The following is a 905,850-nucleotide window of genomic DNA, read 5'->3' as shown; positions in this document are numbered from 1 at the left end:
CACTGCTTGTTCCACTAGTCGATATTTCCAGCACCCAATTCGAAGAACTCGACGCACTGGTGCGCACGAGCGGCATAGATTCGCCAGCGCTTGTCGATCGGACGGACGAACTCATTTCGCAACGCCTGCCGCACATCTCGAGGGAGGTGCTAGAGGCGCTGCGGGAAGCACGCGATTTCCTGCTGAACCGACGCTTGGACCGCAACGGCGGCGCTGTTGGGGGCTGACAGCCCGTAGGCGGTTGTCCACGTCGATAGGACATCTTTAGGACATTCAAGGCAAACCGGTACCCCTGTAGCAAAGGACCCGAGGCTTCTGGCCTCGGGTCCTTTCTTGTGGAGCTAAGGGGATTCGAACCCCTGACCCCCACACTGCCAGTGTGGTGCGCTACCAACTGCGCCATAGCCCCGTTTGTCGTGCCCCACGAAATTACACCACCGCCACCCTAGGTTCAAAATCGCTGGTCAGGGAACCTCTCCACCGGCCTCCGGACCCAGCGCGCGGGCCGGAGTGTGCTCCGCGGAAGGCCGCCCGCGGGTCTCGGGAGCGAAGATCCAGCCGACCGCGGCGATCAACAGGATCACCCCGCTGATCACGAAGGCCCAGGAGAACGACAGGTACTGCGCGATCAGCCCGACCAGCAGCGAGCCGCCGATCGAACCGACGTCGGCCATCATCTGGAACGTCGCCACGGCGGTGCCGCCGCGAGCTTTGTTGCCGATGATGTCAGCCACGGCAGCCTGCTGCGGCGCGGTGAAGATCCCGGTGGAGAATCCCGCGATGTAGGCACTCACCAGAAACAGCATCAGCCCGTCGGTGAACCCCACCATCACCGTCGAGATCCCGGCCGCGGTGAGCCCGACGATCATGAGTAGGCGCCGCCCCACCCGATCCGACAGGTACCCGCTGGGGATCACCGCGGATACGTTGCCGACGGCGAAGGTGGCCAAGGCGAGTCCCGCCATTCCGGGACCGCGACCCAGCACGTCGACGATGAACAACGGCACCAAGGCAATTCGGAGGCCGAACGCCGACCAGCCGGTCGCGAAGTTCGACAGCAACGCCGCCCGGTACGCACGGTTGCGCAGCGCCGTGCGAACCGTCACCTTGGCGCCTTCCTCAGGCGCGGGTGCGGCCAGCGACGAGTGCCGCAGGCTGATGAACACCACGGCGGCCGCCACCAACAGCGCGACCCCGTAGATGACGAACGGGGCATTCAGGCCGAGCCCCGCGGTGAGGCTGCCGAGCACCGGCCCTCCGACCGAGCCGACCAGGAACGCCGAAGAGAACAGGCCGGCCACCCGTCCGCGGGCATCCTCCGGGCTGACGCGGATCATCAGTCCCAACGCGGACACGAAGAACATCGTCGACCCGATTCCGCCCAGCGACCGGAACAGCAGCAACTGCCAATACGTCTGGGCGAACGCACACGCGCCGGTGGTGACGGCGACGATCAGCAAGCCCCAGACGTAGATCCGGCGCTCCCCCAGCCGCTGGATCAACACCCCGGTGGCCGGCGCGAAACACAGCCTCATCAGCGCGAAGGCAGTGATGACGAACGTCGCGGCGCTGATGCTGACCCCGAAGTGGCGGGCGTAGGCCGGCAGCACCGGCGCCACCACGCCGTAGCCGAGCGCGATGACGGCGTTGGCGACGATCAGGACCCAGACTTCACCGGGCAGCTTCGGCTTGGCGTCGCTCTGACAGTCCCCCTCCTTAACGCTCACCCGATGACTGTATTAACCACGTCCTTGGCGGCCTCCTGCACCTCCGCCAGGTGGTCGGCTCCGAGGAAGGACTCGGCGTAGATCTTGTAGACGTCCTCGGTGCCCGACGGCCGTGCGGCGAACCAGGCGTTCTGCGTCGTGACCTTCAATCCGCCCAGCGCCGCGCCGTTGCCGGGCGCGGCGGTCAGCTTGGCGGTGATCGGCTCACCGGCCAGTTCGGTGGCGCTGACTTGTTCGGGCGACAGCTTGGCCAGCCGGGCCTTCTGCTCCCGGTCGGCCGGCGCGTCGATGCGCGCGTAGGTCGGCGAACCGTAGCGTTCGGCCAACTCGGCATAGCGCTGCGAAGGCGTCGAGCCGGTGATCGCCAGGATCTCCGAGGCCAGCAACGCCAGGATGATGCCGTCCTTGTCGGTGGTCCAGGTCGAACCGTCGGTGCGCAGGAACGAGGCCCCCGCACTTTCCTCACCGCCGAAGCCGATCCCGCCACCGATCAACCCGTCGACGAACCACTTGAACCCGACGGGCACCTCGACCAGCTTGCGATCCAGCCCGGCCACCACGCGATCGATGATCGAACTGCTCACCGCGGTCTTGCCCACCGCGGTGGCTGCCGGCCATTCCGGGCGATGGGTGTAGAGGTAGTCGATGGCCACCGCGAGATAGTGGTTGGGATTCATCAGCCCGCCGTCGGGAGTGACGATGCCGTGCCGGTCGGAGTCGGCGTCATTGCCGGTGGCGATCTGGTAGGAATCCCGGTTGGCAATCAGCCCAGCCATGGCATTCGGTGAGCTGCAATCCATCCGGATCTTGCCGTCGGTGTCCAGGGTCATGAACCGCCAGGTTGCGTCCACCAGCGGGTTCACCACGGTCAGGTCCAGGTTGTACCGGTCGGCGATGGCGCCCCAGTAGTCGACGCTGGCCCCGCCCAGCGGGTCGGCCCCGATGCGGATCCCCTCGGCCCGGATCGCGTGCAGGTCCACCACATTGGCCAGATCCGCGACGTAGGCATCGAGGTAGTCGTGACGCTGGGCCATCTGCAATGCCCTCGACAGCGGCATGCGTTTCACCGACTTGAACCCCTCACGCAGGATCTCGTTGGCGCGCTTGGCAATCCACCCGGTGGCGTCGGTGTCCGCGGGCCCGCCGTTGGGCGGGTTGTACTTGAAGCCGCCGTCGCGCGGCGGGTTGTGTGAGGGGGTGACGACGATTCCGTCGGCCAAATCTGAATCTCGGCCCCGGTTGAAAGTCAGGATGGCGTGGCTGACCGCGGGCGTCGGGGTGTAGCGGTCGGCCGAATCGATCATGGCCACCACATCGTTCGCTGCGAGCACCTCCAGGGCCGAGGCCCAGGCCGGCTCCGACAGGGCGTGGGTGTCGCGGCCGATGAACAACGGTCCGGTGGTGCCCTGCGCGGCCCGGTATTCGACGATGGCCTGGGTGGTGGCCAAGATGTGGCCTTCGTTGAATGCGGTGTCCAGACTGGAGCCGCGGTGCCCGGACGTGCCGAACACCACCTGCTGCGCAATGTCATCGGGGTCGGGCCGCCTGGTGTAGTAGGCGGTCACCACCTCGGCGATGTCGATCAGATCCTCGGGTTGAGCCGGTTGCCCGGCACGGGGATTGGCAGCCATGGTTCCCGATTGTGCTCCCGAACGAATGTCGGTGCCCGCTAGTCGCGCACTAGCCGCCATACTTTTGGCTTATGTTCGGCCACGATCCCCGAGAATTGGCCGCGGTGTTCGCCGGCGGTGCCCTGGGCACCCTGGCGCGCGCCGGCCTGGCGGTGCTCGCGGCCCACGATCCCGGACATTGGCCCTGGCCCACCTTCATCGTGAACATCGTCGGTGCGTTCCTGCTCGGCTACTTCACCACCCGCCTGCTGGAGCGGCTGCCCGTGTCCAGCTACCGCCGGCCGCTGTTGGGCACGGGGTTGTGTGGCGGGCTCACCACGTTCTCCACGATGCAGGTCGAGACGATCACGATGCTCGAACATGGTCATTGGGCGTTGGCCGCCGGCTACACCGCGGCGAGCATCGCTGCCGGCCTACTCGCAGTGGCGATCGCGACCGCGCTCGTGCGGCGAGCCATGGTGCGAGGTTGAGTGCCCCGATGACCGCCGTCGTCTGGGCCGGGGTGATGCTGCTCGGCGGCGTCGGGGCGGTCTGCCGGTTCATGCTCGACCGCGCAGTGTCCGCCCGACATTCCCGGGGCTTCCCGTTCGGCACCCTGGCGGTCAACCTCAGCGGCGCCTTTCTGCTGGGCTTCCTCGGCGGCCTGGCGCTGAACCCACACGCCGCGCTACTGGCCGGCACCGCATTCGTCGGCTCCTACACGACGTTCTCCACCTGGATGCTGGAAACCCAGCGGCTCGGCGAGGAGCGCCGGATCTGGCCGGCGGTGGGCAATATCGTCGTCAGCGTCGCACTCGGCCTGACCGCGGCGTGGCTGGGCATGTCACTGGGGAGCCGGCTGTGACCACCACCGACTACCTCAAACTGACCGCGTATTTCGCCGAGCGACTGCGTCACGAGAACCGCTTCGTCGCCGATGCGCTGTTGGATCTGTACGGCAACAGCGACATCGCGATCAGCGTGATGCTGCGCGGAATCTCCAGCTTCGGACCACACCACCATCTACGCACCGACGAAACGTTGACCGCCTCGGAGGATCCCCCGATCGTCATCGCCGCCGTCGATGCCGCCGACAAGATATCCGCATTGGCCGAGCAGACCGTCAATCTCATTCCCCGAGGGCTGATCACCCTCGAACGGGCCCAATTGGTCCGCCGCGAGTCGCCCGCGCCGACCGTGACCGACTTCGCCAAGCTGACGGTGTACGTCGGCCGCCATCACCGGATCGGTGGAGTTCCGGCCTACCGTGCGGTGTGCGATCTGCTGTATCAGCGCGGGTTCGCCCAGGCCACCGTGTTCCTCGGGGTCGACGGCACCGTGCACGGCCGGCGTCGACGTGCGGCGTTCTTCGGCCGAAACACCGACGTGCCGTTGATGATCATCGGCCTCGGAACCGGAGGGCAGGTGAACACCGTGCTCGGTGAGCTCACCGAACTTCTGGCGCACAACCCACTGCTCACCGTCGAGCGGGCACAACTGTGCAAGCGGGGCGGGGAATTGCTGACCCGCCCGGCCGAACTCCCGGGCGCCGACGCCGAGGGCCGACCGCTGTGGCAGAAGTTGATGGTGCACACGTCGGAGACCGCGCACCACGACGGAGTGCCCGTTCACCGGGCGATCGTCCGCAGGGTGATGCAGACCGGCGCGGCCAGCGGTGCCACCGTGCTGCGTGCGGTGTGGGGCTTCACCGGCGAGGACAAACCGCACGGTGACCGGCTGTTTCAGTTCGGGCGGCAGGTGCCGGTGACGACGATCGTGGTGGACACCCCGGAACGGATCGCCGGGGCCTTCGAGATCATCGACGAACTCACTCGCGAGCACGGCGTGATCACCGCTGAGATGGTGCCCTCGGCAACTGTCGTCGACACCGGCCACCGCCTCGGCGGCACTGACCTGGCGCGCTTTAGTTACTAAGCCCACAGCAGGCCTGGTAAGGCTAGCCTAGCTTTCCTTCGCCGTGTACCGTGCGACCCCATGCAGTCGACAACACCCGAAGCGGTCAGCGCCGCCCTTACCGAGATCCTTCGCGACGACATGAACGTCGATGTCCGTCGGGTGACCAGGGAATCCCGCCTCGTCGACGACGCCGGCCTGGATTCGGTGGCCTTCGCGGTAGGCATGGTGGCGATCGAAGACAAGCTCGGGGTCGTCCTGTCCGAAGAAGACCTGCTCAGCTGCGACACCGTCGGAGACCTCGAGGCGGCCATCCTGGCGAAAGTGCCTGCCGCGCAGAGCAGCCAGTGAGCGTGCTGGCCACGGCCCTCGCCGCGTCGCTGACCGCGAGCGACGCCGATCTCGTGGTGTACGACCAGGATGCGCGCGCCTGGACCCGCCACCCATGGGGGCAGATGTATGCCCGCGCCGAGAACGTCGCCGAACAGATCGGCAACGACGGTTCCACGGCTGTCGGTGTGGTCGGTGAGCCCACCGTGGAAGGAATCGCGACAGTTCTCGGCGGCCTCCTTTCCGGCGCAGCGCTTTCCGTACTGCCCGGTCCCGTTCGGGGAGCGGACGCCGGTCAGTGGGCGCATTCCACGCTGGAGAGGTTCGCCGCCATCGGAGTGGGCACCGTGTTCAGCCATGGCGACTGCCTGAATCTGCTGCAGAAGGCCGAGCCGTCCCTCGCGATCCATGACGACGTCGTCGTCGCCCACACCCAGCGCTCCACCACGCTGCCGCTGGGAACCGGTCCCTGCGCCGTGCTGCAGGGCACGGCAGGTTCCACCGGCACACCACGCACCGCTCAGATGCCACCATCGGCAGTACTGGCCAATCTGAATGGGTTGGCTGAGCGAATCAGCTTGTCGCCCAGCGATATCGGTTGCTCCTGGCTGCCGTTGTACCACGACATGGGCCTGACCTTCCTGCTCACCGGCGCAGTCCGCGGCATCGAGGTGTGGCAGGCGCCGACGGCGGCGTTCGCCGCCTCACCGTTCAGCTGGGTGCGCTGGCTCACCGAGAGCCGCGCCACCCTGACCGCCGCGCCGAACATGGCGTACGGACTGATCGGCAAATACTCCCGGCGGCTGACCGATCTGGACCTGTCGGCTGTGCGGTTCGCCCTCAACGGCGGCGAACCGGTCGATTGTGAGGCCACGAGCCGGTTCGGCACCGAGCTGGCCCGCTTCGGCTTCAACCCCGGAGCCCTCTCACCGTCCTACGGCATGGCCGAATCATCCTGCGCGGTCACGGTTCCCGTTCCCGGGTTCGGCGTGGTGCTCGACGAGATCACCGTCACCACGGACGCCGGCTCCAATCAGCAGCAGCTCGCGGTCCTCGGTGACGCCATCGCCGGGATGGAAGTGCGCCTGCACCCAGGCGACGACAACGCCGGCATCGTCGGCCGCGAGGTGGGCGAGATCGAGATCCGTGGCACCTCGATGATGTCGGGCTACCTCGGCCAGACCCCGCTGAATCCCGGAGACTGGTTCGCCACCGGCGATCTGGGCTACTTCGTCGACGGCGGGCTGGTGGTGTGCGGGCGCACCAAGGAACTGATCACGGTCGCCGGACGCAACATCTTCCCCACCGAGATCGAGCGAGTTGCCGCCCAGGTCAAAGGAGTTCGCGAAGGCGCAGTGGTTGCCGTGGGTGCCGGCGAGAAGGCAGTCCGGTCCGGTCTGGTGATCGCGGCGGAGTTCCGCGGCGCCGACGAGGCCGGGGCCCGCAGCCAGGTCATCCAGCAGGTGGCCTCCGAATGCGGCATCGTGCCCGCCGACGTGGTGTTCCTGACACCGGGCTCACTCCCCCGCACCTCCTCGGGCAAGCTGCGCCGCCTGGAGGTCAAACGACAGATGGAGGCAGCGAAGTCATGACCGCCACAGTTCCGACACCGGTGCCGGCCACCACGACCCTCGACGAGTACCGCGATCTGCTGGATCGGGTGTTCGACGACCAGGTCAAGGCATGGACCGCCGAAGCCGAAGAGACCGAACGTTTTCCGCGCGCACTCATCGAACACCTCGGACGCAATGGGGTGTTCACCGAGAAATGGGGCGACGGTCAGCAACCTGATGTGGCCAAGCTGATCGAGTTGGCCTTCGCGCTGGGCCGGACGGGTTCTTCCGGCATCGGGGTGGGTGTCAGCCTGCATGATTCGGCCATCGCCCTCCTGCGCCGGTTCGGCAAATCCGATCACCTCCGTACCATCTGCGAACAAGCCGTTCGCGGCGAGGCCGTGCTGTGCATCGCTGCCTCTGAAGAATCCGGCGGCTCGGATCTGCAGATCGTGGAGACTGAAGTCCGCACGGCACGAGACGGTTTCGAGATCAAGGGCATCAAGAAGTTCGTCTCGCTGTCGCCGGTCGCCGACCACATCATGGTGGTGGCCCGCAACGTCGACCACGACCCGACGAGCCGGCACGGCAACGTCGTCGTCATCGCCGTCCCGACCTCACAGGTCGAGGTACAGACCCCCTACCGCAAGGTAGGCAACGGCCCTCTCGATACCGCCGCGGTGCACATCGACACCTGGGTGCCCGCCGACCATCTGGTGGCCCGGGCCGGGACCGGGCTCGCGGCAATCTCCTGGGGCCTGGCCCACGAACGCATGTCGATTTCGGGGCAGGTGGCCTCCGGGTCACAACGAATCCTCGGAATCACGTTGGCGCGCATGATGAAGCGTCGCCAGTTCGGCCACACGCTCTATGAGCACCAGGCGCTGCGGATGCGGATCGCCGATCTGCAGGCCCGCGTCGACCTGCTGCGTTACGCCCTGGCCGGGGTGGCCCTACAGGGCAAGCTCGACCTCCGAGCCGCCGCCGCCTTCAAGGTGACTGCCGCACGTCTGGGCGAGGAGGTCGCGTCGGAGTGCATGCACATCTTCGGCGGATCGGGCTATCTCGTCGACGAGACCCCGCTGGGTAAGTGGTGGCGCGACATGAAGCTGGCCCGGGTCGGTGGCGGCACCGACGAGGTGCTCTGGGAACTGGTGGCGGCCGCGATGAAGCCCGACTACGAGGGCTACGAGGAATTCGCCGGCGCCTGAACCGGTCCCGGCGCGGTCACCCGGCGGCGCCGAAGGCGTCGTCGGGGGTACGCGGCAGCGCGTAGAGGGCCATCCGCCGGTTCGACATCTGGTGCTCACCGAGGAATTCGCATCCCGCCCATTCGCACAGCCGTCGGGCTCCGGTGTTGCGGTGGTCCGGGTCGAACATGATCCGGCGGCAGTCCGGGTCGAGCTCGAACACGCCGGCCACGATGCGCGGCAACAGGATCGGGCCGATCCCGCGGTTGACGAATCTCAGATCGGCGATCGCGGCGTGCATTCCGATGTCGTGCGGATCGGCGGCGTAGCGGGGGGCGATGGAATCCTTGGCCGCCCGGTACAACTCGACGTAACCGGCGGGCTTTCCGCGAAAGCTCGCGATCAACGGCCGTGAGTACTGGCCGTCGAGCTGAGCCTGCAGGTATCGCCGCCAGCGGTCCGGCGCCCAGTCGTATTCCCAGGCTTCGACCAGGTGCGGTCGGTTCATCCACTCCGAGATCAACTCAGCGTCGGCGGCAGCATCGGCCGGCCGGATGTCGTACGGCTCGGCCAGTACCGGGATGGGCGCTGCGCCGACCGCGCGCACCTCGTCGGGGATGTCGGTCAGCTCGCGTTTGAGGACGGGGGCCCCTGGCAGGTCCGCCACGTCGGTATCGAAATCGGTCATTTGAGCGCCGAGCCTACCGTAGCGACTGAGGGTAGGTTTACCTTCCTCCGGCTCAGGCGAGCAGCTTGGCCAACACCGTGAGATGGCTGAGTTCAACGTCGCGGGTGGCAGTCACCAACGTGGCCGGCCCCGCACTGACCAGCGCCCGCAACTCCTCGAAGGCCGTGGCCTCCTCACCGGACTGCAGCTCCTCGGTGTAGCGCGCCACGAAGTCGTCGTAGCGCTCGGGCTTGTGGTCGTACCAGTGACGCAGTTCCGTGGAGGGGGCCACCGCGGGCAGCCAATGGCCCACCCGTGGATCGGTCTTCTTCATTCCCCTGGGCCACAGCCGATCGACCAGGACCCGCTGGCCCTCATCGGGTTCGGGCTCGGCGTACACGCGAGCCAACCGCACTCGGTTTTTCGCCGCCATGCCGTGCCATGGTAGTAGGCATGAGCGTCGATCGGGTCGCAGATCTGCAGCGCTGGCAGGATTCCGGCGCGCACTGGCGCGTCCTCACCCGCACCACGGACAGCATCACGATCTCCTTGCTGCGCTGCGACGGCGGCGAGGAAGTGGACCGGTTCAGCTCCTCAGATCCGCGACTTCTCGCTTTCGTGGGCGCCCGCACCGCGAGCGACGACGACGCCTGAGACCGGTAGCGTCACACCGCCGGACCGAAGCGTGCCAGCCGGGCCAGCTGATCGCGGTCCTCCACCCCGAGCTTGGCGAACATGCGGTACAGATGGCCGTCGACAGTGCGCACGGACAGGCACAGTTTGCCGGCGATCTGCCGGTTGCTCAGCCCCACCCCGACCAGGTCGGCGATCTCCCACTCGCGGTGGGTGAGCGGCAGCGGGTCACCGACGCAGCGCAGCGCCGGGGTGCGCGCACCGGTCTGGCCCGCCAGCCACACTGCTCTGGCCGCGGATTCCAATTCGCTGCCGCGGCAGCCGGCCTCGGCGAACATCCGGGCCGCATCGGCGGCAGCGTCGGCGGCCGGCACCAGCGCACCGAGCGTCTCGAACCGGTCCGCCGCGGCGACGAGCAATGCCGGATCATGCCGCGTCAGACCGAGACTGTGCGCTCCAACAGCTTCTGCCACCCGCGTCCCGCGCCGCCGCACCAACTGCTGGATCCGCCGGTGGACTGACGAAGCCCCGAACCTCAGCGCGGTATGCAGGGCCGTGAGCTCGATCGCGTCCATCCCGCTCGCTCCGGCGATGTCCGCAGCCAGCACCGCGTGCTCGACGGCGAGGCCGGTCTGGCCGGTCGCGGCCGCCGCCCACGCCCGGGCCAGCTCCAGCTCGGGCCGGAACACCTCGCGTGGCCCGGCTGCGGCAGCCTCGGCCCGCGCCAGCGCTGCGTCCGCAGCAACGCCGTCACCGCGCATGCCCTCACCTTGAGCCAGACAGGCCACAACGACCATGGACCACCCCGGCGGAAGTCCTCGCGGCGTAGTCCAGGACGCTGCCTGCAGCGCATCACAGGCGGACGAAAGGCGACCACGGGCCAGTTCCACTCGCCCATACAGTGCGGTCACGATGGCCTCGGCCTGCGGCGAACCGGCCGCCCGCACGGCGTAGGCATCGCAGATATCGCGTGCCTTCGCCAGCTCCACGTCGCCCAGGGCCGCCGACACCTGGGCGAAGACGAACCAGTACCGCGGCAGGCCCGGCGCGCAGCCTTCGGCAGCCAGCTCACCCGCGTGCGCCACCGCGACAGCCTCGTCCAACCGACCGGACAGGGCCAAGGCGCTCGAGGTGGCCAGCGCGGCCCATACGGTGGCCGTCGGCGACACTTCCTGGTCCAGTACACCGGTGCCCAAAGCGATCGCCTCGGCCAGCTCACCGACGTGGAAGGCGAAAACCGCTTCCATCGCCGTGACCAGACTCACCGTCTGTGGACAGTGCAGGTGCTCGCGGAGCATGGAGAGCACGACACGTGCCGCGTCCGGTCGAGCGCATCCGAAGAACAGGTTCGAAGCCCGCAAACAGCCCCACCGGGCCAGCATCGCTTCGTCATCGAAGGCCGGCACCGACCGGGCCAGCAGTTCCTCGGCCTGCTCGCACCGGCCCTGCCAACTCATCGCATCGGCCAGCACGATCACCGCGGACATCCCCGCACCGTGATCCACCGCGTACCGCGCAAGCTCTTCTCCGAGAGACAGATTGGACATGGTGACCGCACTGGCAGCAGCTTCGGCGACGGCATCCGGATCCGCCGGAACTTCGCCTCCCACCATGAATCGAGCCAGTTGGATTCGACTGCGCACGTCCGGCGCCGGACCGTTACCGGGCGATTGAAGGTGTGCCGCCAGCAGCACAGCCAACTCCGTATTGATCTGGCGGATTCGGGTTTTCGAGCATCGGCCGCGCGCAACCTCACCGATGATCGGGTGGCCGGGCTGCACCAGGGTGCAGGCCGCAGCGTTGAGCACCTGGATCGCTCCGCGGCGTTCCACCCGGGCGATCGCGTCGAGGTCGCAGGCCGCTGTCAGCACATCCCAGTCGAGGACCTCGGCGGTGGAGACCACCTCGACCACGTCCCGCTCGCTCGGTGTCAGCGTGTCGAATCGCGAACTGATGAGGGCGTGCAGATCCGCACTGGCCCGTAGCCGCCCGCGCAGCCGCCACCGACCGTGATCGCACACCAGCACCCCGTCGCCGAGTGCCGCGTTGACCGCCCCCCGAAGGTAGAGCGGGCTGCCGGAGGAGAACCGATGCAGTTCAGCGACCGCGCGCGAGTCGACGTCGGCGTGCAACACCGCTGCCACCAACTCACCGGTCTGCTCCCGGGTGAAGGGTTCCAGGTCAAACCGCAGCAGCAGCTGTTCCTTCCACAACGCGGTCACGGCATCGGATGTGGGCGCGTGGTTTTGGATGGTGACGATCAGTTTCGCCGAGTCGTGGACCGCCAGTTGCTGGACCAGTAGTGCCGACAGCGGATCGAGGTGCTGCGCGTCGTCGACCACGATGACCAGATCCGATTCTGCGGCCAGCGCCTCATGCGCCGCGGCGAGCATCACCGTGGGGTCATGCGCGTCGGTCAGGGTGAGCGCGGGCAGAAATGCCCCGAGCGGTACCGCCTGCCCGGTTTCGGTGCCCAGGACGAACCGCACCGGGTGCCCGTCGGTCTCCATCTCGGCGGCCAGCGCCCGGGCCAGCGCCGACTTGCCCACGCCGGCTCCGCCCGCCAGCACCACGCCCCGGAAGTCACCGCGCAACGCCTGCGCGGCCTCGCGCAGTTCGGCATCTCGTGCGACAAATGGCCAGTCCGACAAAAACGACCCCCACATGCTTCGCGTCGTACCCGGCTGACGGTACGCCGGTACCGGAATCTGTAATGGTCATTCACCGCGGGCGCAACTCGAATCCTTGCCTCAGGAAACACTTCTCGGATCTCCGGGCACATCGGCACGGTGCAGCTACCTCGCCGGATCCAGCTCCCACGCACCGCGCCGCAGGACCCCGCCGACAGTCAGATCCGGACTCAGCACCACGAGATCGGCTGTGGCCCCGGGCATCAACTCTCCACCGGCCAGACGGAGTGCCCGGGCCGGATTGGTCGAAGCCTGACGGGCGACGAGCATCAACGCGTCGTCGCGGCCCAAGCCGCAATGGGCCACCGCGAATCGGACCACCCGGTCCATGGTCGCGGTACTGCCGGCGACCGTGTCTGTCCCCCCGACGAGAGCAACCCCGTCCATCACGTCGACCTGTACCGGCCCCAGGTGGTACCGGCCGTCGGGCATGCCGGTGGCCGCCATCGCGTCGGTGATCAGCGACACGCGATCCGGCCCGACGGTGCGCGTGACGTGCCGGTAGATCGCCGGATCGAGGTGGACCCCGTCGGTGATGAGTTCGACGGTGACACCGGGATCTTCGAGCAGCGCGATCACCGGGCCCGGCTCGCGCCGGTCGATCGGGCGCATGGCGTTGAACAGATGCGTGCCCACGGTGGCACCGGCCTCGATCGCTGCGCGGGTCTGTTCGTAGGTCGCCTCGGTGTGACCGACGGCCACCACCACGCCCGCTTCGACGAACTGCCGGATCGCGGCCGGCGCCCCGGCGCGCTCAGGGGCGATCGTCACCATCCGTATCGTTCCCGCAGCGGCGGCCAGCAGCCGTTCGATCTCGGCCGGATCCGGGTCACGCATGAGCGCGGGTTGATGGGCCCCGCACCGCGCGGTCGACAGCCACGGACCTTCGAGGTGTATTCCGTCGATCAGTCCAGCCCGGACGTCCTCGGCCAGCGTGCCGACCTCATGCAGCAGGTTGTCGGGGCTTGCGGTGACCAGCGAGGCGATCATCGTGGTGGTGCCGTGGCGTCGGTGCAGTCTCACCGCGGCCGAGGTGTCGGCCCTCGACGCGGCCGAGAAGCTGCCCCCACCCCCGCCGTGGGTATGGGTGTCGACGAAACCGGGCATGACGGTCACCGGGCCGAGGTCGCGATCGGCACACCGGGGCGGCGGCCCCTTTCCCAGCGCCGTCACCTGCCCACCGGACGTGTCGATCCATCCGGGCCGCAACAGCTCGGCACCCGTTATCAGCGTTTCAGCGGTCAGCAGCACTCAGATGCCCTGCCAATCCGGTTTCGAGCGGTAAGTCTCGCGGTAGTAGTCGACGAGCTGAAGACGCTGCGCCGCTGCGGCATCGAGCAGAACGGTCACGTGCGGGTGATGCTGCAGGACCGTGGCCGGCCACATGGCGCTCACACCGCCCTCGACCAGATGGTGCACCGCCTCGGCCTTGGCGCGCCCGAAGGCCACCAGGATCACGTGCCGGGCCGCCATGATCGTGGCCAGCCCCTGCGTGAGGCAATGGGTAGGTACCGCGTCGAGGTTGCCCCCGAAAAATCGGGCGTTGTCGAGGCGGGTCTGCCTGGTCAGCGTCTTGATGCGGGTACGTGAGGCCAGCGAGGACCCCGGTTCGTTGAATCCGATGTGCCCGTCGGTGCCGATCCCGACAACCTGCAGATCGACACCGCCGGCGTCCCGGATGGCGTCCTCGTATGCCGCGCACGCGGCGGGTATGTCGTCGGCCAGGCCGTCGGGGCCCTGCACCGCCCCGGGTGCGAAGTCGACACGCGAGACGAACACCGTGTCTATGACATTGCGGTATCGCTCGGGATGATCGGGGGGCAGACCGACGTATTCATCGAGGGTGAATCCGCGGGCCCGCCGGAACGAGATCTGCCCCGCGGCGAATCGCGCGGAGAGTTCGTCGTAGATCGCCAGCGGAGATGATCCGGTGGCGAGGCCGAGGACCGCGTCCGGTTTACGGTCGAGCAGCGCGCCGAACGCACCGGCCGCCACCCCGCCTATCTCGGCGGCATCGGCCAGGATGATGACTTCCATCTACTTGGTCGCCGTGAAAAGTTCTGCGCCCGATTCGATGTCGGCCCCGGCGTCGACGGGCTCGGCCACGGTCACGTTGCCCGCTTCGCGCTCGTCCATGACCACAACGGGGACGATCGGGTTGAGGCCCTTCGCCTCGATGGCCGGGACGTCATAGGTCACGATCACCTGGCCGGCGACGACGTCGTCCCCCTGGTGCACGTGGGTGGTGAAGCCTTCACCGTTCAGAGCGACGGTATCCAGACCGAGGTGCACCAGCACACCGACACCCTCGGCCGTCATGATGACGTAGGCGTGCGGCATCAGTTTCAGTAGCCTGCCGCCGACCGGGGCGATCGCATCGATCACGCCGCGAGGCGGGTCCACCGCAGCGCCGTACCCCACCATGCCGCCCGAGAACACGGGGTCCGGAACGTCGTGGAGTGCTACCGCGCGCCCGGCGACCGGGGCGAGTACTCGGGTCAAGCTCACTGTGGTGGCTCCTTCTGTGGTGTCCCAACAATACGAGGGTGGCCGGAAGACGGCCGCGAGTTCACTGGTTCTCGTCTAAGCTTCCGCACAGCTTTACGGCGGTTCGCGCCGGGTGGCCAGCAGAACGGTGGGGCGATGAGCAGTACGACGAAACCTGAAGGTGCGCAGGAGAAGTCCGGCCTGCGAATACCCGCGTTCGCGCAGCTGCAACGACTCGGCAAGAGCCTCATGCTGCCCATCGCCGTTCTGCCCGCCGCGGGCATCCTGCTGCGGCTGGGCCAACCCGATCTGCTCGGCCGGATCGACTCCCCCGTCATCGGTCCGTTCTTCAAGGCGATGAGCGCGGCCGGCGACGCCCTGTTCACCAATCTGCCCCTGCTCTTCGCCGTCGGTGTCGCGATCGGCTTCGCCCGTAAGGCGGACGGCTCGACAGCGCTGGCCGCGGTGGTCGGATACCTGGTGATGGCGGCGGTCTTCAAGACCATGTCCCCCATCGTGCTGGCGGGCGAGGTGGACAAGGCCGGCGATCAAGCGCAGATCAACTACAGCGTGTTCGCCGGGATCGTGGTGGGTCTGGTGACGGCGTGGCTGTTCGACCGCTACCACACCATCCAATTACCGTCCTATCTCGGCTTTTTCGGCGGGCGACGGTTCGTCCCGATCGTGGTGTCCCTGGCGAGTTTGTTCATCGCCTTCCTGATGAGCTACTTCTATCCGATCTTCGATGCCGGCCTGACCGGTCTCGGCCGGTTCATCGGCGGGAGCGGTGCGCTGGGCGCATTCATCTACGGATTTGCCAACCGCATGCTGATTCCCCTGGGCCTGCACCATATTCCGAACTCATATGTGTGGTTCATCTACGGCGATTACCAGACTCCCGACGGCAACGTCGTGACCGGCGAGCTTACCCGGTTCGCTGCCGGCGACCCGACCGCGGGCATTCTCACCTCGGGCTTCTACCCGGTCCTGATGTTCGGTCTGCCCGCCGCCGCGCTCGCGATGATCCTCGCCGCGAACAAGAAGCAGCGCAAGGTTGCCGTCGGCATCCTGTCGGCAGCCGCCCTGACCGCATTCCTCACCGGCGTGACGGAACCGCTGGAGTTCGCGTTCATGTTCGTGGCGTTCCCGCTCTACGTCATCCACGCCGTCCTGACCGGGCTGTCCCTGGCGATCGCCTATCTGCTCGATATACATCTGGGCTTCTCGTTCTCGGCCGGGCTCCTCGACCTGTTGCTCTACGGCGGTGCGCCCGCGGCCCACAACATCTTGCTGCTCATCGCGATGGGAGCAGTGTTCTCCGTCGTCTACTTCGTGCTGTTCTACGTGGCGATCACGAAGTGGAACATGAGCACACCAGGCCGTGAGCCCGAGGCCGAATTCGAGGCGGAGGAACAGGCGAACCTCGGCGATGGTGCCAGACCCGACACTCAGGCCGAGCAGATCATCGCGGCGTTCGGCGGCCGGGAGAACCTCGTCAATGTCGACGCCTGTATCACCCGGCTCCGCATGGAGGTCGCTGACAAGAGCAAGGTCGACCAGGACCGGCTGAAGGCGCTCGGCGCCGCAGGCGTCATCGAGGTCGGCAACAGCGTTCAGGCGGTCTTCGGTACCGGCTCAGAGGCGTTGAAGAACGCCATCATGGACAGCTTGTAACCTTCGCGCGCCTCACACCGACAGCAGCCGGTTGAAGAAATCGCGGTAGCGCGTCAGAGCCACGCGCAGATCTTCGGTGGACGCCACCTCACCACGAGACCATTGCGCCTCGAGCCGAGACCGGGTGTCGGCGAAACTCGCGGTGAGCTCATCGACGACTTCCGCCACGAGGTTGTCCGCTTTCTGCACACACTCTTTCGGGTCGTCGACGAACGCCGCCTGAACGTCATTCCAGCGCGCGTGCAATCCGGACCGATGCTGGTCGGCGAACAACAACGTGTTGTCTTCGTTCAACGCCTCGGCCCGAGCAGTTCCTGCGCCTGTCTCGGGGACAGACCAGGCCGCAACCGCGCTTCGCGACTCCGGCAGATCGGTGCCCTCGTCGTGGATGGTCATGCTCGCGCCTCCTTGGTCGAATCGGTACCGGCTTCGTTCGCGTCGACCTCGTGCTTGCCGGCATCACGCTGGGCCTGGGTGTCGTGTGCGGGCCGTTCTTCGGGCACTGTGCCGACCAACTGTTCGAAGAGCGCTCGATAGTGCACGAGCGCCTCACGTTGCGCCTCGGTGCCGATCTCGCCCTGACCTTGAGCAACGTGCAGGATGTGCGCGGCCCGGTAGTGCTCGACCACCTTGGGATGGTCGACCGAGATGTCGGCAGCGCGCTGCTCGAAATCGTCTATCGGATAACCGCGTTCACGCATCACCTCGGTGACCAGGCGATCCGCCTCACCGACCGATTTCGATGGATTGTCGACGAACCCGGCCTGGGTCACCCCCCACGCCTCGACGTACCGCGCGCGGGATTCCGGCGACAACTCGTTGAGCTTCAGTTTGTTGTGTTTGCGTTCGCGCGCAAGCAGTTCCCGCTCGGCTGCACGTTGACCACCTGCTGTTTCGACGGCGTGATCGTACTCGGGCCCGAACTGTTGCCTGAGCCGTTCACTGCGCTTCTGACGCATCATCGACGCGCCCACGACCACCGCGAGCAGGACGATGACCACGACGACCACTGCGATGACGATCCAACTCCATGTAGGCATTTCCTGACCTCCTGCGGCCAGGGATACCCGCCCACGGTCGACAGAAACGTCAATACTCGGATGGGGCCGACGGTCAACGGCAATAAGACCTGGTGGCGTGCTCCAGCGCCCGCCGATACAGCGGATCCAGATGTCGCGCCGTTGCCACGCCCTCGACGGCGCTCGCCAGATCGGCCGGACATGACGGTGAGTGCAGGGTCGACCATCGGTCGGCGATCTCGTTCACCATCGTGCGATTGAGCCCGTCGATGGCGGTTCTCGACGCCGCGAGATCGGGTGCGTTCTCCGGAGCGGTCGCCGGATCCAGCTTCCATTGCGAGAACAGGCCGTACTCCACCGCGACGGTCGCATCGATCTGGTCCCGGAACACCTCACCCACGTAAGCCGGATCGATGTGGCGGTTGCCCGCCTCGGCGGTAGTGGCATCGATGACCTGCTGTTCGCGTTGCGGATCCTCGATCGCCCCGCCGGCGCGGAACTTGTTGGCGGCCACCGAATCCGCGGTCGCAAGACGCTGCGCGGCGGCATCGACCAGCGGCTGCAACGGGCTGGGCTCCTGTGCCCGGACCGGCGGCGCACCGGCGAGTACCGCGAGTGCGAGTGCGAGTGCGAGTGCGAGTGCGAGTGCCCCGACGGTCGCCGGTCGAGCGATCATCAGAGCTTGGCGAAGCAGGCGTCGTCGGAATCGTCGTTGGGTATCGACGCGTTCTGGCTGGAGAACTTGGCCACCACTCCGGTGTCGGTCACCGAGACGCTGTCGGCGTGGATGCCGAGCGGGTAGGCGTCGTTGAGCTTCGTCGTGAGGCCGTCGAGCGCCGTCTGCACGGTGTCCTTCTCGAAGGGACCGCTGACATCGGTGATCTGCAGGTCCAGGTTTCCGTTGTTCACCACGGGCCTTGCGGTCACCTTGGTATCCCCGACGGCCTGCATTGTGATGGTTCCCGCAGCCGGGTCGGTGCTCACGTCGGTGACCAAAGCGCCGACGCCAGGCAGGTTCTCGGCCACCGTGTCCTTGATTCCGGCCGACGTCCAGGTCAGCGTGGCACTCAACGATCCGATGGTGCCCTTGGAGTCCTCGGTGCCCTGCAACCGGATGTCGGACAGCGCCACGTCCGCGGTCATTCCCTTGGCGGCCTGAACCTGCTTGCCTCCGGTCTCCACCGAGATGTTGGTGTAGTGGCCGGTGATGTGCTGCCACAGGAACGGCGGATTGACGCCGAACGAGACCGAGGCGTTGTCCTCCACCACACATTCGGCAACGGACACCAGCAGGGAGCCGGCCTTGTGACGAGCGAACAGTTCACCGCCGGTCAGTCCGATGACCACAAGTGCGACGGCGATGACCGCGATGAGGACGATCGCCTGCGGACTGCGCCATTGCCCAGACGGCTTTGCCGGCCGCGGCTTCTCCGGCTCAGCGGGCGGCTTTGTCGGTGGTGGTCCCGCCGCCCGTCCGGCGGGCGCCGGACGGGGCTTCGAGATCTTCTCGGTCGAGGCCTCAGGCGGCTGGTAACGCGCCCGGATCTGTTCGGTAGCGGGCTCCGGGGGTCCGGGGCGCGCCCGGATCTGTTCGGTAGGCGCCTCGGGCCGGCCGGGGCGGGGCAACCGTCGAATGGCCGGGTCAGGCGGCGGCACGGGGCCCCGGCCTGGCCGGGGCGGTTCGCCGGGGCGTTGCGGCGGTGTCGGCATCAGCGCAATTCTGCCTCATCACCCAGGCGCTCAGGGGTGTGCCGCGCCTGTGGGTTCGCTCCTCACTCCTGGTTGCCTGCGGCACCCGAAGGCACCGTTTCGGGCTGTTGTTGCAGGCCCGCGGGATTTGCGGTGGCCGCCGCGGCGATCGACAGGCCCGCGATCACCACGCAGATCACGGTGTAGACCAAGCTGCCGATGGGATCGCCATCGGCGGTGACGCCGTCAGCCGCGCCGAAGTAGGCCGGCAGAGCCGTCAGCCACAGGACGGTCATGACCGCCAGGTAGACCGCGGCGTAGCGCAGGATGAGCGGGTTCGCATAGCGCACGGTCGCCGGGTCGCGGTCCTTGCGTACGGTCGACCATTGGTTGAACAGCACCGGAATCGCCACGAGGGTGAGCACCACGAGTTCAGCGGCGTACACGACGCCCCCGACGGTCGTGCTGCCCGAGATCGACGTGGCCAGCGTGGCGGGCAGTGGCAGGATCGCGGTTCCGATCGACGCCAGCACACCGACGACGATGGTGCGGCCCACGAGCTGCGGCCCGCTGAACGTCTTGCCGTCCTGGACGTGGCGGCCGACGAACAGCTGCACGCAGAAGGCCAGCGACATCGGCCACAGCGCGGCGAACACCACCACGCTGGGCAGCGGCACCGAATCGAAGAACGGCTGGTTCATCGGATGATCCAGCGTCCACTCCCACCACCGCAGCTGCGGGCCGAGGTGGTCGAAGATCTCGTAGAACGCGTGGTGAACGAACCCGACGCAGATCGCACCGACCAGCACACCGCGCCGGCGGAACACCCCGAGGGTCCGGACGATCTCGTACGCCACCGTCGCCATCATCGGGTAGATCGCCACGATGTACAGCGGCAGCCGGCCCCACAGGAAGTCCACCGTGAACACGTTGTGGGCGAACATCGTGTCGACATGTTCGCTGATCCCGAACGCCCCGGGGAAATACAGCGGCGGTTCGATGATCAGCAGATAGGCGATGGCACCGAACCACAGCACCAGGTTGGTCGGATCGTTGTGCCGGCGCAGCCGCACGATCGCGTACACCAGGGCCAGCACCGCGCCGACGATCACGGTGATCTCCAGCACCGGAAGCGTCCAGTTCTCCAACCCGAACGGGTTGCGGAACTCGACCAGCCCGCCGGCGGTGTCGCATGAAAAGCCCAGGCGCTGAGCCAATCCCGAGAATGTCGGGGTGCAAAGATCAGACATCGGCGGTCGTCGCTTTCTCTTCCGCGGCCGGGTTCGTGGCGTCACCGGCGGTGTACCACTGCGTGACCTCGTAGCCGTCCTCGTAGCGCTGGAACCACTCGTCGGCCAGCGCCGGCAGTTTCTCGTGGGCCGGATTGTGGCCCGGAACCTGGCTGCGCACCACGCCGGAAAGGGCGGTCAGCATCTCGCGCACCGGCAGGTGGGCGAACGCATTCGCCACGGGTCCGTCGTACGCGGTCTCGGTAAATGGAAGCTTTTGCAGCAGAGCCTTTTTCCGTGCCTGCATGCCGAACATCGACATCGCGTCGATCTGGCGTTCTTCCAGTGGAACGTGCTTGTTGAAGCCTTCGCAGGCGATCTTGAGCACCGCCCACACGTGCTTGAAGATCGACGGCGCGACCCGCATGCGGTACCACGGATCGTCGGCCACCGCGTCGTAGATGATCAGCGCCGAGCTGCGGTGCTCGACCTCTTCGACGAAGTGCCACAGGAACAGTGACGCCACCCGGTCGTCCCCGGGAGCGAACAGCGTGTCGTCGTGGTCGAGCATCAGCTTGAACACCGGCGTGAACGTCGCCTCCAGATCGGCGGTGTAGGCCAGCCGGTACTTCAACGGCGTCTCGGCCGTCAGGTCGTCGAACGCCTTGACCACCTCGTCGAGGGTGTCCTTGAGGCCCGGGTAGGTCTTGATCAGCCCCTTGGCGTGCTGGCGGTGGGCCATCGCGTGCTGACCCTCCTGCCGCACGAAAGCCTGGGCCTCCTCGGCCACCGCCGGATCATCGATGAACGGCATGGCCTCGGTGATCATGTGGCCGATCATCTTCTCGAAGGCGATGGCCAGGAACGACACCGCGTTGGCCATCGACGAGAACGCCGGGTTGGTCTCGTTCCACAGGAAAGGGACGCGGTGATCCGCGAACGCGAACCTCATCTTCCGCACGATCAGATCCGTCATCGGTGGCACCTCAGCTCTTCCCAAGCAATCATACAAATAACGCCTTCGTTGTATGATTACTACACGCGGATGCGGCCCGTCAACGGCGGGTGGCGATATCCTGCAGAGATGTTGCTGGCCAGGAATCCGGACCGTGGCGCGTAGGCGCGGGTGGGACGGGCGACCGCCCGGCAGCGACGAGGAAGCCTCCGAGCGCATCGTGGCCGCCGCCGTGGCGCTGATCGCCGAGACAGGCACCGGGATCAGCATTGCCGACGTCGCGGCATCGCTCGGCGTCATCCGCCAGACCGTGTACCGCTACTTCCCCACCGCCGAGGCCCTGATGCATGCGGCCGCGATCGCCTCGGTGGAAGGCTTTCTCGACCGGCTCGCCGAGAGCGTGCGAGGCATCACCGACCCCGCTGAGGCGATGACCGAAGGCGTCATGTTCACCTTGGAGGAGGTCACCCGCATACCGCACCTCCGCATCATGCTGTCCGGCCCGCAAGCCGCCACCAGTTCGGTCAACGTCGCCTCCGACGAAGGTCAGGCCTTCGGCATGCGGATGATCACGCGCTTCGATGTCGACTGGGAGAAGTACGGCTACGACGAATCCGCACTGCGCGAACTCGTGGAATTCACGCTTCGCACCATGCTGTCGTTCTTCGTCGCCCCCAACGATCCCGGCCGCAGCCGGGAAGAGTTGCGACGCTTCCTCAGACGGTGGCTGGGCGGATCGATCCTGGCTCAGCCGGCCGATGGCGCGCGATGACATCGCCGAACACCGCCGGGATCAGCCGGTTGAAGATGTCGGCGCGCTCCCACTGCAGGAAGTGACCGGCTCCCGGAACCACCAGTGGTCCAATGCGATTGAGAAATGCGCGTTCGGTGCGGGGCACGAAGTCCTCACCGACCACATGATCGTCGGGACCGTAGAGCACCAGCGTGGGCACCTCGACCGCAGCCATCAGCGGGATCTCGGACATGGCACGACCGTAGGCGAGTTGGTACGACGCCCATCCGGCCCGTAGCCGCGCCTCGTCGGCGAACGGCTCGGTCATGAAATCCACATCGGACTGGGTGAACGCATAGGCCGAGCCCCACAACCGATTGGTGTACATGCCCGCGACCCACTGCCTACGCGCTTCCGGCGTGGGCAACATCGAGGCAAGTTCGTCGGGGAAGGCACCCTGCATCCAACGGTAGTCGCCGGTGGGATCGGTCGCGCCGCCCACCGAGCCCGGATGCTGCGTGCCGATTCCCGAGTAGTCCACGGCCATGGGCGGCACCGTGTTGAAAACACAGAAACCCGTGACGAATCCGGGAAATCGGTGAATCAGGTCGGTGCTGACGACGGCGCCGACATCACTCGCTGCGATCAGGCAGGACCTGTGTCCGAGCTGGTCGTGGACCAGCGCATGAAGGTCGCGGGAGTAGGTGACGATGTCGTGCTGGTCGTCGGGCGGGATGCCGCTGTCTCCCATACCGCGCAGGTCCGGGACGATGACCTCGAAGCCGGCGGCGGCCAGAGCCTCGATGTTGCGCCACCAGATCCGCTTGGTCTCGGGATACCCGTGGACCAGCAGAAGCGGCACGCCACCGATACCTTCGCGGACATACGCCAGCGAAACCCCTTCGGCGACAACGGCAGTGTGGATGGTGAACGCGTCAGCGGCCGGCACCGGAGGTTGCGCCGGACGCTGACGCGGGTCGTAGCGAAAACCCACTGATCAGCGCGTCCCGCGCACCAGCCGGCCCGGGCGGGCCCCGGTGTCGACACCGTGACGGCGGGTCACCGCGCCGCTGACAATCGTTGCGTCGTAACCACTTGCGCCCTGCACCAATCGCTTTCCACCGGCAGGCAGATCGTACGCCATCGTCGGCGCATGCAAGGTCAGGGCGTCGAGGTCGATGACGTTGACATCAGCCTTCTTGCCCACACTGATCACGCCACGGTCCGACATGCCGTAGAGCTGCGCGGTGTCGTGCGACTGTTTGCGGATCACGTACTCCAGCGGCAGCTTCTCGCCGCGACGACGGTCGCGGGCCCAGTGGGTCAGCAGGAACGTCGGGTACGAGGCATCACAGATCATGCTGCAGTGGGCGCCGCCGTCGGACAGGCCGAGCACACCGGCCGGGTGGGTGAGCATCTCCCGGATGGCGTCGTGATTCCCGTCGGAGTAGTTGAACATCGGATACATCAACATCGCACCGGCATTCGCTTCGAGCATCAGGTCGTACATCGCCGCCAGCGGATCCAGGCCGCGCTGCTTGGCAATCGCCGCGACGGTGCGCTCGTCAGTCGGTTCGTAATCCGGCGGTTCGCCGATGTGGTACAGGCGGTTTGAGACATTCTGCGCGAGCATGAACATGCCGTCGAACAGTTTGTTCGGATCGATCGGCAGATCTTCTTCGGCCAGGATCGCCGCGCGCACCTTGGGGTCCGCCAGCCGCTCCGCGAGCTCCTCGCGGGTGCATTCGGCCTGCAGGCGCCGGTAGGTCGGACGGTGTGTGAAGGCGTGATGGCCGGGAAAGCCCAGCAGCATGCCGAACGGCCGCGCCGCCACCTGGGGGAACAACCGGCTGCCCGCCTGATGGGCCGCCGCGGACAGGTCGAGTTGTTCGCGCCACAGGTTGGGGTCGGCGTCGACCTGGATCAGGGCGAAACTGAGTGCGCAGTCGATCTCCTCGCCGAGGCGGCGCATCCAATCGAGTTCCTTCTTGGGTGCGACGATGTCTTCGCCGGCCGCCCCCTGCGGGGCCAGCTCGAACACCGCGGCTCCGGCGGCCGCGGTGGCCCGACCCAGAGCGAACAACTCGTCTTCGGCGGCAAAGGTTCCGGGCACCGGCTCGCCGTCCATGGCGGTGTGCGCGATGGTGCGCGACGACGAAAACCCAAGCGCTCCAGCCTCTATGGCCTCCTGCACCAGTTTCGCCATGGCCTTGATGTCATCGGGGGTCGCCGCTTCGTTGCGGGCGCCGCGCTCCCCCATCGCGTAGGCCCGGATCGCACCGTGGGCGATCTGGGTGCCCATGTCGACAGCCAGTTCCCGTTGTCCGATCACGTCCAGGTATTCGCCGAAGGTCTCCCAACCCCAGGTGATGCCCTCGGTCAAGGCCGTGCCGGGAATGTCCTCGACCCCCTCCATCAGGGAGATCAGCCACTCCTCCTGGCCGGGCCGCACCGGCGCGAAGCCGACACCACAGTTGCCCGCCACCACGGTGGTGACCCCGTGGTTACTCGACGGTTCGAGCACGGCGTCCCAAGAGACCTGACCGTCATAGTGGGTGTGGATGTCGACGAAGCCGGGGGCGACGATCTTACCTGTGGCGTCGATGGTTTCGGCTGCGTCACCGGCCAGGGCCGGGTCGTTGGCGCCCCGCCGATGCACCTCGACGATCTTTCCGTCCTTGATCGCGACGTCGGCGGTGAACCGGTCGGCGCCGGTCCCGTCGACGACGGTGCCGCCGGTGATTTTGAGATCGAACACGTTTCTGCTCCCTTGAGGCTTTCAGGCCGCTACGGTGGCAATGTAACACCGTTACAGAACTGCCGTGCCAAGTTTTCGATCTTCGCAGCGGGAGGCACTCCATGACCCTGAGTTCCACGCACACCGACGACACGGGACGGGCGGACGCGATCGGTGACCCGCCGGCGCGGCCCACCCTGGTACCCGCCGACCGCTACATCTCACCGGCGTTCGCCCGCCTCGAAGTGGAACGCATGTGGCCACGGGCGTGGCAGGCCGCATGCACGGTCGATCATGTGGCCGACCCCGGTGACTACTTCGAATACCGTTGCGGCCCTTATTCGGTACTGATCGTCCACGGAGATGACGGTGAGTTGCGCGCTTTTCAGAATGCCTGCCGTCATCGCGGCAACGCGCTGTGCACCGGCGCCGGTTCGTCGTTGCGGGAACTGAAGTGCGGCTATCACGGCTGGACGTGGGATCTGGCCGGCACGCTCAAACGGATTCCGAACCGCAAGGGGTTCGGAACGGTGCACATGTCGGAGTTTCCGCTGGCACCGGTGCAGGTCGACACCTGGGAACGGCTGGTCTTCGTCAACCTCGACCCAGGCGCGATACCCCTGGCCGACTACCTGGAGGCGGTCCCCGACGACATCGCCTGGTGTGGGCTCGGCGACTTCCGTTGCTACGCCACGATGACCATCGACGTCGAGGCGAACTGGAAGACCATCGCCGACGGTTACAGCGAGACCTACCACGTTCAGACGCTGCACCCCGAACTCCACCGGTGCATGGACGATGTCTACGCACCGCAGCAGATCTGGGGCCACACAGGCAAATCCGAATCACTGTACGGAGTCCCGAGCCCACGACTCGCCGGGTCATTGAGCGACGAAGAGGTATGGGACGCGTACGTGTGCACGCAGGGCCCGCTGATGGGCATGGCCGAGGGGACGCCGTTTCCCCGTGAGCGGCAATCCCCCGGCCAGTCGGTGGCCGACGTGATCGCCACGCAGATCAGGGATTTCGCGGCCGGTCGCGGCGTCGACATCAGCTGGGCGAGCACCGATCAGGTGATGTGTCTGCACCACTACAACGTCTTCCCCAATCTGACCCTGCTGGCCAGCGCCGATCATCTGACCGTGATGACGTCATTGCCCGGGTCTGATCCCGACCGTGGCCTGCTCGTCATGACCCTGATGACCCGCATGCCGCCGCAGGCGCCACGCGTCAAGCCGACGGATGTCCGGCTCAGTGCGGAGGAAGCCCATCCCGGCGTGGTGATGAGTCAGGACATCGCCGTGCTCACCGGCCTGCAGCGCGGTTTGCACCAGCCGGGCTTCACCCACCTGGTCCTGTCCGCCGAGGAGCGGAGAATCATCAACATGCACCGCAACCTTGAGCGCTACCTCGAACTCCCCGAGTCCGAATGCATCGCCGAAGCCGAAGCCGGCGGATGAGCCCGAAGCCGAAGGCCATCGACGCCGACGTCATCCTCGATGCGGCGGCCTGCCTCATCGAATCCGACGGGGTGGAAGCGTTCTCGATGCGGGGGCTCGCCGAGCGCATCGGCGTGGCCGTCACCTCGATCTACTGGCACGTCGGCGGCCGTGACGCGCTCTTCGACAGCCTGGTCGACCGCCTGGTCGCCGAGATGGCCGGATTGCCCATGGAGGGCGACACGCCGGTGAATCGCATTGCCGCACTTGCCCGCAACCAGCGCAGCCTGCTGATCCGACGCCAGCATCTGCTGGCGATCGCTCACGAGCGGGATCGCACCCCGACGTTGTTCCTGCCGGTCCAGCAGAGGCTGGCGGCCGAACTGGCCGAGGCGGGTGTCACCGGGGCCCGCGCCGCATTGGTGCTGCGGGCGGTGGAGGTACACGTGGTCTCCTCGTCGGTGATGCTGTTCTCGGCCGTGCGCGGCCCCCGCCATCAGGAGGAAGACCCGTCCCTGTGGGCCACCGACTGGCCCGACCAGGCGCTCGTCGCCGCCCTGCAGTCCCCCACCGATTACGACGCGGTGTTCGAGTACGGTCTCGACGCGCTGCTGGCGCCGCTGGGTCAGCTCAACGGTCGGGTCAGCGGCCGGATCAAGGCAGCACGGTCTTCATCAACATGACGTTGTAGGCCGACCACAGCGACAGGTTGTAGTAGAGCTCCTTGCCCGTCGACCACGGATGCAGATAGGGCGCGTAGATGCCGCCCGGGATCTGCCCCGAGGGCACGATCAACTGCTCGGGCCCCCACGGGCCCTGCGGCGCGGGCGCGGTGCGCATCACGACATCGTTGGCCCCGTTGCCGTACAGCACGAGGTACTGCTTGAGGTAGGTGTTGTACTGGGCGGACATTTCACTCACGGGACCCGGGATCACCGGCGTCGCCGCCGCCGGGTTAGCCGGCACCCAGGCGTTGTTGTCCGCGTTCCAGTATTCGTATTTCGTGAGATCCGGAATGAGACCAGGCGACACCCGCGCCAGGTACGCCGACCCGCCTCGCCCGTTCGGTGTCCCGAACGTGTAGATGTACGGATCACCGGGGCCCGGCTTGAGGTAGGCGCCCATCTGGAAGTTCTCGTTACCTCCGCCGGGCGGGCGGATGGTCCCTGGGTACACGCCCCAGTTCTCACCGTTGTCCGGTGACATCGCGATCGCCGAGAAGTTGGTCGACCACGCTCCGGGGCTGTCCCAGTTCCGGATCGACATGAAGTTGAGGTACTGGTTGCGCCCGACCGAGACTCCCGCTGTCGGAATGATGCCCGTCTCCTCCGGGGCCCGGCCGATGCTGTTGATGATCTGCTTCGAAATGCCTTGGCGCCACACCGGGGAACCGGAGTATTTGTTGGCCACCACGCCGTCCGGCACGGCGACGGTCTTCGACAGTGATCCGTCCTGGCTGCGGAACAACGCGTTGTACCGCCACTGCTTACCGGGAATGCCGCAGTAGCCGTTGGTGTCACCGAAGGCCATCAATACCTGCCGGTTCGCGGGATCCCCGTTGTCCCACATGATTCCGAGGTCGGTGCCGGTGATGGCGAATCGTTTGATCGTCTGGTTGGGGCTGTCGGGTCCGGTCACCCACCCGACGATCGACGTTCCCGGAGGCGCCCCCGGTGCCGGCTGCGCCGCGGGAGCCGGAGCGGGTTGGGCTGCGGCCGGCGCCGGGGCAGGCTGCGCTGCATTCGGGACAGGCTGGGCACCACCAGGATTGGGAGTCGGGACGACCGCCGCCTTCTGCCTGACCTGGCCGGTGTTCGGGATCAGCGCCTTGAGGAGGGCCAATGGCAACTGCCCGAGCTTGGGCAGTGGAGCCCGGTCATTGGCGCCGGCGGGCATGTGCCCGATCGGGCGGTTCAGCGGCGCGAGCCGTGAGGGTTTGGGGATCTGGAAGGCCTGATTCGGGAGGGGCTGGGCCGCTGCGGCCGCACCTTCGCAGGGTTCGGCCGATGCCGAGGGCGCCACGCCGACGGCGAAGACGAGTCCGATTGCGGCCGCCGCTGCCATCGTCGAAGCACCCCGAGGACGTCGCGACATGTCACACCTTCCCAATGCAGGGACGTCGACATGACGTCACAGTTGGCCCATGTGACGTTAGTGATCAATGGTGCCGATGTGACCCGTGATGCACTGATAGGTATCGTCCCGTGATCGTGTCGCAACCGACCCGGCGTGTTGCTTTCCCATGTTGTGGCCGCTCCTGACCACGGAGTTTCAGCCGGCGGTGCGGGAAATCAATGCTCGGGACCGGATCCGGGCCGGCGTAGCGCCGGCGTGCCCGCCGATAATGGTCTCAAGGCCCGTTCCCTGTTCGTTGCGGTTAGCTGCGCGGTCGGGAGTTCGTCGCTACGGTGGGCGGTGGTGGAACTATCGAAACGAGCGAGAGGGATCGCCATGGCAGGAACATTCGATCCGAAAAAGGGCGGCAAGTTCGAGCCGACCACGAAGGCCAAGCCGCCGCCACCTCCGCGGCCTGGGGGCAACAAGAAGTAGCCAGACAAGGCTGCCCACGTGCGAGCGTTTTCGGCTCACACGTGGGCAGTTTCGTTTACGGGGCGACGGGGACACTCCGCGCGTCCGGATCGCGCAGCGCGGCCAAGCGGCGCTTCGAGGCAGCCGACTGGATGGCCTGGGGCCACCAGAACCACCGGCCGAGCAGCGCCGCGATCGCCGGGGTCATGAATGACCGCACGATCAGGGTGTCGAACAGCAGGCCGAGTGCGATGGTGGTGCCGACCTGTGCCATGACCTTGAGATCGCTGAATGCGAACGATGCCATGGTGAACGCGAACACGAGACCGGCCGAAGTCACCACGGAACCGGTCCCCGCCATGGCCCGGATGATGCCGGTCTTCAGGCCACCGGACAGCTCTTCCTTGAAGCGGGACACCAGCAGAAGGTTGTAGTCGGACCCGACCGCCAGCAGCAGGATGACCGACATCGCCAACACCATCCAGTGCAGTTCCAGCCCGAGTAGATGCTGCCAGACGAGCACCGACAGGCCGAATGACGCGCCGAGGGACAGGAGCACCGTGCCGACGATCACCGCTGCGGCCACCGCGCTGCGGGTGATCAGCAGCATGATGATGAAAATCAGTGACACCGCGGCGATTCCGGCGATCATCAGGTCGTAGAACGATCCGTCCTTCATGTCCTTGTAGGTGGCCGCGGTACCCGCCAGATAGATCTTGGAACCTTCCAACGGCGTGCCCTTGAGCGCTTCCTTGGCCGCCAGCTTGATCGGCTCCACATGGCTGACGCCCTCCGGCGTCGCAGGATCGCCCTCGTGACTGATGATGAACCGCACCGATTTTCCGTCGGGTGAGATGAAGTTCTTCATGCCGCGCTTGAAGTCCTTGTTGTCGAAGGCCTCCGGCGGGAGATAGAACGTATCGTCATTGCGAGCCTCGTCGAAGGCCTTGCCCATCGCCGTCGAGTTCTCCTGCATGGCGGCCATCTGATCCTGCTGACCGGCCTGGGTGGCGCGCTGCGTCAGCATCATCGTCTTCATGGTCTTCATGGACTCGATCTGCTGTGGCATCAACGCGGCCAGCTGTGGCATCAGCGTGTCCAGGCGCTCGAGCTCGGGCACCAACTCCTGGACGTCGTCGGTGAGGGCGTCGATCCCGTCGAGAGTGTCGAAGATCGACCGGAGCGACTGGCACACCGGGATGTCGAAACAGTGCGGCTCCCAGTAGAAGTAGTTGCGCAAGGGGCGCAACCAATCGTCGAAATCACCGATGTTGTCGCGCAATTCGGCGATATCGAGGGTCATCACCTTGGTCTTCGCCACCATCGAATGCGTGATGTCGGCCATCTGCTGGGTCAGCTGCGACATCCGCTCCATCGTGTCGATGGTCTTCTGCATCTCGTCGGCCTGAACCAGCATGTCAGCCATCCGGTCCTGGTTGTACTTGCGGTTCATCGTGTTCAGCGTGCCCTGCCGGCTGAGCAGGAACGGGATGGACGTGTGCTCGATCGGGCGGCCGTTGGGCCGGGTGATGGCCTGTACCCGGGAGATTCCGGGGACGCGGACGATCCCCTTGGCGATCTTGTCGATGACGAGGAAGTCTGCAGGGTTTCGCAGGTCGCGGTCGGTCTCGACCATCAGCAATTCCGGATTCATCCGCGCGGCGGTGAAATGCCTTTCGGCGGCGGCATATCCGACATTGGCAGGCAGGTCGGAGGGCAGGTATTTGCGGGCGTCGTAATTGGTCTTGTAACCCGGCAGTGTGAGCAGGCCGATGAGGGCCAGGCCCAACGTCGCGGCCAGGACCGGACCGGGCCACCGGACCACCGCGACGCCGACCCGACGCCAGCCACGCGACCGGATACTGCGCTTGGGCTCGAAACGGCCGAACCGACTGCCGATCACGATGACCGCCGGGCCCATCGTCAGCGCGGCGACGACGGCGACGAAAGTGCCCACCGCGCACGGCACTCCCATGGTCTGGAAGTACGGCAGGCGGGTGAAGCTCAGGCACAGCATCGCGCCGGCGATCGTCAGACCGGACCCGAGGACCACGTGAGAGGTTCCGCGGAACATCGTGTAATACGCGGTTTCCCGGTCTTCACCCGCGCCGCGCGCCTCTTGATAGCGACCGATCGCGAAGATCGCGTAGTCGGTTCCCGCGGCGATGACCATCAATGTCAGGAGGTTGACCGCGAACGTCGACAAACCGATGATCCCGGTGTGAGCCAGGAACGCCACGATGCCGCGGGCCGCGCCGAGCTCCATGAACACCATCAGCAGCACCAGGATCATGGTGGCAATCGAGCGGTAGACGATCAGCAACATCGCCGCGATCACCACGAGCGTGATGGCGGTGACCCGGGCGACGCTCTTGTCGCCGGCGTGGTGCTGATCGGAAACCAGCGGCGCGCCGCCGGTGACGTACACCTTGATCCCGGCCGGCGGCGACGACTGGTTGACGATCTCTCGGACTGCGGCAACTGATTCGTTGGCCAGCGTCTCGCCCTGGTTGCCACGAAGGTACAGCTGAACGTAGGCGGACTTGCCGTCGTTGCTCTGCGCGCCCGAGGCCGTCAGCGGGTCGCCCCAGAAATCGGCCACGTGCTGGACGTGGGCGGTGTCCGCCTCGAACTTGTCGACGATGCCGTCGTAGTAGTGGTGTGCGTCGTCGCCCAGGGGCTGCTCGCCTTCCAGCACCACCATGGCGTTGCTGTCGGAATCGAACTCCTGGAAGTCGCTGCCGATCTTGCGCATGGCGATCATCGCCGGCGCGTCTTGGGCACTCAGCCCGACGGTGTTCTCTTCGCCGACCTTCTCGAGCGGTGGGACGAAAACGTTCGTCGCGATGGTCAGGGCGACCCAGCCGAGCAGGATGGGCACCGCCAGCATGCGGATGACCCGGGCGATGCCAGACCCCTTGGGCCCCGCGCTCGTGCCCGTTGCCTTGGTATGCACAACCCGCCCCTTCGATCAGGCCACTGTCGCCCGGTGGGACAGGTCGCAAGCGATACACATTCGCAATCGCGCGTAATATACCTAGCCTGTCAAAGTGTCAGTGTCAATAATCACTTCGCCGGTTCACTGACAGCTGGCTCACAGCTATGGCGCATCCGCTCCCACGGCCAGGTCATCAGCGCCCAGACGATGAGGACGACCACGACCTCGGCCAGCAGATACACCGGCCACGGGCCCAGAACGTCCAGCAATGACGCGGTGGGCGGCTTCCGGTTGAGGTAGCCGTAGTTCGAACCGGTGATCACGTTGAAGGTGAACGTGACGACCCCCCACGTGAGCGTCGCGATGACCGCGAAGCGGTAGTCACGCCACCGCGGACGCATCCCTCTCCCCCAGGTGAGATAGACGGCCGCCGACACGACAAGCACGTGAAGCGTGAAAAAGGTGACGAAGAGATGGTGGGGAAAGTCCGGAGCACCATCCTTTGCGGTACCGATGTCCGGCGTGATCAACGCCTGTGAGCTCAGGACCAGGCCCCAGTAATAGGTGAGGACGAAGGCCCAATGCCGTTGCGACCACAAGGCATACGCTGCCGCGAGTTCCGCGAGATCGCACAACTGAAGTGGTACCGAGTTGTCGACCGTCGGCTCGACCAGCTTGTAGGCCAACGCCACGAGGAAGACCGCGACGAGGAGAACAGCCAGGGCACGGCTCAGGAATCTGGACTGCGATTCGTTCTGCCGCCGGCCCACCACGACCAGAAGCACGGCGCCGGTCACGAACAGCGCCAGCACCACCCAGTGCGACGGGCCATACGCCTCGAACTCACGTTGTGCGGAGAACAACTGGATCAACTCCCCGTTTCATCGCAGGGAACTACCACCCATGATCGCAGGCGGTGTGCCTCTCCGCGCTGAAAGACGAAGAAGGGCCGCATCGCTGCGGCCCTGCCTCGTGAACTTCCTAGACCCACCCGATTCCGGCGGGTGGTGCGGCAGGCGCGGGTGTCGATGCACCTGACCCGGGTGGCTGCGTTCCGTACCCGGGAGCATCCGGGCTGTACCCCGGAGCCGGGCCGTACCCCGGTTGCGGACCGTGCTGCGACGTGTCCGGGCCGGAGCCCGGAAGCGGGCCGTACACCGGCGTCGAACCGGACCCCGGCAGCGGGCCGAACTCAGGCAGCTGACCGTAGTCCGGCAGCGCCGGGCCGTACCCGGGCACCGACTGACCGGACCCGGCGAGCAGCTTCGACGCGACAAATGCCGCGGCCTGGGTGGTGTACACCGGGACATAGCCGTCGGTGTGTCCACTCCATTCGTTGCCCTGACCCTCGTGGCAGATCGGATCCATGGGGTTACACAGGTCGATCGCCTTGGATCCGTACAGTGCGCTCTGGGTTGCTATCGATTGCTTGGTTCGGGTACCGACGTCGCCGAAGGTGGTGATCGCCACGACGTTGTCCGCGTACTCAGTCGGGAGCGAATCGCCCCACGTGATGTTGCCCAGCGGGTTGCCGGCCACGATGTTGATCACACTCGCGCCCTGTGAGTAGCCGCCCAGCACGATCTTGGTGTCGGGGCATGAGGACAGCGTGGACTTGATGTGGGAAATGGCGTCTTTGGCGCCGTCACCACCGTGCAGCTGCAGCTTGCTGGCCTTGTAGTTGACCCCGTAGCTGTCGATGTTCATGCCGGTGGCCTGCTTGCGCAGCGCATCGACGAGGGCATCGCCGACCCGGCCCATACCGGCCGGCTCATCCGTGCCACGCGCGAAGACCACCTCCACATCGGCGCAGTCGGCGGCCGATGCCATCGGCGGCGCGGTCAGGGCAGCGAGCGGGAAGCCCGCGACGAGAAGTGCAGCAGCGCCAAGCCCGACCCAGCGACCACCTGACCGCGCACTGCCCGTCTCAGGGCTGTGTATGCGGCGAGAGAACATTCCTCAATCTAACCCGTATCCGCGGCCGCCGAGGCCCCCTCGGCCTGCATGGACGCCTGCCGTCTCGGTCACCCCGGTACGCCGAAATATTGACGGCAAAGAAATCAAGTTCCGGGATTGAATCCCTGACCTGCCAGGTTGTCCGCCAGGCGAACGCTACTGCGCGAGGTATCCCCCGTCGACAGGCAGCACTGCGCCGGTGATGAAGGAGGCGTCGTCAGAGGCAAGGAAGACGATGGCACTGGCCACTTCGGCCGGTTCGCCGAGACGGCCCATCGGATGCATCCGCTCGATCGTGGCCAGGTATTCCGAGCCGCCCGGCTGTTGCGGAATCCGCTTGACCGCGTCGGTCCGAATCGTCCCGGGGGCAACGGCGTTGACTCTGATTCCCTGGTCGGCCCACTCGACCGCCAGATGCTTGGCCAAGCCGGTGGCGATGAACTTGGCGGGGCCATAGGCCGCCTGCCGTTTCTGGCCGGCCAGTCCGGAGATCGAGGAGAGGCAGACGATGGCGCCACCACCGGTTGGCAGCATCGCTTCGATCGCGAACTTGCACGTGAGGAACATGCCGCGCCCGTCGATGGCCATCACCTCGTCCCACCCGGCGGCAGTCACCTCCATCACGTCGCCGAGCGGGATGACCCCGGCGTTGGCCACCAGCACGTCAAGAGCTCCGAAGCGGTCGACTGCCGCCGCGATCATCCGCCGGGCGTCGTTCTCTACCGAGACGTCGCCGATGACTGTCTCGACCTCGGCGCCGGCGCGCCGCAGTTCGTCGGCCAGCGCCAGCAGCGGCTCACCCTGAATATCGGTCAGGGTGAGCCGCGCGCCCTCGCGTGTGAAGAGCTCGGCAGTCGCCCGACCGATGCCGAAGGCGGCCCCGGTGATCACAGCAGACTTCCCGAGAAGGCGGTTCACGGCGCCATCGTCGCACTGTTGATCGACAACGACGGTCCTTAATGGAAAACGAGAACGGGCCAGGACTGTCGTCCTGGCCCGTTCTCAACCGGTGGAGCTGCCGGGAATTGAACCCGGGTCCTACGGCACTTCCTCGAGGCTTCTCCGTGCGCAGTTCGCTGTGCCTCTACTCGGATCTCTCAGTCACGCGAACAAGCCGAGATGACGATCCCAGTCGCTGTTTGATGTCCCCACGGATCCCGCGACCGAACCCGTGGGTGGGTCCCTCTAGCTGATGCCAGGGTCCGGGCCGAGGGCGCTCCCGGTCTGACAGACACGCAGTCGCTTAGGCAGCGAGTGCGTAGTCGCGCTGATTGGAATCGGCGCTTAATTGGTTGCAACGACGCTTACGGTGGTCATTTGCCTGCACCGGCACGCTTCCCTTGATTCGATGCGCGAAGTCGAAACCGATCAGCCCCTCGCATCCCTGCCGAGTCTCGGCAGGACAGTCAATGGTACGTCAGACCCAACGGCGAACGCCAAGTCATTATTCCGAGGCATTTTCGTGTCGCTTGCGGGGTAGAGGAACCGGAACTACATGCCCTTGGCGCGGCGACCCAGCTCACGGGTGATCTCCCGATCGGCATCCCGTTTGGCCAGGTCCTGACGTTTGTCATGGGCCTGCTTACCGCGGGCCAGCGCCAGTTCGACCTTGACCTTGCCGTCGGAGAAGTACATCGACAGCGGCACCAGCGTCAGGTTGCCGTCACGGATCTTGCCGATCAGGTTGTCGATCTGACTACGGTGCAGCAGCAGCTTGCGGTTGCGTCGCGGGGCATGGTTGGTCCACGTGCCGTGGTGGTACTCCGCGATGTGCACGTTGCGCAGCCAGATCTCACCGTCGTCGACGGTGGCGAACGCGTCGGCCAGCGACGCCTGGCCTTCGCGCAGGCTCTTGACCTCGGTACCCATCAGCGCGATACCGGCCTCATAGGTGTCGAGGATCATGTAGTTGTGCCGCGCCTTGCGATTGCTGGCCACAATCTGCTTATTGCCGGCGGGGCTGGATTTCTTGGTCGCCACTAGCTCACGATTACCTTCGGATGTAGAGCCGCAGTGTCACGTACGCGGTAACCCCGGACATCGCCAGACCGAGGAACAGCATCCATGGTGCGCTGAAGTAGAGGACGTCAGCGTAGTCGACCCTGGCAATCAAATTCGACTGATAAAACTGGTCGAGCGCTTTCTCGAGGAACACCGCTCGCACCACGATCAGCCCGACGATCGCGATCACCACACCGATCAATGCGGCGATCATCGCTTCCACCAGGAACGGCAGCTGTGTGTACCAGCGGGTCGCACCGACCAGGCGCATGATGCCGATCTCGTTGCGCCGGGTGTAGGCAGCCACCTGAACCATGTTGGCGATCAGCAACACCGCACCGATCGCCTGCACCAGCGCCACCGCGAAGGCGACGCTACTGAGACCGTCGAGCACGGCGAACAACCGATCGATCAAATCCTTCTGGTTGAGCACATTGAGCACGCCGGGCTGCCCCTGCATCGCCTTGTCGAACGCGTCATGCTGCTCGGGGTCGTTGAGCTTGACGATGAACGATGCCGGGAACGCATCCTTGCCCGCGACATCCTTGTACTGCGGGAACTTCTTGATCGCGTCGTTGTAGGCCTGCTCACGATTGAGGAAGCTCAGCGAGCGCACGTCGTCACGGTCGTCGATCATGCGGTACAGCGCCTTGCACGCATCGGCGTCGCAGTTGGGGTCGTTGGCCGAGATGTCGTCGGTCAGGAACACCTGGCTTTCGACGCGATCGAGGTAGATGTCACGGGACTGGTCGGCCAGCCGCACCACCAGCAGACCGCCACCGAACAGGCCGATGGAGATGGCGGTGGTCAGGATCATCGCCACCGTCATCGTGACGTTGCGGCGAAGCCCGGTCAGAACTTCATTGACAAGAAAACCGAAGCGCACTTAGCGATCCATTCCGTAGACGCCGCGCTGCTCATCACGGATCAGCCGGCCGAGTTCGAGTTCGACGACCCGCTGGCGCATGGAGTCGACGATGTGATGGTCGTGGGTGGCCATCAGCACCGTGGTTCCGGTGCGGTTGATCCGTTCCAGCAGGTCCATGATGTCCTTGCTGGTCTCCGGATCCAAGTTTCCGGTGGGCTCGTCGGCGATCAGGACCAGCGGACGGTTGACGAAGGCCCGCGCGATGGCGACACGCTGCTGCTCGCCACCGGACAGCTCGCTCGGCAACCGGTTGGCCTTGCCGGACAAGCCGACCATCTCCAGCACGTCCGGAACCACCCGGTTGATCACCTCGCCGCGCTTGCCGATCACCTCGAGCGCGAACGCCACGTTCTCGAACACGGTCTTCTGCTGCAACAGCCGGAAGTCCTGGAACACGCAGCCGATGACCTGACGCAGGCTCGGGACATGCCGGCCGGCGAGTTTGTTGACATGAAACTTGGACACCCGGATGTCACCGGAGGTGGGCGTCTCGGCCGCCAGCAGCAGCCGCATGAACGTCGACTTGCCCGAACCCGACGGGCCGATCAGGAAGACGAACTCACCCTTGTCGATTTTCAACGAGACATCGTCGAGCGCTGGGCGCGCCGAAGACTTGTAGTGCTTCGTCACGTGGTCGAGGGTGATCATCACGGCACGCCAGTGTAGCGGGGCGGAATCATCCGGCAGGTCAGGCTATCGCGGCAATGTCGGAGCCATCGGCTCCTGGCCCGGTTGCTGCTGTTCGACCGTGGGGCTCGGTGCCGGCCCCGGCAGCACCGGCAAAGTGATGGGCGGGAGCAGTCCCGGACCGTCCGGATCGAACACCGTCGTCCGGGGCGCCCCGGGCAGTGGCGTGGTTGTGGGACTCGTCGGCATTCCGGGAATCGTGGTCTCGGTCGTCCCGGGGGTCTCTGTCGGCGTCGTCGTCTCCGGGGTGGTGGTCTCGGTCGTCTCCGGCGTCTCCGTCGGCGTCGTCGAGCGAGGCGTCTGCAGCTTGGTCCGCGGCACCCAGGTGTAGTCGGGATCGGGCACGAACCCGGGCGGAACCACCTGGGTGTCGGGCGAGGGCGGGGTGGTCTCCTTGGGCCGGTACTCCTGCTGCACCCACGACAGCGCGATGAACACCACGACCAACACCACTGTCGACGTGCGGAGGCGGCCGACACGGCTGCGCCAGAGTTTTTCGGCAGCGGTGGTCGCCCGCGAGAAGTCGAGTTTCACTTCTTCGGCTCCTGAGTCGTCGCCGGCGGTGTCGCGACCGTCTCAGCGACCGCGTCCGGATGCATGACGTCGCCTGCCGCGGCGATCGTCCCGTCTGAAGACGTCACCACTCCGGCACGCCGGAGTGCCCGCACCACCCGCACCCGCAACCGCCGGCCCACGTCGAACTGTTTGCCCGGCAGGGTGCGTGCCACCATCCGGAGGTTGACGGTGTCGACTCCGATGCTTTCGACGCCCATCAGCTGCGGCTTGTCGAGCAGCAGCTTGGACAGCTCCCCGTCCTCGGCGGCCTTCTCGGCGACATCGTTGAGCACATCGTTGACCACGTTGAGGTCGGCACTCACCGGTACCGGGATGTCGACGACCGCGCGCGCCCAGTCCTTCGACAGGTTCAGCGACTTGACGATCTGTCCGTTGGGCACGGTGAACATCTCGCCTTCGGAGGACCGCAGCTTGGTGACCCGGAGCGTGACGTCCTCGACCGTGCCCTCGGCTTCGTTGGCCGCGGCGATCGTCAGCCTGACGAGATCACCGAAGCCGTACTGCTTCTCGGTGATGATGAAGAAGCCGGCCAGCAGGTCCTGCACGATGCGCTGGGCGCCGAAACCGAGCGCGGCACCGAGCACGGCGGCCGGGGCGACCAGGGATGCGATGGGCACCGCAAGCGCATCGGTGACCTCGACCAGCACGATGATGAACAGCACCGCCACCGACACCCAGGAGATCACCGAGGCGACGGCTTGGCGGTGCTTGGCGCTCTCCGACCGCACCAGCTGGTCGCTTTCCTGGTATTCGGCGTCGATTCGGCGCACCACGCGTTGCGCGGCCCAGTTGATGAAGCGTGCGGCGAGCAGACCGCCGATCAGCAGCAGGGCGATGTGCAGTCCGGTGGTCAGGATCCACACGCCGATCTCGCCGTGCCAGAAATCGTGCCAGCGGTCGGCGAGGGGAAGGGCGAGCACGGTATCAGTCATCGTCGATCAGTCGTCGTCGTCTTTTCTGTTGCGCCATCTGATCCCCGCTTCCAGGAATCCGTCGATGTCCCCGTCCAGCACCGTGGCCGGATTTCCGACCTCGTACTCGGTGCGCAGGTCTTTCACCATCTGATAGGGGTGCAGCACGTAGGACCGCATCTGGTTGCCCCAGGAGCTGCCGCCGTCACCCTTGAGCGCGTCCATCTCGGCACGCTCCTCCAAACGCTTGCGTTCCAGCAGCCGTGCCTGCAGAACCCGCATCGCCGCGACCTTGTTCTGCAGCTGCGATTTCTCGTTCTGGCAGGTCACCACGATGCCGGTGGGAATGTGGGTGAGCCGGACAGCGGAGTCGGTGGTGTTCACCGACTGTCCGCCCGGACCGCTGGACCGGTACACGTCGACGCGCAGGTCGCCTTCGGGGATCTCGATGTGGTCCGTGGTTTCCACGACCGGGAGTACCTCGACGTCGGCGAAGGACGTCTGCCGCCGGCTCTGGTTGTCGAACGGGCTGATCCGCACGAGTCGGTGGGTGCCCTGTTCCACCGAGAGGGTGCCGTAGGCGAACGGAGCGTGCACGGCGAATGTCGCGCTCTTGATGCCCGCCTCCTCGGCGTAGGACGTGTCGAACACCTCGACCGGGTAGTCATGCTTCTCGGCCCATCGGATGTACATCCGCATCAGCATCTCGGCCCAGTCGGCGGCGTCGACACCGCCCGCGCCCGAGCGGATCGTGACGACGGCTTCCCGCTCGTCGTACTCGCCCGAGAGCAGGGTGCGGACCTCGAGGGTCTCGATCTCCTCGCGGAGTTTGGTGAGCTCGGCATCGGCCTCGACGAGAGCTTCGGAACCGTCTGCTCCCCCTTCTTCGTCTGCGAGTTCGAACAGCACCGGCAGATCCTCGACGCGCTGACGGAGGTCCTGCACCCGGCGCAGTTCACTCTGCGCATGGGAGAGATCACTGGTGACCTTCTGGGCCCGCGACTGGTCGTCCCAGAGGTTCGGATCGGAGGCCTGCTGCTCGAGCATGTCGATCCGCTGGCGCAGGCCATCGATGTCGAGCACCCGCTCCACTGTCGTCAGGGTGGTGTCGAGTGCGGCTACGGCGGCTTGGCGGTCTGGATCCACGAATGTTCAGGGTACCCGGCGGCATTTCGGCGGCAGTTCTCTCCGACTCGCGGCAGCGCAGACGATCTGTGTTTAAAGTCGGTTGGTACCCGGCCCAGCACGCCGTCAGCCGGGTCTGTGACGGTTTTTCCGCTCGTACGAAGGCAGGGTATGCGCCCATATCACGTAGCGATCGTCGGCTCCGGCCCCTCGGGATTCTTTGCTGCCGCATCGCTGCTGAAGTTCGCCGATCTACCCGACTCCGATCGCGATGTGCGAGTCGACATGCTCGAGATGCTGCCGACCCCGTGGGGGCTGGTGCGCTCGGGAGTCGCGCCCGACCATCCGAAGATCAAGTCGATCAGCGCGCAGTTCGACAAGACCGCGGCCGATCCCCGATTCCGGTTCTTCGGCAACATCAAGATCGGCGAGCACATCACCCCGGCCGAGTTGGCGCAACGCTATGACTCGGTCATCTATGCGATCGGGGCTCAGTCCGACCGGGCCCTGCACATCCCCGGGGAAGAGTTGCCCGGCAGCGTGGCCGCGGTTGATTTCGTCGGCTGGTACAACGCCCATCCGCATTTCGACGGCATGGCACCCAACCTGGCGGGCGGGCGGGCCGTGGTCGTCGGCAACGGCAACGTCGCCCTGGACGTGGCGCGCATCCTGGTCAGCGACCCACAGGCCCTGGCCAACACCGACATCGCCAACCACGCGCTGACCTCGCTGGACACCCGCGGGGTGGAAGAAGTCGTCGTGATCGGACGCCGGGGTCCGTTGCAGGCGACGTTCACAACGCTGGAACTGCGCGAGCTGGGCGACATGGAGGGGCTCGGCGACGTCGACGTCATCCTCGATCCGGCCGATTTCGCCGGCATCAGCGACGACGACCTCGAAGCGGCGAGCAAGACCGTCAAACAGAACATCAGGGTGCTACGCAAGTACGTCGACGAGCCACCTCAAGAATCCAAGCGGCGCATCGTGTTCCGTTTCTGCACCTCCCCCATCGAATTGCGCGGCGAGGACCGAGTCGAGTCAATTGTGCTGGGCCGCAACGAACTTGTCCGCGATGCCAACGGGCGGGTGGTGGCCAAGGACACCGGTGAGCGCGAGGAGCTGCCGGTCCAGCTGGTGGTGCGAGCGGTGGGTTACCGCGGCGTGCCCACCCCGGGGCTGCCGTTCGACGAGCGCTCCGGCACGATTCCGCATACCGGCGGCCGAATCGACGGCAGCCGTAACGAATACGTGGTGGGCTGGATCAAGCGGGGACCGTCCGGCGTGATCGGCAGCAACAAGAAAGACTCACAGGACACGGTCGACACGTTGCTGGAGGATCTTCGGGCCGCCGGAGTGGACGAGCGCGGCTCCGAGTACAGCATCGAGCTTGCCGAATGGCTTTTGGAACATCAGCCGAAGCTGGTCACCGGCGAACACTGGCAGCTGATCGACGCGCACGAGCGCGCGGCCGGGGAATCAGTCGGCCGGCCCCGGGTGAAGCTGGCCAGCGTGGCCGAGCTGCTCCGGATCGCGCACGCCTGAAATCGGTCGGCCGACCTCCTAGGGCTTCCACGCCCCCAGAGTCCCCGGCGGACCCTCTGGCCCCGGGGGCCCACCAGGCGCCATAGCCCACTTGTCCGGGTTGCTCGGCGAGTAGACCACCGGGAACAGCGCCCCCATCGTCGGCCAGTCGTTCACGTCGACAGCCATGCGCTGATACACGACATGCTCGTTGACGGTCGGCCCGCTGATGACGCCGGTGATCGTGACGTACTGCTCCCCCGTGGCGTCCGGACGGGGGCTCACCCCGGTCACCAGCAACGTGCCGTGCGCCAGTTCACCGCGAATTCCGCGACGCCGCATGATCCGTGGCGCCAACAGCAGGACGAGAGCGCCGACGAGCAAGAGGAGTATGCCGATTTCCCACACCAGGCCATGGTAGGACTTCAGCCATGAGCACCATCGCAGATGACTTGGCATTGGCCCTCGAATTGGCCGATCAGGCCGACGCACTCACCATGGATCGCTTCGGCGCCCTGGATCTGCGCATCGAGACCAAGCCCGACCTGACCCCGGTCACCGATGCCGACCGCGGAGCCGAGGAAGCCCTGCGCGCATCGCTGGCCGCGGCGCGCCCCGGCGACACGGTGTTCGGCGAAGAGTTCGGTGGCACAACGACATTGACCGGTCGGCAGTGGGTGATCGATCCGATCGACGGGACCAAGAACTTCGTCCGCGGCGTGCCCGTGTGGTGCACGTTGATCGCGTTGCTCGAGGACGGCGTCCCGACCATCGGCGTGGTGAGTGCACCGGCGCTCGCACGCCGGTGGTGGGCCGGGCTGGGCCAGGGCGCATTCGGCTCCTTCGCGGGGGCAACCCGCAAACTGTCGGTGTCGGGCGTCACCGACCTTGCGTCGGCAAGCCTGTCGTACTCGGATCTGACCACCGGCTGGGAAAACCGCCGGGACCGATTCGTCGAACTCACCGATGCGGTGTGGCGCGTGCGGGCCTACGGGGACTTCTGGTCGTACTGCATGGTCGCCGAAGGTGCGGTCGACATCGCCTGCGAGCCCGAGGTGAAGCTCTGGGACATCGCCCCGCTGGACATCTTGATCCGCGAGGCCGGCGGCACGTTCACCAGCATCGACGGTGAGCCCGGGCCGCACGGAGGCAGTTCGCTGGCCACCAACGGGCCACTCCATGACGCGGTCGTCGCCAGGCTTTCGGCGGGGTGAGTTCAGGGCGGGTTCCCCCGCCGATGCGCTGTGAGGTTGGTAACAGATGCCATACCTTACTCCGGAGTAAGATACGGTCAGATGCGTCGCCACGACCAACAGAGGCAGCTGACATGACCAACACCCTGCCGTCCAAGAACGGCACTCCCACACGTCCCTCCAGCTCCGGCCGGCAAAGCGCGGTCGGATTGCACAAGCACAAGCGCACCGCGACCGATATCGGTTTGGCGCTGATCACCCCGATCGTCGGCCAGGAATTCCTGGATCGCTACGGTCTGCGCGATCCGCTGAACCGCGGTCTGAAATACGGTGTGAAGCAAGCGTTTTCCGCCGCGGGCGCCGCCACCCGGCAATTCCAGCGCGTCCAGGGCCTGGGCAAGGCGCCGACCCGGCTGAAGGCCAGCGGGGCCGACTACTTCGACCTCACCCCCGACGAAGACCAGCAGATGATCGTCGAGACGGTCGGGGAATTCGCCGCGGAGATCTTGCGGCCTGCTGCCCATGACGCCGACGCTGCCGCCGCCTATCCCGCGGATCTGATCGCCAAGGCCGCTGAACTGGGCATCACCGCGGTCAACGTGCCCGAGGACTTCGACGGCATCGCCGAACATCGCAGCACGGTGACCAATGCACTCGTCGCCGAGGCTCTGGCGTACGGCGACATGGGCCTGGCCCTGCCGATCCTGGCGCCCGGGGGCGTCGCCTCGGCACTGACCCACTGGGGCAGCGCGGATCAGCAGTCCACCTACCTCAAGGAATTCGCCGGCGAGAACGTCCCGCAGGCCTGCGTCGCGATCGCCGAACCCCACCCACTGTTCGACCCCACCGCGCTGAGGACCACCGCGGTACGCACCCCCAGCGGCTACCGCCTGTCCGGCGTCAAGTCATTGGTGCCGGCCGCCGCCGATGCCGAATTGTTCATCGTGGCAGCGCAATTGAACGGTAAGCCGGCAATGTTCATCGTCGAGGCCTCGTCACCGGGTCTCACGGTCAAGGCCGACCCGAGTATGGGCATCCGGGCCGCGGCGCTGGGTCAGATCGAGCTCGACAACGTGGCCGTGCCGCTGGGCAACCTGCTCGGTGAGGACGGAGCTACGGATCAGGACTACAGCGACGCCATCGCCCTGTCCCGGCTGGGCTGGGCCGCATTGGCTGTCGGCACCTCGCACGCGGTGCTCGACTACGTGATTCCTTACATCAAGGAACGTCAGGCGTTCGGTGAGCCGATCGCCCACCGCCAGTCGGTGGCCTTCATGACCGCCAACATCGCCATCGAACTCGATGGCCTGCGCCTGATCACGTGGCGCGGCGCCGCCCGCGCCGAGCAGGGGCTGCCGTTCGCCCGCGAGGCGGCACTGGCACACAAGCTCGGTACCGACAAGGGCATGCAGATCGGCCTGGACGGCGTGCAGCTGCTGGGCGGTCACGGTTACACCAAGGAACACCCGGTCGAGCGCTGGTACCGCGATCTGCGGGCCATCGGCGTCGCCGAAGGTGTCGTTGTCATCTGACTGCGGCGTCCTCTAAACGGTTACCCAAGCGAAAGACTAATCATGGCAATCAATCTGGAAATGCCTCGCAAACTGCGGGCGGTCATCGAGAAGGGCCACCAGGGCGCCGCCGAGATGCTTCGCCCGATCTCGCGCAAGTACGATCTCGCCGAGCACGCCTACCCTGTCGAGCTCGACACCCTGGCCACCCTGTTCGAGGGCATCTCGAGCGCGAAGACGATCTCGTTCGCGGGCGCCGAGGCGTTCCGCGACGACGCCAACGGCAAGGGCGAGAAAGTCACCGTCAACGGCGCCAACATGTCCGCGCTGCTCAACGCGCTCGAAATCAGTTGGGGCGACGTCGCCCTGCTGCTCTCGGTGCCGCGTCAGGGCCTCGGTAACGCCGCCATCTCCTCGGTGGCCACCCCCGAACAGCTCGAGAGCCTGGGCAAGGACGTGTGGGCCGCGATGGCCATCACCGAGCCTGGCTTCGGCTCCGACTCGGCGGCGGTCACCACCACAGCGGTGCTAGACGGCGATGAATACGTGATCAACGGCGAGAAAATCTTCGTCACCGCGGGTTCGCGGGCCACCCACATCGTGGTGTGGGCGACACTCGACAAGTCGTTGGGGCGGGCGGCCATCAAGTCGTTCATCGTGCCGCGCGAGCATCCCGGCGTGACCGTCGAGCGCCTGGAGCACAAGCTGGGTATCAAGGCGTCCGACACCGCGGTGATCCGTTTCGAGAATGCCCGCATCCCCAAGACCAACCTCCTGGGCGATCCGGAGATCCACGTGGACAAGGGTTTTGCCGGGGTCATGGAGACCTTTGACAACACCCGGCCCATCGTGGCGGCCATGGCGGTCGGCATTGCCCGCGCCGCCCTGGAAGACCTGCGGGCGATCCTCACCGACGCCGGCATCGAGATCTCCTACGACAAGCCGGCCCATGCGCAGAGCGCCCCCGCGGCGGAGTTCCTGCGGATGGAGGCCGACTGGGAAGCCGGCTACCTGTTGACCGTCCGCTCGGCATGGCAGGCAGACAACAGCATCCCCAACTCCAAGGAAGCCTCCATGGGGAAGGCCAAGGCAGCCCGGGTCGCCAGCGACATCACCCTCAAGGCCGTCGAGATGGCGGGCACCACGGGCTATTCCGAGCAGACCCTGCTGGAGAAGTGGGCCCGCGACTCCAAGATCCTCGACATCTTCGAAGGCACGCAGCAGATCCAGCAGCTGGTGGTCGCCCGCCGCCTGCTCGGGCTGTCCTCTGCCGAACTGAAGTAGTTTTCTTCTCTCCCGCAAGCGGGAGGCCCCCAGCAAACTGCCCAAAACCGCATGGTTTTGGGCAGTTTTGCGTCTGCTCGGCCAACTAGGGTGACCGGCGACTTCTGACCAACAGACGCAAAACCCCCCGAATCTCGCAAGATTCGGGGGGTTTCACGTCTGCTCGCGCTACGAGAGCGAGCGGGAGGGACTTAGCCGAGCACCCGCTGCAGGTCCGGAACCATGGCCTGCAACTGCTGACCCCAGTAGGCCCAGTTGTGGGTACCGGCGTCCGGGAAGTTGAACACACCGTTGGTGCCGCCTGCGGCGATGTAGTTGTCCTGGAAACTGCGGTTGGTCTTGATGGTCAGGCCTTCGAGGAAGGTGGCCGGCAGGTCGCCGCCACCCAGCTCGTTGGGCTGGCCGTTACCGCAGTAGATCCAGAGCCGCGTGTTGTTCGCGACCAGCGTCGGGATCTGCACCATCGGGTCGTTGCGCTTCCAACCGCTGTTCGGATCCTCCGTCGGACCCCACATGTCGTTGGCCTTGTAGCCGCCGGCATCACCCATGGAGATGTTGATCAGGAACGGCCACCAGCCCTCGGAGGGGTTCAGGAAGCCCGACATCGAGCCGGCGTAGATGAACCGGTCGGGGTGGTAGGTCGCCAGGATCAGTGCGGCGGAGCCGGCCATCGACAGACCGACCGCGGCGTTACCGTTCGCCGCGACATCGCGGTTGGCGGCCAGCCACTGCGGCAGCTCGCTGGTCAGGAAGGTCTCCCACTTGTACGTGGTGCAGCCCGCCTTACCGCAGGCCTGGTTGTACCAGTCGGCGTAGAAGCTGGACTGACCACCGACCGGCATGACCACCGACAGGCCGCTGTTGAGGAACATCTCGAACGCGTTGGTGTTGATGTCCCAGCCGTTGAAGTCGTCCTGGGCACGCAGGCCGTCGAGCAGGTACACCGCGTGCGAACCCGGCCCACCGCTCTGGAACTGAATCTTGATGTCGCGGCCCATCGACGGCGACGGAACCATCAGGTACTCCACCGGCAGACCAGGGCGGGAGAATGCTCCCGCGGTCGCCGATCCGCCGGTCACTCCGATCAAGCCAGGCAGCATCAGCGCTGCCACAGCCGCCACCGTCATGCGGCGTGCCCAATGGCCACGAATCTTGTCAATGAAGGTCATACTGCGAATCCATCCGTCTTCCGGGTCAATTACGCCCTTTTGTGCGATCAGCGATCAACATCGCCAAGCAGCCCCACAACGATCGACCGCTGTGTTGCCACGCCCGCTCCCCAACGCCCGGACGCCTAAGAAGACGCAGCAGAGCGGACCAAAGAATTCAGTTGTTGCGCCATGAGTAAAGCACGCGGCCACGACAGGGGAAAACCCGCGGCGCGCCGCCGAACTGCACATCTGCGGATTTCAAAAAGTGATTTCGACTTTATCTATTGCCCGTCTCCAGGGGATCTACCTGGGTAAACGGCTCGACACTAGCGCACGCAGGGGTGACGTTCGATGAACAACGATGCGCATCTGTTCACAACTGGTGTCCGGAGGGTTATCTGATCGTCGCCAACCGGTTTTCAAATTGGCCGGCCGGCGTCCTCGGGACGGCCCCGATCATGACCATACTAAAAAGTATGGTAGTTTCCGGGCCATGACCTCGCCCCCCGCCACGGACTGCGTCATCACCGCCGAATTCGTCACCCGACTCGCCGATCGGGCCGGTGAAGCCGAGGAGTTGCGTCGGCTTCCGGATGCAACGGTGACCGACCTCGTCGACTCCGGCTTCACCGAGCTCCTGGTACCCGCTCGCTACGGCGGTCAGCAGGCCGATTTCCCGGCAATCCTGGATCCGGTACGCCGGATGGCCCACGGATGCACGTCCAGCGCCTGGACCATCGGGTTCCTGGCCCTGCACAACTGGATGCTCTCGTTGTTCGGCGAGCAGGCCCAGGCGGAGGCGTTCGCGAACCGCCCGTTCCTGGCCCCGGCTCCCCTGGCACCGACCGGGCGCGGACTGCCGGCCGAGGGCGGCATCCGCCTGACCGGCAGGTGGTCCTGGGCCACCGGCGTCATGCACGGCAACTGGATCATCGTCGCCGCGTTGTGTGGACCCGACGACGCGTTGTATCCGGCACTCGCGCTGCTGCCCATGGCCGATGTGACCGTGGCCGACGTGTGGCACACCGACGGCATGCGGGCCACCGGCTCCAACGACGCCATCGCCACCGACGTCTTCGTCCCGGAGCACCGACTGGTGAAGGTACTCGACATCTATTCCGGTACCGCGCCGGGCGCCGGACTGCACGACAGCGCCACTTACCGCTGGCCGATGGTGCCCGCACTGGCACTGCTGGCGGCGATGCCTGCCCTGGGCAGCGCTGAGCGGGTCACCGAGATCTACGCGCAGCGCCTCGGCGAACGGGTACTGCCTTACGAGGGCGTAGTACAGAAGGACAAGCCGATCGCGCAGGCCCATCTGGCCGGGGCTCAGGTGCGGGTGCGTGCGCTACGCGCCCTACTGGCCGACACCGTCGGCGAGATCGAGGGCATCGTGGCGACCGGCGACGCGGTGGACAAGCCGGTGCGCGCGCAGGCCCGGCTTGCCGCCGCCCACATTGTCACCGAGTCCAAGGCGGTGATCGCCGATCTGTTGGGCTCTGGCGGCGCGAGCATCCATTTCCTGTCCAGCCCGCTACAACGGTTCAAGCGCGATGTCGACGTCCTGTCCGGACATGTGGTGTTCGACTACGACACCAGCAGGGAGTTGGCCGGGGCGCTCGCGCTGGGGATGAAGATTCCCCGGACCTCCATGATCTGAGGTGCAACGTCAACGGCGCGGCGGACGCGGCCTGCCCCGCGGCGGAGCCCCCGCCCCCGGGCGAAACGGTCGCGTGGGCGGTTCCGCCGGCGGCTGGGCCACCGGGGTGCGCAGCCGGGTGGTCGGTGGTTCGACGACGGGGCGCCGCGACGGCCCCAACTTCATCGGCCGGGTCTCGTCCTGCGCCGGATCTCGCTCCATCAGGACACCGCGCGCGAGACGGTCGAGCGCGCCCTGCACCTGCAAGCGGTCGGGCCGGCCCTCGAATTCCGGTGACTGCGCGAGAGATTCGGTGAGCCAGCCCGAGATGATGTTTCGAGCCGAACTGATCTCCGCCGCCCCCGCGGGGGTGAGAGAGAACTCGCGTCCGCTCCGTGCCGCCAGACCCGAGGCAACCAACCGGTCGAACGTAGGCTCCAGGATCTGCCGCGGCACCCGGCGCTCGTCGGCGATGTCGTACAGGTTGGCGGCCCCGGTCGCCGCGGCATGCCGGTAGATCTGGATCAGCGCCCACAGCTGCGCGGCATCCAGCCGGCTGCGGGGCGACTGGGCCAGGGCCTCGAGATCGATACCGTGACTACGTTGCAGCAGCCGGCCGATCGCCATTTCGAGGAGCTTCTCCGGTGACTCGGTGGTCGGCATGCCGAAGCCCTCACCCATGTCGATACTGCCGCTCGCCGCGGTGTCGCGCAACGGAACCTGCTTGAGGAAGAGCGCCAGGATGAAGCCGACGACGGCGAACGGGGCCGCGAACAGGAACACGCGGGTCAGTGAATCGGCATAGGCGTCGACGATCGGCGCCGCGATCTCATGCGGCAGTGCATGCAGCGCCTGGGGCGATGTCGCGGCTTCCGGGGGTGCGCCGCTGCTTGCCATCGCCGGCGGAAGCCGGTCGCCGAGGAAGTTGGCGAACAGCGAGCCGAAAATCGCTGCGCCGAAAGAACTGCCGATCGCCCGGAAGAACGTCACGCCCGATGTGGCGACACCGAGATCGGTGAAGTCGACGGTGTTCTGCACCACCAGGATCAGCACCTGCATGCTGAGCCCGATCCCGCAGCCCAGCACGAGAAGGTAGAGGGACTGCGTCAATGTCGAGGTGTCGGCGTCCATCCGGGACAACAGCACGAATCCGATTGCCATTACCGCGGTGCCGGCAATCGGGAAGATCCGGTATTTCCCGGTCCGCCCGACGAGTACGCCGCTGCCCAGAGAGGTGACCAGCAGCCCGGCGACCATCGGCAGGGTGCGCAGCCCCGATGCGGTGGCCGAGACACCGTCGACGAACTGCATGTAGGTCGGCAGGAAGGTCAGCGCACCCAACATCGCGAAGCCCACCACGAACGACAACACGCAGCACACCGTGAAGACCGGATTGGCGAACAACCGGATGGGCAGAACCGGTTCGGTGGCAAGGCGTTCGACGAAGACGAAGGCCACCAGTGCGGCCACCGATGCGACGAACAGCCCGATGATCGTCGCCGAACCCCATGGATAGGTGGTGCCGCCCCAACTGGTCGCCAGGGTCAGGCCGGCCGCACCGAGTCCGACCAGGACGATGCCCGCGTAATCGAGTACCGGCCTGGCGGTGCGGGTGAATTCGGGTATGGCCACCGCGGCGATCGCGATGACCACCACCGCGACCGGCACGTTGATCCAGAAGGCCCACCGCCAGCTCAGGTGATCGGTGAACAGTCCGCCGAGCAGGGGACCGATGACGGTGGTGACGCCGAAGACCGCACCCAGCGCGCCCTGGTAGCGGCCGCGGTCGCGCAACGGGATGACCTCGCCGATCACCGCGACTGCGGTCACCGTGATGGCGCCACCGCCGAGCCCCTGCAGCGCCCTCGACGCGACGAGCATCCCCATCGACCCGGCCGATCCGCACAACACCGATCCGACGAGGAACAGCAGGATCGCCACCTGGAAAACCTTCTTGCGCCCGAAGGTGTCCCCCAGCCTGCCCACTACGGCGGTCACGATGGTCGAGGCGAGCAGATAGCTTGTGACCACCCAGGCCTGGTGTCCCGCGCCGCCCAGATCGGCGACGACGGTGGGCAGCGCGGTCGCCACGATCGTCTGGTCGAGGGCGGCCAGCAGCATGCCGAGCACGACCGCCAGGAAGACGAAGTTGCGCTGCCGATTGGTGGATTGCTCAGCGACCGGTTCAGCACCGGCCGTGTCGACGGTGGCGCGAGTAGTCATGGCCCGGCCCGCGCTCAAGTCTGGGCCGGGCTACTCGCCAATACCTCGGTGACGGCCTCACAGAACGCGGGCAGATCGTCCGGCGCGCGGCTGGTGATCAGGTTGCCATCGATACAGACCTGCTGATCCACCACGGTGGCACCGGCGTTACGAAGGTCGGTGCGGATACTCGGATAGCTGGTCAACGTGCGGTCGCGAACCACGCCAGCTTCAACCAGGGTCCATGGCCCGTGGCAGATCGCGGCGACGGGCTTGCCGGATCGGACGAAATCGCGGACGAACGCCACCGCGGTCTCGTCGAGCCTCAACTTGTCCGGGTTCACGGTGCCCCCGGGCAGGATCAGCGCGTCGAACTGATCCACCTTCGCCTCGGCAACAGTGCGATCCACCGGAAAGGTGCCTGCAGGTTCGAGATCGTGATCGCGAGCCTGGATCTCCCCGGCCTTGAGTGACAGCAGCTCGACGTGACCGCCCTCGTTCTCGACGGCCGTGCGCGGTTGTTCGAGTTCGATGCGCTCCACACCGTCGGCGGCAAGGATCCCGACCCTGCGGCCTTCCAATTCCTTTCGCATGCGAGTCCTTTCGTTGACACCGACGGACAGAAGCGGGCTCAACGCCCATGAAGGGCTACCCCGGGAAGCCGGGCCCAAAACGCCGCAGATCGGCCGCTGCCACCCCTTGTCACCGTCCGTAAGAAAAAGTAAAGTCACTTTCAGTTTTTAGCCCGCACCTTCAGGAGTCGAGCATGGAATCATTCGTCCACCTGCGCAAAGGCAAAACCCCGAAACGGGTACATGCCGACCTCGACGGCCTCAAGGACGACGAACTCGGCCGCGGCGGTTTCGTCGGCCGCACCGCGAACATGTACCGGCGCAACGACCCGACCGCCTACCGCACCGTCGGCCCCCTGCGCCCCACCGACGTGTTGTCCAGCGAGCTCAAGCCCAGCGACGCCACCGACGCCCATGGCGGCCCGCTGCTGATGTTCTCCAACGCCGATTGCCAGGTGCTGTTGAGCCGACGCAGCGAGGAGATGCCGTTCTTCGTCCGCTACATCGACGGCGACCTGCTGCTGTTCGTCCACAAAGGGTCGGGCCTGCTGGAAACCGAGTTCGGTCCACTGCGCTACCGCGAGGGCGACTGGGTCTACATGCCGAAGGCCTGCACGTTCCGTCAGGTGCCGGACAGCGAGAGTACGTGGCTCATGATCCAGGCCACCGACGACTTCCGGGTCCCGCCGGCCGGCACCCTCGGCCGCCACTTCCCGTTCGACCCGGCGCAGGTCACCATCCCCGAGCCGCAGCCGATCGACGACGGCGTCGGGCCGCAGGCCGCCGGAGAATATGAGGTCCGCCTCATCCATTCCCCGATTGACGGGGTAGGGACGACCTCTCTTATCTACCAACACAATCCGCTTGACGTGGAAGGCTGGCGGGGCGACAACTTCCCGTTCACCTTCAATATCGAGGACTACACCGTCATCACCTCCGAGAGCGTGCACCTGCCACCGACCGTGCACCTCTTCATGCAGGCCACCGGCGTGTACGTGATGAATTTCCTCCCCAAGCCCGCCGAGAGCGTGCCGGGCACCGAGCGCACGCCGTGGTATCACCGCAATGTCGACTACGACGAGATCGCCTTCTTCCACGGCGGAACGCTCTACGGCATCCCGATGCCGCCCGGCCTGGTTTCCCACGCACCGCAGGGCGTCCACCACGGCGCCCCGGAAAAGGCCAGGGAACGGGCCCGCCGCAAATTCGACGACTACGACCGGGTCGACTGGTCGGTGATCGCCATCGACACCCGACGTCGTCTCATCCCGTCCGCCGAAATCCTCGCCAACGATCTGGGGCAGCACTAGCGATGACCGCAACCACCGAAGCACCCGTGAAGCACGAGTACGACCGCATCCCGTATCTTGTCGCCTACCAGAACAACTCGTCCGTCCGCGACGTGTACGGCGGCGTCGCCGAGCTTGTCGTGCTGGAGAGCTATCTGTTGCGGCCCAAATCGAAACCCTCAGATACCGTCCTGGTGTTCATGCACCCGATCGGTGGTGGCGCGTATCTGCCGATGATCAATGCGCTGGCCCGCGCCGGGCACCATGTCATCTACTGCAACAGCCGGTTTCGTGGCACGGACTCGGCTTTGCTCATGGAGAAGGTGGTCGAGGATCTCGGCGAGTGCATCAAGGATGCCAAGAACCGGCTCGGCTACGACAAGGTGGTACTGGCCGGGTGGAGCGGCGGCGGTTCGCTCTCGGTGTTCTACCAGCAGCAGGCGCAGCACCCGACGGTGACGGCAAGTCCCTCCGGGGACGGGCCGGATCTGACCGAGCTCGGATTGATCCCGGCCGACGCAATCATGCTGCTGGCCGCGCATATCAGCCGGCACGGCACCATGACCGAGTGGATGGACGCCTCCATCCTCGACGAGAACGACCCCACCAAGCGGGATCCGGAACTCGACCTCTACAACCCGGACAACCCCAACCAACCGCCGTACACACCGGAGTTCCTCGAGCGTTACCACCAGGCACAGGTTGCCCGGAACCGGCGAATCACCAAGTGGGTCAAAGAAAAACTGGCGGAGCTCAAGGACGCCGGGCGGCCGGATGACGAGTTCGCGTTCGTCGTGCACGGCACCATGGCCGACCCCCGCTGGCTGGACCCCAGCGTCGATCCCAACGATCGCCAACCCGGTACGTGTTATCTGGGCGACCCTCAGGTGGTGAACATGAGCCCGGTCGGCCTGGCCCGGTTCTGCACCTTGCGCAGCTGGCTGTCCCAGTGGAGCTACGACGACGCCAACGGTGACGCGGTCAAGGCCGGGCCGGACATCGCGGTGCCCGCTCTGGTGATCGGCAATCTGGCCGATGACGCCTGTACGCCCAGCCACACCCGCCGGCTGTACGAGGCGATCGGTCATTCCGACAAAGAAATGCACGAGATCCCCGGCGCCAACCACTACTACTCGGGTCCCGATCAACGCGGCACGCTGCGCCAAGCCGTCGCGATCTGCACGGATTGGCTTCACCGGCATGGGTTCTCATTGGATCCGTCATGACAACAGGAGCTTTGGACGGGGTCCGGGTGATCGAACTCGGCACCCTGATCTCCGGGCCGTTCGCGGGCCGGCTGCTGGGCGACATGGGCGCCGAGGTCATCAAGGTCGAACTGCCGGCCACCCCGGATCCGCTGCGCACCTGGGGACAGGCCGAACTCGACGGGCACCACTTCTTCTGGACCGTGCACGCCCGCAACAAGAAGGCCGTCACCCTGGACCTGCGGAAGGAAGCCGGCCGGGCTCTTTTCCTGGAGTTGGTCGAACGGTCCGACATCATCGTGGAGAACTTCCGCCCGGGCACGCTGGAGAAGTGGGACCTGGGCTATGACGTTCTGCGCGACCGGAACAAGGGCATCATCCTGGTCAGGGTATCCGGGTATGGACAGACCGGACCCGACGCCGGCAAGGCCGGCTACGCCTCGGTGGCCGAGGCATCCAGTGGGTTGCGGCACATGAACGGGTTCCCGGGCGGTCCCCCACCCCGGCTGGCCCTCTCACTGGGCGACAGCCTGGCCGGTATGTTCGCGGCCCAGGGTGCGCTGGCTGCTCTCTACCGACGCACCGTCACCGGCGAGGGCCAGATCGTCGACACCGCGCTGACCGAAAGCTGCCTGGCCATACAGGAATCCACCATCCCCGACTATGACGTCGGCGGCGTGGTGCGCGGGCCATCGGGCACGCGGCTGGAAGGTATCGCGCCGTCGAACATCTACCAGAGCGCCAACGGCAGCTGGGTGGTGATCGCCGCCAACCAGGACACCGTGTTCCGCCGGTTGTGCGCGGCGATGGGCAGTCCGGAGCTGGCGACCGACGATCGCTTCGCCAATCACGTTGCCCGGGGCCGCAATCAGGACGAGCTGGACAAGATCATCGGCGATTGGGCGGTGCGGCGGCAGCCGGAGGAGATCATCGAGACCCTCTCACAAGCCGGCGTCATCAGCGGGCCGATCAACACCGTGGCCGAGGTCATGGAGGATCCGCAACTGCAGGCCCGCGGCATGCTCGCCGACCATTGGGACGAACGGGTGCAGCGCAACGTCAAGGGCCCCGGCGTCGTCCCGGTGCTCTCCGAGTCACCTGGCACCATCCGCAACGCCGGCTCAGCCCGTCCCGGCCAGCACAACGACGAGGTGTACGGCGGCCTGCTGGGGCGCAGTGCACAAGACCTGGAAACCCTGCGCGCCGAGGGAGTGCTGTGAGATGAACCTGCCCGACAAGGTCGATATCCGCGAGGTATGCCTGCGGGATGGCCTGCAGATCGAGACGCCGATTCCGTTGTCGGCCAAGGTTGCGATCCTCGAAGCCATCGTCGCCACCGGGGTGCGCGAGGTGGAGGCGACGGCGTTCGTCTCCCCCTCGAAGGTCCCTGCCCTGGCCGACGCTGCCGAACTCGCCGAAGAACTGCACCGGTTCCCGGAAGTCGAGTTCTCCGCGCTGGTCGCCAGCCCCAACGGCGCCAAACGCGCCATCGCCGCAGGCCTGCGCTCGATCGAATACGTGGTGTCCGCCTCCGACGCCCACTCACAAGCCAACGTCGGACGAAGCTCGGCGGAGGCCATCGCACAGATCGCCGACATCGTTGCCCTCGCGGCCGACAGCGACACCTCGGTCGAGGTGATCATCGCCACCGCGTGGGACTGCCCGTTCGACGGCCCCACCGATCCGCAGCGGGTGCTCGACATCGCCTCGGCGGCCGCCGGTTTCGGGGTCAATCGGATTGCCATCGCCGACACCATCGGCACCACCACGCCGCGGCGGGTCAGCACATTGGTCGCGAAGGTCCGGCCCCTGATCGGGGACCTGCCGCTAGGTGCCCATTTCCACAACACCCGTGGCGCGGGCCTGGCCAGTGCCTACGCCGCCGTGCAGGCCGGCGTGACCCGGCTGGACGCCTCGGTCGGCGGGCTGGGCGGCTGCCCCTTCGCGCCGGGAGCAAGCGGCAACATTGCCACCGAGGACCTCGTCTACATGTTGCGCGACAGCGATATCGCGGTCGATGTCGACCTGCCCGCCGCCATCGTCGCCGCCCGCGTCGCGCAGGAGGCCGTGGGCCACGAGCTCCCCAGCGCGCTGCTGCGCGCCGGCGACCGGATCTTGAACTGAGACGTCGATGACCGCTGCCGAGCTGGGCACCAAAGGCCGCCAGACGCGGTCGGCGATCGAGCTTGCCGCGCGGAAACTATTTGCCGAGCGTGGCTTTCACGGCACCACCCTGTCAGACATCACCTCGGCCGCGGGCAAGAGTCCGGCGGTGTTCTATCGGTACTTCACAGACAAGGAGGATCTGCTGGCCGCGCTGGCCGAATCGTTCCTGCACGACGTCGTCGAACCGTCCGGGCTGAACCTGCACCTGCCGGACTCCCCCGACGACACCGAGTTCTTCACCACGGTGGTCACCGGCTACTGGAACATCTTCAAACAGAACATCGGCATCATGATCGCGGTCGCCCAGTTGGCCGCCACCCAGCAGCGATTCGCCGACGTGCAGAACAAGTTCCGCCGGTTCGGCATCGACATCGTCATCGCGTCGGTGCATCACGCGCAGGATCAGGGCCACGCCCAGGGACTACAACCCGAGCACGTGGCGGCGGCCATCGCCTTGTTGTTCGAGAACTTCACCACGGTATTCGTCGGTCAATCTGGCCTTGGCATCGAGATCAGCGACGCCGAAGCCATCACCACCCTGTCCACAATCTGGAAGAAGACCCTTTACGGCTTCTGACCCGAGAAAGAGAGATCGTCGTGGATTTCGCTTTACCCGAACATCTTTCAGATGTGCTTGCCGAGATGGACGAGTTCATCGAGGCCGAGATCAAGCCGCTTGAGCTCGAACACATGCAGTACTTCGACCAGCGCCGCGAATATGCCCGCACCGACTGGGAGAACGGCGGTGTGCCTGCCCGCGCCTGGGAGGATCTGCTCGACGAGATGCGCCGTCGTGCCGACGCCGCCGGCTGGCTGCGCTACGGGCTGCCGGCCCGGTTCGGCGGACGCGACGGCAGCAACCTCGACATGGCCGTGATCCGGGAACATCTGGCGCACAAGGGTCTGGGACTGCACAACGACCTACAGGACGAGTCCTCGATCGTCGGCAACTTCCCGCAGGTGATCATGATGGACCGGTTCGGCACCGAGGCCCAGAAGGCCGAATGGGTCGAGGCGATGCTCACCGGCAAGCGCTCGATGGCGTTCGGGTTGACCGAACCCGACCACGGGTCCGACGCGACCTGGCTGGAAACCACGGCGGTGCCCGATGGGGAAGGCTGGATCATCAACGGTCGCAAGCGGTGGAACACCGGCGTACACCGTGCCACGCACGATCTGATCTTCGCCCGCACCTCCGGCGATCCGGGACAGGCGCGTGGCATCAGCGCATTCCTGGTGCCCACCGACGCGCCGGGATTCACGGTCCCGTTCTACTGGTGGACGTTCAACATGCCCACCGATCACGGCGAGGTCGAGCTGGACAACGTCCGGGTGCCGGCTGACGCGGTGCTCGGCGAGGTCGACCGCGGCCTCGAGGTCGGGCAGACGTTCCTGCACGAGAACCGGATCCGCCAGGCCGCCAGCAGTCTCGGCGCCGCACAGTTCTGTATCGACCGCGCAGTGGACTACGCCAACCGGCGCAAGGTGTTCGGCAAGCCGCTCGCGGTGAACCAGGCCGTGCAATGGCCGTTGGTGGAACTGCAGACCGAGGCGCAGATGGTCCGGTTGCTCGTCCGGTATGCCGCAACGCAGCTGGACCAGAACCACCACATGGAGGTTTCCGACAAGGTCTCGATGGCAAATTACCGCGCCAACCGCCTGGTGTGTGAGGCCGCGGATCGCGCCATGCAGGTCCACGGCGGCATCGGCTACAGCCGCCACGAACCATTCGAGCACATCTACCGCCACCACCGGCGCTACCGAATCACCGAAGGCGCCGAGGAGATCCAGATGCGCCGAGTGGCCCAGCGGCTGTTCGGGTTCGGCAGGGCCAAGCAATGACCGGGGCCCTGGCTACCGGCCTCACCAACGTCCTCAGCCCGGTGCTGGGCGCCGATGTCTCCGTCGATAATCTGCGCGAGCTGACCGGCGGAGCAAGCCGCACCACCTGGTCGTTCGATGCCGTCACGGACTCGACCCGGCGCCCGCTGATCCTGCGTACCGGTGCACCCGATGAGGTACACGCCGGGATGGAACTGGAGGCCGGTGCACAACGGGCGGCGGCTCTGGCCGGGGCCCCGGTCCCCCACGTGCTGGTCGCCGACAACTCCGTTGCCGCCCTGGGTGATCCCTTCCTCATCTGCGACTTCATCGGTGGCGAGACCATAGTGCGGCGCATTCAGCGCATGCTCGACGACGCCGGCCGGGCCCGGCTGCTGACCCAGTGCGCACAGGCGCTGGCTGCCGTCCACCGGGCCGACCCACCGGCGCTGCCCGGCCTTGTCGAGCTGGACCAGGTGGCGCAATGGCGTGGGCAACTCGACGAGATAGGCGACACCACAGCGACTTTCGAGTGGGTGTTTCGCTGGCTGGATGCCAACCGGCCGCCCGCGTCGCCACTGCGGCTGGTACACGGCGACTTCCGGATGGGCAATGTGATCGTGGACGGCTCTGGCCTGGCCGCGGTACTGGACTGGGAGCTGGTGCACCTCGGCGAGGTGTACGAGGACCTGGCCTGGTTCTGCATCCGGGCCTGGCGGTTCGGCGCGCCGGCCGACCTCGGTGCGGGCGGCCTCGGCAGTATCCAGAGCTTCCTCGACGCCTACGAGAACGCCGGCGGGCAGCCGCTGGACCGGTCGGCGATCCGCTGGTGGCTCGTCCTGGCCACGCTGCGCTGGGGCGTCATCTGCCGCTACCAGGCCGAGCGGCACCTGAGCGGGCAGACCCGGTCGGTGGAGTTGGCGACCATCGGGCGCCGGGTCTGCGAAACCGAGTGGGACCTGTTGAGTCTGCTGGACGGGAGCAGCTGGTGAGCAACCTGTACGGACGGCCGACGGCGGCCGAGCTGATCGCCGCGGTGGCAGAGTTCCTCGACACCGAGGTGCGCGACAGCGAGACCGTCGCAGCGTCGGTCAAATTTCAGGCCCGCGTCGCAGCCAACGCGTTGCGCATGGTCGAACGCGAGCTACTCGCCTCCGATACTCCGGCGGCCGCCACCGCCTCGGCTGCCCTGGCCGGCCTCGGGTTCACCGACGAAGCGGAGTTGGCCGCAGCGATCCGGGCCGGTGAACTCGACGACCGAGCCGACGGTGTCACCGACTGCCTGCGCGTCCTGGTACGTCAACGGCTTGCCGCCGCGCATCCGGGGTACGACGAGCCGTGAACCGCTCAGAGCCGTCGGACCCGGGCCAGCCAGGCCGGCTCGTCCACGCGCGCCCCGACCGGCTCGCCGATCGCCTCGGCATGGGCCGCCCCCACCACGCCGCGATACGTGGTGGTGTCCAGCGCCTCCAAGTCCCAGCCGTCCGCGAAGGCCCGGCGGATCACCTCGGCGCTGACTTGAGGTCCGAACCCGCGGCCGGCGTCGGAAAGCGCCAGCACGTGCACAGTCGCCCCCGGCCGGCAGGCCCGGCGCAGGCTGGCGACGTAGGCGGCGCGGTCTGCATCGCCGAAGATGTGGAACAACGCGCTGTCGACGATGGTGTCGTAGCGCGGACCCGCCGACTCTCCCAGCCGGGTCGCATCGGCCACCGCGAAGTGCGCATCGATTCCCCGCTGCGCGGCATTCTCGCGGGCTTGGGCGACAGCATGTTCGGAGAAGTCGATTCCGAGCACGTCGTACCCCAGTCGCGTCAGCAGCATGGTGTGCTCACCGGCACCGCAGCCGACATCCAGCACCTTGCCGCCCAGGACGCCGGACCGTTCCAATTCGACTATCGCCGGCTGCGGCTCGCCGATCACCCATGGTGCGGTGCGGTGCTCGTAGGCTTCGTCGAACAAGGAATGCGCGGGTGTGGAGTTCATGATTCGAGTCTGAAACCTCAATAACCATTGAGGTCAAGTCCCATCTGAGGAGGCCGATGATATCCCCAGCCGACACCGAGCTCATCAATGATGTCGCGCACCGGCTGTTCGACGCGATCGAGCGCGGAGACAAGGCCGGAGTGTCCCGGCTGTGGGCCGATGACGTCGCGGTATGGCACGCGGGCGACTCCAGGGACAACGACCGCGTCCGCGCACTGAAGGTCATCGACTGGTTCATCAACGTCACCGGCGAGCGCCGCTACGAAGTACTGGACCGACAGTTCTTCGACGGCGGATTCGTCCAGCAACATGTCCTGCATGCCACCGGACGCGACGGTGCACTGATCGCGTTGCGGGTATGCATCGTGATCAAGGTGGGTACCGACGGTCTGATCCACCGCATCGACGAGTACTTCGATCCCAAGGACATCGCGCCCTTGTTCACCTGACCCGAGCCGACGAACTGGAGATGCCATGGCCACGCTCAGCGACATCCTGACCACACACGCCGGAAACTGGATCCTGGTCCCAGACCGGTCCCGAGTGACGTTCCGGAACAAGACGCTGTGGGGCCTGGCCACCGTCACCGGCCGGTTCACCGAATTCGCCGGCGAAGGCTTCGCCGGACCCGGGGTGAGCGGCCAGGTGGTGATTGCAGCGGCATCGCTGAACACCGGGATACGCAAACGAGACGACCATCTGAGATCCGCCGACTTCTTCGACGTCGAAAAGCATCCCGAGATCAGGGCGCAGGTGACCGGTTTGGCATCCTCTGAGGAGGCTGACCTGGCGCGACTGACGACACTTCTGACCGTCCGGGGCGTGTCGCGAACCATCGAGCTGCCGGTCGAGGTGCAGATTCTCGACGACGGGGCGCTGCAGCTCGCCGGCCAGTGCGCCGTGCAGCGGGATGACTTCGGCGTGTCGGGCGATCTACTCGGGATGGTCGGGCCGACGACGATCATCTCCGGTGAACTCGTGTTCACTCGGGACTGATGCGCCACAACAGAATTCGCTGACTTGTCGGGCCGACGGCGTCGCGCGCAGTAGCATCGGCACCATGGCCGGCCCAGCGCCGCTGCGCATCCTGGTGTACAGCGACAACCCGCGCACCCGCGAACAGGTACGACTCGCACTGGGCAAACGCGTGCACCCAGAGCTGCCGGAACTGGCGTACGTCGAGATCGCCACCGCACCCATGGTGATCTCACAGATGGACGCCGGGGGCTGCGACCTGGCGATTCTCGACGGGGAAGCCACTCCGGCCGGGGGCATGGGACTGGCTAAACAACTCAAGGACGAGATCGCCGACTGTCCGCCGATCCTGGTGCTCACCGGGCGTCCTGACGATGCCTGGCTGGCTAGCTGGTCACAGGCGGAGGCCGCCGTCCCCCACCCGATCGACCCGATCCGGCTGGGCGATGCCGTGGTGTCTCTGCTGCGCTCTCCAGCGCAGTAATTTTTCTGCGAATTGCCCTGCTGCCGTTGATTGTTCACGGCACGGCTGTGGCCGCAGCGACACGCTGCCCCGATATGAAACGATACTAACCAAAATGTGTGGCGCGGGCCGCAAACCTCGCTAGGCTGTGGGTTAGCTCACATCGACAGCCCACCGAGGGAGCGATAGGTGGCATGAATTTATACACGCCCATCCTGGTTCTCGGAGCGATCGCGGCCGCGTTCGCCGTGGTATCCGTGGGGATCGCGCTCGTCATCGGTCCGCGCCGCTACAACCGGTCCAAACTTGAGGCCTACGAATGCGGTATCGAACCGATGCAGCCCGGGGCCGCCGGCGTGACCGGCCAGCGCATGCCGATCCGGTACTACCTGACGGCCATGTTGTTCATCGTGTTCGACATCGAAATCGTCTTCCTCTACCCGTGGGCGGTGGCCTTCGACAGTCTCGGGCTGTTTGCACTGGTGGAGATGTTGCTGTTCATGCTCACGGTATTCGTGGCGTACGCCTATGTCTGGCGGCGAGGAGGCCTGAATTGGGATTAGAGGAGCGTCTGCCCGGTGGAATCCTGCTGTCAACGGTGGAGACTGTCGCGGGCTACGTACGTAAGGGGTCGTTGTGGCCGGCCACCTTCGGCCTGGCCTGCTGCGCGATCGAGATGATGTCGACGGCGGGACCGCGTTTCGACATCGCCCGGTTCGGCATGGAGCGGTTCTCCGCGACGCCACGGCAGGCCGACCTGATGATCGTCGCGGGCCGGGTCAGTCAGAAGATGGCGCCGGTGCTGCGACAGATCTACGACCAGATGGCCGAGCCGAAATGGGTGCTGGCCATGGGGGTTTGCGCCTCCTCCGGCGGCATGTTCAACAACTACGCGGTGGTGCAGGGCGTCGACCACGTGGTGCCGGTGGACATCTACCTGCCCGGCTGCCCACCGCGGCCGGAGATGCTGCTACACGCAATCCTCAAGTTGCACGACAAGATTCAGCAGATGCCGCTCGGGGTCAACCGCGAGGAGGCGATCCGGGAAGCCGAGCAGGCCGCGCTGGCCGTCACACCGACCATCGAACTCAAAGGGCTGCTGCGGTGAGCACGGCCAACGGGAACGGCCCGGGCGGCAACGACACGCCCGAGGTGATCGGAACGCGGCGCGGCATGTTCGGCGCCTCGGGCACCGGCGACACCTCGGGATACGGCCGGCTGGTGCGATCGGTGGAATTGCCCGGCAGCTCCCCCCGGCCCTACGGCCAGTACTTCGACGAGGTGGTGGACCGCCTCGCCGAAATCCTCGGCGAGGAACGCTATGCGGTGTCGATCGAGCGCGTCGTGGTGCAGCGTGATGAGCTGACCCTGGAGGTCAGCCGCGTCCAACTGCCCGCGGTGGCCAGCGTCCTGCGCGATGACCCACAATTGCGGTTCGAACTGTGCCTGGGTGTGAGCGGGGTGCACTATCCCGACGACACCGACCGCGAACTGCACGCCGTCTACCCGCTGATGTCGATCACCCACAACCGCCGGGTCCGGCTGGAAGTCGCAGCGCCCGATGCGGATCCACATGTGCCGTCGTTGTTCACCGTCTATCCGACCACCGACTGGCACGAACGTGAGACCTACGACTTCTTCGGAATTGTGTTCGACGGCCACCCCGCGTTGACCCGGATCGAGATGCCCGACGACTGGGTGGGCCATCCCCAGCGCAAGGACTATCCGCTGGGCGGCATTCCGGTCGAATACCACGGCGCGCAGATCCCGCCACCCGATCAGCGGAGGTCCTACAACTGATGAGTACCGAATCCCCTGTGGTGGTAGTCGGCGGACAGGACTGGGATGACGTGGTGTCCGCGGCCCGCGCGCATGCCGGTGAACGCATCGTCGTCAACATGGGCCCCCAGCACCCGTCGACCCACGGAGTGCTGCGGCTGATCCTGGAAATCGAGGGCGAGATCATCACCGAAGCCCGTTGCGGCATCGGCTATCTGCACACCGGCATCGAGAAGAATCTCGAATACCGCAACTGGACGCAGGGCGTCACGTTCGTCACCCGGATGGACTACCTCGCGCCGTTCTTCAACGAAACGGCGTACTGCCTGGGTGTAGAGAAGCTGCTCGGCATCACCGACGATATTCCCCAACGCGCCAGCGTCATCCGGGTGATGCTCATGGAGCTCAACCGGATTTCCTCGCACCTGGTGGCGCTGGCCACCGGCGGCATGGAGTTGGGTGCCATGTCTGCCATGTTCTATGGCTTCCGGGAGCGCGAAGAGATCCTGCGGGTCTTCGAATCGATCACCGGCCTGCGGATGAACCATGCCTACATCCGGCCGGGCGGCCTGGCCGCCGACCTGCCTGACGGCGCGTTGGACCAGGTTCGGGCACTGCTCGATCTTCTGCCGAAAGGCCTGCAGGACTTGGAGGATCTGCTCAACGAGAACTACATCTGGAAGGCTCGCACCGTAGGTGTCGGGTATCTCGACCTGACCGGATGTATCGCGCTGGGGATCACCGGCCCGGTGTTGCGCTCCACCGGCCTGCCCCACGATCTGCGGCGCGCACAACCCTATTGCGGTTACCAGGACTACGAATTCGACGTGATCACCGATGACCGCTGTGACTCCTACGGCCGGTACATCATCCGGGTGAAGGAAATGCGGGAGTCGATCAAGATCGTCGAGCAATGCGTCGACCGACTTGAGAAGTTGGGCGACGGTCCGGTGATGATCGACGACAAGAAGCTGGCCTGGCCGGCCGATCTGAAAGTCGGCCCAGACGGTTTGGGTAACTCCCCCGAGCACATCGCCAAGATCATGGGCCACTCGATGGAGGGGCTGATCCATCACTTCAAGCTCGTCACCGAGGGTATCCGGGTCCCGGCCGGGCAGGTGTACGTCGCGGTGGAGTCCCCACGCGGCGAGCTCGGGGTGCACATGGTGTCCGACGGCGGCACCCGGCCCTACCGGGTGCACTACCGGGACCCTTCGTTCACGAATCTGCAAGCGGTGGCGGCGATGTGCGAGGGCGGCATGGTCGCCGATGCCATTGCCGCGGTGGCGTCGATCGATCCGGTCATGGGAGGCGTTGACCGATGAGCGCCTGCGCGAAGAGGAGACAGCACAGATGAGCGAAGTCTTCCTGGAGCTGGGGCAGCGCCCCGATGAAGCGGGACCGCCGATCAACGGGCCCGCGGCGTATCCGGACGAAGTGACGGCGCGGCTGAGCTTTGATGCCGAGCAGATCGTCACCCGCTATCCCGATGCCCGCTCAGCCCTGCTCCCGCTGCTGCACCTGGTACAGGCCGAGGATGGTTGTCTGACGCCGGCCGGAATCGATTTCTGTGCAACGTTGTTGGGGTTGACCGCCGCCGAGGTCACCGCGGTGGCCACGTTCTATTCGATGTACCGGCGCACCCCGACGGGCGACTATCTCGTCGGGGTGTGCACCAATACGTTGTGCGCGGTCATGGGCGGCGACGCGATCCTCGATGCGCTGGAGGAGCACCTGGACATCCACGCCGGGGACACCACTGCAGACGGCCGGGTCACCCTGGAGCACATCGAGTGCAACGCCGCGTGCGATTACGCGCCGGTGATGATGGTCAATTGGGAGTTCTACGACAACCAGACTCCGTCGTCGGCACGGGATCTCGTCGACGGACTCCGCGGCGGGACTCCACCCGCACCGACCCGCGGCGCGCCGCTGTGCACCTTCCGGGAAACCGCTCGCACCCTGGCCGGCCTGACGGATCCACAAACACCGGGCGGCGCCCCCGGCGCGGCCACGCTGGCGGGGCTTCGGGAAGCCCGGAAACGCGGAATGTCCACTCCTGAGGCGGCAGGTCCGAGCGCATGACGCCGCTGACCCCGGTACTCAGCCGATTCTGGGACGAACGCGAACCCTGGACGCTGGACACCTACCGACGCCACGACGGGTACCGCGGGCTGCAGCGCGCCCTGGCGATGGGGCCCGACGACGTCATCGCGCTGGTGAAGGACTCCGGGTTGCGCGGTCGCGGCGGCGCCGGGTTCCCGACCGGGACCAAGTGGTCGTTCATCCCGCAGGGCGAAGAGGGAGCGGCGGCCAAGCCGCACTATCTCGTGGTCAACGCCGACGAGTCGGAACCCGGTACGTGCAAGGACATTCCGCTCCTGCTGACCACGCCGCACTTTCTGGTCGAGGGTGTGATCATCGCGGCATATGCGATCCGCGCCCGCCACGCATTCATCTACGTCCGCGGCGAGGTGGTGCCGGTGCTGCGGCGGCTTCAGGCCGCGGTCGCCGAGGCCTATGCGGCCGGATACCTGGGCGCCGACATCCTCGGGTCGGGTTTCGATCTGGAACTGACCGTTCATGCCGGTGCCGGTGCCTACATCTGCGGCGAGGAAACCGCACTGCTGGATTCCCTGGAGGGCCGCCGCGGCCAACCACGGCTGCGCCCACCGTTTCCCGCCGTAGCGGGTCTCTACGCGTGCCCGACCGTGGTCAACAATGTCGAGTCCATCGCCAGTGTCCCGCCGATCTTGGTCAACGGGGTCGATTGGTTCCGGTCGATGGGATCGGAGAAATCCCCGGGATTCACACTGTATTCGCTGTCGGGCCACGTCAACCGGCCCGGCCAGTACGAGGCGCCCCTGGGCATCACCCTGCGGGAACTGCTCGACTATGCCGGCGGCGTCCGCGACGGACACACCCTGAAATTCTGGACCCCGGGCGGTTCATCGACACCACTGCTGACGGCCGAACACATCGATGTGCCACTGGATTACGAGGGCATGGCCTCTGTCGGCTCCATGCTGGGCACCAAGGCACTGCAGATCTTCGACGAGACCACCTGTGTGGTCCGGGCCGTCCGGCGCTGGACGCAGTTTTACGCCCATGAGTCCTGCGGTAAGTGCACACCGTGTCGGGAAGGCACCTACTGGCTGGCCCAGATCTACGCCCGGCTGGAAACCGGTGCGGGCACTCAGGCCGATATCGACAAGCTGCTCGACATCGCCGACGGCATCTTCGGAAAGTCGTTCTGCGCGTTGGGAGACGGTGCGGCCAGCCCGATCATGTCCTCGATCCAGCATTTTCGCGAGGAGTACGTGGCGCATCTGGACGGCGGGTGCCCGTTCGATCCGCACGCCTCGACATTGATGGCGACCGAAGGGGCGGGTGCCCCGTGATTTATCCCGCGAGCAGACACAAAACTGCCCATTTCGGCCGTGAAAAGGGCAGTTTTGTGTCTGCTCGCGCCAGGGAAGGAGGCCGTGCATGACGTTGGCCGAGCCGACCAAGGACACCCCGCCGGTGGAGATGGTGTCGCTCACCATCGACGGTGAGCAGATCAGTGTCCCCAAGGGCACACTGGTGATCCGCGCCGCGGAACTGATGGGTGTCCAGATCCCCCGGTTCTGCGATCACCCACTGCTCGATCCGGTGGGCGCGTGCCGGCAATGCCTCGTCGAGGTAGAAGGCCAGCGCAAGCCGATGGCTTCGTGCACCACCACGGTGAGCCCGGACATGGTGGTGCACACGCAATACAGCTCGGAGGCGGCCGACAAGGCGCAGCGCGGCGTGATGGAACTGCTGCTGATCAACCATCCGCTGGACTGCCCGATCTGCGACAAGGGCGGTGAATGCCCGTTGCAGAACCAGGCAATGTCCAACGGGCGCCCGGAGACCCGGTTCGAGGATGTCAAGCGGACCTACCCGAAGCCCATCAGCATCTCCGCGCAGGTGTTGCTGGACCGCGAACGGTGCGTGCTGTGCGCGCGGTGCACCCGGTTCTCCGCACAGATCGCCGGCGACCCGTTCATCGAACTGTTGGAACGTGGGGCGCTACAACAGGTCGGTATCGCCGCAGGCGAGCCGTTCCAGTCCTACTTCTCCGGCAACACCGTGCAGATCTGCCCGGTCGGCGCGCTCACCGGGACGGCCTACCGGTTCCGGGCCCGGCCCTTCGACCTGGTGTCCAGCCCCAGTGTGTGTGAGCACTGTGCGTCGGGATGCGCCCAGCGCACCGATCATCGACGCGGAAAGGTGCTGCGGCGCTTGGCCGGCGACGATCCCGAGGTCAACGAGGAGTGGAACTGCGACAAGGGCCGGTGGGCGTTCACCTATGCCACGACCGGGGACCGGATCACCACACCGTTGATCCGCGAAGACGGGACGCTGCGTCCGGCGTCGTGGTCGGAGGCGCTGACGGTCGCCGGGGCAGGCCTGCTGGCCGCCGCATCGAACACCGGCGTGTTGGTCGGTGGGCGCTGCACCGTGCAGGACGCCTACGCATATTCGAAGTTCGCCCGAATAGTGCTGGGCACCAATGACATCGACTTCCGCGCCCGGCCGCACTCCGGCGAGGAGGCCGATTTCCTGGCCGCCCGCGTCGCCGGGCAGCCGATGACGTTGCGCTACGCCGAATTGGAAAAGGCACCGACCGTACTGCTGGCCGGCCTCGAGCCCGAAGAGGAATCCCCCATCGTCTTCCTGCGGCTGCGCAAGGCCGCCCGCAACAACGGACAGCAGGTGCTCGCGGTGGCACCGTTCGCCAGCCGCGGGCTGACCAAGATGGGGGGCACGCTCATCGCGACCGTCCCCGGGGCCGAGGCCGATGCATTGGCCGCGCTGGAGACCGATGAGCGGCTGCGGCGCCCGGGCGCCGTCGTCCTGGTCGGTGAACGACTCGCCACCGCACCCGGTGCACTGTCTGCCGCACTCCGCCTTGCGGACGCCACCGGGGCCCGGTTGGCCTGGATCCCGCGCCGGGCCGGTGAACGCGGCGCGGTCGAGGCCGGTGCCCTGCCGAACCTTCTGCCCGGTGGGCGCCCGGTGACCGAGGCCGACGCGCGGGCCCAGACCGCCGCGGTCTGGAACACCGCCGCGCTGCCCGGCAACAGCGGCCGCGACACGAATGGCATCCTGGCGGCGGCCGCCGGCGGGGAACTCTCCGCGCTTCTGGTCGGCGGCGTCGAGATCACCGACCTTCCCGACCCCGCTACGGCGCTGGCCGCGCTGCGGGCCACCCCGTTCGTGGTGAGCCTGGAGCTGCGTGAGAGCGAGGTCACCGAACTCGCCGATGTGGTGTTCCCCGTGGCGCCGGTGGTGGAGAAGGGCGGTGCCTACCTCAACTGGGAAGGCCGAATTCGCCCGTTCAAGGCGGCGTTGCAGACCAACGCGATACCCGACCTGCGGGTGCTGCAGTACCTCGCCGACGAGATCGGCGTCGACCTCGGGCTGACCGGACCCGAGGCCGCCGACGCCGAACTGGCCCGGCTCGGCTCCTGGGCCGGACCTCGCGCCGCGGAGCCGTCTGCGACGCCCGCACCACCCCCCGCCCCCGCACCCGGGCAGGCGGTGCTGGCCAGCTGGCGTCTGCTGCTGGACGCCGGACGGCTACAGGACGGCGAGCCCAATCTGGCCCGCACCGCGGTCAGCCCGGTGGTGCGGCTCTCCCCCGGCACCGCCACCGAACTCGGTGTGGCAGCGGGAGATCCGGTGACCGTCAGCACCGACCACGGATCGGTCACGTTGCCGCTGTCGATCACCGAGATGCCCGACCGGGTGGTGTGGCTGCCCACCAATTCCCCGGGATCGGCAATCCATCGTCAACTCGGGGTGACCGCCGGTTCCCTGGTTTCAATCGCGCCGGCCTCGATCGGGAGGGCTTCCTCGTGAAGTATCCCGATCCCACTCTCTTCGGCCACGACCCATGGTGGCTGATCCTGGCCAAGGCACTCGGGGTGTTCGTCTTCTTGTTGCTGACCGTGCTCGCGGCGATCCTCATCGAACGGAAGGTGCTGGGCCGCATGCAGATGCGGCCAGGGCCCAACCGCGTCGGGCCCTGGGGTCTGCTGCAGTCCCTGGCCGACGGCGTGAAACTCGCCCTCAAGGAAGGGCTCGTCCCAGCCGGCGTCGACAAGCCCCTCTACCTACTGGCCCCCGTGATTGCGGTGATCCCGGCCTTCATGGCGTTCGCGGTGATCCCGATGGGCGGTGAGGTATCGGTGTTCGGTCACCGCACCGCACTGCAATTGACCGATCTCCCCGTGGCGGTGCTCTACATCCTGGCGGTCACCTCGATCGGCGTCTACGGCATCGTGCTGGCCGGCTGGGCGTCCGGGTCCACCTACCCGCTCATGGGTGGACTGCGCTCCAGCGCCCAGGTGATCTCCTACGAGGTCTCGATGGCCCTGTCCTTCGCCGCGGTCTTCCTCTACGCGGGCACCATGTCCACCTCCGGCATCGTGGCGGCCCAGGATCGCACGTGGTACGTCTTCCTGCTCCTGCCCTCGTTCCTGGTGTACGTGACCTCGATGGTGGGCGAAACCAACCGGGCGCCTTTCGATCTGCCCGAGGCCGAGGGTGAGCTCGTCGGCGGTTTCCACACCGAGTATTCCTCGTTGAAGTTCGCCATGTTCATGCTCGCCGAATACGTCAACATGACCACCGTCTCCGCGCTGGCCACCACGATGTTCCTGGGCGGCTGGCATGCACCGTTCCCGTTCAGCCTGATCGACGGCGCCAACAGCGGCTGGTGGCCGCTGCTGTGGTTCACGGCCAAGGTGTGGACCTTCATGTTCGGATACTTCTGGCTGCGCGCCACCCTGCCCCGGATGCGCTACGACCAGTTCATGGCGTTGGGCTGGAAGGTGCTCATCCCCGTATCGCTGGTCTGGATCATGGTCGTCGCGGTCACCCACAGCCTGCGCGAGCACGGTTACGACAACTGGGCCACCGGCCTGGTGACCACGGCGGTCGTGGTGGTGGCTGTGCTGGCAGTCGCACTGTGGAAGGCGCTGCGGCGCAGGACCGTACAGCCGATACCGCAGCAGAGCGCCGGGGCCTATCCGGTGCCACCGCTGCCGAATGCTGGAAAGGAGGTCGTCGATGTCTAAGAAGCCCAAGTTCCTCGACGCCCTGGCCGGATTCGCCGTCACGTTCGGCTCGATGTTCAAAAAGCCGATCACCGAAGGGTATCCGGAGAAGCCGGGGCCGGTCGCGCCGCGCTATCACGGTCGGCATCAACTCAACCGCTACCCCGACGGTCTGGAAAAGTGCATCGGTTGCGAGTTGTGCGCCTGGGCCTGCCCGGCCGACGCCATCTTCGTCGAGGGTGCCGACAACACTGATGCAGAACGCTTCTCGCCGGGCGAACGCTACGGCCAGGTGTACCAGATCAACTACCTGCGCTGTATCGGGTGTGGATTGTGCATCGAGGCCTGCCCGACCCGGGCCCTGACGATGACGAACGAATACGAGATGGCCGACGACAACCGGGCAGATCTGATCTGGGGCAAGGACAAACTGCTGGCCCCGATGCAACCCGGGATGCAGGCGCCTCCTCATGACATGGCGCCGGGCAGTACCGACGAAGACTACTATCTCGGCCGGATCAGCCCGCTGACCGAGGACGTCCCATGAGCCCTGACGTCGTGCTGCTGGCCGCGGCGCCGCACACCTCGACATCGGAGGCAGCGCTGTTCTGGATCCTGGGGACGGTCGCGGTGCTCGGTGCCATCGGCGTGGTCGCCGCACCCAAAGCGGTGTACTCCGCAGTGTTCCTGGCCTCCACCATGATCGCGCTGGCGGTGCTCTACATCGCCCAGGACGCCCTGTTCCTCGGCGTGGTGCAAGTGGTGGTCTACACGGGCGCGGTGATGATGCTGTTCCTGTTCGTGCTGATGCTCATCGGTGTCGACCTGTCCGAATCGTTCGTCGAAACGATACGCGGCCAACGTCTTGCGGCACTGGCGGCCGGCACCGGGTTCGGCATTCTGCTGATCGCCGGGATCGGCAGCGTGTCCGTCAACGGGTTCACCGGACTGGCCCAAGCCAACAGCGGCGGCAATGTGGAAGGTCTGGCCGCCCTGATCTTCACCCGCTACCTGTGGGCATTCGAGTTGACCAGCACACTGCTCATCACCGCGGCACTGGGTGCGATGGTGCTCGCACACCGGGAACGCTTCGAACGCCGCAAGACCCAGCGGGAACTGGCTGTCGAGCGCTTCCAGGGCGGGGGCCATCCGACCCCGCTGCCCAATCCCGGTGTCTACGCACGGCATAACGCCGTCGATGTCCCGGCACGGCTGCCCGACGGCTCCGATGCGGCATTGTCGGTCAGCGCCATCCTGCCGCAGCGCTCGATCAGCAATTCGGCCAACGGCGAGGGGTGATGCGATGAATCCCGACAACTATCTCTACCTGTCGGCCCTGTTGTTCACTATCGGCGCATCAGGAGTGCTGTTGCGGCGCAATGCCATCGTGATGTTCATGTGCGTCGAGCTCATGCTCAACGCCGCGAATCTGGCATTCGTGGCGTTCTCCCGTATGCACGGTCATCTCGACGGACAGGTGGTGGCGTTCTTCACCATGGTGGTGGCCGCCTGCGAGGTGGTGATCGGCCTGGCCATCATCATGACCATCTTCCGTACCCGCCATTCGGCCTCGGTCGACGACGCCAGCCTGCTGAAGCACTAAGGGCGACATGACACTACCTGTGTGGCTGCTGATCGCCCTTCCCGGCGCCGGAGCAGCGGTACTGCTGTTGAGCGGCCGACGATCCGACCGGTGGGGGCATCTGCTGGGCTGTGCGACCGCGTTGGGCGCCTTCGCCGTCGGAGCGGCACTGTTCACCCAGATGCTGGGCCGCCAAGACGAGCACCGCGTAGTTCAGGAATCTCTGTTCTCCTGGGTGCCGGTGGCCGGCCTGCAAGTCGATTTCGGGCTGCAACTGGATCAGTTGTCGGTGTGCTTCGTGCTGCTGATCACCGGTGTGGGCTCGCTGATCCACATCTATTCGATCGGCTATATGGCGCACGACCCTGACCGGAGAAGGTTTTTCGCGTACCTCAATCTGTTCTTGGCGGCCATGCTTCTGCTCGTGCTCGCTGACAACTACCTCGGTCTGTACGCCGGATGGGAAGGCGTTGGCCTGGCCTCGTATCTGCTGATCGGATTCTGGTCATACAAACCGTCGGCCGCCGCCGCAGCCAAGAAAGCCTTCATCGTCAACCGGGTCGGCGACATGGGTCTGGCGATCGCCCTGATGATCATGTTCGCCACCGTCGGATCCATCTCGTTCGCCGGGGTCTTCGGCGCCGCACCGGCTTTGAGCGAAGCCACCCTGACCGCGATCGGTCTGCTGCTGCTGTTGGGCGCGTGCGGCAAATCGGCCCAGGTGCCGCTGCAGTCCTGGCTCGGGGATGCGATGGAGGGCCCGACACCGGTGTCTGCGCTGATCCACGCCGCGACCATGGTCACCGCCGGCGTCTATCTGATCGTGCGGTCCGGGCCGATCTTCGATCTGGCCCCGGGCGCCCAGACCGGTGTCGTCATCGTCGGCGCGGTCACATTGCTGTTCGGCGCGATCATCGGCTGCGCCAAGGACGACATCAAGAAAGCCCTTGCCGCGTCGACCATGTCGCAGATCGGCTACATGATCCTGGCGGCCGGCCTCGGGCCGGCCGGTTACGCCTTCGCCATCATGCATCTGCTCACCCACGGATTCTTCAAGGCCGGATTGTTCCTCGGTGCCGGCTCGATGATGCACGCCATGAACGACGAGGTGAACATGCGCCGCTACGGCGGGCTGCGCAAGGTCCTGCCGATCACGTTCGCCACCTTCGGGCTGGGCTACCTGGCGATCATCGGTGTGCCGCCGCTGGCCGGCTTCTTCTCCAAGGACAGCATCATCGAGGCGGCGCTGGGCGCCGGGGGCGTGCGCGGCATGATCCTCGGCGGGGCAGCCATCCTGGGGGCCGGGATCACCGCGTTCTACATGACCCGGGTGATGCTGATGACGTTCTTCGGGGAAAAGCGTTGGGATGAAACGACACACCCCCACGAGGCCCCTGCCGTGATGACCTGGCCGATGATCCTGCTCGCGGTCGGCTCGGTGGTCTCCGGCGGTGCGCTGGCAATCGGCGGCACGCTGTCGCACTGGCTCGAGCCGGTGGTCGGCGCACACGAGGCGCACCACGCGATTCCCGCGTGGGTGGTCACCGTCGTGGTACTGGCGGTCGTGGCAGTCGGTATCGCGGTGGCCTACCGGATGTACGCGCAGCGGTCGGTCCCGGCCGACGTGCCCGACGGGTCTGCACTCACGGTGGCGGCCCGACGGGATCTGTACGGCGACGCGTTCAACGAGGCGGTGTTCATGCGAGGTGGCCAGACCTTGACCGCGGCCCTGGTGGTCGTTGACGACAAGGTGGTCGACGGCACTGCCGGCGGGCTGGCCGCGCTGGTCAGTCGAACATCGGATGGGTTGCGCCAGTTTCAGACCGGATTCGCCCGTTCCTATGCGCTTTCGATGTTGGGCGGCGCAGCCCTGGTGGTGGCGACGATCCTGGCGGTGCGACTGTGGTGAGCGCGTTTCCGTGGCTGACGGCGTTGTGGGCCACCCCGACTGTGGGGGCCGCAGTGGTGATGCTGCTGCCCGCCGCACAGCGGACGCTGGCGAAATGGCTGGCGCTGGCGTTCTCCCTGGCAGCCCTGGGCCTGGCGGCCGTCCTCGCTGTCGGTTTCGATCCGACGGGCGAGCAGTATCAGTTCGTCGAATCACACCGCTGGATACCGTCGTTCGGCACCGGTTACATCCTCGGTGTCGACGGGATCGCCCTGGCTCTGGTGGTGCTCACCGCTGTGCTGCTGCCACTGCTCATCGTCGCGGGCTGGAATGACGCCGCCCACCAGACCGGTCTCGGTGGCCGCGGCGTGCAGGCCTACCTGGCCTTGACGCTGGCCGTGCAGGGCATGGTGTTCATGTCCCTGGTGGCCCTGGACATCCTGCTGTTCTATGTGTTCTTCGAGGCCATGCTGATCCCGATGTACTTCCTGATCGGGGGATTCGGCGGGAACCGCGCTCACGCGTCGAAAGCGGCGGTGAAGTTCCTGCTGTACAACCTGTTCGGTGGGCTGGTCATGCTGGCCGCGGTAATCGGTCTGTATGTGGTGACCGCGGGCAGCGACGCATTCGATTCAGGCACCTTTGACTTCCGCGCGATCGTAGCCGCCGCCTCCTCCGGCGAGTTCGTGATCAACCCTGCGGTGGCGAACTTCCTGTTCCTGGGTTTCATGTTCGCGTTCGCGGTGAAGGCACCGTTGTGGCCGTTTCACCGGTGGTTGCCGGATGCCGCGGTTCAGGCCACCCCGGCCAGCGCGGTGCTGATGATGGCGATCATGGACAAGGTCGGCACCTTCGGCATGCTGCGCTATTGTCTGCCGCTGTTTCCCGATGCCTCAACGTATTTCCGCCCACTGATCATCACGCTCGCGGTGATCGGCATCCTCTACGGCGCCGTCCTGGCGATCGGCCAGACCGATGTGATGCGCCTGATCGCCTACACGTCGATATCACACTTCGGTTTCATCATCCTTGGCATCTTCGTGATGACCAACCAAGGCCAGGTCGGGTCGACGCTGTACATGATCAACCACGGGATCTCCACGGCCGCGCTGTTCCTGATCGCCGGATTCCTGGTATCGCGGCGTGGTTCCCGGTTGATCGACGCCTACGGCGGCGTGCAGAAGGTGGCGCCGGTGCTCGCCGGAACGTTCCTGGTGGCCGGGCTCGCGACGTTGTCGTTGCCGGGCCTGGCACCCTTCATCAGTGAATTCCTGGTCCTCATCGGCACATTCACGCGCTATCCGGTGGTCGCGGTATTCGCCGCCACCGCACTCGTGTTGTCCGCCGTGTACATCCTGTGGATGTACCAACGGATGATGACCGGGCCGGTGCCCGAGGAGCTCTCCGGAGACGAGCGCCGGATCCGGGATCTGGTGCCTCGCGAACTGGCCGTGGTGACCCCGTTGATCGCGCTGCTGCTGGTGTTGGGCATCTATCCCAAACCCGCTCTGGACGTGATCAATCCGGCCGTCCAGCACACGTTGAACTCCATCGGACAGAGCGATCCGCCACCGCAGGTGTTACCGAAGCTGGCAGAGGGGGTTCGCTGATCATGGTGACACCGAGCATCGAATACGGCCTGCTCTCCCCCATGCTGATCGTCTTCGGGGTGGGCGTGGCCGGTGTACTCGTCGAGGCATTCCTGCCCCGGCCGGCGCGTTATCGGACGCAAGTGGCGCTCGCGCTGGGCGGCCTTGTCGCCGCGGTGGTGGCCGTCGTGGTGCTGGCCCGAGAGCTACACGGAACCCCCGGCAGGCCGGCGGTGCTGGGGGCCGTGGTCCTCGACGCCCCGGCGTTGTTCCTGCAGGGCACCATCGCGCTGGTCGGAATACTGGGCATCCTGCTCATCGCCGAACGTCAGTCCACCGCCGAAACTTCCGACGGCCCGCGTGGTCTCGACGGCTTCACGCCGCAGGCGTCCGCGGTGCCGGGAAGCGTGGCCGAGCAACTGGCCACCAAGGCCGGAGTGATGCAGACCGAGGTCTTTCCGCTGACCATGTTCGCCATCGGCGGCATGCTGCTGTTCGGAGCCGCCGACGATCTGCTTACCATGTTCATCGCGCTGGAGGTCCTGTCACTTCCGCTGTATCTGGTGTGCGGGCTGGCCCGGCGGCGGCGGTTGCTCTCCCAGGAAGCGTCGCTGAAATACTTTCTGCTGGGTGCGTTCTCGTCGGCCTTCTTCCTGTACGGCGCGGCGATGCTGTACGGCTACGCCGGCACCCTGGACCTGAACGGTATCGCCGGTGCAGTGGTCAGCCGCGCACCCAATCTTCCGCTCGCACTGATCGGTGTCGCACTGCTGCTCGTCGGACTTCTGTTCAAAGTGGGTGCGGTTCCGTTTCATTCATGGATCCCCGACGTGTACCAGGGTGCCCCCACCGCCATCACCGCGTTCATGGCCGCGGGGACGAAAATCGCCGCGTTCGGCGCGACGTTGCGCATCTTCTACGTCGCGCTACCGCAGTTGCGTGATGACTGGCGGCCGATCCTGTGGGCGATCGCGATCCTCACCATGGTGGTCGGGACCATCACCGCTGTCACCCAGACCGATGTCAAACGGATGCTGGCCTACTCCGCGGTGGCACATTCGGGGTTCATCCTCACCGGCGTGATCGCCGCCAACCCCGCCGGGGTGTCCGCCACGCTGTTCTACCTGTTCGCCTACGGATTCAGCACCCTGGGCGCGTTCGCGGTCGTCGGCCTGGTGCGCAATGCCGCCGGCGAGGAGGAAACGTCGATGGCCCGGTGGGCCGGTCTGGGCCGGCGATATCCGATTGTCGGCGTGGTGTTTTCGCTGTTCCTGCTGGCGTTCGCCGGGATTCCGCTGACCAGCGGATTCGTCAGCAAGTTCGCGGTGTTCAAAGCCGCCGGGGAGGGCGGGGCGATCCCGCTGGTCATCGTCGGCGTCATCGCCAGCGCCGTCGCGGCCTACTTCTACGTGCGGGTGATCGTGCTGATGTTCTTCACCGATCCACCCGAGGACGCGCCCGAGGTGGTCATCCCCAGCGGCCTCACCACCGCCGTCATCACGGTCACCGCGGCGGTCACCTTCGCACTCGGCGCACTCCCTCAACCGTTGCTGGATCTCGCCAACAACGCCCAGACGTTCCTGCGGTGAAGTCCGTTACATTCGAATCCATGACGACCGTCCTCACCGCTGACCATGGCGCAGTTCGCGTGCTCACCCTCAATCGCCCACAGTCGCGGAACGCCCTGGGACGTGAGCTGATCGAGGAGCTCTACGGCGCCCTGGACGACGCCGATTCGGACGAGACGGTGCGGGCGGTCGTGCTCACCGGGACCGACCCGGCGTTCTGCGCCGGCGTCGACCTCAAAGAGGCGCAGACGCTCGGCATGGAGTATTTCGAGAAGTTCCGGTCGCACAACTGCATCACCAAGACCGGTCAGTTGCATACCCCGATCATCGGAGCGATCAACGGAGCAACGTTCACCGGTGGCCTGGAGATGGCCCTGGGTTGCGACTTCCTGATCGCCTCCGACCGGGCGGTGTTCGCCGACACGCACGCCCGGGTCGGGATCCTGCCCGGCGGTGGCATGACGGCGCGGCTCCCCCACGTGGTCGGTGCTGCGATGGCACGCCGGCTGTCGATGACCGGTGAAGTCGTCGACGCCGCCCACGCCGAACGCCTGGGCCTGGTCACCGAGGTGGTCGCTCACGAACGCCTGTTGGACCGGGCGTTGGAACTGGCCGGGCACATCGCCGAGGTACCGGGCCCGATCATGGCCGGACTCAAGGAGATCTACACCCGGGGCAGCGAGCCGGTCATCGGCCCGGCGCTGGCGGCAGAGCAGGACATCGCCGGCGCGCAGGCGCGTGATTTCGACGGCCTGGGTGACCGGTTTCAGGCGGTAGCTGAACGGAACCGAGGTCAGATCGACGGCTAGCCGTTGTGGGCGGGCTCGATGATCGTCATCCCGGGTCCGATGGGCACATCCATGGCGGCCATCGCAGCACCCGCCTCGTCGAGGCTCACCCGCCTGGTAACCAACAGCTCGGGTTGCAGCGCACCGGACTCGAGAAGCTCCAGCATTGCCGGATAGTCGACGGCCGGCATGCCGTGCGATCCCAGGATCGAAAGTTCCTGGGCGATCACCCGGTCCATCGGGAAGGCAGTCTGTGCCGCATCACCCAGCAGGAGCCCGACCTGGACGTGGCGGCCACGGCGGCGCAGCGAGGAGACCGAGGCCGCGGCGACGGCCGGATGCCCGATGGCGTCGACCCCGATGTGTGCACCGCCACCCGTGCGGTGCACGACTTCGGTTGCGATGTCCGAGATCTCAGTCGCGTCGATCAGTTCATCGGCGCCCAGTCCAGCAGCGGTGGTCAGCGCCGGGGCGCTGCCGTCGACAGCAACAACCTTGGCGCCGAACGCTTTTGCGATCATCACCGCTGACAGTCCGACCCCGCCGCACCCGTGGACCGCGACCCACTGACCGGGTTGCACCTTGCCGTGGCTGACCACCGCGCGAAACGAGGTCGCGAACCGGCACCCGAGGGAGGCCGCCGCGACGAATGAGACCGAGTCGGGCAGACGTACCAGGTTCGTCGCAGCCCGCGGGAGCGCCACCTGCTGGGCGAAGGCACCGGGCAGGGTGAATCCGGGTTGCAACTGATCGGGACACACCTGGGCATCACCGGCCAGGCAGAATTCACAGTGTCCGCACCCCAGCACGAACGGTGCGGTCACCCGGTCGCCCACCTGCCAGCCCGCCACTCCCGCACCGACGGCCACGATGGGGCCGGCGAACTCATGCCCGGGGATGATCGGCAAGTCCACCGGATCGTGACCTCGCCAGGCGTGCCAGTCAGACCGGCACACACCGGTGGCCGCAACCTCGACCACCACCCCGTCGTCGGGACATACCGGCTCGGGCACCTCGGCCACCGCGGGCAGCACGCCGACCTCGGAATACATCACAGCACGCACAGCTGCGATCGTAGGCCGACACCCGCAGGGTCAGCGATGCCGCTTCAGGATGAAGCCGACGGTTCGCTCACCGAAGCCCGGCAGTGCCGGGGTCGACATTTCCACCTGCGTGCGGGCCTGCTCGACGACGGGCGTGCCCGGATCGAGCACCGAGAGATACACCTCGTGAGCGGCAAGGGAATTCACCGCCGTTTCGGTGTAGCCGTCGACCACCTCGCAATGCGTCGGGCCCGGACCGTTCTCGAAGAGCCATGCCGGCGGATCGGCCAAGCTGTCGTAAGCCGCGGCAACTGCGTGGGCGAACTCGATGTGATCGCGTTGGTTGGGTGCGTCGGGCGCCCAAGCCGGCCCGCTGTAGAGGGTGACGACGACGTCGGGACGCAATGCCACGATGGTCTCGGCGATCTTCGAGCGCAGCTCTGGGGTGTCGCGGATGTTGCTGTCCGGGAAGTCCCAGAAATCCACGTCGTCAACCCCGACGATGGCCGCCGATCGTCGCTGCTCGCCTTCCCGCAGCGGCCCCGCCTCTTCGGGTGCCATGCCCGCGATCCCCACCTCGCCCCGCGAAGCGAGCGCGTAATGCACGGTCCTGCCCGCAGCGGTCCACTTCGCGACCGCCGCACCGACTCCGTACTCGGGGTCATCGGGGTGGGCCACCAGAACGAGCGCAGACCGCCAGTCCGAGGGGAAGGGTTCGACGTCCTTCGTGTTCATCACACCAGTGTCGAACCTCGACGACGGTTCATGTCAACCGGCCACGGTGATCCGTGCGAACCTCAGCCCCAGCCCTGGGGTCGATAGCCAGCGCCCGGATGCTCCGCAGCCAGTAACGGCCCAGTGCCCCCGAGCCGCTCCCGCAGGGTGGCCGGTTCGCTGTGCCTGGGCACCCTGCCGCGTCGGCGCAACTCGGGCACGACATGGCGGGCGAAGTCGACAAAGGTGCCCGGTGTGGTGACATACGCCAGGTTGAACCCGTCCACACCGGCCTCGTCGACCCAGCGCTCGAGTTCGTCGGCAACCTCTGTGGGCGAACCCACCACCACCGGACCGCGGCCACCGAGACCGACTTCGTGGGCCAACTCGCTCGCTGTCCAGTTCCGGTCCGGCGTGGTGAACGATGCCAGCGCAGAACGATTGGCCTCGGTCTGGACGTATCGCAGGGGTTCATCTGCACCGAGTTCGGCCAGATCAACACCGGTCCAGCCACCGAACAGGGCCAGCGCGCCGTCGGCGCTCACATACTGCCGGTACTCGTGCAGCTTGGCGACGGCGAGCTCGTGAGTATCGGCCACGATCGGAGTGAGCATCGTGAAAACCTTGATCGACTGGGGATCTCGTCCTTGTTCAGCGGCGGCGGCGCGCAGCGCCTTGACCGGCTTGGCCACGACGCCCGGCGTGGGGCCCGACACGAACACCGCCTCCGCGTGAGCCGCGGCGAACCGGACTCCCCTCGGCGAAGCACCGGCCTGAAACAACATCGGGGTGCGTTGCGGGGACGGTTCACACAGAAACGGCCCCGGGACGCTGAAGTAGTGGCCCTTGTGTTCGATGTCGTGGACTTTCGCCGGATCGGTGAACACGCCTCGTTCCCGGTCGCGGACCACGGCGTCGGGTTCCCACGATGCCTCCCACAGTTTGTAGCAGACTTCGAGATACTCCTCGGCGATCTCGTAGCGTTCGTCGTGCGGAATCTGGTTCGCCAGCCCCAGATTACGGGCGGCACTGTCGAGGTAGGAGGTGACGATGTTCCACGCCACCCGGCCGCCGGTCAGATGATCCAGCGTGGAGAACCGGCGCGCCAACGCATAGGGCTGCTCGTAGGTCAACGACACCGTGACACCGAATCCCAGGGTCTCGGTGACCGCCGCCATGGCCGACACCGCCAGCGTCGGATCGTTGACGGGTACCTGCGCGGCATCGGCCACCGCCGCATCTCGCGAGCCGCCGTACACGTCGTAGACGCCGAGGACGTCGGCGAGGAACAAGGCGTCGAAGCCACCGGCCTCCAGGGTGCGGGCCAATTCCGTCCAGTACCCCAGTTCGCGGTAGCGATAGCCCTGGTCCTCGGGATGGCGCCACAAACCTGCGGATTGGTGTCCCACGCACGCCATGTCGAATGCGTTGAGGTAGATCCTGCTCATCGCTCGTCCCCGATCTCATCCTGATGCGTTTCGCGCGCGAAGTAGGCCGCGGTGAAAGTGATCGCCGCCAGCACCGCGAAATATCCGACGATCAGCCAGGGGCTGCCACCACCTGCGACCAGCAGCGCCGCCGCGATCAACGGAGCGAACCCGCCCGAGAGCACCGCACCGATCTGGTAGCCCAACGAGGCACCGCTGTAGCGCACGCGGGTATCGAACAGTTCCCCGAACCACGCGGCCTGTGGCCCGTACATGGCATCGTGAGCGATGTTGACACCGAACACAATCGACAACACGATCGCGATATGGGATCCGGTGCCCGCTGCGACGAAGAACAGGATCAGCGCCAGCACACCGGCCACCGCACCGAACAGATACGGAGGCCGCCTGCCGTAACGGTCCGACACCATCGCCCACGCCGGCGTGCTGACCAGGCCGATGGCCGAAGCGATGAGGACTGCCGTCAGGCCGACCTGACTGCCCGCATCCGACGAATCCTGCAGGTAGGTCAACGAATACGTGGTCAGCAGAACAAACAGCGCGATCTGCGAGAACCTCAATCCGGTGGTGATCACCACATTGCGCGGCTGTGTGCGCAGTACCTCCAGCACCGGCAGCCGCGCGACCTCGCCGCGATCGCGGACCTGAGTGAACATCTCCGCATCGGTGAGCCTCAGACGGATCACCAGGCCGACGATGATCAGAACGGCACTGAGCAGGAAGGGGATTCGCCACCCGTAGGCGAGGAAGGCATCATGGCCGGTGGCTGTCCGCGTGAGGTAGAAGACCGCCGTCGACAGCAACATGCCTGCCGGAGACCCCAATTGGGTGAAGCTGCCGAACAGACCGCGGCGCCCCGGGGGCGCATGCTCCACCGAAAGCAGTGCCGCACCACCCCATTCGGCGCCCACGGCCAGGCCTTGCAGCAATCTCAGGCTCACCAGCAGCGCAGGCGCCAGCAGCCCCACCTGGGCGTAGGTCGGCAGGAGGCCGATCGCGAAGGTGCTCAGCCCCATCCCCACCAGCGCGGCCACCAAGACCGTCTTGCGTCCCAGCCGATCTCCGTAGTGCCCTGATATCAGAGCCCCCAACGGCCGAGCCCCGAACCCTGCGGCGTAGGTCGCGAACGCGGCCAGTGTGCCTGCCGTCGATGAAATGTTCGGGAAGAACAGGGGTTTGAAGACCAGGGCGGCAGCCGTGGCGTACAGGTAGAAGTCGTACCACTCAATCGTGGTGCCGACTGCACTACCCAACGCGACGGAGCGCGCGCTCGGCTTGGCAGTGGCCACTGAACGTGGGTCGGTAACAGTCACGTGGCCGCAGGCTATGCGGGGCCGGAACCGCTCGGAAGATTTGCCCTCAGGCTGAATCAAACAGCGTCGGAAGTCACGGCTTGACGGTGGCCCCGTGCACCAGGATCGCCGCCGTCTGCGCCACCCACTCGTCGTCGAGTTCGCGTTCGGGCCACAGCAGCATCCTCAGCATGGTCGACCCGCCGATGAGCTCAACCAGGCGGTCCGGGTCGACATCTGGTTGGACCTCACCCCGCACGATCCCGTCGACGATCCGGGCTCGCACGGTGACGAAGGTCCCGGCGAACCGCTGCATCACCCGCGAGTTCAGATCGGTGTCGGCGACGACGTCGGCGACCAATCCGGGCAGCGCTGCACGCATCACCGGGCTGGTGAACACATCGCGGGCCGCACCGACCATCGCCCGGATGTCGGCGGCGATGTCACCGGCCGGTGCGGTCAGGCCCGTCGCGGCCGCGGGGAACACGGCCTCGTGTACCAACTCGGCTTTGCTCGACCACCGGCGGTACAGCGCGGTTTTCGTGGTTTGCGCACGCTCGGCGACCGCGGCCATCGTCAGGTTCGCGTACCCGATTTCGACAAGCAGGTCCACGGTGGCCTGCAATATGGCAGCGTCGATCCGCGGGTCACGGGGGCGTCCCGCTCCGGCGGTCTTGCCAACCGGTGATGGCTCTGCTTTCATAACGCTACTAACAGTATCGTAATTGTGGCCGTAAGGAACAGTTGAATGGCAAACGAGGCCGTGGACGCTCCTGTAGAGAACGTCGACCACCTGCAACGCTCCAGTCGCGACGTCACCACCCTGCCATCGGTTTTGTCGAAATGGCTGTCCACCGTGATGCCGGGCGGAGTCACACCTGAGATCACCGTGGAAAGCGGGGTCGACTCCAACGGCATGTCCTCGGAAACGATCATGCTGACCGGTCGCTGGGAAGAGAACGGCGAGGCCAAAGAGCAGAAGTGGGTGGCCCGCGTCGCCCCTACCGCCGATGATGTCCCGGTGTTCTCGTCGTACCGGCTGGACCACCAGTTCGAGGTGATGCGTCAGGTCGGCGAACTCACCGACGTGCCGGTTCCCAACGTGCGGTGGATCGACACCACCGGCGAGGTGCTGGGCACTCCGTTCTTCCTGATGGACCGGGTCGACGGCCAGGTACCGCCGGACGTCATGCCCTACACCTTCGGCGGCAACTGGTTCGCCGACGCTCCGGTCGAACGCCAGCGCGAACTGCAGGACAGCACCGTGGAGGTGCTCGCGAAGCTTCACGCGATCCCCGACGCGGCAGAGCGGTTCGCGTACCTGTCCGAGGCCGGCTCGCCGGGCGATACCCCACTGCGCCGGCAGTTCGGCTGGCTCAAGGATTGGTACGAGTACGCGGTACCCGATATCGGCCGTTCACCGTTGGTGGAGCGGGCACTGCAATGGCTGGAAGACAACTTCCCCGATGACGTGGCGGCCTCGGAAACCGTTTTGACGTGGGGTGATTCGCGTATCGGCAACGTGCTGTACGACGACTTCCGCCCTGCCGCGGTCCTCGACTGGGAGATGGCCACCCTCGGCCCCCGCGAGCTCGACGTCTCGTGGATCATCTTTGCGCACATGGTGTTTCAGGAGCTGTCTGGCATGGCCGGGCTGCCCGGCTTGCCTGATGTGATGCGCGAGGAGGATGTGCGCGCAACCTACCGCGAGTTGACCGGGGCCGAACTCGGCGACCTGCGCTGGTTCTACGTCTACTCAGGCGTCATCTGGTGCTGTGTGTTCATGCGCACCGGCGCCCGGCGAGTGCACTTCGGCGAGACCGAGAAGCCCGACGATGTCGAGACCATGTTCTACCACGCGCCGTTGCTGCGGCGTCTCATTGAGGAGTCTTAAATGCTCGGCCCGATGGACGAATTCCCGGTACATCAAGTTCCCCAGCCCATCGCCTGGCCGGGATCGTCAGACCGGAACTTCTACGACCGTTCGTATTTCAATGCCCACGACCGCACCGGCGACATCTTCGTCATCACCGGTCTCGGCTACTACCCCAACCTCGGGGTGAAGGATGCCTACTTCCTGGTGCGGCGTGGGGACGAGCAGACGGCCGTGCACCTCTCCGACGCGATCGATCAGGACCGGATCAACCAGCACGTGATGGGCTACCGGGTCGAGGTCACCGAACCGCTGCGCAAGATCCGCATCGTGCTCGACGAGACCGAGGGTGTCGCTGCGGACCTCACCTGGAACGGCTTGTGCGATGTCGTGCAGGAGCAGCGGCACCTGATGCGCCAAGGGAACCGGGTAACGCTCGACGCCCAGCGCTTCGCCCAAACAGGTTCCTGGAGCGGCCATCTGGAAATCGATGGCCAACGCATCGACGTCGATCCCGAAACCTGGATCGGCACGCGCGACCGGTCCTGGGGCATCCGCCCGGTCGGTGAGGCCGAGCCCGCCGGACGTCCGGCCGACCCGCCGTTCGAGGGCATGTGGTGGCTCTACGTGCCGATGGCATTCGACGACTTCTCGATCGTCTTCATCATCCAGGAGGATCCCAGCGGGTTCCGCTCGCTCAACGACTGCAGCCGGGTCTTCAAGGACGGCCGCGTCGAACAGCTCGGCTGGCCGCGGGTGAAGATCCATTACCGTTCCGGCACCCGAATCCCGACCGGGGCCACCATCGAGGCCACCGCACCCGACGGCACCCCCATCCGGTTCGACGTGGAATCCAAACTGCCCGTGCCGATTCACGTCGGCGGCGGCTACGGCGGCGACGTCGACTGGATCCACGGCGTGTGGAAGGGCGAGAAGTTCACCGAGCGGCGAACCTACGACATGACCGATCCGGCGGTCGTCGGCCGGACCGCGTTCGGAGTGATCGACCACGTCGGCCGGGCCGTCTGCACCGAGGGCGATGGCGCTCCGGTGGAAGGCTGGGGTCTGTTCGAGCACGGCGCACTGGGCCGCCACGACCCCTCCGGCTTCGCCGACTGGCTCACCGTCGCGCCGTAGCTCGCCTCCTTCCGCTCATCTCCTTCCGCTCGCCTCCTTCCGCGAGCAGACACAAAACTGCCTGTTTTCTACTGAGAATGGGCAGGTTTGTGTCTGCTCGCGGAGGAAAATCAGGCGACCCAGAACAACGCGGCCGCACCGATCGCCTCGACCAGGCAGTAGAACCAGTTGGGGTAGAACGATGTCTGTTCATCGAAGACCGCCGAGAGGGCGCGGCCGACTGCCATCCCGGCCAGCGCGGCACCGACGGCGATCAGTATCCCGGCGCGTACCTCCCCTGGCGCCAGAGCCGCGTAGGTCAGCACCGCGGCTATGGCGATACCGAAACCGCCATACACGCCACGGACTTCCGCGCGGGCCGCGGCCGTCCTGAGGTCGTAGTCGAACGGACGCAGAATCGCCTGCGGAGCCGCCAGTGCGTAGACACCCATGCCGAGGAAGAACACCCCGATCACGACGATCACTGCGATGACCACGGTAGCCTCCTGATCAATTGATTAGGAGGCCAGCATGCAGACTGAACCCGTGCCAGCGCTTCCACAAACCTGCTGCCCGACGGTGTGGCTGTGGCCGGGGCAGGCGCTCTATGCCGGACCGGGGCTCGGCCTCGAGCCGCATTCGGGATCGGTGTGGTGCCTGGTGGTCGGCGTCGACGGGCCCGTGCAGGTGACGGTGCCAAACCACACGATCGTCGCGCGAACCGTATTGATTCCACCGCGGCTCACCCATCACCTGTCGATGCAGGGTGCCATGGTGTCGAGCTACCTCGATCCCAGTTCGCAACGCAGCGCGTCGTGCCGGCAGCAGTTCGCCGAGTTCCGGGACGGCATCGGTGTAGGCCATGGCGCCGAGACCAGACTGACGGCGATGCCGGACGGCGACGAGACCGCGCGGCGCTGGTTGGACGCGGCCGCCCCGGACGTCCCTCATCGGATCGACCCTCGGATCGAATTGGTGGCCAAGCAGATTCGCGAGGATCCGGCGGCAGCGGTACCGGCACGCGAGCTGGCGGCCGCCGCCGGACTCTCCGAATCGCGGTTCCTGCATCTGTTCCGCCGCGAGGCCGGGACCAGCCTGCGGCGCTACCGGATGTGGAGCAGGCTGATCGCGGCGGGTGCCGCCGTGGCGGCCGGCCAGAGCCTCACGAGGGCAGCGGCCGATTCCGGGTTCGCCAGCCCCTCACATCTTGCGGATACCTTCAAGACCACGTTCGGGCTGTCGGCGACGCAACTGCTCGCGACGGGTCTGCGCATCAGCACGCCGTGACCAGCGTGCGCAAAATGCCGGTGAAATGCGGCGTGTCGAGGGGCAGACGCGCACGCTCGCGGTGCTGAGGCGCGACGCCTAGGAGGCAGACACGGACTCGGCGGCCGGGGCGCGCCCGAAGACCATCGACTCGTCGATGCGGTCGAAGCGGTGGTCGATGGCATCCAACACATAGTTGTGGCGCACATGCCACGGCCGCTTGGTGCCCGAACGCGGCAGCGCATGCTCGGAACGCTGGATGTAGCCGGCCTCCAAATCCCAGGTCCGCTTCTCCGGCATCGGCGCCGCACCTTTGTGCGGATAGGCATGGGTGTAGCCGTGTGCACCCATGTACGCCAACAGGTTTGCGAACGCTCGCGCGGTCATGTCGGCCCGCAGCGTCCACGACGCGTTGGTGTAGCCGATGCACCACGCGAGGTTCGGGACGTCCTCTAGCAGGAACTCCTTGTAGACGAACCGTTCGGTCGGCTTGACCTCCTGACCATCGACCGCGAGCCTGATCCCGCCCAGCGCCTGCAGTTGCAGGCCGGTCGCGGTGACGATCACGTCGGCATCCACCCGCGCACCGGATTTCAGCACGAGGCCCGTGGCGTCGACGTGGGCGATCTGATCGGTGACGACGTCCACTTGGCCCCGGCTGATGTGCTGGAACAGGTCTCGGTCGAGCACCAGGCACAAGCGCTGGTCCCACGGGTTGTACCGCGGCTTGAAATGCACGTCGACGGGGTAACCCTCGGGTAGTGCGGCGACGGTCCGATTGCGGATCAGCCACCGCCCGAACTTGGGCGCCTTTCGGAACACGAAGTACATCAGCACGTGGATCATCGCATTGCGGAACCGCACCACCTGATGAGAAACCCTGCGCGGCAGGATCTTCCGGATGGCCTGCACCATCGGGTCGATCCGCGCCATCGACATCATGTAGGTCGGTGAGCGTTGCAGCATCGTCACGTGCGAGGCCTGCTCAGCCAGGGCCGGCACCAGACTGATCGCAGTGGCCCCGCTACCGATCACCACGACGCGCTTGCCCGAGTAATCCAGCGACTCGGGCCAGAACTGCGGATGCACCACGTCGCCGCTGAAGCTCTCGATACCGGGGAATTCCGGGGTGTAGGGCTCGTCGTAGTTGTAGTAGCCGGTGCCGCAGAACAGGTACCGGCACCGGTAGGTCCCAGCCTGGCCGTCCTGCTCGGTCTGTACGGTCCAGGTGTCGGTGCCCGAATCCCAATCCGCCGACAACACACGGGTGTTGAACCGGATATGACGGTCGATGCCATACGTCCTGGCAGTCTCGGTCAGGTAGTCGCGGATATCGCCACCGTCGGCAACGTTCTCCGGCCGCGTCCAGGGTTGATACGGAAAGCTCAGCGTGAAGATGTCGCTGTCGGAGCGGATCCCCGGATACCGGAACAGGTCCCAGGTGCCACCGATCCTCTCCCGACGTTCCAGCACGGTGTACGTCAGGCCGGGGCTCTTCTCGTGCACACGATAGGCCGCGCCCAGCCCCGAGATCCCGGCCCCGATGATGAGTACATCGGTGTACTCCGGATCCGCAGCACCCATGGCGAACCTCCTTTGGTCCCGCTCAGTACCACCCACCCTAAGCGTTCAGCTGCGCAGCGCGTCAACGATCTGGGCAAGCGAATCCACGGCGATCGGACCCGGCTGATACAGGCAGATCCGGTCCGATACCCCGGCCACCCGGTCCCGGATATGAGCGGCGATGTCGGCAGGGCTGCCGCAGGCCGCGATGGTGTGCAGCACCTCGTCGTCGATCAGCGAACCCATGTCCTGCCAGCGGCCCTGTTTGGACAGTGCGTTGAGCTCTGGCTGCAGGTCCCCCCAGCCGTGCACCTGCAGCACCGGCCGGTAGGCCGGGGTCGAGCCGTAGAAGGCCAGCAGCCGCCGCGCCGCGTCGTGGTTGGGGTCCGCTTCGGAGTCGGCCGACACGATGATCTCCGGGACGATGGCCAGATCCGCCTCATCGCGTTCGGCCGCGGCGAGTCCTTCCCGCACCGCGGGCAGCGTGGCCTCCTGCAGGAATCGCTTCGACCCGAACGGCATGACCAGTAGTCCGTCGGCGAACTGCGCGGTGGCCCGGGTCAGCCGGGGGCCCAGCGCGCCGACATAGATCGGCGGCGGACCGTACGGGTTGTCCCGAGGAGTGAACGTGGGTGTCATCAGCGTGTGCTGGTAGTACTCGCCGCGAAACTGCAGGCGCTCGCCGCTCTCCCAGGCCGCGAAGATCGCCCGCAACGCCGCGACGAACTCGGACATCCGGGCCACCGGCCGGTCGAACTCGGCACCGAACCGTTTCTCGATCTGGGTGCGGATCTGGGTGCCGAGTCCCAGGGTAAAACGGCCGCCGGACAGGATCTGGTGGTCGATGGCCTGGTGCGCCAGGTGAATCGGGTTGCGCGGGAACGCAATTGCCACGTTGGTCATCAGGTCGAGGTCCCCGACCGTGCTGGCCAGCGTCAACGGGGTAAATACGTCGTGGGGCCCCTCAAAAGTGAACACCCCACTGGCCCCGGCCTCACGCAGGGCCGCGGCCCGACTGATCGCGTCACGCGGACCGAACAACGCTGTCATCACCTTCACGCGTGAGAGCCTAGACAGGTGAGCATCCCAACCAGCACCGACGTCGTCATTGTGGGCGCCGGCTTCGCCGGGCTGTCCGCCGCCCGCACCCTGGTTCGGCTCGGACACCAGGTGGTGGTGCTCGAGGGACGTGACCGGGTGGGCGGACGCTCGTCGACCACCACGATCGCCGGGGTGCCGGTCGACCTGGGCGGCACGTTCGTCGGCCCCACCCAGGACGCCGTACTGGCGCTGGCCGACGAACTGGGTTGCCGCACGGTGCCCACCTACGACCGCGGCAAGAACCTGATCCGCTGGCACGGGCGCGTGCGGTCCTACCGCAGCACGATCCCGCGGCTGTCGATGATGGAGCTGTTCGACGTTTCCCGCATCCAGTGGCGGTTCGAACGGCTGTGCCGGTTGATCCGGGTGGATGAGCCGTGGAACAGCCCGAACGCGCACAAGCTCGACGACCGCACGCTGGAGCAGTGGCTGCGCTCGGCAGGCGCCAATGCCTCGACGCGCAACCTGATGGCGATCATGTCGAGGGTCACCTGGGGCGCCGAGCCCGACGAGGTGTCGATGCTGCACGCCGCCCGCTACGTGAAGGCTGCCGGCGGGCTGGACCGCATGCTCGACGTCCGCGGCGGCGCCCAGCAAGACCGGTTTCCCGGCGGCACCCAGCAGATCGCGTGCAAGATGGCCGAGGAACTCGGAGATCAGGTGGTGCTCGACGCCCCGGTGAGCCGCATCGAGCGCCGCCCCGACGGCACCGTGGCGGTGATCTCCCCTACCGGCGCGGTTCACGCCCGTGCGGTGATCGTGGCGATCCCGCCGCAGCACCGGACCGGGATCGAGTTCAGCCCGGCGCTGCCCAAGCCATATGCCGAACTGGCGGCGAACTGGCCGCAGGGCAACCTCAGTAAGGCCTACGCCGCCTATGAACGGCCGTTCTGGCGCACCAACGGCTGCTCGGGCGAAGCACTGTCCGATGAAGGGCCGGTGTTCATCACCTTCGACGTGAGCCCGGGTGGTGAAGACCGCCCGGGCATCCTGTTGGGGTTCACCGACGCCCGTACCTTCGACCGGCTGTCACCGGCGGAGCGCCGCGAACAGGCCCTGTCCGGGTTCGCCACCCTGTTCGGCGATGCGGCCCTGCAACCGATCGATTACGTCGATCACTGTTGGAGTACAGAACAATTCGCGCCGGGCGGGCCCACGGCGGCGGTGCCGCCGGGTTCGTGGACGCAGTACGGCAAGTGGCTGCGGGAACCGGTCGACGCGATCCACTGGGCCGGCACCGAAACCGCGGATGAGTGGACCGGCTTCCTCGACGGGGCGGTCCGGTCCGGTCAGCGTGCGGCCGCCGAAGTGGCCGGCCGGCTTACCGACTGAGCGCGTTCGGCCAGTGCGCGCAACTGGGCGTTCACCTGCGACGGGCATTCCAGAATGGCGCAGTGACCACCGGGCATCTCGACGAAGGCACTCAGGTTCGGAGCGTCGGCGGCGATCCGGCGGGCAGCGTCGATGGGCAGCAAGCGGTCCTTGGCACTGCCGATCACCAGCGTGGGCACCGTCAGGTTACGCAGCGAGATGTGTTGTGCGCCCAGCCCGTTGACCAGAGTGCGGGCCCAGCCGCCACGTCCGGCGGACGGGGTCTCGGTGAACAGTTGATAAACGAACTCCGCGACCGACGGGTCGGCGTCACGACCCACCGCCAGACGAGCGACGAAACGCTTGTTGGGCCGCTCGATCATCCGCGGCATCCGCGTCCCGCCGAAGGTCCGGATCGCCGTACCCGCCGCCCGGATCCGCGTCGACGCCAGCGGCGCAGGCACTCTCAGCAATTTCACGTCGCGCACCAGGTCCCCGGTGGTGGTGTTGATCAGCGCGACAGCATCGGCGCGCGCCGCCACCTGAGCCGGATACCGCTGCGACCACGAGGTGATCGCGATCCCACCCATCGAGTGTCCGGCAATGATGGCCCGTTCGCCCGGCTTCAGCGTGGCGTCGAGCACTGCGTCCAGGTCGGCGGCGAGGTGGTTGAGGCTGTACCGGTGACGCCCACGCGGCGTCTCGCTGCGGCCGTGCCCCCGGTGGTCGTAGGCGATGACCCGGTAGTCGGTGGCCAGATCGGCGATCTGGTGGGCCCAGACCCCGATGGCACAGGTGATGCCGTGGGCCAGCACGATCGGGTAGCCGTCCTCGGGCCCGAACACCTCGGCATGTAACCGCACGCCATCGACGGCACGGACCTCGACTGTGCGTCCCGGCGGTAGCTGGGGAAGAGTCATGCTGCTCCGATCATTGGCGTCGTTGCCGGGTGAAACTGGGGATTCATGAACCTACCGCGTCGGTGATCAGCACCGGTTTGACCACGTCAGCGGCCTTGGCGGCGGCCCAGGCCCGGTCGAAGTCGGCGAACGGGTAGCGGCTCACGAGCTTGTCGATCGGAAGTTCGCCACGGTGGTACAGATCGACCAGGCGCGGGATGAAGGTGTGCGGTTCGCTGTCCCCCTCCACCACACCGCGCACGGTCAGGCCCTTACCCATGACGGCCGCGACGGGGAGGTCGGCCGTCAGCGCGCCGAGGCCCAGCAGCGCCAGGGTTCCCCGTTGGCGCAACACCCCGATCGCTGCCGCGAGAACATCGGGCCGCGCGGTGGTGTCGACCGCGGCGGTCACTCCCCCGGTCAGTTCCAGTACCGCTGCGGCGGCGTCGCAACCGGTCGGGTCGATCGTCGCGGTGGCACCCAATTCGGCTGCCAGCGTCCGTCGTTCGACTATCGGGTCGACGGCGATGACGGTCCGGCAGCCCGCGATGCGGGCACCCATGACCGCCGAGAGCCCCACCGCGCCGGCGCCGAACACCACGAGTGCGTCCGCAGGCTGCGGCGCAAGCACATTGAGTACGGCACCCATGCCGGTCTGCACGCTGCAGCCCAGCGGCGCGGCCAGCGCGGGGTCGAGCGGCTCGGGCAACACCACGGCGTTGCGGCTGCCGGCGATCGCATACGTGCAGAAGCTGGACTGGCCGAAGAAGCCGCCCCCGATGGGCACACCGTCGGCGCGCAGCGCACCGGACTCGTCGCGGTAACCGCGCATGTTGAGGTCGGTGGAACGCTCGCAGTAGGCCGGGGCGTCCGCATGGCAATTGGAACAGATGCCGCAGCTGGCGAACGTGAGAACGACCTGTTCGCCGACCCGGGGTGTGGCGTCCGGCCCGGCCTGGACCACGGTGCCCGCGCCCTCGTGGCCGAACACCATCGGCAGCTTGCGAAACCGCGCGGCCACACTCACATCGGTGTGACAGATGCCCACCGCGTCGATGCGGACCAGCACTTCGTCGCCGCGCGGTTCCCGAATCTGCACGTCGATGAGCTGTGGATCAGCCCCGGCATCGAGCACCACGGCGGCGCGGGCGTTGAGCATCCGGTGATGCTAGCCACCCACTTGACACCTGTCACAATTGGCTGGCGACCCACCCGAAGGAGACACCGATGCGTGCAGCACAGATCACCCGGCTCGACGGTCCCGACGCAGTGCGGGTAGCCGAGGCGGAGGAACCCTCCGGTACCGACGAAGTCGTGATCGACGTCCACGCCGCCGGCGTCGCATTCCCCGACGCCCTACTCACCCGCGGGCTCTACCAGTACAAGCCCGAGCTTCCGTTCACCCCGGGCGCCGAGGTCGCCGGCGTGGTGCGCAGCGCCCCGGAAGGTGCCCATGTCCGCGCCGGTGACCGCGTCCTCGGCCTGACGATGTTGTCCGGCGGTATGGCCGAAGTCGTGGCGCTGCCCGCCGAGCGCGTGTTCGCACTGCCCGACGCCGTGTCCTTCGAGGCCGGCGCCGGCATCCTGTTCAACGACCTGACCGTCCAATTCGCGTTGCGCACCCGCGGCCGGTTGACACCAGGCGAGACCGTGCTGGTGCACGGCGCCGCGGGCGGCATCGGCACCTCGGCGCTGCGGCTGGCACCCGCACTGGGCGCCTCGCGCACCATCGCGGTGGTGTCTACCCAGGAGAAGGCCGAGATCGCCCGGGCCGCAGGGGCATCGGACGTGGTGCTGGCCGACGGGTTCCGTGACGCGGTCAAGGAACTCACCGACGGCCGCGGTGTGGATGTCGTCGTCGACCCCGTCGGCGGTGACCGCTTCACCGACTCACTGCGGTCGCTGGCCGTGGGCGGACGACTGCTCGTCATCGGCTTCACCGGCGGCGAGATCCCCACGGTCAAGGTCAATCGCCTGCTGCTGAACAACGTCGACGTGGTCGGCGCGGGTTGGGGCGCCTGGACGTTCTCACACCCCGGCTACCTGCAGGAGCAGTGGGCCGAATTGCAGCCCCTGCTGGCTTCTGGCGCGGTGCCCGCACCGCAGCCCGAGGTGTATCCGCTGGAGCAGGCCGCTGAGGCCATCGCGTCACTGGAGAACCGCAGCGCCAAGGGCAAGGTGGTGCTGAAACTTCGGTGATCCGGGAATAGGAGCGCAGCAATCGGTGTTGCCGCGTGGGTGACTGATGCCGAATTGAGCCCCACCGACTGGGTACGCGACCAGACCCAACGCATCCTGGAACAAGGCACGACTGACGGTGTCGAGGTTCTCGACCGTCCCATCGTGCTGTTCACGACGACGGGCGCCAAGTCCGGCAAGAAGCGGTACGTACCGCTGATGCGTGTGGAAGAGGACGGCCGCTACGCGATGGTGGCTTCCAAGGGCGGCGCCCCGGAGCACCCGTCGTGGTACTTCAACGTCAAGGCCAACCCCGCCGTGACAGTGCAGGACGGCGACAAGACCGCATCGCTGACAGCTCGCGAAATCTCCGGTGACGAGCGCGAGCACTGGTGGAAGCTGGCCGTCGAGGCCTACCCGCCGTACGCCGAATACCAGACCAAGACCAACCGACAGATTCCGGTCTTCATCGTCGAATGACGGCTACCACCAACCGAGGGCGTCGGACATCTGCCGCGCCAACTCGGTGGTGAGGGTGCGCACATAGGTCGCCGACAGATGGTGAGCGTCGTGGTAGACCAGCACATTGCCCTCGACGGCGCGACAGATCGTCGGCCGGCACACCGCATCGCTGAGGTCCAGGGCCTTCATCAGCGGATAGTCGGCCAGGTGATCGAGAGTCGGATTGCGCTGGGCCAGCGCTTCGTTGCGCGGCACCCCGCAGGACTCGGCGTCACCACCGCGCGACAGACAGTCCACCGGCGAGAAGAACCATCCGTCACGGATCATCCACGGCGTATCACGCATGCCGAGCATCGGGATTCCCTTGGCGGACAAGTCATCCCAAATTCCCAGGTAGTAGTCGGGCACATAGTCGCCCTGGCCGTTGAGGATCGGGCGCGTCGAGGTGAAGAACACGTAGTCCGGCCGGTCGGCGATGATCTGCGCCAAGGCGTTGTCCGACCACGTCCGACAAGACGGGTATTTCTCAAAGGACCCCGCGATGATCGGCATGCGCTTGGTGGTCAGCGGACATCCGAACTTCAGGTAAGTGGTCACCTTGAAGCCGTGTTGACGCCCGATCTGATGAAGCGCGGTCAGCCAGTGCTCGGAGTGCGACCCACCGGCCAACGCAATCGTGTGGGCGCCCTTGGGATCTCCGTACACGCACGTGACGACCTCATCACCGGTGAATCCCGTGACGCAATGGTCGATCGACGACGGCGGGATGTCGTCATCTGCCTCCAGCGCGCTCGGGCGCATGGGCAACTTAGCCACTCGGTGATTCCCGATGAGCGCCTGCGCGCCTGGATAGTCGCGGATCGGGAGCATGCCGAGTTCGGCACCGCTGGCGCGGGCCAGGGCCACATGGCCCTGCCACATCAGCGACATCGCGACGAGCATCACCGCGACCAACAGCGCAACCGCACCCGATACCATCCGCATGCCGGCCCCACGGCGCCACGGCAACTGGGCCCACCGCACGGTGAACACCGTCAACAGCACCGCGACCAGCATGACCGCCATACCATCGACCGGGCCGACGGCATCGTCGTTGATCGTCGCCAACCAGAAGATCAACAACGGCCAATGCCACAGGTAGAGCGGATAGGCCATCGCCCCGACGGCGACCACCGGGGCGCTGCGCAAGAATTCGCTCGTCCTCGATGACGTCTCCTCGACGCCGCTGACGATGATCAGCAGCGTCGCGGCCACCGGAATCAACGTCCACACGCCCGGGGACTGCACGGTCCGATCGGTGAGTACACCGCACACCAGGATTGCCGCCAACCCGGCTGCCGTCGCACCGGCCCGCGACCAGCCGCGCCACCGGATTCGGCCCAACGGGCCGGCCACGAACGCCGCCGCCATCACCCCGGCCAACAGCTCCCAGGCCCGAGCGACCGTGCTGTAGTAGCCGAGCATCGGGCTGTCGAACTGCGTGGTGACCGCGTAGTACAACGATGCCGCCATCGCGGTGCCGGACACGACCACCAGAACCGTGCGTCGCGCCGCACCACCCCGACGCAGCGTCAGCGCGGCGACCACAGCAGCCAGCACGAACAACGCCAGCGCGAACTGGCCCAGCACCGAGACCGCCCACAGGTGGTGCAACGGGGTCACCGCCTCACCGGCCTGCACATAGTCGTCAGCCGACTGGAGCAACTGCCAATTCTGGTAGAAGCCCACGCCGGCGAGGGTCTGCTCGGCGAACGACTCCCACCGGGTCTGCGGCTGGACGAGTACGGTCAGCACCGCGGAAACGACCAGCACAAAAACCAGCGGCGGCACCACCCACCGCACCACCCGGCCCGCCTCGGCGGCCAGGGTTGACCCGCTCGCGGTACCGATGCTGCGCAGGACGCGACCGCCGACGAAGTAGCCGGACAGGACCAGCAGGACATCCACGCCGCCAGACGCCCGCCCAAGCCAGAAATGGCACACGACCACCATCACGATGGCCACACCGCTCAATCCGATCAGGTCATCGCGAACCCGCCGCGCAGCAGCAGGAACGCGAACCGGATCGTCAACAATCAACTGCACGCTGAACTTTCCCTGGGCTGTCTTCGCCGGTCACTGACGACGAGAACACCCTGGGGCACGCCGTTCGCCGCACCGAGCATAGGCCACCGGATCAGGTGGTCAAGCTGAGCCGCCGAGCAGCCCGGGAGGCCCTTCCGGACATCTGAAGCGCATCGCTTGTACGAAACGGCCATAGGCATATTTGCCCCGCAAATCTAGCCTTGAGGCATGACTGCCACTGCCACACCGGCCGCCAAGAAGTCCACCTACCGGCCGTTGGAGCTGTTCGACACCGACCGCCTGCTCGATCAGGACGAACGCGAGATCGCAGCGACGGTACGCAAGTTTGTCGATACCCGGCTGAAGCCAAACGTCGGCGAATGGTTCGAATCGGCCACCCTGCCCAGAGAGCTGGCCAAGGAGTTCGGCAGGCTCGGCGTGCTCGGCATGCACCTGCAGGGTTACGGCTGCGCGGGCACCAATGCCGTCAGCTACGGCCTGGCCTGCATGGAACTGGAAGCCGGGGACAGCGGATTCCGCAGCTTCGTCTCCGTCCAGGGCTCGCTGTCGATGTTCTCGATCTACCGCTATGGCTCAGAGGAACAGAAGAACGAATGGCTTCCCCGGCTGGCCACCGGCGACGCGATCGGCTGCTTCGGCCTGACCGAGCCCGACTTCGGCTCCAACCCCGCAGGCATGCGCACCCGCGCAAAGCGCTCTGGCGCCGGAGAAAACGCAGACTGGGTGCTCAACGGCACCAAGATGTGGATCACCAACGGCAACCTCGCCGACGTGGCCACCGTGTGGGCACAGACCGACGACGGGGTTATCAGAGGCTTCCTGGTGCCCACCGACACCCCGGGCTTCACCGCCAACGAGATTCATCGCAAACTCTCGCTGCGCGCCTCGGTGACCTCCGAGCTCGTGCTGGACAACGTCCGGTTGCCCGCCTCGGCGCAACTGCCGCTGGCCGACGGACTGTCCGCACCACTGTCGTGCCTCAACGAAGCCCGGTTCGGCATCGTGTTCGGGTCTCTCGGCGCCGCCCGCGACAGCCTGGAGACCGCGATCGACTACGCGGGCTCGCGCGAGGTGTTCGACAAGCCGCTGACCAGCTACCAGCTCACCCAGGAAAAGCTGGCCAACATGACCGTCGAACTCGGCAAGGGAATGCTGCTGGCGATCCACCTCGGCCGCATCAAGGACGCCGAAGGTGTTCGGCCCGAGCAGATCAGCCTGGGCAAGCTCAACAACGTCCGCGAAGCCCTGGCCATCGCACGGGAATGCCGGACCCTGTTGGGCGGCAGCGGAATCACCCTCGAATACTCACCACTGCGCCATGCCAACAACCTGGAATCCGTCCTCACGTACGAGGGCACCTCCGAGATGCATCTGCTCTCCATCGGCAAGGCGCTGACCGGGCAGGCGGCCTTCCGCTGATGACCGTCGCCATCAAGCACCTGATCGGCGGACAGTGGGTGCCCGGCACCGGCGACGAGCTACTCAGTGTGAACCCGGCACAGCCGAGTCTGATTGTGGCTCAGGGAAGTAACGCACGGCTATCCGATGTCGACGCCGCGGTGGGTGCCGCCACTGCAGCCGCGGCGCCCTGGGCCACCGCGCCGATGCATCAGCGCGGCGCGGTCCTGCTCGGCGCTGCCGATATCGTCGACCGCAATGCGGAGGCGTGGGGGCTGGAACTGGCCCGCGAAGAGGGCAAGACGAAAGCCGAAGGCACCGGCGAGGTTCGGCGGGCCGCGCAGATCCTCCGCTACTACGGAAACGAGGGTGATCGGCAGGCAGGCGAGATCTTCGCCTCGCTCCGGGCCGGTGAACAGATCCTCATCACCCGCAAGCCGTTAGGCGTGGTCGGTGTGATCACCCCGTTCAACTTCCCCATCGCCATCCCGGCCTGGAAGATCGCACCCGCGTTGATCTATGGCAACACCGTCGTGTGGAAACCCGCGAGTACCGTTCCGCTGCTGGCGATTCGCCTCGCGCAGGCGCTCACCGAGGCCGGCCTGCCCGCCGGTGTGCTCAACCTGCTGATCGGCGGATCCGATATCGGCACCGCCATCGTCGACCACCCCGGCATCGACGGCATCACGTTCACCGGTTCCACCGGGGTCGGGCGGGGCATCGCCGCGGCCGCGGCCGCACGTGGCATCCCCGCGCAGGCCGAGATGGGCGGCAAGAACGCCGCCGTCGTCCTCGATGACGCCGATCTCGATCTGGCCCTCGAGCAGGTGATGCTCGGTGCGTTCCGCTCGACCGGGCAGAAATGCACTGCCACCTCCCGCCTGATCGTCACCGACGGGATCGCCGATACCTTCCTGTCCGCTCTGAGCCGGCGTGCGGCGGCCCTGATCGTCGGAGACCCGACCGACGATACGACGCAGATGGGTCCGGTCATCAACGACACTGCACACCAGTCTATTTCAGCCGGGATTCGTACCGCGGCCACGCAAGGTGCCACGGTTCTGACGGGTGGGCATCCCTATGCCGACGGTCCGCTCACGGCGGGCTACTTCGTCGCACCTACCATCGTCGAACTCAACAGTGCACCGGCCGATGTGTGGACCGACGAATTGTTCGGGCCCGTCCTCGCGGTCAAACGGGCCGCCGATGGCGATGCCGCGTTCACGCTCGCCAACGACAGCGAGTTCGGCCTCTCTGCGGCGATCTTCACGCAGGACCTGACCCGGGCCCTGCAGGCTGTCGAGCAGATCGACGTCGGCGTGCTGCACGTGAACTCCGAGTCGGCCGGCGCCGATCCGCATGTGCCGTTCGGTGGCGCCAAGAAGAGCGGACTCGGCCCCAAGGAGCAAGGTGGCGCCGCGCGGGAATTCTTCACCCACACCACCACGGTGTACCTACGTGGCGGGCGGGCGCGCTCGTGACCGCCGGGGCGCTCGACGGGGTCGTCGTCGTGGATTTCAGCCGCGTGCTGGCCGGGCCGTACGCGACCATGATGCTCGGTGATTTCGGCGCGGAGGTCATCAAGATCGAACGCCCGGGTACCGGCGACGACACCCGGGCCTGGGGACCGCCCTACGATTCATCCGGTGTGGCAACGTATTTCAACGCCATCAACCGCAACAAGCGTTCGGTGGCACTCGACCTGACCGACCCGGGCGACCGGGATCGCGCCCGATCCCTGGTCGCGGGCGCCGACATCGTCGTCGAGAACTTCCGGCCGGGCACGATGGAGAAACTCGGCCTGGGGTACGAGGGCCTGCGGGCGATCCGTCCCGAGGTCATCTACTGCTCGATCACCGGATTCGGCCGCGACGGCGGTGCTGGATTGCCGGGCTACGACCTGCTGGTGCAGGCGGTCGGCGGATTGATGAGCGTCACCGGAACCGAACCCGGCGATCCCACCAAGGCCGGGGTGGCGCTGGTAGACGTGTTGGCCGGGCTGCATGCGCTGAGCGGGATCCTCGCCGCCCTGGCCCATCGCGACCGCACCGGAGTGGGCCAGCGCGTCGACACCAACCTGTTATCGGTGTTGTTGTCCTCCATGGTCAATCAGGCTTCCGGGTACCTCGGCGCCGGTGCGGTGCCGCAGATCATGGGCAATCGCCACCCGAGCATCGCCCCATATCAGACCTTCGAAACCGCCGACCGGCCCATCGCCGTCGCTGTCGGCAACGACAAACAGTTCCGGTCCTTCGCCTCGGCCATCGGCGAACCTCAGCTGGCCGACGACCCCCGGTTCGGCACCAATCCGGAACGGGTTGCGCATCGGGATGCACTGTGCGCCGTCATCGAAACCGCGTTGAAGAACCACGGTGCCGACCACTGGTACGAGGTGTTGACCGCGGCGAGTATTCCGGCCGGGCCGATCAACGATCTGTCGGAGGCATTCGCCTTCGCTCGCGAACTCGGGTTGGAAGCAACAGTTCCGGTGCCCGGAACGCCCACACCGCAAGTGGCCAACCCGATCACGTTGTCGGCGACACCGGTCACCTACCGCAGCGGTCCACCACGGCTCGGCGCCGACCTGATGGACCGTCTCACCCCGACCGGCGAGACGCCAGCAGCTGCCAGGCCTTGAGCGCCAGCCACAGCTGTGCCCGGGTATCGGCGGACTCCAGGTCATCGCCCAACAGTTGACAGATACGCCGCATCCGGTTGCGCATGGTGTGGCGATGAACCGCGAGCTCGGCAGCCGCCGCCTCCATCTGACCGTTGCGACCGAGAAAGGCTGCCAGGGTGGGGATCAACTCGTCCCCACCGGCCAGCGAGTCCAACGGCGCTGCCAACACCCGGAGTTCGGCGGCACTCCGCCCCTCGAGCAGCACTGCCATCGCGCTGAGTTCACCGAATTCGCTGAACCGCCCGCCGCCGGAATGCGCCGCGATACGGGCCTGTTCCAACGCCGCGTGCAGATCGGTCAGCCCGGCCGGTCGGCTCACCCCACCACCGACCGTGATACCCGTCTGCTGCGCGAGCTCCTCTACGACAGTGCGGATACGACGTCGGCTCCCGGTCGCCGGAACCACGATGACGATCTCGTCACCCAGCGGAGCCATCAGAAACGAGGTCAGCACCCGGCCCAGTACATGCTGGGCTGTCAGCAACGGCCCCGCGCCGGTGAACGATGCCACCACGATGTCGCCGTCGGGTTCAAAACCGAAGTACCGCAACACCGCACTGTCCACAGCACCTGCGCCCGAAATCAGCTCGCGGGTCACCGCGGTCCGCAGCAGTTGCTCGGCATCGACCACCCGGGCCGGCTTCTCGATCGCGATCGAGATCAGCGACACGGCATGCGCGACCAGGAACCGGTCGGCGTTGGACATCGGGTCGGACGTGCGCACCGCAAGCCGACCGCGAACGGGCTGGGCGGCCCGCAGATTCTGAATGGTGACGTAGGCGTCCCCATCGGTGGTGACATGGGCACCGTGCCGACGCGTCGGGCGCCCCCGCTCGCCCAGTACGGAGATCAGCCGTGCTTGGGCACCTCCCCCGGCAGCCAACACGGTGTCGTCGGTGTCGACCACCACGACCGTCGCCGACAGACAGTCGGCCAGCGCGTCGACCACTCCGGGGATGCCGCCCCGGAGTGTCGCCCGGGCCAGCACCTCCTGATCGTCGACGACCCGTTGCACCGAGCGCAGTTCGTCGGCCTTGAGCGCGTCGATCACCACGCGGGCGATCGCGATGAACGGCGTCGACGCGGGCACCTCGAGCACCGGGATCCCCAACTCGTCGCCGGCGGTGCGCACCGCCCGCGGGATGTCGGCAATCGTGGTGCCGGTGTCGATGGCCAGCGCTGCGGTCCCGGCCGAGGCCAGGCGCGCCACGTAGGCCGCTTGCGCTTCGGCGTCGGCTCCGATGTTGATGCCGGTCGTCATGACCAATTCACCACCGGCCAGATACGGGGTCGGGTCGGTCAGCTCGATCGCATGCGCCCAGGAGATCTCACGGTCCGCGCCGCGCGCTCCGGCCACCAGAACGAGGCCGAGGCCGTCGACCTCGGTCAGGTCCCGCACGGTGAGTGCCACAGAAGAAGTCTTACCCTTTTTCGGCCGTCACCGGCATCACCTCGCTACCCAACTATGACAGCGCACACTTACCTGCGGCGAAAGTGGTTGAGCTGTATCGAAACTCACACTCTAAGAATTGCTTTTAGACAGCTGCTACGGGGACCATGGAGTTGTCCGTCCGGCGAGCGATCCTCGACGTGTGGACGTCAGCAAACACAATGGGTACCCGTGATCCGGGGCACTTTTTAGGAGTGAGAAGTATGTCCTTCGCACAGTTTCGCGCAAACCAGAAGCGCGCCAACATGCGGCGCCGCCTCTATGCGCGAATCAACGAAATGCCGAACTCGTCGGTTCGCGAAGAGTTGATCGCAGTCGTGCAGCGGCACGAGCTTCAGGATGCAGATCACTGAGACGACGTTTCCGCTGTACAGAGCCGGTGGCCCGAAGGCCTCCGGCTCTGTTGCTTTCGGCGGTTGATTTCAATGGCTGATCGGTCAGCCTCGGCCGAAGTACGGCATGGACCGCGCCATCACCGTCAGCGACGGCACCGAGACCTCCAGCGGCAGATCGACCAGATGCGCCACAGCGCGTGCGACATGCTCGACATCGAAAGTCGGCTCAGCCGCGAGACTTCCATCAGCCTGCAGAGTCTGGTGGCTGAATCCTGCGGTCATGTCGGTGGCGGCATTACCGATGTCGATCTGGGTGATGCAGATGTCGATATCGCGCAGATCCAACAACATTGACGCGGTCAACCCGCTCATCGCGTGTTTGGTGACGGTGTAGGCCAGGCTTTTGGGACGGGGCCGGTGCGCCGAGATCGATCCGTTGTTGATGATCCGCCCGCCCCTGGGCAATTGGGCGGCCATGACGCGAGCGGCTTCCCGCGCGCAGAACACCGCACCGTCGACATTCGTGCGCCACGTGGCGTGCCACTGCTCGTCGGTGATGTCGGCGACCGATGCCGACGGTCCGAACACCCCCGCGTTGTTGAACAACACATCCACCCGGCCGTACGTCGACACCGCGTCGCCGAACAGCGCACCCACCGAGGCTGAATCCGTGACGTCGGTAGGCACGACGCGGGCGTTCGGGCGCCCACCGCCGGCCTCGACCAGCGGCTCGGCACGACGGCCCGCCAGCACCACCTGATGCCCGGCGTCCAACAGCACCTGGGCTGTTGCACGGCCGATGCCACTGCCCGCCCCGGTGATGATCACGACTTTCTGCACGGGTTCGATTGTGCCCGACCTAGTGTGTCGGCGTACCGCCTGCCGGGCTCGGCCGCGGCGCGGTGAAGAACGACCCGATCACGGCGAGCACGCTGATCACCGCGGCAGCCATGAAGGCCGCATGCACGCCAGGTAGATCCGGGGCCCCACCCGAGTGGGATGCCTTGGTCATCACCGTCACGAACAGCGCGGTTCCCGCCGCGCCACCAACCTGCTGCAGCGTCGTCAGGATGGCACTGCCGTGTGAATAGAACCGGTCAGGCAGGACTCCGAGTGCGTCAGTCATCAACGGGGTGAACATCATCGACAAGCCCAGCATCATGACCGACTGCAGGACAACCAGTTCCCACACCGGCGACGCCGCCGACAGCAGCGTGAAACCCCACAGCGACACGCTCAGCATCACCGATCCAGGTACGACCAGCAGACGGGCGCCGTGACGGTCATAGGCCCGCCCGACCAGCGGGCCGGCCAACCCCATCAACAGCCCGCCGGGCAGAGTCGCCAACCCGGCGACCAACGCACTCTGCTTCAACACGTCCTGCACATACAGCGGCACCATGATGATGGCGCCGAACAGCCCCATGAAGCCGAGGACCACCAGGCTCAGCGACACCGAGAACCGCCGGTAGGTGAACGGCCGTAAATCCAGGAACGCGCGATCACGTCGCTGCAACTGAATCTGCCGCGCACCGAATGCCAGCATCGCCACCGCACCGATCACCATCGGCACCCACGCGGGTATCGACTGCTGACCATGAGCGGACTCACCCATGAGCGACAGCCCGAACACCAAGCCCGCGAACGCAATCGCCGACATCGGCACCGAGACAGGATCGATCGGGGTCGGATCTTCCCGCTCATCATCGACGCGCAGCCATGCCAGACCGGCGCCGAGCGCCGCCAAGGCGATCGGCAGCACGATCCAGAACATCCACCGCCAGTCCAGTGAGCCCAGGATGAAACCTGACAACGTCGGTCCGATCGCCGGCGCGACGGCGATGACGATCGAGATGGTCCCCATCATCTGCCCACGCCGGTCGGCGGGGATCAGCATCATGACCGTCGTCATCAGCAGCGGCATCATCACCGCGGTGCCGCAGGCCTGCACGATCCGTCCAACCATGAGAGCCGCGAATCCCGGCGCCAACGCGGCCACCAACGTGCCGGTACAGAACAACGACATCGATGCCAAGTAGATGCCGCGCACCGGGTAGCGCTGCAACAGCGAACCCGACATCGGGATGACCACGGCCATGGTCAGCAGGAAGCCACTGGTCAGCCACTGCGCCGTACTCGCCGAAATATCCAGGTCGACGATCAGGGCCGGCAGCGCGACACTCATGATCGTCTCGTTGAGGATCATCACGAACGCCGAGCCGACCAACAGCGCGATGATGACGTTGGCGCTCGACTGGGCACGCGGATGCGTCGCGATCTCCCCCGTGCTCGGGCCCGTCGTCATTGCCACTCCCTGTCTCCCCCGAGCTTGGTCTGCGCAAGCCACCCAGGGTAGGTGGGGCACCCGACATCAGGGAAACCAGTTTCGCCCCGAAATGATGGCGACCCGGCCGCTACGGGGCAGTTCTGGCGCTAAAGTCCGTGCCGAACCCGCCCTGATGGCGGTCGATGGCGGAGCCGACAGGGCGCCGAAAACGGCGAAGGTGGACCGATGACGACGAGCGAGGACCCTAAGGGCGCCAGTACGGCGCCGCAGACCGAGCCCGGGCGCCGTGGCGTCATCCAATCCCTCACCGCACTGTGTGTGCGCTATGTCGAACGCCTGATGCCGGACCCGTATCTGTTCGCCGTCATCCTCACCCTCATCGTCGCCGGCCTGGTCGCCTTTCTGGTGAAAGGCGCGACGCCTGACGGCATGCTCAAGGCCTGGTACGGCGGTGTGTGGGGTTCGCAGAACATCTTCACGTTCGCCTTCCAGATGGTCCTGATCCTCGTGACGGGCTACACGCTCGCCGAAGCGCCGATCCTCAAACGCGCCATCGTCAACATCGCCGCGAAACCGAAAAACCAGGTCCAGGGCGCCCTGCTCTGTTTCGGTGTGAGCGCGGTCCTGTCCCTGCTGAACTGGGGACTCGGGCTGGTGGCCGGCGCGTTGGTCGCCCGGCAGGTCGCCAAGCGCTTCACCGACGCGCACTTCGGCTACCTCATCGCGGCGGCGTTCATGGGCTTCATCGTCTGGACACAGGGACTGTCATCGTCGATCGCGCTGGCGAACACCGACCCCAGTAGCCCGATCAACGTGATCCACAAGATCACCGATATCACCGTGCCGCTGAGCCTCACGATCTTCCAGCCCTACAGCTGGCTGTCGGTGATCGTCGTGCTGGCCCTGCTCGCACTCGCGATCTGGCGCATGGAGCCCAGGCAGAGCCTTGCCCCCGACCCCGCGGTGTTCGAAGACGAGGAGAAAGCGGAGGCCGAGACGTCGGAAGCCGGATTGCCGGCTCCGCCGGCGGAAGGCAAGAGGACGTTCGCCGAATGGCTGGAGAACCTGTGGATCCTCAATGTCCTCGTATTCGCCGCGGGCATGGCCTATTTCGTCCTCAGCGGTTTCGCACTGAACATCTCGTCGATGATCATGTTGTTCACGATCACGAGTGCCCTGCTGCACCGCACGCCGATCCGGTTCATCCGGGCGTTCACCGGCGCCGCCAAGGTGTCCGGTCCGCTGCTCCTGCAATATCCGCTCTACGGCGGTCTGGTCGGCCTGCTGGGTTACCACGCGAGCGAGGGAACCAAGCCGCTGCAGACGCTGCTGGCCGAGGCTGTCGTGAGCGGCGCGACGCAGCACACGCTGCCGTTCCTGACCTTCATCGGTTCGTTGATCATCAGCCTGTTCGTGCCCTCGGGCGGCGGGCACTGGGCGGTGCAGGGCCCGATAGCGGTCGACTCGGCGCTGGCGATCGGTCAGCAGTCGCCGGCGTATCTGGGGTTGATCTCCATGGCGGTCGCCGTCGGCGAGGGAGTGGCGAACATGATCCAGCCGTTCTGGCTGCTGCCACTACTCGCGATCGCGAAACTCAATGTCCGTCAGGTGATGGGCTTTACCGTCGTCGCGTTCTTGATCGGGGTGTTGGTGTTGGGTGCCACCACTCTCATAGCGCCCCATGTGATTTGACGGCGGTCCCCACTTCACCCGTCTAGGGTCGAAAAATGGGTGAGTCAACGGTGATACGCAGATTGGCGTCGGTGCTGGCCGTCACGTCGGTGATCAGCGCCGCGACGGCGTGCAATTCGGACGGTCCGGGTAATCCGGAAACCACCGGCGACCCGGCCCCGACGATCACCACGAGCGCGTCGGGGACCGCTGACGCCGCAGCGTTCACGGGTTTCATCGAACCCGTCAAGGGCACCGAGGGAACCGTCACCTATCAGGTAGACCTCCCGCAGCTGCGCGGCGGAAACACCGCGGTGCGCAACAAGTTCAACACCGGGATGCGCGCCGCCTTGGACGACTACCTCAAGCCCACCGAGGACAACGCCCCGGTCACCATCGCGCCCGGGGTCCTCGGTGAGGACGACCGCAGCGAGGTATCCCACATCGGCACCGGCGCGGTGGCCGGCGTGCTCCTTGTCAACATCTTCGTCGACCATGCGGCGCATCCGTTCAACGCGGTATCGACGACGGTGACCAACGCGCACACGGCCGAGCCGATCATGATCACCGACCTGTTCACCGACCAGACCGCCGGGCTGACCGCACTCGTCGACGGCATCAAGGCCGAGATCGCCGGCGACGAGAAGCTGGCCAACCAGCCGGTGCCAGAGCCGGTCGCCGATCAGCTCGCCAACTGGGTGCCCGACGACGACGGCCTCGTCGTCTACCTCCCGGTGGCACACGTGCTCGGCGACTACTACCCGGTCACGGTGGACTGGGACGCGATCGCGGGCGTGCTCGCGCCGGAAATGCGGGAGACATTGACGATGTAACGCGGTCCGGATGGCCACCCGCGCCGCCTTGCCACTTGATAGAGAATGGCCCCCGGAGATAATCTCCGAGGGCCATTCTCACTGGTAGCGGGGACAGGATTCGAACCTGCGACCTCTGGGTTATGAGCCCAGCGAGCTACCGAGCTGCTCCACCCCGCGTTGCAAATACAAGATTACCGGGGTCTTAACCAGAGCTCCAAATCGGGTGCTCAGAGGTGGTTTTCGGCCCGAAAACCACTCGGATGTCAGCCGACGAAACGGACCACCTGACCGCACCGGAACACCCCGGCCGGGTCGTGCCGTTCGGCCAGCGCCGCCAGCCAGTGCCGAGTGTCCTCGTCGTAGACCCGGGCGGCCCGCCCGGCATCGTCGGAGGGAGCGAAGTTCGCGAGCTGGCCGCCGGTGGACCACTGCGACAGCGCCACGATGAGTGCGCCGGCCTGCGGCACCACGGCATCGGCGGACGGCGGGGCCAGGACCCCGGCGGTGCTCACCGCGAAGGCGGCGTCGCGATGGCAGAACGCGCTGCGATGGCGCCCCTCACGTGCCAAGGCGCCCCCGAGCAACCGGAGTTCGACGATCGTCTGCACCGAGCCCGAGTCAGGTCCGGCCGCACCCAACAGCACCTCGACCGTCTCAGGGGTCAATTCCCGCAACAGCGTGTGGTGTTCGTAGGTCGGCATCGGATCGACCGGATCGGCGTGCACCGCCCCGATTGCCGCGTACGGCAAGACCGAGACGGTGTCGAGCACCGGAGTGGCGACCGCACGCATCGGTGCCAGCAGCCGTTCAGCCCTGGCGAAGTCGCCGACGTGACCGTCTGCGCTCCTCACGTGCGCCGCGGCATACCGCACCGCCACCGTGAACCGGCCGGCCAACGGCTCGGGAACTCCCGGGAGCGGCGGAAGCTGTTGCAGTGCAATAGACGTCGAGACGGATTCGGGGAGGTCTACACACCAGCTGGCCCACTGCCGCAGCACCGCTGCGGCATCGGCACCGTCGAAAAATACTGCGCCACCGTAGAACTCGGTGATCGGCAGCAGTTCGATCTCGACGGTGGTGACGATGCCCAATGTCGACTTGCCGCCACGCAGCCCCCAGAACAGCTCGGCGTTCTCCTCCGGCGAGGCACGCAAGAGCTCCCCTGCCCCGGTGACCAGTTCGAAGGACCGCACATAGTCCGAGGACAAGCCGAGTGTGCGCACCAACGGTCCGATCCCGCCGCCGGTGAGGAAACCCACCACGCCGACTCCCGGCGCGGATCCGGACACTCCGGCCAGGCCGTGCGGCGTCGCCGCATCGAGCACGTGCTGCCAGGTGGCTCCGGCCGCCACCCGCGCGGTGCGTGTTGCCGGGTCCACGGTGCAGCTGGTCATCCCAGAGGTCACCACGAGGATCGTGTCGGAGGCGACTGCCATGGCGCCGTGGCCGGTGGCCTGGACGCCCACCCGAAATCCCCGGGCCGAGGCGAACCGCACGGTGTTGGCGATGTCGTAGGCCGACGTCGCCAACACCACCGCGGCCGGTTCCACGGTGGCCGCCAAATTCCACGGGGTGGCCTGCTCATAGCCGGCCTCCCCCGGCAGCGCGACGGGGGCGGCGACGTGGGCGCGGAGGCCCTCCAGCGCGTCGTCCAAGCCGTCGTGCGGGAGTTCGGTCAGGGTCATCGGGGTCCTCTCAGAATGCAGCCCAGCAGTCCGGGCGAAGTGTCGGCCTACAGCATCACCGCAACCGCTTGGCGTTCACTTGGCGGCCGGCTCAAGAACGCGGCAAGCCCCCGGTCACGCCAGCGTCAGCGCGCGGGCCGCCAGCCCGACCATGCCCACCGCCTCAGCCTCGGCAGCCAGCTTGCGCGCCGCCTCACGCCGCGCCGAGCCGTCCCCGTCGAGTTCCGGGTCGAGTTGGCACCGCAACAGCGCACACCGCAGCTGGGTGGGCTTGGCCCCGGTGCGGTCCGCGATGTCCTCGGCCAGGGCCAGATCCACCAGCGCCCGCCGGTGATCGCCCCGCAGCGCGTGCAGTCGGGCGGTCGCCAGCGCCACCGGCCCCGCGTGCCCTACCTGCCCGATCATCGCGACGCGATCGGTGAACGGTTCCAGTGCCGCGAGCAGGTCGCCCGCATACTCGTCCAACGCGTAGTCGACAGCCAGGTGCGCCATCCAGGCGGCCTCCCCCAGGCCGGTCCACACCTGCCCACGGCCCGCTTCGGCGCGCCAATCATCCAGCCGGGCAATCGCATCGGCGGGTGAACCCTTGACGGCGGTGAGCAGAGCGGTGTGCACCAGCGCCTCCATCCCGCGCCCGCCGGAATCATCGTCAGACTGTGCGAAGGTGAGGCCCGCCCCGACTGGCCCACCTGTCTCCCGCAGCAGGGTCACCTCGGCCAGTAGACCGCTTCCGGCGCCGTAGAGTTCGGTCTGCTCGTGCACGCGCGCCGCGATCGCGTGGTGACGGCCCGCCTCGGCGAAGTCACCGCGCCAGATCGCCAGCACCGATTCCATCCAGCGCAATTGGGCACGCAGCACGGGAAGGTGTAGTTCCTCGCTGCCCGCCATTCCGGCGCGCAGGTGCCGCTCGGTCAGGTCGATGTCGCCGAGATTCATCGCTGCCATGGTCGCGACCGAGTGCGCGATCACCGTGTCCTCACGGGATCTGCTGTGCTGTAGCGAATTCAGGCGATCGATCCAGTCGAAGGTCGCGGCACTGAATTCGGCCACACCCGAGTAGCTGATGAGCCGGGCCATCAACGTGTCGGCGATGACGTCGGGATCGCCTGTGCTCTTTGCCAACTGATCGGCCCGGTCGAGATGCTCGGCGACCACCGTGGGATCCGGGTGGTAGCAGCGGCCCACTGCCAGCGCCGCCAGGACCCGCGCCTCGGCCGCCGGATACGCCGTCGACATCGCCGCGGCCTCCTCCAACAAGACCAGCAACGGGCCGGGGTCATGGCCCGGCGCCAGCCAGGGCCAACCCCCGCTGGCACGCAGGAGCGCACTGGCCACCCGCCCGGCGGTGTCGGCCCGCTCACTGCGCAGCGCCTCGGCGAGATTCCGCTTGACGGCGTCCAGTACCAGACGCCCGCGGCCCGCGCGCGAATGCGCGTCGAGCATGGCCACCGTCAATTCGTCGCGCTCCGCGTCATTGCGCGCCGGTGCCGGCAACCGGTCGTAGGCGTCGAGCGCCGCCTGCCACCACCGCGCGGCGATGTCCGAACTCCACCGCTGGGTGGCCTGCTCGGCGGCCAACCGACAGGCAGCTACCACCGCCTGCGGATCGGCCAGCGGTTGGGCGGCCACCAGATGCTGGGCACGCCTCGTCACCGCTTCCTCGGAGGCGCTGTCCGCCAACGCATCCGCTACCTGTAAGTGGAGACGGTGACGACGCATGGCCGGCAAGCCGGCAATCAAGTGCTCGCGCAACAGTCCGTGGGCGAAGGCGTAGCCGTCGCCGTTGTGGGCGCTCACCACAATCCGTTCGTCGGCGGCTGCGTCGAGGTGATCGGCAAGGCTGTCGAGGTCGAGCCCTGCCACGCGCGCCAGCACCGGCACCGCGTCGGCGTCGATCGCGTCGCCTATCACCGCTGCCACCCGCACCAGTCCCACGACCTCCGGCGGCAGTCCGGCCAACCGCCGGTCGAGCACCGACTTCACCGCGACAGGTATCTCGTCACGCTCGACGCGCGGCAATCTCGCGTACTCGGAGATGAAGAACGGATTACCACCGGTACGTTCGGTCAGTACGCTGGCCTCGGCGTCATCGACGAAGTCCTCGGCGATCTGATTGACCAGTACCGCAACATCTTCCGATGACAGCGCGGTCAGGGTCAGGTGCCGGTTGCCCGCACCACGGGCCACCGTCGCCAGCAGCCGGGCAACATCTGTGACGTGTTCGCCGTCGCGGACCGTGAGAATTACGGCGATCGGGTGGCCCCACAGCGCACCGGCGATGTAGGCCAGACATGCCGCAGAGGTCGAATCCGCCCACTGCACATCGTCGATCACGACCATCAGCGGACGGCGCGCCGACTCCAGGAGCGTCTGCACCCGCTCGTACACGCGGAACCGCGCGGTGTCGGGATCGGCGTCGCCAGGCACTTCCAGCACCTCGTCAGGGTCACCACCCAGGCCTCGGACCAGCTGCCGCATCGGCCACCACGGCGGAGTCGACGGCCCGTCGGGGCAACTCACCCAGACCGCATCGGAGGAGAGCCGGTCGTCGATCTCCTCGGCCAGGCGCGTCTTTCCAATTCCCGGCGGACCGGACAGCACCAGCCACCGGGTCTCGCCCGCACGGACATCGACGAGAAGGTCTGCGGCGATATCCAATTCGCGACCGCGGCCGATCAGCGCCCCGCGCCCGCAACCAGGAGCCGCAGACTCGACCACCGGCGCGGCAGGGGTATGTACCTCAGCGGCGCCGCTCCACTCCGGGGACCGGGGCCAGGCCGCGAGCTCCGGCGCCTGACGGAGGACCGCGGTCTGCAAATCGCGTAGGTCCACCCCCGGTGTCAGACCCAACTCCTCATCGAGCTCACGAGAGTAGCGGGCATAGATCTCCAGCGCCTCCGAAGCCCGTCCCGACCGGTATTGCGCGAGCATGTGCAGCCACGCACCGCGATCGGAAAGTGGTTCGGCTGAACGCAATTCCGATATCGCGGTCAGCGCCGCCGGGACGCGCCCGAGCGCCAGCAGGGCTGTGATCCGGTGATCGAGGCATTCGTTGCGCACCTCCCGCACGCGCGCGGCATCCCTTGTGACCCAATCCTGGTCCCCCACGTCCTCGAGAAGGTCTCCCCGCCACAGCGCCAGAGCGTCGTCGGCGGCGCTCAGCGCCTCGACCCAACGTTCCTGCTCCACCGCCGCCGCAGCCCGGGCGCAGCAGTCTGAGAACACCGCGACGTCGACCGAACCGGCGGGCACGTCCAGGTAGTAGCCCGGGGGCTGACGCACGATCGGCGAGGCCGTCGCAGCACCGTCGCGCAATGCCCGACGTAGATGGGAGATATAGACCTGCAGGCTGGCGGTGGCACTGGACGGAGGATCCTCACCCCACACGCCGCTGATCAGCCGGTCAACCGAGACGACCCGCCCTTGCGCGAGCAACAACATCGCCAGCACGGCCCGCTGCTTGGGTGCACCGATCTCAACGGTCGCGTCGCCACGCACCACCTGCAGCGGCCCCAGCAAACGAAAGTGCACCGACGCAGCATAATTGTCGGCGCCGCAACCCGGCGAGCAGATACTGCTCACTTCTTTTGCGGCGTGCACACCCCCGCGAACTCCTTGCCTTCCTTCTCCGCCACACCCGCGGCGTCGAGCCAACCGACGCCGTCGAAGAAGAAGGTGTCGGCCGGGTGACTGTCCGATCCGGCGACGACCTCAGCCGTCCGAGCAGTCGCGGGGTACCCCCCAGGCGTGGACTGCACATTGAGAAACAAATATTCCTCTGTGCGCCAATCGAAGTCAGGCGGCGGCGCTTCCGTCACGGTCAGACCCGGATAGGGTCCACCGACGGTGAACCGGCCGAGAGTCGCCGTACCGGAGGTATCGGTCAACACGAGCTTCGGGCCAAATCCAAACCCGACCTCCACCGACCGCACCCCGACGCAGCCCGGCGGCACCCAGATCTCCAGCTTGCCGTCGGTGACCCGCGCACCGAACGCCGGCCGCATCGGGGCGGCGGACGGCGCATCCGACCATCGGCGGTCCTCGGTTCGGCAAGCGGTGAGCCCCACCGCTACCAGCAGCGTCAACAGGACAGCCAGCCAGGACCTCACGAATAACCCCCGTCGGACAAGCCGGCATCGCGTTCCAGCGGGTTGATGCCGGTCTTCTGTTCGATGAGCGCACCCAATCCGTAATCCCGTGCCATCCAGGCGAATCCCTTCTGTGCCCACTGCTCGGAATGGCGCTCCTCGTGGTGCAACAAGCGGTCGAGGTCGAGGGTGCTCTGGAACGGCACACCGCTGTTATCTTGTCCCCAGTTGGCCCCCGATTGGATGATCGTGCTCAGCTGGTCCGCCGGATCCTTGGATCCGTCGATGTTCATCACGAACACATCGCCGTAGGTCGTCCCACCGTGGACGCCGATCTTGTCCATCACGGGCCCGCCCAACCCCATCAGCATGCCGTTGGGTGTCGTGGCCAACGATCCCCCGCCGCCCTTGTCGAAAATCTGGTCATAGCTCCACGAGTTCGCGTTCTGTCGGTCGATGATGCGCTGCACCTCGGAGGCCGAGTAGGGCGTTTCCTCGAAATCGTTCTGAACATCGTCGGCAGTGCCCAGCACGCCGTCGTTGCCGGCCTCGGCGGCGTCGTAGTCGGTGCCGGCGTTGAGGATGTAGGTCATCACCACCGCCTTCTTCGCATCCTCCTTGCTGGTGCCGGGCGGCAGGATGAAGAACGACTTGCCGTCCTTGTCCTTGACCTCCCGCAGTCCGTTGAGCACGTCGAACGACTGCGGGGTGATGTTCTGCTGACGGGCGATATCGACCATGGTCTGCGGATCCACCCCGTGCTTGGACGCATTCTCCAGCCACTGAGCATATTTCGAACCCGGGACCACCGGTCCGGTGAGGAGCCCGGCATCACGCAACGCCTTCTCGTAGTCGTCGACCGGCGGATGCTCACCGGCGTCGGGCAGCTCGGCCGTCCCGGTGAAGTCGATACGTTCGGCTGCCTCGTCGTCGCCGCGCTCGTAACGGTCAGCGGCCACCCCTAGCTTCTGCGCGTACACCGTCACATCGCCACCGAGTAGCTTCGCCTGCTCGGTCAGCGCGGATCCCACCGTTCCGCACGCCGCCCCGACTGCCAGCGCAGGCATCGCCCCGGCGGCACCGGAGATGACCGGCCCCGCGCGATTTCCACTGACGCCATGGCCCGCGGTGTCGAAGGTGGACGCCGTCTCCCGCATCGTCTGTTCATCGACCTCGAGAGTTGCGCTGCTCATGTCACGCAGCCCATGTCCCGAGGCTTCATTTCACGAGGCCTTTGTTGATCCGGTCCATCTTGTTGGCCGTCGACTTGTCCGCCGCGTCGAATTCGGCCAACGCAGTCTGAATGGCCGTCTGCAGCGCCAGGCGCCGCATCCCCCACTTCAACGCCAGCACCGGATAGGCCACCACCAGGGCCTTCAGCCGCCATCCCAGCGAGACCCGGCCCTCGTCGGAGATGTCGAACAGGTCCGCCTCGGGACTCGACACCAGATCCGAAACCCGGGTGCGGATGCCGCCGAGTTCGGCACCACCGGAAGACATCGCGGTGTGCAGCGACTTGAGCCTGTCGCGGTAGAGCTCCTGATCGCCGAACATCTCGTTGGCGTGGCCCTGTGCAGTGTCGGAGGCGGTACCCCGCCAGTCCGAGGCCAACCTTGTCAACTGCATGCGTTCGCGGGCGATTCGACTGTCGAGATCAGACGCCGCCGAAGCCACCTCACCGGCTGCTGACACCAGTTGCTCGGGATGGCTGGCCAGCACCTGCGAGATCGTCACCGCCACCAGCGACTCCTCATCCGTCCGCCGTCCACCGAACTATCGGTCCATTGTCACCCACCGGACCGGCCGGGGGACGCACCAATATTCGACGGAGAAGCTACTTCGACGAATCGAACTTCTTCATCGCATCGTTCAAGCGCTGCAACGCCTGACCGTACTTGCCGAAGTCACCGCTGCGCTGGGCATCCTGCGCCTCGGACAGTGCCGACTCGACTTCCTTGAGAGCCGCGGACTTGGCCGGCGACAACTGCACGGGTTCACCCGGCGGGATCGCTCCCGGCGGCGCGACAACCTGCGGGGCCTGGCCATCGGCATTGGCCGGTGGCTGGGCCGCCGGTGGCGCCTCGGGCGTCCCGGCCGCCTGCGGCTTGCTGTCGGTGGGCGCCACGTTGGTGGCGGTGGCGCCGGCCCCCGGGCCGAACAATTCGGTCAGGGCGTCGCTGACGGTCGGGCCGTAGCCGACCTTGTCGCCGTAGAGCATGGCCACCCGGATCAACCGCGGGTAGGTCGAGGCCGCGTCACTGGTTCCAGGCGATGCGTAAACCGGTGCCACATAGAGCAATCCACCGTCGGCCACCGGCAGGGTCAACAGGTTGCCCCACCGGATCCGGTTCAGGTTGTCCCGTCCGATCACACCGAGGTCCTGCGTCACCGCGGTGTCGGTACTGATCGCGTTGAATGCCTGTTTGGGGCCCTTGACCTCACCCGGGATGGTCAGCACGGTGAGCTTGCCGTAGGTCGCGGGATCCGAGCTGGCACTGACATAGGCGGCCAGGAACTCGCGCTGCAACCAGTTCAGCGCGCTGGTCAACTGGAACGACGCCGAACCGCTGTTGTTCACAAGGTCTTTGGCGACGATGTAGAACGGCGGCTGATAGCTGCTCGCGGTCGGGTTGGGATCCAGCGGCACATTCCAGAAATCGGCGTTGGTGAAGAACTTCACCGGATCGTCGACGTGGTACTTGGTCAGCAGCGACCGCTGAACCTTGAACAGATCCTCGGGATAACGCAGGTGCGCCTGCAGTTCCGGGGAGATGTCCGCCTTCGGTTTGACCGTGCCGGGGAACACACTCATCCAGGCCTTGAGCACCGGATCCTGTTCATCCTGGGCGTACAGCGTCACCGTGCCGTCGTAGGCGTCGACGGTGGCCTTGACCGAGTTGCGGATGTAGGACACCTGCTTGTCGGGGGCCAGCCGGTTGACCGCCACCTCGTTGGAGTCGGCCGTCGCACTCGACAGCGTCGTCAACTCCGAATACGGATAGTTGTCCAGGGTGGTGTAGCCGTCGACGATCCAGACCATGCGCTTGTTGACGATCGCCGGGTACACGGACGTGTCGGTGGTCAACCACGGCGCCACCGCCTCCACGCGCTCCGCCGGATCCCGGTTGAACAGGATCTTGCTGTTCTCACCGATCACGTTGGACAACAGGAAGTTCCGCTCGGCGAACTTGGCGGCGAACACCGACCGCGTCAGCCAGTTGCCGATCGCCACACCGCCGGTGCCCGAATAGCTGTAGTTCTTGGTGTCGGTGTTCGTCTCGTAGTCGTACTCGCGGTCGACATCACCGTTCTTGCCGACGATCGCATAGTCGGCCGAGGTATCGGCGATCACGGGACCGAAGTAGACGCGGGGTTGGTCAAGCGGCGCCGGTCCGGGCGAGACAACCTTGCCGTTGGCGCCGACGACGCTGGCGAGGAACTCGGGGTAACCGCCGTTCTGGTTGGGGTCGTTCGCGATTCCACGCACCGTGTTGGCCGGCGAGGCGATGAATCCGTTGCCGTGGGTGTAGACGGTGTGCCGGTTGATCCAGTCGCGCTGGTTCTCGATCAGCCGGTCCGGGTTGAGTTCGCGTGCGGCGACGACGAAGTCGCGCAGATTGCCGTCAGGCCCGGCATAGCGGTCTATGGCCAGCTGATCCGGGAAGAAGTAGAAGTTCTTACCCTGCTGGAACTGGGTGAATGCGGGGCTGACGATCGTCGGATCGAGCAGCCGGATGTTCGACGTGGTCGCCCGGTCCGCAGCGACCTGCGCGGCGGTGGTCTGACCGTCGCTTTCGTAATTGCGGTACGTCACCGTGTCGTCGGTCAGGCCGTAGGCCTGCCGCGTCGCGGTGATGCTGCGTTTGATGTACTCGCTTTCCTTCTGCGCGGCGTTGGGCTTGACGCTGAACTGCTCGACGACCAGCGGCCACCCGGCACCGACCACCATCGAGCTCAGCAACAACAGCACCACACCGATGGCAGGAATCCGCAAGTCGCGCAGCACGATCGCCGAGAACACCGCCGCCGCACAGATCAGTGCGATCGCCAGCAGGATCAGCTTGGCCGGGAGTACGGCGTTGATATCGGTGTAGCCGGCACCGGTGAACGGCTTGGCAGCGCGCGTGTTGCTCAAAAGCTCGTAGCGGTCCAGCCAGTACGCGAATGCCTTGAGCAGGATCAGGAGGCCGACCAGGCTGATGAGCTGGATCCGTGCGGCACGGCTCAGCGCCCCGCTGCGCCCGGCCAGACGGATCCCACCGAATACGTAGTGCCCCAGTAGGTTCGCGACGAACGCCAGGAACGTCGCGACGAACAGATACGTCAGCACCAGCCGGTAGAACGGCAGATCGAACGCGTAGAAGCCCAGATCCCGACCGAACTGCGGATCGGTGATACCGAAGTCACTGCCATGCAGGAACAACTGCACCCGCACCCAGTAGCTCTGCGCAATCACACCGGCCAGCAGACCGATGAAGACCGGCACTCCGATCCCGAACAACCGCAGCCGGGCCAGCACGGTGGTGCGGTAGCGCGCCACCGGATCATTCGGGCCCGCCGCCGGGACGAACACCGGACGGGTCCGATAGGCCAGCGCCAGGCCGGCGAACACCACCACACCGATGAACAGCCCGACAACGACGAACACGATGAGTCGGGTGGCCAGCACGGTGGTGAACACCGACCGGTACCCCAGCTCGCCGAACCACAACCAGTCGACATAGCCGTCGACCACCCGAGGTCCGATCAACAGTGCCAGCACTGCCACCAGCGCCAGGCCGATCAGCATCCGGCTACGTCGCGTCAGCTTCGGCATCCTCGCCGCGGGCCGCATCCCCACTCGTGAACTCCCGTTTCAGCCTCGGTGGACTCGTGGCATGCCCGACAGGCCGCCCGATTTCCTCTAACTCTAGCCATCCGCAGGCTGCGTGCGGTTCAGCAGCGAGGCGGTTCGCCACCGGCAGAAATCGTGTGCAACGCATCGACGGCCTGGGTCAGCGTGTCCACCTTCACCAACTCCATGCCGTCCTGAGGCGCCGAACGCGCCTCGGTGCAGTTATCGGCGGGCACCAGGAACACCGTGGCGCCCGCGTCCTTGGCGGCCAGCATCTTGTGCGTGATGCCGCCGATGGACCCGACCTTGCCCTCGCCGGTGATGGTTCCGGTACCCGCGATGAACTTGCCGTCGTTGAGGTCGCCGGTGGTCAGCTTGTCGACGACGGCAAGGCTGAACATCAGACCCGCCGACGGGCCGCCGATGTTGGCCAGGTTGAAGTCGATCTCGAACGGCGCCCACGGCGCATCGAGCACACCCACGCCGAGGAACCCGTAGTCCCGGTCCGGGTTGTCACCGAGCGTGATGGTCGCGACCCCCGGCGGGGCGTTCTTGCGACGGAAGTCGATCACCAGCTGCTCACCCGGCTTGGTCTTCTTCAGGATCGCCTGGAACTCGTCGAGGTTGGCCACCGGTGTCCCATTTACCCCGTCGATCGCGTCACCATCGCGCAGCTTGCCCGCCGAAGGACCGGGATCGGTGACGCTCTGCACCGTCACCGCCACCGGGTACTTCAGGAGCGACAGCGCCGCGTACTCGGCGCTGTCCTCGGACTTCTTGAAATCCGAGTTGTTGGCCTCGTCGATCTCGTTCTTGGACTTGTCCGGCGGATACACCAGGTCGCGCGGAACCAGTTGCTCACGGCCCGACATCCACAACGCCATCGCCTGGCCGAGGGTCAGACCGTCACGCTGGGACACCGTGGTCATGTTCAGGTGACCCGAGGTCGGGTGGACCACGGAACCGCCGGTCTCGTCGGTGCTCTTGATGTCGACCACCTGTTTGCCCTCGACGTCGCCGAGCGTGTTGAACGTCGGACCGGGCCCCAGGGACACGAAGGGCACCGTCACCACCGACAGCAGCACGCCGAACGCCACAATCGGCACCAACGCAACCAGCAGCGTCAAAATCCGCCTGTTCACGCCGCCCACAGTAAGGCCTGCACCATCGTGTTCACCCACAGCGTGACCCGCAGGCACACCCGGACACCCCGTCATGAGTACCGTTGTGGGTATGGCTGACCTGCCCTTCGGCTTCTCCGCCGGGAACGACCCGGACCGAGACAAAGACAAGAAGGACCCCGATTCGGGGTCCGGCCCCGGCAACTCCGGGCCAGGTCCGGGTTCGGATCCGTTCGGTTTGGGCATGGGCGGAGCCAACTTCGACATGGGCGACCTCGGGCAGATCTTCACCAAGCTCGGCGAGATGTTCAGCGGCGCAGGCGGCGCCATGGGCGGCAAACAATCCGGTCCGGTGAACTACGACCTCGCCCGGCAGTTGGCGTCCAACTCGATCGGGTTCGTCGCCCCGGTGCCGGAAAAGACCACCGGCGCGGTAGCCGACGCGGTACGTCTGGCCGAGACCTGGCTCGACGGCGTGACCCCGCTGCCCGCGGGCACCACCAGGTCGGCGGCCTGGACCCCGAGCGACTGGCTGGACAACACGCTCGACACCTGGAAGCGGTTGTGCGACCCGGTGGCCGAGCAGATCTCCTCGGTCTGGGCGTCGGCGCTGCCCGAAGAGGCCAAGAGCATGGCCGGTCCGCTGCTGGCGATGATGTCGCAGATGGGCGGCATGGCGTTCGGCTCCCAACTGGGCCAGGCGCTGGGCAAGCTGTCCCGCGAGGTACTCACCTCCACCGACGTCGGCCTGCCGCTGGGCCCCAAGGGCGTTGCGGCACTCATGCCGGAGGCCATCGAATCGCTGGCCGAGGGCCTGGAGCGCCCGCGCAGCGAGATCCTGACCTTCCTGGCCGCGCGGGAGGCCGCCCACCACCGGCTGTTCAGCCATGTGCCGTGGCTGTCCAGCCAGTTGCTCGGCACCGTCGAGGCCTTCGCCAAGGGCATGAAGGTCGACATGTCGGGTATCGAGGACTTCGCCCGCGGATTCAACCCGGCCTCCCTCGGCGACCCGTCGGAGATGGAGCAGCTGCTCAACCAGGGCATCTTCGAGCCCAAAGCCACCCCCGAGCAGGAAGCCGCCCTGGAGCGGCTGGAAACCCTGCTCGCGCTCATCGAGGGCTGGGTGCAGACCGTCGTCATCGCGGCGCTGGGCGACCGCATCCCCGGCACCTCGGCACTGGCCGAGACGCTCCGTCGTCGGCGCGCCACCGGCGGGCCCGCCGAACAGACCTTCGCCACGCTCGTCGGCCTGGAACTGCGCCCCCGCAAGATGCGCGAAGCCGCGGTGCTGTGGGAACGGCTGACCGAGGCAGTGGGCACCGACGTCCGCGACAGCGTGTGGCAGCACCCCGACCTGCTGCCCAGCGCAACCGACCTCGACGATCCGGCCGGCTTCATCGACCGGATGATCGGCGGCGACACCAGCGGCATCGACAGCGCCTTCGAACAGGCCATCGCCGACCTGGAGAAAGAGCAGCGCGAGGGTGGCGAAGGCGGCGCCGAGGGTGACGGCGGCAGCCGGTCCTGACCCCCGCACGGCGGCCTGTGGATAACTGAAACGGCGGTCCCCGCCGCCGTGGCACAGTCTTCGCATGAAGCGCTACGTGCTCGCCGCAGGCCGACCGATCCTGCTGCGTCCCGACGAGATGGTTCAGTTGGGCTGGGATCCGCGTCGCGCAGTACTGGTGCGTCCCCCGGCCGGAATGAGCCAGGCACAGTTGGCCGATCTGCTGCGGGCACTGCAGGTCGGCGCCACCCGCGACGAATTGGTCACGGCTGCAGCATCATTCGACGATGCCGACGCCATCGATGAGCTGATCGCCGCATTGACGGAAACCGGAATGCTCACCGTCGCCGCCACGCCCTCACGGCCGGCGCGGTCGGCATCCATCCGCGTGCACGGCCGCGGACCGCTGTCGGAACTGCTGGCCAACGGACTGCGCTGCTCGGGCGCGCGAGTCAGGCACAGCACGCACCCACACACCAGGAACGTGGCCGCCTCCACCGACCTGGTGGTGCTGGCCGACTACCAGATCACCGACCCGCGGCTGCTCCAAGAACTGCATCACGGCGGGATCGCCCACCTGCCGGTGCGGGTCCGCGACGGCGCCGGCTTGGTGGGGCCGCTGGTGATCCCGGGCCTGACCAGCTGTCTGCGCTGCGCCGATCTACACCGCACCGATCGCGACGCGGCGTGGCCTGCCGTGGCAACCCAACTCAGGGGCACCGTCGGCAGCGCCGGCCGTGCCACCATCCTGGCCACTGCGGCGCTGGCGATGCGGCAGGTCGACCTCGTGATCCGTGCCGTCAGACACACCGACGGTGACGAGCCCGCACCCGATGCACCGGCGACGCTGAACACCACCCTCGAACTCGACGCCGATGGGTACTCGATCGTGGCGCGGCGCTGGTCCCGGCACCCCGACTGCCCATGTTGAAAACGTTTGTTGCCAGTTGGTGGTGGGCCGTTCAGCCACGTCATGGATGATGGTCTGGTGTCTGACATCAAACGGGGAAGCGTGGCACGGAATGCGAAGCTCGCCGGCTTGGCCGGCGGCATGGCGGGTCGGGCCGCATTGGGCTTCGGCAAGCGTCTGACCGGCAAGTCCAAGGACGAAGTCACTGCCGAGTTGATGGACAAAGCCGCCCAACAATTGTTCGCCGTACTCGGTGAACTCAAGGGCGGGGCGATGAAGGTCGGCCAGGCCCTGTCGGTGCTCGAGGCGGCCATTCCCGAGCAGTACGGCAAGCCGTACCGCGAGGCGTTGACCAAGTTGCAGCGAGAAGCACCGCCACTCCCGGCCGCCAAGGTGCACCGGGTGCTCGATGCACAGCTCGGCACCAAATGGCGGGACCGGTTCACCTCGTTCGACGACACCCCCGTCGCCTCGGCCAGCATCGGTCAGGTGCACAAGGCAGTCTGGTCCGACGGCCGTGAGGTGGCCGTCAAGATCCAATACCCTGGTGCCGACGAAGCCCTGCGCGCCGATCTCAAGACGATCCAGCGCCTGGTCGGTGTCTTCAAGCAACTGGCCCCCGGCATCGACATCCAGGGCATCGTCGACGAGCTGATCGAACGCACCGATATGGAGCTGGACTATCGGCTCGAGGCCGAAAACCAGCGTGCGTTCGCCAAGGCTTACCGCGACGACCCGCACTTCTGTGTCCCCGCCATCGTCGCCAGCGCACCGAAGGTCGTCATCGCCGAATGGATGGACGGCATCCCGATGTCGGTGATCATCCGCGACGGCACCCCCGAACAGCGCGACCTGATGGGCACCCGGTTGTCCGAACTCACCTTTGACGCGCCCAAGCGGCTGCAGATGATGCACGGCGATGCCCATCCGGGGAACTTCATGCTGCTGGCCGACGGGCGGATGGGCGTCATCGACTTCGGCGCGGTCGCGCCGCTTCCCGACGGTTTCCCGACCTCCCTGGGCGAGTGCATCCGGCTGGCCCGGGACAAGAACTACGACGAGCTGCTGCCCACCATGGAGGAAGCCGGTTTCATCCAGAAGGGCGAACAGGTTTCGATCGAGGAAGTCGACGACATGTTGCGCCAGTACGTCGAACCGATCGAGGTCGACGTCTTCCACTACAACCGCCGGTGGATTCAGAAGATGGCGGCCGGCCAGATGGACAACTGGGTGGCCCAGATCAAGACGGCGCGCCAGCTCGACCTGCCGCCGAACCTGGCCATCCCATTGCGGGTGATCGCCTCGACCATCGCGATGTGCTGCCAACTCGACGCGCATGTGCCGGTGAAAGCGATTGCCACCGAACTGGTTCCGGGTTTCGCCGACGAGGCGGCCTAGCTGCTGAGCGTCGACTCTGCGGTCAGGGTGTGAAAGTTCGAGAAGAACTCACCCTGAACCGCAGAGTCGATGCCGTTACGCGGCTGCCACATTCTTCCGTGGACGCCCACGCGGCCGCTTGCGGGCCACGATGGTTCCGCGGTCGAGGATCTCACCACCCCAGACACCCCACGGCTCCTGCCGTTCCAGCGCGGCCGTGAGGCACGCGTTGCGGATCGGGCAATCCGCACACAGCGCCTTGGCCTGCTCCAGATCGACTGGGCTCTCGGCGAACCACAGATCGGGATTCCCGACGTGGCACGGCACCGCCGGTAGCCGCTGCTCGCATGTCACCGGCGCGACGCTCACCTCCGGAGCGGTCATCGCAATGGACATGTGCTTATCCCCCTACTTCCTGGTCGTTGTCGGAGATCTGTCTCTTGAACGGATCTGCGACCAGGTTTCTCGGGGTGGAGAACAACTCCCAAAGAAATTGGCCACGGATCCGGTTGACTGCGGGTCCGTGGCCATTTGGCGGTGATGGGAGCTCTACCTAGTAGGGGCTCCGATCCACGGACGCGCCAGTCGCGGCGGCCGGACGGCGCTTGTGCTGCGGCGAAATAGCAGCGGCGGCCGGCCATGCAGCAGCGGCGGCCGGCCATGCAGCAGCGGCGGCGGGGGCAGCGGGTGCGGCATGCCGGCGTCCCTCCGGGGAAACCGGGGAAACGGCGACGGCGAGCACGGACGATGGCATGCCTGCAGCCGCTACACCACTGAAATTGATGTTGCTATCCATTGCGGGCACCCTCCTTCCGTCTCGTCACCAGAGCTGTGTTACGAGGCTAAAGCCTAACAGCCAAATCGCACAACCTATTTTCTACCTGCGGTTTTGGCGCAATCTTTACGAATCTTGGCGGGCTTTCACCCGCGCGACAACCAACTCGAGGACATCCGGGCCGTACTGCTCGAGCTTGCGCGCACCGATACCGGGGAGTGCCACCAGTGCGGCATCGTCGGTCGGCAGTGACTCGGCGATGGCCATCAGGGTGTTGTCGGTGAACACCACGTACGCCGGCACTTTCATCTCCTTGGAGACGCGCAGCCGCCAGTCCTTGAGCTCGGTGAGAAGCTCCTCATCCAAGTCTGAGGGACAGGTTTCGCAGCGTCGCAACATGATCGCCGGCGGCGTCGACAGCTGGGCATTGCACACCCGGCAACGCGGCGCCGGACCGCGCTGACGACGCGGCCGGTCCGGGCCTGAGCCGCCGGAATTCTGTAGTTGCGGCGCGATGCCGTTGAGGAATCGCGACGGGCGTCGGCCCTGCCGCCCACCGGGGGTGCGAGCCAGCGCCCAACTCAGGCCGAGGTGCACTCTGGCCCGGGTGACTCCGACATAGAGCAGACGACGCTCCTCCTCCACCGGCTCGCTGTCGGGCCCGTGCGCAAGGGCATGGGAGATCGGCAGGGTGTTGTCGGCAAGGCCCACCAGGAACACCGCATCCCACTCCAGGCCCTTGGCCGCATGCAGCGACGCCAGCGTGACACCTTGCACCACCGGTGGGTGCCGGGAGTCGGCCCGCTGGCGCAGCTCGGCGACCAGCGCCCGCAGATCCAGGTCCGGGCGCACCGTGACCTCTTCGTCCACCAGCTCGGCCAGCGCCGTCAGCGCTTCCCAGCGTTCCCGCGCCTTGGTACCGGCCGGTGGTTCGGCGGTCAGTCCGAGCGGCTCCAGCAGCTCACGTACCAGGGCCGGCAGGTTGTCCTCGGGGATGTCGCGGTCGGCGAAGCGTTGCATCGCCACCAATGCCTGGCGGATCTCCTGGCGGCTGAAGAAACCCTCGCCGCCGCGGACCTGAAACGCGATTCCCGCCTCGGTGAGTGCTTCCTCGTAGACCTCAGACTGCGCGTTGATCCGGTACAGCACCGCGATTTCGGCCGGCGCTGTTCCGTTTTCGATCAGCTTCTTGATGGACCGGGCGACGGCATTGGCCTCGGCCACCTCGTCGGGATACTCGGAGAACGTCGGCTCGGGGCCAGGGTCACGCTGACCCACCAGATGCAGCTTGCTGCCCGCCATCCGGCCACGCGCGGCAGCGATCACCCGGTTGGCCAACGACACCACCTGCGGAGTCGAGCGGTAGTCACGCTCGAGCCGCACGACGGCGGCGTCGGGGAAGCGCCGGGAGAAGTCCAACAGGAAACGCGGAGTGGCCCCGGTGAACGAATAGATCGTCTGGTTGGCGTCACCGACCACCGTGAGATCGTCGCGCTCCCCCAGCCAGGCGTCGAGTACCCGCTGCTGCAGGGGTGTGACGTCCTGGTACTCGTCGACGACGAAGCAGCGGTAGCGGTCTCGGAATTCCTGGGCGACGGCGGCGTCGTTCTCGATGGCCGCGGCGGTGTGCAGCAGCAGGTCGTCGAAATCCAACAGCGCCGAGCCGTCGCGGCGGGCCTTGAGCGCCTCGTAGCCCGAATAGACCGCCGCGACCTTGGCCGCATCGAACGGGATGTCGCGCCCGACCTTCGCGACCGCCGTGCTGTAGGCCTCCGGGGTGATCAAAGATGCCTTGGCCCACTCGATTTCGCCGGCCAGATCGCGAACGTCATCGGTGCTGGTCTGCATCCCGGCCCGGTTGGCGGCCTGAGCGACCACGGCGAATTTGCTGTCGAGCAGCTCCCACCCCGTGTCGCCGACCAGTCGCGGCCAGAAGTACTGCAGTTGCCGGCGCGCCGCCGCGTGAAACGTCACCGCCTGCACCGCCGCGGTATTCACCCCCGACTCCTGACCCAACGCCCGCAACCGGCCCCTCATCTCGCCCGCGGCCCGCGCGGTGAACGTGACCGCGAGCACCTGACTGGGCGCGACGTGACCGCCGGCCACCAGGTGCGCGATCCGGCGGGTGATCGTGCGGGTCTTGCCGGTACCTGCACCGGCCAGCACGCACACGGGGCCGCGGGCGGCCAGCACGGCTTCCCGCTGCTCATCATCGAGATCGCCCAGGGCGGGCGAGGGAGCCTCCAACGGCATGCGCTCCATGGTGTCAGAGACCGGTGACAGTCCTCGGTCCGGCGTGGCCGGGGACTACCGCTGCCGGCTCAGCCACTGGTCGAAGGTGGTGGGCGCGATGCGGGCATTCTCTCCGGGCAGCAGTGCATCACCGGCCATCTGCACACCGAAGATCGATGACCACGTCGGCACCAACGTCACCTCGCGGCCGCGCACCGCCAGGGTCCGGCGGGCCATGTCGACCAGATCCTGCGTCTGCGGCCCGGCCACGTCGACGTAGCGGCCCTGTGGATCGCCCACGACCACCTCGGCGAGCACCGCGGCCACGTCGTCGGGATCGATGGGCTGTACCAGCAGCGGCGCGATGGGTGCAGTCCCATCCTGTTCGGTCCAGCTCACCACCGTCTCGGCGAAATCGTGGAACTGGGTGGCGGGCACGATCGTCCAGGGCACCGTTCCCGCTTGGATCAGGCGTTCCTGTTCACGTTTTCCGGCGTAGTGCGGATTGCCCTCGATGTCGTGGATCCCGACGATCGACAGCAGGACATGATGCCCCACCCCGGCGCGGGCTTCGGCGGCCAGCAGATTTCCGGTGGCGCTGCCCAGATAGTGCACGGTGCTGTCCCGATCGGTGGGCGGCGCACTCATCACGTCGACCACCGCCCGCACCCCGGCCAGGGCCGCGTCGAGCCCGTCACCGGTCGACAGGTCCACCCCGTTCGAGCGGCTGATCGCCACCACCTGGTGTCCGGCGCCCTGCAGAGCAGCGACCACGCGCGCCCCGATGTTCCCCGTAGCTCCCGCAACCGCGATTCGCATGATGTCTCCCGTCCTGGCCGATGGATATCTCGGACTATATAGGTCCGTAATATCTGTAATAAGCTACCGTCCGTGAAACTTCCCGTGGCCACCGAGTGGGCGCTGCACTGCGCGACATCGCTGGCGCAGCTCGACGTCGGGGCCACCGCATCGGCCGCCGGTCTCGCGGAGTACTTCGACCTACCCGCGGCCTATCTCGCCAAGCAGCTGCAGTCGCTCACCCGCGCAGGTGTACTCGCCGCGACGACCGGCCCCCGCGGCGGGTTCCGGCTGGGCCGGGCACCGGCCGACATCACCCTGCTGCAGATCGTCGAGGCCGTCGACGGCGCATCCCCGCCGTACGAATGCCGCGAGATCCGCCAGCAGGGTCGCGGTGCCCTACCGGCCGCCTGGTGCCGCCACGAGTGCATCCTCGCCGTGAAAATGTCTGACGCTCACCAGGCGTGGCGGGCCAGCCTAGACGGTGTCACGCTTGCCGACATCCTCGCCGACCTACCCGCCACGACACCCGCGCGCACGCGAAAGCTGTTGGGCAGGCAGGGCTCATAGCAAGAGCCGGCGCAACTCCTTGCGGCCGCCGTCGTCGAGCGGCAACAACGGGAGACGCGGGTCTCCGACGCCCTGACCCAACAGTTCGAGTCCACCCTTGATGGTGGTGGGCAGGCCGCCGGCCACGATGAACTCCAGAAAGGGCCTGAGGTCGGCGTAGATGGCGTCGGCCTTCGCCCAGTCTCCGGCCTGTGCCGCAGCATAGAGATCCAGGCATGGCTGCGGCAGCAGGTTAGGCGCCGCTGTGCACCAGCCCTTGGCGCCCGCCTTGAAGGCCTTGAGAATCATCGGATTACTGCCGTTGTAGAACGGCAGTTGGCCGCCGGCGAGCTCGGACAGGCGCTCCATGCGGGTGATGTCGCCGGTGGATTCCTTGACCATGGTGACGTTTTCGATGTCGGTGAACATCTGCACCAGCAGTTCGGGCCGCATGTCGATGCCGCTGGTCGCCGGGTTGTTGTACACCATGATGGGAATTCCGATGGCCGCCCCGATCGCCGCATAGTGTCGCGCGATCTCCCGTTCGGACAGTTTCCAGTAGGAGATGGGCAGCACCATCACCGCATCCGCGCCGGCCTGCTCGGCGTACTGCGCCCGGCGAATGGTATTGGCAGTGGTCAGATCTGAGGCGCCGATGACGACGGGTACCCTGCGATCGACCACACCGATCGTGGTGTCGATGACAGCATCGAACTCGGCTTCGGTGAGGTAGGCCGACTCACCCGTGCTGCCCAGCGGGACGATGCCGTGCGCTCCGCCGGTCACCAGCCGGTCGACCAGGGCGGCAAGCTTGCCCGTATCGATGCGATGGTCTGCGGTGAACGGTGTGACGGGATAGGCGAGAATTCCGTGGATTTCCTTGTTGGTGGTCATGTTTGACGTCCTTCTGCGGTTCGGATCGGATCGAGTGCGGGCCGGCCGGCTGCTCAGCTGGTCAGCGCATCGGGATGGTTGCGGAGCGCACGCCGCGCGTAGTAAGCGAAGTTGGCCTGGCTGCGTTTGGGCTGCAGAGTCCAGTCGTGCGCCTCGCGTGCCAGCCTCGGAGGCAGGTCCGCGATGGTGCCCGCGGCCATGGCAGCCAGCTGTAGCTTGGCGCCACGTTCGATGAGCATCGCCAACGAGCACGACTCCTCGATGCTGGCTCCGGCGATCACATGGCCGTGATGGGCCAACAGGATGGCCTTCTTGTCCCCCAGTGCGGCACTGATGATCTCGCCCTCTTCGTTACCCACCGGGACTCCGGGCCAGTCGGCCAGAAATGCGCAGTCGTCGTAAAGCGGTGCGATATCCATCTGCGACACGTGCAACGGAACTTCCAGCATCGAGAGCGCGGCGACATGGAACGGGTGCGTGTGCACGATGCACTGCACATCGGGCCGGGCGCGGTAGATCCAGGTGTGGAACCTATTGGCGGGGTTGGCCATTCCCTCACCCTCGAGAACTGTGAGATCCTCGTCGACAAGCAGCAGATTGCCTTCGGTGATCTCGTCGAAGCCCAATCCCAGCCGCTGGGTGTAGTAGGTACCCGGCTTCTCGGCTCGCGCGGTGATCTGGCCCGCCAGGCCCGAGTCGTGGCCCGCGTCGAACAGAGCTCGGCACGTCAACGCCAGCTTCTGCTGCGTCGTCAGAGCGGACTCCTCGATGTGGTTCGACAACCCATCGAGAGCGCGATGCATCAAAACCTGTTTCGAATCACCAAGCGTGGTGGTCATCTCGGCATACCTTTCTAACGCGGAGGCGGGAGACACAACCACGACTGTAGGACACCTTGTGTCCTACAGTCAACACGATTGACGATCCACGCTGGTTGCGAGCTACGATCTCCGGCCAACCTGTCATCGACCGTGCTCACCACCGCATCCGGCGAGATCACCATCGGCCTTCTCGGCCTGCCGGACCCGAACCCACCCACTCGGTGCACTTGAACCCCAGGTCCTCACGCCGGGAACGAGCGCAAGTCAACGATTGCGGCCGTAGTCGGTGTGGGTGATCACCAGAACCTCGCTGGGCGCGCTTCCCCGCTGCCGCAGCTGGTGAGGCAGTGAAGCGTCGAAATACGCGCAGTCGCCGGGTTCCAAGGTCACCAGGTCGTCCTGATAGCGCAGCTCCACGATGCCCGCGTGGACGAACACCAACTCCTGGCCGGCGTGCTCGGGATGCGGGTGTTCGGCGAACTTGAGGGTCGGTCGCACGATGAACGGCGACATCGACTTACCGAGCATCCCCGCGGCCACCGCGTGATACCGGCCGACTGCGCGGTCACCGGCACGGTCAACGGACAACGTCGTGACCGCCGGGTCCTCGGAAAATAACTGTGCGACATCGACTTCGAGTGCACGTGCCAGCTTCATCGCGACCGATATCGACGGGGTGGAACGCTGCCGTTCGACCTTGGACAGGTAACTCTTGGTCAACCCCGTCGCTTCGGCGAGCTCCTCGAGCGTCATGCCCCGCTGTTGACGCACAGCTCGCAACAGAGCGCTCACAATGTCTCCTGTCGCCGAGCAACACCGACCAACTTCAGGCCCATTCTCCCATAGGACAACCGGTGTCATATCGACGACACCGGTGAATGCCTGCGTCCATCGCGCCGAATCAGCCGCCGACCGCAGTGATCAACGACCACAACCCGTCCGAGCCCGCCCGAGTGCCGTACTCGGTGAGCTTGTCATCCCAGTGCGCGACCGAGCCGTACTCCGAACGCCAGGACAGGGCAGGCATGGTGAACTCGTGCAGTCGGTGTTCAATCGTGGTGCCGATCGCACCGTGCACCTGATGAGCGTTGCGTACCACCACGGAGGCAGCATGCCCTACACATGAACGCGCCACCGCGACAAGGAAATCCAGGTGTGGCGACAACCAGTCCGATCGCAGCGCCTCGGCGAGCGCACCGTCGGTGGCTGCGCGGGCCAGCGCCGACTCGGCGGCGATGTCGGCCACGAGATTCTGGACCGCCTGGAACTTGGCCAGTGGCCTGCCGAATTGGATCCGTTCACGGGTGTGCGCCACCGACATCGCCAGAATCCGGTCCAGCGCCGCGCACACCTGCACTGCCCGTACCAACGCCGCGCGTCGGGTGAACTGCTCGATCACATTGTCGGGCACAGGTGTTCCCGTCAAGCCGGAGACGTCCACACTGACATCGTCACGCGGCTCCCCCGCCCTGTTGTATCTCGGGGTGACCGACACAGACGCGGTATCCACCTCAGCCACGCGGTATCCAGTGCCACCGCGCCAGAGCAGCACCACCCGCTCGGAGCTCGCCGCCCACGGCACCCCGCGCGCCGCACCGTCAATGTCGAGCAGGCAGACAGTGCGCCGGGAACCGTCGACAACCAGACCGGCCGTTTCCAACAGCCAGCAGGCCAGCAGATCGTGCTCGGCGAGCGGGATTCTCACCCCGTGCCAGGCGGCCGCGCGCAGTAGCTCGACGGCCTCGGCCCAGCCGGCGCCACTCCCGCCGGACTCCTCGGAACCGGTCAGCCGGATCAGACCGAGATCGCCCAACTGATCCCACAATTCGGTGATGGCCTCTCCGGGCGCGTGCTGTTCCCGGTGCGCGGCGAACACCGCCGACATCATCTCGACCAGTTCGGCGTCGACAGCACTCATCAGCACTGTCTCCTCTTCGCGCAAGCGCTCATCAGTACCATCTCCTCTTCGCGCAAGCGCTCATCAGCGCAACCCCAGTCCCCGCGCAATGACCCCACGCAAAACCTCGTTTGTACCGCCCCGCAAGGTGAACCCAGGGCGCTGCACCACGGCATCGGCCAGCATCGAGCAGTAGTCCTCGTCGTCGATCTCCCCGAGAACATCAGCGAAATCGGCGATGTCGCCTTCAGTGGAGGTTCCCAGCACCTTGACCACGGCCGCCGCGGTGTCGGCCGGCTCATGTCGCTCCAGCGCACCGGCCACCGCCATCGACATCTGGTGCAGCCCGGTGATGCGGGCCAGGTAGCGGCCCAGATCGGTGTGGCGAGGCAGCTCCCCGTCGCGCATGTGCGAGGCCATGTCTGCCAGCAGCGGGAACGTCGACAGGAAACGCTCGGGCCCACTGCGTTCGAAGCTCAGCTCCGAGGTCACCTGCTGCCAGCCGTTGCCGATGGTGCCGAACACCATGGCGTCGGGCACGAACACCTCATCGAGGATCACCTCGTTGAAGTGGTGCTTGCCGTTCATCGAGATGATGGGCCGGATGTCGACGCCGGGCGCGCGCAGATCGACGATGAACTGACTGAGACCGTCATGGCGGTGTGCCGGATCCACAGGCGCGGTGCGGGCCAGACAGATGAATGCGTGGGCCAGATGCGCCCCTGACGTCCACACCTTGGCGCCGGTGACCGCCCACCCGCCGTCAACCTGCAGAGCCTTGGTGCGCACGCTGGCCAGATCCGAGCCGGAATCCGGCTCGCTCATACCGATTCCGAAGTAGCACTCGCCTTTGGCGATGGCGGGCAAGAACTTTCGCCGCTGTTCCTCGGTGCCGTACTTGAGCAGAGAGGGAACGATCTGGCGGTCGGCGATCCAGTGCGCCCCCACCGGGGCCCCGGCGGCCAGCAGCTCCTCGGTGACCACGAAGCGCTCCTGATGGCTGCGTCCGTGCCCACCGTAGGAGACCGGCACCGTCATCCCCAGCCAACCGCGGGCGGCCAGCGCCCGGCTGAAGTCCTCGTCCCAACCGGTCAGCCAACTGTCGGCGTACCGGCCGACCTTGCCGGTCTGCTGCTGCTCGGCGACGAACTGGCGCACCTGCAACCGCAACTCGTCGAGCACATGCGGGTCGCCGGCCACCGGCGGTACCACTCGGGTCATGTTCAGCTCCGTCCCATTGCAGATCGGCAACATACCGCTGCAGGCCGGAGACCTGCGTCACCGCGGGCATGAGGCAGCCGTTCCGCTACGTTATGAGGACTATGACTGCTACACCGACTGTGACCATGTACACCACCACGTGGTGCGGCTATTGCTCGCGGCTCAAGATGGCTCTGAAGTCCGAGGGCATCGCGTGGACTGAGGTCGACATCGAGCAGGATCCCGCCGCAGCGGAATTCGTCGGCTCGGTCAACGGCGGCAACCATGTGGTGCCGACCGTGAAGTTCGCCGACGGGTCGACGCTGACCAATCCGACGATCAAGCAGGTCAAAGCCAAAATCGGCTGACATTGCCCGGCCCATTGAAATTCAGTCCAGGGCCGCCCACGACTCGATGATCTCCCGGGCGATCGAGATCGACCCGGGCAACAGCAACCGGGACTGCGAATCGCCGCCGGCCGAGTTCCAGTCACCCCGATCCAGAGCCTCGCGGATCTCGGCACGGGTGAACCAGTCGGCCTCCGCGATCTCGCCGTCATTGAACGAGAACGGCTGTTCGGGATCACCGATGGCATGGAACCCGACCATCAGCGACCGTGGGAACGGCCACGGCTGGCTACCCAGGTACTGCACATCGGTCACCGTCAGGCCGACCTCCTCGGAGATCTCACGCACCACACATGTCTCGAAGGACTCGCCGGCCTCGACGAATCCGGCCAGGATCGAGAACAACCGCTCGGGCCATGCCGTCTGACGGGCCAGTACCGCGCGGTCACGGCCATCGTGGACCAGACAGATGACTGCCGGATCGATGCGCGGGAACTCCTCATGACCGCTGACCGGGTCGACCCGCGACCAGCCACCTTTGGCCGACCTTGTCACCGCGCCGTCCACCGCATTGAACCTGGCCCGGTCATGCCAGTTGAGCAGCGCGGTAGCGGTCGACACCAACTGGGCGCTGACATCGTCGAAGACCTCGCCGGCCCGGCGCAGATCGAGCACCTCGGCCGGCGCATCCGGATCCTCGGGCCCTTCCAGTGCGCTGCGGACACCCCAGACATGCCGCCCATCGGCCAGCCGCCCCAAGAAGACCGCGTGCTCCGGTGGCTTGTCGGTGCCCAAGCTCGAAGCCTTACCGAGCACCACCTGGCCACCCGAGATCAGCACCTGGCTGCGGCGGTCGACACGTAGCAGCAGCGCGTCCTTCCAGCCCTCGGTCGCAGCATCGACATCGGTGCGCAGGGCGTCGGCGCGGTCGGCGCCAACCCGCGACAGCAGGGGGACGTTGCGTAGGCCGAACGTTCGATGTGTCATCGCTCGGCGTCCGCGCTGCGGATGTAGAGCAACCGGTCACCGGCCTCCAGCGCATCCACCTCTGGCGCATCGACCCGGACCAGCCGGCCTCCACGCACCACACCCAGCACGATGTCGTGCAGATGGCGCGGGGAGCCGCCCTCCTCCTTCGGAGTGACCTCGCGCTCGGCGATGGCGAACCCCGCATCGGGAGTGAGCAGATCCTCCATCATCTCCACCACACTGGGAGTCTGCGTCGCGATCCCGAGCAGGCGCCCGGCGGTCTCGGAAGACACCACTGTGGAGTCCGCACCGGACTGCTTGAGCAGATGCAGGTTGTCAGATTCCCGCACCGCCGCGATGATCTTGGCTTTGGGGGCCAGCTCGCGGGCAGTCAACGTGACCAGCACCGCGCTGGCGTCGTTGTCGGCGGCGACGATGATCGACTTGGCGTGCTGGGCACCCGCCAGCCGCAGGACAGCGGAATTGGTGGCGTCACCGTGCACGGTCACCAGCCCGGCGCCCTTGGCGCGCTCCAGCGCAGCCGCGCTCTCGTCGACGACGACGATGTCGGCCGGGGAGACCTCATCGCCGACCATCGCGGCGACCGCCGTCCGGCCCTTGGTGCCGTATCCGACGACGACGGTGTGGTTGCGCACTTTGTTCCTCCATCGCTGAATCTTCAGCGCCTGCCGGGATTGGGTGGTCAGGGTTTCCACGGTGGTACCGATGAGAACGATCAGGAAGGCCACCCGCAGCGGCGTGATCACGATGACGTTCACCAGACGCGCCGAATCCGTGTACGGCGTGATGTCGCCGTAACCGGTCGTCGACAGTGACACCGTCGCGTAGTACAGGCAGTCCAGGAACGAGAGCGGATTGTTCGGATCCGGGGCGCTGTCGTTGTCCCGATAGCCGTGCCGATCGAGGTAGACGATGAGCACCGCGGCGAACAGCGCCCCCAACGCGTACAGCACCCGCATGAAGATCTTGCGGGCCGGACTGACGAACGGCTCGGGGATACGCAGCACGTCGACCAGCGCGGCATCCGGGCGCGAAGTCAGGTTCGGGTCCATCGCGGCGAGCCGGCGCCGCAGCCTGCCTTTAGCCACGCCACCCCATCATCGAGCAAAGCACCCCGGGGCGTGCCGGGATCGTTCCGATCAGACGCACGCCACAATGTAACCATGACCGCACCCGAGACTCAGCGGATCTCCTCCGCACCCGCCGCCCAACGCATGGCTGCCCTACTGGTGGGCATGGGGGTGCTGCACTTCGTGGCCCCCAAACCGTTCGACTCGATCATTCCGGCCGAGCTGCCCGGCAGCGCCCGCTTCTACACCTACGCCTCCGGCGTGGGTGAGGTGGCTACCGGAGCCCTCCTGGCCGTGCCCCGCACCCGGCGGCTGGGTGCACTGGCCGCGATCACCCTGTTCGTCGCGGTGTTTCCCGGGAACGTGAACATGGTCCGGTTGTGGTGGGACAAGCCATGGCCGATGCGCATCGGGGCGATCGCCCGACTGCCGCTGCAGATCCCGATGATCACCTCGGCCCTGCGGATCTACCGCAACACCTAACCGACCCGGCCAGAACGCCTGGGCTCCAACCGGTTTCGTCTCGGGCCCGGCGCCGGGAAGCATCCGGAGCCAAGTTTGGCAAGGCTATCGTTGCTGGTGGCGTGCAATTTTGGTCGATATGGTCGGGATCGTGCCGAATCCCAGCCATCCGTCCGAGCCGCACGTGGGTTCACTGGCATCGAGACTGAACTGGCTTCGCGCTGGGGTTTTGGGTGCCAACGACGGAATCGTCTCCACGGCCGGCATCGTGGTGGGCGTGGCCGCCGCGACGGTGGAGCAGGCGCCGATTCTGACCGCCGGCATCGCCGGCCTGGCCGCCGGAGCGGTCTCGATGGCGCTGGGCGAATACGTCTCGGTGAGCACGCAACGTGACACCGAACGCGCGCTGCTGAGCAAGGAACGCCTCGAATTGAGCGATGACCCCGCCGCCGAATTGGACGAGTTGACCTCGCTCTACGAGGCCAAGGGCCTGTCGACGGCGACGGCGCGCACCGTGGCCGAAGAACTCACCGACCACGACGCCTTCGCTGCGCACGCCGAGGTCGAATTGGGCATCGATCCCAAGGATCTGACCAATCCGTGGCAGGCGGCTACGTCATCGGCGCTGTCGTTCACCATCGGTGCGCTGCTGCCGTTGATCGCAATCCTGATCCCGCCGACGACATTGCGGATCCCCGTGACTGTGGTGTCGGTATTGCTGGCATTGATGCTCACCGGAGCGGTGTCTGCCGGGCTGGGCGGGGCACCAAAAGGACGCGCTGTGCTACGCAACGTGATCGGCGGCGGCCTGGCCCTGGCGATCACCTATCTGATCGGTCTGTTGGTGGGGAGCACCATCACCTGACCTCGTCGATCATCCGACCAGCCAAGGAGTTCCGTGACAGTCATCAACGGCTTACCCGCCCACGTTCTTCTCGTCCACGCGCTGGTCATCCTCGTACCGTTGACCGCGGTACTGGAGATGCTGTGCGCACTGTGGCCCGCCGCCCGCCGAGGCCACTTGCTGTGGCTCACGCTCATCCTGGCCGTTGTGACAACGGTTTTGACGCCGCTCACCACGTACGCCGGTGAATGGCTCTACGACCTGCGGCCCGCTCAAGATGCCGTCCTGCAAGAGCACGCCGAGCGCGGCGACACCATGATCTACTTCTCGCTCGCACTGCTGGTCGTCGCGCTGGCGCTGGTGGGTGTGCGTTTCGCCGAACGCCGCGATGACAGCCGGCGGCTGATCTACCACGGGGTCGTCGGGGCGGCCGCCGTTCTGGTGGGAGTTGCCTCGATCGTTCAGATCTACCGCATCGGCGATCTGGGAGCGCGATCGGTGTGGGGATCCGAGATCGCCAACTTGACCTCAGCTGGTGACGGCTAGTGCTCCTGCGCAGTGCTCGACGAGGCGGGATCGGTCAGCAGAGCGACGAGTTCGTCCTCCCCTGGCAGCGATTCGGGACTGACGGTCCGCCCCGAGCGCACGTAGTGGAACGCGGCCCGCACCGATTCCGGCGCGCACCCGCGTAGCGCCGCCCAGGCCAGGCGGTACACCGCCAGCTGAACCGCAGCCTGCGCCAGGGATTCCGGAGTGGTCGGAGGGTCTCCGGTTTTCCAGTCGACCACGGTGGTGGTCCCGTCATCGTGCGCGAAGACCGCGTCGATCCGGCCGCGCACGATGGTGGTTCTCGTCGTCCCGATCACCATGTCGAACGGCACCTCCACCTCGATCGGGGTACGTGCGGCCCACGACGACATGACGAATGCGTCCTGCAACTCGGACAGTTCGGCCGCGCTGGCGCGCCCGCTGTCACTGTCCATCGCGCCGGGTAGATCGTCGAGGTCGAACAGACGCTCGGAGTGGAAGTACCGCTGCACCCACTCGTGGAAGGCGGTGCCCAGCAGCGCATGCGGATCCGGACGTTGCGGCAACCGGCGATGCAGGCGTTGCAGCGCGGCCTGCCGATCGCGGCTCAACTCCACCAGTGTGCTGACCGACAACTGGCCGGGCACCTCAAGCGGGGCGACCTGCGGTGCGTGATCCCGCTCGGCAAGAAGCGCATCGACGTCGGCGGCCCAGCCCTCCCCGGCGGCATCGGCGACGGCTTCGGCGGCCTCGCCGGTCTCGTCTGAGCCGGCATCGGCCCCACGCTCACCGGCCAGCGCCCGCGCCACAAGTGCCGCACCACGGTCGACGTCGTTCTCTCTCGCCGGGGCCGCCGGCCAGATCGCTTCGAGAGCCTTGTCCCGCAACGGGTTGACCTCGCCAGCCGGCGGATCGGGAGCCCACTGCTCGATCTCGCCGCACGGATTACCCTGCGCAGCAGCATCTTCCACGATGGCCTTGATCTCGCACAGAAACTCCGAGGGGCCACGCGGCTTACTCTCGGTGGCACCCCAGTGATGCCCGGAGATCAGCAAGGTGTCCTCCGAGCGGGTGATCGCGACGTAGAGCAGCCGGCGCTCCTCGTCGATACGGCGCTGTTCAAGGCTGCGCTTGTGATCGGAGATCTTGTCCGACAAGATCTTCCGGTCGTTGATGTCGGAGGTGTCCAGAACCGGTACACCCAGCTCCGACTCGGTCGCCCGATCCCCGCGCAACAGCGGAGGCAGATCCGACGAATCGCTGAGCCAGGTGCGCGCCGAGGCCGTCGACGGAAACACCCGGCCGCTCAGATGCGGAACGGCGACCACCTGCCATTCCAGTCCCTTGGCCGCATGCACGGTCAGGATCTGCACCCGGTCGTGCGACACCGTCAACTCCGCCGGCGCCAAGCCGTTCTCCACCTCGGTGGCCACATCCAAATAGGCCAGCAGCGCGAGTACGGACCCACCTGATCGTCCGGCGAAATCGGCCACCAGATCGCAGAATGTGTCGAGGTTCTCGGTCCCGGACCAGCCCGCGGCCACCGGGCGGGCCGCGCGAGCCTCGGCGTCCAATCCGGCGACGCGCCGCACCTCGGCCACCAACTCGGGCAGCGGGTGGCTCAGGTGTGCACGCAACATGGTCAGCTCGCGCCCGAGGGCCCCGATCCGCCGGTAGCCGGCCGGCGAATAGTGTTCGGCGGCACCGGGATCGCAGAGCGCGTCGGCCAGACAGGCCGAATCGGCGTCGGGGGCGGCCTGGGCCACGATCTCAGCAGCGCTGGGCTCCCCCACCGGCCGGTCGTCGAGTTCCCTGGCCCGGCGCCACAGAGCGGCGATATCCCGCGCACCGAACCGCCACCGCGGTCCGGTCAGCACCCGCATCACCGCGGAGCCTGCCGCGGGATCGGCCACCAACCGCAGCGTCGCGACCAGATCGGCCACCTCGGGTACGGCCAGCAGTCCGGCCACCCCGACCACCTCGGCCGGAACCCCGCGTGCACTCAGCGCCTCGGCCATCGGCGCGGCGTCGGCGTTGCGCCGCACCAGTACGGCCGCGGTCGGTGTGGCCGACCCCTGTGCCACCGCACCGTGGTGGATCCGCGCCAGATGATCTGCCACCCAGTCACGTTCGGTCTCGACATCATTCAGCAGTGCACACCGGATGGTGCCCGGCTCAGCGTCGGGACGGGGCCGCAGCTCATGCACCGTCACCGACCGGCGGCGCGCCTCGGCCGACACCGCATTGGCCAGATGCAGGGCACTCGGCGGGTTGCGCCAACTGGTCCGCAGTTCCAGCGTCGGGGCGGGAGACCCGTCGACCTGCGGGAAGTCCGTGGTGAACCGGGGTAGGTTCGTCGCGGACGCGCCCCGCCAGCCATAGATCGACTGGATCGGATCGCCCACCGCGGTCAGCGCCAGGCCCTCGTCGACGCCGCCGCCGAACAGCGAGGACAGCGCTACTCGCTGCGCATGCCCGGTGTCCTGGTACTCGTCGAGCAGCACCACCCGGAAACGTTGCCGCAGTTGCTCACCGACCTGAGGAAAATTCGAAGCCAGCCGCGCCGCAGCGGACATCTGCATACCGAAATCCATCACCTTGTCGGTGCGCATCCGCTGGTGCAACGCATCGATCAACGGCACCAGTTCGGTGCGTTCGGTCTGGGTGGCCAGCATCTTGAGCAGCCACTGGCTGGGCCCGCGGTCACGCTGGTACGGACCGGCCGGCAGGGAGTGCACCAACCGCTCGAGCTCCACATGCGTATCGCGGAGTTGATCGGTGTCGACCAGATGCTCGGCCAGCGCGCCTGCGAGCCGCAGCACCATGCCCGTGACGGCGGCCGGGGTCTTGTCGATGGCCAGCTCTCCCGGGTGCGCACACACCACGTCGAAGGCCAGCTGCCACAGCTCCGTCTCGCTCAGCAGCCGGGTATCCGGTTCGACCGGGAGGAGGAGCCCGTGCTCGCGCAGCAGAGTGCCGGCGAACGCGTGATAGGTACTGACCGTCGCGATCTCGTCGGCGCCGACGGTCACCGGCGCGAGACCGGCACCGGCGAGGCGGGCCAACCGGGTCCGCACCCGGCGCAACAGCTGGCCGGCGGCTTTGCGGGTGAAGGTCAGGCCCAGCACCTGTGACGGCGTGGCATAACCGTTGGCTACCAACCAGACGACCCGGGCCGCCATGGTCTCGGTCTTACCGGCACCTGCCCCCGCTATGACCACCAAGGGCCCGGGCGGCGCGGCGATGACCGCGGCCTGCTCCTCGGTCGGGGGGAACAGACCCAGTGCAGTGGACAACTCGGCCGGGCTGTATCGCACGCGGGCCTGCGCGGTTTCCGTCATGACCGATCCCCGGCAGCCTGGACCGGGCACGACGAACGCACCGGGCAGTGCGCGCAGCCGTCGTTGACGCGGGCCACGAACTGCGGTCCTGCGGTGGCCGCCGCCGCGCTGCTGACCGTGCCCAGCCAGTCGGCACGAGTGTCCGGTGTCATCGGGTCCTGTTCGCGTTCGGTGGCGCCCGCCGCGCCCGCCTTGCCCAGGTATACCAACCGGCCCCCGCCCGGCTGATCGCCGTGCTGCAGTAATCCCGCTGCCACCGCAAGCTGATACGTGGCCAGCTGGGCGTGCTTCTGGGCGTCGTCCTTGGTGACGGGGCTCTTACCGGTCTTCAGGTCGACGACGACGAGCCGATCCGCCTGGTCACGCTCAAGGCGATCCAACCGGCCCCGCACCCGGACACCCGGCCCGTCGGACCCCGGCTCGACGAGCACCCCCTCGACATCGATCTCCACGGCGACCTCGGTCAACTGGCCCCGGGTGTCCGTACGCCATCGGGTGAAGGTTTCGAGCATCTCGCGGTGGCGCGACAACTCATTGTCCGAATACCACTTCGCCTCGAAAGGCAGGTCTTCCCACACCTTTTCCAGGTCGTCGATCAGTTGGCCCTCGGTCTTGCCGGAATCGGCGACCAGCGCGTGCAGCAACGACCCGACTGTCGAACGCACGTCGCGTCCGTCACCGCCGCCGTGGCGCTCCAGCAGCCAACGCAACGGGCAGTCGGTGAGCATCTGCAGCGTCGACGGTGACAAGACAACCTCAGGTAGCACGCCGTCGGTCTCCGACCACAGCGGCTCCTCGGTGGACAACGGCGTCATCGTGTGCCATTGCGAAGGATCAGCCCCTGGAACCCCCGCCGCGGCCAGCCGGGCCAATTGAGTTGCCGCACAGGACCGGGACTCGTCGTCGACGGCGCCCTCCGGTGCGCACACGACGGCCCGCAGCCGACCGACCACCGCCGAAGGCAGCAGTACCCGCGGTGCGGCCAATGGCGGAAGTGACACCGATTCCGTTGCCACCTCGGCCAGTTCGGCACAGAACGGTGACGGCAGCAGCGATTCGTCCCCACCGTCGCTGTCGACCGCGGTTACCAGCAGCCGGATCCGGGCCCGGCCCATGGCCGCCATCAACAGCCGCCGTTCCTCGGCGAGCAGGGGCGCCCGAGTCGACACCACGCGCTCATCCGGGGCGGCCACCCCGTCGAGAACATCCACCAGGTTCTGCGTCCCCAGGATGCCGCCCCGCGGAATGGTGTTGGGCCACAACCCTTCCTGCACACCAGAAATCACCACGAAATCCCACTCGCGGCCCAGTGCGGCGTGCGCGCTGAGCACCGAGACCGCGTCGGACCTGGGGCTCGCATCTGAGGCCGACATCGACGACCCCAATGTCGCCACGTGGTCCACCAGCCCACTCAGCGACGCTCCCGCGGTGCGGCTCACATACTGATCGGCCACATCGAAGAGCGCGGTCATCGCGTCCAGGTCGCGGTCGGCTTGTGCCCCGATGGTGCCGCCGCGCTCACTGGCCGCCAGCCAACGCGGCTGCAACCGGCAGGCATTCCAGGCCTGCCACAGGGTATAGCGCGGATCCGCGCCGTCTCGCTCGCTGCGGCGAGCGGCGGCCAGGACCGACCGCAGCCGGCGCAGCGGCTTGACGTGTTCGGCCGACAAGCCGGCCGGCTCCGCATCGATCGCGGCCACGAGCAGATCGGTGAAACCCCTTGGCGGCGTGGAACCATCGGCACGCCGCAGCGCCCGTCGCAACTGCCGCAGGGTCACCGGGTCGACTCGGCCGATCGGACCGGTGAGCAGACTGACGGCGCTGTCACCGTCCAGGTTCCCGGATGCCGTCACCTCCAACACCGTCAGCAAGGCGGCGACCGCAGGCTGCTGCGCCAGCCCCAGGTCAGTGCCCGCGGCCTGCACCGGCACCCCGGCCCCGCTCAGTGCCCGCGCCAGGGCCGCACCCACCCGTGGAATCGAGCGGACCACCACCGCCATCTCGGACCAGGGCACGCCGTCGACCAGATGGGCACGGCGCAAAGCGTCGGCGATGTAGGCGTTCTCGGCATGCGGCGTGGCCGCCAACCGCATGGTCACCTCGCCCTGCCCGCGTTCCGGGTTGCCCTCCATCGCGCGGCCGGCCCCCACACCAGGCAGGCGGCGAGCGATGCCCGAGATCGCCGAAGCGACTGCGGGGGCACAGCGGTGCGACTGGGTGAGAATGATCGCCGGGGCGTCGTCCCCGCCGTGATCGCGCAACAACACCGGATCGGCGCCGCGGTACGAGAACACCGTCTGGTCGGGGTCACCGGCAATAACGGTCAACCCCGCCCCGGCCGCCAACACCCGCACCAACAACGCGGCCTGCGGATCGAGGTGCTGGGCGTCGTCGACCAGCAGCAGGCTGATCCGAGCCCGCTCGGCGGCCAGCAGATCCGCGTCGGTCCCGAGGGCCTCCAGCGCCGCACCGACGAGTTCGGCCGCCCCCAACGCGGGGACCGTGGCCTGCGGTGCGGCCATACCGACAGCCGAACGCAACAGCATGATCTGCTCGTAGGCCTGGGCAAACCGGCCCGCCGCCAACCATTCCGGGCGCCCGGCCGACCGACCCAGCCGCTGCAGGGCGCGTGGATCCACACCGCGTTCAGTGCAGCGTGCCATCAGATCACGCAGCTCGGTGGCGAAGCCCGCCGTGCTCAGCGCCGGCCACAGCTGTTCCGGCCAGCCAACGGGGGAATCCGTGCCGTCCTCCAGGTCGCCGGCCAGCAGTTCCCGGATGATGCCGTCCTGTTCGGCGGTGGTGATCAGCCGCGGCGGCGGATCACCGTTGCGCTGAGCCGCCAGCCGCAGGAGTGCGAACGCATAGGAGTGCACGGTGCGCACCATCGGTTCCTGCACCACGCCGTGAGTGCCCGCACCGAGCAGGCGGGCGGTGATGGCGGCCCTGGCCTCGCCCCGCAGCCGGGCCGAGCCGGTGAGCAACAGCACCGACTCGGGGTCGGTGCCCGCCGCGATGTGGTCGACCGCGGTGCTGATCAACAGTGAGCTCTTGCCGGTGCCCGGCCCGCCCAGGACCCGCACCACCCCGCCGCGCCCCGGTACCAGCAGCTCGCTGCCCGCCAGTGCCGGTTCGACGTGGTGTGTGGTCATGGAGGAGATGACACCAGAGGGGTACGACAAGTAGCGGAGCGGATTGGAGCGGCGGGCACGACAAGTAGCGGAGCGGATTGGAGCGGCGGGCACGACAAGTAGCGGAGCGGATTGGAGCGAGGGGCACGACAAGTAGCGGTTGCGGCTCCTGGCAGCATGAACGGATGTCAGCCGCGAAGTTGAACGTCCACCACTACGGTCCCGCGCAGCCGACCCGGCTGTTGCTCATCCACGGCTTGACCGGGCACGGCGAACGCTGGAAGACCTTGGCCGAGCAACACCTGCCCGAGGTGGCGGTACTCGCCCCCGATCTGCTCGGGCACGGCCGCTCATCTTGGGCCGCCCCGTGGACGCTCGATGCCAATGTCGAGGCCCTTGCGTCACTGTTGGACGGTCCGACCCTGGTGGTCGGGCATTCGTTCGGCGGTGCGGTGGCGCTCAATCTGGCTGCCGCACATCCTCATCTGGTGAGCGGGCTCGTGTTGTTGGACCCCGCGGTGGAACTCGACGGCGAATGGATGCGGGAGATCGCCGATGCCATGTTGGCCTCTCCGGACTATCCCGACCGCGCCGAGGCACGCGCCGAGAAGGCGAACGGGTCGTGGGGCGAGGTCGCGCCGGAGGAGTTGGACCGTGACCTCGACGAGCACCTCGTCGAACTACCGGGCGGACGCTACGCGTGGCGGATCAGCATCCCGGCCATGATGTCGTATTGGAGTGAGCTGGCGCGCCCGGTTGCACTGCCGCGCAAGGGCACTCCCACCGTTCTGGTCCGCGCCACCCGTACCAGCCCACCGTATGCGCGGGACGGTCTCATCAGCGCGCTGAGTGGGCAGCTCGGCCCGGATTTCACGCTGCTGGATTGGGACTGCGATCACATGGTGGCCCAGGCCAAGCCGGCGGACACCGCGAAGCTGATCCTCGAACAGCTGGGCTGACGATGCCGGCCGTCACCGAGGAGCAGGTGGAGCTGGTGCGCACCCTGGTCGCCGCGATCCCGTCGGGAAAAGTGTCGACCTATGGCGACATTGCCGATGCCGCCGAGCTTTCCAGTCCACGGATCGTCGGCTGGATCATGCGGACCGATTCCTCGGACCTGCCCTGGCACCGGGTGATTCCGGCGTCGGGGCGCCCGGCGCCGCACCTGGCCACCCGGCAGTTGGAGCGGCTGCGCGCCGAGGGGGTGTTGGCCGTCGACGGGCGCGTCCGCCTGGCCGAGTATCGCCACGCCTTCTAGCGCGAGCGGACGGTGAGCTAAAGGATCAGCCGGATGAGCGCAGCCGTGCGCGCCAGGCCAGGGAAGGCCGCGGCGGTGGATCGCGGGTGCAGCGCGTGTACGGCCAGGCGGAACATCAACGCCCGCAACAACATCTGCGGCCATTCGGGCAGCGACTGCCACCGCTCGACCAATCCGTCATCGGCGTCGCCCCAGGACAGCGCGTCGATCACCACCACGCCTGCGGCCCACGGAGCAGGCCGCCAGTAGGGGGTGATGTCGGTGATTCCCGGCGCGGCCGTTCCGGCGAAAAGCACTGTGCCGTAAAGGTCACCGTGGACCAGTTGACTCGCGCTCTTGGTCGGCCTGCGCAGGCCAGCCAACTGATTGATCAGCTCGACCGAGCGCTGGCCATCCGACGACCCGGGCGAGACCCTGGCGCCGGGCGGCAACGAATGCAGCGGCCGGTCCTCCCAGGCCGCCCGGTCGGCGGCAATGAACACGTCGACGTCGGCCCATGGCGCGACGGGCGGTTGGGTGAGGAAGCGTGGTCGCTCCAATTTCGCGGTGGCCTCATGCAACCGGACCGCGGCCGACACCACCTCGTCGTGACGGGGCTCGGGCGTGCCGGCGACGAAGGTGTCGGCACGCCACCCGGCGACCACGTAGCGTCCGTCCGTCGAGCGGACCGGGCGGGCCAGCCGCACGCCGTCGATGAACAGCGATTCCCGAACCTTGGCCGACCACGCCGCACGGGCGTGCTCGGGCACCATCGACATCACCACTTCGCCGCAGCGCCAGCCACCCTCCCAGCCTGAGCCGAGCGGTACCGGGCGTACCCCGGACAGGCCGAACGCCGCCAGCACATGTTCCGGCGGCCGTTCCACAGTCACAGCCTCAGCCTAAGGTGTTGACCGGCAAACCAGTCGTCAGTACATCACCATGTCGGGCTCGAGTTGCTTGGCCCAGGCCACAATTCCGCCCTGCAGGTGCACCGCGTCGGAAAATCCGGCCTTCTTGACGATGGCGAGCACCTCTGCGGACCGTATTCCGGTTTTGCAGTACAGCACCGGTGTTCGGTCCACCGGGAGCTTGGCCAATGCGTCACCCGATTCGAACGTCGGCTTCGGGATGAGCTCGGCGCCCTCGATGTGATTGATATCCCACTCGACGGGCTCGCGGACATCGATCAGCGCCAACGGTTTCCCGGAGTCGATGAGTTCCTTGAGCTCCAGCGGGGTGACCGTCGATCCGGCAGCGGCCTCGGCAGCAGCGTCCGACACCACGCCGCAGAACGCCTCGTAATCGATCAACTCGGTGATCTTGGGAGTCGCCGGGTCCTTGCGGATTCGGATGGTGCGGTAGGTCATGTCCAGCGCGTCGTACACCATCAGCCGGCCGAGCAGTGGCTCGCCGATTCCGGTGATGAGCTTGATTGCCTCGGTACCCATCACCGACGCGATCGAGGCACACAGGATGCCCAGGACCCCGCCCTCGGCGCACGAGGGCACCATGCCCGGTGGCGGCGGCTCGGGATAGAGGTCGCGGTAGTTCAGGCCCAGCCCGTCGGGGGCGTCCTCCCAGAACACCGACACCTGGCCTTCGAACCGGTAGATCGAACCCCATACGTAGGGCTTGCCGGCCAACACCGCGGCGTCGTTGACCAGATATCGGGTGGCGAAGTTGTCGGTGCCGTCCAGGATCAGGTCGTACTGGCTGAACAGCTCCACCGCATTGTCGGGTTCCAACCGGAACTCATGCAGATTCACCGTCACCAGCGGGTTGATCTCCAAAACCGAATCCCTGGCGCTCTGCGCCTTGGACCGGCCGATGTCGGACTGCCCGTGGATGATCTGGCGCTGCAGGTTGGACTCGTCGACCACGTCGAACTCGACTATGCCGATGGTGCCCACCCCCGCCGCAGCCAGGTAGAGCAAGGTCGGTGAGCCGAGCCCACCGGCCCCGATCACCAGCACCTTGGCGTTCTTCAGCCGCTTCTGCCCGATCACACCGACGTCCGGAATGATCAGGTGCCGGCTGTAGCGCGTCACCTCTTCACGCGTCAGCTCGGCGGCCGGCTCGACCAACGGCGGTAACGACACGTCCAAATTCGCGGACACCGGATGTCTCCTCAGTTTTTCTGGTCAGTTCATCGTCCCAGCTGCTCGTACACACAACGGTAATCCGGTGCCGATGCTTCCCGTGCTCCGGCTACCGCGATCGTGCGCACCAGCTATCCGCTACGGGTCTCGATGCCCACTCGCCCGGAGAATCCACCTCGGCGGCAGCGGTCAGGCGATCGGGTACGGCCAGGGGTTGAATTTGCAGGTCAGGCCGTCGGCCTTGACCGTTCCGGGGTCGAACTTGGCGGCGTCGTCGTTCGAGGTGGAGAACGTCTGCTGCATCATGATCGGCGCCAGCTTTCCGTTGCCTTCACAGGCCTCGTGCCGCTGGTATCCGATGGCGTGACCAACCTCATGGTTGATCAGGTACTGGCGGTAGGACCCGATGTCCCCCTGGAACGGCACCGCGCCGCGTACCCAGCGGGCCTCGTTGACGAAGACCCGGGGCTGATGCCCGTCGAACGACGGGTTGTAGCACGACGATTCCAGCTCGATGTCGTAGCCACAGCCCTCCCGGACTGTCATCGGGGAGGTCAGCGACACCCGGAAATCGGGTTCGACACCGCTGGTCTCGTCCACCCGGGTGAAGGCGAACAGACCGTTGTGCGTCCAGCTCTTCGGATTGGCCAGGGTCTCGCTGACCATCCGGCCGAAACCTTCGTCACCGCCGAACGAGGTGGTGTCCACACCGTCCTCGACCTCGACGGTGTAGGTGAACGACTTCGTGGTGCCCTCACCGATCTTGGGGGCGGCCCCCGGAACGATCCGCCAGGTCCGGGTCCCGGCCTCGGTGAACTGGCCGCCGGCAGGCAGAATCCCGGTCGGCAGGTTCGCGTCGAACTGGGTCAGGCCCTTGGGCGGCGCGCCGATGATCGAGGTGGAGGCCACGTCGATGGTGGGCGGGCCCTGCACCGGGCCCTCTTCTTCCTGGGCGGACTGCGAGACGCTCGTGCCGGTGACGGTCTGGTACATCACCACCACGGTCAGCACGATGAGCACCGGCAACGCATACGCGCGCCAGCCGTACGTGGACACGAAACGGCCGATCCAAGTCTGCTTACGCCACTGCTGGTGGTCGTCCCGATTGGATCTGGCGCGTCCTGAATCAGCGGCAATCGGATCGCGCTGAGCGCGGAGCGGCTCCCGCCACTCATTGCGCAGCGCCGGGACACGGCCACCCCCGCGACGTCCCGGGTCGTAGGTCACGGGACCAGAATGGCACAGACTCCTGTGGATCGGTTCTGAGCGCAGCTATGCCGTGACCTCGCCGGTGTCATTTCGAAATCCATGCCCGTTTCGCATCGACCGCGCGGCAGCAGTGCGCGTCACGGTAGTAGTGTCGGTGCGATCAGCGGCTCGGATGAACATGTCCAAGTGCGCCAGAGGAATACAGATTGAGGACCTGATGAGCGATCTCGCCAACACCGCCGAGAGGAGAGGCGACAAGCCGCCGACCGGTGGTCGACGCGGCAACCGCCTGCCTCGTGATGAACGGCGGGGACAGCTGTTGGCAGCCGCCAGCGAGGTTTTCGTCGAACGTGGGTACCACGCGGCGGGGATGGACGAGATCGCGGACCGCGCAGGTGTGAGCAAACCTGTTCTGTACCAACACTTCTCGTCGAAGCTCGAGTTGTATCTGGCAGTACTGCAACGCCACGTCGACAACCTGGTGTCCGGTGTGCGCCAAGCCCTGCGCACCACCACCGACAACCGGCAGCGGTTGCGCGCCGCGGTCGAGGCGTTCTTCGATTTCATCGAGCATGACAGCCAGGGGTACCGGCTGATCTTCGAGAACGACTACGTCAGCGAGCCGCAGGTGGCGTCTCAGGTGAAGGTGGCGACCGAGGCCTGCACCGACGCGGTGTTCGATCTGATCAGCCGCGATTCCGGCCTCGAGGCGCACCGCGCCAGGATGATCGCAGTCGGATTGGTGGCCATCAGCGTCGACTCGGCGCGGTACTGGCTGACCAATGACCGGCCGATCGACCGGAATACCGCCGTGGATGGCACGGTGCAGTTCGCCTGGGGCGGACTGTCACACGTGCCACTCACCCGGTCCTAGACCGCTGGGGCGGATGCTCCGGCAGATTCCACGCCAATCCCGAAGCCGACCCGGCGCACGTCAGCGGCGCCGATCTCGACATAGGCGATCCGGCTGTTCTGCACCAGAAACCGCCGCCCCTTCTCATCGGTCAACGCCAGCACACCCGACTCCTTGGCGAGTGCGTCGTTGACCTGCTGCTCCACCTCGGTGGGTGTCTGCGCGCTGTTGAAGGTCAGCTCGCGAGGGCTGTCCGTGACACCGATTTTGACCTCCACGCTGGACCCTTCTTTCTTTTTCACAACGTTTGTCGACTTCCCTGAGCAGGCTAGTGGACAGCCGAGCCCGCCCGCCGCGAGCGGGGCTGGACCGGAGGTACGCCGTGCGCGAAACACAGATACCGAACCGAGTCCGGACCGTGACCGACACGAACCGAGCTCGACCTCATCTGTCACTTCCGCCTCGATAGCATCAGTTTCGATATTGGACGAGACGACTGGGACAGCCGCATGACCAGGCATTATTCGCCGTATGACACCACTCCGACCGAGCGCTTCGGGGACCACCCTTATGAGCCGGGCGGGTACTCCGGCCATGCCCCCGAGGGCTACGCCCCCGACCCGGGGACCGACTACTCGGCCGATTACGACAACTACGACGCGGATTACGACGACGAGGTCACGTTCTACGAGGACCCCATCGACCGGCGCTGGATCTGGGTGGCCGGCGTGGCCGGCGCGATCCTGCTGGTCGCGGTGATCTGCACCGTGGTGATCCTCGGCGGCGGGGACAGCGGTTCGGTATCGGCCGGCCTCACCTCCCCATCGGCGACACAGACCACCCAACCTGCCCAGGACGCGACCTCCAAGCCGGTCCCGCCGCGCGCCGCACCGACGGCACCGCTCTCCCCCGAAACCGTGACCACCGTGACTCCGTCGCCCAGTGCCACCGCGGCGCCCGTGCCCGCCGCCCCGCCGGCTGAAGCGGCCCCGCCCGCAGCCACGGTGAGCCCGAACACCATCACGTACCGGGTTACCGGCAACCGGCAGCTCATCGACCTGGTGACGATCGTCTACACCGATGCGCAGGGCGCACTGCAGACCGACATCAATGTTGCACTGCCCTGGGCCAAGACCGTGGTGCTCAATCCCGGTGTCCAGCTCAAGTCGGTGACCGCGACGAGCGTCGCCGGTCAGCTCAACTGCTCGATCACCGACGCATCGGGCGCCGTGATCGTCGCGCAGGCCAACAACACGATGATCACCACCTGCACGCAGTAGCGGAAACCAAGCAGTGACGGACTGGGTCAGGCGGGTACTACGCCAGGCCCAGTTCCTGCATCCGGGACTGGTGGGTGTTCTGCAGCCGGCCGAAGAACTCGGCCAACTGGGTGAGACCCTCACCGCTGGACATGACCAAGTCGACGAGTTCGTCATGATCGGCCAGGACAAACTGCGCCTGGGTGACGGCCTCGCCGAGCAGACGACGCGCCCACAGCGCCAGCCGGTGCCGCTGACGGTCGCTGGCCGTGACGGCCGCGCGCACCTCGGCGACCACGAACTGCGAGTGCCCGGTTTCGGACAGCACCGAGCGCACCACGCCGGCCACGTCCTCCGGCAACGCATCAGCGATCTCCAGGTAGAAGTCCGCGGCCAGCGCATCGCCGATGTAGGTCTTGACCAACGCCTCCAGCCAGGTGCTGGGGGTGGTCATCCGGTGATAGTTCTCCAGCGCCGAGGCGTACTTCGTCATCGCCGGAACGACGTCAACTCCCCTGTGTTCCAACGCATCCCGCAACAACTCATAGTGACCCATCTCAGCCGCGGCCATACTCGCCAAGTTGATCCGGCCACGCAGATTCGGCGCCATGCGTGCCTCGTCGGTAAGCCGGTAGAACGCGGCGACCTCGCCGTAGGCCAGCACCGCGAACAGCTCGTTGACCCCGGGATGGTCCGCAGTCACGCCAGCCTCGACCGGTTCGACGATCCGTTCCGCGGCAGGCTGAGGCGAATTCATGAGGCCAACTCTAGACGCCGCTGGGACACCGTGATCTGCTGGCAAATCGGCCGATATCCCGCGACCAGCTACAATGGCATCTGGTAACCGCTTCGAGCCGACTATTTTCGGCCCCCGAACCGCTACCAGGAAATGTGCGTGCACGCAGTTGGCCCGCCCCTGTGGAGCTGGGCCCAGCGGATCGGCAGCGCCGACGGATACGACCGTATCCGGGCGAACCCGACCGCTTCACCGTCAAACTCGTGTGCGCTGGATGCCCATGAGGTTTGACAGTGAAAGGCCACCTCCACCCACCATGACTCATCTGAATAAAACGTTTGCCGAACTCGGCGTCCGCGACGAAATCGTCCGTGCACTGTCTGAAGAAGGCATCGAACACCCCTTTGCCATCCAAGAACTGACCCTCCCGCTGGCACTGGCCGGCGACGATCTGATCGGTCAGGCCCGCACCGGTATGGGCAAGACCTATGCCTTCGGGATCCCGCTGCTGCATCGCATCTCCACCGATGCGACCCGCCCGCTCAACGGCACCCCCCGGGCCCTGATCGTCGTGCCCACCCGTGAGCTCTGCATCCAGGTCTATGGCGATCTCGCCGGAGCGGCTCGCCATTTGATGGTGGACGCTGACACCGGCGCCAAGCGGAAATTCTCCGTGACGTCGATCTACGGCGGCCGGCCCTACGAGTCCCAGATCGAGGCACTGCGCAAGGGCGTCGACGTCGTCGTCGGCACCCCGGGCCGGCTGCTCGACCTGGCCCAGCAGGGCCACCTGCAGCTGGGCGGACTGTCCGTGCTGGTGCTCGACGAAGCCGACGAGATGCTTGATCTGGGCTTCCTACCCGACATCGAGCGCATTCTGCGGCTGACCCCCGACGACCGGCAGTCAATGCTGTTCTCGGCCACCATGCCGGACCCGATCATCACGCTGGCCCGCACGTTCATGAACCAGCCGACCCACATCCGGGCCGAGGCCCCGCACTCGGCGGCCACCCACGACACCACCGAACAGTTCGCCTACCGGGCCCATGCCCTGGACAAGTCGGAGCTGGTGAGCCGGATCCTGCAGGCCGACGGCCGCGGCGCCACGATGATCTTCACCCGCACCAAGCGCACCGCGCAGAAGGTGTCCGACGAACTCGCCGAGCGCGGATTCAAGGTCGACGCCGTGCACGGCGATCTGGGCCAGGGCGCCCGCGAGAAGGCACTTAAGTCGTTCCGCACGGGAACCGTCGACGTTCTGGTCGCCACCGATGTCGCGGCACGCGGTATCGACATCGACGACGTCACGCACGTCATCAACTACCAGTGCCCCGAGGACGAGCAGGCCTACGTGCACCGCATCGGCCGCACCGGCCGGGCCGGCAAGACCGGTGTCGCCATCACCCTGGTCGACTGGGACGAACTGACCCGCTGGGAGACGATCGACAAGGCGCTCAACCTGGGTTGCCCCGATCCCGCTGAAACCTATTCCAGCTCGCCGCATATCTATGAGGAGCTGGGTATCCCGAGCGACGTGACCGGCCGGATCGGTGAAGCGCGCAAGCCTGTGGCCAAGCGCAGTGCCGACGAGAAGCGCATCTCCTCGGCGGACTCCGAGGGCCGGCCGGCCAAGACCAGGTCCCGCAACCGTCGCCGTACCCGCGGTGGTGAGGCAGGCACCGGGCATCCCGAAGGCGCCGCAGCCGCGGCTCCGGAGGTCACCGATTCCGCACCGGTGACCGAGTCGGCAGACACCGCCGACGACGTGTCGTCCGCCGGACGGCGCCGACGTCGGCGCCGTCCCCGCAAGACCGAGACCGCAACGGCCGGCTGACCGGCTCACGCCAGGCAAGACCGGTCAGTGGTCAAACCCGAACGCCGCACCCGCGGCGACATCGCTGCCGCGGCGGCAATCGTCGCGATCGTCGCACTGGCGGCCGGCCTGATCTGGTGGACCAGTGACGCGCGGGCAACCATCAGCAGACCCGCTGCCGCACCCGTTCCCTACCTGACGCCGGCCCACGAGATTCCGGCCGGTCTGCAGCAGCTGTGGGCGGCCGGCAGCCCGAAGACCACTCAGCCTGTGCTCGCCGGCGGCTCGGTGGTGACCGCCGATGGTTCCACCGTCGAAGGCCGCGATCCCGTCAGCGGCGCAGTTCTGTGGAGCTATGCCCGCGACCTCGAACTGTGCGGCGTGACGTCGGTGTACCAGTACGCGGTCGCGGTGTATCCCGATGTTCGCGGCTGCGGACAGGTCAGCACGGTCGACGGCAAGTCCGGCACGCGTGGACCCGCCCGCACCGCCTACGCCGACCCCGAGGTGCAGCTGTCGTCCGACGGCTCCACGGTGCTCTCCGCCGGGGACAGTCGCCTCGAGCTGTGGCGCTCGGACATGGTCCGGATGCTGTCCTACGGTGCGCTGGACGCCCGCATCAAGCCCGACGTGCCGGCCTCGCCGGTTTGCCGCCAGCTGTCGGCGGCCGCGAGTTCCTCGGCGGTCTCGGTGCTGGAATCGTGCCCGAAGAGCAAGTTCGTCAGGTTGACGCTGCTGCGTCCGGCCGACGAAGAAGACACTCCCGACGTGCGCTACGTCGAACTGCAGGACATCACAGACGAATCCGGGGCCAAGGTGATCGCGGTGTCAGGCACCACCACCGCGGTGTACCTGCCCACGCCGAGGCCGATGGTCAACGTCATCGACGAGACCGGAAAGACGCTCGCCAGCCTGCCGCTGGCCAAGCCGGCGGCGCCGCAGTCGACCACCACCCGCGCCGGAGACCTGATCACCTGGTGGACCGGCGACTCGGTGCTGGTCTTCAGCACCACCGGCGGCTCCGGCCTCCAGTACAAGTTCACCGTCACCCCGTCGGGACCGCACCTTCCGGTCGGACCCGCCACGGTGATGGCCGGCCAGCTGCTGGTTCCGGTCAGCGACGGTTACGACGTCTTCGATCAAGCAACCGGGGCCGGCCGGCGCCACATCGCCCTGCCGCGCACACCGAGCGTGTCACCGGTGGTGCCGGCGGTGGCCGGGGACACCGTGCTCGAACAACGCGGCACGCAACTCGTGGCCCTCGGCGCGACCTGACCCGGGCGGGGCTCAGCCGATATCGATCACGATCACCGTGGTGTTGTCACTGCCGCCTGCGTCGTTGGCGACCTGGACCAGCCGCTGCGCCGCGACCTCAGGCTCGTCGGTTGCGGCCGCGCTCAGAATATCGGCATCCTCGGCTCCGGCGAACAGTCCGTCACTGCTGATCAACAACCGGTCTCCGGGACGGCAGTCCAGATCGAACAGATCGGGCCGGATGACCGGACCGATACCGAGCGCCCGGGTCAGCAGATGGCGGTGCGGGTGGAAGCGGGCCTCCTCGCGGGTGATCTCACCGGCACGCACCAACTCGCCGGAAACACTGTGGTCGTTGGTCAGCTGGCTCATGACGCCATCGCGAATCCGGTTCAGCGGCGAATCCCCGATGTTGACGGCCAGCGGCCCGCCCTGATCTTCGCCGAAGACTGCCACCACGGTCAGCGTTGTGCCCGAACTGGTGCCCGATGCGCTGACATGCGCGAAAACCTGTTCGTTGGCCTGCTGGACCGCGCCGATCAACCCGTCGCGGTCAGGTGCGGCGGCGAAACCGGCGGCCAGCGCCTCCACCGCGATCCGGCTGGCGTGATCACCGTCGGGACCGAAACCGTCGGCCACCGCGTACAGAATGCCGTCGGCGAGCAGAGAATCCTGGTTGCTGGCCCGCACCGGACCCTGGTCGGTGGCCGTCGCGGACCGTAACACCGAAGCCATGGCTGTACCTACACCACCTCAGGTGTGAATGTCGGCAGCTTCTTGCCGGACTTCCAGTGTTTGAGCAGGGCCTGGGCCAGCTCGCGATAGGCCAGCCCACCTTTGCTCTTGCGGCCGGCCAGCACCGAGGATCCCGATGCGCTGGCCTCGGCGAACCGGACCGTACGCGGGATCGGCGGGGCCAGCACCGGCAGCTCGTACCGGTCCGCGACATCGAGCAGTACGTCACGACTGTGGGTGGTGCGCGAATCGTAGAGCGTGGGCAGCGCGCCCAGCAGCGTCAGTTCGGGATTGGTGATCTGCTGCACGTCGGAAATCGTGCGCATGAACTGGCCCACGCCACGGTGCGCCAGGGTTTCACACTGCAGCGGCACGATCACCTCGTTCGCGGCCGTCAGACCGTTGAGCGTCAGCACGCCCAGTGACGGCGGGCAATCGATGATCACGACGTCGAAATCGGATTCGACCTTGGCCAGGGCCCGTTTGAGTGCATACTCCCGCCCGGCCCGCATCAGCAGCATGGCTTCGGATCCGGCCAGATCGATGTTGGCCGGCAGCAGCGTCATCCCCTCGGCCGTCTCGACCAGCGCGGCCCCCGGCTCGACGTCGCCGAGCAGTACCTCGTGTACCGACACCGGTAGTTTGTCCGGGTCGTGGCCCAATGAAAACGTCAGACAGCCTTGCGGATCCAGATCGACGAGTAGAACCCGCCTGCCTTGCTCGGACATCGCCGCACCCAGCGACGCCACCGTCGTCGTCTTGGCTACCCCACCCTTTTGATTGGCGACCGCTAATACTCGAGTCACACCTTCATCCAAGCACGCTCCCGGCGGCATTGCCGGTACGTGCGGCAGAATCGCCGGTGTGAGCGACCGCCTGCACCGCCTGATCCTGCTCCGCCACGGCGAGACCGAGTGGTCGGCCATCGGCAGGCACACCGGCCGCACCGAACAGGACCTGACCGAAACCGGGCGGGAACAGGCCGTCCTGGCCCGCCCGGCACTCGCCGAACTGCAGTTGACCGACCCGCTGGTGATCAGCAGCCCGCGGCGCCGCGCGCTGGACACCGCCGAGCTGGCCGGCCTGCATGTCGACGAGGTCAACCCGATGCTGGCCGAGTGGGATTACGGCGACTACGAGGGACTGACGACTCCGCAGATTCGCGAGAATGTGCCCGACTGGCTGGTGTGGACTCACGGTTGTCCGGGAGGTGAGTCCGTGGCGCAGGTGAGCATCCGTGCGGATCGGGCTGTCGCGTTGGGGCTGGAACATCTGCCCACCCGGGACGTCGTGTTCGTCGGGCACGGGCACTTCTCCCGCGCGATGTTGACCCGGTGGGCGGAACTGCCGGTGTCCGAGGGCATCCGACTCTCGATGGTGCCCGCTTCGCTGGCCGTGTGCGGGTTCGAGCATGGCGTGCGCCAGATCACCGCGCTCGGGCTGACCGGTCACCCCAACCCGTGTCTGTCGCAGTGAACCCGTCGTTCGTGTTGGCCGGGCCGAACGGGGCGGTCCTGGCCGAGGGCGTACGCGCCGGATTCTCCGACCTCACCGACGCACAGGCAGCGCTGCGCTCTGGAACACCAATTGTGCTGGGCGCGTTGCCATTCGATCCGACTGCACCGGCCGCCCTGTATGAACCCGACACGGTCCGGTTCACCGACGCGCTGCCCGAATGGCCCGTGAACCCGCCCCCGACGGTAGTGGAGCGCGAAACTCTGCCACCGGGATCGGTGCACCGCGAGCGGGTGGCCGAGGCGATCCGACGCCTGCGGGATCCACAAATCCCGATCGACAAGGTGGTGCTGGCCCGTGCTCTGCGCCTGACCGCCGATTCACCGTGGGACGCGCGGGCCGTGTTACGCCGACTGGCCGACGCCGATCCGGCCGCCACGGTGTACCTGGCGGATCTGTCCGCGGCGGGCGAAGCCCACGCCGGCACGGTGCTGGTGGGCGCGAGCCCTGAATTGCTGGTGGCGCGCGAGGGCGAGATGGTGATCTGCCAGCCGTTCGCCGGGTCGGCACCACGATCGCCCGATCCGGAGGTCGACGCGGCCAACGCGGCCGCGCTGGCCGCCTCGGCGAAGAACCGGCACGAGCACCAACTGGTGGTCGACATGATGCGTCAGGCGCTGGAGCCACTGTGCGTGGACCTGCAGATCGCCGAGGAGCCCGAGCTGCACGGCACCGACGCACTGTGGCACCTGAGCACCCCGGTGATCGGTCGGCTACGCGAAAAGCGCACCACCGCAATCGATCTCGCGCTGTCTCTGCACCCGACCCCGGCCGTCGGCGGAGTTCCGACCGACCGCGCCGCCACGCTGATCGGCGAACTGGAGGGCGACCGCGGGTTCTACGCGGGCGCCGTTGGCTGGTGCGACAGCAGCGGCGACGGACGCTGGGTGGTGTCGATCCGTTGTGCGGTGTTGTCCGCGGATCGATACACGGCACTGGCCAGCGCCGGCGGCGGTATTGTCGCCGAATCCGATCCCGACGACGAAGTCGACGAGACCACCACGAAATTCAGAACCATCCTGACTGGGCTAGGGGCGACATGAGCGAGTTGATCCGCCGGGCGCGGCCCGGCGACGAAGTCGAGATCACCGCGATGATCCGCGAGTTGGCTGAGTTCGAACGAGCCTCCGACGAGTGCACCGTCACCGAAAAGCAGATGCACACAGCCCTTTTCGGTGAGCGACCGGTGGCCTACGCACACATGCTGGAGGTCGACGGGCAGGTTGCCGCGACCGCGGTGTGGTTCCTGAACTTCTCCACCTGGGACGGCGTCGCCGGGCTCTACCTCGAGGACCTCTACGTGCGTCCGGCCTTCCGGCGCCGCGGTCTGGCCCGAAAGCTGTTGTCCGCCTTGGCTGCCGAATGTGTCGAACACGGCTACACCCGGATGACCTGGGCGGTGCTGAACTGGAACGTCAACGCCATCGCGCTGTACGACGCCGTGGGCGGCAAGCCGCAGACGGAGTGGACCACCTACCGGGTATCGGGCCCCGAGCTCTCGACGCTGGCTGCCGAGCGACTCGGCTAGCTGCGTCCGGTGATCCAGTCCACCGAGGACGGGCTGAACAGCAACCCCAGGGTCACGAGGGCGAGCAGCCCGACGAGCACGCCGTACACCACGTGGTGCGAGGTGATCACGTACCAGGCCACCGGCAGCAACAGCAGGTTGGTGAGCACCGAGATCCCCCGGCCCCAGCGTCGTGCCGTGATCAGCGCCCAGCCGCCGGCGAGCACCCCACCACCGATCAACACGAACCAGATCGCCGTGCCGTAACCGCTGACGATGTGCTGGTCCGCACCGCCCAACGCGCGCACCAGGAGCACGACCGCCATGATCAGCGCGGCGATTCCTTCGGCGGCGGTCAGAAAACCCGCATACCGGATTGAAGGAGGCTGGATCACGAGAGCCGCTCCGCCAGGTAGCGCACCGCGTACTCGTATCCGGCCGGACCGGCGCCGGCGATCACCACCTGGGCGACGGCCGACACGTAGGAGTGATGCCGGAACGACTCCCGGGTGTGGATGTTGCTCAGGTGAATCTCGACCACGGGCAGGTCGGCGGCGCTGAGCGCATCGCGGATCGCCACCGAGGTGTGGCTGTAGGCCGCGGGATTGATGATGATGCCGACGCAGTCCTGTCGGGCCGCCTGGATGGCGTCGACCAGCGCACCCTCGTGATTGCTCTGCACGGCGCGGACCTCGAAGCCCAACCCGGCGGCCAGCTCGGCCACCCGCTGCTCGATCTGAGCCAGCGTGGTGGACCCGTAGATCTCGGGCTGCCGGGTGCCCAGCAGGTTGAGATTCGGTCCGTTGACGAGCAACAATCGGCGTTCGGTCACCTTCAGTACGGTACCGGCCGGTTCACGACGTCGAGATCGACACCAGGGTCGTGGTTGGGCAAAATTCACCGCCCTCACGTCGATTTCGGCGTAAGAGACGCGTAGGGATACTTGACCGCGTGTCGAGCGACAACCCCTGCCCATGCGGCACCGGCCGCACCTACGACGACTGCTGCGGGCCGCTGCACACCGGAACCCGCCACGCCCCCACCGCCGTCGCACTGATGCGGTCGCGGTTCAGCGCGTTCGCCATCGGCGACGCCGGCTATCTACTGACCTCCTGGCATCCCGCCACCCGGCCCGCTGAACTGACCCTCGACGAGACCCTGAGCTGGCGGCGGTTGCAGATCGTCGACACGGAAGCGGGAGGCGAGGATGACGCCGAGGGCGTGGTCGAGTTCCGCGCCCAGTACGTGCATGGCGGCAGCCGCCACATCCTTCACGAACGCAGCCGGTTCGAGCGGGTCGACGGCCAGTGGCGCTACCTGGATGGACAGATTCACGAATAACGGCTGTACACCTTGCGCGGTTAGGCTCATGCCCCGTGCGTGCCGTGCTGATCGTGAACCCGAACGCGACCTCGACCACCCCGGCCGGGCGTGACCTGCTCGCCCACGCGCTGGAAAGCCGGGTGACGCTGACCGTCGAACACACCAATCACCGAGGTCACGCCATCGAGATCGCCCGAGACGCCGCCCGTGACGGTGTGGACGTGCTGATCGTGCACGGCGGCGACGGCACGGTCAACGAAGTCGTCAACGGCGTGCTCGGCGACTGTGGGACCCGTCCCGATGCCGCCCTGGCGCCTGCGGTGGCCGTCGTTCCGGGAGGCTCGGCCAACGTCTTCGCCCGGGCACTGGGCATCAGCCCCGATCCCATCGAAGCCACCAACCAACTCGTCGACCTGCTCGGCGGCTATCGGATGGGACGCCCGTGGCGCCGCATCGGTCTGATGGACTGCGGTGAGCGCTGGGGTGTGTTCACCGCCGGGATGGGCGTGGACGGTGACGTGGTGGCGGCCGTGGAGGCCCAGCGCGCGAAGGGACGCAAGGTCACCGCATCGCGTTATATCCGGGTTGCCGTGCGCGAGTTCCTGACGAGCGTCCGCAGGGAACCGACGCTCACGCTGCATCTGCCGGGCGCCGACCCGGTCGAAGGGGTGCACTTCGCGTTCGTGTCGAACTCCAGTCCCTGGACGTACGCGAACAGCCGCCCGGTGTGGACGAACCCCGAAACCACGTTCGACAAAGGTTTGGGCGTGTTCGCCACGACGAGCATGAACATCTGGTCGAATCTGCGACTGGTCCGCCAGATGGTGGCCCGTAACCCGCGCCTGAAGGCCAAGCATCTGATCCGTGACGACAACGTCTCTTCGGTCACCGTGACGAGCAACACGCCTGCCGCCTGCCAGATTGATGGAGATTACATCGGCACGCGCGAAACCATGACGTTCACGTCGGTCCCCGAGGCGCTGAGCGTCGTCGCCCCGACGAAGAAAATTGATTGACCTGCGCAAACACACCGCTTAAGGTGGAATTAGGGCGCAGCTGAATCCAGAGTGTAGTACACAGGAGTGAGGCGCCCGGTCACCGCCCCACCCAGTGACTTTGCCCACGTGTTAACTCAATGCTATTGACATCTGTTCAGCCTGTGAAAGCATCAATGCAACAGTGCAGAAACATTCGTGTGCACGCGTTAACAGCCGAAGAAAATCTAGTGCGCTTCGCCGCGCACGCATGACATGTCTAACGAGGAGTTTGATCTTATGGATTGGCGCCACAAGGCCGTCTGTCGCGACGAAGATCCGGAGCTGTTCTTCCCCGTGGGAAACAGTGGCCCGGCGCTTGCTCAGATCGCTGACGCGAAGCTGGTGTGCAACCGCTGCCCCGTGACCACCGAGTGCCTCACCTGGGCCTTGGACTCGGGCCAGGACGCCGGCGTGTGGGGCGGGATGAGCGAGGACGAGCGTCGTGCGCTCAAGCGTCGCAACGCCCGCACCAAGGCCCGCACCGGAGTCTGACCCTCGGTCCAGATACCGACGCAAGCTATGGCCCCGACGAATGTCGGGGCCATAGCTTATTTTCGCGACAATTAGCCACAGCAAATTGCGTAATGGTCATCACATCTTCTATTGACGCAACTGCGTAATTACTTCAGTGATACTGGCGTCCCACTGTGAGCGTCCTGTACCGAGCCTGACTCACTGGACGCCGCGACTCCGCCTGCCGATCGGCACCCGCAGCACCACATCGGTTCCCCCGGTCGCGACATCGTGCATGCCCAGGGACCCGTCCAATTCCGCCGTGACCAGCGTTCGCACGATCTGTAGACCCAACCGGTCGGACTTCTCCAGGCTGAACCCATCGGGCAGGCCACGTCCGTCATCGTGCACCACGACATCGAGCCAGCGGGCCGAGCGCTCGGACCTGATCGTCACGCAACCCTGGGGAGTCTTGGTGTCGAAGGCGTGCTCGATGGCGTTCTGCACCAATTCGGTGATCACCATGATCAATGCGGTCGCACGGTCGGCGTCGAGCACGCCGAGCGCTCCGTCGCGGTTGATCCGGATCGGGGTGTCCACCGAGGCGACATCGTTCATGATCGGCAGGATCCGGTCGATCACCTCGTCGAGGTTGACCTCCTCGTCGACCGACATCGACAACGCATCGTGCACCAGCGCGATCGACGACACCCTTCGCACCGATTCGGTCAGCGCCTCGCGGGCCTCCAGGTTGTTGGTACGGCGAGCCTGCAGCCGCAGTAGAGCTGCCACGGTCTGCAGATTGTTCTTCACCCGGTGATGAATCTCGCGGATCGTCGCGTCCTTGCTCAGCAACGCCCGGTCACGCCGCTTGACCTCGGTGACGTCGCGGATCAGCACAGCGGCACCGACCGCGGCGCCATCGACCACCAGCGGCAGCGTCCGTAACAGCACGGCCGCGCCGCCGGCGTCGACCTCCATGCGCATGCTGGAGCCACCGGCCAGCGAGTCGCGAACGTGGTTGGCCAGTTCCTGGGCCTCGAACGGGTCGGAGATCAGCGGCCGGGTGACGGTGACGAGATTGTGGCCGTCGAGCTCGGAAGCCAGGCCCATGCGGTGATAGGCCGAGATGGCATTGGGACTGGCGAACACCACGTCACCGACCCCGTTGAGGCGGATGAACCCGTCGCCCACCCGCGGGCTGGAACGCGACATGGCCAGATCCCCGACGTTCGGGAAGGTGCCTTCGGACAGCATGTGCAGCAGATCGCTCGCACAGTCCAGGTAGGCACCCTCCAGCGGGCTGGCCATCCGACGGGCGGCCAGAGCGGTCTGGTGGGTCAACACCGCAACCACATGATCGCCGTGACGTACCGGGACCGCTTCCACGTTCAGGCCAGGAAGGTCGGGCGAATGTCGTTGCGTACCACCGCTTCCCCGACCGATCGCACCCGACTCGAAGGCCGTGGTGACGATGTGGAGGTCTGCGGCCGCGGCCAGGGTGCCGACCGAGTCGGCCAACAAGACGGTGGGAGCGGTGTTGGGTCTCACCTGCGCGACGCACACCAGCACCCCGTCGTCGCGGCGCACCCACATCAAATAGTCGGCGAACGACAGATCTGCCAACAACTGCCACTCCCCGACCACCGCATGCAGGTGGTCCACCGCGCTGCCGGGCAGCACGGTGTGCTCAGCGAGCAGGTCACCGAGAGTGGACATCAGCCAGCGCGCCGCAAGCGTCAGTCGATTACCGCGATCAGATGGCCTGCCTGGATGACGTCGCCCTCGGCGACATTGACCTTGGTCACAGTGCCCGCAACCTCTGAGAGGACCGGGATCTCCATCTTCATCGACTCGAGCAGCACCAGGGTGTCCCCCGCACCGATCTGATCGCCCTCGTGAACCACGACCTCAAGCACACTGGCCACGATTTCGGCGCGAACGTCCTCGGCCATCTTCACCCCACTTCACTCCGGCGCTAACCCGACTACTTCTGCGGCCTACATCGAACCACAACCCCGGGTGGACAGCGCTGCCCCCGGGGCATGAGACACTAGGGAGCAAGCTCTTACACCATCTGGAGGATCATCATGGCCAAGCGTGGCCGCAAGAAGCGGGACCGCAAGCACTCGAAGGCGAACCACGGCAAGCGCCCCAACGCCGGTTCGAAGTCAGTGCGCTAGCCGCTTCGGCAGACTTTGACCGCCCGACTCCTACGGAGATCGGGCGGTTTGTCGTCTGCCCACCCGGGGCCTGAGTGCCCCGTCAGCCCCGGATGATCGTGGTCCGGCTGATCTGGATCCGCAGCCGTTCCCGCAGCCCGTCGGGAGCCTTTTCACCGCTGCACTTGGCCGCGATCAGCTTCTTCACGCGGTCCTCGACCCCGTAATGACGCAGGCAGGCCGGGCATTCTTCGAGGTGATGCTTGAGCTTGTCACGGCTTTCGGCCGTGCACTCACCGTCGAGCAGCGTCCATACCTCGGCGATCACCGCGGCGCATTCCGGGTGCTCGGGGTCGACCGGGCCGACCGGCGGGTTCCAGCGCTCGTCCTCATCGCGCTTGTCACTCATGACGAGACCTCCTCCGGCTCACCAAGCTGCTGACCTCGGATGAAGCCACGCTCCCTGGCCACATCCGCCAGCAGCTCACGCAGCTGCTTGCGACCGCGGTGCAATCGGGACATCACCGTCCCGATGGGAGTATCCATGATCTCGGCGATCTCCTTGTAGGGAAAACCCTCGACGTCGGCGTAATACACCGCCATCCGGAATTCCTCGGGCAGCGCCTGCAGCGCTGCCTTGATCTCGGTGTCGGGCAACGCCTCCAGCGCCTCTACCTCAGCCGAACGCAGACCGGTCGAAGAATGCTCGGCATTGGCCGCCAGCTGCCAGTCGGTGATCTCGTCGGTGGGATATTCAGCGGGCTGACGCTGCTTCTTGCGGTAGCTGTTGATGTAGGTGTTGGTCAGGATGCGGTACAGCCACGCCTTGAGGTTGGTGCCCTCGCGGAATGACCGGAAGCCGGCATAGGCCTTGACCATGGTTTCCTGCAGCAGGTCCTCGGCATCGGCGGGGTTGCGGGTCATCCGCAATGCGCCGCCGTACAGCTGGTCCAGCAGCGGAATGGCATCACGTTCGAACCGGGCGGTCAGCTCGGCATCAGTTTCGGCAGGAGGCTGCGGCGCGTCAGGCTCGGCCTGCTCGACGTCAGTCATCGTGGGAAACACCTTCCCTTCTGTCGCGGCGCCACCAACAGGCACGGAATACCACTGGGTATCCGCCGGCCGTTCCAGGCATACGGTTGGCACCAGAATCCTCCTTAGATCCTAGAGCGTGCTACCGACAAGTAGCGCTGAGCAGGTGTCGAGAGCAATAACGGCATGTAGGGGCCACTCTGTTCCCGGGCGCCCGGCATGCCGCGGCTACCCTGTGCCGATGGCACGCGCAGCGACCCCGGCCATCGCCGCCCTGGTGGCAGCAGGTATCGACCATCAAGTGGTGCAGTACCGCCACGATCCGCGTAACGAAGCCTTCGGAGCCGAGGCAGTGGCCGAGCTCGCCGCGGACGGCTTCGCCGCCGAGCAGGTGTTCAAGACGCTGGTCATCGCCTTGCCCAAGGGCCTGGCAGTGGCGGTGTTACCGGTGCCGACCAAGCTTTCGCTCAAGGCCGCAGCCTCGGCACTCGGAGTCCCCAAGGCCGAGATGGCCGACCCGGCGGCGGCCCAGCGCTCCAGCGGATACGTGGTGGGCGGCATCTCCCCGCTGGGGCAGCGCAAGCCCCTGCCCACCGTCATCGACGCCTCGGCACTGGCGTTCGACACGGTGCTGTGCAGCGCGGGCAAGCGGGGCTGGGACATCGCGCTCGCCCCGGCCGACCTGATTCGGGCCACCGACGCGGTGACCGCCGAGATCACCGTCGCCTCCTGAGCGGCCGGCGTTCGATATCGGCATGTCGCAATCGGAAACGTGCCGGTGTCCGAATCCATGATTTACATCACGGCCCACGCCGGATTGCATGGACCCGAAGAGGAAGGCGGGTCCCATGACGATCAGCGTGGCCGAGCGAGCGGAACTGGCCGCCGCCGTCTCCGAGTTGCTGCACGACGAGTGCACCGAGCAGGACGTGCGCCGGGCGATGGGCAGCGACGACGGATTCGACCGTGAGCTGTGGCGCAGACTGGCGGCCCAGGGCGTGGCGGGACTGCTGGTCGACAGCGAGTACGGCGGCGTCGGCCTGGGCGCCCTCGAGCTCGAGGCCGTCGCCGAGGCGACCGGGGCCGCGCTCCTCCCGGCACCGTTCCTGTCCAGCGCGGTGCTGACGTCGGCACTGATCGAGGCGGCAGGCACCGGCGCCGACAAGCAACGTCTGCTGCCGGGACTGGTCGCAGGAACCTCGGTGGGGACGGTCGCGGTGACCGGTGCCCGCGGCACCTGGGCCCGCCAGGGCGTCGCGGTGCGTGCGACGGAAGCGGGCGCCACGGAGGGTGCCGACCACACGCTGACCGGCAACGCGCACTACGTCATCCACGGCCAGGTGGCCGACGTGATCCTGGTCGTGGCACGCATCAACGGCGACTTCGGGGTCTTCCAGGTCGCGCCCGGCGCCGAGGGTTTCGAGCGCACGGCCGCAACGGTTTTCGACCCGTCGGTCCCGCTGTCGACGTACACGTTCGACGCCACCCCGGCCCGTCGTCTCGGCACCTCGGGCTGGGACGCGGTGCAACAGGCGCTCGACCTCGCGGTGATCGCGCTGGCCGGTGAACAGGTGGGCGGGGCACGGCGGATCTTCGACATCACCGTGGACTATCTCAAGACCCGGATTCAGTTCGGCCGACCCATCGGCAGCTTTCAGGCCCTCAAACACATGGCCGCCGACCTGCTGGTGCAGGTGGAATCGGCCACCTCGGCCGCCCAGCACGCTGCTGCCGAGTATGACGCAGGTAGCGAAAAGGCCGGTGGGGCAATCGGTCTGGCCGGATTCGCCTGCGCCGAGGCCTACCACGCGACCGCCATGTCGGCGATCCAGATGCACGGCGGCATCGCTTTCACCTGGGAGCACCCGGCCCACCTGTTCCTGCGTCGGGCCCGCACCGGCCTGCAACTGCTCGGCGGCTCGGAGCTGCACCGCGAGCGCTACCTCTCGTCGAAAGGCGCCTGACGATGACCGCCAACGACCTGCCCAGCGCGGATCAACTGCGCACCGAGGTGCGCGACTGGCTTGCCCAGAACTGGTCCGGCTTACCGAAATCCACCAATCCGTGGGTCAGCTCCCCCGAGCGCGTGGCGTGGCTCCAGAAAGTTCTCGACGCGGGCTACGCGGTGCCGACATACCCCACCGAATGGTTCGGGCGGGCGTACCCGACTGCACTGGCCGCGCTCATCGAGCAGGAATTCCGGGCGGTCAAGGCCCCCGGCGCGCGACAGGACAAATACAGCATCCCGGCCAATACCGCGCTCAAGTTCGGCACCGATCAGCTCAAGAGCGACCTGGTGCGGGACTTTCTGACCGAGCGTGCCCGCACCTGCCTGCTCTACAGCGAACCCGGGGCCGGATCCGATCTGGCCGCCGTGCGCACCACCGCGGTCCGCGACGGTGACGAGTGGGTGATCAACGGCCAGAAGGTGTGGACGTCGGGCGCCACGACCGCCGAGTACGCACTGCTGATCGCCCGCACCGACTGGGACGTGCCCAAGCACAAAGGCTTGAGTTTCTTCATGATTCCGATGCGCCAACCCGGCATCGAGGTCCGTCCACTGGTACAGATCACCGGCGAATCGCACTTCAACGAGGTGTTCATCACCGACGCACGGGTGTCCGGCGCCTACCTGCTCGGCGGCGAAGGCAATGGGTGGCGGGTACTGCAGACCGCACTGGCCTACGAGCGGTCGATCATGGGCGACGGCGGTCGCGGTTCACGCAACCGCACCCGGGCCGACGACCTCATCGGCCTGGCACGCGATCACGGCCGACTGGAGGATCCGGCGGTGCGGAAGGAGCTGGCCAACGTGCTGGCGTTGCGCGAACTCAACTCACTCAACAACGCGCGGGCCAAAGCAGCTGCAGCACAGGGTAGTTCCAGCTCGATCATGTCGCTGGGCAAGCTATCGATGTCGAACATCCTGCATGCCGAGGCCCGCCTCAAGACCGAGATCATCGGCGCCGAGGCACTTTTGGCCGGCCCCGAGAACCCCGAGGCCGACGACGTCAACTTCCTGACCCTCAACGCGTTCTTCACCTCGATCGGCGGCGGCACCGACCAGATCCAGCGCAACATCATCGGCGAGCGCGTACTCGGCCTGGCCAAAGAGCCCGAGGTCGATCGAGACATCCCATTCCGCCAGGCCCGCCGGAGCTGAACGATGGCCAACCCGGACGACTACGACCCGCCGCTGGCCGGCGTTCGCATCCTCGACCTGTCCCGTGGTCCGATGACTGCGGTCGGTCGCCTGCTGGCCGATCTCGGCGCCTCGGTGACCCAGGTGCACCTACCCGGCGTCACCGAGGAACCCGACGACCGCCTCGCCGCGGGTGCCGGCGTTGACGCCGGCCCGGTGAGCATCGCGATCAACCGACACGGCCTGGGCACCGTCGTCATCGATCCGTCGATCCCCGACGACCGCCGCCGCTGGGTTCAGCTGCTGGCCGGGGCCGACATCCTGATCGAGGACACCCGGCCCGGCTCGACTGCCGAGAAAGCCTTGTCGGCACGCACCATTCACGCCGAACACCCTGGACTGGTGATCCTGTCCATCAGCGATTTCGGCCGTGACACCAGCTACCGCGGCTGGCAGGCCACCGCACCGGTACTGCATGCCCTGACCAGCGAGCTGTCCCGCTCCGGCATCCCGGGGCGCGAGCCCCTGATCCCGCCCGCAGCACAACTGCCCTATCGCGTGGCGGCGGCGCAGGCCGCGGTGATGACCACGAGCGTGTACCTGGACCGATTGCGTACCGGCGAAGGCGATCTCATCGACTTCTCGATCCTCGACGGAGCCATGCAGACACTCGATCCTCCGTTCGGTACCGCTGGGACGGCCTCGGCCGGGGTCGCACTGAGCGCGCAACGACGCGATTGGAACGCCGAACGACTGCGGTACCCGATCATCGCCTGCAAGGACGGGCATGTGCGCATCTGCCTGCTCGCAAAACGCCAGTGGCACGGCATGTTCGAGTGGATGGGCCGGCCCGCGCAGTTCGCCGATCCGTCGTTCGACCGGCTGCGGGTGCGATTCAGCTCACCGGAGCTGATGGCCGCGATCGGGCAGTTCTGTGCCGGGCAGACCCGGGCCGAGTTGGAGGTTGCCGGCCAGCGCCACGGGGTGCCGACGGCGGCAGTACTGACCCTCGCCGAGACGCTGGGCACCGAACAGGTCATGAGCCGCGGGTACTTCCAGGAGGTTGAACTGGCCCCGGGAATGTCGGCGCCCGTGCCGGCCGGGGTCATCGAGATCGACGGATACCGGGCCACTGCACCGGCCACGTCCGACTCGCGGCACCTCGATGTAGCGCCGCTACTCGCCGGCCGCCACCGTCGCAACGAAGGCCTTCCGCTGGAGGGTGTGCGCGTGCTGGATCTCGGCGTGATCGTCGTCGGGTCCGACACCGGACGATTGTTCGGCGACCTCGGCGCCGACGTCATCAAGATCGAGAACTCGGCATTCCCGGACGGTCTGCGCGGCAACCTCGCCTCGATGTCGCAGACCTACGCCGCCGGCCATCGCAACAAGCGCTCGATCGGAATCGATCTGCGGTCACCGCGGGGCCAGGCTCTGGCGCACCAGCTGGTTGCGATGTCCGACGTCGTACTGACCAACTTCAAACCGGGCGTGGCCGAGACGTTGGGCATGGACTACCAGACGTTGCGGGAGCTGAACCCCGGCATCGTGGTGGTGGACAGTTCGGCATTCGGGCCCACCGGGCCATGGGCGAAGCGAATGGGCTACGGCCCGCTCGTACGTGCGGCCGCCGGGTTCACCGACCTGTGGGTGTACCCGGACGAACCTGAATCGTTCTGCGACACGGTCACCGTCTACCCCGATCACGTGGCCGCGCGGATCGGTGCGCTCGGCGCACTGGCCCTGCTGTTGCGTCGCGAACGCACCGGCACCGGTGGGTCGGTCAGCGTCGCGCAGTCGGAAGTGATGCTGAGCCACCTGGCCGGGGAGATCGCCGCCGACGTCCTGGTGCGTCGCGGGCACGAACCCTCGGCTCAACCCGTCCACGATGCGCCCTGGGGCCTGTTCCCGGCCGCCGGCGAGGACACCTGGCTCGCGGTCACCGTGCGCGATGACGCCGATTGGCGCGCGCTGTGCGGGGCGATCGACCGTCCGGATCTGGGTGCCGAGGCACAACTGGGGACCCGCACCGGACGGGACGCCCACCGCGGCCGCATCGACGAGGCCGTGCGTGCCTGGACGTCCCAGCACCCGGCGACCGAGGCGATGGAGCTGTTGCAGGCGGCCGGTGTCCCGGCCGGTGCCGCGCTGCGTGCCGCCGAGGTCGCCGACTGGGCCTACTACGTGCAGCGGCGCGCATTCCGCGAGGAGCTGCACCCCCACGCCGATGAACCGTTCATCATGGAGAACGTGCAGATCCATTCGGATCGCATCGCTGACCCGCCGCTGCTGCAGGCGCCGCTGCTCGGCGAGCAGACCCGTGACATCGCCGCCGAACTGTTGGGACTGGACGGCGCCGACATCGACGAGCTGATCGCCGCGGGCGTGCTCGAAGTCCCGCAGAGCGTGCAACCGGCGGGACGCTGATCGCACGTCTCGTACGATTCGTGGGTCACCCCGCCCTCGTAACGCCGGAAAAGACCCCATGGACTTCACCAGACTCAGGTACTTCGTGGCGGTTGCCGAGGAACTGCACTTCAAGCGCGCCGCCGACCGGCTGATGATCACGCCGCCGCCGTTGAGCAAGCAGATCAAACTCTTCGAGAACGAACTCGGCGGGCAACTCTTCGAGCGCAACTACCACGAGGTCCGGTTGACACCGCTGGGCGCCAAGCTGCTCGGCCCGGCGCGCGAAATCCTGCGCCAGGTAGAGGAATTGAAGGCCACCGCGACCCGCCTCACCGAGGGCGCCGCCACCGTCCGGGTCGGTGCCACCGCATACGCCCCGTCAGATTTCGTCGCGCAGGTCCAGCGCGCGGTCACCGACCTGCCGGTGCCGACCGAGTTCAGCGTCCCCGGGTCGGCCGCCGAGGTGACGGCCAAGCTGGTGTCCGGCCATCTCGACCTCGGGCTTATCCATCTGCCCACCGCCGACAAGCGGTTGGAGTATCGGGTGGTGGCCACCTTCGGTGGCGCCGTCGCGGTCCGGTTCGATGATCCGCTGGCCACCAAGGACCTCGTGTCGATCGAGGAATTGCGCGATCGCGACGTGGTGATCGACTTCGCTCGGCCCAACCCGGTCATGCTGGCCGGCCTGACGCGTGCGCTCAACGCGCGCGGGGTGAGCCGCATCGTGCGCACCACCAACCAGTTCGGCGGCGAACTGGAGATGGCCGCCCAGGTGTTCAACCGCCGCCTCGTCGCGGTGGTGCCGTACGCGCCCGAGTCACTGATCGGCAAGATCTTCTCGCCGCCGGAGTTCACGCTCGTTCCCATCGACGAGAGCACCTGGGCGCCGGCCAGGATCGCCTTGGCCTGGGTACCCGACCGGCTGAAGGACCCGGCCGCGATCGAAGCGCTGGTGGCTGCGCTGGCGGTCACCCTGGCCCGGGAGCGGGCGCAGTAATGTGGTCACAGTGATGCCGATGATGGTGGGTGCGACCGTGGCCTCGGGGGTCACCGCACTGGTGGCCCTGCTCGGCACACCCGCGCCCGTACCGACCGCACCGCAGATCCGGCTGGTAGACGACACCGTCCCGATGACCCAAGGTGACGGCTCGCTGGCCGACGGACAAGTCCTCACCCCGTTCGACGTGCAGAATCCGGCCATCGGCCGGTTGGATCCGCGTCTGCTGGCCGCCATTCAGAACGCCGCCAATGCCGCGGCCGCCGAAGGCGTGACCATGACGATCAACTCGGGCTGGCGGTCGGCCGAATTCCAGCAGTCACTGCTCGATCAGGGCGTGCAGACCTATGGCAGCCTCGCGGCCGCCCGCCAGTACGTGCAGACGCCGACCGCATCCCGGCATGTGACCGGTGAGGCCGTCGATGTCGGCGGTCCGCAGGCCGATCACTGGCTGATCGCCAACGGCGCACGCTTCGGGCTGTGCCAGATCTATGCCAACGAGCTGTGGCACTTCGAGCTCGTCGCGGACCCGGCAGGCAACTGTCCCCCGCTGCAGCCCAACGCCGCGGGCTGACCTTCCGCCGATTTTTACCTGAGGGCCGCGGGAATCGTCGATCAACCGCCCAGGTGTGGAAACTGACGGACCCGGGGCCGCATATCGTGTCCGTATGACACTGTCCGGGAAGACCATGTTCATCTCCGGCGCCAGCCGCGGTATCGGCCTGGCGATCGCCAAGAAGGCCGCCGCTGACGGCGCCAACATCGCGCTGGTCGCCAAGACCGCCGAACCGCATCCCAAGCTCGAGGGCACCGTCTACACGGCCGCCAAGGAGATCGAGGAGGCCGGCGGGCAGGCGCTGCCGATCGTCGGAGACGTGCGCGACGGTGACTCCGTGGCCGCCGCAGTCGCCAAGGCCGTCGAGCAGTTCGGCGGCATCGACCTCTGCGTCAACAACGCCTCAGCCATCAACCTCGGGTCGATCGAGGAAGTCCCGCTCAAGCGCTTCGACCTGATGAACGGCATCCAGATCCGCGGCACCTACGCGGTGTCCCAAGCCTGCATCCCCCACATGAAGGGCCGGGACAACCCGCACATCCTCACCCTGTCCCCGCCGATCCGACTGGAGTCCGAGTGGCTCAAACCGACCGCCTACATGATGGCCAAGTTCGGAATGACGCTGTGCGCCTTGGGCATTGCCGAAGAGATGCGTGAGGCGGGAATCGCATCGAACACGCTGTGGCCACGCACGCTGGTGGCCACCGCCGCGGTGCAGAACCTGCTCGGCGGCGACGAAGCGATGGGCCGCGCCCGCAAGCCCGACGTCTACGCCGACGCCGCCTACACGATCTTCAACAAGCCCGCGCGCGAGTACACCGGCCAGAGCCTGCTGTGCGAGGACGTCCTGCTGGACAACGGTGTCGCCGATCTGTCGGTGTACGACTGCGTGCCCGGCTCCGAACTCGGCGTGGACCTGTGGGTCGACACCCCCAACCCGCCCGGATACACAGGCCCATAGGGGTCGGAATCGCGCTCGCCGGGCGTTTGCCCGCCTGGCGAGCGACAATTCAGCGACAACTTGGAAACCGTTGCTAGGCTGGCAATACACGAGTAATATCGAACATGTGTTCGAATTGCTCGAGGTGCCCATGCTCAGTGAGCTCACTGACAGCGCGCTGATCGATGCCCTCCAACACCACACCCGCGCAGAAGCCATCGAAGCCGCCGCACGCCTGACCGTCATCGCCGAGATCGTGGCCCGCCACTGCGACGACGAAGACGACACCTCCGCCCACCGCGCGATCGACGGCTGGGAACTCGCCACCGCCGCGATCAGCGCCGCCTGCAACCTGGGCCGCCGCGCCGCCTCCACCCAAATGCGCATCGCCCAAGCACTACGCGAACGGCTCCCGAAAGTCGCCGCCGTATTCGCCCGCGGCGACATTTCGGCCAACGTCGTCTCCACCATCACCTGGCGCACCCAACTCATCATCGATGACGATGCACTGGCCCTGATCGATACCGCCCTGGCCGGCGCCGCCACCAGCTACGGTGCACTCTCTTCGGCCAAAACCGAACAAGCCATCGACGTATGGATCGAGAAATTCGACCCCACCGCCGTCCGCAAAACCCGCACCGCCGCCCGCGAACGCGACATCCACTTCGGCGACCCCGACGACCCCAACGGCACCGTCTCCATCTGGGGACGCCTGCTGGCCACCGACGCGGCCCTGCTCAAAAACCTACTCACCGCCATGGCCCGCGGAGTCTGCGACAACGACCCCCGCACCACCGGACAACGCCGCTCCGACGCCCTGGGCGCCCTCGGCGCCGGAGCCGACCACCTCACCTGCCAATGCAACAACCCCGACTGCGAAGCCACCGGCCCCGACCCCCGCTCCCGCGCCGTAGCGATCCACCTCCTCGCACAAGCCCTACCCCAATGGGCCACCCACAACGAGAGCCCAAACGACACAGAGACAAACGGCGTTGACGAAGGCCGCCACAGTGACGACGACGCCGGCCCCGATGCCACAGTCAAGACACCCGCCGCGCAGACGCCCGCCGACCCGGCGCCACCACCCCGCGACCCCCGCATCCACGGCGACCCCGACCCCAACGACTACGCCGCCGACCGCGCACCCGCCGTCACCGGCCCTCCTGCCGTCATCCTCGGTGGCGGCATCGTGCCCGCACCCCTGCTCGCCGAACTGATCGCCACCGGTGCAACCGTCAAATACGTAGCCGACCCTGGCGACCTCGATACCCAAACCAGCTACCGGCCCTCAGCGAAGCTGACCGCGTTCGTCCAGATGCGCGACCTCGTCTGCATGTTCCCCGGCTGCGGAGTGGCCGCCCACTATTGCGACCTCGACCACACCACTCCCTGGCCGGCAGGACCCACCCACCCCGGAAACCTCGGGCCCAAATGCCGGACCCACCACCTCATCAAAACCTTCCACACCGGCGAAAACGGCTGGACCGACCTCCAACACCCCGACGGCAGCCACACCTGGACCTCCCCCACCGGCCACACCTACCACACCACCCCCTTCAGCCAAATCCTCTTCCCCAACTGGACCACCCACACCCCAGCTCCACCAACAGAACCCCCGCCGCCCACGACAACCACCACCGACCGGCACACCAAAATGCCACTCCGCCAACAAACCCGCCAACAAACCCACACCCAACGCATCAACACCGAACGCCGACTCAACACCGAACAAGACAAACCCCCGCTCTACTGATCGAACCGGCAAAGCGCGACAATCGGCAGCCCAATCCAGTGCCGGCCGACGCGGCGCAACACCCGCAACACCGGAGGCCCCTAGGCTCGTCGGTATGCCTGACCCACAACCCACAGACCCGCGGCCCACCAACTGGGCAGCCGGCCGCTACGAGGCCGTCGCCGAACGCATCGCCGTCATCGCCGGCGAAGTCGTCGCCGCGGCCGACGCGCTGCGGCCGATCCGTGACACCGCGCTGGTCGATCTGGCCTGTGGCACCGGAAGCGCCGCGTTGGCCGCCGCCGACGCCGGGGCACGCGTCACCGGAGTGGACCTCACCGCCGAGCTGATCGCCATCGCCTCCGCGCGGCCCGGAGCCGACGCGGTGCAGTGGGTGGTCGCCGACGCCGCCCGCACCGGCCTGCCCGACAGCGGATTCGGTACCGCGGTGTCGAACATGGGCATCATCTTCGTCGAGCCCACGAGCCTGGTCGCCGAGGTGACGCGGCTGCTGGCCCCGGGCGGGGTGCTCGCGTTCTCCACCTGGGTCCGCGACGAGGCGGGCAGCCCGTTCTTCACCCCCGTCATCGACACCCTGGGGCAGCCGCCTGCCGGTGCCTACTCTCCCGACCAGTGGGGCGATCTCGATGTCGTGCACTCACGCCTCAGTACCGGATTCGAGCAGATCAGCACCAAGACCGGTTCGCATACTTGGCAATTCGAGTCAGTCGAGTCTGCGGTGCGCTTCATCTCCGACGAGTCACCGATGCATGTCCACCTGTTGAGCCAGCTGGACGAGGCGACGCGGGACCGCCTGCTCGACGCCTTCACGGCCGCACTGGGCGCACGGGCCGACAGCACCGGGCAGGTTGCCTTCGAGGCGCCTTATGCGGTGGTGACGGCATCCCGCCGGGCATGAGAAGGAACGTCTAGCGCGGACGCGTCCCGCCGGACAGCATGGTCTCGACGCTGTCGGCGAAAGCCGCTGTGGTGAAACACGTCGGCTCGGCGAACTCTTCGAGCATGAGCGCGTCGTTCCAGCTGGCGTCGGCCGCGGCACGCAACAGGGGTTTGGTCATCGCGACCGCGTGCGGCGGCAACGCTGCCACCCGCGAACACCATTCGTCGGCGGTTGCGAGCAGCTGCTCGTGGACGACGACCTCGTGCACCAGGCCCAGCCGCTGCGCGGTTTGGGCGTCGATGTGTTCGCCTTTCAGGTAATAGGCCAGCGCGCCCTGATAGCCGAGGCGCCGGGTCAGCGCCCAGCTGGTGCCGACCTCCGGGATCAGTCCGAGGCGGGCGAAGGCAGGCACGATGACGGCCCTCTCGCTGGCGATGGCCAGATCGCAGGTGAGCGCCCAGGCCAGCCCGACACCGGCGGCTGGACCGTTGAGCGCAGCCACGAAGACGGTGTCCGAACCCGCGATGAGTCGGGCGATACCTCCGAATTCGCGTCGTATCCAGCGCCATACGTCCGCGGTTCCCTCGGCCTGGTACCGATTTTCGATGGCCGCACGCATCATGCGCAGGTCGCCGCCTGCGCTGAAGCCCGGATCGGCGCCCGTCAACACCACGGCACGAATGTCGTTGTCCGCCACCAGATCCTCCAGCGCCCGGCGCAATTGCCGGACCAGCGGTGCGGACAGGACGTTCAGCCGGTCGGGTTCGTCAAGAGTCACCACCGCGCGATCGCCGCTGCGGTCGACGAGAATCCGTTGTGGAGCAGCCGGGTCGTCGCCCTCGGCGACCATGCTGCGATACAAGGGCTCATCCATCAGAAATCCTCCTCAATTGGTTTGGCATGCAATACGTTCCAGGCCGCGTCGGCAAATATCTCGACGACCTCACTGTCCATCTCGGCGACAGCGCCGGCCGCCCAGTGGCGGGCGTACTCTTGCGCCGGGCCGAACCACAGGGCGGCCGTGACGCCGGGCTTGATGGCCACCAGCACGCCGTAGGCGTGGTGTGGACGCCACCAGTCCGCGATCCCTGCAACGAAGTCCTGGTTGGCCGCCCGCAACGCGTCGCTGTCGAACCGGTCGCCCAGCAGGAGCGTGGCCTCGCCGCGGTGCGTTGCGATCCAGTTCAAGTGATGCCGGACCCCACCGCGGATCCCGTCCTCGGCAGTGGCCTGGTCCCGCAGCATCGCCAGGAAGCCCGCCTGATACTCGGCCATCACCTGTGCATAGACCGCGGCCGCCAATGCCGGCTTGTCCGGGAAGTGGTGATAGAGCGATCCGACGCTGACCTCGGCCTCACGCCGCATCTCGTCGAGCGTCGGAGCGATGGTCCCCTCCGCGGCGAACCGTCGTCGCGCGACCGTCAGCAATCGGTCCCGCGCGCCCCTACCCTTTGACGGAGTCACGAGGATTACTCTAGCAAAACCGAGCAATCCTCTAAAGAGTCGTCATTCGGCCTGATAGAGGATTCCGCGGCCGATGGCCTCCCGCACCTCGGGCAGCGCAGCCTGCGCCAGCGCGTCGGCATCCACTCCGTGATGAGTGGCCAACAGCTGGATCAAGGTGCCCAACGGCACTTCGCCGCGGCAGCCGGCCAGCAGCGCGCGCAGTACCTCGTCGACCCCGATGACTGCCGCCGGACCACCCGGGCGGCGCACCGCGGCCCCGACCTCCTGCCAACCCTCCGGTCCGGGAAGAGACTGCGCCTCAAGGAATACCGGCGCGGTGGAGAGTCGGGCCGCCAGCAGCGCGTCGTCGGAGGTGTCGCGCAGATAGGCCTGCCGGGCGAAGAACGCGTCCACCTCGGCTCCGGTGAGCGCCTCGTCGGCACCGGTGATCACCTCAAGGATCCGCTCGGGCGCTTCGCCGGCGCGCGGCACCCGCAGCGAGATCATGCCCATGCCGATACCGGCGATATCTTCCTCGGCGAACCAGTCGAGCCATTGCCCACCGCGCTGCGCCTGCCGTTCGAGGTCCTCCCCGGCGTCGGCCAGCCACAGCGACACGTAGCTGACCGGGTCGGCCAGTTCGCGCTGCACCACCCAGGCGTGCAGGCCGGTGCCCGCCAGCCAGCCGCGGACGCGGTCCCGCCAATCTCGGCCGTCACGCACGATCCAATTCGCCATCACGTGTGCGGTGCCGCCCGGCAGCAGATGATCACCCACCTGCTCGATAAGGCTCTGGCACAACGCATCTCCGGCCAAGCCAGAGTCGCGATAGATGTAGTCCCGGGCACCTGAGCCCACCACGAACGGCGGATTGGAGACGATCAGATCGAAACGTTCACCAGCGACCGGCTCGAACAGGCTGCCGCGCCGCAGATCCCATGACATGCCGCCCAGCCGCGCCGTCATCGCGGCCAGCGCCAGCGCCCGCTCGTTCGTGTCGGTCGCGACGATCTCGTCGCAGTGGGCGTCCAGATGCAGTGCCTGGATCCCGCATCCGGTTCCGAGATCGAGGGCGCGGCCGACGTGGTTGCGCGTGACGGCGCGCGCCAATGACACCGACGCCCCGCCGATCCCGAGCACGTGATCGTGGCGCAACGGCCCGCGGCGCACCGCGGCATCCTGATCGGATACCACGTAAAAATCTCGCGTGCCGTCGCTGTGCGGGCGGATGTCGAGGGCGGCCCGAACCTTGTCGGCGGTGAATTCGAGAACGCCGTTGGCCGCGAGCGTCTGCAGGCCGGACGACGGGAACGCCGCCTCGACCGACTCCGGTGATTCCTCCGTGCCCAGCAACAGCAGACGCACCAACACACCCAGGCGCTGACGGTCGGCCGGAGCAGCGTGGGTGGCCCGCAGCGCCGGCCACCACACGCCACGGCCCAACGCGGCATTGGCGTCGGCGCCCAGAAGCTCGGCCACCCCGTCGGTGGTGAATCCGGCCGAACGCAGGTCGGTACCGATCGCGTCGACGAGACCGGTGTCGACGGCAGCCCCCTCGACGCCGGTCAAAACAGCCCCGGCTCTTCCGCCTCGTCCGCCTCGGCCGGCTCGATGAGCTCCGGACCGTTGTTGCGGACGCTGTTGACCAGTCGCGACACCTCACGAACGGCGATCCGGTCCAGGTCACCGTGGCCCCGCAGCAGTCCCTCGTCGATGGGGGCGTCGGGATCCATCCAGCGGTCCCAGTCCGGAGCGCTGATGGTCAGCGGCATCCGATCGTGGATCTCGGCGAGCGGACCGGCCGCGTCGGTGGTGATGATGGTGCAACTGAGCAGCGGCGACGCATCTTTGGGTGCGCCCTGTGGTCGCCACGTGGTCCACAGCCCCGCCATGAACAGCAGCTCACCGTCGGCACCGTACATGTAGAAGGGGGTTTTCTCGCCCTTCAGGCCCTTCCACTCGTACCAGCCGTCCATCGGGATCAGACAGCGCTTGTTCTTGGCGGAGTTGCGGAATGCCGGTGAGCTGGTGACCTTGTCGGCGCGGGCGTTGATCAGCAACGGGCCCTTGGTGTCCGGGCCGCCGCCCTCGGCCGTCTTCACCCACGGGGGGATCAGACCCCAGCGCATCGACCTGACCCGGCGCGTCGACTCGTCCTCGGGGTCGGTGTGCCGTTTGACGACGCTGGAGATGGTCGTCGTGGGAGCCACGTTGTAATTGGCCGCCGGAGCATCTTTGGCTGCGCTCTCATCGAGCGCCTGGATTTTCTGCGCAAGCAGGGCCGGATCGGTGGTCACCGCGAAACGTCCACACATAGTGCCCATGGTTGCAGAGTCCGCGGACAAGGCAGGATGTAGTGCGTGAGCGCACGTGAGGAGCAGATGACACATTGGCCGGCTCCGTCGGCCACGACCCCCGTTGACGCCACCGTGACGGTGCCCGGTTCGAAGTCTCTGACCAACCGTGCGCTCGTGCTGGCCGCTCTGGCCACCGCACAGGGTCCCTCCACGATCCGCGGCGCGCTGCGCAGCCGCGACACCGACCTGATGATCGACGCCATCCGCACCCTGGGCGTGACCGTAGACGACGAGGACGGCGACGGCACCGACCTCACCGTCAGCGGTCGCATCGCGCCGGCCCCGGGTGCGCGGGTCGACTGCGGACTGGCCGGCACCGTGTTGCGGTTCGTGCCTCCGGTGGCCGCATTGGGCACCGCGTCGGTCATATTCGACGGAGACGAGCAGGCCCGGGCCCGGCCGATCTCGCCGCTGCTCGATGGGCTACGCGGGTTGGGAGTCGACGTCGACGGAGATGCGCTGCCTTTCGCCGTGCGCGGCCGCGGCGTGGTGGCCGGCGGCACCGTCGAGATCGACGCGTCGGGGTCCTCGCAGTTCGTCTCCGGGCTGTTGTTGTCCGGTGCGACATTCACCGACGGGCTCACCATCGTGCACACCGGAGCCTCGGTGCCCTCGGCCCCGCATGTGGCGATGACGGTGGCGATGCTGCGCGACGCCGGGGTACAGATCGATGATTCGGCCCCCAATCGCTGGCGGGTCTCCCCCAGCCCGATCGCCGCGCGGGTGTGGGACATCGAGCCGGACCTGTCGAATTCGACGCCTTTTCTGGCCGCTGCGATCGTCACCGGTGGAACGGTGCGAATCGCCGGCTGGCCGTCGGACAGCATCCAGCCCGCCGACACCATCCTCGATCTGCTGACAAAGGTGAATGCGACTGTCCACCAGCGTGATTCACATTTGGAGGTCAGCGGCGCCCAAAGTTACGGCGGTTTTGACGCCGACCTGCACGACGTCGGCGAACTGGCTCCGACGGTGGCCGCACTGGCCGCACTGGCAACTGACGGCTCGACGTCACGGCTACGGGGCATCGCCCATCTGCGCGGACACGAGACCGACCGGCTGGCCGCGCTGACCACCGAGATCAACGCGCTCGGCGGCGAATGCGCCGAAACCGAGGACGGCCTGCTGATCACCGCACGTCCGTTGCACGGCGGGACCTGGCGGTCCTATGCCGACCACCGGATGGCCACCGCGGGCGCGATCATCGGCCTGAGGGTGCCCGGAGTGGCTGTGGAGAACATCGCAACCACCGCGAAGACCCTGCCCGATTTCCCGCTGATGTGGGTACAGATGCTGGCGGGCGACCCGCCCGCACGGGGGAAGTAAACCACCTTGGGAGCGCGGGAATACGACGAGTCCGACGTCCGGATCAGACCGGGCAAGGGTTCGCGTCCGCGCACCAAGACCCGGCCGGACCATGCCGATGCCCAGTCCGCGATGGTGGTGACCGTCGACCGCGGACGCTGGGGCTGCGCACTGGAGGGCGACCCGCATCACCGCGTGGTCGCGATGCGGGCCCGCGAACTCGGCCGCACCCCGATAGTCGTCGGCGACGACGTCGACATCGTCGGCGACCTGTCCGGACGGCCCGACACCCTGGCCCGGATCGTCCGCCGGGGTGAACGCCGAACAGTGTTGCGCCGCACCGCCGATGACACGGATCCGACCGAACGCGTCGTAGTGGCCAACGCCGATCAGCTGTTGATCGTGGTGGCGCTGGCCGACCCGCCGCCGCGCACCGGGTTCGTCGAGCGCGCATTGATCGCCGCCTATGCCGGTGGGCTGACGCCGGTGTTGTGTCTGACCAAATCCGATCTGGCAGCGCCCGAACCGTTCGCCGCGCAGTTCGCCGGTCTGGACCTGACCATCGTCACCGCGGGCCGCGAAGATCCACTCGACGTGGTCACGCCCCTGCTCACCGACCAGGTCACCGTGTTCCTCGGGCATTCGGGCGTAGGCAAATCCACCTTGGTGAATCGTCTTGTCCCGGAGGCAGATCGGGCCACCGGCGAGGTTTCCGGAGTGGGCAAGGGTAAGCACACCTCCACCCAGTCGGTGGCAATCTCCCTCGATGGCCAGGGCTGGGTGATCGATACCCCCGGGATCAGGTCCTTCGGGCTGGCGCACATTCAACCGGACGACGTCATCAGGGCGTTCTCGGATCTGGCCGACAGCATCGAGGACTGTCCGCGCGGCTGCGGCCACATGGGCCCGCCCGCCGATCCCGAGTGTGCGCTGGACACCCTCACCGGGCCGGCGGCGGGCCGCGTCGCGGCGGCCCGACACCTGTTGACCGCCCTACGGGAAGCCTGACCTGCCCCGACATCTCAGCGACTATGGTCGCTGAGCATGGCTACTTACGTTCTCACCGGCAGCGCCTCAGGGCTTGGGGCGGCGACCAAGAAACGGCTGGAATCCGACGGGCATCGGGTGATCGGCGTCGACCTGCGCAGTGCTGACGTGAACGTGGACCTGAGCACCGCCGACGGGCGCGCGGAGGCGATCGCCAAGGTCACCGAGCTGGCCGACGGCGGTATCGACGGTTTCGTCCCGTTCGCCGGCCTGGCCGCAGCAACCGGCCGTCCGGCGCATCTGCTCATCGCCGTCAACTACTTCGGCGCGATCGAGCTGCTCGAAGGCCTGCGCCCGCTGCTGGCCGGCCGCGAGAACGCGTCGGTGGTGCTGATCAGCTCGAATTCGGCTACCAGCCAACCTAATTGGCCGGTCGAGCTGGCCGACGCCTGCCTGGCCGGTGATGAGGTGGGCGCCAATACCGTCGCCTCCACCTTCGGCGATTTCGCGGCATTGCAGGCCTACCCCGCCACCAAGGCCGCGCTGGCGTATTACGCCCGCACCAAGTCCGCGGAGTACATCGCCGACGGCATCCGGCTCAACGCGATCGCACCGGGGCTCATCGACACCCCGATGACCAAGGAGGGGCGCACGGACCCGCTCACCGGTGAGGGGATGGAGCAGTTCCTCAAGACCATCCCCGCCGGGCGCGGCGGGCGGCCCGAAGAGGTGGCCGCTCTGGTGGCGTTCCTGCTGAGCCCCGAGGCGAGTTACTTCGTCGGGTCCGTCATCTTCGTCGACGGCGGTATCGACGCCGTGCTCCGCGGCAAGGACTGGCCGAAGGTGTGGGAACTCAACATGTGACGCAGAACGGGGTCAGGCTTTGGGCTTGGCCTGGTCGGCCGCTGCCTGCTGCTGCTCCTGCTCGGCCTGCTGCTTGGCCGCCGCAATAGCTGCGCGCCCTTCGGGGCTGGCCGCCGAGTTGCCCGGGGTCTTGGCCGTGGCCACCCCGGCGTTGCAGTTCAGGTCCAGCAGCACGGTGTCGGTGACCGGTGCGAAATCGTCACCCTTGTGCCAGTGCGCCTTCTCCGAGTGGGTCACCACGCAGTCGTCGTCGGCCTCCGAATCGCCCGATCGGGCGGCGACCACACCCTTCATCCCGGCGTCGGACAGCGCTGACTGCACGTCGGAGTATTTCTGCCCCGCGTAGTCGTCGGCCGCGGCGATACCGGTGGCCACTACACCAACGGGGACGGCCGAGGCGCCGAGCACCATCGCAGCCGCGAGCATCTTCTTCACGAGCGAAGAATATGAGCGCGGGCTGCCAGCAACCTGGGAATACGTGGGGCGGTTGCTTGGAATCCGAGCCCAATGTGAAGAGGGTGTCGAGAATTCAGCGAATTCTCGACACCCTCTTCACGTTCGAGCAGATCAGCGGCGGCGCCAGCCCCGCACGGTCTCGATGGCCGTCTTCAGGCCACGTCGACGCCCGGTCGCCGGGTCGGTGACACCGAACCCCTCGAGCTCGCTGAACATCCGCTCGCTGCGGGTTTCCGGCGCATTGTCGGCGGTGTCACGCAAGAACCGGTCCGGCAACGACAGTTTGGCGATGGTGCGCCAGGTCTTGCCGTACTGCACCAGGAAGGGCCCCGTCGTGTAGGGCAGGTCGTACTTGTCGCACAGCGCCCGCACCCGGATCGCGACCTCGGCGTAGCGGTTGCTCGGCAGATCCGGGAACAGGTGGTGCTCGATCTGGTAGCTCAGGTTGCCGCTCATGAAGGCCAGCGCCGGGCCCGAGTTGAAGTTGGCACTCCCCAGCATCTGCCGCAGATACCACTGACCGCGCGACTCGCCCACCATGTCGGTCTTGGTGAATTTCTCTGCGCCATCGGGGAAATGGCCGCAGAAGATCACCGCGTTGGCCCACACGTTGCGGATGACGTTGGCCACCGCATTGGCCTTCAGAGTCGACGTGAAGGTCGCGCCGGGCGACAGTGCGGTCAGCGCGGGCCAGACGACGTAGTCCTTGGCGAGCTGGTTGGCGGCCTTCACTCCGAACTCGCGAACCCGGACCAGCGTCGCCTTCCGGTCGTCGCGACCCTTGGAGATCTTTCCGAGCTCCAGGTGCTGCAACCCGACTCCCCACTCGAAGCCGATGGCAAGCAGGGTGTTGAACAGCAGGTTGCCGACGAGGTTGAACGGCTTCCACCTCGCATCGCGCGTCACGCGGATGACGCCGTAGCCCACGTCGTCGTCCATGCCGAGAATGTTGGTGTACTTGTGGTGCATGAAATTGTGGGTGAAGCGCCAGTGCTTGGACGCCCCGCTCATGTCCCACTCCCACGTCGAGGAGTGAATCTCGGGATCGTTCATCCAGTCCCACTGGCCGTGCATGACGTTGTGGCCGATCTCCATGTTCTCGATGATCTTGGCCACGCCCAGGGTCGCGGTGCCCGCCCACCATGCCGAGCGGCGCGAACTCGCCGCCAGCAGCAGCCGCCCGGTCAGCTCGAGGGCACGCTGCGCGGCGATGGTGCGACGGATGTAGCGCGCATCGCGCTCACCGCGGGAATCTTCGATGTCCTGACGGATCGCATCTAGCTCGATGCCCAGATTTTCGATGTCGGCATCGGTGAGATGCGTGAACTCGGGAACGTCGGTAATTGCCATCGTCGGCCTCCTCTCGCTTACCTACGGTAGCGTAACCTACGATGCCGTAGGTTACTAGCCGGTAAAGGCTAAACGTCCAGAGTGCAGTCGCCGGACGCCGCCGAAACGCACGTCTGAATCCGGGTGCCGGGCTCATGCTCGACACCGGTGCGCAGATCGCGCACATGCCCGTCGACCAGACTCACCACGCACGACTGACAGATACCCATCCGGCAGCCGAACGGCATCTGGATACCCACCTGCTCGCCGGCGTCCATCAACGGCGTCGCGCCGTCGATGGTGGCCTCCTTGCCGCTGCGCTCGAACGTCACCGTGCCCCCGGCGCCGTGCGGGGCAGCCCGCGACACCGCGAACCGTTCCAGGTGCAGATGCTCGGCGATACCAGCGGCCGCCCACACCCGTTCGGCATCGTTGAGCATGCCTTCGGGCCCGCACGCCCACGCTTGACGGTCACGCCAATCGGGAACCACGTCGCCGATCTGCGCCAGATCGAGCCTGCCCTCGGCCCGGGTGCTGCGCAACAGCAACTGATAACCGGGATGCTCATCGTGCAGCGCGGCCAACTCCGAACCGAACATCACGTCGGATTCCGTTGGCGCGGAATGCACATGCACGATGTCGGTGATCTGGTCACGGCGCGCGAGGGTGCGCAACATCGACATCACGGGGGTGATGCCAGAACCCGCGGTCACGAACAACACCGTGGCCGGCGTCGGATCGGGCATCACGAAGTTGCCCTGCGGTGCGGCCAACCGAACCACGGTTCCCGGTTGCAGGCCATCGACCAGGTGGGCTGACAAGAACCCCTCGGGCATCGCCTTGACCGTGATCGTGATGGTGCGCGCACCCACCCCGGAAGCGGTTGTCTCCGGCGTCGAGGTGAGCGAATACGAGCGCCAGCGCCAGCGCCCGTCCATCAGCACGCCGATACCGACATACTGACCGGGCTGATAGTCGAACGAGAATCCCCAGCCCGGTTTGATCACCAATGTCGCGGAATCGGCAGTTTCCCGCCGCACCTCGACCACTCGGCCGCGCAACTCCCGCGCCGACCACAACGGGTTGGCCAACTTGAGGTAATCGTCGGGCAGCAGCGGCGTGGTCACCTGCCCGACGATGCGACGCAGGGCGTTCCAGCCGGGACGTCGCTCGGCACCGGCAATGGTCGGGCGGACCGTATCGGCCACATTGGCCGAGACCTTGATCGAGTTCTTGGCCATGAACCTACGGTACCGTAGGTTACTGCCCCGTAGCTAGTCGTACGACGGCCATCGCACGTCAGGACACCAAAGTGTTCTTGTACGTTTTCCCGTCCTTCATGATCACTTTGAAGTTGCGCTCCGGGTCGGCGACCAGGTCCAGGCGCGCCAGCGGGTCGCCGTCGACCAGCAGCAGATCCGCCAGGGCACCCTCCTGCACCACGCCCAGCTTGCCCGCATACGGACTGCGCTTGCCCGACATCGCCAGCAGTTCGGCGTTGGTTGCGGTGGCCATCGTCAACGTCTCGGCGGGCGAGAACCACTTGCCCAGCCCCGCCAACAGCGCCCCTTGCCTCGGCGCCAACTGCGGCGAGAACAGGATGTCGGTGCCGAAGGCGGTCTTGAGCTTGTACTTGCGGGCCAGCTGGTAGACGTTGCTGACACCGTCGACGATCTCCTTGGCCTTGGCGGCCTCGTCGGAACCCGGCGGGAACGCACCGACCATCTCGGCCGGGATGGGCTGCGTGCTCAGCCAGATGTTCTTGTCCGCCATCTCCTTCGCCGTTGCCTCGTCCATCAGATGCGCATGCTCGATGCAGGTGACGCCGGCGCGGATCGCCTGCGCGATGGTCTGCGGGGTGTAGGCGTGGACTGTCACATAGGTGCCCCAGTTGCCTGCCGCTTCGGTGGCCGCCCGCAGTTCGGGTTCGGTGAAGGTGGTGACGTCGAGCGGGCTGTGCGGTGAGGACACGCCGCCGCCGGCAGTCAGCTTGATCTGCGACGCGCCCTGGAACAACTGCTCGCGTGCGCGCATCCGCACCTCGTCAGGGCTGTCGGCCACCATGCTCGCCCCCAGCGCCTCCTGCTGTGACGGCGGGCCACCGGGGCGGCGCGGGAGATCGTGGCCGGTACGGAAGTCACCATGGCCACTGGTGACGGTGATGATCGCGCCCGACGGGTAGATGCGCGGGCCGTCGATGACGCCTTCGTCGATGGCCTGTTTGAGACCGAAGCTCGGGCCACCGAGATCGCGGACCGTGGTGAACCCGCGCATCAAGGTGTCGCCGGCCTCGGCACCGGCCAACAAATTGAGGTATCCCGGATCCAAGGTCGTCAACTGCGTCACCGGTGGCCGCACGAGCATCGTGTGCCAGTGGTTGTCGATCAGGCCCGGCATCAGCGTGCGGCCACCCCCGTCGATCACCGTGGCAGCCGGATCGGCCGGCAGCTCCGCTGTGGAGATCCGTTCGATCCGGTTGCCCTTGACCCGCACATTCGACGGTGCCGACAGCCGATCACTATGGCCGTCAAAGATTTTGACGTTGCGGAAGTCGGTCGTGGCCATGTTGCTGCCCGGGCCCGGCGGCGTCGGAGGCTGCCGTGACTCTGCCGGAGCGGCCGGCTCGGTCGAGCCTGCCGGCGGGTCACCACCGCCGTCTGAGCACGCTGTACTCGCCAAGACCACGGCCAGCACCGCCAACAGCCCGAATGCACGCATCAAATCCCCCGTCTAGTCGGTCAGAGCAGTTCGAGCAGGAACGGCAACTCCTGCGGGGCGTACCACGCCAGGTCGTGATCCTGAGCGTCTCCCACCGTGAGTTCGGCGTCCTCGTCCCCCATGTCCGCCTCGTCGATGACGTCGACGGCGGCCAGCACCGCCGACTCCGCATCGGCATTGTCGACGTACACCGCGACCACGGCGTCGATGGGCAACGGTCCGGACAACCGCACCACGGCGTCGTCGAGGTCGGGACGGATCGTGACGTCCCCGTCCTCCCCCGTATCGGCCACCACCACCGCGCGGCGCGGTGGCAGCCCCGAATCGGACGGCCCGCCGGCGAGCAACCGCAAGGACGCCAGCGCGGCTTCGCGCAGGGCCACCTCGGCGAGTTCGTCGTCGTCGCCCTCGGCGTAGGCCTCCCGCAGCGTCGGGGTGACCGCGAAGGCCGTTCCGTTCACGACGAGCAGGTGACGGTCGGCGACGAGCTGCTGCAGGGCGACCAGGGTCGTCGGGATGTAGACGCGCACACCGCGAGGTTAATCGTCCGCGGCGTCTACGCGGTCGTCGGCTTGCGGGTCCTTCTCCACCGAGATCACGAAATCGTCGCCGTGCTGGGTGACACCGGCGACCACCGCGTCGTTGACGGCTTCGAGCGCGTACTCGCGGCGTACTACCAACGGATCCTGCCGCAGGTCCCGGACCAGCGACACCGCGAGCCCGATCATCACCAGGACGAACGGTACCGCGACGATGATCGTGATCGACTGCAGACCGTTCAGCGCGTCGGCACCGCCGACCAGCAGCATGACCGCCGCCACCGCACCGGTGGCGACGCCCCAGAAGATCACCGTGGGGCGGGTGGGTTTGATGGTGCCCCGCTCGGACAGCGAACCCATCACGATCGACGCGGCGTCGGCGCCGGACACGAAGAAGATGGCGACCAGCACCATCACCACCACGCTGGTGACCGTCGCGATCGGATACTCGCCGAGCAAGCTGAACAGCTGCCGCTCCTGGCTGCCCATGCCGGCCAGATCCACTCCGTTCTGCTGCTCGAAGATGGCCGCGCCGCCGAACACACAAAACCAGATCACCGACACCACGCTGGGCACCAGCAGGACGCCCGTCACGAACTGCCGGATGGTGCGGCCACGGGAAATCCGGGCGATGAACATCCCGACGAAGGGGGTCCAGGAGATCCACCATGCCCAATAGAAGATGGTCCAGCTCTGCAGCCACGTGCTGACCGCGTCGCCTTCGGCGCCCGTTCGGGCCGCCATCTGCGCGAGATCTCCGACGTAACTGCCGATGGAGGTCGGGATCATGTTCAGCATGAACATCGTGGGGCCGACCACGAAGATGAACAGTGCCATCGCCAGCGCCAGCACCATGTTGATGTTGGACAGCCACTGGATCCCGCGCGCCACGCCGGACACCGCCGACAGGACGAACGCGACGGTCAGAACGGTGATGATGCCGATCAAGATGGCATTGCCGGTTTCACCGACTCCGGCGACGATGTGCAACCCGCTGCGGATCTGCAGTGCGCCGAGCCCCAGCGAGGCCGCGGACCCGAACAGCGTGGCGAAGATCGCCAGCATGTCGATCACCTTGCCCCACGGCCCGTTCGCATGTTTCCCCAGTAGTGGCTCGAACGCTGCACTGATCAGCTGCAGGCGGCCCTTGCGGTAGACGCCGTAGGCAATGGTCAGGCCTACAACGGCGTAGATCGCCCACGGGTGCAGCGTCCAGTGGAACATCGTGGTGGCCATCGCGGTCTCCGCGGCCTGGGGATTGCCGGGCCCGCCGGTGCCCGGTGGCGGGGAGGCGAAATGCGACAACGGCTCGGACACTCCGAAGAACATCAGACCGATCCCCATGCCGGCGCTGAACATCATCGCCACCCACGACACGGTGCGGAACTCCGGTTCGTCGTCGTCACGGCCGAGCGGGATGTTGCCGTAGCGGCTCATCGCCAGCCAGATCACGAAGACCACGAACCCGGACGCGGTCAGGACGAACAGCCAACCGACGTCGGCCATCACCCAACTGAGTGCGTTCGACGATGCCGCGGCAAGAGAATCCGTGCTGACGAATCCCCAGACCAGGAATGCGAGAGCGATGACGGCGGTGACCCCGAACACCACCCAGTCCACACCTGCCCGGCGGGTGTAGGCCTTCTGTTCGACCGGGATATCGAGCACCGGGTGATGCGGCACCACGTCCCCGGTCGGCGACTTCAGTGCCTTCTTTGTTGCTTCCTTGGCTTCTTGCGTGTGCTTGTCGGATCTACTTTTTCGTATCTCAGTGGCCATGGTGAATTCATCAGACCGCGATCCGAGCGTGAGGTCAAATACCTGGAGTATTTGCCAGGGCCTGCCCAGAACCTACTTGGCCGCCTCGAGCAATTCTTCGAGAGATTCACGGAACAGGCTCGGCAACACGTCGACGTCGCTCATCGCATCCCGGTCGGCATTGATCCCGAAGTACAACATGCCGTTGTACGACGTCACCCCGATGGCCAGAACCTGGTTCTGCAACAGCGGCGGCACCGCGTAGGTCTCCAGCAGCTTGGTGCCCGCGACATACATCTGCTTCTGGGCCCCGGGCACGTTGGTGATCAGCAGGTTGAACAGCCGCGCCGAGAAGCCGGTCGCCACCCGGATACCCATGGCGTGCAAGGTCGGCGGCGCGAACCCGGACAGGGTCACGATGGTCCGCGCGTCGACCAGGCTGGCCGCGGTGGAATGCGATTCGGTGGCATGGGCGATCTGCGACAGGCGCACCACCGCGTTGCCCTCGCCAACCGGGAGGTCGACCAGGAACGGCGACACCTCGCTGATGGCCTGGCCTGGCCCCGTGGAGTCCAGTTCGGCGTCCGGGTACACCGACATCGGCGCCATCGCCCGCACCGTGGTGGTCGGGCTGACGGGCTCCCCGCGCGACAGCAGCCAATTGCGTAGCGCGCCGGCCACCACGGCCAGGACGACGTCGTTGATGTCGCAGTTGTAGCGGGCCCGGACCAGCCGGTAATCCTCCAACCGGTGCTCGTCCACGGTGAACCTGCGGTTGCGCGAGACCGTGGTGTTGAGCGGGCTGCTGGGGGCGGTTCCGCGGGCCACCGTGCGGACCACGTCGGCAACCCGACGGCCCACCGCCGCCAGTTCACTGGCACTCGTGGCCACCTCGGTCACGGTGTCGCGCAGGGCGGCCAGCTGGGTGGTCGGCCGGGTGATCCACTCCCCGATCGCTCCGAGGACCAGCTGTCGGTCGCTGGGTTCGCGGGTCGGGATCCAGATGTCCTCGCCGAATTCCGGCGGCTTCTGCGCCCGGTCGACGATCACGTGCCCGATCTCGAGGGCGGTCATCCCGTTGACCAGGGCCTGGTGCGTCTTGGTGTAGATCGCGATGCGGTTCTTGGTCAGCCCTTCGACCAGATACATCTCCCACAGCGGACGGGTCCGATCCAACGGCCGCGAGCCGAGCCGGGCGATCAGGTCGTGCAGCTGAGCGTCGCTGCCCGGAGACGGCAGCGCCGAACGCCGGATGTGGTAGGTGATGTCGAAATCCCGATCATCCACCCACACCGGCCGGGCCAGGCCCAACGTCACCTCGCGCACTTTCTGGCGGTAACGCGGAATCTGCGGCAACCGATGCTCGACGGTCTCCAACAGGGTCTCGTAACTCAAGCCGGCACGCGGCTTTCGCAGGATCGACAACGACCCGACGTACATCGGCGTAGCGCTGTTCTCCAGATGGAAGAACGCGGCGTCGGACGCCGACAGCCTGTTCACCATGCGGCGCCAACCTCCCCTCGTCGCTCCGCTCGAACACGTCACGTTAACCGGCGATTCTGCTGTTGCGCATCACGGGTGCTGCAGCGCGTCAATTTCGCGCCTGAGCTACCCAGAATTCATGCCGTGATCACCGAGAGCTCCCAGCGCCCGCTGCCCTCCAGCTGCAGCCGCGACCGGTGATGACGGTCGATGGTGGACCGGTGCCCCACGCTGACCACCACGCAGTCGGGTAACCGTTCACGCAGGAGTCCATACATGGCGTCCTCGAGTCCCTCGTCCAACGCGGAGGTCGACTCGTCGAGGAAGACCACCCGCGGACGGACCAGCAGCACCCGCGCGAAGGAGACCCGCTGTTGCTCACCCAGGGACAGCACCGACGACCAGTCGCCTTCGTCGTCCAGGCGCTCGGCCAGATGCCCGAGGGCCACCGCGCGCAGCGTGTCCCGCAGTTCGCTGTCACTCACGTCCGCAATCGGCAGCGGGTACACCACCGAGGCCCGCAGGTCCCCCAGCGGCAGGTAGGGCAATTGAGGCAGGAACAGCGTCGCCCATCCGGGCGGGTACTGGGCCAGTCCCGCTGTCCGCGGCCACAACTCGGCCAGGCTGCGCAGCAGGGTGGTCTTACCGCACCCGGACGGACCCTTGACCACCACACTGTCACCCGGGTTCAGCACCATCGACAGATCGGTGATCATCGGCCGCCCCTGCAGGTCATCCACCCCTACCTCGCTGAGCGCCAGCGAATCCCGGGTGGCCGCGACTGAGATGCGGGGCAACTCCCGCGCCCGATGATCGTGAGCGAGCATCTGGTCGACGCGCATCAGTGCGGCGCGGTAGACGGTGAACTCGTCATAGCTGTCGCGGAAGAATGCCATTGCGGCACAGACATTTCCGAAGGCCGCGACGGTCTGGAGCAGGCCACCGAGCGTGATCTGACCGGCGAAGAACCGGGGCGCCTGCACGATGTAGGGAATCATGCCGGTCGTCACGTCGCCGACCCCGCGGTTCCAACCGTAGAGCCGCAACTGGGCGAACACGATCCGCCACATGTTGGCGATGATCTCGGCGAACCGGGAGTGCAGCAGTTGCCGTTCACGCTCCCCACCGCGGTAGAAGGCGACGCGCTCGGCACTGTCCCGCAATCGAACCAGCGCGTACCGGAAACTGGCGCTGAACCTTTCGTTGAGGAAGTTCAGCCGCACCAGCGGGCGGCCGATCCAGAACGCGATCACGGTCACCGTGATCGAGAAGACGAACGCCACGAACACCATGGCCCGCGAAACGGTCCAGTCGCCCAACTGCAACGGACCGGACAGTTGCCACAGCACGCCGGTGAACATGACGATCAACAGCGACTTGTTCACCGCTGCGGTGCTCAGGTCCACCGATTTGGTGGTGACCGTCTCGACGTCGGTCTGGATGCGCTGGTCCGGGTTCTCCACCGGCTGGTCCAGAAAGCGGTTGCGATAGAACGCATCGCCGGTCATCCAGTCGTCGACGAGGCGGGTGTTGAGCCAGATACGCCAACGGATCGAGAAAACCCGGCGTAGGAGCAGATCGACCACCGTGTAGATCACGGTGAGTGCCACCAGAATCCCGCTGATCGCAAACGATGTCATGAACGCCTGCCGCGCGGCGTCCAGCTTCGCGCCATCATGGGTGGCCAGCGCCTCCGCACCGGCCTGCACCGCATTCATCAGGTCGGCGTACTGGTAGGTGAAAATCACGATCACCCGCGCCGAATACACGGTGTGCCAGAGGATGAATGCCAGCAGCGCCCAGGTGCGCCAACTGCCGGCCCCGCTGAAGAACGGCGCGTTGACCCGCCAGAACTGTTGTCCCCATCGGGTGAATCGCGCGATGAGCAGCGCGACTGCCAGGAACACCACCAGCGTGATCACCCACGCCTGCAGCGTCCATATCAGCGAGCGCAGCGGCTCGGCCGGCCAATCGATGCTGGGCTGAACCATTCCGCTCCCCCTGGTTCGACGACTCTCGTCACGCTAACCGGCGAAGCCGAGCGTCGGATTATGCGTGCTTCCGCCACGCCGAACCCGTGCGATCATGGGTAGGTCTGCACCTCTCCAGCAGATGTCGTCCGTGATGCCGACCGCTGGAGGTTGCCTGTGCCCACCCCGAAACTGACCGCTCCGGTCATCGACTACGAGCCGCCGGCACTGCCGCTGGGAGTACAACCAGCTGACGTGTCGGCACCGATGCCGCTGTGCCCGGCACCGACGCTGCTACACGGGCACAGCCCGCGCCGGTTGCGGCTGGTCAGTTCCGGGACCGACGGGCAATTGCAGCCCGGTGCCGCGCAGTTCGCCGATATGGCCCTGCGCCGGGTCCTGGAGGTCGTCGATCGGCGCAGGCCACCGTCACAGCTGAAATCGTTGATGAGCCCGCTGCTGCTCGACGCGGTCATCGCCTCCACCGCGGCACGCCACGGCACCACCGCCAGCCTGCGCCGGGTGGGGCTGCGCCCGGCAGCCTCACCCGAGGCCGCCGAGCTGTTCGCCACCTACACCCGTGGGCCGCGGGTGCGCGCCATCGCCGGACGCATCGAATCACGCAGTGGCCGTTGGCAACTCACTGCGCTACAGCTCGGCTAGCTCTTGCGGTGCGACTTCGACGGCCGGCCGGTCTTGGCCTGCTTGCGGGCCGCTTCCCGACGCTCACGGCGGGTGCCGCCGCCCGCAGTCGCAGAATGCCGTCCGCTACCACCGGAGCGCTGCACCTCGGCGGTGCCGTCCTCGGACGGACCCGTGTAGGTCAGGGGCGGCGCGTCATTGTCGATGCCCTTGGCGCGCAGGGCCGGTGCCGGCGTCGGACGCTCCTTGGTTGCCACCGCACTCGACTCCGCATCGGCGGCAGTGGCCTCACCGGCCTTCGCAGCGGCCGCCGCGGCGAACTCGGCCAGCCCGCTGGGCGCGGCCACCGGAGCCACCTGGGCGCTCGGCTGCGAAGGTACAGCCTCGACCTGAACGTTGAACAGGAATCCGACGGACTCCTCCTTGAGCGCGTCGAGCATGCCGACGAACATGTCGTAGCCCTCGCGCTGGTACTCGACCAACGGGTCGCGCTGCGCCATCGCCCGCAGGCCGATGCCCTCCTTGAGGTAATCCATCTCGTAGAGGTGCTCACGCCACTTGCGGTCGATCACGTTGAGCAGGACGTTGCGCTCCAGCTGACGCATGGCACCCTCGCCCGCCAGCTCTTCCAGCTGCTTCTCGCGCTCGGCGTAGGCACGGTCGGCATCCTTGATCAACGCGTCGAGCAGTTCCTCGCGCGTCAGCTCACCGGGCTCGCCCACCGCATCGGAATCGACCAGGTCGTTGTGGTCGATACCGACCGGGTACAGCGTCTTGAGCGCATCCCACAGCTTGGCCAGATCCCAGTCCTCGGCGTAGCCCTCGGCGGTGGCACCGTCGACGTAGGCGGTGATCACGTCGACGAGCATGTCGTGGGCCTGCTGCTGGAGGTTCTCACCCTCCAGCAACATCCGGCGCTCCTTGTAGATGACCTTGCGCTGCTGGTTCATCACCTCGTCATATTTGAGGACGTTCTTGCGGACCTCGAAGTTCTGCTGCTCGACCTGGGTCTGCGCGCTCTTGATGGCACGGGTGACCATCTTGGCCTCGATCGGCACATCGTCGGGCAGGTTCAGCCTGGTCAACAGCGATTCGAGCGTCGCGCCGTTGAACCGTCGCATCAACTCGTCACCCAGCGACAGGTAGAACCGGGACTCGCCCGGGTCACCCTGGCGGCCCGAGCGGCCGCGCAGCTGGTTGTCGATACGCCGGGACTCGTGACGCTCGGTGCCCAGCACGTACAGACCACCGGCATCGGTGACCTTCTCGGCCTCCTTGTTGGCCTCTTCCTTGATGGCCGTGAGGGTGTCGTCCCAGGCGGCCTCGTACTCCTCGGGGGTCTCCACCGGGTCCAGGCCCTTTTCCCGCAGCCGCTTGTCTGCCAGGAAGTCGGCGTTGCCGCCGAGCACGATGTCGGTACCGCGACCGGCCATGTTGGTGGCGACGGTGATGGCGCCGAGCCGGCCGGCCTCGGCGATGATGTTCGCCTCCTGCTCGTGGTACTTCGCGTTGAGCACGTTGTGCGGAATCTTGCGCTTGGTGAACTGCCGCGACAGGTACTCGGAGCGCTCGACGCTCGTCGTACCGATGAGGACCGGCTGGCCCTTCTCGTAGCGCTCGGCGACATCGTCGACGACGGCGATGTACTTGGCTTCCTCGGTCTTGTAGATCAGGTCGCCCTGATCGGCACGGACCATCGGCTTGTTGGTCGGGATGGGCACCACGCCCAGCTTGTAGATCTCGTGCAGCTCGGCGGCCTCGGTCTCGGCCGTACCGGTCATACCGGACAGCTTGTCGTAGAGGCGGAAGTAATTCTGCAGCGTGATCGTGGCCAGCGTCTGGTTCTCGGCCTTGATCTCGACGTGTTCCTTGGCCTCGATCGCCTGGTGCATGCCCTCGTTGTAGCGGCGACCCAGCAGCACACGGCCGGTGAACTCGTCGACAATGAGCACATCGCCGTCACGGACGATGTAGTCCTTGTCGCGCTGGAACAGCTCCTTGGCCTTGATGGCGTTGTTCAGGTAACTGACCAGCGGCGAGTTGGCGGCCTCGTAGAGGTTCTCGATGCCCAGTTGGTCCTCGACGAACTCCACACCCAGCTCGTGCACACCGATGGTGCGCTTGCGGATGTCGACCTCGTAGTGGACGTCCTTCTCCATCAGCGGGGCCAGCCGGGCGAACTCGCTGTACCAGTTGGAAGCGCCGTCAGCAGGACCCGAGATGATCAGCGGGGTGCGGGCCTCGTCGATCAGGATCGAGTCGACCTCGTCCACGATCGCGAAGTGATGGCCGCGCTGCACCATGTCCTCGACCGAGTGCGCCATGTTGTCGCGCAGGTAGTCGAAGCCGAACTCATTGTTCGTGCCGTAGGTGATATCGGCCGCATAGGCTGCCCTGCGCTCCTCCGGGGTCAAGCCCGAGAGGATGACGCCCACCTCCAGGCCCAGGAACCGGTGCACGCGACCCATCCACTCGCTGTCACGTTTGGCCAGGTAGTCGTTCACCGTGACGACGTGCACGCCCTCGCCGCGGAGCGCGTTGAGATAGGCCGGCAGCACCGCGGTCAGGGTCTTGCCCTCACCGGTCTTCATCTCGGCGACGTTGCCGAAATGAAGGGCCGCGCCACCCATGACCTGGACCTCGAAGTGCTTTTGGGACAACACCCGCCACGCCGCCTCGCGGGCCACGGCGAATGCCTCGGGCAGCAGGTCATCGACGTCCTCGCCGTCGGCGATCCGCTTCTTGAACTCATCGGTCTTGGCTCGCAACTCGGCGTCCGAGAGCTTCTCCATGTCGTCGGACAAAGTGTCGACATAGTCGGCCACCTTCTTGAGGCGCTTGACCATGCGGCCTTCACCGAGACGGAGCAACTTCGACAGCACGCTATTTCCCCTGTGGGTTCGATGGATCCCGTGGGCGGGATCGCACGGGCTTAGTTGACGTCCATCGTAGGTGACCGGTCGAAGCCGCTGGTTCTGCTGGCGCGAAGAGACAGAATCGCACCCCGGAATGCTCCGAGGTGCGATTCTGCTGGGCCCCCCGACTTGCGGGGGATTGCCGGCGCTCAGGCCAGGCGGATCAGCCCGTAGTCGTAGGCATGGCGCCGGTAGACCACCGACGGGCGGTCACTCTCCTTGTCGTGGAACAGGAAGAAATCGTGGCCGACCAGCTCCATCTCGTAGAGGGCGTCGTCGACTGTCATCGGCTTCGCGGGGTGTTCCTTGGTCCGCACGATCCGGCCCGGCTCATGGTCGTCGAGACCGTCGGCCAATCCGGCGTCGGCCGTCGCCGTCGGCTGGTTCTCGAACAGCGTCTCGTGCGCCGTCGCTTCGGCCAGCGACACCGGGGTCTTGTCGCCGTAGTGGATCTTCCGGCGGTCCTTGCTCTTGCGGAGCCGGCTCTCGAGTTTGCCTGCCGCTGATTCCAGGGCGGCATAGAAGCTGTCTGCGCAGGCCTCGCCGCGCACCACCGGCCCACGGCCCCGGGCCGTGATCTCGACGTGCTGGCAGTTTTTGCGCTGACGGCGGTTACGTTCGTGATCGAGCTCGACGTCGAACAGGTAGATGGTGCGGTCAAACCGCTCCAGGCGCGACAACTTCTCCGAGACGTACATACGGAAGTGGTCTGGAACTTCGACGTTTCGACCCTTGACCACAACTTCTGCGTTCGGCTCCGGGGTGGCGTCGCCGATCTGCTCGTCGGGGTCGACCACCATGGTGGCGCTTGTTTCCGGGGAATGGGTTGACATACTCGGCAACTCGTTTCTCTCAGTTGTCACACGCATCGCGCGTGCCCTACTTCTCAACGAATCGTGATAGCGCCGATGGGCCGAATAAATTTGCTCCACCCGTCGGCGCAAGGTGTCGGGTACTCACCTCCTACCGTTAAGCGGTGAAGTGGCGCTGCATCGCTCTGAGCGCCGCCGTGAGTCATTCACGGGTGGTTGCTGCCGACGGTAGTCCGTGTTCACCCACTCGTGCCACCAATTTCAAATACGTGTTCTCAGTTCTTCACGTGGGTTTGATCTCAACGAAATGACGCGCACGTCAGGCGTGTGAAATCGCCAGTACAGCAGCCACGTCGGCCCCGGCGGTCGTGAGCATCCGCACCGATTCGGCCGCGGTGGCCCCGGTGGTGACAATGTCGTCGACCAGCACCACTTCACCCACGACCGGCCGGATCACACGCACCCGGCCGGCGATGTTGCGCTGGCGGGCGGCGCCCGACAGGCCCACCGAATCACGCACCCACGGCCTCAGACGCAGCGCGGGAACGACGCGGACACCGGGCAGCCCGGCAACCGCCGCCGTCGCGATCCGGCGGACCGGATCACCGCCGCGACGACGTGCCGCGGCGGCGCGGGTGGGTGCCGGAACCAGCGCCAGCGGAGTACCGACGATCCCCCAGGTCAGCAGATGCTGCAGGCCGACGTTCAGCGCCCCGGCCAGTGGCGCCACGAGGTCCATGCGCCCCTTTTCTTTGGCGGCGACGATTACGCGCCGACGGATACCTGCGTGGCGGCCCAGGGCAAACACCGGAACGCCCGGATCGGTGCGCGGGGTAACCAGGTGCGGCTCGTCGTCCCCGACACCGAGGAGCGCGGCACACGCCGCACACCACCGGGTCGAGGGTGCCCCGCAGCCGCCGCACTCCAGCGGCAGGATGAGGTCGAGCATGCGGGCAGTCTGCACGCCGGGGGTGACATCGCTGCTGCTCCGCCACGGCACCACCGCCGGTTTCTACCTGTGGGTCGCGATCCCGGCGGCGGGACAGCCCTGGGGTGGAAATCGGCGCACCGCAGGCTCGACCGCGCGCCGAAGAGTCAGCCCGGCAGCACCGGCAACGAACCGGCAACCATCAGCGGCCGGACCTCGACCCACCCGGGATTGTTCTCACTGACCGACGCGGACAGCTGCATCACCCCGCGCGGGTCGGCGACGTAGACCGTCGAAGGATTCGCGGCCACCGTGCCCACCGGGACCTGCAGATTGCGGCTGGGCCCGTCCGAGTTCACCCCGTCGAGGTTGACGTAGGACACCGGGTGCGCCGGATCGGTTCGGCTGACCACGATGTCGTCGCCGGTACGCCAGGACAGCGACACCACCGTGTTGCCCAGGCCGAAGCCGAGACGCCTCGGATAGGTCAGCAGGAACTGTCCCTCGGGGGTCCGCTCGATGCCCGCCAGGATCACCTGTCCACCGATCACCATCGCCGCGCGGGTGCCGTCCCGGGACAGCTGCAGTTCGGTGATCGGGCCCGGATAGCGGGTGGTCACCGCCGCCGCGTCGACGGGAATGCGGGCCGGCACACCCGAGGCATCGCGGATCGCGCGCACCACGTTGGCATCGTCGACCACCACCCACACGGCCTGATCCAGCGACCAGCTCGGCCGGCTGACGGTGCGGCCCTCGATGGCCTTGGCGGTGGGCCCGCCCAACGGCCCCATCCACAGCGAGGCGGCAGTGGCTTCCGGGGCGTCGGGCAGGACCACCACCGACGCCGCGTCCTGGCCGTTGCGCGACACCGCGGCCGAAATCTGATTGGGCGCCGAGCCGAACGCCCCCGGCACCCGGGTGGTCTGTTGCCCGTCCAACGCCACCAGAGAACCGCCGACCAGTGCGTGCAGACCGGCGGCCGCGCCGGGCACGGCCCCGGGATCGGTGGCCGCGACGTCCGAGGTCTCCCAGCCGTCGGCGAACCGGTCGTCCAGCGGTGCACCGTCGACGTTGATCACGTAGGGTCCACTGATCCCCGCCCGCGACAGAGTCCAGATGATCTGTGCGGCAAGCAGTTGCCGACTGTGCGGATCGGTGGTCGAGAGATTCTCGAGGTCGATCCGGGCACCACCGTAGCCGCGCCCCACCCCGGTCTTCCCGCCGTCGGCCCGGGTGACCGGACCGCGCAACCGCAACGGTGCGTCGAGCAGATTGCGTACCGCCCTGGCTATTTCCGGACGTGGGCCGGAGACCAGTTTGGAGATCAGTTCGGTGGCCAACTGGTCGGGATCGGACACCGCGACATAACGCGGGTCGGGCACGACCGTGGCACCGGTCGGGTCGACGAAATAGAGGGTGTTGCGCTTGTAGGTGGACTGAAACTGTTGCCAGTCGAGGAAAACCCCGTTGGGCAGCCGGTCGATGCGCCAACCGCCCGGAGTCTGGACGAGCTCGATGGGCCCGGGGTCGGGCAACGCGCCCTCCCCCGTCTCGAACACCCCCATGTCGGACAGCGATCCCAGGATGTCGGCCCGCATACTCACCGAAACCCGGTCCGCGCCGCGGGTTTCGACGAACACCACTCGGTCGAGCAGCAGTGCGCTGCCGGCGTCGTCCCACGAGCTGGACGCGGACTCGGTGAGGAACTGCCGGGCCGCCAGGTGTCGGTTCGCGGGATCGGCCGTGGCCTTGAGGAATTCACGCAGAAGCACGTCGGGATCCATGCCCGGCGCCGGTTTCGGCAGGTTCGGCGGTGCCGGTCTGTCGACGGTGCCGATCGCTTGCGGGGACGACGAATTCGGAATTCCCGCGCATCCTGACACCAGAACGACCAGACCGACGACCACCACCGTCAGCAGGCGCTTCACACGTTCTCCTCGGCATGCTCACGGTCACGGTTGGGACGCTGCCGCGACTTTTGCTGCTGTGAAGCAGGTTTCAACGGCAGCGGGCTGGTGGTCACCTTGTGGCCGCGCACCAGCGGCAGCGTCAGGCGGAAGCATGCTCCCTTACCCGGCTCACCCCAGGCCTCCAACCGGCCCTGGTGCAGGCGTGCGTCCTCGATGCTGATGGCCAGGCCCAGGCCGGTGCCACCGGAGCGGCGCACCCGTGACGGGTCGGACCGCCAGAACCGGCTGAACACCAGCTTTTCCTCACCGGGGCGCAGGCCGACACCGTAATCGCGCACGGTGACGGCGACGGTGTCCTCGTCGGCAGCCATCCGGATGCGCACCGGTTTACGTTCGGCATGATCGATGGCGTTGGCGATGAGGTTGCGCAGGATGCGTTCCACCCGACGCGGATCCACCTCGGCGATCACCCCATCAGCCGGCATGTTGAGGTCGAGCTCGACCTCGGCGTCGGCCGCCAGGTGCCCGACATTGTCCAGCGCGCTCTGCACCGTGGTCCGCAGATCCACCGACTCCACCGACAGCTCGGCCACGCCGGCGTCGTGGCGGGAGATCTCCAGCAGATCGGCGAGCAGGGTCTCGAACCGGTCCAGTTCGTTGACCATCAGCTCGGTGGACCGGCGCAGCGCGGGGTCGAGATCCTCGCTGTGATCGTGGATCAGGTCGGCGGCCATGCGCACCGTGGTCAGCGGGGTCCGCAGTTCATGGCTGACATCAGAAGTGAAGCGGCGCTGCAGGTTACCGAATTCCTCGAGCTGCTGGATCTGGCGCGACAAACTCTCGGCCATGTCGTTGAACGACACCGCCAGGCGGGCCATGTCGTCCTCGCCGCGCACCGGCATCCGCTCGGTCAGGTGGCCCTCGGCGAATCGCTCGGCGATACGTGAGGCCGACCGCACCGGCTGCACGATCTGACGGGCCACCACGAGGGAGATCGCCGCCAGCAGACCCAGCAGCACCACGCCACCGGTCGCCATGGTGCCGCGTACCAGGGAGATGGTGCTTTCCTCATTTTTCAGCGGAAAGATCAGGTAGAGCTCAAGATTGGGCACCGACGAGGCCGCCGGGCTCCCGACGATCAGCGCCGGTCCGGAGAACGCATCGGTGGCGACCGTGGTGTATTGGTAGCTGACCTGGCCGGCCTTGACAAAGTCACGCAGACCCTTGGGCACCTGTTGCACCGGCCCGGCCGCAGCGGCTTCGCGTGGTCCGTCGCCGGGAACCATCAGCACCGCGTCGAACGCGCCGGCCACGTCCGCGCGGGCGTCGGCCTTGCGATCGATCAGGGTGTTCCGGGCCAACTGCAGGCTGCTGTCGAGCGAACGGCTCTCTTCACCGCCGACGATGCCGCCGACCGTGATGCGGGCCCGTTCCACCTCCTCGGTGGCGGCCTTGACCTTGACCTCAAGGATCCGGTCCGTGATCTGGCTGGTCAGCACGAAGCCGAGCACCAGGATGACAGCGAGCGAGAGCCCCAGAGTGAGCGTCACGACCCGCAGTTGCAGCGAACGACGCCACACCAGGCTCACCGCCCGAACAAGCGTCCCCAATCCGCGCAACAGCGGGCCGGATCCTCCCCAGCGACCACGAATGCGCCGTCTGGAGCTGAAGATCACGGGGGTCCGGCCTTGTATCCCACTCCTCGAACGGTCAACACCACCTGCGGGTTCTCCGGGTCCTTCTCAACCTTGGCCCGCAACCGCTGGACATGCACGTTCACCAAACGGGTGTCAGCGGGGTGGCGATATCCCCACACCTGTTCGAGTAGCACATCACGAGTAAACACCTGGCGTGGTTTGCGTGCCAGCGCCACGAGCAGGTCGAACTCCAGCGGTGTCAGCGAAATCTGCTCGCCCTGACGGGTCACCTTGTGGGCCGGCACATCGATCTCGACGTCGTTGATCGACAGCAGCTCGGCAGGCTCGTCCTCGTTGCGGCGCAGCCGCGCGCGCACGCGGGCGATGAGTTCCTTGGGCTTGAACGGCTTCATCACATAGTCGTCGGCGCCGGATTCCAGTCCCAGCACCACATCGACGGTGTCGGTCTTGGCCGTCAGCATGACGATCGGGACGCCGGAGTCGGCACGCAGCACCCGGCACACGTCGATCCCGTTCATGCCGGGCAACATCAGGTCCAACAGGACCAGATCGGGCCGCAGTTCGCGGACCGCGGTGAGCGCCTGGCTGCCGTCCCCGACGACCGCCGTGTCGAATCCCTCGCCACGCAAGACGATGGTGAGCATCTCGGCCAGCGATGGGTCGTCGTCGACGACAAGGATCCTTTGCCTCATGGTGTCCATGGTGTCACCCGATCGCGATAAAACCGGGGTACCACACGCGGGTTTCTCGGCTTTATCTGCGGCTTAGCCGACCTGCGAGGGCGGCCGGGTCCACATCCGGGCCCGCGGTGGCCCATCGACCGCACCAGTCGGCGGCGGCCAGCGCGCCATAGACCGCCCCGGTGCGCCGCTGCAGTCCACCGTCGCGCTCGTAGGCGTCCTTCGCGCGATCGGCCTCGGTGTTGGCACGGTGCTCGGCCCGCTGGGCGGCCAGCTCGGTCGGCACGTCGAGCAGTACCTGCCAATCCGGCCTGGGGAGTTTGAGGCGGTCGAACTCGAGCTCGCGCACCCAGGCCACCGCCTCACCGTCGGCGTCCTGATGCAGCCTCGCCGCGCTGTAGGCGGCATTGGAGGCGACGTAACGGTCCAGGATGACGACGTCGTAGGCACTCTGCAGGTGTTCGATCTCCTCACGCGCGCCGGCGCGGTCGAGCGCGAACAGGGTGGCCATCGCGTACACGGATTCGGCCAGGTCGCCGTGGGCGCCGTGCAGCGCCTCGGCAGCCAGGTCGGCGGGCACCGACCGGTGGTATCGCGGAAATGCCAGGCTGCCGACGGACTTGCGATCGGCCTCGAAGGCTGCCCGCAGGCCGTTGGTCAATGTACGTTTGCCTGCGCCGTCGACACCTTCGATCGCAATGAGCACACTGGCGAGCTTAGCTTTGACGCCCCGCCCGTTGCTCCGGCGGCACGTAGCCCGGCGTGAATCCCCGTTCCTGCACAATGAGATTCAGGCCACCGAGCGAGCATTCCTCGATGTCGTCGGATGCGATGTCCGGTTTCAGGTCGGCATGGAAGATGGGCCGCAGGCGGGAGAGCGACGCAACTACTCACCGCTGGAAGCGCAACACACCTCACGACACCTCACGACGACATAAGTGTGACGGGCTTTCTCCTGATTGGCGGGATCGCATAACGGGAATCGCTCGCCACCCTCATTGCGCGGACCAGTTCGGCACCTGTGAGGTCTTGAATCGTCTTGCGCTCCAGGAGGTCCAGGTCTGCCGGGAGGGTAGGTGCTCCATCGGCAGGCTGCGTGAATTTCTCGAACATGCCCAGTATCACGAAAACCGGATACATTGGCACGGCCATACCCGGAAACAGGACCTTCGCCTGGACCGCATATCTTGGGCCCAGCGAATCGCTTGCCATGCTTGCGATCAGACCAGTCAACAGACTCAGTACTGCAAGCGCCAACAAATATCCCAACGAAGTCGCCCCCAGTCCGTGCCACTGTATACACGCAATAAGCACAAGCGGGAGCAGATGGATGCAGTAGGCAAGCGCGAGAGATGCGAATAGCATCATCAACCATATATCCGGCCGCGGCGACAAAAGTACTTTCTGGATCCAGCCGGGGATCGAGATGCCCACTTGGGTCAGATAACTCAGCATCCAGTCGATCGGCCCCTTGTGTACCGCAGAGTCCTGGTTAGCGAAGACCACCCATGCCAGCAAATATGAACTTGCCACGCCCATCAAGAACGATGAGTCGTCGCGTGCAAATTGGTACATGTCCTTTATCGACACCATGAATACAGATTAATTCGGGGGTCCGACAACCTTTCTCGCTTACCGATCGCGATGCGCTAGAACTTCCCGCAATCGGGGGTGTCGGTAATCCGTTGAACCGGTCGACGGTTCCAGCACGAGGCGTGACGGCTCGGACTTGATCAGGTCACCCGACGCTCCCGGCAACGGGCCCGGCGGTCCGCTTACGTCGGCGCGGAAGTGCCGAAAAGACGCAAAAACCCCCAAATCCACAGGGAAATGGGGGTTTCGCGACTGCTCGCGCAGAAGAAGCTACCTCGGGTAACTCAGTAGCGGTAGTGCTCCGGCTTGTACGGACCTTCGACGTCGACGTTGATGTACTCGGCCTGCTCCTTGGTGAGCTTGGTCAGCTGACCACCGAGTGCCTCGACGTGGATGCGGGCCACCTTCTCATCGAGGTGCTTGGCCAGGCGGTAGACCTCGTTGTCGTACTCGTCGTTCTTGGTCCACAGCTCGATCTGGGCGATCACCTGGTTGGAGAAGCTGTTGCTCATCACGAATGACGGGTGGCCCGTGGCGTTTCCGAGGTTCAGCAGCCGACCTTCACTCAGCACGATGATCGACTTGCCCGAGTCACCGAACGTCCACTCGTCGACCTGCGGCTTGATGTTGATCCGGGTGGCGCCCGAGCGCTCCAGGGCGGCCATGTCGATCTCGTTGTCGAAGTGGCCGATGTTGCCCAGAATCGCCTGGTCCTTCATCGCCTTCATGTGCTCGAGCTTGATGATGTCCAAGTTGCCGGTCGCGGTGACGACGATGTCGGCGTTGCCGATCGCCTCCTCGACGGTCACCACGTCGAAACCGTCCATCAAGGCCTGCAGCGCGTTGATCGGGTCGATCTCGGTGACCTGAACGCGGGCGCCCTGGCCGGCGAGCGACTCCGCGCAACCCTTACCCACGTCGCCGTAGCCACAGATGAGCACCTTCTTGCCGCCGATAAGCACGTCCGTGCCACGGTTGATGCCGTCGATCAGCGAGTGCCGGGTGCCGTACTTGTTGTCGAACTTGCTCTTGGTCACCGAGTCGTTGACATTGATGGCCGGGAACGCCAGCTCACCGGCAGCGGCGAACTGGTAGAGCCGCAACACACCGGTGGTGGTCTCCTCGGTGACACCTTGGACCGACTCGGCGATCTTGGTCCACTTGTCCTTGTCGGTCTCGAAGCGCTTGCTCACCAGCGCCAGGAACACCTTCCACTCGGCCGGGTCGTCATCCTCGGCGGGCGGCACCACACCGGCCTTCTCGTACTGCGCGCCGCGCAGCACGAGCATGGTGGCGTCACCGCCGTCGTCGAGGATCATGTTGGCCGGCTCGTTCGGCCAGGTGAGCATCTGCTCGGCGGCCCACCAGTACTCCTCCAGGCTCTCGCCCTTCCATGCGAACACCGGGACGCCCTTGGGCTCCTCGGGAGTTCCGTGCGGTCCGACGACAGTCGCCGCCGCGGCATGGTCCTGGGTCGAGAAGATGTTGCAGGAAGCCCATCGGACTTCAGCACCCAGTGCCACGAGGGTCTCGATCAGCACAGCGGTCTGCACGGTCATGTGCAGTGAGCCGGAGATACGGGCACCCTTGAGCGGCTGCACGTCGTGGTATTCGCGGCGCAGGGACATCAGGCCGGGCATCTCGTGCTCAGCCAGGCGGATCTCCTTGCGGCCGAACTCAGCCAGCGACAGGTCGGCCACCTTGTAGTCGATACCGCCCCGGATGTCGGCCTTCAACTCGGTCATGTAGAGCCCTCTTTCAGTCGTGATTGCTTGCAAGCGCAGGGGTGCGCCGGACACGGCGACGCCACACGCAGATACCTCTAGCCTGCGGGCTCGCGGGACAGGCGCTCATGCGTTTTCAACAGCGGCGGCGCTCTGACAGCTACGGGGTATCTATGACACCGTAGCGCTCGGCGAATGGCGTCATCAGTCGGGCCAGGTCACCGGCCACATCGTGGTCCGCTTCGGGCGGCATCGACACGTAACTCATCGCCAGCCGCACGATCGCCCGGGCCAGAACGCCGGCGTCCTCATCGCTGGCTTTCATCCAACTGTTCTGAAAGGTTCCGGTCAGCCGCGTCGAGCATCGGGAGATGATCGGCCCGCTGCCGGTGGTGATGATCTGCAGTAGGTCGGGCTTGGAGGCCCCGGTGAGCAGTGAGATCACCAGAGGGTCGGCGGCCGACTCGAGGAAGAACGCGCGGAAGCCCTCAAGAAACGCCGCGTGTACTTCGCCGACGTTGTTGTTGATCGCCTCGTCGACGGCGTCGACGAGGCGATCCGCCAGGCGCATCGCATATCCCTCGGCCAGGCCCTGCCGAGAGCCGAACTCGTTGTAGATCGTCTGACGGCTGATCCCGGCGACCTGGGCCACGTGCGAGAGCGTGATGGCCGACCAGTCGCGGGTCAACAGCAGCTCCCGCATGCCGTCGAGAATGGAGTCGCGCAGCAGCACCCTGGATGCCTCCGCATACGGGATGCGTTGTTTGTCTCGCGGCCGACTCACACGGGCGACAATATCGCTTTCCGGGCGGGTTTCGAGCGCGTCGCCCGAAGCGGTCAAGGCCGTGCGACCTCGACCATCTCGAAATCGGTCTTCGCAGCACCACAATCGGGACAGCTCCAGCCCTCCGGGATGTCGTCCCATCGGGTGCCCGGGGCGATGCCGTCCTCGGGCCAGCCCTTGGCCTCGTCGTACTCGAATCCGCACTGCACGCAGATGAACAGCTTGTAGTCGCTCACTTGCTCACTCCTATCACCTCGAAATCGACTTTCTCTCGCACCGCGCAATCCGGGCAGCACCAGTCGTCGGGTACCTGGTCCCACGGAGTTCCGGCCGGGAAGCCTTCTCGCGGGGCGCCTTTCGACTCGTCGTAGGTGTAGCCGCAGCCGGGGCACTGGTAGGCGCTCACTGCTGCGCCCCCTCGCTGCCTGCGCCGTAACGGGCCAGCACCTTTTCGCGCAGCCGCGGCTGGATGTTCACCTTGGTGATGTCACCGTCGTAGTGCTCCAGCACCCGGTGGTCCATCAGCTTGCGCCACAACGGCGGCAGGTAGGTGAGCCCGATCAGCGACGCGTACCCGCTGGGCAGGTTGGGCGAGCCGTCGATGCTGCGCAGGGTCTGGTACCGCCGGGTGGGGTTGGCGTGGTGATCGCTGTGCCGCTGCAGGTGATACAGGAACAGGTTGGTCACGATGTGGTCGGAGTTCCAGCTGTGCACGGGTGCGCAGCGCTCGTACCGACCGGTCGGGAGCTTCTGCCGCAGCAGCCCGTAGTGCTCGAGATAGTTCACCGATTCCAGCAGGCTGAAGCCATAGATGGCCTGGATGACGATGAACGGGATCAGCGCGGGACCGAACACCGCGATCAGGATGCCGAAGAACACGAACGACATGGCCCACGCGTTGAGTACGTCGTTGGACCAGTGCCACGGTGACTTGTCCTGCCGGCGCAACCGCTGGGCCTCCAATTCCCAGGACGAGCGCAGGCTGCCGAACACGCTGCGCGGCAGGAACTCCCAGAATGTTTCGCCGAAGCGGGCCGACGCGGGATCCTCGGGGGTGGCGACGCGGACGTGGTGGCCACGGTTGTGCTCGATGTAGAAGTGGCCGTACCAGGTCTGAGCCAGCGTGATCTTGGACAGCCAACGCTCCAGCGAGTCACGTTTGTGGCCCATCTCGTGGGCGGTGTTGATGCCCACGCCTCCGAGCACACCCACCGACAGGGCGATGCCGATCTTGGCCGGCCAGCTCAACGCGCCGTCGAACCCGAGCCAGCTGAGGTCGGACGCGGTGAACAGATACGCGCCCATGATGACGCTCGCGTACTGGAATGGGATGTAGACGTAGGTGCAGTACCGGTAGTACTTGTCGTTCTCCAGCTGCTCCATCATCTCGTCGGGCGGGTTCTGGCCGTCCGGCCCGAACCTCAGGTCTAACAGCGGCAGCAGTACGTAGAGCAGGATCGGCCCGATCCACAACGGTGCCTGAGCGGCGGTGTGCCAGCCGAGCTGGTTGAGCGCCCAGACCAGCGGCAGCATCACGAAGATCGCCGTCGGGGCGATCAGTCCCATGAGCCACAGATGTCGTTTTTTGTCCCGCCACTGCCCGACATCTGCGACGTCCGGTCCATTCGAGAGTTCCGCCACCACGATGCGCCTCCTTTTGTGAGAGCTGTCACTGCAATGACTTGACTATAAGTGGGACTATGTCCGCTGTCTAGACATTTGACCATGTTTTGTAAAGATCGATGGGTGTGCGGGGTCACAGTCGGTGCCAGGTTCAGTTTGGTGTGGTGCGGGCGCTCCCCCGCCTCAGCGTCGCGATGCTCAGACGGTGGCGGCGTCCCGCTTGGCCAGCATGGAACGCCGACGGCCGTAAGCGAGGTACACCACTACTCCGATCACCATCCAGAGCAGGAACCGGATCCAGGTCAGCCCGGTCAGGTTGAGCATCAACCACAGGCACGCCAGGATCGCGGCGACCGGCAACACCGGCACCCACGGCACCCGGAATCCGCGCGGTAGGTCAGGCCGGGTCCGACGCAGCACGATCACCCCGGCCGAAACCAGCACGAAGGCGAAAAGCGTGCCGATGTTGACCATCTCCTCTAGTCGGCCCATCGGGAACACCGAGGCAGCGATCGCCACGAGAACACCGACGATCATGGTGATCCGGACCGGTGTGCCGTGGCTGCCGGTGACGGCCAGCCGACGCGGCAGCAGACCATCGCGCGACATCGCGAACAGCACCCGGGTCTGTCCCAGCATCAACACGATCACCACCGTGGTGAGCCCCGCGAGCGCGCCGATGGAGATGACCTTCGCCGCCCAGTGCACACCGTTGGCCTCGAATGCCGTGGCCAGGTTGGCGTGCCCGTCGGGTGCATCGCGCAGCACGGTGTAGGACACCATGCCCGACAACACCACCGACACGGCGACGTACAGCACGGTGACGATGCCGAGCGAGGCCAGGATGCCGCGGGGCACATCGCGCTGCGGATCGCGGGTTTCCTCGGCGGTGGTCGCGACGACGTCGAAGCCGATGAACGCGAAGAACACGATCGAGGCGCCGGCCAGCACGCCGTACCAGCCGTAGTGGCTGCCCGCCGCCCCGGTCAACAACGAGAACAATGATTGGTCGGCCCCGCTGGCGCCCTCACCGGCCTCGTTCGGGGGGATGAACGGGGTGTAGTTGGCGACGTTGATGTAGAACGCGCCGACGACCACAACCAACAACACGACCGACACCTTGATGATCGTGATCACCAGACTGAAGTGCGCCGACAACTTCGTGCCGACCACCAGCAGGACCGTCACCAGCGCGATGATCACCAGGGCGCCCCAGTCGACCGCCAGGCCACCAAAATCCGCTATGCCGCCGCCGAACCCGAACACTGTCCCGAGGTAGCTCGACCATCCCTTCGCCACCACCGCGGATGCGACGGCGAACTCCAGGATCAGGTCCCACCCGATGATCCACGCTGCGAATTCACCGAACGTGGCATAGGAGAAGGTGTACGCGCTGCCGGCAACGGGCACGGTGGAGGCGAACTCGGCGTAGCACAACGCAGCCAACCCGCATGCCACGGCAGCGATGAGGAAGGCAATCGAGATCGCAGGCCCGGTCAAGTTGCCCGCCGTCGAGGCGGTGATGGTGAAGATACCTGCGCCGATCACGACTGAAACACCGAAAACTGTCAGGTCCCACCACGTGAGGTCCTTGCGGAGCCGGGTCGACGGCTCATCGGTGTCGGCAATCGACTGCTCGACAGATTTGATTCGCCGAAGGGCAGACATAATCGGTTTGCCTCTCATCCGGGCCGGGGTCACGCAATGTTCCCATCACGGTGGCCGCCAACTGAGTAGGACGCACAAAGTTTCCACGGGAACGATCCCGTCGCACCTGTGTGGGGCCTACGTCACACTCGATGCCGATCGTGATACGGTCCGCGCATGGCTGAGCTCCCCTACTTTGACCTGCTGATAGACGAACGGCAGGCTGGTGGCGAAACCGGTCAGCTGTGGGAAAACCAGGTGCACTGGGGTTACTGGGAAAACCCCAAGGACGCCAAGGGCACCCGAGCCGACTACATCGCTGCCATGGAGCAGATGGACCACGTGCTGTTCGCGGCCGGAGAGGTTGCCGACGGGCAGAAGGTGCTGGACGCCGGCTGCGGGTTCGGCGGCACCATCCAGCAGATCAACGGCACCTACTCCAACATGGACCTCACCGGTCTGAACATCGACCCGCGCCAGCTCGCGGCGGCCGAGGCCCAGACCAAGCCCGTCAACGGCAACAAGATCGGCTGGGTCGAGGCCGATGCCTGCCAGCTGCCGTTCGAGGACAACTCCTTCGACCGCGTCCTGGCTGTCGAGTGCATCTTCCATTTCCCGTCCCGCGAGAAGTTCCTCGCGGAGGCAGCGCGGGTGCTCAAGCCGGGCGGCTACCTGGCGGTGTCCGACTTCGTGCCGACCCTGATGTTCTTCGGCAAGACCCCGATCTGGATGGCTATCCGTCCCCGGATCGCAAAGTCCTACGGAACGCTCGGAAACGTCCCGCTGCGGGGCTACAAGTCAATGGGCAAGCGTGCCGGGCTCCAGCTCGCGGCGAAGCGCAACATCCGCAAGAACACCTTGCCGACATATCCCTTCCTGCTCAAGTTCTTCCGCGAGCAGGGATCGGCGGATGCCCAGCAGACGATGATCGTCGGCACCCGGTGGATGAAGTGGCTGTCCAAGGTGGGCCTCATCCAGTACCGGGTGTACACGTTCCAAAAGCCCGCCTGACGGCGGCTACCACCATCTGAAACCGCTGAGCCACGTCGGTGCTCGTCGCCGACGTGGCTCATTGGTGCGAGGACTTGACGTCCCGTCACATGGTGGGCATGAATTCGGCAAGTGCCAGAATCATGAACACCACCAAGGCGAGGCCGATCAGCCCGCCCGCGGGAATCATGGCCACGCACACCACGACCCACACGAAAAGCCGCGGCCATTCAAAGGCCTGGTTCCCCGTCACGCCACCACGGCGTTCCCGGAGAGTGTGGTAGGCCGCCCATACACCCGCCCCGGCGGCGGCGCACGCGATGATCTTGGGACCGTCCGGCGCCACCAACAGGGCAACGCCCGCCATGATCGCCACCGCCGTGAGGCGTGCCGTCAGCGCGGTGTGAAGGCCGATCACGCGCGTGATCGCAGAACCGCGGTCCGGCTCGCCGCGGTACCGCGGTAGGCGCCCGTCGATACCCAGCATTCGCCAGATCCAACGCGACCATGCCGTCCGCAGTCCCAGATCCTCGGCTACTCGCCGAACGTCGGCGGCCGATTCCGCCATCATCTGGCGCGACTGATCACTCCGCCAGAACGCAGCCTTGAAAACCCGTCGCGGAACGCCGAATTGCCGGGCAAACGTGCGCGGCGGCCCCACCATCTCCCCGATCAGCCACCGCAGGAAGAACGGGAAAAGAATCGCGTACCACGCCCGCTTCCGCCGGCTGACGCTTTGCATTCGCTCGGCCAGTAGATCGTCGGCGAACGATATGTGGCGGGCTTCCTCCGCCAGGTGAATATAGGTGATCTTGTTCAGCAGCGGGGGCACGTGCGCTGCGCCACGATGCTGCAGAGTCTGCTGGAAGTGCAGCGGCTGTTCACCGCAGAGCACCCCGATGAACAGAATGAAGTTGGCGTAACCACCGATGAAGCCGAGGATCGGCCCGATCACCCGGGAACCTCGCCGCATTCCGGGCACATCCTCGCCGGTGCGGTTGATGAATTCCTGGAACATCTGGATGTGATTGCATTCGTCGATCAGTTCGTGGAGCAGGTACTGGAATACCGGCGAACCGTTCGGCATTTTCCCGGCGTAATGCACCACACCGCGGATCAGCATCATCTCGAACTGGAGCGTGACCTTTAGGGTGTTCGCGGTTACCCAGCGGCCCATGTCGATACGGCGCTGCAACGGCTGTTGGGCGTACCAGTCGGTCGCCGCGAGCGGAGCGCTCTCCGGGTCCAGTTGCCACCGCGGATCGTCGTCTTCCAACGCGTTGTCGGGTGCATCCCAGTCGATGTCAATGTTGGGATCGAAGCGTCGTCGGACCGTCGCACGAGAGAGGGCCTCCACCCTGTCGAAATAGAGGTCCCCTGCTGCTACGTCGTCCGAGTCGCTGACCGTTGTCATGTCCCTATCCGTTGATGCTGTGAGGTTCCTTGCAGAGGGTAGCAATCTGAGAGCCGAATCACGCCGTCAGCCACGGTATTGTGCCACGAGTTGTTGCACGTTCGTTAGACGTACGCCGCTGGGCAAACTCGGACGGCCCGGAACCCGGCCGCTGCAGCCCATCCGCCCGCAGGTGAACGGGCGCGGATCGCCGGCGCTGCGAGTGGCGCGGCAACCCCTGACCGCCTGGGCCCCCGCGCCTTTGGGGCGCGGCAGGTGCGCGATGCACCTTGGCGAGGTCCTAAGAATTCTTCTCATTTCACGGACACCGTAATGGGTACGCGCCGTCCGCGGGACCAAATGAGTGGCAACGTCAATTTATTGCGGTGCCGGACTTGGCGAGGCCGCTCAGATCCCGATGGTGACGCGGAACAGTTTCGTCGGCTCGGCGGCGGTCAACCGGATCGGACCGTCCTCGGCTGCCACCCAGGCCGCCATGCCGCGCTCTACGGTCAGCTTGTCGTCATCGGCATATATCACTGCCGCGCCTTCGATGCACAGCAGCAGCTGCGGACCATCGTGGTGGGAGTGCACGTCGATCTCGTCGCCGATGCGTGCGCCGTCGACCGTCAGCACCGACACCGCGAATTCCTGCGCGGGCGTCCGATAGATGGTTTCCGTTCCGTCCGTGACGGTTTCCGGGCGCAGCCGATCTTCAGGAGTCGGGCTGAAGTCCAGCACGCGTAGGAGTTCGGGAACATCCACGTGCTTCGGGGTCAGCCCACCGCGCAGCACGTTGTCGGAGTTGGCCATCACCTCGACACCGACACCGTGCAGATACGCGTGCAGATTTCCCGCGGGAAGGTAGATGCCCTCCCCCGGCTGCAGGCTGATGCGGTTCAGCAACAGGGAGGCCAACACACCGGCGTCACCGGGGTATCGCTCGCCGAGCTCCAGCACGGTCTTGACCTCGGCGGCGAATTTCTTTGCCCCGGAACGGATGTAGTGGACCGCCCCGTCGAGAACAGCCGGCACCAGCACGTCGAGATCGGGCTGGGGCGCGGTGATCCAGGTGGTGAACAGGGCTCGCAACCCGTCGGCATCGGATTGATCCGACAGCAGGTTGATGAACGGGTCGAGATCCGAAACGGCCAACGCCCGCATCAACTCCACCGTGCGGTCCACCGGGCGGAATCCGGCCAGCGCATCGAATTGCCCTAGCGCCACCAGCAATTCGGGCTTGTGGCTGCGGTCCCGATAATTGCGAATGGGGGAATTCACCGGAATGTCGAGCCGGTCCTCGCGGTCGAAGCCTTCCCTCGCCTGCACGGCACTGGGATGGGCCTGCAACGACAATGGTTCATCGGCGGCCAGAACCTTGACGAGGAAGGGCAGCGCATCGCCGAATCTGCCGATCGCCACGCTGCCCAGTTGCCCCTCGGGGTCGTCCTGGACCGCTTGCAGCAGCGACTCTTCACCGTGTTCGGTCTGCAGCCAGGCCGGGTCACCCGGGTGCGCACCGAGCCACAACTCGGCCTCCGGATGGATTGTCGGACTGGGCCTTCCGGTGAACTCAGCGATTGCAGTACGCGAACCCCAGGCATAGGTCCGCACCGCTCCCCGTAGAAGATGCACTTCTTATCCTCGAACCAGTTTCAAATATACGGCCGTCATCTCCATGCGGACAGCCAGAACCGCCAGTTGTTGTTCCGGGCGCCCGACCGGCAGGGGCGTCCCAGCCTGGTCCGGCACGTCCTCGGCGCCGATCACCGCGATGTCGTCAAAGCCGCTGACCCTTGCCCCCACCAGTTGTCGTTCGGTGTCGGTGATCAAGGCGAACGTACGCATGCGGCGCGGCAGCGGGCCGTCGATCTCCTCGTCGTGGAACAGCGATCGGGCCCCGGGCAGCCCGACCGCTCCGCTGCCGATCGCGGCGAGAACGTCACCCAGTCCGGCGGCGGCCACCACTTCCCCGGCCACGCGCAGCATCACCGTCGCCCCGTGCCGGGCCAGCGCCACCGTGGCCGGATTGTCGCCTGCCAGCACGACAGCGCTGTCCGACATCCGTTCGGCCAGGGTCTTGGCCGGGTTGGTGAACAGTGTTCGCCCTGCGCTGTTACGCAGCGCCTCGGCGTCCAGTTCGTCTGCCAGCGCAGCCAGATCCACTCGCATACCGGGATCCACCACCTGGAGCGCGGCCAGACCGGCGGCCAGGTATCGGGTCAGTCCGAAGTCGTCGGGAACCCACAGCCGGGGTGCCAGTACCACCGCGCGCCCAGCCGCCACATCACGCAACGGGCCTTCGTGCGGCGCGACGATCAACACCCTGGCACCGCGGCGCACGCCGGCTGCCGCCGCGTTCACCAGAGCCGGATCGCCCGGATCGTCACCGGCCACGATCACCACGTCGAGTGCGCCCAGCCACGGCGGGGCCTCGGCGGCCACCACGATCGGGGCGGCGATCGATGCGCTGAGTGCACCCGCCAACATTGCACCCGCATGCTCGGCGGCGCCGCGACCGGCAACCCAAATCACTGTGCGCGGTGGATGATCGGCATGCAACGGGTCGAGCAAGCCTTCCGCCAGGGCTGCGGCGGTGGCCCGCGCCTGGGCACCCGCCATGGCCGCCGCCCGCAGCAGACCGTTGCGATCAGCGGCGAGAAGTCCGTCGCCGTCGTCCAGGTCTACCGTGGCGTCGACGGCGTTCACGGCACCGGCTCGCTCACCCCACGGATCTGTGCCGAAACTCTGTCGACGAGCGCGGCGACGTCCTCGGCAGTGCGCGCTTCCACGTTCAGCCGCAGCAGCGGTTCGGTATTCGACGTGCGCAGGTTGAACCAACTGCCATCGCCGATATCCACCGTGACGCCGTCGAGGTGATCGATGGACTGGATCGAGGTGGCGAACGATTTCAGTACGGCGTCCACACACGCGGGTGCATCGCTGACGGTGAAGTTGATCTCTCCGGACGCCTCGTACCGCTGATAGTCCGCCATGAACTCCGAGAGCGGGCGGTCCTGCTCGCCCAGTGCGGCCAGCACGTGCAACGCCGCGAGCATGCCCGAATCGGCGCCCCAGAAGTCGCGGAAGTAATAGTGCGCCGAGTGCTCACCGCCGAAGATGGCACCGGTCTCGGCCATCAGACCCTTGATGTAGGAATGCCCGACGCGGGACCGCACAGGAGTGCCGCCGCGCTCGATCACCAACTCGGGAACCGCGCGCGAGGTGATCAGATTGTGGATCACCGTGGCGCCGATCTCCCGCTTGAGCTCACGGGCGGCCACCAATGCGGTTACCGCCGACGGCGAGATCGGGCGCCCGAGTTCGTCGACCACGAAGCAGCGGTCGGCGTCACCGTCGAACGCCAGGCCGATGTCGGCGCCGCTGGCCAGTACGTGAGCCTGCAGGTCGACGAGGTTGGCCGGATTTAACGGGTTGGCTTCGTGATTGGGGAAGCTGCCGTCGAGTTCGAAGAACAGCGGGAGAACGGTGGCGCCCGGGATCGGCCCGAGGACCGCGGGCGTGGTGTGACCGGCCATGCCGTTACCCGCATCGACGGAGATACGCAGCGGACGAAGCGTGCTGAGATCGACCAGCGAGCGGAGGAAGGTGCCGTAGTCGTCGAGCACGTCACGATCGGAGATCACGCCCGCCGGGCCGTCATGGGCCGGTATCCCGGCGATCACCTCGTCGGCGATGACGGACAGCCCGGTGTCCTTGCCCACCGGCTTGGCCCCGGCGCGGCACAGTTTGATCCCGTTGTAGGCGGCCGGGTTGTGACTGGCCGTGAACATCGCCCCCGGGCAGTCCAACAGACCCGAGGCGAAGTACAGCTGATCGGTAGAGGCCAGCCCGATTCGGACCACGTCCAAGCCCTGGGCCATCACACCATCGGCGAATGCGGCCGCCAGCGTCGGTGAACTCTCCCGCATGTCATAGCCGATAACCGCCTGTGCGGCGCCTTCGGCGCGGACCAGACGAGCGAACGCACCGCCGACGTCGGCCACGAACGCCTCATCGATTTGGCTACCGACCAGACCACGGACGTCATAGGCCTTGATGACATCGTGAACAGCCGCCGCTGGCCTAGACATATAGCTCCTTGTGAAACGGGATCGTTGGCGCCAGCCTAACCGCCGGGCGGGGTCGACACGTTCACTACTCTTGGGCCGGCCGTCGTCTAATCAGGTCTTAATCGGTGGGATCCGGCAACACCCGCAGGTGCCCGCGACGGCGGCCGTTGGTCTCGGCGGGACGTGCCTGCGGTGCCATCACCGCGCTGGTTCCCACACCGGTGGCGGGATCGGAGAATCCGGCCACCACTCCACCGCGGGGAACGGCACCGGGCTGGCCTTCCCGGACCGCGTCGGCCAGGGCCACCAGATCGTCCTCGTCCGGATGGGTGGGCAACGGACCGGCATGACGGACCAACTCCCAGCCTTTGGGCGCGGTGATGCGACCGGCGTGGCCGACACAAAGGTCCCAGGAATGGGGTTCAGACACCGTGGCCAGGGGTCCGACTACCGCCGTGGAGTCGGAGTAGACGAAGGTCAACGTCGCCACGGCATAGTGCGGGCACCCGGGCCGGCAGCAGCGACGGGGAACATTCACGCAACAGAGATTACTTTGGACGATCGCTGTGCGGTGCCGGACACGCGCAGTGGTCGGGTCCCCGATCTCGAACCGTTACGATCATCGCCGTGGCCCAGCGCAACCCATGGCGATCGCGTCGCGGCCGCGACATGCGCGGACCGCTGCTTCCGCGCACGGTTCCCGGCTGGCGTAGCCGCGCCGAGCGGTTCGACATGACAGTGCTCGAAGCATATGAGCCGATCGAGCGGCGGTGGGCTTCACGGATCAAAGATCTCGATGTCGCCGTCGATGAGATTCCGCGGATGTCGCCGAAAGATCCCGACAGTGTGCAATGGCCACCTGAGGTCATCGCCGATGGCCCGATCGCGTTGGCGCGGCTGATACCTGCCGGGGTTGACGTCAGAGGAAATGCGACCCGGGCTCGAATTGTCTTGTTCCGCAAGCCCATCGAGCGCCGGGTCAAAGGATCCGATGAGCTAGCTGACCTGCTGCATGAAATCCTGGTGGCACAGGTGGCCACCTATCTGGGGGTTGAACCGTCAGTCATCGACCCAACGATCGACGACGACTGACGTCGAGCGCCGCATCATGCGATGAGCGCTCTGCCGGAGAGCGTCAGATGATGCCGCGTTTGAGCCGGCGGCGCTCGCGTTCGGACAATCCGCCCCAGATGCCGAAACGCTCATCGTGCGCGAGCGCATAGTCAAGGCAGGCATCCTTGACCTCGCAGCCTTGGCAGATGCGCTTGGCCTCGCGGGTAGACCCGCCCTTCTCCGGAAAGAACGCCTCCGGGTCGGTCTGTGCGCAAAGCGCACGTTCCTGCCATTGGTCGTCTTCGTCTTCCGGATCAACATCAATGTGTTCGGATACCGAACTCACCGGAACCAGACTCAATTGAGGACGTCCGGCCGCCTCCATCGGTGTCGTTCCCGTGTTGATGTGCGGTGCGTTGTCTACCGAGCCGAGTAGCCGATCGTCAAACCGGACCACATGATCGAAATCGCCGCTCTCATAAGACATTATCCCCCGCCTCCTCACTCGGTCTCGTAGATCCTAAGTGGAGCCCCACCCTTGCGATATGCGGTCACCCCATTCGAACAGTTGATCGAATCTCGGTCCGCGACACCGGAATCGGTCACCGACCGGGAAATGACACATATGTGATTACACACGTGTTAGCTGCCGGGGTCAAGCGCCAGAGCGCGAATTCATACCATCTCGTTATGTCAAATCGGCGCGTCGCGACATCGGCGTGTCCTGCCCGTGACGACGTCGTTTCCATCCGCGCGCCCTCAGCGCTTAGGGTCGGACGTTGTGAAGATCACCGTTCTGGTCGGCGGCGTCGGAGGCGCCCGGTTTTTGCTGGGGGTACAGCATCTGTTGGGCCTCGGCCAGTTCGCCGAGAGCGACAGCAAGCACGAACTCACCGCGATCGTGAACGTGGGTGACGACGCCTGGATGCACGGCGTCCGGATCTGCCCGGACCTCGACACCTGCATGTACACCCTGGGCGGCGGTATCGATCCCGAACGCGGCTGGGGTCACCGCGACGAGACCTGGCACGCCAAGGAGGAACTCGCCGCCTACGGCGTGCAACCCGACTGGTTCGGCCTGGGTGACCGGGACCTGGCCACCCATTTGGTCCGCACCCAGATGCTGCGCGCCGGCTACCCGTTGTCGCAGGTCACCGAGGCATTGTGCAAGCGCTGGTCGCCGGGAGCGCGGCTGCTGCCCGTCACCGACGACCGCAGTGAGACCCACGTGGTCATCACCGACCCCGAAGACGGCGAGAAACGGGCCATCCACTTCCAGGAGTGGTGGGTGCGCTATCGCGCGCAGGTGCCCTCGCACAGCTTTGCGTTCGTCGGTGCGGAACAGGCAACCGCGGCGCCGGGCGTCGCCGAGGCGATCGCCGATGCGGACGTGGTGTTGCTGGCACCGTCGAATCCGGTCGTGAGCATCGGGCCGATCCTGCAGATCCCCGGCGTCCGCGGCGCACTGCGCTCGACCAAGGCGCCGGTGGTCGGCTACTCCCCCATCATCGACGGAAAACCCTTGCGCGGCATGGCTGATGAGTGCCTGTCCATCATCGGTGTGGAATCCACCTCACAGGCCGTCGGCCGGCACTTCGGCGCCCGGTCGGGCACGGGAATCCTGGACGGCTGGCTGGTACACGAGGGTGACGATGCCGAGATCGAGGGCGTCCAGGTGCGCGCGGTGCCACTGCTGATGACGGATCCGTCGGCCACCGCCGAGATGGTGCGGGCCGGCCTCGACCTGGCCGGCGTCCCGCTGTGAGCACCGAGCACGGATCGGCCGATCGGGTCGAGATTCTGCCCGTACCAGGGCTTCCCGAGTTCCGCCCCGGAGATGATCTGGCCGCTGCGCTCGCCGAGGCGGCACCATGGTTGAGCGACGGAGATGTGCTGGTTGTCACCAGCAAGATCGTCTCCAAGTGTGAAGGCCGCATCGTCACCGCACCTTCCGATCCCGACGAGCGTGACGCCATGCGACGCAAGCTGATCGACGGCGAGGCGGTTCGCGTACTCGCACGCAAGGGTCGAACCCTGATCACCGAGAACGCCATCGGGCTGGTCCAAGCCGCCGCGGGAGTCGACGGCTCCAATGTCGACTCGAACGAGTTGGCGCTGCTGCCAACCGATCCCGACAGCAGCGCGCAGGCGTTACGTGAAGGCCTGCGTGAGCGACTCGGCGTCACCGTCGCTGTCGTGATCACCGACACCATGGGCCGCGCCTGGCGCAATGGCCAAGCCGATTTCGCGATCGGCGCCTCCGGGCTCACCGTGCTGCACGGTTACGCGGGCGCTCATGACCGGCACGGCAACGAACTGCTGGTCACCGAGGTCGCAGTGGCCGACGAGATCGCCGCCGCAGCCGATCTGGTGAAAGGCAAGCTCACCGCGATCCCCGTCGCAGTGGTACGCGGGCTGGATCTGACCGATGACGGTTCGAACGCGCGCACGCTGTTGCGCTCCGGCGAGGACGATCTGTTCTGGCTCGGTACGGCCGAGGCAATCGAGATGGGGCGCAGGCAAGCTCAGCTCCTCCGTCGTTCGGTGCGCACATTCTCCGATGAACCGGTCGATCACGCACTCATCGAAGCTGCCGTCGGCGAGGCACTCACCGCGCCCGCACCACATCACACCCGCCCGGTGCGTTTCGTCTGGGTGCGCGACGGCGCCGCCCGCGTGCGGCTGTTGGACCGGATGAAGGACAAGTGGCGCGCCGATCTCGCCGGGGACGGCCGAGATCCCGAATCCGTCGAACGACGCCTGAACCGCGGCCAGATCCTTTACGATGCTCCGGAACTGGTGATTCCCTTCATGGTTCCCGACGGAGCCCACAGCTATCCCGACGACGCCCGTACCCAGGCCGAGCACACCATGTTCACGGTCGCCGTGGGTGCGGCGGTCCAAGCCCTGCTGGTGGCGCTGGCGGTGCGAGAGGTGGGCAGCTGCTGGATCGGCTCCACGATCTTCGCCGGCGATCTGGTCCGTTCCGAGCTCGATCTTCCGTCGGATTGGGAGCCTTTGGGGGCCATCGCGATCGGTCACCCCGACGATCCGCAGCCACCTCGCGACTCGGTATCCACCGATGGCCTGCTGGTGGTGAAGTGAGCGCCGAGAGCCTGCATGCCTCCGCCGTCGAGGTGCTGACGCATTGGCAGACAGCCGATCCCGGCCAGGACACGCTGCGGCATGCGGTGCTGTCGTTTCTCGCGGCCCGTCCCGATGCCTGCCTGCGGGCGTGCGTCCCCGGCCACATCACCGCCTCGGCACTGGTCGTCGACCACACCGGGACCCAGACGTTGCTCACGCTGCATCCCCGCTTCGGCCGGTGGCTGCAACTCGGCGGGCATTGTGAGGAAACGGATTCCGACATTCGCGCAGCTGCATTGCGCGAGGCCACCGAGGAGTCCGGCATCAGCGGGTTGTCCATCGACCCGCAATTGGCCGCACTGCACGTACATCCGGTGACCTGTTCACTGGGTGTACCGACCCGTCATCTCGACATGCAGTTCGTGGTGCGGTCTCCGGCGGGTGCCGAGATCGCGTGCAGTGACGAATCTTTGGATCTTCGGTGGTGGCCCCTGGACGCGCTGCCCGAGGGTACCGACTTCGGCCTGACCCAACTGGCCGCCGCGGCAGCGGAATCCGCCTAGCCCGGAGCCTGCGTACAGTACGCCCGGCGGGCAGCGCGCAGTGCAACCGCGGTCTGCTCCGGTGTGGCCCCGTACTGGGCCGCAGTCTGGTCGATCACCGCCTGGGCGGGCTGGCCGGTGTAGAGATCGCGGCACATCTGGCGGCCCACGGTCAGCAACTGGTCGTCGTCGCCGGGAAAGACGCCGCGCGTGGCTTTGAGATAGTTCGTGTCCTGTGCGGTCAGCGGAATGGGCCAGGCACCCGCCTCTGGCGCGGTAGCCCCCAAACCCGCTCCGAGCACCACCAGTGCCGCAAGCGGCGCCACCACTGTGCGCCGGAAGACCTCCCGTACGATCCGGTGTCCGATGAACATGGCCCTCCCCTTTCGACCATCAAAGCCTAAGGCTCCGCGGGGGCCCGCAAATACACTTTCTCGATCGCCGAGACTACGGTTTCTGACGGATTTCCGCCCAAACTCGTCAGAAGGCGTAGTTTCGGCGCGAGGCAACGCCAACGCAACCCCGCCGACAGCGCGGTCTACACGTCGGTGGAGTACCGGATACCACCGTCCGGGATGGCCACGCCGGGCCATACCCTGGCACCGCGCAACAGTTCGCAGCGCGCACCGATGTCGGCGCCGTCACCGATCACGCCGTCGCGGATCAGTGCCCGCGGGCCTATGCGGGCACCGAAGCCGATGATCGAACGTTCAATCACCGCACCGGCTTCCACGCGCACCCCGTCGAAGATCACCGCGCCGTCCAGCCGTGCGCCGGCACCGATCTCGGCGCCGCGCCCCACCACGGTGCCACCGATCAGCAATGCGCCCGGGGCGACCGCCGCCCCTTCGTGCACCAGTGACTCACCGCGTTGCCCGTTGAGGGCCGGCGTTGGTGCGATGCCACGGACCAGATCGGCGGAGCCGCGGACGAAATCCTCGGGTGTACCCATGTCGCGCCAATAGGAGGCGTCGACATATCCGCACACCTTCAATCCGTCGGTGAGCAGGCCGGGGAACACCTCGCGTTCGACCGACACCGGCCGGCCCTTCGGAATCTGTTCGATGACATGCTTTTTGAACACGTAGCAGCCGGCGTTGATCTGGTCGGTCGGCGGGTCCTGGGTCTTCTCCAGGAATGCCGTCACGCGTCCGTCGGCGTCGGTGGGCACACAGCCGAACGCACGCGGATCACTGACGCGCACCAGGTGCAGCGTGAGGTCGGCCTGGTGGGTGTCGTGTGACTCCAGTAACGCGCCGAGGTCGGCCGCCGACAGGACGTCACCGTTGAACACCATCGCCGTGTCGTAGCGCAATTTGTCGGCCACGTTCGCGATGGCACCACCGGTGCCGAGTGCCTCTGTCTCGGTGACGTATTCGATCTCGAGCCCCAGCTCGGAGCCGTCGCCGAACGCCTCCTCGAATACCTCGGCCTTGTACGAGGTGCCCATCACCACGTGTGTGATACCGGCCTCGGCGATCCGCGCCAGTAGGTGAGTCAGGAACGGCACGCCTGCAGTCGGCAACATCGGCTTGGGCGCCGAGAGGGTGAGGGGCCGCAGCCTGGTGCCTCGTCCACCGACGAGGACGACAGCGTCCACCTCCGCGGGATTGATCACGTCAGTGCCCTTTCGCCTGTTTACGTCGAGAACTACCGACCACCAGGCCCGCACGTGCTGCCAGCGCGCCCCGAATTGTCCACCGTAACGGCGCCTGCCAGGCTGCCGGGTATCGATCGGCCAAGAAAGTGTAGGTACTGCGGTGATGGGCGGCCAAGTTGCGCGCCGGATCACGGCCGGTGGAGTGCCCCTTGTGATGCAGCACCTCCGCCGACGGCACGTAGACGTTCTGCCAGCCGGCCCGGGCGACCCGGTCGCCGAGGTCGACGTCTTCCATATACATGAAGTAGCGCTCGTCGAACCCGCCGACCGCGTCGAAGGCGGCCCGGCGCATCAGCAGGCACGAACCGGACAGCCAGCCCACTTCACGCTCACTCGGCTGTTGCCGGTCCTGCCGGTAGGCCGCGGTCCACGGGTTCGATTTCCAGAACGGGCCCACCACGGCGTGCATGCCACCGCGGATCAGGCTGGGCTGGTGGCGTGCCGACGGGTAGACCGACCCATCGGGATCATGGATCAGCGGTCCGAATGCCCCGGCCTGCGGCCACCGGTGGGCGGCGTCGAGCAGCAGGTCGATCGAATGAGGCCCCCACTGCACGTCGGGGTTGGCGATGACAAAAAATTCCGAGCACTCGGCATCCGATATCTGGGCCGCGCCGCGGTTGACCGCACTGCCGTAACCCAAATTGCCGCCGGTGCGCAGGAGCTGCACGTTCGGGTAGTGCTTTTCGGCCTGTTCAGGCGTTCCGTCCGTCGAGCCGTTGTCGGCCATGATGACCTTCACCGGCCGATCGGTGGCCAACGCCAGCGACGCCAGGAAACGGTCAAGGTGTGGGCCAGGCGAGTACGTCACCGTCACCACCACGAGCGGGCGGACCGCATCCTCAGTCACGGCGTAGAGGGTAGCGGGCCGGACGGGTCCTCATTTCCAACCGCTGCCACCAGCGCTTCCCGCCAATCCCGCAACGGGGTCAGCCCGGCCTCGGCGGATCGGAGCGCCGACAGCACGGTGTAGGCGGGGCGCGGCGCGGGCCGTGGATGGCGGCCACTGTCGACCGGACGGACCCGCTCGGGATCGGCCCCGACTGCGGCGAAGGTCTGTCGCGCCAGATCGAACCGGCTGGCCGGTCCGGTGTTGACGGCATGCAGCACGCCGGGCCGCACACCGCCGTCGGCGATCTGCAGCAGCGCCGTCACCAGGTCGCCGGTATAGGTCGGCGACCCGGTCTGGTCGGCGACCACATCCACCGGGCCGTCTCCGGCCGCCAGCCTGCGCATGGTCGCCACGAAGTCTTTCCCGTCGCCACCGCGATACACCCAGGCGGTGCGGACGACGTGCGCGTCCGGTTTGGCGGCCAGCACTGCGTGTTCCCCGGCCAGCTTGGTGTGGCCGTAGACGTTGACCGGGCCGGTCACGTCGTCGACCTCATACGGCGTACGACGCTCCCGTGAGATGCCGAACACATAATCAGTGGAGATGTGCACCAGACGGGCGCCGACGTGCGCGCACACCGTAGCGATGTTGCCCGGACCGAGTGCGTTGACGGCGTTGGCCGTGGCCTGGTCGGTTTCGGCAGCATCCACCTGCGTATATGCCGCGCAGTTGATCACCACATCGCCGGGTTCGACGAATTGCCGGACCGAGTCGGGGTTGGTGACATCACATTCAGCAGAGCTCAGGGCCAGCACGTCACGGCCCTCACGACGTCCCTGATCAGCCAATACCCGGCCGACCATGCCGCCGGCCCCGGTGATCACAATCCGTTTCGCCATGCGCCGAGTCTGGCACGCCGGTCCGCGTTACCCGGCTCACGTCCGAGCCGCAAGTAGCCTGGGCACCGTGCGTATCCCCCTCCTCCGCTCCCTTGCTGTCGCCACGGCGTCGGCCGTGGTGCTCGGAACAGGGGTGGCCTGGACCCAGATCCGCTCGTTCGAATCCGGCATCAACCACATCAGCTCGGCGGCGCTCGGCGGCGGCGGCGAGGACGGGGCCATCGACATCCTGCTGGTAGGCATGGATAGTCGCACCGATGCCCACGGCAACCCGCTGTCGCAGGAAGAGCTGGAAACGTTGCGGGCCGGAGACGACGTCTCGACCAACACCGACACCATCATCCTGGTGCGTATCCCGAACAACGGGAAGTCGGCCACCGCCATCTCCATCCCCCGCGACTCGTATGTCGAGGCGCCGGGCTGGGGCAAGATGAAGATCAACGGCGTGTTCGGCGACGTCAAGCTCGAGCGGATGAAGCAGCTGGTGGAGGTCGAGGGCGAGGATCCCGCCGTCGCCGAGCCCAAGGCCACCGAGGCCGCCCGCGAGGAGCTGATCCAGACCGTCGCCTCGTTGACCGGCGTCACCGTCGACCACTACGCCGAGATCGGGTTGCTCGGCTTCGCGTTGATCACCGACGCCCTCGGTGGCGTCAATGTCTGCCTGAAAGATGCTGTCTACGAACCGCTTTCGGGTGCCGATTTTCCGGCCGGCTGGCAGAAGCTCAACGGCCCGCAGGCGCTGAGTTTCGTTCGGCAGCGTCATGACCTCCCGCGTGGCGACCTCGACCGGGTGACCCGCCAGCAGTCGGTGATGGCGTCGCTGGCCCATGACGTGATCTCCAGCAAGACGCTGTCCAGTCCCGGAACCCTGGGGCGGCTGCAGAATGCCGTACAGCGCTCGGTGGTGATCTCCGATGGCTGGGACATCATGAACTTCGTCGAGCAGCTGCAGAAGCTGGCGGGCGGCAGCGTCGCGTTCGCCACCATCCCGATCCTGCGCGAGGACGGCTGGAGCGACGACGGCATGCAGAGCGTGGTCCGGGTGGATCCCGACGATGTTCACCAGTGGGTGTCGGGCCTGTTGCAGGACCAGGACGCGGGCAAGACCGAACAACTCAGCTATTCACCGGAAAACACCACCGTCGAGGTGGTCAACGGCACCGACATCAACGGCCTGGCCGCCGCGGTGTCGCAGGTGCTCGGCAACAAGGGGTTCCTGCCCGGCCCCACCGGGAACCACGAAGGCGCCCCGCCGACGTCCAGCCAGGTGCTGGCCGCCAAGTCCGACGACCTCGGCGCCCAGGCCGTGGCCAAGGATCTCGGCGGGTTGCCGGTGAACGAGGATTCGTCGCTGCCACCCGGCGCGGTGCGGGTGGTGCTGGCCGCCGACTACACCGGGCCCGGCTCCGACGGCATGGACCCGTCCGCGGGCATCGTGGATCCGGCTGCCGCCGGCGACACCTACAGCGATACCGGCGAGCAGAGCCCGCCACCACCGCCGTCGCCGATCCTCAACGCGGGTTCGGACGATCCCAAGTGTGTGAACTGATCGCCGTCGAGTAAAACCAGAGGCTATGAGCACAGTCAGCGCTGCGGTCCTGGACCCGTTGTTGGCCGCGGACCCGGCCGGGCCGCGGATCACCTATTACGACGACGCCACCGGTGAGCGGATCGAATTGTCCACGGTGACCATGGCCAACTGGGCCGCCAAGACCGCCAACCTGTTGCGCGACGAGATGGGAGCGGGCCCGGGGACGCGGGTGGCGGTGATGCTGCCCGCGCACTGGCAGACCGCCGCGGTGCTGCTCGGGATCTGGTGGATCGGTAGCGAAGTGGTGCTGGACGGGGACGCGGACGTGGCTCTGTGCACGCGGGACCGGCTCGACGAGGCCGACGAGGCGGTGTCCGGAGGCGAGGTCGCGGTGCTGTCGCTGGATCCGTTCGGCAAGCCGGCCGCAGATCTTCCCATCGGGGTCACCGACTACGCCACCGCGGTGCGGGTACACGGCGATCAGATCGTGCCCGAGCGTGTCCCCGGCCCCGCGCTGGCCGGGCGATCGGCTGCCGAGGTGTTGGAGGCAGCTCAGAATGCCGCCGCCGCACAGGGTTTCACCGCCAGCGACCGCGTGTTGTCCACCGCGGGCTGGGATACTCCCGACGAGCTCATCGCGCATCTGGTCGCGGTATTCGCCGCCGGTGCGTCGCTGGTACAGGTGGCCAATCCCGATCCCGGCGCGCAGGAGCGGCGTCGCACCACGGAGAAAGTCACCCGCGGCTGACGCTCTCTTGCCGAGCAGACAGAAAACTGCCCCTTTTCGCGTGAAAAAGGGCAGGTTTCCGTCTGCTCGCGGGCCTACTTGAGCAGGGCGCGGCTCATCACCACGCGCTGAATCTGGTTGGTGCCCTCGTAGATCTGGGTGATCTTGGCGTCACGCATCATCCGCTCGACGGGGAAGTCCACCGTGTAGCCGGCGCCGCCGAACAGCTGTACCGCATCGGTGGTGACCTCCATGGCCACATCCGAGGCGAGGCACTTGCTGGCCGCCGAGATGAATCCGAGGTTGCCCTCGCCTCGCTCGGCCCGCGCTGCGGCTGAGTACACCATCAACCGTGCGGCTTCCACCTTCATCGCCATGTCGGCGAGCATGAACTGCACGCCCTGGTTGTCGCTGACCGGACGGCCGAACTGCTTGCGGTCCTTGGTGTAGGCGATCGCGGCGTCCAACGCACCCTGAGCGATACCCACGGCTTGCGCGCCGATCGTCGGACGGGTGTGGTCCAGCGTCGCCAATGCGGTCTTGAATCCGGTACCGGGATCGCCGATGATCCGGTCCCCCGGAACGCGGCAGTTCTCGAAGTACAACTCAGTGGTCGGGCTGCCCTTGATGCCGAGCTTGCGCTCCTTGGGGCCGACGACGAAGCCCTCATCGTCCTTGTGGACCATGAACGCCGAAATACCGTTGGCACCCTTGTCGGGGTCGGTCACCGCCATGACGGTGTACCAGGTCGACTTGCCGCCGTTGGTGATCCAGCACTTGGTGCCGTTGAGGATCCAACCGTCACCGTCGGCCTTCGCGCGCGTCCGCATGCCCGCGGCGTCGCTGCCCGCCTCACGCTCGGACAGCGCATAGGAAGCCATCGCGTCGCCCGAGGCGAGCGACGGCAGCACCTGCTTCTTCAACTCGTCCGAGCCGCGCAGGATCAGGCCCATGGTGCCCAGCTTGTTGACCGCAGGGATCAGCGAGGCCGAGCAGTCCACCCGGGCCACTTCCTCGATCACGATGCACGCCGCGACCGAGTCGGCACCCTGGCCGCCGTACTCCTCGGGCACGTGAATGGCGTTGAAACCCGAGGTGGTCAGGGCCTGCAGGGCTTCGGACGGGAAGCGCGCATTCTCGTCGACGTCGGCGGCATACGGCGCAATTTCCTTCTCCGCCAGTGCCCTGATCGCCGCCCGAAGCTCCTGGTGCTCCTCCGGCAGCTGAAACAGATCAAAAGATGGGTTTCCGGCCCAGCCAGCCATGATCTTCTCCTTCGTTTTCAGCTCTTGGTTTCCATCGTTGCCCGGACCGCACATCGAGTGCATCGCCCTGCTAGTTTTGGTACTCAGTACCATACCATCGGCACTCAGTCCCACGAAAGGTTGCGCTCATGCCCGAACTGCCAAGCACTCGGGAGCGCCTGGTCAGCGCGGCATTCGAACTGTTCGAAGAACGTGGGTACGAGGCCACCAGCGTCGACGACATCGCCGCGCGGGCACAGGTGGGCCGCACCACTGCGTTTCGCCAGTTCGGGTCGAAAGAGGCGCTGATCTTTCCCGATCACGAAACGCTCTTGCGGCGCGCCGACGAGAGGTTGTCGGCATCGCCGACCGAGACGCTCCCCGCGGAAGTCATCGCGGTGGCAACCACCTCGGTATTCGAGAACTATCTCGCCGAGGGCGAGCGGGCCCGGACGCGGTATCGGCTCACTCGCTCTGTACCGGCGCTGCGCGACTTCGAAACCGCCGTGGTGTCACGGTATGTCCGGCTGTTCACCAAACACCTGCGGGCCGCGCAGACCGGGGATTGGACGGCGGGCCTGCGCGCTGAACTGTTCGCCAACGCCGTCGTCGCGGCGCACAACCATGTTCTGCGCCGATGGCTGCGCGGCGACGTGACCGACCCACGGTCGGACCTGGCCGAGGCGCTGGCCGCGACCTGGCCGATCTACCGGGGCGGTAGCGCCCGCACCGCAGTGGTGGTGATGTCGACCGATGAACCGATCGAGTCCCTGACCCCGCGCATACGCGGGCTCATCGGAGACTGATTCAGCCCTCGTCTCGTCAAGCGTCGCCCAACAAGCGATCACGCAAGGCGGCGTCTTTCGCCAAGACCATGGTTTCCAGGTCTGCCTGAAACTTCACCATCCGAGCCTGCAGCGCGGTATCGGCCGAGCCGAGGATCCGGACGGCCAGCAAGCCCGCATTGCGCGCTCCGCCAATGGAAACCGTGGCCACCGGCACGCCGGCGGGCATCTGCACGATCGACAGCAGCGAGTCCATGCCGTCCAACCGGGCGAGTGGCACCGGAACCCCGATGACCGGAAGCGGCGTGGCAGAAGCCACCATGCCGGGCAGGTGTGCCGCGCCTCCGGCGCCCGCGATGATGACCTCGATGCCACGTTCGGCCGCGGTCCTGGCGTAGTCGAGCATGCGTTGCGGGGTGCGGTGCGCGGAGACCACGCCGACCTCGAACGGCACCTCGAACTCGGCGAGCGCGTCGGCCGCGTCGGACATCACCGACCAGTCGCTGTCGCTGCCCATGATGAGCCCTACGCGGGGGTTACTCGCCATGTTCATCCCATCCGTCGGTCCACTCGCCGTGTGACAACCAGTGCGCCGCCCGCACTGCACGCTCGCGGAGTTCGTCCATGTTCGCGCCGATGATGTTGACGTGCCCGAGCTTGCGCCCGGGCCGTTCGCCCTTGCCGTACAGGTGCACCTTCGCGTCGGGGATCCGCGCGAAGAGGTGGTGCAACCGCTCGTCCATCGACATCGGCGGCGTCTGCGGCGCTCCGAGCACGTTGGCCATCACGATGGCAGGCGCGATCGCCGAGGTGTCCCCGAGTGGGTAGTCCAGGACCGCCCGCAGGTGCTGCTCGAATTGGCTGGTGACCGCGCCGTCCATGGTCCAGTGCCCGGAGTTGTGTGGACGCATCGCCAACTCGTTGACCAGCAGCGTGCCGTCGACGGTCTCGAACAATTCGACCGCGAGCGTCCCGACGACGCCCAGCTCGTTCGCCACGCGCAGGCCGAGTTCCTGTGCGGCCGAGCCGAGTTCGTCGGAAAGTCCGGGGGCCGGTGCGTACACCTCGACGCAGATGCCGTCACGCTGAACGGTTTCGACGACGGGCCAGGCCGCGCCCTGCCCGAACGGCGAGCGCGCCACCAGCGCGGCCAACTCCCGGCGCATCGCGACACGTTCCTCGGCCATGACCGCGACCCCGTCGGCCAGGTAACCGGCCACGGTCTCGCGCGCGGACGCCAGATCGTCGGCCATCACCACGCCCTTGCCGTCATAGCCGCCGCGCACGGTCTTGATCACCACCGGACCGTCGATCTGCTGCACGAACGCCTCGATGTCGGCGACCGAGGTGATCTCGGCGAAGCGCGGCACCGGGACGCCCAGCCCGTACAGCTTGCGCCGCATCAGCAGCTTGTCCTGGGCATGCACCAGCGCCTGCGGTGGTGGATTGACCGTGATCCCCTCGGCCACGAGTTGCTCCAGGTGCTCGGTCGGCACGTGCTCGTGGTCGAACGTCAGTACCGACGCACCGGCGGCAGCCTGCCGCAGCGCGTCCAGGTCGGTGTGGGAGCCGATGACGACGTCGGGCGTGACCTGAGCAGCGGATTCGTCCGGCCCGGCGGCCAGCACCCGCAGGGTCTGCCCCAAAGCGATGGCCGCCTGGTGGGTCATCCTCGCGAGCTGGCCGCCACCGATCATCACCACGACGGGAGATGCCCCGCTCGCGGGGGAAGGCGGCTTCTTGGGAGTTGTCGGCACGCACTCTATGGTGTCATGCGCGGATTCCTGTGCTCGTCATGACCGGCGCATTGACCTGCGGTTAAGGTTCGACGTCCGCAACGATGCGGCATCGGACCGTGCATTTACGTACACTGCCTAGCTGTGTCCTTCGCCGATGCGACAATCGCTCGATTGCCGCGATTCGTCCGTCCTTATGCCGAGCGGCATCACGAGCTGATCAAGTTCGCGATCGTCGGCGCGACGACGTTTGTCATCGATTCGGCGATCTTCTTCACCCTCAAACTCACGGTGCTGGAGCCCAAGCCGGTGACCGCCAAGATCATCGCCGGTGTGGTCGCGGTCATCGCGTCCTACATCCTCAATCGTGAGTGGAGCTTCCAGAACCGCGGTGGCCGTGAACGCCACCACGAGGCGCTGCTGTTCTTCGCGTTCAGCGCGGTTGGTGTGCTGCTGTCGATGCTGCCGCTGTACTTCTCCAGCTATGTGCTGGGGCTGCGGGTTCCCGAGGTCTCACTGACCGTGGAGAACATCGCCGACTTCATCTCCGCCTACGTCCTGGGCAACCTGCTGCAGATGGCGTTCCGATTCTGGGCGTTCCGCCGCTGGGTGTTCCCCGACGAGTTCGTCGACAAGCCCGACCTGGCGCTCGAATCCACCCTTACCGGCGGCGGCTTCGCCGAAGCGTTCGAGGATCATGCCGAGCACAAATCCGCCACCGTGACGCCGCTACGCCGTCCGAGCCGCCGCGCCAAGGCGCGTCAGTTGGGCGATGATTCCGACCCGGTGTCGAAGAGTTCCTGACATCACGACCAGACATCGTCGTGGCGTCAGTCCTTGAAGACGTCCTTTATCTTCTCCCCGGCCTGCTTCAGGTTGCCCTTGGCCTGGTCCTTGTGACCCTCGGCCTCGGTGTCCCTGTCCCCCGTTGCCTGGCCGGCCTTCTCTTTGGCCTTTCCTGCCAACTCTTCGGCCTTGTTCTTTGCCTTGTCGACGGCGCTCATGTGCTTCTCCCTCAAGTGGTGGTTGGGCCGCGGGTTCGCGGCACAGGAATGACGCAGCGTAGTAACGAATTTCGTCACACAGGCACGCATCGGATACCCAACCCGGCGATATCTAACCCTCCGCGGAGATCCACGGCACCGGGTCAACCAGCTCCCGGCACACCGTTGCGCGCGGCGACGGATGCAGCGCTGTGGGTGTCGAAAACTTCGATGACCACATCGCGGTCGCGGTAGCCGCCGATCGAGATGAGCCCCGGCGTCGCCGCGATGACCCGGTTGGCCTCATCACCGCTGAGCGGATAGTCAGCCACCTCGTGACGCCAGTGCGCCGCTATCACCGTTGCACTGCAGGCCAACTGCGGACACTCGCGGCGGAGCAGCCCGGCCAGCAACTCCTCGTCCAGGTAGTACGCCACTTCAGAAAGCACAACTAGGTCGAAGGGCCCTGGCGGCCAGGGATCGTCGAGAGAGCCACGCGTCAGGGTGACACGATCCCGCGTCCCGGCACGGCTACCGTCGGCACGCAGCCGCGCGTCGGCGATCTCCAGCGCGGCGCCGGCCACATCCATTGCGGTGACGTGATCGCAGCGCCCAGCGAGCAGCGCGGTGAGGGTGCCGATGGAGCAACCCGGCTCGAAGGCATGCCGATAGCGCCGCTGCGGCAGCATCGACATCGTGATCGCGTACTTGCGTTCCTCATACCAGCGGGTCGCCAGCTGCCAGGGGTCGGCCGCGGTCGCGTACATGCGGTCGAAGTATGAGTCGGGCAGGCGACCCGTCAACGGAACACCACCTCCCCGACCGCGAGCAGCCGAGGCAATACGAACGGCGGCAGCACTGGGTCCGCACCAGGTGCCGACGGGTGGAACTGACTGCGGAAGCATTGCGCGGCAACCTGCTTACGCCCCACAGCGGAGGCCGTCAATGGCACCGTAAGCGCCCGATTCCAGGGCACCGCGGGGTCTCCGGGCTCGGCCCAGTGCCACATCCACACCGGGTACTCGAGCAGGACCGCCGCGGTGCGCTGTACAGCCGTGGCGGCCGCCCGCCCGACGGCCTCGTGATCGGGATGCCCGTCGCCGCGCCACGTCGTTGCACACCAGGTGCCGGGCGGACAAGCCTGGAGTGTCCCGGCCAGCAGATCGGTGATCGAGTCCTGGTGGTCGGCAAGTTCGCCGTCGGGTAATGCGAGGCTGGTCGGCTCGCCTACACCGAGAACCCTTGCCGCCTTTCTCAATTCGGTGCTCCTGGTGCGTTCCAATCGGAATCTGTCGAATGGGGTGAGATCGCCTTGAGCGGCCCCGCCGTCACTGACCGACACCACCTGGACATCGATACCCCGCTCCGCCAGCAGCGCCATGGTCGCCCCGAAGCCAAGGGTCTCGTCGTCGGGATGCGGTGCGACCACCACCAGCGCCGGACACGTCGTCAGATCCAGTTCACCGAAGGAGCGGCCCCAGCTCGTCCAGACGTGACCGGGGGTGCCGCCGCAGCTCAGCGGCCGCGACCCGAACCGTGGTGCGTTGCCGCACGGTTCAGCGGACTCGGCGGCGGTCATTGACGCTCCCCCGCCAGCCTCCCGAGCACGGCGAGGTCACGCTCGGCGTGGCTCTGCCGCACGTAGATCGTCAGATCCGCGACGCAACGTGCGTGTCGGGCATCCTGACACAGCGGCGCGGGCCCGAGTGCGCGGCCAGTACGGGTAATCGCCGCGTCGACAGCGGTTTCGACGACCGCGCGGGTTCTCCTCGCCAGCAACTGGGCGGACCCGAACCGGTCGAACGGGTCAGCGTCGATCGCGGCAGCCGCCGCGGCCAGCATCGCTTCGGCGGCCGCGATCGCAGCGTCGACAGCACCGAGGTGGGCGAGCGCGTGCTCGTCGGCATCGCCGCGGGCGACGCGGCTGTACAGGGGCCCGGCGACCGCGCGGGCGGCACCGAGCCAACACGCCGCGACGCCGATCGCACCATGCCAGAAGCCGGGACGATCCAGATAGTCGCCCGGATTACCGACCGGTACCGCGTGCGCGCCGCTGAATTGGACTGCGCGGGTGTCACTGCCCGCCATGCCGCGATTCCTCCAGATACTGGGCAACGGCTGTACCCCGGCGCTGTCGGTCACCACCGCGTACAGCCCACGTCGGCCGTCGTCGCGGTGGGCCGTCACCAACGCGTGTGTGCAAAGCCCTGCCCCCGAGCACCACGGTTTGGTGCCCGACAGCCTCACCGTGTCCGTTTCGGGTTCTCCAGTGGTGTGCGCGTTGAGCACAGCGTCCGGGTCTTCGGCGGCCCACACCGCCCACAGCTCGCCGGGCGCAGGCGGTTTCGCACCAAGCTCGTCGAGGATCGCGGTTGCGTCGACGTGAGCCTCTGCGAGTCGCCCGGCTACGACGTCGATCTCCGTCAGCTCCGCAAGCCGCTGCCAGCGCCGCGCTGTCGCACCGGAGCCCGGCAGCGGCAACTCCAACCGGCCTGCCTCCAACCAGCTCCTAACCAAGGACGCCGTCATGCGGAATCCCGTTCGGCCGAAGGAAATACGGACCGCGACAAATCACGCAGGTAGCCGGCGAAGCCGCCGGGAGCCCGGCCGTTCCGGCGCGCTGAGGTGGTGACCGACAGCGTCGGGTCCCGTTGTATCCGGTAGCCGGCGGTCTCGAACCGTTCGACCAATTCGACATCCTCGCCGGTGGTCAGTGGGTGGAAGCCGCCAAGCCGCCAGTACGCGTCGGCACGGAAACCCATGTTGGCGCCGTGGATGTGGTTGTGACCGTTGGCGCCCCGCGTACCGGACTCGTACGCGTGCAGGTAGCGCTGGACCAGCGCGGCTGGGTGATGCCGCCAGTCGGCCACCCGCACCACGCCCAGCACCATGTCGGCAGCGGCCGCGGTTTGGCGCAGCAGCCAGTCGGGGTCCACCCGGCTGTCGGCGTCGGTGGTGGCGTACCAGGCGCGGGAGTCGTCGACGTGGTTGCTCAGCGAGCGGGCATAGGTGAAACCGGCGGCCCGGCTCGCGCCTACGTTGCCCTCCTCGACGCTGACCAAGTGAACGTCGTGGCCGAACTGACCCGCCAACTCGGCACTGCCGTCGTCGCAGGAATCAAGGACGACGACGGTCAGCACCGGCATCGGCCAACAGGCCGCGGCGGCGGTGACCCCACGCAGGCAGCGAGGCAAGGATGCGGCTTCGTTGTGGGCCGGTATCACCACTATGGCGTGATCGAAGGCAGTCGCCAAGTGGTTCACCCGTGCGGTCATGGCTGATAGATAGCCAGTTTCACCGAATTCCACACCCGGCCGCGCGAAGGCGCGTCAGCTCGGTGACTCCTCGGACCCCAGCGTGTCGAAGACTTCGTGGTACAGAAGTGAATGCACCTGTTCCACGCGCGGAATGTCGTGGAATTCCAGGGGATCCTGTGATGCCGATTCGATGATCAAGGTGCCGGTGCGCATCAGCCGGTCGGTCAGCCCATGGCGGAATTCGACGCTGTTGATCCGCGCGAGCGGGATGTCGATGCCGGAGCGGGTCAGTAGTCCGTGCCGGAACATCACTCGCCGGTCGGTGATGACGAAATGCGTGGTCCACCAGTTCAGGAACGGCCAGACCGTCAGCCAACCGACCACGATCAGCCAGATCGCGCCGATCACGATGAACAGGACGTTCTTGGCGGTGGCCTGCCAGTCCATCGTGTTGACCACGGCAGCGACGAACGCCGATGCCGCGGTAGCCAGGATGAGAAGGAGGACCGGACCGATCAGGCGTTTCCAGTGCGGGTGCCGGTGCAGGACCACCTGCTCGTCCTTGGCCAGCACATTCTCCGGGTAGCCCACGGCAGCACTCTACGGCGCGTCGGGCCGCAAATGTGTGATGTCACCTGCCGACACCGTGACCTGCTCGGTGCCGGTGTCGATGATCAGGCGCCCGAGTTCGTCGACGTCGACGGCCGTGCCCACCAAGGTGTTGTCGCCCGGCAGGATCGCGCGGACCCGGCTGCCGATGGTGACGCTGCGTGCCCGGTAGTCGTCGGCGAGCGCGGGATCGCCGTTGCGCCAGCCGGTGATCCGGGCATCGAGATGGCGCAGCAGGGCCCGCGCCAGCGGTGCACGGTCCGTGGTGGCCGTGCCGAGTTGGGTGAGTGAGGTGGCGCGCGGATCAGGCGCCTCCTCGGCGGTCATCGTCACATTCAGGCCGAGGCCGACGACTATGACCGGGGCGGGCGAGGCCACCTCGGCCAGGATGCCGGCCAGTTTTCCGCCCCCCGGTCCGACGAGAACGTCATTGGGCCATTTCAGGCCGACCCGTGTCCCGGCGACCTCCGCGACCGCGTCGACGATCGCCAGGCCCGTGGCCAGCGGCAGCCACCCCCACCGGTTCGGGGACACGGCGGACCCGTCGACACCGAAGGACACGATCACCTGCGAGCGCGGCGGTGCCGACCACTGCCTACCGTGGCGACCACGGCCGGCGTTCTGATGCTCGGCGAACAGCACCGCGCCGGCGATGTCCTCCCCTGCCGCCGCCCGCGCGAGTAGATCGGCGTTGGTGGATCCGGTCTCCTCGACGACGTCGACGCGCCGCCACGACAGCCCGTCGAGCCTGTCGCGCAAGGTCGTGACGTCCAGGGGTGGCCTTGTGTTCATCGCGGCCAGCTTACGGGTCGGGCTTGGAGGGCCGCCGCGTCAGCGGGCGACTTTGGCCGCGTCGATGGCTGCCAGGTTGTCGGCGACCTCCTGGTGCCAGAGCTCGTTGGCGTGCGTGGTGTCGACCTCTTGCTCGAAACGATCGGTCATGTCGGGGGTGACATCGGCAAGATCCACGTAGAACTGCTCGTACCACCGGCGATGGTGATAGACCGGCCCGTCCTCCTCGGTCAGCAACGGATTGTCGATGCGGGCCTTGTGTTTCCAGATCTCGACGTCCTCCATGAAGCCATCTCCGAAACTGCGACTCATCGTCGCCGCGAGTTTCTCGGCCTTCTCCGCGGGCATCGCCGGATTCTGCTGGACCGCGACTCCCCACTGCAGCACGAACGAGTCGTGGGTCACCGGGTAATGGCAGTTGATCAGCGCGATCTCGACGGTGAAATCCGGAGCGAGGTCGTTGTGCAGCCAGTTGATCATGTATGCGGGGCCGAAATACGTTGCCTCCGAACGCAGATAGGTGCCATCCCAGAGTTCTCTGGTGGCGTAGTCCGGACGCGGCTTGGACTCCATGAACTGGCTCGCGGTGTGGCCTTCGATGACGTTCTTGAAGAACGTCGGGTAGGCGTGGTGGATGTAGAAGAAGTGCGCCATGTCGACGTTGTTGTCGACGATCTCCCGGCAGTGCGATCCCTCGATCAGGATCGAATTCCATTGCCACGGTGACCAGATGCCGTCGTCGTAGCCCTCGATGGTGGGCGGGATCAGCTCGGCCGGTGGGGTCGAGCCTTCCGGGTCATGCCAGAGCAGCAGTTGACCGTTGACCTCACAGGTGTCCCATTTGCGGGTGCGGGCCAGCCGCGGCGTGCGTTTGGCGTACGGGACGAGCTTGCATTTTCCATCGCCACCCCAGCGCCAGTCATGGAACGGGCAGGCGAGGTTGTCGTCCTTGACCGACCCCATCGACAGGTCGCCACCCATGTGCCTGCAGTACGAATCGAGCACGTGCAGGTCACCGGCGGAGTCTGCGTACACGACGAGCTTCGTACCGAAGGCCTCGATGCCGTGTGGCTGCCCGTCGCGGAACGATTCAGCGAGCCCGATGCAATGCCAGCCGCGTGCGAACCGCGTCATCGCAGTTCCGGCGTCGATTTCCCTTACGTCACTCATGCTTCTCCCCTTGGTTCTTCGCGCGAGCGCTCATCACCCCTGCCTAGCATGTCTTTGACCGCCAGGTGGCTGAACAGCATGCTGGTTCCGATCGGATTTCCGCCGCCCGGATACGCGGTGCCGCTCGGGGCGGCCATGGTGTTGCCCGCGGCGTACAGCCCGGCAATCACTCGACCGTCGGTGTCGAGTACCCGCGCAGCGGTATCGGTACGCAACCCGCCTTTGGTGCCCAGGTCGGAGATGCCGAACGCGGCGGCGTGGAACGGGCCCTTCTCGATCGCGACCAGCGGTGATGCCCCGCCGGAGAAGGCCCGGTCGTACGCCTCGTCGCCCCGTCCGAAATCCGCGTCCGTACCCGCGGTCACGAAGTCGTTGAACCGCTCCACGGTGGCGGCCAGGTTCTCGGCGGGCACGCCGATCTTGGCGGCCAGCTCTTCGATGGTGTCGGCGGTGTGCCACAACCCGGCATCGATGTATTGCTGCGTGTCGACCATCGAGACGTTGGTGGCTTTGACGGGTGGAACTATTCCTTCTTCGCCGTCCCGATCATTGTCGTAGATCATCCAGTACGGCAACGTCATCGAACCGTCGGCCAGCCGCGGCAGGATGGCCCGGCCGATACGGTCGTAGGCCGCGGACTCGTTGACGAACCGCTGCCCGTTCTGGTCGACGAAGATGCCGCCGGTGAACCACAGTGCGAACGCCGAGCGGCCGTCGGGGTGCGTCAGGCCCGGCGACCACCAGGCCTGCTCCATCAGGTCGACGTCGGCGCCGACTGCCATCGCCGCCTGATGCGCTCGGCCCAGGTTCGCCGGCGGCCCCATGGTGTCGCGGGCGACGCCCGGCACGCCGTATTCACGGCGCATTTCGTCGTTGCCTTCGAAGCCACCCGCGGCGAGCAGTACGCCGCGTCGGGCCCGGATCGCGTGGCGCGCACCGTCGGATTCGACGATCGCACCGGTTACTGCGCCGTCTTCGACGACCAACTCCACGAGCGGGGTGTTGCGGCGCAGCGAGGTATTCGGGTATTGCTCAATGGCTTTCAGGAACCGGGCGATCAGTGCCCGGCCGCCGATGAAGTAGTCCTCGGGCTGTTCGGTGCCGAGCCGGTCGGCGTCGAGCGGCCCGCGCACCAGCTCGCGTAGATGCGGGGCCTTCTCCACCTTGAGCGGCCGGGCCGCGATGTGGCGTTGCCCGTCGGTCCGGGCCTTGGGCGCCTTGCCGAAGTAGTCGGGCCAGGGCATCGGCGCGAACTTCAGATTGTCGTCAGCCTCGAGGTACTCGATCAGACCGGCGCCGCCACGGACGTAGGTGTCCTGCAGTTCCCGCGGGGTCCGGTCGCCGACAACGGCGTGGTAGTACTCCAGCGCGTCCTCGATGGTGTCGTCGGTGCCGGCCCGCCTGAGCACGGGGTTGCACGGGAACCACACCCCGCCGCCACCGGAATACGCTGTGGTGCCGCCGAATTTGTCGCTGGCCTCGACCAGGATCACCGACAGCCCTTCGCGGGCCGCGGTGTAGGCGCCGGCCACGCCGCCACCGCCCGATCCGGCGACCAGGACGTCACACTCGTCATCCCACTTCATAGATAACGCTGCCTCCCGTGCTGCGTGAACTCGGCGTCCAACGACTGCTTGTCATCGTCGCCCATGGCCCGATACACCGGTTCTCCGCGTCCCGCCCACCGGTACACCACCTCGCCGGTGTGCCAGCGTTCCTGTTGCAGTTCACGTTTGAGCACCTTGTTGGAGCCGGTGACCGGCAGATTCTTCGACACCCGCAGGAACCGCGGAATTGCCTTGGCCCCCAGGTCATCCTGGTCGTTCAGGTAGGACACGAACGCCGCCGCGTCGAAGCCTGTGGGATCGGATACCTCGATCGCGGCCATCACCTGATCACCCGAGCGCGGATCGGGCACCGCGTAGACACCGGCGGCCACCACCTCGGGATGGCGGCGCAGGACCCGCTCGATGTTGAGCGCCGAGGTGTTCTCCCCGTCCACCCGGATCCAGTCGCCACGCCGACCGGCGAAGTAGATGAACCCCTGCTGGTCGAGATAGCCGAGATCACCCGTCCAATACCAGCCGTTGCGGATGCGTTCGGCGTTGGCCTCGTCGTTCTTGTAGTACCCCTCGAAGGTGCTGGTACCGAACTTGTCGACAATCTCCCCGACCGCGTCGTCCGGGTTGAGCACCCGGCCGTGCTCATCGAAAACCGCTGGCACACAGTCATTCAGTGACGTAGGGTCGACGATCGCCACCCCGTCGTGCGCTGGGCGGCCGAGCGCGCCCGGCGGCATGTCAGGGGGCAGCACCACTGCCCCACCGCCTTCGCTGGAGCCATAGCCCTCGAACAGTTCGGCGTCGAACCGGCGCCGGAACTCGTTCTGGTCGTCGGGTGAGGCCTCGGTACCGAAGCCGCGGACCAACGGGTTCTCGGCATCGTCGGGTTGTTCGGCGGTGGCCATCAGATAACCGAGCGCCTTGCCCACGTAGGTGAAGAAAGTGGCACCGAAATACCGGACGTCCGGCAGGAATCGGGACGCCGAGAACGACGGCGTCAGGCAGACGGTGGCACCGACCGACAGTGCCGGCGCCCACAACGCCATGATGGCGTTGCCGTGGAACAGCGGCATGCAGCAGTACTCCACGTCGTCGCGCACGTGGCCGAACTTCCCGGCGGCCGCATAGGCGATTCGGGCCAGCCGGCCCTGGCTGCAGATGACCGCCTTGGAGGCTCCCGTCGTTCCCGAGGTGAACAGCAGAAGCATCAGGGAGTCGTCGGTGACCCCGGGCGCGACCGCGGGGATGACGCGATGCGCGTCGAGTTGCGCCGCATAGTCCGGGCCGTCGACCACCAGGAACCGCTCGGGCGCCAGACCGAGGTCGAGGTTGCGCAGACGCTCCGCCCCCGCGGTGTCGGTGACGATCAATTGGCAATCAGCAAGCCGGATTTCGGCCGCCAGCTCAGCGGCACCGCGGGTCGGGTTGATCCCCACGATGGTCGCCCCGGCGAGCGCGGCCCCACCCAGCCAGAACACAAAGTCCGGCACGTTGTCCAGGAGCACGCCGATGTGCAACGGGCCGTCCACCCGCATCGCCTGCGCCAGCGCGCCGCGCGCGGCGGATTCGGCGACCACCTCATCCCAGGTCCAGTCCCGGTCGCGGGTGCGCAGGCCGACGTGTTGGTCGCCGACCCGGTCGAGCAGCAGCGACGCGATGTCACTCCGAACGTCAGGCATGAGCTTGGGCGGCGCGCTTCTGGTCGACGTAGGCCTGCGGCAGGTCTTGCTGGCTCAACTTGGTCACGCTGACCGGGCCGGTCTGGTAGGCGTCCTCGCCGAGGATCAGCCCGTCGGCGTCGATGGGCCAGTTGATGAGCTGACGGAACAGCAACAGGTAGTCGCCGTCCGGGTCGTCCACCTCGACGCCGATCGCCTGGGCGGCCGCACCCGGATAGATCATCTTCATCCAGCCTTCGGTCATCACCAGATCATCGTCGACGGCGAGGCGATCGATCTCGAAAACGAGGTGGTTGGCGCCGCTGGCCACGAATGCCTCGTAATAGGCGCGCACACCCTCGGTGGTCTTGGGACCCATATCGGCATTGGCGTACCAGAAGTGATAGTCCGGGTTCGGAGCCAAGGTGGCCATCAGGCGTTCCATATCGGGCTCAGCCTCGGCCTTCATGTGCTCGAGAACGACGCTGAGTACCTGACGGTGCCGTTCGTCGGCGGTGACGGCGAGACGCTCTTCCACGGGGACCCAGGTCTTGGTCGGGTCGATGATGGCCATTTCGGCCTCCTTGTGTCGTTTGGGCTGCATCGCAATCTTCGCCAACGGGGCGACCGCCGTCAGCCGACGTGCGTCGGGCGATTCCGCGGATTCTCCCGACACTCGTCGACCCGCCCGGACCCGGATCGCCGAAACCAACGCTATGGTCGTCCATCGGCGCTGCGAACAGCCATAGCGTTGTTTTCGAGCGGCATAGGAGCGGGATCGCGTCGGCATACGTCCAACAGATGTGCGAGTTCCATTCCTCGGGAGCGAGGTCGTGGCGGCCGGCCACCTCACCAGGGCCCAGTTGCGCAGCCGGTATCGGCCGATCTATCGCGACGTCTACGTGCCCCGCGAGCATCGGCTGCGGCTGCGTGACAGGGTCGTCGGCGTTGCTCTCGGATCGCCCGGCGCGGTGATCGCCGGGCTGGCCGCCTCCGCGATGCACGGAGCGAAATGGGTCGACGACACTGTTCCGGTCGAGCTGATCGCAACCGCCCGGTGCCAGCGGGGCTTGATCGTCCGTCGGGAAACCCTGCACGAGGACGAGATCATGACCATCGCAGGCATTCGCGTGACCACGCCCGCTCGCACCATCTTCGACCTCGGCCGTCATCTGTCCAGGGACCGCGCTATCGAGCGAATGGACGCTCTGATGAACGTCTGCTCCGTCGACCTCGAGGACGTCGCGCTCATCGCGAAACGCCATGCAGGTGCGCGCGGCCTGCGACGGCTGAGGGTGGCGCTGCCACTCGCCGATGCGGGGGCCGAGTCGCTGCCGGAGACGCGGCTGCGATTGCTATTCGTCGATGCCGGACTTCCCCGTCCGACAACGCAGTTCGTGATCCTCGACGAATCCGGGCGTTACGTCCGTCGGATCGACATGTGCTGGGAGGAGTTCAAGGTCGGGGCCGAGTACGACGGGGAGCAGCACCTCACCAGCCGGCACCAGTATGTGCTCGATGTCCGGGTGAACCGAGTGCTGCAGCGGCTCGGCTGGCACGTCATCCACGTCATTAAAGAAGACCGAGGCGAGGACATCGTCGCCCAGGCGCGCGCCGCCCTGGTGTCTCGGGGCTGGCAGCCCGGTCCGCGAAAGCAACGCCATGGTCGTTCACGTGCCGCGTGAGCATCCATAGCGTTGTTCTGGGCGAGCACCCTTACAGCAGGTCCGCGTCGGCGAGCTCCGCCGATGACATCGCGATCCGCCGGACCATGAGCACCAGCGTGCCCAGAAAGCGATCCACCGGGTTCTCGAAATCCCACCCCATCGCGGCCTCCACGCGCTCCAACCGGGCGGCCACCGTGCTGTGGTGCACGTGCAGTTCAGCGGCGGTCCGTCGCAACGAGCCATAGACGAAGAACGCCTCGGCGGTCTGCACGTCGACATCCCCGGCAGGAGTTGACGCAATCTCGTTGATACGGGCCACATCTCGATTCCGTCGTACCCGGTCGATCGGCAGGTCGGCCAGCAGTTCCAGTGAGCTCAGCCGCTCGTATGCCACCACTCGCCTGCCGAATCCGGTCGATGAGGCAAACCGCAGCGCGCGGACGGCTTCATGCCATGAGGTCGACGCGCTGAATGCGTTGCCCACGGTCCCGATTCCGACCCACGGTCCCGACGCGGTGCCGATGTTCACGACTGTCGGGAACTGTTCGACGATGATGCGCTCGAGACGGTCCGAGAACTCGCGCATGTCGAACGACCCTTGGCACACAATGGCAGTCGCGTTGCCGATGACGGCGGACCGCACGGCCGGTGCGGGCAGTTCGCCGGTGATGAGGCGCACCGTCTCGCGGGGCGAATGCCCGGATGCCGCCAGCACGCATGTCGGCCTGGTCTCGTCGAGCCCCAACAGCCGGATGGCCCGGGCCCGGTCTTCGCGATGCTCCTTGGCCGACAGCACGACCTCGAGCAGTGCGGGGTCGCCGAGGTGCGGAGTCCCGCTCACGCCGGTCCGCGCCGCGACCCGACCCAGTACCCGTCGCAGCCGGTCCAGCAGCACTTCGTCCAGTGGATGTCCGGATCCGTCACGCTCCACCCAGACCACCGTCTCGTTGCGATCGGATGTCGGCACAGCCCTGTCGTCGACCGGATCGAGGTGCCCGGACGCGTCGTACCGGACGACGGTGCCCCCGGGCCATCGGACACCTACTGGGCACCCCGCTGTCAACGCGGCAAACCGCACGGCGGCGTCGGCGTTGACTTCCTGCTCCTCCAGCGCATCGAATTGCGCGATGAGCCGCAGCACCGATGCGGGATCGGTGCCCAGTTCGGACAGCACCAGCGGCCCGGTGGTCATGGTCGAGAGCGTATGCCCAGAGTTCGTCGGGCTCTCACGCGAGTGCCACCCGTCTGAGGTCCGCCCGATTCTGCCGGTACCACGCCAGGGTCTGCTCGATCCCGTCATGCAGCGAAATCGACGGTTGCCAACCGCTGTCCCGCAAGGTGCTGATGTCCAGCAGCTTGCGGGGCGTGCCGTCGGGCTTGCTGGTGTCCCAGGCTGTCTCGCCCTCGTATCCCACTGCGGCGGCGACGATCTGCGCCGTTTCTCGGATCGAATGGTCTATCCCGGTGCCCACGTTGACCTGCTGCGGCCCGTCGAACTGCTGAAGCAGATGTAAACAGGCGGACGCCATGTCGTCGACGTGCATGAACTCACGGCGCACGGTGCCGGTGCCCCAGTTCGTCACCTGGGACTCGCCCTTCTCGTGCGCTTCTTCGTACCGGTGGATCAAGGCCGGCAGGACGTGCGAGGTCGTCGGGGAGAAATTGTCCCCTGGCCCGTACAAATTCGTCGGCATCGCCGATATCCACGGCAAGCCGTACTGCCGCCGCACCGCCTGGACCGCCACGATTCCGGCGATCTTCGCGATCGCGTAGGCATCGTTGGTCTCCTCGAGGGAACCGGTCAGCAATGCATCCTCGGTAATCGGCTGTGCTGCCATCTTCGGGTAGATGCATGACGAGCCGAGAAAGAGCAGACGCTTGGTGCCGTATTTGAGCGCCGCGTCCATCACGTTGGTCTGGATCCGCAGATTCTCGGAGATGAAGTCAACCGGGTAGGTCTTGTTCGCCAGGATTCCACCGACCCGCGCAGCCGCCAAAATCACAACCGGTGGTTGCGTTTTCGCGAAGAACTCGAATGTCGCCGCCCGGTCGGTCAGGTCCAACTCGCTGTGCGACCGGCCGATGAGATCGGTAAATCCCTCCGATCGCAGCTTCCGGTGAATCGCCGACCCGACCATTCCCCGATGGCCGGCGATGTACGTCGGCGCCGCGGGGTCGAGCGGGTGTGTCGTGTTGACGCTGTCGTTCCCTAGCAATTTCAGCCCCACCCCGCCAAGACCGGCGTGTCGATCCACGGCTTGCCGAGGCATTCGAGCTGCGCGATGTCGGCCTCCACCATGATCTGCGCGAGTTGTGGCGTGCGGACCGTGGGGCTCCAGCCGAGCAGCCGGTCGGCCCTGGCGGCGTCGCCGACGAGCGCATCGACTTCGGTGGGCCGCAGGTAGCGTTCGTCGAAACGGACGTGCCGTTCCCAGTCCAGACCCGCATGTTCGAATGCGGCGACGAGAAAGTCGCGCACGGTGTACCGGTCGCCGGTGGCGAGCACGTAGTCTTCGGGCTCATCGACCTGCAGCGTCCGCCACATCCCCTCGACGTATTCCGGTGCGTAACCCCAATCGCGGATCGCGTCCAGGTTGCCGAGATAGAGGTGCTCATCGATACCGGCTTTGATCCGCGCGGCGGCTCGGGTGATCTTCCTCGTCACGAAAGTCTCACCGCGGCGCGGTGACTCGTGGTTGAACAGGATGCCGTTGACGGCGAACATCCCGTAGGCCTCGCGGTAATTCCGGGTCATCCAGTAGGAGTAGACCTTGGCTGCGCCGTACGGCGAGCGCGGATAGAAGCTTGTCTGCTCGTTCTGCGGAGGGGGTGAGCCACCGAACATCTCCGAACTGGACGCCTGATAGAAGCGGCACGGAACCTTCGAGATCCGCACCGCCTCCAGCAATCGCGCAGAACCGATACCAGTGGTGTCACCGGTGTGTTCGGGTTCGTCGAAGCTGACCCGCACATGCGATTGCGCGGCCAGGTTGTACACCTCGTCCGGCTCGATGGTGCTCAACAGAGTCACCAGACGTGCGCCATCGCTGAGATCGCCGTAGTGCAAGAACAGTTGCGCGTGCGGATCGTGTGGATCGACGTACAGATGATCGATCCGGGCGGTGTTGAAGGACGAAGACCGACGAATCAGCCCATGCACCTCGTAGCCCTTGTTGAGCAGGAACTCGGTCAGGTAAGAACCGTCCTGACCGGTGATTCCGGTGATCAGGGCTTTCTTCTTCACCTGATTCACTGCGTCTTCTCCTTAATCTCGTACACCCGTAAAGCACTGGGTGGATTTGCTTTTGGAGATCAGTACGCTCCTTGGCTGAGCAGCACTGCCCGCACCGTCTTGGCGATGATGACCAGGTCGGCCACCATCGACCAGTTCTCGACATAGGAAAGATCTAGTCGCACCGATTCCTGCCAAGACAGGTCCGCCCGTCCACTGACCTGCCACAGGCCGGTGATACCCGGCTTGACCAGCAATCTGCGCTGGACGTCGCCATCGTAGGTTTCCACCTCCTGTCGCAGCGGTGGGCGGGGACCGACGACGCTCATTTCCTGCCGGAGCACGTTGACGAACTGTGGCAGCTCATCGATGCTGAACCGGCGGAGAACCTTGCCCACCGATGTGACGCGCGGATCGTCCTTGATCTTGAAGAGAACTCCGCCGGAGCTCTCGTTCAGGGTTTGCAGGCTCTCCAGTTGACGATCGGCATCCGTGACCATGGTACGGAACTTCAGCATTGCGAACGGCCGGCCGTCGATGCCGATGCGTTCGGCCGTATAGAACACCGGTCCCCGGCTGTCGAGCTTGATTGCGATCGCAGTAACCAGCAGGACCGGGGAGGCGACGACGAGTGCGGCCGCCGCGAAAACGAAGTCAAATGCCCGTTTCTCGAATCGTTTCGCGCCGTCGTACTGCGGCTTCTCGACATGTACCAGCGGGAACCCGGCTACCGGCCGCATCTCCAGACGCGCCCCGGAAACGTCCATCACGCCCGGCGACACCACGAGGTCGACACCCATCGCCTCCAGGTCCCACATCAGTTTCCGGATCCCCTCGTAGCCGAGATGTTCGACGCCCGTTACGGCTACCGTGTCGGCGCCGCATTCTCGTATGGCGTCCAGGACATACTCCTCACCACCCATGATCGGGATTTCCTGGTCGCCCACGGTGAGACGCTCGCCCGCGGGGGCGCCATAGCCGGGAATCCCCACTGCGACAACGTCGTATCCGGCGCGAGGATCACGGGTCAGCTCCTGCGCGAGATAGGTGACCGCGTCGGCGTCACCGATCGCCATCACCGCCGTCTGATAGCGCCCCTCCGCCCGCTTCTTGGCGAGATACCGACGCCACACCCATCTGGTCAGGCACAAGGCGACGGTGCCGGTGGGCAGCGCCACCGCAAGATAGCCCCGCGCAATCTCAAGCTGAAGCAGGAACGTGATTATCGCGATGCCCCCGAAGGTCCAGAACGACGCAGACGCAACGCGTTTGTACTCTTCGGCGCCCGCCCCGGTCACCCGCGGCGACCTGGTCCGACACAACGAGAGCGCACCCAACCAGATGGCGCCGAACAGAATCGAGACGGACGTGATGTAGCCGTCGGTGCCGGAAAGGTCCGGGGCCTGTCCGAAACGGACGTACTGCGCCAGCACCACCGCCGCGCACACCACGAGGACGTCGGTGATCAAAATGTTGACCAGGTACTGCCGTTGCCATCGAGTGCGCTTGAACACTTCGCGCGGCATCGTCACGACGGTCATTTTTTGTCGTGCACCTCCCCGGCCCATGGCCGGCGGGAATGCCTCGCAATCCGCTCAACGCGGCAACTGCGACAATCTTTGCAACAAAAACCGCGCGACCCTGGGCGTCGTACATCGATTATGCGGTCCGTCTGCAATCTAACAGCTCATCGACGTGGTCGGCCGGGCAGGTTTGGGCCAGACCCGCACGAAACGCGCACGATTCAGCTTGCTTTTCGATCGCACGCTGCGAAAACGCACACAGTGGCAACCGATGCTGTGACAACCCACACCGCGACGTTCGGCCAACCCCGGTTAACCTGATCAGCGATGGTGACCTCGAGTTCTGGCGGCAGTTGGCAGCTGCGCTGGATCATTGTGGGCGCCGCAGCCGGAGCCGTTGTGCGCCATCTCATAATCGAGAACTGGGGCACGCCCGCCCATCTGCTCGTGATCACCCTGATCGTAATGACCATCTCAGGGTCCGCAATGGGCACCGTCCTCACTTGGCCCGTGCGCCAACAGTTTCGGTCCGTCATCTGGGGCGCGGCCGGCGCAGCGGCAAGCCTCAGCGGCTATAGCGCGCTCGCGATCGACCAGCCCGCGCTGGGCGCACTCGCGATCCTGCTGCTGGCACCCGTGTGCGCGTTGGCGGGTCTGTGCGGCGGAGCAGCAGTGGGGTCCAGAATCGCCGCCGAGCGAGGCGAGGACACCCTGCCGTGATCACCGATCTGCTGCTGGTCGCGGCGGGGGCTGCGGTGGGCGCCCCGGCCGCGGTCTACCTGTATCGAAATGCCGACAGATGGCGCATCATTGCGATCAACTCTGTGATGAGCGCCCTGCTGGGCTGTCTCACCGCCCTGCAGTCCACAGTGGATTCGCCGCCGCCGGTCCTGCTCGTCGGTGAGGGACTGCTTGTGACGGCGGCGCCGATCACCACCATGTTGCTCCCGCTGGCCGCGATCGACCCCCGCGAGTACCCCTGGCAGACGATCCGGCGGACTGCGCGCACACTCGCGTTGACCGCCATGTACTGCAGCGCATTTGCCATGATCGGGTATCTCAGCGTCTATGTATTCGCGGGCGTCCAGTACAAGCTGAAGTGGTGACTCACCGGCTCAGTCACACTTCTTCGACTCCATCACCGCCTTTCCCAACGCGAAGAACTGGTACAGGTAGGTGTACTCCCACGAGCCGGCAGACAGGCGGTATTCGCGCGGCACTGCGCGCATCACGGTGGAGTCTGCCGAGGGTGAAAAACAATGCTCGAAGATGAAGCGGGCCCGGGGCAGATGGTACTGCCAGGAGGCAACCACCACGGTGGTCCAACCCCTTTCGCGGGCCAACTGCCGAATCAGCTTCGCCTCACCGAGGGTGGTGGAGGGCTTGGGCGGCACGCACAGAACTTCTACACCTGGCGGATGACGATTGCACGCTTTTTTCATCACCGGATCTGACGACCGATACGGGTTGGACAGCACCAACACTGGGGCGACGCCGTCGCGAACGAGTTGAAAGCCGTAATCCTCGCGGCCATCGTGCTCACCACCGAGCACGAATACTGCGTCGGCTTTACGCAAGTCGTCTTCCGGTGCGTAACGGAACACGACCGTGCCGACGGCAGCTACGAGCAGCAGGACCATCACCACGGCGGTGGCCACGATGGTCACGGCGCTACGCACATGCCGATTCAATCGTCCTCCGAACCCGCGTAGACGGCAGCGAGGTCGCGCGCGACGGCTTCCATGCTGAAGGCCGCGGCTGCCGTCTGCCGCGCGGCAGCGCTCATCTGCTCCCGCAGCCGTTGGTCGGTGATCAACGTGCGCATCGCCTCGATCAGAGCGTCCTCCGATTCGTCCACCACTATTCCGCTGCCAGACGCACGCACCGTTTCCGCGAGTCCACAGCTCTCGGTGATCACAACAGGCAATCCGACCGACATCGCCTCGAGTACCGACATCGGGAAGGGTTCGTCGACTGACGGTAGTACGTAGATTGACGCGGCAGCCATCCGCGCCACAGTATGGTCCGGCGGCAACGCTCCCTCCCAACGGATCTCGTCGGACCGGGTATCGGATCCCATGATGGTATCGAGAACCTCGGCCCCCTCACCTTCGTCGGGACCGACCAGGGTGAACCGCGCATCGCACCCCGCGACCAGCAGGCGGGTGGCCGCTTTCGCGAAGAGGACGGGACGTTTTCGTGCGTGCAGCCGCGCCAGATACAGCACCTCGACGAGTCCGGACGTCTGTTCGGCACGGGCCGCCGTGACTGCCCCTTCGCACCCGGGAACGCCGTTGCCAAGATGTCGCAGCGCAGCCTCGGGTTGCACCCGTCGCAGCGCGGCCCGCTCATCTTCGGTCAGATACAGAACAGCGGCTGCTCTGCGCAGAATCGGCCTGGTCAGAAGGCGATCCAGGATCGGCGCAATCGGATGGCTGCTGTCGGCGATCATTCCGTGGGTTTGCACGATCAGTCGCTTCCGCAGTATCAGCGCCATCACGGCCGCCGGCAGCGTGATCAGATCGCGCGCCAGGTGCACGTGGATCGCGTCGAAGGACTTGCGATTCCGCACGATCCAGCCGAGCAGTGCGGGAGCGACCAATCCGGAGAATCCCAGCCTGGGAATGATGCTGCGCGCCTTCGTGAGTCGGACCGGAACCCCGTCGAGCTCGGTGGGGATCTCCCGATAGCCGCGTACCGCACCGGCGACCTGGGTTTGATGACCGGCCGCACGCAGTTGTCGGGATTGGTTGAACGCCACCCTGACCGGCCCGCCGTAGGCACCATCCGGCGTGATCAGCGTGACGACGTGAAGCACCGCCGGCTGAACCGCACGGCCGAACTCGTCACTCATCAGACCTGCGGCCTCTCATCTCAGCTTCGAGGACATCGACCTTCGGCCATGCAAACCCGGTCTCTTCCAACGGCTTTTGCAGCTCGACAGTATCGCCGCGCCCCTCGGCAGCAGGGGGCACCTCAGTCGCGCCGTCCCGCACAACGCGCCGGGCGAGCACAACACCGACCAGAGCGGCGATAACGCCCGCCACGGCCAGGGAGATGGCGATGGCGACCGCTGTGCCCACTGTCAGTCCGGCGCACAGGCACAGACCTAGCTGCAGACAGATCTGAAACAGCTTGACCCGCAACACCGTCCTGCTCATGCCCCGCGCCTGGAAGAAGCTGTACACGCTGACCATCCAGCACATCGCCGCGCATTCGATCCCGAGATAGACGACGAGCGCCGAGGCATACGTCCAGGTGTCACCCAGGATGGCTGTGCCCAGCCGACTCGGGAGGACGGCCAGGCACAGGCCGGCCACCACGGTCAACCCCGACGTCGCGATGGATGTGTTGACGAGTACCCGCCACTGCTCACCGATCGATGACGCAGCACGGCGAACATGCGGAACGAACACCAACGGCAATGCTGACACCAGCATCGCAATCGGTCCGAACAGTGTCGCCGCGCCGCGCAGCCCAGCCGCCGCGGTGCCGCTGATGACTACCGTCACGGTCAGCGTCACGAGGGTGGCACCAACCTGGTTGAGCGCATAGACAATTCCGAATCTCAGCCGGGCACGGTCATACGTGCGCCACCACCCGACGAGGCGATCGCCCCGTGGCGTGGTCCGCAGCACACGCATCAGCACCAGCGCAGAAACAAGTCCGCCCGCGCCCCACAGATACACCGTGCCCACTGCCGAGATCCCGGCCCCGATCAGGTTGATCAGGTAGACGGCCAGGATCCACGCCACCCAGAACCCATCGCAGATGGCCGCGGCGAGTGGTCTGCCCTGTGCGATGGCGACGAATCGCAGCACATCCTGGGCCAGCACGGCCACCATGCTCGCGGCGAACGCCACACCGATCCAGAACTGGCCGAAAACGCAGGACAGGACCAGCAATACGGCACCCGCGACGGCCGATGTCACCAGCGACCAGCTGATCGCATACCCGCCTTCGGCCGATATCTCGCGCCGGTGCATGTTGCTGGTCAACAGCAGCGCGGTGCCCAGCGCCCCCCTGTTGAAGCCGATCCAGGTGGTGGCCACCGTGACGAGCAGAGCGACGATCCCGAACTGCTCGGCCGGTGAAACTTGGGCCACTGCAAAGACCATCAGCGCATTGCTGGCGCTGGACAACACCTGGTCGGCGGTGGTGATCACCCCGATCGAGCGTCCTTGGGGGCCGCGCTGCGTCGATGATGTCGGTATCCGAGCCATCTCACCGCCCCGCCCGACTGCTCGGTGGCGCAATCTGGCCCATGCGCATCAGCGGCGAATCCGCTGCCACGATCCGGTCGAGAACGGCGGTGACCTTTTCCGGGTCGAAGGTGCCGGCGTAGTACGACGCGGTGAGATGCAGCTCGGAGCCGACGCGGTTGATGGCCAACGAGATCTGGTTGGAGTAACGCACCGGCGCCTTACGGACGAAGTGATGGCCGTCCGGTGTCTCCGCCCAGGAAATCTTGCTGCCGGCAGCCGAGTTGGCGTGGTCCGTCACCACAATCCGGGCCCGCCGGCTGTCCGTCTTCCAACGGGGAAGCTCAGCCGGGCGGGACCGGAGCCGCGCTGCATATGACATGCCGTACCGGACCAGTGCCCGGCCCCCGTGCGTGTACTCGCCTATCGCACCGGCCACCAGGGCCGGATCGTAGGGCGGCGCAACCCGTATGGGCGCGATGCCGACGAAGTTCGCCAGGGTGCCCGCCCCGGGCGGAAGGTACCGGCCCAGATCGACCAGGAGGCCGACCTCGTCTTCCGGTGTTATTCCGTGGCTGTGCAGTCCGTCCAGGAAGGCCGAGAGGATGATCGCCGCCAGCGGCGCACGCGGCAGGCATCTGTCGCGGTTCGCCCGCACCGTTTCGAGGAAGCCGGGTCGGCTTCGGGCGTATGCCAACGATTCCCGCTCATCGAGTTGCCCGGTGGGAACGACGGCGGCGCCACGGCGCAGCGGTTCATCCAGGGCGCGCAGCAGACGCGTCGGTTCTTTGCGCACGGTGTGGGCAAACGCGCGCAGGCCGGGATTGCCGGTCGTCGCAACGGGTGCGGGTGCGCTGAACCCCTGACCTTCTGCGCCGGCCGCCGCGATCACCTCACTGAACAGCCGTCCGCCACCGAGACCGTGGTCGAAATTCAAGAACAGCCAACGGTCGGCGACGTGGACGTGCAGGGTGGCCGGTGGAAGCGCCGGGCCACCCGTCAGCAGATCCAACATGGTCCCGGCAGGGACGGTCATGTCCGGGGCCGGGCCGCTGGTCACCACCACACCACCGCACGACGGGTCCAATTCCCAGTGCCGTGATGTGCGGCTCGGGCGCAGACCGAGGCGGTTCTGAGGCCCTTCCGCCGCGATGGTCCGCAGCCGCGCCTTGAGCAGGTCCGGCGGGAGCACCCGCTCCAGCGGGCCGACCAGATAGGTGACCGGCTGCCCGGCGTAGAAGCAGTCGTTGCGACTTACCCGGGTATTCATGCCGGTAGCCCACGGGAGGCGGATGCCAACTCGCTGACCCACTTCTCATACAGCGCAACCGCGTTGGCCGCACCGAGGCGCTCGCGGGCATACCGCGCACCGCAGGAGCCGAATCGCTGCCGGCGCTCCTCGTCGGCAGCCAGCTGCCGCACTGACGCAACGAGGGCCTTTGGATCGCCCGGCGGAATGACAAGTCCGGCTCCGGATGCGCGTAGTTCTTCGGCACTCCCGCTGGTCGGCTCCGTGGCGGCGAGAATCGGCTTGGCCGCAACGCAGTACGACGTCAGCTTGCTCGGAACGGCCATCTCCCCCACTCCGGGACGCTCGTTGACGAGCAGGATGTCGGCGGCAGCCAGCGCCGCGCGGAACTCGACATCGGGCAACGGGTCGATCAGTTGCACCGCTTCGGCATCCCGGGCGAGAGAGTCGAGCATGCGACGCTGGTTCCCGTCGCCGATCAGGACAAAACGGATGTCTCGGTCGTCCTCGCCCGCTCCGCCGACGAGTTTCCCTGCGGCAACGACGTTTTCAAGACCTTGCTTGACACCCATATTGCCGGTGTGCAGCACGATGGTTTCGTTCGGCCGCCAACCGTACTTCTCTCGAACTGCCGCCGATCCGCTCGCCGGAGCATCACCGTCGATATGGGTCCAGTTTCGAATGACGGTCAGATCGTCGTTGTTCACGCCGATCTCGGCCAGCGAGTCGGCAAAGCGGGGATGAATCACCGCGACGCCGGTCGCCAACCGGAGGACCGTCGATTCCAGCCGTGCGGTCGCCGCGGCGGAGCGCCCCCCGACCGCCCCGGTTTCCACCACACCCTTGCTGTAGATGTCCTGCACGATGATCCCGACCGGGATTTTCGACAATCGGGCCCGCGCCACCGCCAGCGCGGCCGACAGCAGCGTCGGACTCACCGTGATGACGACGTCGGGATCATCCCAGGAGTGGGCGGCCGCGACAGATCCGAAGCTGGCCTCCATCCGGATTCGCCCCAGTGCGCTCTGTTCGTCGGGCACGTAGTGGCCGACGCGGTGCACAGTCACACCTCGTACCACCTCGGTACAGCGGCGTACGCCGCGGTACTCCTCGGCGATACGCCACTGGGGGTAGTGCGGCAATCCGGTGATCACCGTGACGTCATGCCCACGCTCGGCCAGACCTTCGGCAATCCCGGTGGTGTATGGGGCTATTCCGGTCACTTCCGGCGCGTAGTTGATGCCGATGATCGTCACCCGCATGCGGCCCCCTTCGTCGGCCGCGGCGGAAACAGCGTGCCAGCTGCCGGAACATCCCGGGAGACAAGAGTGGTCGCGGCGATGGTCGCGCCGTCACCGATCCGCACTCCCCGCAACACAGTTGCGCGGGCAGCCACCCAGACCCGGTCACCTATCACGATGGGCCCGTTGTCGAACTCAAATGTCGGGCTGGACCGGTCGTGACCGCCGGCGCACAGCAGAACATCTTGGGAAACACACGAATTCGACCCGATCGTCACCGCCTCCAGGTTGAGAATCCACGCGCGTTCACCAATCCACGAACACTCACCCACTTCGAGCTTCCACGGCCAGTGGATCCTGACATCGTGGCGGATCAGCGCACCGGCACCGATCCTGGCGCCGAATGCGCGCAGTACGGCGATCCGTATCCGGTTCGGCATCCACCACCGGAACAGAACGGACCGCGAGACCGCCAGCCAAATGATCTGCAATGGCAGACTCCGACCACGGTCGTAGCCCTGCCCGGTGAAGCCGGAGAGCGAAAACTGATTGCCGGTCAATGGTGGTTCGCTCGATGACATTGATGACATTGGCGCGATCAGGTGAAAGCTCCCGTCCCCTTGGCGGCACATGGAGGTCCACAACAACAATTGCGCAATTACGCGACGTCACAATGTTCGCTTGTCGGACGTCCCCCGGCGCCGTACCGGCATTTTCATCACGATCCTGGTCACTGATCCAGGTCGTGGGCACCCAGTGTTCGCAACACCGGCGTGACGTCCCGACCATACGCAACGACAAGCGATCTCGCACCCGCCACCTGTCAGAGCGTGGATCGACGCCTTCAGATCATCGCCCTGACCTACCGAATCAGCTGTGCCCACACGGATATCCGGCATGTACGTCATCTCGCGGCCTCCGTGATACGCCCCACAAACTGTCGTAGCGGTAAACGCGTGAGCGGTCCGGCGTCAGTAGATTCGGCAGTACCGACCGACGATGTCCGCCATGGGACCCCTGGTGGAGAAAGGCGTATCGATGCTGGAAATGCTTTGCTGGCTTCTACTTCCGCCGTCATCGTTCAAGAACCGTGTACTGAGGTTGTTCGGTCATCGAATCGCCGGCACCGCCAGAATCGGACCGACCGTCGTCCGCAACGTGGGGCGTTTCGAGCTCGGCGAAGGCGCGCGGATCGGAGCATTCAATGTGGTGCGTGGGCTGGGTTTGGTCCGTTTCGACGACTACGCAGCGATGGAGTCATGGAATTGGATTTCTGCGCACCCCGCCTTCCAGCGACTTGACACACAAGCCGGGACCTTGTTCCTCGGCTACGGCGCGAAGCTGGGCAGCAGACACTACGCGGACTGCTCCGGCACCATCGTCCTCCGCGCGTACGCCGCGGTCGGCGGAAACCGGTGCCTCCTGCAGACCCACGAGCCCGATTTCGCCCACAAGCGACAAACGGTGGGCCGAATAACCGTCGGACATCACTCGCTGGTCGGCAGCAGAGCCGTGATGCTGAAGGACAGTCACCTACCCGATCAGTCGCTTCTGGCCGCCAATTCGACCATGACCCGCGGATCGACACCCGAGTCGAAGCGCGGGCTGTACGCCGGGTCGCCGGCCACCTGGAAGCGGGAGACACAAGGCGAGTACTTCGACCGCAACACACTCAGCATGACCGAACATGTGATCGACAGCCCCATGGGAGTGCTGCCCGAGGACCGTGCGCTCGACACCGAACTGTTCGGTCGCTGACCGGCCCGCACGCACCGCGAACTCATTTGCCCCACGCGTGGACACGTCTCAGTCCGGGCAGAACGTGACGCGCGCCACGCCCACCACTCTTAGACCAGTCTTAGGGTTACCGATAGCATCGTGACCCATGACGAGCGTTACCGAGCCGTCCGCCGAGCACCAGGTGGACATCCACACCACTGCAGGCAAGCTGGCTGATCTCAAGAGGCGGGCCGAGGAGACTCTGCATCCCGTCGGCGAGGACGCCGTTGAGAAGGTGCACGCCAAGGGCAAGCTGACCGCCCGCGAGCGCATCCTGGCCCTGCTCGACGAGGGTTCGTTCGTCGAACTCGACGCGCTGGCCAAGCACCGCAGCACCAACTTCGGCCTGGAGAACAACCGGCCGCTGGGCGACGGTGTGATCACCGGCTACGGGACGATCGACGGACGCGACGTCTGCATCTTCAGCCAGGACGCCACCGTGTTCGGCGGCAGCCTCGGCGAGGTGTACGGCGAGAAGATCGTCAAGGTCCAGGAGCTGGCGATCAAGACCGGGCGCCCGCTGATCGGCATCAACGACGGCGCCGGCGCCCGCATCCAGGAGGGTGTGGTCTCGCTCGGCCTGTACAGCCGGATCTTCCACAACAACATCAAGGCCTCGGGTGTCATCCCGCAGATCTCGCTGATCATGGGCGCCGCGGCCGGTGGCCACGTCTACTCCCCCGCCCTGACCGACTTCATCGTGATGGTCGACCAGACCAGCCAGATGTTCATCACTGGCCCGGACGTCATCAAGACGGTCACCGGTGAGGACGTCACCATGGAGGAACTGGGCGGCGCCCACACTCACATGTCCAAGTCCGGCACCGCGCACTACGTCGCCTCCGGCGAGCAGGACGCCTTCGAGTACGTCCGCGATCTGCTGAGCTTCCTGCCCCCGAACAACTACGCCGAGCCGCCGCACTACCCGGTGGCCCCGACGCAGGGCTCGATCGAGGAGACCCTGACCGATGAGGACATCGAGCTCGACACGCTGATCCCGGATTCCCCGAATCAGCCGTACGACATGCACGAGGTCATCACCCGCCTCCTCGATGACGATGAGTTCCTCGAGGTGCAGGCCGGGTACGCCGGCAACATTCTGGTCGGCTTCGGCCGGGTCGACGGCCGTCCGGTCGGCATCGTGGCCAACCAGCCCACCCAGTTCGCCGGCTGCCTCGACATCAATGCGTCTGAGAAGGCCGCCCGGTTCATCCGGACCTGCGACTGCTTCAACATCCCGATCGTGCTGCTGGTCGACGTGCCCGGCTTCCTGCCCGGCACGGATCAGGAGTTCAACGGCATCATCCGCCGCGGCGCCAAGCTGCTGTACGCCTACGGTGAGGCCACGGTCGCCAAGATCACCGTCATCACCCGGAAGTCCTACGGTGGTGCGTACTGCGTGATGGGGTCCAAGGACATGGGCGCCGACGTAGTGGTCGCCTGGCCGACGGCCCAGATCGCCGTGATGGGCGCCTCGGGCGCAGTGGGCTTCGTCTACCGTTCGCAGCTCAAGGAAGCCGCCAAGAACGGCGAAGACGTCGATGCGCTGCGTCTGGAGCTGCAGCAGACCTACGAGGACACTCTGGTCAATCCCTACATCGCGGCTGAGCGCGGATACGTCGACGCGGTCATCCCGCCGTCGCACACCCGCGGCTATGTGGCCAATGCGCTGCGGCTGCTGGAGCGCAAGATCATTCAGATGCCGCCGAAGAAGCACGGGAACATTCCACTGTGAGCGAGGCGACTGTGGCCGAACAGACCGAAGATGCGCAGGGCCAGCAGCAAGCCGACCACGAGGCACACATCAAGGTGCTGCGTGGTCAGCCCACCGATGCGGAGATGGCCGCGCTGATGGCGATCCTCGGCACCGCCGGTGGCGGCGACGCCGACCCGGTGGTGCGCGATCGCAACCTGTGGGGACACCCCGTGGACAAGCTGCGCTACTCGATCTACAGCTGGCAGCGCATCACGCTGTGGGAGCGCACCCACATGCGGCGCTGATGAGCGCTCGCGCGAAGAAGAGACAGCACTGAATGACCCGGGTCGTTCTGGGTTCGGCATCGACAGGCCGGCTTGGCGTTCTGCGCCAGGCCGGCCTCGATCCGTTGGTGGTGGTATCAGGGGTCGACGAGGACGCCGTCATGGCGTCGTTGGCCGGCGCCCCACCCGAGCGCGTGGTGAGCGGACTGGCCGCAGCCAAGGCTGACGAAGTGCTCACCCATGTTCCCGCCACGGTCGCCGCGGACTGCGTCGTCATCGGTTGCGACTCGATGCTGTTTCTCGACGGACGGTTGTGCGGCAAGCCCGGAGACGTCGACACCGCACGGCGGCAATGGCAGGCCATGTCGGGCCGGACAGCCCAGCTGTATTCCGGTCATGCCGTGCTCGTCGTTCGTGACGGGTCGGTCACCCACCGCATCGTCGACACCGGTGTCACCGCAGTGCATTTCGGGTCGCCCATCGAAGCAGATCTGGACGCGTATCTGCGCAGTGGGGAACCACTCGGTGTCGCAGGCGGATTCACGCTCGACGGGCTCGGCGGCTGGTTCGTCGACGGCATCGACGGTGACCCGTCCAATGTGATCGGGCTGAGCCTGCCGCTGCTGCGTCGGATGCTTGCCGTGGCCGGAGTGTCGATCGCCGAACTCTGGAAAAGTTCCGCGCCGGCCTGACCGTTCACCCACAGCTACGATTACGGCCGACGACAACCGCTGGCTCACCGAAAGTTTCGCGGGTCGCGCCCGATGGCGAGCCCGGGTCAACTCATGGCATTCCCGCTCGATCGCGCACTGGTTCCCGGCTGCCAGGTCCTCTGGCATCAGCCCGTCGGCTACACCGGGGTTTTCCAGGTCGGCGACGCGCTCGTCTGGTACCGCTTCGATCAGCTCACTGGACTGCGGGCACCGACATAAAGACCTGAACAAGCCAATGCCACAACGCCTTTCACACCATCACTTCTGATCGCCTCAGGCCTGCCGACGTGATGACGACACCACCGCGGTGAATTCCCCCGACCCGGCAGTGACCAAATTGCAACCTTCTCAATGGGCGGCACGCCGTGTCGACGTCCCGAATAGTCTCAACCACGGGTTGACACTGGGCCGATGCCAGTCGAAGAAACAATGTGGGATGTTCGCGTGGCACGCGACTTCGAAACATGCGACCTGGAGCGGCTCCGCGCCGCATTCGCCGACATCATCTCCAAGCGCTTGTCTCCGGGCAAGCGATTGCTGCGCGTGGTGACCTGGTCTCAGAACGGTGGCTCACTCTTCCGCGCCAACAATGGCGCCCGCCGCTTCGCGGTGGCCTACGAGGTGGCGTTCACCGCGTAACTCAGCGCCTGGGCGGTGCGTCGAGTTTCGGCACCGTGTTACCCGCTTCGGCGGGCACAAGGACCGTCCCGTGCGCGTCGACGATAGGCGAGTCGGTGACCAACTGCACCCCTGGATCCATGTAGAAGGGTTGCGTCTTCATCTCGTTCGACTGCGCGATATCGCGGGTGGTGCATCGGTCGGAACCGGAACTGTCGACTTGCGGCACATCAGGCGCCCAGCTCAGACGGGCCGTCACCGGCGCCGGATTGGCGCCTCTAGGAGCAGATCGGCTCACATGAGTCACGCACTGGTAACGACCCTTTGGGTTGTGCATGAAGTCTTTGAAGCCGGCTTCAAACACGTTCGGCGGTTGCAGGTAGTACACCTCGTATTCGATCCGGGGTGACGATCCCCGCGGCTTCTCCACGTAGCCGATGATCGGAAGGGCGCCGCGGTCCTCGGGCTTCGGTGGCTTGTACGCCGCCACCGCTGCGTCCCATTCGTCTTTCTTCTTCTGCTCGGCTTCGGCCGCCGTCCTGTCGCGCTCCGTCGACCAGGCCAACCCGGCGAGAATGACCGCCGCGACGATGACGAACACGCCGCCGAGGGCCTGCATGCCGTAGCCCGCCTCGCTGGGTTCGTTGGCTTCGGGGTTCTTGTACTTCCACGACTCTGTCGCCCACCAGATCTTCCTGGGCCGCAGCAGCATGAACAGTCCGAGCGGTATGCCGATGACCAGGCACAGGATGGCGACTCCCACCGCAGCAGCCTAAGGCCGCAGAACGGCCCCCCAATGCGGCAATATGCGCCGGTCGTCGGCACTGCCGCAGCGCGGATAATCGGCCCGACGGTACGCTCGTGGTGTGCCGCTGCCTGCTGATCCCAGCCCAACTCTCGCCGAGTACGCCCATCCGGAGCGCCTGGTCACCGCCGACTGGCTGGCCAGCAATCTGGGCCGGCCCGGTTTGGCCATCGTCGAGTCGGACGAAGATGTCCTGCTCTACGACACCGGCCACATCCCGGGTGCGGTCAAGATCGACTGGCATCTCGACCTCAACGACCCCAATGTGCGTGACTACATCGACGGTGAGCAGTTCGCCGAACTGATGGATCGCAAGGGCATCAGCCGCGACGACACCGTCGTCATCTACGGCGACAAGAGCAACTGGTGGGCGGCCTACGCGCTGTGGGTGTTCACCCTGTTCGGTCATCCCGACGTACGCCTGCTCGACGGCGGCCGCGACCTGTGGGTTTCCCACGGCCGCGACACCACCCTCGAAGTGCCCACCAGACAGACCAGCGGCTACCCGATCGTGGAACGCAACGACGCCCCGATCCGGGCCTACCGCAACGACGTGCTGGACATTCTCGGCAAGCAACCGTTGATCGACGTCCGCTCGCCCCAGGAATACACCGGCGAACGCACCCATATGCCGGACTACCCGGAGGAGGGCGCGCTGCGCGGTGGGCACATCCCCACGGCCAAGTCGATCCCCTGGGCCAAGGCAGCCCGGGACAGCGGCCAGTTCCGCAGCCGCGCCGAGCTCGAGGAGCTCTACGGCTTTCTCAACCCCGACGACAAGACGGTGGTGTACTGCCGCATCGGTGAGCGTTCCAGCCATACCTGGTTCGTGCTCACCCACCTGCTCGGGCTGCCCGGTGTGCGCAATTACGACGGCTCGTGGACTGAGTGGGGCAATGCCGTGCGGGTCCCTGTCGCCGTCGGCCCCGATGCAGGTGAGGCTCCGGGCGCCTCATGAGTTCGATGCCGGCCACCCTGGCAGAGGTTGTCTCCGACTTCCAGGAGGTGGCCGGCCAGGACAAGTTGCAGCTGTTGTTGGAGTTCGCCAACGAGCTGCCACCCCTGCCGGCTCATCTTGAGGAAGCGGCAATGGAGCCGGTGCCCGAATGCCAGTCACCGTTGTTCCTCGACGTCGATGCGTCCGATCGGGGCAAGGTGCGGCTGTTCTTCAGCGCACCCCCGGAGGCCCCGACGACGCGGGGCTTCGCCGCCATCTTGGCGACGGGCCTGGACGGCCAGTCGGCCGACGACATCCTGGCGGTGCCCGACGACTTCTACACCGCGCTGGGCCTGGCCGCATTGATCAGCCCACTGCGGCTGCGCGGGATGTCGGCGATGCTGACCCGGATCAAGCGGCGGCTGCGCGCGGCCTGAGTCTCGACCGCTACGGGTCCGTCCGAACGGTGGTTGCCGTAGCGCCGTTCAACGACACCTGTGAAGGTTGCGACCGATGCCGACGTGGCATTGATCGTTCTGCTTCATGACGCCGAGTTGTTCAGGCGCCCAAGTGAGTTCAGGGCTCACGCTCATTCGGTCGCCATCGGCTTTGACCACTTGGGCCGAGGTGTGGCACGGATAGCTGAACACTCCTCGGCGAAGTACCAGATCAGGACCGGGTGGCCCACCAGATGCCCCTCGGCGCCGCCACCATCACGCCGCCCACCAACACGCCGATGCCCACGACCAATATCCCCGGACCCACGGGCCAACGGTAATAGCGTCGGACTACCCGTTGAGACGGGAATTTCGCACCTCAACAGGAGCGATGTTCCCGCGGCCGGATTTCGGCGAAAAGCTACCCGTCGGTAACCGATACCGGATTGGGAAGCCTCAAGGTGCGGCGCATAAACTGCCCGCGATAGATTCTTAAAGACGTTTCTTAGAGAACTGCCGAGGAGGCACCGTGGCCAACCACGCCAGCTCAAAGATCTCCAAGGTGCTGGTCGCCAATCGCGGGGAGATCGCGGTCCGGGTGATCCGCGCCGCCAAGGACGCGGGATTGGCCAGCGTGGCCGTATACGCCGAGCCCGACGCCGATGCACCGCACGTACGCCTCGCCGATGAGGCTTTCGCCCTGGGGGGCCAGACCTCAGCCGAGTCCTACCTGGTCTTCGAGAAGATCCTGGACGCCGCCGCGAAGTCTGGCGCCAACGCCATCCACCCGGGGTACGGCTTCCTGTCGGAGAACGCCGATTTCGCCCAGGCCGTACTCGACGCCGGACTGATCTGGATCGGGCCGAGCCCGCAGTCGATCCGCGATCTGGGTGACAAGGTCACCGCACGCCACATCGCCGCCAAGGCCAAGGCGCCGCTGGTTCCGGGTACCCCGGACCCGGTGAAGAACGCCGACGAGGTCGTCGCGTTCGCCAAGGAGTTCGGCGTGCCGGTCGCGATCAAGGCCGCATTCGGCGGTGGCGGTCGCGGCATGAAGGTCGCCCGCACCATCGAGGAGATCCCCGAGCTTTTCGAGTCGGCGACTCGTGAGGCTGTCGCCGCGTTCGGTCGCGGCGAGTGCTTCGTCGAGCGCTACCTGGACAAGCCACGCCACGTCGAGGCCCAGGTGATCGCCGATACGCACGGCAACGTCGTCGTCGCCGGCACCCGCGACTGCTCGCTGCAGCGCCGCTTCCAGAAGCTGGTCGAGGAGGCCCCGGCCCCGTACCTGACCGACGCGCAGCGCAAGGAGATCCACGAGTCCGCCAAGCGCATCTGCAAGGAGGCCGGGTACTACGGTGCCGGCACCGTGGAGTACCTGGTCGGCCAGGACGGCCTGATCTCCTTCCTGGAGGTCAACACCCGCCTGCAGGTCGAGCATCCGGTGACCGAGGAGACCTCGGGCATCGACCTGGTACGCCAGCAGTTCAAGATCGCCAACGGCGAGGCCCTGGACATCACCGACGATCCGACGCCGCGCGGCCACTCGTTCGAGTTCCGCATCAACGGTGAGGACGCCGGCCGCGGCTTCCTGCCCGCCCCCGGCCCCGTCACCAAGTTCGAGGCCCCCACGGGCCCGGGTGTCCGGATGGACTCCGGGGTGGAGTCCGGATCTGTTATCGGCGGTCAGTTCGATTCGATGCTGGCCAAGCTGATCGTCACCGGTGCCACCCGTGAGGAGGCACTGGACCGGTCCCGCCGTGCCCTTGCCGAGTTCAACGTCGAGGGTCTTGCGACCGTCATCCCGTTCCACCGTGCCGTGGTCTCCGACCCCGCCTTCATCGGCGACGAGGACGGTTTCACCGTGCACACCCGCTGGATCGAGACCGAGTGGGACAACACCGTCGAGCCGTTCACCGGTGGCGCCCCGATCGAGGAAGAGGACACCATTCCTCGCCAGACCGTGGTCGTCGAGGTCGGTGGGCGTCGCCTCGAGGTGTCGCTGCCCGGTGATCTGGCGCTCGGCGGCGGAGCCGGCGCCGGCGCGAGCGGTGTGCTTCGCAAGAAGCCCAAGGCCCGCAAGCGCGGCGCCAGCGGCGGTGCGGCCGCATCGGGCGACTCGGTGACCGCGCCGATGCAGGGCACCGTGGTCAAGGTGGCCGTCGAGGAGGGCCAGGAGGTGGCCGCAGGCGACCTCGTCGTGGTTCTGGAGGCCATGAAGATGGAGAACCCGGTGACGGCCCACAAGGACGGCGTCATCACAGGGTTGGCCGTCGAGGCCGGTGCCGCAATCACCCAGGGCACCGTGATCGCCGAGATCAAGTAGCGCCCAATCTTTTCCGCGAGGCTGTAGTCACCGCACCCGGTGGCTGCAGCCTCGCGGCGTTTCACGCGGCCGCCTATGGAACGCTGGTCCTGTGGAACCCGTAGAGATCAACAACGGCCAGTGGTATCTGCGCGGGCTGCGCGCCGATGACCGCGTCGACGACCGGCACGCGCTCGCCGATCTGGGCGAGTCAGACCTGGACTACGTACACGACGCCGAAGATGGCTGGGCCGACGACACGCGATACACCTGGGCCGTATGCGAGCCGACCACCGGCGAACTGCTCGCCGAGGTCGTCCTGGATCCCGTCACCGGATTCCTGAGCAGCCGGGGCCGTCCCGGCTTCGAGGACGCCGCCGCCATCTCGGAGGACACCGTGCGGCGGTATGCCACGGAAATCCTCGGGTTGGAGGTGCACACGTGACCACGTCACCGAAAGTCGTCACGGTCACCGGCGCGGCCGGCCAGATCGGCTACGCCGCCCTCTTCCGCATCGGAGCCGGTGCCCTGCTGGGACGCGACGTGCCGGTGAAGCTGAGGCTGCTGGAACTGCCTGCGGCGATCCGTGCGGCCGAAGGCGTGGTCATGGAGTTGGTCGACAGCGCCTTCGATGGGCTGGTCGACATCGAGATTCACGACGATCCGGTGCGAGCGTTCGACGGTGTCGATGTTGCGCTGCTGGTCGGGGCCAGGCCCCGCAGTAAGGGCATGGAACGCGCCGACCTGTTGGCGGCCAATGCCGCGATCTTCGCCGAGTCGGGCAAAGCCCTGAACGCCGGCGCGGCCGGCGATGTCCGCATCGTCGTGGTCGGCAACCCGGCCAACACCAACGCGCTGGTGGCCGCGGCCCACGCGCCCGACATCCCGTCGGAGCGATTCACCGCCCTGACCCGGCTGGACCACAACCGGGCGGTCGCGGCCCTGGCCACCCACGCCGGTGTGCACGTCACCGACGTGTCCCGGGTGACTGTGTGGGGCAACCACTCCCCGAGCATGTACCCCGACATCTTCCATGCGGTGGTCGACGGGCGGCCGGGCTCCGAGTACGCCTCGGACACCGACTGGCTGACAAGAGATTTCATCCCGTCCGTGGCCACCCGTGGCACCGCGATCATCGAGGCCCGCGGCACTTCGTCGGCGGCGTCGGCTGCCAACGCCGCCATCGATCACGTGCGGGACTGGGTGGACGGTACCGACCCCGCCGACTGGACATCGGTGGCGCTTCCCTCCCCCGGCGTCTACGGGGTGCCCGAGGGTGTGGTCGCCTCACTGCCGGTTCGCGCGGTCGACGGCAGGTGGGAAATCGTCGAAGGCCTGGAGATCAGTGAGTTCTCCAGGGCCCGGATCGATGCGTCGGTGGCCGAACTGCTCGAGGAGCGCCGAGCGGTCGAACAACTCGGCCTGCTGTAGCGGTCAACGCTCGTCGATATCGAGACCGGTGGCGAGATCACCGCAATCCACGGCGACGACGTCGTCACGACCGCCGAGAAACGCCCGGGCCCCCTGGTCGCCGCGCAACCCGGCGATCAGGGCGCGGTAGTGCCTGCGGGCCACGACGACGGGGTGCCCGGGCCGGCCGTGATAGCGGGCGCGGGCCAGGCCGGATCGGGAGCCGCGTGCCGCGGCCAGGACCCGGGCCACGACATCGGCAGCGACGTCCGGGGTGTCGACGGTATGCAGGACGACCCATTCGGCGCCGCCGACGGCCTCGAGCCCTTCGCGCACCGACGCGCTCATGCCGTCGGCCCAGCGGGTGGCCACCACAGCCCGAGCCGGCGCGGGCACGTCGACCACAGCGGCACCGAGCACCACGATCACCTCGTCACAACCGCCACGGTCGAGCGCGGTTACCGCCCGACGGAGCCAGTCACCGCCGTCGGCAAGAACTTTCGGCATTCCGAATCGGCTGCCGGCACCGGCTGCCAGCACCACCCCGGCAACTGCGTCGGCGTTCGGCATGCGAACAGTCTGACCTGGGACTCTAAGAATCCACTCAGACAAATTGTCCGACGACCTTGATCGCGGTAGGGTCCTTAACAGGTTGAGTTCACAGCCGCAGCGAGCGTCGATCGACATACGCGCGGGAACTCGCATTCGTGTCGATTGGCGCCGCACCACAGTACGAATACGTGTATTACGACTGATGGAGCTACCAATGACTGTCTTTTCGACGAGCGCACTGATCGACCGGACCGACGAATCGCCAGCCACATTTGCCACACGCTGGCTGCCGCCGTCAACGGCGGTGATCAGCGCTAAGGGCGAGATCGATGCCACGAACGCGACCGAATTCGCCGACTACGCGTTACGGCACATCGGTCAGGCCGAGCGGGTCGCCGTCGACCTCACCGATGTCGAGTTCTTCGGCACCGCAGGTCTTTCCGCTCTCAAGGCGATCGAAGCGCGGTGCTCTGTCGGCAACATCGACTGGGTGTTGGTGCCCAGCAAGGCAGTGAACCGGCTGCTCCGCATCTGCGACCTCGATTCGGACTTGCACACGTGCTACAGCGTGGCCGCGGCCCTGTCGACGTTGAACGGCAAAACGCCGCTACTGCAGCTGGTCACGAAGTCGCGCTAGCGATTTCGCCAGCAGTCTCGATACGTGCATCTGCGAGACACCGACCCGCTCGGCGATCTGCGTCTGCGTCATGGACTCGAAGAATCGCAGCAACAGTACCGTTCGTTCCCGCTCAGGTAACTGAGCGAGTAACGGCCGCAACGTTTCTCGATTATCGATCTGATCCAATCCGTCGTCCACATCGCCGAGCGTGTCGACTATTGCCGGCGCATCCTCGTCGCCGCCGCCACCACTGTCGATCGAGAGGGTGTTGTACGAGCTGCCCGCCACCAGACCTTCGATCACCTGTTCGCGGTCCATGTCGAGTTCTTCGGCGAGCTCGGAGGCCGTCGGGGCACGGCCCAATCGCTGAGACAGTTCCGCAGTCGCCGCGCCGAGGCGCAGGTGCAGTTCCTTCAACCGCCGCGGCACCTTCACCGACCAGCTGTTGTCCCGAAAGTGGCGCCGGACCTCCCCCATGATCGTCGGCACCGCGAATGACACGAAGTCCGATCCGGCCTCGACATCGAATCGGTTGACCGCGTTGACCAGGCCGACTCTCGCCACCTGGATCAGATCTTCACGGGGTTCACCCCGGCCGTCGAACCGCCTTGCGATGTGATCGGCAAGCGGCAGGCACCGCTCGACAATCCGCTCACGTTGGCGTTCATAGGCCGGCGAGTCCTCGGACAATCCGCCGAGTTCGCGGAACATGTCGCGGACGTCCGCATATTCCGACGTCACCGCAGCAGGCTCGCTCGTCTCGTCGTCAGGGTGATGCCGAATACCTGACCGGTGTCGGATCTGTCGCCATTGATGAACGTCTTGACGTCGTCTGTCAGGGAACTCAACACGTGCCAGCTGAAGCTGCCCGGCTCGACCACCGCAGCACCCGTACAGGTAGTGGAGGCCGTGATCACCAGCGCCTCGTCACCCGGGTCGACGGTCAGATGCAGGCTCGAATCAGGCACTGCGGCCCGGATCAAGGCAGTGCAGGCCTCGTCAACGGCCAGCCGCAAGTCGGCGACCACATCGAAATCAAGGTCTTCGAATGCTGCTACCGCAGCGACCAGTGTGCGCACTACGGCCAGGTTCTCCAACCTGGCAGCGACCCGGATCTCCACCGACCGCTCCGCGCGGTTCAGCGGCTTGGATTGGCCATGTTCGTCGGCCATCTCACCTCCCGACATCTCGGATCGACAGTATGCCAGGTTGTGAGCCTCGCCTCATGAAGCCACTCTGCTGACCACAACGCGCTCCGATGTCGGTCTCGACTTCGACACTGCCATCCCTTTCCGCATCCTCACGCAGCCCCACGTGGGGCCTTCGGCCAGGAATGCCCATCGCGGCGCAACCCGAAACCTATGACCGACGTGGGATTATCGACAGCATGGATGCGGACCGCCCCGAGCTGGATCAGCCCTGGGATCACACCGCCCGGCATGAAACGGAAGCCGAACGGCTGGACCGCAACTGGAGCAGCCTCCTGCAGGAGCTGCGGGTCGTGCAGACCGGCGTTCAGTTGCTCACCGGCCTGCTGCTGACTTTGCCGTTCCAAGAACGGTTTTCGATGCTCGACGAGCCCATGCGGGTCCTCTATCTCGTCACGGTCGCATGTTCGGCCGCTGCCACCGCGCTGTTGGTCGCCCCCGTTGGGATGCACCGCATCCTGTTCCGCAGACACCGGTTGAACCTGCTGGTCTCCGCCGCACACAGGTGCGCATTCATCGGGTTGGTCTTGCTCGGACTCGCGATGACCGGGGTGACCGAGTTGATCTTCGACACGGTTGCCGGGCGCGAGGCCGGAGTGGTCGCCGGGGCCGTAGCGCTGCTGACGTTCGTCGGGATCTGGCTGGTGCTGCCGTTTGCGATGCGTCTGGGTCATCCGATGTCGGCCGAGCCCTCAGTCGAACTCGGCGCGCAGCGCGGCCAGTAGGGGTTTTGCCGCCTCGTCGAGGAACCTCTGCTGGCCCTGGTCACCTATCTGGACCAATGCGACATCAGTGAATCCCGCTTCGAGATAGGGCGCGACGGCGGCGACGATCCCGTCCAGGTCTGGTCCACACGGGATGGCCGCGGACACATCCTCCTGACGCACGTAGCGGGTTGCCGCGGCGAATCCCGCCGGGGTCGGCAGGTCCGCGTTGACCGCCCAGCCACCGCCGAACCAGCGGAACTGGTCATGGGCCCGTTCCACCGCCGCATCGCGGTCGGGGTCCCAGCACACCGGAATTTGTCCGATCACCCGGCCCTCGGGCAGCGCGCCGGTGGCGTGGCGACGCTGGTGCCAGTCCTCGACAATCGCGTGGTCGGGTGCGACGTTGATCAGGTGATCGGCGGCCACGGCGAGCTTCTCGACGGCTTTCTCACCGGTCATCGATACGGCGATGGTCACCGGGACTTCGGGTACATCCCAGATGCGCGCGGAGTCCACCTCGTAGAACTCGCCTCGGAAATCGATCAAGTCTCCGGTGAAGAGTTCGCGAATCAGCTTGATCGCCTCGGCCAGCATGTCGAGGCGACGCTCGACGGTGGGCCACCCCTGACCCACCACGTGTTCGTTGAGGTTCTCCCCGCTGCCGACGCCGAGGGTGAAGCGGCCGTCGGCCAGGATCTGCACGGTGGCAGCCTGCTGGGCGATGATCGCCGGGTGATATCTGATCGTCGGGCAGGTCACGTACGAGTACAGCTGCACGGTGTCCGTTGAGTGGGCCACCGCGCCCAGTACCGGCCATGCGTTGGGAGCGTGGCCCTGACTGGCCAGCCACGGACTGTAGTGGTCGCTGATCACTTCGAAATCGAATCCGGCCTGCTCCGCCGACACCGCATAGCCGACAAGCTGTTGCGGACCGCTCTGCTCGCACATCAACGTGTATCCGAATCTGGCCATGGCGCAGGAATACCCGTGCAGAAGTTCATGAAACTGGGTATGCGGACACCATGACCGAATCACAGACTCTGCGAACCGAGCGCACCGGCGAGCGGCGGATGCGAATTTCGCTCACCTGGGTGCTGGCGGTGTTGACCGTTCCTGCGGCGGTCCTGGTGTTCCTGTACGGCATGGGTGCGGTGATGAGCATGGCTGGGTGCACCGGTGACGTGTGCGCGAGCAAGGGCCCAGGCGAATTCTGGTTCGGGATCCTGTTCTACGGGGCGCCGGTGGTGCCGGTGGTCGTTATCGCTGTATCGATATTCACCTCGCGACTGTGGTACGGAGTTCTGGTTCCCCTGGCCGGATTGGCACTGCTGGCCATCGATTTCGCGGTGCTGGCACTCACCTTCTGAGCCGCCCTTCTGAGCCGCCCGCGCACAGGCTCAGCTGCTGGGGCGCTGCCTCATCACACCGGGGTGGTCGGTGTACCAGCGTTCTTCGATGCGACGCACCCGCATGTGCTCGAGTGCCAGCCACATCGATCCGATGACAAATCCGGCGGCAGACAACGTGCCCACCATCAGACCGACATCGGAATGACCGGTGGCGAACGCCGCCAGGGTGCCGACGAACAGGACCAGACCCACCAGGATCAGTACCAGTGCCGGCATGATGACGTTGTCCTTCATCGACTCGCCGGCATGGGGCCGGGTTGTCCGGGCGTGGTCAACAGGATCTTTTGGACCGTGCATGGCTGCTCCTTCCGCCATTTCTCGCCCCACCTGCCTACATGGGCTGCCTCCACGGTAGATCTCCTGAGCAGGTCTCGCGAGCAAAACATCATGATCACCCCGAGTCGCTGCGCAAAAGGCTCGCACGCCGACACCACGGCCCCGCTGGGGTAGCGGGGCCGTGGGTCGGACCTCTCGATCCGGGGAATCAGTGATTGCGGAGCATTCCGATCAGCTCGCGCTTGTTCTTGTCGGAATATCCCTTGATGCCAAGCTCTTTCGCTCGCTTACGCAAATGATCGACCGTCCAGTCGTCATAGGAACCGGACTCGCCACCCGAGCGGCCGACACTCGAACGACCCCTGTTGGCAGCGGCGTTGGAGATCCGCGCCGCTTTCTCCTTCGAGTTGCCCTCGTCTCGCAGTTCCTCGTAGAGCTTCTCGTCCTTGATTGACGGATTGGGCATCAGGCACCTCCCTTGTCGTTGATGGCCGCCCTTGTCGCCTGCACTCAGTACCAGGTCCGCCTGCCCGCCACCGGCCGTCCGATGGCCCCGAGCAGCCAGAACACGCCGCCGATGACCAGGAGGATCACCCCGATCACCCAGAGCAGGTACACGTTGAAGATCAAACCGAGGATGAGCAGAATTGCCCCGAGCAGAATCATGGCGACCTCAATTCACTGCCGCGACGGAACCCATCGCGCTGGGTTGCGGCAAACGGCACTCGTCCACCTTCGGGTTGACGCCCGCATAGTTCAGCGGACCGGCAATGACCGTCAGTGCGATGGCGCCGGCGGTCGCGCAGTTCGTTGATCCGCCATGGAAATAGTCGCGCTGCCAGGCCGCCACCACGCCGATGATCAACCAGACAAGCACGAGTGTTCCGAACAATCCACCAAGTCTCATGGCAGGCGATGTACCCCGCTGACGCGTGAGTCAAACATTCGGCAAGCGTAAACTTCTCGCAGCATCTGAAGGTAGTGAAATGCGCTGGGCTGGTGCGTGATCACAAAGGACATCGTCGAGCAGGAGGCATCGTGATGAGCACCGAACCATCACTGATGGACCTGGCCCGCGACGAGCGGGCCGATCTTGCCGAATTTCTGGCCACCTTGACTCCCGACGAATGGCAGACCGAGTCACTGTGCACCGGTTGGACCGTGAAAGACGTGGTGGCACACGTCGTCAGCTATGACGAGCTGAATCTCGCCGGGTTGTTCAAGCGCTTCGCGAGGGGGCGGGTGGTGCGGGCCAACGAGGTCGGGGTTGCCGAATACACGGCCATGTCGACCGACGAGCTGCTCCATTTCCTCAACCACCATCTACGGCCACGTGGTCTTCCCGCGGGATTCGGCGGCATGATCGGCCTGGTCGACGGCACCGTCCACCACCAGGACATTCGCCGCGCACTCCGACGCCCCCGCGTGGTACCGGCGCAGCGTTTGCAGCGAATCTTGCCTCTGGTGCCGGGCAACCCACGGCTGGGGGCAGGGCGCCGGATCAGAGGACTCCGGTTGCGGGCCAACGACATCGATTGGGAGCACGGTGACGGGCCGGAAGTCACCGGCACCGGCGAGGCGCTACTGCTGGCCATGACCGGCCGAAGACAAGCCGCCCGAGAACTCACGGGCTCCGGCGCAGCAACACTGCTCGAGAGGCTCTGACGAGAACCGAAATTGATTGTTCGACGCCGTCTCGGGGCGTAGAGTCCAATGCAGGTTGAGTTCACAGCCGCCCCGAACGTCATCGGGTGCAGGGCGGTACAGACTCCCTGTATCCAATGGCTTTGAGCCCACAGAGCCTGGAATGTGACGTCACCACAGTATTTCTTTCTGCTGAGGAGTCACCGATGTCCTCCATGAACGCCGCGAAAGCGGTGATACCGTCCGGCAACGACCGCAGGCCCGCGCGATTCTGTGCCCAGTGGTTGTGGCCGGCGACCGCAGTGATCAGCGTCCACGGCGAGCTGGATGCGTCCAACGCCGCTGAACTCACCGAATGGGGAATGCGGCACAGCAGGCCCAGCGGACAACTTGTCCTGGACCTCGGTTCCGTCCCGTTCTTCGGGGCGTGCTGCTTCGCCTGCTTGCACACCTTGAACGTGCGTTTTGCCGGCGAGAATATCGACTGGACCCTGATCCCCAGCCCTGCCGTTTCCCGCGTGCTCGGCATCTGCGACCCCGTCAAGGCACTACCGGTCTCTGTCGATCTCCCAGCTGCCTTGTCCACGCTGCGCGACCGGCCACCGCAGCTGAAGTTGGTAGATGTGGACCGCTAGCCGGGTGCCGCGGCCCAACGCCGCCGGATGGTCAGCGAGATGCCGAGCGTCGGCCGACTGTTGCTTTGCTGTTCGAATCCAGTGTCCTCGACAAAGGTTTCGACCTTTTCGGTGAGGGCTTCGAGCACTCGGCGGCTGAAACCACTCAGTACGAGGCTGTCCAGGTCATCGTGGGCGGTGTTGCAGTCCGTCGAAACCCGAACGACGAGTTCCTGTGCGCGCGGGTCTTCCACCAGCACGAGAGTGGCTGTGGCCGAAGCCATGCCGATCAGCACCGTGCACGCTTCGTCAACCGCAAGGGCCAGGTCGCCGGCGGTGTCGAGGTCCAGTTCTTCGTAGTCGGCAAGGCAACCCGTCATGGCCCTCAGCACTGCCAGCGCTTCGACTCGGGCCGGCACCCTGAGTTCCACAGCGCGCGGCCCGCTGGTGTGGCCGGATCCCCAGCGGGGTATTCGCCGTCCGTGCAGCACAGTGAGCCGAGGTCTCGATGCACGGTCAGATGACATACCCCTCGCGTACCCACACTCGTGTCGTCGCAAAACGAAGCGCGCGGGCGCGATGAGGCTGCGCCGCAGCGTGGTCGGCGGACCGGGGCTTCACCGGGTACGCCGCGGCCGGGGATTCGGTTACCGGGATGACGACGGCGCCGCGGTCACCGACGCGGCAACGCTGAAGCGCATCGAGGACCTGGTGATACCACCGGCATGGAAGAAAGTCTGGATATGTCCCTACCCCAACGGACACATCCAGGCCGTCGGGACCGACGTCGCGGGACGGCGCCAGTACCTGTATCACGCGCAATGGCAGCAGGAACGCGGCGAGGAGAAGTTCGACCGGGTGCTGGAACTCTCGGCCGGCCTGGCTGATTGGCGCAACGCCATCGCGACGGATCTGAGGCGACGCGGGTTGACCCGCGACCGCGTGCTGGCGCTCGGGCTACGACTGCTGGACCTCGGTTACTTCCGCGCCGGTGGGGACCAGTACGCCGAGGAGAACAACTCGTTCGGTGTCGCGACGCTGCTGCGTGAACACATCACGCTGCGGTCCGATGCGGTGGAGTTCGATTATCCGGCGAAGAGCGGCGTGCGCCGCACGCTGCTGGTCGAAGATCCAGCGGTGGTACGGGCAGTCCGGTCCCTACAGCGCAGCCGGAGCAACGGCGATCGCTTGCTGGCGTTTCGCAATTCGGCCGAATGGACGGAGGTGCATGCGGAGGATCTCAACGCCCGATTCAAAGAGATGGTCGGCGATGACTACACCGTGAAAGATCTACGCACGTGGCAAGGCACGGTACTGGCTGCCGAGGCCTTCGTCGACGCGGATCCTCCTGTCGACGGCAAGGTGATCAAACGCGTCGAGTCCGCGGTGATGCGCGAGGTCGCCGAGGCTCTCGGAAATACTCCCGCGGTCGCCCGCAGCGCCTACGTCGATCCTCGAGTGGTCGATGCGTACCGGGACGGACTGACCATCGCGGCCGGCGCCCGTCGCGCTGCCCGCATCCGCAACAGCGATAGGCGTCAGGGGATCTTGGAGAGCAGCACAGCCCGGCTGATCCGAAAGGTGAGCAGGCAGACGCGATCGAGCACTCGAAGCGTTTGATCAAGCGGCGACGGGGTATTCCGGCCGCATGACACGCGACGACGTGCCCGACGAGGTGCCGGTTGCCGATGCGCTCGAGCAGCAGCGCGAGCAGAACGAGGTGGTCCCCGACGCCGAGGCCCCGGCCTCCGGCCTGGACAGTCCGCCCCTGGAGGCGACCGACCCCGACTGGCAGGAACAACGTGAGGTGGTCGCGGAGGACGCCGGCCGCGACGAGTTCGACCGCGAAGACGGCGAAACGCTGCCCGGGTGAGGGAGCGCACCGTGGCCGACGAAGGAGATGCCGAAGACAAACCGCGACGAATACGGGCGGCGCTGCTTGCCGCCCTTCTGGTGGTCTCGCTGGGTCTGCTGCTGACCCGGTGCCCGGCCAACCGCGACGGCATGCCCGGCCAGCTCGCCCAGAGCATGGAAGAGACGGTGGCCGCGGCTCGTAGCGGCGCCTACGCACTGGACCTCCGGATGCGTGACCGGTCCACGCCGCAACTGGTCAGCGTCCAGATCTCCGATGCCCGGGACGAGATCGCCAAGGCTTACAAGGGAATTGCCGATCTCAAGGCCGACGATCCGGTCGACCTCGACCGCCAGCGGATGCTCACCGAAGCCCAGACCACGTTGATCGGCCAACTCAACACCGCCTCGGCCCGGGTCCGCGAGGTGGCCGCCGAGCCCGAGCTGTCCGCGCTGCGCGGCCAACTGCTGACGTCGGCCGCCGCTCTGGAAAACGGCTACCGCTGATGAAGAAGTTTTTTGCGGTAGCGCTGGGAATTCTGACCGCGATCGGCGGGTTCCTCGACATCGGCGATCTGGTGATGAATGCGGTGGTCGGTTCCCGCTTCGGGTTGGCACTGGTCTGGGTGGTGCTCGTCGGCGTGATCGGGATCTGCCTGTTCGCCCAGATGGCGGGCCGGGTAGCAGCGGTGAGCGGGCGCGCCACCTTCGAGATCATCCGGGAACGATTGGGGCCGCGGACCGCGGCGGCGAACCTGACGGCCTCGTTCCTGATCAATCTGATGACCTTGACAGCCGAGATCGGCGGCGTCGCCCTGGCGCTGCAACTGGCGACGGACGTCGGGCGGATGATGTGGATACCGGTGGCGGCTTTCGCGGTGTGGCTGGTGATCTGGCGGGTCAAGTTCTCGGTGATGGAGAACACCGCCGGTCTGGCCGGGCTGTGCCTGATTGTCTTCGCCGTGGCCGTCTTTGCCCTGCAACCACATTGGGGCGCGCTGGCCCAGCAGGCGACGCAACCGGTGATTCCCGAGTCCGAGTCCTCGGCGACCTACTGGTACTACGCGATCGCGTTGTTCGGGGCCGCGATGACTCCGTACGAGGTGTTCTTCTTCTCCTCCGGTGCCGTTGAAGAGCATTGGAAGACAAAAGATCTCGGAGTGTCACGGCTCAACGTCCTCATCGGGTTTCCGCTCGGCGGCATCCTATCGGTGTCCATCGCCGCCTGTGCCACCTTGGTGCTGTTACCGAAGCAGATCGAGGTGACGTCACTGTCTCAGGTGGTGATGCCTGTCGTGGAGGCCGGCGGCAAGCTGGCGCTGGCGTTCGCGATCGTGGGCATCGTGGCTGCCACATTCGGTGCGGCCCTTGAGACCACGCTGTCCAGTGGCTACACCCTGGCGCAGTTCTTCGGGTGGCCGTGGGGCAAGTTTCGTCGTCCGGCCGAAGCGTCGCGCTTCCACGTGGTGATGTTCGTGAGCATCGTCGTGGGTGCTGCCGTCCTGTTCACCGGCGTCGACCCCGTGATGGTCACCGAGTATTCCGTGGTGTTCTCGGCCATCGCACTCCCGCTGACCTACCTGCCCATCCTCATCGTGGCCAACGATCCGGAGTACATGGGCGACAAGACGAACGGAAGGCTGCTCAACATGTTCGGTTCCGTGTACCTGGTGATCATCGTGGCCGCATCGCTGGCTGCCATACCGCTGATGATCGTGACGGGGGCGGGCCAATGAGCATTGTCGACGCGCGCCTGCACCTGTTGGATCGGCAGCTGCTCGATGATGACGGTGCCCCGGTCGGCATCGTCGACGATCTGGAACTCGACGGCGTCGAGGCCGATGTGGACATCGAACCGGACAGCCCGCCGCCGCGCGTCACCGCGATACTTACCGGGCAAGTGGTGATGACCCGCATCCTCGGTGGCGCCCCGCCGCGAACGCTGTTGCACGAAATCCCTTGGAAACAAGTCGCTTCGATCGGCGTGACCGTGCAGGTGACGGCTCCCGAACTGCCGTCGGACACCGTCTGGGTAGAGCGTTGGCTGCGCGACCACATCGTCGCCCGCATCCCGGGAGGGCGTCATGCAGCTGAGTAACCTGCTCGGGCTCCGCGTGCTGGACGCCGGGCACCACCCGGTCGGAACCGTCATCGATGTCCGGCTCAGGATCGCCGACGACGGCGCGGATCATCCGGGCAGTCCAGAACTGACCGGCCTGGTGATCAGTCCCCGTACCCGCTCGTCCTACCTGGGTTACGAGCGCACCGGCCTCGACGCGCCCTGGCTCATCGCGACCATCGCCGCATGGCGCCATCGCGGGACCTTCCTGGCAGCCTGGAACGATGTGGGCAGAGTCGGATCCGACCACATCACGCTGCGTGTTGGGTATACCCGGCGCTCGCCGGCCCTGTCGAGTCGGTAACCGCATCGCTGTGGCGCTGCCACAGCCATTCGGTCAGGGCGTACTCGCTGAGGGCCTGCCGGTGCTGACGCTCGATGGCGTCGCCGATCCGCTCGAAAAGGTGCGCTGGTCCGGCCATGTTTCTCACCTCGACTCCAACAGCTTGTTGGATACCCCGGCAGGTACCCGGACAAACCGACAGACGGGTTTACCCCACGCCGCCGACGGGCATACCTCTTGCGCCATGACGACGCCTCCACCCCTCTTACAGCCAGGGCTTCCGCTCGCGAAGGGACCGATCTCTGCCGCCCTGATCGAGCGGCTCGGCGATCGGGCACCGTACAACCACCTCGAACCGGTGTGGATCCCCCTGCGCGATTCCGATCCTCTGGGCCTGGATGTGCAACTCGCGCTGTACATCTGCTACGAACTGCACTATCGAGGCTTCGTCGGCGTCGATCAGGACTGGGAATGGAACGCGGGCCTGTTGCACCTACGCTCGCAGTTCGAACGAATATTTCTCGCGGCGGTCCGGCGCGAGGTCGGCGGAATCGATCCTGACGACACCGCCGAACGCGAGATGGCGCGCTTGTCGGTCGAACCCGTCGACGGAACGGGTCCGTCTCATCACCTGAGCGGCGAGGGCACCTGGGACCAGATGCGCGAGTACTTCGTGCACCGGTCGTTGTACCACCTCAAAGAGGGTGACCCGCACGCCTGGCTGATCCCACGCCTTTGCGGCCAGGCGAAAGCCTCCTTCGTCGCCGTCGAGTACGACGAATACGGGGCAGGGTCGTCCGATCGCCTTCATCAGAACCTCTTCGCCGACCTCATGCGCGAGGCCGAGCTGGACGACCGCTATCTCGGCTATCTGGACGCGGTACCGGCTGAAAGCCTCGCGTTGGTCAATCTCATGTCCATGTTCGGCTTGCACCGACGGTTGCGCGGCGCCGCCGCTGGCCATTTCGCGGCAACCGAGATCACGTCCTCGCCTGGATCGCAGCGCATGGTGGCAGCCCTGGAACGAATGGACGCGCCCGAGGCATGCGTTCGGTTCTACCGCGAGCACGTCGAAGCCGACGCGGTACACGAGCAGGTCGTCCGGCACGACGTGGTGGGCGACCTCGTGCGGCGCGAACCGGCGCTCGACTCCGACGTGGTGTTCGGGATACGGGCCTTCGCCGCCATGGAGGACAGGTTGGCCGATCACCTGATGAAATGCTGGCTCGCGGAGCGTAGTTCGCTATGTCGGCCGCTGGCTTGACGTCCGCTTGACCTTGCGGTGGCTGGTGTCACACAACGGATAGGTCTTGGACCGGCGACAGGTACAGATGGCCACCATGAACCGATCTGATTCGACGGTGCTCCCGTCGGGCAGTTCGATCCGCACCGGCCCCTCGACGAGGATCGGCCCGCCCTGGATCACGCGTACTGCCCGCTGCTCGGTCATGGCTTGTCCGCCCGGATGACGACCAGGTCCTCTTCTGTCCTGTCATCGGTCAAACGCCCGGTATCGCGCAGCCAAGGAGTTTGTAGGTGCAGCACGGGGCCGAACGGAATCCGTTGGGTGACATAGACGTCCGCATCGAGGCCGCCCGCACGTAACAGCCTCACCGACTCGGCGACGTCGGCGAACTCGGATTGGACCAGAAACAAGGACCCGCCCTCGGCCATGATCCCAGCGGCCGAGCGGCACAGCGGGTCGAGTACCAGCCGGCCGTCCGGGCCACCGTTCCAGGAGTCCATCGGACCGGTCGACACGACCACTTCGGCAGAGGTCTCCGGCCCTACCGGAACGTAGGGCGGGTTGCAGACCACGATGTCGAACGGTTCGTGTTCCAGCGCCTGGGTCCACGAGCCGAGTCTGGCATCGACGTCCACCTGTGCGGCCAGCGCGTTGGCCTGCGTACAGTGCACCGCGCTGGGCGAAATATCCAGCGCGGTAACCTTACTGGCGCCCATCTCGGCGGCGGCCACGGCGACGACTCCGCTCCCGGCGCACAGATCCACCACCCGGCGGCCTGCCACCGCACCGTCGCGCATGAGCGCATCAATCAGCAGCCATGAGTCCTGCTGCGGTCGGTAAACGTTCTCAGCGCCAACGGCGATGCTTCCGGAAATCACCTCTATTCGATACCCAACCGAGCGGTCTGCAAACGTCACGTTTAGCCCCGCCGCATCCGGGAAATCCAGGGGGTGCGTGGAGAAGCCGCGTGGAATGACCAATCCACTCCAGTAGCGGAAAGGTAAAGCATGACCGAGAAGAACTCAGGACCTGAAGAAGGCATCAAGGGCGTCGTCGAGGACGTCAAGGGCAAGGCCAAGGAAGCTGTCGGTACCGTCACCGGCCGCGAGGACCTCGTGCGCGAGGGCAAAGCCCAGCAGGACAAGGCCGACGCCCAACAGGATGCCGCCAAAAAGGAAGCCGAAGCCGAATCGGCTCGGGCAGGTGCCAAGGCCGCCGAAAAGCGTGAGCAGGCGAACCAGCGGCCCTAGTCCGAACTTGATTGAAGAGATGGCCCCGCCAATGGTGGCGGGGCCATCTCGCGTTCTCGTGTTGTGACGATTTTGACGGTTTTGACGTCAGCTGTTGGGCGCCTGCCTGATCACATCGGGATGTTCTGCGTACCAACGTTCTTCGAGGCGCCGCACACGTAGGTGCGCGATCGCCAGCCACAGGCCGCCGGCCAGCAGACCCACCGCCGCCAGAATCGCCAGCACCACCCCTACCCCGGTGTTGCCCGTTGCGAAGCCGAACAGACACGCGACGAACATCACGACACCGAAGCCGATCAGGACCAGTGCAGGCATGTTGCGGTTGTCCTTCATCGCCTCACCGGCATGCGGCCGGGTCGTCCTGGTGTGGTCGACAGGGTCGTCAGGACCTTTCATCGTTTCTCCCTCTCACTCGTAGCGCGGGTACTGGCCCACCTTGAGCAATCCGGCCAGGTGCGCGGCGTTGCGGGCCGCCGCGGCGGTTGCATCGGCGACGGGACTGGGCACTTCGTCGAGATCCAGATAATCGGTGCCGTGCATGGCCTCGCCGTTCCAATACGTACAGCCCTGCGCCGGGATCGTGTAGCCGATGTCGTTTAGCGCCTGGAAGAGATCGGCCACGGTCTTGTGTGCACCGTCTTCGTTTCCGACGACCGACACGAGCGCCACCTTGCCCGCCACCACCGGACGACCGGCGTCGTCGGTGTTCGACAGTTCGGCGTCGAGCCGCTCCAGGACGCGCTGCGCGATGCTCGACGGGTGGCCGAGCCACACCGGCGTCGACAACAGCAGGATGTCGGCGTCGAGAATTTTCTTCCGAATTTCGGACCACTGGTCATCGCCGCCCATGTCGGTTTCGACCCCGGGTGCGATGACGAAGTCGGCACACCGCAGCGACTCGGTGCCGACCCCGAGTACGCCGAGATTGTCGCAGACCTGCTCGGCGATCAGTTCGCTGCTGGACTCGGCCGGCCGACGCTTGAGGCTGCAGACGAGGGCCAGTGCGGACAGCGCCGGGGCCGTCATCGCTCAACTCCCCTCAGCCGGCGCGCTGACGGTCGACAAGCTCAGAATGTCCGGATTCTCTAGCGCAGTGAGCGCAGCAGTACACCGATTTGCCCGCCTCAACCCCGTGGCCCAGGATCCGGCAGCCGCAGTGCGCGCACTCAGGGGCGACCCGAACCGCCGCGCACTCGACGCTGTCGAACGTCTCGGTGTGACCGTCCCAGCTCACAGTGAAGGCTTTGTCGTAGTCATTCCCACAGGTAGCACACGTCGCCATTGCTCAACTCCCCGCTCGCTTTACATCAGCGACGGAAGTCTTCCCGGGACCGGGAGGTGCTAAACCTCCGGGCTGACCCGGCGGTGAGCGGTGAGCAGTAACCGGTCGAACACCACGCGGTCCGGAAGTGTCTCGGTGTAATCGAGATTCAGGAAATCCTGTGCCAGCTGCTCGGCCAGCAGGCGCAGCTTGGTGTTGGTTTCCTGTGAACGCCATTTCAACAGCTCGAACGCCGCGTCTTCATCGATCCGGTAGATCAGCATCAGCATGCCTTTGGCCTGCTCGATCGCGCTGCGGGCCTCGGCGATCTCGGCCACCACTTCGCTGACGGCCTGCTGTTGTGCCTGCGCCAGCGCCGGCGAGACGTCGACGTAGAAGCCGTGCGTTCCGATCACCGCACCGGTGTCGTCGAAGATCTGATCGCCGACCACCACGACGTGGTGGACATCGCCGGCGACATCGACGATCCGGTGCCGGGTGCTGAACGCGCCCGAGGTACGCCGGATCTCCAGCAGTGTCGCGGCCACCTGCCCGTAGTCGTCGGGGTGCTTGTGTGAGAGCACCAGTTCGGTGGTCGGATTCGCGGTGCCCGGCTCGTAGCCGTGCATCCGCTCCACCTGGGGCGACCATTCCCAGCGCTCGTCGGCGAAGTAGAACCGGAACCAACCGACGCGCTGCGGCTCGCCCCCGGCGAGCGCGTGCTCGATCGGTGACTCGGGGGTCCACGCTGCCGAATCACTCGTCACCGAGTGAGCCTATCGCGCCGACCTGGCAGCGACTCACCGTATTTGTCACACGTGACATTTACATTCGACCTCGTGAGACGGCTCAGGATCAAACTCTTCATCGCAGCCGGCGCGGCGGCCGCGGTCGCAAGTCACCTGGCCGGGGTCGACACGGCCTGGAGCCTGGCGATCGGCGGCGCGGTGCCGCTGGCGCTGGCGGGCACTCCGAGGTTCCTGCTGGGCGCATTCCACGGCACCCGCACCCCCGGTGCTCGCGAGCAATCGGCGACCGAGATGACCGGGCTGGAGTTCGAAGATCACGTGGCCCACGTGGCACGGAAATCTGGGCTGCCGGTGATCATGACCCCGCTCACCGGGGACTGGGGCGTGGATCTGATCGTCGGACACCGGCCTCACCGTATTGCCGTGCAGTGCAAACGACTGTCACGGCCGGTCGGCGCGGGTGCCGTGCAGGAGGTGGTCGCGGGAGCGCCGATGCAGGATTGCGCCAGGACCATGGTGGTCACCAACAACGAATTCACGCCGGCCGCACGGAAACTCGCCCAGCTTCACGGCTGCGAGTTGGTGGGCGGGGCCGACCTGCCCAGACTCAAATCGATTCTGCGCCGCGCGGCAGCTCCAGAACCGGCGATGGACCCGGCCGCGGACAGCGGGCCCTAACCCGCCAGCGGCGATCTCAGCGCCGCGCGAACGGCTTCCAGGCACGCGTCGATCTCCTGGCGGGTCACGGTCAGCGCCGGGCGGAACCGCACCGAGTCGGTGCCGCTCGGCAGCATGATGACGTGGCTGTGCCACAGCCGGCGGATCAGCTCGTCGCGCGCGGCGGACGTGGGCAGACTGAAGGCACACATCAGGCCACGGCCACGGGGGTCGAGTACGGTGTCGGCGAAGTCCGCTGCCAGCCTGTGTAACTGATCGCGGAGATAGTCACCGGTCACAGCGGCGTTGCGCAACAAATCGGCCGATTCGATGACCTCGAGGATTCGACGCGAACGCACCATGTCCACCAGGTTGCCGCCCCACGTCGAGTTGATCCGCGAGCTCACGGTGAACACGTTGTCGGCGACCTCGTCGACTCGCCGGCCGGCCATCAACCCACACACCTGAGTTTTCTTCCCAAATGCGACCACGTCCGGGGCGACCCCCAATTGCTGATAGGCCCAGGCAGTTCCGGTGATGCCGCACCCGGTCTGGACTTCGTCGAAGATCAGCAGGGCGTCGAACTCGTCGCACAGTTCCCGCATCGCCGCGAAGAACTGCGGTCGCATGTGCCGGTCACCACCCTCGCCCTGGATCGGCTCGGCGATGAAGCAGGCGATGTCGTGCGGGTTGGCCTCGAATGCGGCCCTTGCCTGACGTAGCGAATCAGCTTCGAGCGCAGCGCTGTCCACACCCGGACGCAGGTACGGCGCATCGATGCGTGGCCAGTCGAACTTCGGGAAACGGGCCACCTTGACGGGATCGGTGTTGGTCAGCGACATCGTGTATCCGCTGCGGCCATGGAACGCTCCGCGCAGATGCAGCACCTTGGTACCGAGGTCGGGGTCGATCCCGCGGGCCTCGTTGTGGCGGCTCTTCCAGTCGAATGCCACTTTGAGTGCATTCTCGACCGCCAACGCCCCGCCGTCGACGAAGAACAGATGCGGCAGGTCCGGATCGCCGAGCACCCGGCGGAAAGCCTCGACGAAGCGGGCCAACGGCACGCTGTAGATGTCGGAATTGCTCGGCTTGTTCACCGCGACCCGGGCCAGCTCGGCACGGAAGTCTCCGTCGTCGGCCAACGCCGGATGGTTCATCCCCAGTGCGGATGAGGCGAAGAAGGTGAACATGTCCAGGAACCGGGCGCCGGTGCGCGCATCCACCAGATGCGACCCACGGGAACGGTCCAGGTCGAGGACGAAATCGAAGCCGTCGGTCAGGATGCTGCGCGCGAGGACGGCCCGCACCCGGTCAGGAGTTACGCGTGGCGTGGACGTCAGCACTGCGGTCATGGCGCCATCTTAACGGAATTTTTATGGCCACATCCCACTGCAACCGTAACGGTTACGGAACATAGTCTCGTCCACTGTAAAATGTCTGCAAAATGATCGTGCTTCGAGTGCGGACGTTGGCCGCGGTCCTGATCCGCTGGAGCAGGTCCTCCAAGGCCCGGGCCGAGGCGACCCGGACCAGCAGGACGTAGCTCTCCTCACCGGCCACCGAGTGGCACGATTCTATTTCGGGGATGCCCTGCAAGCGGGCAGGCGCATCATCGGGTTGGGACGGGTCGAGAGGAGTGATGGCGACGAACGCGGAGAGCATGTTGCCCAGCGCTTCGGGATTGAGCCGCGCCGCATATCCGGTGACCACTCCGCGCGACTCCAGGCGGCGCACGCGCGCCTGCACCGCCGACACCGACAACCCGGCCGCGGATGCAAGGTGCGCCAGCGTGGCCCTGCCGTCGGCGGCGAGCGCGCGGACCAGGATCCGGTCGGTGTCGTCCAGCACGTGTTCGTCGGCTTCACCCATGGCCCGCACTGTAACTCCTCGGCAACCCCAGAAAGGCACACGATGACCACCACCGAACGGACCGATCTCCCCACCGCAGAGGAGCTGCGCAGGCGGGTACGGCTGGCCCTGTCGGCCATCGGCTCGGACATCGCACTGGGCGAACCGAGCACTCCGGGCCCCGGCCTGCATGCCAGCACACCGATCAGCGGGGACGTGCTGTTCACCCTTTTCGAGGACAGTAGTGAGCAGGCCGATGCCGCGATCACCGCTGCCGCACAAGCCTTCTCGACGTGGCGAACCACTCCGGCACCGGTCCGCGGCGCGTTGGTGGCACGCCTTGGTGAGTTGCTCATCGAGCACAAGGACGATCTGGCGACGCTGGTGACGGTGGAGGCAGGCAAGATCACCTCCGAGGCGCGGGGCGAGGTGCAGGAGATGATCGACATCTGCCAGTTCGCAGTCGGCCTGTCGCGCCAGTTGTACGGCCGCACCATCGCTTCCGAACGCCCCGGGCACCGCCTGATGGAGACCTGGCACCCGCTGGGCGTCGTGGGCGTGATCACCGCGTTCAACTTTCCGGTCGCGGTGTGGTCGTGGAACACCGCGATCGCTCTGGTCTGCGGCGACACCGTGGTGTGGAAACCGTCGGAGCTCACTCCTCTGACCGCGATCGCATGTCAGGCCCTGATCGAGCGCGCCGCATCGGACGTGGGCGCACCACCGACGGTGAGCCGGCTCATCCTCGGCGGGCGCGAGTTGGGTGAACAACTGGTCGACGATGCACGGGTGTCGCTGGTCAGCGCGACCGGGTCGGTGCGGATGGGTCAGCAGGTCGGACCACGTGTCGCAGCGCGGTTCGGCAAGGTGCTGCTTGAGCTGGGCGGCAACAACGCCGCGATCGTGACGCCCTCGGCCGATCCGGACCTCGCGGTGCGGGCCATCGTGTTCTCGGCCGCGGGTACCGCCGGTCAACGCTGCACGACGCTGCGCCGGTTGATCGTGCACTCGTCGGTCGCCGATGACCTGGTGTCCCGGATCGTCTCGGCCTACCGGAGCCTTCCCGTGGGCGATCCGAGCGTGGACGGCACCCTGGTCGGCCCACTCATCCACACCAGGGCCTACCGGGACATGGTCGGGGCGCTGGAGCAGGCCCGCGCCGATGGTGGCGAGGTTTTCGGCGGTGAGCGTCATGACCTCGGCGACGAGGGCGCGTTCTACGTCTCGCCCGCGGTGGTGCGGATGCCGGCACAGACCGACATCGTGCACACCGAGACCTTCGCGCCGATCCTCTACGTCATGACCTACGACGATATCGACGATGCGATCGCCCTGAACAACGCAGTACCACAGGGACTTTCGTCGGCGATCTTCACCACCGACGTGCGCGAGGCCGAGCGGTTCATGGCGGCCGACGGATCCGACTGCGGCATCGCCAACGTCAACATCGGTACCTCGGGAGCCGAGATCGGCGGTGCGTTCGGCGGCGAGAAGCACACCGGCGGTGGCCGCGAGTCCGGGTCAGATGCGTGGAAGGCGTACATGCGCCGGGCCACCAACACCGTCAACTACTCCTCGGAGCTACCGCTGGCCCAGGGCGTCCATTTCGGCTGAGCGGCCGACGTGCGTCACAGCACAGGATCGGCTGGTGCGACTGATCGACACGAGGCGGCCCCGGCTCAGCACCATTCGATCCTGCGGGGCGCCGGCCACCGCCTCCTCCAAGCTCGATGCCCGGATGGCCAGCAGCTCCGCGGACAGGCCGGCAGCCACCCCCGCCACCGGCAGACCCATGATGTCGCGTGCCCCCGCACTGACAGCGTGGTAAGCCTCACTGACCGACAAGTGCCCCGCCGCCACCAGCAGCATCGCGGTCTCGAGTGCGTCGCTGCGGCCCAGCGGGTTGTAGGGGTCGCGGACGTTGTCCGCGCCGCCCGCAACGCGCACACCGGCGTCCAACAACGCCCGAACGGCGGTCAGTCCGCGCGGCGTGGCGACCGGATCGGCCCAGCCTTGCAGGTACAGATTGGTGATCGGGAGGCTGACGATGCCGACGTCACTGAGTTTCACCGCACGGATCACCCGATCGAGCACGTCGGCTTGCACCATCCCCAGACTGACGCAATGCCCGGCCGTCACCGGCATCGACTCCGGCCAGTCCCGTACCGAATGGGCGAGTTCTTCCAGCGTCAGCATCATCGGGTTGAGCTGTTCGTCGGTATGCATGTCGACGCCGACATTGCGGGCCCGCGCAATCGCCAACAACCGCTGCAGGTTCCCGCTCGGATCCGGGGTCTGGTGCGGATGGCCGCCGACGAATTCGGCGCCGAGATCCAGGGCTGCGTGCACGGCCGCGTCGTCGGCGAAGTACGGCGCCATGACAACGATCTGGATGTCCATGACGGCGGCGAGTTCCTCGCGCACCGCGACCAGCGCGCGGATACCCCGCAGTGGGTCATCACCGCGCAACAGGTTGACGTGCGACCGCACCGCAGTGGTCCCGTTGCCGAGCAACAACAGCGCCGCCCTGCGAGCACGCTCGGCGATGCCCTCGACGGTCAGGGACGGGGTGTGGTTTTCCCACGCGGCGATCGCTGCGCCGAGATCCCCCATCGGCGGCCGGATCTCGTCGAAGGACAGCGCCTTGTCCAGGTGCGCGTGCGGCTCGGCAGGAGCGGTCAGCAGCAGATGCCCGCTGAGGTCGAGGTCATCTCCGACGGCCACCCTCCCCGCGGCGGGGACGACATCGCGCACCCGTTCTCGTTCGAGGTGCACGTCGACGACACGGCCGTCCGGCAGCGTGGCGTTGTGCAATACCGGCACGGCTCGTCCGTGCGCGGTCACCGGTGAACCCTGGGCCATCACAGTCCTAACAGAAGTCGGATTTGCGGATCGTGCAGTGCACACCCTTGACGATGTCGACCACCTGGGTGACCGAAAAGTCGCCGGCCGCACTGAGATAGAGGTATGCCTCGCTGGGCGTCATCCCGGTGTGCGCCGACAGGAAGTCGACCGACAGTTGAGCGCACTGACGCATCGCCTCGTCGAGGCTTTCGTTCATCCCGAGAATGATCCAGTGATCATCGGTGTCGACGAACGGCATGGGCGCACGGGCCGGTGTCAGCGAGGTCACCACCGTGAGGCGTGCCGTGGCCCGTAACGACCCTTCCAGCGCGGTCAGGGCGATCTCGCCGTTGCCCTGCGCGAAGTGAGGATCGCCGAGGTAGAACCCCGCACCGGGCACCTGCACCGGTAGGTACAGCGAGCTGCCGACCACGATGTCCCGCACATCCATGTTGCCCCCGAATGGACCCGGCGGGATGGTGCTGAGCGGCTCCGGACCGGCAGGGGTCACACCACACAGACCCATGAACGGACGGAATCCGATTGTCGCTCGGCCACTGGCGAATTCGAACACGGCATGCGTTCCGGTCCCGTCGAGCCTGCAGAACTTGCTGAACACCGCGGGAATACTGCCGTCGGCTTCTCGTGGCAGCCGATCCGGCAGTGCACCGCGCTGGTGCCTGCTGGAGACGACACCGTACGGGACGCGTGGTCGCAGATCCAGGAAGTCGACGCGTAGCCAATCGCCCGGCTGTGCACCGCGGACGTGAACCGGCCCGAGCACGATATGCGGTGCCTTCGGCGCTACCGGCTTGCGCAGGTCCGACGCTGCCAGATCGATGGCGTCAGTGAGTACGTCGGTGCTCTCGACACCGTGCCGGCCGAAGTAGGCGACCGGGTCACGGCCCTGATCCTCCATCAACCCTTCCTGCGACACGGTGTCGAAGGTGACGGTCCGGCCGCTGTCAACGGTGAGCACCGGTGCCGTATCAGGGGTGGGAAGCGTTCCCCAACTGATGGTTTCGCTGTTGCACCACAGATAGTGCTCGGCGGTCCCTGGGTCGATCCCGGCCTGCAGGATCGGCATCACCGCGTCCCGGCGGGCTCGCCGAGGTGCTGTCGCCACCCACCACGCGCGGTGATCTCCCGCGCCTGGTCATCCTCGATCGGCAGCGATCGGCACACCATACTCAGTGCACCGCGACCGTCTTCGAGTTGGATCACCGAAAGTTCGAGCTCGGCGGGCTCCCGGGGCAACAGATTCTCCCGTAGTTCTGCGTAGGTCATCTCGTAGATCTCCCCGGGCACCGACCAGCCGCCATCGCGCACCGGTGCCAGCCCGGGAAACACATCGCCGAAGGAGAAGAACCGGTAGGCCGGCGCGGTGCGCACCGGACCGACGAACCGGGCCGAGGCCAGGGCATCGTTGAGCGGCCCGCCCGACATGGCCTGGCCGTTGACAAACATCAGGACAGTCTCGTGTGACATGAAAACTCCGTCTGGAAAGTAGGTTCAGCTCAACGTGGTGTTGCCGTGGCCGCGCAGCGCGTGCACGCGCATGGCGGTGGCGGCGCGGTCGAGGTCGCCGCTGGCAAGGTCGTCGAGCAGGGTGCGGTGCTGGGAGATCGGCTCATGGCCCGGCTGCTGGACGTAGTCGTCGGTCGGGTACAGAAACGCCTGGCGTTCCAAGAACGACGACGTGATCGGGCAGAATGCGGCGCGATTGATGGCCATGTGGAACTGCAGATGCGCCATCGCATACTGCGGGCTCACGACGCCGTACTCGCGCATTGCGGCGGCAAGTGGGTTCAGCCCGTCATACAGCGAATCCCAGTCCACTTCACCGCATTTGGCAGTGATCAGCTTCGCCGCGACCTGATCGAACGCGACCCGCAGCTCGTGCAGCTCGGCGCGGGCGGCCGCGTCGACCTCGACCACCACGAGCTGACCGCGCCTCACCCGCTCGACGAGTCCTTCACTCGTCAAGCGCTGCAGCGCTTCACGTATCGGCGTCCGGCTGACCCCGAGATCCTCGGCGATCTCCTCCTCGGTCAGCCGGATACCGCCGGTGTATTCACCGGTGGTGATCTGCTGCCGCAGATAGCGGTACACCCGCTCGCGCACGCTCAGCGGTTCACCCGTGGTGGAAACGGCGAGGGTACTGTCCAACGGACTCATCTCATCCTCGCTTCGCCAGTGCGGCGCGGCACGCGTTCGTCGCGCGCTGCATGAAGGTGCCCGACATCACGTTCATACCCGCTTGCAGCGCCGATGTCTGCAATGCGCTCACCCGGTTGTTCAGGTCGAAGAACTGGTTGCCGGGTGCGGTCAGCCGGCCGAAGTCGAAGGCGAACGGCGTGTCCTCCGAGGCATCGGTCTCCCCCCAGGTCGTGGTGTTGACGAGCAGCGACGGCGGCTCGTCTCCCAGCAGTTCGGCGACCCCGGCCGGGCCGCAGTGCTCGGCGCCGAATCGCCGCGCCCAGGTCGCGAGCGCCTCGACGTTGCGTGCCGAACCGATCAGGCGGGCCAGCGGCCACGCCCGACGGCAAGCCAGCGCCACCGAGTTCGACGAACCGCCCGAACCCAGCACCAGTACCGACTCCGGAGTCCTGCCGCCCATCAGGGTCTCCATGGCTGCCTGGGAAGCCCAGCTGTTGGTGTTGACTCCGACCGCCCCTGCGGATCCGCGAACGATGGTGTCGACCACGCCCGTCTGCGCGGCCGACGTGGTCAAAGTCGGTATCGCAGGAGCCACCTCTTGTTTCCACGGGCTGAGCACCAGTGCCAGAGACCAGCGCGAATCACCCAGTAGCTCAACGGGACTGTCGAAGTGAACGGTGTCGTCCAGGTCGACGTTCTCGGCCAGCAGAGCATCGTGCAGGAGCCTGCCCTTCAGTGCATGCGCGGCGGTGGTGCCGATTCCCGCGATCACGGTCGGATCCGACCCCCCCGATCCTGATGACAATCCGGTTGCGACGCTCCGCACCTCGTCGACGCACTGCGCCACGGCAGCGCGGATCGTCGCTGCGCCGTCGGCCTCCAGGAGAGTCATCCCGGTCATCGCAGCCCCTCCCGTACCGGCTTCACCTGACGGCCCGCGGGCGCACCGATCACCTCGCCTTTCTCGTAGACCAGTTGACCACGCAGATAGGTGGCCACCACACTGCCGGTGAGCTCCCACCCGTGATAGGGCGTGACATTGTGCTTGGAGTGCAGGCCGGCCTGGTCCAGCACCACCTCGGCACCGGAATCGACGAGCACGAGGTCGGCATCGAAACCCGGTGCGATGCGGCCCTTGTCGGCCATCGACCAGCGGCGTGCCGGGGCGTACGAACACAATCGCACGATGTCCTCCACCGTCAGCCGGCCCTTGGCGGCGGCGGTCAGCATCAGCGGGAGCATCGTCTCGACGCCGATGAATCCGCCATAGGCCTTCCACACATCCTTCTCGGCCTGCTCGGTGACGGTGTGCGGAGCGTGGTCGGTTGCGACCATGTCGACATCACCCCGGTCGATGCCCGCCCACAGCGCGGCGACATCGGCCGCCGGGCGGATCGGCGGGTTGAGCTTGATCAGGTTTCCGTAGGTGTCATAGGCACGGTCATCGAGGAACAGATGGGACACCAAGGCTTCGATGCTGACCCGGTGACCCTGAGCCCGCATGTCCATGACGCGTTGCAGTCCCGCGGCGGTCGACAGGTGGTGGATATGCAGCTTCGTCTTGGCCTCGGTGGCCATGGTGATGATCCGGGTGATCGCCTCGACCTCGACGAACGCCGGCCTGCCCTCCAGGTGGGCGCGGGGATCCCGCCTGCCCTCGGCCTTCAACCGGTCCCCGAACATACGCAGCAGGTGGTCGTTCTCGGCGTGGACACCGACCACCAGATCCGCGTCGGCGGCGGCTTCCAGGCCACGGAATATCGCGGCGTCGTTGGGGCAGCGGTTGTCGCCGGTCGTCTGTCCCATGAAGAGCTTGAACCCCATGGCGCCCAGCTCGGCCATACCGGCGATCTCGTCCGCATTGTCGTGATCGAGCATTCCGTAGAGCCCGAAATCCACGAATGCCTTGTTCTTCACCAGATCGAGCTTCTGCTGATAACGCTCCGCTGTGGCGACCGGTGGTTTCGTGTTGGGCATGTCGACAACGGTGGTCACACCGCCGGCGGCCGCCGCCGACGTGCCGCTGGCGAAGTCTTCCTTCTCGGTCATGCCAGGCTCGCGGAGGTGCACATGCACGTCGACCAGGCCGGGAAGCACCAGCAGCCCGGCCGCGTCGACCGTCGGAACCCCTTCCATCGCCAGGTCATCGCCGACGGCGATGACTTTGCCGTCTGCCACAGCGATGTCCTGGCGGCGGCGGCCGTCGTGGGACACCACGGTTCCTCCGGTTACGACGAGATCCGGGGTGAGTGGAGCGGTCATGTCAGACCTTTCTGTTTCGTGCGGTCATTCGATCCGTCGAGCTGCGCCTACGTCAGTGTCAGATCCGGGTTCTGTTCGTAGACTTCGTGAATGGGGCCGAGGTCGAACAGGTCGTCGACGGACAGGTTCAGCCCGCCGGCAGCAATGGCCTTGATGTTCGCGGCCGCGGTTTCGTCGGAGATCGCCACGATCTGTTGGGAAGGCTTGCCATTGCGGATCAGTTCGTTGCCGGCCAGGCAGCAGTCGTAGGTGGCCTCGGGGTTCAGATGCAGGTCTTTGCCGTACTCGTTGACCGTGAGATCCGTCGCCATCTTCGGGTTGTCGAGCACCTCGCGCCAGCCGCGAATCTCGGCGTGCAGGAACGCCTTGAGCTTGTCCCGATTCTTGTCGATGTTCTCCTGCGTAGTGATGTAGGTCTGCCCCACGAGCGGAAATCCGACGTCGGCCAGGAGCATGGTGTTGATGTCGAACCCCTTGTGCCGGAGGTCGACAACCTGGCTGTTGATGAAACCGAGGTAGCCGTCGATCTGGCCGGCGGTCATACCGATGGGGTCTCCCTGGACGGGGACCGTGTTGATTCGTGAGGAGTCCAGTTTCAGGGCGGACATGAAGTTGCGCCAGACGGGTTCGCTCGACGACGCACATCCGATTGTCTTGCCGTACAGATCCTCCGGAGTCTTGATCGGCTTGTCCGCCATCGACATGATGCAGCCCGCATATCGGTTGTAGACCGCTCCGACGATCTTCAACGGTGCGCCCTTGGCGACAGCCGATCCCACGATCGGCACCTGCGACACCCCCGCGAAGGTGCGCGACAACACATCCGATTCGATCGGTGGCGCGGTCGGCCCGCCCGAGACCAGGTCAGCGCCGCTGAAGCCGGCGTCGGTGTAGTAGCCCTTCTTGTCGGCAATGAAGCTTCCGGCGAACTGGGTGTTCTTGATCCAGGACAGCCGCTGGGAGGCCACGCCGAATCCGTCGGCAGCTCCACTTGATTCGCCTGAGACGCAGGCCGACAGCGCGGCCGGTGCGGCCAGAGCGAGGCCACCGAATGCGAGGCCTCTGGTGAGGAACTGACGCCGGCCGAGATGTTTGTTCATCAGATGTGTCCGTTCGGGTTGAGTGGTGGTGTACTCAGCGAGGAGCACTCATGCGGGCGGTGACAGCGGCCTCGATGACGCTGACGATCTGGTAGACGACGACGCAGGCGACAGTGAGTACGACCACCGATGCCCACAGCCGGGCGAACTCGAATTCGTTGGCATCGCGCAGCATCTGACCGCCCAGTCCCTCGCCGGTGGCCAGCCATTCCGCCAGCAACGCTCCGACGACGGAAGTGGTCACCGCGACGCGCGCAGCTGCGAACCAGGTGGGAATCGCATGGGGCAGGGCAACCTTCCGAAATGCCGACCAGGTCGAACCGCCGTAGGCCACGATCATCTCGACGTCGGTACGCGGTGTGCTGCGTATCCCGTGCAGCATGGTGAGCAACGCGGGTACCACGACGATGGCGGCGCCGATGACAGCCGTTCCGAGCACTCCGCGGTCGAAGATCAGCACGAGGATCGGAGCGATGGTCACCATCGGGATCGCATGCAGTGCCGTCACGGTCGGCAGGAACATGCTCTCGACCGTCCTGGAGAAGTAGAACAGCAGCGAAACCCCCGCCGCCAGAAGCAGTCCGAGGACGAATCCGTACGCGGCGTCGACAGCTGTCCTCGCGAGATTCGTCGCTATACCGGCTCGGTGAGCCGCAGCATCACCGTCGACGAACAGATAGTGCCAGACGTCGGCCGGCGACTTGGCCACATATGAGCTCACATCGGCCAGAGCGATGAACACGGTCCACACCACGAGGATTGCGAGCACCGCACCGCCCGACGTCAGCAGCGTACGTGCGGCACTGCGGGCCGTCGGTGTCTGCAGAGTTGTCATGCTCGTCCTCCTGCCATCCCGGCGGCCCACGGCGTGGCAACCTTCTCGACGGCGTTGACCAAAACGAAGGCGAGGCCTGCGATGAGACTCGACACCAGGGTGATGCCCCAGGTCCGCACCACATCGCTGGAAGACTGCGCGACCACGAGTGCGGCGCCGAGGCCACGCTCCTGCCCCATGAACTCACCGATGATCGCACCCAGAATCGCCGCCGGGACAGCGACTTTCAGCGCAGTCAGGATGCTGGGCAGCGCCGAGAGCAGTTCGACCTTGCGCAATACCAGATATCTGCCGCCGCCGTAGGCTCGCACCAGGTCCTTGCTGAGCGGATCCGCGTGGCGCAGGCCGTTGATCGTTCCCACCAGGGTGGTGAAGAAGACGGAGACGCCCGCCATGATGGCCGAGGTGACCATGCCGTCGAAACAGGCAGCCAGGATGGGGGCGATCGCGATCAGAGGGATGCACGCCGACGCAATCCCCGCCTGCAGCACCAACTTCTCCAGCGCCGGCACGGTGGTGACCAGGGCTGCGCAGCCGATCGCGGCAAGGTTGCCCCAGAAGTATCCGACGGACGCCGAAGCCAGAGTGACGGGTATGTGGATGCCGTAGAAGGCAGCGCCGTCCGACATCACCCCGGCCAGGATCTCGGTCGGCGCCACGATGCCGGGCCCGAGAATGCCCGTCATGCCGACGAGTTGCCATAGTGACAGCACGATCAGGGAGCCGGCCAGACCGGCAAGGCGGTTGTGGTTCATCGGCCCACCGGTACCCGTACCTCGGCCTCGTCAGAACGCGAGCCGAACAGGATGGAGGACAGCAGGTCGACATATTCGTGAAACTCGCTGGTGCGCATCATCTCCGGGAGTCGAGGCCGGGGCAGGTCGATCTGGACCGACTTCACCACCCGGCCCGGCCGGGCGCTCATGACCACGACCGTGTCGGACAGGAACACCGCCTCGGCAATGCCGTGCGTGACCATCAGGGTGGTCGCGGGCCGTTCGGTCCAGATCCGGAGCAGCTCGACATTGAGGCTCTGGCGGGTCATGTCGTCCAGGGCGCCGAACGGCTCGTCGAGCAGTAGCACCCGGGGCTTTACGACGAGGGCCCGCGCGATGGAGACCCGCTGACGCATACCGCCTGACAGCTGGGCGGGCCGTGCAGTCTCGAAGCCGGTCAACCCCACCAGATCGATGAGTTCCTGGACGAACTCGTCGGACACGGACTGCTTGGACACCTCGATCGGCAACCGGATGTTGGACCTGACCGACCGCCATGGCAGCAGGGCCGAATCCTGGAATGCGATGCCGAGATGGTGGTGCCTGCGCATGTCCTGTGGGGTCTCGCCGTGGACCAGGGCGGTGCCCGCGTTCTGCGCCTCAAGTCCGGCGAGGATCCGCAACACGGTGCTCTTGCCGCACCCGGACGGTCCCAGGAGCGTCACGAACTCACCTTCGTCGGACTGGATGTCGACTCCGTCGAGCGCTGTGACTACCGACCGGCCCACCTTGAACTGCTTCGTCAGTCCCCCTATGTGAATCCCGGGTGCCGTCGGCGCGATCATGTGTTCTCCTCTGGTGGGAAGCCGTTCATGTTCGGATCCAAGCTTGGATCCATAACCTAGGGACGTTTTGTTTCCGCTCGATGAACCCCGGACACGGTCGGGTTACAAGTGCACTCGCCCGTGAATTTCGGTAGGCAGGGGGCCATGGACATCGAACAGACGGTTGCGGTCATCACCGGCGCCGGATCGGGCATCGGCCGGGCACTGGCCGGATCCTTCGCGACGGCGGGCGCCCGGGTGGTGGCCGCTGACCTTGATGTGGAGTCGGCCGAACAGACCGCCGCACAGATCCGGTCCGGCGGCGGGCAAGCACTCGGTGTCCGGGCCGACGCCTGCGTCACCGCCGACATCGAGGCGCTGACCGCCACCGAGTTCGGCCCCGTCGACATCTACGTCGCCAACGCCGGAATCATCGGCGCACCGGGCCTTGGCACCGAGGAGAGCTGGGACGGCATCCTCGACGTCAATCTGCGCTCCCACATCAGGGCGGCTCAAGTGCTTGTCCCGCAATGGTCGTCGCGCGGTGGCGGGTATTTCGTGTCGGTCGCCTCGGCGGCCGGTCTGCTGTCCCAGATCGGGGCGGCCGGGTATGCAGTGAGCAAGCATGCAGCGGTCGGGTTCGCCGAATGGCTGGCCATCACATACGGCGATGACAACATCGGGGTCAGCTGCGTGTGCCCGTTGGGGGTGGCCACTCCGTTGCTCGATGCGGTACGGGCCTCGGCGGATCCGGATTCCGCGGCCGGTGCGGCGTCGATCGTGCAGTCCGGTGAGGTCATCAGTGCCGAACAGGTGGCCACCGCGACGGTCGAGGCCGTCCAGTCCGACCGGTTTCTCGTGTTGCCGCACCCTCAAGTGCTCGACATGTACCGCCACAAGGGATCCGACTACGACCGGTGGATCGCAGGGATGCGCCGTTACCAGCGGTCACTGCGCGCCGGCAGATGACCGCCCGGAGGGCAGCGTCTGCGGCGGGACGTAGACGCCCAACGAGATGCGGTGCCACCAGACGTGATCGCGGCGCAGCTCGGTCCAGGTGCTGAACTCGTACCGGTACAGTCGGGCGCGGACGTAACGGGGCGGGTCGTCGGGGAATGGATTGCCACGCAGCAGCTTCAGCGTGTCGCGGTCGTTCTCCAGCAGTCGGGTGAGCAGCCTGCGCAGCCAGCCGTGGGCGTACGCCGGCGAGATGGCGGCGAACCACATCAGCCAGTCCAGCCGCAGGTGGTAGGGCGCGAACTGCCGCGGCCATCGGCGAACATCGCCGGGCTTTCCCTTGAACTCGTATTCCCGCCACACGGTGTGCTCGTTGAGGGTCGCGTCCGACGTGCCCTCCAACACCACCTCGTCGCGGGCGCGTCCGACGGTGCCGAATGCGCCGTAGGAGTTCACCAGGTGATACCTGTTGTACGAGGCGTTCATCCGCTGCCGTCGGGAGATGAGGTTGCGCGCCGGCCAGTAGCTCAGGCAGGTCACCGCGCCGGCGAACGCGATCACCACGACGACGAACCACAGTGGGGTTTGGCCGAGTTGGTGGTGCGGTACCGGAAGCAGTGCCGCCGCGGTGGAATCCGAGAGCGCGCTGAACGCCAGCACGATGGTGATCCAGTTGAGCCAGGCGAAGTTGCCCGATGCCACCAACCACAGCTGGGTGATCATGACGACGATCGCCGCGCCACTGGCCACCGGCTGCGGGGCGAACAATGCGAACGGCACGACGAGTTGGGCGAAGTGGTTGCCCGCCACTTCGATTCGATGCAACGGCTTGGGCAGGTGGTGGAAGAACCAGCTCAGCGGGCCGGGCATGGGCTGGGTCTCGTGGTGGTAGTACAGGCAGGTCAGGTTGCGCCAGCACGGGTCACCGCGAAGCTTGATCAGGCCCGCACCGAACTCGACGCGGAAGACCAGCCAGCGGGCCAGCAGCAGCACCAGAAGTGGTGGCCCCACGTCGTCATTGCCCAGGAAGGTCACCAGGAACCCGGCTTCGAGAAGCAGCGATTCCCAGCCGAACGAGTACCACGTCTGCCCGACATTGACGATCGACAGGTACAGCACCCACACCAGCAGCCAGGTCGGCATCGCGGCCCACAACGGCACCACGTCTCCGAAGCCGGCGAGTAGGGCCGCCGAGAGCACGGCCCCGGCTACGCACACTGCGGCGAAGAAGCGGTCCGAATAGTGGAGTTGAAACACACTGGGGGCATGCCGGAACGAGTTGGCAGCCAGGAATCGGGGTATCGGCAGCAGGCCTCGTTCACCGAGGAGCCCGCGGAACTGCCGGGCCGCCACGATGAACGCGATCAAGTAGATCGCGGCGGTCCCCCGCTGCAATACCTGTCTGGCCAGCCAATATTCGTCTGCGATGAACCATTCCATGCGCGGACCTGCCGACGTTGCGGTTCTGTCCACGGAAACGGTACCCCGAATTGGGGCATTTCATACGCGGTACGGGTGGCTATCGTCGCCGCAGGCCGAGCCGGAAGCCCGACGGCATCATGGTCAGGCGCTCCTGCACCCGCAAACGGTAGTCCGGATCGGCAACCAAGTCGTAGCGGCGGATCAACACCGCCAACATCAACACCGCTTCGTGGAGCGCGAACTGTCTTCCGATGCAAGATCTTTCGCCGGTTCCGAATGGCTTGTACAGGCCACCCGGGCGGGTCCGCATCTGCTCCGGCGTGAAGCGGTCGGGGTCGAACACCTCCGGGTCGTGCCCCCAACGTGGGTCGCGGTGCAGGGTCGAGGTCAGCGCCAGGGCCCAATCACCCTTGCGCATCGGGTGGATTCCGGCGAGCACGGTGTCCTGGCGGGCAGCGCGGTAGTAGGCCGGCACGGTCGGCTGCAACCGCAGCGACTCGTCGAGAACCCGCCGGACATACCGCAGTTTGGCGATCTTCTCGAATTCTGGCCGCGCCTCGTCACCCCACACCTCGTTCACCTCGTCGCGGGCGCGAGCGAACACCTCCGGGTGTTGCGACAGAAAGTACAGTGCGAATGACAATGCACCGGAAGTAGTTTCATGTCCGGCGATCAGAAAGTTGATCAGCTGAAAGCGGATGTTGGCGGCGTCGAGATCGGACTCCAGCATGATCTGCAGCAGGTCGTCATGGCTGCCTGATGGCTGCGCCCGCCGCGCCGAGACGATGTCGTCGGCCAGCCCGTGCAGGTAGTGCGCGTCGCGGTGGAGCCGGCGCTCGTAGCGCCGGAAGACGAAGGCCGGCAGGAAGGTTTCGCGCAGTACCCCGAGGCGGTCGGCACCTAGTAGCGCCGACACCATGTGGGCGACGAACGGGTGCACAGTGTCGTTCTGGAAACACCCGAACGAGTACCCGGCCGTGCACCGCCCGATGGTCTCCAGGGTGACTCTGGTGGTGTCGGCCGAGACATCGACGGTTTCACCTCGGCCGGCCTGCTTATCCCAGTGGTCGGTCAGCTCATCGGCGACGTCGAACATCACCCCGTGGTAGCGACGCATCGCAGCCTGACTGAACGCCGGCATCAGCAGTTGATGGGCCTTGAGCCAATTCGGCTCGTCGTTGTAGGCGGTGAACAGCCCGTCGCCGGCCACGATCCGCAGGGCCTCGATGTCTGGGCCCACATGCTTGCAGAACCGGGTTTCGTCGTTGAGATCATTGACCGCGTCGGCCCCGGCCGCCACCACGTAGCGGGCACCCAGGAACCGGAATTCACAGATCGGCCCCAGCTCGGCCATGCCCATCGCATTCTGCATCGAGGAGTCGGGCTGCAGACCGAAGACGTCTCCGAGCAGGGGGACCCGCCGTGGCGGGTGGGGCAGTTTCGGATACTTGGCACCCTCGGGTGAGGTCCGCGCGCCCACGACGGTCATGACACCAAGATTCCGCCTTGTTATACATGTGTCAAGTAAGGCCCGGTCGCGTTAAGCTGCTGTCGTGGGTGCCGAGTCGAGACGCCGGCTGTCCCCCGCCGACAGACGCAATGAGTTGTTGGCCCTGGGTGCCGAGGTGTTCGGCCAGCGGCCGTACGACGAGGTCCGCATCGATGAGATCGCCGAGCGTGCCGGGGTGTCGCGGGCCCTGATGTACCACTACTTCCCCGACAAGCGGGCCTTCTTCGCCGCCGTGGTCCGGGCCGAGGGAGAGCGCTTGTTCGAGGCCACCAGCACTCCTGGAGAGCCTGGTCAGAGCTTGTTCGTCCAGTTGCGCGCCGGAGTTCTGGCCTATCTGCGCTACGACGAGGAACACCCGCACGGCGCCTGGGCGGCCTACATGGGTCTGGGCCGCACCGACCCGGTGCTGCGAGGCGTCGACGATATCGACAACGATCGCCAGGCCGACCGGATCATGGGCCGGATCAGCGACGCGATATCCGAGCCCCTGGACGCCAAGGTCGAACGCGACCTACGGGCCACCGTCTACGGCTGGCTGGCGCTGACCTTCGAGATGTGCCGGCAACGGCTCAAGGACCCGTCGATCGACGCGGATTTCGTCGCCGACAGTTGCGCCCACGCCCTGCTCGACGCCGTTGCCCGCGTGCCAGGACTACCGGCTGAACTTGTCGGTGCCGCGCGGCAGTATGACTAGATGACCACCACGCCGGCCGATCCGCTGGCCCGGTTCAGTGCGCTGACCCGGGAGTGGTTCACGGCTGCCTTCCCGGCGCCGACGGCCGCGCAGGCCCAGGCCTGGTCAGCCATCGCCGAAGGCGACAACACCCTGGTCATCGCGCCCACCGGGTCAGGCAAGACGCTCGCGGCATTCCTGTGGGCGATCGATGAGTTGGCCCAGTTGCCTCCTGACCCCCGCGCGGGCACGACGGTGCTGTACGTGTCGCCGCTCAAGGCCTTGGCCGTCGACGTCGAACGCAACCTGCGCACCCCGTTGACCGGCATCACCCGGGTGGCCGAGCGCCACGGCGTGCCGGCCCCCTCGATCAGCGTCGGCGTCCGTTCCGGGGATACCCCGCCCAGTCAGCGTCGCGCGATGCTGAGCAAGCCGCCCGACATCCTGATCACCACCCCGGAATCGCTGTTCCTGATGCTGACCTCGGCGGCCCGTGAGACGCTGGCCACCGTACGGACTGTGATCGTCGACGAGGTCCATGCCGTCGCTGCCACCAAACGTGGTGCACACCTGGCACTTTCACTCGAGCGGCTCGACCAGCTGCTCGGCAGGCCGGCCCAGCGGATCGGGTTGTCGGCGACAGTGCGGCCACCCGAAGAAGTGGCCCGGTTCCTGTCCGGACAGGCTCCGACCACGATCGTCGCCCCGCCGGCCGGCAAGACCTTCGACCTCTCGGTCCAGGTTCCGGTGCCGGACATGGCCAACCTCGACAACAACAGCATCTGGCCCGATGTCGAGGAGCGCATCGTCGACCTGATCGAGGCACACCAATCGTCGATCGTGTTCGCCAACTCCCGCCGGCTGGCCGAGCGGCTGACCTCCCGACTCAACGAGATCCACGCCGAACGGGCCGGAATTGAACTCTCGCTCGACCGTAACCCGCAGGTCGGTGGCGGTGCGCCCGCGCAACTCATGGCGAGCGGCCAAGCCAACGGCGCACCGCCGCTGCTGGCCCGGGCCCACCACGGTTCGGTCAGCAAGGAGCAACGGGCCCAAGTCGAAGACGACCTCAAGAGCGGCCGTTTGCGCGCCGTGGTGGCCACCTCAAGCCTGGAGTTGGGCATCGACATGGGTGCGGTCGATCTGGTGATCCAGGTCGAGTCGCCGCCGTCGGTGGCCAGTGGGCTGCAGCGCATAGGACGTGCCGGGCACCAGGTCGGTGAGATCTCCCAGGGCGTGCTGTTCCCCAAGCACCGCACCGACCTGATCGGCTGCGCAGTGGCAGTGCAGCGCATGCGCTCGGGTGACATCGAGACCATGCACGTCCCGGCCAATCCGCTCGACGTACTGGCCCAGCACACCGTGGCGGCGGCCGCTCTGGAACCGGTGGACGCCGACGCCTGGTTCGACGCGGTACGGCGGAGCGCGCCCTTCGCCACGCTGCCGCGCAGCGCCTTCGAAGCCACCCTGGATCTGTTGTCCGGAAAATACCCGTCCACGGAGTTCGCCGAGCTGCGGCCGCGGCTGGTGTATGACCGCGACCACGGAACCCTGACCGCCCGCCCGGGAGCTCAGCGCCTGGCGGTCACCTCCGGTGGCGCGATCCCCGACCGGGGGCTGTTCACCGTCTACCTGGCCACTGATTCCGAAAAGCCTTCGCGGGTCGGTGAACTCGACGAGGAAATGGTCTACGAATCCCGCCCCGGTGACGTCATATCCCTGGGCGCGACCAGCTGGCGGATCACCGAGATCACCCACGACCGCGTGCTGGTCATTCCTGCGCCGGGTCAACCGGCCCGGTTGCCGTTCTGGCGCGGTGACAGTGTGGGGCGGCCAGCCGAACTGGGCGCCGCGGTCGGCGCATTCACCGGAGAGTTGGCTGTGCTCGGCCGCGCGGAGTTCGATAGACGTTGCCAGGAAATGGGTTTCGCCGGGTTCGCGACCGACAATCTATACCGGCTACTGCACGATCAGCGTGAGGCCACCGGCGTCGTTCCCAGCGACAGTACGTTCGTGGTGGAACGCTTCCGGGACGAGCTCGGAGACTGGCGGGTGATCCTGCATTCGCCGTACGGCCTACGGGTTCACGGGCCGCTGGCCCTGGCGGTGGGCCGCCGGCTGCGGGAAAGGTACGGCATCGACGAGAAGCCCACCGCGTCCGACGACGGCATCATCGTGCGCCTCCCCGACAGCGGCGAAACTCCGCCCGGCGCAGACCTGTTCGTGTTCGACGCCGACGAGATCGAACCCATCGTGACCGCCGAAGTGGGCGGGTCTGCATTGTTCGCGTCCCGGTTCCGAGAATGCGCCGCGCGTGCCCTGCTGCTGCCGCGCCGACACCCCGGCAAGCGGTCCCCGTTGTGGCATCAACGGCAACGTGCCGCTCAACTGCTCGACATCGCCCGCAAGTATCCGGACTTCCCGATCGTGCTCGAAACGGTGCGCGAATGCCTGCAGGACGTCTATGACGTCCCGGCCCTGACGGACTTGATGCGCCGGGTGGCTCAACGTCGGCTGCGGTTGGTGGAGGTGGAGACCGCCACCCCCTCGCCGTTCGCGGCATCGCTGTTGTTCGGCTATGTGGGCGCGTTCATGTACGAGGGCGACAGCCCGCTGGCCGAGCGCCGCGCCGCCGCGCTGGCGCTGGACACCGTGCTGCTGTCCGAATTGCTCGGCCGGGTGGAACTCCGCGAACTGCTGGATCCGGCTGTGATCGCATCGACTTCGGCACAGCTGCAGCACCTCACCGAGGAGCGGGCCGCGCGCGACGCCGAGGCAGTGGCCGACCTGCTGCGGATGCTCGGCCCGCTCACCGAGGCCGAGATCGCCGAGCGCGCCACCGCCGACACCATCGGCGGCTGGCTGGACGGGTTGCACGCCGCCAAGCGCGCACTCCCGGTCACCTACGGCGGTCAGACCTGGTGGGCGGCGGTGGAAGACATCGGCCTGCTGCGCGACGGGGTCGGCGCGCCGGTCCCGGTCGGGGTGCCCATGGCCTTCACCGAATCCGTCGACGACCCACTCGGCGACCTGATCGGCCGCTACGCGCGCACCCACGGCCCGTTCACCACCACCGAGGTCGCTACGCGGTTCGGGCTCGGCCTGCGGGTGACCGCAGACGTGTTGGGCCGCATGGCCGTCGATGGACGGATGGTGCGCGGGGAGTTCGTCGACTCGGCCACCTCGGGGACCGCCGGCGATCAGTGGTGCGACGCCGAGGTGCTGCGCATCCTGCGTCGTCGTTCCCTGGCCGCGTTGCGCGCCCAGGTCGAGCCGGTCAGCACCGCAGCCTATGGCCGCTTCCTGCCGTCCTGGCAGCACGTCGGGTCCGGCCTCAGCTCAGGTATCGACGGGCTGGCGGCAGTGATCGAGCAGCTGGCCGGCGTCCTCCTTCCCGCGTCGGCGGTGGAATCGCTGGTCTTCGGCCAGCGGGTGCGTGATTACCAGCCGGCAATGCTCGACGAGTTGCTGGCCTCCGGTGAAGTGATGTGGTCGGGCGCCGGGCAGATCGGCAGCAGCGACGGCTGGGTGGTGTTCCACCTGGCCGACACGGCACCGCTGACGCTGCCCACCCCTGCCGAGATCGAATTCACCGACACACACCGGGCCATCATGGAGACGTTGGGTCACGGCGGCGGCTATTTCTTCCGTCAACTCACCGATCAGGCGTCCGAATCCGAGTTGAAAACCGCGCTGTGGGAACTGATCTGGGCCGGCTGGACCACCGGGGACACGTTCGCCCCGATACGGGCGATGCTGTCCGGCCCCCGACGGTCGGGAGCACCGGCACACCGGCAACGTCAACGCCCGCCGAGACTCAGCCGCTACAGCGTCGCGCGCCCGCACAGCCGCGCAGCCGATCCGATGGTGTCCGGCCGGTGGTCGGCATTGCCCGGCGCTGAACCGGATTCGACCGTGCGGGCGCATTTCCAAGCGGAGCTGCTGCTCAACCGGCACGGGGTGCTGACCAAGGGGGCGGCGTCGGCCGAAGGCGTGCCGGGCGGGTTCGCCACGTTGTACAAGGTACTGAGCGCCTTCGAGGACGCCGGCCGCTGTCAGCGGGGCTACTTCGTCGAGTCACTGGGCGGGGCACAGTTCGCGGCAGCCTCGACCGTCGACCGGCTGCGGTCCTATCTCGACGGCGTCGATCCGCAGCGTCCCGAGTATCACGCCGTGATGCTCGCCGCGACCGACCCGGCCAACCCTTACGGGGCCGCTCTGGCCTGGCCTGAACGGACTGGCGACACCGACATGCACCGACCGGGCCGCAAGGCCGGCGCCCTCGTGGCGCTCGTCGACGGAAAGTTGGTGTGGTTCCTGGAACGTGGCGGCAAAACCCTACTCAGCTTCACATCCGATACCGAGACGCAGCGGGCTGCCGCGGCCGCACTGGCCGAACTCGTGAGCAGCGGGCGGATCCCGTCGCTGTTGGTCGAGCGGATCAACGGAGTCGCCGTACTCGACCCCGGGGTCGACGAAGACCGCGCAAGCGTGCAGGAGGCGTTGACCGGGGCCGGGTTTTCCCGCACCCCGCGGGGCCTGCGATTGCGCTGACGCGGGTACCGCATTTCCCACCCTGGTTGAATAGGGCATGCCCGAAGGCGACACCGTCTTCCACACCGCCACAGCGTTGCGTGACGCACTGGCGGGCAAGACGTTGACCCGCTGCGACCTCAGGGTCCCCCGCTACGCCACGGTCGATCTGACCGGGCACGTGGTCGATGAGGTGCTCAGCCGCGGCAAGCATTTGTTCATCCGGGTTGGTCCGGCCAGCATCCACTCTCATCTCAAGATGGAGGGCAGTTGGCGTATCGGCTGGTCCAAAGGAGCGGCGCACCGCATCCGGATCGTGCTGGAGACCGCCGACAGTAGGGCCACCGGGATCGATCTCGGCGTGCTCGAAGTGCTCGATCGCGACACCGACATGGCAGCGGTGGCGCACCTCGGACCGGACCTGCTCGGTCCCGACTGGGAGCCTCGCACCGCCGCGGCCAATCTGATCGCTGAGCCTGAGCGCGCCCTGGCGGCTGCCTTGCTCGATCAGCGGGTGATGGCCGGTGTCGGCAATGTGTACTGCAACGAGCTGTGTTTCGTCTTCGGGCGTCTACCCACCTCGCCGGTGAGCTCGCTGAACGATCCCCTACGTGTCGTGCAACGCGCCCGGGACATGCTGTGGCTCAACCGGTCCCGTTGGAATCGCACCACCACCGGGGATACCCGGGCTGGACGCCAGCTGTGGGTGTACGGCCGCGCCGGTGAACCATGCCGACGATGCGGGACCTTGATCGAGACGGACTCCGGCGGCGAGCGGGTGACCTACTGGTGCCCGACCTGTCAGACGCAATCCTCAGCCGAACCCTGATGACCGAGCCGATGTCAGGCGTGATGCCTCAGGACATCGGTGACAGTTTGGGTGGTTTCTTGTGCCGCCGGCATGTGGGTAGACATCGACCCTTCCGCGTGTCAGCCCTCCGTGGCATAATCGAACATGTGTTCGATACCGATTCTGCTGCTGACCTGATCGACCGGGTCAGTGTCGGGGCGCGGGCCGAATCGGCGGCGATCGCGGGCCGCCTGGCGGCGATCGGGGAACTCGACACCCGCCGCGCACACGAACTGGCCGAATCGATCTTTTGGACCACCGACCCCTTCGCCGAAGTGTCTGCTGAAATCTCGGCTGTCCTGCGGATCAGCCGGCACCGGGCCGGCACCCAGATCCACCACGCCCGCGTGTTGCGCGACAAACTGCCCCTGGTCGCAGCGCGCTTCGCTGCCGGGGACATCGACTATCGGGTGGTGCGGATGATCATCGCCCGCACCGGCATCGTCGATCCCTCGGTGTGGTCAGGGCTGGATGAGGAACTGGCCACCCGCGCGCACCGGTGGATGCGCCTGTCCGAAAACCAACTCCGCGACCGGATCGATCAGTGGATCGCCAAACTCGACCCCAACGGGGTGCGGGTGCCACCCAATGTGGCCGAGGAGCGGTTTGTTCAGGTCGAGGTGGGCAGCCCGGGCAAGGCCACGGTGTGGGCCAATGTGGATGTCACCGACGGGGCCGCGCTGGATCAGCGGCTGGATGCTTTGGCTGACACGGTGTGTGAGCATGATCCGCGCACCCATGCCCAGCGCCGGGCTGATGCGATCGGTCCGCTGGCCCGCCTGCAGTCCCAGCTGCAATGCCTGTGCGGGTTACCCGACTGCCCGGCCGGCCAGCAGCGGGCCGCCGCTACCGCCGCGGTGGTCCATGTGTTGGCCACCGAGTCGACCCTGGACGGCACCTCTGATGATCCGGGGTATCTGCCCGGCTATGGGATCCTGCCCGCCGAGACGGTGCGTGACCTGGCCGCCAACGCCAAACACAAACCGGTCGTGGTGCCCGCCACTGACACCGGCACACACACCGGCACCGACACACACACCGAGAACACTGCGCAGACGGCCCACACCGAGAACGCTGACGCCGGCGCGGGCGAGCCGCAGTACCGGCCGTCAGCAGCATTGTCGGAGTTCATCCGGTTCCGCGATCTCACCTGCCGCTTCCCCGGCTGTGATGCGCCGGCGGTGGTTTCCGATATCGACCACACGGTGCCCTATCCGCTGGGCCCGACACACCCGTCAAACACCAAATTATATTGCCGCGCACACCATTTGGTCAAAACGTTCTGCCCCGGCTGGACCGACCGCCAATTTCCTGACGGCACCATCGAATTCAGCTCACCCACCGGACACACGTATCTCACCGAACCCCACGGCGCCGCGATGTTCCCCACCCTGGCCCAACCCACCGGGAACCTGGACCTCCCCGAGCCCGAGCCGCAAGCGCCAGAGACGAACCGGTGCGCGAAGATGCCGACCCGCCGCCAAACCCGCGAACAAGACCGCCAAGACCGCATCGCCGAAGAACGACGGCTCCGCGCCGAACTCAACGGCGACCTCGCATTCGAACGCGACTTCCAAGCCTGGATCGCCGAAGAATACGGACCGCCACCACCATTCTGAGTTTGACGCTGCAACGCCACGCTGACAGCACGGGCTGGTGACGACATCGCCGATGCCCAGAGCGTGCCAGAACCCCGCCCCTTAGGGTGACACCATGACCAACGTCGTCGTCCGCGTCACCTCATCGGGTGACCTCGACGCGATCAGCGCCATTTATGCCCATCACGTCGAGACCGGCGTGGCCACCTTCGAGCTGACTCCGCCGGCACACGAGGAATGGGACCGCCGACTGGCGACGGTCCGCGAACGTGAATTGCCCTTCCTCACCGCGATACTCGAGGGGCAGATCGTCGGCTACGCCTACTGCTCACCGTGGAAGCTGCGGCCGGCCTATCGGCACACCGTGGAGAACTCGATCTACCTCGCACCACACACCGCCGGCCGCGGAATCGGAACTCTACTGCTGCAAGGACTTCTGGAAGGCTGCGCCGCAGCGGGTATCCGTGAGGTCATCGCCGTGGTGGTCGACACCGACGAGGCGGCGGCATCCCTTGCCCTGCACCGCAAGCACGGATTCGTCGAGGCCGGACGACTGCGTGCAGTCGGCTACAAGCACGGACGGTGGCTGGACACGGTGCTGCTGCAGTGCAGCCTGTCGGTCAGCAGTTGACGAGCTCCGGTTCACAGATCGGCTGCGAGTCCGCTTCCGGTGCAGACTCTTTGACCTCAGCCACCTCGACGGCCGGCTCAGGATCCTTGGGCTTGCCGCCCCAGGGGAATGCCAGCCGCACGATCTTGCGCACCACCGAAGCGAACTGCTTGTGGATCGGGCCCGAGTTGTACGGCAGGCCGTAACGCTGGCAGATCTCCTTCACCTCACCGGAGATCTCGGAGTAGCGATGTGCCGGAATGTCGGGGAACAGGTGGTGTTCGATCTGGAAGGACAGGTTGCCGCTGAAGATGTGGAACCACTTGCCGCCACTCAGGTTCGCCGAGCCGAGCAGCTGGCGGAAGTACCACTGCCCTCGGGACTCGTTCTCGGTCTCCTCGATGGTGAACTCATGGGTGCCCTCCGGGAAATGACCACAGAAGATGATGGTGTAGGACCACACGTTGCGCATCAGGTTGGCGGTCATGTTGCCCGCGAACACGAATGGCGCGAACGGGCCGGCCAGCAGCGGGAAGGCCACGTAGTCCTTCACGGTCTGCTTGCGCACCTTGGCCCACATCTCGCGCAGCATGTCCTTCTTGTCCCGCAGCTTGATCTCGCCGGTGCGGATGCGCTCGGTCTCGAGCTCGTGCAGCGCCACGCCGTACTGGAAGAACACCATCAGCAGGAATGCGTACAACGGATTGCCCAGGTAGTACGGGCTCCACTTCTGGTCCTCGCTCATGCGCAGGACGCCGTAACCGATGTCGCGGTCCATATCGACGATGTTGGTGTACGTGTGATGCATGTAGTTGTGCGAATGCCGCCACTGATTGGACGGGCACGCCGAATCCCATTCGAAGTTCTGGCCGCGCAACGCCGGATCGCCCATCCAGTCGTACTGGCCGTGCATGACGTTGTGGCCGATCTCCATGTTGTCGAGGATCTTCGACAGCCCGAGCATCACGGTTCCGACCGGCCAGGCCGGCGGCAGGAACAGCAAGGCACGGCCGCCGATCTCAAGCTTGCGCTGCAGCTTGATGATGTCGCGGATGTACGTGGCGTCGCGCTCACCGAGATCGTCGATGGCACGTTCACGGATGACGTCGAGTTCGCGGCCGAACTCCTCGAACTGGTCGGGGGTCAGGGTGTACTTCTTCAGCTCGGGCATGACAGTGCCTTTCAGAGTGAGAGTCAGAGGTCGATGTCGACGTCACCGACGGGGGCGGTGACGCAGATCTGGATGTTTTCGCTGTCGGCGCTGGATACCGCGCCGGTGATCAGGTTGCGCACTGCTCCGCGGCTCTTGGGCCGCGTGCAGCTGTGGCAGATACCCATGCGGCATCCGCTTTCGGGAGTCAGCCCCGCCGCTTCGGCCTGCGCCAGCAGGGTTTGACCGTCGTCGGTCACCGTGACGGAACTGCCGGTGAATGTGACTGTCCCACCGGCGGATTCGCCGGAGATGCTGAACACGGGCGGAACGAAACTTTCCGAGCGCGCATCGGGGCAGTGCATGCGGACGGCGTCGACGAGCGCCGGCGGACCGCAGACGAACACCGCATCGGGCTCGCCATCGGGAAAGGCGGCGGCCAGGTGCGCCGGGCCGAAATACCCGTCGAGATCACCAATGATCCCGGCACCGTCGCCACCGCGGGTGTATCCGTGCAGCACCCGCACACCGGCTCGGCCCATCGCCGCGAGCTCCGAGCGGTAGCAGGCCTCCTCAGCGCCGCGCGCGTAGTGCACGAACGCAATCTCCCCGGTGAACGCCTGTGCGCGGAGGGTCCGCAGCATGGACATCACCGGAGTGATTCCGCTGCCGCCCGAGACGAACAGGATGCGCTTCGGCAATACCGCCGGGAGAACGAAATCTCCGCCGACGGAATCGAGCCCCAGCACCATTCCCGGGTACGCGTGGTCGCAGAGGTAGGTCGAGACCAGGCCGCCGTCGTGGCGGCCGATGGTCAGCTCCAGGCGAGCTGCACCTTCGGCGCTGGCCGGCGAGTAACACCGGGTGCGGCGTCGGCCGTTGATCTCGACGGAGAGGTTGATGTGCTGGCCCGCCCGAAAGCCGGAGAAGGCGGCGTTGGGTTCGAGGGTCAGCGTGACGCTGCGCGGCGTCTGCCGCCGCACTGCGATCACCTTGGCGCGGGCGTCGCCGCGGGTCCAGGTCGGTTCGACCAGCTCGGTGTAGCGGTCAACTCCGTGGGGACCGGTAAGCAGGTTCGCGAGCGCACTCATTCGGGGGCCGGCCAGCAGTCGCCGGCCAACGCCTTCAGTCAATGTTTGAGTGAACATGTGTACACAGTGCGCGTGCACACCTGACTCTGTCAACGATAAAAATGCAGGAAGTGGTAGGGTTCACATCAGTGAACAGACGTACGCCCAATTCACGAACACCCACGTCACGAACACGACGGCCGGACTCGGCGTCGCGCTCGCGCGAGACGCTGTCCAGGGAAGAACGCAAAGAGGCCACCCGGCGCGCGATCATCACGGCCGCGCTCACCCTGCTGGAAGACCGCAGCTTCAGCGGACTGTCCCTGCGGGAGGTCACCCGGGAGGCGGGCATCGTGCCCGCCGCGTTCTACCGGCACTTCGACTCGATGGATGCGCTCGGCCTCGTCCTCATCGACGAGTCGTTCCGGTCCCTGCGCGACATGCTGCGTGGCGCCCGCGCCGGCAAGCTCGACCCCCACCACGTCATCGAATCCTCTGCCGAGATCCTGACCGGGAGTGTCAACGAGCGCCGCGAACACTGGCGGTTCATCTCGCGCGAACGCTCCAGCGGCGTCTCGGTACTGCGCTACGCGATCCGCACCGAGATCCGGTTGATCACCTCGGAACTCGCGATCGACCTGGCCCGTTTCCCGGGCCTCAAGGACTGGAGTAGTGAGGATCTCAACATCCTTGCCAACCTGTTCGTCAATGCGATGATCTCGACGGCCGAGGCTCTCGAAGACGCGACGGACGCACAGTCCATCGAGGCCATCCACCGCACCGCGGTCAAACAACTGCGAATGATCGCCGTTGGCGTCAACGGGTGGCACAGCACCGGCTAGGGTCCGGCTCATGTCTCTCGACCTCGCCTACCCGCGTCCCGACATCGCCGTCATCACGCTCAATCGGCCCGACAAGCTCAACGCGTTGTCGTACGAATTGGTCGAGGCCCTGCACGCCACGCTCGACACGATCGCAGGCAACAACGAGTGCCGCGTCGTCGTGCTCACCGGCGCGGGCCGCGGCTTCTGCGCGGGCCTGGATCTGAGCAATCCCAATCCGCCCGAGGCGGGTGGGGGCACCGAGTTTCCCCGCTCGGGCATGCGCTGGCAGGAACGCATCGCGAACCTCACGGTCAAGCTGCACCGGCTGCGCCAACCCGTCATCGCCGCCGTCAACGGCGCGGCCTACGGTGGCGGCTTCGCCCTGGCCGCAGCCAGCGACATCCGCATCGCCGGCCCGGCCGCGAAGTTCTGCACGCAGTTCATCAAGCTGGGCATCGGCGGCTGCGACATCGGCGTCAGCTACACCCTGCCCAGGATCATCGGCGCGGGCCCGGCGTTCGACCTGATCCTCACCGCGCGGGCGGTCGAGGCGGCCGAGGCGCTGCGGCTCGGTCTGGTCACCCGCGTCGTCGACGACACCGCGGATCTGCTCGGTGCAGCTCTTGAGATTGCCGAAACCCTCTGCAGCTATGGCAAATTCGGCCTGGAGTCCACCAAACAGGTGCTCTGGGCCAACCTCGACGCCGGCTGTCTGGAGACCGCGCTGCACGTCGAGAACCGCAGTCAGATCCTGTCCGTCGGCACCGGAAACCTGAGCGGGTCCATCCCGGCTCAGTTCACAACTCCAACAGCCAAAAAACCGCGCTGATCACCAGTGGGAGCATCGCGAAGGCAATCGCGACTCCGCCCCCTATCCGGGTCCGGCGGGGCGAGGTGACAGCGAGCAGAATCACAGCAACGACGACGGTGGTAGCGAGCAACGTCCAGATCGACGCCCTGAGCATGACTAGGGCCACGAGGCCGATCAGCACAGCCGGGCCGAGCACCCAGGGATACTGCCGTCGCGGGATCCCCAGTGGCATCGGCCGAGCTGCCTCGGCGTCCGGCAGTTCGAGATCCGGGCGATAGTGCGCTAACCAACGTCCGATGGTCCCGGTGGTCCACTGCTGGTCAAATTCGGCCGGATAGATGGGAAGCTCTGCTCCCCCTATGGACCATTCCTTGCGCGTCGACCACCGCGGCAGCATCGGGACGGGCCGCAGCCAGAGAACTCGCTGCCAAGCGACCTCGGCGATGACCTTGTCGTTGCGCACCAACGTGATCCCGGCGGGCGACAGCGTCAGCGTCTGGTGCGCGCGAGAACGCCGCACCCGCATGCTGTCCGTCCCGGCGAGCTCGACGGGACGGGTGAAGTCGTCCATCAGCATCGTCATCGCGCTGTGCCGCCACCGTCGACGATGATCACCTGCCCGGTCATGTAGCTGCCGGCGTCCGAACACATGAGCAGGGCCGCGCCGACCATCTCGTCGGGCGTGGCCAGCCGCTTCATCAAGGTCCCGCCCTTCATCAGATCGATGGCCTCCTGCGGGTTGTTGCGCATCATGTCGGTATCGACGGGCCCCGGCGCCAGTGCGTTCACCCTGATGCCCAGCGGCGCGAACTCGGCCGCCATCGACCGGGTCACCGACATCAGCGCGGCCTTGCCCGAGGCATAGATCGACAGAGCGGGGGCGAAGTTGAACGCGCCGACCGACACCATGTTCAGCACCGCCGCCTTCGCGCTGGCCTTCAGATGCGGCAAGGCGTGCTGCACCAGGAACACCGGTCCGCGCAGGTTCACCTCATAGGACTTGGCCCAGGCTTCCGGCGTCATCTGCCCCAGCGGTTGGGCCAGTGCGTTGGCGGCGTTGTTGACCACCACGTCGATCCCGCCGAACTCGGCGACCGTGCGCTCCACCAGCGCACCCAAGTCGTCGACGTTCCCGCTGTGCGCGGGAACTCCGATCGCCTGTCCCCCGAGCCCGCGCAGATGCTCGGCCGCCCGGTCGCAGGCCTCGGGCTTACGGCTGGCGACCACCACCCGCGCGCCGGCCAGCGTAAAGCCCTCGGCGAGAGCCAACCCGATGCCGCGGGTGCCACCCGTGACGATCACGGTGCGGTCGGTCATGTCGAACAGATGGTCAAAGGTCTCACGGTTCACCCCGTCAGTAGACCATCACCACGGTCCGCTCACGCAACGCTTCAGCCCAATGTCCGGGCACTCACGAATTCGCGGTCCGCACCGGTGATCGGGTCGGTGAACTCCAGCCGCTGCGCCAGCAGTTGCAGCGGATGGTCGAAATCATCGGGAGCTACGTCGATCACGTTGGGGTACAGGGAATCACCCATGATCGGCAGCCCGATGGAAGCCATGTGTACCCGCAGCTGATGGGTCCGCCCGGTGCGAGGCGTGAGCCTGTACACGCCCTCCTCGAACACTTCGACAAAAGTCTCCGCGTTGGGCTCACCGGGTTCCTCGAAGGCCTGTAACTGCCCGCGGTGCTTGATGATCCGGCTGCACAACGTGGCGGGCAACGGCACCGTGGCGGTGCCGGCAGCGCGCGCCAGATACGTCTTGCGCACCCCGCCCTCGGCGAACAGCCGCTGATAACGGCCACGGACCTCACGGCGCACGGTGAACAACAGCACACCCGCGGTCAGCCGGTCTAGTCGATGCGCGGGGCTCAGTTCCGGCACGTCCAGTTCACGGCGCAACCGCACCAGCGCAGTCTGGGCGACGTGCCCGCCGCGGGGCATCGTGGCCAGGAAGTGGGGCTTGTCGACGACGACGATGTCGTCGTCGCGGTACAGCACCGGGATGCCGAACGGCACTACCACCTCATCGGCGAGGTCGCGGTAGAAGTAGACGTGCGCACCCGCGGGCAGCACCGTCGTCGAATCGACAGGCGTTCCGTCGGGTAGAACCACCTCTCCGGCAAGCACTTTGGCGCCGATGCCGAACCGTTCCTGCAGCTCGTCGCACACCCGGCCGCCCAACAACCGCAGTCGCGCCGGGCCGATGCCGTCACGGACCGGGAGTGGCGGCGATGAGCGCCTGCGCGTCAATTCAGGGGCACGGGTTCGAGGATCTCGGCGCGGGCCTCCGGCGCGGCCTGGCGCAGGGCATCCGCGGACTCGTCGTCGGGCTGGGTCTGCGACAGCACCTCGGCCTCCACCCTCGCGATGTAGGTGGCGACCTCACGGTCGACGTCCTCGGCGGTCCATCCGAGCACGGGCGCAACCACTTCAGCGACCTCACGGGCGCAATCGACTCCGCGGTGCGGGTATTCGATGGCAATCCGCATCCGGCGGGCCAGGATGTCTTCCAGGTGCAGTGCGCCTTCGGCCGCGGCGGCGTAGTAGGCCTCGACCTTCAGGTAAACCGGCGCAGCGGTGACCGGTGCCAGCAGTTCAGGGTTGCCCTCCGCCATCTTGAGCACCTCACCGATCAGCGACCCGTAGCGGTCCAGCAGGTGCCGGACGCGGTACGGGTGCAGCCCGTATTGCTTGCCGACGTATTCGGTCTGATTGATCAGGGCGAAGTACCCGTCGGCACCCATCAGCGGGACCTTCTCGGTGATCGACGGCGCCACCCGGGCCGGGATGAACTCTGCGGCAGCATCGATCGCGTCGGCCGCCATCACCCGGTAGGTGGTGTACTTCCCGCCGGCGATCGCCACGAGTCCGGGAGAGGCCACCGCGACGGCGTGCTCCCGCGACAGCTTGGAGGTCTCTTCGCTCTCACCGGCAAGCAGCGGACGCAAACCGGCGTAGACACCGTCGATATCGTCGTGGGTCAACGGGGTCGCCAGCACTGTATTGACGTGTCCGAGGATGTAATCGATGTCGGCCTTCGTCGCGGCGGGATGCGCGAGGTCGAGATTCCAGTCCGTGTCGGTGGTCCCGATGATCCAGTGCGTACCCCACGGAATCACGAACAGCACCGACTTCTCGGTGCGCAGGATGATGGCCACCTCACTGACGATCCGGTCGCGCGGCACCACGATGTGCACGCCCTTGGACGCACGCACCCGGAACCGGCCGCGCTCCTTGGACAGCGCCTGGATCTCGTCGGTCCACACCCCGGTGGCGTTGACCACGACATGGCCGCGCACGTCGGTGGTGGCTCCGTCTTCGGAATCCCGCAGGGTCACCCCCACGACGCGATCGCCCTCGCGCAGCAACGACACCACCTGACTGGAGGAGCGCACGACCGCGCCGTAGTGGGCCGCGGTGCGGGCCACGGTCATCGTGTGACGGGCGTCGTCAACCACGGTGTCGTAGTAGCGGATACCACCGATCAGCGAGCTGCGCTTGAGCCCGGGCGCCAACCGCAGTGCACCGGATTTCGTCAAATGCTTTTGTGCGGGAACGGATTTCGCCCCGCCCAGTTGGTCGTAGAGGAAGATCCCCGCCGCCATGTACGGCCGCTCCCACCAACGGTTGGTCAGCGGAAACAGAAACGGCAACGGTTTGACCAGATGCGGTGCCAGCGTGGTGAGGCTCAGTTCCCGCTCGTGGAGGGCTTCGCGTACCAAGCCGAATTCCAGCTGCTCCAGATACCGCAGCCCGCCATGGAACATCTTGGAGCTGCGACTGGATGTGCCGGACGCGAAATCGCGCGCCTCGACGAGTGCCACGGTGAGCCCACGAGTCGCGGCGTCCAACGCCGCGCCGGCTCCCACCACGCCACCGCCGATGACCACTACGTCGAATTGTTCGTGGGCGAGTCGTTGCCAGGCTTGCGCCCTGTGCTGCGGTCCGAGGAAGGTTTGCCCGTCGCCCGGTGCTGAGATCGGGTCAGTCACGATCCCCAGGCTACGTGGGCGGCGTGGGATCCGCCCGATTCTCTAGTCCAGGTCGTCGTGTTTCATCAACTGGCGCGCGGCCTCGGTGATCGATCCGGACAGCGACGGGTACACCGAAAACGTCTGGGCCAGCTCATCGACCGGAATGCCGTTCTGGACGGCCAGGGCGATGGGCAGGATCAGCTCGGAGGCGATCGGCGCCACCACCACCCCGCCGATCACCACACCGGTGGCCGGGCGGCAGAAGATCTTGACGAAACCGCGGCTCAGGCTGGACATCTTGGCCCGGGCATTCGTGTTGAGCGGCAAGGTAAGGGTGCGGGCCGGCACGGACCCGTCGTCGATAGCGGCCTGCGGGACGCCGACCGCGGCGATCTCGGGGCGGGTGAACACTGCCGCGGCGACGGTTCGCAGCCGGATCGGTGCCACTGCCTCGCCCAGGGCGTGATACATCGCGATGCGTCCCTGCATGGCTGCCACCGAGGCCAGCGGCAGCAGTCCGGTGCAGTCACCTGCCGCATAGATGCCCGGTACCGAGGTTCGCGACACCCGGTCGACCTTGAGGTAGTTGCCCTGCCCGAGTTCGATACCGACGCGTTCCAGACCGAGACCACCCGTGTTGGGAACCGATCCGACCGTCATCAGGGCATGACTGCCGTCGACGACGCGGCCGTCGGCCATGGTGACGCGAACCCCGTGCTCGGTGCGGGTGACCGACTCGGCGCGGGCGTTCTTGACCAGGGTGACGCCGCGTTCGGAGAACACCTCCTCCAGCACGGCGGCGGCGTCGGAGTCCTCGTGGGGCAGGATCTGGTCGCGGCTGGCCACGACCGTCACCGTCACCCCGAGCTCGGTGTAGGCGTTGACGAACTCGGCGCCGGTGACACCCGACCCCACCACCACAAGATGTTCGGGCAGTGCTTCGAGGTCGTAGAGCTGACGCCAGTTGAGGATGCGTTCCCCGTCGGGTGCGGCGTTGGGCAGCACGCGCGGGCTGGCGCCGGTGGAGATCAACACCACATCGGCGGTCAGCTGACTGACCGCGCCGTCGGGACCGGTGATCTTGACGCGGTGCTGGGCCATGCCGGGAACATCGTCGATCAGCTCGCCGCGACCTGCGATCAACTCGATGCCTTCGTTGCGCAGCCGCTCCGCGATATCGCCGGACTGCGCCGTGGCCAGGTTCTTCACCCGCTCGTTGATCTGCGGCAGGGAGATCTTGGCCTGCTCGAAATCCAGCGAATACCCCAGGTTGGGAGCACGCCGCAGCTCGGTGCGCACACCTGTTGAGGCGATGAACGTCTTGGACGGCACGCAGTCCCACAGCACGCAGGCACCGCCGATGCCGTCGCAGTCGACGATGCTCACATGGGCGACCTCTGGGCCGCGGGCAGCGGCGACAAGGGCCGCCTCATAGCCGGCGGGTCCGCCGCCGATGATCACGATGCGGGTAGCCACTGGACCAACCTAACCAACTTCGCCGATTAAGCTGTCTTACCGTGCCGCTGTACGCCGCGTATGGATCGAATATGCACCCGGAGCAAATGCTCGAGCGGGCTCCGCACTCGCCGATGGCGGGTACCGGGTGGCTGCATGGTTGGCGGTTGACGTTCGGCGGTGAGGACATCGGCTGGGAAGGCGCGTTGGCCACCGTCGTTCAGGACCCCCTTTCGAAGGTTTTCGTCGTGCTCTACGACATGACGCCGGCCGATGAGCATTCGCTCGATCGGTGGGAGGGCTCCGAACTCGGGTTCCACAAGAAGATCCGCTGCCGCGTGGACCGGTTGTCGTCGGACACCAACACCGACCCGGTGCTGGCCTGGCTGTATGTGGTCGACGCCTGGGAGGGCGGCCTGCCCTCGGCCCGCTACCTGGGGGTGATGGCCGACGCCGCGGAGATCGCCGGGGCACCCGATACGTACGTGCACGACCTGCGCACCCGCCCAGCGCGCAATATCGGGCCGTGATCTTGTTCCGCGAGCGTGCGTGTTTGCCGCCCGACACGCCGCGCTTCGCGCGCATTTTGCGCACGCTCACGCCGCGCGAGCGTGACTCAACCGCCCATTGATCCTGGCCACCATCTCGCATTGTCGTTCGCGGACATCCTCGAACACGATCGAGATAACGGTCCACCCGACGTCCATCAACGCCGCGGTACGCCTGCGGTCGTCACGCAACGCGTCGGGATTGCCATGCCATGCCAGTCCAGGCTGTCGTACTCGACTGCGACGTTGTCATGTGGCCAGGCGAAGTCCAACCGGCGCACCTGCCCGTTGCCGTCGACGACCCCGTACTGCAATTCGGGCACCGGAAGGCCACCGTCGAGCATTACCAACCGCGCCTCGCTCTCCATCGGCGACTCCGCGCGCCCGTCGGCTAGGGCAATCAGCGCATGACGCGTGAGGCAGGAGAGTATCTGCCCGCTGGTGGTCACTCCGCTCTGCCCATCGAACAACCGCATGAGTTGAGGGTCCATGTGGACGATCGTCGGTGGTGCAGGGGTTACGCGAGGAGGTCCGCGCGTTCGGCGGTGATTCGGTTCAACTCGACGGTGCGGGCCCGAGTGCGCCGGTCGAGTTCGCTGAGAACCCGTTTGACACCCGTGATGGCCTGATCGACCTTGTCCTGGGCTTGAATGATGCGATCGCGCACCGCGAAATCGGTGAAGAAGTTGTCGAACCACACATCGAAAACCCGAGTGAAAGAGCCGAGTTCGACGAGACGGGCGCCCTCCATGTGGACATCGGCGAGCTCGGTGCTGAACTGCTTGAGATGAGTATCGGCCGAGCGTAGCGACTCCGACACGCTGTCGAGTCTGTCCTCTTTGACGATGCTGGCGATCACGCCACCGTCAAACCAGGTGTCGTACGCCGACCAGGACCTGGCACTGTCGAGCCGTTCAGCGGCGGTGCGCAGGTCTTTCAACGCCCGCTGGCCTGCGGAACTCGCCTGCTTGAGCTCGCGCAGTTCGGCCGTCAATTGCCCTCGTGTTTCCGCGATTTCGAGGAGTCTGGCTGCGTCCGGGCCACCGTTGCCCTGAAGCCAGCGTTCCTTGGCGTTCAAGGCACGCTCCAAACCGAACTCGACATCGCCGAGCGCCGCGAGGCGTCCGCTCAGATACTCGACGTGCTGTTGATCGGCCTCGGCGCGGCCCCGTTGAGTGCGGTAGTCGTACTCGGCGGACTGACGTTCGGCGGTTTCGCGGACCATGGCGTCCTGGTGGGAACCTTTGAGGTGCGCCCAGATCTTGGTCAGCGACAACGATTCCAGCTTCTGGACATCGCGAGCCTCCGATTCCAGCCGGCGCCCGGCTGTTTCGGCGCGGGCGGCGGACTCCTCGGCGTGCAACTGGGCAGTCCTGAGCTGGCGTTTGAGCGATTCAGCCTCCCGGGACGCCGCGATTGCCGAGGCCAGTTGCTCGTCAGGCTCAGCTGTCATGACGACAGCCTATGGGCGCTCGCCGGCCACGAGTGACGCCAAAATGTCGGCGATCCGCGGCGTGTTGACCGGCAAACACGCACGGTCGCGGTGCAAGAAACTAGGCGGAGGCCTCGATGATATTGACCATCGTGCGCACGCCGACGCCCAGTGCACGCTCGTCGATGTCGAACGTGGGCTGATGCAGATCGAGTTGCGGTCCTTGTCCGCTCCACACACCGAGCCGGCCCATCGCGCCGGGTACGTCTTCGAGGTACCAGGAGAAGTCCTCGCCGCCGCCGGACTGATGAGTGTCGGCGAGGACGTCGGGGCCGATGGCCTCGATGGCGTGGGTGAGGATGCGGGTGGACACCTCTTCGTTGACGACGGGGGGCACGCCACGCCGGTAGTTGAGGCTGTGCGAGATGTTGAGCGGCGCGAGCAGCGCGGTAACCGTCTCTTCCACAATCGATTCCAGCGTCAGCCAGGTATCGCGACTTGCGGTGCGGATCGTCCCGGCCAGCGTCCCGATCTGCGGGATGGCGTTGGCGGCCACGCCGGCATTGACCGCACCCCACACCATGACGGTGTCGTGACGGGGATCGATACGACGGGACAGCACGCCGGGCAGCCCGGTGATCAGGGTCCCCAGCCCGTAGACCAGGTCGCCGGTCAGGTGCGGCCGGGAGGTGTGCCCGCCGGGCGAGTGCAAGGTGATCTCGATGGAATCAGCCGCCGAGGTGATCGGTCCGGGCTTGGTGGCCACTTGTCCGACGACCAGCCGGGGATCGCAGTGCAGCGCGAAGATCCGGCTCACCCCGGTCAGCACGCCCGCATTGATCGCGTCGATCGCGCCGCCCGGCATCAGTTCCTCGGCCGCCTGGAACAGCAACCGGACCCCGACCGGCAACTCCGGCACCGACGCCAGAGCCATCGCCGTGCCCAGCAGTACGGCGGTGTGTGCATCGTGCCCGCAGGCGTGCGCGACGTTGGGCACCGTGGAGGCATAGGGCGCGCCGGTCCGATCGGCCATCGGCAAGCCGTCCATGTCGGCGCGCAGCGCGATACGCGGACGGTCCTCCGGCCCGAAGTCACACGTCAATCCGGTGCCACCGGGCAGCACTTTGGGGTTCAGCCCGGCCTCAGCCAGGTGGCGGGCCACGAATTCGGTGGTGGCGAACTCCTGACGGCCCAGTTCCGGATGGGCATGCAGGTGACGCCGCCACGACACCATCTCGTCGTAGTTGAGCGACAACCAGCGCGCCGCGGCATGCTGCAGCACACTCATGACGCCCGCCTCCTCTGCAGCGCCTCCAGCACCCGGTCCCGCTGCACGGGTGTCTCAGCCAGCTGAACCACGCTGCGGGCCAACATGATTGCACCTTCCAGCACGGCCTTGTCGGCGCTCGGACCCGCCGCCGCGGCGGTGAAAGCCGGCTGGTGGATGGCCGCGCCACCGGAGTCGATACCGATCACCGGATGAATGCCGGGCATCACCTGGCTGATGTTGCCCATATCGGTACTGCCCAGTGGCACACTTGCCTCCACGTTCTCCGGCAACGGGTTACGGCCCAGGCGCCGCATCTCGGCGCGGATGGCCTCGGAAAGCCATGGGTCGGGCACCAACTCGGCGTACGGCGGGCCGATCTCGGTGACCCGGTGCTGACAACCCGTCGCGAGTGCTCCGGCCGAAAAACACCCGGCCATGCGGCCTTCCAGCTCGCGCAGCGCCGGCATGTCGGTGGCCCGCATGGTGTAGCGCATCTCGGCCCGGCCCGGGATGACGTTGGTGGCCTGACCGCCGTGGGTGACGATGCCGTGCACCATCTGTCCCGGCATCAGTTGCTGGCGCAGCAGGCCGATGGCGACCTGCGCGACGGTGACCGCGTCGCCGGCGTTGACGCCCAGATACGGCGCGACGGCTGCGTGCGATTCCCGGCCGGTGTAGTTCACCGTGACCTCGGAGAGCGCCAGCGAGCGGGCGGCGGCGATGTCCACGGGTCCCGGATGCAGCATGACCGTCGCGGCGATGTCGTCGAACACACCGGCGTTGAGGAGCAAGACTTTCCCGCCACCGAGTTCCTCGGCCGGGGTGCCGACGAGCACGACGGTCAGACCCAGTTCGTCGGCGACGCCGGCCAGGGCCAGCGCGGTACCGACAGCCGAGGCCGCGATGATGTTGTGGCCGCAGGCATGCCCGATCTCGGGCAGCGCGTCGTACTCCGCGCAGATCCCGACCACCAGCGGGCCGCTGCCGTAAGAGGCCCGGAACGCGGTGTCCAGTCCTCCGGCAGCCGCGGTGACCTCGAACCCGTACTCGGCCACCAGCGCCTGCGTCTTGGCACAGCTGCGGTACTCGGCGAAGGCCAACTCCGGCTCGGCATGTATCGAGTGGGAGAGCTCGAGGAGGTCGCCACGGCGCCGATTGATGGCGTCCTCGACGCTCAGCGAGGCGGTGGCAGACGGCATCCTCGCAGTATCTCACTGCGGGTTTCCGACGGTTAAGCTCGCCTATCGTGACCGATCCCGAGGCATCTAGCCAGGCAGCCGCCACCATCGCCGAGCGGACGGGCGTCGAACGCCACGATGTCGCGGTCGTGCTCGGCTCAGGTTGGGCGCCCGCGGTGGCCGCGCTGGGCGAGCCGGTGGCCACCGTGCCGATGGCCGATCTTCCCGGCTTCACCCCGCCGAGTGCAGCCGGGCACCGCGGCCAGGCGTACTCGGTACGCATCGGAGACCACCGGGTGCTGGTGTTGGCCGGGCGCATCCACGCCTACGAGGGCCATGACCTGCAGCATGTCGTGCATCCGGTCCGGACGGCGGCGGCCACGGGCGTGTCCACCGTGGTGCTCACCAACGCCGCCGGCGGCCTGCGCGCCGAATATCGCGTCGGTCAACCCGTCCTGATCAGCGACCACCTCAACCTCACCGCGCGGTCTCCGCTGGTCGGCGCGCAGTTCGTCGATCTGGTCGACGCCTACTCCCCCGCGCTGCGGGCCCTTGCCCGCGATATCGAGCCCACGCTGGCCGAGGGCGTCTACGCCGGGCTGCCCGGCCCGCATTACGAGACCCCGGCGGAGATCCGGATGCTGCGCACGCTCGGGGCTGACCTGGTCGGCATGTCGACGGTGCACGAGACGATCGCCGCCCGGGCCGCCGGCCTGCAGGTGCTGGGCATCTCGATGGTGACCAACCTGGCCGCCGGGATGACGGGTGAGCCGCTGAGCCACGCCGAGGTACTCGAGGCCGGACGTCAGTCCGCAACCCGGATGGGTTCCCTGCTGGCATCGGTGATAGACCGGATCTAGCCGACCAGATACCGCTGCAGCGTGGGGCCGATCCAGTCGACGACCTCCTGGCGGTCCATGGTCACCAACGGCGGGAACTCCAGCACGTAGCGGCACAGGGCCATCCCGAGCACCTGCGAGGCGGCCAAGCTCGCCCGCGTCGGAGTGTCGGCAGCGTTGCGCGTCGTCTCGGCGATGACCGGAGCAAGTTGCGCCGCGAAGATCGTGCGCATCCGCTCGGCGACGGCCTCATTGGTCACCCCGGCCCGCAGCAGGATCAGCAACGCCTCATCGCGCTCCCAGCGTTCGAGGAAGTGCGCGGCCAGCGCGGCACCGATCTCCTCACGCGGGACCCGGGTGAGATCCGGTAGTTCCAGATCGAATTCGGCAGCGGCGGCGAACAGCCGTTCCTTGTTGCCGTAGTAGCGCATCACCATCGCAGGGTCGATCCCGGCATCGGCCGCGATCGCCCGGATGGTGGCGCGCTCGTACCCGTCGGCGGCGAATCGCTCCCGCGCCGCAGCGAGGATGACGGACTTGGTCTCGGCTGCAGGTCGTCGCATGTCAACAATTGTAGGCCAACAACTGTTGACATCGCGTCAGAAGGCTCCTACGTTGAAGTCAACAGTTGTTGACCAACGGTTGTTGACCAAGGAGTCGAAGATGCAGAACACCACTACAGACGTCCTGATCGTCGGAGCCGGGCCCGTCGGACTGACGGCGGCCATCGTGTTGATCCAGCACGGCCACGACGTGACCGTCGTCGATGCCCAGGCCGAGGGCGCCAACACCTCGAGGGCCGCCGTCGTCCATCCCCACACCCTGGAACTGCTGGAGCCCTACGGCGTGGTCGACCAACTCGTCGCCCGCGGAGTCCACACCCCGTCATTCACCATCCGGGATCGCGATGACCTCCTCATCGCGGCACCGTTCAGCGAGCTGCCGACCGCCTTTCCGTACACGCTGATGATCTCGCAGGCCGACACCGAAGGCTTCCTCTTGAACCGGCTGGAACAGCTGGGCGGGAAGGTATTCCGCCCGGCCACGGTGACCGAGCTCCGGCAGGACACCGACCAGGTGATCGCCACGTTCGCCGATGGTCAGCAGATCCGGGCCCGTTACCTGATCGGCGCGGACGGCATGCACAGCACGGTCCGCGACCAGGCCGGTATCGCGTTCAGTGGGGGCACGTACGGCGAATCGTTTGCCCTGGCCGATGTCCGCCTGTCCGGCGGTGTGCCCGCCGACGAGGTGATCCTCTACTTCTCACCGGCCGGGTTGGTCGTTGTCGCCCCACTGCCCGACGACATGTACCGCATCGTCGCGACAGTGGACGAAGCTCCGCAGCATCCTGACATTGCGTTCGTGCAGTCGCTGTTGAACGAACGCGGTCCGGTGGCGGTGCCCGCAGTGGTCGAAGAGGTGGTCTGGGGTTCCCGGTTCCGGGTGCATCACCGCGTCGCCGACTCGTTCCGCGACAACCGCATCCTGCTCGCGGGCGACGCCGCACACGTGCACTCTCCCGCAGGCGGGCAGGGCATGAACCTGGGCATCGAGGATGCCGTCGTCCTGGGCGAGCACCTCTCGCAGGTGCTGGACGCCGGGGCCGACGAGGCGCTGCTCGACGAGTACGCCACCGCCCGCCGCCACACCGCACGCGGTGTCGTCTCGATGACCAGCCGGCTCACCGAACTCGCCACCGCGTCCGCTCGCCGGCGCCCGATCCGCAACCGTGTCATGCGGCTGGCGGGCAAGCTGCCCGCTGTCCGCCGGGCGCTGGCCTGGCGACTGTCCGGCCTGAACCGACGCTGAGAAGAGGGAAAGCAGATGAAGCTCGTCAATGATCAACTCGCGGTACCGGTTCGGCTCACCCGGCCGAGCGACGACAGATTTCTGATCCTGGCGGCCGAGGCCGGCCGCTGGGCCGGGCCGCTCGCGCTGCCGTCGCGCGCCCGCCGCCGCCTGACCGGCCATCTCGAAAAGTGGGCGGCGGAGCTCGCTCAGCGCGACGACGTCGTCGAGGCCGTGGTGTTCCGTGGAGCACTGCGCCCGCCTGGTGAGGGCGCGGCGTTGCTGGCACGCGCGGGTGTCCGGCCCGCCCGTTACGACCTGGTCGTTCTCATTCGCACCGGTGATGTTGACGCGATCGACAGCGTGCGGGCTGACAAGGCCTACCGCGCCATGGTTGCCGAAATAGAGCGCAGCGCACGCCATTCGTATCAGGTGGCGGCCGACAACGCAGCCCGGATCGCCGATGTGGACCACACCGGCGACCGCTGGTTCCTGTTCAACTACTTTCACGGCGATTCAGCGGAAACAGTCTGTGCCACATGGGAATACACGGCCGGGTGGTTTCAGCGCCACACCGCACTGCCGGACTCGACACTGCTCGTCCCACGGGCCGGTGAGCCGACCGACTACCGCGTGGTCAACCACGCCAGCTGGCCGGCTTTGCGGGTATTCCTCCCCAGCTTGCTGTTTCGCCGCACTTTCCGGTCATTCGTGCTGGCCAATTTCAAGGCCAACGACATCGCGGCCCAGCCGATCATCTACCGCCGGACGGCGGCCACCGGTTGTTCGGCCGGCCTACGCGCCATCACCCGCGCCATGAGCGGCGCGACGAACAACATCAGCAACACCCTCAGCACCTGAGCGGCGATGATGAACGTGACATTCGAGCCGGTTTCGACCGCGGTCGCCAACACCGCGTAGACGCCGCCCGGACTGGTCGCCAGGTAGCCCTCCAGTTGCGTCATCCCGGTGACGTCGGCCAACACCATCCCGAGGCCGGCGGTTGCCGCGCCGAGCACCACGATCAGAGTCAGTGCGAGCGGAAGTATCCGGCCGATCGCCCGGAGCGAGTCGCGGGTGAAGGCAATGCCGGCCTGCCAGCCGATCACCATGTAGGCGGCCTGCACCAGCAACACCGGGACGGCCAGCCCGAAGGAGAGGCCGGTGAGTTGCAGTGTCACCGTGAGGGCCAGCGGGCCGAGTAGTCCGGCGCCCGGCAACTTGGCCCAACGCCCGCCGACGACCCCGACCGCCACGATCACGGTCAGCATTGCCAGGCTGAGATACCAAGGTGCCGAGGCAGATTCACCGGGATCTGACGGCGCGTGCGACCGATCGGCGTGGAAGACCAAGGTCACCACGAGCGGAATGGTCGCGGTGACCAGCGCTACCCGCAGGTATTGGACGACGGAGACGACGCGATCGTCACCGCCGAGTTCACGCGCGATGGCCACCAGGCCCGACGCACCGCCGGCCACGAGCGCGAGCGACCCGGTCAGCGGACTGACGTCGCGATGCAGACCGAGCAACCCGCCGGCGAGAATGCTCAGCAGCAACGTCGCCACGGTGATCGCCAGCACGATCGGCCAGTCCGATCCGAGCGCACTGACGGCGTCCTGATGGACCATCGTGCCGATGTAGACGCCCAGCACGCCCTGGGCGATCACCCCGGCCGGGCGTGGCATCCGTTCCGGGGCCAGCGAGACCAGCGCCAATACGATGCCGACCGCGAGACCGGCGAACAGCGCGGCCGAGGGTACGTCGATGAGCGTGAGCGGGACGGTGACGGCGACCGTCGCGACGAACAGCAACACCCACCGCAGCGTCCGTGTCATCGGCGTCGTCCACCTCCCACGGAAATCGTAAGGCATTCCTTTGCAATATTCACGGTCAGATGGGTGCCAAATGCCACATCGTCGCTAAATACCAAGGTATAACTTGCTTATGGCAGCAACATCGGCGACTGAACTGCGCGAGTCGATGATGGCGGTGGCCCGGCAGATGCGGCGGCACCGTCCAGATCACGGCCTGACGTTGAGCCAGCTGGAACTGTTGGGCGAGGCCGGCCGCAGCGGTACGACGACCCCGGCCGAGATGGGCGCGCGGCTGCATGTGCGGGCCCAGTCGCTGACCGACAGCATCAACGAACTGCTCCGCCGGGGGCTGATCGCCCGGCGTCCCGACGACCACGACCGGCGCCGTCAGCTCATCGAGATCACCGCTGAAGGTACGGCGTTGCTGCAGGCCGACCGGGCCGAACGCGACGCCTGGCTGCACGCCGCGATGCGGGAGAACCTCACCGATCTGGAGTTCGATCTGCTGATGCTGGTGGCACCGGTCCTGCGCAAGCTGGCGTACTCCGACGCCGCTGCGGGCACACTTGGGTCATGACCACCATCGCGACCGCCGCCGCCGAATGGATCGCGCATGACCCCGACCCGCAGGCCGCGGCCGAATTGTCCTCCTGCAGTCCCGAAGAGCTCGACCGCCGGTTCAGCAATCCGCTGACCTTCGGTACCGCCGGGCTACGCGGGCCGTTGCGTGGCGGGCCCGACGCGATGAATCTGGCCGTCGTCGTCCGCACCACCTGGGCACTGGCGCAGGTTCTCAAGGACAGATGTCTGGGTGGATCGCACGTAGTGGTGGGGCGCGACGCGCGGCACCACTCCGACGAGTTCGCCCTGGCGGCCGCCGAAGTCCTTGCCGCCGAGGGCTTCCAGGTAGTTCTCATGATGGCCGCGGTCCCGACCCCGATGGTCGCCTATACCGTTCGGCACCTGCCTGCGGTGGCCGGCATCCAGATCACCGCGTCACACAATCCGCCGACGGACAACGGTTACAAGGTGTTCCTCGACGGTGGCATGCAGATCGTCTCCCCCGCCGACCGGGAGATCGAGGCCGCGGTGGCCCGCGCCCCGTATGCAGACGAAATTCGCCGATCCGCAGTGGAAACCGGTGGGCGTCACCAGATCTACGGGTACCTGGAGCGGGCCGCTCGGGTTCGCCGGAGCACCGGTTCGGTGCGGGTGGCGCTGACGCCGCTGCACGGGGTCGGCGGTGAGTACGCGCTTGATGCCCTGGCCCTGGCCGGATTCGACGACGTGCACGTGGTCGAGGAACAGTTCAACCCCGACCCGGACTTCCCCACGGTCAGCTTCCCCAATCCCGAGGAGCCGGGTGCGGTCGACGCGCTGCTGGCCCTGGCCGACGACATCGATGCCGAGATCGCAATCGCCCTGGACCCCGATGCGGACCGGTGTGCCGTCGGGGTACCCGGCCCGGATGGTTGGCGCATGCTCACCGGAGACGAAACCGGCTGGTTGCTGGGCGATTACATCCTGTCTCAGCTCGAACCCGGACCCGTCAGCGAAGCCGCTCTGGTGGCCAGCACCGTGGTGTCCTCGCGGATGCTGGCCGCCATCGCGGCAGCGCACGGGGCCCAGCACGCCGAAACCCTCACCGGATTCAAGTGGTTGGCCCGCGCCCAGTCCCCCGGTAACACCCTGGTCTACGCCTACGAAGAGGCGATCGGGCATTGTGTCGACCCGGCCTCGGTACCCGACAAGGACGGGATCACCGCCGCTATCCTCGCCGCCGACCTGACGGCTGCGCTGCGCGATCAGGGCCGCACCATGCTCGATGCCCTCGATGCTCTGGCCAAAGCGCACGGCGTGCACGTGACGGGCGCGGTCACCCGCCACGTCGACGACGCCGGCGCCGCCATGACCCGGCTGCGCGAGGCCCCGCCGACAGAACTGGGCGGTATCAACGTCACCGTCGAGGATCTGCTGCAGCGGCGGGGGCAGCAACGTACCGACGCGCTGATCTTCACCGGCGACGAGGCCGACACCTCCGTCCGGGTGGTGGTACGTCCGTCGGGAACCGAACCGAAACTCAAGTCCTACACCGAGGTTCGTTGTGCACCGACCGACGATCTGGATACGGCACGGGCCCACGCCCAGAAGCTGAGCCAGGACCTCGCCGACGCCGCTGCGCGCTGGTAACCGGAAACGCAATGCCGGACTGGACCTACCAACCGCTTCGCCCCATCGCGTCCGCGGTCATCGGCGAACATCGTACGCAGCGGTTGGCACTGCGGCTGCTGGCCACGCTCGTCGAGGCAGGCGGGTACCGTTGGATCCCAAGGGTTTTCGATCACCCGCCGGTCCCGCCCGAATGGGTGGGACGCTTCGGCGCGGTGGTCCCGCCGTCGGTGGCCCGCGATGCCGTACTGGTGTTGCCGGTTCAAGGTGCCAGCATCATCGAGATCGCGCCGGTGAGCGCCGCCGATGTCGACACCGTGCGCCGGGCCGCCACCGGTCGACGCTGCCACGTCGTCGCCCGGGTGGATTCTTCAGAGGTGGCCGACCTGCTCGCCCCCGACGTCGACGAGGTGGTCATCGGTCCGGCAAGCGAGGATCGCTATCTGACCGATCCAGACGTCGCCGCCGCCGTTGCCGCGCTGCAGGATCCGGACACCGTCGTGCTGGCCCGGCCGGCGGTGCTGCTGGCCACCGGGCCGGGCTGGTTCAACCGCGTGATCGAAGCCGCCTCGCAGACCTCGACGCCGCCGCCCAGCCTGGCCGATGCCGGGCTCAACCCGTTTCGCTGGCCGGGCTGGTTGTGGGGTGTGCTGGCCGGACTCGGTTTGATCGTGGCAGGTATCGGTGCCGGTGCCATCACGCTCGGACCTGTGTTGCTGAGTTATGACCGTTCCTATCTCGGCCTCGGGGTGGATGACCTTCGCCAGATCAACGACAACCTGGTGCACTTCATCCAACATGACCGGATCAGCATGGCGGGCAACATGATCGGCCTCGGCGCGCTGTACGCGGGATTGTCCTGGGGCGGCATCAGACGCGGCCTGGGATGGGCCCGTACCACGTTACTGATCTCTGGACTCGTCGCTTTCCTCACGCTGTTCTACTTCGTCGGAACAGGGTTCGTCGACCCTCTGCACACGCTGGTGGTGGTGACGCTGTTCCCGATGCTGCTGGCCGCGGTGTGGAACAGACCCGACCCGCCCCGATGGCGGGCGCTGCCAGACGGTCCGGAATCACTGCGCAGGCGCGCGTTGTGGGGCCAGCTGCTGTTCATCGGCCTAGGCGCCGGGCTCGCCGGCGCCGGGGCGACCATCTCGTTCGTCGGGCTGACCGACGTGTTCGTCACCACCGATCTTGGCTATCTGCACACCCACGGAGCGACCCTGCGAGCGGCTGACCCGCAGCTGCTCGGTTTCATCGCCCACGACCGGGCTGGTTTCGGCGGGGCCTTGGTCGGTTCCGGGCTGGCGATCGCATTGATCGCGCTGTGGGGATTCCGGCGCGGCGAGCGCTGGGTGTGGTGGACGTTGCTGATCGGATTCGTGACGGGCACGCTGCCGGCGCTAGCCGTGCACTACGCGATCGGGTACACCACCTTCATCCATCTGTTGCCGGTGTATGTACTCGTGCTCACCACGGCGACGGCACTGGTGTTGTCACGGCCGTACCTGACCGCGAGAGCCCCCTAGCGCGGACCGAACTGACGGTCGCCGGCGTCCCCGAGACCCGGGACGATGTAGGCGACCTCGTTGAGGCCTTCGTCGATGGTCGCGGTGATCAGCCGCATGTCCGGGGCGACCTTCTCGATCGCGGCGATGCCCTGCGGCGCGCACACCACACACACCGCGGTGATATCGACGGCGTTGCGCTCACGGAGCAGGTCGATGGTGTAGGCCATCGACCCGCCGGTCGCGAGCATCGGGTCGAGCACGAAAACTGACCGCGTGCTCAGATCGTCGGGCAGCGACGCCAGGTAGGGCGTCGGCTGGTGCGTCGTCTCGTCGCGCGCCATCCCGACGAAGCCGACCTGCGCCTCCGGGATGAGCGCGTGCGCCTGGTCCACCATCCCGAGACCGGCCCGCAACACCGGCACCAACAGCGGCGGATTGGCCAGCCGCGACCCGGTGGTATCGGTCACCGGGGTGCGCACCGCGATCTGTTCGCAGGCCGCGTCCCGGGTCGCCTCGTACACCAGCATCATCGTCAGATCGCGCAGCGCGGCACGGAACCCGGCGTTGTCGGTCCGCTCGTCCCTCAGGGTGGTCAGCCGCGCCGCGGCCAGGGGGTGGTCGACGACGCGCACATCCATGCGCTGACCTTAACGGTCGACGCCGGGGGCGTGCAGGTCTATCCGGGGTCGAACGCCACGGACCACAGAGACCACGGACTCTCAAGGGTCCGCTACGAGGTGGCGCGAATCAGGCTGAGTTGATGATCACGACGACAGCCGTAGCCGCCTCGGCAGCCCTGGGCGAGTCTGACGCGCAACGGGCGACACGGTTCGTGCGCGAGGCGATGCCGTTCCACTCCGTCCTGCTGCGCACCGCGCGACGGCTGACGCACAGCCAGGCCGACGCCGAGGACCTGGTGCAGGACACGCTGATGAACGCCTACGCCGGTTTCCACCGGTTCGAACCGGGCACCAACCTGCGCGCCTGGCTGTTCCGCATCATGCACAACCGCTGGATCAGCACGCACCGGATGAAACAGCGCCGTCCCGATACGTTCGCGGTCCCAGAGATCACCGACGGCGACATGTTCAGTAGCGCAGCCCATTCCGTGACAGCAGAGCGCTCTGCCGAGGATTGTGCACTCGACCTGTTCTGCGACGACCGGATCCGCGATGCGTTGCTGACGCTGCCGGAGGGGTTCCGAACGGTGTTGTACTACGCCGACATCGAGGGTCTCACGTATGCCGAGACGGCTGCGCGCATGGAAATCCCTCTGGGAACGGTCATGTCACGCATCGCACGGAGCCGCGAGCGTCTGCGGGCCGTGTTGAGCGATGACACCGATGTGCGCCGTGTGGCGTAACGAACAACGAGAGGACACAATGGAATCCGGATCGACAGAACTCAACGGATACCGCGCGCTGGTTACCGGAGGCACCGCGGGTATCGGATTGGCCTGTGCCGACCTGCTGGCCCGGGCGGGTGCGGCAGTGACCATCACCGGGCGGGATGAACAGCGCGGACGTGACGCCGCGGCCGCGCTCGGTGGCGACGTCCGGTTCATCAGCGCCGACCTCGCCGACCTGGACTCGGTGCGATCTCTCGCTCAACAATGCGATCGTCTCGACATCCTGGTCAACAATGCGGCCGCATTTCCCGGTGCGCTCACCGTCGAACAAGACGTCGCCTCCTTCGAGCAGACTTTCGACACCAATGTGCGCGGCACATATTTCCTGGTGGCCCAGTTGGTGGGCGGCATGCTCGAACGCGACCGCGGCAGCATCGTCAACGTCACCTCGATGGTCGCGTCCAAAGGCGTACCCGGTGCCTCGACCTACAGTGCGTCCAAGGCCGCCGTCGAATCGTTGACCCGCACCTGGGCTGCCGAATTCGGTTCCGGCGGAGTGCGAGTCAACAGTGTGGCACCGGGCCCGACCCGCACCGAAGGCGTCGAGGCCCAATGGGGCGACACCAACGAGGAACTCGGCCGCGCCCTGCCGCTGGGCCGCACGGCCACTCCTGCGGAGATCGCCCACGCAGTGCTGTTCCTGAGTTCGCCGCGGGCGGCCTTCATCACCGGCTCGACGTTGCACGTCGACGGCGGCGGTACAGCCATCTGAACGCGGCGCCTCGGGATGCCCCGTGTGCGCCGCTTTCTACCGTGGGGCTGTGCCAACGGCGCACGAGCAGCCGTGGCGTGGAAAGCGACGCATGACGGAACCGATCGGGCGCGGCGGACGTCCTAACCACATGACCGCCGACACCCTGCGCGCCGACATGGCGGCCATCGACGCCCTTGGCGGCGCCTACGGCGCACACGCCGCCGAGCTCAGCGCCGTGGCCGCAACCCTGCGGTCGATGCCGTCACCGGCAGGCGCCCTCGGCCCGATCGGCGAGCGGTTCGTGGCAGCCTTCACCGCATCCGTCAGCGCCCACATCGAGGCGGTAGCGGCACTGAGTGCCCGGGCCGGCACAGGTGCCGTCAGCGCCGGGGTTACCGCCGCCGAGTACGACACCGCCGGTCAGCGGGCGGCGGCACTGTTGCCGCGGGTGTAGCCATGCCCGCATCCGCCGCCGCGCTGGCCACACCGCTCTACGCGCTGCGAGACCTGGTGGGCAGTGGCCGGGCCGAGCCCGGCCCCGCCGTGACGGTGCTGGATGCGGCGCATTCCGCCCTGTCGGATATCGCTGCGGCACTTGGGCGGTCGTGGGAGAGCGCCGCCGGCGACTGGTCGGGCACAGCCGCAACGGCCGCCGCCGACTTCGCCACGGGCACCGCGGCCGAGGTGACCGGCCTGGCGGCGCAAGCGCAGGTACTGAGCGCAGCCGCCCAGAGCGCAGGCACAGCTGTGACCGAGGCGAGGTCACGACTGCAGGCGATCATCGACCGCTTCGAGGAACGCGCCGCGGCGCTGGGTCCCCATCTCGATGAGCCCGGTGTGGCGCAGGAGCTGCAGGCCGAGGCACGGCGTGCGGTCGCTGAGGCGTCGGCCGTCGTCGACGAACTACGCACCGAACTGGACCGCCAGGCCGGTGTGGTCACCGCGGGGATGCACGCGGGCCCGGCGGGGCTCCCGGCCAGTTCGGGGCTTCCGGCCGGCGCGCCGACGTCGTCGGGATTTCCAGGAGCGGGGTTCCCGGGGGCCGGCTTCTCCGGAGCGGGGTTCTCTGGGGCCGCAGACCTGCCGGCCTCTTCGGGTGATCGCTCCGAGGCAGCGGTCGGGCTTCGCGACCCGGGCATGTTCGGGGACGGTGTGGCCGTGCGGCTGCCCGACGGGAGCACCGCGGTGGCCCCCAATGCCGTGGCGGCCAGCGCCGTGCGGCACGCGCTGACCCAGCTCGGGGTGCCCTACCGGTGGGGCGGCACCACACCCGGCGTCGGGCTGGACTGCAGCGGGCTGACTCAATGGGCCTATCGCGAAGCCGGGTTGGACATCCCGCGGCTGGCCCAGGAGCAGGACATCGGCAAGGCGGTCTCGGCGGGGACGCTGCGACCGGGTGACCTGGCGGTGTGGGACGGCCATGTCGCCATGATCGTCGGCGGAAATACGATGATCGAGGCAGGTGACCCCGTGAAACTGTCCCCCGTCCGAACGACGAATGCCGGTCAGGGCTTTCAGGGCTTCTGGCGGCCGACAGTGTGACGGGCACCCCCGAGCCGACCCAGGAACGGGAGACAACCTGACTGGCGTCGGAGGCGCCCCATTAGGCTGTGCCGCATGGCTGCTGACATCGTCCCGATTCGGCTCGGGCTGACCAAGGGCGACCTCTACACATTGTGGGCTCCGCGTTGGCGTGATGCCGGCGACGAGTGGGAGGCCTTCCTCGGCGAGGGTGACGCCCTGTTCGCCTTCGAATCGGTCGCTGACCTCGCGGCATTCGTCCGCACCAACACCGACAACGATCTGGCCGACCACCCGGCGTGGGACAAGCTGACCGCCGCCAACGCCCACAAGCTGCAGCCGGCCGACGACCGTGAATACGACATCGTCGGGATCCCGGAGCTGGTTGCCGACAAGCCGACCGAAGAGTCTGTCGCGACTGTGCACCGCACGCTGGTTCTGGTCTCCTCGATCGGCTCGGTGTGTGAACTGGCGGCCATCAGCAAGTTGTTCAACGGCAACCCGGTGCTCGGCACACTCGGTGGCGGGGTGGACGGCTTCACCGGGCGCTCTGGCCGCAAGCGTTGGGCCGAGATCGAAGCCGTGATCGCGCGCGGCTGGGACGGCGTGCTCGACGCCATCGACGAGGTTGTCACCATTCCCGAAGACATCGACGAGGACGCGGTCAAGAAGGCCGAGGCCGAGCTCGAGGAACCGGCTCCCGAAGAGGACGAAGACGACCTGGTCGCCGACACCGAAGACGACGACGCCGAGAGCGACGAGGACGACACCGCGGCGGCCGAACCCGTGCGCAGCGCCGCCGACGCCGCTGTCCTGGGCGACGACGAGGACTTCTGGCAGAAGGTCGGCATCGACCCGGTGCGCATCATGACCGGCTCGGGGACCGTTTACACCCTGCGTTGCTACCTTGACGACGATCCGGTCTTCCTCGGCCGCAACGGTCGCATCAGCGTGTTCACCTCGGAGCGCGCACTGGCCCGCTACCTGGCCGACGAGCACGACCACGACCTGTCCGACCTGGCCACCTACGACGACATCAGAACCGCCGCCACCGACGGCTCGCTGCGGGTGGACGTCGCCGAGGAGAACATCTACGTCTTGTCCGGCATCTCCGACGACATCGCCGACGGACCCGACGCGGTCGACCACGACCAGCTGGAACTGGCCGTCGAATTGTTGCGCGACGTCAGCGACTACTCCGAGGACAAGACCGTCGACGAGACGCTGGCCGATACCAAGGCCCTCGGCAAGTTCGTCGGGTATGTCCTGGGCAACGACAACGCCCGCAAACCCGACGCGCCGTATGCCCAGGCCGTCGAGCAGTGGGAAGCGTTGGAGCGTTTCGTGGAGTCACGCCTGCGCGCGGAGTAGCCGCGATCCGATGAGTTCTGGCCGCGCAGGCGGTCAGATCACTCATGACCGCATCGACCAGCCTTTCCACGCACACCGTCGAGGTTCCCGGCGCACGCCTGCACTACGAGGTGCGCGGCGAGGGCCCGCTGCTGATGATCCTCGGCGCGCCGATGGCTGCCGCCGAGTTCGCACCGCTGGCGCACGCGCTGGCCGGGGACCACACCGTGGTGACCGCGGACCCGCGCGGCATCGCCCGTAGTTCCGTCGACGATCAGACCGAGAACTCCATCCCGGAGCGCCGGGCTGATGACGTCGTCGCGATCCTCGATGATCTGGGCGCCGACTCCGCCGATGTGTTCGGCTCGTCGGGCGGGGCGGTGACGGGCCTGTCATTGGTGGCCCGCCACCCCGGCCGGGTGCGCATCCTCGTCGCGCACGAGCCTCCCCTGCTCGAATTGCTACCCGACGCCGCTGAGCAACGCGCTGCCACCGAAGACATCATCGCCACCTTCAACAGCGACGGGATGTTCGCGGCCTGGGGAAAGTTCATGGCCAACGCCGGCTTCGACGTACCGCCCGGTGCACGGGAGATGCCCGCACCGAGCGAGCAGGAGCTGCGCGACGCGGCACACTTCTTCAACCACGAGCTCCGGCCCACCACCCGCTACTTACCGGATGTCGCCGCATTGATGAACGGACAGGTCGTGCTGGGTCTCGGCGAGGAGTCCGGGCACCTGTTGACCAAGCGGACCACGATGACCCTGGCCGGGCTACTGGGCGTGCGTCCGGTCAAATTCCCCGGCGACCACGGTGGATTCATCGACGCGCCAGGGATTTTCGCCGACGCATTACGGGGGGTACTGCGCGGCTGACGTGTCCGGCGCGGATCAGTGTTTGGTGACCTTCGGCGGCTGCCAGGTGCCGTCGAGCGCCTCCTCCTTGGGCCAGTACAACCGCAGCGGGAATCCTGAAATCTCGATCAGCCCATTTTACGAAATCCTGGACTCCTGCATACCCTCCTGCCAGGTCACATTTATCAGGCCTACGGCATCGGCTCAGGCCAGCCGCGCGATGCCGTAGTACGACGAGTTCCAGGACGAATACAGCCCGTCACCCACCCAGTCGATTGAACCCATCTCGGGCAACTGCCACAACTGCCGGCCGGTTGCGGAGTCAAAGGCGGTCACCGGACCCCAGCGACTGCGGCTCGCCGAGTCGGGATCAGCGAAGCCCAGAACCTGGGTGTCGTTGGCGGCGACGAGTTGAATGATTTTCGACCTGTCCAGAAACGCACCGGTACCGTCACTGCAGTCCCGCACCCGCTTTGCCCCGGCAGTGCCAGTCGTGTACGAAACAACGCACAGATTGCCAAAACCGCCGAGGCTGACCGCCGCCTCCGCAGGCAGCGAAATCTGCTGGGTCCACGTCAATTCTCCGGTCAGGACGTCCACCCCGGCGATCTCATTCTTCTCCCTGTTGTACACGATCAGCGATGTGACAGCCGACGTGACACCCGACTGCCAAGCCGCCTCCGAAACTGAACTGGCGATGCCTGCATCCGTGCTGGAGGGAAGCCGATAGCCGCGATCTGCAGTGATCCGCCAGGCGATTTTGCCGCTGAACGAGTAGAAGTCGATCTGCGACTTGAAATTCTTGTCCTTCCCACGCGACACAGCAATGCCGCGACTGGTGGCGACTGGCGGTCTGTAGGTCTCGTCGACCGCGAACAATTGGTCGCCGGTCTTGGCGTCGTAGAACGTCGTCGTGGTACCAACGAAGTTGGCTACGATGCCTTGATCCAGGAACACGGAGATAATTTCCGATGAAAACTGCTTCGACCACAGCTGCCGTCCCGAATCATCGAACATCGTGAATTCTTTTCCCAGTTTCACGGCCAACATGCTGGCGCCGCCGTAGACGTCGGCGTTGTGTTCCTTGGCCGACTTCGATTCCTTGGTCACACCAGTCGCCATGTCGATGAGGATGGCCGCCGCTCCACCGTTGCAGAGGGCGGCCTGGCCCGAAGTGCCGATGACACAACCCATTTGCATGATCCGCAACGGTTGTTGCCATCGCGGAGAGCCGTTGGTGGCATCCAGCGCGATCAAGGAGTTGGCCGCCTGGATGATGACGGTCTTGGCATCACCGCCCAGGAGGCGGACAAGACCGAGGGTGTTCTCGCCTGGCGGATAGGTCCACAGCGGGGTGGTGGGCGCGCTGGTCAGGGTGGGGGCCTTCACCGCGCCCGGCGGACGCTCCTCCGCAGCGATCTCGGCCCGACCGGCCGCGGTATCGGCCTCCGACAACGGCTGCGGCCCCGAACCGAACGTCCAGGCCAGGACCCCGCCGACCACCAGCGCCACAACAACCACCACCGCCGCGACGATCATCCCGATCAACTTCGCCCTGCGTCGGCGATCCTCCTCCGGCGGCGGGGGTGTGAACTGGGGCGGGTACCCGTACCCCGGTGGCTGAGACGCGAACCCCGGGGCGGCGCCGAATACCGGCGGACCGAACGGCGAGGAACCGGGCTGACCATCGTTGTCGCCCCACGGCGAACTCCCCCACTGGCTCACGGCCGGAGTCTAGTTCAGCCGTTCCTGCCCGCCCCGCGCCAATCTCTCAGCCGACCAGCACCGCGTACCGGGGCTTGATCACCTCGTCGATGATGGCGAGCCGCTCATCGAACGGGATGAAGGCCGACTTCATCGCATTGATGGTGAACCGCTCCAGGTCACTCCAGCCGTAGCCGAACGCCTCGACCAGCCGTAGCATCTCCTGGCTCATGGTGGTGTCGCTCATCAGCCGGTTGTCGGTGTTGACGGTCACGCGGAACCGCAGCCGAGCAAGCCGGTCGAACGGATGCTCGGCGATGCTCGGCGCCGCTCCGGTCTGCACGTTGCTGCTGGGGCACATCTCGAACGGAATTCGCTTGTCCCGCAGGATGGATGCCAGCCGGCCCAGGCGCTGGGTCCCGTCGTCGAGTTCGGTGATGTCGTCGACGATGCGCACGCCGTGGCCCAAACGGTCGGCACCGCAGAACGCGATGGCCTCGTGGATGGACGGCAGCCCGAACGCCTCACCGGCGTGAATGGTGAAGCGCGCGTTGTTGCCTCGCATGTATTCGAATGCGTCGAGGTGCCGGGTGGGCGGGTAGCCGGCCTCGGCCCCGGCGATGTCGAAGCCCACAACGCCCTTGTCGCGGAACCGGATTGCCAGCTCGGCGATCTCACGGGAGCGGGCAGCATGACGCATCGCGGTGACCAGACAGCGCACGGTGATGATGCGCCCCTCTGCGGCGGCCGCCTTCTCCCCGTCGGCGAAGCCGGCCAACACGGCGTCGACCACGTCGTCGAGCGACAGGCCGCCGTCGATGTGCAGTTCGGGGGCGAACCGGATCTCGGCGTAGACGACGTTGTCGGCGGCGAGGTCCTCCACACACTCGTAGGCGACACGGTGCAGCGCCTCCGGGGTCTGCATCACCCCGACGGTGTGGGCGAACGGCTCCAGGTAGCGCACCAACGACCCGCTGTGCGCCGCAGTGCGGAAGAAGGTGGCCAACTCGTCGACGTCCGTGGCCGGCAGGTCGTCATAGCCGACCTGACCGGCGAGGTCGAGCACGGTGGCCGGACGCAGACCACCGTCGAGGTGATCGTGCAGCAGGGCCTTGGGAGCGTGCTGGATCTTGTCCAGACTCAGCGGCGTACTCATCACTCCATCATGCGCACAGCGAGCCCGTCAGCGCGGATCATTCAGGCTGCGACCCGCTCAACAGTCGGTGACGAAACAGGTCGAGCACCTGGTCGAGCGCAGCTCGGGTGGGTTGACCGGGTACATCGATCAGGTGTTCGGTGAGCACGGAGTGCGGCCGCATCGTCGCGTCGGGGTTGGCGTCGGCATCGTCGAGTTCAACCGCCACGAATGCGTCACCGAGCTGCTCACGCAAGAAGCCGAAGCGTTCTGCCGGCACCAGCCGGTCCCCGGTGAACCGCAGCCCCAACACCGTCAGACCGCGGGCGCACCGTTGCCGGACGATGGCCAGGTCAGCCTCCGAGATGTCGATCGACCCGCGTTGGGCGGCAGTCAGCCCCATTGGCATCGAAGGTTGTGACAGCACCGGAGCGAGCAAAGTGTCGTCGGTCGCCATCGCCAGGGCGTAGCCCCCGGTGAAGCACATGCCGACGGCGCCGACACCGGGCCCGCCGCAACGCTCGTGTTCGTGCCTGGCCAGGGCCCGCAGCCAGTCGATGACCGGGGAAGTCCGGCCGGTGGCCAAGGTGACGAATTCTCGGCTGATGCAGGCCGGTACGAGCGATCCGACAGCATTCGCCACGAAGCCAACCCGACCGCGTGCGTCCGGGTTCGGATCGCGGCCTGGGACTCCGAACAGGTGTGGAAGGACTGCGGTGCAACCGATTCCGCTGACCTGGCGGGCGAAGTCGAGGACTTTGGGGGTGATGCCAGGCATTTCGGCGATGATGACGACCGCCGGCCCGTCTCCGCGCCGAAACACGGAGCGGGTCTTGGATTGGTAGGTGAACTCTGACCGTTGGAAATCCGCAAGATCGTCGTCGGGCACCATCTGTGCCTAGCAGTTGGGTTCCCGATTGACCAGAGGGATCGTGAATACCTACAACCGGTCGATGATCAGGGGCCGCTGCGTGGGCGCGGTGTCGCTGACCGTCCAGGCGCCCTCGAGCTCGGCGAGTGCGCCGGGCAACCGCTCGGCGGTCTCGGTGTACAGGGTGAACAGCGCCTCCCCCGCGGCCACCGGCTCCCCCGGCTTGCGGTGGATCCGCACGCCCGCACCGAACTGCACCGGCTCACCCGGCTGGGCGCGGCCGGCACCCAGCCGCCAGGCCGCCAGCGCCACTCCCATGGCGTCGAGGTCACCCATGATGCCGCCGCGTGGGGCCGTCACGGTCTCGGTGGCCGTCCCGATGGGCAACGGGCGGGTCAAATCCCCACCCTGGGCCGCCACCAGCGCACGGAAGCAATCCATCGCGCTGCCATCGCGCAGCGTCTGGGCAGGGTCGGTGCCGTCGACACCGGCTGCGTCGAGCATCTCGGTGGCCAGCGCCAGGGTCAGGGTGACCACGTCGGACGGACCGCCCCCGGACAGCACCTCCAGCGACTCGGCGACCTCCACGGAATTGCCGACGGTCCGCCCCAGCGGGCAATTCATATCGGTGAGCAGGGCCCGGGTCGGGACCCCGTTGGCATTGCCCAGGCCCACCATGGTGGCCGCCAGTTCGCGGGACTCGGCCTCGGTCTTGAGGAACGCGCCTCGCCCCACCTTCACGTCGAGCACCAGCGATCGCGCCCCTTCGGCCAGCTTCTTGCTCATCACGGAACTGGCGATCAGCGGCAACGACTCGGTGGTGGCGGTGACATCCCGCAGTGCGTAGATCTTGCGATCGGCCGGCGCCAACTCCCCGGCCGCGAACACCGCTGCACCGATATCCCGAAGTTGTTGCCGGATTTGACCTTTGGTCAGTTCAGCGGTGAAGCCGGGGATCGCCTCAAGTTTGTCGAGCGTGCCGCCGGTGTGGCCGAGCCCGCGCCCTGCCGCCTGCGGAACACTGGCGCCACAGGCCACCACAACCGGCAGCAGTGGGATGGTGATCTTGTCCCCCACCCCGCCGGTGGAGTGCTTGTCCACCAACGCCAGTGGCCGCCCGGCACGGCGCAGGTCGGTGAAGTCGAACCGTTCTCCGGAATCGACCATGGCCGACGTCCAACGGGCGATCTCGGCGGGTGCCATGCCTTTCAGAAAAATCGCCATCAGTAGGGCCGACATCTGTTCGTCGGCGACCCGCCCGTGGGTGTAGCCCTCGATCACCCAGTCGATTGCGGCGTCGGACAGCACACCGCCGTCACGCTTGGTCCGGATGACGGTCGGCGCGTCGAGATACGGCATGGCCGCCAACCTACTCGCCGGTAACCCGGAGTTGTTGGACCACTTGGCCTTACCTACGCTCCAGATCGGCGGGACCGAAGGCGTCGGGTAGCAGCTCGTGCAGCGGGCGCGGGCCGTGCCGATGGTCGATGAGCAACTCGGGACCGCCGTGTTCGAGCAGCACCTGCCGACAGCGCCCGCAAGGCATCAAAACGTCCCCGTCGGGGCCCACACACGACAGCGCGATGAGCCTTCCGCCACCGCCGGAATGGAGGGCACAGGCCACAGCGCACTCGGCACAGAGACCTAGGCCATATGAGACATTCTCCACATTGCATCCGGTGACGACGCGGCCGTCGTCGACCAGAGCGGCAGCCCCCACCGAATATCCCGAATATGGCGCATAGGCGTGAGATGATGCTTCGATTGCCTTGTGACGCAACAGATCCCAGTCAACGGCAACCGTCACGAGACAACCCCCGACACAGGTTCTGAATGCATTCCGAAACCCCAATTCGCGGCGCGCACTGCAAGATAGGTAAGCCTAACTTTCATGCGATTTTCAGGTCGAACGGCTCAACCGTAATTCCTTCGCCACTACAAATGGGTTTAGAGTCGCCCCGAGGTTTGGGGCTAATTCACTCCGCAGTCCCGAACGTCCACCGAAGACGTTGGAGGGCGAGATGAGTACTCAGACGGAGGTGCCGGCTCCGCAACCCAGGAAGACCCGTCGGCGCACCCTGTACAAGGGTGATCCGGGCATGTGGTCCTGGGTATTGCACCGTATTACCGGTGCCACAATTTTCTTCTTCCTGTTCGTACATGTCCTTGATACCGCGCTGGTCCGGGTGAGCCCGCAGGCCTACAACGAGGTCATCGAGACGTACAAGACACCCATCGTCGGATTGATGGAGATGGGCTTGGTCGCCGCGGTGCTGTTTCACGCACTGAACGGCATCCGCGTCATCCTCATCGACTTCTGGCAGCAGGGTCCCCGCTACCAGCGGCAGATGCTCGCGGTCGCCGTCGGCCTCTTTGCCGTGGTCCTCATCGCAGCACTAGGAGTCATCGGTATGCACATGGTGGAGCGGTTCCTGTGAGCGCGCCAGGAGCGGGCGAGTCGCGGTTGGGCCGTCCGGCACCGGTGATGGAACGTGAGCACGACCGGCCCGCCGCGCTGGACCACCCGCGCGCGCCCCGTCGTGCCCGCGGCATTCCGTACTTCGAGAAGTACGCCTGGCTGTTCATGAGATTTTCTGGTTTGGCACTCGTCTTTCTGGCGCTCGGCCACCTGTTCATCATGCTGATGTGGCAGGACGGCGTGTACCGCATCGACTTCAACTATGTCGCACAGCGCTGGGCCTCGCCGTTCTGGCAGATCTGGGACATGGCCCTGCTGTGGCTCGCGATGATCCACGGCGCCAACGGCCTGCGCACCATCATCGGGGACTATGCCCGTAAGAACGTCACGAAGTTCTACCTGAATTCGCTGCTTCTGCTGGCGACAGGGTTCACGTTGGTTCTGGGTACCTATGTCCTGGTCACCTTCGACCCGAATATTGGGGGCTAACCAATGATTCAGGAACATCGCTACGACGTCGTCATCGTCGGTGCCGGCGGCGCCGGCATGCGCGCGGCCGTCGAGGCCGGTCCGCGCGTCCGCACCGCCGTGCTGACCAAGCTGTACCCGACGCGCTCCCACACCGGCGCAGCGCAGGGCGGCATGTGCGCCGCGCTGGCCAACGTCGAAGAGGACAACTGGGAATGGCACACCTTCGACACCGTCAAGGGCGGCGACTACCTCGCTGACCAGGACGCCGTCGAGATCATGGCCAAGGAAGCCATCGATGCGGTGCTGGACCTCGAGAAGATGGGCATGCCGTTCAACCGGACGCCCGAGGGCCGCATCGACCAGCGCCGGTTCGGCGGGCACACCCGCGACCACGGCAAGGCCCCGGTGCGCCGGGCCTGTTACGCCGCCGACCGTACCGGTCACATGATCCTGCAGACGCTGTACCAAAACTGCGTCAAGCACGACGTCGAGTTCTTCAACGAGTTCTACGCGCTGGACATCGCGCTGACCGACACCCCGGCAGGCCCGGTGGCCACCGGCGTCATCGCCTACGAGCTCGCGACCGGCGACATCCATATCTTCCACGCCAAGGCGGTCGTCTTCGCCACCGGCGGTTCGGGCCGGATGTACAAGACCACCTCCAACGCCCACACCCTGACCGGTGACGGCCTGGGCATCATCTTCCGCAAGGGACTTCCCTTGGAGGACATGGAGTTCCACCAGTTCCACCCGACCGGCCTGGCCGGCCTGGGCATCCTGATCTCCGAGGCCGTACGCGGCGAGGGCGGTCGTCTGCTCAACGGCGAGGGTGAGCGGTTCATGGAGCGCTACGCGCCGACGATCGTCGACCTCGCGCCGCGTGACATCGTCGCCCGCTCGATGGTGCTCGAGGTGCTCGAAGGCCGTGGCGCCGGACCGAACAAGGACTACGTCTACATCGACGTGCGTCACCTCGGCGCGGACGTGCTGGAAGCCAAGCTGCCCGACATCACCGAGTTCGCCCGCACCTACCTGGGTGTGGACCCGGTGACCGAACTGGTGCCGGTCTACCCGACCTGCCACTACGTCATGGGCGGCATCCCGACCACGATCCACGGACAGGTCCTGCGCGACAACACCAACGTCATCCCCGGCCTGTACGCCGCGGGTGAATGCGCGTGCGTGTCGGTGCACGGTGCCAACCGTCTGGGCACCAACTCGCTGCTGGACATCAACGTGTTCGGCCGTCGCGCCGGTATCGCCGCCGCGGAGTACGCCGCCAACCACAATCACGTCGACCTGCCGGAGAGCCCGGCCGATATGGTCGTCGGCTGGGTCGGCGACATCCTGTCGGAGCACGGCAACGAGCGCGTTGCCGACATCCGGACCGCACTGCAGCAGTCGATGGACAACAACGCCGCGGTGTTCCGCACCGAGGAGACACTCAAGCAGGCGCTCACCGACATCCACGCACTCAAGGAGCGGTACAGCCGAATCACGGTGCACGACAAGGGCAAGCGCTACAACAGCGACCTGCTCGAGGCCATCGAGCTGGGCTTCCTGCTGGAGCTGGCCGAGGTGACCGTGGTCGGTGCGCTGAACCGCAAGGAGTCCCGCGGCGGGCACGCGCGTGAGGATTACCCGGACCGCGACGACACCAACTACATGCGGCACACCATGGCCTACAAGGAGGGCGAAGACCTGCTCTCCGACATCCGGCTGGATTACAAGCCCGTGGTCCAGACCCGCTACGAGCCGATGGAGCGGAAGTACTGATATGAGTGCACCCGTAATCGACAAGCCCGAAGCCGGCGACCCGGAGCTGCCACCCGTGCCCGAGGGCGCGGTCATGGTCACCCTCAAGATCGCCCGGTTCAACCCCGAGGACCCCGACGCCGCGGGCTGGCAGAGCTTCCGAGTTCCCTGCCTGCCGTCAGACCGGCTGCTGAACCTGCTGCTCTACGTGAAGGGCTACCTGGACGGCACGCTGACCTTCCGCCGCTCCTGCGCCCACGGCGTGTGTGGCTCGGATGCCATGCGCATCAACGGCGTGAACCGGCTGGCCTGCAAGGTGCTCATGCGCGACCTGCTGCCCAAGAAGGCCGGCAAGCAGCTCACCATCACCATCGAACCGATCCGCGGCCTGCCCGTGGAGAAGGACCTCGTGGTGGACATGGAGCCGTTCTTCGACGCCTACCGCGCCGTGAAGCCGTACCTGATCACCAGCGGCAACCCGCCCACCAAGGAGCGCATCCAGAGCGCCACCGACCGGGCCCGCTACGACGACACCACCAAGTGCATCCTGTGTGCGTGCTGCACCACGTCGTGCCCGGTCTACTGGAGTGAGGGGTCGTACTTCGGCCCGGCCGCGATCGTCAACGCGCACCGGTTCATCTTCGATTCGCGTGACGAGGCGGCCGCCGAGCGGCTGGACATCCTCAACGAGGTCGACGGTGTGTGGCGCTGCCGCACCACGTTCAACTGCACCGAGGCCTGCCCACGTGGCATCCAGGTGACTCAGGCGATCCAGGAGGTCAAGCGCGCTTTGATGTTCGCGCGCTGAGTTCTTTGGCTTTGTGCCGAGTGTGAAGAAGATCGCGAGATTTCTCGGAAATCTGGCGATCTTCTTCACGTTGGGCAACCCGCCGCGCGCAGTGCGTCGCGGGTGCGGGCGATGATCACGCGTTGGCGGTGACGAAGCAGGTCAGCGCCAACCCGGACTATCCGCCAGTCGAGTTCGCGGTACTCCGCATCCTGGTCGATGTCCTTGGTGCGTTGTCTCGGATCGGTCCAATGCTGAATGCCGTCATATTGCACGCCAACCTTCCATTCCGGCCAACCCATGTCGAGGCGGGTTTCCTGCGGTGACTCAGCACCGTAGTCGGCAAGGTCGAGTACCCGCCGCAGTTGCACGAGTCCACGCACGCCCCGGTGCTCTCTGATAAGTGCCTGTATGTCAACAAGTTTCAGATCGCACGCCTGCAGCAGTGCGTCCACGCGCTCAACCGCGATGCCTTGCCCTCGCCGCCGACCAAGGTCGAACGCAGTCCTGGCCGGTGTCGTTACCCGGACACCGTCGACTACACAGATCTCGTCATGGGCGAGCTTGTCACTGTGCAGGATGATGCCGGAGGTCTTGTGCCGGCTCGCGTGATTCAGCTCGGCGGGCAGTTTCGCATCGATCCATTTAGAGCCGTGGAGCGCGGCCGCCGACAATCCGGCTACGACTGCTCGTCGCTCCGACCACAACCAGGCAGCGATCGCCTTGTCGACGGATTGAGCACGGTGCCGCGCGGGACATAGACGTCCCAGTGCACCATGTCGCAGCGCGTGGTCAGCTGATACCGATTGAGCTTGCCGGCCGCGAGCGCCTCGGAACCCAAAAATGGCATACGGGTATGACGCAGCGCAGGTCAACGAGGTTCCACCGCGAGCGAGCGCTCGGCGCTGTCACACATTCAGGGGCTATCTCGTCTAACTCGTATGACCGAGACAAAGACCCGAATCCCCGCGGTAACCCCCAAGCAAGCCGGCCTCCTGACCCGCGCCATGTACTGGTACGCCAAGCGCGAGTTCGGTGAGGTACCCGAGCCGTTCGCCGTGGCCGCAAACCACCCGCGTCTGCTGGTCGCCAACGGCGTCCACGAGATGCTGTTGCAGGGTGGCTCCAAGAAGCTGCCCCCCACGGTCCGCGAGCTCGCGGTGTTCTGGACCGCCCGCACGGTCGGCTGCTCGTGGTGCGTCGACTTCGGCTCCATGCTGATGCGGCTGGAGAACCTCGACGTGGAGCGGCTCAAGTCGATCGACGACTACGCCACCTCGCCGTTGTTCACCGAGGACGAGCGCGCCGCGATCACCTACGCCGACGCGATGACGACTGATCCGCACACCGTCACCGACGAGCAGGTTGCCGACCTACGCCGGCGCTTCGGCGACGACGGCGTCATCGAGCTGACCTACCAGATCGGCGTGGAGAACATGCGATCGCGGATGTACTCGGCTCTGGGCATCACCGAGCAGGGCTTCAACTCCGGGGATGCGTGCCGGGTGCCTTGGGCACAGTGATAGACAAGCCGAGTGCATTGGTATACCGGCAACACGTTCTATGACACGGTGCTGACCGCGGCCTTCGTGTTCGCCGCATTCGTGATCATCGGCGGTTTCTTCGCGCAGAGCTCCTATGGGCGCTTCTCGACGACGAAACTCGGCCTCAATCTCAACCCGAAGCTCGGCTGGTGGCTGATGGAGATACCCGCGACCGTGGTGTTCTTGATCAGCTATCTGGCCGGGCCGAACCGATTCGAGCCGACATCACTTGTGCTCGCCGGAATCTGGATGCTGCACTACGCCAACCGGGGGTGGTTCTTCCCGCTCGCGATCCGCCAGGTTCCGGGCAAGCGCGGCACCTTCAACATCTCGGTGATCGTGATGGGCATGCTCGTCACCTCGATGCACGGTTACCTCAACGGCACGCTGTTCAGCCACGACTTCTTCGGGCAGTACACCACTGCCTGGCTGACCGATCCGCGGTTCCTGATCGGGTTGGCGATCTACCTGTGCGGGTTCGCGCTGCTGGTCAACTCGGAATCGATCGTGCGCAACCTGCGGGACAAGAACAATCCCGGTGTTGCCGAATATCGGATTCCGTTCGGTGGCGGGTTCCGGTTCGTCACCAGCCCAGCGTATCTGGGCGAGATCATCGCCTGGTCCGGCTTCGCGTTGCTGACCTGGGCCCTGCCCGGCGTTGCCATCTTGCTGATCACCGCGGGCAATCTGATTCCCCGGGCGCTGGGCACTCACAGTTGGTATCAGGACAAATTTCCCGAGTACCCCACCGACCGCAAGGCGCTGCTCCCCTACGTGCTGTGATGGTCACGCCGGAGCAGGCGTGATCTCGATGAAAGCGATTGGCATGTCCATGGTTTGGCTGCCGTAGTCGAGGGTGCGCTCGAACAGTTTCATGGGGGCGCTCCAATTGGCGGCGATCACTGCGTCGGCGTGCGCGTGTTCTGCCTCGGGCAGGATGCGCGCCACGCCGGCCACCACCGGGCCGAAGGGCTTGCCGCGCAGATTGCTCGCCACCACACGCACATTCGGGTTGCTGCGGATGCGCTTGACCTTCCCGGTCGACGCATCGGTGCGCACGTAGAGCTTCCCGTCTGCCACACCGTGGTTGATCGGGCTGGGCATTGCCTCACCTGAGCGTTTGAACGTCACCAACACGATCTGCCGATGGTTCTCGAACCCGGCGAAATCCGACCCCGTTGCCGGGCCGATGTCGAAGGCCTCACGGTGGCGCATCTTGTCCATGCCGCGGAACATCATTCGACTGAGCGTGTGGGCCATCGTTCCGGGTTCGTTCGGCATCACTGTGCACCTCGTCTCAGTGGGGATCCGGTGAACTTGTCGGGGTTGGCGATATCCCACACCGCGCAGACCTTGCCGTCGCGGACCGTGAAGACCGTGACACGCGGCATCATCTCGGGGTATCCGTCGCCGGCCGGCGCGCCCGTCGTATAGAGGCCCAACTGGCCGTTGACAAGCGCGAATTGGCTGCCTGCCAACCAATTCGGCCCATAACGTTGAGACAGTCCGAGGATGAACCGGGCCACCTTGTCCGGACCGTGGATGACGCGGGCAGCCGTCGGGGCGCGACGGTTCGAATCGCCGGTGAAGGTGACGTCGGGATGCAGCAGCCGGACGACGGCGTCGAGCTCCCCCGACGCCAGGGCGGCCATCAGCTCGCCGGCCACCTGGTTGTGCAGATCGTCGGGCGAAGACGGCGGAGGATTGTCGGCGACCGCGCGGCGGGCCCGCGACGCCAACTGGCGGGCGGAGGCGTCGCTGACCCCGAGCACACCGGCGATCTCGCTGAACGGCAGGCCGAACCCGTCATGCAGCACGAAGGCCACCCGCTGATCGGGGGTGAGCCGCTCCAGCACCACCATCGCCGCGAACCGGGCGTCTTCCCCGGCCACCACCGCGTTGAGTGGGTCGCTCGCGTCGAGCCCGGTCACGACGGGCTCCGGCAGCCATTCGCCGTAATAAGCCTCGCGGCGGTGCGCCGCAGAGCGCAACCGGTCCAGGCCGAGCCGGCTGACCACGGTGGTCAGCCAGGCCCGCAGGTCGGCGATCGCGGTCTGGTTGTCATGCCAGCGCAGCCAGGCGTCCTGCACGATGTCTTCGGCATCGGCATAGGTACCCGTCAACCGGTAGGCGACCGCCAGCAGGTGCGGCCGCAGCGCCTCGAATTCATCGGTGCGCGCCGCAGTGGTCACGATCCCAGCTTAATCCCGCCGTGTGACAGCGGCATGGACGAGCCCTAGCGCCTCGTGAAAACCGTCCGGTGCCACTCTTTTTCGGCGACACCAGTGATGTCGCTCATCACGTGCTTGATGGTGAGGTACTCCTCGAACGAGTAGTCGCTCATGTCCTTGCCGAAGCCCGACGCGCCGACGCCGCCGTGCGGCATTTCGGAGATGATCGGGATGTGGTCGTTGACCCACACGCAGCCGGCGTTGATCTCGCGGGAAGCCCGCTGCGCGCGGTACACGTCGCGGGTCCAGGCCGAGGCAGCCAGCCCGTAGTCGGTGTCGTTGGCCTGCCGGATCGCGTCGTCGTCATCGGTGAACGCCCGCACGGTCAGCACCGGACCGAAGATCTCGTCGCGATACACCTCAGACGTTTCGGCGACGTCGGCGATCAGGGTGGGCCGGTAGAACGCGCCCGGCAGATCGGGCGCCACACCACCGGTGACGACGCGGCCACCCTGCCCGGGCGCCCGAGCCACCATCTGCGCGACCTTGTCGCGGTGCGCGAACGAGATCAGCGGTCCCAGGTCGGTGTCGGGGTCGTGCGGGTCGCCGACGACGATCTTGCTCATCACCTCGGCGACACCGGCGACGAAGTCGTCATACAGGTCGCGGGCCACGATCGCCCTGGTCGCAGCGGTGCAGTCCTGGCCGGTGTTGATCAGGGCACCCGCCACCGCACCCTGAATCGCGGCGTCCAGGTCGGCGTCATCGAAGACGACGAACGGGGCCTTGCCGCCCAATTCGAGCTGGGTGCGGTGCCCGTGGGCGGCCGCGGCGGACATCACCTTGCGACCGACGGCTGTGGAACCGGTGAAGGTGACGACGTCGACGTCGCGATGGCCGGCCAGTGCGGTGCCGACGTCGGCGCCACCTCCGGTGACCACGTTGAACACGCCGTCGGGCAGGCCCGCCTCAGTGGCCAGCCGCGCCAATGTCAGCGTGGTCAGCGGGGTGATCTCGGCGGGTTTGATGACGACGGAGCAGCCTGCCGCCAAGGCCGGGATGACCTTCCACACCGCCATCTGCAGTGGGTAGTTCCACGGGGTGATGGTCGCGACCACGCCTACCGCGTCGCGTCGGATGCTCGACGTGTGGTCACCGGAGTACTCGGCGGTGGCCTTGCCCTCGAGGCGGCGGGCAGCACCGGCGAAGAAGTCGATGTTGTCGACGCTGCCGGGGACATCGAATTCGGTGGCCAGCCGCACCGGTTTGCCGGTCTGGCTGACCTCTTCGGCAACCAGCTGATCAGCATGCTCGTCGGCGAGCTTGGCCAGCTTGGCCAGCACCGCCGACCGCTCGGCCGGCGTTGCCTTGGACCAGCTGGGAAATGCCGCCCGGGCGGCTGCGACGGCGGAGTCCACATCAGCCGGGGTGGCCAGGGCATAGTCGGCAACAGCCTGCCCGGTGGCCGGGTCGATGATCTGGTGGACGGGCCCAGCCGTCGCGACCGGCGCACCGCTGATCCAGCTGCTCGTCACATTTACTGCCACGCTCATGGAGCCCCACGGTAACCGATGGCAGATTTGATCTCTACGCAATCCCGCGTTCGATACGCTCAAAACAAGGGATTTCATCGATTCAGTTGCCGCAAACGACGGATTCCGTGCACAATCGGTGCATGAGCAACCCGGAGGGTGACGACCTTCAGCCCGTCCAGCTGCGGGTGAACAACAATTCTCGCACCGCCTTTCAACTCGACGATCTGTCGAAGGCGATCATCGAGAAGTTGCAGGCCGACGGCCGCCGTTCGTACGCCGGAATCGGCAAGGCCGTGGGCTTGTCCGAGGCAGCAGTACGCCAGCGCGTGCAGCGCATGGTCGACGCGGGCGTCATGCAGATCGTCGCGGTGACCGATCCGCTGCAACTCGGGTTCGCCCGCCAGGCGATGATCGGCATCCGCTGCACCGGCGACACCCTGAAGCTGGCCGAAAAACTCTCCGCCATCGACGCCGTCGACTACGTGGTACTGACCGCCGGATCGTTCGACGCCATCATCGAAGTGGTCTGCGAGGACGACGACAGCCTCCTCGAGCTTCTCAACACCAAGATCCGCTCGCTTCCGGGAGTGATAACCACCGAAACCCTTGTTTACCTGAAACTCGTGAAACAGCAATACAATTGGGGAACTCGATGAGTATCACAGAAACTGCACCGACCACCACTTCAGATCTGGCCGCCAAAGCCAACCGCCACCTGTGGGGACATTTCTCCCGGCACGGCGAGGGCATCACACCGCCCATCATCACCCGCGGCGAGGGTGTCCGAATCTTCGACGACAAGGGCAAGAGCTATATCGACGGCCTGTCCGGCCTGTTCGTCGTCCAAGTTGGGCACGGCCGCAAGGAACTTGCCGAGGCCGCGGCCAAACAGGCGGAGAAGCTGTCCTTCTTCCCGCTGTGGTCCTACGCCACCCCGCCGGCCATCGAACTGGCCGAGCGGGTCGCCAACTTCGCGCCGGGCGACCTGAACCGGGTCTTCTTCACCACCGGCGGAGGCGAGGCCGTCGAGAGCGCGTGGAAACTGGCCAAGCAGTACTTCAAGCTGACCGGCAAGCCGGGCAAATACAAGGTGATATCGCGCTCCATCGCGTATCACGGCACGCCGCAGGGAGCCCTGGCCATCACCGGCATCCCGGCGTTCAAGGCGCCGTTCGATCCGCCTACCCCCGGCGGTTTCCGTGTGCCCAACACGAACTTCTATCGGGCGCCCGCCGAATACGGGCACGACGAGAAGGCCTTCGGCCGGTACTGCGCCGACCGGATCGCCGAGTCGATCGAATTCGAGGGCCCCGACACCGTCGCCGCGGTGTTCCTGGAACCGGTGCAGAACGCCGGTGGCTGCTTCCCACCGCCGCCCGGGTACTTCGAGCGAGTGCGCGAGATCTGCGACGAGTACGACGTGCTGCTGGTGTCCGACGAGGTGATCTGCGCCTACGGCCGCATCGGTTCGATGTTCGCCTGCGACGACTTCGGCTACGTGCCGGACATCATCACCAGCGCCAAGGGCCTGACGTCGGGCTACTCCCCGCTGGGCGCGATGGTGGCCAGCGACCGGTTGTTCGAGCCGTTCAATGACGGCAAGACGGTCTTCGGCCACGGCTATACCTTTGGCGGGCACCCGGTTTCGGCCGCGGTCGCCATGGCCAACCTCGACATCTTCGAACGCGAGGGCATCAACGACCACGTCAAGGAAGCCGCCCCGGCCTTCCGGGCCACCTTGGAGAAGCTCTACGACCTGCCCATCGTCGGCGATGTCCGCGGTGAGGGCTTTTTCTACGGCATCGAGCTCGTCAAGGACAAGGCGACCAAGGAGACGTTCAACGACGAAGAGTCCGAGCGGCTGCTGCGCGGGTTCCTGACCCCCGCACTGTGGGAGGCCGGGCTGTACTGCCGCGCCGACGACCGTGGCGACCCAGTGATCCAGCTGGCCCCGCCGCTGATCAGTGGCCAGGCGGAGTTCGATGCGATCTACGAAATCCTGCACGGCGTACTGTCCGAAGCCGGAAAGCTGCTCTGACCTGAACTTGCCGAGCGTGCGGTGAGATCGAGTTCTCGCGCGAAATCACGATCTCAGCGCACTCTCGGCGTCAGACTGGCGGCGTGCCGCGCAAACCGCCGATAGATCCAGTCCGCTGGACACCGCCTCCCATTGACGAGCTGCCGAATTTCGGGCCGGCCGAGCTTACCGTCGTGCCGGTGCCCGGCGACGGGCCGGAGGATGTTGTCGTCGACTCATCCGGACAACTGTGGACCGGTTTGGAGGACGGCCGCATCGTGCGGGTTTCGCCCGACGGGGCGGCCGCAGTGGTGGCTGACACCGGCGGCCGCCCACTGGGCATGCACGTTGCCCGCGACGGGCGAGTGCTGATCTGCGACAGCCACCGCGGGCTGTTGGCCTTGGATCCTGATTCCGCAGTGTTGTCCACGCTTGTGGAGTCAGTGGACGGCCGTCCACTGAAATTCTGCTCGAACGTCACCGAGACTGCAGGCGGCACAATCTATTTCACCGAGTCGACCAGCCAGTTCCATATCGAGCATTTCCCTGGAGCGATCATGGAGGCCCGCGGGCGTGGCGGCCTGTTCCGGCTGGATACCGACGGCTCGGTCACCACGTTGCTGGATGGCCTGTACTTCGCCAACGGCTTGACCACCACCGCCGACGAGTCAGCACTCGTGTTCGCCGAAACCCAGGGCCGGCGGCTGTCCAAGTACTGGCTGAGCGGGCCACAGGCCGGGACGGTGACACCGCTGACGGTGCACCTGCCGGGGTATCCGGACAACATCTCCACCGGTGCCGACGGTCGGATCTGGGTAGCCATGGTGTCACCACCCAACGCGGCTGCTGAGGCGCTCGCACCTCATGCGCCGGTGATCCGAAAACTGCTGTGGCGGTTGCCCGATCGTCTGCAGCCGAAGAGCAAGCCACAGGTGTGGGTGCTGGCGTTCGACGCCGACTCCGGCGAGGTGCTCACGGGTATCCAGACCACACGTCCCGACTTCGGCACCGTCACCGGGGTGGTGGAATCGGCGGGCAAGCTGTGGATGTCGACGATCGCCTTCCCTTCTCTGGCCTACGCCGAACTCCGCGACTTGGGTTAGCCGCGATGCCGTCACCTACCGCCCGAGGTGACAGGCGGCACGTCGACGGCGCCGAGCGGAAACACCGGTCGCCAACCCCCAGTTTTCACACCAGTCACACACGTCACAGCGTGGCAAACCGGAAATCGGTGCCGAATCGCCTAACCTTCGGTCACGATGGCGACGTTGCGCAGGACCGCTCAGCGCGCAGTGTCCGCATTCGCGGCGCTGGCGATGCTGACGGCACCCCTCATGACAGCCGGTGTGGCCAATGCCGACCCGGCCCCGGAATGCCCGTACAAGGTGACGACACCTCCGGCCGTGGACGCTTCCGAGGTACCCAAGCCGGGCGAAGCCGCACCCGGCCCGCTACCGGTGCCCACCAAGACGATTGGCGGCGAGGCGCTGTCGGGTTGCGGCGTGATCACCGCGGCAAACACCCCACCACTGCCCAACGACGTCTCCGCCGAGTCCTGGGTGGTCGCCGATCTCGACACCGGCGACATTATCGCCGCCAAAGACCCGCACGGACGTCACCGTCCGGCGAGCATCATCAAGGTGTTGGTGGCCACCGCCGCACTCAACGAACTCAACCTCAACAAGTTGGTTGCCGGCACCCAGGATGACGCCAACTCCGAAGGCACCCGCGTCGGCGTCGGGCCCGGCGGCCAGTACACCATCAACGACCTGCTGCACGGTCTGCTGATGCACTCCGGCAACGACGCCGCGCATGCCTTGGCCGCCCAGTTGGGCGGCATGGACCCCGCGCTGCAGAAGCTGAACATTCTGGCCGGCAAGCTCGGTGGCCGCGACACCCGGGCGGCCACCCCGTCGGGCCTCGACGGACCCGGTATGAGCACCTCCGCCTACGACATCGGCCTGTTCTACCGATATGCCTGGCAGAACCCGGCATTCGCCGACATTGTCGCCACCCAGACCTACGATTTTCCCGGCCGCGACGGCAATCCGTCCTACCCGGTGGAGAACGACAACAAGCTGCTCTACAACTACCCGGGCGCGATGGGCGGCAAGACCGGATACACCGATGACGCGGGGCAGACCTTCGTGGGCGCGGCCAACCGTGACGGTCGGCGCCTGGTGGCCATTTTGATGAAGGGCACCCGGGTACCGATCGCGCCATGGGAACAGGCGGCACACCTGCTCGACTACGGGTTCGCCACTCCTCCGGGAACCAAGGTCGGGTCCCTGGTCGACCCCGATCCGTCGCTGATCACCCCCAAGGCCGACCAACCGACCGCAGCACAGGCGGCTTCGGTTCTGCCACCGGCGGATTCACTGCCGGTGCGGGTCGGCGTGGCGATCGTCGGCGCCGTGATCGTGTTTCTGCTGATCATGGGTGCGCGCTCGCTGAATCGCCGTCCCGTTCGCTGATCGACATCTTCCAGTTGGCCACTTGCAGCCACCTCTTGCCAATTTCTGACCGGTCGGTCTAATCTCAGACCATGCGGTCAGAACGCACGAAGACGTTCACCGAACAGGCCCGCCGTCGGCAGATTGTCGAAGGCGCCCTTGAGGTGATCGCCGAGCAGGGCTATCCACAGGCGTCGCTGGCGCGGATCGCCGAACACATCGGTATCGCGAAAAGCGCTGTGTTGTATCACTTCACCAGCAAGTCGGAAGTGGTCGAGGCGGTATTCACCGAGATCTTCACGCGTGGCGCCGCGGTGATCGTCCCAGCGGTCAACGCCGAAACAACCTCGGCGGCAAAGCTGTCCGCCTACATCCGGGCCAACATTGCGTTCGTCGCGGCCAACCGGTCGGCGGCCGTGGCGATGCTGGAGCTCATCTCCGGATACCGCGACGCGGACGGACTGCGGGTCGATCAGGCCGCGGCCAAAGCGGTCCAGGAGAATCCGCCGACCGGAGACCTGGCCGCTCTCGACCCGCAGAGCATCTTCGCCGCCGGCCTACAAAGCGGTGAGTTCCGGAAACTGTCGCCGCCGTTCATGAAGAACATCCTGCGCGGCGGGCTGGACAGCGCAGCCCAGGAGTACGCGCGCGACCCCGACTACGACGTGATCGCGCACGGCGAAGTACTCGTCGACATCTTCGAGAAGGCCACCGCGCCGTGACCACCATCGTCATCGCCGCCTTCGGCAGCCGCGGGGACGTCGCCCCGTACACGGGTCTGGCGCGAAGCCTCACCCAGGAGGGTTACCACGTCGCGGTCGCCGCCCAGGAGCCGTACCGGGAACTCGTGTGCGCCTCCGGAACTGAATTCCGCTCACTGCCTGGGGATACCGAACGCGCGACCAAGGCTTCACCGGTCGCGCAGGCGTTCATCGACGGGGGCAGGATGCGGCCGTCCCGGGCCCTGCTCGGCGAGATGCGCGAGGATCTGCGCCGGCTGGGCGGAGGCTTGATCGAGGCAGCGAAAGATGCTGACCTACTGCTGCTTCCATCCGTCGCGGCTCTCCTCGGATACCACGTCGCCGAAGGACTCGGCATCCCCAGCGCCGGGGTGCTACTCCAACCGACCGCACCCACCGGCGACTTCCTGCCGTCAGTGCTCAGCGCCCGATCGCTCGGTCGCTGGGGCAACCGCGTCGTCGGCCGGTTGGGCGCGCTCGGCGAGAAGCCGCACCTGGCGCTGATCAACGAGCTACGCGCCGAGCTCGGGCTGCGCCCGACCACGTTGGCGGGGTATCAGGACAGACGCGCAGCCACCTGGCCCATCCTGCACGGGTTCAGTGAGCACGTGGTGCCGCGCCCCGCGGACTGGCCGGCACACCTGCAGGTCACCGGCTACTGGTGGCCATCAGAGCCCGATAACTGGTCTCCGCCAGGGCAACTGGTCGACTTCCTGCAGGCCGGTCCGCCACCGGTATTCGTCGGCCTCGGCAGTACCGCAACCGCGCGGGGACCCGAGCTGTCCGACACCATCAGCTCAGCGCTGCGTGCCACCGGCACGAGGGCGGTGGTGCAGACCGGCTGGGCCGGGCTGCACTGCAGCGGGGACGACGTTCTGATGATCGACGACCTGCCGCACTCATGGTTGTTTCCCCGGGTCGCTGCGGTCGTGCACCATTGCGGTGCGGGTACCACCGCAGCAACCCTCCGGGCTGGTGTTCCGTCGATACCCGTCACCGGGATCATGGATCAACCGTTCTGGGCGAAGCGGCTGCGACTCCTGGGCGCCGCACCTCCCGCCCTTCCGCGCGCCAAGGTAACCGCCTCCGAACTCGCCAGCGCCCTCCGCGAGGTCTGCGGCAACCCGTCGTATCGCGCACGCGCTCAACAGCTCTCAGCACTGCTCGCCGCTGAGGACGGAGCGGGGTCGGCAACGCACCGCATCACCGAACTGCTCGCACGATCACAGGAGGTTCATCATGGCAAGTGACGCACTGATGGGTAACGCCCTGCTGGCCGGGGCGATCGTTCTGGCCGGCGGCGCGATCGGCGCCGGTATCGGCGACGGGCTCGCCGGTTCGCAGTTCATCGCCGGTGTAGCACGCCAACCGGAAGCCCAAGCACGCTTGTACACACCGTTTTTCATCACGGCGAGCCTGGTGGAAGCAACGTTCTTCATCAACATCGCGTTCATGGCCTTGTTCGTCTTCGCCACCCCAGGCGGATAGATGGCCACCGTCGCGATCATCGCCATCGGCAGTCGCGGTGATGTGGCACCGCTGACCGGCGTGGGTGTGCGGTTACAGCAGGCCGGCCATCGCGTGATCGTGGTGGCGTATCAGGCATTCTCCGAGCTGGTCACCGGGTGCGGGCTAGAGTTCCGTGGGCTCGACGACGGCACAGCCGATTTATCGGACGTATCGGCAAGCGAGGCCGCGAAGGCCATGGCGGCGTTCGTTGCACCCAGCGGTATGCGGGCTTTGGGCGACGCGGTGTTGGCCGCCGTCCACGCCGAACCGCTCGATCTCGTCCTGCTGTCGCCGTTCGCGGAACTGGTGGGACATCCGCTCGCCGATGCGCTCGCCATCCCCAGCATCGGCGTGCGGTTACAGCCCTTCTCCGCGACCGCCGACTATCCGCCGGCAGTCCTGGGAGCCTGGACCGCCGGCCAGTACGGAAACAGGGCGGCGGCGCGCATCGGTGAGGCCATGATCGACGGGCTGTACGGGAAGACGGTCAACGGCTTTCGCGCGCATCTCGGTCTGCCGAAGGCATCGGCTCGATCGCTGCGACGACGGCGCACCGATGCTCGTTGGCCGATCCTCTACGGCTACTCCCCCACCGTGCTGCCGCGGCCGTCCGATTGGCGCCCGGGTATCGAGGTCGTCGGCTACTGGTGGCCGGCACATCCGGCCCGATGGCAACCACCCGCCGAACTGGTCCAGTTTCTCGACGACGGCCCGCCACCGGTCGTCATCGGCTTCGGCAGCACCGTCAACACCAGCGCCGAGGCCCAACGGCTGTCCATGCTTGCCGCGCAGGCAGTTCGGGCCGCCGGCACCCGTGCCGTGATCCAGGCCGGCTGGGCGGGGCTCGACTTCAGCGGGGACGACGTGATTGCGGTCGGCGATGTGCCCCACGACTGGCTGTTTGCGCAGGCGGCGGCCGTCGTTCACCACTGCGGCGCGGGCACTGCCGCGGCGGGGCTACGTGCCGGTGTGCCGGCGATCGCGGCACCGGGTGCCTACGGCGATCAACCGTTCTGGGCACGAAGGCTGTTCGAACTCGGAGTCAGTCCGCCGCCGATCCCACAGCGTCGACTCAGCGCGGAGAATCTCGGCGCATCAATACACGACGTGTTGTCAGATAACAGCTTCGGACACCGGGCGGCGAAGATCGCGGCAGCTGTCGCCGGCGAGGACGGTGCGGGCGGGGTTCTCGCAGCCGTTGAGAAGGTGCTCGGCTGAGAGTCAGCGAATTTGCGGGTTCGACTGACAAATAATTTGCGCTCCGGTTAAATACGTTCCGGGCCTGCCGACCCGTCGCCGCTCTCGACGGATCGGCAGGCCCATCAACTCCACCGGCCGAGTAGCTGCTGCGCCCCTTCGGACAGCGATCGCACGATCTCGGCCGCGCCGGTCTGACGCCGCACCAGCCCCACGCCCTGCCCCGCATTGACCGGCGACCCACGCAGCACACGCTCGGGAATGCTCGTCGGCCATCGGTATCCGGCAGCAACGTCGTATTCGGTGGTCAGCTCGGTACTGTCCCCCTCTGCGGCCAGCAGGGCATCACGTGCCGGGACCGCGGTCAGTGCCTCCGAACAAGCCGCGAATGCCGTGCCGACCCAGGCCGCGGCCGCCCCGGCGGCCAGCACCGCAGCCACCGCCCGTGCCGACGAGATGCCGCCGGCCGCCAGGACCGGCACATCGACGGCATCGAGCACGTCGGCCAACAGCGGCAGAGTCCCGACCGTCGGCTCACCGTGGCCGCCGCCCTCGGCACCGCGCGCCACCACAACGTCGATGCCGGCGTCGACCGCGCGTCGCGCGGCATCGACCGTCGCCACCTGGGTGGTCACCGTCACGCCGGCGTCGTGCGCCCGACGCACCCAGTCCCAGTCCTCACCGAAGCTCACGCTCAGCAACGTCGGCCGAGCGGCCAACGCCACGTCGAAAAGGTCCGGCCGGTCCTGGGTGACCCAGTGCACCAGGCCGATTCCGAATCGCTGCCCGTGGAGTTGCCCCAGTTCGGCGGTCAATTGTTCGGCCGTCGCCGAACTGCCCATTCCGACCATGCCCAGACCGCCGGCGGCCGAGACCGCAGCCGCAAGGCGGCCTCCGGCCGCGCCGCCCATCGGCGCGTTGACGATGGGGACATCAATGCCGATCGATTGCGACCAGGTGGTTGCCAAGCTCACAGCCAGCAATGTTACGTCGTTGTTACAATGGCAATTGCCAGCACATGGCACCGGACGAGGCGCACCCGTACCCGGCCAGCGACAAGACGGGGTGTTTGGAGGTGTGCCATGGCTTGGCTGATTCTCGTCGTCTCTGGGGTCCTGGAAGCGGTCTGGGCGACCGCCCTGAGCAAGTCCGAGGGTTTCACCCGCCTGGTTCCGTCAGTCGTGTTCCTTGTGGCACTTGCATTCTCGATGGGCGGACTGGCCATCGCGATGCGCAGCCTGCCGCCCGGCACCAGCTATGCGATCTGGGTCGGCATCGGCGCGGTGCTCACCGTCGGCTTCGCGATGATCACCGGCGCGGAATCCGCATCGGTGGTCAAGGTGCTACTCATGCTCGGCGTGGTCGGCTGCATCGTAGGCCTGAAAGTCGTCAGCCACTAACGTCGCAACAGCCGCGAAAGCCCGAGTGCGCCAATAGCTCCCATGGCAGCAGCGGCGAGCGCGCCGGACGCCCCGATCCCCTCGCGGACCTGCACCCTGGTGACGATCTGCGCGGGGTCCGGTGGTAGCACCGGCGCCTCGGCCAGGCTCTCCCGCGACGTCGCCGCCCAAGCTGTCGCGAACAGGATGAGTCGTGCGGTGACGTAGGCGAACACCATCAGACCCAGCACCGGGCCGAACGTCGCCCCGGCGGGGCCGTTCAGCACGGATTGCAGGTAGATCGACGCGACCTGCTTGAAGATCTCGAAACCGACAGCGGCCAGGATACCGGCCCGAAAAGACCGGCGGAAGGGCACCGGTTCGCGCGGCAACCGCGAGATGATCCAGGTGAACAACAGCCACGAGATCGAGACCGACACCGCGATCGAGATGACGCGCAAGCCGCTACCGAGCACCGCGCCGTCGTGAAGGCCGATCCAGCGCAACACCTTCCGCATCAGTGTGGGGTCGCCGAGGACGGTCAGTCCGATGGTGATCACCATCGCCAAGAATGCCGATACCAAGGCGAACAGGTCCGACAGCTTGTTGCCGACGAAGTTGGACTCAGCCTGATGTTGCTCCCACATCTGGCTGAGCGCCTCACGGAGATTGGCCATCCAGCCCAGGCCGGCCCACGCCGCGGTCGCGAGGCCGATCACGCCGACGGTGCCACGTGAGGCAATGGCCGAGTCCATCAGGGTCACGAGTTGCTGGCCGAGGTCACCGGACACTGCCCCACGGATCCGGTGCTCGATTTCTTCGAGCAGATCCGGACGGCGCGACAGCAGAAAACCCCCCGCGGCGAAGCCCACCATCAGCAGCGGGAACAGCGCGAAAATCGTGAAATAGGTGATGCCAGCGGCGTAGAAGTTGCCGTTGCAGTCGTTATAGCGCTCCTGGGCGCGCATCACATGGTCGAACCAGGGAAAGCGTGTGCGGACCCGTGCCAATAATCCCGGCTTCTCCGCCTCGTTCACCGCCGACCCTCCCCTGGCCCTCATTGCGTTTGCTGGAGAAACCCTATCCTGTCGTAAACGCGGGCGAGTGTCTTCCCCGCGACCTCCCGGGCGTGTTCCGCCCCGGCCGCGAGAACCGACTGGAGTTCGGTCGGATCGGCCAGCAATTCGTCCACCCTGGTCTTGATCGGGGTGACGAACTCCACCACGGCCTCGGCGGTCTCCTTCTTGAGGTCGCCGTAACCGCGGCCGGCATAGCCCTCGACCAGCTTGTCGACATCGGTACCGGTCACCGCTGACTGGATGGTCAGCAGGTTCGAGATGCCGGGCTTGGCCTCCGGATCGAACCGGATCTCCCGCTCACTGTCGGTCACCGCGGAGCGGATCTTCTTGGCCGTCGCCTTGGGATCGTCGAGGAGGCTGATCAGCCCGGCATCGGACGCCGCGGACTTGCTCATCTTCGCCGACGGATCCTGCAGGTCGTAGATCTTGGCCGTCGCCTTGGGGATCATGGCCTCGGGCACCACGAGGGTGTCGGGGAATCGTGCGTTGAACCGCTGGGCGAGGTCGCGGGCCAACTCGAGATGCTGCCGCTGATCCTCCCCGACCGGAACCAGATCGGTGTCGTAGAGCAGCACGTCGGCGGCCATCAGCACCGGATAGGTGAACAGACCCACGGTCGTGGCATCTGCCCCCTGCTTCTGCGACTTGTCCTTGAACTGCGTCATCCTCGACGCCTGGCCGAATCCGGTGAAACACCCGAGCACCCAAGCCAATTGGCTGTGCTCGGGCACGTGGCTCTGGACGAACACGGTGCTGCGCTTCGGGTCGATGCCCAACGCCAGGTACTGCGCGGCCGTCACCAGAGTGCGCCGGCGCAGGGTCTCGGGATCCTGCGGCACGGTGATGGCGTGCTGGTCGACGACGCAGAAGAACGCCTCGTAACCGTCCTGCAACTGCGCCCAGTGCGTGACGGCACCCAGGGCATTGCCGAGGTGCAGGGAGTCAGAGGTGGGCTGGGCGCCCGAGAATACGACCTGTTTGCTTCCGCTACTCATGATGATCTGATTTTCGCACTGGCGTCATCCGGATTCTTCGCGGGTCAGCTGCTGCAGCACCCGCAGGAACACTTTCCGATCCTCGGCAGTCAGGTCACCCAGCCAACGCTCCTCGCCGCGCTGGATCTCCCGCTGGACCGCATCCTTGATCGCGCGGCCCGCCTCGGTGATGGCCAGCAGCCGCACCCGCCGGTCGCCGGGGTCGGCCTCGCGCTCGATGAAGCCCTGCTGTTGCAGGTCATCGAGGGTGCGGATGATGCGCGTCTTGTCGGCGCCGATCGCCTCGGCCAGTGCCGCCTGCGTCCGCACCGAGGACCGGTCGAGGGCAAGCAGCACGACGTAGCCCCACATTGTCAGGCCGTGGGCGTCGAGCACGAGCTGCTCGGCGGCCATCAGGTCCCGCATCAACGGGGCGAGCATGGCCGCCAGGTCCGGGCGCTTCGGCATCTCCTCATCGTAGGCGTTGCATTATCGTATGCTCCAGCATATCGTAAGCTCATGCATACTATTGGAACAGACCTACGCCCCGTTCACCGCGTCGCCGTTCTGCGCTCGATCGAAGCCGTCGACGCGGTCCGCACCTCCGACCTGGACCGCCCCACGCCGTGTGCAGAGTGGACGCTGGCCGATCTTCTGGCGCACATGACCGTGCAGCACCATGGGTTCGCCGCCGCCGCCCGCGGAAACGGTGCCGACGAAGCGGTCTGGAAGGCGACGACGATGACCGACGCCGTACGCGCCGACCCGGCCCGCACCTATGCCGCTGCCGCCCACGACGTGCTCGACGCGTTCGCGGCCGACGGAATCACCGAGGCGACGTTTACCTTGCCCGAGTTCGGACCGGACGCGACATTCCCGGGCGCTTTGGCGATCGGGTTCCACCTTGTGGACTACGTGGTCCACGGCTGGGATGTCGCCGCCACCCTCGGGTCGCCCTACGAGTTACCGGACGACGTGGTCGCCGCCGCGCTGCCACTTGTCATGGCGATCCCCGACGGCGACTTCCGCGATGATTCGTCCTCGCCGTTCGGCCGCGCCGTCAATGGTTCAGCGGCAACAGATCTCGACAAAATCCTGGCCCACCTCGGCCGGACGCCGGACTGGCGTCAGCCGTAGCTGACCGTCACCGGCGAGTGGTCGGACCACCGCAGCGCGTACAGCTCGGCCCGGTCCACCCGTGCCGAACTGGCCCTGGCGGCCAGTGTCGGGCTGGCCAGGTGATAGTCGATGCGCCAGCCGGCGTCGTTGTCGAAAGCCTTGCCGCGCCATGACCACCAGCTGTAAGGCCCGGCCACGTCGGGATGCAGCACCCGCACCACGTCCACCCAGCCCGTGCCCAAGAGCTCGGTGAGCCAGGCCCGCTCGCTGGGCAGGAACCCGGCCTTCTTGACGTTGCCCTTCCAGTTCTTGATGTCGTTCTCCGTGTGCGCGATGTTCCAGTCACCGCACAGCACCGCGTCCCGGGCCTGCAGCTCGGCCATCCGGGCGGCGATGGTGGCCATGAACCGTTCCTTCTCCAGCTGGCGGTCCGTCTCGGCCTCACCGGTCGGGACGTACACGCTGGCCACCGTCACTCCCGCGGTATCCACCTCGAGGTAGCGCCCGTGGGCCTCGAACTCGTCGGAGAGCAGCAGCCGGGCTGCCTCGATGGGATGCCGGGACAACACTGCAACCCCGTTGCGGCCCTTGACATGCGGAACCGCCGAGGCCAGGTGCCAGCCGTCGGCCAGGGCCGGCGCCAAGGCATCGTTGAGCTGCTCGTCGTCGGCCCGGGTCTCCTGCAGACACACCACATCTGCCTCGGCCTCCTTGAGCCAGGGCAACAGGCCGAGATTGTCCGTGGACCGCTGTTTGACCGCGGCGCGAATGCCGTTGACGTTGATGGTGCTGACGGTCAGGGTTGCCGGAGATGCCACGGCCCAGACCCTACCGACCCCCGCCGACACACACCGACGGCCTCTTGCGGTACCGGCGGTATCACCTTAATGTCGGGCGGCATGGCCGAACGTGCACCCATCCACCTGGGATCAGGCGAGCCCCTCCTGCTCCTGCATCCGTTCCTCCTGTCACAGAGTGTGTGGAAGTACGTCGCACCCCAACTCGCACAGACCGGGCGCTACGAGGTGTTTGCACCCACCATGGCCGGCCACCACGGCGGCGCGCACGCCCCGCTCCTGCTCGACGTCGCGACACTGGCCGACGACATCGAACGCCGGCTCGACGAACTGGGCTGGTGCACCGCTCACATCGTCGGCAACTCGCTCGGCGGCTGGGTGGCCTTTGAGCTGGAACGCCGAGGGCGGGCCCGCACGCTGACCGGCATCGCCCCCGCCGGCGGCTGGTCGCGGTTCACCCCGGCGAAGTACGAGATCATCGCCAAGTTCGTGGCCGCGCTGCCGATCGTGCTGTCGACTGCGGTGTTGGGCCAGCAACTGCTGAAACTCCCACTGACCAAACAGATCTCATATCTGGCCGTGAGCGCCACACCCGACGTGCTGAACGACAGCGATCGCCGCGACCTGATCGAGGACCTGGCTCACTGCCCGGCGTACTTCAAGCTCATGGTCAAGGCACTGACCACCGCGGGCCTGATGGAGATCAAAAACTCCCGAACCCCAACCCAACTCGTGATCTGCGAGAAGGACCGGGTGCTGCCGGCGCCACGCTTCAGCCGGCATTTCACCAAGAGCCTGGCTGCGGATGCCGTGGTGAAGACACTCGAGGGCGTCGGACACGTCCCGATGTTCGAAGCGCCCGACACCATCACCCGGGTGATCACCGAATTCGTGGACCCGCACATCGGTAAGGCGCGCGCCACGGGGTGACGCGCGCCCTACCGCCTAAGCGTTCTCGGCCTCCGCCAGGACGTCGTTGAGCGTCTTGCTCGGCCGCATCACCGCGGCGGTCTTCTCGGCGTCCGGGTAGTAGTAGCCGCCGATGTCGGCCGGCTTGCCCTGCGCCGCATTGAGTTCGGAAACGATGGCCTGCTCCTGCTCGCCGAGCGCCTTGGCCAGCTGCGCGAAGTGCGCGGCCAGTTCCTTGTCCTCGGTCTGCTCGGCCAGCGCCTGCGCCCAGTACAGCGCAAGGTAGAACTGGCTGCCGCGATTGTCGAGCTCCCCGGTCTTGCGCGACGGGGACTTGTTCTCGTCCAACAGCTTTCCGGTCGCGGTGTCGAGCGCGGTGGCCAGCACCTTGGCCTTCTCGTTGTCGAGCTTGTTACCCAGGTCCTCGAGGCTGGCCCCCAGCGCGAGGAACTCGCCTAGCGAATCCCAGCGCAGGTGGTTCTCCTCCACCAGCTGATGGACATGCTTGGGTGCCGAACCACCGGCACCGGTCTCGTACAGGCCACCGCCGGCCATCAGCGGCACGATCGAGAGCATCTTGGCGCTGGTGCCCAGCTCCAGGATCGGGAACAGGTCGGTCAGGTAGTCGCGCAGGATGTTGCCGGTCACCGAAATGGTGTCCTTGCCCCGGATCAGACGCTCCAGCGTGTAGCGCATGGCCCACACCTGCGGCAGGATCGTGATCTCCAGGCCCTCGGTGTCCTCTTCCTTGAGGTATGCCTTGACCTTCTTGCGCAGCTCGTTCTCGTGCGGACGCTCGTCGTCGAGCCAGAACACGGCAGGCATGCCGGACAACCGGGCGCGGTTGACGGCCAGCTTGACCCAGTCCCGGATCGGGGCGTCCTTGACGATCGGCATCCGCCAGATGTCGCCCTCTTCGACCTCCTGGCTCAGCAGCACCTCACCGGAATCGATGTCGACGATCTTGGCGACACCGGCCTCCGGAATCTCGAACGTCTTGTCGTGGCTGCCGTACTCCTCGGCCTTCTGCGCCATCAAACCGACGTTGGGAACCGTGCCCATAGTGGTGGGATCGAACTGACCGTGGGTCTTACAGAAGTTGATCACTTCCTGGTACATCCGCGAGAACGTCGACTCCGGGTTGACCGCCTTCGTGTCCTTGGTGCGGCCGTCGGCGCCATACATCTTGCCGCCGAGACGGATCATCGCCGGCATCGACGCATCGACGATGACATCGCTCGGCGAGTGGAAGTTCGAGATGCCCTTGGCCGAGTCCACCATGGCCAGCTCCGGCCGGTGCTCGTGGCAGCGGTGCAGGTCCTCGATGATCTCCTCACGCTGCGAAGCGGGCAGCGCCTCGATCTTGCTGTAGAGATCGGACAAGCCGTTGTTGACGTTGACGCCGAGCTCGTCGAACAGCTTCTGGTGCTTGGCGAAGGCGTCCTTGTAGAAGATCTTGACGGCGTAGCCGAACACGATGGGGTGGCTGACCTTCATCATGGTCGCCTTGACATGCAGGGAGAACATGACGCCGGTCTTGTAGGCGTCCTCGATCTGCTCTTCGTAGAAGGCGCACAGGGCCTTCTTGCTCATGTACATGCTGTCGATGACGTCGCCCGCGTCGAGCTTCACCTCTGGCTTGAGCACGACGGTCTCGCCGCCGGCCGTCTCGAGCTCCATGCGTACGTTGTGGGCTTTGTCCAACGTGATCGACTTCTCACCGTGGTAGAAGTCGCCGGTCTTCATGGTGGCCACGTGGGTCCGCGACGCCTGCGACCAATCGCCCATGCTGTGCGGGTGCTTGCGCGCGTACTCCTTGACCGCCTTGGGGGCCCGGCGGTCCGAGTTCCCTTCGCGCAGAACGGGGTTCACCGCGCTACCGAGGATCTTGGAGTAGCGGTCCTTGAGCGCCTTCTCCTCGTCGGTCTTCGGGTCGCCCGGATAGTCGGGGATCGCGTACCCCTTCTCCTGCAACTCCTTGACCGCGGCCATGAGCTGCGGAACCGAAGCGCTGATGTTGGGCAGCTTGATGATGTTGGTCTCGGGCAGCTGAGTGAGACGGCCCAGCTCACCGAGGTTGTCCGGGACCCGCTGATCCTCGGTCAGGTAATCGCCGAATTCGGCCAGGATGCGGGCCGCGACCGAGATGTCACTGGTCTGGACATCGATACCCGCCGGCTCGGCGAAGGCACGGATGATCGGCAGGAAGGAGTACGTCGCAAGTAGCGGCGCCTCGTCGGTCAGCGTGTAGATGATGGTCGGCTGCTGGGCAGTCATGGTTGCTCTCCCGGCGTCAGTCTCGTTCGACGAGGATCACTCGTTGTCACTCGTGGTTATTCGCTGCTCTTGTATCGCGGCCAGACTACAAGGAGGGGAACCGTCCGGAAGGGGCAGCTTTCATTACTGACCAGTAACTTTGGCTTCCGTTCGGGCGCCCGACACCTCCATGAGACCGCCGAACCGAACCTGTTCCAGCCCCGCGCGCGCAAGAACCGGCAAACACCCCGGACAACCGACTGGCACGGCCTCAGCGCGTTGCGATAAGCTGCAAGCCGGTCATGAGTGCCAGCGTCAAGCCCCGGCTTGCTGGCCGGCAACCCTCCAACCGCGGTGGGGTGCCCTGGGTGATGACCAGGTTGAGTAGCCGACGGAATTTTTCCGGCCGGCTGCAAGGCAAGCGCGGGTCCGAAGGTACGGGCCCCCAGACAGACAGGGAAACCTGATGGAGGCCAGCCATGTGTATGTGTCCGTGACCTGTTGGTGTCCGCATGTCGTCTTCGACGACGCGCCCAACCCCCGGTAGCCGACCACGCCCCTTCTTTCCTCATCCCTCACCAGGAGGAGACACCGAGCCATGACAACCCCCGAAAACGTCGACAGCTGGTCGTTCGAGACCAAGCAGGTCCACGCCGGCCAGACCCCGGACAGCGCCACCAACGCCCGGGCCCTGCCGATCTACCAGACCACGTCATACACATTCCGCGACACCGACCACGCCGCCGCCCTGTTCGGCCTGGCCGAGCCGGGCAACATCTACACCCGCATCATGAATCCGACCACCGACGTGGTCGAGCAGCGCATCGCCGCACTCGAAGGTGGCGTCGCCGCACTGCTGCTGTCCTCCGGGCAAGCTGCCGAGACGTTTGCCATCCTCAACCTGGCCGGCGCCGGTGACCACATCGTGTCCAGCCCGCGCCTGTACGGCGGCACCTACAACCTCTTCCACTACACGCTGCCCAAGCTCGGCATCGAGGTCAGCTTCGTCGACAATCCCGACAATCTGGACAGCTGGCGGGCGGCCGTGCGGCCGAACACCAAGGCCTTCTTCGCCGAAACCATCTCCAATCCCCAGATCGACATCCTCGACATCCCGAACGTGTCCGCCGTGGCACACGAGAACGGCGTCCCGCTGATCGTCGACAACACCATCGCCACGCCCTACCTGATCCAGCCGATCGCCCTCGGCGCCGACATTGTGGTGCACTCGGCGACCAAGTACCTGGGCGGCCACGGCTCGGCGATCGCCGGTGTGATCGTCGACAGCGGCAACTTCGACTGGACCAACGGCAACTTCCCCGGATTCACCACACCGGACCCCAGCTACCACGGCGTGATCTTCGCCGAGCTCGGGGCGCCCGCCTACGCGCTGAAAGCCCGGGTGCAGCTGCTGCGCGATTTGGGGTCGGCGCTTGCGCCTTTCAATGCCTTCCTTATCGCGCAGGGATTGGAAACGCTGTCGCTGCGTGTTGAACGCCACGTGGAGAATGCGCAACGCGTCGCTGAGTTCCTGGCCGGGCATGACGGCGTCACCTCGGTGAATTACGCCGGACTCCCCACCTCGCCCTGGTACGAGCTGGGCCAGAAGCTCGCCCCGAAGGGCACGGGCGCCGTGCTCGCCTTCGAGCTGAAGGGCGGAATCGAGGCCGGCAAGGCGTTCGTCAACGCGCTGACTCTGCACAGCCACGTCGCCAACATCGGTGACGTGCGCTCCCTGGTGATCCACCCCGCCTCGACCACCCACGCACAGCTCTCCCCCGAGGAGCAGCTGTCCACCGGTGTCACGCCCGGTCTGGTGCGGTTGGCAGTCGGCATCGAGGGGATCGACGACATCCTGGCCGACCTGGAGCAGGGATTCGCCGCCGCGCGTCCGTTCAGCGGCGTCGCGCAGACTGCGGCGACGGTGTAGGACGGCGAGAGAAGACCGGCATGACGATCACCGAAGAACCGGCCGTGTCCACCCTCCAGTTGCCTGCCGAAGGCGAGATCGGCGTGGTGCGCATCGGTGCATTGACGCTCGAGAACGGCACCGTCCTGCCTGACGTGTCGATCGCCGTGCAGCGATGGGGCGAACTGTCACCCGCACGCGACAACGTGGTGATGGTGCTGCACGCGCTGACCGGCGACTCCCACGTCACCGGACCGGCCGGCGACGGCCATCCGACCGCGGGTTGGTGGGACGGGGTGGCCGGACCGGGCGCCCCGATCGACACCGACCAGTGGTGCGCGATATCGACCAACGTCCTCGGCGGCTGCCAGGGCTCCACCGGGCCGGGCTCCCTCGCGCCCGACGGAAAGCCTTGGGGCTCAAGGTTCCCCCAGATCACGATCCGCGACCAGGTCGAGGCCGACCGGGCCGCCCTGGCCGCCTTCGGCATCACCGAGGTGGCCGCGGTGGTCGGTGGGTCGATGGGCGGAGCCCGGGCGCTGGAATGGCTCGTCGGGCACCCCGACGAGGTGCGATCCGGCCTGGTGCTGGCCGTCGGAGCCCGTGCCACCGCCGATCAGATCGGCACCCAGAGCACCCAGGTGGCCGCGATCAAGACCGATCCCGACTGGCAGGGCGGTGACTACTACGAAACCGGCCGGACACCGTTGGCCGGCATGGAGATCGCGCGACGCTTCGCGCATCTGACGTATCGCGGTGAAGAGGAACTCGACGACCGCTTCGCCAACGACGCTCAAGGCGACGAGGACCCGCGGACCGGCGGCCGCTACGGCGTGCAGAGCTACCTCGAATACCAGGGCGGCAAGTTGGCCCGCCGATTCGACCCGGGCACCTACGTGACCCTGTCGGATGCGCTGTCCACCCACGATGTGGGCCGGGACCGTGGCGGCGTCGCCAAAGCGCTGCGTAGTTGTCCGGTGCCCGTCATCGTCGGCGGAATCACCTCCGACCGGCTCTACCCGATCCGCCTGCAACAGGAACTGGCCGAGTTGCTGCCCGGCTGCAACGGCCTGGACGTCGTCGACTCGGCCTACGGTCACGACGGCTTCCTGGTCGAGACGGAAGTGGTGGGCAAATTGATCCGCCGCACACTGGAGCTGGCACAGCGGTGAACGCGCCCAAGCAGCGTTCCCTGTCTTTCGGCTCAGAGGCCGCAGCCTACGAACGCGGCCGGCCGTCGTATCCACCGGAGGCGATCGACTGGCTGCTTCCCGAAGGCGCGCACGATGTACTGGACCTGGGTGCAGGTACCGGCAAGTTGACCACCCGGCTCGTCGAGCGCGGACTGGACGTCATTGCCGTCGACCCCATCCCGGAAATGCTTGAGCTGCTGTCGAACTCGTTGCCGGACACCCCGGCACTGCTGGGCACGGCCGAAGAGATCCCACTGGCCGACAACAGCGTCGACGCGGTGCTGGTGGCGCAGGCCTGGCACTGGTTCGACCCGGAGCGGGCCGTGAAAGAGGTCGGCCGGGTGCTGCGCCCCGGCGGCCGGTTGGGCCTGGTGTGGAACACCCGCGACGAGCGGTCGGGCTGGGTCAAGGATCTGGGCCGCATCATCGGACCCGAACACGATCCGTTCAACAGCGAGGTGACACTGGCCGAGCCGTTCGGCGCGATCGAACGCCACCAGGTGGAGTGGACGAGTTACCTGACGCCCCAGGCGCTCATCGATCTGGTGGCCTCGCGCAGCTACTGCATCACCTCACCGGAGAAGGTGCGCACCCGGACGCTGGAGCAGGTCCGGGAACTGCTGGCCACCCACCCGGCGCTGGCCAACTCTTCGGGGCTGGCGCTGCCCTACGTCACGGTCGGGATCAGAGCCAGCCTCGCCTAGTTACGTGGCACGGCCCAGAATGAACTCCCCGATGAGTGCAGTACCTGAGCCGGGCCGGGCACCTGGACCGGCCGTGGCCGAGGTTGTCGCGGCGTCCAGTTCGCCACCGCATTCGGCACAGACCGTTTTTGCCGTTGTGACGCAACCACATCCGGTGTGCACGAGTAGCGCAGGCGGCCCGTCCGCACCAGCCTGCCACTTGTCACCCCAGGCAAGCAGGGTCGCGATCACCGGGTAGAGATCACGTCCCTTGTCAGTCAGGACGTACTCGTGGCGCGGCGGTGCGCTCTGGTACTGCCGCCGTTCCACCACCCCGTGGCCTTCGAGGTCGTCGAGACGGGCGGCCAGGATGTTCGACGCGATACCCAAGTCACGACGAATGTCTTCGAACCGCACCAATCCGGCGAACAGGTCACGCAGGATCAACGGCGTCCAGCGTTGTCCGATCACGTCGACGGCCCGCGCGATCGAACACGCGATGTCGCCGAACGACTGCTTGGGCACCCCTCCACCCTAGTCCATTGCTAATTGCAACGGACTAGGGTTAGGTGGATTGCACATCGCAATCGACCTGGAAGGGCATGTCGATGACCGCTACCACCGACTCGGTTACCGCGTTCTGTGAGGCCACCCGCTCCAACGACATCGACCGATTGATGACCACGCTGGCTCGCGACGCAGAGCTCGTCTCACCGTTGTCCGGCCGCATGGTTTTCCGCGGACACGATGATCTCCGCACACTGCTCACCGCGGTGTACGGCGGTTTGCGAGAGCTCACCTGGGACGAGGTGATCGGCGAGGGTCCGACGCGCGTGGCCGTCAGCGAAGGCCGGGTCGGGCGCCTGAACATCACCGACGCGCTGGTGTTCGAACTCGACGACAATGGTCAGATTCGGCGTCTGCGACCGCACCTCCGGCCGTGGTTGGCGATCACCGCGTTCGCACTCATGGTCGGGCCGAAGATCGCCCGCCGTCCCAGCGTCCTGCGCCGCGCCCTCAGGCGCTGAGTTCCGCCAGATCCGTCTCGGGCCCGAACCAGCGCTCCAGCGCAGCATGCAGACGCGCCGGGTCGGCTTCGGTGGATTCGTCTGCAGCCCAAGCGATATAGCCGTCGGGCCGGATGAGGAGAGCCGCGGCAGGACCCCCCGCCGACGACACGCAGGCATCGACGCGATCGCGCCAACCCTGTGCCACGGCGGCGTACTCTCCGCCGGACAGGTCGAGCAAGACCGGTCGGCCCGCGCGCAGCAACTCGGCAACCCGACGCCCGTCGTCGAGCGCGAAGTCGGGAACGAAGTATCCGGACAGCCGGTGCTCATCGCCGACGTCATAGCGGACATCGGAGCCGGAGAGCAGCCCGGCGATGTGCGCCGAGCCGTCCGGCGTCGCCAGCAGCTCACCGAAAAGTGTTCGCAGCGCGGTGACTTCGGGACCAGCGGCCATCAGGGCGGCCTGGGCCATCGAGTGCATCATCACCCGCTGTCCGGCCGGCCAGCGCTCGCTGTGATAGCTGTCCAGCAGGCTGTCGGGTGCCCAGCCCTGCACGGCCGCGGCCAGTTTCCAGCCCAGGTTCATCGCATCCTGCATGCCCAGGTTCAGCCCGGGCCCGCCCATGGCCGAATGCACATGCGCCGCATCGCCGACCAGGAAGACATTGCCGGCGCGGTACTGCGAGGCCTGACGGGTGTTCTGGCCGTTGATCCGCCGCAGAGCATGCGGGCCAGGCCAGTTCGGAGGCGCTATCGGCACGTCGGCGCCGACAACCCGGTTCACGCTCGCCCGCAGTTCGTCGATGGTCATCTCCGGAGCGGCGTCGGGCAGCAGCGACCCATACTCGATGGTCCCGACCATCGACCGTCCCGGCTGGAATTCCGCATAGATCAGCACACCACCGTCGAAACGATTGTGCCCAAAGGGGATTCGCCCCAGACCGGGAACATTCAATTCTCCGTACCCGCTGCGCAGTTCATCCGGCACGCTGACGTGGGCCACCCTGGCGACCACATCCGTCGTGAGCCCGGGAAACTCGATACCCGCCTGCTTCCTGACCGGGCTGCGGCCGCCATCGGCCCCGACCAGGTAGGTGGCCGGCAACCGGTAGTGACCCGACGGTGAGGCGACGTCTATGAAGACGCCTGCAGTGCCCTGCTCTAGACCGACGAGCTCGTGGCCCCAGCGGATCTCGACCCCGAGGCTCTGCACCCAGTCCACCAATTGCCGCACCACGCGCGGCTGCTGGATCAGCATGCCGTACATCGGGTTGTCGACGACATCGATGAACGGCACCTGCATGCCCGCGAAGATGTAGCCGGCCATCGGCTCCGGCGCCTGACCCGTCCCGCTGAGCTCCTGGTAAAGGCCGCGCAGATCGAGGACTCGGTTGGCCTGTCCGACAATGCCGTTGGCCTTGAGCTCCGCACTGGGCTCGGGCAATTGCTCGAGCACCACCGGACGCACCCCGGCCAGGGCCAACTCCCCCGCCACCAGCAGGCCGTTGGGGCCGGCACCCGAGATGACGACATCTGTTTCGGTCATGATTTCTCTCCATATGTTTCGTGCCCCGTGTGCGTCGGTTGCGACGCCAGGGCAGTTGACTGGCGGCCGCCGCAACCCTCAGGTAGAAATCGGCGGTGATGGTTCAGGCAGGCCCGCAGCGACCGCCGCGAACCCTTTGCGCAGCAGTGACGTGAAAGACACTGGCGGATCGGCGTTCCCGTACTCGTCCATCGCGACATCGCCGACCGCTCGCACCACGGCGGCCACCAGACGCGGGTACATGTCCCGTTCCGGGTCGGTGCCGGTCCGTTCGGCGATCGCCGTCACCCACTCGTCGGACATCCCCCGGAAGGTCGCATCGCGAATCTCCGGGATCATCAGTAGTTTTCGGACCTCGCCCAGCTGCTGGCGGGTCGGCAGCGCGTTCTCCACACCGTAGACGTCGGACATGTCGGCGTCCACCGGATTGAGCACGGACTCGGTGATGGCGGTCCACAGCGGTTCGTCGGCCGGGCGGGACCTCAGCAGGTCGATACTGCGGCGCAAGCGCTCCTGCTGCCGGTATGCCAGCGCGTCGTACTTGCCGGCGAAGTAGTTGGTGAAGGTGCGCAGGGAGACCCCGGCCAGATCGGCGATGTCCTCGCGGGTGACGTTCTCCAGGCCGCGCTCGAACGCCAAGGTCAGCGCCGCATCGCTCAGAGCCCGGCGCGTGTCGAGCTTCTTGCGTTCCCGCAGTCCCGGTGCCATGCCACCACGGTAGACCAATTCTTGCCCACTAGGCAATCTTGCCTGCTGGGCATTTCCTGTGAGGATCCGCAGTGGATGAAATCGCCAAAATGGCTAAAATGGCCACATGGCTACTCTGACTTTCCGCAACCGCGCCGGCGAGCTGGTCGACGTTCCCAGCGTGGCGGCCACCCGGTTCAAGAACGAGTTCGCCGCGATCGTCGAACAGGCGGCCCTCGGCGGCGCCGTCACGATCACCAAACACAATGCCCCCAAAGCGGTGCTGATCTCCTACGCCGAGTTCGAGGCGCTCACCCACGCCGGCGCCCCGGCCCTCGACGAGCTGACCGACGAGTTCGACACCCTGCTGGCACGCATGCAGGCACCGGAATCCAAGGCCGCCATGGCGGCAGCTTTCGACGCCACACCCGAACAGCTCGGCGCCGCGGCACAATCGGCAGCTCACCGAGGCTGAGCCCGGCAGGTGCCCGGTATCTACGTCCTTGCCGGCGTCAACGGCGCCGGCAAGAGCAGCATCGGCGGTGCCGCCATCCGCTCCTTCGGAGGCGACTACTTCAACCCCGACGAGGCCGCCCGCAAGTTGGTGGCCGCCAACCCTGAACTCGACCAAACCCGGGCCAACAGCCTGGCCTGGCATCAAGGCAAGCGGCTGCTGGAACGCGCCGTCGCCGAAAAGCTCGACCTGGCCATCGAATCCACGCTCGCCGGCAGCACCATCCCCCGGCTGTTGACCGAGGCCGCCACCGAAGGCTTCGAGGTGCGCATCTGGTACGTCGGGCTGGCCTCACCCGAATTGCACATCGAGCGGGTGCATCACCGGGTCGGCACCGGCGGTCACGACATCCCCGAATCCTCGATCCGGCGTCGCTGGCGGCACAGCAGGCAGAACCTCGTCCAATTGATTCCGGTGGTCACCGAACTGCGCGTCTACGACAACTCAGCCGACGTCGATCCGGCCGGTGAGCAGGCACCGCTGCCGGTGCTGGTCCTACATGTGGCCCGCGGTGAGGTCGTCGGTCCACCCGATCTGTCGAACACCCCGGACTGGGCCAAGCCGATCGTGGCCGCCGCCCTGAAGGCCACGCCGAAAATCAGTTGAAGCTGCATCACCACCTACCTACAGTGGCAGCCATGTCAGTGACCTACATCCGCTTGCGCATCGCATAACGGCGGATCTTCACTTTCTCCGAATCGTCCGCCGCAGCAGCTTTGTCCCTGCAATGGCGGAGTTTCCGTGTCTTCAACTCATCACGGCCGGCACGAGTTCGGCCAGAATTTTCTGTGCGACCGCCGAGTGGTCGCCGATATCGTCAGATTGGTCTCGCGCACAACCGGTCCCATTGTCGAGATCGGCGCCGGTGACGGCGCACTGACGCTGCCGCTCCAACGGCTGAACCGACCGCTGACCGCCATCGAGATCGATCGCCGAAGAGCAAGACGACTGGCTGCCCGAACCTCGGCCGAGGTGGTCACCACAGACTTCCTGCAGTACCGGCTGCCGATGGTGCCGCACGTGGTCGTGGGTAACCTGCCCTTCCACCTGACCACCGCGATCCTCCGGCGGCTGCTGCACGGCCCAGGGTGGACCGACGCCGTACTGCTGACGCAGTGGGAGGTGGCCCGCCGGCGGGCCGCAGTCGGCGGCGCCGCCATGATGACGGCGCAGTGGTGGCCGTGGTTCGAATTCGGTTTGGCACGAAAGGTTTCCGCGGACGCCTTTCGGCCACGGCCCGGGGTGGACGCCGGGCTGCTGATCATCGAACGCCGCGGCGAACCTCTGATCCCCTGGGCCGACCGTCGCCGATATCAAGCACTGGCGCACGAGGTGTTCACCGGCCGGGGCCGCGGCATGGCGCAGATCCTGCGCCGTCACGTCGACCGGCGGTGGTTGCTCGCCAATGGAATTCAGCCGTCGGCACTCCCACGGGATTTGACGGCACAACAGTGGGCGGCGTTGTTCGCCGCAGTCGGCTAACTGGTGCCGAGCGGGTCGATGGTCCAGGCGATGTAGAGCACGATGGCACTCACCGTCGCGGTGGTCGTGAAGTCGATGGTCTTCGAACGCACCACCAGGAGCCCGGCCCTGTCATCGGTCAGGGCCAGCCGCAGCGCCGCCGCCGCGCCCACGCCGATCCCGATGACCAGCGCGCCACGGCGCCAGTAGCCCGCCACCACCAAAGCGAACGCCGCGATGAAGATCAGCCCGACCGACAGGATCGGCCACTGCCCGGCGAACACCTTGCGGACGAACTCGTTCACGGTCACGCCAGTTTCGACTCTTCGAGCTCGACGACGTTGGTCAGCAGGAACGCCCGCGTCAGCGGACCCACCCCGCCCGGGTTGGGTGACACGTGCCCGGCCACGTCCCAGACATCGGGCGCGACGTCGCCGGTCAGCTTGCCGTCCACCCGGCTCACACCGACGTCGACGACGGCCGCGCCGGGCTTGACCATGTCGGCAGTCACCATGTGCGGTACACCGACCGCGGCGATGATGATGTCGGCCTGCCGCGTCAGAGCGGGCAGATCACGGGTGCCCGTGTGACACAGCGTCACCGTGGCGTTCTCCGAGCGCCGGGTCAGCAGCAGGCCCATCGGCCGACCGACGGTGACCCCGCGGCCGATGACCACGACATGCGCGCCGGCGATCGGCACGTCGAACCGGCGCAACAGGTGGACGATGCCGCGGGGCGTGCACGGCAGCGCTGCCTCCTTACCGAGCACCAGCCGACCGAGATTCGTGGGATGCAGACCGTCGGCGTCCTTGGCCGGATCGATGCGCTCCAACGCGGCGTTCTCGTCCAGATGCTTGGGCAGCGGCAGCTGCACGATGTAGCCCGTGCAATCCGGGTTGGCGTTGAGCTCGTCGATCGTCTCGTCGAGCTGGGCCTGGGTGATGTCGGCCGGCAGGTCGCGGCGGATCGAGTTGATCCCGACCTTTGCGCAGTCGGCATGCTTGCCGCGCACATATGCCTGTGACCCGGGATCGTCGCCGACCAACACGGTCCCGAGCCCGGGCGTCCGGCCCGCTTCGGTCAATTTCGCGACGCGCTGCTTGAGATCGACGAAGATCTCGTCGCGCGTGGCCTTACCGTCCAACACAATGGAACCCACGGGTGCCATTGTGTCAGTCGCGTGGCAGGCTCAGCATATGAACACCCAGCCCAATGTGTTCACTGATGTTTTCAGTGAGGCCAAACTCGGTCCGGTGACGCTGCGCAACCGCATCATCAAAGCCGCGACCTTCGAAGCGTCCACTCCCAACGCGCTGGTCACCGAGGATTTGATCAACTATCACCGGCTGCCCGCAGCCGGTGGCGTGGGCATGACCACCGTCGCCTACTGTGCCGTGGCCCCCGGCGGCCGCACCGACGGTTGGCAGATCTGGATGCGGCCCGAGGCCGTGCCCGGACTGACCCAACTCACCGAGACCGTCCACGCCGAAGGCGCGGCGATCAGTGCCCAGATCGGCCATGCCGGGCCGGTGGCCAACTCGCGCACGAACAAGGCCAAGGCGCTCGCGCCGGTGCGGTTCTTCAACCCGCTGTCGATGCGGTTCGCCAAGAAGGCCTCGATCGACGACATCCGCGACGTCACCGAAGCGCACGCGAACGCCGCGCGACTGGCCATCGACGCGGGATTCGACGCGGTCGAGGTTCACCTCGGCCACAACTACCTCGCCAGCTCGTTCCTGTCCCCGCTGATCAACCGGCGCACCGACGAGTTCGGCGGTTCACTGGAGAACCGGGCGAAGGTGGCCCGCGGTGTGGTGCGCGCGGTGCGCGACGCCGTCGACAAGCACGGCGGCAAGAAGATCGCCGTCATCGCCAAACTCAACATGAGCGACGGCATCCGCGGCGGCATCCCGATCGACGAGTCGCTACAGACGGCGAAGTGGCTCGAGGAAGACGGCGGCCTGGACGCCATCGAGCTCACCGCGGGCAGCTCGCTGGTCAACCCGATGTACCTGTTCCGCGGCGGCGCGCCGGTCAAGGAGTTCGCCGCGAACTTCAAACCCCCGATCAGCTGGGGCATCCGGATGAGCGGCAACAAGTTCTTCCGCGAATACCCGTACCACGAGGCGTATCTGATGCGCGACGCCGAGAAGTTCCGCTCCGAGCTGACCATGCCCATCATCCTGCTGGGCGGCATCACCAACCGCGAGACCATGGACCGGGCGATGGCGGCGGGCTTCGACTTCGTCGCGATGGGCCGCGCACTGCTCGCCGAGCCGGACCTGCTCAACCGGATCAAGGCAGAGAACGAAAAGGGTTCGGTCAGATCGCTTTGCACGCACTGCAACGAGTGCATGCCGACGATCTACAGCCACACCCATTGCGTGGTGACAGGAGCTCCGGACACACTCGTGAAGTGAGCACCGATTTCACCAGCGACACCATGGTGACCTACCGCTACGTGCGGGTCGGCCTGGTCGCGCTGGTGGTTTTCCTGTTGGCCTCACTGGCGTTGACGTGGACGCACAGTTGTCCGCAGGGGTCGATCAGCGCGTTCTTCTACACGCGCACCCACGCAGTGTTTCTGGCCTCCCTGTGTGCGATCGGCATCTGCCTCATCGCCTACAAGGGCAGCCGGATCGGTGAGGACGCCCTGTTGAACTACTCCGGGTTCATGGCCTTCATCGTGGCGCTGGTGCCCACCGGTCCCGGCGACGACCTGTGTCAGCCATGGCTTCCCACGGTGGCCGACCCCTTCGGCGGCGTCGCCAACAACGTCGCCGCGTTGTTCGTGGCCGTCGCCGTCGGCACCGGGATGTACCTGGCGCTCGGTCGCTGGCGTCGCCCGCAAATGCCGCCCGTGCCGTCCGAACCGTCCTGCGCTGAGGCCGCCACCCTGTGGAAGACCGTCGCCACCGCACTGCTTCGCGTCGAAAAATGGCTCCCGACAGCACTGTTGGTCATCTCCATCGCCGGCGCCCCGTTGATGCTGTGGGACTGGTTCGCCCAACACGCACACGTCATCGCCGCGGTGGCGATGTTCCTGGCCATCACACTCGTCGCGGTCTACCACGCGTGCTACGCGCGGGCCGCCGTGCGCCGGCACCTGGCCCGGTTCTACGCGACCATCGCCGCGCTGATGCTCGTCACCGTGGTGGCCGGTGTGGTGTTGCTGATCCTGGGATGGCATTTCGGCGTGATCACCGTCGAACTCATCCTCATCGTGCTGTTCGCGGTGTTCTGGGCCGTGCAGACCTGGGACGTCTGGGACGCCCAGGACCGCTACCCGGCAGAAGCCGTACCCACACTGGCCGAGACACCCACTTAAGCGGTGTACCCGTCGATCTGCAGCGTCTGCCCGTCACGCCGCAGCACCAGCACCGTGCCAGGCACCGGGAGCAGTCCTTCGACCGATTCCGCGGGGACCGCCGCGGTCTGAGCGCACGTCTTCGCGTCGAAGGTACGCAGCGATCCTGCGCCGCCCCGCGAACCGCGGTCGGCGAGGAGCAGCGCGCCAGGGAACGAGACAAAGGCAGGTTGATCCACTCGGAGACTCGGCACGTTCATCCGAACCGGCTCGACACCATCGGGAATCTGGCACCGTTGACGCCCGTCAGGACCGAACAGGGTCAGCCGGGCATTCCCGTCGGTGAGATACCACACGACGAAATCATCACTGGGACCGTATGATTCGGCGAAGCGACCGTCTGCCGGCAATGCGGTGACGGTGCGGTGCACGATGTCGGCATACAGGGCACTGTCCGGCGTACCGGAGCCGAGCAGTGAAACGAATACTCCGATACCGTTGGCCGGGCGGGCCCCGAGTTTCAGGTAGCGCTGCTCGATCGGCGCCTTCGGATCGATCTTTCGCTCCGTCAGCACTGTGTCCCAACTGATTTGCCCGGTTTCGGGATCCAGCACACTCAGCCAGACCTTGCCGTCCTGGCACTGCACCGTGGACACCACACCGGACGCGGCCACCACGGGTTCGACAACACCGCAGCCAGGATGAGGTGCGGGCACGCTCCACAACGCGCGGCCGGTCCGGCTGTCATACCGGGTCCAGATGCGCTCGTCGTTCCAGCCCACGATGAACGGACCGGTCGCGGACCGAAAACGACCGCGGGCCGCTTCATACACGTCCGCATCGGCACTGGCCCAAAGTTGCTCCCCGGTGAGGGCATCCAACCCGACCAGGCCACCTCCGATGAACGCCAATATCGTGGCGCCATTGTCGACCACCCGCATCCCGTTGACGCCGACATCGGTCGGTCCGGTACGCGCGTAGTGCCAGCGCTCCTTGCCGTCGGAACCGTACGTCGTGATGCGGCCGTCCCGATACACCGCGAAACCGGCCCCGGCAGAACCGATGTCGTACACCGGCACACCTTTGTCGGCGAACGCATCGGGCGCCGACACCGTGAACGTCCGCTTCCCCAGCACGGCCGGCATTGCCTCCGCATCGGTAGCTGCAGCTTTCGTGGCGTCGATGAAGCGTCCATCGTCACCGGCGCGCAACGCACCCACGGTCACCACCGCGGCAACCACGACAGCGATCGCTGCACCGACCGCCAGCAACTTCACCGAGCCGCGGTCCAAGCGCGGGATGGCCCGGGCCGCCAACAAGGTCGCCGCTGCACCGGCCAGGCACAACCACCACGCCCCCGCACCGAGAGGCAACGCCGTGGTGACCGGGGCGCTGTCCATCACCCTGCGGTAGAACGCCGGAATGCCCTGACTGACGTAGGCGATGACCAGCAGCGCCGCCACACCCGCCGCGCCCGCCGGGGTGGCCGCGAGGTCGCGGTCGGTGCGTCCGCGCCAGAGGCTGTAGGCCATCGCCGCGATCAGGACCACCGCGATCACCACCACCATCAGCGCCATCCGGTTCGGCAGCGCATCACCCCAGCGGTGCAGGGTGAATACGTACCAGGCACTTTCACCTGCACTGCGGGGTGCGACCAACCGCGCCCAGGCACCCAGCACCGCCGCCCACACCAGCCACACCGCTGCCGCGCCGGCCAGCACCGTGCCCACCCACCGCAGCACGCCGAGCACCCGGCCGGCCACCTTCTGCGCCCCGTCAGAAACCATGCGTGTCATCGTCACACGGCGCGACACCCCCGCAACGGCCCGGCCCCGGTGAAAACTACCGATAGAGTTGAGCACGATGAGCCCTGCGCTGACCGTTCGTTACGACGGATCGACCCGTACCTTCGCCCCGGGCAACGATGTCGTCATCGGCCGGGACCTCCGCGCCGACGTCCGCATCGCCCACCCGCTGATCTCGCGTGCCCATGTGGTGCTGCGCTTCGACCAAGGTCGATGGATCGCGATCGACAACGGCAGCCTCAACGGCATGTATGCCAACGGCCGCCGGGTGCCCACGATCGACATCCACGACGGCCAGGTCGTCAACATCGGCAACCCGGACGGCCCGCAGCTGACCTTCGAGGTCGGCCGGGTCCAAGAGGGGTCCGTCGGCCGCACACCGACCGCGGCGGTGCCGATCGCGAACCGGCCCAGTGGTGCCTGGCCCACCCAGGCCGCTGCCCCCGCCCGGCAGCAGTACGGCCCACCGCCGGTGGCGCCGCGCCCAGGCCACTCCTCCGGTCCCCAACCGCGCTACCCGACGCCGCCGACCGGATATCCCAGCGGCCCGCAAGGCGGCTACCCGAGCGGACCGCAGAGCGGGTATCCCAGTGGCCCCCAGACCGGCCTCCCCAGCGGGCCCCAGGCCTATCAGCCCCAGCCGGTTCGCAACTCGAACCCGGCCGCCGCACCGACGACGATGGGCCCGGCCGCCACCTCGGACCGCGGTAGCAGCGAGCCCGGCGGCAACATCGCGACCAGCATGCTCAAGATCCTGCGGCCCGGGCGCACCACCGCGGCGCCGGCAGGTGCAGTGAAGATCGGCCGCGCGACCGACAACGAGATCGTCATCCCCGACGTGCTGGCCTCGCGGCATCACGCCACGTTGATCCCGATGACCGGCGGCACCGCGATCCGCGACGAGCGCAGCATCAACGGCACCTTCGTCAACGGCGCGCGGGTCGATTCCGCGGTCCTGCACGACGGTGACGTGGTCACCATCGGCAACGTCGACCTGGTGTTCTCCGGCGGCACCCTGGTGCGCGGCAGCAAGACCGAGGCCGACACCCGCACCGGAGGGCTCGAGGTGCGGGCCCTGACCTGGACGATCGAGGGCAACAAGACGCTGCTCGAGAACATCTCGCTCGACGCGCGACCGGGCATGCTGACCGCCGTCATCGGCCCGTCGGGTGCGGGCAAGTCCACATTCGCCCGACAGGTCGCCGGCCTGACCCATCCGACGAGCGGCACGGTCACCTTCGAGGGCCACGACGTCCACGCCGAGTACGCCTCGCTGCGCTCCCGGATCGGCATGGTGCCGCAGGACGATGTCGTGCACGGTCAGCTCACCGTCCGGCAGGCACTCATGTACGCCGCCGAGCTGCGGCTGCCGCCGGACACCACCAAAGCCGACCGCGAACAGGTCGTCATGCAGGTGCTCGAAGAACTCGAGATGACCAAACATCTCGACACGCGGGTCGAAAAGCTGTCCGGCGGACAACGCAAGCGCGCCTCGGTCGCACTGGAACTGCTGACCGGCCCGTCACTGCTGATCCTCGACGAACCGACCTCGGGTCTGGACCCGGCACTGGACCGCCAGGTCATGACGATGCTGCGCCAGCTCGCCGACGCCGGCCGCGTCGTGCTGGTCATCACCCACTCGCTGACATATCTCGACGTCTGCGACCAGGTGCTGCTGCTGGCACCCGGTGGGAAGACGGCGTTCTGCGGCCCACCTGACCAGATCGGCGAGGAACTCGGCACCACCAACTGGGCCGACATCTTCAGCACGGTCGCGGGTGACCCGGAAGGGGCCAAGCAGCGGTACCTCGCCAAGCACGGCCCGCTACCCCCGAAACCGCCCGCGGAGAAACCGGAAAGCCTCGGCGAGCCGACGCACACCAGCCTGTTCCGCCAGCTCTCCACGATCGCCCGCCGACAAGTGCGGCTGATCGTGTCCGACCGCGGCTACACCGCATTCCTGTTGATGCTGCCGTTCATCATGGGTGTGCTGTCGTTGTCGGTACCCGGCGATGTCGGGTTCGGTCTGCCGGTGCCGGCCATCCAAGGCGGCGAGGCCCCCAACGAAGCAGGCCAGATCCTGGTGATGCTCAACGTCGGCGCAATCTTCATGGGCACCGCGCTGACCATCCGGGCTCTGATCGGTGAACAGGCGATCTTCCGGCGTGAGCAGGCGGTCGGCCTGTCGACCACGGCATACCTGATGGCCAAGGTCGCCGTCTTCGCGGTGTTCGCGGTGATCCAGTCCGCCATCGTCACGGTGATCACGATCCTCGGCAAGGGCTGGGGCCCGGGCGCAGTCGACAGCGGTGCCTTCATCGGTGGCCGCAACCTCGAATTGTTCATCGACATCTCGATGACGTGTGTGGCCTCGGCGATGGTGGGGCTCGCGCTTTCGGCACTGGCCCGCTCAGCCGAGCAGATCATGCCGCTGCTGGTCGTGACCGTGATGAGCCAGCTGGTGTTCTCCGGCGGCATGATCCCGGTGACCGACCGGGTCGTACTGGATCAGTTGTCCTGGATCACGCCGGCGCGCTGGGGCTTCGCCGCCTCGGCATCGACCGTCGACCTGACCCGCCTGGTGCCGCCGCCCCTGCTGCCCGCCGACTCGCACTGGAAGCACACCCCGTCGGTGTGGCTGATCAACATCGGCATCCTCGTGCTGATCTGCATCGTCTACACCGGGTTCGTCCGCTGGCGGATCCGCCTGAAGTCCGCCTGAGTCCTCTCCGCGAGCGGGAGAGGTCAGCCCCCGTGAACGTCGAGGCCATGCGCGGCCGAGTAGGCCAGCGCCTGGCTGATGTCGATCTTGGCGCCGCGCAGCTTCGCCGTGGTCCAGAAGGTGGGGTCGACGCGGGCGCCGCGCAGATCTGCCTCGTCCAGCTTCGCGTCCTGCACCCGGGCCCCGGACAGGTCCGCCTGCCGTAGCACCGCCTTGCGCAGGTCCACCCCGACCAGACTGGCCTCGCGTAACCGGCAGTCCGACAGGTCGACGCCACGCAGATCGCAGCCGCCCAACACGGCCAGCGTCAGATCCGACTCGACGATCTTGATCGGCCGCAGCCGGCACTCGGTGAACACCGAACCCAGCAGGCTGCAGTTGGTGAACGTGCTGTGCCACAACGTGGCGCGACGGAAAGTGCAGTTGCGGAATGCCGAGCCGAAATGATGAGACTCGGACAAGTCGACGCCACTGAAATCACACTCGGTGAACACCACACGCTCGGTGGTCAACCGGCTCAGAGCTCCGTCATATTCCTCGGCCCGGAAGTCTACGCCCGTGAATTCCCTGTCCGCCCAGGCGATTTCGTCAGCTACCACGCCTCAGCCAGGCAACGCGGAAAGCGTGCTCAACGAGTACTCGGTGACCGCGATCAGCGCAGCCTTGGCCGAGTTGCGGTCACGGGCATCCACGGCGACCACCGGGATGTGCTCCGGCAGCGCCAGTGCCTTGCGCACCGCCTGGGTGGGATGCTTTGGCGCTTCGTCGAACTCGTTCACCGCGACGATGAACGGCAGCTTGCGGGCCTCGAAGAAGTCCACCGCGGCGAAGCTGTCCTGCAGGCGACGGACGTCGACCAGGATGATCGCTCCGATCGCACCGCGCACCAGGTCGTCCCACATGAACCAGAAGCGTCGCTGCCCGGGCGTGCCGAACAGGTACAGCACCAGCTCCTCGTCCAGCGTGATCCGGCCGAAGTCCATCGCGACCGTCGTGGTGCGCTTGTCCGGGGTGCCGTCCAGGGCGTCGACGCCCTCGGACACGTTGGTGACCAACGCTTCTGTACGCAGCGGCATGATCTCGGAGACCGCGCCCACGAAGGTCGTCTTCCCTGCCCCGAACCCGCCAGAAATGACGATCTTCGTCGAGGCAGCCCCACGTCGGGGGGCGCCGCCGCCGGAGGCCGAGCGGGGTTCAGAGTGCTCGTAGGCCACGCAGGGTCCTTCCAATCAATTCGCGGCGTTCGTCGAAGCTAGCCGAGTCGTCGAGGGTGGCTTGCACCTCTAGATAACCCTGCGTCACCAAGTCCCCGATCAGCACGCGCGCGACGCCGAGCGGGAGAGATAAATGAGCGGCAATCTCGGCAACCGAAGGACTGCCGGTGCACAACTCTACGATCTGTGCGCGCACATCGTGTGTAGTCCAACGCGGTTCACGCGTCGTGTCGGTTTTTTGCACCGGTGCTTCCAGCGGAAGGTGCACACGCGAGTCGGTGCGGCCGGCCGTCAGGGTGTACGGCCGCACCAAACTCGGTCGATCGGTGGTTTCCGGTTCGTCCACAGGCACCTCGCGATGGGCAGAAGGGGTCGGGGACTCAGGACGGCTGCGGCGTACGGCGCGAGGACTGCACCACCGCGCCGACCCGCTCGACCAGAATGGCCATTTCGTAACCGACCTGCCCGATGTCACACGACGGGGCGGTCAGGGTGGCCAGGTTGGAGCCGTCACCGACCCGCATCAACAGCAGGTAGCCGTTCTCCATCTCGACCACCGACTGCATCACATGGCCACCGTTGAACAACTGCGATGCTCCGGTGGCCAGACTGGCCAGGCCGGAGGAGACCGCGGCGAGCTGGTCGGCCCGCTCGATCGGCATGTGTTCGCTGGCTGCCATCAGCAGTCCGTCGGCCGAAACCAGCACCGCGTGGGACACCCCGGATACCTCGCGGGCGAACTTGGACACGAGCCAGTCCAGGGAGTCGCGTTGCGTCGGACGGGTCATTCGTTATCGGTTCCTCTGGTCTCACGGGCATGCGATCGCCCGGCGTGCACGCCTCCGAAAAGGTTGCTGGTGCTCGCGCGGACGGCCTCAGGATCACGCGGTTTGAACGCCGTGAACATGCCGCTGTCAGGTTCGTCTGCCGATGCTACCGTCTCGGAGCCGTCGTCGTTACGGTGCACTCCACCGTTGCGGTGACGGCCGTTGGACTCGCCCACGGCCGCGGCCACCGCTGCAACGCCGCCCGGCACCAGGCGGGCACCCGGCGTACGCATGGGCAGGCCTTCCTCGGTGTGCTGCTCGACGGGCGCATCCTGCGCCGCGGCGGCCACCGACCAGCCCTTCTCCCAGACCGTCTTCCAGTCCAGGTCGGCGCTGCGCACATGGGTCGTTGGATCGATGTCGAATTCCGACACCATCGACTGGTAGATCGAGTCGCCCTGCGCGTCTGGACTTTCAGCCTCGACCGGGGCGGATTCCAGCGGTTCATCCGGTTCCTCGCCGGAATCATGAACCGGTACGTGCACACCGTTGAGCCCGTTGACGCCGTTGAGACCGTTGACGCCGTTGAGGCCGTTGACGCCGTTGAGGCCGTTGACGCCGTTGACGCCGTTGGTGGCCTGTCCGCGGGATGCGAAGAACGACGAGGTGTTCGTGGGTGTCAGACGTCCGGACTCAACGTCGTCGTCGGCCGCGGTGTCGTCCGCTGCGTCCGCCGCTCCCCCGGGTTCGCCCTTGGCTTCACCCTTGGCCAGGGCCGCGCTCTCTTCGGTATGCACCGGCCACTGCTGCGGCCACTCACTGACCGGCTCGTCCGCAGACTCCTCGACCGGCTCCTCGGCGTCGGACTCGGGTTGCGGAGCGAGCGTGCCCGGCAGCTCCGAGATACCGCTGGCCCCCGGACTGCGTTGCGGCAGCAGATCGAACGGAACCTCGGCGCCGTTCTGGTTGGATTCGGCCAGCCCGAAGTCCGAGCCATCCGCGGAATCGGCGTCCAACGACAGCGCCGTGGCGATCCCGGAATGGGCGTCAACGGGCATGCCATAGGGAAGGTCGTCGACTGCGTCGCCACCGTCGCGGGCCAGCAGCGTGGCCGGGATGTAGACCCCTGCCGTGGTGCCCGAGCTCGGCTCTTCGGCGACGGTGCTGCGCAGCCGCACCACCAGACCGTGCTGAGTGGCCAGACGTCCGACCACGTACAGACCCATGTGCCGCGCGGTGTAGGGGTTGACCTCACCGCCGGACTGCAGACGGGTGTTGGCCACCCGCAGGTCGGCCTCCGTCATGCCGAGGCCGACGTCGCTGACCTCGATCACCAACGCGCCCTTGGCCGCATGCACGGCCGAAACCCGCACCTGCGAGATCGGCGGCGAGTAGCGCAGCGCATTGTCGAGCAGCTCGGCCAGCAGATGGATCAGGTCGCCGGCTGCGGAGCCGGTGATCTCGACGTCGGCGACCGACGCGGTGACCACGCGGGTGTAGTCCTCGACTTCCGACGCCGCGGCGTTGATGACTGTCGCCAGTTGCACCGGCCGGCTGTGCTCGCGAGCCAGCTTGGACCCGGACAGCACCAACAGGTTGGCCCCGTTCCGGCGCATGCGGGCCGCGAGGTGATCGAGCCGGAACAGGCTCTCCAGGCGTTGCGGGTCGTCCTCGTTGCGCTCCAGCTGATCGATGAGCGACAACTGCTGGTCGACCAGGGAGCGGCTACGCCGCGACAATGTCTCGAACATGTCCGAGACCTGCAATTGCAGCTGAGCCTGTTCACCGGCGAGGAACACCGCCTGCTCGTGCAGTTCGTCGACGGCATGGGCCACCTGACCGACCTCTTCGGTGGTCTGCACCGGGATCGGGGTCACCGGCACCAACTCGCCGCCGGCGCGCACCCGTTCGATCTCCTTGGCCAGATCCTGGTGAGCCACCCGCAGCGCGCTGTCCCGAAGCGTCCGCAACGGACGCACCAGCGAGCGCGCCACCAACAACACGATGACGATGGCGCTGATTATCGCGGTCGCAACCAGGATCGCGTCGCGGATCGCATCGTTGCGAGCGTCGTTGGCCTGAGCCTCGACCGCAGCCGGAATCGCCGCGGTGGTGTTCTCGATGATCTGCCCGGCGATCTTGTCGGTGGTCTGCAACGAGGCCAGCATGTCCGGATTACCGACCAGCGGTACCCCGGGGTTGGACATCATCGCCATCCGCTTGACCATCTCGGCGCGCAGGGTGGCCGCCTCCTGGGATCCACCCCCAAGCACCTTCGTCAGTGCCGCGACGGTGGACGGTTCGGTACCGGCCATCGTGATCATCGAGGTGCGCAACAACGGTTCGGGCTCGGCGCCGCCGGCCGTGACCAGCATCTGTTGGATGGCCATCTGTCCGCGGGCACCGACCGCCCGGGCCAGTGCCTCGACCTGGGCCTGAAGCGACTGCTGGTTGCTGTGCACCGAACCGGTGATGGCAGCTTCCCCGGTCAGCAGCAGCGGGCCGTAATTGAGGATGCGCTGACGCAGGTCGATCGAATTCGACATCACCGCATCGACCAGTTCCGGCCCCTTGGTGAGCAGGCCGTTCACGGCCTGATCCACGTCCTCAGCCGCATCGGTGGCATCCAGGCGTTGCTGCAGGTCCGATTTCCGCTCATTGAACGTGGACATCGCGGCCTGCCCATCGCCACCTTCAGTAGCTGCGATGAGTACGCCCTCCATCGCAGCCATATAGCTGTCGATGCCGGGAATCAATTCGGCCCGGTCAGCGGCCAACCGGAGATCTCCGGCGGCGCTGGCACTGGCATAGATACGTAAGCCACCGAACGTCGCAGCCAGAATCAACGGCACGACGACGATCGCGAGGACTTTCCGGTTGACCGGCCAGTTGGCCGGCGACCAGCGGGAAGGGCGCTTGGCCGGAACCGATGGTGTTGGGGAAAATTCGACGAGGGTGCCGTCAGCCTGTTTCAGCTGCGTAAAGGCAGTCATCGGCACCCAACCGCACTACCGGCTGTGTGGCCGCAATTCACTCGTGGGGCGTGATTCATAAGACTTCCTGCTGTTTCCGCCCACGCAGGGGCGGGCGTCAAACGCCTTGGCAATTGCACGAGTATGACAGCAGCGCGCGAGCGTTTCCACAATTCTTACTGAACAGACAGAGTTCGTGACCGAGCTGTAGCGGAGTTGTGTGGTAATCGAGCAAACAGTGCTGCGCTTGCCCAAACGTGCGCCGATTTCCAGCTCCGATTCTCCATGCCGATTCAGCACTGCATTTGCATCCCGATTCGTCACAGAGCAGGCCGCCATACGATCATCGTCGAATGTTCCGGGTGATGTTCTTTTCTCCTCGCATCGCACCCAACACCGGCAATGCGATCAGGATGGTGGCGGGCACCGGATGCGAGCTGCATCTGGTCGAGCCGCTGGGTTTCGATCTGTCCGAACCCAAGCTGCGCCGGGCCGGCCTGGACTACCACGACCTGGCATCGGTGACGGTGCACGCCGATCTGGCAGCGGCGTGGCGCGCCCTGTTACCGGCCCGCGTCTATGCGTTCACCGCGCACGCCTCGACGTCGTTCACGGACGTCTCCTATCAACCCGGCGATGTGCTGATGTTCGGCCCGGAACCCACCGGGCTGGATGCCCAAACTCTGGCCGATCCCAATATCACCGCGCAGGTGCGCATTCCGATGCTCGCCGGCAGGCGATCGCTGAATTTGTCGAATGCGGCTGCCGTCGCCGCCTATGAGGCTTGGCGCCAACACGGCTTCGCCGGCGGCGTCTAGTTACGCCGCGGGCGTGGGCCGACATGCGGCCCACGCCCGAATCCCACAGAGTGTTCATACTCCCGCTTCACAAAAACACCTCGGGCAACAGGCGCCCCGAGGCGCCCGCGTTCACCAACTGTCCCAGTGTGAGAACTGCTCGGCGGGAAGGCGCTTGGCCTTCTTGAAGTCGGTGCCCAGGGTGTAGGCGATCGGGAACAGGCCCGCCTGGGCATAGCGATCGAACGGAATGCCCAGCAGTTCGGCGGCCTGCTTCTCGCCGTCTCCGAGCAGGTGCAGCGTCGTCCAAGCCGATCCCAGGCCCCGCGACCGCAGCGCCAACATGAAGCTCCACACCGCGGGCAGCAGTGACCCCCAGAAGGACGCGCTCATCCCCGCCGGTGCGCCGTCGGGGCGGCCTTCCAGGCACGGCACCATCAGCACCGGGGCCTTCTCGAAGTTGTCGGTGAGGTAGCGCGCCGAGCTCATCACCGCGCCGATCTGCTCATCGCGGACGTCGCCGCGCTCGGGCTTGGGCAGGTCGAGGTAGGGATTGGCATTGGCCCGGTAGATGTCGGCCAGCGCCTTCTTCTTTGCCGGATCCTCGACGAAAACCCATTGCCAGCCTTGCGCATTCGACCCGGTTGGGGCCTGTAGAGCCAGGTCGAGGCACTCCATGATCACCTCGCGCGAGACCGGCTTCTCGAAGTCGAGGCGTTTGCGCACCGAGCGGGTCGTGGTGAGCAGTTCGTCAACGGTCAAGTTCAGGGCTGGTTCGGCTGTCATGCGGCGAGACTACAACTCTTCACCCAACCAGAGAAGCTCCCCAGCAGTTTGCTGGGGAGCTTCCAATCATCGTGCGCCGCAGTGAAACTCAGCTAACCGATGAACGTTGCGCGCCGGCCCCTGATCGATGCCGGCGCACAGGTTGTGCGTGGGGGTTCTCAGCCGGCGTTCTCGGAGACCAGCACGGGTTCCCAGCCGTTGGACTGCGACTCGTCCTGCGACCCGAAGTCGGCCGGGGCGGGGACGGCATGGATGCCGTGATCGTCGCCGGGCAACCCACCGAGCGCCGCGATGGTGTCGCGGATCTTCTGCGCCTCGGCGTCCGTCGGCGTTGCGCCCGCCTCGAGTTCGTCGAGCAGGCCGTCACGCAGACCGGCGCCGTTGGCCACTTCCTGCGCCGACAGCTTGGCGTGGATGCGGGTGACGTAGATCTGCTGCCCCAGAGAGGAACCCGGCGCCGATGCGGCGTGGGACATCAGCGAGTCATACCGCTGACGGACCCCGCTGAGCGCCACGATGACCGCAGGGGAAGGCCGGTTGCTGCTGGCCGCCTCGGACAGGGAGGCACGCAGCTTGCGCAGGCCGGACAGGACGACGTCGGCGCGCTTGTGGAACTTCTTGTCCTCGGGGAAAGGCAGTGCGTCGATCGCAGCGGAATACATATGCATCGCCGCTTCCGACAGACTGACGATGACCGCCGAATCACCTTCCAGCGTCGCGTTTTGTCCCATGGGCCCTCAATTCTCAAGCGAACAGATCAATAGAAATGAGCGGGCGGTCGCCCGGACCCCTCGGGTCCGATTCACCACCGCTCACGGTGAGCACGCCGATGACACTAGCGGTTTGGAAGCCGTCCGTCATCGCTAGGGGCACTTGAAGAATGACGAAGAACAGGGTATGCGAGTGCGGGAGCACCGGCCGGTAGCACGCGGGGCGGAGCGTGGCCCTACTCTGAACGCCGGCACGGTGGCAGGCTTGGCCGACGGGAGGTCGACATGGCCGGACTAACTGAATCGACAAGGGCCGCTGAGTCTTCAGTGGGTGCCCCGCCGAACTACGGCCAGGTGGGCGAGGTGACCGTGCCGATGCGGGTGGCTGTGGTGGATCCAGGCGCGGCGCCCAAGACGCTGTCGGGCGACACCAAGGCCAGTATCGGGTGGCTGGTGTGCGGGGGCCTGGGCAGCTTGGCCATCATCTCCTACCTGCTGTTCAGCCCGGGCGAACTCGGTAGCAAGGCCGAGTGGTTCTTCGGTGCCGTCGTCTTCGTCGCCGTGATGGTGACGATGTGGCTCATCCTCACGATCGCGCGTCAGGCCAAATACGACATCGCCCAGGCCGACGACCGCCTGCGGCGTGAACTGGCAGCTGCTGACGAGCGCTCGGCGCTGGAACTCGCGCTGACCCAGAAATGGCATCGGGCCCAGATGGAGTCCCAGCAGAAGCTGCACCAGGCCGAACTGGTTGCGCAACGAGAACTGGCCCGCATCGAACGCAACAACCTGCTCGAGCAGCTGCAGAAGCAGGCGATGATCGAGGTATCCCGCGCGGTCGGAGCCCACACGCGGATGTTGGCCACGCTGTGGACCGAAGGTGCGACGCAACTGCGCAACCCGGACCGCGACGAGCGGGAAGCCGCGATGAACGCGCTCTTCGCTCAAATCAGTCAGGTAGTCAGTGATGTCTCGGTCGAGCTGGACAACGCCCACCTGCTCAGCCAGGACGACCGTCTGCAGGACGCCCTGAACCGGGTCAACGACGCGGTGCTGATGGCGATCCAGGTCTCCGAGGATCTGCACGCCGACGTGGTCGAGGGCCGTACCCCGGAAACCAACCCCATCCCGGCCGTCCAGCACCTCCTGCACGAGCGGGCCACCGCCGCGCGGCGGTTGGCGTGGTCACTGCTGCGGACCGGGCTTGAGGACAGTGCCACCGCCACTCCGGCAACCGACCCATCCGCCTGAGTATCCGAGCCCGAGCGCTCAGCGGAAGTCCCGCGATCGCGAGCCGACTCGCAACGCGACCGGTTCCATCCGGTCGGCGATCACGGTGACCGCTCCCGTGGCGTTCTGCACAATGCCGCGCACCACCAGCGCCGGGGACGTCTGGGCCAGCTTGCGGTAGCGCGCCCACACCCCGGGGGCGCACAGCACGTTGACCATCCCGGTCTCGTCTTCCAGGTTCATGAACGTCACCCCCTGTGCGGTCGCCGGGCGCTGGCGGTGAGTCACCGCCCCGGCAACCAGAATTCGGGTCCCGTCGACGACGCCCAGCAACTTGTCGGCGGGAACCACCCCGAGGGCGTCGAGGTCGGCGCGCAGGTACTGAGTGGGATAGCTGTCCGGCGAGATGCCGGTGGCCCACACATCGGCGGCCGACAGTTCCAGGGCGCTCATCCCCGGTAGCGGCGGCACGTGCGAGGAAGAGCCCACCCCCGGCAACCGGTCCGGTCGCTGGGTGGCCGCCGCCCCCGCCGCCCACAGCGCCTCGCGCCGACTGACCCCGAAACAGCCCAGCGCACCGGCGGTGGCCAGCGCCTCGGTCTGCGGTACCGACAGCTGCACCCGGTTGGTCAGGTCGATCAGGGTGGTGAACGGCCCGTTGGCATTTCGTTCGCCGACCAGGCGCTCTGCCAACTCGTCACCGATATGGCGGACACTACCCAACCCCAGCCGCACGTCCATGCCGGCATTTTCCAGCGTGGCATGGGACAGGCTGGCATTAATGTCTGGTCCGTGTACCACCACCCCGTGCCGGCGTGCGTCGGCGACCAGGGACTGCGGTGAATAGAACCCCATCGGCTGGGCCCGCAACAGTGCCGCGCAGAACGCCGCCGGATGGTGCAGCTTGAACCACGACGAATAGAACACCAGCGACGCGAAACTCAGTGAATGACTCTCCGGGAAACCGAAATTGGCGAATGCTTCGAGCTTCTCATAGATGCGCTCGGCCACTTCGCCGGTGATGCCGTGCAGTTCGGCCATGCCTTCGAAGAACCGGGTGCGTAGCCGTCGCATCTTCTCGGTGGAGCGTTTCGAGCCCATGGCCCGGCGCAGCTGGTCGGCCTCGGCCGCGGTGAAACCCGCACAGTCGACCGCCAGTTGCATGAGCTGCTCCTGGAACAACGGGATACCCAGCGTTTTCTTCAGCGCGGATTCCATCGACGGATGGTCGTAGGTGACTTTCTCCAAACCGTTACGGCGACGGATATAGGGATGCACCGAACCACCCTGGATCGGACCCGGCCGGATCAACGCCACCTCGACCACCAGGTCGTAGAACTCCCGCGGCTTGAGCCGGGGCAGGGTGGCCATCTGCGCGCGGGACTCGACCTGGAACACCCCGACCGAGTCGGCCTTCTGCAGCATCTCGTAGACCGCCGGTTCGGACAGATCCAGCTTGGCCAGGTCGACGTCGATGCCCTTGTGCTCGGCCAGCAGGTCGATGGCGTAGTGCAGCGCCGAGAGCATTCCGAGGCCGAGCAGGTCGAACTTCACCAAACCGATTGCCGCACAGTCATCTTTGTCCCACTGCAGTACGCTGCGGTTGGCCATGCGGGCCCACTCCACCGGGCATACGTCGGCGATCGGGCGGTCACAGATCACCATGCCGCCGGAGTGGATGCCGAGATGCCTTGGCAGATTGGCGATCTGGGTGGCCAGATCGATCACCGGCTGCGGGATGTCTTCCGCCTCCGGCGAGTCGGGGCGTCCGTTCCACCGGCTGAGCTGCTTGCTCCAGGCGTCCTGCTGCCCCTGGGAGAATCCCAGCGCCCGGGCCATGTCACGGACAGCGCTGCGTCCGCGGTAGGTGATGACGTTGGCCACCTGGGCAGCGTAGTCCCGACCGTAGCGTTCGTAGACGTACTGGATGACGTTCTCGCGCAAGTCCGATTCGATGTCGATGTCGATATCGGGCGGCCCGTCGCGGGCCGGGGACAGGAACCGTTCGAACAGTAACTCATTGGCAATCGGGTCGACGTTGGTGACCTTGAGCGCGTAGCAGACCGCCGAATTGGCTGCCGATCCCCTGCCCTGACACAGGATGTCGTTGTCCCGGCAGAACCTGGTGATGTCGTGCACCACAAGGAAATAGCCGGGGAACTTCAACTGCTCGATGATGCGCAGCTCGTGTTCGATCTGCGCGTAGGCCTTTTCTGCGTTGCCGACGGGCCCGTACCGCTCGGCAGCACCTGCCATGACCAGATGTCGCAGCCAACTGTCCTCGGTGTGCCCGGCAGGAACGTCGAACGGGGGCAGCTGCGGGGCGATGAGCGCCAGACCGAAGGCACACTGCTCACCGAGATTTGCTGCGGCCGTCACGATCTCGGTACCGAACCGCCGGGCCATCTCCTCCCCCGAGCGCAGATGCGACCCGCCGAGCGGGGCCAGCCACCCCGCCGCGGTGTCCATCGAGTTACGGGCCCGGATCGCCGCCATCGCCATGGCCAGCCGGCCCCGGTCGGGCGTCGCGAAGTGTGCACCGGTGGAGGCCACCACCGCTGTTCCGAATCGCTGGGCCAGCCCGGCCAGGACGGCATTGCGCTCATCGTCACACGGATGGCCGTGATGGGTGAGTTCGATGCTGACCCGGTCAGCCCCGAAGCGATCCACCAGATCGGCCAGTGCAGCGGCGGCAGCCTCTGGGCCGCCATGGGAAAGCGCCTGGCGGACATGACCTTTACGACAGCCAGTGAGGATGTGCCAGTGCCCACCGGCAGCCTCGGTGAGCCCGTCGAAGTCGTAGCGGGGCTTACCCTTCTCGCCACCGGCCAGGTGGGCCTTGGCGATCTCGCGGGACAACCGCCGGTACCCCTCCGGCCCACGGGCCAGCACCAGCAGATGCGGGCCGGGCGGATCAGGATCCTCGGTGCGGGGGACGTTGCCCAACGACAACTCGGCACCGAACACCGTGGCCACGTCCAACTCCCTGGCCGCCTCGGCGAAGCGAACCACACCGTAGAGCCCGTCGTGATCGGTCAGCGCGATCGCCCGAAGGTTCAGCCGGGCCGCCTCCTCGACCAGTTCCTCCGGCGTGCTCGCACCGTCGAGGAAGCTGTACGCCGAGTGTGCGTGCAGCTCGGCATAACGGACCGACGTTCGCGGCCGGTCGAGCTCCGGCGGCTGATAGCTGCCGCGCTTACGCGACCAGGCCGGGCCGTCCCCACCGTCACCCTCGGACTCCAACGGCAGGCCGGAACGGCGGGGCTTGCCATCCGCGGCGGGCCGGGGGTTACCAGAGAGCACCCGCTCCATCTCCGACCAGCTCGGCGGCCCGTTATGCCAACCCACCGCACCAGTATATCGAACGCCTGTTCGAATCTTCACCTCGTGATGCCAATCACGCTGCCGCCCCCTACGATTCCTCTGGGCTGGGGATCGGCTGTGAGAGGACGGGCAATGGCATCGGCGTCAACGTCAGCATCAACCAGGTACATCGGCTACGTCGGTGGTGTCGCGGTGGCGGCCGGAGTCGGGGCGGCGCTCGCCGTGGCCGGCCAGGGCACTGCTCACGCTGATTCGACGGACGGTGCGTCCAAAGAGTCGACCAACAGCAGCGCATCGCAGCACGTCAACGCCGGACCCAAGGGCGGTCAGAGCAAGGCCGGTGGCGTCAAACGGACCAAGCCGCTGTCGCAGGTCAAAGACAGCGTCAAGGACAGCATCGACAAGCAGGCCGACAAGATCGAGAAGGCGACCGCACGCGTCACCAAGACCGTTCAGGACGCCACGCCCGCCAAGCCGGTGGCCGTCACGCCCAAACCGAAGCCCAGCGCCGAGGAGTTCGAGGCCGGGCAGGTCGCCAAGCTCAAGGACCTGTTCTCCCCCAAGCAGGCGGCGGCTCCCAAGCCGGCGCCCGTGGAGGCCGACCAGTCGGACACCGAGACCGTCGTGCAACCGGTGAGCAGGGCGCTCGTCACCCCGAAGGCCGGCGCCGTACAGACCCAGGCCGACACCTCAGACGATGTCCAGGCATGGAATCCCAACCCGTTCCGGGCCGACGATCCGGAGCCCACGGACATCCCCGAGCCGATCATGAATCTCCGGGACGCGTTGATGAACACCGCCCTTCCCGACGAACTCGACCCGTTCATCCGGGAAGCCACCGAGCAGATCTACCGGGGCAGTCAGATCGTGCCGTGGGTGAACGCCGTGATTCCGATCAGCAAGATCCTGCCGAGTCTGACGCCCGCCCTCGGCGATGACGCCGCGGCCCGCGATGCACGGCAGACGATCATCAACGAGCTGATCAAGACCACCCCGCCGGGATCGGCGGTGTACTACGGCTACGACATTGCCGTCGACCTGCTCAACATCGAAGACCAAGGCGCCGATCTCAAGGTCCAGGCCGTCGCAACGGTATGGGATCTGCTGGATCCGTTCCAGTTGGCGCACAACACCGGCAATTCCGGCATCGGCGGTTCTGCCGGCTAGCGCTGCGTCGTCCGGGTAGCGGGCCTACTCCACGAGCGACGGTGTGTCGTGCCGGAGTGTCTCGCCCCGGAAGAACGCCGGGTTGACCGACCGCCAGACGAACATGAGCACGGCGCCCAGCAGCAGGATGCCGAAGCCCATGAAGAACACCAACCCGATACCGCCGATCGCAGCACCGCTGCCGTTCTCCGGGTTCATGCTCTCCCTGATCGCGATCACGAACACGAGAGCCAGCATGATTCCGCCGAGCAGGGGGAACAGGAACTTGAACACGATGTTGTGGGCGCTGGTGAACAACTCCCGACGGAAATACCAGACACACGCGAATGCCGTGATGCCGTAGTACCAGCAGATCATGATGCCAAGGGCGGCAATGGTATCCAGCAAGGCGCTCTCGGACAGCAGATTCACCACGGTGTAGAACACGCCGGTGACCACGCCTGCGGTGATGGTCGCGAAACCGGGCACGAGATAGCGCGGGCTGACATCGGCGAAACGCGGCGGGAAGGCCTTGTAGGCACCCATCGCCAGCATCGCCCGCGCGGCAGGCAGGAAGGTGGTCTGCAGGCTGGCCACCGACGAGGCCAGGATCGCCAGGAACAGCAACGGGCCCGCCCAGTTGCCCAGCACCGGATCGGCCAGCGCGGCGAATACGTTGTCCTCGTGCTCCGGATTACCGAGCCCCAGGCCCTCTTCCCCGATGCCGGCATACATCATCACCGCGACGGCAACCAGCAGATACGTGGCCAGGATCGAGAGCACGCACAGCAGTCCGGCCCGGCCCGGCACCTTCGTCGGGTCCTTGGACTCCTCCCCCAGCGTCAGGCAGGTGTCCCAGCCCCAGAAGGCGAAGATCGATCCAGTGAGGCCGACGGCGAACACACCGAAGGTCAGTCCGGTGAACGGATCGAACCAGTCCAGGTCCAATGACAGCCCGGCCGGTGCATCACCGCGGCCCACATGGATGAACGCCATCACCGCGAAGGCGAGCAGCACCACCATCTGGAAGCCGACCATGACGTACTGGACCCGCTCACTGGTCGTGATACCGCGGCTGGCGATGGCGGTGGCAATGGCCAGGAACACCAGCGTCGTGACGATGTTGATGGCCTTGTTGTCGGTGAGATCGGCGATCGGGGGATGGTTGGTGATCCTGGCGATGAACAGATAGAAGAACTCCACCGCGATGGCGGCGAGGTTGGACAGCACGATAATCGAGGCCATCACCATGCCCCATCCGCACATCCAGCCGACATACGGGCCAAATGACTTGGTGGACCACGTGAACGACGCCCCGCAATCGGGCGCACGCGAGTTCAGTTCGCGATAGGCGTAGGCGGTCAGGAACATCGGGATGAACCCGGCGATGAAGATCGCCGGCATCTTCAGGCCGACGGCGGCGACGATCAAACCGATGCTCGCGGTCAGCGTGTACCCGGGCGCGACGCACGAGATCCCAAGGATCGCACCCGAGAACGTGCCGACCTTGCCCGCGGCGAGCCCCTTGGACACCAACCCGCTGGACTGCTCGGCCGCCTCCAGCTTTTGATGCGACACGGATTCCGATGCGGACTCGGTCATGAGTGGTCCTCGCCGTCTTTCAGTTCATCCCGGGGCACAACCACCATCGGCACGTCCAACACCCGCAACATCTTGGCCGCCGTGGAACCGAGGAAGATCCGCCGCGGCGCACTGAGCCGGCTGGATCCGACCATGATGATGTCGCCGTCGTCCCAACCCAACTGTTCGACGGCGGCCTCGACGCTGGAACCGGTCACGATCGTGGAGGTCACCGGAAAGTCCGCCGGCAGTTCATTTCTGGCGGTCTCCAACGCCCGCTCGGCATGGGATTGCGCATGCGCCCGCACCGCCTCGCTGTCGCCCCGCAGCGAACCGAAGGTCGGATCGAGGGCGACCAGCGACACCAGACGCAACGGTATGCCCGCGGCCCGACTGGCGCGTACCGCGGTGGCGAGCAATAGATCCGATCCCTGGCGTTGACCGATGGCGCAGGTGATTTCGTGTACCCGCTGGACCCTGGAAAAGCGGGTTCCGCGCGGCGCCACCGCGACCGGTACCGGCGATGAGTGCAACAGCTCGTTGACCACGGACCCCAGTGAGTAGCTGCCGACCAGCCCTCCGCCCGCGCCCCCGACCACGATGGCGTTCGCCTGCAGCCGTAGCGCTTCGCGGATCAAGCCGTCGGTGAACGATTCGTCGAAGCTCAGATGCGTATGTGCCACAACGTCGTCGGGCACCGAGGCCAGCGCGTCGTCCAACCAGCCCTGCGCCTGTTCGGCCAGCACCTCTTCGTAGCCGCCGCCTTTGGGGACCGTGCCCGGCGGCGCGGTGTCGGGCGGTAGCACGATGCAGATGTCGACCTCGGCGTCCAGGGTTCGGGCGAACCGAACCGCCAAGGCCAACGCATCGGCGCCACCGGGAGTGGCCAGATATCCAACGACCAGGTTTACCTGTGTCACCTGCCACCGCCCATCCCGCACCGCGCCGTGCGCCCGTAGTGGTCCGATCCTGTCAATCCACCACGCGGTATGCAGCGCTTCTACGAAATTGCCGGATCGGCTGGATCAGTCGCCATACTCGGCTGCCCCGTCGTCGAGCACGACCCTGGCGTCGGCACCGTCGGGCCCCGCGGCCTCGGTGCGGAACACCGCCCGTCCCGGTTCGGTACGCCAGACCGACGTGGTCAGCGTCTCCCCCGGGAATACCGGCGAGCTGAAACGCGCCGCCACCGCGTGAACCTTCGTGGCGTCACCGCCACCGAGTGCGGCGACCAGCGCCCGCCCGGCCACGCCATAGGTGCACAGCCCGTGCAGGATCGGCTTCGGGAAGCCTGCGAGATTCTGCGCGAACCACGGATCGCTGTGCAGCGGATTGCGGTCCCCGGAGAGCCGGTAGATCAGCGCCTGGTCCTCGCGCGTCGGCAACACCACCTGGGCGTCGGGTTCGCGGTCCGGAATCTGGGGCGCCTCGGGACGCTGCCCGGGGCGGCCGCCGAATCCGCCTTCACCCCGAATCACCACGGTGGTAAGGGTTTCCGCGACAACCTCGCCGTCGGCCGGATCGGTGCCGATGCCCTTGAGCATGACCACCGCGTTCTTGCCCTCACCCTTGTCCTGGATGTCGACTACCTCGGAGACGACGCTCAACTTTCCGGCCGGGGGCAGCGGCCGGTGCAGCCGGATCTCCTGGGAGCCGTGCAGCAGCATGCTGAAGTTGAACGTGCCGATCTTGAGTGCCGCCGGGAAGGCCGAACAGGCAATCACCGCATAGGTGGGCAGCACCTGCTGTTCGATCTCGTGGCTGTTCTCGGTGGTGAACGCGAGGTCGTCTGTTCCCGCGCCGACGCCGATCGCGTACAGCAAGGTGTCGCGGTCGGTCCAGTCGAACGTAATCGGATCGGTCGTCTCGCCAATGGCATCCGGATTGAGTGGCATGCGTGCCGACGATAGTTGAGTCGACCGCCCTTGTTGACGTTTGCCCGTTCTCGGGCCACGATGGCTCGCATGCGTTATGTCGTTACCGGCGGTACCGGGTTTATCGGCCGCCGAGTGATCACCCGGATTCTGTCCCGCGAACCCGCCGCCGAGGTGTGGGTGCTGGTGCGTCGTGAGTCTCTGACACGGTTCGAGCAGCTGGCCCAGAACTGGGACGAGCGAGTGAAACCACTGGTCGGCGACCTGACCGCGGCAGATCTCGGACTGTCCGACACCGATATCGCCGAGCTCGGGGACGTCGCGCACGTGGTGCACTGTGCGGCCATCTACGACATGACCGTCGGCGAATCCGAGCAGCGGGCCGCCAACGTCGACGGCACCCGCGCGGTGATCGAGCTGGCCCGGCGACTCGACGCCACGTTGCACCATGTGTCCTCGATCGCGGTGGCCGGAAACCATCGGGGCGTGTTCACCGAGGACGATTTCGACGTCGCCCAGGACCTGCCCACGCCGTATCACCAGACCAAGTTCGAGGCCGAACTGCTGGTGCGCTCGACACCCGCCCTGCGCTACCGGGTGTACCGCCCGGCCGTCGTGGTCGGCGATTCGCAGACCGGCGAGATGGACAAGATCGACGGCCCGTACTACTTCTTCGGCGTACTGGCACGCCTCGCCGCACTTCCCAGGTTCACGCCGATGATGCTGCCCGACTCGGGCCGGACCAACGTCGTGCCGGTGGACTACGTAGCTGACGCGATGGTCGCGCTGATGCACGCCGAGGACAAGGATTGTGAGACGTTCCACCTCACCGCGCCGAAGACCATCGGGCTGCGCGACATCTACCGCGGGGTGGCGGGCGAGGCCGGGCTGCCCCCGCTGCGCGGCTCACTGCCCCGGGCCACCGCTGCACCGGTGTTGCGCGCGCGGGGACGGGTGAAGGCGGTGCGCAACATCGTCGCCACCCAGTTGGGCATCCCCGGCGAGGTACTCGACGTGGTCGAGTTGCGGCCGACCTTCACTGCCGAGAAGGCCATCGCCGCGTTGCGCGGTACCGGCATCGCGGTGCCCGAATTCAGCACGTACGCACCGAAACTGTGGCGGTACTGGGCTGAGCACCTCGATCCCGACCGGGCTCGGCGCGACGATCCGGCCGGCCCTCTGGTCGGCAAGCACGTCATCATCACCGGTGCCTCCAGCGGCATCGGTCGGGCTTCGGCCATCGCGGTGGCCGATCGGGGGGCTTGCGTCTTCGCGCTGGCCCGCAACGGTGAGGCGCTCGACGATCTCATCGCCGAAATCCGTTCTGGCGGCGGGCAGGCCTACGCGTTCACCTGTGACGTCACCGATTCGGCGTCCGTCGAGCACACCGTCAAGGACATCCTCGGCCGCTTCGGCCACGTCGACTATCTGGTGAACAACGCGGGCCGGTCCATCCGCCGGTCGGTGGTGAACTCGACGGACCGCCTGCACGATTACGAACGCGTGATGGCGGTCAACTACTTCGGCTCGGTACGCATGGTGCTGGCGCTGCTGCCGCACTGGCGCGAGCGCCGGTTCGGCCACGTGGTCAACGTGTCCAGTGCGGGCGTGCAGGCCAACAGCCCGAAGTACAGCGCCTATCTCCCGTCCAAGGCCGCGCTCGACGCCTTCTCCGAGGTGGTCGGCACCGAGACCCTGTCGGATCACATCACCTTCACCAATATCCATATGCCGCTGGTGAAGACGCCGATGATCGCACCGTCACGCAAGCTGAACCCCGTGCCGCCGATCTCCGCCGAGCATGCCGCGGCCATGGTGGTGCGCGGCCTGGTGGAGAAACCGGCCCGGATCGACACGCCGCTCGGTACCGTCGCCGATTTCGGCAACTACCTGACCCCGAAGCTGTCTCGCCGCGTCCTGCATCAGCTGTATCTCGGCTATCCGGACTCGGCCGCTGCGCGTGGTCTGGACGACGCTGAGGGCACGGTGAGCGCGCCCCGTCGGCCGAAGCGGCCGGCCCGCAGCGGCCGCACCCTGCGGGTCCCCCGTGCAGTGGCCCGCCCGGTCAAGCGTGCGGTGCGGTTGGTGCCCGGCGTGCACTGGTAGACCTTCAGCGACTTCCGGGGCCGCCGTGGCTATCCAACAACGTTGTCCCACACAATCATTGCCATATCCGCGGTCGCTTCCATGTCGGCGCGGGAAGCGCCGTCCCTGGCCTGGATGGACAATCCGTAGAGCACCGTGATCATGAACGAGGCAAGCCGCTGCGCGTCGAGGTCCTCGGGCAGCTCGCCGTCTGCCATGCCCGCCCGGATCCGGCCGAGCAGACGCGCACGGTCCTCTTCGCGGCAGGCCTTGAGCAGGTCGCGCATCACCGCGGTTTCGCTCGAGTAGGCGATGCCGGCGAGCACGATGAGGCAGCCCGGCGGCGTTGCGGGATCGGCATAGTCGCGCACGTTGTCCCGCAGCATGGCCTCGACGGCATCCCGAACCGGACCCGGGCGCTGCAGTGCGATCGTGGTCGGTGAGCGGTCAGGCGCGTTGTAGTACGCGACCGCTTCGCGGAACAGATCCTCCTTGGAGCCGAACGTGGCGTACAGGCTCGGGGCATTGAGGCCCATCGCCGTGGTCAGGTCACTGACCCGAGCGCCTTCGTAGCCGCGCTCCCAGAACACGTCCAACGCCGCCTGCAGCGCGGTGTCCCGATCGAACGCACGAGGCCGGCCGCGACGGCCTACGGGTTGACGGGGCATGGGATCAGTCTATATTTGTAGTGTTCATTACAAAATTGATTGGAGCTCGGCATGCCGTTGACATCCAAAACCGCACTGGTGACCGGGGGCAGCCGCGGGATCGGCGCCGCGATCGCGCGACGACTGGCCGCCGAGGGCGCCGACGTGGCCTTCACCTACCGGTCGTCGCCCGAGCGAGCGGCCGAAGTGGTCGAGGCGATCACCGGATCCGGCGCGAAAGCCCTTGCCCTACAGCTCGACACCGCCGCTCCCGACGCTGCGCAGCGAGCCGTCGATGCGGTAATCGAGGCGTTCGGCCGGCTGGACATCCTGGTGAACAACGCCGGCGTCTTCCCCAACGGTCCACTGGACCAGGTGAGCACCACCGATATCGATCAAGCCATCAATCTGCACATCCGCGCGCCGTTCCTGTTCAGTCAGGCCGCCGCGGCGGTCATGGGCGAGGGCGGCCGCATCATCACGATCGGCAGCAATCTGGCAGACCGCACCCCATTTCCCGGCGTGACGCTGTATTCGACGACCAAGGCGGCCGTCGGTGCGCTCGCCCGAGGGCTGGCCCGCGATCTCGGACCACGGGGAATCACCGCCAATGTGGTGCAGCCGGGCAACACCGACACCGAGATGAATCCGGCTGACAGTCCCGAAGCCATCGCCGACCTCCCCAACATTCCGCTGGGACGCTTCGCACACGCCGACGAAATCGCCGCCGCCGTCGCCTATCTCGCCGGTCCGGATGCCCAGTACGTCAACGGCACCACCCTGACCGTCGACGGCGGCTACAACGCCTGACACGGAGGCAACCATGTCGTGGGTATTGCTGGTCTTTGCGGGGCTGCTGGAGATCGTCTGGGCGCTGGCGATCAAACAGTCCGAAGGCTTCACCAGGCTGTGGCCGAGCGTGGTGTGCGTGGTCGCCGCGGTTGTCAGCTTCGCGATCCTGGCGCTGGTGGTCAAACACCTGCCGGTGGGCACGGCGTACGCGGTGTGGGCCGGCATCGGGGCGGTCGGAGTCACCATTGCGGGCGTGGTGTGGTTCAGCGATGCGCTGACACCGTTGCGGATGATGTTCATCGCGCTGATCGTGGTGGGCCTGGTCGGCCTGCGCTTTGTTGAGCAGTGAGCCCGCCCGCCTTAAGGTTGGCGACGTGACGTCGCCGCTACCCGTATTCGCCGATGTCGATACCGGTGTCGACGATGCCATGGCGCTGGCGTATCTGTTCGCCAGCCCCGAGGCCGAGTTGGTCGGTATCGCCTCGACTGCGGGAAATGTTCCGGTGCAACAGGTCTGCACCAACAACCTGGGCCTGCTGGAGCTGTGTGGGGCGACCGGGATCCCGGTCTCCAAGGGGGCCGAGCAGCCGCTGAGTGCACCGCTGCGCACCGCCGAGGACACCCACGGGCCACAGGGCCTTGGATACGCTCAGTTACCGGACAGCGACCGACTGCTCACCGCCCACGACGCCGCCGAGGCCTGGATCCGCGCCGCACATGCGCACCCGGGTGAATTGATCGGGCTGGCCACCGGACCCCTGACCAACCTGGCGTTGGCCATGCGCGCCGAACCCACTCTGCCCAAGCTGCTGCGCCGCCTGGTGATCATGGGTGGGGTGTTCGACTACCGGGGCAACACCACACCGGTGTCGGAGTGGAACATCAGCGTCGACCCCGAGTCTGCCGCCGAGGTATTCGGTGGCTGGAACGCCGCCTGGGGTCTCGACAATGCCACCCATGTGCCAATCGTGCTGGGCCTCAACCTCACCGAGAACATCGCGATGACGCCTGCACTGCTGAACCGATTGGCGGCCGCGGCCGGGTCACCGTCGGCAGCGATGAGCGTGCTCGACGAGCGGGGCACCCGGTCGACGGCGGGCAACCCGTTGATCCGCGTCCTGGAGGACGCCATGCGGTTCTACTTCGAGTTCCACTTCGACACCGGCGACGGGTACCTGGCGCATCTGCACGATCCGTTGGCTGCCGCAGTGGCCCTGGACCCGGAGTTGGCTAGCTACCGGGAAACCACGGTCGACGTCGAACTGAGCGGCACGTTGACCCGCGGCATGACGGTGGCCGACTGGCGCGGGCACTGGGGCCGCCCGCCCAATGCGCTCATCGGCACCGACGTCGACCCGACGGTGTTCTTCGACCGGTTCATCGATCGGGTGGGATATTACGCGAAGCGGCTTATGTAGCGAGCCGCTCAACGGTGGGACAGCGCTACCCGACGCCCCTGTTCGGCGCCATCGGTGAGGGTGCCGGCACCGGGCGACTGGGAGTCGGAATGGAGACATCTGGAGCGTCGATGACCTGAGGCGTTTCCACGACATCTTCGCGTGTGCAACAGCCAGGATCGATATCGGGCGCATCACAGTAGGGAACGGTTCCTCCCATACCCTTCGTGTCTCCACCAGCCATGTAGCAACACTGCGCGACGAGATCGTCGTATTCGACACCCGGATTCCCTGCGGCCACGCAGGAGTTGTAGGCATCCTCGTTCAGGGTTTCCGGTCTGGCTTCGGCGATTGCGGTTGACCACAAGGTGATCCCGGCAAGGAGCACGGCTGCGGCCAGGTAACAGCTGGAGCGGGTGAGAACGGTGGCGCTGGTGTCCGGGGTTGTCGAGGTCATTTCTGGTCCTTGGTGGTCGAGTGATCTGGGCGTCCGACCGTCCTGACCGCTGTGGGTGGCATGCAATCGTGTCCGTGGTTCGCTGCGTTGACCCGAACCCACAGCAAGATTAGTGATTACGGGGGAGAATGTCTTTTGCTCGTTTCACTGACTGAAACGAGCATCATCAGCCCCGGCGCGGGAGGGGGCGGCAATGGTTGGCAAGATCGACGACGACCACACCATGGTCGGACGTGTCCTTGCCGTCATCGAGGCGGTGGCTGAGTTCGGGCCCAACACCACACTCGGGCAGCTGGCCACGATCACCGGTCTCCCGAAGGCAACCGCGCTGCGCATCGCGAATACCCTCGTGCGACGCGGGCTGCTGGGGCGCACTGTGTACGGCTATATGCTCGGGCCGGAACTGAGTCGTTTCGGCGAGACAGCTTCGTTGCACCAGGATTTCGACCGTTACCTGCCGGTGCTCGAGGAGCTGCACGCCGCTCACGGCGGTGTGGTTTGGCTGACCGCCGGACACGAATTGGTCAATGTGCAACCCATTATCGTGGTGTGCGACAACGGGTTATCCGTAGCGCAGGTAGGGGGGCCCGCCCCAGGAAGTGCGGCGATGCTACTCAACACCGCTGGGGGTCATCTGGTGTTGGCGCACCGGCCGCACCTGCTGGAAAGCATGGTCCGCAACGGGATGGCGCCCTCCACATCCAATTCCATACGCGACGTGACACAGCTCTACGCAAGCGTGCATCGAGCCCGGCAGGATGGAGTCGCCGTGGAATCCGAGCAGAGCAGTCCCGGATGGAGTTGCGCGGCGGCGCTGCTACCGAGCACGACCGACAAATGCGCCCTCATCGGCATCACCATCCCAGCCGGTCGAGCCAACACCCGCGAAAAACTCCGCTCCCTGCTTCGCGCGTTCGACGCGATCGTGGCAGATGCCGGACCCCTCAACGAATCCCGCACACTCGGCGGCAGGCATTAGCTATTCATAGGCGCCCTCCAGATACCACCGGCGCTGCCGATAACACAGCAGCAAAGCTAGATCTTCCCCGCCGCCCCTCTCGTCACGCCCCAGCAGCACCTGGACCCGTGCCGTGCGTCCAGCTCCTCGGTTCTCCGGATCCCACCACCGCTCGTCGACCGGCCACGGCCCCGCCCACCAGCGCAGCCTGCCGTCACGGCGGCCGGCACCGGCCAGCTGCGCCGGATCAGCCGAGAACAACCCACGGCTGGTGACCCGAACCGGATTTCCCTGTACGTCAAGCAATTCCACGGGTTCATCGAGCAGCACGGTCGGTGAGGGTTCGGGCAACTGGCCGGGCCACGGCTGCCGCGGATCGGCTCGCGGTACCGGCTCGTCTCCCAAAGGTGTGAGGGTGATGCGTTCGGCAGGCCCGCGCCCGCCGCTGAGCACCGGAACCTGCACCGCTTCCGGGCCGAGCAGCCCCTGAACGCGCAGCAGCGCCCGCCGGGCCCGCAGCCGATCCTCCTCCCCCAGCCCGCCCCACAACGGCAATTGCAGCGCCGCCGACGACACCACCTCCACCGGGCGCAGGCGCAGCACCGTGACCGGGCCGGTGGGCCGCTCGGAAGTGCGACGGTTCAGCCAGCCGTCCAGCTGCCAACGCACCCGGTCCGCGGTGGCATCCTCGGTCAGCGGTTCGGCACACCGCCAGACCCGTTCCAGTTCTTCGCCATTGGCGGTGACAGCGTGAATGGCCAACCGGGTGCAGCCCACCCCCGCCGCCTCCAGATGACGATGCAGATCGCCGGCCAGGGACCGGCCTGCGAACGCTGCGGCGTCCACCCTTTCGATCGGCGGGTCGCAGTTCATCACCGCATCGAGTTCGGTGGCCGGATCCCGTCCGGAAGGACCCCGGTCCGGCTCGCCACAGGCAAACCGGTGCGCCGCCACCGCGTCAGCTCCGAACCGGGAGGCGACATCGGTGCGGGACAACTCGGCGAACTGCCCGAGGGTTCGGATACCCATCCGCCACAACAGGTCTGCCAGGTCCTCGCGGCCCGGGGCGGCCAGGGCCGGTTCCGTGGACAACTGCCGGATCGACAGCCCCGACAGAAACTGCGCGTCGTTCCCGGGTTCGACGATGCACCCCGCCCGGGCAGCGAAGACCGCGGTGGAAAGTTGATCGGCGATACCGACCTGGCATTCGGCCCCGGCCGAGGCGACGGCGTCGATCAATCGTTCAGCCGCAACCGGTTCGGACCCGAAGTACCGCGCCGCGCCGCGCACCGAGAGCACCAGCAGTCCCGGACGCAGCACCTCGGCGCGCGGCACCAGATCGTCGACGGCAAGCGTCACGTTCTCGAAATGGCGGGCGTCCCTGGCCGGGTCGGCGGTGACGACATGTAGTTGCGGACACCGGGCCTGCGCCTCGCGCCGGCGCAGGCCGCGCCGGACCCCGGCCGCACGTGCCGACGCCGAGCAGGCGATCACCCGGTTGGCCAGGGTGACCGCGACCGGCACCGTCGAGGTCAGCCCTGCCGCCGTCGCCGCGGCCACTGCCGGCCAGTCCATACACCAGAGGGCCAGCACCCTGGAATCCGCGGGCATGAACTATCCGCCTGCCGCACAAGCCGATCCGATGCCACGCCCCCGGCCACGCATGGCCAGCCGGACCCGGCTGATCCGCCCGCGCCCGGGCGTCGGGATGTCCTGTCCGGCGCCGGCCACCTCATAACCGCACACCCGGGCCTCCAGCCGAGCTGATGCTCCCTGCCAGTCACCGTCGGTGACCAGCAGGGTGCAGCCTTTCTGCCGGGCCCGCGCCACCATCACCCGGGCCCGGCTCGGCGGCACCGAACGCCCACCCAGCCCGAGCACCACCAGATCCATCCCGTCCATCAGCACCGAGGCCACCTCGACGGGATCGGCACCCGGGTCGGGGACCACCGCGAGCCGGCTCAGATCGGCGCCCATCTCCACCGCGGCCAACAGGCCGGCATCGGGCTGGCCGATGATCACCGCGTGCCCACCCGCGGCCGTGACCGCAGCCACCATGCCCAACGACAGCGACCGGGCACCGGCAGCCACCGCGACGGACCCGCGCGGCAGCATCGTCGGCAGACTCTCGGGCAACGTCTCAGCCAGCGTTTCAGGGGGCTTCAGCAAAGATTCTGCAGCCGGGACCGCAGCGCCGGCCCGAGGCACGCCACGATGCGCCGGACCAACCTTCCCCGACACCGAGGCAATCTTGCGGCGGAGGTGTTCCACCTGCTCAGAGCGGGTAAGTAGGCGCAAATCAAGTTCTGCCGCAACAGTCACAACAACACCTCCCGCACCATCCATATCCGGCCATTTTCGAATATATGTTCGATAACTCGAGTAAACACCCACCCCCCGACAGCGTCAAGCTGCGGGCGGCGGCCATCGACCCAGGGGGCAGGACCGGCCGAAATGGTTCTGCGGCCATGCGGACCTTCAGTTAGAGTTCCCCTCACCAGAACCCGCTTCGGGATGGGACTGGCCACGACTTTGCGTTGCAGGTAGTGGGAATCACCGCGATTCGCCGAAGGCCAAGTTCTGTAACAGTCACGGGGGACAGTGAGGACACGCATCATGAAGTCAGGGCAGTTGACTCGTCGGCTCACCGTCATCGCAGGCGGTGCGGCCGTCATCGGGATGATCTCGTTCACCGCGGCGTGCGGTACCGAGGAGCAGAAGGGTCCCGAGACCACCACGCCGACCACTACGACGACGACCACCACCACGCCGGCCACACCTGCCCCACCGCCGACGGTCGAGCCGACCGAGAAATCGATCAACCCCACCGGCGGCAACCTCTTCACGCCCGGCGTGAAGGCACCCCCGGCTCCGACCGCCATCCCCGGCGACAACTAGACGCGGAGCGCAGAAAGTCGGTCGTTCACCCATGGCCGGGATGAACATCACCCCCGGACGGGCGTTACTGGCACTGATCCTGTTCAGCGCCCTGCTGGTCTCTGACCTGCGGACTGCGCCCGCCCCGGGTGGCACAGCGTACGGACCCGCTCACATTACGGGTCCGTACGCTCAACTGCTTTCTGCCTCAACCGATCTCGGCCCCGCCGACAACGGCTCGGCCCAGCTCACCATGACGCTGCACAACGCGACCCGACCAGCCGCACTGCTCGGGTGGGCCGACGAACATTCGTTGTCGGTCCGCTGGCGGCCCGGTGACGCCTGGGCGGTCACCGAGGGCCGATCCGCTGACCTGGCAACTGCTTTCGGGGTGGACATCCACGACTACCGGGGCCGGCGCGGCCAGGAGTTCTACGCCTCACCACAGCAGCCATCGATCCCCCGACGACTGTCCGGGGAGGTCACCGGAATCGGCCGCATCCTGGGATACACACCGCACCGGATGTCGCTGCCGGACCTACGCAACCTGCCGACCGATGTTCCGGACCAGGGGTTGACACCGCAGGGGGTGCGCAACACCTACAACCTCGCCAACCTCGCGCAACAGGGCTTCACCGGCAAGGGCACCACCATCGTGTTCTTCGCGTTCGACGGCTTCGATCAGGCCGACCTGGACACCTTCGCCACCACCTTCGGCCTGCCGACGTTCACACCGGTCGTGGTCGGCGGGCAACCGAGTGCCCCGCACGGCGAGACCACGATGGATCTGCAAGTCGCCCATGCCATCGCCCCGGATGCACAGAAGGTCGTGGTCAATGCCCGGCCGACAGTCCAGGGTGACGGCGCCTACGAGAAGATCGGGAAGATGCTCGAGTCCGCGGACCAGCAGTTTCCCGGTGCAGTGTGGAGCTTCTCGATCGGCTGGGGCTGCGACAAGCTGATCACCGCCGCCGATCTCGCCCCGGTCCGCTCGGCTCTGGCCACCGCACACACCCACGGCACCACCGCATTCGATGCCAGCGGCGACCTGGCGGGCCTGGAATGCAAAGGCGGACAAGACTGGTCGTCTGCACCCGGCGAGGACGACATCGGCCTGGACTCGGTGGCCTCCCTGCCGGAGATGACCGGTGTGGGCGGCACGACCCTGTCCACCGACGCCCACGGCGGCTGGCTGGCCGAGCAGGCCTGGTTCGACGTCCCGCTGTCGCAGGGCACCGGCGGTGGCGTCTCGGCGATCTTCGACCGCCCCGAGTGGCAGCGCGACGTGTCTGCGCCCGGCAATGACAGCGCCGGGCGGCGGCTGACCCCGGATGTGGCCGCCGTGGCCGACCCCTTCACCGGCGTGAAAATCGTTCTGAACAACCAGGTTCTGGTCGGGGGCGGCACATCGCAGTCCGCACCGCTGTGGGCCGGGATGGCCGCAGTGATGAATCAGTACCTGATCGCCAACGGCGGCCGGGCGCTCGGCGACCTCAACCCGCTGCTGTACAAGATCGCCTCGGGCGCCCCGCTGCCGGCTTTCCGTGACGTCGACCTCGGCGGCAACGCAGTGGCCACCGCTTCACCCGGCTACGACGTAGTGACCGGACTGGGCTCGCCCGACGTGGAGAACCTCGCCAAGAACATCCTTGCCCTGCAGAAGGCACACCGATGACCGACGCACCCGACGACACCGACGTGCCCACCACCGAGTGCCGAGTCTGCAAGGTCGATGTGCCCGACGGGAAATACTGCGGGTTGTGCGGGGTACCGATCGACAAGGAGCGAGGTGACGGCCCGGAGTGGTTGCGCCTCAGCGCATCCTGCGTGGCCCCCGATGAACACCTGCTGCGACCGTCGATCGCCAGCTCCCTGTTCCCCCACCTGTCGCACCAGTCCCGCACCCCGTTCCGCATCGCGATGCTGGTCCTGTTGGCCGGGTTGGTGGCCTGTGCACTGCTGAAGTTGCCCGCGGCCCTGATCGCGGTTGCCGCGCTCGGGCTCCCGCTGCTGTTCGGCATCTATCTCTATGAGTCCGACGCCTTCCGCGACCTGCACCGCGTCAACCTCGTGCTGACCGTGGTGCTCGGAATTGCACTGGGGGTGGGATGGGTGCTTCTCACCGGCCACGCCATGGCCAGGTCCTACGGCGTCCCACTCGGTAGCGGGGTGACCACGTTCCGGATCATGCGCAACGGGTTGGGAATTCCGCTGGGCGGTGCCGTCCTGATGCTGCTACCTGCCGTTGTGGTGCGGGTGACCCACCGGTCGAGCCGGGAATCGTTGGACGGCTTCATGATCGGCGCCCTGGGCGCCACAGCCTTCACCGCGGCGGCCACCCTGACGCGGCTGGCACCACAGCTCACCACCGGCATGGTGGCGCGGGACCGCCCGATCTCCGGCCTTGTCGTCGAAGCCGGAATCCGTGGGGTAGCCATGCCTTTGACCGCCGCATCCATCGGCGGCCTGATCGGCGCGGCATTGTGGTTCACCCGCCCCGCCACCAAGGTCGACAAACACGTCGGTTATGTCCGGCTCGTGATGTTCTCCAGCGCATTTTCGGTGCTGATCGTCTACTGCGCGCTGGGTCTGATCGATGTGGCGCGGGTTCCCCAATGGATCCAGTTGGCGGTGCACCTCGCGGTTTCCGCGATGGCGCTGCTAGCAGTGCGGGTGGGTCTGCATCTGGCGCTGCTGCACGAGGCGCAGGACGAGATCGCCTCCGATCAACCCATCCTCTGCGCCCGATGCGGCCACATCGTGCCCGATATGTCGTTCTGTCCGCACTGCGGTGCGGCCACCCACGCATCGTCGCGCACGTCCAGAGAAGTGCGACGCGAGCACCGGCCGGTGCGTGACCCGGGATCCGATGCCGGGTGAGCACGTTCTTTCCCGGATACGCGGTACCGATTTCCACTGGCAGAACCCGAGCCATCCGCGGGACCTCGGCGCTGAAAGTGCTGGCGATCCTGGGCACCGGAATCGCTCTGGTTGCCGGCGTGCTGGCCTGGGTCTCACATGCGACGAGCACGCCGCCGGCCCGCTACATGTGCCCACCGGACTGCGGGCGGCCCCCGACCGGGCAGGCGGTGGCCATCAATCCGGTATTCACCGCCCCAGACGGGAGCTTCTCGGTTTCCTACCCGGTGACCTCCTCGGCCTACAAGGTCACCACCAACCCCACCGGTGTCACCGCGGAGTTCCAGGCCGGTGACGGTGGCATGCTGCAATTGTTCAGCGAGCCGGCAAGCGGACGTAGTGCCGAGGACATCGCCAATTCCCTGGTCGACAGGACATTTCCGGATACCAAGACCGCCTACGACATTCCCAACGCCATGGTCGGCTACCACCCCGGTTTCGGCCTGGTCGCCGACTGCTGGCCACAGGGCGCCACAAGTAACTACATGCGAATGCGGGTGCTGGTGTTGGTGGCGGTGAAGAACGACCTCGCGCTCATCGCATCGGCCGTAGGACCGTACCGAGAATTCGGCCCCGGTTCGGGCGCCAGTAAGCCCTCGGGCGCCAACCTGCAGCTGGCACTGGACATGGGGAAGTATGTCAACAGTTTCCGGTGGCGCGGAGATCCCGACCGCTAACTCGCCCCGGTCGGAAAACACAATTGACGCCCGCGCCGGAGCGCACTGGGCTAGAGTTTGCTAGCAGACCCGCTCCAGGGCTGCATCTGCATCGTCCGCGGGGACCAGTGAGGACTAATCATGAGGTCACGTCGATCAACTCGTCGCCTCGCAGCTGCCGCTGCCTCCGCCGCAATCATCGGGATGATCGGGCTCAGTGCTTGCGGTACCGGCGAGAAGGCACCCGAGACCACCACGCCGTCCACCACGACAACGACGACCACGACTCCGTCGGCCCCGCCCCCAGTGCAGCCCACTGAGAAGCAGGTCTCCCCCGGGGGCGCCAACAGTTTCACGCCCACTCACGTAGAAGTGCCGGCGCCACCCACCGGGCGTCACGGGTTCGGCAGCCCTCATAGGCAGTAACGCCGGAACCGGCTCTGACAACCCAGCGCTCACCGTCGAATGCCGGGTATGCGAGGTATGCCGAACCGAGGTACCGGCGGGCACATTCTGCGGAGCGTGCGGCGCCCATCTGGACCCACAGGGCCACGGAGCCGCGTGGTTACGGCCACGTGCGTACTGCGCCGGCCGCGAGCACCTGCTGCGGCCGTCGGTGGTCAGCTCGCTGTTCCCCGCGCTACCACACGATTCGCGCACGCCGTACCGACTCGGGATAGCAGCGCTGGCGGTCGCGGTAATCGCCTGCACATTGCTACGGGTACCTGCCGCGATGATCGCGTTGGCTGCATTCGGCCTACCGCTTCTGTTCGTCACCTATCTCCGTGAAACGACTGTCTTCCAAAACCTTCCATCACGAACGCTGCTGCTGACCGCCGTCCTGGGCGCCGGATTGGGCGCCGCCTGGGCGCTGCTGACCGGAACCGCGGTTGCACGCGAGTACGACATGCCGATGGGCGTCGACGTGCCGCAGTTCCGAGTCATGCGCGACGGTCTCGCCGTCCCGCTCGGTGCCATCTTGTTGATGCTCGTCCCCGTGGTGGCGATCCGCCTGTTCGGGCCGCGCACCCGAGAAACGTTGGACGGCTTTGTGATCGGCGCCCTCGGCGCACTCGCTTTCAGCGCCGCAGCCACATTGAGCCGATTGGCACCGCAGTTCGACGACGGGCTGGTGGACCACGACCGCCCTTTGGACGGGCTGCTGGTCCAGGCCGGCATCCAGGCAGTGGCGGTGCCGTTGACCGCAGCGGCCGCCGGCGCTCTCGTCGGCGTGGTCCTGTGGTTCACGGCCGCAGACAACACTGGGCGCCCGAAACATGTGCGCGCTGCCTTGTTGCTGACGGCGGCAGCCGTCCCGGCCTGCTATGCGATCCTCGGTCTGATCGACGTCGCACCGGCGCCTGAGATCTCGGTGCTGGCAGTGCATTTCATCGGGACGGCGTTGGCCGTCCTGGCGTTGCGAGTCGGCTTGCAGCTCGCCTTGCTGTACGAGGTACACGGCACCATCCACGCCGACCGATCGCTGCAGTGCCGGCAGTGCGATCACACCGTTGGAGATATGGCGTTCTGTTCGGAGTGCGGCGCGGCGATCCGCGCATTGCAACGGACGGCACACCACCTGGGCCGCCCATTGCTGGGGGCATGGGGTACCGGCGTCGCGCTGTTGACGGCCGCCCTGGTCGTGGTGGCCGCCGTGGTCAGCAGCCCACCGGCACGCTATCGATGCCCACCGGACTGCGGCCGTCCGCCGACCACAGATCCGGTGACGACGAATCCCCGCTTCACCGCCCCGGACGGCGCGTTCTCGGTGTCCTACCCCTCGCCCGGCGCGGCGTACCGGATCACCACCGCCGACAACGGTGTGACAGCGGACTTTCTCGCCGGCGACGGCGGGACGATGCAACTGATCGGCAAACCCGCACACGGGCGGACGCCGGAAGAGATCGCCAAGGCCCTGGTCGAGGACACCTACCCCGACACCGAGGTGGACTACGAGATTCCGAACGCCATGGTCGGGTATCAGCCCGGCTACGGCGTGGTCGTCGACAGCTGGCCGCAGAACGCCACCGGTGACTACATGCGGATGCGGGTCGTCATTCTAGCTGCGGTCAAGAACGATCTGGCACTGGTCGCCATCGCGACAGGCCCGTACCACGAATACGGTCCTGACTTCGGCTCAGGGAAGCCCTCGGGGGCCAACCTCGATCTCGCACTGGATATGGGCAAGTACGTCAACAGTTTTCGTTGGCGGGGCGACCCGGCGCGTTGATCACTCCCACTCAATGGTGCCCGGCGGCTTGCTGGTGACATCCAGCACCACCCGGTTGACCTCTGGCACCTCGTTGGTGATCCGGGTCGAAATCCGTTCCAGCACTTCGTAAGGCACCCGGGTCCAGTCCGCGGTCATGGCGTCTTCACTGGACACCGGCCGCAGCACGATGGGGTGCCCGTAGGTGCGTCCGTCGCCCTGCACACCGACCGAACGCACGTCGGCCAGCAGCACCACCGGGCACTGCCAGATCTGATGATCCAGACCGGCTGCGGTGAGTTCCTCGCGGGCGATCGCATCGGCACGACGCAGGGTGTCCAACCGGTCGGCAGTCACCTCGCCCACGATGCGGATGCCCAGCCCCGGACCCGGGAACGGTTGGCGCCCAACAATTTCCTCGGGCAGGCCCAGCTCCCGGCCCACCGCGCGCACCTCGTCCTTGAACAGCAGCCGCAACGGCTCGACGAGCTTGAACTTCAGGTCGTCAGGCAGCCCGCCGACGTTGTGATGGCTCTTGATGTTGGCCGTGCCGGTACCACCACCGGATTCGACGACGTCGGGATACAGCGTGCCCTGCACCAGGAATTCGATCTCACCCTCACTGTCGCCCAGGGTGTCGCGAACCACGCGCTCGAACGCCCGGATGAACTCGCGGCCGATGATCTTGCGCTTGCCCTCGGGGTTGGTCACCCCGGACAGTGCCTCAAGGAAACGATCGGCGACGTCGAGGGTCACCAGTTTGGCACCGGTCGCGGCGACGAAGTCACGCTCGACCTGCGCCCGCTCCCCCGCCCGCAACAGACCGTGGTCGACGAACACACACGTCAGCCGGTCCCCGATGGCGCGTTGCACCAGCGCGGCCGCCACCGCGGAGTCGACGCCACCGGACAACGCGCAGATGGCCTGGCCGTCGCCGATCTGGGCGCGAACCGCCTCGATCAGCTGCTCGGCGATGTTGGCGGCGGTCCATGTCGCACCGATCCCCGCGAACTCGTGCAGGAACCGGCTCAACACCTGCTGGCCGTGGGGGGAATGCAAAACCTCGGGGTGGTACTGCACGCCGGCCAGGCGGCGGGCCCGGTTCTCGAAACCGGCGACCGGGGCGCCAGAGCTGGAGGCGATCACGTCGAAACCGTCGGGCGCAGCGGTGACCGCGTCGCCGTGGCTCATCCACACGGGCTGAGTGCCCGGGAGGTCGACATGCAGATCGCCGCCGGCGACGTGCAGTTCGGTGCGCCCGTACTCGCTGGTCCCGGTGTGCTCGACGGTGCCGCCGAGCGCCTGGGCCATGGCCTGGAAGCCGTAGCAGATGCCGAACACCGGCACGTCGAGATCGAACAGCGCAGGGTCCAGCCGCGGGGCGCCCTCGGCGTAGACGCTGGCCGGGCCGCCCGACAGCACGATGGCCTGCGGATCCTTGGCCTTGATCTCCTCGACCGTGGCGGTGTGCGGGATGACCTCGGAGAACACCCGCGCCTCGCGGACCCGGCGAGCGATCAGCTGTGCGTACTGAGCGCCGAAGTCGACGACGAGGACAGGACGGGGAGATGGTGATGCCACCGCAACAGTCTAGAGGCCAGGTCAGCGCGTGCTCGATGCGCCGGAAATCTGGGGTACGCGGCCGCTGACCGATCAGTGCGTGTTTAAGCGGACCGCCCGCGCGGTGATTACGCATGATGGAGAAGACGTCGGCGAAAGCGAGGTGCCCAGTGCTGGGCTTGCCCGAGCAGATCACGGCCTGCCTGTTCGACCTCGACGGCGTGCTCACCGATACCGCGAGCGTGCACAAGAAGGCCTGGAAGGCCATGTTCGACGACTATCTGCGCAAGCGTGCCGAACGCACCGGGCACGAGTTCGTCGCGTTCGACATCGACGCGGACTACCTGAACTACGTCGACGGCAAGCGCCGCGAGGACGGCGTGCGGTCGTTTCTGACCAGCCGCGGCATCGAACTGCCCGAGGGCACGCCGGACGACGACGCCGAGGCCGACACCGTCGCGGGCCTCGGCAACCGTAAGAACGCGATGTTCCACAAGACCCTGCGATCCGATGGAGTCGACGTGTTCGAGGGGTCACGGCGCTATCTCCAGGCCGTGACCGACGCGGGCCTGCGCCGGGCCGTGGTGTCGTCCAGCGCCAACACCGAGGAGGTACTCAAGATCACCGGGCTCGACAAGTACATCGAACAACGGGTGGACGGGGTGACCATGCGGGAGGAGAACCTGCCGGGCAAGCCGGCGCCGGACAGCTTCCTGCGCGCTGCCGAACTGCTGGGCGTCTCCCCCGCGCAGGCCGCGGTGTTCGAGGACGCCTTGGCCGGGGTCGCAGCGGGCCGGGCGGGAAAGTTCGGCTTCGTGGTCGGCGTGGACCGCGTGGGACAGGCCGAGCAACTGCACCGCGACGGCGCCGACATCGTGGTCACCGACCTGGCGGAGTTGATCTAGCGCCATGATGATCACCCACGACGCGTACCCGGTGGAACCGTGGCAGGTTCGGGAAACCCGCCTGGACCTCAACCTCCTCGCGCAATCTGAATCGCTGTTCTCGCTGTCCAACGGCCACATCGGCCTGCGCGGCAATCTCGACGAGGGCGAGCCGTACGGCCTGCCGGGCACGTACCTGGCCGGGTTCTTCGAGGTGCGTCCACTGCCTTACGCCGAAGCCGGATTCGGCTACCCCGAGGCCGGGCAGACCGTCGTCAATGTCACCAACGGCAAGCTGCTGCGGCTCCTGGTCGACGACGAGCCCTTCGACGTCCGTTACGGCGACCTGATCGATCATGAGCGCACCTTGGACATGCGCGCCGGCACCCTGACCCGCCGCGCCCATTGGCGTTCCCCGGCGGGAAAACAGGTCAAGGTGGTCTCCACCCGCCTGGTGTCGTTCGCCCACCGCGGCGTCGCCGCCATCGAGTACAGCGTCGAGGCGATCGACGAATTCGTCCGGGTGACAGTGCAATCCGAACTTGTCACCAATGAGGATCAACCCGAGACATCCGACGATCCACGGGTGTCGGCCGTACTGAAGCATCCGCTTCGCGCTGTACATCACGAAAACACCGACAGCGGTGCGCTTCTGGTGCATCGCACCGTCGGCAGTGGACTGATGATGGCGGCCGCGATGGACCACGACGTCGAGGTGCCCGGACGAGTCGAGGTCAGCACGGATGCCCGCGACGACCTGGCCCGGACCACCGTCATCTGTGGGCTGCGGCCCGGCCAGAAACTGCGCATCGTCAAATATCTCGGCTACGGATGGTCCAGCCTGCGCTCGCGTCCCGCGTTGCGCGATCAGGCCGCCGGCGCCATCACCGGCGCCCGGTACAGCGGGTGGCAGGGCCTGCTGGATTCTCAACGCGCCTACCTCGACGAGTTCTGGGACTGTGCGGACGTCGAAGTCGAGGGCGACCCGGACTGTCAGCAGGCGGTGCGATTCGGGCTGTTCCACGTGCTGCAGGCCAGTGCCCGTGCCGAGCGGCGCGCCATCGCGGGCAAGGGACTGACCGGGACCGGCTATGACGGCCATGCGTTCTGGGACACCGAAGGCTTCGTGCTCCCGGTGCTCACCTACACCAAACCGCAGGCCGCCGCCGACGCGCTGCGGTGGCGGGCCTCCACGCTGGACCTGGCACGTGAGCGTGCACAACAGCTTGACCTCAAGGGCGCCAGCTTCCCGTGGCGCACCATCCGGGGCGAGGAGTGCTCGGCGTATTGGCCGGCGGGCACCGCTGCGTGGCACATCAACGCCGACATCGCCGCCGCGTTCGAGCGCTATCGCGTTGTCACCGGCGATGATTCGCTCGAGCAGGAATGCGGCCTCGCGGTTCTCGTGGACACCGCCCGGCTGTGGATGTCATTGGGTCACCACGACCGCCACGGGATCTGGCATCTGGACGGCGTGACCGGACCGGACGAATACACCGCGGTGGTGCGCGACAACGTCTTCACCAATCTGATGGCCGCGCACAACCTGCGGGTGGCGGTGGCGGCGTGCACCCGCCACCCGGATGCGTCCTACTCGATGGGTGTCACCACCGAGGAGACCGCCGCCTGGCGCGACGCGGCCGACGCCGCCCACATTCCCTACGACGAGGAGTTGGGTGTGCACCCGCAGTGTCAGGGCTTCACCACCCTGGCTGAATGGGATTTCTCCGCCAACACCGCCTACCCGCTGCTGCTACACGAGCCCTATGTGCGGCTCTACCCGGCCCAGGTGCTCAAGCAGGCCGATCTGGTGCTGGCGATGCAGTGGCAGAGCCACGCGTTCACCCCGGAACAGCGGGCCCGCAACGTCGACTACTACGAGCGGCGCACGACCCGGGACTCGTCGCTGTCCGCCTGCACCCAGGCGGTCATGTGTGCCGATGTAGGCCATCTCGAGCTGGCCCACGACTACGCCTACGAAGCCGCGCTGATCGATCTGCGTGACCTGCACCAGAACACCCGCGATGGCCTGCACATGGCGTCGCTGGCCGGCGCATGGACGGCGTTGGTGGCCGGATTCGGCGGGCTGCGCGACGACGAGGGCGTTCTCTCACTCGACCCGCGTCTGCCCGACGGCATCTCTTGCCTGCGATTCCGGTTGCGGTGGCGAGGTTTTCGGGTGACTGTCGAGGCGACCCACGACAACGTCACCTACACGCTGCGCGACGGACCAGACGGGACGCTGACCATCCGTCACGCCGGCGACGACGTGGCGCTCAAGACCGCCGGGCCGACCACCGTCGCCGTCGTTCCGCGGCCTCCGCTGCTGCCGCCTCCGCCTCAGCCGCCCGGCCGGGAGCCGATACGTCGTCGCGCCGGTCTCTCCGAGCGGTAGGGACCCGTCGCGGCCGGCGGGGTTTGAAGTACCGATGTCGCGGGGTACCCCGGTTCTCGTACGTCACGGCGGTGGCGTCGCTGCCTGGCGCCCACCGTGAACAGCGAAAGGAGCGCAAGGTGACCGGTATGCAGCCCAAGCCGACAACCACCGACGCCGGAATTCCGGTCTACAGCGACGAGCACTCGCTGACGATAGGTCCCGACGGGCCGATCCTGCTGCAAGATCACTATCTGATCGAGCAGATGGCGATGTTCAACCGGGAGCGCATCCCGGAGCGCCAGCCACATGCCAAAGGCGGAGGCGCATTCGGTCACTTCGAGGTCACCAACGACGTCAGCGCATACACCAAGGCCGCACTGTTCCAGCCGGGCGTCAAAACCGAGACGCTGACCCGGTTTTCGACCGTGGCCGGCGAGCGCGGCAGCCCAGATACCTGGCGTGATCCACGTGGGTTCGCCACCAAGTTCTACACGTCCGACGGCAACTTCGACATGGTCGGCAACAACACGCCGGTGTTCTTCATGCGTGACCCGCTGAAGTTCCAGCACTTCATCCGCTCCCAGAAGCGCCGGGCCGGAAACAACCTGCGCGATCACGACATGCAGTGGGATTTCTGGACGTTGTCCCCCGAGTCCGCACATCAGGTGACGTGGCTGATGGGTGATCGTGGCATCCCCCGCGATTGGCGGCACATGAACGGCTACTCCAGCCACACCTACAGCTGGATCAACGCGGCCGGCGAGATCTTCTGGGTGAAATACCACTTCAAGACGGACCAGGGCGTCGAGTTCCTCACGCAGGAGGAAGGCGACGAGATGGCCGGTATCGACGGCGACGCCCACCAGCGCGATCTGTACTCGGCGATCGAGCGCGGCGAGTTCCCGACCTGGTCGCTGAAAGTGCAGATCATGCCGTTCGAGGAGGCCAAGGACTATCGGTTCAATCCGTTCGACCTGACCAAGGTGTGGCCGCACGGCGACTATCCGCTGATCGACGTCGGCACGTTGCGCCTGGACCGCAACGTCACCGATTACCACACCGAGATTGAGCAGGCCGCTTTCGAACCGAACAACCGAGTGCCCGGTACGGGCCTGAGTCCCGACAAGATGCTGTTGGCCCGCGACTTCTCCTATGCCGATGCCCACCGTCACCGGCTGGGCAGCAACTACAAGCAGATTCCGGTCAACGCGCCGAAGGTCGAAGTACACAGCTATTCGAAAGACGGCGCCATGCGGATCAAGAATGTGTCCGATCCGGTGTATGCCCCCAATTCGTACGGCGGCCCCCAGGCCGATCCGGCGCGAACCGGCGAATCGCTGTGGCACGCCGATGGCGACATGGTTCGTGCCGCCTACAGCCTGCACGCCGAGGATGACGACTGGGGTCAGGCCGGAACAATGGTGCGCGATGTGCTCGACGACGCGGCACGGGCCCGGTTGGTCTCCAACATCGCCGGGCACCTGTCCAAGGGCGTCTCCGAACACGTGCTCGAGCGTGCCTTCGAGTACTGGAAGAACGTGGACAAACAGCTCGGCGAGAAGGTCGAATCAGCGGTCCGTAACGGCGGCTGACCAGTCCGCGGCGGCGCCGGGTTCGAGGATGCGCGCGATCTCGGCGCCCATCGCGGCGCGCATCTCATCGTCGCTGAGCGAGTCCAGGCCGGTCGCCGATTTCAGGAACGGTTCGAACATCCGCCAACCCAGTTGCAGCGCAACGGCATTGGCGACGGCGAGCCGGCCACCGCGTTCATCGTCGAAACGGGGAAGCACCTGGCCGAGCAGCCTCGTCACCCCCGGGAACCGCGTCTGCAGCCGACCCACGGGATAACCGTCGAGCAGTGCCCTGGCCATCAACCGCATGTGCTGGTCCATGGTCCGGTCGATTTCGTCGGCCGGACCGCCGGCGTCCAACAAGGCGGTGAGCCGGCCGCCGAGGTGATCGAGTACGGCTCCCACCAATTGATCTTTGGTGCCGAAGTGCCGGTAGATGAGTCCGTGATTCACCTTGGACTTCGCCGCGATGTCACGGATCGACGTGGCCGCCGGTCCTTGTTCGGCGAACAACTCCGCCGCCGCCACCAGCGCGGCGGCCACCACCTCGTCCCGGCCGACCGGACCGGCCGCATCCGTGGGCGGTGGCGTCGGTGTAGTCATGTGGTTACACTAGCCGACATGCAAGTGTAGTCACTTGACTACAGCTGTTCCGACCAGCGAAAAGGACACGCCGATGACCGCTTCCACCACCGCTCCTCTCACCGTCAAGAAGCTCGGAAGCCGGATCGGCGCCCGCATCGACGGCGTGCACCTGGGCGGAGACCTCGATGAGGCCACGGTCGCCGAGATCCGGCGCGCGCTGCTGCAACACAAGGTGATCTTCTTCGGCGGTCAGCACCACCTCACCGATGAAGAGCACAACGCGTTCGCACGGCTCCTGGGCCGGCCCATCGGCCATCACGCCCTCAAGTCGGACGATGCACCGCTGATCACCCCGATCGACTCCGAGTACGCCAAGGCCACCCGCTGGCACACCGACGTCACGTTCGTGCCGGACTATCCCGCCATCTCGATCCTGCGCGCGGTGACGTTGCCCGAATACGGTGGATCCACTCTGTGGGCATCAACCGCGGCGGCCTATGACGCACTACCCGAACCACTCAAGCGGCTCACCGAGAATCTCTGGGCCGTGCACAGCAACCGCTTCGACTACGCGGCGGTGGCGGCTGCCGCGCTCAGCGAGGAACAGCAGCAGCTGCGGGCCGCCTTCGAGAAGCCGGACTTCCGTACCGAGCACCCGGTGGTGCGGATACACCCCGAAACCGGTGAGCGCACCCTGGTGGCCGGTGACTTCACCCGCGGCTTCCTGGGCTTGGACAGCCATGAATCGGACACCCTGCTGGAGTTGCTGCAGCGTCGGATCACCGTCCCGGAGAACACCGTTCGCTGGAACTGGGCTATAGGCGACGTCGCCATCTGGGACAACCGGGCCACCCAGCACCGTGCGGTCGACGATTACGACAACCAGCGCCGGGTGATGCACCGCGTGACGCTCGCCGGCGACGTGCCCGTCGACATCCATGGGCAGCGGAGTCGCCCGCTCGCGGACGCCGCTCTACTGCAGGCGGTCTGACTCACATCTTGATGGCGGGCATCAGCCTGGTCATGTTCCACAGTCGGTTGCGTCGGGCCGACAAGGCCGAGATGGTCAGGGCACCGACCCAGATCACCAGCAGTGTGATGATCGCCTGCCAGAGCCGGTGATCGATCCCACCGAGGATGAGCTGACGTAATCCGTTGACGCCGTACGTCATCGGATCGTAGTTGTGGAACGCCTGGAACGGCCGCGACGTGGTCTCCACCGGATACATGCCGCCGGCGCTGACCAGCTGGAGCATCAGCAGGGCCATCAGCAGCACCCGGCCCACCGCGGGTCCGACGAATGCGTTGATCGCCTGCGTCGCGGCGACGAAGGCGCACGAGACCAGGATCATGAAGCCCAGCATCGCGACCGGATGAGCCACCTGCATGCCGAGCGCGAACCGCACGACGCAATACAAGATGATCGCCTGGAACATCCCGATCACTGCCGCGGGCAGGTAGCTGGCGAGCACCACGCGGATCGCCAGCACCTCCGCGGCAATCGGCCGGTTCTGCAACGGCCGCAACACCATCCACAGCACCAGCGCACCGAAGAACAGGGCCAGCGTGATGAAGAACGGCGCCATCCCGGTGCCGAAGTTGGGTGCGGCGTGCTCGGACGAGTTCTGTAGGTGAACGGGACCCCCGATGGTGTCGGCGATCGCCTCCTTCTGCGCAGGCGTCCAGTCCGGCACCTGGCCGGCACCGTCGGCGAGCTTGGTCGCCAACTCGGCCGAGCCGGACCGCAGCTGCGAGGTGCCGGATTTCAGCTGTCCGGCGCCGGTGTCGAGTTTGGCTATGCCACTGGCCAATTCGGCGTTACCCGAAGCCAGCTGCTGGGCACCGCTGCGCAGCTGGTTCAGCTGGGCAGTGAGGTCCCGGTTTTTGGTACCCACCTGATTCAGCGCCGAGTTGAGCGGGCTGCCCGGGTCGCGCAGTGATGACGTCATCGAGATCGCCGCGTTCTCGGCGTCGGTGAGCTGCTGACGAATCTGCGGGGTAAATTGGTGGGCCCGAAGGTCATCGGCCACCCCGCGCAGGGTTCCGGCGGCATTGTTGGCGATCGGATCCGGGCTGGTCGAGAGCTGATCGATCACCGCGTTCAATGCCGTCGCGGCGGAATCCTGCGCGCCGGTGATGGCACCGATCTGATCGTTGGCCTGCCGCAATGCCGCGGTGCCGTCCTCCAGTTGTGCAGTGTCGCCGCCGACCTTCGACAACGCAGAGGTCACAGCCACGAGCGGATCGGTGGCCTTGTTGATTCCATCGGAGAGTTGCTTGGCGCCGGTGGCCAGCTGGGCCGACCCGGACCGCGCCGTGTGCAGCCCGGACGCCACCTGACCGGCGCCGTCGTCGACTTTCACTGCCCCATCGGCGAGTTGGCCGGCACCGTCGGCCGCCTGTTTTATCCCCGCACCCGAGCTGACCACAACCGAGAGCACCTGGTTGACCGCCTGGCCCGAGATCCGCGTCGACACCGCGTTGAGCACCTGGTCGATGGCCGTGCGGCCGATGTTCGACGAGATGTAATTGTTGGCGTCGTTGTAGACCGCGTTCAGGTTGGCCTGCTTGGGATTTCCGGTCAGCGGTGACGCGATGGCCTCGCTGAAATCCGGTGGCAGCTCCAGCATGAAGTAGTACTGACCATGGTCGACGCCTTTGCGCGCCTCGTCCGCATCGACCACGTGCCAGTTCAGGCTGGCATCGTCGGTCAGGCTCTTGGCGATCTCTGACCCGACATTGACGTGCTGGCCCGAAACCACCGCGCCCCGATCGGAATTGACCAGTGCCACCGGCATCTTGTCGACCTGCCCGAACGGGTCCCAGTATGCCCAGAGGTAGAGCGCGCCGTAGACGAGCGGCAGCAGCATCAGCACCACGATCGCGGCGCGGGTCAACCGGCTGCGGCGGAAGCGTTTGATTTCGGAGCCGAAGGCGAGCCCGGCGGCAGGTGTGCCGAACGAACGTTTGGCGAATGGGAATGTGACCATCTCAGTTCTTTCCGGTCAGGATTCGGTGATCGTGCAGATCGTGGTCCGGGGCTTCCACCCCGAGCGGATTGGTCACGCCGACAACGACACTGCGCTTGGTGGCGATGGCGCCGAGGCGTTCGACGGCCGTCGCCCGTCGTGCGTTGTCCCTCACCTGTTCGAGGTCGCCGACCACCAGGATGGGGCGATTCGAGAACAGCGCCAGGGTGACCTTCAGCAGGAACAGGTCGAGATCGGACAGCTCGCTGATGTAGGTCCCGGGCGCGGGCGGCACCAGCTCGCCGAACACCTCGCGCAGCGTGGCGTCGCCGGCCTCGATCGGAACCCGTCGATACCACGGCGCCAGCCACCGGCGCTGCTCGGCGAGCACCGTCTGCACGGTGACCGAGTCCTCCAGCTCGTCGATGTCGGCGAACGCCGCGATCGCGCATTGTCGCCTGATCGCACGAGGGTTGGTTTCCCCGCAGACGGTCACGGTGCCGTGGCTGGGTGCCAGGCGTCCCGCCAACGTCAGCAGCAGCGCGGTCTGGCCCCAACCGCCAGGCATCTGGATGGCGTGGAATCCCGGCGTGAGTGCGAGGTCGATATCCGAGAACAGTGGCCCGTGCTCGCCGTCGACTCCCAGTCCGGCCGCGATGATCTGCGGCGCGTCCTGCGCCGCGTCTTCCTCGGACACCTGGGCATCCTCGGCGTCGTCCCTGTCTTCCATCCGCGACCTTTCGATACTCACCGGTATCCATACGATACTAGCGAGTATTGTGTTGGTCATGTCGGCTGTCAAACCCGCCCGCACCCGCCCCACCCGCGACGAGGTACGCGATCGGATCCTCGATGCCGCGCTGAAGGTTTTCGCGGCCGAAGGGTTCGCCGGCGCCACCATCGACGCCATCGGTCACGCCGCGGGATTCACCAAGGGCGCGGTGTACTCGAACTTCGAATCCAAGGACGAGCTGTTCCTGGCGCTGCTGGACCGCCAGTTCGAGAGTCGCGGCGCCCTGATCGCGACCGCACTCGACAGTGGCGGCGGCGACACCGCCACGATCGCCGAGGCCCTCAGCCGGTCAACGCTGGACTCGATCCACGATCAGACGGAGTACCAGATCGTGTTGATCGAGTACTGGCTCCGCGCGATACGTGATCCCCAACTCCGCGAGCGGTTGGTGGCCCGCCGCCGCGCAGCGGCAGATCAGGCCCTGCACATCGTCGAACAAGCCGGCACCGCACTGCCCGGTCACCAACTGTCGGCGCTCGCCCAACTTGTGGTCACCGTCATCTCCGGCATTGCCACCGAGGAGGTGCTGCAGCCGGGCACGATCGATATCGACACCCTCGCCCGGCTTTTCACCGCGCTGCTGGAATCCTCGCCCGCCGCCACGCGGTAGTCCGGCTCAGGCGAGCTTCTTGTGCATCGGCCGCCCGCCGGTGGCTTCGAAGATGACCCGCTTGCCGATCTCGACGGCGTGATCGGCATACCGCTCGTAGTAACGGCCCAACAATGCGACGTCGACAGCCGAGCACACCCCGTCCTCCCACTGACGGTCCAGCAGCAGAGTAAATAGGTGGCGATGCTCGGCGTCGACGGCGTCGTCCTCATCGCGCAGGCGCGCGGCCGCGTCGGGATCCCGCGACACCAGCACCTCCTGCGCGGTCTGCGCCAACCGCACCGCCTGCGAACCCATATCGGTGAAGCTCGCACGCACCTCGTCCGGCACGGCGCAATCGGGATGGCGCAATCGAGAGATGTCCGCGACATGCACGGCAAGCGCGCCCATCCGGTCGATGTCCGCAGCGATGTGCATCGAACCGACGACCGTGCGCAACTCGCCGGCAACCGGCTGTTGCAGGACCAGCAGCCGGAACGCCGACTCCTCGATTCGGTGGCCGTATGCGGCGATGCGTTCGTGATCGGCGATGACCTGCTCGGCCAGCGACAGGTCCGATTCCAGCAAGGCCTCGTTGGCCCGCTGCATCGCACTCACCGCCAGGGCACACATCTCGGCGAGTTGATCGCACAGTGCCGCCAACTCGTCGTGGAACGCCTTGCGCATGTGCCACCCTCCCGCCAGTCACCACCGGACCTCACCGCCCGGCGAGGACTAGGTACCCGGAAGGGGCCGGTTGCTAACCGGCGGAATTGACCGGCTCGATCGGCAGCCGCCGCAATCCACCAGGAGCCTCGGCAGGCACCACGGGATGCTGCGGCGCGATCGGCGCCAGTTTCCGGTACGGCTCATTCTGCGCCGGACGCTGGTCATCCTCGCCCTTGTTCGGCCACAACGACGCCGCACGCTCGGCTTGTGCCGTGATCGACAACGACGGATTCACACCGAGGTTCGCCGAGATGGCCGCGCCGTCCATGACATACAGCGTCGGATAGTTGTAGACGCGCTGATACGGGTCGATGACGCCGTGCTCGGCGCTGTCACCGATGGCCGCGCCACCGAGGAAGTGTGCGGTGAGCGGGATGTTGAACAGCTCGCCCCAGGTGCCGCCCGCGACTCCGTCGACCTTCTCCGCCATCCGCCTGGTGAACTCGTTGCCCACCGGGATCCACGTCGGATTCGGCTCGCCGTGCCCCTGTTTCGACGTCATCACCCGCTTGCCACCGGGCCCGCGCTTGGTGAAGGTGGTGATCGAGTTGTCCAGATGCTGCATCACCAGGGCGATGACCGTCCGTTCACTCCAGCGGGCCGGGTTCAGCAGCCGGATCAGCAGCCCTGGCCGCTCACGGCCCTGGTCCAGGAACTGCCGCCAGCGCGGCACATCGGTGCCCTGCGGCCCGGTGCCGTCGGTCATCAAGGTCTGCAGCAGCCCCATCGCGTTGGAACCCTTGCCGTAGCGCACCGGCTCGACGTGGGTGTCGGCGGTGGGATGCACCGAGGAGGTGATGGCCACGCCGTGGGTGAGATCGAGATCCGGCGGCACCGTCAGGGTCTGGGCGCCCACGATGGACTCGGAGTTCGTGCGGGTCAGTACGCCGAGACGCGAGGACAATTTTCCGAGTTTTCCCGAGTCCCGCACCTTGAACAACAGCTTCTGGGTGTTGTACGTACCGGCCGCCAGGATCAGATGCGATGCGGTGAAGGTCTTACGTCTGCGCCGCAGCTTGCTGCCGGTACGGACCGTGGTGACCTCCCACAGACCGTCGGCGCGCTGCTCGAAACTCGTCACCGTGGTCATCGGATGCACTTGCGCCCCAGCGGATTCCGCCAGTCCCAGGTAGTTCTTGACGAGCGTGTTCTTGGCGCCGTGCCGACATCCGGTCATGCATTCGCCGCATTCGATACACCCGGTGCGGGCCGGTCCGACACCGCCGAAGTACGGGTCCGGCACTGTTTTGCCCGGCGTCATCTCATCGTCGAGTCCGAAGAACACACCCACCGGCGTCGCGACGAACGTGTCACCGCAACCCATATCGTCGGCCACCTCTTTGACGATGCGGTCCGCGTCGGTGAAGGTCGGGTTCTTGACCACGCCGAGCATGCGCTGCGCCTGGTCGTAATGCGGCATCAACTCGGCGCGCCAGTCGGTGATGTCCTTCCACTGCGGATCGTTGAAGAACGGCTCCGGCGGCACGTAGAGGGTGTTGGCGTAGTTCAGCGATCCGCCGCCCACGCCGGCACCGGCCAGGATCATCACGTTGCGCAGCAGATGGATGCGCTGGATGCCGTACATGCCCAGTTGCGGGGCCCAGAGGAACTTGCGCAGATCCCACGAGGTCTTGGCGAAGTCGGCATCGGTGAACCGCTGGCCGGCTTCGAGTACACCGACCCGATAGCCCTTCTCTGTCAGCCGCAGCGCACTGACGCTGCCGCCGAACCCCGAACCGATCACCAAGACGTCATAGTCAGGCTTCATGTGTTCAGTATGACGCTACCCACAGGTAACTTCTAGACAGGAAGCCCTAACTTGTAAAGAAGATCGCTTGGGTCGCGCGTCATTTTCCACCTGAGGGTCGCGAACCCGGCGTCGGCACAGCCCACGCGTAGAAACCGCCGACGAAGACCCACGCAGCGATCAGCTCCCGACCGAGAGCCCCACCTTCTGGAACTCCTTGAGATCGCAGTACCCGGCCTTCGCCATCGACCGCCGCAGGCCGCCGACGAGGTTCAACGAGCCGAACGGGTCGTCGGACGGCCCGGTGAGCACCTGCTCGAGACCCGGCCGCTCCCCGACTGCCACCTGAAGGAGGGCGCCGCGCGGCAACGACGGGTGCGCAGCCGCGGTCGGCCAGAACCATCCGGCGCCCTGAGCCTCGGCAGCCACCGCCAGCGGCGTGCCCAGCACGACGGCGTCGGCACCGCAGGCGATCGCCTTGGCCAGGTCTCCGGACGTGTGGATGTCACCGTCGGCCAGCACGTGCACGTACCGGCCGCCGGTCTCGTCGAGGTATTCGCGACGGGCGGCCGCCGCGTCGGCGATCGCCGTGGCCATCGGCACGCTGATGCCGAGCACCTCGTCGCTGGTGGTGACACCGGCCGTGGAGCCATAGCCGACGATCACGCCGGCTGCGCCGGTACGCATCAGATGCAGGGCAGTGCGATGGTCGAGCACGCCGCCGGCCACCACCGGGATGTCGAGCTCGGAGATGAACGTCTTCAAGTTCAACGGCTCACCATCGGACGCGACCCGCTCGGCCGAGATGATGGTGCCCTGGATGACCAGCAGGTCGATCCCGGCGGCTACCAGCGTCGGGGTCAGCGCCTGGGCATTCTGCGGGCTGACGCGGACCGCGGTCGTCACGCCGGCCTCACGGATACGCGCCACCGCCGCGCCCAGCAGCTCGGGGTCCAGCGGCGCGGCATGCAACTGCTGAAGCATCCGGATCGCCGCCGAATCGTCAGGTGCCGACGCAGCGACATCCAGCACCCGGGCGATCTTCTCCTCGACATCGGCATGCCGGCCGATCAGCCCCTCGCCGTTGAGCACGCCGAGCCCGCCGAGCCGACCCATCTCGATCGCGAACTCCACCGACACCAGGGAATCGGTCGGGTGTGCGATGACCGGGACCTCGAAGCGGTAGGCATCGAGCTGCCACGCCGTCGAGACGTCCTTCGACGATCGGGTGCGCCGCGAGGGCACGATCGTGACGTCGTCGAGCTCATAGGTCCGGCGGGCGGTTCTGCCCATGCCGATTTCAACCATGTCGCGCATGACTGTTCTTAGTCTCCTGCCCCACCGGATCAGCGGGTGTAGTAGTTGGGGGCCTCGACAGTCATGGTGATGTCGTGGGGGTGGCTTTCCTTCAACCCGGCTGCCGTGATCTGAACGAACTGCGCCTGCTGCAACTGCTCGATGGTCGCCGAGCCGGTGTAGCCCATGGCTGCCCGCAACCCGCCCGTCAGCTGATGGATCACCGACCCCAGCGGACCGCGGAACGGCACCCGACCCTCGATGCCCTCGGGCACCAGCTTGTCCTCGGAGAGCACATCGTCCTGGAAGTAGCGGTCCTTGGAGTAGGACTTGCCACCGCCGCGTCCCTGCATGGCACCCAGTGAACCCATGCCGCGGTAACTCTTGAACTGCTTGCCGTTGACGAAGATCAGGTCACCGGGTGACTCGGCGGTGCCGGCCAGCAGCGAGCCCAGCATGGCCGTCGACGCGCCGGCCGCCAGTGCCTTGGCGATGTCGCCGGAGTACTGCAGGCCGCCGTCGGCGATCACCGGGACGCCGTAGGGACGGCAGGCTGCCACCGCCTCCAAGATGGCGGTGATCTGCGGGGCGCCGACACCGGCGACCACACGGGTGGTGCAGATCGAGCCGGGGCCCACACCGACCTTGACCGCGTCGGCGCCGGCCTGCACCAGCGCGGAGGCGGCGGCCCGGGTCGCGACGTTGCCGCCGACGACTTCTACGCGGTCACGCACGGTCTGCTTCAACCGCGCCACCATGTCGAGCACGCCCCGGTTGTGGGCGTGGGCGGTGTCGACGATCAGCACGTCGACTCCGGCGTCGACCAGTGTCATGGCCCGGGCCCAGGCATCCTCCCCGACGCCGACGGCGGCGCCGACCAGAAGCCGGCCGTCGCTGTCTTTGGTGGCCAACGGGAACTGCTCGGTCTTGACGAAATCCTTGACCGTGATCAGGCCGGTCAGCTTGCCGTGGCCGTCGACGATCGGCAGCTTCTCGATCTTGTGGCGACGCAGCAGGCCCAGTGCAGCCTCGGCGGACACCCCTTCTTGCGCGGTGATCAGCGGCGGTTTCGTCATCACCTCGGCGACCGGCTTGTTCTCGTCGACCTCGAAGCGCATGTCGCGGTTGGTGATGATGCCAACAAGCTGCCCGGCCTCATCGACGACCGGGAGACCGGAGATCCGGAACCGGGCGCACATCGCGTCGACCTCGGCCAGGGTGTCGGTCGGCGAGCAGGTGACCGGGTCGGTGACCATGCCGGCCTCGGACCGCTTCACCGTCTCCACCTGGGCGGCCTGTTCGGCAGCGGGAAGGTTGCGGTGCAGGACACCCATGCCGCCGGCGCGGGCCATGGCGATGGCCATCCGCGATTCGGTGACGGTGTCCATTGCCGAGCTCACCATGGGCACCCGTAGACGGATGTTCCGGGTCAGCTGGCTCGAGGTGTCAGCGGTGGCGGGGACCACATCAGAAGCAGCCGGCAGCAGCAGCACATCATCAAAGGTGAGACCGAGCATCGCGATCTTGGTGGGATCGTCGCCGCCGGTGGGGACCGGTACGGCGATGGGAACGCTGCTTTCAGCGATCGACATGGGTGGGGCCTCCAGTGGCAGGCGTGGGGCTTGTAACTCGATTCTATCGGCTCGGATATCGACAGCGATGTTGCCGCTCCTTGCACCTCAGGGCGCAGATCACGGCGCGCATCAGGACGGCTGGCGCGATGGGAGTACGGCTGCGTAGTGTGGGACTCGTGCGTGACCACCTCCCCCCTGGTTTGCCGCCCGATCCGTTTGCCGATGATCCTTGCGATCCTTCTGCTGCGCTGGACGCGATCGAGCCGGGCCAGCCTCTGGACCCCCAGGAACGGACGGCTGTCGAGGCTGATCTAGCCGATCTCGCGGTGTACGAAGCGCTGTTGGCACACAAGGGAATTCGTGGCCTCGTCGTGTGCTGCGACGAATGCCAGCAGGACCACTACCACGACTGGGACATGCTCCGCGCCAACCTGCTGCAACTACTTGTCGACGGCACCGTGCGCCCGCACGAGCCGGCCTACGATCCCGAACCCGACGCCTACGTGACGTGGGATTACTGCCGCGGCTACGCCGACGCATCGCTCAACGAGGCGACGTCGGAAACCGACGGCTACCGCTGAGAACCGCCTAGCCCCGGCAACAGGGGCACCTCGATCGCCGGCATGGCCGGTCCTTCTCCGCCGTGCCCGCCCGACTGGCTTCCGTGACTTTCGCCACTGCCGGTCTCCGCGGGCGCGGCCGGCGTCGTGCGCGCCGGCGGTGCTGAGGGCACAGATGTCGGCTCCACGGACGGTGCGACCGTCGTCGTGGTCGCCGGAGGTACTTCGACCACCGGCGCCGACGAGGTGGTCGGGGCCGACGTCGTATGCGTCGCCGACGACTGTGTGACCGGTGACGAGGGAGCTGTCACCGGCGCCGGGGCGCTCGTCGTCGGCTCGGCACTGCTAGACGGTGTCGGTGCCGCGGTCGAGGAGGACGGGGTCGACGTCGGTGCGGACGTCGGGTTCTCCGACGGCGACGTCGACGGCGTGGACGTCTCCGAACCCGGGCTGGGCTCCGTCGGCGACGTCGATGGCCCGGTCGTCGGTGTGGACGTCGGAGTCTCCCCTGGCGTGCTCTCGGACGGGGTCGTCGTCACCGTCACCTCGGGCAACACCACCGGCGGCGCATCGGGCGGCACGGTCGCATTCGGGTCGCGGTTCTCCACCTTGACCGACAGCTGCTGCCACTGGTCGACGAGCTGCTGCTTGCGCTGCTGGTCGTCGACGGTGGCAACAGTGGTGGTGATGGTCTGCAGCTTCTGCTGGGCCTGTTCCCACTGCCCGTCGTCGATCAGCTGCTGGACTTGTTTGAGCTCGCTCGACGCCAGCTCGACCCCCACGTCGCGCGTCACCGGCGCCGACCCGAAGACCAGTCCGCGCACGCCGTAGAGGGCATCGCCGGGGCCGGAGCCGTACACGGCCGCCCCGAATCCACCGAGGCACAGCACGGCCGCGGCCATCGATCCCACCAGCGCCATCGGGAAACGTACCCGCCCCTGCGCGGTGGCCTTGTCGAGCGCTTTGACGGCCTCACGCGGCGGCGCGATACCCGACATCGGGGTGCGGCGTGCGTCATCGCGCCACCCGGCCAGCAGGACGGCCAGTTCGGCTTCCTCCCGGTCGGTCGCATAGACCTGATGCTCGAGGGACAGCGCCTCGATGAATTTCTCGGACCGGTTGATCTCGTTGAGGGACGGATCACCACCATTTGAGGTCCAGCGGCCGAAGTCAGGCATGATCCCGCCCCGTCGCCATGATCTCGTTCTTCAGCCTGGCCAGTGCGCGGTGCTGGGCGACACGTACGGCGCCGGCGGTGCTCCCGACGGCCTCGGCGGTCTCCTCGGCGCTCATCCCGACCACGACACGCAGGATGAGGATCTCGCGCTGCTTCTCGGGCAGCACGGCCAGCAGCCGGGCCATTCGTTCAGAAGATTCGGTGTCGAGAGCGGATTGCTCGGGCCCCGTGTCAAGGGAAAATCGCTCGGGCACCACGTCGGTGGGCTCGGCACGGTTCCTGGCTGCCGCGCGATGCGCGTCAGCAACCTTGTGCGCAGCGATGCCGTAGACAAAGGCCAGGAACGGGCGTCCCTGATCTTTGTAGCGCGGCAGCGCCGTAATGGCGGCCAAGCACACCTCCTGCGCAACGTCATCAGCTGATAGACCACTGCGCTCGGTCGCCCCCACCCTCGCCCTGACGTACCGAACGACGATCGGCCGAATGATCTCCAGCACTTCCGAGAGCGCGTTTCGATCACCTGCCACTGCCTCAGCAACGACAACGTCGAGACGGTCTCCCGAACTTGTCATCGTGGGCGATCTCTCCAGCGTTACGTTGCACCGACACTCGCGGCGGATTGGCTGAGCTAAACAATAACGATCAATGGGGCGGTGCCCTGCCGGTGCCGCGCTCAGGCGCCGGCCCAGACCCCGCCTCTGCGACGCACTGTATCGGCGCTGAGGTCCCGGATCCGGCTGATTTGGGCAGCGTCGTGCGTGCTACTTCCGATGTCGGCCAGCACGCAGGCCAGGGCCCAACGCAGCGGAATCAGCCCGGATTTCTCGGTGGCCGGCAGGGCCGCGTCGGCGACGTCCCGGGCAGCGTCGAGTTCGCCGGCGCTGCACAGCGCTGCGGCCAGCACGACTTCGGATTTGACGGCGTGGCGCGTCGAGCTGTGTCCGGCCGCCGCGGCGACTCCGCAACGGGCATGCTGGACCGCCGTCACACCGTCGCCCTGAACCATCGCCAGTTCGGCACCTACCCACGACAGCCGGATCCGCTGTCGCGAGCCGGCGGGAGTGTCGATGGCGCGCGCCCGGTCGAGCAGTCGTGCCGATACGGCGAACCGCCCGACCCCGAGGGCGTCCGCGGCGAGCCCGACGAGCGCGTCGGCGGCGGCCTCGTCGTCGTCACCGCGGTGAGCCCACGCCTGACCGTCGGCGCCACGAGCGCGTGCGTGGCCGCCCAGCTGGCGGAGAAACGACGCGCGGGTGCTGTGCGCAAGTGAGACCAGCGGACCCGAATCCAGGCTCCGCAGGATCGCGGCGAGCTCGGTGAGCGCACAGCTGTAGCGCCCCTGCCCACCCGCGGCGACAGCCCGCAGCCAGCGCTCGTGCGGAGTGGCCGCGCTGGGCAGCGGCCAGCGGCCCGGATCGGCCCCGAAAGCAGCGTCGGCCAGCGTCGAGGCAGCAGGTGCGGATGTCGTCATCGGTAGGCGACGGTATCAATACGGAACGATTCGAGGGTCCGTGGGAACCGGATACCGGCGGAACCGGGTATTGAATATTGCGCTATGCGCATTAGTTAACAATTGATGGCTCGAATGTTAATGGCGTGTCAACTAACTGTCGATTGCCCGGAATTGCATACAACGCCCCGGCCTGGCCCAACAGGGAAAACCTCAAGACCTCTAGCAGATCCTCATCACCGATGTCTCCGTCACCGCGTCACAATGATGAACGTGATGTAAATTCTCGACCTGCGGTTATGTCCTTTGGCACACCGCCAAGGTATTGACTCGCTTTATTCGGTCCCCCTAGTTTGTGTGCACGAGCGGTCATCGGCGACATGTGCTCAGTTCGGTTCCACCGACTCATACCCGCCCACTTTTGGCGAAATGGGCGAGCAGAGAGGGGTTTTCCAAATGCCGCAGCCGCAGCAACTTCCCGGACCCAACGCGGATATCTGGGATTGGCAAATGCAGGGACTTTGCCGTGGAGTCGATTCGTCGGTGTTCTTCCATCCTGACGGCGAACGTGGACGCGCCCGGGCGCAGCGTGAGGTGCGCGCCAAGGAGATGTGCCGCAGTTGCCCGGTGATCACCCAGTGCCGCTCCCACGCGCTCGCCGTCGGCGAGCCGTATGGCATCTGGGGCGGGCTGAGCGAGGCCGAGCGTGAGCTTTTGCTCAAGCGGGGCATCCGCCGCAGCGCCTGACTCCACAGCAAACTTCACACTCCGAACTGCAGAGGCTCCGTCCCGCGAGGGGTGGGGCCTTTGCAGTTGGAGGTCAGCCCGCCGCGAAGGCGCCCAGCGCCAGCACCGCGAGCACGAGGAACGCGGCCGGGAAGGCAATGTTGTAGAACACCCGCGCGCGGATGTGGGTGATGAGGGCACCGACGAAGAACGCGATCAGACCGATCGCGGCGGCGACGCCGAGCGGCGGGAAAGCCCACAGACCCACAAGCAGTCCGACGGCGCCCGCGCCTTTGAGCAGCCCGAGCGTCGGTACCCAGGTCCGCGGGACGCCGACCTCTGCAGAGTTGGCCAGTACGAAGCGGGCCCCGACGAGGTCCGCGAGTGCCATCGCCCCATTGGCCGCGATGGCGATCGCGACGATCACGGCCGCGATCGTGCCGAGTTGTAGGGTCATGATGGTCGTCTCCCATGTTCGGTTGCAGCGGTGGTGGTCCACCTTGATGACGTTTCCCACGCCCGAAAGGTGACGCTGTGACCGACCTCGAGGCCCTCGCCGCCCGATTCGAGGAGGATCGGCACCAATTGCGCGCGGTCGCCCATCGGCTACTCGGTTCGGTGCACGAGGCCGACGATGCGGTCCAGTCCGCGTGGCTGAAGGTCAGCCGGCGCGGCATCGCCGACGTGGGCAATCCGACCGGCTGGTTCACCACGGTGACCGCGCACGAATGCCTCGACCGACTGCGGGAGCGGAAACGGCGTGCCGAGGCCCTCGGCGCCGACGAGCCGCCTCCCACTGCCGTCGCCCCCGCCGCCGACGAAGAGGTGACCATGGCCGAGTCGGTGGGCCGCGCCCTGCTCGTGGTGCTCGACCGGCTCTCCCCCGCCCAGCGGGTGGCCTTCGTTTTGCACGACGCCTTCGCGGTGCCGTTCGACGACATCGCCGCACTGCTCGATCGCACGCCGACGGCTGCGAAGAAACTGGCCAGCCGGGCCCGGGAGCGGGTGCATGGTGCGGCCGTCGCGGCTCGCCCCACCGCCGAGCACCTCGAGATCGCTCGGACATTCCTGGCCGCCTCGCGAGAGGGCGACCTCGATGCGTTGTTGGAGATTCTCGATCCCGACGTGGTGCGCCGCGTGGATCGCGTGCTCGTCGGCGGACACCTCCCCGTCCAGCTGCGCGGCGCCCGGGAGTTTGTCGAGGAATCCAAGATGTTCGCCGCGACAGCGCGGGGCGGTGAGGTCGCCGTCCTCGACGGCGCCGCGGGTATCGTCATCGCACCCGCAGGCCGGCTGAAGTCCCTACTGCGCCTTGACATCCGTGACGGACGGATTCACGGCATCGACATCATCGGCGACCCGGACCGCCTGGCGGCGGTCGACGTGAGGTTGGTGGGCTGAATTCTCTCGATTCTCTCGCGAGCAGACACAAAACTGCCCAAAAATCAGCATTTGGAGGCAGTTGTGTGTCTGCTCACGGAGACTCGTGGGCATGACAACAGACGTGACCGTGGCCGAAACAGGCGCCGGTACCTACACCCAACAGATCACTGTCGGGCGCCACGAATTCATCGCCGACGAACCCCTCCCCGTGGGCGACGATGCCGGCCCCAATCCCTATGACCTGGTGTTGGCCGGTCTGGGCGCGTGTACGTCGATGACGGTGCGGATGTACGCAAACCGCAAGGGTTGGCCGCTTGAGCAAGTGCGAGTGACGTTGCGTCACTCACGTATTCATGCCAAAGACTGTGCGGACTGTGAAACCACCAAGGGCATGCTCGATCACATCGATCGCGAGATCGAGCTGATCGGCGAGCTCGACGAGATGCAACGGCAGCGGCTCATGGACATTGCCGAACGTTGTCCCGTGCATCAGACCCTGACCACGTCCGTCCACATCACCACGACCGCGATTTCGTGATCTCACTGCACCGTTGCGCTGCCCAGGCGTAGGAAGGAAACCATGGCAGACAACTGGAATGACAACATCATCGCCGAGTTTCGCGCCAACGGCGGCAAGGTCGGCGGCCCTTTCGAGGGGGCAACGCTGCTCCTGCTTCACACCACCGGCGCCAAGTCCGGCAAGGAGCGCGTCAACCCGGTCATGGCATTCGACATCGACGGGAAACTCGCCATCGTCGGCTCGTACGCGGGTGCTGACGTCGACCCGGCGTGGTTGCACAATCTGCGCGCGCATCCCGATGCCCACGTCGAGATCGGCACCGACGCCTACGACGTGCATGCCCGGGAGATGTCGCTGGCCGAGCGCGACTCCGCCTACCCACGCATCGTCGAGAAGGCCCCGGGATTCGGGGAGTACCAGACCAAGACCGCCCGGATCATCCCGGTGATCGAATTGCAGCGCCGCTGAGGCCCGGCCACGCCGGGGGGCGCTTGTCGATGAAGGCCTGCACCCCCTCGAGGGCACTCGGGTCCATCATGTTGCAGGCCATCGTCTGCCCCGCATCGGCGTAGGCGGACTCGATGTCGACGTCAATCTGCCGGTAGAACAACGCCTTTCCCATCGCGACCGCGACGCGGGGTTTCGCCACGATGCTCGCGACCAGCGCCTCGATCTCGTCGTCCAGGGCCTCAGCCGCAGCCACGCGGTTCACCAATCCCAGCGCGCAAGCCTGCTCGGCAGAGATGAACTCGCCGGTCACCAGCATCTCGAAGGCGACCTTGCGAGGCACGTTGCGCGACAGCGCGACTCCCGGGGTTGCGCAGAAGAGCCCGACGTTGACACCGCTGACCGCGAAACGGGCATCCCGAGCTGCCACCGCGAGATCACACATCGCGACAAGCTGGCATCCCGCTGCCGTCGCGAGACCTTGAACCCGGGCGACCACCGGCACCGGCAGGCGCTGGATGGACAGCATCACGTCGGTGCACTGTTCGAACAATTGCTCGTAGTACGCCAGTGACGGCTCCGCCCGCATTTCCTTGAGGTCATGGCCGGCGCAGAAGGCCTTGCCCGAAGCGCCGAGGATCACGGCCCGCACAGTCTCGTCTTCGGCCAGTGCATCAATGGCCTCACCCAACGCGTTCAGCATCGCCTCGGACAGCGCGTTGAAGGCTTGGGAGCGGTTGAGGGTGAGGGTGACGACGCCACGGTCGTCACGATCGTGCAGCAGCAGAGTCATGGCTCGATCAACACCTTGAGGGCCTCACGGTCGGCCATGGCGCGGTAGCCGGCGGGGGTGTCGTCCAGGCCGATGGTGCGGTCGAAGACCCGACCGGGCTCGATGGTGCCGTCGAGAACATCGGGCATCAGTTCCTCGATGTAGGCGCGGGCCGGTGCGACGCCGCCGGTGAGGGTGACGTTACGGAAGAAGGTTCCGAAACCCATTGGCACCTCAGTGTATTGAGATACCCCCAGCCGGCTGACGCGGCCACCGGCACGCACCGCATCGAGGGCGGTGGCGAGCGACGGCTCGGTCCCGACGCATTCGATCACCGCATGCGTCCCGTCACCACCGGTCAGTTCACGGATTCTCTCGACGGCTTCATCACCACGTTCCGGTACCACGTCGGTGGCGCCGAACTCGCGGCCCAGGTCGGTCCGGACGGTGTGTCGTCCGTTCAGGATGATCTGCTCGGCGCCCAACCGCTTGGCGGCCAGCACCGCGCACAACCCCACCGCACCGTCACCGATGACGGTCACCGAAGATCCCGGCCCCACCCTGGCAGTCACCACGCCGTGGTGACCGGTGCAGAAGACGTCGGACAACGTCAGGAGGGAGGGCATGAGCGCTGAGTCCTCCGCTACCGGAAGCTTCACCAGCGTGCCCTGCGCCTGCGGAACGCGTACGGCCTCGCCCTGGCCGGCATCGACGCCGGGGGCGCCCCACCCGCCGCCGTGGCGGCACGACGTCTGCAATCCCTCCTGGCAGAAGTCACAGGTGTTGTCCGCCCATACGAAGGGCGCCACCACCAGATCGCCGCGACGAAGCCCGGACACGTCGGCACCGACGTCCTCGACGATGCCGATGAATTCGTGGCCCATCCGCCGGCCGCCGTCCTTGTGCGGCATGGACTGGTACGGCCACAGGTCACTGCCGCAGATACAGGCGCTGGTGACGCGCACGATTGCGTCGGTCGGCTCCTTCAAGGTCGCGTCGGGCACGTTCTCGACCCGCACGTCACCGGCTCCATACATCACGGTTGCTCGCATGTTCGGTTCCTTCACTCGTTCGGGTGGCAAGTGAGACACATCGTCTTCGAGGCTAGGCCGGTGGGCAAGGCCACGGGACTGAAAGGGCAGCCCTACACGGTTCGTGCACATGACCCAGACCGCCGGTGACGTGCCCGTCGATTGCCAGGACTCTCCCTGACGGTCCCCGTTGACGAGCTGCCTTTTCAGAACCAACAGGAAATCTATGGGATGGAAGAACTTCCGGTCACATGGCGACCTTCGCACCGTCTACTTGCCTTGATCGACGCCGTCGAAGACCTGCACCGCGTAGTCGAGCAATGCCGGCGTAACGCCAAGCTGCTCCCCGAACGGATGGTCCAGCCAGAAGATGAGGAACAGCAGCAGGCCGAGCAGGATGGCGATCGCGCTCGACAGAATCATGTGACTCACCGCATTGCCGAGGTGAGTAAAGCCGATGAGCCCGATGAGAAGGACAGCCCCGAACAGCAGACCGCTCCACAGCAGACCCGGTATCCGAGGCTTCGCATCCAGGACTCTCGTGTTCCGTTGCGATGTCAAGACATTGAGCTGATCGCGAATCTCCGCGTTGACCGGGTGGGCGGTGGGCCCTTCCCGACCCAATACGCGGTACATGTCGGTGATCGCCCCTCGCGCCGAACCACTCGCGACAACGCGTTGCCGCGTATCCCACTCGGCCTGCGCGGCGACGGTGTAGGTACGCAGCAGTCCCCGGATTCGCACCTGCTCAGGCCCCGGCAGGCTCACCGTCTGCCGGTACATCGTCGCCAGAGTCGATGACTCATTGGTGACGTTCTCCTCCGCCGAGGAGAACTGCTCCCATGCGACGACAACCGTGAAACCCAACAGCGTGCCGTAAACGAGGGCAACGGTGGTCAGAAACGGTGACAGTGTGCCCGTCTGCGTCTTGACGCCCGGCCGGTACACGGTCTTGTTGGCAATCCAAACACTCACGACAGCCAACAAGACCGACCCAGCGAGAACCACGGCCAGAAACAACCACAACCCCGGCAGGCTCAAGCCGCCCATCGCTCACCTCGGCCTCGGGCCAACGAACATCAAATCATCAGGGAATCGCGGGAAGTCCGCAGCGCTGTCGGAAGTCGGCGCCCGGTTGCCTGATGCGGGCGAGGTCGTCCTGCACGGCGGGATTGGCCTCCAGGTAGCTTCGAACCTGTTTTCCGATCTGATCCTTCGGTTGTCCCTTGAGACTGGTGAAGAAGTCGTTGGTGTCAGGGTGAGCGGTCAGATAATTCGAGGTCTCGAAGGAGACACCCGACATCACGCGCGCCATTTCAGCGGCCGTGCACGGCGGCGGGACGGGTGGATCTGCCGCGGCCGCCGCAGCAGTCAGAAGTGTCAGGCCGGCGAACACACCGGCACCGATCGCGGCGCCGGCTGCGCGCCGCGTGAGACGTGAGAGCGACATGTTGGCTCCTTCAGCAAGTTGTCCACGGTTCATGACGTAGCTCCTCAACGCGGTCCGATGCCGCCACCGCCACCCGGACGGCCGGGGCCGCCCGGACCACCAGGCCCACCTGGGCGGCCAGGCCCGCCCGGATCCCAGGCGACATCGAGATCCCACCCGGTGTCGCAATACCAGTCGTAGTCACAGGGATAGGGCACGACCGGTGTTGCTGCTCGTGGCACGCCATCTGCACCGCGCACGTCTCCCTGCGCACAGACCGTGGCATAGCCCGAACTTGTGCATTCCGCCTTCGCCGGAGGTGCTGTGGTGGTGACGACCCCCAACGGGACCATCGCCGACAGCAGTCCCAAAACCAGATAGCGCTGTGGTGTTCGCACGCCCGCCCCCTTTGTCAGTTTGGTCGGGGTCCACCCATATGCACGGATTTATACCGCACTACCAGCGAGTATGTAGAGTATTGACGCCCATGACGGTAATCGCGCCGCCTCCTTCTTGACTCGGAAAGCATGCGAGCACGCTTTCTCTTTGCGTCGCAACCGATTTCGATCAGGGAATCTCGCGGATGCAGTAGACCTTGCCGTCCACACGCTGATTGCGCTGCCCTTGATTGGTCACTGCGACGAACATCCCGGTCCCGAACACCGGTATCGAAATCGCTTGTGTGTCTTGCGGTCCGAAGGTGCATTGGCGGCCACGCACGCACGAGTAGTCCGCTACACCTCTCTTGGGCGGAGCACGTGAAATCGACTGCGCCGGAGATTGAAGCGGCTACGCCAAGGTGTCCAAAGGATTGGCTCTGATGCGTTCGGCACCATTGTTGGCCACCGATACGGCAGCGGCGCCACCCGGTTTGCGCCTCGCCTGATCCTCGAAGCACGCAATGAATTCACTGCCGAAACCTTGCCTGGGATAGCGCGCGAATATCTCCAGCCTCGTCTCGGTGGGGAACTCCTCCGGCCGGCGACCGGCGACGTCCCACGCAGTGGCGACCTGCAGGAGGTGGGACTCGGGATCGGCAGAAGCCGAAACGTCGTCGCGCATGTGCAGAACGATGATCTCGGTCGCCCTGGCAGCCCGGTCCGCAGGCCAACCGGCTGCCACCCCGAACACCCAGGCCAGGTCACCGCCCGCCACCTCGAACTCGACTCGGTGGCTGTCGAACGGGTCGGTCAAACCGAGGTCGTGCAGCATCGCCGAGACGTAATAGAGCTCGTCGTCGAAGGCGATGTCGTGCGCGGCGGCATACTTCACGCCCCACAGATACGAACGCGCACAGTGGTTCAACAAGGCGGGCGTGTAGAAACGGGTCGCCACCGCAAGTGCGGCCACGGCCGCCGGGGTCTGCGGAGACTTCTCGTCCATGGCGGCCTCTCTCAGAAGTTCAAGCCCGAGAACATGATCCGGCCCGGGTCATATTTCTGCCGGGTGGCTGCCAAGCGGGACAGGTTGGCACCGAAATACCGCGACGCGGGCTGGTTCGCTTCGAGATAGTTGACGTAGCCGCCGGCCGAATACGGTGCCACCGCCTGGTGAGCGGTGTTCAGCCAATTGGCCGCCGCCGCAGGTGAACCGGAAGTTTCCACGTACCACTGCACCAGCGCGGACTGCCGCCGCCACGGAAAGGCGGTGTCACCCGAGCCCACGGTGGCCAACGCACCATCGAGTGCGTGCATGATCACGATCGGGCGGCCCGCCCCTGCAGGGAAGGCGTTGAACGCCGCGGCGATTCCCTGGGCTGCGGCCGGGGTGATCGTCGGGAACACGTCGGATCCACCGACATAGCCGAGCGGCGACGGATTGAGATTGTCGGCGGCCAGAAACTTCACCAGATCCAGGTAGTTGAATGTGCGGTTCTCGGTCCCGGCCGGCTGCAGCCCTACTGCCTTGATCACAGCAGCTCCCACGCTGTTGCCCGACCCGGCGGGACACGTCGCCAGGATGCGGCAGTGCGCGCCCTGCAGATCGGTGATGGTGTCGGCCAGCGCCCAGCTGTTGCGGTCGGCGGTACGCAGCCAGTTCTGCCACCCGAGAAGGACCTGCGCGAAGGCCTCCAACGGGAAATGCAGGCCGACGACATCCACGTCGCTGGTAGGGAAGGTGGCGAAGGTCAGCGCCGTCGTCACCCCGAAATTACCGCCACCTCCGCCGCGCAACGCCCAGTACAGATCCGGATGTTCGTTGGCCGACGCCGTGACACCGGCACCGCCGGGCAGCACCACGGTCGCCGAGACCAATTGATCACTCATCAAGCCCGCGTGCCGCGACTGGGCGCCCAGCCCACCGCCCAGAGCGTGTCCGGCAGCGCCGACCGTCGGGCAGGTACCCGTCGGGATCCCCCGGCCGGCTCCGGCCAGAGTTTGGTGGATCGCGTACAGACCGGTCGCGGGTGTCACCGTGACACGCCCGGTCGCCGCGTCGTAATTGATATCGCCGGGCAGTTGGCGCAGGTCCATGACCATCGTGCCGTTCGCCGTCGACGCGCCCACATAGGAGTGCCCGCCGCCGCGTGGAGCGACCTTGAGGTTATGTGCCGCAGCGAATTCCATCGCCCGCTGCACGTCGGCCGCCGATGCCGGGGTCACCACCGCAGCGGGCGTCAGGCCGTTGAAGTTGGTGTTGAAAACACTTTTGGCCGAGGCGAACTGCCCGCCGTTGTCCGGCAGGACCACTTTCCCATTGATGGCGGCGGCGAGGTCGCCCCAGCCGGCCGGCTCGGCACTGGCCCGGCTCGACCCGAATACCGCGCCGACGGCCAAAGCCCCGACGGCCCCGCGCAGGAACGTCTGACGCGAGACCCCGCGCGGCGACTCCCGCGGTTCCGTCATGTCCGAATTGTGGGCTACGTGATGTGAAAAACCGCACTGCCGCATGACGTGTCGTGATCTCGGTCCGATACCGATTCGGTTCCGCCGTTACGATCACCACCGCCGGGCGATCGCCCGGTTCCGACAGCACATCTGGAGGCCCAGCGCAGTGAGCGCACCGTCGAACCCGAACGTGATCCCGGTCCACGCCGCACTCCCCGACCTCGCGCTGGACGCGGACGACCGCGCGACCCTCACCTCCGAGATCTGGGGAATGCTCGTCACCGGCAACGACGATGTCGAGGAGTTCCTCGACAACTACGCCGGCGATTACCAGCTCACCGACGAGCAACTCACCAACGCCTTCGCCGCTCTGCGCGAAGCGAGGCTGCGCCAGCAGACCGAGATCGGCGACTACCGGTCGCGGACCCAGGCGGCGTTCGAGGAGCTCAACACCAACGGCGTGGTCGCGCGGGCCGACTTTTCCTGCTGCGGAACCTGCGCGTCGGCCGAGATCGGCGATGAGCGCGACGACAGCCGCCATTGGACCGGGTTCATCTACTTCCACAGCCAGGACACCGATCGCCTGATCGAGGACGGCTCCACCTACATCGGCTATGGAGCGTTCGAGCCCGAGAACTTCGACGAGGACGCATACAACCGGCTCAGCGATCAGGCGAAGGAGGACCTGTATTTCGGTGACGTGGTGCGGATGCTCGACGAGGTCGTCTTCCCCATCGTGCGTCGCCACGGCATCGAGCCGGAATGGAATCGGGACCTGGGGACACGGGTGCTGCTCACCAACGCCGACTGGTACGCGCCTATCGAGAGCTGACGATCTGTAACTGTGGCGATGGGTGAGCCGAAATACAATTCAACACCCGTGAAGGGTGCCCGAAGGAGGGGGACCTCAATGCCGAACGATCGCCGCCGGGCGAAGGCGCTCATCGGTGCTGCCACAGCAGCACTGGCGATCCCCGCCGTCCTGAACGTCGCCCCAGCCCACGCGGCTCCGCTGCCCGGATTCTGCGTGCCGCCCAACGTCGTCGACAACGTGTGCACTGCGCGGCTGACATCGGTGACGGCCGATGTCATCGACGGGACGATCACCGGGACACCGGTCGGCGGCAGCACGGCGATCACCCTTGCCGGACAAGCAGATGCGTACCTGAAATCGGCCGGATTCGGCGAAACACCGCCGGATCCGGTTCAAGAATGGGACACCGAGATCGACAAGGTCGGCAGTCTCGACACCTCCCCCTCCAACCCCAATTGGTACGGCAACGCGAAGGCGAGGGTCTTCCTGCCCAGGACGCTGAATGACCTGGCTACCAAGTTTCCTGCGGAAAGCATCGTGGTCCGGTTCGTGGCTGACGACACACGGCAGGACGCGGTCCGACTGGTATCCATTCAGCCCACGGCTACGTCCGATCTTGCGCCAACCCGGCCAGGTGCTTGAGCGAGTTGTCCAGATGCTGCCGGTCGAACGGCGGGAACTCGATCTCTTCGCGAAGTGCGGGCGGCACCGCCGACCAGTCGTATGTGAGGGTGACCTCGGTCCGGTCGTCACCGCGCGGCTCAAGGTCATAGCGCCAGATCCAGCCGCCGAACTCGATGGCGGCGTCGTCAGCGCCTTGGCCGGGCAGCCATGCGATCGCTTGCGGCGGCTCGAAAACCTCGACCCGGTTGGCCATCTCGTAGTGCATGCCGCCGTAGTTGTCGTGGTACATCGCCATCCGGAAGATCTGCCCGGTTTCGGTCAGCGGCTTACCGTCAAGCGACTCGCGCACCCAGCCGGTGCCATCGATCGCCTGATGAGTGGTCGGGTCGGCCAGCACCGCGAACACGGTTTCGGCCGGCGCATTGATGGTGCACGTGGCGCTCATGGTTTCGTCAGTCATACCCCTACCGACCGGCGGCGGTTCACAAACTCATCGCGAAGGCTCGGCGCAGTGGGGCTATGGGCTGAGCCCGAACACCTTCACCGCGGCTGACTTGCCCTTCAGCTCGTGAAACCCCCGGTCGGTGAGTCCGGGTGGGCGCACGTCCAATGCGTCGGCGGTCGACTGGGTGAGCAGGATCGAATCACCGGTCGTCTTGGTCAGCTGCTCGACACGGGCGGCCACGTTGACGGCGTCGCCGATCAATGTGAATTCCAGCTTGCCTCCTCCACCGATGGTCCCGGCGATCACCACACCGGTGTTGATGCCGATCCCGATCCGAAGCTCACCACCGAATCCCTCACTGACAACCCGATGAATCAGCACGGCGGCGCTCACCGCCGCATCGGCATGACGCGCAAGGACGTTCGGTGCTCCGAAGACCGCGAGCGCACCGTCGCCGAGGAACTTGTTCACATGCCCACCGGCATCGACGACCGCGGGCACCACGATCTCGAAGAGCGCGTTGAGCCGGGCGACGGTGTCCTCGGCACTGTTGGTCTCGGCGAACGGGGTGAAATCGCGGATATCGACGAACAACACCGTGACGTCCCGCCGCTCACCGGTGAAAATGTCGTCACCCTGCTCGAGTAGCCGCGCCGCCAAAGCCGGATCGACATAGGTCCCGAACGCGGCCTGAAGCCGTTGCCGCTCAGCCAAACCCGCCTGCATCCGGTTGAACGACGCCGAGAGTGCACCCAGATCGTCGTCCTGGACTACAGGCAGACGTTGGCTGTAGTCGCCGGCGGCAACACGCTCAGTCCCCTGTGCAAGGTCGCGGATCGGTCGCAGGAAGGGCGACGTCACCATGACCGCTATCGGCCCGGCAATCAGCATCAACGCACACCCGATCACGACGGAGACAACAGGGTCCTGGCGGGCGCGGTCGATCGCGGACGCGGTAAGCGCGGTCCCGGTGCCGAACGCGAGTGCCATCGCGAGCATGGTGATGTTGGACCACGCGGCAAAAGTCGGGTGGGAGCGCGGCAGCGAGTCGCCAATCCCTGTGTCACCGGCGATCTCGGCCCGCACTGGCCGCAGCGACCCCTCGCTGAAGCTGTGCACACCGATCACTCCGATCGCCGCTCCGTATACGGCACCGAAAATCGCGTACTGGACCAGCCGCCACCCGGACGCGCCGGCGATCGCGGCGACACCAACCCCGACGCAGGGCGCCCAGACGACATCGGTTGCGAGTGCTCGGGCTGCTGTCTTGCGCCCGTAGCTGAAGGTGGCACGGAGCGCCTCCATCGGATCGACCTCGTGGCCTGCCGCCCACCTTTCGATCAGACGCAACGGCTTCGAGCCCGGGAGCACCAGCAGGTAAACCCGCAGCAGCATGGCGGCAAAAGCGACGGCGACCGCCTCGATGTAGCGATCGGATCCTTCGAAGGCGACGATGACTATCGGGTAGGCGACGTAAACCGACAGCCCCGCAAGGAAGACCAGTACGCAGATCGCCCAGGAGTACACCGGCCCATACCGATCCCACACCCACTGAAAGATCCGGTCCATGTCGAAACAAAACACCCCCGGCCTGATGGCCGGGGGTGTTTCGGACTACTCCTAGCGAACTACTTCTAGTGAGCGTGGCCGTGATGGCCGTGCCCGTGATCTTCTTCTTCGGCAGGCTTGTCCACGATGGCCGTCTCGGTCGTCAGGATCATGCGCGCCACCGATGCGGCGTTGAGCACCGCGGAGCGGGTCACCTTGACCGGGTCCACGATGCCCTCGGCGACCAGATCACCGTAGGTCAGGGTGGCGGCGTTGAAGCCCTGCCCGTTGGGCAGCTCGCTGACCTTGTTCACCACGACCGAACCGTCCAGGCCGGCGTTGGTGGCAATCCAGTACAGCGGAGCCGACAGCGCCGAGGAGAACACGTCGACACCGAGTGCCTCGTCGCCCTTGACCTCGCCACGCAGCTTGTCGAGGGCCGCGCGGGCCTGCACGAGGGCGGCGCCACCGCCGGTGACGATGCCCTCCTCGACGGCAGCCTTGGCCGCCGAGACGGCGTCCTCGACCGCTTCCTTGCGCTTCTTCAGGTCGGTCTCGGTGGCCGCGCCGACCTTGATCACCGCGACGCCGCCGGACAGCTTGGCCAGCCGCTCCTGCAACTTCTCCCGATCCCAGTCCGAATCAGTGGACTCGATCTCGGCCTTCAGCTGCTTGACGCGATCGGCGACCGCGTCCTTGGAGCCGCCACCATCGACGATCACGGTGCTGTCCTTGGTGACCACCACGCGGCGGGCGGAACCCAGCACGTCCAGACCGGCCTCGCGCAGCACCAGGCCCACATCGGGGTTGACAACCTGGCCGCCGGTGACGACCGCCAGATCGTCCAGGAACGCCTTACGACGATCACCGAAGAACGGCGCCTTGACGGCGACGGCCTTGAGCGTCTTGCGGATGGCGTTGACGACGAGCGTGGACAGGGCCTCGCCCTCGACGTCTTCGGCGATGATCAGCAGGGGCTTGCCGGCCTCGGCGACCTTCTCCAACAGCGGCAGCAAGTCGGGCAGCGAGCTGACCTTGTCGCGGTGCAGCAGCACCACCGCGTCCTCGAGCACTGCTTCCTGCGAGTCGAAATCGTTGACGAAGTAGGCCGAGATGAAGCCCTTGTCGAAGCCGACGCCCTCGGTGACCTCGAGCTCGGTGTTCAGCGTCGAGGACTCCTCGATGGTGACCACACCGTCGTGGCCGACCTTGGTCATGGCCTCGCCGACGAGCTCACCGATCTGCTCGTCACGCGAGGACACCGTGGCGACCTGCGCGATGGAGTTCTTGTCCGACACCGGGGTGGCCGCGGCCAGCAGGGCCTCGGACACCGCGTCCGCGGCCTTGCCGATACCCAGGCCCAGCTCGATCGGGTTGGCGCCCGCCGCGACATGGCGGAGCCCGGTCTTGACCAGGGCCTGAGCCAGCACGGTGGCGGTGGTGGTGCCGTCGCCGGCGACGTCGTTGGTCTTGGTGGCCACCGACTTCACCAGCTGGGCGCCCAGGTTCTCGAACGGGTCTTCCAGGTCGATCTCGCGGGCAACAGTGACACCGTCGTTGGTGATCTGTGGTCCACCGAAAGCCTTGGCCAGCACCACGTAGCGGCCGCGGGGACCCAGGGTCACCTTGACCGCGTTGGCCAGCTTGTCGACACCCGCTTCCATGGCACGGCGCGCAGTCTCGTTGAACTCAATCTGCTTGCTCATAGATGTCTTTCTGCTTGAGAACGCATACCGCCCCGGACATCACCCGCGCTGAACACGGGGATCTCCGGGGCGGTTACACGAGTGATTACTTGTTGACGACAGCCAGCACGTCACGCGCGGAGAGGATCAGGTACTCCTCGCCGTTGTACTTGATCTCGGTGCCGCCGTACTTGCTGTAGATGACGGTGTCGCCCTCGGCAACGTCCAGGGGGATCCGCTTCTCGCCATCCTCATCCCAGCGGCCGGGGCCAACTGCGACGACGGTGCCTTCCTGCGGCTTTTCCTTGGCGGTGTCGGGGATGACCAGACCGGAAGCGGTCGTGGTCTCGGCCGCGTTGGCCTGAACGAGGATCTTGTCCTCGAGTGGCTTGATGTTGACTGCCACGATGGAAGCCCTCCACTTGTTGGGGTATCGAGTCCCGGTGTGCTCCGGGGCCCTCGGGTTAACCAGGTGTTCGGCATGCGCCCGTGCCCCTCGCTCCGTCGTCGCGGGTGCCGGCGCTGGAGGTTGGCCGCGTGCCACCTAGCACTCTATACATGCGAGTGCTAGCACTCAAGGGTGGGCCTGTGCGTGCTGTCAGAACTCGCCGAGGACTGAAGTCGCCAACGGTTGCGTCGACAACCTTGCCGCACTACTATCGAACATATGTTCGGGTCGAGCTTCACGATCGATCCCAATGCCACCGAGGAGGCGTTGGTCGATCAGCTCGCGGCGATGAACCGAGCGGTTTCGAGCATCGCCGCCGGGCAGGCACGGGTGACCGCGATGCTGGAAGCCAAACGTCATGCACACAGGGCCGCTCAGGGTGTGCCCGCCGCCAAGCGCGGTAGAGGCCTGGCTTCCGAAGTCGGCCTGGCCCGCAATGCATCGCCGTGGCACGGAGCCAAGTATCTGAAGATTTCGCGAATTCTCGTCGACGACATGCCCTACACCCTGGCCGCGCTGCAGTCAGGGGCCCTCACGGAAAACCGGGCCATGATCATCGCGGACCATGCCGCGTGCCTGCGCCCCGAATATCGGCGTGCGATGGATGCCGAACTGTGCTCCGACCCCTCGAATTTGGACGGCCTCGGCGACAAGAAGATCGAAGCGGAGGCCGGCCGGACCGCGTTCCGGCTCGACAGCGCAGCGGTACTGGACAGCATCAGCCGCCACGAAGTGGACCGCACGGTCACGCTTCGTCCCGCCCCGCACAACATGGCATACGTCACGGCCTTGCTGACGGCGGCCGAAGGTCAGACGGTGTACGAGTCGCTGCAGGTAGGCGCCGCGGCCGCTGCCTCCGCCTCAATCGCCGCCGGGGCAGGATGCGACGGGCGGGGCCCGTTGTTGGCCGATACTTTCTATCGTCGCGTCACCGGTCGGGAGGTCGGTGACGCGGTCCCCGTCACCCTCAACCTGGTGATGTCCGACGAAAGCTTGTTGGCCCAGGGTTCCGAGCCCGCCATCCTCGACGGATACGGTCCGATCCCGGCCGAGGTGGCTCGGCGGATGACCTGGGCCGCAGTCCTCGACCCACAGGCCGAGGCCGCGGTTCGACGTCTGTACGCCAATCCCCGCACCGGCAACCTTGTGGCCCTCGAGTCGACGGCCCGCAAGTTCCCCAAGGGCCTGCGCTGGCTCATCAAGTTGCGCGACCAGACGTGCCGGACCCCGTACTGCGATGCACCGGTACGGCACGTCGACCACATCACCCGGCACGCCGATGGCGGCGCGACCAGTGCTGCCAACGGCCAAGGGCTTTGCGAGAGGTGCAATTACACGAAGGAATGTGCCGACTGGCAGACGTTGACCAGCTACGACCGGTACGGCCGGCACACCACTGAAATCACCACACCGACCGGCCGAACGTATCGAAGTACCGCCCCACCGCTACCGATGAGCGCAAGGCTGTTCACCAGCGACATCCATGTCGTGAACATCCACGCGGCCGCATAGCCGGCCGGCGTGATACTCCACCCCTATAACGGGATGTTCAGATGATCAGACACGTCTCCGACCATCTCGACGTCGACCTTGCGCTCGGTGAAATACCAGCCGTGGTCGTCACGGGCGAACACATCGGCATAGCGGCCGACCACGATGGGCTGCAGCGGCACGGTCTCGGTGTTCTGCACGACGACGAACGTCGAGCGGGCCGTTGCCCGCGCATCCTCGATGTCGACAATCGGGTTGAGCACCAGGTGGCGGGTTCGGGTGCGGTTGCCGTGGTCCGGGAATCGGCGGGTGGTGTGCGCGAACAACTTCGCAATCGCCGACGCATCCGCCACGCCCATGAACGAGCCGCGGCCCAGTAGTTTCCCGACCCCGTCGAAGTCGCCCGCATCGATCAGCTCGGCGTAGCGGTACAGCAGCTCGGTGACCTCAAGCTTGTCGCCCGTCGAACTCATGCCACCTGTCCCTTCACCACCGGCAACCCCGGATCGCTGGCCACGTCCAGCGGCGAGGGGGCCGCCCCCGCCGCGATCAGGTGTGCCGCGAACGACGCGATCATCGCGCCGTTGTCAGTGCACAGCCGCGGCCGCGGCACCCGCAGGGTCAGGCCCGCTGCCGCGCAGCGTTCCTCGGCGAGCTCACGTAACCGGGAGTTGGCCGCCACCCCGCCCGCGATCAGCAGGGTGGACACCCCGAGGTCGGTGGCCGCGCGCACGGCCTTCGCGGTCAGCACGTCGGCGACGGCCTCCTGGAAACCGGCGGCGACGTCGGCCTGCGAGGCCTCCGGGTGGCCCTCTACATAACGAGCCACCGCGGTCTTCAGTCCCGAGAAGCTGAACACGTACGGGTCGTCCCGCGGCCCGGTCATGCCCCGCGGAAAGGCGATGGCGTTGCGGTCACCGGTGCGGGCCAGCTCGTCGAGCACCCTTCCCCCGGGATAACCCAGTCCGAGTAGCCGGGCCACCTTGTCGTAGGCCTCCCCTGCCGCATCGTCGACGGTGCTGCCCAACTCGATGATCGGCTCGCCCAACGACCGCACGTGCAGCAGATGGGTGTGCCCACCCGAGACCAGCAGACCGACGCTCTCGGGAAGCGGTCCGTGGTCGTACACATCGGCGGCCAGGTGCCCACCCAGATGGTTGACGCCGTAAAACGGGACGTTCCAGCCGGCCGCGTATGCCTTCGCCGCGGCCACCCCGACCAACAGCGCACCGGCCAGCCCGGGCCCGATGGTCGCGGCGACGACGTCAGGCCGTTCGATGCCAGCGGTGTCCAGGGCCCGGCGCATTGTCGGCCCGAGGGCTTCCAGGTGTGCGCGCGAGGCGATCTCGGGTACGACGCCGCCGTAGCGGGCGTGCTCGTCGACGCTGGAGGCGACTTCGTCGGCGAGAAGCCTTACGGTTCCGTCTTCGGCGAGGTCTGCGATACCGACCCCGGTTTCGTCACAAGAACTTTCGATGGCCAGGATGATCACGTCGGGCCCCCTTGGGGAAGGCGTTGCATGGTGTAGGCGTCGGCCCCGCTGGCGTGGTAGTACCGCTTGCGCAGGCCGATGTTGGCGAATCCGACACTCTCGTACAGCGCGATGGCCGGTTCGTTGTCGGTGCGAACTTCCAGGAAAACCGTTCCGCCGGAAGCGAAGTCGAGCAGGTCGTTCAGCAGCCGGCGTCCGATCCCCTGCCCCTGGAAGTCCGGGTCGACGCCGATGGTGTGGATCTCGTACTCATACGGGCGCATTCGGCCCAGCCGGGAGATACCGGCATAGCCGACGAGGACGTCGTCGCTGCGGGCGGCGAGGTAGCGATTGTGCTTGGCGTCGAGTTCGGCCAGGAACGCCGTGGCCGGCCAGGGATCGTCGCCGGCGAACAGCTTGGATTCCAGCTCGGCGCACCGCGTGGCATCAGCACGGGTCAGTGCGTCGAACACGATCATTTCCGCACCGCCGCAGAGGGTTTGGCGTCGGGTCGGCGCAGATACAGCGGCACCAGGGGTTGTGGGTCGTCCCAGTCGGCGACGGCGCGCACCAGGCCCGCGGGCGTCGGGTACACCACCTCGAGCCGAGGCAACGCGAACATTGCGGCGTGCTCGGGTGACCCGGCCACCGCAGCCACCGTGGAATCCACGACAACGTCGGCGGGTGCGTTGACGGCGGGGCCGTCGACCCTGACTCCGTCGCGGTAACGCGCCCAGTACACCTCGCGGCGCCGCGCATCGGTGACCACCAACACGTCACCGTCGGTGTGGACACCGATGGCGTCCAGGCTGCACACCCCGTGCACCGGAACGCCCAGCGCATGGCCGAAGGCCGCGGCACTGGCCATTCCCACCCGCAGCCCGGTGAACGGGCCCGGCCCACAGCCGACGACGACCGCGTCGAGATCGGCAACGGTGATCCCGGCATCAGACACGGCACCGAGCACGTTCGGCGTCAGCTGTTCGGCGTGGGCACGGGCATCGACGGTCACCCGCTCGGCGAGGGCCTCCACGACGCCCTCCGGAACCTGGCGGACCACGCCGGCGCTGACCGCCGGGGTCGAGGTATCGATGGTCAAGATGTTCATGGGGCGCTCCACTGCCAGATCACCGTGCGCGTCTCGGTGCCGGTGTCGCGCTCGATACGAATGTCCAGGTGATGATCGGAGAGCCGTTCGGCCAGGCCCTCACCCCACTCGACCACCACGACGGCGTCGTCAAGATCGGTGTCGAGGTCGAGCGCATCAAGCTCACCCAACAGATCGACACCGGGATGGTCCAGCAGTCGGTACATGTCCACATGCACCATCGCGGGGCGGCCGGCCTGCCGGGGCGGATGCACCCGGGCCAGCACGTACGTCGGTGAGACCACCGGCCCGTCCACGTCCATGGCCGCCGCGATGCCCTTGGCCATCACCGTCTTGCCGGCACCCAGCGGGCCCGACAACACCACCACATCACCGGCTTTCAGCCCCGCGCCCAGCGTTGCGCCGAGGGCGATGGTGTCCTCAGTGGTGGCGAGTTCGGCCGTACCGGCGCTGCGCTCAGCCACGGAACCAGACCCGATCGCGGACCCGGCGGGACAGCGTGACCAGTTTGGAGGGCGTGGCCCGCTCCACCAGACGGACCAGTGCGTCGTCGATCACCACGGGCTCCTCAAGCTGGACCAGATGACCGGCTCCCCCGACGATCACCAGTTCGGAGCGGGGTAGCTGTGCGGCCATGGCCTTTGAGTATTCCATTGGGGTCAGCAGGTCCCGGTCACCACAGGCGATCAGTGTCGGCACCTTGGCCAGCACCCGCAGGGCGCCGGCCTCGTCGTGGACCTCGAGGGCGTGCAGGAATTCGACGAGGGTGGTGATCGACGTGCCGTGCATCATCCGTTGGGAGAACTCGACCACGCTCGGGCTGACGGACTCGTCGCCGTAGGACGCCGCCCGCAGGATCGGTCCGATCACCGACCGGGCGGCGCCGCGGGTGCGGTGCACCGCACCAGGGGCATAGCGGGCCAGGAACCGCACCGCCTCCAGCGCCGGGTTGCGCAAGATCTCCCCCAGCGGTGAGCGCGCCACGCCTTCGACCGCCGAGGAGATCACCGCGGCGCCGACGATTTGTTTCGGATAGCGGCGCGGGAACTGTCGCGCATGCGAGAGGACCGTCATGCCGCCCATCGAATGTCCGACCAGCACTGCGGGGCCGCGTGGAACCGTCACGGCGAGAACGGCTTCCAGATCACGTCCGAGTTGTTCGACGGTGTAGGTGTCCGGCGGTGCAATCCCCGACTGACCGTGGCCGCGCTGGTCGTAGAACACCATCCGCACCTGCGGACCCCACTGTTCGGCCAGCCGGGTGCGCTGAAAGTAGAAGGCGCCCATGCGCAAACAGAATCCGTGGGCGAAGACCACTGTCAGCGGCGCGTCGTTCGGGCCGACTTCCCGCACGGCCAGCGGCACCCCGTCGTCGGTTGTCACCACGGAACTACGATCGGCGTCCAGGCGTTCGAAATCCTCACCCAGATAGGGATCCTCACCGGTGCTGCGCCGGGTCAGCGACCGCGCCACCGACCGGCCCGCCACCGTGCCCACGGCGGTGACCCCGGCCGCACCGGCCAGCCACTGAGCATTGCGACTCAACGCTCGCGACCTGCCTCTAGGTAGGTGCGGGTGATCCGGCCGCGTGGGCTGGTGGCCACCTCGTAGTTGATGGTGCCGAGCAGTTCGGCCCAGTCCTGGGCGGTCTGTTCGCCCTGGGTGCCGGGGCCGAACAGGATCGCGTCGTCGCCTTCGGCGACGTCGTTGACGTCCGGGCCGAGGTCGACGACGAACTGATCCATGCAGATCCGCCCGACGGCCGGGCAGCGCCTCCCGTTGATCAGCACCTCGATCCGCCCGCTCAACAAGCGGAAGATGCCGTCGGCATATCCCACCGGTAGCAGTGCCAGCGTGGTGTCCCGGTCGGCGATCCACCGGTGACCGTAGGACACCCCGTCGCCGGCGTGCACCGAACGAACCAGCGCGACAGGGCATTTCAAGGTCATGGCGGGAACCAGACCCATGTCGCCGAGCTCCGGGATCGGGCTGAGGCCGTATACGGCGATCCCGGGCCGCACCATGTCGAAGGCCAGATCCGGACGGGTCATCGCTGCGGGCGAGTTCGCGATGTGGGCCACCTCGAACACCACGCCCCCTTCGGCGGCCTGCTCGCGCATCGCGGTCAGGCGCTTGCCCTGCAGCTCGTTGAACGGGTTGTCGGGCTCGTCGCCGTGCACCAGGTGACTCATGATGCCGCGCACCCGGATCGCGCCGTCGGACTGGGCCCGGCCCAGCGCGGCGACCATCGCGGGGAAATCTGCCGGGCTGACACCGTTGCGGCTCAGGCCGGTGTCCACCTTCACCGTGACCGTCGCGGCACGGCCGGTCTGGCGCACGGCCGCCAGCACCTCGTCGAGTTGACGCACCGAGGACACCGCGATCTGCACGTCGTTTTCCAGCGCGGGCGTGAAGTCGGTGCCCGGCGGATGCAACCAGCACAACACCGGAGCGGTGATCCCGCCGGCCCGCAGCGCCACGGCTTCGGCGATCGTCACCACCCCGAGTTCGGCGGCCCCGGCGGCCACCGCGGCCCGACCCACCTCGACGGCGCCGTGCCCGTAACCGTCGGCTTTGACCACCGCCATCACCCGGGCGCTGCCGGCATGTTCGCGCAGCAGGCGGACGTTGTGGTCGATCGCGCCGAGATCCACCACCGCCCGTGGAGAGGCGTGCGGGATCAGCGATGTCTCGCGTTCGGTCGTCTGCATGTCATATCACCGCCGACCATTGTCCCAGAGGCACGCATCGGGGCAGATCACAGCCGGATGTGACGCGCGGTGACCGCCAGCCGGCGCATCCGGGCCCGGATCTCGCCGTCGGTGTTGGGCGCCAGGGTCAGCCCGGCGGTCGCGGCGATCCGGTCGGCCACCTGGGGTATTCCGACGGTGTCGGTCCAGATATGTTCGGCGAACTCCGGCCTCGACAGACTCTCGAGACCGCGGTCGAGCCGTTCGACCGCGAATGCGTCGCCCCATACCGGCAGCTCGCGCGGTCCGCCGTGGCGCAGCAGTCGTCCGAAACCCAACCCGCGGTCGGACAGCCGCTTCACGACCGTTTCCCGCTGCGCCAATAGTGCGAAGTGCAAAACGTTGTGACCCGCGTCGCGCAGACGACCGACTGTCTCGGCAAAGTAGCTCGGCTCGAAGACGGTCATCGGTGCGATGACCGGCCCGTCGAACCGTCGCAAAGTGTGGTCCAGCACCTCGAAAACCCCTTGCCGCCAGGCCGGAAAGTCCTGAAAATCCCTGCGCAGCTCGCGCGGCATCGTCCGGTGCAGACCGTATCCGACGAATTCGGGGTCGCAGACCACGCTGCCGGCCAGGCGGCGGTTGAGTTCGTATGCGGTCTGGGTCTTTCCGACCCCGAATGGTCCATTGATCCACAGCAGCATGCCGCCGACGCTAGTGCGCGAACGGCTGCAGGTCGTCGAACGCGCCGCGCGGTTTGAGCTTGTCGAGCCGGCCGAGCACGGTGATCATGTCGTCCTTGAGCGCCCGTGCCAGATCCGCCGAGAAACCCTCACGCACGACGACGCGCAGCACCACGACGTCGGTGGCTCCCTCGGGCATGGTGTACGCCGGGACCTGCCAGCCGAAGGAGCGCAAGCCCTCGGATACGTCGAACTCGGTGTAGCCCGAATTGCCCTTGAGCCGGAAGCTGACCACCGGGATGGCCGAACCGTCGGTGATCAGCTCGAAGTGCTCACTGTCCCGTAGCTCGTCGCCCAGCCAGCGCGCGGTCTGCGACAGGCACTGCATCACCTGGGTGTACCCGGCCCGCCCCAACCGGAGGAAGTTGTAGTACTGGCCCACCACCTGATTGCCGGACCGGGAGAAGTTCAGGGTGAACGTCGGCATGTCACCGCCCAGGTAGTTGACCCGGAACACCAGATCCTCGGGCAGATGCTCCTTGCCGCGCCACACCACGAAGCCGATGCCCGGGTAGGTCAACCCGTACTTGTGGCCGCTGACGTTGATCGACACCACGCGCGGCAGCCGGAAGTCCCACTCCAGGTCGGGGTGCAGGAACGGGACGACGAATCCGCCGCTGGCGGCATCGACGTGCACGGGGATGTCGAGGCCCTTGTCTTGAGCGAGCGTGTCGAGCGCCGCGCAGATCTCGGCGATCGGTTCCAGTTCACCGGTGTAAGTGGTGCCCAGGATGGCCACCACCCCGATGGTGTCCTCGTCGACCGCGTCGAGTACCTGCTCGGGGGTGATGACGTAACGGTCCTCGGTCATCGGGAGGTACCGCGGCTCGACGTCGAAGTAGCGGCAGAACTTCTCCCACACCACCTGGACGTTGGAACCCATCACCAGGTTGGGCGTGCGCCCCTTCCAATCTTTTCCGACCTTCTCGCGCCACCGCCACTTGAGCGCGAGCCCGCCCAGCATCACCGCCTCGCTGGATCCGATCGTGGAGACTCCGCACGCGCTGGACGGATCGTCGTCCCGCAGATCTTCGGCGTGGAAAAGGTCGGCGACCATGCTCACGCAGCGCGCTTCGATCGCGGCGGTGGCGGGGTACTCATCCTTGTCGATCATGTTCTTGTCGAACGTCTCGGCCATGAGCTTCTCGGCCTCGGGGTCCATCCACGTGGTGACGAACGTCGCCAGGTTCAACCGGGAGCTGCCGTCGAGCATGAGCTCGTCGTGGATGAACCGGTAGGCCGCCTGCGGATCCATGGCCTCGTCGGGCAGACGCAGCGACGGGACCGGCGCCATCGCCAACCGGCCGGTGTAGGCCGGCGAGATGTGCGGGGTGCGATGGTGCTTGTGCGACATGGCAAGTCCTTTTCGTTGCGGCGAACTGTTTACAGCGAGGCGATGGCGGCGCGGACGTGGGCGAGGATGCGCGACGCCGAGGTGGGCGCCGGGCTCGGGCCGGGATCGGCCGCCGACAGGTTGGCGGCGCGGGCGTGGACGAAGGCTGCCGCGGCGGCGGCCTCTCCGGCGGGCAGGCCGGCCGCCAGCAATGCGCCGATGATGCCCGTCAGCACATCACCGGATCCCGCTGTGGCAGCCCAGGACTGGCCGGCCAGATTGAGGTACGTCATGCCCGCCGAACCGGGCTCTGCGATGACGGTGACATTGCCCTTGAGCAGCACCGTGACTCCGAGTCGCTGCGCCAGCTCGCGGGTGGCCGTCACCCGGTCAGCGCCCGGCGGATGGCCGGCCAGCCGCTGGAATTCGCCGGCATGCGGGGTCAGCACGGTCGGCGCGCCGCGGCCGGTGAGCGGGCCCGGGTCGGCGGCGAGCATCGTCAGCCCGTCAGCGTCCACGATGACCGGAAGATCGGATTGGAGCGCGAAATCCAATGCCGCCCTCGCGGTCTCGTCGGTACCCAGACCCGGCCCCACCGCCCAGGCCTGCACCCGGCCTGCCTCCTGCGGGGTAGGCGAGGCGATCACCTCTGGCCAATGTGAAAGCACCTGCGGTGCAGCGCTTCCCGCATAGCGGACCATGCCCGAGGTGGCGGCGACGGCGGCACCGGCACTCAGCACGGCCGCACCGGGATAGGTCGACGACCCGGACAGTACGCCCGTCACGCCCTGGGTGTACTTGTCATCGTGCGGCCCCGGAATCGGCCACCGCGCCCGCACATCGGCCACTTCGAATCCGGCGAGGTCGCTGGGCGCCAGGCCCAGTCCGATGTCGATGAGTTCGACGCGACCGCACTCCCCCAGTGCGTGAACAGGTTTGAGGCCGCCGAATGTGACGGTCAGAGCGGCACGCACATGTGGGCCTTCGGCGGCGCCGGTCTGCACGTCGAGGCCGCTGGGGATGTCGACCGCCACCACGGGCACCGTGTTGGCCTCGAATACCGCCGCGGCGTTGGGACGCAACGCACCGCGTCCGGAGATGCCGACAACACCATCGATCACCAGATCGGTTCCGGCCGCGATCCCGGACACCACCCGACCACCGGCGCTCCGGAATGCGGCCAGGCCCTTGGTGTGAGTTTTGTCAGGGTTGAGCAGGACGGCATCGGCCGCCGCTCCGCGACGACGTAAGAACGTCGCCGCCCACAGGGCATCGCCGCCGTTGTCGCCGGAACCCACGACCGCGCAGATCCGCCGGCCGGCCACACCACCGGTGCGCAGCTTCAACTCCGTCGCGATCGCCGTCGCCAGCCCATAGGCGGCGCGGCCCATCAGCACCCCGTCGGGCAGTGATGCGAGCAGTGGCGCCTCGGCCGCACGGATCACATCGGCCGAGTAGTAGTACCGCATCAGCTCCCGCTCCACTCGAGGTGTCTTCGACTTTGCCGCGCGCCAACAGGTTACGTGTGTTTGCTCGGCACGGTCACAGATTTGCGCCGAGCGGGCTACCCCACGATGCGGGCGATCACGGCTGCAGCTTCGCGTAACCGGTCCGGTGGATGCGATGCGTACCCGACAACCAGGCCTGGCGGTCCGGGTAGCCGCCGGTGCCATGACACCGGGTGCACGAGAACGCCGGCCTCACGCAGCTCGTCGGCCAGCGCAACGTCGTCGACTCCCTCGGGCAGGCTGACGAGCAGGTGCAGCCCGGCGGCGACACCGGTCACCGTCGCAGCGGGGATCGCGGTGGCAAGCACGCCCAGCAGGGCATCGCGCCGGGCCCGGTGCCGCGCCCGGACCAGCCGGACATGGCGGTCGTACTCGCCGGATTCCAGTAACCGCGCGAGCACCAGTTGCGGCACAGTCGGGCTTCCGAGGTCGGTGGCATGCTTGGCCGCCACCAGGCCGGGCCGTCGCTCCCGCGGCGCAACCAGCCAGCCCAGACGCAGTGCGGGTGCGAGGCTCTTCGAGGTGCTGCCGGCATACGCGATGCGATCGGGCGCCGACGGATGCATGGCCGGCACGGGTGCGCGGTCATAGCGGTATTCGGCGTCGTAGTCGTCTTCGATGATCAGCTCGCCGTCCCACTCGAGCAGCTCGCGGCGCCGCTGCGGGCCGAGCACCACGCCCGTCGGGAACTGATGCGCCGGAGTCAGGAAGACGGTGGGTGCGCCAGTGGCAGTCAGCTCCGTGACGACGATGCCGTCGCCGTCGACGGGGACCGGCACCGGGCGCAATCCCCAGTACTCGAGTTCGTCGACCGCACCGCGCGAGCCGGGATCCTCGACGGCGACCGTGTCGAGCCCTTCACCGCGCAACTGCTGGGCCAGCAGGGCAATGGCCTGCGCGACGCCCGCGACGACCAGGATGTCGTCGGGCTCGATGCGCAGCCCGCGCGTCCTGCCCAGCCACGGGGCGAGTGCCGCGCGCAACCGGGGATGACCGCGGGGATCTCCGTAGCCGAGGTCGTCCGGAGTGGCCTCGGCCAGCACCGCCCGTTCGGCGCGCAGCCAGACACTGCGGGGAAATGCCGACAGATCGGGCACTCCCGGCGAGAGGTCGATCCCCTCACCTACCGGTAGGCGGGAACGCGGCAGACGTGACACCGACGGCGCCGCGGGGCCTACCCGTGGCGGCCGGACCGGTTGCGTGAGCACGTGGGTGCCACCCCCGGCGCGTCCCCCGACCAGACCTTCGTCGGCCAGCCGTCGGTAGGCCTCGACGACGACGCCGCGAGATATCCCCAGTTCGCCGGCCAGGATCCGGGTCGCGGGGAAGCGGGTACCCGACGTCAGCCTCCCGTCGGCGATCGCGCCACGCAGCGCATCTGCGAGCCAGTCGGTCAGGCCGCGCGCCGGGGCAGTCGCCGGATCGAGCTGTAGAAAATCTGCGCCGACCGCATCCCGCACCGTTTGGTCCATTAGAGATGTCCAGACTTGGTTCTATTTGTTGGACCATGTTGGCCCGAAGATGGTCACATGTCCAGCCCTGCCCGTGCCGGCCTGTCCGGCGCCCTCGGTATGACGTTCGTCGGCGGCAGCGTCGCCGTCTCGAGCGCCCTCGCCGACGCGCCACTGCACACCGCGCAGGCACTGCGCTACGCCATTGCCTGCCTGCTGCTGCTCGCCTGGCTCCGGCTCACCGGCCGACCGCTGCGCCGCCCCCGCGGCAGCGAGTGGTTCTGGCTACTCGGCGTCACCGTGACCGGCCTGGTGCTGTTCAACGTGGCCCTGGTGTACGGATCACGCCACGCCGAACCGGCGGTGCTGGCCGTCGCGGTGGCATGCGTGCCGTTGGCACTGGCGACGGTGGGGCCGCTACTAGAGAGCCACCGGCCAGGGAGCCGTGTGCTTGCCGCGGCCGGCGTGGTCAGCATCGGCGCTGTCATCGTGGAAGGGCTCGGCCGCGCCGACGCCGTCGGATTACTCTGGGCCATAGTCGTTTTCAGCTGCGAGGCCGGCTTCACGCTGCTGGCTGTGCCAGTCCTCGGGTCACACGGTCCCGCCGGAGTGTCTGTACACACCACCTGGATGGCCGCCGCGATGTTCGGCGTGCTGGCGCTGGCAACCGAAGGGCCCAGAGCGGCAGGCACTTTCGATGCCGGCGAGATCCTGGCGATCGGCTATCTGGCCGTCTGCGTGACGGCGGTCGCGTTCGTCCTCTGGTACACCTGCGTGCACACACTTGGCGCCGGACCGGCCGGGCTACTGACCGGAGTGGCACCCATTGCCGCCGCGGTGATCGGCATACCCGTCACCGGCACACCACCCGCGGCGCTGGTGTGGGTGGGCATCGGATTGATTGCCGCAGGGCTGGCACTGGGTTTCAGCGACAAGCGGGTAGCCGGGCAGGTTCAGCCATCGAGGGAACGCATGCCCGATATGAGCAGGCCCAGCCCGAACTCGAATCGCGCGCCGAAGTCGAGCAACTGCTCGGCGGGACTGGACGCGAGGTGCGGGTAGTGCCCGGCGCGAACCACAGCTTCGAGCGTCTCGGTCTCACCACCGGCGGCGCCCTGCTGCTCAAGAACTTCACCGAGGACGTAGCAGAAAAGTGAGCTGGCAGACCACAAGGCATGATCCCGGACCAGACCGCCGGCCTGGATACTGCCTACGAGCGTGTCGACAAAGGTCAGGTTGGCCCGCTTGGCGGCGTAGTTGCCGCCGACGATACGGGCTCCGTCGCGCTGCGCCAGCAGAGCCGAACGCAGGCCCGCGGCAAGACTTTTGACGCGATCGGCCCACTCCGGACGATCGGTGTCAGAGCTCTCGAGCGCCTTCGCCAGAATCGTCTCGGCCATCTCGTCCATCAGGGCGTCCTTGCCGTCCACCAGCCGGTAGATCGTCGGGAGGTGGGCCCGCAGCCGGTCGGCCAGCCGTCGCATCGTCAGCGATTCCAGCCCGCCCTCGTTGACCAGCGCCAAGGCTTCACCGACCACACTGTCCAACGACAGGTTTGCCAGTGCCACGCGATCACGTCCAGTCGGGGCGGTTGACACGTTAACAACGTTATCATTACGCTCTGAACTGCAATTAACATTGTTAACGCGGAAGGAGGGTGTGTGAGAGACGAACTGCCAGCCGACGGAATCGGCGTCGCCGTGCGGCAGCTGCGTTGGGAAGCCGATGGCGTGGTATCCGTGCAATTGCAGCCGCGTGCCGGTGAGCTACTACCGGCCTGGGACCCGGGCGCACACATCGACCTGGTCCTGCCGACCGGCATCCAGCGCCAGTACTCGTTGTGCGGGCCGGTCGGCGAGCGGTCGTACTACCGCATCGGGGTCCGGCGGGAACGCACCAGCCGCGGCGGGTCCGAGTACGTGCACGCGTTTCTGCGACCAGGACAACAACTTACGGTTGCCGGCCTGCGAAACACCTTCCAACTGCAGCAGGCCGCCTCATATGTGTTCGTGGCCGGCGGCATCGGAATCACCCCGATCCTTCCGATGATCCGTCAGGCCGAGGCCTGGGGTCTGGACTGGAAACTGCTCTACGGCGGGCACACCGCGACCTCGATGCCGTTCTCAGACGAACTCCGCGGATACGGAATGCGGGTGAGCCTCTACGCCTCTGACGCCGACGGTCGCATCCCTCTCGGTGAGCACTTCGCCGAGGTTCAGCCCGCGGTGAAGATCTATGCGTGCGGCCCCTCGGCGCTGCTGTCGGCGCTGCAGGACGCCACCGCACACTGGCCGGCGGACAGCCTGCATCTCGAGCGCTTCAAGCCGCGCGAACGGGCGCCCGCTGCCGAAGACAAGCCGGTCGAGGTGGTGTGCGCAGCCTCGGGCACAACCGTCAAAGTCGAAGCGGGCCAGAGCATTCTCGCCGCCCTCGATGGCGCCGGGATCAACGTGCCGTCGTCGTGCCGATCGGGTATCTGCGGTGCCTGCGAGACCGCCGTCGTCGACGGAGTACCCGACCATCGCGACGACATCCTCTCCGACTCTGAGCGCGCCGCCAACGATCGCATGTTCATCTGCGTTTCCCGGGCACAGACTCCCCGACTCATTCTCGACGTGTGATGGAGGCGATGGTGAAAACCACAGGTACAGCGGCAGATTCGTACTCCCCGATCTCGATGGAGCGGGTCAGGGAGATCGTCGGGCACCCGGAGCGGTTCATCGCGGAGAAGAAGGAGCCGAAACTCGGCGAATTCTCGGCCCGGTTCATCGCGCACAGTCCGTTCTTCTGCATGGCCACGGTGGGCGCCGACGGCCAATTGGACACCAGCCCGCGCGGCGACCCACCGGGTTCGGTGCGAATCCTCGACCCGTGGACGCTCGCCATCCCGGACCGGCCGGGCAACAAACTGGCCGACACTCACGAGAACATCACCAAGCATCCCGCGGTAGGACTGGTCTTCTTCGTGCCGGGCATCCGCGAGGTGATCCGGGTGAACGGGGACGCGTTCGTCACCGACGACCCCGAACTGCTCGAAATGCTCAGCGCCGACGGCAAACCCGCTGTGTTGGCCACCATCGTGCGCATTCGCGAAGTGTTCGGTCAGTGCGGCAAGGCCGTGATCCGGGCCAAGCTCTGGGAAGGAGACAGCCGGGGACTGGCCGAAGCCGTGACGTTGGGCGGAGACTTCTACACCCTCACGATCACCGAGAGCGCGGCGAAGATGGCCGAGAAACTCGGCGACCTGGCCGGCTCACTTCATGCGGTGATCGACGATCACTACGAGAACGAGCTGTACTGACCTCAGACCGGCGCGGTCGCAGCGGCAGGCTCGACCGTCACCTTGATGGCCTCACCGTTCTGCACGATCGAGAACGCGTCCAGCACGTCGTCGAGCGGGATGTGGCGGGTGATGAGGTCCTTCACCGGCACCTGTCCGGTCGAGATGTACAGCAGCGCACGCTTGTTGTGCTCAGGCGCGGAACCGTTGGCACCGTGGATGTGCAACTGCCGGTAGTGCACGATGTTCGAATCGCACGTGATGGTGGGGTTGGTCTTGGGCAATCCACCGAAGAATGAGATACGCCCGTTTCGGGCGGCCATCGCGATGGCCTGTTCCTGAGTGACGTTTGCTGCGGTGGCGGTGATGACGACGTCGGCGCCGCGGCCGCCGGTCAGTTCCATCACCTTCTCGACGACGTCGACCTCCGCCGCGTTGATCACCCCGTCGGGATGCACGGCGTCGGCCGACATCTTGAGCCGGCTTTCGTTCACGTCGACCAGATAGACCGGGCCGCAATTGTGCACCCCGCGCGCGATGCGGATGTGCATACAGCCGATCGGTCCGGCGCCGAACACCACGACGGTGTCGCCCTCCTCGATACCGAGCAGGTCCTGCGCGTTGATCGCGCACGCGAACGGTTCGGCCGCCGACGCTTCGTCGTAACTGACGTTGTCCGGAATCCGGTTCAGCCCATCGACTTTGAGCACCTGGCGCGGAACGATCATGTACTCGGCGAACCCGCCGTCGTACTGGTACCCCATCGACGTCTGGTTCTGGCAAACGGCCATCCAGCCCTTGCGGCACTCGTGACATTCTCCGCACGGGACCGCCGCGATCACCTGGACGCGGTCGCCCTCGGCCCAATCGGTGCCATAGGTGGAATTCACGTCGGCACCCACCTCCACGATGTCACCGGCGATCTCATGGCCGATGGTGCGCGGTGGGGTCAGGTTCTGGTGCCCGTTGTGCAGGATCTTGACATCGGTGCCGCAGGTGGAGCAGTTGCGAACCCGGATCTTCACCTCGCCGGGGCCGCACTGGGGCTCCGGTACATCCTCCAGCCGGACGTCCTCGGGGGCGTAGTAACGCAGGGCTTTCATGACGGGTCCTCTCGACTCGCAGGGAATGGCGCTAACCGGGTCGGTATCAGCACCCTAACGCTGATCCGGTCATAAAACCACAGTTTTCTGCGCCCATTTACGCCCGATTGCTTGCGAAGATGCCCACTTATGCGATGTACTGAGCATGCATGTGACCGGCGTCACCCAGCAGCCGGCAAGATCGGAGGTCGTCAGATGTCCACTGTCGAAGCGCCACGCACCGGGGTCCGGGTGCATGTGCAGAAGCTGGGCACCTCGCTGTCGAACATGGTGATGCCGAATATCGGCGCCTTCATCGCCTGGGGCCTGATCACCGCCCTGTTCATCGAGCAGGGCTGGCTGCAGGCCATCTTCTCCGGGCTCAAGGACCCCGACGGGTGGGTGGCCAAGATCGGCGGCTGGGGCAGCTACGACGGCGCCGGCATCGTCGGCCCGATGATCACCTACCTGCTGCCCGTCCTGATCGGATACACCGGTGGCCGGATGATCCACGGCAACCGCGGCGCTGTCGTCGGCGCGATCGCCACCATGGGCGTGGTCGCCGGTGCCGACGTCCCGATGTTCATGGGCGCGATGATCATGGGGCCACTGGGCGGCTGGGCGATGAAGAAGGCCGACGCCCTGTGGGAGGGCAAGATCCGGCCCGGCTTCGAAATGCTGGTCGACAACTTCTCCGCCGGCATCCTGGGCATGCTGCTGGCGATCCTCGGCTTCTTCGGCGTCGGGCCGATCGTGTCATCGTTCACCCGGGCCGCCGGACACGCGGTGGACTTCCTGGTCAACAACGACCTGCTGCCCGTGACCTCATTGCTCATCGAACCGGCGAAGGTGCTGTTCCTCAACAACGCCATCAACCACGGGGTGCTGACACCGTTGGGCACCACCCAGGCGCTGGAGACCGGCAAATCGGTCCTGTTCCTGCTCGAGGCCAACCCCGGGCCCGGCCTGGGACTCCTGTTGGCCTTCATGGTGTTCGGCCGCGGCGTTGCCCGCGCCTCGGCACCGGGCGCCGCGATCATCCAGTTCTTCGGCGGCATCCACGAAATCTATTTCCCTTACGTGCTGATGAAGCCCAAGTTGATCGCCGCGACCATCCTCGGCGGCATGACCGGCGTCTTCATCAACGTGCTGTTCGGTTCCGGGCTGCGCGCCCCGGCCGCGCCCGGTTCGATCATCGCGATCTACGCACAGACCGCCGGCGGCAGCTACCTCGGCGTGACGCTGTCGGTGCTCGGCGCCGCCGCCGTCTCGTTTGCCGTCGCCTCACTGCTGCTCAAGACCGACCGGGCCGGTGACGAACCCGATCTGGCCGCGGCCACCGCGGAGATGGAGGCACTCAAGGGCAAGAAGTCCAGCGTGGCTTCAGCCCTGGTCGGTGCGCACCGGGGCCCGGTGACCAGCATCGTGTTCGCCTGCGACGCCGGCATGGGGTCCTCGGCGATGGGCGCCTCGGTGCTGCGCAAGAAGATCCGTTCCGCGGGATTCGGTGACGTCACGGTGACCAACCGATCGATTGCGAACCTCACCGACACCTACGACATGGTGGTGACCCACCGCGACCTCACCGACCGGGCTCGTCTGAAAACCGGATCGGCCGTTCATGTCTCGGTGGAGGACTTCATGAGTTCACCCCGCTACGACGAGATCGTGGAGATGTTGCGGAACACGAATGCCTCCGCCAGTGGGGTTGCCGAGGAGCAGCCCGATGACATGGAAAACGATGTACTACCGCTGGATTCGATCGTGTTGGCCGGCACCGCCACCTCAGCGGACGCGGCCATCGACGAGGCCGGCGCCCTGCTGGTCGCAGCGGACGCCGTCGAGCCGGCCTACGTGGATGCCATGCACGAGCGCGAGAAGTCGGTGTCGACCTACATGGGCAACGGTCTGGCCATCCCGCACGGCACCAATGAGGCCAAGACCGCGATCCGCCGTACCGGGATCTCCTTCGTGCGCTACCCCGAACCCATCGACTGGAACGGCAAACCCGCCGAGTTCGTGGTCGGAATCGCCGGTCTGGGCAACGACCACATGGCACTGCTGACCAAGATCGCCCACGTCTTCCTCGACAAGGATGAGGTGGCCCGGCTGCGGGCGGCGACCAGCGCAGACGACGTGCGCGCGGTGCTGTCCGACAGCAAATAACCGACACGACACCCGGGCTGCCCCAGAATGGCAAGCGTGGATTCAGATACCCGCCAGAGCCGCATCGTCGAGTTCGCGCGCAGCCGCGGCCGCGTCGACGTCCTGACGCTGGCCGACGAACTCGACGTCGCTGCCGAGACCATCCGCCGCGACCTCAAGGCGCTGGCCGGGAGACGACTGCTCAAACGTGTACACGGCGGCGCGATTCCACTGGAGACCGCCGCGTTCGAATCCACCGTCGAATACCGCAGCCAGGTGGATCTGGCCCAGAAGCACCGCATCGCTGCCGCGGCGGCACATCTGTTGCACGGCGCCGAAACCGTTTATCTCGACGAGGGTTTCACGCCCCGGCTGATCGCCGAACAGCTCGTCGATCAGGAACTTACCGTTGTGACATCGTCGCTGCTGGCCGCCGAAGCGCTGGCCCACAGCGAGACCGTCACCGTCCTGATGATCGGTGGGCGAATGCGAGGGCGCACCCTGGCCACCGTCGACCACTGGGCGGTCGAGCGATTGAGCAGCCTTGTCATCGATATCGCGTTCCTGGGCACCAACGGGATCACCGCCGAGCATGGCCTCACCACACCGGATCCCGCCGTGGCAGCGGTGAAGCAGACGGCGGTGAGGGTTGCACAGCGGTGCGTGCTGGTGGCCGCGCATTCCAAGTTCGGGGAGACGAGCTTCTGCCGGTTCGCGGAAGTCTCCGATTTCGAGTCGATCGTCACCGGCACCGAGTTGCCCGCGGAGGAAGCACAGCGTTTCGAAGCGCTGGGGACGTCGGTGATCCGCGCCTGAGGAGCAGTCCGGCGAAGGGTTACGCGGCGCCCCAGAATTGGCCCACCCGCTGCGCAATCTCTTCCGGGTATTCACCGTTGATGGCGTGAGAGGCGTCGGGCCAGAGTTCAATATTCCCGCGCGGCAACAACTCTCGTCCCCGCGCGACGGCGCGCGCTGGGTCGAGCATGACGCTGCGGCCCGCGATCAATGCCAGCACCGGTACGCGGATGCCCCGCAGCTGCTCATCGCTGAACAGTTTCGGCATCGGAGTGTGGAGCGTGAAATCCGTTGAACCCGCGGAGATCAGCGCGGCTTCCATCTCGGCGGCATCCAGATCGGCACCCCCGGCTATCCAGCTCTGCACCCTCCGGCGCCACTGCTCCGGCACGCCCGGAGCGAACAGTGCCACCGAGGCCAGTATCGCCTTGACCGGAACACCGGTGAAGGTGAAGACCGGATCGAGCAAGGTGATCGACGCTATCCGCGCGGGCCGGTGCACCGCACCGTTGGCTGCGGTCCAGCCGCCCATCGACACACCGAGCAGGTGCGCCTTTTCCAAGCCGAGGCCGGCCAGCGTCTCGTCGAGCCACTGGGCCTGATCCGGGGCGTCGCGAACAGGCTTGTGCTGCACCGACAGGCCGGCCTCGCCGAGCAGGTCGATGCCATAGACCGTGCGGTGCTTCAGCAGGGATTCGAGGTTGGTTCGGTACATCGGCGTCGACGCGTTGCGGCCGGGCAACAGGATTGCCGGTGCGCCGGTGGCCGGCCCGGCGAAGCGATAGGCCCGCACGGTCCCGAATGTGGTTGGCACGTCGAACAACTCGAACGGCGGCAGCGTCGCCATCCCGGCCTCGTACGTGCCCAGGAAATGAGTGAACGCCGCCTCGGATGCGAATGCGCCCAGCCCGTCACGGGCCCATCGCCCAGCGATGTTGACCTCGGGAACCCGTAGATCCATCAGACCTCGACGCCGAATGTGCGAAAGATCGCGAGATTTCTCGGAAAGCTCGCGATCTTCTTCACGCTCGACGGGATGGCGCGGCTACTCGACGGTGACGGACTTGGCCAGGTTGCGCGGCTTGTCGACGTCGTAACCCCGAGCCCGGGCCACCCCGGCAGCGAACACCTGCAGCGGAATGGTCGACAGCAGCGGCTGGAAAAGCGTTGACACCGCCGGGATCTCGATCAGGTGATCGGCGTAGGGGCGCACCGTGTCGTCGCCCTCCTCGGCGATGACGATGGTGACCGCGCCACGTGCCTGGATCTCACGGATGTTCGAGAGCAGCTTGGCGTGCAGCATCTGCGCGTTCTTGGGTGACGGCATCACCACGATCACCGGTAGATCGTCGTCGATCAACGCGATCGGGCCGTGCTTGAGCTCGCCGGCGGCAAACCCCTCGGCGTGCATGTACGCCAGCTCCTTGAGCTTGAGCGCACCCTCCAGCGCCACCGGGTAGCCGACATGGCGGCCCAGGAACAGGATCGTGGGCGACGTCGCGAACCGCTGCGCCAGCTGGAACACCGACTCGATGCCGGCCAACACCCGGCTCACCTGATCGGGCATGGCTTCCAGCTCGTGGTACTCGCGCTCGACCTCGTCGGGATACTTCGTACCGCGGGCCTGCGCCAAGGCCAAACCCACCAGATAGTTCGCGGCGATCTGGGCCAGGAACGTCTTGGTGGCGGCCACGCCGATCTCCGGCCCGGCCCGGGTGTAGAGCACCGCGTCGGCCTCGCGCGGGATCTGGCTGCCGTTGGTGTTGCAGATGGCCAGCACCTTGGCCTTCTGCGTCTTGGCGTGCCGCACCGCTTCCAGCGTGTCGGCGGTCTCGCCGGACTGCGAGATGGCGATCACCAGAGTGCTGCGGTCCAGCACCGGGTCCCGGTACCGGAACTCGCTGGCAAGCTCGACCTCGACGGGCAGGCGGGTCCAGTGCTCGATGGCGTACTTGGCCAGCAGCCCGGAGTGGTATGCCGTACCGCAGGCGACGATGAAGACCTTGTCGATCTCGCGCAATTCCTGATCGGACAGGCGCTGCTCGTCGAGCACGATGCGGCCGTCGACGAAATGCCCCAGCAGGGTGTCAGCGACAGCGGCGGGCTGCTCGGCGATCTCCTTGAGCATGAAGTAGTCGTAGCCACCCTTTTCGGCGGCATCGAGATCCCAGTCGATGTGGAATTCCCGGAAGTCGCGGCCGGCCTGCAGATCGTCCCTGCCGAAGAAGTCGGTGATGCGGTAACCCTCGGCGGTCAGCACCACGGCCTGGTCCTGGCCGAGTTCCACGGCGTTGCGGGTGTGCTCGATGAATGCCGCCACATCGGAGCCGACGAACATCTCGCCGTCGCCGATGCCGACCACCAGCGGGGTGGACCGGCGCGCGGCCACGATCGTGCCCGGATCGTCGGCGTTGGCGAACACCAGGGTGAAGTGGCCTTCCAGGCGCTGCAGGACGGCGAGCACGGAGGCCGGGAAATCTCCGGCGGTCGCGCCGTCGCGGTACTGCCGGGCCACCAGGTGCACGGCCACCTCGGAGTCGGTGTCGCTGGCGAACTCCACCCCGTCGGCTTCCAGCTCGGCGCGCAGGACTGCGAAGTTCTCGATGATGCCGTTGTGGACGACGGCGATCTTGCCCGCCGCGTCGCGGTGCGGGTGCGCGTTGCGGTCGGTGGGCCGGCCATGGGTGGCCCAGCGGGTGTGACCCAGGCCGGTGCTACCGCTCAGCACGCCATCGTCGGTCTCGGCGAGGGCAGTCTCGAGGTTGGACAGCCGGCCGGCCCGGCGACGTACCGTCAGGCCGCCGTTGCCGTCGATCAACGCGATGCCCGACGAGTCGTAGCCGCGGTATTCCATCCGGCGCAGCGCGTCGACGACGATGCCTCGGGCCGGGCGCGCCCCGACGTAGCCGACGATTCCACACATAAGGTCCCAGGGTAGTGCAGTCGGGCCCGTGACCCGATTCTGCGCGACGGCGGTTGACGCAAATCACCATGTCCGCACCCGGGCCCCGATTGGGCGCGCTGCGCTACGGTCAACGCGTGGCCAGCACAAAGAAGCTTTTCGCAGGGTTGTCCCGCCGGGGGCCGCATCGCGTTCTGCGCGGCGACCTGGCTTTCGCCGGGATGCCGGGCGTGGTGTACACCCCGGAGTCCGGCCTGAACCTGCCCGGTGTGGTCTTCGGCCACGACTGGATGGCCCAGGCCGGCAACTACACGGGCACACTGGAGCATCTCGCTTCGTGGGGAATCGTGGCCGCAGCACCCGACACCGAGAAGGGGCTGGCTCCGTCGGTCCTCAATTTGGCCTTCGACCTGGGTGCGGCACTGGAGATCATCACCGGCGTGCGGCTCGGACCGGGCAAGATCAGCGTGCATCCGGGCAAGCGAGGCGTCGTCGGGCACGGCTTCGGCGGATCGGCCGCAGTCTTCGCCGCTGCCGGGATGGCAGGTGACGCGCACCGCCCGAAAGCAGTGGTGTCGCTCTTTCCGACCGTGACCAAGCCACAGGCCGAAGAACCCGCGTCGGCGTTGCGGGTGCCCGGCCTGATCCTCACCGACCCCGGCGACCCGATGACGCTGCGCTCGAACGCCGTGGAGTTGGCCCGGGCGTGGAACGGCGCCACATTGCGGACGGTCAGCAAGGCCAAGGCCGGCGGCCTCGTCGAGGGGCGCCGGCTGGCTCGTTTCATCGGGCTGCCCGGCGCCGACCGCGAGACCCAGAAGATCGTCCGGGCCCTGCTCACCGGGTATCTGCTGGCCACACTGGCCGGGGACAAGACCTACCGCGATTTCGCCGATCCCGACGTCGACCTGCCGCACACCGAAGCGGCCGATCCGAATGCCGATCCGGTGGCGCTGGAGGACAAGGTCGTCGCGCTGCTCAAGCCGTGACCGCGCGTCACACCAAGCCCGATCAGACCAGCGTTGTACCGCCGTCGACCGTGAGAACGACGCCGGTGCCGAACTCCTGTTCCATCAGGTAGGTGTACGCCAGTGCGGTGTCGGCCGGCTGACCGATCCGGCCGGCGGGGAGATTGCTCGCGAACTGCTCGTATACGGCGTCGCGATCGGCCTCGCCGAGTGCCGACCACAGAGGCGTCTCGATGGGCCCCGGGGCGACGGCGTTGACCCGCAACGGCGCAAGTTCGACTGCCAGTGCTCGGGTCATGGCGTTGATCGCGCCGCAGATGGCGGTGGGCAGCACCCCCAGCCCGGGCTTCTCGGCGGCCGTGCCACTGGTCAGCGTGATCGACCCGCCCGGCGTGATCCGGGGAGCGAACTCCCGCACCGTCTGCAATTGACCGACGAACCGGGTGCCGATGAACTCGGTGATCGCTGCGGCGGTCAGATCGGCCAGGCCGACCATGGTGAGTGGTTCGCCTGCGCTGAATACGAGGTGCTCGATCTCCCCCACCTCGTCGACGAGATGCGCGAGCGACGAGGGATCACCGAGATCGACGGTCAGTCCGCGGGCGTTCTCGCCTAGTCCGGTCAGCGCTCGGTCGACGTTGGACCGGTTGCGCGACACCACGATCGGTATGCCGCCTCGATCAGCCACCGCTTGCGCCACTCCCAGACCGATGCCGGAGGTACCGCCGATGATCAAGACGCGTGCGTTCTTGAGGTTCATGAGTCCACTGTGTGTTCGCCTCGGGTTTGTCGTCCAAGACTCTTTTGGTCGGACGGCGATACCCTCAGGGCATGAGCACGCCCGACCTCGATCTGCGCAAGCTGCGGTATTTCATCGCAGTGGCCGAGGAGCTCAATTTCGGGCGTGCCGCGCAGCGCCTGCATATCGCCCAGCCGGTGTTGTCGCGACAGATCCGGGCGTTCGAGAGTGAGCTCGGCGCTCAGTTGTTCATCCGCGGCAGCAGCGGCACCCAACTGACCAGTGCCGGTGCCCAGCTTCTGCAGGACGCCAAGGTTCTGCTCGACGACGCACAGGCCCTGCGGCAGCGGTTGACCCAGGCCGCCGGACGCGCGGTGACCGTGACGGTCGGGGTGATGGCCGGGCTGCGTGCGACGGCAGCGGCCGCAGCATTCGAAGCGGGCAATCCGCAGGGCCGCGCGGTGATACGCCAAATCCCGTGGCAGCAGCAGGCTGAGTTGGTCCGGTCAGGCGAAGTGGACGTGGTCTATGCACGTGAACCCGTCGACCACCGCGGGCTGGGCAGCGCCCCGCTGCTGGAAGAACCCATGGATGCGGTGCTGCCGGCTGACGATGCCCTGGCCACCCGGGCGTCACTGCGACTGGCCGACCTCACGTCCAGGGTGTTGTTGTTGCCGGACCCGGCGATGTTGCCGGAATGGCTGTCGGCGGCCGTGGCCGGTCAGCGTTGGGCACCGCCGCGCGAGGAGTTCCGCACCATGGAGGACAAACTCGAACATGTCGCCGCACGTGAGGGTTTCGTCATTCTGCCGCGATCCGCGACTGCCTACTACCGTCGTCCGGACGTGCGAGCGGTGCCGATCGAGGACCTCGGGCCGGCCCGGGTCACGCTGATCTGGAACGCCACGACCGACAATCCGATGCGGGACGAGTTCGTGGCGGCTGCCCTGGCGTGCCGGGATCAGACGACCTGATACTCGACGTGGCGCGGGCACCGGTGCCACGCCGCTATACCTCCAGCGTGCCCAAAATGGTTCCCACTGCATAGGTCTCGTCTTCCTTCGCCGAGCCGTAGCGTAGTACCCCGGGACTGGGCGCCGGAACGTCAGCGGACACTTTGTCGGTGCCGACCGTGTACAGGTCCTCCCCCTCCTCCACGGCGGTCCCGTCGGGCACCAGCCAACCGAGGAACGTACCTTCGGTCATCGTCACGTCGAGTTTGGGCATCTTGATCTCCACGGCGTTAAACCTTTCGGGCGGGTTCAGCGGACGGGTCGACGGTCGCTTTCATCGGGCGCCCTTACCTGGTGAGAATCGTGCAACCGCTGAGGCCCGGTGCACCGTAGACGTGGGACAGCGCAACCCTGGGTTGCCCGAGCACCTGGCGCTCCCCCGCGGTGCCGCGCAGTTGCAGGACGTTCTCGTGGATCTGCCGGAGGCCGGAGGCGCCGATCGGCTCTCCGTTGGCCAGGCATCCGCCGTCGGTGTTGATCGGCAGCCGGCCGGTGAGTTCGGTTGCGCCGGAGTCGATCAGCTCGGCCTGCTCACCATCGGCGCACAGGCCGGTCTCGGCCATGTGGATGATCTCCGCGCCCGCATCGGTGTCCTGCAACTGCGCCAGGTCGACCTCGTCGGGCCCGATGCCGGCCAGCTCGAACGCCGCAGCCGCGGCATCGACGGTCGGGCTGACGCCCCGGCGAACGGACAGCGACGGACTGAGCACCTCGAATGAGCCGGGACGGCGCGTTCGCACCGCCGACGACGCGACGTACACAGGGTGCGGGCTGAACTCCTTAGCCTTCTCGGCATTGCACAACACCAGCGCGGTCGCACCGTCACCCGGCGAACACAGCATGTACTGACGCAATGGATCCGAGAGCATCATCGACGCTTCGACCACGGCCACCGACTGCGGCTTGCGGCGCCAGGCATTGGGATTGAGCGATCCGTTGCGGAACGCCTTGGCCGCAACCTCGGCAAGCAACCGCTCCGGCAAGCCGAACTCGTGCAGGTACCGCTGGATCTTCAGCGCGAAGAACTGCGAGGTCAGCGCGAGACCCGATGGGCCATACCACTCTCCGAGGCCCAAGGCGGCGGGGTTGATCGAAAATGCGCCGCGAGGATGCGAGTCGAAGCCCACCACCAGCGCGAGATCCGCCGCCCCGGCCTCGATGGTGTGCATCGCCGAGATCAGCGAACTGCTGCCCGTCGCACAGCCGTTGAGGACGTTGACAAACGGAACGCCCGTCAACCCCAAATCGGACACCAGCGTGTCGGCCGACCCGGCGGACATGCTGCCGCCCACGGCGTATTCGATCTGCGGCCACGTCACCGACGCGTCGGCCAGCGCCTGCCGGACGGCCGCCACGGCCTCCGAACGCGCCGAGGTGTCCTGATAGCGCCCGAAGGGCCGGCAACCGATGCCGATGACCGCTACGGAGTTCATGATCGATCCCCTCGCGGTTCAACCGGCATGAACGCGAACGTCCACGCTAATTCTCCGGTTTCGGTGATCACATCGATATCGGACAGAGCCATCGGCATACCGATCCACAACCGATCGGGATCCGATTCGGTCAGCCGTGCCTCCACAATCACCTCTCCGGAGAGTTCCACGTAGCCCACACCGAACGGCTCGAATTCGTCTGCGGCGCCGAAGTATGGCGGGCTGGGCGGCGGGAACCGCTGCACAGTCCAACTCCAGAGCACGCCATGATCGGCCAGCGGCACACCCGCGATGTCGACCCCACCGCAGTCACGGCATGACGGCTTGCGCGGGAACTCGATCTCACCGCAGTCGCCGCAGCAGCCGCCGACCAGCCTGAGCCGGCCGTCGATGACCTCCATGATGCCGGCATCGATGAGCTCAGCCACCCAACTCCTCCTGTCCAACTTCGTTGCGTCGCTTACGCACCCCACGTTTTTCGACCACCACGTCTCCCAGCACGCCCGCCTGGCAGGCCAGCCGCACATGCTCGCCGCGCCCGCCCCGATCGCCGGCGAGGTTTCGCACCGCTTCGGTTTCGGTCGCCGACGGCTCTGCCAGGTGCTGTGCTCCCTGAAGCACGCCCACGTGGCAGACCAGGCAGTCGCCGTTTCCGCCGCACACCGTCGGCCACCGAAGGCCCGCTGCCAACGCGGCAGCCATCACCGTCTGCCCCTGGCAGGCCTCGAACGTGATCCCCGAGGGTCGGACGGTGACGGTCGGCATGTCAGCTGCGCCGCAGTTCACGCCAAGGCTTGCCACGCCCCGGATCGATCTCGCGGTCCAGGCCCAGCACTCGTTCGCCGACGATGTTGCGCTGAACCTCGGACGTTCCGCCGGCGATGGTGAACCGACGGCTGTCGAGCAGCGCGTGCGTCTCCGACGGTATCGCTCCATCCCAGTACGCCGCCTCTGGCCCACCCAACTCGAAGCCGAGTTCGCTGATCTCCTGGGACAATTCAGACAGCACCAGCTTGGTGATCGACCCAGTCGGTGAGCCTCCCGGCGTACGGGATTCGGCGATCGACCGCAGATTGGTCAGACCCAGCGCGTGCTCGATGGCGAACAGATCCACGAGCCGGTCCCGAACCACAGGATCGGTCCAGCCTCCGTTGCGCCGTGCCAGATCGAGCACCGGCGCCAACCGGATGCCGCTGGCGCTCGAGGTTTCCGAGAGCCCTGAACGTTCGGCGTTCAGGGTCGTCATGGCGACGCGCCATCCATCGTTCACCTTCCCGAGTACCGTCTCGGGTCCCAACACCAGCTCCTCGAGGAACACCTCGCAGAAGTGCTCATCGCCGGTGAGTTGGCGTAGCGGCCGCACGGCCACACCCGGAGAGGCCATATCGACCAGGAAGCAGGTGATTCCGGCGTTCTTCGGCTGATCCAGATCGGTGCGCGCCAACAACATCCCGTAGCGGGACTCGGTGGCGAACGAACTCCACACCTTCTGTCCGTTGACCCGCCACGAATCACCTTCGGGCACCGCGCGGGTGGCCAGACTGGCGAGGTCCGATCCCGCCCCGGGTTCGCTGAACAGCTGGCACCACATGTCCGCGCCGGCCGCGATCCCGGGCAGGTACTTCCGCTGCTGTTCGGCGGTGCCCCAGTCCATGAGGGCCGGGCCGATCAGCATCAGCGGCACGAAGTAGTGGTCGGGTAACCCGGCGCCGTGTTCGTTCAGGACCGACCGCACCACGGCGGCCTGCTGCTCGGTGAAGCCGAGTCCGCCGTGTTCGCGCGGCCAGTGGGGAACGGTGTAGCCACGGTCCCCAAGTGCGGCATACCAGGTTTCGGTGACGCCGGGAAAGTTCTCGACAACCCAGCGGCCGACCTCGTCGCGCAGATCGGCGTCGTTCACCTGCTCAGACAATGTCACCATCCCGTCGATCGATCAGGTCAGCGAGCTGGCGCCTGCACTCACTGGGCGAACCGGTCAGCGCGACAACCGAATTGGCTCGCCGCAGGTAGCGGTGTGCCCAGTGTTCCCAGGTGATCGCGATGCCACCGTGCAGCTGGACGGCGGCCTTGGTGACCGCGAGTGCCGACTGCCGGGACAGCAGCGCCGCCACCGCCAGGTCGATGTCGGTGCTCAACGAGCCGGGATCACGACTGAGCCGCCAGGCTGCCCCGTAGACGGCCGAACGGGTGAGTTCCACCGCGGCCAGCAGATCCACCAGACGATGTTTGACCGCCTGGAAGGAGCCGATGGTGCGGCCGAACTGGACTCTCTTGCCGACGTAGGAGACGGTCGAGTCCAGTACGTGCTGAGCCACTCCGAGCAACTCGGCCGAGATCACCAGGCCGGCCCGCTGCGCCGTCACGGTATGCACTGCGACGGCCTCGTCTCCGCGAAGGAGCACCTCCGGTTGCGTTGTCTCGACGGACAACCTCCCCAGTGGCCGGGACAGATCCAGCCCGGACAGCTCGTCCACCGCCCCGGCGGAACCGGTGAACAGAGCTACCGCAGGCGCACCGTCCAAAGTTCCAGAGATCACCACCAAATCGGCTCCGGTCGCATTCCACACCGGGGCAGCCCTCACGTCGACGCCACCAGACGGGTTGGTGCTCATCTGGGCATCCGTGGCGGAGGCGACCGTTCGCCTCCCGTCGCGCAATGGGGCCACCAGCGCCGCGTCTCCGACGCTTGCGGCCAGTACTCCCGCGGCGACACTGGGGAGTAACGGGCCGCCGAAGAGCGCTGCGCCGGCCTGCTCGGCGACAATCGCCAAGTCGACGGCGGTGGCCGCGGATTCCATGGTGTCGAAAACGATCTCGTCGATCCCGACTTCGGACAGCAGTCTGCGCCAACTGATCTCGGCGACACCGGCAAAGAACTCCTGGAGCACGGTCCGCAGCGCAGTGTGCTCCTCGGTGAACGCGAACTCCGTAGACGGGGTGTCACGCGTCAGCCCGGCGGTGTCCATCAGGGCCTCCCGGCCGACGTCGTGGCAGCGACCATCCGGGCCAGATACCGGTCCCGCAGCTGCCGCTTGTTCAGCTTCCCCATCACCGAACGCAGATCGAAGTCGACGAGCTCGATCAGGTTTGGGCATTTGTAGTGCGCCAGGCGTTCTCGCGTCCACGCGACCAACTCCTCGGGTTCGACCTCGGGGCCGGCGCTCACGACCAGGGCACACAGCTGCTCGCCGAGATCGTCGTGCGGAATGCCGATGACAGCCACGTCGGCGACGGCGGGATGCCGGCGCAGCACCGCCTCCGACTCGGCCGGATACACGTTGACCCCGCCACTGACCACCATGTCAGAGGCCCGATCCGTCAGATACAGATAGCCATCGTCGTCGAGGTAGCCGATCTCACCGAGCGCAAACACCCCGTCGGCCACATAGCTGCGGCGGGTCTTGTCCGGATCACCGTGATAGCTGGGGCGGTGCCCGACGCTGGACTGCACGCAGACCAATCCCGTTGTACCGCGGGGAAGGACCTCGCCTTCCTCGGTGCGGACGCTCAGCTCGTATCCCGGCATGGCACGCCCCACCGAACCTGGGCGTGCCAGCCATTCGGCCGAGTTGATCAAGGTGACGGTGCCGGCCTCGGTGGAGCCGTACGCCTCCACCAGGATCGGACCGAACCATTCGATCATGGCCCGCTTGACCTCGATCGGACAGGCCGCGCCGGTATGCACGATGCTGCGCATGCTGCTGATGTCGTAGCGGTTGCGGGTGCCGTCCGGCAGCTGCAGCAGGCGGGAGAAGTGGGTCGGCACCATCATCGTGGCCCCGATGCGCTCCCGGTCGATGGTGGCGAGCACCTGCTCGGCGTCGAACTTCGGCAGGATCACCAAGGGCTGACCCGCCAGGATGCCGCGCACACCCGCCATGGGTCCGGTGTGATGCATGGGCGCCACGACCAACTGCCTGCCGGGTGTGCGAAGGGGTGAATCGATCACGCGCTGCACATATTCGGCCATCGAATTCCCGCCGGGAAACATCTGGTCGGGCAGTTCGACGCCCTTCGGGTAGCCAGTGGTGCCCGAGGTGTAATACAGCGGCTTGACCGGCGCGATGCCCGCGGGCGGCTCAGCGTCGGGACACTGCGCCGTCACGGCGTCGAGATCTCCCCAGTCCACCACATGCACATCGCAATCCGCAGTGCGCACGGTGGCCGCCACGTCGGCACTGCACAGCACCGTGTGCACGGCGGCGTCGCGCAGGATGTAGCCCACCTCACCCGCAGTCAGGTGGTAGTTCACCGGGACCGCCGACAACCCGGCATAGGTGGTGGCCAGGTGCGCCAGCACCACGTGCACGCTGTTGGCGCCCATCACCGCCACTCGGGCGCCATCTGGAACATGTTGCGCCAGCAACCAATTCACACAACTGTTCAGTCGTTCATCGAGCTGCTGCCACGTCCACGAGGTCGTCCCATCGGATAGCGCCACCGCGGCCCCGTCTTGACGAGCGTATTGCTCGATCGCATGGACCACGGAAGTCAGCCGGGCGATCCGGCGGTGGCGCGCGACCGTGAGACCGCACGCTTGGCCGCTTCCACGATGGCATCCTGACCCGGTATGAAGGCATCCTCGAGGACCTTCGTGAACGGTATCGGGGTGTCGGCGCCGGCTACCCGCTGCACCGGAGATCCAAGCTCGTCGAACAGGTTTTCGGTGATCAGCGCGGCGAGCTCGGCACCGAATCCCCCACGGCGAACGGCCTCGTGAATGACCACGGCGTGCCTGGTGCGGGCAACGGATTCCAGAATCCTGCTCTCGTCCAACGGCACCAGCGATCGCAGGTCGATCACCTCGGCGTCGATCGAATCCTGCGCCAGCTCCTCCGCGGCGGCCAGTGCGGTGTGCACCTGCCTGCCGTAGCTGATCAGGGTGACGTCGCTGCCCGTGCGCACTGTTGCCGCCGAGCCCAGCGGGACGACATGATGGCCGACCGGTACCGGCTGCGGCGGCGCGAAATAAAGGAGGCTCTGCTCGACCACCACCACCGGGTCGGGGTCGAAGATCGCCGCGGTGAGCAGCCCCTTGGCATCGGCGGGGTTACTGGGCACCACGACCTTCAAACCTGGGATGTGGGTGAGCCAGGCCTCCAGCATCTCGGAATGCTGTGCCCCGAACTGCATTCCGGCACCGGCAGCGCACCGAATGGTCAACGGCACGGTGGTCTGCCCGCCGGACATGTAGCGCAGCTTCGCGGCGTGATTGGACACCTGATCCATGCACACGGCCAGGAAGTCCATCAGCATGATCTCGGCGACCGGCCTCATGCCGGCGATCGCGGCGCCCACCGCGGCGCCGACGATGGCCTGCTCGCTGATCGGGGTGGCCCGCACCCGGTCGGCACCGTACTTGGTGGAGAGCCCGGCGGATACCTTGAACACGCCGCCGCTGGGGTCGGCGATGTCCTCGCCCAGCAGGATCACGGACGGGTCGCGCGACAGTGCGTCGTCGAGAGCACTGCCAAGGGCCTGGAATCCGAGCATCGGGACCGTTTCCACGCTCTCGGTCCCTGCCGTTTCGGTGGTCATGGCCTCATACCCCTTCGTAGACGTCGGTCAACAGCTCGGAAAGCTCGGGAACCGGGCTGGATTCGGCGAACTCGAAGGCGTCCTGTACTTCCGCCTTTGCCTGCGCCTCGATGGCCTTGGCCTCGTCCTCGGTGAGCACGCGATCCTCGATCAGCCCGGCCCGTAACCGGAGCACCGGGTCGGCGGCGCGTTCGGCGTCCAGTTCACCGGGCTTCATGTACTCGTTCTGGTCCGACATCTGATGGCCGTAGAAGCGGAAGGTCATGGCTTCCAACAGGGTTGGCCCTTCACCGGCGCGGGCCCGATCGATCGCGGTGCGGGCCGCGTCGTACATCGCCACCGGGTCGTTGCCGTCGACCCGTACGCCGGGCATCTTGTAGGACGCCGCCCGGTCGGCCACCCGGTCCACGCTGGTGCCACCCTCGAAAGACGTGTGCTCGGCGTACCGGTTGTTGTGACAGCAGAACACCACCGGCAGCTTCCACAACGACGCAAGGTTGCAGGCCTCGTGGAACGCCCCGATGTTGGTGGCGCCGTCACCGAAGTTCACGATCGTGACCCGTTCGCCGCCCTGTAGTTGGGAGGCCAGCGCCAGCCCGTTGGCGATGGGCAGGCCGCTGCCCACGATCCCGGTGGTGACCATCAGGCCGGAGTCGGGGTGGGTGATATGCATCGGACCGCCTTTGCCTTTGCAGGTGCCCGTGGCCTTGCCGAAGAACTCGGCCCACAGCTCCCGCATCGGCACACCCTTGGCCAGATGGTCGTGCAGCCCGCGGTAGGTGGTGACCAGATAGTCGTCCGGGCGGAGCAGTGCGCCGATCGACGATGACACGATCTCCTGCCCCCGCGGCGAGTAGTACTGGGCGCTGACCTGGCCGGTCAGGATCAGAGAACGGAATTTCTCGTCGCACACCTTGATCCGCGTGGCAGTGGTGAAGATCTGCGTCAGCTCGGCTGCCCCAGGCGTCATCAGCTTCCCATCTATTGGTCGGTCAGATAATTAATTAGTAACAGAGATCACTTCTCCATGTCAACGGATGTTTACGGCCATCCCGCCCGGTGACTCTGCGTGCGGGGCGCAAAAGTACGAGAAGCCTGCGCCCTCACCGCAGAGCGAACGAGGAACGGCTAGAGGTTTCCGAAAGCCTGCGAGTACAACGGGCCGTCCACGCTGTAGTAGCTGCAGTGGAATCCGCTGGGGACACCGAAGGGGATGACGGCACTGGCAAGCGGACCGCCGGCGATGTCAGCCGCATCGAAAACCACGAGTTCACTTTCCCGGGCGTCGGCGCGGTGCACCAATGTCAGCGCGTAGCCGTCGAGTTCGTGAGTGCTTCCGACCCGCGGAGCGAAGATGAGTTCGCCGACGGCGGCCCCTGCACCGAAGTGATAGAGGTCCTCGGCCCCGGTCACGGTGTCCACCCGCAGTGCCGAGTCCATGCCGTCGACCCGGCCGTCACGTGATTGCAGATTGCTGTTCGCGAACGCGTGCCGGCTTCGCTGCGCCATCAACCGGTCGTCGGGCCGCGGGAACTGGATGTCGCGATCGTTGATGATCTCTTCATTGAGTGTGTCCGACATTGCCTGCGGATCAATCGTCCAGCGGCGCAAGCTCTGCCGGGTTTCCGCATGCCCGGCCCGGTTGCCGTCGACGTCGGGAAACAGTGCGGTGCCCTCCGCTGCAGCGACATCGGCGATGATGCGGCCCTGCGCGTCCTCCCACACGTTCGCCTCGTGCAGCATGTGCCGCGGCTCTACCTCGATCCAGCGCACGTCGGCTGCGTTCCCGCGCCGCGGCATCAGCCCCAGCTTGCTCGGCCGGCCGGGCACCCAGGCCGTCATGGGACCGCCGCGCATCGCCCGCGCCAAGCTCAGCTCGAGCGGCATGACCGGGAACACCACCCAGTTCTCGGTGACGAAGAAGGTGTGCAGCATGGTCATGTGCGGCACCGGAATCAACTCGGTGACCACCGGAACACCGTCGAAATCGATGACGTCGTAACGGATCACCGCGTCTCCGCCCAGCCCGTGCACCGCATTGCCGATGTTGATCAGCTCGCCGGTGGCGTGGTCGACCTTGGGGTGCGCCGAAAACGTCGTGGTGATGAGGCCGCCGTAGGTCTCCTCGCCCAGCGTGGCCAGTGTGCGCGGGTCCAGGGCCACCGGCGGCGCGCCCTCCATCAGGGCCAGCAGCTTGCCACCGTGGATGATGACGTTGGTGTTGGCGGTGTTGTAGCGGGTGCCGGCGGCGGTCGGATCCGTGGTCATCGGGTTGCCCAGCACGCCGAACAGCCGACGCCCCTCCCCCTGTTCGAGCAAGAACTTGTCGGTGCGCACCCACCGGTTGCGCATCGACACCCGGCCGCTCTCGATGAAGAACGCATAGACCATGCCATCGCCGTCGAACCAGTGGTAGTCCTCGTCAGTCGGCGGATACAGCGACTCGGCGCCGTTGCGATAGAACACCCCCGCCAGGTCTTCCGGTAGCTGACCGCGGACCACCAGGTCGGGGGCGTCGACCTCCATCCGGGTGGGCTGGTGATGGCCGGTCAGAAACGGGCTCTCCCGAACAAGGCTGGCATCCATGGGTTCTCCAAGACTCGTACGTAATCGTTCAACATGCTCACGCCATACGGCGCAGCAACCGCGATCTCTTGTCCGTGTAGGGCGGATAGAACATTGCCGTCAGATCCGGGCGAGTCGGCTTGGCCAGCACCGATTTACGGTGACTGAACTCCTCGAACCCGAACCTACCGTGGTAGGCGCCCATCCCCGACGGCCCGACACCGCCGAACGGCATCTTTGCCGTCGCCACCTGTAGCAACAGCTGATTGATCACCATGCCGCCCGCCGGAACTCGACGGACGACCCGCTCCCGGGTCGCCTTGGAAGTGGTGAACAGATATGCAGCAAGAGGTTTGGGCCGCCGCCGGATGAACTCGATTGCGTGATCGACGGATTCGACGGTGAGCACCGGAAGGATGGGACCGAAGATCTCGTCGGTCATCAGCGGCTCGCCCGCGTCGGGTTCGACGACAACCGTGGGCTCGATCTCCAGGCGCCCGGCATCGGTGCCCCCGCCGACAACGACGTCGCCGGTGGTGGCGGCCAGGGCGCCCGCCAGGCGGGCGAACTGACGCTCGTTGACGATCGGCAGACCGGTCGCCGCCCCGCGCCGGAAGTCGGCGATGGCCGTGCGGATCTCCTCGACGAACCGATCGCGCACACCCTCATGCACCAGGACGTAATCAGGTGCGACACAGATCTGGCCGGAGTTCATCAGCTTGATCCATGCGATCCGGCGGGCGGCAGTCCTCACGTCGGCATCGTCGGCGACGATCACCGGGCTCTTACCGCCCAACTCCAACGTGACCGGAGTCAAATGATCTGCCGCAGCCGCCATGATCTTCTGGCCGGTCGCGGTGCCACCGGTGAACAGGACCCGGTCCAACCCCTGCGCGATCAGCTCTTGGGTGACCACACCGTCGCCCTCGACGACTGCCACCGCCGCGGGGTCGAGGTAACGCGGTATCAGCTCGGCCATCAGCCGCGAGGAAGCTGGCGCAAGTTCGGATGGCTTGACCACCACGGTGTTTCCGGCAGCGATCGCCCCGATCGCCGGCGTCAGACTTAGTTGGAACGGGACGTTCCACGGACCGATGATCAAGACCGTGCCGTAGGGCTCGTACTGGATCCAGGCCCGGCCCGGCAACTGTGTCCACTCCAGTAGCCGGTGCCTACGTCGGGCCCACCTACCGACATTCCTGGCGGCGTAGCGGGCCTCGTTCGCCGTCGCCACGACCTCGGCCAGCCAGGTCTCGAACGGCTCTCGGCGCAGGTCGGCTGCGACCGCGTCCACGATGGCGTCGCCGTTGTCGGTCAGCATCTCGACGAGAGCCCGCAATTGGGTACGGCGCCAGTCCAGATCCAGCGTTCTCCCGGTGTCGAATGTCTGACGCAGCCGGAGAACCGTTGCCGCGCAGTCGGGTTCGGGAGTACTAAGCATCGACTAAGGCGCGGTGCCGGACTCGAGAAGCAATCTCCCGAACAGATCGTTCATCGAGTCCATGGCGGTGACGTCCGTGTTGGCGGCGGCGTGGGCGAATCCGTCGACTATCGCACTGATCATGCCCGCGACGGCGAGGGCGTCCAGGTCGTCCGGGATGAGGCCGGCGCGCTGGCCGGCGGTCACCGCCTGCGCCAGCGTGTCGGCCATGGCGGCGGCCTGCTTGGCGAATGCCTCGGACAGCTCGGGATGGCGCCGGGCGTCGATGGGTGCGGTGGCCACGAATCCGGCCAGCTCCGGGGACTCGTGGTTGATCCGCATCGATTCGGCGAGGACCGCCCGCAACAGGCCGCGCACCGAGTGCGGGCCGGCCAGCGCCTCCACCGAGCGCGCGACGATCTTGCCGTACACGTAGTCACAGACCGCTTCGAAGAGATTGCTCTTGGATCCGAAGTGGTAGTGCAGCGAGCCTGCGGTCACCCCGGCCATCTCCGCGATCAGGTTGTTCGTGGCCGGTCCATAGCCATGCTGCGCGAAACATTGGCACGCCGCGTCGAGCACGCGCTGACGGGTATCGACGCTGTCGGTGCCTGCCGGACGGCCCGGTCCCGATCGGGTGCTGGTGACCTCGCTCATCAGAACATCATTGCGCAGCGCACTGGCCGACGGGGCGCTCAATGGCAGTTCAGTCGTCACCGGCGAGGTACCGATCCAGGTCCTGGTGAAAATGCCGTATCCGGATTTCTTGGTAATTGGCCAGCGTCACACCGGATTTGGTCATCGACCGCAGACCGCGCTGCACCCGGGGCAGATTGGCCAGGTCCTGGTTGAACACCGCGCACAACCCGCCCAGCTCCGGTGCCGCGCCGTAATCCTCGTCGGCCGTCAGCCAATGGACCGGCGGCGACTTGGGTTTGGGCACACCGGGCGGCAACGGAATCAGCATCATGATGTCGAAGATGCAGCGATCGGGATCGTTGCCGTACGGCCGGAACCGGTAGGTCAGCGGTGCACCGATGCCCGCCCAGGGCACCATGTTCGGAAAGACGAAGTACTGGATCGCGTCGACGATCTCCGAGTCGCTGGTGCCGGAGAGATCGGCGCCGGTGGTCTGCGCCAGATTGTCACGCATCGCCGCGGCCACGATGGGACGCGCCGATTGGCCGTCCGGAACCTCGAACGCCCCGACGCCCTCGGGGAAGAAATCCCGGAACATCGCATCGAGCACGTCCTGGGGCTCCAGCGGTTCCAGGTGCGGGCTGCTGGTCGCCTGCGGTGTGATCATCCGGTTGAACCCCGGCAGTCCGTCGGACCGGGTGTAGATGTCGTACTGAGTGTTGGCGTCCCCGAGGTATTCCAGCAGTTGGGGGTGGGTGGCGATGACGTGGTAGGACTCCAGGAACGCCTCGATGCCGACTTTCCAGTTGCAGTCGATGACCTTGGCGACGTGAATCGCCTTGAAACGGTCCTGCAGGTGAAACGGCGCAAAATGCTTCTCCAGGTCGCCGAGATAGTCCGACAGCGGGGCCGCGTCAGGGTCGGGGTTGACGAAGACGAACCCCGCCCAGGTCCCGGTCTGAGCTTCGGGCAGGGCGAAAGCCGCATCGTCGACGTGCGGGAAGTCCCACCGTCCGGGCACATCAGTGAGGTTGCCCTCCAGGCTCCAGGTGAAGCCGTGGAACGGGCAGCGCAACTGGTTGACCCGGCCGGCGTCGTCACACAACCGGGTACCGCGGTGCAGGCAGGAATTGTGGAAGGCCCTGATCGCACCGGCAGCAGTGCGAACCACGATCAACGACATATCGGCGAGGTCGTAGACGTAGTAGTCCCCCGCTTCGGGGATGTCCTCCTCGCGGCAGGCGAACTGCCAGACCTGCTTCCACATCCGATCCACCTCGAGCCGGTGGAACTCCGCGGTGAAGTAGCGCTCCTTGTCGATGTCGGCCGACCCGAGGAACTCGTACGACTCCTCCAACAGCGGCGCAGGTACTTCCCGGGAGTCGTCGGCGAGCAGACTCTGCACGGTCGGCCCCGAGGATCGCGCCTCCCCCGGCTTGCTCACCTCGTTGTCCGTTCTGCCAGGTGCCTGGGTCACACTGCCTCCTCTGTCAAAGGTGCCTTCAGGGGTGTAGAAGCCAGGCCCTCCAGGTATTCCTGCACAGCTGCGCCGATGAAGGCCGATCCGTTGATGCCCCATCCCCCGTCGACGTAGAGCACCTGACCGGTGATGTAGCCCGCCTGGGCCGAGGCCAGGAAGGCCACCGCCGCCGCGACGTCGGCCGGTTCACCGAGGCGCCCCAGCGGCATCGACTCGCCGATGGCCGACCGCAATCCCGGATCGGCGAACTCGCCCACGGTGCCGTCGGTGAGGACCAGGCCGGGCCCGACGGCATTGACCCGGATTCCCCGGGGCGCGTACTCGGTTGCCATCTGTTTGGTCAGCGCGACCAGCGCGGCTTTCGAAGCCGGATAGATCCCGCGCCCGGCGCCGCCGAGCTCGGCCAGTACCGATGTCAGGTTGACGATCGCGCCGCCGCCGGGCCCGAATCTCCCGAGCAGTGCCCGGGTGACCAGCCAGCTGCCGAGGACATTGACCCGCAACACCGCATCGACCTCGTCGACGGTGCTCTCGGCAAGGGTGTTCGAGCGCCAGATGCCGGCGTTGTTGACCAGCACATCGATTTCGCCGATGTCACCCACAGCACCGGCCAGCGCTGCGACCGACCCCTCAGAGGCGACATCGCAGCCGACTGCTCGACCGCCGATCAAGGTGGCGACATCTTCGGCGGCGGCTACATCCACGTCCACCACGACCACAGCCATACCGTCGGCCGCGAGGCGTTCTGAGATCGCGCGACCGATGCCTTTGCCGCCCCCCGTCACCACTGCTGTCGGCACCGTTCCCTCGCTTTCCCGGGCCCCAGATTGAGCCTTGATATATGACGCACCTCACTATTATATTGGTCCACCAATTAGTCAAGCGGATATTCGAAGCCCCGGGCAGCCTGCCCACAACCCTGGAGACGGCCTTGACCGACATCACCAGCCCGCCCGCCACCTGCCCGATCGCGGCGTTCGACCCGCTGAATCCACAGACGATGCAGGTGCCGCACCCGTGGTACCAGGCACTGCGCCGGGAAGCGCCGGTTCACTTCGTCGCCGAGCGGGGAATGTGGTTCGTGACCTCCCGGGAGCTGGTGTCTGCCGCCCTGACCAACCACGAGGTGTTCTCCTCGGCGTTCGGCCTTCCGCAGATGCCGCCGCCGGCCTCGGTGGCCGAAGAGATCGAAGAACTCAAGAAGCAGGGCTGGGACATGATCCCGACGCTGCTGACCGCCGACCCGCCCGACCACCACTACTACCGCCGGATGGTCGCGCGCGCGTTCACCCCCCGCTTCGTCGCTCAGCGTGAACCGGGGATTCGCTCGGTCGTCAACCAACTGCTCGACACGCTGCCGACCGACGAACCGGTGGAGATCGTCGAACAGTTCGCCGCCCCGTTACCGCTGCGGATCATCGCCCAGGCGCTCAACGTGCCCGACGACCGCATCGACGACTTCCGGCGCTGGTCCGATCAATTCGCGTTGACCATCGGCGCCGAGATCGACGAGACCGGTGCCCTCGAGCAAGCCCGCAGCTTGCTGGAGTACCAGCGTTACTTCGCCGCCGAGCTTGAGGATCGTCGCACCAATCCGCAGGACGACCTGATCACCGGCCTGGTGCAGGCATCCAACGCCAACGACGACGACCCTCTGACCACGGGCGCGGCGCTCAGCATCATCCAGCAGATCCTGATCGCCGGAAATGAGACCTCACGCAAGCTGATGACCGGCACGCTGCACCAACTCGGACTGAACACGAAGTGGTGGCACTGGCTGCAGGAGGATCCCGCGCCCCGTTCCGAATTACTCGTCGAGGAGGCACTGCGCTTCCTCACCCCGGTGCAGTCGATGTTCCGCATCACCAAGGCCGAAGCGAACCTCGGCGACTACACGATCCCGGCCGGTTCGCTGGTAGTGCTGGTCTTCAGTTCGGCCAACCGCGACGAGGCACAGTACGACGGCGGCGAGGAGTTCAACCCCGAACGCTCGAATGCCAGAACGCATCTGGCGTTCGGTCAGGGCATCCATTCCTGCCTGGGAGCCGCGCTGGCACGGTTGCAGGCGCGAATCGCCTTGGAAGACATCGCCCGTCGGTTCAGTGCGGTCGAGCTCGCACCCGATAACGACTACGAGTACGAGCCCAGCTTCATGCTGCGCGGTCTCAAGCGACTCGACCTCATCTTCCGGGCTCACTGACCGTGCCGCACGCGCCGTCGGACGCAGACACCGCAGCCACCGATCGGGTCCTGCGGTGGTGGCGGGGGTACGTGGATCGACACCCGCTCGCCTCGCTGCGCACCGTCGGCGGTCAGTGCATACTGGCGGTCCGCACGATCCAGCACCTGGTCGGCGATCTGGCGCGTGGCCGCTTCCCGTTCTGGGAATTCGTCGAACAGGCCGTCTTCATGGCCCGCACCGCCGTCGTGCCGACCTTGTTCATCGCGATACCCATCAGCGTCACCCTTGCCGTCCAATTCAGCCTGCTGGCAGGACAACTCGGCGCGACCGCGTTGGCCGGTGCGGCCAACGGACTGGCGGTGATCAAGCAGGGAGCACCACTGGTCGCGGCAATCCTGATGGCCGCCGCAGTCGGCTCGGCCATGAGCGCCGACCTCGGTGCGCGGACCATCCGCGACGAGACCGACGCGATGGAAGTCATGGGTATCTCGGTGATCCAACGGCTGGTGGTCCCCCGCCTTGCCGCTGCCGTGATCGTCTCGGTTGCCCTCACCGGGTTCACCTGCTTCATCGGATTCCTCGCCGGCTACGCCTTCACCGTCATGCTGCAGGGCGGCACCCCGGGCAGCTACACCACGACGTTCTCCTCATTCGCCACCGTCGACGACCTCGTCCTCACCTTGATCAAGGCCGTGGTGTTCGGCGTCATCGTCGCCGTCATCGCCTGTTACAAGGGACTGGACACCAGAGGCGGACCCGCCGGGGTGGCGAACTCGGTGAATGCCGCTGTCGTGCAATCGATTCTGCTTTTGTTGCTGACGAACACGCTGATCAGCCAGATGTATCTGGTGCTGTTCCCGAAGACGAGTTTCTGACATGGCCGCCACCTACCTGCCGACCGGCGCCCGCCCCCTGATCTCCGCCGCACGCGCCACCGAATTCCAGATGGCCCGTAACGGCCACATCGTCGCGTTCTTCTTCCGCACCCTGGCCGGCATCCCGATCGTGATCAAGAAGTACCCCCGCGAATTCCTGCGACTGTCTTCCGATGTCACGTGGGGCAACGGATCGATCGTCGTCGGCGGCGGCACCGCGGGCGTAGTCCTGGTGGTCGGTGCAGCCGCGGGAGCGGTGGTGGCGATCGAGGGCTACAACGCGCTGAACCTGCTCGGCCTGGGGCCCGCGACCGGGCTGTTGACCGCACTGGCGACCGTGCGCGAGCTGGCGCCGATGATGGCCGCCCTGGCCTTCGCGATCCAGGCCGGCTGCCGATTCACCGCGCAACTGGGCTCGATGCGGATCGCCGAGGAGATCGACGCGCTGGAATCCGTGGCCATTCGCCCGATCCCCTACCTGGTGACCACCCGGGTGCTGGCTTCGGCAATGGCGGTCATCCCGCTGTTCGTCGTGTGCCTGGCGCTGAACTTCCTGGTGTGTCAGCTCGTCGTCTACTTGGCCAGCGGCCAGGCCTCCGGGACCTACCTGCACTACTTCGCGCTGATGCTCTCAGGCCGCGACATGTTCTTCGCGGTGATCAAGGTGGCGGTGTTCGTGGCGATCATGTCCACGGTGCAGTGCTACTACGGCTTCTACGCGTCCGGCGGCCCCCAGGGCGTCGGCATCGCCGCCGGACGTGCCATGCGGCTGTCCATCACGCTGATGGTGGTCACCAACATGCTGCTCACAATGGCATTTTGGGGCGTCGACGCCGGCGGAAGGCTGGGTGGCTGATGCCGAATCCGTTCGAACTGGACGGTCGAGGACCCTCCGAACGCGCCCTGGTCGTCACCTGCGTCATGTTCCTGGTGGTGTGCGCGATCACCGGATACCTGATGTTCGCCAAGTCCACCGGATCCCTCGACCATCGGATCCAGATCATCGCGCGCCTGCCGAGCGTCGGCGACGGGCTGCCGCCCAAGTCGGACGTCAAGTACCGCGGCGTCCTGGTCGGCACGGTGCGGTCCGTCACGCCCGCGCTGGGTGGCGGCGACAATATCGTCAACATCGACCTGCGCCCCGACCACGTCGCCAACATCGCGAACACGGTGACCGCCCGCATCGTCCCCGGCAATGCCTTCGCGGTCTCCACGGTGCAACTGGTCGAGAACGGCGCCGGCAAGCCGATCCGGGCCGGTGACGTCATCGGTCAGGACACCACGCTGCCGACCCAGCTGTTCCAGACCACGCTGGCCAAGCTGCGCGAGCTGGTCGCCGCGGCGGGACGTCCCGGCACAGACCACACGCTGGGCGTGCTGCGCGCCATCGCCGATGCGACGGCGGGTAAGGGCCCCGAATTGACCTCGGCAGCAAAGGGTCTCAACCGGATCGTGACCGAGATGAACGAACTACGCACCGACGACTCCGGCCCGCCCACCCTGCAAACCTGGAACTCCGCGCTCAGCGCCCTCGGCGACACCGCCCCCGATCTATTGGATTCGCTGCAGAGCGCGGTCAAACCGATGCGCACCGTGGCCGAACAGCATGCGGCACTGACAAATCTGCTGACCGGCGCCAACCACACCGCAGGCACCCTGCGAACCGCCATGGACAACCACACCGACGAGCTGGCGGGCATCACCACCAATCTCACCCCGGTGATCGGGGTGCTCGCCGACCGCTCCGGGAAATTCCCGGCCGTCGCCGTCGGCCTGAACAATGTGGTCAACGGCTTCTTCGAGGAAATGTGGACGCGCACCAATCAGAAGGTGACGTTCACGTTCAAGCTCGTCGTCGCACTCGCGCCGCTGCGGCTCTACAACCGCGCGGATTGTCCGGTGTACGGCGAGTTGCGCGGTCCGAGTTGCGAGACCGCACCCGAGGGTATCCCGATCGTCGACACCCACGGCCTACCCGATCCGCGCGCCTACGTCCCGCCGGACGGCATCACCCTGCCCGACCCGGCGAATCCTGCCGACGAGGTACTTCAGAATGCTTTGCAAATACCGCCCGCCCCAGAGGAATTCGTCCCCACACCGGCTCCGGTCCCCCCACTGCCCGCCGAACAGCCCACGGGAACACCATGAACGTACGCGCCCGCATGTTGGTCTGGCTTGCCTTCTTCATGGCGGTGTGCCTGGCACTCACCTGGACCATCCTGGTGACGCTGCGCCGAGGAGTGCAGGGCGATACCTTCACTTACACCGCACAATTCACCGATGTCACCGGATTGCGCGAGGGCTCGGATGTGCGGGTGGCGGGCGTGCGGGTCGGCCGGGTCGACTCTGTCACCCTCGTCGATCCGGGCTCGGGTGAGGCCACCCTGGCCACCGTCGGATTCCGGGTGCAGCGCGATCAGCCGTTGTACGGCAACACCAAGGCCTCGGTCGTCTATCAGAACATCATCGGCCAGCGCTACATCGGCCTGACCCTGGCCGATTTCGGCCTGCCCGAGCGGCTTGCCGACGGCGCCGCGATCCCCGTCGAGCACACGGAGCCGTCATTCGACGTCACCAACCTCCTCAACGGTTTCGAGCCGATGTTCACGCTGCTCGATCCGACCAACCGCGGGAACCTCTCCAACGCGTTGATCAATGCGCTGCAGGGTGATTCGGACTCCGTCGTGGTCCTGGTGGCACAGACCTCGGAGTTGGCACAATCGATGGCCGGCCCGGACCAGGTCCTCGGCCGGGTGATCGACAGCCTCAACGCCGTCACCGAAAACCTGGCCTCTCGTGGCGCTCAACTCCAGACCACGCTGGTCCAGATGCGTTCGGTGATCGCCGGGCTCAACGTGCACCGCGACGAGCTGGTGAACTCGACCGGGTCGATCGCGACCGTGGTGTCGCGGCTGTCTGCAATCACCACCGCGACGCAGCCCGAGCTGCACGATCTACTGAGCCGCGAGCCCGGGATGCTGTCGACGATGGTGGCCAACCGCGACGGCTGGGCGACACTCGGCTCAAACCTGCCCGCGGTGCTCAAAGGGCTGTCTCGCATTACGGGGGACTCCACCGCGATGAGCGCGATGCCGTGCGACTTCAACTTCACGCTGTTCAACTTCCTCAAGCCGATCATTCCGACCATCGTCAACGCGGCCACCCCCGGCGGGCAGCGTAAGTACACGGCGAAGTGCAGGTGATGAGCGAGATGAGCCAATCCGATCCACAGACCCGGCGCCCTAGGACACTCGAAGACCGCAACCCGGCGGTGATCGGCACCCTCGCCCTGCTGGCCTTGACCGTCGTGATCGTCGCAAGCACGGCCCTTAGCTCGATGCATCTCGGCAAACGGACCTACACCGCCGAGTTCCTGCAAGCGGCCAGCCTGCGGCCCGGCGACCAGGTCAGCATCGCCGGCGTTCCGGTCGGCGTGGTGGCCGCCACCAAACTGGCGGTCAACCGCGTCATCGTGACCATGAAGCTGGACAACAACATTCGTCTGGGCGACGACACCAAGGCCGCAATCAAGCTCACCACGGTGCTGGGGTCGCGCTATGTCGAGCTGCGCCCCAAGGGCGGCAGCACGCTGGCCGATGACCGGATCCCACTGGCGAACACCTCGGTCCCCTACGACCTGCAGAAACTGCTCTCCGATTCGACGACGACGTTCGAGGACGTGGACGCCGAGAGGTTCGCCACGTCGATGCAGACGCTGTCGCAGCAACTCACCGGAGTGCCTGCGGTGCTCCCGGAGGCGCTGACCAACGTCCAGAACCTGTCGGCGATCATCTCGGCGCGCCGAGACCAGATCTCCAATCTGCTTCGTAACACCGCCAGCGTCGCCGAGATCCTGGGCGGTCAACAGGACGATCTGGCCGCACTCGTCGTTCAGGGCCGCGAGCTCACCGGCGAGATAGTCCGTCGCCGCGCGAGCGTCGAACGGTTGCTGCAAGCGACCACCACCCTGATCACCACCGCCGACGGCGTCGTCGGGACCAACAGCGCGCAGATCGACAAGATGCTCGCCGACCTGCAGCAGGTCACGTCGATGCTCGGCGACCATGACGCCTTGTTGCGCAACCTGTTCCAGATCATGCCGGTCGCCATGCGGAATGCCGCCAACGCCACCGGATCGGGACCGTTCCTCGACTTCATGTTGCCCGGCGGGCTGATGGTGGATTCCTGGATGTGCGCCATCAGTGGCCGCGCCGAGCAGTGGAAGTGGCCGGAGCGCTACCAGTATTTCAAGGACTGCGAATGACACGAAAGACCGCGATTGTGACGGTACTGATCACCGCAGTGGCGCTGGCGGTGACCGGCGCCTATCTGTTCCGGCCGAAACCAACGGCCCCGCTGAGGTTCACCGCCCAGTTCGATAACGCCATCGGTCTGTACGTCGGCAACGACGTGTCGGTGCTGGGCATGTCGGTCGGACGGGTGACCGCGATCGACAACCGCGGCGCCCATGTCGACGTGGCCATCGAGGTCGACCCAGGCACCAGCATCCCCGCCGACGTCTCTGCAGTCACCGTCGGAACCTCTATTCTCACCGACCGCCACATCGAACTCACCCCCGCCTATTCGGGCGGGCAGATGCTGACCCAAGGCGCCGTGCTGGGACCGCAGCACACAAGAACCCCAGTCGAATTCGACCGGGTACTGAAGATGGTGGACAAGCTCGGCAGCGCCATGGGTGGCGACGGACAGGGCAACGGACCGTTGTCCGACCTGATGTCGGCCACCTCCGCGATCACCTCCACCAGCGGGCCCGAGATCAAGAACGCACTGGCCGGAATGTCGGACGCTCTGCGCACCGGCGCCGACGGCGGCGCCGCGACCAAGCAGAACCTCGATGCCATCATCGCCAATCTCAGCAAGCTCACCGACGGTGCAGCACGCAACGAGGCCCAGGTCCGTGAATTCGGTTCCTACGTCCGACAGCTCACCGATCTGCTGGCATCCGAGGCAGTCGGTCGCGGTGACACCGGCCGACGGCTCAACGGACTGCTCAACCAGCTCAACGAACTCCTGGCAGACAATGGCGGCAACCTCGAGAACAGCATCGCCAGCAGCGCCAGGCTCAGCAGGGCGCTCGTGGACTATCGTCGCGAGCTCGCCGAGGTGTTCGACGTGGCGCCGTTGGCAATCGACAATGCCGCAGGCGCGATCGACATGCAGAACGGAATGCTGCGCGTCGGCGCCCATTTCGACAACGTGTTCTTCGACAGCTCGATGACCAAGGAAGTCTGCAACATCCTGGGACTGCGTCAACTGGGCTGCCGCACCGGATCCATTCGCGATCTCGGCCCCGACTTCGGGATGACCAGCATGCTCGAAGCCATGACGAAGCTGGGGGATCGATGAAGACGGCCCTTCACATCGCAGTCGGCACCGTGGTGGCGACCGCGACGGTGGGATGCTCTGCCGGAGTGGAGCAACTGCCTCTTCCTGCCCCCGGGCTCAGCGGGTCTACGTACGAGCTCGATGCGGAGTTCTCCAACGCGCTCAATCTCCCGGACCGTGCGAAGGTCCGCGTCGGCGGGGCCGATGTCGGCGAGGTGGTCGGCATGAGCGCCAAGGACTACACCGCCGTGGTCCAGATGCGCATCCTGGACCGCATCCGTCTGCCCGAGGGCACCACCGCCGAACTGCGTTCGGCGACACCGCTCGGCGACGTCTTCGTCTCCCTGACCCCACCCGCATCCAGCCCGGCCGGCACAGCGCTGCTCGCCGACGGGGACCGGATTCCGCAGCACGCCACGACCGCGGCCGCGACCGTCGAACAGGTGCTGGCCACTACATCGTTGATCGTGAACGGTGGCGTGATCCGGAACCTGACGCGGGTGCTCAACGGGGTCGGCGGAGCACTCGGCAAGGACGGCGAGGGCCTCACCAGACTGATCCACGAGTCCCGCGCACTGGTCTCTACGATGGCCGACCGCTCTGACGAGATCCGGACCATGCTGGAGGCGACCGCCAGGCTGGCCGACGAGCTCAACGCCCGTCGCGACACCATCAACGAGGTCTTGGACTCCGCCACGCCCGCATTACTGACGATCGCGGACAACACCGCTGCGATCGTGGACCTGGTCGATGAGATCGGCGCCGTAACTGCGCAACTGCAGAAGCTCCCGGCCATCGCTGGTACCGACACCCGCAGCTGGATCCACGACCTCAACACCCTGTCGTCCGCCTTCAACGAGGCTTCCACCGAGCCCAGGGTGACCATGGCGAACTTTCTGCGGTTCATGCCGGCGGCGCTGAAGCTGTTCGGCAGCAACGCTGCCGCTGCCGACGTCGACCTTCAGCAGGTCGCGATCGGGCACATCCCGGACATGAACCACTTCGCGGACCCGGGGTTCACCGGTCCCAAGTGGGCCAACTGGGAGAACATGGTCGGCTCGATCCGGTTCGTCCTGACCCAGCTCGGTGACCGGGTATGGGGCCCTGATCGCGGCCAGATCTGGGGGCCGCCGCAATGAGCCTGCGCACTGTACTGAACCCGTTGGCGACCTTGGCCATTCGCTCGGTGCACTTTGTCACATCGCGCAAGCTGGTGCTGTCGGTCGTCGGCCAACTGCTCTTGGTGGTGATCGGCGTTGCGTATCTGGCGTTCGGCGCGTTGCGGGTCAACCCGTTCGATCGCCAGATCACCGTAAAGGTGGACCTGGCCGAATCAGGTGGGCTGCTCCCCGGCCAGGACGTCACGGTCCGGGGCATCCCGGTCGGCCGGGTCAAGTCTGTCGAGGTGGCAGGCAACGGTGTGGTCGCGACCGCGATGATCGACCGCGTTGCTCATATTCCCATGGCCGACACTGTTGTTCGGGTCTCAGCGCTTTCCCCGGCCGGAGAGCAGTACCTGGACTTCACCCCGCAACACGCCGACGGGCCGTTCCTGTCGGACGGCACGGTGATCGACCGCAGCCAGACTGAGATTCCGGTCCCCTTGTGGCGCCTGCTGACCAATGTCGACGGGGTGCTGGCCCAGGCCGACCCCGAGCAGATCGAATCGGTTATCGACGAGCTCGGGGTCAGCGCAGAGGGGCCGGAGAAACTGCGTGCCCTGTTCAACGGTTCGGCGGTGTTGCTCAACACCCTCGACGGGGTGCTGCCGCAGACCATGACGCTGCTCCGGAGCAGCCGCACGGTATTCAAGATCATCGACGACTCCTCCGGCGGGCTGACCGCCATGTCGCACAACCTGGCCGGCACACTCGGCGGCATCGGCGAAAAAGACGAGGGAATAAGGACCTTGCTCGCCAAGACACCGGAACTGCTGACGACCGTGGACTCCGTGATCGACAACAACTCGCCCACCATGGTGCAGCTGCTCGGCGACCTGACCACGGTTGCCCAGCTCTCCCAGGTCCGGGTTCCCGCCCTCGAAGGGATGTTCAACGACCATCGCCAACCCCTGCTCGACGGCATCCGGTCACTGATGCACGACGGTGCCATCTGGGCCATCGCCGATATCTATCCCCGGCCGGTGTGCGACTACCCGCACCAGCGCGATGTGCCGTTCATCCCGAACTATCCCGAACCGTACCTGTACACGTATTGCGAGAATCAGGATCCCAATCTCCTGGTCCGAGGCGCCCGCAACGCACCCCGACCGCCTGGCGACGACACCGCCACGCCCCCACCGGGACTCGATCCCCTACGGCGCGCCGACCCGACGCCGACCACCGACCACACCATCGAACTGCCCTATGGCGGGCCGGCGCTCCCTCCGGAGTCCCAGCCGCAACGCCAGGGTGGACAGTGGTAAGAGATGAGGAGCACCATGGCAAGCATCAAACTGGCCGAACGTCTCGACAGTGAGACTGCCGATCCTGCAGATGGCGACACCTGCGACTCCCCAGAGAGCGATGTCGAAGAACCGGAATCCGTTGATTCCCAGGTTAGTTGGAAGTCGCGGCTGGTTGCGTCAGGAGTTGCAGCCCTGCTGCTGACCCTTGCCGGTGTCGCCGGATTCTTCGGCTGGCACTACTTCGAAGGCCGCCGGATCGCGAATGCCAGTGCAGCCGCGCTGAATACGGCGGACTCCTACGCGGTGACGCTGACGTCGGTGGACACCAACAACCTGGACGCGAACTTCGCGGCCGTACTCGACGGTTCCACGGGCGAATTCCATGACATGTACGCCAAATCCAGCGCCGAACTCCGCAAGTTGCTGATCGACCACAAGGCGACCGGCCACGGCGTGGTCGTCGACTCCGCGATCAAGTCGGCCACCACCGACCAGGTGGTTGTGTTGTTGTTCGTCGATCAAACGGTGACCAACACCGAAGTACCTGACCCGCGGGTGGATCGCAGCCGCATGGTCATGACCATGCAGAACGTCGACGGCCGATGGAAGGCCGCCAAGGTGGAGCTCCCGTGACCGCGCCGACCGGCGGCGTCGCCATGCTGCGCGACGAGTTGCTGATGCATTCGATGCTCAAGCGTGTCGCCGGTCTCCCCGAAACTGTGTTCCTGCCAATGCTGCGATTGGTCACCGACGACCGCCAGGCGATCGATGCGCAGTGGGAGACCCTGGTGGCCAAGCGCCGCCGGCGTGGGCTGTTCGAGAGCCCACGGCACTCCTGGGAACGCCAATATGGGCAGTTCGTTGCCGAACTCGAATGGGTGACCTCGGAACTGCTGCGGGATCTGCCCTTCGCGGCAGTGGAGGAACTGGTGTCCGACGCCGTCGCGGCCAGGCTGCGGCAGTGGCTGCGGTTCCTGCTGCCGATCTTCCACGCCGTGAAGATCGTGCCGAAGGCGTGGTACGCACCGGTGATGGATATGGGTGTCGGCATCTCCACCTTCCTGGTCGGACCCATCTACCGCACCGGCGAGGAACCCGGTGGCACATTGGTCTACGAGATCCCCGAATGCGCGATGCATGTCGTGGTCGGGACGTCTACTGCACAGGAGAATTCCTGCCAGATGGGCTGCAAGGCGGCCTGCGAGAAGGTCTTTCACGCCGACGGACCGATGCCGCTGGAATTCGACCCTCATCTGCCCGGCCTGGGATGCACCCTGCGCGTCCACCCGGCCCACTGACCAACACCGAACAAGGAGTCCCGTCATGACCAACGTCGACAACAATCCCATCCAGACCTACGCCCCCCTCTACGAGGAGTACGACTACACGATCGACGACGTCACCGGCGAGTTGCCCGACCAATTGCGAGGAACGTTGTACCGCAACGGCCCCGGCAAGATGGAGGCCGGCGGAACGCCGCTCGGCCACATCTTCGACGGCGACGGAATGCTGACGATGTACTCGATGTCCGACGGCAAGGTTCACTTCCGCAACCGGTTCGTCCAGACCAAGCACTACCAACGCTCGATCATCTCCGAGGGCGCGCCATTCCGTGCCCTGGGCACCATGCGCCAAGGTGGCCTCCTGGCCAATGCGTTGCGGTTTCCCGCGAATGTCGCCAACACCGCTGTCGTCGTGAATGCCGGGAAACTGCTCGCCCTCTGGGAAGGTGGCCGGCCCACCGAACTCGATCCCGACACCCTGCGCACCAAAGGTGAGTACGACTACGACGGTGAGCTCAAATGGCTGGGAGCATTCTCCGCACATCCGAAGTGGGACTGGGAAACCGGCGAAATGTACAACTTCGGGATGGCGATGGCGCCGGTCCCCAAGCTGATCTGCTACCGGGTCGATCGCGCAGGCAAGCTGCACCGTCTGGGTGCGGTCCGGCTGCCCGGGCCCATGTTCAACCACGATGTGGGCCTGACCAAGCGGTACATGGTCTTCGTGATCCCTCCGCTGGTCTTCCCCCTGAAGAAGTTCTTCGGCGCCGCCTTCGGGTTGCTCAACTACATTGACGCGATTGAATACGACGCATCAATGGGCACCATGATCGCGTTGGTACCGCGCGACGGCGGCAAGCCACGCATCTTCCACACCGATCCGATGTTGCACCTGCATTTTGCCAATGCCTACGACGACGAGAACGGCGACGTCGTGGTGGACGTGATGAACTACCACGCCACCTGGGAGCAACTCAACGGTCAGCTGGCCGGCGTCGAAACCCTGATGGAAACCTCCACGATGCCCTTCGGTGGCCTGCCCACCCGGTTGAGAATCTCTGGGACCGGGAACGTCACCATCGACGAATTCTCCAGCGTTCACGGCGAATTCCCGAGTATCAACGTCTTCAAGATGGCCAAGCCCAATCGCTACTTCTACATGTCGGCCGCTACCGGCGGGAGCCTCTACCCGAATGCGGTGGCGAAGATCGACAACGAGACCGGCACGGAAACCCAGTTCCAGTTCCCCGACGGAGAACTCCCCCACGAAGCCGTCTTCGCGGCCCGCCCGGGCGCGACCGACGAAGATGACGGTTGGCTGATCGGACCGGTCCTCGACGCGGTCAACAACACCGCCAAGCTGTCGGTGTTCGACGCCAAGGACATCGCAGCCGGACCGGTCTACGTCGGCCGGCTGCGCCATCACCTGCCGCTGAGCTTCCACGGGTGCTACACCCCGCGGATCGTCCAACCGCACTGACCACCGGTTACCCGGTGATCGCCTGAAACTCCGGCGCGATCAGATCTCTGACCGCCGCCCAGCCGACGGTGATCACCGGGAGGCCGCGACCGAACTGCCAGTCCGGGAAGTGCAGCTCGATGCCCTGATCGGTAGGGATCCAATAGCGGAAGTTGTCGTCGACCGGAGCAATCTCGCTGCCGAACTGCCACACCCCGGGACGGCTGGGGGGCGCGTAGACCGTCGGGAGGATCCGCTTCGTCTGCTCGGAAAGCCGCTCGAGCCCCGCCTTTTTATCGGTGAAGAGATTGTCCCAATCGATCATAATTCCGCTTCGACAATCGAAGACCCGGGTCGCAACGGCGTTGAATGGCATGTTCGGCTGGTCGGTATTGTATTCGCCGGTGAACAGCGCAGAAATGGTCACCGGCCGTTTGACAACATGCCCACCTATATTCAGCGTCCAGGGATTCGTCTTGGTCGCACTGGGCTCGTAGGTAGCCACCTGGCCCCGAGCTTCGGCATCGATCACCTGGTTTATCGCGTCAGCGATCGCCGGGTCGCCGGCACTCACCCGCTCATAGCGAACGACCCAGTTGCCCAAGTGTTCTGGGCTGGCACCGGCAATCGTGTCGGCGATCGGCACGTACGGCGCACACGGAGATTCCGGAGCTGCCGAAACTATGCCGGTTCCCAGGATTGCGACCCCCGCACTCACCGCGGCGACGCCCAGAATACGGGTCAGCATTTCAGCCCTCCTGCATGGTTGTCGATTTCCCGTGCGTCCATTACTCCGAATTATGTCACGTCATAATTGGATTATCGTGACGAATTATTCACCTATCCGGACAAATTTCACCTGCCCCGAAATTGGCCAACCAACTGGTTGGTGGTAAGGTATTGTCATGCGGACAGGAATATTTCTGAGTTACGCCGGCGGCTTCAAGGAGGCGGCCGATCAGGTCGTCGAGCTGGAGAAGGTGGGCGTCGATATCGCCCTGGTCGCCGAGGCGTACTCCTACGACGCGATCAGCCAGCTGGGTTACCTTGCCGCCAAGACCTCGACCATGGAGCTCGGCACCGGCGTCGTCCCGATCTACACCCGCACGCCGGCCCTGATGGCCATGAGCGCCGCCGGCGTCGACTACGTGTCCGACGGTCGGTTCCGGCTGGGCATCGGCACCTCCGGTCCGCAGGTGATGGAGGGCTTCCACGGTGTTCCGTTCGACGCACCGTTGGGCCGCACCCGCGAGGTGGTCGAGATCTGCCGGAAGGTGTGGCGCCGGGAGAACCTCGAATACGACGGCAAGTACTACCAGCTGCCACTGCCCGCCGACCGGGGCACCGGACTGGGCAAGTCACTGCACTTGATCAATCACCCTGTGCGCGAGCGTATTCCGATTACCATCGCGGCACTGGGACCCAAGAACGTCGAGCTCACCGCCGAGATCGCCGAGGGCTGGCAGCCGGTGTTCTACCTCCCGGAGAAGGCCGATGACGTGTGGGGGGATGCCCTGCGGGCCGGGACGGCCAAGCGCGATCCGGCGCTGGGCCCGCTGGACGTCATGGTCAGCGCCAGCCTGGCTATCGGCGACGACGTCGACGACCGGCTGGCCTGGGCGAAACCCCAACTGGCGCTGTACATCGGCGGCATGGGTGCACGCGGCAAGAATTTCTACCACAACCTGGCCACCCGCTACGGGTACGGCGAGGTGGCCGATCACATCCAGGACCTGTTCCTGGCCGGCAAGAAGGCCGAGGCCATCGCCGCGGTGCCCGACGATCTGGTCCGCAACATATCCCTTGTCGGGCCAAAGGGATTCGTCAAGGAACGGCTGGCCGCCTATGCCGAAGCCGGGGTGACCACGATGCTCGTGCACCCGTTGGCCACCGATACTGCCGAGACGGTGAGGTTCTGCGAAGAGCTGGTGTCTCTCACCCGATAACGACTACTGCCCGATCCACTCACGGGCCCGCGCGAGGGTGCTCGTCCGATCAAAGGTATCGGCCTCCCAGGTGGTCGACCGGACGGCTCCGCGATCGCCGTAGCGGCGCATGATGTCTACGTGGTGCGGCAGGATGACGAACTGCTGCAACGCCTCTGCATCCGTCCACACCGAAATCGATCCGCCGCGGCCTGCAGCGGGCAAGCTCCACAACCACAGCCCGACCGCGCCCGGCATGGCGTACCAACCTTCCCGCATGCGCATCCCGTTGTAGGCGACGCCCGGCAGATGCCGTAGAGAATGCGCGGCATACTCGGTCACGCTGACCAGGACCGGTCCGTCGCCGACTGGGGCAGGCCCGGGCATCCACGACGTGATCACCGGGCGGACGACTGAGGAGAGGTTGTTGATCGTAGACATGGCTCCACGATCGCTCCTAGCATTGGTCTATGTCAGGGTCCAATTCTGGAGATCTTCAGCAGACCAATTCAGCTGAGGCCGGATTTCCGCCGGACCTTCTGCTGGACCTGGACCGCGCGTCCCCTGACGGGCTCGCGATGCAGCTGCAACATCAGCTGCGGGTGGGGATTCAACAGGGCCGGCTCGCGGCGGGCTCGCTACTGCCACCATCGCGCGTACTGGCCACACAGCTCGGTGTGGCGCGCAGCGTCGTCGTCGCCGCCTACGAACACCTGGTGGCCGACGGTTACCTGACCGGACACCAGGGTTCGGGTACCCGGGTGAGACCGGTTGCGCCACAACAATCTCCGCGCACGCGCGAGGCCCGAGACCCGGCCGTGCCGCTGGGTGGAGGCCTGCCCGATGCCGCGCTGTTTCCCCGCAACGAGTGGCTGCGCCACTACCGAAGTGCCCTCACCGCGGCACCCAACTCCCAATTGGGCTACCCGGGTCCGCTCGGCATGCGCCCGCTACGCGAAGCCCTCACCGAGTACCTGGGCCGCGTCCGTGGCGTTGCGGTCACGCCCGACCACATGATCGTCACCTCGGGTCTCACGCAGGGGATTACGCTGCTGGCCCGGGCGCTGCAGGCGCGGGGATGCGACGCAGTCGCTGTCGAGGACCCGTGTTTCGGATTTCATCGCGACGCGATCGCACGTGCCGGGCTCCGGGTGCTGCCGGTGCCGGTCGACAAGGACGGGCTCGATGTCTCCAGATTGGCTCAACTCGACGTCGGCTCAGTGTTGGTGGCGCCCGCCCATTCCTATCCGACCGGGGCCGTGCTCGACACCGACCGCAGGGCAGCGCTGATCGCCTGGGCCCACGACCGAAATGCGCTGATCATCGAAGATGACTACGACGCCGAATTCCGTTATGACAGAAGTCCTGTCGGCGCGCTGCAGGGACTCGCCCCGGATCACGTGGCCTATGCGGGGTGCGTGAGCAAGACGCTGTCCCCTGCTCTGCGACTCGGATGGATGGCGCTGCCGTCCTGGTTGGTTGAATCCGTGGCCGCCGAGAAGCTGTACGACGACATGGGCAACTCCGCGCTCGAACAACTCGCCCTGTCCCGGTTCATCGCTACCGGCGGGATGACTCGCCATCTGCGGCGGGTGCGCCCGGTATATCGCCAGCGACGCGATGCCATGCTGTCGGCAATCAGCACGTCGATGCCCCAGACCAGGCCGACCGGCATCGACGCGGGCCTGCACGTCTATCTCCGATTGCCCGGCAACTCGGACGAGGATGCCATCGTCACCGCCGCCCGCGAACAGGGCCTGCGCCTGGACGGCGCCCGGTGGAACTGGGCGGATCCCGACTCTGCGCCACCTGCCCTGGTGATCGGATACGGCGCACTCGGCGAGACCGCCATCCGCGACAGCATCAGCCGACTAGGAGCGATCCTCACCCGATCGAAGGGCCATCCGCACCGTTAGCCGCAGCGGCGGCAGGACACCGGCACCATCGGCAACTCTTCGAGCCGAGGATCGAGGCGGTCGGTCATGGCGCTGACTCAACGGTGGCGCGGGCAACGATGTTGTCTTCGATCTCCTGCGCCCACGCATGCTGAGCGCTCGTCGTGTCGATCACGTACTCGAACCGGTCGACCATGTCGGCGGCCACGTGGTCAGCGTCGACGTAAAACTGTTCGTACCAACGGCGCAGCTGGTACACCGGCCCGTCTTCCTCGCACAGCAACGGGTTGTCGATGCGTGCCTTGGTCTTCCAGATTGCCACATCTTGTTCGAAGCCGATCTTGACCCAGTCGCCCAGTGCGATTGCGTTCTGCAGGGCCCGTTCTCCGGACACGCCCTCGGCTTTCTTGACGATGATTCCGTATTGCAGGACAAACGAATTCGCGTCGATCGGATAGTGGCAGTTGATCAGCACGCTGTAATGGTCGGCTTCGGGATAGTGGTAGGTCAGGTCATCGATCATGAAGGCCGGCCCGTAGTACGACGCCACCGATGTGGTGCCGAGCATCGCCGAGCCGCCGACATCGTCACGGTCGGCGCGGGTATCCGCGTTCATGTACTGGGTTGCGATGTGGCCCTCGAAGATGTTCTTGAAGTAGGTGGGCATTGATCCGTGCACGTAGAAGAAGTGCGCCATATCGACCACGTTGTCCACCAACTCACGGCAGTTGGCATTGACGACCGTTGTGTACCAATGCCAATCGGTCCACTCATCACTGGTGGCACCTTCGATGCGCGGAATCGTCACATCGGCCGGCGGAGGATTGCCCTCGGGATCGTTCCAGACGAACAGCATCCCGTCCTGCTCAAGGGTCGTCCAGGTGGCGGTGCGGGCCAGTCGGGGCGCACGCTTGCCGTACGGCACGTTCTTGCAGCGCCCGTCGCCGCCCCACCGCCAGTCATGGAACGGGCAGGCGATCTCATTACCCTTGACCTGACCTTGGGACAGGTCACCGCCCATATGTCGGCAGTATCCGTCGAGCACGTTGATCCTGCCGTCACCACTGCGGAATACGACAAGGTTCTGCCCGAATACGTTGATCCCGTGCGGTTCCCCGTCGCCGAGGTCGCGAGTCAGTCCGAGGCAGTGCCAGCCACGAGCAAATCGCGTCGGCGGTGCTTCGGCTTCTATCTCGCGCACCTCGCACTCGGATTCCATCGTCATCAAGGACCCCCTCCGAAGTTTCGGCGACTGTGGTTCACATCACAACCAGGTCTAACACCCAGGTGTCCACTTCGGCTCCCAAAGTCCCACTGGCAGGGATCGAAAGCCGATTCGGCGCAGACCCTAGCCACCCACCTGCGGTAACTCGTCGGTGGCGATCGCACACGGCGTTGCAAGCTACGCCGTACCCTTGGCGAATCGGCTGATCGCACCGCGGATGGGTGGTGGTCGACATGACGGCAGCAGGCGTGAAGTGCGCTGCCTGCGGCAACCAGCTGCCGGCGAACTCGAAGTTCTGCAACGAATGCGGCGTGGCTGTCAGAGTCGCCGAACCGGCCGAGTTCAAGCAGGTGACGGTGCTGTTCGCCGACGTGGTGCATTCGATGGAAATTGCCGCGACGGTAGGCGCGGAGCGGCTGCGGGAGATCATGACCGAACTGGTCGGTCGTAGTGCAGCGGTAGTGCGACGTTACGGCGGCACGATGGAACAGTTCACCGGTGACGGCCTGATGGCCGTGTTCGGGGCACCGGTCGCACTCGAGGATCATGCGATCCGCGCGTGCCTGGCGGCCCTTTCCATTCAGACCGACGCTGGACATTTCGCCGACGAGATCCACCGCCGCGACGGTGTCGCCTTGCGATTGCGGGTGGGCCTGAACTCGGGCGAGGTCACAGCCGGGGCCACGGGGCCGGGCGTGCTGGGCTACACCCTCATCGGAGAGCAGGTCGGGTTGGCACAGCGGATGGAATCCGTCGCTCCCCCGGGCGGAGTGATGCTGTCCGAGTCGACCGCGCGACTGGTCGAGCATGCCGCGGTCCTCGACGACACCGAACTGGTCCACATCAAGGGAACTGACAAGCCGGTGCCCGCGCGCCGGCTGCTGGCGGTGGAACCGAAGCGCGCTCTGGTCGGGGGCACGGAGTCGACCTTGGTCGGTCGACAGGCCGCACTGGACGCTGTCGGGGCATCAGTGGACCGCGCGAGCAGTGGTCGCGGCGCGGTCGTGGGATTGGTGGGGCCGCCAGGTGTCGGCAAGTCCCGGGTGCTCCGGGAGGCCGCGGCGCTGGCGGCGGACCGCGGGCTCGAGGTGTATTGGACGTTCTGCGAATCGCATGCCGGCGACCTGCCCTTCCGGGTGGTCAGGCACCTGTTACGGGCGGCGTGCGGGATAGCCGAACTCGGTGACGGGGCGGCCCGGGTTCGGGTGCGGACGCAGTTCCCTGGCACTGAGGAGCAGGATCTGCTGCTGCTCGATGACCTGCTTGGCATCGCCGACACTGCCACTCCGCTGCCCAATATCGACGCGGACGCCCGGCGGAGCCGGCTGACGACGATGATCAACGGCGCATCGCTGGCCCGCACCGACCCGGTGCTCTATCTCATCGAAGACGCGCACTGGATCGATGAGGTCAGCGAGTCGATGCTGGTCGACTTCCTCGCCGTCATCCCACAAATCCCGGCGATGGCGCTGATCACCTACCGCCCCGAATACCATGGGGCGTTGAGACGCGTGACCGTTACACAAACGATAGCGCTTGCGCCGCTGAGCAATTCGGAATCAACGGCACTGATTGACGAGCTGCTGGGTACAGATCCCTCGGTTGGCGACGTGGCCGCCACCATCGCCGAACGAGCCTCGGGTAACCCGTTTTTCGCCGAGGAAATGGTGCGCGAACTGGTCCAGCGTGGTGTGCTGGACGGTGGCCGCGGCGACTATGTGTGCCATGCCGACACCGCCGACGTCACCGTGCCCGCGACGGTGCAGGCGGTCATCGAGGCCCGCATCGACCGCCTCGACACCAAGGCCAAGCGGACGTTGAACGCCGCTTCGGTGGTCGGGTCACGCTTCGGCGCAAAGCTTCTGACCGCGCTGAGGATCGATCCGGTGTTCGACGAGCTGCTCAGCGCGGAGCTGATCGATCAAGTGGGGTTCACCCCGCACGTCGAATACGCCTTCCGGCACCCACTGATCCGCGCGGTGGCATACGAGTCGCAACTGAAGTCCGATCGTGCCGAAGTGCACCGTCGGCTGGCCGCGGCCATCGAAACTGGCAGCCCGGCGTCAACCGACCAGAACGCGGCGCTGATCGCCGAACACATCGAAGCCGCCGGCGAACTGCGAGTCGCCTACGACTGGCACATGCGGGCCGGCTCATGGTCGGTCAACCGCGATATCACTGCGGCGCGGGTCAGTTGGGAACGTGCGCGCCAGATCGCCGATTCGTTGCCGAGCAACGACCCGGACCGCACCGCTTTGGGCATCGCTCCCCTCACCATGCTGTGCGCCACCGGTTGGCGGACAGCTGAAGCGAACGTCTCGGGCCGGTTCGAAGAGCTGCGGACATTGTGCGAGCAGGCCGGGGACAAGGCCTCCCTGGCCATGGGCATGACGGGTTTGGCAACCGCGCGCATGTTCCACGGGCGGGTGCGCGAGGCATCGCGGCTGGTGTCCGAACAGATGGTGCTGCTCGACTCGATCGGTGATCCAACCCTCATCATGGGAGCGACATACGCCGCGTCAGCCGCCAAGATGGTAACCGGTGCGATGGCCGATGTTTTGGGGTGGTCGCAGGCCGTCATCGACATGGCCGACGACGCGCGTAGCAACCTCGGCATGGTGTCGCCGCTGGCGTCGGCGTTGGAGTTTCGCGGCATCGCTCGCGCCTGGCTGGGACAGCCCGGGTGGCAGCAGGACCTCGACGACGCGGTGGCCATGGCCCGAAGCTGCGACCCGGTCACCCGTGCATTGATCGCCGGAGGAGCGTATGGATTCGCGTGTTCGAACGGGATGGTTCACGCCGACGATGGCGTCGTGGAACAGCTCGATTCAGCGCTGCGCGCCGCCGGGAGATTGACCGGCGATTCAGCGCTGAGCAGCGTCAAACTATTTCTTGGTGTCACACTGGTGAGCCGGGATTCCCGCACGGACTGGGACCGAGGTTTGGCCTTGCTGGAGCAGATGCGCAACATGTGGCTACACGAGCGGTCCCGCCTCTACCTCGTGCCGACCGCCGATCTCACCGCCGGCTTGGCAAGAGCCAAGCTCGGTGACCGCGACGAGGCGATACCGGTGATGCGGAGGGCCCTGGACCACATGTTCCGGACCGGAGCCCTCATGGCGTGCACGAGCGGCACCAGAGTTCTGGTGGAGACACTGTTGGAACGCTGCGCCGACGGTGACGTGGCCGAGGCCGAGTGCGCGGTCAGCAGATTGGCGCTCGCACCCCTCGGCGAGTCGGCTGTCCGCGACATCGTGCTGCTGCGATTGCGCGCGTTGCTTGCGCGGGCGCAAGGCGATGACGCCACCTATACGAACTTGAGGGATTGCTACCGGGATATGGCGAATTCGCTTGGCTTCGAGGGCCATATGGCCATGGCCGAGGCAATGAGCTGACCGCAGTACCATGACTGGTCACGGACCCGCCTGAGGTAACTCGTCGGCCGCGATCGCACACGGAGTTTCACCCGCGGGCGCGGCGAGCGGATCGGCAACCGGATCCGGCACAGTGGACGGCGAGCTGACGGTTGCGGGGACCTCCGGTGCGGGCTCGGGTGAATCGGATTGGGGCGCATCAGTCTGCGGCTCGGCCACTTCCCCGGTCTCATCCGGCTCCGCAGCTTCGTCGCCGGAGAGCTCACCGTCCTCGTCCGCGCCTTCGGTGCCGTCGTCCTCGGTGCTGTCGTCCTCGGTATCCTGTTCGGCTTCATCGGCCATGTCGTCGGGTGCGTCATCGTCTGTTTCCGGATCAACGTCCTCGAAGTCGTCGTCCTGCAGGTCACCGATATCCCCGGGCAGATCATCGGCAGACGACCCGATCAGCCCGCCCAGCAGATCCGCCAGTGGCTGCCCGGAACCGGCCAAGCCGGAACCGATGTCAGGCATGCCACCCAGACCGGGCAGGCCACCGCCACCGAGGCCCTGTCCCAATCCTGCAGGTGAGGCCAGGGCGGGAGCCGCCGACTCGACGGGTGGTGCCGCCGGGGCGGTGGGCTCGGGTCCGGCCGCCGGGGCGCCGGGTGCCATCCCGGCGGGCACCATCGCCGCGGGAGCCGAGAACGAAGGCACGCTCGCCGGAGCCGCGGCGAATCCCCCACCCGAACCGGCTGCCGAAGGCCGGTCGGCGGCATCGGCGGTGGCGGCCAGGACGGGACCCGGAGGGCCACCCGACGGAAGCCAGGCCGGCCCCAGATCCCCCGGGATGCCGAACACCGGTTGCGCCTCGGCTCGCAACGCGGCGACCGCCTGCGCGTACGCATCGGCAACCGCCCGCGTCGAGCTGCGCATCGCCGTCAACCAGTCGCCGCCGATGTCGTTCGCCACGAAGGGTTTCACCTGCTTGTCGATCAGTTCACTGGCCACCGACCGGTCCCCCACACCGGTGCTCACCGTCCGCGCCGCCGCCAGCCAAGTTCCACGGTGCCCGGCCTGGCGCTCCTCGATCTGAAGCGCGGCGGAGACCTTGGCGTCCACCGCATCCCGGAGCGTGTCGTGCAACCGGGTCAATGTCGCTGCCGCGCCGCGGATCCCGGCGGCGACCTGCGTCGCCGCGGTCGCGTGCCGGGCGAGAAAATCCGTCGACGCCCGAGCCCCGGCACCCTGCCATGCCCGCGACAGATCCTGAAAGTGGTTGTCCTGCACTCGCAATACCTGCTCCGCCACCGCAGCAGCGGCGGCCAGTGATGCGCATTCGGTATCCAGCGTCCGCAGGTCCAGGCCATCCTCGGCGGCGTACCAGTCGCGCACCTGATAGCGGTAGCGGGTCAGATCGGGGTGGCCGAAGCCCAGCAGGTGGCAGGCCCAGACGTATTCGGCGATCGTGTCGACGGCGACCTGCCCCTCATCCAACCGGGCCGCCACATCGAGGCTTGCCGCCACGGCTCAACGCACCCGGGCCGCAGCACGCGCGTCGGCAACCGCGTACCGATCGATCGAGCTGCGCAACACGGCCGCGACCTCGGCACTGGCCCGTGACCACCGGCGCAACCCGTCCGTCACCTCATCCACGGCGGTCCGCACCGCGTCCCCGTCGGCAACGTGGGCGTGCCCGGCGGACGCACCGTCGAACACGGGCCCACGCAGGCGGTCGCGCACCACTGAATCGAGATCGTCGGCAACGGCGTCGTATCCGGCGGCCACGGACGCCAGTGCCGCGCCGTCAAGACTGGCGGCAGTTACATCTCCCATGCCCGGTTTAGACGCAGCCGGGCACCGTCCGGTTCCCTCAGGCCGATTGCCCGCTGACCGAATCGGCCACCCGAACGGCGACCATCCTGGCCGTGCTCTCGTCGGCCGCCTCGACCATCACCCGAACCACCTGTTCGGTACCCGAGGGCCGCAACAGGATTCGGCCGGTGTCCCCCAACTCGGCCTCGGCCTGGGCCACGGCGGACTGCACAGACGGCGCTTTCGCCACCGCAGCCTTGTCATCGACCGCAACATTGATCAGGACCTGGGGCAGGGTGCGCATCGGCGCGGCAAGCGTCGCCAGCGTTGCGCGGGTCTGGGCCATCCGGGACATCAACCGCAGACCGGTGACGATGCCGTCTCCGGTGGTGCCCAAGCCGGGCAACACGATGTGACCCGACTGCTCACCACCGAGGGAGAACTCGCCGGACCGCAGTTCCTCCAGGACGTAGCGGTCCCCGACACCGGTGGTGCGGACCTCGATACCGGCCGCCCGCATGGCGATGTGCAAGCCGAGATTGCTCATCACCGTGGCCACCAGGGTGTCCGACGCCAACTCGCCGGCGTCCTTCATGGCCAGCGCCAGCACCACCATGATCGCGTCGCCGTCGACGACCTGGCCCGCAGCGTCCACGGCCAGGCACCGGTCGGCGTCGCCGTCGTGGGCCAGGCCCAGATCGGCGCCGTGCTCGAGGACTGCCGCCTGCAGGATCTCCATGTGGGTGGATCCGCAGCCGTCGTTGATGTTGAGGCCATTGGGTTCGGCGTTGATCGCGATGACGTTGGCTCCCGCGGCCCGGTAGGCCCGGGGAGCGGCCGACCACGCCGCACCGTGCGCGCAGTCGACGACCACCGTGAGTCCTTCGAGTCGGGTGGTGACGGCCTTGGAGGCGTGACGCAGGTAGCGGTCCAACGCGTCCTCGGCGTCGAGAACCCGGCCGATACGGGCCCCCGTGGGCCTACTCCCGGGACCCGCCTGGACGAGCTCCTCAATGCGGTCCTCGGCGGCGTCGTCGAGCTTGTGGCCACCCGGACCGAAGATCTTGATGCCGTTGTCAGGCATCGGATTGTGCGACGCGGAGATCATCACCCCGAAATCCGCATCATAAGCACTGGTCAGGTACGCCACCGCAGGCGTCGGCAAGACACCGACCCGCAACGCGTCGACACCCTCACTGGTGATGCCGGCGATCACCGCGGCTTCGAGCATCTCGCCACTGGCCCGCGGGTCACGGCCCACCACAGCCACCCGACGGCCGGGTCCCGCAGAGTTGCCGAGACGCCGTGCCGCCGCCGAACCGAGCGCAACCGCCAGCTCAGCGGTCAGATCGCGATTGGCGACCCCACGCACCCCATCGGTGCCGAACAGTCGACCCATGCCCTTAAACTTCTCATAATTGGCCGCCGTAAACACAACCGACGAGGTCAGCGACCATCCCGGCGCCGGATTGATACCCGTTCGAGATCCAGCGGATCACCGCCCGCGGGTCGGGCACGGGCGGTGATCGGCGACAAATCGCTAGCTGATGCCGGTGCCTGACGGCGAGTTGCTGCCTCCCGGCACCATGTTGGGTGCCGTCGTCGGCGCAACGCTGTGCGGCTCGGTCCCCTGGGAAACCCCACCCGGGCGCTCGGTGGTTCCGTTCTGGCTGAACGAGATGGTCCCGAGGTTGTTTGTGCAGACCACGTGGTCGGTGCTGTTCGCGTCGACCCCTTGAACCGCGGTGGTCAACGAGGCCGTGTCGGTGTTGTCGCACACCCCCGCAGCGATCTGCGCGGCCGCGGCGTCGTCGACGTTCTCCAGGACGGAAACGTTGCCGAGGGTGAGGTTGACCTTGCCGTCTCCGGCAGTTTCGGGCGCCGCACTGGCGATACCCAGGCCGGCGGTAAACAGCAGCGATCCACCGAGCACTACGCCTGCAGTCGCTGTCTTCGCGAAGTTCCCCACAATTACTCCTTCCGATGGGACAGCGGCACCCGGTCCCCCGACATCGCAATGACATCCACCGGCGGCAGGAAGGTCCTGCGGGCACAACCCTGCTGACACAAAGCGGTCCCCTGCTCTCCGCACAGTGGGCTTCCACGCAGCGTCTGCCGTCAAACCCGAATCCGGAAAAAAGTTGTGCCCGGTCCCGCGCCGTTTTCGACATGAGGGTCGCAAAAACCTCCAAGAGCAGCCCATACGTAGAACTCGGCGAGTCCGAGCGGACGCAAAAACAAACCCGCCGGGTGTGTGCGTGACACACCCGGCGGGTTCGTTCGACCAAATGGCGACAGATCAGCGCTTGCTGTACTGAGGCGCCTTGCGGGCCTTCTTGAGGCCGTACTTCTTGCGCTCGATGGCACGCGGGTCACGCGTCAGGAACCCGGCCTTCTTGAGTGCGGGCCGGTCCTCCGGCTGCACCAGGATCAGCGCACGGGCGATGGCCAGGCGCAGGGCACCGGCCTGGCCCGAGGGGCCGCCACCATCGAGGTGGGCGTAGATGTCGAAGTGCTCGACCCGGTCGACGGTCACCAGCGGGGCCTTGATCAGCTGCTGGTGCACCTTGTTCGGGAAGTAGTTCTCCAGCGTGCGGCCGTCCAGGTTGAACTTGCCGGTGCCGGGCACCAGGCGCACCCGCACCACGGCCTCCTTGCGGCGGCCGACGGTCTGGATCGGACGGTCGATAATGATCGGCTCGCGGTGATCCTGCTCCGCCACCTCGACGGTTTCGGTCACGGCTTCGACGTCGGCTTCGACAGCCTCGGTGTTCTCACTGCCGTTCTCAATCGTTTCGGTCACTGGGCCACCTGCTTGATCTCGTACGGAACCGGCTGCTGCGCGGCGTGCGGATGATCCGGACCGGCGTAGACCTTGAGCTTCTTCTGGATCTGCCGACCAAGCTTGGTGTGGGGCAGCATGCCGAGGATCGCGTTCTCGACGACGCGGGTCGGGTGCTTCTGCAGCAGGTCACCGATCGCGCGCTTGCGCAGACCGCCCGGGTAACCCGAGTGGCTGTAAGCGAACTTGTTGGTGAGCTTGTTGCCGCTGACGGCAATCTTCTCGGCGTTGATGACGATGACGAAGTCGCCACCATCGACATTCGGCGTGAATGTCGGCTTGTGCTTGCCGCGGAGCAGCTTGGCTGCTTCGACGGCGAGCCGGCCGAGCACCACGTCTTGGGCGTCGATGACATACCACGAACGTGTGGTGTCACCCGCCTTCGGCGTGTACGTAGGCACAGCGCTTACCTCTTCTTCTCGGGTTGATCCCCAGGATGTCCCGGGTGCCGGTCTGGTGAGCGCACTACGACGTTCCGGCGACCGACGTTGACCCGGAACCGCATGCCCAAAAGGGCAGCACACACCAACGGAGCAGCTTACCTGTGGGCGTCCATGCAGGTCAAAACGTGGCTCCAGGGACGAGCGTTGGCTTGTGTGCGAGATCTTCGAGAAAGATCGCACACAACCCAACACTGGGCGCAACGGGAACCGCTAGCCCATCCGTTGACGTCCTATTCGCATGCCATTCCTGGGCACCGAGGCGCTGGCTACCGGCAGGCTCAGCCGCTACCAACTGCGCACACGCTATGAGGCGGTGTTCCGCAATGTCTACGTACCGAGGGGCACCGAGCCGACGCCGGTGGACAAAGCCGTCGCGGCGTGGCTGTGGTCAGGACGGCGAGCCACGGTGGTGGGACTGTCCGCGGCAGCTCTGCACGGCACACTGTGGATCGACGCCAAGCACCCGGCCGAGATCAATCAGCCGAGCCGCTCTCAGCCGCCAGGGATTCTCATCCACAGTGACAGGCTTGCCGGTGACGAAACCTGCCTGGTTGGAGGCATCCGCACGACCACGCCCGCGCGAACCGCGTTCGATCTGGGCCGCCGACGCGGACTCACTACGGCCGTCATCCGTGTCGATGCACTCATCCAGGCAACTCGCCTCAAGATCCCCGATGTGACGGCACTCGTCGATCGTCACCCCGGCGTTCGAGGCGTGGTTCAACTGCGACAAGTGCTCGAGCTGGCCGACGACGGCGCCGAGTCACCGCAGGAGACGCGCCTGCGACTGCTGTTCACCAAGGCGGGCATGCGTCCGTCGCACACCCAGATCGAGGTGTTCGACCATGGCCGGCAGGTTGGCCGGATCGATATGGGATGGCCTGAGTGGAAGGTGGGTGTCCAGTACGACGGTATTCAGCACTGGACCGATCCGAGGCAACGTACGCGGGATATCGACCAGACCGTCGAATACGAGGACCTCGGCTGGCGCATTGTCCGCGTGGGTGCCGACCTGCTCAGGTATCGCCAGAGCACGATCATCGGCCGCACTCGCGCAGCCTTACGATCCGCGGGCGGTCCCTACTGACGAGTGTTGGCTTGTGTGCGAGATCTTCGAGAAAGATCGCACACAACCCAACACTGGAGAACTAGGACACCGCGTCCTCCTGGTCGGGCACCACGCTTCCGTCCGGACGGTGCAGCGGGGCGTCCTTGCCGCTGGGCTCGATAAAGCCCTCCGTCGCGCACTCGTACGCGTCGCCCTGCCTCTTCTTCGGGTCGATGAACATCGGATTGACCACCCAGCGACCGTCGGCGTTGTCGTAGGCCGTGCACATCAACTCGGTCTTGTTGCGGTTGAGCACCAGCCGCAGCGCCGTCGCATCGGTGAGGAACGTGACGTCGGTATCGGAGTCGCCTGCGCCGAAGGCCGCGCGTTTCGACTCGGGCTGCTGTTGGAACGCGGCCGGCCCCGTGACGCCGAAGACATCCTCGTTCACCCGGCACCGCTTGCCCTCGATGTACGGGATAGCCGTCTCGTCGCCGCACGGCACCAGCTTCGAGGTGAGCACGTCACCGTCGCGTTCGGTCCGCACCCCCATCACCTTGTCCGGGGTGAAACCGAGATCGGCCGCCCACACGCGCACGACCGGCTCAGCCGACGCGGAGATGATGCGGACGTCGAAACCGTTGGCGCGCAAGGTTTCCACGAGATCGCGCATCTGCGGGTAGTAGCGCACCCAGCCGGTCTCGTCACCGCTGCCGACCTTCTGCTCCGTGCCCTCGGGCGCGTCGAGGTTCTCCTTGCGGGCGGCCTCGGCGAAACCGGTCAGCTCGGATTCGGGCCAGCCGGCCAGCATCTGCGCGGCCCAGGCATACGAGGGCTCGAACCGACGGGCGTTGAACCCGGCGAACGCCGGCTCGTCGGCACGCGTCTCACCGTCGGTGTAGACCGACAGCAGCTCGTCGGCGCAGCCTAGGTCGGTGTTGGTCGGCATCGGCCGGCCGGGAGTGGCAGCGGCGCACGCCTTGGCCAACGCCGCCGCGGCCTGCGGTGTGAGGTAGGGGCTGGTGCTCGCCCAGTCGCCGCCCGCGGGGGCCCGCAGCTTGCCGTTGCGCACCATCCAGAAGAAGGTCGCGTCACCGATGTCGTTCTTGACCACGGTGTTGTCCCAGTCGAACAGCGCCAGCGGCGCACCGTCGGCCACCGATCCGTTGGCCCCGCAGGTTCCCAACTCGGCGAGCATCGCGTCGATGCGGTCCCGGTTGTCGCCGTACCAGCCGGGGTTCTCGGCCAGCGTGCGACAGCCGGCGGCGGGAGTGGCGGCCGAGGTGGCCGAGGTGGCCGACGACTGCGACGACTCGGTTCCGGAGCCGCACCCGGCGACGGTCAGCGCCGCGGTCACCGCGGCAACGAGAAGGGACAGCGGTGCACGTGAGGTCATCAAGGGTTCCCGTCTGGTGGGTTCAGGTGAGTTCGACGACACCCGGGGTGCCGAGCGCCGAGGTCCGTGAGGTGTCCTTCAGGTCGACGCCGGAGCGGCCCAGCGCCCGCGCACCGTCGACCAGTCCGGCCGCCACCTTGGCGGCTTCGGCGTATCCGAGGCCGTCGGGCGGGTGGATGTTGGAGATGCAGTTGCGATCGGCGTCGGTGCGGCCGGGCATCGGCAGGTGGGTCAGGTAGATGCCGAGGCTGTCGGCGACGCTCAGACCCGGCCGCTCCCCGATGATCACGAGCAGAGTTCGGACGCGCGACTGTGCCCCTATGTGGTCGCCGAGTGCCACGCGGGCCTGCGTGGCAATCACGGGCGGGGCCAGGGTGTAGCGGTCCTGCAGCTGGGCCACCAACGCCGCGAGCAGTGTCGCGCCGTGCCGATCCAGGGCAGTCGGCGACAGCCCGTCGGCCAGCACGAAACCGATATCGGCCGGGGTGTCGGGCACGTGCATGCCGTCGGCGGGCTGCCGTCCCAGATCCGGGCGGCGCAGATACTCGTCACGTGAGGTGGCCCGGCTGGTCACCACGGTCGGCTCACCGATACCCACCTCGAGGAGAGCTTCCCTGAGGCGATCTACGTCCAGCGGCACGTGCACCGCATCGCGCGCGGCGGCATGCGCCGCGGCCAGTTCGAGCACTCGGCGGGTGGGCAGTGCGTTGCCGGCCCGGCCCAGCCCGATCCTGGCCTGTGTGGTCTTACGCAGCTCATCCCAGAACTCTTGAACCGCAACCTCATTGGGGCTCATGACGTCTCCGCGGAGGTAAGGGACCGCAGCACCGAACGCTCCAGGTCGAACGGGGTCAGCTTGCCGGAGTCATCGACCATGCCCACGCTGCGCAGCCACGCCTCGAACTCGGCGGCGGGCCGCAGGCCCAGCGTGCGCCGGGTGGTCAGCACGTCGTGGAACGACAGGCTCTGGTAGCCGAGCATCACGTCGTCGGCGCCCGGCACGGTGATGACGAACGCCACTCCCGCCGCGGCCAACAACGTCAGCAGGGTGTCCATGTCGTTCTGGTCGGCCTCAGCGTGGTTGGTGTAACAGACATCCACCCCCATCGGCAGGCCGAGCAGCTTGCCGCAGAAGTGATCCTCCAGACCGGCCCGGATGATCTGCTTGCCGTCGTAGAGGTACTCCGGTCCGATGAACCCGACGACCGTGTTCACGAGCAGCGGTTGCAGGTCGCGGGCGACCGCGTAGGCGCGGGTCTCCAGGGTCTGCTGGTCCACCGGTTTGCCGCCGACACCCAGATGCGCACCGGAGCTGAGCACCGAGCCCTGCCCCGTCTCCAGGTACATGACGTTGTCGCCGACGGTGCCGCGGCGCAGGCTGCGCGCCGCCTCGTTGCCTTCCCGCAGCAGCTGCAGGTTCACTCCGAATGCGGAGTTGGCCCCTTCTGTGCCCGCGACGGACTGGAACATCAGGTCCACCGGCGCCCCGGCCTCGACCAACCCGATCGTCGTGGTGACATGGGACAGCACGCACGACTGGGCGGGAATGTCGTAGCGCGTGCGGATCGAGTCGAGCAGGTAGAGCAGGTCCGCGGTGGCCTGCGGCGAGTCGGTCGCCGGGTTGATCCCGATCACCGCGTCACCGCAGCCCAGCAGCAGCCCGTCGAGCACCGCCGCCGCGATCCCCCGAGGGTCGTCGGTGGGATGGTTGGGCTGCAGCCGGGTGGCCAGGGTGCCGCGGGCACCGACGGTGGTCCGGAACGCCGCGGTCACCTCCGCGGCGGCCGACACCGCGATCAGGTCCTGGTTGCGCATGATCTTGCTGACCGCCGCAACCATTTCCGGGGTCAGCCCCGGGGACACAGCGGCCAGCCGCTCGGCGCTGTGATCATGCGCCGCGGTGTCCATCAGCCAGTCCCGCAGCCCACCGACGGTCAGGTGCGAGATCTCCGAAAAGGCTTGGCGGTCATGGCTGTCCATGATGAGCCGGGTCACCTCGTCGGTGTCGTACGGCACCAGTTCCTCGTTGAGGAAGACCTCCAGCGGCAGGTCGGCGAGCACCCAGGCGGCCGCGGCGCGTTCACCGTCGTGCTCGGCCGCGCAGCCGGCGAGTTGATCGCCGGAGCGCAGCGGGGTGGCCTTGGCCATCACCTCGACCAGACCGTCGAAGCCGTAGTTCACCCCCGAGACCTGCTGGTGGTACTTCATTTCAGGGCACTCTCCGCCTCCGCGAGCATCGCGAACTCCTCGTCGGGCGAGTTGGCCACCAGGCGGTGGCGGCTGTAGAGCGCGAAGTAGAGCATGAACGCGGCGAACACGCCCAGGCACAGACCGGCCGCCACGGGGTTCACCAGGAAGGTCGCAATGACCGCGAAAACTGCAATGACGAGGGCGATTCCGGTGGTGATCGCACCGCCCGGGGTGCGGTATGGCCGCGGCATCTTGGGTTCGCGGATGCGCAGCACGATGTGGCTGGTCATCATCAACACATAGCTCAGCGCGGCGCCGAAGACCGCCATGTTGAGCAACAGGTCGCCCTTACCGGTCAGGGACAGCAGGAAGCCGATGACGCCGGGGATGATCAGAGCCAGTGTCGGCGCCTTGCGCGAATTCGTCACCGACAAAGCCCTGGGCAGGTAGCCCGCACGCGACAGGGCGAAGAGTTGACGCGAGTAGGCGTAGATGATCGAGAAGAAGCTCGCGATCAGCCCGGCCAGTCCGATGTAGTTGACCAGCTTGGACGCGGTGCCGTGGCCCAGCGCCTCGACCAGCGGGTTGCCCGAGGCCGACATCTCGTCGCCGCCACCGGCGCCGGTGGCCAGGATCAGCACCGCCGCGCAGGTGACCAGCAGGACGCCCATCCCGGCGATGATGCCGCGGGGGACGTTGCGTTCCGGGTTGGCGGTTTCCTCGGCCGCCAGCGGAACGCCCTCGATTGCGAGGAAAAACCAGATGGCGAACGGGATCGCGGCCCAGATGCCCAGGTATCCGTGTGGCAGGAACGCCGACGCCCCAGCTGCTCCGCCGTCCACCGCGATGTTGGTCAGGTTCGACACGTCGAAATGGCCGATGGCGGCGATCGCGAAGACCAGCAGGCCCAGCAGGGCGATCGCGGTGATGACGAACATGACCTTGAGCGCCTCACCGACGCCCGACAGATGTATCCCGATGAACAGGGCGTAAGCCGCGAGGTAGACCCACCAGCCGTTGGTGATCCCGAACAACCCCAGCGATTCCACGTAGGCGCCGATGAAGGTGGCGATGGCCGCAGGCGCGATCGAATACTCGATGAGGATCGCTGTGCCGGTGGCGAACCCGCCCCACGGCCCGAGCGCGCGCCGGGCGAATGTGTACCCGCCGCCCGCCGCGGGCAGCGCCGAGGACAGCTCCGCCATGCCCAGCACGAGGGCCAGATACATGCCGGCGATGATCACGGCGGCGATCGCCAAGCCACCGAAGCCGCCCTGCGCCAGGCCGAAGTTCCACCCTGAATAGTCGCCGGACACCACGTAGCTGACGCCCAGGCCGGCCAGCAAGAGCCAGCCCGCACTTCCGGATTTGAGCTGACGCTTCCGCAGATAGTCAGCGCTCTCCAGGTGTTCTTCCACACCCGCCATTTCAAACTCCTTCATGGACAACGTTTTCGTATGTCTCGTATTGATGCCGTCACCTGTTGACGGCTTTTCCACGCGGTGGCCGACCTTTAACCCGGCAACGCTGCCGGCCCGGCGCAAGATCTCGGGCGAGCTGACCTTCCAAAGGTATGAAATTCAACCTTTAATCGAAGATTATTGCCCCACTACGCGGCGGTGTCTACCCCAATGGCCAGTTTCGTTGTCAATCGTCGGGTTTGAGCGGAACGCCGACCACGATCCGGGCCGCGTTGTGCCCCAATACCCGGACAACCGCAGAGCTGGCGCCTTCACCAGAGGACAACTCGGGCAACGGATCTGACAGTTTGGCATGTTGCACGCACACTTCACCTCGAAGGCCGACGCCCACCCCGACATGCAGCGGTGACCTGAGCGCCGCGCGGCGGGCCAGTTCGGCCGCCGACACCTCGGAGTCGCAAGGAACCAGCATGTGCGGAACACCTTCTTCCTCGATGCCCGCCAACACGTCGCGTTCGACATCCCGGCTGCCCGAACTCAGCACCACGATCGCGGGACGATCGGGTTGACCACCGCTACGCACTGACACCCGCTCCGATCAGTGGGGCATGCGACGCCACCAAGCCAGTGGCCACCGCATTGCGCGGCCCTTCTGACCCACGCACATTGCCTGTGCCGCAGACGATTCCGAAGGGAGCAAGGGCATCCGCGATGAGTTCTGGAATCTCGAAGTCCAGCGCGCACCCACCGAGCAGCACCACGAACCCGATCTGGCGCAGGTCGCCACCTGGAGCGACGGACCGCAGTGCGCGCAGCGCATTGACCACGAAGACCCGCTCCTTGGCCGCACGGCGCACCAACCTGACCCGGTCCATGGAATGCCGGGTCGGGATCGCATTCATGCCGTACTCGGCCAGCGTGACCACCCGCGCGAACGATGCCGCGGGCAGTGGCTTCTCGAAGAACATCACGGTGCCGTTCTCCAGCCGCACATGAAAGAAGCTCTCGGCTTTGCCCAACGGTGATCGTTTGATGTCCTCGGCCAGTTCCAGGTTGTCGAGACCGAGCTCGGCGTCGATCAGCTTGGTGACCAGGTCGCCGGCGCCGGCCAGGTGCACGGCACTGATCCCGCCGTCCACCTCTATCAATGCGGCATCGGTCGACCCACCACCCAGGTCGAGCACCACGAGCGGCTTGCCGGTGCCCGGCGTGGTCAGCGCACCCAGCGCCGCCATCTCGGCCTCGACACCGCCGACCATCACCTCAACGCCTTCGGCCCCGGCGGCCCCCAACCGGGACCGAACCTCATCGGCCACGGCTCGCATTCCGCTTTCGCGCGTCCGGACCATGGCAGCCAATGCAACCGCGTTCTCCAGGGCCACCTCACCGGCCACCCCGCCACGAACCTCCTGCGGCACAAAGGTATCCACCGCAAGCAGATCCTGGATGCACACGTCGGCGAGCGCATGTCCGGAGAGCTCGGCCATGCTGTGCCGGACGTTGGCGATCATGCCGCCGGTGTTGGTGCCGGCCTCCCCCGCCACATCCGCCAGCGGAGCGACCCGCTCGACCGCGCTCATGATCTCCGGCGCACCGCGGGACACATCGACCGATGTCCGCTTGTGCACACCGGCCAGCTCGAGCGATCCGGCCGGGATACTGCGATCAGCGACATCGCCTGCGGGAGTGCGAACCACCACCGCAGAGCGGTTGCCGGTCAGCGCCCGGGCCACCGGCGAGATCACCTTCGTGGCAGCCGCGTCCAGGTCGAAGATCGTCGCCAGCCCGTAGGCATTGGACAGGGTCCGGATCGAGTTGCCGGGCGCGGCCACTTCAACCGCGGCCAGCATGCCCAGCGGCACCGCATCGATGCGCGATACCTCATCGATCACCGGGACCACGGTGTCGAGCCGGTTGGCCACCAGCACAGCGTCATCGTTGCCGAGGATCACCCCGCACACCGTCAGCCCATGGGCCGCCGCTGCATTGATCCCGCATGCCGCGTCCTCGAAGTCCACACCCCTTGGCACCACCACGATCACTTCGGTGCCCGAAGGGGTTTGGGCGAGGGCGTCGAACGCCACGGTGACGCCCACACCGAGACCGCGACCGCCCGGCGTGCGCGGGTCATGGCCGATCATCGTCGACTCGGTGATGATGGTTTCTGTGATGGTCTCCATCGCCATGCCACTGATCACCGGCGTGGCCTCGTTCAGCAGGACGAGGTCGAGGTCGGCCAGCCGGATCGCGCTCGCCTCCAGCGCACGAACCACCGCCTGGGCCACGCCGTCGACGTTTCGAGGAGTGCCCTTGACGCCCGTTGTCGGGGTCAGCGCCGCGCCACGGAACCCGATCGAGCCGTCAGTCGCGACGACTGCGGCGCTGGCCTCGGTCGTCGAGTTGCCGATGTCGACACCGACAACATTCAATGCCATCAGGTGCCCAGTGCCTCGGGGATCTGGGCGAACTCCGCGACCACCTCGACGGGGCGGGCGTTCCTGCGGATCTGCTCGGTCTCCTTCAAATGCAGCAGCGCGGCCTTGGCCTGCCAGCGGGGCCGGGCCATCTGATCGTTGAGGGTCGGAACCGGTTCGGGTGACTCACCTTTGGCGTACTGGGCGGCGTTCGACCCGATGCGGCGATAGGTCTCCAACGTCATCAGCGGGCTCTGTGGGAACAGTTCAAGGCTGGACAACCTCGGCAGGTCACGCTGATGGATCATCGATGTGCCGCGAGACAGGATTCCGATGCCGATACCTGATCCGCTGAGCCTGGCCGCTGCGTGCGCGACCACCGCGAGGTCGCTGCTGTGCCTGATACGGATGCACCGGGCGGTCACCTCCTGCTCCTCGATGCCGGCCAGGATCTGGCGTATCACCTCAGCATGGGGCAGGCCGACGATGGTCTGGCTGAAGAAGTCGGCGAACGCCGGCGAAATCGCCAGCACCACTTCATCAGTGCGCTTCCCAGGTTCTGCCGGCCGCTCGCCGGTGAATGTCAGTGTCCGCTGCCCAGTCACTGCCGACATGTCACTCGACCTCCAGTTCAGGGTTCTCGGCGCTGGTCACGTGACGTAGCCGCTTCATCTCCTCCCAGCGCGCCCCCGTGGGGCGGTAGCCGGTGCCCGGGCCCGCATAGTCATTGCGGTCGTTTATCGCAGACAACGGCTGGAGCTCGCGCGTCATGATCGCCGACGTCTGCAGCAGGTCACCCGAGACACGTTGCCGCAGAACGGCCAAAAGGTTCTCGGCGACATCGGAGAAGCCGGTCGATTCCAGTGCCTTCACCAGATCCAGTCCGGTGATGTTGCGGTCCATCACCTGCTGTGCGCCCTTGAGATCTTCCAGGACGTCACGCGGGATCAACTCGCGGCTGCCATGCGCGTACACGGCCGTCTCGATCTCGGCGTCGGAGATGGCGGGCAGATCAAGGTATGCGAACACCGCCTGCAGAGCCTTGCCCGCGCGGTGCCGGGCAGCGAGAATCTCGGCCTCGTTGACGTGGCGCAACCCGCCGTCGATCTGCAGGTCCCGCTGGATCGTGTTGAAGTCGTCGTAATCCTCGGCGTCCAGGTTCGATCCGGCGAACATGTCGTCGTAGTTGGGTGGCGCCGAGTAACCGGAGCAGATGAAATCAGTGCCCGGCATCAGCTGCGGCAACAACCGTGCCACCCGGCGCATCGGTGAGTGTGAGAACGACTGGTCGTTGCCGGAAGCGCATTCCAGGTCCACCGCAGAGGCAATCAGATTTTCCGCCGCAACCGCCCGGATCCCCGCCGGGACTGCGCCTGGTACACCGATGCAGGAAATCGAACCGTTCTGCAGGCCTTGCACCCCTGCGCCTTTCGCGACCAAGATGCACCGAATCTCCAGGTACAGCATGGAGCGGCCCTCGGCGTTGCCCATCTGCACCTCGGAACCGGTGCCCGAGGTGAAGCGCATCTTGATGCCACGCGAGGCATAGGCCGCGGCCAGGAAGGCTTTCGACCACGGGGTGTCATCACCGTCGACGAACACCGACTCCGTGCCGTAGACCGAGATGGTCTCGGCGTAGGCGGTGATGCCGCGCATGCCGAGTTCGAGTTCGGTGGCCTCCTCGAGGGCGCACTGGGTAAGGCGTCCACCACAGCCGACCTGGCTGCCGATCTGCTGCGCCATTGCCACCAGTGGGGCGTAGCGAACTACACCCAAAGTGGTTTCCACTTCCGAGAATCCGCGCAGCGATGCCTCGGCGGCTTCACAGGCGACCTGGAGCGGGTTGTCCCGGGCACTGGTGCAGTGCGCCTGGTTCGCCGGAGTGCGGCGGGCACGCATCTTCTGCATCCCCATCATGATCTCGACGATGTTCAGCGTCTTTGCCACTTCGAGCAGCTTGGCCGGCGTCAGCGCCGTGGTCACCGCGATCACCTCGTCGCGGGCCACGTGTGGGTCGACCAGCATCCGGGCGATTTCGGCCGCGGGGATCTCCATCGCCTGTTCGGTGGTCGCGGCGTCGATGGCGTGATCGGCGATGAACTGGTCGATGAAATCGAACTCGGCGCGGGTCCGACCGTCCATCTCGACGATCACCCCGTCGACGACGCGCACGCTGGGGGCGGGATCGAACGCACTGTCCAGCGCCACCATGCCCACCTCAGGCCATTCCTCGACGAAGCCGTCGAGGTTGACGGGACGGTCTTCCAGTACCTTCGTCCGCTCGGACTGGCGTCTGCCGTCAACGCCGAGATTTCTGGCTGTCGTCACAGGTGTCTCCTACTCGCTCGTGGCCAGAATGTCGCGGCGCTCGTATACGTCGGCGGCCTCGCGCACCAGCCCGGCCAACAGAGTTGCGCCGTACTGCGTGTCGAGTTCGTCGGCGATCGAGTCGAGCTCAGCCTTGGTCGATGCGTTGGGCCGCAACGCGTTGTAGATCTGCAGCACCCGCTCGTCACTGATCGCGGTCATCTCCGCCGCGCGACGCAGATTGCCGCCGAGCTGCTTGCGGCCGACCTTCTCCGCGATCTGCGCCTGCAATCGCAGGGTCTGCGGGGTGATGCGCAGGTCCGACGCCTCCACATCACCGGCCATCACCGCCTCCATGGTGATGGCGTCGATCGGCCTGCCGTTGGGGGTGAAGAGCAGGTCCTTGCGATTGCTGCTCAGCGGATAGTCCACCGAGGGATCGAGGATCGGTTCTGTCATGCATTGCTCCCAACTGGTGTGACTCGGCCAGTGCGTCTGCTCGATTGTGCGCTGCATCACGTTGCATGAGGGTTGCGCCGCAGGTCAGTGGCTCGATCCGGGTTGGGGCTGTGAGCAGGGGCTAGATTGTGCCGACGATGGACGTTCCCGGGTTCGAATCGCTCGCACCGCTTGGCGAGTTCTTCGCCCTGCCGGCCGCTGCCGAAGGTTCGTGGATGCCGATCACGTCGCTGCTGAGCGACGCCGCGACCCTACGCGACTACGCGTACCTGACCCGGACGGCGCTCGCGTCGTCGATGGGTGTCGCCGCAGCCGACGTGCCGCTCAAAGCGGCGGCGTCCTCGGTGCACCTGTCAGTCGCGGCCCGGCTGTTGTCCCCAGTGATCGGCGCCGCCGTACGCCTGGATGCCATCCCGCTCTTGGGGTCGGATTCCCTCTATTGGCAACAGGATTCGTCACACCGCCCGATGTTGGGTGTGGCGGACCTCGCCTGGGCGGCGGTGACCGGCCCGGCCCAGGCCGCCACGCTCATCACCGATTCGCTCGTCGAGGGCGTGCTGCGTCCACTCAACGAGACCATGCGATCAGCGACAGCACTGTCACCACAGGTGCTTTGGGGCAACGTGGCGTCGGCGGCCAACGGCGCGGTAACCGTGCTGTCCATGTCCACACCCGGCGACCAAAGGCATGGCCGCGCGTTGATCGCCGCACTGCTGAGCGCGCATCCGCTGTCCGGTACGGCCGAGATCACCAGTGGCCGGTTCACGCGCCGGAATTGCTGCCTGTTCTATCAGGTTCCGGGTGGCGGCTACTGCGGTGACTGTATTTTCACCGACTCATAGCGCCGCTACACCGGCTGCGGTTGTATTGCCGCGACACCGGCGGTCGCCACCGCCACGTCCTGCTCGACGCTGCCCGCGCTGACGCCGACCGCGCCGACCACGGCTCCGTCGACCTCCAGCAGCAGCCCGCCACCGAACACCACGAGTCCGCCGGATGTCTGTTCCAGGCCATAGAGTTCCGCGCCCGGCTGCACCGCAGCGGTCAGCGCACTGGTGGGCAGATTCATCATCACCGACGTCCGCGCTTTGCGGATGGAGATGTCGATGCTCGCCTTGATGGCGCCATCCATCCGGGCGAACGCGACCAGATGGCCACCGTCGTCGACGACAGCGATGTTCATCGGCTGGCCGATCTCCGCCGCTTTGGCGATGGCGGCATCGATCACCTTGTGTGCGGTGTCCAGAGACAGGGATGCCACAAAAATCCTTTCAGGTGGGCGAAAGTGAGCTTGTGTGCGAGTTCTGCGGGTTTTTTCGCACACAAGCTCACGTTCGAGGGACGGCTTAGAAGAACCCTTGGGCCTTGTTGCCGTAGCTCACCAACAGGTTCTTGGTCTGCTGGTAGTGGTCGAGCATCATCTTGTGGTTCTCCCGGCCGATGCCGGACTGCTTGTAGCCGCCGAACGCCGCATGCGCGGGGTACTGGTGGTAGCAGTTGGTCCACACCCGGCCGGCTTTGATGTCCCGGCCGGCGCGGTAGGCGGTGTTGCCGTTGCGGCTCCACACGCCGGCACCCAGGCCGTACAGGGTGTCGTTGGCGATCGAGATGGCGTCGTCGTAATCGGTGAACGAGGTGACCGCCACGACCGGACCGAAGATCTCCTCCTGGAACAGTCGCATCTTGTTGTTGCCGGTGAAGATCGTCGGCGCCACATAGAACCCGCCGGCCAGATCGCCACCGAGGTCGGCCCGCTCGCCGCCGGTGATCAGTTGGGCACCTTCGGATTTCCCGATCTCGATGTAAGAGAGGATCTTCTCCAGCTGATCATTGGAGGCCTGGGCACCGATCATCGTCTCGGTGTCCAGCGGGTCACCCTGACGCACCGCCTTGGTGCGGATGGCGGCCAACTCCAGGAACTCGTCGAAGATGTCGGCCTGGATCAACGACCGCGACGGGCAGGTGCACACCTCGCCCTGGTTCAGGGCGAACATGGTGAAACCTTCCAGGGCCTTGTCCTGGAAATCGTCGGCGTCGGCAAGCACGTCGGAGAAGAAGATGTTCGGGCTCTTGCCGCCCAGTTCCAGAGTCACCGGGATCAGGTTCTGGCTGGCGTACTGCATGATCAGCCGGCCCGTGGTGGTCTCGCCGGTGAAGGCGATCTTGGCTATCCGGTTGCTGGACGCCAGGGGCTTGCCGCACTCGACACCGAACCCGTTGACCACGTTGATCACACCGGCCGGCAGCAGGTCGCCGATCACCGACATCAAGAAGAGCACTGAAACCGGCGTCTGCTCAGCGGGTTTGAGCACCACCGCGTTGCCCGCCGCCAGCGCCGGGGCCAGCTTCCAGACCGCCATGAGAATCGGGAAGTTCCACGGGATGATCTGGCCGACGACGCCGAGGGGCTCGTGGAAGTGGTAGGCGACGGTGTCCTCGTCGATCTGCGAGAGCGAACCTTCCTGGGCGCGCAGCACACCGGCGAAGTACCGGAAGTGGTCGACCGCCAGCGGGATGTCGGCGTTCAGCGTCTCGCGGATCGGCTTGCCGTTGTCCCACGACTCGGCCAGTGCCACCGCTTCGAGGTTCTCCTCGATGCGGTCGGCGATCTTGTTGAGGATGACGGCGCGCTCGGCCGGCGAGGTCTTTCCCCACGCAGGCGCGGCCGCGTGCGCGGCATCCAGGGCCTTCTCGACGTCGGCCTCGGTGGAGCGGGCCACCTCGCAGAACACCTGACCCGTGACCGGCGTCGGATTCTCGAAATAGCGGCCCTCGGCGGGGGCGACCCACTGCCCGCCGATGAAGTTGTCGTAGCGGGCCTCGAACGACATCAGGGCGCCTTCGGCACCCGGACGGGCATAAACAGTCATGGCAATCTCCTGCATTCGGACACCAGGTGTGTCGGTCGTCACTAAAGGTACTCAGCAGCAGGTTGCAGCACAGTTGCACACGTTGGGCCGGGTGATCAGCCCAGTTCGGAATCGATCCCGGCCAGGTGACCGCGGGCCTGCGCCCTGGCCACGGGATCAGCCTCGGCATGGTCGTGCAGCACCCGCCAACCCTGACGATCGTCACGACCATCGGGCAGTGCCAACCACCGTCGCAGCAGGCCCAGGTCACCCCCGGTCAGCACCGCTTCGCGCAGGCCGGCACTCAGCTCGGTGCGCAGCCGCGCGATGGCCGGCGAGACCGATTGCGGCAACAACGCCCCCGAGTAGGCGTCCAGCGCGGCCGAGAGGTTCCCGGCCTGCAGCGCGTCGAAGACATCGCCCATGTCGCTGGCCACCGGTGCCAACAGCCGGTACGGCCGGGACTCGATGTAGGTACTGCCGATGACCCGACGCAGCCGCGACACCTCGGCTCGCACGGTGACGACGTCGAGGTCCTTGTCGTCGAGCAGCATGGCCAGGTGATCGGCACTCAGCCCCTCGGGATGGCGGATCAGCAGAACCAGGATGTCGGCGTGGCGGCCGGTCAGCCCGCTGGACTGCGGCCGGCCCGCGTCGTCGGTCGTCTGCCAGCGCGGGCGGTCGGCGCCCAGCACGGTCAACCGGGCGCCTTCGGGCGCCGCGGGAGCGGCGGGTCCGGCGAGGCGAAGCAGGGCCAGCTGGTTCTCCACGGCGACGGCAGTCGCTCTGACCAGCGCCAATGTCTGCGGCGTCGCGACGGCTGAGCCGCCGGTCAGGTCGATGGCGCCCAGCAGCACCCCGGTGGCCGGGTCGTGCACCGGAACCGCCGAACAACTCCACGAGTGCATGATGCGGGAGAAGTGCTCGGTCCCCTGGATCTGCAGCTCACGGTCCAGCGCCAGCGCGGTGCCCGGGGCATTCGTCCCGGCCGACTGCTCGCTCCAGTCCGATCCGGGTACGAAGTTCATCGCCTCCGCCTTGCGACGAACGCCGGCGTCGCCCTCGACCCACAGCAGTGTGCCGTCGGCCGCGGTGATCGCCACCACCACTCCGGCGTCGACGGCATCGTCGACCAGCAGGCGGCGGATCAGCGGCAGGGTGGGGGCGAGCGGATGCGTATTGCGTAATTCGGTCAATGCCGCGGCCGCGGCGGCCGCGCGGGCGCCCAGATCGGGGTCCACCCCGGTGGCCAGGCTGCGCTGCCAGCTCTCGGCGATGATGCGGCGTACGGGGGTGGAATCCAGGTAATCGGCGTCTACCTGGCCTTCGATGAACAGGTCATGGACAGCACGCACCTTCGCGGGCACCGCTCGGGTCGACACCCGGCCTCCCGCGTTCCTCGATGCGGCCACGGCGATCATCTCTCCCGGCGTCGGGCCATTGGACATGGCATTCACGCGTAACCGCCAGGATAGTTGACCAGCCCGGCCTGTGATGGATACCACCAGCACCTCAACCACCAGGAATCGGGGAATCCACCCCACGACCCGTATAGTTGGACCACAGCGGCATGCCTGTTCTGCCTTTGCCGCCTTCTCGATCGTCACACCGAGCGCCGCGAGATGTCACTCGCGCCGGGCAGGACGACCGCCCTCTATTTTCGGAGCTTTCATTTTGTCTGTCCAAGAAACCCCTGGCACCGCTGTGCCCACTTTCGCCGACCTCGGCCTGCCCGCCGAGATCGTCGCCACCCTCGCCGCCAACGGCGTGGAGTCCCCCTTCCCGATCCAAGCCGCGACCCTGCCCGATTCCCTCAAGGGCCGCGATGTGCTCGGCCGCGGCCGGACCGGGTCCGGCAAGACCTATGCGTTCTTGTTGCCCCTGGTGGCACGGTTGGCGACCAGCGGCACCCGTCGCGCACCGAACCGGCCCCGTGCGCTGATCCTGGCGCCGACCCGCGAACTGGTCACCCAGATCGAGGCCTCACTGGCTCCGTTGGCCAAGGCCACCGGCCTGCGGTCGGTCAACATCTTCGGTGGTGTGGGCGCCAACCCGCAGATCTCCGCACTCCGGGGTGGCGTGGACATCGTGATCGCCTGCCCGGGCCGGCTGGAAGACCACATGCGCTCCGGCCACGCAGACCTGTCGGCGGTCGAGGTCACTGTGCTGGACGAGGCCGACCACATGGCCGATCTCGGCTTCCTGCCCGGCGTCAAGCGCCTGCTGGACCGCACGCCGAAAAACTGCCAGCGCCTGCTGTTCTCGGCCACTCTCGACGCCGGGGTCGACGTGCTGGTCAAGCGCTATCTGCACGACCCCGTGGTCCACAGTGTCGATTCGGCACAGTCACCGGTGAGTGCGATGGTGCATCACGTGCTGCACGTGGACAACGCCGCCCGGATCAACGTGGTTGCCGATCTGGCCGCCGCCCCGGGACGTACCATCGTGTTCGCCCGCACCAAGCACGGCGCGAAAAACCTGACTCGCCAACTCAATTCGCGTGGTGTCTCGGCAGTTGAGCTGCACGGCAACCTTTCTCAGAACGCCCGCACCCGCAACCTGACGGCGTTCTCCGACGGGTCGGCCGGGGTGCTGGTCGCCACCGACATCGCCGCCCGCGGTATCCACGTCGACGACGTCAGCCTCGTCGTGCACGCCGACCCGCCGGTCGAGCACAAGGCCTATCTGCACCGGTCCGGCCGTACGGCCCGCGCCGGGAACGAGGGCACCGTCGTGACGCTGATGCATGACGCGCAGGTCTCCGATGTGCGCACCCTGACCAAAAAGGCCGGAGTCAAGCCCACCATCACCCGCGTGAACAGCATCGACCATCCGGTTCTGCGTGAGATCGCACCAGGGGACCGGGTTTTCGGTGATCCGATTCGTCTCGAGCCGGCCGCCCAGGCCGCTCCGGCACCGCGGCGCCAGCCCGGTAGGTCCGGCCAGCAGCAGCGCAACCGCCCCAACGGGTCCACCCGCAACGGCGGCGGTGCCCCCGCAGCCCGATCCGGTGCCGGCGCAGGCGGACAGCGCGGTGGTGGACACCGTCGTCCCCGTCGCGGAAGCGATTCCGGCTCAGGCCGCTAGCCAGAGGCCGCAAGACAGAGAAAGTGTGCGGTCCCGTTCGGTCCTCTCCACCGAACGGGACCGCACATGTCTTTCTGGGCGACCAGCGTCAGGCTCCCCACGCATTGGCCGCGCTACGGTCGGTCGCGGCCACCTCGTCGGCACCGTCGCGCACCGCGTTGCCCAGGGAGAACAGGATCTCGTTGAGAGCGGCCGCGGCCTGGTTCCAGCGGGCCTGCTCGACGGCGTAGGCCTGCGCGGCCTCGCGAGTCCAGACCTGCTGCAAAGGCGCGATCTGCGAACGCAATTCATCGAGGGCAGCGTTGAAGCGGCTCGACGTGGTGTGGATCTCCTGGCGAACCGAGTACTCGATCTCGCCGAAATCGTATGACAGCACGTGTTCCATGGTCGATGCCGATCAGATGCCGTTGCCCACGGCGCCGAGCCGCTGCGCGTGAGTGGCGGCACCGGCGCGCAGCGTGCGCTCATTGGTCCGGATGGTCTCGGCGATACGGCCCAGTGCGGTATGCAGGGTCAACGATTCGCCGTTCCAGCGGTCCACCACGTCACGGAACCGTACTGCGGCCACACCGCCCCACACCGACGGTGGCACGCTGCTCATCTTTCCGATAAAGGTCTGCAGCATGGACCGGACATCGTCGTTGAGCACGTCGATCCGGCCGGCCACGCTCGTCATTACCTCGAAATCGGTGCCCAACGGCCCCGTCAGTCCTGGTGGCATGTCCTGTGCCCTTCCGGTTTTGTCTTGCGGGATATAACAATTCGACGCAGCGGAGCTCGGTTTGGTTCCACCCGATTTCAGAACATCGCATGCGCGGATCTCGTGGCCGCCTCGCAAGCCGGGCGCACGGCCTCCTCGCGTCCCGGTGAGCTCTGGCACCCGACCGCGATCCGCACGGCACCGTCGACGAACACCGCCCAACGGATCTCCCGCCCGGTACGGACCTCCCGGTAGCTGACCACCGGCCGGGCAGCCACGACCGCGGACGGATCGAAGTCGACGAACACCCCCGCAGGCTGCTCCTGCAGAGCACGGCCCACGGTGTCGGCCAGTGTGCCGTCACCGACACCGGACTGGGTCAGATGAATCATCACCTGCGGGTCATCTGGCGAAATCACCTGAACCCGAGCCGATCCCGGCCCGTCAATCACCGGTCGAGCAGTCCAGCCGGCCGGAATCTGCATACCTACCCGGCCTTCGACGAGAACCGTCATCGAGGGGTGTTCCGCGGGTCCGCCCCGGGCGGCGAAGACGATCCCGCCGAGCACCGACGCCAGCCCCGCTGCGGCGCATGTAGCGACCCAGATCGAGTCCCTGCCGGGCCGTCGCCGCCTGCCGGCCTGCTGGTCGACCGGGATGTCCGGCGCGACGAGGGCGTCGCGCCAGGACCGGGAATCGGCCATGGTCGCCGCCACGCCGCGACGACGAAGCGCAGCCACTACCGCGTTGCCGACCCTCGCTGCTCCGGCCACCTCTTCCGGAGCGTCGACAACCACCTCTGCAGCCGTGCCGTCGATCGCCATCACGGCGCGTACCACCGCGTCGGGATTCAGATCACCTTCGGTATGGCGGGCCAGCGCGACGCCACCGGCATGCACGCGCGACACCATGACCAGCTCGTCGGCGATCTCGACCACCACCGGGGACGTACCCGACGAGCATGCGCTCAGTGCCTGAACCCGCTGCATCACCACGACTTCGGCATCCGCGGCGGCCTCCCGGACGCGGTCACGACGGTCGCGCGTCCACCACGTCGGACACACCAGGGTGAGCGCCCGTGCCCCGGCACCCGCCGCGTCGAGAACCTCGATCCACAGGTCCGACACCGCGACCGGCTCGTCGTCGACCAGGGCGATCTCGTCGTCGATACCGGCCACCGCGACTTCGGCGAGGTCTGCCGACACCGGGCCGGGTCCGCGCACGGTCACCGGTCCCACCTCGACGACGGCCGACCTCACGGCGCATCGGCCCCTGGGGGCAGGGCAACCTGAACCAGCTGATCGGGCGCCGCACGGGTGATCAACGTGCCACGCCCCGGTGGAAGGCGAATCGGCCGTACCGATCCCAGCAGCACGCCGTCGTCGGGACCGGCGCTCATCATCAGGCCCATGCAGCCGAGGTCCCTGACAGCGGCCAGCACCGGATCGAACATCGCCCGCGCCGCACCGCCGGAACGGCGGGCCAGCAGCAGGTGCAGTCCCAGGTCACGGGCGTGTGGCAGATAACTCAACAGCGATGACAGCGGATTCGACCCGCCTCCGGCCACGAGGTCGTAGTCGTCGACCACGACATAGAGCTCGGGCCCGCTCCACCAGGAACGTTCACGAAGCGCCCGCTGGGTTACCTCGGGTCCTGGCATCCGGTCCTTCAGCGTCTCAAGCACTCCCGGAAGCGCAGCGTCCAGCGCCACAACCGACGCGGCGTATCCCGCCAGATGGTCCGATTCGACCGCGCCCAGCAGCGCACGGCGGAAATCCACGATGAGCAGCTGCACGCTCGCCGGGTCGTTGCGCGCCGCCAGGTCGCAGCACAGGGCGCGCAGCGTGGTCGACTTGCCGCATCCGGTGTCACCGAAGATCACCAGATCGGGCTGCGCGTTGAAATCGACCAACACCGGCCTGAGTTCGCGTTCACCGAGCCCCAGCAGCACCTCGGTGGCGGGCCGGATGCGAGACACCGGGCTCAGTTCGTGCCCACCCACGCGCGCCGGCAACAGCCGGACACCCGGCGCGCGGGCCCGGCCGTACTGGGCCTGCAGCGTGTCCCCGATCCGTGCCAGCGCCGCACCGATGCCGGTGTCGGACGGTGCGCCGTCCAGCCGGGGCAACGCGATCAAGAACTCGCGGCCGTCCGGCGTGAGCCCACGCCCGGGTGCGCACTGCGTCAGCTGACGCGCGCGTTTGCGGTCCATCTCCGACTCGGCCGGATCACCGAGCCGCAACTCGATGCGGGTTCCCAGCTGGTCCTTGAACGCGGGACGGAACTCCGCCCACCGCGACGCGGTCGCCACCACATGGATTCCGAGCGAAAGCCCCTGCACGGCAAGCGCAGTGATCGACGGCTCCAGAGCATCGAACTCGGTGCGGAACGTCGACCAGCCGTCGATGATCAGGAACACATCGCCCCGGGGATCATCGATCTCCCCGGCGTCGCGACGCGTCCGGTATTCAGCCATGGAACCGATGCCGAGGGCGGTGAATCGTGCCTCTCGTGCGTTGACCAGGGCGTGCATCTCGGCGACGGTGCGCCGGACGAGGTCGGTATCGGAACGTCGGGCGACCGTGCCGACGTGCGGCAGGGCCTGCAGTCCACTCAACGTTCCACCACCGAAGTCCAGGCAGTAGATCGACACGTCTCGGGGATGGTGGGTGGCTGCCAGTGCCACCGCCAAAGTCTTGGCAGCCGTGGATTTTCCGGATTGGGGACCACCCACGATCGCCACGTTGCCCCGGGCGCCACCCAGCGACAGCATCAGCCGGTCCCGGCGCTGCTCGAACGGGCGGTCGATCAACCCGATCGCGACGGTGAGCGGATCGGGGTCCGACAGCAGGACGTCACTGAGCGGGATGGCATGTGGCAGCGGTGGCAGCCAAACCTGGTGTGCCGGTGCACCGTACCCGGCCAGCCGAGTGACGACCTGCTGCAGCACAGTCGTCGTGGTGGACGGCGAGGGGTCGCGGTAGGTCGACATCCAGGACACCGCGAAACGGCGGGGCGACGGCGTCTCCTGCGGCGCCGTCGGCAATTGTTCGGGCAATGAGCCGGGCGCCGAGACGAACGCCGTCTGAAACCTGAGGATCTCGCCGGACGGTGTCTTCAGGTAGGCCGCGCCCGGCGTGGTCGGAAGCTCGTACGCCTCAGGGATTCCGAGCACCGATCGGGACTCGTTGGGCGAGAAAGTCTTCAGGCATACCCGGTACGACAGGTGGCTTTCTAGGCCCCGCAGCCGGCCCTCGTCGAGGCGCTGGCTCGCCAGCAGCAGATGCATGCCCAGCGATCGTCCGAGCCGGCCGATCGCCACGAACAACTCGGCGAAATCCGGGTGTTGCTGCAGCAGTTCGGAGAACTCGTCCACCACGATGAGCAACGCGGGTAGGGCGGGAAGGTCGGCGCGGCGCCGGTACTCCGCGATGTTGGCCACGTTGCCGGCCGCCCGAAGCAGTTCCTGACGGCGGGTCATCTCCCCGGCCAAGGCATCGGCCATCCGGGCCACGAGCTGCGCCTCCTCGGCCAGGTTGGTGATCAGCGCGCTGACATGATGCGACCGGTGCAGACCGAGAAATGTTGCCCCGCCTTTGAAATCGACGAGGACGAGGTTGAGCGCCTCGGGCGGATGTGTGGTGATCAACCCCAGTACCAGTGTGCGCAGAAACTCCGACTTCCCCGAACCGGTGGCACCGACACACAGCCCGTGCGGCCCCATGCCCTCCTGCGCCGCCTCCTTGAGGTCGAGGTGCAGCGGAGTACCGTCGGCACACCGGCCGACGGGAACCCGGAGGAACCGCTGCGGATCCGGTGTCGTCCACACGCTCGGTGGATCGAAGCGGGCCGGGTCGTCGATACCGATCAGCTCCGGCCAACCAGAGACCTCGGGCACCGGCGCGCAACGCCATCGCGCCAACCATCGGACGCACGTGACGGCCTGCTCATGATTCATCCGGTCGGGCCGCGCCGAGACGTCACCGAACCGCACCAGGTCGGCCTCGAGTTCCAGATGCAGGTCCGCGGTGGCGATCCCGGAATGAGTCGCGACGGTCAGCACAGTGACGCCACCACCGGGGACAGATACTGCCGGGCCTGCCGTCGGGCAATCGACGATGACGACGGTATGCACCGGCGACTCCGCCACGGGCAGCGCCGTCAATGTGCGCAGCCGTAACGCGACCGGTTCACCCTGCCCAGCAGGATGCCAGTGGTGGTCAAGCCATTTCAACCAATCCCATTCACCGGCCGTCGCTACGTCGACGACCGTTGCGATGCGGAGATATCGCGGACTGTGCGCCGTAGCCAGCTGGCAGATCACCGCCCGCAGCAAGTCCCGTGCCGCGTCGACCGGCCCGCCCACCGTCACATGCTCGACGCTGCGCAAGTGCAGCGTCACCGGGACGTCTGTCACCGTCGACCGACGCCGGATCAGTTTTGCCAGAGCCGATGCCGTCACCGGATCGGCTTCCCGCCCGGGGTTGGCGCCGGTGGCTGTCAGTCTGGTGGACGGCGGCCTCTCCCCCACACCGATCCGCACCTCACAGAACCCTGGGGTATCGGGGCTGCGGCGCCACATCTGCTCGCCGCCGGCCAGTGTCCACAAGCACCCCGGCTCGGGATGGGCAGCGTGCAGGCGCAGCCATTGGGTTCGGGCGGATTCACCGGCCACGGTGTCGATCCCGTCCAGGTAACGCAGGTACTCACTGCGGTCCCGGTAGAGCTGCTGGGCGCGACCGCCGTTCTTGACGCTGTAGGCGGCCGTGCCGATCGCCGACACGGCCATCATGATCGGGAACATCAGGGCGGTCGGACCACGGGTGGCGGCTGCGCCAGAGGTGACGTACAGCGCGACCATGCCGCCCATCGCGACCACGACCAGTAGCGGCAACAACCTGGTCAGCGGGCTGACCGGGTTGTCACGTGGTAGCGCAGGCGGTGCGTCGATCAGCACCTCCGTAGTCGGCGACTCCGTTACGGGGAGCTCACCAGAGGCCTGGGGCGCGCGGATGGGTTCCATCGACATTTGGACGCGCGCGGGGCCTGGCGGGTTCCCGCTGCACACCAAAAAATTGGTGCACGAGGGGGCTCGCCGAGTCGGTTAGCGTGACAGGTGTCGGCGTCAACCGGGGGGTGATGCGATGCCGGATTCATTGCGCCACGTATCGATTCACCGTGGTGCGCCCGACGACGTCGGGCACTGCGCCACGCTCGACCTGTCCTTGCCCGCCGCGATGACCGTAGGCGAGCTGCTGCCGTGGATCGTCCACGCACTCGGTGCCGGCGACGGCACACCGCGGCGCTGGCGGTTGACACACTCGGGCGGATGCCGCCTGGACGAGTCGGCAACCCTGGTACAGAACGATGTTCGCGATGGCGATCTCCTGGTTCTGGCCGGGGCCGGCGACAACCCCACACCTGATCGGTCGCTGACTGCCGCACTGACCGTCGGCCCCACCGAGGACGACGCCCTGCCCGCCGGACTGCGCGTGGCCGCCGGCCTGTGGGCCTGCGTGCTGAGCGCCGTGGCGTTGACGTGGGCCGGCCTCGCCGGTGAGGGGCTGGAGCGCATCGCCGTGGCCGCGGCGGTGACGTCGGCTGTCATCGCCGTGGCGGTGGCCGCACCACGTCTCGGTCTCAGTTCGGCGAAGGTGGCGACGCTCGACGTCGCGGCCGTCGCGCACGTGGCGGTCCTCGGTTTCCTCGTCGTCCCGGCCGGGCCGGCTCCCGCGAACTTCCTTCTGGCCGCCACGGCTGCCGGATCGCTGTCCGTGGTGCTGATGCGGGTATCCGGTTGCGGCACGGACATCCTGCTCGCGGTCGCGACGGTCGCCGGGATCGTCGCCGTAACGACCGGATTCTCCGCGTTGTGGCCCGTGACCACACCGGCATTGGGTTCGTTGATCGGCGCACTCGGGGTGGGTCTGCTACCCCTGACCCCGCGGCTGTCCATTGCCCTGGCCGGGCTGACGCCACCGGTTCCCGACTACCCCGGCGCCGAGAGTGACCCATCGGACGACTCCGCCTCCGACGGCGACTCACGCGCGCTTGTCGGGCATCGGCACCTGGCGAGCCTGGTCGCCGGATGTTCGGCCGCGGCCGCGCTGGGAACCGCACTCCTCACCTTCGCGGGCCCGCCACGGGTCACAGCCGTCGAGGTCGCGTTCGCCGCGGCCGTGGGCGTGGCACTGCTGCTGCGCTCGCGGTCGTATGCGTCGGGCCGCTGCCGTACCGCGGCGAGCATTGCCGGATTCCTCTCGCTCACTGCGGCTTTCGCCCTGGTGGTGGTCTGGCATCCAGTACAAGGCGGTTGGGCGGGAGTTCTCGCAGTCGGCATCGGGATCGCCGTGGTCTGGCCGGTCACGATCCAGAGTCCCGTGGCGGTCCGCGTCGCCGATGCCCTCGAATACGGCGCGCTGGCCGCGGTGGTGCCGCTGGCATGTTGGCTCGCCGGCGCTTTCGACGCCGTTGGCGACGTGGCGCTGAGGTGAACCGGTCCGGCGGGTTGGCCGCGGCGCTGGTCGTCGGGCTTCCGCTGCTGTCCATCGCGCCGGCAGCAGCTGTCGTCCCGCCGGCAGTCGATGCGACCCTGCTCCCTCGGCCGGCTCCGCCGGGGCCTGTCGAGCGAACCGAACAGCGCCAACCCTGCTATCAATCCCCGGCCGACATCACCACCACCACCGAGCCGGGCAACTCACTGGGCCTGCAAGCGGTATGGCCGCTCACCCGCGGCGCAGGCCAGAAGATCGCGGTGATCGACACCGGTGTCGCCCGGCACCGGCTGTTGCCGCACCTGATCGGAGGCGGCGACTATGTGTCCCGCAGCGACGGCACCGTCGATTGCGACGGCCACGGCACGATCGTTGCCGGAATCGCCGGTGCGGCGCCGAGTGCCGGATTCAGCGGAGTCGCACCCGACGCCGTCATCCTGGCCATCCGGCAGTCGAGCAACAAGTTCGCCGCAGACGGTGGCTCGACCGGTGTCGGCGACGTCAACACCCTTGCCATGGCGGTGCGCACCGCGGCCGACCTCGGTGCGACCGTCATCAACATCTCGTCTCCCGCGTGCGTAGCAGCCACCGCCGCACCCGACGACCGTGCCCTCGGTGCCGCGCTGAGCTACGCCGTCGACGTCCGCAACGTCGTGGTGGTGGCCGCGGCCGGCAACATCGGTGCGGGCTGCACGCAGCAGGACGGCCCCGTCGGGCCCTCTGGCGAGGCGGACTGGGACAGCGTCCGCTCGGTGTCCAGCCCGGGGTGGTACGACGACCTGGTGTTGTGCGTGGGTTCGGTCGGATCCGACGGCACCGCATCGGTTTTCAGTCTGGCCGGCCCCTGGGTCGACGTGGCCGCGCCCGGCGAGAATCTCGTGTCGTTACATCCCGACGGCGAGCGGTTGATCGACACGATCGGCCGTGTTGCCCCGATTTCGGGAACCAGCTACGCCGCGCCCATGGTGGCCGGGGTTGCCGCACTGGTGCGAGCCCGGTTCCCGCAGCTGAGCGCGCGCGAGGTGATGCGCCGTATCGAAGACACCGCGCGCACGCCGGCCGATGGCTGGAATCCGTTCGTCGGGCACGGTGTGGTCGACGCCTTGGCCGCGGCCAGCGGCGGCGGCACCCCGTCGTCGGTGTCCGTGCCGACCGCTCCGGCCTCGGTGGCGCCGACCGCGCGGGTTGCGATCGATCCCCGGCCCCAACGTATCGCCTTCGGCGGCGCCGCCGTGTGTGTAGGCGCCACAGTTCTGACCGCACTCGCGCTGGCAGCCAACCGGTTACGACGACGACGCGTCCCGCACGACTGAGGCCGCGTCACGGTTCAGTTCGGGGCCCCGGGGCAGCATGGCCAGCATCGGCCACGGCGCAGGAACAGCACTGGTCCCCAGACCGAGCATTTCGGCGGTCGCCCCGTCGCGGACGCCGAACAGCACCCCGAGATCGTTCAACAGATACAGCGGCCCACCGTCGATGGCGTCGGGTGTCAACCCACCGGCCTGCAGCAGCATGCTGCGGCCGGCCGGGATCTGCACACGGTCGACATTGGGCCCGTCACCGTCGGCCTGCGCCAGCTGCACACTGTCATCTGGCAGCGAATCAGCCATGGCCACTGTGGTTTTCGTACCCTTGCCAGCCTGTCGCGGATCCCAGCGGGCACACACCACCGCCCGCGCCCGCGGCAACACTCGCTCCGGGAACCGGGCCACGGCGAGGCTGTCGGCGACTGGCACATCGGCCACCGCGTCGGCCGGAACGACGGGCGGTTCGCCATGGGCCTGTGCCACGCTGAAGCGGATGACATCGGCCGCCACCCGCCCGACGCGTTGGAGGCCGTCGGTCAGCACCACATAGAACTCGGCGGGACCGGCCCGCACTACGCGCACCACGGTGCCCACCGCGAGTCCTCTCAGCGCCGCCGGTCCCGGATTTCCCAGACCGGCGATCACTGGTGTCCGCATAGCTGGAGCCTCCGGCACGGAGCCCAACAGAGCTTGCGAAACCGGCTGGGCTGAAACACCTTCCAGATGCAGCGCCCGCACCACGGCGATGTCGCGCAGATCGACCCGGGCCCGCCACCCGTCGGCCAACAGGTATGTCGCACCTCCCACCGCGCGCTCTGACACCAACACTGCCTGACCGCTACCCAACGCCGCCGGCTCCCGGTCGGACCGGCCGGCCAGCAGCACCGTCTCGGCCGGTTCGGCGCCGTCACAGATGGCCCAGTCCGACTCGTCGACGCTCAGTGGTCTGCCGAGCCGTACCGGGGCGCCGGGGATGCCGACCAGCGGCCCGCGCCGGAACTTCGCCACGGCGGCATCGTTGATCACCACCGGATTCGCCGGTGTACCAACGATGAGCCGGGCCGACGCGAGATTGGGCACCGGGTGCACGGTGTCGTCGATACGGACGTACAGCGCGCCGGTGTCGCGCGCCATCAGGATCGGCGCATCGCCCGGCACCGAACCGGGGCGTACCAGCGCGAGAACCGCACACACCGCGATCGCAACGGCCGTCAGCGCACAGCCCGCACCGTAGGCGACCGCCTGTGTGCGCAGCGGATCGTCGAGCATCCGCGCGTCACCGCGAACCAGCGCGTGTGCCATGCGCCGCAACAGGAATCGATGCCCGCTGAGCTGTAACCGAGTGGCCGATCGCCGTGCCATGTGTCCCCCGTGCGCAACCCTAACCCGGCCGGGGACAGCGTGATCACGCTGATTTACCCAGCCACTAGTCGGTGCGCTGACGCTGCCGGTAGGCCGCGACGTGCTGACGGTTACCGCAGTTGCCGGTGTCGCAGAAGATGCGGGAGCGGTTGCGCGACAGGTCGGTCAGCACCGCCTCACAGTCCGGGGCCGCGCAGATCTTGAGGCGGCGCAGTTCACCGCCGCGGATCAGATCGGCGAGGGCCATCGCCATCTCGGCGCCCATCCGCTGGGCCAGCGGATCATCGACCGACGCCAGGTGCAGGTGCCATTCCGGCATCTCCTGGTGCCGGGTCAGCCACGGCGCCGCCTTGGTGTCGCTCAACAGGGCGTTGACCCGCCGGACCGTCTCCTCCTCATCGTCGGCCACCGCCCAGATCTCCCCCACCCGCCCGCGCAGCGCGCGCACGGCCTCCAGCTCGGCGTCGTCGCGATCGCGCCGCCCGGTCCAACCGAACTCATCCAGATAGGCGTTGAGATCCGCCTGACCGGACAGTTGTTCGCCTTCTACCCGATCGGTGTTCACCAACACCATCGCGGCCCGGAGCGTGAGCTCCGTGTCATAGGTAAAAAGCATTTGACTCATGACCCCCTGTCGTCGTAGCGTCACTTCTACCGTCATTACCATAATCCACTTTACTCATGACATGCCTCGGGGAGGTGTACCGATGACTGCCGAAGCCCAGCTTGACCGCACGACCGCCGATAACCACTTTCGGCTCGGCCTGATGTTCGCCGTCAGCTCCGCGCTGGCGTTCGGCTCATCGGGTCCGTTCGCCAAAGCGCTGATGGAATCCGGCTGGAGTCCCACCGCGGCCGTCACCGCCCGTCTCGCCGGCGGCGCGCTCATGATGGTGGCCTTCGCCTCCATCGTCCGGCCCGGCTGGATCCGTGAGGTGCTCGACCACGCCAAGACCGTCGTCGGCTACGGCCTGATCCCGATCGCGGGCGCGCAACTCTGCTACTACAACGCCGTGGCGCACCTGTCGGTCGGCGTGGCCCTCCTGCTCGAGTACACCGCGCCGATTCTCGTCGTCGGCTGGGTCTGGGCCACCAGCCGGCACCGCCCCAGCGCCATGACCTTTTCCGGCGTGGCCGTCGCCATCGCCGGCATCGTCCTGGTGCTCAACGTATTCAGCGGCGCCCAGATCAACCTCGCAGGCGTGAGCTGGGGCCTGGCCGCCGCCGTGTGCGCCGCCTGCTACTTCATGATGTCCAACCAGGCCAGCACCGACGGCGACGGGCTCAGCCCGATCAGCCTGGCCGCCGGTGGGCTGATCGTCGGCACCGGCGCCGTCACGCTCCTCGGCGTCACCGGCATCATGCCGCTGACCTTCACGACGAATTCCGTGACGATCGCCGGGCACACCACCGCATGGCTGGTGCCGGTGATCGCACTCGGCCTGATCCCCACCGCCCTGGCCTACACCCTGGGCATCGTCGGGATCGCCCGGCTCAAGCCCCGCTTCGCGTCGCTGATCGGGCTGTCCGAGGTGCTGTTCGCGGTCCTCATCGCGTGGATCATGCTCGGGGAAGCCATGTCGGCGAGCCAGGCGATCGGCGGCGCGGTGGTGCTGGTGGGCCTGGCGGTGGCCCGCCAGGGTGACCGCAGTGAGCAGTCGGATCCCGAGGCGGCCACCCAGATCGAGAGAGCCACCTGGCCCGACCTGCCGCTGCCGGAGACCGTGGAGGCGGCAAACGATTAGCCGTGGCTAACCATTTTGTGTGACGATGTCCCCCGTGAGTCTCCTCCGGAAGTCGGCCCGGGTGGCCGCGATTGCTTCAACGCTGGTCAGCGCCGCTTTGCCACTGGCCCTGGCTGCGCCCGCCACGGCCGCGCCGTGCTCCGACATCGAGGTCATCTTCGCCCGTGGCACCAATGATGCGCCCGGCCTGGGCCGGCCGGGCCAGGCATTCGCCGATGCGCTGCAGTCACAGGTCGGCGGCCGCTCCGTGAGCACCTATGCGGTGAACTACCCGGCCAGCTACGACTTCCTGGCCGCCGCCGACGGCGCCAACGACGCCGCCAACCGCATCGCCACACTGGCGTCCAGCTGCCCGTCCACGCGGGTCGTACTCGGCGGCTACTCACAGGGCGCCGCCGTCGTGGACATGCTGGCCGGAATCCCCCCGCTCGGCAACAAGGTCGGGGAGATCGGATCGGCGCCGCCGCTCGCGGGCGATCTGGTGCCCCAGATCGCGGCCGTCGCCGTGTTCGGCAACCCGTCGACGAAATTCGGCATTCCGATCACCTCCTCGGTGTTCGGAGGCAAGTCGATCGACATCTGCAAAGACGGGGACCCGATCTGCTCACGCGGCCGGAATCCCTTCGCTCACAGTGACTACGTGGGCATGGCGGATCAGGCCGCCAACTTCGTCGCCGGAATTGTCTAGCCGGCACCCGACGTTAGGATTTGACGTGGCCATTGATCTTGTTCGTCGTTGCACTGTGTTCGTGGCGGCAGCGCTCACCGCTGCCGCCGCCGTCGTCGCACCGGTTCTGGTGCCCACCCCCACCGCAGGGCTGGGCCTCCCCATGGCCAAAGCCGCGGACTGCCCCGACATCGAGGTGGTCTTTGCCCGCGGCACCAATGACACCGCCGGCCTGGGCCGCATCGGCAACGCGTTCGTCAGTTCGCTGCGCAACAAGGTCGGTGGCCGTTCGGTCGGCGCTTACGCGGTGAGTTATCCGGCCAGCTTCGACTTCCTGGCCGCGGCCGGCGGCGCCAACGACGCCTCCGGCCATATCCAGTGGATGGTGGACAACTGCCCCGCCACCCGGCTGGTGCTGGGCGGGTACTCGCAGGGCGCCGCAGTGATCGACGTGATCGCCGCCGTCCCGTTCCCGGCCGTCGGCTTCAACGCACCGCTACCGCCGAACGTCCCCGAACACGTCGCCGCCGTGGCCGTCTTCGGCAACCCGTCGGCCAAGCTGGGCTTGCCGCTGACATCCAGCCCGGTTTACGGATCGCGCGCCATCGACCTGTGCAACCCGGGCGATCCGATCTGTGGCGACGGCGACAGCGTTCAGGCGCACCGGGCATACGAAGGCCCAGCCAATGACGCCGCAAACTTCGTCGCCGGGTTGTTGTAGCTCTCGTCCGCTACGATCGCCTAGGTGGTCGAACTTTTTGCCGGCCGACGGCTCCGGCGATGGATCTGTGCGGGCGCCGTCATCGTGGCGGCTGTCGCTGTCCTGCCTGTCGCTTCAGCTGTCCTGCCTGGATCCCCAGCCGTGGCCAACGCCGCCCCATGCTCGCCGATCGAGGTGGTCTTCGCCCGGGGGCGCACTGAACCCGCAGGCACCGGCACGCTGGGCAACGCGTTCGTGAGCGCGCTGCGGTCCCGCGTCCACAAGAACATCGGCGTCTACGCCGTCCGGTACCCGGCTGACACCGAGGTCGACATCGGTGCCAACGACATGAGCCAGCACATCCAATACATGATGAACAACTGCCCGGATACCCGGCTGGTGATCGGTGGGTACTCGCTGGGTGCGGCGGTCGCCGACGTGGCGCTGGCCGTTCCGTTCACCGGCTTCGGCTTCAAGAATCCGCTGCCGGCAGGCGCGGACACGCACATCGCGGCGGTCGCGCTGTTCGGCAACGGATCCGCATGGGCAGGTCCGATCACGAACTTCATCAGCCCGGTCTACGGCGACCGGACCATCGAGTTGTGCCACGGCGCCGATCCGATCTGTAACCCGGCCGATCCCGACACCTGGAAGAACAACTGGCCCGATCACCTGGCCGGCGCCTACATCGACGGCGGAATGGTCAACCAGGCCGCGGATTTCGTAGCGGGCAAGCTCTAGGTTCGTCGCCGGATCGTTGCCTGACCGGCACCTATTCTCGACGTGGCCGTCAATACCATCGTATGCGTGATTGTCCGCCGGATGTTCACCGCGCTCATCACCACCCTGACTGCCGTCGTGACGCCGATGACGGTAGCGCCCAGCATGATTGGCGTCGCCCGTGGCGCCGTATGCCCAGCGGCGGAAGTGGTGTTCGCCCGCGGCCGGATGGAGCCCCCGGGCCCGGGTCAGGTCGGCACCGCATTCATCAAGACGCTGCGAGCCCTCCGAGGGCCGAATATCAGCTTCTATCCGGTGAACTACCCGGCGGATACCCAGGTCGACGTGGGCGCCAACGACATGAGCCGGCACGTGCAGTGGATGACCCGCAACTGTCCGAGGACCAAGCTCGTACTGGGCGGTTATTCGTTGGGCGCCGCCGCCACCGATCTCGTTCTGGCCATGCCGGTTTCGGCGTTCACCTTCAACAGTCCGCTGCCGCGTGGCACCGACCGGCACATCGCGGCAGTGGCATTGTTCGGCAACGGCGCAAACTGGGCCGGCCCGATCACGTTGTTGAACCCGACGTATCAGAGCCGCACCATCGACCTGTGTCACAGCGACGACCCGGTCTGTAACCCGAGCAGCCCGTACAACTGGCGGGCGGGGTGGCAGGACCATCTGGCGCCCGGCTACATCCGTTCGGGCATGGTGGCGCAGGCGGCCAAGTTCGTCGCCGCCCGACTGTGAGTGTCAGGTCTCTCCGGTCATCACCCACCTTCGCGACGCTGTGACCAACGTGCGGCCTTTTACGGCGAGACGGCGAGACGGCGAGACCGCAAGGAGAACCTGCACGTTCGTCACAGCGGCCCGAAGTGGACACATGCGGAGACCGAACCTGTGGACAACTGACTCCCGTTCGCCGCAAGGCCTCAGAGCGTGCGCATGTCCCGGGTGATCGTGTTCCGGCCGGCCAGCTGGTCATCGGGCGGGTAGTCGACCTGCACGAGAGTCAGCCCACGCGCCGGCGCAGCGGCGAAATCACTGGACCGGCTCGTCGCGCCCAGTAGCCCGGCCGTCCACTCGGGCGACCGCCTACCTTCGCCCACCGCGAGCATCGCGCCGACCAGCGAGCGAACCATGTTCCAGCAGAAGGCATCCGCGGTGACATACGCCGTCACATAGAAGCCGCCACGCACCCATTCCAGCCGCTGCAGGTCACGGATCGTGGTGGCGCCAGGGCGGTGCCGGCAGAATGCGGCAAAATCGTTGAGTCCCACCAACTCCCGCGATGCGGCAGCCATCGCATCAAGGTCCAACGGCTTCGACCACGGCGTGACGAACCGCGTTTCGGCCGGCTCGACCCCGTACGGGGCCAGGCACAGCCGGTAGGTGTAGTGCCGACGCAGTGCCGAGAACCTGGCGTCGAAACCCGCGGGCGCCCGCACGATGTCGCGGATCCGGACGTCGGCCGGCAGCAGCCGGGCCAATCGCCGCACCAGCGGAGTGAACTCGGCGTCACCGGGATAGGTGGTCCGCGGATAGGCGTGCGCGACGGCCTCGACCGGAACGTCGACATGGGCGACCTGGCCGGTGGCATGCACCCCGGTATCGGTACGGCCCGCGGTGCGCGTCACCACCGGTGTGCGAAACACCGTGGACAGCGCCTCATCGATCACGCCGGCGACGGTGCGCTGACCGACCTGCGTGGCCCAACCCGCGAAATCGGTTCCGTCGTAGGCTACGTCGAGCCGCAGGCGGATTGATGCGACATGCCCGCCACCGGAATCGATGGCGGGCATGTCGTTCAATGCCTGGTTAGGACTTGGCTTCATCCTCAGAAGCTGCCTCGTCGGAGGGAGCCTCCTCGGTCGCCTCGGCCTCAGGAGCCTCGGCCTCTTCGACAGCATCCTCAGCGGGAGCCTCGGCCTGCGCGGCGGCGGCGCCGGACTGGATGTCGCCGCCGGAGCGGCTCCGGCGAGCCCTTTCGGCCTCAGAGGTCACGGTCTTCTCCCGCACCAGCTCGATGACTGCCATGGGGGCGTTGTCGCCCTTGCGTGCCTCCACCTTGATGATGCGGGTGTAGCCACCCTCGCGGTCGGCGAAGAAGGGGCCGATCTCGGCGAACAGAACGTGCACGACGTCCTTGTCGCGGATCTTCTTCATCACCTCGCGCCGGTTGTGCAGCTCACCCTTCTTGGCGTGGGTGATCAGCTTCTCGGCGTACGGACGCAGCGCCCGTGCCTTCGGCTCGGTCGTCTTGATACGGCCGTGCTCGAACAGCGAGGTTGCCAGGTTGGCAAGGATCGCCTTCTGGTGTGAGGACGACCCGCCGAGGCGGGCACCCTTTGTGGGCTTGGGCATTGCGACTATCTCCTAAATGGGGCCGGCCCCCGTATCAGGTAGGACCGGGACGGCTGTGTACTTGTAGAGCTGAGTTACAGCTGCTCGGTCTCGGCGTAGTCCTGGGTGTCGTCCAGGTCGTAACCGCCGGCGTCCGCAGTCCAGGTGCCGGTGGCGGCGTCGTAGCCGGCGACCTCCGACGGATCGAACGTGGCCGGGCTGTCCTTGAGCGAGAGACCCAGCTGGTGCAGCTTGATCTTCACCTCGTCGATGGACTTCTGGCCGAAGTTACGGATGTCCAGCAGATCGGACTCCGTGCGGGCGACGAGCTCGCCCACCGTGTGCACACCCTCGCGCTTGAGGCAGTTGTACGAGCGGACGGTCAGGTCCAGATCGTCGATCGGCAGCGCGAAGCTGGCGATGTGGTCTGCCTCGGCCGGCGACGGCCCGATCTCGATACCCTCGGCCTCGACGTTGAGTTCCCGTGCCAGACCGAACAATTCGACCAGGGTCTTGCCGGCGGACGCCAGAGCGTCGCGCGGGCTGATCGAGTTCTTGGTCTCGACGTCGAGAATCAGCTTGTCGAAGTCGGTGCGCTGCTCGACACGGGTGGCCTCAACCTTGTAGGTCACCTTCAGCACGGGGCTGTAGATGGAATCGACCGGGATACGGCCGATCTCGGCACCCGAGGCCTTGTTCTGCACGGCGGGGACGTAACCGCGACCGCGCTCGACGACGAGCTCGACCTCCAGCTTGCCCTTGTCGTTCAGGGTGGCGATGTGCATGTCCGGGTTGTGCACCGTCACACCGGCCGGCGGAACGATGTCGCCGGCGGTGACCGCACCGGGACCCTGCTTGCGCAGGTACATGGTGACCGGCTCGTCCTCCTCGGAGGACACGACCAGACCCTTGAGGTTCAGGATGATGTCGGTGACGTCTTCCTTCACCCCGGGGACGGTGGTGAACTCGTGCAGCACACCGTCGATGCGGATGCTCGTGACTGCCGCGCCTGGAATGGACGACAGCAGCGTGCGCCGCAGCGAGTTACCCAGCGTGTAACCGAAACCGGGCTCCAGCGGCTCGATGACGAACTTGGAACGGTTTTCGGCGAGGGCTTCCTCGGCCAGTGTGGGTCGCTGAGAGATCAGCATGTGTTCTTCTCCTTCTCGGCACCCGCTATTTGATGCCGTCTGGGTACCTACCGGCCGAACGGCCGATAAGTCATTACTTCGAGTAGAACTCGACGATGAGCTGTTCGGCGAGCGGCACCTGGATCTGAGCGCGCTCAGGCAGCTGGTGCACCAGGATGCGCTGACGCTCGCCGACGACCTGCAGCCACGACGGGATCGGACGCTCACCCGCGGTCTGCCGAGCAACCTCGAAGGGCAGGGTGTTGAGCGACTTTTCCTTGACGTCGATGATGTCGTACTGCGTCACCCGGTAGCTCGGGATGTTCACCTTGACACCGTTGACGGTGAAGTGACCGTGGCTGACCAGCTGACGGGCCATCCGGCGGGTGCGCGCCAGGCCGGCGCGGTACACCACGTTGTCCAGGCGGGTCTCCAGGATCTGGAGCAGGTTCTCACCCGTCTTGCCTGCCTTGCGGTTGGCCTCTTCGTAGTACTTGCGGAACTGCTTCTCCAGCACGCCGTAGGTGAAGCGAGCCTTCTGCTTCTCCTGCAGCTGGGTGCGGTATTCGCTCTCCTTGATCCGCGCGCGACCATGCTGGCCGGGCGGGTAGGGGCGCTTCTCGAACGACTGATCTCCACCGATCAGGTCGACGCCGAGACGACGCGACTTGCGGGTGGCGGGGCCGGTATAACGTGCCATGAGTCTCTATTCCTCCTAGACCCGGCGCCGCTTGGGCGGACGGCAACCGTTGTGCGGCTGCGGGGTGACATCGGAAATCGCGCCCACCTCGAGGCCAGCGGCCTGCAGCGAGCGGATGGCGGTCTCGCGGCCCGAACCCGGGCCCTTCACGAACACGTCGACCTTCTTGACGCCGTGCTCCTGTGCCTTGCGAGCGGCGTTCTCGGCGGCCAGCTGTGCGGCGAACGGGGTCGACTTACGCGAACCCTTGAAGCCGACGTGACCCGACGACGCCCAGGCGATGACGTTGCCCTGAGGGTCGGTGATCGAGACGATCGTGTTGTTGAACGTGCTCTTGATGTGCGCAGCGCCGTGCGGAACGTTCTTCTTTTCCCGGCGCCGGGTGGTCTTACCGCGCTTGGCGCCCGCGGCCTTCTTCGGTGGTGCCATCGGGGTTACCTAGCCTTCTTCTTGCCGGCGATGGTGCGCTTGGGGCCCTTGCGGGTACGCGCGTTGGTCTTGGTCCGCTGGCCACGCACCGGCAGGCCACGGCGGTGCCGCAGGCCCTGGTAGCAGCCGATCTCGATCTTGCGGCGAATGTCGGCCTGCACCTCGCGGCGCAGGTCACCCTCAACCTTGAGGTTGCCTTCGATGTATTCGCGCAGAACGGACACCTGATCGTCGGTCAGGTCCTTGGTGCGCATGTCCTTGTCGATGCCCGTCGCGGCGAGGATCTCGTTCGAACGGGTCCGGCCGATGCCGAAAATGTAGGTCAGCGCGATCTCCATGCGCTTGTCGCGCGGAAGATCAACGCCCACAAGTCTAGCCATTGTGTGCTATTCCTCTTGTTCTCTGCGGAGGTCTGGTCCCAGCCCGTTCCCATCAGCCCCTAAGGGCTCCCCGGGGTCCGGCCTCCGTACCGGACGTGGATGCTTGCCGTTGGCTCGCATCACGAGTGAGCGGCCTATCCGCTCAGTGGTGCTGGGGGTTCATCATTCAGTTGTGGTGAGATGAGCGACAGCGCGACTAATTGCTCGTCACGCAAGCGCTCATCAGCCCTGCCGCTGCTTGTGGCGGGGATCGCTGCAGATCACCATGACCCGCCCATGCCGGCGGATCACCCTGCACTTATCGCAGATGGGCTTGACGCTCGGGTTCACCTTCACGGCTGTTTCGATCCTTCTGGCTCTGTTGGTGGCGTGCAGGCACGCACGTCACCGGTCTCGTCGTTACTGGTCGGGCTTCTATCGGGTCACTTGTACCGGTACACGATGCGGCCCCGGGACAGGTCGTAAGGAGAGAGCTCCACCACTACCCGGTCCTCGGGCAGGATGCGGATGTAGTGCTGCCGCATCTTGCCGCTGATGTGGGCCAAGACCTTGTGTCCGTTCTCCAGCTCAATGCGGAACATCGCATTGGGCAGAGGTTCGACCACGCGACCCTCGACCTCGATGGCACCGTCTTTCTTGGCCATACTTTTCGGCGATCCTTGCTTTCGTTTCGTAGCTTCATCAGTCGCAATGCAGCCCGTGGTGGTGCCGCCGCCGACCGACTTCGCGACGTGAGCCGGTCAAAGCGAAATTGCAGAAATTCAGCAGTTCCAAGGCGGAGCACGCAAAAAGTCGGCACGATAGCCGCACCGTTGGTCCACGATACTCGCTTCGCGGCCTGTACCAAAATCACGGCTGATCAGCTCCGGCTGCCCGATATGCCCGCCGCAGATTGGTGCGACGGCGCAGCCGCGGCACAGGTGAGAATGGTACGGACTGATCCGCACCCGGCGAACGGAGACCACGAGCACGTGATGGCTGTGTACCTGGCCGCATTCGTCGTCGGCGGCATCGCTGTACTGGCCGCTCTGCTGCTCGCCGACGTCGGGCACGGGGACGGAATGCCCTTCCTGAGCCTGACCGGACTGTCGGTCGCCCTGCTCGGTGCCGGCACCGGAGGCCTGATCGGCACCTGGGTGGGGCTGGGCACCGTGTGGAGCGCGGCGCTGGCGGCTGCCTGCGCCATCGTGCTGGTTTTCGCCCTCAACGGGCTGCTGCTCCCCTACATGCGCCGCCAGCAGTCCAACTCGCACCGGGGCCGGTCGTCCTATGTCGGCCTGCTCGGCACCGTCACCCTCGAGGTCCCGCCCGGCGGCTGGGGTGAGGTCTCCTTCGTCGACGCCGACGGCAACCGCGTCTTCTCCCGCGCGAAGAGCGACGAAGTGGCCGCGTTACCCAAATCCACTCGCGTCTACATCGCCGATATCGATCCCGACTTCGTCCACGTCGTCGCTGTTCCAGAGACCTGAGCTGTTCCAGAGACCTGAGCCGTTCCAGAAACCTGAGCCGTTCCCGAGCACTGACCCACTGAGAAAGGCACCACCGTGTCCCTGCTGCTCATCGTCGTCCTCGCCGCCATCGCCGCGATCCTCATCCTGGTGGTGCTGCCGATGGTCTACGTCAAGAACTACATCAAGGTCCCGCCCAACGAGGTGGCCGTGTTCACCGGCCGTGGCACACCCAAGGTGGTCCGCGGCGGGGCTCGGTTCCGGATGCCCGGCATCGAGCGGGTCGACATCATGAGCCTGGAACCGTTCAACGTCAGCATCAACCTGCAGAACGCGCTGTCCAACAACGGCGTCCCGGTCAATGTCGAGGCGGTCGGCCTGGTCCGTATCGGCTCGGCCGACGAGGCCGTGCAGACGGCGGTCCAGCGGTTCCTGACCTCCGACCTCAACGAGTTGCAGCGCCAGATCAACGAGATCCTGGCCGGCAGCCTGCGCGGCATCACCGCGACCATGACCGTCGAGGATCTGAACTCGAACCGCGACAGCCTGGCCCGCAGCGTGGTCGAGGAGGCCGGCGGCGACCTCTCCCGCATCGGCATGGAGGTCGACGTCCTCAAGATCGCCGGCATCTCCGATGCCAACGACTACCTGAAGTCGCTCGGCCAGCGGCGCATCGCCGAGGTCAAGCGTGATGCCACGGTCGGCACCGCCGAGGCCGAACGCGACGCGCAGATCCGGTCGGCCAAGGCCCGCCAGGAGGGGTCCATCGCCCAAGCCGAGGCCGACACCGCCATCGCGACCGCCAACCAGAAGCGCGACGTCGAACTGGCCCGGTTGCGCGCACAGACCGAGGCCGAGAACGCCCAGGCCGATCAGGCCGGACCGCTGGCCAATGCCCGTGCCCAGAAGGACGTCGGCATCGCCACCGAACAGGCCGAGGCGGCCCGGGTGCAGGCCCGCATCGAAGTGGAGCAGCGTCGTGCCGAGCAGGCCCAGGCGGCCTTGCAGGCCGACGTGATCGCGCCGGCCGAGGCGAAACGACAGGCCGATATCGCGCTGGCCGAAGGACAGCGGCAGTCCACGATCCTGGCCGCCGAGGCCGCGGCCGAGTCCGAGCGGCGCAAGGGGCAGGCCGACGCCGATGCCCGCAAAGCCGCCGCCGACGCGCTGCGGGTCGAGAAGCAGGCCGAAGCGGACAGCCTGCAGGCCAAACTGGTCGCCGAGGCCGCCGGCAAGAAAGAACTGGCGGACGCACTGCGGGTCGAGCAGCAGGCCGAGGCCGCCGGTATCGAGGCCAAACTGCTGGCCGAGGCCAACGGTAAGAAGGAGATCGCCGCAGCGCTCAACGGCTACTCGGCCGACGCCGCGCGTCTGCTGATGCTGCCCGACGTGCTGGCCTCGGTGGTCAAGGCCACCGAAGCCGCCGCCTCCCCGCTGGCCGAGATCGAGCGGCTCTCCATCATCGGCGGGTCACGGGACACCCAGGACGCCATCGGCGGCCTGCTCGGCGTCAGCCCGCTCGCGGTGGCCAACATCCTGGAGGCGCTCAAGGCCTCGGGCATCGACGTGGCGTCCATGCTGAATCGAAACGGGCAACCTGCCGAGAACTGACGGTCAACCGGCCTCGGCGGTGGCTTTGATCGCCGCGAGGGTTTCGGGGATGCCGGTGACTGCGGCCTCACTGCGCGCTGCGATCTCGGCATCGGCTCGCTCACCGAAGCGGTCTTGGAAGCCGGCGATGCCCTTCGGCAAGAAGGTCCAGGCCTGGGTGATCTTCGTACCGCCCTTGGCAGGTTCGAGATGGAAGCCCCACCGGACCCAGCCGTCGTTGACCTCCCAGGTGAACTGACGGCCGGGATCGGCAACGACGACCCGACTGCGGGTGTCCCAGGTGCGCTGCGGCGTGACGTTGCGGCCGGTGAACCAGGCGCCGGCGATCGCGCCCGCGGCGGGGTCGTCCCACCAACACGACTTACAGATCGGGCTCCACTGCCCCATTCGCGAGATATCGGAGACCAGGGCGTAGGTCGAATCCGGGTCAAGCGCAACAACAACCGAATCGGCGAATTCGAGAACAGTCACGAACCGGATTCTAGGAGCCGGCGGGAATCCGCTCGGTTGATGCGGTGATGACGTGGGCGAAGGTGGCGACCTGGCCCGATATCCGCTGGACTGGCGGCGCATACTTGGTAGCGATGACTGGCCCTGCCTCCCAGCCCCGTAAACCCGTGATCCTGACCGTGGACGACGACCCGGCGGTGTCGCGGGCCGTCGCCCGCGATCTGCGCCGCCACTACGGCGAGCGCTACCGAATCGTTCGTGCCGAATCCGGCCCGGACGCCCTGGAGACCCTCAACGAGTTGAAGCTGCGCGGCGACACGGTCGCGGTGTTTGTCGCCGACTACCGGATGCCGCAGATGAGCGGCATCGAATTCCTGGAATCGGCGATGGACCTCTACCCGATGGCGCGCCGGGTGCTGTTGACGGCGTACGCCGACACCACCGCGGCCATCGCCGCCATCAATGTCGTGGACCTCGACCACTATCTGCTCAAGCCGTGGGACCCACCCGAGGAGAAGTTGTACCCGGTGATCGACGGCCTGTTGGAGGCCTGGCACGCCGTCGGCGACCGGGCCATCCCGCACACCAAGGTGATCGGGCATCAGTGGAGTTCGCGGTCCTGGGAGGTGCGTCAGTTCCTGGCCCGCAATCAGCACACTTTCCGCGCGTTCACCTCCGACGAACCCACGGGGCGTCAGCTCCTGGACGCTGCCGGGCTGGACGGTCTGCTGCTGCCCGTGGTGATCACCGAGGGCGGTGAGACGCTGGTCGAGCCCAGTGACGGTGAACTCGCCGACATGCTGGGCCTGTCGACCACCCCGTCGCTGACCATGTACGACCTCGCGGTGATCGGCGGTGGCCCGGCGGGTCTGGCGGCCGCGGTGTACGGGGCCTCCGAAGGTCTCAAGACCGTGCTGATCGAGGGCACCACCACGGGCGGGCAGGCCGGTCGCAGTTCGCGGATCGAGAACTACCTGGGCTTCCCGACCGGGGTGTCGGGGGCCGAACTGGCCACTTCGGCCCGCAGGCAGGCCGAGCGGTTCGGCGCCGAGGTCATCACCACCCGCGAAGCCGTCGCCCTCGACATCGCGGGCGCGGCCCGCACCATCACCTTCGCCGACGGCGAGACCATCGGCGCCCGGGCGGTCATCCTTGCCACCGGCGTCGAGTACCGCCAGCTCCCGGTGCCGGGATGTTTCGCCGATCCGGACAACCCGAACAACTATGTCGGCCGCGGCGTGTACTACGGCGCCTCGGTGTCGGACGCCTCCGAATGTCGGGGCGAGGACGTCTACATCGTCGGCGGCGCCAACTCCGCCGGGCAGGCCGCGATGTTCATGTCGCGCGAGGCGAAATCGGTGACGCTGCTGGTGCGCGGGCCCTCGCTGGAGTCGTCGATGTCGTACTACCTGATCCAGCAGATCGAGCAGACGCCCAACATCTTCGTGCGCACCTGTACTGAGGTGGTCGGCGCCATCGGCGAGGACGATCACTTGGTGGGTCTTGAGCTGGTGAACCGGCAGTCCGGCGAGCACGAGGAGGTGCGGGCGACGCGCCTGTGCTGCTTCATCGGCGCCACGCCCCGTACCGATTGGCTCGACGGCGTGGTGGCCCGCGACGACCACGGGTTCATCCTGGCCGGACCTGACCTGCGCGACGTGTGCGGCTGGTCGCTGGAGCGTCCGCCGCACCACTTGGAAACAAGTGTGCCCGGTGTGTTTGTTGCAGGAGACGTGCGCGCCGAATCCGCCAAGCGGGTGGCTGCCGCCGTCGGCGAAGGGTCGATGGCTGTGATGCTCGTGCACCGCTACCTGGCAGAAGCGTGACGGCCGGCGAGGCCTGAGGAGTTGAGGACGGATATGGGCGAGACCTGCGTACGGGACGAACTTCGGACGTTGTTCCTGTTCGAGGATCTTTCCGACGAGCAGCTCGACACGTTGTGCCAGGCGGGCAGCATCGAGAAGTTCCCGGCCGGCCCGATCGTCACCGAAGGTGATCCGGCCACGTGCTTCTACGTGATGCTCGACGGTGAGCTGGTGATGTCGAAGCGCTCCGGCGGCGTCGACATCCAGACCAACCGCACCTCCATGCGCGGCGTGTACTTCGGCGCCTGGTCGGCCTACATCCCCGGTGAGGAGCACATCTACGAGGCGTCGGTGCGCCTGACGAAACCGTCGCGGGTGTTCGTGCTCGACGCCAACGCGTTCGCCGGGTTCATGCAGTCCGAGTTCCCGATGGCGGTGCACCTGCTCGAGGGCCACAAGGTGGGCGGCCGGCGGCAGAGCCAGATCATCGGACAGCGCGAGAAGCTGCTGGCCCTCGGCAACATCACCGCCGGGCTGACCCATCAGCTCAACAACCCGGCAGCGGCGACCGCCCGGGCCGTGGCAGATCTGCGCGAGGGCGTCGGCAAGATGCGGCACAAGCTGGCGATGCTGGCCGACGGCAAATTCACCCCGCAGGCGCTGCGGATGCTGGTGACCATCCAGGACGAGGTCGCCGAGCAGGTCGCCAAGAACAAGGGGCTGGAGCTCACCGCGCTGGAGACCTCGGACCGCGAAGACGAGATGGGCGACTGGCTCGAAGACCACGACATCGTGGGTGCCTGGGACTACGCGCCGACGTTCGTCGAGGCCGGGCTGGATATCGACTGGCTGGAACGCATCTCGGCGTCGGTCGACGACGCGCTGCGCGACGGCGAGGCCTCGGCGACCCTGCAGGCCGCCCTCGGCTGGCTGAAGTACACCATCGACACCGAGCTGCGGATGAACGAGATCGCCGAGGCCAGCAAGCGGATCTCGGCGCTGCTCGCCGGCGCCAAACAGTACTCGCAGATGGACCGCGGGTCCTATCAGAGCGCCGACGTCCATGAAGGCCTGCGCAGCACGATGATGATGTTCGGCGACAAGGTCGGCAAGGACAAGCCGGTCAGCCTTTGCAAGGAACTGGACAAGTCTCTTCCTCAATTGCATTGCTACCCAGGTGATCTCAATCAGGTGTGGACCAACATCATCGACAACGCGATCCAGGCGATGGGCGGCCACGGCACGCTGACGCTGCGCACGTCGCGGGAGACCGACGAGATGATCCGGGTAGAGATCTGCGACGACGGCCCGGGCATCCCCGCCGAGGACATCAGCCGGATCTTCACGCCGTTCTTCACCACCAAACCGTTCGGTGAGGGCACCGGGCTGGGCCTGGATCTGGCGTGGCGCATCGTGGTGGAAAAGCACCATGGGGATCTGCGGGTGCAGTCCAAGCCGGGCGACACCCGCTTCATCGTGCTGTTGCCGCTGCAGGCCCCCGCCCCGGAAGCGTGGAATCCGTCGGAGACCTCGGAGACGTCGGCATCGGAGTGACGCTCATGGTCTCGGCCAGTTCCAGAATCAGCGTGATCGGTTCGGAATACCCACCCGCGAGACCCGAGTTGAGAGATTCATGACCCAGACCACAGCTGGACCCAAGCCCGATCTCGGCACGTTCGGTGCATTCGGCCACTATTCGCAGTTCCAGCAGTTGTCGCCGCAGCAGCTGCGGGACATCGAAGGGCTCGGTTACGGCGCCATCTGGGCCGGCGGATCGCCGCCCGCGGAGCTGGAGTGGATCGATCCGATCCTGGCCGCCACCACCACCTTGCAGCTGGCCACCGGCATCGTGAACATCTGGAGCGCGGCGGCCGGTCCGGTCGCCGAGTCGTTCCACCGCATCGAGGCGGCCTACCCGGGACGGTTCCTGCTCGGCATCGGCGTCGGCCATCGGGAGGCGACCGGCGAATACCGCAAGCCGCTCGACGCGCTCACCGAGTACCTCGACAAGCTCGACGAGTACGGCGTGCCGCGACACCGCCGGGTCGTCGCCGCGCTCGGTCCGAAGGTGCTGCAGTTGTCGGCGGCACGTTCGGCCGGCGCGCACCCGTACCTGACCACACCGGAACACACCGCGCAGGCCCGCGAGCTGATCGGCCCCGACGCGTTCCTGGCCCCGGAACACAAGGCCGTGCTCACCACGGACGACCCAGCTGGCACAGACAAGGCGCGCACTATCGGCCGCAAGGCTCTCGACATCTACCTCGGTCTGACCAACTACCTCAACAACTTCAAGCGGCTGGGCTTCACCGACGAGGACCTGGCCAAACCGGGCAGCGACCGCTTCATCGACGCCGTCGTCGCGCACGGCACGGTGGACGAGGTGGCCGCCCGGCTTCGCCAGCACGTCGATGCGGGCGCCGACCATGTGCCTGTACAAGTGCTGACCTCACCGGACAAACTGGTACCTGCACTGGCCGAACTCGCCGGGCCGCTCGGCCTGGCCTAGAGGACCACAGATAAGGACTCGCAGATGACCGAATCTCTCTCGCTCAAGCCGGATCTGGGTCGCTACGGCGTGTGGACGTTCGGGGCTGTCCAGCCTGAGCAGGCGGCCGAGATCGAGGATCTGGGTTATGGCGCACTGTGGGTGGGTGGATCCCCGGCCGCCGATCTGTCGTTCGCCGAACCCATCCTCGAGCGGACGCAGTCACTTCAACTGGCCACCGGCATCGTCAACATCTGGACGGCTGATGCCAACACGGTCGCCGAATCGTTCCACCGCATCGAGGCCGCGCACCCGGGCCGGTTCCTGCTCGGCGTCGGGGTGGGGCATCCCGAGCACACCGACGAATACCGCAAACCCTATGACGCGCTGGTCGAGTATCTCGATGTGCTGGACGCGGCCAAGGTACCGACCAGCCGGCTGGTGATCGCCGCGCTGGGCGACAAGGTATTGAAGCTCTCGGCACAGCGCAGCGCCGGCGCTCACCCGTATCTCACGACACCCGAGCACACCGCTCATGCCCGTGATGTGTTGGGCGACACGGTGTTCCTGGCACCCGAGCACAAGGTGGTGCTCAGCACTGATGGCGCGGCGGCCCGCGCGGTCGGGCGCGAGACGGTCGATTTCTACCTGAGCCTGAGCAACTACCTGAACAACTGGCGGCGGCTCGGTTTCACCGAAGACGACATCGCCAAACCGGGTAGCGACAAGCTGATCGACGCCGTTGTCGCGCATGGCACCGCCGAGAACATCGCCGCGCGCCTGCAACAACACGTCGCCAACGGCGCCGACCATGTCGCCATCCAGGTTCTCGGTGGTCCCGACAAGCTGATCCCGACCCTGACGGAATTGGCAGGCCCGCTGGGCCTGAAAGGCTGACGCTGCGGCCAGTTAGGGTTGGCGCATGCGGCTACTGGTCACCGGCGGCGCCGGGTTCATCGGGGCGAACTTCGTGCGTCTCGCGGTGCGGGAGGCGCAAACGACGTCGGTGACGGTGCTCGACGCCATGACCTACGCGGGCAGCCAGGAATCCCTGACACCGGTGGCCGACCAGATTCGGCTGGTGCAGGGCGATGTCGCCGACGCCTACCTGGTGAATCGGCTGATCGGCGAGGCGGACGCCGTCGTTCACTTCGCCGCCGAGACCCACGTCGACAACGCCCTGGCGAACCCGGAGCCGTTCCTGCACAGCAATGTCGTGGGCACATTCACCGTGCTGGAGGCCGTGCGCAGGCACGGCGCTCGGCTCCACCACATCTCCACCGACGAGGTGTACGGCGATCTGGAACTCGACGACCCGGCCCGGTTCACCGAGGGCACGCCGTACAACCCGTCGAGCCCCTACTCGTCCACCAAGGCTGCCGCCGACCTGCTGGTGCGCGCGTGGGTGCGCTCCTACGGCGTACGCGCGACGATCTCGAACTGCTCCAACAACTACGGGCCCTATCAGCACGTGGAGAAGTTCATCCCACGTCAGATCACCAACATCCTCACCGGCAGGCGCCCCAAGCTGTACGGCACGGGCGCCAATGTGCGTGACTGGATCCACGTCGACGACCACAACCGAGCGGTGTGGCAGATCCTCATGAATGGCCACGCCGGCCGCACCTATCTCATCGGCTCAGAATGCGAGCGCAACAACCTCACGGTCATGCGCACACTGCTGCGGTTGATGGACCGCGACCCGGACGACTTCGACCATGTCACCGATCGGCTGGGCCACGACCTGCGCTACGCCATCGACCCGTCGACCCTGCATGACGAACTGGGCTGGGCGCCCGAACACACCGATTTCGACGAGGGCCTGCAGGCCACGATCGACTGGTACCGCAACAACGAATCCTGGTGGGGGCCCTTGAAAGACGCAGTGGAAGGCGCATACTCGGAGCGCGGCCAGTGACCGCCCGCGAACTCACGATCCCCGGCGCCTGGGAGATCACACCCAAACTTCACGGCGACGGGCGCGGGCTGTTCTTCGAGTGGTTCACCGACGCCGGGTTCACCGAGATGACCGGGCATCGCTTCGACCTGCACCAGGCCAACTGCTCGGTGTCGGCGGCCGGGGTGCTGCGCGGCGTGCATTTCGCCCAACTGCCGCCCAGCCAGGCCAAGTACGTGACGTGTGTCCGCGGCGCCGTGCTCGACGTGGTGGTCGATGTCAGAGTGGGCTCCCCGACATTCGGTCAGTGGGATTCGGTGCTGCTCGATGAACACAGTCGGCGTTCGGTCTACCTGTCGGAGGGCCTTGGCCATGCCTTCCTGTCGATGGAGGACAACTCGACGGTGATGTACCTGTGTTCGGCGCCGTACAGCCCGGAGCGGGAGCACACCATCCTGGCCACCGATCTGGGGATCGACTGGCCGGTCAGCGAGCCGGTGCTGTCCGAGCGCGACGCCGCCGCCCCGACGCTGGAGCAGGTGCGCGCCGCCGGGCTCTTGCCGACGTGGGACGAGACCCGCGCGTTCGTCGACGAGCTGCGCGCCGGCGTCCGGGGCTGATTGAGGTAGCGCGCTACTCCATACCTGTCGGCCGCATTCGGTGACGATGGCGCTATCCGCGCATCAAACGCCCGTGCGCCCGACGGAACGAGACCAGCATGAACCGAGCTTCGCGGTTGGCGGCGACGATGCTCACGTCCGGCAGCCTGGCCCTGGCAGGCCTGGCAGTCGGTGCGGGTGCCGCGCACGCCGGCGGCCCCTACCAATGGTGTCCGGGCGATGAACCGGGCGGTTACGGCGGCGGGTTCAACTCGCCGGTAGATGCCAGGCCGAACTGGGACTGGAATACCTGCCACAGCTACCACTTCGTCAACGCCGGACAGGGCAACGTCTCCTCCACCGTGTGGGAAGGCGACAATCCGCCACCGCCCTATCCGTGGCAGCCGCCGAACATGTGCTGGTCGCTGTTCCTGCCGAGGCCGTGCGGACCCGCCGACCTAGGTCAGTGACCCTCGAGCACCAGGGCCGAGTGCAGCAGCTTGTGGTCAAGCGCGTGGGCGGTCAGCCCACCGCGACCGGTCATCGTCTCGGCAGCCACCAGCGCGTTGACGATGGCTTCTTCGGTGGCTTCGATTGCCAGGTCGAACAGTCGGGTCATCAGCTGCGGCGCCACCATGCGCACCGCGATTTCGGGGCGGTTCGCGTCGGGGTTCTCGTCCCACCCGTACGGCGGGATCCCCCGGTTGCCGGTGGAGAAGGCCAGCATCATGTCACCGCTGTACTGCTCACCGGTTCCGCCGACCCGGCCGACGGCCAGGGCCGAGCGTTGCGCGAGCCGGGTGCACTGGTGCGGCAGCAACGGCGCATCCGTGGCGATCACGACGATGATCGAACCGGATCCTGCCGGGTACGGCATCGGGAGGTGGGGGGTCGGCACCAGCTCGGGGCTCACCATCTCCCCGACGGGCACCCCGTTGACCCGAAGACGTTCGCGTCGGCCATGATTCGCCTGTACGAGCACGCCGACGGTGTAGGGCCCGGCCACGGTTTCGGTGACCCGCGAGGCGGTTCCGATCCCGCCTTTGAAGCCGTGGCAGATCATTCCGGTACCGCCGCCGACATTGCCCTCACCGACCGGCCCGCCCGTGGCGTCAGCCAGTGCGGCTCCCACGTGTTCGGGGCGGACGTGGTGGCCGTTGATGTCGTTGAGCAGCCCGTCGTAGGTCTCCCCTACGACAGGCAGGGACCAGTAGAGCCCGTCACCGCGGGCCTGCACCTGAGCTTGGACCAGTGTGTCGCGGACGATGCCGACGCTGTGGGTATTGGTCAGGCCGATGGGTGTGGTGAGTTCACCGGACTCGCGGATCCACTCCAGTCCGGTGAGTTCGCCGCTGCCGTTGAGCCGGTGCGCGCCGGCGAAGACCGGCTCGGTGAAGATTCCCGGGTGTGGGATCACGACGGTGACGCCGGTGTTGACGGGGTTGGGTCCGGGCCGCTGAATGGTGGTGTGCCCGACGCGTACGCCGGCCACGTCGGTGATGGCGTTGTTCGGGCCCGTGGGGTGCTCACCGATCACGACGCCGATGTCACGGGCGCGCGGGCGTGAGGAGCAGTCCGGCATGCATCCCCCGGCTGGTTGTGGCGAAATTGTTTTCAAGATTGGAAAATAATGGCTGCGGATGCCGCTCGACGCAACTAATCGGCGAAACCCGGTAAGGATGTGACACGTGGGACGGCCGAATCGACAAGCGCAACGACGCGAGGAGATCCTCGACGCTGCGATCGCACTGATCGAGCGCAGCGATCTGAACACCGTGCGGATCGCCGACGTGGCGGCTGAGCTCAATCTGACCCCCAATGCGGTGCGCTACTACTTCCGGGAGATGGACCAGCTGCTGTCGGCGCTCGCGCAACGCTCCGACCGCAAGTTCTACGACGACCGGCTCTCTGTGGTGGAGCGCACCGCGGACGCCCGCGATCAGATCGCATTCATGATCGCCGCCGGCCTGCCGACCGGACCGGAGGACGCCGAGTGGCGGGCGATCTGGCGGGCCGTACTGGCCGCCGGATTCGTACTCGACCAGCGTCGCGACATCCAGCACATCTATCACCGGCAGGTGGATCTCTACGTGCAGATACTCGAATCCGGCTCCGCCGGCGGTGTTTTCACACTCGCGTCTCCCGCCCGCGATATCGCCATGACACTCATGGCCATGGAGGACTATCTCGGGTACCGCATCGTGGCACGAGATCCGGACCTCGACCGCAGCACCGCCCTACGGCTGATGCGCGGCTATGCCGAACTGGCGACCGGGGCTCGGCTTCCGGTGATGGAGTGACCACCCGCGCCCCGGTCGCGGCTGCGCTGCTGGTGGTGATCGCCGCGGTCAGCCAGGAGGTGGGCGCGGCGTTCGCGGTGGGCCTCTTCGCCGCGGTCGGCACACTGGGAGCGCTGTTCGCCCGGTTCGCGGTGGCCGGGGTCATCCTGTGCGCGGCGGTGCGCCCGACCGTTCGGGGCCTGACGCGGCAGGCCTGCGGTGCGGCGATCGCCCTGGCCGCGACGCTGGCCACGATGAATTTCTGCTTCTACCTGGCCATCGCGCGGATCCCACTCGGTATTGCGGTGACCATCGAAGCCCTGGGCCCACTGATTCTGTCGGTGCTGACCGGTAAGAGCAGGGCTGCCTGGCTGTGGGCGGTGCTGGCCCTCGCCGGCGTCGCATCGCTGGGCCTGCCGCACGGAGGCGGGGGGCATTTCGAGGCCACGGGATTCGCGTTCGCGGCCGCCGCAGGGGTGGCCTGGGCCGGCTACATCCTGGCGTCGGCACGTACCGCCGCGGAGTTCCGTCGCGTCGACGGCCTGGCACTGGCCACCGCCATGGGCGCAATCGCCGTCGCCCCGTTTGCGGTGTCCTCCGTGCACGTGGACGCACTGGATTGGCGCGTACTCGGGATAGGCGTCGCGGTGGGAGTGTTGTCGTCGGTGATCCCGTACTCGCTGGAGTTGATCTCCCTGCGCCGGCTGCCGCCCGCCACGTTCGCCGTGCTGACCTGCCTGTCACCGGTCACCGCAGCGCTCGCCGGGCTCGTGGTGCTCGGCCAACAGATCGGAGTTCTCGGGTACCTCGGTGTCACCCTGGTGACCGCGGCCGGCATCGGCGCGGTGCGTTCAGCGCACGCGGGGCCGGCAGAACCTCTCGGTTAACGACACGAACAGACGCACAGGTACCCACGCGATGAACATCTGAGGTACCCGCACGTCTGTTCGCCGGTTCAGTCGGCGTCCCCCGCCGCGCCGGTCGACCCGCTGCCGCTGCCGCGGGATCCCGTCGTCGCCTTCTTCTCAGGCTTGGCGAATGCCTTCTTGATCCCCTCGTCGACCTTCTTGACGGTCGACGAGATCTTTTCTCTCACATCGGAAGCCACCTTGGCGGACCGATCAGACCCGACCCGGTCGATCACGCTCTTGCCCGGAACCGCGACGAGGCTATGCCGGACAAGGGGTTTCACAGTTTCCTTGACGGTCTCGCCAGCCGGTTCCGGCGCGGCCGGTGTTTCGACGGCCTGCGATTTCATGGCCGGTGTTGCCGCCGGCAGCGACAGCGTCTCAGCATCCGTGACCGCCGGTGTGCCGGAAAGCTTCTCAGACGCGGTCACTGGCGGAGGCGGGTTCAGGATGTCACGGATCCTGCCGCGACTGCGGTCGAGGTGCACCCTCACTCCGCCGGCGATGCTGAGCACTGCGTCTGCGGTATTGGCGATGCCGTGCTGAACGGCGTTGATCGCCCGACCGGGATCACCTGCCGGAATCGCGTCTGCGATCTCATCGAGCGCGCCCGCTACTGCGTTCACCACGGTGAACACTCTCAACGCCTGCCCCATGGTGATCGACCAAGTTACCCCCATCGCCTCGCTCACCAATTGCCCCGCGACGACGAACTGTTGCCGCACATAGGCCGGGATAGCCGGCCACTGCGCGATCAGCTGAAAGACGGGCCCCGTGAAGACGGGGGTGAACTCGCCGACCGCGCCGGTGAAGTCACCCGCGGCAGCCCGTTGGGCCGCTTTGCCCATGGCGACCGGGAAATTGGCCGCCACGCTGAAGACCTGCTGGCCGACCACATTCGCAATCGCGCCCAGGTGTTGACCGTCGGCCAACGCCTTCCCGATCAACCCGTTGACGACCGGGAAGGGGTTGTCGACCTGCACCTGAATGGCCTGCTGAACCAGGGTGTCCACCCGGGCGAAGACTGGGCTGAACACCGCGATCGGATCGTCGATCGCGGTGGCGCTGAGTTGCACTGCGCGCGTTTGGATGTCGGGCGGCGGGGCCGCCACCGGGGTAACAGCGATGACACCGGCGCCGACCAGCGCAACGCCGGCCGTCATATACGGCCGTAGAGCGAGTCTCACTCGTTCTCCTTCAGTTATACGAGGTTCCAGCGACAGCTGGCCGCGCGACCATAGCTGAGAATCCGCTGTGAAACATTCGCATTCTGCGAAGGTTCGAATTGTTGATCCGGCGCGCTCTACAGCGCAGACCTGGCGACGAATCGCCGGAACAACGGCCAGGCAATCGCGAGGTTGTAGGCCACTCCACCCACCAGATACGGCCACCAGGTGCCATGCGCGCTGGCGGCCCAGAACGCCTTGGCCGCCCAGTACGGCGGCAGCACTCCGAAAGCCAGGTTCCAAGGCGAGTCGATGAACCAGGGCAGGCACGGCAACCCCGCGATCAGCATGCCCAACGCGCGCAGCATCGCGATGCCCTGAATCTTGTTGCCCGCCAGCGTGACAATCAGGAGCTGTGTCACCACAGCCGACAGTCCGGCGACCAACCCGATCGGGACGAGGGCCCCCACCACCCCCGGCTCCAGGATTCCACTGAACGACAGTGTCGCGATCACATAGACCGTGGTGACCACCATGACTGTGCCCGCGCGATAGGCGAAGAACGTCGACATCGGCACCGGCGTCACGCGCAGTGCCGCCAGCGTGCCGGCGTCGACCTCGTCGAGCATCAGGAACGCGCCCAATCCCCCGGCGATGATGATGCTGGTCAGCAGGAGAAACGCGGTGAGCACCAGCGGGTAATACGGCACGAGGTCGAAGTCGTAACGCTGCGCCAGCATCTCGGTGACCTTAGGGGTCAGAAGAGCCACGCCACTGGTCCAGATCACGGGTGCGAACACCACCATCACCAGCAGCGGATCACGGTAGGTGCCACGAATATCGTTGCGGCCGAATGCAGCCAGCGCCCTGCCCGTGCCGGAACTCAGTATTGCAGTCACAGGACACCCGACCTCTCGACGACGTACCGTCCGAAAAGCACGTGGGCCGCCCACCACAGAACGGCCAGTGACAGAACGGGATACAGCACCGAATAGATCAGCTGCCCGGTCGTCAATGCCACCTGGTCGAACGCCACGCCCAAGAGCAGGAGCGGGCCCTGGGTGGGCACGATGTACAACACCGGGTTGGGCCACAACCCCGAGTAGTAGATCAGTGGCGGCACCAGCATGACCGCGAGCGGGATGGTGGCGGCCAGAAACCAGTCGGTGACCGAGCCGAACGGTAGCGACGTGATGAACCCGACCAGCAGCATCAGCAGGGTACCGAGCACGACCCCGAGGATCAGCGGCACCAGCCGGTAGCTGAAGCCGTCGGCGATGGTCGATATCACGATCGCCACGAACAACGAGATGGCCAACAGGACACAGAGTTTGGCGCTCAGGTACTCCCAGAACCGCAATGGGGTGGAGATGATGGCGCCGAGCGTGCGCTCCTGCTTCTCGAAGAACACCGAGCCGCCGATGAAGAAGAAGCCGATGATCGCAATGTCACCGACGAGCACGTACGGTTCGGCGACCGGGCGCAGGTCACGCGGCATCGGCAGCAGCACCGCCAGCCAGATGAGACCGGAGAACACACCCGCGTGCAGGAACTTCTGCCGGGCCGCGATGGTCAGTTCCAGCCGGACCGCGGTGAGCAACCGGGTCATGACAGCCGCCGCCCGGTGACCTCGACGAAGACGTCGTTGAGACTGGCTTCGCGACTGTGGATCGTCTCGACGTGGTGATTACGCAGAATCGCATGGAATTCCGGATCGTCGGCCAGACCGTCCATCCCGTACTCGGAGGTGGCGAGCCCATCGGAGGTGCGGTACTGCAACCGGACGCGGCGCTGGCTACGCGCGATTTTGAGCTCGGCCGGCGTATCCAGCGCGACGATGGCGCCGTCGACGACGAAGGCCACCCGGTCGCACAGTTCGTCGGCTGTGGACATGTCGTGTGTGGTGAGGAAGATCGTGCGGCCACGCGCCTTCAGGTCCAGGATGATGTCTTTCACCTTGCGGGCGGTGACGGGATCGAGCCCCGAGGTGGGCTCGTCGAGGAACAGCAACTCGGGGTTGTTGATCAGCGACCGCGCGAACGTGAGCCGCATCTGCATTCCCTTGGAGTACTTGGCCACTCGCGTGTTGGCGGCGTCACCCAGACCGACCGCCTCCAGTAGCTCCATCGGATCGGCTGTCGGGCCCTCGTACAGCGAGCCGAAGAACCGGAGGTTCTCCAGGCCGGTGAGCTTGTGATAGTGGTTGGGAAGTTCGAAGGAGACGCCGACGCGCTGGTAGTAGTCCGGCCCCCAGTCCACGGGGTCGCGACCCCACACCGTGGCCTGGCCGCCATGCCCGCGCAGCAGGCCGATGAGAAGCTTCTGCGTCGTGGATTTCCCGGCTCCGCTCGGGCCGAGAAATCCGAAGATCTCCCCGTTTCCGACGGCGAAGTCCATTCCCCGCACCGCCGGTTCGGTGGACCGGGGATAGGTGAACGTCAAACCCCGAACGTCGATGACATCGGTCGCTGTGTGCATCAGTGCCCTTCCGCGCAGACGAAAATTACATCTCCGACCAGACTTCCCGGAACACCGCCCATGACTGTACTAAACTTTCAGAAATTATTGAAGGGTATTCCTGCCAAGGAGGATTCGTCGTGGCGAAAGCCGCAGATGCGCAGCAAACAGCCGAGCAGCTCGCCCTGGTGCTCAGCAGCCACGGCATGCAGCGGATGCCCGCGCGCGTGCTCGCCACCCTGCTGTTCACCGAACTACCCAGCGTCACGATGGCCGAGTTGGCCGACACCCTGCAAGCCAGCGCCGGGTCGATTTCGAGTTCGCTCAAGATGCTGACGTCGGTCGGTCTGGCCGAGCGGGTTCCCGCGCCGGCCAGCCGGCGCGATCACTTCCGGTTACGTGACGACGCGTGGGCGGTTCTGTTCACCAGCCAGAACGAGACGATCGCGGCCATGCAAGCCGCCGCCGACGCCGGAATCACGGCCACCGACCGCAACGGCCCGGCTCACCGCCGACTGAGTCAGATGCGCGACTTCTACGCGTTTCTGATGGCCGAGATCCCCACGCTGCTGGATCGCTGGCAGCAACAGAACGGTCAGGGAAGCAAACCGACCTGACGGTAGACCGCCCGCAGATAGCGCCGCATCTCCTCGGTGTCGGGCGGGTCGGGTTGCAGCACGCGGTAGGTGATCGCACCGACCATCATGTCGATCGCCACGTCGAAATCGGCGTCGAGAGCGACAGTTCCGCACTCCTGCGCGCGCTCGAGTAGTCGGGCCGCGAGCCTTCGGCGCGGCAGGATATAGCGATCCCAGTACAGTCCCATCAACGCTGGATGACTGACCGCTGAACCATAGATTCGGGCTACCAGCGCGCGGTAGTGCGGTGTGGTGGTGGTGGTGACGGCCGCACTCTCGATTGCCGCTTCCACGAGCTCGTACGGCGAGGCTAGATCGATCGCCTCCGGTGAAGCCCAGCCCACCTCCTCGGCGATCAACGCCTCCATGGCCGCGGCAATCAGATCTTCCTTCGCCGACCACCGCCGATAAATGGTCGGCTTGCCGACGCCGGCACGCTTGGCGATCTGCTCGATACTGGACCCTTCGACCCCACGCTCGATGAACAGATCCAGCGCGGCCTGCAAGATTGCGCGATCAGCTCCCACGTCACGTGGCCGGCCCCGGCCGACCGGCGTGGTCATCGAACGGTTCCCGAGCCCAGAGCGGCGGCCAGCCAACGGTCGGGGCCCTCGACATCGCCGGGTCTTCCCCGCCACGCGAGGTGGCCGTCGGGCCGGATCAACATGACGTCTGAGCCGTCGTGGCGAAGGATGACGACGAAATCGCCGAGCCGCCTGACCGATTCGAGATCGACGGGCGCACCACCGGGGAGTAGCAGCACCCACCGACCGCCGAGCTCGCTGTGCAGTCGGGTTGCCGCGCCGTCCGGACGCGTGCAGTGCCGGTCGGCAATCGGATCTCCCGATCGCGGCTTGCCGCCACGCCCACCGAGTGGACCTTTGCGATAGCTCACCCACAGTTGTGAGGCGGTGAACGTAGTCCATCGCTGAACGAACGGCAGACCGAAGAGCCGAGTCGCCACGTGGTCGCGCAGGAAGCGGCCGACGGGATTGCTGGCCACGTTGACCCGGGTGACCGCGCTCGTCCCGCGCAGCACTTCGGTGGCCAGGGGCCTGCGTTCGGCCTCATACGTGTCGATCAGTGTGTCGGACGCCAGCTTTCGTGTCACCAGGGCGATTTTGAAGGCCAGGTTCTCGGCATCGCCGATACCGGTCAACATGCCCTGCCCGCCGAACGGCGCGTGGGCGTGCGCGGCGTCACCGGCGATGAGGATCCGCCCGTTGCGGTACTTGTCCGCCAACCGGCGGTGGACGGTGAACATCGACAGCCACTCGGCGTCGCCGACGGTGACGCTGCGTCCGGTCCGCAGCGGCACGACGTACTTGATGCGTTCGAGGATCTCGTTGTCGCTTGGCTTCCCGCCCGGGGTCGGGTCGTAGATGAACAAGCGCCAGAGGTTGTTCGAGCCACTCGCCGTGCCGTTGGAGGGCATCGGCATCGCGCCGAGGATTCCGTCGGGATGGATCCAGCCACTCGTGCCGCCGCGGTCCACATCCCAGTCCAGGTGCACATCGGCCAGCAGGAAGCGTTCGGAGAGCTTGACGCCGGGGAACGCGATGCCCGCCTGCTGCCTGGTCACGCTGGACGTGCCGTCACATCCGACGATCCAGGGCGCGCGGATCTCCTCACCGTCACCGAGTTCGGCCACCGCGGTGTCACCGTCCTGGTGCACGCCGACGACCGCCCGACCCCATTCCGGCTCCACCCCGAGTTGCGCGAGCCGATCCCGCAGTGCTGCTTCGACCTTGGCTTGCGACACCACCATGGGCGGCGCGGCCGTCCGCATGCCGGGATCACCGAACTCGAGCGTCATCACCGGCCGGTCGCCGAGGTAGTTGGTGATGCGCATGGCCCGCAGCGACTCATCCGGCAGGCGTCCCAGTGCACCGATCCGGCCCAACACTTCCGAGCCGCGGGCATGCAGGAAATTGGCGCGTGACGTCGTCGCCGGCCCTGGCGCGCGGTCGAGGACGCGCACCGAAAGGCCGTGCAGGCGTAGCGAACAGGCCAAGGTCAGGCCGGTCGGCCCGGCGCCCACCACGATGACTTCTGGATCGTTAGCAGTCATGCGGAATATATTAACGATACGGTGCCGTAAAGAAAAGGCTCATCCCCGAAAAGGGCCACCGCCGAAACCCTTGCCAAAGCCTCTGGCCAATTACTAGGATATGCAAGTATCTCGGGTAAGCCCCGAGTTGCCACTACTGCGCACAATCCTGGACGGAACGCCATGACTACACAGATTCCCCACTTCATCAACGGCCGGCGCACCACCGCCGGGTCGACCCGTACCGCCGATGTGCTCAACCCCAGCACCGGCGAGGTGCAGGCAAAGGTGGCCCTCGCCTCCGCTGCCGACGTCGACACCGCCGTCGCCGGCGCCGTCGAGGCCCAGAAGGAATGGGCTGCCTACAACCCACAGCGCCGCGCCCGCATCCTGATGAAGTTCATCGAGCTGGTGAACCAGCACGCGAACGAGTTGGCCGAATTGCTCAGTCTGGAGCACGGCAAGACCGTCCCCGACTCTCTGGGCGACATCCAGCGCGGCCTGGAGGTCATCGAGTTCTCCGTCGGCATCCCCCACCTCCTCAAGGGCGAGTTCACCGAGGGCGCAGGCACCGGTATCGACGTGTACTCGATCCGCCAGCCCCTGGGCGTGGTCGCGGGCATCACCCCGTTCAACTTCCCGGCCATGATCCCGCTGTGGAAGGCCGGCCCCGCGCTGGCCTGCGGAAATGCGTTCGTCCTCAAGCCTTCCGAGCGTGACCCGTCGGTGCCGCTGCGGTTGGCCGAGCTGTTCATCGAGGCCGGCCTGCCCGCCGGCGTGTTCCAGGTGGTGCAGGGCGACAAGGAAGCCGTCGACGCAATCCTCGAGCACCCCGAGATCAAGGCCGTCGGCTTCGTCGGCAGCTCCGACATCGCGCAGTACATCTACTCGGGCGCGGCCGCGCACGGTAAGCGCGCCCAGTGCTTCGGCGGCGCCAAGAACCACATGATCGTGATGCCCGACGCCGATCTGGACCAGGCCGTCGACGCGCTGATCGGCGCCGGCTACGGCAGCGCCGGCGAGCGTTGTATGGCCATCAGTGTCGCGGTGCCGGTGGGTGAAGACACCGCGAACCGGCTGCGCGCCAGGCTCGTCGAGCGGGTCAACCAGCTGCGGGTCGGGCACAGCCTGGATCCCAAGGCCGATTACGGGCCGCTGGTCACCGGCGCGGCCCTCGAGCGGGTGCGCGACTACATCGGCCAGGGCGTCGACGCCGGAGCCGAGCTCGTGGTCGACGGTCGCGAACGGGCAAGCAACGAAATGACTTTCGGCGACGCGAGCCTCGAGAGCGGCTACTTCATCGGCCCCACGCTGTTCGACAACGTCACCACCGACATGTCGATCTACACCGACGAGATCTTCGGTCCGGTGCTGTGCATCGTCCGGGCACATGATTACGAGGAAGCGCTCAAGCTGCCGTCGGAGCACGAGTACGGCAACGGCGTGGCGATCTTCACCCGCGACGGCGATGCCGCGCGCGACTTCGTCTCACGTGTGCAGGTCGGCATGGTCGGCGTCAACGTGCCGATCCCGGTTCCGGTGGCCTACCACACCTTCGGCGGCTGGAAGCGCTCCGGTTTCGGCGATCTCAACCAGCACGGGCCGCATTCGATCCTGTTCTACACCAAGACCAAGACCGTCACGGAGCGGTGGCCGTCGGGCATCAAGGATGGCGCTGAGTTCGTCATCCCGACCATGAAGTAGCAGACCTGTGAACCTGAACGACCCGTACAGCCTGAGCGAGGACGACCGTGTCATCACCGACACGGCGGCCGCGTTCGCCGAGAAACGCATCGCACCATACGCGTTGGAATGGGACGAGACGCATCACTTCCCCACCGACGTGTTGCGGGAGGCGGCTGAACTCGGCATGGGCGCCATCTACTGCGGTGAGGACGCCGGTGGCAGCGGGCTGCGCCGACTGGATGCGGTGCGCATCTTCGAGCAGCTCGCCGCCGCTGATCCGACCCTGGCGGCGTTCCTGTCCATTCACAACATGTGCGCGTGGATGGTGGACAGCTTCGGCACCGAGGAGCAACGCAAGACCTGGGTGCCAAGGCTGGCCTCGATGGAATCCATCGCCAGCTATTGCCTGACCGAACCGGGTGCCGGTTCGGACGCGGCGGCATTGCGGACCAGGGCCGTGCGGGACGGCAACGATTACGTTCTCGACGGGGTCAAGCAGTTCATCTCGGGAGCCGGAAGTTCGGACGTATATGTGGTGATGGCCCGTACCGGCGCCGAGGGGCCGCGCGGCATCTCGGCGTTCGTCGTCGAGAAGGACGCACCGGGGCTGAGTTTCGGTGCGCAGGAACAGAAGATGGGCTGGAACGCACAGCCCACCGCCCAGGTGATCTTCGAGGGGGTTCGGGTTCCGGCCGAGGCCCTGCTCGGTGGCACCGAGGGCACCGGGTTCGGAATCGCCATGAACGGTCTGAACGGCGGGCGGATCAATATCGCAGCCTGCTCGCTGGGTGGTGCGCAGGCCGCCTATGGCAAGACACTGAGCTACCTGGCCGACCGCAAGGCCTTCGGGGGCGCCCTGCTCGACGAGCCGACCATCCGGTTCACTCTCGCCGACATGGCCACGGGCCTGGAGACGTCCCGAAACATGTTGTGGCGGGCGGCGTCTGCGCTGGATGCCAACCACCCCGACAAGGTGACGTTGTGCGCGATGGCCAAGCGGTATGTCACCGACACCTGCTATGAGGTGGCCGATCAGGCGCTGCAGTTGCACGGCGGTTACGGCTATCTGCGCGAGTACGGTCTGGAGAAAATCGTCCGGGATTTGCGGGTGCACCGCATCCTTGAGGGAACCAACGAAATCATGCGCGTGGTCATCGGGCGCGCTGAATCTGCCCGCGCCCGCGCGGCGGGATAGGAGACGTACGTGAGCACGATCGCGTTCTTGGGGCTGGGCAACATGGGCGGGCCGATGGCCGCCAACCTGGTCACGGCCGGGCATACCGTGCGCGGCTTCGACCCGGTGCCCGCCGCGCAGGAGGCGGCAAAGGCCAACGGCGTCAACGTGTTCGGCACCGGCGCCGAGGCCGTCACCGACGCCGACGTGGTGATCACCATGCTGCCCAACGGCGCCCTGGTGAAGAGCTGTTACGCCGAGGTCCTGCCCGCCGCCGCTGAGGGGGCCCTGTTCATCGACAGCTCGACGATCTCGGTCGACGATGCCCGTGAGGTCAACAAGGTCGCCCTCGAGCACGGCTTCGCCCAGCTCGACGCCCCGGTGTCCGGCGGCGTCAAGGGCGCGGTGGCCGGCACGCTGGCCTTCATGGTCGGCGGTTCCGATGAAGCTGTCGAGGCTGCCCGGCCGGCGCTGGAACCCATGGCGGGCAAGATCATCCATTGCGGTGCCAGTGGCGCCGGGCAGGCCGCCAAGGTGTGCAACAACATGGTGCTGGCGGTGCAGCAGATCGCCGTCGGCGAGGCATTCGTCCTGGCCGAGAAGCTGGGCCTCGACAAACAGGCGCTGTTCGACGTGATCACCGGGGCGACCGGCAATTGCTGGGCTGTGCAGGTAAATTGCCCGGTGCCGGGACCGGTTCCGACGTCCCCGGCCAACAATGACTTCAAACCGGGGTTCGCCACGGCGCTGATGAACAAGGATCTCGGCCTGGCGATGGCTGCGGTGGAGTCCACCGGGTCATCGGCCCCGCTGGGCACGCATGCAGCCGAGATCTACACGAAATTCGCGGCCGACCACGCCGACAAGGATTTCAGCGCGGTCATCGAGACGCTCCGCGGCTGAGCTACGCGGCTGACGGGCTGCGCTGCGCCCACCACTGAGTGTGCAGGCGCTGACATGCCGGCAGACGCAGTGCATCGGGGCCGGCGAAGTCGGGCCGGACCGCGACCGCACCGGGTGGAACCACACCGGCGTCGGGGGCGACCAACACGCCGGCCATCCCGGCTGCGTTGGCAGCACGCAGGCCCGTGGCCGAGCCCACCATGGCCAGCGCATCATGGCCCGCCACGCCCAGCTCGGCCAGGGCGTGCCGGTACAGCTCCGCGCCGGGTGCGCTCACGTCATCGATGGTGACGACGGTTTCCACCAGGCCGTCCCCGACCAGCTGACGCACCAGAGGTTCGGCCCAGCGCCGACGACCCGCCGCGACCACCCCGACCGGCAGGCCGGCCAGGAACGCGTCGTTCACCAGATCCTCCAGACCCGGCCGCGGCGTCAGGCCGGCGTCGAGGATCATCTCGTCGAACATCATGTCCTTGGTCATGCAGATCTCGTCGGCGAGCACTTCGGTGAGCACATCGCAGTCGGGCCCCACGCACCGCTTGCGCAGCTCCGCGGTGACCCGCTGGTGCTCGTCGTGCAGCGCGAGCAGCTGCTGGTACCGCGCAACGCCCCATTCGATGGGCAGACCGTGCGCGGCGAAGGCGGCGTTGAAGACCACGCGATGCCCGTCGACGTCGAGATCCGACAGCGCATCGAGGTCCAGGATCACCGCACGCAGCGGATGGGCGCTCACCTCAGGCTGCGAACAGTCCCACCAGAACCGCCCGGCCCGCCATGACTTCTCTTGTGTTGACGACACCCCATGAGAGTGGCCCACGTCACATCGGTCGCGCGTCCCCCCTACGGGGGATTAAGCGAGTTGATGTTTATCTGCTCCAGCCCTCGCCACCCGGTGCCACCTCTAGGGTGATGCCATGGCGCCCTCCAATCCAGTGCGCCTTGTGCTGGTCGACGACCACGAAATGGTCATCGAGGGTCTCAAGGCCATGCTTGCTGCGTTCAACGACCGGGTCGAGGTGGTCGGCCAGGCCGTCGGCGCCGAGCGGGCGCTGAGCGTCATCGAGACATTGGACCCCGACATCGTGCTGTGCGACGTGCGTATGGAGGGCTCCAGCGGGCTGGATCTGTGCCGGGTGCTGCGCGAACGCGAACCGGACCGCAAGGTGGTCATGCTGTCGGTCTACGACGATGAGCAATACCTGTTCCAGGCGCTGCGGGTGGGTGCGTCGGGGTACCTGCTCAAGAGCATCAGCAGCGACGAGCTGGTACGTCAGCTCGAATTCGCCCACAGCGGGCAGACCGCGATCGATCCCGGGATGGCGGCACGAGCGGCCGGTACCGCGGCCCGCCTGCAACGCGACGAGTTCTGGCCCGGTGTCCGGCAGGGTCTGACCCAGCGCGAGAGCGAGATCTTGTCCTTCGTCGTGGCGGGCCTGTCCAACCGCGGGATCGCCAACAAGCTGGTGATCGGCGAGGAGACCGTGAAGACCCACCTGCGCTCCATCTACCGCAAGCTCGGGGTCAGTGATCGGGCTGGCGCGGTGGCCACCGCACTACGGGAGGGCATCTACCAGTGAGCGCCAAGCCTGAGAAGCCGGGCCGCGACTTGACCTCCGAACCGGGCCCCATCGAGCTCACCGCCGAGGGGGAACTGGCGCTGCTGCGCGAGCTCATCCGCGCTGCATCGAGTGGCCCGGGTGTGGAGCCGTTGGCCGCTGCGGCGGCGCGGATGATCACTGCGTCCACCGCTACCGATGTGTGCTTCGTGCACGTGCTCGACGATTCTGAACGGGCACTGACACTGGCCGGGGCCACGCCGCCGTTCGATGCCGAGATCGGCAAGATCCGGCTCCCACTGGGGCAGGGCATCTCGGGCTGGGTGGCCAGCCACCGTCAACCCGTGGTGATCAGCCACGACAAGGAATCCGATCCCCGCTACATGCCCTTCGAGTCGCTGCGCGGGCGTGACTTCACCTCGATGGTGTCGGTACCGATGGAGACCGGGCCCGGCGGGCTGGTCGGGGTACTCAACGTGCACACCGTCGATCGCCGTGAGTTCACGCCGCGCGACGTGGAGCTGCTGTTGATGATCGGCCGGCTCATCGCCGGTGCGTTGCACCAGGCCCGCCTGCACCGCCAGCTGGTGGCGCGCGAGCGGGCGCACGAGAATTTCGTCGAGCAGGTGATCCAGGCACAGGAGATCGAGCGGCGCCGGTTGGCCGGCGATATCCACGACGGCATCTCCCAGCGGCTGGTCACGCTGTCGTACCGCCTCGACGCCGCGGCCCGCGCGGTCGACCCGGAGACGGTGGCCGAACAGTTGGCGGCCGCGCGCGAACTGGTCGCGCTGACGTTGCAGGAGGCCAGGGCTGCGATCAGTGGGCTGCGCCCGCCGGTACTCGACGATCTCGGCCTGTCGGGCGGGCTGGCCAGCCTGGCCCGCTCGATCCCACGAATCCCGATCGACGTCGACCTCGCCGAGACCCGGGTGCCCGACCACATCGAGCTGGCGCTGTACCGCATCGCGCAGGAATGCCTGCAGAACGTGGTCAAACACGCCGAGGCGGACCGGGCCCGGCTCACCTTCTCGGTTGACGACGGCGTGGCCCGGCTCGAAATCGTCGATGACGGAAAGGGTTTCGACACCTTCGAGCACCCGTTGGGCAGTGACGAGATGGGCGGTTACGGGTTGTTGTCGATGGCCGAGCGGGCCGAGATCGTCGGCGGCCGGCTGCACATCCGGTCGAGGCCGGGCGCCGGCACCACCGTGACCGCATCCATCCCGCTGACTTCGGCAATCACCTAGGGATCGAATCCTCAGCTTTCCTGGAGGTGCGCCCGGACAACGGGCACCGTGCGGGCGATCAGCTCCCCGGTCGATTGCGATGCGATCGGCTCGATTCGCAGGATGTGGCGCAGATAGGCGATGCCCAACAGTTGACCCATGGCCAGGTCCACCCGTAGTTCGGCATCGGCACCGTGCAGGGCTGTCGCGATCTGTGGGTAGAGCCGTTGCTCGATGAACTGACGGACCAGGGCCGCCGATTCCTCATGGGTGGCGGCTCCGCGCAGGATCGCCAACAGGGGCGAGCGGGTGTCGGGATGCTCCCAGAACTCGAAGAAAGCCTCGGTCAGGCGTTGAGCCAGGTCAGCGGGACCGTCGTCGAGGATCCGCGCACTGAACTGTTCGGGGTCGAACGGCCAGCCGACAGTGACCCGGAACAGGTCGGCCTTGCTGCCGAAGTAGTGCCGGATCAGGGCCGGGTCCACCCGCGCTGCCGTCGCGATGTCGCGCAGTGAGGTCTTGTCGTAGCCACCCTCGGCGAACATCCGCCGGGCGGTGGCCACCAGCTCGTCACGGGTCCCGGGCTGTCCCGGTCGTCGTCCACGTGGCGGCATAGTGCAGAAATTCTACAGTCGTTGACTTCTTGACGGGCCCGGGATTACCCTCGAAATCATTAATTCCACAAATGAGGAGTTATTCGATGCCCGCTCCACGCTGGGTCGCACATGCCAACAAGGTCGGCCTGAACAAGCTCACCCGGTTCATCGCCCCGTGGGCGCCGGGGTGGGCAGTTGTCATCCACCGGGGACGCAAGTCCGGCCGGACCTTCCGGACTCCGCTGTGGGCGTTTCGACGAGAGCACGGCTACGTCATCGCACTGACCTACGGCTCACAGGCCGACTGGGTGCGCAATGTGCTGGCCGCCGGCGGGTGCGAACTGGAAGCGCGGCGCCGCACCTACCGGCTGACCGCACCCGAGGTGTACCACGACGCCAAGGCCACGGACATGCCCGCGTTCATCCGCTTCATGCTGCGCCGGGTGATCAAGGCGCCGGAGTTCCTCAGCCTCCGGTTCGCGGATTAGCCGCCGAGCTTCCCGGCGAGTTCGGGGCACTCGTACTTGAGGGCCACATTCACGATCGTCATGAGCGCGTCGGGTGGGAGCTTGCTGCCCATCTGGGTCAGCACGTTGACGACATCCTGCTTGGTCTTGTTGAAGCTGCCGCCGGCCATGATGCAGGCCATCATCAGCTGATCCCCGATGGCATTGTCCGAACCCTCGATGCCGGCGGCGCGGACCTCGGCGAACGCTTCCGGCGGCAACCCCGCCGAACCACGGGGTGACCCGGCGGTCGGTTTGGGGCTCTTCGTGGGAGTTCGCTTGGGCGCCTTCGACGTCGCCGTGAACGGCGTGACGTCATCGGGGGCGGTTGCCACGCCGGTGGTCGTGGTACTGCAGGCAGCCATCAACACGACAGCGACGGCGCCGAGCGCCGCACCCGCTCGCTTGGCGTTCATCCGTACTCCCCTCAACTGCGTTCAACGGTAGTGGGGTCAGGCGGGTGGGCCAGAAACCGGCCTCAGAAATCACCGGAGTGTCGGCGCAGGGTCTCGATCGACGTGACCAGGGCTCGTGACTGCTCCTCCGACATCCCGACATCGGCGAAAACCTGCTCGTTCAAGGTCACCGTGGCGTCCTCGACCGTCGATCGCCCGAGTTCGGTGATGCGTACCAGCGTGGTGCGCCCATCGGTGGGGTGTGGGACGCGTTCCACCAGACCGTTGGCTTCCAGACGCCGGATCGCGTGCGTGACGCTGGTGACGTGAACCTGAAGGCGATCCGAAGCCTTGGTGATCGGCAACGCACCGGCACGGCTGAAGGCCAGCAGGCGCAGCAGTTCGAACCGCGAGAAACTCAGATCGTATGGCCGCAACGCGGTCTCCACCCGAGCCAGCAAGATCTGGTGGGCGCGCATCACCGACGTCACCGCGACCATGCCGCCGGCCACGTCACCCCAGCCTGCGGCCTCCCAGTTCGCGCGGGCCTGCGCGATCGGGTCACGCTTGTCCGGTGGCGAGGTCACGCCTCTTCTTACCGCATCACCGCGCACGCCCCGCGCATTCCGCGCGCAATCTGTGGTTCGGCCGCCGAGCCTCAACCGGCGGCGGTCACCGCGTTCAACACTGCCCGGGTGGACTGCCGTGAACCGATGGTGATCCGCACCGCACCGTCGGTGTAGTGACGCAATTGCAGCCCGGTGCCGTCGAACACCTCGGGCCACGGCGTGGGCTTGCCGGGGAGAAACAGGAAGTTGGCCTGCCCGTCGGTGCTGTAGACGCCGAGCGCTCGTAACCGCATCTGTAGATAGCGCCTTTCCGAGGCAATCATCCGGATACGTTGGCGCAGTTGATTTTCCGCAGAATAGGATGCTGCGACCGCCACCTGGGCACTGAGCCCGATCCCGAACGGCAACTGCATCCGCCACAGCTCGCGAGCGAGGTCGGGAGCGCAGAACCCGTAGCCGATCCGCAACCCGGCCAGACCGTAGGCCTTCGAAAACGTCCGTACCACCACGACATTGCCGAATCGGGCGACCAGACTCGGCCCGTCGATGCGCTGCTCGGCAGCCAGGAACTCCACGTACGCCTCGTCCAGCAGGACGACGGTGTCGGTGGGCAACCGGGTCAGGAACCGCTCGATCTCGACGGCCGGCTCGATGGTGCCCGTCGGATTGTGCGGTCGGCAGAGCACCACGACTTTCGCCGGTACCGCGGCCTCGGCCATCGCGTCGAGATCGTGCCGGCCGTGTGCGTCGAGCGGAACGGTGACCGTTCGTAACCGCGCCATCTCCGCGAAGATCGGGTAACCGTCGAAGTTGGGTGCCGCCATCACCAAGGTGTCACCGGGACTGGTCACCGCATGCAGCACCTGCATGATCACACCGGTCGCACCGGGGCCGACGATCACCTGTTCCTCGGCGATCCCATCGTGATCGGCGATCAGCGAACGCAACCGCTGCGGCAGGAATTCCGGATACCGGTTGGCGGCCTCATCGCACGCCCGCAATGCCGAACGCACTGCGGGCAATGGCGGAAAAGGGCATTCGTTGAGCGACAGTGCCAACGGGTTGACCGCCTGCGGCAGCGCACCGACGGCGTCGAGAAGGGCCGCGCGAGGAGCCACCATCACACGTTCCTCGAGTCGCCGCGGCCACCCCACCGCACGGCGGCGGCCCCGGCGAAGTCACCGGCGTGGGCGAAGGCGGCCATCAGCACGGTATCGCCGGCCTTCACCCGCCCGCCGGTGACGGCCCGGTCGAGGTTCACGGGTATGCCTGCGGCGAAGAGGTTTCCGCATTCCTCAAAGGTGTCGACGTGGCGCTCGGGCGGCAACTCCAGGGCCTCGCGCCAGTTCCGCAGGAACACCCGGTTGGGCTGATTGGTCACGAACAGGTCGATATCCTTGGGCTGCACACCGATCCGGTCGCAGACGGCATAGGACACCTCGGGGACCTGCCGGTTTCCCCTGGCCAGCACCTTAGTGATCTTGCTCTCGGTGAACCCGATGCAGGCCTCCCCCGGGCCGGCCTGCCACCATTTGCGCGGCGGGTCCATGACAACCGTCATATCCCCGGCGTACTCGCCGTAGGTGCGGCACTCGATGTCGAGGATCGGCGACTGGTCGGACAGCGTCACCAGCCCCACCGCGGCCCCGTCGCCGGGAACCGCCGCCTGCGCCTTGCGCCGGATGGTCTCCTGATCGAACACCTGGCCTGCCGAATTCTGGGCGATGGCGATCACCGCGGTCCGGCCCTCCCCCGAACTCAACAGGGTGCGGGCCACCTTGAGCCCCAGCACGAACGCGGCACAGCCGCCGTTGTGCAGGTCGATCACCCAGTTGGGCTTCATGCCCAGCCGGTGCGCCATGCCGGCACCGCCACCATAGAACGGCATGTCGGGCAGCTGCGTGTGGGTGATCAAGACATCGGCAGCGGTGATGACATCCGCACCGTGCCGTTCGATCAACCCGGCGGCGGCCCGCTCCACCATGTCGATCGCGGTTTCGTCGGGCCCGACGTGATGACGGAACCGCGGCGCCCGGAACATCACATTCTCGGCCAGCTCGTCGGTTTCGGCGAACCCCGCGTAGTAGTCGGCACTGATCGGGTCACCGGGCAGATACGTCGACACGTCGATGAGGCTGACGGGGTTGTTCGCGGACATGTTCGCAGTCATCAGCGGACCTCACTTCATCCAGGCCGGAGTGACCGGCAGGCCGTTGCGGTGCCGGTATTCGGCGACTGCCTTGAGGTTTCGCAGTTCCAACAGATGGCCGGGACCGAACATGTCCCAGAAATCGCCCACCCAGACCGGTCGCGCCGGGGGCGCGGTCTCCGGGTAGGGGTTCTCGTCGTAGAACGGATGATGGCAATTCGTCCACAGCACAACCGAACCCGGCTTGTCGAAGACAACCTGTGCATCGACGATGCGCATCAGATAGATCATCCACAGGTGCTTGCCCTGGTCCCACGCGCAGTGGTAATCAACGGTCAGCGCGTCGCGGTTCGCCACGGTGCGGGTGTAGATCGCACTTCCCGGGCCCGACGGCCCGGCACCGAGCCGGTCATGCGCCAGCCACAGCCCGGGCTCCTCCGTCGGGGTGAAACCACGCAGGCTATAGGTCCACTCCTCCAGGCAGCGGGTATCGGACAGGTAGTCGAACAACTCGTCGGGCGGGCACTCGATGTAGTCGTTGACCGTGCAGTACTGACCGAACACCTGGTCGTGCGGGTAAACCGACCGCATCATGTCCATGATGATCGGAGTGGCCTGCTCCTTGGGTGAGGTCTCGATCCGGATGAGTCCGTCCATCGGGTTACGGGTGCCCCGGTGGACCGTGATGTCTTCAAGCGCGGGCAGTGACATGAGACCTGTTCTCCTTCGAATCGGAAGTGGCGCCATTGGTGGCGAGAAATGCTGCGAAAGGCGGGATTTCGTCGGCCGAACACTCGATGCTGAGCACCGATGGTCCGTCGTTGTCGAGGGCCATGCCCAGCGCTTGGGGCAATTGGCGGACGTCGGCGACGTCGTAGGCGGGCAGGCCGGGGAACATCGCGGCCAGCCCGGCACCCAGCCGGCTCGGGCCGAACCTGTTGTAGGAGTAGCGGTCCTCGTAGAACAGCTGCTCACGTGTGACGCACATCGCGTGCGCGTGATTGTCGAACAGTACGAAGGTGATCGGCAGCCGGTACTGCACCGCAGTGTGAATCTCCATGCCGTGCATGAAGAATGAGCCGTCACCGGCAACCACCACGGTCCGCCGGGCGGTGCCCCCGGCGGCCCGGTGAAACGTCATCCCGATCCCGGCGCCGAAGCTGTAGCCCATACCGCCCATTCCGAGCGCCACCATGAAGCGGCCGTCCCGCCGGGCGGGCAGGTAGTGGATCGCCGAGGCCCCCACGTTGCCGGCGTCGACGACGATGTCGGTGCCGTCGGTCAGGGCCGCGTCGAGCGCTGCCATCGCGTCGCGGTACCGGATCCCCGGACCGTCATGGGCCGGCGGCCGCAGTTCGGTGCGCGGCGAGTGGTCGGGCACCCGAACCTGGGTGGGCCGACCTGCCCCGGACAACGCGCGAGCCAGATGCGTCAACGATTCCCGTAGGTCCTCGGCGTGGATATGGGTGCACGACGGATAAGGCACCTGTGCCCCGATCGAGTAGGTCGCCACCTTGCCCAGCGCCGCGTCGAGACCCGCCCGTGCGGTCACCGTCATACGGGTTCCGACCAGCAGGCACAACGCGCTCTGACTTGCGGCGACAGCCACCCCGGGATGCCCCATCACCCCGGCCACCCCCAGTGCGGAGGACGAGCCGAATCCCGGGATGCCGGCCACGTCTTTGGCATCGGGCACCGTCGCCACCCGCGCACGCAGCGTGGCTCGAAGACGTTCCAGTTCGGCGCGGGCGTCGTCACGGGCGACCTGCTCACCGGCGATGATCGTGATCGGCCCGTCGGCGTCGCGCAACGCCTGCTCGAGTATCTGCGGATCGGAGTTGCCGGGACCGCCCGCGACGGTCCTCTCGACGGTCCGGGTGGCGCGTCCATTCCCCCGGCCTGCGGTCGCGACGGGCGCCCCCACCTCGGCCTGCTGGATATCCTTGGGCAGCAACAGAACCGCGGGTCCGCCACGGTGGGCAGCCGCCAGCGCCTCGGGCAGCGCGGTGAGGATGTCGGTGGGCGTGAGCACCCGGCGGCAGTACACCGAGACCGCCGAGAAGAGGGCCTGCGCATCCAGACTCCCGTTGGCCCCGCTGGTGTCCTGGAAGGCGCCTCTGCCGTCGAGCGTGGTCGGTGCCTGCCCGATCAGGGCCAACACCGGAACGCGGCTGGCCAGCGATTCGGCCAGGCCGGGCACGGTGTTCAGGCAGCCGCCGCCGGACGTCGCCGCCACCACGCCGATCCCGGCGCCGCTGCGGCTGTAACCGTCCGCCATCGTGGCAGCCGAGAATTCATGCTTGGCCAGCACCGCGGTGATGTCGTCACGAAAGTACGCGGCATCGTAGAGATCCTCGATGTTGGCGCCGTCCACACCGAAGATGTGCGAGACCCCGGTCGCGGCCAGATAACCGACGATGTGGTCCACCACCCTGTGTGCCTCGACCATGTGTCACCTACTTCCGTGCTCTGCCAGTGACACGACACGTGGGCAGCATCGGTTCACCCACGATCAAGATCAGTTCGATCACCGCCCGGCCGAAACCGCATTCCAGCAGGAGAAGTGCGAGTAGCCACCTGCCGGAATGCGGTTTCGGCGCAAGGTTGCAAGACTGGGCATAGTGGAGGACATGGACTGGGACGACGCGTATCGGCAGGAAACCCCGCCGCCGTGGAGCATCGGCGCCCCGCAACCCGAGCTTGCCCGACTCATCGAGCAGGGCAAGGTGCACGGCGAGGTTCTCGACTCCGGGTGCGGGCACGCCGCACTCTCGCTCGCACTGGCGGAGCAGGGTTACACCGTTGTCGGACTGGATTCCAGTCCGACAGCGGTCGCAGCGGCGACCGCTGTCGCAGCCGAACGTGGTTTGACCACAGCGAGTTTCGCGCAGGCCGATATGACATCGTTCACCGGCTACGACGGCAGGTTCAACACCGTGCTCGACAGCGGCCTTCTGCACGCGCTCCCGATCGACGGCCGCCGGCCCTACATCCAGGCCGTCCACCGAGCCGCGGCCCCGGATGCACGGCTGTACATCCTGGCCTTTGCGACAAGGCCCTTCGGCGACCACGCGCCCGGCCCCAACGGCTTCACCGCCGACGAGTTGCGTGACACCGTCGCCGACTGTTGGACCGTGGACGAGATTCGCCCGGCCAAGCTGTACGCCAACGACGGTCCGGCCGACGGCCCGGCGTCAGTACCCGGTGTCGAGAGCGACGGTGCCGGCCACATCACGATGCCGGGCTTCCTGCTGAGCGCACACAAGGGAAGCTGACGCAGCGGGACTCAGAGCTGCTTCTCGAGGAGCACCTTGCCTTCGGGGGACGTAACCAGTTGCACCGCAGCGATATCCGTCATCGGCATCTGGGTATTGCCGCTGGGCAGTGCGGTGGCCCCGGACAGGCCCAGCCACGTCGCGATCTCGTCGCGACTGCCGTCGCGGCCGATCACCACCATGCCGAGGTTCTGCGGGGGTGCGTCCTGCTTGCCCCAGCTCCCGTAACTGCAGGCCATGTCGATGCGAGTACCCCAGGAGTAACCGGTCATCGCGATGCTGGCGTTGATGGGTGTATCGGAGACCTTGCGCATCGCCAGCATCTCCGCACTCTGCTGCTCGGAGCCACTGTGCAGGCCGAACACCTCGGGACGAACGCCGACCAACACACCCAGTGCCAGCAGGGCAGCGGCCACACCCACGGCGGCCGTGGTCACCCAGCGCGAACGCCGCCGGCCCCAGCTGACCTTGGCCAGCACAGACTGCAGCACCTCGGGCCGCAGCGGCGGATCGGGCTGTTCGGATTCGAGGGCAAGTACGTCGTCGAGCTCGAGCATGGCCAGCAGAGCGGGCATCCCGGTCAACTCGGCCACCGCGGAACGGCACTGCGCGCAGCCCTCCAGATGAGCCTCGTACTCGCGTCGTTCGCCGCTTTCCAGCGAGCCAAGCACATAGGCCGCATCCCAGGTCCGGTACTTGTCGAGCGCAGGCGGATCAGGAACGTGCGGCACACCGAACAGTGTCATCGTGTCACCCCCATCTCCTGCAAATTCAGTCTCAGCGCGCGTACCGCGTAGTGCAGCCGCGATTTCACGGTGCCCTCGGGTATCTGCAGATCGTTGGCAATCTGCCCGGTTGTCCAGCCCTGGTAGTACGCCCGGCGGACCACCGCCCGGTGTTCGTCGGAAAGTTGGCTCAGCGCCGTGCTCAGCAGGATTCGGTCCAACGCGTTGTCCACTTGGTCGGGGGTCGCGGCGGCGGCCTTGGAATGGTCTGCCACCTGTTCGGGGTCGGAAACCCCGGTTTCGTTCCGAAAACGGGCACTCCGACGTTCATCAATGATCATGTTTCGGGCCACGGTAAACAACCACGCCCGTGCCGAACGGTCGGTGTCGGCGGTGACGTCAGGGTGACGCCAGGCACGTAGCAGCGTTTCCTGCACCACGTCCTCGGCCCGGGCACGGTCACCCGTGAGTCGAAGCGCGTAGCGCCATAGAGCTGCAGCATGCTCGTCGTAGAGCACCCGCATCATGGCGGCCTCCGGATCATCCATTCCCTACCTCCGTCTGTGATACGACGTTGGAGGCGATCCGGTTCAATTACTACCTTTGCGCGTGGGCTTACACCAGCACCTGTGCGCGATTCGAGTATTGATTGCTGGCGTTAATTACTGAGTGAGGATTCGGGGGCCGTCTTCGGTGACGGCGACCGTGTGCTCCCAGTGCGCCGCGCGGGTCCCGTCGGCGGTGACGACGGTCCACTCGTCGTCGAGGATCACCGTCTCGGTCGTGCCCAGGGTGAGCATGGGCTCGATCGCCAGTACCGAGCCAGGCTCCAGGTACGGGCCGCGCCCGGGCGAGCCTTCGTTGGGTAGGAACGGGTCCATGTGCATCTGCCTGCCGATGCCGTGGCCGCCGTAGCCGTCGACGATCCCGTATTTGCGGTCGTGGCGGGCTTCGGCCGCGTGAGTCTCGACCTCGATCGCGTGCGAGACATCGGTGAGGCGATTTCCGGGCAGCATCGCGGCGATGCCGGCCTCCATCGCCGATTTCGTTGCCGCAGAAAGGGCTTCGTCGGCCGCGATGATCGCGCCGACCCCGAAGGTGACCGCCGAGTCGCCGTGCCAGCCGTCGACGATCGCGCCGCAGTCGATGGACACCAGGTCTCCAGCGGCCAGCACCTCGTCGGCGGTCGGAATGCCGTGCACCACACGGTCATTGACCGACGCGCAGATACTGGCCGGGAATCCGTGGTAGCCCAGGAACGACGGGGTGCCGCCACCGTCACGGATGACGGATTCGGCGATCTGATCCAGTTCGAGGGTGGACACACCGGGGGCGGCAGCCGCCCGGACGGCCCGCAGCGCCGAGGCGACGAGCGCCCCGGCCACGGCCATGGCGTCCAGCTCTCCGGCGCTGCGCTGCGCAACGACCTTGCGCTTACGCAACCCCGGCAATCTGATCACTTACCCAGTGCGTGCAATGCGCGGGCGAACACCTCGTCGAGGGCGCCCACCGCATCCACGGTCTTCAGGTCGTCGCGGTAGTACTCCAGCAGCGGCTCGGTCTCGTCGCGGTAGACCTTCATGCGGTTGCGAATGACCTCGTCGGTGTCGTCCGCGCGGCCCCGGCCCTTGAGCCGGGTCAGCAGCTCGTCCTCGGACACCTGGAACTCCACCACCGCGTCCAGCTTGTGGTTACGTGCGGCAAGCATGTCCTTGAGCGCCCCGGCCTGCTCGACCGAGCGCGGATACCCGTCGAGAATGAATCCGTCGGCAGCGTCGGCCTGATCGATACGGTCCTCGACGAGGCGGTTCGTCAGCTCGGCCGGCACCAGATCGCCGGCGTCCAGGTAGCGCTTGGCCTCCAGGCCGAGCGGAGTGCCGTCACCGATGTTCTTGCGGAAGAGATCCCCGGTGGAGATTTGCGGGATGCCGAGCTTCTCGGACAGCTTCTCCGCCTGCGTGCCTTTGCCCGCCCCGGGCGGTCCGAGTAGAACGACTCTCACTTCAGGAACCCTTCGTAGTTGCGTTGCATGAGCTGGCTCTCGATCTGTTTGACGGTATCCAGGCCGACACCGATCATGATCAGCACCGCGGTACCGCCGAACGGCAGATTCTGTACCGAGCCCGTGTTTCCGATCTGCAGGAACAAGTTGGGCAGAACGGCGATCACACCGAGGTAGATCGAGCCGGGCAGGGTGATCCGGCTGAGCACATACCGCAGATAGTCCGCGGTCGGTTTGCCGGGCCGGATGCCCGGGATGAATCCGCCGAACTTCTTCATCTCATCGGCGCGCTCGTCGGGGTTGAAGGTGATCGACACGTAGAAGTACGTGAAGAAGATGATCAGGCCGAAGTAGAGCGCGATGTACACCGGATCCGCCGGATTGGTCAGATAGTCGGCGACAAACTTGTCCCACCATCCGGTACCCGGGTTGGAGCTGCCGCTCTGGATCAACTGGGTGATCAGGTGCGGGATGTAGATCAGCGACGACGCGAAGATCACCGGGATGACGCCGGCCTGGTTGACCTTGAGCGGCAGGTAGGTGGAGGTGCCGCCGTACATCTTGCGGCCCACCATGCGCTTGGCGTACTGGACCGGGATGCGGCGCTGGCCCTGCTCGACGAACACCACGCCCACGATGATGGCCAGGGTCGCGGCGACCACGGCGGTGAACACCAGTCCGCCACGGCTCTCCAGGATGGTCTGGCCTTCGGACGGGATCCGGGCCGCGATGCCGGCGAAGATCAGCAGGGACATGCCGTTGCCGATGCCGCGCTCGGTGATCAGTTCGCCCATCCACATCACCAGTGCCGCGCCTGCGGTCAGCACGAGCACGATGACGATCAGGCCGAAGATCGAGCTGTCCTGGATGATGTCGAGGCTGCAGCCCTGCAGCAGGCCGCCGTTGGCGGCAAGCGCCACGATGCTGGTGGCCTGCAGGACGGCCAGCGCGATCGACAGATAACGCGTGTACTGCGTCATCTTGGCCTGACCGGCCTGGCCCTCCTTCTGCAACTGTTCGAATCGCGGGATCACCACGACCAACAGCTGCACGATGATGCTGGCGGTGATGTAGGGCATGACGCCCACTGCGAACACTGTCAGCTGCAGCAGCGCGCCACCCGAGAACAGGTTGATCAACGAGTAGATCTGCGCCGAATCTCCGCCGCTGACCTGTTCGATGCACTTCTGGACGTTCGGGTAGTTAACCCCCGGAGACGGGATCGACGCGCCGGCCCGGTACAGGATCACCAGGCCCAACGTGAAAAGGATCTTGCGTCTGAGGTCGGCCGTCCGCAGCGATGAGATGAAAGCCGAAAGCACTCTTCCTCCTGCGCAGCCGACCTTTAAGCGCGGCGTGCCAATGGGGCTGGTGGAGCCAGCGTCGATGGTCAAGTCGTGTACGACCGCCCTGCAAGCGCGCAGCCTGCGGACTCAGTCGTCAAATCAGTCTACGAGAGTAACAGTTGAGTCGGATAGGACCCCTGCGCGCACCCGCACCCCCTCTCCGATCCGTCCCTGTAGGGCCCGGCTGCGGAGCAGAGCCGCTCTTCAGAATCGGAGCGTACAGTCGGCGACAGCTCATTACCTCACCTAACTAACACGTTGATTTTCACTGAACAAAGGGGAATTCATGGCTCGGACCGCTGACGACTCGTGGGATCTCGCATCCAGCGTGGGTGCCACGGCGACGATGGTCGCGGCAGCGCGCGCAATGGCCACCAACTCCGATGACCCGGTGATCGACGACCCCTTCGCCGCTCCCCTGGTTCGCGCCGTCGGGATGGACTTCTTCTCCCAACTCGCAGACGAGAACTTCACCACCGAAGGACTCGACGAAGAGGCGGCTACCGGCCTGATCCGTTTCGCCAACGGCATGGCCGCCCGCACGCGCTTCTTCGACGACTTCTTCCTGAGCGCGTGCCGCACCGGCATCAGGCAGGCGGTGATCCTGGCGGCCGGCCTGGACTCGCGCGCCTACCGGCTGCCGTGGCCGGCCGGCACAGTCGTCTACGAGGTCGACCAGCCCGAGGTGATCGAGTTCAAGAGCGCCACCCTGGCCGGCTTGGGCGCTGAGCCGACGACCGACCGCCGCACCGTGGCGATCGATCTGCGTTTCGACTGGCCCTCGGCACTGACCGAGGCCGGCTTCGACCCGTCGGTGCCGACAGCGTGGATTGCCGAGGGGTTGCTGGGTTACCTGCCCGGCGACGCCCAGGATCGTTTGCTCGACCAGGTCACCGCGCTCAGCGCGCCCGGCAGCCGCCTCGGCGTCGAGGGCGTGCCCGCCACCGAGTCCAACGACGAAGAGACGATCCGGGCCAAGATGAAGGAGTTCACCGACCGCTGGCGTGCGCACGGCCTGGACATGGACCTCAACGAGCTGATCTTTTTCGGCGACCGCGCCGACGTGACCACGTATCTGGAAGGACATGCCTGGAAGACGACCGGCATCTCGTCCAACGATCTGCTCACCCGTACGGGCCTGCCCCCGGTCGAGGATGAGGCCCACGCGGCGTCGGTGCTCTACATCAGCGCCGAGAAGTGAGGTAGGTGAGTGATGGCACGGTCTGACACCGACAGCTGGGATCTGGCCTCCAGCGTGGGCGCGACGGCGACGATGGTCGCCGCCGCCCGCGCAATCGCCAGCGCCGAACCCGAGCCGCTGATCAACGACCCGTATGCCGCGGACCTGGTGCGCGCCGTCGGGGTGGAGTTCTTCACCAAGCTCGTCGACGGTGAGATCGCCCTCGACGGTGAGTTGGCCGCCGGCGCCGAGTTGATGATCGGGATCATGGCGGTGCGGACGAAGTTCTTCGACGACTTCTTCACCGCCTCGGGTGACGCGGGTATCCGCCAGGCCGTGATCCTGGCCTCCGGTCTGGACTCGCGGGCCTACCGGCTGCCGTGGCCGGACGGCACGGTGGTCTACGAGATCGACCAGCCCGAGGTGATCGGGGCGAAGACCGCCACCATGACGCAGATCGGGGCCACGCCCGCGGCCGAGCGCCGCATCGTGGCCGTCGATCTGCGCGAAGACTGGCCCGCGGCGCTGCGAGCGGCCGGCTTCGATCCGACGGCGCCGAGCGCGTGGAGCGCCGAGGGGCTGCTGGCGTATCTGCCGCCGGAGGCCCAGGACCGGTTGTTCGACAACATCACCGCACTCAGTGCCCCGGGCAGCCGGCTCGCCACCGAGTTCCATCCCGATATCGCGGCGAACCTGCGCGAGCGCGGCAACGCGATGAGCGAGCAGTGGCGTCAACACGGCCTGGACCTCGACCTGGCCAACCTCTGGTACGACGGCGAGCGCAACTCGGTCACCGAATATCTCTCCGGCAGCGGATGGTCGGTGACGGCACAGACGCGGCCCGAACTGTTCGCCGAATACGGTCGCGAGTTCCCCTCCGGAGAAGCCGCTGCACCGCAACGTAATTCGCAGGCCGTCATCGCCGTACGAGACTAGGAGCACCATGACACGCACCGAAGGCGACAGCTGGGATCTGGCCAGCAGCGTCGGGGCCACCGCGACCGGTGTCGCAGCATCCCGCGCGCTGGCCACCAAACAACCCGAACCGCTCATCAACGACCCGTTCGCCGACGCCCTGGTGCGCGCCGTGGGCTTGGAACACAGCATCCGGCTCGCCGACGGCGAGGTGTGCGTCGAGGGCGATCTGATGCTGGACCGGCAGCGGATGTGCGAGCAGATCGCCGTGCGAACCCGGTTTTTCGACGACTTCTTCACTGAGGCAGGCACGGCGGGTATCCGGCAGGCAGTGATCCTGGCCTCCGGTCTCGACACCCGCAGTTACCGGCTACCCTGGCCGGCCGGCAGCGTGGTGTTCGAGGTGGACCAGCCCGCGGTCCTGGAGTTCAAGACCCGCACGCTGACCGATCTCGGGGCCCAGCCGGCCGCCGAACTTCACACCGTCGCGGTCGATCTTCGCGATGACTGGCCGGCAGCCCTGCGCGCCAACGGCTTCGATCCAGCCGTCCCGACCGCCTGGATCGCCGAAGGTCTGCTGATCTACCTGCCGCCGGAGGCCCAGGACCGGCTGTTCGACAACATCACCGCGCTCAGCGCGCCGGGCAGCCGGCTGGCCACCGAACACATGGACACCGCCGCAATGTCGAAGAACTGGTCGGCTCGGGTCAGTGAATGGTCCAAGAAGGTCGGCACCGACGTGGATCTGCTGGACCTGTTCTACTCAGGCGACCGGACATCGGCCCGCGATCACCTCTCCGCACAAGGGTGGGACGTCACGGTGCAGCCCACCCGGGCCGCCTACGAATCGCACGGTTTCGCCTATCCCGAGGAACTTGACGAGATCGCCGGCGATTCTGGTTATCTGTCGGCAACGCGCAAGACATCGAAATAAGGAAGGCCCGCACGATGGCACGTACCGATGACGACAGTTGGGATCTGGCCTCCAGCGTCGGCGCCACCGCGACGCTGGTGGCGACCGGGCGGGCGATCGCCAGCCAGGATGCGCACGGGCTGATCGACGACCCGTTCGCTGCGCCGTTGGTGCGCGCGGTGGGTATCGAGGTGTTCACCAAGATGGTCGACGGTGAGCTGAGTCTGGATGCGCTGGCCGAACTCGCACCGGATGCGGCCGAGCGGGCTCGCTCCAACATCGACGAGATGGCCGTGCGCACACGGTTCTTCGATGACTTCTTTCTGAGCGCGTGCCGCACCGGTATCCGGCAGGCGGTGATCCTGGCCTCCGGTCTGGACTCGCGTGCCTACCGGCTGCCCTGGCCCGAAGGCACGGTGGTCTACGAGATCGACCAGCCCGAGGTGATCGAGTTCAAAACTCGCACGCTGGCCGACCTGGGCGCGGAGCCGACGGCGGAACGACGCACGGTGCCGATCGACCTGCGTAACGACTGGCCGGCCGCCCTGAAGGCAGCGGGATTCGATCCGTCCGCACCGACCGCGTGGTGCGCCGAGGGTCTGTTGATCTATCTGCCGCCCGAAGCGCAGGACCGGTTGTTCGACAACATCACCGCACTCAGCGTGCCCGGCAGCATGGTGGCCACCGAGTTCGTGCCCGGGCTCAAGGATTTCGACCCGGAAAAGGCTCAGGCGGCCACCGCGGTGTTCAGCCAGATGGGTCTGCACATGGACATGCCGTCGCTGATCTACCACGGCGAAAGACATTCGGCCGCCGACTATCTGGGCCCCAAGGGCTGGAAGATGTCCGGAGCCGCTCGCGCGGAGCTGTTCGTCCGCCACGGGCTGCCCGTCCCCGACCGTGACGAGAACGATCCGATGGGCGAAATCGTCTACATCAGCGGAACGTTGGGCTGAGCTCGGGCGAAGCGCAGCGTCTCGCCCCTGGCTCCGCCCATCCACAAGTCCTGGCAGGCGGCGGCCATGTCCTCGAGTCCGTCGACGATCTCGCCGAACACGTTGCCGGGCACCCAACCCTGGTCTCCGTTGATCAGTAGATTGTTGCGACCGTAGAACAGCGCGAGGTCGACGATCGCGCCGGTGGTCCCGGTGCCCGTGCTGTTCTCGTATCCGTACGCGGGGTTGCCCAGATCGTCGGAGTCGAAGGAGAACCAGCACAGATCGCCTGGTATCGGCGTGACGGTGGTGTTCTCTTTACCAGGGTCGGCACCGAATGCCGGGAGCAGAGTGTAGATCTCGTTACGTGCATACTTGCCGTGAAACACCTGCGCCGCCAACGGTAGGGCATCCCACACGGCGGCACACGTTCGCGGTGCCGCCCCATCGAGCAACCGGGCAACGCAGCTGACCCCACGCGTGTCCAGCGAAACGGTGATCAATCGGCTCATGCAACCTCCTCCGTGAGGATCGCCGGCACCCTGCGGTGCCAGTCCGTGGCGCTCTGGTAAGCGTCCCCCACCCGAAGCACCACCGCATCCCCGTGCCGGGGACCGACGATCTGTAGTCCGATGGGCAGGCCGCCCGAGCTGAACCCGCACGGCACCGAAAGTGCGGGCTGTTGGGTCAGATTGAACGGGTAGGTGTAGGGCGTCCAACTCGTCCAGTCGGGCGATGACGAGCCATCGGGCACGTCCCGGCCGACCGCGAAGGCGGCCAGCGGCAGAGTCGGGGTGACCAGGACGTCGTAGGTTTGGTGGAACCTTCCCATCAGCTCTCCGAGTGTCATCCGGACGGCCATCGCGTCCAGATAGTCCGACGCGGTGAAGGCCGCCCCGGTTTCAGCCGTGCGCCGCAGGCCGGGATCGACACGTCCGGCGTCCGATCCACTCAGCTTGCCCTCCAACACCTTTGCCTCGCCGGAGAACCACAGCACGTGGAAGGCGTGCACCGGATCGGCGAAGCCTGGGTCGACCTCCTCGACGTGCGCCCCCGCCGCCGCGAGTACCTCCACCGCCGCCCGCACCGCAATGTCCACCTCCGGGTCGTTGGTGCCGTAGCCGAGGTTCGGCGAGAAAGCGACCCGCAGCCCTGCGATCGAGTGCCCGAGGGCAGACTTGAAAGACGAACGCGGAGAAGGCAGTGCCGACCAGTCACGCGCGTCGAATCCCGTGATCACGTCGAGCAGCGCGGCAACGTCGGCCACCGTCGTGGCCATCGGGCCGGCGTGCGAGAGCGTGCCGAACGGGCTCGGCGGATACAGCGGGATCAGACCGTAGGTCGGCTTGATCGCGACGGTGCCGGTGAACGCCGCGGGGATGCGCACCGAACCACCGCCGTCGGTGCCGACCGACCACGCACCCATACCGAGTGCCACTGCCGCGGCACTGCCACCGCTCGACCCACCTGCAGTCACCGCGGTGTCCCACGGATTTCCCGTCACCCCGTAACGCGGCGAATCGGTCACCCCTTTCCACGAGTACTCCGGTGTGGTGGTCTTGCCGAGGAGCACCGCACCGGACTCCCGCAGACGCGCCACGCTGGGCGCATCCTCGGCCCACGGACCCGCCTCGTCGATGAGCCAGCTGCCACGCAGTGTCGGCCAACCGCGCGTCCACAGCGCATCCTTGATCGAGGTCGGAATGCCATCGGCCGGGCCGAGCGGACACCCGTCATACCAACGCTTCTCGGACTCACGCGCGGCGGCGACCGCGCCGTCGGAGTCGACCAGGACGAACGCGTTGACCGCGTGATCGTGGCGGTCGATGGCCGACAGGGCGGCCTCGGTCGCCTCCACCGGGGACAGCGTCTTGGCGCGGTAGGCCTCAAGCAGCTCGACCGCCTGCATGATCGTCACCTCGGGCCCCCCGGTACATAACCCAGCAACTTGTCGACCACGTTGAGTAGCGGCTGCCCGGCCAGCCAGCGCCGCGCATTGTCGGCGAACTGAGCGGCCAGGGTGTCGCGGAACCCTACGACGTCGCCGGACATGTGCGCGGTGATGACGGCGCCCGGCGCGTCCCACAACGGGTGTCCGGCGGGCAACGGCTCGATGCTGAGCACGTCGAGGGTGGCTCCGCCGATGCGGCGTTCGGTCAGCGCGGCGAGCAGCGCGTCCTCGTCGACGATCGGCCCCCGCGCGATATTGACAAGGTGCGCATCGGGTTTCATCGCCTTGAGCACCGCCGCGTCGACCAGACCTCGCGTCGCCGGGGTGAGTGGGGCGGCAAGCACCAGGTGATCGCACCAGCCGACCGCCGTAGCCAGGTCGGTGGCGGCAACGATCGTTCCGAAATCCGGATCCCCGTCGGCGGCCGCCCGCCCGACGCCGCGCACGGACAGTCCGGCCACCCGAAGCAGACGCGCGATCTCGCGGCCGATGCCGCCCGTTCCGACCACCAGTGCGTGCGCGCCTGCGATGCTGCGGGTCTCGCGGTAACGCCACTCATGCCGACGTTGGAAGTCCAGGCTGGCGAGGCTCCCCTTGGCATGGGCCAGCACCGCGCCGAGCACGTATTCGGCTATGGGACGGTCGAATACGCCGCGGGCGTTGGTGACCACGACGTCGGATTCCCGCAGCTGGTCGAACAGCAGTGTGTCGACACCGGCTGCCGCGACGTGAATCCACTCCAGCGCATCCGCATGGGTCCAGACCTCACGAAGTGCGGTGGAGAAATAGTCCCACAGCAGCAGCGCCTGCGCACCCTTGACAGCCTGGCCCAGCCCATCGGCGTCGCAGTAGCGGAACTCCGCGTCCACCCAGTCCAATCCCGGCACCCGGTCGGTCTCACGCTCGCACAGCACCGCGATCACCGGTCGGGCAGCTTTGGGCGGCACCGTTCCGAGGCTAGGCGCCTTCGTAGGATTGTCAACAATCTGTTGCCGGTTCGCCCTTGCGGCCTCACACTGTGGACATGACGCTCGAGGATCTCGTTCCTCCCCCACCGTTGCAGCAGGTGGGGATAGGTGTCGTGACGCCGTATGACTTCGCCCTCGACCGCGAACTGTGGCGCTGGGTGCCCGATGACGTCAGCCTCTACGTCACCCGGTTGCGGTACGCGCCGCTTCCGGTGACCGTCGACATGGCGGTGCATGTCTCCGAACCCGAGCAGGTCGAGGCCGGTGCGGCGAACGTACTGGCAGTGTCGCCACTGGTCACGGCGTATGCGTGTACCGCGGGAAGCTTCGTCAAGGGAATGGCCGGCGAGGCCGCCCTGGTCGCGGCGATGCGTGCCGCCGGCGCCCCGGCTGCGGTGACCACCAGCGGCTCCATGCTCGCCGCACTCCGGCACCTCGGAGTGCGGACCGTCGCCACCGTCACCCCCTACACCACCGACCTGACCAGCGGGCTGACCACGTACCTGATGGAGGCCGGTATCGAGGTGGCCGCGACCGCAGGCCTGGGTATGACCTCGCGGATCTGGTCGGTCCCCTACGAGACGACAGCCGAGTTGGTTTGCGCCACAGACTGTTCCGACGCGCAGGCCATCGTCATCAGTTGCACGAATCTGCCTACCTACGATCTGATCGCCCGCCTGGAGCGCGAACTCGACAAGCCTGTCGTCACCGCCAACCAGGTCACCATGTGGGCGGCCCTGGCCGTCGCGGGCCGCAAGGCCGTCGGTGCCGGTCAACGGCTGCTGGAAACCTGAACACGTAGCAGAGAACGGAGATTGCATGGCCACGGTGGGCATCCTCTACCCCGGCCACAGCGCCGAAGACGACTTCGGTGCGCTGGAAACCCGCCTGCAGGCGAGCGTCAGACTGCCGGTTGCGATCACTTCCGTCGGCGAGGACGCCCATCGCGTCGATGCTCTCCTGGATCTCGGCCGGACCGAACGCCTGGCCGACGGTGTCGCACGGTTGGGGCCGGAGCATCCGGATTCGATGATGTGGGCGTGCACCTCCGGCAGTTTCGTCTTCGGCCGCGACGGCGCCCGACAGCAGGCCGATGACGTCGCCACCGCCTCCGGTGTCCCGGCGTCGTCCACGTCGATCGCCTTCGTAGATGCATTGCAGCACCTGGGTATACACCGGGTTGCGGTGGCCGCTTCCTACCCTGAGGACGTGGCGGCGCACTTCGTCGCATTCCTGGCGGGCGGCGGCGTGGACGTGGTGTCGATCGGCAGCCACGGCATCGTCACCGCGGCCGAGGTGGGCCGGCTGCAGCAGGCGCAGGTACTCGCGATGGTCGCCGCAGCCGACCATCCCGACGCCGAGGCCGTCCTGGTGCCCGACACTGCCATGCACACAATGGCTTTCATCGACCAACTGGAATCCGCCGTCGACAAACCGGTGCTCACCGCGAACCAGGTCACGGTCTGGAAGGGCTTGCAGCTGATCGGCTCGGTTCCGCCGCTGCCCGGGCTGGGCCGCCTGTTCGGAGCGAGGCCGTGACCGACTTCATCACCCCGCTCGAACAGGAGTCGACGCCGAGCATCGTCGCCGAAAAACTCCGGCAGGCCATCGCATACGGCGAACTCGTACCTGGCACGCAACTCGGCGAGGCTGAGTTGGCGCGCAGCTTCGGAGTCAGCCGCGGTCCACTGCGCGAGGGCATGCAGCGCCTCACCCAGGAAGGCCTGCTCATCGCGATCCGCAACCGCGGCGTGTTCGTCAACACCATGGACTCAGACGAGATCCGCGACATGTACCTGGCCCGCGAGGCGATCGAGCGGACCGCGAGCCGCCAGATCCTGCAGGGTGACTACGCGAGCGCCGGGGACGCGTTACTCGCCGTGGTGGAGGAAATGGCAGCAGCCAGAGACCTGGACGAGGTCAGCGAAGCCGACATGCGTTTCCACGAGCTGCTCGTCGAGCTCGCAGCCAGCCCCCGGCTCTCCCGTCTGCACCAGACCTTCCTGGTCGAGACCAGGATGTGCGTGCACGCACTGGCCGACACCTACGACAGCTCCACCGACCGGGTCAACGAGCATCAGGCGTTGGCCGGCGCCATCCGATCCGGCGATGTCGCACTCACCGACAAGCTGATGCTGGCCCACATGGAGGATGCCGTCGACCGGTTGATCGCCCGGCTACCGGCCGGCTGACGGAGACGACGTGCCGGCGTCGGTCTCTGTCTCTGTCTCGGTTTCCGCCTCGGTCTCGGTCTCGGTCTCGTAGTCCAGCTGGGGCGGTGCTTCCGGCGTCCCGGGTATCTCGGTGCCGCTGATCGGGCACCGCGCGGTTTCGGGCACCTTGATCAACGCGATCATCCCGATCACGCACGCAATCATCATGTAGTAGGCAGGCACCAGCTGGTCGCCCGTTTTTCCCACCACCCAATCGTTGACCGCCGGAGCCGTACCGCCGAAGAGCGACGTCGACACGTTGTACGCGATGGCGAAGCCGGCGTAACGCACCTGGGTTGGGAACATCGCCGGGAAAGTCGCGGAGATGGTCGACAGCTGCGGCACATAGAGCAGGCCCAGCACCGCGAACGCGATGATTGCGCCGACCATGTTCGTCGCCATCAGCAGGAACATCGGGATACCGGCGATGAAGAGGCCGATCAGCGAGAACCACCACATCGGTTTGCGGCCCACCCGGTCGGAGATGTGCCCGGACAACGGCAGGAACACCATCATCGACAGCATGCCGATGATGGGTACCACCAAGGAGTGGTTGCTCGACAAGCCGATCGTCTGTTCCAGGTAGGTAGGCATGTAGGTGAGCAGCGTGTAATTGACCACGTTGAGTGCGACGACCAGACCGCCCAACCGCAGGATGGGGCCCCAGTACTCGACCACCAGATCCTTGAGCTCAGACGCGGGTCCGCCTTCCCGCTCCCCCGTCGCTTCGAGTTCGCGGAAGATCGGGGTGTCCTCCAGCTTCGAACGCAGGTAGACACCGACCAGGCCGAGCGGGGCAGCCACGAGGAACGGCAGCCGCCAACCCCATTGCCCCATCTGGTCATCGGAGAGCAGTGCCGAGAATCCGAGCATCAACAGCGCACCCAGCGAAAAGCCCGCGAGGGTGCCGAATTCCAGGAAACTGCCGAGGAATCCGCGTCGGCGTGATGGCGCGTACTCGGCCATGAACGTCGCGGCGCCGCCGTACTCTCCACCGGTGGAGAAGCCCTGGATCATCCGCAGCCCGACCATGAGCACGGGGGCCCACATCCCGATCGCGGCATAGGACGGAATCAGCCCGGCGCAGAACGTGGCGCCCGCCATCAGCACGATGGTGATCGCGAGCACGTGTTTGCGGCCGAGCCGGTCGCCGAGTGGACCCCAGACGAATCCGCCGAGTGGGCGGACGAGGAACGACACCGCGAACGTCGCGAGGGCCAGCAGTGTCGCCTGCTGGGCGTCTCCGGGGAATATGGCAGCGGATATGTAGCTCACGCCGTACGCGTAAATGCCGTAGTCGAACCATTCGGTGGCGTTGCCGATCGCCGATGCGGCGATCGCCCGCTTCAAGACGCCGGGGTCCGGCGAATTCTCGGCGGGTTCGCGATAGTCAATCTCCGGTTTGTCTCCAAAGCCCCTCATAGGGCTTTTATGCGCGGGCACGAGTCCTCCATGTGTCTGACGACACCGTTCCCCGCCGCGCGCTCTGTTACGGCTGCTCTGACTGGGTTGAACACCGCAGGGCCAGGCCGTCGTTTCGTCGACAATTCATCAGTTGCCAAGATCTGACGTTACAGCCCCGCTCGCGACAAAGCGCCACTCGCCACCACGTCGTAATTATCTACAGCGTCAAAATCGGTATCCGCCCAGCCACAATGCACTGATACCCGTCAAGGATCGCTCCGCCCCTTCGAGCGCGCCGGCCACCGACTGACCAAGGAGCGCGCCCATGGCCTGCGGTAAGGAGGCTGCCGCCGGCTGCGAGGACTGCTTGGGCCGCAACATGTCCAGCCACGACGACCCCGGATAGCTCAGTACCCGTACCTTGGTGTCCGGATCAAGCCCGGCCAGGACCTTGGCCCGGGTGATCGCGGTTCGGAGCCCACCGAGTTCGTCGACGAGGCCGCGGTCCTTGGCGTCGGCACCGGTCCAGATCCGTCCGCGCGCCACCTCGTCGACCTGCCCGACCGACAGCTTGCGCCCGTCGGCCACCCGCGAGATGAAATCGGTGTAGAGCAGGTCGGTCTCGGCTTCGATCTGGGTGTGCTGTTCGTCGGTGAACGGCGCATTCGATGACCAGGCATCGGCATTGGGATTGGTACGCAAGGAATCCGATCCGACCCCGAGCTTGTCCTTGAGTTCGCGCGAGACCAGCTTGCCGGTGATGACACCGATGGATCCGGTGATGGTGCCGGCGTTGGCGACGATCTCGTCGGCCGCCATCGACACGTAGTAGCCGCCCGACGCGGCGACCGCACCCATCGAGGCGACGACGGGCTTGCCACGCTCACGGGCCCGAACCACCTCTCGCCAAATGGTTTCCGACCCGCTGACCGAACCGCCCGGGCTGTCCACACGCAGGACGATCGCCGACACCTCGTCGTCGGTGGCGGCCTCGCGCAGGGCCGCGGCGATGGTGTCGCCGCCGGCGCTCGAATTGCCCAGTGGCAGCACCTGCGGCCCGCCGCGACCGCTGACGATGGGACCGTGCAGCGTCACCACGGCGATGGACGGTTTGGACTTGCGGCCCGGAATCTGCGGAGCCGGCACCTTCGGTGTGGTGCGTGCGTAACGCGAAAGATAAAGCCGCGGTAAGGCATCCGGGTGGCTGTCGGCATCCGCACCGGCATCGGTCGGGCCGCCCGACAGCTCACCGATCCGCGAGTAGGCCTCATCACGGAACCCGATCCGGTCGACCAGACCGGCGGTGATCGCATCATCGCGCAACACCGGCGCCTTGTCGGCCAGCGCGTCGAGCGTGTCCGTGGTCAGCTGCCGCGATGTCGCGATGGCCTGCCATACCTGCGATTGCAGGCTCTCGATCATCCGACCATCGGCCTCGCGTTGTGCGGCCGTGTAGCGATCCTCGGTGAAAATATTTGCCGCGGACTTGAATTCGCCGCGCGCGACGAACTGTGCCTCGATGCCCACCTTGTCGAGCGCATCGCGCAGGAACATCGCGTTGGTGGCGAATCCGACCAGACCGACCGTGCCCGACGGCTGCATCCACACCTCGCGGAAGGCCGACGCCAGGTAGTAGGACAACGTGCCGGGATAGGTCTCGGCCCAGGCCAGCGTGGGCTTGACCGCGCTGAATGCCGCGATGGCATCTCGCAGTTCCTGCACCGGGCCGGGTGCGGCCGCGGGCAGTTGCACGCGCGCGATCAGCCCGGCAACCCGATCATCCTCGGCAGCACGGTGGATGGCCGCGACGGCCTGGCGCAACACCAGCGGACGGCCACCGCCCGCGATCATGGCCAGCGGATCGAATCCGGTGGTCTCCGGCGGTAGCGAGGTGAGGTCCAACTCCAGCACACACCCATTCGGAACTCCGTTGTGCCGGGCAGTGTCGAAGCGCCGGGCCAACATCTTCAGATCGTCCTGGCCGGGAATCCCCGGGAGAAACGCGAACATGAACCGAGCCTACCGATCCGCACATTCCGCGCGCGCCGACGAGAAGTCGCCGCACATCGGATCCACAGTCGTACCGTGAGACGGGTGACGTTTTCCATCTCGCTCCCGCAGCTCGATCATGACGGCTTCGACGACACGGGCTTCAAGGCTTATCTGGGCCGCGCCGAGGAACTCGGATTCGAGGGCGGCTGGACGATCGAGCAGACCGTGGGCCCGGCACCGACGATCGCCCCGCTGGAGCTGCTGTCCTATGCCGCGGCGGTCACCACGAGGCTGCGGCTGGGAGTGGCGGTCCTGGTCACCTCGCTGCACGACCCGCTGCAGCTGGCTTCGGCGATCACCGCGGTGGACCGGCTCAGCCATGGTCGCCTCGACGTCGGGGTGGCACCCGGCGGGGGCTTCCGGCAGTTCCCGGCCTTCGGGGTGGACTCCTCGACGTTCATCTCCAGCTTCACCGAGGGTCTGGAGTTGATGAAAGCCGCCTGGTCGGATGAACCCCGGATCACCTTCCACGGCCGCTTCCGCGATGTCGATGACCTGGCCATCAGCCCCAAACCGGTTCAGCGTCCGCACCCGCCGATCTGGTTCGGGGCCAATGCACCTGCGGCGCTGGCGCGGGCGGTACGTCATGGCGATGCGTTTCTCGGGGCCGGCTCGTCGACCACGGCGGCCTTCGCCGAGGCGGTGCGCACGGTTCGCCGGGAACTCGACGAACAGGGCAAGGCCCCGGATACGTTCCGGATCGGCAAACGGGTCTATCTGATCGTCGACGACGACAGCGCCCGCGCGCGGCAGCGGGTGGACGCAGGGTTGGCGCGGATCTACGGGGACCGGCCCGGGCTCGGCGAGGTGGCGGTGGCCGGAACCCCGGGCGAGGTGGTGCGGGGCCTACGCGAGGTGCTCGATGCGGGCGCGCAGACCATCCTGCTGAATCCCACCGGTGCGACCGTCGCCGAGGACCGCGACCAGTTGGAGCGACTGGCCGCCGACGTGATCCCGCAGCTCACCTAGGTGGGCCGAGCAGTCCCCCGCAAGCGGGAGGGGCCCCCAGCAAAACTGCCCCAAAACCGAAGTCTTGGGGCAGTTTTGTGTCTGCTCGCGCAGAAAAAGTTACAGCTCGGTGGCCGAACCGCCGGCAGCGGTGATGGCCTCACGGGCGCTACCGCTGAACTTGTTGGCGGTCACGTCGACCTTGACGGCCAGCTTGCCGTCGCCGAGGACCTTCACCAGGCTGTTCTTGCGAACGAGGCCCTTGGCAACCAGCTCGTCGACACCGATGGTGCCGCCCTGCGGGAAGGCCTTGGTGATGTCGCCGACGTTGACGACCTCATACTCGGTCCGGAAGGGGTTCTTGAAGCCCTTGAGCTTCGGCAGCCGCATGTGGATCGGCATCTGGCCACCCTCGAACGTCGCGGGGACGTTCTTGCGGGCCTTGGTGCCCTTGGTACCACGACCGGCGGTCTTACCCTTGGAGCCCTCACCACGACCAACGCGGGTCTTGGCCTTCTTCTCCCCGGGGGCGGGCCTCAGGTCGTGAAGCTTGATAACTGACATCAGGACTCCACCTCCTCCACCTCGATGAGGTGATGAACGGTCTTGATCAGACCGCGGGTCTGCGCGTTGTCCTCACGAACCACGGACTGACGAATCTTCTTCAGCCCCAGGGTCCGCAGGCTTTCACGCTGCTTCCAGCGTGCGCCGATGGTTCCGCGCACCTGGGTGATCTTGACTTCTGCCATGGTTATGCCGATCCCTCACGCGCTGCTGCGGCAGCCAGCGCTTCGCTCTCACGCCGGGCCTTCAGCATGCCGGCCGGCGCAACATCCTCGAGGGGCAGACCGCGACGGGCCGCAACCTCTTCGGGACGCTGGATCATCTTCAGCGCGGCAACGGTGGCATGCACCACGTTGATCGCGTTGTCGCTGCCCAGCGACTTGGCCAGGATGTCGTGCACCCCGGCGCATTCCAGAACGGCACGAGCCGCGCCACCGGCGATCACACCGGTACCGGGGCTGGCCGGACGCAGCATGACCACACCGGCGGCCGCCTCACCCTGGACCGGGTGGACGATGGTGCCGCCGATCAGCGGAACCCGGAAGAAGCTCTTGCGGGCCTCCTCGACGCCCTTGGCGATGGCGGCCGGAACTTCCTTGGCCTTGCCGTAGCCGACGCCAACCATGCCCTTGCCGTCACCGACGATGACCAGCGCGGTGAAGCTGAAGCGCCGACCGCCCTTGACCACCTTGGAGACGCGGTTGATGGTGACCACGCGCTCGATGTAGTTGCTCTTTTCGCCGCTGTCGCGGCCACCACGGCCACCGCGGTCATCGCGGCGGCCACGGCCACCACGGTTGTCGGAAGCGCCTGGGCCGCCGGCACCAGTTGCCTGCTCGGCCATCATGCAGTCCTCTCGTTGACAGTCATCAGAATTTCAGCCCGCCCTCGCGCGCGGCATCCGCCAGCGCGGCGATCCGGCCGCCATAGGTGTAGCCACCACGGTCGAACACCACGGTGTCGACGCCGGCAGCCTTGGCGCGCTCGGCGATCAGCTGACCGACCCGAACGCTGTGCGCCTTCTTGTCACCGTCGACGGCGCGCACGTCAGCCTCGATCGACGAGGCAGCCGCCAGAGTGACGCCTTCCAGGTCGTCGATGAGCTGGACGTGGATGTGCCGTGCCGAGCGGTTGACCACCAGACGCGGGGTCTGCGCGGTGCCCGAGACCTTCTTGCGCAACCGGGCGTGCCGACGCAGCCGGGAGTTACGGCGGGTCTCAGAGATGTTCTGCCCCACCGGCTTCTTCTTGGTGGCAGCTTCAGTCTTAGTAGCCATGACTTACTTACCTGTCTTTCCGACCTTGCGGCGGATCTGCTCACCCTCGTAACGCACGCCCTTGCCCTTATAGGGATCGGGGCGGCGCAGGCGACGGATGACCGCGGAGATCTGACCGACCTTCTGCTTGTCGATGCCTGTGATCGAGAACTTGGTGGGCGTCTCGACGGCGAACGTGATGCCCTCGGGCGCCTCGATCACCACGGGATGGCTGTAACCGAGTGCGAACTCCAGGTTGGAACCCTTGAGCTGGACGCGGTAGCCGACGCCGAAGATCTCCATCTTGCGGGTGTAGCCCTCGGTGACGCCGGTGACCAGGTTGGCCACCAGGGTGCGGGAGAGCCCATGCAGGGAGCGGCTGCGCCGCTCGTCATCGGGACGGCTGACCACGATGGCGCCGTCTTCGTTGCGCTCGACGGTGATCGGCTCGGCGACGTCCAGGGTCAGGGTGCCCTTGGGGCCCTTGACCGAGACGTTACGGCCGTCAATCGTCACATCGACCCCGGCGGGAACCAGGACCGGCTGCTTACCAATACGCGACATGTCTTCTATCCCCTCACCACACGTAGGCGAGGACTTCGCCGCCCACGCCGCTTCGTGCCGCCTGACGGTCGGTGAGCAGGCCCGAGGACGTGGAGATGATCGCCACGCCCAGGCCGCCGAGCACCCGAGGCAGATTGGTGGATTTTGCGTAAACCCGCAGACCGGGCTTGCTCACGCGGCGAAGGCCGGCGATGCTGCGCTCACGGCTGGGGCCGTACTTGAGCGACACCACCAGGGACTTGCCGACGCGGGCATCCTCGGTGCGGTAATCGGAGATGTAGCCCTCTTTCTTGAGGATCTCGGCGATGTTCGCCTTGATCTTCGAGTGGGGCAGGGTCACCTCATCGTGGTACGCCGAATTGGCGTTGCGCAGACGTGTCAAAAAGTCTGCGATCGGGTCAGTCATCGTCATGACAACCGGCTCACCTTCCTCGCGGCGGTTCCCGTCTCAGGGCCTGCCGCAACCTGTTTGGATTGGTCTGTGGTCTGCTGCGCTCGCGCGCGGTCGCTGGTAGGAGTTACCAGCTGGACTTCTGCACGCCGGGCAGCTCACCCGCGTGCGCCATCTCGCGCAGGCAGATACGGCACAGCCCGAACTTGCGGTAAACCGAGTGCGGGCGACCGCACTTGTTGCACCGCGTGTATGCGCGAACCGCGAACTTGGGCTTCTTGTTGGCCTTGTGGACCAGCGCCTTCTTTGCCATGTGCTCAGTTCTCCTTGAAGGGGAAGCCCAGCGCCTTCAGCAGCGCGCGGCCTTCGTCGTCGTTGGTCGCCGAGGTGACGACGGTGATGTCCATGCCGCGGGGACGGTCGATGGAATCCACGTCGATCTCGTGGAACATCGACTGCTCGTTGAGGCCGAAGGTGTAGTTACCGGTGCCGTCGAACTGCTTGCCGTTCAGGCCGCGGAAGTCGCGGATACGGGGCAGGGCGATGGAGATCAACCGGTCCAGGAACTCCCACATCCGGTCGCCGCGCAGGGTGACGCGCGCGCCGATGGGCATGCCCTCGCGCAGCTTGAACTGTGCGATGGACTTACGGGCCTTGCGGATCTCCGGCTTCTGGCCGGTGATGAGGGCCAGGTCGGCGACCGCGCCGTTGATCAGCTTGGCGTCACGGGCGGCGTCGCCGACACCCATGTTGACGACAACCTTGACCACGCCCGGGATCTGCATGACGTTGTCGAACTCGAACTGCTTGTTCAGCGTCTCGCGGATCTCTTCGCGGTAGCGCTGCTTCAGGCGGGGCTGAACCTTTTCTGGTGCGGTCATCAGATGTCCTTGCCATTGGTCTTGGCGATGCGGACCTTCTTGCCGGTCTCTTCATCGACGCGGAAACCCACACGGGTCGGCTTGCCGTCGGAGTCCACCACCATCACGTTGGACACGTGGATGGCAGCTTCCTGGGTGACGATGCCGCCCGACGATGCGCCACGCTCGTTCTGCGACTGCGCGGTGTGCTTCTTGATCCGGTTGACGCCCTCGACGAGGATCTTGTCGCGGGTCGGGTAGGCCTCGATGACCTTGCCCTTGGCGCCCTTGTCCTTGCCCGAGACCACCAGCACGGTGTCTCCCTTGTGGACCTTCATCACAAAACCTCCGGCGCCAGCGAGACGATCTTCATGAAGCGCTTCTCGCGCAGTTCCCGGCCGACGGGCCCGAAGATGCGGGTACCGCGCGGGTCGTTGTCGGCCTTGATGATGACGGCGGCGTTCTCGTCGAACTTGATGTAGCTGCCGTCGGCGCGGCGGCGCTCCTTGACGGTGCGCACGATGACTGCCTTGACGACGTCGCCGCGCTTGACGTTGCCGCCGGGGATGGCGTCCTTGACGGTCGCCACGATGACATCACCGATGCCGGCGTAGCGTCGCGCTGAGCCACCGAGCACGCGGATGCACAAGATCTCCTTGGCGCCCGTGTTGTCGGCGACCTTCACCCGCGATTCCTGCTGAATCACTCGATCTCCTGACCTGGATTTGTATGCACGCCAGATACCGACCTGGACGTGCGCGGTCTTTGTCACCGAAGGGCACGCAGGGCTGACTCAGAACAGCAGTCAGCCGAGGTCTGCCCAAGGCAACCCCTACATAGTAGGTGAGCACGGCGAATGCACCAAATCGCCGTGCTTTTCTCATCGAGCGTGCGCTGAGATCACGTCTGAGCTGCGGAACGCGATCTGTGCGCACACTCGGAGCGACGGGGGCGGGGCCTCAGCTGAGCACGCAGCGAAATCCGATGTGCGTGGTCGAGCTGTCTTGCGACTGCGGTGACCTTGCGGCCGGACGGTAGCGGTGACAGTACTCCGGGGCGCACAGGTGTGAACCGCCCTTGAGCACCTGGTTCACCGTCGGATCGGGATCGGCGGGCGGCGGGCAGCACGCCGGCGCGTCGGCGTCCGGCCGGTGCTGCCCGGAGAACCGTGTGGTGGTCCACTCCCACACATTGCCGATCATGTCGGCCACACCGAACGCGTTGGGCGGGAAGCTTCCGACCGGTGAGGTACCGCGCCAGCCCAGCGCACCGTCGTTGCGATACGGGAACCGGCCCTGCCAGGTGTTGGCCATGAGCGCTCCGCCCGGGGTGACCTCGTCGCCCCAGGCGTAGATGCCTTCGACTCCCCCGCGCGCGGCGTACTCCCATTCGGCTTCGGTGGGCAGCCGCCGTCCGGCCCACACCGCGTAGGCCGCCGCGTCCGGGTAGGCGACCTGGACGACGGGATGGTCGGGTGGGGCGGCGTCGCGGTCGGGACCGAACGGCCGGCGCCAGTTGGCGCCGGGGGCCCAGTCCCACCACTGCCGCCAATCCCGCAGGTCGACGGGGCCGTCGGCGGGCCTGAACACCAGGGCGCCGGGCACCAGGTCGGCCTCGTCCACGCCGGGATACAGCGCGGGGTCCATCGGTCGCTCGGCGATCGTGACGTACCCGGTGGCCTCGACGAATGCGCCGAATTGGGCGGTGGTGACCGGATGCTGCTCGATGGCGAACGCGCCGACGGTCACGGCGTGGACCGGGGCCTCTTCGGGGTAGAACGCCGTCGAACCCATCCGGAAGGTTCCGCCCGGAAGCTCTATGAGTTCGGTGACCACGGCACCGAGGCTAGCCGCGGCCGGTCCACGGTCGGCTCAGCCCGGCATGGCGATTCCGAAATCGGCGAGCATTGCCGAACTGGCCTGGTCGAATCCCGGGGTTCCGCTGCGGGCCTCGACGCGCACGGCGGCCAGGAAATCGCCGCCGTTGGTCCAGATGTGAACGATCCGGTCGGCATATTGGGTGCCCTGGCCCGGCTGGTCGGCCACGATGCCCATCAGCTTCTGCCCGCTGTAGCCGCACAGGTCACCGGGCAACACGCTGACGCTGTTGATCGAGAACGTCGCGACGTGGTCGTCGCTGTACCGATCGAAGGCATCCTGCGCGTCCCGGGTGGACGGGCTGAGCGTGATCTCGGCGGTCATCCCGGCCGGCCCGGTCAGCCGCACCGCCTCCGTATGCGGTTTCACCTCGGTGAACCCCGGGGGTATTCCGACGGTGAGCGTCGGTGAGCCCGGCGCTGGACTCTGCACCGCGACGGTCGGTCCGTCGGGGGTCGGGCAGGTGACCTCACCGGGGGCGAGAACCCGTGTGGTCGTCGGTTCGACGCCGTAGGCGGGCAGGGCGAATTCGGGCGCGGGCCGGCTCGAAGAAGTGGTCACCGCCGGAACCGTCGTGACCGGTGCCGCCACCGTCGTGGCGCGGGGAGCCGGGTGGCCGATGGGGCCGACACTGCCGCAGCCCGCGGTCGCGGCGACGGCCAACGCACCGAAACCCATCGCCACCGGGTTCATCGATCAGTCCTTGGCGAACGCCGCTGCGAGTCTGCGCTCGAGATCCCGATATGGCTCGCCGGACAGGTCTACGGTGACGTGCCCGATGGTGCCGCCGGTGAAGGCGAAGGGTGCCCGATATTGCTGTGACACTGCCGATCCGGTGTTGCGGCCGATGCAGATGCCACCCCCCGCGAGGGCGAACATGCCGGGGTGGGTTTGCATCCCCACCAGCTCGGCGACCACACCGTCGTCGACGTATAAGGCGGTGTCGCCCAGTGGGGTGTGGCTGCCCTCGACGGTGCCGGTCCGCTGGTATTGCACACCGAAGATGTGCCGTCCCAACGGGATCGGATCGGGTGAGACCAACGACTGCTCGTGCTCGCCCAGGAAGTTGTAGACGTAGTGCAACCTCCCGTCGGCGATGAACAGGGCGTGACCGCCGTGGGCGCCGCCCTGCTTGAACAAGACGCCGTGCGTGTCGGCCCCGTCCACGGCGACGTCGGCCAGCACCGTGAACGACTGCCCGCGAAGTTCGGCGGCCGCGCCGAGACCGACCTCGGCACTGTTGGGATAGTAGGTATAGCTGGACCGCTCGCCGGCGAGGTACGGCCGCCAGCGGGTCATGGTCTCGAGGATGTTGAGGTCGGCCAGCGGCAGCCCGTTGTACTTGTCGGCCTCGCTGAACCAGAGCGCCGTGAGTTCGGCGAGTTTGTCCGGCTGTTGGTCGGCCAGGTCGTGGCACTGGCTGCGGTCGGCCTCGATGTGGAACAGCTCCCACCGGTCCGCGTCGAAGTGGGACCAGCCCGACGGGGTGGCGGCGTGCACGGTGTTGGCGAACCAGCCCCGGTGCCAGATGCCGCGCGTACCGAGCATCGTGTAGAACTGGGTCTCTTTGCCCGTCGGTGCATCCGGGTTATCCAGTGCCACTTTGAAACTCACACCGTCAAGCGGCTTCTGCGGAACCCCGCGCACACTCGCCGGCGGCGTGATGTCGAGCAGGTCGTAGACGGTCGGGGTGATGTCACAGACGTTGATGTAATTGTCGCGTACTGCACCGTGGGCGCCAATACCGTTGGGCCAGGATATGATTGCGGTGTCGGCGATTCCGCCCTCATGCGAGGCGTAGCGTTTGAACAGCTTGTAGGGCGTGTTGAACGCCATCGCCCAGCCGATCGGGTAGTGGTTGTAGGTCTCCGGCGAGCCCAGCCGGTCGATGAACCTGAGCCCTTCCTCGGCGGTGTCGATGTAACCGTTGAAGAACTTGGTCTCGTTGACCGAGCCGTTCGGACCTCCCTCGCCGCTGGCCCCGTTGTCGGAGATCACCACGATGATCGTGTTGTCGAGTTGGCCCGTCTCCTCCAGGAAGTCCAGCACCCGACCGATCTGGGCGTCGGTGTAGGACAGGAACCCGGCGAACACCTCGGCCATCCGGGCGAACAGCCGCTTCTCATCGTCACTCAAGGTGCCCCACGGCCGCACGGTGTCTTGGCTGGGCCACGGTTCTCCGTTGGGTCCCTTGACATCCGCATAGGGATTGACCGGTGACAGCTCGGTGTCCGGCGGCACGATGCCCAGCCGTTTCTGGTTCACCAACACGATGTCGCGGTAGGCCTCATAGCCCATGTCGAATCGCCCGGCGTACCGGTCGGCCCACTCTTTGGACACATGGTGCGGCGCGTGACCGGCACCTGGGCACAGATAGGTGAACCAGGGTTTGTCCGGGGCGATCACCTTGGCGTCCCGAATGAACTCGATGGTCTTGTCGGCCAGGTCCTGCGACAGGTGGTAGCCCTCCTCGGGCGTGGCCGGCGGATCGACCGGATGGTTGTCGTACACCAGGTCCGGGTACCACTGATCGGTCTCGCCACCCATGAACCCGTAGAACCGTTCGAACCCTCGCGAGCACGGCCAATGACGTTTGGTGGCAGCGAGGTTCGACTCCTCCAACGGGGTCAGGTGCCACTTGCCCACGCAGTAGGTGTTGTAACCGTTCTCGGCGAGGACCTCCGAGAGCAGGGCGGTCTCGAACGGAATCCGCCCGTTGCAGTTGGGGAATCCGTCGGTGAACTCCTCGATGGTGGCCATCCCGACGGTGGTGGCGTTACGACCGGTGAGCAGTGACGCGCGGGTGGGCGAGCACAGCGCGGTGGTGTGGAATTGCGACAGCCGTACCCCGCGTTCGGCGATCCGGCTCATCGCGGGCATGTCCACCAGGCCGCCGAAACAGTCCCAGGTGGCGATGCCGGTGTCGTCCCACACCAGGTAGAGAACATTGGGGGAATTCTCGACAGCGGTGGGCGCCGCGTAAGGCCCCCAGTCCGGTTCGGAATCCCGGATGTCCAGTTCGATCTTGCCGTTGAACGCTGAGTTGCCGGAAGCCATGGGCTTACCTTCCTCCCGGTTGTCGATTCAGCACCGGTAAGACTGATCGCGGAGGAGGTTACTCCTGCTCGCCGGCGTTCATCGGGAAACTGACGGAGCCGTCGACGCAGCTTCGCGGTCGGTGAGACCCGTTAGCGGGTCAGCCTTTCCCGGCCGGCGACGCAGCCACAATTGCAGGAGCAGCAGCGGAATCGTCCATCCCAGCCAGCCACCCGCGCCCGCCACCAACCAGACGTACTTCTCTTCGCTCCCACCAAAAATGCTGTCGCGCAACGGCTCGAAACCCAGGTACAGCACCGGGGTCCAGATTCTGTTGGTGATGATCGACAATGCCAGCGTCGCACTGCGCAACATCTGGCGGCGGTGCGCACCGAAGCGCCGCTGCCGCGCCGCCACGAAGCCGTCGACGGTGAACCACAACCACAGGGCCCCGAGCACGACGTCGCTGGCCCTCAGGATCGGGCCGAACGGCGTCGCCGCCCCGATCACGATGGCGCAGATGGCAGCCGGGATAGCCGTCGCGACGTAGACGCGTCCGGTGCGCCGGTGCAGCATCGGTCGACGCCGCCGCAGGCCGGGCCAGATCTGCGCGACCGCGCACACCATTGCCACGCTCGCGAACAGGACGTGTGCGACCAGCAGCGGGTAGTGCAGCCCGAACGTGGACTGCACACGGCTGCCGCCGGTCAGGTACGGCGGCAGCGAATAGGCGAGAAACACCACGACGATGACCGCGAGCGCCACCGCCATCCGAACGGAGCGCTTCAATGCGTATGTCATACGCATTAGGGTATGGCATACGCATTCGGATGTCACTGGTTACGCTGAGTATTGATGACCAGCCCTGATGCCCCACTCCCCCGCGCATTGCGCCTGCTCTGGCAACCGGACGCGGTGCCACGTCGGTCGCGGGGACTCAACCGGGAGACCATCGTCGCCGCCGCCGTCGAACTCGCCGACACCGACGGACTCGCGGCCCTGTCGATGGCACGGTTGGCCGAGCGGCTCGGCTGCGGCACCATGTCGCTCTACCGGCACGTGGCCAACAAGGACGAGCTCGTGACATTCATGCTCGCCACTGGGCCCGGCCCACCGCCTTCGCCACCTGGCGGCGCCGATTGGCGTGGGGCACTGGCGGATTGGGCGCATGAACTGTGGAACGTGTATCACCGTCATCCATGGATCCTGGAGACCGCGTCCGCCGGACTGCCCGCGGATCCCGGTCAACTCGCCTGGCTGGACGCCGGCCTGTCCGCCTTGTCCGGCACGCCGCTGACCGAACGCGAGAAGCTCACCGCGGTCATGGCCGTGTTGATTTTCACGCGCGGTTCGGCGGCATTGGCAGTCGAGGCCCGCGACGTCGACGACGTCGAGTACGCCGCGCTGCTACGCCGCGTGGTGACCCCGGCGCGGTTCCCCGCACTGGCAGCCGCCGTCGATGCCGGGGTGTTCGATCAATCCGACGACCAGATGACCGAATTCCGTTCCGGGCTGGATCAATTGCTCGACGGCATCAACGCCAAGGCCCAGTGAGCGTCTACGTGCGCGAACTGTCCAGCCGCAACGAGATACCGTCCAGCAGCAGGTCCAGTGCTGATTCACATCCGCTTCGCCTCATCGATTCACCGAGAAGCCGGCTCGTGGCCGCGATGTTCGGGTGACTCTCAGCGGGCAGCTGCGCGTAAGTGTCACGCCACGTGTCGTCGTCATGCTGCTGGTGTTCGGCGGGCAGCGCTTCGAAGCCGGCGTCCAGCGCGGCGAACCCCAGCATCTGGTCGATGAAGGCGTGATACACCTCGACCGCCTCCCGCTCGGGGAATCCGGCCGAGCGCAGTGAGCCCAGAACCGTCTCGATGATCTGGATCTCGTGAGCGCCGCCGGTCACCCGGCTCGCGGCGAGCACACCCGCCTGCGGGTGTTCGAGATAGACCCGATGCAGGCGCAGCCCGAGGTCCCGCATGTCATCCCGCCAACGGCCGGTCGGCTCCCACCCCTCGACCACTCGTCGGAGCAGCTCGTCGGTGATGGCCAGCACCACGTCCTCTATCCCGCGGAAGTAGCGGTAGAGCGCGGTCGGGTCAGCTCCGAGCGCCACACCGAGACGCCTGACGGTCAGGCCGGCAGCACCGTGGTACCGCAGCACGCGCAGCGCAGCCTCGACGATGAGCTCTTCGGACAACACCACGCCCTGCTTCGTCTGGCGCCGTCGCCGCTTCGGCGATTCCGACTTCAATGGTCTGCCCATCCGCACTGCCTCCCGGCGCTTACGTCAACGCCTCCGACCATTGTGCGGCGTCGCCGTTCCCGGCGCGCGGGAACGCTACGAGTCGAACCCCAATCCCACGGAGTCAAGCGCCTTCAACAAGACATTGCGGCGTCCCTCACGATGGTCGGCGCGGTCGAGTGACCACCGGGTCACCTGAATTCCCGCCGAGGCCAACGGTTCTGGCGGGAAAGGCAGGGGCATCGACTTGACCATGTCGAGCTCGGTACGGGCCGTCGGTTTACCGGCGAACCGATCGAGCATGACCTCGGCGGCGAACCGGGTTGCCGCCACACCCAGCCCGGTGAAACCGGCGGCGTATCCGACGCGGTCGCCGAACGCGGAGCCGAAGAACGCACAGAATCGCGTCGAGGTGTCGATCACCCCGGCCCAACGGTGCGTGAACGCGATGTCCTCCAACTGCGGGAAGGTGGTGAAGAAGTGGCCGGCGAGGCGCCGATAGGTGGCGTCGCGGTCCTCGTACTGAGGCCGGATCCGGCCGCCGAAATGATAGATGGCGTCATATCCGCCCCACAGGATCCGGTTGTCGCTCGACAGCCGGTAGTAATGGAACTGGTTCGACATGTCACTGATGCCTTGCCGGTTGTTCCAACCGATTTCGGCCAGCTGCGAATCGGTCAGCGGTTCGGTCATCAACGCGTAGTCGTACACCGGCACCGTGTGGTAGCGGTAACGCTTCAACAGTGACGGAAAACCGTTCGTCGCCAAGATAACTCGGTCGGCGCGCACCGACACGCGTTCGGTACGCACCGAGACGGGCCCGCCGCGACGGTCCTGATCGAGGCCGAGCACCTTGCTGTGCTCGTAGATGTCGACACCGAGTTCGCCTGCCGCCCGCGCGAGTTCGCTCGCGAGCTTGGCGGGATGGACCAGCGCGGCAGCGTCCTTCGACCACACCCCGGCCAGGTACGTGGGTGAACGCACCTCGTCGCGGATGGCGTGCTGATCGAAGTAGACCTGATCGGGCCGCAGGGCGGCGCCGGCCAGTTCGGCGGCCTGGTACGGCTCGACCGCCACCGCGATCGAGCCGGTCCGCTCGAAGTCACAGTCGAGACCGAGCGACTCGACGGCCTTCTCGATGCCGTCGAGGTTCTCCAACCCCAGCCGGTCGAGGATCTCGATCTCGTCCGGCCAGCGACTGCGACCGTTCTCGGCACCGTGGGTCAGCGACGCCTCGACGAATCCGCCGTTGCGTCCCGAGGCCGCCCAACCGATCGTCTGGCCCTCGATCACCGCCACCCGGATACCCGGGTCCCGCTGCTTTGCCAGCAGGGCAGACCACAGGCCGGTGTACCCGCCGCCGACCACGACGAGGTCGTAGTGCGACGACGCGCTGGTCAGCACCGGATAGTTGGGCTGATCCGGCATGTCGTCTAGCCAGAAAGACTGCAACTCGGCGTTGGCCAGTGAGCGTTCGACAAGGCCGACGGCAGGGACGTTTCTCTCAAATGTGGTTTGCACGGAATCTTCCTAGACGGTGACGTACCACCAGTAAGAAGGATTGCCGGCACTACCTCAAGGGTGTTGACGTAAGCGCAGCAGCGCAGGGATCAGCACCCGGGTGTCGGGCACGAACGGCCAGGCCGGGTCGGCCAGATGCGCGGCGAGTTCCTCATCGGTCCACCACCAGCCGTCCACGATCTCTTCGGGTTGATGGCGGATCAAGCCGTCCCAGCGAGCCTCGAACGCAAACAGGTGACAGCGCAGCGGTTTCCCATCCCAGCGCCCGTCCCAGGCCACCGAGGCCAGCGGCATCAGCGGTGCACCACTGATGCCGAGTTCCTCGGCCAATTCCCGGGTTGCCGCCTCTGCGGGCGTCTCCCCCGGGTCGACGACCCCGCCGGCCAGGCAGTCGTGCATGCCGGCGAACACCGCCTTGGTAATGGTGCGACGGTGGACGTAGATGCGCGCCCCGTCCACAGAACGCACCAGCACTCCGGCGCTGGCGTGCCAGAGACCCTCGGCGTAGACACGTGAACGCGGCGCCGCGCCAACCGCATTGCCGTCGGCGTCATAGACGGTGACGAGTTCGTCGGTCACCGCTTCACGTTAGCGGGCCGCCCGGCTGATGGCTTCCCGGCGGTTGGTAGCACCGAGCTTGCGGTAGATGGCGCGCTGGTGGGTCTTGAGTGTGTTGACCGAGATGGACATCCTCTCGGCGATCTGCTGCATCGTCATAGCGGTCCTCAGGAAAGCCTGGATCTGCCGTTCACGCGGTGTCAGGCGTGCCGCACCAGAATCCGGTCGGTGATGCTCACCCGTCAGCAGGGCTTCCTCGACGAAATCGGGGTATGCGGTGTACGACCGGTGAGCCGCCAGCAGTTCTTTGCAGACAGCGTCGGGGTTGTCGACGAACTGGTACCGCACATGCTCCGGGCACGCCACGGTCAACATCTCTTCCATCCGCTGGTGCGCCTGCTCGGCCTGCCCATGCTGCCAATCCAACAACGCCAACGTGTACAGCGCGTACGCAGCGATATACCCCGGCAGCTGCGGCTCGAGGGCCTGGTGAGCCAGGCGGTCGGCGAGGTCGAGCGCGCCCAGCCGACGGCACATCCCGGACATGACCGCCGACACCATCGGAACATGTTGGGAACCAACCACACTCGCGGCGAGGTCCAGCGCGAGGTCATGCTCCCCCCGCGCCTCGGCCAGGCGGGCACGACTCGCCGTCTTGTAACTGACCCACGGCACGCCATGGGTGTCGGCGTCGGGCATGCGGGCCACGGCGGCCTCGGCGGCGGCGAGCACACCGTTTTCGCGCAGGGTCGCCGCGCTGAATGCCAGGAACATCCGTGACGTGTCGGGGTACCCGACACCGACGGTGCCACTCGACGGGATCAAATCCTCGACCGCCGAGGCGATCTCACCATGCCAGAAGTGAATCCAGCCGGCGGTGAATCGCTCGATACCGTCACCGTCGTGCGACAGCCACAGCTCGGGAGTGGATTCACCCGACGACACGGCCAGTTGCAGTGCCTGCTGTGCCTGGCCCAACTCGCCCGAGTGCGCCAGGGCGAAAGCGAGGCTCTGCCTTGCCCGGTGAGCCACCTCCTGAAGCCCGAGAGCCGCGCACTCGTGCACCGCCGCCTCCAGAAACTCCGAACCACGGGTCGGGCTTCGACGTATCCGCGAATCCGCCCAGCCGAGAACGAACAGCGCGCACGCGTAGATGCGCGGCGCGACCACGTCACGGTCGGCCAGCGCGGCCTGGACGCGGCCGGCGGCACGGTCCATCACCTCGCGGTCGTCGGAGATCAACAGCGCAGTGAGATCGGCGATGAAGTCGAGCCGTTCCGGTGACGCCGCCTGTGCGGTCATCCTCTCGGCGCGGTTGAACAACAGCGCTGCCGTGACGTCGTCGCCGGCCATGGCTCGACAGCTGGACCGGATCATCAACGTCTCGGGGTGCTCACCAAAGGCTTCGACGAGCCGTAGGCAGGCCAGATCGAGTGCCGTGGAACGTGATTGAAGCAGCAGCTCAAGCCAATGGTCAGCGACGATCTCGTGCCCGAATGCATCCTCACCCACGACCGCGAGCTCGACCGCCTCCAACGGATAGCGCTGCGCGAGCTCCACCGCCGCCAACCGGTTGAGCCGCTTCCACTCCTTGGGATCCCGGCGCCTCTGGATCTCCTGGCAGTGCCTGACGAAGATCGAATGCCATTGAAAGACTGCGCTTTCGCCGGACCCGATGCGCTCGATGAACAGCCCCGCGGCGACGCAGTCGTTGAGCAGGGCGCCGCTGTCCGGACGGCCGGAGAGTGCGCGGGCCAGGTGCTCGTCGACCCGTGGGCACACCGTGGCTTTGAGCGCGAATTCGGCCAGATCGGGTCGTATCCGGGCCAGCACCGCCGAGTCGATGTACTCGGTGAGGTCAGCGTCGACGGTAAACGTCGGAGCATCGTCTCCGCTGACCAGGATGAGGCGAACCGCGCCGGGCCACCCGGCGGTGGCTGTCATGATCCGATCGATGTCTTCTGGCTGCGCTGCGGCACCGGATGCGGCCACCAACGTCTGCAGGTCGTCACGGGTGAAGACCAGTTCTGTCGCGCCGATCACCGCCGCCTTGTCATGGACCCGAAGCCGCGCCCAGGCCGGACTCACCGGGTCGGTCGTGACCAGGACGAACTGCAGCCATTGCGGCCCGTTCTCGACCAGTTCCACCACTTCGTCGTCGCCCCACACCGACCGGGCAAACTGGAAGTCGTCGATCACGATGGTCACGTACCGGCCAGGATCGATCGACATGAGCGCTGCAACGGCCGCATCGTAGGTCGCCGAATCGAATGCCCCTGACAAGGACTGCTCCAGCGAGCTGTCGCCGGTATCGCGTGCGGTGTTCAACAGTGCGGTCAACACCCCGCGCAGCACATCGGTCCGGTCGCTCATCCGGTCGGTCAGCGTCAGCCACGCCACGGAACCCGGTCGCTCACTGTGGCGCCCTGCGGCCCACTGTGACACCGCGACCGTCTTGCCGAACCCCGACGGAGCGCCTACCAGGACCGCCCGCTTGCGGTCCAGGTACTCATCGATCCTGCTCGCGATCGCCCCGCGCTGCAGCATGTCCGGATTCGACGACGGCGTGGTGGCGAGAAACCACGGCACCGGGTGCATCCCGGATGTTCCGGACGGTTGCAACAGCGTTTCCTACTCGATCGTCCGAACCGACAATGGTGTGCCGGCTCTGTTTGCAGATCCGGCACACCATTGTGACCCCTATGGGGTGACCATGTTGAACCAGAACGGGAACGTGTCCAGCAGCCCCATGAACTCATCGAACGAAGCGCGGTTGCCGTCGATAGTGACCTTGTTCTGCGAGATCGCGTCGTCGAGCTTGATGTTGCCGAGCTGAATGTCGTCGAGCGTCGCCTTGTCCATGGTGATGGTGGAATTCGCGTTCGGCACCGGCGCGTCGGCCGCGTAATTGAGCACGCCGTTCTCGACGGTGAGGCCGTATTGCTTGTTGATGTCCTTGAAGTTGACATTCATCGTCAGGTTCTTGCCCGCGGCTTTCGGCCCGTTCAGTCGCACCGCCAGATAATCGAACAACATCTCGGGCGGCATGGCCTTGACTGTGTCGGGACTCGCGCTGTCGAGACCACCTATCTTGGGCACGCCGTTGCGCAGTTCATAGGCGCCCTGCAGGTACACCGAGCGCCACGGGCCCGATTCGGCCTGGTATCCCATCTGCTCGTAGCTGTCGGCGAGCAGGTTCTTCGCATCGGTGTTGTTCGGGTTCGCGAACACGACATGCTTGAGCACCATCGCCGTCCACCGGTAATCGCCGTTGTCGAAATCCTTCTTCGCCTTGTCCAGAACGGCGCCTTCACCGCCCATGTAGTCGACGTACTTCTTGGCCGCGGGCTCAGGCGGCAGATCGTCGAGGTCCGACGGGTTGCCGTCGTACCAGCCCATGTAGCGCTGATACACCGCCCGTGAATTGTGTTTGAGCGTCCCGTAATAGCCCCGGTTCGGCCAGAAGTTGTTGAGCTCCGGCGGCAAAGCGATCTCCTCGGCGATCTCAGAACCCACCAGACCGTTGTTCATCAACCGCACCGACTGATCGTGCATGTACTTGTACAGGTCACGTTGTTTCTTCCAGTAGTCGATGATGTTGGCATTGCCCCACTTGGGCCAATGGTGACTCTGGAACTTGACCTCCGTGTTCGGACCGTAACGACGGATCGTCTCGTCGATGAACTTCGCCCACACCAGTCCATCGCGTACCTGGGCACCACGCAGGGTCAACAGGTTGTGCATGTTGTTCGTGGTGTTCTCGGCCATCCACATCGCCTTGAACTGCGGGAAGAACGTGTTCATCTCCGTGGGCGCCTCGGTACCGGGCGTGTACTGGAACTCCATGTCCACGCCGTCGACCGTCAGCTTCTGCCCGGTGTGGTCGATGATGTCGGTCGGAATCATCATTCCGGCGGTGCCGGTCGAGTTGGTCTGTCCCAGACCGGCTCCCACTCCCCCCTGGGCGTTGCGTGGGAGCAGCGCACCGAACATGTAGACCGCGCGACGGCTCATCGCGTTGCCGGCGATCACGTTCTCGCTGATCACGTCCTCAACGAAGTTGACAGGGGCAATGATCTTCACCTTGCCCGAGTCGACATCGGCCTGGTTGACGACGCCGCGCACACCGCCGTAATGGTCGACGTGGGAATGACTGTGGACGACCGCGACGACCGGCCGCGGACCGAGCTTCTGATTGGCCAGATCCAACGCGGCCTTGGCCGTCTCGGCTGAAACCAGAGGATCGATGACGATCCAGCCGGTGTCGCCCTTGACGAAAGTGATGTTGGACAGGTCGTAGCCACGCACCTGATAGATCCGGTCCTTGACCACCTCGAACAGGCCGTACTGCATGTTCAACTGCGTCATGCGCCACAGGCTGGGATTGACGGTGTCCGGCGCCGGCTTGTCGTCGGCGATGTACTTCTTGTACTCCTCCATGTCCCAGACGACCTTGCCGTCCGGGTCCTTGATGGTCAGCGTCTCAGGGCGGTCGATGAGGCCTCGTTTAGCATCCTCGAAGTCCGCCTTGTCGTTGAACGGCAACGTATCGAGAAGCTTCTGATTGGCGGCCTTGGTTGCTTCGGTCGCGCCCTTGACGCTGTTGTCGGTCTTGACTCCGCCGCCGGCGCTCCCGGATGCGGAACCACCATTCTTGTCGTCGCACGCGGCGATCAGCGTGGTCGCGACGCCGGCTACGGCCAGTCCGCCCAGCATCCTGCGCCGCGGGAGCTGCGCACGCAATTCGTCAGGCTTATCGGCTTGATATGACTTCGAATTGGGATCCATGCGGGCCAATTATGCCGCCATGCCAGCCGATTTACGCGCAAAACACCGGACCGATGCAATTCACCACGTCAAATCCGAATGGCGGCAGCTGCTTCACGCATATCCAATTCCGCAGCAGGCGAACGGATATCGGCTCTCCGACATCCGTTGTGCCACCACCACCCATTGCGCGGGTTCTATATTCAGCCGGAAATGTTGATCACACCATCCGTCTCGTCGACCTGGTAGGTCGTCAGGGGTCGCACCGCGGGGCCGTTGAGCACCGATCCGGTGGTCACGTCATAGCGGCACCCGTGGCACTGGCACAGAATGACGGTCCCGGTCAGCATTCCTGCCGACAGCGGACACGCCTCGTGAGTACACAGATCGTCGAAGGCGTAGAGCTTCCCTTCGACCCGCGCCACCGATACCCGCCACTTGCGGTCTTCGAGGTAGTACGGGTTCACAGAGCCCTCGGGCAGTTGATCTGCGGCACCGAGCCGCCGTGTCGTCGGTATCGTCATCGTGACCTCGCAGGTTCTCGGGCGCTCAGTACGGGTAATCGGGAATGACGTCCTGATTGCGGGCGTCCAGTCGGAGTTCACCTGGTGCACCGGCCGGCACCAGCGGGCGGTGCGGCATCGTCGCCGACAGCCGCTGGTAACCCGATCCCAGCGGCGGCCGCAGATCCTCCTCACCCTTGTTGGGCCAGAACGACATTGCCCGCTCGGCCATCGCCGTGATGGTCAGCGATGGGTTCACTCCGGGATTGGACGGCATCACGCTGCCGTCGAGGATGTGTAGCCCCGGCTGACCGAAAACCCGTTGGTACGGGTCGACAGCGCCCTGTTCGGCGGTGTCGCCGATGGGCATGCCGCCGATGAAATGTGCTGACGCGGTGCGGTTGAGCGATTCGAACATCAGCGCATACTGGTCGCAGCCCATCTGTTTGGCGAGCCGGTCGGCATACTCCTCGACTACCGGGATATGCACCGGCGGTGATTTGACGCTGCCCTTACGACTGCGCAACATGCCGTTCTTCCAGTAGAGGTCTATGGACGTGTCGTCGGCCTGCATACACAGCAACACCGCCATGCGCTCCGACCAGCTGCGAGGGTCATTGCCGCCGAACACCTTATGCGGGTTGCTGAACAATTCCTTGAACCAGTTCCGGACGGGATGCGCCTGGTCTCCGGTCTGGTGAAGGCTGAACATGAATGCCATGAGGTTGCTGTCGACCCCGTAGTAGACGGGCTCGATGCTGGTCATTTCGTCCGGCCAGACCCCCGAGGTGATCGACACCGCGCCGGGCGTGATGTGGATCTTCTCCGGGTCGTCCTTCCATTCGCTGTGTCGCCGCACCACGCTGAGCAGTTGTTCGGAGTTGGTCCTGGCGCGTTGACCCAGCTGACTGGACATGCCGGGGAGCTTGCCGCCGTGCTGCATGTGCAGCAGGAGTTTGGCCGTCCCGTATGCGTGGGCCGCCACGATCACCTGGTCAGCCGTATAGCGCCGGCGCTGCGCCCGAGCCGCCCGATGCGCCCATCCGGGATGCCGGGTGTGTACTTCGAAGCCACCATCATCCAGCTTGTCGATCTCGTAGACCTCGTGCAGTTCATGGACGACAGCACCGAGCTTCTCGGCCAGGTACAGGTAGTTGACCGTCAACTTGTTCTTGGCGTTACGGCCGCAGCCGATCATGCAGTCACCGCAGTTGACACACCCCCTGCGCCGGGGCCCGACGCCGCCGAAGTACGGGTCGTCGACTTCTTCGTCGGGAGCGCCGAAGTACACCCCGACCGGCGCCCGGTTGAAGGTGTGCCCGATTCCCATGTCGTTGGCCACCTCTCGCATGTGGCGGTCGACGTCGGTGGGCATGTACGGGACTCGGACCACGCCGAGCATGCGCCGGGCCTGGTCGATGTACGGCGCGAGTTCGTCGGCCCAGTCGGCGATTCCGGCCCACTCCGGGGCGTCGAAGAATCGTCGTGGTGGCACATACAAGGTGTTGGCGTACACGTGCGAACCACCGCCGACCCCGGCGCCCGACAGGATCAGCACATCATCGAGCAGTTCGATGCGCTGGACACCGAACATCTCGAATTCTGGCTGCCACAGGAACTTACGCATGTTCCAACTGGTCTTGGCGATCGCTTCATCGGGCCAGCGTTTGCCGGACTCCATCACCGCAACGCGGTAACCCTTTTCGGCGGCACGCATTGCGGCGACACTTCCACCGAATCCGGAGCCTATGACGATGACGTCGTAATGCCTGCCTGAGTCGGTCATGTTCACCTTCACGTAGCTGGCCGTGCCGGGAAAAATTCGCGAACGGGTCCGACCGTAGTACGAGAATGGGACGCCAACTACACAATTGACAATATTGTCGCATTTGCAAAATGGTTGACATAATCAATTCCCTCACCCGAAAAAGGTGAGGAAATAATCAATATCGCTTACGCCGACCTCGCTGCCCACCAGACGCAAAAGTGCCCCAAACCCGAAGGTTTGGGGCACTTTTCTGTCTGCTCGCGCGGAGGAGGGAGAAGGAGCCTTCGCTACTTCGCTTTTTCCAACACCTCGACCAGCCGCCACCGCTTGGTGGCCGACGTCGGCCGGGTCTCCATCAACGAGACGCGATCGCCGATGCCGGCGTCGCCGTTCTCGTCGTGCGCCTTGACCTTCTTGGTGGTCCGGATGATCTTGCCGTAGAGCGGGTGGCTCTTACGATCTTCCAGCTCGACCACGATGGTCTTCTGCATCTTGTCGCTGACCACGTAGCCGATGGCGGTCTTGCGACGACCACGCGGTGTCTCGGTGGCCGGCGTGTGCCTGGGGCCCTTAGTTTCTGCCATTACGAATCCTCACCAACAGGTCCGGATGCCAGACCCAACTCACGTTCACGCAGCACGGTGTAGACCCGTGCAATCTCCTGGCGCACGACGCGCAGCCGACGGTTGTTGGCCAGCTGACCGGTCGCCATCTGGAAGCGCAGGTTGAACAGCTCTTCCTTGGACTCGCGCAGCTTCGCCGTCAACTCGGTGTCGGACAGTTCACGCAGCTCACCAGGCGTAGTTCCCACTGCCATCAGAACTGCTCCTCTCGACTCACGATGCGTGCCTTGATCGGCAGCTTGTGGATTGCGCGAGTCAGTGCTTCCTTGGCGATCTTCTCGTCCGGGTAGCTGATCTCGAACAAAATGCGACCCGGCTTGACGTTGGCGATCCACCACTCCGGCGAACCCTTACCGGAACCCATGCGGGTCTCGGCGGGCTTCTTGGTCAGCGGGCGGTCCGGGAAGATGTTGATCCAGACCTTGCCGCCACGCTTGATGTGCCGGTTGATGGCGATACGAGCGGACTCGATCTGCCGGTTGGTGATGTAGGCGTGGCCGAGGGCCTGGATGCCGTAGTCACCGAAGCTCACCGACGTACCACCGCTGGCGATGCCACGCTGGCGCGGGTGATGCTGCTTGCGGTGCTTGACCTTACGGGGAATCAGCATGATTTAGCTCTCCGTGCTCTCAGCGGCCGGCGCAGCCTCGACAGCGGCGGCCGGCTGAGTTGTGGCTGCAGCGGTATCGTCACCCGTCGCAGCGCGTCCCGCCTCAGTGCTCGTCGCCGTGGTGCCCGAAGAACCGCTACGACGCGGCCGGGTGCCCGACGGACGCTCACGACGCGGCCGGTCTGCGGCCGGCGCGGCGGCGGTCAGCTCACGCTTGCCACCGACGATGTCGCCCTTGTAGATCCAGACCTTCACGCCGATCCGGCCGAAGGTGGTCTTGGCCTCGTACAGGCCGTAGTCGATGTCCGCGCGCAGCGTGTGCAGCGGAACCCGACCCTCGCGGTAGAACTCCGAGCGGCTCATCTCAGCACCGCCGAGGCGGCCCGAGCACTGCACCCGGATGCCCTTCACGTTGGGCTGACGCATCGCCGACTGGATCGCCTTGCGCATCGCGCGACGGAACGCCACACGGTTGCTCAGCTGCTCGGCGACGCCCTGGGCGACGAGCTGTGCCGTCGACTCAGGGTTCTTCACCTCGAGGATGTTGAGCTGAACCTGCTTCTTGGTCAGCTTCTCCAGGTCGGCGCGGATGCGGTCGGCCTCGGTGCCGCGGCGACCGATGACGATGCCGGGACGCGCGGTGTGGATGTCGACTCGAACTCTGTCGCGAGTCCGTTCGATCTCCACGTCGGCGATACCGGCGCGCTCAAGACCAGTGGCCAGCAGACGCCGGATGGCGACGTCTTCCTTCACGTAGTCCTTGTACTGCTTGTCGGCGTACCACCGGGACTTCCACTCGGTCGTGATACCGAGGCGGAAACCATGGGGATTGATTTTCTGGCCCACTACTCCGAGCCTCCCTTCGTCTCGGCCGTGCCCTTCGCGGCGGAAGCCTTGCTGCCCTGCGCACGACGGCTGCGTGCCGAACCCGTCGAAGAGCCGCGCGCACCTCCGTTGCTCTTGGGCGGCCTGCTTTCCACGATCACCGTGATGTGGCTCGTGCGCTTGCGGATCCGGAACGCACGCCCCTGGGCGCGCGGGCGGATGCGCTTGGCGGTCGGACCCTCGTCAGCGGTGACAGTGGCGACCACCAGGGTCGTCGGGTCCAGGCCCTCGTTGTTCTGCGCGTTGGCGGCAGCGCTCGCGATCACCTTGGCGACCGGCTCGCTGGCAGCCTGCGGTGCCCACCGCAAGATGTCGAGGGCTTCCTCGACGCTCTTGCCACGGACCAGATCGATGACGCGGCGGGCCTTGCTGGCCGAGACACGCACGAAGCGCGCCTTCGCTGTCGCGGACGGATATTCAATGACTGTGGTACTCATCGCCGCTTGCTCTTCCGGTCGTCCTTGATGTGACCCTTGAAGGTGCGCGTCGGGGCGAATTCGCCGAGCTTGTGCCCGACCATCGCCTCGGTGACGAACACCGGGACATGCTTACGGCCGTCATGCACCGCAAAGGTATGCCCGATGAAGTCGGGGAGGATGGTCGACCGACGTGACCAGGTCTTGATGACCTGCTTGGTGTTCTTGTCGTTCTGAACGTCGACCTTCTTGAGAAGATGGTCATCGACGAACGGACCCTTTTTCAGACTACGAGGCATCGCTGCTACTCCTTCCGCTGCCTAGCGCTTCTTGCCGGTGCGCCGGCGACGGACGATGAGCTTGTCGCTCGGCTTGTTGGGCTTGCGGGTGCGGCCCTCGGGCTTGCCCCACGGGCTGACCGGATGGCGGCCACCGGAGGTCTTGCCTTCACCACCACCGTGCGGGTGGTCAACCGGGTTCATCACGACACCACGGACGGTCGGGCGCTTGCCCTTCCACCGCATACGGCCGGCCTTACCCCAGTTGATGTTGGCCTGCTCCTTGTTGCCGACCTCGCCGACGGTGGCGCGGCAGCGCACATCGACGCGACGGATCTCACCGGACGGCATACGCAGCGAGGCGTAGCTGCCTTCCTTACCCAGCAACTGGATGCTGACACCGGCCGAGCGGCCGAGCTTCGCACCGCCACCGGGCCGCAACTCCACAGCGTGGATCACGGTACCGGCGGGGATGTTGCGCAGCGGCAGGTTGTTACCCGGCTTGATGTCGGCGTTGGGACCCTGCTCGATCACGTCGCCCTGCTTCAGACCCTGCGGCGCGATGATGTAGCGCTTCTCGCCGTCCAGGAAGTGAAGCAGCGCGATGTTCGCGGTGCGGTTGGGGTCGTACTCGATGTGCGCGACCTTGGCGTTGACGCCGTCCTTGTCATGGCGACGGAAGTCGATGACGCGGTAGGCACGCTTGTGGCCGCCACCCTTGTGCCGGGTGGTGATCCGGCCGTGGGCGTTACGACCACCCTTGCCGTGCAGCGGGCGAATCAGCGATTTCTCCGGAGTCGAACGAGTGATCTCGGCGAAATCGGAGACGCTGGCACCGCGACGACCCGGGGTCGTCGGCTTGTACTTGCGAATTCCCATATCAGTTAAATCCTCTTAGTTCCCGGCGCTTACGCCGGGGCTCCGAACAGTTCGATCGGCTTGCTGCCGGCGGCCAGAGTGACGATGGCGCGCTTGGTGTCCTTGCGCTTACCGAAGCCCGAGCGGGTGCGCTTGCGCTTGCCCTGTCGGTTGGCGGTGTTCACCGAACTCACCTTGACGCCGAAGATCTTCTCGACGGCGATCTTGATCTGCGTCTTGTTCGAGTCCGGGTGCACGACGAACGTGTACACGTTGTCCTCGATCAGCCCGTACGACTTCTCCGAGATGACCGGGGCCAGGATGATGTCGCGGGGGTCTGTAATCGTTGCCATCAGACCGACGCTCCTTCTTTTTGGTCCTTGGTGCTCGCTGAGATGTACGCGTTCAGCGCCTCGACGCTGAACACCAGGTCGTCGGCATTGAGCACGTCGTAGGTGTTCAGCTGATCCGGCGAGATCACATGCACACCAGGCAGGTTGCGAACGCTACGGGCGCCCACCTCGTCGGTCCGGCCGATGATCACGAGCACCTTGCGGCGGTCGGTGATCGCCCCAAGGAACGACTTTGCGCTCTTGGTGGACGGGGTCTGACCTTCGACCAGTTCGGTGATCGCGTGGATGCGCTCATTGCGGGCCCGGTCCGACAGCGCACCGCGCAGGGCGGCAGCGATCATCTTCTTCGGGGTCCGCTGGCTGTAGTCGCGCGGCTGCGGGCCGTGCACGACGCCACCACCGGTGAACTGCGGTGCACGGGTCGAGCCCTGACGAGCCCGGCCGGTGCCCTTCTGCCGGTACGGCTTCTTGCCGCCACCGGAGACCTGGGCGCGGGTCTTCGTCGAGTGCGTGCCCTGACGCTTGGCGGCCAACTGCGCGTTGACGACCTGATGCATCAGAGCGATGTTGGGCTCGACGTCGAACAGCGCCGCGGGCAGCTCGACGCTGCCGTCGGTCTTGCCGGACGGAGTCTTCACATCAATTTTGAGAGTCATTACTTCTCGCCTCGCTTGATTGCGCTGCGGACAACCACCAGACCACCGTTGCGTCCGGGGATTGCGCCCTTGATCAACAGCACGCCGTTCTCGGCATCGACCTTGTGAACCTTGAGGTTCTGCGTGGTCACCCGGTCGTGGCCCATGCGGCCCGACATCCGGGTGCCCTTGAACACGCGGCCCGGGGTGGCACAGCCACCGATGGAGCCGGGGCGACGGTGCACTGCCTGGGCGCCGTGGCTGGCGCCCTGGCCGGCGAAGCCGTGACGCTTCATCGTGCCGGCGAAGCCCTTGCCCTTGCTGGTGCCGGTCACGTCGACGAAAGCACCGTCGGCGAAGATCTCGGCGGTCAGCTCCTGGCCCACCTCGTACTCGGCGGCAGCAGCCTCGTCGACCCGAAGCTCAGCCAGGTGGCGGCGCGGGTTGACACCCGCGGCGGCGTACTGACCGGTGACGGGCTTGTTGACCTTGCGCGGGCTGATCTCGCCATAGGCGAGCTGCACGGCGCTGTAGCCGTCGCGCTCGGGGGTGCGGATAAGGGTCACCACGTTGGGGCCGGCCTTGACGACCGTCACCGGGACGACTTTGTTGTTCTCGTCGAACACCTGCGTCATGCCCAGCTTGGTGCCCAAAATGCCTTTTCTAGCCATTTTTCTCGGGTCTCCTACTGGATGTTGACGTCGACACTTGCCGGCAGATCGATGCGCATGAGCGCGTCAACCGTCTTCGGCGTCGGGTCGAGGATGTCGATCAGTCGCTTGTGGGTGCGCATTTCGAAATGCTCCCGCGAGTCCTTGTACTTATGCGGCGACCGAATGACGCAGTAAATGTTCTTCTCGGTCGGCAACGGCACGGGGCCCACCACGCTGGCACCGGTACGGGTGACCGTCTCGACGATCTTGCGCGCCGAGGCATCAATGGCCTCATGGTCGTAGGCCTTGAGCCTGATGCGGATCTTCTGTCCCGCCACGCTTCTCCTACCTCTACTTCGTACATCGGCCGGCCGTATCGGAACTCGATGGGAAAAACCCACCGAAACCCGTCGGGCCTGGTGCCTCGGCGCGGGTGCGCCGAGAATTTGCCGCCGCTGTTTACCTGTCTGTGGTCCACCGACCCCCGCGGTCGGGCGTGTCGCCCTCGCGCACACTTTCTCGCCCTGGAAATCAGTCGCGATCTAGTGTTGGGACCGGATGCGCCCGTGGGGGCGCCGGTCGTATGCCCGGCCAGGAAATACCCGGCGCAAGGCAACCCGAACAGTATGCCTTAGAACCTGGCGTGCTCCAAATCCACGATCGAGCAGGTCGGGGGCGTGCATGCACGCCGCCCCGATCGGCGCCGAGATTGCGCTCAGGGACACATCTGGGCCCGGGTTTATCCCTCACTTCAATCTGGGTGCTCCGGCGCTGCGCGGATCCCTATCTTACTTGTGAGTAAGGTAGGCGCGGTGACCGTCACCTCCACGTACCGCGCTTGGCAGCAGTTGTCCGGCAAGCCACTGGGCACCTACCTGTTCTCGGCGGCGGCCATGGCCCGGGTGCCCTACTTCGCGTCGATCCTGCCGCACGTCGTCCGCATGGAGCCCGGCCTGGCCGAGGTGACCGTGCCGAAGTGGTTCTACGTCTACAACCACCTGCACACCGTGCATGCCATCGCGTCGTGCAATGCCGCCGAGATGGCGATGGGCATGCTGATGGAGGCCACCGTGCCGACGACGCACCGCTGGATTCCCAAGGCGATGAACGTGCAGTACCTCGCCAAGGCCACCACATCGCTGCGGGCCCGGGCCGAGCTCATCCCGCCGGATTTCGGCACCCTCGCCGAAGGCACCGACATCGTGGTGCCGGTCAGCATCACCGACCGCCATGGCGTCGAAGTGGTGCACGCCGACATCACCACCTGGGTGACGCCCGCCTAGTTCACCGAGCGTGCACTCAGATCGTGATTTGCGCCGAAACCGCGATCTGAGCGCACCGTCGGCACTAGTCCAAATAGGTGCCGTGCCCTTCGCGCACCAGTGCACCGTCGAACAACAGCACCTCGTTGACCAAACCGCCGTTCTGATTGCGGTAGTGGATCACCAGGGCCGACTCGCCACGGTATGTCGCAAGCACCTCGAAATGCAGATCCGGCATGCCGGCCAACGCCGTGGTCCAGTAATGGCGTAATGCGTCCTTACCGTGCACCACGCCCCCGGTCTCCGGGAAGACGCGCGCTGCGACCGGCGAACTGAACACCACGTCGTCGCGGAAATGCGCCAGCACCGCCTCCACGTCGTGCGCGTTCCACGCCTTCACCCATTCCTCGGCGAATGCATGTGGATCCGGTGTCGCCATCGAGTTCACTTACCCCTCAGCCCGGCCCAGAACGGGCATTGATGCTCATGTGCGTAGCCATTGTCGACGCGACTGCCGTCGGCCTGCAACGACATTCGGGGCGGTGTTCCGGCGCCGTCGAATTCGGGCCACCCCGGCTGACCGTCGGCCGCGGGATCACCGGTGCGCACGAAAGCGCTCCAGTAGTCGATCATCTGGTCCGAGAGGCGTTGCTGCGCCGGGTCCAACGGAGGCGCCCCGCCCACGTCGAACAGATAGCGAAGCTCCAACGAGTGACTGGCTCCGACCGGGAAGGGCAGCGTTCGCAGAACCTCCGGCGCCGGCGCGGAGCGGTCGTTGAACTCGTAGGCGTAGACGGGCCCGGCGCGGGACAGTTCACCGGCCATCCGCTCCGAGACACACGCGAAGTCACCGTCGGTGACGGCCGCCGAATACGCCTGTGCCACACCGCCGTACCGATCGATCGGATAGGAGGCACCGACGGCTGCGGCGTCGGCGCCGAAGGTCTCGGACAGGAGTCGCGGGTAGTCCCCCACGACGTAGCGCTGGCCTTGACGCAGATAGCGCAACGCCACGAACAGCGTGAACTCATCACGGGTGGTACCGATCAGCACCGGCACCCGATCGGCGCGGTCAGATCCGAATGCCGCCAACGGGGCCTGAGGCACCAAGGCCGATCCGGTGACCGGACCGGTCAGCTCGTCACTGCCGATATTGAAGTACCACACTGGTTTTCGCAGGCTGTCCACCGGCAGTCCACGCAGGCAGTTGGCGGCCACCACGAGATCGGGGCATCCGGCGGCGGCTGCGTAATCGAGCGAGCGTCGGGTCGCCGTGGCTATGTCGGCCTGCGCATGGCACGGCGCGCTCATCAGGATCGCAGCTCGGAACAATCCCGCCGAACCCGGCGACACCAGATGGTCGCACACCGACATGCCACCCGCGGATTCACCGGCGACGGTGACCTTTTCCGGATCGCCGCCGAAGTCGGAGATGTTGTCGCGAACCCACCGCAGTGCCGCCTGCTGGTCGGCCAGGCCGTAGTTGCCGATGTCACCGGAGACCCCAAGGGCCGGGTGGGCCAGGAACCCCAGCGTGCCGAGACGGTAGTTGATCGTCACCACCACGATGCCGCCGTGCGCGGCCAACCGGCCCGCGTCATAGATATCGCCGCTGCCGCCCACGAACGCGCCGCCGTGGATCCACACCATCACGGGGCGCAACGCATCCGAGACCGGCGGCGTCCAGACGTTCAGACTCAGGCAGTCCTCGGCGGCGTTGGCCCCGCGTTCGGGATCTGAATCGGGGTCCTGGATGCAGCGCGGGCCGGGCCGGGTGGCGTCGCGCTCCCCCTGCCATCCCGGTGCGGGCGCCGGCGCGGAGAACCGCATCGGCCCCACCGGGGCGGCGGCATACGGCACCCCGGCGAAGAGCCGGTGGTCGGATGCCACTGTGCCGCGCAGGGTTCCGGCTACGGTCCGGACGATCGCCGGGTCCAGCCCCTGCGCTTGGCCCGGCGCATGATCGGCCGGATGACCGGGCGTCACCGCCTGACCGCCACCCCGTGCACAGCCTCCCACCAGCATCACCAGCACTGCCAGCAACGCGACGACGCGACGCCCAGACCGCATGGCTGCGAGCGTACGGGGCCGATCGACAAAATCTGCTCCCTTGCGTGGCGCCGATCACATATGGTGGTAATTGACACCCGTCAAATCCCCGGCAGTGAGGAGTCTCGATGAGCGCGCCGACAATGGATGACGCCGCGAAGGTGCTCGCCGATCCGACGGCTTACGCCGACGACGCACGCCTGCACACCGCGCTGACCCACCTGCGCGCCAACAATCCGGTGGCATGGGTGGACAACCGGCCCTACCGACCGTTCTGGGCGATCACCAAGCACGCCGACATCATGGCCGTCGAGCGGGACAACGAACTCTTCATCAGCGAGCCCCGGCCACTCCTGGCCACCGCCGCCGCCGACGATCTGGCCAAACAGCAGCTCGAGGCCGGGATGGGCCTGCGCACGCTGATCCACATGGACGACCCCCACCACCGCAAGGTGCGGGCCATCGGGGCAGATTGGTTCCGCCCCAAGGCAATGCGGGCGCTCAAGGTTCGCGTCGACGAGCTCGCCAAACGCTATGTCGACAAGATGCGGGATATCGGTCCCGAGTGCGATTTCGTCACCGCGATCGCCGTCGACTTCCCGCTCTACGTGATCATGTCCCTGCTCGGGCTCCCCGAAGAGGACTTCTCGCGGATGCACATGCTGACCCAGGAGATGTTCGGCGGCGACGACGACGAGTACAAGCGCGACGGCGGCTCACTGGAGGACCAGCTCGCCGTCCTGATGGACTTCTTCGCATACTTCTCCGCGCTGACCGCATCGCGCCGCGCGAACCCGACCGAGGACCTGGCGTCGGCGATCGCCAACGGCACCATCGACGGGGAGCCGCTGACCGACGTCGACACCGCGTCGTACTACGTCATCGTCGCCAGCGCCGGCCACGACACCACCAAGGACGCGATCTCGGGCGGACTCCACGCGCTCATCGAGAATCCCGACCAGTTGGCCCGGCTGCGCGCACAGCCCGAGTTGATGGGCAGCGCAGTCGAAGAGATGATCCGGTGGTCCACCCCGGTCAAGGAGTTCATGCGAACCGCCACCGCCGACACCACGGTGCGCGGCGTGCCGATCGCCAAGGGCGAATCCGTCTATCTGGCCTACGCTTCGGGCAATCGTGACGAGGAGGTCTTCGACCACCCGCACCGCTTCGACGTCGGGCGTGACCCGAACAAGCACCTGGCTTTCGGATACGGCGTGCACTTCTGCCTGGGCGCGGCACTGGCCCGGATGGAGATGAACAGCTTGTTCACCGAGCTGCTGAGCCGCCTGGACTCCATCGAATTGGCCGGAACACCAGAGCTTTCCGCGACCACGTTCGTCGGCGGACTCAAGCACCTGCCGATTCGTTACTCGCTGCGCTGAGACTGTTCTGACCGCCGGTGGGTGGCCAGGAAGCCGTCCACCGCGGCCCGCACGCAGGTGGTGTAGTCGAATTCCGACAGCGTGCTGAGCTTGCCCAACACGATCGGACCCAGCAGCAGTGCGGCGGCCTGCGTGCGATCGACGTCGCCGAGCTCGACGACGGCCTCGGGGCTGTCGAAAATCGCCTCGAACGGTAGGGCGTACTGCTCGGCCACCCGTTCACGCAAGGTCCGTACCTCGGCACTGTCGTCCGTCCGCCACGGCAGCTGTTCCATGTCGCCGCCGAGCGCCAACCATGACATCGCGGTGATGCTGATCGGCGCCTCGGCGATCGAGTCGGCCTGCGCCTGAACCAGGGCGATCAGCCGGTCACGCAGCGGCCCGTCCTCCGGCGGCATCGGCGCAGCCGGGATGAGAGCCCGAAATGCCGCGGCCAACAAGTCATTTCCGCTCGGGAAGTGCCGGTACAACGTCGCCCTGGCCACATTCGCGGCGCGGGTGACCGCGTCGACCGTGACCGCACTCGGACCGCCTGACCGCAACAAGGACGTCGCCGCTTCGAGCAACCGGGCCCGGGACCGGGCCGGACGCGGGTCACCGCTTTCGGCAGTCATTCGCCAACACCTCCAGAAAACAGACTTACCGTCTCGCTCCAAGACTGTTAGTCTCGAAACTTCATCGACGCAGGAGGTGCCCAGCGTGTCTGACACCCTCGTCGATTCTGGCCAGGATATAGATGCGGGCCTGGCATATCTGTCGATCCGGCAGCGGTACTGGCTGCTCGCCGTGGCTTGTATGGACGTCTCCATCGTGATCGCGTCAATGGTGGCCCTCAACGCCGCGCTGCCCGACATCGCCCGCGAGACCGCCGCCACCCAGGCCCAACTCACGTGGGTGATCGACGGGTACACCCTGGTGCTGGCCTGCCTACTCCTGCCCGCGGGCGCGATCGGGGACCGCTACGGCAGACGCGGCGCCCTACTGACCGGCCTTGCGGTCTTCGTCGTCGCCTCGGCGGCACCGATGCTGTTCGACGACCCCGTCCAACTGATCGCTTCCCGTGCCGTGGCCGGGGCCGGTGCCGCCTTCATCATGCCGGCCACCCTGTCGCTGCTGACCGCTGCGTTTCCAAAGTCCGAGCGCAACAAGGCAGTTGGGATCTGGGCCGGCGTCGTCGGATCGGGAGCCGTCTTCGGCTTCCTGATCACCGGTGGGTTGCTGCACTTCTGGCCCTGGCAATCCATCTTTGCGACCTTCGCACTCGCCGGGGTCGGTTTGTTCATCCTGACTTGCACCGTGTCCTCCTCCCGGGATGAGGATGCCGCGCCGCTGGACTGGATCGGCGCGGTACTGATCGGCGCGGCGGTGGCGACCTTCGTGCTCGGGGTGGTCGAAGCCCCGGTGCGGGGCTGGACGCACCCGATGGTGTGGGGCTGTATGACCGGCGGAATCGGCCTCGCGGTTGCGTTCGCGTTCGTGCAACTCAGACGCCGGTACCCGCTGCTCGACGTCCGGCTGTTCAGAAAACCCGACTTCGCCACCGGCGCGGTGGGCGTCACGTTCCTGTTCTTCGCGAACTTCGGCTACTTCTTCGTCAGCATGCAGTACATCCAGCTGGTCATGGGATACAGCCCGATTCAGACGGCAATCGCCCTCTGTCCATTGATGATTCCCGTGCTTCTCCTGGGCGCCACCACGCACCTCTATCTGCCGCGGCTGGGCTTGCGTCTGTGCGTGACGATCGGGCTTCTGGTGATCGCCGCGGGCCTGTCGTGCATGCGGCTGCTGCAGCTCGACTCCGGCTATCTCGACTACACCTGGCCACTGCTGATCATCAGCACAGGCATCGGCCTGTGCACTGCACCAACGACATCGGCCATCATGGGCGCGGTCCCCGACGAGAAACAGGGCGTGGCGTCCGCGGTCAACGACACCACCCGGGAAGTCGGTGCCGCCCTCGGCATCGCGGTGGCCGGGTCCATCCTGGCCGCCCAGTACCAGAATCACCTGGGGCCCAAGCTGACCGGCCTACCCGCCGAGATACGCGAGCCCATTCTCAGCTCGCTGGCCGAGGCACTCGCGGTGGCAGGGCAACTTGGTCCGCAGGGCACGGCGGTCGGCACGCTCGCCAAGCAGGCATTCCTGGACGCGACCAACTCAGCCCTGCTGGTGATGGCGGTGGTGCTGGCAGTGGCCGCGGTGTTCGTCGGGATCTGGGCGCCGGGCCGCGACGGTGAGCAGCTCCGGGCCATCCGGCGGCTCAGGTCGCGAGAAACTCCGCAGCCCGATGACCGATCATGGCAATGGTCGCGTGCGGGCCGCGACTGGTGATGGCCGGCATGATCGACCCGTCCACCACCCACAACCCCTCGACCCCCAGCACCCGGCAGGTCGGGTCGAGTACCGCCTCAGCCCCCGTCCCCATCGGCGCGGTGCCGGCCAGATGCTGCGATGTCGACCACGACGCATCACCGACTTCAGCTGTGTGACAGACCAATTCGCGAGCCAGTTCGGCGCCTCGACGCAAAGCGTCCACATCCTCGGCCACGGTGTCATAGCGGTGCTCGATGACCGGCGCCACCGTTGGGTCGGCCGACGCCAACCGGACCCGGCCCCGCGAGTGCGGACGCATCAGCGCCACCCCCAAGTGCGGAAGTTCGGCGGGGTCATGCCCGGGCCCGTGCACCATGGCCGCGAAGCCGGCGGTGTAGGGACGTACCTCGATACCATCGGCAGTGGTGAGCACGGCCTCCAACGGCGGCAGGCCGTGCGTCGGCGCCCAGGAGACAGGTAGCACCCATTCCGGATGGTCCACGGTGTGCATGCCGACCGGTAGGCCGGAGACCACCTTGATGCCGAGAGCCTCAAGCTCGGCCGCCGGCCCGATACCGGACAACAGCAGCAGGTGCGCTGATCCGATTGCCCCGGAACACAGGATGATTCGATCAGCACTGAGAACCGACCCGTTGTCGCACCGCACCCCGACAGCCCGATTCGCACGGAACAGCACGCGGCCGACTCGGGTGTCGGTCACCAGCCGGAGATTCGGCCGGCCCAGGGCGGGCTGCAGGTAGGCGCCACCCGGCCCAACCCTGTTGCCGCCGTTGATGTTCAGCGGAACGGCACCCACGCCCGGCGGCAGCGGCAACGGAACGTCCGAACCGTTGAGGTCGTCGATCCAGCCGAATCCGGCACTGGTCGCCGCATCGACGAATGATGCTGTGCAACCGTCGAATTCACGTACCCGACGGACGGTTATCGGCCCGCCGTCCCCGTGCAGGGCGGTGCCGAAATCCAGGTCGGTCTCGATGGCGCGGAAATGCGGCAGCACATCGTCCCAGCTCCACCCGGGCACGCCCCACCGCTCGAAGTCGCTCGGCAACCCCCGGCAGAAGTACCCACCGTTGACCGCCCCGGAGCCACCCACCACCGACCCCCGCATGATCTCGGTGTGCCGCGGCGGGTTGTCGGTCAACACCGATGCATAGTGCCGGACCACCGAGCTCGCGGCTCCGATCGGCAGCCGCAGGGCATCGGTGATCTGTGCCGCCACCCGCGGGTCACTCGGCGCCGGACCGGCCTCCACGATTGTGACCCGACAGCTGGGATCGACGGAAAGCCGTTCAGCCAGAATTGATCCGGCGCTTCCGGCACCGACGATCAGGACATCGCGCTCCAACTCGCGTTAGCTCCGCAGCTGCGGCTTGAGCGCGCCCAGCTGACGTTCCCGCACCACACCGGTCCACAAGCCGATCCCGTAGGCGAGATCGTCCAGACGCTTGAGCAGGATGTGGGTCAGCAGACCGACGGGTTTGGTGTCGCCGTCGGCATTGCCGCGCCGGGTCGCCCAGTCGACCACGCCGTCGAGCACCGCGGCCACCAGCACCGCGTGTCTGGCCCGCCGGAACATCAGGGCGGCAACCAGGGCGACCGGCCAGTAGTGCCGACAGATCGCCGAACACAACTGGAGGGCCGCCGACCACAGCCCGCGCGCGGTCACCGCAGCGACCTCGGTGGGTTCGGTATCGACGTTGCTGAGGGACCGTGCGATCCGCCGGCCGGTGAAGATCGCGATCACCACCGAGCCGAGGTACCCGAAACACGACCCCATGGCCAGGAGCAGCCACACCATCAGCGTCCACCCGGAGATCACCACCGGGGCGGTCTTGCCCGGATGCCGGACGGTCAACGGTGCCGCCGACGTACCGTAGAAAGCCTTGCGGTTGAACCACTCTCGCAGATCCGTCCGGTGATCATGAGCAACCAGCGCGATCGGTTCATACCGCAGGCGGGCCCCGGTTTCGACCAGCCGCCAGCACAGGTCAACATCCTCACCGGAGTGCATGGTCTCGTCGAATCCGCCCACCGCGGCCAGCGCCGAGCGCCGGCAGATGATGGCCGCACTCGGTACGTAGGACACCGGGCCGTAAGGCACCACCGGCGCCTCCCGCAACCCGAGGTCCAACGACGAACGAACGGCCTCGTACCGGGCGACGACGTTGTCGGCGGTGTGCAGCCCGACGATGCGCGGCGCCACCAGGGCCACCGCCGGGTCGCAGAAGTGTCCGAGCAATGCCTCCAGCCACCCACGCCGCGGCACCACATCGGAGTCCAGGAACGCCACGAAATCGGTCTCCGTCGCGGCCAGGCCGGTGTTGCGGGCGGCCGCCGGACCGTTGCTACGGAAGTGCCGGAGGACCTGCACATCGCAGTGCATGCCGGCGAACTCTGATTGCGCGACCGGAACCGCCGAGCCGTCGTCCACCACGATCACCCGAAGGCCCCGCAACGCCGCGATCAGCCGATGCAGACCGGATACGTTGTCGCGCACCGGAACAATGACCGTGACGTCACGGTGCGACGGCCCGCTCGGCGGGCGCGGATGCGCGACCGTGGCGTCGAGCAAAGTCCGGGCCAGTTGCGCGCTCTGCGCGTCGTGCACTTCCAGACGGCCGCCGTTGAGCATGGTCTGCGCCATCGGAGCCAGCTGCAGCAACCGGGTCGGCGACCCGCCGAGTAGGGCCGCGCCGGCCCCGAGCACCTTGACCCGGCGATCCACCTGCACGGCGAAACCGTCGGGCAGCCTCGGTCCGGTCATGTCAGCAATCCGTTCCGGTCCGGCTGCCAACGCCGCATCCGGCCGGCGCAGCCGTTGACCATCTCAGCAAAGATACGCTCCCCCTCGGCAGCTGTGGCGGTTGTCGGATCACCCAGTACGCCGGCTTCGCTGACCGCAGCAATCCCGCCACTGCGCATCGCCGGCATGAGCTCGGCCAGTGGCGCGGTGTTGCCCGGAGTCAGCTCATCGATCCAGACATCGCCGGGCGAAATATGTAGCAATACAGATGTTTCGGTATGCCCCGCGTGCGCATCGGCACCCACGGCCGTGCACGGAACCCAGCCGACGTCGCGGCCCTCCCGGCGCAACAGGGCCACCGCAGCGGCCAGCGCCTCCACATTCCCCCCGTGACCATTGACGAAGACCAGTCGCGACGCCCAGTTCAACGCAGAACGTCCGTACTCCAACAGCAACGATCGCAGGGCCGCGGTGCCGATCGACACCGTGCCTGGGAACCCCTCGTGCTCGCCACTGGCGCCGTAATGGACGGCCGGCGCGACCACCCAGTCACCGGCCGATACGCCGGCGAGGTGGTCGGGCAGTGCCTGCGCCACGGCGGCGGCGATACGCGTGTCGGTGTCCAGGGGCAGGTGCGGGCCATGTTGCTCGGTAGAGCCCACTGGGACGATCAACATTGGCGACAAGCTGCGTAGCTGTCTCGACGTTGAGTTCCCGAGCCCGCTGGGGAAAGCCACGTGCCGATGGTAGGCCGAATTCACCTACTGTGCGCCAATTGTTGGAGCACAGGCAGCAATTGATTTGCCTTTGCTTTCCCGGCACCCGCCATCGGCATCACGTACGTCCCTCCCGCCACCCCTGTCACGCTGCACCTTAGGGTGACGGTAAGCCCCTCAGGCGCCCGCGCGCGGCACACCGAGGGTTCGGGTGAATCCCTCCGGGACCAGAATGTCGTCGGGCGTCAGGTCGTGGATCGAGGACTTGCCCAACCCACGCAGCGCGGAGTCGATGCCGCCGCTGAGAATGTCCAGCACGTTCTCGACACCCGCCTGGCCGTTGGCTGCCAGGCCCCACAGGTAGGCCCGTCCGATCATGACGGCCCGGGCGCCGAGCGCCACGGCCTTCACGACATCGCTGCCGCGTCGGATCCCGCCGTCCAGCAAAACCTCGACCTGGTCCCCCACCGCGTCGGCGATGGCAGGCAGGCAACGGATCGCCGCCGGCGTGCCGTCCAGGTTGTTGCCACCGTGATTGGACACCGTGATCGCCGAAACACCCGCGTCCACGGCACGTTTGGCGTCGTCGACCCGCACCATGCCCTTCAGCAGGAACGGGCCGCCCCACTGCTCGCGCAGCCAGGCGATGTCCTCCCAGGTCGGCGGCGGCGTGCCCATCCACTGCCCGTAGGCGTCGAAGAACGCCGGTCCCGGCTCGCCACGCCGGCCCTGGTTCGGCACCCGCAGGTCCGGCGGGCGAAGGTGCTTGCCGAAGCTCCACAGCCAACGCGGCTTGGTGAGCACCTCCGGAGACATCCGCAGCATGGTCTTGAGATCCATTCGCTCCGGGATCTTCGGGCTACCCCAGTCGCGGCCGTGGCTGAAGCTGTAGTCGGTCGTGGCGATCATGCCGACCGCACCTGCGTCCTTCGCGCGCTGCACCCGCTCGGCGATCTCGTCGCGGGACCCGAGCCAGTAGATCTGGAAGAAGACCTTGTCGTTGACGGCGGTGACTTCTTCCATCGGCTTGCTGGCAAACGACGACAGCCCCATGGCCGTACCGCGCGCCGCAGCCGCGCGGGCCACGGCCACCTCGCCGTCGGGGTCGATCGCCTGCACGCCAGTCGGCGAGATGATGACGGGCATCGAAATGTCTTGCCCCATGACCGTTGTCGACATCTCACGCTTCTCGGTGGCGCCGAGGACATGCGGGGCGAAACCGAGTTCGGCGAACGACTCCACGTTGTCGGAGACCGTCACACCCTTCTCGCTGGCAGAGATCAGCGACGAGTAGGCGGACTTGGGCAGCCGCTTGCGCGCCCGCTGCTGAGCGATGGCGACGGTCTCGAACCAGGTATCACGAGCCATGGGTTACACCGGACTTTCGTTACAGATACGGGCCGGCGGCTTGGTCAGCAACTTCAGTGCCACCGGGCCCTGCTTGGTACCGCGGGAGTGATCGCCGCTGGGCTTGGGTTTGATGCGCTCCTGTGCCAGAGCCGGCTCGCCCCAGCCTTCGACGCACTCGGGGTCCGGCCCGTCCATCGGCAGACCGGTGAAGAACTTGGCTGCCATGCAGCCGCCACGGCAGGCGTCATAGTGTCCACAGCCGCTGCAGGCGCCGGCCGACTGCGGCTCGCGCAGCTCGCGGAACAACGGGGAGTTCTGCCAGACGCTCTGGAAGCCGGTGCCAAAGCCGGTGTCCTCCAGGATGTTTCCGGCCAGAAACTTGTCGTGGATGGCGAACGGGCAGGCATAGACATCGCCCACCGGATCGATCAGGCACACGACCCGGCCGGCGCCGCACAGGTTCAGCCCGGCCAGCGCGCCGGGCTCGCCCAGGCCCGACAGGTGGAAGAACGAGTCACCGGTCAGCACGCGCTCGCCGCGGGCGACCAGCCAGTTGTACAGCTGGCGCTGCTGGTCCTGGGTGGGATGCAGCTCGTCCCAGACATCGGCGCCTCGGCCCGACGGACGCAGCCGCGTGATCCGCAGCGTGGCACCGTACCGGTCGGCCAGCGCTTTGAACTCGTCGAGTTGGTCGACGTTGTGGCGGGTGACCACCACGGAGATCTTGGCATCGGAAAACCCTGCGGCAGCAAGGTTTTCCAGCGCACGCACGGCCATGTCGAACGAGCCCTTGCCGCGCACCGCGTCGTTGACCTCGGCGTTGGCGCCGTCCAGGGAGATCTGCACGTCGACGTAGTCGCTCGCGGCGAGTTTCGCGGCGATCTCCGGCGTGATGCGCACCCCGTTGGTGGAGAACTTGACCCCGACGTGGTGCTCGGTCGCGTAATCGACCAGTTCCCAGAAGTCCGGGCGCACAGTCGGTTCCCCGCCGCCGATGTTCACGTAGAACACCTGCATGCGTTCCAGCTCGTCGATGATGTCCTTGCACTGCTGTGTGGACAGTTCGCGCGGATCGCGCTTACCCGACGAGGAGAGGCAGTGCACGCACGCCAGGTTGCATGCGTAGGTGAGCTCCCAGGTCAGACAGATCGGGGCATCGAGTCCGTGCTCGAACTGCTCGACGAGCCTTGGAACAGGCGTGCGTACGGGCGCAACAGAAGTCATTGTGAATTCCCAGGGATGAGCATCTTCGAGGACACCAGCACGCTCAGCGCGTGCAGGTAAGGGCCTTGGTCGGAGTCGGCGATACCGACCGCGCGACACGCGGACCGGGCGTCGGGGTGATCAGCCAGTGAGTTGACCACCTCGACGACCGTCCGATTCTTCAGAAACGACAGCTTGCGGGTTCCGAAGTGATACAGCAGGGCACCGAACGGCTCCGGCCGCACCGCCACCTGGTGGTGCAACCGCCAGCTGACATTCGGGTCGAATACGACGCCGGTGCGCCCGGCCGTATCGGCAGCCTGTGCGGACACTGTCAGTAAACCCCGCACATACCGTCGATCGAGACCTCTTCGACGAGCGTCTCGGTGGCGAGCTGGGTTTCCGTCTCAACCTGCGGGTTCTGATCCATGAATCGCACCTTTCCTTCAACTGTTCCTGTAACTGTGGGTCTCGACAATTGTGACCTGAGTCGCAAGAATATGGCATCGAGTGCACAAATGGAAGGGCGGGTTTTATGCGGCAGGCATCCGGGCCCCGGGTCGGTCGGCGCCCGTCCACCACGCAGGACCACATCACCGACGTCGCGCTGGCGCTGTTCGCGACCCGCGGCTTCGACGAGGTCAGTGTCGATGACGTCGCCAAAGCCGCCGGCATCGCGCGCCGCACACTGTTCCGCTACTACGCCTCCAAGAACGCCATCCCATGGGGAGATTTCGACGCCCACCTGCAGAACCTGCGCGACCTGCTCTCCTCCCTGAGCACAGATATCCCCCTGGCCGAGGTACTGCGCGAGGCCCTGTTGTCGTTCAACACCTTCGATGCCCAGGAAATGACCCAGCACCGCCTCCGCATGCAGGTCATCCTGGGAACGACCGGGCTGCAGGCATATTCGATGACGATGTACGCCGGCTGGCGTGAGGTCATCGCCACCTTCGTGGCACAGCGAATCGGCGCGGCACCCCACGACCTGATGCCACAGACCGCCGGCTGGCTGATGCTCGGCGTCGCACTGTCGGCATATGAGCACTGGCTCGCCGACGAGTCCGTCTCCCTGCCGCACACCATCGCCCGGGCCTTCGAAGTGGCACGTCCCGGCTTGGAGGCCTTGGCACCGGCGGGAGTGGACACCGCTCCCTCCGGGTAACCAGGTGCCGACCGACACCCGGAGGTGAACCGTGCGGAAACCGGACAGGACGCCCACCGCGGCCGAACTGGCCGCCCTGATCGTTGCGCTGATCGTCGGATTCGGCGTCGCCACCTACTTCGGAAGCCTGGTCGCCGGTATCGCCGTCGCGATCGGCATCGCGATCATCGGAGCGGGCTTCTTCTACGCCAAGACCTGATCCGGCGGCAGCGCATCCCACACATCGGCAAGCGCCGCAGGCCCCTGTGGACTCAGCGGCTCGGTGAGCATCACCGGTGCCTGCGACATGAAACGCGGTGTGCTGCCACGGTGTACGTCAGCGGCATGCGCAGTGAACGGATGCAGCACATACATGTCACCGGGCCGGCCCGTCGCATATGCCACGGGACGGGTCCGGCTGGCTTCGTCCACCACGCCACCGGCTTCGACGAAGTCGATCGGATCGGGACCCAGCACCCGGGCTGTGTCCCGATGCGAACCCACCCGGATACGCGTCGGCGCGTCAGCGGGCCCGACCTCTGACAGCAGGGTCAACACGAGGACGGTGCGTGGACGACCGCTGACGGCCCACTCCCCACCTGGCAGCGGGGTGTTGGCGTCCACGTGCCAGCCCCGGTCGTCTGCGGGCGGATCCACCGGGAACCGGACCGGGATATGGCCCAGGGCACCGCGCGGTAGCCAACCGCCTTCTCCGCAGATCCGGTCCAGGGCCTCGGCCAGCGGGGCGCTGCTCACCACCTGCCCGAACGGGCCCGCCCCCGTCAGATCTGCCGCCCACCGCACCGGCATGGTCCACGATGCCGGTTCATCAGGCGAGAGCCCGATCTGTGCCCACAGCAGATCCCTGGCCGCATCGGCGATTTCGGCCGGAACTGCCTGTTCGATCTTGACGAACCCGTTCCGTGTGAATGTGTCGACGTCCACCACACCGACCACCATGACGCACCTCTGCTGACCAGCGCCAACGAATTTCCGGCGAAAAATTCTTCGCCAACCCCGTCGGAGTTTGGTGCCCGGCGGCGACGATAAGGGTGTGAGCGCCGAAACAGACGCTCCGCGGGTGCTGCTGAGGTGCTACGACGAGGCCCTGCCAGTGGTGTACGGCTACTTCGTACGACGCTGCGGTGACCGCGGAACCGCCGAGGACCTGACGTCGGAGACGTTCCTGGCCGCGATGGATGCGGCCCGCCGACCGTCACCGCCGCAGATCTCGGTGCCCTGGTTGATCGGCGTGGCCAAGCACAAGCTGGCCGACCACTACCGGCGCCGGCACGACCGCTTCACCGTGCCGGTGGCCGAGTTGCCCGAACCGGTGGAGCCGACCTACGACTGGGACGCCGAGCTGGATCGCATTGTGGCCGAATCAGTTTTGTCCCGGCTACCCGAGCACCACCGCACCGTGCTCGTCCTGCGCTACGTCGATGACCGCACGGTCAGCGAATGCGCTGAGCTGATCGGCCGCACGGTGCACGCCACCGAGGCGCTGCTGGTGCGGGCCCGCCGCGCCTTCAGAGCCCAGTACCCGACACCGGAGGGAGGGACGTCGTGATCAACAGCCACGATCCGCTGACGGTGCTGAGCGGCGACGACCAGCCGGTCTCCCCCGATCCGGCATTCGCGGCCAGGCTGCGCGCCCGGCTGGAATCGGCCCTCACCCTGCCCACCCACGCCCAAGGAGTTGACATGAGCGGAACCGACACTGCCATCGCCGAACTGAACCAGCCCGCGGCCACGCCGGCTCCCGCACGATCCGCTGTTGTGGCCTACCTGGCCGCGCCCGACGCCCGTGCCGCCATCGCCTGGTACCGCGACGCGCTCGGTGCCGTTCCGGTCGGCGAGCCGATCGTGATGGACGACGGCCGCATCGGCCATGCCGAGCTCGAGCTGGCCGGCGGCATCTTCTACCTGGCCGACGAGTTTCCCGAATTAGGCTTGAAAGCACCAGCGCCACAGTCCGTTTCAGTGAGCCTGATGCTGAATGTGCCCGACACCGACGCCGTCCTGGAGCGAGCCAGGACCCTGGGTGCGCAAGTGCAGCGCGAACCTTACGAGAACTACGGCACCCGCAACGCCGTGATCATCGACCCCTCGGGCCACCGGTGGATGCTCACGGGTCCGGTCGCGGTACCGGATTCGCGGCCCGCCGCGGTGTCAGATTCGCGGCCCGCCGCGGTGTCAGATTCGCGGCCCGCCGCGGTCGTTCCCATCCAGCACGGCGACGTCGGCTACGTCTCGGTCTGGGCTCCCGACGCCCAACGTGCCGCCCGGTTCTACGGCCACGTACTGGGCTGGACCTATGACCCGGACACCCATGCGGTCACCAATACCCGACAACGCATCGGCATCTACAGTGTCGCCTCACCGCAGGGCATGCTGTGCTGCTACGCCGTTGCCGACCTCGCCGACGCCCGGCAGGCGATCATCGACGGCGGCGGGCACGTCGGCGAGACGCTGGAGTTCGAGTTCGGCACGGTGCTGGATGCCACCGATCCACTGGGCACGTCGATCGCAGTGTTCCAGCCCGCCCCGGGAACCCCTCGTCCGGAGCTCAACGGCGCTGGGCCGGGCGAACTTTCGTACATCACCTACGAGGTGCCGGACTCGACGGCGTTCAAGGGCTTCTACAGCCGAGTGCTGTCGTGGACCTTCGAGCCCGGCCGGATCGACGACGGCTGGGGGGTTCAGGGCAGCCAGCCGATGTCGGGCATGGCCGGGAGCGCCCCGCGGGCAGTGACGGTGCCTATGTGGACGGTCGCCGATATCGACGCCGCGGTCGCCCGAGTCGTCGAGGCCGGCGGAACCGTGCTGCAGCAGCCGTCACGACAGCCCTACGGATTGATGGCCGAGTGCACCGACGACCAGGGCAGCCGGTTCTACCTCGGCCAGTTCTAGAGCGATTTGTGGAGTTCTAGCCGTGCGTGTGACGGCCAGAACTCCACAAATCGCTGGGAAAAGTCAGCCGAGGACGTCGGAGATGGGGGCGCCGGCGGCGATCTTGCCGCGGGCCTTCATCACCTTGCCGGGCATGCCGCCGCCGACCACACCGACCACGACACCGTCACGCTCGTAGTAGGCCAGGAACTTGCGGCCGTCGTCCTCCACCACGTGCACGACATCGTCGGCCTCAGGCTCACCCAGGCACTGGATCTTGACGTCGTACTGATCGCTCCAGAAGTAGGGCACCGATACGACCGGAGAGGCCTCCTGACCCAGGATCGCCGGCACCATGGCCCGCGCCTGGTCGGCAACGTTGCTCCAATGTTCAACGCGCGCTTGGTCACCCACGTGATCACGCCACGACGCGACATCACCGATGGCCCACACGCCCGCGGCGCTGGACCGGCCGACCTCGTCGCACACCACGCCGTTGTCGAGCTCGATACCGCTGCCCCCGAGCCACTCGACCGCCGGGTGCGAGCCGATACCGACCACCACCAGATCGGCGTCGAGTTCGGTGCCGTCACCGAGCACCACCTGCTCGACCTTGTCGGCGCCGCGCACCTCGCTGACCCCGACACCGCAACGCACGTCGACCCCTTCGGCCTGGTGCAGCCGGGTCACCAGGGCCCCGATCTTCTCGCCGAGAACCGAGGCCAGCGGCGTCGGCTGCGGCTCCACGAGTACCACCTCCACGCCCAGCTTGCGCAGGCTGGCGGCGACCTCGCAGCCGATGAAGCCGGCACCGACCACCACCGCGCGCTGCGCCTTTCCGGCGTGCTCGCGCAGGGCCATGCTCTCGTCGTAGGACCGCAGCACGTGAATACCCGCGAGATCGCCGAATGACCGGATCCGCCTCGGCACCAGCCCGGTGGCGATGACGAGCTCGTCATAGGCCACGTCGCTACCGTCGGCGAGCTTCAACGTCTTGGCGGCGGTGTCCACCGATTGCGCCGCGGAACCGAGCCGCAGCGTGATGTCGTTCTCGGCGTAGAACTCGGCCGGCTTGAGCGTGACGTCATCCGTCTCCGCACGCAGCACTTCCTTGGACAGCGGCGGCCGATCGTAGGGCAGATGGTCCTCGTCGCTGACGATCGTGATGGGCCCGGCGTACTCCGAACGGCGCAGCTGTTCGGCCGTCCGGGCCGCAGCCAAGCCGCCGCCGACGATGACAATGCCCGCCGCTGATCCCGTTGAAGTAGTCACGTGGGGTTTTTACACGATCGGGCTTGAGCGTTGTGCGCCACCCTACGTTCGCAGGTGTCGATGACCCGCGTCACGACCGGCCCCGGTCGATGATGTTCGACAACACCACGATGCTCTCACTGCGCTCGATGCGAGCCGTTGAGCGGATGCGCTCCAGGGCTTCCTCAAGGTGACGCATATCGCGGGCGAGCACATGCAGGATGGCGTCGGCGGTACCGGTGACCGTTGCCGCGCTGACCACTTCGGGGATGTCGATCCAGGCCGCGCGCAACTGATCTGGCGCGATGGTGCCCTGACAGAACACCTGCACGTACGCCTCGGTGCTCCAGCCCAGGACATTGCGGTCGATCACCGTGGTGAAGCCCCGGATCAGCCCGTCGGCGACCATGCGGTCCACCCGCCGCTTCACCGCGGGCGCCGACAGATTCACCCGTTGCCCGATCTCGGCGAATGTCGCCCTGGCGTGCTCGGTGAGTTCGGCCAGAATCCGCTCGTCGGTGTCGTCCAGACGTTCCACATCCACCTCCACGCAACAAACCTTCGCATATCCGTGTTTTATGCAATATATCGCTGCATATCACGCAACAAGCGGCAATTGCTTGCGCCACGGAACCTCCTTATCGTCGATTCATGACGATTTTCGACGAAGTCGTGCCTGGCACGGTGCCCCAAACCGTCGGCGCCGTGTCACCCGCGCGGAGCGCCGTGTCACCCGCGCGGAGCGCGACGAACCGCCGATACGCCATGACCGCCCCGGAACACTTCACCGTCGAATACGCCATCAACCCGTGGATGGACATCTCCACGCCCGTGGACACCGCGCTCGCGCTGGCCCAGTGGGACACGCTGCGACGGGTGTACGCCGATCTGGGCCACACCGTCGACCTGGTGACGCCGCGCCGCGGCCTGCCCGACATGGTCTACGCCGCCAACGGGGGCTTCCTGATCGGGGACATCGCGGTGGTGGCGCGCTTCGCCTACCCGCAACGCGCCGGTGAGGCCGGCGCCTACGCCGAGTGGATGGCCGCGGCCGGCTACCGGACGGTGTGCACCGACCATGTCAACGAGGGCCAGGGCGATCTGCTACTCGTGGGGTCAACCTTGTTGGCCGGATACGGTTTTCGCACCGATCGACGCGCCCACGACGAGATCGCGGCCGCTACCGGCCTCGACGTGATCAGCCTGGAACTCGTCGACCCGCGCTTCTACCACCTCGACACCGCGTTGGCAGTGCTCGACGACTCGACGATCGCCTACTATCCCCCGGCCTTCGGTGACGACGCCCGCCGGCGGATTGCCGAGCTGTTCGGCGACGCCATCGAAGTGGGCTCGGCCGACGCCTACGTCCTCGGCCTCAACGTGGTGTCCGATGGCCGGCACGTGGTGATGCCCGCCGCTGCCACCGGATTCGCCGACCAACTGCGCCGGGCCGGGTTCGAGCCGATCGGCGTCGATTTGTCCGAACTCCTCAAAGGCGGGGGATCCGTCAAATGCTGCACCCTGGAGCGTCATCCATGACCATGCTGGACAGTGTGGACAACCAGGCCACCCCGGATCCGGCGACCGCCGCCGCGATCGCGCTCGACGATCGCTACGTTGCCCCCAACTACTCACCGCTGCCGGTGGTCGCGGAAAGCGCCGAGGGGGCCTGGATCACGGACGTGACCGGCCGGCGCTACCTCGATTGCCTCGCCGCCTATTCGGCGGTCAACTTCGGCCACCGCAATCCCGAGATCATCGCCGCCGCACACACTCAACTGGACCGGCTGACCCTGGTGAGCCGAGCCTTTCACTCCGACCGTCTCGGCCCGTTCGCCGAGGCACTGGCCCAATTGTGCGGCAAGGACATGGTGCTTCCGATGAACAGCGGTGCCGAGGCCGTGGAGAGCGGCATCAAAGTGGCCCGCAAATGGGCCACCGATGTCAAGGGCGTACCTGCGGACAAGTCGAACATCATCGTGGCGCACAACAACTTCCACGGCCGCACCACCACGATCATCAGCTTTTCCGACGACGACACCGCACGCCGCGGCTTCGGTCCGTACACGCCCGGATTCCGGACGGTGCCCTTCGGCGACCATCGCGCGCTCGAGGCGGCGATCGACGAGAACACCGCCGCGGTGCTGATCGAGCCCATCCAGGGCGAGGCCGGCATCATCGTCCCGCCCCACGACTACCTGCCGCAGGTCCGCGACATCTGTACCCGCAACAACGTGCTGATGATCGCCGATGAGATCCAGTCCGGCCTGGCCCGCACCGGCCGGACCTTCGCGTGCGAACACTGGGATGTGGTTCCCGACGTATATCTGCTCGGCAAGGCGCTGGGTGGTGGCGTGTTGCCGCTGTCCGCGGTGGTGGCCGACCGCGACGTGCTCGGCGTACTGCATCCTGGCGAACACGGCTCCACCTTCGGCGGCAACCCGCTGGCCGCGGCGATCGGCACGACCGTGGTCGGCATGCTGCGCCGGGGCGAATTCCAGCTCCGTTCAACCGAACTCGGACAACACCTGCATGACGGGCTGACCAGGTTGATGGGGCACGGCGTGACGGCCGTGCGAGGCATGGGCCTGTGGGCCGGCGTGGACATCGACCCTGGCCTGGGCACCGGCAAGCAGCTCGGCCTCGCGCTGGCCGAACGTGGCGTGCTGGTGAAGGACACCCACGGATCGACCCTGCGGTTCGCGCCGCCGCTGGTGGTGACCGCCCACGAGCTCGACTGGGCCATCGACCGATTCGCCGACACCCTGGCCGAGGCGCGCCGATAATCGGTTGACCGGCAGCAAGGAGGCACCATGTCCGCCCCAGCCAACAACCTGACCAGCCAGATGTTGCGGCGCAGGCCCGTCTTCGGAGCACCGGTGGCCCACGGCGCGTCCGACCATCTCCGGCGAAGTATCGGCACGTTCCAGCTGACGCTGTTCGGTGTCGGCGCCACGGTCGGCACCGGCATCTTCATCGTGCTGCAGCAGGCAGTCCCCAAAGCCGGTCCCGCAGTGCTGGTGTCATTCATGGTGGCCGGTGTCGCCGCCGGCCTATCTGCGATCTGCTACGCGGAAATGGCTGCGGCAGTGCCGGTTTCAGGCTCAACCTACTCCTACGCCTATACCACCATGGGCGAGTTCATCGCGATGGGTGTCGCAGCCTGTCTACTGCTCGAATACGGTGTCTCCATGTCGGCCACCGCTGTCGGCTGGAGCGGCTATCTCAACCAACTGCTGGACAACCTGTTCGGCTGGCGGTTGCCACACGCATTGTCCGCCGCCCCGTGGGGCGATGACCCCGGCGTGATCAACCTGCCCGCCACAACCCTGATCGTCATGTGCGCTCTGCTGCTGATCCGCGGTGCCAGCGAGTCCGCCGCGGTCAACACCGTCATGGTGCTCCTGAAACTGTGCGTGCTCGGCATGTTCGTGGCCATCGCGTTCACCGCGTTCACCACCGATCACTTCGCCGGGTTCTGGGACAAGGGATTCACCGGCATCACCGCCGCGGCCGGCACCATCTTCTTCACGTTCATCGGCCTGGACGCGGTGTCCACCGCGGGCGACGAGGTGAAGAACCCGCAGAAGACCATGCCCCGGGCGATTCTCGGCGCACTGATCGTCGTCACCAGCATCTATATCCTGGTCGCGTTCGCCGGCCTGGGCACCCAATCCGCCGACGAGTTCGGTTCCGACGCACAATCCGAGGCCGGACTGTCGGTGATGCTCACCAACATCCTGCACGGCCAGACCTGGGCCAGCACCGTCCTGGCCATGGGCGCGGTCATCTCGATCTTCTCGGTCACCCTCGTGGTGATGTACGGCCAGACCCGCATTCTGTTCGCGATGGGACGCGATGGCCTGCTGCCACCGATGTTCGCAAAGGTGAACCCGCGCACCATGACTCCGGTGAACAACACCATCGTCGTGGCCGCGGTGACCGGCACCCTCGCCGGGTTGGTGCCGCTCGACTATCTGTGGGATCTGGTGTCGATCGGAACCCTGGTGGCATTCATCGTGGTGTCCGTCGGCGTGATCATCCTGCGGGTGCGTGAGCCGGACCTCCCGCGAGCGTTCAAGGTTCCCGGTTACCCGGTGACACCGGTCCTTTCAGTGCTGGCCTGCCTGTTCGTCCTCTATGGCCTGCCGCCCATCACCTGGCTGTGGTTCAGCATCTGGGTTGCCCTCGTCCTGGCGTTCTATCTCCTGTGGAGCCGACATCACAGCGCCCTCAACGACGGTGGCGACGGCTACATACCGGGCGTGGCAGCGGGTGAGGACGACGTGATGATCACCCCCGGAGCCGAGGAATCCCGATGACCGTCGTCGTCGGATACCTGGCCGGCAAAGGCGGGGTGTCCGCGCTGCACCTCGGGGTCGGCGCAGCCCGGACCCTGAACACCTCGCTGGCGGTGGCCACCGTCGTCCCGCGTCCGTGGCTGAACCCGTCACCGGCCCGCGTCGATGCCGAATACGCCGAGTATGCCGCACAATTGGCGGCGTCCTCGGCCGAGCAGGCACGGCAGCACGTGACCGCGCTCGACGACGGCCTCGACGTCAGCTTCCACAAGTTCGCGCACCGCTCCGTCTCGGGCGGCCTGCTCGAGGCGGTCGGCGCTCTCGACGCCGAACTACTTGTCCTCGGCTCCGCATCGGAGGGCCAACTGGGCCAGGTGGTGGTGGGCTCGACCGCCGATCGGCTGCTGCACTGCTGTCCGGTTCCGCTGGCGATCAGCCCGCGCGGCTACCGACGGCCGAAATCCGGTGTACTGGCGCGCATCACATGCGCCTATCCCGGATCTCCCGAAGCGGTGGCGGTGGTTGAACAGGTCGCCGACCTGAGCCGACGTCTGGGCACGCCGATGCGGATGGTCACGTTCGCAGTGCGGGGACGCAACATGTACCCGCCGACTGTCGGACTGCACGCCGAGGACGCGATCCTGCAGGAGTGGGCGAAACAAGCGCAGCAGGCGCTGATCCGCTTGAAGGACGGCAAAGTCATCGGCGACGACGTTGATCTGCAGGTCGCCACCGGCAACGACTGGAGCGACGCGATCGATGCCATCGACTGGCTCGAGGGCGAGATCCTGGCGATCGGGACCTCGCCCGGCGGCGCGGTCGCCCGGGTTTTCCTGGGCTCACACGGATCAAAAATTCTGCGGCACAGCCCGGTTCCGGTTCTCGTCCTCCCGGGCTAGTCCCGGCGGGAGATCAGTACTTCAGCACGCCCCGGTCGACGGCAATCTGGCTGCCCGACAGCGTGGCCGAGTTGTCGCCGGCCAGCCAGGCAACCACATCGGCAACTTCCTCGGGCGCCATGAACGCCGCGAGTCCCTCGTTCTTGCCGTCGGTCACCTTGTGATACGGCATCGGGGCGAAACTGTGCAGGAAGCTCGGGAACTTGGAGAAGATCTCGGCCATTGCCTCCGGTTCGATCATCGGAGTGTCGATCGAGTACGGATGGATCGAGTTGACCCGGATGCCGTACTCGCCCACCTCGAGAGCCAGTGTGTTGGTCAGTGCCACCAGACCGTGTTTGGAGGCCGAGTAGTGACCGTTGCCCGGGGTGGCTTTCACACCGGCCGAGGAGCTGACGATGATGATCGACCCGCCATTGCCGGCCTCGATCATCGCGGGCACCGCGGCCCGGATGGTCCGCCAGGTGCCGTTGAGGTTGACGTCGACGACGGTGTCGAACTGCTCGGGGCTCAGCTCCCACAGCCGGCCCCAGCTGAGCACGCCGGCATTGGCGACCACGATGTCGAGCCGGCCGAACTGCTCGACTCCGTCGGCGACCACCTGCTGCTGGGCCGCCAGATCACGGATGTCGACCTCACGCGCGAGCACCTTGCGGCCCGCGGCCTCCACGGCGGCGACAGTTTCGGCCAGATCCTCCGGTGTCGCAGCCGGGTACGTGATCGTGTCGGCGACCGGACGGCACACGTCGACGGCGATGATGTCGGCGCCTTCGTTGGCCAACCGCACCGCGTGCGCGCGCCCTTGTCCGCGTGCAGCACCGGTGACAAACGCCACCCGGCCTTCCAATGTTGCGTTACCTGCCGCCATCCCAGGGTCCTTTCACGTGAGCCTGGCCACAGGCTAACAGCAGAAGTAGAACGTGTTCCTGGCCGATACCGATCAATGGGATGCCCGATGATCGGGCAGGTCATGCGCCACCTGGCGGGTGCGTCCAGGATCGGATCAGAGATCGGCGATGATCTGCTGTCGTTTGACCGTGTACTCGCCTTCGCTGATGGCCCCCGTCGCGCGCAGCGTTTCCAGTTCCTGAAGACGTTGCGCGGTCGAGGGCGCCGGAGGCGCCAGGAAGGGGGCCGACGGTGCAGCTGCAGCAGCCGGCACCGGCCCGGCCGACGCCTCCTGTTGTGCGGTCGCGCGCCGCACCACGGCCTGGACCTGCTCACGCACCGCGGGATTGCCCCGCAGGTCGACCATGTTGTTGATGCCGATGCCGTTGGCCTTGAGGATCTGCAGGATCTCCATCAGCGGGCCGGACTGACCGGTCAGGTCGTAGGACTTGTTCTCCTCGGCGAGCGTGAACGTGGCCGGCATCAGACCGCTGACCAGACTGCTTCTCTCCCAATCGATCCGGTACTCGTTAGTCGTCGGGTCGACGAGTGCGACCAATTTCCGGTTGGTGATCATCGGCAGCCGAGACACCGAAGCGAGCACCCGGTCCTGACTGGCGAACGGCGCAATGCCGGGTCCCGAGATCTGCAGATCCAACTTCACCAGCGGCTGCTCGTTGATGCGGGTGCCGGTCTCGTGGATACCGGTGACCTGGGCCAGCGCCAGTACGCCCACCTGCTCGAGTTTCTCGTTCTGCGCCGCCGACTTCGACCCGGCGGCCGTGATCCCGAGCGCGATCAAGATGTCGATGGCTGTGATCAACAGGCCCATCCAGAACATCCACTTCATCATCGGATCGGCTCCGGAGACGAAGTAGATGACCAGGAAGATCGGGCCGACGATGCCGCACATCAACACGAACGCCTGAATGCGCAGGTACCGCCAGAATGTGGCCATCGCAGGCTCCTGTCGTCGGTTGGGCGCCATCAGATTAGCGCCCAGACCGGCCCAGGTCAGGAGTGGACGACACCATCCGGCGAGCGGCTCGGTGGCACGGTCTGCTGCTGCATCGGCGAGGGGCCCAGCATCCGGTACAACGGCCAGGTCCACCGATACCCACCACTGTTCGAGCGGGCGTAGCTGGTGTGCACGGCGATAGCGGTCGCGGTCACCTCATCGGCATCCGGGTCGGAGTCGCAGACCGCGTCGCCACGATCACACACGCTGATCGTGCGACTGCCGACTGACGGCAACAGCGGCGCGGGGGCGTGAGCCAGGACCGGCCAGTCCTGCGCAACACCCTTCCTGGTGCTGCTGACCGCCGTGGCCGTACCCAGGTTGACGGTGGGGTCGGCAGGCAGGCGGTCACCGTCGGCGACCAACAGTGCGGCAGCCAGATTCGGGCTGCCCGCCAAGGTGGCCAGATTGCGGTGGACCACCATCGCGCCCTGCGAATAGCCGGCCAGCACGACCTCGCTGGACGGGCACTGCTGGGTGAATGCCGCGTACTGACTCCCCAGCGCCGCCACCCCGGCGTCGACACTGCTCATGAAGCCACCCCAGCCCAGCAGATCACCGTCCTCGGGCACCGGTGCAGCCGGGTAGGCCACCGACTCAGCCGTCATCGTCCGACCGTCCTGCTGCACCCACACAGACAAGTCGCGCAAGGAGTTGTAGACCACCCGGCCCATGCCGGCATCTACGGTCGGATCGTCACGCTCACCCGAACCGGCAACGCCGATCCAGTGGATGTCCGGGCATCCCGGCGCCGCCTCTGCCGAGCCTGCCGAAAATCCGACCGCCGTGGCGGCCAGCACGGCCGCCGAAGCCAATGCCCATATCGGTCGCATCATGTTTGTCCCCAACCCGTGTAGCTCACCTATGCAATAAAGATCGGCTCAGCTATCACAGGCGTTACACCAGCAACCCACCAGAAGACGCAAAAGTCCCCCAAACCGAGTGGCTTGGGGGACCTTCGCGTCTGTTCGCGGGGAACTAGATCAATTACTTGTTGATCTTGGTAACCCGGCCGGCGCCGACCGTACGGCCGCCTTCGCGGATCGCGAAGCGCAGGCCCTCGTCCATGGCGACGGGCTGGATCAGCTTGACGGAGATGTCGGTGTTGTCACCGGGCATCACCATCTCGGTGCCCTCGGGCAGGGTCACCACGCCGGTCACGTCCGTGGTACGGAAGTAGAACTGCGGACGGTAGTTGTTGAAGAACGGCGTGTGGCGGCCGCCCTCGTCCTTGGACAGGATGTAGACGCTGCCCTCGAACTCGGTGTGCGGGGTGGTGGTGCCGGGCTTGACCACAACCTGGCCACGCTCGACGTCCTCGCGCTTGATGCCACGAACCAGCAGACCGACGTTGTCGCCCGCCTGACCCTGGTCGAGCAGCTTGCGGAACATCTCCACACCGGTGACGGTGGTCTTGGTCGTGGTCGGCTTGATGCCGACGATCTCGACCTCTTCGTTGACGTTGATCACGCCACGCTCGACGCGACCGGTCACCACGGTGCCACGACCGGTGATGGTGAAGACGTCCTCGACGGGCATCAGGAACGGCTTGTCGGTCTCACGAACCGGATCCGGGATCGACTCGTCGACCGCGTCCATCAGGTCCTCGACCGACTTGACCCACTTCGGGTCACCCTCGAGCGCCTTCAGGGCGGAGACCCGGATAACCGGGGCGTCCTCGTCGAACTCCTGGGCGGCCAGCAGTTCGCGGACCTCCATCTCGACGAGCTCGATGAGCTCCTCGTCGTCCACGGCGTCCGACTTGTTCAGCGCCACCAGGATGTAGGGCACACCCACCTGGCGGGCCAGCAGCACATGCTCGCGAGTCTGCGGCATCGGGCCGTCAGTCGCGGCGACCACCAGGATCGCGCCGTCCATCTGGGCGGCACCGGTGATCATGTTCTTGATGTAGTCGGCGTGACCGGGGGCGTCCACGTGGGCGTAGTGCCGCTTCTCGGTCTGGTACTCCACATGGGAGATGTTGATCGTGATGCCGCGCTGACGCTCTTCAGGCGCATTGTCGATCTGGTCGAATGCGCGCGACTCGTTCAACTCGGGGTACTTGTCGTGCAGAACCTTGGTGATTGCTGCAGTAAGCGTCGTCTTGCCGTGGTCAACGTGACCGATGGTCCCGATGTTGACGTGCGGCTTCGTCCGCTCGAACTTCGCCTTCGCCACTGTGGTGTCCTCCTGGACTTGTTGGTGCTTTTGTTAAAGCAATGATGATGTGTTCAGTTGTGTACCGCGGCAGTTGCCGCGACGAGATTACTGACCCGTCGCCTTCGCGATGATCTCCTTCGCCACGTTCGCCGGAACTTCGGCGTACGAGTCGAACACCATGGAGTAGTTCGCCCGGCCCTGAGTCTTCGACCGAAGGTCGCCGACGTAGCCGAACATCTCCGACAGCGGCACCTGCGCCTTGACGACGCGCGCACCGCTGCGCTCCTCCATGGCCTGGATCTGACCACGGCGGGAGTTCAGGTCGCCGATCACGTCACCCATGTAATCCTCGGGTGTCGTGACCTCGACGGCCATGATGGGCTCCAGGATGACCGGCTGAGCCGCCTGGGCGGCCTTCTTCAGCACCTGCGAACCCGCCACCTTGAACGCCATTTCCGAGGAGTCGACCTCGTGGTAGGCGCCATCGAGCAGCGTCACCTTGATGTTCACCAGCGGGTAGCCGGCCAACACGCCGTACTGCATGGCGTCCTGCGCACCGGCATCCACCGACGGGATGTACTCGCGCGGGATGCGGCCACCGGTGACCTTGTTCGCGAACTCGTAGGTGGCACCGTCCTCGCCGGTGAACGGCTCGAGGTCGATGAGCACCTTCGCGAACTGGCCGGAACCACCCGTCTGCTTCTTGTGGGTGAACTCGACCTTCTCCACCTTGCGGCGGATGGTCTCGCGGTAGGCCACCTGGGGCTTACCGACGTTGGCCTCAACCTTGAATTCGCGACGCATGCGGTCCACCAGGATGTCCAGGTGCAGCTCGCCCATACCGCCGATGACGGTCTGGCCGGTCTCCTGGTCCAGGTGCACCTTGAAGGTCGGGTCCTCTTCGGCGAGCTTCTGGATCGCGGTGCCCAGCTTCTCCTGGTCACTCTTGGTCTTGGGCTCGATGGCCACCTCGATCACCGGATCGGGGAAGGTCATCGACTCAAGCACGACCTGGTTCTGCGGATCGCAAAGGGTGTCACCGGTGGTGGTGTCCTTCAGACCGATCACGGCGTAGATGTGACCGGCGGAGGCCGACTCGACCGGGTTCTCCTTGTTGGCGTGCATCTGGAACAGCTTGCCCAGCCGCTCCTTCTTGCCCTTGGTGGCGTTGATGACCTGCGCACCGGACTCAACCTTGCCCGAGTACACCCGGACGTAGGTGAGCTTGCCGAAGAAGGGGTGCACGGCAATCTTGAACGCCAGCGCTGCGAACGGCTCGTCGGTCGACGGCTTGCGCAGGATCTCTTCGTCCTCCTTGCCGGGGACGTGGCCCTTGACGGACTCGACATCCAGCGGCGAGGGGAGGTAGTCGATCACGGCGTCCAGCATCGGCTGCACACCCTTGTTCTTGAACGCGCTGCCACACAGCACCGGGTACAGCTCGCTGTTGACGGTCAGCTTGCGGATCGCGCCCTTGATCTCCTCGATGGTGAGATCCTCGCCGCCGAAGTACTTCTCCAGAAGCGCCTCGTCGGTCTCGGCGACAGTGTCCATCAGCTCGCTGCGGTACTGCGCAGCCTTCTCGGCCAGATCGGCCGGAATCTCGACGGTCTCGTAGCTCTCACCGAGCTTGGTCTCGCCGCGCCACACCTTGGCGTTCATCTCGACCAGGTCGATGATGCCCTCGAAATCGTTCTCGGCACCGATCGGCAGCTGGATCACCAGCGGCTTGGCACCGAGGCGGTCCTTGATGGTCTGCACGGTGAAGTAGAAGTCCGCGCCGAGCTTGTCCATCTTGTTGACGAAGCAGATCCGGGGCACGTCGTACTTGTCGGCCTGACGCCACACCTGCTCGGACTGGGGCTCAACACCCTCCTTGCCGTCGAAGACGGCAACGGCGCCATCGAGCACACGCAGGCTGCGCTCCACCTCAACGGTGAAGTCGACGTGCCCGGGGGTGTCGATGATGTTGATCTGGTTGTTGTTCCAGAAGCAGGTGACGGCTGCGGAGGTGATGGTGATACCACGCTCCTGCTCCTGCTCCATCCAGTCGGTGGTGGAGGCACCGTCGTGCGTCTCACCGATCTTGTAGTTGACGCCGGTGTAATAGAGGATGCGCTCTGTCGTCGTCGTCTTGCCGGCGTCGATGTGCGCCATGATGCCGATGTTGCGGACCTTGTTCAGGTCAGTCAGCACGTCCTGTGCCACGGAAGTCTTCCCAACTTTTCGCTTGCTTGATTAGGTGTTCGATTGCGCGCGTACCGGCACCCGACGCTGGATGCCGGGCGCGGGTATCACCAGCGGTAGTGCGCGAAAGCCCGGTTCGCTTCGGCCATCTTGTGAGTGTCCTCGCGACGCTTCACAGCGGCGCCCAGGCCGTTGCTCGCATCCAGGATCTCGTTGGCGAGGCGCTCGATCATGGTCTTCTCACGACGGGCCTTGGAGAAGCTGACCAGCCAACGCAGGGCCAGGGTGGTGGAGCGATCGGGGCGAACCTCGACCGGAACCTGGTAGGTGGCACCACCGACGCGGCGGCTACGCACCTCGAGGGCGGGCTTGACGTTGTCGAGCGCGCGCTTGAGAGTGACGACCGGATCGGTGCCGGTCTTGTCGCGAGCCTGCTCCAGCGCACCGTAGACAATGCGCTCGGCCAGTGACTTCTTGCCGTCCAGCAGAACCTTGTTGACCAGCTGGGTGACCAGCTGCGAGCCGTAGACCGGATCGTTGACCAACGGACGCTTCGGCGCGGGACCCTTGCGCGGCATCAGCTCTTCTCCTTCTTGGCGCCGTAGCGGCTACGGGCCTGCTTGCGGTTCTTGACGCCCTGGGTGTCCAGCGACCCGCGGATGATCTTGTAACGAACACCCGGAAGGTCCTTCACACGACCGCCACGCACCAGCACCATCGAGTGCTCCTGCAGGTTGTGACCCTCACCGGGGATGTAGGCGGTGACCTCAACCCCACTGGTCAGCTTGACGCGCGCGACCTTGCGAAGCGCCGAGTTCGGCTTCTTCGGGGTGGTGGTGTACACGCGGGTGCACACACCACGGCGCTGCGGGCTGCCCTTGAGGGCCGCGGTCTTGACCTTCGCGACCTTGTCGCGGCGACCCTTGCGGACCAGCTGGTTGATGGTTGGCATGTACCGGCTTTCTCTGTGTTGCTCTTTGCTGTTCTAAGTCTCTGTACTGCAGTTATCCCCCGGCCGCTTACCCCGCGTCCGGGCGTGTCGCACGTGCTTGCACCGGCGGAATTCCGATGCGTGTTAGACATGCAGATTGGCCCGGCGTGCGGGCACGCTTGCGAAACACTCAGCCGCATGCGCCTTCCGGCCAGGCACGATCTACCACGATACCAGGGCTGGCCGCGCCGAACCAAACCCGCTCACGACGACCTATTCCCAGGTCAGACGCTACGCCCCCAGTTGCCCCATACCAGAGGCCAACCGCCGCAGCATATCCGTGAACACCGCATCGGTGTCGATGTCGTCCATCACACCGGTCATTTCCAGCAGTACAAAGCCGTGCAGGGCGGACCAGAACTGCAGGGCGGCATAGAAGGCATCCTCGCCCTCCAGCCCATAGGAAGTCAGGACCTGGATGACCGGTCCGGCCGCGGCCCGGGTGGCAGCCGAGTACTCCGGATCGTCTCCGCCGAACGGCATCCGGGTGAACGCCGAGTAGCGACCGGGATGGTGGTGGGCGTAGCTGCGGTAGGCACTGGCCATCACCGACACCGCATCGTCACGGGTGCGGCCGGAACCGACGGTGTTGAGCATCTCGATGATGTCGTCGATCACGCGCATGCGGACCGTACGGCGCAGGTCGTCGAGGCTGTCCACGTGGTTGTAGAGCGACGGACCCTTCGTACCGAGCTGGTTGGCCAGCGCATTGATGGTCAACGCGTCCCAGCCCTCACGGTCCAGGAACGTCAATGCCGCGTTGACAATGGCGTCACGGCTGAGCTTCGTGGTGCGCGCCGGCCGAGACTGGGGACGTCGTGCGCCAGCCGCCTGTGGCTCCGGCCGAGCTGACATGTACGCACTGCCTTCGAGTCGATGTGATTGACGCCGCTGTTGGGGTCGCCGTGAAACTGTAGCCCCTCGGACAGTGCAGATCAGTTGACCCGGCCCTGACTGAGCCGGGCGAGTTTCTCGATGACCTGACACAGGTCAGGCAGCGTGGCCGGATTCATCGTCTGGATCGACCAGGTGATGACGTCCTCGCCCTTGGCCACATAGATGCTGCACACATTCGCGTCGGCCGCCCGGAAGCCCTTGTTCCCGTCGATCGACAGTTCGGTCAAGGCGCGCCCGGCCTGGGTCTCCAATGTCCGTTCGGTGTCCATATCACTGCCCCGGTACCACCAAGTGGAGATGCCCATGCCGGCACCGAACGTGCCCAGCACCGAGTTTTCCTGCCAGAAGCACCCATTGTCGCTGACCACGGCCTTGGTGAACATCGACGATCCGGCGGCATCGGCGATATCGGCATCGGTGATGCCGTTGCAGTCCGAGCCGTGGAAGCCGGCGCCAGGGGGGCCGGATTCGGGAGCCGGCGACGTATCCGACGGCCCGCACGCGGTCAGCAACGCCACTGCGGCTGCGAAGCCGGCCAGACACCTCGCGGCGAGGCAGCGGTACGTCACGGTCAGAGTTCCGATTGGAGAGTGGCCGAGAGCAGCTTCTTGGCGTCCTGGCACGGCTCACCTTTGCCCGCCGCGCCGGCACTGCCCGCACCGCGGAACTGCACCCACCAGCTGATGACGCCCGACCCGGCGGAAGCGGTTGCCGAGCAGGCTGCGCCGGTGACATCGCGGCGCGCGAGGAATGCCTGGTGCCGTTCGACTACCGTGTCGGTGATCTCGGCATCACGGCTGCGGGCCACCGCCCGCTCTCGCTGCAGCGACCCCTTCTCGAACCAGGAGAAGATCACGTCGAGCATCGCGAACGGGCCTGCATTGGGCGCCGCGCCGGCCTTACGCGACAACACGTACTGGCAGACCGCCCCGCTGTACGGGCGCACCACGTTGTCGGCGACCAGGATCTCCTGGACCGTGCTGTCGACGAGCAGGCCGCACCGGTCGTCGACGTAGCCGAAACTGCGATCGGGATCGGCGGTATCGGCCGACGCGCGCTGGGCAGCCCCGTCGATGGTGTGCGAACACCCCGCGACGGTCACCACGGCTGTGACTGCCACGGCAGCAGCCCGAACAACACACCGACGCATTGCTGAACACGGTACCCAGCAGCGACACCGCACGCGACCTATCGGCAACCGCCCGTCAAAGTGGCCAACCCGTGCCGTCACCGCGAGGGCGCCACGTACTCTTCTCCCAGCGGATCGGAAGGGGATTCACCGTGAATTGGACAGCTGTGGGCCGGACAGTCACTGCCGGACTGCTCATGTTGCCGCCGGCGCTGACCGTCGGCGCGCCCGGCGCGGCAGCCAAGAACGGTGACACCACCATCACCGGCCAGGGCCTCGAACAAACTTTGGATTGCAACAGCGGCACGCTGATCGTCAACGGAAGTGACAACCGGATCAACGCGATGGGTACCTGTTGGGCGGTGACCGTGCAGGGGTCGTCCAATGTGATCATCGCCGACAACGTCATCAACGACGTCACGGTGTACGGCAACAACCAGACCGTGTTCTTCAAGAACGGTGATCCGATACTCGTCGACCGCGGCCGTGAACTGGGGATGACCAACCAGATCAGTCGCGTCCCCGCCTGACGAAGTCTGAGGAAGAAAGCAGAGGCAGACCCGTGCTCACCCGTTTCCCCCACACCCGCCTGATCCTCGGGATCGGTGCCGCCGCGGCTGCCTTGACCCTGGCGGCCTGTGGATCCGAAAGCTCGGACACCAGCACCCCCAGCGCCACCGCGGGACAGTCCGGGGTCAACGTCGAGGTCGGCAACACCATCAACTACATGTCGGTCGGCACCACGACCGACATCGACTGCGCCGACGGCAAATCCCTCACGGTGGGCGGCACCAACAACACGCTGACCGTCAAGGGCACCTGCGCCAACGTCAACATCGGCGGGTCCGACAACAAGATCACCTTCGAGCGGATCGACAAGGGGCTCACCATCATCGGGCTCAACAACACGGTCAGCTACGCGGCGGGTGACCCGAAGGTCACCAACACCGGCAGCAACAACAAGGTCAGCAAGGGTTAGACGCTCCGGCCTCACAGCCGTTGCCTAGTGCCGACATCTTGAATACGTTCTGCCTGAAGGCATTCTGACGGAAACCGACCTTCTCCAGCACTGCGGATTGTTAGCATCATCCGCTGTGGGGCAGACGGGCGTGAGCCGACCAGCCGGCGCTTTTCCCGACCTCGAGGACATCGAGCAGGAGTGCTGGCAGCGCTTCCTCGATTCGTCGACGCAGCTGTGCCACAACGTGGACCAAACGCTGATGGACGAACACGATCTCGCACTGGTCGATGTCCTGCTGCTCGAATTGCTGACAAAATCAGAAAGCGGATCCGCTCGAATGGGTGACCTCGCCCGGTCCCTGGCGCTGATTCCGAGCCGCGCCACCGCGCGGATCCGTCGCTTGGAATCACGCAGCCTGGTCACCCGCGCGCCCGATCAGCACGACCGGCGGTCGGTGCACGCCACCATCACCCGTGCTGGGCGCACCCGCCTGCAGAACGCGATGCGCAGCTATGCGCGAGCCGTCCGCACGCTGTACCTGGACCAGCTGTCGCGTAATCAGATGACGTCGGTGGGTGATTGTTGCCGACGCATCAACGCGGCCCTTCCGCCGATCCACGGCTGACACGGCTGAATTCATTTTTTACCTGTCGGACACCCCGGAGGGCCGACGGCGCGACTGCGACGAGTCACGAACATCTCATCGCCCGCACCACGAAGTTCAGCGCATCAGGCCAGAGTTGCTACGGACCACAGCCTCCGGGCGCGAACTCCGGCGACTGTCATTCCTGGATCGATAGCCGGCCCAAGCGCCCGGCGATTCCCCTGAACGCCGCTGTACCACCTCCTTACCCTCATTTCCCCCTACTGCCCCGGGTTTGATGAACAAGTTTCAGTTTTCTGCCAACTACTTGCGAATCGAAATGTTTTGACGAGCACAATAGTTTGCTATCAGATCCCACAGGAGTCCGCGAACACGCCGTTTGCCTGAACCTCGAATTGCCGATGTGCGGCGGTCAGCCACGACCACTGGTCAGTTTTGTTCCAATCGACAACTACCCGGGATACCTCGGGTACTTTCACATGCATTCAAAAACATGTAGAGAAATGGGATCTCAATGCACTTAGCCATGCGATCGACACTGACTGCAGGGATCGCGCTGGCCGGGGCCGGCGCCATCGCGGTAAGTCCGATCAGCCCGGTCACTTCAGCGCTGCCCGACGCCATGGTTGCGACACCTCATGTCTCATCGACGTCGGTCGCACTCACCGCACTCGCCGACGAACTCGAGAACCCATTCGCCGTCGACCCGATCACGGCATGGCTGAACGTCTTCGAGCCTGCCTTCGAGAACGTGGCGCAAATCGGCGGAGAAATGGCCGCCAACCCATTTCCGATACTGCAGCAGGTCATCGCCAATCAAATGGCCAACGGACAGATACTCGCGACCTCGCTCGACGCAGCTGCCATGAGCTACATCCAGTTCTTCACATCGGCTGAGGATTACAGGCTGAAGTACTTCGTCAACCAGGCCGTCGACTATCTCGCGGCGGCCAATGTCGCCGGCGCGGCAAGCGTTCTCAGCAATGTGGTGTTCCGCCTCTTTGCTTTTGCCAACCCCCTGATCAACATCATGCAGATCCCCTTGGGGATGGGCCGGAACCTCCTGAACGCCCTGTCTACGGTGCCAGATCTGCTGATGCCCCTGGGCCTCGGCGTGCTGAATCCGGTGGAGGGCGTGATCAATGTGTTGGGCGACAGTGCCCAAAACGTTCTCGACGCCGCCGAGGCCGGCGATCCGGCCGCGGCCCTCAATGCGCTCGTCAACACTCCCGCCGTACTCACCGGCGCTGTGCTGAACGGGTACTACAACGGTATCGCGGCAGGCACATCCGGCCTGCTCAGCGCGGCAGATGCGGTGTTCAACCGCGGCCTGGTCGAGAGCCTCCTGGTGACCTTGCCGCAGACGATCGCGACCGCCATCGGCTGGCAAAAGCCGAGCCTTCCTGAGGTTCCAGCGACCGCCGAGGTGGACGAGCCGACCACACCAACCGATGTGACGGCCGACGTAGCCGCGGACACACCGACGGTCAACAGGAAGGCTTTGGCCGCAACTCGAGCGCTGGGCGATCCTGCTGCCGACTTCACCCGCGCCGTCGACCGCATCGCGGACTCCACCGCCGCAGCAGTCAAGACGGTCACACTGTCCGTCACACCGCAGCGAACGGCCGTGGACACCGAAACGGTAGGCACCCCAACCGGTGCCGAGGCCGAAGCCGAGCCGGCCGAAACGTCGGCCGCAACGGACACCTCAGACGCGAAGAACACTCGGACAGAACGGAATACCAGCAGATCGGCCAAGCGGGTGGTCGGGACGGTAAAGAACGTGGCGAAGGCGCAACGCGACACGGCCAAGCACGGAGCCAAGGCACGCAGCGGCGGCGCCAAGCACCGCGCCGGTGGGGACCACAGCGGGTAACCTCTGGCCCGCGCAGCAGCGCGAACGGCGCTCGGTTGGGACATCCCACCGAGCGCCGTGCCTGCGGCCGGCGCGGCTTACGCGCCCGCGCCGTGCCGGCCGGCTCCCCCGGCGAACCGTCCCGCTCCGTGGGCGGCTTCTTCTTTGACGCGCTCGATGCTGGTGAATTCGAATTCCATTGCCGTCTGCTCGGATTCGCCCCACTGGTGCAGTGCCGAGAGGCGGTCGGCCCGCAGACATTGCTGAGGCAGCCGCGAAAGCTCGGCAGCCAGTTGCTCGGCATGTTCGCGAGCTTGCCCGTTGGGCACCACCCGGTTGGCCAGGCCGATCGCGTGGGCTTCAGCGGCGTCGACGGCGCGCCCGGTCAGGATCAGGTCCATGGCGCGGCTCTGCCCGATCAGCCGGGGCAACCGGACGGTGCCCCCGTCGACCAGGGGCACTCCCCACCGGCGGCAGAACACGCCCAGCACGGCGTCCTCCTCGACCACCCGCAGGTCACACCACAGCGCCAGTTCCAAACCGCCGGCCACCGCGTGGCCACTGATCGCGGCGATCACCGGCTTGGACAACACCATTCGGCTCGGACCCATCGGCCCGGGCCCGGCGTGGTCCAGCCGGTTCATCTCGGGCGTACCGAACGCCTTGAGATCGGCACCGGCGCAGAAGGTGCCACCGGCACCGGTCAGCACCGCGACCGCCGCGTCATCGTCCGCGTCGAATGCCTCGAACGCGGCGAACAGGGCCGCGGCGGTGGGCCCGTCCACCGCATTACGGGCGTGCGGGCGGTCGATGATGACCGTGGTCACCGCACCGTTGCGTTCAACCCGGACAGCTTCGGTCACGTTGCCTCCATAAGTTTGTCACCGTCGCGGGACGCGACGTAGTCAGCACCGTCGCGGGACGCGACGTAGTCAGCACCGTCGCGGGACGCGACGTGATCAGTACCGTCGCGGGACGCGACGTAGTCAGCACCGTCGCGCCGGTCGACGAGTTCGGCGGCGAAGTCGTTGTAGGCCTTACGCAAATCAGCACCCGGCCAACTGCGCGGCTGCAGCTCGTCGGGCAGCACCGGGTCCGAGAGAAGATGACGCACGATGCCCGCGGCCGCGACGAACCGCCCCGGGATGTCGGCCGCGTCGGCCATCTCGTCCAACAACTGTTCGCCGGTGCGCTGCCAGCCGGGCAGGTCCCACAGCGTGGTGGACAGACCGGCCGGATCCTCGTCCCTAGCGCGCAGAACCCGCACCCGGTCGGTGATCTCCGGCGGCAACGTTTGGTCGAGATTGTCCGGGCGCATCCACACGCCCTCACGCAGTTCACCGAACCGGTACTGCTGCAGGGCATTCCGGAGCGAGGCCCGGGTGCGGGCGTCAGTACCGACGCTGGTGATGACCAGCGTCAGCCATTGACCGTCATACTCACGCAACTGCGGATCGATCGCGCGGTCCTGTCGGCGCTGACGGGTCAACAACCGGTCCGACAACCGGTAGCCGTCCTCCGAACGAACCAAGTCACCGGCACTGACCATGCGAGTCAGCGCCACCCGCAACGTCGGTTCCTTGATGTCGAAATCGGCTGTCAGCCTGATCAGCTCGGCAGCGCTCGCCCAAGCCGGATGGGCGCCGAGCAGCACGCTCAACACCACCGAGCGGGCCGCCATCCGTTTGAGCACGACCATCTCAGACGCCGGAAGACCTGCGCCCGGAGTCACCCATCGGCTCGTCGCGGTGGCGCACCGCTTCGCGGAAGCCGTGTTCAACCGCGTCGGCGACAAAGGCGTGGCCCTCGGGGGTGTGCCGGGCGATACCGTCGAACACGGTGCTGACCATCCGACTGGTCGCCACACCCTGCTGCAGCAACGCGGAATTGCAGGCCAGCTTGGCCATGATGAGCTGGTTGACGGGCATGGCGGCGATGCGCGCGACGAGGCGTTCGGTGCGATCGTCCAAATCCTCGGGTTCGGGTGCCTCGACGGCCAGACCCCATTCGGCGGCCTGCGCGCCGGTGATGCAATCCCCGGTGAACAGAAGGCGTTTGGCGCGTTGGTCGCCCAGCCGGTGCGCCCACAGGCCGGCCGCCGGAACGCCCCACACCCGCATCGGCGGGTAGCCGATCTTGGCGTCGGCGGCAGCGATCACCTGGTCGGCGTGCAGCGCGATGTCGGTACCGCCGGCCACACAGTAACCGTGGATCTTGACCACGGTCGGCTTGTCGGCATGCATCAGGCTGGAAAAGCCGCGCACGAACCGGCTCATCATTTGGTAGTCCACCATCGGATCCCACGGTTGGTCCGGGAGATGGTTCACCGCTTGGGTTTTCCCGGACAGCACCGTCCCGTCGTAGCGGTCTCCCCCGGCCTCGCCCGTGCCGTCGGCGTAGGCGGACAGGTCGAATCCCGCGCAGAACCCCTGCCCGCGGCCGGACACCAGGATCACGTGAACTCCTGCGTCCAGGTCCGCACGCTCGACCAGAGCTTGCAGCTCCAATGGGGTGTCGGCGACTATCGAGTTGCCTTTTTCGGGACGGTTGAACGTGATTCGCGCTATCCGGTCGGTGACCTCGTAGGTCATCGTCTTGAGCGTTTCAACGCTCATGCGCGCACCTCCCACCGCGAGCAGCCACAAACTCGCACAAAATGACCCTGAATTGTGCGAGTTTGTGTCTGCTCGGCGAAAGAAATCATCCCTTGACCAGCGCCCGCTCGAGGATCGGAGCCAGGTCCAGCCCTGTCGGCAGCGTGCCGAAGGCCTGGCCCCACTGCCCGCCGAGCCGGCTGGCCAGGAACGCCTCGGCGACCGCCGGGTGGCCATGACGCACCAGCAGTGCGCCCTGCAGGGCCAGCGAGATGTCCTCGGCGACCTTGCGACCGCGGTACTGGATGGTCTCCATGTCCTGAAGGTCGGCCTGCAGCGTGGCGACGTGGCGGTCCAGTCGGGGATCCTGCCCCGCGGTCTTGGACAGTTCGTCGAAGAGCACCTCGACGCTCTCGGGCCGGGTTGCCATGGCGCGCAAGGTATCCAGCGCGCTGACGTTGCCCGAGCCTTCCCAGATGCCCATCAGCGGGGCCTCGCGGTACAGCCGGGGCATACCGGATTCCTCGACGTAGCCGTTGCCGCCCAGGCATTCCATGGCCTCGGCGGCGTGCGGGGTGGCCCGCTTGCACACCCAGTACTTGCCGGCGGCCAGACCGATGCGGCGCAGCAGCGACTCGCGCTCGTCGCCGCGCACGGCCTTGTCGGTGGCGCCGGCCATCCGCATCGCCAGCATGGTCGCCGCCTCGGCCTCCACGGCAAGGTCAGCGAGCACGTTGCGCATCAACGGCTGATCGATCAGGTAGGCGCCGAACGCCTTTCGGTGCTGAGCATGGTGCACGGCGCGGCTCAGACCGCTTCGCATGCTGGTCGCACTGCCCAGCGTGCAGTCCAGCCGGGTGAGGTTGACCATCTCGATGATGGTCGGGACTCCGCGGCCCTCCTCGCCGACCAGCCAGGCCGTGGCGCTGTCGTACTCGACCTCGCTGGAGGCGTTGGCGTGGTTGCCGAGCTTGTCCTTGAGCCGCTGCAGGAACATCCGGTTGCGGCTGCCGTCGGGCAGGATGCGAGGCAGGAAGAAACAGCTCAAACCGCCGGGCGCCTGGGCGAGCACCAGGAAGATGTCACCCATCGGGGCCGAGGTGAACCACTTGTGGCCGCGCAGCGAGTAGGTGCCGTCGCCGTTGGGAGTGGCCTCGGTGGTGCCGGCGCGCACGTCGGAGCCACCCTGTTTCTCGGTCATCGACATTCCCGCCGTGATACCGGCTTTCGTCGTCGCGAGCGTGAGTTCCGGGTCATACACCCGGCTGGTCAGTAGCGGCTCGTAGATCGCGGCCAGCTCCGGGTTGAACCGCAACGCAGGCACCACGGCGTAGGTCATCGAGATCGGGCAGACATGCCCGGGTTCAACGGTCCACACCGAGGTCTTGGCGGCACGCACCACATGCGAGCCCGCCCGGTCGTCGGCCCATGGGGCAGCGTGCAGGCCGTGGGTGACGGCCACATTCATCAGCTCGTGGTAGGCCGGGTCATATTCGACCTCGTCGATCCGGTTCCCGTAGCGGTCGTGGGTGTGCAGCACCGGCTGGTTGCGGTCGGCCAGCTCGCCCCAGCGCTGAGCCTTGGCGCTGCCGTTGATCGCGCCGAGTTCGTGGACCTCGTCGATACCCCACTCCCCGCCTTCGCGGATCAGTGCCTCGGCGAGCACCGGGGACGTGGCGGGGTTGTAGTCCTCCAACGCTGGGACCTGATTGGTGACGACATGCGTATCAGCCATGCGCCCAGTGTTACAAATTTTCGACAGCCGCACAATAGTTGTAATGCGATCCCCGCGAGGTCGGCTCAGGCCGGGTCGAGTTCGGCCACCGGAGTCGACAGACCGTCGCAGTCGCGGGGCCGTTCGTCGGTCTCAGCGGAACGTGCCGACCGCCGCGCGTCATAGCGATGCAGCACGAGCAGCACCACGGCCGCCAATGCCCAGCCGAGCAGGATGTCGATCACATAGTGCTCGGCGGTGTACACCAGCGTGAAGGCCATGATCAGCGGATAGGCCACCAACAGCGGTCGCCAGCCACCGTTCACGCGGTTCCACAAGAAGACGGCGACGGCAGCGGTCAGACCGGCATGCAGGGACGGGATGGCCGCGACCAGGTTCACGCTGGCCTGTCCCTGGTCGATCAATGCCGTCGCGGTGTGCAGATTGAGCTTGCCCCAGCCGCGGGTGACGATCCGTTCGATCCACTCGTGCGCGCCATCACGACTGCCCTGCATGGTGCCGAGGAGTCCCCCGTCGACGGCTTCACGCGCCGAACGGAACATGCACCCAGGCCCGGACGGGCCGCCGTCGACGTCATCGGCATCGCAGCGCGCCGCCGCCCACGGCGGCGCGGCCGGCAGCAACGCGTAGATGGCCAGGGCCGCGAACGAGAGTCCGACGAACAGGCGCACGAACCGCTTCCACTCCTCGCGGTCACGCAGCCACAGCACCCCGGCAACGACGTAGGGGAGGATGAAAAACGACATGTAGACCGTGCTGATCACGACTTCCCACCACGGCGGGTGCACCAGCTTCAACTGTTCCTGCAGCCACACCGTGGGCACCGTGCCGAAGAACATCCACCGATCCGCGTCGACCTGCCAGTGCCACAACGTCGGCCGGCCGACCAGGGTGGCCGCCCCGCGGCTCAGGTCGTAAGCGGCCAGCACCAGAGCGAACGGCAACCAATCGCGGATGACGTAGAGCATCCGTCGCCCCTGCCCGATGCTGGCGGCGAGCAGCCCGGTCGCGATGTAGAGCAGCAACAATTCCCGGTTGAACGCGAAGCCGTCCGTGGCGGTGCGGTAGATGACCACCGCAGCCCACACCGCGATCACGCTGTACCGCAGAAGGCGCAGCCGACGAGCACGAGTGGTAGCACCCCATTGCGCGGGAGCTTCTTCGGTTACCGAGTCATCAACCGCGGTCACAGAGGTGACGTTAGTTCACCGTTACGTCATGGCGTCGTTGAAAGCGGTTCATATCGCCGAACGTGTCAGCCGGCGTGCTCGCGAAGGAACGCGATGTCGTCCTTGCGCCCCGCTTCGGACGTCTCACAGATCACTGGTGCATCGGCCGCCTTGACCACCGCGGCCAGCAACTGCGGATCGATCTGCCCGGCACCGAAATTGGCGTGGCGATCGGCGCCCGAGCCGGCGGCGTCGCGCGAATCGTTACAGTGCACCAGATCGATCCGCCCGGTGATGGCCTTGATGCACTCGACCGCGTCGATCAACGCCTCCCCCGCCGCCCACGCATGGCAGGTGTCGAGGCAGAAACCAATTCCCTTGTCGCCAATGTGATCCCACAGCCGGGCAATCGTGTCGAAATGCCGCGCCATGGCGTGATCGCCGCCCGCGGTGTTCTCCAGGTACACCGGCACATCGGTCTTCAGATAGTCGAGCGCCTTCACCCAGCGCTCGAACCCGGCGTCCATGTCGTTGTCGTCGGCATGGCCGCCGTGAACGATCACCGCGGTGGCGCCGATCTCGGCGGCGGCGTCGCACGTGTCCTGCAAGATCTTGCGGGACGGGATCCGCACCCGGTTGTTGGCCGAGGCCACGTTGATCAGATACGGCGCGTGCACGTACAGCGGCACGGTCGACGCCTTGAGCACGTCGGCATCCTCACGCGGTTTGGGCTTCTTCCAACTCTGCGGGTTCCCGAGGAAGAACTGCACCACATCGGCGCCGTCGGCAGCCGCCGCGGCCAAGGGGTCGGTGTTGTCTACATGTGAACCGATCAGCACGCCGCCAAGTCTAGTGAGGCGCGGTGACACTCTCTCCGCCGAGCAGACGCAAATGTCCCAAATCACGCGGCGTTTCGGGGACATTTGTGTCTGCTCAGCTGGCTAACGAGCGCCGCTCCAAGTGGCGATACATCCGCGCAACGAGTTCCGTCGGGTAGCGGCGAACATCGTCGACGACTAGCGGAATCGACATCCAACCGCACTCCTGCAGCCTTGCCGTCTTGGTGCGATCGTGCCTGAGCGCCTCAGGACTCGCGTGCCAATCCATACTTTCGTATTCGGCGACCACATTCGCGTCTGGCCAGGCAAAGTCCACCCGCCAGCGCTTGCCTTGGAGATCGATAATCTCGTACTGCAGTTCCGGCGTTGGTAATCCGCCATCAATGAAAACCAGCCGCGCTTCGCTCTCCATCGGCGACTCTGCCCGCGCGTCCGCATACTCGATCAGCTCACGAACCTTGACGATGCCACGTCGACCCTTCTGTTCTCTGATCGCGACGTCCAACTCGGCAGCGGTGCACGCCTGGCAATGCAACGCGGCATCCAACGTCGCGAGCGCTCGCGGGCGCCGGAGTGTGCGAGCGATCTCGACGGCAGTCCACGCGGGTGCCGTCGCCAGCCGACCGCGAACCCGGCGCAACGGTGCCCCGACCCGTTGATGCACCATCAGGCTGCAGGCAGGGCGCATCCGCACGCCCGGGTCGAGAACGTGGATCCGGCGATCACCCTCGGTGTCGAACCCATACAGCGCAGCGGCAGTGTTCATGCAGGCCACCAGCGGCATGCCGGCATGGAGGTCGAGCGCAGCGAGTTGGACGGCTGTGTCGGGCGGACTCAATGCATAGACACCGTGCCGAACACGAATGATCGCTCCTGCTCGCATGTGTGACGCGAGCGCCTTTCGGGACATCACCGCCATCAGCTGTTGATGTGTTGCCACGCCACCGTTGACGGCGAACACCTCGTCGATGAACACCCGTCAATGGTGGCCATGGTCCCGTTACCAGGGAAGCTACCGCCGCCCGTGCCTGTGGATAACTTGCCCACCAGACGCAAATGTCCCCGACACGCCGGGCGTGCGGGGACATTTGCGTCTGCTCGCGCAGAGAGGGGACTGGCTACCGGTAGTCCGAGTATCCGTAATCGTCCAGCGGCACCGCAGCACCGGTGGCCGCACCGAAGTCCGGGCTGTAGTACTGATCCTCGTAGGACGGGATCGTGTACGCCGCAGCGCGGGCCTCTTCGGTCGGCTGCACCTGGATGTCGCGGTAACGGGCGATGCCGGTACCGGCCGGGATCAGCTTGCCGATGATCACGTTCTCCTTCAGACCCTGCAGCTTGTCGCTGCGGCAGTTGATCGCCGCATCGGTCAGCACGCGAGTGGTCTCCTGGAACGACGCCGCCGACAGCCACGAATCGGTGGCCAGCGACGCCTTGGTGATACCCATCAGCACCGGACGTCCGGCCGCGGGCTCGCCGCCCTCGGCCACGACGCGACGGTTCGCGGTCTCGAACTCGGCACGCTCGGTGAGCGAACCGGGCAGGAACTCCGTTGCACCCGAATCGATGATCGTGACGCGACGCAGCATCTGCCGGACGATGACCTCGATGTGCTTGTCGTGGATCGACACGCCCTGGGCCCGGTAGACCTCCTGGACCTCCTTGACGAGGTGGATCTGCACCTCGCGGGGGCCCTGGACACGCAGCACCTCGTGCGGATCGGCGGAGCCTTCCATCAGCTGGTCGCCGACCTCGACGTGGTCACCGTCGGACAGCACGCCTTCGGAGCCGTCCTCGTGGGTGAGCACGCGCAGCCGCTGACGCTTGGAGAGCTTCTCGTAGACAACTTCCTCGCCACCGTCGTCAGGAACGATGGTGATCTTGAAGAACTTGTCGCTCTCCTCCAGCCGGACCCGACCCGCGACGTCGGCGATGGGCGCCTTGTTCCGCGGAATACGGGCCTCGAACAGCTCCTGCACGCGAGGCAGACCACCGACGATGTCGGCGCCACCGGTAACACCACCCTGGTGGAAGGTACGCATGGTCAGCTGGGTACCGGGCTCACCGATGGACTGGGCGGCGACGATGCCGACGGCCTCGCCGATGTCGACCAGCTTGCCGGTGGCCATCGAGCGGCCGTAGCACTTGGCACACACACCGGAGGCCGAGGCACAGGTCAGCACGGAGCGGACCTTCACCTGGGCGACACCGGCAGCCAGCAGCGCGTCGATGGCCGGGTCTCCCAGGTCATGGCCGCGCTCGATGACGACATTGCCCTTCTCGTCCACCGCGTCGGTGGCCAAGGTGCGGGCGAACGCCGAGGTCTCGACGTGCGCATCGCGGATCAGCGAACCGTCCGGTCCGCGCTCGGCCAGCGTGACGACGATGCCGCGCTCGGTCTCACAGTCGGTCTCGCGCACGATGACGTCCTGCGAAACGTCCACCAGACGACGGGTCAGGTAACCCGAGTCGGCGGTACGCAGAGCGGTGTCGGCCAGACCCTTACGAGCACCGTGGGTGTTGATGAAGTACTCCAACACCGTCAGGCCCTCACGGAACGAGGACTTGATCGGGCGCGGGATGAACTCACCCTTCGGGTTGGTCACCAGGCCCTTCATGCCGGCCAGGGTGCGGGTCTGGGTGAGGTTACCCGTGGCGCCGGACTTCACGATCGTGATGATCGGGTTGTCGGCCGGGTAGTACTCCTCCATCGCCTTACCCACCTCTTCGGTGGCGTCCTGCCAGATCTTGACCAACGACTCGTTGCGCTCGTTGTGGTTCAGCGCGCCGCGCTGGTACTTGCGCTCGATCGCCTCGGCCTCGGCCTCGTGCCGCTCCAGGATCTCCTGCTTCTGCGGCGGCACCAGAACGTCGGCCATCGAGACCGTGACACCCGAACGGGTGGCCCAGTGGAAGCCGGCGTCCTTGAGCTTGTCGACGGTCTGCCCCACCACGATCATCGGGAAGCGCTCGGCCAGATCGTTGATGATCCGGGCCTGGACCTTCTTGTGCATCTGCTCGTTGATGAACGGATAGCTCTTGGGCAGCAGCTCGTTGAACAGCACGCGACCCAGGGTGGTCTCGGCGGTCCAGGCGTCGCCCGGCTTCCATCCGTTCTCGAACAGCTCGGCCTCGACGGCAACCGGCGGACGCTGCTGCGTCAACCGCACCTTGATCTTGGCGCGCACCGACAGGGCACCCCGGTCGAGCGCCATGATGGCCTCGGCCGGTGAGCTGTACACACCGTGCTCCGGGGAGTCCTTGGCGGCCGGCACGTACTCGCCGGTGTCGCCCGGGACCTCGGTGGTCAGGAAGTACAGGCCGGTCACCATGTCCAGACGCGGCATGGCCAGCGGCTTACCCGACGCCGGGGACAGGATGTTGTTGCTCGACAGCATCAGGATGCGAGCCTCGGCCTGCGCCTCCGCGGACAGCGGAAGGTGCACGGCCATCTGGTCACCGTCGAAGTCGGCGTTGAACGCCTCACAGACGAGCGGGTGCAGCTGAATTGCCTTGCCTTCCACCAGCTGCGGCTCGAAGGCCTGGATACCCAGGCGGTGCAGCGTAGGTGCACGGTTCAGCAAAACAGGATGCTCTGCAATTACTTCCTCAAGGACGTCCCAAACCTGGGGACGCTGACGCTCCACCATGCGCTTGGCGCTCTTGATGTTCTGCGCGTGGTTCAGGTCGACCAGACGCTTCATCACGAACGGCTTGAACAGCTCGAGAGCCATCAGCTTGGGCAGACCGCACTGGTGCAGCTTGAGCTGCGGACCGACCACGATGACCGAACGGCCCGAGTAGTCGACGCGCTTACCCAACAGGTTCTGACGGAAGCGGCCCTGCTTGCCCTTGAGCAGATCGGACAGCGACTTGAGCGGACGGTTGCCCGGCCCGGTGACGGGCCGGCCACGACGGCCGTTGTCGAACAGTGCGTCCACCGACTCCTGAAGCATGCGCTTCTCGTTGTTGACGATGATCTCGGGCGCACCGAGGTCGATCAGTCGCTTGAGCCGGTTGTTGCGGTTGATCACGCGGCGGTACAGGTCGTTCAGGTCGGAGGTGGCGAAACGGCCACCGTCGAGCTGAACCATCGGACGCAGCTCCGGCGGGATCACCGGGACGGCGTCCAGCACCATGCCCAGCGGGGAGTTACCCGACTGCTGGAAGGCCGCGACGACCTTCAGACGCTTGAGGGCGCGCAGCTTCTTCTGGCCCTTGCCGTTCTTGATGGTGTCGCGCAGCGACTCGGCCTCGGCCTCGATGTCGAAGGTCTCGATGAGCTTCTTGATCGACTCCGCGCCCATGGCACCGTTGAAGTACTCGCCGTAGCGGTCCTGCAGCTCGCGGTAGAGGACCTCGTCGACGATGAGCTGCTTGGGGGCCAGCTTGGTGAAGGTGGTCCAGATCTCGTCGAGCCGGTCCAGCTCACGCTGGGTCCGGTCACGGAGCTGACGCATCTCACGCTCGCCGCCGTCGCGCACCTTGCGGCGCACGTCGGACTTGGCACCCTCGGCCTCCAGCTCGGCCAGGTCGGCTTCGAGCTTCTGGGCCCGGGCCTCCAGGTCGGAGTCGCGCTGATCCTCGACAGCCTTGCGCTCGACGGCCATCTCGGCCTCGAGCGTGGACAGCTCGTTGTGGCGCATCTCGTCGTCGACCGCGGTGATCACGTAGGCCGCGAAGTAGATGATCTTTTCCAGATCCTTCGGGGCCAGGTCGAGCAGGTAGCCCAACCGGGACGGAACACCCTTGAAGTACCAGATGTGCGTGACGGGTGCGGCCAGCTCGATGTGGCCCATCCGCTCACGGCGCACCTTGGCGCGAGTGACCTCGACGCCGCAGCGCTCACAGATGATGCCCTTGAAGCGGACGCGCTTGTACTTGCCGCAGTAGCACTCCCAGTCGCGAGTCGGTCCGAAGATCTTCTCGCAGAACAGGCCGTCCTTCTCAGGCTTGAGCGTGCGGTAGTTGATGGTCTCCGGCTTCTTGACCTCACCGAACGACCAGTTGCGGATGTCGTCCGCGGTCGCGAGACCGATGCGGAGTTCATCGAAGAAGTTGACGTCTAGCACGTAACTCCCTTTCCCCTTTCGGGACTAGAAAACAACTCAGGCGAGATCTTCGACAGAGGCGGACTCGTTGCGTGACAGGTTGATACCGAGGTTTGCAGCAGCACGCTCCAAGTCCTCGTCATCGCCGTCACGCATCTCGATCGCCGCGCCGTCACTGGAGAGCACCTCAACGTTGAGGCACAGCGACTGCAGCTCCTTGAGAAGCACCTTGAACGACTCCGGAATACCGGGTTCGGGGATGTTCTCGCCCTTCACGATTGCCTCGTACACCTTGACCCGGCCGACGGTGTCGTCGGACTTGATGGTCAGCAGCTCCTGCAGGGTGTAGGCGGCACCGTAGGCCTGCATGGCCCAACATTCCATTTCACCGAACCGCTGGCCACCGAACTGCGCCTTACCGCCCAGCGGCTGCTGGGTGATCATCGAGTACGGGCCGGTGGAACGCGCGTGAATCTTGTCGTCCACCAAGTGGTGCAGCTTCAGGATGTACATGTAGCCGACCGTCACCGGGTACGGGAACGGCTCGCCACTGCGGCCATCGAACAACTGCGACTTGCCGTCGGCGTTGACCATGACGTCGCCGTCGCGGTTGGGCAGCGTCGAGCCGAGCAGACCCGAGAGCTCCCCTTCCTGCGCACCGTCGAACACCGGGGTGGACACGATGCTGTCCGCCGGGGCGGAGAGCAGGCCCTCCGGCAAGTTCGACGCCCAGGCAGGAACTTCACCGGCACCGTCGGCACCGTCGATGTTCCAGCCGGCCTTGGCGACCCACCCGAGGTGAGTTTCCAGGATCTGGCCGATGTTCATACGACGCGGCACACCGTGGGTGTTCAGGATGATGTCCACCGGGGTGCCATCAGGCATGAACGGCATGTCCTCGACCGGCAGGATCTTGCCGATGACGCCCTTGTTGCCGTGGCGTCCGGCGAGCTTGTCGCCGTCGGAGATCTTGCGCTTCTGGGCCACGTAGACGCGGACCAGCTCGTTGACACCGGCGGGCAGCTCGTCGTCATCCTCACGTGAGAACACGCGGATGCCGATCACCTTGCCGGACTCACCGTGGGGCACCTTGAGCGACGTGTCGCGGACCTCGCGGGCCTTCTCACCGAAGATGGCACGCAGCAGGCGCTCCTCCGGGGTCAGCTCGGTTTCACCCTTCGGGGTGACCTTGCCGACCAGGATGTCGCCGTCGCGGACCTCGGCGCCGATGCGGACGATGCCGCGCTCGTCGAGATCGGCCAGCACCTCATCGGAGACGTTCGGGATGTCCCGGGTGATCTCCTCGGCGCCCAGCTTGGTGTCGCGGGCATCGATCTCGTGCTCTTCGATGTGAATCGAGGTGAGCACGTCCTCCTCAACCAGACGGTTGGAGAGGATGATCGCGTCCTCGTAGTTGTGACCCTCCCACGGCATGATCGCCACGAGCAGGTTCTTGCCCAGGGCCATCTCACCGTTCTCGGTGCACGGTCCGTCGGCGACGACCTGGCCGGCCTCGACACGCTGCCCGGCGTCCACGATCGGACGCTGGTTGGCGCAGGTGCCGTGGTTGGACCGGGCGAACTTGCGCATCCGGTAGGTGTGCCGGGTGCCGTCGTCGGCCATCACGGTGATGTAGTCGGCCGAGACCTCCTCGACGACGCCCGCCTTCTCCGAGACGATGACATCGCCGGCGTCGATCGCGGCGCGCAGCTCCATACCGGTACCGACCAGCGGGGCCTCGCTGCGCACCAGCGGAACCGCCTGGCGCTGCATGTTGGCACCCATCAGGGCACGGTTGGCGTCGTCGTGCTCGAGGAACGGGATCATCGCGGTCGCGACAGACACCATCTGGCGCGGCGAGACGTCCATGTAGTCGACGTCGGACGGGGCCACGTTCTCGACCTCGCCACCCTTACGGCGGACCATCACGCGGTCCTCGGTGAAGCTGCCGTCCGCGGCGATCGGCGAGTTGGCCTGCGCCACGACGTGGCGGTCCTCCTCGTCGGCGGTCAGGTAGTCGACCTGGTCGGTGACGACGCCATCGGTGACCTTGCGGTACGGGGTCTCGATGAAGCCGAACGGGTTGACCCGGGCATACACCGACAGCGAGCCGATCAGACCGATGTTGGGACCCTCAGGGGTCTCGATCGGACACATGCGGCCGTAGTGCGACGAGTGGACGTCGCGGACCTCAAGGCCGGCACGCTCACGGGACAGACCGCCGGGGCCCAGCGCCGACAGACGACGCTTGTGGGTCAGACCCGACAGCGGGTTGTTCTGGTCCATGAACTGCGACAGCTGGCTGGTACCGAAGAACTCCTTGATCGCCGCCACGACGGGACGGATGTTGATCAGGGTCTGCGGCGTGATCGCCTCGACGTCCTGGGTGGTCATGCGCTCACGCACGACACGCTCCATGCGCGAAAGGCCGACCCGGATCTGGTTCTGGATCAGCTCGCCCACGGTACGCAGACGACGGTTGCCGAAGTGGTCGATGTCATCGACCTCGACCGGAACCTCGACGCCGCCGGGAACCGTCATCGAGGTCTGGCCCTCGTGCAGACGCACCAGGTACTCGATGGTGGCGACGACGTCTTCCTCGGTGAGGGTCGACGACGTGATCGGCTTGCCGGCGTTCAGCCCGAGCTTCTTGTTGACCTTGTAGCGGCCGACGCGGGCCAGGTCGTAGCGCTTCTCCTTGAAGAACAGGTTCTCCAGCAGGGTCTGCGCGGACTCCTTGGTCGGCGGCTCGCCCGGACGCAGCTTGCGGTAGATGTCCAGCAGCGCCTCGTCGGGACCAGCGGTGCTGTCCTTCTCGAGGGTGCCCATCATGATCTCGGAGAAGCCGAAGCGCTCCACGATCTGCTCATTCGTCCAGCCCAGGGCCTTCAGGAGCACGGTGACCGGCTGACGACGCTTGCGGTCGATGCGGACACCGACGGTGTCGCGCTTGTCGACGTCGAACTCGAGCCACGCACCGCGGCCGGGGATCACCTTGACACTGTGCAGCGTCTTCTCGGTGGACTTGTCGATGCTGTCGTCGAAGTACACACCGGGCGAACGGACCAGCTGGGACACCACGACACGCTCGGTGCCGTTGATGATGAAGGTGCCCTTCTCGGTCATCATCGGGAAATCACCCATGAAGACCGTCTGGCTCTTGATCTCACCGGTGTTGTTGTTGATGAACTCGGCCGTGACGAACAGCGGAGCCGCGTACGTCATGTCCTTGTCTTTGCACTCGTCGACCGGCGCCTTGACTTCGTCGAAGCGCGGGTCCGAGAAGCTCAGCGACATCGAGCCGGAGAAATCCTCGATCGGCGAGAGCTCTTCGAGCACCTCTTCGAGACCGCCCTTGGGGTTGGTCTCGCCGCGATCGACGGCCTTCTGGCGCCATCCATCCCCTCCGACGAGCCAGTCGAAGGAATCGGTCTGCACGTCGAGTAGCCCCGGAACCTCAAGTGGTTCACGGAGCTTTGCAAATGAAACTCGGTTCGGTGCTCCTGGGACGGAGTTATTGGTGTTAGCGTTCGCTGTGCTCTGGCTAGAGACTGCCAAGATGCATCCTTCCAGCACCTCATGCGACTTTTGAAAGGGCCAGCAAGAGCCGTCCTTCTGGGCCGCGATTCTGCGTCGGTTCGGCTGGCTTTGACCTGTCCGGAACCTCATACGCACGGCACAGGACTAGATGCTGAGCAACGCTCAGGCTAGAACATTGTGTGCAGGTCAGGTGAGGGTGGGCAGGGTGCAGCCAGCGCAACGTCCAACGATAGCGCACGTCCGCCAATTATTCAACGAGCAGTCCTCAACCACCACACATCCACCGCGTGAAGCGGGTTCACCCGGCGCTGGCTGGCGTCCACTAAACCCTTCACACATGCTGCCCAACAGATTGGCCTGTCCATGGCCGTCCGTCAAGAGGTGACGCGCGGTTTGGTGCGCGGATCATGCCGCGCCGAAATGCGCGAACAGCCCTGATGCGACATCCGCCGGAACCAACCGTTCCGGGATCACCAGTCCCGTTCCCAAACTCCGCGCCGAGACGTGAAACACGTGGTCAGCGTGCCAGATGCGCTCGATACCGCCCAGCTTCAAGATCTGCAGATGGCCTCCGAGGCGTACCCCGATCTGCTGCGAACCGAACTCGGCCGCGATCGGCGCTCCGGGCGGAACCAACTGACGGAATTTCGCCGGCGCCGCGAAGCACACCACGTAGGTGAGCGCACCGACGGTCGCGACCAACACCCCAGCGGCGCGGAGCACCGAAGACGCGGTCAGCTCCCCGTCCTCGACATACGAATAGCCGAGCACCACCAGTGGTACGAGGATCGCGAGCGCGAGCGCCAATCGAGTCACCACACTGCGCTTGACCGCGGCGCCCAGTTCGTCGGCCAAACCGGCGTCGGCGATGTCCATGACGCGGGTCACCCCATCGGGGCCCGTCCGCTGCCTTGCACCGGGCGTCGCCGCCTCCGGATACAACGGAACCACCCGGCGACGCTCTTTGAAGGTGGACAGCAATTTGGCCGCGGTGTCTGGCGGTACCAGCTCGTCGGGGATCAGCAGTTGAATGTCACCGACGCCCTGCACCACGAGGACCGAGTCAACACGCCGGACCTGAAGCACCTGGTCGAGGTAGAGCGCATTGAAGTGCTCCAACCAGCCGATACCGATGGCCTCCGGCCTGAACTCGGCCCACATGGCAGTGCCGGCAGGCAGCTTGAGCGCCCAACTCCGGGGTGCTGCGAGGACGAGCAGTCCGAACCCGAACACAGTGAAGATCCCGACACTCATGACGACGGTGAACGCCAGCGCGTACAGGAGATAAGGGAGATTCTCGCCCGAGAACGGCATGTCGGCGGAAAGAACGACGACGATGGGGACGACCACGGTGACCAGGGCCAAAACGACCCACAGTCGGCGTTTGGGGAGGTATTCGGCGCGCGCCAACTGTCTGGTCATCCGTGCATCGGCGATACCGTTCGCCCGGGTGACGCCACCGCCCAATTCCTCGAATCGGGTGGGCTGACCCCGCTGCGGGTGCATGTCGGCTCCTGCGTGTCCGCGAGACAAATCAGGCCGGACCCTGGGGCCCGGCCTGATGTGATGAAACTCAGCTCTGGTGAGGAACCTCGATGGCTCCGGTCGGGGCGTCGTCCTCGACCGGGCGGTGGTGGCGCGCGGTGGGCTCGTCGCCGAACTCGTGCGCCGCGTACTTGTGCGTGCCCTCCAGGTCATCCAGAATCGCGGCCTGTGCGGCCGGCGGCAGGGTGTGCAGGATCTCCCGCACACGCGCCTGACGACGGCCCACAGCCTTGCGCTCCGGCATACCGGGGGTCGCCATCAGCTGCGGCGGCACACCCTCGATCTCCTCGACACCACCGTCGTGCTGGCCGGCCTCCATCATGGCCTGCTCAGCGGCCGCCGTGGCCTCGTCCTTCTCCTCCGACATACCGATCGGCCCGATACGGCGACCGTTGAGGAACTGCTTGACCACAGGCTCCTCGCTGGTCAGCAGCACCTCGCGGGGACCGAACATGACCAACTGCTTGCGGAACAGCATGCCGATGTTGTCGGGCACGGTCCGCGCGATGTTGATGTTGTGCGTCACGATCAGCACCGTGGCGTCGATCTGCGCGTTGATGTCGATCAGCAGCTGGGACAGGTACGCGGTACGCACCGGGTCCAGACCGGAGTCCGGCTCGTCACACAGGATGATCTTCGGGTCGAGCACCAGGGCGCGGGCCAGGCCGGCGCGCTTGCGCATACCGCCGGAGATCTCACCGGGGAACTTGTGCCCGTCGTTGGGCATACCCACCAGGTCGAGCTTCTCCATGACGATGTTGCGGATCTCGCTCTCGCTCTTCTTCGTGTGCTCGCGCAACGGGAAGGCGGTGTTGTCATAGATGTTCATCGAGCCGAACAGCGCGCCGTCCTGGAACAGCACACCGAACAGGGTGCGGATCTCGTAGAGCTCTTTCGCCGAGCACTCAAGGATGTTGGTGCCGTCGATGACGATCGAGCCGCGCTCCGGGCGCAGCAGGCCGATCAGGGACTTCAAGAACACCGATTTACCGGTACCCGACGGGCCCAGCAACACGCTGACCTCACCCTCGGGAACCGTCAACGTGACGTCTTCCCAAATCTTCGACGATCCAAAAGATTTGCTCAGCCCCGTCACATCGATTTGGACGCCCATCAAAGATCCTTCCGCCTACGGCTCACCCCACCACCTGCTGCGGCCTGTGGCTTGAGTCACCATAGCGCACGCGCGAGCGCACACACATGCATGTCTCCCAATATTCGGGAGTACCCCGACGCTGCCCGGACCAATCCTGCACACACGAGCAAAGGACCCCCGAATCCATCCGGATTCGGGGGTCCTTGCGGTCCAGATATGGACTACTTGACGGTGACGCTGGCGCCGGCAGCCTCGAGCTTGCTCTTGGCGTCCTCGGCGGCCTCCTTGGTGACCTTCTCCAGCAGCGGCTTGGGAGCGCCGTCGACCAGATCCTTGGCTTCCTTCAGGCCCAGGCCGGAGACGATCTCGCGGACGACCTTGATGACGCCGATCTTCTTCTCGCCGGCGCCCTCGAGGATGACGTCGAACTCCGACTGCTCCTCGGCGGCCTCGGCGGCGGCCGGGGCGGCGCCGGCGGCGGCAACGGCGACCGGAGCGGCGGCGGTGACCTCGAAGACCTCTTCGAACTGCTTCACGAACTCAGAGAGCTCCAGCAGGGTCATTTCCTTGAACGCGTCGAGCAGTTCGTCGGTGGACAGCTTGGCCATGTTTATGGTCCTTCCTGATTTTTCTTACAGATGTTGGGTGGTTTGTGCGGTTGCGCAGACGTTGCGATCGAGCAGCTGCTAGGCAGCTTCGCTGGCGGCTTTCTTCTCCTGCAGCGCCGCCGCGAGGCGGGCCACCTGAGAAGCAGGCGCGTTGAACAGGCCTGCAGCCTTGGACAGGTTGCCCTTCATGGCACCTGCCAGCTTGGCGAGCAGAACCTCGCGCGACTCGAGGTCGGCGATCTTCTCGACCTCGGACACGGACAGCGCCTTGCCGTCCATGTAGCCGCCCTTGATGACGAGCGCCTTGTTGTCCTTGGCGAACTTCTTGATCGCCTTGGCAGCGTCAACGGGCTCACCATTGACGAACGCGATCGCCGTGGGACCGGCGAACAGCTCGTCGAGACCTTCAATGCCTGCTTCGGACGCGGCGCGCTTCACCAGAGTGTTCTTGGCGACGGTGTACGTGGCGGAGTCGCCGAGAGAACGACGCAGCTCAGCCAGGTTCGCCACAGTCAGCCCGCGGTACTCGGTGACGACGGTGGCCGTCGACGCCTTGAACTGCTCAGCAATGTCGGCAACCGCCGTGGCCTTTTCAGCCTTGGCCATGCATGCCTCCTTGTGGTGGGTATCGGGCGTCCCGCCTCGAACCGCCATCCGGTCGACAAGAAGGTCCGGAAATGACGAACGCCCCGACGCAGACAGGTCGGGGCGCAGATATACCCAGCACGAAAACTGGTCTAGCCTCGTCCTCCTGCGTGGGCCGCCCGGGATATCCCGGGACCTTCAACCGATTACTCGGTGACCGACGGTCTTCGGTGGAACTCGACCAGAGTAGCCGAACACCCACCGATCAGCCAAAACGCGCCGCCTCCCGGCACCGTCAGCGGACGCCCGCGACCACCAGTAGCACGAACGCCGCGGCAAGCAACGCCACCCGCAGCCAGTGCAGACGGTCCCAGCGTCGGGCCAGCTCATGGAACTGATCAGGGTCCTCGTCACCGGCCCCAGCACCGCCGAATCCCGCCGCGACACGGTTGTTGATCGGCACCAGTGTGGTGACCGACAGCAGCATGACCAGCCCCATCAGCACAACGGCCGTGATGAGCACCGGCCCGGGATCCCACACCGTGGCGGCGATCAGCAACGCCACCGAACCCATGTACCAGAACGGCATCGCCGTCCCGAGGATCCGACTGCCGGTACCGCGGGCCTGCCGGTAGGCGGCGTCGGGCAGTCGCTGCAGGATCGGGTTGGTGAACGCGGCGACGCCGAACTCGACGCCGACCAGGGGCCCCATCACGACCAGGGCGAGAATCTGCACGATTTCTTCCATGCCATCCAGGCTGGTCAGTATGCTGACAAAAAACAAGGTACTGACAAATTAGTCAGCTTGAAGGGGTCGGATGTGGCGGTTTCCAAGAAAGAGGTCGGCGAGTGCCCGATCGACGCGACGCTGTCGGTCATCGACGGCCGCTGGAAGGGCACCATCCTGTGGCGGTTGTCCGACGGTCCGATGCGCACCGCCGAACTGCGCCGCAGCATCCCCGACATCACCGAGCGGATGCTCATCCGGCATCTGCACGAGCTGGTCGACGCCGGGATCATCGATCGCCATGACGCGGGCACGGTGCCGCCGTGCGTGCACTATTCGATCTCGGAGTACGGCATGACGCTGGCGCCGGTGCTGGGCGCGTTGTGCGAATGGGGTCGCACCCACATGGAGCTCCAGAAGCGGAGCCGTCAGCCGCGCGCCAGGGCCGCCGCACCCACCAGGCCGGCGTCCCCACCGAGTTCCGCCGGGACCACCCGCAGCCCCCGCAGGAACTCGAGCCCGGCGTAGTCGGCGAGGGCCGCGCGCAGGGGGTCGAACAACAATGCCCCGGACTTGGCCACTCCCCCGCCGATCACCACCAGGTCCAGGTCGCAGACCGCGCCCACCGAGGCGATCGTCGCCGCCACCGCCCGCGCCCCTCGATGAAATGCCTTGACGGCCAATTCATCTCCTTGACCGGCCGCGTCGCCAAGCGCCTTGGCGTCCGTGCCGTCCCACCCCTGTCGCCGGGCCCACCGCACCATGCTGGGCCCGGACGCGATGGTCTCGACGCAGCCGTGCCCACCGCAGGTACACACCTCACCGCCGTCGGGGGCGACGACGACATGGCCGACATGGCCGGCGTTTCCGGTGCGGCCGTCATACGGTGCGCCGTCGAGCACCAGACCACCGCCGATCCCGGTCGACACCACCATGCCGAGCAGGAACTGCGCACCCCGGCCCGCACCGCACCACTGCTCGCCGAGCGCCATGCACAGCCCGTCGCCACCGAGCCGGACCGGCAACCGGGTGGCGTCGGCAACCCGTTGCACGATCGGAAAGTGTTGCCACTCGGTGATATTGATCGGGCTGACGGTTCCGTTGGGCAGGTCGATCGGCCCGGCCGAGGCCACGCCCACAGCGGTCGCTGCCCCGCCCGCGGTCCGCATGGTCTCGCCGAGCAGTTCCTCGACGACGGCCCATACCGTCTCGGCTTCACCGTCCGGGGTGGGCAACTGGGCCCGATGGACGAGCTGCCCCTCGGGATCGACGAGGCCGACGGCAATCTTGGTGCCGCCGATATCGACCGCCAGGGTCATTGGCAGGGGCAGGGCCACGGAGGCACTCCTAGTGCTTGTGCGTGTTGTCCGGTTGACGGGGATCCCCGGGATGCTCGTACCCGGGGGCAAGTTCCACCAGGGCCGCGCAACGCGCGTCGAGCCACAGCCGGAACGCCTGCCTGCGTGCGGCCGCCCGCAGGTGCGCGGCTATCCGGTCGTGCACCTGATCCAACGACGGGGCGTACGGCCGGCCATGCCAGCCGTGCGAGTCCGCCTGAATCGGCGCGAACCGCAGCGGATTTCGCGCATGGTAGGCAGCCACCTCCGCATCCGAAACATCGACCGCGGCGGTCACATCCGCGAACAGCGCACGGGCCATCGGGGTAGCCAGCGTGGCGGCGGCGACGCTGCCGATCTCCAGCCTGGCGGCGACGTCGGGCAGCACCTCCTCCCGACCGGGTGCGCCGAGGCCGGACAGGCCGCGCGCGGCGGCCTCCCCGTCGACCACCCGTTCGGCGACCACCAACTGGGTGAGCCAGCGGCGCAACTGACGCCCTTCGCTGGTTCCGGGACGTGGCAGTGCCGAGGCCCGGTTGCCGGCCCGCAGTGCGGCTTCGCGCTCGTCGATCTCCTTGATCCACACCGGTTTTCCGGCCACTCGTGCCGCATATCTCACCGGGTTCATCGGACCGTCACCTTCACCGCCGGCGAATAGACCAGCCGCCCGGCACAACCCACCCGGACCAACGCCCACCACTCCCCCGGTTCGACCCACGATGGCGGCGCGACGTCGAACCCGATCTCGGCGGTACCCCCCGCGGGCACCTCGACACCGACCGCGGCCGGTCCCATCCACTCCCAGGTTCCCCACGGGCTGATCAGGTGTGCCTCGGCGCTCAGTCCGGCGAGTGCATCGGTGCCGATAGTCACCGACAGCAGGGCGGTCTCACCGGCCTTGACATCGACGGCCTGCGGCTCGGACACCAGCTTGAGCACTTGGGCCCCGGTGTCACCTCCGGGTTCACCGATCGTGACGATGCAGACGTCCTCGACCACCTGCCGCCACGACGGCGGCAGCGCATCCGATCCCGTCACTGCGAGCTCGGCGCGCAACGGGTACAGCCCGGGAGAGGCTCCGGCCGGGACGCTCAACACCACCTCCGTTTCCAGGTGCTCACCCGGTGGAAGGACATAGGGCAACTCTGCGGGCCGCACGTCCCACCCTGGCGGACCATGCAGTCTGACCCGGCCGTGCAGTACGGCATCGGTGCAGTCGCTGGCTGCAGTCAGCCGCACGACCACCTCGTCACCAGGTTGTCCGGCAATGCTTTCCGGATGGAGGTACGCGACAGCAGGTAAGCCGCCCAGCGGCGCCGGACCGCGGTTGTGCAGCCAGTACCGGGCGTAGAGCGGCTGTGCTGCCTCAGCTTCGGGCGCCAACCGCTGGTGCTCGCCACGCAACACCTTCGGCACGTTGAGCTGAGTGGATACGGTGGCGATCTGGTAGCCGTGCAGGCTCAGATGGGAGGGCTGCTCCGGCGCCGGCTCCTCCAGCAGGTTCAGGTTCGCGGCGGCGGAGACCGCGCGCAGCCCGGAGCGGATGGTGACGTCGGCGGCGCTGCCGGTGATCTCGACCAGACGCACGGTGACCCCGTCGGCCGGATCGGCGTTGCGGGCACTGCCCGATGCGAGCGGATTCCCGGTGGCCTTGAGCGCACCCAGTTGTACGGTGCCCGCCGGCTCGATCTCCAGTAGCGATCCCCACGCCGGCAGACCGCCGCCGACTGCCGAATCGACCACCACCGGTTGCAGCGGCCGGTTGAACTCCGCCGCGCTGGGTGCGACCCCTGCGGCACGCCAATCGCCTGCGCCGGTGACCAGTGCGTAGTCGAATGTGTGTGTCCAGTGCTGCAATTGGAAGTTGGATCCGTCCGGTGCGGTACGGCGGGGCGCGTCGATCCAGGTGCCCGACGGCCAGCCGGTGCAGGACCGCATCAGCGATGTGTGCAAGGTGCCGTCGGGCTCGATGGCGAAGCTGGGTACACCACGGTTCAGCAGCGCGACGGTGCGGGCATCGAACGGTTCAGCCACACCGGGAACGTGTTGGGTGACGACGATCTCGGCGTCACCGAGGTCATCGACGACCGCGTCGAGGTCTCCGGCCAGAATCAGGACCGGCAAGGTGCGCACCCCGCGCAGATCGGCACCCGGCACCCAATGTTCGATCAACGGCGCGTCGGCGGGCACCCAGACGCGGGCAGATCCGCTTGCGTCGATCTGACGTTTGAATTCGTCGGTGTAGGCGATGTCTGCCTCGGCGAGAACGGCTGCGGTGAACTGGTTTTCATCGGGGCCACCGAGCGCGAACCGGGTGTCGGGCAGGTTGGAGTCCACGGTGAGATCGCCGTAGCGGGGTTTGTCGGCAGCGCTGCAGGTGGCCGTCACCCCGGCGCGTACCAGGGCCACCATCAGATCGCGCGGGTCGGTGCCGTCGTCGGGAGCGACCACCTCGGCCACCGAAACGGCTCGCAACGCATCGGCTCCGATCCGTACGCGCACGGCCGAGGACAGCCCGAACCAGCCGTAGGCGGGGTTGTCCAGCGTCCACGGATGTTGCGCGGCATCAACGGCGTGATGATCCGCACCGTGGTGCAGCAGCCCGAATCCGCGGCCGATGACGGCATCTCCGACCTCACTCACCGGAAGCGCCCCCGGCACCGGACAGGGCCACCGCAGCCGCACCAGGCGGTCGGCCCCGACGAACTCCTCGATGACGGTGCGGCAATCGACCCGGTCCACCCCGGACCACAGTGTGATGATCTGGGTGTAGCGCAACAGGTCTGCGATGCGTCCCCGTACGATCACCCGCTGCCCCACCGCGCTCTCATAGCACTGCACGTCGTCGGCCGGCCCGGCCGACGAGCACACCACCGGCCCCGTGGGGAGCAGGTGCCAGGGCCCTTCCCCGGCCTCGGGGTGGGCCGAATACTCCTCGTAGACAGCCAGTTCGTTGCCGACGCCGCCGTCAGCGATGAGCTCGCGCCCGTCGTCCAGCAGCGAGCACACCCCACCGCCACGCGCCGCATCGACGCGCAGCCGGTACCGGTCGTTGGCGATCTCGGCACCCGCCAGCGGTTCCCAGCCCCGCGCCGCGCCGGGGACGAAACGGTAGGACTGCCAGCCCAGTGACGGCACGTCACGGGCCGGCCAGCTCACCGTCGCTCCACCGTGCTCGACCAGAACCGGTAGCTCGTTGCCGTCACTGTCGAGCACCGCACCGGGGAACGGCGCGTCCAGGTGCACGGTGACAATGTCGGTCCGGTTGTGCGCCAGTGCGTTCCATACGACAACGGCATTGGTCCCCGGGTCGCTGCTCTCGGGGTCGCCGGACCCGCCGACGGCCTGCGACAACAGACGCAGAGCATTGTCGCGGGCAGTGACGCCCAGCTCCCAGGCGTCGCGCCAACTCGTCAGCAGGTCGAGGTAGACCTGATCGGATTCCGAGCCGGTGATGGCGTCGTGATGTGCACCGTAGGCCAGCTGCACCCAGGCTTTGGCCATGGCGGCCTGCGGGTAGTCCGCACCGCCGAGCAGTCCGGCGAACACCGAGAACCGCTCGGCGTCGAGCACCGCGTCCTCGGCGGCCCGGTTGGCCTGTTTGGTGTCGATGTAGGAGACGTCTTTGCCGGTGTAGATCGGATTCATATCGCGCGTCTGCGGGGACGGCGTGATCCCGCGCTCGTCGACTTCGGCCCGCACCGCGGTGAAGAATTCGGATGGCAGCGCGCACACGAACTTCGGCCAGACATACCGCGAGTTCCAGTCGCGGTGGATCTGGGTGACCCATTTGTTGGGCGGCGTGTAATCGGTGCCGACGGGCAGGAGCACGTTGCGGGTCAACGCAACTCGCTTGAGTTTGGTGAACAGCGTGTAGGTGGATTCCTCCGCCTCGGCCAGTGAGGCGGACGAGTCCATCCACCATCCGGCCGAATAGTGCGCAGGCATGTAATGGGTGAGAAGCCCTCTGCCCGACGGCGCGATCCACTCGAACTCGCTGGCGAACTGCATGCGCTCGGGGTCGCCAGCCACACCAGCCACGTTCTGCATCGGCCCCCATTGGTGGTGCGGTCCGCGCGCCCACGAGCTGGAAGTCAACCCGACATCGGCCGCCATTCCGGGAAACTGCGGGTCGTGGCCGAACACGTCGAGCTGCCACGCGGTGGCCGGATCGGCACCCAGCACATCGCGTTGAAACCCCATGCCCGACACAAAGTTCCGGATCGCGGTCTCCGGGCTGGTGAGGTTGGTGTTGGGTTCGTTGTAGGTGCCGCCCATGATCTCGACGCGGCCCTGCGCGATGAACCGGCGTAGATCGGCCCGATCTTCCGGGCGCGCATCCCAATAGGGCTTGAGATAATCGACCTCGGCGAGGACGAACTTGTATTCCGGTTCGCGCCGCGCCATTTCCAGGTGTGCGTGGACCAGGTCGAAGCCGTTGGTCTGGCGGCACTGGCCGGGTGGATCCTCGGTCCACACGCTGGTGTAGGCGGCCTGGGTGTTCCACCAGACCGGGTCGTAGTGGAAGTGGCTGATCATGTACATGGTCCAGCCCGGCTCGGCCACGATGAAGTCGAAGGCCGTTTCCCCCACCCGGGCGCGCCGGACCTCGCCGGGTACGCCTCGCTCGACGTCCACCGGAACCTCGACGGTGCCGTCCCCGGATGCGGCGATCGCCTCTCCGGAGAGCCCGTCCCCGTCCACCCGGACCGGCGTCGGCGAGCCGCAGGCCTCGTATCTCACCCGAACCAGCTGCCGGGGGGCATCCTGCGGCCCGGCAAACAGCTCCGTCGTCTCCACTGACGTGACGTGCATCTGGAAAACCCTACGACTTCACGGCACCGAAATGTCGATGACCAACGCCCGATGATCCGAAATCGGTAGGTGCGGTGCCACGCATTCGGTGGCGGACAGCCTGGGGTCGTCGGTGAGGATGTGGTCGAGTTGCGTCGTCGGCGTATCGGCAGGAAACGTCGGGGCGGCCCCGAGCGGCCGCCAGTGCTCCGGCGCGCCCGAGTTGAGGTCTCCCATGAGAATCCGCGGTCCGGGAAAGCCGCTCAGATCCCGTATCAGATGCCGCAGTTGCAGCCGGTTCCAGCCCGGCACGAACGACAGGTGGGTATTGGCCACCGAGATCGCGCCCAGCGGGGTGTCGACGCGGGCCACCATCGCGGCCCGGGGCTCCTCGTGCACGATGCGGAACCGGCGGATCCCCGAGACGTACATCGGAAACCGGACCGGTATCCGCGGGAGTCGCAACACCTGCCAGTTCTCGACCGGGTACCGGGTGAGCAGGGCGATGCCGTACGCGGCGGTGCCGGGCTGTTCGCGCCCGGTCGCGGCCATCCAGGTGGCGCCGGGGGTTCCGGAGATGGCTGCGACGAACCGGTGGTGCACGGCGTTCATCGCCCGGGCGGCGACGGCGGTCAGATCCGCTTTGCCCGAGCGCGGCTGATCCAGGTCGACTTCTTGCAGCGCGAGGATGTCGGCGTCGAGTTCGGCCACCGCGGCGGCAAGTCTGCCCAGGTCGACATCGCCATCGTGAACACTGCGTCCGTGCAGGATGTTGAAAGTGGCCAGCCGCATGGGTACTCAGTACCCACAACGGCGCCGGCTCGATCATCGACGCCCCAGAGAGCTTGGAGCGCAGATGCTCGACCGCAACGACGCACTCCGTGACGCGCTGAAGCGTGCCGCGTCGGCGTTCAAGGCGCACGGGCCGCAGTTCGCGCTGGCCGGCAGCTACGCGTTGTGGGCCCACGGTGCGCCCGAACCCGTGCACGACGTCGATTTCGTCGTCGCCGAGACCGACGCCGAGGCAGCCGAGGTGGCGTTGCGCAAAGCCGGGTTTCAGATCGTGCATGCCCCCGAGGACTGGTTGTTCAAGGCCTATCCCGACGACGACGTCCTGGTCGACGTGCTCTACCAGCTCAACGGGGCGTCAGTGGATGCCGCGGTGCTGGGATCCGCCGAGGTGCTCGATGTGCTGGCGATCCGGATGCCGGTCCTGCCGCCGACGCTCGTGGTGTCGGAGAAGCTGCGGTCGCTCAACGAACACCATTGCGACTTCGCGGCGCTGCTGCCCGCCGCCCGTGCGGTCCGCGAGCAGGTCGACTGGGATGTCGTGCGCGCTACGACCGCCGACAACGACTTCGCCGCCGCGTTCCTGATGCTCGTCGACCGGCTCGGGATCACCTAGTTCCGCGAGAGGCGGTGTGCAGGCGGGCCGCGACGGCTGCGACAGCGGCAGCTACCTCGGGCGGCTCGATCACCTCGAAGTCGTGGCCGACGGTGGCGAAATAGAGCACCATGCGCTCGGGGTCGTCGGCGCCGGTGGTGACGATGCAGGCGTCGGGCCCGTCCGCCTCGACGGTGGCCGATGCCGGCGGAAACTTCTGTGCCACAACCTCTTGCGAGGCGTGATAGCGCACGCGGGCGACGTAGCGGTAGGGCGAGGAGCTGATCGAGCGGCGCACGTAGTCGGCCGCGTCCGGCGCCTTGCGCGGCGCGAAGGTGGTACCGCGGGCCGCCACCGCGGACATCCGGTCCAGGCGCAGACTGCGCCAGTCGTCGCGGTCACGGTCGTAGGCCATCAGATACCAGCGACGGCCGGTGGTCACCAGTTGATAGGGCTCCAGCCGCCGCTGGGTGTGGTTGCCCCGGATGTCGGTGTAGTCGGAGTTGACGTGCTCGCGGTCGCGGCAGGCGCGGGCCAGGATCATCAGCACCTCGGGGTCCACCGGGGAGTCCGAGGAGTTGGGGGCCAGGGTGACGGTGGCGTCGTGCACCGCCGAGACCTGTGAACGCAGCCGCGCGGGCATGACCTGGTCGAGCTTGGACAGCGCCCGCAGAGCGGATTCGCCGACGCCGGCGACGCTTCCACCGGCAGCCAGCCGCAGGCAGACGGCCATCGCGACGGCTTCGTCTGGATCGAGGAGCAGTGGGGGCAGCGCCGCACCTGCGCCGAGTTGGTAGCCCCCACCCTGCCCCTTGCTGGCGTGGACGGGGTACCCGAGCTCACGCAGCCGCTCGATGTCGCGACGGACGCTGCGGGTGGTGACACCGAGCCGTTCGGACAGCTCTTCACCCGTCCAGCCTCGGCGCGACTGCAACAATCCGAGGAGTTGCAGCACGCGGCCGGTGGTTTCACTGCTCACGACCATGCAAGAAGTCTGCCGCATGTTTAGGACCGAATCTGTCCTATATGAGTGAGAACGTATTCCCATGTGGACAAACCTTCTGGCCGACCAACTGGACTTCCACTGGACAAATCAGCTGAGGCCGCGATTGGACGGCCTGACCGACGACGAGTATTTCTGGCAACCCGTCCCCGACTGCTGGACCATCCGCCCCGACGGTGCCATCGACTTCAGTTATCCACCGCCACAACCGGAACCGTTCACCACCATCGCGTGGCGGCTGGCGCACGTCATCGTCGGCGTGTTCGCGATGCGCAGCCACTCGCACTTCGGCGGACCACCGGCCGACTACGAGTCCTGGCCGTATGCCACCGATGCGGCCACCGCCCTGAGCCAACTCGACGACGCGTACCGAAATTGGATCGACGGGGTTCGGGGCCTCGACGAGAATGACCTGGCGAAGCCGGTCGGTCCGGCCGAAGGCCCGTGGGCCGAGCACCCGATGGCCGAGTTGGTGCTGCACATCAACCGGGAGGTAATCCACCACGGCGCCGAAATCGCATGCATCCGTGACCTTTACGCACATTCAACCCACAGCAAGGAGAACTGAACCATGCCCGGAATGCCGCCTCCCAAGACCGACGAACGCCAGAGCCTCGTCGAGTTCCTCGCCTTTCAGCAGAACGCCTACTTCGCCGTGGCGCACGGCCTGACCGACGAGCAGGCACGGTCCACGCCGTCAGTGAGCGCGCTGTCGGTCGGCGGACTGATCAAACACGTCACCGCGGTGCAGAAGAGCTGGGCCGCCCGCGCCGAGCATGGACCGCAGTTCCCGCCGGCCGATCCCCGCCCGTTCGAAGAACAGGCCGCCGAGTACGCCGACATGCACGTGATGCGCGAGGACGAAACCCTGGCCGGTCTCCTCGACGCCTTCAAGGCCCAGAACGCCGAGACGCTGCGGGTATTCGCCGAGCAGGACCTCGAAACCTCGGTTCCGGTGCCCCACGATGTGCCGTGGTTCCCGCAGGACGTCGACAACTGGTCGGTGCGGTGGGTGGCCATGCACCTGATCGAGGAACTCGGCCGGCACGCCGGGCATGCCGACATCATCCGCGAATCCATCGACCGCGCAACGATGTACGAGTTACTGGCAGCCGAGGAACAGTGGCCCGAGACCGAGTGGATCAAGCGCTGGCGCCCGGCCTAACTGGCGGCACCGCCGCCCCGGCCTAACTGGCGGCACCGCCGCCCCGGCCTAACTGGCGGCACCGCCGCCGAGCACCAGCCGGAGCGCATAATCCACCACCACGTCCAGGTCGTCGCCCAGGTTGCCGCTCAGCCACTGCTGGGCGAGCTCGGCCATCGCACCGGTGTACATGGCCGCGCCCACCTGGGCGGCCACCGGATCCGAACGCGGGTGCAGCCGGCCGCCCTCGGACAGCACGGCCTCGCGCAACAGGTCCTGGGTCGCCGTGCGTCGGGCGGCCAGTACCGGGTTGGCCCTGGCGTCGGTGAACAGCACCCGTCCCCGCCGAGGGTCGGCTGAGCTGAAGCCCAGTACCGCGGCGATGCCGGCGCGGGTCCTGGCCCGTAGGGAGTCTGCGGCCCCGGCCGTCGCGGCGTCGACGTCGACGGCCAGGGCCGCGCTGACCTCGTCGTACACGGCTCCGAGCAGGTCGTCGGTGTCGGCGAAGCTCTCGTAGAAGTAGCGGGTGTTCAGGCCGCATTCGCGGCACACCGAACGCACCGAGACCGCCGCCTCTCCGCCGTCTCCGAACAGCCGGAACGCCGCGTCCACCAGCAGGGCGCGGCGTTCGGCCCGGCGGTCGTTCAGCGGCACACCGGCCCAGCGGGTGGGGCTCGACATTGCTACAGCTTAAGTCTGGTCACACCCGTACCCAAAATGTATTCTGGCTACGGACGTAACCAGAAGGGGGTCCGCGGTGGACATGCCACACCAGGTGCTCGAGCAGATGCTTCAGCGGAAGTTCGACAAAGACATCCGCCAGCACTACTTCCGTGGCATGGAGTTCGCCGGCCCGGCCGGCGATCCAGGCTGGTTCGGCCCGGGCAGCGCCGTCTGGCACGTCCACTCCCACACCGAAGCGTTGATCTTCGGGCTGCAGTGTGCGGCCTACATCGAACGGCTGGATCCCTCCATCTACTGGATGGGCATGCACCATTCGCGTCTGGTCAAGCGAGATCCCGAGACGGGGGTCGCCGTACCGCAGATCGATCCCCAGGGCGCGGCGGTGAGACTGGGGCACTCCATCGCGTTCTTCATCGGCACGGCCTATGGCAACACCGAGACCGCCGAACGGGTGGCCAAGACCGTCCGCGCCATGCACCACACCATCAAGGGGACCCGCCCCGACGGTGCGGTCTATGACGCCGACGATCCGGACTGGCTGCGCTGGAACTATGCGACGGTGGTGTGGGGGCTGGCCACCGCGCACGAGATCTACCATCCGAACCCGTTGCGCGGTAAGAAACTTGACCGCTACTACGGCGAATTCATCCGGGTCGGCCATGCCCTCGGTGGCACCGACCTGCCCGAGACCAAGGCCGAGACCCTGGAGTGTCTGCACTCTTACCTGCCCAAGCTGGCGCTCACCCACGGTGCGGCCATGGCCACCGGCCCCAACCTGCCGATGCCGCAGAGTGCGGTGGACTGGGCGATCCGCGACACCATGCCGAAGTGGGCCAAGCAACTGATCGGGCACTCTGATCCCAATCCGATCGAGCGGGCGGCCCGGCGTGCGATGGTGTGGTCGATCATCAACGGGCTGCATACCGCGGCCGGCACCACGCGCGAGTTCCGGGCGGCACAGAAGCGAGTGGACGCCGGCATCGATCCCCTGCTGGGGCCGCACACCGAGCCCACTTACGTACCCGGAAGCGACCCCGTTCTGAGCCGCGAAGAGGTCGAAGAAAGCTTCGCGTCGGTGTGACTCACGGCACAGATGTTTTTGGCCCGACCGTGGCCTTTGAGACACTGCAGCTATGAGCACTACGCCGCCGAAAACCAAGCACCGCGAGGTCGCCAGGTTGAGCCGGGTGCCGCTGCCCGTGGAAGCCGCCCGTATCGGGGCCACCGGGTGGCAGATCACCCGGACCGGAGCCCGTGTCGCCGCCAGCATGTTCGGTGCCGGATCTCTGCAGCAGAAGATCATCAGACAGGTGCCGCAGACCTTCTCCGACCTGGGGCCCACCTACGTCAAGTTCGGCCAGATCATCGCGTCGAGCCCCGGTGCCTTCGGTGAGCCGCTGAGCCGCGAGTTCCGCAGCCTGCTCGACCGGGTGCCTCCGGCGAATGCGGAAGCCATCCACCAGCTGTTCAAAGAGGAGCTCGGCGACGAGCCCACGAAACTGTTCAAGAGTTTCGACGAGAAGCCGTTCGCCTCGGCCTCGATCGCCCAGGTGCACTACGCCACGCTGCACAGCGGCGAGGAGGTGGTGGTCAAGATCCAGCGCCCGGGGATCCGCCGCCGCGTCGCCGCCGACCTGCAGATCCTCAAGCGCGGCGCGCAGCTGGTGGAGCTGGCCAAGCTGGGCCGGCGCCTGTCGGCCCAGGACGTGGTCGCCGACTTCGCCGAGAACCTGGCCGAAGAGCTCGACTTCCGGCTGGAGGCCCAGTCGATGGACGCCTGGGTGTCGCACATGCACGCCTCCCCACTCGGCGAGAACATCCGGGTGCCTCAGGTCTACTGGGACCTGACCAGCCAGCGGGTCCTGACGATGGAACGAATCACCGGGGTACGCATCGACGACGCGGCGGCCGTCCGCAAGAAGGGCTTCGACGGCACCGCGCTCGTCAAGGCCCTGCTGTTCAGCGTGTTCGAGGGCGGCCTCAAGCACGGCCTGTTCCATGGCGACCTGCACGCGGGCAACCTCTACGTCGATGACGACGGCAAGATCGTGTTCTTCGACTTCGGCATCATGGGCCGCATCGACCCACGCACCCGGTGGTTGTTGCGCGAGCTCGTGTACGCCCTGCTGGTCAAGAAGGACCATGCGGCCGCGGGCAAGATCGTCGTACTGATGGGCGCGGTCGGCACCATGAAGCCCGAGGCGCAGGCCGCCAAGGACCTGGAGAAGTTCGCTACCCCCCTCACCATGAAGTCGCTCGGCGATATGTCCTACGCCGAAATCGGCAAGCAACTCTCCGCGCTGGCCGATGCCTACGACGTGAAGCTGCCCCGCGAATTGGTGTTGATCGGCAAGCAGTTCCTCTACGTGGAGCGGTACATGAAGCTGCTCGCGCCGAACTGGCAGATGATGAACGATCCACAGCTCACCGGGTACTTCGCCAACTTCATGGTGGACATCAGACGGGAGCACAAGCAGAGCGAAGACGGCGACGGGATCGAGGGCTGAGTGGCCGGGATGGACGTGCGAACCGGATTCGCCAAGTCGTCCGCCGAGCCCGGCGATGTCGACCTGTATTACGAGGACATGGGCGACCCGAATGATCCTGCCGTGCTGCTGATCATGGGCCTGGGCGCGCAGATGCTGTTGTGGCGCACCGGTTTCTGCGAAAAGCTGGTGAACCTGGGATTGCGCGTGATCCGGTACGACAACCGCGACGTGGGCCTGTCCACCAAGTTGTCCGGCAGGCGGGTCGATTCCCCGCTGCCGCTGCGGCTGGCCCGGTCGTTTCTGGGCCTGCGCAGTCCGTCGGTCTATACGCTCGAAGATGTCGCCGATGACGCTGCTGCACTGCTGGATCACCTCAGGATCGACACCGCCCACATCGTCGGCGGTTCGATGGGCGGGATGATCGCCCAGGTGTTCGCGTCCCGGTACACACAGCGCACCAAGTCGCTGGCGGTGATCTTCTCCAGCAACAACCAGCCGTTGTTGCCGCCGCCGGGCATCAAGCAGCTGCTGTCGGTGATCACCGGCCCACCCGCCAATTCATCGCGAGACACCGTCATCGACAACGCAGTTCGGATCAGCCGGATCAACGGCAGCCCCGGCTACCCCACTCCCGAGGCGGAGATCAGAGCCCAGGCCGCCGAACTGTACGACCGCGCCTACTACCCGGCCGGGATCGCCCGACATTTCGATGCGATTCTGGGCAGCGGCAGCCTGCGCCATCACGACAAGCGGATCAACGTCCCCACCGTGGTGATCCATGGCCTCTCCGACCGGTTGATGCGTCCGTTCGGCGGACGGGCGGTGGCTCGTTCCATCGAGGGCGCCCGCCTGGTGCTGATCGACGGCATGGGTCACGAGCTACCCGAACCGGTGTGGGACGAGGTCGTCGGCGAGCTCAAGACAAACTTCGCCAGTTCCAGCTGATTTCTGCATCTGCAACGTTAATTACCGCAACCAGCGTTTGCCAGGGTTTGAACACTCGGTAGCTGGGAAAACAGGCCTTACAGTTTTCTGCAGCAGTCTGGGGGGACAGCTCGGTCAAGAAGTGGCCCAGCGTGCTCTCGCCCAGTAGGTCCCCTCTCGGTAGGTGACACGTGGCCAGAAAGCCTGAGCAACTCAAACCCCATTTCGACGACGTACAAGCCCACTACGACCAGTCCGACGATTTCTTCGCCCTGTTCCTGGATCCGACCCGGACCTACAGTTGCGCGTTCTTCGAACGCGATGACATGACGCTCGAAGAAGCCCAGCTCGCCAAGATCGACCTGGCATTGGGCAAGCTGGGTCTGCAACCCGGGATGACCTTGCTCGATGTCGGATGCGGCTGGGGCGCAACGCTTATGCGCGCAATCGAGCGTCACGGCGTCAATGTCGTCGGCCTCACACTCAGCCGCAACCAGCGGGCGTACGTGCAGAACATGTTCGACGAATCCGACAGTCCATGCACCAAAAGAGTCCTGCTGGCCGGCTGGGAGCAGTTCGACGAGCCGGTGGACCGCATCGTCTCGATCGGTGCGTTCGAGCACTTCGGTCACGACCGCTACGACGACTTCTTCGCGTTCGCCCACGATGCGCTGCCCGACGACGGGGTGATGCTGTTGCACACGATCACCGGGCTGTTACCGCAGCAGATGATCGACCGGGGGATGCCGTTGTCGTTCGCATTCGCGCGGTTCATCAAGTTCATGACCACCGAGATCTTCCCGGGTGGGCGGCTGCCGTCCATTGAGATGGTCACCGAACATGCAGAGCGCGCGTCCTTCCGGCTGACCCGCAGGCAGTCTCTGCAGCCGCACTATGCGCGCACGCTCGACCTGTGGGCGGCCGCGCTGCAGGCATGCCACGACGATGCGGTGCGGATCCAGTCCCAGGAGATGTACGACCGCTACATGCATTACCTGACAGGCTGCGCCGGCGCGTTCCGCGTGGGGTACATCGACGTCAACCAGTTCACCCTGCATGTCGCGAGTTAATTTTCTTCGCTGAAGTGGCACCGCCTGAGCAGTTTCCGCAGGAAATCAGTACACAATTGGTTGCCTAAGCGAATAACTTTGTTTGCCAACGAAATTCATTGACAGTGGCGACGACAGGTCCGCCGGGAGTGCCTGCGGTACCCTGAGATCGCGCCGAAGAACTCTACAGCTTGGAGCATAGCTAATATGTCCAAATTGACACCGAAATATGAAGAACTGCAGTCGATCTACGACATTTCAAATGAATTCTATGAACTGTTCCTAGGCCCCACGATGGGTTACACCTGCGGCTATTTCGAACGCGAGGACATGACCGGCGACGAAGCCCAGATCGCCAAATTCGATCTGGCGCTGGGCAAGCTGGGGCTGGAACCAGGGATGACTCTGCTCGACATCGGCTGCGGTTGGGGCGCCGGCATGGCACGCGCGATCGAGAAATACGACGTCAATGTCATCGGGCTGACTCTCAGTGGCGAGCAGCGTGAATACGCCATCGAAAAGCTCGCCAAGATTCCCACCGACCGCAACGTCGAGGTTCGGCTCCAGGGCTGGGAAGAATTCGACGACAAGGTCGACCGCATCGTGTCAATCGGTGCCTTCGAGCATTTCGGATTCGAGCGGTATCCGGCATTTTTCGAGACGACCTACAACGCGCTGCCCGACGGCGGCACCATGTTGCTGCACAACATCACCGGATTCGACCTTCGTCAAGGTCAGAAGCTCGGCCTGCACATGACGTTCGAAGACGCCCGGTTCGCCCACTTCATCATGACCGAGATCTTTCCCGGTGGTCGGCTGCCGTCGGTGGAGATGGAGCAGGAGAAAGCCACCGAGGCCGGGTTCAAGCTCACCCAGCTGCAGGAGATCGGCCCGCACTACGTCCGGACGCTCAAGAACTGGGCCGAGGCGCTCGAGGCGCACAAGGACGAGGCCATCGCAATCCAGGGCCAAGAGGTTTACGACCGCTACGACAAGTACCTCAACGGCTGCCAGAAGTACTTCGCCTCGGGCCACATCAGCGTGCATCAGTTCACGTTGCAGAAGTAGCCGCCGAAAACATCTCCCGAAGAGTGTCGGATCCCGGCAGCCTCGTTCGTCGGATGGGTAGAGAGTGGAACAGAGGGTTTCGCTCGCTGACACCGGGAGATGACGATGCACTACTTCGCTTTACTGATCAGCCAGGATGTCGAACTCACACCCGAGCAGCGGGCCGAGGGCATGGCTGCCTTCGAGGCTTTCCACAGCAAGGCCAAGTCAGCGATCCGGGCGGGCGACGCACTGGACCGGGCCGCCACCGCGACCCGCATCACCGGCGGGCCGGACCACCCGACGGTCACCGACGGCCCGTACGCCGAGGGTGCCGAGGTGGCCTGCGGCTACTACGTGTTCGAGGCCGACAATCTCGACGAGGCACTGACGCTGGCCCGCGACATCCCGGTCGCCCAGTTCGGTGCGGTCGAAGTGTGGCCGATGGTCCACTGGCAGGCTCCCGAGCAGCCACTGGGCAACGATTGGCTGGCACTGCTGCTGGAGCGGCCGGAGGACGTTCACACCCCGGGCACCGATGAGTGGAACCAGCAGGCCGGCCTGCACGTCGAACTCGCCAAGACCATCGGCGACAAGACGCTTTCCGGCGCTCCGCTGCATCCGCCGTCCACCGCGACCACCGTCCGCGTGCGTGACGGCAAGGTCATGCTCACCGACGGCCCGTATGCCGAGGGCGCTGAGGTGGCCAACGGCTTCTACGTTCTGCGTGCGTCCGATCGGGAGGAGGCGGTCAAGCTGGCGTCGATGATTCCGGCGTCGGCCATCGAGGTCCGCCAGTTGTCGGACGTCGCGGGCCTGTAGTCCTCGGTGACCCAGCTGGACGGCGTCTTTCGGCGCGAGTGGGGCCCGGCGGTGGCCACCATCGCCCGCTGGTCGGGTGATCTCACCGTGGCCGAGGACGCCGTCCAGGAGGCCTGCGCCCAGGCGTTGCAGGTATGGCCGGCCGACGGCGTGCCCGCCAGTCCCGGTGCGTGGCTGACAACGGTGGCACGTAATCGGGCCCTGGACCGCCTGCGGCGTGAATCTGCCCGTCCCGGAAAGGAACTCGCAGCCGTGTACGAACGGGTGAGCGCGTCCGGTGACGGGGAGCTGCAGCCGGTGCGCGACGACGAGCTGCGGATGATGTTCACCTGCGCTCACCCCGCGCTGGACCGCAGCTCGCAACTGGCTTTGACGCTGCGGTTGATCTCCGGTCTCACCGTCACCGAGATCGCCCGGGCGCTGCTGCAGTCGGAGGCCGCGGTGGGTCAGCGAATCACCAGGGCCAAGAACAAGATCCGCCAGGCCAACATCCCGTTGCGGGTCCCGCCACCGGAGCTTCTGGCTGAGCGCACACCACACGTACTCGGCTGCATCTATTCGGTGTTCACCGAGGGCTATTGGTCGACGGGCGGCCCCTCGGCCATCCGTGACGAACTGTGTGACGAAGGGGTCCGGCTCGCGGGTGAGCTGTGCTCGTTGTTGCCAGGCAATCGTGACGCCCATGCCCTCGCCGCGCTTGTGCTGCTACATGATTCACGCCGACGGACCCGCGTGGACGAGAGCGGTGCGTTGATACCGCTGGACGAGCAGGACCGTAGCCACTGGGACCGCGGCCGTATCGCCCGAGGCCTGGAACAGTTGCGATCGGCCGACGGCGCACCTGGCACCTATCTTCCGCAGGCGGTGATCGCGGCGGTGCATGCCACAGCGCCCACCTGGCAGCTCACCGACTGGGGCACCATCTGCCTGGCCTACGACCGTTTGGCGGCGATGACGGACTCGCCAGTTGTACGCGCCAATCGTGCACTCGCCGTTGGCTTCCGCGACGGATTCCCGGCCGGGCTGGCCGCGCTCGACGAGGTGGCCGACGATCCGCGGCTGGCCCGGACGAATGCGGTGGCGCCGATCCGGGCGGACCTGCTGCGCCGGGCCGGCCGGCTGAGCGAGGCCCAGCACTGGTACCGCGTCGCCCTCGAAGGCGAAGGCGCTGGGTCTGAGCCGGCGCGGGCGTTCCTGCGCCGCCGCCTCGCCGAATGCCTCACCCCCTGATGCCGAGCAGACACAAAACTGCCCCTTTTCAAGCGAAAAGGGGCAGTTCCGTGTCTGCTCGCGCAGAAAAAGCTACTCCTCGGTGAAGTTCCGGGTCACCGACGGGTCAACCGGGATACCCGGGCCCGTGGTGGTCGACACGGTGACCTTCTTGAGGTAGCGACCCTTCGAGGACGACGGCTTGGCCCGCAGCACCTCGTCGAGGGCGGCGCCGTAGTTCTCGGCCAGCTTGGCCTCGTCGAAGGATGCCTTGCCGATCACGAAGTGCAGGTTGGCCTGCTTGTCGACGCGGAAGTTGATCTTGCCGCCCTTGATGTCGGCCACAGCCTTGGTGACATCGGGGGTGACGGTGCCGGTCTTGGGGTTCGGCATCAGACCGCGCGGGCCCAGCACGCGGGCGATCCGACCGACCTTGGCCATCTGGTCCGGGGTGGCGATCGCGGCGTCGAAGTCCAGGAAACCGCCCTGGATCTTCTCGATCAGGTCATCGCTGCCGACGACATCGGCGCCGGCAGCCAGCGCCTGCTCGGCCTTCTCGCCGACGGCGAAGACGGCGACGCGGGCGGTCTTACCGGTGCCGTGCGGCAGGTTGACGGTGCCGCGCACCATCTGGTCAGCCTTGCGCGGGTCGACGCCGAGGCGGATGGCGACCTCGACGGTGGCGTCCTGCTTCTTGGAGGAGGTCTCCTTGGCCAGCTTCGCGGCGTCAAGCGGCGAGTAGAGCTTGTCCCGGTCGATCTTTTCCGCGGCTTCGCGGTATGCCTTGCTGTTCTTGCTCATTGAAATTCCAATCGTGTTCTTGGAGTCGTGGTGCGGGCCGATGCCAGCCCTGCCACAGGTGGTGACTCGATCGCTGCGCGCGATCTATTCGACCGTGATACCCATCGAGCGCGCGGTGCCGGCGATGATCTTCGACGCGGCGTCGATGTCGTTGGCGTTGAGATCGGCCTTCTTGGTCTCAGCGATCTCGCGCACCTGGTCCCAGGTCACCTTGGCGACCTTGGTCTTGTGCGGCTCGCCCGAACCCTTGGGCACGCCGGCGGCCTTGAGCAGCAGCCTGGCGGCGGGCGGGGTCTTCAGTGCGAATGTGAAGCTGCGGTCCTCGTAGACAGTGATCTCCACGGGGATGACGTTTCCACGCTGCGACTCGGTCGCGGCGTTGTACGCCTTGCAGAACTCCATGATGTTGACGCCGTGCTGGCCAAGTGCAGGACCGACCGGCGGGGCGGGGTTGGCCTGCCCGGCCTGGATCTGCAGCTTGATGAGCCCGGCGACCTTTTTCTTCGGGGCCATGCTTCTGGTGTTCCTTTACTTGCTCATCCAAGGGCGTGAAACGCCCGTTGTTTCTAGCCGCTGTGGCGACTAAATCTTGGAGACCTGGTTGAAGGTCAGTTCGACCGGTGTCTCGCGGCCGAAGATGGAGACCAACACCTTGAGCTTCTGTTGCTCGGCGTTGACCTCGCTGATGGAGGCGGGCAGCGTCGCGAACGGGCCGTCCATGACGGTGACGGACTCGCCGACCTCGAAATCGACCAGGATCTCGGGCCGTTCCAGGGTGGCCTCGGTGCTGGCACCGGCCGCGGCACCCGCGCTGGACTTGGCGGGCTTCTTGGCCGCGCCCTGCGGCAGCAGGAACTTCACCACGTCGTTCAGCGACAGCGGGGACGGACGCGAGGTCGCGCCGACGAAGCCGGTGACACCGGGGGTGTTGCGCACCGCGCCCCACGACTCGTCGTTCAGCTCCATGCGCACCAGGATGTAGCCCGGCAGCACCTTGCGGTTGACCTGCTTGCGCTGGCCGTTCTTGATCTCGGTGACCTCTTCGGTGGGCACCTCGACCTGGAAGATGTAGTCGCCGACGTCCAGGTTCTGCACGCGGGTTTCGAGGTTGGCTTTCACCTTGTTCTCGTAACCGGCATAGGAGTGGATGACATACCAGTCGCCGGGCTTGAGCCGCAGCTCCTTCTTGAGCGCGACTGCCGGGTCCTCGTCTTCGTCGGCAGCTTCGCCGTCGCCCGCGGGGGCCTCATCGGAGGATTCGGCCGGGGCCGACTCGGTCTCGTCGACCGTCTCCGTCTCGGCGGCGTCCTGGCTGTCAGCCAGATCGTCGGTCTGCGACTCGACTGCGTCGACGGCCGGTTGGTCCTCAGCCGGATCGTCGGCAACGGTCTCGTCGCCGTCGAACGTGGTCACGTTGTCAGTCCTCTCTCAAATTCCAGATCAGGTGCCGAACACCAGCGACACCAGTCGCGCCAGGCCGAGATCGGCGCCGGAGATCAGCGCGACCATGAACACCAGGAAGACCAGCACCACCGTGGTGTAGCTGACCATCTGCTTGCGGTTCGGCCAGATCACCTTGCGGAGCTCGGCAACGACCTGCTGCAGGTAGTTGACGACGAACATGATCGGGTTACGCGACGGCCCGGTCTTCTTGGCCTTCGCGTTCTTCTTGGCCTTCTTCGACTTACCGGAGTCGGCCTTGGCACCATCGCTCGACGCGTCGCCCTCAGCGGCCTCGTCGCCGTCGGCCTCACCAACCACGCCACGACGGGTCCGCTTGCCGGTCGGGCGCAGCGGTCGGGTCACCACTGCGGTCTGACCTTGGGAGGTGTCCGTCGCCCCGGAGTCGGCGCCGGCGTCGGTTCCAGTGTCGTCTGCGGAGCCGGCACCTTCACGCTCGTCGCTCACCGCATGCTCCGTTCATCTCTAGCGGATTGGTTTGTTGCGGTCACTTTCCAGTGTCCACACGTTGTCGAGTATTCAGTTTGAGCAGGGGCGACAGGACTTGAACCTGCAACCTGCGGTTTTGGAGACCGCTGCTCTGCCAGTTGAGCTACGCCCCTCTGTCGGTGGCCTACTGGCGCTTCCGCCACCGTACTGCGTCGAGGCTTACACAATTCGCGCGCTCCCCGATCGCTCATGGTCAAGACGACGGACAGCGCGCTGAAATGGGAAAAACCCCGGGTTCCGAGTGTACCCGGCGTGGGCGCGAGAAACTAATCGCGCCCACTGATGACAACTACTCTCCGGCGGCCTTGCGGATGACCTGACCGGATTCCGGATCCCACTTGAGGGAGATCGAATCGTCGCCTTCGTGGCCCATCAGCGTGGTGTATCCATCCAGCACCACCTCACCGTTGTCGTCGGTGCAGACGTTGTGGGTGACGACGATGTCGGCGCCGAAGCGTTTATCTACCGAGGCGATCACCATCTTGGCGTGCAGGCGGTCACCGACCTTGACCGGCCGGTGGTAGACGAACTTCTGATCGACCTGCAGGATCTGCATGGTTTCCATGCCGAGGTCGACATTTCGGAAGAAATCGGCCTGCACCTGCAGCGCGAAGATGGAGGAGAAGGTCGGGCCTGCGACGAGCGCATCGTGGCCCAGGGCGGCCGCGGCCTCCTCGTCCAAGCTGGCCGGATCGTTGGCCTTCACAGCCCGCGCGAACTGCCGCACCTGCTCACGGCCAACCTCGAAAACCTCGGGGTATTCGTAGACCATTCCCAGGATGTCAGCCTTGAGTGCCATGGCCCAGAACTCCTTACGCCAGTTTCGCGGTCGCTGTGGCCCGCCCGAAGATCTTCTTTCCGCCCGCGGTCGCCGAGATGGCCAGCGTAACGAGGTTCTGCTCAGGATCCACGGACTTGACCCGTCCGTTGAAGACGATCTCGGCGCCCACCCCGTCGTTGGGGACCGGCACCACCGCGGTGAAGCGGACGTTGTACTCGGTGACCGCAGCCGGATCGCCGACCCAGGCGGTGACGTAGCCGCCACCGAGGCCCATGGTCAGCATTCCGTGGGCGATCGCGGTGTCGAGGCCGACCTGCTTGGCGATCTCGTCGTCCCAGTGGATCGGGTTGAGGTCACCGGACACGCCGGCGTAGTTGACCAGATCTCCACGGGTCAGTGGGATCACGCGCTCGGGGAGCGTGTCACCGACCTTTACCGAACTGAACTCGCGCAGCGCCATCAGTTAAAACCCTCTTCTCCGTCGCCCGCACGCCCAGCCAGGGTCGTGTAAGCCTCCTGGACCACCTCACCGGTGTCGTCGGTGATGATGTTCTTGGTCACGATGATGTCGGTTCCGTGCGCCTTACGAACGGAATGCACGTACACGTCGCAGTAGAGCTTGTCACCGGCCCTGACCGGCTTGAGGAACCTCAGCTCCTGATCGACCTGGACGATCTGTGCGTCCTGGATGCCGATGTTCGCCCACTCGAAGAACGCCCACTGCGCCTGGTAACCGAAAATGCTGATGAAGGTCAGCGGCGCCGGCAGTGAGTCGTGACCGAGCTCAGCTGCGGCAGCCTCGTCGTGGTAGAACGCATCGTCGTTCTTGACCGCGATAGCGTGTTCGCGAATCTTCTCGCGTCCGACCTCGTAATGCTCGGGATGCCGATAGTGCATCCCGACGATGCTTGACGATAGAGCCACGAGCGTTGGGCTATCGCGACTCTTTGTGCGGCTGGTGGGTGCCGCAGTTGGGGCAGAACTTCTTGATCTCGAGCCGGTCGGGATCGTTGCGGCGGTTCTTCTTGGTGATGTAGTTGCGGTGCTTGCACACCTCGCACGCCAAAGTGATCTTCGGCCGTACGTCGGTACTCGACGCCACGTCAGTTCTCCCTGCTTAAAATCACGCTCTGCTGTTGATGTTCCAGTAGCGGTGGGGGGACTCGATCCCCCGACCTCACGATTATGAGTCGTGCGCTCTAACCAGCTGAGCTACACCGCCCCGATGATGCGAGTCGGCGCACCGCCTGCTCGTCCACCGAGCCCCCTAACGGAATCGAACCGTTGACCTTTTCCTTACCATGGAAACGCTCTACCGACTGAGCTAAGGGGGCCTACCAATCTCAGGCCCTGCGACTTGCTGGCTGCGGGGCCTTAAAGAGGGTACAACCTCCCCGGCAGCCAAACCAAACCGCAGGTCAGCGCGGCCGCCGGGGAGGCGTTTTGCCTGATCGGCTAATCCAGAAGCCAATCGTTGGGCGCGAACAGCTCGCAGTGCACCCGCTCGTGGGCGACTCCGCGGTCACTCAGCTGGGTGCGGACGGCGTCGACGAATCCCGCCCCGCCGCACAGGTAGTACGCGGCGTCGGCGGGCAGTTCGATCCCGTCGAGCTTGAGCAGTCCGGCGTGCACGCCGGGGGCCCCGCCGGTGATGCCGTCCTCGTACCAGAGGTCGAGGCTCGCATTGGGTAGCGCGTCGATCAGCTCGTGCTGACGTTCCCGCAGCGGCTGGCCGCTGTCGCTGCGGTCGGCATGCAGGACCCGCACGTAGGTGTCGGGGGCCTCGGCGGTCAGGAATTCCAGGATGCCGACCATCGGGGTGATCCCGATGCCCGCCGACACCAGCACCAGGGGACCGTCGGGCCGGCCGCCGGTGTAGAGGTCACCGAACGGCAGCGTGACGTCGAGCAGGTCGCCGATACAGAGGTTGGCCCGGATCCAGGAGGAGACCTCGCCGGCGGGCTGGTCCGCGACGGCGTCGACGGGCTTGACCGCGAACGTGAGGTCGGTGGACCCGGGTGCGCCGACGAGGCTGTACTGACGTAGCTGTCGGGCACCGTCGGGCAGCGTCACGCCGACGGAGACATATTGTCCGGGAGCGAAGTTGACGGGCCCGGTGGCGCGCACCGTGACCAGGACCGCACCGGACGGGTCGTCGACGCGGGAGACGACGCGCAGCCGCCGGAAGACGTCACCGGGTTCCACACCGGCGCCGGCGTACAGGTCACGCTCCAGCGCGATCAGGGTCTCGGCCATGATCCAGTAGACCCGGTCCCAGGCCGCGGCGACCTCGGGCGTCACGGTGTCGGCGCCCAGCACCTCGACGATCGCGGCGAACAGGTTGTCGTGCACGATCGGGTACTGGTCGGCGGTGATGCCCAGCGAGGCGTGCTTGTGACCGATGCGCGCCAGCAGCGCCGACGGGTGTGGCAGGTCGGGGTTGACCAGGTGGGTGGCGAACGTGGCGATCGACGCCGCCAGCGCGCGCTGCTGGGCCCCCTGGGCCTGGTTGCCGCGGTTGAACAGGTTGCGCAGCAGCTCAGGGTGGTTGGCAAACAGCCGGCGGTAGAACTCCGAGGTGATCTCGTCGATGTGCGCGCCGATGAGGGGCAGTGTCGCGGAGACGATTTCGGCGTGCTGCGGCTCCAGTTCGTCGCGTACCGCAGACGGCTCGGGGCTGGTGACGGTCATCGGGGATTCCTTTCGGGGGTGGTGAGTTGCAGAACGATCGGTAGGCGGGTGTCCGCCGTCAGGTCGGTGACGGTGTAGCGGTCGAGTTCGCGATAGAACGCCTCCTTCGCGTCGGCCAGCAACCGGCGTAGCCGGCAGGCGGCGATCAGCGGGCAGGGGGAATCCCCGCCGCATTCGATGACCTCGCGGTCTCCTTCGAGTTCGCGCACCAGCCAGCCGATCGAGGCGTTGCGCCCGGCCTCGGTGAGCACCAGTCCCCCGACCCGGCCGCGGCGCGCGTGCACCATGCCGAGTTCGGACAGCTTGGAGACGGCCTTGGCGACGTGATGTTCGGACGCGTTGGCGCCCGAGGCGATGGTGCGGGTGGTGATGCGCCGGTCCTCGGATTCACCCGAGGACAGCAGCATCAGCGTGCGGAGTCCCAAGTCGGTGAACCGGGTGAGGTGCATACCGATGACGCTAGTAATTCCGCATTTTTGATGCGAGTTTTATTGGTGTGGGTTCAAACACCTCATGACGTGCGGTTTTTGGACCTGCGGAGATGCCTGCGCGGAGCCGCAATAGTCTTGACGCATGTCCGAGCCCAAGGTTGCAGACCGCTTGTACTTCCGGCAGTTGTTGTCGGGCCGCGACTACGCGGCCGGCGACCCGATCGCCCAGCAGATGCGCAACTTCTCCTATCTGATCGGCGACCGCGAGACCGGCGACGCCGTGGTGGTCGACCCGGCCTACGCGGCCAACGACCTGGTCGACGCGCTCGAGGCCGACGGCATGCACCTCTCCGGTGTGCTGGTCACCCACCACCACCCCGACCACGTCGGCGGCACGATGGCGGGCTTCTCCCTGAAGGGTCTCGCCGAACTGCTGGAGCGCCAGAGCGTGCCGATCCACGTCAACACCCACGAGGCCGAGTGGGTCTCCCAGGTCACCGGGATCGCGCCGAGCGAGTTGACCTCGCACGTGCACGGCGACAAGGTCGCGATCGGCGCGGTGGAGATCGAGCTACTGCACACCCCCGGCCACACCCCGGGGAGTCAGTGCTTCCTGCTGGAGGGCCGACTGGTCGCCGGGGACACGTTGTTCCTCGATGGTTGCGGGCGCACCGACTTTCCCGGCGGCAATGTCGATGACATGTTCCGCAGCCTGCAGGCGCTGGCCCAACTGCCCGGCGACCCGACTGTCTTCCCGGGGCACTGGTACTCCGAGGAACCGAGCGCTGCGCTCGACGAAGTCAAACGCAGCAACTACGTGTATCGAGCATCGAACCTTGAGCAATGGCGCATGCTGATGGGCGGCTGATGAATCGTTTCAGTTCCACGAAGTGCGGAATCCGCTGATTTCATGATCAATTGACGGGGCAGTTGCACCCTATAACGGTCGCTCTGCCACGGATTTCGTTGCCCAGGCGTTTGCAAGGGGAACTACGTGCCATTTTGCGCGATTCGAGTAGTGCAATACTCAGGACACCAGCCCCCGTACCCGGCAAAGTATTGGTCAGCATCAGTTGAGCAGTAGTTGACAGTCCCGCCGGGGGTCGCCGTGAAGAACATCGTGCTGTGCTTCGACCACACAGATGAATATCCCGGACTGCGTGACGCGTCGAATACCGAGATGCTGTTTCGGTTGCTGGACGGCACCGATCAGCTGACCTGGTATCACAGCGGCACGGCCACGCAGCCCGTCAGACGTATGACGCCGAGCCGCCGCGGCGACTCGGCCGGCGAAGCCCGAGCGGCCATCGCCGAGGCCTACCGCTTCCTCGGCGATGCGTGGGATCCCGGGGATCGCATCTTTCTGTTCGGCGGCGGCGAGGGCGGGCATCGCGCCGGTGAACTGGCCACGCTGCTCGGCACGGTCGGCTTGTTGCCGGCCCATTCCGATGACGTACTGGACTATGCGCTTGCCACCTATGTACTGCCGCGCACGGCGCGCACGGCCCAGGACTGGCGACAGATCAGGGTGTTGGCGGGCCAGTTGTTCGGTGACCGCGATCCGGCCGTACCGGTGCGGTTCGTCGGGCTGTGGAATGCCACGGCCACCCCGGGCACCAAGCACCACATGGGTCCGCTGCCGACGGTGGAGTCCGGCCGGCACGCGGTGGCCGTCGAGGGCGGTCGGCGGACGATGCGGTATCGCGAGAGCCTCGATGAAGTCTGGTTCCGGGGAACCCGCGGCGATGTCATCGGCGGCACCGGCGCGTGTTGGCCGCTGGCCGACATCGCTCTGGACTGGATGCTGGACGGGGCCATTTCGTCGGGGCTACGGGTTCGCGATCACAGCGCCTGCCCCACCGATCTCGACGCGCTGGCCGGGACCGCGGGGGCGATCGGGCGGTGCCGGGCGCCGCTGGATGCCAAGGTGCACGCCAGCGTCGAGGTGTACCTGCGTTCGCACCCGCACTATTGGCGGCGACTGCCCGCGCGCATCGAATGGACCGACGCCGAGTGGCTGGCCCGCGGTGAGCGGCTGGTGCACACACCCGTGACCGTCCCGGTACAGCGCGACATCCTCACTGCCGTCGCCTCGTGAGAACAGTCGTTTGACCGAAGTTTGCTGAGCTGGACCGCTGCCCGCGGTGAATGTCCGTGATATACCCACCTGGTGGGGATCATCGATTCAGTCACGGACCGGGGGCGCGAGTTGGCTAGTTTCGAACCGGGTGCATGGACTGCGCTCGCAGCATGGGTGGCAATTGCCGTCATCGTCATCGCGTTGATCTATGCCTGGCGGCAGTATCTGAAGGCCAGGGACCGACGTGCCGAGCTGACCCAGCCGAACGTGTCGATGTTCATGGAGCCGAGCAGTGCCGATTGGCATCTGGTGGAGCTGGTCGTCCGCAATTACGGTCAGCGCCCGGCCTACGGGTTGCGGTTCGAATTCGCGAATCCGCCGACCGTCGGCAAGTACGAGAGCTCGTATGACGACAACTTCGTCGACATCGTGCCGTTGAACCTGCCCGCCGAGATCCCGTACCTGGCGCCGTCGCAGGAGTGGCGCATCGTGTGGGATTCGGCACTGGACCGCAAGCAACTCGGGGAAGCGATCGCGTCCCGGTTCGACGGGGCGGTCACCTATTACGACGAGCCGGGCTCACCCGGCAAGCCCGCCGGGCGCAAGCTGCGCAACACCGCGGTGCTGGATTGGGCCACGCTGCCGCCGGTGGACCGCATGGAACTGCTGACCACCCACGATCAGGCCCGCCGGGAGAAGCAGAAGCTCGAGTTGTTGCGCGGTGTCCTGACCTATTTCCAGTACGCGGCCAAGGAGACCGACGAGCAGAAGCTGCGTTCGGAGATCAACCGCATCAACGCCCTGGGCGCCGAGATGCGGTCCCGCTGGCGTGACCGCTACGAGGCCGGCGATGACGATGACGACGACGATTACGACGATGACGATCCCGAGACCGATCTGATCAAGCCGCCGCCTTCCACCGGCAGGCGTCATCGGGCCTGAGCCCACTCGCTAGCATCAGTGCGATGAGCAGCCTGGTGAGCTACGAGCTCAACGATGCCGTGGCCACGATCACGATGGACGACGGCAAGGTCAACGCGTTCTCGCCGGCGATGCAGGCCGAGATCAACGCGGCGCTGGATCAGGCTGCTGCCGGCGCCGCTGCCGGCGAGGTGAAAGCCGTGGTGCTGGCCGGCAATTCGAAGGTGTTCAGCGGCGGGTTCGACCTGAGCGTGTTCGCGGCCGGCGACGTGGCGGCAACCCTGGGCATGCTCGCCGGCGGTTTCGAGCTGTCGGTGCGGTGCCTGAGCTTCCCGGTGCCGGTGATCATGGCTGCCACCGGGCATGCCATCGCGATGGGCTCGTTCCTGCTGTTGTCCGGTGATCATCGGGTCGGCGCGGTGACGTCGCGGTGCCAGGCCAACGAGGTGAAGATCGGGATGACGCTGCCGAACGCGGCCATCGAGATCATGCGGATGCGCTTGACCCGGGCGGCTTTCCAGCGCGGGATCGCCATGGCAGCGGTGTTCACCGGTGACGCGGCGATCGCGGGCGGCTGGCTCGATGAGGTCGTCGAGGCCGACGCGGTGCTGTCACGCGCCCAGGAGGTGGCGGCCGAGGCCGCGGCAACCTTGAACACCGGTGCGCACGTGGCCAGCAAGCTCAAGGCCCGCGCCGAGGCCCTGTCCGCGATCCGCGCCGGAATCGACGGCCTGGCACAGGAATTCGCGGGCTGATTGTCCGGCCCGGGCGCCGGGCGTCACTTCCCCACCTCGCCAGTAACGCCGTGGCGCTCGTTTCGCGATTTTTCCGCCACTGCGTTACTGGCGTGATGCCCACGCCTTGGCAATGCGGCCGAGCACGTTGGCCGCACCGTCCCGGCGGGTGACCCGGATGACGATCCAGCGGTTTTCGATCATCTCGTCGATGCGAGCGATGTCCTTACGGAGTGTGTCGGGATCGGTGTGGTGCCGTCCTTCGTATTCGAGGGCGATCTTCAGATCCGGCCAGGCGAGGTCGACCTCGCCGATCACCGCGTCGTATTCGTTGCGGACGGGATACTGCGATTGCGGGCGAGGGTAACCAGCGCGAATCACCAAGAGCCGCAACCAGGCTTCCTGCGGTGACTCCGCGCCTGGATCCACCAACGCGATCGTGGCGCGGGCCTGCTTGATGCCCTTGCGGCCCGAGTGGCGTTCGGCCGCCGCCTCGATGTCTGACACCTTCAGCCGGGCGGCTCTGGCCAGCGCATCGATGGCCGCGACCGCCTGGTCTTCGGGAAACTTGCACGCCAGGTCGACCGCAGTACGGGCAGGAGTGGTGAGGCGGATATCGCCGATCTGACAGATTTCGTCCTCGTCGATGGCATCGCCCCACGCGATGATCCCGCGGGCGGGACGATGATTGCTGTCGATGATATAGGCGGGCAGGCCGGCATCGATCCACCGCGCACCGTGAAAGGCCGATGCGGAGAACCCGGCCAGAACCCCGTGTCCCCGGGACCGCAACCAGCAGGCCTTGGCCCGCAGTAGCGCGGTCGGCTCGGTACCTGTGGCGACATAGATATCGCGATGGACAGCGGTGAACCGGGTTCTCAATTGATGTCGGGTCAGCGCACCTGAGGCCAGCGCTGCGCTGCCGATGAACGGTTCCCCCATCGCTGGAGTGTGCCAACCGCTACCGACACCCTCGCCAGTAACGCTGTGGCGCTCATTTCGCGATTCTCCCGCCACTGCGTTACTGGCGCGAGGCGCGCCACCCGACGCCTCTCCAGATACATGTATGTGCTATGCATATTTCGTGCCTCGCTACAACCAACTCGATGAGCTTCTGGTGCGCATCCACATCGTGCGGCAGCGCCCCGGTTGGCGGCGCCGGCTGATCGACGCGTCGGGCGGCGTCCCGTCACTGTCGACGCTCCGCGTGCTCCGCGCCGTCGAGCAGCGGGAGAAGGCCGGGCAGAGCGCCTCGGTCGGCGAGGTGGCCGAATACATGGCCGTCGAGCACTCCACCGCCAGCCGCACCGTCGCCAACGTCGTCGCGGCCGGGCTGCTCACCAAAGCCCAAGACGCCGAGGACCAGCGCCGGTGCGTACTCACCCTCACCGACGAAGGCCGCAAGGCCCTGGCCGACGTCACCGAACGGCGCCGCGAGATGGTCGCCGAGACCGTGGCCGAATGGCCGGAGTCCGACGTCGACAAGCTCGTCGACCTGCTGGAGCAGCTGGTCTCCGATTTCGAGCGAGGGATCAGCTCGTGACAGCCGAGACCACTGCCCGCCCGCAGCCGCGCGGCGCCCTGCGGTTGATGTTCGACCCGGTCTTCGGTGCGCTCTTCTGGGGCAAGATGTTCTCCGTCGTCGCGGTCTGGACGCATGGCATCGTCGCGGCCATCGTGATCTTCGACGCCACCGGTTCGGCGGTGATGGTGGGCATGGTCGGCGTCGCACAGTTCCTCCCCCAGCTCATCCTGAGCCCGACCAGCGGCAAGTGGGCCGACGTCGGCGACCCGGCCCGCCAGATCCTGTGGGGCCGGGTGTTGTGCATCATCGGCTCGGGCTCGACCGCCCTCTGGCTGGGCCTGGATCCCGACCTGCAGGGCACCGCGGCGGCGGTACCCGTGCTCGTCGGCTCCACCTTGGTCGGCTTCGGATTCGTCATCGGCGGCCCGGCCATGCAGTCGGTGGTCCCCAGCCTCATCCGCGACGGCGAGTTGGCAACGGCCATGGCGCTCAACAGCATTCCGATGACCATCGGCCGCATCCTGGGCCCGGCCATCGGCGCTTTCCTGGCCGCGCGTCTCGGTGCCGCACCCGGCTTCGCGATCAGCGCCGGCCTGCACCTGGTGTTCGCGATCTTCCTGCTGCTGGTCACCTTCCCGACCCGGCCGGCACGCAGCCCGCACGGGGACTACCGAGTGCGCGCGGCACTTTCGTACGTCTGGCGGGACCGCCCGCTGCTGCTGGCTCTGCTGGCCGTGGCGACCGTCGGGTTCGCCTCCGATCCGTCGATCACGCTCACCCCGTCGATGGCCGAGGACCTCGGTGGCGGCGCCCACCTGGTGGGTGCGCTGTCGGCGGCGTTCGGCATCGGCGCGGCGGTCGGCATGGTGGCGCTGGCCTCGATGCGTGGACGCCTGGCGGCCGCCCGGGTTTCGGCGATCGGGTTGTGGCTGCTCGTGGCCGGCTGTGGGTTGCTCGCGGTAGGTACCGTCACGCCCGTGGCGCTGACCGGTTTCGCGGTCGCGGGGCTGGGCTTCGGTTGGGCGATGACCGGTCTGAGCACCGTCGTTCAAGAGCGGGCACCCGAAGAACTGCGGGGCCGCATCATGGCGCTGTGGCTGGTCGGCTTCCTCGGGTCACGCCCGTTCGCCGCGGCGCTGTTGGGCGGTGCCGCCGACATGTTCAGCGTGCGGGTGGCGTTCGTCATCGCGGGTGCGCTGACCCTCGCGGTCGCACTCGCCACCCGACCCGCCGCACTGTCGACTCCAAACGCAGCAACACTGTGACCGGGTCTCCTATCGTGTCTTTCGATGGCATTGCACCTGCACCGGGCCGAGCGCACCGATCTGCTCGCCGACGGGCTGGCAGATCTGCTGTCGCATCCCCCGGCTGACCCGTTCGCCCAGGAGCTGGTGCTCGTGCCCGCCAAGGGCGTGGAGCGTTGGCTGAGTCAACGGTTGTCGAACCGGCTCGGGGTGTGCGCGGCGGTCGAGTTCCGCAATCCGCGTTCGCTGATCGCCGAGCTGACCGGGACCGCCGAGGACGACCCGTGGTCGGCCGATGCGATGGCCTGGCCACTGCTGGCGGTCATCGACGACAACCTTGATCAACCATGGTGTGCGCCGGTGGCCACCCACCTCGGTCATTTCGAGACCGGTGACGAGCATGAGCTGCGTCAGGGCCGGCGCTATGCGGTGGCCCGACGGTTGGCCGGACTGTTCGCCTCCTATGCGCGGCAGCGCCCGCAACTGCTGGTCGATTGGGCGGAGCTGCCCGACGACCTGTCCTGGCAGGCACCGCTGTGGCGGGCATTGCTCGAGCGGATCGACGCCGATCCCCCACACCTGCGGCATGCGAAAACCCTTGCCCGGCTCGCCGAATCGCGCAGTGACCTGCCGGAGCGGTTGTCGTTGTTCGGGCACACCCGGTTGCCGGTCACCGAGATCGAGTTGCTCACCGCGCTGGCGACGCATCACGATCTGCACCTGTGGCTGCCGCATCCCAGCGATGACCTGTGGCAGGCGCTGTCCATCCACACCGGCCCGATCCCCCGCCGTGAGGACAACAGCCACCGCGAGGTGGGCCACCCGCTGCTGGCCACCCTGGGCCGCGACCTTCGGGAGTTGCAGCGCAGCCTTCCCGTCCCGGACTCCGACGAATACTTGAGCAGAACCGGCGGCGGCATAGCTGAGCCCGATACCGTGCTGGGGTGGCTGCAGTCCGACATCGCTGCCAACGCGGTTCGCCCGGCCGGACGGGTGCCGCGGCGGGACGATCGCTCGGTGCAGGTACACAGCTGTCACGGCCCAGCCCGGCAGATCGAGGTGCTGCGGGAGGTGCTGCTGGGCCTGCTCGCCGACGATCCGACCCTGGAACCCCGCGACATCCTGGTGATGTGTCCCGACATCGAGACCTATGCCCCGTTGATCACGGCAGGGTTCGGGCTGGGCGATGTGGTGCGCGGCGCGCATCCGGCGCACAAGCTGCGGGTGCGGCTGGCCGATCGTGCTCTGGTGCAGACGAATCCGCTGCTGTCGGTGGCCGCGTCGGTGCTGACGCTGGCCGGTGGGCGGGCCACCGCGAGCGAGGTGCTCAACCTGGCCGAGTCAGAGCCGGTGCGGGCCCGGTTCGGGTTTTCCGACGACGATCTGGAGGCCATCACCGCCTGGGTGCGTGAGGCCAACATCCGGTGGGGTTTCGACCAGGAGCACCGTAGCCCGTACGGTGTCGAATTCCTGCACAACACCTGGCGTTTCGGGATCGACCGGGTGCTGGCCGGGGTAGCGATGTCCGATGACTCGCACGCCTGGCTGGGCACCACACTGCCGCTTGACGATGTCAGCAGCAACCGGGTCGAGCTGGCCGGCCGGTTCGCCGATTTTGTCGAAAAGCTCAGCCACACTGTCCGTCAGCTCAGCGGCGTCCGACCTCTCGACGAGTGGTTGTCGGCGCTGGGCACCGGGATCCAGGCGCTGGCGTACTCCGACGAGGAGTGGCCCGCGGCCCAGGTGCAGCGTGAGTTCGCCGAGATCGGCGAGGCCACCGGGGCGGCAGCAACGCCACTGCGGCTCAGCGATATTCGAGCGCTTCTGGATCGGCATCTGGCGGGCCGGCCGACGCGGGCCAACTTCCGTACCGGAACCCTGACGGTGTGCACCATGGTGCCGATGCGCTCGGTTCCGCACCGGGTGGTGTGCCTGGTCGGACTGGACGACGGCGTGTTTCCGCGGCTGGGTGCCGTCGACGGCGACGACGTGCTGGCCCGCGACCCGCGCACGGGTGAGCGTGATATCCGTTCGGAGGACCGGCAGCTGCTGCTCGACGCGATCGGCGCGGCCACCCAGACCCTCGTGGTCACCTATACCGGCGCCAACGAATACTCCGGGCAGCCCCGACCGCCGGCGGTGCCGCTGGCCGAGCTGCTGGATACGCTCAGGACCACCGCCGAGCGGCCGGTGGCTGTCGTCACCACACACCCGTTGCAGCCCTTCGATATTCGCAACGTCACGCCGGGTGCACTGGTGCCCGACGGGCCGTTCACGTTCGATCCCACGGTGCTGACCGCAGCGCAGGCCAGCGCTGGGCAGCGGGCGGAACGGCCACCGTTCTTCGCCCGCCGACTTCCGGCGCCACCAACCGGGGACGTCGCGTTGGAGGATCTCGTCACGTTCTTCAGGGATCCGGTGAAGGGCTTTTTCCGGGCGCTGGATTACACGCTGCCCTGGGATGTGGACGGGGTGTCGGATGTGATGCCGGTCGATATCGATGCGCTGGAGGAATGGACCGTCGGCGATCGCATGCTCGGCGACATCATGCGGGGCATGACCCCGGCCGACGCCCAGCAGGCCGAGTGGCGGCGCGGCACCCTGCCGCCGGGCCAGTTGGGCTGGCGCCGTGCGATTGTGCTGCGTGATCAGTGTGCGTTGCTGGCCATCGAGGCCCTGCGGTATCGGGAAGCGGACCCGCAGGCCTATGACGTCGACATCGACCTGGGCACCGGGCGCCGGCTGACCGGAACTGTCTCGCCCGTGTTCGGCGACCGAATGGTGTCGGTGACCTACTCCAAGCTCGACGGCAAGCACCTGCTGCAGTCGTGGATTCCGCTGTTGGCGTTGGCCGCCGGGCATCCCGACCGTGACTGGTCGGCCGTGTGCATCGGGCGCCCCCGGCGCGGCGACACGCCGCGCATCGAAGGGCTGGGCCGCCCGGATGATCCGGTGGGGCTGCTGGCCGATCTGGTGGCCATCTATGACGCGGGCCGGCGGGAGCCGTTGCCGCTGCCCATCAAGACCTCCTATGCGTGGGCGGCAGCGCGTCACGCCGGTGACGACCCGGAGCGTGAGGCCGCTTACCGTTGGCGCAGCAGCAGATTCCCCGGCGAGGATGAGGCGCCCGCGCATGTGCGGGCGTGGGGTCGCGGCGCACCGCTGAGCCGGCTGGTCGGTCTGGGTGAATATTCCGAGCGGTTGTGGCTGCCGGTCCTGCAGGCCGGCGCCCAGGCCGGATGGGCAGGCCGGTGAACGTCTTCGAACTGACCGGCCCGCTGCCGCGGACCAACAGCACCACGGTGTTGGAGGCCAGCGCGGGCACGGGCAAGACCTTCGCGCTGGCGGGGTTGGTGACCCGCTTGGTCGCCGAAGGTGCGGCGACGCTGGATCAGATGCTGCTCATCACCTTCGGTCGGGCCGCCAGTCAGGAGTTGCGGGAGCGCGTGCGCGCCCAGATCGTCGGCGCCCTGGCGGCGCTGGAGGATCCGTCACGCGCCGACAACGATCTACTCCAGTATCTGATCGCCGAAGATCAGCAGGCCCGCGGGCAGCGGCTACGCGACGCCCTGGCCGGTTTCGACGCGGCGACGATCGCCACCACGCATCAGTTCTGCCAGATCGTCCTGAAATCCCTTGGTGTGGCCGGAGACAGCGATTCCGGTGTGACTCTGGTCGAGAGTCTTGACGAGTTGGTGTGCGAGATTGTGGACGATCTGTATCTCGCCCACTTCGGCGCTCAGCGGGATACCCCGGAGCTCGGGTATGCCGAGGCACTGCGGCTGGCCCGGGTGGTGGTGGCCAATCCGGCGACGGAGCTGCGGCCGCTGGACCCCGAACCGGAGTCCCCGGCGGAGATTCGGGTGGCGTTCGCGCGGGCGGTGCTGGCGGAGTTGGAGATTCGCAAGCGTCGCCGCGGCGTGCTGGGTTACGACGATCTGCTGACCCGGCTGGCCGGTGCCTTGGCCGCCGAGAATTCGGCGGCACGGGTACGGATGGCGCAGCGCTGGCCGATCGTGATGGTCGACGAGTTCCAGGACACCGACCCGGTGCAGTGGCAGGTGATCGAGCGGGCGTTCTCCGGGCGGTCCACGCTGATCCTCATCGGTGATCCCAAGCAGGCGATCTACGCGTTCCGTGGTGGGGACATCGATACGTATCTGCGGGCCGCGGCGACCGCCGGCGACAAGCAGACCCTGGGCACGAACTGGCGCAGTGACAGTGTGCTCGTGGACCGGTTACAGGCGGTCCTGCGCGGTGCCGAACTCGGTGGTCCCGATATCGTGGTGCACGACGTACAGGCACACCACCAAGGGCATCGGCTGGCCGGGGCACCGCACAACGATCCGTTCCGACTGCGGGTGGTGCGCCGGAATCGGACCGGTACCAGGGTGATTCCGATCGCCGATCTGCGCCACCACATCGGCAGGGACCTGGCCGCTGACATCGGAGCGTTGTTGGCCAGTGACGCGAGCTACGCCGGCCAGAAACTCGAGGCGGGCGACATCGCGGTGATCGTCGAGACCCACAAGGACGCCCGGGCCTGCCACACCGCCCTGCTCGACGCCGGCATCCCCGCGGTCTACACCGGGGATTCGGACGTGTTCAATTCCGAGGCGGCCGAGGACTGGCTGTATCTGCTTGAGGCGTTCGACCAGCCTCACCGCCCCGGGTTGGTACGCGCCGCGGCTGCCACGATGTTCTTCGGCGAGACCGCGGAAACCCTTGCCGAGGGCGGTGATACGTTGACCGATCGGGTCGCCGACACGCTGCGCACCTGGGCCGGCCATGCCCGCGAGCGCGGTGTCGCGGCGATCTTCGAGGCCGCGCAGCTGGCCGGTATGGGCAGGCGAGTGCTGTCCTGGCAGGGCGGGGAGCGGTCGATGACCGACCTGGCCCACATGACCCAGCTGCTCGGGGACACCGCACACCGGGAGGGTTTCGGGCTCCCCGCACTGCGGGACTGGCTGCGCACCCAGCGCGCCGAGGGCGGTGGCGCGTCCGAGCGCAACCGGCGCCTGGACAGCGATGCGGCGGCGGTGCAGATCATGACGGTGTGGGTGAGCAAGGGGCTGCAGTTCCCGATCGTGTACCTGCCGTTCGCGTTCAACCGGTATGTCCCGGAACCGGATCTGGTGTTGTTTCACGACAACGGGGTGCGGTGCCTGCAGATCGGCGGCCCCGATCCGGCGGTGACCCGCGCCGGCCGCGCCGAGGCTGCCGCCGATGACAGCCGCCTGACCTACGTGGCGATGACACGGGCCCAGTCGCAGGTGGTGGCGTGGTGGGCACCGTCCAACGACGAGCCGAACGGCGGCCTGTCGCGCCTGCTGCGGGGCCGCGTGCCCGGGCAGTCCGCGGTGCCCGACCGCTGCGCGCCGGCCAGGATCTCCGATGACGATGCGCTGGCCTGGTTGCGGGCCTGGGAGGCCGCGGGCGGTCCGGTGCTGGAGGAGTCGGTGATCGGTGCGGTCGTCCCGGTACCGGCGCACGCGATACCGGATGGGCTGGCGGCGAGGCATTTTCACCGCTCCATCGACACCGCCTGGCGCCGTACGTCGTACTCGGGGCTGCTGCGGGCGGCCGAAGACGACGGGAACTCCGGGGTGTCCAGCGAGCCCGAGGTCGCCGAGCTCGACGACGAGTCGACCGACATCACCGTCGTCGCTCCAACCCAGGGCGCCGACGTTCCCTCCCCGATGGCGTCGTTGCCGGCCGGGGCCGCGTTCGGGTCGCTCGTGCACGCGGTGCTGGAGACCACCGATCCGCTCGCCGCGGATCTCACATCCGAGCTACGGGCCGAAGTGCGACGCCACGCGGCCCGGTGGCCCGTCGAGATCGAGGCCGACGAGCTGGCTGCCGCCCTGCTACCGATGCACGACACCCCGTTGGGACCGTTGGCGCCCGGCATGACGCTGCGCCAGATCGGGTTGGCGGACCGGCTGTGCGAGTTGGACTTCGAGTTCCCGATGGCCGGTGGCGATCTGCGCGGCGGCGAGTTCGCGCGGCTGGCCGAGATCGGGGCACTGCTCGATGCGCATCTGCCTGCCGACGATCCGATGGCCGTCTACGCCGAGCGGTTGTCGACCGGACTGCTGGGTCGCCAGCCGCTGCGCGGGTACCTGTCCGGTTCGGTGGATGTGGTGCTGCGGATCGGGCAGCGCTTCGTGGTCGTCGACTACAAGACCAACTGGCTGGGCACCGGCGACGCGCCGCTGACCGCGGCCGATTACGGGCGTGACCGGATGGCAGAGGCGATGCTGCACTCCGACTATCCGTTGCAGGCGCTGTTGTACAGCGTTGTGTTGCACCGGTTCCTGCGCTGGCGGCTGCCGGATTACGATCCGGGCACGCATCTGGGCGGGGTGATGTATCTGTTCGTCCGCGGCATGTGCGGGGCGCAGACGCCCGTCGTCGACGGACACCCGGCCGGCGTGTTCAGCTGGGAACCGCCGGTCGGATTGGTCGTCGCGATGTCGGAGCTACTGGATCAGGGGGCCCGGTGATGTTGGACGCCTTCGCCGAGATCCTGGAAGCCGCTGATGTTCAGGTGGCCCAACGGCTGAGCACGCTGGCGGAGGAAGCCGATCCGCTGGTCACCCTGGCTCTGGCCCTGGCGGTGCGGGCGCTGCGCGGCGGCTCGGTGTGTGTGGATCTACGCGCGGTGGCCGAGCAGGCCCAGCTACCCGATCTGCCGTGGCCGCCGGTCGACGAGTGGCTGGCGGCCGTGGCGGCCAGCCCGCTGCTGGGCACTCCCCCGGTACTGCGGTTGTTCGGGGATCTGCTCTACCTCGACCGGTATTGGTTGGAGGAGCAGCAGGTGTGCGACGACGTGCTGGCGCTGGTGGGTGCCCAGCGCGACGGCGCGGTCCCCGACGTGGCGCGGCTGTTCCCACCGGGTTTCGAGGAGCAGCGGACCGCGGCGAAGGTGGCGTTGTCGCAAGGACTGACGGTGCTGACCGGTGGGCCGGGCACCGGAAAGACGACCACGGTGGCGCGCTTGTTGGCGCTGTTGGCCGAGCAGTCCGCTCTGGCCGGCCGGCCGTCGCTGCGGATCGCGCTGGCCGCGCCGACCGGTAAGGCCGCGGCCCGGCTGCAGGAGGCTGTGCAGCTCGAGGTGAACCGGCTCGACGCCGTGGACCGTCAACGGATCTCGGGGCTTCAGGCCACCACGTTGCACCGGCTGTTGGGGTCGCGTCCGGACACTTCGTCACGGTTCCGGCATCACCGGGCGAATCGGCTGCCGCACGACGTGATCGTCGTCGACGAGACGTCGATGGTGTCGCTGACCATGATGGCCCGGCTGTTGGAGGCGGTGCGTCCGCAGACCCGGCTACTGCTGGTGGGCGATCCCGATCAGCTGGCATCGGTGGAGGCCGGGGCGGTGTTGGCCGACCTGGTCGACGGGCTGGGGTCGCGCGGGGTGGCGGCGCTGCAAACCTCGCACCGGTTCGGCGAGTCGATCGGTGCGCTGGCGTCAGCAATCCGGGCCGGGGACGCCTCGGGTGCGGTGGAGGTGCTGGCGGCCGGCGGTGAGCATGTCGAGTGGGTGTCCGCCGATGCGGGCGAGCGGCTGCGGGAAGTGCTTGTGCCACACGCCGTTGCACTTCGGCAGGCAGCGCTTCTCGGGGACGCCGCCGCGGCGCTGGACATCCTCGACGAGCATCGGTTGTTGTGTGCGCACCGGCACGGTCCGTTCGGTGTCGCGCAGTGGAACCGTCAGGTGCAGCGGTGGCTGGCCGAGGCGACCGGTGAGCCCACCTGGGCGTCGTGGTACGTGGGACGGCCAATCCTGGTGACGACCAACGATTATGGGCTCAAGGTCTACAACGGCGACACGGGCGTCACGGTGGCCACTCCGGACGGGCTGCGTGCCGTCGTGGGTGGGACCGTCGGCGGGTCCGCGTCATTCGCGACCGGCCGGCTCACCGAGGTGGAGACCATGCACGCCATGACGATCCACAAATCCCAGGGCAGCCAGGCCGACGAGGTGACCGTGCTGCTACCGCCGGAAGACTCCCGGTTATTGACGAGGGAGTTGTTCTACACCGCGGTCACCCGGGCCAAGACGCGGGTGCGCGTCGTGGGTTCCGAAGCGGAAATTAGCGCGGCTATCGCCCGGCAGGCAGTCCGAGCGACCGGCCTGCGAAAGCGGCTGAAGCTCTAAACGGCACGTCCGGCGAAAAATGCGCCGGAGATGAGACCGATTACGAGTGCCAGGGTGGGAAGACCCATTGCCACTGCCACCACGACGCCGGCGACCGCACCGATGCCGAGCACCAGCAGGAGTGCCCCAACAATTGCTCCAAACATGGACCGCCCTTTCGTATGACAGCGATCACAATGTACATCGTCCGTGGGCTGAATCACATACAGACGAGGCACCAATTCGGTTAACGATTTCGCGGCAAAATGTATAGCTGAGCTTGGTATATGCCTTGTTCAGCGCATGCCAGCGAACTCGGAGGCGGCGCTACCCGGCGCCCGACACGTTCAGCGCCCAGAACACCAGCGCGGTCAGTGCCACAAACGTCAGCAACGAGATCGCAAACGCGCGGCCCCACCAGCGTCTGGGTGCGGCGAACGGCAACACAAGGGCCCAGAAAAGGCTCAATGGCACGGAGATGAGAACGCCGAAGACGATTCCGTAGCCGTGCGGATCGGTGGCGGGGTTCGTGTCGAAGGCCGAACTCAGCATCCCGAAAACGATCAGTGCCCAGAACAGCACAGCGCCTGCACCGATCACTCCGGCGAAGCAGCGGATGGTCAGCACGGCTTGGTGATGCCGATTGGCGGCGGATGCCGGCTGGACCCAGGCCTGAGGTGGCGCATAAGCCTGAGGGCCGTACCGGTCGACCCATTCGTGCGGGTATTCCTCTGGTGGTGTCTCTTCCACAGCACCCCCCGGTTCGGTGTCCTCACCAGGATAGAGGCGGATCCGTGGTGCCGCGGGCACCGATTTCTGGCGTCAGACGGTCACGGGAACCGACTGTCCGGCCAGCGGTTCATACACCGCGTACTGGAACAAGGCATCCAGGATCGGCGCCACCAGCCCGTCCCACGGCGTCGCCTGTACCGGCTCGGACGAGGTGAACGGCAGCACCACCGCGGTGGCGGTGCCCGACGACGTCGGGATGTCGATGCTCTCCTGCGGCGCACCGTACACACCGGTGTTCGTGCCGTGGTATATGTCGTTGATCCAGCCGGCCGCAACGGTTTTGACCGCCTCGGTGTTCTGCGGTTGCGAGAAGCCCGCGATGAGGTACTCGGCGAATTGCAGGATGACGTTGGCACCCTGCATCCCGTCGATGTGCCGCCCACCGACCAGCATGACGCCGTTGAACTGCCCGGGCCGGGCGGTCTGCAGTTCGTCCCCGACGGTGCCGTTGCGATTCCACACATACCGTTCGGACGAAATGAGTAGCACCGCACGGTAATTGGCGCCACTCAGGCCATTCAGCGCCTCAGGCATGTCGTTGTGGGTATCCACCGCGTCGAGCAGGACCACCCCGGCCAGGTTGTCGACCGCGCCGTTGTCGACCATGCGACCGGCGGCGCCGGTGACCAGCATCCCGCCCAGGGAATGGCCGACCAGGACGAACGTAGACGGCAGGGTGACGGGGTGGCCGGCCGCCGCAGTGGCGCTCGCGGTCAGCTCTGGCCTGCCGCCGGCGAACAGGTCGGCGACGGACTGCTGCATCGGTTCGCCGCCGATCCATTCGCCGCTGGGGTCGAACAGGTTTGACGACAACGTCGGGACGACGACGATGCTGTTGGTCTCCTCAGCCAGGTAGGCCGCGGTGTAGCTGTACATCGGGCCGGTGGCCATGAATCCGTGCTGCAGGTAGATGACGCCGGTGGCGGAGTCCGGATCTTCGGGGAAGTACCAGTCGGCGCGCACGGTCTGGCCGGTACCCGGCATGTCCAACGTCGAGGTGCGGACGGTGACGTTGCTGCCGGGCGGGATCGCCGGCGGGCCCGAAAAAACCTGCAGGGCAGCGCCGACCACGTTGAACACGAGCGAGCCGACGACGTTGACCAACGGCACCGACCGCGGCGCGGTGATCGGGGTGGTCATGGCGGCGATGGGTTTCACGGCCTGGTGGACCTGGGGCGCAACCGGGTTCGCGATCCGATCGGCGATTCCGCCGAGCAGGCTACGGCCCTGGGTCACCCCCTGGTCGACGACGGTGCCGACCTCCGCCGGCGGCGGCGTCTTCACCTGGGCCGGACGGGTGATCGCTTCGATCGCTTCGGCGATATCCGGCGCCTTGTCTGCCACCGCGACGGCAGCCACCGCGGCTTCGGAGCGCTCGACGGCGTCACGCCTCGCCGTCTCCTTGGGCCGCGAAAGTGATTGTGCAGAAAGGAGGTTCGGCGCCCGGTCGGCAAGGTCGGTCAATGCGGTACGCGCGTGGATAGTGAGGTCGTCGACCACGTCACGCACGTCGGAACGCCCCGGCAGGGACTTCGGCAGAGACAACCGCGGGCGTTGACGCACCGCTGCGTTGTCGGTCCGGCGCAGCTTCTCCTTGCGCGGGCCCACTCGGGACGCCGGGGCTCGCTGCTTCGCCGATGCACCAGAACCGTTGGCGGACTGCGTGGTTGACTTATCGCGGCCGGGATCAGCATAGGCTGTCGAGACCGTTCCGACGAGCAAGCCCATCCACAGCGCGACCACCAGCACGCCCCACCCCATCGCCGCCACTGCATGAATTTTTCGCCCCCGTGTGGTCACGCAGGCACGCTAACCGGTGCGATCAGCAGCCCGCAGAGCAATGGGACAAATTGGCAATAATGTTTCTTTAATGTCCAGGCGGCTGCGCCCGTCGGGCATACTGAAGCCCCATTCCGCAGCCGAGCAGGATAGTCGATTGTCAGCACCAGAACGCCGATCCCGCGGGCGCCCGGTCGGCGGCGGTAACAGCGCCGAGCAGGCTCGCGAGGTGTTGATGGATGCCGCCGAGCACCTGTTCGTCACCCGCGGCCACCGGGCCTCGACAATGGAGGTCATCGCCCACGAGGCCGGCTATTCGCGTACCGCGATCTACCGTCAGTTCGCCAACCGCAACGAGTTGATCGCGGCCATGGTGCAGCGCACCACCCAGCGGCACATGGCCTCGATCCTGACGCGCATACCCGAGGGCGCAGGGCCGATCGACCTCCTGGTCGAGAGCATGGTCATCGTCGCCACCGAACTGGTCGCCGATCCGCTGCTCAACACCATCGCCGACCAAACGCCCGACGGCACCATCGCGTCATTGATCGCCAGGGACACTGATCTGACGGAACTGGTGACCACCACGGTCGAGGGCGTCCTCGCCGACGGCGCCACTCAATTCCGGCCTGGTGTGCACCCGAATGATCTGGCGCAGTTCATCATTGCGACCGCGCTCGGCTTCCTGGTGAAAGCCGTGCCGGTCGGCAACGACGCTGCGGTGGCGCGGCGTTACATCGAGACGTTCGTCCTGCCGGCCATCGTGGAGAAGCCGCCACCGCCGCGTCGGGTCTTCTGAGCGCGCGTCGCTCAGCCGAAGTAGTGCCCGCGGTCGAGATCCGCGAGCAGCCCGACTTCGGTTGGCTGCCAACCGAATCGCCGGCGCGTCAACGCGCTGGACGTCGGTACGTCGAGGGCGAACATGCCGCCGATCCACCCGAAGTGGTCGAAGGCCTGCTCGACCGGAACCGAGGCCACCGGCAGTTCGAGATGGCGGCCGATGGCGGCAGCGATGTCACGGCCCGCGATGCCCTCTTCGGCCACCGCATGCAGGACGGTCCCCGAGGGGGCCTGTTCTGCGGCCAGGCGGAACAACGGCGCGGCGTCGAGTCGGTGCACGGCCGGCCACCGGTTGGTGCCGTCGCCGATGTAGGCCGAGACCCCTTTCTCCCGGGCGATCTGGATCAACCGGGGCACGAACCCGTGGTCACCCTCTCCGTGCGTCGTCGGTGACAGCCGCACGATCGAGGCGCGCACCCCCTTGTCGGCGAAGGCCAGCACCGCGGGCTCGGAGTGCCGCGGCAGCCCGGGTTGAAACGCATCGTTCTCGGTCAGGAGCCGGCCGGTGCCGTGACCGGCGACGCCGGAGGTGACGACCAGGGGGCGATCCGAGCCCGCGAGGGTCGTGCCGAGGACCTCGATGGCGCGGCGGTCCAGCTCGCCGGCGTCGCCGAAGTTGTCGAAGTCGTGATGGAAGGCCAGGTGAATGACGCCATCGCTGGCGTCGGCCGCAGCCCGCAGGCTGTCGTGATCGTTCAGATCGCCGCGATGGACGTGGGCTCCGGCCGCGCTGAGCGCGTCAGCCGAGGCGTCGGAGCGCGCCAGGCCGACGACCTCATGGCCGTGGGCCATGAGATCCCGAACCACCGCAGAGCCCACAAAACCCGATGCACCCGTGACGAAAACCCTCATGAATCCTCCTGATGTCAGTAACTGTCATCACTGGGAACACGATGACAGTTGCTGACATTCCCTAGGATCACATCCCATGAGCCGCTGGCAGCCCAACGCGAGCGACCGCCTGCAGGAGGCGGCCCTGCAGCTCTACCTCGAGCGCGGGTTCGACCAAACCACGGTCGCCCAAATCGCCGAGCGGGCCGGGCTGACCGAGCGCACCTACTTCCGGTACTTCGCCGACAAGCGCGAGGCACTGTTCGGCGGGCAGACCATGCTCACCGAACTCTTGGTCACTGCCATCTCCGACGCCCCGGCCGACACGTCACCACTCGACGTCGTCGGTGCCGCATTGACCGCCCTCGGACCGATGTTCGACGGCCGACGCGACCACGCCCTGCGGCGGCAGACCGTGATCGACGCCAACCCCGCGCTTCAGGAGCGCGAACTGAGCAAGCTCGCCACGCTGTCCACCGAGATAGCCGAGGCGTTGCGTGGGCGCGGCATCGGCGACGGGTCCGCACACTTGGCGGCCGAGACCGGGATGGCGGTGTTCAAAGTCGCGTTCGGTCGATGGGTGCACGGCAGCACAGACGCCGGGCTGGCCGAGATCGTCACGTCGACAATGGACGAAATGAAAGCCCTCGCCGAATAGCGGCAAAAGTCAGCGCAGCGCGCTGCCCTTGACCCATTCGGCCCAGGGCACGGACCAGTCGCCGTTGTTGGTCGGCTTGAGCGGGTCACCGCCGGTGTTGCGGATCTCGACGATGTCGCCGGGCACCGAGAAGTTGTAGAACCATTCGGCGTTCTCGCCGTTCAGGTTGAGGCAGCCGTGGCTGGTGTTGGTTTTCCCCTGTGCCCACACCGTCGCGTTGAGCTGGTGCAGATAGATGCCGTCGATGCTGATGCGGGTGGCCCACGGGATCGTCGTCTTGTAGCCGAGCCGCGAATTGACGGGCAGACCGTAGGTCGAGGAGTCCATGATCACCGGGTTGGCCTTGTCCATCACGGTGTAGATGCCGCGCGGGGTCCAGAAGCTCATCGTGGTGCCGCCGATGGTCTCGGTGCCGCCCATGCCCATCGAGGTCGGCATGGTGCGCACGAGCTTGCCGTTGTCGTAGACCTTGACCTGCTTGTCGGTGTCGTCGGCGATGGTGACGTGCGAGGCGCCGATGGTGAAGGAGACCTTCTCGTCCTGGGCGCCGTAGAGGTCGTCGCCGAGTTTGGCGCCGTAGATGCCGGCGTCGACGGTGACCTTCGTGCCCGGTGCGTAGTACTTCTCGGGCCGCCAGTGGGCGGTCTGGTCGTCGATCCAGTTCCACGCGCCGACGGCCTTGGGTTCGGTGATGACCTTCATCCGGTTCTCGGCGGTGGCCTTGTCGGTGATCGGTTCGTCGAACCGCGCGACGATCACCGTGCCGACGCCGTAGGTGGCGCCGTCCTGCAGCGGGGCGTAGTTCGTGCCGTTGAGGTAGACGCGGGCCTGGTAGCCGGGGGTGACGGTCGTGAACGAGACTGACTTGCGGGTCGGCATGCCGCCGGGACCACGCGCATCGACCTTCAGCGTGTAGGTGCGGCCGTAGCCGAGCGTGGTGGTCGGCTTCCACGTCCTCGCATCGGGGGTGAGGATGCCGGGGATCTCCTTGCCGGCGTCGTTGAGCATCGTCACGCGCGCCACGGTGCCGGTGTCGGCGGTGACCATGACCCGGGCCAGTGGGTCGACCTCGGCGTCGACCTTTGGAGTGATGGTCAACTTGGCCGGCTCGGTGGGTGAGGGCTGCGGGGCACCCTGGGGTGCCGCTGCCAACGTCTGGCAATGCTCGGCGCAGTCCGGCAGGGCCGAGACAACGACACCACCCGACACGGCCAGCACGGCAAGTGCGACCGCCAGGTAGGCACGACGAACAGACGTCAACGTCACTCCAATGTGGTTCGGCGAGGGCCAAATTGATCAGGGCGTGATCAGTGTCTCAATGGTAGCCCGGCCGCTTCGGCCGCGTCGCAACGCCTCGGGGTTGTGGGCGAGTCGTGATGGTGTCGACGCCTCAGCTAACAGCCCGCTCGAGGTAGTCCATCGCCGCGTCGGGCTCCTCGGCGACAAACACCAGTTCATCCAGCGGCACGGGCAGGAACCCGTCCTGCTCCATCCGTCGCAGCTGGATCACCAGGCCGTCGTAGAAGCCCGCGGTGTTCAGCAGCACGACGGGCTTGTCGTGGCGCCGGTGCTTACGCAGTTCCAGAATCTCGGTGGCTTCATCGAGGGTGCCCAGCCCACCGGCCATCACCACCAGCGCGTCGGAACGCGCCAGCAGCATTGCCTTGCGCTCGGAGAGGTCGGCGGTGATCACCATCTCGTCCGCTCCCGCCCTAGCCTGCTGTCGCAGGAACTCGACCGAGATCCCGACCAACCGGCCGCCGCCGGCCTGCACTCCGTCGGCCACGACCTTCATCAAGCCCTTGTCGGACCCGCCCCAGACCAGCGTGTGGCCTCCCTTTCCGAGGAGTTCGGCGAATGTGCGCGCCGGTTCGGTGTAGCGCTCATCGAGGTCGGCGGCGGACAGAAAGACACAGATGTTCACGTCATGGGCGCTTTCGATTGGATCCCTGGGTCTAGTCAACCAGACTCAGGAATAAGTCGGTGAAACCGTGTGCTGCTTTGAACATGACCATCGTGACAGCCGCGGCCGTGCAGATCAGTCCCGTGCTCTACAGCCGGGAGGGCACTGTGCAGAAGGTGGTCGACAAGATCGCCGACCTCGGGCGACGTGGCGTGCAGTTCGCGACGTTCCCGGAGACGATCGTGCCGTACTACCCGTACTTCTCGTTCCTGCAGCGCCCGTTCGAGATGGGCGTCGAGCAGCTGCGGCTGATGGATCAGGCAGTAACCGTCCCGTCCGCCACGACGCACACCATCGCCGATGCCGCGAGGGAAGCCGGCGTGGTGGTGTCGATCGGCGTGAACGAACGCGACGGCGGCACGCTGTACAACACTCAGCTGCTCTTCGATGCCGACGGCACCCTGCTGCAGCGTCGGCGCAAGATCGCGCCCACCTTCCACGAACGAATGATCTGGGGGCGGGGTGACGGTTCGGGCCTGCGGGCAGTCGACAGCGCCGTCGGACGCGTAGGGCAGTTGGCCTGTTGGGAGCACTACAACCCGCTGGCTCGCTATGCGTTGATCGCCGACGGCGAGCAGATCCATTCGGCCATGTACCCAGGCTCCTTCGGCGGTCCGCTGTTCGCCGACCAGACGGAGATCAGCATTCGCAATCACGCGCTCGAATCGGCCAGCTTCGTGGTCAACGCCACCGGATGGCTCGATGCCGATCAGCAGGCGCAGATCATGGCCGATACCGGTGCGCCGATCGGCCCGATCTCCGGCGGATCGTTCACCGCGATCGTGTCGCCGCTGGGCGAACTGCTCGGCTCGCCGCTGTGTTCCGGCGAGGGCGAGGTGATCGCCGACCTCGACTTCAGTCTGATCGACCAACGCAAGTCGAAGATGGACGCCCGCGGACACTACAGCCGCCCGGAATTGCTCAGCCTGCTCATCGATCGCACCCCGAGCACCCATGTGCACCAGCGGGTGGAGGTCGATCATGTCTGAGCGCCAGGAAATCCCATTCCGCGGAGTGCGGCTGCGTTATGAGAGCGCGAAGAGTTACGACGCTCTCGTCGCGGCTCTCCTGGCCGACGTCGGCAGCATCCCGGTGCCGATCGATGACATCGCGACGCGGCACGAAAGCTGGGAATCCTACGAGCGCGCGGTGCAGTCGCATGTCGGCGACAGCGGGTTCATGTTGTTCGCGGCATGGAATCACGGCGGGTGGATCGGCAAGGCCGGTATCGATCGGCAGGCGCTGCGGGTGGTGATCGGCAATCCACTGATCGCGATCACGATGCTGCGCCACGATGTGACCGCCGGCCTGTTCGCCCCGGTGGAGCTGCTGCTCACTTCCGAAGGCACCGGACGCAGCGCGCTGACCTACGTGGTGCCATCCTCGCTGATGGTGATCGACGACAACCCGGCCCTGCTGGCGGCAGCCACCGCCCTGGACGACAAGTTGGCCGGCCTCGCAACAGCGATAACGGCGGCCAGCACTGATTTGTAGCGCAAGGCCGGGGCCCCCGAACTCACCCAATTACTGGTTTGTCCCCAAACGCCCATACCATCGCTAATCGACATGACCGACAAAGCCCTCGACAACGCCCTGGCGGCCCCCGCCTCCAACACCCCGCAAGCTGCCCGGATCTCCGCCGAGGGGGCCCGTCGCCGTACCTTCGCCGTCATCAGCCACCCGGACGCCGGTAAGTCCACGCTCACCGAGGCATTGGCGCTGCACGCCCGGGTAATCACCGAGGCCGGCGCGATCCACGGCAAGGCGGGCCGCCGCTCCACGGTGTCGGACTGGATGGAGATGGAGAAGGCCCGCGGCATCTCGATCACCTCGACGGCACTGCAGTTCCCGTACCGCGACTGCGTCATCAACCTGCTCGACACCCCCGGGCACGCGGACTTCTCCGAGGACACCTACCGGGTGCTGACGGCCGTGGACTGCGCGGTGATGCTCATCGACGCCGCGAAGGGCCTCGAGCCGCAGACGCTGAAGCTGTTCCAGGTGTGTAAGCACCGCGGGATCCCGATTATCACGGTGATCAACAAGTGGGACCGTCCGGGCCGGCACGCGCTGGAGTTGATGGATGAGATCCACGAGCGGATCGGGCTGCGCACCACTCCCCTGACCTGGCCGGTCGGTATCGCCGGTGACTTCAAGGGCGTGATGGACCGTCGGGCCGAGAAGTTCATCCGCTTCACCCGCACCGCGGGTGGCGCCACCGCCGCCCCCGAGGAGCACATCGCCGCCGCCGACGCTCACGCTGCCGCCGGGGACGACTGGGACACCGCGGTCGAGGAATCCGAGCTGCTGTCGATCGACGGGTCCGACTATGACCGCGAGACGTTCCTGTCCGGCGAGTCCTCCCCGGTGCTGTTCACCTCGGCCGCGTTGAACTTCGGCGTCAACCAGTTGCTCGACGTACTGGTCGAGTTGGCCCCGGCGCCCAGTGGGTCTGTCGGTGTCGACGGGAATCACCGCGCGGTGGACTCCCCGTTCAGCGCGTTCGTGTTCAAGGTGCAGGCCGGTATGGACAGCTCGCACCGCGACCGCATCGCCTACGCGCGGGTGGTCTCGGGCACGTTCGAGCGCGGCGACGTGCTCACCCACGCCGCCACCGGCAAGCCGTTCGTCACCAAGTACGCGCAGTCGGTGTTCGGTCAGCAGCGCTCGACGCTCGACGATGCCTGGCCCGGTGATGTGATCGGGTTGGCAAACGCCGCGGCGCTGCGCCCCGGCGACACCTTGTACCGGGACATCCCGGTGGCCTACCCGCCGATCCCGAGCTTCTCCCCCGAGCACTTCGCGGTGGCCCGCGGCACCGACCCGAGCAAGCACAAGCAGTTCCGGAAGGGCATCGAGCAGCTGGAGCAGGAAGGCGTCGTGCAGGTCCTGCGTTCGGACAAGCGCGGCGAGCAGGCCCCGGTGTTCGCCGCGGTCGGGCCGATGCAGTTCGAGGTCGCCGCCCACCGGATGGCCGCCGAGCTCAGCGCACCGATCGCACTGGAGAACCTGCCGTACCAGATCGCGCGGGTTGTCTCCCCGGAAGACGCCGACTTCGTGAATCGTCAGGTGTCGGCCGAGGTGTTGACCCGCAGTGACGGCGTCATGCTGGTGCTGTTCTCCACGCCGTGGCGGCTGGAGGGTTTCCAACGCGACAACCCCGACATCAAGCTGGGGTCCTTGGTGGCTGCGGAAGGCTGATCGATGACGGACCCGCAACCACCTGCCGAACCGCCCGCCAGCACTGGCACCAAGGGAAAGCAGTGGGTGTGGTTCGTCGGGCTGCTCACGGCCATGGACCTGTTGGGGTTGACGGCTGCCGTCGTGCTGATGCTGCCGCTGGCCATGGTGACCGACCCCTGCCACGAGGGCGTCACCGACAAGGTGTGCCAACTGAGCGCGGCCGGCCAGAACACGCTGCTTCTGATTCCGTGGATATGCCTGGTCGTCGGCAACGTCACCGCCATCGCGGGCGCGGCATTCGCCGAACGGCGGAAGTGGACACCACTGATCGGTATCCCCGTCGGAATCCTCGGGTACTTCGCGACGATCCCGATCGGCTATTGGTTGGCGTTCGCCGTGTAGGACGGTTTTGTTCAGGCCGCTCAGTTGTCGTCGATCGGTCCGCCGCCTTGGAGAACGATGCGCCAGGTCCGCGACGGATGGTCATCGCAATCGAATTGCACGGCGTCGACGTTGTTTTCGTGGCTCACCCCGCCGGCGATCGTCACGCATTTCTGGGTTTGGACGTTCCTGATCTGAGTGGTCCCGTCGCCTTGATTGTCCAGAACCCAACGGCGCGACGGATGATCATCGCAGTTGAACTGCAGCGCAGGCACATTGTTCTCTCGGCTCACCCCACCGGCGACGGTCAGGCACTTGTTGGTCTGCACATTTCTGATCTGCACGGTGCCGCCACCCATATCGTCCAACATCCACTGGCGCGACGGATGGTCGTCACACGTGAACTGCAGCGCAGGGACGTTGTTCTCGGTGCTAACCCCACCGGCGATCGTCAGGCACAGACCGGTTTGGGTGTTGACGAGCTTGGCTCTCTGGGACCCCGCCTGCGCCGGTGGCGCAAACATCATCCCGACCGCACACACGCCCGTCAGAACCGCGCCGGCGAATGCACGTCGGCCAGATGAAGTTTCCATGGCAATACCCCCTGTGTTGACTCGTTGTCGGGCGCGCTCGGCTGCACACCTACGGTGTGAATCCGTCCGCGCCCATACAGATTGACGAGCACAACCGTGCGGGCACACGAGTAACCGACTACCTCAATCGTCGGCTCATCCCCACCAGAAGGAGGCGGCAATGATGCAGTACAGCGCGATCAGCGATGCACCTTCCAACCAGGTGGACTCCCCGTCGAAGGCGATGATCGCCGCCAAAACGACCGCGACCAACAGCGCGACGATCAGCATCGGCCCGAACACCAGGGTCAGTGAGGCGAGCCCGAAGATCTGGCTCACCAACACGAGCACCGGCGCCAGCACCAGGGCGATCTGAATCGGGCTGTTGAGGATGATCGAGAAGGCGTACTCCGACTGATTTTTGGCCGCCAATTGCACGCCGACGACGTTCTCCACCGCGTTGCCCGCGATCGCCACGATGACCAGACCGGCGAACGCCTGCGAGATATGCAGCGAGTCCATCGCCGGTTCCAAAGCGGCGACAAACCAGTCGGAGACGAACGCCGCCAATCCGCCCGCGACGGCCAACATGCCGATCGCCAGGCCGACCGGCCAGCGCGGAGCCTCTTTATGTGCCTGCGGCACAGGGTCACTGGCCTTGTTCTTGTCCCGGCTCAGTGAGTACGGCAGCGATAGCCCGAACAGCACCAGGAGGACGACCGACACGATCATCGAGAAGGACACTTCGTGTTCGGAGGCAGGCGCGTGCACCTCGTGGGCGATCGACGGAATCGCCATGGCGGTGACCGACAAGACCATCAGCACCAAGATGGTCCGGACTTGTGCGGAGCCCAGTTTCTGCGGACCGTGTTTCAATCCGCCGACCAGAAACGCCAAGCCCAACACCAGCAGCAGGTTGGCCAGGATGGAACCGACGAGCGCGGCCCGCACCACGTCGACCAGTCCGGCCTTGAGCGCGAAGATGCAGATGAACAGTTCCGGCAGGTTGCCGAGTGCCGACTGCAGTACACCGGTCGCCCCGGGGCCGAACCGGTCGCCTAGTTGGTCGACGCCCCGCCCGACCAGGGACGCCAATACGGTGACGGCCAGCGCACTGACGACAAACGCGACCAGATGCGGCCAGCCGCCGTAGTGGGACAGCCCCGCCACCACGCAGATGGCCAGGCCACCGAAGATCAACAGCTTGTCGGACCGGATCAACACCGCCGTCATGCGGGTCATCATGACACGTCAATGGCTACACGTTGACGTTGAAACTCGCGATCGGCGTCGGATTCGCTCCCGGCAACAATGTTGTACTCCAGCCCCTGTGGCGAATGTGCCGCTTCTCCAGACATTTTCGACGTTTCTCATGAAAGCCTGCACATTCGGCACAGCTCCCCGAAAAGGGCAGGCCCCGTTCTAACCCCGCAGCGCTTCGGCGACCGGGCCGAGATCGAGCAACACCGTCTCACCATTGGCGTCGTCGAGCCCGTCGTTGTCCGTGACGACGTACAGGTTCTGATTGCCGGCGATCGCGAAGCCTTCGACCTTCTCCTGCACATAACCGTTGGTGGCCTGCAGATCCGGCACCAGATTGCGGGCCAACGTCTTCGGCAGAACCGGTGGCTTGTCGGCGGCCGATGTCACGCCCGGGGCGTCGGGAACCGCCACCCGGTACAACGCTTTGAGTCGCGCGTCGGGGCCGTTGAGCTTGTCCCGCTCGAGGACCAGCAAATCACCGTCGTGGACGGCGATTTCGGAGACACCGATCCAGTCGTCCTTCGTGCTGGTGGATTCCAACTGGTAGCCGAACCATTCCCACTTGTCCCCCGTCGGCGTGTAACGCCCGATGCGGACCACACCCGACGGGTCGGACTTGAGCTCACGTTGCAGCGCGATCCAGACGGAATTTCCGTCGACGGCGACACCTTCTAGGCCCTGGCCACCCAGCTGAGCTGCAACATCTTTGGGCAGCGGAACCCGCTTCTCGATACGGCCGTCGGCGGCGACGTAGACCAATTGGTTGCCGGGACCGTCGTCACCTTCGACCGCCAGCACGAAGCCGCCGTCGGGTCGGGCGGATACGCCCTCAATGTCGAGGGTGACAGGCTTGCCGTCTTCGGTGATCGGCAGCGCAGTGTCGATCAGCGCCGGTTTCTGCGCCACGTCCACGCCGAGGATGCGCGCCGGGCCGTACGCGCTGTCGGTGGCGGTGTAGAGCCGATTGTCGTCGCGAGGGTCGGCCGACAGCGCGCCGAGGGCACCCCATCCGATCGGTGCGCCGTCGATGTCGCCGGAGACGATGGACGGAAAGTCCGGTTTGCCTGTGGTGGCGAAGGATTCGCCGTAGCCGTAGAGGTTGACCGAGGCCCGTACGCGAGCCTCGGCATCGTCGGACTCCGAGGAGATGGCCAGCAGATTGCGTGACGGGATCGGCAGGACACCCTCGGGGCCGGGCGTGGTGGGCAGGATCTGCCGGAACCTGGGAGCGGCCGGTTCACTGACGTCGTAGACGGCGACGAAGTTGCTGCGCTCCGACGCGACAAGCACGATAGGCCGGCCACCAATGTTGGTGATGGCCAGGCCTTCCGGCTCGGGGCCCTTTGACTCGGCGCGGCTTTCGATGTGCAGGCCGGAGCGCACGGCGAGTTGTTCGAGGGAGTTGCCGGCGTCCCAGGTGATCTCGCCCGTGCCGGCGTCGAAGATCGTCCAGCCGCGGGCACCGCCCTTCCAGTCGCCTTCGTTAGCAGTGGCGAGGTAGTCGTCACCGATCCAGCCGATGGCGTCCGGTTCCCGCGGGGTGTCCTTGATCGAACCCGTCTGGTCGATCGTGTCGTCCTCTTTGGTGTCGATTCCTTCGACGGATTGGCTTCCGGCGCTGAAGATCTTGGTGACCTTGCCGGTGGGTCCGTCGATGACGGCGATGCCGTTGTTCTCCTGCAGCGTCACCGCGACCTGGCCGCGCGAATTGATGCTGACGTACTCCGGTTCGAGATCCTCGGGTGTGTCCAGACCGGCCTTTCGCGCCGCTTCCACGTCGAAGTCGACGGTGCGGGGTTTCCAGGTGTTCGGCGCGCCCTTGAGGTCGATCAGTTGCACGAATCCGGTCGGCGGCTGGGGAAGATCGCCTTCCTTCTTGCCGGGCGGCGTGAACTCCTCGTTGCGCTGGTTCTCCATGGCGATCGCGGCGAACGCGCCGTCGGGGCTGATGGCGATCGAGTCAGGCTGACCGCCCAGATCGATGCTGTGCACACGGGTACGGTCGTTGACCCGGACGATGTCGACGCGTCCGGAGGGCCGTGCGAAGTCACCGCCGGTGGTGTCGACGACGACGAGGACGTGCTCGCCCACCGCAGCGACCGAGGTGGGCTGGTCGTCGGCATGGCCCAGCTCAGCGAGGGAAAGCGTGCCTTTGCCAACGGGTTTGGCGGGATCGTGGATGTCGACGAAGCCGATGCGTTTGGCGGCGGCGTCGGTGTAGATGACGGTGTTGCCGTCGGGGGTGACGGTGGAGATCTCGGCGACCGTCTCTTTTTCGAGCGCGTCCGCAGCCGGTTTGTTGAGGTACACCGGGTAGGTGGCGGTGCGGTGGTAGCGGTCCGCCTCGGGCAGGTTCCAGTCGATCGGTGAGGTCGTCTCCCCGGTGGAGCATCCCGCCAGGAGCAGTGCTGCCACCGTGGTCACTGCTGCAGCCCGTCTCGCCGTTGTCATTCGCCACCTTCTTCAGTTGTGCCGGTGCGTCGGACGAGCGTGCCTGGCACAGGTGACTGACAGGGATTCCACAGGTGAACGGAAAGCGACGCGCGCTACAGCGGTGCTGAGAGCGGGCCGAGCACCTGGCATTGCGGGGCGATCTCCGCGATGCCCAGCCAACCGCCGCATCCCCGGCCGGTGGACACATAGGTCGCTCCGGGCTGGTAGGGCGCCAGCACCTGCGCCGGTTGGGCTCCCCTGCCCTGATTGCATTGGATGGGTGAGGCGTTGTCCTGACGCTGCACGCACGCCACGGTGAAGCGGGGGTCTGCCGGCGCTCCACACGCGGATGGGGCGACGGTCGCGCTGACCATATCGGTGCCGTCGACATGCACGACGGCGGGCGGCGAGAGCGTGAACGCGCAGGGTGGCGCGGGTTCGGCGTGGGCGGGTGTAGCGATGACGCCCGCGATCACGATCCCTGACAACAGCACCGAACAGGCCCGAGCCATGTGCCGATCATAGTTCCGCTGACTGGTCGATCAGAAGGGCTCGGCGGGAATCAGTGACGCGACCACGCCGCACAGGTACTCGACCTCGGCGGTGGACGGCTGCATCTCGAAGGCGTGCACATGGCAGGCGACGCTGAGACGGTTCCAGGCCAACGCTGCGCGGTCGGCGTCCTCGGCGGTGTCCAGGGATCTGAGCACGACGAGCTTGCTGCGCGAATTGGCCCGGGGAGCGTCCGCATTGAGGGCGGAGCATCGCTGATCGATGATCTCCTCCAGCGCCTGGCGGGCCAGGAACGCCGCGACCCGTGACGACAGCCCTTCGGCCGATCCGGGTGCCCGCAGAACACGTTGCGCCTGGCCGAGCAGGTCCATCACACTCATCGCAACGCCAGCACTTCGAGCACCGTCTTCTCCAGGTCACGGGCGTCGTGGATGGAGACCGGTCTCGCGTCGCCGTGTGCGCCGGCGTTGCAGATCCGCAGTGCCCGTTGACGTTCGCCTTTGAGCCATGCCGTCAGATCGGTCCGCGGATCACCGTGGATCGCCAAGGCCAGCCGGCTCGAGGTCTTCTTGGCCGACAACCATTTGTCCTCGGATTCGGTGAGTGCTCGACCGGCCAGCGCCTGCTTGGCATAGAAGGTCTGCTTGGCAGCGGATTCCAGCGCCATCCGGAACAGCGCCGGTGCGGCCCGGCCTTTGATGTCCTCGGGCATCTTGGTGTCCTTGATCAACGCGAAGATATCGTCGACCTGGCGCCGGGCCGGATTTACGTTGTCGCGCACGGTGACCCGTGAGCCCTTCTCGCGGACCACTTCGATCAGCCTGGCATCGACTCCGGTGTCCCGGATGACCGAGGCCAGCCGGTCGTCGTGGGAGAAGACGATCACCTGGTGTGTCTTCGCAATCTCGCAGAGCACCTGGACGAAGCCGTCGATCTTCGACGGGTCCATCGCCTGGATCGGATCGTCGAGCACGACGAATCGGAACGGACTCTGCACCGAGGTCGCCCGCGGCAGGAACAATGCCAGCGCCAGCGCGTGCAGCTCCCCCTGGCTCATCACTGAGAGTGCCTTTGTGGGCTTGCCGTCGACCGCGCCTTCCAGCACCACCTTGCGCCGGGTGGAGGTCCCTTCGAGGGAGATCTCGACGAGGTCGACGTTGCTTTCCTGACGCAGCTGGTGCCAGATGTCACGGGCTTGGGCGGCAATGGGTTTGAGCCGCAGATTGCGGAAGGCGGCGGCGTGCTCGTTGACCCATTTCTTGGCGGCGGTGACGGCGTTGAGTTCGTCGTCCACTGCCCGGGCCTGTTCTTCGAGGCCGACCCAGCCGCCCAGCTGGGCCGCCAGCGGCGCCCACGCGGTTTCGCGTCGCGCGAGTTCGTCGGCGGCCTCGGCACGCAGGGATTCGGCGGCGGCGATCACCTCGGTCAGCGTCGACTCGGCGTGCGCCGCCAGGGCATCGTCGCCGACCGGGATCTTCCGGGCCGCGGCCACCGCGTCGTTGTAGGGCGACAGGGCGGGAAGGTCGACGCCGGGCACCGTGACCGCCGGGACGAGTCCCTGAATCAGGCCGATCAGATGCGACCGGGCGGATTTGAGTTGTAGTGCTGTGGAACGGTATTCGTCGAGCAACTCGTCGCTTTGCGCAATGTTGGCCTGAGCGGCCGTGGCCCAGTCCGCGTCGAGGTGGCCCTGCGCGCACACGGGGCAATCGACGTCACCGGCCTGATGGTGAAAGCGCAGCGCGGTGCGCAGCAGGTCGACGCGTTGGCTGGTGAGGTCGATCGTGGCGGTCGCGGAGTCGGCCGCGGCCTTGATGGCGGTGCGTAGTTGCCGGGTCGCCTCCTCGACGCTGTCGATGGTCGGCGTCTCGACCTGGGCCAGGGCCCGCAAGGCGGGCACCACGTCGGATTGGGCCTCGCCTGCCCCGGTCGCCAAGGCGCGGACATCATCCAGGGGCACAGGACGTTTGCGCAGGAGTTTGGCCGCGCGCCCCGCTCGTTCGTCGGCGTGCCCGGCCAGCGCATCGAGGACGCGCTTACGTTCGGCGTCGGCGGTATCGCTGGCGATCTTGATCGCCTTGAGTCGGGTGGCGAGGAGCTTCTCGGTGTCGGCGAGCGCGTCGAGCCCCAGCAGTTTGGCCAGCGCGTCGTACAGCGCTGACGGCCCACCGTCGAACAGCCGGCCGAGCTCCTCGTAGGACAACAGCGGACGGTGCAGTTCCAGGGCGCGGGTCCAGCCCAGGGCCGCGGTGCCGTCGACTCGCTTGCCCCCACCGGTCTGCGTCCAGGTGGCGCGGTTGTCCAGCTTCTCGCCCTGATCCCAGTCCACGCCGATGGTGAACGGGCCGAGCGCCTCGCGGGTGAACCCGACCTGGATCTCGCACGGGTCGGGGTGGTGGAGGTTCTGCCAGGCCTCCGCCCACAGGCTCTCCTTCTTTTTCCAGCGATAGCTCGTTCCGGTGAGCGTGAGCTCCAGCGCCTCGGCGAAGCTGGATTTACCCGAGCCGTTGCGGCCGCTGACCACCATCAGGCCCGGCGCGGGGAAGAGGTCCAGCCGCGCGGACGGGCCCACACCGCGAAATCCGGAGACCGTGATCGAACTCAGAAATGTCGGCGTTGGACTGGTTTCCGTGGCCTCGCCGCTTGCGCCAGATACCTCGGCCAGGGCGCCGAGGACGACGTCCTTCGCCCCGTCGGACAACGCGTCGTCAGCTCCGAGCAGTTCCAAGATGACGTCGTGTACGGACTGTTCGGCACCTGCGGCGGCTGCGGCGGCTGCGGCGGACTCACCCTCTTGCGGCATGCAACGATTTAACTATCTGCGGCCGACAATTTTGTCGGGATCGTCAGTTGAGCTTCGTCGCCTCAGGAGCGGAGGCTCTCGGGATGTCGTGCGCCGGCCCCTGTGGCGAACGTGCAGGTTTTCCGGCCAAGTCGGCGTCGGTGGCACACATAACGTGCACGCTCGTCACAGTGCTCCGCAGCGCACATCCAGCCGAGTAGCGCGATCGTCAAGAGCATTCGTTGTGGACGGTTCCTACTCCGAGGCGCGGTCCCTGATCAGGCAGAGGTGTCCAGGGCACCGCCTGTTGTCAGACCCTCCCGCGTGCGGCCCACGCGGTGGCGCTGACGGTGAAGGGTCCGCCACCCAGATGGTCGCGAGCCACCGATGCGAGATGTGCGCGACCGGCATCGTCCAATCTCTGGACATGGTCACCAGCGGGACCGACGCCGAATGTGTACGGCTCCCACCAGTCTTCGAAGGTGGCATGTACAAGGTTGACCGTCAGGGGGCGCTCGTCCACGTCGCGCAGGCCGGCCGCTTCGAATATCTCGGTCAGGTGCCCCCGATGCGCCCCGGAGAGCAGTGCTTCGTCCTCAGCATCTGGGGCATTGATGTGAACAGCCTCCCAGAACGGCGCCAGCGCGCCGGTCGGACCGTCCCACACGCATGCTGCGACGACGCCGTCACGCCGAGTCACCCGGCCCATCTGCCTCACGCCGGCCACCGGATCCGACATGAAGTGCACGACCAATTGCGCCAGGGATCCGTCGAAAGCAGCTGCGTCATAAGGCAATTCCTCTGCCGTGCCCTGCCGCGCATCGGCATCGGGGAATCGTGCGCGGATCGCATCGACGAACGGCGGCGACGGATCGATCGCCGTGACGTTGGCTCCCACCGACAGCAGTTGCGCAGTCAGCGCGCCTGGCCCGCATCCCACGTCGAGCACCTTGTCGCCCGCACCGACCCCGGAAAATGCCACAAACATCTCCGCAAGAGGCTCGGCGTACCGGCCCATGAAGCGCGTATAGGCGTCCGCGGGGACAACAAAACCCACGAGGAAATGCTACGTCGCCGACTCTGCCGGGAGACCGATTCGCGACCTACCCACATTCGCACCGATACGGTTCTTGCCATGGCTGACGACGACCTGCGGACTGCTCTTGAGGCACATTGGGCGTCATCCGACGTGGACGACTTCGACGCCGAACATCGGATCTACCGGGGCGACGCGGTCCTCGACTATCCCCAGTCAGGTGAGCGGATCCGCGGGCGAGACAGGATTCAGGCTTCTCGCGAAGCCCAGCCGAATGCCAAGCGCTTCACGGTCCGCCGCATCGTCGGTGGCGGTGACCTATGGATCAGCGAACTCGTGCTGACCTACGACGGGCAACCGTCCTATGTGGTGAGCATCATGGAATTCGTGGAGGGCGAAGTCGTCCACGAGACCCAGTACTTCGGGGATCCGTTCAGTCCCGGTCCGTCCCGCGCTCAGTGGGTCGAATCGATGGAATGACAACGCTGTTCGCCCCTCGAAACTGAGGCGAGTCTGGGCTGGTAGGGCGAGACGCGGATCAACCCGGCGAATTACGTTCCGTTGGTCTCCTGACCACCGCCGACGTACGCATGTATGCGGCCCTGGGGATAGGGCAGGTTGATTCCGTTTTCGTCGTAGGCGCGCAGAATTTCCCGACGGAGCTTGCGCTGCACCGACCACTGCGCGTTCGGACGGGTCTTGAGGGTCATCCGCAAGGTGAGCTGGTCGGCCGCCAGCGACTGCACCCCGAGCATCTCCGGTTCACCGATGACCTTGCCGGCCATCTTCGGATCGGCGATGACGTCGTGGGCGGCTTCGACAGCGACCTGTTCGGCGCGGTCCACATCTGCGGTCAATGCGACGGGGACCTCGACGCGGGCCACGGCGTAGTCCTGGCTCATGTTCCCGACGCGGGCGATCTCGCCGTTCCGGACGTACCAGAGCGTGCCGTCGATGTCGCGGACCGTGGTGATCCGCAGCCCGACACTCTGCACCTCCCCGGACACCTCGCCCAGGTCGACGGTGTCGCCGACGCCGTACTGGTCCTCCAGCAGCATGAACACCCCGCTGACGAAATCGCGGACCAGATTCTGGGCACCGAAGCCGATTGCGAGCCCGACCACCCCGGCCGAGGCGATGAACGGCGCGATATTCACCCCGAGCACGCTGAGGATCGCCAACACGACCCAGACCAGCAGCACAATCGACACCGTCGACTTCAGCACCGAGCCGATCGTCTGCGCCCGCTGCTGACGGCGTTCGGCCGCCCGTATGCTGCTGGTCGTCGCCGAGGCACGATCACGCAAATAGCGCAGCATCGGAGGTTTTCTGGCTTGCCCTTCCACCTCCCCGCTACGGGACTTCTTGGTCCTGCCGGTGGTCGCACGGTCGATCATGCGATGCAGCAAAAATCGAATGATTAACGCAACAACGATGTACGCGGCGACCCGAATAGGAACCTCGATCAACCAATGTCGATTGGTATCTGTCCATTCGAAAGCCTGGTTGTACATTTCCACGTTTTCGACGGTACGGCAGAACTGACGCAGGCGTCGAATGAGCGGGCCCACCTGCGCACTTGCACGACCAATTCGCTTTTGTAATAAGCATTTTCGGACTGCAGAAATGCGGGCAGGCCTCGCCCCAGACGAAACACGCTGATCAGCGGCACCGTATGCCCGTTGCCGTGGTTCCCCGCCAGGCGGCTTAGACCGTTGAATATTGACGTGGGCTCACTCGTGTCTGTGAGCCGATCGCACAGCGATACTGCCGCCGAGTACCTACCGTGTATTCACCAGCAACCGAGAGGATGCCGAGTTGGCCGTCGAAAGCTCCGCGAACCCCACCACGCCGACGCTGCGCGAGCTCACCGTCCGCGGCATCCTGCTCGGCGGCGCGATCACGCTGGTGTTCACCGCCGCCAACGTCTATCTCGGTCTCAAGGTCGGCCTGACCTTCGCCACCGCCATCCCGGCCGCGGTGATCTCGATGGCCCTCCTGCGCAACTTCGCCAACCACTCCATCGTCGAGAACAACATCGTGCAGACCGTCGCCTCGGCGGCCGGCACGCTCTCGGCGATCATCTTCGTGCTGCCCGGGCTGATCATGATCGGCTGGTGGACCGGGTTCCCGTACTGGATCACCGCCGCCGTGTGCGCGGTCGGCGGCACCCTCGGCGTCATGTACTCCATCCCGTTGCGCCGGGCACTGGTGACCGGCTCGGATCTGCCCTATCCCGAAGGCGTCGCCGCGGCCGAGGTGCTCAAGGTCGGTGACAGCACGCGTGGCGCCGAGGAGAACCGCATCGGCATCCGGGTCATCGCGTTCGGCGCGCTGGTATCGGCCGGATTCGGACTGTTGGCCAACCTCAAGGTGCTGGCCAACTATGTGGCGGCGTACTTCCGCGTCGGGGCCGGCGGTTCGATGTTCGGCGCCAGCCTCTCGCTCGCGCTGATCGGGGTGGGGCATCTGATCGGGATGACCGTCGGCATCGCGATGCTCGTCGGGTTGATCATCTCCTTCGGGGTGCTGCTGCCGATCCGGACCATCGGGACGTTCGGGACCGGTGAGTCGGTGGCCGACGTGATCGATGGTGTGTTCGTGCACGAGGTGCGGTTCATCGGCGCCGGGGCGATCGCGGTGGCCGCGGTGTGGACGCTGCTGAAGATCCTGCGCCCGATCATCAAGGGCATCACCGAGGCGATGGCCTCGGCGCGGGATCGGCGTGGCGGTCAACTGGTCGACATCACCCAACGCGACATCCCGTTCCCCCTCGTCGTGGGGGTCATCGTGGCGATGCTGATTCCGATCGCAGCGCTGCTGTGGGAATTCTCCCGCGGCACCGCACTGCAGGGCAGTTCGACCGGGATCATCGTGGCGAGCCTGGTGTTCGTCTTCGTCATCGGCCTGATCATCGCGGCGGTGTGCGGCTACATGGCCGGCCTGATCGGCTCGTCGAACAGCCCCATCTCCGGGGTCGGCATCCTGACCGTGATGATCGCCGCACTGCTGATCAAGGTGGTCTTCGGCCGCGCCGATGGCGACCAGTCCCTCGCGCTGGTGGCCTTCACGCTGTTCGTCGCGGCCGTCACGTTCGGAGTCGCCACCATCTCCAACGACAACCTGCAGGACCTCAAGACCGGTCAACTCGTCGGCGCCACACCCTGGAAACAGCAGGTGGCCTTGATCATTGGGGTTCTGTTCGGGTCGGCGGTCATCCCGCCGGTGCTCGACCTGATGCAACGCGCGTTCGGCTTTCTCGGCGCGCCGGGGGCCACCGACCACGCCCTGGCCGCGCCACAGGCCGCGCTGATCTCCTCACTCGCCAAAGGCGTGTTCGGCGGGTCCCTGGACTGGTCGCTGATCGGCTTGGGTGCGGCGATCGGGGTGGCGATCGTGATCGCCGACGAAATCCTGTGTCGCACTTCCCGGTTCAGCTTGCCCCCGTTGGCCGTCGGGATGGGTATGTATCTGCCGATGAGCCTGACGCTGATCATCCCGCTGGGTTCACTGCTGGGCTGGTTCTACAACCGGTGGGCCGATCGGAGCGACTCCGCGGCCGGCACCGAACGCAAGAAGCGCCTCGGCGTGCTGCTGGCCACCGGCATGATCGTCGGCGAGAGCCTCTACGGCGTCGTTTTCGCCGGGTTCGTCGCCGGCACCGGAAGCGACGACCCGCTCGCGATCTTCACCGGCAATGACGGGACTTTGGCTGAGGTTCTCGGGGTGATCGGCTTCGCGGCCGTGCTTCTGTGGTTGTACAAGCGGACGCAGAAGATTTCGGGGCGTGCGGTGGAGGTGTGATCTGACGCGAGGCCGGCACCTCGTTGAGTTTGAGTCGATGGGGGTCTGTCGGTGATGTCCTGTTTCGGGGCGCTGTGGCGAACGTGCAGTTTTTCCGGCCAGAACTGCCTCGTGACGCCAAGATCCTGCACGCTCGCCACAGTGCACCACATCGAACGTTGGGATAAGAATTCGCGTCTCGCACTTCATGCTTCGGCGGCTGCGCTGCCCGGTTCGAACCGCAGTGGCAACGCCTCGCCTTCTCGTCCCTGCTCGTGTCGTCCACAGCCATTTCTTGTGTGCGGGTTCGTAAGACCTGGCTATGCCTTCTAAATGTAGCGAATCACGGGCGCCAAAACGTCCTCGGCGATGCCCTCACTCGCCCAGCCCTGACGGTGAACTTCGCGACGAACCATCGATAGACATCGCATATGCGGGCGAGCGCGGGCAACAGCGCTCAGCGAGGCACGACCGTGATGGTGCATCGAGGTCCGTTTGCCCCGGACAACCGCACATCCGCAGTGACCAGGGCGCAGTCTAGATTTTCGGCAAGCGCGACATACATTGCGTCGTATGGCGTTACAGCGGACCGGAGTTCCCAGACCCGTTCCAGGAGCGGTCCAGCGGCATAGCGAATCAGCCCGAGTCTTCGCCAGATATCCAGCGCCTGACGCGCTTCCTCTGTCCCGAGCAAGCCGGCTGCGACTTGACGACGCAGCACACTGACAACTTCCACGTCCACCAGATGCGGTACATGAATCGGTTCGGCCACAAGAAGTCTCCGGGCCGGCCCATCATTCAACAGCGCCGAGACTGCCGCCGACGCGTCGAGCACGATCACCTGCGTTCGGATTCCAACTGCTCGACGATCGTTTCGGTGGGAATGTCGAGATCGGGCAGTGTGGCGACCAGCGCCGCGTTGTCGACTCGGCGAGTCGCCGCATCGAGTTCACGGATTGCCACGGCAGTCACCGACGTGCTCGCGGCACGTGCCATCCGCTCGAGTCGATCCATGACCTCGTCGGGGACATTACGCAGATGCAGAGTTCGCACCGTCTCAGCGTACGCTTCTCGCTTGCATTCTGCTAGCAAATTGCTAGCAGAATGGGATCATTTCTTTCAGCCTGCATCGTCGAGGCTCCAGTAGTTCTCCGCTTGTCTCAGGATGTCTTTCTTGTAACGCGACCTCAGCTGGTCGATCACCGCGATCGTGTGCGCCGTCAGCTCCTCGCGAATCCCGCTCTGCGCGTGGACGAATGGGATGAAGGCACGCAGCAGATCAGGCGCGTCCAACACGACCTCCAACGGAGTGTAGGAGTCGTCGTAGTACGGGCTGCCGATCGCCCGTTCCACGCGGATCTCACTCCACCGCAGCGGATCACCACAACCAGTCTCGATCAGCTCGAGCAGCAGATCCCGGTGGCCGCGGTCGGCAAAGGGCGCTGCTGAGTCGGTGGCGAAGAACCGGTCGCACAGCTGCCCGGCCGCCACCCAGTCCGTGGACGGCCGCTGTACACCACCTTCGGGCAGCTGCCGTACCAACCACTGAATCAGGGCTCGGCACTGCGGCCAGGTATCGGTCGCACGCGTCAAGGTCGGCTCCGAAAGCGCATCCTCGATCCACGCCCTGGCATCGGCCAGGGTCATCTCGACGACATAGGTATCACTGCTGGAGGCGACCGCCCGCGCAAGACACTGGTCAATCGGATCCCACACGACGATGGCATCGACGACGCCGGACAGTCCGTTGTGGTCGATCAAAACGGACGCGGTCACCTCGTGTTTGCCGTCGAATCGCGCGCCGATCACAAGTTCGTCGGCGTCGCCGAGCACATCAGCGAGGCGCACCGCGCGGTACATCTCGACGTGCGACAGACCGGTGATCCATTGCGGCAGAGGATCGTTGCGCTCAGCAACAGCTTCTCTGCATCGCATCTGGAGCTCTGGATCATCGACGAGAAGTTGAGCCAGCACGGCCAGCAGCGCCGTCGTCTCCCGATTACGCTCACCGATCATGCCGTCGACAAACCGATCCAGGAAGCCGGCGTCGTACTCCGACTTTGGCCAGTCCAACGGATCGGGCCTGCCCTTCTGGATCACGTAGCCGGCCGTGCCAAGCAGACTGTGGGGGTGTCTGCCCGAAACGGTCATGCGTATCGCGTCCCCGAAGGTTGTGTCGGGACGAGATTCCCGGTCGCGTTTCCTGGCCCGCCGCACATCACGACGAGCCTCTTTGGCCTTGCGTTCACGTCGTTTGTCTCCCATAGGCGGAGGCTACTCAGGGGTGCTGACACCTCCGCCGGCTGCTCAAGTCCCTTCGCATCCAGGGCTTTCACCCCGGCTCCTACCGCTCGATGAGCAGCGACGCGTCGGTCCAGTAGCCGCCCATGTAAGGCACTGCGATCACCGCGATCACTCTGTGCAGTGGCGTCCGGCCCGGGCAGTTCTCGGTGAGGAGCATGTCGTAGCGGTAGGTCCTGGTGTCGGACGAAACCCACGAAATGTCCATCGTCCCCTGCTCACCCCGATCGCGGACCGAGTCGAGGGCGTACCGGCAATCAGGAAGCGGAAATGCCGCCTCGATCAGGCGGTCGAGTTGCAGGTTGCCCGGCGCGTCCGGCGCGGCGCTGGTGTTGCGCAGCAGCTGCAATCGCTTCGGGTCTCGCGAGTTCAAGGCGGCGACGAGGTCCTGGGCCCGTTGTTGTTGCTTGTCCGGCAGATAGGGCTTCATCTGCCGCAGTCGGTCATCCTCGACCTTCCCGAGGTACCAGCCCGCGGCAGCACCACCGGCGATGAGGACGACGAGCACGAGTGCCGCAACCAGGGCCAGGCGTCCGACGTTGACTCTGCGCACAGCGCCCCCTCTCCGGGCGCACAACACTACGCCGGCACACTGGCGACCCGACAGAACTCCGCGGCGAACGCCTGCGCGATACCCGCAGCGCGGCGGTGGTACTCGGCGTCATCGAGATCGGCGTCGCCGCGTCGGTATCGTGAGCCCAACCGCGCCAACGCGTCCGCTCCCTCGTTCAAAGGGACACCGGAATGCCCGGGCACCCATCGCATTTCGATCCGGTCGCGCTCGAGATAGATGCGGCGCCGGGCGGCGTGCAGGCAGTGTTCGCGACCGGGCTCTTCCGCTGGGTACTCGGCAGGCATTGCCGGCTGGCCGCGCTTCCAGCCGTTCACCATGGCGATGGCGTGCTGGCTGTCGGACAACACCGTCAGGTGATGGCGGAGCAACGCGGACACCGCGGCGCCGATCGCGCGCAGTTCGGCGACGAGCACCGGTTCGGTACCGACACGTTTGGACGACGACCGATATCCGGCCAGCCCGTAGTCCCCGGACGAGGTGAGCCAGCCGAACCCGGCGTGCTGTTGACGCACCGAGCCGTCGGTCGCCACGGTCACGGGCCCGCCGTCGACCGAGCGTGGCGACGGGAGGGGTACCGGCTGTGCCGGGCAGGCATTCTGCACGGATGCGACGGCGGCGGCCAGCAATGAGCGATCGGCATGGTCTGGACGCTCGATCCACCAGTCGCCTGCCGCCTCGGAGATCTGCCCGGCGTAGCGCCACAGCGGGCTTCCGCAAGTCAGGTTCACGACGAACCGCAACCGCTCCAGCCCCTGGCGCCCGGCGCAGACCACGCCGATGGCATCGAGCACCGCCACCTCGAGATTGGGCGCCGCCACCACTCCTGAGCACGACCAGGACTCCCCGACCGCGGCATACCGGTAACCGAACGCCGTCTCGGCGACCGCAATCGCGATCGACTCGGCCGGACGCGGGCGCGCGAACACCAGGTCGACGCGGCTGGGGCGGGCCTGAGGTACCTGAACCATCTCTCACCTCCCACGAGTTTCAATGGGGAGACAGTAGGGGTGGCCACCGACAGTGCATCGGTGCGCGAGTCGGGCTCGACCGGTTTGTCGGTACCCCTCCTCATACTGATCGGCTCGCTGGAGATTCCATGCCGAGCGAGAGGACTCCGGCATGACGATCCGCATCGCGACACTGAACATCCGCCACGGTGGCAGCAAGTTCGGTGACGCACTCAGCGCGCGACTGCTCGGCTATGACGCCGACCTGCTCGTCGTGACCGAGTTCCGGGCCAACGAGGCGGGCACCGCTCTGGTCGCCCAGCTCGAACACGCCGGATATACGACCACGCATCCCATGGCCGAGCCGAAGCAGAACACAGTGCTCATCGCGTCCCGCACCCCCATCGACCGGGCGGCGCCCTTCACCCGGGGTCTGCCCGGCCGGCACCTGTGGTGCGCGGAGTTCGACGGGACCCTCGTCTGCGGCGTCTACCTGCCGCAGGCCCACGCGAAGCTGCCCTACTGGGAGGTGTTGATCGACCGTGCCCGCCGCAGCGGAGTCGACCTGCTCATCGGCGACTTCAACACGGGCAACAACGATCTCGACAAAGATCCCAAGGGGACGAAGTTCATCGGACCGGAAATGCCCGGCCGCTTGATCGCCACCGGGTACACCGACGTGTGGCGGTCGCTGCATCCGACCACCCGCGAGTACTCCTGGTTCAGCCGCCCCGGCGACAACGGATTTCGCCTCGACTACATCTTCGCCGCGCCGGAGTTCGCAGAGCGTGTCGTGGCGAGCGAATTCGACCATGCACCGCGGCTGGCCCGCGAGACCGATCACTCGGCGCTCGTGGCCTCGTTCAACTGAAAGCCAACCAACGGAAGGAGACCATGAGCGATCAGAGATGCGTGCCGCGTACCCGGTGGCCGCTGAGCATCATCCGCGGTTCGAAACTGCCTGACCCGCATTGTGTTCGCGTGACCGTCACGTTCTACATGAGCTCCGACATGGGGACCGTTGACCTCGCGGTGCACGGGTACGCGCTCGGGGCGACACCGCACGAAGCCGTCGCCCGCACCAAGGAATACGTTCTCGTGCAACTGCATCGGGTGATCACGGGGCGGGGCGGAACGTTCGAGCGGTGGTGGGCCGAAGACAAATACGGCAACGTCCTCGAATCTCACGACAACTACCAACGCCCCCGCCGGCCGCAGATGTCGAGCTAGGGTCGATCTCGCTGTCGACCACTCCGAATGACGCCGCCGTGGCACCAAGGTACGCCGCCGTGGCACCAAGGTTTCGTGCCCGACGCCATTGATTCCCTGCTGCTCGGTCAGCGCGTGGTGGCGATCTTGGAGACCGGTGCCCGGGTGGCGACGTACAAGCTGGCCACCCTCATCGCGCTCATCGACCACGGCATCGAGAACCTGCCGGAGCTACCGTCTGATTCGTTGACGGTGCCTATTTGATCGGCACGCTCTTGCAAAAGCACGCAGGCGAATCACCTTGCAGACAGCAGCTATTCCTCAGCGCTTACGCCGCCTGGCTCGAACCTGACCGGCAACGCTTCGTCTTCTCGTCCCTGTCGACGAAGTTCTTCTAGCCACTGCGCATAGTCGGTCTCGTAAGACCTGCCCAGCTCCTTGCCCTTATCAGTAACCCGTAACCACAGCGTCCACGGCCAACCCGCACGATCATCGAACCGGTCAACGTTCTCAGCAGATTTCCGTTGGATCGACTCTTGCAGCGAGCTGTTCCAGGGGACGAAACGCGCGCCATGGTCTTGCAAGTCACCGATCTCGGCTACACCTTCGCTTATCAGCAGACGAACCAACTCAAGTGTCTTGTGTTGTATTTCAGCGCGGCTTTCGGACAGATTTTCCTCCGCGACATGCCGGTGCACCTCCCAGAGTTTGACCCAATCATGCTGGCCCTCCACGCGAATATTCTCGCGCGCAGACAGTATTTCCTATCCTCCTGACCAGCACGTACCCATGGGTCCGAGCGTACCAATAGTGCGGCGCTTGATTTTCGCCTATGCGTCGTGACCGCCCAAAGTCAGGAAGGCCAGGCCGTTTCGATCTCGCGGGCGAGGTCGAGCTGCCACGGTTCAGCGACGTCGAGCAAAATTTGATCCCATTCGGGCGCAGAGGATCGGCGTGCCGCGGCGGCATCGGCCACCACTTGCAGCGCTGTCCTGCCTGCTATCAGAAGCGTCGGCACATGAACATGCCTGAGTGACGAAGGATGTTTAGTAATAAGACCTTTCGCGGTCGCCTTCCCGATCGAGGCTGCGCCGACCAGCGAATGCGCCGCAAGCCGCAACTCTGTCCGCTTTCGCTCTTCCTGACGAATCAGGACAGCAGTCCCGCGTGTTCGAAACGCCTCAACGTGCACATGCGTGCGAATCACGAGCTCGGTCGTGAGAGTCGTCATTCCCGGCGCCACAGTGGCCGACCGAACGTTTAGCCCCTCCCCGCTCCGCAATCCTTTGTACGCATGCAAGGCAAACTTTCTGATCGCTTCGTCGTCCATCTCATATAGCAAGGATGATCCGGGTATCGGGAGACTCATCGGGGTAAGCACGTCGGCTCCCAGATGCATAAGCCACCGCAGCAGCGCCTCTTCGAAGGTGTCAACGACGTCAAATCGTCCGCTGGCACTGACTTTGGATCGCTGCCCAGCCGACCACCCGACGCCTCGAAACTCGCCGTCCATGATCTGGCGCAGCGCTTCGAACGGCCGGGCCAAATCGTGGCCGGCAGACTTGACACGATGGGCCCGACCGCCGAACCCCTCACCCATGTAGTCGATCGGTAGACGCGTTCCTGCCTTCTCAAATCGGCGCAAGACGTTGGTTTTCGTCAGAGCAAGGAGGCGGTTCCGGACCGCTCTGTCGATGGAAGCATCGAACCAAACGCAAGCCGTCCCGAGGACCCCCGCGAGGCCCACCATGGCAACGTCCGCTGTGCTCCACTCGATCCGTTGCCGACTGCGCCATTCAGCGAGTGCCTCTGCCTGCTCAGCGGTCAGCGCCGCATCGAGATCGACATCGATCCAGGAGTTCGATTCCCGCAAGCCGTCGTTGAAAACTGTCAGGTCTCGGTAGGGTTGCGAGGGCGGAGCAACGGGAAGCGCTGAGGCGACTGGGTCGTCAGACAACGCATTGGCGATGGCGCGGTCCATCGCGTCCAGCCGCCTGCGTTGAGTATCGAGATTGCGATCGAAGTCTTCGGTCATCCAACAAACGCCGGCAACCGGTCACGAACAACCTCGAGCGTCGCTTTGGCTTTCTCGGCGTCGGATCGGACTTCCCGCAGACTCGACAGTTCATCTTTCAGCGCACGGTTCTCGTCGCCGAGGCGCTTGTTTTCGGCCTTCAGAGCAGCAATCCGTTCGCTAAGGAGATTGATTCTGTCGGAGAAGTCGTTGATACGGCTCTGCAGACCCTCTGCCACCCGACGGAGCTTCTGATCACGGTCCTGAGAATCGGCAAGAACCAACTTGGCCAGCAGGTCAAGCTTTATGGCATCGGCAACCACTTCAGCTGAACCGACACGGCTGAATCGGGCAGTGGCTCCCGCTGCCCCCGCGGCGAAAACACTGCCGACTCCCGTCAGCAGAATCGTGCCGCCGAACACGCCGAAACCGCCGGCTGCGATCGAACCACCGCCCAGCATGGCCAGACCAGCTGACGTCGCCGCGGCTCCAGAGAGTCCTAGACTTGCACCGATTGCTCCCCCAACAGCTGGGGCGGCCCACCCTGCCGTAACTGCGCCCAGCCCAAGCCCGACGACCGAAACTGCCGCGACCTTCCCCCACTTGATGGACTTGCGTTTCAGCTGACGCATCAACGCGTCGAATTCCCTTGTGGCCGCCTCGAAGTCATCCTGCGACACGCCCGCAAGCTGCTGAACAGCCGTTTGCAGGCCCGCCTGACGCGCCCCACTCACCCATTTCTCGGCCGGGTACCAGGGATTGAAGGTCATCAGGTCGATCAACAGGATCATCCCGCGTGATCGCGAGTCGATGGCACGAGCACGTTCAGCTGTCATGTCCGGGCCGAATGAATCGGAGGGCGCGTTGTCACCCGCGCTTCGTGCGGCCACGAGAAATGAACGATGAAACTCGTTCAATACCAGTTGCTTGCGTTCTTTGCGAGCGTCCCGACGTTCCTCAGAGAGGTCGGTGCGCATCATCTGCAAACGCAACGAGTGCAAAGTCACCAGCTCGCCTGGATCCAGGGTCAACTGGTCCGCCAAGTCATCGGCATCGTGCATACCGGTTGATCTCCCTTCATGTGCGCAGGTGGACAATAGCCCGCTGCTATGACACGGCTAGTGCTTTTCCTCGCTCAGCGCCGCGCGAACCTGGCCGGTGTCGAGTTCATCGCGACGTCAGTTCCAGAACAGTCGGACGTGTCGAACGAATCCGGACATCCGGAAACTTCGCCACCAGCGAGCACACGAACGCCGACCGCTTCACATTCAGCTCGTTGAGTAGCTCTTGCTGACTCAATTCGCCTTTGTCGCGCAATCTGTCCCATGCCGCGGCGATCATCCACGCCGGCACACGTTGCGGCCCAGACCCAAGGCTCACTGAACGCTCGGTTTCCACGAGGACACCGTCGCGGTCCACATCGATGATCCTGTTGAGCTTCTTGCTGGACAACGTCAAGATCACCGTGCCGGGACTGGCCACCTCCGACACCTGATCGAAGAGGTCGTCGTCGAACGGGGCTGCACTCACGCAGACCCGACCATGACGATCTCGGACGGCAGCTTCTTGAGCGTCCCGATGGCCAGTGCCCGATCCAGCGCCTCATCCAGGCGGGCACCGATGGCCTGTGTTATACGAACTCCGCCGAACAGCGCCAACGCGTCACGCTTCAGGTCCTCGACGGCCATGCCGCCGGCCTGCTCGGTCACGATCGCCATGGCATTGCCGATCTCCACCAAGCTGACCTCGCCGATCTGCCGGCCGTCCCCTTTCTTCGACGTGCGTGCCGTCCGCCAGGCAACCGGGTCAATACCGCTGGGCCAGTAGAAATCTCGATCCCCCGCGCGCATGTACCGGGCGGGCACGACCCGCTGGATCGCTCGCCTGCGGGACTCTGCAACCTTGCCGAGGCTGAAAGCACCTGCGACCAGCTTGGCTAGCCGGTCCTGATGGACCGGCCCCTCGGTGTCGATGATCGACTCGACGACCTTCAACACCTTGGACTCGTTGTAGGCGGTGTGGATCTCATCCAACACCCTGATGTCGCCGACAACGATCGGCATCCACGGGCTGAAGTCCACGACGTTGGCATGCCGCCGCGGGGCGACAGGTTCCGGCTTCGAGACCACAGCAGGCGCCGACTTGAAGGCGAAGACCTCTTCGCGGACCTCTGACACCGAAGCGGGCTCCGTCACACCCTGCGGCTGTGGCACTTCCACCCGTGGTTCCAGCCGACGCTGTTTGGCCGCGGCCACCGCATCCCGCAAGCGCGTGATCGTCGCGTCCCGCTGACTCAGCCATTCGGGCAGCCAAACTCGTTCCACTCCAGGCCAATGCAGAAGAGTCGACAGTACGTCGACCGGTAGCCCGTCTCGGTCAGCCACGGTCCTGCGCTCATACCATTCGGAACCGTCCAACAGGACCGCGACCAGTGGAACGTCGGGTTCCTCCGGATCGGCGATGACCAGGTCGACGCGGAAGTCGGAGAGCCCGACATCCGCCCGCACGACGCAGTCTTCCCGGCGAAGCGCTTCGGCAATGTCATCACGGTGCCGGTCGATCACGGCGTTACGCCGTCCGCCTTGGGTGATGGTCTCGACACCTCGGTCAGCCATCTCCAGGTATGCGCGCAAGTGCTTGGTACCCACCTGCGTCGTTTCTTCCGCGCGCAGGTCTCCGGGGTCGAAGCTCGCGTAGAGAACCACTTCGCATCGTGCGCGGGTGATCGCCACATTGAGGCGGCGTTCCCCACCGGGCCGGGAGAGCGGCCCGAAGTTCAGCGGTACAACGCCTTTGTCGTTCTTGCTGAAGGCGATCGAGAACAGGATGGTGTCGCGCTCATCGCCCTGGACGTTCTCAAGGTTCTTGACGAACAGTCCGTCAGGTTCGTCAAGCGCCCTGAGCAGGCGGTCATCCCCGGTGTCACGCAGCAAGTTCTCGATGAGGTCGCGCTGCTGGGCGTTGAAGGTGATGACACCGATCGAGGGCGCAGCGTCGGGCGACGCGGCGAACCGCCTGCGGATATCCGCCAGGATGCGGTCGGCCTCGACGCTGTTGGTGCGTAGCGTCTTTCCACGGCCAGACCGCTCGAACTGTCCATCGACCCGCACGAGGGAGATGCCGTGACCGGTGGCCGGCGCCAAGGGCGCAGGGAACGAGGCCAACCGGCCGTTGTAGTAATGGATGTTGCTGAATGCGATCAGCGCCTCATCCTGACTGCGGTAATGCCAGGACAACCACTGCTGCGGCACCAGCGCTTGCACGCATTCGCTGAGGATCGACTCCTCATCGGCAACGACCTCAGGGGTGACATCCTCTTCACCATCATCGACGGACGCACTGGCGTCGGCGAAGCTGGTGGGCGGCATCTGCTTGCTATCTCCGACGACGACAACAGATTTCGCGCGGCCCATCGCCCCGATGGCATCAGCGACGCGGATCTGGGAGGCCTCATCGAACACGACGATGTCGAAGATGTCTTGCTGCGCGGGGAAGAATCGGGCGACAGAGTCCGGGCTCATCAATGTGCAGGGCAGGATCTGGGTGATCAGGTCCCCGAAGTTGTCCATCAGGCTGCGCACGCTCATGCCGCCGCGCTTGCGGTCCAGTTGCCGTTTCAACAGACCAATCTGACCGCTCTCGGTGTAGGCATCAAACGTGCGGTCCGCGAGGAGCCGCGCGGGAATGGACCGGCGCAGCTCCTCACGGATCGCCGACGAGCTGGTGGTGAACCGTTGGATGGCCTTGCCGTGTGCGGTCACGTCAAAGTCGCTGAGCCCGCTGGCCTCGAGCCGCTCGGCGATGGACGCGATGGCTACACCGCGGTCGAACGCAAGGCTGGCGTCTTCGGCTACGACGTTGCCCGCGAGGATGTCCTTCCTCGCCTCGCCCATGTCAGCACGCAGCAGTGGTTCGACATGCTGGAGCAGTCCCACCCAGGCCTCAATGGTCGCCGGGGTTGCCAACCTTCGTGCACCGCGAGTCGCCCACCACTGGTCAATGAAGGAGACTTCGCCGGCCCAGCTCTGTTGCTGCACCGAGGTGGTGCCGGTGGCTTCCGTCAGCTGGCGCCATCCGGCCGACAGTGCCTGCAGAGTCGCTGCCATTGTTCCGGTCTGGGTGTCGCTGTAGAACTTTCGCAGATCCGCAATCTGCGGCGCCGTCGGATTCTTGGCCAGCACCTCGCCCACGCGTCGCAGCGCTGCAAAGTTCGCCGTCAGATGTGAAGCATTGTCGACCGCGAACGGGTTCCACGGGCGGTCGAACAACACCGCCGGTAGTGCGGCAACCCGTTGCCGCAGATCAGCGACAACAGCGTGGCTGTTCTGCATGTCCGCGGTGCGCGCCGACAGGGTCTTGAGCTTGATCTGCGCGGGTTCCACCGCGAGCACATCGGTGAGCTGTGCAAGCACAGCGCGGCGGCGCTTCTTGCGGCCGAAGATTCCCGATTCGTCGGCGGCCACTGCTGCGGCATGAATGGCCGGAATGTCGAGGTCCATGGCTGCCGGCGTGGCGATAGCCAGCCAGTCCGGTTTCCCGGCTTGCAGGCTGGCGAGCAGGTGCTCAATCCCCACGACGTGGGCCTGCCACTCGGGTGTACTGAGCCTGTCCACCGCCGCCAGCGGGTAGCGCGGCTCCTTGGTCAGCCGCGCCCAGGTGACGACGATGTCCGGGGTCTGCCACTTGCCGATCACATCCAGCGCGATCCCGCCGGTTTGCAGTTCAGCGAGGGCGGTGTCAAATGCCACTGCGGCGGCGTGGATGCGTGCGGCATCCAGGCCGGATTGCGGGACGGCATTGACGAACGCCCAGGGATGGTCCGGCCGGGGACGCGCGTCGTCGACTTTCTCCGGCAAGGCAAGCAGAACCTGCGCCACTGCGTCGAACAGCGCCGGATCCGTATTGGTGACAAGGCTTCTCGGCACGGCGAGCGGGGTGACGTCCTGATCTGCCGCAAGCTCCGACGAGCGAGCGGTGTAGAGGGACTGCCCGACGGCGTTGCGCTCGTGCAGTCGGTCGGCGTACCGTGCCAGGCTGTGCCGGCTCGACTCGGCCACCTGCAGTTTGGTGCGCAGCAGATCGGCGTCATGGCTCAGCCGCAGTTCCAAAGCGTTCTTGATCTGCGCCCGCACCGCGGCTGGTCGCGCGGACTTGTCGTGGATGTCCAGAGACAGCTCCCCCAAGCCCACGCTTTCCAGGCGCTTCTTCACCACGTCCAGAGCTGCCCGCTTCTCGGCGACGAACAGCACGCGACGTCCGGCCGCCATCGCATGTGCGAGCAAGTTGGTGATGGTCTGCGACTTACCCGTGCCCGGAGGCCCTTCCAGGACGAACGTCCGGCCGCCGACGGCGTCGGCGACGGCCCGCAGCTGAGAGGCATCGGCCGGCACTGGCACTGAAGTGCTCAGTTCATCGAGGTCAGTGTCGACAGTGCCGGCGACAGGATCGGTGAACTGGTTCTGCGGATTTTCGATGAGGTGGCGTACCAAGCTGTTGCGGGACAGCCCTTTCCACGACTCGTCCAGGTCCTTCCACAGCGGGAACTTCGCGAACTGCAGGATCGCCAGGTGCACACTGTCCTCGACCCGGAACGGGAGTCCCGCCTCGGCGACCGCGCGGCGGACGGCATCGAACGCGCCGGTCAGGTCGATACCTGACGCGTCTTCATTCGGCTGCGCGAGCCCGGGAATTTCCAGGCCGAGCGCGGTGCGTAGCTTCTCGACGAGGCAGTAGTTCGGTGTGGAGGCGCCGGTGTCGTCCATGGTGAGGACATAGCGCTCACCGCGGTTGGTGGTGCTGAGAGTCACTGGCACCAGCACCAGCGGTGAGCGCAATGGGCGGTCGTTGAGGTTCCAGTCGAGCATGCCGAAGGCTAGGTAGAGATTGTTGGCGCCGGTCTCTTCACGGATCGTTTTCGCCTTGTTGGCAAGGTATCTGAGCTTGTTCTTGTAGGACGCCGCGGTGATATCGATGTAGGCGCTGCGTTTGTCGGCCAGCAGGATTTCACGTTCGCCTTCGGGCAGGTCGCGGCCGTACTGCACACCGCGGGCGACATCGACGTTCTGCACCTCGTCGGACCCCAGCAGGCTCACGCTGGCGCCGGCGTTGACGGCGTCCTCGAAACGGCTGAGCGCGGGGGCCGGAACTTCGAGGCGGTAGCCGGCGCGGTCCGTGTAGTTGATGAGCTTGTTGCGCAGGCTGAGGTCGAGCAGCGCGTTCTTCCACTGTCTGATGCGGGCGGGGACGGACTCGGCCTGCGGCGCCGGTTTCGTTTCGCTGGCCACGTACGGCGCGATCACCGGTCCTGCACCCGGTTCATAGTGCGCCACAACGATATTACCCTCAGCATCGGTACTGCGGCTGGGCAGTGGGTAGATCCGAGCCCGACGGGCCTGCCGCACGTCGGTGACGCCGAGGATGTTCGTCAGATCATTGGAGAGGTGCCGGATGCGCGGCGCACGGCGCGCATCGTCGAATGTCGCGTCGGATGCGGACTGCGTCATCATGGTGGATTCGACGAGCCCGATGTTGCCGAGGTCTACCTGGTTGACGACCTCGACGGGCTCGGTGGTGGAGACCGTGCCGAGGGCACCATCGATGCGCCAGTAGCCGACGAAGGCGTGGCCGCGGATCAGCCAGATCGTCGAGTTGATGCCGCACTGCTCGAGGACGGCCGCCATCACCAGGGTCGTGTCCAGGCAGGTGCCCAGGCGCCCGTCGAGCACCTCGGCGGGGGTCCGCACCTTCTGCCCGATATCGCCCCAACTCGCGGGGGGCTCGGCATAGCGGATGTCGCGGGCCTTCATGGCATCGAAGACTGCTTGGGCGATGGCATCGACGCGCTCGGGGTTCTCGCTCTGGTAGCCGTCGATCGCAGAGTTGCCAGTGGTGGCGCGCAGCCGGTCGGAGATGTCGACCATCAGGGTGGCGACGGCGGTGGCGTTGGGCTGGATGTGGGCGGCCAGAATCTCCAGCGCAAGTTGCGGCGGGGTGGCCTTCCATTGGTTGGCCGCCAGGATGTTGACCCCTTTAGCAGCGTCGGCGAGGATCTGGCCGGCGTTGTCGCGTAGGACCACGCGGATATCACCGGGGCGCTGCTCGTCGACCCGCAGCATCGATGCCGGGTCCAGTTTGAGGTCAACGGAATTCAGGACTGTCGGCTGGTGGGCCAGCAGGTCAAGATGGATTTCGGCGGGGCCGCCGTGGGAGCCTTCCGCGCTGACCACGTCGACCTCGATGACCGCACCTTGGAGGTCACCACCGGTGTTGTCGACGGTGATGTGGTCGATGACCGGGATACGGCAGTGAGCCATCGCGTAGCTGAGATCCGAGATGGCGGAGATGTCGATACGCGGCGCGTTGGTCGCGGGCACGGGAGTCGGCTCCGGCGTCGGTACCGCTTCTTTCGTCGGCTCCGGCTCCGGCTGCGGCGCGGTTGTGGCAGCGACAGGTGCGACGGACGCTTTGAGTTTGTTGACCCGGACAGCGACGTCGGTGGCGCCGATTGCGCGCAGCAGCAGCTCCGCCGAGTCGATCGCGCGGTAGGTTTCGGCGTCGCTGAACTCACCCGTGTGGGCCCACGTGTTGCGGACCTCGCGCAGCTCCTTGGCGTAGATCTCGGCCTGCCGAGGCATGGCGCGGTTGAAGGGGTAGCCGAGGTCGCCGAGACGTTCGGTCATGGCCCGCAGCATCAGCGCCAGGTCGCGGCTCTGGTATTCGCCACCGCGGCGTCCGTTGACAGCATCCTTTGCACGCAGCAAGTCCACCCAGTCGGTCCCGGGCGGGAGAACACGGTTAAGCGTTTGCGCGACAAACGGTGAGAGCCCGCCCGCCAGTGTGGTCAGGGTCTGTCCGATGAGTTGGTGACGGTCAACGGAGTTCATGGCTCACACCTCTGCCTTCATGACGTTTTGCACCACGAGCGTGCAGGGGTCTGGTGCCGTGCGCATTGACACAACAGCTGGAATATGTAACCACGGACCGGCCACCTCCATGGGTATTTTTGCGCGCGTTAATTTGCCGCGGATCGTAGCGAAGAGCTCCGCCTCCCCATTGTCGGGGGTGTGCGCTCGCCTCGGGCCGTCAGCAGTCACTGAGATCTCCATCCATTCGGGCTCTACTGCCCGCGGGAGGCGAGCTGATCAGGATGGCATGTGGCACCGACAAACATCAGGTGGCTGTTTACACCCGAACAACCGCGAGCCCCATGGTTAGCTGCTATCGGCTCCGGTCGAATCCTGGGTGCGCAGCTCCTTCTGGAATCACCTGCTCCTTGTCGACCGGAACCGACACTAGCCCTAAGCACCTTGGAGATTTTTCGATCAGGGGCCGGGTTTGGCATCGTAAGGAACGAGATGGCCGACTCAGCCCTGATGTCGGTGTACGCCGATAAAATGCACACCGTGCCGCAAAGATCAGACGATACCTCCGATGACGCTGGCCCCCAGGTCCTGATTACGGACCTGGACAACACGCTATGGGATTGGTTCAGAGCCTGGTACACGTCGTTTAACGCGATGCTGAACCAACTTTCCGAGTCGAGCGGCGTGGACAGAGCTACTCTTGAAGCCGAAATTCGGGTTGTCCATCAGCGCCACGGCACCTCCGAATATTCGAATCTTCTAAACGAGCTTCCAAGCTTGCAGGGTCGAAGCGGCGACCTACAGCCCCTTGAAGCATTCGATGACGCAATTCACGTCCTTCACTCCAAAAGGCGATCCGCGACTGCGCTCTATCCGGGCGTTCGAGGCGCGTTGACACTACTCAAGAAGCGAGGAATCCAAATTGTTGCATATACAGAGTCCATTGCATACTGGACTGAATGGCGCATAAAACACACGAACCTCGATGGAATAATCGACGTTCTTTACTCTGCGCCGGATCATGATTTACCCGACGGTATGACATTCGACGATCTTCGCCGTCCAGAACATCGCTCCTATGGTGACTACGGATTGAAAATCACGGCGCACAAGCACATTCCAAAGCAAGAAACGAAGCCGAACCCAAAGGTCTTGAAGGCGATTCTCGACGATCTCGGCTTCGACCCCAAAAATGCGCTCTACGTTGGCGATAGCCTAATGAAGGACGTTTCCATGGCTCAGCAGGCAGGCGTCCTGGACGCGCATGCGAAATATGGGGAAGCCCAGCATTCTGCCGAGTATGAACTCCTCCGCCGCGTGAGCCATTGGCCCGATGCGGCCGTAGCTCGTGAGAAAGAACTCATCGTCCGGCCGAATATTGAGCCAACTATCGTGCTCGAAAGGAGTTTCGGCGAAATTCTGGCTTACTTCGATGGCTTACCAACCAGAGATCGTACCGACACCACAGCCGGAGCACCTGAATGACACAGGCGGGAGACGACAGCACCAATACAGCGCCCGCGGACGGATCGCTTACCGACGCTGAGAGAACAAAGCTCTACTTGGACGCCTGGAAACAGACGGTCGAAGTGCAGAAGCACTTCAACGACCTTGAGTGGCGGATTAGGGGTCTCGCGCTCACCGCCGCCACTTTCGCTCTAGGCGCTTCTGCCCTGGCGGCTCGCGAACGCACAACAGTGGGCCCGGTCAGTGCAGGATCGGTCGTTCTTCTGGCAGGCCTTCTCCTTTGGTACGCCTTCTACTTTGCCGACAGATACTGGTATCACCCACTTCTCATCGCGTCGGTGCGACACGGAGAACAGCTTGAGGCGGAACTGCGGACGAATCTTCCACGGGTGGGGCTTACGCACGACATAAGTGCAGGAAGTCCGGCTGAACCCCCGGCGCTCTGGTTCTGGAGGAAGGAGACGTTGCACTCCTCAGATAAGCTGCACTACTTTTACGCGATAGGCGGCCTGGTGTTGGTTGCTGCAGCGGTTTTGCTCCAACTCACTGTCTACTTCTCTTCGCCGTCTGCCCAGCCGAAGACTCCCGAGGGAGCTTGTTGTTGCCCGCAGCCACCAAGCGGCAGCCCGGCCGCTCCGTCCCATTCGCCCTCTATCACTACGCCTTCACTGACGCCAACGTCGAACGCCGTGAGCTCGACTAGAGAACCGCCTGCGATTCCACCCTCGCCTGCCGCGCCGTAAAAAGTTGGCCTTCCAAATAGAGCGCGACGAATTCGATCTGGCACAAAATTGACGAGCCCTAGAGACCCACGTGGGCCGCGCCGCTCGTACAGGGCCGCCTAGTCCGCCTAGACCACTTCGTCGGCTGCGACGACGGTGTCGTAGAGGCCGTAGTGCGTCAGTCCCTCATGGGACTCGATCCCGGTGTAGGACAGGGACGCGTCCTCGTAGCGGCGGAACGCGAACACTGCCTGATTCATGTGGGTAGCGTTGAACACGCCGAGGTTCACGAGCAGGTGGAAGTCTGCGACGCTCAGACCGGTGACGGCCTTGAACAGGTCCGGTTCGAGCTTCGTGATGACGTCTTGGAGGGTGTTCTCGCGGAAGTCGGTCAGATACATGAATGCCGGGATGCGGGTGGCGAATTTTATCAATTTCTCCTGGATCTGCTTCCGCTTGGACTTGTACTCCTTCTCCTCGGCGGTGAGCTCCTTCTTCTCGGCCCTGGAGAGGTCCTCGCCGTTCTCCTTCTTCGTCTTCTTGACTGCCTCACTCTTGTTCACCACCGTCTCGAAGATCGCGCTCCCGAGTGCGCGGAAACCCTCGATGTTCATGACCGCGGCCATCGCAGCGTCACTGCTCATGATCCGCCGCAGGGTGTCGTTGTCGACGTTGACGAGAATCGCGGACTCCCATTTGCGTGCGAGCAGCGTGGCTGAAGTTCCGGCCAGCGCGATGTCGAGGATCCCGGCGGCGTCGACCTGGGTCATGCTCGAGCCGTCGTAGGCGAGCACCGGCAGGAAGCTGACCAGCTCCTCAACGGCGTGTTCAGGGTTCGGGGTCTCGGGCGACAGTCCGGCCCCGTAGTCGGCAATCTGTCTCAGCGCACGGGTGGGGGCAAAATCGAAGACGAAGCACACTGGCTTGATGATCGCCTCTGCGCTGGGGTCGTCGCCGTCGGGGTTCTTGATCGACCACGGTGATTGCACGCGGAACGCGGCCTGGAAGTACGTCTCCGGCGAGCTGAGGTTGCGCAGCATGAGGATCGACGCCCACTGCTTGACGGTGACACCGGTGGTGAGCTTGCCGCACGATAGAGTGATCGTCTTGGTGTCGTTGCCGTCCCGGATGGCGTCGCGTACCGGCGGCAGGGCGTTGAGCCCGATCCCCGCTTGCGGACCGGCGACGGTGAGGACTTGATAGTCGTGCCAGAACACGTTCTGCGGCTCGACGAGGAGATTCGCCATCGCCTCGCACGCCGCGACGCTCGGCAGGAACCAGAACGAGTGCTGCATGTAGGGCAGCAGACGTGCATCGGAGAACGGGAACGGCGGCCGAGTGCCGGTCTTCAAGGCACTCACCTGGGTAGGCAGGTGGCCACCTCGGATGATGTCGAGCCACTTCTGCACGTCGGTCTTGTGAGTGAACTGGGCGTCCTGACCCGAGCCGGCGGCGTCGAAGAACGCGTTGAGGTCGAACTCGTCGAACTCGCCCTGGCGAGCCACCGCAATGAGTTCGTCCGGCATCTGGTAGGTCAGCAGCCTCATCTCCGGCAGCGCCCCGTACGGGTTCCACTCGTCAGGGTGGTCCCGACTGAACTCCGCCTTGGCGCGCTGCTCATCGGTGTACGTCCAGTTGAAGATCTGTTCCTCGATGAACTCACCGGTCGCGAGTGCCTTGAACGGGGTGCCCGACAGATACAGGAAGGCGCGCGTGGTGATCGGAAGGAAGGAGTCCTCGTCGTTGCCGAGCTCGTCGAGCTCCTCTTCGAACGAGTCGAGCCCTTCGTTGTATTCGGCGGCGACCTCCTTCTTCCTGACCGCCTCGTCTTCGCCTTCGAATAGCTCTTTCGCGTTGTCGCGCCAAGCGCCGAAGTGGTACTCGTCGAAGACCACCAGGTCCCAGTTCGTGGTGTGAACCCACTCGTTCTTGGCCTTGATCAGGCCGGTCTGCCGGTCGCGCCCCATTAGGTCCTGGAACGAACCGAAGTACACCAGCGGCCTAGCAGGGTCTATGGAAGCCGGGTCGCCTCCGCTACCTGCGGAGAGGTACTGCCACCCGTCAAAGTCGGCGTGGGACTCGAGGTCGGTCTGCCAGGCGTCCGCGACTGCGGGCTTGAACGTCACCACGAGGGTCCGCTTGGCGCCGAGGCGCTTCGCCAATTGGTAAGAGGCGAAGGTCTTCCCGAATCGCATTTTCGCGTTCCATAGGAACCGCGGCACTTTGTTCGGATCTTCAGTCCAGATCGACTGGTAGTAGTCGTGGGTCTGCTCGACGGCTTGCTTTTGTTCAGGCCGCGGCGCGAAGGTTTCGTAGTGGGTGCCGGTGAGTTTCTGCCCGGTGCGGAGTTCCGTGATCACGGTGAGCACGTCCGCAGGCGTGCAGCGAATCCACTCGCGGGTCGTTCCGAAGATCGGGTTCTCGAAGCCCTTCTCGACGAGCCGCCGCCGTACGTCCGAGTCACGGAACACGGTGCCGTCGTCACGCTCGGCTAGCTCATCGACGTGGAGCGTGTACGCCTGCTGTACCTGACCCTGGGACTCCCGGATGCGTTCGTTCACGTCAAGTCTTGCGGTCTGGCCGACCTTGATGAGGCCGATGTAGGCAGTTGGCGGGTCGTTCGGCGTCCAGCCATAGATTCGCAGCCGGGCGGCGGGTTTCTCAGGGAGCAGTTCCTCGACGGACCTACTCATCGCCATCCTCAGTAGTGTCATCGTCAGCGCTGTCGTCGGAATCACTGTGCTCGGCGACCTGGGACTCGATGAACGCGATCTCTTCCGGGGCGAGTCCGTAGCGCTCGTAGAGCAGCGCGTCGGTCCACTCGCGGTCCAGCGGGACATCGGGCACGAAGGAGTACACGTCGCGGGTGGCGTGCTGCGTGGACTTTCGCAACGATACGAGGAACCGCACCATGCGAGTACGCAGATATCTGGCATATCGCTTGGCCTCCTCCTCGGTGGTGAACCTCCCGGCCACGAGGTAGGTCTCGCTGCAGGCCGCCCCCGGACCCGCGATGATCGGCTTCGACAGGAACTTCGTCTCGACCGCCGCGCTCGTCCCCTGAACGGCTGTCATCAGCACTTTCCACTCGTCGATCCACGCACCGTTCTGTGGAATCTCGCTTCGGTTTACCCAGGTGATCTTGCGCGATCCGAAGAGCTGCACGGGGTCTTTCAGTCCCCGTGGCGTTTCCTTGCCGTGAAAGTTGGTGGGCAGGCCGAAGGGCTTGCGGCTGGATACCCGCGCATCCAGTGACGGCTCCTTCTTCGCTCGCACCTTCTGCAGGATCGGAACCGCCTCGTTGCGGCGGACGAGTACGTCGTAGGCGTCAAGGTAGCGAGCGGCAGGTTCGCCTACGGGTTTCCCGTCCCACATCGTCTGGACGGTGCAGGGTCCGTCGTAGTCGCGGTCCCACAGGAAGTACGAGACGCCGCCCCGGATCTTGACCCCAGGGAACGCCTCGTACAGCTTCGGGTAGTCGACAATCTCGCGCATCCGATGGTCACTGAGCATCGACTTCCGGTACTCGTCGAGGCCTTTGCCCCCAGCGAACCATCGCGAGGGTGTGACGAACACTGCGAATCGCGGGTCTAGACCAAGGGCCTTCTCGACGAACATTTGGTATATAGGTGCCGCCGAGGTGCCATAGCCGCCGTCGCTGAGCTGGTACGGCGGGTTGCCAATTATCACGTCGAACTGCATGTCTTCTCCAAACAGCTCGGCGATCCGAGCCTTGATGTCATCGGTGTGGAGGATCGCGTAGGCGTGCGTTTCAAGATCCTCGCCGCGTGCGTAGTCCTCTTCGCCTGCACCGCAGTAGGCACATCGGCGCTTGGTATAAACGACGATCTCGTCGCCGGTGAGCGGATCGACCCGGAACTCCCGTGTACCCCCAGCCCAGGTGTGTTCGGTGCGCTCGAACCAGATGTTGCCGTCCTCGGTGTCGAAGGACTTGGCGACCGAATGTGGACCGTTCGCGTACTTCGAGCAGTAGACGCTGCGGCGGGCGAGCATCCCGGTAAGCCGCGTGATGGCGATGGCGTAGACCTGCTTGGTGAGGATGTGGTCAACACGCTCGTCCAAGTCGGGGAAGCGGCTGGCGAGACCGTCGGTGAGGCGGCGGACGATCTCGCGAAGGAACACCCCTGACTTGGTGAACGGGTCGAGGAACGTCACCGCCGGGTCGGCCCAGAGGTCGGCACCACCGTGGGCCTCAGCCCAGGACTTGGCCAGCATGTCGAGCATGGCGTTTGCCATCTCAGGTGGGGTGAAGACCTCATCGTTGGAGAGGTTGGCGATGCACGTCAGGACGTCCGGGTTGTGTCCGCGCAGGGCAAAGGCAGCCTGGCTCATCGGTTCACCTGTTCGGCGATCTCGACGGCAGTCATGAGAGGGTAAGTCTTGACGGGTGTGAAGAGGTCTTCTTCGTCGAGCTCGCCGAAGAGGGTGCCTTCGTAGGAGGCGCGTTGGGTGAGTGCGTCATAACGGAAGTCCCGGCGCTGAAACTTGCCCTTGCCGAGGTAGCCCCACTCGGGAAACGTGATCGGCCGCCCGGCTGGGTCCGTCATCGTTAGCGCGTCCCCCTGGACGATGTTCGCAGCGAGGACGGAGCGGGCAGATCGCGCCCATTCGTCGGTGTCGTCGACATCCAGGAAATCGTTGAAGACAGCGGCGAGGTTGTCGCGGCACTCCTCGGCATTGTCTGGCAGGAGCTCGATCCCGTAGGTGCACATCAGGGAGAACAGCGCATAGTGGCGCTTCTCGAATTCGCTCTTGCCATACCGATATTGAACCGCGGCGAGTTTCCGTACGAGGACGGGGACGAGGAAGTTGCCAGCACCACATGCAGGCTCGAGGACACGGGAGTCGATCCGCTCGGACTCCTCCTTGACGAGGTCCAGCATGGCCTCCACCATCCATGCGGAGGTGAACACTTCGCCGTGATCGGTGACGCGTTGTTTGGATCTGACCAATCGCTCTACCTCGGCTCGCGGCACCGTCGCAGTGGCGGCTCCGCATTCTGACCCCTGTGCACTCACCTACAAAGCCTACGAGAACAGCTCGGCCAGAACCCCATCATCGCCGAACGTGTCGGTAACAGTCCGACGCTGCGCTCAGCTCAGCCGGAATTCAACGCTGGCGCGGGATGGGATGCGACGCCCGACGAAAATAGGAAAGCCAGCCCGGAGGTCGGCCGCGGCGCTTCCTCACCACCGGTGTCCGCAGTCATCGGGAGACATCGCCGCCAGCCGACACTTGGAGGGGTGCATTCGGGCCTGCCCGGCAAATATCGACCCTTGGGTAGGTTCATGCGAGGCACGGGCGGGGACACATTCTCGAAGCCCGCGTCCGTCATCACGCCACCGCAGCGCGCGCCCCCAGGTACACCTCCATCGGCATTGCATGACGCAAATGCCAGGTGATCGCCATCGGCCTGTCCCCTTCGTGCGAGACGTAGTCCGCCGGCCCCAAGAAGACGTACGGCGCGGCACCAAGCGCATTGGTCTTCGTCTCCCGCACGAACAACAGGATGTGCGAGCCGTCGCGACGGTGGTTGATGTAGCGTTGCCCGGTCTTTGACGCCGCGGACGTCGTGGATTGGGATTCCTAGTGGAACAACTCCGGGCTCAGCGCGAAGTCGCGGTACATGGTCGTTGGCGAGTAATCGGTGTCCGACTTCTTCAAGGTGATCAGGAACGCGTCGGCATTGATCGCCTCGCACCACGCCACCCCTTCCCGCATGGTGGCCGGCGTCCGCTTGTCCGACACCCACCCGAGCCCGGCGAGAATCTCCTCACGCGAGTACGTGGCATGCAGCGCTAGTGGCACCTCAGCCAACGCCGACACCACGTCACCCAGCGCGTACGTACTGCGGTGTGCGGCATCAAAGGCGATATCAACAACCTGACGCATCTCCTCCGCTACCACTTCGTCACGAAGCACGGCGAGTCCCACTGCGGCACTATCAAATCCGCCACCGTTCGGAAACAACGAGTAGTACAGCATCGTCGCCAACCGCTGCTCAGTGACGCTGCCGCCGGCCAGCAGCACGCGATACGCCTCGGCCCGACGTCGGTCATCCACATGCGCCAGTGCCTTCACCCGCTTGACCAACTCCGTCTCCCGCAGCCCGGTCTGCTCCCCCAGCTTCCCAGCATCACGGCACAGCGTGGTCCACGACCGATCGGTCCGAAGAATGTCCTCGACGCCACGCCCAGACTCCTCCAGATACGACGCCAGCCGATCGTTGGGATGCGCCCGGATCTCGGAGACCAGCGCGGCCTTCTTCGGCGATACCTGCTGACGCACGTTCTCCAACACGAGCTTCTGCGCGACCTCGTCGAGCACGATCTGGCTTCCTGACGGCAAGAACGGAAACCCCTGCTCGATCTGCTTTTCCAGCTGTTTGCGCCCCAGCCCGGTCAACGCGCGGAACCGCTGGTCGAACCGGAACTCTTTGCGCTGATGCCCCACGAAGTCCAACGCCGTCAGCACCGACTTGCCCGGCGCCAGCCGCAGCCCGCGACCCAACTGCTGCAGAAACACCGTCGCGCTCTCGGTGGGACGCAGGAACAGCACGGTGTCGACCAGCGGAATGTCGAGGCCCTCGTTGAACAGGTCGACCGTGAACAACACGTTGATCTCGCCGTTGCGTAATGCGGCGAGCGCGGCACGCCGCTCAGCACTGTCGTCGAGACCGACCACAGCTCGCGCCGGAATGCCCGCGGCCACAAACCGTTCGGCCATGTAGCGAGCGTGATCGACGCTCACGCAGAATCCCAGTGCCCGCATCGTGCCGACATCGGCAATCTTGTCGCGCAGCTGGTCGAGCACGATGCGGGTGCGCGCATCGTTGCCTGTGTACACCTCGCTCAGCTGGGCTAGGTCATAACCGCCGCGTTTCCACTGCAGCGTCTCGAGGTCGGTGCCGTCGTGGACGCCGAAGTAGTGGAACGGGCACAGCAGGTTCTGCTCGAGCGCATCCCACAACCGCAGCTCCGCGGCAACCCGTCCGCCAAAGAACGCCCGCACATCAATACCGTCGCCGCGTTCCGGGGTGGCGGTGAGCCCGAGCAGTTCTAGCGGCTCGATGTGGTCAAGCAGTCGGCGATAGGACGCCGCTTGCGCATGGTGGAACTCGTCGATCACCACGATGTCGAAATGCCCCGGATCGATCGCGGAAAGCCGGTCCGCAGACAAGGATTGGATGCTGGCGAAGACGTGGCGCCACCGAATGGGTTGATCCCCATCGACCAATAGTTCGCCGAATGTCGCGTCAGTGAGCACCTCCTGATACATCCGGCGAGCCTGGGCCAGAATCTCCTTGCGATGCGCGACGAACAGCAGCGTTAGGTCACGACCGTGCACCTCGCGCACCAGCCGGCGATAATCCAACGCAGCGATCACCGTCTTACCGGTGCCGGTGGCAGCGACAATCAAGTTGCGGTGCCGGTCGTGCAGCACCCGTTCAGCGTCGAGTTGTTCGAGCAGCTCGGCTTGATACGGCTTGGCCGTCACCTCCAGGCCCGACAGCGTCACCGCAAGTGGGTCGCGTTGCTTCCTCCCAGAAGCGATCTCCAATGCGCCGCGCAGCTTCTCACCGTCCTCGGACGGCCGATAGGGTTCGAATTCGCGGTTCTCCCAATAGGAGTCAAATGTCGCACGGAACTTTTCCAGCAGGTGCGGGGTGGAGATCGCCGACAGCCGCACATTCCATTCCAGTCCGTCGACGAGCGCGGCGTGCGACAGGTTGGACGACCCGACATAGGCGGTGTGAAAGCCTGTGTTGCGGCGCAACAGCCATGCCTTGGCGTGCAGACGGGTGCGGTCGGTCTCATAGTTGACGCGGACCTCGGCGCCGAACTCGTCGACCAGCGCATCGAGCGCTCGCGCGTCAGTGGCGCCCAAGTATGTCGTGGTGATGACCCGCAGCGGCACCCCGCGTTCACGCAGCTCGGTCAGCTCGCGCTCCAGCAGCCGCAAACCCTGCCACTTGACGAACGCGCACAACAGGTCAACATGGTCGGCGCTGGCCAGTTCGGTCCGTAGTTCCGCCGCCAGCGTCGGCTCATTGCGGGCGTTCGTCATGAGCGCGGCATCGGACAGCGGCGTGGCGGGACGCGGAAGCCGTACCGTGCCTAGGGTTGTTGGATTCACGGCGTCCAGCCGAAGAATCTTCGCGGGATCGTCCTGATGCAACACTTCGTGCTGTGCATCGGTATCGCCAAGCACTCCAAGGATGTTGCGAAGTAGCTCCGCTCGCGCCTCGGGACTACCCGCAGCCTTCAGCTGCCGTTCGATGAGCGGTGTCAAATGCCGAGCGATGGCCAACGCTTGCTCGGCATCGTCGACAGTGCTGAACCCTGGCTGCAGGTCAGGACGCACCGCCAAGGCGATGGCAAGTCGCTCCGTGAGCAGGGATTCATATAGTCCAACATCCACGCCGGGAGGTTAGCGCGACCGGACGACAGCGGGCGCAGATTCTGTTCTGCAGTTCATCACCGGAAGCGTCAAGGAACTGCTTCCGCCCGAACTGCGATCTCAATAGAGCGCTGCCAAAACCCTCGCTGATAAGGCAGAAACGGCAGCCATATGTTTGCATGAGGCAAGCTGCTGCACGTCAGCCGACCGGCGTCCAGCCTCACCTAAGTCGGCACAGAACCGACATCAGCTCTCGTTGCATGACGCTTCTCAACCGCATGTTCGGCGAAGTGCTAACCCGGAAGCTTCATCGCCAGGCCGGTCGCTAGTCACAGTTACCGCAGACCCCGGTCACCGACAATTGCATGCCGCAACTGCAGAACCCCGCTGTGCGACGAACATCGCGGGACCGGCCACTCCCACGGTGCACCCGGGTTATCGGATGCTCGACATACCAAGTCCCCTTCCGGGAACTTGGTGCACGTCCAACCCCACTGCCCACCGCGCGGAGGATCTCGTCTTCGGAGGTGAATCCGTTCGTATATCCGTAATGGATGTGGAGATCGGGCAAGCCATCGCTCCTCGTCGCAATGACGTGCGGACGATCTGTGTTCTCGACCGCGCGGAAGTCCGCCATACCGATGGCGGAAGTCAACTCCCGAATGAACTGGTGATTTTCCGCCGGAATCCGCGCCTTGGACAACGCGCCAAGTAGCGAGTCAACGGGGCCCTCAGTGTCCATGGCGTGAGGATAGGCAGGAACACCGACGACCCGAGCCGTTACTTCGAAACACGAGCGACCTACCGCTGCGATGGCGTCGCCTTGCGTCCACCCCGTCGGTTCTGCTGCTCATGAGCGGGAACGGCACCGCGCATGTCGCACGTAGCGCGGTAGCAGACGGTACTTGTCAGACCGTTCCACCACACTCCAGACATGAGCCGCCGCAACCGCCAAAAGCGCGCCGCCAAGCACAAGAGCCGGCGCACAACGACCCACCAGAAACGCTGGCACACCGATCCCGGGTACGACCGGGTCGCCCTGCTCGACCGCCTCACCGCGGCGCTGTACAACTACGCGATGTGTCCCGACCACGACGCGGAATTCCACGCCGCTGAGCTGCTCGACGAGTTCCCCGGCCGGACACACGATCTCGACCTTGCCGCCGACGGCACTTTGGCCGGTGCCATCAGCAGAGCGTGGCAGGTGGGTTGGTCGCCCAACGACCTCCACGAGTTCGCTCGTCGCCGTCTCGACGGAGCGGCAACCGGCTACCTGGACGAGGCCATCGTTCGCGAGTCGCGGCACTATCCCGTCACCGCACTGCACCCGCGATGGCGCGCCGAGCTCGCCGCGTTACACGTGGACATCGATCACGGCGCTCCGCAGATGTGGGACTGGGCGGACACGAATCCCGTCGACCATCACGGAGCGTTGACGGTCGTACTGAAGGTACTGCGGCTTCTGGCAACCCTTACGATCCTGGAACCCTTTCTGCCGTTGCCCGGTGAGCACCAGCACTCGACGATCCCGGTGAACACGGCCGATGCGAAAGCGCTCAGCCGCGTGCGCGGACTACTCGCCAAGGCAGAGGCCACCAAGTTTCCCGAAGAAGCGGAAGCGCTTTCGGCCAAGGCGCAAGAACTGATGAGCAGATACTCGTTGCACCAAGCGATTCGAGATCACGAGCGTGGCCGCGTAGCGGATGCCATCGCTCGGCGGATCTGGATCGACAACCCCTACGTCAGCGCCAAGGCGGCACTGGTGCAGTCCGTGGCAACGGCCAACCGGTGCCGCATGGTGTGCGCGGAGAAGATCGGGTTCGTCGCCGTCATCGGGGCCGAGTGCGACCTGGAATTCGTTGAACTGCTTGCTACTTCGCTATTGGTCCAGGCCACCCGGGCGATGCTGCGCGTGGGCCGAGAAACCAGCGGCGGACAGACCCGGACACGCTCGTTTCGCCAATCGTTTCTGCTCTCCTACGCCAACCGCATCGGTGAACGCCTCACCGCCGCCTCCGCGACAGTTGCCACCGAAGTGGATCGCAGCACTCTGCTTCCGGTACTGGCAGCACGCAGCCAGGCCACCGATGACCTCACCAACCGCCTCTTCCCAGCGACTGTCCCCCGTGAAATGTTGGCCTCCAGCGGTGCTGGATGGACGGCCGGACGTATTGCAGCAGATCTTGCGCAGCTGGAGGTGCGTCGCCCGATCGCGGGGTGACGGGTCTTGAGCGCTTCTTGGCGACACCTCAAACCGCACAACTGCCTCCGCGCAGGATGGAATTTAACTCCGCCAACGGAATATGCGGCTGCCATAGGCCGGCCCGCGCAGGACCGGAGCGCGCGGCTGGCATGACCAGCACGAGGTCGGGCCCGTCGAGGTACCACGCGCGGTAATCGTCGGTGTAGTTGTATCGGTGCCCGGGATCGAACTGGGCGATGTCAATATCTTGGGTCACTGCACTTTTCACGTGCGGACGCGCCAGCGGGGGCAGAGCGGTGAGCGGGTCGATGTCCCGACAGAACAAGTCTGCGAGGGCGAGCTGGTTGCCGCGCTGCAAGTCGAAGGTGAAGGTGGTGATCTCATCGTTCGGGTGCGCGCCGCCGAGGTACCAGAAGATGCTGAACACAACGGACCGGATTCCTGGCGCATGTTCGAATGTCTGGTAGGTCAAATTCGCCTGTCCATCTCGGACCAGGCCGTCGTCCGGATGGCCGAACCTCGTGAAGAAATCGCGCACAAATTCTTTGACCGGTGGTCCCGCGGTCTGGTCGTTCAGCAGGTCCTCGGGGTATTTGGCGGACAGTTGCACAGCGATCTGGTGTGCATTGGTGACCCTGAGCGTGCATACGCCACCGGCCTGATCCCAGGTTCCGCCGTTGCCTTCGCAGAACGCGAGCGAATCTGCCCCCGCGGACGGGTCGGCGAAAGCCCGCGAATCCGAACCCACCCCGACCAACGCGAGACCCGCCGTTAGCACGCAGACTGCTCGGACGATGAACCCGACACGCCACCGCGCGACTACGGACTGGTCAGTCATACGGCGATTCCCCCCGTGCTGCCAAAGCTGATTGATGCCCGTTCGCACCTCGGTCCCGAAGCCCCTACCAACTAGCCGGCGAGTAATCCTTCAAGAAACACCCGTGCAGATCCTCACCCAGTTCCCCGCGCACAATCGGGTCATACACGCGCGCTGCACCATCCACCAGATCCAGCGGTGCGTGGAAGCCTTCTTCGGCCAGCCGGAGCTTGGTCGGGTGCGGGCGTTCGTCGGTGATCCAGCCGGTGTCGACGGCGGTCATCAGAATGCCGTCTTGCTCGAGCATCTCCCCCGCGCTCGTTCGGGTCAGCATGTTCAGCGCGGCCTTGGCCATGTTGGTGTGTGGATGGCCTGGCCCCTTGTAGCCGCGGCCGAACTGGCCTTCCATCGCCGACACGTTCACCACGTACTTACGCCGGGCCGACGAGGCGGCAAGCGCCGGGCGCAGTCGGCTCACCAGAATGAACGGCGCGGTCTGATTGCACAGCTGCACCTCGAGGAGCTCCATCGCGTCGACCTCGTGCACCCGTTGGGTCCAGCTGTTGACCGACGCGGTATCGGGCAGCAGCCCACCGGCGTCGATGGCAACGCCGGCGGAGATCCGCTCCGGCGAGGCGCTGCGCGCCGTCAGGGCGAGTTCAGTCAGCGCGTGCGCCGATGGATGCTCGCCGAGGCTCCCGGCCAGGGCATGCGGGTGGGCGTCACTGACATGGTCGAAGGTGATCACGTCGACCAACGCCGGCGGCGGGGTGCGCTCGGCCTCGACCAGCGCGGCATATGAGCCCGGCGGGCGGCGCACCGTCTGCGCCGCGTTGTTGATCAGGATGTCCAGCGGTCCCTGCGCCGCCACCTCGTCGGCGAGGGCGACCACCTGGGCCGGGTCACGCAAGTCGATCCCCACCACCCGCAGCCGGTGCAGCCAGTCCGCGCTGTCCTCCATCGCGGCGAAGCGGCGCACCGCGTCGTTGGGAAACCGCGTCGTAATGGTCGTGGAAGCGCCGTCGCGCAGCAGCCGCAGCGCGATGTACATGCCGATCTTGGCGCGCCCGCCGGTGAGCAGGGCGCTGCGCCCGGTCAGGTCGGTGCGGGCGTCGCGCTTGGCTCGGTTCACCGCGGCGCATTCCGGACAAAGCTGGTGGTAGAAGGCGTCGACCACGGTGTGGTGGTTCTTGCAGATGTAGCAGGCCCGCGAGCGCAACAGCGTGCCCGCACTCGCCCCGACCGCGGTCGATACCAGCGGCAGACCCTGCGTCTCGTCGTCGATCCGTCCGGGTGCACCGGTAGCGGTGGCCGCGATGACGGCGCGGTCCGCGGTCGCGATCGCGTCACGTCTGGCGTCCCGACGGGCCTTCTTCACCGCCTTGAACAGCTTCGCGGTGGCCTGGCGCACAGCAACGGCATCGGGATGCTCTGGAGGCAGCGCCTCCACTTCGGAAAGCACCCGCAGGCACGTGCTGAGCTGGTCGGGATCGATCGCGGTCACCATCGAAGGGTACGGGGGTTGGGGCCAAAACCCGCTATCGAGCGAACGGGCCTACAGGTAGAGGTGGTGGGTGCGGTGTTGCGGCGAACGTGCAGGTTTTCCACGTGATGTGTGCAGGTCTGGCCGGAAAAGCTGCACGTTCGTCACAGCGCCCCGCACGGGACATAGGAGCGGAACCGCCGGCAAAACGGTGAGCCCCAGATATCAGTCGTAGATGACGTCGAGCCCCCGCCGCCGAAGATCGGCCAAGGTGTCCCGCATGCCTTGCAACTGCTCGGGTGAATGGCCCACCCAGTCGGTGATCTCCCCGACGATTCGCACCGGTTCCCGGGTTCGGTAGGAGCGGGTCGGGTTGCCGGGAAGCTTCTTGTCGGTGACGTTCGGATCGTCCTCCAGCGCACCCTCGGGTTCGACGATGTAGATGCGGCCCCGCCCCTCACCGACGGCCATCTCGGCTCCCCACACCGCGGCATCCAACGTGCGGGTGACGTACACGTGGTTCATGATCCGGCCCGCTTCGTAATTCGATTCGCGTCCGGGCACCAGGCGATCACCCACCGCCAGGTCAGCCTTGGTGCCGTGCAGCAGCGCACCCGACTCGTGCACTTCGAACGGTTTCGGCGTACTCGTCACAATCTCCCCCATCTGGTCACGGACCGACAGATTGTGCAGCACGACAGGGGCCTTGCCACAAGCCCCACCCCCGGCCGTATATTGAGAATGGGAAGAGATCCGCGACGTCAGTCGCGCTCCGCCGTACCTCTCAGAGTTGGTCGAGAAGACCGTCGACGAGACTGGCCAATCTCGTGAAATGTGTTCCGGGCCAATAGATCTGCCCGCAATCTTCGCAGCGGACGAAGTCGCCGTAATGGCGGCGGGTCAACGGCTCAAGGCGGTCGCACACCTCATCCTTCGTCACCGCGGCCAACACCCCGTTGCACCGTAGGCACCGGGAGAACGGCGCCACCCGGCGTCTCAGGTCCAGCCGCCGAATGACCTCCAGCGTCTGTTCCTCCGGTTGCTCGGAGTGGACGAACAAGCCATGCGTGATTGCCCGACGCTTCAGCAGGCCCCGGTCGCGGGTCAGGAGGATCCGCTGTTGCTCCAGGCTGATCTCGGCCAGGCTGTGATCGTCGGCGTCGTTCGACCACCAGACGTCGAACCCGAGCACCCGGAGCAGCCGCGCCAGGCGACCAAGATTGACGTCGATCACGAACCGCGGCTCACGCAGCGGCTCGGGCCGTAGCCGGGCCGTCGACTCGATATCGAGCGCCTCGAACATCGGGTACACCGCGATGCGGTCCCCCGCAGCCGGTCGGTGCTCGAAGCCCACTGGGTCCCCGTTCACCAGGATCAGGTCGATCTCGGTGTGCGGAATACCCATCGCCTCCAGGACATCCTTGACGGTCTGATGGCTCTGGCAGGGACGGCGCACGGTCCGGCCCCGCGAGCCGGCTTCCACGAAGTCGTTGAGCTCGGCGTATGCCCGGACCGTCACAAAACCGGTCATATCGCCATGGTCGCGCGTGGACCCGCCGCGGGCAATCAGCGTCCACCGACACCCTGGGCAACCTCGAACAATCGGCATAGCGTGAGGACATGACAGAGCCCATGGTCACCGTGGCCCACCCGCCGAAGGCGATGCTGCGCGTCGTCAATCCGGCCCTGCGGTTCATGTTGCGCACGCCGTTCGCCGGCTCCGCGCGCAAGCAGTTCATGGTGCTGACGGTGCGAGGCCGAAAGACCGGACGGCAGTACGCAATTCCGTTGAGCGCACACTTCATCGACAACTCTCTCTATGCGCTGACCGACGCGGCATGGAAATACAACTTCCGTGACGGCGCCACCGCCGCGGTTCTGCACGACGGGCAGACGACGTCGATGCGCGGCGAGCTCATTCAAGATCCCGCGACCGTGGCGGATCTGTTTCACCGATGTGCCGAGTCCTATGGCGTCAAACGCGCGCAGCGGATGATGGGGTTGACGTTCCGCGACCCACGTGTCCCCTCGCTGGAGGAGTTCGCCGACGCGGTCGACCGAGAGCACCTCGCGGCAATCAAGCTGACCCGCGATTAGCCGCTATTTGAGGCAGGTATCGAACTCGTCGCGGATGCGCTGTTGCAGCGCCAACGCATCGGGCACGAGCAGTTCGGACTTGGTGCGGTCGCCGTTGACGTACTCGCATTTGCCGATCATCGCGCTGCCCGCCCAGCGTGGCTCGTCGAAGCGGGCGCGGTCACCATTCCAGCGCCAGGTGAGGCTGACAGGATGCTCGGGCCCGGCCTCGATCGCGTGGATGGTCCGCACGATGTCGTCATAGGCAGTCGCCCGCGTCGGCACGCCGAAGGTCAGATGCTCAACCCGCCCGTCGCGGACGCTGATCCACCCCGGTTGGGCCGGCGCCGCTGCAGCCAGTTGCCCGTCGATACGCTGCTTTTCCACCGGGGACAACCGGGTGAAGATCATCCAGTGCGGATCGGCGACCCGGTTGGCGGCAGACACTTCGATACCACCCGGCGGCCGGTTGGCGAAGATACGCAGGATGGCATCGACCGCGGCGCCTGGTTTTTCGGCCTCCCGGATCTCTACCTTCGATGCATCGGGCGCGGCGCCGCTGAACCACTGGATCTCCCCGGCCGGGGCCTCGGCCCGAAGGCGACGCACCAGTCCGGTCACCTGCTCGACGTCATCGGGCAGATCGGCGCTTCCGGAAAGCGAAGTCTGTTCGGCCACAATGATCTTCATCCGCTGGTCGAACTTCGCGAAGTCTTTGCCGCGTAGCTCGTCGAGCTGGGAAGTCACCGCCCCGACCTGCTGATCGCTGGCCTGCTCCATGTCAACTTTGAGTTCGAACCGAGTGCCCTCGAGGATGCCGTTGTCATAGATCAGGTCGACCTCGGACACACCCGGCATCGCCGCGATGCGGTGCTTGATGTCGAGTGCTTCCTGTTCACGGTCGGGCGCTCCGGTGCAACCACTCACGCCAACCATCACTGCGACGAGCAGTGCGGCGCCAACGGGTGCGAATCGCATGCTCATGAGCCTACGGCCGGTGCCCGCACCTGCGACGCGCCAATTCGCCCTACTGAACCCGCAAAGGCGAATAAACTTGTCGGCACCCCGCGTTACGTTCGCCTGTTCGCCAGTCGAGGAGGCACAGGATGGTCGAGAACAACCCGGGCGTGGGGAGCCGGTTCGGCAAGTACGAGCTGACCGCGCTGCTCGGCCGTGGTGGCATGGGCGAGGTCTACGAGGCTGTCGACACCGACAAGGGCCGGACCGTTGCCCTGAAGATTCTGCGCGCGGAGTTTGCCCACGATGAGCAGTTCCGAACCCGGTTCCTGCGCGAGTCGCAGGCGGCGGCGAGCTTGGAGGAACCCCACGTCGTGCCGATTCACGACTGGGGCGAGATCGACGGCAACCTCTGCATCGACATGCGCCTGGTCCGCGGGCAGACCCTGCACGACCTCATCAACAGCGGCCCGCTCGAGCCGCGCCGCGCGGTATCCATCGTCGAACAGATCGCCTCCGCACTGGACGCCGCGCACGCCCGCGGGCTGATCCACCGGGATGTCAAGCCGCAGAACATCATCGTCACCTCTGCGGACTTCGCCTATCTGCTGGACTTCGGTATCGCGCAGGCCCAAGGCGATTCGAGCCTCACCCAGGCAGACACGCGGATCGGCTCGTTCAGCTATATGGCCCCGGAACGGTTCGGCGACGAGCCGTGCACGCCCGCCGCCGACATCTACTCGCTGGCCTGCGTGCTCTACGAGGCGCTGACCGCCGACGCACCGTTCCCGACCCATAGCAACGAACAGCTGATCGCGGCGCATCTGACGACCCCGCCGCCGCGACCCAGTACGGCCCACTCGGGAATCCCGACGTCCCTGGATACTGTTATCGCGCGCGGCATGGCCAAGGAGCCCGACGACCGTTACGGCAGCGCCGGCGCATTGGGGCGCGCCGCGCAACGGGCGTTGCACACCACTGACGAGAGGGTCGCTGCTAGCGCCGAAACCATGATGGCGCCATATGTTTCACCGCCGCTGCTCACCGCACCGCCGGTCGTCGCGCACATCGCGCCCGGCGCCGCTGAGCCCGGACCGCCTCCACGGCAATCCTTGGTGCCGATGGCGGCCGTCGTTCTGGTAGCCGCGCTCCTCCTCGGTGGGGTCGGGCTGGTCATCGGTCTGCTCCTGTCGAAAAACTCTGTGACAGTCGACTCGTCATCGGCACAGACATCGGCGCTCTCACCGTCGAGCGTGACCGTCGCCGGGCCGACTGTGTACAAGACGGTGCCGGCGCCGACGACGGCTCCCACGCCGTCGTACACGCCGACGGCAACCCGCAACCCCGAAGCGTCGAGTTCGACACAACTACGCCAGATCTCACTGGGCGACCACACCGTCGTGAGCACCCAGGGTTCCGATCGATGGGTGCCGCAATTGAGTTCCAAACGGCCGGGCGTCGTCGACCAAGGTGTGGTGTGGGACAACGAGTTGACGTTGGAAGAGCATCTGCGGCTGCGCCAGGAATACGGCGCCAAGCTCCTGTGGTCCGGTGATTGGTCGACGTTCGACGCGCCCAACTTCTGGGTCACCATCGCGCCGATCACGTATCCCACCGCGAGTGGGGCGTTGGCCTGGTGCAGCGACCACGGTTTCGATCGGAATCACTGCTACGCGAAGCTCATCAGCACGACGCACGCCGTGGCCGGCAGCACCGCGTTCAATTGACCTGGTAGCGGAAAATTGGCGCCGTCGGCCCCCACATAGCGATGTCACAATCGCAGGGCGTTAGCTGAACGCAGCGCCATCCGTCGAAAGGACCTCGTCCGTTGTGGGTTTGGTACAACACCGCACCGCGGTGGGCTCGTTGGCTGTTCATATCGGTGTGGATGACGATGTGGTTCTTGTTGTTCGGGTGGGCAGTGGTTCACCCGCAATACCATTGGTGGACATCCTGGCCGGGCTGGGTTGTGGCCGTCGGACTGGCCGCGTTCGGACTGCTCGCTGCCATCCCGGTCACAATGATCACGCAGCCGGTCGTGAACACGTACGCCACCGTGTTGAAAGGGCTCACCGCCGCGCAGCGTTCCGCTGTGGCCCGGGCGCTGCGAGGCGAACCGATACCCACTGACCCGGCCGTGCTGACCGCAGCCGTCCGCGCCATTGATCTCACCCGTGCATATCGGGATCGGGTCACCCCGGCACGTCGCCGTCTCAGCTGGGTGCTCATCGGGCTATTCGCGATTGCGCTCCCGGTCCTCGAATTCTTCTCGGACCAACCGCGACTCGCCCTGCTCTACCTGGCTATCGCCGTTATGTTGGTGGTCGGTCAGGTCTGGCCGAAGTGGGACCGGCGTCGCCGTGAGCCGCATCTGGCACGGTTGCGCACCGCGGCCGACGCCGATCCGGAGGTTGCCGCTGCGGTCGCGCAAACCGTGGCACCTGCGGCGTCGCCCACAACCCGCCAGCGCTGGCTTCGAGCCGGTCTGGTCCTCCTGCTGGCTGTCGCGGCCGGGCTGACTTTCGGCATGCTGAGCCAGGTTTCCGGCCGCGACTGCCGAACCGCCATCGGTGCGGCTCGCTACATCAGCGACCACCGAGAGCTTCTCGATTCCAGCAGGATCGGCCCCGGCGGGCCAGATCTATCGGAGTACCGAGGATGGTCAACTCAATTGGGCCGCTACGCCGACCGGGTCGATGATCCGGCCGTCCGCCGACATCTGCAACAGGTCAGTGACCTTTCGGCCGAGGTAGTCGACGTTGTCGAACAAGCCCGCACCCCCGGACTCTCCAACGAGAGCATCGGTATCCAAAAAATGTTTTACCTCAACACTGTTCAACGATTGGTCGACGCGGATACGCAGATGGTGCAGCTCTGCCAGCGGTAAACCACGCTCACGCGCCTGCTGGACCGCTGCGAGTGCCACTCGCTTGGCGCTGTCACCGCAGTCCTCCCCCGCGGGGGCGTTCAGCCACACCTAGACCCGCTCACACCGTCACGAGCACTTCTCCGTGTCGATGCGCACCACCCCGAAGTCGATTTTGGTCGACGTACCGAACGTCGACCCGGGCGGCGGCGTCGAACTGCACACCTGCCAGTTGCGGTCACTGATCTGCGCCCGGCCCTTCCCGGTCAGATCGGTCGAGCTGCTGAACCACACCTCGCCGTGCGTCAGCGACTGGATCGCGTCCTGTGCGCCCTGCAGATCCATCCCGATCAGATTCGGCATGGTCCACGACGGCGACGCCACCGCCGCCGGACTCGTCGCCAGAGCCACGGCGACCAGACCGACGACTGCCACCGATACACGCTTCATATCAACCTCCTGTTTGAAGTGAACCGCGCATCGTCGCACCAGCCACCGACAAGGCAGTTCCCCCTGGCGTGCCTGTGACGAGCGTGCAGACTTTCAACGCGATCTCGCAGTTCTGACGGAAAACACTGCACGCTCGTCACAGCGTCCCCCAAACAGGACATTGGAAGAGCGCGATCAGGCCGGGCCACGGCCGTCAGGTATCGACGACCATCTCGACGAGCACCCGTCGCAGCAGCTTGCCGGTGGCGTTGCGCGGCAGTTCGTCGATGAACACCACATCGCGGGGCACCTTGTGCCGGGCGAGGTTGTTCTTCACATACAGCTTGACCTCGGCAGCGTCAGGACTGGCACCAGGTTCGGCAACAATGAAGGCCCGCAACCGTTTTCCGAATTCGACATCATCCACACCGACCACCGCCACCTCCGCGATGTCGTCGCGTTCCTCGAGTAGGTTCTCCACTTCCTGCGGGAAGACGTTCTCACCGCCGGAGACAATCATGTCGTCGTCGCGGCCGTCGACGAACAGCAGTCCGTTCTCGTCGAAATGGCCCATGTCGCCGCTGGACATATAGCCGTCGATGATCTGTTTGGTGCGACCATCGGTATAGCCCTGAAACGGCGCGCCGTTGCGGACGAAGATCCGGCCGCGGCGGTTGGCGCCTTTGAGCCGCTGGTCGTTGTCGTCGTAGAGCACCACCTCGCAGGTCACGGGGGCACGGCCCGCAGTCCCCGGAGCCGCCCGCAGTTCAGCCGGCGTGGCAATGGTGGCGATGGCGCACTCCGTGGAGCCGTACATGTTGTACAGGACCTCGCCGAAGGCATCCTGGACCCGGGTGGACAACTCCGGGCTCAGTGCCGACCCGGCGATCAGGATCACTTTCAACGCCGACATGTCGTACTTACCGATCACCTCGGGGCCCAGTTCGACCATCCGGTGCAGCATCGTCGGCACCGCTACCAGCATGTCGGCCCGGTGCTCTGCCATCAGCTTCAGCGTGCCCTCGGCGTTGAACCGCCGCGCCGTCACCACCTTGTTGCCCAACGCGGCACCCACCAGGTAGGTGGCCCAGCCGGTGCTGTGGAAGATCGGTGAGACGATCACCATGGTTCCCTTGCGCGGGAACGGAACTCGGTCGACGATCTGCGCCGTCGCAAACGGGGACACGGTGTCACGCGGCGCCCCCTTGGGCAGACCGGTGGTCCCGCTGGTGAGGATGACCGACCCTCCGGGCTTGCTCGGTGGGGGCAGCGGTCCGGTCGGGTTCGCCGCCACGATGTCGTCGATTGTCTGTGCGCCGTCAGGCAACTCGGCGTCATCGTCCACCCAGGTCAGTACCCGAGGAAGTTCGGCAGGCAGCGCGTCGAGCAGTCCGAGGAACTCGCTGTCGTGCATCACCACCCGCACGCCCTCGCGCGCGCATACCTCCGCGAACTGCGGTTTGGCGAAGCCGGTGTTCATCAGCACCAGCCGGACACCGAGTTTGCCGCAGCCGGCCATCGCGATGATGAGGCCGCGGTGATCCCGGCACAGCAACCCGACAACGGAGCCTTCCTTGAGCCCCAGGCGTTGCAGTCCATGCGCCAACGCCCAGGATTGGTCGTCGACCTGCTTGTACGTCAATGTGCCACGCTCGTCGACAATCGCGGGCAGGTCCGCATACCGGCGCCCGCCCTGAATCGCCATGGTGGCCTGCGGCCCGTACTGCCGCGCAAGCTTGGCGCTGCGCACCACCGCGCCGATATCCAGGGGCTCGATAAAGCCCCGGTCGACGAGACGCGCGACCGCATGCACCGACTCGACAACCTGACCCAGCTGTTGCCGAACTCCGGCTATTGCGTGCATGCCCCTGCCCCTCGCCGATTGCGCTGGACAGTAGCAGTGCTCGGGTCGTCCGTCACCGGGTCGGACGCGTCAAACCGGACCCTCACACCAAATGCCCCAATAACAACCACCAGCAACATCCATCTCGGTAACGTCGGCAGAGATGCGGAGGGCACTGACGTGTTGATGGCGGCGTTACGCGATCTGCAGTGGCGACGACGGCGATTCCTGATCGCCGCCGTCGGCACCGGGCTGGTCTTCGCCATGACGTTGGTGTTGACGGGCTTGGCCCATGGTTTCCGCGTGGAGGCCGAACGCAGTGTCGACGCGTTGGGCCTGGACGCGTACATGATCAAGGCAGGTGCGGCAGGACCGTTCCTCGGCTCGGCACCGTTGCCGCTCAGCGACGTCCAACGTGCCGCGCGCCTGCCCGGCGTCACCACCGCCGTCCCGCTGGTCTACGGCTCCTCGACGATCCCCAACAACGGCACCCCGCGCAACGTGAATGTGTTCGGCGTGCCCGAGGCGGGCCCGGGCACGCCGGCTCTGAAGGACGGCCGGGCCCCACACACCCCCGACGAGGTTGCGGTGTCGACGACGATGGACCAGCCGATCGGCTCCGATGTCGCGGTCGGGGCGGCGAAACTACGCGTCGTCGGTCTGGTCGACGACCTCACCGCCCTGGCTGCGCAGGACAACATCTACCTGACGGTGCCCGGCGCCCAGCAGCTGCTGTTCTCGGGGCAGAAGCTGATCTCCTCGGTCGGCATCATCGGCACCCCGGGACCGCCGCCACCGGAATTCCGCATCGTCGACCGGTCGGGCGCCATCGACGACATGGTGCGCGCACTGCGGGGCGCCAACCAGGCGATGAGCCTGATGGCCGGTCTTTTGTGGGCGGTCGCGGTGTTGATCGTCGGCTCGGTGATCTATCTGTCGGCGCTGGAACGCACCCGCGATTTCGCGGTGTTCAAGGCCGTCGGCGTGGCCAGCCGATCCATCATGGCCGGCCTGGCGATGCAGGCCGTGACGGTCGCGCTCCTGGCTGCGGTGCTGGGCGCGGGCCTGTCATTGCTGCTCGGACCGCTCTTCCCGATGCGCTGCGACGTGCCCACGGTGGCATTCGTCGCGCTACCGATCGTCGCCGTCGTGGTCGGCCTCCTGGCCAGTGTGGCCGGCCTGCGCCGCGCCGTGAACGTCGACCCAGCCCTGGCATTCCGAGGACCCTGACATGGCCGACTTAGTCGTCAAAGACCTCGTCGTGGAGTACTCCAGCGGCGGCTACGCGGTACGCCCGATCGACGGGCTCGACCTCGAGGTCCCCGCCGGATCGCTGTCAATTCTCTTGGGCCCCAGCGGTTGCGGGAAGACCACGCTCCTGTCGTGTCTGGGCGGGATCCTCAAGCCGACCGCGGGCCGTATCGAGTTCGGCGACATCGACGTGACGACGCTCGACAAGAAGGCGCTCTCGGATTACCGGCGCGACACCGTCGGCATCGTGTTCCAGGCCTTCAACCTGGTGCCCAGCCTGACCGCGTTGGAAAACGTGATGGTGCCACTGCGCGCCGCGGGCCGGACACGGCGGGAAGCCCGCGAACGCGCCACCGAACTGCTCACCCGCGTCAACCTTGAGAGCCGATTGCATCATCGCCCCGGCGATCTCAGTGGCGGGCAACAACAACGTGTCGCGGTGGCTCGTGCCATCGCCCTCGATCCACCGCTGATCCTGGCCGACGAGCCGACCGCACACCTGGATTTCATCCAGGTCGAGGAAGTGCTCCGGCTCATCCGTGAGCTCGCCAGCGGCGAGCACGTCGTCGTCGTCGCCACCCACGACACCCGCATCCTGCCGCTGGCCGACCACGTGGTGGAGCTCGTTCCGCACGTCGCCGTCGAACACCAGAACACCGAGACCGTGACCATCGCGGCCGGCGAAGTGTTGTTCTCCCAGGGCGAGATGGGCGACCAGATCTACATCATCACCGAAGGTGAGATCGAACTGGCCCGCGAATTGGCCAGCGGTGGTGAGGAAGTCATCAAGGTCGTCGGCCCCGGCGACTACTTCGGGGAGATGGGGCCGTTGTTCAGCCTGCCGCGGTCTGCCACCGCGCGCGCGAGGACCGATGCTATCGTCGTCGGCTACACCATCCAGGCGTTCCGGGAACTGCTCGGCCCCACCGGCGCCCGCAATCTCATCGGGCAGCCCGAAGCCGAGGACTCAAATGACTGAACTCGACACCCGCGTCGCGGTATACCTCGACTTCGACAACATCGTGATCTCCCGCTACGACCAGGTCAACGGCCGCAACTCATTTCAGAAGGACAAAGCCAAAGGCCTCGAGGCCGACAAGCTCACCAAGGCCACCGTCGACCTGGGTGCCATCCTCGACTTCGCCTCGTCCTTCGGCACGTTGGTACTCACCCGCGCGTACGCGGACTGGTCAGCCGACCTCAACGCCGGATACCGCGAGCAGCTAGTCGGCCGCGCCGTCGATCTCGTGCAGCTCTTCCCCGCCGCCGCGTATGGCAAGAACGGTGCGGACATCCGGCTGGCCGTCGACGCGGTCGAGGACATGTTCCGGCTTCCCGACCTCACCCATGTCGTGATCGTGGCCGGGGATTCCGATTACATCCCCCTCGCCCAACGCTGTAAACGGCTGGGCCGCTATGTCGTCGGCATCGGGGTGGCCGGATCCTCCAGCCGCGCACTGGCCGCCGCGTGCGACGAGTTCGTCATCTACGACGCACTCCCCGGAGTCCCCACAATCACTCCCGAGCCCGAACCCAGACAGCAGAAGCGCAGCCGCAAGACAGAAGAACCCGACCCCCAGGCCGAGGCGACCGCGCTGCTCACCCGCGCCCTGCAGATCGGCCTGGAGAAAGACGACGACGTCGAATGGCTGCACAACTCCGCAGTCAAACGCCAGATGAAGCGGATGGACCCGTCGTTCAGCGAGAAATCGTTGGGCTTCAAGTCGTTCAGCGACTTCCTGCGGTCGCGCTCCGATGTCGTCGAGTTGGACGAGAGTTCGACGACGCGGATGGTCAAGCTGCGGTAGCACCGGCTGGCGTCTCACACCCCCAGTCGCCCCGACAATCGGTTCAGCCGGTCCAGGCTTACCCCGTCGAGCCCGGTAAACGACACAGTCTTCCCGCGCGACGAGTACTTGGTCCTGATCGCATCGAGACTCGCGACGGACGACGCGTCCCACACCGATACACCGGACATGTCGATCACCACCTCGGCGGGATCATCGGCGTAGTCGAATTGGTGCACCAGGTCATTGCTGGACACGAAGAACAGGTCTCCGCGGACCCGATAGGTCCGCGCGCCGTCCGGTCCGGTGACGGCCGTGACCGAGGTGAAGTGGGCGACGCGGCGGGCGAACGCCACCATTGCCGTGAGCACCCCGAGTGACACCCCGATGGCAAGGTTCCCGGTGGCTACCGTCGCGATGACGGTGATCACCATGATCAGGGTTTCACTGCGCGGCAGCATCTTCAGAGTCCGTGGCGTCACGCTGTGCCAGTCGAAGGTCGCGAACGACACCACGATCATGACAGCCACCAGCGCGGCCATCGGGATGCGTCCGACAAGGTCCCCCAGTGACACCACCAGGATCAAGACGAACACCCCGGTCAGCAACGTGGACAGTCGGGTGCGGGCGCCGGCCACCTTGACGTTCATCATCGTCTGCCCGATCACCGCGCAGCCGCCCATGCCGCCGAAGATCGCGGTGACCACATTGGCCATGCCCTGCCCGCACGCTTCACGGGTCTTGTTGGACGGTGTGTCGGTGATGTCGTCGACCAGTTTGGCCGTCATCAGCGACTCCAGCAGCCCGACGAGCGCCGCACCCAACGCGTAGGGCGCGATCACCTGCAGCGTGTGCAAGGTCAGTGGAACGTGCGGGAACCCGGGTACGGGCAGCGAATCAGGCAGAGCCCCTTGATCTCCCACGTCGGGCACGTGCCAGCCACACACCACGACCGCAAGCGTCAGCACCAGCACCGCCACCAGGGGCGCGGGCACCGCGGTGGTCACCTTGGGCAGCAGAACCATCACCACGATGCCCGCCACGGTCAACGGATACACCAGCCACGGCACGTCGACCAGATGCCGCAGCTGTGACACCAGCACCAGGATCGCCAGCGCGTTGACGAAGCCCACCATGACACTGCGCGGGATGAACCGCATGAGCTTCGCGACCCCGAAGAACGCCAGCAGCATCTGGATGACACCGGCCAGCAGGATCGTGGCGACGAGGTAGCCCACCCCGAATTCCCGGGATACCGGGGCGACGACAAGCGCGACTGCCGCGGTGGCGGCCGTGATCATCGCGGGCCGACCGCCGGTGAAGGCGATCGTGATCGCCATCGTCACCGTCGAGAACAGGCCCACTCGGGGATCGACCCCGGCGATCACCGAGAACGCGATGGCCTCGGGGATCAGGGCCAGCGCAACGACCAACCCCGCCAGCACCTCGGTGCGCAACACTGCCGGCGAACGTAGCGACGGCAGGCGCGGTCCGGTTGACGGCGCGCGGAATCCGGGGATGGCGATACTCATCGAATCTCCTTGGTGGAAAACCAGTTATGCAGCCGGGCGGTGACCGAGGAAGTCCAAGATGGCGCGTCGGCGCCGTTGGTAGGACTCCTCGAACTGCGCCGCGGGGGTGCGGGGCTGCTCGATCGTGATGACATCGGCCACGGTGGCGGGACGATGGCTCAACAGCACGATCCGGTCGGCCAGCAGCAGCGCCTCGTCGACATCGTGCGTGACGAACAACAGCGTCATCTTCTGCGTCTCCCACACCGACATCAGCAGCTGTTGCATCTCCAGGCGCGTCTGCGCATCCAACGCACCGAACGGCTCATCCATCAGCATCACGTGCGGCTCACACGCCAGGGTCCGCGCCAGCTGTACCCGTTGCCGCATACCGCCGGACAGCTGGCTGGGCAGGTGGTCCAGGTAGGCGCCGAGCCCCACCTGCTCCAGCCGGGCGGTGGCGGTGTCTTTGAGTTGCCTGCCACGCATTCCGCGGAGCTTGAGCGGGAACTGGACGTTTTTGAGCGCAGACCGCCACGGGAACAGTGCGTCCTCCTGAAACACCATGGCGCACTGGGCGGCATTGCCGGTGACGGGTGCACGGTCGACGGTCGCCGTGCCGCCCATCGGTTTGAGCAGCCCGGCCAATGCACGCAGGATGGTCGACTTGCCACACCCGGACGGGCCCAGGAACACGACGACCTCGCCGGGTTCGATCGTCAGGGTGATGTTCGCTGCGACGACGCCGTTGAAGCCGAGTTGCAGCTGCTGGAGGTTGACGGCACCGGTGCTCATCGGGAGGCCCTCGGCAGCCAGCGGTTGACCCGCCGTCCGACGCGCTCGACCAGCCAGGCCGTGCCCAGCCCGAGCGCACCGATGGAGATCATGCCGACCACCACGCCGGCGTAGTCCAGCAGCCCGTAGGCCTGCCACGTGTAGTACCCGATGCCGAACTGGCCCGAGATCATCTCCGCACTCACCACACAGATCCACGCGACACCCATGGACACCGACAGCCCGGCGAAGATGCCCGGCAGGGCGCCCGGGATGATGACGTGAAACAGCAACGACATCCGGCCCGCACCCATGGTCTGCGCGGCCTCCTCCCACACCTTCGGCATCGAATCCATGGCGTGAATCGTGCTGACCACCACCGGGAAGAACGCCGCGAAGAAGGTGATGAACACGATCCCCTGCTCGCTGGACGGGAACAGCAGGATGGTCAGCGGCACCAACGCAATCGCGGGGATCGGCCGGATCAGTTCGATGAACGGCCGCAACGTCATTCGGGCGATCTCGGAGCGACCGACCAGTACACCCAACCCGATGCCGACCACCGCCGCGAGGCCGAAGCCCAGCAGGATCCGCTGCAGGCTGGCCAGCAAGTCGTCGTAGTAGGTGCCCGAGCTGACCCGCGCCAGCAGGGTCTGCATGACCGCTTCCGGTGTCGGCATCCGGTTGAACCGCAACCAGGCCACGACATTGTTGGCCGTCAGCAGATGCCAGGCCACCAGGAAAACCGTGATCGGGATCAGCGGCAGCACCAGCGCAGGCACACGCCGGGTGACGGATGCGGGCAACAGGTCAGCGACGCTGCGCCGCATGGACTTTCCGGTCTTGCTGGTCGGTGACCACAACCGCGGTGCAGCGATCGTGGGCCGTGTCATGAGCTCGGTCATGCGGTTTCCTTTCTGGGAGGGGTTTAGCCGGCGGTGCGGGACTGCCCCACGGCAGCCGGGTAGGCGACGGGTACTGCCTGCGGATGGTTCGTCCGGTAGGTGTCGGCACCAGCGCCGGTGGCGAACGGCTTGTAACGCTGAGTGGGTGATGCGGCGGGATCCTGCAGCCACACAGCGTGATCGGCGAAGATCCTCAGCCCGGTGAGGGTGTCGGGCACATACGCGGCCCGCACCTCGGGCATCGCAGCCACCCTCCGCAGCAGGCACGTCGGGGTCGCGGCGGCATCGGTGGTCTCCGATCCCGACGCCCACACCTCAGATGCCTGCGCCGGATCGCCCACCGGCAGCCCGCACACGTCGTCGAAACCGGTGAGCGTCATGGGATTGGCCACGCTGGCGCGGCGCTGCGGGTACCGGTCTCCGAACAGCTGCCGAAGGTAGCCGTCGTTGACGAAGCCGGGAACGTCGAAATCCTTTGTCACCGAGCCCCGCCCGACCAGATAGTCCTTGACGGTCGCGAACGCGGTGAGGAATTGCTCCTTGAGGGTCATGTCGAAGCTGACCAACCCGTTGGGCCCGTTGTACAGGTAGATCACTTCGGGTTCGATGCCGGTCAGCTCCCCCACCCGCTTCGCCGCTGCGAGCGGATGAGCGACGATGTCGTCGGTGGTCGACTTCATCGCCCGCAGGAACGCCGCCATCACCTCGGGATGACCGCCGGCGAACTGCTTGCGCACGACCACACCGTGGAACGTGGGCACGTTGTTGTCGCCGCCGTCGTACAGCAGCCGCCCTTGGTTGCGGAAGATCACCAGCTGCGGCCACGGCACGAACTGCGCCAAGCCATCGACCTGCCGGCCGTCGATCGCCGATGCCCCCACCGACGGGTCCTGGTTGACGATGTGCACGGCGCCCTTGTCGATGCCGCTGTTTCGCACCGCCGACGAGAACATCCCGTCACCGGCCGACCCCAGGCTGGTCGACACCTTCTTGCCCGCCAGGCCGGCAAGCGTCTGGACAGTGGAATCCATCGGTACCACAACCTGATTCAACGAGCCGCGCAAGTTGTAGCCGGTGGTCGCGATCATCTCGGTCGCCGCGTCGTCGTATTTGCGGGTCTTGGATCCGTTGGTGAGCAGCGGATAATCGCCCATCGAGCCGATGTCGACGTGAGTGGCGATCATCTGCGCGGTCAGCGGGGCGCCGGAGGCGAAGTCCTGCCACACCACCCGGTATCTGGCGCCGGTCTGCGCGCCCAGCGCCTTGAGCTCGTTCTCGAAGTCACCGCGGTCACGCAGCAGGGTGCCGGCGTTCACGGTGTTGATGGTCTTGGATTGATAACCGACGTTGACCACCACGGTCGGCTCGGAGAGCAGGCCGCAGCCGGTGAGCAACTGCGCGCCGCCCACCGTGAGCGCGGTCAGCAGAGCAGCCGAACGGGCCCGCCACCGACCGCGTGGGAGCTGTTGTACCTGATCCATGCAGACAAGAGTCGACGGCTTCTGTTACCTCACTGTCATGTGAGGTTGCGCAGCAGTTACGCCATCCGCACACAAAGAACGCCCTGGTTACGCCACCACTACCACCCTGGAAACCCGCGCGTGTTTCGGAAACGCTTGCAACCGTGAGTATTCCGATCGAACCCGACTACAGGTTCACGCTGGCCAACGAGCGCACCTTTTTGGCCTGGCAGCGTACCTCCCTCGGGCTGCTCGCCGCGGCCGTCGCGGTGGTGCAATTCATGCCCGAACTGACAGTTCCGGGACTTCGGCACATACTGGGTGCGACGGTCGGGGGCATGGCGATCCTGACGGCCGTCGCGGGCCTGCGCCGGTGGGCCCAAGTCGATCGCGCGATGCGCCACGACGAGCCACTGCCCCGACCCGCCGCGCCCACCTATCTGACCGCCGGCCTGGCGATGATGGGGCTCGCAGCCGTGGTTCTGGCGATCACCGTCACCGTGCGATGACGCGCCGGGCACTGGCCGAAGACCGTGGGCTGCAGGCCGAACGGACGTCGTTGGCGTGGACCCGGACTGCACTGGCCGTTGCGGCCTCCGGGGTGCTGGTGCTGCTGCGGGACGGACACCTCGCCGGTGCACCGGCACGCCTGATGGTGGTGGCCACCGCGGCGCTGCTTGCCCTCGGCGTGTACTCCGTGGGCGCGCGACGACGCCACCAGTTACTGACGGACCCGCGGGGTTCGGCGGCGTCTGGCCGGGGATTCGTTCCAGGTGTCGGGCTCGCCGTCATCGCCGAGGCACTTCTGGTGATGACGTACCTGGCAATGCCCGCCGGGCCGTGATCTCCCGGTCTTGCGCAGCCCACACCTTCTGCCGCACCCGATCCGCGATATTCGTTCGGTCCACCATCGTTTGCGTCACCCACACCACCGCCCAGCCGTACGACTCGAGGTCGGCCGTTTGTGTGTGCACCCACGTTTGATGATCCGGAGAATCCGTTTCCTCATCGCATTCGACAGCCACCTTCCAGCGACGCCACCCCATCGCCACTCGGGTGCACTCCAAACCCCACTCGTCGTAGAACGGGATCCGCGTTTCCAGTCCCGGTATGCCGATGTAGCGCAGCCGAAGCCGAGTTTGCGTCTGGAGCGGCGTTTCGGCACCGCCGTCTGCGTCTACCAGTGATATCCGCAGCCGGTCGACGCCCCGAATCCCTCGATTCGCCTCGGCCAATGACCACACCTTCGCGCGGTCAAGCCCGGTCTTGTTCATCAACGCATCCAAGATCGGTACCGCTTGGGCGTACGGCAGCAGCCGGCCCAAGTCGAACGCTGTGCGCGCGACCGTGGTGACCCGCATGCCGTCGGACTCGCAGACATCCTCTGGGGCAAGGGCATACGAATGGACCCGCAACCCGGGCGGCGCGTGACGATTGGCTCGCACGACCTCGGCCGGCGCACCGACGTCCAGCCACTTGGTGCCATGGACCGCCGCGGCTGACACTCCGCTGATCACTGCGGATGGGCCGGCGAACAGCCACGCCGCCTGAGCCCGCAACAGCGGCGTCAGGGCGACCTCATTGTCCAGATACACATTGCGGTAAACGGCACGAAACTTCGTCTCGAGTTGGCGCGAGGTGAGCAGCCCCGCCCGGACCGCCTCGCGCCCGAGAAACGGCTGTCCGTTCATGGGGCAAGCATCGGCCGGCCGACCGACAATTCTCACGGCCCGGCCAGGGTTATCCACAGGGATGTCTCTGGGTTGTAGTGGGTGTCGGCGCACTGTGACGAGCGTGCAGGATTTCCGCGCGATCTCATCGTTGGGGCGGCAAAAGCTGCACGTTCGTCACAGGGGCCTGACCGGGATATACATGCCGGAGACCTCGGAGAAATTGCAGGTCAGGAGGTCAGACGTCGAGAAAGCGGATGTCTTTGGCGTTGCGCGTGATGAAACTGCGCCGCGCCTCCACGTCGTCACCCATCAGAATCGAGAAGAGTTCGTCGGCGGCCGCGGCATCGTCGAGCGTCACCTGACGCAATACCCGCACCGAGGGATCCATGGTGGTCTCCCACAGTTCCTTGGCGTCCATCTCACCCAGACCCTTGTAACGCTGGATACCGTCATCGACGTTGATCCGCTTGCCCGCGGCCTTACCCGCCTCCAACAACCCGTCACGCTCCCGGTCGGAATACGCGAACTCGGGTTCCTGACGCTGCCACTTGAGCTTGTACAACGGCGGCTGCGCCAAGAAGATATGCCCGTGCTCGACCAGCGGTTTCATGAACCTAAACAGCAGGGTCAACAACAACGTCGAGATGTGCTGACCATCCACATCGGCATCAGCCATCAACACGATCTTGTGATACCGCAGCTTGGCCAGATCGAACTCGTCATGGATGCCGGTACCCAGGGCGGTGATGATCGCCTGGACTTCGGTGTTCTTCAAAACCCGGTCGATACGGGCCTTCTCGACGTTGATGATCTTGCCGCGCAACGGCAGGATCGCCTGAAACATCGAGTCCCGCCCACTCTTGGCCGAACCGCCGGCCGAATCACCCTCCACCACATACAGTTCGGACTTCGTCGGATCGGTAGAGCGGCAGTCGGCCAACTTGCCCGGCAGCCCACCGATGTCGGTCGCGCTCTTGCGACGCACCAACTCACGGGCCTTACGCGCGGCGATACGCGCCTGAGCCGAGGAGGCGACTTTGGTGACGATCACCTTGGCCTCGGCGGGGTTGGCCTCGAACCAGTGGCTCAACTGCTCGTGACAGACCTTCTGCACAAACGAGCGAACACCAGCATTGCCCAGCTTGGTCTTGGTCTGGCCCTCGAACTGCGGCTCGGCCACCTTCACCGACACCACCGCAGCCAAACCCTCGCGGATGTCATCGCCGGTCAGGTTGGGGGCGTGGCCCTTGGCGCCGTCCTTGAGAAGCTTCTTGTCCTTGGCGTACTTGTTCACCACGGTGGTCAACGCCGCACGGAAACCCTCCTCGTGCGTACCACCCTCATGAGTGTTGATCGTGTTGGCGAACGTGTGCACCGACTCGGAATAACCGGCATTCCACTGCATCGCGATCTCGACCTCGTGACCGGTGCCCTTACCGTCGAATCCGATGATGCTCTGCTGGATCGGGTCTTTCACCCGGTTGATGTGCTTGACGAAGTCGATCAATCCGCCCGGATGGTGAAAGGTGCGGGTGTCACCGTCGGGCCCACGGTGATCGGTGAGCGTGAGGAGCAGTCCCTTGTTGAGGAAGGCCATCTCCTGCAGACGCCGGGCGATGGTCTCGGCGTTGTATTCGGTGGTCTCGAAAACCTCGGGGTCCGCCCAGAATCGGACCGTGGTGCCGGTGCGCTTCGAGGGGTTGCCGCGGGTGAGGGTGCCCGGTTCGGAGTGGTCGTAGTGCTGAAACCATTCGTGGCCGTCCCGGTAGACGGCCACTTCGAGGCGCGTGGACAGCGCGTTGACGACGGACACTCCCACGCCGTGCAGACCACCCGACACCTGGTAGGACTCGCCGTCGAACTTGCCTCCCGCGTGCAGTTGGGTCATCACGACGTCGATGGTCGGAATACCCTTCTCGTGCATGGCAACCGGGATGCCGCGCCCGTCATCAGACACCTCGACGCCGCCGTCGCGCAGCAGCGCGACGTCGACGCGGGTGGCGAACCCGGCCATGGCCTCGTCGACCCCGTTGTCCACGACCTCCCACACCATGTGGTGCAGTCCGCGTTCGCTCGTCGACCCGATATACATCCCGGGGCGCTTGCGGACGACGTCGAGCCCTTCGAGGATCGTGATCGATTGGGCACCATAGCTGGTGGCGGTCATGGCCGGGTCTCCTCTTCGGCGATTACTGGCTGCAGGCAGGCACGAAGTCGATGGGTGCGCCGGCCGGGATCAGCTCCTCCTGCTCGACCGTGGCATCGAACTCCTGAATGAAGCGGTACGCATGCTGCATCACCCACCACCGCACCCAGGTCTGATTGACCGCCTCCCGCTCCTTCGGATCCTCAAGGAGATTCGTGATGCGCGCGAACCCCAGCGGGATCTCCGGGTCGTGGAAATGCTGCTGACGTTTGAAGTTGATCTTGAACTGCGACCACTTCACCGCATGCAGCTCTTCGTTGAGCCACACCATGCAGCCCTCACGCTTGGATTCCTCAGCTCCAGAGAAGAATTCCCGCTGATCGATGCCGTCGATGACCCGGTCGTCGGGGATCTCGCAACCGACCCACCGCAGCAGGGTCGGGAACATGTCGGTGACGTGCACCATCTCGTTGCTCTCGCGCGGCGTAACCTGACCCGGCCAACGGATCAGGCACGGGGTACGGATGCCGCCCTCGGCGGAACTGAAGTACGAACCGTCGAAGAACCCTGCAGTTCCACGTCCGGCCAGATGATCCTCGGCACCGTTGTCACCGGCCATGATGACGATGGTGTTGTCCTCGATGCCCAGTTCGGTCAGCGTATCGAGGATGCTGCCGAAGTCGTGGTCGAGCATGAGCAACGAATCACCCCACGCCCCATTGGTGCTCTTGCCCTTGAACTCCTCGCGGACCTCCATCGGGAAATGCATCAACGAGTGGTTGTGGTACAGGTAGAAGGGCTTGTCCTCTTCGACGCTGCGCTTCATGAACGCCTTTGCACGGCGGTCGTATTCGCCGTCCACCTCGCCCTTGAGCTTGACCGTCAGCTGCTGGTCGGTGGTCCGGACGCCGTCGGCCTTGGTTCCCTCGTACATGTAGGAGTAGCCGTCGCGCTCGGCCTTGTACCAGGGATCGTCGGGCCACAGGCACTCGTCGTAGGTCCGGGCCGGGCCGTACCACTCGTCGAACCCGTGGTCTGTGGGCCATCGACCGTCCTCGGCACCGATGTGCCACTTGCCGAAACACGCTGTGGCGTAACCGGCTTCGGACAGAATGTCGCCCATGGTCCGCTCCCAGGCCACGATGCCGCCACCATTTCCGCCGAGCGCGATGGTGTGGTTGCCGGATCGGATCGGGTAGCGCCCGGTCATCAGCGCCGAACGGGTGGGTGTGCACTGCGGTTCGACGACGAAATGCGACAACTTCAGCGACTCGGCGGCGAAGGCGTCCATCCGGGCGGTGTCAGCGCCGCGCAGGATGCCACCGCCGTAGCAGCCGAGCTCGCCCATACCGAGGTTGTCGACGTGGAAATACACGATGTTGGGTTTTTTGGGCATGGTTGAACTACCTCTCTCTATACATGGGTGAAAACCGTTGGAGGTGAAGCGGAAAGCTGCCGGCTACTTTGGCGGCGGCGTCGCCTGATCAGGCGACCGCGCGGCAATCGTCATCAACGAGCACCGATCCCCGCGATAGCGCACGGTCTCGAAGTCGAACGGGGTTCCGTCTTCCAGATGGGTCAACCGATGCAGCAGCAACAATGGTGCACCGGACCGGATTTGCAGAAGCTCGGCAGTATTGGCGTCCGCGGAGACCGACTCCACCGTCATCTCGGCCCACCCCAGCCGCATGCCCAGCTCGCGTTCGATCAAGGCGAAGACGTCCTGGCGATCGAGATTGGCATCGACCGGGATCGCGCCGATCCGCAATGACGTGGTGTCGAGAGACAGCGGCACACCCCCGACCGACCGCAACCGCTCGATGAAGAGGATCGGGGCGTTCTCAGGCAGTTGGAGCTTGGCCGCGACAAATGGGGATGCGACCGATTCACGCACCGACAGCACTGTGTTCTCCACCGGTAGCTGGTGCCCGGCCAGGGACTCGGCCAGACCTTCGAGCCGATCGATACGCTGGCTCAGCTTGGCGCCGGTGACAAAGGTTCCCGCACCCTGCACCCGGGTGATCAGCCCTTCGCCGCGAAGTAGTTCGAGCGCCTCACGGATGGCATTGCGGCTCACCCCGAACTCGGCGGCGAGCTCGTTCTCCGACGGCAGCATCGGACGGGCCGCCGCCAATCCGCCGTACACCCCGTCAAGGATCTGGCCGCGCAGAACATCACGGGCCCACCGGGCGGCGTCGGCCCGGGTGCCGGCGTATTCCCTGGTCGCCGGACGAGGAAAGTCCTTCGGCGGGATGTGCGGGCGGCGGGTCATGACCTCACTGTGCCACCGCGGACACCAGGTGGCGATACGGCGCGTGTTACGCCACCTGTTACTTCGTAAAGCCCTAGGCCAGCGGCTATGAGGCAGCGTTTAGCCGCGACATCCGCCACCACGCTCTAGCTCGACACGCAACGAAAACCGATGTGAGTGGTCGCGCTGTCCTGTGATTGCGAGGACCGGGCGGCGGGGCGGTAGCGGTGGCAGTACTCAGGTGCGCACAGGTGCGACCCGCCCTTGAGCGTCTGCATCACCGACGGGTCGCCGACAGGAGCGGGGCAACATCCCGATACCTCGGCGACGGCACGGTGCCCAGGCATGAAGCGGGTGGCAGTCCACTCCCATACGTTCCCGATCATGTCGACCAGGCCAAAAGCGTTCGGCGGGAACGTGCCAACCGGTGAAGTTCCGATCCAACCCAGGGCCCCGTCGTTGCGGTACGGGAACCGGCCTTGCCACGTGTTGGCCATCAGCTGCCCGTCCGGTCGGACATCGTCACCCCAGGCATAGACAGTCGTCGCGCCTGCGCCGGCCGCGTACTCCCATTCATCTTCGGTCGGCAGCCGTCGACCCGCCCACGCTGCGTACGCCGCCGCATCCGGGTACGCGACCTGGACCACCGGGTGATCGGGCCGGTCGACGACCGTCGACCGGGGCCCCGTCGGATGCTTCCAACATGCCCCCTCCGCCCATGTCCACCATTGCCGCCAGTTCCGCAGGTCCACCGGGCCATCGGTCGGTTGGAACACAAGCGCGCCCGGGATGAGCTCTTCGGCGGGCACCCCAGGAAATGCCGCAGGATCCAGTTGCTGCTCGGCCACCGTGAGATAGCCCGTCTCAACCACGAACTCGGCGAACTGGGCATTGGTGACCGGATGCCGCTCGATGCCGAACGGTGCGACCGTCACGTCATGCACCGGCGACTCCTCGGGATAGAAGTTCTGCGATCCCATGCGGTATGTGCTGCCGTCAAGTGCGACGAGTTCGGTGAGCATGCGGACAGACTAGGTAGGTCCCGAACCTGGCGCAGCCCGGCTCATCTCCGGCCCGGCGCCACCGCCGGCACGGATCTTGGCTATCGTCGGCTCCGGATACCCTGCCCCGCGCACCGCCCGGAACACCTCCTCGCCGACCACATCCACCCGCTCCCCCGGCACCAGCGAGATGACGCAGCCGCCAAACCCGCCACCGGTCATCCGCGCCCCGAGCGCACCGGCCCGCACCGCGGTTTCAGCAATCAGATCCAGATGCGGTGTGGTGATCTCGAAGTCGTCGCGCATCGAGGCGTGCGAGGCGGTCCACAGCTCACCGACCGCCGCAAGGTCCGAAGAGGCCATCGCCGCAACACAATCGAGCACCCGCTGGTTCTCGGTCAGCACATGATGCGCGCGCCGGGCATCGACCGGATCGGTCACCGCCGCGAGCGCTGAGGCGGAAGAGATCTCCCGAAGCGAGGCCACCCCGAGATCGGCGGCAGCCCGCTCGCACGATGCCCGCCGGGCCGCGTATTCGCCGCCGGCATGCGCATGTCTGGCCCGGGAGTCGATCAACAGCAGCGCCACGCCGGACACCTCGGGATCGAAGGGCACCGACTGCACGCTGACGTCGCGGAAGTCGATCAGCATCGCCTTGCCGGGCTGACCGAACAAGGACGCCAGCTGGTCGAGCAATCCCGTTGGTGCGCCGACATATTCGTTCTCGGCCTGCTGAGCGATGTGCGCCTGATCGACGCGATCGAGTTCGACACCGACTGCGGTGAGCAGCGCACCGAGCACCGCGCATTCCAGCGCCGCCGACGACGACAGCCCCGACCCGACCTCGACCTCACTCGTGATCGTCATCGTCCCGCCCGGCACGGCAATCCCGGCATTCAGCAGCGCCCACACCACCCCGGCGACATACGCCGCCCACCCCGTCACGTCTCCGGGCACGGTGTCCACACCGATCCGCACCGGACCGTCTTCCGACGCGCTCGACACGTCCAGTACACCCGATGAGTCCGGGTCGAAGTCGACAAAGATCCGCTGCGGCAAGGCAATCGGCAGCGCGAAGCCCCCGTTGTAATCGGTGTGCTCGCCGATCAGATTGACCCGGCCCGGGGCGGAGTATCTGATGCGCACTAGCCCTGATCCACCCGATGGGCGCTGCGGAAGCGGTCCAGATAGGCCGGCCAGTCCCAACCGGACAGGAACTGCGTCGTCGCCGCGTAGCCCTTGTCGTACAGCGCCGCGGCCTCGTTGCGGCTGATGTCGAAGTCGAGCACCCCGACATCGGTCGAATCCACCTGGATCGCACGCGTCTTCACCCACGGCAGGCTCAGATGAGCCTGGTCATGACCGACCAGCATGGTGGTGAGCAGGCTTTCCAGGAATGTCGGTTCACCGCAGCGCAGCATCCCCAACCCGGGGATGAGCTGCTCGGCGGACGGCGCGGGCAGATAGGGCACCACCGTCACACCGAAGGTGGGCCAGCGCGGCTCCGCACCGTCGGGCCGGTCGAACGAGTCGATGGGGAAATTCGACAGCACTCCACCGTCCACCAACGTGCACGGTTGCCCGTCAGCGGTTTTCAATGTGACCGGATGGAAGAGGAATGGGATCGCCATCGAGGCGCGCACCGCGTCGGCGACGAGTTGCTCGTCGGGGTCCAGGCCGTAGACCCGGCGGTAATCCCAGGGCAGACGAACCAGTTGCCCGGTCGTCACGTCCGTCACCGTGACCACGAACCGGTAGCGCCGTTCAGGTAGCAGATGATCATCGGTGATCGCCAGATCACCGAAAGTCTTGACGCCCATGTTCTTCAGCTCGCTGCGGATCCAGTCGTAGGCGAAATCCCCGCGATACACCCCCGTCTCACGCAGTAGGCCCCACGCGGTGCCCAGCACCGGGATGCGCTCGATCGGCCCGCTGTCGCGGAACTTGCGGTAGGGCACGTTCAACGCCAGCTCGCGCAGCTGCGCACTGGTCAGGTCGTTGCGTTGCTCCGCCGCGGCCACCACCGCACCGACCAATGAGCCGGCCGAGGTTCCCGAGATCCGCTCGATCGCGTACCCGGCTTCCTTGAGCGCGACGACGGCGCCCACCAGGCCGATGCCCTTGACCCCGCCCCCGGAAAGCACGAGGTCGGCACGGTGCGGAGAATGTTTCGCAGCCATGAACCCAGCTTGGCACGCCAGACTGACACCCGACTACCGGATCGGCTGACGCGAGGCCGCCTCGGCCCGGCGGTGATCCGCCTCAACCGTGGGCTCGTGGACGGCCCGCACACAGATCCGCGCCCCGCGGTGCGGTACCAGGGTGACGTGCTTGACCCGCTGCCGTTCGTCCGCGGCGGCCGTGGCGAAAAGGTCTACCCGACAGAGGATTTCGCGCAGCACCACCCGCAGCTCGACCATCGCGAACGTGGCTCCCAGACAGCGGCGATTGCCGCCGCCGAACGGGAACCACGTGGTGGGGCCCATCGTCACACCGAGCATGCGGTCCGGGTCGAACCGGTCGGCATCGGGATACACGTCGTCGCGTTCGTGCACCAGCCCGATGCCCGGGGCCACCATCACCCCGGCCGGCAGCCGGTAGCCGGCCACCTCCACCGGCTGCTTCAGTACCCGGCCCACGTCGAACACCACCGGCCGGATCCGCAGGGTTTCCTTGGCGACCGCGTCGAGGTACTCGTCGTCGCCGGTACGCGCGGCCTGCACCGCCTTGTCCAGCACCGCGGGGTGACGGGTCAACCGTTCGAGCGCCCACGACAACGCCGTCGCAGTCGTCTCATGCCCCGCGACCAGCAAGGTCATCAGCTGATCGCGCAGCTCACGGTCGGTCATGGTGTGCCCGCGCTCATCGGTGGAACGCACCAGCATTGCCAGCACATCGGTGCGGGACGCCAGCTCGGGGTCGGCGCGACGCTCGGCGATCTCGGCGCCCAGCAGCCGGTTGGCCTCCTCGATGTTTCGCCGCAGGGCCCGCCACGGGCGTCGCTCCAGCAAGCCCGGCCGGGCGACCGCCATCAACTCCCACGGACCCACCCTGAGCAGCCGCGGCATCACCTCACGCAACGCGGCCAGCCGCGCCGGATCCGACGCCCCGATCACGGTTCGGAGGATGACCTCCAGGGTGATCTCGGCCATCTTCGGCGCCGCCGGGAACGTGGTTCCCACCGGCCAACCCGCAAGGTTCGCGGCGGCGATCTCCGCCATGATCTCGGTCTGGCGGGCGACGGCGTCGCGGTGGAACGGCGGCAACATCTGCCTCCGGCGTTCGTGGTGTTCATCCTCGTCGACGACCAGCACCGAACTGTCGCCGAGCAGTGCACTGAGCACCGAATTCGCTTCTCCGGCATGAAAAATCTTCGGGTCCCCGGCGAACACCACCTTGATGTCGGCCGGGTCCGCCAGGTACACCATCGTGCCCATCGCCGCGACCCGCAACGTGAACACGTCGCCATAGCGTCGCCGGCAGGCCGATACGAAGCGCGGCCAGTAGTGCATCATCGCCGCAGCCTGCACCACCGGAGGTAACGGAGGCCCCGGCGGTAGTGACGCGGTACCGGCCATAACCCCACCATACGAGCCGCCGGCCGCCCGCCAAAGGCCCGGACGCCGGGTCGCGTCCGGGCCTTGCCTCCCCCAGGCCTACTTGGCGTGGTTGCGCTGGTGGTGGTGATGGGTCGAGGAGCCGGGCTGGGGCATGTTGTGCTGGTGGGGGAAGGCCTGATGCGAGCTGACCGACGGCCCGGCGTTCAGGGTGGCGGAATCGGCGTGAGCAGTGGCGGCGCCCAGGGCGATCAGCGCGGGAGCGGCGGCCAGGGTGAATCCTGCGGCGATGCGGCGGGCGATGGTGCTCATGTCGACTCCTTTGTCGGATAAGGCTTTTGGTGTTCTTTCCGGTGTGTTCCGGCGTTGAAACAAGAATGCGCCGATCCGGCCCGCGGCTGTATCGACCGACCGGCCCATGGACCGGACGAATCTCGTGTCCCCCGATCGGGGGACACGAGCTGGGCTGGTTCTGCGCCGTTTGCCACCAGAGGGACGGCAGTGGTCGGCCGATCGATTACCGTCCGGCATACCCCGCGATCACGTCTAGGATCAGCAAACAGATCCAAGGGGGACCTGATGAGCGCTCATCGCAACGCGGCAGCCGGCCTGGTGCTGTGCGCTGCCCTGCTCACCGGCTGCACCCCCACGGTCCCCGATTCCGGCGGCGCTCACGTCGACGTGCTGGGCAGCATGATGGCCAGTGAATCCGAGATCAACACCGTGATGAACGCCGAAGTCCGGCCGAAGACCGCGCTGCGTTCCCCCATGACGAACGCCAACTACGAGCCCGTCTCCCGCCCGGAATGCATGGTCGTCATCGGCAACGCGATGGACTGGATCTACCGCGCCAGCGATTATCGCGAGTTCCGCGAAACCCAACTCGCCGACGACGCCGATGACGTGGAGGTCGACCAGGCCATCGCCAGGTTCGACACCCCCAAGGCCGCCGAGGCCGTGGTGGCTCACACCGTCGACATCTGGCGCCGCTGCGGCAACGACACCCTGACCTTCAGCTACGACGGCGGCAAAACGCGGGACACCCGCCGGATGGCCGTTCCGACCGTGCTCGACGGTGTCGACATCACAAACGACGAACCGGTCGACGTCAACGACCGCATCACCCACCGCGCGATCCTTGCGGTCGACAACCTCGTCGTCGACCTGCGGATCAGCGGCTACGACATCACCGCCCAGCAGACGGTGCAGCTGGCCAAGATCATCGCCGGCCGCACCGCGCTCTAACCTGCTGCGCTACAAAGGATTACAACCGATCCGGCGGTAATGTTGACACGGACCCCACAACGGCGTGTACTGGAGGTTCAGGGCGCGCCACCCCATGATCGACAGCTTCTCCCTGTTCGACTGACTGCGGCACAGGGACTGCAGAAGTAGCGTTCCTTTTCGGGATCCCGGTCAAGTGGGTGGCGCCGCTCCGAGCAACGACCGCCACCCCGCATTGGGCAGTGCGAGTTTGAAAATCGTCCGCAGCGTCTGCAGGTACTGGCGGCTGAAACGACCGCTGGTGTAGGGCAGATCGTACTTCTCACACACGCCGCGCACCCGCACGCTGATCTCCGCCAGGCGGTTACTGGGCAGGTCCGGGAACAGGTGGTGCTCGATCTGGTAGCACAGGTTTCCACTGGAAAATGCCAGTACCGGGCCGGCTTTGAAGTTGGCCGCGCCCAGCATCTGCCGCAGGTACCACTCGCCGCGGCTCTCCTCTTGCAGCGTTTCCGGGCCGAACCTCTCCGCACCGTCAGGAAAATGCCCACAGAAGATCACCAGGTACGCCCAGAGATTGCGCAGCACATTCGCGCCCAGATTCGCGATCAGCGTCCGCTTCCAGCGCCGCCCACTCAACACTGGGAGGACGATGAAGTCCTTGGTGAGCTGGCGCCCGACCTTGGCGTGCAACGCCTGTCGCGCGGCTGCCTTGCCGGCTTCGGTGTCCGCCCGGTCCCTGGCGGAGTAGAAGTCATGTAGGGCGATCCCCCACTCGAAGATCATGGCCAACAACACATTTCGCAGTGGCTGCACAAGATGTTGAGGTTCCCACTGCTGGTCGCGGCTCATCCGGAGAATGCCGAAGCCGAGGTCGTCGTCCACGCCCAGCACGTTGCTGAACACATGATGGTGGTAATTGTGCGAATACCGCCACTGCGCCGACGGGCCTACCTGGTCCCACTCCCAGGTGCTGGAGTGGATCTCGGGATCGTTCATCCAATCCCACTGACCGTGGCCGACGTTATGTGCGAGTTCCATGTTCTCAACGGATTTGGCGTAGGCCAGCGTCGCCGTCCCGGCCAGCAGGCCGGCCTTCGACCTGGTGCCCGCGATCAGCAGCCGTGCGGCCACCTCGAGCCCGCGTTGGAACACGATGGCGCGTCGAATGTAGGCGGCATCCCGCGCACCGAGTGACTCCTCGATGTCGCTGCGGATGGTGTCGAGCTCGGCCGCGATCGCGTCGATGTCCGCGCGGCTCAGCTTCGAGTATGCCGCGATATCTCTGATAGTCAGTTTCCCGGTCCGTCTGTGTACGGCGGCATGGTCCGGGCCACCTGGGTGAGAGTACCTTCAGCCTAGGTGCGGATGTGGATCCATGCCACAGCGCCAGGTCGGGCCCTTGTGACCAGTGTCGATGCCGCGCTACCCACGCAGTGCGCCCAGCAGTTCAGGCAGCGGAACGGTGGCAATGCGGATTGCCGCGTCACCGACCCCGAACGGCAACACCAAGGTGTCGGCGTGCACAAGCGCACCACACGAGTACACAACGTTGGGCACATAACCGTCGAGTTCGTCGTCCTCCGCACTCAGCAGCGGTTCAGTGAGTCGACCGAGAATCCGGGTTGGATCATCCAGGTCGAGCAGGATGGCGCCGATCCGGTAGGTGCGCATCGGGCCGACGCCGTGAGTGAGCACCAGCCAGCCATCCTCCGTCTCGATGGGTGGACCGCAGTTTCCCAATTGGAGCGCCTCCCAGGGCTGCGTCGGCTGCTGACACGGCAACGAGCTCGTCCACACCGCCGGGTGGTCCGAAAAGGCGACAGTGTTCGATTCCCGGTCGGATCTCGACATGGCCGCGAAGCGTCCACGGATCCGGCGCGGAAACAGGGCAAGACCCTTGTTCGCGGCGGCCCGACCGACCATCGGCACCGAGTTGAACGACCCGAAATCGGTGGTCGAAAGGAGCTGCTGGCTGATCTGCGAGCCGCTGTACGCGGTGTAGGTCGCGTAGTACGTGACCGCGCCGTCGTCGTCGACGAAACGTACGAAACGCGCATCTTCCATCCCGGCGGCTTCGGCGCTCATGGCGGGCCACAGCACACGCTCGGAGAGTGCGGTATCGCGCGAGAATTCGATCCCGTACGCGCGGTCAGCGATCGCTCGGATCAAGGCAATCGTGGCCGGTGCATGCCGGCGGGTACTGCGGTGTCGCTGCAACTGCTCGAGCCGCTCATCCAGGTCGGCACGGGTGAACCGATCACCGAGCGCATCGAGCACATAGTCGGAAGCCTCGCCGCCACCGTGCAGAAAGGCCAGCTCGCTGCGGAACACATCCGCATCGAGGAGCCTCGGCACGGTTGCACCGACGGAGGCGAACGGGACCGGGCCGTCGACCACGACGCGGCCGGCATCATCTACGGTGCCGGTCCGGAAGCCGATCGATGACCGGTGCCCCTCCCCGATGCCCCGCACACTCATCACGAATCTCACACTGCCGGTGGCAGTTCCAGATTGATCTGGGTGCACGACGATGCTGGGGTTGCACAGTGCAGCACCCTCGATCGCGTACTCGTTGGTGAACACCGCTCCGAGCAACAACATTCGAGATTCCGACAGCGTCGAACCGGAAGCGAGCCGGTCGGCGAGTTCGGCGGCGTGGCGCCGAAACGTGCCGACAAGGCTGCGGTGACGACCACCGTGCCGGAGAACGACATCGTCCAACGCCGCCTGCACCTGGGCCTCGTCCAGATCCAGGATCCGCGCCAGAACCTTGCCCGCCCGGGATTCCTGATGTTCGAAACCCTCTTGGCCCGCCACGAACAACTGTGTGATCACCCGCGCAGGGTCAGCTCTCAACCACAGCGAACTGCGCGTGAGCATCACCGGCTGGATCGCCGTCATGGGGCGACATGGGAAAAGCGTTGCGCCTGCTGGAAAGTCGATAGCACCGCCAGTGTCGACTCGGCGCCCTGATTACGATTCACCCCGTCGGCGTGCAACCCGTCGAATCCGCCACCGGTCTCCGGATCCCACATCAGCTCGCCGACGTCGTTGGCACCCTGGAACCAGGCGGCAGCTGCCCGCACGGTTTCCGGCCAGATAGTGCTCGGATCGACAGCGGCGGCGCGGGCACACGCATCCGCCAGTGCGGCCACCTCGATCGGTTGCTGGTCAAATCCCGGTCGCGGATCGTCGACGCCCCAGCCGCCCGCAGGCGTGACCGACAGGTGATCGTCCGCCGTCTCGCGCTCGACCAGCCATGCCAGCAGGTCCAACCCCCGTTTGCACAGCGCAGAGTCGTCGATCGCGACGCCAGCGGCAATCATGGCTTCGGCGAGTACCGCATTGGCGTAGGTGAGTCTCGGTTCGGGCCATGGCCAGGCCGGGTTGCCGGTGGGCGCCGGGATACCTGCGACGTAGTCGGCGATGAGCGAGTGGGCGGCGCTGTGCCCGGGGTGGGCGGAGAGCAGCTCAACTGCTCCCAGCACGGCGAACGCCATTGCCCGTGGCCACACCGACCTCTGCTGCGCGGCACGCTCGAATTGGTTGACGGCCAGTTTGCGGACCATTCCGACTTCACTGTGCGCAGCTGCCGTCCCCAAGCCCCACAGGCAGCGCCCCCACGAGTCCTCCAGCGCCGGTTCGTCGACCCACGCGCCGCTGATGTCCATCCGGTTGCGGCAAGCGCCGGTGAGGGTCTGCGCCTCGTTGAGGAAGCGCATCGCCACACCAGCGAGACGGTTCAAGTCCCGGTCGGGGCCGGGTGCACGGGTCGCTACGATCAGCACCCGCGCCATATCGTCTGTGCAATAACCGTTTTCGCATCTCGGTTCCGCCAGTCGGGCATGTTCGAAGGTGCCACTGCCGTCCGTCATCCGCAACAGGTGGTCGAATCGGGGAATCGGCGGGGCGGTCACTGCAGTTCCGACCGCTCGGCGAGAATCTTCCGCGCCGTCGACTGGTACGCATTGGCGACGACAGACCACGACATCATCGGCGCCAACCGACGCGCTTCGGCCGCCATCGCGCCGGCGAGGCGCGGTTGGGTGAGCACCCTGCGCAAAGCAGACGTGAGCGCCTCCGGATTCTCATGATCGACCACGATGCCCGCCCCACTCCCGAGCAGCTCGACGGCATGAGGAAAGGCGGTAGCGACAACAGGCCGCCCATGGGCGACTGCGTCGACCAACACCCCGGAGGTGACCTGCTCTGTCGAGTCGTAGGGCAGCACCACCACGGCCGCGGCGCGGACCAGCGCAGTCAACGACGTCCCGTCGACGTAACCGGAATCGAAGTGCACTGCGTCGGAGAGGCCACTCGACCGCGCCTTCTCGACGCAGAAGTCGCGGTAGTCCTCTCCATCTGCGGCGAGCACCTTCGGATGCGTCCGGCCGGCTACCAGATACCGTGGCCGGCCGTTGAGCTGATGGAGGTCACCCATTGCGTCGATGACGCGCTCGATGCCTTTTCCCGGCCCGAGCAAACCCCAGGTCAGCAGGGTGGGTCTGCCGGCGCGCTTGGTCTGCGCGTGTACCGGGACCATCGCACCATGCGGGATTGTGGTGACTTTTCTGCGTTCGACATGGAAGCCGAGACACAGTCGCCGATGCGCCGACTCGGACATGACCACGACCTGGTCGGCCAGCGCCGCGACCATCTCCAGCACTGAACGCTGTTGGGGTGTCGGATCTTTGGGGACGGTGTGCAGCACGACGATCGACGGGACATCGAGGTCACCGATGATGTCGACAACCTCGTCACCGTCAGAACCGCCGTAGATCCCGTACTCGTGCTGGATAACGGCGACGTCGTTCTGGTTGAGCAGATCCGAACTGGCCGCGACAGATGCCGCAGATCCGTTGACGAGCTCTCCGACGACCCGGCCGTCGCCAGACGACGAACCATCGGAGATCCGAACAACACTCACATCCGCACCGGTCGCCGCCAAACCGCCTGCGAGCGCTGCACTGAATGTCGCCAGACCACAAGGAGTCGGAGGGTACGTGCTGAGTATCCCAACCCTCAGAGAATCGGGACGGGTGCGCACCGACGAAGGGCCGGTCGGTAGGTGCAGAACAGATGCAGCACTCAAGATGTAGCCGACATCATTTGGGCGCGAAGCACTTCCATCGGTTTCACAGCCGCGACGGAAACATCCGAATCCTCAGCGCCTTCCGGCGTCGACGGTCCCATCTCTGCATGGTTGCCGATTACCCTCGGCTCGGTGATGTGCGTAATGATTGCCCTCGCTTCGGCTCGCGGCCGACCTCTCGGGCTGCTCCGAGCACGTCAAGACCGACGTGTTTGAACTGAACCGAATTTCGCGATATCGCAAGAAAACTGAATGCTCTCTGCTAGCGCATGGATCGATTGTGCCTGGTGGCGGGATCCGGGCCAGAACACCAGTCAACGCTGCACCCCAGGCAATGTCAACCGCGCCGACCTGTGCTGCTGCGCATAACCGGTCGTATGCGTAGGGTTCATGGAACCGGGACCGACACAGGCCCCCACATTCAAAGGGGCCGACATGGCCGACAAATCGCCGCGACAAAGCCTGGCCAAGAAGTCCGGCAAATCCCTCAAAGAAAAACGCGCTGTAAAGCGCGCAAAATCCGGCGATACGCCGTCAACGGACGACGTTCTGCATTCCAAGAAGCGTTAGGGCTCGACCCGGTAACCGGCATCGCCGGTTACCGGCTTCAACCGTGACCAGCGTCAACGGCGAAAACCCTTACTGGAACGCCCCGTTGATCACCGGCTGGGTGATCATCCCCTTCTCCACACCCCACATGGTGGCGATGGTGCGGTACTCGCCGGTGTCCATCACGTGCTCGAGCGCCAACCGCAACGACTCGGCCAGACCGGAGCCCTTGGCCACCGGCCAGCCGTAGGGCGCCGAGTCGAAAACTTCGCCGGCGGGTTCCAACGCGCCGCCACTGAGTTTGATCGCGAACCCGGTGACAGGCGAGTCGGCGGTCATGGCGTCCACCTCACCGGCGATCAGCGCGGCCGTCACCTCGTCCTGATGGGTGCGCACCACCTTCTCGATGGGCGGCAACCCAGCTGCGACGCACGCATCCGATTTGGCCGGGATCTCCTGGGTCTCCTGAATCGTGCTGTACTTCACGCCGACTCGCAGTCCGCACGAGGAACCCGGATCGGCCGATGAGCCGGGCCGCCGCGCCCACAGCGTGCCCGCCTCGAAGTAGGTGACGAAATCTGCCTGCTGCTCGCGCTCGGCGGTATCGGTGATCGAGGACATGCCGATGTTGAAATTGCCGTCGGCCACCGAGGGCAGGATCCCCTCGAAACCGGTCTCGCGGAAGTCGGGCACCAATCCCATGGTGCGAGTCACGGCCTTCATCAGATCGATGTCGAACCCGACGATCTCTCCGCTGGAATTCTTGAACTCGTTGGGCGCGTAGGGCACGTTCACCCCGATCACCAGACGGCCGGAGTCGCGGATCTCGCCGGGCACCGTCTTCGCGATGTCGTCCACCGCGCCCGTCGGCGCATGCACCGGGCCGGACCCAGCTGAACCGGCCACATTGGCGACCCGGCCCGAACCGCTGTCGCGCAGCTGCCACACCCCCACCGCGCACAGCGCCGCCACCACCACCGTCGCGCCAACGATCGCGGCCACCTTCTTGGACACCCGCACGCGGGTGGGAACGCGTTGCGCCGAATGCCGCCCCGAGCGGGCCGACGCGCGCACCGGCACAGGAAATGCTGTGAGCGCGTCCCGCGCCGCCGCCGCCAGGTCCCCCGCACTTTGATAGCGCTTGGACGGCTTCTTGGCCATGCCCTTGGCGATCACGTCGTCGAAGGCCGCCAGCCGCGGGTCCTTCTCGGAGGCCCGCGGGGGCGCTGACACCATGTGACCGGCGATCTGCTGTTCGAGACTGTCGGACGGATACGGCCGTTCGCCGGTGAGGCATTCGTAGAGCACACACGCCAGCGCGTAGATGTCCGACCGCGGATCGACCTTGCCCGCGTCGAACCGCTCCGGCGCCATATAGGCCAGCGTGCCCAGGGTGCTGCCCGCAGTCGTCATGCCCGAATCCCCCGCGGTGCGGGCCAGGCCGAAATCGATCAGGTACACGAAATCGTTGTGGGCGATCAGGATGTTCGACGGCTTGACGTCGCGATGGGTCAACCCGGCCTGATGCGCGCTGTCGAGCGCCTCGGCGACCTGCTCGATGATGCCCACCACGAAGGACGGGTCCAGAGGCTTGCCGGTCTTGGTGAGCATGGCGCCGAGGTTGCGGCCCTCGATCAACCGCATGTCCAGATAGAGCCGGCCGTCGATCTCGCCGTAACCGTGGATGGGCACCACATGCGGATTGCTCACCCCCGCCGCGGCGTGCGACTCGCGGCGGAACCGTTCCTGGAACGTCGAATCCTGCGCCAGGTGCGGCGGTAGGACCTTGAGCGCGACAATCCGGTCGGTGTCGGAATCGTAGGCCTGGTAAACCTCGCCCATCCCGCCCCGACCGATCAGCTTCTGCAGCTGATAGTGCCCGAATGGGGTTGAATCCACCGTTCAACTCCTCCGGAGCGGCCATTTCGGCGTCGGCATGTCGATCGAAGTTACATCACGTTGCTCGCATATGTCGGTCCGGATCACATCAGGCGAGCAAAAATTGTCGCCCGCGGTGACGGATGAGACCGATGTGAATTCGTAACGGTTCAGATCGCCACCAAATGCCGATATCGGCATCCGATCCCGCTACCTTGGTCGCGGGCTTCGATAGCGCGTCTCGATAACGGGCCGGAAAGGGGGAACATGCGCGTTGACGGACGGGACATCACCGTCACCGGCAGCCTCCTGCAACCGCCGACCCGTCGCACCAACGACATCCTGCGCCTGACACTGGCCGCGATCTTCCTGGCCACCGTCATCACCAGCTCACTGATCACCCGCTACGAATGGGTGGCGCTGGAGAAGTCGATCTCCGAGATCGTCGGCGTGCTGACCCCTACCCAGTCCAATCTGGTTTATCTGGCCTACGGCGTCGCGATCCTGGCCCTGCCGTTCGTCATCCTGGTCAGCCTGATCCTGGGCCGGCAGTGGAAACTGCTGGGCGCCTACGCGGCCGCCGCCCTGATCACCATGCTTTCGCTGTCGATCACCGCCAACGGCATCGCCGCCCCCAGATGGCATTTCGATCTCTCCGACCGGCTCGACTCACAGCTGTCGCAGTTCCTCGACGACCCGCGCTGGATCGGCATGCTCGCCGCCGTGCTCACGGTCTCCGGGCCATGGCTGTCCCGCCGGCTGCGGCGCTGGTGGTGGACGCTGCTGCTGGCGTTCGTGCCCATCCACCTCGTGGTCAGCGCCGTGGTGCCGGCCCGCTCACTGCTCGGTCTGGCCGCGGGCTGGTTCGTCGGCGCCCTCGTGGTGTGGATCGTCGGCACGCCGGCCCTGGAAGTCCCGCTCGACGGCGCGGTGCGCGCCCTGGCCCGGCGCGGCTTCGTCGTCTCGGCGTTCACCGTGGTGCGCCCGGCCGGCGCCGGCCCGCTCATGCTCGACGCGGCTTCCCAAGATCCGGACTCCAGCGCCGTCATCGAGCTCTACGGCCCCAACCAACAGAGCGGCGGCGCCGTACGTCAGGTGTGGCGAAAGCTGCGCCTGCGCTCCAACGAGACCGCACCCCTGCAGACCTCGATGCGCCGCGCCGTCGAGCACCGGGCACTGATGGCCATCGCCATCGGCGACCTGGGTCTGGCCAGCACCTCGACCATGTCGGTGGCCGCCCTCGACCGCGGCTGGACGCTGTATGCCCACAACCGCAAACGCGGTGTCCAGTTGGACCAGTGCACCGACGAGACCACCGTCGGGCGAGTGTGGAACGCGCTGCGCACCCTGCACGACCACCAGATCTCCCACGGCGACCTGCGCAGCAAGGAGATCACCGTCGACGACAGCGCGGTGCTGTTCGGCGGGTTCGGCAGCGCCGAATACGGTGCCACCGACGCCCAATTGCAATCCGACATCGCGCAACTGCTCGTCACCACCACGGCGCTGTACGACCCGAAGTCCGCAGTAGCGGCGGCAATCGAGGCGTTCGGTCGTGACGCCGTGCTGACCGCGTCGCGGCGGCTGACCAAGGCCGCGGTACCGACGCGGGTCCGCGACGCCGTCCCCGACGCCAAGGCCGTGATGGCCGCCGCCCGCGACGAGGTGAAACGCCAGACCGGTGCCGACCAGATCCAGGCCGAGACGATCACCAGGTTCACCCGAACCCAGGTGATCCAGCTGGTGTTGTTGGGGGCCCTGGTCTACGTGGCGTACCCGTTCATCAGCACCGTGCCGACGTTCTTCTCCGAACTGCGCACTGTGAACTGGTCGTGGGCCACGCTGGGGCTGACCGTCTCAGCGCTGACGTATGTGGGTGCGGCGGCCGCACTTTGGGCATGTGCCGACGGGCTGGTGAGTTTCCGCAATCTGTCGATCATGCAGGTGGCCAACACCTTTGCCGCCACCACCACACCCGCGGGCGTCGGCGGCCTGGCCCTGAGCACGCGGTTCCTGCAGAAAGGCGGACTGAGCACGACGCGCGCCACCGCCGCCGTGGCATTGCAACAGTCGGTGCAGGTGATCGTGCACGTGATCCTGCTGATCCTGTTCAGCACCGCGGCCGGAGCCTCGGCCGACCTGTCACACTTCGTGCCGAGTTCCACGATCCTCTACCTCATTGCCGGGCTCGCCCTCGGACTCATCGGCGCGTTCCTGGCCGTCCCCAAGCTACGGCGCTGGCTCGCGTCCTCGGTGCGGCCCAAACTCGAAGAGGTCACCGCCGACCTGGTCAAACTGGCCCGCGAACCTCAACGGCTGGCACTGATCGTGCTGGGGGCGGCGGGCACCACTCTCGGTGCGGCCCTGGCACTCTGGGCCAGCGTCGAGGCGTTCGGCGGAACCACCTCATTCGTCACCGTCACGGTCGTGACGATGGTCGGCGGCACCCTGGCCTCAGCGGCCCCCACCCCCGGCGGTGTCGGCGCGGTCGAGGCGGCCCTGATCGGTGGTCTGGCGGCATTCGGGGTGCCTGCCGGGATCGCGGTGCCCGCGGTGCTGCTCTACCGGGTGCTGACCTGCTGGCTGCCGGTGTTCATCGGCTGGCCGGTGATGCGCTGGCTGACGAAGAACGAGATGATCTGACGGCTCTGGGTCCTGGCACCTGTTGAGGAACGCTGTGGCGAGCGTGCAGGTTTTTCTTCAGATTGCGACTGTCGGCGGGATAACCTGCACGCTCGCCACAGGGGCTGGCGGAATGGTCTATCGGGTCCAGAGCTGTCGCAGCGGGCGAATCCGTGCACCCGGGCACAGTCCGACAGTGCAATGATGATTTGTCATGGACAGCGCCGACCCCGCCGAGCTGATCCGCCAAGCCGATGCGGCGCTCGCCCGCATTGGCAAACTTCGTGCCGACATCGCCGACCGCATCCATGCGAGCACCGACGAGGTGGTGACCCGGACGCTGCAGGCCGCACCGCTGGAGCACCTGCGCCCGTATCTGGCACGCGGCGCCCGCCTCGGTGGGCTGGCCAATTCGGAATATCGCACGGTCGCCGACATCCACACCGTGCCCGCCCGGCTGTTGACGCAGGTGCCCGGTGTCGACATCGAGGCTGCGCAATCCGTCCAGGCCGCGGCCCAGGCCATGGCCGACCACATCCGCACCACCACCCGCCCCCCGCTACGCAAAGAAGACACCGAGCTACTGACCTCGTTGCTGACGTTGGTTCACGCCGATACACCGGTCAAACAGTTACGCAGGCTGATGCCACGGCTGCGCAGCCATACCGCCTCCGATCAGCTGCGGGAATCGGTCGGAGAGCTGCTCGTCCGGATCGAGGAGGTCCACCACCCCCACGGGGACCCGTGGGCTTCATACCGCGCCGACCCGCGTCCGATCGACCAGGTGCTGAGTGAATTTGCCTCCGGGACAACCGATGTGGATGCGGCGCAGGGTTTCGTGGGGACGGAGGTGGCCGAGCAGGTCGAGAAGACCGTGCTGAACCGCGCACTGCTGCGGACGGAATTGCGCGGGTACCAGGAGTTCGGCACCCGCTATGCGGTGACGCGCGAACGGGTTCTGCTGTGCGACGACCTGGGGCTCGGCAAAACCCTGCAGGCACTGGCGGTCGCCGCGCACCTGGCTGCCGCCGAACAGCTGCGCCACACCCTGGTGGTCTGCCAGCCCAACACCGGAATCCATTGGGCCGCAGAAACAGCCAAGCACACCGCGTTACGGGCGATCGAAATCCGCGGCAGCCAACGCGACGCCCGCCTTGAGAATTGGAAGACCTCCGGCGGCGTGGCCATCGTCTCCTACGACACCTTGCAGCGCATCAAGCTGCCCGAACGCCCCAGCCTGGTCATCGTCGACGAGGCGCACCTGCTGCGCGACCCGAAATCGGACCGGGCCCGCGCCGTCCGCAACGTGTTGACCTCCGACAACCGTGTGCTGTTCCTGTCCGGCGTGGCGATGCACCAACGGATCGGCGGTTTCCGCCACCTCGCCGATTTCCTGCAGCCCGATGTCGCGGGCAAGGTGGCACCGAACGCGGGCGACCGCGGATCGATCGCATTCCGCCGCGCGGTGGACCGGGTATACCTGCGACGCGACTACCGCGATGTGGTCGACGAGCTGCCGGCGCGGATCGCCACCGAAGAATGGGTGCGGACCAGCCGGGCCGACCGCGAGCGCTACCGCCAAGCCGTCACCAGCGGCAACTTCAGCGCGATCCGGCAGGGCGCCTGGCCGTCCGGTTCACCGTCGCCGGGCGCCAAACTGGACCGACTCCTCGAGCTCACCAACGAGGCCCACATCAACGGGGCCAGGGTGGTGGTGTTCTCTCACTTCCCCGCTGTGCTCGAGGTGATTCGGAAAGCCTTGCCGGGAAACGTCTTCGGGACAGTCGATGCGTCAGTTCCCGATCAGCAGGCCGTCGTCGACGCATTCGCCACCGACCGCGGCCCGGCCACCCTGCTGGCCCACATCGGTGCCGGCGAGCTGGACCTGCGCCGGCTGAACGCCCCGGTCGTGTTCATCATCGCCGAACCCCAATGGCTGCCGCGCACCGAACGGCGGGTGATCGGACGCACCCAGCGGCTCAGCGAACTGCACACCGTGCGGGTCTACCGACTGCTGGCCAAGGGCACCGTCGACGAGCCGATCCGCCGCCTGGCCCAGCATCCCGACCAGACTCCCCCGCATCAGGACGAGGTGGTGCGCGCCGAGCAGGCCCGGCTCGCCCGGTCCGGGCTCACCGCCAAGTTCAGTGGAAACGGTTGATGATCGGGATGCGCTCGATGATCCGGTCCCGCAGCCGCGGCTGCGGATAGGTCACCGGCGGCGGCACGTACGGCGGAGGGCTGTACACCGGGGCCGGCGGTGGCGCATAGACGGGAGTGGGCGCGGGCGGAACGTAGGCGGGCGCAGGTGCCGGTGCCGGTGCGGCAGCGGGCGGCTGGTGTGCCGGCGGGCTTCCCGCCTCGACCGCCTGTGCCGGCGGCGGGGCCTCGGGTGTATGCGGCGGAGCCGCCGGTGCGGGCTTGGCCGCAGCCTTCTCCGCCGGCTTCTGTACCGGCTTTTGCACCGGCTTCGGGGCCGGGCCGGCCTCGGGGGCCGACTCGTGGAGACTCTTGGCCTGCGCGGTCTCCGATACCGCTCCGGGATGCAGATGCAGCCCGATCACCGCCGAGGTCGCGACGACGAGCGTCACCAACGCACCACCCACCACCGACGCCAGCGCGCCGACCTTGGTCCAGTGCACACCTTTGGCAGGCGCCGCAGCGGTATTCACCGCGAGTGCCGCGGCCAGGCCCGCACCTCGCGCGAACGCCAGGTCGGCCTCATTGGCGGTGATGACCGCTGCCGGGATGGACTCGGCCAGATCGGCCACGATCGGGCCGTGCGCATCGGAGCCCAGGACGAACATCGCGCTGATCGGCCGACCGGTGAGGGCCAGGAGCCCGGCAATGTCGGCGACGAACGTGTCGGAACGATCGATGCGGTCGGCGCTGACGTCGTCGGGCGTCACGATCGCCACCACCGCGGCGTCGGGTTCGACGAGACAGACCGCGATGTCGTCGTGCTCGGTGATCTCGGCGATGCCACTGGCCAACATGCCGGCCGCCTCGATCTCGGACACTGCGAAAACATTTCCGTAGCCGCGGGTATCGAGCGACTGCATGATGTGGCCGGCCAACGGCGCAGCGTCATTCGTCCAGGTCACGCCGATGGCGTGAATGCGGTGTCCGCCCTCGAGTTCGGTGTCGTCCACCAAGCCGCGCAGCAGGCCGTCGGGGTCATAACTGGCGGCGTCGTCGAGGGAGATCGCGCCGCGGTCGACGGGACGCCCCTCGCCCGTCGTGCCTTCGACAAGTACCCACCGAACGGCTCTCGAAGTCATCGCGAGGCCGAGCACGAGATCCATACCGATCCCCCGATCTGCCTAGTCAGTCATTACTCAGGTTACCGGTGTGACGCCGCTTACACGTGGGTGCGGCGATCTACGCGCAAACTCTCCTGCCCGGCAACGCACCACACCAGAACGGTTGCACCCCATAAGCTCGCTGCATATGAGGTACATCGCCGCCGTCCTGGCCACCACCTCCGTGCTCGCCGGTTGCGCTGTCGCGGGCAAGCCGATCGCGGCCCCGGTGACCGATGAGTGGCGGCAGGCCGTCATCGACGCCGTCGCCGGCCTGGGCACGCAGTTGGGTCCGATCGCCAATGCGATGGTGACCCCGGGCCGCATGACCAACTACGGCGCACTGCACAACGCATGCAGCGACCTACGCACGTACGTCGACTCGGTCCAGCCCAAGGTCCTCCCCGGGCCCGACGTCTCGGTCAACACCGCCTTGCAGGAGGGCTTCGACGGCTTCCGCAGCATGGCCGACCAGTGTGTGGAGTTGACACCGGCTAACAGTTCCGCCCGGCTGACGAAGTTGGGCGCCACGATGGACGAGGCTCACCTGCACATCAACGACGGACTCAAACGTCTCGGGGTCGACATCCCGAAACGCTGAGCCGGCCGGAGTTCCACCTAGGGCCCGCTGACGTGACCGAGAACTCAGCCAGTTAATTAGGTATTCGTAGCGATCGTGTTCAAGAATTGTTTACCGTGTCGTTACAGTTTCTCCTGCTGTGCATCGTCGTATTCACCGCATTGATGTTCGACTTCACCAACGGCTTTCACGACACCGGCAATGCGATGGCGACGTCGATCGCCAGCGGAGCACTCAAACCACGCACCGCTGTAGCACTGTCCGCCCTGCTGAACCTCGTCGGCGCTTTTCTGTCCACGGCCGTGGCGGCCACGATCGCCAAGGGTCTGGTCGATGCCGATCTGGTATCCCTCGAGCTGGTGTTCGCCGGACTCGTCGGCAGCATCCTGTGGAACCTGTTCACCTGGCTGCTGGGCATTCCGTCCAGCTCGTCACACGCACTCATCGGCGGCATCGTCGGCGCGATGATCGCCGCCGCAGGTGGCCACGGCGTGATCTGGCATGGGGTGGTCTCGACTGTCATCGTGCCCGCGGTGCTCTCGCCGCTGATCGCCGGCTTGGTGGCCTGCATCGCCAGCTGGCTTGTCTACCGGTTGATCCGCGGCCTGCCCAAGGACCGCACGATCGCCGCGTTCCGTTACGGCCAGATCGGCTCGGCCTCCCTGATCTCACTGGCGCACGGCACCAACGACGCCCAGAAGACGATGGGCATCATCTTTCTCGCCCTGATCTCCTACGGCGCGGTCGACGAGTCCGCGACCATGCCGCCGTTCTGGGTGATCGGCGCCTGCGCCGTCGCCATCGCCCTCGGCACCCTCTCGGGTGGTTGGCGCGTCATCCGCACCCTCGGCAAGGGCCTGGTCGACACCGAAGCTCCCCAGGGTATGGCCGCTGAAGTCTCCTCGGCGGCAACCATCCTGCTGTCCAGCCACTTCGGCTACTCACTGTCCACGACACACGTCGCCACCGGATCGATCCTGGGCAGTGGGCTGGGCCGGCGCACCGAGGTGCGCTGGGGCGTCGCCCGCAACATGGCCACCGCCTGGTTGATCACGCTGCCGGCCGCCGGGCTGGTCGGTGCGCTGACCTACTTCCTGGTGCACGGTATCGGCGGCTTTGCCGGGCCGCTGGTCGGATTCGTGGCCCTGATCGCCTCGACGGTGCCCATCTGGCTCAAGTCACGCAAACCGCCGATCGACCACAAGAACGTCAACGATGCGTGGCAGGGCAGCCTCACCGCGGTCGAGGGCAAGTAGGGACGGGGCAATCACATGAACGACTGGATCAACCTCGTGGCCGTCGGCAAGATCCTGCTCTTCGGCCTGGCAGTGGGCGCTTCGGTGCCCACCCTGTTCGCGATCGGCGTCCGGCTCCACATCGCGGGCGACATCGCAGGTGCCACCGCCGAGGGCTCCTCAGCTGTGGGCCGTCGCCGCCTGCTGGTGGGGCTCAGCTGGGTGATGTTCGCGTTGGTGCTGGTCGTGGTGGCTGCCGGCGTGCTGTACATCGCGAACAATTTCATCGGCCATCACACCGGCGTCTACCTGTTCGGCGACAACGCACACCACTAGGCCGGCTATACCGGGGCGATAGGCGGCGGCGCGGGCGCAGGCGCGACGGGCGCAGCCGGGCTCGGTGCAGCGGGACTCGGTGCTGCGGGACTCTGAGCAGGGGCCGGACCGGGAAGGTTCTGGGGCGCCGGGCCCATGTGTTGGGCGGGTTGCGGAGACTGTGCGGGCTGGGCCGACGGCACCCGCGACGGCTGCGATGGCCCTGTACCGACCAGCGTGGCCGGCGGCGCCGGCTGAGTTGCCTCCCGCGCCCAGTCGTCCTGCAGCTTGCTCGCCGCGAACGCTGCCCCCTGGTTCACCAGACCGGCCTCCGCGTACTGGGTATGGATACCGAAGCTCCTGCCCTGCGGGTCGCACACCAGATCGTTGTCGACGCAGAGGTCGATGGCTTTGGCGGTGTAGCCCGGTCCGACGACAACCGAGGGGTTGTTGATCACCTTCATGAATCGCGGTGACGGTTTCCCGAACAACGCGACGGCTGCCACATGGTCAGCGACATCGGGCGGCATGGGTGACGGTACGTCTGCCGCGGTAACCCCGTCAGGCACAACGCTGGCCGTCACGAAGCCGATGACCGCCGCACCTTGAGAGAACCCGCCCAGCACCATCTTGGTGTCAGGACAGTTGGCCGCGGTGGTCATGATGCGCGCCCGCGCGTCGGCGATGCCCTGGACCGCCGTCGGGAAGTCAGTGGTGGCCGGGTAATCGACGGGATAGACCTCCACCGATTTCGCGCCGACATTGGCACGCAATGAGTTAACGAATGCCTCGCCGGTATCGCCTACTCCAGGCGCTTCCATGGTGCCGCGGGCGAATATCACCTCGGCATCCGGACACGGTGCCGCATTGGCGGACGGCATCGCCATATTGCTCATCACGGAAGCCGCCCCCGCCATGACGGCAACTAAACCGGCACTTCCGAACTTTCCCACTAATTCACTGTGGCACAGCACCGCTATAAGCGCGCTCCGAGAATATGAAGCATAGAGTTCCCTCAAGAACCAAAGAGAACTCTCAGGAAGTGGGCCAAGGCGTTTGGCATCCACTCAGCCCCGGCACGCCCGGCGGACGCCACCGAATCACCTTTCCCGCAACAACTCTCGGCAATCGCGCGGCGAGGAAACCCGGCCACCCACCAGCACCCCACCAACGCGGTCCGTCATCGTCTGCCGGACACCCACATCGCGCATCAGATCGCACATCAGAAGGTGGGCATCACCGGATCCACCCCCCGTGGCGCCACTACACTGCGACCCATGGGTAGACCGCCGGTGGCCCCCGATGCGCACGAAACGCCGGGGCCCACTGCAAAGCCCCGCGGGCAGCGCACGATCCGCGGACTCGATGCCGAACAGCGTCGTGCCCATCGCCGCGAACAACTGTTGACGGCCGCCTTCGAACTGATCGCACGCGACGGATACCCGAACACCTCGATCGAGCAGATCTGCCAGGCGGCGTATGTCGGCAACAAAGCGTTCTACGAGGTGTTCGACAGCAAAGAGGACTGCTATCTGGCCCTGCTGACTCAGATCGCACAACGAATCGAGACGCAGGCGGTCGAAGCGCTCGCCGATGCGCCCGATGATCCCGACGAAACCGTCCATCGCCTGCTGTCGGCCTTCGCCCACGCACTTGTCGACGACCCCCGCGTGGCCGTGGTGGCTTTCGGTGAATGCGCCGGGATCTCGCCACGTGTCGAACGGCTCCGCCGCGAGAATCGTCGCTGGACCGCGGCCTTTCTCGAAGGACTGTGGCGCCAGCGCGAGTTTCCCTGCCTGCCCGCGAACGGCGCCGTGGACTACCACGACTTGGCGGTGTCCACCGTGGGTGGCCTGTTCGAGAGCGTGGCCGACTGGCTGCACCAACGCGAGATCAACCGCGACTCACCGCCGACCATCGACACCCTGATCGGCACCATGACGACCTTCGTCTCCGTGGTGCGCGCCGGGATCGCGGCCTCTGCGCGCTGACCTCGGAAAACAATTGCAACAAGAGTCCTTGTTTCAAAAAGTCATCCTTGCCATAACTTCTACCCACTGGTAACTTTCGGCTGCGTACGAAGTGGCGCCCGTCACATTCCGTCACTGATGTGTTGGCAGTCCCTCTGGAAATTGCGCCTGCGTCCGGACATCTGGCCGGCCTAACCAACGAGGAAAGTAGGAACGGCATGAACGGTCGGGGTCGCCGGGGGGCGCTGCCGCGTAGTGAGCGCCGGCAGCGCGGTTCACGTCGTTGGGGGTCGATGTTGATGGCCGGCGGAGTGGTCGTCGCCGTATCGGCCGGGGTCAGCGTCACCACCCCGTCCGCCACCTACAGTGCCGCGGTTCGTCTCGTCGGCACCACGATCGGCGTGGGGCCCTCATTCGACGGTTTCGGGTTGAGCATCCCGCTGTTCTTCTACGGCAGCACCGTCCCCGAAGGCGACTCGTTCCACACCGTCCCCTACCCGGCACAGATCAACCTCGACATCCCGATCATCTCCGATCTTCCTGGGCTGTCCGATATTCCGTACTGGCCGCACTCGCTCAAACGGTCCGAACAGATCGGGGCGGGCTACCTCCAGCAGGACATCGCCAACACACCGGCCGACGACAAAGTGACGATCATCGGGATGTCGCAGGGCACCCAGGTTGCCGAGATCGTGCGGGCCAACATGGCCAAGGACCCGAATTACGTTGCCAACGCCCAGAACTACGAGTTCGTGCTCATCGGCGACCCGTACCAGCCCAACGGCGGCATCCTCGCCCGCTTCACCTCGTGGAGCGACGTACCCGTACTCGGTGACATCTTCCCGTTGGGACGTCCCGGCCCGTCCGACAGCCCCTTCAAAACGACCTACTACCAGAACCAGTACGACGGCTTCGCTGATTTCCCAGCCTTTTTCAACGCGCTGTCCATCGCCAACGCCCTCGCCGGCATCGTGTTCCAGCATGTTTTTCCCGGCTACGTCCTGGAACATCCCGACGCGACCAACGCGGTGTCCACCCAGGTCGGCAACACCACCTACGTGATGCTGCCGCAATACCTGCCACTACTGGCACCGCTGCGGATTCCCGCATCCCTGATCGGCGCGGAGCGATTCGTCGACGCAATCGACCCGGTACTACGAGTGTTTGTCGAAATGGGATACGACCGCACCGCAGATCCCAGCCAGGTCAAGGAATTCGGTTGGATCACCCCCGACGAGAAGGTGCACGAGGCCCTGAACGCATTGCCCGGCGCGTTCCAGCAGTCACTGGCGATCCTGGGCGGCGAGAAGTACGTCCCGACCCTGCCCCAGCCTGTCGTCTCCGATACCGAACCGGAGACACCGGTGACCGAGCATCCGATCGATCCCGTGGGTACGTCGCCATTTGAACAAGGGGTACGCCACACCGTGGCCGACGTGGCGACGGCGCTGTCGGACGCCACCCGCCCGCTGGCCAAGGTGCTGCAAGCCATCGGCGAGCCGACAGCCCCCAAGAGCGCTGTCGAACCGGACGCCGGTACCGCGCCGAAGCCCACGCCTTTCAGTCGGCACGGGCGGCCGCGAACGGACTATCCCCGAACCGATTCGGCGCAGCGACGGCTGAGAGCGGTCCCGGATGCCGACGGTTCTGGGAAGCGCGACGTGACCACCCGCAGATCGACCCAGGACCAGGGATCGAGCACGTCGTCGGGAACCGATCGCCCCGACCGGGCTTCGGCTCGATCAGCAAGGCGCGCCGCTGAGCATTCCGCGAAATCGGTGGACGGGAAACGCGACCGACCGTCGAAACACGAGAGCACCCACGCGAGTTAGCCGTTGTACGGCGGATCTTTGAGCGCGTTGGATCATCGTTTGCTCCAATGACTCTCGGTGACGGTTTGGCGGAGAATTGCACGACCACCCGCCGGACACGGGAGTTGCCAACCTGACACGATCGCGTAGCAGGCTCGGACCCGGCGGCAGCGACCTTGGTGAACATGCCCGAATCTTGCTGCGGGCCAACGGGCTTGCTGGTAGCTTTCGGGCACTATGAGCGTCGGAAGTGGCACTGGGCACCTTCCCGGTTCGCGGCCGGCAGTGGGCCACAGACGTTGATACTCCGCCGGATCACCACGATGGCCGAACCCACCACGGTGGGGGAAGAAAGGTGCCGGAATGAAGGGTCGGGGTCTCCAGGGGGTACTGCAGCGCGGTAAAGGCTGGCAGCGCGGTTCATGTCGGTGGGGCTCGATATTGCTGACGGGCGGTGTCGTCGTCGCGGTATCCGCCGGGGTCAGCGTGAGCACTCCATCGACCACCTACAGCGCGGCGGTTCGTCTCGTCGGCACCACGCTGGGCGTGGGGGCCTCCTACGACGCATTCGGGTTGAGCATTCCGCTGTTCTTCTACGGCAGCACCATCCCGGAGGGCGACGCGTACCACACGGTCGCCTACCCGGCGCAGATCAGCGTCAGCTTGCCGATCATCTCGGATATCCCGGTGCTGTCCGATCTGCCGTACTGGACGCAGTCACTGAAGCGATCCGAGGCCATCGGGGCCGGCTACCTCGAGCGGGACATCGCCGCGGCACCGGCCGGTGACAAGGTGACGATCATCGGCGTATCGCAGGGGACACAGGTCGCCGAGATCGCGCGTTACGACATGGCGAAAGACCCGAATTACGTTGCCAACGCTGAGGATTACGAGTTCATCTTCATCGGAAACCCGTATCAGCCCAACGGCGGCATCCTGACGCGCTTCGGCGCGTGGAAGGACCTGCCGGTGCTGGGTGACCTCTTCCCGTTGGGCCGTCCCGGACCATCGGACAGCCCCTTCAAGACCACCTATTACCAAAATCAGTACGACGGCGTCGCCGACTTCCCGGAGTACCTCAATCCGCTGTCCGTCGCGAACGCCATTGCCGGGATGGCTTTCGGGCACGCCTTTCCCGGCTATGTGCTGGAGTACGCGGATGCCCCCAACGCCGTCAGGACTCAGGTCGGCAACACCACCTACGTGATGCTGCCGCAGTATCTGCCACTGCTGGCGCCGCTGCGCATCCCGGCATCGCTGATCGGCGCGGAACGATTCGTCGACGCGCTCGACCCGGTGCTACGAGTGTTCGTCGAGATGGGTTACGACCGCACCGCAGATCCCAGCCAAGTCAGAGAACTCAGCTGGACGACTCCTCAGGCCAAGTTCGACGAGGCAATGGACCGGCTGCCGGGAGCGTTCGCGCAGTCGCTGGCGATCCTGGGCGGTGAACCCTACGTCCCGACCCTGCCCGATCCGGTGGTCTCCGGCACCGGACCGGACGATCAGTGGACCGAGCATCCAGCGGCCCCGGTGGACACCTCACCGGTGGCCCAGGGGGTGCGCCACGTCGTGGACGAAATCTCGAGGTCGCTGTCGGATGCGACGAGGCCGTTGGCCGAGTTCATGAAAGCTTTCGGCGATGCAACGGCGCCGAGAAAAGCCTTTGAACCGGGCGACGCTCACGCCCCGGCGACTGCCACGGTGAACACCGCGATCGACACCGCGATCAACACCGCGGCGCCGAAGCGCACCCCGGCCGATCGTCCCGCGCGTGTGCCATCGGCCACTGCCCGCAGTGATTCCGCTTCGGCGCCACGGCGGTTGACATCGGTCCCGGATGTGGAACGTTCCCGGAGCGCTCATCGGACGGCCTTGCCGGCCCGTTCCTCAACCCGTGAACCGGCACCGAGCGCCAAGTCCGGACACGAGCGGTCCGACCGGACGTCGACTCGCGCGGAACGCCGCGCAGCGAAGCAATCCACGAAGTCCGTGGGTGCCCAGCACAACCGTCCGGCGAAGCAGAAGCGGTCGCACGCAGGCTAACCGTCCGTCGGTGGGCGCTGCGGACGACGCTGGATCCGCAGCGCCTGCGTCGGCACCTGAAGATCGGTCGTCGGCGGTGCGGCCAGCACCGTCGTCGAATCCTCTTTCAGGCGAACGATTCTCGGCACGGCCGCCGCACGAGGCTGCCGGGCGATGGTCGGGGGCGCGGAGTCTTCGACGCCCGCCTTGGGCAGCAACGTCGCGGTCGGTGGTTCGGGGATCACCGGCTTGGCCGAACGGGTTTCGCGTCGCACCAGATAGCCGGCGAACGGTCCGGTGAACACCATCACCACCAGCACGAGCAGGCTGAGCACACATACCGTGACGTCGAAGGTGCTGGTGATCTGCTGCGCCAGGTTGTTGCCATAGATCGCCGCGGGCGCAGGCCCGGCGTAGCGCGGCGCCAGGGCGACGCCGATGGCCACGTTCGCCACCGTGAAGACGAACAACACGGCGCTGAAGGCCGCCGCCACGGTCGTCGACGTCAGCCCCCTCTCCAACTGGCGGTGCAGCCAGCGCGCGACCAACGCGGTCACCAGGTTGAACACCGTCATCGCGACCGTGTCGTACAAGGCCCGCGGGAGGTCGAGCGACAGGGCGATCACGAAGTCGACAACCCGCAGCGCCGCCGCCGCGAACGCCCAGAAGGCGATCAGCGTCAGGCACTTCTGGGCGGCACCGCGGTAGGCACCGATGGTCGGCGGCCTGATCAGGAAGACGGCATACAGCGTCGTCGGCGCAACGATCGCGGCCGCGGCCGCCCAGGCGAGGTAGCCCTCGTAGCCCACTGCCGCCGTCGAGGTGTTCTGGGCGATGCCGTGAAACGCGTCGACATCACGGCCGATGCCGGCCAGCCACACCAATGTGGCGGCGATCGCACCCGAAACGCCGATGGCCGTCGTGGCCAGCCGTGCCGCCCCGGTCCGCTCGGTCAGCCAGCGTGAGGCGATGACCAGCGCGATCATCGCCTCCGCGCCGTAGAGCACCGTCGTGGCGATGACAGCGACATCGTGCGCACCGAACTCCACCTGGGTGACGAACAGGTACCGCAGCCGCCAGTAGACGTTGAACGCGACCGACAGCGTCGCGAGCGCAATCGACAGGAAACCGATCACCCGCGCGACGGCATACCAGCGCCGAAACTTGTTGTCCTCGACCGTGATCGACGTAATGGGCGGCTGCCCGGCGAGCAGCGCGCCCGCGACGCCGAGCAGCATGCCCGGACCCACCCCCGGCGGGACGGCCCCGGTGCCACCGCCACGCACCGTCTGCACCACGTGATAGCCGACGAAACAGATGACCACGATCAAGTAAGCGGCGCTGAGCACGAGCCGGATTCGGCTGGTGCGCCGAACATCCGACTTGTCTCCACCGAGCCGGAACGGACCCAGGTGCGGTGCGAGTGCGGCGGCGATCGCCAGCAGCGTCACGATGGCCAGCATGACGAAAGTCGACCCGGCGCTGCCCGGGACACCGACGCCGAATTCCAGGTTCCACGGGAGCAGCATCGCGATGACTAGCAGCACCACGGCGAGGCCGTCACGCACCCGGTTGGTCCGGGTGGGCACGTAGCCGACCCGCGGAGGACGCTCCGCCGCCGGCGTGGCCACCGTCGCCACCTGGACGGTGGCGGACGCGTCGTAACGCTCGTCGCTCACGTACCGATTCCTCTCTAGAAGTGACAACGCAACGGGACTCAACCAGCGTGCTCACTTTTGCTCCGACGCACAAGCAGCGCTGGCAGCCGCACCGTTTGACCACCAAAGTCCGTTGCAGCTGTGCGGTAGCTTGGAAATGTCCGTCGGGGCTCGACATATATCTGTGAAGCAAGGAGTGCAACCGTGGACGTAGTCCTCGGGGTGGCGGTCACCGGGCGTGTGGCGCGCTTGGCAATGATCGGATCGCCTGCGAGTGGCGGCCAGGTTCTGGATCAGTACGCGCTCGACCTGCCCGACGACCTGGTAGCCGAAATGTCGGAGCTCGCCGAGACCATCATCGGCACTTACCGCGCGGTGACCGAGTCCGGCAACCAAGTGGCCGCGACCCGACTGTGCCTGCCCGACGATTCGGCGGCCGACACGCTGCGCCAGACCGTGCTCGACGCCGGAGTGCCGAACGTCGAGGTCGTGACCGAAGGCGAAGCCGCTGCAGCCCTGGCCCGCAGCGTGGGCGCCGACGCGGCATTGCTGCTGGCCGCCGATGACACCGTGTCGCTGACCGTGGTCGGGGACCGCACGGCCGCACCGGCCCCGATATCGGCCACGTTGGCCACGATCCCGATCGGCACCGCCGGCGCCGCCGCAGCGTGCGCCGCGGCGCTCAAACGGGTACCCGCCGACGAGGCCCCCGGACGCGTGTTGTTGGTCGGCCAACGCCTCGATCTTGATTCGGTTGCGGCAGAGCTTCGTTCGACCGCACCGATCGAGGTGGCGCCGGACGCGGGCTATGCGATCGCCCGGGGCGCTGCCCAGTTGGTGGACGACATCGCGCCGGCCAGTGCATCCACTCAGATGGCACCCGTCGTCGGTGTGCCACAGGATCCGACCCAGATGGCGCCCGCCGCCTCCGATGCCACGCAGCTGGCACCCGCCGCCGCCGAGGCGACTCAGATGGCTCCTGCTGCCGCGGCGACGCAGATGGCTCCTGCGGCCTCGGACGCCGCCGTCGGACCGGACCTGGCGTACTCGCAGGATCCCGAGGACCAGCCTTGGGCCGACGAGATGCCGATGGACGCGGTCAACGAGTTCGTCCCCGAACAGGACGACGACCCGGACTACACGACCGTCATCGCGCCGCCACCGCCGCGGATGCTGCTCATGGGCAGTGCCCTGACATTCGTGGTGGTCGCCTTCGCCACGTTGGCCGTCACCGTCGCGATCAACGTCCGGCCGGCAGCCGATGTGCGCGCGCAGCCCGCGCCCGCCGAACAGGCGGCCACCGTACCCGGCAATTACCTTCCGCCGGTTCCGCACGAGCCGGATCCCGTCGCCCTGCCGGTCTCGGTGCTGACGCCGCCACCGGCGGCGCCCAAGGTGCGTCAGGCCCCCGTCAACCAGCCGGTCAACGAGGCTCCGCCGGTCGCGCCGGTTCCTGCACCTGCCCCGGCACCCGCACCCGTGGTGGTTCCGCCGGCTCCGGTGCCCGTGCCGATCCCGATTCCGGTTCCGATCCCGCTGCCTCCGGTCGTGTGGCCGACGGCGCCGACGTGGGTGCCGACGACGCCCCCCACCACCCCACCGACCACCACGTCGCCGCCCACGACAACAACGGCGCCCCCGACGACGACCACCGCACCGCCGACCACCACCACGGCACCGCCGACGACCACGACGGCCCCGCCCACCACGACCACCGCGCCACCGACGACCACGGCGCCACCCACCACGACAGCGCCACCCACCACGACGGTGGCGCCGACCCACACGTCCGCTCAGGAGACCGTGCCTCCGATCGAGGCACCGACCCACACCGCACCGACCTATACGCCGCCGGTCGAACAACAAGCTCCTGCGACGCAGGCGCCGGTTACGACGGTCGCGCCCCAGTCGCCGTTTGGTGGCGGCTCGCCCTACGGGGGCGGATCGTCATCCGGCGGTAGCTCGTCCTCAAGCGGCGGGTCATCCGGTGGCGGGTCGTCGAGCGGCGGCCTATTCGGCGGCGGGAGTGGCTCCGGCAGCGGCAGTTACGGCGGCTCGCCGGTGACGACGATGCCGGTCAGTCCATAACCGCTCAGTAGTCGTGGTTCGGGCAGGCGACGTCGACGTAGACCGTCACGAACGTCGTCGGACCCGGCGTCTGGCTACCGGGATTGTTGACGCCGGTGACCCAGCACTCCGACAGGGGCTTGGTGTCGAATCCGGTGGTCCAGTTGATGTGAACCGTGTAGCCCTGCGATTCCAGGTCGCGGATCACGTCGTCGGCTCCGGCGGACGCAACCGGTGCCGAGACGACCGAGGCGACGGCGCCCGCAGCCGTCAGCAATGCGGCATACAGAACCGAGGTCCGCGCCATGATCGCCATCATCCGCCGGTTCGACTGGAGGTGTCCAGTGCGTATCGGGCGCCACCACGTGGAAATACCTTGGAATATCTTGGGGGAACAACCGATGCCTCTCCCCCGAAAGGAACGCGCTCGTGGCCAAGAAGCGCTGGAATGACCTGTCGCCCACCGCCAAGACCGCCGTCATCGTGGTAGCCGCCGTCGATGCCGCGCTTCGGGCCTGGACGGCACGCGACCTCGCCGCCCGAGAGGCCGACCAGGTCAAGGGCCCGAAGTGGTTGTGGGGCAGCGCCCTCGGACTCCTGAGCACCTCGGGGGTGCTGCCGGTGATCTATCTGGTTGCCGGGCGTAAGTCCTGAGCTACGTACCCTTCACATTGAGCACCTGACGGAGCTCGTGTTCGATCTCGATCAGGCTCGCCGCGTCGGCCATGACGACGTCGATGTCCTTGTACGCGTCGGGGATTTCGTCGATCCACTGTTCGCCGTGGCGGTATTCGATGCCCTGCATCCGCTGGGCGAGGTCGTCTGCGGTGAAACGGCGACGCGCCTCGTTGCGGGAGAACCGGCGACCGGCACCATGTGGAGCTGAGCACAGGCCTGCGGCGTTGCCCTTGCCCCGCACCACATACGACCGGGTTCCCATGCTGCCCGGGATCAGTCCCATGACGCCCTTGTGCGCATCGATCGCACCCTTGCGGGTCAACCACACCTCGCGGCCACCGTGGTGTTCCTTGCGGGTGTAGTTGTGGTGGCAGTTCAAGCGTTCGACCTCGAAGTCGCCTGCGGTCTTCGGCCGATCCAGATGGGCGTAACCCATCCACGCGGCGAACACCCACATGTAGCGGTCCATCATCTCGGCACGGTTCTCGAAGGCGAAGCGCTGCGCCCAGTTGAGATCCCGCAGATAGTCGCCGAACTCCTGCGTGCCCTGGGGGAGGTAGGCCAGATCGGGGTTGGGCAGATCGATCCACCACCGCTTCATGAGCTTCTGCGCAATCCTGATGTGCCTCTGCGCGATCTTGTTTCCCACACCACGGGAACCCGAGTGCAAAAACAGCCACACCCGGTCGTCCTGGTCCAGGCACAGTTCGATGAAGTGGTTGCCGCCGCCGAGGGAGCCGAGCTGCTCGCGCCACTTGGGCGAGTGCAACAGGTCGATTCCGCCGTCCTTGGCCAAGTGCTCGAGGTCGGTGATGCGACCCGCCGTGAAGGGGAACCGGGCCAGCGTGTCGTTGTAGTTACCCGGTGACAGCGGAATCGCCGCCTCGATCGCCGTGCGCAGCGCCGCCAGGTCACGGCCCTTGATGTCGGTTGCGGTGAATTCGGTGCGAGCCGCGATCATGCCGCAGCCGATGTCGACGCCGACCGCGGCCGGGATCACCGCGTCGATGGTCGGGATAACAGTGCCGACAGCCGACCCCATGCCGCTGTGGGCATCAGGCATCAAGGCGACATGGGGATGCACGAATGGCATCGAAGCGGTCTGCTTCGCCTGCTCAATGGTGTTGTCGTCGATGTGGCTGGCGAAGTTCAACAGCTTGTGGTCGACGACGCGATGCGTAGTCATGCCGTCGATTCTGCCGATGCTGTCCAGGGGTTTGTTCGGCCTGTCCAGCGGGTAGACGATGCGCCGTACAGCCGAGCACCCCGCCCGATTTGACGGAAAGCGGTACGCCCGCACCAGAATAGAGTCCGAAATGACGTAGGCATTGTCGGTACGGGGGTCCCGATGAGAGTTGGCTGGTATGTGTTCATGCACCGCCCTGACGGTGGTGTGATGCCGATCGCCGGGTTCTGGCGCAAACGCACCGCGGTGCGGTGGGCGAAGGAGCACGCAGAACCGGACTGCCGACTTGAAGTCCGTCGTTTCGGCTGGTGGTCGGCCGACGCCGCCGGCCAGCGGGTGGTGGCGGAACCGGCGAGCAGATGCCAACCGTTCGACGGTCGCCGCTATCCGCCAACCTCGGCGTCCAGACCGTAGAAACCAGTCAGGCCCCCTCGAAAGGGGGCCTGATCAGGGTGGCAGATGCAGGATTCGAACCTGCGTAGGCGTAAGCCGACGGATTTACAGTCCGCTCCCATTGGCCGCTCGGGCAATCTGCCTTGCTGGTGCGCCGCCCCGTTTCCGGTTTGGTGCGACTAGCAGGGTACAACGAGGATGTACCCAAGTTACAAACCGGCAGCGTATCTGCGATGCGGACCACATTCTGCCGGTGTCGTAGGCGCGGGCGCTCGACCGTCTCAAATGCAGTAGGCAATTACCTATATCCCCATGTTGCGCGCGCGTTATTTTGTGCCGGCCAGACGTCAACTCCATGGAGCGAGGCCCTACATGCGACAGAACACCGCGCGATTCGACGGCAGACGCACGAGCGTGCTGCTCGCTGGGGTGGTGACCTCCGGCGCGTTGCTCGCCGGCCTGGCATATTCGGGGCCCTCCGCGAACGCGTCCTGCATATCGGCCTTCGGCCTCAGCAGCAGCGCGGATTGCTCCAGCGGTCTGGCCGACGTGGCGATCGCCATCGGCGACGGTGCCACCGCGTCCGCGTACGGATGGTTCACCGGGGCGCTGGCGATCGGCGACGGTGCATCCGCGGTGGTCCCTGCCGAGCTCCTGAGCCTCAATTCACTGAGTGCGGCACTCGCCGTCGGTGAGGGTTCGTACTCGACGGCACGAGGCGTCCTCACGTTCGCCTACGCGAACGGCTACCACGCGTACGCCCGTTCGGCGGGGCTTACTTCGCTCGCGGTGACCGACGGCGCCCAGGGACACTCAGTCACCAGTGGAATCGCCAATATCGCCATCAACCGCGGCGACCATGTCGACTACAACTGGGCCGAGGCATTCGGAATCGGCAACCTCGCGATCAACCTCGACGGTGACGGACGAGTCGTCGCCGGGTTCGACATCGACAGCTTCGCCTCCCTGGCGTTCAATACTTCAGGCACCAATACCGTTAAGACACAAGGTGGTCCGTTCGCCGTCGCCGGCGCTGTCGGGCAAGACGGCATCACCGTGAGCCAAACCGGTCCGGGTATCAACATCGTCGACAGTGCCGTCGCATCGGCGAAGGCAGTCGTCGCTGACGATCCGGCACCGATGAGATCCAAGGACGCCGCCGTGGCTCCGGTGGTGGCCCCGAAGTCAGCGAAACCCACCCCGGCTGCGACCTTCGAATCAAGGCCGCAGCGCACCGCGTCCAAGCTGCGGTCCCTGGTCAAGAAACAGTGGTCGAAGCGGTTGAACGGCTCCTCGGGCATGACGCGCGCCCGCGTGCCGCATCGCGCAACGGGGCTGAAGTCCGGAGACGATTCCGCTTAGCCGCCACGGCCCCTCCTGTGGTGCGGGCAGCAAGGTGCGACGAGGATGTACCTAAGCTACAAACCGGCAGCATTCACCGAGGGAAGAGGAGGGGCGTCCAATGGCGGATTCCAGCTTCGACGTCGTCAGCAAGGTCGACCGCCAGGAGGTCGACAACGCGCTCAACCAGGCCGCCAAGGAACTGTCCACCCGGTTCGACTTCCGCGGCACCGACACCACCATCGCCTGGAAGGGCGAGGAGTCCATCGAACTGGTCAGCTCCACCGAGGAGCGCGTCAAGGCCGCGGTCGATGTGTTCAAGGAGAAACTGGTCCGCCGCGACATCTCGATGAAGGCCTTCGACGCCGGCGACCCGCAGCCCAGCGGCAAGACCTACCGGGTGTCCGGGGACATCAAGCAGGGCATCACGAGCGAGCAGGCCAAGAAGATCACCAAGCTCATCCGCGACGACGGCCCCAAGGGCGTCAAAGCCCAGATCCAGGGCGAGGAGATCCGGGTCAGCTCGAAGAAGCGCGACGACCTGCAGGCCGTCCAGGCGCTGCTGCGTGGCGCCGACCTGGACGTAGCACTGCAGTTCGTCAACTACCGCTAGCGCAGTCGCCGAGCGTGCACTCAGATCACGGGTGACGACGAAATCGCGATCTGAGGGCACGCTCGGCGCTCTAGGCGGTGCTGGCCGCCGCCGTCGCGGTGTACCGGCTGGGCCGGTGCTCCAGCCCGTAGTGTCCGCGCAGGGTCGTCGCGGTGTAGTCAGTCCGAAACAGCCCGCGACGCTGCAGGATCGGCACCACCTGCTCGACGAAGTCCTCCAACCCGCCGGGCAGATACGGCGCCATGATGTTGAAGCCGTCGGCGGCGCCCGCGGTGAACCACAGCTCCAGGTTGTCGGCCACCTGCTCGGCGGTGCCGGCGAAGGTCCGGTGTCCGCGGCCGCCACCGAGTTTGGCGATCAACTGGCGCACGGTCAGCGACTCGCTGCTGGCCAGGTCCTTGACCAATTGGTAGCGGCTCTTGTTGCCCTGAATCTGCTCAATGGGTGGCAAGGCGGGCAACGGCGCGTCGAGCGTGTGGGCAGTCAGATCGACCCCGAGCATCTGCGACAGCTGACGCAGTGAGTATTCGGGCGAGATCAGGTCGGTGAACTGCTGTTCCAACTCACGGGCGGCCTCCTCGGTGGGGCCGATGAACGGCACGATGCCGGGCAGGATCAACACGTCGTCGGCGCTGCGGCCGAACTTCACCGCGCGGGCCTTCACGTCGCGGTAGAACGCCGTGCCGTCCTCGACCGAGCGCTGCGCGGTGAAGATCGCCTCGGCGTACCGCCCGGCGAAATCCTTTCCGGCCTCCGAGGACCCGGCCTGCACGAGCAGCGGACGGCCCTGCACCGACCGCGGCGAGTTCAGCGGGCCGCGGACGGTGAAATGCTCGCCGTGGTGGTCGATGCGGTGCACCCGGTCCGGATCGGCGAAGATGCCGGTGGACTCGTCGAGGACCAGGGCGTCGTCCTCCCAGCTGTCCCACAAAGCCGTTGCCACGTCGACGAATTCAGCGGCCCGCCGGTAGCGCCCGGCATGGTCGGGGATGCCCTCGACGCCGAAGTTGGCCGCCTCGTCCTCACCCGCCGAGGTGACGATGTTCCACCCGGCACGGCCGCCGCTGATGTGATCGAGCGACGCGAAGTTGCGGGCCAGGGTGTAGGGCTCGATGTAGCCGGTGGTGGCGGTGGCGATCAGCCCGACGTGCTCGGTGACCGTCGCCATCGCGGTCAACAGAGTGATCGGCTCGAAGATCGCCTGTGTGTTGTGCTTGACTCGGGGCCCCACCGCGAGCCCGTCGGCGAAGAACACCGAATCGAGCTTGCCGCGCTCGGCCAGCTGCGCCAGCCGCTGGAAGTGCTTGACGTCGGTCAGGTCTCGCACATCGGTGCGCTCGTGCCGCCACGCTGCCTCGTGGTGGCCGACCCCCATCAGAAATGCGTTGAGATGCAGTTGGCGTGGCAATGGTTCCCTTTCCTAAGTGGTGGCGCGCCAGCCCGACAAGCGCCCTTCGATGGCCACGACGATGCCGTTGAAGGTGACGCCCACCAGGGCGATGGTGACGATGCCTGCGTACATGTTGGGGATCTGGAAATTCAGCTGCGAGGCCGTGATCAGATATCCCAGTCCAGCCTTGGCGCCCACCATCTCGGCGGCGATGAGCACCAGGATCGAGGAGGCCGCCGCCATGCGCAGGCCGGTGAAGATGGTCGGCACCGCGGCGGGCAGGATCACCTTCTGGAAGAGACGGATCGGTGAAAGCCCCAGAGAGCGCGCCGATTTGATCAGTAACGGGTCCACGGTGCGTACCCCGGAGATGGTGTTGAGCAGGATCGGGAACGACGCCGCATAGATCACCAGCGCAACTTTGGAGGTTTCGCCGATCCCCAGGATCAGGATGAACACCGGCAACAGAGCCAACGCCGCGGTGTTGCGGAACAACTCCAGGATCGGGTTGAGGAATTCCGCGACCGGTCGGTACCAGGCGATCGCCACTCCCAGCGGAATGCTGACCGCGATCGCGATGACCAAACCGGCCAAGGCGCGCCCCAGGCTGGCCGAAACATGCTCCCACAGTTGACCGTTGCCCAAGAGCGTGAACCAGGCGCCGACCACCTCGGAGAACGGCGGCAGGAAGACCTTGTCCACCAGGCCGACCCGTGGCGCCACCTCCCACAGTGCCAGGAAAGCGGCGACGACCACCGTGGGACGCAGCAGACGCCACGCGAGGGTCTGCAAGCGGCGGCCACGATGCTCGGGCCCCGGCACCGGTGCCGGCGTCTCGGCCGGCTCGTCGACGGACACCTCGGCCGGGGCCACCGCGATGGCGCTAGACATGTTGAACCTCCTCGGACCGGGCCCGTTCCACCTCGTGGTGCAGAAGCGACCAGATGTGATGTCGTTGTGCCCGGAATCCCTCGCTGGACCGGATGTCATCGGCGCTACGGTCGATGTCGACGTCGACAACCTTCTTGATCCGGCCCGGCCGCGAGGTCAGCACCGCGACGCGCTGGCCGAGATACAGCGCCTCGTCGATGCCGTGGGTGATGAACAGAATGGTCTTGCCGGTCGCCTGCCAGATCCGCAGCAGCTCGTCCTGCAGAGATTCCCGGGTCTGGGCATCCAGCGCGGCGAACGGCTCATCCATCAGCAGCACCTCGGGATCGAACGCGAGGCTACGGGCGATCGCGACACGCTGCTTCATGCCGCCGGACAGCTCGTGCGGGTAGCGGTCGGCGAAGCCCTGGAGGCCGACGAGGTCGAGATACTCCTCAGCCCGTCGGCGACGCTCGGCCGCCGGCAATCCTTTTGCCTCCAGACCGAACTCGATGTTCTTTCGCGCCGTGCGCCACGGCAACAGCGCGTACTGCTGGAAAACGATGCCGCGATCCAGTCCGGGACCGGTGACCGGCTTGCCGTCGAGCAGGATCTCCCCCGACGTCGGCTGGGTCAGTCCGCCGAGCAGGTCCAGCAGGGTCGACTTGCCGCAGCCGCTCGGCCCGACCAGCACCAGGAACTCCCCCGCCGACAGATCGATGCTGATGTCCTGGATCGCGGTGAAACCGGTCTTCTCGCCGCGGATCGGGAATTGCTTCGTCACATTGCGCAGCCGCAGCTTGGGTTGGGCGCTCTCGGCTTGTGTACTCACTTGTGTGCCAGCGCTTTCCCGTCCGGCCCGCTGTCATCGGGATAGGTTCCGTTGGCATACGGGTTGAGGTCGTTGGTGTAGAGGTCCTTCGCCTTCAGCTGCCCTTCCTTGAGCTCGCCGTTGCGCACCAGCCAGTCGATCCAGGTCTGCAGTTCGCGTTCGGCAATCACCGCACCGGGCACCGGAATGCCTGAGCTGCGCCAGTATTCGATGGACTGTGTGTCCTCGTTGCGTTTGCGCTTGTCGATGATCTCGCGGAACTTGGCCACCACCTCGTCGCGCGGGGTCACCTGGGTCCACCGGATCGCCCGCGCGGTTCCTTGGACGAAATCGGCCACCGCATCCCGGTTCTTCGCCAGGAAATCGTCGCGCACCACAAAGGTGCCGTAGCTGAACGCCCCGAACAGCGACTTGTCGGTGAACAGCGGCCGGATCCCACCGCGTTGCTGCGCGGTCTCCCGCCAGATCCCGTTGAGCGCCGCGACATCGATCTGCCCCTCACGCAACGCCTGCTCGGTGTTGACCGGCGGCACCACGGTGAGGGTCACCGTCTTGATCTCGTCGTTGGTCAGCCCTTCCTTGGCCAGCCATTCCCGGGTCAGGAACTCATGATGCGCGCCAAGGGTGTTCATCCCGACCTTCTTGCCGATCAGGTCGCGAGCCGAGTGGATGGGGCTGTTCTCCAACACGAAGTATCCGGTGTACTCACCGTCGTCGGCGCCGTAGGAGCTGAGCACCGAGGTGATCGGTGCACCGGCGGCGTTGAGTTTGACCACGGCGCCGTTGAACGCCTCGCCCACGTCGATATCGCCGGTGGCCACGGACTGGATGTCCTGCGGCCCGCTGGTGGTGTTGCCCACCCAGTCCAGCTTGATCTTCTGGTAGTAGCCGAGGTCCTCGGCCAGTTCCTGGAATCGGACCTCGCCGGCCCAGCCCTGATAGCGCACCACGGTCTTGCCGTCCTCCGTGCGCGCCGTTCCCTCCGACGAACCACACGCGGTCAGTACCAGCACGAGCGCACTGAGCATCGCGAGCACTGAACTGAATAGGCGCATGGCCTCATGGTGGCAATGAAGCCGAAGCCGGTAACCCTTTAGCCTCGCGAAGAATCGAATACACCCAATGTGAAGAAGATTGCGAGATTCCTCGAAAATCTCGCAATCTTCTTCACACTGGGCGCCGGCTCAGGCTCAGGCTCAAGCCCCGCCGAACTGCGGCTGCAGCACCGGGGCGAGCGCGGAGAGCGGAATGTGCGCCTGCACCGTGCCGCCGTCCATCGCCCACTGCATCCTGGCCGGGGTGAAATCGATCGGGCTGTCGCGTCCTACCGGGTAGTCCGGCATGTAGAGGATGAGCTCGTCCGGGGTCAGCGCCCAGGCCTTGTACCCGCCCGAATACACGTTGCCCGGGGTCCAACGGTCCGCGGTGAAGGGATAGGTACCGGGCTGGTGCGGCGGCGGTGCGGCATCGAGCGCGGCGACGATGAACGCCTCACCCAGGCGCGGGATCTCGGCCCGGTGGTCGACGCCCGGTTTGAACAGGTCGGCCAGCTGCACCTGCCGCCCACCGGCGAACGTGAAGGTGCGGTACGCGTCGCTGACGATGGGGGCGTTCGGATGTGACAGCGCATCGGTACCGACCGTCCCGGAGTACATCTCGTGGAAGACGGCCGTCGTCGCGTCGCCATGCTGGAAAATCTCGAACTGCTCCTCGCCGAAGCTGTCGGCGGCCATCTTCTGAGCGGCGTTACGCCAGTTGTTCATCAGGTTGGTCAGGTACTGCCGGATGACCGGGTTTTCCACCAGATCGCCGGGCAGCGCCATCTTGATGTCACGAACCGCTTTTCGGTCCGAGGTCACCGACGTATGGCAGAACTGGCCATCCCACTGTCCGGCCAGTTCGTCGCAGAAAGTTGCCGCCGATGCCGCGGCAGACGGAGCGGTCGTGCCGGCCACCACCACAGAACCTGCCGCCAGCGCCACCGCGCCGATCAGCTTTCCGATGTGCAACATGTCAATTCCTCAGGGGAGTTCCACTTTGCTTGCACGCCACTGTCCGTCGACCTTGTCCATCGTCATCTTGATGCGGCTGCGGTCGATCCGCGGATCGGGCACGGTGCTGTTGGCCACCGATTGATCGACGAACAACAGCACCACGACCTGGTCCTTGCTCGCCGATTGCACCGCCGACTGCACGACCACGCCGTGTGCCGTGGCCTTGTTGTCGATGAGCAGCTGGCGCAGCTGGACACTCGACTGCGAATACATGTCCTTGAACTCGCCGGTCGCGCCGGCCAGCACCTGGTTGAAGTTCTCGTCGACCTTGGCGGAGTCGATGCTCGTCAAGATCTGGGCGTAGGCCACCGCGGCGTCCTGTGCCTGCTGGCCGGCGCGCGCCACCTGTTGGGTCTTCAACAGCTGCCAGCCGAGGAAACCGGAAAGTGCCAGGGAGGCAACGAAGACGACGGCCACCGCGCCGGCGAGCACCGGGCGAAGCCAACCTCGCGACGTGTCCTTCGACTCAGGCTCGGACTCTGCCACCTCTTCGGCGTCGTCCTCGGCTTCGTCCTCGGCTTCGTCCTTGTCGACCTCCTTGTCGACCTCCTTGGCGTCGGCATCCGACTCGGCCGTTTCTTCGATACCGATTGCGTCGTCGACGGTTTCGGTCTGATCGTCGTCGGTCTTCTTGTCAGTCGTCACAGTCACCGTCATCTCCTTCAGGTGAGGTTGGGTGGTTCAGCGGGGCGGTTCGATCGGGAGAGTCGGACCACCGTAGGGCGTCGGAATGGTGTAGCGACCCCGGGGTGTCGGATCGGTGGTGCGTCCGAGGTCGGCCCCGGGTGGCGGGCCTGCCGTGTCATCGCCGGCCGGACGTGGCGCATTCTTGGCGCCACGGACCAGGACGCCGGGATGATCGTCGCGGCAGTAGGTGTACATGTAGGGCTCGGGATAGTCCGCCGACGCCGGTGGCCGGCGAGGTGTTCCGTAGTCACAGCTGTAGCGCGGGTAGATGTCAGCGGTCGCCCACAGCCCGTTGTCATGCATGACGCTGCCCAGTGCGTCGAGTACCGAGGTGCGGTAGTTCGGGAACAGTGCGTTCAACGCCGGCACCCGCAGATACAGCAATTGCGAAGTGCTGGCGAGGCTTCCGAGCAGCTGCACCATGGTGTCGGAGTTGTCGGTGAACAGGTTGTCGACCGAGTTCAACGCTCCCGGGGTCTGATCCGTGAGCCGGCGGAAGCCGTCACGCATCTTGTTGATTCCGACAAACGTCGAGTCGAGATTGTCCGACGCCACTGCGATGCCGGCATTCTTCTCGGACATCAGGTTGAACACCACGCGGCTGTTACGCAGCACGCTCACCGTCTCGGGCAGCACCGAATCCAGTGTCGACAGCAGGAATGTGCCGCCGTCGATGACGTCGGCCAGCTTGCCCGGACCAGCCTGGGACATGCTCAGTTCCTTGCGGATCACCTTGAGTTTCTCGGGGTCGACCTGGGCCAGCGCACCGTCGGCGTCGGCGAGCAGCTGGGCCAGGCTGACCGGCACCGTGGCCTTGCCCAAACCGATCACACTGCCGTCGGTGAGAAACGGTCCGTCTGCCGTATTCGCCGCGAAGTCGATGTACTGCTCGCCGGCCGGGGACAGCCCGGACACCCGCACATCGCTGGACTTCGGGATGGATACCGCCGAGTTCACGTTGACGACGGCACTGACCCCGCTGGGCGTGATGTTGAGCCGTTCCACCCGCCCGACGCGCACACCGCGCAGCGTCACATCCTGATTGGGTAGCAGGCCCGCCGATTCCGGCAACTCGATGGTGATGCGGTAACTGGAGTCGAAGGGTGTGACCCGCAGCGCCCCGATCATCAGGTAGGCACCGGCGACTACCAGGGTCATCACGAGCGCTCCAGCCGAAAGCCAGGCGCGGCGCCGGTACACGGCCCGCACCACTCCGACGAGAAGATCCGCGAGTGCGTTGATCATCGCGGCACCTCCGCAGGCGGCACCCCGGCCGGGGTCTCGGCCGGAGGGGCCTCAGGAGGCGGTGCCACCGCGGGCGCCTCCGGAGGGGCTTCGGGAGCCGGCACAATCACGCCGGGCTCTGTCGGGCTGGGAATCACCGGCATCTGCGGCACCGACGGACCGCGCCCGACGACGCGCTCCTGCAGCCGCAATAACGTGTACTGCAAGGAGCCGACCAGCTGATGCCAGTTGTAGCGCTTGGGGCCGTGCAACCCCGAATCACCGGCGAACCCGATATCGGGAATCGAACCCAGGATGAGGCGGTCGATACTGGCGCGCACCGAAAGGCCACTGCCGGAAGTCGCTTTCACCAATGGCGGCATCATCCGGTTCAGCGCATACAGCGAGGCGTCCGGGGACAGCGCCACGTCGTTCCAGGCACCGGCCACCTTGTTGGCATCGGCGATCACGCTGCGTCCGCTGGTGTCGGTGCCCGCGACCGACGGGAACTTGCGTAATTGTGCCGACGTGTCGCCGATCTGGGTGATCAGGTCGGCGATCTGAGTGGTGTGTTCGGCCAGGGTGTCGGTGGCCGGCCCGGCAGCATCCATCAACTCACTGACGGTCTGGTTCTTGTCCTCGATCTGCTTCAGCAGCCGGGACGTCTCGGTCATCGCGGTCGAGAGCTGGTCGGACCGTCCGTTGAGGGTGCCCAACGTGTGGTTCGTCTTGGCGATCAGATTGCCGAACGCCTGCCCCTGATCGCCGGTGGCCTTACCCATGCCGTTGATGATGTTGGTGAAGTTACGCACCGCGCCGCCGTTGACCAGGATCGCCGCCGATCCCAGGAGTGATTCCACCGTCGCGGCCGCCCGCGTGGAATCCAGGTCGATAACGTCGCCGTCTTTGAGCAGCGGGGCGTTCGGGTCGACCGGGCTCGGGGGCCGTACCGACACGAAGACATCGCCCAACGGTGTCGCCGAACGCAATTCGGCCGTGGTGCCGTGAGGCAGCCGAACGCCGTCCATGATGCGCAGGGTGGTGACCGCGGTGTAATTGCTGGCCACCATCGACTCGAGCTCACCCACATCGGCACCGGCCAACTTGACCTTGGCGTTGGCCGGCAGGTTCAAGGCGTTGGCGAAGATCGCGGTCAACTTGTAGCCGCCCGAACCGACTCCGGGCGCCGGCAGCGGCAAGCTGGCCAGGCCTTCGGAGGCACATCCCGAAATGGTCAGACATGTCGTCATCACCACGGGCAGAACGTATTTACGCACCGGTTTGATCATTTCTGCCCCATCGCCGCCATGCCGTCGAGCATGTAGGACAGCCCGAAGTCCGGGCCGAAATCCTGCACCGTGCCGGTGCTGCAGCCGAGCTGACGCAGGCCCATCATGTTGCAAACTTCCTTGACGGTCTGCGAATCGAACAGCACCTTGTCCACCAGTACGTGCGCTCGCGCCGAGCCATTCTTCTGGTCGACGATGTTGTAGATGTTGTCCAGCGTCAGCGGGGTCAGGTCCAGGAACTCGGCGAGATCCCGCCGCTGATCCACCGCCGTGGTCAGCGCGGTATTGCCGTTGAGGACAATCTGTTTCACCTCGTCACGGTGGGCCTGCAGCACCTCGCCCACCTGGGTGATCACCTGATTGATCTTCCTGCCGGTGGTGCCGCTGCCGAAGTTCTCGTCGGCCAGGATCTGGCTGAGCTGACGTACCGTCGATCCGAATTCCCGCAGCGTGGCGTCGTTACGGGAGGCGGCCTCGAACAATGAACTGAGGTTGCGCACGATCGTGGTGAGCTGATCCCGGGTCACCGCTCCCCGATCGGCACTGAGCCGCAACGCGTCTGACAGCTCACCGAGGGCGTCCTTCATCTGCTGACCGTTGCCATCGGCGACTGCGGCAGCAGCGTTGACGACATCGCCGACCGGGCCGCCGCCCTTGCCGTCGCCCTTCAACGAGGACGACAACTTGTCCAAAACGTCGAGCACGCGGGCGAACTCGACCGGGGTCTTGGTGCGGTTCAATCCGATGGTGTCGTGATTCTGCAGGGTCGGACCGCCGTGGTAGGCCGGGGTCAGCTCGATCTGACGGTCGGTGAGGATCGAATTGGAGATGGTGACCGCCTGCGCGTCGGCCGGCACCGAGACGTCCTTGTCCACCGTGAACTCGACCTCGACGTAATTTCCCTTGGGCGTGATCTTGGTGACGCGGCCCACCTGCATACCCAGCACCGCCACGGTGTTTCCCTCGTAAAGACCGGCAGCGCTGTCGAATTGGGCCGTCACGGTAATGCCGTTGGTCCTCCCCTTCAGGAACCACCAGCCGACTCCGGCCACCGCGGCGAGCGCCAGCGCGCCGACGACACACAGCGCGAGGATCTTGCTCCTGAACAACCTCATTTACAGTCCTTGTAGTACTGGATCATGCTGAACTGCTTGGCGCGACCACTGATCGCGCACATCCAGGAGTCGATCAGCAGCCCGTTGCCCACGTGCATTTCTCCCGCGTTGCCGTTGCCGGTCGCGTTGGCGAGCCCGCGCAGGGCTACCGGACCCGACTGCAGGACGCTGCGCAGCAGATCGTCGTGCTTGCCCAACATGTCCGACAGTTCACGCAGATTCGTGAGCAGTTGCTCGAGCTGCGGCCGGTCGTCGATCGCGATATCGCTCAGCGTCTGGACCAGGTTGGTCAGCGACGCCATCATGGCTTGGAAGGACGCCCTGCGCATGACGAACTCACCGACGAGGTCGTTGCCCTGGTTGACCAGGTTGCCGATCGTGGACTGCTGGCGACGCAGCGTGTTGCCAACCACATCGGTGGTCTCCAGCAGAGATCCCAGTTGGTCACGCCGATCGGCGATGATGGTCGCGAGGGTATGCGTGTTCTGCAGTGCCCGCGGCACCACCGCCGGCAGACCCGACATCTGCTTACCGAGGATGCTCAGCGTCTCGGCGAACTTGTCGGAATCGACCTGCTCGAAGGTGGTGGTGACGTCCCCCAGCGCCTCCTGCAGGTCGTAGGGCACCTCGGTGTGGGTGAGGTCAAAGGTGTTGCCGGGCAGGGAACCCGAGCCGGCAGGCTGCAGAGCCAGATACCGCGACCCCAAGATGGTGGTGATCTTGATGACCGCCCGGGAGTCCTTCCCGAGCGGAACGTCGTCGCGCACCTTGAGTTTGGCCTCGACATGGTCGCCGGCCAGCTTCATGCTCTTCACCTCACCCACCGGCATGCCGGCAACGGTGATGGGGTTGCCCGCCTTGAGCGCAGCGGCCTGCTGGAACCGCGCGGTGTACTGCCGGTAGCCGACATCGGCGACCTTCACGATCAGCATCGCCCCGATCAGCACGGTCACCACAGCGATCGCGGCGATCCCGAGCCACGTCCGGTTGTAGCTCTCCAGCGGGCGACGCCGTTTCTTCGGCGGCTTGGGTGCCGCCGCTGTGTTCGCCTTCGTCAGTTGCTCAACCATTGGCCATGTTCCTGCATTTGGGGGTGTATGCCGCCTTGTTCCCAGGAGTCGCCGCGTCGACGATGATCGGTGTGACGTCGTTGAGGCCTGGGAAGAATCCGGTTGCGTTCAGGTCGCACGCATAGGTGGTGGCGTAGGCGCCCTCGTTGGTCATCCGGGCGAATCCCTTGAGCAGCAAGGGCAGATTGGCACCGGCGAACGCGAGTTGCGGTTCGATGCCCACCATGTGCGCGGCGAACCCGGGCTGGCGGGTCACGAGCTCGTTCAGCGGCGGGTACACCTCATCGCTGATGGTCGACAACTGCTGCACCACCTTGGAGATCGAACCCAGCGAGTCCACCATCTCGGGCCGGCGGGCATCGAACGTGGCGACCATGCCCTTGGTCTGGGTGATCACCTCGTCGAGACTGTCATTGTGCTGGGCGAGGTTCTTGGCCACCGCATTGAGATTGTTGATCACCTCTCCGAGTTCCTGATCCCGGCCGGCGAAGGAATCGGTCAGTTGCGCGGTCTGGTCGACAAGCCCGACGATCGAGGCGTTGTCGCCCTGCAGCGAGGCAATCACCCCTTTGGTCAGATTGTCTGCGTCGCGCGGGTTGAGCACGCTGAAGAGGGGCTCGTAGCCGTTGAGCAATGTCCCGACATCGAACGACGGATCGGTCTGCTCGACGGGGATCACGCTGCCGGCCGGAAGCGGGCCCGAGTCGCCGATATTGCCCAGCGACAGACCGAGATAACGCTGACCGACGATGTTCTGGTAGGTGACCGAGGCGGAGGTCCGGCCGAACATCGGCTGGTTGTCCTGCACCACGAACGACACCTTGGCCAGTGCGCCCTGCAGTTCGATCTTCTCGACCCGCCCGACCCGTACCCCGGCCATCCGGACGTCGTCGCCCTCACGCAGGCCGAACACATCGGAGAACAACGCCGCATACGGCACGGTCTTGCCGGCCACATCACGACGCAGCGTGACATAGACCAGCCAGGTCAGCCCCAGCGCGACCACCATGAACAGTGACAGGCCGATCATTGCACCGCGGTACTTCATCGGCCTCCCTCTCCTGAAACTGGTTGCGGCGCCTCAGCCGGTAGTAGCGGAGCGTCCGCTGCCGGTGCGCCGAGTGCCGGCGCCGACCCGGGCACCGATGCAGCCGGCGGTGAACCGGGCGGCCGCGGCGCCACGGGCGCGACCGGCGACAGCGGCACCGGCGGGGGCGGTGTCGGCATCAGGGCGGGATTTGCCGTCCCCGGCACCGGCCCGGCCGCAGGCATCCACGGCGGCAGCGGCGGATTCGGGTCGGACAGGTCGGGGTTCGGGTTCACCAACGGCGGGCCGACCGCGACGAGGTTCCCGTTGGGACCCAGGACCGTCCCGGCGGGCGGCATGAGATCGGCAGGCGGTTGAAAGTTCTCCGGCAGCAACACATCCGGCAGTGACGCCCTGGTCGGCACCAGCGGGGCGGTGAAACAGCTGGGCCCCTTGAGCCCGGAGTACTGCGGGCAGTCGGCGCGGGTGTAGGCGTAGCTCGGCGTCAACGACAGGTTCACCCGCATGTTGCCGATGTCGTTTTCAGGCATCCAGACGTGCTCGAAGAACTTGCCCGACAGCTGATTGAGCTTCACGAAAGCCGGAACCCAGTTGTTGGACGTGTCGGCCAGCACCCCCAGGACCGGCGTCAGATTCGACGTGGTCTTGACCAGTTCGTCGGTGTGATTGTCCAACGCGGTGTGGGTGGTACCGACCGTGTTGATTCCGCCGTTGATCATCGTGTTCAGCTGTGAGCGTTGCTCGACCAAGGTCTGCATCGGCTGCACGGCTTTGTGCAGGGCGTCGAGCAGGTCGGGCGCGGTCTGCTGCAACCCCTGGGTGGCGTCGATCAATGCGGAGACGGTCGTCGGGCCGGGTTCGGAGGCCACCACCGAATCCAGCTGATCGACCAGCCGGTTCAATTGCGCTCCGCTGGTGAGCAATTCGTGACGGCGATTCTCGGTCGCAGCGTTCACGGCGGCCAGGATGCCCACCGTCTTGTCCTCACGCCCGCGCCCCGTCGCCGCCAGTACGTCACGCAGCTTGCTGATCGTGGTCTGGAACAGCACCGTGGGAAGTTCGGTGTCCTCGGGGATCCGGGCGCCGGCGGCGATCGGCGAGCTTGCCGGCCCGCCGGCGTCTACCAGTTGCACCGACGACACCGCGAAGACGTTGCTGGGCACGACACGCGCGGTCACCGTGTTCGGGATGGAGCCGGCGTATTCGGGTTTGAGATCGATATGGACGAAGTTCGGATCACCGTTGGCGGCCGGGGTGACATCGTCGACCATCCCGACGAGGACCCCGTGATACTTCACATCCGAGCGCTGCGGCAGACCGTCGCCGACGTTGACCAACGCGGCCACCACCGGCACCCGATCGTCCAGCTTTCCGGTGGCCTTCACCAGAAGAAACGTCGAAATCAGTGCTGCGACAACGAGAACCGCGGCACCACAGCCGAGCAGCTGTTGGTCGGACGGCCCACGCCCGTCGGTTTCCAGCGAGTTTCCCATCTAGCCGCCGAACCTCGCTCCCGAATCGACCGTCCACAGCGCCATGGTGAGCAACATGTTGACGATGATCACCACGGTGATGCTGGCCCGCATGGCATGGCCGGCGGCCACGCCGACGCCCACCGGCCCGCCCGAGGCGTAGAACCCGTAGTAGCACTGCACGGTCGAGGCGATCCACACGAAGATGACCGCCTTGAGCACCGAGTAGAGGATGTCCTGGCCGGACAGCATGAGGCTGAAGTAATGCAGATAGGACCCGCTGGAGCCACCGCTGATCAGGTACACGACCACCTGGGTGGTCAGGTAACTGACCGCCAGGCAGAGGGCGTAGAGCGGGATCACCGCGACCACCGCGGCCATCAGCCGGGTGGTGACCAGGTACGGGATCGGCCGGATCGCAATGGAATCGAGCGCGTCGATTTCCTCGGCGATCCGCATCGACCCCAACTGTGCGGTGAACCGGCAGCCGGCCTGGGTCGCGAAGGCCAGCGAGGCGGCGATCGGCGCCAACTCGCGGGTATTCACCAGCGAGGAGATGATGCCGGTGGCCGGGCCGAGCCCGAGCAGATCGAGGAAGTTGTATCCCTCGATGCCGACGAGTGCACCCACCGTGATGCCCAGTACCACCGCCACGCCGACGGTTCCGCCGCCGACCACGAGTGAGCCGTTGCCCCAGGCGATATCGGAGAGTAGCCGGACGAATTCTCCGCGGTAATGACGCAACGCGATGGGCACTGCCGTCAGAGCCCGGACGAAGAACACCATCATGTGGCCCAAACGCATCAGCGGCGCCGACGCCCGTTTGTACAGCCGCACAAACGGGCTGAGCAACGGTGGGACGAAAGTCGAGGCAGTCATGTCACAGCCCGACCCGGGGGAACAACATGATGTAGAGCTGGCTGATCGCCACGTTGACCACCATCAGCAACAGAATCGATTCCACCACCGCCGCGTTCACGGAGTTCGCGACGCCGGTCGGGCCGCCCTTGGTGGACAGCCCCTTCTGACACGACACCACGGCCACGATGGCGCCGAAGATCACCGCCTTCAGCAGAGCCACGACCATGTCGCCGGTGGTGGCGAACGAGGCGAAGGTAGCCACGAAACTGCCGGGGGCGCCGTTCTGGAAGTAGACGTTGAACAGGAAGCTGGCCAGGAAGCCGACGAAGCACACCACCCCGGTGAGCGCGACGCCGATCATGATCGCCGCGACGAAGCGCGGCACGACCAGGCGCTGAATCACCGAGACGCCCATGACCTCCATGGCATCGGTTTCCTCACGCATGGTCCGCGAACCCAGGTCGGCGGTGATCGCCGACCCCACCGCGGCGGCCATGAGAACGGCCGCGACCAGCGATGCGGCCTGCCGAATCACGGCCAGTCCACTGGCCGCGCCGGCCAGTGACGTCGCACCGACCTGCCCGGCCAGCAGGGCGAACTGAATCGAGAGGGTGACGCCGATCGGCAGGGCCACCAGCACAGTGGGGAGCACCGCGGTTCCCGCCATGAAGGCACCCTGGCGAACGAACTCCTGCCATTGAAAGCGGCCCGTCACAAGGTCGAGGAACAGGATCTGGACGGTGCGCACGCCGAGCACGAACTGGTCCCCGACCGTGGCGAGCGACGCCATCGGATGACGCCGGGCATAACCGGTGGCCCAGTTCTCGATGGCGTCGATTCCCCGTTGCGGCTCGACCCCATCAGCCACGCTCTCAGGCGGCGCCGTCATCCTCTCTCATTAAGCAGAAGAATGAACACAGATCAATACCTCCCCAGACCGAGAGATGGCCACCGCCGGCCGGATAACTCACAGTGGTTGGCACCGTAGCGTCGGCGCTCATCCCCCGTCAATGTTTTGCCGAATTATCATTCACTTATGGAGGTTGGCTCATCAATTTCCGGCAAATCCGTCGTCGCCGTCGGCGCACCGCCGGTTCCGCTCCGGCGCACGGGTGAGGGACGTGTCACTTCTCGTATCACGTGTAAATGCAGTGCATTCAGGCCGCAGCCAACGCCATGCGTATTGACGCCGACGTAAGGCGCGGAGTCGGATCGATCCGGGATTCGGGCCCTGCGGCCGAACTCACCACGGAATCCGCACCCCGCATGCGCGTTAACTTTGCGGATCGTGCCAGAACCGCGGAAGAAGTTGCCAGATTTGCCCGATCATGTTTCGCCCGGTACCTGGCGCGCCGCTGCGCCGAAGTCTACTGACTACAGACGATGTCAGTCGGGTTTCGGGACAAATCGGGCCCGCGACGATCGACCCAGTTCGACAACTTTCGCTCAGCAACCGCGCCTCGGCAATACTCTGATCGCCATGGCACCAGCGCAACGCGAACCCAACGTCGTCGTCCTCGGCGGAGGATCCTGGGGCACCACCGTCGCCTCCATCTGCGCCCGGCGCGGGTCGACGCTGCAATGGGTGCGCTCGGAGGAGACCGCCAAGGACATCAACGACAACCACCGCAACTCGCGCTACCTGGGCGACGAGGTCGCGCTACCCGAAAGTCTCAAGGCCACCAATGATTTCAACGAGGCAGCCAACTGCGCCGACGTGATCGTGATGGGCGTGCCGTCGCACGGCTTCCGCGGGGTACTCACCGAACTGGCCCGTGAACTGCGCCCGTGGGTTCCGGTGGTCTCCCTGGTCAAGGGCCTGGAACAGGGCACCAACAAGCGGATGAGCGAGATCGTCGACGAGGTCCTGCCCGGGCACCCGGCGGGCATCCTGGCCGGGCCGAACATCGCCCGCGAGGTCGCCGAAGGCTATGCCGCCGCGGCTGTGCTGGCCATGCCCGACCAGCATCTGGCTGCCAACCTGTCACAGCTGTTCCGCACCAAACGTTTTCGTACCTACACCACCGACGACGTGGTCGGCGTGGAGATGGCCGGGGCACTCAAGAACGTGTACGCCATCGCCGTCGGCATGGGCTACTCACTGGGCATCGGCGAGAACACCCGCGCCATGGTGATGGCCCGCGCGGTGCGGGAGATGTCCAAACTCGGCGAAGCCATCGGCGGGCACCGCGACACCTTCGCGGGCCTGGCCGGCATGGGCGACCTCATCGTCACCTGCACGAGCCAGCGCAGCCGTAACCGCCATGTCGGCGAGCAGCTCGGCGCGGGCAAGACGATCGACGAGATCATCGCATCGATGAATCAGGTGGCCGAAGGGGTGAAGGCCGCCAGCGTGATCATGGAGTTCGCCGACAAGTACGGGCTCAGCATGCCTATCGCGCGCGAGGTCGACGCGGTGATCAACCACGGCGCGAAGGTTCAGGACGCCTACAACGGTCTGATGATCGAAAAACCCGGCCACGAGGTGCACGGCTCGGGGTTCTGACGGTTGCCGTTCTGATCGCGCTGTGCGCCGAGAGTGACGCCAGGGTCGCTAAGCCGCGGTGACAGCGACCCTGGCGTCACTTTCGCGGAACCGTGCCCCGTCACTCACCGCGCACCGCGGCGCGGAAGTCCTCGGCCCCGACCGGCGGGGCGATGGTCCAGAGCACCTCGGCCTCCCCGTCGGTCGGGTTGTGCCAGTCATGCAGCTGGGTCGCGCCGAAGGTCATGCTGTCACCGGTGTCCAGCAATGTGGTGTGTCCCTCCACGGTGATGCTGAGCTCACCCTTGAGCACGTAGACGAAAACTGTTGCGGCTTCAAGCCGGTAGGCCCCGCCGGAACCACCGCCCGGCCGCATCACGGTGTGCATCACCTGCACATGGTGTTCGGACCTCGGGGTCAGCAGCTCCTCCCGGACGCCGAGTCCGCCCATCTCCAGCGGCGCCCCGGCCCCACTGCGCACCACCGGCGCCGAGGGGTACTCGAACAGGTCGCCGATGCCGATTCCCAGGGCCTCGCAGATTCGCATCAACACCGGGACCGACACATTGGTCATCCCCCGCTCGGCCAGGCTCAGGAAACCCTTGGTCACCTCGGCCCGGGCGGCCACTTCGGTCAGGCTGAGACCGCGCTGACCGCGAACCTCACGCAGCCGTGCCCCGGCCCGCCCCATGCCGGTTTCCGTACCGGCCTGCCGACCGTCCGCCACTGAAGCTCCCCCTTTTGTTGACGCCCACTCGTTTAGTGGTGTAAAACACGTTCATTGTTTTATGGCATTGAACCCTACATGTGGCGGTGCCCCCCGAAGCGCAGAAAGGTACGCGGTGTCTGCACCTGCAACCGAACCCAACGGCGAATCGACGCGGATTCAGGCCGCAGTCCTCGACGGCAACGGAACCATCAGCATCGAAGACGTCGACCTCGCCACCCCGGGGCCCGGCGAGGTGCAGGTGAAGATCGCCGCCGCCGGCGTTTGCCACTCCGACCTGCACGTCACTACCGGCGCCTGGGATGTCCCGGCGCCTGTGGTGCTGGGACACGAAGGGTCCGGCGTGGTCACGGCGGTCGGACCCGGCGTCGACGACCTCGAGCCCGGCGATCATGTGGTGCTCAGCTGGGTACCCGGTTGCGGCGAATGCCGCGCTTGCCAGGCCGGCCGACCGGCCCAGTGCGCGCTGGTGGCGTCGGTAGTGGCCACCGGAGGCACCCTGTACGACGGAACCACCCGGCTGTCCAACGAACGCGGCCAGATCCACCACTACCTCGGGGTGTCTTCCTACGCCGAGCAGGTGGTGGTTCCGCGCAGCGGCGCGGTCAAGGTCCGCAAGGACGCCCCGCTGCAGGACATCGCCATCGTCGGCTGCGCCATCGCCACGGGTGTCGGCGCCGTCCGCAACACCGCCGGGGTGGAGCCGGGTTCGACCGTCGCGGTGATCGGCTGCGGCGGGGTCGGCCTGGCCTGTGTGCAGGGCGCCCGGCTGGCCGGCGCAGACCGCATCGTGGCCGTCGACGTCGTCGCCGAAAAACTCGACCTGGCCCGCACCCTCGGGGCCACCGACACCGTCGACGCCTCGGCGGTCGAGGACGTCGTGGCCGCCCTGCGTGAGGTGCTGCCCGACGGATACGACTACATCTTCGACGCCATCGGCAAGATCGCCACCACCGAGCAGGCCATCGCCGCGCTGGGCCTCGGCGGGGCCGCCGTCATCGTCGGCCTGCCGCCGGCCGGCGAACGCGCCACCTTCGATCCGCTCGCGCTGGCCGAGGCCGACCAACGGATCCTTGGCTCCAATTACGGCTCGGCGGTGCCCGAGCGGGACATCCCCCAGCTGGTCGACGAGGTCATGGCAGGCAACCTCGACCTGGCTTCGATGATCTCCGCTCGGCGGCCATTGGCAGAAGCCGCGGCCGCCCTCGACGATCTGGCCGCCGGCCACGCACTGCGCCAACTACTCGTCCCGAACGCCTGAGAAGAATCGAGATCCCAAGTGACCGAAGATCTTCAGACCCGGGCCGAGACCTCGAGCGGAGATGCCGGCCTGCGCCGCGGGGTGATGGGCGGCGGCGAACTCGCCGCGCAGGCAATTGCCAACATCGCGCCCAGCGCCGTCATCGCGTTCACCGCTGCCGCCATCTACACCACCGCCAGTAACGGCACCTGGGTCTCGTTCGCGCTGGCCACCGTCGTCATCCTCTCGGTGGGTTACTGCATCTCGCAGTTCGCCAAGCGCCGTTCGAGTGCGGGCTCGCTGTACAGCTATGCCGCGACCGCACTCGGACCTTTCGGCGCCTACGTGACCGGCGTCAGCCTCATCATCGGATGCTTCGGGATTGCCGCGGGCTCACTGAGCGGCTCGGTGGCCTACACCGCCACCCTGCTCAACCAACTCGGTATTCCGGTCCACGGGGTGGCCGCACAGATCGTGCTGGCCGCCGTTCTCGGCGCGCTGGCCACCTTGTTCACCATCCGTGGTATCCGGCTATCGGCACGGGTTTCTCTTGTGCTGGAACTGGTTTCGGTGTCCATCATCATCCTGTTGCTGGTCTTCACCCTGGTGCACCTCGGGGCCGACGCATTCGACGCCGACCAGTTCGACCTGAGTGGCGCCAAGCCGTCGGGAATCGCGGTGGGCATGGTGCTGGCGATCCTGGGCTTCGTCGGCTTCTCCAGCGCAGATGCCCTGGCCCGGGAGGCCAAGGACCCCTACCGCGCGGTGCCACGCGCCATCATGTGGAGCGCGGCCGGCGTCGGTGTGCTGTACGTCTTCGCCGCCTACACCCAGGTGGCCGCATTGGGATCCGGTCTCGGCGAATCCGCCCAGCCGCTCAACGATCTCGCGACCCTGGTGGGCATGCCGGGGTGGTTCAACCCGATCCTCAACTTCGGTATCGCCGCATCGTTTTTCGCCGTGGTGGTCGCGCCGATGAACGTCATCGGCCGCATCCTCTACGTGATGGGCAAAGAGGGTGTGGTTCCGTCCGCGATCGGCCGGACCCACCCGACGCACCTGACCCCGCACCGCGCGCTGATCTCGGTCAGCCCACTCGTGATCGCGGTGCCCGTCGTGCTGTATCTGCTCGGCGTCGACGCGATGGATGTCGTGACCTGGGTGGACACCTACGGGACCTACGGTTACATGGTGGCCTACGCCGCCGCGGCGATCGCTGCTGTTGTTTTCCTACGCAGCATCAAGGTTCGCGTGCCACTCGTGTGGCCCGCCGCCGCGTTGGCCATCGGATCGATGGCATATGTGTTCTACGCCAACGTTTATCCGGTGCCTGCGTATCCGCTCAACGTGATCCCGTGGCTGTTCCTGGCCACGGTTGCCGCCGCGCTGGCGTGGTACTGGATACTGCGCCGCCGGTCACCCGAAGTGATTGCGAAGATCGGCACCAGCGACATGGAGACGCTCGAAGGAATCGCCTGAGGCCCCCGAGTGCGGATCAGCCGATCTGGAACGTGGGCTTGAAGTCCGACTCCTGCTCGCCGATGACGAAGCTGCCCGCCGGACTGATCACGAAACCCGCCTGATTGCGCCCGTCGATGCAGGACGTCGTCACGCCGTCGGTGCCGCAGCTGACCGTCTGATAGCTGAGCCGCGAATTCGCCGGCAAGGGCTTGGGATTCTCGACGACGGCGAACACCGGGGCCGGTGAACTGGCGAACCCGGGCACTCCCGGCCCGCCGCTGACCAGATTGGCTCCGTTGGGCGCGGCCGGGATCGGCCCGCTGCAGCCGTAGGTACCGTTGCGCTGGATCACGCAGGTGATGCCGTCGGGAACGGTGAACGCGTACCAGGTCTTGTCCATCACCGCGTATTCGGAGGTCTTGACCGGTGCGTACGCGTTGACGTTGGGGACGGCCGGAGCCGGGGCCGGCTCCGGCTCCGCGGCCGCCACCGGCGGCATGCTCATCACTGCCGCCCCCGCGGCGCTCACCAGGCCAATCACCACTCTGCTCAGCACGCCGCCACCCTAACCCGGGGCGATAGTGTGGTCCACCGCTCCGGGGCTGGGCTACTTACCCGAGCCGCAGGCGAGGTCGACGTAGACCGTGGTGTAGCGGACCCGCTCCTCGGTGTTGCCCCGCCGCGTGTTCTTGAGCTCGGTGATCTCCCGGCCCGGGCGCACCGCCTTGACGTCGCAGTTGCTGATCGAACCGGTGCCGACCCGGGACAGGATGACGCGGTAGCCCTCGTCCTCCAACTGCTTGATGGTCTGCTGCGCCGACCCCGTGCCACTCGGTGCCGCAGCAGCCGGGCCGGCCAGCGCCAGCGCGCCCACCGCCATGCCTGTTGCGACGGCGGCGACGGAAACAGTTTTCCAGATGTTCATCATTGAATTACCTGGCCTTTCTCTTGATGAGGTAGTTCCAGCCTAGGGAGCTATTCAGCCAGGGTCCATCAACTCAGGTTGAACACATACGAATTACCGCATACGGCCCTGCGGTCAAAGAAATTTCAGGCCTAATTCATATTTTTTGCATGGGCGGCAACCGTCTCCGGAGCGATCTCACCGGCGAGCGGGATCCGCACGGTAAACACAGTGCGACCAGGCTTTGAGGCGACGGCGACGGTGCCCTGATGCGCCTCGACGATCGAGGCCACGATAGCCAGCCCCAAGCCGGTACTACCCAATTCTCGCGATCGCGATTTATCGGCCCTGACAAATCTGCCGAAAAGGTTCGGCAACAATTCGGCATCAATTCCCGGGCCGTCATCGGTAACCGTCAATTCTGCGAATTCATCGGCCTCGGTCAATGCAATTGTGACGGTCACACCGGGCGGCGTGTGTATCCGCGCGTTCGTCAACAGGTTGCTGACCATCTGGTGCAGCCGGGCCAGGTCCCCGCGTACCCACAGCGGATCGTCGGGCAGCTCGGCGACCCAGTGATGTTCGGGCGCGCCCACCGCCACGTCGTTGATCGCGTCCACCACCAGATCGCTCAGGTCGATGTCGTCGGTCTCGAGTTCCTGCCCCTCACTCAACCGCGACAACAGCAGCAGGTCGCTGACCAGACCGGTCATCCGCCGCGCCTCGGCCTCGATGCGGGCCAACGCGTATTCGGTGGTCGGCGGCAGGTTCGCGCTGTCCTGCCGGGTGAGCTCGGCATACCCCTGGATCGCCGCCAGCGGTGTGCGCAGCTCATGGCTGGCATCGGTGAGGAACTGCCGGGTGCGCCGGTCGGAGTCGGCCAGTGCGGCCAGCGCGCTGTCGACGTTGGCCAGCAGCTGGTTGAGCGTCTCTCCCACCAGGCCGACCTCGGTGTCCGGATCGGTGTCCTTGTCCCGCACCCGCGTCGTGATGCGGTGATCGCGACCGTCCAGCGGCAACTTGGCCACCTTGGCCGCGGTGGCCGCCACCCGGCTCAACGGCCGCAGCGCGTAGCGCACCACGGCGACCGTGCCCAACGCGGTGACGATCAGGGCGATGACGATCATCACCCCGACGGTCACCGTCTTGCGGGCGATCACCAAGTTCGCGCTGTCCAGCGACACCCCCGACACCAGCACGTCACCGTTGTCCGCAGGCTGACTGGCCAACCGATAGGAGCCCAGTACCGGAAGCTTCACCGTGCGGGGGTGTTCGTCGGCCCAGGCGTACTGGTCGAGTGCGCGGGTCACCGCCGCCGGCGCCGGGTGCGGCTCACCGTCGGAGAACACCGCCGACTGGACGACCTCGCCGTCGTGCAGCACCGCGATCAGATTGCCCGGCGCCTGCCCGACGAAGGCCGTGAGCGCCTCGGCGTCTGACGCGAGCTGGTGGTCGGTCTGACTCTCCCGCCACTTTTCAAGGGAATGGCTGAACGCTGCCAACGACCGCGACACCTCGGTATCGCTCATCGTCGTCACATAGGTGTGCAGGCTGTACACGGACAAGGCGCCGACCGCGAACAGCACCACCGTGACGAGCGCACTGACGCCCAAGACCAATTGCCGGCGCAGCGAGCGCGGCCCCCACCGCCGGGGCGGCATCAGCGAGTCACGACGCCGGCCGCAGCATATAGCCGACGCCACGCACGGTGTGGATCATCGGCTCGCGGTCGGTGTCTACCTTTTTGCGCAGGTAGGAGATGTACAGGTCGACGATGCTGGACTTCCCGCCGAACCCGTAGTTCCACACCCGGTCGAGGATCTCGGCCCGGCTCAGCGCCCGGCGCGGATTACGCATCAGGTAGCGCAGCAGTTCGAACTCCGTCACGGTGAGATTGATCGGCTCACCGTCCCGGGTGACCTCGCGGCTGGCTCCGTCGAGCACCATGTCGCCGACCTTGAGGATCTCGTCGGCCGGCGGCGTGGTGTGACTCGAGCGGCGCAGCAACCCGCGCAGCCGGGCCACCAGCTCCTCGAGGCTGAACGGTTTCGTCATGTAGTCGTCGGCACCCGCGGTCAGGCCGGACACCCGGTCCAGCACCGAATCCCTGGCGGTCAGGAACAGCGTGGGCGTATAGCCGTCGGCCTCACGGACCCGCTGCAGAATCTGCAGCCCGTCGATATCGGGCAGCATGATGTCGAGGACCACGACATCGGGCTCGACCTCGTCGAACTTGGCCACGGCATCATGGCCGTTGTGCGCCACGTCGACCTCCCAGCCCTCATAGTGCAGGGCCATCTTGACGAGGTTGGTCAGCGCGGGCTCGTCATCTACCAGCAGTACGCGAATCGCAGATCCGTCGGCGCGATGGATCTTCGGCAACTGTCCGAGGATGGCCTGCCGCGGTTGCTGGGCACGAGGGGAAACGGACATCGTCGTCATATTTCCATTGTGCGGAGTACACAGACGGTTGTCACGGAGTTCATATGGAGTTCTAAGGGAATACCCCTTCTATGAGTCTTCTATGACGCTCGTCACCTTTGCGACCTGTGGTGATCCACATCAAAGACCTTGCGATACATACTGTTTCCAACGAATTGGTGAACACTTGGTGCCGCCGCGATTCCGGTTACGGATGATTAGCCGTGCGCACCAGGCATATTCGCGGAGAGACACATCTCCGTAACATTTGGGTTCTCTATGCATAGCCCAATCTTCCTTGCACCAGTTCACAGCGATAAATACTCTCGCTCATAGCAATTGGGCGTTGCCAAGCTTCGACGGGTCCAGAATGTGGCCCGTGTCGCGCTGCGCTCCAACACTTTTCGAAGTTGTTCAACGACAACGGCGTCAATAACTGTGCGCGGGCCCGCGATGAGGCGAGCTCGCGCATCACCAACTCCAGACGGAGGCGTTCCATGCAGCAAACCACTGATTTCGTAGGACGGGCCCGGTCCGTACTGCGATACGACCTGCCGGCGTCGCTGGTCGTATTCCTGGTCGCCCTGCCGTTGTCGCTGGGTATCGCAGTGGCGTCGGGGGCTCCGGTGCTGGCCGGCATCATCGCCGCCATCGTCGGCGGCATCGTGGCAGGCGCCCTGGGCGGATCGCCGCTGCAGGTCAGCGGACCCGCGGCCGGGCTGACCGTGGTGGTCGCCGGCCTGATATCGCAGTTCGGCTGGGCCGTCACCTGCGCCATCACCGTGTGCGCCGGCGTGCTGCAGGTGCTGTTCGGACTGAGCCGCGTGGCGCGCGCCGCGTTGGCCATCTCTCCCGTCGTCGTGCACGCGATGCTGGCCGGCATCGGCATCACCATCGCGCTGCAGCAGATCCACGTGCTGCTCGGCGGCAGTTCCAACAGCTCGGCCTGGGCAAACGTCACCGAACTGCCAGGTCAGCTGATCAACGCTCACGGCCACGGTGTCGTCCTGGGCGCGCTGGTGATCGCGATCCTGGTGGGCTGGCGCTGGGTGCCCGCCGCCGTCAAGAAGGTGCCGGGCCCGCTGGTGGCCATCGTCGGCGTCACCGCACTGTCGTTGCTGCCGGCGTTCGGTGACGTCACCCGCATCCAGATCAACGGATCCCTGCTCGACGCGCTGGCCCTGCCCGGCCTGCCCGAAGGCAACTGGGGCGCGTTCGCCGCAGGCGTGCTGACCGTCGCGCTGATCGCCAGCGTCGAGAGCCTGCTGTCGGCGGTGTCGGTGGACCGGCTGCACACCGGCCCGCGCACCAACTTCGACCGCGAGATGATCGGCCAGGGCACCGCCAACATGCTCTCGGGTGCTGTCGGCGGACTGCCCGTCACCGGTGTGATCGTGCGCAGCTCGACCAACGTCGCCGCCGGGGCCCGCAGCCGGGCGTCGGCAATCCTGCACGGCGTCTGGATCCTGGCGTTCGCCGTGCCGTTCGCCGGCCTGGCCCAGATGATCCCGACCGCCGCCCTGGCCGGCCTGCTGATCGTCATCGGCTGCCAGCTGGTCAAGCGGGCTCACATCAAAACTGCAAGGCTCACAGGCGATCTCGCGGTGTACGTGGTGACGGTGGCCGGCGTGGTGTTCCTCAACCTGCTCGAAGGCGTGCTGATCGGACTCGCGCTCGCGATCGCGCTGACCGTGTGGCGGGTGGTCCGCACCAACATCGTCGCCGAACCCACCGGTGCCGACACCTGGCGCGTCGCCATTGAGGGCTCCTGCACGTTCCTGTCCCTGCCGACACTGACCAGCGCGCTGGCGCGGGTGCCCTCGGGTGCCTCGGTGACCGTCGAGCTGTCGGTCGACTTCATCGACCACGCGGCCCACGAAACCATCGAAGAGTGGCAGCGCCAGCACGTGGCCACCGGTGGCACGGTCGAGATCCACGACTTGGGTTCGGTCGAGATGGGCAGCGCCGTCACCGGCCCGCCGATGCGTGGCTTCACACCGTTCGACAAGCGCTCCGGCGTGGTGCCGTGGAGCTCCTGGCAGCGCGAGGAGACGTCATCGGTGCTGCACGGCCTGGCCGCCTACCACCGCCGCACCGCCCCGGTGCTGCGCCCGCACATGCAGGAGCTGGCGCATGCCCAGCGGCCCGAGACGCTGTTCCTCACCTGTGCCGATTCACGGGTCGTGCCCAACGTCATCACGAGCAGCGGTCCCGGCGATCTGTTCACGGTGCGCAACGTCGGCAACATGATCCCCGCCGGCCAGGCCGACGCCTCGATCGAAGCCGCCATCGCGTTCGCCGTGGACAAGCTCAACGTCTCCTCGATCGTGGTGTGCGGGCACTCCAGCTGCGGCGCCATGACCGCGATGCTGGGCAAGACCGACGCGGGCGACAAGCATCTGGAATCCTGGCTGGCCCATGGTGATCCGTCGGTCGCAGCGTTCGACGAAGGCCGCCACCCGGTGGCACAGTCGGCGGCCGAGGCCGGTTTCGGCATGGTCGATCAGCTGTCGATGGTCAACATCGCGGTGCAGGTGCAGACCCTGCAGTCGCACCCGCTGGCCCGGCGCGTCAACGTGATCGGCCTGTTCTACGACATCGCCAGCGCCGACGTGCTGCGGGTGACGCCCACCCACATCGAGACCCTCGCCGACGCCGCCTGAGCGTCACGGATTGCACCGCGAGCGTGCGTGTCGGCTGCCCGGCACGCACGCTCGCGGTGTTGCTCGACGCGGTGTTGCTCGACCCAACGCGGTACTCGTCCTTCGTGACCACCGGCCATCCAGATAGAGCTCCGGCCTCCGCATGAGGTGCGCTGAACGTTGCGGCGAGCGTGCAGCCTTTCACGCCGATGCCACGCGCATCTGACCGGAAAGGCTGCACGTTCGTCACAGCGTCTGAATCAGGGCTGAATCAGGCCGAGGGCCACCGGACAGCCGAAAGGCCGGCTATGACACGCAGATCACGAAGAAGTGTGCAATAACCGGCCAGTCGTCCTTGCTGGAGATCAGTAGTGACCAGGGCCGCGGCCGGCCATGTCCTCCAGGCGACGGATCCGGTCTTCCATCGGCGGGTGGGTCGAGAACAGCTTGCCGATGCGCTCGCCGGCCCGGAACGGGCTGGCGATCATCAGATGTGCCTGATCGGCCAACTGGGGCTGCGGGGGCAGCGGCGCCGCCTCGACGCCACCGGAAATCTTGCGCAGCGCCGAGGCCAATGCCAGTGGGTCACCGGTCAATTCGGCACCGGACTGGTCGGCCTGGTACTCACGCTGGCGGGACACCGCCATCCGCACCACGGTGGCCGCGATCGGGCCGAGCAGCGAAACCAGCAGCATGGCAAGCGGATTCGTGCCTTCACGATTGCCGCCGAACATCCCCGCGAACATCGCCATGTTGGCCAGGGCAGTGATCACCGACGCCATGGCGCCCGCCACACACGAGATCAGGATGTCGCGGTTGTAGACGTGGGAGAGCTCATGCCCGAGAACCGCACGCAGCTCACGCTCGTTGAGGAGCTGAAGAATGCCCGTGGTGCAGCACACCGCGGCATTCCGTGGGTTGCGACCGGTGGCGAACGCGTTCGGGTTGGCGGTGTCGGAGATGTACAGACGCGGCATCGGCTGATGTGCCGTTGTGGCCAACTCCCGCACGATCCGGTAGATCTCGGGCGCCTGCACCTCAGTGATCGGCTGGGCGTGCATCGCGCGCAACGCCATCTTGTCGCTGTTGAAGTACACGTAGACGTTCATGCCGACGGCGAACAGCACCGCCAGGTACATCACGTTGCGGCCGAACAACGAACCGACGAACACGATCAACGCCGAAAAACCGACCAGCAACAGGAATGTCTTGATGCGGTTCGCGTGCGGGTTCCACGTCATCGCAGTTTCCTCCTATCAGGCAACTACTCGGCAACCATCGCTGATTAAACGCTCAGTTACCGTCCGTGGTTCCGGAATCAGCCGTGACGGTTGACCGTGTAGTCCACCAGGGTGGCCAGCGCGTCACGCCCGGGCCCGGCCGGAAGGCTGGCCAGCTCGTCACGTGCCTGCGCCGCGTACTGGGCCACCGTCTCCTTGGCGCGCACCATGCCGGCCGACCGCCGCAGCAGGGCCAACGCCTCGGCCACGTCCTCGTCACGCTCGACGGGCGTGGCCAGCAACTCGCGCAACCGGTCGGAATCTGGCCCCGACTCCCGCAGCGCGTACAGCACCGGCAGGGTATGTACGCCTTCGCGCAGGTCAGTACCCGGAACCTTGCCCGATTCATCGGGATCGCTGTCGATGTCGATGATGTCGTCGGAGATCTGGAACGCGGTGCCCACGATCCCGCCCAGCCGGTGGAGACGCTCGACCTGCTCGGCATCAGCGCCCGAGAACGTCGCGCCGAACCGTCCCGAGGCAGCGATCAGGCAAGCGGTCTTCTCATAGACCACCTTGAGGTAATGGTCGACGGAGTCGACATGCTCGGCCGCGCCGCGGGTCTCGCGCATCTGCCCCGTCACCAGTTGGGCGAATGTGTCGGCAATCACACGCACTGCGTCGGGTCCCAGCCGGGAAACCAGCCGCGAAGCCGTGGCGAACAGGTAGTCACCGGCCAGGATTGCGATGTTGTTGCCCCACCGCGCGTTGGCGCTCGGTGCCCCGCGCCGCATCTGGGCCTCATCCATCACGTCGTCGTGATACAGCGTGGCCAGGTGCACCAGTTCGATGACCGCACCGGCGATCGCGACCTCCGGATCGTCGGGCCGGGGCCCCAGAGACGCCGCGAGCACGGTGAACAGCGGGCGGAACCGCTTGCCGCCGGCCTGGAACAGATGCTGGACGGCCTCGGCCATGAGCTCGTCGGCTTTGCCCAGCTCGTCAGACATCAGTTGTTCGATCCTGGCGACGCTGTCCCGGACGTCGGCGGCGAACGCCGCGTCCCCGAAATCAACGCCTGCCACCACAGTCGCTGGTGTCCTCATTCGTCCAACATACTGGGAGCAATGGATATCAAGGCAGACGTGGTCGTCGTGGGCGCCGGGCCGGCGGGCTCGGCGGCCGCCGCATGGGCGGCTCGGGCCGGTCGCGACGTGCTGGTGGTCGATGCGGCGCAGTTCCCCCGGGACAAGTCCTGCGGCGACGGACTGACGCCGCGCGCCGTTGCCGAACTGGAACGGCTCGGCATGGGCCCGTGGCTCGACACCCGGATCCGGCATCACGGCCTGCGGATGTCGGGATTCGGCGCCGACGTCGAGGTGCCGTGGCCCGGGCCGTCGTTTCCGTCCACCGGAAGCGCGGTCCCGCGCACCGAACTCGACGACCGGATCCGTTCGGTCGCCGCCGACGACGGTGCCAAGATGCGCTTGGGCGCCAAAGTCGTTGAAGTCAGCTATGACTCACGTGGACGTGTCGAATCCGTGGAGCTCGATGACGGCGCCACGATCGGCTGCAACCATCTGATCGTGGCCGACGGGGCCCGCTCCACCCTGGGCCGCGTGCTGGGCCGCACCTGGCACAAGGAAACCGTCTACGGCACCGCCATCCGCGGCTACATCGCCACACCCCGAGCCGATGAGCCGTGGATCACCTCGCATCTGGAGCTGCGCTCCCCCGAAGGCCAGGTGCTGCCCGGCTACGGCTGGATCTTCCCGCTGGGCAACGGCGAGGTGAACATCGGTGTCGGCGCCCTGGCGACGGCCAAACGTCCCGCCCACGCCGCCCTGCGCCCGCTGCTGTCGTATTACACCCAGCTGCGCCGCGACGAGTGGGGATTCTCCGGGGAGCCGCGGGCCGCGCTGTCGGCGCTGCTGCCGATGGGCGGTGCGGTGTCCGGGGTGGCCGGGCCCAACTGGATGCTCGTCGGCGATGCGGCAGCGTGCGTCAACCCGCTCAACGGCGAGGGCATCGACTACGGGCTGGAAACCGGCCGGTTGGCGGCCGAACTGCTCGGCTCCGGCGACTATTCACAGGCCTGGCCCGCGGTTTTGCAGGAGCATTACGCCCACGGGTTCTCGATCGCCCGACGACTGGCGCTACTGCTCACCCTGCCCCGGTTCCTGCCGGCCTCCGGCCCGGTCGCGGTCCGCTCGTCCTTCCTGATGAACATCGCCGTGCGGGTGATGGGCAACCTGGTCACCGAAGAGGACGGCGACTGGGTCGCCCGGGTGTGGCGGGGCGCCGGCCTGGCCTCACGTCGGCTGGATCAGCGCAAGCCGTTCAGCTGAGCGCGGTCAGGTGCGGTTGAGCATCCAGATACGGGTGGACAGCGCCGTCGCGAAGGCACACCACAGCGGATAGGGCGCCAGCACCGCACCCGGGGCGCCCTGGGCCTGTACCGAGCGACGGGTCAGGTCGGCACTGCTGGCGGTCAAGGCGGCGGCGGTGACGGCCGCTGCTCCGAGTTGACGCCGGGAGAAGAACACCCACGACCAGGCGGCGTTGACCGCCAGGTTGCCGGCCAGCGCCACGGTGTAGCCGCGCGCCCGGTCGTCGTGACCCTCGGCCCGCAGCCGGTCGATGGTGCGGGCCGATACCACCGCGATGCCGGCGTAGAGGACCGGCCAGACGATCGGAAAGGCTTGTCGCGGAGGCTGAAACGACGGCTTACGCAGCAACTCGTACCACGTCGACTGTGCGGGCCGGCTGGCCAGTCCGCCGACGAGTGCAGTGGTCAAAGCCGCGGTGGCCGTCTTGGCCAGGGTGATGGGGCGCATGGGCGTTACATACCCGAATTGCCCGGCATCAAAAAGTTTGGCCCTGCGCGCCGCTTTCTACGGCAGGGCTGCGCTTCCCGCCTCGGAACAACCCTGAGGTAGAAAGCGGCGCACTGGGTAGGCGGCCGAGAGGCCAGCAGAGCCTCGCGTCAGCGGTACTCACAGAGGTAGGCAGTCTCGACCTCGGCGCGGACCTGGAACTTGCTGTCGGCGGGCACGGTGAATTGTGTTCCGGCCGCAAAGGTTTCCCACTGCTCACTGCCGGGCAACTTGACGGTCAGCGCACCGGAGACCACCCGCATGATCTCGAGCGCAGAAGTGCCGAACTCGTACTCGCCGACAGCCATGACGCCCACGGTCGCAGGGCCTTCCGGCGTCGTGAAGGCGATCGATGCGACGTCGCCGCCGAAGTACTCGTTGACCTTGAACAATGCGGCTCCTTGAATTCGGGTGAGCGGCCAGGATAGCCGGACGAGAAACCGCCGACACCAGCTACACCACGTACTTGAGCACCCCGAGCATCGCGTTCTCGTCGGCCGGCTCACCGGTGCACCGCTGCAGCCCGGCCAGTACCGCCGCAGGGTCCATCCCGGTGCCGATCAGCACCAACTCGGTGGCCGCCCCACGCCGCTTCTCGAATCGCAGCGAGCTGCCGACGAGCTGCAGCAGGAAGCGCTGAGCGCCGAAGTCGACGAAACCCTTGGCACGGTAGAGCCCTTCGGGGCGGTCTCGCAGGAACTCCATGAACAAGCGTGGGTTGACCGCGGCATCGGTGCGGAACTCCACACTCTGATACTCGGGATGCTCGTGATCGTGCTGCTCGTGCAGCAGCTCGTCGAACGACAGCTGGGCCTGGGGCGTCCGCTCAGGTGGATCGATCAGCAATTCGGGGTCGACACGGGCAAAGTCGGTGGGCAACACCGGAACCCGGGGACTGAACTCGCGGATCTGTGCGAGCAGACCGTCGGCGTCGGCGCACGAGGACGCCTTGTTGAGCACCACCAGATCGGCGACCGGCAGCCCGTGACTCAGGTCGGGTTGCAGGCCGTCGAGAACCAGAACCAGGCCGGCGTAATGGAAGCGGGGATCGTCGACGGTGACGATGGTGCGGGCCAGAGAGGCCGGTTCGGCCACACCGCTGGCCTCCACCACGATGAGATCGAGCCGCGGTTTGACGGCCGCGAGCTTGCCGAGCATCTCGCCCACTTCTTCCCCGTCGACCGCACAGCAGATGCATCCGTTGGACAGCGACGCCATCGCGTCGACCTGCCCGGCCACCAGCATGGCGTCGATGTTGACCGCCCCGAAGTCGTTGACCAGCGCCCCGATGCGGACGCCGCGACTATTGCGCAGCAGGTGGTTGAGCAGCGTGGTCTTGCCGGCGCCCAAGTGCCCGGCGACCGCGAGCACGGGTACGGATCCGGTCGAGGTCACCGGCCTATCGTAGGGTTATTGGTAATTGTTTTCAGTAAGGGGGGGTCAGGTCGGCCATCGGGTGTCGACGATGTCGAACGCGTGGGGCAACCTGGCCCGGTATCGCGCCTTGTCGGCGGCCTTGAACGGGGCCCACCACGGCGCCTGGAACAACCCGAGAACGTTGACCTTCGGCCCCTGATAACCCGACGCCATCAGCACCCCGTTGGCGGCGTAGCGTCCGCCCTCGTTGGCGCCCTCCATCGTGGTGACGTTCTGGTCGGTCTTGATCCACTCGCCGGCCAGGAACAGGTTGTCGATCCCGGTGACAGCCTCGGGCCGGCGCGCCCACGAACCCGGGTCCTGGATGAACAGCGGTTCGTCGTTGCGCACGTTGGGCGTGCCCGAGTCGATGATCGACGGGTCGAGGAACCACGAATGCACCATCGCGTCGGTGACCACGATGCTGGTGTCGTTGAGGTGCGCCTTGATCTGCGCCCAGGCCTCGGCGGCAATCTGCGGCGGAGTGCACTGCCTGGCACTGAGCCCGTTGAAATTTCCCTGCGTGCTCCAGTCCGAGATGATCGCCGACAGACAGTCTTTGACGGTGCCGTCCCCATAGGACGTCAGTGGCCGCTTCCAGAACTGGGCCTCGCTGATGGAGGTGAGCCCCCATCCGGAGTCGACGTAGTTGACGTGCCCCTTGGTGACGTCGACGCGCTCGCGCAGAAAGAACATCAGCCCGTTCATCCACTCGGTGCGTAACGCCGCCACCGAGGCGAGCTTGGGATCGGCGGCGACCACGTCGGGAGTGAGTACCGCCGCGAGCTTCTCGCAGGGCACGGCAGAGATGTACCAGTCTGCGACCACAGGTTGGGCCACCCCGTTGCCGTCCACCACTGTGGCCGAGGCGATGTGACGACCGTTCGGGGTCAGGCGGGCCAGCGCCTGGCCGAGCCGGAACGTCACCCCCAGCGATTGCAGGTGCGCCACCCAGGGATCGATCCACTGCAGGCTGGTGGGTCCGTTGAGCACCCGGTCGAATCCCTTGTTGTCGATATCGTTGCCCAGCAGCAGGATCGACCACACCGAGGCCTCACCGACCAGCCCGATCGAATGCGCGCTGGCGTCCTTGGACTTGGAGGCGGCCAGATTCCGGATGATGCCGTCGGCCAGGTAGCGGTTGTACTCCTTGCTCTTGTGGTCCGCCCCGATGTATTTCTCCCAGGTCATGTTGTCCCACTGACCGAGCTTGCGCTCGTCGCAGCTGGTGACGTAGACCGCGAGCTTCTGCGCGGCGTACACCGCCTCCAACGGCGGCAACCGGAACAGCGTCTGGAACACCGCGGCCACCGACTCGGTGAACGCCTTCGGGGTGATGGGGTTGGGCAGCGTCGGGATCGGAAAGGGCAGCGGAATGGTCAGATCCGCCCGCCCCAGCCCCGAATGCAGATATGACGTGGCCCGGGTCAGGTTCTGCCATACGCCGAAGGTGTTGCCGGCGAACGGGATACGACGCATGGTGTCGGTGACGTTGCGGTAGAAGCCCGGGAAGAACCGGAAGCCGTGTTCGGCCGGTAGCGCGCTGCCCGACGGCGACGGCGCCGGGATCGATCGCGCCTTGCCGCCCAAGGCTTTTCGCTCGAACACCGTGACCCGGTACCCACGCTCGGCCAGCTCGTGGGCGGCGGTCAGGCCGGCCACCCCGGCACCGAATATCGCGACCGTGGACCCGGGAGCTGCGCGCGCGGTTGCCGGCCCGCTCAGCGCCGCGGCGGCCACCCCCGCCGTGGCCGTTCCGGCCAGAAACGACCTTCGTGAAATGTGACGCTTCCCGACCCCACCAGCCATACCGATACCACCTAAGCTCGGCAATCCCCGTGGCCGATAAGTTAATGCCGATTCTCACGGAAAGCCGATCCGACACGCCGAGCGAATTTGAGCGGCATCGATTCGAGGCTGTAGTCACAAGCCTGCACTCATAACCGCTCTATACCTGAGGAGATAGGTTAGATCAGCTCGAGAATCGTCGTTCACTTAATCCTTGCGGCGGCGTCCCGAAATGTGACATGCTCCACATGCGGCCGGGGGGTCAGAACGATGCTCAACACAGCCGGTATCGCCGGCAGCCCCGCGCATGCCACGACAAGCGCGGAAGGAACTCGATGACCTACGAGCTACCAGCGTCCAAGGGCCCCGTTCGGGACGTCCTGATCCAGGGCGGCCACGTACTCGGCTTCTCGGTGCAGGCTCTGGTCAGCGTCGTCACCGCAGTGGTACGCCGGCGCCTGGTGCTCGACGAGGTCGTCAACCAGACCTTGTTCATCGGCCGGGTGTGCACCGGGCCGGCCCTGCTGCTGATGATGCCCATCGGCGTGTTCATCGCTGTGTCGGTCGGTGAGCTGGCGGGGCGCATCGGTGCCGGCGGCTATTCCGGCGCGGTGGTGGCGTTCATCATCGTCGGTCAGGCCGCGGCCCTGGTGTGCGCCTTGATGATGGCCGGTGTGGCCGGATCGGCGATCTGTACCGATCTGGGATCTCGCACCATCCGCGAAGAGATCGACGCGATGGAGGTCATGGGCCTGGACGTGATCGAGCGGCTCGTGGCACCGCGACTGGTCGCCGCCGTCATCGTGGCCCTGGCCCTGTGCGCGATCGTCACCTTCGGCGGCGTGATGGCGTGCTACCTGTACCACATCAGCGTGCAGCACCTGCCGGCCGGAACTTTCCTGGCCACGTTCAGCCAGTACGGCCAGGTGTCGGATTTCGTGATGGCACTGATCAAGTCAGCGGTGTTCGGACTCACCGCGACCCTGGTCGCCACCTTCAAGGGCCTGCACACCAAGGGCGGCGCCGGCGGGGTGGCCAACGCGGTGAACGAGGCCGTGGTGCTGGCCTTCGCCCTGGTCTTCATCCTCAACACCACCATGTCGGCGCTGTATACCGTCGTGGTTCCGGCCGTGGGCAGTTACCGATGACCGCACTTACCAGCAGTGCTGCCCTGCACCGGATTTCGCGCCCCGCAGTCGCCGGGTACGACGCGCTCGCGGTGGCCGGCCAGCACGTCACGTTCTACGCCAAGGTCCTGGGCTCCCTGCCGTATGCCCTGGTGCGCTACCGCAAGCACACCCTCGGCCAGATCGGCGAGGTCACGTTTGGCACCAGCTCTCTGCTGTCCGGCGGCGGGACCATCGGCATCGTGTTCGCGATGTCTCTGGCTGCGGCCATGATGCTGGGAGTCGAGACCCAGCGCGGCCTGGATCTGGTGGGGATGAACACGCTGTCAGGCATGCTCGCGGCGATCGCCAACACCCGCGAACTCGCACCCGTCGTCGTGGCAATCGCGTTGGCCGCCAAGGTCGGGACGGGCTTCACCGCCCAGATCGGGGCCATGCGGATCTCCGACGAGATCGACGCCATCGACGCCATGGCACTGCGTTCCATCCCCTACCTGGTGGGCACCCGCGTGCTGGCCTCCGTGGTCTGCGTCATCCCGATCTACATGATCGGGCTGCTGGCGAGTTATCTGTCCACCCGCACCGTGGTGGTGATCTTCAACGGTGCCTCCCCCGGCACCTACGACTACTTCTTCCACCTCGCCCTGGGCCCGCGCGATCTGCTCTACTCTGGGATCAAGGCGATCGTCTTCGCCATCGTGGTGGCCCTGGTGCACTGCACCTACGGCTACTTCGCCTCGGGCGGGCCGGCCGGGGTGGGGCAGGCCGCGGGCCGCGCACTGCGCACCGCGATCCTGGCGGTCGGCATCCTCGACGTGCTGCTGACCTTCGCGCTGTGGGGCCTGGTCCCCGAGATCCCCGGGATGGGAATGTGAAGCGCCGCACCGAGCCCGGCCGGGCCCGACTGGCGCTGCGTGGCCTGGCCGCCGCCACCGTGGCGGCAGCAGTGGCCTCCGCCCTGGTGGCCAGGGCGTCGGGACATCTGGAACGCAGTTCCGATGTGTTCGTCGGCGTCCCGGTGTCGGCCGGGCTGATCACCGGGGGATCCCCGGTGCGCTACCACGGTGTCAACGTCGGACGCATCGCCGACATCGAGTCGGGCACCCGTACCTCCCGGGTCCGGCTGGCCATCGAACCCGACAGTCTCGGCATCATCCCGTCCTCGGCCGTCGCGCGGATCGTGCCCCGCACCTTCTTCGGCGACATCTACCTGCAACTCGTCGACCCCCAAGGTAACCGGGCGACCACCGGGCTGAAGCCAGGTGACACCGTGGCGATCGACGACAGTCCCGATGCGATGGCGCTCTACGACGTGTTCACCAAGATCGTCGACCTGTTCTCGCAGATCAAACCCGAGCGCATGCAGACCGCCCTCACCGCGATCAGCCAGTCCCTGCGCAACCGCGGTACCGAGTTGGGCACCACGATCGACAACCTGAGCGCGAGCGCCCAGGTGCTGACTCCGTCGCTGGTGCGGTTCCTCGACACCACACCGCAATTCCGGGACGTGATGGCGTCGCTGAACACCGCTACCCCCGACATCATCTCCACACTGTCGGCGGCGACGTCGGTGTCCAACCGGATGGTCGACGACCAGAAGAAGTTCGCCTCGGCGCTGGACGGTTTCGCCCGGTTCTCCTCGGTGCTCACCGCATTCCTGTCCGACCATCGCGAACAGTTGATCACCGTCGTCGACTCGGCAGGCAAGATCATGGCGACCACCGCCGCCCAACCCCTGGGGCTGGTCGACACCCTGGCCGGCGCGCAGTCGTTCGGGGAGGCCGGCGCCAAGGTGTTCGCGACGGGCAAGTTCAACATCACCGCCGTAGCGACGTTCGCCGGGCCGATGCCGTACTCGCTGCAGGACTGTCCGGTGTACGGCAACACGGGAGGCGCCCGGTGCGCCGAATCCGCACCGTCGGGCGAGGTGCCGACGCAGCCGGAGGACATCCTGTCCCGACCCGCCGCCGACCTCCCGGTCAACCCATTTGCCGCCCCCGCACCGCATATGCCGACGCACTCGTTCCTGCCGCCTGGGCCCGGGCTGCCGCAGTCGGCACCCATCCCCACCGAACCCGGACCGCTTCCCGCCGAGGCGGTTCCGGGTGCCGCACCCGCCTCCGCAGTCGTCGACGCCGACGGCCAGGCCCACGCCCTGGCCGTGTTGCAGGACGAACTGGTGCCCCCGGCCGGCGGTCCGTCGGCGCAGCCGAACATCGCCACGGTGCTGATGCTGGGCCCGCTGGTGCGCGGCACGGAAGTGCAGGTCTCATGAACCGCAACGGTCGGTGGCAGTCGTGGGCCAGACTGGGCGCGTTCTGCACTGCGGGTGTACTGAGCGCGGTGTTGGTGATCAACACCCTGTCGGTTCCGGTCCGCGGTAGCACCGTGACCTACCAGGCGCAGTTCACCAGCGTCGAGGGACTCAATGTCGGAAACCCGGTGAGCATGAACGGCATTCGGATCGGGCGCGTGGATTCGATCCGGTTCGCGCCCAATCCCGACGGCACCAGCCGGGCCGACGTCGACATCGAGGTCAACTCCGATTTCACCCTGACAAGCAATGTCACCGCGGCGGTGCGCTACGGCGACATGCTCGGGGCCCGCTATGTGGCGCTGTCCGACCCCGGTGGCGCCATCATGGACGTCTCCACCGGCGAACCGCCCGCGCGACTGGCCGCCGGAGGAGTGATCCCACTGGCCCAAACCTCGCCCGCGGTGGATCTGACCGCACTGCTCAACGGTTTCAAGCCGCTGTTCGACGCGCTGGCACCAGAACAGGTCAACACCCTCACCCGGGGATTCGTCGAGACCTTCAGCGGCCAGGCGCAGACCTTGACGACGCTGCTGACCCAGATCGCCGCGATGACTTCCAATCTGACCGGGAACTCCGCAATTTTTACCCAGCTGATCGACAACATGTCGACCCTGATGCGCACCATGAACAGCCGCCAGCCCCAACTGGAACAGATGCTCAGCGGGCTCAACCGGCTCAGCGCCGCGGTGACCTCCGGTGACCGGCAGTTCGAGACGCTGATCGACCAGGGCAACGCCGTGCTGGCCACCCTGGCCAACACGGTCGACAACTCCAGCGCCGCGTACGGAGACACCATCACCAACCTCAACACCATGCTGCAGACGTGGCAGCCCAACACCGACGAATTCACCACGCTGCTGGCCCGGCTGCCGGAGTTCGGTGATGCGATCAACCGGACCTCCAGCTACGGCGGGTTCGTCAGCCTGTACCTGTGCAACTTCACCCTCAAGATCCGCAGCCACGAAGCCAACATCTTCGGCAGCAGACATTCCGAGGTGTGTCTGTAGATGTTCCTCGTCAAACTGATCGACCTCTTCGTCGGCGCGGTGATCTTCCTCTTCGTCAAAGATCAGCGCAAGCACAACCCGTCAATCCCCTTGGCACTGGGCATGATCGGCACGGTCACCCTGATCTCCATCATGGTCGTCTCGATCGGGATCCCCCGGGCGGTCTACCACGTGCGGACCAACGCGTATGTGGCCGAACTGGCCAATGCCAGCGGCCTTTCCGGTGGCGACCCGGTGTACGTCGCCGGGGTACCGGCCGGGCGCGTGGAAGATGTGGCATTGGCCGGTGACCGCGTGCGGGTCGGCTTCCGGCTGGACAAGGCGCAGGCCCTCGGCAACCGCACCACCGTCACGGTGCGGTTGCGCACCGTACTGGGCAAGCGGTTCCTCGACGTCATGCCGGCAGGGACGATCAATGGTTTGGATTCCAACGTTATCCCGTTGTCGCGCACCACAGTTCCCTACAGCCTCGACGAAGTCGGGCGCAAGGCCGCCGACACCGCCGAGCACGTCGACCCGCAGCCGCTGACAGCGATGATGAACACCCTGGCCGACACCATGCCCGGCAACAGCACCGAGCTCGGCCAAGCGCTGGCCGGAATCAGCGCCGCCAGTTCCGCCTTCGCCGCCAACGGCGACAAGATCGACGAGATCCTCCGGATCAGCCGCTCGATGGCCGAAATGCTGTCGCACCAGACGGATTCACTGGCCGACACCGCGGCCAACGCGCAGTACATCGTGGCCTCGCTGGCCGCGCGCCGCCAGGCCCTGACCGACATCGTCACCAACCTGACCGCGATCATGCAACACCTGGCCGCGATCTACACCGAGAAGCAAGCCGATTTCGGCAATTTGATCGCCGGCCTCACTGCGGTCACCGGAACCCTGAAAGCCAATGTGGACAAGATCGACCAGACCCTGCTCAAAATGCCACCGGCGATCCGTGCAGTCACCAACTCCACCGGCAACGGCAACTGGGCCGACGTGAACTCACCGTCCGTGGTGATGCCCGACAACCTGTTGTGCTTCCTCAATGTTCAGCGGGAGTGCCGGTGAAGCGACAGATCTCGATGCTGCTCATCGTCACCCTTTGCCTGGGCGCCGGTGGCTGGTACGTGTTCGGCCGCACCGACCGGGCCCGCACCGTGCATGCCGACTTCGGCTACATCAACGGCATCTATCCGGGAAGCAAGGTCACCGTGCTCGGGGTGCCGGTGGGCAGGGTCACCGCGGTGACGCCCCAGGGCACCACGGTGCGGGTCACCATGACCCTGCCCGACGACGTCGTACTGCCCGCCGAACCCGACGCCTATGTGGTGAGCCCGGCACTGATCAGTGACCGCAGTGTCGAACTCGGCCCGGCCTACAACGGAACGGGACCCACCCTGGCCGACGGGCACGTCATCGGAGCCGACCACAGTCACTCCCCGATCACCTTCGACAGCATGCTCGGCAGCCTGAGCACACTGACCTCGGCGATCGGGCCCGAGCAGGGCGACATCGGTGCGGTACTGACCCGCGGCGCCGACCAGTGGCGGGATCAGGGCAAGCTGTTCAACTCCGCGATGCGCAACCTGAGCGCGGCCAGTGGCGTGCTGGGCGCCCGGGCCGAGGACATCGGCGCGGTGGTGGACAACCTCAGCACGCTGATGGCCGCGTTCAATCAGCGGCAGGTGTCGCTGAACCAGATGGTCGACGAACTCGGCCAGGTCGGCGGCAGCTGGGCCGACGCCAACGTCGACATCGCCCAGCCCATGGCCGATCTCAAGGTGGTGCTCGACCAGGTCGACACCTTCGTCACCCAGCACGGCGACGACCTCGGCACCATCGCGGCCAACCTCAACGCCGTCGGTGATGTGCTGACCGCCAAGCAACCCCAGTTGGCCGAGTTCATGGACCTGGTGCCGCTGATGATGCAGAACCTGTCCAACACCGTCGGCCAGGACCGGCGCGGCCGGATCCGGCTCAACGTGTCCACGGTCCTGACCCAGTTCGCCGCGGCCCAAAATTTCTGCGACCGCAACATGTTGCCGATGTGCGTGGGTGCCGGGATCACCAACCCGATCTCCTACCCGATCAGCCGATCCGACCCGCTGGGCATCGTCTCCGCCGTCACCGGCAACGCCCCGGCGCCGAACCCGAAGTACCCGAGGTGAACGGTCATGCCTAGACCCATGCGCAAGCCCACTCTCCGGGGCGCCGCCACTTGCTGTGCGGTGGTCGTGGCCGCAACCGCCGTATGGGCGTTGGGCGATATCGGTATCCAGGACCTTCCGCTGGGTCGCACCTCCCCCACCGACACTCTGGCGGTCACGGTGGTACTGCCGACGGCCGACGGGATCACCATCGGCGCCGACGTCCGCAACGGGCAGAAGGTCGTGGGCCGGGTCAGCGGGATGAGCCTGGCCGCCTCGGGAGCCTCGGTGCAACTGAGCCTGGCCGACTCCGACGGACTGGATTCCGGCACCGTGGCCAGCGTCGAACTGCCCTCGGCCCTTGGCAATCCGTTCGTCCGGCTCAGCAGTGCGCCACAGGCGCCACAGCGTGCGCTGCGCGACGGCGACGTGATCCCGCCCAGCCACACCGAGCTCGGGCCGCAGATCGAAAGCGCGCTCGCCACCTTCGGGGCCCTGCTGAGCCGCAGCGGCGTCGACCAGTTGGCCACCATCGTCACCGAACTGGACAAGGCGTTCGGCGGGCGGGCGGACAAGGTGCGCGGCCTGATCGACTCGATGTCCATGCTGGCCGCCAAGGCCTCAGAGCACCAGGGCGAATTCGACCAGGCAATGCGCCTGGCAGCCAACATCACCGGACAGTTCGGCCACGAGCAGAAGACCGTGGCCGGCTACCTCGACGCGGTACCCAAGGTGGTGGCGATGCTCGATGTGCAGCGCGCCAAGCTGCAGACGCTGTTCTCCTCGACCACCGCGCTGGCCGCCACCGCCAACAGTGTGCTGTCCTCGACCGACCTCAGTGCCATGGTGACCGATGCCGGCACGGTCGTGCAGACGATGGGTGCCTTCAACGACCGGCTCGGCGGAATGCTCAATTCGATGAACGGCTTCCTGGAGAAGTTCGGAAACTCGGTACACGGCGACTACCTGATGTTCGATGGCGCCCTGGACATTCCGGGCACCATCGACAAACTGCTGACCGGAGGGCTGATCGTCAACGGCACCCCGATCACCGGGGACGTGGCGCTGGAGGGGTTCTTGTCGGGAGGTCTGAATTGAGACGCCTGGTAGTGGTTCAGCTGGCGATCTTCGCGGTGATCGCCGCAGTCGTCATCCCGTTCGGTATCCGGTATGTGGCCGGGCCGCAAGGGTTTCGAACTCCGATGACCCTGACCGCCACGATGACCGACGCATTCGGCCTGACCGCAGGCACCAGCGTCACCGTGCGCGGGGTACAGGTCGGCACCGTCGACGACGTCTGGCTGGCCCCCGACGGCACCGCCATGGTGCGGCTGGCAATCGACCCCGACACCAGGATCCCGCGCGACGCGATCCTGACCGTCGGCATGGGTACGGCCGCAGGCATCCAGAGCGTGGACATCATGCCCCAGTCCGACGCCGGCCCGTACCTGGCGTCCGGGGACACCATCGCCGCACCGTCCGACCGTCAACCGGTCCAGATGGACCGAATCATGGGTGACACCGCGCAACTGGTGAAAGGCATTGACACCCAGGCAGTTCGGGACGTCGGCACGGAATTGTCGAACGCCTTCGAAGGGCTGGGCCCTGACCTGGCCATGCTGATCGACAACGCGTCGGACATGTCCACCCGCATCCGCAGCCAGACCGGCCAACTGCAGCCACTGGTCGAGGGCACCGCAGCATTGGTCACCACCATGGCCGGCCAGGGTGACCCGTTCGTTCGGGGTATGGCAGCGAGTGCGCGGCTGGCCAACCAACTCGACGGCAGCGGCCCGGCGTTCCTGTACCTGACCGACCGGTCACCGGCCGCGCTGAAATCCCTGCAGCGGGTGCTGGATACCTATCAGGGCACCTTCGGCGCCACGCTTGCCAACCTGGCGACCGTTACCCCGATCATCGGCGACCGCACCGATTCGCTGCAGACCGGGCTGTCCACGATCCCGAAAGGCCTGCAGGATCTGACGTCGATCGTCAAGGTCGACGCCACCGGCCAGACCCGGGCGGATTTCTCGTTGATCGCCACCCAGGGGCCGGTCTGTAATTACGACGTCGACCGGCGGGCCATCGGCGATGTGAGTCCCACCGAACCCAACCTGGTGATGTACTGCCCGCCCGCACCCGACATGCTGATGCGGGGCGCGGTCAACGCACCCCGGCCCAACGACCTCGGCTTGCAGAACTCACAGACCCCTGGGTATCCGATCGGACCCGAGGTGGTCAACGACCCGGTCAAGATCCCGACCCTGGCTCAGCTGGCCTACAAATGGCGCAGCATCCTGAAAGGTGGCCCGCAGTGAGCAAATCCGACGACGACTGCATCGACGAAGATCGCAGCGAATCGGTACTGACATTGGAGAAACGCTCCGACGATTCCGAGGACCTTGAAGCCGACGAGACCGGTTCCGAGGACTCCGAGCCCACCCCGTCCGGTCGGCTCAAGCGCCGGGTCGTAACGGGCGTGGTCGCGCTGCTGGCCGTCGCCGCCACGGCCGCACTGGTGGTGTTGTCGATCGGCGAGTACCACCACCGCCGCGACGACGCGCTGCGCGCCCAGGCGGTGACGATGTCGCGGGACTATCTGGTGGCGATGGCCGCGTTCGACTACCAGAAGATGGACGCCAACCGCGAGCACATCGTCGCCAATTCCACCTCCGGGTTCGCGGCCAAGTACGACGAGATGGTCAAGGCGCTTCGCGACATCGTGGTGACCAGCAAGGGCGTCGCGACCGCCACGGCCGATCATGTGGTCGTCGACTCGCTCGACGGCGACACGGCGACCGTCGTCGCCTTCGTCGATCAGCACGTCACCAATGTCACAGCGCCACAAGGCAGTAACCAGAAGTACCGGATGGTGGCCAAGCTCGTGCGGAGCGGCGACCGCTGGATCGTCGACGACGTGCAGACCGTGTAACCGCACCATTCGCCCTGTTCGCCCCCGGAAGGAGTCCCATGCCAGCGACGTACGTGGACCTGGCCGCCGAGCCGCGGCTGACCATCGCCGACACCCGCATCACCGTCACGCAACGGGTGCCGCGGTGGATCAGAAAGAAGGAGGTCGACCTCTCCGACGCGCTGGACTTCTGGTCGGCCGCCGGGGCGGCGGCCAACGTCATCATGCAGATGAGCTGGCCCGAAGTCGGCTACGGCGTCGCCGAAAGCCGGGTGGAATCCGGAAGTTTGGTGCACCACCCATGGAAGCGGCTGCGCACCACCGCGCAATACCTGACCGTCGCGATCCTCGGCACCGACGAGGAGAAGAACGCCTACCGGGAGGCCGTCAACGTTGCGCACCGGCAGGTGCGGTCCACCGAGGACAGTCCGGTCAAGTACAACGCGTTCAACCGAGAACTGCAGTTATGGGTGGCCGCCTGCCTTTTCATCTTCTACGAGGACACCCATCAGCTTCTGTACGGGACCATGACCGAGGAGCAGGCCGAAACCTTCTATCAGAGCGCGATGACCATCGGCACCACCCTGCAGGTCCTCGAGGAGATGTGGCCGGCCACCCGGGCGGACTTCGATGCGTACTGGAACACCGCATGCGAACGCGTCGAGATGACGCCGTTCGTCCGGGATTACCTCATGGTTCTGGTGGAACTGCGGATGATCAACTGGCCGATGCGGAAGATGCTGGCACCACTGCTGCGGTTCTTGACCATCGGGTTCCTGGCGCCGGTGTTCCGCGACGCGATGGAACTCGAGTGGACCGACACCGACCGCCGTCGCTTCGAACATCTCTTTCTGTTCGTGGCGTTCGTCAACCGCTTCCTGCCGAAGTCGCTGCGCAACGGCAACTATGCCGTGCTGATGAAGGATCTGCGTCGACGGATCCGCCGTAAGAAGGCCCTGATCTGAGCGAGGTGGCAGCCGGACTCGGCCCGGACACGCAGCTGTGGCGCTACCTCGAGGATCGGCGGTTCCTGTTCACGCTGCCTCGTGCGGTGTGCCTGCAGTCTCTACATCCGACGATCGCCACCGGAATCACGCAGCATGCGCTGTTGCACCGACGAGTCTGGCTGCACCACAAACGCACTGTGACGCAGGCGATCAGAATCGCCCACTCCAACGTCGACATGCGGCCGTACATCCGGTTCGCGCACGAAGACGTCAAGGGCCGCGACCCGGCCGGGAACAAGTACCACGCGCTGAACCCCGACGTGTTCCACTTCCAGCACGCCACCTACGTGGAAAGCCTTGTGATGATGGTGAATACCTTCATCCGGAAGCTGGACGACGACGAACACGAGCAGCTCTACCAGGAGTGCTGCGCGTGGTACCGGCGCTACGGCATCTCCACCCGCCCGATGCCGGCCAGCTGGCCCGGGTTCTGCACGTACTTCGAGAACGCATGCCGCTCCCAGTTGTCGGCGGGCGAGCACTTCGAACCGTTTCGCCGGCAGATGTTCGCGCCGACGGACTGGTGGCCACAGGCCGTGCCGCACCGGGCGATCCGGGCCATGCAGCATCCAGTGGCGGCCGAGCTGACCGGAACCGTGGTCAGCGCTCGCGATCGGCGCTCCCTACGTCGGTTCGCTGTGGTCAGCCGGGCTTTATCCACGCCGAAACGGCATTCCAGCAGCTAGTTACTCGAATAAATCCTGCCGGAATGCCGTTTCGGCGGAGGTCAGGGGCCCCGGGTGCTCAGGTAGACGGCTTCGTCGCCGCGTGCAAAGCGACGATGCCACCAGTCAGGTTGCGCCACTTGACCTGTGACCACCCGGCATCGGCGATGCGGCGTGCCAGCTCGTCCTGATCCGGCCAGGCCCGGATCGACTCGGCCAGGTACACATAGGCGTCCGGGTTGCTCGACACCGCGGTGGCCATCCGCGGCAGCGCCTGCATCAGATATTCCTTGTAGAGCGTGGCGAACGCACCATTGGTCGGCGTCGAGAACTCGCACACCACCAGTCGGCCACCGGGCCGCGTCACCCGGGCCATCTCGCGTAGCCCTGCCACATGGTCGACAACGTTGCGCAGCCCGAAGCTGATGGTGACCGCGTCGAACACCCCGTCGGCGAACGGCAGCCGGGTGGCGTCGGCGCCCACCTTCGGCACGGGGCGTGAGGCCCCGGCGGCGAGCATGCCCACCGAGAAGTCCGCGGCCACGCACCACGCACCCGATGAGGCCAGCTCGACCGTCGACACCGCGGTGCCCGCGGCCAGGTCCAGCACCTTGTCGCCGGGCCCGATACCGAGTGCTGCCCGCGTCTGCCGGCGCCAGAACCGGTCCTGCCCGAGCGAGAGCACCGTGTTCGTGAGGTCGTAACGCCGTGCCACGGCATCGAACATCGATGCCACTTCGTGGGGGTTCTTCTCCAGGCTCGCGCGACTCACGTCGCCGACGGTACCCGTACCGATCCCTGTGAACTTCCTGCGACCGGGAATTGGTGCTCGGCGGGGCGCCTTGAACCTGATCATGAGCGAAAAAGTGTGGTTCATCACCGGTGCATCGAGAGGCTTCGGCCGTGAGTGGGCAATCGCCGCCCTCGACCGGGGCGACAAGGTGGCCGCCACGGCCCGCGACACCGCGACGCTGGCCGACCTGGCCGACAAGTACGGCGACGCACTCCTGCCGCTCCGGTTGGACGTCACCGACCGCGAGGCGGACTTCGCCGCGGTCAATCAGGCGCACGACCACTTCGGCCGGCTGGACGTCGTCGTCAACAATGCCGGCTACGGACAGTTCGGCTTCATCGAGGAACTGTCGGAGGCCGACGCCCGCGATCAGATCGAGACGAACGTCTTCGGTGCCCTGTGGGTCACCCAGGCCGCGCTTCCCTACCTGCGCGCCCAGGGCAGCGGGCACATCATCCAGGTGTCCTCGATCGGTGGTATCACCGCATTCCCCCTGGTCGGGATGTACCACGCGTCGAAGTGGGCGCTGGAAGGGTTCTCGCAGTCGCTGGCCCAGGAGGTCGCACCCTTCGGTGTGCATGTGACGCTGATCGAGCCGGGCGGGTTCTCCACCGACTGGGCCGGATCCTCGGCCAGACACGCTGCCCCGCTTGCCGATTACGACGAGGCCCGCGCCGCCGCGCAGCGCGCCCGCCAGCAGCGCAGCTCCAAGCCCGGTGACCCCAAGGCCTCCGCAGACGCGGTGCTCAAGATCGTCGACGCCGAAAACCCGCCGCTACGGGTGTTCTTCGGTGAGTTGCCCCTGCAGCTGGCCAAGGCCGACTATGAGGGCCGGCTGGCGACATGGGAGCAGTGGCAGCCGGTGTCGGTCCTGGCGCAGGGCTGATTTTCAGCGCGCGTTTTCCTCCACGGACCGTTTCGCCCGGCGGTGGCCGGGGAAGCCTGTGAACATGCCGGAGAGCGTCACACAGAAGTTGATCGGTTCGCATCTCGTCTCAGGGTCCATGACACCCGGAGAGGAGATCGTCATCCACATCGACCAGACGCTGACCCAGGACGCGACCGGAACCCTGGTGATGCAGGAGCTCGAGGCACTCGGTCTCGATAGGGCCCGCACCGAGGTCAGTGTGCAGTACGTCGATCACAACTTGCTGCAGACCGACGAGAAGAACGCCGAGGACCACGAGTATCTGCGCACCGCGGCGCAGCATTTCGGGCTGTGGTTCTCCAAACCCGGCAACGGGGTCTCCCACCCGACACACATGCAGCGGTTCGGCATACCGGGCAAGACGATGGTGGGTTCGGACTCCCACACACCGGCGGCCGGCTCGTTGGGGATGCTGGCGATCGGTGTCGGCGGGCTCGAGGTGGCGCTGGCCATCGCCGGTGAACCCCTGCACCTGCGGGCACCGCAGGTATGGGGTATCCGCCTGGAAGGTGAGCTACCCCAATGGTGTTCGGCCAAGGACGTCATCCTGGAGATGCTCCGGCGCCATGACGTCAAGGGCGGCGTCAACCGCATCATGGAGTATTACGGCCCGGGACTGGCGGGCCTGACCGCCATGGATCGGCACGTGATCGCCAACATGGGCGCCGAGCTCGGCGCGACCACCACCGTCTTCCCCAGCGACGACGCGGTGCGCGAATTCCTCCGCAGCGAGGATCGCGGCGACGACTGGATCGAACTCGTCGCCGACGACGGTGCCGAATATGACATCGATGAGGTTGTCGACCTTTCACAGCTGGAGCCGCTGATCGCCAAGCCGTCGTCCCCCGGCAACGTGGTCCCGGTGTCCGAAGTCGCCGGCGAACCCGTCGCTCAGGTGATCATCGGCTCCAGCGCCAACCCCGGCTTGCGGGACTTCGCGATCGCCGCGGCCATGGTGCACGGCCGGCAGACCTCGCCCGATGTCAGCTTCGACGTCAACCCGACCTCGCGCGAGATTCTCACCGACCTGACGCGCATGGGCGCCACGACCGAGCTCGTCATCAACGGGGCCCGTATCCACCAGGCCGGCTGCATGGGCTGCATCGGCATGGGCCAGGCCCCTGCCACCGGCCGCAACTCGCTCCGCACCATGCCCCGCAACTTCCCCGGCCGGTCCGGCACCCGGGAAGATTCGGTGTGGCTGTGTTCACCGGAAACCGCTGCGGCATCGGCGATCACAGGCGTCATCACCGATCCACGACAATGGGCTGCAGACAACGGCATCGAGTACCCCACGCTGGATCTGCCCACGCACTCCAGCGTCAACACCGCCATGCTGGTCGCCCCGTCCACGCCCGAGCAGGCGCTGGCCGTCGACGTCATCAAAGGCCCCAACATCTCCAGCCTGCCCGAGCTGACACCATTGCCCGACGAGATCGCGGCGCCGGTCCTGCTCAAGGTCGGCGACAACATCTCCACCGACGAGATCTCACCGGCGGGTGCGCGCGCCCTGCCGTTCCGGTCGAACATCCCCAAGCTGGCCATGTTCAGCTTCACCCAGATCGACGAAACCTACCCGGACCGGGCACAGTCCGCCGACGACGGCCACATCATCGTCGGCGGAGAGAACTACGGCCAGGGCTCGTCGCGCGAGCACGCCGCGATTGCGCCCCGCTATCTCGGGCTGAGGGTGGTGATCGCCAAGTCCTTCGCCCGCATCCACTGGCAGAATCTCGCCAATTTCGGTGTGCTGGCACTGGAATTCGTCGAGCCCACCGACTATGACACGGTGGCGCAGGACGTTGTACTCCACCTCACCGACCTCCGCCAGGCATTGGCCGACAGCCTTCCGATCACGGTCACCAACACCACGCGGGGCACGACTTTCGGGGTGCGCCATCGCCTTTCACCGAGGCAGATCCAGCATGTGCTGGCCGGTGGCCTGATCCCGTGGCTGGCCGCTCAGCGCTAGCTTTTCCTCACGAGCAGACACATATGTACCCGACACGCCATGGTTTTGGGTACATATGTGTCTGCTCGCGAGGAGAAAGTCAGGCGGCGCGCAACTGACGCAGGCCCTGCACGTCCTCGTAGTGGCCGATCAGCTCGTCGCAGATGGCCGGCCAGGTGCGGCCGAGCACACTGCGCCGGGCTGCCACCGAATAACGCGGCCGCTCGGCGATCAGATGCTCGACAGCCGCAGGCAGCGCCGAGTCGAATTCGTCTACCGGAAGCAACAATCCGGTGCGGTACGGCGCCACCAGATCCCGGGGCCCGCCGGCGTCGGGCGCGACCACAGGCAGACCTGACGCCATCGCCTCCTGCACCGCCTGGCAGAACGTCTCATGCTCGCCGGGATGGACGAACACGTCCATGCTGGCGTAGGCCGCGGCCAGGTCCGGCCCGTGCAGCTCGCCGGTGAAAACCGCGGTGGGCAAAGTGGTTTGGAGTTTATCCCGGTCCACCCCGGCACCGACCACCACAAGCTGCAAGTCGTCGCGGCCGGCCAGCGCAGCCAGCCGTTCCACGTGCTTCTCCGGGGCCAGCCGGCCGACGAACCCGACGATCGGCCTGCCGTCGGCCGACCACGACGCCCGCAACGCCTCATCGCGGGCCGACGGGGCGAACCCGGTGATGTCCACTCCGCGTCCCCACTTGAATACGCGGGGAATCCGGTGGGCCTCCAGGTTTTCCATCGCCGAGGTGGACGGGGCCAGAGTGCGGTCGGCCTTGCTGTGCAGGCGACGGGTCCAGGCCCACGACGCCCGCGACAGGACGCCGACCCCGTAGCTCTCGGCGAAGCCGGCGACATCGGTCTGGAACACGGCCACCGTCGGCACGCCCAGGTAGCGTGCGGCGTGCACGCCACCCCAGCCGAGGAGTGCGGGCGAAGCGAGGTGCACGACGTCAGGGTCGAAACCGCGCAGCACATTCACCATCCGGGGCCGCGGCACGCCCAGCGGCAGCGAGGTCACCTTGGGAAACATCCGCGAAGGCACCCGGTGCACACGGACACCGTCATGCACACGTTCGGCCGGCGGCTGACCCCGCGGGGTGTCCGGGGCGATGACAAGAACCTCATGGCCGGTGCGGCGGAGATGCTCGATCACCCGAAGCACCGAGTTGGTGACGCCGTTGACATTCGGGAGGAAGGACTCTGCAACGATCGCAACGCGCACCCCTCGATGCTCCCAGCGGCACCTGTCCCCTAGGTAGCGTCCGGGGATACGACACGCTAAAACCTGATGCCCGGGTCTAGGGTTGGCGAATGCGATTCCCGCGCGTTGCTGCAGCGATGCTGGCCGTGGTGGCATTGTCCGTTGCCGGGGCAACCGCCGGTTGCACTCGGCTGGTCGACGGCACCGCGCAGGCCAACGGCAACAAGCCCGGCAGCGAGATCACCGACGACGGCTGGGGTGTCCAGATCGGCTTTCCGGATGCGTCTGCCCGGATCGAGTTTTTCACCGAACCGCAGTGCCCGGCCTGCGCCCACCTGCAACACGAGTTCGGCGATGCCCTGGCCGCCGCCATCGGCCAGGGCCAGCTGGCCGTGACCTACCGGCCGCTGACCTTCCTGGACGGGTCGAGCACCGAGTACTCAGCCCACGTCGCCAACGCCCTGTTCCTGGCCGCCGGGCCCGGCACCACCGGGACGGCATTCCAGGCATTCGTGCAGGACCTCTGGGGTCACCAGGAGCCCGAGGGTTCACCCGGCCCGACCGACGACGCAATCGCGGCGATGGCCTCCGAGAGCGGGGTCGGCGACGAGCAGACCGACAAGATCGCAGCCGGTGCGCAGGCCGTCGACTCCGAGCAACTCAACGAGGCCAACGCCGAACTGCTCAGCGAAACGCAGGACTCGGTGTCCACGCCGACGATCTACGATCTCGTCGGCGAAGAGGTCGTCGACACCAGCGACCCCGACTGGCTGGCCAAACTGCTCGCTACGCCAAGGAGTTGACGTTTCCGGCGCCGGTTGAGCGGGGCCGTCGCTGCAGGAAGGCCAGCAGAGCCAGCGCCGCAGCCGCCACCAGCCAGCCCACCACCGCGATCGATCCGGCCGGGATGATCGCCAACGACGCATCGCGGTCACGCACCCGGACCAGGTCCGGATTGTTCTTGTCGTACTCGACATAGATCCGCATCCCCGTGTCGAGCTCGGAGGGATACAGCACCCCCAGCTCGGGGCGGTAGGTCACCCGGTCCGGCGTGACGAACTCGATGGTCGAGCGCCGCGGCCCGGCGCTGAGCACCTCGGCCGCAGCCACCCCCATGTTCCGCTCGATCTGCTGGTCGTTGCGCCAGGCGCCCATCACCAGCAGCGAAGACTGCAACGTGACCAGGCAGGCGGCGATCACCACGCCGATCCGCACCCGCCGGATGATCCGCTGCGAGCGCGTCTCCCCCGGTTCGCCGTACAGGTGTGGGATCAGTGGCTGCACCATCGCCCGGAAGCGCGCCGCGATCTGCGCGGGACTCACAGGGCCGCCTTGATCGACGCGTGCAGGGCACGCAGCGACGACCGGTCGGCCTTCACCTCCAGTACCCGCATACCGTCGAAGGGTTCGTCCAGCGCCGCGCCGAGCGCATCGGCCTCAACCTGGCCGAACTCGACGTGGTAGGCCCGGCACAGCGCGGCGATGTCGACATCGTGCGGCGTGCCGAAGATCCGCGACGACACGTCGGAGAACCGCGGATCGCCCTGCTCCAGCAGCTCGAAGATGCCGCCGCCGTTGTCGTTGGACACCACGATCGTCAGGTTGCGCGGCGTCGGCTCGGTGGGCCCGATCAACAGCCCTGAGCTGTCGTGGACGAAGGTCAGATCCCCGATCAGCGCGACGGTCCGACGCGGCCCGTTCCCGTCACCCTCCCGATCGTGAGCCAGCGCCGCGCCGATCGCCGTCGACACCGTGCCGTCGATACCGGCCACACCGCGGTTGGACCGCACCTTGATGCCCTCGGCATTCAGCCCGACCAGCGCCGCGTCGCGCACCGGGTTGGATGCCCCGAGCACCAGCTGATCCCCGGGGCGCAGTGCGCCGGCGACCACCGCGGCCACGTGTAGACCCGTGGTCAGCGGATGCGCCGCCAGTTGTTGGCGCACCGCCGCCACCGCGTGCCGATTGACCTCTGCGCAGCGGTTCAGCCAGGCCGGGTCCGGGGTGCCGGTGGTCACCGCCCGGGTACCGGTGGCCATCGAGTTGCCGGATACATCGGGCCAGCGCGGACCCGTGGTCAGTGCATAGACCGGCACCGCCGGGTCGGCCAGCAGCGCCGAGACCGGCCGGTGCAGGGTGGGCCGCCCCAGCATGATGACCTGCTTGGGATGCACGAGGCGCAGCGCCAGCGGGTGCAGCGGGTTCTGGGGCAGCGGTGCGGTGGGCTCGGCCACCGTCGGCAGCCCGGCCAGGTTGGGGTGCACTCCGGCGCCGTGCCCGGCGATCACCACGGTGTCCGGGGTGAGGTCGATCTCCAGCGGCTGATCAAACGTCACCGCCGGGGTGTACGTCCACGGTTTGCCGTCCGGGCGGCCTTCCGACCAGCGCTCGCGCGAGGAGCCGACAAGCCCGGGGGACGACGCGTCCCCGTGCGCACTGTCGGGAACCAGCGGCTCGCGCAGCGGGATGTCGAACTGCACCGGGCCCGCGTTGGCGGTGCGTGAACCGGTAGCCGCCGCCAGCACCCGGCAGGTCGCCGATCGCCACTGGGCGTTGAGGGAATCAAGCTGTTCCGGGCGGTCTTCTGCCAGGCCGAGACTGACGTTGGCACGCACCTGGGTACCGAAATACCCCAGCTGTTCAAAGGTCTGATTGGCGCCGGTGCCCAACATTTCATAGGGCCGGTTGGCGCTCAGCACGATCAGCGGCACCCGGGCGTAGTTCGCCTCCACGACCGCGGGGCCGAGATTCGCCACCGCGGTACCCGAGGTCATCGCGATGCAAACAGGGGACCGTTCGTCTGTGCCTCCCCCGAACGCCAAGCCGATCGCCAGGTAACCGGCGGTGCGCTCGTCGATACGGACGTGCAGACGGATGCGGCCGGCCCGGTCGGCATCGGACAGCGCGAACGCCAGCGGGGCGTTGCGCGAGCCCGGGCACAGCACGACATCGCGGACACCGCCGCGGATGAGTTCGTCGACGACTACGCGCGCCTGTGCCGTCGATGGGTTCACCACACCACCTTATTCTTCAGTACTGCCCGGTCTGCCCGGCCTGCCCCGCGAGAAACTCGAGCAGTGCGGCATTGACCTCGTCGGGCTTCTCGATGAAGCCGAGGTGGCCCGTGTCGGGGATCTCCAGGTAGCGGGCGGTGGGAATCGCATCGGCCACCTCACGGCCCAGATGCGGAGGCAGCACCACATCATCGGCGAACCCCATGACGAGCACCGGAGCGGTGATGGCCTGGTACGCCGGCAGCCGGTTGCCCACCGGACCGGCGTCGGACTGTGCCGCGAGACCGGGTGTCTGCTTGGTGGGCCACATGGTGAACATCTCGCTCCAGTCGCGCACCAGCACGTCGTTGTTGAGCGTCTTCGGCGAGAAACTCTCCATCATCCGGAGCTTGGCGTCGAACGTCGGCGGCAGCTGCACGCCCGAGGCCGCAAGGTCACGCTCGGCAGTACGGAAGAACTCACGCGCCCGGTCGTGGCGGCCGCGGGTGGCCATCAACACCGCGGATCGCACCAGCTCCGGGCGGGCCAACATCAGTTCCTGCGCGATGAACGAACCCATCGACACACCCACGACGTGCGCCGGAGCCGCCCCGAGCTTCTCGATCAGCTCGGCGGTGTCGGCCACCATCTGCTCGGTACCGAACCCCTGGGCGTTCTCGGTCGCCCCGACCCCGCGGTTGTCGAAGGTGATGACGCGGTAGCCGGCCCGCTGCAGCGCTGGGACCTGGTGCAGGTGCCAGGTGCGGCCGGCACCTCCGCGACCGGCGATGAACAGCACCGGATCGCCCTTGCCTCGCTCCTCATATGCCAGATTCACCCGGCCGACGGTACTCGATCGCCGCCTGAGCGCTCACGCGCTGCAGCTGTCTGAGCGCTCACGCGCTGCGCAGCGAACGGACCTTGCGGATCGCCTGGTCCCACGCCAACAACACACTTGCCTTGAGCGGCTCGGGCTTGATCATGTCCTTGCCCAGCAGGGCGGTCGCGCCGGCCTTCGTCGTGCCCGAAGCCTTCGACATGTGCCCCGAATCGAACGGCGGCTGCGGGTCGTATTCGATCATCAACTGGATGGCCTTGGCTTTGGCTTCTCCGCCGATCTGACCGGCCAGCCACAAACCCAGATCGATACCCGCCGACACCCCTGCCGCGGTGATGACGTCATCTTCCTGCACGATGCGCTCATCGCCAACCGGTGTGACGCCGAACATCTTCAGACTCGGCAACACCGACCAGTGCGAGGTGGCCCGCTTCCCGTCGAGCAGGCCCGCTGCGGCCAGCACCACTGAACCCGAGCACACCGACGCCATCCAGGTGGTCCCCGGATACACCTGACGCAGCCAGTCGAGCACCTTTTCGTCGCGGGCCGCCATGGTGGTGCCCGGTCCGCCAGGCACCAGAACCACGTCGGGCGAGAGGGTTTCGTCGAAACTGTGGGTGGCCCCCACCACCAGCACACCGGAGTCGGCGGTGATCGGGCCGGGCTCGTGCCAGACGAACCGCACGTCCGCGTCGGGCAGGTTACGCAGCACCTCGTAGGGTCCGATGAAATCGAGGGCGGTGAAGCTGGGATACAACACGATTGCGAACTGCATGGTTATTCCTTTCACGCGAAGGTCTTACGGTACTGGTCAGGTGAAATTCCAAGGCGCCGAACGAAGTTGCGCCGCATTGTTTCGGCGGTACCGAACCCGCAGCGAGCGGCGATGACGGTGACGGTGTCGTCGGATTCCTCGAGTTGACGCCGCGCGGCGTCGGTGCGGATCCGTTCCACGTAGGCGCCGGGCGCCTCCCCGACCTCGTCGGTGAACACCCTGGTGAAATGCCGTGGACTCATCGCCGCGCGCCGGGCCAGATCGGAAATACTATGTGCCCCACCGGGTTCTACCTCGATGAATTCCTGGACCGCGCGGATCGGGGCGCGTTTGGCCCGTGGCATCCACACCGGCGCGGCGAACTGTGTCTGACCGCCGGGCCGGCGCAGGTAGAGCACCAGGTACCGGGCCACCGTCTGGGCGAGATCGGTGCCGTAATCGTCCTCGACCAAGGACAACGCCAAGTCGATGCCGGCGGTCACCCCGGCCGCGGTCCAGACCCGCTCGGAGCTTCTGACGAAGATCGGATCGGGATCGACTGCCACCTCGGGGAACTCGTCGGCCATCCGGCGCGCCGAGGACCAGTGGGTGGTGGCGGTGCATCCGTCGAGCAGTCCGGCCTGCGCGGCCAGGAACGCGCCGGTGCAGACACTGACGACACGGCGGGCGTGGCTCGCGGCGACGCTGATCCAGTCGATGACCGCCGGGTTGGCCCGGGCGGCATCGGCGCCGATCCCACCCGGGATGACGATGGTGTCGATCGGACCGTGGGGGTCAGGCAGTGGTGCGGCGACGAATTCCAAACCGGTGAGGGTGCTGACAGGCCGGCCGTCCACCGAGGTCACCGTGACGGCATAGCCATCGGGTTGGCCCAGACCGGCCAGGGCCAGCGTGGCGGTGGAGAACACGTCGAAGGGCCCCACCAGGTCCAGGGCCTGCACGCCGGCATAGCCCAGGATCACCACCGATCGCGTCACGTCTTCAGTGTTCGCGACGTAGGCGATGGCGTCTACGCCACGTACCCCACAAATCAGGACATCAGCTGGCATCCGGAGTTCTAGAGTTTCTTGATCCCGCGCACCACCCGGTAGAACGACGGCACCGTCGCCACGCCGCGCCGCAGACCGCGCTGCATCAGGCCACCATTGATCAGCACCAGGTGTCGCACCCCGCAGTCCCGCCATTCGGCGACCCGGTCCAGGATCTCGTCGGGCGTGCCGATCAGCCCCATGTCCCGCATCAGGTCAGGCGTGATGCCCTTGATGTGCGAGAGCGCGGTCTGCTCGTCCCAATCCTGGGGCAGGATGTCCTGACCTCCGGAGAAACCCACTCCCAACGGGTGCTCTGCGCCCCGCCGCGCGAAGTACTCATCGGATGCACTGAGGCAACCCGCGCGCATCACTTCGGATTCCAGGGCATCGTCGACTGATGCCGAGCGGTAATCGCGCGAGGCGGTTTCGCGCGGCGAGTTTCCCCAGCATCGTCCACGGTTCCATGCAGGCGTCGACTGACGGAACCAGCTTCGCTGCAGCGCAGTACTTCTCCTGCCACAATGCGCGGGGAAAGATCGCGTTCAGATGATCGGGCACCCAGAAGGAGTCGACCCGGGCGCCCACGGCCGAGAGATAGTTGGCCTGGGTGAAGGTGTCCGCCGCCGGCCTGCTCGCGGTGATGAGGTCCAGTAGGCCGATCTGCAACCCGCCCATGGGGTTCAGAGCTTCTTGAGCTTGCGGATCACCTGGCTGAACAGCAGCTGCGACGCCAGCCCCTTGCGCAGACTGCGCTGCAGCGGACCCATGTTGACCACCACCAGATGCCGGACACCGCAATCGCGCCACTCCGCCGCCCGTTCGACGATCTCGGCCGGCGTCCCGCTGAAGTACATCTCCTGCAGCAGCGACCGCGGAATCGACTTGATGTAGGACAGCGCGGTCTGCTCGTCCCAGTCTTGGGGCAGGATGTCCTGCGCGCCCGAGAAGCCGACACCGAGCGGATGTTGTGCCCCGTGGCGGGCATAGAAATCGTCGGTGGCGATCAACGCACCCGCTTTGACGACCTCGGATTCCAGCGCCTCGTCGACGTCGGCGCGGTTGCGCCCCGGCACCACCATGCACCACAACGCAGGTGTGATGGCCATCGGATCACGCCCGGCATCGGAGGCCGCCGACCGCACGACTTCGAGACGCTGTGCGTATTCCTGCGGCGCATGCGGGAACGCTGGGAAGAACCCATCGGCATACCGACCCGTCGCCCGCAGCATCCGCGGTCCGTGCGCGGCGATCCAGATCTCCGGCCAACGGCCCCGATAGGTCGGCAGGTCGAAGATCGCGTTCCGCAGCGGGAAGTACGGCGAATCACGGTTCACCAGTTCACCATTCGATTCCCACAGTGCCCTGATCGTGGCCATAGCCTCCTCGAACCGGGCCACGGGTTTCGTCCACTCCACGCCGTAGGGTTCGTTGCCCTCGCGTTCCCCGGTGCCGATTCCGAGGATGAATTTGCCTTTCGTGAGCAGGTTCATCGTGGCCGCGGCCTGCGCGGTGACGGCCGGGTTGCGCCGTCCGGTGTCGGTCACCGAAACACCCAACCTGAGCCGGGCGATCCGGTTGCGGGCGGCCAGATTACCCAGCATCGTCCACGGCTCCAGGTAAGCATCGGCCGAGGGAAGCAACTTCGCACCACCGCAGAACTGCGGCTGCCACAGCGTGCGCGGGAACAGCGCGTTGAGGTGGTCGGGCACCCAGAACGAGTCCACGCCCCCGGCGACCGCGCTCAGATAGCTGGCCCTGGTGAAGGTGTCAATCGCCGGACGTGAGGCGATCGTAGGGTCCATGATGCCGACGCGAAATCGAGTCATCCAGCGAGTCTCGAACGCCTGGACCGGTTTGCTTAGAGTAGTGACCTACTCCAATATCAGTGGGTAGCACTCCCGTACCCGATCGATCCACCATTGCCGACGCTCCGGCGTCGCTGCCAACGCGGACAGCCGGGCGGGGTCCGGCACCACGTTCCCGACGGGCAGGTACCCGTCGACCGGCGCCGACACGTCTGCCACGTCCTCCACGAAGAATCCGCCCGTACCCAGCCCGCAGGCGTGGTGCAGCGAGGGCAGTGCCGCGGCCGCCAACAGTCCGCGCGCGATACCCACCGCGGAATCCAGGGCGCTGGACACCACGACCGGGATGTCGATCTGCGCGGCGATGTCGAGCATGCGTGACACCCCGCCCAGCGGCGCCACCTTGAGCACTGCGACGTCGGCCGCGCGGGCCCGCACCACCCGGAGCGGATCGGATGCCTTGCGGATCGACTCGTCAGCGGCGATCGGCACCGACACCTGCCGGCGCAGTGCGGCCAACTCGTCGACCGTCGCACATGGCTGCTCCAGGTATTCGAGCGGTCCGTCAGCAGTCAGCGCCGCGGCGGCAGCGACGGCCTCCGGCACCGTCCAGCCGCCATTGGCATCTACCCGCACCACCGGAATCTGCGCGCGCACGGCGTTGACCCGCGCGACGTCGTCAGCCAGCGTCTGCCCCGGTTCGGCGACCTTGACCTTGGCCGTCCGCGCGCCGGGGAAACGCGCCAGCACGTCGGGCACCTGGGCGGCCGGGACCGCGGGCACCGTGGCGTTGATCGGGACACGATCGCGCTGCACCGCCGGCGCCGGCAGGTATGCCGCCTCGATCCCGGCGGCGAGCCAGGCCGCGGCCTCCGGCGGCGCGTATTCGAGGAACGCGCCAAACTCACCCCATCCGACCGGGCCGTCGATCAGCGCGACCTCACGAACGGTGATGCCGCGGAAGCGAACCCGCATCGGCAGGGCCACCACGTGAAGACGCTGCAGGAGGTCGTCCAATGCCGGCGCCGCGTCCATCACGCCGTCAATGATGCCCAACCCGGTCAGGCAGCGCCCAACGTCCGCTGAATGTCGGGCTTCATCTGGTTCAGCTGCGCGCCCCAGTAACCCCAGGTGTGGGTGCCGGTGGGCGGGAAGTTGAACACCGCGTTGTTCCCGCCCGCGGCGACGTACTGGTCGCGGAAATTGAAGTTGCTCTGCAGGGCCGTATTTTCGAGGAAGGTCGAGGCGACGTCATTGCCGCCCAACTCCCCGGGTGTCCCCGAGCCGCAGTAGACCCAGATGCGGGTGTGGTTCGCGGCCAACCGCCCCACCTGCAGCGTCGGATCGTTGCGTGCCCACGCCGGATCACCGGGCGGTCCCCACATGGCCGCTGCCGAGAAGCCGCCGGCGTCACCCATCGCCAACCCGATCAGCCCGGGCCACGGGCCGGCCGAAGGATTCAGGAACGCCGACAACGACGCCGCGTACCGGAACTGCTGCGGGTAGTAGGCGGCCAGGATCAGTGCCGAGCTGCCCGACATCGACAGTCCGACCACCGCATTGCCCGAGGTGGACACCCGCTTGTTGGCCGCCAGCCACTGCGGTAACTCGCTGGTCAGAAACGTCTCCCACTTGTAGGTCTGCGTGCCGCCGTTGCCCGCCGCCGGCTGGTACCAGTCGCTGTAGAAGCTCGACATGCCACCGACCGGCATGACCACTGACAGCCCAGATTGGTAGAACCACTCGAAGGCTGGGGTCTCGATGTCCCAACCGTTGGCATCATCGCGGGCCCGCAGTCCGTCCAAGAGGTAGACGGCGTGCGACCCGCCCGCCCTGGATGTCGGCGCCGGAGCGCCTCCGTCCTGGAACTGGATCTTGATGTCGCGACCCATCGACGCTGAGGGCACCGACAAGGTTTCGACCGGTAGACCGGCTCTTGACCAGGCAGTTGCCGTCGGCGGTGGTCCGAGTAGGCCGGCGGTCGCCGCCAACATCAGGGCCGCGGCGATCACCAATCCGCGGGAAATTCTCGGCAATCCGAGCGCATCTGCCATGTCCGCACCCCACATCTCCGCGCACACATATGGGGTCGAAAATACTCCGCTCAAAACGGGAAATGAAGGGCCGCCGGTGGCCGATTGCTACACCGTGGCGCGGTCGCGGCCCTCCCAGTACGGCTTGCGCAGATCCTTCTTGAGGATCTTTCCCGTGGGATTGCGCGGCAACTCATCGACGATGTCGACCGACTTCGGGCATTTGTAGGCAGCCAGATGTTCGCGCGCGAACGCGATCAGGTCCGGCTCGGAGGCCTCGCCTTCCAGTGTCACAACGGCTTTCACCGACTCACCCCATTTTTCGTCGGGCACTCCGATCACCGCGACGTCGACGACAGCGGGGTGTTCGGCCAGCACGCGCTCGACCTCGATCGAGTAGATGTTCTCTCCGCCGGAGATGATCATGTCCTTGAGGCGGTCTTCGACGAAGATGTACCCGCCGTCGTCGACGCGGCCGATATCACCGGTGCGGAACCAGCCCTCAGGCGTGATCGACTCCGCCGTGGCCTCCGGCCGGTTCAGATAGCCCTTCATCAATTGTGGTGAGCGGAACCATAATTCACCCTGCTCACCGATGGGTACCTCAGCGCCGGTGTCAGGGTCGACCACCCTGACCTCGGCGCCGGGAACCACGGTGCCCGCACTCATCAAGCGCGCTTCACTGGCCGCACGGTGGTCGTCGGGCCCGAGCCGGCTGATCGCGCCCGCCACCTCTGTCAACCCGTACACCTGGATGAACTCTGTCTCGGGCCAGGCCTGTAGCGCAGAACGCAACAGCGGCAAGGGCATCGGCGATGCGCCGTAGGCGAACGTCTTCAACGCACCGAAGAGCTTCACCGCATCCTCGCCGGTGTCGAACACCTTGGACAGCACGGCGGGCACGAGGAACGTCCGATTGGCCCCGGCCAGAATCCCGCCGGCCAACGCCATGCCGTCGACGTCACGCGTCATGTACGTCGGCGCCCCGTGATACAGACCCCACTGCATGTAGGACGACCCGCCGACGTGGAACAGCGGCATGGCCACCAGACTCTTGTCTCCCTCGGAGAGCGACCAGCCCTCGAAGGCATTGAGGGTGTGGGCGATGACGTTGGAGTGGGTGAGCGCAATGCCTTTGGGCCGACCGGTGGTGCCCGAGGAGTACATGATGATGCACGTGTCGTCGGGCTGAACATCGGCCGAGCGACCGACGGGCGACGCACCGGCGAGCAGCGTCTCGTACTCGTCGCCGTCACTGCCCTCGGGCGTCACCGTCACGACATGCTCGACGGACGAAAGGCGATCGGCGATCGCGTCGAGACCCGGGCGAAGCTCCTCACCGACGACCAGCACCTTGGCCCCGCAGTCGTTGAGCACATAATCCAACTCGTCGGCGGCGAGCCGGAAGTTGATGATGGCGTTGGCCGCACCGAGCGACGCCGCCGCGAGCGTCAGCTCCACACACGCCACATGGTTCTTGTCGAGGAATGCCACCACATCGCCACGCCCCACGCCCCACGTACTCAACGCGCCGGCCAGCCGCTGGACCCGGTCGTACCACTGCGACCAGGTCCAGGTGCGGCTCAGATAGGTGACCGCCTCCTCGTCAGGTTTCGTGGCCGCCCAGTGGGCGACGCGTTCGTCGAGAAACTGCGGAGCCGGCAAATCTGACATGCCCCGAGCGTGCCACGGCGCGCGGGCGGTCAACCGGCTTTCGGGTAAACCTGCCGGCCCGCCAGGAATGTGGCCCGTACTTCCAGGTCGGCAATGCCCTCCGGGGCCGTTTTGCGCGGGTCGGCCGAGACGATCACGAGGTCGGCGTACTTGCCCACCTCGAGCGATCCGATCACGTTGTCGGCGAACAACTGCCACGCCGCATCGATGGTCTGCGCCCGGATCCCCTGCTCGACGGTGAGCCGCTCCTCGGGCGCCAGGACGCGCCCGCTCGGTGCGGTCCGCGTGACGGCCACGCTGATGTTGCGCAGCGGTTCCTCCGGAGTGACCGGCGGATCGTTGTGAAGCGAGATTCGCATGCCCGTGGCGACGGCCGAACCGGCTGGCATCCAGCGTCCGCCGTGCTCGGGGCCGAAGAGCCCGTCGACGAGGATGTCGCCCCAGTAGTGCAGGTGGTCGACGAACAGGCTGCACGTGACCCCCAGCGCGTGCGCACGCTGCAACTGCTCGGGCGTGATGGCGCCGACGTGTTCCAGACGCAGCCGGTGATCTTTTCGTGGCCAGCGCTCCAGCGCCTCCTGGTAGACGTCGAGGATGGTGTCCACCCCGGCATCGCCGTGCACGTGACAGGCCAGCTGCCAGCCCTGCGGAAAGAACGTGCCGACGATCTCGGCGAGCTGCTCTTTCGTGTAGTTGGCGTGCCCACAGGAACCGGGCACCACGCCGATGGTCCGGGTGGCGTCGGTATCCAGATACGGGAATGTCAGGTCGATGTTGCCGATCCACGGGGACCCGTCGACCCAGATCTTGATGCCGACCTGGCGCACGATGTCGTCACCCTCGGATGGGCTGGCGTCGGTGTGCAGCGCCGCCGTGGACATCTCGTACGTGCGCAACCGCACCGTCAACTGATCGTGCAACTGCGCCAGCAACGGCCGGAACATCGGGTCGAACGCCATCTCCGAACACGTGGTGAGCCCGGCACGGTTCAGCCGTGCGCATTCGGCGGCCAACATGGCCGGATAGTCGCTCACCGAGATGGCATCGCCCAGCAGCGGGAACACCGCTCCGGTCTCCTCGGCCGTGCCGTCGAGATTGCCTCCGGCATCGCGGCCGTACTTGGCCCCCTTGGGGTCCGGGGTGTCTCTGGTGAGTCCCGCGCGGCGGGCCGCGGCGCTGTTGAAGAAGGCTTTGTGGCCTGAGTTGTGCACGATCACCAACGGCGTCTCGGACGCGATGCCGTCCAGCCACGCCAGGGTGGGATCGGGCAAACCGCGCTGCAGCAACGGATCCCAGCCGTTCAGAAATGCACCGTCGGCCCCGCGTTCGGCGACCTCGGCAGCTATCGCCTCGAGCACCGCGCCCGCATCCGGCAGGGTCACCGGGCGGATGTCGACGATGCGGCCGGACAACGCCACCGCCTCCATCAACGGATGACCGTGCGCCTCAACGAAACCCGGCATGACACAGCCGTCGACCTCGCGGACGTCGGTGTGCTCCCCCACCCAGCCTGCCACGTCGGCCCGGGATCCGACGGCGACGATCCGCCCGCCGGACACTGCGAGCGCCTCGGCAGTGGGTTGCGTGTCGTCGACCGTGAGGATGGTGCCGTAGAGAACGAGATCCGCGGACTCGGTCGGGCTGGTCATGCTCGGATGCTAGAGGGTGGTGACGTTTGCCCGGGTACGTCCCCAGAAATCCGTGACACCGCGGATGGAGAACATTTCAAGAAGTTTTTCGGGCCGTGTCGATTCCGTGGGGGTGCCGTTCGACGTACTAACGAGGGCACGATAGACGAGCCCCTTCCCGACGTCAGAAGGAGACACACAATGTCGCGCTACATGCTGATCATGCGGTCCACCCCCGAGGCCGAGACCGCGATGGCCGAGCAGAACATCGACTTCGACGAGATCATCGCGTCGATGGGCCGCTACAACGAGGAGCTCATCAAGGCCGGTGTGCTGCTGGCCGGAGAGGGTCTGACCGACCCCGAGGAAGGCTTCGTCGTCGATTTCAACGCCGATCCCCCGGTGGTCACCGACGGTCCGTACACCGAGGCCAAAGAACTGTTCAACGGGTTCTGGATCCTCGATGTGTCCTCCAAGGAGGAGGCCAAGCAGTGGGCACGGAAATGCCCCCTGGGATGCGGGGTGAAACTGGAGGTCCGTCGCGTCAGCGAAACCGACGAGTTTCCGCAGGACAACGAGTGGGTTCAAAAAGAGATCCAGTGGAAGGCCGACCTGGCCGAGAAGCTGGCTCAACAGGCCCGCGACGCTGCCAACCGCTGATCCGGGCACAAGCCCCGGCGGTCCCTAACCCGCCGGGGCTTGGCTCCGCCCCCCACAGCTGAAACATTAAGCAGCGCGAACTGCGTGGACGCGAGTACCGCACTACCTGTATTTCGGTCCGCGACGACCTCGTGTTACGCCCACATCGGGGGATCGGCTCCACACTTTCTGGAACACGTTCTAATCTGGACCCCATGAGTGATGCGCTGCTGCACCATCCCATCCATTCCGGCCATCTCACGGTCGGTGCGCTCAAACGCAACAAAGACAAGCCCGTGCTGTTCCTCGGCGACACCACACTGACCGGTGGCGAGCTCGCGGAACGCATCAGCCAGTACATACAGGCCTTCGAAGCGCTCGGCGCGGGCGCAGGCGAAGGCGTCGGCCTGCTCTCGCTGAACCGGCCCGAAGTGCTGATGATCATCGGCGCGGGTCAGACCCAGGGCTACCGCCGCACCGCACTACACCCTCTCGGTTCGCTGGACGACCACGCCTACGTGCTGGCCGACGCCGAGGTGACGACCCTCATCATCGATCCGACACCCGCGTTCGTGGAGCGGGCCGTCGGATTGCTGGAGAAGGTGCCGTCGCTCCGCCAGGTGCTGACCATCGGCCCGGTGCCGCCCGCCCTGGAGGGCGTGGCGACCGATCTGATCGCCGAGGCCGCCAAGTACTCCCCCGTGCCGCTCGTCGCCGCCGAACTCGATCCCGACCACATCGGCGGGCTCACCTACACCGGCGGCACCACCGGCAAGCCCAAGGGCGTGATGGGCACGGTGCGCTCGATCAACACCATGACCACCATCCAGCTCGCCGAGTGGGAGTGGCCGGAGAACCCGCGCTTCCTGATGTGCACCCCGCTCTCGCACGCCGGTGCGGCATTCTTCGTGCCGACGATCGTCAAGGGTGGCGAGATGATCGTGCTGCCCAAGTTCGACCCGGCCGAGGTGCTGCGGGTCATCGAGGAGCGTCGCATCACCGCGACCATGCTGGTGCCGTCGATGATCTACGCGCTGATGGACCACCCGGATTCCCACACCCGCGACCTGTCGTCGCTGGAGACCGTGTACTACGGCGCCTCGGCGATGAATCCGGTGCGGCTGGCCGAGGCACTCAAGCGCTTCGGCCCGATCTTCGCGCAGTACTACGGCCAGTCCGAGGCACCGATGGTGATCTCGTACCTGGGCAAGAAGGACCACGACGAGAAGCGACTGACCTCCTGCGGCCGGCCCACCCTGTTCGCGCGGACGGCGCTGTTGGATGCCGACGGCAAGCCTGTTGCGCAGGGCGAGGTCGGTGAGATCTGCGTGTCCGGGCCGTTGCTGGCCGGCGGTTACTGGAAGCTGCCCGACGCCACGTCGGAGACCTTCAAGGACGGCTGGTTGCACACCGGCGACATGGCCCGCGAGGACGAGGACGGCTACTGGTTCATCGTCGACCGGGTCAAGGACATGATCGTCACCGGCGGGTTCAACGTGTTCCCCCGCGAGGTGGAAGACGTTGTGGCCGAACATCCTTCGGTGGCCCAGGTATGCGTGATCGGCACCCCCGACGAGAAGTGGGGCGAAGCGGTGACCGCGGTGATCGTGCTGCGGCCCGACGCCGCGACCGACGACGAGGCAGTCGCCAAGGTGACCGCCGAGATCCAGGCCGCGGTCAAGGACCGCAAGGGCTCGGTGCAATCGCCCAAGCAGGTGATCGTGGTGGATTCGGTTCCGGTGACCGCACTGGGCAAGCCCGACAAGAAGGCCGTGCGGGCCCAGTTCTGGGAGGGCGCTGCCCGCTCGATCGGCTGACGTTTCCTGCGCCAGTTTCCTGCGCGAGCAGACGTAAACCTGCCCTGAATTCACGGATTCAGGGCAGGTTTGCGTCTGCTCGGCAGAATGGGTGGGGTGCCCACCACCTCTGCCGACATGCAGAAGACGCTCGACGCGGTGTGGCGGATGGAGGCCGCCAAGATCCTGGCCACGCTGACGCGCACGGTCGGCGACGTCGCTCTGGCAGAGGACCTGGCCTCCGAAGCCCTGCTCGACGCGCTCACGCGATGGCCGCAGACCGGCGTACCGCGCAATCCCGGCGCCTGGCTGACCACAGTGGCCAAACGCAAAGCCATCGATCACTGGCGGCGCGCGGAGAACCTCGACGCCAAGTACGCCGTGCTGGCCCGCGATCTGTCCGAACACTCCGAGGACACCTGGGATCCCGACCGCATCGACGACGACGTCCTGCGGCTGATCTTCATCGCCGCCCACCCGGTCCTGTCTCGTGAGGCCCAGATCGCGCTGACGCTGCGCATGGTCGGCGGATTGAACACCGACGAGATCGCCCGGGCCTTCCTGATCTCGACCGCCACCGCGGCGGCCCGCATCACCCGCGCCAAAAAGACGCTGGCTCAGGCCAATCCGCCGTTCGAGATGCCGCCCCGCGACGAGTACCCGAAGCGGCTGTCGGCGGTGTTGTCGGTCATCTATCTGATCTACAACGAGGGTTACTCAGCCTCCGTCGGGCAACGCTGGATCCGCGACGAGCTATGCACCGAGGCCTTGCGTTTGGGGCGGGTACTGGCCGCGTTGGTACCCGAGGAACCAGAGGTCCACGGTCTGGTGGCGCTCATGGAATTCCAGTCCTCGCGCTTTGCGGCCCGCACCGACGCCGCGGGCCGGCCCATCCTGTTGGAAGACCAGAACCGGGCCCGCTGGGACCGTGCGCAGATCCAACGCGGTGTCGCCGCTCTTGAGCGCGCCAGTGCCGCACGGCAGCAACGGGGTTGGGGCCCATATGCGCTACAGGCCGCGCTCGCCGAATGCCACGCCGTTGCTCCGAGGGCCGCCGATACGGACTGGGCTCGCATCGTCGCCCTCTATGACGCTCTGCTGCAGATCGCGCCCTCCCCCGTGGTGCAGCTCAACCGCGCTGTCGCCATCGCCATGCTCTCCGGCCCACAGGAGGCACTGGCAATCGTCGACGGTATCGAGGGCCTGGACGGCTCCTACCTACTGCCCAGTGTGCGCGGCGAGCTCCTGTCCCGACTGGACCGACGCGTTGAGGCGGCCAAAGAATTCGAGGCGGCCGCCGCACTGGCCGACAACGAGCGGGAACGTGAGGTCTTGACAGACAAGGCAACCCGCGAACGCGGCTGATATCCGCCACCGTCGTGGCACGATGGCGGGCATGGTGTCGGCCGTGTTGTTCGACTTCTCCGGGACGCTGTTCCGCCTCGAGGAACAGGACAGCTGGTTCGCCGGGATGGCCGTCGACGAACGCGAGGTCGACGGGCACGTGCAGGCCGAACTGATGCGCCGGCTCACCGCCCCGACCGGGCGCTCCGTGACGATGACCGACGAGCAGTACCGGGCCTGGGCCAACCGTGACCTGGCACCGCACCTGCACCGTGAGGCGTATCTGCACGTGCTGCGGGAATCCGGTTTGGCCGACCACCACGCCGAATCGCTGTACAACCGGGTGATCGATCCGGCCAGTTGGACGGCCTACCCGGACACTGCCTCGGTGTTGAAAAACCTGAAGGGACAAGGAATTCGGACCGCCATTGTGTCCAATATCGCCTTCGACGTACGGCCGGCCTTCACCGCGATCGGTGCGGCCGAGTACGTCGACGAGTTCGTGCTGTCCTTCGAAGTGGGCGCGGTCAAACCCGACCCTGCGATTTTCACCACTGCGCTGCAGCGCCTCGGCGTGGCCGCTCGGGATGCGCTGATGGTCGGCGACAGCGAGGAGGCCGACGGCGGCGCCCGTGCGGTGGGCTGCCGGTTCGCGCTGGTCGATCCGCTGCCGACCGCCGAGCGGCCCGACGGGCTGATCACGGCCCTGCGGGATGTCGGTATTCGCGCCTAATGTGAAAGTCATGGCTGACGACCGCATCCGGCCGCCGTGGTGGCTCAAGTACGTCAACAAGGTGATGATCGGGCTGAACAAGCTCGGTGTCGGCGGTGACAAGGGGCCGGTGGTGCTCACCGTACGGGGCCGCAAGACCGGGAAACCGCGGACGACGCCGGTCACCCCCATGACCGTCGACGGCCACCGCTACATCGTGGGTGGCCTGCCGAAGGGTGATTGGGCGGCCAACGCCCGGGCTGCAGGCGAGGCCACCGTGCACCAGGGCCGCAAAGAGCAGCGGGTACGCGTCGTGGAGATCCCGCCCGAGCAGGCCCGGCCGTTGTTGCGTCAGTTCCCGGTCCTGGTTCCGACCGGCGTCGGCTTCATGCGCAACGCCGGCCTGGTGACCGGGCCCAACCCCGACGAGTTCGAGGCCCTGGCCGAGCGCTGCCCGGTGTTCCGGCTGGACCCGATCTAAGCCTGCCCGTCAGCTCAGAGGTGCGGGGATTCCTTGATCTTGGAGTCCTGCTTGCCCACCGTCTGGCAGAAGGCCTGCACCGACAGCCGGGTTCCGGTGATCTCCAGCTGGGCCGCATCAGCGCCCTTCTCATCCTTGAGCATCTTGGCCACCGCTTCGTTCTGCGTCTTCTCGTCCTGCCCGATGAAGTCCTTGCACTTGGTGTCACCGCCGGTGACTGCGGGTGAACATCCGACGAGCGCAAGCCCGACAACCAACCCCGAGAACAACACACCTGCCGACTTCTTCATTGTGGTCAACGTGGCCTCTTTCTGATCTGGAGATGCGCCGTACGCATCATCGCGCCAGGTTTGGTACCCCGCGACGGTACCTGTGAAACGTCGCGTCGCTCTCGCTCTACAGTCGAGCACGTGAGTGCAGACAACCCGTTCGACCCGACAGCCTGGGAGCCGGTGCCCGGTTTCGACGATTTGACCGACATCACCTACCACCGCCACGTCGCCGACGGCAGCCGGCAGCCCACGGTGCGGGTCGCGTTCGACCGGCCCGAGGTGCGCAACGCCTTCCGGCCGCACACCGTCGACGAGCTGTACCGCGTCCTCGACCACGCCCGGATGTCACCCGATGTCGGCGTGGTGTTGCTGACCGGCAACGGCCCGTCGCAAAAAGACGGCGGCTGGGCCTTCTGCTCCGGCGGCGACCAGCGCATCCGCGGGCGGTCCGGCTACCAGTACGCCGACGGCGAAACGGCCGAGACCGTCGACCCGGCGCGGGCCGGGCGGCTGCACATCCTCGAGGTGCAGCGGCTCATCCGGTTCATGCCGAAGGTGGTGATCTGCCTCGTCAACGGTTGGGCAGCCGGCGGCGGGCACAGCCTGCACGTCACCTGCGACCTGACCCTGGCCAGCCGTCAGCACGCCCGGTTCAAGCAGACCGATGCCGACGTCGGCAGCTTCGACGGCGGGTTCGGCAGCGCGTATCTGGCCCGCCAGACCGGACAGAAGTTCGCCCGCGAGATCTTTTTCCTGGGCCGCTCCTACGACGCCGAGACCATGTATCAGATGGGCGCGGTGAACGATGTCGTCGACCACGCCGACCTCGAATCCGTCGGCTTGCAGTGGGCGGCCGAGATCAACGGCAAGTCGCCCCAGGCGATCCGGATGCTGAAGTTCTCGTTCAACCTGATCGACGACGGACTGGTGGGCCAGCAGGTGTTCGCCGGGGAAGCCACCCGCTTGGCCTACATGACCGACGAAGCTGTCGAAGGCCGGGACGCCTTCCTGGAGAAGCGCGATCCGGACTGGAGCGGTTTCCCACGCTACTTCTGAGTGATTTGTGTGCGTTTACCGGCGGTCAGCGCCGGTAAACGCACACAAATCACTGGCTCAGATACGAAAAACCGTCTGCCCGTGGGGCGACTTCGCGAATGCGAGCACTTTGGCCGGAGTGACTTCGTAGACGATCGCCGCCTCGCCCTGCGGATCGAAAACCTCGTCGTCGCAGGCGAAATCCCAGTCGTCGCCGTACTTGCTCCGGTAGGCGTCGGCCAGGGCGGTCAACCGCTGCAGGCCGGTGACCCGCGCCGCGGTGCCCTCGACGACGACGTCGAGGCCGGCGTTCCACGTATTGGATCCGGTCGTGACCGCGACGGCTGCCCCGGCCTGCAGGTTGCGAGCCTTCTGTTCGGTGGACCCGGTGCAGAACACGAACCCATCGTCGACCCACACCCCCACCAACGGGGTGACATGCGGGCGCCCGTCGCCGCGCACGGTCGTGAGCCAGTACAGCCCGGCACTTTCGAGCGCGGCCGTCGTGGCCGGCCAACTCGTCGCTTCGGTCGCTTCGCTGAATCGCTGGTCGAGCTTGCCGGTGATGGTCATAGCGGTACCGACTCCGCGGGAGCCGACAAGTCATCGCGGCAGCGAGGCATGCGGGATATCGAGCAGAAACGTAGGCCACCTAAACTCAGCGCATGAGTAAGAACCCGCTGCGTCGGCTGTCTGAACAGTTGCTGCTGACCAGCATGCGCCCGCCGCTGACCGAACGACTGCAGGCGCGTGACGACATCGACGTCGCCGGCAAGCGGATCCTGCTGACCGGCGCCTCCTCAGGGATCGGTGAGGCCGCTGCCGAGAAGTTCGCCGCGAAGGGGGCCACCGTCATCGCGGTGGCCCGCCGTCAGGAACTTCTCGACGACCTCGTCGGGCGGATCTCCGCCAAGGGCGGCGACGCCCAAGCTCACGCCGTGGACCTGTCCGACCTCGACGCCATCGACAAGCTTGTCGCCACCATCGAACGCGACCTGGGCGGTGTCGACATCCTGATCAACAACGCCGGCCGATCGATCCGGCGCCCACTGGCCGAATCGCTGGATCGCTGGCACGACGTCGAGCGCACCATGACGCTCAACTACTACTCGCCGCTGCGGCTCATCCGCGGCCTGGCCCCGGGCATGCGCGAACGGGGCGACGGGCACATCATCAACGTCGCCACCTGGGGCGTGATGAATGAATCCTCACCGCTGTTCGCGGTGTACAACGCCTCCAAGGCCGCGCTCGCCGCGGTCAGCCGCGTCATCGAGACGGAATGGGCCTCTGTCGGCGTGCATTCCACGACGCTGTACTACCCGTTGGTGAAGACCCCGATGATCGCCCCGACCCGCGCCTACGACGGGCTGCCCGGGTTATCGGCCGCCGAAGCCGCCGAGTGGATGCTGACCGCGGCGCGCACCCGGCCGGTGCAGATCGCACCGCGGATGGCGGTGACCGCCAAGGCCATCAACACCGTGGCGCCCGGACTTGTCGACGCCGTGATGAAACGGCAACGGGTCCAGCCGGTCTGACGTGTCGCATCGCCCCGAACCCGGGTGCGGTGGTAGACAAGGGCTATGGAGATCCTGGCCAGCCGGATGTTGATCCGGCCGGTCGACTACCCGAAGTCGGTGGCGTTCTACCGTGACGGGATCGGTTTGGCCATCGCGCGTGAATACGGTGCAGGCACAGTCTTTTACGCGGGGCAGTCACTGATCGAGTTGGCCGGCCATCACAGCCCGACCGAATCCGGGAACTTCCCCGGAGCGCTGTGGCTGCAGGTGCGCGACGTGTATGCCACCCAGACCGAACTGGAAGGCCGCGGTGTGGCCATCGCCCGGGCCGCGACACAGGAGCCGTGGGGTCTGCACGAGCTGCATGTGACCGACCCCGACGGCATCACCCTGATTTTCGTGCAGGTTCCCGAAACTCATCCGCTGCGCCGGGACACCCGCGACTAGTTTCGGGCGTCGTTTTCCACACCCGGGTCGTTGATCGGCACTGACAGCAGCCCGGAGGTAGAAATCGGCGACGCGACGGGATGCGATGGCATCACGATGCGCGTCAGCGCGTCGGCGCCGCCAGCGGCCAACCCACCGACGCCAGCCGCGAGGCGACCTGGTTGATCTCTTCTGGAGTGGGGTCCTTCTCGATGACGCTGCGCACCGCTACGCGGATGGCGTCATCCGTCACCGGGCTGTCGCCGTCGCTGGACCGCAGGATGTTGTGAGCGGCTTCGACCACCTCATCCTCGGTCAGTGTCCGCGTCAGCAACGCCAGCAGAGCGAACTGATCCTTGGGCGGAACCCCTTCGGGGTAGCCCGCACGCAACCAGCCCAACACATTGTCCAAGACGCTTGTCGACTCACCCATGGATACTCAGCTCACTTCTTGGGCAGGAACGGGAACAGGTCGATGCCGGTGTGGTGGATCATCGTGGTCCGGGTGATCCACGCGATGGCCACCAGGATCACCAAACTGACAAGGGCGAACAGCGCCAGCCCGACGAACTTCAGCACCGGGTTTGGAGCGTGGGTGGCGCCGTCGGCGGTTGTGCCGCCGGCCCCGTTGGAGTAGGCCACCAGTCCCGCGGCGAAGACCGCCGGCAGACCGGCACCCAGGATGAGGCCGACCACGAGCACTTTGAAGATGGATTCGAGATAAGTCATTGCGATTCCTTGTGTTCGCTTGTGCGCGGGACGATCAGACGCTGGCTTTGTCGGCGCCGGGGTTCTTCTCGGCACTCGGCGTGCCGGGGTCGGTGGCCTCACGCACATCGGCGGGCACCACGGAGTTGGTGGAGTGGTCCCAATCGGCGTTGACGTTGCTGTGGTCAACCTTCTGCTGCTGGGCGCGCCACCACATGTATCCCGACAAGGCGACCAGAACCAGGAAGATCAGCCCGTCACCCGCGAGCGCCGAGGAGGTCAGCGCCTCGACACCGTGGGACAGCCAGTACGCGAGCGCGCCCACGAGGCCCGCGGCGGGCAGCGTCACCAGCCAGGCAACTGCCATGCGGCCGGCCACCGCCCAGCGCACCTCGGCGCCGGGCTTGCCGACGCCGCTGCCCAGGATCGAACCGGTCGCCACGTGGGTGGTCGACAGGGCCATGCCGGCCGCGCTGGAGCTCAGGATGATCGCGGCCGACGATGCCTCGGCGGCCAGGCCTTGCGGGGACTCGATCTCGACCAGGCCCTTGCCCAGGGTGCGGATGACCCGCCAGCCGCCGATGTAGGTGCCCAGGCCGATGGCCAGCGCGCAGGAGGCGATGATCCAGAACGGCAGGCCGTCGTTCTTCACGTCGCCGCCGAGGTGGCCCGTGGTGATGAGGGCCAGCGCGATGACGCCCATGGTCTTCTGCGCATCGTTGGTTCCGTGCGACAACGCGACCAGCGAAGCGGTGGCGATCTGTCCCCAGCGGAAGCCCGTCTCACGCCGCTTCTGCGCGACGTTGCGGGTGATGCGGTAGACGAGCCAGGTTCCGCAGCCGGCCACCAGGCAGGCGATCACCGGGGCGGCCACCGCCGGGATGAGTACCTTCTGGCTGACGCCGGCCCAGTTCACCCCGGACAGGCCGATCGCGGCCAGGCCGGCACCGATCAGACCGCCGAAAAGTGCGTGCGAGGAACTCGACGGGATGCCGAACAGCCAAGTGAGCAAGTTCCAAAGAATGCCGCCGATCAAACCCGCGAAGATGATCGTCAGGCCCGTCGAGGCGTCGATCGAGGGGATCAGCGCACCGGTCTTGGAGTCCTGGATCTTCAGCACCGAGCTGGTGACGGTGATCGCGACCTCGACCGACAGGAACGCACCCACCAGGTTCAGCACCCCGGCCAGCAACACCGCCGTCTTGGGCTTGAGAGCGCGGGTGGCGATCGAGGTGGCCATGGCATTGCCGGTGTCGTGAAAGCCGTTGGTGAAGTCAAAAGCCAGTGCCGTTGCTATCAACAGCACCAGGACGATCAGCTCAGCGCTCATGGCCGTAATTCTGTAGGACCGCAGGCGCTTTTGACCAGCCGGAAACACCTCGCTGAGCTGGGAATTCGGTTAGCCTGCGAATGAGTTCACCGAGTGTTCATCTGCCCACCCCGGATTGTTCGCCGGGGCGCTTTGCCGATTCCCGAGCGGCCGATACGTTCACTGCGAGCCAGAGTCGGCTGGCACAACTACCATCAATGCGGTCTTCCGGCTCAAACTCGAACGGCCGGAGGAACCTCGCTCGGGTGCATCAGGAGTAGGCACAGTGAACGCTTTTCTCGCGAAGATCGCGGCCTGGCTGAACGCCGGGTACCCCGAGGGGGTGCCCGGACCAGACCGGGTGCCGTTGTTGGCGCTGCTGACCCGGCGGCTGACCAACGACGAAGTCAAAGCCGTCGCACGGGATCTCATCGATCGCGGTGATTTCGATCACATCGACATCGGCGTGGTGATCACCCAGATCACCGACGAGCTGCCCCGCGCCGAGGACGTCGAGCGGGTGCGGCAACGACTCGCGGCCAAAGGGTGGCCGTTGGACGATCCGCGCGACGGCGAGGACGTCAACGACACCGGCAATGACGGTGGTGGCAGTGGCGGTGGCGATCCGAAAGAGCCTGGGGGCCCGGCATAGCCGTTCTGCGCCCCGTCACCGTCGGATCCGCGACGGACGCGTTGCTGAGGGTCCTCGATGACGTCCTGACCGGACGCGGGACGGCCATCCTGCCGGTCCCCGCCGACGACGAACGGGCACGCTCCCTGCTGACAACCACTTTGCGCGCCGGCGAGGAAATCGACGACGATGTTGCCCTGGTGATCTCGACCTCGGGTACCACCGGCAAACCCAAAGGTGCATTGCTGACCGCGGCGGCGTTGCGATCCAGTGCCGAGTCCACCCACGCCCGATTGGGTGGCGACGGGCGGTGGCTGCTCGCCCTGCCCGCCTATCACATTGCAGGACTGCAGGTCCTGGTGCGCAGCACGCTGGCGGGCACCACGCCCGTCGCCGTCCCGCCTTCGTTCGACCCGAGCGAGTTGCCCTCTGCGGTGGCCGCTTTGGGCAGTGGGCGGCGCTACGCCTCACTGGTGGCGGTGCAGCTGGACAAGTCCCTGCGTGACCCGGCCGCCGCGGAAGCACTCGCCGACCTCGATGCCGTGCTGATCGGCGGCGGGCCGATGCCAGCCGGGGTGGCCGAACGTGCGGAGGCGGCAGGGGTGAACGTGGTGCGGACCTACGGGATGAGCGAGACGGCGGGCGGATGCGTGTACGACGGCGTGGCGCTGGATGGGGTGACGGTGCGTATCGACAATGCCCGCATCGTGCTGGGTGGCCCGACCGTGGCCAAGGGGTATCGCAACCCGATCACCCCTGACCCGTTCGCCGAGCCCGGCTGGTTCCGCACCGACGACCTTGGAACTGTGGATGATTCGGGCACATTGCGAGTTCTGGGCCGGGTAGACGACGCGGTGAGCACCGGCGGTCTGACCGTGCTGCCGCAACTGGTCGAATCGGCTCTGGCCGGCCATCCGGCGATCGCCGAGTGCGCGGTGTTCGGCGTCCCCGACGAGCGGCTGGGCCAGCGAGTGGTGGCTGCACTGGTGCTGACCCCGGGTGCGGTGGCCCCCGGTGTGGCCGAACTGCGGACCCAGGTGGCACAGACCCTCGATGCCACGGCCGCACCACGTGAGCTGCACATCGTCGACGCCTTGCCCCGCCACGGCATCGGCAAGGTGGATCGCCGGGCGCTCATGGCGCGATTCGGTGCCTCATAAACCATTGGCCATCACAGGCATGATGGAGGCATGCGCCGAGAAGTGACCTCCGCGGATGAGCTGCGTGCCATCGTCGGGCAACCCACCGCCGCCGTCGCCAAGAAGGTGACTGCCCGACTGTCAGAAGCACAACAGGGCTGGCTCAAACAGTCGCCGCTGGGCTTCGTGGCGACCACCGATGCGCACGGCCGCGTCGACGTCTCTCCCAAAGGAGATCCTCCCGGCTTCGTCCAGATCATCGATGACACCACGATCGCGGTTCCCGAGCGGCCCGGCAACCGGCGGGTCGACGGTTTCCTCAACTTGCTGCAGCGCCCGCATGTCGGCACGGTCTTCGTCATCCCCGGCCGCGGCGACACCCTGCGGATCAACGGGACAGGCCGGATCCTTTCGGACGCAGATTATTTCGATGCCATGGCAGTGGGCGGTAAGCGACCGATCCTGGCACTGGAGATCGCCATCGAAGAGGTGTTCTTCCACTGCCCCAAGGCATTCCTGCGCTCTGACACCTGGAAGCCCGAGACCTGGAATCCGACGGCGGTGCCCTCGGTGGCGCAGATGGCAAAGGCCTTCAAACCCGACCAGAGCCAGGAGGAACTCGACGCGTATTACCGCGAGGACAACCTGCGCAAGATCCTCTACTGAACGTCCTCAACAGGTTTCACCAAAATCGCCCGCGTGTAGAGCAACTGGAAGCCCCAGCGCTGCACGTTGTGTTGGGACTTCGAGCCGGGCGCTGTCGTCACCACGGCGATCTCGCATCCGGCGGCGGCGGCCTCGGCCAGCCGCGCCCCCAACAGCGCGGCCTGCACGCCACGGCGACGGTAGGCCGGCGCTGTGGCCGCACCGGCCAGCTGAGCGATCCCACCGGCCAGCCGCATCATCCCGCCGCCGGCCACCACTCCGTCACAGAACGCGATATACGGTGTCGCCCCGGCTTTTTCGATGTCGCGCTCGGCTCGCTCGATGATGTCGGCGGGGAACTGCTCGTGGCTGACGAGCCCCTCGCCGTCGGGATGCGCAAAGCCTTCGACCACCACTTTCACCCACACGTCGAGATCGTCGGCCCGGCGCACCTGTATGTCGGTCGCCGGCGCCTCCTCGATGCCGATCGGCCTGCCGAGCACGTTTTCGAACTCGACCAGCCGATAGCCTCGGCCGGACAACAGCGCGGCGATCTCGGGATCGGCCAGATTGGACAGCTCCACCCGGGTCGAGCCGCCCCTGGCCGCGAAGGCCCGTTCGATCTCCCCCAGCACGGCCTCGTCGGGCACACCGTCGAAGCCGAGGCCGACCACCTTGTTCATCGGCGACTCGGCTTCGGCGAAGCAGGCGAATCCACCGGTGACGGGTAGGACCAGCCCGTCGCCGCCGCGGTGCCCGGCAGCGTGCGTCGCCGCGGTGATCAGGTCGGCCTCGGCCTTCTCGATACGTCGGGCCAGATCGATACCGCAGAACAACTGATCCGAGCCCGCATCCGGGTCACCGTAAATAGTCACGTCGATATTGTGCCCGCACAGGCATTTCCGAAACGCCCCGCCATCGTGTCGGTCAGCGCGGCGGCCCGGCCGGCTCCCACGACTGCATCGCGGTGTCGAGCTCATCGGCATCGAGCGCCTTCACCGGAATGGGCGATTGACCGGCGTGGTAGCGCATGCCATCCAGCAGGATGGCCACGTAGCGACGCCACAGTTCGGCGTCGACATTGCCGGCGAATTCGCTGACCGTGCCGGCCAGAAGCCCGAAGATCGGCATGTCCGTGGACGACAGCTCCGGGCGGAGGTACCCGTCTCCCTGGGCCCGCTCGACCAGTTTGGTCAGCGCCGGGACGAGTTGTTCCTGGCAGGCCTTGACCCGCTCGCACCCATAGGCCTTGCTGAACGCGATTTCCCGCAGTCCACGGTCAGTCGCCGTGACCTCACACATCTTCTCGACGTACCACGCGAACCCCTGCCATGAATCTTCTTGTCGCAGCGCGGATTCAGCCAGCGCGGTGAGCTGCTCCATACCGTCCACGAAGATCGCCCCGATCAGCTCCTCCTTCGTGGCGAACCGCCGGTACACCGTGCCCACCCCGACATTGGCGTAGCGCGCCACGTCGTTGAGCGTCGCTTCGAGACCTTTCTCGGCAAACAGCTCCCGCGCAGCGTCGAGCACTCGCTGTCGGTTGCGCTCTGCATCCTTGCGCAGGGCGGGGCGTGTTTCCTCGGTCATATCTCTCAGTTCAAGTGAGCGGCGTCATAAGTGGATTGATCCTATCCACTTATTCCGATAACTTTACCCTTCGAAGTGCGTAGGCCGCCTGAAAGCAAGGTCGTCGCGAACGCATCGAAACGTCGGGAGGCCCTACCAATGACAGCTGTCATCGACATGCCCGCCGCGGGCCTCCCCTCGGGACAGCCGCAATGCTGAAGGCCATCAGCCGAATATGGCTACCCGTACTGATCGTCATCGCCATGGGGGCAGGCGTGCTGATCGTGATGAACGTCCGCAAGGTCTTCGGCGCACATCCGGTCATCATCACCGACACCACCTCGGACAACGCCGAGGACTTCAACCCCAAGTTCGTGAAGTACGAGATCTACGGCACGGGCAGCACTGCCGTCATCAACTACATGGACCTCGAAGGCAAGCCCCAGCGCACCGGAGAGGTGCCGCTGCCATGGACTTTGACACTGCAGACCACGTTGCCGTCGGTACAGCCCAACATCCTGGCGCAAGGCGACGGGAACAGCATCAGTTGCCGAGTCACCGTCGATGACAAGGTCAAAGAAGAGAGAACGGCTACTGGATTGAACGCGCAAACTTTCTGCTTTGTGAAGGCAGCATGAGCAGCCCGAAGGAAGAGACCCAGACCGACGACACCCCGACCGACGCCATCGCCACGGGGCGCCACGCGGCACCTCCCCGTCCACCGATCCCGCGACTGATCCGGACGCTCGCCCTGCCGATCATCCTGGCGTGGATCGTGATCGTCGCACTGCTCAACACCGTCGTCCCGCAACTCGAGGTCGTCGGAAAGATGCGCGCGGTGTCGATGAGTCCCAACGACGCCCCGTCGATGATCGCGATCAAAGAGGTCGGCAAGAAGTTCCAGGAGTACGACACCAGCAGCTCGGTGATGGTGGTACTCGAAGGCGACAAGCCGCTGGGCCTCGAGGCGCACATCTTCTATGACCAGATGGTGCGTGAACTGCGCGACGACACCACCCACGTGCAGCATGTGCAGGACTTCTGGGGCGACACCCTGACCGCCAAGGGCGCGCAGAGCCGCGACGGTAAGGCCGCCTACGTGCAGGTCTACATCGCCGGCGACCAGGGCGAGACGCTCGCCAACGATTCCGTCGAGGCCGTACGCCGCATCGCCACCGAAACGCCCGCACCCGACGGCGTCAAGGCGTATGTAACGGGATCCGCGGCGTCGAGCACCGACCAGAACATCGTCGGCGACGAGAGCATGGAGCTGATCGAGCTCGTCACCTTCGGCGTCATCGCGGTGATGTTGCTCGGCGTCTACCGGTCGATCATCACCACACTGATCGTGCTGGCAATGGTCGTACTCGAACTGTCCGGCGCCCGAGGAATGATCGCGCTCCTCGGATACCACAACTTCTTCGGTCTCACGACGTTCGCGACCAACATGCTGGTGACCTTGGCCATCGCCGCGGCCACCGACTACGCGATCTTCCTGATAGGCCGATATCAGGAAGCCAGACGCAACGGCGATGACAAGGAAGCCGCCTACTACGACATGTTCCACGGCACGGCCCATGTCGTGCTCGCGTCGGGTCTGACCATCGCCGGCGCGACGTTCTGCCTGCACTTCACCCGCCTGCCGTACTTCCAGACCATGGGTATCCCACTGGCGATCGGAATGACCGTCGTGGTCGCCATGGCACTGACCCTGGGGCCGGCCGTCATCTCGGTGTTCAGCCGATTCGGCAAGATCCTCGAGCCCAAGCGGCATTCGAAGTCGCGCGGATGGCATCGGGTCGGCACCGCCACCGTCCGCTGGCCGGGCGCAATCCTCGTGTGCGCCATCGTGGCAGCGTTGGTGGGCCTGCTCGCCCTGCCTGGCTATCACACCACTTACAACGACCGCATCTTCCTGCCCAAGGACGTCGGTACGAACATCGGCTACGACGCCGCGTTCCGGCACTTCTCGCAGGCCAAGATGAACCCGGACCTGATGATGATCGAGTCCGACCGAGATCTGCGGAACCCGGCCGATTTCCTGGTGATCGACAAGATCGCCAAAGCGCTCAAGGGGGTGCACGGTATCGCCCAGGTGCAGACCATCACCCGCCCCGACGGCGAGCCGATCAAGCACTCCACGATCCCGTACACGCTGGGCCAGAGCGGCACGACCCAGCTGATGAACAACGACTACCTGCAGAGCAATCTGGACAACATCCTCAAACAGGCCAACGATCTGCAGACCAGCATCGACTCGATGACCGAGATGATGAGCATCCAGACCGAACTGGCCGCGGTGTCGCAAAGCATGGCCGACAAGATGAAGAAGACGTCCGGCGACATGTCCGAAGTACGGGACCACCTGGCGGATTTCGACGACTTCTTCCGGCCGATCCGCAACTACTTCTACTGGGAACCGCACTGCTTCGACATCCCGGTCTGCTGGTCCATGCGGTCGATCTTCGAAAGCCTGGACGGCATCAACACGATGTCCGACGACTTCCAGGAACTGGTTCCGGAGATGCAGCGCATGGCCGACCTGATGCCGCGGATGGTGGCCGTGTTGCCGGCGCAGATCCAGACCATGAAGAACCAGAAGCAGATCCTGCTGAACCAGTACCAGGTGCAGAAGGCCCAACAGGACCAGACGATGGCGATGCAGAACACCGCCACCGCCATGAGCGAAGCGTTCGATACGGCCAAGAACGACGACTCGTTCTACCTGCCACCGGAAGCCTTCGGGACCGAGGACTTCCAGCGCGGCCTCAAGCTGTTCATGTCGCCCGACGGACATGCAGTGCGGTTCACCATCATTCACCAGGGTGATCCACTGACCCCGGAAGGCACCGCACGCATCGCACCGCTCAAGGTCGCAGCAGCCGACGCGATCAAGGGGACACCGCTCGAGGGATCCAAGATCTACCTCGGCGGCAGCTCGGCGACATTCGCCGACATGCAGCAAGGCGCCGACTACGACCTGATCATCGTCGCCGCGGCGGCACTGATCCTGATCTTCATCATCATGTTGGTGCTCACCCGGGCCGTGGTGGCCTCTGCGGTGATCGTCGGCACGGTGGTGCTGAGTCTCGCCTCGGCCTTCGGGCTGTCGGTACTGCTGTGGCAACACATCGTGGGAATCCCACTGCACTGGATGGTGATGCCGATGTCGGTGATCGTCCTGCTGGCCGTGGGCGCGGACTACAACCTGCTGCTCGTCTCACGAATAAAGGAGGAGATCCACGCCGGGCTGAAGACCGGAATCATCCGGGCCATGGTCGGCACCGGTGCCGTGGTCACCTCCGCCGGCTTGGTCTTCGCCTTCACCATGGCCTCGATGGCGGTCAGCAGTTTGATCGTTATCGGTCAGGTCGGAACGACAATCGGCCTAGGCTTGCTGTTCGACACCCTTGTGGTTCGGTCGTTGATGACGCCGTCCATCGCCACGCTGCTCGGGCGCTGGTTCTGGTGGCCCCAGCGGGTCCGTCAACGTCCGTTGCCGCAACCGTGGCCGAAGCCCGTTCAACGAGATCCAGAGGAGGCCCTGGCCTGATGAAACGCCTCATCATTGCCCTGTCGATCTGCGCCGCAACCGGTCTGGCCGTCTCAGCGCCGGCCTATGCCGACCCGGACACCGATTTCGCCAATGAGCTGCACACATTCGGTATCTACGGGCAGCGTGACTACAACGCCTGGATCGCCAAGATCATGTGCAAGCGGTTGCACAACGGGGTCGATCACACCGCCCAGGACTCGGTCGGTTTCGTGAAGAAGCAACTGGCCAAGGACAGCACCGACGCCCAGGCCTGGCAGTTCACCGGCACCGCCATCAATTACTACTGCGTCGATCAGCGCGGCGTTTACGAGCAGGCCGCGCACTAACCGACTTTGGGAGCGACATG

Annotated in this window: 880 protein-coding genes, 6 tRNA genes, 1 other RNA gene, 6 pseudogenes and 2 riboswitches (1 of these 895 only partly in view); of the genes and pseudogenes, 364 read left to right on the top strand and 529 right to left on the bottom strand. The window is 66.3% G+C overall.

Translation table 11 applies throughout. The annotated features are described in order from the left end of the window. On the top strand, positions 1 to 227 hold the final stretch of the coding sequence (locus ACZY08_RS13000; RefSeq protein ID WP_463744465.1) for an Eco57I restriction-modification methylase domain-containing protein. It extends 1,408 nt beyond the left edge of the window; 227 of the gene's 1,635 nt are visible here — the last part of the coding sequence; the start codon falls outside the window, past its left edge; its stop codon occupies positions 225 to 227. 109 nt (positions 228 to 336) lie between these two features. Here ACZY08_RS13000 and ACZY08_RS12995 read toward each other — a convergent pair. The 3 genes from ACZY08_RS12995 to pgm all read right to left on the bottom strand — a co-directional run bounded on the left by ACZY08_RS12995 (position 337) and on the right by pgm (position 3,358). Next, a tRNA-Ala gene (locus ACZY08_RS12995) sits at positions 337 to 409 on the bottom strand. Between the two features lie 55 nt (positions 410 to 464). After that, a complete protein-coding gene (locus ACZY08_RS12990) occupies positions 465 to 1,727 on the bottom strand; it encodes an MFS transporter (RefSeq protein WP_463744466.1) in 1,263 nt (420 codons plus the stop codon). Beyond that, on the bottom strand, positions 1,724 to 3,358 hold the full coding sequence (gene pgm / locus ACZY08_RS12985; RefSeq protein WP_463744467.1) for a phosphoglucomutase (alpha-D-glucose-1,6-bisphosphate-dependent): 1,635 nt from the start codon (positions 3,356 to 3,358) through the stop codon (positions 1,724 to 1,726). Before pgm ends, ACZY08_RS12990 begins: the two co-directional genes overlap by 4 nt. A gap of 71 nt (positions 3,359 to 3,429) precedes the next feature. Here pgm and crcB (ACZY08_RS12980) point away from each other — a divergent pair, with 71 nt between their 5' ends. The 6 genes from crcB (ACZY08_RS12980) to mbtN are packed head-to-tail and all read left to right on the top strand — an operon-like array spanning position 3,430 to position 8,345. Then, complete coding sequence (gene crcB / locus ACZY08_RS12980) at positions 3,430 to 3,828, top strand: fluoride efflux transporter CrcB (protein ID WP_463744468.1); 399 nt, start codon at positions 3,430 to 3,432, stop codon at positions 3,826 to 3,828. An 8-nt stretch (positions 3,829 to 3,836) separates the two neighbouring features. Then, positions 3,837 to 4,202, top strand: a complete 366-nt coding sequence (crcB, locus tag ACZY08_RS12975; RefSeq protein ID WP_463744469.1) for a fluoride efflux transporter CrcB — start codon at positions 3,837 to 3,839, stop codon at positions 4,200 to 4,202. Next, entirely contained in the window at positions 4,199 to 5,272 is a 1,074-nt protein-coding gene (locus tag ACZY08_RS12970) for a DUF190 domain-containing protein (RefSeq protein WP_463744470.1), read from the top strand. The genes crcB (ACZY08_RS12975) and ACZY08_RS12970 overlap by 4 nt, the downstream gene beginning before the upstream one ends. A 60-nt stretch (positions 5,273 to 5,332) precedes the next feature. Further along, entirely contained in the window at positions 5,333 to 5,602 is a 270-nt protein-coding gene (locus tag ACZY08_RS12965) for an acyl carrier protein (RefSeq protein ID WP_055112333.1), read from the top strand. 5 nt (positions 5,603 to 5,607) lie between these two features. Beyond that, positions 5,608 to 7,173: a long-chain-fatty acid--ACP ligase MbtM gene (mbtM, locus tag ACZY08_RS12960; protein ID WP_463745262.1), complete on the top strand. Its 1,566-nt coding sequence runs from the start codon at positions 5,608 to 5,610 to the stop codon at positions 7,171 to 7,173. Then, positions 7,170 to 8,345 carry a mycobactin biosynthesis acyl-ACP dehydrogenase MbtN gene (mbtN, locus tag ACZY08_RS12955; RefSeq protein ID WP_463744471.1) on the top strand — a complete coding sequence of 392 codons (1,176 nt, stop codon included), beginning with the start codon at positions 7,170 to 7,172 and terminating at the stop codon, positions 8,343 to 8,345. Before mbtM ends, mbtN begins: the two co-directional genes overlap by 4 nt. Positions 8,346 to 8,361: 16 nt before the next feature. On the opposite strand, the gene ACZY08_RS12950 is transcribed toward mbtN, so the two are convergent. Both ACZY08_RS12950 and ACZY08_RS12945 read right to left on the bottom strand, forming a co-directional pair. Further along, positions 8,362 to 9,012 (bottom strand): GNAT family N-acetyltransferase, encoded by a 651-nt coding sequence (locus ACZY08_RS12950; protein WP_463744472.1) that lies wholly within the window; start codon positions 9,010 to 9,012, stop codon positions 8,362 to 8,364. 52 nt (positions 9,013 to 9,064) lie between these two features. Next, the gene (locus tag ACZY08_RS12945; RefSeq protein WP_463744473.1) at positions 9,065 to 9,424 is read right to left on the bottom strand and encodes a DUF488 domain-containing protein; all 360 of its coding nucleotides are present in this window, start codon (positions 9,422 to 9,424) and stop codon (positions 9,065 to 9,067) included. A gap of 20 nt (positions 9,425 to 9,444) precedes the next feature. Here ACZY08_RS12945 and ACZY08_RS12940 point away from each other — a divergent pair, with 20 nt between their 5' ends. Next, a complete protein-coding gene (locus ACZY08_RS12940) occupies positions 9,445 to 9,645 on the top strand; it encodes a hypothetical protein (protein ID WP_463744474.1) in 201 nt (66 codons plus the stop codon). 11 nt (positions 9,646 to 9,656) lie between these two features. Here ACZY08_RS12940 and ACZY08_RS12935 read toward each other — a convergent pair whose 3' ends face one another. The 4 genes from ACZY08_RS12935 to ACZY08_RS12920 all read right to left on the bottom strand — a co-directional run bounded on the left by ACZY08_RS12935 (position 9,657) and on the right by ACZY08_RS12920 (position 14,822). Beyond that, positions 9,657 to 12,290 (bottom strand): helix-turn-helix transcriptional regulator, encoded by a 2,634-nt coding sequence (locus ACZY08_RS12935; protein ID WP_463744475.1) that lies wholly within the window; start codon positions 12,288 to 12,290, stop codon positions 9,657 to 9,659. A gap of 129 nt (positions 12,291 to 12,419) precedes the next feature. Continuing rightward, positions 12,420 to 13,565, bottom strand: coding sequence for an N-acetylglucosamine-6-phosphate deacetylase (nagA, locus tag ACZY08_RS12930; RefSeq protein ID WP_463744476.1), 1,146 nt, complete (start codon positions 13,563 to 13,565; stop codon positions 12,420 to 12,422). Further along, positions 13,566 to 14,351, bottom strand: coding sequence for a glucosamine-6-phosphate deaminase (nagB, locus tag ACZY08_RS12925; RefSeq protein ID WP_463744477.1), 786 nt, complete (start codon positions 14,349 to 14,351; stop codon positions 13,566 to 13,568). After that, complete coding sequence (locus ACZY08_RS12920) at positions 14,352 to 14,822, bottom strand: PTS sugar transporter subunit IIA (protein ID WP_463744478.1); 471 nt, start codon at positions 14,820 to 14,822, stop codon at positions 14,352 to 14,354. Positions 14,823 to 14,957: 135 nt separating this feature from the next. Between ACZY08_RS12920 and ACZY08_RS12915 the strand changes: the two genes are divergently transcribed. Beyond that, on the top strand, positions 14,958 to 16,475 hold the full coding sequence (locus tag ACZY08_RS12915) for a PTS transporter subunit EIIC (RefSeq protein ID WP_463744479.1): 1,518 nt from the start codon (positions 14,958 to 14,960) through the stop codon (positions 16,473 to 16,475). Between the two features lie 12 nt (positions 16,476 to 16,487). Here the strand turns inward: ACZY08_RS12915 and ACZY08_RS12910 are convergent, their stop codons facing one another. From ACZY08_RS12910 to ACZY08_RS12885, 6 genes are all read right to left on the bottom strand, one after another. Further along, positions 16,488 to 16,871: a hypothetical protein gene (locus ACZY08_RS12910; protein WP_463744480.1), complete on the bottom strand. Its 384-nt coding sequence runs from the start codon at positions 16,869 to 16,871 to the stop codon at positions 16,488 to 16,490. Then, complete coding sequence (locus tag ACZY08_RS12905; protein ID WP_463744481.1) at positions 16,868 to 17,515, bottom strand: hypothetical protein; 648 nt, start codon at positions 17,513 to 17,515, stop codon at positions 16,868 to 16,870. The genes ACZY08_RS12910 and ACZY08_RS12905 overlap by 4 nt, the downstream gene beginning before the upstream one ends. A 73-nt stretch (positions 17,516 to 17,588) precedes the next feature. Then, positions 17,589 to 18,170 (bottom strand): chorismate mutase, encoded by a 582-nt coding sequence (locus tag ACZY08_RS12900; RefSeq protein WP_463744482.1) that lies wholly within the window; start codon positions 18,168 to 18,170, stop codon positions 17,589 to 17,591. After that, complete coding sequence (locus ACZY08_RS12895; RefSeq protein WP_463744483.1) at positions 18,170 to 19,204, bottom strand: LmeA family phospholipid-binding protein; 1,035 nt, start codon at positions 19,202 to 19,204, stop codon at positions 18,170 to 18,172. The genes ACZY08_RS12900 and ACZY08_RS12895 overlap by 1 nt, the downstream gene beginning before the upstream one ends. Positions 19,205 to 19,266: 62 nt before the next feature. Continuing rightward, a complete protein-coding gene (locus ACZY08_RS12890) occupies positions 19,267 to 20,433 on the bottom strand; it encodes a DUF7802 domain-containing protein (protein ID WP_463744484.1) in 1,167 nt (388 codons plus the stop codon). After that, positions 20,426 to 21,388 (bottom strand): metal-dependent hydrolase, encoded by a 963-nt coding sequence (locus ACZY08_RS12885; RefSeq protein ID WP_463744485.1) that lies wholly within the window; start codon positions 21,386 to 21,388, stop codon positions 20,426 to 20,428. The genes ACZY08_RS12890 and ACZY08_RS12885 overlap by 8 nt, the downstream gene beginning before the upstream one ends. A 133-nt stretch (positions 21,389 to 21,521) precedes the next feature. Between ACZY08_RS12885 and ACZY08_RS12880 the strand changes: the two genes are divergently transcribed. Beyond that, positions 21,522 to 22,139, top strand: a complete 618-nt coding sequence (locus ACZY08_RS12880) for a TetR family transcriptional regulator (protein WP_463744486.1) — start codon at positions 21,522 to 21,524, stop codon at positions 22,137 to 22,139. Here ACZY08_RS12880 and ACZY08_RS12875 read toward each other — a convergent pair. Both ACZY08_RS12875 and ACZY08_RS12870 read right to left on the bottom strand, forming a co-directional pair. Beyond that, positions 22,084 to 23,094 carry an alpha/beta fold hydrolase gene (locus ACZY08_RS12875; RefSeq protein ID WP_463744487.1) on the bottom strand — a complete coding sequence of 337 codons (1,011 nt, stop codon included), beginning with the start codon at positions 23,092 to 23,094 and terminating at the stop codon, positions 22,084 to 22,086. The genes ACZY08_RS12880 and ACZY08_RS12875 overlap by 56 nt on opposite strands. Positions 23,095 to 23,097: 3 nt before the next feature. After that, positions 23,098 to 24,858, bottom strand: coding sequence for an N-acyl-D-amino-acid deacylase family protein (locus tag ACZY08_RS12870; RefSeq protein ID WP_463744488.1), 1,761 nt, complete (start codon positions 24,856 to 24,858; stop codon positions 23,098 to 23,100). Between the two features lie 101 nt (positions 24,859 to 24,959). Between ACZY08_RS12870 and ACZY08_RS12865 the strand changes: the two genes are divergently transcribed. Beyond that, positions 24,960 to 26,297, top strand: a complete 1,338-nt coding sequence (locus tag ACZY08_RS12865; RefSeq protein WP_463744489.1) for an aromatic ring-hydroxylating oxygenase subunit alpha — start codon at positions 24,960 to 24,962, stop codon at positions 26,295 to 26,297. After that, a complete protein-coding gene (locus tag ACZY08_RS12860; RefSeq protein ID WP_463744490.1) occupies positions 26,294 to 26,959 on the top strand; it encodes a TetR/AcrR family transcriptional regulator in 666 nt (221 codons plus the stop codon). The genes ACZY08_RS12865 and ACZY08_RS12860 overlap by 4 nt, the downstream gene beginning before the upstream one ends. On the opposite strand, the gene ACZY08_RS12855 is transcribed toward ACZY08_RS12860, so the two are convergent. From ACZY08_RS12855 to prfB, 12 genes are all read right to left on the bottom strand, one after another. Next, on the bottom strand, positions 26,931 to 28,370 hold the full coding sequence (locus ACZY08_RS12855) for a DUF4185 domain-containing protein (RefSeq protein ID WP_463744491.1): 1,440 nt from the start codon (positions 28,368 to 28,370) through the stop codon (positions 26,931 to 26,933). The genes ACZY08_RS12860 and ACZY08_RS12855 overlap by 29 nt on opposite strands. A 511-nt stretch (positions 28,371 to 28,881) precedes the next feature. Further along, on the bottom strand, positions 28,882 to 31,695 hold the full coding sequence (locus ACZY08_RS12850) for an MMPL/RND family transporter (RefSeq protein ID WP_463745263.1): 2,814 nt from the start codon (positions 31,693 to 31,695) through the stop codon (positions 28,882 to 28,884). Between the two features lie 176 nt (positions 31,696 to 31,871). Continuing rightward, the gene (locus ACZY08_RS12845) at positions 31,872 to 32,606 is read right to left on the bottom strand and encodes a YwaF family protein (protein WP_463744492.1); all 735 of its coding nucleotides are present in this window, start codon (positions 32,604 to 32,606) and stop codon (positions 31,872 to 31,874) included. Between the two features lie 118 nt (positions 32,607 to 32,724). Next, positions 32,725 to 33,699, bottom strand: coding sequence for a cutinase family protein (locus tag ACZY08_RS12840; protein ID WP_463744493.1), 975 nt, complete (start codon positions 33,697 to 33,699; stop codon positions 32,725 to 32,727). 156 nt (positions 33,700 to 33,855) lie between these two features. Continuing rightward, on the bottom strand, positions 33,856 to 34,617 hold the full coding sequence (locus ACZY08_RS12835) for an SDR family NAD(P)-dependent oxidoreductase (protein WP_463744494.1): 762 nt from the start codon (positions 34,615 to 34,617) through the stop codon (positions 33,856 to 33,858). 89 nt (positions 34,618 to 34,706) lie between these two features. Next, positions 34,707 to 35,075, bottom strand: a transfer-messenger RNA (tmRNA) gene (gene ssrA / locus ACZY08_RS12830). 115 nt (positions 35,076 to 35,190) lie between these two features. Beyond that, a complete protein-coding gene (smpB, locus tag ACZY08_RS12825) occupies positions 35,191 to 35,679 on the bottom strand; it encodes an SsrA-binding protein SmpB (RefSeq protein ID WP_064929252.1) in 489 nt (162 codons plus the stop codon). A gap of 10 nt (positions 35,680 to 35,689) precedes the next feature. Beyond that, complete coding sequence (gene ftsX, locus ACZY08_RS12820; RefSeq protein WP_166903838.1) at positions 35,690 to 36,586, bottom strand: permease-like cell division protein FtsX; 897 nt, start codon at positions 36,584 to 36,586, stop codon at positions 35,690 to 35,692. Then, positions 36,587 to 37,276 (bottom strand): cell division ATP-binding protein FtsE, encoded by a 690-nt coding sequence (gene ftsE, locus ACZY08_RS12815; RefSeq protein ID WP_064896558.1) that lies wholly within the window; start codon positions 37,274 to 37,276, stop codon positions 36,587 to 36,589. Positions 37,277 to 37,321: 45 nt separating this feature from the next. Then, positions 37,322 to 37,849 carry a hypothetical protein gene (locus tag ACZY08_RS12810; protein WP_463744495.1) on the bottom strand — a complete coding sequence of 176 codons (528 nt, stop codon included), beginning with the start codon at positions 37,847 to 37,849 and terminating at the stop codon, positions 37,322 to 37,324. Beyond that, the gene (locus ACZY08_RS12805; protein ID WP_463744496.1) at positions 37,846 to 38,823 is read right to left on the bottom strand and encodes a mechanosensitive ion channel family protein; all 978 of its coding nucleotides are present in this window, start codon (positions 38,821 to 38,823) and stop codon (positions 37,846 to 37,848) included. The genes ACZY08_RS12810 and ACZY08_RS12805 overlap by 4 nt, the downstream gene beginning before the upstream one ends. A gap of 6 nt (positions 38,824 to 38,829) precedes the next feature. Beyond that, positions 38,830 to 39,948 carry a peptide chain release factor 2 gene (gene prfB / locus ACZY08_RS12800; protein WP_463744497.1) on the bottom strand — a complete coding sequence of 373 codons (1,119 nt, stop codon included), beginning with the start codon at positions 39,946 to 39,948 and terminating at the stop codon, positions 38,830 to 38,832. Between the two features lie 150 nt (positions 39,949 to 40,098). Between prfB and ACZY08_RS12795 the strand changes: the two genes are divergently transcribed. Beyond that, positions 40,099 to 41,469 (top strand): FAD-dependent oxidoreductase, encoded by a 1,371-nt coding sequence (locus ACZY08_RS12795; protein ID WP_463744498.1) that lies wholly within the window; start codon positions 40,099 to 40,101, stop codon positions 41,467 to 41,469. Positions 41,470 to 41,487: 18 nt separating this feature from the next. Here ACZY08_RS12795 and ACZY08_RS12790 read toward each other — a convergent pair whose 3' ends face one another. Continuing rightward, positions 41,488 to 41,856, bottom strand: a complete 369-nt coding sequence (locus ACZY08_RS12790; protein WP_463744499.1) for a hypothetical protein — start codon at positions 41,854 to 41,856, stop codon at positions 41,488 to 41,490. A gap of 23 nt (positions 41,857 to 41,879) precedes the next feature. Between ACZY08_RS12790 and hisN the strand changes: the two genes are divergently transcribed. From hisN to ACZY08_RS12775, 3 genes are all read left to right on the top strand, one after another. Beyond that, positions 41,880 to 42,662, top strand: coding sequence for a histidinol-phosphatase (hisN, locus tag ACZY08_RS12785; RefSeq protein WP_463744500.1), 783 nt, complete (start codon positions 41,880 to 41,882; stop codon positions 42,660 to 42,662). Between the two features lie 113 nt (positions 42,663 to 42,775). Continuing rightward, positions 42,776 to 44,173, top strand: coding sequence for an acyl-CoA dehydrogenase family protein (locus ACZY08_RS12780; protein ID WP_463744501.1), 1,398 nt, complete (start codon positions 42,776 to 42,778; stop codon positions 44,171 to 44,173). 42 nt (positions 44,174 to 44,215) lie between these two features. Then, the gene (locus tag ACZY08_RS12775) at positions 44,216 to 45,436 is read left to right on the top strand and encodes an acyl-CoA dehydrogenase family protein (protein ID WP_463744502.1); all 1,221 of its coding nucleotides are present in this window, start codon (positions 44,216 to 44,218) and stop codon (positions 45,434 to 45,436) included. 191 nt (positions 45,437 to 45,627) lie between these two features. Here ACZY08_RS12775 and ACZY08_RS12770 read toward each other — a convergent pair whose 3' ends face one another. Further along, entirely contained in the window at positions 45,628 to 46,605 is a 978-nt protein-coding gene (locus ACZY08_RS12770; RefSeq protein WP_463744503.1) for an esterase family protein, read from the bottom strand. Between the two features lie 475 nt (positions 46,606 to 47,080). Here ACZY08_RS12770 and ACZY08_RS12765 point away from each other — a divergent pair, with 475 nt between their 5' ends. Next, complete coding sequence (locus tag ACZY08_RS12765; RefSeq protein ID WP_463744504.1) at positions 47,081 to 48,247, top strand: acyl-CoA dehydrogenase family protein; 1,167 nt, start codon at positions 47,081 to 47,083, stop codon at positions 48,245 to 48,247. Positions 48,248 to 48,256: 9 nt separating this feature from the next. Here ACZY08_RS12765 and ACZY08_RS12760 read toward each other — a convergent pair whose 3' ends face one another. Together ACZY08_RS12760 and ACZY08_RS12755 are read right to left on the bottom strand one after the other, a co-directional pair. Then, on the bottom strand, positions 48,257 to 50,449 hold the full coding sequence (locus tag ACZY08_RS12760) for an MDR family MFS transporter (RefSeq protein WP_463744505.1): 2,193 nt from the start codon (positions 50,447 to 50,449) through the stop codon (positions 48,257 to 48,259). A gap of 14 nt (positions 50,450 to 50,463) precedes the next feature. Continuing rightward, on the bottom strand, positions 50,464 to 51,021 hold the full coding sequence (locus ACZY08_RS12755) for a type 1 glutamine amidotransferase domain-containing protein (RefSeq protein ID WP_463744506.1): 558 nt from the start codon (positions 51,019 to 51,021) through the stop codon (positions 50,464 to 50,466). A gap of 173 nt (positions 51,022 to 51,194) precedes the next feature. On the opposite strand from ACZY08_RS12755, the gene ACZY08_RS12750 reads away from it, so the two are divergent. From ACZY08_RS12750 to ACZY08_RS12715, 8 genes are read left to right on the top strand one after another with little or no spacing between them, the layout of a single operon-like run. Next, complete coding sequence (locus tag ACZY08_RS12750; protein WP_463744507.1) at positions 51,195 to 52,310, top strand: homogentisate 1,2-dioxygenase; 1,116 nt, start codon at positions 51,195 to 51,197, stop codon at positions 52,308 to 52,310. Positions 52,311 to 52,312: 2 nt separating this feature from the next. Beyond that, positions 52,313 to 53,515 carry an alpha/beta hydrolase family protein gene (locus tag ACZY08_RS12745; RefSeq protein ID WP_463744508.1) on the top strand — a complete coding sequence of 401 codons (1,203 nt, stop codon included), beginning with the start codon at positions 52,313 to 52,315 and terminating at the stop codon, positions 53,513 to 53,515. Then, on the top strand, positions 53,512 to 54,714 hold the full coding sequence (locus tag ACZY08_RS12740; protein WP_463744509.1) for a CaiB/BaiF CoA transferase family protein: 1,203 nt from the start codon (positions 53,512 to 53,514) through the stop codon (positions 54,712 to 54,714). Before ACZY08_RS12745 ends, ACZY08_RS12740 begins: the two co-directional genes overlap by 4 nt. 1 nt (position 54,715) lies before the next feature. Continuing rightward, positions 54,716 to 55,618, top strand: coding sequence for a hydroxymethylglutaryl-CoA lyase (locus tag ACZY08_RS12735; RefSeq protein WP_463744510.1), 903 nt, complete (start codon positions 54,716 to 54,718; stop codon positions 55,616 to 55,618). A 7-nt stretch (positions 55,619 to 55,625) separates the two neighbouring features. Continuing rightward, positions 55,626 to 56,237, top strand: a complete 612-nt coding sequence (locus ACZY08_RS12730; protein ID WP_463744511.1) for a TetR/AcrR family transcriptional regulator — start codon at positions 55,626 to 55,628, stop codon at positions 56,235 to 56,237. A 20-nt stretch (positions 56,238 to 56,257) separates the two neighbouring features. Further along, positions 56,258 to 57,502 (top strand): acyl-CoA dehydrogenase family protein, encoded by a 1,245-nt coding sequence (locus ACZY08_RS12725; RefSeq protein ID WP_463744512.1) that lies wholly within the window; start codon positions 56,258 to 56,260, stop codon positions 57,500 to 57,502. Further along, on the top strand, positions 57,499 to 58,473 hold the full coding sequence (locus ACZY08_RS12720) for a phosphotransferase family protein (RefSeq protein ID WP_463744513.1): 975 nt from the start codon (positions 57,499 to 57,501) through the stop codon (positions 58,471 to 58,473). Before ACZY08_RS12725 ends, ACZY08_RS12720 begins: the two co-directional genes overlap by 4 nt. Next, complete coding sequence (locus ACZY08_RS12715; RefSeq protein WP_463744514.1) at positions 58,470 to 58,823, top strand: DUF6285 domain-containing protein; 354 nt, start codon at positions 58,470 to 58,472, stop codon at positions 58,821 to 58,823. The genes ACZY08_RS12720 and ACZY08_RS12715 overlap by 4 nt, the downstream gene beginning before the upstream one ends. Before the next feature lie 5 nt (positions 58,824 to 58,828). Here ACZY08_RS12715 and ACZY08_RS12710 read toward each other — a convergent pair whose 3' ends face one another. Beyond that, complete coding sequence (locus tag ACZY08_RS12710) at positions 58,829 to 59,464, bottom strand: class I SAM-dependent methyltransferase (protein WP_463744515.1); 636 nt, start codon at positions 59,462 to 59,464, stop codon at positions 58,829 to 58,831. Between the two features lie 56 nt (positions 59,465 to 59,520). Between ACZY08_RS12710 and ACZY08_RS12705 the strand changes: the two genes are divergently transcribed. The 18 genes from ACZY08_RS12705 (at position 59,521) to ACZY08_RS12620 (ending at position 77,208) form a co-directional block, all read left to right on the top strand. Next, positions 59,521 to 59,913: a nuclear transport factor 2 family protein gene (locus tag ACZY08_RS12705; protein WP_463744516.1), complete on the top strand. Its 393-nt coding sequence runs from the start codon at positions 59,521 to 59,523 to the stop codon at positions 59,911 to 59,913. Between the two features lie 25 nt (positions 59,914 to 59,938). After that, positions 59,939 to 60,460: a YceI family protein gene (locus ACZY08_RS12700; RefSeq protein WP_463744517.1), complete on the top strand. Its 522-nt coding sequence runs from the start codon at positions 59,939 to 59,941 to the stop codon at positions 60,458 to 60,460. A gap of 64 nt (positions 60,461 to 60,524) precedes the next feature. After that, complete coding sequence (locus ACZY08_RS12695) at positions 60,525 to 60,923, top strand: Rv3143 family two-component system response regulator (RefSeq protein WP_463744518.1); 399 nt, start codon at positions 60,525 to 60,527, stop codon at positions 60,921 to 60,923. A gap of 173 nt (positions 60,924 to 61,096) precedes the next feature. Continuing rightward, a complete protein-coding gene (locus tag ACZY08_RS12690; RefSeq protein ID WP_003881436.1) occupies positions 61,097 to 61,465 on the top strand; it encodes an NADH-quinone oxidoreductase subunit A in 369 nt (122 codons plus the stop codon). Then, positions 61,456 to 62,010, top strand: a complete 555-nt coding sequence (locus ACZY08_RS12685) for a NuoB/complex I 20 kDa subunit family protein (protein ID WP_463744519.1) — start codon at positions 61,456 to 61,458, stop codon at positions 62,008 to 62,010. Before ACZY08_RS12690 ends, ACZY08_RS12685 begins: the two co-directional genes overlap by 10 nt. Beyond that, the gene (locus tag ACZY08_RS12680) at positions 62,007 to 62,702 is read left to right on the top strand and encodes an NADH-quinone oxidoreductase subunit C (RefSeq protein WP_463744520.1); all 696 of its coding nucleotides are present in this window, start codon (positions 62,007 to 62,009) and stop codon (positions 62,700 to 62,702) included. Before ACZY08_RS12685 ends, ACZY08_RS12680 begins: the two co-directional genes overlap by 4 nt. Continuing rightward, positions 62,702 to 64,006, top strand: a complete 1,305-nt coding sequence (nuoD, locus tag ACZY08_RS12675; protein WP_463744521.1) for an NADH dehydrogenase (quinone) subunit D — start codon at positions 62,702 to 62,704, stop codon at positions 64,004 to 64,006. The genes ACZY08_RS12680 and nuoD overlap by 1 nt, the downstream gene beginning before the upstream one ends. 28 nt (positions 64,007 to 64,034) lie before the next feature. Then, entirely contained in the window at positions 64,035 to 64,766 is a 732-nt protein-coding gene (gene nuoE / locus ACZY08_RS12670; protein ID WP_463744522.1) for an NADH-quinone oxidoreductase subunit NuoE, read from the top strand. Next, the gene (nuoF, locus tag ACZY08_RS12665) at positions 64,763 to 66,082 is read left to right on the top strand and encodes an NADH-quinone oxidoreductase subunit NuoF (protein WP_463744523.1); all 1,320 of its coding nucleotides are present in this window, start codon (positions 64,763 to 64,765) and stop codon (positions 66,080 to 66,082) included. Before nuoE ends, nuoF begins: the two co-directional genes overlap by 4 nt. An 88-nt stretch (positions 66,083 to 66,170) precedes the next feature. Beyond that, the gene (locus ACZY08_RS12660) at positions 66,171 to 68,573 is read left to right on the top strand and encodes an NADH-quinone oxidoreductase subunit G (RefSeq protein WP_463744524.1); all 2,403 of its coding nucleotides are present in this window, start codon (positions 66,171 to 66,173) and stop codon (positions 68,571 to 68,573) included. After that, on the top strand, positions 68,570 to 69,793 hold the full coding sequence (nuoH, locus tag ACZY08_RS12655) for an NADH-quinone oxidoreductase subunit NuoH (protein WP_463744525.1): 1,224 nt from the start codon (positions 68,570 to 68,572) through the stop codon (positions 69,791 to 69,793). The genes ACZY08_RS12660 and nuoH overlap by 4 nt, the downstream gene beginning before the upstream one ends. Then, positions 69,786 to 70,319, top strand: coding sequence for an NADH-quinone oxidoreductase subunit NuoI (gene nuoI / locus ACZY08_RS12650; RefSeq protein ID WP_463744526.1), 534 nt, complete (start codon positions 69,786 to 69,788; stop codon positions 70,317 to 70,319). The genes nuoH and nuoI overlap by 8 nt, the downstream gene beginning before the upstream one ends. Next, positions 70,316 to 71,071, top strand: a complete 756-nt coding sequence (locus ACZY08_RS12645) for an NADH-quinone oxidoreductase subunit J (protein ID WP_463744527.1) — start codon at positions 70,316 to 70,318, stop codon at positions 71,069 to 71,071. Before nuoI ends, ACZY08_RS12645 begins: the two co-directional genes overlap by 4 nt. Before the next feature lie 4 nt (positions 71,072 to 71,075). Beyond that, positions 71,076 to 71,375 (top strand): NADH-quinone oxidoreductase subunit NuoK, encoded by a 300-nt coding sequence (gene nuoK, locus ACZY08_RS12640; RefSeq protein WP_064878910.1) that lies wholly within the window; start codon positions 71,076 to 71,078, stop codon positions 71,373 to 71,375. Between the two features lie 7 nt (positions 71,376 to 71,382). After that, positions 71,383 to 73,263, top strand: coding sequence for an NADH-quinone oxidoreductase subunit L (gene nuoL, locus ACZY08_RS12635; protein WP_463744528.1), 1,881 nt, complete (start codon positions 71,383 to 71,385; stop codon positions 73,261 to 73,263). Next, complete coding sequence (locus ACZY08_RS12630; RefSeq protein ID WP_463744529.1) at positions 73,257 to 74,852, top strand: NADH-quinone oxidoreductase subunit M; 1,596 nt, start codon at positions 73,257 to 73,259, stop codon at positions 74,850 to 74,852. The genes nuoL and ACZY08_RS12630 overlap by 7 nt, the downstream gene beginning before the upstream one ends. A gap of 2 nt (positions 74,853 to 74,854) precedes the next feature. Then, on the top strand, positions 74,855 to 76,420 hold the full coding sequence (gene nuoN / locus ACZY08_RS12625) for an NADH-quinone oxidoreductase subunit NuoN (protein WP_463744530.1): 1,566 nt from the start codon (positions 74,855 to 74,857) through the stop codon (positions 76,418 to 76,420). A gap of 20 nt (positions 76,421 to 76,440) precedes the next feature. Then, positions 76,441 to 77,208 carry an enoyl-CoA hydratase gene (locus ACZY08_RS12620; protein WP_463744531.1) on the top strand — a complete coding sequence of 256 codons (768 nt, stop codon included), beginning with the start codon at positions 76,441 to 76,443 and terminating at the stop codon, positions 77,206 to 77,208. Here ACZY08_RS12620 and ACZY08_RS12615 read toward each other — a convergent pair. The 5 genes from ACZY08_RS12615 to ACZY08_RS12595 all read right to left on the bottom strand — a co-directional run bounded on the left by ACZY08_RS12615 (position 77,205) and on the right by ACZY08_RS12595 (position 82,387). Next, positions 77,205 to 78,251 (bottom strand): zinc-dependent alcohol dehydrogenase family protein, encoded by a 1,047-nt coding sequence (locus tag ACZY08_RS12615; RefSeq protein WP_463744532.1) that lies wholly within the window; start codon positions 78,249 to 78,251, stop codon positions 77,205 to 77,207. The genes ACZY08_RS12620 and ACZY08_RS12615 overlap by 4 nt on opposite strands. A 30-nt stretch (positions 78,252 to 78,281) precedes the next feature. Then, entirely contained in the window at positions 78,282 to 78,965 is a 684-nt protein-coding gene (locus tag ACZY08_RS12610) for a PIG-L deacetylase family protein (protein WP_463744533.1), read from the bottom strand. A gap of 62 nt (positions 78,966 to 79,027) precedes the next feature. Beyond that, positions 79,028 to 80,392, bottom strand: a complete 1,365-nt coding sequence (locus tag ACZY08_RS12605; protein ID WP_463744534.1) for an LLM class flavin-dependent oxidoreductase — start codon at positions 80,390 to 80,392, stop codon at positions 79,028 to 79,030. Beyond that, positions 80,389 to 81,681 (bottom strand): MFS transporter, encoded by a 1,293-nt coding sequence (locus ACZY08_RS12600; protein WP_463745264.1) that lies wholly within the window; start codon positions 81,679 to 81,681, stop codon positions 80,389 to 80,391. Before ACZY08_RS12600 ends, ACZY08_RS12605 begins: the two co-directional genes overlap by 4 nt. A 97-nt stretch (positions 81,682 to 81,778) precedes the next feature. After that, positions 81,779 to 82,387 (bottom strand): TetR/AcrR family transcriptional regulator, encoded by a 609-nt coding sequence (locus ACZY08_RS12595; protein ID WP_463744535.1) that lies wholly within the window; start codon positions 82,385 to 82,387, stop codon positions 81,779 to 81,781. A gap of 45 nt (positions 82,388 to 82,432) precedes the next feature. Here ACZY08_RS12595 and ACZY08_RS12590 point away from each other — a divergent pair, with 45 nt between their 5' ends. Together ACZY08_RS12590 and ACZY08_RS12585 are read left to right on the top strand one after the other, a co-directional pair. Beyond that, a complete protein-coding gene (locus ACZY08_RS12590; RefSeq protein WP_463744536.1) occupies positions 82,433 to 83,578 on the top strand; it encodes a phosphotransferase family protein in 1,146 nt (381 codons plus the stop codon). Further along, a complete protein-coding gene (locus ACZY08_RS12585) occupies positions 83,579 to 84,694 on the top strand; it encodes an Rv3169 family protein (protein ID WP_463744537.1) in 1,116 nt (371 codons plus the stop codon). 110 nt (positions 84,695 to 84,804) lie between these two features. Here the strand turns inward: ACZY08_RS12585 and ACZY08_RS12580 are convergent, their stop codons facing one another. Further along, positions 84,805 to 85,170 carry a DUF4345 domain-containing protein gene (locus ACZY08_RS12580; protein WP_463744538.1) on the bottom strand — a complete coding sequence of 122 codons (366 nt, stop codon included), beginning with the start codon at positions 85,168 to 85,170 and terminating at the stop codon, positions 84,805 to 84,807. Between the two features lie 34 nt (positions 85,171 to 85,204). Here ACZY08_RS12580 and ACZY08_RS12575 point away from each other — a divergent pair, with 34 nt between their 5' ends. Continuing rightward, positions 85,205 to 85,960, top strand: coding sequence for an AraC family transcriptional regulator (locus ACZY08_RS12575; protein ID WP_463744539.1), 756 nt, complete (start codon positions 85,205 to 85,207; stop codon positions 85,958 to 85,960). Between the two features lie 78 nt (positions 85,961 to 86,038). Here ACZY08_RS12575 and ACZY08_RS12570 read toward each other — a convergent pair whose 3' ends face one another. Both ACZY08_RS12570 and ACZY08_RS12565 read right to left on the bottom strand, forming a co-directional pair. Continuing rightward, a complete protein-coding gene (locus tag ACZY08_RS12570) occupies positions 86,039 to 87,523 on the bottom strand; it encodes a flavin-containing monooxygenase (RefSeq protein ID WP_463744540.1) in 1,485 nt (494 codons plus the stop codon). 45 nt (positions 87,524 to 87,568) lie between these two features. Continuing rightward, complete coding sequence (locus ACZY08_RS12565; protein ID WP_463745265.1) at positions 87,569 to 88,552, bottom strand: TIGR03617 family F420-dependent LLM class oxidoreductase; 984 nt, start codon at positions 88,550 to 88,552, stop codon at positions 87,569 to 87,571. Between the two features lie 27 nt (positions 88,553 to 88,579). On the opposite strand from ACZY08_RS12565, the gene ACZY08_RS12560 reads away from it, so the two are divergent. Beyond that, positions 88,580 to 89,935: a flavin monoamine oxidase family protein gene (locus ACZY08_RS12560; RefSeq protein ID WP_463744541.1), complete on the top strand. Its 1,356-nt coding sequence runs from the start codon at positions 88,580 to 88,582 to the stop codon at positions 89,933 to 89,935. On the opposite strand, the gene ACZY08_RS12555 is transcribed toward ACZY08_RS12560, so the two are convergent. After that, positions 89,893 to 90,834, bottom strand: a complete 942-nt coding sequence (locus ACZY08_RS12555; RefSeq protein ID WP_463744542.1) for an alpha/beta fold hydrolase — start codon at positions 90,832 to 90,834, stop codon at positions 89,893 to 89,895. The genes ACZY08_RS12560 and ACZY08_RS12555 overlap by 43 nt on opposite strands. 43 nt (positions 90,835 to 90,877) lie before the next feature. Further along, a complete protein-coding gene (locus ACZY08_RS12550) occupies positions 90,878 to 91,972 on the bottom strand; it encodes an NAD(P)-dependent alcohol dehydrogenase (RefSeq protein ID WP_463744543.1) in 1,095 nt (364 codons plus the stop codon). 68 nt (positions 91,973 to 92,040) lie between these two features. Here ACZY08_RS12550 and ACZY08_RS12545 point away from each other — a divergent pair, with 68 nt between their 5' ends. Next, complete coding sequence (locus tag ACZY08_RS12545; RefSeq protein ID WP_463744544.1) at positions 92,041 to 93,012, top strand: NADPH:quinone oxidoreductase family protein; 972 nt, start codon at positions 92,041 to 92,043, stop codon at positions 93,010 to 93,012. 39 nt (positions 93,013 to 93,051) lie between these two features. Next, a complete protein-coding gene (locus tag ACZY08_RS12540; RefSeq protein ID WP_463744545.1) occupies positions 93,052 to 93,471 on the top strand; it encodes a nitroreductase family deazaflavin-dependent oxidoreductase in 420 nt (139 codons plus the stop codon). A gap of 3 nt (positions 93,472 to 93,474) precedes the next feature. On the opposite strand, the gene ACZY08_RS12535 is transcribed toward ACZY08_RS12540, so the two are convergent. Continuing rightward, the gene (locus ACZY08_RS12535; RefSeq protein ID WP_463744546.1) at positions 93,475 to 95,538 is read right to left on the bottom strand and encodes an acyltransferase family protein; all 2,064 of its coding nucleotides are present in this window, start codon (positions 95,536 to 95,538) and stop codon (positions 93,475 to 93,477) included. A 207-nt stretch (positions 95,539 to 95,745) separates the two neighbouring features. On the opposite strand from ACZY08_RS12535, the gene ACZY08_RS12530 reads away from it, so the two are divergent. The 3 genes from ACZY08_RS12530 to ACZY08_RS12520 are packed head-to-tail and all read left to right on the top strand — an operon-like array spanning position 95,746 to position 99,574. Then, on the top strand, positions 95,746 to 96,957 hold the full coding sequence (locus tag ACZY08_RS12530; protein WP_463744547.1) for an acyl-CoA dehydrogenase family protein: 1,212 nt from the start codon (positions 95,746 to 95,748) through the stop codon (positions 96,955 to 96,957). Next, positions 96,954 to 98,417 (top strand): aldehyde dehydrogenase family protein, encoded by a 1,464-nt coding sequence (locus ACZY08_RS12525; protein WP_463745266.1) that lies wholly within the window; start codon positions 96,954 to 96,956, stop codon positions 98,415 to 98,417. Before ACZY08_RS12530 ends, ACZY08_RS12525 begins: the two co-directional genes overlap by 4 nt. Next, complete coding sequence (locus ACZY08_RS12520) at positions 98,414 to 99,574, top strand: CaiB/BaiF CoA transferase family protein (RefSeq protein WP_463744548.1); 1,161 nt, start codon at positions 98,414 to 98,416, stop codon at positions 99,572 to 99,574. Before ACZY08_RS12525 ends, ACZY08_RS12520 begins: the two co-directional genes overlap by 4 nt. Here ACZY08_RS12520 and ACZY08_RS12515 read toward each other — a convergent pair. The 3 genes from ACZY08_RS12515 to ACZY08_RS12505 form a co-directional block, all read right to left on the bottom strand. Next, entirely contained in the window at positions 99,534 to 101,027 is a 1,494-nt protein-coding gene (locus tag ACZY08_RS12515; RefSeq protein WP_463744549.1) for a PucR family transcriptional regulator, read from the bottom strand. The genes ACZY08_RS12520 and ACZY08_RS12515 overlap by 41 nt on opposite strands. A 476-nt stretch (positions 101,028 to 101,503) precedes the next feature. Then, complete coding sequence (locus ACZY08_RS12510) at positions 101,504 to 102,250, bottom strand: SDR family oxidoreductase (RefSeq protein WP_463745267.1); 747 nt, start codon at positions 102,248 to 102,250, stop codon at positions 101,504 to 101,506. Between the two features lie 10 nt (positions 102,251 to 102,260). Continuing rightward, a complete protein-coding gene (locus ACZY08_RS12505) occupies positions 102,261 to 103,706 on the bottom strand; it encodes a DHA2 family efflux MFS transporter permease subunit (protein ID WP_463744550.1) in 1,446 nt (481 codons plus the stop codon). 207 nt (positions 103,707 to 103,913) lie between these two features. On the opposite strand from ACZY08_RS12505, the gene ACZY08_RS12500 reads away from it, so the two are divergent. After that, positions 103,914 to 105,380, top strand: coding sequence for a TIGR00366 family protein (locus ACZY08_RS12500; RefSeq protein WP_463744551.1), 1,467 nt, complete (start codon positions 103,914 to 103,916; stop codon positions 105,378 to 105,380). A 35-nt stretch (positions 105,381 to 105,415) separates the two neighbouring features. Beyond that, positions 105,416 to 106,192: a hypothetical protein gene (locus ACZY08_RS12495; protein WP_463744552.1), complete on the top strand. Its 777-nt coding sequence runs from the start codon at positions 105,416 to 105,418 to the stop codon at positions 106,190 to 106,192. A gap of 82 nt (positions 106,193 to 106,274) precedes the next feature. Here the strand turns inward: ACZY08_RS12495 and ACZY08_RS12490 are convergent. From ACZY08_RS12490 to ACZY08_RS12455, 8 genes are all read right to left on the bottom strand, one after another. Further along, positions 106,275 to 106,351: transfer RNA gene (locus ACZY08_RS12490), tRNA-Met, on the bottom strand. A gap of 86 nt (positions 106,352 to 106,437) precedes the next feature. After that, complete coding sequence (locus tag ACZY08_RS12485) at positions 106,438 to 107,859, bottom strand: FAD-binding oxidoreductase (RefSeq protein WP_463744553.1); 1,422 nt, start codon at positions 107,857 to 107,859, stop codon at positions 106,438 to 106,440. A gap of 114 nt (positions 107,860 to 107,973) precedes the next feature. Further along, complete coding sequence (locus ACZY08_RS12480; protein ID WP_463744554.1) at positions 107,974 to 111,390, bottom strand: BTAD domain-containing putative transcriptional regulator; 3,417 nt, start codon at positions 111,388 to 111,390, stop codon at positions 107,974 to 107,976. Positions 111,391 to 111,437: 47 nt separating this feature from the next. Beyond that, positions 111,438 to 111,968 carry a hypothetical protein gene (locus ACZY08_RS12475; protein ID WP_463744555.1) on the bottom strand — a complete coding sequence of 177 codons (531 nt, stop codon included), beginning with the start codon at positions 111,966 to 111,968 and terminating at the stop codon, positions 111,438 to 111,440. Continuing rightward, a complete protein-coding gene (locus ACZY08_RS12470; RefSeq protein ID WP_463744556.1) occupies positions 111,965 to 113,140 on the bottom strand; it encodes a type VII secretion target in 1,176 nt (391 codons plus the stop codon). Before ACZY08_RS12470 ends, ACZY08_RS12475 begins: the two co-directional genes overlap by 4 nt. A gap of 25 nt (positions 113,141 to 113,165) precedes the next feature. After that, complete coding sequence (locus tag ACZY08_RS12465) at positions 113,166 to 113,687, bottom strand: WXG100 family type VII secretion target (protein WP_463744557.1); 522 nt, start codon at positions 113,685 to 113,687, stop codon at positions 113,166 to 113,168. A gap of 94 nt (positions 113,688 to 113,781) precedes the next feature. Next, on the bottom strand, positions 113,782 to 116,787 hold the full coding sequence (locus ACZY08_RS12460; RefSeq protein ID WP_463744558.1) for a UPF0182 family protein: 3,006 nt from the start codon (positions 116,785 to 116,787) through the stop codon (positions 113,782 to 113,784). 95 nt (positions 116,788 to 116,882) lie between these two features. Then, positions 116,883 to 117,923, bottom strand: a complete 1,041-nt coding sequence (locus ACZY08_RS12455; protein ID WP_463744559.1) for a YlbL family protein — start codon at positions 117,921 to 117,923, stop codon at positions 116,883 to 116,885. Between the two features lie 91 nt (positions 117,924 to 118,014). Here ACZY08_RS12455 and ACZY08_RS12450 point away from each other — a divergent pair, with 91 nt between their 5' ends. From ACZY08_RS12450 to ACZY08_RS12440, 3 genes are all read left to right on the top strand, one after another. After that, positions 118,015 to 119,430: a zinc-dependent metalloprotease gene (locus ACZY08_RS12450; RefSeq protein WP_463744560.1), complete on the top strand. Its 1,416-nt coding sequence runs from the start codon at positions 118,015 to 118,017 to the stop codon at positions 119,428 to 119,430. 64 nt (positions 119,431 to 119,494) lie between these two features. Next, entirely contained in the window at positions 119,495 to 120,340 is an 846-nt protein-coding gene (locus tag ACZY08_RS12445) for a cyclodehydratase (RefSeq protein ID WP_463744561.1), read from the top strand. Between the two features lie 42 nt (positions 120,341 to 120,382). Next, entirely contained in the window at positions 120,383 to 121,717 is a 1,335-nt protein-coding gene (locus tag ACZY08_RS12440) for a macrolide-binding ATPase MABP-1 (protein WP_463744562.1), read from the top strand. Between the two features lie 75 nt (positions 121,718 to 121,792). Here the strand turns inward: ACZY08_RS12440 and ACZY08_RS12435 are convergent, their stop codons facing one another. From ACZY08_RS12435 to ACZY08_RS12425, 3 genes are all read right to left on the bottom strand, one after another. After that, positions 121,793 to 122,092, bottom strand: a complete 300-nt coding sequence (locus tag ACZY08_RS12435) for a WhiB family transcriptional regulator (protein ID WP_463744563.1) — start codon at positions 122,090 to 122,092, stop codon at positions 121,793 to 121,795. 505 nt (positions 122,093 to 122,597) lie between these two features. Next, complete coding sequence (locus ACZY08_RS12430) at positions 122,598 to 124,724, bottom strand: ATP-dependent DNA helicase UvrD2 (protein WP_463744564.1); 2,127 nt, start codon at positions 124,722 to 124,724, stop codon at positions 122,598 to 122,600. Positions 124,725 to 124,778: 54 nt separating this feature from the next. Next, a complete protein-coding gene (locus tag ACZY08_RS12425) occupies positions 124,779 to 125,522 on the bottom strand; it encodes an SDR family oxidoreductase (protein ID WP_463744565.1) in 744 nt (247 codons plus the stop codon). A 72-nt stretch (positions 125,523 to 125,594) separates the two neighbouring features. On the opposite strand from ACZY08_RS12425, the gene ACZY08_RS12420 reads away from it, so the two are divergent. Continuing rightward, entirely contained in the window at positions 125,595 to 126,071 is a 477-nt protein-coding gene (locus ACZY08_RS12420) for an RrF2 family transcriptional regulator (RefSeq protein WP_463744566.1), read from the top strand. On the opposite strand, the gene ACZY08_RS12415 is transcribed toward ACZY08_RS12420, so the two are convergent. The 5 genes from ACZY08_RS12415 to ACZY08_RS12395 form a co-directional block, all read right to left on the bottom strand. After that, a complete protein-coding gene (locus ACZY08_RS12415) occupies positions 126,066 to 126,944 on the bottom strand; it encodes a dihydrodipicolinate synthase family protein (RefSeq protein ID WP_463744567.1) in 879 nt (292 codons plus the stop codon). The two genes, ACZY08_RS12420 and ACZY08_RS12415, sit on opposite strands and share 6 nt — an antisense overlap. A 53-nt stretch (positions 126,945 to 126,997) precedes the next feature. After that, positions 126,998 to 127,783, bottom strand: coding sequence for an aldolase (locus tag ACZY08_RS12410; protein WP_463744568.1), 786 nt, complete (start codon positions 127,781 to 127,783; stop codon positions 126,998 to 127,000). 246 nt (positions 127,784 to 128,029) lie between these two features. Next, positions 128,030 to 128,557, bottom strand: coding sequence for a helix-turn-helix domain-containing protein (locus ACZY08_RS12405; protein ID WP_463744569.1), 528 nt, complete (start codon positions 128,555 to 128,557; stop codon positions 128,030 to 128,032). Positions 128,558 to 128,666: 109 nt separating this feature from the next. Further along, a complete protein-coding gene (locus ACZY08_RS12400) occupies positions 128,667 to 129,683 on the bottom strand; it encodes an acyl-CoA dehydrogenase family protein (protein WP_463744570.1) in 1,017 nt (338 codons plus the stop codon). A 63-nt stretch (positions 129,684 to 129,746) separates the two neighbouring features. After that, the gene (locus ACZY08_RS12395; RefSeq protein ID WP_463744571.1) at positions 129,747 to 130,883 is read right to left on the bottom strand and encodes an acyl-CoA dehydrogenase family protein; all 1,137 of its coding nucleotides are present in this window, start codon (positions 130,881 to 130,883) and stop codon (positions 129,747 to 129,749) included. A gap of 101 nt (positions 130,884 to 130,984) precedes the next feature. Between ACZY08_RS12395 and mrx1 the strand changes: the two genes are divergently transcribed. Beyond that, positions 130,985 to 131,230, top strand: coding sequence for a mycoredoxin Mrx1 (mrx1, locus tag ACZY08_RS12390; protein WP_463744572.1), 246 nt, complete (start codon positions 130,985 to 130,987; stop codon positions 131,228 to 131,230). Positions 131,231 to 131,251: 21 nt separating this feature from the next. Here mrx1 and nudC read toward each other — a convergent pair whose 3' ends face one another. Together nudC and ACZY08_RS12380 are read right to left on the bottom strand one after the other, a co-directional pair. Further along, positions 131,252 to 132,196 carry an NAD(+) diphosphatase gene (gene nudC / locus ACZY08_RS12385; protein ID WP_463744573.1) on the bottom strand — a complete coding sequence of 315 codons (945 nt, stop codon included), beginning with the start codon at positions 132,194 to 132,196 and terminating at the stop codon, positions 131,252 to 131,254. Further along, on the bottom strand, positions 132,193 to 133,287 hold the full coding sequence (locus tag ACZY08_RS12380) for a potassium channel family protein (protein ID WP_463744574.1): 1,095 nt from the start codon (positions 133,285 to 133,287) through the stop codon (positions 132,193 to 132,195). The genes nudC and ACZY08_RS12380 overlap by 4 nt, the downstream gene beginning before the upstream one ends. Before the next feature lie 75 nt (positions 133,288 to 133,362). Here ACZY08_RS12380 and ACZY08_RS12375 point away from each other — a divergent pair, with 75 nt between their 5' ends. The 3 genes from ACZY08_RS12375 to ACZY08_RS12365 all read left to right on the top strand — a co-directional run bounded on the left by ACZY08_RS12375 (position 133,363) and on the right by ACZY08_RS12365 (position 135,121). Continuing rightward, entirely contained in the window at positions 133,363 to 133,752 is a 390-nt protein-coding gene (locus ACZY08_RS12375) for a DoxX family protein (RefSeq protein WP_463744575.1), read from the top strand. A gap of 118 nt (positions 133,753 to 133,870) precedes the next feature. Further along, positions 133,871 to 134,596, top strand: a complete 726-nt coding sequence (locus ACZY08_RS12370) for a VIT1/CCC1 transporter family protein (protein WP_463744576.1) — start codon at positions 133,871 to 133,873, stop codon at positions 134,594 to 134,596. A gap of 33 nt (positions 134,597 to 134,629) precedes the next feature. Further along, positions 134,630 to 135,121 carry a DUF2231 domain-containing protein gene (locus tag ACZY08_RS12365; RefSeq protein ID WP_463744577.1) on the top strand — a complete coding sequence of 164 codons (492 nt, stop codon included), beginning with the start codon at positions 134,630 to 134,632 and terminating at the stop codon, positions 135,119 to 135,121. Here ACZY08_RS12365 and ACZY08_RS12360 read toward each other — a convergent pair. Both ACZY08_RS12360 and ACZY08_RS12355 read right to left on the bottom strand, forming a co-directional pair. Beyond that, a complete protein-coding gene (locus ACZY08_RS12360; RefSeq protein ID WP_463744578.1) occupies positions 135,118 to 138,444 on the bottom strand; it encodes an ATP-dependent helicase in 3,327 nt (1,108 codons plus the stop codon). The two genes, ACZY08_RS12365 and ACZY08_RS12360, sit on opposite strands and share 4 nt — an antisense overlap. Beyond that, on the bottom strand, positions 138,441 to 141,596 hold the full coding sequence (locus ACZY08_RS12355) for an ATP-dependent helicase (RefSeq protein WP_463744579.1): 3,156 nt from the start codon (positions 141,594 to 141,596) through the stop codon (positions 138,441 to 138,443). The genes ACZY08_RS12360 and ACZY08_RS12355 overlap by 4 nt, the downstream gene beginning before the upstream one ends. A gap of 164 nt (positions 141,597 to 141,760) precedes the next feature. On the opposite strand from ACZY08_RS12355, the gene ACZY08_RS12350 reads away from it, so the two are divergent. Together ACZY08_RS12350 and ACZY08_RS12345 are read left to right on the top strand one after the other, a co-directional pair. Beyond that, positions 141,761 to 142,534, top strand: coding sequence for an alpha/beta hydrolase (locus tag ACZY08_RS12350; protein ID WP_463744580.1), 774 nt, complete (start codon positions 141,761 to 141,763; stop codon positions 142,532 to 142,534). 2 nt (positions 142,535 to 142,536) lie between these two features. Beyond that, on the top strand, positions 142,537 to 142,833 hold the full coding sequence (locus ACZY08_RS12345; protein WP_463744581.1) for an MGMT family protein: 297 nt from the start codon (positions 142,537 to 142,539) through the stop codon (positions 142,831 to 142,833). 17 nt (positions 142,834 to 142,850) lie between these two features. Here ACZY08_RS12345 and ACZY08_RS12340 read toward each other — a convergent pair whose 3' ends face one another. From ACZY08_RS12340 to ACZY08_RS12330, 3 genes are all read right to left on the bottom strand, one after another. Then, positions 142,851 to 143,705, bottom strand: coding sequence for a TIGR02569 family protein (locus ACZY08_RS12340; protein WP_463744582.1), 855 nt, complete (start codon positions 143,703 to 143,705; stop codon positions 142,851 to 142,853). 36 nt (positions 143,706 to 143,741) lie between these two features. Continuing rightward, complete coding sequence (gene moeZ / locus ACZY08_RS12335; RefSeq protein ID WP_088304606.1) at positions 143,742 to 144,920, bottom strand: adenylyltransferase/sulfurtransferase MoeZ; 1,179 nt, start codon at positions 144,918 to 144,920, stop codon at positions 143,742 to 143,744. 183 nt (positions 144,921 to 145,103) lie between these two features. Next, complete coding sequence (locus ACZY08_RS12330; RefSeq protein ID WP_463744583.1) at positions 145,104 to 146,141, bottom strand: DUF3152 domain-containing protein; 1,038 nt, start codon at positions 146,139 to 146,141, stop codon at positions 145,104 to 145,106. 199 nt (positions 146,142 to 146,340) lie between these two features. Here ACZY08_RS12330 and ACZY08_RS12325 point away from each other — a divergent pair, with 199 nt between their 5' ends. Further along, positions 146,341 to 146,997, top strand: coding sequence for a TetR/AcrR family transcriptional regulator (locus tag ACZY08_RS12325; protein WP_463744584.1), 657 nt, complete (start codon positions 146,341 to 146,343; stop codon positions 146,995 to 146,997). Here the strand turns inward: ACZY08_RS12325 and ACZY08_RS12320 are convergent. Then, positions 146,994 to 147,254 carry a DUF3107 domain-containing protein gene (locus ACZY08_RS12320; RefSeq protein WP_463744585.1) on the bottom strand — a complete coding sequence of 87 codons (261 nt, stop codon included), beginning with the start codon at positions 147,252 to 147,254 and terminating at the stop codon, positions 146,994 to 146,996. The two genes, ACZY08_RS12325 and ACZY08_RS12320, sit on opposite strands and share 4 nt — an antisense overlap. A 231-nt stretch (positions 147,255 to 147,485) precedes the next feature. Between ACZY08_RS12320 and ACZY08_RS12315 the strand changes: the two genes are divergently transcribed. Beyond that, positions 147,486 to 148,256: an MmpS family transport accessory protein gene (locus ACZY08_RS12315; RefSeq protein WP_463744586.1), complete on the top strand. Its 771-nt coding sequence runs from the start codon at positions 147,486 to 147,488 to the stop codon at positions 148,254 to 148,256. 37 nt (positions 148,257 to 148,293) lie between these two features. Here the strand turns inward: ACZY08_RS12315 and ACZY08_RS12310 are convergent, their stop codons facing one another. Next, the gene (locus tag ACZY08_RS12310) at positions 148,294 to 148,992 is read right to left on the bottom strand and encodes a ferritin-like fold-containing protein (RefSeq protein ID WP_463744587.1); all 699 of its coding nucleotides are present in this window, start codon (positions 148,990 to 148,992) and stop codon (positions 148,294 to 148,296) included. Positions 148,993 to 149,287: 295 nt separating this feature from the next. On the opposite strand from ACZY08_RS12310, the gene ACZY08_RS12305 reads away from it, so the two are divergent. Continuing rightward, on the top strand, positions 149,288 to 150,805 hold the full coding sequence (locus ACZY08_RS12305) for a DEAD/DEAH box helicase (RefSeq protein ID WP_463744588.1): 1,518 nt from the start codon (positions 149,288 to 149,290) through the stop codon (positions 150,803 to 150,805). 27 nt (positions 150,806 to 150,832) lie between these two features. Further along, the gene (locus ACZY08_RS12300; protein WP_463744589.1) at positions 150,833 to 152,059 is read left to right on the top strand and encodes an Rv3212 family protein; all 1,227 of its coding nucleotides are present in this window, start codon (positions 150,833 to 150,835) and stop codon (positions 152,057 to 152,059) included. 12 nt (positions 152,060 to 152,071) lie between these two features. Here ACZY08_RS12300 and ACZY08_RS12295 read toward each other — a convergent pair whose 3' ends face one another. Further along, a complete protein-coding gene (locus ACZY08_RS12295) occupies positions 152,072 to 152,773 on the bottom strand; it encodes a PP2C family protein-serine/threonine phosphatase (RefSeq protein ID WP_463744590.1) in 702 nt (233 codons plus the stop codon). Between the two features lie 8 nt (positions 152,774 to 152,781). Next, on the bottom strand, positions 152,782 to 153,609 hold the full coding sequence (locus ACZY08_RS12290; protein ID WP_463744591.1) for a ParA family protein: 828 nt from the start codon (positions 153,607 to 153,609) through the stop codon (positions 152,782 to 152,784). A 28-nt stretch (positions 153,610 to 153,637) separates the two neighbouring features. On the opposite strand from ACZY08_RS12290, the gene ACZY08_RS12285 reads away from it, so the two are divergent. The 3 genes from ACZY08_RS12285 to ACZY08_RS12275 are packed head-to-tail and all read left to right on the top strand — an operon-like array spanning position 153,638 to position 155,816. Next, positions 153,638 to 154,249, top strand: a complete 612-nt coding sequence (locus ACZY08_RS12285) for an acid phosphatase (protein ID WP_463744592.1) — start codon at positions 153,638 to 153,640, stop codon at positions 154,247 to 154,249. Then, entirely contained in the window at positions 154,234 to 155,331 is a 1,098-nt protein-coding gene (locus ACZY08_RS12280; protein ID WP_463744593.1) for an isochorismate synthase, read from the top strand. The genes ACZY08_RS12285 and ACZY08_RS12280 overlap by 16 nt, the downstream gene beginning before the upstream one ends. Continuing rightward, positions 155,328 to 155,816 carry an N-acetyltransferase family protein gene (locus ACZY08_RS12275; RefSeq protein ID WP_463744594.1) on the top strand — a complete coding sequence of 163 codons (489 nt, stop codon included), beginning with the start codon at positions 155,328 to 155,330 and terminating at the stop codon, positions 155,814 to 155,816. The genes ACZY08_RS12280 and ACZY08_RS12275 overlap by 4 nt, the downstream gene beginning before the upstream one ends. Here the strand turns inward: ACZY08_RS12275 and ACZY08_RS12270 are convergent. Together ACZY08_RS12270 and aroQ are read right to left on the bottom strand one after the other, a co-directional pair. Further along, positions 155,813 to 156,190, bottom strand: coding sequence for a hypothetical protein (locus tag ACZY08_RS12270; RefSeq protein ID WP_463744595.1), 378 nt, complete (start codon positions 156,188 to 156,190; stop codon positions 155,813 to 155,815). The two genes, ACZY08_RS12275 and ACZY08_RS12270, sit on opposite strands and share 4 nt — an antisense overlap. After that, positions 156,187 to 156,627: a type II 3-dehydroquinate dehydratase gene (aroQ, locus tag ACZY08_RS12265; RefSeq protein WP_463744596.1), complete on the bottom strand. Its 441-nt coding sequence runs from the start codon at positions 156,625 to 156,627 to the stop codon at positions 156,187 to 156,189. Before aroQ ends, ACZY08_RS12270 begins: the two co-directional genes overlap by 4 nt. Positions 156,628 to 156,746: 119 nt before the next feature. Between aroQ and ACZY08_RS12260 the strand changes: the two genes are divergently transcribed. From ACZY08_RS12260 to whiB1, 3 genes are all read left to right on the top strand, one after another. Next, entirely contained in the window at positions 156,747 to 157,136 is a 390-nt protein-coding gene (locus tag ACZY08_RS12260; protein ID WP_463744597.1) for a YchJ family protein, read from the top strand. 35 nt (positions 157,137 to 157,171) lie between these two features. After that, the gene (locus tag ACZY08_RS12255) at positions 157,172 to 158,134 is read left to right on the top strand and encodes a diacylglycerol/lipid kinase family protein (protein WP_463744598.1); all 963 of its coding nucleotides are present in this window, start codon (positions 157,172 to 157,174) and stop codon (positions 158,132 to 158,134) included. Positions 158,135 to 158,392: 258 nt separating this feature from the next. After that, complete coding sequence (gene whiB1, locus ACZY08_RS12250; RefSeq protein ID WP_003882795.1) at positions 158,393 to 158,647, top strand: transcriptional regulator WhiB1; 255 nt, start codon at positions 158,393 to 158,395, stop codon at positions 158,645 to 158,647. A 180-nt stretch (positions 158,648 to 158,827) separates the two neighbouring features. Here the strand turns inward: whiB1 and ACZY08_RS12245 are convergent, their stop codons facing one another. Both ACZY08_RS12245 and ACZY08_RS12240 read right to left on the bottom strand, forming a co-directional pair. Continuing rightward, the gene (locus tag ACZY08_RS12245) at positions 158,828 to 160,327 is read right to left on the bottom strand and encodes a sensor histidine kinase (protein ID WP_463744599.1); all 1,500 of its coding nucleotides are present in this window, start codon (positions 160,325 to 160,327) and stop codon (positions 158,828 to 158,830) included. 20 nt (positions 160,328 to 160,347) lie between these two features. Beyond that, positions 160,348 to 160,563, bottom strand: coding sequence for a biotin/lipoyl-binding carrier protein (locus ACZY08_RS12240; protein ID WP_029106541.1), 216 nt, complete (start codon positions 160,561 to 160,563; stop codon positions 160,348 to 160,350). Between the two features lie 135 nt (positions 160,564 to 160,698). Between ACZY08_RS12240 and ACZY08_RS12235 the strand changes: the two genes are divergently transcribed. After that, a complete protein-coding gene (locus ACZY08_RS12235; protein WP_003882799.1) occupies positions 160,699 to 160,791 on the top strand; it encodes a 50S ribosomal protein bL37 in 93 nt (30 codons plus the stop codon). Positions 160,792 to 160,873: 82 nt separating this feature from the next. Here ACZY08_RS12235 and rsrA read toward each other — a convergent pair whose 3' ends face one another. Then, entirely contained in the window at positions 160,874 to 161,179 is a 306-nt protein-coding gene (rsrA, locus tag ACZY08_RS12230; protein WP_463744600.1) for a mycothiol system anti-sigma-R factor, read from the bottom strand. Further along, positions 161,176 to 161,823, bottom strand: a complete 648-nt coding sequence (locus ACZY08_RS12225; RefSeq protein ID WP_029106539.1) for a sigma-70 family RNA polymerase sigma factor — start codon at positions 161,821 to 161,823, stop codon at positions 161,176 to 161,178. The genes rsrA and ACZY08_RS12225 overlap by 4 nt, the downstream gene beginning before the upstream one ends. A gap of 220 nt (positions 161,824 to 162,043) precedes the next feature. Here ACZY08_RS12225 and ybaK point away from each other — a divergent pair, with 220 nt between their 5' ends. The 9 genes from ybaK to ACZY08_RS12180 all read left to right on the top strand — a co-directional run bounded on the left by ybaK (position 162,044) and on the right by ACZY08_RS12180 (position 172,497). Further along, on the top strand, positions 162,044 to 162,535 hold the full coding sequence (ybaK, locus tag ACZY08_RS12220) for a Cys-tRNA(Pro) deacylase (RefSeq protein WP_463744601.1): 492 nt from the start codon (positions 162,044 to 162,046) through the stop codon (positions 162,533 to 162,535). Between the two features lie 115 nt (positions 162,536 to 162,650). Next, on the top strand, positions 162,651 to 163,766 hold the full coding sequence (locus ACZY08_RS12215) for an acyl-CoA dehydrogenase family protein (RefSeq protein WP_463744602.1): 1,116 nt from the start codon (positions 162,651 to 162,653) through the stop codon (positions 163,764 to 163,766). Positions 163,767 to 163,768: 2 nt separating this feature from the next. Beyond that, positions 163,769 to 164,965, top strand: a complete 1,197-nt coding sequence (locus ACZY08_RS12210; RefSeq protein WP_463744603.1) for an acyl-CoA dehydrogenase family protein — start codon at positions 163,769 to 163,771, stop codon at positions 164,963 to 164,965. 3 nt (positions 164,966 to 164,968) lie between these two features. Beyond that, a complete protein-coding gene (locus ACZY08_RS12205) occupies positions 164,969 to 167,371 on the top strand; it encodes a CaiB/BaiF CoA-transferase family protein (RefSeq protein ID WP_463744604.1) in 2,403 nt (800 codons plus the stop codon). Positions 167,372 to 167,429: 58 nt separating this feature from the next. Further along, positions 167,430 to 168,350 carry a LysR family transcriptional regulator gene (locus ACZY08_RS12200; RefSeq protein WP_463744605.1) on the top strand — a complete coding sequence of 307 codons (921 nt, stop codon included), beginning with the start codon at positions 167,430 to 167,432 and terminating at the stop codon, positions 168,348 to 168,350. Between the two features lie 13 nt (positions 168,351 to 168,363). Beyond that, positions 168,364 to 168,924, top strand: coding sequence for a M15 family metallopeptidase (locus tag ACZY08_RS12195; RefSeq protein ID WP_463745268.1), 561 nt, complete (start codon positions 168,364 to 168,366; stop codon positions 168,922 to 168,924). Between the two features lie 94 nt (positions 168,925 to 169,018). Then, the gene (locus ACZY08_RS12190) at positions 169,019 to 169,867 is read left to right on the top strand and encodes an SDR family oxidoreductase (RefSeq protein ID WP_463744606.1); all 849 of its coding nucleotides are present in this window, start codon (positions 169,019 to 169,021) and stop codon (positions 169,865 to 169,867) included. Between the two features lie 106 nt (positions 169,868 to 169,973). Beyond that, positions 169,974 to 171,599: an HNH endonuclease signature motif containing protein gene (locus tag ACZY08_RS12185; protein WP_463744607.1), complete on the top strand. Its 1,626-nt coding sequence runs from the start codon at positions 169,974 to 169,976 to the stop codon at positions 171,597 to 171,599. A 94-nt stretch (positions 171,600 to 171,693) separates the two neighbouring features. Further along, entirely contained in the window at positions 171,694 to 172,497 is an 804-nt protein-coding gene (locus ACZY08_RS12180) for a class I SAM-dependent methyltransferase (RefSeq protein WP_463744608.1), read from the top strand. 10 nt (positions 172,498 to 172,507) lie between these two features. Here the strand turns inward: ACZY08_RS12180 and ACZY08_RS12175 are convergent, their stop codons facing one another. From ACZY08_RS12175 to ACZY08_RS12160, 4 genes are read right to left on the bottom strand one after another with little or no spacing between them, the layout of a single operon-like run. After that, on the bottom strand, positions 172,508 to 173,353 hold the full coding sequence (locus tag ACZY08_RS12175) for an enoyl-CoA hydratase/isomerase family protein (protein WP_463744609.1): 846 nt from the start codon (positions 173,351 to 173,353) through the stop codon (positions 172,508 to 172,510). Beyond that, the gene (locus ACZY08_RS12170) at positions 173,353 to 173,943 is read right to left on the bottom strand and encodes a TetR/AcrR family transcriptional regulator (RefSeq protein WP_463744610.1); all 591 of its coding nucleotides are present in this window, start codon (positions 173,941 to 173,943) and stop codon (positions 173,353 to 173,355) included. Before ACZY08_RS12170 ends, ACZY08_RS12175 begins: the two co-directional genes overlap by 1 nt. Positions 173,944 to 173,985: 42 nt before the next feature. Next, complete coding sequence (locus ACZY08_RS12165; protein ID WP_463744611.1) at positions 173,986 to 175,494, bottom strand: DUF7782 domain-containing protein; 1,509 nt, start codon at positions 175,492 to 175,494, stop codon at positions 173,986 to 173,988. Next, entirely contained in the window at positions 175,491 to 176,240 is a 750-nt protein-coding gene (locus tag ACZY08_RS12160; protein WP_463744612.1) for an SOS response-associated peptidase, read from the bottom strand. The genes ACZY08_RS12165 and ACZY08_RS12160 overlap by 4 nt, the downstream gene beginning before the upstream one ends. Before the next feature lie 66 nt (positions 176,241 to 176,306). On the opposite strand from ACZY08_RS12160, the gene aroA reads away from it, so the two are divergent. The 3 genes from aroA to ACZY08_RS12145 are packed head-to-tail and all read left to right on the top strand — an operon-like array spanning position 176,307 to position 179,438. Further along, the gene (aroA, locus tag ACZY08_RS12155; protein ID WP_463745269.1) at positions 176,307 to 177,608 is read left to right on the top strand and encodes a 3-phosphoshikimate 1-carboxyvinyltransferase; all 1,302 of its coding nucleotides are present in this window, start codon (positions 176,307 to 176,309) and stop codon (positions 177,606 to 177,608) included. 6 nt (positions 177,609 to 177,614) lie between these two features. Beyond that, positions 177,615 to 178,595 (top strand): ribosome small subunit-dependent GTPase A, encoded by a 981-nt coding sequence (gene rsgA, locus ACZY08_RS12150; protein WP_463744613.1) that lies wholly within the window; start codon positions 177,615 to 177,617, stop codon positions 178,593 to 178,595. Between the two features lie 36 nt (positions 178,596 to 178,631). Continuing rightward, positions 178,632 to 179,438 (top strand): SDR family oxidoreductase, encoded by an 807-nt coding sequence (locus tag ACZY08_RS12145; protein ID WP_463744614.1) that lies wholly within the window; start codon positions 178,632 to 178,634, stop codon positions 179,436 to 179,438. 12 nt (positions 179,439 to 179,450) lie between these two features. Here the strand turns inward: ACZY08_RS12145 and ACZY08_RS12140 are convergent, their stop codons facing one another. The 8 genes from ACZY08_RS12140 to ACZY08_RS12105 form a co-directional block, all read right to left on the bottom strand. Continuing rightward, positions 179,451 to 179,864, bottom strand: coding sequence for a hypothetical protein (locus tag ACZY08_RS12140; protein ID WP_463745270.1), 414 nt, complete (start codon positions 179,862 to 179,864; stop codon positions 179,451 to 179,453). A gap of 141 nt (positions 179,865 to 180,005) precedes the next feature. Next, positions 180,006 to 181,244 carry a fatty acid desaturase family protein gene (locus ACZY08_RS12135; RefSeq protein ID WP_463744615.1) on the bottom strand — a complete coding sequence of 413 codons (1,239 nt, stop codon included), beginning with the start codon at positions 181,242 to 181,244 and terminating at the stop codon, positions 180,006 to 180,008. A gap of 68 nt (positions 181,245 to 181,312) precedes the next feature. After that, positions 181,313 to 182,464, bottom strand: coding sequence for a ferredoxin reductase (locus ACZY08_RS12130; RefSeq protein WP_463744616.1), 1,152 nt, complete (start codon positions 182,462 to 182,464; stop codon positions 181,313 to 181,315). Between the two features lie 58 nt (positions 182,465 to 182,522). Then, positions 182,523 to 183,941: a metal-dependent hydrolase family protein gene (locus ACZY08_RS12125; protein WP_463744617.1), complete on the bottom strand. Its 1,419-nt coding sequence runs from the start codon at positions 183,939 to 183,941 to the stop codon at positions 182,523 to 182,525. Positions 183,942 to 183,961: 20 nt separating this feature from the next. Then, positions 183,962 to 184,471 (bottom strand): DUF6912 family protein, encoded by a 510-nt coding sequence (locus ACZY08_RS12120; RefSeq protein ID WP_463744618.1) that lies wholly within the window; start codon positions 184,469 to 184,471, stop codon positions 183,962 to 183,964. 9 nt (positions 184,472 to 184,480) lie between these two features. Then, complete coding sequence (locus ACZY08_RS12115; protein ID WP_463744619.1) at positions 184,481 to 186,259, bottom strand: BCCT family transporter; 1,779 nt, start codon at positions 186,257 to 186,259, stop codon at positions 184,481 to 184,483. Between the two features lie 72 nt (positions 186,260 to 186,331). Beyond that, positions 186,332 to 187,741: a WS/DGAT/MGAT family O-acyltransferase gene (locus ACZY08_RS12110; protein ID WP_463744620.1), complete on the bottom strand. Its 1,410-nt coding sequence runs from the start codon at positions 187,739 to 187,741 to the stop codon at positions 186,332 to 186,334. Between the two features lie 116 nt (positions 187,742 to 187,857). Then, positions 187,858 to 189,711, bottom strand: coding sequence for an ABC transporter ATP-binding protein/permease (locus ACZY08_RS12105; RefSeq protein WP_463744621.1), 1,854 nt, complete (start codon positions 189,709 to 189,711; stop codon positions 187,858 to 187,860). Between the two features lie 156 nt (positions 189,712 to 189,867). Here ACZY08_RS12105 and ACZY08_RS12100 point away from each other — a divergent pair, with 156 nt between their 5' ends. Next, positions 189,868 to 190,353, top strand: coding sequence for an Rv3235 family protein (locus tag ACZY08_RS12100; protein ID WP_463744622.1), 486 nt, complete (start codon positions 189,868 to 189,870; stop codon positions 190,351 to 190,353). Here ACZY08_RS12100 and secA read toward each other — a convergent pair. From secA to ACZY08_RS12030, 14 genes are all read right to left on the bottom strand, one after another. Next, the gene (secA, locus tag ACZY08_RS12095; RefSeq protein ID WP_463744623.1) at positions 190,350 to 193,214 is read right to left on the bottom strand and encodes a preprotein translocase subunit SecA; all 2,865 of its coding nucleotides are present in this window, start codon (positions 193,212 to 193,214) and stop codon (positions 190,350 to 190,352) included. The genes ACZY08_RS12100 and secA overlap by 4 nt on opposite strands. Before the next feature lie 182 nt (positions 193,215 to 193,396). Further along, positions 193,397 to 194,047 carry a ribosome hibernation-promoting factor, HPF/YfiA family gene (gene hpf, locus ACZY08_RS12090; protein WP_463745271.1) on the bottom strand — a complete coding sequence of 217 codons (651 nt, stop codon included), beginning with the start codon at positions 194,045 to 194,047 and terminating at the stop codon, positions 193,397 to 193,399. Between the two features lie 331 nt (positions 194,048 to 194,378). After that, positions 194,379 to 195,008 carry a ComF family protein gene (locus ACZY08_RS12085; RefSeq protein WP_463745272.1) on the bottom strand — a complete coding sequence of 210 codons (630 nt, stop codon included), beginning with the start codon at positions 195,006 to 195,008 and terminating at the stop codon, positions 194,379 to 194,381. A gap of 146 nt (positions 195,009 to 195,154) precedes the next feature. Further along, a complete protein-coding gene (gene lpqB / locus ACZY08_RS12080) occupies positions 195,155 to 196,915 on the bottom strand; it encodes an MtrAB system accessory lipoprotein LpqB (RefSeq protein ID WP_463744624.1) in 1,761 nt (586 codons plus the stop codon). Then, positions 196,912 to 198,573 (bottom strand): MtrAB system histidine kinase MtrB, encoded by a 1,662-nt coding sequence (mtrB, locus tag ACZY08_RS12075; RefSeq protein ID WP_463744625.1) that lies wholly within the window; start codon positions 198,571 to 198,573, stop codon positions 196,912 to 196,914. The genes lpqB and mtrB overlap by 4 nt, the downstream gene beginning before the upstream one ends. Next, complete coding sequence (gene mtrA / locus ACZY08_RS12070) at positions 198,570 to 199,256, bottom strand: two-component system response regulator MtrA (protein WP_463744626.1); 687 nt, start codon at positions 199,254 to 199,256, stop codon at positions 198,570 to 198,572. Before mtrA ends, mtrB begins: the two co-directional genes overlap by 4 nt. 52 nt (positions 199,257 to 199,308) lie before the next feature. Next, positions 199,309 to 199,941, bottom strand: coding sequence for a dTMP kinase (locus tag ACZY08_RS12065; protein ID WP_463744627.1), 633 nt, complete (start codon positions 199,939 to 199,941; stop codon positions 199,309 to 199,311). Positions 199,942 to 200,159: 218 nt separating this feature from the next. Next, a complete protein-coding gene (locus ACZY08_RS12060) occupies positions 200,160 to 200,828 on the bottom strand; it encodes a hypothetical protein (RefSeq protein WP_463744628.1) in 669 nt (222 codons plus the stop codon). Positions 200,829 to 201,112: 284 nt separating this feature from the next. Beyond that, on the bottom strand, positions 201,113 to 202,573 hold the full coding sequence (gene ahcY, locus ACZY08_RS12055; RefSeq protein ID WP_463744629.1) for an adenosylhomocysteinase: 1,461 nt from the start codon (positions 202,571 to 202,573) through the stop codon (positions 201,113 to 201,115). A gap of 139 nt (positions 202,574 to 202,712) precedes the next feature. Then, complete coding sequence (gene alkX, locus ACZY08_RS12050; RefSeq protein WP_463744630.1) at positions 202,713 to 203,336, bottom strand: TetR family transcriptional regulator AlkX; 624 nt, start codon at positions 203,334 to 203,336, stop codon at positions 202,713 to 202,715. Between the two features lie 53 nt (positions 203,337 to 203,389). Next, positions 203,390 to 203,572 carry a rubredoxin gene (locus tag ACZY08_RS12045; protein WP_463744631.1) on the bottom strand — a complete coding sequence of 61 codons (183 nt, stop codon included), beginning with the start codon at positions 203,570 to 203,572 and terminating at the stop codon, positions 203,390 to 203,392. Next, complete coding sequence (locus ACZY08_RS12040; RefSeq protein WP_463744632.1) at positions 203,569 to 203,742, bottom strand: rubredoxin; 174 nt, start codon at positions 203,740 to 203,742, stop codon at positions 203,569 to 203,571. Before ACZY08_RS12040 ends, ACZY08_RS12045 begins: the two co-directional genes overlap by 4 nt. Further along, the gene (locus tag ACZY08_RS12035; RefSeq protein WP_463745273.1) at positions 203,739 to 204,902 is read right to left on the bottom strand and encodes an alkane 1-monooxygenase; all 1,164 of its coding nucleotides are present in this window, start codon (positions 204,900 to 204,902) and stop codon (positions 203,739 to 203,741) included. Before ACZY08_RS12035 ends, ACZY08_RS12040 begins: the two co-directional genes overlap by 4 nt. Before the next feature lie 255 nt (positions 204,903 to 205,157). Beyond that, a complete protein-coding gene (locus tag ACZY08_RS12030) occupies positions 205,158 to 206,627 on the bottom strand; it encodes an amino acid permease (RefSeq protein ID WP_463744633.1) in 1,470 nt (489 codons plus the stop codon). 156 nt (positions 206,628 to 206,783) lie between these two features. Here ACZY08_RS12030 and ACZY08_RS12025 point away from each other — a divergent pair, with 156 nt between their 5' ends. Next, a complete protein-coding gene (locus ACZY08_RS12025; RefSeq protein ID WP_463744634.1) occupies positions 206,784 to 207,617 on the top strand; it encodes a class I SAM-dependent methyltransferase in 834 nt (277 codons plus the stop codon). An 85-nt stretch (positions 207,618 to 207,702) separates the two neighbouring features. Here the strand turns inward: ACZY08_RS12025 and ACZY08_RS12020 are convergent, their stop codons facing one another. The 5 genes from ACZY08_RS12020 to ACZY08_RS12000 form a co-directional block, all read right to left on the bottom strand. After that, positions 207,703 to 209,010, bottom strand: a complete 1,308-nt coding sequence (locus ACZY08_RS12020) for an AurF N-oxygenase family protein (protein ID WP_463744635.1) — start codon at positions 209,008 to 209,010, stop codon at positions 207,703 to 207,705. Between the two features lie 387 nt (positions 209,011 to 209,397). Continuing rightward, positions 209,398 to 210,624 carry a mannose-6-phosphate isomerase, class I gene (gene manA, locus ACZY08_RS12015; RefSeq protein WP_463744636.1) on the bottom strand — a complete coding sequence of 409 codons (1,227 nt, stop codon included), beginning with the start codon at positions 210,622 to 210,624 and terminating at the stop codon, positions 209,398 to 209,400. A gap of 3 nt (positions 210,625 to 210,627) precedes the next feature. Next, complete coding sequence (locus ACZY08_RS12010; protein ID WP_463744637.1) at positions 210,628 to 211,698, bottom strand: TobH protein; 1,071 nt, start codon at positions 211,696 to 211,698, stop codon at positions 210,628 to 210,630. Next, entirely contained in the window at positions 211,695 to 213,083 is a 1,389-nt protein-coding gene (locus tag ACZY08_RS12005; RefSeq protein ID WP_463744638.1) for a phosphomannomutase/phosphoglucomutase, read from the bottom strand. Before ACZY08_RS12005 ends, ACZY08_RS12010 begins: the two co-directional genes overlap by 4 nt. Before the next feature lie 97 nt (positions 213,084 to 213,180). Continuing rightward, positions 213,181 to 213,600, bottom strand: a complete 420-nt coding sequence (locus ACZY08_RS12000; protein ID WP_463744639.1) for a DUF3499 domain-containing protein — start codon at positions 213,598 to 213,600, stop codon at positions 213,181 to 213,183. Positions 213,601 to 213,731: 131 nt separating this feature from the next. Here ACZY08_RS12000 and ACZY08_RS11995 point away from each other — a divergent pair, with 131 nt between their 5' ends. After that, positions 213,732 to 214,154: a metallopeptidase family protein gene (locus ACZY08_RS11995; protein WP_463745274.1), complete on the top strand. Its 423-nt coding sequence runs from the start codon at positions 213,732 to 213,734 to the stop codon at positions 214,152 to 214,154. 43 nt (positions 214,155 to 214,197) lie between these two features. On the opposite strand, the gene ACZY08_RS11990 is transcribed toward ACZY08_RS11995, so the two are convergent. Further along, positions 214,198 to 214,602, bottom strand: a complete 405-nt coding sequence (locus tag ACZY08_RS11990) for a WhiB family transcriptional regulator (protein WP_463744640.1) — start codon at positions 214,600 to 214,602, stop codon at positions 214,198 to 214,200. A gap of 294 nt (positions 214,603 to 214,896) precedes the next feature. Here ACZY08_RS11990 and cofD point away from each other — a divergent pair, with 294 nt between their 5' ends. Genes cofD through ACZY08_RS11975 form a run of 3 tightly spaced genes read left to right on the top strand, consistent with a single transcriptional unit; the run spans position 214,897 to position 217,765 of the window. Beyond that, positions 214,897 to 215,880 (top strand): 2-phospho-L-lactate transferase, encoded by a 984-nt coding sequence (gene cofD / locus ACZY08_RS11985; RefSeq protein WP_463744641.1) that lies wholly within the window; start codon positions 214,897 to 214,899, stop codon positions 215,878 to 215,880. After that, complete coding sequence (locus ACZY08_RS11980) at positions 215,877 to 217,220, top strand: coenzyme F420-0:L-glutamate ligase (protein WP_463744642.1); 1,344 nt, start codon at positions 215,877 to 215,879, stop codon at positions 217,218 to 217,220. Before cofD ends, ACZY08_RS11980 begins: the two co-directional genes overlap by 4 nt. Beyond that, positions 217,217 to 217,765: an NUDIX hydrolase gene (locus ACZY08_RS11975; RefSeq protein ID WP_463744643.1), complete on the top strand. Its 549-nt coding sequence runs from the start codon at positions 217,217 to 217,219 to the stop codon at positions 217,763 to 217,765. Before ACZY08_RS11980 ends, ACZY08_RS11975 begins: the two co-directional genes overlap by 4 nt. Here the strand turns inward: ACZY08_RS11975 and ACZY08_RS11970 are convergent. From ACZY08_RS11970 to rfbD, 4 genes are all read right to left on the bottom strand, one after another. After that, positions 217,762 to 218,118 (bottom strand): DUF732 domain-containing protein, encoded by a 357-nt coding sequence (locus tag ACZY08_RS11970; protein WP_463744644.1) that lies wholly within the window; start codon positions 218,116 to 218,118, stop codon positions 217,762 to 217,764. The genes ACZY08_RS11975 and ACZY08_RS11970 overlap by 4 nt on opposite strands. Positions 218,119 to 218,282: 164 nt before the next feature. Continuing rightward, positions 218,283 to 219,362: a mannose-1-phosphate guanylyltransferase gene (gene manB, locus ACZY08_RS11965; protein ID WP_463744645.1), complete on the bottom strand. Its 1,080-nt coding sequence runs from the start codon at positions 219,360 to 219,362 to the stop codon at positions 218,283 to 218,285. Between the two features lies 1 nt (position 219,363). Beyond that, entirely contained in the window at positions 219,364 to 220,254 is an 891-nt protein-coding gene (locus tag ACZY08_RS11960; RefSeq protein WP_463744646.1) for a glycosyltransferase family 2 protein, read from the bottom strand. Continuing rightward, a complete protein-coding gene (rfbD, locus tag ACZY08_RS11955) occupies positions 220,251 to 221,135 on the bottom strand; it encodes a dTDP-4-dehydrorhamnose reductase (protein ID WP_463744647.1) in 885 nt (294 codons plus the stop codon). Before rfbD ends, ACZY08_RS11960 begins: the two co-directional genes overlap by 4 nt. Positions 221,136 to 221,202: 67 nt before the next feature. On the opposite strand from rfbD, the gene ACZY08_RS11950 reads away from it, so the two are divergent. Beyond that, positions 221,203 to 222,684, top strand: a complete 1,482-nt coding sequence (locus tag ACZY08_RS11950; RefSeq protein WP_463744648.1) for an LCP family protein — start codon at positions 221,203 to 221,205, stop codon at positions 222,682 to 222,684. A 25-nt stretch (positions 222,685 to 222,709) separates the two neighbouring features. Further along, a complete protein-coding gene (locus tag ACZY08_RS11945; protein ID WP_463744649.1) occupies positions 222,710 to 223,414 on the top strand; it encodes a TIGR03089 family protein in 705 nt (234 codons plus the stop codon). Between the two features lie 74 nt (positions 223,415 to 223,488). Here the strand turns inward: ACZY08_RS11945 and ACZY08_RS11940 are convergent, their stop codons facing one another. After that, positions 223,489 to 224,658, bottom strand: a complete 1,170-nt coding sequence (locus ACZY08_RS11940; protein WP_463744650.1) for an acyl-CoA dehydrogenase — start codon at positions 224,656 to 224,658, stop codon at positions 223,489 to 223,491. A 128-nt stretch (positions 224,659 to 224,786) separates the two neighbouring features. Between ACZY08_RS11940 and ACZY08_RS11935 the strand changes: the two genes are divergently transcribed. Next, positions 224,787 to 225,443 (top strand): TetR/AcrR family transcriptional regulator, encoded by a 657-nt coding sequence (locus tag ACZY08_RS11935; RefSeq protein WP_463744651.1) that lies wholly within the window; start codon positions 224,787 to 224,789, stop codon positions 225,441 to 225,443. A gap of 16 nt (positions 225,444 to 225,459) precedes the next feature. Here ACZY08_RS11935 and purE read toward each other — a convergent pair whose 3' ends face one another. Continuing rightward, positions 225,460 to 225,969: a 5-(carboxyamino)imidazole ribonucleotide mutase gene (purE, locus tag ACZY08_RS11930; protein ID WP_463744652.1), complete on the bottom strand. Its 510-nt coding sequence runs from the start codon at positions 225,967 to 225,969 to the stop codon at positions 225,460 to 225,462. Beyond that, positions 225,959 to 227,179, bottom strand: coding sequence for a 5-(carboxyamino)imidazole ribonucleotide synthase (locus tag ACZY08_RS11925; protein ID WP_463744653.1), 1,221 nt, complete (start codon positions 227,177 to 227,179; stop codon positions 225,959 to 225,961). Before ACZY08_RS11925 ends, purE begins: the two co-directional genes overlap by 11 nt. A 123-nt stretch (positions 227,180 to 227,302) precedes the next feature. On the opposite strand from ACZY08_RS11925, the gene ACZY08_RS11920 reads away from it, so the two are divergent. Next, positions 227,303 to 227,962 carry a GtrA family protein gene (locus ACZY08_RS11920; protein ID WP_463744654.1) on the top strand — a complete coding sequence of 220 codons (660 nt, stop codon included), beginning with the start codon at positions 227,303 to 227,305 and terminating at the stop codon, positions 227,960 to 227,962. Positions 227,963 to 227,988: 26 nt separating this feature from the next. Here the strand turns inward: ACZY08_RS11920 and ACZY08_RS11915 are convergent, their stop codons facing one another. The 11 genes from ACZY08_RS11915 to ACZY08_RS11865 all read right to left on the bottom strand — a co-directional run bounded on the left by ACZY08_RS11915 (position 227,989) and on the right by ACZY08_RS11865 (position 237,763). Further along, a complete protein-coding gene (locus ACZY08_RS11915; protein WP_463744655.1) occupies positions 227,989 to 228,162 on the bottom strand; it encodes a CsbD family protein in 174 nt (57 codons plus the stop codon). A 143-nt stretch (positions 228,163 to 228,305) separates the two neighbouring features. Next, positions 228,306 to 228,944 carry an SAM-dependent methyltransferase gene (locus ACZY08_RS11910; RefSeq protein WP_463744656.1) on the bottom strand — a complete coding sequence of 213 codons (639 nt, stop codon included), beginning with the start codon at positions 228,942 to 228,944 and terminating at the stop codon, positions 228,306 to 228,308. After that, positions 228,941 to 229,720 carry a PIG-L deacetylase family protein gene (locus ACZY08_RS11905; RefSeq protein ID WP_463744657.1) on the bottom strand — a complete coding sequence of 260 codons (780 nt, stop codon included), beginning with the start codon at positions 229,718 to 229,720 and terminating at the stop codon, positions 228,941 to 228,943. The genes ACZY08_RS11910 and ACZY08_RS11905 overlap by 4 nt, the downstream gene beginning before the upstream one ends. Further along, complete coding sequence (locus tag ACZY08_RS11900) at positions 229,717 to 230,670, bottom strand: acyl-CoA dehydrogenase (RefSeq protein WP_463744658.1); 954 nt, start codon at positions 230,668 to 230,670, stop codon at positions 229,717 to 229,719. The genes ACZY08_RS11905 and ACZY08_RS11900 overlap by 4 nt, the downstream gene beginning before the upstream one ends. Beyond that, positions 230,667 to 231,416, bottom strand: a complete 750-nt coding sequence (locus ACZY08_RS11895) for a glycosyltransferase family 2 protein (RefSeq protein WP_463744659.1) — start codon at positions 231,414 to 231,416, stop codon at positions 230,667 to 230,669. The genes ACZY08_RS11900 and ACZY08_RS11895 overlap by 4 nt, the downstream gene beginning before the upstream one ends. Positions 231,417 to 231,470: 54 nt before the next feature. After that, the gene (locus ACZY08_RS11890) at positions 231,471 to 231,989 is read right to left on the bottom strand and encodes a PH domain-containing protein (protein WP_463744660.1); all 519 of its coding nucleotides are present in this window, start codon (positions 231,987 to 231,989) and stop codon (positions 231,471 to 231,473) included. A gap of 9 nt (positions 231,990 to 231,998) precedes the next feature. Further along, entirely contained in the window at positions 231,999 to 232,799 is an 801-nt protein-coding gene (locus ACZY08_RS11885; RefSeq protein ID WP_463744661.1) for a biotin--[acetyl-CoA-carboxylase] ligase, read from the bottom strand. A 39-nt stretch (positions 232,800 to 232,838) separates the two neighbouring features. After that, on the bottom strand, positions 232,839 to 233,969 hold the full coding sequence (locus ACZY08_RS11880; RefSeq protein WP_463744662.1) for a Rieske 2Fe-2S domain-containing protein: 1,131 nt from the start codon (positions 233,967 to 233,969) through the stop codon (positions 232,839 to 232,841). Then, entirely contained in the window at positions 233,966 to 235,555 is a 1,590-nt protein-coding gene (locus ACZY08_RS11875; RefSeq protein ID WP_463744663.1) for an FAD-binding protein, read from the bottom strand. Before ACZY08_RS11875 ends, ACZY08_RS11880 begins: the two co-directional genes overlap by 4 nt. Beyond that, complete coding sequence (casI, locus tag ACZY08_RS11870; protein ID WP_463744664.1) at positions 235,552 to 237,210, bottom strand: steroid-22-oyl-CoA synthetase; 1,659 nt, start codon at positions 237,208 to 237,210, stop codon at positions 235,552 to 235,554. Before casI ends, ACZY08_RS11875 begins: the two co-directional genes overlap by 4 nt. Further along, positions 237,203 to 237,763, bottom strand: a complete 561-nt coding sequence (locus ACZY08_RS11865; RefSeq protein ID WP_463744665.1) for a nuclear transport factor 2 family protein — start codon at positions 237,761 to 237,763, stop codon at positions 237,203 to 237,205. The genes casI and ACZY08_RS11865 overlap by 8 nt, the downstream gene beginning before the upstream one ends. Positions 237,764 to 237,992: 229 nt before the next feature. On the opposite strand from ACZY08_RS11865, the gene ACZY08_RS11860 reads away from it, so the two are divergent. Further along, a complete protein-coding gene (locus ACZY08_RS11860; RefSeq protein ID WP_463744666.1) occupies positions 237,993 to 238,874 on the top strand; it encodes a hypothetical protein in 882 nt (293 codons plus the stop codon). A 31-nt stretch (positions 238,875 to 238,905) separates the two neighbouring features. On the opposite strand, the gene ACZY08_RS11855 is transcribed toward ACZY08_RS11860, so the two are convergent. The 4 genes from ACZY08_RS11855 to ACZY08_RS11840 form a co-directional block, all read right to left on the bottom strand. Further along, a complete protein-coding gene (locus tag ACZY08_RS11855; RefSeq protein ID WP_463744667.1) occupies positions 238,906 to 240,048 on the bottom strand; it encodes a PucR family transcriptional regulator in 1,143 nt (380 codons plus the stop codon). Between the two features lie 34 nt (positions 240,049 to 240,082). Continuing rightward, positions 240,083 to 241,072 (bottom strand): GDP-L-fucose synthase family protein, encoded by a 990-nt coding sequence (locus ACZY08_RS11850; RefSeq protein WP_463744668.1) that lies wholly within the window; start codon positions 241,070 to 241,072, stop codon positions 240,083 to 240,085. Between the two features lie 2 nt (positions 241,073 to 241,074). After that, on the bottom strand, positions 241,075 to 242,100 hold the full coding sequence (gene gmd / locus ACZY08_RS11845; protein ID WP_463745275.1) for a GDP-mannose 4,6-dehydratase: 1,026 nt from the start codon (positions 242,098 to 242,100) through the stop codon (positions 241,075 to 241,077). Positions 242,101 to 242,168: 68 nt separating this feature from the next. Continuing rightward, positions 242,169 to 243,629 (bottom strand): sugar transferase, encoded by a 1,461-nt coding sequence (locus ACZY08_RS11840; RefSeq protein ID WP_463744669.1) that lies wholly within the window; start codon positions 243,627 to 243,629, stop codon positions 242,169 to 242,171. Between the two features lie 309 nt (positions 243,630 to 243,938). Between ACZY08_RS11840 and ACZY08_RS11835 the strand changes: the two genes are divergently transcribed. Beyond that, positions 243,939 to 244,331: a hypothetical protein gene (locus ACZY08_RS11835; RefSeq protein ID WP_463744670.1), complete on the top strand. Its 393-nt coding sequence runs from the start codon at positions 243,939 to 243,941 to the stop codon at positions 244,329 to 244,331. Beyond that, a complete protein-coding gene (locus ACZY08_RS11830) occupies positions 244,328 to 244,717 on the top strand; it encodes a hypothetical protein (RefSeq protein WP_463744671.1) in 390 nt (129 codons plus the stop codon). Before ACZY08_RS11835 ends, ACZY08_RS11830 begins: the two co-directional genes overlap by 4 nt. A 9-nt stretch (positions 244,718 to 244,726) precedes the next feature. Here ACZY08_RS11830 and ACZY08_RS11825 read toward each other — a convergent pair whose 3' ends face one another. Genes ACZY08_RS11825 through ACZY08_RS11800 form a run of 6 tightly spaced genes read right to left on the bottom strand, consistent with a single transcriptional unit; the run spans position 244,727 to position 250,884 of the window. Next, complete coding sequence (locus tag ACZY08_RS11825) at positions 244,727 to 245,278, bottom strand: YdcF family protein (protein ID WP_463744672.1); 552 nt, start codon at positions 245,276 to 245,278, stop codon at positions 244,727 to 244,729. A 20-nt stretch (positions 245,279 to 245,298) separates the two neighbouring features. Beyond that, positions 245,299 to 246,465: a glycosyltransferase gene (locus ACZY08_RS11820; protein WP_463744673.1), complete on the bottom strand. Its 1,167-nt coding sequence runs from the start codon at positions 246,463 to 246,465 to the stop codon at positions 245,299 to 245,301. Then, the gene (locus ACZY08_RS11815; protein WP_463744674.1) at positions 246,458 to 247,834 is read right to left on the bottom strand and encodes an MATE family efflux transporter; all 1,377 of its coding nucleotides are present in this window, start codon (positions 247,832 to 247,834) and stop codon (positions 246,458 to 246,460) included. Before ACZY08_RS11815 ends, ACZY08_RS11820 begins: the two co-directional genes overlap by 8 nt. Before the next feature lies 1 nt (position 247,835). After that, positions 247,836 to 249,083: a hypothetical protein gene (locus ACZY08_RS11810; RefSeq protein ID WP_463744675.1), complete on the bottom strand. Its 1,248-nt coding sequence runs from the start codon at positions 249,081 to 249,083 to the stop codon at positions 247,836 to 247,838. Further along, positions 249,080 to 250,324 carry a glycosyltransferase gene (locus ACZY08_RS11805; protein ID WP_463744676.1) on the bottom strand — a complete coding sequence of 415 codons (1,245 nt, stop codon included), beginning with the start codon at positions 250,322 to 250,324 and terminating at the stop codon, positions 249,080 to 249,082. Before ACZY08_RS11805 ends, ACZY08_RS11810 begins: the two co-directional genes overlap by 4 nt. Beyond that, positions 250,315 to 250,884 carry an LbetaH domain-containing protein gene (locus ACZY08_RS11800; protein ID WP_463744677.1) on the bottom strand — a complete coding sequence of 190 codons (570 nt, stop codon included), beginning with the start codon at positions 250,882 to 250,884 and terminating at the stop codon, positions 250,315 to 250,317. The genes ACZY08_RS11805 and ACZY08_RS11800 overlap by 10 nt, the downstream gene beginning before the upstream one ends. A gap of 427 nt (positions 250,885 to 251,311) precedes the next feature. Here ACZY08_RS11800 and ACZY08_RS11795 point away from each other — a divergent pair, with 427 nt between their 5' ends. The 6 genes from ACZY08_RS11795 (at position 251,312) to ACZY08_RS11770 (ending at position 255,414) form a co-directional block, all read left to right on the top strand. After that, entirely contained in the window at positions 251,312 to 252,061 is a 750-nt protein-coding gene (locus ACZY08_RS11795) for an acyltransferase (protein WP_463744678.1), read from the top strand. Positions 252,062 to 252,188: 127 nt separating this feature from the next. Beyond that, entirely contained in the window at positions 252,189 to 253,817 is a 1,629-nt protein-coding gene (locus ACZY08_RS11790; protein ID WP_463744679.1) for an acyl-CoA carboxylase subunit beta, read from the top strand. Continuing rightward, complete coding sequence (locus ACZY08_RS11785; protein WP_463744680.1) at positions 253,814 to 254,083, top strand: acyl-CoA carboxylase subunit epsilon; 270 nt, start codon at positions 253,814 to 253,816, stop codon at positions 254,081 to 254,083. The genes ACZY08_RS11790 and ACZY08_RS11785 overlap by 4 nt, the downstream gene beginning before the upstream one ends. Before the next feature lie 32 nt (positions 254,084 to 254,115). After that, positions 254,116 to 254,754, top strand: a complete 639-nt coding sequence (locus tag ACZY08_RS11780) for a Maf family protein (protein ID WP_463744681.1) — start codon at positions 254,116 to 254,118, stop codon at positions 254,752 to 254,754. Between the two features lie 93 nt (positions 254,755 to 254,847). Next, positions 254,848 to 254,994, top strand: coding sequence for a hypothetical protein (locus ACZY08_RS11775; RefSeq protein WP_463744682.1), 147 nt, complete (start codon positions 254,848 to 254,850; stop codon positions 254,992 to 254,994). A 192-nt stretch (positions 254,995 to 255,186) separates the two neighbouring features. Beyond that, the gene (locus tag ACZY08_RS11770; protein ID WP_234927067.1) at positions 255,187 to 255,414 is read left to right on the top strand and encodes a hypothetical protein; all 228 of its coding nucleotides are present in this window, start codon (positions 255,187 to 255,189) and stop codon (positions 255,412 to 255,414) included. Position 255,415: 1 nt separating this feature from the next. Here ACZY08_RS11770 and ACZY08_RS11765 read toward each other — a convergent pair whose 3' ends face one another. Next, entirely contained in the window at positions 255,416 to 256,156 is a 741-nt protein-coding gene (locus ACZY08_RS11765) for a DUF6199 family natural product biosynthesis protein (protein ID WP_463744683.1), read from the bottom strand. 103 nt (positions 256,157 to 256,259) lie between these two features. Between ACZY08_RS11765 and ACZY08_RS11760 the strand changes: the two genes are divergently transcribed. The 5 genes from ACZY08_RS11760 to ACZY08_RS11740 all read left to right on the top strand — a co-directional run bounded on the left by ACZY08_RS11760 (position 256,260) and on the right by ACZY08_RS11740 (position 261,308). Continuing rightward, the gene (locus ACZY08_RS11760; protein ID WP_463744684.1) at positions 256,260 to 257,156 is read left to right on the top strand and encodes a sulfurtransferase; all 897 of its coding nucleotides are present in this window, start codon (positions 256,260 to 256,262) and stop codon (positions 257,154 to 257,156) included. Next, positions 257,153 to 257,572 carry a SufE family protein gene (locus tag ACZY08_RS11755; RefSeq protein WP_463744685.1) on the top strand — a complete coding sequence of 140 codons (420 nt, stop codon included), beginning with the start codon at positions 257,153 to 257,155 and terminating at the stop codon, positions 257,570 to 257,572. Before ACZY08_RS11760 ends, ACZY08_RS11755 begins: the two co-directional genes overlap by 4 nt. A gap of 529 nt (positions 257,573 to 258,101) precedes the next feature. Next, the gene (locus tag ACZY08_RS11750) at positions 258,102 to 259,898 is read left to right on the top strand and encodes an acetyl/propionyl/methylcrotonyl-CoA carboxylase subunit alpha (RefSeq protein ID WP_463744686.1); all 1,797 of its coding nucleotides are present in this window, start codon (positions 258,102 to 258,104) and stop codon (positions 259,896 to 259,898) included. 91 nt (positions 259,899 to 259,989) lie between these two features. After that, a complete protein-coding gene (locus ACZY08_RS11745) occupies positions 259,990 to 260,322 on the top strand; it encodes a hypothetical protein (protein WP_166903207.1) in 333 nt (110 codons plus the stop codon). Beyond that, entirely contained in the window at positions 260,319 to 261,308 is a 990-nt protein-coding gene (locus ACZY08_RS11740; protein ID WP_463744687.1) for a malate dehydrogenase, read from the top strand. Before ACZY08_RS11745 ends, ACZY08_RS11740 begins: the two co-directional genes overlap by 4 nt. Positions 261,309 to 261,311: 3 nt before the next feature. On the opposite strand, the gene ACZY08_RS11735 is transcribed toward ACZY08_RS11740, so the two are convergent. Next, positions 261,312 to 261,857: a nucleotidyltransferase family protein gene (locus ACZY08_RS11735; protein WP_463744688.1), complete on the bottom strand. Its 546-nt coding sequence runs from the start codon at positions 261,855 to 261,857 to the stop codon at positions 261,312 to 261,314. A gap of 196 nt (positions 261,858 to 262,053) precedes the next feature. On the opposite strand from ACZY08_RS11735, the gene ACZY08_RS11730 reads away from it, so the two are divergent. Continuing rightward, positions 262,054 to 262,476 carry an STAS domain-containing protein gene (locus tag ACZY08_RS11730; RefSeq protein WP_463744689.1) on the top strand — a complete coding sequence of 141 codons (423 nt, stop codon included), beginning with the start codon at positions 262,054 to 262,056 and terminating at the stop codon, positions 262,474 to 262,476. Here ACZY08_RS11730 and ACZY08_RS11725 read toward each other — a convergent pair. Continuing rightward, positions 262,447 to 263,169: an RNA polymerase sigma factor SigF gene (locus ACZY08_RS11725; RefSeq protein WP_463745276.1), complete on the bottom strand. Its 723-nt coding sequence runs from the start codon at positions 263,167 to 263,169 to the stop codon at positions 262,447 to 262,449. The two genes, ACZY08_RS11730 and ACZY08_RS11725, sit on opposite strands and share 30 nt — an antisense overlap. A gap of 26 nt (positions 263,170 to 263,195) precedes the next feature. Further along, positions 263,196 to 263,630: an ATP-binding protein gene (locus ACZY08_RS11720; protein ID WP_463744690.1), complete on the bottom strand. Its 435-nt coding sequence runs from the start codon at positions 263,628 to 263,630 to the stop codon at positions 263,196 to 263,198. Between the two features lie 215 nt (positions 263,631 to 263,845). Between ACZY08_RS11720 and ACZY08_RS11715 the strand changes: the two genes are divergently transcribed. After that, positions 263,846 to 264,391, top strand: a complete 546-nt coding sequence (locus ACZY08_RS11715) for a DUF6328 family protein (RefSeq protein ID WP_463744691.1) — start codon at positions 263,846 to 263,848, stop codon at positions 264,389 to 264,391. Here ACZY08_RS11715 and ACZY08_RS11710 read toward each other — a convergent pair. Next, positions 264,359 to 265,345: an LLM class F420-dependent oxidoreductase gene (locus ACZY08_RS11710; protein ID WP_463744692.1), complete on the bottom strand. Its 987-nt coding sequence runs from the start codon at positions 265,343 to 265,345 to the stop codon at positions 264,359 to 264,361. The genes ACZY08_RS11715 and ACZY08_RS11710 overlap by 33 nt on opposite strands. 50 nt (positions 265,346 to 265,395) lie before the next feature. On the opposite strand from ACZY08_RS11710, the gene ACZY08_RS11705 reads away from it, so the two are divergent. After that, entirely contained in the window at positions 265,396 to 265,740 is a 345-nt protein-coding gene (locus tag ACZY08_RS11705) for a hypothetical protein (protein ID WP_463744693.1), read from the top strand. Between the two features lie 30 nt (positions 265,741 to 265,770). Here the strand turns inward: ACZY08_RS11705 and usfY (ACZY08_RS11700) are convergent, their stop codons facing one another. From usfY (ACZY08_RS11700) to ACZY08_RS11685, 4 genes are all read right to left on the bottom strand, one after another. Then, positions 265,771 to 266,079, bottom strand: a complete 309-nt coding sequence (gene usfY, locus ACZY08_RS11700) for a protein UsfY (protein ID WP_463744694.1) — start codon at positions 266,077 to 266,079, stop codon at positions 265,771 to 265,773. Positions 266,080 to 266,266: 187 nt separating this feature from the next. Beyond that, positions 266,267 to 266,524: a DUF7218 family protein gene (locus ACZY08_RS11695; RefSeq protein WP_463744695.1), complete on the bottom strand. Its 258-nt coding sequence runs from the start codon at positions 266,522 to 266,524 to the stop codon at positions 266,267 to 266,269. 44 nt (positions 266,525 to 266,568) lie between these two features. Next, positions 266,569 to 266,724 carry a hypothetical protein gene (locus ACZY08_RS11690; RefSeq protein WP_463744696.1) on the bottom strand — a complete coding sequence of 52 codons (156 nt, stop codon included), beginning with the start codon at positions 266,722 to 266,724 and terminating at the stop codon, positions 266,569 to 266,571. 7 nt (positions 266,725 to 266,731) lie between these two features. Then, entirely contained in the window at positions 266,732 to 266,965 is a 234-nt protein-coding gene (locus tag ACZY08_RS11685) for a hypothetical protein (RefSeq protein ID WP_463744697.1), read from the bottom strand. Between the two features lie 134 nt (positions 266,966 to 267,099). Here ACZY08_RS11685 and ACZY08_RS11680 point away from each other — a divergent pair, with 134 nt between their 5' ends. Both ACZY08_RS11680 and ACZY08_RS11675 read left to right on the top strand, forming a co-directional pair. Beyond that, positions 267,100 to 267,723, top strand: coding sequence for a maleylpyruvate isomerase family mycothiol-dependent enzyme (locus ACZY08_RS11680; protein ID WP_463744698.1), 624 nt, complete (start codon positions 267,100 to 267,102; stop codon positions 267,721 to 267,723). 185 nt (positions 267,724 to 267,908) lie between these two features. Continuing rightward, positions 267,909 to 268,337 carry an STAS domain-containing protein gene (locus tag ACZY08_RS11675; protein ID WP_463744699.1) on the top strand — a complete coding sequence of 143 codons (429 nt, stop codon included), beginning with the start codon at positions 267,909 to 267,911 and terminating at the stop codon, positions 268,335 to 268,337. Here ACZY08_RS11675 and ACZY08_RS11670 read toward each other — a convergent pair. Further along, positions 268,334 to 268,735: an anti-sigma factor gene (locus ACZY08_RS11670; RefSeq protein ID WP_463744700.1), complete on the bottom strand. Its 402-nt coding sequence runs from the start codon at positions 268,733 to 268,735 to the stop codon at positions 268,334 to 268,336. The genes ACZY08_RS11675 and ACZY08_RS11670 overlap by 4 nt on opposite strands. Positions 268,736 to 268,895: 160 nt before the next feature. Between ACZY08_RS11670 and ACZY08_RS11665 the strand changes: the two genes are divergently transcribed. The 7 genes from ACZY08_RS11665 to ACZY08_RS11635 all read left to right on the top strand — a co-directional run bounded on the left by ACZY08_RS11665 (position 268,896) and on the right by ACZY08_RS11635 (position 273,833). Then, complete coding sequence (locus ACZY08_RS11665; RefSeq protein WP_463744701.1) at positions 268,896 to 269,936, top strand: DNA topoisomerase IB; 1,041 nt, start codon at positions 268,896 to 268,898, stop codon at positions 269,934 to 269,936. 28 nt (positions 269,937 to 269,964) lie between these two features. Next, positions 269,965 to 270,189, top strand: coding sequence for a hypothetical protein (locus ACZY08_RS11660; protein ID WP_463744702.1), 225 nt, complete (start codon positions 269,965 to 269,967; stop codon positions 270,187 to 270,189). An 11-nt stretch (positions 270,190 to 270,200) separates the two neighbouring features. Further along, the gene (locus tag ACZY08_RS11655) at positions 270,201 to 270,674 is read left to right on the top strand and encodes a hypothetical protein (protein WP_463744703.1); all 474 of its coding nucleotides are present in this window, start codon (positions 270,201 to 270,203) and stop codon (positions 270,672 to 270,674) included. Next, positions 270,674 to 271,903, top strand: a complete 1,230-nt coding sequence (locus ACZY08_RS11650; RefSeq protein WP_463744704.1) for an Nramp family divalent metal transporter — start codon at positions 270,674 to 270,676, stop codon at positions 271,901 to 271,903. Before ACZY08_RS11655 ends, ACZY08_RS11650 begins: the two co-directional genes overlap by 1 nt. After that, entirely contained in the window at positions 271,900 to 272,265 is a 366-nt protein-coding gene (locus ACZY08_RS11645; protein ID WP_463744705.1) for a PRC-barrel domain-containing protein, read from the top strand. Before ACZY08_RS11650 ends, ACZY08_RS11645 begins: the two co-directional genes overlap by 4 nt. Further along, entirely contained in the window at positions 272,252 to 272,590 is a 339-nt protein-coding gene (locus ACZY08_RS11640; protein WP_463744706.1) for a hypothetical protein, read from the top strand. Before ACZY08_RS11645 ends, ACZY08_RS11640 begins: the two co-directional genes overlap by 14 nt. A gap of 223 nt (positions 272,591 to 272,813) precedes the next feature. Further along, positions 272,814 to 273,833: an iron-containing redox enzyme family protein gene (locus tag ACZY08_RS11635; protein ID WP_463745277.1), complete on the top strand. Its 1,020-nt coding sequence runs from the start codon at positions 272,814 to 272,816 to the stop codon at positions 273,831 to 273,833. On the opposite strand, the gene ACZY08_RS11630 is transcribed toward ACZY08_RS11635, so the two are convergent. Both ACZY08_RS11630 and ACZY08_RS11625 read right to left on the bottom strand, forming a co-directional pair. Beyond that, complete coding sequence (locus ACZY08_RS11630; protein WP_463744707.1) at positions 273,813 to 274,019, bottom strand: CDGSH iron-sulfur domain-containing protein; 207 nt, start codon at positions 274,017 to 274,019, stop codon at positions 273,813 to 273,815. The two genes, ACZY08_RS11635 and ACZY08_RS11630, sit on opposite strands and share 21 nt — an antisense overlap. Beyond that, positions 274,016 to 274,693 carry a HemK2/MTQ2 family protein methyltransferase gene (locus ACZY08_RS11625; RefSeq protein WP_463744708.1) on the bottom strand — a complete coding sequence of 226 codons (678 nt, stop codon included), beginning with the start codon at positions 274,691 to 274,693 and terminating at the stop codon, positions 274,016 to 274,018. The genes ACZY08_RS11630 and ACZY08_RS11625 overlap by 4 nt, the downstream gene beginning before the upstream one ends. Before the next feature lie 129 nt (positions 274,694 to 274,822). Between ACZY08_RS11625 and mbp1 the strand changes: the two genes are divergently transcribed. Then, positions 274,823 to 275,065: a microaggregate-binding protein 1 gene (mbp1, locus tag ACZY08_RS11620; protein ID WP_064928832.1), complete on the top strand. Its 243-nt coding sequence runs from the start codon at positions 274,823 to 274,825 to the stop codon at positions 275,063 to 275,065. Between the two features lie 87 nt (positions 275,066 to 275,152). On the opposite strand, the gene usfY (ACZY08_RS11615) is transcribed toward mbp1, so the two are convergent. Genes usfY (ACZY08_RS11615) through ACZY08_RS11600 form a run of 4 tightly spaced genes read right to left on the bottom strand, consistent with a single transcriptional unit; the run spans position 275,153 to position 277,093 of the window. Continuing rightward, positions 275,153 to 275,461 carry a protein UsfY gene (gene usfY, locus ACZY08_RS11615; RefSeq protein ID WP_463744709.1) on the bottom strand — a complete coding sequence of 103 codons (309 nt, stop codon included), beginning with the start codon at positions 275,459 to 275,461 and terminating at the stop codon, positions 275,153 to 275,155. A gap of 12 nt (positions 275,462 to 275,473) precedes the next feature. Next, the gene (locus ACZY08_RS11610) at positions 275,474 to 276,091 is read right to left on the bottom strand and encodes a flavodoxin family protein (RefSeq protein WP_463744710.1); all 618 of its coding nucleotides are present in this window, start codon (positions 276,089 to 276,091) and stop codon (positions 275,474 to 275,476) included. Between the two features lie 13 nt (positions 276,092 to 276,104). After that, positions 276,105 to 276,347 (bottom strand): hypothetical protein, encoded by a 243-nt coding sequence (locus ACZY08_RS11605; protein WP_463744711.1) that lies wholly within the window; start codon positions 276,345 to 276,347, stop codon positions 276,105 to 276,107. 59 nt (positions 276,348 to 276,406) lie between these two features. Then, positions 276,407 to 277,093 carry a PAS and ANTAR domain-containing protein gene (locus ACZY08_RS11600; RefSeq protein ID WP_463744712.1) on the bottom strand — a complete coding sequence of 229 codons (687 nt, stop codon included), beginning with the start codon at positions 277,091 to 277,093 and terminating at the stop codon, positions 276,407 to 276,409. 72 nt (positions 277,094 to 277,165) lie between these two features. Between ACZY08_RS11600 and ACZY08_RS11595 the strand changes: the two genes are divergently transcribed. After that, positions 277,166 to 277,753: a restriction endonuclease gene (locus ACZY08_RS11595; protein WP_463744713.1), complete on the top strand. Its 588-nt coding sequence runs from the start codon at positions 277,166 to 277,168 to the stop codon at positions 277,751 to 277,753. On the opposite strand, the gene lat is transcribed toward ACZY08_RS11595, so the two are convergent. Both lat and ACZY08_RS11585 read right to left on the bottom strand, forming a co-directional pair. Next, on the bottom strand, positions 277,750 to 279,084 hold the full coding sequence (gene lat / locus ACZY08_RS11590; RefSeq protein WP_463744714.1) for an L-lysine 6-transaminase: 1,335 nt from the start codon (positions 279,082 to 279,084) through the stop codon (positions 277,750 to 277,752). The two genes, ACZY08_RS11595 and lat, sit on opposite strands and share 4 nt — an antisense overlap. Positions 279,085 to 279,136: 52 nt before the next feature. Continuing rightward, positions 279,137 to 279,601, bottom strand: coding sequence for an Lrp/AsnC family transcriptional regulator (locus ACZY08_RS11585; protein WP_463744715.1), 465 nt, complete (start codon positions 279,599 to 279,601; stop codon positions 279,137 to 279,139). Positions 279,602 to 279,643: 42 nt separating this feature from the next. Between ACZY08_RS11585 and amaB the strand changes: the two genes are divergently transcribed. Beyond that, positions 279,644 to 281,194 (top strand): L-piperidine-6-carboxylate dehydrogenase, encoded by a 1,551-nt coding sequence (amaB, locus tag ACZY08_RS11580; RefSeq protein ID WP_463744716.1) that lies wholly within the window; start codon positions 279,644 to 279,646, stop codon positions 281,192 to 281,194. Here amaB and ACZY08_RS11575 read toward each other — a convergent pair. Genes ACZY08_RS11575 through ACZY08_RS11530 form a run of 10 tightly spaced genes read right to left on the bottom strand, consistent with a single transcriptional unit; the run spans position 281,162 to position 290,342 of the window. Next, positions 281,162 to 282,424: an amidohydrolase family protein gene (locus ACZY08_RS11575; RefSeq protein WP_463744717.1), complete on the bottom strand. Its 1,263-nt coding sequence runs from the start codon at positions 282,422 to 282,424 to the stop codon at positions 281,162 to 281,164. The genes amaB and ACZY08_RS11575 overlap by 33 nt on opposite strands. A 25-nt stretch (positions 282,425 to 282,449) precedes the next feature. Then, on the bottom strand, positions 282,450 to 283,511 hold the full coding sequence (locus tag ACZY08_RS11570) for an acetamidase/formamidase family protein (protein WP_463744718.1): 1,062 nt from the start codon (positions 283,509 to 283,511) through the stop codon (positions 282,450 to 282,452). Further along, positions 283,511 to 283,912, bottom strand: a complete 402-nt coding sequence (locus ACZY08_RS11565) for an allophanate hydrolase-related protein (protein ID WP_463744719.1) — start codon at positions 283,910 to 283,912, stop codon at positions 283,511 to 283,513. The genes ACZY08_RS11570 and ACZY08_RS11565 overlap by 1 nt, the downstream gene beginning before the upstream one ends. Positions 283,913 to 283,936: 24 nt before the next feature. Further along, positions 283,937 to 284,602, bottom strand: coding sequence for a GntR family transcriptional regulator (locus tag ACZY08_RS11560; RefSeq protein ID WP_463744720.1), 666 nt, complete (start codon positions 284,600 to 284,602; stop codon positions 283,937 to 283,939). A 1-nt stretch (position 284,603) separates the two neighbouring features. Next, positions 284,604 to 285,485 (bottom strand): hypothetical protein, encoded by an 882-nt coding sequence (locus tag ACZY08_RS11555; RefSeq protein WP_463744721.1) that lies wholly within the window; start codon positions 285,483 to 285,485, stop codon positions 284,604 to 284,606. Then, a complete protein-coding gene (gene allB, locus ACZY08_RS11550; protein WP_463744722.1) occupies positions 285,482 to 286,846 on the bottom strand; it encodes an allantoinase AllB in 1,365 nt (454 codons plus the stop codon). The genes ACZY08_RS11555 and allB overlap by 4 nt, the downstream gene beginning before the upstream one ends. 47 nt (positions 286,847 to 286,893) lie before the next feature. Beyond that, positions 286,894 to 287,946 (bottom strand): ABC transporter substrate-binding protein, encoded by a 1,053-nt coding sequence (locus ACZY08_RS11545; RefSeq protein ID WP_463744723.1) that lies wholly within the window; start codon positions 287,944 to 287,946, stop codon positions 286,894 to 286,896. A gap of 34 nt (positions 287,947 to 287,980) precedes the next feature. Beyond that, positions 287,981 to 288,781 (bottom strand): ABC transporter permease, encoded by an 801-nt coding sequence (locus ACZY08_RS11540; protein WP_463744724.1) that lies wholly within the window; start codon positions 288,779 to 288,781, stop codon positions 287,981 to 287,983. Beyond that, the gene (locus tag ACZY08_RS11535) at positions 288,778 to 289,536 is read right to left on the bottom strand and encodes an ABC transporter permease (protein ID WP_463744725.1); all 759 of its coding nucleotides are present in this window, start codon (positions 289,534 to 289,536) and stop codon (positions 288,778 to 288,780) included. Before ACZY08_RS11535 ends, ACZY08_RS11540 begins: the two co-directional genes overlap by 4 nt. Further along, the gene (locus ACZY08_RS11530) at positions 289,533 to 290,342 is read right to left on the bottom strand and encodes an ABC transporter ATP-binding protein (protein WP_463744726.1); all 810 of its coding nucleotides are present in this window, start codon (positions 290,340 to 290,342) and stop codon (positions 289,533 to 289,535) included. Before ACZY08_RS11530 ends, ACZY08_RS11535 begins: the two co-directional genes overlap by 4 nt. Positions 290,343 to 290,486: 144 nt before the next feature. Here ACZY08_RS11530 and ACZY08_RS11525 point away from each other — a divergent pair, with 144 nt between their 5' ends. Further along, positions 290,487 to 291,290, top strand: a complete 804-nt coding sequence (locus ACZY08_RS11525) for an SDR family oxidoreductase (RefSeq protein ID WP_463744727.1) — start codon at positions 290,487 to 290,489, stop codon at positions 291,288 to 291,290. Here ACZY08_RS11525 and ACZY08_RS11520 read toward each other — a convergent pair. Both ACZY08_RS11520 and ACZY08_RS11515 read right to left on the bottom strand, forming a co-directional pair. After that, the gene (locus ACZY08_RS11520; RefSeq protein WP_463745278.1) at positions 291,270 to 292,718 is read right to left on the bottom strand and encodes a lipase maturation factor family protein; all 1,449 of its coding nucleotides are present in this window, start codon (positions 292,716 to 292,718) and stop codon (positions 291,270 to 291,272) included. The genes ACZY08_RS11525 and ACZY08_RS11520 overlap by 21 nt on opposite strands. Positions 292,719 to 292,797: 79 nt before the next feature. Continuing rightward, positions 292,798 to 294,189 carry a cytochrome P450 gene (locus ACZY08_RS11515; protein ID WP_463744728.1) on the bottom strand — a complete coding sequence of 464 codons (1,392 nt, stop codon included), beginning with the start codon at positions 294,187 to 294,189 and terminating at the stop codon, positions 292,798 to 292,800. A gap of 64 nt (positions 294,190 to 294,253) precedes the next feature. Here ACZY08_RS11515 and ACZY08_RS11510 point away from each other — a divergent pair, with 64 nt between their 5' ends. From ACZY08_RS11510 to ACZY08_RS11490, 5 genes are all read left to right on the top strand, one after another. Then, positions 294,254 to 294,904, top strand: coding sequence for a TetR/AcrR family transcriptional regulator (locus ACZY08_RS11510; RefSeq protein ID WP_463744729.1), 651 nt, complete (start codon positions 294,254 to 294,256; stop codon positions 294,902 to 294,904). Beyond that, positions 294,905 to 299,437, top strand: a complete 4,533-nt coding sequence (locus ACZY08_RS11505; protein WP_463744730.1) for an ATP-dependent helicase — start codon at positions 294,905 to 294,907, stop codon at positions 299,435 to 299,437. Between the two features lie 37 nt (positions 299,438 to 299,474). Further along, positions 299,475 to 300,245 carry an endonuclease VIII Nei2 gene (gene nei2 / locus ACZY08_RS11500; protein WP_463744731.1) on the top strand — a complete coding sequence of 257 codons (771 nt, stop codon included), beginning with the start codon at positions 299,475 to 299,477 and terminating at the stop codon, positions 300,243 to 300,245. 128 nt (positions 300,246 to 300,373) lie between these two features. After that, a complete protein-coding gene (locus ACZY08_RS11495) occupies positions 300,374 to 301,885 on the top strand; it encodes an HNH endonuclease signature motif containing protein (protein WP_463744732.1) in 1,512 nt (503 codons plus the stop codon). Positions 301,886 to 301,979: 94 nt separating this feature from the next. After that, positions 301,980 to 302,495, top strand: a complete 516-nt coding sequence (locus ACZY08_RS11490; RefSeq protein ID WP_463744733.1) for an N-acetyltransferase family protein — start codon at positions 301,980 to 301,982, stop codon at positions 302,493 to 302,495. Here the strand turns inward: ACZY08_RS11490 and ACZY08_RS11485 are convergent. After that, positions 302,485 to 303,645, bottom strand: coding sequence for a fatty acid desaturase family protein (locus tag ACZY08_RS11485; RefSeq protein ID WP_463744734.1), 1,161 nt, complete (start codon positions 303,643 to 303,645; stop codon positions 302,485 to 302,487). The two genes, ACZY08_RS11490 and ACZY08_RS11485, sit on opposite strands and share 11 nt — an antisense overlap. Before the next feature lie 23 nt (positions 303,646 to 303,668). Continuing rightward, positions 303,669 to 304,772, bottom strand: a complete 1,104-nt coding sequence (locus tag ACZY08_RS11480; protein WP_463744735.1) for a ferredoxin reductase — start codon at positions 304,770 to 304,772, stop codon at positions 303,669 to 303,671. A gap of 44 nt (positions 304,773 to 304,816) precedes the next feature. On the opposite strand from ACZY08_RS11480, the gene ACZY08_RS11475 reads away from it, so the two are divergent. Both ACZY08_RS11475 and ACZY08_RS11470 read left to right on the top strand, forming a co-directional pair. Beyond that, positions 304,817 to 305,536 (top strand): TetR family transcriptional regulator, encoded by a 720-nt coding sequence (locus ACZY08_RS11475; protein ID WP_463744736.1) that lies wholly within the window; start codon positions 304,817 to 304,819, stop codon positions 305,534 to 305,536. 10 nt (positions 305,537 to 305,546) lie between these two features. Continuing rightward, complete coding sequence (locus ACZY08_RS11470) at positions 305,547 to 306,347, top strand: enoyl-CoA hydratase/isomerase family protein (RefSeq protein ID WP_463744737.1); 801 nt, start codon at positions 305,547 to 305,549, stop codon at positions 306,345 to 306,347. Here the strand turns inward: ACZY08_RS11470 and ACZY08_RS11465 are convergent. Genes ACZY08_RS11465 through ACZY08_RS11445 form a run of 5 tightly spaced genes read right to left on the bottom strand, consistent with a single transcriptional unit; the run spans position 306,316 to position 311,784 of the window. After that, the gene (locus ACZY08_RS11465; RefSeq protein ID WP_463744738.1) at positions 306,316 to 306,900 is read right to left on the bottom strand and encodes a hypothetical protein; all 585 of its coding nucleotides are present in this window, start codon (positions 306,898 to 306,900) and stop codon (positions 306,316 to 306,318) included. The genes ACZY08_RS11470 and ACZY08_RS11465 overlap by 32 nt on opposite strands. An 8-nt stretch (positions 306,901 to 306,908) precedes the next feature. Continuing rightward, positions 306,909 to 307,679, bottom strand: coding sequence for an SDR family NAD(P)-dependent oxidoreductase (locus tag ACZY08_RS11460; protein ID WP_463744739.1), 771 nt, complete (start codon positions 307,677 to 307,679; stop codon positions 306,909 to 306,911). A 41-nt stretch (positions 307,680 to 307,720) separates the two neighbouring features. Next, complete coding sequence (locus tag ACZY08_RS11455) at positions 307,721 to 308,584, bottom strand: pseudouridine synthase (protein ID WP_463744740.1); 864 nt, start codon at positions 308,582 to 308,584, stop codon at positions 307,721 to 307,723. Beyond that, a complete protein-coding gene (locus tag ACZY08_RS11450) occupies positions 308,581 to 310,326 on the bottom strand; it encodes a glycerol-3-phosphate dehydrogenase/oxidase (protein WP_463744741.1) in 1,746 nt (581 codons plus the stop codon). Before ACZY08_RS11450 ends, ACZY08_RS11455 begins: the two co-directional genes overlap by 4 nt. 42 nt (positions 310,327 to 310,368) lie before the next feature. Then, the gene (locus ACZY08_RS11445) at positions 310,369 to 311,784 is read right to left on the bottom strand and encodes an NAD(P)H-quinone dehydrogenase (RefSeq protein WP_463744742.1); all 1,416 of its coding nucleotides are present in this window, start codon (positions 311,782 to 311,784) and stop codon (positions 310,369 to 310,371) included. 41 nt (positions 311,785 to 311,825) lie between these two features. On the opposite strand from ACZY08_RS11445, the gene ACZY08_RS11440 reads away from it, so the two are divergent. Then, positions 311,826 to 312,293 carry a gamma-glutamylcyclotransferase gene (locus ACZY08_RS11440; RefSeq protein WP_463744743.1) on the top strand — a complete coding sequence of 156 codons (468 nt, stop codon included), beginning with the start codon at positions 311,826 to 311,828 and terminating at the stop codon, positions 312,291 to 312,293. A 66-nt stretch (positions 312,294 to 312,359) separates the two neighbouring features. Here ACZY08_RS11440 and ACZY08_RS11435 read toward each other — a convergent pair. From ACZY08_RS11435 to ACZY08_RS11420, 4 genes and pseudogenes are all read right to left on the bottom strand, one after another. Then, positions 312,360 to 312,715, bottom strand: a pseudogene (locus ACZY08_RS11435) (hypothetical protein); the annotation flags it as partial. A gap of 113 nt (positions 312,716 to 312,828) precedes the next feature. Further along, a complete protein-coding gene (locus ACZY08_RS11430; RefSeq protein ID WP_463744744.1) occupies positions 312,829 to 313,764 on the bottom strand; it encodes a hypothetical protein in 936 nt (311 codons plus the stop codon). Between the two features lie 100 nt (positions 313,765 to 313,864). Continuing rightward, entirely contained in the window at positions 313,865 to 315,031 is a 1,167-nt protein-coding gene (locus ACZY08_RS11425; RefSeq protein ID WP_463744745.1) for a M20 family metallopeptidase, read from the bottom strand. Beyond that, positions 315,028 to 316,212: a M20 family metallopeptidase gene (locus ACZY08_RS11420; protein ID WP_463744746.1), complete on the bottom strand. Its 1,185-nt coding sequence runs from the start codon at positions 316,210 to 316,212 to the stop codon at positions 315,028 to 315,030. The genes ACZY08_RS11425 and ACZY08_RS11420 overlap by 4 nt, the downstream gene beginning before the upstream one ends. Before the next feature lie 47 nt (positions 316,213 to 316,259). Between ACZY08_RS11420 and ACZY08_RS11415 the strand changes: the two genes are divergently transcribed. Further along, positions 316,260 to 317,051 carry a purine-nucleoside phosphorylase gene (locus ACZY08_RS11415; protein WP_463744747.1) on the top strand — a complete coding sequence of 264 codons (792 nt, stop codon included), beginning with the start codon at positions 316,260 to 316,262 and terminating at the stop codon, positions 317,049 to 317,051. On the opposite strand, the gene ACZY08_RS11410 is transcribed toward ACZY08_RS11415, so the two are convergent. Continuing rightward, positions 317,048 to 317,593 carry a TetR/AcrR family transcriptional regulator gene (locus tag ACZY08_RS11410; RefSeq protein ID WP_463744748.1) on the bottom strand — a complete coding sequence of 182 codons (546 nt, stop codon included), beginning with the start codon at positions 317,591 to 317,593 and terminating at the stop codon, positions 317,048 to 317,050. The two genes, ACZY08_RS11415 and ACZY08_RS11410, sit on opposite strands and share 4 nt — an antisense overlap. Before the next feature lie 100 nt (positions 317,594 to 317,693). On the opposite strand from ACZY08_RS11410, the gene ACZY08_RS11405 reads away from it, so the two are divergent. Together ACZY08_RS11405 and ACZY08_RS11400 are read left to right on the top strand one after the other, a co-directional pair. Beyond that, positions 317,694 to 318,842 (top strand): FAD-dependent oxidoreductase, encoded by a 1,149-nt coding sequence (locus tag ACZY08_RS11405; protein ID WP_463744749.1) that lies wholly within the window; start codon positions 317,694 to 317,696, stop codon positions 318,840 to 318,842. Between the two features lie 15 nt (positions 318,843 to 318,857). Beyond that, complete coding sequence (locus ACZY08_RS11400; RefSeq protein WP_463744750.1) at positions 318,858 to 319,682, top strand: hypothetical protein; 825 nt, start codon at positions 318,858 to 318,860, stop codon at positions 319,680 to 319,682. Here the strand turns inward: ACZY08_RS11400 and ACZY08_RS11395 are convergent. Beyond that, on the bottom strand, positions 319,580 to 320,656 hold the full coding sequence (locus ACZY08_RS11395) for an AbrB family transcriptional regulator (protein WP_463744751.1): 1,077 nt from the start codon (positions 320,654 to 320,656) through the stop codon (positions 319,580 to 319,582). The genes ACZY08_RS11400 and ACZY08_RS11395 overlap by 103 nt on opposite strands. 109 nt (positions 320,657 to 320,765) lie before the next feature. On the opposite strand from ACZY08_RS11395, the gene ACZY08_RS11390 reads away from it, so the two are divergent. Genes ACZY08_RS11390 through ACZY08_RS11380 form a run of 3 tightly spaced genes read left to right on the top strand, consistent with a single transcriptional unit; the run spans position 320,766 to position 324,333 of the window. Continuing rightward, positions 320,766 to 321,212, top strand: coding sequence for a MarR family winged helix-turn-helix transcriptional regulator (locus ACZY08_RS11390; protein WP_463744752.1), 447 nt, complete (start codon positions 320,766 to 320,768; stop codon positions 321,210 to 321,212). Continuing rightward, positions 321,209 to 322,825: a phospho-sugar mutase gene (locus ACZY08_RS11385; protein ID WP_463744753.1), complete on the top strand. Its 1,617-nt coding sequence runs from the start codon at positions 321,209 to 321,211 to the stop codon at positions 322,823 to 322,825. The genes ACZY08_RS11390 and ACZY08_RS11385 overlap by 4 nt, the downstream gene beginning before the upstream one ends. Before the next feature lie 11 nt (positions 322,826 to 322,836). Further along, positions 322,837 to 324,333 (top strand): hypothetical protein, encoded by a 1,497-nt coding sequence (locus ACZY08_RS11380; protein ID WP_463744754.1) that lies wholly within the window; start codon positions 322,837 to 322,839, stop codon positions 324,331 to 324,333. On the opposite strand, the gene upp is transcribed toward ACZY08_RS11380, so the two are convergent. Continuing rightward, positions 324,330 to 324,953: a uracil phosphoribosyltransferase gene (gene upp / locus ACZY08_RS11375; protein ID WP_463744755.1), complete on the bottom strand. Its 624-nt coding sequence runs from the start codon at positions 324,951 to 324,953 to the stop codon at positions 324,330 to 324,332. The two genes, ACZY08_RS11380 and upp, sit on opposite strands and share 4 nt — an antisense overlap. 122 nt (positions 324,954 to 325,075) lie before the next feature. Between upp and ACZY08_RS11370 the strand changes: the two genes are divergently transcribed. From ACZY08_RS11370 to ACZY08_RS11345, 6 genes are all read left to right on the top strand, one after another. Continuing rightward, a complete protein-coding gene (locus ACZY08_RS11370) occupies positions 325,076 to 325,678 on the top strand; it encodes a sigma-70 family RNA polymerase sigma factor (RefSeq protein WP_463744756.1) in 603 nt (200 codons plus the stop codon). Between the two features lie 19 nt (positions 325,679 to 325,697). Next, entirely contained in the window at positions 325,698 to 326,435 is a 738-nt protein-coding gene (locus tag ACZY08_RS11365; RefSeq protein ID WP_463744757.1) for an SDR family NAD(P)-dependent oxidoreductase, read from the top strand. Positions 326,436 to 326,565: 130 nt separating this feature from the next. After that, positions 326,566 to 326,871, top strand: coding sequence for a hypothetical protein (locus ACZY08_RS11360; RefSeq protein WP_463744758.1), 306 nt, complete (start codon positions 326,566 to 326,568; stop codon positions 326,869 to 326,871). Between the two features lie 2 nt (positions 326,872 to 326,873). Continuing rightward, entirely contained in the window at positions 326,874 to 327,959 is a 1,086-nt protein-coding gene (locus ACZY08_RS11355) for a C40 family peptidase (protein WP_463744759.1), read from the top strand. Between the two features lie 75 nt (positions 327,960 to 328,034). Continuing rightward, a complete protein-coding gene (gene satS / locus ACZY08_RS11350; RefSeq protein WP_463744760.1) occupies positions 328,035 to 329,309 on the top strand; it encodes a protein export chaperone SatS in 1,275 nt (424 codons plus the stop codon). Between the two features lie 44 nt (positions 329,310 to 329,353). After that, on the top strand, positions 329,354 to 330,163 hold the full coding sequence (locus tag ACZY08_RS11345; RefSeq protein ID WP_463744761.1) for an alpha/beta fold hydrolase: 810 nt from the start codon (positions 329,354 to 329,356) through the stop codon (positions 330,161 to 330,163). Positions 330,164 to 330,346: 183 nt separating this feature from the next. Here ACZY08_RS11345 and ACZY08_RS11340 read toward each other — a convergent pair whose 3' ends face one another. From ACZY08_RS11340 to ACZY08_RS11320, 5 genes are read right to left on the bottom strand one after another with little or no spacing between them, the layout of a single operon-like run. Then, on the bottom strand, positions 330,347 to 331,867 hold the full coding sequence (locus ACZY08_RS11340; protein ID WP_463744762.1) for an outer membrane protein assembly factor BamB family protein: 1,521 nt from the start codon (positions 331,865 to 331,867) through the stop codon (positions 330,347 to 330,349). A 46-nt stretch (positions 331,868 to 331,913) separates the two neighbouring features. Continuing rightward, positions 331,914 to 333,002 carry an adenosine deaminase gene (locus ACZY08_RS11335; RefSeq protein ID WP_463744763.1) on the bottom strand — a complete coding sequence of 363 codons (1,089 nt, stop codon included), beginning with the start codon at positions 333,000 to 333,002 and terminating at the stop codon, positions 331,914 to 331,916. Between the two features lie 37 nt (positions 333,003 to 333,039). Beyond that, positions 333,040 to 333,870, bottom strand: coding sequence for a dienelactone hydrolase family protein (locus tag ACZY08_RS11330; protein ID WP_463744764.1), 831 nt, complete (start codon positions 333,868 to 333,870; stop codon positions 333,040 to 333,042). 51 nt (positions 333,871 to 333,921) lie between these two features. Further along, positions 333,922 to 335,211 (bottom strand): thymidine phosphorylase, encoded by a 1,290-nt coding sequence (locus ACZY08_RS11325; protein WP_463744765.1) that lies wholly within the window; start codon positions 335,209 to 335,211, stop codon positions 333,922 to 333,924. Between the two features lie 49 nt (positions 335,212 to 335,260). Beyond that, the gene (locus tag ACZY08_RS11320) at positions 335,261 to 335,659 is read right to left on the bottom strand and encodes a cytidine deaminase (RefSeq protein WP_463744766.1); all 399 of its coding nucleotides are present in this window, start codon (positions 335,657 to 335,659) and stop codon (positions 335,261 to 335,263) included. A gap of 214 nt (positions 335,660 to 335,873) precedes the next feature. On the opposite strand from ACZY08_RS11320, the gene sdhC reads away from it, so the two are divergent. The 4 genes from sdhC to ACZY08_RS11300 are packed head-to-tail and all read left to right on the top strand — an operon-like array spanning position 335,874 to position 339,305. After that, the gene (sdhC, locus tag ACZY08_RS11315) at positions 335,874 to 336,290 is read left to right on the top strand and encodes a succinate dehydrogenase, cytochrome b556 subunit (protein WP_463744767.1); all 417 of its coding nucleotides are present in this window, start codon (positions 335,874 to 335,876) and stop codon (positions 336,288 to 336,290) included. A 47-nt stretch (positions 336,291 to 336,337) separates the two neighbouring features. Then, positions 336,338 to 336,760: a succinate dehydrogenase hydrophobic membrane anchor subunit gene (locus tag ACZY08_RS11310; protein ID WP_463745279.1), complete on the top strand. Its 423-nt coding sequence runs from the start codon at positions 336,338 to 336,340 to the stop codon at positions 336,758 to 336,760. A gap of 3 nt (positions 336,761 to 336,763) precedes the next feature. Continuing rightward, complete coding sequence (gene sdhA / locus ACZY08_RS11305) at positions 336,764 to 338,518, top strand: succinate dehydrogenase flavoprotein subunit (protein WP_463744768.1); 1,755 nt, start codon at positions 336,764 to 336,766, stop codon at positions 338,516 to 338,518. A gap of 1 nt (position 338,519) precedes the next feature. Further along, entirely contained in the window at positions 338,520 to 339,305 is a 786-nt protein-coding gene (locus tag ACZY08_RS11300; protein WP_463744769.1) for a succinate dehydrogenase iron-sulfur subunit, read from the top strand. A gap of 65 nt (positions 339,306 to 339,370) precedes the next feature. Here ACZY08_RS11300 and ACZY08_RS11295 read toward each other — a convergent pair. Further along, positions 339,371 to 340,134: pseudogene (locus ACZY08_RS11295) on the bottom strand (hypothetical protein). A gap of 76 nt (positions 340,135 to 340,210) precedes the next feature. On the opposite strand from ACZY08_RS11295, the pseudogene ACZY08_RS11290 reads away from it, so the two are divergent. Both ACZY08_RS11290 and ACZY08_RS11285 read left to right on the top strand, forming a co-directional pair. Beyond that, positions 340,211 to 340,807: pseudogene (locus ACZY08_RS11290) on the top strand (carboxymuconolactone decarboxylase family protein); the annotation flags it as partial. A gap of 12 nt (positions 340,808 to 340,819) precedes the next feature. Further along, positions 340,820 to 341,611, top strand: coding sequence for a phosphatidylethanolamine N-methyltransferase family domain-containing protein (locus ACZY08_RS11285; RefSeq protein ID WP_463744770.1), 792 nt, complete (start codon positions 340,820 to 340,822; stop codon positions 341,609 to 341,611). A 3-nt stretch (positions 341,612 to 341,614) separates the two neighbouring features. Here the strand turns inward: ACZY08_RS11285 and ACZY08_RS11280 are convergent, their stop codons facing one another. From ACZY08_RS11280 to ACZY08_RS11270, 3 genes are read right to left on the bottom strand one after another with little or no spacing between them, the layout of a single operon-like run. Continuing rightward, a complete protein-coding gene (locus ACZY08_RS11280) occupies positions 341,615 to 342,109 on the bottom strand; it encodes a PPOX class F420-dependent oxidoreductase (protein ID WP_463744771.1) in 495 nt (164 codons plus the stop codon). Beyond that, on the bottom strand, positions 342,109 to 343,020 hold the full coding sequence (locus tag ACZY08_RS11275; RefSeq protein WP_463744772.1) for a sigma-70 family RNA polymerase sigma factor: 912 nt from the start codon (positions 343,018 to 343,020) through the stop codon (positions 342,109 to 342,111). The genes ACZY08_RS11280 and ACZY08_RS11275 overlap by 1 nt, the downstream gene beginning before the upstream one ends. Positions 343,021 to 343,064: 44 nt before the next feature. Then, entirely contained in the window at positions 343,065 to 344,552 is a 1,488-nt protein-coding gene (locus tag ACZY08_RS11270; protein WP_463744773.1) for a gamma-aminobutyraldehyde dehydrogenase, read from the bottom strand. A gap of 122 nt (positions 344,553 to 344,674) precedes the next feature. On the opposite strand from ACZY08_RS11270, the gene ACZY08_RS11265 reads away from it, so the two are divergent. The 8 genes from ACZY08_RS11265 to ACZY08_RS11230 all read left to right on the top strand — a co-directional run bounded on the left by ACZY08_RS11265 (position 344,675) and on the right by ACZY08_RS11230 (position 352,471). Then, positions 344,675 to 345,190 (top strand): Lrp/AsnC family transcriptional regulator, encoded by a 516-nt coding sequence (locus ACZY08_RS11265; protein WP_463744774.1) that lies wholly within the window; start codon positions 344,675 to 344,677, stop codon positions 345,188 to 345,190. Next, the gene (locus ACZY08_RS11260) at positions 345,187 to 346,572 is read left to right on the top strand and encodes an aspartate aminotransferase family protein (protein ID WP_463744775.1); all 1,386 of its coding nucleotides are present in this window, start codon (positions 345,187 to 345,189) and stop codon (positions 346,570 to 346,572) included. Before ACZY08_RS11265 ends, ACZY08_RS11260 begins: the two co-directional genes overlap by 4 nt. Positions 346,573 to 346,655: 83 nt before the next feature. Continuing rightward, positions 346,656 to 347,654 carry an SMP-30/gluconolactonase/LRE family protein gene (locus ACZY08_RS11255; protein WP_463744776.1) on the top strand — a complete coding sequence of 333 codons (999 nt, stop codon included), beginning with the start codon at positions 346,656 to 346,658 and terminating at the stop codon, positions 347,652 to 347,654. Between the two features lie 156 nt (positions 347,655 to 347,810). Continuing rightward, positions 347,811 to 349,025: a D-alanyl-D-alanine carboxypeptidase family protein gene (locus tag ACZY08_RS11250; protein ID WP_463744777.1), complete on the top strand. Its 1,215-nt coding sequence runs from the start codon at positions 347,811 to 347,813 to the stop codon at positions 349,023 to 349,025. Between the two features lie 71 nt (positions 349,026 to 349,096). Then, positions 349,097 to 349,726, top strand: coding sequence for a TetR/AcrR family transcriptional regulator (locus ACZY08_RS11245; protein WP_463744778.1), 630 nt, complete (start codon positions 349,097 to 349,099; stop codon positions 349,724 to 349,726). Next, positions 349,723 to 350,994 (top strand): glycosyltransferase, encoded by a 1,272-nt coding sequence (locus ACZY08_RS11240; protein ID WP_463744779.1) that lies wholly within the window; start codon positions 349,723 to 349,725, stop codon positions 350,992 to 350,994. Before ACZY08_RS11245 ends, ACZY08_RS11240 begins: the two co-directional genes overlap by 4 nt. Before the next feature lie 7 nt (positions 350,995 to 351,001). Then, on the top strand, positions 351,002 to 351,232 hold the full coding sequence (locus ACZY08_RS11235) for a F0F1 ATP synthase subunit C (RefSeq protein ID WP_463745280.1): 231 nt from the start codon (positions 351,002 to 351,004) through the stop codon (positions 351,230 to 351,232). Beyond that, complete coding sequence (locus tag ACZY08_RS11230; protein WP_463744780.1) at positions 351,233 to 352,471, top strand: glycosyltransferase; 1,239 nt, start codon at positions 351,233 to 351,235, stop codon at positions 352,469 to 352,471. It abuts the gene before it with no gap. Positions 352,472 to 352,575: 104 nt separating this feature from the next. Here the strand turns inward: ACZY08_RS11230 and ACZY08_RS11225 are convergent, their stop codons facing one another. Further along, positions 352,576 to 353,424: a nitronate monooxygenase gene (locus ACZY08_RS11225; RefSeq protein ID WP_463744781.1), complete on the bottom strand. Its 849-nt coding sequence runs from the start codon at positions 353,422 to 353,424 to the stop codon at positions 352,576 to 352,578. Between the two features lie 30 nt (positions 353,425 to 353,454). Next, positions 353,455 to 353,520: riboswitch (guanidine-III (ykkC-III) riboswitch) on the top strand. Between the two features lie 12 nt (positions 353,521 to 353,532). On the opposite strand from ACZY08_RS11225, the gene ACZY08_RS11220 reads away from it, so the two are divergent. Next, the gene (locus ACZY08_RS11220; RefSeq protein ID WP_463744782.1) at positions 353,533 to 353,850 is read left to right on the top strand and encodes a DMT family transporter; all 318 of its coding nucleotides are present in this window, start codon (positions 353,533 to 353,535) and stop codon (positions 353,848 to 353,850) included. Here the strand turns inward: ACZY08_RS11220 and yhjD are convergent. From yhjD to ACZY08_RS11205, 3 genes are read right to left on the bottom strand one after another with little or no spacing between them, the layout of a single operon-like run. Continuing rightward, positions 353,847 to 354,866, bottom strand: coding sequence for an inner membrane protein YhjD (yhjD, locus tag ACZY08_RS11215; protein WP_463744783.1), 1,020 nt, complete (start codon positions 354,864 to 354,866; stop codon positions 353,847 to 353,849). The genes ACZY08_RS11220 and yhjD overlap by 4 nt on opposite strands. Before the next feature lie 20 nt (positions 354,867 to 354,886). Beyond that, positions 354,887 to 355,903 (bottom strand): tryptophan--tRNA ligase, encoded by a 1,017-nt coding sequence (trpS, locus tag ACZY08_RS11210; protein WP_463744784.1) that lies wholly within the window; start codon positions 355,901 to 355,903, stop codon positions 354,887 to 354,889. A gap of 24 nt (positions 355,904 to 355,927) precedes the next feature. Continuing rightward, positions 355,928 to 356,350 carry a MarR family winged helix-turn-helix transcriptional regulator gene (locus ACZY08_RS11205; RefSeq protein ID WP_463744785.1) on the bottom strand — a complete coding sequence of 141 codons (423 nt, stop codon included), beginning with the start codon at positions 356,348 to 356,350 and terminating at the stop codon, positions 355,928 to 355,930. Between the two features lie 51 nt (positions 356,351 to 356,401). Between ACZY08_RS11205 and ACZY08_RS11200 the strand changes: the two genes are divergently transcribed. Continuing rightward, a complete protein-coding gene (locus tag ACZY08_RS11200; protein WP_463744786.1) occupies positions 356,402 to 357,019 on the top strand; it encodes a TIGR03086 family metal-binding protein in 618 nt (205 codons plus the stop codon). On the opposite strand, the gene ACZY08_RS11195 is transcribed toward ACZY08_RS11200, so the two are convergent. After that, positions 357,010 to 357,801: an exodeoxyribonuclease III gene (locus ACZY08_RS11195; RefSeq protein WP_463745281.1), complete on the bottom strand. Its 792-nt coding sequence runs from the start codon at positions 357,799 to 357,801 to the stop codon at positions 357,010 to 357,012. The genes ACZY08_RS11200 and ACZY08_RS11195 overlap by 10 nt on opposite strands. Positions 357,802 to 357,900: 99 nt before the next feature. Between ACZY08_RS11195 and ACZY08_RS11190 the strand changes: the two genes are divergently transcribed. Beyond that, positions 357,901 to 358,728, top strand: coding sequence for an alpha/beta fold hydrolase (locus tag ACZY08_RS11190; protein WP_463744787.1), 828 nt, complete (start codon positions 357,901 to 357,903; stop codon positions 358,726 to 358,728). 15 nt (positions 358,729 to 358,743) lie between these two features. On the opposite strand, the gene ACZY08_RS11185 is transcribed toward ACZY08_RS11190, so the two are convergent. Beyond that, on the bottom strand, positions 358,744 to 360,984 hold the full coding sequence (locus ACZY08_RS11185; protein ID WP_463744788.1) for an NADP-dependent isocitrate dehydrogenase: 2,241 nt from the start codon (positions 360,982 to 360,984) through the stop codon (positions 358,744 to 358,746). Between the two features lie 277 nt (positions 360,985 to 361,261). After that, positions 361,262 to 361,393: riboswitch (SAM riboswitch) on the top strand. Positions 361,394 to 361,561: 168 nt separating this feature from the next. Between ACZY08_RS11185 and ACZY08_RS11180 the strand changes: the two genes are divergently transcribed. Genes ACZY08_RS11180 through ACZY08_RS11170 form a run of 3 tightly spaced genes read left to right on the top strand, consistent with a single transcriptional unit; the run spans position 361,562 to position 364,769 of the window. After that, positions 361,562 to 362,893, top strand: coding sequence for a bifunctional o-acetylhomoserine/o-acetylserine sulfhydrylase (locus tag ACZY08_RS11180; protein WP_463744789.1), 1,332 nt, complete (start codon positions 361,562 to 361,564; stop codon positions 362,891 to 362,893). Between the two features lie 20 nt (positions 362,894 to 362,913). Next, the gene (gene metX, locus ACZY08_RS11175; protein WP_463744790.1) at positions 362,914 to 364,044 is read left to right on the top strand and encodes a homoserine O-acetyltransferase MetX; all 1,131 of its coding nucleotides are present in this window, start codon (positions 362,914 to 362,916) and stop codon (positions 364,042 to 364,044) included. Continuing rightward, positions 364,041 to 364,769 carry a class I SAM-dependent methyltransferase gene (locus ACZY08_RS11170; protein WP_463744791.1) on the top strand — a complete coding sequence of 243 codons (729 nt, stop codon included), beginning with the start codon at positions 364,041 to 364,043 and terminating at the stop codon, positions 364,767 to 364,769. The genes metX and ACZY08_RS11170 overlap by 4 nt, the downstream gene beginning before the upstream one ends. On the opposite strand, the gene ACZY08_RS11165 is transcribed toward ACZY08_RS11170, so the two are convergent. Continuing rightward, entirely contained in the window at positions 364,770 to 365,273 is a 504-nt protein-coding gene (locus tag ACZY08_RS11165) for a winged helix-turn-helix transcriptional regulator (protein WP_463744792.1), read from the bottom strand. A gap of 83 nt (positions 365,274 to 365,356) precedes the next feature. Here ACZY08_RS11165 and ACZY08_RS11160 point away from each other — a divergent pair, with 83 nt between their 5' ends. Beyond that, complete coding sequence (locus tag ACZY08_RS11160) at positions 365,357 to 365,776, top strand: nuclear transport factor 2 family protein (protein ID WP_463744793.1); 420 nt, start codon at positions 365,357 to 365,359, stop codon at positions 365,774 to 365,776. Here ACZY08_RS11160 and ACZY08_RS11155 read toward each other — a convergent pair. Both ACZY08_RS11155 and ACZY08_RS11150 read right to left on the bottom strand, forming a co-directional pair. Continuing rightward, entirely contained in the window at positions 365,766 to 367,304 is a 1,539-nt protein-coding gene (locus ACZY08_RS11155) for an FAD-dependent monooxygenase (RefSeq protein ID WP_463744794.1), read from the bottom strand. The two genes, ACZY08_RS11160 and ACZY08_RS11155, sit on opposite strands and share 11 nt — an antisense overlap. Before the next feature lie 78 nt (positions 367,305 to 367,382). Then, complete coding sequence (locus ACZY08_RS11150; protein ID WP_463744795.1) at positions 367,383 to 368,012, bottom strand: TetR/AcrR family transcriptional regulator; 630 nt, start codon at positions 368,010 to 368,012, stop codon at positions 367,383 to 367,385. A 106-nt stretch (positions 368,013 to 368,118) separates the two neighbouring features. Between ACZY08_RS11150 and ACZY08_RS11145 the strand changes: the two genes are divergently transcribed. The 3 genes from ACZY08_RS11145 (at position 368,119) to erm (ending at position 369,987) form a co-directional block, all read left to right on the top strand. Next, positions 368,119 to 368,466 carry a type II toxin-antitoxin system Phd/YefM family antitoxin gene (locus tag ACZY08_RS11145; protein ID WP_463744796.1) on the top strand — a complete coding sequence of 116 codons (348 nt, stop codon included), beginning with the start codon at positions 368,119 to 368,121 and terminating at the stop codon, positions 368,464 to 368,466. Positions 368,467 to 368,475: 9 nt separating this feature from the next. Further along, positions 368,476 to 369,111 carry a zeta toxin family protein gene (locus ACZY08_RS11140; protein WP_463744797.1) on the top strand — a complete coding sequence of 212 codons (636 nt, stop codon included), beginning with the start codon at positions 368,476 to 368,478 and terminating at the stop codon, positions 369,109 to 369,111. A 135-nt stretch (positions 369,112 to 369,246) separates the two neighbouring features. After that, positions 369,247 to 369,987 (top strand): 23S ribosomal RNA methyltransferase Erm, encoded by a 741-nt coding sequence (erm, locus tag ACZY08_RS11135; protein ID WP_463744798.1) that lies wholly within the window; start codon positions 369,247 to 369,249, stop codon positions 369,985 to 369,987. Here the strand turns inward: erm and ACZY08_RS11130 are convergent. Both ACZY08_RS11130 and ACZY08_RS11125 read right to left on the bottom strand, forming a co-directional pair. After that, on the bottom strand, positions 369,984 to 370,277 hold the full coding sequence (locus ACZY08_RS11130; protein ID WP_463744799.1) for a DUF3017 domain-containing protein: 294 nt from the start codon (positions 370,275 to 370,277) through the stop codon (positions 369,984 to 369,986). The two genes, erm and ACZY08_RS11130, sit on opposite strands and share 4 nt — an antisense overlap. After that, positions 370,274 to 371,125 (bottom strand): bifunctional methylenetetrahydrofolate dehydrogenase/methenyltetrahydrofolate cyclohydrolase, encoded by an 852-nt coding sequence (locus ACZY08_RS11125; protein ID WP_463744800.1) that lies wholly within the window; start codon positions 371,123 to 371,125, stop codon positions 370,274 to 370,276. Before ACZY08_RS11125 ends, ACZY08_RS11130 begins: the two co-directional genes overlap by 4 nt. Before the next feature lie 37 nt (positions 371,126 to 371,162). Between ACZY08_RS11125 and ACZY08_RS11120 the strand changes: the two genes are divergently transcribed. Next, entirely contained in the window at positions 371,163 to 372,386 is a 1,224-nt protein-coding gene (locus tag ACZY08_RS11120) for an NADH:flavin oxidoreductase (RefSeq protein ID WP_463744801.1), read from the top strand. A 23-nt stretch (positions 372,387 to 372,409) separates the two neighbouring features. Beyond that, positions 372,410 to 373,294, top strand: coding sequence for a diphosphate--fructose-6-phosphate 1-phosphotransferase (locus ACZY08_RS11115; RefSeq protein WP_463745282.1), 885 nt, complete (start codon positions 372,410 to 372,412; stop codon positions 373,292 to 373,294). Here the strand turns inward: ACZY08_RS11115 and ACZY08_RS11110 are convergent. Beyond that, positions 373,291 to 375,060 (bottom strand): outer membrane protein assembly factor BamB family protein, encoded by a 1,770-nt coding sequence (locus ACZY08_RS11110; protein WP_463744802.1) that lies wholly within the window; start codon positions 375,058 to 375,060, stop codon positions 373,291 to 373,293. The two genes, ACZY08_RS11115 and ACZY08_RS11110, sit on opposite strands and share 4 nt — an antisense overlap. Positions 375,061 to 375,136: 76 nt before the next feature. Here ACZY08_RS11110 and ACZY08_RS11105 point away from each other — a divergent pair, with 76 nt between their 5' ends. Then, entirely contained in the window at positions 375,137 to 377,800 is a 2,664-nt protein-coding gene (locus tag ACZY08_RS11105; protein WP_463744803.1) for an ATP-binding cassette domain-containing protein, read from the top strand. Positions 377,801 to 377,823: 23 nt separating this feature from the next. On the opposite strand, the gene ACZY08_RS11100 is transcribed toward ACZY08_RS11105, so the two are convergent. Genes ACZY08_RS11100 through ACZY08_RS11080 form a run of 5 tightly spaced genes read right to left on the bottom strand, consistent with a single transcriptional unit; the run spans position 377,824 to position 382,774 of the window. Then, entirely contained in the window at positions 377,824 to 378,399 is a 576-nt protein-coding gene (locus ACZY08_RS11100) for a pentapeptide repeat-containing protein (RefSeq protein ID WP_463744804.1), read from the bottom strand. Between the two features lie 3 nt (positions 378,400 to 378,402). Next, positions 378,403 to 379,014, bottom strand: a complete 612-nt coding sequence (locus ACZY08_RS11095; RefSeq protein WP_463744805.1) for a GTP-binding protein — start codon at positions 379,012 to 379,014, stop codon at positions 378,403 to 378,405. Next, a complete protein-coding gene (locus tag ACZY08_RS11090; protein ID WP_463744806.1) occupies positions 378,995 to 379,360 on the bottom strand; it encodes a DUF742 domain-containing protein in 366 nt (121 codons plus the stop codon). The genes ACZY08_RS11095 and ACZY08_RS11090 overlap by 20 nt, the downstream gene beginning before the upstream one ends. A 34-nt stretch (positions 379,361 to 379,394) precedes the next feature. After that, positions 379,395 to 379,802 carry a roadblock/LC7 domain-containing protein gene (locus ACZY08_RS11085; protein ID WP_029107096.1) on the bottom strand — a complete coding sequence of 136 codons (408 nt, stop codon included), beginning with the start codon at positions 379,800 to 379,802 and terminating at the stop codon, positions 379,395 to 379,397. Further along, on the bottom strand, positions 379,799 to 382,774 hold the full coding sequence (locus ACZY08_RS11080) for a HAMP domain-containing sensor histidine kinase (RefSeq protein WP_463744807.1): 2,976 nt from the start codon (positions 382,772 to 382,774) through the stop codon (positions 379,799 to 379,801). Before ACZY08_RS11080 ends, ACZY08_RS11085 begins: the two co-directional genes overlap by 4 nt. A 332-nt stretch (positions 382,775 to 383,106) precedes the next feature. On the opposite strand from ACZY08_RS11080, the gene ACZY08_RS11075 reads away from it, so the two are divergent. Continuing rightward, the gene (locus tag ACZY08_RS11075; RefSeq protein WP_463744808.1) at positions 383,107 to 383,571 is read left to right on the top strand and encodes a tRNA (cytidine(34)-2'-O)-methyltransferase; all 465 of its coding nucleotides are present in this window, start codon (positions 383,107 to 383,109) and stop codon (positions 383,569 to 383,571) included. A 111-nt stretch (positions 383,572 to 383,682) separates the two neighbouring features. Here the strand turns inward: ACZY08_RS11075 and ACZY08_RS11070 are convergent, their stop codons facing one another. Continuing rightward, the gene (locus ACZY08_RS11070) at positions 383,683 to 384,336 is read right to left on the bottom strand and encodes a nitroreductase family protein (protein ID WP_463744809.1); all 654 of its coding nucleotides are present in this window, start codon (positions 384,334 to 384,336) and stop codon (positions 383,683 to 383,685) included. A gap of 158 nt (positions 384,337 to 384,494) precedes the next feature. Beyond that, entirely contained in the window at positions 384,495 to 385,067 is a 573-nt protein-coding gene (locus tag ACZY08_RS11065; RefSeq protein ID WP_463744810.1) for an XRE family transcriptional regulator, read from the bottom strand. 264 nt (positions 385,068 to 385,331) lie between these two features. Between ACZY08_RS11065 and ACZY08_RS11060 the strand changes: the two genes are divergently transcribed. Then, a complete protein-coding gene (locus ACZY08_RS11060) occupies positions 385,332 to 386,297 on the top strand; it encodes a hypothetical protein (protein ID WP_463744811.1) in 966 nt (321 codons plus the stop codon). An 18-nt stretch (positions 386,298 to 386,315) separates the two neighbouring features. Here the strand turns inward: ACZY08_RS11060 and ACZY08_RS11055 are convergent, their stop codons facing one another. Further along, on the bottom strand, positions 386,316 to 389,624 hold the full coding sequence (locus ACZY08_RS11055) for an error-prone DNA polymerase (protein ID WP_463744812.1): 3,309 nt from the start codon (positions 389,622 to 389,624) through the stop codon (positions 386,316 to 386,318). 108 nt (positions 389,625 to 389,732) lie between these two features. Here ACZY08_RS11055 and ACZY08_RS11050 point away from each other — a divergent pair, with 108 nt between their 5' ends. Further along, positions 389,733 to 390,767 (top strand): hypothetical protein, encoded by a 1,035-nt coding sequence (locus tag ACZY08_RS11050; RefSeq protein WP_463744813.1) that lies wholly within the window; start codon positions 389,733 to 389,735, stop codon positions 390,765 to 390,767. A gap of 24 nt (positions 390,768 to 390,791) precedes the next feature. Here ACZY08_RS11050 and ACZY08_RS11045 read toward each other — a convergent pair whose 3' ends face one another. The 3 genes from ACZY08_RS11045 to ACZY08_RS11035 form a co-directional block, all read right to left on the bottom strand. Beyond that, positions 390,792 to 392,348 carry an APC family permease gene (locus tag ACZY08_RS11045; RefSeq protein WP_463744814.1) on the bottom strand — a complete coding sequence of 519 codons (1,557 nt, stop codon included), beginning with the start codon at positions 392,346 to 392,348 and terminating at the stop codon, positions 390,792 to 390,794. After that, positions 392,345 to 393,247, bottom strand: a complete 903-nt coding sequence (locus ACZY08_RS11040; RefSeq protein ID WP_463744815.1) for a universal stress protein — start codon at positions 393,245 to 393,247, stop codon at positions 392,345 to 392,347. Before ACZY08_RS11040 ends, ACZY08_RS11045 begins: the two co-directional genes overlap by 4 nt. Before the next feature lie 105 nt (positions 393,248 to 393,352). Next, positions 393,353 to 394,222 carry a MaoC family dehydratase gene (locus ACZY08_RS11035; RefSeq protein ID WP_463744816.1) on the bottom strand — a complete coding sequence of 290 codons (870 nt, stop codon included), beginning with the start codon at positions 394,220 to 394,222 and terminating at the stop codon, positions 393,353 to 393,355. Positions 394,223 to 394,291: 69 nt separating this feature from the next. On the opposite strand from ACZY08_RS11035, the gene ACZY08_RS11030 reads away from it, so the two are divergent. Continuing rightward, entirely contained in the window at positions 394,292 to 396,307 is a 2,016-nt protein-coding gene (locus ACZY08_RS11030) for an SDR family oxidoreductase (RefSeq protein ID WP_463744817.1), read from the top strand. A gap of 29 nt (positions 396,308 to 396,336) precedes the next feature. Here the strand turns inward: ACZY08_RS11030 and ACZY08_RS11025 are convergent, their stop codons facing one another. Continuing rightward, positions 396,337 to 396,954: a TetR/AcrR family transcriptional regulator gene (locus tag ACZY08_RS11025; protein WP_463744818.1), complete on the bottom strand. Its 618-nt coding sequence runs from the start codon at positions 396,952 to 396,954 to the stop codon at positions 396,337 to 396,339. 51 nt (positions 396,955 to 397,005) lie between these two features. Here ACZY08_RS11025 and ACZY08_RS11020 point away from each other — a divergent pair, with 51 nt between their 5' ends. Genes ACZY08_RS11020 through ACZY08_RS11010 form a run of 3 tightly spaced genes read left to right on the top strand, consistent with a single transcriptional unit; the run spans position 397,006 to position 399,143 of the window. After that, positions 397,006 to 397,743 (top strand): SDR family NAD(P)-dependent oxidoreductase, encoded by a 738-nt coding sequence (locus ACZY08_RS11020; RefSeq protein ID WP_463744819.1) that lies wholly within the window; start codon positions 397,006 to 397,008, stop codon positions 397,741 to 397,743. Between the two features lie 13 nt (positions 397,744 to 397,756). Continuing rightward, a complete protein-coding gene (locus tag ACZY08_RS11015; RefSeq protein WP_463744820.1) occupies positions 397,757 to 398,074 on the top strand; it encodes a DMT family transporter in 318 nt (105 codons plus the stop codon). Positions 398,075 to 398,099: 25 nt separating this feature from the next. Beyond that, positions 398,100 to 399,143, top strand: a complete 1,044-nt coding sequence (locus ACZY08_RS11010) for a nucleoside hydrolase (RefSeq protein ID WP_463744821.1) — start codon at positions 398,100 to 398,102, stop codon at positions 399,141 to 399,143. Between the two features lie 25 nt (positions 399,144 to 399,168). On the opposite strand, the gene ACZY08_RS11005 is transcribed toward ACZY08_RS11010, so the two are convergent. Beyond that, positions 399,169 to 399,579 carry a hypothetical protein gene (locus ACZY08_RS11005; protein ID WP_463744822.1) on the bottom strand — a complete coding sequence of 137 codons (411 nt, stop codon included), beginning with the start codon at positions 399,577 to 399,579 and terminating at the stop codon, positions 399,169 to 399,171. A gap of 193 nt (positions 399,580 to 399,772) precedes the next feature. Here ACZY08_RS11005 and ACZY08_RS11000 point away from each other — a divergent pair, with 193 nt between their 5' ends. Beyond that, positions 399,773 to 400,558, top strand: coding sequence for an IclR family transcriptional regulator (locus ACZY08_RS11000; protein ID WP_463744823.1), 786 nt, complete (start codon positions 399,773 to 399,775; stop codon positions 400,556 to 400,558). On the opposite strand, the gene ACZY08_RS10995 is transcribed toward ACZY08_RS11000, so the two are convergent. Then, entirely contained in the window at positions 400,559 to 402,148 is a 1,590-nt protein-coding gene (locus tag ACZY08_RS10995; protein WP_463744824.1) for a DNA polymerase Y family protein, read from the bottom strand. It abuts the gene before it with no gap. A 3-nt stretch (positions 402,149 to 402,151) separates the two neighbouring features. Beyond that, positions 402,152 to 402,859, bottom strand: a complete 708-nt coding sequence (locus ACZY08_RS10990) for a hypothetical protein (protein ID WP_463744825.1) — start codon at positions 402,857 to 402,859, stop codon at positions 402,152 to 402,154. A gap of 294 nt (positions 402,860 to 403,153) precedes the next feature. On the opposite strand from ACZY08_RS10990, the gene ACZY08_RS10985 reads away from it, so the two are divergent. The 5 genes from ACZY08_RS10985 to ACZY08_RS10965 all read left to right on the top strand — a co-directional run bounded on the left by ACZY08_RS10985 (position 403,154) and on the right by ACZY08_RS10965 (position 409,219). Then, positions 403,154 to 403,435: a hypothetical protein gene (locus tag ACZY08_RS10985; protein WP_064960820.1), complete on the top strand. Its 282-nt coding sequence runs from the start codon at positions 403,154 to 403,156 to the stop codon at positions 403,433 to 403,435. Positions 403,436 to 403,475: 40 nt separating this feature from the next. Then, positions 403,476 to 405,089: a S53 family peptidase gene (locus ACZY08_RS10980; RefSeq protein ID WP_463745283.1), complete on the top strand. Its 1,614-nt coding sequence runs from the start codon at positions 403,476 to 403,478 to the stop codon at positions 405,087 to 405,089. After that, on the top strand, positions 405,086 to 406,294 hold the full coding sequence (locus ACZY08_RS10975) for a zinc ribbon domain-containing protein (protein WP_463744826.1): 1,209 nt from the start codon (positions 405,086 to 405,088) through the stop codon (positions 406,292 to 406,294). The genes ACZY08_RS10980 and ACZY08_RS10975 overlap by 4 nt, the downstream gene beginning before the upstream one ends. After that, positions 406,291 to 407,010, top strand: a complete 720-nt coding sequence (locus ACZY08_RS10970) for a hypothetical protein (protein WP_463744827.1) — start codon at positions 406,291 to 406,293, stop codon at positions 407,008 to 407,010. Before ACZY08_RS10975 ends, ACZY08_RS10970 begins: the two co-directional genes overlap by 4 nt. Before the next feature lie 595 nt (positions 407,011 to 407,605). Continuing rightward, complete coding sequence (locus ACZY08_RS10965; protein WP_463744828.1) at positions 407,606 to 409,219, top strand: zinc ribbon domain-containing protein; 1,614 nt, start codon at positions 407,606 to 407,608, stop codon at positions 409,217 to 409,219. Here the strand turns inward: ACZY08_RS10965 and guaA are convergent, their stop codons facing one another. Continuing rightward, the gene (gene guaA, locus ACZY08_RS10960; RefSeq protein ID WP_463744829.1) at positions 409,220 to 410,779 is read right to left on the bottom strand and encodes a glutamine-hydrolyzing GMP synthase; all 1,560 of its coding nucleotides are present in this window, start codon (positions 410,777 to 410,779) and stop codon (positions 409,220 to 409,222) included. It lies immediately after the preceding gene. Between the two features lie 113 nt (positions 410,780 to 410,892). Here guaA and ACZY08_RS10955 point away from each other — a divergent pair, with 113 nt between their 5' ends. The 3 genes from ACZY08_RS10955 (at position 410,893) to ACZY08_RS10945 (ending at position 415,611) form a co-directional block, all read left to right on the top strand. Further along, positions 410,893 to 411,663: a beta-phosphoglucomutase family hydrolase gene (locus ACZY08_RS10955; protein ID WP_463744830.1), complete on the top strand. Its 771-nt coding sequence runs from the start codon at positions 410,893 to 410,895 to the stop codon at positions 411,661 to 411,663. A gap of 7 nt (positions 411,664 to 411,670) precedes the next feature. Then, positions 411,671 to 414,037: a glycoside hydrolase family 65 protein gene (locus ACZY08_RS10950; RefSeq protein WP_463745284.1), complete on the top strand. Its 2,367-nt coding sequence runs from the start codon at positions 411,671 to 411,673 to the stop codon at positions 414,035 to 414,037. Between the two features lie 128 nt (positions 414,038 to 414,165). After that, positions 414,166 to 415,611 carry a catalase gene (locus ACZY08_RS10945; RefSeq protein ID WP_463745285.1) on the top strand — a complete coding sequence of 482 codons (1,446 nt, stop codon included), beginning with the start codon at positions 414,166 to 414,168 and terminating at the stop codon, positions 415,609 to 415,611. On the opposite strand, the gene ACZY08_RS10940 is transcribed toward ACZY08_RS10945, so the two are convergent. After that, a complete protein-coding gene (locus tag ACZY08_RS10940; protein ID WP_463744831.1) occupies positions 415,588 to 416,193 on the bottom strand; it encodes a TetR/AcrR family transcriptional regulator in 606 nt (201 codons plus the stop codon). The genes ACZY08_RS10945 and ACZY08_RS10940 overlap by 24 nt on opposite strands. Before the next feature lie 73 nt (positions 416,194 to 416,266). Between ACZY08_RS10940 and ACZY08_RS10935 the strand changes: the two genes are divergently transcribed. Continuing rightward, positions 416,267 to 417,166: a TauD/TfdA dioxygenase family protein gene (locus tag ACZY08_RS10935; protein ID WP_463744832.1), complete on the top strand. Its 900-nt coding sequence runs from the start codon at positions 416,267 to 416,269 to the stop codon at positions 417,164 to 417,166. Between the two features lies 1 nt (position 417,167). On the opposite strand, the gene ACZY08_RS10930 is transcribed toward ACZY08_RS10935, so the two are convergent. Next, entirely contained in the window at positions 417,168 to 419,165 is a 1,998-nt protein-coding gene (locus ACZY08_RS10930) for a YhgE/Pip family protein (RefSeq protein WP_463744833.1), read from the bottom strand. A gap of 1 nt (position 419,166) precedes the next feature. After that, a complete protein-coding gene (locus ACZY08_RS10925; RefSeq protein ID WP_463744834.1) occupies positions 419,167 to 419,874 on the bottom strand; it encodes a P-loop NTPase family protein in 708 nt (235 codons plus the stop codon). A 46-nt stretch (positions 419,875 to 419,920) separates the two neighbouring features. On the opposite strand from ACZY08_RS10925, the gene ACZY08_RS10920 reads away from it, so the two are divergent. Then, entirely contained in the window at positions 419,921 to 420,547 is a 627-nt protein-coding gene (locus tag ACZY08_RS10920) for a TetR/AcrR family transcriptional regulator (RefSeq protein WP_463745286.1), read from the top strand. A gap of 6 nt (positions 420,548 to 420,553) precedes the next feature. Here the strand turns inward: ACZY08_RS10920 and phoU are convergent, their stop codons facing one another. The 4 genes from phoU to guaB form a co-directional block, all read right to left on the bottom strand. Continuing rightward, entirely contained in the window at positions 420,554 to 421,213 is a 660-nt protein-coding gene (phoU, locus tag ACZY08_RS10915; RefSeq protein WP_463744835.1) for a phosphate signaling complex protein PhoU, read from the bottom strand. A gap of 73 nt (positions 421,214 to 421,286) precedes the next feature. Then, positions 421,287 to 423,023, bottom strand: coding sequence for a GMC oxidoreductase (locus tag ACZY08_RS10910; protein WP_463744836.1), 1,737 nt, complete (start codon positions 423,021 to 423,023; stop codon positions 421,287 to 421,289). 159 nt (positions 423,024 to 423,182) lie between these two features. Further along, the gene (locus ACZY08_RS10905; protein WP_463745287.1) at positions 423,183 to 424,310 is read right to left on the bottom strand and encodes a GuaB3 family IMP dehydrogenase-related protein; all 1,128 of its coding nucleotides are present in this window, start codon (positions 424,308 to 424,310) and stop codon (positions 423,183 to 423,185) included. Between the two features lie 38 nt (positions 424,311 to 424,348). Further along, positions 424,349 to 425,890, bottom strand: a complete 1,542-nt coding sequence (gene guaB, locus ACZY08_RS10900; protein WP_463744837.1) for an IMP dehydrogenase — start codon at positions 425,888 to 425,890, stop codon at positions 424,349 to 424,351. A gap of 158 nt (positions 425,891 to 426,048) precedes the next feature. Between guaB and ACZY08_RS10895 the strand changes: the two genes are divergently transcribed. Continuing rightward, positions 426,049 to 426,453 carry a DUF5319 domain-containing protein gene (locus ACZY08_RS10895; RefSeq protein ID WP_069404784.1) on the top strand — a complete coding sequence of 135 codons (405 nt, stop codon included), beginning with the start codon at positions 426,049 to 426,051 and terminating at the stop codon, positions 426,451 to 426,453. On the opposite strand, the gene ACZY08_RS10890 is transcribed toward ACZY08_RS10895, so the two are convergent. The 3 genes from ACZY08_RS10890 to ACZY08_RS10880 all read right to left on the bottom strand — a co-directional run bounded on the left by ACZY08_RS10890 (position 426,444) and on the right by ACZY08_RS10880 (position 429,080). Next, a complete protein-coding gene (locus ACZY08_RS10890) occupies positions 426,444 to 427,610 on the bottom strand; it encodes an anti-sigma-D factor RsdA (protein ID WP_463744838.1) in 1,167 nt (388 codons plus the stop codon). The genes ACZY08_RS10895 and ACZY08_RS10890 overlap by 10 nt on opposite strands. Further along, entirely contained in the window at positions 427,603 to 428,181 is a 579-nt protein-coding gene (locus tag ACZY08_RS10885) for a sigma-70 family RNA polymerase sigma factor (RefSeq protein ID WP_463744839.1), read from the bottom strand. The genes ACZY08_RS10890 and ACZY08_RS10885 overlap by 8 nt, the downstream gene beginning before the upstream one ends. 101 nt (positions 428,182 to 428,282) lie before the next feature. Further along, positions 428,283 to 429,080, bottom strand: coding sequence for a hypothetical protein (locus ACZY08_RS10880; protein WP_463744840.1), 798 nt, complete (start codon positions 429,078 to 429,080; stop codon positions 428,283 to 428,285). Positions 429,081 to 429,515: 435 nt separating this feature from the next. Here ACZY08_RS10880 and ACZY08_RS10875 point away from each other — a divergent pair, with 435 nt between their 5' ends. Further along, complete coding sequence (locus ACZY08_RS10875) at positions 429,516 to 429,806, top strand: WhiB family transcriptional regulator (protein ID WP_454788825.1); 291 nt, start codon at positions 429,516 to 429,518, stop codon at positions 429,804 to 429,806. A gap of 73 nt (positions 429,807 to 429,879) precedes the next feature. Here ACZY08_RS10875 and ACZY08_RS10870 read toward each other — a convergent pair whose 3' ends face one another. Continuing rightward, complete coding sequence (locus ACZY08_RS10870; protein ID WP_463745288.1) at positions 429,880 to 430,242, bottom strand: DoxX family protein; 363 nt, start codon at positions 430,240 to 430,242, stop codon at positions 429,880 to 429,882. A gap of 77 nt (positions 430,243 to 430,319) precedes the next feature. Between ACZY08_RS10870 and ACZY08_RS10865 the strand changes: the two genes are divergently transcribed. From ACZY08_RS10865 to ACZY08_RS10855, 3 genes are all read left to right on the top strand, one after another. Continuing rightward, complete coding sequence (locus tag ACZY08_RS10865) at positions 430,320 to 431,186, top strand: sigma-70 family RNA polymerase sigma factor (RefSeq protein WP_463744841.1); 867 nt, start codon at positions 430,320 to 430,322, stop codon at positions 431,184 to 431,186. 91 nt (positions 431,187 to 431,277) lie between these two features. Then, positions 431,278 to 431,706, top strand: coding sequence for an OsmC family protein (locus ACZY08_RS10860; protein ID WP_463744842.1), 429 nt, complete (start codon positions 431,278 to 431,280; stop codon positions 431,704 to 431,706). 42 nt (positions 431,707 to 431,748) lie between these two features. Further along, positions 431,749 to 432,156 (top strand): nitroreductase family deazaflavin-dependent oxidoreductase, encoded by a 408-nt coding sequence (locus ACZY08_RS10855; RefSeq protein ID WP_463744843.1) that lies wholly within the window; start codon positions 431,749 to 431,751, stop codon positions 432,154 to 432,156. Here ACZY08_RS10855 and ACZY08_RS10850 read toward each other — a convergent pair. The 7 genes from ACZY08_RS10850 to ACZY08_RS10820 form a co-directional block, all read right to left on the bottom strand. Further along, positions 432,125 to 432,928 (bottom strand): enoyl-CoA hydratase, encoded by an 804-nt coding sequence (locus ACZY08_RS10850; protein WP_463744844.1) that lies wholly within the window; start codon positions 432,926 to 432,928, stop codon positions 432,125 to 432,127. The two genes, ACZY08_RS10855 and ACZY08_RS10850, sit on opposite strands and share 32 nt — an antisense overlap. Next, entirely contained in the window at positions 432,925 to 433,959 is a 1,035-nt protein-coding gene (locus tag ACZY08_RS10845; RefSeq protein ID WP_463744845.1) for a zinc-binding dehydrogenase, read from the bottom strand. Before ACZY08_RS10845 ends, ACZY08_RS10850 begins: the two co-directional genes overlap by 4 nt. 249 nt (positions 433,960 to 434,208) lie before the next feature. After that, positions 434,209 to 434,988 (bottom strand): bestrophin-like domain, encoded by a 780-nt coding sequence (locus ACZY08_RS10840; protein WP_463744846.1) that lies wholly within the window; start codon positions 434,986 to 434,988, stop codon positions 434,209 to 434,211. A gap of 37 nt (positions 434,989 to 435,025) precedes the next feature. Then, entirely contained in the window at positions 435,026 to 435,388 is a 363-nt protein-coding gene (locus ACZY08_RS10835) for a heme-binding protein (RefSeq protein WP_454788816.1), read from the bottom strand. Positions 435,389 to 435,432: 44 nt separating this feature from the next. After that, positions 435,433 to 435,765: a hypothetical protein gene (locus ACZY08_RS10830; RefSeq protein WP_454788815.1), complete on the bottom strand. Its 333-nt coding sequence runs from the start codon at positions 435,763 to 435,765 to the stop codon at positions 435,433 to 435,435. Between the two features lie 391 nt (positions 435,766 to 436,156). Further along, on the bottom strand, positions 436,157 to 436,750 hold the full coding sequence (locus ACZY08_RS10825; protein WP_463744847.1) for an HD domain-containing protein: 594 nt from the start codon (positions 436,748 to 436,750) through the stop codon (positions 436,157 to 436,159). 11 nt (positions 436,751 to 436,761) lie between these two features. Next, a complete protein-coding gene (locus tag ACZY08_RS10820; RefSeq protein WP_463744848.1) occupies positions 436,762 to 438,213 on the bottom strand; it encodes an FAD-dependent oxidoreductase in 1,452 nt (483 codons plus the stop codon). Positions 438,214 to 438,361: 148 nt separating this feature from the next. Between ACZY08_RS10820 and ACZY08_RS10815 the strand changes: the two genes are divergently transcribed. After that, entirely contained in the window at positions 438,362 to 439,027 is a 666-nt protein-coding gene (locus ACZY08_RS10815) for a DUF6891 domain-containing protein (RefSeq protein ID WP_463744849.1), read from the top strand. A 78-nt stretch (positions 439,028 to 439,105) separates the two neighbouring features. Next, entirely contained in the window at positions 439,106 to 439,651 is a 546-nt protein-coding gene (locus tag ACZY08_RS10810; protein WP_463744850.1) for a hypothetical protein, read from the top strand. Here ACZY08_RS10810 and ACZY08_RS10805 read toward each other — a convergent pair. From ACZY08_RS10805 to groES, 4 genes are all read right to left on the bottom strand, one after another. Next, on the bottom strand, positions 439,614 to 440,093 hold the full coding sequence (locus ACZY08_RS10805; RefSeq protein WP_463744851.1) for an SRPBCC family protein: 480 nt from the start codon (positions 440,091 to 440,093) through the stop codon (positions 439,614 to 439,616). The genes ACZY08_RS10810 and ACZY08_RS10805 overlap by 38 nt on opposite strands. 57 nt (positions 440,094 to 440,150) lie before the next feature. Then, positions 440,151 to 441,647, bottom strand: a complete 1,497-nt coding sequence (locus ACZY08_RS10800) for an adenylate/guanylate cyclase domain-containing protein (RefSeq protein WP_463744852.1) — start codon at positions 441,645 to 441,647, stop codon at positions 440,151 to 440,153. 65 nt (positions 441,648 to 441,712) lie between these two features. Then, on the bottom strand, positions 441,713 to 443,332 hold the full coding sequence (gene groL, locus ACZY08_RS10795; RefSeq protein WP_463744853.1) for a chaperonin GroEL: 1,620 nt from the start codon (positions 443,330 to 443,332) through the stop codon (positions 441,713 to 441,715). An 85-nt stretch (positions 443,333 to 443,417) separates the two neighbouring features. Beyond that, positions 443,418 to 443,720, bottom strand: coding sequence for a co-chaperone GroES (gene groES, locus ACZY08_RS10790; RefSeq protein ID WP_163669842.1), 303 nt, complete (start codon positions 443,718 to 443,720; stop codon positions 443,418 to 443,420). A 258-nt stretch (positions 443,721 to 443,978) separates the two neighbouring features. Between groES and ACZY08_RS10785 the strand changes: the two genes are divergently transcribed. After that, positions 443,979 to 445,271 (top strand): HNH endonuclease, encoded by a 1,293-nt coding sequence (locus tag ACZY08_RS10785; RefSeq protein WP_463744854.1) that lies wholly within the window; start codon positions 443,979 to 443,981, stop codon positions 445,269 to 445,271. A gap of 23 nt (positions 445,272 to 445,294) precedes the next feature. Here the strand turns inward: ACZY08_RS10785 and ACZY08_RS10780 are convergent, their stop codons facing one another. The 11 genes from ACZY08_RS10780 to pdxR (ACZY08_RS10730) form a co-directional block, all read right to left on the bottom strand. Further along, positions 445,295 to 445,723: a nuclear transport factor 2 family protein gene (locus ACZY08_RS10780; protein ID WP_463744855.1), complete on the bottom strand. Its 429-nt coding sequence runs from the start codon at positions 445,721 to 445,723 to the stop codon at positions 445,295 to 445,297. Beyond that, positions 445,720 to 446,742: a tRNA (adenosine(37)-N6)-threonylcarbamoyltransferase complex transferase subunit TsaD gene (tsaD, locus tag ACZY08_RS10775; protein WP_463744856.1), complete on the bottom strand. Its 1,023-nt coding sequence runs from the start codon at positions 446,740 to 446,742 to the stop codon at positions 445,720 to 445,722. The genes ACZY08_RS10780 and tsaD overlap by 4 nt, the downstream gene beginning before the upstream one ends. Next, positions 446,739 to 447,200 (bottom strand): ribosomal protein S18-alanine N-acetyltransferase, encoded by a 462-nt coding sequence (rimI, locus tag ACZY08_RS10770; RefSeq protein WP_463744857.1) that lies wholly within the window; start codon positions 447,198 to 447,200, stop codon positions 446,739 to 446,741. Before rimI ends, tsaD begins: the two co-directional genes overlap by 4 nt. Continuing rightward, on the bottom strand, positions 447,197 to 447,829 hold the full coding sequence (gene tsaB, locus ACZY08_RS10765) for a tRNA (adenosine(37)-N6)-threonylcarbamoyltransferase complex dimerization subunit type 1 TsaB (protein ID WP_463744858.1): 633 nt from the start codon (positions 447,827 to 447,829) through the stop codon (positions 447,197 to 447,199). Before tsaB ends, rimI begins: the two co-directional genes overlap by 4 nt. Beyond that, positions 447,826 to 448,293, bottom strand: coding sequence for a tRNA (adenosine(37)-N6)-threonylcarbamoyltransferase complex ATPase subunit type 1 TsaE (gene tsaE, locus ACZY08_RS10760; RefSeq protein WP_463744859.1), 468 nt, complete (start codon positions 448,291 to 448,293; stop codon positions 447,826 to 447,828). Before tsaE ends, tsaB begins: the two co-directional genes overlap by 4 nt. Further along, positions 448,286 to 449,374 carry an alpha/beta fold hydrolase gene (locus ACZY08_RS10755; protein ID WP_463744860.1) on the bottom strand — a complete coding sequence of 363 codons (1,089 nt, stop codon included), beginning with the start codon at positions 449,372 to 449,374 and terminating at the stop codon, positions 448,286 to 448,288. Before ACZY08_RS10755 ends, tsaE begins: the two co-directional genes overlap by 8 nt. Next, entirely contained in the window at positions 449,371 to 450,540 is a 1,170-nt protein-coding gene (gene alr / locus ACZY08_RS10750; RefSeq protein ID WP_463744861.1) for an alanine racemase, read from the bottom strand. The genes ACZY08_RS10755 and alr overlap by 4 nt, the downstream gene beginning before the upstream one ends. A 47-nt stretch (positions 450,541 to 450,587) precedes the next feature. Then, the gene (locus ACZY08_RS10745; RefSeq protein WP_463744862.1) at positions 450,588 to 451,223 is read right to left on the bottom strand and encodes an AAA family ATPase; all 636 of its coding nucleotides are present in this window, start codon (positions 451,221 to 451,223) and stop codon (positions 450,588 to 450,590) included. A gap of 10 nt (positions 451,224 to 451,233) precedes the next feature. Continuing rightward, positions 451,234 to 452,616 carry a glutamate decarboxylase gene (locus ACZY08_RS10740; protein WP_463744863.1) on the bottom strand — a complete coding sequence of 461 codons (1,383 nt, stop codon included), beginning with the start codon at positions 452,614 to 452,616 and terminating at the stop codon, positions 451,234 to 451,236. 29 nt (positions 452,617 to 452,645) lie between these two features. Further along, positions 452,646 to 454,064: an NAD(P)H-hydrate dehydratase gene (locus ACZY08_RS10735; protein ID WP_463745289.1), complete on the bottom strand. Its 1,419-nt coding sequence runs from the start codon at positions 454,062 to 454,064 to the stop codon at positions 452,646 to 452,648. Positions 454,065 to 454,159: 95 nt separating this feature from the next. Continuing rightward, positions 454,160 to 455,575 (bottom strand): MocR-like pyridoxine biosynthesis transcription factor PdxR, encoded by a 1,416-nt coding sequence (gene pdxR, locus ACZY08_RS10730; protein WP_463781796.1) that lies wholly within the window; start codon positions 455,573 to 455,575, stop codon positions 454,160 to 454,162. A gap of 57 nt (positions 455,576 to 455,632) precedes the next feature. On the opposite strand from pdxR (ACZY08_RS10730), the gene ACZY08_RS10725 reads away from it, so the two are divergent. Beyond that, positions 455,633 to 456,616 carry a DMT family transporter gene (locus ACZY08_RS10725; RefSeq protein ID WP_463744865.1) on the top strand — a complete coding sequence of 328 codons (984 nt, stop codon included), beginning with the start codon at positions 455,633 to 455,635 and terminating at the stop codon, positions 456,614 to 456,616. Here ACZY08_RS10725 and ACZY08_RS10720 read toward each other — a convergent pair. Then, positions 456,508 to 457,122: a TetR/AcrR family transcriptional regulator C-terminal domain-containing protein gene (locus ACZY08_RS10720; protein ID WP_463781794.1), complete on the bottom strand. Its 615-nt coding sequence runs from the start codon at positions 457,120 to 457,122 to the stop codon at positions 456,508 to 456,510. The genes ACZY08_RS10725 and ACZY08_RS10720 overlap by 109 nt on opposite strands. 93 nt (positions 457,123 to 457,215) lie before the next feature. Between ACZY08_RS10720 and ACZY08_RS10715 the strand changes: the two genes are divergently transcribed. Next, on the top strand, positions 457,216 to 458,175 hold the full coding sequence (locus ACZY08_RS10715) for a PDR/VanB family oxidoreductase (RefSeq protein ID WP_463744867.1): 960 nt from the start codon (positions 457,216 to 457,218) through the stop codon (positions 458,173 to 458,175). Positions 458,176 to 458,183: 8 nt separating this feature from the next. Continuing rightward, a complete protein-coding gene (locus tag ACZY08_RS10710) occupies positions 458,184 to 458,855 on the top strand; it encodes an MSMEG_1061 family FMN-dependent PPOX-type flavoprotein (RefSeq protein ID WP_463744868.1) in 672 nt (223 codons plus the stop codon). Positions 458,856 to 458,857: 2 nt separating this feature from the next. On the opposite strand, the gene ACZY08_RS10705 is transcribed toward ACZY08_RS10710, so the two are convergent. Then, positions 458,858 to 459,937 carry a zinc-dependent dehydrogenase gene (locus tag ACZY08_RS10705; protein WP_463744869.1) on the bottom strand — a complete coding sequence of 360 codons (1,080 nt, stop codon included), beginning with the start codon at positions 459,935 to 459,937 and terminating at the stop codon, positions 458,858 to 458,860. 195 nt (positions 459,938 to 460,132) lie between these two features. Between ACZY08_RS10705 and ACZY08_RS10700 the strand changes: the two genes are divergently transcribed. Together ACZY08_RS10700 and ACZY08_RS10695 are read left to right on the top strand one after the other, a co-directional pair. Next, positions 460,133 to 462,082 carry a PTS mannitol transporter subunit IICBA gene (locus tag ACZY08_RS10700; RefSeq protein ID WP_463744870.1) on the top strand — a complete coding sequence of 650 codons (1,950 nt, stop codon included), beginning with the start codon at positions 460,133 to 460,135 and terminating at the stop codon, positions 462,080 to 462,082. Between the two features lie 36 nt (positions 462,083 to 462,118). Next, complete coding sequence (locus ACZY08_RS10695) at positions 462,119 to 462,877, top strand: DeoR/GlpR family DNA-binding transcription regulator (protein ID WP_463744871.1); 759 nt, start codon at positions 462,119 to 462,121, stop codon at positions 462,875 to 462,877. A gap of 19 nt (positions 462,878 to 462,896) precedes the next feature. Here the strand turns inward: ACZY08_RS10695 and ACZY08_RS10690 are convergent, their stop codons facing one another. Together ACZY08_RS10690 and glmS are read right to left on the bottom strand one after the other, a co-directional pair. Next, the gene (locus ACZY08_RS10690; protein ID WP_463744872.1) at positions 462,897 to 463,817 is read right to left on the bottom strand and encodes an alpha/beta fold hydrolase; all 921 of its coding nucleotides are present in this window, start codon (positions 463,815 to 463,817) and stop codon (positions 462,897 to 462,899) included. A gap of 84 nt (positions 463,818 to 463,901) precedes the next feature. Further along, on the bottom strand, positions 463,902 to 465,779 hold the full coding sequence (glmS, locus tag ACZY08_RS10685; RefSeq protein WP_463744873.1) for a glutamine--fructose-6-phosphate transaminase (isomerizing): 1,878 nt from the start codon (positions 465,777 to 465,779) through the stop codon (positions 463,902 to 463,904). Between the two features lie 116 nt (positions 465,780 to 465,895). Between glmS and ACZY08_RS10680 the strand changes: the two genes are divergently transcribed. Then, a complete protein-coding gene (locus ACZY08_RS10680) occupies positions 465,896 to 466,747 on the top strand; it encodes a dienelactone hydrolase family protein (RefSeq protein ID WP_463744874.1) in 852 nt (283 codons plus the stop codon). A gap of 22 nt (positions 466,748 to 466,769) precedes the next feature. Here ACZY08_RS10680 and ACZY08_RS10675 read toward each other — a convergent pair whose 3' ends face one another. After that, positions 466,770 to 467,486 carry an SDR family oxidoreductase gene (locus ACZY08_RS10675; RefSeq protein WP_463744875.1) on the bottom strand — a complete coding sequence of 239 codons (717 nt, stop codon included), beginning with the start codon at positions 467,484 to 467,486 and terminating at the stop codon, positions 466,770 to 466,772. A gap of 71 nt (positions 467,487 to 467,557) precedes the next feature. On the opposite strand from ACZY08_RS10675, the gene ACZY08_RS10670 reads away from it, so the two are divergent. Continuing rightward, on the top strand, positions 467,558 to 468,439 hold the full coding sequence (locus ACZY08_RS10670) for a LysR family transcriptional regulator (protein WP_463744876.1): 882 nt from the start codon (positions 467,558 to 467,560) through the stop codon (positions 468,437 to 468,439). A gap of 34 nt (positions 468,440 to 468,473) precedes the next feature. Here ACZY08_RS10670 and ACZY08_RS10665 read toward each other — a convergent pair whose 3' ends face one another. From ACZY08_RS10665 to ACZY08_RS10600, 14 genes are all read right to left on the bottom strand, one after another. After that, complete coding sequence (locus ACZY08_RS10665; protein WP_463744877.1) at positions 468,474 to 468,704, bottom strand: biotin/lipoyl-containing protein; 231 nt, start codon at positions 468,702 to 468,704, stop codon at positions 468,474 to 468,476. A gap of 61 nt (positions 468,705 to 468,765) precedes the next feature. Then, complete coding sequence (locus ACZY08_RS10660; RefSeq protein ID WP_463744878.1) at positions 468,766 to 469,911, bottom strand: thiolase family protein; 1,146 nt, start codon at positions 469,909 to 469,911, stop codon at positions 468,766 to 468,768. Further along, complete coding sequence (locus tag ACZY08_RS10655) at positions 469,908 to 470,339, bottom strand: Zn-ribbon domain-containing OB-fold protein (RefSeq protein ID WP_463744879.1); 432 nt, start codon at positions 470,337 to 470,339, stop codon at positions 469,908 to 469,910. The genes ACZY08_RS10660 and ACZY08_RS10655 overlap by 4 nt, the downstream gene beginning before the upstream one ends. Beyond that, positions 470,332 to 470,676: a 2Fe-2S iron-sulfur cluster-binding protein gene (locus ACZY08_RS10650; RefSeq protein ID WP_463744880.1), complete on the bottom strand. Its 345-nt coding sequence runs from the start codon at positions 470,674 to 470,676 to the stop codon at positions 470,332 to 470,334. The genes ACZY08_RS10655 and ACZY08_RS10650 overlap by 8 nt, the downstream gene beginning before the upstream one ends. Position 470,677: 1 nt before the next feature. Next, positions 470,678 to 471,832, bottom strand: a complete 1,155-nt coding sequence (locus ACZY08_RS10645; RefSeq protein ID WP_463744881.1) for an acyl-CoA dehydrogenase family protein — start codon at positions 471,830 to 471,832, stop codon at positions 470,678 to 470,680. Further along, positions 471,816 to 472,877, bottom strand: coding sequence for an acyl-CoA dehydrogenase family protein (locus tag ACZY08_RS10640; protein ID WP_463744882.1), 1,062 nt, complete (start codon positions 472,875 to 472,877; stop codon positions 471,816 to 471,818). Before ACZY08_RS10640 ends, ACZY08_RS10645 begins: the two co-directional genes overlap by 17 nt. Next, positions 472,877 to 474,397 (bottom strand): AMP-binding protein, encoded by a 1,521-nt coding sequence (locus tag ACZY08_RS10635; RefSeq protein ID WP_463744883.1) that lies wholly within the window; start codon positions 474,395 to 474,397, stop codon positions 472,877 to 472,879. Before ACZY08_RS10635 ends, ACZY08_RS10640 begins: the two co-directional genes overlap by 1 nt. A 5-nt stretch (positions 474,398 to 474,402) precedes the next feature. Then, entirely contained in the window at positions 474,403 to 475,449 is a 1,047-nt protein-coding gene (locus tag ACZY08_RS10630; protein ID WP_463744884.1) for an alpha-ketoacid dehydrogenase subunit beta, read from the bottom strand. 4 nt (positions 475,450 to 475,453) lie between these two features. Next, positions 475,454 to 476,419: a thiamine pyrophosphate-dependent dehydrogenase E1 component subunit alpha gene (locus ACZY08_RS10625; protein WP_463744885.1), complete on the bottom strand. Its 966-nt coding sequence runs from the start codon at positions 476,417 to 476,419 to the stop codon at positions 475,454 to 475,456. A gap of 158 nt (positions 476,420 to 476,577) precedes the next feature. Beyond that, positions 476,578 to 478,035, bottom strand: coding sequence for a carotenoid oxygenase family protein (locus tag ACZY08_RS10620; protein WP_463744886.1), 1,458 nt, complete (start codon positions 478,033 to 478,035; stop codon positions 476,578 to 476,580). Positions 478,036 to 478,072: 37 nt separating this feature from the next. Next, positions 478,073 to 479,455 carry an aldehyde dehydrogenase family protein gene (locus ACZY08_RS10615; RefSeq protein WP_463744887.1) on the bottom strand — a complete coding sequence of 461 codons (1,383 nt, stop codon included), beginning with the start codon at positions 479,453 to 479,455 and terminating at the stop codon, positions 478,073 to 478,075. A gap of 3 nt (positions 479,456 to 479,458) precedes the next feature. Next, entirely contained in the window at positions 479,459 to 480,151 is a 693-nt protein-coding gene (locus ACZY08_RS10610; protein ID WP_463781793.1) for a TetR/AcrR family transcriptional regulator, read from the bottom strand. Then, a complete protein-coding gene (locus ACZY08_RS10605; RefSeq protein ID WP_463744889.1) occupies positions 480,141 to 481,550 on the bottom strand; it encodes an aromatic ring-hydroxylating oxygenase subunit alpha in 1,410 nt (469 codons plus the stop codon). Before ACZY08_RS10605 ends, ACZY08_RS10610 begins: the two co-directional genes overlap by 11 nt. Then, a complete protein-coding gene (locus ACZY08_RS10600) occupies positions 481,547 to 482,353 on the bottom strand; it encodes an SDR family NAD(P)-dependent oxidoreductase (RefSeq protein ID WP_463744890.1) in 807 nt (268 codons plus the stop codon). Before ACZY08_RS10600 ends, ACZY08_RS10605 begins: the two co-directional genes overlap by 4 nt. Before the next feature lie 41 nt (positions 482,354 to 482,394). Here ACZY08_RS10600 and ACZY08_RS10595 point away from each other — a divergent pair, with 41 nt between their 5' ends. The 12 genes from ACZY08_RS10595 to ACZY08_RS10540 are packed head-to-tail and all read left to right on the top strand — an operon-like array spanning position 482,395 to position 495,126. After that, positions 482,395 to 483,753: a cytochrome P450 gene (locus tag ACZY08_RS10595; RefSeq protein ID WP_463744891.1), complete on the top strand. Its 1,359-nt coding sequence runs from the start codon at positions 482,395 to 482,397 to the stop codon at positions 483,751 to 483,753. Further along, the gene (locus tag ACZY08_RS10590; RefSeq protein ID WP_463745290.1) at positions 483,750 to 484,610 is read left to right on the top strand and encodes an MlaE family ABC transporter permease; all 861 of its coding nucleotides are present in this window, start codon (positions 483,750 to 483,752) and stop codon (positions 484,608 to 484,610) included. Before ACZY08_RS10595 ends, ACZY08_RS10590 begins: the two co-directional genes overlap by 4 nt. 1 nt (position 484,611) lies before the next feature. Further along, entirely contained in the window at positions 484,612 to 485,466 is an 855-nt protein-coding gene (locus ACZY08_RS10585) for an ABC transporter permease (RefSeq protein ID WP_463744892.1), read from the top strand. Next, entirely contained in the window at positions 485,466 to 486,758 is a 1,293-nt protein-coding gene (locus ACZY08_RS10580) for an MlaD family protein (protein ID WP_463744893.1), read from the top strand. Before ACZY08_RS10585 ends, ACZY08_RS10580 begins: the two co-directional genes overlap by 1 nt. Then, positions 486,755 to 487,813, top strand: a complete 1,059-nt coding sequence (locus ACZY08_RS10575) for an MCE family protein (RefSeq protein ID WP_463744894.1) — start codon at positions 486,755 to 486,757, stop codon at positions 487,811 to 487,813. The genes ACZY08_RS10580 and ACZY08_RS10575 overlap by 4 nt, the downstream gene beginning before the upstream one ends. Beyond that, on the top strand, positions 487,813 to 488,874 hold the full coding sequence (locus ACZY08_RS10570; protein WP_463744895.1) for an MCE family protein: 1,062 nt from the start codon (positions 487,813 to 487,815) through the stop codon (positions 488,872 to 488,874). Before ACZY08_RS10575 ends, ACZY08_RS10570 begins: the two co-directional genes overlap by 1 nt. After that, positions 488,871 to 489,977 (top strand): MCE family protein, encoded by a 1,107-nt coding sequence (locus ACZY08_RS10565; RefSeq protein WP_463744896.1) that lies wholly within the window; start codon positions 488,871 to 488,873, stop codon positions 489,975 to 489,977. The genes ACZY08_RS10570 and ACZY08_RS10565 overlap by 4 nt, the downstream gene beginning before the upstream one ends. Further along, positions 489,974 to 491,095: an MlaD family protein gene (locus ACZY08_RS10560; protein WP_463744897.1), complete on the top strand. Its 1,122-nt coding sequence runs from the start codon at positions 489,974 to 489,976 to the stop codon at positions 491,093 to 491,095. The genes ACZY08_RS10565 and ACZY08_RS10560 overlap by 4 nt, the downstream gene beginning before the upstream one ends. Continuing rightward, positions 491,092 to 492,381 (top strand): MlaD family protein, encoded by a 1,290-nt coding sequence (locus ACZY08_RS10555; RefSeq protein ID WP_463744898.1) that lies wholly within the window; start codon positions 491,092 to 491,094, stop codon positions 492,379 to 492,381. The genes ACZY08_RS10560 and ACZY08_RS10555 overlap by 4 nt, the downstream gene beginning before the upstream one ends. A gap of 15 nt (positions 492,382 to 492,396) precedes the next feature. Continuing rightward, positions 492,397 to 492,996 carry an Mce protein gene (locus ACZY08_RS10550; protein ID WP_463744899.1) on the top strand — a complete coding sequence of 200 codons (600 nt, stop codon included), beginning with the start codon at positions 492,397 to 492,399 and terminating at the stop codon, positions 492,994 to 492,996. After that, a complete protein-coding gene (locus ACZY08_RS10545; protein WP_463744900.1) occupies positions 492,993 to 493,661 on the top strand; it encodes a hypothetical protein in 669 nt (222 codons plus the stop codon). Before ACZY08_RS10550 ends, ACZY08_RS10545 begins: the two co-directional genes overlap by 4 nt. 25 nt (positions 493,662 to 493,686) lie before the next feature. Continuing rightward, positions 493,687 to 495,126, top strand: coding sequence for a carotenoid oxygenase family protein (locus ACZY08_RS10540; protein ID WP_463744901.1), 1,440 nt, complete (start codon positions 493,687 to 493,689; stop codon positions 495,124 to 495,126). A gap of 7 nt (positions 495,127 to 495,133) precedes the next feature. On the opposite strand, the gene ACZY08_RS10535 is transcribed toward ACZY08_RS10540, so the two are convergent. Then, positions 495,134 to 495,853 (bottom strand): DUF3298 domain-containing protein, encoded by a 720-nt coding sequence (locus tag ACZY08_RS10535; protein ID WP_463744902.1) that lies wholly within the window; start codon positions 495,851 to 495,853, stop codon positions 495,134 to 495,136. A 157-nt stretch (positions 495,854 to 496,010) separates the two neighbouring features. Between ACZY08_RS10535 and ACZY08_RS10530 the strand changes: the two genes are divergently transcribed. After that, positions 496,011 to 497,051: an LLM class F420-dependent oxidoreductase gene (locus tag ACZY08_RS10530; protein ID WP_463744903.1), complete on the top strand. Its 1,041-nt coding sequence runs from the start codon at positions 496,011 to 496,013 to the stop codon at positions 497,049 to 497,051. Between the two features lie 3 nt (positions 497,052 to 497,054). Here the strand turns inward: ACZY08_RS10530 and ACZY08_RS10525 are convergent, their stop codons facing one another. After that, positions 497,055 to 497,471: a hypothetical protein gene (locus tag ACZY08_RS10525; RefSeq protein ID WP_463744904.1), complete on the bottom strand. Its 417-nt coding sequence runs from the start codon at positions 497,469 to 497,471 to the stop codon at positions 497,055 to 497,057. A 29-nt stretch (positions 497,472 to 497,500) separates the two neighbouring features. On the opposite strand from ACZY08_RS10525, the gene pdxR (ACZY08_RS10520) reads away from it, so the two are divergent. Beyond that, positions 497,501 to 498,946 carry a MocR-like pyridoxine biosynthesis transcription factor PdxR gene (pdxR, locus tag ACZY08_RS10520; protein ID WP_463744905.1) on the top strand — a complete coding sequence of 482 codons (1,446 nt, stop codon included), beginning with the start codon at positions 497,501 to 497,503 and terminating at the stop codon, positions 498,944 to 498,946. Positions 498,947 to 499,010: 64 nt separating this feature from the next. Here pdxR (ACZY08_RS10520) and ACZY08_RS10515 read toward each other — a convergent pair whose 3' ends face one another. After that, complete coding sequence (locus ACZY08_RS10515; protein ID WP_463744906.1) at positions 499,011 to 500,150, bottom strand: Rieske 2Fe-2S domain-containing protein; 1,140 nt, start codon at positions 500,148 to 500,150, stop codon at positions 499,011 to 499,013. A gap of 233 nt (positions 500,151 to 500,383) precedes the next feature. Between ACZY08_RS10515 and ACZY08_RS10510 the strand changes: the two genes are divergently transcribed. After that, a complete protein-coding gene (locus tag ACZY08_RS10510; RefSeq protein WP_463744907.1) occupies positions 500,384 to 503,545 on the top strand; it encodes an adenylate/guanylate cyclase domain-containing protein in 3,162 nt (1,053 codons plus the stop codon). 18 nt (positions 503,546 to 503,563) lie between these two features. Here the strand turns inward: ACZY08_RS10510 and ACZY08_RS10505 are convergent, their stop codons facing one another. From ACZY08_RS10505 to rplM, 6 genes are all read right to left on the bottom strand, one after another. Continuing rightward, complete coding sequence (locus ACZY08_RS10505; protein ID WP_463744908.1) at positions 503,564 to 505,027, bottom strand: hypothetical protein; 1,464 nt, start codon at positions 505,025 to 505,027, stop codon at positions 503,564 to 503,566. 3 nt (positions 505,028 to 505,030) lie between these two features. Continuing rightward, positions 505,031 to 505,336: a type VII secretion target gene (locus ACZY08_RS10500; protein WP_463744909.1), complete on the bottom strand. Its 306-nt coding sequence runs from the start codon at positions 505,334 to 505,336 to the stop codon at positions 505,031 to 505,033. Between the two features lie 37 nt (positions 505,337 to 505,373). Then, positions 505,374 to 506,714 carry a phosphoglucosamine mutase gene (gene glmM, locus ACZY08_RS10495; RefSeq protein WP_463744910.1) on the bottom strand — a complete coding sequence of 447 codons (1,341 nt, stop codon included), beginning with the start codon at positions 506,712 to 506,714 and terminating at the stop codon, positions 505,374 to 505,376. A 141-nt stretch (positions 506,715 to 506,855) separates the two neighbouring features. Then, entirely contained in the window at positions 506,856 to 507,284 is a 429-nt protein-coding gene (locus tag ACZY08_RS10490; protein ID WP_463744911.1) for a hypothetical protein, read from the bottom strand. A 330-nt stretch (positions 507,285 to 507,614) separates the two neighbouring features. Further along, a complete protein-coding gene (gene rpsI, locus ACZY08_RS10485) occupies positions 507,615 to 508,055 on the bottom strand; it encodes a 30S ribosomal protein S9 (protein ID WP_463745291.1) in 441 nt (146 codons plus the stop codon). A 59-nt stretch (positions 508,056 to 508,114) separates the two neighbouring features. Then, complete coding sequence (gene rplM / locus ACZY08_RS10480; RefSeq protein WP_454788774.1) at positions 508,115 to 508,558, bottom strand: 50S ribosomal protein L13; 444 nt, start codon at positions 508,556 to 508,558, stop codon at positions 508,115 to 508,117. A 280-nt stretch (positions 508,559 to 508,838) separates the two neighbouring features. On the opposite strand from rplM, the gene ACZY08_RS10475 reads away from it, so the two are divergent. Beyond that, a complete protein-coding gene (locus tag ACZY08_RS10475) occupies positions 508,839 to 509,687 on the top strand; it encodes a hypothetical protein (protein ID WP_463744912.1) in 849 nt (282 codons plus the stop codon). 61 nt (positions 509,688 to 509,748) lie between these two features. Here ACZY08_RS10475 and ACZY08_RS10470 read toward each other — a convergent pair whose 3' ends face one another. The 9 genes from ACZY08_RS10470 to ACZY08_RS10430 form a co-directional block, all read right to left on the bottom strand. Beyond that, positions 509,749 to 511,044, bottom strand: coding sequence for an HAD family hydrolase (locus ACZY08_RS10470; RefSeq protein ID WP_463744913.1), 1,296 nt, complete (start codon positions 511,042 to 511,044; stop codon positions 509,749 to 509,751). 22 nt (positions 511,045 to 511,066) lie between these two features. Next, positions 511,067 to 511,840, bottom strand: a complete 774-nt coding sequence (eutC, locus tag ACZY08_RS10465) for an ethanolamine ammonia-lyase subunit EutC (RefSeq protein WP_463744914.1) — start codon at positions 511,838 to 511,840, stop codon at positions 511,067 to 511,069. Next, complete coding sequence (locus tag ACZY08_RS10460) at positions 511,837 to 513,252, bottom strand: ethanolamine ammonia-lyase subunit EutB (RefSeq protein WP_463744915.1); 1,416 nt, start codon at positions 513,250 to 513,252, stop codon at positions 511,837 to 511,839. The genes eutC and ACZY08_RS10460 overlap by 4 nt, the downstream gene beginning before the upstream one ends. Continuing rightward, positions 513,249 to 514,661, bottom strand: a complete 1,413-nt coding sequence (gene eat / locus ACZY08_RS10455; RefSeq protein WP_463744916.1) for an ethanolamine permease — start codon at positions 514,659 to 514,661, stop codon at positions 513,249 to 513,251. Before eat ends, ACZY08_RS10460 begins: the two co-directional genes overlap by 4 nt. Before the next feature lie 220 nt (positions 514,662 to 514,881). Continuing rightward, entirely contained in the window at positions 514,882 to 515,244 is a 363-nt protein-coding gene (locus ACZY08_RS10450; RefSeq protein ID WP_463744917.1) for a glycerol dehydratase reactivase beta/small subunit family protein, read from the bottom strand. Then, positions 515,231 to 517,090, bottom strand: coding sequence for a diol dehydratase reactivase subunit alpha (locus ACZY08_RS10445; protein ID WP_463744918.1), 1,860 nt, complete (start codon positions 517,088 to 517,090; stop codon positions 515,231 to 515,233). Before ACZY08_RS10445 ends, ACZY08_RS10450 begins: the two co-directional genes overlap by 14 nt. After that, positions 517,090 to 517,683, bottom strand: coding sequence for a propanediol/glycerol family dehydratase medium subunit (locus ACZY08_RS10440; RefSeq protein ID WP_463744919.1), 594 nt, complete (start codon positions 517,681 to 517,683; stop codon positions 517,090 to 517,092). The genes ACZY08_RS10445 and ACZY08_RS10440 overlap by 1 nt, the downstream gene beginning before the upstream one ends. A 1-nt stretch (position 517,684) precedes the next feature. Then, entirely contained in the window at positions 517,685 to 519,397 is a 1,713-nt protein-coding gene (locus tag ACZY08_RS10435; protein WP_463744920.1) for a propanediol/glycerol family dehydratase large subunit, read from the bottom strand. A 9-nt stretch (positions 519,398 to 519,406) separates the two neighbouring features. Further along, positions 519,407 to 519,835: a diol dehydratase small subunit gene (locus ACZY08_RS10430; protein WP_463744921.1), complete on the bottom strand. Its 429-nt coding sequence runs from the start codon at positions 519,833 to 519,835 to the stop codon at positions 519,407 to 519,409. A gap of 137 nt (positions 519,836 to 519,972) precedes the next feature. On the opposite strand from ACZY08_RS10430, the gene ACZY08_RS10425 reads away from it, so the two are divergent. Next, entirely contained in the window at positions 519,973 to 520,677 is a 705-nt protein-coding gene (locus ACZY08_RS10425) for a (2Fe-2S)-binding protein (RefSeq protein WP_463744922.1), read from the top strand. A 5-nt stretch (positions 520,678 to 520,682) separates the two neighbouring features. Here the strand turns inward: ACZY08_RS10425 and ACZY08_RS10420 are convergent, their stop codons facing one another. The 3 genes from ACZY08_RS10420 to ACZY08_RS10410 form a co-directional block, all read right to left on the bottom strand. Further along, a complete protein-coding gene (locus ACZY08_RS10420) occupies positions 520,683 to 521,096 on the bottom strand; it encodes a GlcG/HbpS family heme-binding protein (protein ID WP_463744923.1) in 414 nt (137 codons plus the stop codon). Positions 521,097 to 521,181: 85 nt separating this feature from the next. Beyond that, positions 521,182 to 522,705, bottom strand: coding sequence for an aldehyde dehydrogenase (gene adh, locus ACZY08_RS10415; RefSeq protein ID WP_463744924.1), 1,524 nt, complete (start codon positions 522,703 to 522,705; stop codon positions 521,182 to 521,184). Positions 522,706 to 522,800: 95 nt separating this feature from the next. Further along, the gene (locus tag ACZY08_RS10410) at positions 522,801 to 524,105 is read right to left on the bottom strand and encodes a helix-turn-helix domain-containing protein (RefSeq protein WP_463745292.1); all 1,305 of its coding nucleotides are present in this window, start codon (positions 524,103 to 524,105) and stop codon (positions 522,801 to 522,803) included. 283 nt (positions 524,106 to 524,388) lie between these two features. On the opposite strand from ACZY08_RS10410, the gene ACZY08_RS10405 reads away from it, so the two are divergent. Next, positions 524,389 to 525,771 (top strand): DEAD/DEAH box helicase, encoded by a 1,383-nt coding sequence (locus tag ACZY08_RS10405; RefSeq protein WP_463745293.1) that lies wholly within the window; start codon positions 524,389 to 524,391, stop codon positions 525,769 to 525,771. Positions 525,772 to 525,859: 88 nt separating this feature from the next. Here ACZY08_RS10405 and ACZY08_RS10400 read toward each other — a convergent pair whose 3' ends face one another. The 4 genes from ACZY08_RS10400 to eccCb form a co-directional block, all read right to left on the bottom strand. Beyond that, positions 525,860 to 526,156 carry a WXG100 family type VII secretion target gene (locus ACZY08_RS10400; RefSeq protein ID WP_463744925.1) on the bottom strand — a complete coding sequence of 99 codons (297 nt, stop codon included), beginning with the start codon at positions 526,154 to 526,156 and terminating at the stop codon, positions 525,860 to 525,862. Positions 526,157 to 526,168: 12 nt separating this feature from the next. Next, positions 526,169 to 526,492 (bottom strand): WXG100 family type VII secretion target, encoded by a 324-nt coding sequence (locus ACZY08_RS10395; protein ID WP_463744926.1) that lies wholly within the window; start codon positions 526,490 to 526,492, stop codon positions 526,169 to 526,171. Positions 526,493 to 526,569: 77 nt separating this feature from the next. Continuing rightward, positions 526,570 to 527,700, bottom strand: coding sequence for a type VII secretion-associated protein (locus ACZY08_RS10390; RefSeq protein ID WP_463744927.1), 1,131 nt, complete (start codon positions 527,698 to 527,700; stop codon positions 526,570 to 526,572). 26 nt (positions 527,701 to 527,726) lie between these two features. Next, positions 527,727 to 531,494: a type VII secretion protein EccCb gene (gene eccCb, locus ACZY08_RS10385; RefSeq protein ID WP_463744928.1), complete on the bottom strand. Its 3,768-nt coding sequence runs from the start codon at positions 531,492 to 531,494 to the stop codon at positions 527,727 to 527,729. A gap of 121 nt (positions 531,495 to 531,615) precedes the next feature. Between eccCb and eccD the strand changes: the two genes are divergently transcribed. Both eccD and mycP read left to right on the top strand, forming a co-directional pair. Then, positions 531,616 to 532,965 (top strand): type VII secretion integral membrane protein EccD, encoded by a 1,350-nt coding sequence (gene eccD, locus ACZY08_RS10380; RefSeq protein WP_463744929.1) that lies wholly within the window; start codon positions 531,616 to 531,618, stop codon positions 532,963 to 532,965. Further along, entirely contained in the window at positions 532,962 to 534,278 is a 1,317-nt protein-coding gene (gene mycP / locus ACZY08_RS10375) for a type VII secretion-associated serine protease mycosin (protein WP_463744930.1), read from the top strand. Before eccD ends, mycP begins: the two co-directional genes overlap by 4 nt. Here mycP and eccB read toward each other — a convergent pair. Next, positions 534,249 to 535,634: a type VII secretion protein EccB gene (eccB, locus tag ACZY08_RS10370; RefSeq protein ID WP_463744931.1), complete on the bottom strand. Its 1,386-nt coding sequence runs from the start codon at positions 535,632 to 535,634 to the stop codon at positions 534,249 to 534,251. The genes mycP and eccB overlap by 30 nt on opposite strands. Before the next feature lie 64 nt (positions 535,635 to 535,698). Next, entirely contained in the window at positions 535,699 to 536,250 is a 552-nt protein-coding gene (locus ACZY08_RS10365) for a CGNR zinc finger domain-containing protein (protein ID WP_463745294.1), read from the bottom strand. A 91-nt stretch (positions 536,251 to 536,341) separates the two neighbouring features. On the opposite strand from ACZY08_RS10365, the gene ACZY08_RS10360 reads away from it, so the two are divergent. The 5 genes from ACZY08_RS10360 to ACZY08_RS10340 all read left to right on the top strand — a co-directional run bounded on the left by ACZY08_RS10360 (position 536,342) and on the right by ACZY08_RS10340 (position 540,216). Continuing rightward, the gene (locus ACZY08_RS10360; RefSeq protein WP_463744932.1) at positions 536,342 to 537,379 is read left to right on the top strand and encodes an EamA family transporter; all 1,038 of its coding nucleotides are present in this window, start codon (positions 536,342 to 536,344) and stop codon (positions 537,377 to 537,379) included. A 25-nt stretch (positions 537,380 to 537,404) separates the two neighbouring features. Beyond that, complete coding sequence (locus ACZY08_RS10355) at positions 537,405 to 538,067, top strand: cutinase family protein (RefSeq protein WP_463745295.1); 663 nt, start codon at positions 537,405 to 537,407, stop codon at positions 538,065 to 538,067. Positions 538,068 to 538,092: 25 nt separating this feature from the next. Beyond that, on the top strand, positions 538,093 to 538,767 hold the full coding sequence (locus ACZY08_RS10350; protein WP_463744933.1) for a cutinase family protein: 675 nt from the start codon (positions 538,093 to 538,095) through the stop codon (positions 538,765 to 538,767). A gap of 84 nt (positions 538,768 to 538,851) precedes the next feature. Then, the gene (locus tag ACZY08_RS10345) at positions 538,852 to 539,487 is read left to right on the top strand and encodes a cutinase family protein (protein WP_463745296.1); all 636 of its coding nucleotides are present in this window, start codon (positions 538,852 to 538,854) and stop codon (positions 539,485 to 539,487) included. Positions 539,488 to 539,568: 81 nt separating this feature from the next. After that, complete coding sequence (locus ACZY08_RS10340) at positions 539,569 to 540,216, top strand: cutinase family protein (RefSeq protein ID WP_463745297.1); 648 nt, start codon at positions 539,569 to 539,571, stop codon at positions 540,214 to 540,216. A gap of 182 nt (positions 540,217 to 540,398) precedes the next feature. Here the strand turns inward: ACZY08_RS10340 and truA are convergent, their stop codons facing one another. From truA to infA, 8 genes are all read right to left on the bottom strand, one after another. Continuing rightward, positions 540,399 to 541,268, bottom strand: a complete 870-nt coding sequence (gene truA / locus ACZY08_RS10335; RefSeq protein ID WP_463745298.1) for a tRNA pseudouridine(38-40) synthase TruA — start codon at positions 541,266 to 541,268, stop codon at positions 540,399 to 540,401. Between the two features lie 16 nt (positions 541,269 to 541,284). Next, entirely contained in the window at positions 541,285 to 541,830 is a 546-nt protein-coding gene (rplQ, locus tag ACZY08_RS10330) for a 50S ribosomal protein L17 (protein WP_463744934.1), read from the bottom strand. 74 nt (positions 541,831 to 541,904) lie between these two features. Continuing rightward, complete coding sequence (locus tag ACZY08_RS10325; protein WP_463744935.1) at positions 541,905 to 542,960, bottom strand: DNA-directed RNA polymerase subunit alpha; 1,056 nt, start codon at positions 542,958 to 542,960, stop codon at positions 541,905 to 541,907. A 73-nt stretch (positions 542,961 to 543,033) separates the two neighbouring features. Continuing rightward, entirely contained in the window at positions 543,034 to 543,639 is a 606-nt protein-coding gene (gene rpsD, locus ACZY08_RS10320; RefSeq protein WP_463744936.1) for a 30S ribosomal protein S4, read from the bottom strand. A 15-nt stretch (positions 543,640 to 543,654) separates the two neighbouring features. Then, positions 543,655 to 544,068 carry a 30S ribosomal protein S11 gene (rpsK, locus tag ACZY08_RS10315; RefSeq protein WP_004571524.1) on the bottom strand — a complete coding sequence of 138 codons (414 nt, stop codon included), beginning with the start codon at positions 544,066 to 544,068 and terminating at the stop codon, positions 543,655 to 543,657. 5 nt (positions 544,069 to 544,073) lie between these two features. Beyond that, complete coding sequence (gene rpsM, locus ACZY08_RS10310; protein WP_166902746.1) at positions 544,074 to 544,448, bottom strand: 30S ribosomal protein S13; 375 nt, start codon at positions 544,446 to 544,448, stop codon at positions 544,074 to 544,076. A gap of 222 nt (positions 544,449 to 544,670) precedes the next feature. Further along, positions 544,671 to 544,784: a 50S ribosomal protein L36 gene (rpmJ, locus tag ACZY08_RS10305; RefSeq protein WP_003879483.1), complete on the bottom strand. Its 114-nt coding sequence runs from the start codon at positions 544,782 to 544,784 to the stop codon at positions 544,671 to 544,673. An 86-nt stretch (positions 544,785 to 544,870) separates the two neighbouring features. Then, positions 544,871 to 545,092, bottom strand: a complete 222-nt coding sequence (gene infA, locus ACZY08_RS10300; RefSeq protein ID WP_003418601.1) for a translation initiation factor IF-1 — start codon at positions 545,090 to 545,092, stop codon at positions 544,871 to 544,873. A gap of 330 nt (positions 545,093 to 545,422) precedes the next feature. Between infA and ACZY08_RS10295 the strand changes: the two genes are divergently transcribed. Then, positions 545,423 to 545,917 carry a hypothetical protein gene (locus ACZY08_RS10295; protein WP_463781812.1) on the top strand — a complete coding sequence of 165 codons (495 nt, stop codon included), beginning with the start codon at positions 545,423 to 545,425 and terminating at the stop codon, positions 545,915 to 545,917. 75 nt (positions 545,918 to 545,992) lie between these two features. Further along, entirely contained in the window at positions 545,993 to 547,507 is a 1,515-nt protein-coding gene (locus tag ACZY08_RS10290; protein WP_463744938.1) for a flotillin family protein, read from the top strand. Positions 547,508 to 547,510: 3 nt separating this feature from the next. Here ACZY08_RS10290 and ACZY08_RS10285 read toward each other — a convergent pair whose 3' ends face one another. Beyond that, a complete protein-coding gene (locus ACZY08_RS10285) occupies positions 547,511 to 547,978 on the bottom strand; it encodes an SRPBCC family protein (RefSeq protein ID WP_463744939.1) in 468 nt (155 codons plus the stop codon). Between the two features lie 113 nt (positions 547,979 to 548,091). Here ACZY08_RS10285 and ACZY08_RS10280 point away from each other — a divergent pair, with 113 nt between their 5' ends. The 7 genes from ACZY08_RS10280 to ACZY08_RS10250 all read left to right on the top strand — a co-directional run bounded on the left by ACZY08_RS10280 (position 548,092) and on the right by ACZY08_RS10250 (position 555,216). After that, the gene (locus ACZY08_RS10280; RefSeq protein WP_463744940.1) at positions 548,092 to 549,783 is read left to right on the top strand and encodes an NAD(P)/FAD-dependent oxidoreductase; all 1,692 of its coding nucleotides are present in this window, start codon (positions 548,092 to 548,094) and stop codon (positions 549,781 to 549,783) included. A gap of 33 nt (positions 549,784 to 549,816) precedes the next feature. Continuing rightward, positions 549,817 to 551,316 (top strand): ATP-binding protein, encoded by a 1,500-nt coding sequence (locus tag ACZY08_RS10275; RefSeq protein WP_463744941.1) that lies wholly within the window; start codon positions 549,817 to 549,819, stop codon positions 551,314 to 551,316. A 79-nt stretch (positions 551,317 to 551,395) separates the two neighbouring features. Continuing rightward, on the top strand, positions 551,396 to 552,271 hold the full coding sequence (locus ACZY08_RS10270; RefSeq protein ID WP_463744942.1) for an LLM class F420-dependent oxidoreductase: 876 nt from the start codon (positions 551,396 to 551,398) through the stop codon (positions 552,269 to 552,271). Positions 552,272 to 552,295: 24 nt separating this feature from the next. Then, entirely contained in the window at positions 552,296 to 553,147 is an 852-nt protein-coding gene (locus ACZY08_RS10265) for an LLM class F420-dependent oxidoreductase (protein WP_463744943.1), read from the top strand. 25 nt (positions 553,148 to 553,172) lie between these two features. After that, positions 553,173 to 554,168 (top strand): dTDP-glucose 4,6-dehydratase, encoded by a 996-nt coding sequence (gene rfbB / locus ACZY08_RS10260; RefSeq protein WP_463744944.1) that lies wholly within the window; start codon positions 553,173 to 553,175, stop codon positions 554,166 to 554,168. Next, the gene (locus ACZY08_RS10255) at positions 554,165 to 554,767 is read left to right on the top strand and encodes a dTDP-4-dehydrorhamnose 3,5-epimerase family protein (protein ID WP_463744945.1); all 603 of its coding nucleotides are present in this window, start codon (positions 554,165 to 554,167) and stop codon (positions 554,765 to 554,767) included. Before rfbB ends, ACZY08_RS10255 begins: the two co-directional genes overlap by 4 nt. A 98-nt stretch (positions 554,768 to 554,865) precedes the next feature. Continuing rightward, positions 554,866 to 555,216 (top strand): hypothetical protein, encoded by a 351-nt coding sequence (locus ACZY08_RS10250; RefSeq protein WP_463744946.1) that lies wholly within the window; start codon positions 554,866 to 554,868, stop codon positions 555,214 to 555,216. On the opposite strand, the gene ACZY08_RS10245 is transcribed toward ACZY08_RS10250, so the two are convergent. Continuing rightward, complete coding sequence (locus tag ACZY08_RS10245) at positions 555,210 to 556,328, bottom strand: DmpA family aminopeptidase (RefSeq protein ID WP_463744947.1); 1,119 nt, start codon at positions 556,326 to 556,328, stop codon at positions 555,210 to 555,212. The genes ACZY08_RS10250 and ACZY08_RS10245 overlap by 7 nt on opposite strands. A 106-nt stretch (positions 556,329 to 556,434) precedes the next feature. Here ACZY08_RS10245 and ACZY08_RS10240 point away from each other — a divergent pair, with 106 nt between their 5' ends. Together ACZY08_RS10240 and ACZY08_RS10235 are read left to right on the top strand one after the other, a co-directional pair. After that, on the top strand, positions 556,435 to 557,046 hold the full coding sequence (locus ACZY08_RS10240) for a TetR/AcrR family transcriptional regulator (RefSeq protein ID WP_463744948.1): 612 nt from the start codon (positions 556,435 to 556,437) through the stop codon (positions 557,044 to 557,046). Continuing rightward, complete coding sequence (locus ACZY08_RS10235; RefSeq protein ID WP_463744949.1) at positions 557,043 to 557,912, top strand: EamA family transporter; 870 nt, start codon at positions 557,043 to 557,045, stop codon at positions 557,910 to 557,912. Before ACZY08_RS10240 ends, ACZY08_RS10235 begins: the two co-directional genes overlap by 4 nt. 68 nt (positions 557,913 to 557,980) lie before the next feature. Here ACZY08_RS10235 and ACZY08_RS10230 read toward each other — a convergent pair whose 3' ends face one another. The 4 genes from ACZY08_RS10230 to ACZY08_RS10215 all read right to left on the bottom strand — a co-directional run bounded on the left by ACZY08_RS10230 (position 557,981) and on the right by ACZY08_RS10215 (position 561,577). Beyond that, positions 557,981 to 559,120, bottom strand: a complete 1,140-nt coding sequence (locus ACZY08_RS10230; protein ID WP_463744950.1) for a hypothetical protein — start codon at positions 559,118 to 559,120, stop codon at positions 557,981 to 557,983. A gap of 116 nt (positions 559,121 to 559,236) precedes the next feature. Continuing rightward, complete coding sequence (locus ACZY08_RS10225; protein WP_463744951.1) at positions 559,237 to 559,998, bottom strand: ABC transporter permease; 762 nt, start codon at positions 559,996 to 559,998, stop codon at positions 559,237 to 559,239. After that, positions 559,995 to 560,708: a fluoroquinolone export ABC transporter permease subunit gene (locus ACZY08_RS10220; protein ID WP_463744952.1), complete on the bottom strand. Its 714-nt coding sequence runs from the start codon at positions 560,706 to 560,708 to the stop codon at positions 559,995 to 559,997. The genes ACZY08_RS10225 and ACZY08_RS10220 overlap by 4 nt, the downstream gene beginning before the upstream one ends. Further along, a complete protein-coding gene (locus ACZY08_RS10215; protein WP_463744953.1) occupies positions 560,705 to 561,577 on the bottom strand; it encodes an ABC transporter ATP-binding protein in 873 nt (290 codons plus the stop codon). The genes ACZY08_RS10220 and ACZY08_RS10215 overlap by 4 nt, the downstream gene beginning before the upstream one ends. A gap of 185 nt (positions 561,578 to 561,762) precedes the next feature. On the opposite strand from ACZY08_RS10215, the gene ACZY08_RS10210 reads away from it, so the two are divergent. Further along, positions 561,763 to 562,173, top strand: a complete 411-nt coding sequence (locus tag ACZY08_RS10210) for a GbsR/MarR family transcriptional regulator (RefSeq protein ID WP_463745299.1) — start codon at positions 561,763 to 561,765, stop codon at positions 562,171 to 562,173. On the opposite strand, the gene ACZY08_RS10205 is transcribed toward ACZY08_RS10210, so the two are convergent. After that, positions 562,152 to 562,757, bottom strand: coding sequence for a TetR/AcrR family transcriptional regulator (locus ACZY08_RS10205; RefSeq protein ID WP_463744954.1), 606 nt, complete (start codon positions 562,755 to 562,757; stop codon positions 562,152 to 562,154). The genes ACZY08_RS10210 and ACZY08_RS10205 overlap by 22 nt on opposite strands. Further along, on the bottom strand, positions 562,754 to 564,265 hold the full coding sequence (locus ACZY08_RS10200; protein WP_463744955.1) for an FAD-dependent oxidoreductase: 1,512 nt from the start codon (positions 564,263 to 564,265) through the stop codon (positions 562,754 to 562,756). The genes ACZY08_RS10205 and ACZY08_RS10200 overlap by 4 nt, the downstream gene beginning before the upstream one ends. Positions 564,266 to 564,427: 162 nt before the next feature. Between ACZY08_RS10200 and ACZY08_RS10195 the strand changes: the two genes are divergently transcribed. Genes ACZY08_RS10195 through mmsB form a run of 3 tightly spaced genes read left to right on the top strand, consistent with a single transcriptional unit; the run spans position 564,428 to position 568,007 of the window. Then, positions 564,428 to 565,948 carry a CoA-acylating methylmalonate-semialdehyde dehydrogenase gene (locus tag ACZY08_RS10195; RefSeq protein WP_463744956.1) on the top strand — a complete coding sequence of 507 codons (1,521 nt, stop codon included), beginning with the start codon at positions 564,428 to 564,430 and terminating at the stop codon, positions 565,946 to 565,948. Between the two features lie 31 nt (positions 565,949 to 565,979). After that, positions 565,980 to 567,125, top strand: a complete 1,146-nt coding sequence (locus ACZY08_RS10190; RefSeq protein WP_463745300.1) for an acyl-CoA dehydrogenase family protein — start codon at positions 565,980 to 565,982, stop codon at positions 567,123 to 567,125. 9 nt (positions 567,126 to 567,134) lie between these two features. Continuing rightward, positions 567,135 to 568,007, top strand: a complete 873-nt coding sequence (gene mmsB / locus ACZY08_RS10185; RefSeq protein WP_463744957.1) for a 3-hydroxyisobutyrate dehydrogenase — start codon at positions 567,135 to 567,137, stop codon at positions 568,005 to 568,007. Position 568,008: 1 nt separating this feature from the next. On the opposite strand, the gene ACZY08_RS10180 is transcribed toward mmsB, so the two are convergent. Continuing rightward, the gene (locus ACZY08_RS10180) at positions 568,009 to 568,806 is read right to left on the bottom strand and encodes an HAD family hydrolase (RefSeq protein ID WP_463744958.1); all 798 of its coding nucleotides are present in this window, start codon (positions 568,804 to 568,806) and stop codon (positions 568,009 to 568,011) included. Between the two features lie 115 nt (positions 568,807 to 568,921). On the opposite strand from ACZY08_RS10180, the gene ACZY08_RS10175 reads away from it, so the two are divergent. Beyond that, positions 568,922 to 569,584 carry a response regulator gene (locus tag ACZY08_RS10175; protein ID WP_463744959.1) on the top strand — a complete coding sequence of 221 codons (663 nt, stop codon included), beginning with the start codon at positions 568,922 to 568,924 and terminating at the stop codon, positions 569,582 to 569,584. Positions 569,585 to 569,634: 50 nt separating this feature from the next. Continuing rightward, positions 569,635 to 570,813, top strand: coding sequence for a GAF domain-containing sensor histidine kinase (locus tag ACZY08_RS10170; RefSeq protein WP_463745301.1), 1,179 nt, complete (start codon positions 569,635 to 569,637; stop codon positions 570,811 to 570,813). An 11-nt stretch (positions 570,814 to 570,824) separates the two neighbouring features. On the opposite strand, the gene ACZY08_RS10165 is transcribed toward ACZY08_RS10170, so the two are convergent. Further along, positions 570,825 to 571,406: a TetR/AcrR family transcriptional regulator gene (locus ACZY08_RS10165; RefSeq protein ID WP_463744960.1), complete on the bottom strand. Its 582-nt coding sequence runs from the start codon at positions 571,404 to 571,406 to the stop codon at positions 570,825 to 570,827. A gap of 86 nt (positions 571,407 to 571,492) precedes the next feature. Here ACZY08_RS10165 and ACZY08_RS10160 point away from each other — a divergent pair, with 86 nt between their 5' ends. After that, positions 571,493 to 571,876: a nitroreductase family deazaflavin-dependent oxidoreductase gene (locus ACZY08_RS10160; RefSeq protein ID WP_463744961.1), complete on the top strand. Its 384-nt coding sequence runs from the start codon at positions 571,493 to 571,495 to the stop codon at positions 571,874 to 571,876. Here ACZY08_RS10160 and ACZY08_RS10155 read toward each other — a convergent pair. The 6 genes from ACZY08_RS10155 to ACZY08_RS10130 form a co-directional block, all read right to left on the bottom strand. After that, on the bottom strand, positions 571,873 to 572,310 hold the full coding sequence (locus tag ACZY08_RS10155; protein WP_463744962.1) for a hypothetical protein: 438 nt from the start codon (positions 572,308 to 572,310) through the stop codon (positions 571,873 to 571,875). The genes ACZY08_RS10160 and ACZY08_RS10155 overlap by 4 nt on opposite strands. A 62-nt stretch (positions 572,311 to 572,372) precedes the next feature. Then, positions 572,373 to 572,876, bottom strand: coding sequence for a MarR family winged helix-turn-helix transcriptional regulator (locus ACZY08_RS10150; RefSeq protein WP_463744963.1), 504 nt, complete (start codon positions 572,874 to 572,876; stop codon positions 572,373 to 572,375). A gap of 71 nt (positions 572,877 to 572,947) precedes the next feature. Continuing rightward, positions 572,948 to 573,979, bottom strand: a complete 1,032-nt coding sequence (locus tag ACZY08_RS10145; RefSeq protein WP_463744964.1) for a pyridoxal phosphate-dependent aminotransferase — start codon at positions 573,977 to 573,979, stop codon at positions 572,948 to 572,950. After that, complete coding sequence (locus ACZY08_RS10140) at positions 573,979 to 575,028, bottom strand: 3-oxoacyl-ACP synthase III family protein (protein WP_463744965.1); 1,050 nt, start codon at positions 575,026 to 575,028, stop codon at positions 573,979 to 573,981. Before ACZY08_RS10140 ends, ACZY08_RS10145 begins: the two co-directional genes overlap by 1 nt. Positions 575,029 to 575,037: 9 nt before the next feature. Next, positions 575,038 to 575,718 carry an SRPBCC family protein gene (locus ACZY08_RS10135; RefSeq protein WP_463744966.1) on the bottom strand — a complete coding sequence of 227 codons (681 nt, stop codon included), beginning with the start codon at positions 575,716 to 575,718 and terminating at the stop codon, positions 575,038 to 575,040. After that, positions 575,699 to 577,456, bottom strand: a complete 1,758-nt coding sequence (locus tag ACZY08_RS10130) for a thiamine pyrophosphate-binding protein (protein ID WP_463744967.1) — start codon at positions 577,454 to 577,456, stop codon at positions 575,699 to 575,701. The genes ACZY08_RS10135 and ACZY08_RS10130 overlap by 20 nt, the downstream gene beginning before the upstream one ends. A 181-nt stretch (positions 577,457 to 577,637) precedes the next feature. Between ACZY08_RS10130 and ACZY08_RS10125 the strand changes: the two genes are divergently transcribed. Continuing rightward, a complete protein-coding gene (locus ACZY08_RS10125; RefSeq protein ID WP_463744968.1) occupies positions 577,638 to 578,282 on the top strand; it encodes a class I SAM-dependent methyltransferase in 645 nt (214 codons plus the stop codon). An 11-nt stretch (positions 578,283 to 578,293) separates the two neighbouring features. Here the strand turns inward: ACZY08_RS10125 and ACZY08_RS10120 are convergent, their stop codons facing one another. The 5 genes from ACZY08_RS10120 to secY all read right to left on the bottom strand — a co-directional run bounded on the left by ACZY08_RS10120 (position 578,294) and on the right by secY (position 582,331). Next, the gene (locus ACZY08_RS10120) at positions 578,294 to 579,028 is read right to left on the bottom strand and encodes an anti-sigma factor family protein (protein ID WP_463744969.1); all 735 of its coding nucleotides are present in this window, start codon (positions 579,026 to 579,028) and stop codon (positions 578,294 to 578,296) included. Continuing rightward, the gene (locus ACZY08_RS10115) at positions 579,025 to 579,555 is read right to left on the bottom strand and encodes a sigma-70 family RNA polymerase sigma factor (RefSeq protein ID WP_358020954.1); all 531 of its coding nucleotides are present in this window, start codon (positions 579,553 to 579,555) and stop codon (positions 579,025 to 579,027) included. The genes ACZY08_RS10120 and ACZY08_RS10115 overlap by 4 nt, the downstream gene beginning before the upstream one ends. Before the next feature lie 114 nt (positions 579,556 to 579,669). After that, a complete protein-coding gene (map, locus tag ACZY08_RS10110; protein WP_463744970.1) occupies positions 579,670 to 580,467 on the bottom strand; it encodes a type I methionyl aminopeptidase in 798 nt (265 codons plus the stop codon). Beyond that, positions 580,464 to 581,009: an adenylate kinase gene (locus ACZY08_RS10105; RefSeq protein ID WP_358020960.1), complete on the bottom strand. Its 546-nt coding sequence runs from the start codon at positions 581,007 to 581,009 to the stop codon at positions 580,464 to 580,466. The genes map and ACZY08_RS10105 overlap by 4 nt, the downstream gene beginning before the upstream one ends. Next, positions 581,006 to 582,331: a preprotein translocase subunit SecY gene (gene secY, locus ACZY08_RS10100; RefSeq protein WP_463744971.1), complete on the bottom strand. Its 1,326-nt coding sequence runs from the start codon at positions 582,329 to 582,331 to the stop codon at positions 581,006 to 581,008. The genes ACZY08_RS10105 and secY overlap by 4 nt, the downstream gene beginning before the upstream one ends. Positions 582,332 to 582,641: 310 nt before the next feature. Between secY and ACZY08_RS10095 the strand changes: the two genes are divergently transcribed. Genes ACZY08_RS10095 through ACZY08_RS10080 form a run of 4 tightly spaced genes read left to right on the top strand, consistent with a single transcriptional unit; the run spans position 582,642 to position 586,319 of the window. Continuing rightward, on the top strand, positions 582,642 to 583,556 hold the full coding sequence (locus tag ACZY08_RS10095; RefSeq protein WP_463744972.1) for a class I SAM-dependent methyltransferase: 915 nt from the start codon (positions 582,642 to 582,644) through the stop codon (positions 583,554 to 583,556). Positions 583,557 to 583,568: 12 nt separating this feature from the next. Beyond that, complete coding sequence (locus ACZY08_RS10090) at positions 583,569 to 584,471, top strand: class I SAM-dependent methyltransferase (RefSeq protein WP_463744973.1); 903 nt, start codon at positions 583,569 to 583,571, stop codon at positions 584,469 to 584,471. 7 nt (positions 584,472 to 584,478) lie between these two features. Further along, a complete protein-coding gene (locus ACZY08_RS10085) occupies positions 584,479 to 585,384 on the top strand; it encodes a class I SAM-dependent methyltransferase (RefSeq protein ID WP_463744974.1) in 906 nt (301 codons plus the stop codon). 14 nt (positions 585,385 to 585,398) lie between these two features. Further along, the gene (locus ACZY08_RS10080; protein WP_463744975.1) at positions 585,399 to 586,319 is read left to right on the top strand and encodes a class I SAM-dependent methyltransferase; all 921 of its coding nucleotides are present in this window, start codon (positions 585,399 to 585,401) and stop codon (positions 586,317 to 586,319) included. On the opposite strand, the gene ACZY08_RS10075 is transcribed toward ACZY08_RS10080, so the two are convergent. The 3 genes from ACZY08_RS10075 to ACZY08_RS10065 are packed head-to-tail and all read right to left on the bottom strand — an operon-like array spanning position 586,295 to position 589,196. Beyond that, the gene (locus ACZY08_RS10075) at positions 586,295 to 586,810 is read right to left on the bottom strand and encodes a DUF3830 family protein (RefSeq protein ID WP_463744976.1); all 516 of its coding nucleotides are present in this window, start codon (positions 586,808 to 586,810) and stop codon (positions 586,295 to 586,297) included. The genes ACZY08_RS10080 and ACZY08_RS10075 overlap by 25 nt on opposite strands. After that, positions 586,807 to 588,207, bottom strand: coding sequence for an amidase (locus tag ACZY08_RS10070; RefSeq protein ID WP_463744977.1), 1,401 nt, complete (start codon positions 588,205 to 588,207; stop codon positions 586,807 to 586,809). Before ACZY08_RS10070 ends, ACZY08_RS10075 begins: the two co-directional genes overlap by 4 nt. Before the next feature lie 5 nt (positions 588,208 to 588,212). After that, on the bottom strand, positions 588,213 to 589,196 hold the full coding sequence (locus ACZY08_RS10065; protein ID WP_463744978.1) for a D-2-hydroxyacid dehydrogenase: 984 nt from the start codon (positions 589,194 to 589,196) through the stop codon (positions 588,213 to 588,215). A 77-nt stretch (positions 589,197 to 589,273) separates the two neighbouring features. On the opposite strand from ACZY08_RS10065, the gene ACZY08_RS10060 reads away from it, so the two are divergent. From ACZY08_RS10060 to ACZY08_RS10050, 3 genes are read left to right on the top strand one after another with little or no spacing between them, the layout of a single operon-like run. Then, positions 589,274 to 590,011, top strand: a complete 738-nt coding sequence (locus ACZY08_RS10060; RefSeq protein WP_463744979.1) for a maleate cis-trans isomerase family protein — start codon at positions 589,274 to 589,276, stop codon at positions 590,009 to 590,011. A 25-nt stretch (positions 590,012 to 590,036) separates the two neighbouring features. Then, positions 590,037 to 590,756 (top strand): maleate cis-trans isomerase family protein, encoded by a 720-nt coding sequence (locus tag ACZY08_RS10055; RefSeq protein ID WP_463744980.1) that lies wholly within the window; start codon positions 590,037 to 590,039, stop codon positions 590,754 to 590,756. Continuing rightward, the gene (locus ACZY08_RS10050; protein ID WP_463744981.1) at positions 590,753 to 591,409 is read left to right on the top strand and encodes a GntR family transcriptional regulator; all 657 of its coding nucleotides are present in this window, start codon (positions 590,753 to 590,755) and stop codon (positions 591,407 to 591,409) included. Before ACZY08_RS10055 ends, ACZY08_RS10050 begins: the two co-directional genes overlap by 4 nt. Here ACZY08_RS10050 and ACZY08_RS10045 read toward each other — a convergent pair. Together ACZY08_RS10045 and sppA are read right to left on the bottom strand one after the other, a co-directional pair. Beyond that, entirely contained in the window at positions 591,395 to 592,852 is a 1,458-nt protein-coding gene (locus ACZY08_RS10045) for an MFS transporter (RefSeq protein WP_463744982.1), read from the bottom strand. The two genes, ACZY08_RS10050 and ACZY08_RS10045, sit on opposite strands and share 15 nt — an antisense overlap. A gap of 207 nt (positions 592,853 to 593,059) precedes the next feature. Beyond that, the gene (gene sppA / locus ACZY08_RS10040) at positions 593,060 to 594,844 is read right to left on the bottom strand and encodes a signal peptide peptidase SppA (protein WP_463744983.1); all 1,785 of its coding nucleotides are present in this window, start codon (positions 594,842 to 594,844) and stop codon (positions 593,060 to 593,062) included. An 84-nt stretch (positions 594,845 to 594,928) separates the two neighbouring features. Here sppA and ACZY08_RS10035 point away from each other — a divergent pair, with 84 nt between their 5' ends. Beyond that, positions 594,929 to 595,855: an LLM class flavin-dependent oxidoreductase gene (locus ACZY08_RS10035; RefSeq protein ID WP_463744984.1), complete on the top strand. Its 927-nt coding sequence runs from the start codon at positions 594,929 to 594,931 to the stop codon at positions 595,853 to 595,855. Between the two features lie 99 nt (positions 595,856 to 595,954). On the opposite strand, the gene rplO is transcribed toward ACZY08_RS10035, so the two are convergent. The 14 genes from rplO to ACZY08_RS09965 all read right to left on the bottom strand — a co-directional run bounded on the left by rplO (position 595,955) and on the right by ACZY08_RS09965 (position 605,183). Further along, positions 595,955 to 596,398, bottom strand: coding sequence for a 50S ribosomal protein L15 (gene rplO, locus ACZY08_RS10030; protein ID WP_463744985.1), 444 nt, complete (start codon positions 596,396 to 596,398; stop codon positions 595,955 to 595,957). Beyond that, complete coding sequence (gene rpmD, locus ACZY08_RS10025; protein WP_463744986.1) at positions 596,398 to 596,583, bottom strand: 50S ribosomal protein L30; 186 nt, start codon at positions 596,581 to 596,583, stop codon at positions 596,398 to 596,400. Before rpmD ends, rplO begins: the two co-directional genes overlap by 1 nt. Before the next feature lie 2 nt (positions 596,584 to 596,585). Next, complete coding sequence (rpsE, locus tag ACZY08_RS10020) at positions 596,586 to 597,242, bottom strand: 30S ribosomal protein S5 (protein WP_084621991.1); 657 nt, start codon at positions 597,240 to 597,242, stop codon at positions 596,586 to 596,588. Positions 597,243 to 597,267: 25 nt separating this feature from the next. Next, positions 597,268 to 597,675, bottom strand: coding sequence for a 50S ribosomal protein L18 (gene rplR, locus ACZY08_RS10015; RefSeq protein WP_463744987.1), 408 nt, complete (start codon positions 597,673 to 597,675; stop codon positions 597,268 to 597,270). A gap of 3 nt (positions 597,676 to 597,678) precedes the next feature. Beyond that, complete coding sequence (rplF, locus tag ACZY08_RS10010) at positions 597,679 to 598,218, bottom strand: 50S ribosomal protein L6 (RefSeq protein WP_276128392.1); 540 nt, start codon at positions 598,216 to 598,218, stop codon at positions 597,679 to 597,681. A 13-nt stretch (positions 598,219 to 598,231) separates the two neighbouring features. Continuing rightward, positions 598,232 to 598,630 carry a 30S ribosomal protein S8 gene (gene rpsH / locus ACZY08_RS10005; RefSeq protein ID WP_029106887.1) on the bottom strand — a complete coding sequence of 133 codons (399 nt, stop codon included), beginning with the start codon at positions 598,628 to 598,630 and terminating at the stop codon, positions 598,232 to 598,234. 106 nt (positions 598,631 to 598,736) lie between these two features. After that, the gene (locus tag ACZY08_RS10000; protein WP_003892855.1) at positions 598,737 to 598,922 is read right to left on the bottom strand and encodes a type Z 30S ribosomal protein S14; all 186 of its coding nucleotides are present in this window, start codon (positions 598,920 to 598,922) and stop codon (positions 598,737 to 598,739) included. A gap of 4 nt (positions 598,923 to 598,926) precedes the next feature. Further along, a complete protein-coding gene (gene rplE / locus ACZY08_RS09995) occupies positions 598,927 to 599,490 on the bottom strand; it encodes a 50S ribosomal protein L5 (RefSeq protein ID WP_358021016.1) in 564 nt (187 codons plus the stop codon). Next, positions 599,490 to 599,807: a 50S ribosomal protein L24 gene (rplX, locus tag ACZY08_RS09990; protein WP_463744988.1), complete on the bottom strand. Its 318-nt coding sequence runs from the start codon at positions 599,805 to 599,807 to the stop codon at positions 599,490 to 599,492. Before rplX ends, rplE begins: the two co-directional genes overlap by 1 nt. After that, positions 599,807 to 600,175: a 50S ribosomal protein L14 gene (gene rplN, locus ACZY08_RS09985; RefSeq protein ID WP_463744989.1), complete on the bottom strand. Its 369-nt coding sequence runs from the start codon at positions 600,173 to 600,175 to the stop codon at positions 599,807 to 599,809. The genes rplX and rplN overlap by 1 nt, the downstream gene beginning before the upstream one ends. A 253-nt stretch (positions 600,176 to 600,428) precedes the next feature. Then, complete coding sequence (locus tag ACZY08_RS09980; protein WP_463744990.1) at positions 600,429 to 601,304, bottom strand: formylglycine-generating enzyme family protein; 876 nt, start codon at positions 601,302 to 601,304, stop codon at positions 600,429 to 600,431. Positions 601,305 to 601,340: 36 nt separating this feature from the next. Further along, positions 601,341 to 602,039 carry a hypothetical protein gene (locus ACZY08_RS09975; RefSeq protein ID WP_463744991.1) on the bottom strand — a complete coding sequence of 233 codons (699 nt, stop codon included), beginning with the start codon at positions 602,037 to 602,039 and terminating at the stop codon, positions 601,341 to 601,343. Positions 602,040 to 602,042: 3 nt separating this feature from the next. Then, the gene (locus ACZY08_RS09970) at positions 602,043 to 604,403 is read right to left on the bottom strand and encodes an arylsulfatase (protein WP_463744992.1); all 2,361 of its coding nucleotides are present in this window, start codon (positions 604,401 to 604,403) and stop codon (positions 602,043 to 602,045) included. A gap of 78 nt (positions 604,404 to 604,481) precedes the next feature. Beyond that, entirely contained in the window at positions 604,482 to 605,183 is a 702-nt protein-coding gene (locus ACZY08_RS09965; RefSeq protein WP_463744993.1) for a DUF2306 domain-containing protein, read from the bottom strand. Between the two features lie 54 nt (positions 605,184 to 605,237). On the opposite strand from ACZY08_RS09965, the gene ACZY08_RS09960 reads away from it, so the two are divergent. Beyond that, positions 605,238 to 605,936 carry a TetR/AcrR family transcriptional regulator gene (locus ACZY08_RS09960; RefSeq protein ID WP_463744994.1) on the top strand — a complete coding sequence of 233 codons (699 nt, stop codon included), beginning with the start codon at positions 605,238 to 605,240 and terminating at the stop codon, positions 605,934 to 605,936. A gap of 4 nt (positions 605,937 to 605,940) precedes the next feature. On the opposite strand, the gene ACZY08_RS09955 is transcribed toward ACZY08_RS09960, so the two are convergent. From ACZY08_RS09955 to rpsJ, 18 genes and pseudogenes are all read right to left on the bottom strand, one after another. After that, positions 605,941 to 606,648, bottom strand: a complete 708-nt coding sequence (locus ACZY08_RS09955; protein WP_463744995.1) for a TetR/AcrR family transcriptional regulator — start codon at positions 606,646 to 606,648, stop codon at positions 605,941 to 605,943. Positions 606,649 to 606,723: 75 nt separating this feature from the next. Further along, entirely contained in the window at positions 606,724 to 608,148 is a 1,425-nt protein-coding gene (locus ACZY08_RS09950; protein WP_463744996.1) for an NAD(P)/FAD-dependent oxidoreductase, read from the bottom strand. Between the two features lie 54 nt (positions 608,149 to 608,202). Beyond that, a complete protein-coding gene (locus ACZY08_RS09945) occupies positions 608,203 to 608,727 on the bottom strand; it encodes an NUDIX hydrolase (RefSeq protein WP_463744997.1) in 525 nt (174 codons plus the stop codon). Positions 608,728 to 608,736: 9 nt separating this feature from the next. After that, positions 608,737 to 611,295, bottom strand: a complete 2,559-nt coding sequence (locus ACZY08_RS09940; RefSeq protein ID WP_463744998.1) for a LuxR C-terminal-related transcriptional regulator — start codon at positions 611,293 to 611,295, stop codon at positions 608,737 to 608,739. A gap of 111 nt (positions 611,296 to 611,406) precedes the next feature. Beyond that, positions 611,407 to 613,494 carry an alkyl/aryl-sulfatase gene (locus ACZY08_RS09935; RefSeq protein WP_463744999.1) on the bottom strand — a complete coding sequence of 696 codons (2,088 nt, stop codon included), beginning with the start codon at positions 613,492 to 613,494 and terminating at the stop codon, positions 611,407 to 611,409. A gap of 182 nt (positions 613,495 to 613,676) precedes the next feature. Then, positions 613,677 to 613,997 carry a Rieske (2Fe-2S) protein gene (locus ACZY08_RS09930; RefSeq protein ID WP_463745000.1) on the bottom strand — a complete coding sequence of 107 codons (321 nt, stop codon included), beginning with the start codon at positions 613,995 to 613,997 and terminating at the stop codon, positions 613,677 to 613,679. A gap of 25 nt (positions 613,998 to 614,022) precedes the next feature. Next, complete coding sequence (locus ACZY08_RS09925; RefSeq protein WP_463745001.1) at positions 614,023 to 615,762, bottom strand: FAD-dependent oxidoreductase; 1,740 nt, start codon at positions 615,760 to 615,762, stop codon at positions 614,023 to 614,025. A 269-nt stretch (positions 615,763 to 616,031) separates the two neighbouring features. Beyond that, positions 616,032 to 616,328, bottom strand: coding sequence for a 30S ribosomal protein S17 (gene rpsQ / locus ACZY08_RS09920; protein ID WP_463745002.1), 297 nt, complete (start codon positions 616,326 to 616,328; stop codon positions 616,032 to 616,034). Beyond that, on the bottom strand, positions 616,328 to 616,561 hold the full coding sequence (gene rpmC / locus ACZY08_RS09915; RefSeq protein ID WP_055109978.1) for a 50S ribosomal protein L29: 234 nt from the start codon (positions 616,559 to 616,561) through the stop codon (positions 616,328 to 616,330). Before rpmC ends, rpsQ begins: the two co-directional genes overlap by 1 nt. Next, positions 616,561 to 616,977, bottom strand: coding sequence for a 50S ribosomal protein L16 (gene rplP / locus ACZY08_RS09910; protein WP_036441254.1), 417 nt, complete (start codon positions 616,975 to 616,977; stop codon positions 616,561 to 616,563). The genes rpmC and rplP overlap by 1 nt, the downstream gene beginning before the upstream one ends. A 3-nt stretch (positions 616,978 to 616,980) precedes the next feature. Then, positions 616,981 to 617,823, bottom strand: a complete 843-nt coding sequence (gene rpsC, locus ACZY08_RS09905) for a 30S ribosomal protein S3 (RefSeq protein WP_463745003.1) — start codon at positions 617,821 to 617,823, stop codon at positions 616,981 to 616,983. Between the two features lie 14 nt (positions 617,824 to 617,837). Next, a pseudogene (rplV, locus tag ACZY08_RS09900) lies at positions 617,838 to 618,299 on the bottom strand (50S ribosomal protein L22); the annotation flags it as partial. Next, positions 618,296 to 618,577 (bottom strand): 30S ribosomal protein S19, encoded by a 282-nt coding sequence (rpsS, locus tag ACZY08_RS09895; protein ID WP_044516135.1) that lies wholly within the window; start codon positions 618,575 to 618,577, stop codon positions 618,296 to 618,298. The pseudogene rplV and the gene rpsS, both read right to left, overlap by 4 nt. 21 nt (positions 618,578 to 618,598) lie before the next feature. Beyond that, a complete protein-coding gene (rplB, locus tag ACZY08_RS09890) occupies positions 618,599 to 619,435 on the bottom strand; it encodes a 50S ribosomal protein L2 (RefSeq protein ID WP_463745004.1) in 837 nt (278 codons plus the stop codon). 29 nt (positions 619,436 to 619,464) lie between these two features. Beyond that, positions 619,465 to 619,767, bottom strand: a complete 303-nt coding sequence (gene rplW / locus ACZY08_RS09885; protein WP_463745005.1) for a 50S ribosomal protein L23 — start codon at positions 619,765 to 619,767, stop codon at positions 619,465 to 619,467. Next, positions 619,767 to 620,423: a 50S ribosomal protein L4 gene (rplD, locus tag ACZY08_RS09880; protein ID WP_463745006.1), complete on the bottom strand. Its 657-nt coding sequence runs from the start codon at positions 620,421 to 620,423 to the stop codon at positions 619,767 to 619,769. The genes rplW and rplD overlap by 1 nt, the downstream gene beginning before the upstream one ends. Continuing rightward, a complete protein-coding gene (gene rplC, locus ACZY08_RS09875) occupies positions 620,423 to 621,073 on the bottom strand; it encodes a 50S ribosomal protein L3 (RefSeq protein ID WP_166902623.1) in 651 nt (216 codons plus the stop codon). Before rplC ends, rplD begins: the two co-directional genes overlap by 1 nt. Positions 621,074 to 621,087: 14 nt before the next feature. After that, positions 621,088 to 621,393 (bottom strand): 30S ribosomal protein S10, encoded by a 306-nt coding sequence (rpsJ, locus tag ACZY08_RS09870; protein WP_003925843.1) that lies wholly within the window; start codon positions 621,391 to 621,393, stop codon positions 621,088 to 621,090. 474 nt (positions 621,394 to 621,867) lie between these two features. On the opposite strand from rpsJ, the gene ACZY08_RS09865 reads away from it, so the two are divergent. Further along, positions 621,868 to 622,338, top strand: a complete 471-nt coding sequence (locus ACZY08_RS09865; RefSeq protein ID WP_463745007.1) for a hotdog fold domain-containing protein — start codon at positions 621,868 to 621,870, stop codon at positions 622,336 to 622,338. A 64-nt stretch (positions 622,339 to 622,402) separates the two neighbouring features. On the opposite strand, the gene ACZY08_RS09860 is transcribed toward ACZY08_RS09865, so the two are convergent. Both ACZY08_RS09860 and ACZY08_RS09855 read right to left on the bottom strand, forming a co-directional pair. Continuing rightward, positions 622,403 to 622,756, bottom strand: coding sequence for a nuclear transport factor 2 family protein (locus tag ACZY08_RS09860; protein WP_463745008.1), 354 nt, complete (start codon positions 622,754 to 622,756; stop codon positions 622,403 to 622,405). A gap of 5 nt (positions 622,757 to 622,761) precedes the next feature. Further along, on the bottom strand, positions 622,762 to 624,387 hold the full coding sequence (locus tag ACZY08_RS09855) for a carboxylesterase/lipase family protein (protein WP_463745009.1): 1,626 nt from the start codon (positions 624,385 to 624,387) through the stop codon (positions 622,762 to 622,764). 107 nt (positions 624,388 to 624,494) lie between these two features. On the opposite strand from ACZY08_RS09855, the gene ACZY08_RS09850 reads away from it, so the two are divergent. Beyond that, entirely contained in the window at positions 624,495 to 625,748 is a 1,254-nt protein-coding gene (locus ACZY08_RS09850; protein WP_463745010.1) for a cytochrome P450, read from the top strand. On the opposite strand, the gene ACZY08_RS09845 is transcribed toward ACZY08_RS09850, so the two are convergent. After that, the gene (locus ACZY08_RS09845) at positions 625,733 to 626,362 is read right to left on the bottom strand and encodes a TetR/AcrR family transcriptional regulator (protein WP_463745011.1); all 630 of its coding nucleotides are present in this window, start codon (positions 626,360 to 626,362) and stop codon (positions 625,733 to 625,735) included. The genes ACZY08_RS09850 and ACZY08_RS09845 overlap by 16 nt on opposite strands. Positions 626,363 to 626,447: 85 nt before the next feature. Between ACZY08_RS09845 and ACZY08_RS09840 the strand changes: the two genes are divergently transcribed. Continuing rightward, positions 626,448 to 628,079: an MFS transporter gene (locus tag ACZY08_RS09840; RefSeq protein ID WP_463745012.1), complete on the top strand. Its 1,632-nt coding sequence runs from the start codon at positions 626,448 to 626,450 to the stop codon at positions 628,077 to 628,079. On the opposite strand, the gene mftG is transcribed toward ACZY08_RS09840, so the two are convergent. The 7 genes from mftG to mftA all read right to left on the bottom strand — a co-directional run bounded on the left by mftG (position 628,009) and on the right by mftA (position 634,524). Beyond that, complete coding sequence (mftG, locus tag ACZY08_RS09835; RefSeq protein ID WP_463745013.1) at positions 628,009 to 629,427, bottom strand: mycofactocin dehydrogenase MftG; 1,419 nt, start codon at positions 629,425 to 629,427, stop codon at positions 628,009 to 628,011. The two genes, ACZY08_RS09840 and mftG, sit on opposite strands and share 71 nt — an antisense overlap. Positions 629,428 to 629,433: 6 nt before the next feature. Further along, positions 629,434 to 630,846 (bottom strand): mycofactocin biosynthesis glycosyltransferase MftF, encoded by a 1,413-nt coding sequence (gene mftF, locus ACZY08_RS09830; RefSeq protein ID WP_463745014.1) that lies wholly within the window; start codon positions 630,844 to 630,846, stop codon positions 629,434 to 629,436. Continuing rightward, on the bottom strand, positions 630,843 to 631,586 hold the full coding sequence (mftE, locus tag ACZY08_RS09825; RefSeq protein ID WP_463745015.1) for a mycofactocin biosynthesis peptidyl-dipeptidase MftE: 744 nt from the start codon (positions 631,584 to 631,586) through the stop codon (positions 630,843 to 630,845). Before mftE ends, mftF begins: the two co-directional genes overlap by 4 nt. A gap of 132 nt (positions 631,587 to 631,718) precedes the next feature. Continuing rightward, entirely contained in the window at positions 631,719 to 632,909 is a 1,191-nt protein-coding gene (gene mftD, locus ACZY08_RS09820) for a pre-mycofactocin synthase MftD (protein ID WP_463745016.1), read from the bottom strand. 3 nt (positions 632,910 to 632,912) lie between these two features. Beyond that, positions 632,913 to 634,115, bottom strand: coding sequence for a mycofactocin radical SAM maturase (mftC, locus tag ACZY08_RS09815; RefSeq protein ID WP_463745017.1), 1,203 nt, complete (start codon positions 634,113 to 634,115; stop codon positions 632,913 to 632,915). After that, positions 634,112 to 634,426 (bottom strand): mycofactocin biosynthesis chaperone MftB, encoded by a 315-nt coding sequence (gene mftB / locus ACZY08_RS09810; RefSeq protein WP_463745018.1) that lies wholly within the window; start codon positions 634,424 to 634,426, stop codon positions 634,112 to 634,114. Before mftB ends, mftC begins: the two co-directional genes overlap by 4 nt. Positions 634,427 to 634,428: 2 nt before the next feature. After that, a complete protein-coding gene (gene mftA, locus ACZY08_RS09805; protein ID WP_463745019.1) occupies positions 634,429 to 634,524 on the bottom strand; it encodes a mycofactocin precursor MftA in 96 nt (31 codons plus the stop codon). A 105-nt stretch (positions 634,525 to 634,629) separates the two neighbouring features. On the opposite strand from mftA, the gene mftR reads away from it, so the two are divergent. Continuing rightward, positions 634,630 to 635,259, top strand: a complete 630-nt coding sequence (mftR, locus tag ACZY08_RS09800; protein WP_463745020.1) for a mycofactocin system transcriptional regulator — start codon at positions 634,630 to 634,632, stop codon at positions 635,257 to 635,259. 31 nt (positions 635,260 to 635,290) lie between these two features. Then, positions 635,291 to 635,458: a hypothetical protein gene (locus tag ACZY08_RS09795; protein ID WP_463745021.1), complete on the top strand. Its 168-nt coding sequence runs from the start codon at positions 635,291 to 635,293 to the stop codon at positions 635,456 to 635,458. Here the strand turns inward: ACZY08_RS09795 and ACZY08_RS09790 are convergent. Further along, positions 635,443 to 636,198 carry a phytanoyl-CoA dioxygenase family protein gene (locus ACZY08_RS09790; RefSeq protein WP_463745022.1) on the bottom strand — a complete coding sequence of 252 codons (756 nt, stop codon included), beginning with the start codon at positions 636,196 to 636,198 and terminating at the stop codon, positions 635,443 to 635,445. The two genes, ACZY08_RS09795 and ACZY08_RS09790, sit on opposite strands and share 16 nt — an antisense overlap. A gap of 94 nt (positions 636,199 to 636,292) precedes the next feature. On the opposite strand from ACZY08_RS09790, the gene ACZY08_RS09785 reads away from it, so the two are divergent. Together ACZY08_RS09785 and ACZY08_RS09780 are read left to right on the top strand one after the other, a co-directional pair. Then, positions 636,293 to 636,808, top strand: coding sequence for an RNA polymerase sigma factor (locus tag ACZY08_RS09785; RefSeq protein WP_463745023.1), 516 nt, complete (start codon positions 636,293 to 636,295; stop codon positions 636,806 to 636,808). Then, positions 636,805 to 638,151, top strand: coding sequence for a VOC family protein (locus tag ACZY08_RS09780; RefSeq protein WP_463745024.1), 1,347 nt, complete (start codon positions 636,805 to 636,807; stop codon positions 638,149 to 638,151). The genes ACZY08_RS09785 and ACZY08_RS09780 overlap by 4 nt, the downstream gene beginning before the upstream one ends. A gap of 63 nt (positions 638,152 to 638,214) precedes the next feature. Here the strand turns inward: ACZY08_RS09780 and ACZY08_RS09775 are convergent, their stop codons facing one another. Then, positions 638,215 to 639,402 carry an NAD(P)/FAD-dependent oxidoreductase gene (locus tag ACZY08_RS09775; RefSeq protein WP_463745025.1) on the bottom strand — a complete coding sequence of 396 codons (1,188 nt, stop codon included), beginning with the start codon at positions 639,400 to 639,402 and terminating at the stop codon, positions 638,215 to 638,217. A 70-nt stretch (positions 639,403 to 639,472) separates the two neighbouring features. Then, complete coding sequence (locus ACZY08_RS09770; RefSeq protein ID WP_463745302.1) at positions 639,473 to 639,919, bottom strand: Lrp/AsnC family transcriptional regulator; 447 nt, start codon at positions 639,917 to 639,919, stop codon at positions 639,473 to 639,475. Positions 639,920 to 640,146: 227 nt separating this feature from the next. On the opposite strand from ACZY08_RS09770, the gene ddaH reads away from it, so the two are divergent. Genes ddaH through ACZY08_RS09750 form a run of 4 tightly spaced genes read left to right on the top strand, consistent with a single transcriptional unit; the run spans position 640,147 to position 644,581 of the window. Next, positions 640,147 to 640,920 (top strand): dimethylargininase, encoded by a 774-nt coding sequence (gene ddaH / locus ACZY08_RS09765; RefSeq protein WP_463745303.1) that lies wholly within the window; start codon positions 640,147 to 640,149, stop codon positions 640,918 to 640,920. Beyond that, positions 640,917 to 642,167 (top strand): ornithine--oxo-acid transaminase, encoded by a 1,251-nt coding sequence (gene rocD, locus ACZY08_RS09760; protein ID WP_463745026.1) that lies wholly within the window; start codon positions 640,917 to 640,919, stop codon positions 642,165 to 642,167. Before ddaH ends, rocD begins: the two co-directional genes overlap by 4 nt. 27 nt (positions 642,168 to 642,194) lie before the next feature. Next, positions 642,195 to 643,703, top strand: a complete 1,509-nt coding sequence (locus tag ACZY08_RS09755) for an amino acid permease (RefSeq protein WP_463745027.1) — start codon at positions 642,195 to 642,197, stop codon at positions 643,701 to 643,703. Beyond that, complete coding sequence (locus tag ACZY08_RS09750; RefSeq protein ID WP_463745028.1) at positions 643,700 to 644,581, top strand: universal stress protein; 882 nt, start codon at positions 643,700 to 643,702, stop codon at positions 644,579 to 644,581. The genes ACZY08_RS09755 and ACZY08_RS09750 overlap by 4 nt, the downstream gene beginning before the upstream one ends. A 13-nt stretch (positions 644,582 to 644,594) precedes the next feature. Here the strand turns inward: ACZY08_RS09750 and ACZY08_RS09745 are convergent, their stop codons facing one another. The 10 genes from ACZY08_RS09745 to ACZY08_RS09700 form a co-directional block, all read right to left on the bottom strand. Beyond that, positions 644,595 to 645,449, bottom strand: a complete 855-nt coding sequence (locus tag ACZY08_RS09745) for a mycofactocin-coupled SDR family oxidoreductase (RefSeq protein ID WP_463745029.1) — start codon at positions 645,447 to 645,449, stop codon at positions 644,595 to 644,597. Positions 645,450 to 645,584: 135 nt separating this feature from the next. Continuing rightward, entirely contained in the window at positions 645,585 to 646,427 is an 843-nt protein-coding gene (locus ACZY08_RS09740; protein ID WP_463745030.1) for an SHOCT domain-containing protein, read from the bottom strand. 56 nt (positions 646,428 to 646,483) lie between these two features. Further along, entirely contained in the window at positions 646,484 to 647,323 is an 840-nt protein-coding gene (locus ACZY08_RS09735; RefSeq protein ID WP_463745031.1) for a cutinase family protein, read from the bottom strand. Between the two features lie 151 nt (positions 647,324 to 647,474). After that, positions 647,475 to 648,665, bottom strand: coding sequence for an elongation factor Tu (gene tuf / locus ACZY08_RS09730; RefSeq protein WP_463745032.1), 1,191 nt, complete (start codon positions 648,663 to 648,665; stop codon positions 647,475 to 647,477). Between the two features lie 87 nt (positions 648,666 to 648,752). Beyond that, on the bottom strand, positions 648,753 to 650,855 hold the full coding sequence (gene fusA / locus ACZY08_RS09725) for an elongation factor G (RefSeq protein WP_463745033.1): 2,103 nt from the start codon (positions 650,853 to 650,855) through the stop codon (positions 648,753 to 648,755). A gap of 86 nt (positions 650,856 to 650,941) precedes the next feature. Beyond that, entirely contained in the window at positions 650,942 to 651,412 is a 471-nt protein-coding gene (rpsG, locus tag ACZY08_RS09720; protein ID WP_003881868.1) for a 30S ribosomal protein S7, read from the bottom strand. After that, positions 651,412 to 651,786 carry a 30S ribosomal protein S12 gene (rpsL, locus tag ACZY08_RS09715; RefSeq protein ID WP_003881867.1) on the bottom strand — a complete coding sequence of 125 codons (375 nt, stop codon included), beginning with the start codon at positions 651,784 to 651,786 and terminating at the stop codon, positions 651,412 to 651,414. The genes rpsG and rpsL overlap by 1 nt, the downstream gene beginning before the upstream one ends. Before the next feature lie 270 nt (positions 651,787 to 652,056). Then, positions 652,057 to 652,680: a TetR/AcrR family transcriptional regulator gene (locus ACZY08_RS09710; RefSeq protein ID WP_463745034.1), complete on the bottom strand. Its 624-nt coding sequence runs from the start codon at positions 652,678 to 652,680 to the stop codon at positions 652,057 to 652,059. 80 nt (positions 652,681 to 652,760) lie between these two features. After that, on the bottom strand, positions 652,761 to 653,291 hold the full coding sequence (locus ACZY08_RS09705) for a DUF3558 domain-containing protein (protein ID WP_463745035.1): 531 nt from the start codon (positions 653,289 to 653,291) through the stop codon (positions 652,761 to 652,763). Positions 653,292 to 653,293: 2 nt separating this feature from the next. Further along, a complete protein-coding gene (locus ACZY08_RS09700) occupies positions 653,294 to 653,872 on the bottom strand; it encodes a DUF3558 domain-containing protein (protein WP_463745036.1) in 579 nt (192 codons plus the stop codon). Between the two features lie 176 nt (positions 653,873 to 654,048). Here ACZY08_RS09700 and ACZY08_RS09695 point away from each other — a divergent pair, with 176 nt between their 5' ends. The 4 genes from ACZY08_RS09695 to ACZY08_RS09680 all read left to right on the top strand — a co-directional run bounded on the left by ACZY08_RS09695 (position 654,049) and on the right by ACZY08_RS09680 (position 657,292). Beyond that, on the top strand, positions 654,049 to 654,381 hold the full coding sequence (locus ACZY08_RS09695; protein WP_463745304.1) for a DUF3060 domain-containing protein: 333 nt from the start codon (positions 654,049 to 654,051) through the stop codon (positions 654,379 to 654,381). 32 nt (positions 654,382 to 654,413) lie between these two features. Beyond that, complete coding sequence (locus ACZY08_RS09690; protein WP_463745037.1) at positions 654,414 to 654,830, top strand: DUF3060 domain-containing protein; 417 nt, start codon at positions 654,414 to 654,416, stop codon at positions 654,828 to 654,830. A 130-nt stretch (positions 654,831 to 654,960) separates the two neighbouring features. Then, positions 654,961 to 655,437: a MarR family winged helix-turn-helix transcriptional regulator gene (locus ACZY08_RS09685; RefSeq protein ID WP_463745038.1), complete on the top strand. Its 477-nt coding sequence runs from the start codon at positions 654,961 to 654,963 to the stop codon at positions 655,435 to 655,437. A 505-nt stretch (positions 655,438 to 655,942) separates the two neighbouring features. After that, complete coding sequence (locus ACZY08_RS09680; RefSeq protein ID WP_463745039.1) at positions 655,943 to 657,292, top strand: hypothetical protein; 1,350 nt, start codon at positions 655,943 to 655,945, stop codon at positions 657,290 to 657,292. Positions 657,293 to 657,369: 77 nt separating this feature from the next. Here ACZY08_RS09680 and ACZY08_RS09675 read toward each other — a convergent pair whose 3' ends face one another. The 14 genes from ACZY08_RS09675 to ACZY08_RS09610 form a co-directional block, all read right to left on the bottom strand. Continuing rightward, positions 657,370 to 658,134, bottom strand: coding sequence for a crotonase/enoyl-CoA hydratase family protein (locus ACZY08_RS09675; protein ID WP_463745040.1), 765 nt, complete (start codon positions 658,132 to 658,134; stop codon positions 657,370 to 657,372). Continuing rightward, positions 658,131 to 658,952: a PaaX family transcriptional regulator C-terminal domain-containing protein gene (locus ACZY08_RS09670; protein ID WP_463745305.1), complete on the bottom strand. Its 822-nt coding sequence runs from the start codon at positions 658,950 to 658,952 to the stop codon at positions 658,131 to 658,133. Before ACZY08_RS09670 ends, ACZY08_RS09675 begins: the two co-directional genes overlap by 4 nt. A 19-nt stretch (positions 658,953 to 658,971) precedes the next feature. Further along, the gene (locus tag ACZY08_RS09665) at positions 658,972 to 659,886 is read right to left on the bottom strand and encodes a crotonase/enoyl-CoA hydratase family protein (RefSeq protein WP_463745041.1); all 915 of its coding nucleotides are present in this window, start codon (positions 659,884 to 659,886) and stop codon (positions 658,972 to 658,974) included. An 85-nt stretch (positions 659,887 to 659,971) separates the two neighbouring features. Continuing rightward, positions 659,972 to 661,600 (bottom strand): acyl-CoA dehydrogenase family protein, encoded by a 1,629-nt coding sequence (locus tag ACZY08_RS09660; RefSeq protein WP_463745042.1) that lies wholly within the window; start codon positions 661,598 to 661,600, stop codon positions 659,972 to 659,974. Positions 661,601 to 661,665: 65 nt separating this feature from the next. Further along, a complete protein-coding gene (locus tag ACZY08_RS09655) occupies positions 661,666 to 662,790 on the bottom strand; it encodes a phosphatase PAP2 family protein (RefSeq protein ID WP_463745043.1) in 1,125 nt (374 codons plus the stop codon). Positions 662,791 to 662,855: 65 nt separating this feature from the next. Next, positions 662,856 to 663,608: a deoxyribonuclease IV gene (locus tag ACZY08_RS09650; protein WP_463745044.1), complete on the bottom strand. Its 753-nt coding sequence runs from the start codon at positions 663,606 to 663,608 to the stop codon at positions 662,856 to 662,858. Positions 663,609 to 663,702: 94 nt separating this feature from the next. Then, positions 663,703 to 664,527 carry a hypothetical protein gene (locus ACZY08_RS09645; RefSeq protein WP_463745306.1) on the bottom strand — a complete coding sequence of 275 codons (825 nt, stop codon included), beginning with the start codon at positions 664,525 to 664,527 and terminating at the stop codon, positions 663,703 to 663,705. Between the two features lie 199 nt (positions 664,528 to 664,726). Further along, positions 664,727 to 668,680 carry a DNA-directed RNA polymerase subunit beta' gene (locus tag ACZY08_RS09640; RefSeq protein ID WP_463745045.1) on the bottom strand — a complete coding sequence of 1,318 codons (3,954 nt, stop codon included), beginning with the start codon at positions 668,678 to 668,680 and terminating at the stop codon, positions 664,727 to 664,729. 36 nt (positions 668,681 to 668,716) lie between these two features. Continuing rightward, positions 668,717 to 672,235 carry a DNA-directed RNA polymerase subunit beta gene (gene rpoB, locus ACZY08_RS09635; protein ID WP_463745046.1) on the bottom strand — a complete coding sequence of 1,173 codons (3,519 nt, stop codon included), beginning with the start codon at positions 672,233 to 672,235 and terminating at the stop codon, positions 668,717 to 668,719. A gap of 369 nt (positions 672,236 to 672,604) precedes the next feature. Continuing rightward, positions 672,605 to 673,705 (bottom strand): hypothetical protein, encoded by a 1,101-nt coding sequence (locus ACZY08_RS09630; protein ID WP_463745047.1) that lies wholly within the window; start codon positions 673,703 to 673,705, stop codon positions 672,605 to 672,607. A 67-nt stretch (positions 673,706 to 673,772) separates the two neighbouring features. Then, positions 673,773 to 674,858: an ABC transporter ATP-binding protein gene (locus ACZY08_RS09625; RefSeq protein WP_454788638.1), complete on the bottom strand. Its 1,086-nt coding sequence runs from the start codon at positions 674,856 to 674,858 to the stop codon at positions 673,773 to 673,775. 203 nt (positions 674,859 to 675,061) lie between these two features. Continuing rightward, entirely contained in the window at positions 675,062 to 675,448 is a 387-nt protein-coding gene (rplL, locus tag ACZY08_RS09620) for a 50S ribosomal protein L7/L12 (protein ID WP_463745048.1), read from the bottom strand. A 78-nt stretch (positions 675,449 to 675,526) separates the two neighbouring features. Beyond that, the gene (gene rplJ / locus ACZY08_RS09615; protein ID WP_463745049.1) at positions 675,527 to 676,054 is read right to left on the bottom strand and encodes a 50S ribosomal protein L10; all 528 of its coding nucleotides are present in this window, start codon (positions 676,052 to 676,054) and stop codon (positions 675,527 to 675,529) included. A 274-nt stretch (positions 676,055 to 676,328) separates the two neighbouring features. Beyond that, positions 676,329 to 676,781: an anthrone oxygenase family protein gene (locus ACZY08_RS09610; RefSeq protein ID WP_463745050.1), complete on the bottom strand. Its 453-nt coding sequence runs from the start codon at positions 676,779 to 676,781 to the stop codon at positions 676,329 to 676,331. 72 nt (positions 676,782 to 676,853) lie between these two features. On the opposite strand from ACZY08_RS09610, the gene ACZY08_RS09605 reads away from it, so the two are divergent. Next, positions 676,854 to 677,288 (top strand): winged helix-turn-helix transcriptional regulator, encoded by a 435-nt coding sequence (locus tag ACZY08_RS09605; RefSeq protein WP_463745051.1) that lies wholly within the window; start codon positions 676,854 to 676,856, stop codon positions 677,286 to 677,288. Here the strand turns inward: ACZY08_RS09605 and ACZY08_RS09600 are convergent. From ACZY08_RS09600 to ACZY08_RS09585, 4 genes are read right to left on the bottom strand one after another with little or no spacing between them, the layout of a single operon-like run. After that, positions 677,189 to 678,079 carry an ROK family protein gene (locus ACZY08_RS09600; protein ID WP_463745307.1) on the bottom strand — a complete coding sequence of 297 codons (891 nt, stop codon included), beginning with the start codon at positions 678,077 to 678,079 and terminating at the stop codon, positions 677,189 to 677,191. The genes ACZY08_RS09605 and ACZY08_RS09600 overlap by 100 nt on opposite strands. 28 nt (positions 678,080 to 678,107) lie before the next feature. After that, entirely contained in the window at positions 678,108 to 678,725 is a 618-nt protein-coding gene (locus ACZY08_RS09595; RefSeq protein WP_463745052.1) for a DUF7158 domain-containing protein, read from the bottom strand. After that, on the bottom strand, positions 678,722 to 682,912 hold the full coding sequence (locus ACZY08_RS09590; RefSeq protein ID WP_463745053.1) for a glycoside hydrolase family 38 N-terminal domain-containing protein: 4,191 nt from the start codon (positions 682,910 to 682,912) through the stop codon (positions 678,722 to 678,724). The genes ACZY08_RS09595 and ACZY08_RS09590 overlap by 4 nt, the downstream gene beginning before the upstream one ends. Before the next feature lie 18 nt (positions 682,913 to 682,930). Beyond that, complete coding sequence (locus ACZY08_RS09585) at positions 682,931 to 683,683, bottom strand: endonuclease/exonuclease/phosphatase family protein (protein WP_463745054.1); 753 nt, start codon at positions 683,681 to 683,683, stop codon at positions 682,931 to 682,933. Positions 683,684 to 683,747: 64 nt separating this feature from the next. On the opposite strand from ACZY08_RS09585, the gene ACZY08_RS09580 reads away from it, so the two are divergent. After that, a complete protein-coding gene (locus ACZY08_RS09580) occupies positions 683,748 to 684,296 on the top strand; it encodes a nucleotidyltransferase family protein (protein WP_463745055.1) in 549 nt (182 codons plus the stop codon). Here the strand turns inward: ACZY08_RS09580 and ACZY08_RS09575 are convergent. Then, positions 684,289 to 685,260 carry a helix-turn-helix transcriptional regulator gene (locus tag ACZY08_RS09575; protein WP_463745056.1) on the bottom strand — a complete coding sequence of 324 codons (972 nt, stop codon included), beginning with the start codon at positions 685,258 to 685,260 and terminating at the stop codon, positions 684,289 to 684,291. The two genes, ACZY08_RS09580 and ACZY08_RS09575, sit on opposite strands and share 8 nt — an antisense overlap. Positions 685,261 to 685,321: 61 nt before the next feature. Here ACZY08_RS09575 and ACZY08_RS09570 point away from each other — a divergent pair, with 61 nt between their 5' ends. Together ACZY08_RS09570 and ACZY08_RS09565 are read left to right on the top strand one after the other, a co-directional pair. Further along, a complete protein-coding gene (locus tag ACZY08_RS09570; RefSeq protein ID WP_463745057.1) occupies positions 685,322 to 685,846 on the top strand; it encodes a DinB family protein in 525 nt (174 codons plus the stop codon). 3 nt (positions 685,847 to 685,849) lie between these two features. Further along, entirely contained in the window at positions 685,850 to 686,443 is a 594-nt protein-coding gene (locus ACZY08_RS09565) for a DinB family protein (protein WP_463745058.1), read from the top strand. Between the two features lie 48 nt (positions 686,444 to 686,491). On the opposite strand, the gene ACZY08_RS09560 is transcribed toward ACZY08_RS09565, so the two are convergent. Then, positions 686,492 to 687,103 carry a TetR/AcrR family transcriptional regulator gene (locus tag ACZY08_RS09560; protein ID WP_463745059.1) on the bottom strand — a complete coding sequence of 204 codons (612 nt, stop codon included), beginning with the start codon at positions 687,101 to 687,103 and terminating at the stop codon, positions 686,492 to 686,494. Between the two features lie 76 nt (positions 687,104 to 687,179). Here ACZY08_RS09560 and ACZY08_RS09555 point away from each other — a divergent pair, with 76 nt between their 5' ends. From ACZY08_RS09555 to ACZY08_RS09525, 7 genes are all read left to right on the top strand, one after another. After that, positions 687,180 to 688,187, top strand: a complete 1,008-nt coding sequence (locus ACZY08_RS09555; protein ID WP_463745060.1) for an oxygenase MpaB family protein — start codon at positions 687,180 to 687,182, stop codon at positions 688,185 to 688,187. Between the two features lie 52 nt (positions 688,188 to 688,239). Beyond that, positions 688,240 to 689,613: an ABC1 kinase family protein gene (locus tag ACZY08_RS09550; RefSeq protein ID WP_463745061.1), complete on the top strand. Its 1,374-nt coding sequence runs from the start codon at positions 688,240 to 688,242 to the stop codon at positions 689,611 to 689,613. A 9-nt stretch (positions 689,614 to 689,622) separates the two neighbouring features. After that, on the top strand, positions 689,623 to 690,540 hold the full coding sequence (locus ACZY08_RS09545) for an alpha/beta fold hydrolase (protein WP_463745062.1): 918 nt from the start codon (positions 689,623 to 689,625) through the stop codon (positions 690,538 to 690,540). Between the two features lie 170 nt (positions 690,541 to 690,710). Continuing rightward, positions 690,711 to 691,589 (top strand): cyclopropane mycolic acid synthase family methyltransferase, encoded by an 879-nt coding sequence (locus ACZY08_RS09540; protein WP_463745063.1) that lies wholly within the window; start codon positions 690,711 to 690,713, stop codon positions 691,587 to 691,589. A gap of 186 nt (positions 691,590 to 691,775) precedes the next feature. After that, a complete protein-coding gene (locus tag ACZY08_RS09535) occupies positions 691,776 to 692,636 on the top strand; it encodes a cyclopropane mycolic acid synthase family methyltransferase (RefSeq protein WP_463745064.1) in 861 nt (286 codons plus the stop codon). Positions 692,637 to 692,741: 105 nt separating this feature from the next. Next, positions 692,742 to 693,437, top strand: a complete 696-nt coding sequence (locus tag ACZY08_RS09530) for a YciI family protein (RefSeq protein ID WP_463745065.1) — start codon at positions 692,742 to 692,744, stop codon at positions 693,435 to 693,437. A 6-nt stretch (positions 693,438 to 693,443) separates the two neighbouring features. Continuing rightward, positions 693,444 to 694,667: an RNA polymerase sigma factor gene (locus ACZY08_RS09525; RefSeq protein ID WP_463745066.1), complete on the top strand. Its 1,224-nt coding sequence runs from the start codon at positions 693,444 to 693,446 to the stop codon at positions 694,665 to 694,667. Positions 694,668 to 694,739: 72 nt separating this feature from the next. Here the strand turns inward: ACZY08_RS09525 and rplA are convergent, their stop codons facing one another. From rplA to ACZY08_RS09460, 13 genes are all read right to left on the bottom strand, one after another. After that, positions 694,740 to 695,447, bottom strand: a complete 708-nt coding sequence (rplA, locus tag ACZY08_RS09520) for a 50S ribosomal protein L1 (RefSeq protein WP_463745067.1) — start codon at positions 695,445 to 695,447, stop codon at positions 694,740 to 694,742. Between the two features lie 84 nt (positions 695,448 to 695,531). After that, positions 695,532 to 695,960, bottom strand: a complete 429-nt coding sequence (gene rplK, locus ACZY08_RS09515; RefSeq protein ID WP_166902518.1) for a 50S ribosomal protein L11 — start codon at positions 695,958 to 695,960, stop codon at positions 695,532 to 695,534. A 69-nt stretch (positions 695,961 to 696,029) separates the two neighbouring features. Then, positions 696,030 to 696,770 carry a transcription termination/antitermination protein NusG gene (gene nusG / locus ACZY08_RS09510; protein WP_463745308.1) on the bottom strand — a complete coding sequence of 247 codons (741 nt, stop codon included), beginning with the start codon at positions 696,768 to 696,770 and terminating at the stop codon, positions 696,030 to 696,032. 117 nt (positions 696,771 to 696,887) lie between these two features. Then, positions 696,888 to 697,355 carry a preprotein translocase subunit SecE gene (secE, locus tag ACZY08_RS09505; protein WP_463745068.1) on the bottom strand — a complete coding sequence of 156 codons (468 nt, stop codon included), beginning with the start codon at positions 697,353 to 697,355 and terminating at the stop codon, positions 696,888 to 696,890. A gap of 82 nt (positions 697,356 to 697,437) precedes the next feature. Then, a tRNA-Trp gene (locus ACZY08_RS09500) sits at positions 697,438 to 697,510 on the bottom strand. 176 nt (positions 697,511 to 697,686) lie between these two features. Next, the gene (gene hadC, locus ACZY08_RS09495; RefSeq protein WP_463745069.1) at positions 697,687 to 698,196 is read right to left on the bottom strand and encodes a (3R)-hydroxyacyl-ACP dehydratase subunit HadC; all 510 of its coding nucleotides are present in this window, start codon (positions 698,194 to 698,196) and stop codon (positions 697,687 to 697,689) included. Between the two features lie 13 nt (positions 698,197 to 698,209). After that, positions 698,210 to 698,638, bottom strand: a complete 429-nt coding sequence (gene hadB / locus ACZY08_RS09490) for a (3R)-hydroxyacyl-ACP dehydratase subunit HadB (protein ID WP_463745070.1) — start codon at positions 698,636 to 698,638, stop codon at positions 698,210 to 698,212. Then, on the bottom strand, positions 698,638 to 699,102 hold the full coding sequence (gene hadA / locus ACZY08_RS09485) for a (3R)-hydroxyacyl-ACP dehydratase subunit HadA (RefSeq protein ID WP_463745071.1): 465 nt from the start codon (positions 699,100 to 699,102) through the stop codon (positions 698,638 to 698,640). The genes hadB and hadA overlap by 1 nt, the downstream gene beginning before the upstream one ends. A gap of 10 nt (positions 699,103 to 699,112) precedes the next feature. After that, the gene (gene rpmG, locus ACZY08_RS09480; protein WP_003881823.1) at positions 699,113 to 699,280 is read right to left on the bottom strand and encodes a 50S ribosomal protein L33; all 168 of its coding nucleotides are present in this window, start codon (positions 699,278 to 699,280) and stop codon (positions 699,113 to 699,115) included. A 46-nt stretch (positions 699,281 to 699,326) separates the two neighbouring features. Next, positions 699,327 to 699,400 (bottom strand) — tRNA-Met (locus ACZY08_RS09475). A gap of 39 nt (positions 699,401 to 699,439) precedes the next feature. Continuing rightward, a tRNA-Thr gene (locus ACZY08_RS09470) sits at positions 699,440 to 699,512 on the bottom strand. A gap of 121 nt (positions 699,513 to 699,633) precedes the next feature. Continuing rightward, positions 699,634 to 700,869: a globin domain-containing protein gene (locus tag ACZY08_RS09465; protein WP_463745072.1), complete on the bottom strand. Its 1,236-nt coding sequence runs from the start codon at positions 700,867 to 700,869 to the stop codon at positions 699,634 to 699,636. Next, entirely contained in the window at positions 700,866 to 701,318 is a 453-nt protein-coding gene (locus tag ACZY08_RS09460; protein ID WP_463745073.1) for an RrF2 family transcriptional regulator, read from the bottom strand. The genes ACZY08_RS09465 and ACZY08_RS09460 overlap by 4 nt, the downstream gene beginning before the upstream one ends. 124 nt (positions 701,319 to 701,442) lie before the next feature. Between ACZY08_RS09460 and ACZY08_RS09455 the strand changes: the two genes are divergently transcribed. From ACZY08_RS09455 to ACZY08_RS09440, 4 genes are all read left to right on the top strand, one after another. Next, the gene (locus tag ACZY08_RS09455; RefSeq protein WP_463745074.1) at positions 701,443 to 702,168 is read left to right on the top strand and encodes an MBL fold metallo-hydrolase; all 726 of its coding nucleotides are present in this window, start codon (positions 701,443 to 701,445) and stop codon (positions 702,166 to 702,168) included. A 216-nt stretch (positions 702,169 to 702,384) separates the two neighbouring features. Continuing rightward, entirely contained in the window at positions 702,385 to 703,398 is a 1,014-nt protein-coding gene (locus ACZY08_RS09450; RefSeq protein WP_463745075.1) for a phospholipase effector Tle1 domain-containing protein, read from the top strand. Between the two features lie 72 nt (positions 703,399 to 703,470). Continuing rightward, positions 703,471 to 704,322 carry a hypothetical protein gene (locus ACZY08_RS09445; RefSeq protein ID WP_463745076.1) on the top strand — a complete coding sequence of 284 codons (852 nt, stop codon included), beginning with the start codon at positions 703,471 to 703,473 and terminating at the stop codon, positions 704,320 to 704,322. A gap of 23 nt (positions 704,323 to 704,345) precedes the next feature. Further along, positions 704,346 to 705,056, top strand: coding sequence for a crotonase/enoyl-CoA hydratase family protein (locus ACZY08_RS09440; RefSeq protein ID WP_463745077.1), 711 nt, complete (start codon positions 704,346 to 704,348; stop codon positions 705,054 to 705,056). A gap of 84 nt (positions 705,057 to 705,140) precedes the next feature. Here ACZY08_RS09440 and ACZY08_RS09435 read toward each other — a convergent pair whose 3' ends face one another. Further along, entirely contained in the window at positions 705,141 to 705,977 is an 837-nt protein-coding gene (locus ACZY08_RS09435) for a hypothetical protein (protein ID WP_463745078.1), read from the bottom strand. Positions 705,978 to 706,101: 124 nt separating this feature from the next. On the opposite strand from ACZY08_RS09435, the gene ACZY08_RS09430 reads away from it, so the two are divergent. The 5 genes from ACZY08_RS09430 to recD are packed head-to-tail and all read left to right on the top strand — an operon-like array spanning position 706,102 to position 715,971. Next, complete coding sequence (locus tag ACZY08_RS09430; protein ID WP_463745079.1) at positions 706,102 to 706,578, top strand: MarR family winged helix-turn-helix transcriptional regulator; 477 nt, start codon at positions 706,102 to 706,104, stop codon at positions 706,576 to 706,578. After that, positions 706,575 to 707,825, top strand: coding sequence for an MFS transporter (locus tag ACZY08_RS09425; protein WP_463745080.1), 1,251 nt, complete (start codon positions 706,575 to 706,577; stop codon positions 707,823 to 707,825). Before ACZY08_RS09430 ends, ACZY08_RS09425 begins: the two co-directional genes overlap by 4 nt. A gap of 24 nt (positions 707,826 to 707,849) precedes the next feature. Continuing rightward, on the top strand, positions 707,850 to 711,059 hold the full coding sequence (gene recC / locus ACZY08_RS09420) for an exodeoxyribonuclease V subunit gamma (RefSeq protein WP_463745081.1): 3,210 nt from the start codon (positions 707,850 to 707,852) through the stop codon (positions 711,057 to 711,059). Further along, the gene (recB, locus tag ACZY08_RS09415) at positions 711,056 to 714,310 is read left to right on the top strand and encodes an exodeoxyribonuclease V subunit beta (protein ID WP_463781790.1); all 3,255 of its coding nucleotides are present in this window, start codon (positions 711,056 to 711,058) and stop codon (positions 714,308 to 714,310) included. Before recC ends, recB begins: the two co-directional genes overlap by 4 nt. Continuing rightward, the gene (recD, locus tag ACZY08_RS09410) at positions 714,310 to 715,971 is read left to right on the top strand and encodes an exodeoxyribonuclease V subunit alpha (protein ID WP_463745083.1); all 1,662 of its coding nucleotides are present in this window, start codon (positions 714,310 to 714,312) and stop codon (positions 715,969 to 715,971) included. Before recB ends, recD begins: the two co-directional genes overlap by 1 nt. Here the strand turns inward: recD and ACZY08_RS09405 are convergent. The 3 genes from ACZY08_RS09405 to ACZY08_RS09395 form a co-directional block, all read right to left on the bottom strand. After that, positions 715,968 to 716,117 (bottom strand): hypothetical protein, encoded by a 150-nt coding sequence (locus ACZY08_RS09405; protein WP_463745084.1) that lies wholly within the window; start codon positions 716,115 to 716,117, stop codon positions 715,968 to 715,970. The two genes, recD and ACZY08_RS09405, sit on opposite strands and share 4 nt — an antisense overlap. A 160-nt stretch (positions 716,118 to 716,277) precedes the next feature. Continuing rightward, entirely contained in the window at positions 716,278 to 716,700 is a 423-nt protein-coding gene (locus ACZY08_RS09400) for a hypothetical protein (RefSeq protein WP_463745085.1), read from the bottom strand. Between the two features lie 72 nt (positions 716,701 to 716,772). Then, positions 716,773 to 718,542: an alpha/beta hydrolase gene (locus ACZY08_RS09395; RefSeq protein WP_463745086.1), complete on the bottom strand. Its 1,770-nt coding sequence runs from the start codon at positions 718,540 to 718,542 to the stop codon at positions 716,773 to 716,775. Positions 718,543 to 718,678: 136 nt separating this feature from the next. Between ACZY08_RS09395 and ACZY08_RS09390 the strand changes: the two genes are divergently transcribed. Then, the gene (locus tag ACZY08_RS09390) at positions 718,679 to 719,320 is read left to right on the top strand and encodes a TetR/AcrR family transcriptional regulator (RefSeq protein WP_463745087.1); all 642 of its coding nucleotides are present in this window, start codon (positions 718,679 to 718,681) and stop codon (positions 719,318 to 719,320) included. Between the two features lie 11 nt (positions 719,321 to 719,331). On the opposite strand, the gene ACZY08_RS09385 is transcribed toward ACZY08_RS09390, so the two are convergent. Continuing rightward, positions 719,332 to 720,213 (bottom strand): SDR family oxidoreductase, encoded by an 882-nt coding sequence (locus tag ACZY08_RS09385; protein ID WP_463745088.1) that lies wholly within the window; start codon positions 720,211 to 720,213, stop codon positions 719,332 to 719,334. 76 nt (positions 720,214 to 720,289) lie between these two features. Between ACZY08_RS09385 and ACZY08_RS09380 the strand changes: the two genes are divergently transcribed. Next, entirely contained in the window at positions 720,290 to 720,850 is a 561-nt protein-coding gene (locus tag ACZY08_RS09380; RefSeq protein ID WP_463745089.1) for a TetR family transcriptional regulator, read from the top strand. Between the two features lie 9 nt (positions 720,851 to 720,859). Here the strand turns inward: ACZY08_RS09380 and ACZY08_RS09375 are convergent, their stop codons facing one another. Both ACZY08_RS09375 and ACZY08_RS09370 read right to left on the bottom strand, forming a co-directional pair. Next, positions 720,860 to 722,116, bottom strand: coding sequence for a L,D-transpeptidase (locus ACZY08_RS09375; RefSeq protein WP_463745090.1), 1,257 nt, complete (start codon positions 722,114 to 722,116; stop codon positions 720,860 to 720,862). 124 nt (positions 722,117 to 722,240) lie between these two features. Further along, positions 722,241 to 722,774: an LOG family protein gene (locus tag ACZY08_RS09370; protein ID WP_463745091.1), complete on the bottom strand. Its 534-nt coding sequence runs from the start codon at positions 722,772 to 722,774 to the stop codon at positions 722,241 to 722,243. Positions 722,775 to 722,857: 83 nt separating this feature from the next. Between ACZY08_RS09370 and ACZY08_RS09365 the strand changes: the two genes are divergently transcribed. From ACZY08_RS09365 to ACZY08_RS09350, 4 genes are all read left to right on the top strand, one after another. After that, a complete protein-coding gene (locus tag ACZY08_RS09365; RefSeq protein WP_463745092.1) occupies positions 722,858 to 723,802 on the top strand; it encodes a nitrilase-related carbon-nitrogen hydrolase in 945 nt (314 codons plus the stop codon). Further along, positions 723,795 to 724,307 carry a DUF302 domain-containing protein gene (locus tag ACZY08_RS09360; RefSeq protein WP_463745093.1) on the top strand — a complete coding sequence of 171 codons (513 nt, stop codon included), beginning with the start codon at positions 723,795 to 723,797 and terminating at the stop codon, positions 724,305 to 724,307. The genes ACZY08_RS09365 and ACZY08_RS09360 overlap by 8 nt, the downstream gene beginning before the upstream one ends. Positions 724,308 to 724,379: 72 nt before the next feature. Further along, entirely contained in the window at positions 724,380 to 726,014 is a 1,635-nt protein-coding gene (locus ACZY08_RS09355; RefSeq protein WP_463745094.1) for a peptide chain release factor 3, read from the top strand. 3 nt (positions 726,015 to 726,017) lie between these two features. Further along, the gene (locus tag ACZY08_RS09350) at positions 726,018 to 726,398 is read left to right on the top strand and encodes a hypothetical protein (RefSeq protein ID WP_463745095.1); all 381 of its coding nucleotides are present in this window, start codon (positions 726,018 to 726,020) and stop codon (positions 726,396 to 726,398) included. A 20-nt stretch (positions 726,399 to 726,418) separates the two neighbouring features. On the opposite strand, the gene ACZY08_RS09345 is transcribed toward ACZY08_RS09350, so the two are convergent. The 7 genes from ACZY08_RS09345 to ACZY08_RS09315 all read right to left on the bottom strand — a co-directional run bounded on the left by ACZY08_RS09345 (position 726,419) and on the right by ACZY08_RS09315 (position 734,997). Beyond that, positions 726,419 to 726,970: an RICIN domain-containing protein gene (locus ACZY08_RS09345; RefSeq protein WP_463745096.1), complete on the bottom strand. Its 552-nt coding sequence runs from the start codon at positions 726,968 to 726,970 to the stop codon at positions 726,419 to 726,421. Positions 726,971 to 727,105: 135 nt separating this feature from the next. Then, a complete protein-coding gene (gene cax, locus ACZY08_RS09340; RefSeq protein WP_463745097.1) occupies positions 727,106 to 728,182 on the bottom strand; it encodes a calcium/proton exchanger in 1,077 nt (358 codons plus the stop codon). A gap of 189 nt (positions 728,183 to 728,371) precedes the next feature. Continuing rightward, positions 728,372 to 730,663: an esterase-like activity of phytase family protein gene (locus ACZY08_RS09335; RefSeq protein WP_463745098.1), complete on the bottom strand. Its 2,292-nt coding sequence runs from the start codon at positions 730,661 to 730,663 to the stop codon at positions 728,372 to 728,374. A gap of 95 nt (positions 730,664 to 730,758) precedes the next feature. After that, positions 730,759 to 731,157, bottom strand: a complete 399-nt coding sequence (locus ACZY08_RS09330) for a hypothetical protein (protein WP_463745099.1) — start codon at positions 731,155 to 731,157, stop codon at positions 730,759 to 730,761. A 30-nt stretch (positions 731,158 to 731,187) separates the two neighbouring features. Next, positions 731,188 to 731,538, bottom strand: coding sequence for a hypothetical protein (locus tag ACZY08_RS09325; RefSeq protein WP_463745100.1), 351 nt, complete (start codon positions 731,536 to 731,538; stop codon positions 731,188 to 731,190). After that, the gene (locus ACZY08_RS09320; protein ID WP_463745101.1) at positions 731,535 to 733,961 is read right to left on the bottom strand and encodes an AAA family ATPase; all 2,427 of its coding nucleotides are present in this window, start codon (positions 733,959 to 733,961) and stop codon (positions 731,535 to 731,537) included. Before ACZY08_RS09320 ends, ACZY08_RS09325 begins: the two co-directional genes overlap by 4 nt. Positions 733,962 to 734,250: 289 nt before the next feature. Continuing rightward, positions 734,251 to 734,997 (bottom strand): class I SAM-dependent methyltransferase, encoded by a 747-nt coding sequence (locus ACZY08_RS09315; protein WP_463745102.1) that lies wholly within the window; start codon positions 734,995 to 734,997, stop codon positions 734,251 to 734,253. Positions 734,998 to 735,075: 78 nt separating this feature from the next. Here ACZY08_RS09315 and ACZY08_RS09310 point away from each other — a divergent pair, with 78 nt between their 5' ends. Next, positions 735,076 to 735,456, top strand: coding sequence for a nuclear transport factor 2 family protein (locus tag ACZY08_RS09310; RefSeq protein ID WP_463745103.1), 381 nt, complete (start codon positions 735,076 to 735,078; stop codon positions 735,454 to 735,456). Between the two features lie 71 nt (positions 735,457 to 735,527). On the opposite strand, the gene ACZY08_RS09305 is transcribed toward ACZY08_RS09310, so the two are convergent. After that, complete coding sequence (locus tag ACZY08_RS09305) at positions 735,528 to 736,490, bottom strand: mechanosensitive ion channel family protein (RefSeq protein ID WP_463745309.1); 963 nt, start codon at positions 736,488 to 736,490, stop codon at positions 735,528 to 735,530. Between the two features lie 304 nt (positions 736,491 to 736,794). Between ACZY08_RS09305 and ACZY08_RS09300 the strand changes: the two genes are divergently transcribed. Next, positions 736,795 to 738,780, top strand: a complete 1,986-nt coding sequence (locus ACZY08_RS09300; RefSeq protein ID WP_463745104.1) for an OPT family oligopeptide transporter — start codon at positions 736,795 to 736,797, stop codon at positions 738,778 to 738,780. Positions 738,781 to 739,216: 436 nt separating this feature from the next. Here the strand turns inward: ACZY08_RS09300 and ACZY08_RS09295 are convergent, their stop codons facing one another. The 5 genes from ACZY08_RS09295 to ACZY08_RS09275 all read right to left on the bottom strand — a co-directional run bounded on the left by ACZY08_RS09295 (position 739,217) and on the right by ACZY08_RS09275 (position 742,602). Continuing rightward, positions 739,217 to 739,600, bottom strand: coding sequence for a type II toxin-antitoxin system VapC family toxin (locus tag ACZY08_RS09295; RefSeq protein WP_463745105.1), 384 nt, complete (start codon positions 739,598 to 739,600; stop codon positions 739,217 to 739,219). Next, positions 739,597 to 739,812 carry an antitoxin gene (locus tag ACZY08_RS09290; protein ID WP_163664374.1) on the bottom strand — a complete coding sequence of 72 codons (216 nt, stop codon included), beginning with the start codon at positions 739,810 to 739,812 and terminating at the stop codon, positions 739,597 to 739,599. The genes ACZY08_RS09295 and ACZY08_RS09290 overlap by 4 nt, the downstream gene beginning before the upstream one ends. 66 nt (positions 739,813 to 739,878) lie before the next feature. Continuing rightward, a complete protein-coding gene (locus ACZY08_RS09285; RefSeq protein WP_463745106.1) occupies positions 739,879 to 741,024 on the bottom strand; it encodes a hypothetical protein in 1,146 nt (381 codons plus the stop codon). A 79-nt stretch (positions 741,025 to 741,103) separates the two neighbouring features. Next, positions 741,104 to 741,613: a hypothetical protein gene (locus tag ACZY08_RS09280; RefSeq protein ID WP_463745107.1), complete on the bottom strand. Its 510-nt coding sequence runs from the start codon at positions 741,611 to 741,613 to the stop codon at positions 741,104 to 741,106. Positions 741,614 to 741,639: 26 nt separating this feature from the next. Then, on the bottom strand, positions 741,640 to 742,602 hold the full coding sequence (locus tag ACZY08_RS09275; RefSeq protein WP_463745108.1) for a ribonuclease H family protein: 963 nt from the start codon (positions 742,600 to 742,602) through the stop codon (positions 741,640 to 741,642). A gap of 151 nt (positions 742,603 to 742,753) precedes the next feature. Between ACZY08_RS09275 and ACZY08_RS09270 the strand changes: the two genes are divergently transcribed. The 3 genes and pseudogenes from ACZY08_RS09270 to ACZY08_RS09260 form a co-directional block, all read left to right on the top strand. After that, positions 742,754 to 743,452 (top strand): endonuclease/exonuclease/phosphatase family protein, encoded by a 699-nt coding sequence (locus ACZY08_RS09270; protein WP_463745109.1) that lies wholly within the window; start codon positions 742,754 to 742,756, stop codon positions 743,450 to 743,452. 23 nt (positions 743,453 to 743,475) lie between these two features. Beyond that, positions 743,476 to 743,811, top strand: coding sequence for a hypothetical protein (locus tag ACZY08_RS09265; RefSeq protein ID WP_463745110.1), 336 nt, complete (start codon positions 743,476 to 743,478; stop codon positions 743,809 to 743,811). A gap of 27 nt (positions 743,812 to 743,838) precedes the next feature. After that, positions 743,839 to 744,051: pseudogene (locus ACZY08_RS09260) on the top strand (hypothetical protein); the annotation flags it as partial. Between the two features lie 53 nt (positions 744,052 to 744,104). Here the strand turns inward: ACZY08_RS09260 and ACZY08_RS09255 are convergent. The 5 genes from ACZY08_RS09255 to ACZY08_RS09235 all read right to left on the bottom strand — a co-directional run bounded on the left by ACZY08_RS09255 (position 744,105) and on the right by ACZY08_RS09235 (position 753,687). Next, on the bottom strand, positions 744,105 to 744,524 hold the full coding sequence (locus ACZY08_RS09255; protein ID WP_463745111.1) for a hypothetical protein: 420 nt from the start codon (positions 744,522 to 744,524) through the stop codon (positions 744,105 to 744,107). Positions 744,525 to 744,643: 119 nt separating this feature from the next. After that, positions 744,644 to 745,825: a hypothetical protein gene (locus ACZY08_RS09250; RefSeq protein ID WP_463745112.1), complete on the bottom strand. Its 1,182-nt coding sequence runs from the start codon at positions 745,823 to 745,825 to the stop codon at positions 744,644 to 744,646. Next, positions 745,822 to 746,865: a cell division protein ZapB gene (locus ACZY08_RS09245; RefSeq protein ID WP_463745113.1), complete on the bottom strand. Its 1,044-nt coding sequence runs from the start codon at positions 746,863 to 746,865 to the stop codon at positions 745,822 to 745,824. Before ACZY08_RS09245 ends, ACZY08_RS09250 begins: the two co-directional genes overlap by 4 nt. A 106-nt stretch (positions 746,866 to 746,971) precedes the next feature. Beyond that, the gene (locus ACZY08_RS09240; RefSeq protein WP_463745114.1) at positions 746,972 to 747,334 is read right to left on the bottom strand and encodes a hypothetical protein; all 363 of its coding nucleotides are present in this window, start codon (positions 747,332 to 747,334) and stop codon (positions 746,972 to 746,974) included. Then, positions 747,331 to 753,687 carry a DUF3320 domain-containing protein gene (locus ACZY08_RS09235; protein WP_463745115.1) on the bottom strand — a complete coding sequence of 2,119 codons (6,357 nt, stop codon included), beginning with the start codon at positions 753,685 to 753,687 and terminating at the stop codon, positions 747,331 to 747,333. The genes ACZY08_RS09240 and ACZY08_RS09235 overlap by 4 nt, the downstream gene beginning before the upstream one ends. Before the next feature lie 471 nt (positions 753,688 to 754,158). On the opposite strand from ACZY08_RS09235, the gene ACZY08_RS09230 reads away from it, so the two are divergent. Next, the gene (locus tag ACZY08_RS09230; protein ID WP_463745116.1) at positions 754,159 to 755,151 is read left to right on the top strand and encodes an HAD family hydrolase; all 993 of its coding nucleotides are present in this window, start codon (positions 754,159 to 754,161) and stop codon (positions 755,149 to 755,151) included. 832 nt (positions 755,152 to 755,983) lie between these two features. Here the strand turns inward: ACZY08_RS09230 and ACZY08_RS09225 are convergent. The 4 genes and pseudogenes from ACZY08_RS09225 to ACZY08_RS09210 all read right to left on the bottom strand — a co-directional run bounded on the left by ACZY08_RS09225 (position 755,984) and on the right by ACZY08_RS09210 (position 764,297). Continuing rightward, positions 755,984 to 758,548 carry a DEAD/DEAH box helicase family protein gene (locus tag ACZY08_RS09225; RefSeq protein WP_463745117.1) on the bottom strand — a complete coding sequence of 855 codons (2,565 nt, stop codon included), beginning with the start codon at positions 758,546 to 758,548 and terminating at the stop codon, positions 755,984 to 755,986. After that, positions 758,541 to 760,208 carry an Eco57I restriction-modification methylase domain-containing protein gene (locus tag ACZY08_RS09220; RefSeq protein ID WP_463745118.1) on the bottom strand — a complete coding sequence of 556 codons (1,668 nt, stop codon included), beginning with the start codon at positions 760,206 to 760,208 and terminating at the stop codon, positions 758,541 to 758,543. The genes ACZY08_RS09225 and ACZY08_RS09220 overlap by 8 nt, the downstream gene beginning before the upstream one ends. Next, positions 760,205 to 760,759 (bottom strand): SAM-dependent DNA methyltransferase, encoded by a 555-nt coding sequence (locus tag ACZY08_RS09215; RefSeq protein ID WP_463745119.1) that lies wholly within the window; start codon positions 760,757 to 760,759, stop codon positions 760,205 to 760,207. Before ACZY08_RS09215 ends, ACZY08_RS09220 begins: the two co-directional genes overlap by 4 nt. Positions 760,760 to 761,210: 451 nt before the next feature. Beyond that, positions 761,211 to 764,297 (bottom strand): annotated as a pseudogene (locus tag ACZY08_RS09210) (DEAD/DEAH box helicase). A gap of 913 nt (positions 764,298 to 765,210) precedes the next feature. On the opposite strand from ACZY08_RS09210, the gene ACZY08_RS09205 reads away from it, so the two are divergent. After that, a complete protein-coding gene (locus tag ACZY08_RS09205) occupies positions 765,211 to 766,497 on the top strand; it encodes a DUF2786 domain-containing protein (RefSeq protein ID WP_463745120.1) in 1,287 nt (428 codons plus the stop codon). 28 nt (positions 766,498 to 766,525) lie between these two features. Here ACZY08_RS09205 and ACZY08_RS09200 read toward each other — a convergent pair whose 3' ends face one another. From ACZY08_RS09200 to ACZY08_RS09185, 4 genes are all read right to left on the bottom strand, one after another. Beyond that, the gene (locus ACZY08_RS09200) at positions 766,526 to 767,089 is read right to left on the bottom strand and encodes a polysaccharide deacetylase family protein (protein ID WP_463781788.1); all 564 of its coding nucleotides are present in this window, start codon (positions 767,087 to 767,089) and stop codon (positions 766,526 to 766,528) included. 292 nt (positions 767,090 to 767,381) lie between these two features. Then, positions 767,382 to 768,800 carry an SDR family NAD(P)-dependent oxidoreductase gene (locus tag ACZY08_RS09195; RefSeq protein ID WP_463745122.1) on the bottom strand — a complete coding sequence of 473 codons (1,419 nt, stop codon included), beginning with the start codon at positions 768,798 to 768,800 and terminating at the stop codon, positions 767,382 to 767,384. 204 nt (positions 768,801 to 769,004) lie between these two features. Beyond that, on the bottom strand, positions 769,005 to 769,445 hold the full coding sequence (gene arr, locus ACZY08_RS09190) for an NAD(+)--rifampin ADP-ribosyltransferase (protein ID WP_209923524.1): 441 nt from the start codon (positions 769,443 to 769,445) through the stop codon (positions 769,005 to 769,007). A 118-nt stretch (positions 769,446 to 769,563) separates the two neighbouring features. Beyond that, on the bottom strand, positions 769,564 to 770,310 hold the full coding sequence (locus ACZY08_RS09185) for a Mut7-C RNAse domain-containing protein (RefSeq protein WP_463745123.1): 747 nt from the start codon (positions 770,308 to 770,310) through the stop codon (positions 769,564 to 769,566). A gap of 89 nt (positions 770,311 to 770,399) precedes the next feature. Between ACZY08_RS09185 and ACZY08_RS09180 the strand changes: the two genes are divergently transcribed. Further along, complete coding sequence (locus ACZY08_RS09180) at positions 770,400 to 770,876, top strand: hypothetical protein (RefSeq protein WP_463745124.1); 477 nt, start codon at positions 770,400 to 770,402, stop codon at positions 770,874 to 770,876. A gap of 3 nt (positions 770,877 to 770,879) precedes the next feature. Here ACZY08_RS09180 and ACZY08_RS09175 read toward each other — a convergent pair whose 3' ends face one another. Beyond that, a complete protein-coding gene (locus tag ACZY08_RS09175) occupies positions 770,880 to 771,833 on the bottom strand; it encodes a hypothetical protein (RefSeq protein WP_463745125.1) in 954 nt (317 codons plus the stop codon). Between the two features lie 128 nt (positions 771,834 to 771,961). Between ACZY08_RS09175 and ACZY08_RS09170 the strand changes: the two genes are divergently transcribed. Both ACZY08_RS09170 and ACZY08_RS09165 read left to right on the top strand, forming a co-directional pair. Further along, positions 771,962 to 773,539: a serine/threonine-protein kinase gene (locus tag ACZY08_RS09170; protein WP_463745126.1), complete on the top strand. Its 1,578-nt coding sequence runs from the start codon at positions 771,962 to 771,964 to the stop codon at positions 773,537 to 773,539. Between the two features lie 161 nt (positions 773,540 to 773,700). After that, on the top strand, positions 773,701 to 774,699 hold the full coding sequence (locus tag ACZY08_RS09165) for a hypothetical protein (protein ID WP_463781786.1): 999 nt from the start codon (positions 773,701 to 773,703) through the stop codon (positions 774,697 to 774,699). Positions 774,700 to 774,807: 108 nt separating this feature from the next. Here ACZY08_RS09165 and ACZY08_RS09160 read toward each other — a convergent pair whose 3' ends face one another. Together ACZY08_RS09160 and ACZY08_RS09155 are read right to left on the bottom strand one after the other, a co-directional pair. Further along, positions 774,808 to 775,128 (bottom strand): hypothetical protein, encoded by a 321-nt coding sequence (locus ACZY08_RS09160; protein WP_463745128.1) that lies wholly within the window; start codon positions 775,126 to 775,128, stop codon positions 774,808 to 774,810. A gap of 193 nt (positions 775,129 to 775,321) precedes the next feature. Continuing rightward, positions 775,322 to 776,971, bottom strand: coding sequence for an acyl-CoA synthetase (locus ACZY08_RS09155; protein WP_463745129.1), 1,650 nt, complete (start codon positions 776,969 to 776,971; stop codon positions 775,322 to 775,324). Positions 776,972 to 777,130: 159 nt separating this feature from the next. Between ACZY08_RS09155 and ACZY08_RS09150 the strand changes: the two genes are divergently transcribed. The 3 genes from ACZY08_RS09150 to ACZY08_RS09140 are packed head-to-tail and all read left to right on the top strand — an operon-like array spanning position 777,131 to position 780,009. After that, entirely contained in the window at positions 777,131 to 778,180 is a 1,050-nt protein-coding gene (locus ACZY08_RS09150; protein ID WP_463745130.1) for an ABC transporter permease, read from the top strand. Between the two features lies 1 nt (position 778,181). After that, positions 778,182 to 779,180, top strand: coding sequence for an ABC transporter ATP-binding protein (locus ACZY08_RS09145; RefSeq protein ID WP_463745131.1), 999 nt, complete (start codon positions 778,182 to 778,184; stop codon positions 779,178 to 779,180). Beyond that, a complete protein-coding gene (locus ACZY08_RS09140) occupies positions 779,173 to 780,009 on the top strand; it encodes an NYN domain-containing protein (protein WP_463745132.1) in 837 nt (278 codons plus the stop codon). Before ACZY08_RS09145 ends, ACZY08_RS09140 begins: the two co-directional genes overlap by 8 nt. 14 nt (positions 780,010 to 780,023) lie before the next feature. Here ACZY08_RS09140 and ACZY08_RS09135 read toward each other — a convergent pair whose 3' ends face one another. From ACZY08_RS09135 to ACZY08_RS09120, 4 genes are read right to left on the bottom strand one after another with little or no spacing between them, the layout of a single operon-like run. Then, positions 780,024 to 781,520 (bottom strand): SulP family inorganic anion transporter, encoded by a 1,497-nt coding sequence (locus ACZY08_RS09135; protein ID WP_463745133.1) that lies wholly within the window; start codon positions 781,518 to 781,520, stop codon positions 780,024 to 780,026. Between the two features lie 24 nt (positions 781,521 to 781,544). Beyond that, entirely contained in the window at positions 781,545 to 782,294 is a 750-nt protein-coding gene (locus tag ACZY08_RS09130; RefSeq protein ID WP_463745134.1) for an ABC transporter ATP-binding protein, read from the bottom strand. Beyond that, a complete protein-coding gene (locus ACZY08_RS09125; RefSeq protein ID WP_463745135.1) occupies positions 782,291 to 783,178 on the bottom strand; it encodes an ABC transporter permease in 888 nt (295 codons plus the stop codon). Before ACZY08_RS09125 ends, ACZY08_RS09130 begins: the two co-directional genes overlap by 4 nt. Before the next feature lie 23 nt (positions 783,179 to 783,201). After that, the gene (locus ACZY08_RS09120; RefSeq protein WP_463745136.1) at positions 783,202 to 784,659 is read right to left on the bottom strand and encodes an ABC transporter substrate-binding protein; all 1,458 of its coding nucleotides are present in this window, start codon (positions 784,657 to 784,659) and stop codon (positions 783,202 to 783,204) included. Between the two features lie 143 nt (positions 784,660 to 784,802). Between ACZY08_RS09120 and ACZY08_RS09115 the strand changes: the two genes are divergently transcribed. Then, complete coding sequence (locus tag ACZY08_RS09115) at positions 784,803 to 785,147, top strand: YidH family protein (protein WP_463745137.1); 345 nt, start codon at positions 784,803 to 784,805, stop codon at positions 785,145 to 785,147. Further along, entirely contained in the window at positions 785,144 to 785,482 is a 339-nt protein-coding gene (locus ACZY08_RS09110) for a DUF202 domain-containing protein (RefSeq protein ID WP_463745138.1), read from the top strand. The genes ACZY08_RS09115 and ACZY08_RS09110 overlap by 4 nt, the downstream gene beginning before the upstream one ends. Here ACZY08_RS09110 and ACZY08_RS09105 read toward each other — a convergent pair. The 9 genes from ACZY08_RS09105 to ACZY08_RS09065 all read right to left on the bottom strand — a co-directional run bounded on the left by ACZY08_RS09105 (position 785,427) and on the right by ACZY08_RS09065 (position 795,578). Further along, positions 785,427 to 786,329 (bottom strand): hypothetical protein, encoded by a 903-nt coding sequence (locus tag ACZY08_RS09105; protein WP_463745139.1) that lies wholly within the window; start codon positions 786,327 to 786,329, stop codon positions 785,427 to 785,429. The two genes, ACZY08_RS09110 and ACZY08_RS09105, sit on opposite strands and share 56 nt — an antisense overlap. 217 nt (positions 786,330 to 786,546) lie before the next feature. Continuing rightward, a complete protein-coding gene (gene gyrB / locus ACZY08_RS09100) occupies positions 786,547 to 788,478 on the bottom strand; it encodes a DNA topoisomerase (ATP-hydrolyzing) subunit B (protein ID WP_463745140.1) in 1,932 nt (643 codons plus the stop codon). A 22-nt stretch (positions 788,479 to 788,500) separates the two neighbouring features. Further along, positions 788,501 to 789,853, bottom strand: a complete 1,353-nt coding sequence (locus tag ACZY08_RS09095; protein ID WP_463745141.1) for an arylsulfatase — start codon at positions 789,851 to 789,853, stop codon at positions 788,501 to 788,503. A 63-nt stretch (positions 789,854 to 789,916) separates the two neighbouring features. Next, positions 789,917 to 790,729: a GntR family transcriptional regulator gene (locus ACZY08_RS09090; protein WP_463745142.1), complete on the bottom strand. Its 813-nt coding sequence runs from the start codon at positions 790,727 to 790,729 to the stop codon at positions 789,917 to 789,919. Positions 790,730 to 790,854: 125 nt separating this feature from the next. Further along, a complete protein-coding gene (locus tag ACZY08_RS09085) occupies positions 790,855 to 791,730 on the bottom strand; it encodes a formylglycine-generating enzyme family protein (RefSeq protein WP_463745143.1) in 876 nt (291 codons plus the stop codon). Between the two features lie 9 nt (positions 791,731 to 791,739). Continuing rightward, entirely contained in the window at positions 791,740 to 792,855 is a 1,116-nt protein-coding gene (locus ACZY08_RS09080; protein WP_463745144.1) for a galactokinase, read from the bottom strand. After that, the gene (locus ACZY08_RS09075) at positions 792,855 to 793,889 is read right to left on the bottom strand and encodes a patatin-like phospholipase family protein (RefSeq protein ID WP_463745145.1); all 1,035 of its coding nucleotides are present in this window, start codon (positions 793,887 to 793,889) and stop codon (positions 792,855 to 792,857) included. Before ACZY08_RS09075 ends, ACZY08_RS09080 begins: the two co-directional genes overlap by 1 nt. Positions 793,890 to 793,922: 33 nt before the next feature. Further along, positions 793,923 to 795,287, bottom strand: a complete 1,365-nt coding sequence (locus tag ACZY08_RS09070) for a cytochrome P450 (protein ID WP_463745146.1) — start codon at positions 795,285 to 795,287, stop codon at positions 793,923 to 793,925. Between the two features lie 78 nt (positions 795,288 to 795,365). Continuing rightward, complete coding sequence (locus ACZY08_RS09065) at positions 795,366 to 795,578, bottom strand: hypothetical protein (protein WP_463745147.1); 213 nt, start codon at positions 795,576 to 795,578, stop codon at positions 795,366 to 795,368. A 267-nt stretch (positions 795,579 to 795,845) separates the two neighbouring features. On the opposite strand from ACZY08_RS09065, the gene ACZY08_RS09060 reads away from it, so the two are divergent. Then, a complete protein-coding gene (locus ACZY08_RS09060) occupies positions 795,846 to 796,511 on the top strand; it encodes a sensor domain-containing protein (RefSeq protein ID WP_463745148.1) in 666 nt (221 codons plus the stop codon). A gap of 171 nt (positions 796,512 to 796,682) precedes the next feature. Here the strand turns inward: ACZY08_RS09060 and ACZY08_RS09055 are convergent, their stop codons facing one another. The 4 genes from ACZY08_RS09055 to ACZY08_RS09040 form a co-directional block, all read right to left on the bottom strand. After that, complete coding sequence (locus ACZY08_RS09055) at positions 796,683 to 797,786, bottom strand: fatty acid desaturase family protein (protein ID WP_463745310.1); 1,104 nt, start codon at positions 797,784 to 797,786, stop codon at positions 796,683 to 796,685. Between the two features lie 129 nt (positions 797,787 to 797,915). Beyond that, positions 797,916 to 799,394: a glycoside hydrolase family 130 protein gene (locus ACZY08_RS09050; protein ID WP_463745149.1), complete on the bottom strand. Its 1,479-nt coding sequence runs from the start codon at positions 799,392 to 799,394 to the stop codon at positions 797,916 to 797,918. Next, the gene (locus ACZY08_RS09045) at positions 799,391 to 800,368 is read right to left on the bottom strand and encodes a glycosyltransferase (protein WP_463745311.1); all 978 of its coding nucleotides are present in this window, start codon (positions 800,366 to 800,368) and stop codon (positions 799,391 to 799,393) included. The genes ACZY08_RS09050 and ACZY08_RS09045 overlap by 4 nt, the downstream gene beginning before the upstream one ends. 38 nt (positions 800,369 to 800,406) lie before the next feature. Continuing rightward, complete coding sequence (locus ACZY08_RS09040) at positions 800,407 to 801,540, bottom strand: glycosyltransferase (protein ID WP_463745312.1); 1,134 nt, start codon at positions 801,538 to 801,540, stop codon at positions 800,407 to 800,409. A 480-nt stretch (positions 801,541 to 802,020) separates the two neighbouring features. Here ACZY08_RS09040 and ACZY08_RS09035 point away from each other — a divergent pair, with 480 nt between their 5' ends. Continuing rightward, positions 802,021 to 802,155, top strand: coding sequence for a hypothetical protein (locus ACZY08_RS09035; RefSeq protein WP_463745150.1), 135 nt, complete (start codon positions 802,021 to 802,023; stop codon positions 802,153 to 802,155). A gap of 69 nt (positions 802,156 to 802,224) precedes the next feature. On the opposite strand, the gene stpK7 is transcribed toward ACZY08_RS09035, so the two are convergent. After that, entirely contained in the window at positions 802,225 to 804,033 is a 1,809-nt protein-coding gene (gene stpK7, locus ACZY08_RS09030) for a serine/threonine protein kinase StpK7 (RefSeq protein ID WP_463745151.1), read from the bottom strand. Positions 804,034 to 804,279: 246 nt separating this feature from the next. Between stpK7 and ACZY08_RS09025 the strand changes: the two genes are divergently transcribed. Both ACZY08_RS09025 and ACZY08_RS09020 read left to right on the top strand, forming a co-directional pair. Then, the gene (locus tag ACZY08_RS09025; RefSeq protein ID WP_463745152.1) at positions 804,280 to 806,655 is read left to right on the top strand and encodes a flippase-like domain-containing protein; all 2,376 of its coding nucleotides are present in this window, start codon (positions 804,280 to 804,282) and stop codon (positions 806,653 to 806,655) included. A gap of 193 nt (positions 806,656 to 806,848) precedes the next feature. Further along, positions 806,849 to 808,795: an SNF2-related protein gene (locus tag ACZY08_RS09020; RefSeq protein WP_463745153.1), complete on the top strand. Its 1,947-nt coding sequence runs from the start codon at positions 806,849 to 806,851 to the stop codon at positions 808,793 to 808,795. Here the strand turns inward: ACZY08_RS09020 and ACZY08_RS09015 are convergent. Further along, entirely contained in the window at positions 808,779 to 809,939 is a 1,161-nt protein-coding gene (locus tag ACZY08_RS09015) for a DUF7159 family protein (RefSeq protein ID WP_463745154.1), read from the bottom strand. The genes ACZY08_RS09020 and ACZY08_RS09015 overlap by 17 nt on opposite strands. A 145-nt stretch (positions 809,940 to 810,084) precedes the next feature. On the opposite strand from ACZY08_RS09015, the gene ACZY08_RS09010 reads away from it, so the two are divergent. The 3 genes from ACZY08_RS09010 to ACZY08_RS09000 all read left to right on the top strand — a co-directional run bounded on the left by ACZY08_RS09010 (position 810,085) and on the right by ACZY08_RS09000 (position 812,087). Then, entirely contained in the window at positions 810,085 to 810,537 is a 453-nt protein-coding gene (locus ACZY08_RS09010; protein ID WP_463745155.1) for a hypothetical protein, read from the top strand. Between the two features lie 95 nt (positions 810,538 to 810,632). Further along, positions 810,633 to 811,772 (top strand): anion permease, encoded by a 1,140-nt coding sequence (locus ACZY08_RS09005; protein WP_463745156.1) that lies wholly within the window; start codon positions 810,633 to 810,635, stop codon positions 811,770 to 811,772. 15 nt (positions 811,773 to 811,787) lie between these two features. After that, entirely contained in the window at positions 811,788 to 812,087 is a 300-nt protein-coding gene (locus tag ACZY08_RS09000) for a hypothetical protein (protein WP_463745157.1), read from the top strand. A gap of 5 nt (positions 812,088 to 812,092) precedes the next feature. On the opposite strand, the gene ACZY08_RS08995 is transcribed toward ACZY08_RS09000, so the two are convergent. Beyond that, positions 812,093 to 812,983: a cutinase family protein gene (locus ACZY08_RS08995; protein WP_463745158.1), complete on the bottom strand. Its 891-nt coding sequence runs from the start codon at positions 812,981 to 812,983 to the stop codon at positions 812,093 to 812,095. Between the two features lie 360 nt (positions 812,984 to 813,343). On the opposite strand from ACZY08_RS08995, the gene ACZY08_RS08990 reads away from it, so the two are divergent. The 3 genes from ACZY08_RS08990 to ACZY08_RS08980 all read left to right on the top strand — a co-directional run bounded on the left by ACZY08_RS08990 (position 813,344) and on the right by ACZY08_RS08980 (position 817,893). Next, positions 813,344 to 814,057 carry a TetR/AcrR family transcriptional regulator gene (locus ACZY08_RS08990; protein WP_463745159.1) on the top strand — a complete coding sequence of 238 codons (714 nt, stop codon included), beginning with the start codon at positions 813,344 to 813,346 and terminating at the stop codon, positions 814,055 to 814,057. A 197-nt stretch (positions 814,058 to 814,254) separates the two neighbouring features. Continuing rightward, a complete protein-coding gene (locus ACZY08_RS08985) occupies positions 814,255 to 815,868 on the top strand; it encodes a PE-PPE domain-containing protein (protein ID WP_463745160.1) in 1,614 nt (537 codons plus the stop codon). 342 nt (positions 815,869 to 816,210) lie between these two features. Further along, positions 816,211 to 817,893 (top strand): PE-PPE domain-containing protein, encoded by a 1,683-nt coding sequence (locus ACZY08_RS08980; RefSeq protein ID WP_463745161.1) that lies wholly within the window; start codon positions 816,211 to 816,213, stop codon positions 817,891 to 817,893. On the opposite strand, the gene ACZY08_RS08975 is transcribed toward ACZY08_RS08980, so the two are convergent. Beyond that, positions 817,890 to 819,551 (bottom strand): DUF7937 domain-containing protein, encoded by a 1,662-nt coding sequence (locus tag ACZY08_RS08975; RefSeq protein ID WP_463745162.1) that lies wholly within the window; start codon positions 819,549 to 819,551, stop codon positions 817,890 to 817,892. The genes ACZY08_RS08980 and ACZY08_RS08975 overlap by 4 nt on opposite strands. A gap of 183 nt (positions 819,552 to 819,734) precedes the next feature. Here ACZY08_RS08975 and ACZY08_RS08970 point away from each other — a divergent pair, with 183 nt between their 5' ends. Continuing rightward, the gene (locus ACZY08_RS08970; RefSeq protein WP_463745163.1) at positions 819,735 to 821,618 is read left to right on the top strand and encodes a DUF7159 family protein; all 1,884 of its coding nucleotides are present in this window, start codon (positions 819,735 to 819,737) and stop codon (positions 821,616 to 821,618) included. 4 nt (positions 821,619 to 821,622) lie between these two features. Here ACZY08_RS08970 and ACZY08_RS08965 read toward each other — a convergent pair whose 3' ends face one another. Beyond that, positions 821,623 to 821,904 (bottom strand): hypothetical protein, encoded by a 282-nt coding sequence (locus ACZY08_RS08965; RefSeq protein ID WP_463745164.1) that lies wholly within the window; start codon positions 821,902 to 821,904, stop codon positions 821,623 to 821,625. 122 nt (positions 821,905 to 822,026) lie between these two features. Between ACZY08_RS08965 and ACZY08_RS08960 the strand changes: the two genes are divergently transcribed. Further along, positions 822,027 to 822,251 (top strand): hypothetical protein, encoded by a 225-nt coding sequence (locus tag ACZY08_RS08960; protein WP_463745165.1) that lies wholly within the window; start codon positions 822,027 to 822,029, stop codon positions 822,249 to 822,251. A 1-nt stretch (position 822,252) separates the two neighbouring features. Here the strand turns inward: ACZY08_RS08960 and ACZY08_RS08955 are convergent, their stop codons facing one another. Next, a complete protein-coding gene (locus tag ACZY08_RS08955; RefSeq protein ID WP_463745166.1) occupies positions 822,253 to 823,461 on the bottom strand; it encodes an RtcB family protein in 1,209 nt (402 codons plus the stop codon). Positions 823,462 to 823,623: 162 nt separating this feature from the next. Between ACZY08_RS08955 and ACZY08_RS08950 the strand changes: the two genes are divergently transcribed. Beyond that, entirely contained in the window at positions 823,624 to 823,875 is a 252-nt protein-coding gene (locus ACZY08_RS08950; RefSeq protein WP_463745167.1) for a hypothetical protein, read from the top strand. A gap of 39 nt (positions 823,876 to 823,914) precedes the next feature. Here the strand turns inward: ACZY08_RS08950 and ACZY08_RS08945 are convergent. Further along, a tRNA-Tyr gene (locus ACZY08_RS08945) sits at positions 823,915 to 823,997 on the bottom strand. A 229-nt stretch (positions 823,998 to 824,226) separates the two neighbouring features. Here ACZY08_RS08945 and ACZY08_RS08940 point away from each other — a divergent pair. Further along, positions 824,227 to 825,216, top strand: a complete 990-nt coding sequence (locus ACZY08_RS08940; RefSeq protein ID WP_463745168.1) for a hypothetical protein — start codon at positions 824,227 to 824,229, stop codon at positions 825,214 to 825,216. Between the two features lie 100 nt (positions 825,217 to 825,316). Next, a complete protein-coding gene (locus ACZY08_RS08935) occupies positions 825,317 to 825,808 on the top strand; it encodes a YajQ family cyclic di-GMP-binding protein (RefSeq protein ID WP_463745169.1) in 492 nt (163 codons plus the stop codon). Positions 825,809 to 825,878: 70 nt separating this feature from the next. On the opposite strand, the gene ACZY08_RS08930 is transcribed toward ACZY08_RS08935, so the two are convergent. The 14 genes from ACZY08_RS08930 to ACZY08_RS08865 form a co-directional block, all read right to left on the bottom strand. Next, a complete protein-coding gene (locus ACZY08_RS08930) occupies positions 825,879 to 827,216 on the bottom strand; it encodes an LLM class flavin-dependent oxidoreductase (RefSeq protein WP_463745170.1) in 1,338 nt (445 codons plus the stop codon). A gap of 12 nt (positions 827,217 to 827,228) precedes the next feature. After that, positions 827,229 to 828,089 carry an ABC transporter permease gene (locus tag ACZY08_RS08925; protein ID WP_463745171.1) on the bottom strand — a complete coding sequence of 287 codons (861 nt, stop codon included), beginning with the start codon at positions 828,087 to 828,089 and terminating at the stop codon, positions 827,229 to 827,231. Then, on the bottom strand, positions 828,082 to 828,900 hold the full coding sequence (locus ACZY08_RS08920; RefSeq protein ID WP_463745172.1) for an ABC transporter ATP-binding protein: 819 nt from the start codon (positions 828,898 to 828,900) through the stop codon (positions 828,082 to 828,084). Before ACZY08_RS08920 ends, ACZY08_RS08925 begins: the two co-directional genes overlap by 8 nt. After that, positions 828,897 to 829,928 carry an ABC transporter substrate-binding protein gene (locus tag ACZY08_RS08915; protein ID WP_463745313.1) on the bottom strand — a complete coding sequence of 344 codons (1,032 nt, stop codon included), beginning with the start codon at positions 829,926 to 829,928 and terminating at the stop codon, positions 828,897 to 828,899. Before ACZY08_RS08915 ends, ACZY08_RS08920 begins: the two co-directional genes overlap by 4 nt. A 168-nt stretch (positions 829,929 to 830,096) precedes the next feature. Continuing rightward, a complete protein-coding gene (locus ACZY08_RS08910) occupies positions 830,097 to 830,912 on the bottom strand; it encodes a DUF3298 domain-containing protein (protein ID WP_463745173.1) in 816 nt (271 codons plus the stop codon). Between the two features lie 9 nt (positions 830,913 to 830,921). Further along, complete coding sequence (locus tag ACZY08_RS08905) at positions 830,922 to 831,611, bottom strand: DUF3329 domain-containing protein (RefSeq protein ID WP_463745174.1); 690 nt, start codon at positions 831,609 to 831,611, stop codon at positions 830,922 to 830,924. 24 nt (positions 831,612 to 831,635) lie between these two features. Continuing rightward, positions 831,636 to 832,886 carry an MlaD family protein gene (locus ACZY08_RS08900; RefSeq protein ID WP_463745175.1) on the bottom strand — a complete coding sequence of 417 codons (1,251 nt, stop codon included), beginning with the start codon at positions 832,884 to 832,886 and terminating at the stop codon, positions 831,636 to 831,638. Next, the gene (locus ACZY08_RS08895; RefSeq protein WP_463745176.1) at positions 832,883 to 834,154 is read right to left on the bottom strand and encodes an MCE family protein; all 1,272 of its coding nucleotides are present in this window, start codon (positions 834,152 to 834,154) and stop codon (positions 832,883 to 832,885) included. The genes ACZY08_RS08900 and ACZY08_RS08895 overlap by 4 nt, the downstream gene beginning before the upstream one ends. After that, positions 834,151 to 835,269, bottom strand: a complete 1,119-nt coding sequence (locus ACZY08_RS08890) for an MlaD family protein (protein ID WP_463745177.1) — start codon at positions 835,267 to 835,269, stop codon at positions 834,151 to 834,153. The genes ACZY08_RS08895 and ACZY08_RS08890 overlap by 4 nt, the downstream gene beginning before the upstream one ends. After that, the gene (locus tag ACZY08_RS08885) at positions 835,266 to 836,339 is read right to left on the bottom strand and encodes an MlaD family protein (RefSeq protein ID WP_463745178.1); all 1,074 of its coding nucleotides are present in this window, start codon (positions 836,337 to 836,339) and stop codon (positions 835,266 to 835,268) included. Before ACZY08_RS08885 ends, ACZY08_RS08890 begins: the two co-directional genes overlap by 4 nt. Beyond that, positions 836,332 to 837,387, bottom strand: a complete 1,056-nt coding sequence (locus ACZY08_RS08880) for an MCE family protein (protein WP_463745179.1) — start codon at positions 837,385 to 837,387, stop codon at positions 836,332 to 836,334. The genes ACZY08_RS08885 and ACZY08_RS08880 overlap by 8 nt, the downstream gene beginning before the upstream one ends. Further along, a complete protein-coding gene (locus tag ACZY08_RS08875) occupies positions 837,384 to 838,880 on the bottom strand; it encodes an MlaD family protein (protein ID WP_463745180.1) in 1,497 nt (498 codons plus the stop codon). Before ACZY08_RS08875 ends, ACZY08_RS08880 begins: the two co-directional genes overlap by 4 nt. Further along, positions 838,881 to 839,738: an MlaE family ABC transporter permease gene (locus ACZY08_RS08870; protein WP_463745181.1), complete on the bottom strand. Its 858-nt coding sequence runs from the start codon at positions 839,736 to 839,738 to the stop codon at positions 838,881 to 838,883. A 1-nt stretch (position 839,739) separates the two neighbouring features. Next, the gene (locus ACZY08_RS08865; protein ID WP_463745182.1) at positions 839,740 to 840,609 is read right to left on the bottom strand and encodes an MlaE family ABC transporter permease; all 870 of its coding nucleotides are present in this window, start codon (positions 840,607 to 840,609) and stop codon (positions 839,740 to 839,742) included. A 591-nt stretch (positions 840,610 to 841,200) separates the two neighbouring features. Between ACZY08_RS08865 and ACZY08_RS08860 the strand changes: the two genes are divergently transcribed. Then, positions 841,201 to 842,226: an NAD(P)H-dependent glycerol-3-phosphate dehydrogenase gene (locus tag ACZY08_RS08860; RefSeq protein WP_463745183.1), complete on the top strand. Its 1,026-nt coding sequence runs from the start codon at positions 841,201 to 841,203 to the stop codon at positions 842,224 to 842,226. Between the two features lie 100 nt (positions 842,227 to 842,326). Here the strand turns inward: ACZY08_RS08860 and ACZY08_RS08855 are convergent, their stop codons facing one another. Next, entirely contained in the window at positions 842,327 to 842,932 is a 606-nt protein-coding gene (locus ACZY08_RS08855; RefSeq protein ID WP_463745184.1) for a helix-turn-helix domain-containing protein, read from the bottom strand. Positions 842,933 to 843,047: 115 nt separating this feature from the next. Here ACZY08_RS08855 and ACZY08_RS08850 point away from each other — a divergent pair, with 115 nt between their 5' ends. Together ACZY08_RS08850 and ACZY08_RS08845 are read left to right on the top strand one after the other, a co-directional pair. After that, the gene (locus ACZY08_RS08850) at positions 843,048 to 844,193 is read left to right on the top strand and encodes a zinc-binding dehydrogenase (RefSeq protein WP_463745185.1); all 1,146 of its coding nucleotides are present in this window, start codon (positions 843,048 to 843,050) and stop codon (positions 844,191 to 844,193) included. Between the two features lie 18 nt (positions 844,194 to 844,211). Next, the gene (locus ACZY08_RS08845) at positions 844,212 to 845,651 is read left to right on the top strand and encodes an APC family permease (RefSeq protein WP_463745186.1); all 1,440 of its coding nucleotides are present in this window, start codon (positions 844,212 to 844,214) and stop codon (positions 845,649 to 845,651) included. Between the two features lie 16 nt (positions 845,652 to 845,667). Here the strand turns inward: ACZY08_RS08845 and ACZY08_RS08840 are convergent, their stop codons facing one another. The 4 genes from ACZY08_RS08840 to ACZY08_RS08825 form a co-directional block, all read right to left on the bottom strand. Beyond that, the gene (locus ACZY08_RS08840; RefSeq protein ID WP_463745187.1) at positions 845,668 to 846,189 is read right to left on the bottom strand and encodes a hypothetical protein; all 522 of its coding nucleotides are present in this window, start codon (positions 846,187 to 846,189) and stop codon (positions 845,668 to 845,670) included. Between the two features lie 51 nt (positions 846,190 to 846,240). Further along, complete coding sequence (locus ACZY08_RS08835) at positions 846,241 to 846,561, bottom strand: hypothetical protein (protein WP_463745188.1); 321 nt, start codon at positions 846,559 to 846,561, stop codon at positions 846,241 to 846,243. 128 nt (positions 846,562 to 846,689) lie between these two features. Further along, positions 846,690 to 848,198 (bottom strand): sensor histidine kinase, encoded by a 1,509-nt coding sequence (locus tag ACZY08_RS08830; RefSeq protein WP_463745189.1) that lies wholly within the window; start codon positions 848,196 to 848,198, stop codon positions 846,690 to 846,692. 7 nt (positions 848,199 to 848,205) lie between these two features. Further along, positions 848,206 to 848,979, bottom strand: a complete 774-nt coding sequence (locus ACZY08_RS08825; protein ID WP_463745190.1) for a response regulator transcription factor — start codon at positions 848,977 to 848,979, stop codon at positions 848,206 to 848,208. Positions 848,980 to 849,455: 476 nt separating this feature from the next. Here ACZY08_RS08825 and ACZY08_RS08820 point away from each other — a divergent pair, with 476 nt between their 5' ends. After that, positions 849,456 to 851,621 carry a SulP family inorganic anion transporter gene (locus tag ACZY08_RS08820; RefSeq protein WP_463745191.1) on the top strand — a complete coding sequence of 722 codons (2,166 nt, stop codon included), beginning with the start codon at positions 849,456 to 849,458 and terminating at the stop codon, positions 851,619 to 851,621. 344 nt (positions 851,622 to 851,965) lie between these two features. Here the strand turns inward: ACZY08_RS08820 and htpX are convergent, their stop codons facing one another. Next, positions 851,966 to 852,841, bottom strand: a complete 876-nt coding sequence (gene htpX / locus ACZY08_RS08815) for a zinc metalloprotease HtpX (protein WP_463745192.1) — start codon at positions 852,839 to 852,841, stop codon at positions 851,966 to 851,968. A 77-nt stretch (positions 852,842 to 852,918) separates the two neighbouring features. Then, the gene (gene grcC1 / locus ACZY08_RS08810; protein WP_463745193.1) at positions 852,919 to 853,926 is read right to left on the bottom strand and encodes a nonaprenyl/(2E,6E)-farnesyl/geranylgeranyl diphosphat synthase; all 1,008 of its coding nucleotides are present in this window, start codon (positions 853,924 to 853,926) and stop codon (positions 852,919 to 852,921) included. Positions 853,927 to 853,947: 21 nt separating this feature from the next. Here grcC1 and menJ point away from each other — a divergent pair, with 21 nt between their 5' ends. Continuing rightward, positions 853,948 to 855,168, top strand: a complete 1,221-nt coding sequence (menJ, locus tag ACZY08_RS08805; RefSeq protein WP_463745194.1) for a menaquinone reductase — start codon at positions 853,948 to 853,950, stop codon at positions 855,166 to 855,168. A 6-nt stretch (positions 855,169 to 855,174) separates the two neighbouring features. On the opposite strand, the gene ACZY08_RS08800 is transcribed toward menJ, so the two are convergent. The 4 genes from ACZY08_RS08800 to ACZY08_RS08785 all read right to left on the bottom strand — a co-directional run bounded on the left by ACZY08_RS08800 (position 855,175) and on the right by ACZY08_RS08785 (position 858,921). Beyond that, positions 855,175 to 855,657 carry a TspO/MBR family protein gene (locus ACZY08_RS08800; protein ID WP_463745195.1) on the bottom strand — a complete coding sequence of 161 codons (483 nt, stop codon included), beginning with the start codon at positions 855,655 to 855,657 and terminating at the stop codon, positions 855,175 to 855,177. 149 nt (positions 855,658 to 855,806) lie between these two features. After that, the gene (ppnP, locus tag ACZY08_RS08795) at positions 855,807 to 856,088 is read right to left on the bottom strand and encodes a pyrimidine/purine nucleoside phosphorylase (RefSeq protein ID WP_463745196.1); all 282 of its coding nucleotides are present in this window, start codon (positions 856,086 to 856,088) and stop codon (positions 855,807 to 855,809) included. 61 nt (positions 856,089 to 856,149) lie between these two features. Next, positions 856,150 to 857,091, bottom strand: coding sequence for a CobW family GTP-binding protein (locus ACZY08_RS08790; RefSeq protein ID WP_463745197.1), 942 nt, complete (start codon positions 857,089 to 857,091; stop codon positions 856,150 to 856,152). A 45-nt stretch (positions 857,092 to 857,136) separates the two neighbouring features. Then, positions 857,137 to 858,921: a hydroxysqualene dehydroxylase gene (locus ACZY08_RS08785; protein ID WP_463745198.1), complete on the bottom strand. Its 1,785-nt coding sequence runs from the start codon at positions 858,919 to 858,921 to the stop codon at positions 857,137 to 857,139. 314 nt (positions 858,922 to 859,235) lie between these two features. Here ACZY08_RS08785 and ACZY08_RS08780 point away from each other — a divergent pair, with 314 nt between their 5' ends. Genes ACZY08_RS08780 through ACZY08_RS08730 form a run of 11 tightly spaced genes read left to right on the top strand, consistent with a single transcriptional unit; the run spans position 859,236 to position 870,090 of the window. Continuing rightward, positions 859,236 to 860,048 (top strand): MlaE family ABC transporter permease, encoded by an 813-nt coding sequence (locus ACZY08_RS08780; RefSeq protein ID WP_463745199.1) that lies wholly within the window; start codon positions 859,236 to 859,238, stop codon positions 860,046 to 860,048. Continuing rightward, positions 860,045 to 860,902, top strand: a complete 858-nt coding sequence (locus ACZY08_RS08775) for an MlaE family ABC transporter permease (protein WP_463745200.1) — start codon at positions 860,045 to 860,047, stop codon at positions 860,900 to 860,902. The genes ACZY08_RS08780 and ACZY08_RS08775 overlap by 4 nt, the downstream gene beginning before the upstream one ends. Further along, positions 860,899 to 862,302, top strand: a complete 1,404-nt coding sequence (locus ACZY08_RS08770; RefSeq protein WP_463745201.1) for an MCE family protein — start codon at positions 860,899 to 860,901, stop codon at positions 862,300 to 862,302. The genes ACZY08_RS08775 and ACZY08_RS08770 overlap by 4 nt, the downstream gene beginning before the upstream one ends. Next, entirely contained in the window at positions 862,299 to 863,351 is a 1,053-nt protein-coding gene (locus ACZY08_RS08765; protein WP_463745202.1) for an MlaD family protein, read from the top strand. Before ACZY08_RS08770 ends, ACZY08_RS08765 begins: the two co-directional genes overlap by 4 nt. Then, positions 863,352 to 864,407 carry an MCE family protein gene (locus ACZY08_RS08760; RefSeq protein ID WP_463745203.1) on the top strand — a complete coding sequence of 352 codons (1,056 nt, stop codon included), beginning with the start codon at positions 863,352 to 863,354 and terminating at the stop codon, positions 864,405 to 864,407. A gap of 14 nt (positions 864,408 to 864,421) precedes the next feature. Then, positions 864,422 to 865,507 (top strand): MCE family protein, encoded by a 1,086-nt coding sequence (locus tag ACZY08_RS08755; protein ID WP_463745314.1) that lies wholly within the window; start codon positions 864,422 to 864,424, stop codon positions 865,505 to 865,507. Positions 865,508 to 865,513: 6 nt separating this feature from the next. Then, positions 865,514 to 866,584: an MlaD family protein gene (locus ACZY08_RS08750; RefSeq protein WP_463745204.1), complete on the top strand. Its 1,071-nt coding sequence runs from the start codon at positions 865,514 to 865,516 to the stop codon at positions 866,582 to 866,584. Next, a complete protein-coding gene (locus tag ACZY08_RS08745; RefSeq protein WP_463745205.1) occupies positions 866,581 to 867,804 on the top strand; it encodes an MlaD family protein in 1,224 nt (407 codons plus the stop codon). The genes ACZY08_RS08750 and ACZY08_RS08745 overlap by 4 nt, the downstream gene beginning before the upstream one ends. Then, positions 867,801 to 868,418 (top strand): mce associated protein mas1a, encoded by a 618-nt coding sequence (locus ACZY08_RS08740; RefSeq protein WP_463745206.1) that lies wholly within the window; start codon positions 867,801 to 867,803, stop codon positions 868,416 to 868,418. Before ACZY08_RS08745 ends, ACZY08_RS08740 begins: the two co-directional genes overlap by 4 nt. Positions 868,419 to 868,456: 38 nt before the next feature. Then, on the top strand, positions 868,457 to 869,362 hold the full coding sequence (locus tag ACZY08_RS08735; RefSeq protein WP_463745207.1) for an oxygenase MpaB family protein: 906 nt from the start codon (positions 868,457 to 868,459) through the stop codon (positions 869,360 to 869,362). Between the two features lie 5 nt (positions 869,363 to 869,367). Next, a complete protein-coding gene (locus ACZY08_RS08730; RefSeq protein WP_463745208.1) occupies positions 869,368 to 870,090 on the top strand; it encodes an oxygenase MpaB family protein in 723 nt (240 codons plus the stop codon). Positions 870,091 to 870,148: 58 nt separating this feature from the next. On the opposite strand, the gene ACZY08_RS08725 is transcribed toward ACZY08_RS08730, so the two are convergent. Beyond that, positions 870,149 to 870,841, bottom strand: a complete 693-nt coding sequence (locus ACZY08_RS08725) for a demethylmenaquinone methyltransferase (RefSeq protein WP_463745209.1) — start codon at positions 870,839 to 870,841, stop codon at positions 870,149 to 870,151. Positions 870,842 to 870,923: 82 nt separating this feature from the next. On the opposite strand from ACZY08_RS08725, the gene ACZY08_RS08720 reads away from it, so the two are divergent. Both ACZY08_RS08720 and ACZY08_RS08715 read left to right on the top strand, forming a co-directional pair. Continuing rightward, the gene (locus tag ACZY08_RS08720) at positions 870,924 to 871,748 is read left to right on the top strand and encodes an SDR family oxidoreductase (protein ID WP_463745210.1); all 825 of its coding nucleotides are present in this window, start codon (positions 870,924 to 870,926) and stop codon (positions 871,746 to 871,748) included. A 64-nt stretch (positions 871,749 to 871,812) separates the two neighbouring features. After that, a complete protein-coding gene (locus ACZY08_RS08715) occupies positions 871,813 to 873,762 on the top strand; it encodes an aconitate hydratase (protein ID WP_463745211.1) in 1,950 nt (649 codons plus the stop codon). 79 nt (positions 873,763 to 873,841) lie between these two features. On the opposite strand, the gene ACZY08_RS08710 is transcribed toward ACZY08_RS08715, so the two are convergent. Further along, positions 873,842 to 874,969: a glycosyltransferase family 4 protein gene (locus ACZY08_RS08710; RefSeq protein ID WP_463745212.1), complete on the bottom strand. Its 1,128-nt coding sequence runs from the start codon at positions 874,967 to 874,969 to the stop codon at positions 873,842 to 873,844. Positions 874,970 to 875,058: 89 nt separating this feature from the next. On the opposite strand from ACZY08_RS08710, the gene ACZY08_RS08705 reads away from it, so the two are divergent. Then, complete coding sequence (locus ACZY08_RS08705; protein WP_463745213.1) at positions 875,059 to 875,751, top strand: DsbA family protein; 693 nt, start codon at positions 875,059 to 875,061, stop codon at positions 875,749 to 875,751. Here ACZY08_RS08705 and ACZY08_RS08700 read toward each other — a convergent pair. From ACZY08_RS08700 to ACZY08_RS08645, 12 genes are all read right to left on the bottom strand, one after another. Then, positions 875,735 to 876,235 (bottom strand): DUF3592 domain-containing protein, encoded by a 501-nt coding sequence (locus ACZY08_RS08700; RefSeq protein WP_463745315.1) that lies wholly within the window; start codon positions 876,233 to 876,235, stop codon positions 875,735 to 875,737. The genes ACZY08_RS08705 and ACZY08_RS08700 overlap by 17 nt on opposite strands. Positions 876,236 to 876,267: 32 nt before the next feature. Then, the gene (menD, locus tag ACZY08_RS08695) at positions 876,268 to 877,962 is read right to left on the bottom strand and encodes a 2-succinyl-5-enolpyruvyl-6-hydroxy-3-cyclohexene-1-carboxylic-acid synthase (RefSeq protein ID WP_463745214.1); all 1,695 of its coding nucleotides are present in this window, start codon (positions 877,960 to 877,962) and stop codon (positions 876,268 to 876,270) included. Positions 877,963 to 877,978: 16 nt separating this feature from the next. Next, complete coding sequence (locus ACZY08_RS08690; protein WP_463745215.1) at positions 877,979 to 878,779, bottom strand: alpha/beta fold hydrolase; 801 nt, start codon at positions 878,777 to 878,779, stop codon at positions 877,979 to 877,981. A gap of 58 nt (positions 878,780 to 878,837) precedes the next feature. Continuing rightward, positions 878,838 to 879,554, bottom strand: a complete 717-nt coding sequence (locus ACZY08_RS08685) for a DJ-1/PfpI family protein (protein WP_463745216.1) — start codon at positions 879,552 to 879,554, stop codon at positions 878,838 to 878,840. A gap of 11 nt (positions 879,555 to 879,565) precedes the next feature. After that, positions 879,566 to 880,531, bottom strand: coding sequence for a GlxA family transcriptional regulator (locus tag ACZY08_RS08680; RefSeq protein ID WP_463745316.1), 966 nt, complete (start codon positions 880,529 to 880,531; stop codon positions 879,566 to 879,568). Positions 880,532 to 880,611: 80 nt separating this feature from the next. Continuing rightward, positions 880,612 to 880,953, bottom strand: coding sequence for a hypothetical protein (locus ACZY08_RS08675; RefSeq protein ID WP_463745217.1), 342 nt, complete (start codon positions 880,951 to 880,953; stop codon positions 880,612 to 880,614). After that, complete coding sequence (locus tag ACZY08_RS08670; protein WP_463745218.1) at positions 880,922 to 881,260, bottom strand: hypothetical protein; 339 nt, start codon at positions 881,258 to 881,260, stop codon at positions 880,922 to 880,924. Before ACZY08_RS08670 ends, ACZY08_RS08675 begins: the two co-directional genes overlap by 32 nt. 5 nt (positions 881,261 to 881,265) lie before the next feature. Next, complete coding sequence (locus tag ACZY08_RS08665; protein ID WP_463745219.1) at positions 881,266 to 882,411, bottom strand: LLM class flavin-dependent oxidoreductase; 1,146 nt, start codon at positions 882,409 to 882,411, stop codon at positions 881,266 to 881,268. Positions 882,412 to 882,456: 45 nt separating this feature from the next. Further along, on the bottom strand, positions 882,457 to 883,425 hold the full coding sequence (locus tag ACZY08_RS08660) for an o-succinylbenzoate synthase (protein ID WP_463745317.1): 969 nt from the start codon (positions 883,423 to 883,425) through the stop codon (positions 882,457 to 882,459). A 26-nt stretch (positions 883,426 to 883,451) separates the two neighbouring features. Next, positions 883,452 to 884,444, bottom strand: a complete 993-nt coding sequence (locus ACZY08_RS08655; RefSeq protein ID WP_463745220.1) for an esterase family protein — start codon at positions 884,442 to 884,444, stop codon at positions 883,452 to 883,454. Between the two features lie 87 nt (positions 884,445 to 884,531). Next, on the bottom strand, positions 884,532 to 886,097 hold the full coding sequence (locus ACZY08_RS08650; protein WP_463745221.1) for a long-chain-fatty-acid--CoA ligase: 1,566 nt from the start codon (positions 886,095 to 886,097) through the stop codon (positions 884,532 to 884,534). Positions 886,098 to 886,126: 29 nt separating this feature from the next. Further along, complete coding sequence (locus tag ACZY08_RS08645) at positions 886,127 to 887,746, bottom strand: amidohydrolase (protein ID WP_463745222.1); 1,620 nt, start codon at positions 887,744 to 887,746, stop codon at positions 886,127 to 886,129. Positions 887,747 to 887,926: 180 nt separating this feature from the next. On the opposite strand from ACZY08_RS08645, the gene ACZY08_RS08640 reads away from it, so the two are divergent. The 5 genes from ACZY08_RS08640 to ACZY08_RS08620 all read left to right on the top strand — a co-directional run bounded on the left by ACZY08_RS08640 (position 887,927) and on the right by ACZY08_RS08620 (position 892,697). After that, positions 887,927 to 888,385: a YciI family protein gene (locus tag ACZY08_RS08640; protein WP_463745223.1), complete on the top strand. Its 459-nt coding sequence runs from the start codon at positions 887,927 to 887,929 to the stop codon at positions 888,383 to 888,385. Positions 888,386 to 888,579: 194 nt separating this feature from the next. Beyond that, positions 888,580 to 890,181, top strand: coding sequence for a fatty-acid--CoA ligase FadD8 (gene fadD8, locus ACZY08_RS08635; protein WP_463745224.1), 1,602 nt, complete (start codon positions 888,580 to 888,582; stop codon positions 890,179 to 890,181). An 87-nt stretch (positions 890,182 to 890,268) separates the two neighbouring features. Then, positions 890,269 to 891,525 (top strand): RNA polymerase sigma factor, encoded by a 1,257-nt coding sequence (locus ACZY08_RS08630; protein WP_463745225.1) that lies wholly within the window; start codon positions 890,269 to 890,271, stop codon positions 891,523 to 891,525. 22 nt (positions 891,526 to 891,547) lie between these two features. Beyond that, positions 891,548 to 892,237, top strand: coding sequence for an HAD family hydrolase (locus tag ACZY08_RS08625; protein ID WP_463745226.1), 690 nt, complete (start codon positions 891,548 to 891,550; stop codon positions 892,235 to 892,237). A gap of 10 nt (positions 892,238 to 892,247) precedes the next feature. Then, positions 892,248 to 892,697: a nitroreductase family deazaflavin-dependent oxidoreductase gene (locus ACZY08_RS08620; protein WP_463745227.1), complete on the top strand. Its 450-nt coding sequence runs from the start codon at positions 892,248 to 892,250 to the stop codon at positions 892,695 to 892,697. Positions 892,698 to 892,711: 14 nt separating this feature from the next. Here ACZY08_RS08620 and ACZY08_RS08615 read toward each other — a convergent pair whose 3' ends face one another. Further along, positions 892,712 to 892,987 (bottom strand): hypothetical protein, encoded by a 276-nt coding sequence (locus ACZY08_RS08615; protein ID WP_463745318.1) that lies wholly within the window; start codon positions 892,985 to 892,987, stop codon positions 892,712 to 892,714. Positions 892,988 to 893,107: 120 nt separating this feature from the next. Between ACZY08_RS08615 and ACZY08_RS08610 the strand changes: the two genes are divergently transcribed. Then, the gene (locus ACZY08_RS08610; protein WP_463745228.1) at positions 893,108 to 894,025 is read left to right on the top strand and encodes a 1,4-dihydroxy-2-naphthoyl-CoA synthase; all 918 of its coding nucleotides are present in this window, start codon (positions 893,108 to 893,110) and stop codon (positions 894,023 to 894,025) included. A gap of 57 nt (positions 894,026 to 894,082) precedes the next feature. Here ACZY08_RS08610 and ACZY08_RS08605 read toward each other — a convergent pair whose 3' ends face one another. After that, positions 894,083 to 894,577, bottom strand: a complete 495-nt coding sequence (locus ACZY08_RS08605) for a pyridoxamine 5'-phosphate oxidase family protein (protein ID WP_463745229.1) — start codon at positions 894,575 to 894,577, stop codon at positions 894,083 to 894,085. 92 nt (positions 894,578 to 894,669) lie between these two features. Between ACZY08_RS08605 and ACZY08_RS08600 the strand changes: the two genes are divergently transcribed. Next, a complete protein-coding gene (locus ACZY08_RS08600; RefSeq protein ID WP_463745230.1) occupies positions 894,670 to 895,539 on the top strand; it encodes an SDR family oxidoreductase in 870 nt (289 codons plus the stop codon). Between the two features lie 45 nt (positions 895,540 to 895,584). Then, entirely contained in the window at positions 895,585 to 895,968 is a 384-nt protein-coding gene (locus ACZY08_RS08595; protein WP_463745231.1) for a VOC family protein, read from the top strand. Between the two features lie 103 nt (positions 895,969 to 896,071). On the opposite strand, the gene ACZY08_RS08590 is transcribed toward ACZY08_RS08595, so the two are convergent. The 3 genes from ACZY08_RS08590 to ACZY08_RS08580 are packed head-to-tail and all read right to left on the bottom strand — an operon-like array spanning position 896,072 to position 897,985. Next, positions 896,072 to 896,380: a DUF3349 domain-containing protein gene (locus ACZY08_RS08590; RefSeq protein WP_463745232.1), complete on the bottom strand. Its 309-nt coding sequence runs from the start codon at positions 896,378 to 896,380 to the stop codon at positions 896,072 to 896,074. Between the two features lie 11 nt (positions 896,381 to 896,391). Then, positions 896,392 to 896,676 carry a hypothetical protein gene (locus tag ACZY08_RS08585; RefSeq protein WP_029110994.1) on the bottom strand — a complete coding sequence of 95 codons (285 nt, stop codon included), beginning with the start codon at positions 896,674 to 896,676 and terminating at the stop codon, positions 896,392 to 896,394. Positions 896,677 to 896,710: 34 nt separating this feature from the next. Beyond that, a complete protein-coding gene (locus tag ACZY08_RS08580) occupies positions 896,711 to 897,985 on the bottom strand; it encodes an anion permease (RefSeq protein ID WP_463745233.1) in 1,275 nt (424 codons plus the stop codon). Between the two features lie 265 nt (positions 897,986 to 898,250). Between ACZY08_RS08580 and ACZY08_RS08575 the strand changes: the two genes are divergently transcribed. From ACZY08_RS08575 to ACZY08_RS08565, 3 genes are read left to right on the top strand one after another with little or no spacing between them, the layout of a single operon-like run. Beyond that, entirely contained in the window at positions 898,251 to 898,616 is a 366-nt protein-coding gene (locus ACZY08_RS08575; protein ID WP_463745234.1) for a DUF3349 domain-containing protein, read from the top strand. A gap of 41 nt (positions 898,617 to 898,657) precedes the next feature. Continuing rightward, the gene (gene menE / locus ACZY08_RS08570) at positions 898,658 to 899,755 is read left to right on the top strand and encodes an o-succinylbenzoate--CoA ligase (protein WP_463745235.1); all 1,098 of its coding nucleotides are present in this window, start codon (positions 898,658 to 898,660) and stop codon (positions 899,753 to 899,755) included. 30 nt (positions 899,756 to 899,785) lie between these two features. Beyond that, on the top strand, positions 899,786 to 900,400 hold the full coding sequence (locus tag ACZY08_RS08565) for a pyridoxamine 5'-phosphate oxidase family protein (protein ID WP_463745236.1): 615 nt from the start codon (positions 899,786 to 899,788) through the stop codon (positions 900,398 to 900,400). Here the strand turns inward: ACZY08_RS08565 and ACZY08_RS08560 are convergent. Both ACZY08_RS08560 and ACZY08_RS08555 read right to left on the bottom strand, forming a co-directional pair. Then, positions 900,394 to 901,254, bottom strand: coding sequence for a GNAT family N-acetyltransferase (locus ACZY08_RS08560; protein WP_463745237.1), 861 nt, complete (start codon positions 901,252 to 901,254; stop codon positions 900,394 to 900,396). The genes ACZY08_RS08565 and ACZY08_RS08560 overlap by 7 nt on opposite strands. A 52-nt stretch (positions 901,255 to 901,306) precedes the next feature. Further along, positions 901,307 to 901,969, bottom strand: a complete 663-nt coding sequence (locus ACZY08_RS08555) for a TetR/AcrR family transcriptional regulator (RefSeq protein ID WP_463745238.1) — start codon at positions 901,967 to 901,969, stop codon at positions 901,307 to 901,309. A 191-nt stretch (positions 901,970 to 902,160) separates the two neighbouring features. On the opposite strand from ACZY08_RS08555, the gene ACZY08_RS08550 reads away from it, so the two are divergent. From ACZY08_RS08550 to ACZY08_RS08540, 3 genes are read left to right on the top strand one after another with little or no spacing between them, the layout of a single operon-like run. After that, positions 902,161 to 902,586 carry an MmpS family transport accessory protein gene (locus ACZY08_RS08550; RefSeq protein WP_463745239.1) on the top strand — a complete coding sequence of 142 codons (426 nt, stop codon included), beginning with the start codon at positions 902,161 to 902,163 and terminating at the stop codon, positions 902,584 to 902,586. Further along, positions 902,583 to 905,501, top strand: coding sequence for an MMPL/RND family transporter (locus tag ACZY08_RS08545; protein WP_463745240.1), 2,919 nt, complete (start codon positions 902,583 to 902,585; stop codon positions 905,499 to 905,501). Before ACZY08_RS08550 ends, ACZY08_RS08545 begins: the two co-directional genes overlap by 4 nt. Beyond that, positions 905,501 to 905,830, top strand: coding sequence for a DUF732 domain-containing protein (locus ACZY08_RS08540; RefSeq protein ID WP_463745241.1), 330 nt, complete (start codon positions 905,501 to 905,503; stop codon positions 905,828 to 905,830). Before ACZY08_RS08545 ends, ACZY08_RS08540 begins: the two co-directional genes overlap by 1 nt. The last annotated feature ends 20 nt before the right edge of the window (positions 905,831 to 905,850 follow it).

It is taken from the genome of Mycobacterium sp. IDUB_9, from assembly GCF_055419505.1.
Note: the sequence above shows the minus strand (reverse complement) of the source record. Positions and strands in the feature narration are given on the sequence as shown.

What these genes read in the sequence shown, in the direction of transcription:
- ACZY08_RS09325 (WP_463745100.1), bottom strand. Translation starts at nt 731,538, where the DNA reads ATGAGTGTGATGGACCTGCTCGGCCAGGCGCAACGTGTTCTGCGGGCA.
- ACZY08_RS11260 (WP_463744775.1), top strand. Translation starts at nt 345,187, where the DNA reads ATGAGTATCACAGAAACTGCACCGACCACCACTTCAGATCTGGCCGCC.
- ACZY08_RS12440 (WP_463744562.1), top strand. Translation starts at nt 120,383, where the DNA reads ATGGATGATGGTCTGGTGTCTGACATCAAACGGGGAAGCGTGGCACGG.
- mrx1 (WP_463744572.1), top strand. Translation starts at nt 130,985, where the DNA reads ATGACTGCTACACCGACTGTGACCATGTACACCACCACGTGGTGCGGC.
- ACZY08_RS11015 (WP_463744820.1), top strand. Translation starts at nt 397,757, where the DNA reads ATGTCGTGGGTATTGCTGGTCTTTGCGGGGCTGCTGGAGATCGTCTGG.
- ACZY08_RS09660 (WP_463745042.1), bottom strand. Translation starts at nt 661,600, where the DNA reads ATGGCTGATACGCATGTCGTCACCAATCAGGTCCCAGCGTTGGAGGAC.
- rfbB (WP_463744944.1), top strand. Translation starts at nt 553,173, where the DNA reads ATGCGGCTACTGGTCACCGGCGGCGCCGGGTTCATCGGGGCGAACTTC.
- ACZY08_RS12400 (WP_463744570.1), bottom strand. Translation starts at nt 129,683, where the DNA reads ATGAGTGCTGTCGACGCCGAACTGGTCGAGATGATGTCGGCGGTGTTC.
- ACZY08_RS12205 (WP_463744604.1), top strand. Translation starts at nt 164,969, where the DNA reads ATGGCCAACCCGGACGACTACGACCCGCCGCTGGCCGGCGTTCGCATC.
- ACZY08_RS10270 (WP_463744942.1), top strand. Translation starts at nt 551,396, where the DNA reads ATGACCCAGACCACAGCTGGACCCAAGCCCGATCTCGGCACGTTCGGT.
- ACZY08_RS12775 (WP_463744502.1), top strand. Translation starts at nt 44,216, where the DNA reads ATGGCAATCAATCTGGAAATGCCTCGCAAACTGCGGGCGGTCATCGAG.
- ACZY08_RS10470 (WP_463744913.1), bottom strand. Translation starts at nt 511,044, where the DNA reads ATGACCTCACGTGCACCGCTGTCCCTTCTCGTTGCCGCGGTGACCGCG.
- ybaK (WP_463744601.1), top strand. Translation starts at nt 162,044, where the DNA reads ATGGCACGCGCAGCGACCCCGGCCATCGCCGCCCTGGTGGCAGCAGGT.
- ACZY08_RS09430 (WP_463745079.1), top strand. Translation starts at nt 706,102, where the DNA reads ATGTGCTATGCATATTTCGTGCCTCGCTACAACCAACTCGATGAGCTT.
- ACZY08_RS11525 (WP_463744727.1), top strand. Translation starts at nt 290,487, where the DNA reads ATGGACATCGAACAGACGGTTGCGGTCATCACCGGCGCCGGATCGGGC.
- ACZY08_RS12105 (WP_463744621.1), bottom strand. Translation starts at nt 189,711, where the DNA reads ATGGTTCAGCCCAGCATCGATTGGCCGGCCGAGCCGCTGCGCTCGCTG.
- rpmC (WP_055109978.1), bottom strand. Translation starts at nt 616,561, where the DNA reads ATGGCAGTGGGAACTACGCCTGGTGAGCTGCGTGAACTGTCCGACACC.
- rpsS (WP_044516135.1), bottom strand. Translation starts at nt 618,577, where the DNA reads ATGCCTCGTAGTCTGAAAAAGGGTCCGTTCGTCGATGACCATCTTCTC.
- ACZY08_RS11945 (WP_463744649.1), top strand. Translation starts at nt 222,710, where the DNA reads ATGAGCACAGTCAGCGCTGCGGTCCTGGACCCGTTGTTGGCCGCGGAC.
- ACZY08_RS11650 (WP_463744704.1), top strand. Translation starts at nt 270,674, where the DNA reads ATGAAGAAGTTTTTTGCGGTAGCGCTGGGAATTCTGACCGCGATCGGC.
- ACZY08_RS12895 (WP_463744483.1), bottom strand. Translation starts at nt 19,204, where the DNA reads ATGCCGACACCGCCGCAACGCCCCGGCGAACCGCCCCGGCCAGGCCGG.
- ACZY08_RS09625 (WP_454788638.1), bottom strand. Translation starts at nt 674,858, where the DNA reads ATGGGCGTCCAAATCGATGTGACGGGGCTGAGCAAATCTTTTGGATCG.
- ACZY08_RS11935 (WP_463744651.1), top strand. Translation starts at nt 224,787, where the DNA reads ATGCCCGAACTGCCAAGCACTCGGGAGCGCCTGGTCAGCGCGGCATTC.
- ACZY08_RS09610 (WP_463745050.1), bottom strand. Translation starts at nt 676,781, where the DNA reads ATGGAAGAAATCGTGCAGATTCTCGCCCTGGTCGTGATGGGGCCCCTG.
- ACZY08_RS12740 (WP_463744509.1), top strand. Translation starts at nt 53,512, where the DNA reads ATGACAACAGGAGCTTTGGACGGGGTCCGGGTGATCGAACTCGGCACC.
- ACZY08_RS10115 (WP_358020954.1), bottom strand. Translation starts at nt 579,555, where the DNA reads ATGGATGATCCGGAGGCCGCCATGATGCGGGTGCTCTACGACGAGCAT.
- nuoN (WP_463744530.1), top strand. Translation starts at nt 74,855, where the DNA reads ATGGTGACACCGAGCATCGAATACGGCCTGCTCTCCCCCATGCTGATC.
- ACZY08_RS08665 (WP_463745219.1), bottom strand. Translation starts at nt 882,411, where the DNA reads ATGACTCGATTTCGCGTCGGCATCATGGACCCTACGATCGCCTCACGT.
- truA (WP_463745298.1), bottom strand. Translation starts at nt 541,268, where the DNA reads ATGCCCGCCATCGATTCCGGTGGCGGGCATGTCGCATCAATCCGCCTG.
- ACZY08_RS12210 (WP_463744603.1), top strand. Translation starts at nt 163,769, where the DNA reads ATGACCGCCAACGACCTGCCCAGCGCGGATCAACTGCGCACCGAGGTG.
- ACZY08_RS08750 (WP_463745204.1), top strand. Translation starts at nt 865,514, where the DNA reads ATGCCTAGACCCATGCGCAAGCCCACTCTCCGGGGCGCCGCCACTTGC.
- ACZY08_RS11265 (WP_463744774.1), top strand. Translation starts at nt 344,675, where the DNA reads ATGAGCAACCCGGAGGGTGACGACCTTCAGCCCGTCCAGCTGCGGGTG.
- ACZY08_RS10175 (WP_463744959.1), top strand. Translation starts at nt 568,922, where the DNA reads ATGGCGCCCTCCAATCCAGTGCGCCTTGTGCTGGTCGACGACCACGAA.
- ACZY08_RS08880 (WP_463745179.1), bottom strand. Translation starts at nt 837,387, where the DNA reads ATGAAGTACCGCGGTGCAATGATCGGCCTGTCACTGTTCATGGTGGTC.
- ACZY08_RS09960 (WP_463744994.1), top strand. Translation starts at nt 605,238, where the DNA reads ATGACCAGCCCTGATGCCCCACTCCCCCGCGCATTGCGCCTGCTCTGG.
- cax (WP_463745097.1), bottom strand. Translation starts at nt 728,182, where the DNA reads ATGACGGCGGTGTTGATCCGGTCCGACAAGCTGTTGATCTTCGGTGGC.
- ACZY08_RS12180 (WP_463744608.1), top strand. Translation starts at nt 171,694, where the DNA reads ATGCCTGACCCACAACCCACAGACCCGCGGCCCACCAACTGGGCAGCC.
- ACZY08_RS12360 (WP_463744578.1), bottom strand. Translation starts at nt 138,444, where the DNA reads ATGACGGAAACCGCGCAGGCCCGCGTGCGATACAGCCCGGCCGAGTTG.
- ACZY08_RS08950 (WP_463745167.1), top strand. Translation starts at nt 823,624, where the DNA reads ATGAGAGTTGGCTGGTATGTGTTCATGCACCGCCCTGACGGTGGTGTG.
- ACZY08_RS08555 (WP_463745238.1), bottom strand. Translation starts at nt 901,969, where the DNA reads ATGACCGAGGAAACACGCCCCGCCCTGCGCAAGGATGCAGAGCGCAAC.
- ACZY08_RS12175 (WP_463744609.1), bottom strand. Translation starts at nt 173,353, where the DNA reads ATGGATGAGCCCTTGTATCGCAGCATGGTCGCCGAGGGCGACGACCCG.
- ACZY08_RS11205 (WP_463744785.1), bottom strand. Translation starts at nt 356,350, where the DNA reads ATGCCGAAGCGCCCGGACCTGGCGGCCATGCTCGCCCCGTTGATGCGG.
- ACZY08_RS12435 (WP_463744563.1), bottom strand. Translation starts at nt 122,092, where the DNA reads ATGTCCATTGCGATGACCGCTCCGGAGGTGAGCGTCGCGCCGGTGACA.
- ACZY08_RS12125 (WP_463744617.1), bottom strand. Translation starts at nt 183,941, where the DNA reads ATGCGTGCATTCGGGCTGTTGGCGGTGCTGGCCGTGGTCTTGGCGAGT.
- ACZY08_RS10365 (WP_463745294.1), bottom strand. Translation starts at nt 536,250, where the DNA reads ATGCTTTTTACCTATGACACGGAGCTCACGCTCCGGGCCGCGATGGTG.
- ACZY08_RS10540 (WP_463744901.1), top strand. Translation starts at nt 493,687, where the DNA reads ATGACCAACGTCGACAACAATCCCATCCAGACCTACGCCCCCCTCTAC.
- ACZY08_RS11035 (WP_463744816.1), bottom strand. Translation starts at nt 394,222, where the DNA reads ATGCCACTCAATCCGGATGCCATTGGCGAGACGACCGATCCGATTACG.
- ACZY08_RS12690 (WP_003881436.1), top strand. Translation starts at nt 61,097, where the DNA reads ATGAATTTATACACGCCCATCCTGGTTCTCGGAGCGATCGCGGCCGCG.
- recD (WP_463745083.1), top strand. Translation starts at nt 714,310, where the DNA reads ATGTTGGACGCCTTCGCCGAGATCCTGGAAGCCGCTGATGTTCAGGTG.
- ACZY08_RS08995 (WP_463745158.1), bottom strand. Translation starts at nt 812,983, where the DNA reads ATGGCGGGGGCGGCTTCCGTGATGAGCAATATGGCGATGCCGTCCGCC.
- whiB1 (WP_003882795.1), top strand. Translation starts at nt 158,393, where the DNA reads ATGGATTGGCGCCACAAGGCCGTCTGTCGCGACGAAGATCCGGAGCTG.
- ACZY08_RS09565 (WP_463745058.1), top strand. Translation starts at nt 685,850, where the DNA reads ATGCCCGGAATGCCGCCTCCCAAGACCGACGAACGCCAGAGCCTCGTC.
- ACZY08_RS10440 (WP_463744919.1), bottom strand. Translation starts at nt 517,683, where the DNA reads ATGTCGGCAGTGACTGGGCAGCGGACACTGACATTCACCGGCGAGCGG.
- ACZY08_RS09155 (WP_463745129.1), bottom strand. Translation starts at nt 776,971, where the DNA reads ATGCACGCAATAGCCGGAGTTCGGCAACAGCTGGGTCAGGTTGTCGAG.
- crcB (WP_463744468.1), top strand. Translation starts at nt 3,430, where the DNA reads ATGTTCGGCCACGATCCCCGAGAATTGGCCGCGGTGTTCGCCGGCGGT.
- ACZY08_RS10950 (WP_463745284.1), top strand. Translation starts at nt 411,671, where the DNA reads ATGATCACCCACGACGCGTACCCGGTGGAACCGTGGCAGGTTCGGGAA.
- ACZY08_RS09745 (WP_463745029.1), bottom strand. Translation starts at nt 645,449, where the DNA reads ATGGCGGCAGGTAACGCAACATTGGAAGGCCGGGTGGCGTTTGTCACC.
- ACZY08_RS12325 (WP_463744584.1), top strand. Translation starts at nt 146,341, where the DNA reads ATGAGCGATCTCGCCAACACCGCCGAGAGGAGAGGCGACAAGCCGCCG.
- ACZY08_RS09070 (WP_463745146.1), bottom strand. Translation starts at nt 795,287, where the DNA reads ATGGCCGGTACCGCGTCACTACCGCCGGGGCCTCCGTTACCTCCGGTG.
- ACZY08_RS11730 (WP_463744689.1), top strand. Translation starts at nt 262,054, where the DNA reads ATGACTGTCTTTTCGACGAGCGCACTGATCGACCGGACCGACGAATCG.
- ACZY08_RS12585 (WP_463744537.1), top strand. Translation starts at nt 83,579, where the DNA reads ATGCTCGGCCCGATGGACGAATTCCCGGTACATCAAGTTCCCCAGCCC.
- ACZY08_RS09020 (WP_463745153.1), top strand. Translation starts at nt 806,849, where the DNA reads ATGGACAGCGCCGACCCCGCCGAGCTGATCCGCCAAGCCGATGCGGCG.
- ACZY08_RS09165 (WP_463781786.1), top strand. Translation starts at nt 773,701, where the DNA reads ATGACGATGTGGTTCTTGTTGTTCGGGTGGGCAGTGGTTCACCCGCAA.
- ACZY08_RS12160 (WP_463744612.1), bottom strand. Translation starts at nt 176,240, where the DNA reads ATGTGTGGACGTTTCGCGGTGACCACCGATCCGGCCCTGCTTGCGCAG.
- ACZY08_RS12035 (WP_463745273.1), bottom strand. Translation starts at nt 204,902, where the DNA reads ATGGGACTGATCGCCCCGACGGCGATCTTCGTGATGCTGCCGCTGGTC.
- ACZY08_RS11155 (WP_463744794.1), bottom strand. Translation starts at nt 367,304, where the DNA reads ATGACCGAAACAGATGTCGTCATCTCGGGTGCCGGCCCCAACGGCCTG.
- ACZY08_RS09405 (WP_463745084.1), bottom strand. Translation starts at nt 716,117, where the DNA reads ATGTTTGGAGCAATTGTTGGGGCACTCCTGCTGGTGCTCGGCATCGGT.
- ACZY08_RS09000 (WP_463745157.1), top strand. Translation starts at nt 811,788, where the DNA reads ATGAACGACTGGATCAACCTCGTGGCCGTCGGCAAGATCCTGCTCTTC.
- ACZY08_RS12940 (WP_463744474.1), top strand. Translation starts at nt 9,445, where the DNA reads ATGAGCGTCGATCGGGTCGCAGATCTGCAGCGCTGGCAGGATTCCGGC.
- gyrB (WP_463745140.1), bottom strand. Translation starts at nt 788,478, where the DNA reads ATGACCGCCACCAGCTATGGTGCCCAATCGATCACGATCCTCGAAGGG.
- hisN (WP_463744500.1), top strand. Translation starts at nt 41,880, where the DNA reads ATGAGCACCATCGCAGATGACTTGGCATTGGCCCTCGAATTGGCCGAT.
- ACZY08_RS10080 (WP_463744975.1), top strand. Translation starts at nt 585,399, where the DNA reads ATGGCACGTACCGATGACGACAGTTGGGATCTGGCCTCCAGCGTCGGC.
- ACZY08_RS12290 (WP_463744591.1), bottom strand. Translation starts at nt 153,609, where the DNA reads ATGCCGCCGGGAGCGTGCTTGGATGAAGGTGTGACTCGAGTATTAGCG.
- ACZY08_RS09695 (WP_463745304.1), top strand. Translation starts at nt 654,049, where the DNA reads ATGTTGCCGCCGGCGCTGACCGTCGGCGCGCCCGGCGCGGCAGCCAAG.
- ACZY08_RS09955 (WP_463744995.1), bottom strand. Translation starts at nt 606,648, where the DNA reads ATGGGCAGACCATTGAAGTCGGAATCGCCGAAGCGGCGACGGCGCCAG.
- ACZY08_RS08620 (WP_463745227.1), top strand. Translation starts at nt 892,248, where the DNA reads ATGGCTGACGACCGCATCCGGCCGCCGTGGTGGCTCAAGTACGTCAAC.
- ACZY08_RS09270 (WP_463745109.1), top strand. Translation starts at nt 742,754, where the DNA reads ATGACGATCCGCATCGCGACACTGAACATCCGCCACGGTGGCAGCAAG.
- ddaH (WP_463745303.1), top strand. Translation starts at nt 640,147, where the DNA reads ATGACCGCCCCGGAACACTTCACCGTCGAATACGCCATCAACCCGTGG.
- ACZY08_RS08860 (WP_463745183.1), top strand. Translation starts at nt 841,201, where the DNA reads ATGGCACCAGCGCAACGCGAACCCAACGTCGTCGTCCTCGGCGGAGGA.
- ACZY08_RS12570 (WP_463744540.1), bottom strand. Translation starts at nt 87,523, where the DNA reads ATGGGTGCTGCGGATCCGGAGTACACCGATGTACTCATCATCGGGGCC.
- pdxR (WP_463781796.1), bottom strand. Translation starts at nt 455,575, where the DNA reads ATGGACCAAACGGTGCGGGATGCGGTCGGCGCAGATTTTCTACAGCTC.
- ACZY08_RS08755 (WP_463745314.1), top strand. Translation starts at nt 864,422, where the DNA reads ATGCTGCTCATCGTCACCCTTTGCCTGGGCGCCGGTGGCTGGTACGTG.
- ACZY08_RS12005 (WP_463744638.1), bottom strand. Translation starts at nt 213,083, where the DNA reads ATGTCTAGGCCAGCGGCGGCTGTTCACGATGTCATCAAGGCCTATGAC.
- ACZY08_RS12410 (WP_463744568.1), bottom strand. Translation starts at nt 127,783, where the DNA reads ATGACCACCACGCTTGGTGATTCGAAACAGGTTTTGATGCATCGCGCT.
- ACZY08_RS08910 (WP_463745173.1), bottom strand. Translation starts at nt 830,912, where the DNA reads ATGTTGCACATCGGAAAGCTGATCGGCGCGGTGGCGCTGGCGGCAGGT.
- ACZY08_RS12020 (WP_463744635.1), bottom strand. Translation starts at nt 209,010, where the DNA reads ATGACAACGGTCAGCGACTCGGACGACGTAGCAGCAGGGGACCTCTAT.
- ACZY08_RS10850 (WP_463744844.1), bottom strand. Translation starts at nt 432,928, where the DNA reads ATGACTCTGCTGCTGCACGATCGTGACGACCGTGGCGTCGTCACCCTC.
- ACZY08_RS11085 (WP_029107096.1), bottom strand. Translation starts at nt 379,802, where the DNA reads ATGACCCGTCCGACGCAACGCGACTCCCTGGACTGGCTCGTGTCCAAG.
- ACZY08_RS08935 (WP_463745169.1), top strand. Translation starts at nt 825,317, where the DNA reads ATGGCGGATTCCAGCTTCGACGTCGTCAGCAAGGTCGACCGCCAGGAG.
- purE (WP_463744652.1), bottom strand. Translation starts at nt 225,969, where the DNA reads ATGGCGAGTAACCCCCGCGTAGGGCTCATCATGGGCAGCGACAGCGAC.
- ACZY08_RS08865 (WP_463745182.1), bottom strand. Translation starts at nt 840,609, where the DNA reads ATGACGGCGCCGCCTGAGAGCGTGGCTGATGGGGTCGAGCCGCAACGG.
- eutC (WP_463744914.1), bottom strand. Translation starts at nt 511,840, where the DNA reads ATGAGCCCCAATGAGGTTGCGGTTCAAGAGTTCTGGGATGAGCTGCGT.
- ACZY08_RS11540 (WP_463744724.1), bottom strand. Translation starts at nt 288,781, where the DNA reads ATGACAACTCTGCAGACACCGACGGCCCGCAGTGCCGCACGTACGCTG.
- ACZY08_RS09600 (WP_463745307.1), bottom strand. Translation starts at nt 678,079, where the DNA reads ATGACCCTGGCGGTCGATATCGGCGGCACCAAGATTGCCGTCGGCCTC.
- ACZY08_RS12445 (WP_463744561.1), top strand. Translation starts at nt 119,495, where the DNA reads ATGAAGCGCTACGTGCTCGCCGCAGGCCGACCGATCCTGCTGCGTCCC.
- ACZY08_RS12375 (WP_463744575.1), top strand. Translation starts at nt 133,363, where the DNA reads ATGACCGCACCCGAGACTCAGCGGATCTCCTCCGCACCCGCCGCCCAA.
- ACZY08_RS09380 (WP_463745089.1), top strand. Translation starts at nt 720,290, where the DNA reads ATGAGCCGCTGGCAGCCCAACGCGAGCGACCGCCTGCAGGAGGCGGCC.
- ACZY08_RS11300 (WP_463744769.1), top strand. Translation starts at nt 338,520, where the DNA reads ATGAGTGCACCCGTAATCGACAAGCCCGAAGCCGGCGACCCGGAGCTG.
- ACZY08_RS09970 (WP_463744992.1), bottom strand. Translation starts at nt 604,403, where the DNA reads ATGGCTTCCGGCAACTCAGCGTTCAACGGCAAGATCGAACTGGACATC.
- rplP (WP_036441254.1), bottom strand. Translation starts at nt 616,977, where the DNA reads ATGCTGATTCCCCGTAAGGTCAAGCACCGCAAGCAGCATCACCCGCGC.
- ACZY08_RS12315 (WP_463744586.1), top strand. Translation starts at nt 147,486, where the DNA reads ATGACCAGGCATTATTCGCCGTATGACACCACTCCGACCGAGCGCTTC.
- ACZY08_RS10925 (WP_463744834.1), bottom strand. Translation starts at nt 419,874, where the DNA reads ATGGAAGACAGGGACGACGCCGAGGATGCCCAGGTGTCCGAGGAAGAC.
- ACZY08_RS11715 (WP_463744691.1), top strand. Translation starts at nt 263,846, where the DNA reads ATGGATGCGGACCGCCCCGAGCTGGATCAGCCCTGGGATCACACCGCC.
- pgm (WP_463744467.1), bottom strand. Translation starts at nt 3,358, where the DNA reads ATGGCTGCCAATCCCCGTGCCGGGCAACCGGCTCAACCCGAGGATCTG.
- ACZY08_RS08650 (WP_463745221.1), bottom strand. Translation starts at nt 886,097, where the DNA reads ATGTCAGATTTGCCGGCTCCGCAGTTTCTCGACGAACGCGTCGCCCAC.
- recC (WP_463745081.1), top strand. Translation starts at nt 707,850, where the DNA reads ATGGCATTGCACCTGCACCGGGCCGAGCGCACCGATCTGCTCGCCGAC.
- ACZY08_RS10710 (WP_463744868.1), top strand. Translation starts at nt 458,184, where the DNA reads ATGGTGAAAACCACAGGTACAGCGGCAGATTCGTACTCCCCGATCTCG.
- ahcY (WP_463744629.1), bottom strand. Translation starts at nt 202,573, where the DNA reads ATGACCGAGTTGAAGGCCGACATCCGGGGCGGTATCGACTACAAGGTG.
- ACZY08_RS12900 (WP_463744482.1), bottom strand. Translation starts at nt 18,170, where the DNA reads ATGATCGCTCGACCGGCGACCGTCGGGGCACTCGCACTCGCACTCGCA.
- ACZY08_RS11080 (WP_463744807.1), bottom strand. Translation starts at nt 382,774, where the DNA reads ATGACTGCCTTTACGCAGCTGAAACAGGCTGACGGCACCCTCGTCGAA.
- ACZY08_RS10980 (WP_463745283.1), top strand. Translation starts at nt 403,476, where the DNA reads ATGAACATCACCCCCGGACGGGCGTTACTGGCACTGATCCTGTTCAGC.
- ACZY08_RS12215 (WP_463744602.1), top strand. Translation starts at nt 162,651, where the DNA reads ATGACGATCAGCGTGGCCGAGCGAGCGGAACTGGCCGCCGCCGTCTCC.
- ACZY08_RS09735 (WP_463745031.1), bottom strand. Translation starts at nt 647,323, where the DNA reads ATGATGCGACCGATATGGGCATTGGCTTCGGCGGCCGTGCTGGCCGCC.
- ACZY08_RS09125 (WP_463745135.1), bottom strand. Translation starts at nt 783,178, where the DNA reads ATGACCGAGCTCATGACACGGCCCACGATCGCTGCACCGCGGTTGTGG.
- ACZY08_RS10630 (WP_463744884.1), bottom strand. Translation starts at nt 475,449, where the DNA reads ATGACCACCGAAACGGCAGGGACCGAGAGCGTGGAAACGGTCCCGATG.
- ACZY08_RS08670 (WP_463745218.1), bottom strand. Translation starts at nt 881,260, where the DNA reads ATGGGCGGGTTGCAGATCGGCCTACTGGACCTCATCACCGCGAGCAGG.
- ACZY08_RS10570 (WP_463744895.1), top strand. Translation starts at nt 487,813, where the DNA reads ATGAGCGAGATGAGCCAATCCGATCCACAGACCCGGCGCCCTAGGACA.
- ACZY08_RS09365 (WP_463745092.1), top strand. Translation starts at nt 722,858, where the DNA reads ATGACCATCGTGACAGCCGCGGCCGTGCAGATCAGTCCCGTGCTCTAC.
- ACZY08_RS12485 (WP_463744553.1), bottom strand. Translation starts at nt 107,859, where the DNA reads ATGACCCTGACCGAACTCCCGCACGACGGCTTGGACGACGCGCTGGAG.
- ACZY08_RS09065 (WP_463745147.1), bottom strand. Translation starts at nt 795,578, where the DNA reads ATGAGCACCATCGCCCGCCGCATCGCCGCAGGATTCACCCTGGCCGCC.
- trpS (WP_463744784.1), bottom strand. Translation starts at nt 355,903, where the DNA reads ATGAGTAGCGGAAGCAAACAGGTCGTATTCTCGGGCGCCCAGCCCACC.
- rimI (WP_463744857.1), bottom strand. Translation starts at nt 447,200, where the DNA reads ATGATCGTGTTCGACGCACTGACCCGTGCTGATGCCACGCGGTGCGCC.
- ACZY08_RS11645 (WP_463744705.1), top strand. Translation starts at nt 271,900, where the DNA reads ATGAGCATTGTCGACGCGCGCCTGCACCTGTTGGATCGGCAGCTGCTC.
- ACZY08_RS11560 (WP_463744720.1), bottom strand. Translation starts at nt 284,602, where the DNA reads ATGAGTCCGTTGGACAGTACCCTCGCCGTTTCCACCACGGGTGAACCG.
- ACZY08_RS10395 (WP_463744926.1), bottom strand. Translation starts at nt 526,492, where the DNA reads ATGCCACCAGGACTGACGGGGCCGTTGGGCACCGATTTCGAGGTAATG.
- ACZY08_RS10725 (WP_463744865.1), top strand. Translation starts at nt 455,633, where the DNA reads ATGTCCAGCCCTGCCCGTGCCGGCCTGTCCGGCGCCCTCGGTATGACG.
- ACZY08_RS09550 (WP_463745061.1), top strand. Translation starts at nt 688,240, where the DNA reads ATGAGCACTACGCCGCCGAAAACCAAGCACCGCGAGGTCGCCAGGTTG.
- ACZY08_RS08870 (WP_463745181.1), bottom strand. Translation starts at nt 839,738, where the DNA reads ATGACTGCCTCGACTTTCGTCCCACCGTTGCTCAGCCCGTTTGTGCGG.
- ACZY08_RS09560 (WP_463745059.1), bottom strand. Translation starts at nt 687,103, where the DNA reads ATGTCGAGCCCCACCCGCTGGGCCGGTGTGCCGCTGAACGACCGCCGG.
- ACZY08_RS10860 (WP_463744842.1), top strand. Translation starts at nt 431,278, where the DNA reads ATGACAACAGACGTGACCGTGGCCGAAACAGGCGCCGGTACCTACACC.
- ACZY08_RS10780 (WP_463744855.1), bottom strand. Translation starts at nt 445,723, where the DNA reads ATGAGTTCGACGGGCGACAAGCTTGAGGTCACCGAGCTGCTGTACCGC.
- ACZY08_RS08545 (WP_463745240.1), top strand. Translation starts at nt 902,583, where the DNA reads ATGAGCAGCCCGAAGGAAGAGACCCAGACCGACGACACCCCGACCGAC.
- rplW (WP_463745005.1), bottom strand. Translation starts at nt 619,767, where the DNA reads ATGGCAACGATTACAGACCCCCGCGACATCATCCTGGCCCCGGTCATC.
- ACZY08_RS09570 (WP_463745057.1), top strand. Translation starts at nt 685,322, where the DNA reads ATGTGGACAAACCTTCTGGCCGACCAACTGGACTTCCACTGGACAAAT.
- ACZY08_RS08550 (WP_463745239.1), top strand. Translation starts at nt 902,161, where the DNA reads ATGCTGAAGGCCATCAGCCGAATATGGCTACCCGTACTGATCGTCATC.
- ACZY08_RS10515 (WP_463744906.1), bottom strand. Translation starts at nt 500,150, where the DNA reads ATGACGATGGAATCCGAGTGCGAGGTGCGCGAGATAGAAGCCGAAGCA.
- pdxR (WP_463744905.1), top strand. Translation starts at nt 497,501, where the DNA reads ATGTCAGGGTCCAATTCTGGAGATCTTCAGCAGACCAATTCAGCTGAG.
- rplF (WP_276128392.1), bottom strand. Translation starts at nt 598,218, where the DNA reads ATGTCGCGTATTGGTAAGCAGCCGGTCCTGGTTCCCGCCGGGGTCGAT.
- ACZY08_RS10555 (WP_463744898.1), top strand. Translation starts at nt 491,092, where the DNA reads ATGAGCCTGCGCACTGTACTGAACCCGTTGGCGACCTTGGCCATTCGC.
- ACZY08_RS10810 (WP_463744850.1), top strand. Translation starts at nt 439,106, where the DNA reads ATGCCGAACGATCGCCGCCGGGCGAAGGCGCTCATCGGTGCTGCCACA.
- ACZY08_RS11360 (WP_463744758.1), top strand. Translation starts at nt 326,566, where the DNA reads ATGACCGCCGACACCCTGCGCGCCGACATGGCGGCCATCGACGCCCTT.
- ACZY08_RS09025 (WP_463745152.1), top strand. Translation starts at nt 804,280, where the DNA reads ATGCGCGTTGACGGACGGGACATCACCGTCACCGGCAGCCTCCTGCAA.
- mftD (WP_463745016.1), bottom strand. Translation starts at nt 632,909, where the DNA reads ATGGCTCGTGATACCTGGTTCGAGACCGTCGCCATCGCTCAGCAGCGG.
- ACZY08_RS12840 (WP_463744493.1), bottom strand. Translation starts at nt 33,699, where the DNA reads ATGTTCTCTCGCCGCATACACAGCCCTGAGACGGGCAGTGCGCGGTCA.
- ACZY08_RS12355 (WP_463744579.1), bottom strand. Translation starts at nt 141,596, where the DNA reads ATGACCACACACCACGTCGAACCGGCACTGGCGGGCAGCGAGCTGCTG.
- hpf (WP_463745271.1), bottom strand. Translation starts at nt 194,047, where the DNA reads ATGGTGGTCGACCCCGACGAGCAGATCGGCGACGCCACCCCGGAGCCG.
- ACZY08_RS09045 (WP_463745311.1), bottom strand. Translation starts at nt 800,368, where the DNA reads ATGACGGACGGCAGTGGCACCTTCGAACATGCCCGACTGGCGGAACCG.
- ACZY08_RS08735 (WP_463745207.1), top strand. Translation starts at nt 868,457, where the DNA reads ATGCCAGCGACGTACGTGGACCTGGCCGCCGAGCCGCGGCTGACCATC.
- ACZY08_RS08875 (WP_463745180.1), bottom strand. Translation starts at nt 838,880, where the DNA reads ATGGGAAACTCGCTGGAAACCGACGGGCGTGGGCCGTCCGACCAACAG.
- ACZY08_RS08700 (WP_463745315.1), bottom strand. Translation starts at nt 876,235, where the DNA reads ATGGTGCAGCCACTGATCCCACACCTGTACGGCGAACCGGGGGAGACG.
- allB (WP_463744722.1), bottom strand. Translation starts at nt 286,846, where the DNA reads ATGACCGCTCCACTCACCCCGGATCTCGTCGTAACCGGAGGAACCGTG.
- ACZY08_RS11675 (WP_463744699.1), top strand. Translation starts at nt 267,909, where the DNA reads ATGTCCTCCATGAACGCCGCGAAAGCGGTGATACCGTCCGGCAACGAC.
- ACZY08_RS11380 (WP_463744754.1), top strand. Translation starts at nt 322,837, where the DNA reads ATGCCGGACTGGACCTACCAACCGCTTCGCCCCATCGCGTCCGCGGTC.
- ACZY08_RS09925 (WP_463745001.1), bottom strand. Translation starts at nt 615,762, where the DNA reads ATGACCGACTCAGGCAGGCATTACGACGTCATCGTCATAGGCTCCGGA.
- ACZY08_RS11545 (WP_463744723.1), bottom strand. Translation starts at nt 287,946, where the DNA reads ATGAACAAACATCTCGGCCGGCGTCAGTTCCTCACCAGAGGCCTCGCA.
- rplR (WP_463744987.1), bottom strand. Translation starts at nt 597,675, where the DNA reads ATGGCTACTAAGACTGAAGCTGCCACCAAGAAGAAGCCGGTGGGGCAG.
- ACZY08_RS10535 (WP_463744902.1), bottom strand. Translation starts at nt 495,853, where the DNA reads ATGCTGACCCGTATTCTGGGCGTCGCCGCGGTGAGTGCGGGGGTCGCA.
- ACZY08_RS08980 (WP_463745161.1), top strand. Translation starts at nt 816,211, where the DNA reads ATGAAGGGTCGGGGTCTCCAGGGGGTACTGCAGCGCGGTAAAGGCTGG.
- rplK (WP_166902518.1), bottom strand. Translation starts at nt 695,960, where the DNA reads ATGGCCCCGAAGAAAAAGGTCGCCGGGCTCATCAAGCTGCAGATCCAG.
- ACZY08_RS10975 (WP_463744826.1), top strand. Translation starts at nt 405,086, where the DNA reads ATGACCGACGCACCCGACGACACCGACGTGCCCACCACCGAGTGCCGA.
- ACZY08_RS11555 (WP_463744721.1), bottom strand. Translation starts at nt 285,485, where the DNA reads ATGACCGGGATGACTCTCCTGGAGGCCGACGGCGCAGCGACGATCCGC.
- ACZY08_RS10210 (WP_463745299.1), top strand. Translation starts at nt 561,763, where the DNA reads ATGCAGCGGATGCCCGCGCGCGTGCTCGCCACCCTGCTGTTCACCGAA.
- ACZY08_RS12605 (WP_463744534.1), bottom strand. Translation starts at nt 80,392, where the DNA reads ATGAGCAGGATCTACCTCAACGCATTCGACATGGCGTGCGTGGGACAC.
- nuoL (WP_463744528.1), top strand. Translation starts at nt 71,383, where the DNA reads ATGACACTACCTGTGTGGCTGCTGATCGCCCTTCCCGGCGCCGGAGCA.
- ACZY08_RS08540 (WP_463745241.1), top strand. Translation starts at nt 905,501, where the DNA reads ATGAAACGCCTCATCATTGCCCTGTCGATCTGCGCCGCAACCGGTCTG.
- rplD (WP_463745006.1), bottom strand. Translation starts at nt 620,423, where the DNA reads ATGACTCTCAAAATTGATGTGAAGACTCCGTCCGGCAAGACCGACGGC.
- ACZY08_RS11970 (WP_463744644.1), bottom strand. Translation starts at nt 218,118, where the DNA reads ATGTTCATCGGACACCGGATCGTACGGGAGGTCTTCCGGCGCACAGTG.
- ACZY08_RS10675 (WP_463744875.1), bottom strand. Translation starts at nt 467,486, where the DNA reads ATGAACCTCAAGAACGCACGCGTCTTGATCATCGGCGGTACCTCCGGC.
- ACZY08_RS12885 (WP_463744485.1), bottom strand. Translation starts at nt 21,388, where the DNA reads ATGACGGATCTGATCGTGCGGAAGATGAGGTTCGCGTTCGCGGATCAC.
- ACZY08_RS10140 (WP_463744965.1), bottom strand. Translation starts at nt 575,028, where the DNA reads ATGACTGCGAACATGTCCGCGAACAACCCCGTCAGCCTCATCGACGTG.
- ACZY08_RS10825 (WP_463744847.1), bottom strand. Translation starts at nt 436,750, where the DNA reads ATGGACGAGAAGTCTCCGCAGACCCCGGCGGCCGTGGCCGCACTTGCG.
- ACZY08_RS11775 (WP_463744682.1), top strand. Translation starts at nt 254,848, where the DNA reads ATGGCATTCCCGCTCGATCGCGCACTGGTTCCCGGCTGCCAGGTCCTC.
- ACZY08_RS11045 (WP_463744814.1), bottom strand. Translation starts at nt 392,348, where the DNA reads ATGACCGAGTCCGCATCGGAATCCGTGTCGCATCAAAAGCTGGAGGCG.
- ACZY08_RS09355 (WP_463745094.1), top strand. Translation starts at nt 724,380, where the DNA reads ATGACCGACAAAGCCCTCGACAACGCCCTGGCGGCCCCCGCCTCCAAC.
- ACZY08_RS11790 (WP_463744679.1), top strand. Translation starts at nt 252,189, where the DNA reads ATGACGAGCGTTACCGAGCCGTCCGCCGAGCACCAGGTGGACATCCAC.
- usfY (WP_463744709.1), bottom strand. Translation starts at nt 275,461, where the DNA reads ATGAAAGGTCCTGACGACCCTGTCGACCACACCAGGACGACCCGGCCG.
- ACZY08_RS10855 (WP_463744843.1), top strand. Translation starts at nt 431,749, where the DNA reads ATGGCAGACAACTGGAATGACAACATCATCGCCGAGTTTCGCGCCAAC.
- ACZY08_RS11365 (WP_463744757.1), top strand. Translation starts at nt 325,698, where the DNA reads ATGGAATCCGGATCGACAGAACTCAACGGATACCGCGCGCTGGTTACC.
- ACZY08_RS11695 (WP_463744695.1), bottom strand. Translation starts at nt 266,524, where the DNA reads ATGCCCAATCCGTCAATCAAGGACGAGAAGCTCTACGAGGAACTGCGA.
- ACZY08_RS09310 (WP_463745103.1), top strand. Translation starts at nt 735,076, where the DNA reads ATGGCTGACGACGACCTGCGGACTGCTCTTGAGGCACATTGGGCGTCA.
- ACZY08_RS10410 (WP_463745292.1), bottom strand. Translation starts at nt 524,105, where the DNA reads ATGATCGCCGTGGCCGCATCGAGGAACGCGGGAGGCCGGGTGTCGACC.
- ACZY08_RS11390 (WP_463744752.1), top strand. Translation starts at nt 320,766, where the DNA reads ATGGCAGCAACATCGGCGACTGAACTGCGCGAGTCGATGATGGCGGTG.
- ACZY08_RS12145 (WP_463744614.1), top strand. Translation starts at nt 178,632, where the DNA reads ATGGCTACTTACGTTCTCACCGGCAGCGCCTCAGGGCTTGGGGCGGCG.
- ACZY08_RS10430 (WP_463744921.1), bottom strand. Translation starts at nt 519,835, where the DNA reads ATGACAGAACCGATCCTCGATCCCTCGGTGGACTATCCGCTGAGCAGC.
- rplE (WP_358021016.1), bottom strand. Translation starts at nt 599,490, where the DNA reads ATGACCGCACCAGAAAAGGTTCAGCCCCGCCTGAAGCAGCGCTACCGC.
- ACZY08_RS11485 (WP_463744734.1), bottom strand. Translation starts at nt 303,645, where the DNA reads ATGCCCGAGCTGAAGAAGTACACCCTGACCCCCGACCAGTTCGAGGAG.
- guaB (WP_463744837.1), bottom strand. Translation starts at nt 425,890, where the DNA reads ATGTCGATCGCTGAAAGCAGCGTTCCCATCGCCGTACCGGTCCCCACC.
- ACZY08_RS10885 (WP_463744839.1), bottom strand. Translation starts at nt 428,181, where the DNA reads ATGACAAGTTCGGGAGACCGTCTCGACGTTGTCGTTGCTGAGGCAGTG.
- ACZY08_RS11065 (WP_463744810.1), bottom strand. Translation starts at nt 385,067, where the DNA reads ATGGGACAAAACGCGACGCTGGAAGGTGATTCGGCGGTCATCGTCAGT.
- ACZY08_RS10325 (WP_463744935.1), bottom strand. Translation starts at nt 542,960, where the DNA reads ATGCTGATCTCTCAGCGACCCACACTGGCCGAGGAAGCCCTCGCCGAA.
- ACZY08_RS09245 (WP_463745113.1), bottom strand. Translation starts at nt 746,865, where the DNA reads ATGCACGATGCCGATGACTTGGCGGACCAGTTGACCCTGGATCCAGGC.
- ACZY08_RS10155 (WP_463744962.1), bottom strand. Translation starts at nt 572,310, where the DNA reads ATGAACGCCAAGCGAGCGGGTGCGGCGCTCGGCGCCGTCGCTGTCGTG.
- ACZY08_RS12620 (WP_463744531.1), top strand. Translation starts at nt 76,441, where the DNA reads ATGACGACCGTCCTCACCGCTGACCATGGCGCAGTTCGCGTGCTCACC.
- ACZY08_RS11605 (WP_463744711.1), bottom strand. Translation starts at nt 276,347, where the DNA reads ATGGCGACGTGTGCTACCTGTGGGAATGACTACGACAAAGCCTTCACT.
- ACZY08_RS11885 (WP_463744661.1), bottom strand. Translation starts at nt 232,799, where the DNA reads ATGAACACAAGGCCACCCCTGGACGTCACGACCTTGCGCGACAGGCTC.
- crcB (WP_463744469.1), top strand. Translation starts at nt 3,837, where the DNA reads ATGACCGCCGTCGTCTGGGCCGGGGTGATGCTGCTCGGCGGCGTCGGG.
- ACZY08_RS08630 (WP_463745225.1), top strand. Translation starts at nt 890,269, where the DNA reads ATGGGTGGGGTGCCCACCACCTCTGCCGACATGCAGAAGACGCTCGAC.
- ACZY08_RS09160 (WP_463745128.1), bottom strand. Translation starts at nt 775,128, where the DNA reads ATGAAGCGTGTATCGGTGGCAGTCGTCGGTCTGGTCGCCGTGGCTCTG.
- ACZY08_RS08965 (WP_463745164.1), bottom strand. Translation starts at nt 821,904, where the DNA reads ATGGCGCGGACCTCGGTTCTGTATGCCGCATTGCTGACGGCTGCGGGC.
- upp (WP_463744755.1), bottom strand. Translation starts at nt 324,953, where the DNA reads ATGGATGTGCGCGTCGTCGACCACCCCCTGGCCGCGGCGCGGCTGACC.
- alr (WP_463744861.1), bottom strand. Translation starts at nt 450,540, where the DNA reads ATGCAGACGACCGAACGCGAGACATCGCTGATCCCGCACGCCTCTCCA.
- ACZY08_RS10585 (WP_463744892.1), top strand. Translation starts at nt 484,612, where the DNA reads ATGGCCGCCACCTACCTGCCGACCGGCGCCCGCCCCCTGATCTCCGCC.
- ACZY08_RS12910 (WP_463744480.1), bottom strand. Translation starts at nt 16,871, where the DNA reads ATGACCATCCACGACGAGGGCACCGATCTGCCGGAGTCGCGAAGCGCG.
- ACZY08_RS12765 (WP_463744504.1), top strand. Translation starts at nt 47,081, where the DNA reads ATGACCTCGCCCCCCGCCACGGACTGCGTCATCACCGCCGAATTCGTC.
- ACZY08_RS11030 (WP_463744817.1), top strand. Translation starts at nt 394,292, where the DNA reads ATGCGTTATGTCGTTACCGGCGGTACCGGGTTTATCGGCCGCCGAGTG.
- grcC1 (WP_463745193.1), bottom strand. Translation starts at nt 853,926, where the DNA reads ATGAGGACACCAGCGACTGTGGTGGCAGGCGTTGATTTCGGGGACGCG.
- mtrA (WP_463744626.1), bottom strand. Translation starts at nt 199,256, where the DNA reads ATGGACACCATGAGGCAAAGGATCCTTGTCGTCGACGACGACCCATCG.
- ACZY08_RS08885 (WP_463745178.1), bottom strand. Translation starts at nt 836,339, where the DNA reads ATGGTTGAGCAACTGACGAAGGCGAACACAGCGGCGGCACCCAAGCCG.
- ACZY08_RS10930 (WP_463744833.1), bottom strand. Translation starts at nt 419,165, where the DNA reads ATGGTCACATTCCCATTCGCCAAACGTTCGTTCGGCACACCTGCCGCC.
- ACZY08_RS10935 (WP_463744832.1), top strand. Translation starts at nt 416,267, where the DNA reads ATGACCGCTTCCACCACCGCTCCTCTCACCGTCAAGAAGCTCGGAAGC.
- ACZY08_RS12590 (WP_463744536.1), top strand. Translation starts at nt 82,433, where the DNA reads ATGGCAAACGAGGCCGTGGACGCTCCTGTAGAGAACGTCGACCACCTG.
- ACZY08_RS09140 (WP_463745132.1), top strand. Translation starts at nt 779,173, where the DNA reads ATGACTGAACTCGACACCCGCGTCGCGGTATACCTCGACTTCGACAAC.
- ACZY08_RS11470 (WP_463744737.1), top strand. Translation starts at nt 305,547, where the DNA reads ATGTCTCTCGACCTCGCCTACCCGCGTCCCGACATCGCCGTCATCACG.
- ACZY08_RS11725 (WP_463745276.1), bottom strand. Translation starts at nt 263,169, where the DNA reads ATGTTCCGCGAACTCGGCGGATTGTCCGAGGACTCGCCGGCCTATGAA.
- ACZY08_RS12130 (WP_463744616.1), bottom strand. Translation starts at nt 182,464, where the DNA reads ATGGCCAAGAACTCGATCAAGGTCTCGGCCAATGTGGCCGATACGGTC.
- ACZY08_RS12750 (WP_463744507.1), top strand. Translation starts at nt 51,195, where the DNA reads ATGGAATCATTCGTCCACCTGCGCAAAGGCAAAACCCCGAAACGGGTA.
- ACZY08_RS09180 (WP_463745124.1), top strand. Translation starts at nt 770,400, where the DNA reads ATGACAGAGCCCATGGTCACCGTGGCCCACCCGCCGAAGGCGATGCTG.
- ACZY08_RS12470 (WP_463744556.1), bottom strand. Translation starts at nt 113,140, where the DNA reads ATGAGCAGCGCAACTCTCGAGGTCGATGAACAGACGATGCGGGAGACG.
- ACZY08_RS11735 (WP_463744688.1), bottom strand. Translation starts at nt 261,857, where the DNA reads ATGCCGAACGCCGACGCAGTTGCCGGGGTGGTGCTGGCAGCCGGTGCC.
- ACZY08_RS10280 (WP_463744940.1), top strand. Translation starts at nt 548,092, where the DNA reads ATGACTGGCCCTGCCTCCCAGCCCCGTAAACCCGTGATCCTGACCGTG.
- ACZY08_RS10055 (WP_463744980.1), top strand. Translation starts at nt 590,037, where the DNA reads ATGGCCACGGTGGGCATCCTCTACCCCGGCCACAGCGCCGAAGACGAC.
- ACZY08_RS11530 (WP_463744726.1), bottom strand. Translation starts at nt 290,342, where the DNA reads ATGATCGCGCCGACGGCACCCGGGATTCACATAGGGGGACTGACGAAG.
- ACZY08_RS11230 (WP_463744780.1), top strand. Translation starts at nt 351,233, where the DNA reads ATGGCCACCGTCGCGATCATCGCCATCGGCAGTCGCGGTGATGTGGCA.
- amaB (WP_463744716.1), top strand. Translation starts at nt 279,644, where the DNA reads ATGACCACCACCGAACGGACCGATCTCCCCACCGCAGAGGAGCTGCGC.
- ACZY08_RS11665 (WP_463744701.1), top strand. Translation starts at nt 268,896, where the DNA reads ATGAGGCTGCGCCGCAGCGTGGTCGGCGGACCGGGGCTTCACCGGGTA.
- ACZY08_RS10840 (WP_463744846.1), bottom strand. Translation starts at nt 434,988, where the DNA reads ATGGGCGGCTTGAGCCTGCCGGGGTTGTGGTTGTTTCTGGCCGTGGTT.
- ACZY08_RS09305 (WP_463745309.1), bottom strand. Translation starts at nt 736,490, where the DNA reads ATGTACAACCAGGCTTTCGAATGGACAGATACCAATCGACATTGGTTG.
- ACZY08_RS09710 (WP_463745034.1), bottom strand. Translation starts at nt 652,680, where the DNA reads ATGTCAGCTCGGCCGGAGCCACAGGCGGCTGGCGCACGACGTCCCCAG.
- ACZY08_RS10805 (WP_463744851.1), bottom strand. Translation starts at nt 440,093, where the DNA reads ATGACTGACGAAACCATGAGCGCCACGTGCACCATCAATGCGCCGGCC.
- ACZY08_RS11200 (WP_463744786.1), top strand. Translation starts at nt 356,402, where the DNA reads ATGCATACTATTGGAACAGACCTACGCCCCGTTCACCGCGTCGCCGTT.
- ACZY08_RS08955 (WP_463745166.1), bottom strand. Translation starts at nt 823,461, where the DNA reads ATGACTACGCATCGCGTCGTCGACCACAAGCTGTTGAACTTCGCCAGC.
- ACZY08_RS09680 (WP_463745039.1), top strand. Translation starts at nt 655,943, where the DNA reads ATGCGATCGACACTGACTGCAGGGATCGCGCTGGCCGGGGCCGGCGCC.
- sppA (WP_463744983.1), bottom strand. Translation starts at nt 594,844, where the DNA reads ATGTTCGCGTTTCTCCCGGGGATTCCCGGCCAGGACGATCTGAAGATG.
- ACZY08_RS10500 (WP_463744909.1), bottom strand. Translation starts at nt 505,336, where the DNA reads ATGGGAGATGTAACTGCCGCCAGTCTTGACGGCGCGGCACTGGCGTCC.
- ACZY08_RS11075 (WP_463744808.1), top strand. Translation starts at nt 383,107, where the DNA reads ATGTTCCGGGTGATGTTCTTTTCTCCTCGCATCGCACCCAACACCGGC.
- ACZY08_RS09120 (WP_463745136.1), bottom strand. Translation starts at nt 784,659, where the DNA reads ATGGATCAGGTACAACAGCTCCCACGCGGTCGGTGGCGGGCCCGTTCG.
- ACZY08_RS11185 (WP_463744788.1), bottom strand. Translation starts at nt 360,984, where the DNA reads ATGACTGCCCAGCAGCCGACCATCATCTACACGCTGACCGACGAGGCG.
- ACZY08_RS09930 (WP_463745000.1), bottom strand. Translation starts at nt 613,997, where the DNA reads ATGACGATACCGACGACACGGCGGCTCGGTGCCGCAGATCAACTGCCC.
- ACZY08_RS12310 (WP_463744587.1), bottom strand. Translation starts at nt 148,992, where the DNA reads ATGAATTCGCCTCAGCCTGCCGCGGAACGGATCGTCGAACCGGTCGAG.
- ACZY08_RS11245 (WP_463744778.1), top strand. Translation starts at nt 349,097, where the DNA reads ATGCGGTCAGAACGCACGAAGACGTTCACCGAACAGGCCCGCCGTCGG.
- ACZY08_RS12500 (WP_463744551.1), top strand. Translation starts at nt 103,914, where the DNA reads ATGACGACGAGCGAGGACCCTAAGGGCGCCAGTACGGCGCCGCAGACC.
- ACZY08_RS10205 (WP_463744954.1), bottom strand. Translation starts at nt 562,757, where the DNA reads ATGACCACGCCGGTCGGCCGGGGCCGGCCACGTGACGTGGGAGCTGAT.
- ACZY08_RS08760 (WP_463745203.1), top strand. Translation starts at nt 863,352, where the DNA reads ATGTTCCTCGTCAAACTGATCGACCTCTTCGTCGGCGCGGTGATCTTC.
- ACZY08_RS12195 (WP_463745268.1), top strand. Translation starts at nt 168,364, where the DNA reads ATGCCGATGATGGTGGGTGCGACCGTGGCCTCGGGGGTCACCGCACTG.
- ACZY08_RS10510 (WP_463744907.1), top strand. Translation starts at nt 500,384, where the DNA reads ATGACGGCAGCAGGCGTGAAGTGCGCTGCCTGCGGCAACCAGCTGCCG.
- ACZY08_RS12350 (WP_463744580.1), top strand. Translation starts at nt 141,761, where the DNA reads ATGTCAGCCGCGAAGTTGAACGTCCACCACTACGGTCCCGCGCAGCCG.
- ACZY08_RS10945 (WP_463745285.1), top strand. Translation starts at nt 414,166, where the DNA reads ATGCAGCCCAAGCCGACAACCACCGACGCCGGAATTCCGGTCTACAGC.
- ACZY08_RS11050 (WP_463744813.1), top strand. Translation starts at nt 389,733, where the DNA reads ATGGCATCGGCGTCAACGTCAGCATCAACCAGGTACATCGGCTACGTC.
- ACZY08_RS09860 (WP_463745008.1), bottom strand. Translation starts at nt 622,756, where the DNA reads ATGGCGACACCGGATCCACATGCATTCGCCGAGGAATGGGTGAAGGCG.
- ACZY08_RS11220 (WP_463744782.1), top strand. Translation starts at nt 353,533, where the DNA reads ATGGCTTGGCTGATTCTCGTCGTCTCTGGGGTCCTGGAAGCGGTCTGG.
- ACZY08_RS10940 (WP_463744831.1), bottom strand. Translation starts at nt 416,193, where the DNA reads ATGACTACACCGACGCCACCGCCCACGGATGCGGCCGGTCCGGTCGGC.
- ACZY08_RS10625 (WP_463744885.1), bottom strand. Translation starts at nt 476,419, where the DNA reads ATGACGCCTGGGGCAGCCGAGCTGACGCAGATCTTCACCACTGCCACG.
- ACZY08_RS09130 (WP_463745134.1), bottom strand. Translation starts at nt 782,294, where the DNA reads ATGAGCACCGGTGCCGTCAACCTCCAGCAGCTGCAACTCGGCTTCAAC.
- ACZY08_RS12450 (WP_463744560.1), top strand. Translation starts at nt 118,015, where the DNA reads ATGGCTGACCTGCCCTTCGGCTTCTCCGCCGGGAACGACCCGGACCGA.
- ACZY08_RS09755 (WP_463745027.1), top strand. Translation starts at nt 642,195, where the DNA reads ATGTCCGCCCCAGCCAACAACCTGACCAGCCAGATGTTGCGGCGCAGG.
- rplX (WP_463744988.1), bottom strand. Translation starts at nt 599,807, where the DNA reads ATGAAGGTCCACAAGGGAGACACCGTGCTGGTGGTCTCGGGCAAGGAC.
- ACZY08_RS09435 (WP_463745078.1), bottom strand. Translation starts at nt 705,977, where the DNA reads ATGGGGGAACCGTTCATCGGCAGCGCAGCGCTGGCCTCAGGTGCGCTG.
- ACZY08_RS11105 (WP_463744803.1), top strand. Translation starts at nt 375,137, where the DNA reads ATGAGCCCTGCGCTGACCGTTCGTTACGACGGATCGACCCGTACCTTC.
- mftC (WP_463745017.1), bottom strand. Translation starts at nt 634,115, where the DNA reads ATGACTTCTGTTGCGCCCGTACGCACGCCTGTTCCAAGGCTCGTCGAG.
- ACZY08_RS10875 (WP_454788825.1), top strand. Translation starts at nt 429,516, where the DNA reads ATGCCGCAGCCGCAGCAACTTCCCGGACCCAACGCGGATATCTGGGAT.
- ACZY08_RS08645 (WP_463745222.1), bottom strand. Translation starts at nt 887,746, where the DNA reads ATGACCAGCCCGACCGAGTCCGCGGATCTCGTTCTCTACGGCACCATC.
- ACZY08_RS08655 (WP_463745220.1), bottom strand. Translation starts at nt 884,444, where the DNA reads ATGGCAGATGCGCTCGGATTGCCGAGAATTTCCCGCGGATTGGTGATC.
- ACZY08_RS08640 (WP_463745223.1), top strand. Translation starts at nt 887,927, where the DNA reads ATGTCGCGCTACATGCTGATCATGCGGTCCACCCCCGAGGCCGAGACC.
- rplB (WP_463745004.1), bottom strand. Translation starts at nt 619,435, where the DNA reads ATGGGAATTCGCAAGTACAAGCCGACGACCCCGGGTCGTCGCGGTGCC.
- phoU (WP_463744835.1), bottom strand. Translation starts at nt 421,213, where the DNA reads ATGCGCAAGGCGTTCCACGACGAGTTGGCGGCACTGTGCGATCAACTC.
- ACZY08_RS09700 (WP_463745036.1), bottom strand. Translation starts at nt 653,872, where the DNA reads ATGCGTCGGTGTGTTGTTCGGGCTGCTGCCGTGGCAGTCACAGCCGTG.
- sdhA (WP_463744768.1), top strand. Translation starts at nt 336,764, where the DNA reads ATGATTCAGGAACATCGCTACGACGTCGTCATCGTCGGTGCCGGCGGC.
- ACZY08_RS09105 (WP_463745139.1), bottom strand. Translation starts at nt 786,329, where the DNA reads ATGAACGGACAGCCGTTTCTCGGGCGCGAGGCGGTCCGGGCGGGGCTG.
- ACZY08_RS10165 (WP_463744960.1), bottom strand. Translation starts at nt 571,406, where the DNA reads ATGCCGCCACGTGGACGACGACCGGGACAGCCCGGGACCCGTGACGAG.
- ACZY08_RS10580 (WP_463744893.1), top strand. Translation starts at nt 485,466, where the DNA reads ATGCCGAATCCGTTCGAACTGGACGGTCGAGGACCCTCCGAACGCGCC.
- rsrA (WP_463744600.1), bottom strand. Translation starts at nt 161,179, where the DNA reads ATGAGTGACAAGCGCGATGAGGACGAGCGCTGGAACCCGCCGGTCGGC.
- ACZY08_RS12915 (WP_463744479.1), top strand. Translation starts at nt 14,958, where the DNA reads ATGAGCAGTACGACGAAACCTGAAGGTGCGCAGGAGAAGTCCGGCCTG.
- ACZY08_RS08925 (WP_463745171.1), bottom strand. Translation starts at nt 828,089, where the DNA reads ATGTCTAGCGCCATCGCGGTGGCCCCGGCCGAGGTGTCCGTCGACGAG.
- ACZY08_RS11395 (WP_463744751.1), bottom strand. Translation starts at nt 320,656, where the DNA reads ATGACACGGACGCTGCGGTGGGTGTTGCTGTTCGTCGCGACGGTCGCC.
- ACZY08_RS11865 (WP_463744665.1), bottom strand. Translation starts at nt 237,763, where the DNA reads ATGGCCATCATCGACCCGACCAAGACCTGGGTCCCCGTGGAAGAGCGT.
- ACZY08_RS10215 (WP_463744953.1), bottom strand. Translation starts at nt 561,577, where the DNA reads ATGCACACAGCGACCGATGTCATCGACGTTCGGGGTTTGACGTTCACC.
- ACZY08_RS08660 (WP_463745317.1), bottom strand. Translation starts at nt 883,425, where the DNA reads ATGGACGCGGCGCCGGCATTGGACGACCTCCTGCAGCGTCTTCACGTG.
- ACZY08_RS11800 (WP_463744677.1), bottom strand. Translation starts at nt 250,884, where the DNA reads ATGTCATCGAGCGAACCACCATTGACCGGCAATCAGTTTTCGCTCTCC.
- ACZY08_RS12795 (WP_463744498.1), top strand. Translation starts at nt 40,099, where the DNA reads ATGCGCCCATATCACGTAGCGATCGTCGGCTCCGGCCCCTCGGGATTC.
- ACZY08_RS08705 (WP_463745213.1), top strand. Translation starts at nt 875,059, where the DNA reads ATGCGATTCCCGCGCGTTGCTGCAGCGATGCTGGCCGTGGTGGCATTG.
- rpsD (WP_463744936.1), bottom strand. Translation starts at nt 543,639, where the DNA reads ATGGCACGTTATACCGGCCCCGCCACCCGCAAGTCGCGTCGTCTCGGC.
- ACZY08_RS10060 (WP_463744979.1), top strand. Translation starts at nt 589,274, where the DNA reads ATGACGCTCGAGGATCTCGTTCCTCCCCCACCGTTGCAGCAGGTGGGG.
- ACZY08_RS08625 (WP_463745226.1), top strand. Translation starts at nt 891,548, where the DNA reads ATGGCGGGCATGGTGTCGGCCGTGTTGTTCGACTTCTCCGGGACGCTG.
- ACZY08_RS11120 (WP_463744801.1), top strand. Translation starts at nt 371,163, where the DNA reads ATGAACACCCAGCCCAATGTGTTCACTGATGTTTTCAGTGAGGCCAAA.
- ACZY08_RS11335 (WP_463744763.1), bottom strand. Translation starts at nt 333,002, where the DNA reads ATGAGTACGCCGCTGAGTCTGGACAAGATCCAGCACGCTCCCAAGGCC.
- mbp1 (WP_064928832.1), top strand. Translation starts at nt 274,823, where the DNA reads ATGACCGAGAAGAACTCAGGACCTGAAGAAGGCATCAAGGGCGTCGTC.
- ACZY08_RS08595 (WP_463745231.1), top strand. Translation starts at nt 895,585, where the DNA reads ATGGAGATCCTGGCCAGCCGGATGTTGATCCGGCCGGTCGACTACCCG.
- ACZY08_RS09530 (WP_463745065.1), top strand. Translation starts at nt 692,742, where the DNA reads ATGCACTACTTCGCTTTACTGATCAGCCAGGATGTCGAACTCACACCC.
- ACZY08_RS08715 (WP_463745211.1), top strand. Translation starts at nt 871,813, where the DNA reads ATGCCGGAGAGCGTCACACAGAAGTTGATCGGTTCGCATCTCGTCTCA.
- nuoE (WP_463744522.1), top strand. Translation starts at nt 64,035, where the DNA reads ATGAGCGAAGTCTTCCTGGAGCTGGGGCAGCGCCCCGATGAAGCGGGA.
- ACZY08_RS10910 (WP_463744836.1), bottom strand. Translation starts at nt 423,023, where the DNA reads ATGAAGCCTGACTATGACGTCTTGGTGATCGGTTCGGGGTTCGGCGGC.
- nuoK (WP_064878910.1), top strand. Translation starts at nt 71,076, where the DNA reads ATGAATCCCGACAACTATCTCTACCTGTCGGCCCTGTTGTTCACTATC.
- rpsL (WP_003881867.1), bottom strand. Translation starts at nt 651,786, where the DNA reads ATGCCAACCATCAACCAGCTGGTCCGCAAGGGTCGCCGCGACAAGGTC.
- ACZY08_RS10220 (WP_463744952.1), bottom strand. Translation starts at nt 560,708, where the DNA reads ATGACCCGGTTGCTCACCGCGGTCCGGCTGGAACTGACCATCGCGGCC.
- rpmD (WP_463744986.1), bottom strand. Translation starts at nt 596,583, where the DNA reads ATGGCAGAAGTCAAGATCACCCAGGTGCGCGGAACCATCGGCGCACGC.
- ACZY08_RS12660 (WP_463744524.1), top strand. Translation starts at nt 66,171, where the DNA reads ATGACGTTGGCCGAGCCGACCAAGGACACCCCGCCGGTGGAGATGGTG.
- ACZY08_RS11505 (WP_463744730.1), top strand. Translation starts at nt 294,905, where the DNA reads ATGACCACCACGCCGGCCGATCCGCTGGCCCGGTTCAGTGCGCTGACC.
- eccB (WP_463744931.1), bottom strand. Translation starts at nt 535,634, where the DNA reads ATGGCACGGCGATCGGCCACTCGGTTACAGCTCAGCGGGCATCGATTC.
- ACZY08_RS09215 (WP_463745119.1), bottom strand. Translation starts at nt 760,759, where the DNA reads ATGCTGGACCTCGTCAAGGAGGAGTCCGAGCGGATCGACTCCCGTGTC.
- ACZY08_RS09855 (WP_463745009.1), bottom strand. Translation starts at nt 624,387, where the DNA reads ATGCGGTCTGGGCGTCGCGTCGTCGCGTTGCTGGCAGTGCTGGTGATG.
- ACZY08_RS11915 (WP_463744655.1), bottom strand. Translation starts at nt 228,162, where the DNA reads ATGAGCGCCGTCGACAAGGCAAAGAACAAGGCCGAAGAGTTGGCAGGA.
- ACZY08_RS08890 (WP_463745177.1), bottom strand. Translation starts at nt 835,269, where the DNA reads ATGAGGTTGTTCAGGAGCAAGATCCTCGCGCTGTGTGTCGTCGGCGCG.
- ACZY08_RS10265 (WP_463744943.1), top strand. Translation starts at nt 552,296, where the DNA reads ATGACCGAATCTCTCTCGCTCAAGCCGGATCTGGGTCGCTACGGCGTG.
- ACZY08_RS08835 (WP_463745188.1), bottom strand. Translation starts at nt 846,561, where the DNA reads ATGATGAACATCTGGAAAACTGTTTCCGTCGCCGCCGTCGCAACAGGC.
- ACZY08_RS12245 (WP_463744599.1), bottom strand. Translation starts at nt 160,327, where the DNA reads ATGTCCACTCTCGGTGACCTGCTCGCTGAGCACACCGTGCTGCCCGGC.
- ACZY08_RS12505 (WP_463744550.1), bottom strand. Translation starts at nt 103,706, where the DNA reads ATGACGACGGGCCCGAGCACGGGGGAGATCGCGACGCATCCGCGTGCC.
- ACZY08_RS09580 (WP_463745055.1), top strand. Translation starts at nt 683,748, where the DNA reads ATGCTCGACCGCAACGACGCACTCCGTGACGCGCTGAAGCGTGCCGCG.
- ACZY08_RS09175 (WP_463745125.1), bottom strand. Translation starts at nt 771,833, where the DNA reads ATGCGATTCGCACCCGTTGGCGCCGCACTGCTCGTCGCAGTGATGGTT.
- ACZY08_RS12140 (WP_463745270.1), bottom strand. Translation starts at nt 179,864, where the DNA reads ATGCTCGCGGCTGCGATGGTGCTCGGCGCCTCGGCCGTCCCCGTTGGT.
- ACZY08_RS11145 (WP_463744796.1), top strand. Translation starts at nt 368,119, where the DNA reads ATGGCTACTCTGACTTTCCGCAACCGCGCCGGCGAGCTGGTCGACGTT.
- ACZY08_RS11110 (WP_463744802.1), bottom strand. Translation starts at nt 375,060, where the DNA reads ATGGTTTCTGACGGGGCGCAGAAGGTGGCCGGCCGGGTGCTCGGCGTG.
- ACZY08_RS10000 (WP_003892855.1), bottom strand. Translation starts at nt 598,922, where the DNA reads ATGGCAAAGAAGGCGCTGGTCCACAAGGCCAACAAGAAGCCCAAGTTC.
- ACZY08_RS11160 (WP_463744793.1), top strand. Translation starts at nt 365,357, where the DNA reads ATGACCGCTACCACCGACTCGGTTACCGCGTTCTGTGAGGCCACCCGC.
- ACZY08_RS08600 (WP_463745230.1), top strand. Translation starts at nt 894,670, where the DNA reads ATGAGTAAGAACCCGCTGCGTCGGCTGTCTGAACAGTTGCTGCTGACC.
- ACZY08_RS12295 (WP_463744590.1), bottom strand. Translation starts at nt 152,773, where the DNA reads ATGGCTTCGGTGTTACGGTCCGCGACGGCCACCGACCAGGGTCCGGTG.
- ACZY08_RS12890 (WP_463744484.1), bottom strand. Translation starts at nt 20,433, where the DNA reads ATGTCTGATCTTTGCACCCCGACATTCTCGGGATTGGCTCAGCGCCTG.
- ACZY08_RS10085 (WP_463744974.1), top strand. Translation starts at nt 584,479, where the DNA reads ATGACACGCACCGAAGGCGACAGCTGGGATCTGGCCAGCAGCGTCGGG.
- mftR (WP_463745020.1), top strand. Translation starts at nt 634,630, where the DNA reads ATGCGGCAGGCATCCGGGCCCCGGGTCGGTCGGCGCCCGTCCACCACG.
- ACZY08_RS12965 (WP_055112333.1), top strand. Translation starts at nt 5,333, where the DNA reads ATGCAGTCGACAACACCCGAAGCGGTCAGCGCCGCCCTTACCGAGATC.
- ACZY08_RS10145 (WP_463744964.1), bottom strand. Translation starts at nt 573,979, where the DNA reads ATGGTGGCTCCTCGCGCGGCCCTTCTCGACGCCGTCGGTGCGCTGCCG.
- ACZY08_RS11680 (WP_463744698.1), top strand. Translation starts at nt 267,100, where the DNA reads ATGAGCACCGAACCATCACTGATGGACCTGGCCCGCGACGAGCGGGCC.
- ACZY08_RS11430 (WP_463744744.1), bottom strand. Translation starts at nt 313,764, where the DNA reads ATGACAGCTGAGCCTGACGAGCAACTGGCCTCGGCAATCGCGGCGTCC.
- ACZY08_RS10275 (WP_463744941.1), top strand. Translation starts at nt 549,817, where the DNA reads ATGGGCGAGACCTGCGTACGGGACGAACTTCGGACGTTGTTCCTGTTC.
- ACZY08_RS10800 (WP_463744852.1), bottom strand. Translation starts at nt 441,647, where the DNA reads ATGGACCGGATCTTTCAGTGGGTGTGGGATCGGTATGGGCCGGTGTAC.
- ACZY08_RS11815 (WP_463744674.1), bottom strand. Translation starts at nt 247,834, where the DNA reads ATGGCTCGGATACCGACATCATCGACGCAGCGCGGCCCCCAAGGACGC.
- ACZY08_RS12530 (WP_463744547.1), top strand. Translation starts at nt 95,746, where the DNA reads ATGACTGCCACTGCCACACCGGCCGCCAAGAAGTCCACCTACCGGCCG.
- fadD8 (WP_463745224.1), top strand. Translation starts at nt 888,580, where the DNA reads ATGAGTGATGCGCTGCTGCACCATCCCATCCATTCCGGCCATCTCACG.
- ACZY08_RS11060 (WP_463744811.1), top strand. Translation starts at nt 385,332, where the DNA reads ATGGCCGGACTAACTGAATCGACAAGGGCCGCTGAGTCTTCAGTGGGT.
- ACZY08_RS11720 (WP_463744690.1), bottom strand. Translation starts at nt 263,630, where the DNA reads ATGGCCGACGAACATGGCCAATCCAAGCCGCTGAACCGCGCGGAGCGG.
- usfY (WP_463744694.1), bottom strand. Translation starts at nt 266,079, where the DNA reads ATGCACGGTCCAAAAGATCCTGTTGACCACGCCCGGACAACCCGGCCC.
- ACZY08_RS10425 (WP_463744922.1), top strand. Translation starts at nt 519,973, where the DNA reads ATGGACGTTCCCGGGTTCGAATCGCTCGCACCGCTTGGCGAGTTCTTC.
- aroA (WP_463745269.1), top strand. Translation starts at nt 176,307, where the DNA reads ATGACACATTGGCCGGCTCCGTCGGCCACGACCCCCGTTGACGCCACC.
- ACZY08_RS12430 (WP_463744564.1), bottom strand. Translation starts at nt 124,724, where the DNA reads ATGCCGTTGGAGGCTCCCTCGCCCGCCCTGGGCGATCTCGATGATGAG.
- ACZY08_RS10955 (WP_463744830.1), top strand. Translation starts at nt 410,893, where the DNA reads ATGATGGAGAAGACGTCGGCGAAAGCGAGGTGCCCAGTGCTGGGCTTG.
- eccCb (WP_463744928.1), bottom strand. Translation starts at nt 531,494, where the DNA reads ATGGAACCCATCCGCGCGCCCCAGGCCTCTGGTGAGCTCCCCGTAACG.
- glmM (WP_463744910.1), bottom strand. Translation starts at nt 506,714, where the DNA reads ATGGGTCGACTGTTCGGCACCGATGGGGTGCGTGGGGTCGCCAATCGC.
- ACZY08_RS10125 (WP_463744968.1), top strand. Translation starts at nt 577,638, where the DNA reads ATGGACTGGGACGACGCGTATCGGCAGGAAACCCCGCCGCCGTGGAGC.
- ACZY08_RS09050 (WP_463745149.1), bottom strand. Translation starts at nt 799,394, where the DNA reads ATGACGGCGATCCAGCCGGTGATGCTCACGCGCAGTTCGCTGTGGTTG.
- ACZY08_RS12950 (WP_463744472.1), bottom strand. Translation starts at nt 9,012, where the DNA reads ATGACCGATTTCGATACCGACGTGGCGGACCTGCCAGGGGCCCCCGTC.
- ACZY08_RS10530 (WP_463744903.1), top strand. Translation starts at nt 496,011, where the DNA reads ATGCGGACAGGAATATTTCTGAGTTACGCCGGCGGCTTCAAGGAGGCG.
- ACZY08_RS09965 (WP_463744993.1), bottom strand. Translation starts at nt 605,183, where the DNA reads ATGACATACGCATTGAAGCGCTCCGTTCGGATGGCGGTGGCGCTCGCG.
- ACZY08_RS10985 (WP_064960820.1), top strand. Translation starts at nt 403,154, where the DNA reads ATGAAGTCAGGGCAGTTGACTCGTCGGCTCACCGTCATCGCAGGCGGT.
- ACZY08_RS11565 (WP_463744719.1), bottom strand. Translation starts at nt 283,912, where the DNA reads ATGTCACACGAGACTGTCCTGATGTTTGTCAACGGCCAGGCCATGTCG.
- ACZY08_RS12945 (WP_463744473.1), bottom strand. Translation starts at nt 9,424, where the DNA reads ATGGCGGCGAAAAACCGAGTGCGGTTGGCTCGCGTGTACGCCGAGCCC.
- ACZY08_RS09145 (WP_463745131.1), top strand. Translation starts at nt 778,182, where the DNA reads ATGGCCGACTTAGTCGTCAAAGACCTCGTCGTGGAGTACTCCAGCGGC.
- ACZY08_RS12850 (WP_463745263.1), bottom strand. Translation starts at nt 31,695, where the DNA reads ATGCTGGCGGTGCCCATCCTGCTCGGCTGGGTCGCCCTGACCATCGCG.
- ACZY08_RS12115 (WP_463744619.1), bottom strand. Translation starts at nt 186,259, where the DNA reads ATGGCCACTGAGATACGAAAAAGTAGATCCGACAAGCACACGCAAGAA.
- ACZY08_RS11070 (WP_463744809.1), bottom strand. Translation starts at nt 384,336, where the DNA reads ATGACAGCCGAACCAGCCCTGAACTTGACCGTTGACGAACTGCTCACC.
- ACZY08_RS10650 (WP_463744880.1), bottom strand. Translation starts at nt 470,676, where the DNA reads ATGCCGACCGTCACCGTCCGACCCTCGGGGATCACGTTCGAGGCCTGC.
- ACZY08_RS11490 (WP_463744733.1), top strand. Translation starts at nt 301,980, where the DNA reads ATGACCAACGTCGTCGTCCGCGTCACCTCATCGGGTGACCTCGACGCG.
- ACZY08_RS11235 (WP_463745280.1), top strand. Translation starts at nt 351,002, where the DNA reads ATGGGTAACGCCCTGCTGGCCGGGGCGATCGTTCTGGCCGGCGGCGCG.
- rpsM (WP_166902746.1), bottom strand. Translation starts at nt 544,448, where the DNA reads ATGGCTAGACTTGTGGGCGTTGATCTTCCGCGCGACAAGCGCATGGAG.
- nuoF (WP_463744523.1), top strand. Translation starts at nt 64,763, where the DNA reads ATGACGCCGCTGACCCCGGTACTCAGCCGATTCTGGGACGAACGCGAA.
- ACZY08_RS10995 (WP_463744824.1), bottom strand. Translation starts at nt 402,148, where the DNA reads ATGCCCGCGGATTCCAGGGTGCTGGCCCTCTGGTGTATGGACTGGCCG.
- ACZY08_RS10130 (WP_463744967.1), bottom strand. Translation starts at nt 577,456, where the DNA reads ATGGTCGAGGCACACAGGGTGGTGGACCACATCGTCGGTTATCTGGCC.
- ACZY08_RS09135 (WP_463745133.1), bottom strand. Translation starts at nt 781,520, where the DNA reads ATGAGTATCGCCATCCCCGGATTCCGCGCGCCGTCAACCGGACCGCGC.
- ACZY08_RS12860 (WP_463744490.1), top strand. Translation starts at nt 26,294, where the DNA reads ATGAGCCCGAAGCCGAAGGCCATCGACGCCGACGTCATCCTCGATGCG.
- ACZY08_RS09440 (WP_463745077.1), top strand. Translation starts at nt 704,346, where the DNA reads ATGAGCAGCCTGGTGAGCTACGAGCTCAACGATGCCGTGGCCACGATC.
- infA (WP_003418601.1), bottom strand. Translation starts at nt 545,092, where the DNA reads ATGGCCAAGAAAGACGGTGCCATCGAGGTCGAGGGTCGCGTGGTCGAA.
- ACZY08_RS10475 (WP_463744912.1), top strand. Translation starts at nt 508,839, where the DNA reads ATGCCATTCCTGGGCACCGAGGCGCTGGCTACCGGCAGGCTCAGCCGC.
- ACZY08_RS12760 (WP_463744505.1), bottom strand. Translation starts at nt 50,449, where the DNA reads ATGACTACTCGCGCCACCGTCGACACGGCCGGTGCTGAACCGGTCGCT.
- ACZY08_RS09230 (WP_463745116.1), top strand. Translation starts at nt 754,159, where the DNA reads ATGGCCGACTCAGCCCTGATGTCGGTGTACGCCGATAAAATGCACACC.
- ACZY08_RS09385 (WP_463745088.1), bottom strand. Translation starts at nt 720,213, where the DNA reads ATGAGGGTTTTCGTCACGGGTGCATCGGGTTTTGTGGGCTCTGCGGTG.
- ACZY08_RS08605 (WP_463745229.1), bottom strand. Translation starts at nt 894,577, where the DNA reads ATGACCATCACCGGCAAGCTCGACCAGCGATTCAGCGAAGCGACCGAA.
- ACZY08_RS11780 (WP_463744681.1), top strand. Translation starts at nt 254,116, where the DNA reads ATGACCCGGGTCGTTCTGGGTTCGGCATCGACAGGCCGGCTTGGCGTT.
- ACZY08_RS11840 (WP_463744669.1), bottom strand. Translation starts at nt 243,629, where the DNA reads ATGACCGTCGTGACGATGCCGCGCGAAGTGTTCAAGCGCACTCGATGG.
- ACZY08_RS10620 (WP_463744886.1), bottom strand. Translation starts at nt 478,035, where the DNA reads ATGGATGCCAGCCTTGTTCGGGAGAGCCCGTTTCTGACCGGCCATCAC.
- ACZY08_RS10705 (WP_463744869.1), bottom strand. Translation starts at nt 459,937, where the DNA reads ATGAAAGCCCTGCGTTACTACGCCCCCGAGGACGTCCGGCTGGAGGAT.
- sdhC (WP_463744767.1), top strand. Translation starts at nt 335,874, where the DNA reads ATGAGTACTCAGACGGAGGTGCCGGCTCCGCAACCCAGGAAGACCCGT.
- ACZY08_RS09035 (WP_463745150.1), top strand. Translation starts at nt 802,021, where the DNA reads ATGGCCGACAAATCGCCGCGACAAAGCCTGGCCAAGAAGTCCGGCAAA.
- ACZY08_RS10670 (WP_463744876.1), top strand. Translation starts at nt 467,558, where the DNA reads ATGAGCACGCCCGACCTCGATCTGCGCAAGCTGCGGTATTTCATCGCA.
- ACZY08_RS12200 (WP_463744605.1), top strand. Translation starts at nt 167,430, where the DNA reads ATGGACTTCACCAGACTCAGGTACTTCGTGGCGGTTGCCGAGGAACTG.
- ACZY08_RS12755 (WP_463744506.1), bottom strand. Translation starts at nt 51,021, where the DNA reads ATGCGAAAGGAATTGGAAGGCCGCAGGGTCGGGATCCTTGCCGCCGAC.
- ACZY08_RS09935 (WP_463744999.1), bottom strand. Translation starts at nt 613,494, where the DNA reads ATGGATCCCAATTCGAAGTCATATCAAGCCGATAAGCCTGACGAATTG.
- ACZY08_RS09185 (WP_463745123.1), bottom strand. Translation starts at nt 770,310, where the DNA reads ATGACCGGTTTTGTGACGGTCCGGGCATACGCCGAGCTCAACGACTTC.
- ACZY08_RS10560 (WP_463744897.1), top strand. Translation starts at nt 489,974, where the DNA reads ATGAAGACGGCCCTTCACATCGCAGTCGGCACCGTGGTGGCGACCGCG.
- ACZY08_RS12550 (WP_463744543.1), bottom strand. Translation starts at nt 91,972, where the DNA reads ATGCTCAACGCCCGCGCCGCCGTGGTGCTCGATGCCGGGGCTGATCCA.
- ACZY08_RS08785 (WP_463745198.1), bottom strand. Translation starts at nt 858,921, where the DNA reads ATGGCTGGTGGGGTCGGGAAGCGTCACATTTCACGAAGGTCGTTTCTG.
- ACZY08_RS10445 (WP_463744918.1), bottom strand. Translation starts at nt 517,090, where the DNA reads ATGGCATTGAATGTTGTCGGTGTCGACATCGGCAACTCGACGACCGAG.
- ACZY08_RS12745 (WP_463744508.1), top strand. Translation starts at nt 52,313, where the DNA reads ATGACCGCAACCACCGAAGCACCCGTGAAGCACGAGTACGACCGCATC.
- ACZY08_RS11465 (WP_463744738.1), bottom strand. Translation starts at nt 306,900, where the DNA reads ATGGACGACTTCACCCGTCCCGTCGAGCTCGCCGGGACGGACAGCATG.
- ACZY08_RS10905 (WP_463745287.1), bottom strand. Translation starts at nt 424,310, where the DNA reads ATGGTTGAAATCGGCATGGGCAGAACCGCCCGCCGGACCTATGAGCTC.
- ACZY08_RS11345 (WP_463744761.1), top strand. Translation starts at nt 329,354, where the DNA reads ATGACCGCATCGACCAGCCTTTCCACGCACACCGTCGAGGTTCCCGGC.
- ACZY08_RS10245 (WP_463744947.1), bottom strand. Translation starts at nt 556,328, where the DNA reads ATGCCGGACTGCTCCTCACGCCCGCGCGCCCGTGACATCGGCGTCGTG.
- ACZY08_RS12395 (WP_463744571.1), bottom strand. Translation starts at nt 130,883, where the DNA reads ATGACCCGAGTGGTACCGCCGGTGGCCGGCGACCCGCATGTGCTCGAC.
- ACZY08_RS10195 (WP_463744956.1), top strand. Translation starts at nt 564,428, where the DNA reads ATGACTACACAGATTCCCCACTTCATCAACGGCCGGCGCACCACCGCC.
- ACZY08_RS11705 (WP_463744693.1), top strand. Translation starts at nt 265,396, where the DNA reads ATGACCGAATCACAGACTCTGCGAACCGAGCGCACCGGCGAGCGGCGG.
- metX (WP_463744790.1), top strand. Translation starts at nt 362,914, where the DNA reads ATGACGATCACCGAAGAACCGGCCGTGTCCACCCTCCAGTTGCCTGCC.
- menJ (WP_463745194.1), top strand. Translation starts at nt 853,948, where the DNA reads ATGGATATCAAGGCAGACGTGGTCGTCGTGGGCGCCGGGCCGGCGGGC.
- ACZY08_RS11895 (WP_463744659.1), bottom strand. Translation starts at nt 231,416, where the DNA reads ATGACCGCACGGGTGAACCACTTGGCGACTGCCTTCGATCACGCCATA.
- ACZY08_RS11900 (WP_463744658.1), bottom strand. Translation starts at nt 230,670, where the DNA reads ATGACGGCGTCCTTGGTTAGGAGCTGGTTGGAGGCAGGCCGGTTGGAG.
- ACZY08_RS08780 (WP_463745199.1), top strand. Translation starts at nt 859,236, where the DNA reads ATGACCTACGAGCTACCAGCGTCCAAGGGCCCCGTTCGGGACGTCCTG.
- ACZY08_RS10360 (WP_463744932.1), top strand. Translation starts at nt 536,342, where the DNA reads ATGACTGCCGAAGCCCAGCTTGACCGCACGACCGCCGATAACCACTTT.
- ACZY08_RS12060 (WP_463744628.1), bottom strand. Translation starts at nt 200,828, where the DNA reads ATGGTGTCGATAAAGGACATGTACCAATTTGCACGCGACGACTCATCG.
- ACZY08_RS09740 (WP_463745030.1), bottom strand. Translation starts at nt 646,427, where the DNA reads ATGGCCACATTCTGGCGGTACCTGCGCATTCAGGCGTTCGTGTTGATG.
- hadC (WP_463745069.1), bottom strand. Translation starts at nt 698,196, where the DNA reads ATGGCACTCAAGGCTGACATCCTGGGAATGGTCTACGAATACCCCGAG.
- ACZY08_RS10595 (WP_463744891.1), top strand. Translation starts at nt 482,395, where the DNA reads ATGACGCACCTCACTATTATATTGGTCCACCAATTAGTCAAGCGGATA.
- ACZY08_RS09645 (WP_463745306.1), bottom strand. Translation starts at nt 664,527, where the DNA reads ATGGCGGTGATGTCCCGAAAGGCGCTCGCGTCACACATGCGAGCAGGA.
- ACZY08_RS09465 (WP_463745072.1), bottom strand. Translation starts at nt 700,869, where the DNA reads ATGACCGTCACCAGCCCCGAGCCGTCTGCGGTACGCGACGAACTGGAG.
- ACZY08_RS11020 (WP_463744819.1), top strand. Translation starts at nt 397,006, where the DNA reads ATGCCGTTGACATCCAAAACCGCACTGGTGACCGGGGGCAGCCGCGGG.
- ACZY08_RS11370 (WP_463744756.1), top strand. Translation starts at nt 325,076, where the DNA reads ATGATCACGACGACAGCCGTAGCCGCCTCGGCAGCCCTGGGCGAGTCT.
- ACZY08_RS12545 (WP_463744544.1), top strand. Translation starts at nt 92,041, where the DNA reads ATGCGTGCAGCACAGATCACCCGGCTCGACGGTCCCGACGCAGTGCGG.
- ACZY08_RS11475 (WP_463744736.1), top strand. Translation starts at nt 304,817, where the DNA reads ATGCAGGAAGTGGTAGGGTTCACATCAGTGAACAGACGTACGCCCAAT.
- ACZY08_RS12645 (WP_463744527.1), top strand. Translation starts at nt 70,316, where the DNA reads ATGAGCCCTGACGTCGTGCTGCTGGCCGCGGCGCCGCACACCTCGACA.
- ACZY08_RS11400 (WP_463744750.1), top strand. Translation starts at nt 318,858, where the DNA reads ATGAAGCTCGTCAATGATCAACTCGCGGTACCGGTTCGGCTCACCCGG.
- rplL (WP_463745048.1), bottom strand. Translation starts at nt 675,448, where the DNA reads ATGGCCAAGCTGTCCACCGACGAACTGCTCGACGCGTTCAAGGAAATG.
- ACZY08_RS08900 (WP_463745175.1), bottom strand. Translation starts at nt 832,886, where the DNA reads ATGATCAACGCACTCGCGGATCTTCTCGTCGGAGTGGTGCGGGCCGTG.
- ACZY08_RS10400 (WP_463744925.1), bottom strand. Translation starts at nt 526,156, where the DNA reads ATGGAACACGTGCTGTCATACGATTTCGGCGAGATCGAGTACTCGGTT.
- mftA (WP_463745019.1), bottom strand. Translation starts at nt 634,524, where the DNA reads ATGGATCAGAACCCGCAGGTTGAGACGGAAACCCAGCTCGCCACCGAG.
- rpsH (WP_029106887.1), bottom strand. Translation starts at nt 598,630, where the DNA reads ATGACGATGACTGACCCGATCGCAGACTTTTTGACACGTCTGCGCAAC.
- ACZY08_RS09110 (WP_463745138.1), top strand. Translation starts at nt 785,144, where the DNA reads ATGACGCGCCGGGCACTGGCCGAAGACCGTGGGCTGCAGGCCGAACGG.
- rpsQ (WP_463745002.1), bottom strand. Translation starts at nt 616,328, where the DNA reads ATGGCAGAAACTAAGGGCCCCAGGCACACGCCGGCCACCGAGACACCG.
- glmS (WP_463744873.1), bottom strand. Translation starts at nt 465,779, where the DNA reads ATGTGTGGAATCGTCGGCTACGTCGGGGCGCGCCCGGCCCGAGGCATC.
- ACZY08_RS11515 (WP_463744728.1), bottom strand. Translation starts at nt 294,189, where the DNA reads ATGACCGTCGTGGGCGCGCGGACCTCACCCGAGGGTGCCAAGTATCCG.
- ACZY08_RS10355 (WP_463745295.1), top strand. Translation starts at nt 537,405, where the DNA reads ATGTCCCCCGTGAGTCTCCTCCGGAAGTCGGCCCGGGTGGCCGCGATT.
- ACZY08_RS12695 (WP_463744518.1), top strand. Translation starts at nt 60,525, where the DNA reads ATGGCCGGCCCAGCGCCGCTGCGCATCCTGGTGTACAGCGACAACCCG.
- ACZY08_RS12555 (WP_463744542.1), bottom strand. Translation starts at nt 90,834, where the DNA reads ATGACTCTTCCCCAGCTACCGCCGGGACGCACAGTCGAGGTCCGTGCC.
- ACZY08_RS11585 (WP_463744715.1), bottom strand. Translation starts at nt 279,601, where the DNA reads ATGGGTGAAGCCGACGAACACGTGCTGGACGACACCGACCGGATCCTG.
- ACZY08_RS09330 (WP_463745099.1), bottom strand. Translation starts at nt 731,157, where the DNA reads ATGGCTCGGGCCTGTTCGGTGCTGTTGTCAGGGATCGTGATCGCGGGC.
- ACZY08_RS11405 (WP_463744749.1), top strand. Translation starts at nt 317,694, where the DNA reads ATGCAGAACACCACTACAGACGTCCTGATCGTCGGAGCCGGGCCCGTC.
- arr (WP_209923524.1), bottom strand. Translation starts at nt 769,445, where the DNA reads ATGGGGGAGATTGTGACGAGTACGCCGAAACCGTTCGAAGTGCACGAG.
- ACZY08_RS11690 (WP_463744696.1), bottom strand. Translation starts at nt 266,724, where the DNA reads ATGATTCTGCTCGGGGCAATTCTGCTCATCCTCGGTTTGATCTTCAAC.
- ACZY08_RS12710 (WP_463744515.1), bottom strand. Translation starts at nt 59,464, where the DNA reads ATGAACTCCACACCCGCGCATTCCTTGTTCGACGAAGCCTACGAGCAC.
- ACZY08_RS09460 (WP_463745073.1), bottom strand. Translation starts at nt 701,318, where the DNA reads ATGCACCTCACCCGGTTCACCGACTTGGGACTCCGCACGCTGATGCTG.
- ACZY08_RS12425 (WP_463744565.1), bottom strand. Translation starts at nt 125,522, where the DNA reads ATGCGAATCGCGGTTGCGGGAGCTACGGGGAACATCGGGGCGCGCGTG.
- ACZY08_RS11810 (WP_463744675.1), bottom strand. Translation starts at nt 249,083, where the DNA reads ATGAATACCCGGGTAAGTCGCAACGACTGCTTCTACGCCGGGCAGCCG.
- nei2 (WP_463744731.1), top strand. Translation starts at nt 299,475, where the DNA reads ATGCCCGAAGGCGACACCGTCTTCCACACCGCCACAGCGTTGCGTGAC.
- ACZY08_RS09585 (WP_463745054.1), bottom strand. Translation starts at nt 683,683, where the DNA reads ATGCGGCTGGCCACTTTCAACATCCTGCACGGACGCAGTGTTCACGAT.
- nuoI (WP_463744526.1), top strand. Translation starts at nt 69,786, where the DNA reads ATGTCTAAGAAGCCCAAGTTCCTCGACGCCCTGGCCGGATTCGCCGTC.
- ACZY08_RS08990 (WP_463745159.1), top strand. Translation starts at nt 813,344, where the DNA reads ATGGGTAGACCGCCGGTGGCCCCCGATGCGCACGAAACGCCGGGGCCC.
- ACZY08_RS10070 (WP_463744977.1), bottom strand. Translation starts at nt 588,207, where the DNA reads ATGCAGGCGGTCGAGCTGCTTGAGGCCTACCGCGCCAAGACGCTGTCC.
- ACZY08_RS11570 (WP_463744718.1), bottom strand. Translation starts at nt 283,511, where the DNA reads ATGCCGATCCTGCAGGCCGGGATCGACCCAGGGACCGCCGAGCACTAT.
- ACZY08_RS11805 (WP_463744676.1), bottom strand. Translation starts at nt 250,324, where the DNA reads ATGCGGGTGACGATCATCGGCATCAACTACGCGCCGGAAGTGACCGGA.
- ACZY08_RS12905 (WP_463744481.1), bottom strand. Translation starts at nt 17,515, where the DNA reads ATGCCTACATGGAGTTGGATCGTCATCGCAGTGGTCGTCGTGGTCATC.
- ACZY08_RS11000 (WP_463744823.1), top strand. Translation starts at nt 399,773, where the DNA reads ATGGTTGGCAAGATCGACGACGACCACACCATGGTCGGACGTGTCCTT.
- ACZY08_RS11940 (WP_463744650.1), bottom strand. Translation starts at nt 224,658, where the DNA reads ATGGCTGGCTGGGCCGGAAACCCATCTTTTGATCTGTTTCAGCTGCCG.
- ACZY08_RS10845 (WP_463744845.1), bottom strand. Translation starts at nt 433,959, where the DNA reads ATGCGAGCAACCGTGATGTATGGAGCCGGTGACGTGCGGGTCGAGAAC.
- ACZY08_RS10120 (WP_463744969.1), bottom strand. Translation starts at nt 579,028, where the DNA reads ATGACACTGTTCGGTGTGCCGCACGTTCCTGATCCGCCTGCGCTCGAC.
- ACZY08_RS12730 (WP_463744511.1), top strand. Translation starts at nt 55,626, where the DNA reads ATGACCGCTGCCGAGCTGGGCACCAAAGGCCGCCAGACGCGGTCGGCG.
- ACZY08_RS10565 (WP_463744896.1), top strand. Translation starts at nt 488,871, where the DNA reads ATGACACGAAAGACCGCGATTGTGACGGTACTGATCACCGCAGTGGCG.
- ACZY08_RS09095 (WP_463745141.1), bottom strand. Translation starts at nt 789,853, where the DNA reads ATGCCCAAAAAACCCAACATCGTGTATTTCCACGTCGACAACCTCGGT.
- ACZY08_RS11710 (WP_463744692.1), bottom strand. Translation starts at nt 265,345, where the DNA reads ATGGCCAGATTCGGATACACGTTGATGTGCGAGCAGAGCGGTCCGCAA.
- lat (WP_463744714.1), bottom strand. Translation starts at nt 279,084, where the DNA reads ATGACCGCAGTGCTGACGTCCACGCCACGCGTAACTCCTGACCGGGTG.
- ACZY08_RS09595 (WP_463745052.1), bottom strand. Translation starts at nt 678,725, where the DNA reads ATGAACCCGGTGAGATATGCGGCACGAGTGGCCGGAAAACCGGTGTGG.
- groL (WP_463744853.1), bottom strand. Translation starts at nt 443,332, where the DNA reads ATGAGCAAGCAGATTGAGTTCAACGAGACTGCGCGCCGTGCCATGGAA.
- ACZY08_RS08825 (WP_463745190.1), bottom strand. Translation starts at nt 848,979, where the DNA reads ATGACGACGATGTCCGTTTCCCCTCGTGCCCAGCAACCGCGGCAGGCC.
- ACZY08_RS09750 (WP_463745028.1), top strand. Translation starts at nt 643,700, where the DNA reads ATGACCGTCGTCGTCGGATACCTGGCCGGCAAAGGCGGGGTGTCCGCG.
- ACZY08_RS08985 (WP_463745160.1), top strand. Translation starts at nt 814,255, where the DNA reads ATGAACGGTCGGGGTCGCCGGGGGGCGCTGCCGCGTAGTGAGCGCCGG.
- ACZY08_RS12565 (WP_463745265.1), bottom strand. Translation starts at nt 88,552, where the DNA reads ATGACAGCGTTGTTCGGTCCGCGTGACGCGATCAGTCGGGCCGCGGCC.
- ACZY08_RS11880 (WP_463744662.1), bottom strand. Translation starts at nt 233,969, where the DNA reads ATGAGTGACGTAAGGGAAATCGACGCCGGAACTGCGATGACGCGGTTC.
- ACZY08_RS10880 (WP_463744840.1), bottom strand. Translation starts at nt 429,080, where the DNA reads ATGACGACATCCGCACCTGCTGCCTCGACGCTGGCCGACGCTGCTTTC.
- ACZY08_RS10200 (WP_463744955.1), bottom strand. Translation starts at nt 564,265, where the DNA reads ATGACTGCTAACGATCCAGAAGTCATCGTGGTGGGCGCCGGGCCGACC.
- ACZY08_RS11835 (WP_463744670.1), top strand. Translation starts at nt 243,939, where the DNA reads ATGGTGACCTCGAGTTCTGGCGGCAGTTGGCAGCTGCGCTGGATCATT.
- ACZY08_RS09545 (WP_463745062.1), top strand. Translation starts at nt 689,623, where the DNA reads ATGGACGTGCGAACCGGATTCGCCAAGTCGTCCGCCGAGCCCGGCGAT.
- ACZY08_RS09015 (WP_463745154.1), bottom strand. Translation starts at nt 809,939, where the DNA reads ATGGATCTCGTGCTCGGCCTCGCGATGACTTCGAGAGCCGTTCGGTGG.
- ACZY08_RS10640 (WP_463744882.1), bottom strand. Translation starts at nt 472,877, where the DNA reads ATGGACACCGCCGGGCTGACGCGTGACACCCCGTCTACGGAGTTCGCG.
- ACZY08_RS08765 (WP_463745202.1), top strand. Translation starts at nt 862,299, where the DNA reads ATGAACCGCAACGGTCGGTGGCAGTCGTGGGCCAGACTGGGCGCGTTC.
- ACZY08_RS12595 (WP_463744535.1), bottom strand. Translation starts at nt 82,387, where the DNA reads ATGAAAGCAGAGCCATCACCGGTTGGCAAGACCGCCGGAGCGGGACGC.
- ACZY08_RS09975 (WP_463744991.1), bottom strand. Translation starts at nt 602,039, where the DNA reads ATGAACCCGGTGGCGATGGGTTTCGGTGCGTTGGCCGTCGCCGCGACC.
- ACZY08_RS08905 (WP_463745174.1), bottom strand. Translation starts at nt 831,611, where the DNA reads ATGACGGTGACTGTGACGACTGACAAGAAGACCGACGACGATCAGACC.
- ACZY08_RS10575 (WP_463744894.1), top strand. Translation starts at nt 486,755, where the DNA reads ATGAACGTACGCGCCCGCATGTTGGTCTGGCTTGCCTTCTTCATGGCG.
- ACZY08_RS12700 (WP_463744517.1), top strand. Translation starts at nt 59,939, where the DNA reads ATGGCCACGCTCAGCGACATCCTGACCACACACGCCGGAAACTGGATC.
- ACZY08_RS09320 (WP_463745101.1), bottom strand. Translation starts at nt 733,961, where the DNA reads ATGCCGCAAGAGGGTGAGTCCGCCGCAGCCGCCGCAGCCGCCGCAGGT.
- ACZY08_RS12415 (WP_463744567.1), bottom strand. Translation starts at nt 126,944, where the DNA reads ATGACCACCAACAAGGAAATCCACGGAATTCTCGCCTATCCCGTCACA.
- ACZY08_RS10870 (WP_463745288.1), bottom strand. Translation starts at nt 430,242, where the DNA reads ATGACCCTACAACTCGGCACGATCGCGGCCGTGATCGTCGCGATCGCC.
- ACZY08_RS12030 (WP_463744633.1), bottom strand. Translation starts at nt 206,627, where the DNA reads ATGTCTGCCCTTCGGCGAATCAAATCTGTCGAGCAGTCGATTGCCGAC.
- ACZY08_RS09630 (WP_463745047.1), bottom strand. Translation starts at nt 673,705, where the DNA reads ATGCACCCGCAGCGGGGTCAGCCCACCCGATTCGAGGAATTGGGCGGT.
- ACZY08_RS12805 (WP_463744496.1), bottom strand. Translation starts at nt 38,823, where the DNA reads ATGACTGATACCGTGCTCGCCCTTCCCCTCGCCGACCGCTGGCACGAT.
- ACZY08_RS08565 (WP_463745236.1), top strand. Translation starts at nt 899,786, where the DNA reads ATGCGCCGAGAAGTGACCTCCGCGGATGAGCTGCGTGCCATCGTCGGG.
- ACZY08_RS10690 (WP_463744872.1), bottom strand. Translation starts at nt 463,817, where the DNA reads ATGGATCTACGGGTTCCCGAGGTCAACATCGCTGGGCGATGGGCCCGT.
- ACZY08_RS12935 (WP_463744475.1), bottom strand. Translation starts at nt 12,290, where the DNA reads ATGTGGGGGTCGTTTTTGTCGGACTGGCCATTTGTCGCACGAGATGCC.
- tsaB (WP_463744858.1), bottom strand. Translation starts at nt 447,829, where the DNA reads ATGAACATCTTGACCATCGATACCTCGACCCCGGCGGTCAGCGCCGGC.
- ACZY08_RS11180 (WP_463744789.1), top strand. Translation starts at nt 361,562, where the DNA reads ATGACAACCCCCGAAAACGTCGACAGCTGGTCGTTCGAGACCAAGCAG.
- ACZY08_RS08685 (WP_463745216.1), bottom strand. Translation starts at nt 879,554, where the DNA reads ATGCAGTTCGCAATCGTGTTGTATCCCAGCTTCACCGCCCTCGATTTC.
- ACZY08_RS09335 (WP_463745098.1), bottom strand. Translation starts at nt 730,663, where the DNA reads ATGACAACGGCGAGACGGGCTGCAGCAGTGACCACGGTGGCAGCACTG.
- rplO (WP_463744985.1), bottom strand. Translation starts at nt 596,398, where the DNA reads ATGTCAGTTATCAAGCTTCACGACCTGAGGCCCGCCCCCGGGGAGAAG.
- ACZY08_RS12495 (WP_463744552.1), top strand. Translation starts at nt 105,416, where the DNA reads ATGGGTGAGTCAACGGTGATACGCAGATTGGCGTCGGTGCTGGCCGTC.
- ACZY08_RS10890 (WP_463744838.1), bottom strand. Translation starts at nt 427,610, where the DNA reads ATGCCTGACTTCGGCCGCTGGACCTCAAATGGTGGTGATCCGTCCCTC.
- ACZY08_RS11420 (WP_463744746.1), bottom strand. Translation starts at nt 316,212, where the DNA reads ATGCCGTCTGCCACCGCCTCGCTGAGCGTCGAGGACGCCATCAATCGG.
- ACZY08_RS12705 (WP_463744516.1), top strand. Translation starts at nt 59,521, where the DNA reads ATGATATCCCCAGCCGACACCGAGCTCATCAATGATGTCGCGCACCGG.
- ACZY08_RS08590 (WP_463745232.1), bottom strand. Translation starts at nt 896,380, where the DNA reads ATGGGTGAGTCGACAAGCGTCTTGGACAATGTGTTGGGCTGGTTGCGT.
- ACZY08_RS11855 (WP_463744667.1), bottom strand. Translation starts at nt 240,048, where the DNA reads ATGACCACCGGGCCGCTGGTGCTGTCCGAACTGGGCACCGATCCCGCA.
- ACZY08_RS09790 (WP_463745022.1), bottom strand. Translation starts at nt 636,198, where the DNA reads ATGGTGGTCGGTGTGGTGGACGTCGACACATTCACACGGAACGGGTTC.
- ACZY08_RS08720 (WP_463745210.1), top strand. Translation starts at nt 870,924, where the DNA reads ATGAGCGAAAAAGTGTGGTTCATCACCGGTGCATCGAGAGGCTTCGGC.
- rpsK (WP_004571524.1), bottom strand. Translation starts at nt 544,068, where the DNA reads ATGGCACCACCGAAGAAGGCCGCGGGCGCCAAGCGCGGTAAGACCACC.
- nagB (WP_463744477.1), bottom strand. Translation starts at nt 14,351, where the DNA reads ATGGAAGTCATCATCCTGGCCGATGCCGCCGAGATAGGCGGGGTGGCG.
- ACZY08_RS11150 (WP_463744795.1), bottom strand. Translation starts at nt 368,012, where the DNA reads ATGGCACCGGGACTGCGGGAACGCAAGAAGCTCGACACGCGCCGGGCT.
- ACZY08_RS11480 (WP_463744735.1), bottom strand. Translation starts at nt 304,772, where the DNA reads ATGTTCACTCAAACATTGACTGAAGGCGTTGGCCGGCGACTGCTGGCC.
- ACZY08_RS08580 (WP_463745233.1), bottom strand. Translation starts at nt 897,985, where the DNA reads ATGAGCGCTGAGCTGATCGTCCTGGTGCTGTTGATAGCAACGGCACTG.
- ACZY08_RS10835 (WP_454788816.1), bottom strand. Translation starts at nt 435,388, where the DNA reads ATGTCGCTCTCACGTCTCACGCGGCGCGCAGCCGGCGCCGCGATCGGT.
- ACZY08_RS11310 (WP_463745279.1), top strand. Translation starts at nt 336,338, where the DNA reads ATGGAACGTGAGCACGACCGGCCCGCCGCGCTGGACCACCCGCGCGCG.
- ACZY08_RS10090 (WP_463744973.1), top strand. Translation starts at nt 583,569, where the DNA reads ATGGCACGGTCTGACACCGACAGCTGGGATCTGGCCTCCAGCGTGGGC.
- ACZY08_RS11820 (WP_463744673.1), bottom strand. Translation starts at nt 246,465, where the DNA reads ATGAGTGACGAGTTCGGCCGTGCGGTTCAGCCGGCGGTGCTTCACGTC.
- ACZY08_RS10095 (WP_463744972.1), top strand. Translation starts at nt 582,642, where the DNA reads ATGGCTCGGACCGCTGACGACTCGTGGGATCTCGCATCCAGCGTGGGT.
- ACZY08_RS12370 (WP_463744576.1), top strand. Translation starts at nt 133,871, where the DNA reads ATGGTCGGGATCGTGCCGAATCCCAGCCATCCGTCCGAGCCGCACGTG.
- ACZY08_RS10460 (WP_463744915.1), bottom strand. Translation starts at nt 513,252, where the DNA reads ATGAAGTACCACCAGCAGGTCTCGGGGGTGAACTACGGCTTCGACGGT.
- ACZY08_RS10340 (WP_463745297.1), top strand. Translation starts at nt 539,569, where the DNA reads ATGTTCACCGCGCTCATCACCACCCTGACTGCCGTCGTGACGCCGATG.
- ACZY08_RS12190 (WP_463744606.1), top strand. Translation starts at nt 169,019, where the DNA reads ATGACACTGTCCGGGAAGACCATGTTCATCTCCGGCGCCAGCCGCGGT.
- eccD (WP_463744929.1), top strand. Translation starts at nt 531,616, where the DNA reads ATGCCGGATTCATTGCGCCACGTATCGATTCACCGTGGTGCGCCCGAC.
- ACZY08_RS09265 (WP_463745110.1), top strand. Translation starts at nt 743,476, where the DNA reads ATGAGCGATCAGAGATGCGTGCCGCGTACCCGGTGGCCGCTGAGCATC.
- nuoD (WP_463744521.1), top strand. Translation starts at nt 62,702, where the DNA reads ATGAGTACCGAATCCCCTGTGGTGGTAGTCGGCGGACAGGACTGGGAT.
- ACZY08_RS10785 (WP_463744854.1), top strand. Translation starts at nt 443,979, where the DNA reads ATGTTCGGGTCGAGCTTCACGATCGATCCCAATGCCACCGAGGAGGCG.
- ACZY08_RS10525 (WP_463744904.1), bottom strand. Translation starts at nt 497,471, where the DNA reads ATGTCTACGATCAACAACCTCTCCTCAGTCGTCCGCCCGGTGATCACG.
- ACZY08_RS12025 (WP_463744634.1), top strand. Translation starts at nt 206,784, where the DNA reads ATGGCTGAGCTCCCCTACTTTGACCTGCTGATAGACGAACGGCAGGCT.
- ACZY08_RS08915 (WP_463745313.1), bottom strand. Translation starts at nt 829,928, where the DNA reads ATGCTCAGTGCGCTCGTGCTGGTACTGACCGCGTGTGGTTCGTCGGAG.
- rpsE (WP_084621991.1), bottom strand. Translation starts at nt 597,242, where the DNA reads ATGGCCGAGCAGGCAACTGGTGCCGGCGGCCCAGGCGCTTCCGACAAC.
- rocD (WP_463745026.1), top strand. Translation starts at nt 640,917, where the DNA reads ATGACCATGCTGGACAGTGTGGACAACCAGGCCACCCCGGATCCGGCG.
- ACZY08_RS09845 (WP_463745011.1), bottom strand. Translation starts at nt 626,362, where the DNA reads ATGACTGCCGAAAGCGGTGACCCGCGTCCGGCCCGGTCCCGGGCCCGG.
- ACZY08_RS11520 (WP_463745278.1), bottom strand. Translation starts at nt 292,718, where the DNA reads ATGGAATGGTTCATCGCAGACGAATATTGGCTGGCCAGACAGGTATTG.
- ACZY08_RS09575 (WP_463745056.1), bottom strand. Translation starts at nt 685,260, where the DNA reads ATGGTCGTGAGCAGTGAAACCACCGGCCGCGTGCTGCAACTCCTCGGA.
- ACZY08_RS11755 (WP_463744685.1), top strand. Translation starts at nt 257,153, where the DNA reads ATGAGTTCGATGCCGGCCACCCTGGCAGAGGTTGTCTCCGACTTCCAG.
- ACZY08_RS11995 (WP_463745274.1), top strand. Translation starts at nt 213,732, where the DNA reads ATGCGCGGACCGCTGCTTCCGCGCACGGTTCCCGGCTGGCGTAGCCGC.
- ftsE (WP_064896558.1), bottom strand. Translation starts at nt 37,276, where the DNA reads ATGATCACCCTCGACCACGTGACGAAGCACTACAAGTCTTCGGCGCGC.
- ACZY08_RS10735 (WP_463745289.1), bottom strand. Translation starts at nt 454,064, where the DNA reads ATGCGGTACTACTACTCGGCCGATGTGATCCGTGCGGCCGAGGCGCCA.
- ACZY08_RS08675 (WP_463745217.1), bottom strand. Translation starts at nt 880,953, where the DNA reads ATGCGCGCGGGTTGCCTCAGTGCATCCGATGAGTACTTCGCGCGGCGG.
- ACZY08_RS12575 (WP_463744539.1), top strand. Translation starts at nt 85,205, where the DNA reads ATGCAGACTGAACCCGTGCCAGCGCTTCCACAAACCTGCTGCCCGACG.
- ACZY08_RS10045 (WP_463744982.1), bottom strand. Translation starts at nt 592,852, where the DNA reads ATGAGGGGCTTTGGAGACAAACCGGAGATTGACTATCGCGAACCCGCC.
- ACZY08_RS09170 (WP_463745126.1), top strand. Translation starts at nt 771,962, where the DNA reads ATGGTCGAGAACAACCCGGGCGTGGGGAGCCGGTTCGGCAAGTACGAG.
- casI (WP_463744664.1), bottom strand. Translation starts at nt 237,210, where the DNA reads ATGCCTGACGTTCGGAGTGACATCGCGTCGCTGCTGCTCGACCGGGTC.
- ACZY08_RS09665 (WP_463745041.1), bottom strand. Translation starts at nt 659,886, where the DNA reads ATGAGCGTTGAAACGCTCAAGACGATGACCTACGAGGTCACCGACCGG.
- ACZY08_RS08775 (WP_463745200.1), top strand. Translation starts at nt 860,045, where the DNA reads ATGACCGCACTTACCAGCAGTGCTGCCCTGCACCGGATTTCGCGCCCC.
- ACZY08_RS12865 (WP_463744489.1), top strand. Translation starts at nt 24,960, where the DNA reads ATGACCCTGAGTTCCACGCACACCGACGACACGGGACGGGCGGACGCG.
- ACZY08_RS09060 (WP_463745148.1), top strand. Translation starts at nt 795,846, where the DNA reads ATGAGCGCTCATCGCAACGCGGCAGCCGGCCTGGTGCTGTGCGCTGCC.
- ACZY08_RS09205 (WP_463745120.1), top strand. Translation starts at nt 765,211, where the DNA reads ATGAGCCGCCGCAACCGCCAAAAGCGCGCCGCCAAGCACAAGAGCCGG.
- ACZY08_RS09850 (WP_463745010.1), top strand. Translation starts at nt 624,495, where the DNA reads ATGAGCGCGCCGACAATGGATGACGCCGCGAAGGTGCTCGCCGATCCG.
- ACZY08_RS10250 (WP_463744946.1), top strand. Translation starts at nt 554,866, where the DNA reads ATGAACCGAGCTTCGCGGTTGGCGGCGACGATGCTCACGTCCGGCAGC.
- ACZY08_RS11190 (WP_463744787.1), top strand. Translation starts at nt 357,901, where the DNA reads ATGGCCGAACGTGCACCCATCCACCTGGGATCAGGCGAGCCCCTCCTG.
- ACZY08_RS12235 (WP_003882799.1), top strand. Translation starts at nt 160,699, where the DNA reads ATGGCCAAGCGTGGCCGCAAGAAGCGGGACCGCAAGCACTCGAAGGCG.
- ACZY08_RS11250 (WP_463744777.1), top strand. Translation starts at nt 347,811, where the DNA reads ATGGCGACGTTGCGCAGGACCGCTCAGCGCGCAGTGTCCGCATTCGCG.
- ACZY08_RS11990 (WP_463744640.1), bottom strand. Translation starts at nt 214,602, where the DNA reads ATGTCTTATGAGAGCGGCGATTTCGATCATGTGGTCCGGTTTGACGAT.
- ACZY08_RS08820 (WP_463745191.1), top strand. Translation starts at nt 849,456, where the DNA reads ATGCAGCAAACCACTGATTTCGTAGGACGGGCCCGGTCCGTACTGCGA.
- ACZY08_RS09535 (WP_463745064.1), top strand. Translation starts at nt 691,776, where the DNA reads ATGTCCAAATTGACACCGAAATATGAAGAACTGCAGTCGATCTACGAC.
- ACZY08_RS11640 (WP_463744706.1), top strand. Translation starts at nt 272,252, where the DNA reads ATGCAGCTGAGTAACCTGCTCGGGCTCCGCGTGCTGGACGCCGGGCAC.
- ACZY08_RS12240 (WP_029106541.1), bottom strand. Translation starts at nt 160,563, where the DNA reads ATGGCCGAGGACGTTCGCGCCGAAATCGTGGCCAGTGTGCTTGAGGTC.
- ACZY08_RS10550 (WP_463744899.1), top strand. Translation starts at nt 492,397, where the DNA reads ATGGCAAGCATCAAACTGGCCGAACGTCTCGACAGTGAGACTGCCGAT.
- ACZY08_RS09235 (WP_463745115.1), bottom strand. Translation starts at nt 753,687, where the DNA reads ATGAACTCCGTTGACCGTCACCAACTCATCGGACAGACCCTGACCACA.
- ACZY08_RS09225 (WP_463745117.1), bottom strand. Translation starts at nt 758,548, where the DNA reads ATGAGTAGGTCCGTCGAGGAACTGCTCCCTGAGAAACCCGCCGCCCGG.
- hadB (WP_463745070.1), bottom strand. Translation starts at nt 698,638, where the DNA reads ATGGCGCTGCGCGAGTTCAGTTCGGTAAAGGTCGGTGACACGCTCCCC.
- nudC (WP_463744573.1), bottom strand. Translation starts at nt 132,196, where the DNA reads ATGACACATCGAACGTTCGGCCTACGCAACGTCCCCCTGCTGTCGCGG.
- ACZY08_RS10745 (WP_463744862.1), bottom strand. Translation starts at nt 451,223, where the DNA reads ATGCTGCTGTGGATCAATGGACCATTCGGGGTCGGAAAGACCCAGACC.
- eat (WP_463744916.1), bottom strand. Translation starts at nt 514,661, where the DNA reads ATGGCGGGTGTGGAAGAACACCTGGAGAGCGCTGACTATCTGCGGAAG.
- ACZY08_RS08585 (WP_029110994.1), bottom strand. Translation starts at nt 896,676, where the DNA reads ATGACTTATCTCGAATCCATCTTCAAAGTGCTCGTGGTCGGCCTCATC.
- ACZY08_RS11425 (WP_463744745.1), bottom strand. Translation starts at nt 315,031, where the DNA reads ATGAGTGTGCTGCAGCATGCCGCGGCGCGCTGGTTGTCGCTCAACTAC.
- ACZY08_RS11115 (WP_463745282.1), top strand. Translation starts at nt 372,410, where the DNA reads ATGGTGACCTACCGCTACGTGCGGGTCGGCCTGGTCGCGCTGGTGGTT.
- ACZY08_RS11660 (WP_463744702.1), top strand. Translation starts at nt 269,965, where the DNA reads ATGACACGCGACGACGTGCCCGACGAGGTGCCGGTTGCCGATGCGCTC.
- ACZY08_RS12720 (WP_463744513.1), top strand. Translation starts at nt 57,499, where the DNA reads ATGACCGGGGCCCTGGCTACCGGCCTCACCAACGTCCTCAGCCCGGTG.
- ACZY08_RS10740 (WP_463744863.1), bottom strand. Translation starts at nt 452,616, where the DNA reads ATGTCGCACAAGCACCATCGCACCCCGCACATCTCGCCGGCCTACACC.
- ACZY08_RS08830 (WP_463745189.1), bottom strand. Translation starts at nt 848,198, where the DNA reads ATGCCGCCCCGGCGGTGGGGGCCGCGCTCGCTGCGCCGGCAATTGGTC.
- ACZY08_RS11875 (WP_463744663.1), bottom strand. Translation starts at nt 235,555, where the DNA reads ATGAAGTGGGATGACGAGTGTGACGTCCTGGTCGCCGGATCGGGCGGT.
- ACZY08_RS11025 (WP_463744818.1), bottom strand. Translation starts at nt 396,954, where the DNA reads ATGCCCCGTCAACCCGTAGGCCGTCGCGGCCGGCCTCGTGCGTTCGAT.
- ACZY08_RS12770 (WP_463744503.1), bottom strand. Translation starts at nt 46,605, where the DNA reads ATGACCTTCATTGACAAGATTCGTGGCCATTGGGCACGCCGCATGACG.
- ACZY08_RS09350 (WP_463745095.1), top strand. Translation starts at nt 726,018, where the DNA reads ATGACGGACCCGCAACCACCTGCCGAACCGCCCGCCAGCACTGGCACC.
- ACZY08_RS10820 (WP_463744848.1), bottom strand. Translation starts at nt 438,213, where the DNA reads ATGACGGAACCGCGGGAGTCGCCGCGCGGGGTCTCGCGTCAGACGTTC.
- ACZY08_RS12735 (WP_463744510.1), top strand. Translation starts at nt 54,716, where the DNA reads ATGAACCTGCCCGACAAGGTCGATATCCGCGAGGTATGCCTGCGGGAT.
- ACZY08_RS12225 (WP_029106539.1), bottom strand. Translation starts at nt 161,823, where the DNA reads ATGACTGACGTCGAGCAGGCCGAGCCTGACGCGCCGCAGCCTCCTGCC.
- ACZY08_RS09220 (WP_463745118.1), bottom strand. Translation starts at nt 760,208, where the DNA reads ATGAGCCAGGCTGCCTTTGCCCTGCGCGGACACAACCCGGACGTCCTG.
- satS (WP_463744760.1), top strand. Translation starts at nt 328,035, where the DNA reads ATGGCTGCTGACATCGTCCCGATTCGGCTCGGGCTGACCAAGGGCGAC.
- rpsG (WP_003881868.1), bottom strand. Translation starts at nt 651,412, where the DNA reads ATGCCGCGCAAGGGTCCCGCGCCGAAGCGTCCGTTGGTCAACGATCCG.
- ACZY08_RS09090 (WP_463745142.1), bottom strand. Translation starts at nt 790,729, where the DNA reads ATGACCCGCCGCCCGCACATCCCGCCGAAGGACTTTCCTCGTCCGGCG.
- ACZY08_RS09455 (WP_463745074.1), top strand. Translation starts at nt 701,443, where the DNA reads ATGTCCGAGCCCAAGGTTGCAGACCGCTTGTACTTCCGGCAGTTGTTG.
- mftF (WP_463745014.1), bottom strand. Translation starts at nt 630,846, where the DNA reads ATGACCGGACCGAGGCTGCCCGACGGTTTCGCCGTGCAGGTGGATCGC.
- ACZY08_RS08615 (WP_463745318.1), bottom strand. Translation starts at nt 892,987, where the DNA reads ATGAAGAAGTCGGCAGGTGTGTTGTTCTCGGGGTTGGTTGTCGGGCTT.
- ACZY08_RS10660 (WP_463744878.1), bottom strand. Translation starts at nt 469,911, where the DNA reads ATGAACTCCGTAGCGGTCATCGGCATCGGTTGCCGGCCCTTCGGGCGC.
- ACZY08_RS11535 (WP_463744725.1), bottom strand. Translation starts at nt 289,536, where the DNA reads ATGAACCACAACCGCCTTGCCGGTCTGGCCGGCTCCCTGATCGTGCTG.
- adh (WP_463744924.1), bottom strand. Translation starts at nt 522,705, where the DNA reads ATGACTGTTTATGCCCGTCCGGGTGCCGAAGGCGCCCTGATGTCGTTC.
- rfbD (WP_463744647.1), bottom strand. Translation starts at nt 221,135, where the DNA reads ATGGCGAAACGGATTGTGATCACCGGGGCCGGCGGCATGGTCGGCCGG.
- ACZY08_RS12780 (WP_463744501.1), top strand. Translation starts at nt 42,776, where the DNA reads ATGACCAACACCCTGCCGTCCAAGAACGGCACTCCCACACGTCCCTCC.
- ACZY08_RS11325 (WP_463744765.1), bottom strand. Translation starts at nt 335,211, where the DNA reads ATGCCGTATCTCGACGCGCCGACCGTCATCCGGACCAAGCGTGACGGC.
- ACZY08_RS08895 (WP_463745176.1), bottom strand. Translation starts at nt 834,154, where the DNA reads ATGATCAAACCGGTGCGTAAATACGTTCTGCCCGTGGTGATGACGACA.
- ACZY08_RS12135 (WP_463744615.1), bottom strand. Translation starts at nt 181,244, where the DNA reads ATGGCAATTACCGACGTTCCCGAGTTCACGCATCTCACCGATGCCGAC.
- ACZY08_RS11355 (WP_463744759.1), top strand. Translation starts at nt 326,874, where the DNA reads ATGCCCGCATCCGCCGCCGCGCTGGCCACACCGCTCTACGCGCTGCGA.
- ACZY08_RS09250 (WP_463745112.1), bottom strand. Translation starts at nt 745,825, where the DNA reads ATGACCGAAGACTTCGATCGCAATCTCGATACTCAACGCAGGCGGCTG.
- ACZY08_RS11610 (WP_463744710.1), bottom strand. Translation starts at nt 276,091, where the DNA reads ATGACGGCCCCGGCGCTGTCCGCACTGGCCCTCGTCTGCAGCCTCAAG.
- ACZY08_RS09075 (WP_463745145.1), bottom strand. Translation starts at nt 793,889, where the DNA reads ATGGCTGCGAAACATTCTCCGCACCGTGCCGACCTCGTGCTTTCCGGG.
- ACZY08_RS09590 (WP_463745053.1), bottom strand. Translation starts at nt 682,912, where the DNA reads ATGCACGTCACGTCAGTGGAGACGACGGAGCTGTTTGCCGGGCCGCAG.
- rplA (WP_463745067.1), bottom strand. Translation starts at nt 695,447, where the DNA reads ATGAGCAAGAACAGCAAGGCATACCGCGAAGCCGCGGAAAAGATCGAC.
- ACZY08_RS12110 (WP_463744620.1), bottom strand. Translation starts at nt 187,741, where the DNA reads ATGGTGAACAGGCTGTCGGCGTCCGACGCCGCGTTCTTCCATCTGGAG.
- ACZY08_RS11635 (WP_463745277.1), top strand. Translation starts at nt 272,814, where the DNA reads ATGACGACGCCTCCACCCCTCTTACAGCCAGGGCTTCCGCTCGCGAAG.
- ACZY08_RS08940 (WP_463745168.1), top strand. Translation starts at nt 824,227, where the DNA reads ATGCGACAGAACACCGCGCGATTCGACGGCAGACGCACGAGCGTGCTG.
- ACZY08_RS11905 (WP_463744657.1), bottom strand. Translation starts at nt 229,720, where the DNA reads ATGACCGCCGCCGAGTCCGCTGAACCGTGCGGCAACGCACCACGGTTC.
- mbtN (WP_463744471.1), top strand. Translation starts at nt 7,170, where the DNA reads ATGACCGCCACAGTTCCGACACCGGTGCCGGCCACCACGACCCTCGAC.
- ACZY08_RS12345 (WP_463744581.1), top strand. Translation starts at nt 142,537, where the DNA reads ATGCCGGCCGTCACCGAGGAGCAGGTGGAGCTGGTGCGCACCCTGGTC.
- ACZY08_RS08800 (WP_463745195.1), bottom strand. Translation starts at nt 855,657, where the DNA reads ATGCGCCCCATCACCCTGGCCAAGACGGCCACCGCGGCTTTGACCACT.
- rplJ (WP_463745049.1), bottom strand. Translation starts at nt 676,054, where the DNA reads ATGGCCAAGGCTGAAAAGGCCACGGCGGTTGCCGACATTGCTGAGCAG.
- ACZY08_RS11280 (WP_463744771.1), bottom strand. Translation starts at nt 342,109, where the DNA reads ATGCCGAACGAACCCGGAACGATGGCCCACACGCTCAGTCGAATGATG.
- ACZY08_RS12275 (WP_463744594.1), top strand. Translation starts at nt 155,328, where the DNA reads ATGAGCGAGTTGATCCGCCGGGCGCGGCCCGGCGACGAAGTCGAGATC.
- ACZY08_RS10160 (WP_463744961.1), top strand. Translation starts at nt 571,493, where the DNA reads ATGCCCGCTCCACGCTGGGTCGCACATGCCAACAAGGTCGGCCTGAAC.
- ACZY08_RS10075 (WP_463744976.1), bottom strand. Translation starts at nt 586,810, where the DNA reads ATGAGCCGATTGATCACCGTTTCGCTGGACACGCGTGGGGTCAGCTGC.
- ACZY08_RS11385 (WP_463744753.1), top strand. Translation starts at nt 321,209, where the DNA reads ATGACCACCATCGCGACCGCCGCCGCCGAATGGATCGCGCATGACCCC.
- ACZY08_RS10135 (WP_463744966.1), bottom strand. Translation starts at nt 575,718, where the DNA reads ATGTCACTGCCCGCGCTTGAAGACATCACGGTCCACCGGGGCACCCGT.
- ACZY08_RS10645 (WP_463744881.1), bottom strand. Translation starts at nt 471,832, where the DNA reads ATGGTGACATTGTCTGAGCAGGTGAACGACGCCGATCTGCGCGACGAG.
- ACZY08_RS11410 (WP_463744748.1), bottom strand. Translation starts at nt 317,593, where the DNA reads ATGCGACGACCTGCAGCCGAGACCAAGTCCGTCATCCTCGCTGCGGCG.
- ACZY08_RS12855 (WP_463744491.1), bottom strand. Translation starts at nt 28,370, where the DNA reads ATGTCGCGACGTCCTCGGGGTGCTTCGACGATGGCAGCGGCGGCCGCA.
- ACZY08_RS09285 (WP_463745106.1), bottom strand. Translation starts at nt 741,024, where the DNA reads ATGGGAGACAAACGACGTGAACGCAAGGCCAAAGAGGCTCGTCGTGAT.
- ACZY08_RS09010 (WP_463745155.1), top strand. Translation starts at nt 810,085, where the DNA reads ATGAGGTACATCGCCGCCGTCCTGGCCACCACCTCCGTGCTCGCCGGT.
- ACZY08_RS10615 (WP_463744887.1), bottom strand. Translation starts at nt 479,455, where the DNA reads ATGCTTAGTACTCCCGAACCCGACTGCGCGGCAACGGTTCTCCGGCTG.
- ACZY08_RS10295 (WP_463781812.1), top strand. Translation starts at nt 545,423, where the DNA reads ATGGCTGTGTACCTGGCCGCATTCGTCGTCGGCGGCATCGCTGTACTG.
- ACZY08_RS11630 (WP_463744707.1), bottom strand. Translation starts at nt 274,019, where the DNA reads ATGACCGAGCAGCGGGCAGTACGCGTGATCCAGGGCGGGCCGATCCTC.
- ACZY08_RS09085 (WP_463745143.1), bottom strand. Translation starts at nt 791,730, where the DNA reads ATGCTCACCGAACTCGTCGCACTTGACGGCAGCACATACCGCATGGGA.
- ACZY08_RS09360 (WP_463745093.1), top strand. Translation starts at nt 723,795, where the DNA reads ATGTCTGAGCGCCAGGAAATCCCATTCCGCGGAGTGCGGCTGCGTTAT.
- rplC (WP_166902623.1), bottom strand. Translation starts at nt 621,073, where the DNA reads ATGGCTAGAAAAGGCATTTTGGGCACCAAGCTGGGCATGACGCAGGTG.
- ACZY08_RS11270 (WP_463744773.1), bottom strand. Translation starts at nt 344,552, where the DNA reads ATGAGCGTGGCAGTAAATGTGACGAGCAGCTGGATCAGCGGTGCGCCG.
- ACZY08_RS09345 (WP_463745096.1), bottom strand. Translation starts at nt 726,970, where the DNA reads ATGGAAACTTCATCTGGCCGACGTGCATTCGCCGGCGCGGTTCTGACG.
- ACZY08_RS09670 (WP_463745305.1), bottom strand. Translation starts at nt 658,952, where the DNA reads ATGGCGGCCCGCTCGGTGGTGTTGAGCGTGCTGCTCGGCGCCCATCCG.
- ACZY08_RS11685 (WP_463744697.1), bottom strand. Translation starts at nt 266,965, where the DNA reads ATGAGACTTGGTGGATTGTTCGGAACACTCGTGCTTGTCTGGTTGATC.
- ACZY08_RS11005 (WP_463744822.1), bottom strand. Translation starts at nt 399,579, where the DNA reads ATGACCTCGACAACCCCGGACACCAGCGCCACCGTTCTCACCCGCTCC.
- ACZY08_RS12610 (WP_463744533.1), bottom strand. Translation starts at nt 78,965, where the DNA reads ATGAACACGAAGGACGTCGAACCCTTCCCCTCGGACTGGCGGTCTGCG.
- htpX (WP_463745192.1), bottom strand. Translation starts at nt 852,841, where the DNA reads ATGACGTGGAACCCGCACGCGAACCGCATCAAGACATTCCTGTTGCTG.
- ACZY08_RS09275 (WP_463745108.1), bottom strand. Translation starts at nt 742,602, where the DNA reads ATGGTTCAGGTACCTCAGGCCCGCCCCAGCCGCGTCGACCTGGTGTTC.
- ACZY08_RS10700 (WP_463744870.1), top strand. Translation starts at nt 460,133, where the DNA reads ATGTCCACTGTCGAAGCGCCACGCACCGGGGTCCGGGTGCATGTGCAG.
- rplQ (WP_463744934.1), bottom strand. Translation starts at nt 541,830, where the DNA reads ATGCCCAAGCCCACAAAGGGTGCCCGCCTCGGCGGGTCGTCCTCACAC.
- ACZY08_RS11795 (WP_463744678.1), top strand. Translation starts at nt 251,312, where the DNA reads ATGGGACCCCTGGTGGAGAAAGGCGTATCGATGCTGGAAATGCTTTGC.
- ACZY08_RS12085 (WP_463745272.1), bottom strand. Translation starts at nt 195,008, where the DNA reads ATGCTCGACCTCATCCTGCCGCTGGAGTGCGGCGGCTGCGGGGCACCC.
- ACZY08_RS11770 (WP_234927067.1), top strand. Translation starts at nt 255,187, where the DNA reads ATGCCAGTCGAAGAAACAATGTGGGATGTTCGCGTGGCACGCGACTTC.
- ACZY08_RS12305 (WP_463744588.1), top strand. Translation starts at nt 149,288, where the DNA reads ATGACTCATCTGAATAAAACGTTTGCCGAACTCGGCGTCCGCGACGAA.